A 908,972-nucleotide genomic window follows, 5' to 3' on the forward strand; every position below is an offset into this window, starting at 1 on the left:
CACGTTGCTTCATGATTGTTCTCCTTTATCTACACTTTTTACGCCACCAAAACGACGGTCTCGATGTTGATAAGAAGCGATTGCTTCCTCTAAATGGGCGCCGTCAAAATCTGGCCATAAGGCTTTTGAAAAATATAATTCACTATAAGCAATCTGCCACAATAAGAAATTACTGATCCGTTCTTCGCCACTTGTCCGGATGACTAATCCTGGATCGCGAAGTTCGGGAGGTAAGAAACCGGTCATCAAATGATCCGCGATCATGTCCTCGTCGATGTCTTCCGTAGAAAGATCGTTTTCTTTTACTTGTTCACTGATTGCTTTGACTGCAGAGATGATTTCTGCCCGACTACCATAATTCAGTGCGAAGTTTAAGATCATTCCCGTATTTTCTTTGGTTTGTTCAATGGCACGGCGTACTGCATCTTGCGTATGTTCCGGCAAAAGTTCTTCATAGCCCATCACTTGTACCTTGACATTTTCAGCAATCAACTCAGGGACGAACGTATCAAAAAAGTCTACAGGTAATTGCATCAAAAAATTGACTTCCTCTTTTGGACGTTTCCAATTTTCGGTTGAAAACGCATAGAGCGTTAACACCTTTACCCCAAGTCGAGAAGCTTTTTTAGTGACTTTCTTAACGGTTTCCATGCCTTCTTTGTGGCCAGCCACTCGTGGAAGACGACGGTTTTGTGCCCAACGACCATTCCCATCCATGATGATGGCGATATGTTTCGGGATATCTCTCTGCGCATCAAAATGGTGCTCACTTTTTTCTTGAATATATTTGTTTTTTTGCGGAAAAAAACGTAACATTCTTTTTCCTCCCATACTAAAAAATTACAACTATCTTTACCATTATAGCAATATCTATCGTTATTTCCTATGGTATAGCCCTTTTTTTACGCAAATTCAAAGGATTTTTTAGTTTTTCTTAGTCAAAAAGTAAAAAACAGGAGACAGCACTTCACACTGTCCACCTGTCTTTATTGATTCTTATACTTCAAGCAATTCTTTTTCTTTGTCTGCAACGATACGATCTACTTCTTTGATACTATCATCTGTTAGAGTTTGCACTTCTTTTTCTAAGTCACGCAAATCATCTTCTGTGATATCGCCATTTTTTTGTTGTTTCTTGTACTCATCGATTGCATCACGACGAATGTTACGGACAGCGATTTTCGCATTTTCAGCTTCTTTTTTCACGTCTTTCGCTAATTCTTTCCGACGTTCTTCTGTTAACTGAGGAATGACTAAACGGATCACATTTCCGTCATTTGTTGGGCTGATACCGATGTCGCTTGCCATGATCGATTTTTCGATGTCTTGAAGCACACTTTTATCGAATGGTGTGATCATCAATACTCTTGCTTCTGGGATCTGGATCGATGCTAATTGGTTCAATGGTGTTGGTGCGCCATAATAATTAACAGTTATACGATCTAATAAGCTCGCATTCGCACGGCCGGCACGGATCTGTCCAAGTTCACGTTGTAGATTTTGTGCTGCTTTTTGCATCTTGTCTTTTGCTTCTGTCATAATTGCATCTGCCATTGTTTATTTCCCCCTTACGGTTGTTCCGATATTTTCACCTAAGATTGCTCGGCGAATGTTTCCATGTTCATTAAGATTGAACACAAGTAACGGGATATCATTGTCCATACTCAATGAACTAGCAGTTGAATCCATTACTTGTAATCCTTTTGCAATGACTTCCATGTGTGTCAATTCATCGAATTTCACTGCTGTTGAATCGATTTTTGGATCGGCAGAATAAACACCGTCAACATTGTTCTTAGCCATTAAAATAACATCAGCGCCAATTTCAGCTGCACGTAATGCCGCAGTTGTATCTGTAGAAAAATAAGGGTTTCCAGTACCACCGGCAAAAATAACGATGCGCCCTTTCTCTAAATGACGCTCTGCTTTACGACGGATGTATGGTTCTGCGATTTGTCGCATTTCAATTGAGGTTTGTACGCGTGTAGGAACACCAACATTTTCTAATGTATCTTGTAATGCTAAAGCATTCATCACAGTTGCTAACATGCCCATGTAATCCGCTTGTGCACGTTCCATCCCCATTTGTGCGCCAATTTGACCGCGCCAGATATTTCCACCGCCGACAACAATTGCCATCTCTACGCCTAACTCGTGGACTTCTTTGATTTCTTGGATGATTTCTTTGATAACTGGTGGTTTGATTCCAAACCCTTCATCTCCAGCTAAAGCTTCTCCACTTAATTTTAAGACGACACGCTGATATTTTGGTGTGACCATGTTCATTCCTCCAATATTTTCTATTGACATTCTACCATATCCAGATAGTTTAGGCACGAAAATACCTATGCTCCTGATATCTCTTGCCCTAAAAAAAAGAGCTGTGACGAATGTCGCTGCTCCTCATTTCATTCAAATAAGCGATGGAATCGATGGGGGCACAAAGAAAACGGAGAATGATCTTCATTTTCTTTGCCCCAAACATCGTCCCATTGATCAAGTCTATAAACCGGATTATTTTTTCACTTGGTTCATTACTTCTTCTACAAAGTTATCTTCGCGTTTTTCGATACCTTCGCCGACTTCAAAGCGGACAAATGATTTCACAGTTGCGCCTTTAGAAGCAACAAATTTTTCAACAGTCATATCAGGATCTTTAACGAATGGTTGGTCAACCAATGCGATTTCAGCTTTAAATTTGTTTAAGCGTCCTTCAACCATTTTTTCAACGATGTTCGCTGGTTTGCCTTCGTTCAATGCTTGTTCAGTCAAGACTGTACGTTCGTGATCTAATTCAGCTTCAGGAATTTGTGTTTCGTTTACATAACGAGGGTTGATCGCTGCTACGTGCATCGCTACGTCTCTAGCTACTGCTTCGTCAGTTGTACCTTCTAAAACAGCTAATACAGCAATACGTCCACCCATGTGTAGGTAACCGCCAAATGCAGCGTTGTCATCTTTTTCGATTACTTCAAAACGACGGAAGCTGATTTTTTCACCGATAACTTGTGTTGCTTCGATCAAGTCAGATTCAACTGTTCCTTTTGATGTTTTGATTTTCATTGCTGCGTCCATGTCAGCTGGTTTGTTTTCAGCAACTAGTTCAGCGATTTCTTTTACTAAGTCTTGGAACATTTCGTTTTTAGAAACGAAGTCTGTTTCTGAGTTGACTTCAACGATTGCTGCAGTATTACCTTTCACTGCAACTGAAGCAAGACCTTCAGCGGCGATACGATCGTTTTTCTTCGCAGCTTTAGCCATTCCTTTTTCACGTAAAAGATCTACTGCTTTTTCGATGTCACCTTCAACTTCAACCAATGCTTTTTTCGCGTCCATCATTCCTACGCCAGTCATGTCGCGTAGTTCTTTTACCATTTTAGCTGTAACGTCTGCCATTTTTTCTTCCTCCTAGTTGTATGCTTTTTCTTTAAAAAAAGCTGTTTCAAAGGAGAGTGAGGCTTGTCGCCTAGCCTTTGAAACAGCTCCATCATTTAAAAATTATTCTGCTGAAGAGTTGTCGCCTTCAACAACATCAACGATTTCTTCGATTGAAGTCGCTGTGTTTTCTGCTGAAAAATCTTCTTCAACTACTTGATCTTCCCCTTGATTTCCTTCGATGAAAGCATCAGCCATTTTTGAAGTAATCAATTTAACGGCACGGATTGCGTCGTCGTTTGATGGGATAACTACGTCGATCTCATCTGGATCACAGTTTGTATCAACCATTGCTACGATTGGGATATTCAATTTGTGTGCTTCTTGAACGGCAATGCGTTCTTTACGTGGGTCAACGATGTACATTACATCTGGGATTCTTGGCATATCAGCGATACCACCTAAGAATTTTTCAAGACGTTCACGTTGTTTGTTCAAACCAGCAACTTCTTTTTTAGGTAGAACTGCAAAAGTTCCATCTTCTTCCATTGCATTGATTTGTTTCAAACGAGCGATACGTTTTTGGATCGTATCCCAGTTTGTCAATGTTCCACCTAACCAACGGTGGTTTACAAAGTATTGTCCAGCACGAGTAGCTTCATCTTTGATTGCTTCTTGTGCTTGTTTTTTTGTACCTACGAATAAAGCAACGCCGCCTTCTTCTGCTACGCTCTTCATGTAATCGTAAGCTGCATCTACTAATTTAACTGTTTTTTGCAAGTCAATAATGTAGATTCCGTTTCTTTCTGTGAAGATGTATTTCTTCATTTTTGGGTTCCAGCGACGCGTTTGGTGACCAAAGTGTACGCCGGCTTCTAGTAATTGTTTCATTGAAATTACTGCCATGTTTGTTTCCTCCGATTTGGTTTTTATTTTCCCTCTTCTTGTCTTCCAACTCGCTAGCCAACTTTTACAAGCACCGACCAACGATCCAACAAGAATGTGGATTTATTGAGTAGTGACGCAAGATACACCAAAGTGATCTTTTTCTGCTCAACATTCAATAGTTTAACTGAATTGGGCATAAAATTCAAGAAAAAAAATCAACTTACTTAATTTTTTGTGTCTTCTTTTTCTCCCTCTCATTTTTTTATTTTATTTCTTTGTTTTTTTATAAGGAATTCGTGAAAAAATAAACAGGTAACTGGAAAATAAAGATGGGCAATTCAACGTTTTTTTGTTATGATACTTGTGAAAAGTTTCGTTAAAGGAGAACTAAAATGCGAAAAACTGAGCGACACTTGTTGATTAAACAAATCATTGAAGATTATACGATCCGTACACAAGATGAAATGTTAGCTAAGCTGACTGAAATGGGTGTATCTGCGACTCAAGCGACGATTTCAAGAGATATACGTGACTTAAAAATCGTCAAGGCGCCTGATGAAAATGGTGTTTCCCATTTTGTCCTGTTCAAAGAAAAGGAGACAGCTGAATCAAAAAGCGAAGATGAAAAACGTTTGATCCAGATGATTGAAGATATCGTGTTAAAAGTGGAACGAGTTCATTTTTTGACTATCGTCCACACCTTACCAGACAACGCACCATTGTTCGCTGCTGTCTTAGATGAAATCAAACCGCCTCATATCGTTAGTACGATTGCTGGCTTTGATACAACGATCATTATTTCGAAAGATGATGAAGATGCGCAGTTAGTTGAAAACTTCTTGCATCATCCCACTACAGCTACAATTTTTTAAATACCATAACAAATAGTAATTGTATCTATATTTTTTGATGTTGGTGAAATTTGCCAGCATCTTTTTTATTTGAATCAATACTAGAGAAGAACCTTGAACCTCTCTCAAGTTGACTTAACCTTCAGTTACTACGAAATTTCCGCTATACCTCGCACTCAATGCCTCATAGAAACAACAATAGTAATGTTTTCCACTAGTAGAATAAATACAAATTTGAGAAACACCACAAGCGCTAAAAACCATATAAAGCTTATTTAACTTTGAATTAGGCAGGTATTGCTTGTTCCATTATAAACCTCCACTTTTTTCTGATTGACGAAAAAACAGGCCCCCACACTACTTATTTACATGTCATACTTTAATTTAAAAAACTTTTATAGCATAGAAAGGAAAAACGATTATGACCTTCTTTCCCTTTGTCGATCCCAACCGTCGACCACAAGCAGAGATCAAAAAAATGACAGAAGAACTTACTCGAAAATTTCATGCAATCGATCCAGATTTGACTTTGATACATAATGATAACTTTATTGATTACGGTCCGGAGGTCTTTCCACAACTTTCGTCGATTTACTGGGATCCTCGCGTGGCAAATCATCCGATGGAACATTTTGTGTACTCGGAGTACCAACTTAGATATAAAAACTATCCTCTTTACTGGTTTACTCCTTATGGTGAATGGCTTTACGAAACTTATAAAAAACCTGGAGGAACTCCAGATCCAGAAAGAAAAACTTTAAAAATGATTGAACAGACTCTCCTAAGAATCATTCATGACTATCAAGTGCGTAACCGACTCTACTGGAAAGACTTATTTACAGAAAAACAATTTGAACAGGAAAAGTTAGAACCTTATAAACGATTATCACAATTCGTTGGACCAGTAAAAATCATTAGTTCGCCAATTAGTTTCACTGACCCCAAACATCGATCTTTAGCTGCTGTAGAAAAGAATACCGAATTTTTAGAAACTCAATTAGATCACTTAGATTCTCAATTAACGGTGATTCATGATGATTCTTATATTGATTTTGGTCCGGATATTGGCCATTTTCTTGCGGAATGTCCTTATGATCCTGAAGAAGACGAGCCAGATGATCCTAGACGTTACTTATCTCACTATGATTACCACATTTATTTTAATGAGACAGCCATTTACGGACTTTCTCCTTATAGTATAGGAACTAGTTTTCATGGCGACTTCTTTAATGGGGGGATTGCTAATGTTACGTACCTTGGACTTAGTAAGGAACTAGATGATGCGATCGAAGTGATTATGAGGAAATATATGCTCTATAATAAATATTACTGGCGCAACAATTATTCCTATGAAGATTTCCAAAAAATAGTGCGTAACTATAAAAAGACATGGAAGTTGAATTAATTCAACATCTTATGATTGAACTAAAAAAATCTTGAACAGAAAGGATAGTAACTATGACCTTCTTCCCCTTTGTCGATCCCAACCGTCGACCACAAGCAGAGATCAAAAAAATGGCAGAAGAACTCACACAAAAATTTCAAGCAATCGATCCAGATTTGACTTTGATACATAATGATAACTTTATTGATTACGGTCCAGAGGTCTTTCCACAACTTTCGACTATTTATTGGGACCCTCGTGTGCCAGATCATCCGATGGAACATTTTGTGTATTCGGAGTATCTGCTTAGATATGGCGGCTATCCTCTTTACTGGTTTACGCCTTATGATGAACAAATTTACGAATATTATAGAAAACCGAGCGGGGCTTCAGATTCTTCTAGACAAGCAGTAAAAGTGATTGACCAAGCTATCTTAAAAGTCATTCATGATTATCAAGTGCATAACCTGTTCTATTGGAATGACTTATTTACAGAAAAACAATTGGAACAGGAAAGGTTAAAACCTTATAATCGTCCATCACAATTCATTGGACCAGGAGAACTCGTTAGTTCGCCGATTAGTTTCACTGACCCCAAGCATCGACCTTTGGCTGCTGTAGAAAAGAATACTGAATTTCTGAAAACTCAACTAGAACAATTAGATTCTCGATTAACTATTTCTCACAATGATTCGTATATTGATTTCGAACCAAAAATAAGTCGTTTCTTAGCTGAATGTTCCTATGATCCCGAAGAAGATGATCCTAACGATCCGATAAATAAATTATGTGGTGAAGAATATAAAATTTATTATGATAATATTCTACTATTCAGCTTTTATCCTTTTCAATTAGGCTACGGTTATCATGGTAATTTCTACGAGGGAGGCATTCCTAACACAACGTATCTTGGGTTAAGTCAAGAATTCATAAATCAAATTGATAATATTATCTCAATTTATATGATTTTTAATCTATATTATTGGCGTGATCAGTATTCTCCAGAGGAATTCCAGTATGAAATTCATAAATATAAGAAAATGTGGTGCTTATAATAACCAAGCAACACTATTCTTTACTATGATAAGAAAACCGATTTAATGCTTAAATAGGTGTCCAACCTAGATGTTTATTATCGCTTTACTCAAGTTCTCTTCACTTCGACTTTTACGAAAAAAATTCTTTAGAATGCCTTTTAACATGTTATGATTCAAATAAAAAACCTTGAATAGAAAGGAATAATACCTATGACCTTCTTCCCCTTTGTCGATCCCAATCGTCGACCGCAAGCCAAGATCAGAAAAATGACAGAAGAACTCACACAAAAATTTCAAGCAATCGATCCAGATTTGACTTTGATACATAATGATAACTTTATTGATTATGGTCCAGAGGTCTTTCCAAAGCTATCGAAAATTTATTGGGACCCTCGTGTGCCAGATCATCCGATGGAACATTTTGTGTATTCGGAGTATCTGCTTAGATATGGCGGCTATCCTCTTTACTGGTTTACGCCTTATGATGAACAAATTTACGAATATTATAGAAGCCCTGGAGGGAATGCAGACTCGCGAAGAAAAACTTTAAAAATGATTGAACAGACTCTCCTAAGAATCATTCATGACTATCAAGTTCATAACCTTCTCTATTGGAAAGATATATTTACAGAAAAACAATTTGAACAGGAGAAGTTAAAACCCTACAAGAGAGTATCGCAATCTATTGGACCTGGCGAACTAATTAGTTCACCAATTAGTTTCACTGACCCCAAGCATCGACCTTTAGCTGCTGTAGAAAAGAATACGGAATTTCTAGAAACTCAGTTAGATCAATTAGATTCTCGATTAACCGTGATTCGTGATGACTCATACATTGATTTTGATCCAGATATCGGTCATTTTCTTGCGGAGTGCCCTTACGATCCAGAGGAAGACGAGCCAGATGATCCTAGACGTTATTTGTCTAATGAAGAGTATACAATTAGTTACGGCGGTATTTCTTTATTTGGTTGTTCCCCTTATCAATTAAGCTATGGAATACATGGGGATTTTTATAACGAATGGATGTTTAATACGGACTACCTTGGTTTAAGCGAACAATTGAATAATTCAATTTTAGCTATCATCTATCAATATCAACAGAACAATTTATATTATTGGCGTACTGTGTATACACCTGAAATGTTTCAAAAAAAAATCAATGAATATAAAGAAAGAGGTTTAAGCAGGCTTGGAAAAAAACTTTAAATAGATTCCGATAAATAAAAAGACCAATATCAAAGCTTGAAAAATAGTTTTGACATTAGTCTTTTTATAGTTAATTAATAAGTCCCACATCTGCGTTTCTTATTCACCCATGTCATTAGAAAATCTTTTACTTCAGAGTATATATTTATTTTAAAATAGGATATGCTGATACCACCAGTTACTACGAAAGTTCCGCTATACCTCGCACTCAATGCCTCATAGAAACAACAATAGTAATGTTTTCCACTAGTAGAATAAATACAAATTTGAGAAACACCACAAGCGCTAAAAATCATATAAAGCTTATTTAACTTTGAATTAGGCAGGTATTGCTTGTTTCATTATAAACCTCTACTTTTTTCTGATTGACGAAAAAAACAGTCCCCAACACTCCTTATTTACATGTCATAATTTAATTAAAAAAATTTTTATAGATAGAAAGGAAAAAACGATTATGACCTTCTTCCCCTTTGTCGATCCCAATCGTCGACCACAAGCCAAGATTCGAAAAATCACAGAAGAACTCACACAAAAATTTCAAGCAATCGATCCAGATTTGACTCTGATACATAATGATAACTTTATTGATTATGGTCCAGAGGTCTTTCCACAACTTTCGTCGATTTACTGGGATCCTCGTGTGCCAGATCATCCAATGGAACATTTTGTGTATTCGGAGTATCGGTTGAAATATCAATTTTATACGCTCTATTGTTTTACACCTTATGGCGAACAAATTGATGAACATTACGGAAAAGTAAATCATTCGGATCGAAAAACGCTACAAGCAATTGACGATTTGATATTAACTGTTATTCACACTTATCAAGCAAAAAACTTATCTTACTGGAAGGATTTATTTCCAGAAGAACAATTCCAACAAACAATCGCATCTCATTATCAAAGAACTTCACAGATGATCGGTGAAGGTAGAAAAAGTAGTCGACTAATCACCTTCACTGACCCTAAGCATCGACCTTTGGCCGCTGTAGAAAAGAATACGGAATTTCTAGAAACTCAGTTAAATCAATTAGATTCTCGACTAACTGTGACCCATGATGATTCATTTATTGATTTTGGTCCAAGTGATGGACATTTTCTTGCTGAGTGTCCTTATGATCCAGAGGAAGAATATGAGATTTGCTATGAAGATATTCCTCTATTTGGTTGTTCTCCCTATAACATAAGCTTTGGTATACATGGAGATTTTTACAGTAAATGGATGTTGAATATTGATTATCTTGATTTAAGAGAGCGATTGAATAACCCTACTTTAGCTATTATTCATCAATATCAGTTAGATAATCTATATTACTGGCGTGATCATTATTCCACTGAAAAATTCCAATCTGAAGCCCTTGATTCCAAAGAACGCGGGCTACGACAAATCCACTCCTGAATATTCAAAATGGTGTACTTAATGCTCAGTCAATTACAAAAAAATGACAGAAAGACTCTTGTAAAAAAATAATACTTTATCTATAGACTTAATTTAATTATTTCACAAAATGTTTTTTTATTTTCGTTTAAAAATTTGCTAAAAACCCTCTAGATTAAGCTTTCTATAATAGCCTTAATATTTTATATAGTAGGTACCATAAATACACAAAAAAATTATTGAAGTGTGAACAGTTCTAAAATATCTGAAAAAGACTAATAACTCAATTTTTTTTAGAGTTATTAGTCTTTATTATTTTGTTGTAAATTATAAATATTTTCTAATCTCTTAACTCTAATTTATAAATGGGTACGCTGTCACAACGTTTACCTTTCCATTTGCTTTTACATTCACATGTATTTTTATTTCAAAATTACCACTGCTTTCCTTTTCAATATAATCTTGTGGACCTGGAACATTTGTGACATTTTTCTCTACAATCCTTTCAACCTCACTAGTAATTTTTTCTGCATCCCAATTATCTGGAAAAACGGTAGATCCTGCTCTCTTGAAATCTTTCCCATAACTCACATCGGATTTAAAAGGTTTTCCTTCCACCACCGTTCCTGTCGGTTTATAAACTACCCCACTTTCCGGATTATAAAAATCAGGATGGCGCGAATGAGCACCTGATATAGTCAATTTTCCATCTTTCCCCGGTCTTACCTCTCCCGCCACATGGCGCAAGGCTTTACGGTTATAGTATTCGGTGGTTGGTAACTTCTCTACCAAGGCTTCATTTGGACACCCTTTGGTGATTAGAGCCTTTTCCGCTTCCAATACGCGAGCGGCTTCGGCTTCTTCGACTTCAATCGCTGCTAGGATAACTTCTTCGGATTCAACTGCTTGTAAGACAGAAATCATTTCAGACCATGGTAAGCACATGGCGATGAGCAAGATATCCACTGGTTCGAGCTTCAATTGGGACTGCTTGATGACCCAGTCGGTATTTTCGTAATTTGGTAAGTGCTTCAATACACTACCACCGACTTCAGAAATCGCTGCAATGGTGGTGTCATCTAAACTCTTTGGCAAAGAATTCGTGCGTTCTTCATCAAACAAGCCATCGGCTAACGCATAGTAGTTGCAATAGACACCGAAAAAGCTTTGCACTTTGCGGATCGTATAGATGATTTCTTGGTTAAAACCGATGTCGATTTGGTCTAAGGGAACAATTTCTTGCGTTCCCCGATACACAAACTCACCTTCCCGATCAATGACAACTTCTTTGTCATTGGCTTTCGCTGCGATCCGGAATAGATTGGTCTGAAACGTATCAGGCAATTGATCAATCAGCGCATCCCGCTCATCGATCATCTGACGGGTGATTTCTTTTCCGATGTCATTGACGGAATCGACATCTGTTGGGACTACTGCTCCAAATTGGACGGACGAGTATTCTTTGACCAGTTCCAAGGCTTGTTCAGGTGTGGCGATTTCTGCTAAAAATGTATCAAAGTCCGTCTCCAAGGGAATCGTGATGCCCCGAATATCATATTGCGTGTATAGTTCTTGGCGATGATCATAGGCGGTATAGCTCATGGTCACATTGACATAGGGTGTTCCTGGACCATTATATGGAGAAAAATTGATTTGTTTCAGGGCGCCGATCCGTGGAGGTAATTTTTCATTTCCCGGTAAGTATTCATTCAGTGAAGTATCTGGATAAACTAATAGACTTTGATCATTCGTGTCTTTAGGAACGAACAATCCGCTCATACCGTCTGTGCCGGTTCGCATCTCATATCCAGATAGTTCTGGTGTTGTTTGTATGTATTCAAGGAACTGGTTTTGGACCGTAATCCAGCTAGCCAACTCGATTTTGGTGGTCGGATAAATCTCAACGGGGTCTTCTGGAGCATCAATGGCATCACCGAGCAAGCTGATCGACTGCCTTAGGATACTTGTCGAAGTCAAACGGTACAATTGGCTGACAGCTGTCTCTTTGGTTGATTCTTTTAAGTAGGGTCGGGTAAATTCAGCAAAGGCGGTAGCTTGGATGATCGGTGCAATTTTTGAACGGGCAAATCGGGTACTGAGGGGTAACGTACTTGGCCCTTCCATCACGTCTAAATAATCCGCTAGAACTAAATTATCAAATACGTTATGTTCGGCAGTCAGGGTATCCGTAAATCCTCGGAGTTTTGCCCATTCGTTCCATGTTTTTTCATCTTTTGCTGGCGAAGTGCCACTTAAATCAATCGCAACAGCCGGACGCGAGGTCGCTTCTTTGGAGGATCGATCACTCGCAAAGGCTAAGAGTGTCGGTTGGAAAACCGACGACAACAACATTACAACCATCAACAACGAGAACCATTTCTTTTTCATTTTTCCACTCCTTTTCTTTTTTATTGACACCGAGAGTATATCCCAAGAAAAGAAAGCGCTTAATAAAAGGTGGAAATTCTCATGAAACGACTTTTTCTAAAATAAGAAAAGGAAATTCAATTATTTATTCATAAAAATTTTTGTATGTACAATTCAACATAAAACAACTATAAGAATGTATGCCGTACCAAAAATACGTCAAAAAAGCCGGGATTTTTTGGCTCTATAATTTATGGGACTGATGAATCAGAATTGATTCTTCAGTCCCATTTTCATTTTAGGTATTAAAAAACATATCGTTCTCTAGTATGATTAAATCACCACAAAATAAACAACTGAGAGGACGATATGCTATATGAATGATTCTATCAAAAAAATGCTGAGAATAATAGAGAAAGATTTGATGATTACAGAGGTCTCTTACGAGACCCTTCAGAAGAAAAAGACGTTGGTCGTCGATGCTGTTCTCTCGCCTACTCCTCGTGCTTGTAGAAGTTGTGGTTCTACTGTGGTAGATGGAAACGGGAAAGCAATTATAGTGAAAAATGGAAAAAAAGAAACGATTGTCCGTTTTGAACAATACAATCATATGCCTTTGGTTATGCGCCTAAAAAAGCAGCGCTATACCTGTAAAAACTGCCGAACCCATTGGACTGCTCAAAGTTATTTTGTCCAATCCAGACATTCAATCGCAAATCATGTTAGATATAAAATTGCTTCTTTACTGACTGAAAAAGTATCTTTATCTTTTATTGCGAAAAGCTGTCAGGTATCTTTGACCACTGTTATTCGTACATTGAAAGAGTTTAAAAGCTATTTACCAAAGCAATCTAAGAAGATTCTCCCAAGAGTATTGATGGTTGATGAATTTCGTTCGCATGCTTCCATAGAAGATAAAATGAGCTTTATTTGCGCAGATGGCGAAACAGGAAAATTAATAGATGTTTTGCCTACGCGTAAATTACCTCGATTAACAAGCTATTTCTTAAAGTGTACCAATCCAGAAGAAGTAGAATTCTTGGTGACAGACATGAACGCCGCCTACTTCCAGCTCACCAAACGTGTTCTGCCAAATGCGAAAATAGTGATTGATCGGTTTCATATTGTCAAACACATGAATCAAGCGTTCAATGAGTTGCGTATCCGTGAAATGAATGAACTTCGTAAAGCAGGACAGAAAAGCCAGGCAGAAAAACTGAAAAAGAACTGGCGCTTTTTGCTAAAAAATCGTGCAAACATCAACCATTATGAATACAAAACATGGAAAAGTTTCCGAGCACCAAAATACCCATTTCTTACTGAAGCAATGATGATTGATCGATTGCTTGAGTTTTCTACGCCCCTAAAGGAGGCGTATCCCTTTTTTCATGAATTAGTTGAAGCCTTTCGAGACAAAGACCCTGACTTATTTTTCTCCTTATTAGCAGAACTTCCCGAAACGTTGGATGACAGCTTTCGGGAAAAGCTTCAAAACCTTCTGACCTATGAAGAAGGCATCACCAACGCAATGATCTATCCTTATTCCAATGGAAAAATAGAAGCGAAGAATACCCACATAAAGACAATGAAACGAGTATCCTACGGATTTAAATCATTCGAGAACATGAGAATTAGAATCTTTTTGATCAATCAATTAATCAAAGTAAGATAACAAAAAATCTGAGCCAGAATGAGGTTCATTCTGACCCAGATTTGATTTTGCACAACTCATCAGTCCTTATTGACAAAGAGCCGATTTTTTCAAATCCCGACTTGGCTCGTTTCTAAAAGAAACCCTTCTAGATAAAAATCAATTCAATTGTAAAATATGCCATGGATTATTGACTGGAACATAACATTTAGATTTCTCTTCAGAAAATCTTTAAACAATGAAACTTTTTACATTTTATCTGGTGCATGTAATCCTAATAGACGTAAGTCTTCTTTTAGTAAAACAGTGACAGCATAAACTAACGCTAAGCGCGCATCTTTTTGGTCATCATCCGCTAAGATTTTTGTATGTGCATAGTACTTATTGAACGCTTGTGCCAATTTGATCGCATGTTTTGCAATGATCGATGGCTCATATTTTTCACCAGCTTGAAGCACTGTTTCAGGATATTTCTGTACAAGCTTCACGACTTCCCAACTATTTTCGTCATTCAACGCATAAGCTTGATCTTTAGAAGGAACAAAACCTGCTTTGTCTAATAAACTCATCGCCCGAGCATGAGTATATTGGACATAAGGACCTGTTTCTCCTTCAAAACGAACCACTTCTTCTAAATTGAAGTCAAACGTATTCAAACGGTCATTTTTTAAATCGTGGAAAATAACAGCACCCACACCGACTTGTTTTGCGATGACATCTTTGTTTTCCAAATCAGGATTCTTTTCACTGATTTGTTGTTTCGCTGAGTCGATTGCTTCATTCAATACTTCTTCTAGTAAAACGATCTTTCCTTTACGTGTCGATAGTTTTTTACCACCTTGTGTGATCAAACCAAACGGGATATGGTGCATATCATCTGCCCAGTCAAAACCTAGTTCTTTCAAGACAGCTTTCAATTGTTTAAAGTGATAACTTTGTTCATTACCAACTACGTATAGTGATTGACTAAAATCATACGTACGTTTACGGTATAGTGCAGCTGCCAAATCACGCGTAATATAAAGTGTCGCACCATCTGATTTTTTGATCAAGGCAGGATTTAGATCATAAGCAGATAAGTCAACGATTTCTGCACCTTTGTCTTCTTGTAAGAGATGTTTTTCTTCTAGTAATTCGACGATTTCATCCATCTTGTCATTGTAGAAAGCTTCCCCGTTCAATGAATCAAAACGAACTTCTAACAAGTCATAGATCTTGTTGAATTCTTTCATTGATTCGTCACGGAACCATTGCCATAACTCCATCGCTTCTTCGTCGCCTTCTTCTAGACGCTTGAACCAAGAACGAGCTTCATCATTCAATTCAGGTTGTGTTTCAGCTTCTTCGTGGAATTGGACATATAGACGCAATAATTCATTGATTGGTTCAGCTTTTACAGATTCAGCAGATCCCCATTTTTTGTAGGCAACGATCAGTTTTCCAAATTGTGTACCCCAGTCTCCTAAATGGTTGATACGTACTGGTTGATAACCTAATTTTTCCATAATAAAGCCAATTGAGTTTCCGATTACTGTCGAACGTAAGTGACCCATTGAAATTGGTTTTGCAATGTTTGGTGAAGACATATCGATTGGCACGCTTCCTTGGTTACCGATCGTGCTATCCCCATAGTGTTCTTTTTCTTTTACTACTGTAGCTAACACTTGCTTACTGATGATCTCTTTGTTCATAAAGAAGTTCAAGTATGGTCCGACGACTTCGATTTTTTCAAAATTTGTTGCATCGATTTTCTCAGCAAGATCCGCTGCGATCTGTTGTGGTGCTTTGCGGAAGATTTTTGCTAAAGAGAACGTTGGAAATGCGACATCTCCATGGTCCGCTGATTTTGGATTTTCAAGTAATTGTGCGACTTGCTCCAACGTCAAGTCATCTTGTACGACTTCATATAGTGCTTTTGCAACAACATCTTTGTTATTCATTTATTTTCCTCCTACATATTGTTTGCTGTAAAACAAAAAATCTCTAGCAAATCCATATTTCCTATGAATTTACTAGAGACGAGAATTCCCGCGGTACCACTCCAATTGTCCTAAAAAAGGACCTGCTCGATCTGATATCGGTAGACGACCGTCTGTCAAAGACAGAGTTCTCCAAGTGCGCTTCATTGGGATTTGTCCGTCCGGCTTCCACTCTACCCAGACTCGCTTTGAACGAAATGACACCAATTACTCTCTTGTTCAGCAAACGTTGCTCTTATTTAACTTGATTTGAATTATAGCAGATATCCAATCTCCTGGCTAGAGTTTTCTTCATAAATAAACGGTGTTCGAAAAGCTGACCTTCAACAATAAGCTAAAATGTCCAGGAGGTCTAAAGGAGATTAAAAACCAACTGGACATTTTATACACATGGTCATGGTAAAACGATAAAAAGTTTCTTACGCTTCATCAGCAACAATGATTGTTCCTTCTTCTGAAGCTAATAGATTTTCAATATTTTCTAAGGAAGTAATAATTGCTTTCCCAGTAGGACGAGCCTCAACAAAGGCAATCGCTGCTTCCACTTTTGGCAACATGCTTCCTGGAGCAAATTGGTTTTCAGCAATATACTGTTTCATTTCTGAAACACCAACTGTTTCTAATTTCTTTTGATCTGGTTTTTGATAATTTACGTAGACATTATCGACACCCGTCAACACGATCAATAGATCTGCACCAATGATCTCTGCTAATTTTTCAGAAGCAAAATCTTTATCGATAACAGCTTCTTTTCCTTCAAGACCTGTTGCAGTTTCCACTACTGGAATACCGCCACCACCTACAGAAATGGTGATTACGCCTTGTTCCACTAATGTTTGGATGACTCGAGCTTCTTTGATTGAGATTGGTTTTGGAGAAGCAACGACCTTACGCCAACCACGTCCTGCATCTTCTTTGAATGTTACAGAAGAGTCTGCTTTCATCTGATCATTCGCTTCTTCTTCTGTATAGAACGGTCCAACTGGTTTGCTTGGATTTTTGAACGATGGATCATTTTCATCAACGATGACTTGTGTCACTAACGAAACGACATCTTTATCGATTCCTTTTTCCTTCAACACTTCGCCCATCGCATTTTGCAACCAATAGCCAATTGAACCTTCCGTCATCGCCACACATGTATCTAATGGCATTGCCGGTGTTTTTTCTGAATCAGCCGCTTGTTGTTGGATCAATAAATTCCCAACTTGAGGACCATTACCATGTGAGATGATCAATTCATCTCCTTGTTCAATAAATTTCACTAAGTATTTTGCTGTTTCCATCAATGCGTCTTGTTGCGCTTTTGCACTTGCATCTGTTGATAAAATCGCGTTTCCGCCTAATGCAACAACCACTTTTCTGTTTGCCATGTCTATCTCCCTTTCTTTCAGAACATTCTGAATTTTACCGATGACAAAACAAGCCAGCGTTCTTTCTGAACGATCCTCACGCTGACTCGTTTTGATTATTTACTTGTTAGTTGTTACACACGAGGAATGAATAAGTTTCCTAGTGTTGCTGCCATGATTGCTTTGATTGAGTGCATACGGTTTTCTGCTTGCTCAAATTGACGTGCATATTTACTGCGGAATACTTCGTCTGTTACTTCCATTTCAGTGATGCCGAAGCGTTCTTTCATTTGTTCACCGTAAACTGTCTTCGTATCATGGAATGCTGGTAAGCAGTGTAAGAAGATCAAACGATCTGTATTGTTTGTTTTTTCGATCATATCCATATTGATTTGGTAAGGTTTCAATAATTTGATACGTTCTTCAAATTTATCTTCTTCACCCATTGATACCCAAACGTCTGAGTAAAGAACGTCTGCTCCGTCTACCCCTTTAGCAACATCGTCAGTGATCATTAATTGTGCACCTGATTTCGCTGCAAACTCTTCAGCCATTTTCACGATTTCTTCTTCAGGTTGTAATTCTTTTGGTGCAACGATACGCATATTTGTTCCTAAGATCGCACCTGTTACTAACAATGAGTTCGCCATGTTGTTACGTCCATCGCCACAATAAGCAACTGTGATGCCTTCCACTTTACCGAAGTTTTCTTGGATCGTTAAGAAGTCAGCGATCATTTGAGTTGGGTGCCATTCATCAGTTAAACCATTCCATACAGGTACGCCTGAGAATTCAGCTAATTCTTCCACCATTTTTTGGCTGAAACCACGGAACTCGATTCCGTCAAACATACTACCTAATACTTTGGCAGTATCTTCTGTAGATTCTTTTTTACCTAATTGGATGTCATTTGCACCTAAATACTCTGGATGCGCACCAAGATCGATTGCTGCCGTTGTAAATGCTGCACGTGTACGTGTTGATGTTTTTTCAAATAGTAATGCAATGTTTTTTCCTTCTAAGTAATGATGTGGGATGCCACGTTTTTTCAAATCTTTCAAGTGTTGAGAAAAGTCGATCAAATATTGTAACTCTTCCTTTGTAAAATCTTTTTCTGCTAATAAACTTCTTCCTTGAAATACTGATTCTTTCATATGAACATTCTCCTTTAAAATTGTATTCTATTTGATAGTACATAAAGCACTTGGTATTAAGAGGAAATCTGATGGCAGCTGACAGTGACTGCCATCAGGATTAAACTATTTTAAATCTTCACGAACTAATGGTTGGCTCATGCAACGAGGGCCACCACGACCGCGTGACAATTCACTTGAAGTGATTTCCAATACTTTGATGCCGTAGCTTCTCAATAATTCGTTTGATACATAGTTACGATTGTAAGTAACTACCACCCCTGGAGCAATCGCTAATGTGTTTGAGCCATCATTCCATTGTTCACGAGGTGCAACAATCGCATCGCCATTACCTGTTGGGATCAATACAAGATCATCTAACCCTAAAACTGATTTCAATGACTCTTGTAAATCATCTGAATGAGAAATTTTGATATCATCGCCAGCTTGTTCAATTGTAAAGACGTCCATTTTTCCTTCTTTACTTTGGATCGCTGGATGGATTGTGAATTTATCATGGTCAACCATAGTAAATACTGTATCTAAATGCATCATGGCACGATTATTCGGGATCTTGATTGCCAAGACTTTTTCAAATCCTGCATTTTTCGCAAATAAGTGACGTGCTAAACGCTCAATCGCTTTTGCATTTGTTCTTTGTGAGATACCCACAGCGACAACTGTGTCACTAAGGATCAATTCATCCCCACCTTCGATATGATCTGGATTTTCGCGATCCAACCATACGTCAACCCCTTTATTTGCAAAACGTGGGTGGTGGTTCAAAATGTATTCTGTGAACATTGACTCACGACGACGTGCTTCAAATGCCATTTTATTGATTGTCATCCCATTCCCCATTGAAGCGGAAGGGTCCCTTGTAAAGTATAGGTTTGGCATTGGATCCATGTAGAAAGGATAGTCGTCATCAGATGATAAATCGTATAAACTACGTGATTTCACATCGATATCTTTTGTACGGACACCCGCCATGATCTTATCTACCATATCTTGAGTTTCCATTGATAGAAGGAACTCATGAAGACCATCTCTAACAGCATTAGATGCAATAAAAGATTCATCTAACATTTTATTTAAAAATTCCTCTTTGACATTACCTGCATCGATTGCTTCAGCCGCTAATTTTTCTAAATATAATGTTTCAGCGCCTTCACTTTGGAGCACTTGTGCAAATTCATCATGCTCAGCTTGTGCAATCGGTAGATACGGAATGTCGTCGAACAACAAACGATCCATAATATCAGGCGTTAGATTTTCCACTTCTTGACCAGGTCGTTTTAATAATACTGTCTTTAACTTTCCTATCTCAGAGAAAACGTGAATCGGTTTATCCATGTTGTGTTGCCTCCTTCGTTTTGATTACATACTTAGAATAAACTGCTTTTGTAATCACTTTCATGCTTTTCTCGCATTTAAAAAGAGAAGAATCTCTCATTATTAAAGCTTAATTAAATAATTACACATTTTTGCATCTTTTATTAATAATTTCTCTTTTTTTTATACTGAAAACTCTCTCAAAAAAATTTTTATTCATCAAAAAAATTTTTTTGTATATTTTTAAATCCCATTTAAATTAAGGTTGTTAGCGTTTACTTTATGTATATTATTTGTTTTTTATACACTTTTATGATCACTCATCAAATTATATTCATCTGTTTTGTATAAATCCTACATAATAACAAACGCAATTAATATTTTACAAAATATAGCTTTTCTCGGAATGTATTATGGCTTTACAAAAGAAATAAAAGAAGTCACAATAGAAGGAGAGAATTATAGGAAGCAGGGATGTTCATGCGTGTAAATAAAATCGATTATCATTTTTCTAAACTCAGATATCAACCTGATTTTGAACACTTTACTGATGAGGAATTTGAAGAAATCAAAGAGCAGACTGTCCTACGTTCATATAAGAAAGGACAAGTGCTTTTTGATGAAGGAGATGAGCGGCAACGTTTCTATGTCTTAACAGAAGGATTGATCCGTTTAGAGCGTTATGACGAAAGTGCTACTTATTACTACTATGATTATGTCACAGCAAATAATCTCTTTCCAATGTCTGGTATTTTTGAAGAAGAACCTTATACGTATACAGCACAAGCCATGACAGATATCGAGACTTTTTATTTTCCTGTAGCTTGTTATGAAAAAATTGTCAAAAACAACCCCAATCAATTGATTTACATGATCCAGAAGTTAGGAAAAGTCGTTCAGATGCACGAACTACGCATTCAAATCGGCTTGACCTCCAGTGCATTTGACCGAGTGAAACAAAACTTATTTGTTTTAAAAGAAGAATTAGGAATCCCTACAGAAGACGGTCATATATCGATACCCTATCCGATCACGTTGAAAGAACTAGCAGTCAATAGTGGTACCACTCGTGAAACCGCCGGACAGGTGATCAAACAGCTGAAAGACTCCGGCTTGGTGAATTATGACAAGAAGCGGTTCACGTTTTGTAAGGAGGCAGTGACACCGGGATGGCGGGAGTGATTCTTTGCCATCCTCTACTATAAATATTAATAAATGAGCCAAAGGTATTTGACAATATCCACTACCTTTGGCTCATTTTTTGATAAATAAAAAGAAGTAAGTAATCAGTCACTTACTTCTTCTCTCTTGTATAAATGAAACAATAGGATTTGTTCTCATTACTACTGTAAAGATAAAATACAGGGTAATAGCAATTAAACCTTGTACTATATTAGTTATTAAACTTGCTTGCATAGAATTAGTCAATATTCTGGTGATAATCATCATTGCAAGTGCTGAAATAAAATAAATACTTATTCGCCGAAAATTAAAAGAAAAGTTAGTAGATTTGAGAAACGAGCGCACTCTTACTGCAGTAACAAAGAATTCAGCCAATAAATTAGAAATGACAACTCCAAAAAAACCAACAGTTGGTAGTAAGATTAGATTACTGATAATGTTTATACCTGCACCAATAATCACAGATTTATTATATTCTCTAACTTTACCTATAGGAATAAGGTACTGTCTTGAAACAGCCATACCTAGCGGAATAATTACTATTAAAGGAGTAAAAAATGGGATAACATTATTAATAAATAAAAACTTTTCCCCAAAAAACCATGGAACAAGCTTATCATATACAGTTAACATCCCAAACATGATCGGTAAACTAAAAAACAACTGTAGATCAATCGTTTTATCCATCAGCTCTACAATTCGCTCAACATTTTTTTTAGCAAACAAACCACTCATATGTGGAAGTAAAACAATATCAAGTGTAGTGATGATTGTTATAAACACTGTATTTAAGGTGAGTGAGTTTGTATAAAATCCAACTGCTGAAGCCCCTATGAATAAGCCTAATAAGGTCTTATTTAAATTCGTATATAAGGTAATCGCTACTTGGGGTATAAAGAATTCAAACGAGCCTTTGATGTGACTAAAACTTTTTTTTAGATTTATTTTTTGAAATGTTATATAAGGTTTGATAAAGAACCAAACTAACACTTGTGAAACAAATATACCAGCTGTTTGGATCAAAATATAGATACCTACATCATTTGAATCTTTAATAAAAAGCAGTATCAACACAAAAGTAATTATTTGAACGAATAAACTCGATACACTAGTTAACTTAAAATCTTCAATTCCCATAAAGAACCATGATATATCAAAAAGCACTGCTAAAATGGTTAAACTTTGAAAATAAAAATAATTACTGTTAGGTAAGAAACTGACAACAGCAATGTAGATAAAAAATACTGCTAATGTCAATATCGCTTTAAATACAACAATTTCCCAAAATAATTTAGAAATGTCCTCTTGTCGATTATACGCAAGTGCGATTTCTCTATTCCCATACATAGCTACACCTAAGCTAGCAACTAGTACAAAATATTGTGCGATTGAATTGGTATAGTTGAAGATCCCTATTCCAGCAGGACCTAACGCCATAGATACTATAGGTATGGTTATAATTGGAATAACGATTTTCATTATCTGGAATATGGATTGATAAATGAAATTACGAGCTATGTTTTTCACTCAATCAATCCCTTCTAAAAATATCTCTAGTATAAACTTTTTCTTCAACGTCATCCAATTCTTCATCAAATCGATTGGAGATGATTACATCACTTAGATTTTTAAAATCTGCTAGTTCAGGTATCACCGGAAAACCTGAAAAATCCTTCTCATCTACAGTAGGTTCATAAACAATAACAGAAATACCTCTCGCCTTCAGTCTTTTCATTACTCCTTGAATTGAAGAATAACGAAAATTATCTGAAGCAGCTTTCATAGTCAAGCGATAAATCCCTACAACTTTGGGACTTCTAGCTAAAATTTGTTCAGTGATAAAATCTTTTCTCGTCGCATTTGCATCAACGATTGCACCAATCAAATTGCTTGGGACACCACTATAATTTGCACGCAGTTGCTTAGTATCCTTTGGTAAACAATACCCTCCATAGCCAAATGATGGGTTATTATAATGCGAACCAATTCTAGGATCTAGTCCGACACCTTCGATAATTTGCTTACTGTCTAAACCATTCGATTCAGCATACGTATCAAGCTCATTGAAATAAGCAACTCTTAAAGCTAAGTAGGTATTTGAAAACAATTTGATTGCTTCCGCTTCTGTTGAATTCGTCAATAGTATCGGGACATCATTATCATGAGCATTTTCCTTAAAAAGATTAGCAATTTCTTGTCCCCTATCTGAGTTTTCGCCAATCACGATTCTTGATGGGTGAAGGTTATCGTATAGTGCTTTACCCTCACGCAGAAATTCTGGTGAGAATATTATCCGCTCCGTTCCATACTTTTTCTTTAATTCTTCCGTGTACCCTACAGGAACGGTTGATTTGATTATAAAAGTAGCATCTGAGCGAATTGCTAAAGCTTGTTCGATTACTTTTTCAACTGATGAAGTGTTAAAATAATTCTTCTTTTCATCGTAATCTGTTGGGGTTGCAATAATTAAGTAATCACCGAAAATCACAGCTTCTTCAAAGTCTTTGATAAAATTAATTTTTAGATTATCCTTTTTTAAAAATTCACTAATTTCTTTATCCTCTATAGGAGAAATTCCTTGATTCAACTGGTCTATTTTTTCTGTTACAATATCATATGCTTTGACTGCTTCGCTTTGGCTTAGAAGTAGTGCATTTGCTAGGCCAACATAACCTAAACCGAATACTGAGATATTCAAGCTCTATTCCTCCTTGATTGTTTCAATGATAAGATTCTTCTTGGTACGATTAATGCAATTAAAGGTTTGATAATATAAATATATTGTGTTGGTGATAGCTTGAGTTTCTTAAAATTTCTATATCTAAATTTGAATTCACCAATTCTATTTTCCCAAGAAATCTTGTTATAGTAATTCTTATCTTGATAATAATAAACAAGCTTTTCTTGTATATTGAATCCCCTAAATCCATTTACATACAATCGCAAGTATAAGTCATAGTCCTGACCTCTCACAGTTTCTTTAGAAACCCTATAGCCTTGAACACTCTCTAATGCTTCCTTTCGAAACATTACTGATGGATTAATAAATGGACTAGTTTTTAGCAAGTCATTAATTTCAGGTTTATCTTTAATTATCAACTCACCATATATACCATCTTGATCCCAAAGATAAGCATTACTTCCAACAAAATCATATTCAGGATGATTATCTAAAAATAGAACTTGCTTTTCCATTCTTTCCTCGTGACAATAGTCATCATCATCTAGTTGCATGATATACTTTCCAGAAGATTTTTTTATTGCTTTATTACGCGTATAGGCACTTTTAGAATTTTTTTCATTTTGATAAATTTGAATTCTTGAATCTGTTTCTTCCAGTTCCTTTAATATTTCCCATGTACCGTCTGTTGAGCAGTCATCACAAATAATGATTTCAAAATTTTGGTAAGTTTGTTTTAAAATAGAGTCTATAGCTCTTTTAATTGATTTCTCCGCATTAAATGTGGGTACAATAACACTTATCATTAATTTTCTCTCCTAAATTAGCTAATAACATAAAATGAAACATTTTATTTAACTCTTGAATTTTTGGAATAATCAGAAACTGATTTATTTGAAAATAACATTGCTAATAGAATCCATAGTATTCTCGAGTTTTGCAGAGATATACTGAAGGAAAAAAATATTGTTCCAAGAACTAATGCAACAACTATCCAGTTTTTATTAAAAAGTTCAATAATACTTTGTTTTACTAAGAATATTAAACCAACAACTAACGGACCAATTCCCCACTCCACTGCTAATTGTAAAAAGGTATTATGCGCTATAGTTGGACTACCACTTATTACTTTGGCTACACTTGAGTAATCCATAAAACCTATCCCCATAAAGTGAGTATCAATAATAAGTCTATAAGCTGTTTCCCATGCGTCTACTCTCCCTGAACCACCCTCGGTAATTGCACCACTAAAATTTTCAAATACAATGTATATTCGTTCCAGTTGAGGAACTGATTGTGTAAATGCCAGTAAATCTGTCATGATTGAATCGAAGAATACATAAAACATAGTCAAACTTCCACTTATTACTAAGAACAAAGTTGCTAACTTAGCAGGTGACTTACTTTTTGTAAAAAATTTTTTTAAACTCAGTACACTTAACATACAAATAAAAACAATTAGACCAGTCTTTGAAGCCGATAGCAAAATTGTCGTAGGATAGATAATCATTGCCAAAAAATTTGTTAGTTTTCGTTTGAATCCTTTGAGATACCAAATACAAAACCCGCATATTTGCATATAAGCGAAATAATTAGGATCATTCATAAACCCTCTCATACGTATCTCACCAAACAATACAATAGACCGTAGAGCAGCTGGGCCAATAAAATAAATTATTAATGATAAAGTACCTAAAATCAGGCTTCCATATTTTAATCCTTTAAAAAAAAGTTCCTTTGTTTTTGGATTTATGGTCAAAACAGAAATAAAAAGAATAAAATAGAGCAAGCTGATTATAAACTTTTGAAAAGTAATAAATATAGGTATAAATGATATTGAAATATTCAACCAATTTGATATTTGCATAGTCGAAAAGAATCTCAAACTCAAGAGTATAATAAAGTATATAGTTGTTTTTTTTGTTAAATAGATTGACTTTGTCAAAAATAATAATATGATCAAAAAAATCATGAAAACATCACTGACAGAAACATTTATACCTAGAAAAATCTGTGTGATATTTATTGTGAATCCTATCAAAAAAATAAATCTATCAATAACTAATTTTTCGCTTTTTTTTTCTTCCAATGATGTTGAAATATCTGTAAATTCCATTATCTTCCTCCTAAAAGGATGTTGGTTACTCACTGTATATATCACTTATTTGCTTTATAACTATCTCTTCACCATATTTCCTTATTGATTCGCTTGCAATTTGAGCATATTTCTTTATCGGAATATTTTCTGAGAAGAAATCACTTAGCGAGCCTATTAAATCTATATTATCGGTGAACAGTATTCCATTTTCTCCTTGAGTGATCAAATCCATATTTCCCCTTATATTAGATGCCATTACAGGAACTCCATTAGCCATTGCTTCCATAACTGAAACAGGAAGCCCTTCTCTTTTTGAAGGAAATACAAATAAATCGCTAATTTTCATTATTTCAATAACGTCATTCCTATATCCTAGTAACTCAATTTTTTTTGATAGACCAGCTTCGTTTATTTGACGGATCAAATCATTTTTTAGCGGGCCAATTCCGCAAATCAAATATTTGAAATTTTCATTTTTGAAATCTCTCAATGCCTCAATTACAATTTTATGATTTTTATTATCATTAAGTTCTCCTACAGATAGAATAACTTTCGCTTCTCCATCAATCCCCAATTCTTCTCTTTTTTTCACTCGATCAATAGGTTTATTACATGCTTCAAGAGGTAACCCTACACCATTTACTAAATAGACGTTCTTAGCAAAAAAATGATCTGATGCACGTTGAAAATCCTCTTGATTTATAGTAATCAGCGTATCTGTATATCTAGACAAATATTTTTCAATTGGATAGTAAAAAAGCCAGTTTATTGTACTTGCACCTTTATAAAAATGAAAGCCATGAGCAGTATAAAATACTTTAGTTTTCAATTTTTTGCATGCTAATCGAGTAATCATAGATGCTATAGGTGTATGGGTGTGAACGATGTCAAAATCTTTTTCATTAACAATACTCTTAAGACTTTGGTATGCAGATAAATTATATTTTGAAAATGGACTTCTACTAAACGGGATTTGATAAACTTCAATATCATAATCTTGAAAAAAAGGCTTTAGAGGTTGCTCGATTGAACAAGCAACGCTTACTTCATGCCCTTCATTAATTAACATTTCAATATGTGGGATAAGAAATGCATTTAAAGTATTGGATATTGTCGTTACATATAAGATTTTCAGTTTGTATCATTCCCTTCAAACTTCTCTATCGTTACGCTAGAATTTGAGCTAATACCTTCGTGTCTAATAACTTTATTGATTGTTAAAAAAAAGATTATAATATCATGCATAAATGTACAGTTTTCTACATAGTAGCAATCATACTCAAACTTCTCTGCCCAACTAATCGCATTCCTACCCTTGACTTGCGCTAATCCCGTTAATCCTGGGCGGACGCTATGACGTTTCCGTTGTTCCTCATTATATAATGGTAAATATTCAACTAATAATGGTCTTGGCCCCACAAACGACATATCTCCTTTTAAGATATTCCAAAGTTCAGGGAGTTCATCCAAACTAGTTGCTCGTAGTAATTGTCCAAATTTCGTTAACCGAACATTATCAGGTAAGTCATTTCCATTTGCATCTTTTGCATCCGTCATTGTACGAAATTTATACATGGAAAAAATGACTTCATCTTTTCCAGGTCGATTTTGCTTAAATATGATTGGAGAGCCCAATTTAATTTTTACTAAAAGAGCTACGATTAAAAGAACAGGCGATAAGACAACAAGAGCAAGAGCTGAGAAACATATATCTAATGCTCTTTTTCCCCATTTCTGATATACGCTTTTATTATTCATGTTGCAACACTCGCTTGATTGTTTTCACGACTCGAGACAAATCTTCATCTGTCATCTTCGTATCTGATGGCAAACACACACCAGTATTAAATAATGTTTCAGCAACATTATTTCCAACATAATCATATTCTGCAAAAATTGGTTGTAGATGCATTGGTTTCCAGACAGGACGTGCTTCGATATTTGCTTTATCCAATTCATCCATAAGCATATTCGTATCCACATCTGAAAGCAAAATCACACTTAGCCAATAATTAGGTTGATTCCATTCATTTTCAGGCATGAAGGAAATGGAAGGAATGTCAGATAGTTCACGTTTATAATAATCATAAATATATCGTTTCTTGTTGATTCGGTCTGACAATACTTTTAGCTGTCCTCTGCCGATCCCTGCTACAATATTGCTCATACGATAGTTATAGCCTATTTCATTATGTTGATAATGACGTGCTTGTTCCCGGGATTGTGTTGACCAAAATCGAATTTTTTCAATTCTTTCTGGATTATTTGAAACAGCCATTCCTCCACCAGATGTGGTGATTATTTTATTCCCATTAAAAGAATAGATACCATATTCCCCAAATGTGCCAGTATATTGACCTTTATATGTTGTACCTAGTGACTCTGCCGCATCTTCGATCAAGGTCACTTGATATTCTTTACATATCTTGATGATTTCATCTAAATCTGCAGATAAACCGTATAAATGAACGACAACTACTGCTTTTGCTTCAGGATATTTCTCTAAAGCGATTCTAAGTTGTTTAGGGTCCATATTCCAAGTTTCATTATCACTATCTACAAACACTGGTTTTGCACCTTGATAGACGATAGGGTTTACAGTAGCTGAAAATGTTAATGATTGACAAATCACAATATCATCTTCTCCAACCCCAGCTGCTTTTAATGCTAAATGGATGGCTGCTGTACCTGAAGTCAATGCAGCCGCATGGTCAATCCCTACATACTCAGCCAATTCTTTTTCAAAGTTATTGACATTTGCACCAAGCGGAGCAACCCAGTTGGTGTCAAATGCCTCCTTGACGTATTCTTGTTCGTATCCTTCATCACTCATGTGTGGTGATGCTAGGAGTATTCGTTCATTTTCCATCTTAATCCCAACTTTCTATTATTTTTGCAGGCACTCCCACACTTTTTGTATTGTTATGAATATCCTTAACAACTACACTTCCTGCGCCTATAATATTTCCTTGGCCAATCGAGACTTCTGGTATCACTTTAGTTCCGACTCCGATTTCATTTCGATTGCCTAATAGTGCATAACCAGACAGATTTACATTTGGATAGATTGAATTATAGTTTCCTATCTTTGAATCATGCCCAATTGTTGAATAGATATTGAACATATTGAAATTACCTATTGTTATATCGGCTGTATAAGTTGTGTAAGGCATCAAAATGTTCCCTATACCTAGTTGTACATTCAATCCTACTAAAGCAGTAGCATCAATCAAATTTGGAAATGTCAGATGATTATTACCTTTCAATTCCAAAAAAATTTTTTCCTTAATACGCGGATTAGCAATTCCTATAAATACAGCAATCTTTAGTTCCATTTTTTTTAATAATTCTATTTTTCCTAGCACTGGTATTCCAACAATCTTTTCATCTACCGTCTTGACATCATCAACAAATCCAATTAACTCATATTCGGACTGTCTACTTAATAAAAAGGCGAGTTCTTTACCGAATCCTCCAGCACCAACAATTATTGCTTTCATGACACTCCCCCTATTTACTCGAAGCCCTTGCAAATGCTACGACTTCTTTTGCTAGTTGTTTGTCATCGTCGGATAAACCTGTTACAAATTCCATGACTTCTTGGATCGGGTAACCTTTGATATTCCCTACAAAAATCTTTTCATACACCTGTTCATCATTTCGTTCTTTGTCCAACAACAGTTCTTCATACAATTTTTCGCCAGGTCGGATGCCTGTTTCGACGATTTCGATTTCTTCTTCAGTGTAACCACTCAAGCGGATCATATTTCGTGCAAGATCTAAAATTTTGACTGGTTCACTCATATCTAAGACAAAGATTTCGCCACCTTTTGCTAATGCACCCGATTGGATGACTAAACGGCTTGCTTCTGGGATTGTCATAAAGTAACGGGTCATCCGAAAATCGGTGATCGTGATGGGTCCGCCTTTTGCGATCTGTTCTCGAAAAACAGGGATTACGCTTCCGCGAGAGCCCAAGACATTCCCAAATCTTACGGCCGAAAACTTGGTACTGTTTTCTTCATTTAAGCCTGTGACGATCATTTCTGCGATTCGCTTCGTGGCTCCCATCACATTTGGTGGGTTATTGGCTTTATCGGTGGACACCATGACAAAGTTTTTGACATTCGCTTCTTTGGCAGCTTCTGCTACATTTTTTGTTCCTTTGATATTGTTTTTTACTGCTTCTCTTGGGTTATATTCCATCAAGGGCACATGTTTATGTGCTGCTGCATGATAGACGATATCCGGCTGATGTTCTTTCATGATATGGAAGATCTTTTCACGGTCTTGGATATCTGCAATAATTGGAATGATTTCTGTTTTATTATAAGAGGGGTCTCCTGATAGTTCGCGATGAATCAAATAGATCGAGTTTTCACCATGTCCTAATAAGAGTAATTTTTTTGGCGAAAAAGCAAGTACTTGACGACAAATCTCTGAACCAATAGAGCCTCCAGCTCCGGTAACAAGTATGACTTTTTCTGAGATGTGTGATTTTAGTTTATCTAAATCTAATTTGACTTCTTCTCGTCCTAACAAGTCGACCACGTCGATTTCTTTCAGGCGAGAAACATTGATTTTCCCTGATGCGATTTCTTCAATCGAAGGCATGGTATTCATCTTGACTTCTTTTGATTCGATAAGATGGAAAATTTCACGAATTCTTTTTCGTGGCAAGGAAGGTATCGCGATCGTCACCATATCGATCGACAATTCGTCGATCAATCTTGGTAAGTCCTTAGTATTCCCTACGACTTTTATCCCAGACAAATATGTTTTATATTTGTTCGGATCATCATCCACAAAGCCAATCACTTCCAAATCGTTGATTGCTTTTGAACTAAGAATACTATTGTATAGAATACGTCCGCCTTCGCCAGCTCCAATAATTAGTGTTCTGTGTTTGTTTAGTGGCGATTCTTGACGCTGTGTTTTATGTTCGATATATATACGCCAGAATAAACGACTGCTGATGATGAGAAACATAGATAAGATGTAAGTTAATAATTGTAATCTAAGGCTGATTTTTTGCATAAACAAATATTGGATGATAAATGATGAAATAACGGTACAAGTAATGGCTGAAAAAATAGCTGCCATCTCATTTAAATTCGTATATCGATTGATTCGCGTGAATGTTTTAAACAGCATGCCATATCCAATGTAAAAAATTAGTGATACGCCTAAATTCACGGCTAAGTAATCTTGATCGATACCAACAAATGGTGTCATAAAATAATAGCTTGATAATATAGAGATGCCTAATAAAAAACTATCAACCAAAACTAAAATGATTACTTTTCTTCTTCTAGTAAGTTCAAACAACCCCTGCGCCCCCTAAAACTTTTATACAATAGGTCGAAAATCTTTTGCATGCACTTGCTCCCCATTGATGATGTCTCTTGTTACTTGATCCATTTCTTCGATGACTGTAGATCCAAATTTTTTCTCTACGATACTATATGCTTTTTCCATATAAAAATCCCGATCTTTTCGACTATGGGCATCTGAGGCAATCATCTGGACAAGCCGATGTTGAACCAGTTCCTCACTTAACTTCTTGATCTGTTTGCCATAAACACCTGCAATACTCGGTGCAGTCAACTGCGCCAAACACCCCATATTCAAGTAGGGTAATAATAGATTAGGACTTTCTTGGAAACCGCGGTTCCGCTCAGGATGGACAATGATTGGTACGATCCCCATCTGACGTAATTCATAAAACAAACTTTCTGTATATTCGGGAATGCTGTTTGTTGGTAGCTCAGCTAGCAAATAGCGATCGGCGACATCTGCAAAAAGAATCTTGTCACTTTTAATTTCATCTATTAAATTACTTTTTATTCGAACTTCTTGTCCTTCAAATAAAGTTAGGGGGATGGACTGTCGATCGAGTTCTTTTTGCAAGTCTTCGACAGCTAGTAATACATCTGCTTTTTCATTGGTGAAACGTTGATTGTGATGAGGGGTGCATAAAATGTGGGTGATTCCTTGTCGAACAGCTTCTTCTGCCATGGCGATCGATTCTTTGACCGTTTTTGGTCCGTCATCTATACCAGGTAAAATATGACAATGTAAATCAATCATTTTTGCTCACTTCCTCATCAATAGTAATAATAATTAAAATCTGCATTCTTCTTCGCACCGTTGTAAACAACACCTAAAATCGTTGCTTGTGCAATGGCTAGCAGTTCTTTCGCTTTGATTAATTCTTGTTTCATTGTTTTGCGTTCTCGGACGACTAAAAGTGTCCCATCTGTTTTTGCGGCTAAGATCTGAGCATCAGTGACTGTTGCAATGGGTGGTAAATCAAAAATGATCAAATCAAATAATGCTTTTAGTTGTTCGATCACTTCTTCCATTCGTTTCGAATCAAGTAGTTCGGATGGATTCGGTGGTTTCGGTCCACTTGTCATGACCCAAAGATTTTCGACGGAACTGGTATGATAATATGATTCCGGTCTTCCTTCACGATCGCCTAAGAAATTACTTAATCCATTGACATTTGGCAATTGAAAAGTCAATGCTACACTTGGTTTTCTCAAATCAGCATCAACCAGCAAAACTCTTTTGCCACTATTTGCGAATACGACAGCTAAGTTAGCAGCTGTTGTTGATTTTCCTTCACCTGGACCAGATGAAGTCACGACCATCGTCTTCAATTCACGATCGACAGAAGCAAATTGGATATTTGAACGGATCGTCCGATATTGTTCGGAAACCATGGCATTTTTATCGGTAATGCTGAGGAGTGAAACAGGTAAAATAGTGTTTTTCTTCATAAATACTTCTCCTTATACACGTTTTCGTGAACGACGGCTTTCTCTTTGTTCAGTTGTTTCAATCGTTTCGACTTCTGCTGGTTGAAACATACGGCCGTTTTCAAGTTCTTTCTTCGTCATTTCATTGACATCTCCAAGTATCGGCAATCCTAATTCTTCTGTGACAAAACGTTCATCTTTAACTGTTTTATCTAACAACTCTAGAAGAAAGGCTAATCCGACTCCAATCATCAAGCCAAGTAACCCACCAATAACTACGTTCAACATGTTATTTGGTGAAACAGGTGTAGGATTGCTTTGTGCTGCAGAAGTGATCGTCACTTTATTGACATTCAATACGTCCGTTGCTTTTGATTGGAAAACTTGTGCTGTGACGTTGGCGATATCCGTCGCATGATCTGGATTATCAACAGTTGCAACGATTTGGAACATTTGTGAGTTTTGTGATTGATTGACACTGATCACCGATTTCAACTCACCCTTTGTAAGACTTTGTCCATAATTTTGTTCAAGTTCTCTTTGAACATCATTGATGACAACATCGCCTAAAATCATATCTTTGTAAGTATTGATCAACAATACGTTAGCGTTGACATCTTGTAGATTCGTATTCGTATTTTCTGCTTTTGACTGAACGATCATCTCAGCTGATGAACTGTATTTAGGTGTAATCAAAAAGAACGTGACTCCAGCAGCTAATGCAAATCCGGCAAGCGTGGTCGCAAGAATCAGCAACCAACGCTTTCTTAAAATCTCAAATAATTCTCCTAGACTAATCGTTTCTTCCATGTTTTCTCCACTTTCTATCGTTAATATCTTTTCTTAACTTTTCGTCTTCTTAATAGTTCGCTCAACATCCAGATGATGAAACTACAAATAATGAGCACGATTCCCCATTGGATAAATGTTACAATAAAGTTGCTTAGATACGTAGTTAAAAAATGATAGAGCGACTTTGAATTGATGCCGATACGCTCGACCATTTTTGAAAGGTACACAAAAAGAGGTAACGCTAAAAGCATTAGACCAGCGCCACCCACTGCATAACTTAAATAGCGTAACGCACGATGGAAAAAACGTGTGTCGATTGCAATGATCGCAATCACTAATAATGCAGAAACTGTCATTGTAAAGAAGATCAATAAGGTCAGCGTTCTTTTATACCCCATCACTTGCTTCCCATAGGTCAAAAGATAAGGGATCTCAATATATTCACTATAGGTTTCGATGGCAGATTTTTTTAGATTATCAATCGATTGTTGCGTTTCTGCATTGATTTCATAATTGTTTTCTTTCGCATAGTCTTCGACTTTTTTCTGGATGATTTTGTCTACATCCTCTGTCCGTTCAATCAAAAAAGGAATGTCTGTATAAATGGTGCGAATATAGTGTTCAACATTCGATTGTACATAAGCTTGAGGAACAGTGTCTGCCAATACATCTGCAGGAATATTGCTTCCTCGACCTAGATCGCTGATTCTTTGATTGATCTCAGAGGTGATCGTTTCTGAATAATTGGCTTCTTCCATAGCTTTTTCCATAAACTGTTGGTTGAACAACGTTAGTCTCAATACAACTAACGTCATGCCGGCAAACAAACTCAAAGAACAAATAAAAGTAAGTAGCCAACGAGACCCTTTTTGCATGAATTTTTGCGTACTCATGATTTCCTCCTATTTATTAGGATTGATCAACGGACCTTCAACTAACTCACAGATAACAAAAAGTCGTTCATCCGTCATGCCTAAACTATCAACAGGATAGCATGTATAAAGAAGCAGTATTGGTTTATCTTTTTGACTGATCAATTCATTGATTTCCGGATCATCTTTATGACGAATCACCATTTCTTTTACTTGATAGCGGTAATTCGCATAGGTCGTCTTAGCTGTCACGATATCATTTGTTTGAATACCGCTTAGCTTACCAAACCCATCAACATTGTGCCCACCGACTAGTGACGTTCCAGTCTCACCTATGTAGACAGAACCCATATATTGTCCGGCACCTTTTCTTAATATCTCATCGGTATCTCCAAAATACAAAGGCACATTCAGATCTAAAGAATCTACCATGATGTCACCATAGCGTTCGCCACCTCTAGGGTAAGCGATACTGCTAGATGCCAGTTCATTGTTCTCATCTTTAGCGACATCTTCTTCTTTTACAGCTTCAAAGCTTTGTTCTTGCGTTTCGAATGTTGGAACATCTGAAAGTAAAAACAAATTTAAAGAAGAAGTGGCAAAATGAATGACAGGTCTTCCTATGACGTACATTAGAGAATAACCAGCTGCCAAAAAAAAGACAGGGACAAAAAGCATTGCCCCTAGTCTCTTAAGCAGCTTGCGCTTTTTACGCAATCTTTGTCTTTCTTCCTACTACAACCGCACCTGCTGCGACTAATAGTAATGAAGCAATTGCCATTGCACTAGCGGTATAATTACCACCTGTTTGTTTAATTGGAGAACTAGTGCTAAAAGCTGGTGAAGTTGTTCCATCAGCATTTTTTGCACCGATTTGGATATCGCTACCATTCCAACTTAGTACAACTAATCCCAACGCGTCAGCAACTCTCGTTACCTCTTGTTGGATTTGCATGATGATATCCCGCGGTAAAGCACGAATCAAATCATCAAGCGTGTTGATTCCTGTCATATCGATTGTTACTGAACCTAACAGATTACGCACATTTTGAATACCTGTAACGGCAGTTTCTACTTGTGCATCCGTTAAATCATTTTGTTTCAAATGGTTTTCGGCTTGTGTAATGTAAGTATCAGGGACAGTGAATTCTTTTCCTTGAATACTTACTGGTGCTTTTAACAAGTCTAGGATCTGTTGCTCATTCGCAGAAATCGCGCCAGCGGCATCTACAGGAACAGTGAACAATAATGCAGTGAAAAATACAACTAAATATCCGACAAACTTTTTCATCCATTCGACCTCCTTTGCATTTTATTGTGAAGGCTTTCAGCCTTCAGATAAAACATTATAGAAAATAACATTATTCATTTTATTTTCTACATTTCTTATACTATCACATAGAGTTAGCTGACACAATTTATATAACCTAAGTAAATTTATGTTTTTTTGGGCCTATCAGCCATGTTGATATTAAGTGTATAAAAAAGGATAAGATTCCCATTCCCTAGCAATTTTTACCACAGCATAGATTATATTCATATAATCTTTTTGTTTGCGAATATCTAGGTTAAATGTCAGGTGATTTACCTGACATTTTCCAAGGACTCACCTAACACTAAACCTGGTTCTGCATTCAGTCGATAATCAGCAAGATGCCCTTTTCGCCATTCGACAGATGCAGCGGCTCCGATCATTGCCGCATTGTCCCCACAAAGACGTAATGGTGGTACGATCAGTTCCAATTCAGGTAATTCTGTGGCTAAATTTTTTCTCAAACTTTCTCTTAGTCCTTGATTAGCAGCAACACCGCCTGCAAGGATTAATTGCTTCACCGGATAAATTTTGCAAGCACGTATCGTTTTTGTTACCAAGACTTCGACAACACTGGCTTGAAAACTCGCAGCAAGGTCTGCTCGATCTAATTCTTCCCCTCGTTGCTCCGCGTTGTGGACTAAATTGATAAATGCACTTTTTAAGCCACTGAAACTAAAATCATAGTTATCTTCGCGAAGCATTGCCCGAGGAAAGTGGTAGGCATCTTTCCCTTGATGGGCTAATTCATCGATTTCTTTTCCACTTGGATAGCTCAATCCTAAAACACGTCCTACTTTGTCGTAGGCTTCTCCAGCGGCATCGTCTCTTGTTTCACCGATGATCTCATAAGCGCCATCTTCTTCCATATAAACTAACTCCGTGTGCCCTCCACTGACCAACAACGCCATCAATGGAAATTCATACGCTTTTTCGAAGCGGGCGGAGTAAATATGTCCTGCCATATGATTGACAGGGATCAATGGCAGATGATTTGCCCAAGCAAAAGCCTTTGCTGCTGAAATACCGATGAGTAATGCCCCCACAAGGCCTGGTCCTTCTGTGACAGCAACCGCGGTAAGTTGTTCGGCGGTCACGCCTGCTTCCACCAACGCTTCTTCAAGACATAAAGTAATTTGCTCTACATGATGGCGACTGGCCACTTCAGGTACGATCCCGCCAAAGCGTTTATGGCTGTTGATTTGAGAGGCAACGATATTTGATAAGATTTCTTGCCCATCTTTCACGACCGCTACGCTTGTTTCATCACAGCTTGACTCAATTGCTAAAATCAATTCTGTTTGTTTTTCATTCATGGTTTCATCACCTCTGTTTTTAGCTTTGTACACATGATGACCGCATCCTCGACCGGATCATGATAGTAGGCTTTTCGTTTACCTACTTGGCGGAATTTTTCTGATTCGTAAAGGTGTTGGGCAGCAATATTTGACTGTCGTACTTCTAAAAAAACACTATGCGCTTGGTTAGCTTTTTCTCGTTGCAGCATCTCTTGTAATAATTGTCTTGCTACACCTTTGTGTTGTTCAGCAGTCAGAACTGCAAGATTCGTCACTTCTACTTCATCAAGTACTTTGGCATATCCAATAAAGCCAATGATTTCCTCTGCTTGATGAACGACTAAATAATTGGTTTGTGGTTGTTGGATATCAGACAAAAATTGATCTTTTGTCCAAGGTGACCCATTTAAAAAAGCATCGTCACTGACTTGCCAAAGCGCTTGGGCTAATTTTGTATCATTGAAAGCTGTTTTTTCTTCAATCACTTTATTTCACTCTTCTTTTAATAGTTTTACCATATCTAAGGCATCTTCATTCGTTTCTGTATAATACCCTTTTTTTACTTTTCTCGATTGGAAGCCTAGTTTTCTGTATAAGCGTTGGGCATTCTGATTACTGATCCGTACTTCTAATGACATGGTCTCGCATTGATTCATCCGTGCGAATGTCTCGATCTCGTTGATTAAATAGGTACCGACACGCTGCCGTTGGTAACTCGGACTGACCGCAATGTTTGTGAGATGGCAATCGAGTCCTAATACTCTGGATCCAACAAAGCCGAATAATTCTTCTCGATCGAATATCCCTAAATATAAAGTCATGAATGGGGAAGTCAGCTCTGAGATGAACGCACTTTTTGTCCAAGGTAATTCCCCCAAATAAACTTCCCGTTCGATACTTAACAACGCCTTGACATCATCAACTGTCAGTTCCCGTATTTGAAATTGCTTTTCGCCTACAGTGACCGTTTTCTCTGGATAATCTGCTTTTTCTTGAAGCATGGTCCGTAGATAGGCTTTAAATTTTTTCAACATAGCTTTCTTCTCCTGGCGTATGTGTCTCCAACCATTTTTCTTCTGCTTCCACTCGTTTTAAGTAACGTGGTAAAAAGGCTTGGATATCGTTGACCGGATTACTTGAAGCCCCTAATTGCGCGACGACAACTCCACTAGGAATATCCCAAAGTGGCAAGGAGTTACGCTTAGCATCAGGTATTGATTCAGCGATTTCTGAGTTGAATTTGTGGCAATCGCTACCGACAAAAGTGATCGATCCATCCATTTGTTTTAATTTTTCGGTTAATTCTACGAAAGCAATATGTCTGTCCTCTAGAACGTTTTCTAATGTTCCATGATGCCAGCGATAGGCACCAGCATAAACATTTTTTCTTCTCGCATCAAACATCGGTACAATGATTCCTTCGATTCCTACGCAATTTGCTGCAAGTACAGCAAGACTGGAAACACCAACCAATTCTTTATTTAAAGTATATGCTAATGTCTTGGCAGTTGTGACACCGATTCTCAATCCTGTATAAGAGCCTGGACCACTTGACACAGCAATTCGATCGATTTGTTCTGGTGTGAGTTGGCAATCTGAGATCAATTGATCCAACGCTGGCATCAACGTCAGACTATGATTTTTCTTTCTATTGATTTGGATTTGACCTAACACTGTTTCGTCTTCCAATACGCCAACAGCTAAGGTTTGATTTGCTGTATCGATCCCTAATGTAATCATTTGACCGTTCCCTTCTACTACTCTAATGTCGTTTATCATTGTAGCATACTTCGAGGTAAAAAAGGGGAGGAAAAATCAAGTTTGGCTCTCGCCGCTGTCGAAATTTCCACCCCTATACTTAGGTTGATAATCGTCTATTTGATCGTAGATTGTTTTGTTGATTCTCGTAAAATTAGTTCTGTCGCGATCGTGATTTTTCTTGCAACCGGTGCAGTACTATGGATTAACTGGGTCAATGTCTCAACTGCCAACTCCCCCATCCATTCGGTGTACACTTTGACTGTAGAGAGGGGTGGTGAGACATACTTTGCCACGCTGATATCATTGAAGCCAATCACTGAGATATCTTGCGGAATAGTCAATCCTGCTTCTTTGATTGCCTTCAATGCACCAATTGCTAATGCATCATTCGCAGCAAACAACGCATCCGGTAATTCCTTTTCTTGCAATAAAAAATCATGAACAGCTTGATATCCTGCCTCCACTGAAAAATCCGCTTCAATGATCTTTCCTGTGAGGTTCTTTTCTTCACTGATCAGTTTTTGAAAAATTGCCGTTCTAGGATCAGTCACCGGTGTTCGGTGTTGCTTCGTGTACTCTTTTCCGGCTAACATCACGAGTTGTTTGACTTCTTCTTGTAAGAAATGATCCATCACTAAGCGAAGACTCGACTCAAAATCAACGACTAATGAATCGATGCCAAATCTTGTGCCATCTGAATCGACAAGTAAAAGGTTCTCTTGCGTACGTTTCAATTCTTTCAATTGCTCTTCGTCAAACTTTCCTAAAGCAATCGTTCCATCTGCAGATTGCTCACTGATGGCATCCCATGTTTCCTTGATAAGGCGAATATTCGCTTCTTCCGCTTTTTTTTCGATTCCTAAGCGTATAGAAAGATAATAAAGATCTTCTAATTCTTCTTGTGTATCATACCATTGGATCAATTTGATCGTTTGTTTTTCAGAGGCTAGATTCTTATGATGTTTTTTATAATTCAAGTGTTCAGCTACTTCAAAAATTTTTTGTTTCGTTTCCATTCCTACTGACAATTTCTCATCATAATTCAGCACTCTTGAGACAGTGGCAGGAGAAACTCCCGCCAACTGAGCAATATCTTTGATTGTGGCCATTCGTTTCCCCTCCTGTAAGTGACCGATGCTTATAATGTTTCAGTAAAGCGCAAGAACGCAGCTCTTCCTTGTTCGTCCCGTTTGAAGACACCGGCATCTTCTAAAACTCTGGCGAAGACTTGCCCAACAGCATTTTGGATAACAACTGTCGCAGTCTCTTCAGTCAAATCAGGATTTGCTTGTTTTAGCTGTTCTGCCCATTCACGATGGTAGTCCGCGACTTGATTTTCTTCACCCAGTAGATATTGCTTCACTTCTTCCAATTCTGGTTTTAAGCGTGGCGGCAACACAGCCAACCCCATAACTTCGATCAAGCCAATGTTTTCTTTTTTGATATGTTGGATATCACGATGAGGATGGAAAATCCCTTCAGGATATTCTTCGGACACATTGTTGTCGCGCAATACTAAGTCGATTTCAAAGTAATCCTCTCTGCGACGAGCAATCGGCGTGATCGTGTGGTGTGGCGTACCATCTGCTGAATAGGCGATGACTGATACTGATTCATCTGAATAGTTCTGCCATTTGTTTAAGACCGCATCTGCTGCTTCTACTAATAAATCTTTATCGGGCGACTGTAACCGGATCACCGACATCGGCCATTTGACGATCCCTGCAATCACCTGCGGATACTCGCTTAGCTTGATCAATTTCTCCATCGGCGCTTTTGCCATCGGAAATTCGTGACGTCCAGCTTGATAATGGTCATGTGAAAGGATCGATCCACCAACGATCGGCAAATCAGCATTTGAACCTACGAAATAGTGTGGTAAGACTTCAGTGATCTTCAACAACCGAGCAAACGTTTCTTTAGTGATGCGCATTGGTCGATGTTCTTCTGATAAAATGATCGAGTGTTCATTGTAGTAGGCATAAGGCGAATACTGAAATCCCCAACTTTCTCCGCCTAAGTTCATTCGGATGATTCGATGATTGGTTCGTGCTGGGTAATTCAACCTTCCTTTGTACCCTTCATTTTCCATACATAACATACACGATGGGTAATTGACTTGTACCGCTTTTCTTTCTGCAGCAATTTGTTTTGGCTCTTTTTCAGGTTTAGATAGATTGATCGTGATTTCCAACTCCCCATATTCAGACGGATAAGTATACACGATATTTTTTGCGATGGCTCGTGTTTTGATATAGTCATTGTTGCGGCTCAACTGATAAAAATAATCCGTTGCTTCTTCTGGACTTTTTGAATAATGTTGAGCAAAAAAAGCATTGACAACAGAAGGTGGTGGCGTCAAGAAATCCATCAATTGTGCCTCAAATATTTCTCGGTCAGCTGTGACATCCGTCACCAAGCCATTTTCTTTTGCTTGTTCAACTAAACGATCCAATAGATCGACCGATTCTTCTTGCACTGGACGTACTTCAAAAGAGTCGCCGGCTTCTTCGCCAATAAGACCTAAAATACGATTTTGTAAGTAGATACGGTCCATTTCCATCCAACCACCAGACGCGATTGCTAGTGTGACAAAATCTGCAATTGTTTGACTAATCGTCATTTTCTTCCACCTACTTTTCATACCCGTTAGGATGGCTTTCATGCCATGCCCAAGCAGTTTTGATGATTTCTTTCACATCTGTATATTCAGGTGCCCAGCCAAGGATTGCTCTCGCTTTTTCACTTGACGCTACTAAACGACTTGGATCACCTGCTCTTCGTGGTGCGATTTTCGCAGGAATATCACGGCCTGTGACTTCTCGTGCTGCTTCTAGCATCTCTGTGACTGAATAACCTTTGTTACTTCCCAAGTTGAAGAAGTTGCTTTCATTTCCAGCTTTTAAATATTCTAAAGCTAAAATATGCGCAGCAATCAGATCTTCTACTTGTACGTAATCTCTGATACATGTTCCGTCTGGCGTATCATAATTATCCCCATAGATTGCTAATGACTCTCGTTGGCCTAAAGCTACTTGTAAAATGATCGGCACTAAATGAGTTTCGGGCGTATGATCTTCGCCGATCGACGCATCATTCTTAGCTCCTGCTACATTAAAATAGCGTAAAGCCACATAACGCATGCCATATGCTTCGTCACACCATTTCATCATTTTTTCCATCATCAACTTACTTTCGCCATAAGGATTTTTCGGATTCGTTGGTGACCCCTCTGTAATTGGCGATTCTTTTGGCTCACCGTAAGTCGCAGCTGTTGAAGAAAAGACAATCCTTTTCACATCAAACTCGTGCATTACTTCTAATAATACTTGCATGCCATAAACATTATTATTGAAGTAGACTAAGGGTTTTTCAACTGATTCACCGACTAACGAGCTCGCTGCAAAGTGCAAGACGCCTTCAATCGTTTCTTTTTGGAAAACTCCGCGTAAAAATTCTTTGTCACGAATATCGCCTTCATAAAAACGTGCATCAGTATGAACTGCTTGACGATGTCCTGTCAAAAGATTATCCACGACTGCTACATCATAGCCCTTTTCAATTAATTGATCGACGGCATGGGAACCAATATAGCCTGCTCCGCCTAATACTAAAATTGTCATGTTAAGACTCCTTTATCCATATAATTATATTCGTTATTTATTTTAACAAAAGTGATGACCAGAAAACAGGGACTTTTTTTTGACAAAACCTTCTTTCATTTTATTTAGTAAATTTATAATAAAACATTTAGTAAATTTTTTCAACATTTTCTTGTAAAGGGTTTCAAATAAAAAAACGAAAGACTAGCGTTTTTCCTTGTTTTGCTTCATAATAGAAGTGTCAAATAGATAAATGAGGTGAATCATTATGAAAAAATTTGTATCAGGTATCTTAGTAGGTAGCTTGGCTACTGTAGCAGCTGTGGCTGGTTTAGTAACTTCTGTGAAGAAAACAGTCATCGACCCAATCGACGAAAAAGAAGCAATGATTGAAGAAAATCGTAAAAAAGCAATGAGAAAACGTGTATCACGATAAGAGCTAGTGATTGAAGCATTCAGCTTCAAAAACAAAAAACCCAAAGTTGTTCTTCAATTTTTTGGGTTTTTTTGTTTCTACCGAGTTTTTTCTAAAACTCGCATTTTTAAGTTACGATAGAAATGGAAGCTGACAAATAGCACAGTTGTGTTTCCACTATCTCCCTCATGCTATCCAAAAAGAACGTTCTTACAAGTGTCAGGACAGAAGTGTTTAGCCTCGAGAAATAAGGCGCCATCCACGAAAATTGTTCTTCAAATTTTTGTGGATGGCGCCTTATTTCCCAAGAGGTTACTTCTGTTCCCGCCGTTTATTCGGTTTTAGTTGGTGGGAGAGAACTAATGTCCCTCTCTCCTAAAGGAACGTTCTTTTTATGATTTTTCTGCTAAAATCAGTTGTGCGATACGATCAATTTGTCTAAGATTCCAAAAATCGACATGGGGTCTCGGAACGGAGGCTGTTAACCATTCTACCCCTTCAGTTGGGATGCCGATACAATACAAATTGTTTTGTACTTCTCCATGGGCATCGATCACACGTGAATTTTCTCGTTCGATTGCTACCGCACCAGAAACGAAATCGCCACTTGGATCATCCAACTGGAATGGCTGAAGGATCTGGGCATCACGTAGACTGATCAAGGCTGGATTTCTTGTTGTTCGTAAGTCATTTTTTGGTAATCGTGCCTCAATTAGATAGCTACTTGTAAACCCTTCTGGTTCCAGGTGAAATCTCTTGTCCTTTCCTACAACAGTAAAAGGAGGTTCCACCAAATGGAAAATTCCTGCATCGATCAATGCTGCTAATTCCTGCGTTCTTCGTAAAGGCGGACCAATAGTAAAAAACGCATCAAACGTATTGAACCATTGCCACAATATTTCTTTATATTCTTTTGCAGAAAAAACTTCCCATAGCATCACTTGATGCACGATATTTCGCCAATCTTTCAATGCATCCAACGTCGCAATCAATGGACCACTCACATTGCCTTTTAACGCTTCATTGATTTGATCTTCGATATACCTCCGACTCATTTGTTGATACGGCAACGTGTGGTCGAGCAAGTGATCCAGTAAGTCCCATGACCACAAGTGGCTTGATAATTCAGGATATTTTCGCAGCCATTCCTTTTCTGTAGCCCCAAGAAAGACTTCTTGAAATTCGCTGAGAGCAATCGACAACCCATGTTCCTCGATCACTTTTTTATAATAAAACAATTCGAGATCTTTTTTTAAGTCAGTAAAAAAATCCTCCCCAGTCAGTTTTTTAGTACGATAATACATATTTAATCGTTCTTGCGTCAGAATGACTGGTTGTGCCACCTCGCCAACTTTTTTCTGGTTGCGTCCGTGGGGATAGTAAGGTAAGCCTCGCCGAGAGCCGCAATAGACGACTGGCTCTTCTCCCGACGGACGATAAACCAATCGACCTTCCAATTCTTCAAAGCGACCGCCTCGTTGTTGTGTCAACAAACCAATATAATCAAAAAAACAGAGTCCTAACCCCCGAATAAACACCGGTTCTTGGGCAGGAATCATCGATAAATCAACATCGGCTGGATTAGCTGGTCCTTGGTAAAATAAGTGATGCTCAGCCGCATACTCACTTAATTGGCTTTCTTCTGACGTTTGTTCATGTTCCCAATGACCCGTTGCTAGGATCAGTTGATCCACCACATAGGCTTCTTCTTTAGTTCGCAGAATGAATTGTTTCTCTTTCTTGGTGGCTTCGATAACTAATTCTTGTATATAATCGAAACGATCAGAAAATCGTTCTTGTAGGCGCGCGTAAAACCATTGGAGATAGACGCCAAAGAAGCGACGACTTGTTGGTTGATTTTCTAATAAATTAGCTGCTTCACACAAAAACGCTTCTTTTTCTTTGATAGTTGTCTGACTAAGATAAGAAGGGGCAAATTCTTTCGCCCATTGATAAAGATTCACTCCGTTAGCGACCACGCCTCCACTACTTAATGTCTCATCCGTAAACATCGTCACTTGTGACGCCAATGAATTCATCAGTACTTCTTTTGGCTGATCGACTCGCCAAACCTTGCCACCGATTCCACTTGGATCAAAAAGGAGGATCTCAATATTTTCTTGTTGTTGATTATAGAGTAAACGCTCTAACATGCTAAGTCCACGAGGTCCTGCCCCGATGATCCCAATTCTCATCTATCCACCTACCTATATGTATTTGCTTGATTGTCACGCATCTTTTCTCTTGATTTCACTCAATACGCGCTACAATGATTTACTTGGCTAACTCACTGAGGAGCAACAGTTCTTCATGTTTTTTATTTTGTGACCAACTGATTTCCAAATAACATCCGTAAATTAAAAAACCGAATTTAGGAAAACATTTTGTGATGACTACCTTTATCATATCCTCTCATTCCATCATAGCATAATTTTTCTGCAATAAGAAAAAACAACAAGAAAAAGGAGCGAATAACCGCTCTTATTCTTGTTGCTACTAAGGTAACATAAGAAGTACAAGACTCCTCGTTAGATTTTTTTACTTTTGATTTTACCTGACCAACCATCATAGCCGCCTTTTAAGATATAGATATCTTGGTAACCTGCTTTATGCAGTTGGTTAGCTGTACGAATACTCAAACTTTTCTTTTGATCATAAATATAAACCGGTTGGTCTTTACGAATCGAACCAAGTGAATTTTTTAGTACTGTATATGGAATATTTCTAGCGCCTAAAATATGACCCGCATCAAAGACATCTTTTTCACGAACATCGATGACTTGTGCACGACGCATTCCTTCACGAAATTCTTCTTCTTCAAGCATTGTTGCAGAACGTTTAGCCATTACTCGTAAGTAAACTTCCCAAAATACGATAGCTAAGATGATCAGTAATAAAATGATGTTAATAATCCATAAAACCATGTCGTGCCTCCACTTTATTCAGCATATTTCAAGGCTAATGAGGCAGCACCGATAACGCCTGCTTCATTTCCTAATTCAGCTAATTTAATTTTTGTTGATTCTCTCACTTGTGGGAAGGTAAATTCTTTGAAGTATTTCTCCACACGACTGCGTAAAAATTCTCCCGCAGCTGATACGCCTCCACCGATGACAATACTTGATGGATTCAACGTGTTTCCTAAATTCCCGCAAGCTAGTCCTAGATATAGACAGACACGATCGACCACCATCAAACCAAATGGATCTTCTGCTTCTGCTAATTCAAAAACATCTTTACTTGTTACTTCTTCACCATTATCAAGCATCGCTTTCAAGCGTGAATCACCGGCATATTCTTCTGCCAAATGACGGGCCACTCGAACGACACCTGTCGCACTTGAGACAGTTTCTAAACAGCCACGTTTGCCACAAGTACATTCGAATCCATTTGGATCGATCGTAATGTGTCCTACTTCTCCAGCGGCTCCAGTCACCCCATGAAGTAAATGACCATCCGCCACAATACCGCCACCAACACCTGTACCTAGAGTGATGAATACGACATCAGGATCATTTTCGCCTGCACCTTTCCAACGTTCGCCTAATGCTGCGACATTGGCGTCATTATCGATGGCAAATTTGATGCCCGTTCCTTCTTCAATCATTTTTTTGACAAATTGAAGCTCGCGCCAATTTAAATTGTAAGCACCAATCACTGTACCCGCTTCGCTGTCGACTGTTCCTGGTGTCCCCATACCGATACCGATGAAATCTTCCGCTTTCATACCGTATAAGTTCAGACGATGATTGATAGATTCAATGATTTCAGGAATAATGTGTTTGCCATCATCCAAAATATTGGTATCGATACTCCATTTCTGTTGAATTTCTCCGTCAGGTGTCAAGATCGCAAATTTTGCTGTTGTTCCACCTAAATCAATCCCAATAATTTTTTTGTCCATGATCAAATTCCTTTCTTTCTGCTCTCTTCGATTCGGTGTTCTCTTTTTAAGATGTGCCACGCAGTCATATATGTTTCGTGATCGATCAAATGATTATCATAAAGCTTACGTAATTCGATCGTCATCAATTCAATATCATAAATCCGTGCTCCCACATAAATAAAGATACCAAATCTCTTGAATAGCTGTTGTACGTCGTATAAGCTTTCCATTTAAAGCACTTCCTTCACATTATACAAGTATTCCATAATTTTTTAAACCCACTAAAACACATATTATAAAAAGAAAGAGAAAAACGATCGACGATATAATACGATGATGGATTGAGTAATCATTGGATCGATTTGGTAATCCTAATAGATTCCCTATCAGGAAACCTCCGATCAAGCCACCAACATGTCCCCAGATATCTACTGAGGTATCTGATATACCGAATATAAAAGAAAAAACAATGAATATCATGTAACGGCGTACAAGCTGTTTCACCAGATAATCATTTTTGTAATGAATACCTAGAACAAATAACGCACCAAATAAACCAAAAAGTGATGTACTTGCCCCACCAGATAATACGTTCATTTCATTGAAGGCAAAACTGGTCACATTTCCCATGATACCACTAAGTAAATAAATCAAGAAAAAGCGCCAATGACCGTATACCGTTTCGATTTGTGAACCCATAAAATACAAAACGACAGAGTTCAGTACAAAATGCATCATCCCAAAATGGATAAATATTGGTGTGATCAAACGCCACCATTCATGTAGGTAGGCAATATGCTGGCCAGACATGCCTAGTCCAAAAGCCACGCTATTACCAGGTAATACCTCCATTGCGAAAAAGATGATTGTTTGGATCACTAAAAATATCTGTGTTAAAAATGGCCCATCGAGCCAAGATTTTAATTTGAATTGTTGCTGCCGATTTACTTTCATATATACCCCCTTATTTTTTTAGTCGTTCAATAAATGTTGGATTTTCTTATCAAAGTCTTCTGGTTCCCAATCATTATGAATCATCTCTTTGAAAGTCAAGCTGCACGTTTGATGCGGATACTCTTTCAGATAGCGATCATAATACCCTCCACCAAAGCCGATTCTGTACCCATCTGGATGAAAGATGATTCCTGGGACGATCAATAAATCGATCATCGTTGCCTCATAAAAATGCGTTGAAACAGGTTCTAACACACCAAAACTTGAACGTTCTAAAACTGTGTTCTCAGAGAACTCATAAAATGCCATTTGACGTTTTGGCAATGTTTTGGGGATCACAACGATTTTCCCTGAGGCTCTCGCTTGTTCGATCAACGGTCGTGTATCTATTTCAAATTCATTTGAAAGAGTTAAACCGATGACTTGCGCCTGCTTCCAATACTCGGTTGCAAACAATTGCTTATAGATTTTTTGTTCTTTTTCTTTTTTGTAGCCACTTGCAGCAATTTTTTTAAGTTCATTAATGCCAAATTGACGGAGCTGGTCTTTTTTCTGCTTTTCGTGTCCCAAATAATCACCTGCCTACCTTCTGTTAAAATGGTAGCGGAAAACGGAGAAAATAGCAATTTAACTTTTTAGATTTTTGGATTTGTTCTGTCTAATTTTAGTTAGGACATCGATTTATCCCCATTTGATGTTAACAATCGTCAATCATTCATTCGTTAGATAACACTGAAAAGCATTATAGTTTATGTGGAATCGATGAATAAAGGTTACTCTTTCTTGATGTATACGACAGAAGAAAAATCATTCACAGACTAGATGAAAACTAGTGATGCGAATGATTTTTTTGTTTATATTTGTTTTTCAATTTTCAACTTAACAATTCATGAATAGAGACTTTTTACCATCTATAATTTCTATCTTTTATTATTCGTAGTTGATATAGATTTTACTTAAGTAATTGTGTTCTAAAAATAAAACAATTGCTTGAACTACTTCTTCCAAGCTATCTTTCATTGAGGTTTGATTTATTTTGTTGATATTAAAACATTTTAATTGTTCAATAATAAGGGATTTATCTTTGATTAACCACGGTGAATCATCATACCATCCCTCATGATGAAAGTATTCTTTCAAAATCCCCTTTTTTTCTAAATTACAATCTAATAAGTTATCTAAAATTGTATCAAAATACCCGTTCCAAATTATAAGTTTATTGCCATCAGCTATAAAAGAAAGCTCTGCTTCTCCTTCGAAACCTTCATAAAACTTATTGTCAATCATACCATTCACTCCTTCCAATGACCTTTTTCCAAAATTATAATTTGTTCTGTAGTAGCATTTCCTTTTTTTCTTGCATTTATAGCATCATACCATTTATACGCTTCTACCCATTCATTATCACCAATTTTGAAAAAATTTTGGGGCTTGTTCCCTCCATTTCCAGGTAGTATTCTTTGGATGACCCATGTATTGCCCTGTTCAACAGGTGCTCCTGGAGTTCTTGTATGCCACCTCACTTCATACTTAAATTCACCATCATTCCACTTATAAGTAATCTGTTCATAACCAGCATTCATTGTCTTGGCATTAATTTTTACGTTATCAGGAATATCTATAGGTGCTGTTTTCTTATATTGATTTGCAATTTTAAGTTTCTCTGCTTCAGTTAGCGTGGATAGCTTTGGTATATTTCCACCACCCACCTCCTCAATCTTAGCATTTTCCACCTGTTTCACACCAGTGGTCGTCAAGACTTTGTAAGACGCATACGTAAAGCCTAAGATCATCAGGGCTTGACCGAGTTCAGATTCATTGATCCATGTGTAGCCGTCTTTGACGTATTGTGAGGTAGAGACGAGACTGCCTAAGAGTGGGTCTAGTTTTTCACCAGTTTCATAATTAACACCTTGGCGCCAAGCCACATTGACTTTTTCTTGGTAAGTATCGTACGTCATGAATTGGATCAGTTCAGGTTCTAAATATTGCCCTACTTTCGTGACATATTGATAGAGCTCGGGGTTCACGATACCGTAGCCTGATTGCTTGTCTTCGATTTTCCAAAAGACACGTGGATTCCCATCGCTATCGTGAATAATGAGAGCATAGACGTTGTACTTTTCTAGTTCTTTGTTTTTAGTTGGATCGATGCCTTTTTTCTCGTTTTCTGCTTGTTGCCATTTGTCTTGGATCGTGGTTGTCCACGACAAATCTTTCGGGATAGAGAATGTCTTCGTTTGGCTATTCCAAGCAGTTTTCGTTTGAGCAAGGCCTTGATTGACTGCTTGTTCGAGACTTTTGATTTCTGTAAAAAATTGGGCGGAGCTTTGATTGTAATCTAGGAGTCTTTGAAGTTTCTCTTCCAGCTTGTGTTTCAAGTCATGATACATCGTGAGTAATAACGTATTTTGATTGAGTTGAAAGCCTTGGTGTTCTTCTGGCATATGAGGTGAAAGAAGCAGTTGCCGTATTCCCTCGGCTTGGGTGATATATTGATTCATTTGACGAATTTGCGCTTCTAATTCGGATTGTTTCAAGCTAATGGAGTCGACTTGTTCTATGTACTGTTGTGGAAATCGTTTCGCTGCTTTTTCGACCGCTTCGGAGAGTAAGATTCCTCCTTGGACGAGTGGGTAAAGTATTTGGGAAAAATAGGCTTTCGCAGCGTCGTAGGTTTTCCCTTGGAGATTGGGCGTTTGTAAAGTGAATTGAGTGATGGCTTGTTGGAGATTTTGGTAATCAGTGACTTGTTTTTGACAGAAATTACTGGCGCTCGTAGCTTGTGTTAAGGAGTCGTTTAGGTACATGTCGATACTCATAGGTTTTGTTCCTCCGACATGATTTTTCTTTTCTCAAAAGCAATTTCTTCGAGTTTATTCGTGATTCTTTGTTGTTGGATCATTTCGTGATGTTGGCATTCATCAAAGCCATTCATCAATCGCCTCCTTTGATGTGAAAACTCCGAGGTGAATGTTTCGATGGACGTAAAGGTATTCGATTTCTGGTAGGACATCTGTAATCGAAATAAGAAGTTTCCGATTTCTTTAAAGTGATTCTGGTAATCTGAACGGCAGGCATCAAGTTGTTTCATTTTCTTTTCCTGTTCTTCTCTTTTTGCTTGCAGCAACGTTTCCTCGGTATCAAGATTTGTCCATTGATTCATTAGCGTCTCTCCTTAAAAAGATCTCGACTTAACTGAGTGTCTAGTGTAGAAAATCCTTGAGCAGCAGTTTGCAATTGATTAGCAGCGCCTGAGATAGCTGAGGCAATTTGATTGGCTGAGTTTTTGGCGGACGTTATGCTACTTTGAATGTCTTGATTGCCAATTAGCGTGGTGCGTGTGTCATTTTGAAGCGATGATGCTTGGTTTAAAGGGGTGGTTGCACTGGTGATTCTTGAAGTGGACTGTTGGGCTTGTTGAGAATTACTGCTGAATGTGACCATTGATCTCCTCCTCAGTTTATATATATCGAATAGAACGCTTACATATTATATTATAACAATATATAATCAACTAGTGGGTTAAAATCCCATTAGATAGGCATCGTTACTTTATTTCCTATCTAATTGTTGAATGTATTTCTCAATCTACAAAAAAACACTAAAGGCAAAATCGCCTTCAGTGTTTCCCTATTTTAACCAATCCCAACATTCTGGTCTTATCCTAGACAGATAGTTGTTTCTTTTGAATATAAAATAATAAATAAAGAAAATACGGTGCGCCCAAGACGGCAATCAAGATCCCTGTAGGAACTTCTCCATCTGGTAAAATGATGCGCGCAAGAATATCAGCAATATTGACAAATAATCCTCCGAACAAACCACTGAATAGGAGTGTCCACTGATTTTCTTTACGTACAATGATTTTGGCAGCATGCGGTGCGAGTAAACCCACAAAGGACAAGCTGCCTGCCACAGCAACACTGCCACAGGCTAAACCAACTGCAAGCAGTAATAAAACTGACTGACTTCGTGACACGTTCAACCCTAAGCTTTGCGCACGTTCTGGGCCAAAGGATAAAAGACCAATCCTGCGACTATAGAAAAACGCTAAAGGGATCAGAATAAGTACCCATGGCAAAAAGGCAGTGACATAAGGCCAACTAGCCCCCCAGATTGAACCTGCTAACCAAGCGTTCACAAAGCCATAATTTTCTTTTGAGATTTTTATCGTACTTAAAAGCATTGCCGCAGAAAAGCCCGCATTCACAGCGATACCTGAAAGGAGCAAGCGATTCATCGCTACTTGTCCAGAACGCTGATAGGCAACAAAATAGACTAGACATGCAGCAAGCGTGCCGCCTAAAAAGGCAACGAAAAGCAACAAGAAAGGTGACGCATGGCTAGTAAAAAAACCTAAGTATAGCATCACAAAAAATCCTGCGCCGGAGTTGATACCTAAAATACTTGAATCAGCTAATGGGTTTCTAGTTACTCCTTGCAAAAGATAGCCTGCGATTCCTAGACAGGTACCTGCGAATAAACTGATCAATAGGCGTGGCAAGCGAAATTCTGTCAGAACCAATTGTTGGACCTGTGTTCCTCTACCAAGTGCGACATCGATCAATTGATCAATATAAAGAAACGGTGTACCGATCATTAAACTGATTCCCGCAGTCACAAGCCATAAAAATAGTAACAGGCCAATCCCCCAATATATTTTTTTCACACGCGTTCCCTCCTAACTTGTACCAATAAAAAAGGGACACCAATCAAGGAAATGACTAAGCCAAAAGGTGTTTCAAATGGTGGATTGACCATGCGTGCCACAAAATCTGCTAACATAACTAAGATCCCCCCAGCGATAAATGAAGCTGGCAAGACATACCGATAATCCGTACCGACAAAGCCACGAACAACAGGTGGAACCATCAAACCAATAAAAGAGACGGGCCCAACTAAAGAAACAGCTAACGCTGCTAAGATCGAAACAAAGATGAAAACCAGTACCCGTGTGCGCTGTGGATGTCCTCCTAAGGCGATCGCATGTGATTCACTCAAATGGATCAGGGAGATCGACTTCCCTAATAGAAAAGAGCCAATAACCGCCACTAGATAGATAGGTGAAAGAACGAGTAACTGTTGCCAAGTAATATTCGCCGCACCGCCAACAAACCAAAAAGTCAAATCTTGTTGTAGATTAAATAACTGGGTCAGTGCTTGGCTGATTGCGGTAAAAAAAGAACTGATTGCCACACCGGCTAAAATCATCTGCATAGTACTGAGTCCTATTTTTGAAAAACTGAAAAAACCTAGAACGATCATCGTCACGATCAACGAACCAAGTAATGAAAGCAGAAAAATTGAAAACGGCGAAGCTTTAGGTAAAAAAGCAAAGCTAAATGCCATGGCTAACGAGGCACCAGCATTGATCCCTAACAATCCTGAATCTGCCAAGTTGTTTCGCGTTACCCCTTGCATCAAAGCGCCACTGAGGGCGAAACAGCTACCCACAATAAATGCTCCGATGACCCGAGGCAGACGGATATTACGTATGATCTGCTGGGCTTGATCAGTTGGATCGAAATGGAACAACGCCTGCCAGACTTCATTTCCTTTAACTTCAGAAGCACCATTATACAAAGCAAAAAAGAAGACAAGGATTGCCAATAACAGAAGCAGCCATAGGATATTTATTTTTTTCCCTTTCCTCATCATTTTCCCTCCGGTTTCTTGATGAGATCATATGTTAAAAAGACAGGTTTATTTGTTTCAGGTAATTGAACGATTTGTGCTTCGATCTCAAAAATCTCTCTCATCCATTCTTTCGTGATGACTTGTTCTGGAGTCCCGTTGACAATTAATCGCCCTTCTTTCATTGCGACTAAATAATCGGAAAAACGGGAGGCATGATTGATGTCATGGATCGACATCAAAATCGTTGTTTTTTTCATTCGGTTGATTTCTTTCAGCAGATCTAAGATTTCCAGTTGATGCGCCGGATCTAAAAAAGTTGTCGGTTCATCAAGGATCAAGATATCTGCTTCTTGAGCTAACGCCATCGCAATCCAGACTCGTTGGGCTTGACCTCCGGATAAACTCGCTAAGTCTCGATCTTTTAGCGAGATCAGATCCGTCGCTGTCAATGCCCACTCAATGGCTTGCAGATCTTGATCATCCATGCCACTGAATAGTTTTTGATAAGGATATCTACCGTAGGAAACGACTTCTTCGACTGTCATTCCTAATGGGTATTCACTCGTTTGGGCTAGTAAGGCAAGTTTCCGAGCTAGTTCTTTCGAATGATAGGTCGTCAAGTCACGATCGTTGACTAATATTTTACCGTTTTTTACAGGAAGTATGCGGGTAAAGCTTTTTAATAATGTAGACTTACCACTGCCGTTCGGGCCAATCAAACTGGTGATTTTCCCTTCTGGTATAGCGACAGACAAATTTTCAATTATCGTTTTGTTGGGGTAACCGGTAGTAATTTCAACTGCATTTAATCTAGACATATACTTCCCCCTCTCATTGAAAATCATTCTCAATTATGACGGTACTTCACAAATTCGTCAAGCACAAATTTCGTCATTTACGTTAGTAAAAAGAGTTGACAGCGCCCTTTTCTTGGGGAATAATAGCAATTGAGAAACATTCTCAATTACGTTTGGAGGAAAGACATGAGACTTAAAAATAAACTATTCACAATCTCTAGTGCATTACTTTTGGTGGGATTACTGAGTGCTTGCTCGCCAGGCTCATCTACAACCGAAGAGACAACCGCATCATCGACTACTGCTGATAATGGTACGCATACCTTGACAGATACATTAGGACATTCAGTTGAAATACCTAACCAACCAAAGCGGATCATCGGCAGTTATTTAGAGGATTATCTTGTTGCGTTAGGTGAAACCCCGGTTGCTCAATGGACAGTCGGCAGTGGTTCGATCCAAGATTATTTACAAGATGATCTGAAAGATGTCCCAACTATCTCCTATGATCTACCCTATGAAAATGTGTTAAGTTTTGAACCTGATTTATTATTGATTTCTTCTTCAGCCACTGTTGAAGGTGGTAAATACGAGCAATATAGTAAAATTGCTCCAACCTATGTTGTTAAAAATGGTACCGATGTCACATGGGAAGAACAGTTGCAAGACATTGGCAAAGTATTGAATAAAGAGGACAAAGCAGAGGAAATCATTCAAGATTATCAAGATTACGCGAAAGAAACACGAGAAGAATTGAGTGATCAGATCGATGGGAAAACAGCGGCTGTCTTATGGGTCACGAACAACTCTGCCTTTATGGTCAGTCAGAATCGTTCAAGCGGTCGCATCGTTTATGAAGATCTACAATTTGGTGTGCCATCTTTAGTAGAAGAAGTATCAAAAGAGGCAACCTCTGATTGGTCAGCTGTTTCATCAGAAAAATTAGCTGAATTAGACGCAGACTACATCATCTTAGTCAATAGTGATGAACAAGCAGCGATGTTCAACGAACCCACTTGGCAAAATCTGAAAGCAGTCAAAGCGGGTCAAGTGTTCGAATTTGGTCCAACTTCTAGCTGGTTATATAATGGACCAATCGCTAGTCGTCAAATGATCGATGATATCAAAGGCGAGCTAAAGTAAAAACGTGAAAACCACAATTTGGCTTGCGCTGTAAATAAAAGAAGTGTTCCATGTGCTAGCTGGTAAACAGCACATCGAAAAACGACAATCACCAAGAGGTAAAATTCTTCGGTGATTGTCGTTTTTTTCGATATTCAATTTGTTTGTCGCTTACTAAGAATTTCGGTAATCACGTAACCGATAGCCAACTCCGATCTCAGTGATCAAATATTCTGGACGAATGGTATTTTTCTCGATTTTTTTCCGAATGTTTGACATATTCACTCGCAACACTTGGGAATCTGTTCCATAAGGCCCCCAAACTTCTGATGTTAATACGCGATAAGTGACGACCTTCCCAAGGTGTTGGAATAATACGAGCAAAATGCGATATTCATTCTTAGTGAGATGGATCGGTTCTCCTGCTTTGGTTAACAGTTGGCTTTCTGTGTCCAAAGTCAATTCACCATTGGTGATGACTGAAGGTAATTCCTCTTGTTTACGATGACGAAAAGCGGTTCTGATCCTAGCAAGTAATTCATTCATCCCAAAAGGTTTAGTGACGTAATCATCAGCACCGAGATCAAGGGCTTTGACTTTTTCATGCTCGTTGTTTCGCGCTGAGATCACGATCAACGGTGTAGCCAGTCGTTTACGAATGATTTTCAATAATTCGATGCCATCAATGTCTGGCAAACCTAAATCGAGCAAAATCAAGTCAAAGGAATCTTCTTGGAACACATGCAAAGCTTCCATGCCTGTTGTGGCAATCGTAACGTGATAATGTTCTTTTGCCAACACGACTTCCATAAAATCAGTGATCGTTGGGTCATCTTCAATCAATAGTACTTTCCTCATGTAACGTCACCTCCTCACTCTTGTTCAAATAGATGCGAACCACTGTTTTCCCTTCTGATACAGCCATCTCTAATTTCCCATTATGGGCATGGATGATGGTTTTGACAATACTTAATCCGATGCCAAGACCATTTTTTGAATCGATTGGTACTTCTTCTTCATTAGATAGATTCATCTGGATTTTTTCATATTGCTTCAATGAGATTTCACCATCATTCTTCACTTCGCAAATGACCTGTTGTCCCTCTTGAAACACGCTAACTTCTACTTGCCCTTGTGTCGATCCATGACGAAACGCATTTTCCACCAGATTGAACATCGCTTGCTCAATCAAGATAGGGTCAACTTCGACAAATAAAACCGCTGTCGGTAAATGAACCAATAGTTCCTTGTCAGGATAAACTTTTGTGACATGTTCATAGACTGCTTCGATGATTTCCTCAATCGGTTCTGTTGTTTTTTTCACTTGCATCGTGTCCATATTGATCCGTGTGATCGACAACAGATTCTCCACCATTCGAATCAACCATTGAGATTCTGTCTGGATATCGGTCAGCAATTTTTGGCGCGTTGCTTGTTTCAGCTCTTCATCTGTTTGCAAGAGTGTTTCTGCAATCCCAGAAATCGCAGTCAATGGTGTACGCAAATCATGGGAGATCGCACGTAATAAATTACTGCGAACTTTTTCACGTTCATTTTCTAACTCAATTTGTTCTTTTTCATTCTTAAGCTCTGTTTGCTCTAAGATAACAGCAAGCTGGGTCAACACTAACCGTAAATAATTCAATTGACTATCCTCGATCGGCAGCCCGCGACTGCGACGAATCCCTAAAACAGCTAACGTCTTACCATTTGCGACAATCGGTAAATAAAAACCTTTTGCGCCACTTAATGTATCCGTTCCATAACCTGAGTCTTTTTGATTTTTAGCCGTCCAATAAGCTACTGCTGCCTCTTCTGGATGATCGAGTAAAAATGGGGCATCTTTTGGTGTATATTGGCTTAGCTTGATGGCATGTTTATCAAAGAAAATCACTTCCCGATCCAATAGTCTACCTAAATAAGTGGCAGATAATTCAACGATTTGTTGCTGATCTTCTGCTAAAACAAACTGCTTGTTCAGTTCATACAGAATTTCCATCTGTTGTTCTTTTTCTCTGGCATGGACAGCCTGTTTTTTCAGACGAACCATCAAATTACTGATCATCAGTGCAACGATCAGCATGATGACTAAAGTAATCGGATAACCTTGTTTATATACGGTCAAGGAATACAGCGGCTCGACAAAAAACCAGTTGAAAGCTAAGACACTTAAAATAGAAGATAATGCGCTCCAAAAATAGCCAGAGGTCAAACGGGCAACAAGTAAGATAAAGAAAATGTACACCAACATCAAGTTTTGTTCTCCAAAGTGAAGATATTGCATCACTTCAGTCAAGAGCGTTGCTACGAACACACAGATCAATGAAATCGCAAAATCTTTTCCTCCCCCTTCCACTAGTTTCTTGGAATGGGAAAGGATGGTTGAACGTTTTTCTTTATAAGGAATCAAGTGAAGTTCAGTTTCTGGCAATCGTTTGAGCAGTCGTACATCCAGCTCTTCTGAAAACAATCGCTCCGTCCACGGTTTCGCCAAATTTTTACCGATGATCAAATCGGTTGCGCCGACCAGTTTAGCATATTCGACGATCGTTTCAAATGAATGGTCCTCCTCGATCACCACGACTTCTGCGCCAAGTTTCTCCGCTAAGTCATTCGTCCCTTGTAAACGATCATCGGAACGAATGTATAGCACGATCCATTCTGCCCCCAAGCCTTGAGCTAACCGAGCAGTCCACCGAATACTTTTCTCAGCCATTTTAGGGAAAGCATCTTGAACGATCGTGATCAATTTACTTTGGACACCATTTGTTTTACCGATCACACGATTGATATGATCCGAAGCCCGTTGAATCGCTAGACCTCGTAACTGTTCCAATTTTTTAGGAATAAAGAAGTGCTGCAAGGCGCGTTTTGCATTTTCATCAGCATAGATTTTCCCTTGCGCTAAACGATCGATCAATTCATCTGGTTCCACATCGATCACCTTCAATGTCGCCTGTTGGAAAAACGTATCCGGAACCGTTTCTTTTACTTCGATCCCAGTCACTTCTTCAACGATATCATTCAAGCTTTCAATATGTTGGACGTTGATCGTCGTATGGACATTGATTCCTGCATTCAATAATTCTTCGATATCTTGATATCGCTTGCGATTTCTTGATCCTGGCGCATTACTATGGGCTAATTCATCGATCAAAACGATCTCTGGCTGACGTTTGATAATGGCATCGATATTAGGTTCACTCAAAGTCAGCCCCTTATACGTCACTTCTTTTAAAGGAATCTGTGGTAATCCTTCTAATAATTGGTTCGTATCCGGGCGATCATGAGGTTCGATATAGCCTACCACAATGTCTTTACCTAGTACGCTCAGCTCTTGTGCTTCCGCCAGCATTGCATACGTCTTGCCGACTCCCGCCGCGAAACCAAAATACACCCGTAGACGTCCTCGGCTTTTTTCACGCTGGTGTAACATTTCTGAAACATCCTGTCTTTCCATCTTTGTTTCTCCTAACCCCTCTGCCACCTACATGTTATCAAGTGACAGATTCAATTCAAGCACGTTGACAAACATTCGATCTGAAAACCAATCTTTTTGTGCTTTTTCCTGTATTATAGCACGAATCTTAGTAACGTCTTCTCCCCGCTCTTTAGCGATACGAGAGACTTGACTTTCTGCGGCTACCACACTGATATGCGGATCAACACCGCTTGCAGAGTTTGTGACTAAATCGATTGGGATCTCCGTAGTTTGATTGCTTTGTTGTGCCAATTTCGTTTTATCTTCTACTAATTTCTTTTGCTCCGATGAGGTTGGTGAAAGTTGGGTCACGTCTTGCCCTCTTCCACTAAAATAAGCTGCCTGTTGAAAGGATTGTCCAATCAACGAAGAGCCAACCACCTTCCCTGAAACGACTTCCTGACTACCATTGGCTTGATGAGCAAAGAAAAGTTGACCGATACCAGTAACAGCGACGGTGTATAGCCCACCGAGGAGTAGGATGCTGAGGAATAAAAAACTAAGCTGTGCTCTAAGGATCTTTTTCATAGGTGAATTCCTTCTTTCTGCAAAATGTCTTTCTTTTTATATTAAGAAAAAGCTCAAAACGAGATCGATCAGTTTGATGAATATGAATGGGGCAATTAAACCACCTAATCCATAGACCAATAGATTATGCCGCAAAATCTGACTGGCAGGTTTTTCTGTATACTTGACTCCTTTTAACGCTAAAGGAATCAATGCGACAATAATCACTGCATTATAGATAACAGCCGATAAAATCGCTGTAAGAGGACTACCTAATGCCATGATATTCAATTGGGCCAATTCGGGATAGATCCCATAAAACAAGACTGGGATCACAGCAAAATATTTTGCGACGTCATTTGCAATACTAAACGTGGTCAAAGCACCTCTAGTCATCAATAATTGTTTACCGATACGTACGACCTTCAATAGCTTCGTTGGACTAGAATCTAAATCGATCATATTGCCCGCTTCTTTTGCTGCTTGTGTCCCTGTATTCATCGCCACTGCCACATCCGCTTGTGCTAATGCTGGCGCATCATTCGTTCCATCACCTGTCATTGCTACAAGATGACCTTTTTCTTGATAGTCACGAATAAGATCCATTTTATTTTCAGGTGTTGCTTCTGCGAGAAAGTCGTCGACCCCCGCCTCAGCCGCAATCGCCGCTGCTGTCAAAGGATTATCTCCTGTGATCATGATAGTTTTAATCCCCATTTTACGCATATCTGCGAAGTTTTCCTGTACGCCATTTTTTACAATATCTTTGAGATAAATGACCCCCATCACTTGATCATTTTTTACAACCACCAAAGGAGTTCCGCCAGCTTGGGCAACTTTTGCAACGATGTGAGCACATTCTTCTGGATATTGTCCACCACGTGCCTGCACATATTTCTTGATCGTATCTGCGGCACCTTTACGGATCTGATCGCCACGATAATCCATGCCGCTCATGCGGGTTTGCGCACTAAAATCAATGAATTTCACTTCAGATTTTTCAAAAATACGTTCCCGCAAAGCAAATTTTTCTTTAGCTAAAATGACAATACTGCGGCCTTCTGCCGTCTCATCTGCTAAAGATGAAAGTTGTGCTGCATCAGCTAATTGTTGTTCTGTGACGCCATTGACCGGTAAAAACTCACTTGCCCGACGATTTCCTAAAGTAATCGTTCCTGTTTTATCTAACAGTAATACATCAACATCTCCCGCTGCTTCGATGGCACGACCACTCATTGCAATCACGTTTTCTTTCGTTAATCGACTCATTCCAGCAATTCCGATCGATGAAATCAATGCACCGATCGTCGTTGGCGCTAAACATACGAATAAAGCAATGACAACGATCGTCGCAATCGGCGCCCCTTTACCTGACAGCTGACTACTGAATTCGGTAAAAGGAACTAAACTAACAGAGACCGCTAAAAAGATGATCGTTAACGTGATCAAAAAGATTTGTAACCCGATCTCATTCGGGGTTTTCTTTCGTTGTGTCCCTTCCACCATTGAAATCATTTGATCTAAAAAGGAGTGTCCATTTTCGGATGTCACACGGATCACCAAGTAATCAGAAACCACCGTCGTCCCACCAGTAACGGCACTTCGATCGCCCCCTGATTCACGGATTACTGGCGCTGATTCCCCTGTAATGGCACTTTCGTCCACTGAAGCAGCTCCTTCGATTACATCACCATCCGCCGGAATTTGTTGACCCGATACTACGTAAATCAGATCCCCCTTTTTGAGATCAGAAGATTTGATCTCAATAAATTCTTGGTTTTCAATGTCTTCTAAGCGATTGATCTTATAAGTGACTACTTCTTTTTTTGCTTGCTTCAAGCTATTTGCTTGCGCTTTTCCGCGACCTTCTGCCACTGCTTCGGCAAAATTTGCAAACAATAAAGTGATCCATAACAAACAGGTGATCGTTATAGTAAACCATAAAGGCACGGTTGTTTGTTCAAAACAAAGGATCGTCGCTAAGATCGCTCCGATGTAGACCATGAACATCACTGGGTTTTTGATTTGTTGTCTTGGGTCTAATTTGACAAAGGCTTCTTTGATTGCCCATACATAAATAGTTTTCATTTGATTTTACTCCTTCTAACTTAAGGTAAAATGATCAGCGATCGGACCTAATGCCAACGCTGGTAAAAAGCTCAATGCTCCGACAACAAGGATAACAATCATCAACATGGAGATGAATGTGCCATTCGTTGTTGAAAGTGTTCCATCATTGATCGCGATGGTTTTCTTCCTTCCCATGTTTTCAGCCAAGAACAAAATAGCAACGATCGGAATGTAGCGAGAGCACAACATCAAGACACTTCCTAAAAGATTTAGAAACGGTTTATCTGCCGTCAACCCACCAAATGCACTCCCGTTATTATTTGCTAGAGAAGTCACATTATAAAGCAACTCACTAAATCCATGAGGCCCTTTATTGGTCAACCAAGTTAAAACATCAGGATGCAGTGAAACTGCCATCGTACCAAACAACGTCAATAATACTGGCGTCAAAATCACTAAACTAGCCATCTTGATATCGAAAGCCTCGATTTTCTTGCCTAAATATTCTGGCGTACGCCCGACAAGTAGCCCAGCGATAAAAACCGTCAGTAGTAGAAATGCCAACATGCCATATAATCCACTACCCACACCACCAAAGATGATCTCCCCTAATTGCATCAAGAAAAGCGGAATACCACCACCGAGAGGCGTAAAACTGTCCAACATCGCATTGACTGATCCATTCGATGCCGCTGTTGTGCTAACAGCCCATAAGCTTGACCAACCCACACCAAAACGTACTTCTTTTCCTTCCATATTCAGTGAACCCAGAACATCCGTAAAAGCGGGCCCATGATATTCACTAATTGCTACACCTACAAAAGCTGCAAAAAGAAAAACAAACGAAACGATCAAAATCGTTCGACCTTGTTTCCATTCTTTGACCCAATAGCCAAAAGCAAAAATCAATGCAGTAGGTATCAACAAGATGGCGAGATTCTCGATGAAATTAGAAAAAATCGTCGGATTCTCAAATGGATGAGCGGAATTTGCACCAAAAAATCCACCACCATTGGTTCCTAATTGCTTGATGGCTACTTGACTGGCCACAGGTCCTAGATACAACCATAAAGATTCTCCAGATAGACCAGTGTATGACATCCCATGACTAAACGTTTGAACCACGCCTTGGGAAATCAGAAGTACAGCAGTAATTAATGAAAGTGGTAAAAAAATGTAAAGCAAACTGCGTACTAGATCTTGCCAAAAATTGCCCAGTTGGCTTGATTTCCTTTGGATGATGCCGCGGATCAATGCACAAAGAACCGCTAAACCTACAGCTGCTGACAAGAAATTTTGAACAGTCAAACCAAGCATTTGCGTCGTATTCGACAGTGTCACTTCTCCTGCGTAAGCTTGCCAGTTGGTATTTGTCACAAAACTAACAGCTGTATTCACGGCTAAATCAAATGACAGATTTTCCACGCCATTATTGCCAGGAAGCCAACCTTGGACCATCAATAATCCGGTTAAAAATAGCAAAGAACAGATTCCAATACCCAACACATGCGCTAAATAGCGCTTCGCCGTCATTTTCTTTTGACTCTCAGGACCAATCAATTGATAAAAAAAGCGTTCGATTGGTTGGATGAAACGTACATATTTTGGTGTTTCCCCTGTCATGATCAACTTGATGTACCACCCAAGAGGTGCGGCTAAAACGAGTAGAATAAAAAAGAAAAACAACCCTTGAAATACTGCACTCATCATTGCTCTTCCCCTTAAATAAAAACCAGAATAGATAAGCTAACAAAATAATACTGATACAACCTAAAAATAAGATCATTTTCTTCCTCTCCTTTGTTTTCATCATAGACAAAGGACTATAAAGATAGTGTTAATATTCAAGAAATTTCTTTATATGTTCTTTATACAACACAAAAAAACAGCTAAACCTTAAGGAGCAACGCTCGCTTGACTTAGCTGTTTCTCTATAAATAAGACAAAAAAAAAGATGCTCCCATGATCTTGAACATCTCCCTTTATTTCTTTCAATCCTCCATTTTATGCATCAATGATCAGAGCTTACTTTCTTACCCATTTTTGGAAGCGATGGGCATAATGGTTTTCTTGATCCGTGATACCGATATGTTCTTCTGCTAGTTCAAAATCACTAAAGTCGATCTCTCCAATATACGTATCTCCTTCAAACTCACCATCGATCAGTGTTCGCCAAATAATCCCAGTCTGGGGCAATAGTTCTTGAAAGATCCGACTTCCACCAGAAACATAAATATCTTCTGAAACAGTCTCCGCAAAAGCCAATAATTCATCGATCGAATGCATGACTTCTGCATTTTCTTTGACCTCAAAATCTTCTTGGGTAGTCAACACGATGATGTGGCGATAAGGAAGAGATAGGTCGCCCATGCCTTCATATGTTTTACGCCCCATCACTAATAAACGATCCACCGTATGTTCTCTGAAAAAACGCATATCATTTGGCAAACGCCAAGGCAATAACCCATCTTTACCGATCAACCCATTCTTGTCTTGGGCCCACATGGAAATAAACATTTTGACTCGCTCCTTTCATCTACTACTTGATTATACTAAAAATAAAAAAGCTTGGGTACAGACCCAAACTTTTTTAGACATATTATTTTGTTTCGCGGTGCAAAGTAACTTTACGTTCGCGTGGGCAATATTTTTGCTTTTCCAAACGATCAGGATTGTTACGTTTGTTTTTGTTAGTTAGGTAGTTACGTTCTTTACAAGAAGTACACTCTAAAGTAATGTTTACGCGCATGATTTTCCCTCCCATTTATACTAGAATCCTCTAAGATGACTCTCAGACTTGATTATCTTACCATGATTTTTATCAGATTGCTAGCCTTTTTCACGATTTTGTTAAGTAGTTCTACTTGACGAGCAAAAAATAAGCATAGCAAAAATTGAAACAGATGATTTTTCTTTTTACCAAGTTGAGATTACACTTGTTATAGTAGTAAAATCAATTATTCTTTTAGGAGGAGTTAACTATGCCTTGGAATATGAAAGATTTTCCACCAGCCATGAAGAACTTGGAAGAATTGACCAAAAAGAAAGCAATCGATATCGGCAATGCGCTTTTAGATGAAGGCTATCCTGATGATCGTGCAATCCCGATTGCGATCAGTCAAGCGAAAGAATGGGTTGAAAGTGCAGATGAGAAAGAGAAGAAAGCTTTCTCAAAAGAGAAAAATCCACAAAAAAATGACAAGCATGATAGCAATCCGCGAGCAGCCAAATTATTAGACGCCACAGTCGAAGTCAAATTCGAAGAAGATCATTGGATCGTTCGCTCTAAAGGCGCTGAAAAAGCAAGCAATCACTTCGATCATAAAGAAGACGCCATTGAAAAAGGAAAAGAAGTAGCTCGTAATAAAGAAACATCCTTGATGATCTATAAAAAAGATGGCACATTTGAGCGAGAAGTCCATTACTGATTGTATACTATCGTACCTTTGAATAAAAAATCAACCTAGTCCGATTTACGGCAAAAAACGAAGAGTCTGCCCATTATGGATCGGCACTCTTCGTTTTTGCGTTCAATAGAAACATAGTTGGATCGTCTAAACTGTTACATATTGGATCGGTTCAGCTTGAGGAATCGTTTCATCCACAAAATAAACTTTGTACCACGTCAAGAAACTGAAAATCGTCCAAATCTTACGCTGTTCTTCACTTCTACCTTCATGATGGTCATCAAGTAATTTGATGATCTTCGCTTGATCAAAGAACTCTTTCGCAAAATCAGCTTCAAATAATTCTTTTACTTGGTGATAGCCATGTTCTTCTTTCAGCCAAGCTTTGATCGGTACAGGGAAACCAAGTTTTACACGATTTGACCATTCTTCAGGCAGATGCTTGTTCGCAGCTTGTCTAAAGACATCTTTTGTATTGTTTTGATTCAATAAATACTTACTTGGGATTTGTTGCGCTAATTTCATTACTTCGATATCAAGAAGTGGTACCCGCACTTCCAGTGAACTTGCCATTGAAAGTTTATCGGCTTTTAACAAAATATCTTTTGGCATCCATTGGTGTAAATCAACATATTGCATCTTGTTGATCTCGTCTTGGATTCCTTCCGTTTTCGCATAATGTTCTGCCATGATTTCTTTGACTGTTGGGGCTTGTTGAAATTCTGGCGTCAACAAGTTGGCCGCTTCGTTTTCTTCAAAGATCCGTGCATGTCCGATAAAATATTCTTTGGCAGGCGCTAAAGATTCATATAGATGAATCCTACCATGGAAATTACGCATCTTACCGATTTTTCTACCTAAGTTATAGCGAGTGCCTTTCGGTAATTTTTTCAATCCTTGAGCAATCACTCGGATAAATTTTGAATTTGTGTGGAAGCCATATGATTGATAGCCAGCAAATAATTCATCTGCCCCTTCACCAGATTGGACCACTCGTACACTTTGTGCCGCAAGATTCGCTAAGAAATATAACGGTACACAAGATGGATTAGAATCTGGTTCATCTAAATGGTATTGGATCAAAGGGAAAGCCTTAAACGACATGTCTCCATCAATGACAGCTGCGGTGTTATCCAAGTCAAGCATTTCTGTTAATTTACGTGCCTCGATTGCTTCATTATAGGTTTTATCATCAAAGCCTATTGAGAATGAATGGTCTGGTTTCAAAACAGAAGTCACATAACTTGAATCGACCCCACTTGATAAGAACGAGCCAACTTCCACATCACTGATCGTGTGTGCTTCGATCGATGCTTTCACAGTTTCATCAATTTGATCGATCCATTCTTGACGGCTTTGTGTGCCTTTTTCTTCAAAGTTCGCATCCCAATACTGTTGGATATCCATGTGGCCATCTTTGTAAGTGAAATAATGACCTTCTGGTAAACGATAGACGCCTTTAAAGAATGTTTCCCCATTTAAAGGAGAATATTGGAACGTCATATATGGTTTCAATGCTTCCCGATTCAATTCTTTATTGAAGTCTGGATGTGGTAAAAAACTCTTGATTTCAGAACCAAACATCAAAGTTCCGTTCATTTCAGCATAGTAATACGGTTTGATCCCAAAATGATCTCTTGCACCGAATAATTCTTTTTTCTCATTATCCCAAATCGCAAAAGCAAACATCCCACGTACTTTTTGCAATAACTCAGTTCCCCATTCTTCATAGCCATGTAATAAAACTTCTGTATCAGCATGGGTTTTAAAAATATGACCTGCATCGATCAATTCTTTTCTAAGTGGTTGATAGTTGTAGATTTCTCCATTAAAAATAATGATTTTTGTTTGGTCTTCATTGTAAATGGGCTGTGTGCCCCCTTCTAAGTCAATAATACTTAGACGTCTAAAACCCAAAGCCACATCACGATCAATGTATTCACCTGAACTATTCGGTCCGCGGTGAATGATGCGATCCATCATGTCATTTATGATTGCTTTTTTATTATCTTTGTCATTAACAAATCCTACGATTCCGCACATTTATTTCACATCCTACTAAAATTACTATTCCATTATTATGTCCACATGAATCTTATCACAGGAAGGCATCCAGAATGAATGATTTTCACTCTTACAATTTCGTCACATGAAAACAAATAAAATGAAAAATCTCTATCTTTAAAAAAAGTAGACTCAACAATTAATTTAACATGTTTTATCCTAGGAAGCTACTGGATTCTCCTATAGTTTACAAATATTTCATGTTATTCATAAATAGGGAGATTTTTGTAGACGTATATCTTCAAAATAACAAGCGATTTCATTTTTTATTTCAATCTAAAATCTTCTTTACTTGCGCTTTGATAGGATACCTTTTATCCATCACTGTCTTTTACGTCGGCATGTAAGAAAATCATCATGCGAGAAAAAAAGTCAGTTATTCTGTTTGGTAGAAACGAGAACTACTCGGCACAATATTAAAAAAACTTTTTATTTGCCTCTTATTACATTTGAAAATAACTAAGTATCTCTTTGTACTACCTGCTTCACTATACAGAGTAGGTAAATTTCAATAAATAAAATTCAATATACAATAACTGTAACCTGCTATCAAATCACTTGACGAAAAAACGAATTTCGGAGATGCTCAATTTAAGAACATATTTTATTTTAAAGTTAGGAAGGATGAACATGAAAATCGGAAAAGTACTATTAGGGATATTGTTAGGGGTAACAACTATTATTGGGGCATTTATATTAGGTATCATGCTATTCCCGTTATTTGCACCAGAAATCCAAAACACGACAATTCAAGAAGCCACAAATACTTCACAGGCAAAAAGTACCGAACGGTCATTAACCACAACAGAAACAACAAGCCCAAATGATCAACAGCTGGTAAATCAAACACCTACACAAGGACAAACCCCAGATCCAATTTTGGAAAAGGCATTAAATACACCTGCTACACCATCGAGCGCCTTTAGCTCAGATCCTTATGATTGGGATTTAAATCAAGCGAATATCACGAACGGCACCGCTCAGTCTATCGGCTGGATTCAAGCAGAAGACGCAACTGGAAGAATAGAGGTAGAATACCACTGCTTCGCTTGCGACACGAATTGGAGCGGTAGAAATTACGCCTATGAATGGAATGGCCAAACGACGACAACTAAAATAACTCCTTTTACAATCGTTGGAACACCTTGCGAACATCAAAAATCCTTAAAAAATCATGGCTATATTAGTTGATTTCAGATAAATAGAAAATCTATCTAAAAAAGAGAACAGATTACTTGAATACAAGAAAACAAGCGCACAAACCAAAAAAGACTACACCGTCGTTTAGATTTTTGCGCTTATCTTCTTGTAAATAAAATTTTTTATTGCTCAGGATAGGAAGCTAATGATTGCCCCATTACGAGGAACAAAGAGCAAGAACTTGAGATTCAATCATAAAAAAATCAAAATTAGCAATCACTACTTTTATAAGAATTTTTTTTTACATCCTTTTTATTGCAAGAGTATTTTAAAACAACCTCTTCCATCATAGCGAAAAAATAATCCTCATGTTCACTCAACCTTCCCGTATAATTTAAGTATCAACGAGCAAGACGTTGAAATAAATCAGGATGGTAGATATAGATGGCAATTTATTATTTTAACAAAAAAACAGATGCGCGAGGAAATCACGAAGTCCACGTGATCTCATGTACGCATTGTCCAGAGGATGTACTTTTTATTGGCGTATTTTCTACATGTGAAGAAGCCCTACATAAAGCAAGCACAACCCACACATCCAAAAGTTTCGATGGATGTCGCTACTGTTGCAAAGACTGCCATAACGGTTGACTTTCAAGGGATAGCTAGGCTGTCCCTTGTTGTTTCTTTCTTTTTACAGAGATCTTTCTTTATACATAAAATAGACCGTGTTTGTAAATTTACAAATCACATGAGATGAGTATGTAAAATTATAAAAGGAGTACCAAAAGGGGAGTCAAAGAATAATTTAAGATAAAAATACAACAAAAAAGACACGACCTAAATCGTGTCTAACCGTTGGTATATAAGGAAGGTACGGGATTTGAACCCGTGCACCACATTTCTGCGGCTCGCCGGATTTCGAGTCCGGTGCATTACCACTCTGCCAACCTTCCATGCCTACTATTTTTAATCTTTTTTCTACAAATGTCAAGAGGTATTATGCACTCCAGTTCATCTTATTTGTTTTGTAAACTGGTCATTTAAATACCATAACTGTTATGTTTAAATCCGAAAACACTTTTCAAATTACAGGATTGGAATAAAATAGCTTACGGACATTCGTCTTCTCGCACCACCAAAAAACGAATAAACGGCGTTAACAGTAGAAGTAACCTCTTCGAAAAAATAAGGCGCCATCCACAAAAATTTGAAGAACATTTTTCGTAGATGGCGTCTTATTTCTAGAGGCTAAACACTTCTGTCTCGACCTCATGCTGTTGTAATTAGCGTATTTTTTCTGGATTTTCAATTGCAAGTACAGAATCGACCGTCGTTTTGATGATCGAAATGATTTGCTCTTCAGTCGGATGCATAATACTAGAAGACATCAATGAAGCAATACCAGTGATGGTTACCCAAGTACCAGTATGAAGCGCATCAATATACTCTTCCGATAAATCTTTATAGCGGGCGTCCTCTTTTAATAACTTGCGGAAATAATTATAAGAAAAATCATGCATCTTTTGACCATTTCCATGCTCATCGATATATAAAGCCATATAAAGGCTATGGTTTTTCTTAGCGAAATAAATATAATTCAATCCTAAATCAATGATTTTATCGCCTGTACGCTCTACAGGAAACACTTCTTCTTCTAACTGTTGGAAGATGACATCTAATAGCGTATTTTTTAAATCTTCCATATTTTTGAACTCTAAGTAAATCGGTTGGGTAGATATCCCCATCTTCTTCGCGATATTTCGTGCAGTGAAACCTTTAAATCCTTCTTTAGCAACAACTTCATATGCAGCTTTCAGAATTTGATCCTTCGTATAGACTTTTCTTCTCATAATAAACTCCCCCACTTTATGCTACAGTCTCTGTTCTTTTATTTTAACCGATATTGATCAATTTTTGCAAATAATATACCTAAATCGTTATATTTTAAAGCATATATGTGTTTTTTTATTGATTTTCTCAATTTTCTAAATATTTTTTTGTGTAATTTGTTTCCCCTTACAATTTTTGATTTTGTGTTGAATTTAAGTTGACCTAAAGTTTTCTTTCAAGTTATAGTTAAATAAAAAGGAAAAGAAGGTGTGTAATGAAGAATAAAAGTGACGTTATTTATATTCATCCTAAAAAAAGAATCATTTCTCAAAGGAAAAACTATTTTTACCTTATTTTTACAGGCGTGTTTTTTTTGATTATTGGATTGCTTAGCGATTCTTTATCAAATAACCTCGTGGGATTAATGGTCATCATGACCTCCCCCAGTAATCTTTTGACCGACTATATTGCTTTAGGTGGATTTGGAAGCGTATTTATGAATGTAGGCTTACTTACACTCTCTTCTGTGTTACTCGCCTATCGCCATAAAGTCACGTTGAATGGTGCAATGTTTGCTTCCATATTGACTGTCTCGGGTTTTTCATTCTTTGGGAAAAATCTATACAATTCCATCTCCATTATCCTCGGTGTTTATTTATATGCCTATTTTATGCACAAACCATTTTCTCAATATGTAATGATTGGCTTATTTGGTAGTGCACTCTCCCCTGTTGTCAGCTATATTACATTCGGGATGGGTTTACCAATCCTTCAAGGTGCTTTCCTGGGTAATTTAGCCGGTTTGATCGTTGGCTTTTTATTGCCGATCCTAGCTGTTCAGACTCTGACCTTTCATCGTGGTTTTACACTTTATAATATTGGTTTTACTTCAGGGTTGATTGCTATGTTGGTGACAGGTATCCTTCGACAATTTAGTTATTCGATCGAAGTACATTCGATTCTTTCGCCTGATTACCACCATGAATTGACTTGGATCATTTTTTTATTCTTTTTATCAACCGCTGTTTGTGGCTTCTTCTTTAATGCCTTCAAATTGAAAGGATTACGTGAAATCTTTGAGTCTTCTGGAAAACTTACAACAGATTTCATCGGCACATCAGGTATCGGCGCCACCTTGATCAATATGGGCTTTGTTGGCTTGTTATTGATGTCTTACGTCTTGCTGATCGGTGGTGTGCTAAATGGACCTGTGGTGGGAGGAATCATCTCAGTGGCTGGTTTCAGCTCATTTGGAAGTCATGTTAAAAATTGTTTTCCGATTTTGATTGGTATCTACATTGCCTCAATATTAGGGACGATGCATGATATGACCGAAACAACCATGCTCGTAGCTGCGATTTTCGGTACAGGGCTTGCCCCGATCAGTGGATTTTATGGCGGCGTTTATGGAGTGATTGCAGGCTTTTTACATATTACTCTTGTCCATAATCTCAGCACATTACACGGAGGATTGAATCTATATAATAGTGGGTTTTCAACGGGATTTATTGCTGGTATACTAGTGCCTATCCTAGAAAATTTTACGTTTACCGGGAAGGGAAAGAACGCACATGGAAATGGAAAAAGAACTATCAAAGAGGATCATTGATGAATTTCTCACGTATTTTTACGAACACGAGATCAATGAGATTCGTATTGGCTTAGAATATACAGATGAAGGACTGTATATCGAATTTCAAGGAACAACGAAAAATCCGCCAAAAGATTTGAATACATTGGCCTCACTGTTGAATACACCTAGAGATCCTAGTATGGAGATCTATTACCACGAGTTGCTAGGTACCCCTTCTCATGGCCAAGAATCCTATCGATTACTTGGGAATCTGATCGATGATGTGGAAATCATGTATGATTCGCCAATTTTGAACATCAAGATTTTTCGCCGGATTTAAATGTGAAATAGCCATGATCCTTTTATAGATCATAAAATTAAGTAAATAAGACTCTAGATGGATGTTTTATTTTGTTCCATCCTCTATACTTGGTTTGAACTTACAAAATTGTTTGTTGTTTCTCACTTGAAATAGTGGCGCGCAGTTGCGCTTTTCAGGTAAAATACAATTATCAGATGAAAACCTCGAAGGAGTTGACTAGGGATGAACGTTGCAGTATCACGTAAATTAATGAATATTATATCGATCATCGGTATTGGTTTTTCAATTGCACTCACGATTTATTTTATTAATCTAGGCGTCTTTAAAGATTTGAACGCATTAAGAGGTCTTGTAGGTGATTCAATTATTTTAGGACCGATAATCTTTATCTTGATCCAAATACTGCAAGTCGTTATACCGATCATTCCTGGAGGGATCAGCACCGCAGCAGGTGTCCTGATTTTTGGTCCTTACGCTGGCTTTATCTATAATTATGTTGGTATTTGTATCGGTTCGATCATTATTTTCCTATTAGGTAGAAAATATGGAAAACCATTTATCCTGTCGATGATTAGTGATAAAACATATGACAAATATATTGGTTGGTTAGAAAACCAAAGTCGTTTTGAAAAGCTTTTCGCGCTAGCGATCTTCTTACCAGTAGCACCAGACGATGCCTTGTGTTTAATGGCTGGCTTGACAAATATCTCAGTCAAAAAATACACGTTGATTATTTTGATTGCTAAACCCTTATCGATCTTTTTGTACAGCATGGCATTGATTTATGGTGGTAACTTCCTGACTGGCTTGTTAGGATGATTTCTTAATAGATACACTGTGAGTACTGCAATGAAAGATTCCTGCAGTACTCCTTTTTTATCTTTTTTGCGCTATAATGTTAGGAGTAGGTGATAATAATGATCGTTTATTTAAAACGAAGTTTAGGAAATGCTTGGGACTTCCTGAAAGGAACACAAGCTTATTTTCGTGATGTAGTTCTGATGCATGGGTTTATTTTGTTTATTTGTTTGCCTTTGCTTGGTAGTATGACACGCTTGATTTTACAACGTGGGTCGATCGATTATCTTTCAACGGATAATATCCCCACACTGATTTCGCAACATCCAGGAGTTTTCTTCTCCTTGATCGCTGTCTTATTGTTGATTTTGCTCTTAGTCTATTTTGAGTTTACTTTTTTGCTAATGAGTGTTTATTTCATCAAAAAACAAGAACCAATTTCATTAAAGCAATTATTGCAGTTGACCATCCGACAAATAAAAAAAGTTCGTCCGATGATTTTTTTATTTTTCTTAGCTTACTTTTTTTTGATTTTACCGATCAGTGGATTAAGTTTTAATTCGGACTTACTTTCTAAAATAAAAATTCCTGCATTTATTATGGATTTTATTTTCACTAACCGCTGGATCATCGTAAGTTCTTTTCTACTTGTCTATGTCTTCCTCGGTTATATCGGGATTCGTTTAATCTTTGCATTACCTGAAATGATTTTAAGAGATCGCCCTTTTCGTGAAGCGATCCGTGAGAGTTGGCGTTTAACCAAAGCACGTTTTTTTGCGATTTCAGGTCAATTTTTAGTGATCAGTGGTACGATTTTATTGATTTCAACAATCAGTTACTTGGCGATCTTGTCAGGTCAGATCTTTGTTGAGGAATATTTCTCCGATTACTCATTGATTAGTGCTGTTTTTGCCATGACACTCTTACAAGGCGTTCTTTTGTTCAATATTGTGATGTCTACCGTCGGAATTTTTTACGTCATTGTAGACTTTATGGATGATGAAGGTTTCTTACCAGATATTCCCAGCTGGTTCTCTTCACAAGAAGTGCCCAAAAAACACACAGCTTTAAAAAATACTGCGTTTACTTTGTTTGCTGTTTTCTTCGGTGTCGGTGTTTGTATTTACAATATGAATTACCTGACATCTGCTTCTGAAACAAAACCTCTAACGATTTCCCATCGTGGCGTTAGCTTAGGAAACAGCGCACAAAATACGATTGCTGCACTAGAAAAGACGAGCAAAGATTATCATCCAGATTATGTAGAAATGGACATCCAAGAAACCAAAGATGGTCAATTCGTGGTCATGCATGATTTCAATTTAAGAAATTTGACTGGGGTCAATAAAGCACCGCAAGACCTAACTTTAGCAGAACTGGAAAAATTGACTGTGACTGAAAATGGTGCCAAAGAGCCATTGGTTTCATTCGATACGTATTTAAACCGAGCAAATGAACTGAACCAAAAATTATTGATCGAAATCAAAACGACTCGAAAAGACTCGGATGATTTAGTTAAAAATTTTGTTAAAAAATACGAAGAAACTATTTTAACACATGGACATATTTTACAAAGTTTGACTTACCAAACAGTGTCAGATTTAAAAGCGGAAAACCCTAATTTTTACGTTGGCTACATTTTGCCTTTTAATCTAGTTGGCCCTCCAGTAACACCTGCCGACTTCTTGACCATGGAGTACAGTACGATCAATCGTAATTTCATTGATTCTGCTCATCAGGATGGCAAAAAAGTCTATGTATGGACACCCAATGAGTCAGACGATATGAGCCGGATGATGTTTTATGGTGTAGATGGTATCATCACAGATGATATGCAAGCGTTGAATGATACGATCAAAGATTCTGAAGGAGAAATTACTTACTCTGACAAGCTATTAAACTTTGTTCTTGGTGTTGGTTAATATAAAAACGTGTTGCTCACTATCCCACCGGATAAGTAAGCAACACGTTTTTTTTAGTTTATTTTTGCTTTGATTCCTTAATAGCTCGAACGACTGCTAAAACAGCAGGGATAGCAGATATAACTGCTAGAAAAATGCTTAGTTTACCAGAATTTTTTCTTTTTTGCATAGCGATTCGCCCCCTTTCTTTTATTATAATGAAGTTTGCGAAATATCTCAAAGCAAGTGTTTGCTCGACGCTTTCAACTTTCACTATTTTGATGCCTGTTTTGCTATTATTTCAGTCATTTCAACCCAAAATATGACAATTTTGTTTGAACATTATCCCCCACTGTTCGTGAGTCCAAACCAAAAAAGAGATACATTAATCTTAAAGAGGTGAATAAAGATGGTCTACATTCAAACTGGTATATTTATTTTATTAATGATTGGATTATTGATGGGAATCTCAGAGAATTAATTTCAAGTAAACTAGCAACAGCTATCTTATAGCACATTGATTGCCCAAATATTAGAATGGTGCTAAACTTAAGGTGTATTCGGAAGTTTTATGAAAAATTTCATGAATACACAAATACCGATGAAAGGAGAAATATCTATGACATTCACAAAAACAAGCATCAGCTATCGTGTAGCATTTGATAGCTCAACGAATCGCTTCATGGCAATCGATGCAATGAACGAACAACACATCGCTTATGGGATCACCATTGAGCAAGCAGTAAAAGCGCTACACGAATCTAACTAAGGAGTGTTCCCTTTTCATGTCAGCTGATAATTCTATAGAGAATTAAAAGACGTTTTTGGCTAAACGAGCCATAGAAACGTCTTTTTTGTTTGCTCCAAATAAGAAGAATATCCTAGCAGCACTTTTAAGAAAATCCTATCGATCATTTTTTGTACTTCCCCTGCTCCTCTGAGAAATCACGCCATTTTTTCAAACGTACTTTAACAAAATCAGGTACAGGTATTCCTAGTTTCCTTAGATTTTCAATAACGGACAAACCATAGATCGCACAATACGAAAAAACCAAAGCAATACCAATTGCTTCAAAACCTGTAATTTTGAGATAGGGATAAGCAATCAAAACAATAAGTAAAATCAACAAATATTTGATTACATCTTTTACCACAGAACGTTTGAATCGTTTCTTTTTTCCTGTTTGCAGACAGATACCACTAATAAAATCAAGACACAGAATCAATACAAAAATTTGAATGTACACATTACTTACAAGATTTCTAAACTCATTCAATACCACATCATTCTCTACAATCATTTTGCTCACCCTCCACTTTCTGGAATACCTAACCTTTGTTTGATCTTACCTATTCCGACAGACTACTTCAATTTGATTACAATTCAATGTTCATCATCTTTGACACAAAATAACTTTTAAGCTATTATAAAGTCAATAGAAATCATAAGAATACGCTTTATCTTAAGCATGCTCTATTGAAAGAACTTTTAAGTAACTGTATTCTTAACTTTTCGAACAATTGAATCAGTGTATAAGCAAACTATAATAGCTTAAAAGCTAATTGTCAACCTTAATGACTTTTATGCTATTTAAATATCAAGAAAGGTGGTTCCTTATGACACTAGTTGCGCGAATCAAACAATTAGCAGAAGAAAAAAAAGTAACCTTTGCTGAAGTCGAACGTGCCGTAGGAATCTCTAATGGCCAGATCCGAAGATGGGATCGTGTTTCACCCAAGTCGGAAAATTTAAAAAAAGTAGCGGATTATTTTGGGGTAACAACTGATTTCTTATTGGGCAGCAACCAAGCGCCAAAATGGGCAAATAAAGATGATTTATTTGAGTTAGACAAAATGCTCAATTCAAATGTCAATATGGCGTATGGTGGAGAAACATTGACAGAACAAGAAAAGCAACGTGTGAAAGATGTATTGACGGGGCTTTTCTGGGAATTTCGAAAACGTGGCAAAGAGAAGTGAGCATATATGGAGATGGATATTATCAAACTAGTAAGCGAACTGAAGCGTACCTATGATACCGCCAATCCTTTTGTGATTGCTGAAAAATTAGGAATAGAAATCAGATATGTCTCTTTTCTCGATAATCCAAAAGGACAGTTTCAAGAACTATTAGGCTCCCCTATTATTTTATTGAACAACTCACTGAAAGAATCAGAAGAACGTTTTTACATTTGTGCCCATGAACTTGGACACGCTTTGTTCCATCGAGAAATATCTAGTTACTATGTATCCTCTAGAAATTCAAGAAGCAAGTCTGAAAGCGAAGCTAACTGCTTTGCTTCGAACTTGATCGTTTCCTTGTACAAAGAAGATACGGAAACCTACCCAAGAGAAGTGGAAGAACTGACAAGACTTTATGGTCTTCCAGAGAGTTGTTATCGGTTTTTGATTTAATGAGTGTACTATTATGTTTATTTAGGACTTAGTGGGGTAAGTCCTCGATAATATAGATTTGGCGACTACTACTACCTGCCGTTAAATGGGAGTAAGAAACTATCAGGAGGGCTATTATGGAATTGGAAAAGTTTCAAGATAATTTAAAACAGTTAGGTAAAAGAGTTATTGAGCTAAAAGATAGTATTGGTACAGAGGAGGCAACCAAAACATCTTTGATCATGCCGTTCTTTGCAACTTTGGGCTATGACTTATTTAACCCCACAGAGTTTGTACCAGAATTTACAGCAGATGTTGGCATAAAAAAGGGAGAAAAAGTTGACTATGCTATTGTCTTAGATGGAAAACCCACTATATTAATCGAAGCAAAGTCAATCAATCAACAGCTAACGAAACATGATTCTCAATTGTTCAGATATTTTGGAACAACAACATCTAAGTTTGGAATATTAACAAATGGCGAAGAATATAAATTTTTTACTGATTTAGACGAGCCTAATAAGATGGATTTGACACCTTTTTTAACTATAAATATCACAAAAATTAAAGATAACCAGATTCCTGAATTAGCAAAATTTCATAAAGATAATTTTGACGTTGATAAAATCACAAGCTCTGCGGCAGAATTAAAGTATCTCAGTTCATTAAAATCTTATCTTACTTCTGAATTAAATGAGCCTTCCGATAACTTCGTTAAGTATCTATTAGGCGAAATTTATGAGGGGATGAAAACAAAACAGACAATAGAAAAATTTAAACCTATCATAAAAAAAGGAATGAATCAATTTATTGCTGAAAAAGTAAATGACAAATTAAGTGCAGCATTGAAAACATCAGTTATTACAGATGAAAATGAAGCTAAATCTCAATCAGACACAACAGATGAAAGTGACAGTGAAGTTATTACTACTCCAGAAGAGCTAGAAGCTTATACCATTTGCAAAGTTGTCTTAAAAGATACCATTCCATTAAACCGACTATTTTATAGAGATAATAGAAGCTATTTTAATATCCTATTAGACGACAATATTAGAAAATGGATTTTACGTGTTCGTTTTAATTCATCTGGTATGAAAATCGAATTGAACGATGATAATAAGACGATTTATGAGCTATCCGAACCAATGGATATCTATAACCTATCCAAAGAAATGATTAACGTGGTAAATAAATTTTTATAACCGCTAAAAAGAAAGCGCTATTATTTATAACACCTTCTCATTATGAGTTTGTTGTCTATTCAAATAAAAAAGAAAAAAGTTATCTGTAAAAATATTATTTGTATTTTTTACAGATAACTTTTTATTTTCAAATAATCTTTTCTACTTACACTGTTCACTCGGTTTTAGGAGAAGAAAGAATATTTAGAGTTAGCTTTGTCTCCAGCTTACCTTATATATATTTTATTGACTAGCGTTATCTAACATACGCATCAATAGTACAGATCACTTGCTGACATTATTTTACCAACACATTGATGCGGCGTAACTGCCGTTGTTTTGGTGTATCTTCATTCCGTTGATGCTTTCTGTTCTAGTTTTAAAAATCTTACAATACATTTTCCTTTTTATGTACATACTGTTTTAAATTTTAAATCTCAATAAGCCTAAGTATACCCTTTTACATGATTTAGTATATATCATAAATTAGCTTTATTTAACTCTCTTTCCAAATCTTATTATTTGATAAAAAGACAAAAAAACCATCTCACAAGGAGATGGTTCAAAGTCGTCTATTGAATTATTTATTGATATTTACTGCTTGTGGTCCACGTTGACCATCTTCAATATCATAAGTAACTGCTTGACCTTCATCTAAAGTCTTAAAGCCTTCACCTTGGATGGCTGAAAAATGTGCAAACACATCTTGTCCATCTTCACCAGTGATAAATCCAAAACCTTTGTCTGAGTTAAACCATTTTACTGTACCGTTATTCATATATATTTCCTCCTATTACGTAAATCATACGTGTTTTGTTGCAATTAACATTACTTGGTAAAAGGAGTTTTTATAGTGTGAATATATCGCTCAGATTACGTTTCAAATTAGATTACTTATTTAATATACCATGTATTACCTAAGAATACAAATATTTACGCTTATTCTTTTGATTTATCATTCTAGTAGTATAAGTTTGTACCATTAATATTTTTATTTTGTCAATTTGTACTCAATACCATGGATCGTAATATTTTTGATAGTATCAGGCCATCCCTTGGTCTGCCATTTCTCTTCATTTGCTTGTTTTTCGATTTGATCAGCACCTTGGTTATAAAACTTCACTTGGTTTTTATTATACCAAGGATCTTTATGTGGATTTGGACTTAATTGGTAGCGATATTTCCCTGGGTTGATTTCATACCCTCTGTTCGTACCACCAAATGACGCTTCTCTCCATTTATACTGTTTTCCTTCTATTCTCATGGTACAGCCTAGAAGATAAGTGCCACCTTGCTCCTTTGCTGCCGCATCTCTACTATTCCAAAACATACTCCCACTTAATAAAACTGTTATACCTAAAATAATCACTAAAATTCTCTTCATGAAAAAATTCTCCTATCAGTATTTTTGAATTCGCTTAATCTTACAAATAATCTGTGAAAAACATATTGAATTTCCCTTGACTTTTACTAAGAATGAGCTTATGAAAACATCAAACCAATGTTCAATAAATACGAACAAATATGTCTGCATACTTGTTTTACTTATTCAAATAACTGATTAATCGCTTAGTATGAGCCGCTCCTATTCATTCGGATTTTTCATTCATCAAATTTTTTTTTAATACCCGCATCAATCGTCCAAACCGATCATTTTCCTTAGTTATTTCCCGATATCCCCATTTTTCATATAACCCTTCATGTTGAGTTGTTATATATACACTGCCGAAACCAATTTCCTTTAGTTTATTTTCACCTGTTGTAACTACTTTTTGGCTGATATGCTTCCCTCGATATTCTGGCGCGACAAAAACAGTGGCAATGTTAGGCGTGTAGTCCTTCGTATCAATAATGTCTTTTTTTACAAGAGTACAAAATCCTACAACATGATTTCCATCTTTTGCAATAATCACGGATTCCCAATCTGTAAATTCTTGTTTTTCCATTTTTTCTGCTATATACTTTGCTGCTTTCCATTCAAATTGACGGATAGAATTAGCTACTGAAAGCCAATCAGAATGTTCTTGGGTTGTAATGACATATTCCATATACTTTTCCTCTTTTCTAATTACTTTAAAAGCATTTGATTCTTGCGATCTCTACCTACTGATTATTAAATAATAGTTTACTTGATTTTTCAAATGTTTCCAAAATTTTCATATCTATTCCAAATAACAAAAAAACCATCTCACAAGGAGATGGTTCAAAGTCGTCTATTGAATTATTTATTGATATTTACTGCTTGTGGTCCACGTTGACCATCTTCAATATCATAAGTAACTGCTTGACCTTCATCTAAAGTCTTAAAGCCTTCACCTTGGATGGCTGAAAAATGTGCAAATACATCTTGTCCATCTTCACCAGTGATAAATCCAAAACCTTTGTCTGAGTTAAACCATTTTACTGTACCGTTATTCATATATATTTCCTCCTATTACGTAAATCATACGTGTTTTATTGCAATTAACATTACTTGGTAAAAGGAGTTTTTATAGTGTGAATATATCGCTCAGATTACGTTTCAAATTAGATTACTTGTTTAATATAGCACGTATCAGCTAAGAACACAAATAATAACTCTCGCAAAACATCATTAGAGTTTATGATACCTATCTCTAGTCAAAACAAGTTTAATGTAAGTAATTATTATTATCACGCTAATTTGGATGCGTTATCTTTTTACAATATATATATATAAAGTGTACGATAAATAAATAATATATATGGGAGAAATTATAATAAAAAAAATTGTTTTTATTGGTATGGTAACTAGTCTTCTTTTACTCGCTGCTTGTGAGACAACTACCTCAAAAAATACAGAGTCAGATAACCAATCTATAAGTTCAACGAGTAATATCGAACTAAATTCAATAAATGAAAAGAGTTCGTTTCAAGAAAATTCATCAATATTTCAACCTTCACAAATTCAAGAAGCTATAAATTCTACTCAATCATCTGAGGTAACAACGGAATCAACGGCTGCTTCTTCGCCCCTTGTAGGTAATGCAATAACCTCTCAGGAACGAGCAATGCAAGTACTTATCAGTGATTCTCCTGAATTACAAAATGAGGATATCGTGGTTACTTTCTATAAATAATTGAATCAGACTATCTATTCAATACACAAAGTAAATCAATACTTGAACAAGGAGGATCAGGATCGGTAGGTTTTTATCGAGTTTCTAAGGAAGGAACGATCACAATAACTGATGCATACGGAAACGCAGTTTAATTTTTTAACAAAAAAATTTAGTAGGCTTTATTTGTCAATAAACCTTGATCAAACTATACTACCTCCATAAATATATTTCTCACTCCAATTATACTTAGTTACAAAGAAGTATCTATCCCCCAGATATATGGTCACCTCTCTCTCCTTGTCAAAGAACGTGCTGTAAGTAAATCAGATGATTTTTTAAACAATCAAGATAAAAAGCATCTGGTCAACTGGTCCAATTTACATCAAAAAAAAGACAGCCAATAATCGGCTGTCTTTTCTGCATGTAGTACCATTAAAATAAAATGGCACCTACATGTTTAGTCGTTTTCATTACTAAGAATCTTCTCTAACCCCCATCTTACAGGCGTTCGTTCAATTCTTTCGCAAGGTCTTCAAACCCTGGTTTGCCTAGTAAAGCAAACATGTTTTTCTTGTAAGCTTCTACTCCTGGTTGGTCGAATGGGTTGATGCCATTCAAGTAACCTGAAATGCCGACAGCAATTTCAAAGAAGTACATTGTGTAACCTAATGTGTAAGCATCCATTGTAGGGATTTTAACTAATAGGTTTGGTACATCGCCGTCTGTATGAGCTAATAATGTACCTTCAAAAGCTTTTGTATTTACAAAGTCAATTTCTTTTCCTTGTAAATAACCAAGTCCGTCCAAGTCTTCTGCTTGTTCAGGAATTGTAATTGATTTACGTGGTTTTTCAACTTTTACGATTGTTTCGAAGATATTGCGACGTCCTTCTTGGATGTATTGTCCAAGTGAGTGCAAGTCTGTTGAGAAGTTTGCACTTGAAGGGTAGATTCCTTTTTGGTCTTTACCTTCTGATTCGCCGAATAATTGTTTCCACCACTCAGAGAAGTATTGCATTCCTGGTTCGTAGTTGATCAACAATTCAGTAACTTTGCCTTTACGGTAAAGAATATTACGCATTGCTGCATATTGGTAAGCTTCGTTTTCTTCAAGTTTGTCGCTTGAATAAGCTTTGCTTGCATCGGCAGCACCTTGCATCAAGGCATCGATATCTGCTCCGCTTGCGGCGATCGGTAGCAAACCAACTGCTGTCAATACAGAGAAACGTCCACCGACGTCATCAGGAATCACAAATGTTTCCCATCCTTCTACGTCTGCTTCTACTTTAACAGCCCCTTTTGCTTTGTCTGTTGTAGCGTAGATGCGTTTGTTTGCTTCTTCTTGACCATATTTTTTAACAAGTAATTCTTTGAATACACGGAATGCAATGGCTGGCTCAGTCGTTGTTCCTGATTTTGAAATGACATTTACTGAGAAGTCACGGTCGCCGATCACTTCGATCAAGTCAGCAAGATAAGTTGAGCTGATTGAGTTTCCAGCGAAGAAAATTTGTGGTGTTTGGCGTTTGTCGCTTCCCAACAAGTTGTAGAAGGTATGTTGTAAGAAATCGATTGCTGCACGAGCACCTAAATAAGAACCACCGATACCGATGACCACAAGGACTTCAGAATCAGATTGGATTTTCTTAGCAGCAGCTTTGATACGAGCAAATTCTTCTTTGTCGTAGTTCGTAGGTAGGTCGATCCATCCTCGGAAATCGCTACCTGCGCCAGTTCCTTCTCGTAATAATTTGTCTGCAGCAGTAACTTGACTCTGCATATAGCCTAACTCATGTTCATTGACAAATGGTGCAACTTTTGAATAGTCAAAATGAATGTGTGCCATTTTTGTTCCTCCTTAAAAGTTTCAATCTACAGATATACTTTACGTTTTTTTTTATTATTTTTCAAGCAAATATGCGAGAAGCTTCTAATATTTGCAAGAAACTTCCATTTTTTAGACTAAACCTTGCATAGCCATTACTTTTGCGACTTTTTCAAAACCTGCCACATTGGCACCAAGCAAAAGATTTTTTTCGTTGCTAAATTCTTTGGCAGTTTGACGACATGTTTGATAGATCGTTGCCATGATCTCATCAAGTTGCGCATCAACTTGGCTGCTTTCCCACACCAATCGTTGTGAATTTTGGCTCATTTCTAGCGCAGATACAGCTACACCACCAGCATTGGCAGCTTTTCCTGGACAATACCAGATGTCTGCTTTTTCATAGACTGAAACAGCATCTAATGTGGATGGCATGTTCGCACCTTCTGCGACGATCTTCACGCCATTTTCTACAAGGATCTCTGCCAATTGTCCGTCGATTTCATTTTGCGTTGCACAAGGTAAAGCAATATCAGCCGCTTGTTTCAAAGTCCAAACCGATTCATTTGCGTGGTATTCAGCTGATGAGCGTTCTTTGACGTATTCTGTTAAGCGGGCTCTTTTGACTTCTTTCAATTCTTTTAATAGATCAAGATCGATACCTTCTGGGTCATAGATATAGCCACCTGAATCAGAACAAGTAACCACTTTCCCTCCTAATTCATGGACTTTTTCGATTGCATAGATTGCCACATTCCCACTACCTGAAACCATCACTGTTTTGTCAGCAAATGAATCTTGTTCTTCGTTCAATAAGTGTTTCACATAATAAACTAAGCCATAACCTGTTGCTTCTGTTCGGATCTTACTTCCCCAGAAATCTAAAGGTTTCCCTGTCAAAACGCCTGCATCATATTGTTTCAGTCGTTTATAGGCACCATACATATAGCCGATCTCACGAGCACCTACACCGATGTCGCCTGCCGGTACATCAATTGAAGGTCCGATATGTTTTGCCAGTTCCAACATGAAACTTTGACAAAAGCGCATGATTTCATTATCCGATTTTCCTTTTGGATCAAAATCACTTCCGCCTTTACCGCCACCGATTGGTAGGCCTGTCAGGCTGTTCTTGAAAATTTGTTCAAATGCTAAGAATTTTAAAATACTCAAATTGACACTTGGATGAAAACGTAAGCCACCTTTATATGGTCCGATGGCTGAATTGTATTGGATTCGGTACCCACGATTCACTTGCCAGTTTCCTTGATCATCTTGCCAAGGAACACGGAATTGGATCACTCGTTCTGGTTCTACTAAAATCCCTAGAATATTTTTTTCAATGTATTCTGGATTTTTTTCTAAAAATTGGATGACCGTAGGCATAAATTCATCGACCGCTTGCAGAAACTCGATTTGGTCGTCATCTTTTTGGTGAAGTTTTTCTTGTATCGCTTGTACGTATTCTTTTGCATTTGACATAGGTTCACGCTCCTTTATTCATCTGACTTTATTTTAGCTTATTTCAATCATAGGTCAAAACATTTTCTGCGAATCGTCTTCAAATATGCTACACTCTCTGTGAGGTGAGAAAATGGAAAAAACTTATGACGTGATTGTTGTTGGCGCAGGAACAAGTGGCATGATGGCTGCAATCAGTGCAGCCGAGTATGGTGCCAGTGTCTTGTTGATCGAAAAAAATAAAAAAGCAGGTAAAAAATTATTGATGACTGGTGGCGGTCGATGTAATGTCACAAATAATCGCCCTGTTGATGATTTGATTGCGCATATCCCAGGAAATGGTAAATTTTTATATAGTACGTTTTCTCAATACAACAATTTTGACATCATGGAATTCTTTGAAACACAAGGGGTTCACTTAAAAGAAGAAGATCATGGACGAATGTTTCCAGTGACTAATAAATCTAAAACGATCATTGAAGCACTGGTTCATCGTCTGAATGAATTGAACGTCACGATGTTTTTTGGTGAACGTGTAGAAAAATTGATCCATAAGGACAACCAAATCTATGGTGTGCGTACTGAATTTGATGAATTTAAAGCAAAATGCGTCATTTTGACGACTGGTGGACGCACCTATCCTTCTACTGGTGCAACGGGTGATGGGTATAAATTGGTCAAAAAAGTAGGCCACACGATCACACCACTTTATGCAACAGAGTCTCCTTTGATTTCTGAGGAATCATTTATTGCGGATAAAGTGTTGCAAGGTCTTTCTTTACAAGATATCACGTTACGTGTCTTGAACCAAAAAGGAAAAGTGATCACGGAACACACGATGGATCTTTTATTTACCCATTTTGGGATCTCTGGACCAGCAGCTTTAAGGTGTTCCAGCTTCATCAACAATGAACTACAAAAAACGCAGGCACCTGTAACTGTTTCTTTAGATTGCTTCCCGACGAAATCAGTCGAAGAACTGATACAGGAGTTAGTGGAACTAAGTAAGGAATCGAAAAAGAATTTGATCAATGCGTGGCGTGGTTTTCTACCTGAACGTCTACTCCAATTTTATCTTGAACGTCTAGAAATGACCGAACTAACTGGTAGCCAAACAACCGAAAAACAAATCCAAGAATTTGCTGAATTATGTAAAAACTTTGAGCTATTGATCCATAAGACATTTCCCATCGAGAAATCTTTTGTTACTGGTGGTGGCGTTTCATTAAAAGAAGTCAATCCAAAAACCATGGAAAGTAAAGTATTGAACGGATTGTTTTTTGGCGGTGAATTACTTGATGTAAATGGGTATACAGGTGGCTTTAATATCACGGCAGCTTTTGCTACGGGGCGTGTTTCAGGGATGCACGCAGCCATGCAAAGTCAATGGTAAGAGACAAAAAAGCAAAACATTGCTTGAATGAAACATCCATGAAAGGCAACGCGTGTCGTTCGCCTTTCATGGATCGATCTTTCAGCATTTGTTTTGCTTTTTGTTTGTGGTTTTTAAATTTTGATATCGACAAATGTTGCATTGGTCAACTCAGCGATTGCTTCTGGAGCAAGTTCCATTTGCAATCCGCGCTTTCCAGCAGAAATAATGATCTGGTCATATTCTTTTGCCTGTTCTTCAATAAATGTTGGGAATAATTTTTTCATACCAATTGGTGAACAGCCACCCCGAATATATCCGGTCGTTTTTTCCAAGTCCTTGAGATGGAGCATTTCTACTTTTTTATTGCCGGAGACTTTTGCTAGTTTTTTTAAATCAAGTTCAGTGCTTCCAGGGATAACGGCAACGATCGGACCTGTGTTATTCCCCACTGCTACTAATGTTTTAAAAATTCGTGATTCACTTCCTGGCAACTGAGCAGCAACGGATGAGGCACTGATATGTGCTTCATCCCAAGCATATTCATGTTCTGTATAAGCAATCTTTTTTTGTTCTACCATACGTATAGCATTCGTTTTTACTGGTTTCTTCTTTGCCAAAATCTTCACCTTCGTCTAGCTTAATTTTCATTGAGTAAACTAATGATTTGTTTTAATTCTTTAACTGGTAATTGGCCAGGTGCAGAAGCTCGTGTCGCATCTAACGCACCGAAAGTGATGGCTGAACCTGTCACGTTGCCTGCAAGTCGAGAGACCATGCCAAGCTCACCCATTGACATAGTGATTAGAGGCATTGACACAAACGCATGTGCACGACGAGTCAATTCCATCATCCGTAAAACATCACGTTCATTATTTGGCATCACAGCAATTTTGCCGATACTTGCACCAAAATGTTCCATCATATTCAAACGATACAGCAAGACCGGATCTGCTGGTGTTTCTTTAAAATCGTGACTACTGATGACCAGTGGGATCTGGCGGCGGTGGATATCATGGAGCAGATCCTTTTCCATACTTTCGATTTTGAACAACTCAATATCTAGCATTTCCACTAATTCTGTGTCGATCAAAAATTTATACAGATCGTGATAGTCTTTGATTGAAATATCTTGCGTTCCACCTTCTTCTAAGGTTCGAAAAGTCAAAAGCAATGGAAGTCTTTCTAACATTTCATAGATCAGTACTAACGTTTCCTTTAGTTGTTCTTTGTTGAAGACATCCTGATAACAATCAAGACGCCATTCAGCCAAATCAGCACCGGCTTCCCTCGCCAGGATTGCTTCTCTCAGAAGTTCTTCGCGAGTTGTACCAGTCAAGGGCGCACAGACTTTTGGACGTCCAGTACCAAATCTTACTCCTTTTACTTGAAACATTTACTTCACGCCCTCTCTATTTTTTTATTTCATAAACAAATACCTTTAAATAATTTCCTTCTGGGAAAGAATCAATGGTTTGAAAATCATCAGGCAAACGATAAACACCGCTGATTTGGTATTCATACTCTGCAGAGATTAGTTCATCTTCGATCATTGCTTGAAATTGATCAATCGACACATTGGCTGCATTTGTTGAGGCAATCAAAATTCCTTCATCGGCTAAGATCGACAAGCTATCTTTCACTAATTCACCATAATTTTTGGCTACACGAAAGACTTTTTTCTTGTTCCGAGCAAAACTTGGAGGGTCCAAAACGATTACATCATAAGAGAAACCTTTACGTTGGGCATATTTAAAGTATTCAAAAACATCCATGACGATGATTTTATGGGCATCCGGTGTCAACCCGTTGACCTCAAATTGTTCACGAGTTTTTTTCAAACTTCGTTTTGCTAGATCGACACTTGTCGTTTCTGTTGCCCCACCCATAGCAGCAGCTACAGAAAAAGCACCGGTATAGCTAAACATATTCAGTACTGATTTCCCTAAAGCTAAGCCATCGATCAATGCCCCTCTGACTTCTTTTTGATCAAGGAAAATTCCTGTCATCAGACCTTCATTCAAATAAGTGGCATAAGTCACTCCATTTTCTTGGACAAGTAGTGGTTCTTTGGCCTCTTCTCCAGTCACATGCTGGCTCTCCGGTAATCGTGTTGTTTCAAAGCGAATTTTTTCGTAGATTCCGACAATTTCAGGATAAGCAGCTTGAAAAGCTTTTAATAAAACTTCACGAGCCAAATATAAGGTTTCATTGTACCAAGAAAAGACAGCAAAGCTATCGTAGTAGTCAATGATCAAACCACCGATCCCATCCCCTTCTCCATTGAACAAACGAAAAGCTGTTGTCTGCTCATCATTAAAATAGCTTGTCCTTTTTTCTTTAGCTGTCAGAAATTTTAGTTCAAAAAATGATTGATCAAATGGTTCATCCTTTTGACTGAGTACCCAACCAATCCCTTTGTTTTGTTTTCCTAAATAGCCTTTTCCTAAAAATTTTCCTTGCTGATCAATTAACTCTACCCATTCCGTCGTTTTTTTCATTTGGACTAGATCTTCTTCTTGGATCAATGGATAGCCTTTTAAAAATTTTTTGACTGCTCTTTTTTTTATTGTTAGTTTCATTGGCTCACCTGCTTTTTCATTCTCCCTTTTAGTATAACAAAAAACACGCTTCTTGTCTTAGAGATTCCTTGTCTTATAGGTAGTTTCCCTTAGAAAAGAGCTAAAATAAAAACTCCTTATCTCCCACTAAAACGAAATGCACAGTGTTCCGAAAGTAGCTCCTTCAGAAAAAAATTTGAAAAACGACAATTTGAAGAATGATTTCCGATTTTCCATGATGATTTCTCAGTGCTGCGCACTTTTGTCCTCCCTATTCATGTGTAGATTTTTGTACAAAACTTAGCGATCTTAAAGAAAATCTTAATCTATCAAGCTTGATTTGTACTTTCAATTGACACTATTTTGGTCTACTAGTAAAATGGTTAGGAGTATGTGAGTCGTGAGTATGTTTCATGTCACTCTTTTTTTATGTAAGAGTGCAGAAAGGAAGATTAATTTGAAAATAAAAACACCCGCTTTTTTAAATAAAAGGCTCGGATTTTTTTCTTTACTAGCAGTTTTGTTATGGGTCAAAACGATTGCTACTTATCTATTTGATTTCCATTTAGGGATCGATAGTGGCATCCAATATTTTATCTTGTTCATCAACCCGATCGCAACGACTATCCTTCTTTTAGGGATTGCCTTATATGTTAGACGAACGAAAGCAGCGTATATCACGATGCTAGTCATCTATTTCTTGTTGACCTTGCTCTTATTTTCTAACATCATCTATTATCGTGAGTTCACTGATTTTATTACGATCAACGCGATCCTAGGCGCCGGAAAAGTCGCAAGTGGTTTAGGCGAAAGTGCCTTACGGTTATTCCGTCCTTATGATGTCCTTTATTGGATCGATATCATTTTGATCATTGCACTTTTAGCAACGAAAAAAATCAAAATGGACCCACGTCCTGTACGCGCTCGAATGGCGTTTGCTTTTACTACATTAGCAGTGATGATCTTCTCTGGAAATCTATTTTTAGCTGAAGCAGATCGCCCAGAGTTATTGACACGTACATTCTCTCGTGATTATCTAGTTAAATATCTTGGACTGAACGCGTTCATGGTATACGACGGTATCCAAACTTACCAAACGAACCAAGTACGAGCTGAAGCAAGTCCAAATGATATGAAAGAAGTAGCAACTTACGTCAAAGAACATTATGCGCAACCAAACCAAGATCTCTATGGATTAGCTGAGGGTAAGAATGTTATCTATATCCATTTAGAAAGCTTACAACAGTTTGTGATCGATTATAAACTGAAAGACGAAAATGGCGTAGAACATGAAGTAACACCTTTCTTGAATAGTTTATTCCACAGTAATGAAACATTTAGTTTTGACAATTTCTTCCATCAAGTAAAAGCTGGAAAAACAAGTGATGCAGAGACATTGATGGAAAATTCATTATTCGGTTTGAACCAAGGATCGCTATTCACTCAACTTGGTGGTAAAAATACTTTCCAAGCAGCACCAAATATTTTAAAACAAACAAAAGGCTATACCAGTGCAGCATTCCATGGGAATGCTGGTACATTCTGGAACCGTAACGAAACTTATAAGAGTTTTGGATATGATTACTTCTTTGATGCTTCATACTATGACGTGAATGACGATAACTCATTCCAATACGGTTTACATGATAAACCATTCTTTGAACAATCCGTCCAATATTTAGAACGGATGCAACAACCCTTCTACTCAAAATTCATTGCTGTATCGAATCACTTCCCTTATTCAAAATTCACGAATGAGGAAGCTGGATTCCCAGTAGCTAATACGAACGATGAAACAATCAATGGTTACTTTGCGACAGCTAACTATTTAGACACAGCGGTAGAAGAATTCTTCAACTATTTAAAAGCAAGTGGCTTGTATGAAAACTCAGTCATCGTCTTATACGGTGACCACTACGGGATCTCTAATACAAGAAACAAATCTTTAGCTGAATTAGTTGGTAAAACAAGTTCGACATGGACAAATTTTGACAATGCAGCGATGCAACGCGTGCCATATATGATCCATATCCCCGGACAAACAAAAGGTGGAATCAATCATACGTACGGTGGCCAAGTAGATGCTTTACCGACATTGCTTCATTTGTTAGGTGTTGATTCAAAAAATTATATCCAATTAGGACAAGATCTTTTCTCACCTGATAATAACCAGTTAGTCGCTTTCCGTGATGGTGACTTCGTTTCACCTAAATATACCTATTATGGTGGATCTGTCTACGATACCCAAACAGGTGAAGTCCTATCCGATATGACTGAAGAACAACAAGCAGAAGTTACTGCCTTACGTGAAGCAGTCAGCAAGCAACTCGCCGTTTCAGACCAGATCAACAATGGCGATCTACTTCGATTTTATACAGAAAGTGGTTTAGAACCACTTGATACTTCTAAGTTTGATTACAAAAATGGCTTGCAACATCTAAATGATGCCGAGCGTTCACTTGGTGACAAATCAACAAGCGTCTTCAGTGAGAACAACAATCAAACGACACAAAATCTTTACGAAACAAAAACTTTCCAAGATATCCATGGTATTCCTACCGAGGAACCTACGGATAGTGAAGATGCAGTAGAAAACAACGAATGAACAACGTGAGAATAAGTAGCGAATGTTATCACTCAACGAACAGCACTCGAGGAAATCCTTTCTTCGGGTGCTTTTTTTGATCTAATAACTAGCGATATAAATAGATTTGCTTATTTCTACTCAGTGATTTTTTTTACCCGCACGATTGAAAGTGCAAAGAGATGCTACTAATCATATTCGATGCATCTCTGTCCCCTCATACATACTCTAAGTCTGAAACGATTAAGATCCCAGACAAATCATTTGATTCTTGGGGACTCATCGCTCGTTCATAAATCTTGAAATTGATACATTTCCCTATTAGTTTTTGCACTGGATCTCATAGTAGGACCAAAAGAATAGCGTCACTAAAGAAGTTTTTTATACGCCTTCAGGTTCCTTTTGCTTGTCCTACTTGACCAGCCTTCCTTTATTTCGGTTTTTCACTAAATGATTTTCATACTTTATTCATATTCATTTTTTATACTATTCTTGAGGTGAAAAGTATGAATATGATCCGTTATTCTACCGCACGATTACTTTATTACAAAAAACAAACATTTCTATATACTTTGTTTTCAAGCTTTTCTGCTTTTCTATTATTGATCAGCTTTAACTTATATAATCTACAAACCACTTTACACAAACAAATCCAAGATCGGGTGTTGATATTTGATGCTTCTGATGTCAAAGAAAACTTGCCTTCATCAGAAACGCTTCAACAAGCCTATCTGGTTGTGATCAGTTGTATACTGGCACTGTTTGCCTTGTGTTTCTTTTTTTTCTTTTTACTCTCACTCTATCGTCATCGTATGGAAATCATCAATTGGCGATTAGCGGGTCTTTCCAAACCAAAAATGTTCTTCTTTGTTTTTTGGCAATCCTTGATTCCATTAGTTCTGAGTTGTCTTGGCGTTCTTTTGATCGTTTTTGCTTTCCAAAATGGCTATCAAGCTTTACTCCAAAAAATCAATTTGGCTCTGTTAGATTTCTTCGAACTACCGAATTTACCAAGTGTCTTTTCTTCTGGAAATGGTTTATCGATCTCGATTGATCAAAATAGTTTTTTCATGATCGATTTTTTTAGCGATAACTTTTTAGTAGATACCTTAAAAGGGATCGGACAGACGATCATTTGTTTAGTTAGTATTAGCACATTACTTAGTACCTGTCTTTTCATGATTTCAAATCGACTTTTAAAAAGAAAGAAGCTGATCATTGATGAACCAACATGATTCAATGATATCATTTAGCGGTTTTACTGTTCTGATCGGTTCGAAAGCCGAACAACAGGTGATTTTCACAGAGATCAAAGCACAACTCCTTGCTTCAGAACGAACTGATCTGATGATCGTTCAAAAAAATTGGCCGTTCTTCCCTTATCTTAATTTAAAAGAACAAGTATTTTTGGACATCCCCGAAAAACAAAAAAAAGCCAAACAGGAACAAGCGCAAGATAAGCTAATGATAGATTCCTCGTTGCTCAAAAAATCAGTAAGTGAATTGAGCACGTACGAAAGAATCAAATTGCAACTGATGCATGCGATCCTCGCCGATAAAAATAAACTGATCATCGAAGACCCTATCGATGATTTGTCGATTATCGAGATTCAAGATCTTTTGACAAATCTTTGCGATTTAGTCAACGATCATTCTTTTTCGATCTTATTGTTGACTCATGATCTTTCGATTGCCGAAAGCCCATATGTCACTGATTGTAAAGAAGCGAGTTGACTTGTGCTTGTTGATCTTCATAAAAAAACCGTTAAAACAAGAGAGAAGCCTTGTTTTAACGGTTTTTGATTTAGTTATCATTCGATTTCAACATCTGGTAATTTTACAGTAAATGTCGTTCCTTTTCCTAACTCACTTGTTACGTCGAGTTTTCCTTTATGCAATCGAACTAATTGTTGAACGATCGGTAACCCTAAGCCGGATTCGCCATATTTTGTATTTTTTCTAGATGGATCAACTTTGTAATAGCGATCCCATATGCTTTTCATTTGTTGTTCTGACATACCAATACCAGTATCGGTCACTTTGATGATCGTTTCAAGATAACCTTTTTCTAATGTGACTGTGATCGTTCCATTTTCAGTGAATTGGATCGCATTTTGAATAATGTTGACCATGATCTGTACAAACCGATCATAATCAGCGTATACGTCTAATTGTTCAGGTGCTTCTAAAATCAATTGATTACCCGCAGCTTCTGCTTTTGCTTCCAATTGAGCAACAATGTTTTTTAACGTTTCTGTCCCATCAAATTTTTTGATGACCATACTGATTTGATTCGTTCTGATTTTTTCATAATCTAGATTCTCATTGACTAGACGAATCAAACGTTCAGTTTCATTTTTCATTAATTTAATGGCATTTTCCCGTTGGTTTTCTGGGATGGCATTATACTCTAAGCCTTCTAACAAGCCATTGATGGTTGTTAAAGGGGTCCGCATTTCATGGGAAGCATCTGCCATGAATTGTCTGCGCCGATTCTCTTGTTCCTCGATTTCTGCTCGTGATTCTTTCAGTGAGTTGGTCATCTTATTGAAATCATCTGCTAATTCATCAAATTCATCTTTGTCATTTACAGGTAATTGCACATCGAAGTTGCCATTCGTGACTTCTTTTGTAGCATTTCTCAAACGATTGATCCGTTTGACTTGGAAAGCCGCAAAGGCATAGCTTGCGATGATTGCAATAATACTTGAGAAGATGAAGCCTTTGAAGAGATTCAAGGTGACTGATCGCACGCTATTGTCGATGTTTCTGGCTGGTTGGCTTACAACTAATCCCCCATAAAACTCATGATTCAAGTTGAAAGGAACCAAAGCATAGGATGTGGCTTGATTCTCTCCTGAGATATTTTTATTTGAAGTAAACTTGACTTGGCGACCGCTTCTCAAACTTTCCCATTGATCTGCTGTAATCGTAAAATTCAAGTAAACCCCAGCAGTTGGATAAATCACTCGCTCATATTTATCAATAAAGATAAAATTGACATTTTGTTCAGTTAATACTTGTTCAGTCAGTTCCAACGCATTTTGGAATGCTTGATCTTGATTGAATTGAGGAAACGTATCCGCAAAGGTTTGGGTCGTTTTCTCCACCGACTCGGCATAACCAAAAAGTTGTTGGTAATTATTTTCTTCGATGGTCTGCTTGGTCAATTGCGTAAAAGAAATACCGACGATCAAGATGATCATCGCGATCATCCCACAAAATGCCAGTAATTGTTGGTATAAATAGCGCATCAGGCAACACCTGAATCATCAAATTTATAGCCTACTCCCCAAACGGTCTGGATCACTTGTGGGCCTACTTTCTCGATTTTTTGACGCAATTTTTTGATATGGGCGTCGACGGTTCGTTCATCACCAAAATATTGATAATCCCAAACGAGTTCCAATAACTGTTCTCTTGAAAACACTTGTCTTGGTTTTTTTGCTAATGTAAATAAAAGATCAAATTCTTTTGGTGTCAATCCATCGATCGGTTGGTTATTCAAGTAGGCTTCACGCGTTTTCGTATTCATCTTGAAGTGATCGGTTTGGATGTCAAAATTTTGATCAGATAATGGATTTTCTTCTTTTGTTTCTACCAATTCGCTACGACGGTGTAATGCCTTCATACGTGCAATCAATGTCAAGGGACTAAAAGGTTTAGTGACATAGTCATCAGCTCCCATCTCTAAACCGATCACTTGATCACTTTCAGAATCTCGAGCGGTCAACATGATGATTGGTACTGTACTAGAAACTTTTCGGATTTCTCGTCCAACCATCATGCCATCCATTGTCGGAAGATTAAGATCCAACGTGACCATATCCCAATGTTGCGGATTCTCTAAAAACGCATCTAATCCTTCTTTTCCGTCGTATTTGAAGGTTGCTTCCCATCCTTCATTCAAAAAAAACATCTGCATCATTTCAGATACGGATTGATTATCTTCAATCATTAAAATGTTCATGCTCGTCTCCTCCATTTATCAAATCGTAAGTTTGTAATTTTTTTTCTGTTAATATAAAAATCGGCATGATCGGAAACACTAAGACCAACATTTCAATAATAAAAAAATTGGTATGTCCTGTGATTTTTAATCCGTAGCCGATCAAGGTCATCAATAATCCGAAAATCAAGAAATATTTTCCGCTTGTTCGTTGGGCAATCCGCCAATGTTCGTCGGATCTTGTGGCACGTTCTGAATGATAACCATAGAAAGGTAAATTACCTTTAGAAGGCAAAATTAAAAATAAGAGCCCTATCAAGGTCAAAAAAAGACCAACTGTTAAAAAAATCATGATTTCACTCTCCAATCTCTGTCTATAGTATACTCTAAAATGGTTGCTGAACCAATAAGTTCAGTAATTCTTCACGAAACGTTTGTCTTTTGTTCATTCTTTGATAAGATAAAGATAGTCAAATGAAAAAGGAGTTTTATTTGTGACAAACTATCAAGCAATCACATTTTTCGATCTCGATGGAACTTTATTAGATGGACATTCTAAAATAACTCCTGAGATCGCCGCAGCAATCCAAGTATTAAAAGAGAATGATATCCTACCTGTTATCGCTACTGGACGGACAGAAATGGAAATCAAACAAATCATGCGTGATGCGGGTATTACTTCCGCTGTAACAATGAATGGTTCTTGCATTAGCGTAGAGGGAGAAGAAATTTATTCTGTACGCTTTTCTAAAGAAGAATGTCAAAAAATGCGTGACCATATCGAAGAGCAAGGTCATGCCCTTTGTTTTTATAATAGAGAGAACATTTGGAGTACTCATCACACAGAGACCATGAGAAAAGCTTATGGCTTTATCCATTCAGATGTGCCACCAATCGATCCTTCCGCTTTTCAGGATCATCCGATCAATATGTTGCTGATTCTTTCCGAATCAGGTGATGAATATTATCATGAACGTTTCCCAGACATGACTTTTTACCGCAATAGTCCTTATTCGATTGATACGGTCAGAAAGGGTATTTCAAAAGGTGCAGGCGTCAAACACTTAAAAGAAACGTTACAATTGGAAAATGTTCCGACTTTTGGTTTTGGTGACGGACCGAACGATTTTGCCTTACTCGAAGCTTGCGATCACAAAATCGCAATGGGCAATGCCTATGATGAGTTAAAAGAACTTGCAACCTTCATTACGAAGAAAAATACCGAAGGCGGGATCGTTCACGCATTGAAGCATTTTGAATTGATTTGATTGTGGAACTGCTTAAACATGACAAAACAAAATAGCCGTCACTTTAACAGAGGACGACTATTTCTACTATACCGAATGAAATTTTTGGCGCCTTTTTTAGCGGCGCTTTCCAAAGGGACTGTTCAAGCAGTTCCTTTTTTATTGTTAATCTCGCCCAAGACTGAGGATTCAGACATCGCCCCTAAGTCCATGAGTAGGGAATTTTATCTACTCAACATCTCTAAAATGACATATATCCACCTTTATTTTACTATCTCTCAACTGCGGCTAAAAACCGAATCCTTGTTTTGACATCAGTCCATGTCGATCATCACTTCAACCGTTTGCAGTGGTACGTCATAGAAGCGGTCTTCGCGACGCCCTAAGAAATCTTTGGCTTGTTGAGGGAACAAGGCATAGCTTAAAAGATCTTCTGGTGATTTTGCATACTCACTGATTTCTTTTTTGAGTAGCGACAATTGAGGTGCTAGTAAATCTGCGGGTCGTTCCTGGATCACTTGTTCATCACCAATGATTGTTTGTTGGATGGCTTCAGCGATTGGTGCTGGAGGACGGCCGTACAACCCTCGAACATATTCTTTGATTTCAGTTGGGACGAGTTTATATCGCTCACCAGAAAGTACATTCATCAGCGCTTGCGTTCCTACCATTTGGGACAACGGAGTAACGAGTGGCGGAAAGCCAAGATCTGCTCGAACTTTTGGCACTTCTGCTAATACTTCTTCATATCTCTCTTGTAATCCTTGTTCCGTCAACTGACTTAATAAATTAGATAACATACCGCCAGGCACTTGATAAATCAATGTTTTAGGTTCAATGTCCTTGACTTTAGGATTTAACATCCCTTCTTCGCGAAAACGATCTCTGATCGGATTGAAGTATTCTGCTATTTTTGTTACTTTTTTCATATCTAGCCCTGTCTCATAGCCCATTTCTTCAAGCACCAAAGCCATTGATTCAGTTGCAGGTTGGCTCGTTCCACCCGCAAAAGAAGAGATAGCCGTATCGATGATGTCCGCCCCTGCTTCAACTGCTTTTAAATAGGTCATTTCAGCGATCCCACTTGTTGCATGGGTATGGACTTCTAATGGTAATGGAACAGCATCTTTGATTCGACTGATCAATTTGTAACCCGTTTGCGGGGTCAATACGCCCGCCATATCTTTGATACATAACGAATCTGCTCCAGTATCCGCCATTTCTTTTGCTAACCTTACAAAATAATTGATCGTATGGATCTCACTCGTCGTATAAGAAATAGCTGTTTGGCAATGACCACCAGCTTCTTTAGCTGTCACAATAGCAGTCTGTAAATTTCGGACATCATTCAATGCGTCAAACACACGAATACTATCAATGCCATTCTTGATCGATTTCTCGACAAATTCTTTGACTACATCATCTGCGTAATTTTTGTACCCAAGGAGGTTTTGTCCTCGAAGCAACATTTGTAGCTTTGTTTGTTTGACTTGTGAACGAATCATACGCAAACGCTCCCATGGATCTTCATTTAAGAAACGTAAGCACGCATCAAAGGTAGCGCCACCCCACATCTCTAATGAATGGTAGCCTGCTTGATTCATTGTTTTCAGGATTGGCAACATGTCTGCTGTACTCATTCTTGTGGCAATCAAGCTTTGTTGCCCATCACGCAAAACGGTTTCCATCATTTGGATTTTTTTTGCCATTTACTTCCTTCCTTTCTCAACAAGTTGCTGGATATGTGTGCGTATCATTTGAAGGGAATGTTTCTGTTCGCGACTACAAACTTTGGCTACTTCGTTACACACGTAACATGTCCGTTGGTTATATCCCAGCATCTCGCGACTCAACTGCTGCATCTTTCCTTCTTCCCAAAAAAGTACATCAAGATCAACTAATCGACCATAGGGGCATGTTTCTTCGAGTTCGATCATGCGCTTTTTTAGTAGCTCTTTTCTTAAAGGAAGAAGCAAAAAATACTCGTAACCTGTTTTTTTCTTACGGTACAACTGGACCAATGGAGTGACTTCTGAAACACATTCTTCTATAGCTTCGACCACTATATGAAAGACTTGTGCGATTTCTTCTGACGTTTTGACAGGACCTGGTATATTCGTAGTTGCTGAAAGCAACACATGTTGTGGATTTGCTACCAATAATTTTCTTTGTCTTTTAGCACGGGCCTCTCTTGCGATAAGGATCTCTTCATGCGTCACAATTGGTCCATTGAATAATTTGCTACACATTTTTGACCACGTCGATCAATGTGCCATCGCGATATTCCACCAAGGCAACGATTTTTTCGCCATACTGGAGGGCTGAAGGCTCGCCAACGATGGCATATGCTTTTTGTTTAAGCTCGTCAATCGTATATTGCGGTATATCTACACCCTTAAAATACTCGATCAGATCTTGACGTTCAGGATTGATGGCGATACCTACTTCCGTAACTAAGACATCAATGCTAGTTCCGGGAGTCACAACCGTATTGACATGATCAACAACAGTGGGTATCCGTCCACGAACGAGTGGCGTGATCACCAGGCTCATTTTACAACCCATGCTTGTATCTGGATGCCCGCCAACAGCTCCACGAATCACTCCATCTGAACCAGTCATGACATTGACATTGTAAGCCGTATCGATTTCTAGCGCAGACACAATGGCTGTATCTAGCTGATTTACCATAGCACCTTTACTTGCTGGAGAAGCATACATACTTGCATCTATTTCATAATGTTGGTTGTTTTCACCTAAAGAAATCGCAGATAAATGATCGAAATCCTGGACATCAATAATCTTTTCTACTAAACCTTCCTCCAGTAATTCCACCATCGCATTTGTAATTCCACCTAAAACAAAACTAGCAGTCATTTGGTCTTTCAACATTGCTTCGCGTAAAAAACGGGTAACTGCCAGTGCCGCACCACCTGTGCCAGTTTGAAAGGAGAATCCCTGTTGATAATAAGGCGAATGAGTGATAACTTTTGCTGCATACTCTGCGATCAAAAGTTCTTTAGGATTTTTAGTAAAGCGTGTCGCACCTTTGGCAATGCCTTCGGGATCACCTATCGCTTCCACTTCTACAACATAATCGACATCCGTCTGTGCAATACTGATTGGGATATTAGGAAAAGAAACTAATGTATCTGTGAGGATGACCACTTGATCCGCATATTTTGCATCGACCATGGCATAACCTAGTGATCCGCAAATGGCCTTTCCAGTGGTTCCATTGGCATTTCCATATCCATCTGAACTCGTCGCCCCTAAAAAAGCGACATCAATATGCAGATCACCGGATGCAATTGCTCGCGCTCGTCCACCATGGGAACGAATGATTACTGGTTTTTCCATGATTCCTTGCGAAATCGCTGCACCTACTTTATCCCGCAAACCGCTTGTGGTAATTCCTGTCACAACGCCATTTTTTATATGATCAATCAAAGGTTCATGGACATTTGCGATTGAACTTGGTGCGATCGTGATATCTTTGATTCCTAACGAGGCAATCTCTTCCATGACCTTATTAAGTACAAAGTCTCCTTCACGGAAATGATGATGAAAAGAAATCGTCATTCCATCTTTCAGCCCTGTTTTTTCAATGGCTTCTTTGAGACTTCCCACTATTTTTTTCTCATTTGATCGGACAGGATGGATGTTTCTACTGGCTTCCTTGTATGGTTCAATATGGTCCAACTCACCTTCGTACAGACGATGAGCAACTGTTGCTGTTTGTGGAATCTCTTTGCCAACTTTATTTACAACCATTTCTAGATCTCCTCCTCTCTGATCAACTTCGCTGCTTTTGCAAGAGCAATCACTCTTTCTGCTCGCTCGACGATTGGTTTGTCCACCATCTTGCCATTCACAGAAATCACGCCTGAACCTTTTGCTTCCGCTTCTTGGATACCCCAGATCACTTCTTTCGCTGCTTGGATCTCTTTTTCTGTTGGTTCATAAATAGCATGGACTAATGGAATCTGACGTGGGTTGATCACTGATTTCCCATCAAAGCCTAGTTGCTTGATCAGACGAACTTCTGTTTGAAATCCCTCAAGATTTTCAACATCTGAATAGACAGTATCGATTGCTGCAATACCAGCAGCTCTGGCTGAATGAAGGATCATATTTCGGGCAAAAGACAATTCTTGCCCATCTGGGTATCGTTGGGTTTTCATATTGGTCACATAATCTTCGGCACCTAACGCGATGCCAACTAACCGTTTGGAAGCTTTAGCGATTTCTCTTGCATTCAATACCCCTTCTGCAGATTCGATCGCTGCCATCATTTTTGTGGTTCCCATTGGGATTTGATAGGTTTCTTCCACTGAAGTGATGACCTGATCAACCTCGATGATGTCTTGTGCGGTTTCTGTTTTTGGCAAGCGAATGACATCGATCCCTGCTAATACCATTGCCTCAATGTCTTGGTCACCCCCAGCCGTCAATGCGTTGATTCGAACGACCGTTTCTACTTTGCTATAGTCAAATGTTTTTAATGCCATATGAACGAGCAAGCGTGCCGAATCTTTTTCTTTTAAGGATACGGCGTCTTCCAAATCAAACATGAGTGAATCTGCACCGTATAATGGCGCATCTCTCAGCATCGCTGCATTTGCACCAGGGACAAACATCATCGTTCTCCTTAAACATTCCATGAATTGATCTCCTTCCAATCATAGCGCTCTTGCTTTCCAGCTCGATGGACTGCTGTAATCGTCCTTGCCTGGATCGTGCAATCAAGCGCACCTTTATCGACAGCTGTTACTTTGGCGGCTTCAATGCCTAACTGTTGAAGGGTGTCCATAATGACTTTTCTGATTTGGTGACCAAATTGTTTTTCGACATTGCTTGTCAAGGAAAGTTCAATGCCTTTTTCTATCTTTGGATCGATCGTGATCATGATATCACTGGATTCAATTGTTCCAGCCACTGCACTTTGATAAATTTTCACTTCCTGTCACCTCTATTACGTTTATGATTTTTGATATAGTTATAAGTCGAAGCAGGCAAATACGCTTGTAATGTCTGCAAGTCATCTTCTTGTAAGGCTTTTCGGACTTTTGTTGCACTGATTGCTACTCTTTTGATACGTTTGCGTGGTAGGACGATCAAAGAAAGCGATTCTCCAAATACCTTTTTCAACGTTTCATTATAGATTTCAGTTATCTTAGAGTAGGGTTCTTCACCGACAAACCGATTTTCAATTTTAAGTATCGGTGCGATTTTTTCTTTAAAAAGTAGCGCATCCAAAGTACCTTGCGCTTTTGCCGCTTCTTCTGTAGCATGTTCCTTTAAAAAATAGGCAGGAAATGTGGCGGAAGAAATCAGATAATCTTCAGTCGGCAAAATCGTGACATTTTTTACATGCGCGACCCCTTGCTTGACCATTTCGAACCGTTCAGAAAAGGAAAATTCTGAACAATCTTCTGAAAGGATAAAAAGGTAGACTTGGTCTGCTTGTTTGGCTGCGCACTCCACCAAGTACTGATGTCCTTTTGTAAAAGGATTGGCATTCATCACAATCCCACAGCCTGTACCTTTTTTCTTTTTTGCCTTCAACATGGCAAGATAATCTTGAAAGTCAGGTGTACCTTGTTCCATAAACAATATGGTTTCAGTGGCAATGATCTCTTTAAATCCCATAGCATGAAAAATGGAGTGATTACTAGGATCTGTGTAGACAAAGAAATGCCTTTTGTTTTCTTCGGATAAATGATCAATTAATTGCTGAACGAGCTTCGTCAACAAATTTTCTGATTGGAAATCTTTCGCAACAGCCAAATATTTTAAAATATTACGCTCATAAGAACCGGTGGCAATCAGCTGCTCTTCTTGATAGATCCCAACGGTATAGTCAACCTTTTCATTCAATGTGAGACCGGATTTTTCGATCAGCTCCAGCCATTGTTGATAGACTTGAGCGTCCTTTTCCAACCATAATCTTTTGATTGTATACATGTACAAGACCTTCTTTTTATTTTCTTACTGGAAACAAGCGACTCAATAGCATCGAAGCAAGATAAATGATCAAGATAACAACGAATACGCCACCCCATCCTAAAACTAGTAGTTCAAGAGATTTGATTAACTCTGCTGACATCGTTTTTCTCCTTTCTTATACCAATAAGGCGAGCAATAAGCCGCCGGCAATCACTGAAGCAATCTGACCAGATACATTGGCTCCAGCTGCGTGCATCAAAATAAAGTTCTGTGGGTCTTCTTCTGTTGCCATTTTCTGAATGACGCGACTAGACATTGGAAAAGCAGAGATTCCTGCTGCTCCGATCATTGGATTGATTTTCTCTTTTCGGAATAAATTTAACAATTTAGCAAACAATACTCCACCGATCGAGTCCATAATGAAAGCAACCAGCCCTAGACCGATAACCATCAACGTATCGATCTGTAAAAATTCTTCATACTGCATTTTGACCGAAATGGCGATCCCTAATAATATGCTGATGAGATTGACTAACTCATTCTGAGCAGTGATCGACAAACGATCCAATACCCCACATTCTCGTAACAAATTTCCAAACATCAAAAACCCAACAAGTGGCAGAGAGACAGGCGCAATCAAACCAGCGACGACTGAAATAACTAAAGGAAAAAGGATTTTTGCTGTTTGCGACACTTCCCCTGCACGATAATTCATTCGAATACGTCGCTCTTTTTTAGTCGTCACAGCTTTGATCGCAACTGGCTGAATGATTGGCACGAGGGCCATATACGAATAGGCAGCCACCATGATGGCACCCATATATTTCGAATTCAACGTGTTCGCGACAAAAATGGAAGTTGGTCCATCCGCTGCTCCGATGATGCCAATAGAAGCTGCATCATTCAAATCAAAACCTAATAGGATCGCTACGATGATCGTAAAGAAAATCCCAAATTGTGCGGCGGCTCCAAAAAGTAATAAAAATGGATTTTGTAACAAGGGACCGAAATCGATCATTGCACCAATACCAATGAATAATAAGAGCGGAAATAGCTCCGTCGTAATCCCCATATCAAACAAAATTTGGAACGCGCCGGCCTCACCACCGGCACTCAGCACACCTGAATTAGGGAAATTAACTAAGATCGTACCTAACCCCATCGGTACGAGTAACGTTGGTTCATATTCTTTTTTTATCCCAAGGTACATGAGGACTCCGCCAATCACCATCATCACGATGCGTCCCGGCTCTTGCCCCATGCCAATAACTCCTTCAATAAGTGTTTCCACAGATGTCACTTCCTTTTACTTAATACTGAATACCAAGAGTCACCAAAATGACTCTACTCTCAAAGCGAACATTTAACTAATCGTGATAAGTGGATCACCAGGATTCACCATTTCTCCTTGACTGATATGGATTCCAGTCACTTGACCAGCTTTTCCAGCAACGATTTCATTTTCCATTTTCATCGCTTCTAAAATCATCAAAGGTTGATTGATTTCCACTACCTCCCCAACTGTAACTAATAAACGAGAAATCGTGCCTGGCATCGGCGAAGTCATCGCATCCGCTCCCGCTCCGACTGAGGATTTCGTTTCTGGTACAGTTGTTGAGACCTCTGATGGTATGACCGCTTCAACTGGTGTAGATCGTTCTGGTGTTGGAACTGGATTCGTTTGCGGACTTCCACCGATTTCTTCCATTTCCACTAAATATTCTTTTCCATCAATTGAGATTTTGAATTTCCGCAACATTTTTTCTCCTCCAAAACATTTATTTTTTGGCTATTTTTCGTATAATAAACTGACTATTTGGATTGACTCCCGCTGCTACACCTGTAGCAATCAGTGAAACCAAAATTGCTTCCGGATTTCTCTGCTTGATTTTTTTGATAATGAATCGACTCTCCGGATCATATTCTGCTGCTAAACTTGCAGCTACCACGCTGACAAGCTGAATATCAGCTGGCGCAGCATCAATATATGCAGGAACCGGTTTCATTTTTTCTGGCTTTTCATTGTCTCTTTCTACTATTGTGGGATTGGGCTTCACTGCTGGTTGTTGCTTCTTTCTTCGTTTTGTAAACAGCCACATACTTCTTGCTCCTTTCTTCTTTTCTGTCCTTATTTTTATTATAGGATGATTCAACCAATTATGTTTTCCAAACTGATATAAGATTGTTTTTTTGTTGTTTCTTTTTCTTGAATCAGGCAAAAAAAGCAATACAAACATTGATATAAAAGCTTTTTCCAATGAATTAATGTTCTGTTAAGGTACTATTAAGCATTCGATAAGATTAGGTAGACCAAATTGTTTTTTTCATGTTCTTTTTTCTTACTTCATCTATCTTCCCTTTAAAATATTGCTTATCCTAGAGTCGTCAAGGAGGCGTCAATTTTAGAAACACACAACTCTTTCTGTCCTAAGAATAATTTTCTACCCATCTAATTTTGATACCGCTTATAAACAATGCAATCAGAAAAGGAGAAGCGTATGTTACTAACCGTTTTATCTTATGCAATGATCATTATCTTCATGTATGTCATCATGAAAAAGAAAATGTCCCCTTTTACTTCCCTTGTGGTTATTCCACTTTTATTTACCTTAATTGCAATGATTTCTGGTGCTTCAAAGAAAGGAAATATTGGCGATTTTGTATTAGAAGGCATCAAAACAACTTCAAATACAGGAATCATGCTATTATTTGCCATTTTATATTTTTCAATCATGTTAGACGCTGGTCTATTTGATCCAATCACTAAAAAAATGATTTATTTTGCCAAAGGCGATCCGATGAAAGTTTTAATGGCAACTGCGATCGTTGCCGCAACCGTTTCGCTGAATGGCGATGGGACAACGACTACGTTGATTTGCTGTTCCGCTTTTATTCCTATCTATAAAAAATTAAACATGAAAATGATGAACTTAGGGGTATTGATCATTCTTCAAAATACCATCATGAATCTATTACCTTGGGGTGGACCGACCGCTCGAGCGATGGCAGTATTGGAAGTCGATGCGGATATCTTGTCTTACCTAGCTCCTGGAATGATCTTGTCTTTGCTTTATGTCATTTTTTTCGTTGCACGCCGGATGGGAAAACAAGAACGTGACCGTTTAGGTATTACCCAATTATCAAATGAGGAAATTGAAGAAATCACTAAAATCACCGATCCTGAAACAGTCAAAATGCGCTGTCCTAAAAATTTTGTATTCAATGGGATACTCACGATCGTGTTGATTGCCTGGTTGGTTGCAAGCTCGTTTATCTCTTCGATTGCCTTACCACCTCTTTTATTATTTTTAGTAGGAACATGCATTGCCTTAATGGTCAATTACCCTAATCTAAAAGATCAATCCGCCCGTATTGGTGCAAATGGTGGCGATGCAGTGCAAGTCGTGATTTTAGTTTTTGCAGCAGGAGTTTTCATGGGGCTTTTCCAAGGTTCCGGTATGGCTGAAGCACTCGCGAATAGCTTTACTTATCTCATTCCAAAACAACTAGCAGGATTCTGGGGATTAGTCATTGCGTTGATTTCAGCGCCCGGTACTTTCTTTATTTCAAATGACGGTTTTTATTTCGGTGTATTACCCGTTTTAGCAGAAGCCGGACATACCTATGGCTTTACGAATATGCAAATGGCTCTCGCCTCTTTGATGGGTCAAGCCTTCCATTTGCTCAGTCCTTTAGTCGCTTTTATCTATCTTTTGTTACGTTTGACCGGATTGGATATGGGGAAATGGCAACGAGAAGCTGGAAAATATGCCTTGGGTATTTTTACTATTTTTGTCGTCACAATTATTCTTTTTGGCTATATGCCATTTTATATTTCCCAATAAAAACAACCGTCTAAAGTAGATGTCCACTCTGAGAAGTGCTCCGTAATAGTAGAAAACAATTGATCCTCTCTTTTTCGATGTTACGGAACAATTTCTCAGAGATTTCCAGACGGACACTTTATTCCGATTTGTAAAATAAAAGTCACTCACATTTTAGTCATTTCTCATGAGGCGAAGGATAAAGCATGATAGACTTATTCATTGACTTAGTTTTTTATAGCAAAAGTAGAAATGGGGAGAAGAAATGAACAAGGTTGTTGAAGCATTACGTAAAAATTTGGACCTCACACAAAATAAGACATTGAATGTGCTTATTTATGAAGCGTTTCGTAAAACGATCATTCTTGGCGATATCCCTGCCAATACGCGGATCAACGAAAAAGTCTTAGCCGAAGAATTGAATATCAGCCGTACACCTATTCGCTTAGCAATGAAACAATTAGTCAATGAAAAATTGGTTGAACACGTACCCAAAATCGGCATCGTCGTCAAAGGTATCCGCATAAAAGACGCTTACGAAATCTATGATATCCGTAAATCTTTAGATACACTTGCCACGATCAAAGCAATGAATCAGATGACAAAAGAAGATTTCATTGAGCTGAAAGAACTATTATTACGAGGCGAAAGCTATAATCAAGCAGATCAAACAGAAAAAGTCTTGCAAAATTTTTCGGACTTCAATACGTTCATCTATGAAAAAAGCCACATGCTCCGTTTAAAATCCATTGTCTTAGAGTTACAAGCTTACCTCGTTTATTTTCGCGATATCGCCATTCGTTCATCCAGACGCAGGGATAAAGCCCTTGAAGAACATTGGCTGATCTATCGCGGGATGCAAACAAAAAATGCAGAACAAATCACTTTGATCACCCACGAGCATTTAGATCGTTCATTACAATTTATTTTAGCTGAAATGGAGCGTAGAAAAATTGACTGACCACAAACTGATCGGTACGATCGCACAGGCTGCACAGCACGCTTTGTTTTACGAAGTAGCATTAAGTCCAAAACCAGGATTAGTCGATCCTATTTCAAATGGCGCGCATACAGATATGGATTTTCAGACTTTTCAAATAAGTATCCAAACCTTAACACCTTTTTTTCAAAAATATATCGCATTAGGTCTTACCCATAAAGGAAACACAAAATCATTATTTGAACAGCTAAGGCAGACTGGATATCAAGCAGAGCAAGCAATGCTTGACGCAACAAATGACATCAACACACATAAAGGAGCGAATTTTTCGTTTGCAGTCATCTTGGGCGCGATCGGTTGGCACATGCAACAGTGTTTTATCCAAAGACTTCCATTAAACGCCAAACAGACGGAGCAAATTTTAAAGCTTACCGGAGAACTGACCCATGATTTGATCAAAGAGGATTTTCATGATTTAGCGCGGAAGACACAGCGTACACATGGGGAAGAGCTTTTTTTGGTGCATGGTATTTCAGGTATTCGTGGCGAAGCTGCTCAGTGTTATCCCAGTCTTGCTTCCATTCTTCTTCCCTACTTACGTTCAGCAAACTATCATGCGCCCGATGAAGTCTTTCTACGTGCCTTGGTTTTATTGATGAGCGAAATCGAAGACGGGAATATACTTCACCGAGGCGGTATTCAGGAGTGGCAAAAAGTACAACAAGAGACAAAAAAAATTCATCAAGCAAAGCTTCCACGGAAGCAGCTACTTGATGAATTAACGATCTATGATCAACGATTGACCAAACGCAATCTAAGTCCTGGTGGTGCAGCAGATTTACTTTCATTAGGTATTTTTTTCGCTCAATTAGAAGGATTACTTTCTTTACCAGAGGGTAAGAAAATATAACCAAGTCCTCTAACCGTTCTGAGGTACTGGACATTTTTTGGATCATCTTCGATTTTGTTTCGTAAGTGATTGATAAAAACCATAATGGTATTGGCATCCAGCTCACTGTCATTCCAAACACTTTGATAAATTTGTTCCTTTGAAAAAACCTGTTCGGGATTTTCTATAAAGAATTGCATCAGCTTGATTTTTTTTGAAGACAACTCAATGGATTTGCCTTTTTTATATAAACGATAAAGCGCTTTGTCAAAGCAAAAATCACCTATACTGATTTTATTTTTTTTGCACTTTGTCGTTTGTTCTTTAAGTACGTTGTGTCTGTCCAAAATAGCGAGAACTTGCGCCTTTAGCAGTGTCGGATTGAATGGTTTAGTGATGTAATAATCTGCTCCCATCTCCAATCCAGTGATAATTTCAATCTCATTTTGTTGTTCGGTAAAAAAAACGATGGGAGAAAGACTGTCTTGCTCTCGGATGAGTTGAACAATATGGTAGCCATCTGTTTGATGGGCTAAACGAATATCTAAGAGATATAGATCAAAAGTCACTCTAGACATGATATCCAGTGTTTTTTCGACGCAATCACTTTGATAGATCAATACACCAGCTGGTTGTAAGGCCTTCCAAATCATTCTTCTAAATGTTAGATCTTCATCGATCGCCAATATCTTCTCATTTCTCATTTTCTTTCCTCCTGCCTAGAGCATCCATAGGTTAAAAAATACACTATGACCTGTATTTTACTTATTCAAGTAAAAAAAGTAATTGATCATAATATCACAATTCATCCTCCAACTCTATTATACGCAAAGAAACGGTGATTTTCCGACTTCAAAAAAGAAAATACAATATAAAAACATTTTTGACCTGGATTTTGACCTAGATAAATTTTCATAAAAGCAAGAACAACTGAAAACTGAAAACTAAAAACGCTAAAATCCTTCATAAAAAGGATTCTAGCGTTCAGCTAAATCGTGTGATTTCTCCGAATGGAGACGGCGGGAGTCGAACCCGCGTCCAAACACATCGCCACTTAAAAATCTACGTTCATAGTCAACTCATTTAGAGGTTCGCTTTACAGCTTGCCGAGTGACAGGCATTCTGTATCGCTAGTCTGATGTTCTCTTTTTCAACTTACAGACGGAAAGTTGAAACGTATCCCACTAAAGTTAGGACCCTTACTCGAGCACATGGGCGATGCCGAGAGGATCTACGCTAACTGTTTTTAGGCAGCTAAAGCGTAAGAGTTGTTTTCGTTTTTAGCAGTTATATTTAACTGTAACGTTTTAGCGTAGACGTAACCTACGAAACGCAATTCAAGCTCGAACTGTGCCTGTCGAATCCGTAACGTCCCCTTAATAAAATGGGTTACGGTATTTTCAAGATACTTACATAATATACCATATATGTAGTTTTTTTTCAATATGGTTGTTTGCTTTTCGAGTAGATGCTTCACTTCTTGAGCGAAGCAAGAAAGGTCTTAGGGATGAATAGACATCAGACTTTTCTTGCTCCCTCTTAAAGTGAACGTTCTTTCTACTTTAGCTGCTTCGATCGCAAAAGAACGTGTCAGCGAATCCTTTTAAGCAAGTGTTTTCGCGACATTCAATTCTGTTTCTTTTTCTGCATATTCAGGCATATTTTTGAACAATTGTTGCAACAATGGACTTTGGTTATGTCCTTCGATTGCTTGTTCGTCACGCCAGTTTTCAACCATCACAAAGACATTTACTTGTTCCGTTGACTCATACAATTGATAACTCAAGCAGCCATCTTCTTTTCTAGTCGCTTCGATCAATTGTGTCGCTTCTTCTAAAAATTCAGCGCGTTTTGCTTCTTTGATGGTAAATTTTGCATTGATGATGATCATTCGTCCGTCTCCTTTTTCTTTCTATTTGAAAGAAGTGATTTTTTCTGAAGCTAAACGAACAGATTCGTAGCCTTGATCGACTGCTTTACCAACTGACAAGATCATTACAGGGACATAACGTTCTTTGTCCAAATCGAAAGCTTCGGCTAATTGGTCTGCTTCAAATCCGCCGATTGGATTTGTATCATATCCATGGCTACGTGCAGTTAACATAAATTGCATAGCTGCTAAGCTTGAATCGATCTTCACTACGTCATTCATTTGTTCACGTGTGAAATTTTTGTAATAAGGAATGATCGCTGCTAGTTGTTCGTCACGAACTTCTGCTGGCATTTTGCCTTCTTCCACAGCTTGATCATAGATTTCTTCTCCGTATTCATAGCAATTCATATCACCAAAAATCAAGACCATGGCAGATGATGTATCATTTTGTTTTGTGTTGAAACGGATCAATGGTTTCAATTTCGCTTTTGCTTCTTCGCTTTCAACTACTACAAAGCGCCAAGGTTGTAGATTCACAGAAGATGGTGCTGTTGTTGCTTCTTGGATCATTTCCAACATTTCTTCATGAGGGATTTTCACATTTTCATCGTACACACGGATTGATTTTCTGCCAAAGACGATATCAGAAAAATCATTGTTTGCTAGAGTTTTATTCATTACTTAACCGCTTCTTTCTTCGTTTTGATTTTTAGTATAATTTATCTAGTAATTTAGTCAGTTGATCGATTTCTTCATCTGATAGCGAAACACACAGGGAGTCATCTGATTCTTGATGATTTTTTTCACACTCGGTCAATTCATTCACTGCTTTATCGGACAAAGAAACGAATACTTCACGATTATTGTTCTCATTTCTTTTTCTGATCACATATCCTTTTTGTTCTAATATCTTTAGATGACGTGAAATAGCTGCCAAATCGATTTTTAAATCGCTCTGTAACTTATTTTGCAAACATTCCCCGTTTTCTTGTAAGAACATCAAGATCTCGTACCTCGTTAAACTAAATCCAGTTTCTTTTTCAAATAAAGCTGTTCCTTCTTGACTGATGATTTTTATCTGATAAAGCAATTGACTTAACTTTCTCAGCTCCATAATGTTGCCTCCTACTATCTTTGACTAATCAATTATTGACTTGTCAATAATATAAATCATTTACTTCCTTTTGTAAAGTAAAAAGAAAAAGAAGCAAGTTAAAAGTTATTTTCCCTTTTAACTTGCCCCTTCTTCAACTGTCTGTATTCGAGTATTCTATTTCTTAACGATTATGTATGAATGTTCAATTGCTTCTATTATGTATGCAAATTAAAGGAAGTCTGATAATTAACAATAGCTTATTCAAATCAGACTTCCTGCTAGGCGATAGGCGTATTCATCACTTTAAGATACCATTGCTTGTGTGTACAGCTTGGTTGGTGACTGAAAGACCTGTTCAACGGGACTCAACTCAAAGATATCTGTATATTTTGCGACAACTTTCCCACATTTCTCTAGAATATCTAAGTGATCTGTACGATCATATTCCTCTACACTCATAATCACACAGTTTTCTAATTTTCCAATTACTTCTCCGACTACTTTATTTTTGATGCCGATTGGATAACATACATATTTTTGTCCTAAAACGATTGTTTCGCTTGTCATAACTCATTCTCCTCTTGGTTCTTTAATATTTTATAAAATGATAATAACATTAAAATTAGATTATGAAAACAAAAATATTCAATAAATTAAAAAAAGTTGAAAAAAAGTGATCAAACACCTTTTTTCAACTCTTTTTCACTTTATTTCATAACATTTACAGGAAAATCACCTAACAATAACTCAACATATTGTTCCAAAAATTCTTGATCTAAAGCATCGTAGCCCTCGGTCACACCACAATCGATATCAAGTACTCCGATCAATCGACCTTCTTTGATCATAGGTACTACGATTTCAGATTGTGCGGCTGAATCACATGAAATATAATTTTCATGGGTTTTCACATTCGCAACGATCAATGTTTTTTGTTTTTCTGCTGCTTCGCCACAAACACCTTTTCCCATTTTGATACGGGTACATGACACTCTACCTTGGAAAGGGCCTAAAATCAATTCTTGTCCATCATATAAATAATAGCCGGCAAAGACTGTTTGAGGTAATGTTTCATTCAATAATGCAGAGGAATTAGCTAAATTGGCCAACCAGTTGTCTTCTGCTTCTAAAAGTCCTTTTTGTTGGAGTAGCAAAATTTCATAAGCATCTCTTTTTTCTTTTTCTGTCCATAACATCCAAAATCACTCCTTCTATGCCCAAAATTATAGCCTAATTCAAGGAGCAACGCTATGGTTTTATTTTTGTTTCTTAATGACTAGATCATTCTGCTTGCTCGATTTCAGCAGCTAGATCTGCATAGTCGATTTCATTTTGGATAAAAGTCGGATCATTCGTCGGAAAATGTTGCACCAAAGATTCCATTTGACTGATTTCTACTGTTCCTTGCGACACAGTAAAATCGAGGATATGCCCTCCAAATGTTTTCTCATCGTCAATAAAATGCAAATGGAAGCCTGCAGCAGCCACCCCTTGAAATAATTCCGGTGTATAAAACCCAACAATTGTCCCTTGAATATCTGATCGATGAAACTCTGGCTGGGATTCTGAGATCTTCGCTAAGCGTCGATATGGTTTTTCTTGTTTTGGCATGATCCGGATATGCATATCTTTAAATAAACCGCTGATCTTGACTGCTAAAAAGAGATTTTTCCCTGCTTCGTCCTTCAGGATTTTTTCTTTTAATGCTTCGCTAGATAGATGTTGGACTGTAAATGAACGGTCCGCTGAAAATGCAGTGATTGCCGCATAAGGAGTGGACTCTTCTCCGGACAAATGGATCAATGCACCATCTGATCTACCTTGATAGGCTTCACCGTCTAAAAATATCACTTCGCCGTCTAACCCATGTAATGTTCCAAGACCTAGTGTACCGTACTTCAAGACCCCCGCAATGGAAGTAGTCCCGTCCATCAGTCCCGCCATTAGCGCACCTAATGTACCATGTTGATATAATACTTTCTCTGTCATCTGAACATCCCCTTAGTAAAATTGGTCTGGTAATGTTAATTCGTTTCTGATTCCGATTAAATCAGCGTTTTTCTGCCATATCTTTGTCTATTTTCGAATATGAGTATGAAATGAGCATGGTTTTTTGACAAGTATGGGCAAGCTAATTTTGAGGTTTGGTGTAGATATACTCTTCCTATATTTTTGAAAGGTCTGCTAAAAGTTTCTAAAATTAGTTGATCTTCACTAAAATTTTATCGACCAATTGTTCCAACTTCTTGATATCTCAATGAACAGTCCCATCCAGAGATAAATTATACATCTCATCATCAAGTTCAACATTAAATTCCGAATCATAACCCTTAGCTAAGCCTAGGGATCGAATCACTTCACGCTGAGTCCTCCCATTTCCTTCACGAAAAGGGTGCAAATAATTTTCATTAGCTAATATTGACGCTAAATGCCTAATAACTTTGTCCCTTGTATTTGCATTCTTATAATAATCTTGAATTAAAGAGTTCATATATGACTCAGCTGTTCCAAACGATTGCATCGCCATAAAAGCATGCTCTTGTTTTGAAATGTTCCCTTTCCAGTACTACCCTGCCCGCTAGTACAAATCTTGAAAAAGAAACTCATGAATTTTTAGTATATCTTTCATTGAATGAACTTCAATCGGTTGAGCAATTAATTTTAAGATTTGAGAAGCAACCATTCTGTATTCTGCTTGTTGCAATTTTTCAAAGTCTTACTCATCAAGTTTATTTATTGATACTTTTGAATTTGGGGAAGTATAAATATTATCAGGATCTTCATATTGTTTTCTAGCCATTATGAAATACCTAATACAATGGCTTCTTCACGCAATCGAATAACCTCTTTTACTTTGGGAATACAACCTTCAATCATATTTGTACTGATTGCATACCAAACACTTTTGAATAGTCGAAAACTATCGAATTTCACGCCCATAATAGTCAATTCTTCTTTGTTTACATCTAAAGTCATTAGCTTATCCTCCCTTATGTTCTTCTTTGATTATAGCATTTTTTAGCTTAAGATTCCCGTCATCTATTCGAAAAACACATAACAGTTAAAAGAAATGGTTAGTTTAAATATTCGCGATCATTACAAAATTCAAAAATGAAAACACTGTTCATCATAGGTTCTAGAATTATACTAAATATTTACTTTTCCTAAATAATATTAAGCTTATTACTTATTTCATTTTTTTCAAATAAGTTCCAATAAAATGATTTACCAATAAATCATTTTGTGATAGATATTGGATTTGAGTCAATATCTTGGACATATTTTAGTAGAGACTGCTAAGACATTTTCTCTGTTTCTAAATCTTCAAACTCCTGTGGAGTTAAGTAATGAATCGAACTATGGATTCGATTACGATTATAAAATCCTTCAATGTAGCTAAATAAAGATCGATTCGCTTCTTCGAAGTCTGAGTAAGTCGTTGTGTATACTTCTTCTTTTTTCAATGATGCATGGAAGGACTCAATTCCTGCATTATCATATGGTGTTCCTTTGCGACTATAGGAATGCCTTATTTTATTGTTTTCAAGCCAATTTTCCACTTCGATTGCTGTATATTGACTACCTAAATCAGTGTGTAGAATCATTCCTTCTGGAATGTAGTACCGTTGCTTTGCTTGATTGAATGTTTGTAACACACAATCGACAGTCATTCGTTTAGAAAATGTATAGCTAATAATCTTTTTCATGTGTAAATCCATAATCGAAGATAAGTAACACCAACCATTTTTCTTAGTTGGAATGTAGGTGATGTCAGCTACCCATTTTTCACAGATAGTTTTAGTAGAAAAGTCCTGATTTAAGATGTTCTCTTTTAAAAAAACCGGCTGAACAGGCCGTTGAGGTCTGTATTTCTTAACCACAATTGACCTTAGATTTAATTGTTTCATCAGTTTTTTTACATGATTAAGAGATACTGAAATTCCTTATTTTAGCAACACTTGATGGATTTTTGTTGCACCATATCTCTGTTTATGATCAAAAAAGATCGTTGAAATCTTCTTTTTCAATTGGTTATTTCTGACTTCTGTAGCTGTTAACGATTTATTTTTATAAAAATAGTAGACACTTCTAGGAATTTCTAATAACCGACACAACAAAGAAACAGTGTACTCCTTACACCATTTTTCAATGAATCGAACAAGTGACTTTAGGTCTTTCGAGAGAATATGGCTGCGGCTTTTTTTAATATTTCAAGTTCCTCTTTCAAACGAGCATTTTCTTTTCTCAAATCAGCCGCTTCTTTTCCGGTCAGTCCTGTGGACTGATTTGGTAAATATAAATTTTTCCATTTGTAAATCGTTGCTTCAGATAAGCCATATTCTTTCGCCAATCCTCGAACAGAACGTCCAGTTTAATTCAGCTCAACAATCATCTGTTTGAAATTTTCTTCGTATCGGGTCATAAAATCCATCCTCTCGTAGATAAGTTTAATTTATTTCTGGCTCTACGAAAAGATGTCTAAGATTTGATACTAACACCAGTAATTGAACGCATTGTTGTCTTATCAGCAACTGGATTTGCATTTGTATCTGCATGGGCAACTGGAACATTGATTACAGCTTGACCAACAACTGGACCACCCAAAACGAGCAGTGCAGAGCATGCAAGCAAGTGATTCAAAACTTTTTTCTGTTTTTTCTTCATAAAAAACTCTCCTAGTATTTATAATTAAATGTAGTTTGTCTTATTTGTCTATACAGGCCCCACGAACGAAAAAGACTACACCAGAGAACACAAACAAGACATACTGTTTTTTACAATATTATTTTACAAAAATCTCCCCCCTCTGCGCACAACTTGTTCAAATTGACCAAATATTTCTTTTGAGGAATCGCGTATGTATGAAACTGCTATATTTCTCGGTAATGTCTCACTTTGAGGATAAAAAAAGCACGGAGGACTTGCCCCTCGTGCTTTACAATTCTTTACTTAGCTTTAGTAAATTGGTAAAAAACTCTGTAATTTTCATATACTCTTCTCGAGTTAATATTATCTCTAAAGCCTCTTTTTGTTTTGAGAGTTCGATTTTCATTTTCTCTACTTGTCCATAAACAAAACCTTTCTCTAGAGTATCCAGTGTCCTTTTAAATACTGACAAAAACCAATCCGAATAAAAGAATTCTTTATCGCTAATAATTTTTTTAAAAACGTTAAACTCTTTCATCCTTTTTTGTTCTAATACTGTCAGCGTAAATTGAATAAAAAAATTATCAAGAACTAATTTGGTTCTAAAATCAGTCATTTGGATATCTGTTTCTCTGAGTAATCTCAAGAAAAGGTTGGAATCCATCCGTTGTAAATTTAATTGATATTGCAAGGCCAAAAATTCAATATCAAAAAGCGTAAAAACCTCTGCTTCTTCTAGTCGCTTTAAAATTTCATTTTCAGTTGCTAATGCTTCCTCTTTTGTAACTATAGTCTGAGGATGATGCAAGAGTAATAAAGCTTGGAACATATACATGACTGATAGTTTTCCTAATGTAAAGGAGGTAGAATCAATATACTCCCTAAATCCTTTATAAACTCTTTGTGCCTCCTCAAACTCCCCAGTTTCCAGAAATTGTATGAATCGTTTGCGATAACTTACTGTCAACGAGGCATTTTCTGCTTCCATGTTTACTTCTAATGGCGATAAACAAAGTACCTCTGTTATGATTGCTAAGTCAGATAGCTTTAAATCAGCCTCTTCTTTTACAACCCTTTGGTATGTAGAAACAGACAAACCATTTTCTTTAAAAACGCGATATGGGATGTGCTTTCCCTTACGTATTTTTTCTAAATAATATCCCAAGCTTTTGTATTCTTCCAATTTTTTTTGCTCATACATCATTTTGTCCTATTCTCTCATTCTTGCACGAATTGTAAATCCTGAAATTGTACCTATGTAAAGGTTATTATATATTATACGATAAAACTAAAAAAATTCCCTCAGTAATGAAATTAGCTCTGAGGAAAGCTATTCAAACACTATAATCAAACACCCTGGGAATAAGTATTAGAATTAATACAACGAAAACTACAATGATATCATCTAAGTGTGCTGACCAAACAACTAATCCCGACAATACATATTAAAATACCAGTAATCCTTCTAGCCATAGGCTTTAAGATTCTTCTTTTCTTTTTTATTGATATTATCTGAGATTATAATAAAGTCAAAACACCCGTTATACGGGTGGTTTTGACTATTCCTATTGAAACAAGTGGCTGGAAGCCATAAACTAAATAGAAGGTAACTCTATCTTTTTTTATCAAAAGTGAGAACTTAACAGTTTCGTATTAAATTCCTTTTGAGTAACCGTTCTTTACTTCAATTATTGGAAACTCCAATCTGGTCTTGTCATAGAAGAATGCGGGAAATCAGTTGATCCATCTTCACCAGCATGAGTAAGCTCTTCAACAACATTCACTTTAACAGTTGTCTCAACAGTCAAATCCTCCGCTACAGCAAAAGTTACTTCATAACTGCCTGTTTTATTCGGATGAATGGTGGTATTTTTTACAACAACTCCCGCACTACCTCCAATTAAATTCATAGCCTGCACACTAGCAGCTTCAATTAACTGTTGATCACTTGTTTTGCCTACTAAAATTTGAGCAACATTTTCTGCGTAAATAAAATATCTTTGAATATCATTTACTTCATTGCCATCATTCCCATTACTTTCCCCACTACTACCTGGATCTAGAGTCACATTTCCTGTAAGCCCATCAGCATTAACTACAGGCATGCTCATGCCACACCCCATGAAGACTACTGTTCCAATTCCTACTACCGCTTTTAAAATATTTTTTTTCATACTTGTAAATACCTCTTCCTTTTCCTTTTCAAGGCTCTGAAAAAATAACATCATTGTTTTTTCCAAAGTTTTAAAAAATTTCATTTGGAAGTTGGTGTGCTCCTCCACTTCCTCCTGAGTTACCGAGGACTGTTACTTGGATTGTTTTATCTGGAACTGATGAATATCCGCCTTTTGCATCTAATACAACTGTATAGGTTCCTGACTTGTCTTCAATTGTACTTGATTTAATATAGGGAGTATCAATTGTCATGCCCGTAACCGCATTAATGACCATAGCATTTGCAGCGGAAAGAATGCTATTATCATCAATTTGACCTGTTTCAACTGTAGCATCATACGCACGAATCATCCATGGACTAGGGATTGGTGTATCCGGATTTGTTTCTCCACCTTCAGATGAGTTGCCAAGGACTGTTACTTGAATTGTTTTATCTGGGACTGATGAATATCCGCCTTTTGCATCTAATACAACTGTATAGGTTCCTGGCTTGTCTTCAATTGTACTTGATTTAATATAGGGAGTATCAATTGTCATGCCCGTAACCGCATTAATGACCACAGCATTTGCAGCGGAAAGAATGCTATTATCATCAATTTGACCTGTTTCAACTGTAGCATCATACGCACGAATCATCCATGGACTAGGGATTGGTGTATCCGGATTTGTTTCTCCACCTTCAGATGAGTTACCAAGGACTGTTACTTGAATTGTTTTATCTGGGACTGATGAATATCCGCCTTTTGCATCTAATACAACTGTATAGGTTCCTGGCTTGTCTTCAATTGTACTTGATTTAATATAGGGAGTATCAATTGTCATGCCCGTAACCGCATTAATGACCATAGCATTTGCAGCGGAAAGAATGCTATTATCATCAATTTGACCTGTTTCAACTGTAGCATCATACGCACGAATCATCCACGGACTAGGGATTGGTGTATCCGGATTTGTTTCTCCACCTCCAGATGAGTTGCCAAGGACTGTTACTTGAATTGTTTTTTCTGGGACTGACGAATCACCTTTCGCTCCTAATACGACAGAGTAGACTCCTGCTTTATCTTCGACTGTACTTGATTTGATATAAACTGGGGTTTCTATTACTTCCATTCCAGTAACTGGATTGATAACCGCAGCATTCGCAGATGAAAGAATCAAATTATCGTCGATATGCCCTGCCTCTACCACGGCATCATAAGCACGAATCACCTTTGTGCTAGGCTTTTCACCTTCTGTTCCAACAATCTTCACGTTAATTGTAATGCTAATAGTTGGATCTTCATTTATACCTAATACAACTTTGTAATCTCCAACCTCTGAACTCTTAACATCTGATTTTTTAATAATTATTTCTAGAGGAATCCCTGCCGTAGTCTTAGCTTGAGCTCCTGATTGAGCAATAATAGTTTGTTCATTTGCCTGCCCGATAGAAAAAACTACATCATTCGCAGTTAATGAATAAATACCATTTTGACCAACATCCTTTTTCTCATCTACAACGGTAATTGTCACAGTCTTTTCTAACTCTGGATCTTCAGCAATGCCTAATGTAACCTTATATTGACCAGGTACATCTTTAACGTTGCTTTGCTTCAGAATAACTTGTATATTCGGTGACTGCATCGGAATTTCACTTGCAAGAACATTCGTAGCAATAGCATGTGTAGCAGATAAAATTGAAGTTGCGTTCACAGAACCAACCTCAATCGTTGCATCTGTCGCACCAAGCGTATAAATACCATGCTGTACCAAATAGTCATCTGAAGACTTATAACCTGTCTTAACACTATCGGCACTAGCAACGGTTCCATTAGCACCTGTTAGCACCAAGCCAGACGCAAGTGCTAAACCTACAGCAACCAAATTAAAACATTTCCTCTTTTTAGTTCCCATAATTTTTCTCCTTACTTTTGATTTTGAAAAAATTTTGTACATCTATTTATACACTAAATTCCACCTAACAAAACCTAACTTGGTCAAATTGACCAAGTACTTCTTTTTTTGGAATCGCGCAAAAAAAGTATTATTCGCCAAATCTCTTTTAACGTAGTAGTTGCAATGCACCTCAAAAAGTTAAATTCTATTTGGCTAGTTACGGGCAGAGAGTATTATAATCCAGTTTTTTTCCAGCTCAATGTAAACTGTGGTAAACACTTGATGAATTTTTATCTTTTAAACCGCTTGTGTCTTCATCCATACTAGCGTAGATTTTAAAAAGCAGTAATACGCTCTCTTTCATTATTTTTGTGCATACTCTCACAAGAGCATTTGAATAGTTTCTAGCATCCTCTTGGAGAAAAAAGGGCATTTTATTCGGCAATTATTGGCAATTTTTCACAAATTCCATTGAGAATTTTTCTTATATGTTTCACAAAAAAAATCCCTGAACTCTTAGAGGTTCAAGGACTTCTTTTTTATGATTTTGATATTTCACAAATCACGCTATTTTTTCAATAAAATTGGTCTGGTAAGATCGTTTCACCTAATTTTTCATTATCTCGATAATCAATTGGGATATCGATGATGACTGGCCCTTCTGTAGCAAATCCTTCTTTTAAGGCAGATGCCAATTCTTCTGCATTGCTTACTCGCAGACCTTTAGCCCCAAAAGCTTGGGCATATTGAACAAAATCAACTGGACCAAAATCAACCCCTGATGCTCGATCATATTTCATGATTTCTTGAAACTCGACCATATTATAATGACCATCATTCCAAATCAAATGAATGATATTCAATTTTTTACGTACAGCTGTTTCTAAGTCTTGGGCAGAAAATAAGAAGCCACCGTCTCCTGACACAGAGATTACTTGCGTATTTGGACGAACCAGTGCAGCAGAGATCGCCCAAGGAAGTGCGACGCCTAATGTTTGCATGCCATTACTGAATAGCAAATGACGCGCTTCATAACTTCTAAAGTGGCGGGCCATCCAAATGTAATGACTACCTACATCAACTGTCACAGTCATGTCGTCCGTTACTTTCGATTGCAGTGTATTAATTACTTCTAACGGATGTAAGATCCCGTCTTCACTACTGGTTTCACAAATATCTCGTGCCTTCAACTTTTCTTGCAACGTATTTAAATATTCTTGCGCATCTGCCGATACTTGTGTTTCTTCTAATGACTCTGTCAGTAAATCTAATGTTGCAGAAATGTCCCCGATTAGTTCACGTTCTGGTTGCATGTAACTGTCGATTTCAGCTGGTGTTTCATCAATGACGATGATTCTAGCATCTTTTTCAGCATTCCAGTTTCTCGCTTCATATTCGATTGGATCATAGCCAATTGCAATCACTAAATCACTCCGTTTTAACAGCATATCTCCTGGTTGATTGCGGAATAGACCTACTCGACCAAAAAAGTGGTCTTCTAATTGACGAGAAATCACACCAGCTGCTTGGAAAGTTTCTACCACAGGCAATCCTGTTTTTTCAACAAGTTGGCGAATGGCTGCTGTTTCATCTTTACTTGATCCACGCATTCCAACTAACAATACAGGTAACTTCGCTTCACGAATCCGTTCAACCAGATAGTCGATATCTCCTGAAGATGCTGAGCCTAATTTAGGATCTTGTAATGGTTTGATGACCTCACTTTTGACTGGTGCATCCACCACATCTTGAGGGATACTGATAAAACTAGCGCCTTTTTTCGAACTCTTTGCCATTCGATAGGCATTAGCGATAATTTCTGAAATTGTTTCAGGATCTTGGATCTCTGCACTATATTTTGTGATTGGTTCAAACAACGCAGCATTGTTCATGCTTTGATGTGTTAATTTTAATAAATCACTTCGTTTTACTTGCCCTGCGATTGCCAACACGGGATCACCTTCTGCTGTTGCTGTGACTAGTCCGGTTGCTAGATTACTCGCACCTGGCCCACTTGTCGCAATCACCACACCTGGTTCTCCAGTAATACGACCAATTGCTTGCGCCATAAAGGCAGCATTTTGCTCATGACGCGTCACGATCAACTCTGGACCATGATCTTCTAATTCATTGAATACTCCATCGATTTTCGCTCCTGGAATACCGAATACGTAATCAACTTGATGATTGATTAAACTTTCTACTACAGTTGTTGAACCTTGTTTTTCTTTAATCATTTCTTCTGATACAGTTTCGTCACCTTGTTTTTCTTTAATTACTTCTTCTGATACAGTTCCTACGCCTTGTTTTTCCTTAAACAACATGAGACACCTTCCTTTTCAAAGCTATTTACATGATCATTACATTATAAATAAAAATAATATTAATACAGATATTAACACCTGTTTCATCTATTAGTCTAGCACTTAATGAGTCATTTGTGTAGTAAGAAGCAAAAAAAAACATACATTTTTGTCACATAGACAAAATGTACATCTTTTTTATTGATTTTGATATTTTTTCCCTAGAATGATCAGGTCATTTTCTTGATTGCCCATATTGGCAACTTTTGGCAAATGTCCCCAAACTGCATATCCATTTTTGAGAAATAACTTTTTACTTGCCTGATTCATATCAAAAACAAATGCAAGCACTGTCTGGATTTTTAAACGATGCAGTTGAGTTTCCACAAAGGCAAGCGCGGCCTTACCTAAATGATGACCACGTGTCACTAGGTCTAGATAAATACTGATTTCCGCTGTCTGTTGATACGCAGGCCGACCATAAAAATCACTAAGGCTGATCCAACCGACGATATGATCGCCATGACGCATTACCCAAAGCGGTCTAGAATCAGCATGATGCGCCTCAAACCAAGGGAGCCTCGAGTCAACCGTTATCGGTTCCAGGTCCGCCGTTGCTTGCTTCGATGCGATAGACTGATTATAAATGTCCACAATTCGCGGTAGATCCTTGATCGTTGCATAGGTATACTTGATATCGATTGATTTCGCCCCCTTTATTTTTGAATAGTATAACACGTTTTTTATCATCGTTATACAGCAAAAAAAAGAGTTGTATCGAAACCAATGATATTACTACTATTAGTGTTTATTCTTCAATCTTTTTGATTGTTGAATGAGTTTGAGCGCACGTTTTCGTGTTTTGATATTCGGGCTGTTCAATCGTCTATATGCGCTTGAAAGGTCTTGCTTCTCCATTTTATCCCCCCATTTTCTAGAACATTCATTTCACCTTATTTTACTTCTGTAAATAGCATTTTCTTTCTTAACTTTGGCGAATATTTCTTTAACGTTAATCGTTCCGGTGTATTTCTTTTGTTTTTACTCGTCAGATAGATTCGTTCACCCGTTTCTTTGCATTCTAATGTAATGTTTTGGCGCATGTTTTCTCCTTCTCTCACTCTTTTTTAGCAATTCAATCGTTGCCCTATTTTCAGCTTCGATCAAACCACTCAAATTTTAAATAGTAATGATTACGATTTATAAAATATAATATACGCTAGTAGCGAATTACTGTCAATAAAAAAACGAATGAAAATAACTTCAAATGAATGGATACTCATTTTAAACAATTAAAAATAACAAAAAACTGATTTTCAACAGGCAACTACGTACGCCATCGAATGACAGTTTTTTTGTCTTTACTATTGTTTTACAGTTGTTTCTAGTAGTTCAAACAGATCGGCTAGTACAAACTCTGCTTGTGGCTCATCTGCCCAAATACCAACCATACTACCCATCACTGGTAATTCGGTATTGCTGACTACAGTGGATGTCGAAATTGTCGCTAGTGCGTTTTTTGCTGTATCAAAGGAGTAATGTCCTTGTTCACTTGTTTTTCGACCGATGACCCAATACCAGTGATCGTTCGTATTCACTACTTGATGCCCTTGATCAAGTAAAAATTCGGCAGAACTGACGTGATAGTTGTCCCACCCTGCTGTCCAATAGGCAATCACTAAGTCTTGATCGAATCGACCAAATTGTTCTTTTTCCTCGTAGTAGATGCCGTCGTTAAATACGATCGGAATCATCCCATAGGTTTTGACCAGTTCAGCCAATTGATTGGTATAAGTGACAAAATCGCGATACTTCCCAGACTGCTGGAGTCCTCGCCATCCGCCATCAGTTAAATCATTGGCAAATTCATCGCAACCTATATTGAAGGAATTAGTGATCGTTGAGAAGTAGCTCACATATTTTTCAAGTAGTGCTTTGGTGAAAGCGACCGCTTCTTGATTATCCAAATCAAGTGTTCGAATCGACGTTTGATAACAAGGGTGTTCGATGCCTAATTGTTGCATTCCTGTTAGAATCGCGTCCATATGGCCAGGGGTATTGATAAGCGGGATCACTTCCATGTTTTCTGCCTTAGCCACACTAGCTAACTCTGCCATTTCTGTTTCCGTCAAATAAGTACCATTAGGATCCTCATAGTACTGTTTTGTTCCTGCAATCAATGCTTCTTTGACTGATTGACTGGAATAAGTTTTCCCTTTGACAGTCAGCGTCATGTCATCCAGTAAAAAGCGTAATCCGTTATTTCCCAGCGCAAAAGAAATCCCCGTGTATCGACATTGACTTGCTTTTTTTATGATCTGGATCAATTGTTCTTTCGAAAAATATTTACGGCCATTATCAATCAATAAAACCTTTTTCATCTTTACCTCCACAAAAAGAAATCGTTTACATATTATACAATAAAGGAGGCCCAACGAAAATACTCTTTTGCACTTAAATAAAAAAATCCCCTCTCAACCAGATTACTCGATCGTTAAGAAGGGAGGTTGCTTATTCAACTGAATCTACACAGAATGCCTTTTCTTTGGCTAAAAAGAACGGACGGAGATAGCCGACAGTGTTTGATAAAGGCAGCAATTCTTCACTTAAATGAATCTTCAAGACATCCGCTAAATATTGCTTACGTCTAACGATCCGCTCCCACATGTCTGGATATTGCTCTTTCAGTTCATTTCTCAATCCTTCATCTGCTAGTGCCACACATTCTTCTGCACTTACTCCAGTATATCCTGATACAGAAGGAATAATATCTAACTGGAAGATCATACCACTCTTGATGATTTCTTGCGAACCAGAATAAATGGGCGAGGCTAACCATTCTTCATCCGCCGTCAAGTGTCCTGGATTCAAATGCCAGTGATAGGTCACTTGTGGCAAGACTGTTTCAATCAATTGATAGAGATCAGCCCCTTTCATTCCGATATGGATAGCTTCTAGCCAGCTGACGATAGCTGCATAATAAGGTTTTGCTACTCGATCCAGATAATCGGCTTGTTCTACTGGCAGTTGAGCTTCTTCTTCGATCACAAATCCTGTACGACTGGATAAGCCACCTTTGAAGCCTGTCGTCAATGACAGCGGATCACCGAATTGGATCGTTTTTGCTGTCGGATAAAGATTCGCAAATTCAAAACGGCGTCCAGTTGCAGCAATCGTGATCACTGTATTCGCTTGTCCTTGTCCGTGCAACAACTCTCCGATCTCGGATTCTTTCACACCAAGCTCAATGGCATCTAATGCACGTAGCATGCAAGACGAAGCAAGATTTGCCCCATATTCGTAGTGTGCGATTTCATTTGCATTGTTCGTGACACGCGCCCCTTCCTCACCAATCAATAGATGAGTGCCATTGACGATAGCAGTTTCCGCAGTGATTGCTTGTTTTAGCGCATCTACGATAAAGAATGGTACATCGAACAATTGGCTATTGTTTTGTGTCATAGACGTAAACAACTTCCAACCGACTAACCCGATTTTCTTTCTATCTGCCACCTTTAATGATGCAAAAATAGCTGACAGGTTTTGTTCATGGTCCATTGGTTGATTCGGTAAAGAAAATGCTGGATAATGGATCAAATCCGCAGTGATCCGCGCATGGGCATTCATTTTTAGATTCTCATTCCCAAGAATCATCGTGAATTTGCCCGATTGATCTAACACCAATAATCCTTCTTCAAATCGCGGAATAAAGCCTGTAAAATATTCAAAATTACCACCATGCTCTTTATCTGCATATATCACCAACAGATCTATCGCTTCGTCTTTCATGCGTTCGATCGTTTTGTTGATCCGTTCGGTGATCGTGTCCTCCGTCAAAAAGACAGGGGGAACATCTGGAAAAATCGCTGGTTTTGGTATAGTTGTTAACTGGATGTTTTCTTTTTTCATTCATTCTTCCTCGCTTCTATGAGTTCTACATGGTTCTGAGTCAGTGCTTTGGCTAATGCTTTTGGAGGCTTTTGATCCGTGATCAAATAATCAATCGCTGATAAGTCGCTGACTTTATAAAAACCAGTTTTATCTAGTTTGGTATGATCCGCTAGCGCGATCACCCTACGTCCTTGTTGGATCATCTGACGTTTCACTAAGCCTTCTTCCTCTGTATGGATGAACAGTCCTTCGCTTGTCAACGCAAATACTCCAAGTAGTGTGTAGTCTGCTTGATAATTTTTCAACTGTTCCACTGTTTCCGTTCCAAATAAAAACAACTGTTCTTTGTGTAATCTACCAGGTAATAAGGAAATAGCTGTTTTCGGATGATGGGCTAGTAATAAAGCGTGAGATAAAGAATTGGTGACCGCATGGATTTTTTTGTCCGGCAGTTCTCTAATCACTGCTTCCACTGTAGTCGAAGAATCAAAGATGATCGAGGAAGGATCTGCCATTATTTCAAGCGCCTGCTCAGCCATTTGTTTTTTCACATCATTTAGGATCGTTGACCGTTGCTCATAATCAAAGATCGTTGCTTCTTTTTGAATCGCTAAAGCACCGCCATGGGTCCGTTTGATTTGGCGCTGTTTTGCTAACTGGATCAAGTCCCGACGAATCGTATCTTTAGACACATCTAAGCGATCTGCTAAATCTTCGATCGAAGCACTTTTTTCTTGATCAATCATTGTTTTAATACGTTGGATGCGTTCTTCCTTCAACATGACCGCTCACTCCTTTCATCTAAGATACGCTATTTTGCATTATTTTGCAATATTCTGCTGTTTTTTTCGTAAAATAAGTGGGCCACTAATTCTTTACCACCTAAAACCGAATAAATGGCAGGAACAGAAGTAACCTCTTCGAAAAAAATAAGGCGCCAGCCACAAAAATTGGAAGAACAATTTTCGCGGCTAGCGCCTTATTTTTCAAGGCTAAACATTTCGGTCTCGACCTCTTGATGGTTGATTGATTCAATTCATAACAGCTTGCTTCTCTTCAATTGTTTCAATGAGTCTTGGCAAATCAGAAAACCGATCGATCACATAATCTGCGCCAGCTTCTAAAAATTCTTGCCGCACCCGCTCAAAAAGTTTCTCTTTTTCAGTAGACGATAATTGCTGATACGTGTCAAAGGAATAACCAGCTTGTGAACTTCCTTCAATTACGCCCACAGAAAGAACTCCTGCATTCTTTCCTTCGAGTATATCAGAGATCGTATCTCCTAGTTTTAACACTTCTTGTCTATTTTCCTGTTTAAAATAATTCAAGTTCGTTAATAACATCTCTGGAGAGGGACGCCCTTTGCCGTCTACTTCATCTGGTGTGACGATGTGATCTGGCTGATACCCTTGTTCTTTCGCCTTCGCAACAACGATTGCCATCATTTCACTCGTATAACCAGTCGTACTGCCGATTTTGGTTCCTCGCTTACGTAAAGTTGCGACGGTGTCAAGTACACCCGGTTTCACTTCTGCATGATTTGCCAATTGCTGGAATAATACTTCTTCAAATGTTTCATAGATTGCCTCGATATCAGTAGTTTCAGGCTGACGTCCGTGAGTTTCTAACCAACTTTCAGCAATACGAGGCATTTCTAGCATCATTTGGATATGCTCGATTTTTTTCATTCCCATCGGCTCTCTGATTTCTCGTTCAGTCACAGTGATCCCTTGATGTTTGAATGCTTCGCGAAACGCCGACACCGGTGCCATACAACCAAAATCGACTGCTGTTCCTGCCCAATCTAAGATGACCACATTAATCATTTTTTCGCTCCTCCATATATTGCTGGATCAACCCAGCTACTTTTTCGATATCTTCCAGATAGATTTCACCAATATTCCCAATCCGGAAGCAATCAGTATCACTGATTTTCCCAGGATAGATCGCGTAGCCATGTGCTTTTAAATAGTCATAAAATGCTTGGAATTCGAATTGGATGTTCTCAGGATATTTGAATGACGTGATGAAAGGTCCCTGATTCTCACTAACATAGGCTTCAAACCCAATTTCTGCCATTCGTTCACGCAAACGCTCATTGTTCATCTGATACCTGTCATAGCGAGCATCGATACCACCTTCTTCCGCCAACTCTTCTAGCGCTTGCCAAAATGCGAGAACAGTATGGGTTGGTGAAGTGAAACGCCATTTCCCGTCTACATCCATCACACGAAATTGATCATACAGATCCATACTCAACGTGCGTGCTTGTCCGGCACTTTTTTTTAATAGCTCTTTTTGACAAATCACAAAACCAAATCCAGGTACTCCTTGGATACATTTATTTGCACTTGAAACTAGAAAATCGATTCCTAACGCGCCAACAGGGATCGGAATGCCGCCAAAGCTTGACATCGCATCGACGATAAAACATAATTTGTGTTTCTTTGTCACTGCTGAAATCTCTTCTAAAGGATTCAAAATACCAGAAGTCGTTTCACTGTGGATCATTGCAAGTGCAGTAATACCAGGATGCAACGCTAATAGTTCCTCGATTTTTTCAGCTTGTGGTGTTTCATTTTCAGCCACTTGATAAATCACATGATCAATGCCATGGTATTGAGCCATTTGCACCATCCGTTCGCCATAAGCACCATTTGTACAGATCAGTAAACGATCGGTCGCGCCAACAACTGAACTTAACACAGATTCAACTGCAAAGCTGCCACTTCCTTGCATCAAAACAGCTGTATAAGCCTCATTGGAGACACCAGCAAGATCAAGCAATCGTTGTCGAATCGCCTGAGTGATGACTTTAAAATCATCATCCCATGTACAATGATCGACAAGCATTGCTTCTTTCACTGTACGACTCGTGGTCAGAGGACCTGGTGTCAGTAATTTATAATTGATTTTACTGTGATTGATTTCTTTTTCATAATGTTCGATCACCTTTGTTTTTCCACTCATTTTCTTTCTCCTATTCAACTAGACTGGCATGTTTTTTTAGCAGATCTGGGGTTAATGCTTCCGGGAAAACTTTTTGATTTTTGGCGGTTTCAACCCCCGCTAGATCATCTGTTTCATAAAGTTTACTTGGGTAGAATTGTAATAAATCTGCCCGACCTTCTTTAAGGATCACATTCAACATTTCTTCGGCTAAAGGATTCGTCGCTTCTCCTTTATCGATCACCGCGAGTGATTCTGTTAAAGCATATGTTCCTTCACTTGGTTCCACAAAATCGATCAGCAATCCTTCTTTTTTATCTTTGATTGCTTGATGACGTAACCCAAAACCCAACGCCAATTCACCGACGCGGACTTTTTTCAACGGACCCGAACCAGACGCTTCAATATGGTCGCCTTCATTGTCATAAATATCGGCTAAAATCGCTTGTGCTTTTGTCTCTCCATATTGATCAATCAATCCTTGGAACAATAACCAAGCTGTTGAGGAATGGTTGATATCAGAAATCGCTAGTTGCCCTTCATAGATCGGATCAGCTAAATCAGCTAAACTTGTCGGTACAGGCAAGTCTGCTTCTTCCATTGCTTGAGTATTGTAGAAAATGACCCCTTCTTGTGTCGTCATCGGTGCTTGGTAATTTGGCAGATCATCGATTGGTTGGACTTCTAATGCCAATTCTTTGAATATCGGTTCATTTTCTTGGACACCATCCAAATAGAACGTGCTCATTGTCACTAGATCCGCTTCAATATCTGTGCCTTCTGCCCAGAGTTTACCGCTCAATTCCGAAGTACCGAAGGATTGTAGCAAGTATTGGTTTTCAAATCCATTCGAATCAAGAACATCTTTGATGATTTGAACCGGCTCTTCATCTGCATTCGTGTATATTATGACTTTTTCTTCGTTACCGTTGGCATTCTCACTTGCGTTTGACGTACTACACGCCCCTAAAATTCCTAAAGCGCTGGCGAAAGACAGATAAATGAACCCTTTTTTGACTAATTTTTTCATTTGCTTCAAATCTCCTCATGATAGATTGCGCAAGTATTCTTGCGGTTAGATTGATCAACAATAATAAGATGGATAGGATAAAGATCTCAGTGAATCTGCCGAAATGTTGTAATTCTTTGATTTTGGTCGTGATCACCATCGTTCGGGCACTTGTCAAAAACACCACTGCACTGATCGTAACCATCGAATTTGTAAAATAGTAACAAGCCATTTCCACGATCGTCCGCTTTGAATTTGGAAGAATGATCCGAACCACTGTATCAAGCCAACTATCCCCCATCATCTTCGCTGTGTTTTCCCAGTTGGGATTCATTTTTAATAAGGCACTTTTCGCTAACTGATAAGGGGTTGCAAAATAATGCACCATGTTGGCAATCACCAAAATACTGATCGTACTTTGAAGAGTTGTTCCGCTAAACACCAGCAAATAGGCAATCCCTAAAACCATTCCTGGAATCGAATTCGTGATAGAAGCAAGACTATCGATCATTTTCAGGATCACGTTTTGTTTTGCGGATCTAGCGGTAAAAATGGCTGCCAAATAAGCAATAACTGTTCCAAACAACGCTGTCCATAAGGCAACGAATATCCCTGTATTCAACGTTCTTCTTAAATCAGACGTTTGTAGGAACGCTTCGATATGACGTGTAGTAAAAGTCATATCAAAGGGCCACCCTTCTACAAAAGGAAGAAGAAACATCACGAGGAAGACTCCTAAAATAAATAAACCACCAACTGTCAGTCCTACGCCAAAGAATAAATCTCTGACAGGGTTGCTTTTTACTGACGTATTTGTCCCGGGGGTTGCATGATCATTTTTTTGGATCTTACGCAAAAACAGAATGCTAACGATCGAAGGAACTAACATGATCAATGCAATGACGGCTCCTCGATTAAAGTCTGGGATCGAACCCATAAAGTACTCATACAATAAAGTCGTGATAAACGGTTCTCGCCCCCCACCGCTACAGGTATACCAAAATCCGTAAAACTCATGAAAAAGGCTTGGACGAAAGCAACACCAAATGTTTTGCCCAAAGGTTGCAGGATTGTGATTTTCAATCCTCTAAAAAATCCGTCTCCCATCAATCTCGACACCGTCAAATAGCGTTTATCCAAATAATTCATGGCGTCATTCATCAATAAGAAAGTCACTGGGATCGTATAGATCAGTAATCCTAAGATCACACCTGATTTTCCATAGATCGAAAACAATTCTTGACCGACTAGACGTGTCCACAATCCTTGACGGCCAAAAGAATAGATCAACACAAACCCGTATGTGATGGTCGGTAATAACATTGGCAACATAAAGCATTTCTCAATCATCCACTTGAACCCCTTAGGTAGATTCGTAAAATGCATCCCGTAAGCAAACCAGAAGCCAAGAAAGGTGGCAAAAAGTGCTGTGAGCCCAGCAATGAGCAAACTATTACTTAACGCATTTAGCCAATCGAAGTTCCTTGCTAGTTCCCTGAACAACTCAAAGGAAAATCCGCCTTCAACAGTCAACGCTTCTTTCAAAACATTCGCTAAGGGATAAAACAATACGAGGACAAAACCAAACAAGATGAACGCTGGCAGTAGTGCTTCTATTTTCATCTTTCTCATGAGAAGCGAACCACTTTTTCATGAACTACGCCGGTTGCTTGAGTAAAGATCCGTTCAATATTACGTCGTTTGATTTTTAGCTGATCGACAATAAATGCCTGTACAAAGGGTTCCATCGTATTCGTCACGATTTCTTTTGGTGTACTGTATTGTGCGATTCGACCATCTTTCAAAACCATGATTTTATCAGAAAGGGTCAATGCCTCTTCTGGATCATGCGTAACGATGATCGTCGTTAAGTTCAGTTTTTTAGCAATCAATTGGATACGTTCTTTGATCGATTCTTTGATGACACCGTCCAATGCACTTAAGGGCTCATCAAGTAACAATACTTGGGGTTTCATCACCAGAGTCCGACCTAATGCCACCCGTTGTTTTTGCCCGCCAGATAGTTGGTGGATGCGTTTATCCAAATGATCATTCAAATCCAATAGATCGATCAATTCTTGCAATTCTTCTTTGGAAGTGATATTTTTTTGTTTTCGCAACCCGTACACCAAGTTTTCATAGGCACTTAGGTTAGGGAATAAAGCATAGTCCTGAAAGACAATATTAAATGGTCGTTTTTCCATGACCTGTTTTGTGATATCTTCGCCATCATAAAGTAGTTGACCATTTGTTGGTTGCTCCAATCCAAGGATGATATTCAATAAAGTTGTTTTTCCTGAACCCGAAGCACCGAGTATCGAAACGATCTCACCTTTAGCGATCGATACATTGATTTCTTTTAAAACTTCATGATGATTAAACGTCTTACTAATACCATCTAGCTTTAACATGCGTTCACTCCTTTGTTCTTTCTATACTGCTAATTGTAGAAAATCACTTTTTACTTCTGATTAACTTTAAGTAAATTATTTGTAGGAATATATATTTTTTGTGTAAATTTTCTAATCATTTTCAGATAAGTATTTCTATAAAAAAACAGTGGCTTGCTTCAATGCGCTATCCTCAGCATTGAAAGCAGACCACTGTTTCAGTGATTACTTATTAGATCATTTTATTTATCTATTTGATGTAAATTTGGTTCAAGTGTAAGCTCGCTTCGTTCCAAATCGTTCTCCGGAAATAAGCACTTCTTCGACTTGATTATCGTTGCTCGGCAAGTGTTTCTTTAATATTTTTCACGATATTCTCTACTGTCAGCCCATTTTCCGCTAATAGTTCTGATGCTTCATAGCGATCATGAAAAGCTTTATCTAAGCCGTAAGTTTGTACACGAATCGTTGCATCTCCTAAATAGCCAGCGACCATTTGACCGTAGCCACCTTCCAAGAGACCATCTTCAAGTGTTACTACTATATCGTGCGTATCTTTAAGTTCATCCAGTAATTCAGTATCTAAACCAGAGATGAACGCTGGATTGATCACCGTAGCAGTTAGTTGGAGATGTTTCTTCAATTCAACAGCGACTTCTTCTGCCAAACCATAAAAATTACCTACACCAATGATTGCTACTTTTTCGCCTTTTTGGATGACTTTGTTCTTATATAACTGACTGTAATCTGTTCGATCTACTTTACCATAAGAAGTGATTGGGCCGACTGGTACGCGGATTGCCACTAATCGATCCGTTTGATCGATCGTCCATTCAAGCATCGCTAAGTATTCTTCTTTAGTTGTCGGTGCTAAGTAGACTAGATTTGGGATATGACTCAAAAATGGAATATCAAAGATCCCTAAATGACTTTCATCATTCATTCCGTTTACAGAAGCAAGTGTCACGAGGATCGTACCTGATAAACGATTCAACGCTAAGTCATGAGAAATTTGATCGTAACTTCTTTGTAAAAATGGTGAATGGACTGCCCATACAGGTTTTACCCCGCCTTTAGCTAAACCAGCAGTCATCGTCGCCGCATGTTCTTCGGCAATCCCTACATCAACAAATTGTGCGCCAACTTGTTGACGTTGTTCCGGTGTAAATAAAATCATCGGTGTGCCTGCATTTACTGCCACAACTGTTGGATCATCCGCCATTTTGCGCAATAAGAAGTCTGTTGTTAGACCGCTATAGGTTTCTGCTCCTTTCGATCGCAGATACTCACCTGTTTCGAGACTAAACGGTCCACCCGCATGGAACTTTTCGCGATTTTCTTCTGCAAAGGAGAAACCTTTTCCTTTGACGGTATGGATATGCAACACAACTGGCTCTTTTTGATCTTTTACTTCTTCGAATAACTCGATCAAAGCAGCTAAATGATTACCTGCGTCAAGATAGCGATAATCAAGTCCTAATGCTTTAAAGAAATTGTTCGTGGCCTGACCATTCGTTTCCCTTAGCTCTTTGAGATTTTTGTAAAGTCCTCCATGATTTTCTGCGATCGACTGGTCATTATCATTGACGATAATGATCGTATTGGTGCCTAGTTCAGAAATATTATTCAAACCTTCATAGGCTAAACCTCCCGATAAAGACCCATCGCCAATCACTACAACGACATTATTTTTTTCGTTTTTTAAATCTCTCGCCTTAGCTAAACCATTTGCTAAAGACAATGAAGTCGATGTATGTCCGATCGTAAAGAGATCATGTTCACTCTCTAATGGGTTCGTGTAACCTGAGACTTCCTGATAATGTGCTTGGTCCAAAAACGCTTGCGCTCTTCCTGTCAACATTTTATGCACATAGGTTTGGTGTGAGACATCAAAAACAAATTGATCTTTTGGTGAATCGAACACATAATGTAGCGCTACCGTCATTTCAACAACGCCTAGATTGGGGCCATTATGTCCACCATATTGGCTGATTTTTTGCAATAACGCGGCACGTGCTTCCTCTACCACTTGTTGAAGCTCTTCTTGCTTCAATTTCTTTAGATCTTGAGGACCTTTTATTTGTTTTAATAACATGAATTTCCCTCCTTTATTTCTGCTTAATCATACACCTTGAACCGAACTCTAAGTCAAGTGATTTTTTTAACAAATAATTCTGATTTGCGAAAATGTTGAACCTGCTGTTATAAAGCTATTTTTTATAAAAAAAAAAAAACGTAGATCCTTCAATCTACGGTTTTTATTTATTTCTTCGATGAATAGTTCACAATGATTTTACCCATTTTTTTTTGGATTTCGTCGCTTGTCACGAATAATTTGATAACTAACAAGAACGATCAAAATCAAAATCACACCTGTCAAAACGTACAATACTTGTATTTGTTCTCCCAATGGTGGTAAAACGTTCTTTTTAGGCGGTGCGCTTGGTGTCACTGATTCTTTCGGATCATCGGTGTTCGGCTTTGTGGGGCTTGTTTCTTGTATCGCATTTGAATCAAACTCTAGTTCTCCAGTGACTTCAATGGTATTAGAACTAGCTTCTATGTGCGTTTGTGGCAATCCAACGATCAATAGACTTAAAGCCATGAACAAACAAAGAATTGTTTGTTTTTTTTGTTTCATCCAATCACCTCACGATTTGAACTATGGATAAGGATCTCCAGCTTCATCTAGCGCTTCAATATTCAATGTCAACGTACTTGCAATTGAGATTGATCCTTTATCCGTTGGAAAATCAAGAACATCAGTATCAACATCCCCTTCAAAAGTAAACGTCGCTGTGCTTGCTCCTGTTAAATCACCAGGACGTGCATTCGGTGAAGCTAAAGTCATAAAGTCTTGTGATAAGGTTGAATTCACCGAACCATTTTCAATCAAAAGATTGCTGTCTCCTAAACTACCAACCAATGTTAACCGATCGATTGCTGAGATATCACCAGATGAAACTGCGTAATTTCCTAGAGTGATTTTTACTGGACGACCTGAATGATTGGTGATCGTATGCTCTCCACCTAGAATTGTCTTATAGTCTTCTGGTTCAGTGAAGAAGACCGCTTTTAAAGGTAACGTCACATTCAACCATTTATCTGGATTTCCTGGTTCTGGCGCTTCCGGATCTGTGTTATCAAAACCTATAGTTCCATCGATCGCCACATCTGCAGTCTTATCGATCGATCCACCTAATGAATTATCGATCGTTTGATCATCTCCGTTGATGACAATATCAGCTTGAACACTTGCCCCTGCTGCTAAAATCGTGCCGAACATCAAACCTGTTGCTAGAATATTTTTTGCTTTCATTTTGTTTTCTCCTTTATTTATGTCTTTATATCCTAAAGCATGATTGCTTTATTCCCTCTTTATTGATTGACATTGATGGTCACGTCAACCGTCGTTTTACCCATAAGCTTTTTATTTTCTAAATCATAAAACTCTAGTTCCACTACTCCTGGATGCGTGCCTGTCGTTAACTCTTTTGCTAATGTCAATTCGGTTACTTCATATCCAGGCTCCAATAAGCCTGTTTCATATAATGTTTCTTTAGAATCCTTCATAGACAATATGGCTTGTTGCCCATAACGATTGGTCGGCAAGTTTTGGATCCAGATATTGCCCGTTTTCCCATCCGCATTGACACTGACTTCTGGATACACATTGATAGTTACATTACTATCGTCTACCGCTTGATTGGCATATTTTTTCAGTTGATCGCCTGTCATTTTTTCCGCATGTTTGATTTCCGGAAAATCGTCCGACAAAATCTGCGTTGGTTGGATATTGACATACCAATACCAACCAATCGCAACAAACGCAAGCAATAATAAAAGAAGCGCCAGTAATCTTTTTTTCTTTTGTTGTTCATTTTTTTCAGTTATTTTCTGTGTTTCCTGTGTGATCATGTTCACCTTCTTGTGTGTGTTCAATTTATCTTCGCAGCAAGGTGTAAATTTAACTTGCCTGTTACTTTATTATTTTGTGTGGTATCCCCAAAATATTTTCCTGTAAAACCAAGCGACATTCGGGAATCTGACGGCACTGATTCCGCCCATTGAGTACCAGCAAAAGTACTTGCTTGTCCAACTAACGGCTTTTCAGATGGTGCCGCACCGATTCGTTGTAAATATAAAAACATCGATTCGCTCGTCGTCTCTTGTTCTGATGAATCTAAAAAGACAATATTTGAAGTACTTGCTAATTCCACATCGTTTTTGGTATGGAAGGAAACTGTCAGTTCTGTCGTTGTCGAATGATTGACCACCTCGTAATCATCACTAGTCACTTGATCGTCTAAGACATCAAAAGCCATCCGAACCGGTAACGTTACATGGATCGCTGGATCACTTTCCACCACAAAAGGAACGGTATATTCCCATGTGGCTGTTTCACCATTAACCAATGACTCGCTGACAACGATCTTACCAATCGTCGCTCCTTCTTTTGACGTATCAGGATATTGAGTGAAACCTTCAATTTTCAAGGTTGGATATTGACTGATATCTAAATATCGCCCAACTTGACGATCCATATCTTCACGAGACATTCCTAACACTGTTTTTTGTTCCCTTGGATTTAAACGATCGATGTTTATTCGTTCAAACCCCTTCGCAGTGATTTGATAACGACTTCGATTATCCGATATCCTTGACTGCACCACATTATCTTGGAAGTTGTCCAGTCTGCCATTGGCTTCTGCATGGAAAATTTCCACGATATCGCCTTTCGTAACTGATAGTCTTCGATTTGTTCCAAAACCATTCAATGTGTCTAACCTTTGATTGCCATTTACAGAAAAATCGAAATCTGGCGTTTGTGCATTCATTGGACCACTAGAAACAGTTGCTTGGTTATAGTGCCTGATTTGATAATACATATCATCTCCAAAATAGGGATGAACCGAAGTTCCAGCTAATGCACTATTATAGGTCGCAACAATTTGTGTTTGATCACTGTTCAAGCTTAAAGTTGCTGCTCGTAGGTCTGTTCCTTGAAAACTAATGCCTCTTACATTTAGCGAATGACCAAACTGATAAGTGACAGGAACATCGATCGTAGCTAATACTGTGCCATTTTTTGAAACCTCTACACGTGCAGCTTGACCATTCAGTGAATCAGGGAAACTTACAAAACGTGCATCATAATCCTCTGTTTCAGTTTGATCTTTGAAGACTGTGACAAAGTCTTTTGCCTGATAATCCGTTTCTCCATATCCATAGTTCAAAACTTGGTTCTTTGGCTGGATATCTGTATAATTTCCGATACCAGTAAAACCAATGATGCCTTGTTCATTGATGACCCCGATTGAAAAGCGTTCGGCATTATTCCGATTGATCTGGAATGTACCTGATGTGATCTCTCCTGCCAAGTCCGCTTGATATGGATTGAATAAGCGAACAGGTTGTCCTGCAAGATCTAAAGTTACTGTTACTTGGTTGGTTGAGACAGCTGTATCTACTTCTGGTTGGATCGAGTGGAAGAACTCGGCTGTTTGCGCTCCATTCGTCTGCCACCTCAAGTACGGATAAGTTCGATTGGCATTGCTCCCCAAAGCAAAACCTGTGAACCACTTTTCACCAAACCCAAGTTCAGTTATAGCTGTATCAATCAGCCCTATGGTGCTACTTGCTTCCCCCGCACCATTTGTCGTCGTTTTTCTTGTAGTGGTTGCATCAAAATATACATTGCTTGCTGTAATTCCTGTGGTAGTATTCGAAATTGGTTCTCCAGCAGTAAATCCTGCGACGAATAAATTCGTAAGCTTTGCGGTAGCAGTTGCACTTATCGCTCCGATCACCCCTTGTGCATTTGATGAACCAACACTATAATTGTCGGTCATCACTAACTGAGCATTGCCTTCGATCTTTCCGACAAAACCACCAGATCCACTAGTAACATTCCCAAGGATATAGCCATTGTGATAACTCTCATTGATCGTTACATTTCCTGCTAAACGACCAACAAATCCGCCAGCATAACTATTTCCACTTCGTAAATCACTCGAATTGATACTTCGCTCAATCTGCACTTGACCATTTTCTGTCACATAGCCAATCAATCCTCCACGATAGCTAGCAGTTAAAGAATTAACTGTCGAGCGAGTTTCACTATGTGTATCGATGATCGTAACTGTACCAGATACTTCACCGACCAGCCCGCCTAGATTCAAGGTATAATTATTACCACCAGTAAAATTCACTTTTGAACTAGCGTGATTTATGGTAAGCACGCCCGTCGTGCGACCGACGAGACCACCTAATAGACCGTTCGAAGTATTCGAGTGAAGATTACTTGATGCTTGGCTATTCGTAATCGTTAGTTGTCCATTGTTTTCTCCAATAAAAGCTCCACTTCCATTTGACTGGTTTGAAACAATGCTACTGTTACTGTCCATCCTGATATTCTCAAGTTCAACAATATTTCCTGTACCGATTTGAGCAATCACCCCGGCTGTATAGTTGGTATATGACTGTTCTCTAGTATTCGTCACTCTCAAGTTTTCAAATGTCAGATTCTCAATTCGTAAAGAATCATTCCCGACTGAGCGAATAAAGGCTAAGTCTATTTCTCCACTAGTCAAAGTCAAATTCTTGATGACCGCATGATTACCGATCAATTTCCCTCCGTATCCTTGTCTGCCAGAAAAAGTACCTGCATTTGCCATATCGATTGCTATCCCATCTTCTGGTTCAATCGAATAGTTTTCATCGTCTGGATCAAAAGGTGCTTGACTATTCAAAAAGCGACTTAGATCTTCTGATGTACGAATGACCGTTTGCACATAATTTGCTGTCACTGTTGCATCTTCTGTCCCCATCGTGAAAGTAGCCGTTCGATTTTTTTGATCAACATTTGTCACTGTACTTCCTGTGCCTGTCACGCTAAATCCAACAAAACGATACCCTGTATTTGCTTCAGCTGCCTGAATCATTGTTGTTTCCCCTTCGATAAAATTCGTTTGGTCAGCGTTTGGATCAGCTGCACTCCCTGCCAAGGGATCACGGGCCAGTGTCAAACTCATTCGCCGTGCGGTAAAGCCCACGACTCCTTGCTGATTGATGACACCAATCGACACTCTTGCAATAGATCCACGATTGAAAGTGAAGGTTCCTGCTGTCGCTTCACCAGCTAAGCCAGAACTATATGGATTGAATAGTTTCAATGGCTCGTTTTGTAGATCTAACGTTACCGACACTTGATTACCCGTTACTTGACGATCGACCATTGGATCGATGCTGTCAAAAAACATAGATGGTTGCGTATTTTGGGTCTGCCAACTCAAGTATGGATAAGTTTTATTCGTGCGTTGAGCCACTGAAAAGTCGGTTCGCCAACGACTCCCGAAACCTAGCGCAATAGTTGTTGACTCAATCAACTCTAGCGTAGTTTTCGCTTCACCTACTCCAGTCGTAGTTGATTTGTTCGTTGTACTGGAATCATAATACACATTGGTCGTAGTGATACCCATCGTATCTGAGGTAATGGGTTGTCCCCCTGTAAACCCTGCAACAAATAGTTGGCTGAGTGTCACTCGATCCGTTAATTGATTGATCCCGATCACACCATTGCTATTGGAGGAGCCGATGCTATAACTATCCACGATACCAAGTGCGCCATTGCCTTCGGTCATACCAATGAACCCAGCAGTTCCTAGACTTGTACTTCCTTGAACATGTCCATTGTGATAGCTTTCCTCGATTTTAGCAGTTCCTGACATCCTTCCGATAAATCCGCCCACATAACTGCTACTTCCTCGCATATCACTGGCATTGATACTTCGTTGGATCGTGACATCTCCTGAGAAGGTCACTCGACCAATCATTCCACCTCGATATGTCCCGCTCAATGAATTGATTGCTGTTTGGCTTTCACTCACAGAATCAGTGATTGTTACCTCACTGCTGGTTTCGCCCACTAGTCCACCGATATTTAATGTATATGAACCACCACCAGTAAAAGTAACTCGAGAAAGACTACTCTCAATGGTCAATGAACCGTCATTTTTACCAACGAGTCCACCCATTAGTCCATTAGCTGTGTTGGAATGTAACGTTCCTGAAACCTCACTGTTTTTGATCAATGCTGAACCTTGGTTGTTCCCGATCAATCCTGCACTTCCATCGGGTTGACTAGCAGTAATTTGACTGTTTTCATCGAGCGTGATATTTTCAAGCTCAACTGACTTACTGCTTACTACTTGACCGATGATTCCAGCCACGTTAGACCGCGTCCTCGTATCATTGACGAGTACTCCTTCTAACTTCAAGTTCTCGATTCGTGAAAGGTTGCCACCGTTTAACGTTTGGATCAATCCAAGAGAAACGCCGGAATCTACTAATGAGAGATTTTTAATGATCGTGCCATTTCCGATCAGATGACCAGAAAATTGACTACGTCCTGAAAAATCACCTTCTCCTGACATGTCGATCGTTTGATTTGATTCTGGTTCGATCGTGTAAGTCTGGTCGTTTGCATCATAAGGAGACTCACTTCGTAAAAATTTTCCGAGATCATCGGCATTACGGATAATCGTTGAGGCGTATTCTGCTGTGACTGTCGCATTTTCAGTTCCCATGGTAAAGGTTGCTGTTCGATTTGCTAAATCAACATTTGTGATCGTACCATTACCTGTCACATTGAAACCAGCAAAACGATAGCCAGGAGAAGGTACGCCTGCTGTGACTGTCGTCGTTGCACCTACTACTAGAGTAGTCGTTGGTGCATCTGAATTACTTGCACTTCCGGCCTGTGGCGAATGTGCCAGAGTCAAGTTTCGATTACTCAACTCATAACATGCGGTAACGGTCGCATTTTGTGATCCCATAGTAAATGTGCCTGTGCGATTAACTATATTCACATTCGTGATCGAACTTCCTGTACCACTCACATCAAACCCTGCAAATTGATATCCCGTCGCTGGAGCCGCTGCAGTCACTGTTGTTGTTTGGCCCATTTGAAGAGTTGTCTCTCCCGCTGTTGGGTTTCCTGCACTTTCTGCTTCCGGAGAACGTCCTAAGGTCAATGTTTGAAGTGTAATTGGTAGTTCAGTAAAGCTCCCTCGAATTGCCTGACGAACTGTCGCTGTGTAGTTCGGATAATATGCATGTGCAGGAAGGGTTCTCATATAGAAGTACGTATTAAAAATCCAATCTAGATCTATCGTAAATGAATTGGTTCGTGCACTAGTAATTGACGCAGCTCTAATTCGTTCCACAACAATGCTAAACTCATGAAAGTCTGCCAATACACCCTCTCTAACATCTGTAGGTGGTGATACAACTGCCGACTTTATATTGTACGGCGAGCTTTCTCGAACTGTAATTAAAAAGTCCCCTTGGTTATGTTCAATAACTGCATTTCCAAATTGATAGTCATTTCGAATAGGCATCGAATAGAAAGAAACCCCCGCTTGTAACAACGAGCCTATACTATCATTTGCGCTATCCCTATACAAATACTGCCTCGGCAAATTAACCGTGCCTTCAATCTTGTCCCCTATCCTATTCCCTAATTGATCGCTACCATTCCACGATACCCTTGCACGGCTATCATTGGCAAAGAAATTAGCATATGTCGTTGGGAATTGCGTACGGCCGGGTGCATTCGCATTGCCTTGTAAAAATCTAGTAATAAAATGATGATCTAGACTCGTGAGTAAATTAGGTACATTCCGCAGACCGGGATCTAATTTTATTACCCCCTTATCCCCCTGGGTCTTTTCTTCCGAAGCATAGGTCTTTTGGGCGTCCCCGCTCTCTACAGGTACTTCTCTTGAAAGTTCATCGTTCTCTGTTGGGGAATCATCATCTGTTGATTCACTTATTTGTCCAGCAGTGCTCTCTTTTGTTGTTTCTGCTATAACACTGATACTATTTCCTAATGACGAGAAAAGCAGCAAGATAATTACAATAATATGTAAACTTTGTTTCTTATAAAAATGAGTCATTTCCTCCTCCTACTCTACACGTATTATTTGACGTGACGTAATCTGCTGATTTTTGGCAAAAAGTTATACTCAATGTATGGAATCTACTAATTTATAGTGATTCATTTTCTACTTAGTGTCTTCTATTGCACGATTGATTTCCTAAACAACTGTTCTTTACATTAGAACATGCCTACTTTTTTAGATATCGCTAGTTATATGTTCGACTAATTAAATAGCTGCACCCCTTTCTTAACCCAGATGAAACTACGATATTAAATAACGACGTAACAAAGCTGTTATTTTTTCATCTTTTGATTATAATAACACTAATCTACCCTTTGTTTATTTTTATTTTTTTTTCGAACAAAAAAAATAAAGCACTGCCTTATTTCTATAAGTTCTGTAATTCTAGTAATAGTCATTGGTTGCAATACATATATCTATAGCCAAAACTATTTTTTTATTATTCAGAAAAAAATATCACACTATACACCTAAGAAATTTTTGTATACTTTTTATTGAAAAAACAAAATATCTTCACTTATAAAAAATAACAAAATTATTTAAAAAACAATTATTCGATAAAAAACACGGCAATTCCAACTATTTCCCCTTAATTTAAAACAGATTATTTTTAAATTATAATGATTTTTTATTTCAAACGTTTGTTTTTTTTGTATACTTATAATATGCACATCTTTCCCTGAGCCTATCTAACTATGTGTTTTAACTTTAAAGAGAGACTATATTTCTTACATATTTATAGAAAAATAAAGATTGGAAGCCAGAATAATGGAAAATTTACCCATCACCTTACAACTTGATAATCAGTTTAAACGACAATATCAAATTTTAAATTTAGTACATAAAAATAAAACCAACCAGTTAACGCTCAATGATCTTTCTCTTAACTTAGAGAAGTCAAAACCAACACTAAAAAAAGACATCGAGGAAATCAACCATGCGCTGAATGAGCAGTGCGTTTCACTAAAGATTGATCACAAAGGACTACTATCGTTTCACTACAAAAAGGTAATGACGATCGATTCAATGATCACCTTATTAGCTAAAAGGACCATCACCTACCAGATCATGGATCTATTGCTTCATAATGTAACTTACTCAACCGATGAATTAGCCGATGCCTTGATGGTCTCTAGAAGTACAATTTTTAAAACGATCCGTCATATGAATAATATCTTGAAGGAATTCAGTGTGACGATCACCACTGGACCATTGAGTTTATCAGGTAGAGAAGAAGATATTCGTTTTTGTTTTTTTGCCTTTTACTCAAGTTTTGGCGATAGTACGATCATTGATTCAGATAGTGAAATCGATGCACAGTATTTAGTCGACGAAGGCCATAAAAGAGATCATGCCTTTTTACATTTTAGCCATTTTCGTGCCGCTTTATGGCTGTCGATTGCAAAAGCACGTTGGAAGTGTAAAAAACTTTGCAACTTAAATCGAAGTATCAAAGTGTTGATCAAAAGCAGCAAAGGCTTCTCTTCACTTGAGCCATTATTACAGGATTACTATCTTTCACGCTCCAATGAAACACTCTCATTAAATGAAACGATGTGGTTATACTTGGTCTCACTTCATTGTATTTCCTACACACGACAAAGTAATTTGGACGATGGTCGCTCCTATGCATTTTATCGAGAAGAAAGCCCGGGTGTCATCGAAGCGATCCAACGTTTTCTAGCGACTGTTTTCCCGGAACACATGATCAAAGACGGGACACTAGAAAAAATGGAAGCTTACTTGGTCAATGCGCGTTTACTTTCTAAAATGAGCCATACTTATGAATTACATTCACCCACGATGGTGACACAAATGAAGGTACGTTATTCTGAGCTCTACCAAGTATGGCTTGAAAAACTGACGATTCTAAAAAATAACCCATTATTTGGTTTTGTTCATATCGACTATCTTGCAGCTGCGTTGACAACGTTTCATGCTTCGCTGTTGATGAAGCAGTCGTATCGCCCTTTACGCATTTTGTTTACGATCCAAGGACCGCCATCTTTAGATGATTATATCCTGAATGAGATCGAGACACTTTTTATGCAACGGTCAACGGTCGAATTTCAAATTGAACATGCTGTCACAAAAGAATCGATCGAAACCTACCAAGCTGATCTCGTAGTTTGTAATTACGATCTTCATTTGATTGATGAACAGGTTTGTCGCATCCATCGAATCTCCAATGTACCGACGATAGCGGATTGGCGTCTTTTAATGGAGACGATCACTTATTTGTCTTTGCCTGCGTATTCAGAAACTAACTAAAGGAAAAACACTCCCTATCCTTTAGCCGTGATCTCAAAAAGACGTCGAAACAGACATGTTTAACCTCGAGAAATAAGGCGCCACCCACGAAATTTGTTCTCCAAGTTTTCGTGGGTGGCGCCTTATTTTGCGAAGAGGTTTCTTCTATTCTTGCCGTTCATTCGGTTTTAAGTGGTACGAGAGGACGAATATCACACTCTCTTTTGATTGTCTCAGCCCTCTAATGGAACATTGAAATTTAAAAATATTTTCCTTTTTTTCTTTTCTGCTTCTACTAAAGCCTGGCGATACTCAGAAATTGGATATACGGGAGCGGTAGTTAGTAGATTCAATTGTCCCTCTTCAACCAAACGGAATAGTTGTTGAAATTGTTTTTGCCATTCTTCATTGGAAACCGAATCCGCCCAATGCCTTAGATGATAGACTTTAGCTTGGATCGGCAATGTTTGGATAAACGCCCAATCAACTTGTTGACCAGAGAGTAACCCGATCGCAACGAACTTCCCATACGGTTGAATCGCTCGCGCCATGGTTTCACCGCTTTTCCCACCTACTTGATCAATCGCCGCCCTTACGCCTTTCCCCTTTGTATATGCTAAAATTTGCGGCAACGTTGTTTCTTCATCCCAAAGAACGACCAAATCTGCTCCTAGTTCAGTTAACTCTTCTTTATATTTTTCGTGGCGAACGATTACAATGACTTTAAATGATAAAATTTTACTCAATTGGATAAAAATTCTACTAATGGAAGAATTTCCTGCGTTGAGCAAAATATGATCTCCTTTATTCAGGTTCAATTCTTTTGTACAGATCAACCAGGCGGTTACAGGATTGATGTACATCTGGGCAGCTGTCAAAAGATCGACCGAAGAGGGAACAATAACTAATTCACTCTTGGGTACTGTGTGATAGGTTTGCCAAGTTCCTTCCCCTCGTAGAGGTAAAACGTATTGTCCTATCATTTGTTCATCCTGAGGATCAGTGACTTGGATCACTTTCCCGACACCTTCATACCCAGCAATTTGTGGCAAGTTGATGCGATGTGCATAGGAGCCGTGGATTGGAATCAAATCAGAAGGATTGATTGGAGCCACTAACATTTTGACCAAGACTTCTCCTTGTCTTAAAGAGAGTGGTTGCTCTGCTAGTTGCACAACCTCTTGTGGCAAGCCAAACGCTCGGTAAATCAGACAGTGATTTTTCATTTTTTTCTCCTTTGATGATCGTTGGATTCTTTTCACAAGTGTAACATTTACCTAAAATAAAAAGAAGACTATGCGCGCCTTAGAAACGAATAAACGGCGGAAACAGAAGTACGATCTTCAAAAAAAGACGACGACCACAAAAATTTTAAGAAGCGATTTTCATGGTTGTCGCCTTATTTATTGAGCTTGAATACTTTTATTCCCACCTCTTGTGGTATCCGTGAGATATCATAGTAACCGACTTCGTCTTTGACTGTCGATGCTTTGATCACTGGTCGTGCGTCGACTGGTTGACTAGATAAATCTGTCACAGTGGCCCGACTGCCGTTAAGATTGATTGATCATCCGTCTGTCCGACAGTCACAGCAGCATCCGCTACATTTAAAATGTACTCTTGTTGTGGAACTTGCTCCCCAACAACTGTGATTTTCACTGTTGTTTCCACACATTCATCTTGTTCAAGACCAATCGTCACTTCATATTCTCCTGGAGTATTTGTCCTACTAGTACAGTCACGTCTTTTGCTAAAATCGTATATTTTGTTTCTTCTTATTTCTCATTTAAAACTGTTACTTTTACTACTTTTTCCACACTGACACCTTCTTTTAAGCCAATGGTTATCTGGTATTCTCCTGGATTTGATTCAACGGTTGTTGCTTTGATATAAGGCGTGAAATCACTTAGAGGTTCCCTTCTCCATCAACAACTTTCGCATCTGCAGCCACTAAGAGTGACTTAGGATCAATTTTTTCAGGCAAGACAGTTGCATCATAAGCGACTAACTCATACTTTTGTTCTAAACGATTGATTTGTTCTCGGTTAGAAGTGATCGATCCTAGTCAAGACTGATTGCGTTGACTCGTCTGTATCGAATCATTCCCCTTCCTCTTTTCTACTGATTGAATTGTTGCTGACACATGGGAAACTGTCACCATTGTTGTCGACACAGAGAGAGCGAGCAACATCAACGGACACATTGTTTTCTTTTTTTCATAATGTAAATCATCCTCCTAAGGAAATTTTACCCACCAATTATCTACGGATAGATTCTTCACCCATTCATAGTCCCTTTTTATTAGCGGTTTTTTGCAAATAAATAACAATCTACATCCTTTAACCAAGAATAATAACACCATTCATCAGCGTTATCGTGCTTATTATTTCCTATTATATAAATAAACACCAATAACTTAGAAATATTCGTCATTGATTATTTCTATTAAAAGAACATTCAATTATTAGAAATCTCCCAGTATCATAATTTTTTCAGAAATAAAAAAGAAAAATCGAAATATCCCAGCTAAGATTCGATGGCTGCTCCATCATGGAACAGCCATTTAATGTTATACTGGATTTGTGAAACCCTTACCAAATACTTACAATAAGCAATTGAAGAAATCATACTTTTATGGATACAGCTTATTGATTAAAAATGAAAATAGATCAAAATGAACCGATTGAAGATTCCATGCTCTATCTTGAGCAAACACTGATCGTCAAATAATATGTACAACAAGAGAAACTATCCGCGTTAGGGAAAATTTTTGCTTTGGTTGGTTTAGCCGAAATCACCTATACCAGTCAATTACCGGTTACCCAGTCATTCAGTATGCGTCGCCAAGACTGTCCTTGAATCACTGAAATAATTTTACATTCCATCTGTACAAACTCGTTAAAATCATTTAAAAAAAATAATCAATATAACAAAGAAACCTAATTCGTTTTTTTGAAAATGTTATTAAAAAATGAACATTCTGCATAATTACGTTATCACAATCCTATATATATCAATCTTTCATATTTAAAAACCACATATTTTCATTTTAAAATCAAAAAAAATATTTTGTTATGATACTATTAATAGTTTTAAAAATAACACAAAAATGGTATTATTTGATTACGAAGATTATAGAGGAGTGAATGATGTTGGTTCAGTTAAGCAAGTTTTTATTTTGGTTTCCTTTAAGTATTGCCGTGCTAGCATTTTTTTATTTCTTTAAATTAACTAAGCGCACTTTCCTGGTGTTCCTAGCTGCATGTCCAGTGATTTATTTTATCACTAAAATCATGGCGTATTACTTTTACGATTCTCTGAGGGTGTTTGTATATTACGAAATCGGCCTTCTAATATCTGTGATTTTTTTCATCAGTGTGCTTTATTATTTCTATAAAAAACGCTAACTGACAGAAAGAGATTGTGATCCCTATGCTAAGACTCGTGTTAACATAAGGATCACAACCCCTTTTGGTTACTCTTCTTTTTTCTTCTTACGTATGAATAGAAAATAAATGATCAATAGAAGGATGATCCCAAGTAAGACACCCACAACTACATAGACCCAAGTTGGGATTGACTGCTGATTCACTTTAGAGATTGCTACCTTATTCACTTCTTTCGCATCACTCTCACTGATTGAAAAATCGCGATCGAATACCCATTCGTTGTCTTTTGCATCTGAGATTGTCAAATGTAAGGAATAATCTCCCGCTTCCAGTCGTTCATTGTCCCAATCGATTGCAAATCGATACGTTGACAAGGGCGCCATTTGCATCTCTTTATCATAAGATACTTCTTTTATGACTTCCCCTGTGGCATCTTTCACCTCAGCTGCATATTTCAAATGACCGATCGCATCCATCGTTGGATTCTTCAAAGTTGCTACCACACTTGTTTTCCCAAATGAAATGGCTGGTTCGACGCCTTCTAATTCCACCTTTCTTTGCACTTCATTCGTATTATTCGTTAATTTCAATCCTAAGACATAGCCATAATTGTTAACGATTTGGCCCTCTTGTTCCGCTTGACCTATTTTCATGACATGGATGGCTGCCAAGATTTGTCCATCAAATTCTTTTTCCGGCATTGTGAGGTCAACGCTAACTTCTTGTGACTTCCCACCAGCTAAAGTGATGCTTTCTGGGACTTTCGCAATGTTGTTGATTTGAAATTCCTCCGGTATATCTGATTCATCAGTTGGTTGCGTGTAATCAATAAATCCTTGATCATTCGTATAGGCTTGGTTTACTGCAACCTGATAAGTTGACTCTTCATTCGATGTATTTTCTATCAGGAACTTGATCGTTTGTTTTTGACCAGGTTCTAGTTGTAAATCAAAATAAGTTAATTTTTTATCGGCTTGATTTTCTGGAATAATTGCTTTGATATGAAAGCCCACTTCACTCTCAGTCTCTGCCTCGGTGACTAAGGGGAAGCAAAAAGCAAACATGAAACAAATGATTAAAATTATTTTCCGCATCACTACACCTCATTTATCGATTCATTTGGTTTTTCCCAGAGATTTGATCATGAACAAAAACCTATAGAAAGAATTGAAGCAATCGCTGAATGCGATTGCTCCAATCTTCTCAATTTGGACACAGCCATTAAGAAGCATCTGCCGTATTGTACAATTGATAATTGATCGTACCGTTCAAGACATTATTTACTTGTAAGACATTGCTCGGATCGGTAAAACCAATTGCGATCGATGTTACCGGAGTGGTGATTTGACCGGTATTATTTCCGGCATCTGGTGTAGTCGCTGATCGAGCGACAATCCCAGTTGCGCCTGTACCAACTAATTGTGCGCCATTGATTTGGAATGAATTCACATCAAATGTGGCTGGTGCAGCTGCTCGTGTCAATTGATTATTCGCAACAGTTGCTCTCACAGACCATGCTTGAGCGATACTATCATTTGAAACAACGATATTTCCTGGTGTACCGATCGTTCCAGTACTAAGTGAATACGTGCCATTTTCGATTTCCGTCTCAAACGCATAAGTCGCTGGAACGGCATCGAGTCTTAAATCTCCTGAAGTAGCATCGGTGATCGTTACAGTCGTTGGTGTACTTCCAGTTTGTCCTGGTACCTCTGCTGCGAATGCTGCTACTCCACCTATATTTACTAAAATCAACCCTGCGAATACTGCACTTAATGTTTTTGTTTTGTGGTTCATTTTTATTCCTCCTTGATTTTCAATTAATCTACATCGGCAACCACATTTACGAGGTTGACCGTCTGTATCGCTTTATAGGTACCACTTGGACTATTAGCAGGAACACTCAACTTAATACTTTCTTTCGGGATGATCAATCGAAAGTTTTGTTTCGTTCCTTGACTGACTTTGACGAGTTCTTGCGTTTCACCATGACTGATATTTTCTATATCATTGACTTGATAGACACTGTTTTTTTCTGTCGTCAACTGTCCATCTTTCATAGAAAGTTTTGCTGTATATTCCTGCTGATTTTTAAAAGCAGATAATGAATAATCGAGTTTCCACCCGTTTGTTCCAGAACGATTGTCAACCACTTCGATCACTAGATCTTGCTTTGCTGGTACTTCAATGTCCGTCTCAGGGACTGGGTAGCGATCAAAAGTTGGGGGTATTACTTTCTTTAAATAAATAGCAGGTTCGATGATTTGGACATTCACTGCTGATTTTTTCTCTTCACCAACAGAAGACGCTCGAATCTTTGAAGGAGAAACAAACATCAGGGGCAAGATAAATAGTAGCAACCATTTGATTTTAGGCTTCATCGCTTCTGCCTCCTTGATCGATACATCAGTCCGACAAATCCAATCAGCAATGTACCGAGAAATGCAGACGTTCCATACAACAAACTACCTGTTTGCGGAAGCATCCCTTCCGCTTGCGGTTTGGTCGTTCCACTTTCACCCTTATCTATGGGACTCACTTCGTCTTTTTCATATAATTCAAACTGGATTTCTTGCTGATCGGAAGCAATCACCTCGTCGGCAAACGTAGGAGCGACTCGCACAAAGCCAGTGAACAAAACAACACTAAGCAGGAACAAAAGATTCATAGTTATTCTCTTCATCTCATCGCCTCCTTATTCGATCGTAGCCGTGTTATATAGCTTCCAATTGGCTGTTGCTCGTCCACTATAATCACCTACAGGCAACAGTTTTGAGCTATTTAACAATACACCCGCATTTTCACTCATATTCAGCGTATAAACATAACCAGTCGGGGTCACACTCGCAGAATCAAACACTTTGATTGGTGAATTACCCAGATTTTGAACCGCACTCGTAGGACTTGTTTTCCAGACGAAAGAAAAAGGTGCGTTCGTTCCACTCGTGATCGAAAGTCCAACTGACCAATTTCTTGTTGTTCGTGGATCTCTCGAATCCCATACCTTTAATTCTAAGCTATTGCCCGCATCACGATCCAAGATCCCTTTACTTTGACGAACCTTTCGATTCGTCCATTTGAATGTACTTGGTGCCTGCTCAAGTCTTAATTCTCCAGTGTAGTTTACCGTCAGATTCAATGACGCTGCCGGTTCTTCAGGTTTCGTCATTTTTCCGGAGGAGTAGACTTCAATGACAAATTTATTCTCACCATAATCAAAATATTTTGTTGGGATCACTAACTGTGTATTTGCGTTAAAATTTGTCGCCCCTGTTGTCGTGACATCAGAGAATGGAACATCAGTGAGATAATTCGTTCCTTTTCTCACTTTGAAACTCAATCGATCGCCGATATCTAAATCTTTCCAATAAAATGTTCTTTTGTACCCAGGATCGCGATTCGCAGAGATATCCAACGTCTCACTAAAATTGGTCACCGTATTGACATTTTCCCATGACAAAGCAGTAAATTGATCCGTTTTTCGAACCCAATAATACACGGTATCGCCATAGTAGATGATGTTTGTTGTATCATTTGGTGTCGTTCCCACTGGATTTGCCAAGACTGAACTTCCGTAACTAGTTAGTGCATCCGCTGACAATGTTCTTGTTGGTGCTGAATAACTCAGTGTCGCTGAATCTCCTGGATTGAGATTGATCGCGTTATTGGCTATTGTCGTGACCACTGTGATCACGCCAGTCGTTGTATTATTTGTCACGACTGTTGCTAAATTTGCTGGGGCAATCGTTGACGTCACCCCTGCAGCAGTCGTTTTCGTGATCGTCGGTGTGACTGTCGCATTTGTTGCCAAATTGACTGCTTTCGCATCAAGTACCGTCGTCCACCTCGTAGTATTCAAGGCTGCTTCACCTGTATTTACCTTGATCGTTGATTGGATCTTAGCTGGCTGCTCACTCATCAAATATTTACTTTTACTTGTATCTGTACTTGGAACAGTCACAGATGTATTGGCGTTGTCCAATACATTACTCGTCACTGTCGCGCCTATCGGTATCGGCGGCTGAGTAAAAGCAAAACGAACTTGTCCTGATACGCTACCGTTGGCCGCTGTAAATCCCCAGTAGGCTCGATTGTTGTTGGTCGCTAATTGTAATTCCGAGTTCAAATCCCCCCAAGGTATCGTTGTGTCAGCAGTTTTTGCTCCATTGACAGGATTTCTAAATGAATACGTAAAGTTCCGTGTGTTGCTATTAAAGCTATAATTGAACTCGTACCATGTTCCATCTTGGACATTGGTACTGACAGCTCCATTAAGTGGGATCAAGCTGTTGTGTTTGATCCGTCCGGGATTGGCGAGGGTCAAAGTGAACCACTCATTTGCTCCTAAATCACCATTCACTGCATTGATTGGTTGATACGTTCGGCTTAGGTTACCCGGAAAGGTATACGCCATATGTGGCGTACTTCCAGCAGGAATCTGTGCGTCATAGCGTGCTCTACCAGTTACTGCTTCATTGGCAAATAAATCAAATTCAACCGCAAATGAATTACGAATAGCTGTCGTTTCTGGCGTTCTCTGAGCCAATAACTCATAGTAGCCGCCAGTCGCTCCGTAGACACCCAAGTTTTGACCGTCGACACCTACCGCTCGTGAGTTCGTAATGGCCGTTGTTTTTCTTGCATCGTTATGCATGACAAACGCCACGCCATCTGCTTGTTGTGTGCCAAAATTGACGTAGACACGTTGCGAAAAGGATTTTGTGAAATCCAAGCGATACGCGTCATTTGACCAAATCGACGTCCAGTTATTACTCCCCGAAAGAGAGATTTGTGAAAATGGTTTTCCGCCATTGTCATTTGTATTCGTGACATTTGAAACGACAGCCCCACCATTTGGTGCGGCAAAAGCGCCACTGATAGGGATAGCTCCCGGCGGTACGTATTGAGAACCTGTACCTGTTGCAAAAGCTTGGATTGCTCGTGCCTGGGGTGGTTGATAGTCAGAAGACGTCGAGCTTTGCTCTTCCGCTACTTTCGCTTCACTGGTTGCTTGCTGTGTCTCAGTTGTTTCCTGATTTTCTCCAGTTTCGCTATTTTCTTCAATGGTACCGCTCGTTACTTCGGTTGGTTGACTCCCTGAAGTACCTGACTGATCATTATTTTCTGGTTCAACAAGTGGAAGAATTTCTCCTTCAGGTGGTGTCAGATCCGTCAGTGTTCCATTTGCGGACTTGTACTTGACAAATAATCGAACAGGTTCAGTTGGTTTGGTAAAATGTAGGGTAGAAAATTGTTCTTCTGTCAACACCTGATTCTCAGTAATGGATTGATCATCTATCATAAGTGGGATTTTTTCACCCTTAGAATCAATCAAATTTACGGAAAATTGTAACGCTTCAGATGAATTTTTTTCTAGTTTAAAACGCACCCCTTTATTCGTGTCTTCGAGTGATAACGCCACTTCTCCATTATCGACCAACACATTTTTTGACTGCCTTTGATTGACATCAGCAAAAACAGAAGAGCAAACGCCTCCAATAAAGAACACCACAATAATAATGAACGTTATAAAAAACGGTCGCGTATTGGTTTGAATTCCATTCCTTATCCCCACAAACTTTACCTCCTTTGTCCAAACTATCGCAATTTGAATATAGAAGACTTTTAAAAAGTCGTTACTTTTATCATTTTTTCAAATAGCCTTTGAGATCAGGTCCATTTCTACTAGATTTCACTAGAAAATGAAAATTTATCAAAGACTATTATGTAAAAACAACGGAGAAACTAAGCGAGTTACCCAAAATAAAAAAATAAAACTATGTATAATCTAACTATTCTCTTACGATATCTCTCATCAAAAAAATAATAACATACTTTATTTTTTAAATGAATTTTTATGCTTATAACATTATGTATTTAGAGAACGATAACTATAATAAAACACTTCAATACCAATAGTTGGAAACGCAATCACAAAACATTAATATTTATGAACAAACAATGAATACGATGCTCATTGTATGCACGACTCGCTTTTTTAATCAACTAATAGGTTGCTTTGATTTTCCCCACACTAAAATTCTGCAAAGCAACTAAATTTACGATTGCTAAAAAAACACTAGTAAAGGCAGATAGATCCGCGTTTTACTAGTGTCATTCTTAGTTATTATTCCTTCACCCGAGCTAACTCCGTCCATTTCCAGTTTTCCACTACTGGCAGATCATGACCTTCTTTCCGAATATACTCTCGATGTGCTTTCAATTGTTGCGTCATTTCCTCAGAAAAAGCTGTTGCTTCTTCACCGTACACAGTTACCGCTGCATGTTGCGCTAAGTGGAAACGATCCAACTCACTAAAGACACGCATATCAAACGGTGTAGTGATATCGCCATTTTCTCGATAACCATGAACCATCAATTGGTGATTGTGCCGTAAGAAGAAAATATCCCGGATCATGCCTTCATAGCCATGGAAAGCAAACAGAATTGGTTTGTCTTTCGTAAAGAACGTGTCAAACACTTCATCACTTAGTCCTCTCCGATCAACGGATGGGTGTCTTAACTTCAAGATATCCACCACGTTGATAAAGCGGATTTTTAGTTGTGGAAATGCTTGATTCAATAGCGAGACTGCCGCAAGTGCTTCAAGGTTTGGTTCTGTGCCTGCTGCTGCGACCACTAGATCTGGCTCTTCATTCGCAGAAACCGTACTAGCCCACTCGATGATTTTCAACCCCTCATTGGCTAGTTCTTCTGCTTCTGTTGCAGAATAAAATTGCGGACGTGGATGTTTACTGGAAATAATCAAGTTGATGACTTGCTCTTCTTGCAACGCACGATCCATCACAGCCATCAAACTATTCGCATCTGCAGGCAAGTATTCGCGAATAAACTCTGCTTTCTTCTCTGCTAGATGGGTCAACACACCAGGATCTTGGTGGGTATACCCATTGTGATCTTGTTGAAAAACAGTCGATGTGGCAATCAAGTTCAATGAAGGATAGTTTTTCCGCCAAGGCTGATCACTAGCTTTACGCATCCACTTGAAGTGTTGCGTCAACATCGAGTCAACCACACGTAAAAAAGATTCGTAACTAGCAAAGAACCCGTGTCGCCCTGTCAAAACATACCCTTCTAAAAATCCTTCTGCTTGATGTTCCGACAGTTGTCCATCAATGACCCTTCCTACAGAAGACTGCCACTCATCTGAAGCATCTTTAGGTTCCAACCATTGTCGATCTGTCACTTCAAAGACTTTATTCAAGCGATTGGATTTTGTTTCATCCGGGCCAAAGATCCGAAAATTGGTTGGGTTCTTCGTGATTACATCTCTGGCTTGTTCTCCAAAGACCATCATATCTTGCGCAACAACAGCTCCTGGTGTTGCAGTATCCACGGCATAGTTTTTCCAATCAGGCATAACTAACGGTTTGGGATCGATTCCGCCATTTGTGATTGGATTTGTCGACATCCGACGATTGCCTTTCGGTGAAAGATCTTTGATTTCTTGTTTGATTCTTCCTTGTTCATCAAACAGCTCTTCCGGACGATAAGATTGTAACCAATCAATCAAATGATCGACGTGTTCCATATGCTCAGAATCGACTGGAATCGGTACTTGATGCGCACGAAACGTTCCTTCCACTTGTTCATTTTCCCACGTCTTTGGTCCTGTCCAGCCTTTTGGCGTCCGAAAAATAATGACGGGCCATCTTGGCATCGTGGCTGATTCCGCAGGTGCTTGTCTTGCTTCGTTTTGGATTTCTTTGATTTCTTCGATCACTGTATCTAGCGTTAAAGCCAGGATGTGATGAACAACCTCTGGATCTGTTCCCTCAACAAAATATGGTTTCCAACCCATTCCTTCGAAATACTTTCGAAGATCCTCATCACTCTTGCGGGCAAGGATGGTTGGATTAGAAATTTTTCCGCCATTCAAATTCAAAATTGGTAACACCGCACCGTCATTGACCGGATTGATAAAGACATTTGAAAACCAACCGCCAGCTAATGGACCTGTTTCTGCTTCGCCATCGCCTACAACTGTCGCCGCGATCACATCCGGATGATCAAGGATCGCACCTGTCGCATGGGCAAGTGAATAGCCAAGTTCTCCACCTTCATGGATCGATCCTGGTGTTTCCGGCGCAGCATGGGATGCAATCCCGCCAGGATAAGAAAACACCCGACATAAATGTGCCAATCCGGCTTCATCTTCTGTAAATTCAGGATAGATCTCACTGTAACTGCCATCAATATAAGAATTGGATACCATCACTTGTCCACCATGACCAGGGCCCTCTATGTAAAACATATCCAAATCGTATTTATTGATGACACGATTTAAATGTGCATACACAAAATTTTGTCCAGCAATCGTTCCCCAATGCCCAATAGGATGTGTCTTTACATCGTCTTTAGTTAATGGACGGCGTAATAATGGATTATCTTTTAAATACATTTGAGCAACAGAAATATAATTTGCAGCCCGCCACCAAGCATCTAATTGTTCGAATTCTATTTGTTTGTCTACGTTTGTCATATCGAACACCCCTTTAATCATTGCTAGTCCTACGAAAGAACAAAAAATGAGTCTGGCCTTTACCAGAGTGTCCAGACTCATCTTCGTCGCTTCTTTCGACTGCTCGTATGTGCTATCCCTTAATCAGCTGATAACATTACGGTATTTATTTAACTTTAACTTGAATCTCTAAGAAATGACATCATAACGCTCTACTTCTTTGAAAAAGAGTGTTTGACGTAAGTTTTTCTAAAGTCCCAAAGTTCTTCAATTGATCATTTCACTTATTTGATGACGATATCTTCTAAATCAACCAAGCGCGCCCATGTTTGGATCTGATCAGTAGTAAGGTGCAATGACACAACGGTATGGTGTCCGCCACCTGTGCGGATCCAAGCACCTACTCCCTCATGGAAATTCGGTTTGACTTTCCAAAGTACGCGTGCCACTGGTAAATGTGGGGCTTCTTCTGTTGGTTCGAAGGCTTCCACTTCATTGATCAGCAATTTATAATGCGTGCCAAAATCTGCCATGGAAACCACGACACCATCGCCTGCTTTACCGTCAAACACCAAACGAGCCGGATCTTCTCGATCACCCATCGATAATGGCGAAACAACGATTTTTGGTCGATTGACTGCCAATGTCGGATCTACTTCCATCATGTGAGATTGTAAAATTGCTTCTTTTCCTGGCGTCAATTCATACGTGTAATCTTCCATAAAACCTGTGTCTTTGTTTTGTGCCATGATTTTTAACATCCGATCCAAAGCAGCTGTTTTCCAATCCCCCTCACCGGCAAATCCGTAGCCTTCTGCCATTAACCGTTGGACTGCCAAGCCAGGTAATTGTTGCATACCGTAAAGATCTTCAAAGTTTGTTGTGAAAGCATTATAATTGCCCGCTTCCAAGAAACGTCTGATCCCGATTTCTTGTTTTGCTTGTACTTTGACATGTGCTTCCCAAGTGTCATGGTCATAATCTGCATAATCAAAATCATAAAGTTGTTTATATTCTTCAAATAATGACGCTACCTCTTCATCAGTGACTTCATCGATCACTTTGACTAAATCGCCGATCCCATAATAGTCGACCACCCAGCCAAACTGGATCTGTGCTTCTACTTTGTCTCCTTCGGTCACAGCCACATTACGCATATTGTCTCCAAACCGAGCAACCTTGATCGAGAAGCTTTCATTATAAGCCACAGCCACGTGCATCCAGTCTGAGATCTGACGTTGCACATCTTCGGATTGCCAATGACCTACCACGATTTCATTTTTCTTATTGAGTCGTGCATTGATAAAACCATATTCCCGATCCCCGTGGGCTGCTTGGTTCAAGTTCATAAAGTCCATGTCGATCGTTTCCCAAGGAATACTCTCATTAAATTGCGTAGCTAAATGCAACAAAGGCTTTTGTAATAACTGCGTGCCACGAATCCACATTTTTGCTGGGGAGAAAGTATGCATCCAAGTGATCACACCTGCTACTCGCTCCTGGTAATTCGCTTCTTTCATGATCGAGGTGATCGTATCAGCAGTTACTGCTAGTTCTTTTAGTACGATCGGATAAGGCAACGTTTGTTGATCATTTAGTGCCGTAACGATCGTCTCTGCATTCTTTTTGACCTGCGCTAACGCTTCTTCCCCGTATAGATGTTGTGAACCTACGACGAACCAAAATTCTTTTTTACTGATTGCTAACATGATTGTAACTCCTCTATTTTTTATTTTTTTGGCCATAATACGCATCTTTACCATGCTTGCGTAAATAATGTTTATCTAATATTCGTTGGGGCAATGGTTCAGAAAAACTATTCAATTGGCGAGTAAATAAGTTCATTTTCGCCACTTCATCCAGTACAACGGCATTCATCACCGCTTGGGAAGCATCTTTCCCCCAAGTAAATGGTCCATGGCCATGTAACAACACTCCTGGAATTGCTATGATATCAATATTTCTATTTTGGAATGTCTCAATGATCACATTGCCGGTTTCATGTTCATAACCAGCATCGATTTCTTCTTGTGATAAAAATCTTGCACAAGGAACGCTCCCATAAAAAGTATCTGCATGAGTCGTACCCATGGCGGGTAGATCGATACCCGCTTGTGCCCAGATCGTTGCCCACGTCGAATGCGTATGACAAATCCCACCAATTTCCGGGAAATGTTTGTAGAGAACCGCATGTGTCGGTGTATCGGAAGATGGATTTAGTTCACCTTCGATGACTTGATTATTCAAATCAACAACGACCATATCTGCTGCTTTCATTTCCTCATAACTCACGCCGCTAGGCTTGATGACAAAATAACCCGTTTCCCGATCAAATGCACTCACATTCCCCCATGTGTATTTGATCAGTCCTTGTTTTGGTAAAGCTAAATTCGCTTGATAAACAGATTCTTTCAGACTTTCTAACATTCTCTCACTCCTTCTTCCATTGATACGATCGCGGATGCTTCGATAGGCAATCCTTTTTCATACAGCTCAATAAATTTTTCGTAACCTTTTAAATCTGCCTCTTTAGGCTCGATCGTCAGACCTTCACTAGTTGAAAATACCTCTTTTGCTAAAAATTCTTCCAAAGTCATGCCGTCTGCCGATCGGAGATAAGCAGCTAATAAGGCAATCCCCCAAGCGCCTCCTTCTCCGGCTGTTTCCATGACTGTGACAGGTGCTTCCATTGCTGAAGCTAAAATCGTTTGAGCAACTTTCGGCGTTTTAAAGATCCCGCCATGTGCGACTAAACGATCGATCGTGACTTGTTCGGATTTAAGAATCTCCATCCCTAGACGCATCGCCCCAAAAGCACTTGAAAGGTGCATCCGCATAAAATTCGCTAAATCAAACTTACTATCCGACTGTCGCACGAATAATGGTCTTCCTTGTTCCATTTTTGTGATGTTTTCTCCTGAGTGGTACCCGTAGCTGAGTAATCCTCCACAGTCACTCTCTCCTTGTAGCGCTTTCAAAAATAAGGTTTCATAAATCTGCTGTGTATCGATCGTCACGCCAAGACTCTCACTGAACTCTTTGAAAATCTTGACCCATGCGTTGATTTCTGATGAGCAATTGTTTGTATGCACCATTGCAACAGGGCTTCCGTCAGGTGTTGTTACTTGGTCGATTTCTGGATGGATATTTACTAACTCTTTATCCAATACGATCATTGCAAAAGCCGATGTCCCAGCTGAAACATTCCCTGTGCGTAGCCCCACACTGTTCGTTGCGACCATGCCGGTGCCGGCATCCCCTTCTGGTGGGCAAACAGGAATCCCTGCAGATAAGTTACCGGATAGATCTAAGAGCTTGGCTCCCTTTTCAGTCAGCGTCCCTGCAACCTCACCAGCTAAACGAATTTCTGGAAGAAGCGTTTCTAAAGGTTGCATAAAACCTTCTGCTTGTGCCAATTGATCAAAAATAGCAATCTTTTGTGCATCATATCCCTTCGTTTGACGATCAATCGGAAACATTCCTGAAGCATCTCCAACTCCTAATACTTTTTGTCCGGTCAACTGCCAATGGATATACCCAGCTAATGTTGTAAAGTAACTAAGATCTTTTAGATGTGTTTCTTTATTTAAAATTGCTTGATATAGATGGGCAATGCTCCAACGCTGTGGAATCGTATAATGAAAGGCTTTGCTCAATTTTTCTTCTGCCTCTGCGGTAATGGCATTGCGCCACGTGCGAAAAGGAACAAGCAATTCATCGTGCTGATCAAATGCTAAATAACCGTGCATCATTGCGCTAAAGCCGATCGCTCCTATCGTAGTCAGTGTCGTATCATACTCTTCAGAAACCACATCGACTAATTGCTGATAACTCGATTGTAACCCCTTCCAAATCTCGTCAAGTGAATAGGTCCAAATACCGTTTTCTAACTGGTTTTCCCAATCGTAACTTCCAGCTGCAATCGGCTCATAGTGTTGATCGATCAGCACTGCTTTGATTCTCGTCGAACCTAGCTCAATACCTAGTGCTGTTTGTCCTGTGCGAATCGCTTCTATTCGTTTCAGCCTAGTTTCTTTCGCTTCGATGTCAAACGCCCCCTTAGTTTCTCTTTATGATAGTTACAGTATAAAACCTTTTGTACGTACATGTCAATACAAACATAGTTATTTGTTCGTACATAAATCCTTTTTCTTTTTCCTGATAAATTCACATTTATCATATAAAAAAGGCAAAGAGAGTAATTTCCTCCTCTTTACCTTTTTAAGAGCAAATAATCTTGCTAGACATTGACTAATGTTCATTAAATAAATTTTTATCGTATTTGGTACACTTATCGTTTTCCCTCAGCTACTCGCCATTCTTTGTTGCACTTACTGAATCTCTGATCACCAAACTAGGTTCATAGACGATATTTTCTCCTTGATTGCCCGTTTGGATCGTGTGAATGATCCATTCTGCTGCATCTTTCCCCATCCGCTCTTTTGGATGAGTTAAAGTGGTCAGTTTCACTGCGCCCATCTGACTCAACGAGGAATCATCATTTCCGATGATCGACAATTGCTGCGGTACTTGATAACCCTTTGCGATCACCTCATCAAGCAACTGGCTAGCAACTTGATCGTTGTAACAGATGATGCCGGTGCTTGCCGATTCCTTTAGCTGTAAGAGGACTTTTTCACCTAGTTTCCCACGTGAATCAGTCGTGTAGGTAATGATATCTTCCGGCGAAAATTGGATACCGTAGGCTTCGCACGCTTGAATAAATCCTTTCATCCGATATTTCCCTTGTAAATCATCGATTTTCGTGATGAACAGTAATCGCTGATGTCCTTGCTGGATCAAATACTCCGTCCCTTTAAAGCCAACTTTTACATCGTCGACACAAATCGAGGCGACCGCTAATTCTTCATAGACAGCATTGATCATGACCATCGGGATCCCTTGTTCTCTCAATCTGACATAGAGCGCAAGGTTCGGATTGTATTCATTACTTTTTGTCGGCTCTACGATTAAGCCATCTACACCAAACTGCAACATTTTTTCCAAGCAGTTTTTTTCTTGTTGATGATCATTATTCGTACTGGCTAGTAAGAGGGAATAGCCTTGTTCACTCAACGCTTTTTCAATTCCTCGGATGATCGAGGGGAATATATAATCCGATAAATACGTCGTGATGACTCCAATCGTTTTTTGGTTTTTTCTACTTTGTGATGTTTTCTTATACGTGTCATCGACATATGTTCCAGAGCCTTTCTCTTTACGCAGATATCCTTCATTGACTAACAGTCCAATCGCTTGTCTTACCGTATGACGGCTGACTTGATAGTCTTTTTGTAATTGGAGTTCAGGTGGTATCGGTTCATTTAGTTTGAAAATTTGGTCAATGATCTTATCCTTTATCTCATCTGCGATCATTTGATATTTTGTTTTATCCATGGTTACTTTGCCAATCCTTTCACTCCGACGTAAGTTGTCCGAACAATTATTTGATATCATTGTAGCACAACTTGTTTTGGAAAGGCTTGTTAACACGAAAAAATATTTACGAGTTTCTTTTTATTAGCGCTTTGTAAGGAACAACTGCTTTTTTTCAGCTTTTAGTTCAAGTGATTTCAAAAGAATTGTAAGATATCTGCTAAGACAGATTCTCCATCAAATGATTCGTAATCCTCTTTACGAATCAATTTGTAAGGAACAGCTTTCACCGTCAGAAAATCTTTTAATCGTTCCACTTCATATTCTGATTGTGGACCGATCATCAGTCCGTCAATCTGCTGGTTTTGGATCGCCTGCTCTGCCACGATTGCTGGTGCAGAGTATACATGTAGAGGTACACCTTTTTCATTTGCTGCATTTTGGATATTTTTTACTAGCAGACCTGAAGTGATCCCAGCGGTGCAAATCAATAATATCCGTTTTTCCTCTGTCGTTTCCATCCGTTCACCACCTTAAGAAATTTTGCGTTTTTTATTGTAAATATCCAATACGACAGCAAGCAACAAAATCAAGCCTTTGATCGCTTGTTGCCAGTCTACTCCAACACCCATGATCGACATCCCATTGTTCAGCACGCCCATGACTAAGCCACCGACGATTGCTCCAGTGATCGTTCCAATCCCTCCAGAAGTGGAAGCTCCTCCGAAGTAGACAGAAGCCATCGCATCCAATTCAAGCGAAGTCCCTGCCTGTGGGGTAGCAGCATTTAAACGTGCGGCTAAGATCAGTCCTGCTAAAGCAGCCATGACGCCCATATTCACAAATACCCAAAAAGTGATTTTCTTCGTCTTGATCCCAGATAATTGAGCAGCTTTCAAATTACCACCTGTGGCATAAATTTGTCGTCCCGCAACTGTCCGATTGGTCAAAAATCCATATATCCCAACAATCACACCTAAAATGATCAATATTACTGGAAATCCTTGGTAGGAAGCAAAGATATAACTTAATCCTAAGACAAGAACGATCGTCAATGCCGCTTTGATCAAGAATGCGTTCATTGATGGTACTTCAAATAAATTTTCTTTTCTTCGCGCTCTCGCACGCCATTGAGCAAATACTAAACTAACAGCTAACACGACACCTAAAATCAACGTCAATAAGTGCATTCCAGGAACACCAAAGATATCTGGTAAATACCCCGTCGAGATTTTTTGGAAACCTCCAGGGAAAGGCGCTAAAGATTGCCCTCCTAAGACAACCTGTGTCAAACCACGAAACATCAATAGACCGGCAAGTGTCACGATGAACGCCGGAATCCCTACATAAGCGACCCAAAAGCCTTGCCATGCGCCGATCACTCCACCGACTAATAAACATAAAGGAACGGCGAGCCATGGACTGATGTTGTTGTTGACCATCAACATACCGGCCATCGCTCCAACAAATGCCATGACTGAACCTACCGATAGATCCACGTAGCCTAAAAGCACGACCAACAACATTCCCGCAGCCAAAATCAAAATATGGCTGTTTTGCAACACGATATTCGTTATATTCAGCGGTCTTAAAAAGATCCCGCCGGTCATTAGTTGAAAAGCAATCAATAAAGCAACCAAAATAATGACCATACTATATTTACTAAAGATATCTAATATCTTTTCTTTTACATTCCAAGCTTTTTTTTCCTGACTTTTTTTTGTGACATTTTCCATCAGCCCACTGCCTCCTCTTCTTTTGTCATCAGGTTCATCAATAACTCCTGATTTGCCTCTTCTCTAAGCACTTCTCCCGTCATTTTCCCTTCATTCATGGTATAGATCCGATCACACATACCGATGATCTCAGGTAGTTCAGAAGAAATGATACAGACACATTTTCCTAAGGCAGCCATTTCTTCGATAATCGTGTAGATTTCATACTTTGCCCCGACATCGATACCACGAGTCGGTTCGTCCAGAAATAAAATTTCCGGTTCTGTCATCAACCACTTAGCTAAAACGACTTTTTGTTGATTCCCACCACTTAAACTACCAACGTTTTGGAACACATTAGTGGCTTTGGTCCTCATTTTTTTCCGGAAGTTTTCTGCTTCGATCACTTCTTTTTCTTGATCTAAAATACCACTTCGACTAATTTTTTTGAGACTAGCAATCGTCGTATTTTCTCTGATGTCCATCAAAAGATTCAAGCCAACAGACTTACGATCTTCGGACACATACGCCAACCCATGATCAATTGCTTGAGAAACATCTTTGATCACTAATTCTTTTCCATCTTTAAAAATCTTACCGCTGAGATTGCTTCCATATGATCGACCAAAAATACTCATGGCAAATTCAGTTCGTCCTGCCCCCATCAATCCGGCGATACCAACAATTTCTCCTCGTCGAATCGAAAAATCGATATGATCATTGATGATTCGGTCGGTGGTCAATGGATGATGGACCGTCCAATCCTTGACTTCAAAATAAACCTCGCCGATATCAGGATGACGATCAGGATAACGATTCGTTAAATCACGACCAACCATCCCCTTAATGATCCGTTCTTCACTGATTGCTGTATTTTCTAACGTTTCAATTGTTTGGCCATCTCGTAAGATCGTGATTCTGTCCGCCACCGCAACGATTTCATTCAATTTATGCGAAATGATGATCGAAGTGATCCCTTGATTGCGAAACTCCTTGATCAAGGCTAAAAGATTGGCACTTTCTTCTTCATTCAGTGCTGCTGTCGGTTCATCTAATATGAGTAATCGAACATTTTTAGAAAAAGCCTTCGCAATTTCCACCAACTGTTGATGCCCGACACCGATTTGTGAAACTAAGGTATTTGGATCGATTTTCAAGCCCACTGTTTTTAGTAGATTTTCTGTTTTTCGTTCCGTCAAGTTCCAGTCGATCACGCCATGTTTTGTTTGTTCGTTCCCTAAAAAAATGTTTTCTTTGATGGATAGATAAGGACTCAAGGCTAATTCTTGGTGGATGATCACGATCCCTTTCGCTTCACTATCTCTAAGATTTTTGAATTGGCATACCTCACCGTCATACATGATTTCGCCTGAATAACTGCCATAAGGATACAAACCGCTCAACACATTCATCAACGTGGATTTTCCTGCACCATTCTCGCCACAAAGGGCGTGGATCTCTCCACGTTTGATGCGGAGATTGACATTGTTCAACGCACGAACACCAGAGAATTCTTTGATGATTTCTTTCATTTCTAAAATATAATCTGCCATTTTTTCACTTCCTAATCGAGGGTGTGATAGTAGCGCTCAACTTCGAAAAATAAGCGCGAAAACTGAAAATTGTTCTTCAAATTTTGAGATCTCACGCTTGTTTTTGAAGGAGCTACTACTGAAACACTATTTATTGAGGTTGTGCCAGAAGCATTTTGAACTTAGCAATAAGAGAGAAAATTGAAAAATAGTTGGTTATATTTCCCGTTTTTTTGCTTAATATTGAAGGTCAGCTTCTAAACACCGTTTATTCGGTTCTAAGGAGTACAAGAGGACAAATGTTCCAAAGCCCTCTTATTGGCCTAAATCACTTTCGCTGTAATACTCAGTATCGATCAGCTCTTGTTTATAATTTTCTTTATCTACAGAAACTGGGTTAGCTAGATAAGTCGGAATGACTTTCACACCGTTATCGTAGGTTTCCTCATCATTGACCGGCACTTCTTTATCATTGTTGATTGCTTCGATCATCTCTACCGTATTATCAGCTAGCACCCGTGTATCTTTAAAGATCGTTTGTGTTTGCTCTCCTGCAATGATGGATTTCACTCCAGCAATCGTTGCATCCTGTCCTGTGATAACTGGAAGTGGTTTGTCGGCTGAGCCATACCCTACTCCTTTTAAGGAAGAAATGATCCCTAAACTAATTGGATCGTAAGGAGAAAGAACTGCATCTAGTTGATCATCTGTATAGTTAGCACTTAATAAGTTATCCATACGTGCTTGTGCAGTTGAGCCATCCCAACGAAGCGTCGCGATTTGATTGAATTTCGTTTGACCTGATGAGACGTTCAATTGTTTGCTGTCGATATAAGGTTGAAGAATCGACATCACACCATTGTAATTGATCAATGCGTTGTTATCGTCAGGCGAACCGCCAAATAATTCGATCGTAAATGGGCCAGCACCATCTTTTAAGTCTAATTTATCTTCGATATAAGAAGCTTGTAAAACACCTACACCAAAATTATCAAATGTTGCATAATAATCGACATATTCAGAGTTCATCAATAAACGGTCATACGCAATGACTTTGATATCCGCCTGATGTGCTTTTTCTAAGACATCTGTCAATGCTGAACCGTCAATCGAAGCAATGACCAACGTATCCACTCCCTTTGTGATCATATTTTCGATTTGCGCCACTTGGTTTTCTACTTTGTCTTCTCCATATTGCAAATCCGTTTTGTAGCCTTTTTCTTCTAGTTGCTTGACCATATTGTCGCCATCTGCGATCCAACGCTCTGCAGATTTTGTTGGCATCGAAATACCTACGAACCCTTTTTCATCTCCGGCTGCACTGCCATTGCTACAACCAGCAAATACTGTCACTGACATTAATAAAAAAACAATTGCTACCAACCAATTTTTCCCAACTCGTTTCATGTGTGTCCCTCCAAATACTTATTTGATGAATTTATCATAGTTGAAATATAAAACGCTTTCATTGATTATTTTTCTGTGTTTCTATAAATTCCCTCGCAAATTTATGTAAACTTTTGATTTTTCTTCATTTTCTTTTGACGATTCTTGATTTTCTTACGAAATTGACAAACATGCTAATATGAAATTTGAAAACGCTATATGATATAGATAAAAGGGGAGATTCATTATGAAGAACAAAAGTTTTTTTATCCTGGCAGCTTTTTGCCTGTTGTTGACTGGGTGTGCTTTCAACTCTACTGAGCCTACAAAAAATGAGTTGACTATTGGTTTTTCTCAAGCTGGCACTGAAAGTAATTGGCGCAAAGTTCAAAATCAGTCCATCAAAGAAGCACTGGAAAAACAAAATTTCCAAGTCCTTCACCGAAATAGTTACTCTGATCCAAAACAACAGATACAAGATGTGATGACATTTATTGCCTATCAAGTCGATATGATCGTGTTATCTCCTATCGAAGAAACTGGCTGGGATTCTGTTTTGGAAGAAGCCAAAGAAGCGAATATCCCAGTCATCATCGTTGATCGTAACATCACAACGGAAAAACAAGATCTCTATTTGACCCATATTGGTTCAAGTTTCAAAGCACAAGGTAGTCGAGCTGGCCTCTACGTCACCAATCATTACCAGCAAAAAACACAAGAATCGATCCAAGTATTTGAGATACGTGGTTCAGAAAACACATCTCCCACTCGCTTACGATCAGACGGCTTTTTAGAAACTATCGGTCGCGACCCAAGAATCCATGTCAGGCAAGTGATCACCGGAGACTATATTCGCTTAAAAGCCAAAGAACAATTTTCAAAAGCCATTGATGAGGGAAAACTTCAGGGAATCGATGTCATTTATTCTCACAATGATGAAATGACACTAGGTGCCTTAGATGCGATCAAGGAAAAAAAGCTCGAAAAGAATTTTGTGATTGTCAGCATTGATGCACAAAAAGAGATGATTGATCAATTAAAAAAAGGAAAGGTCAACTGTGTGGTAGAATGCAATCCTTTTATGGGTGAACTAGTAGCCAATACAGTCAAACGCTACTTCGAAAAGAAAGCGATTCCACAAGACATCTACGTTTCTGATACGGTGTTCTCAGATCAAAATGATTTTTCAACGATCCCACCGCGGGGATATTAGGAGGAAAAATGAAAAAGAACGAAAGCATTAAAGTACTACTTCGACATACAAGTTGGCTAATGTTATCTTTAGCAATCACGCCTTTGATCATTAGCATTGCACTTTATACACATTATCTTTTTTCCTATGAAAAAAGTATCCATAATATCTCGATTGCTAATCAAATCGCCAGTAATGTAGAAGAAACGATCATCGAAGAAGCTCTTGGATTAACTTATGGACAGATCACACCTGAAGAATTCCAAAAGAGCAACCAGATCAATCGCATCAAAGAAGAAATCAGTGCAATCAAGGTCAGCACTCAAAACTCACAAGAATTAGCAACACTCAATATCGTTTTGCGCTCCCTTGATAATGTTTCTGACTATTTAGACAAAATCATTGCAAATATCCATCAAAAAGAAACATTCGCAGAGAATCAAGCATTGATGTTACATGTTGAATCTGCGGTCAAACTTGCCCATGACATCTTACAAGATTTTGTCAAAATCGAAATCGATACAGCTTCCGTAAAAAGTGAAGAAGTTCGCAGTTCCTTGGTGATTCTCTCCACCATCGAGGCTGTTATCATCGCGCTGATTTTCCTAATGACAAGAAAGTTCAACACGAAAATGATGTACCAAATTCAACAGCCTATGGATGAAATGATCAAAATGGCTGATGCTTTAGCAGAAGGACATTTAAATCATCGGATCAAAACTCCACAAAATAATGAGTTAAAAAAATTAAGTAATAGCATGAATGATATGGCTGATAACTTAGTGATTTTGTTAGAGGAAAATGCGTTGAAACAATATAATCTTGCGCAAAGTGAAGTCAGGACACTACAAGCTCAGATCATTCCCCATTTTATTTATAATAGTTTAGATGCCATTTTGGTCTTGGCAGAAATGGGTCAAATTGAAAAAGTCAAAGAAATGACATATTCCTTATCTGACTTTTTCCGCATTTCATTAAGCCAAGGAAAAGACTGGATACCAGTCGAACAGGAAATTCGACATTGCGACAATTACCTGAAGATTTTGCAAATCCGCTATGGAGACCAATTATCTTATCAATTAACCATTGATCCAAAAGTCAATAATCATCCAATATTGAAAATGATTCTTCAACCATTGATTGAAAATGCGGTCTATCATGGAACCAAATTGGTACGTCGGCCAGGAAAAATCATCGTAAAAGCGTATATAGACCAAGAAGAATTTATCCATTTTTGGATCATTGATAACGGAAAAGGGATTACTGAAACCAAGTTAGAGGAGATCAACCAAGAACTCGCAGATGGTCTAGATACTAATTTCCATAAAGGATATGGACTCTTTAATGTCAACAAACGCTTGCTTTTATACTATGGAATCGATGCAAGTATCAAGATTACTAGTCGGATCGATCATGGAACGGTCATCCATGTCGTTGTCCCTACAAAAAATATAGATAGGAATGAAGCAAATGTATAAAATTTTTATTGCAGAAGATGAACATTTGATTCGCGAATCATTGAAGAGGATGATCACTGAATTTTCAACCTTTTTACCTTTGGGCTCTATTGAAGATGCCAGCGATGGCGAACTTGCTTTATCAATGATTGCCGAGCAGAAACCAGATATCTTATTGACAGATATTCGTATGCCTTTTATGAATGGGATTGAATTAGCCAATGAAGTAAAAAAACTTTTGCCTGATATCCAAATCATTTTTATTAGTGGATATGATGAATTTACGTATGCAAAAGCTGCGATTCAACTTCAAGTAGCCGAGTATCTGTTAAAACCGATCAAACCTAATGAACTACAAAAAAGCCTAGAACAAATCATTCAAAAACTAGAAGCTGACTCCTTATTGAAACAGTCTAAAGAAACAAATGGCTATTCCTTAGAAGTACAAAAAAACTTCTACTTGAATGCCCTGTTCAATAATCAGTTACTACTTTCAGAAGCAATTGAAGAAGGTCGAAAACTTGAACGTGAAATCGCCGGAAATAAATATATGGTTCTTTTGATCGCAAATCATACAAATAAATTTTTTTCAGATTATGATATTTTTCATGAAAAGATGGCTGAGCTATTCGATCACGATAAACAAATACTTTTTTCTTCCCTTTCTTCACGATTTATCAAACTATTGATTTTTGATCCAAATGAAGATCTATTACAAAAAAAAGCAAATCAGGTTGCATTGCTTTCTCACAAAACATTAGGGCATACAACAGATGATTTAGTTATTGCAATCGGATATCCTGTGAAACGAATCAGCGAAATTCCACATAGTTATCAGACTGCTGTTCATTTGCTCAGTTACTTGAAGATCGATCCTAAAATAAAAATTCTTTCTTATTTAGATTATGAAAAAAAGCTTGGCAATTACGGACAATCTTTTGATCTAAAAGAATCCATTCGTTTACTAAGAAAAAGCGAAATTTCTTCGTTTGTTGAGAAGTTGGTCAAACAGACCAATCAACATGCCGATCCACTTCTCGTTAGGCATCTGATCATCAATGAGTTGAATGAATTAGTAACGATACGTCAAAACCAAACCAATCAAGTCGTTTCTTTTACCACTACAGAGGAAATTCCGAACATTCTGTCAGAGAGGCCTCTCTTCATCCAATACCTTGAACAAATGATTTACTTTTTAAAAGAAATGGTACTTGAGAATCACATGAATCAATATAAAGAAGTACTCGAACAATCCATCACGTATATTGAAAACCACTATTTTGAACCAGAGCTTTCTCTTAAAGAAGTGGCTAATCATGTCCATTTGAGCAGCTCACATTTCAGTACGATTTTTTCTCAAGGAATAGGACAAACATTTATTGACTATCTTACTGAACAACGATTGAGCATGGCTAGGCGACTTTTGCGGGAAACCAATTCAAAACTATCTGTCATAGCCTCAGAAGTGGGATACAATGATCCAAATTATTTTAGTTCTATTTTTAAGCGAAAAGAAAAAATCTCACCAAAAGAGTATCGAAAAATGAAAAAAAATCGTACACATTCTTTACAAGAAAATAATTATCTAGTCAACAAATAAGCAACAAAGTCGCGGAGTATTTTTTTCAGTTTAGTCTGAAAAAGTTGTTACTTTCTTAACTGGACTACTTGCTATAATTATAGAAATAGTGAAAAAAGAAAGGAATACGCGTGTGAAAGCAGAAATAAAGAAATTACCTGTGATTATTGTTGGAATCATTAGTATTACTGTGGGACTAAATATGTTTTTGCTTCCACATCAAATTGCTTCAGCAGGCGTAGGATCAATTGGTTTTCTTCTAGAAATGGTCTTGCTGATCGACCGGACATTGATTGTTTGGGCAATCAATCTAGCGATGCTGTGTTTAGCTTTTATCTTTCTGGAAAGAGCAGTTTTTTTTAAAATTCTGATAGGTAGTTTGATATTTCCGATTATTTTAGCATACACACCGGCTTTGGTAATCACCCAACATTTCCCAATCGCCTTAGTCGCTGGCAGTTTTCTATTTAGTCTTGGAATATTCATTCTTTATCAAATCGGCGCGTCAAACGGCGGGGTTACGGTTCCCCCATTGATTTTCAAAAAATATTTTGGAATCGAACATGCTCTAGGCGTTTTACTTACAAATACCGTGATCATCGCTCTAAACCTTGTGATTCTTGGGATAAGACAAGCGGTTATCTCTGCCATCTCCATTTATCTCATTTCATTTTTCATGAAAAAACTATTACAATTTCAAACTCAATTTTTAGCTATTAAGCCGATTGATTTAGTGAATGAGAGTTCGCCTATTCTAGATGAACAACCTAATAAAAATCTAGCAGAATAAGCATTGTAACTAATAGCTATTAGAAAACAACCCATGAAATCCAAAAATAGGAAACTATTTTCGGGGTTTCATGGATTGTTTTCTATCGTTTAATTTTATCCATTCTTTAGTTGGAATGAGTTGAATCAAAATGACCACTTCCAAATAAAGTGTCTGGACATTAGTCCTATCACACACCTAAAACCGAATAAACAGCAGAAACAAAAGTAACATCATTGGAAATAAGGCACCATCCACTAAAACAAATTTCGTGGATGGTGCCTTTTTTTCGAGGCTAAGCACTTATGCTTCGATTTCTTGCTTATCGAGGTAAAAGTACTCTATTGTATCTTATCTTCTACTTTTTATCCTTATTTTCCTCTTTATTTTCTTGTTCTTCATCTTCCTCTTTGATCACACGTTCGACACGATCTTCATCCTTTTGTAATTCACGACGTTTACGTTTGAATAGTCCAAAGAATCCCGCAAAAGCAACAAGTATTCCACCAACAAATTTTCCAAAAATCCCTGAAGTTGAACCAGTCTTAGGTAATTGCTTACCTGAAACATCTTCAGAGTCACTTGTTCCTTGTGTGTTAGTCGTTTGGTTATTACTAGATAATCCATCGTTAGAGCTGTTATCACTTAGTACTTGGGTTCTTACAATTTGATTATCTGTATTGGTAGTCTCAGTTGTTGTGGTACTACTTAAATCAGTTCCTCCACCACCGGTTCTTGGATTTACCTCTGGTGTTGTCGTGCCTAGGTCGGTTTCGCCGTCTCCTGTAACTGGATCGACTTCTGGTGTGCCTGTTCCTGGGTCAGTTTCGCCGCCTGTGCTTGGGTCTACCTCTGGCGTGCCTATTCCTGAATCGGTTTCCCCGCCTGTACTTGGGTCTACTTCTGGTGTGCCTGTTCCTGGATCGGTTTCCCCGCCTGTACCTGGATCTACCCCTGGTGTACCGGTTTCGGGATCAGTTTCCCCGCCTGTGCTTGGTTCTACCTCTGGCGTAGTTGTTCCTGGATCAGTCTCGCCTCCACCTGTTCCGGGATCGACTTCTGGTGTGACCGTGCCGGGGTTAATAGGTATTAACGGATCAATTTCTGGCGTGACCGTGTTTAGACTTTTATCTGGTATTACGATATCTACACCTGGAATACTTGCTCCTGGTTGACTTGGTAAAACTGGATTGACAATTGGAATACCTGCATCTGGCTTATCTGGAATCGTTGGGTCTACCTCTGGCGTGCCTGTCTCAGGATCAGTTTCATCACCTGTGCCTGGATCGACTTCCGGTGTTGTCGTTCCTGGATCAGTTTCGCCGCCTGTGCCGGGGTCTACTTCCGGCGTTGTCGTTCCGGGATCAGTTTTGCCGCCACCTGTGCCTGGATCGACTTCTGGTGTGCCTGTGCCGGGGTCAGTTTCGCCGCCCGTTCCGGGATCTACCTCTGGCGTAGTTGTTCCTGGATCAGTCTCGCCGCCCGTTCCGGGATTGACTTCCGGTGTTGTCGTTCCGGGATCGGTTTCGTCGCCTGTGCCTGGATCAGTAGTTTCTCCGCCACCGGCGCCGGGATCTACCTCTGGCGTAGTTGTTCCTGGATCAGTAGTTTCTCCGCCACCTGTGCCTGGATCGACTTCTGGTGTAGTTGTTCCTGGGGTCACTTGTGGGTTGGTTGCATCCGGTGTTGTTGCATCTGGTGAAGCCATATCCGTCATTGAGGAAGAAATATAAGCAAATTCTCCCCCGATTTGGTAGATATTAAAGTTCGTATCTTTCACAACGATCGTAAAATCACTGCCGCTTCCGTTTGCACCAGTTAAATAACCAGCATACTGAACCCCATTGACCATGATTGGTTGAGCAACAAACTGATTATAAGACACACCGTCTACTGTTATATTGACCGTACTTATAACTGAAGAAAAGTTTGTCTGAGAAACCTGTCCTGTTTTCACAGTTACTGCCGAATTCGCTGTAATCGTGTGTCCGCCATATCCACCACCAGAAAACGTCGCTGTCTGATTCCATCCTGCTAATCCAGCTGCGTCTTCTGCGAGATTACCATCAACTGCTCCCCCAGGACTAATACCTGATTGAGAACCACTATACGTTGGCATCGACATCTCATCTGCGTATGCTGTAGTTGAATCAGTGGCTTTTTGCTCGTCTAAACTAACGGTCACATATTCATATTTCAATGACTCGATCACTTGATCTTTTGCTTGGATTTCATAGTAAGTTGTATTTTCATCCGCTAATTGATCAACGAAATTTACTTTTACATTGATATTGGATTCATCTGTATTTAACCAAGAATCTGTGTTCTCAAAACTCCGTACACCGTGCAAGGATAAAGACGTTTTCAAGCTGTCGACTGTACTACCGAACTGAACAGGTGAGACCAAGTAATGACCATTGATCTCTAAAGGCAATCCATGTGTCGACGAAGAAAATGTGAAATAACCATCTGCTTGATTTTTACCATGGTCGGTAGAAATAGACTCATCATGATAAACTGCATAATAGGTACTACCTTCATAAGTGATGGAAAAATTCTTCTCCATTGCATCTTCAAAATCGCTTTTGATTTCATCTGTTAATTTTGCTTGACCATTTTCTGCTTTCACGTTCAGAGAAAAGCCTGTATCGATTTTCATATTTCCTAATACTGCACCATCATCCGCGGTAAAGTTGGTGCTTTCAGGTTTCGTTTTAGATGAGAAACTTAAGGATTTTTCTCTCGTACTTGCAACTACTTTTGAATCTTTCCAGTTTGCAGAATCTTCATAAGCCTTTTCTTTGGATTCATATAAATGAGGAGAGACCGTTTTATAATTATCTTGTGAAGTTACCTTCACATTCGGATTTGCTTGGATCAATTGCCGATAGCTTGACATTTTCATTACTTGCGCATCACTTGTAGATAAAGTGGAAGTTTGGTAATAAACGTCCGCATCTTTGATTCCTAGAATTTGTTGGATATCATATGCCGTATGACTATCACTGACTTTGATCCCTTCTCCTTCATACATAGAAGAAAGTTTTTCTTTACTTGGTAGTTGATCCATTAACTTAGCTACAAAGCCAGTATTTGTCTTCACACTGCTACTTTGACCTTTTTGTAAGGATTGATTCAATTCATCCACAGAAGTATGTTCAATATCTTGGATGGTCTCATCTTCAACAAGTCGCTTTTCGGACAAAGAGGAACTGTCTGCAGAGGCAGAAAGATTTGGAATCGTGACGCCACCGATAAATGCACCAGCACCTACTGTCAACAGTGCGCCAGCTTCAATCATTCGCTTTTGTTTTTTTGACATCTCTTTATCTGGTTTATTTAATTTCATTTGATCTCTCTTCTTTGCCATCACGACCACTCTCTCTTTCTTTTTCCCTAACTAAAGAGGCTAATATTTTTGTAAAACCTAGAGGATTCTTGTAGCCATGTTCATAAAAGAAATCCGTAAATTCAATTTCTGGCACGGTCACATTTTTTTGGATTGCTAAACTGATGATATTGACATATTGAGAAATATCAACTGTTCCTAGAACCTGCAATCCTAAGATTTTTTTTGTTTTCTTCTCATAAACTAGATAAATACTTGAATAATGATTCTTTCTGCCTTTTTCAATTGGTGAGTATTTGACAATCGATTCATGCACAAGCTGTCCGCCACGCTCTAGATAACGATTCTGGTAGTGTACTTCTTCTGCATCATATCCGAATTTTCTTGCTTGATTCAATGTAATCCCAGTATTCGCAATGGTAAATCCATCCATATTGAATTTATAAGTCCCTGTGGTCATTGCTACTTCTTGCTTTTTCTCGTGGATATTGACAGCAGCGATCAGTCCTTGACGAAAAGCATCGGAAGCATGAGGATTATAAATATTTTCTTTGGTCAAGTCCATATAAGTCGTAGAACAATCCCCTATCGCTAAAATCGAATCATCTGTTGTATACATGTACTTATCAACGACGATTGCTCCACGGTCACCGGTTTCGACTTGTCCAGCTAATAAGAACGAATTTGGTCGGAAGCCAACAGAAACAAAGACGCCATCTGCACGGATAGTCAAATCAGAAGAAGTTTCAACTTCGATTTTAGGTCGACTCCAGATTTTTTTATCAATTGTATGGTAGCTTGTCACTCTAGTACCTAGTAATAGTTGGATACCTTCTTCTTCTAGTTGCTTCTCTACTTCGATTGCGGCATTCTCATCCAAATATTTGTCAAGGATTCTTGCATTTGATTGGATCAAAGTGACTTTCATTTTTCGTTGAGCTAAGATACGAGCAATCTCTACACCGACCAGTCCAGCGCCAATCACTACCGCATGATGGGCTTCTGATATAAATTTTTCAATTGCTTCAGCATCCTTACGCTCTTTCAAAAGAAAAAGTGTCTCATTCAGTTTTCCGCCAGTTGGAGGAAGGTTGGGATACGAGCCCGCAGCCATGATCAATCGGTCATAAGTTATTTCGTGCTCATGTTGACTTAACACATTTCTAAAATTCAACGTCTTCTTTTTCGCATCGATGTTGGTTACTTCTTTTTGAATGCGTAAATCCACTCCTTGAGCAATAATTTCATGCGGTGTTGCATAATTTGCTTGGGAGTGGATATCTTGATGTCCCATCAAAAATAATGGGATTGTTTGGGAGACAAATGTTATTTCATCTTTTTTTCAAATACGATTACTTCATCGTCTGGATATTCCTCACGAATACGAAGTGCTGCGGCAATCCCCGCGTGGTTTCCTCCAACAATTATGATCCTCATCAACTGCCTCCTTCATTAATAAAAGCATGCTATAAAATATACATACGGTTATTTTTAATCTACTATTTATATAAATTATATCACTTAGAAAGACTAGTTGTCAGTTATAAAGGTCTAACCACTAAGACGCAATGAAGCAACTATTTCCTCTTCCATTTATTCAAATCGGTATATTAAAGAATATAATCTTTCTTGCTTCAACGGATGAAATATACCGTTCATTTTTTTAGTAAACATCCAGTCATAAAGTAGATATGCTTATTTGTTGAATATCATAAAAAAATAATTTTTTACGATATCAACTATATGTAGACGGACATATGAAGTTCCCATTCCATTGTTGGTTTAACTACACGGTGACTATTTGATTATGGATGAATATAATAAATATAACGTTATTTAAAAAAGAGCCATAGAACGGATCGATCAACCATTCCATGACTCTTTATTCTTTTTTATTTAGTAAGACTTATCGCCCCTGTTGCTGCTAATGCTTTCACATCTTTGACACCGAATGTCTCTTCCCAATCTTTCCTAAAATCTGTCACTGCCTTATGAATGGAAGGCATACCGAATACTTGTGCAAAAATATCTGGTGACGCAGTAATACTGTGCGCCCCTTGGCGACAAGCATGATTGACTTGTGCAACATTTTTAAAACTAGCAGCTAAGATCTTACTCTGAGATTGCGTTCGTTCGATTTCCATTGCTAATGCTTTGATAATAGCAACAGCATCGATATTCAGATTTTCCATACGGTTATAATAAGGTGCCACATAATCGGCACCTGCGGCTATTGCTAAGTATCCTTGCATTTCAGAGTAGATAGCGGTTGCAGTGACATATGCTCCTTTGGCTTTCAGTTGTTTGATGGCAGCCAGTCCTGGTTCGTTTACTGGTACTTTAATGAAGATATCCTTACCAAGGTGATCCATGATTACTTGGGCATCAGTTAAGATTTCCTCCGTTGTTTCTCCAACTACTTGTACATGTAAACTTGCTTTTCCAATGAGCTTCTTGATTTCTTTCAAGTGAGCAAACAAATCAATCTTTCCTTCTTTTTTGATGATTGAAGCATTCGACGTTACTCCAGATAGCGGAAGGATCGATTGGTAATAACTAATTTTCTCAATATTGATCGTATCTAACATAAATTCCATTTTATTCATCCTTTCAACAGATATGTTGCTCTGTATTTTACTTAATACTGATTTTAGTCTTGATACCAATCTCAACGATTTCTTTTCCTTCGACGTATAAAGTACCTGGAAGTTCAGGTGTTACCGCTCCATCAAATTTAATTGTGATATGTCCAAGCTCTTTTAGATTATCATTGACCAAACTTCCGACAGACGTGATGCGATAGCTTGTCTCATCGACGAAGAGCTGTTGTCCTACTTTGATCTCTCCGTGGATTGGCTGAAGTTCAATATGGTAACAATAGGCTGATAGCATATCGGGTGCATCTTTTCCAAATAGTATCACGAGCTTCTCTTCTTTAAAGAGCGTAGCTTCTGCGCCAATCGAAGTGACTTTTGTTGAATAAACTGACATTTTTTTCCTCCTAGATTCAACTATACATTCCAAAGCTTGCTATCCATGCGACTAACACCCTAGGTACACCGTTTAAAAAGCGTGAATATAAAACGGAAGGTACGCCAACCTCTACTGTTTCAGCCTCTGCTTCTTCTAAGCCTAATCCGACAGGGATGAAATCACAAGCATTTTGAGTATTGATGGCAAATAACGCAGGTAAAGCAAGCTGTGGTGGAATATTGCCTTTTCCGATCTCCACCCCGATCAGTGTCCCGATGACTTGGCTGATTACTGCCCCAGGTCCTAATAATGGAGAAAGAAACGGTAAGGAACAGATAAAACCGATGATCATCAACCCCCAAATATTCCCTGCTAAAGGTGCCATAATATTGGCAAAGAAATTACCGATACCAGATCCTTGTATGATCCCGATCAACAAAGAAACAAATGCCATGAATGGAATGACCGTATTGATCATCGTCTGTACACCTTCGCGCGCGGACTGATTAAAAGTTGCCACTACTTTTCCTGCACCCATGCCGATTTTTGCAATAAAATTCTGCTGTTCAGCTTTTTGTTCAGTAATTTTTTTGCTTGTATCGTATTTATATTCACGTGCTGCTACACGCTTATTTTCTATGTTATCAGATTGACCGACTGTGCCTTCTTCAGTAGTCAGTGTGATTTGATTGATCCCTACTGCCGAGACGTAAATGTCTTCTGTAATGTATTGTGCTAATGGTCCGCTTTTTCCTGTTGGTACGACATTGATCGTAGGTATTCCTTTTTTTGGATAGATCCCACAACGCAACGTTCCTCCGCAATCAACGATTGCTAAAGCGATTTCATTATCTGGGATAGAAGTTTTAAAGCCATTGACTGCTTCCATGCCTGTCAATTCAGCAATTTTATCGACGATTGCTGGCTTTTCTCCCCCACCAGTAATATAAATGAATTTGTGTTTTTCTTCTGTTGGTGTGATCACTAATGGCCCTCCGAACCCACCAGTTCCTCTTACAATTCGAATACTATGATAGCTCATTTTCTCACTTCCTCCTTATTCTGTCGCTGTTTCTACTGTTTTACTCAGGGTAACCCCTTGTTGTTTACAAACATATGCGGTGGTAAAATCTGTCACCCAACCACCAATAAAATTCATAAGAATTCCGACAAACATATAACGTACAGCTAATTCCATTGAATTTAATCCTAAGGTTGTGATTCCTTGGGCGATTCCTAACCAAACAAATAATTCACCCGGATTGATGTGGGGAAAGACGCCATTGCTCGTATGACAAAATTGTGCTTGAGAAGCATAATAGCTTGGCTTGTAATATTCAGGCAAAAAGCGAGCCATTGTAAAAGACATCGGATTCCCCAACATAAAGGCAGATAAAAAAGGTAAGATCAAATATCTTGTGACGGGATTCTTCGTTGATAGTTTGGCAACTTTAGTTACTCGTTCTTCACCTAAGAAAGCAATCAGTGTATTCATTGCGACCATTAGGATCAACACTACAGGGACGATACCAGTCATCCAAGATATAAAAGTTTCCGCACCCGTTTCAAATAAACCGATGAAGCCTTCCGCAAATTTTGTGATATATTCCATTATTCAACACTCCTTTTTTTTGATAGGTATTGTTTTTTCCATAAACTGAATTGAATGCCAAGCATCGTAAGTGGGGAAGGTAGCGATTCTTCTTGATAATTGCCTAGTTCTACCCGCAAATAGATTTCTCTGGCATTTGCCATTGCTTGTTGCACCAATTTATTTTCTGTTCGTACCAAAGGATGATAGTTGTCGATGTAGTGGATATCTGTTCCGATATATTGTGGCAATAGACGAAATTTTGCTAGAACAGTCACGCCCTGCATCTTTCGCGCATCAATAATGATCCCTTTTTGATCGACAGCAAACATGACGATCGTTCCTGCTTTGATTTTTCCAGATCGACGACCGATAGCCACCTTCCCTTTTCTGCGCATTTCTAGATAGATTTGATTAAAGTGCTTGATTTGTTTCATTCCAAATATTACTTGCAGTCCGTAAGCAACAAGTGCAAATGCGCCGAATATATATATGAAATTCATGTTATGACCCCCTTTCGTATCATCCAATTTTGTAACCCAACTAAATCATCCAAACGACATAGTTCACTTCTAAATTCAGGATCGCCAATAACAGCAAAAAGCTGATCATACAGTTTTAGCAATTCTTTTTCTTTTTCCATCGTTAGATCTTGTGGAATGGCTAACAACAAGACGACTTGTACTTGTCCGTTGATCGTGGAGATTCCTTTCCTAAAGATACCCACTGATAAAATAATTTCAGCCGATTTTTTATTGATGGCATGAGGAAAAGCAATGCCATATTCAAAAATCGTACTCCTTAACTTTTCTCTAATAAACAGTTGCTCCTTAAATTCTTGATCGACTAAGCCTTTGCTCTCAAGAGATTCAAGCATATGATCAAGATTTTGTTTGTAGGGTTTCTTTTCATTTAAAATCTCAAAATCTAATTTTAAGTGATGAACGTTTGCGGCTCTCAACTTTTCTGCTTTACGCCACTCTTCTTGCAACCAAGTTTCGTTGAATAGATTGATCAATCGAATGATTGGGGTATGTTTCTTTACATTTTTCAGCGGAATGGTTGTAAAAACAGCAAAATATTGGTCTAAGTCTTCCTGCTGATACTCCTCCTCAGAAAAATGGACCATGATGATTTGCGGACCCAAAACCCGTTCCAATTGACGGCGAATAATCAAGGCTGTTCCTTTTCCGGTATTACAGACGATTGCAATTTCTTTGTGTTCGTTGTTACTGGTTTGTTTCCTCAATGCAAGTTCAAAATAAAAGGCAATATAGCTGATTTCAACAGTCGGAACCACTCGTTGTAACTGCTCCCCGATCTGCTGTAGACCAATTTTTGCCAGTTCATAGGCTAGAGGATATTGGGATTCGATTTCACCATAGAACAGATCTTGAAGCTCTATTCGAAAAATCAAACGATTGAGCATGTAAATGAAGTGCTCTTTTATTTCATGGACTAAGAAGGTTTCATCAAATTCTACTAGTAAATTTTGATGAATTGTCTCTATCATTTGTTGAAATAACTGTTCGATTTTTTGCTCATCAATAGTAGACTTATCCATGCCAGCAATAGCACTTATATTAAGAGGAAAACTGAGAAAAGCTTGTTCTGTTTGGCTTAATGTGATGCTATATTCATATTCCAAATGATGGATCAATTCGACAAAAGCAGGATGACTCGTCATAAGGTCCATATATTCATTTGGCAAATCTACCAGTATATTTCCTTTAAGGAGTCGTTTCATTGTAATAGAAATCGTTTTTTTCAAAAGAAGGCCCTGATTTTTAGGTAAATTAAATTTTTGAACTAAGTGTTCTACGAAATCTTGTGTGCGTTCTGATAATGGACGTTCGGCAAAATATTCTTGTACATAATGAAGGTGTAACAGTCGTAGATCCAGTTCTTCTCCACGCATACGTAGTCCACGATTCGGCGTTCCAATCACTTCGACATTAAAAGAGGAAATCAGTTTTTTCATCACTCGTAGATCTTTAACGACAGTACTTCGGCTGACCCCTAATGCTTCTGACAGATCATCGATCAGCAAAAAATCTTTTTGCTCGATCAGCTTCTTGACGATAAAGAAAACTCTTTTACTGCAAGAATTAAAATCGCTCTTCCGCCTCAAACTGCCGTTCATTATCAAATCAAATTTTTCAAATTTTTCAATTTCGATATGAAAATCATTCTTATGTTGAACGATTTCTGCAATTCCAATCAATTCTTCGTTTAAAGATTCAATGCTGGTTTTTACCGTTTGCGTACTTGTATTCAGCTGTTGTTTCAAACTGCCGATCCTCATTTCTTTGTGGGTAACCAGTAATTGTAGAATTTGATACCATCTGTTCACCACCGTCATTTACTTCCCCCACTTTTTATCCTCTAGTTTTTCCTCCGGCCACATTTGTGGTTACTCCAGTGATATAACTCGAACGATCAGATAGATAGTAACTAACTAAGTCAGCGACTTCTTTTAATTTCCCGCTTCGACCTAATGGAATCGTGCTCGTTTTGGCATAACCTGCTCTAAGCTCTTCAATCGTGATGCCACGAGTATAGGCCAAGGCTTCTTCATAAGAAAGTGTGCGTAGTCCGGTTTCCTCCATGATTCCTGGGGCGATCCCTATTACCCGAACATTTGATTTTCCTAACTCTTTTGCCCAAGATCGAGTAAAGCTGTTGACAGCGGCTTTCGTTGCCGCATACGCACTTTGCCCCTCTGAACCTTCAAGTCCTGATTCAGAAGACATATTGATGATTACTCCTTCTCCTTTAGCAACTAAGATTCTACTTACTGCTTGAGTCATCAAATATAATCCTTTTTGATTGATTGCGATGATTTTGTCAAATACTTCCTCGGATAATTCATATCTCCCATGCGCTTGCTTTTTATCCACTAATAAGCGTGGAATGTTGATGCCTGCATTGTTGACCAAACCATCTATCGTACCAAAGTGGTCCTTTACTTTTGCAACTCCAGCTTCTACTTCTTGTCGTAATGTTATATTGGTTTTTACAAATAATAATCGTTGATGTTTAAGTGTCGAATCTTTAATATCAAAATTTGCTACATTGACATGTTGTTCCAATAGACTTTCTACGATACTTTTCCCGATACCAGAAGATCCTCCGGTTACAATAATCGTTTTCCTCTCAATGTTCAGCCAATTTGTCATAAGCTATCACCCCTTTTTTTGTTTACGCTTTCAGTATCGCTACGTAGAAGAAAATAATTAAGTCAGACTTTTTTTGAATTTCCAAAAAAAATCTGACTTAATGTCTTTTTATGAGTGATGTTTTTTTTATTTACTAGTTCTTTCCTTTATAATATTTTTTTACGTGAGGATTATCTTTCAGTTTTATCGGCTACCTTCTGATTTCGAACGTTTTAACCAGCATATTCCTATTACGAAGACTATAAACATACCCAAGCCAACCATACTAGTCGAATACATCGATTGTTCCGCCGTTTTTGGAAGATGACTCACTTTTCTAGGTTGTTTTATGGGTGTTGGATCGGTGGTATCACCGGTTCAATGATTTGCGGTAATTTTTCCCATTGTGTGGTATAAGTCATATTACCTTCCACAAACTCGCTGACAGTTGGCGTCCAACCGATGAATTTATAGCCTTCTCTTGATGGTGTTCCACTAAACACAGGGGTTGCTATGCCTTTAATCAATTTTGAAAATACTTGGTTTTCAAAAATGGGTTGATTTGCAACACCGTCTGTATAGATCACTTGATAAGTGACAGTTTGTGGAATCACAGGTTCCCAAATGGCCGTATAAGTGCCATCACCAGTCACTGTATTAGTTATTGCTTTATCCCATCCTTTAAATATATACCCAGCTCTTGTAGGTTGCCCACTAAATATGGGTGTCGCAGAACCGGCGACTAAATTGTTAAAGACTTGATCTGCAAAAATCTCTTCATCTGGTACACCGTCTGTATAGTTGACCTGATACGTTGGAATTGGTTCCCATGTTGCTGTATAAAGCGCATCGGTTGTAACTGTCTCGCTGACAGTCGGACTCCAACCAGCAAATGTATAACCTTTTCTTGTTGGTTCTGCACCAAAACCTGGTGTAGCAGTTCCAGGTTCAATACGTTTGAAAGTTTTATCCTCAAATACAACGTCATTCTCTACACCATCTGCATAACTCACTGTAAACGATTCAATTGTTGTGAATGAAGCATTTACAGTAATTGATGCTAGTCGAGAAGCATTTGACGCATCTACTGGTAGCGAGACATGAATTTCAAGTGTATTTATATCACCGACTTCACCTTCGATGGTAAATGGGACGCCGATCATACACCAAAATTGTTATATTTTTTTGTTTATTAGCTATTTTTTAGTGGTTTACAAAAATGAAAGTTCACTTAATCTCAAGTAAATCATAACAAATTTTAAATTAAAATTGCATGAATTTCAGCACACCAAATTATCATAATGCTAGTAAACCGGTAATTAAATATGTTCTATTTTTTTGTTTAAGTTCTCGTTTTTTTCAAATCCGATCAATTTCATCGCTTTTTCCTAGCAATATATATTTCTGTTAAAAAGTTATAAAAAAACTAAATATTGTTATTAAATTCACAAAAAATATCCTTTAATAATTTCGTATTTTCTATCTTCATCGCTTATTTTGATCAGAAAAGTAAAACAAAGATTGCTTATCCATCGATAGCAATGAACTTTTTTAAAAAAATTATACAAAAATAAGCAACGAAATACGGAACAAGCCACAATTTCCGGATTTCATTGCTTATTATTTTGCTTAGGCTTCGATAGAATTGCTTTAACTTTTCTTTTTCCTCTTTTGTCAAAGCTTGCATAGGCTTGCCTTTTCTCGCTCCTTCGATTCCATATAGCATATGCAGACAGGCGCCACTGTCCACCTTTTGACGAATTTCAAAAAATATCTGTTCCGTTCCCTTTTCTTTAAATTGTTCTTCCGTTGTCACACCAATCTTTCGTAAATTTTCTTCTAATACTTTCCCTATATTCGGTAGATTACTTAACTCTGTCATGAGATTCCCTCCAAAAGTTTGGCTTTGATATATTGCATCGTACACTTAGAATATTCTATCGTTTTTCTTTAGTATACCATCTTGAGAAACGCACTAGCAATTCCTATAAGAACGCTACTTCGAAAGAAAGTAAACTGTTGCTTTTAGCTACTCAGTGTAGGCTTGCTCCTGTAAACTTGAATCTTCTGCTTTTTTCAGATATCATTGGTTCGTAACTAAATATGATTTTGTTTGCAGGGGGACGTTATCGCGTTGAGAAGGTAAAACCTGACCCTTTGAACCTGTTGGTTGATACCAGCGTAGGGAGCAAATGTCCTTTTTGTTGATGCGAAATCGAAACAATCAAGGCATTCTTCTATACTGGAAGAATGTCTTTTTTTCTATTTTTAAGGAGGAATTTGATGAAAAAAGTACTAAGTATTGCTGGCTCAGACTGTAGCGGTGGCGCCGGTATCCAAGCCGATTTAAAAACATTTGCCGCTCATGGTGTTTATGGGATGTCTTTGATCACCTCAGTAGTCGCTGAAAATACCGCTCGTGTAATCTCATACCAAGACATCGCACCAACAATTATCAATGAACAAATGACAGCTGTTTTCGAGGACATCTATCCTGATGCAGTTAAAATCGGTATGTTGTCGTGTGCAGATACGATGTTAGCTGTCGCAAGCAGTCTACAAGAATGGCAACCTAAAAATATTGTACTGGATCCTGTGATGTATGCAAAAAATGGCGATGCTTTGATGGAGCCAGAAGCAATCGACACATTGATCAAAAACGTCTTACCATTAGCTACATTGATCACCCCCAATATTCCAGAAGCAGAAAAAATCGCTGATCGCTCGATTACTTCCCTGGAAGAAATGGAACGAGCAGCAAAAGCTATTTATGAAACATGTCACGCTGCAGTTTTGATCAAAGGAGGCCATCGCACAGGTGAAGCCACTGATATATTGTATGATGGGAAAAATATTTACTCCTATACATCTGAACGAATCGTCACAAAAAACACCCATGGCACTGGTTGTACCTTCTCTTCAGCGATTGCCTCACAACTCGCTTTGGGCGTACCATTAGACCAAGCAATTTCCAAGGCTAAAAAATATATCACTACTGCAATCGCACATTCACTAGAATTGGGCGAAGGTCATGGCCCAACCAATCATTTCTATTCACTCTATCGCAATGGTCTTAAGGAGGAACAAAGTCAATGAATACATTTTTAAAAACAGCTGTAGAAACGGTCCGTATGAAAAATCCTTTGGTCCACCATATCACGAACTATGTAACGGTCAATGATTGTGCGAATGTCACACTTGCGATCGGTGGTTCACCGATCATGGCTGATGATGCGTTAGAGGTAGCGGAAATCACAGCAATGTCACAGGCATTGGTACTAAACATGGGTACTTTGAATGAACGTACCGTAGCTTCGATGCTTTCAGCTGGGCAAACAGCCAACGAAAAAGGTATCCCGATCATTTTTGATCCAGTCGGTGCAGGGGCTTCACAGTTTCGTAATCAAACAGCGAAAACGATCATAGAAAACTTGAAATGTGCAGTGATTCGTGGCAATATTTCAGAAATCCGCTTTTTAGCGGGAATCGCAAGCACGACGAAAGGTGTCGATGCCTCGGCAGATGATGCAAGCTCCATTGAAGAAGCCCAACGGATTGCTGATCAATTAGCAACCGCTCACAAATGTATCGTAGTGATCACCGGTGCGACAGATGTGATTTCTGATGGGCGGCGTAAAATCTTAGTGCACAATGGTTGTCCTGAAATGAGTCGGATCACTGGCACTGGCTGTATGCTCACTTCATTGATTGCTAGCTTTTGTGGGGGGTCTCCTGAACATCTTTTCCATGCAGCAACTACAGCTGTTCTTACCATGGGGATTGCTGGCGAGCTTGCGTTGGAACAAACGGCTGGTACGGGAAGTTTTCGGATCGCACTGATTGATGAAATCAGCCGTATTGATCGGGAAACATTACTACTGCGAGGAAACTACTTTGAAAAATGACATCAACTATTCCTTATACCTAGTGACAGACCAGTCACTGCTGAAAAAAAAGCCCCTCCAAGAAGCAGTGCAACAAGCTCTTGAAGGAGGTATTACCGTCTTACAGTTGAGAGAAAAAAAAGCCAATTCACGAGATTTTTATGAGGAAGCGATCGCATTGAAACGATTAGCTAAACCATACAATGTTCCATTGATCATCAACGATCGAGTAGACATTGCGTTAGCTTGTGATGCAGACGGTGTTCATGCCGGTCAAACAGATCTACCTGTGGCTGTGGTGAGAAAAATGATTGGCCCTGAAAAAATCATCGGCGCTTCCGTCCAAACACTCGAACAAGCAATTTCCGCTGAACAAGCTGGGGCAGATTATTTAGGTGTAGGGACGATGTTTCCAACCGCTACTAAAACAGATGCCATCATCGTATCAAAAAATGAACTCAAGAAGATTCTTCAACACGTTTCGATCCCTGTTGTTTTGATCGGTGGTCTCAACGAACACACGATTGCAGAATTCAAAACCTTCCCCGTTCAAGGCTTTGCTGTGGTTTCAGCGATCTTAGCAAAAGAAGAAATAAAAAAAGCAACTAAAGAACTTACTGTACAAATCAATACGTTTATCAAAAAACAGTAAAAACATAACCACCATTAAAAAGGGGGATTTACATTTCGATTGATCCTCGATGATATTCATTTAATTTAAATTCACGAACCCTACTTGTCGTAAAGCAAAAAAAAGAACCCTTGAAAATTCAAGGGTTCTTCCTCTGTCTGATAATAAGAAATTAACGACGGATTTCTTTGATACGAGCTGCTTTTCCGTGTAATGCACGTAGGTAGTACAATTTCGCACGACGTACTTTACCGTAACGGACAACTTCGATTTTTGCAACACGTGGTGTGTGCAATGGGAATGTACGCTCAACGCCTACACCGTTAGAAACTTTACGTACTGTATAAGTTTCGCTGATTCCAGCACCACGGCGTTTGATTACAACACCTTCAAATAACTGGATACGTTCACGAGTACCTTCGACAACTTTCGCATGAACACGTACAGTGTCACCAGGGCGGAAAGCTGGAATGTCAGAACGTAGTTGTTCTTTTGTTAATTCTTCGATTAATGGATTCATTGTTTTCTTCTCCTTATTCCAAACATTCTTATGAGTAATTTCTCACAGCGGAACATCGTAATAGTTAAGTGTTTTTACACTCACCATAGAATACTATCATATTCTATGGTGAGTGTAAAGAAAATTTTCATTTATTTGTTGCAACTCAAGCTTCTTCTTTTTTGATCTCCGCTAGCATTTTTTCCATTTGCGGTGTCATGTCTAATTTTGCTAACATGTCTGGACGTCGAAGATATGTTCGGCGTAAGGATTCTTTTAGTTGCCATTCTTCAATCAATTTATGATTACCATTGGTCAATACTTCTGGTACCTTCATGTCTTTGAATTCTGCTGGTCTTGTATATTGAGGATGTTCCAACAAGCCAGTAGAATGCGAGTCTGTTTGGGCAGATGTTTGATTACCTAAAACATCTGGCAATAGCCGAACGGTCGCATCGATCATCACCATGGCGCCTAGCTCACCACCGGTCAATACATAATCTCCCAATGAGACTTCATCTGTTACGAGTGAACGGATGCGCTCATCATAGCCTTCATAGTGGCCACAAATAAAGATCAGATGCTCTTCTTCCGAAAATTCTTCTGCCATTTTTTGATTAAATGGTTTACCAGCTGGATCAAGCAAGATCACACGTTTTTTTGTTTCTGGATGTTTTTCTTCGATGGCTTTGATATTGTCATAGATGGGTTGGACTTTCAATAACATCCCTGCCCCACCACCATATGGATAATCATCGACTGTTTGGTGTTTGGTGTCCGAATACTCACGAAAATTAGAAACATTGATTTCTAACAATTCTTTTGCTACTGCTTTACCAATGATCGATTCCCCCATCGGACCTTCAAACATTCGTGGAAACAGAGTCAACACGTCAATCTTCATCATCGATCAATCCTTCTAATAATGTCACACGAACCAAGCCATTTTCAAGATCGACTTCTTGAACGACGGAATCGATATACGGGATCAGTGCATCTTTTTTCTTTGGTCGTTGGATGACCCAAACGTCATTTGCGCCTGGAGATAAAATCTCTTTGATCTTTCCTAGTTCTTTTTCGTTTTCATCAATGACCTTCAAGCCAATGATTTCATGGTAGTAATATTCATTTTCTGTCAATTCAACTAAGTTTTCTTTTGATACACGTAAGATACCATCACGGTATTTTTCAACGTCATTGATGGAAGGATGATTCTCAAAGCTGAGTAAATCAAAGTTTTTGTGTTTACGGTGACTCTTTACAGTCAATTCTACAGGAGCTTTTCCTTCTTGGAAGAGTGTCAAAACTTCACCTTTTTTGTAACGTTCTTCAGGGAAATCTGTGGTTGAGATGACACGGACTTCACCTTTGATTCCTTGGGTATTGACAATCTTGCCAACGTTTAGATATTCAGTCAACTTTTGTCCTCATTTCTTTCATGATTCTTGTCACTCTGCTTGGTCCCGATTTGCTTTTGGACTCAGAGTGTTCTATCGTTTCCTGTCTATTTTAGCATGTGGTTCTTGGCAATTCTAGTCTTCTTTTATTGTTGTTCCATGGAAACAGCCATTTTTAATGCATTCATCGAATCTTGATTCGTGATGGTATAGACAGTGGTTGGTTTTTGCCAAATGATTCGAGTATTTTGATTCGTGCCATCGGTCATATTGATTTCGATCGTTCCGACTTTTTCCGGTGCAGGTAAGCGGGCAGACTCCAAGTAAGTCACGATCTGTTTCGCCAAAGGTACAGGATCTTGTCCGTCAATATTGCTGGCACGTATTCGTAACCGCCAATTTCCTTCTTGCCACTCAAGAATCGAAGAACCAGCAGCACCTTGTTGATAACCGACAATGTTATAACCGAGATCGACTTGTCTTCCTCCAGTATCGACCGTAAATGGCTGAATCGTGTTCAGTGTTTCTTGGGAAGATGCAAAGTCATCTTGATAAAGGTAAGAAGCGATTGGTTCTGCTTGGTTCAATGAGGCGTCGTTTAGTGGTAGCGCTTGTTCTGATTGATAGTATAAGACAGAAAAGCCTTGTTTTGTCATCGTTGCTGCGATGTTCAAGTTAGATGACCCAACTGGGATCTCTTTGGGCATCGGTGTGTCTGGATACTCTTTTTGCAATTGCTCAAAGGCAGTTTGCGTCGAATTTTCTTGCGTACTCGTACTTGTTTCAGCTGATGAGGCTGTCTCATTGCTACTCACGGAAGATGACCCTATCTCTTCTTTTGAAGTACTTGTTTCTTTCGTACGAACTGTTTCATTTGTCGTTTCTTGACTCGTTTCACTTGGTGATTGACAGGCACCGAGTAAAGCGACTGCGAATAAGCTGATCAAACCTATTTTTTTCATTCGAAACACTCCTCTCTTACTATTAAGGATACGCTTTGTACCTGTTTTTGCCAAATATGATCTCTAAAGAACAAAAAAAAACTGTTTCGCGAAAACGAAACAGTTTATTCTTTATTGTCGATGATATTCAAACGCACTTTTTTCGGTGCATTGATTCGTACTCCGTAAACGATTGTGCGGATTGCTTTCGCAACGCGTCCTTGTTTACCGATGATACGACCGATATCTTCGGGAGCCACAGTTAGATTGTATTCGTAAAAATCTTCCGACTCAACGACTTCTAGCTGGACTTGATCAGGATAAGTAACTAACGGACGAACGATTGTTAAGACTAAGTCGCTTAAATCTTTCATATCCGGTCACCTTATTTCTTTGAGAATTTAGCTTCATGATGTTTTTTCATAACGCCTTCTTTTGAAAGGATGTTACGTACTGTATCTGAAGGTTGTGCACCTTTTGATAACCAGTCAAGTACTAAATCTTCTTTTAAAACTACTTCTGCAGGGTCTTTCAAAGGGTTGTAAGTACCTACAGTTTCGATGAAACGTCCATCACGAGGAGAACGTGAATCAGCTACGACGATACGGTAAAAAGGACTCTTTTTAGAACCCATACGTTTTAAACGGATTTTAACTGCCATTATATATTTCCACCTCCATTGTTTTATTCACAAGATGTAGTGTACCAGTTTTTTTTTACCCTGTAAAGCTTTTTTTCTTTACAGTCTGATTTTTTTCTATTTTTATTCTTTCTCTAAGTAGTTTGTTCCTTTTCTACGGATTTTTTCTTACTTTTTTGAATCATCAAGGTTGAACATAGGAAGCTTGTAAATCCCCTATCCATAAGCATTTCCTATGTTTTCGATCACACATTAAAATAACCCAAGTGTTTTTATTTGCTCAGTTTACTTATTTTTTGTAAGATAAATATAGAAAGATTGAAGGAGGAATTGTTTTATGACAAAAAAAATTGGTTTTTTCATCGGAAGTTTAAGAAAAGATTCATACAATAAGAAAGTTGCAGAAACTTTTGCGGACTTATTACCGGAAGGATACGAGAGCGTATTTGTAAAAATTGATGACCTTCCTTTTTATAACGAAGATATCGAAACACCTGAGCAAACACCTGCAGAATGGACACGTTTCCGTGAAGAAGTCAAAGATCTAGACGGCGTGATCTTTGTAACTCCTGAGTACAACCGCTCAGTGCCAGCTGTATTGAAAAATGCCTTGGATGTTGGTTCTCGTCCTTATGGTCAAAGTGTTTGGGATAAAAAACCTGGTTTAGTGGTCACTGCTTCTCCTGGTGGAGTCGGTGGTTTTGGCGCAAATCATCACTTACGTCAATCATTAGTCTTTTTAAATGTCCCAACATTACAACAACCAGAAGCGTATATCGGAAATATCACTAACTTACTTGATGAAGAAGGCAACATTATCCAAGGAACCGTTGATTTCTTCCAAACGATTTTAGATGCGTATCTAGATTTCGCGGGAAAATTGAACGCTTGATGTCTTGCTAATTTTACAAAAAACCACGAAACAGCATGTTGTTTCGTGGTTTTTTGTGTGACCTACTATTCTTTGTGCTCTTCTTTACGATAGTGTAGCTCGATGAACTCGCCAAAGCGTTTCGTGTCCACCAATTGATACCGCCGTACATAATCCCCTTCTTGAAAAAGACGAATCCCATTTCCAAGTAAAACCGGCGCAATTTGAATGTACCATTCATCGATCAGTTGCTGTTCAATGATTGGTTTGAGCAAACTGCCCCCACCAACTACCCAGATCCTTTGTTCACTTGATTCCTTCAACCCCTTGAGAAAGCTTACGGGATCTTCGTGAACGACCCTAGCATCCTCCAGCTTCAATTCTTTGTCTGTTGAAAAGACGTAATTGGTTTTTTCTGGATAGATCTTGGCTGTATCTAAATATTTTTTGGCTTCTTGATACGTTTTTCTGCCCATGATCGTTGTATCGATGGTTTGATAAAACGCATCATAGGTTGTTTTTTCCCCAGTAGGCGTATCGAAGAGCCATTGTAAGTCATCATTAGTTGTTGCTAGATAGCCATCCATACTGATTGCTCCGTAAAAAATGATCTTAGACATATTATCCTTCTCCTTTAGCGTTTGACTTCTTGGTGGCGAAAACAAGTGATCAGGTGATCGTTGATGATCCCTACCGCTTCTAAAAAGGCATAAATAGTCGTACTTCCAATAAATCTGAAGCCGCGTTTTTTCAAGTCCTTTGAGGTACGATCAGAGAGTTCACTAGTAGTTGGCACTTCACTTTGGTCTTGGTAGTTTCCGGTTACTACTTTGCCATCCACAAAAGACCAGAGATAATCCGAAAAACTGAGTCCAGTGGCTTGCATTGCCAGAACAGCTTGTGCGTTCGTTATTGCCGCTTCGATTTTTCGACGATTGCGAATGATCCCCTTGTTGTTCATCAATTCTTCGATTTTTTCTTCATCATACTTGGCAATTTTTTCGAGTTCAAACTGGTCATAAGCTTCATCAAAAGCTTGGCTCTTGTTCAAGATCGTTTGCCAGCTGAGACCTGCTTGATTGATATCAAGCATTAATTTACGGTACAGTCGTTGATCTTCATATTCAGGTACCCCCCAAATCGTATCATGGTACTCACGCATCATTTCAGTTGATTCACTCCATGGACAGCGTTTCATCGACTCACTCCTTTTAGGATTTTCAAACAATGTATGAAAAAACTCCGAAGACAAAATTAAATACGTCTTCGAAGCTTTTTTGCACTTGATTACTGTTTATTTCTTTTTCTTCTTTTTCTTTTTGTTTTTCTTCATCATGCGATTCATCGCCATTTTTCCTAGCTTACCTTTGACACCGGTACCGAACATTTGGTCCATGCCAGGAATATTCATGTCCCCTTTAGACATTTGTTGCATCATCTTACGGGATTCTTTGAATTGTTTGATCATACGATTGACTTCCACTACGCTGTTCCCTGAACCAGCAGCAATTCTGCGTCGACGGCTTGGATTCAATAGGTCTGGGTTTTCACGTTCTGCAGGTGTCATTGAATAAACCATTGCTTTTTTACGCTCAACATCTTTCGGATCAACTTTGATATTTTCGATTCCTGGCATTTGATTCATTCCTGGGATCATTTTTAATAAGTCTTCGATTGGGCCCATACCCATGACTTGATCCAATTGTTCAATGAAATCATTGAAGTCAAATGAGTTTTCACGCATTTTTTGCGCAAGCTCTTCTGCTTTTTTCTCATCATAGTCTTGTTGCGCTTTTTCGATCAGCGTCAACATATCCCCCATACCAAGGATACGACTTGCCATGCGATCTGGATGGAAGACTTCTAAGTCAGTCAGCTTTTCACCAGAACCGATGAACTTGATCGGTGCGCCTGTCACTGAACGGATTGATAGCGCCGCTCCCCCACGTGTGTCTCCATCTAATTTTGTGATGACGACCCCGGTGATCCCTAATTGTTGATTGAAGCTATCCGCAACGTTGACGGCATCTTGACCAGTCATCGCATCGACAACGAGTAAGATTTCGTTAGGTTGTGTTAAGTCTTTGATTTGTTTTAATTCATCCATCAATGTTTCATCAATGTGTAAACGACCGGCTGTATCGATCAATACGTAATCATTTTTCTTTTCTTTTGCGAGTTCCATCCCTTGACGAACGATTTCTACAGGACTCACATCTGTTCCCATATCAAAAACCGGAACATCCAATTGCTGTCCTAAAACTTTTAACTGGTCGATGGCAGCAGGACGGTACACGTCACCTGCAATCAATAAGGGACGAGCATTTTCATTTTTCTTTAAATAATTCGCTAATTTACCAGTAAACGTTGTTTTACCTGCCCCTTGCAACCCAGCCATCATGATGACAGTCGGGATTTTAGGAGATTTAGTCAATTCAACTGTTTCAGAACCCAAAGTGATCGTTAACTCTTCATCCACGATCTTTACGATTTGTTGTGCTGGAGAAAGACTATCAAGTACTTCTGCTCCAACTGCACGTTCGCGCACACGTTTCGTAAAATCTTTGACTACTTGTAAGTTGACATCGGCTTCTAATAGCGCAAGACGGATCTCGCGCATCATTTCCTTGACGTCAGCTTCAGAGACTTTTCCTTTTTTTCGTAACTTTGACATCGCCTGTTGTAGGCGTTCAGTTAAGCTTTCAAATGCCATATTTTATTCATTCCTTTTTGTTATTCTTCGATTTCTTGAATTTTTTTGATGTATCCTTGTAGCGTTTGATCTTCAGGATACTGTTCATTGATATAGTTCGTCAATTCTGTCAACAACTGTTCACGAACGACATAGTCAGAAAAAAGGTGGAGTTTTTTTTCGTAATTCTCCAAGATCTTGCTCGTTCGTTTGATATTATCATAAACTGCTTGGCGACTGACTTCATATTCTTCAGCGATTTCTCCAAGTGAGAAATCATCTGCATAATATAATTCCATATAATTCATTTGTTTCTCAGTCAACAGTGTCGAATAAAATTCAAAAAGAGCATTCATCCGATTGGTTTTCTCAATTTCCATTCAACTCACCTCGTTGATCCATCCACTCTTCTTCTGAGCAGACACTGATTTTTTGTTGGAGAAAATAGGCGGTAGCTACGCCAATGCCTTCTTTCAGACTACCAGTGAAACTACCATCATAGATAGTTGATGAGCCGCAGGAAGGACTATTTGCTTTTAAGATCAACGTTGAGATCTGCTTTTCCTTTAGCACTTGATAAGCATTGATCGCACCTTTTTTATAGGCTTCTGTGACATCTTTTCCAGAGATCGTCATGACCTTAGCCTGATGATCCCAGACATCAAACCCATCACCACCAACGATTTCTGCTGGTTCTCTTGGAATGGGCAAACCTCCTGCTACTTCTGGACAGATCACGATTGCTTGACCTTCTGTCACGAGTTTTTTTAAGGCAGGGATTGTTTGTTCCCGGCCATCATAGCGACATGACACGCCACCTAAACAAGCACTGATACCGATCATCGGACATTTTCTCCTTTAGCCGAGCAAATTGCTTTTATATTATACCATTTATTTAGCTGGTTAAATAGTCCTTGCCCCCGATTCTGTGCTAAAATAAAGGAGATGAAATTTATCAAAAGGAGAATTTATGAAAAAAGTACTAGTTGTTGATGACGAACCCTCAATTGTAACATTACTGACATTCAATCTTGAAAAAGAAGGATATAAAGTAACCAGTGCTGCAGATGGTCAAGAAGGTCTTGATCTTGCATTGGAACATTCATATGATTTCATTATTTTAGACGTGATGCTTCCTTCGATCGACGGAATCGCGATCACACAAAAACTCCGTCAAGAAAAAAATGACACACCTATATTGATCCTAACAGCTAAAGATGATCAAGTCGATCGAATCATTGGACTGGAGATCGGTGCGGATGATTATTTGACGAAACCCTTCAGCCCTCGGGAAGTCCTTGCACGGATGAAAGCCATCTTTCGTCGGATCGAACCCCGTAAAACTCAATCTGATGAGGCAGAACCAGAATACTTATCCATTGGACAAATCAAAGCCGACTTGACGAATTATCAAGTGACGATCGAGGACCAACCGATCGAACTTACGCCGAAAGAATTTGAGTTGCTTGTTTATTTCATGAAACGCAAAGATCGAGTGATCGATCGAGATACACTGTTGGATCGTATCTGGAATTTTGATTTTTCTGGACAAAGTCGTATTGTTGATGTCCACGTCAGTCATTTACGTGAAAAAATCGAGCGTGATCCGAAACATCCTAAATATTTACTGACTGTTCGGGGCTTTGGTTATAAATTCCAGGAACCAAAACGATGAAAAAACAATGGAAAAAATTCTCCGAGCGCTTATTTTTCCTCGTCTTGTTGCTTGGCTTATTTTTTGGCGGATGGCAGATCATCTCCCATTATTTCCAACAACAGATCATTGAACAGCAAGAAAGTTATTTGACTAAAAAAGCGCAGTTATTGGCTCGTCAACTAGATGTTGAGAATCCTGCTTCTGCTAGTAATAAAGCAGTTCTGGATGAATTTGTCCATCAATCCAATGAACGAGTGACGTTGATCGATCAAACTGGCACGATCATTTATGACACGGAAGAATCTTCTTTGCATGAACAAAGAAAAACACGTCCGGAAATCAAAGCGATCTTAGAAGGCAGTACGCTTGGCACTTCACTTCGTAAGAGTACGACATTGAACGAAGAATTACTTTATGTCGCCTTGCCTATCAAAGTCAATGGGAAATTAGTAGCGATCATTCGCATCGCTGAACCTACAAGTGGCTTTCTTCCTCGCACGGAAAGTTTTCGCCGTTGGGTATTTGGTTTCTTCTTAGTTTTCTTTCTTTTATTGACATTTATGATCTACTATCTGATTTACCAACGGAACCAACCACTCAAAACAGTGATTCCTGTTTTGAAAAAGATGGTCAAGAACCCGGAACAAACGGAAATCATTATGCAGACTTCTGATCAATGGGAAGAATTATACCAGACGATCAATGGCTTGAGTGAACAGATGACCAAAATGTATCGCGCCTATACGACGACGGAAGAGCAATTATACAGCTTGTTGAATGAATTGATGATCGGTGTCTTTCTGATTGACTCCAATGCGACACTGCGTCTGCTTAATCCAAAAATGCAAGTCCATCTAGGTGTGAAAGATTATCAAGAAAATCAACATTACACAGAAGTGATCCGCGAACCAAAATTGATCCAATTGATCCATCAAGTTTCTCCGACTGAACCGATCGTTCATCAAGAAGTCACGATTGCTGACGGTACGCAAACACTGGATATCAGCTTGCGTTATTTCAATAGTTCAGAGGATACTGGCCAAATTTTAGGTGTTGCTTATGATCTGACAAAAGTCAGACATTTAGAAAAAATGCAAAAAGATTTTGTCGGCAATGTCTCACATGAATTAAAAACACCTGTCACTTCTTTGATCGGGTTTACTGAGACTTTACTGGACGGTGCAAAAGAAGACCCCGACACACTGACTGAATTTCTATTGATCATGCAAAAAGATGCGATTCGTTTAGATAAGCTGATCCGAGAAATTATTCAGTTATCAAAAGACGAAGAGAGTTTACATGAAACCCAAACGATCTATATGGAGCCTTATTTCCAACAAGTGATCCAAAGCTATCAACCAATGATCCGGAAAAAACAGTTGACGATCAAATTGATTGGAGAAAATACTGCCTTTACGACACATCCTGATTTGCTTTACCCGATCATCAAAAACTTATTTGAAAATGCGATCCAATATTCAAAAGAAGAAAGTGAGATCATCATTCGCTACGAAAGCCACGATCAGCTGATTTTCTCTGTACAAGATTTTGGTATTGGTATCGATCGCGAAGATCAAGAACGCATCTTTGAACGTTTTTATCGTGTAGATAAAGCGCGTAGTCGCCATTCAGGTGGTACAGGATTAGGATTGTCGATCGTGAAAGAATACGTGAATTTACTTCATGGTACGGTGGAGATCGAGAGTCACCCTGGTATCGGCTCTACCTTTATTGTGAAGATCCCTAAAATCAATTAATCGTGAACCTGATAGGTATAAATGAAATAAGCGTCAACCTCCAAGAACATTTCTGTTTTAGGAGGTTGACGCTATCTCTTTGTACCCAACAATTCTTCGCTCATTTCTTGAAAAATGGAAATACTTTTCTCCAACGTTTTTTCGTACGTGTCGTATCGATCTTATCTAAATGCAAATATTTTTCCACGAAAAAGGTCAACTGACGAAAGATGGATTCTGCTGCGAAAAAGAGCATGACCACCATTAAGATAGACACTGGCGAAATGGCTGATATTGAAAATAGTTTATGCAAGAAGACAACAGAAAAGACGATTCCACTTGCACAAAATAGTATGATCCGTGTTCGAAATTGATTCAATGGTTGACAGATTTTATAAAGGACTAAAAAGCCAACAACGATCAGCAACATGGTAGAGGCTGTCGACGTATCGGTTTTGTTCAGATTTAAAATTGAACCACCCACGACTAAAGCGCCTACCACCATCATATCGGTCAGACCACCCGGAATGGCTTTTTCCAAGACGTTCTCAATGAATCGGCCTTTGATTCGGTTTTCATTTTCTTCCAATGCTAATAAAAAGGAAGGTAACCCGATCGTAAATAAACTGATCAATGTGATTTGTGAAGGTTCTAATGGATAAGTGAATGCAAAAAGAACAGAAAAAACAGACAATAAGAATGAAAAAATATTTTTTACTAAGAAAAGACTGGCAGAACGTTCGATATTGTTTACGACACGCCGTCCTTCGCCAACAATCTCTGGCATTTTAGAAAAATCTGATTCCAACAAGACCACTTGTGCAGCTTGCATCGTCGCTTCATTCCCTGATGCCATCGCAATGCTACAATCGGCTTCTTTCATCGCCAAGATATCATTTACCCCATCCCCAGTCATCGCCACTGTATGCTTCTCTTTTAGTAAACGAACAAATTCCTTTTTTTGTTCTGGTTTGACACGGCCAAAGACGGTATATTTTTCCATGGCTTCTGGAAATTCTTCTTCCCTTAACGAGGAGACATCCACATATTGCTCCGCGTTTGAAATACCCGCTTGTGTGGCAACATGAGAAACTGTCGTTGGGTTATCACCAGAAATCACTTTGATAGCAACATCTTGCTTCTTAAAGTAATTAAACGTCGCTTTCGCTTCTTGACGGATCGGATTAGCAATCAATAAATAACCTAACGGGATAACGGCTTCTTCCAAGTCTTCTTGTGACAGTATCCCTTGGTATTCACCGAAAACTAATACCCGATAGCCTTGATCCGTATACGCGCTAAATTCAGAAGCATAACTCGTGAACGCTTCACGTAAGACCATCTCTGGTGCTCCAAGGACATACGTTTTATCTGTAAATGTCACGCTGCTATATTTTCTCACAGAAGAAAAGGGTAAACTTGCTGTTGCCTCTCTGTCAGAATGCTTCGTGAAGTAATTTTTGATTGCTTGCATCGTTTCATTGTCAGCTTCGATTGCCTGTGCGTAGTCACCAAGTAATTCATCCAACTGATCTGCTGTTTGTTTTGCTAAAGGATTTTCAGGAATCAGCACACGTTGAACGTCCATTGAATTTTCAGTGATTGTTCCTGTTTTATCGACACATAATACATCCACTCGTGCTAACGTCTCGATACTTTTCATGTCATGAAGCAACACTTGTTGTTTCGCTAAGCGTGTCGCACTCATTGCTAGAGCAATCGTCGTGAGTAGGTACAGTCCTTCAGGAATCATACCGATCAACGCAGCTTCCATCGAAACAATACTTTCCCTCAACGTATTGCCATTGTAAAAATAGCTTTGAGAAAATAAGGTCAATCCAATGGGGATAATGATGATCCCTACCCATTTGATGATCCTATCTAACGAAGCAATCATCTCTGATTGTTCTCCAGTACCCATTTCTTTTGCCTGCATCGTTAATTTGGCAATATAAGATTCATTGCCGACTCGTGTCAACTGAACCTTCGCTTTACCCGCGACGATGAAGCTTCCCGACATTAGTTCGTCGCCGATTTCCTTATTTATCTCATCCGCTTCACCAGTCAATAGCGCTTCATTCACTTGTAGATTGCCGTCTATGATCTTTCCATCTGCGGGGATCTGGTCTCCTGTTTTTAGAATGACGAGATCATCTAGCACTAACTCTTCGATAGTTATCTTCTGTTCTTGACCATTCCGTAATACTTTGACCGTTGCGGCGTGTAACATGCTCAACTGATCTAAAATTTTCTTGGAATGGATCTCTTGATAGATTGCGATGCCCGTATTTGCCAATATGACAGGTAAAAAAGTCAAATTTTTATAGGAATTGACGACACATAATAGAATCGCTAAGACTAAAAAAATCAGATTGAAATAAGTAAAGACATTCTCCATCACGATTTGCTTGTTCGTTTTAAATGTAGGACTCGTTGCTTGATTGACAGCGCCAACACGTATTCTTTCTTGTACCTGTGTGTCTGTCAGCCCTTCATTTTTGTTAGGATCAATGCGTTCTAATTGTGCCAACATTTGCTGCATCTGTTTTTTTCGTTGTTTTTCTTTTTTATTCATAGCTAATCCCTCAACTTTTTTTCTACTCTTTAACCATACGTCATTTTGTCCAATAAATCCTCAGATATAACTGATATTCTTCTTTCAAAACTGTCATATGAAAAAAAACGAAACCGTAGAGTGGGCAATAAACTAAAAAAGCTTAGATCCTCAACGAGGAACTAAGCTTAATGATCAATGGTAGTCGTTTTGAATAAACATGTGATTGAAAGATGTATTCAATCTTATGATAAGTTACCTTCTGCGTCACGTTCAACTTTCATCATGCTGATCGGTAGGTAGCCTAAATCTTGTACTGGTCCTTCTTGAACGGCATCTGTCATCATGAAGTCTAAGAACTTCTTCACTTCTGGTTCAGGTTCGCCATTTGTATACATATGCTCATAAGACCAAATTTCCCAGCTGTTGTCTGAGACATTTTCAGGAGTTGGTTCTACACCGTTGATTTTCAACGCTTGAGTAGAATCATCTAAATAAGAGAAAGCTAAATAGCTGATCGCACCTGGTGTTTGTGAAACGATTTGACGAACTGTTCCTGATGAATCTTGTTCTTGAGATTGTATTGGTACAGCGCCATCTAATGCCCAGTATTCAAAGGTTGCACGAGTGCCGCTTCCGTTTGCACGGTTGATGACGTTGATTTCTTGATCTGCTCCGCCTAGTTCACTCCAGTTAGTGATCTTACCAGTGAAGATGTCGATCAATTGTTCTTTTGTAATATCTTCAACGCCTGTATCTTTATTTACGATTGGTGCCATTCCAACAACTGCTACACGATGGTCTACCAATTTACTTGCATCGATTCCATCTCTTTGTTCTGCAAATACATCAGAGTTTCCGATTGTTACAGCACCTGACGCTACTTGACTAAGACCTGTTCCACTTCCGCCACCTTGAACAGAAATCTGATAGTTGGGGTTATCTTGGGTAAACATTTCTTGTGCAGCATCAACTAAAGGTTGCAAAGCGGTTGAACCGACCGCTACGATTTTTACTTGATCATCTGAACTAGCCGAGTTGCTGGCTGATCCATCCGTACTTCCTGAACCAGAACCACATCCAGCTAAGATAAAACCTAATACTCCTAAAGAAAATAAAACTTTTTTCATTTATATGCCCCTTTCTTAGTTACAAATTGATTGTATCAGGGTACTGTAAATCCTAGATATTGAATATGTAAAGTTATTGTTAAGTTGTATAAATATATCGTAAAACAAAAAAACGTCCGAAAATGGACGTCCTACAAAAAACTATATCTTTTCTATAAGTAAAGATTGTTCACGGATCTCTGTATAATAGAATAGGCCGACTGCTAACGCAAAGGAAGCAATCGCTACATAAAAACAAGGTTTGATGGTCAAAAAATACATCGCAGAATAGCTTGTATCTTTTAGTCCACTTTCACTTAATCCATTCGGACCGATGATGATTCTCGGTAATATCGAGAAATAAGATGTAAAGACCAGCATAGAAGAAAACTGGATCAAATGCCAATTATACTTTTTTATAAATGTTTTTGAAACGATCAAATTCACACTGATCAAAAAATAAAAAAGGGTCAATGTCGGAAAATTTTTGGAAATAATAAAGCCACTTCCATTGATGATGCCAAGAATCTCAGCACCTTGTACCACTGCATTCACCCATGTAAAAGGCAAAAGAAAAATTGGGAAAAACCAAAGAAACAAATACAATTGTTCTAGTTTTATTCTCTTTTTCATACAAAACCTCCCAAAAGACACTCCATCTATCATAATATATTCTATTTCTCTAAAAAAACTGAGGGGAAAGACTAGTTTTTTAAGAATAAAGCAATGAGAGTTTATTCATTTTATTCAGAATATTTCTAAAAAGAATTGATTATTCATTGTTTGATTTTACAATTAAAACCAAGGAGAACTGATTTGGAGGAATGGACCTTTGCAATTATTCTACATAAAAAAACAATCTACTTATTGATGTGTGTGCCTTATTTTTATCTTGCTCTACTTTTTGATTATTATTATCATTCAGTCATCCTATTTATACTATTGATATTTTGGGCTTTTTTCCTTGGTTTTACGTTGAGACGAGCCAATCGTTTAGGAACATTGGTTCTTGGCAATCTTTGTTCTACGATCACCTCTTATTTATGTTTTGCTAAATGTACTGAATGGCATTTTTTATATCATCCTTTTCCCCCTGAACAGATCATCTTACTGCTCGCTGGTATTTACTTATTTCCACAGTTATTAGGGATCATTTGGGGTAGTATATTTGCCTATTCGCGTAAGCAAGTAAAATAAGCTTTCACTTTTTTAGATAGCAAAATAAAAGTAAAACCCCCAGAGACGGCTAGTGGTCGTTAGAGGGCTTTACTTTTATTTTTATATTCTTTTTGGCCTAGGTTCGATGTTTAGCGAAGCAATCAAGGCAACACTTCGTAGTTTTTTATATTTCATGTAAATAGATTTTTTTGATGATCAGCTTATCGAATAGTTGAGATTGACTATCTTGTTCACCGATGATCTCTGCGATCACGATTTTACCATTTGGTTTTTTCCTTAATTGGTAATTGATTTTACCCGTTTCTGTTAATTCATTGAGCATATCAACAACCCCGCCAAAACCAGTTTTCTTCGTAATGAATCCCAATGCCACCATTCGTTCATCAAGATTTTTAGCAGAGATAGATACACCTGTAACTAAATATTGTTTTAAGGCGCTAACCAATTCATCTAACGATTCAGAAGTGGATACGATGGCCGTGCGATTTTTTGTGAATGGTTCGTTTGTCCCAGTTCCATTTGTTTTTACCTCTTCTGTTTCTGTCGCAACGAGTTGGCGAAGCGTGGCTAATTCTTGCAACAACGTCTCATATTGCTCTTGGGTCAACATCACACCAGCAACTTTTTCACGATTAAAAATATATACGCCTGTTTCAGCTTTTCTAGCTTGGTCAAACACATCCATCGGCGATCTTTTCACTTCTGTAATTGAAGATGTAGGTACTTCTAGTTTCTTTAATTCCAATGGATTTTCCTCCTTTGTTTTTCCAGTCCATTATAGCATATTCTAGCGTTCGATGATTCGTTTACTCGTAAAAGTTATCTTTGTGTTGATCCAATAATCGATGTCTGATAATAGTTTTTCGATTCCAAGTGAGTCTTGATAAAAATAAGTTTTCTGATCATTAGTGAGACTAGCAGAAAAAAAATGGTCTGTGATGACAAGTTGAGCATAACTAGGTGGCTTACTCCTGGTACATACGTGGATCGATGTGCGTTTGCGATGACGTAACGTTTTATCTAAAATTGCTGCAAGTCGTCTAGCTTCTTCATGGTCATAGCGAAAAAAGAATACGATTTTAACTTCCGGTGCATACATCTCCAGATAGCCTCGTTCATTTAATAATTTCAGCAACATCCTTGCCCAATCGGTGGTTGGCTGAAACAAAGCTTGTTGCAAAGCGATACGAAACTGGTTTGATTTTTCAATAAAATTAGGGATCGTGTCTGCTAATGCTTGGTAGGCAACAGCTTCTTCATGGATAAAGCGATCATGAAGACCAATTGAATATTTTAACCACTCTTGGAATAGTACTCTTGTTATTTTCTTTTTGTTGGAACTTTCAAAATCATTCGTCAACCAAAATAATGAATCTAATTTTTCAGTAACGATCGATAATTTTTGATAGACGGAGGTTTTTTCGATCCTTTCCCACCGCTTGTCTGTGATCAAATGGCTATTCAGTCGCAGGATAGCCCGATAATTCTTTTCTTTTGTCGGAAGCTTTTGTTCAGAGCGAAAGAGTAGTTCTGGAAAAATCTCATAGAAGAACAATTGATGATTTGTAAAAATCTCAATATCTGTATGTTTGGGACGTTGGTCTAGAAGTTGGATGAATAGTTCTGAAAATGTTTGATCATGGTCTTCCTTAAAAAAAGTTGGGAACTCTTTGAGAAAACAAAAAAGTAAATATCTGATTTTTCGTTCAGAACCATAGATTTGTCGCTTTTTGTAGGAAAAAGAAAGATGATAATCCCCTAGCCATTTTTTCAATCGTTCTTGTGCGGAACGATCGTATTCGAAGGAGTATTCCCTTTGTAAAATCAGATCCCGTAATAAACAGAACGAATCCGATCGGATCAAAAATTCAAACAAAAGAAATGGCTCATTGTATGCTTGATGATAAACCAGTTGGACTTCTTTTTTGTCATACGCTAGTTCTAAGGGATAATCCTCTGATTTCAATCGCTTCAAATAACGATCGATCGTTTTGACATCGACATCCATCCTTTTTGCTAAGTCGCTTTTCTTCCATGTCAGATCTTTCATTTGGTTGATCAGTAAAAAGATATTCTGTGCATTTTTTGTTAGTAATGTTTGCCAATTCATTGCTTAACCTCACTCTATCAATAGTTTTTCCAGAGTGGTTCATCAATACTCTGAAAATGTCTCTTATATAAAGTACGCAAAGAAATATTTTTTATTTTTATTATTTTACTAATTTACAAAATTAACCAGAAATTAATCCAAAGTCTCTCGTTTGTGTAAATCATACCAACGACAAAAAAGAAGTGAGCCCTTCGTTCTCTCCCACCACCTAAAACTGGATAAACAACAGGAACAGAAGTAACTTCTTCGGAAATAAGACGCCAGCCACAAAAATTTGAAAAACAATTTTCGTGGCTGGCGCCTTATTTCTTGAGACTGAACACTTCTGTCCCGACCGCATTGACATAGTCATATTCACTCTTTATTCAATAATTATTTACTAAAAATGATCATTCTTTGATCTTCAACGTCAACGCATTCAGTGCTACAACTACGGTACTCAATGACATCAAGACAGCTCCAATCGCTGGGCTTAACAAAATCCCGATCGGCGCAAGAATCCCTGCTGCTAAAGGAATGGCAAGAATGTTGTAACCAGCTCCCCACCATAGGTTTTGGATCATTTTCTTTCTCGTTTGTTTGGCTAGATCTAAGAAATGCAAGATATCTTTTGGATCACTGTTGATCAAAACCACATCCGCTGAGTCTATCGCAATATCGGTTCCTGCTCCAATCGCCATCCCGATCGTCGCACGTGCTAAACTTGGGGCGTCGTTGATTCCGTCACCGACCATGATGACTTTTTTCCCTTGTTCCTGATAACGTTTGACGATATCTTCCTTGTCATTTGGTAAAAGTCCGCCATAATACTCTTCAATACCTAAGTATTGTGCGACCACTTCTGCTGCATGTGGATTGTCACCAGTCAACATCACCGGAGTGATATTTCTTTCTTTGAGACTTTGAATAAAGGTTTTTGCTTCTGCTTTGATGATGTCGCCTAAAGCCACTAATCCCACTAAACGATCATCGATCAATAGAAAACTGACTGTATTCCCTTGTTCTTCGTAAGGAGTTAATCGTTCCTTTGCAATTTCAAGTCCTAAACGTTTGATTTCTTTTTCGTTGACTACTTTTACATTCTTATCTGCTACTGTGCCAGTTAAGCCAACCCCTGAAAGATTTTTTTGATTCTCTGCTTGATAAGGAGAAATATTTTGTTCCTTCAAATAACGCATGATCCCAATGGCTAAAGGATGATTGGCGTTCGCTTCTAAGGCACCTAGATATTTCAATAGTTCTTCTTGAGGATAATCATCGTCTAAGCTTTCGATACCAGTGACGGTGAACTTTCCTTCCGTCAACGTACCTGTTTTATCCAGCATGATGACATCTAACTCATTGGCTTGTTCTAAGGCGCGACGACTTTTGAGCAACAACCCATTTTTAGCAGCAATCGATGTCGAACGTGCAACAACTAAAGGAATCGCCAAACCTAACGCATGAGGACAGGCAATAATGAAGACGGTGACCATCCGTTCTAAAGCAGTTGGTAAATCGGTTAAAAAGAGCCACACAACAAATGCCAATAGGCCGGCGATCAATGCGACATAAAACAACCATTTGGCTACTTTGTCAGACAAAGATTCTAGTTTTGACTTTTCACCTTGTGCTTGACGGACCATATCCATGACTTTTGCTAAATAGCTATTTTCACCAGTTCCAGTTACTTCGATCTCAATAGTACCGTCTCCATTGATCGAACCACCGATCACTGGATCAGATGTTTGCTTTTTGACCCCTCTGGATTCGCCAGTTACGGCAGATTCGTCCACGATCGTTTCACCTTTCAGGATCTTCCCATCCGTTGGCATTTTATCTCCTGCTCGAACGACTAAATGATCGCCCTCTTTGACCTCTTTTAAAGAAATTGTCTCTTCTGTCCCATCTGTTCGTAATCGTTTGACCGTTTCCGGTAATAATTCTGCTAATTTCTGTAACGCATTACTTGCATTAGAAACGGCACTCATTTCGATCCAGTGCCCTAATAGCATGATGACGATCAACGTCGCCAATTCCCAGAAGAAGTCCATCACATGAGTATGGGGATTGATGAGATTTGCGATAAAAGAATAGACACTATAAACATAGGCGACACTGATCCCCATAGCAATCAAGGTCATCATTGCTGGACTTTTTTGTTTCAATTCCATTTTAGCGCCACTTAAAAAGGGTTGTCCGCCATAGATGAACAAGATGGTCGCCAGGATCAAGACGAGCCAATCAGAGCCAGGGAAAGTCACTTGAAAGGGGAATTCCATGCCCATCATGGGAGAAAACAAGATGATCGGAATCGCTAGCAACAAGGACAACCAAAATTTTTGTTTAAAATTCCCCATGTGCATCGAATGATCCATCCCGCCGCTCATATGGTCATGATGATCCATTGAACTGTGGTCCATTGAGTGATGCTCATGTGCCATGCTCTCGTGGTTCATTTTTGTATGGTCCATACTCGTATGATCCATTTTATGGTGTGTTATGTTCGTTTGTTGCTTCATTTCATCATGATGATGCTCGTGCATCGTTTGTTTTTTTTGCTCGTTCATTTTCATTCTGTCCTTTCCTTTGTTGAACCGTTTATTTCTTCATTTTTTGGTTTAGACTTAATGAATTGAGTAACACACTGATTGAGCTAAAGGCCATCGCTCCTCCGGCAATGATTGGATTCAATAAGCCAAACGCAGCAAATGGAATGCCAATCGTGTTATAAATAAATGCCCAAAATAAGTTTTGTTTGATTTTTTTCAAGGTCACACTTGAAAGTTCGATCGTTTGTCCAATCGACGAGAGTTGACTATTCATTAACGTTACATCTGCTGTTTCCATAGCGATATCGGTGCCATTCCCCATGGCGATACCGACATTTGCTAAAGCCAAGGCGGGGGCATCATTGATACCATCACCGACCATCCCCACTTGTTTTCCTTCTTTTTGCAATTTTTCGACATATCCTGCTTTTTCATCAGGTAATACTTCAGCAAAGATGTGTTCTTTTGGAATACCAACTTCTTGTCCAATCGTCGTTGCAACTGATTGATTGTCCCCTGTGACCATATAAACTGCCAATCCTTGGGCTTGTAATTGTTGGATTGCTGATCTTGCGTGTTCTTTGATCTGATCAGCCACAGCGATCATCCCCAATACCTGTCTGTCATCTGCAAGAAACATCACGGTTTTTCCTTGTCGTTCTAATTGTAACGCTTGTTCTTGATACGCTTCAAATGAAACGTTCAGCTCCACTAGTCGTTTTCTCGTACCAATAAAATAAGATTTTCCATCTATTACCCCACTGATCCCAGCACCCGGATGTGCTTTTGCTTGAACCACAGGCAAAGTCGCGATCGCCTGTTCTTTTCCATAAGTCACAATGGCTTTGCCTAAAGGATGCTCTGAGCCTTGCTCTAATGTGGTGGCGATCGTTAACACTTCTTCGTCACCAATAACGTCTGTGACCACTGGTTTACCTTGTGTGATCGTACCAGTTTTATCTAAAAGGATCGTGTCTAGATGTGTTGCAGCTTCTAATGCCTCGCCGCCTTTGATCAAAATACCCTTTCGTGCGCCTAATCCTGTACCAACCATGATAGCAGTTGGTGTCGCTAGTCCTAACGCACAAGGACAAGCAATAACCAACACTGAAACACTATGGATCACTGCCAGTTCCCAGTTGCCACTGATGAGTCCAGTGACTATTAAGGTAAAGAAAGCAATGACTAAAACGATAGGAACAAAAATACCAGAAATCTTATCAGCAATTTTTTGGATCGGTGCTTTACTTCCTTGGGCATCTTCCACCATTTGGATGATTTGTGAGAGGACAGTTCCTTTTCCTACTTGGGTCACCGTCATTTCAAGAATCCCTGTGGAATTGATGGTTCCGCCGAAGAGTAGATCCCCCGTTTTTTTCTCAACTGGCACACTTTCTCCAGTCAACATTCCTTCATCGATCGCACTATCTCCTTTGATGACTTTCCCATCTGTTGGGATTTGTTCTCCCGGTCGGACGAGTAAAATATCCCCAATCTCTACTTCCTCGATTGGTATGGTCTTTTCTTCACCATTTTTTATGACCTGTGCTGTTTTTTTCTGAAGAGACATCAACTGCTTGATGGCATCGCCGGTTTTACTTTTGGCTGTGTGTTCCAAATATTTTCCTAACAAAATCAGTGTGATGATCATATTGCTACTTTCAAAATATAAGTCCGATGAATGTGTACTGAAAAAACCATTGTATACACTAAGCGCAAATGCGGCGGTCGTACCGATTGCCACTAACACATCCATATTGGGTGCGTTTGTTTTGATGGCATGATACGCTCCTTCATAAAAGCGCCAACCAATATAAAACTGGACAGGGGTTGCTAAAATCAGTTGGACCCATGGATCATGGAAAAAATGGACAAGCGTTCCGTGAAAGCCTAACATCATTGCAATCATCGCGATCATCATAGGAAGCGTCAAGATAGCACCTATGATGACATCTCGCTTCATCTTTGTTAAATAAGTTTGCTTTTCTTCTGCAATTTTTTGCTTATGGGCCTCATCATATAAAATCGCACCATAACCAATGGTTTCAACACTCTGGATCAGTTCTTCAATTGATACTTCCTGATAATTGATCGTCGCTTTTTCTGTTGCCAGATTAACAGTCGCAGATAATACACCGGGCTGTTCATTCAACTCTTTTTCGATTCGTGCAGCACAATTGGCACAAGTCATTCCAGTAATCACGAGTGTGTCTTTTTTAGCTGGATACTCCATTTAAATCACCTCTGCTTGATAGCCTAAATCATTGATTGCTTGACATATCGTAGATGGTTGGATCACTGTTTCATCTAATGACACAGTTCCGATCTCTTTTTTTAAGTTGACATTAATTTTTTTTACACCCGGTAGCGCATTGACCGTTTCTTCCACTCTTGCAACGCAATGTTTACAGCTCATTCCTTTGATCGTTACTTTTGTTTTCATCCCTGTTTTCCTCCTAGTTGTTTTGATGGCAATGACATTGTCCTGGAATGCAATTGCACTGGATATCTGTTACTGGCTCTTTTTTCTTTAGTTCTGCCATGATTTGGTCAATATCTGCATGTGTTAAAGTTGCTTCTGAGACAAGATCTGCAATCGTCTCGCCGATTTTCTTCGCACAAATATGTGAGAATAAATTTTCAGCAGCACTTTGCACAGTGTCCGTTTCAGACACCGCTGGGTGATAAATAAATTTTTTCCCTTCTTGTTCTGTCCAAATCGCTTCTTTTTTGACAAGTCGTCCTAATAACGTTTTGACTGTTGCTGCTTTCCAGCCCATTGATTCAGAAAGGATCTGTGTGATTTCCTGAGCTGTGGTGTCTCCTAATGTCCAGACGACACGCATGATTTCCCATTCTGAGTCACTGATTTTGATTGGCTTTTTCACTTCTTCCATATGTATCACTCTCCTCTTCGTTTACAAATGTAAACTTGAATTCTAAATACAGATTACACTTGTAAACGAAACGTGTCAACTACTTTTACTTCGCCATTGCTCTAGAAATTTTTTTTGCTGTCGTGAACCATTCAAAATGACTAATTTTCCTTCTGCTCCTTGTTCATAGATTTTTTTGATTGCTAAGGGTTCCCTTTCTTTCTTGAAACGCCAAACAAAAAGTAAAAAGTCCAAATATTCTTTGTCGAATTTTTCTATAAATTCTTCTGGAACATCTGGACGGGTACTTTTATCTAATTTTCGTTTAATCGAACGTTTGACCACACGATACATCGCGATGTGTCTCGGCAAGCGAAGTAACAGGATCAAGTCAGTTTGTTCAATTCGATCTTTTGCAATCGATAGATAATTCCCTTCGATGATCCAATCCTTGTTCTCAGCCATAAATTTTTCCTGTTCTTTTAACAACCATTGCTTAGCTGCTTTTCCATAGTCCGTTGTTAGCCACAAACGATCCAGTGCTAAAAGAGGGCTTCCTGACGTTGCTTGTAAGCTTCTTGCAAGTGTGGACTTACCTGCACCCGACTGTCCAATAATCATTATTTTCATTTTTGTCCTCCTTCGAATGGTCATCTTTTTATTTTACCTCTTATTCTTAATAACTCAAAAAAAGACCGAACCAATCGTTGGACTGATTCGGTCAAATCTTATTTTAAAGTTGAGAAACTGGTTCTTTCAATGGATTTTTCTTATTATCACGACGCGCGATTGCTGGTAAGATCATACCTAGTAAAATCAAAATGATCGGTGTGACGATGTTTGAGATCAATTGGAACCACCAAGCTTGTGGATCAGCAGCGTATTCCACTTTTGGTACCATTCCCAAAATACATGCAAACGCAGTGAAAGCAAAACACCAAGCACCAAAGATGAATCCAACTTTAGGATTTTTCACGAACTTATATTCTGACGTGAATTTTTTGTATGCTTTGTTCAACATCATATAGGCTAGGAATACCCATAAGTAACGCATTGGCATAACGACTGAATTTAAGTTCGTCAACCATTTAACTAATTCATTCATATCTTTGATACCAATAATCGGTAATAGAATGATGATACCGACTAAGATACCAGTTAACATGTAACCATTGACCAACGTTCCTTTACGGTTACGTTTACGTAACCAACTTGGTACAAATTCTGGATCTGCATCGGCTAACAAGATCTTCAATGGCGCATCAATAGAAAATGCCAAGGCAGAAATTTGACCGACCATATTCGTCAATGCATAGATGATCATCAATGCATTACCGATACCATAATAGTTACCTAAGATTTGGAAGGCACTGTACGCACCGTTTGCCATTAAATCTTTCGGAATATTGTCACTTGCAAATAACATACCCATTGCCACAGAACCTAAAACAGCACAGATACCGACCATTGCTGCTAAAAAGATCATCCCTTTTGGAAATTCTTTTGCCGGGTTACGTGTAGAATTAACATAAGGAGAGATTTTCTCAGCGCCTCCTACAGCAAAGACTAACATTGAAACAGTCGTAAAGTAACTAAAGTCAAACTTAGGAATATACGTTTTGACTTGGTTCATATTTGCTGTCGCAAATTCCATCGTTGGATTGATGAATGGCGCAGTAACAGCAAGTAAAATGAATAATAATGACATGACGAACATCGCTGTACCTGCTAAACCACCGATAACTTTTAACGTTGATAAGCCTTTTGTTGATAGATACAAGAAAGCTAAGAAAATGATCAAGGAGATCACTGCGACCATTTGGACAGACATCGTATTGACGATATCGCCATTTCCTTGAACTGCCCAACCAGCTGCAATCAAAATCGCTTGTGGTTTTTGTGCTAAGTATGGAATATGCACGACCCAATATGTCCAGGCAGCATAATAAGCTAAGCGTTTATTCGAAGTAGTATTTTCTACCCAAGAACTAACGCCCCCTTTACTATCTTTGAATGCTGATCCTAATTGACCGACGATCAGTGCATAGGGGATAAAATAAATAGCTAGGATCAATAACCATGAAGTGATTACTGAGATTCCTTGTTGCGCGTAGTTATTGACGACATTCCCCATACCCCAGACCATGTTGAATGCAATCAACGCTACTGTAAACCAGCGCAGTTGTTTTTCGTTCATCTGATTTCTCCTTTATAAATATTTAATAATTATTCATTGACTATCATATTCAATTTTCATAATGTTTACAACACTTCGTTATTTTATTTGTGGATTATTTTAGGTAAAACACATTGTTTTTACATTTATTTTTCATTTTACCCTCTAACACCTAATCTAAAGGCGCACAAACAAGAAGTATTTTCTAACTATTTTGGAATTTTCAGAACAATTAAAATCTTCCAGTTATTTTAATCACAGAAAAACCACAGTCCTCAAATAAATGATTTCTGTGGTTTAACGGTGCTTTTTTGACTGTTTATTTGACTTTTTTGACAGATAGCCCACGCATGGCGTTTAAAACTGCTATCAGGGTCACACCCACATCGGCAAAGACTGCATTTCCCATAGAAGCAAAGCCAATAGCTCCGAGAACCAATACGATTACTTTTACTCCGATAGCAAACGCAATATTTTGCTTGACGATTTTCAACGTTTTTCTTGAAATTTCAATCGCCTCCGCAAGTTTTGATGGCTCATCGTTCATGATGACGACGTCGGCTGCTTCAATGGCTGCATCACTGCCTAAACCACCCATGGCGATTCCCACATCTGCTCGAGCTAATACCGGTGCATCATTGATCCCGTCTCCGACAAAGGCAGTTTTCTGAGTCGTTTCGCTCATCAATGCTTCTAATTTTTCTACCTTATCTTCTGGAAGCAGTTCACTATAGACTGTATCGACTCCGACCTCTTTTGCGACTTGTTCCGCAATCTTTTGGGCATCACCTGTCAACATCACTGTCTTTTTGACGCCGACTTTTTTCAATGTCTCGATAGCAAATGTTGCATCTGGTTTGATCGTATCCGCAATAACTAAATAGCCCATGAGCTGACTGTCGATCGCTAAATAGATCAATGTTCCTATTTCATGATTCTCTGGTTGCTCGACTCCATAGCGAGCCAATAATTTTTGATTTCCGACAAGTACCTCTTGTCCCTTGACCTGAGCGTTGATTCCTTCTCCAGCGATTTCTGCAGGTTCTTCAATTTCATATAACGGGCCACTGTAGGTATCCATGACCGCCTTGGCGATTGGATGTGTCGATACATTTTCTAGACTCGCCACATATTTCATAAATGCTTTCTTGTCAATGGTAGAAACAACTTTTTGTACGGCAAAATCACCCTTGGTCAGGGTACCTGTTTTGTCAAATACTACTGTTTCTGTACGAGCTAAAAGTTCTAGATAATTTCCACCTTTGACAAGTATCCCCCGTTTACTAGCTCCACCGATTCCTCCGAAAAAGCTAAGTGGAACAGAAATGACCAATGCACATGGACAAGAGATCACTAGGAATGTCAATGCTCGATAAATCCATTCAGAAAAATCTCCTCCATAAAGTAAGGGTGGGACAGTTGCTAAAAGAACAGCTAACGCAACGACGATCGGCGTATAGTAACGAGCAAACTTAGTGATGAATTTTTCAGCAGGTGCCTTTTTACTGCTTGCTGTCTCCACTAGTTCTAATAATTTGCTGATGGTCGAATTTTCATAGTTCTTTTTAACTTCGATGGTTAGAGGATGGGTCTTATTGATAAAACCACTTAATACATTTTCACCATTCATCACTTCTTTAGGCAATGATTCTCCTGTTAATGCAGATGTATCTACGAGGGATTGTCCCTTCAAAATCGTTCCATCCAAAGGAATTCTTTCACCTGGTTTGACCATGACCGACTCACCGATCTGCACTTCTTCTGGTTGCTTATTTACCAAGCCGCTTTCAGTGATCACATGAGCAACTTCCGGTCGGATCGCCATCAACTCACGAATGGACCGACGAGACTGATCGACCGCAAAATGTTGGAAATACTCACCGATTTGATAAAACAACATGACAGCAACTGCTTCTGGATATTCACCGATCATCATTGCACCAATCGTTGCAATCGACATTAAAAAATTTTCATCAAACACTTGTCCTTTACGAATATTGACAACCGCTTGCTTGATCACATCAAAGCCGATAAGAACAAAAATGGCGAAAAAAGTAACGAAACGAATTGGCTCAGCAGGCTTCCATAAAAACAATAAAAGTAAACTAAGTGACGCTATGATGATACGTAACAACGCTGTTTTATTTTCTTTTTCTGGTTCATGATTTTCACTTATCTGGTTTTTCACTTCGATTACTTTGACCTCTGGTTCTAATTGATGGATTTCTTCTGTTACTTGCTTTTCAATCGTTTCAATGACCGCTTTATCTGCATCGATCATCATTTTTCCAGTCGCAAAATTGACTGATGCTTCTTTTACGCCAGGTATTGCTTGTACTTTTTTTTCGATTTTCATCGCACAATTTGCGCAATCTAAACCTTCTAATTGATAACTTTTCATTTCAAGTCCCTCCTTACCAAACATATGACTATCTATTCATAAGTTATTATACATGAATGGTTATTCATATGTCAAATCATAGTAATAACAGATCATGATTAAAGTATCGTTCGGGAGAATCATTATTTCTGCAAGGTGTAAAAGAAGTTTCTTATGTAAAAGTGACGAATGATAAACTTTTACATAAGAAACTAAAGGAGGAAATACATGATTGATTTCAACGATCAATACCATATACTAGCTATGGCTTTGCGACTAGGAAAAGCTACCAACTTCAAAGCAGTCGGAAAGAAAGGAAAAGAAAATTATCAATTTTTATTTTCAAAATTGATAAAAATGATCGAAAATGATCAAGATTCATTTTTTATTGAAACAGTCAAAAAAAATGACTTGATACACTCTCTTGAACATACAATTGACTATTACGATGCCAAAAAAAGAGAAGACATTCAGCACATCATGGAAAACTTAAAAGAGGATGACCCAACTAGCTTTGTCATCATTCCCTCTTACTCTACTACTATAAGATTATTTCATGATCACATATATAGCTTGATCATTCACAAAAATAAGGACTACATTGTTACTAAGATCAATAAATTAGAGTCAATGACTACGAACTTCCAGCTTAAAATTGATGAAAAAAATTTAAATAAGCTTAGCGATATTCTTTATTATTCTAAGTTTGAGTATCGAAAGACGAGAATATCTGTTGATATATTCTCAAAACTAAAAAAAATAGCTGTTGAAAAACCCTCTGCTTTACATGTGGAAATGCGTGGTTATCCAGGCATTACAAATTGCCCGATACTTGAACCGTTAACAGCATTAAAATGGACTGTCTACAATTGCAATAAGCCAATTTCGTCTGCCGAAATCAAGGAGAAGAAAGTGATCAATCCAAAACTATGGCCTTCAAAGGAGCTTCGGATGCGATTTTATCAAACGTTTTTAACCGATAATGAGCAACATAATCAACAATTTTCTATATTATGGCATTATTACACCATGCGAAAAGCAGAAACTCAATTAGTTGATAAAGAATACAAAGGAAAAATCCGCTATCTTTCTATTAAATATTTAAATAAAGTCTTAAATGATCCAGCCGTTCCAATAGAATTTAAGAGAAATCAAACAAATGAAGCCAGTCAACAAAATTATAAAGTATTTCATTCAAGGTCAAAAAAATTGGAAACATTGCACACAAAAATAAGTCATATAACCAATAAAAAGAACATAACAACTGATAAATCTCAACATAAAAACAATGAGAATTCTCAATATTTTAGACCAAGTAATAGTATTGCTTCTACTTCATCAGATAACGTTACCTCCATTAGTTTTCTCTCAAAAAAAGAGCGCCAAGTCTGTTCAATACAAAGATAACTGTTTTCCTACGAAATTGAGATAAAGCGAAAAACAGTTGCCAAGTAAATTTATCCTATCCTTTCTATGGTGGGACTATTGCACGAAAATAAAAAATAAGGAGAGTTATTATGCTTGATTTTGATGGACAATACCACCAATTGGCACTTGCTTTAAGATTAGGAAATGCGGCGGCATTTGAAGTTGTCGGTTCAGGCGGAAGAAAAAATTATCAATTTTTATTTTCAAGATTTATCAAAATGATTGAAAATGATGTTGCTGGTACCTTGATCAATGAAAGTCAAAAAAATCAAGTGATCCAGTCTTTAAGAAATACGATCGTCTACTACGATATGAAAAAACCGACTGAACTGGAAGAGAAAATCAGACATTTAAAAAAAGATGACCCAGCCAGTTTTATGATTTTTCCAGCTTATTCAGTGACCCCTGACTCTTATCATAATCATATTTATGGCTTAGTAATTTATAAGCAAGATAATGACTATCTTGTCGCGAAATTAGATAAATATGAGACAAATAAAAAGATGGGGAATCATTTGCTAAAAATCCCAGCGGATCAGTTGGGGAAATTAAGTAAAATACTATTTGTGACAAAGCTTGAACACCACAGTGAGTCTAAGATCAACCTCATCAATGAAATCACCAGACTCTCAGATAAGCCTGCAAAAAACCTTAATTTTGAAATGAGAGGGTATGCAATGATTCCCAACTGCCCGATTTTAGAACCGCTTGTCACTTTCCGAAGTGTTCTTCATAATTGTCAGGAAGCTATTTTTACTCCACCATTGATTGAAGATAAAGTGAAACCTAAATTCTGCTCATCGTTTGCGTTTCGTGAGCGGTTCTTTCAGACTTTTTTAGGTGAAAATTTAAAACACGATCAAAAATTTTTTCAATTATGGAAACATTACGAACAGCGAAAAAAAATCACTGGTCTAAAAGAAACTATCTCCAGAGATGAATTCGTTGATATTTCGGATGATTTCGTAAAGAAAGTCTACGAAGATCCTAAAACACCTAAAAAATTTGTCAAAAATCAATCCGTCGAGGTTGCACCTTATTATTATCATGTTTTTTATGATGATTCCAGGCGATTGAAACCATTGGATGCTCACATCAACGCAATCATCGATGGAACGGATCAACCATTAAAAGAGGGATTTCGCCAAAAAGTAAAAGTTAAGAGCCAGCGGTTTGGGGGAACAGTCAAAACAGTCAAAGATAGGATTTTTTCTGATAGACAGACCTCTAAAAGTAACACCACAGACGTGACACTTCCAACTTCTCCAACACAAACGTCCTTTACACAAGCGAATTTTAATCATCGCGTAGTAGACGCAACCAACAAATCGAATTTTTTGAGTAAGCAAATACCTAAAAAACATACAGATATCACTCGCTAAGTGTAAAAAAAGTAACTCTTTGGACAGACAACCAACTGTGCAAGAGAGTTACTTTTATATTTAGTCACTATTTAAACGATTTCTGCCCCAAATGGCATCAACGCTAGGCGTGCTAGTTTGAAGGATTGCTTTGCGAAAGGAATACCAATGATCGTGATACAAAGTAAAATCCCACTGATGACATGACCTAAAGCAATCGGCAAACCTGACACGATCAACCAAATGATATTGACGATCAAAGACACGCCATTGTTTGTATAAATGACTTCTTTTCCAAAGGGTGCAAACGATAAAGAAGCTAGTTTGAAACATTGTAGCCCGACCGGAATACCAACAATTGTGATACACCATAATACACCTGCTACCGCCCAACTCAGTCCTCCGAGTAAGCCACCAAAAATAAACCAAATAATATTTCCAATACAACTCATTGTTTCTTTCTCCATTCTAATAAGAGTCTTACGTTAAAAACCATTGAAATCGACTCTCTTGATTTTACGTTTTTTTGCTTCTAGTAACCACTGCTCCATAAACTGAGCGGCTACTGTTCTTTCTTGATCGACTGCCACAAAAATCGTTTGAAGCAGTTCACCTGATTGTTGATCTGCTTCAGTCGTTTCGATTTGTCTCGCTTGTCCAAAAGCGAAAATCATTTGTTTTTCTGCGTCATCATGTGCTGCTATAAAGGATATATTCAATGGATCGTTTATATCTGGCAGCATTAGTTCCTCCAAGAATCGATTTTCTTGTTGCCTGATCAACCTATTGATCATCGGTAGATCTGCTTCGGTTGCTGGGCGAATGATCATTCAAACCACTCTTTTCTTTTTTTGACCGTTTCTATCCAAATATTGGCAATCGTTTCATGACCCAGTAGTGTCGGATGGACACCATCATCCCCTGTATATTTCTCATAGCCATATGAGATGCCTAAAGAATTCAACGTTCCATCTAACGGGACAAAAACTGCTTGATATTCTTTTGCTAGTTGACGAATCAAGTGGATCTTTGGATCAAGATCACTACGCCAACTTCTCCGATCGTCAGGCTCTGGCAAAACAAATGGTTCCATCAAGACGATTTTTTTGATGCCACTTTCCACTAAACGATCAAGTAAATACCGATAATCGGCTTCAAAACGCTCAAAAGATTCTTTTGTCGCAAATGCTGCAGGCTCGCCTACATTGTGCCATGTATCATTGATACCAATCAAAATCGAGACCATATCAGGTTTCAAATCGATGCAGTCTGCTTGCCAGCGCTTCTTTAGGTCTGCTAACTTATTTCCGCCGATTCCGCGATTGACGAATGTCCACGTGTTTTCTGGATCACTCGCAGCCAATTTTGCCGCTGTTAACAGTGCATAGCCCTGACCGAGATCGTCAGTTCCTCTACCCGGATCTGTGATACTATCTCCAATGAATAAAAGTCGTTGTTCCATCACACACCCTACTTTCCTTGCCACTTTTACGTTATTATCCCACACACATCTAGCCAAAGAAAGAAGGAATTGGAACAATAGTGATTTCATAATAACTTCTTAAAAAAAATGCGTTCCACGAAAATACGATGAACGATTTTCGTGGAACGCGTCTTATTTCTTATGGGTAAATACGATTTAACAAACGTGGGAATGGAATTGCTTCACGTACATGATCGATCCCTGAGATCCAAGTCACTGTACGTTCTAAGCCTAAGCCGAAACCAGAATGTGGAACAGATCCGTATTTACGTAGATCTAGGTACCATGAGTATTCTTTTTCGTCTAAGCCATGATTCTTGATTTGTTCAAGTAAGAAATCATAGTCAGTCGCACGTTCACTTCCGCCGATGATCTCGCCATATCCTTCAGGTGCGATCATATCTGCACAAATCACGACATCTTCTCTTGTTGGATGTGGTTTCATGTAGAATGGTTTGATCGCTTTTGGATAGTTCAAGATAAAGACTGGTTGTTCAAATGAGTTCGCAATAAACGTTTCGTGTGGTGAACCGAAATCATCGCCCCACTCGATATCGTCAAAACCATTTTTCTTCAATAATTCGATGGCATCATCATACGTGATACGTGGGAAAGGTAATTTAGTATAAGTTTTCAATACTTCTTTATCACGTTCTAAGACGTCTAAAGCATACTCGCAGTTATCTAATACACTTTGAACTAAGAAAGCAACATATTGTTCTTGTACTTCTAAGCTTTCTTCTTGATGCGTGAACGCCATTTCAGGTTCGATCATCCAAAATTCGATCAAATGACGACGTGTTTTTGATTTTTCAGCACGGAAAGTTGGTCCAAATGAAAATACTTTACCAAATGCCATTGCAGCAGCTTCCATGTACAATTGACCACTTTGTGACAGATATGCTTTTTGATCAAAGTAGTTTGTCTCAAATAGATCGGTGGTTCCTTCTGGGGCAGAGCCAGTCAAGATCGGTGGATCGATTTTAACGAATTGGTTGTTGTTGAAAAATTCGTAGGTTGCACGGATGATTTCATTTCGAATCTGCATCACTGCATGTTGGCGTGAAGAGCGTAACCATAAATGACGATGATCCATCAAGAAATCTGTTCCATGTTCTTTTGGTGTGATTGGATAATCATGACTTTCACTCACTACTTCAATGTTCGTGATCCCTATCTCATAGCCAAATTTAGAACGGCTATCTTCACGAATCTCACCTGTCACAAGGATCGATGTTTCTTGAGAAAGATTTTTTGCCATTTGGAAAACTTCCTCAGGCACTTCGCTTTTTACGACAACTCCTTGGAAGAATGCTGTCCCATCTCGTAATTGTAAAAAGGCGATTTTCCCACTTGAACGCTTATTAGCGACCCAAGCACCGATCGTTACTGTTTCGCCTACATGTTTTTTTGAATCGATGATTTGAATTTGTTCCACGTAAAATTCTCCTTTGTCCTATAATAATTTCTATTCGTTTTGACTTTTACTCTCAATAAAACGTTGGATTCGTCGGATTCCTTCTTCTAACGTTGCTAGATTCGCCGCATAACTCAAACGAACATTTTCCGGTGCGCCGAAACCTTCACCTGTAACTAGAGCAACCCCTGCTTCTTCTAGTAGATCTTCGACCCACGGCGTCACTTGTTCATAGCCACATATCGCTAACGTTTCTTTCACATTCGGAAACAAGTAAAATGCGCCTTGTGGTCTTTTGACCGACACCCCGGGCAAATCAGCAACAAGCGGAAATACGATGTCTAGACGTTCTTCAAATGCTTTGCGCATCTCTTCAACGGTATCTTGTTCCCCTTGTAATGCTTCAACAGCCGCATATTGACTGACTGCAGTTGGGTTACTAGTTGATTGTGATGCAATCGCAATCATCCCATCAATGATTTTTTGATCGCCGACCGCGTATCCGATACGCCAGCCTGTCATTGCATAGGTTTTTGATACACCGTTGATGATTATCGTCTGTTCACGTATTGCTTTTGAAATCGTTGCAATTGGAGTAAACTCATTGTCATTATAAACTAATCGGCCATAAATATCATCAGCAACTATTAAAATATCGTTTTTTACTGCCCATTCACCTATAACTTGTAGTTCTTCTTTTGTATAGATCATCCCTGTCGGATTAGAAGGAGTATTGATAATGACTGCTTTTGTCTTGGAAGAACGTGCTTGTTCCAATTGTTCGAGGGTCACTTTGAAATCATTGACTTCTTGACCAGTGACAAAAACAGGGACACCTTCTGCTAACTTGACTTGTTCACCATAGCTCACCCAATAAGGTACTGGAATGATGACTTCATCTTTTGGATCTAGGATTGTTTGGAATAAGGCATAGAGGGCAAATTTCGCCCCGTCTGTCACAATCGTCTGAGAAGCATCGTAAGTCAAGCCATAATAGGTTTCCAGATACGAAACGATTGCCTGTCTTAATTCTGGAATACCCGCTGTTGGCGTATAATAGCTTGCTTTTCCATTCTTGATGGCTGCGATCGCTGCTTCTTGGATATTTTCAGGTGTAGCAAAATCAGGCTCTCCTACGGTCAAACTGATAATGTCTTTCCCTTGTGCTTTCAATGCCTTTGCTTTTGCTGCAGTTGCTAGTGTTACGGAAGGCTCTAAGCGTTCCACTCTTTTTGACTGTTTCATCCAATCTATCCTTTCATCCGTCTTTTCTATACCCCGCTAATGACTTTGACTTCCTCTCCCGTTTTAAAAGAAAGTAAATAATAATTCAACTGGTCATCTGACGTTTTGGTAATGACTTCCCATACCGGTTCATCTTTGTACATCCCTAAGGAAGCTTTTTCCACTTGTTGATCGGGATGTTGTTTGCTGATTTCTTGGCGGGCAGCTTCTTCGGTCAAGCCTGCTTTTTGTTCTAACACTTTCACACGCTCACCCGATTTAGGTATGATCACTGCAATATCTTGTCCTTTATCATTTTGGCCTGTTAATGAAAAATAAGTGGCTTCCCGAGTAAACCAATAGAATTGGTCCACTTCCTCAAGATTTGCATATTGTTCAGCTAGTTTTGTCGCCTCTTGTTTCGCTTGCGTCATTGGGCGTGTCGCACGCAGATAAAAAATCGTGCTGATCACGATTACTGCTAATAAAGCGATGATCAAGCCCAGCAAGATGCGATTGATCGTATGTTCTTTGTTTGTCTGATTCTTCAAGGACTGTCGCTCCTTCTTTTTTCATTGATGTCCATTATAACAGATTTCGAGGTGAAAATAGTCCTCGATTATGGCTTAATTTCTTCGTTTTTGTTTAAGAAATCATGGATATCCTCACAAATTTGTTCAAAAGGCGCCTCTTGGACAGGCATCTTTTTAGGCAAGGCATGAATGATCCTCGCGCCATATTTTGCGGTCACTAATCGTCGATCTAAAATCAGCAAGACACCTTTGTCCGTTTCCGAACGAATCAAACGACCTAAAGCTTGTCTGACCTTCAGTGCTGCCTTTGGTAAGGATTCTTGATAAAAAGGGTTGATGCCTTCCGATTCCAAATACGCATTTCTCGCTTTGACCATTGGACGTTGTGGATGATCGAATGGCAACCGCGTAATGACGACTAGCTGTAACGCATCTCCTGGCAGGTCGACGCCTTCCCAAAAACTATCTGCGCCGAATAGCACGCTCATATCAGAAAGAACAAAACGCTTCAATAGTTTCTCACGACTGCCACCGATTCCTTGAGCTAAAATCTCTCTTCCTTGTTCAAGCATTGTCAAATGCATTCGTTGATACACCTTTTGTAAAACATCATGAGAAGTAAACAAAACTAGGATCGGTCTTTTTTCTTGTCTGATCAACTGGTATAACACATCCGTTAGATAGTCGACATACGTTGTACCACTTAATTGATTGATCTCTGGTGCTTCTTTTGGCACGAAGATCCGTGCTTGTTTTTCGTAATCATAAGGAGAGGCAATGACTTTCAGCGGAGTACCTTCAATTCCTAATCGTTTCGCCAAATATTGACGATCTGGGCCCACTTTCAATGTCCCTCCTATATATAAAATCCGTTCATAGCGCTGATACCAAACTGTATTGGGAATCAGTGCGGCAGTAAAATCGTGGAGATGGAACATCGTCTGCTGAGGGGTGGCACCCGGAACAAACCAATGGACTAAACTTTCTTGCCAATTCTCCAACCATTCTTCCATAAAACTTGCTTGTTGATCTAAACGTTCAAACAAAGCATACAGACTTGCAAGATCGACACGCATTTGCTTCGTCCAACTTTCTTGAAGCACCTCTAAGCCTGAACGGATCCTGTACTGTAATTCCTTTATTTCTTGGTAAAAAAGATGAAGATGGTCAATGGCTGTACTTGCTTCAAAAGATAATTTATCTAAGTCCTCTTTCGTGATCATGACTTCTTCCGGGTAAGTTTGTCTTTTTTGTTGAGGTATGATCTCAAGTAACCCTTCAGCTAAACAAAGCTGTGCCTCACGAAGCGCAGACAACTCTTCTTTGTAGATATCAAGCCAGCGCTGCCCCTCATGATTGGCTGGAAGATAGCCTTTGAAGCGATCGAACAAACGATCAGGTTCTTCGAATAATTGTACTTCCTTGTTAAAATAGCTCAAACTGAATCGTTGATCATTGACTTTTTCAGCAATCTCAGGTAAATGATGTGCTTCATCGATCAATAAATAAGGACTTTCAGGCAACAACGGTGTCTTTCTTTGTGTTTCTTGGACTAAAAAAGCATGGTTGACGATCAAGAAGTTACTTTGCTTGATTTGTCGATGCAAAAATCGAATAAAATCTTGTTCATAGAACGCTTGTTTTTTCGCTAAAAAGTCAAGCCCGCGATGCGAAACATCTGTAAAAAAGGCATGATTCAAATTCGTTAGATGCAACTCATCTAAATCTCCTGTTTTCGTCTGCGTCAGCCAGACAAGAACTGTCATTTGATAGAGTGCATATTGTTTTTGCTCCTTTGGCTCAAGGAGTGTGGCTTTGAACCGTTGCAAATCGAGATAATGGCGGTAGCTTTTGATAATCGTCGCTTGGATCGGTTGGTCGAATAATTGATTCAACAAAGGAATATCTTTATCCATGATCTGCTCTTGTAAAACAAGCGATACCGTACTGATCACTGCCGGCTTCTCCGGTGTGGCCAGATAGCTAAGAGGCAATAGATAGCCAATCGTCTTGCCCATACCAGTCGCTGCTTCGATCATCAAATTTTTCGATTCATCTTTGGTAAAATGATCATAGACAACATTCATCAAACGATTTTGTTCTTTACGATACATCAACGTTTTTCCAAATATTTTCTCTTTCGCTTGTTTTTTTCTTGGATAAGCTTTATGACCATAGTAAACTTCTGAAAACAGTTCGACTTCTTTTTTTTGTAAGGCGATTCCCTCGATGATTTCCAGTTCATCTGATAAAGGTGGGGGCTGCTTTCTCAGTTCGTTGGTGGTTTGTTCGATGAATAATCTAGTATCCATCCCTGTATGATTGCTCAGTTTCACGATCTGTTCAAGCGTCACTAAAGGTAACTGACGCATCCGTTCTTCAATCAGTAGAAGCAACTGTGCTGTCACTTCCGCATCGCTATCTGCCTGATGGGGATTATCGTGGATAAACCCCAGACTTTCCGACAAATCAGCTAAACGAAAGCTCGGTTCAGTCGGCAAAAATATCTGGGCCAACTCGACTGTATCGATTCCTGGAATCTGTAATTTAGGTACGCCACAGCGAGTCAATTCATGGTTCAAAAACTGATAATCAAAATAAATATTATGCGCCACGAAGATGGTATCCGCTAGAAGGTTGTAAATCGTTTGTGCTACATCTTCAAAATAGGGTGAACGATGGACACGTTGATTGGTGATCCCTGTCAAATGCTGGATCTGTTTTGAGATTTTTCGCCCAGGGTTGATATCCATCGAATAACGAGAGGTGATCCGCCCATCTTCGATCATGACACATCCAAATTGGATAATGCGATCTTCTTTTGGATTTGTCCCAGTCGTTTCAATATCGACGACTGCATAAGTTTTCGGTTTCAACATATCTTCCTCTTCTCTTCCCTCTAGTCTTCTTTTGAAATTATACTACAAATCACTTGAAAATTCTTAGGAAATCAACCTAAAGCATACTTCTGTTGTTATCTTTGCTACTGAGAGAAACAGTAAGTTTACTTCTCCCCTTCCTTTTCTCGTTATCACTCATCTAACCATGTAAGGCGATGTTCTTAGGTGTAGAGAATCAAAGCATATGAAAAGAAAACACAAAAAAGCCCAGACCGCTAGGAACTAGCAGACTGAGCTTTTATTTAGTAGTGGGTTAATTAAGCTTTAACAACGTTAGTTGCTTGAGGGCCACGTTGACCTTCTTCAACATCGAAGTTTACTGTTTGGCCTTCTTCTAAAGTTTTGAATCCATCACCTTGGATAGCTGAGAAATGAACGAATACATCGTTGCCGTTTTCTGCTGTAATGAAACCGAAACCTTTTTCTGAGTTAAACCATTTCACTGTACCTGTTTCCATAATAAAAATCCTCCTTGTGTATCAAACACATATTTTGCAATTACTTGAATGGTGAATATCTGGAAGATGTTTATTTGAAACAAACTACCAAGATTACCGAACAAAAACTACATAGTTATTGTAGCACATTAATTACAGTTTAGCTAGTAAATTTTGAACTTTTTTTATTTTTTTTTCATTCTTTTGCTTATTTATCCAAAAAAAACGAACGTTTTAATTTACGCTTAAAAAAAAATTCACTTTTAAACTTGATGATCTTCTGATCTTTCTCCCCTGAGAAATAAGAAAAAGCCACGAAATCAAATAAATGATCTACATGGCTTTTCCTTTCTTATAAAATGAATGATCAATCGGTTCTAGGTACTGTTCCTAGAGACTAATAACGCAATATCGCGGTCAAACTCTTTTCGTCAGGCGCATCTTTTTGATCCAAGATAAAGACTTGTCCGCCATTGGTGATCACATCATCAGCTAGTTGATTCAACACTTGTCGACGGTCGTACTCTGTTTCTGGGTCTTCACCAAATCCGTCAGCCAGATTAGAGGTCGCGATAAATAAGTGAGAAATCTTTCCCTCTTTCGCTGCTGGCACGATGTCCACTAGTTGATCCAAGAATTTTTTATCTAACAATTGATTGTAGCTACTTGCTTCCTTCGCTGCCAGTTCATCCGAAAGTTTCTTCGCACCTACTTCGATATCTTTTAAAGATAATTGGGCAGGTGAAGCTGAGATCGCCACATCCGAACGGTAATAAGGGTTTTTCGCCACTTTTTTGAACATTGTTTGATTTTCAGGCAAAGCATACAAGTACACAGGCCATTTTTCAGGATTATCCAAGCTGTCTTTAAGAAATTCATCGACCGCTTGGTAATAATTGATCCAGTCAATTTCAACTTCTTCGTCTTTAGGATTCACCCCATGGAATGTTGAGCCTTCACTACCATTTGACGAGTAGTTGATACCTCCACCTGTCAACTCAGATCCTAAAGCTGTCACCACATCTGTAGGTGCTCCTTCGGGTAGATCAACTTCTTTTACTTGTTTGTTGCTTACTTCGTAAAGCTTCATTGAATCACGATTCAATCCCAGTAAATAATACGAGTAGTTAAAATGTCCATTTTTAATGATCGCTAATAAATAAGGTAGGTCACTTACATAATATTGATCATCTACTGCAATGCTCAAACGATGAACAATGGTACTTTCAGGAGACAAGATCACCGCGACACTCGCAGTGGCACTGCGCCAAAATGAAGCATCTTCTAGTAGTTGATCGATTTTTTTTTGAAAATTCGACCAATCATGCTCCGCATATTTCTTTTCAAAACGTTTTTTTGCTTCTTTTGCAAAGTTCTTGAATTTGATCTGATCTTTTTCCACATCTTGATGTGCAACGTGAGTGTTTAGCATAATAGTAATAAATGGTCCTTTGACACCTTCTGAAGTCAGTTGTGACAGTAACTCTCTATCCTTTTTCGCCATAAACGTACCCCTCCTAAAAATCATTTCTTCAATACTACTAACTAAAGTCTACCACAACCATTTTTATCCATAAAACAAAATGGTCCCTAGACAAAAAATCGTTTACAATCCCATCTCTGACTAAGGATTGTTTTCTTCAACTATTCTTCAAAATTTCATCAATGATTCGTTACATTTCACAGCGAAATTATTCATACCTAACTGATAACATAGAGAAAAGTAGAAATCGAGGTGTTTATATGCAATTATTGATGATATTTAGTTTACTATGTATGACTGCTCTATTTGTATTCACTGCCTTTCGTCTAAATGAACCCGAGGCTCAACCTGTACGAGTCAAAAAGAATCAACGCTAACTATCCTCTTGTGTTCGTTTGGTTTATCTAAAGTTTTTTTCAGAAAGATTGAAACTACGCACACTCTCTGATAAAATTTTAATTTGTAGCAAATCAAATTAGAAAACAAGGGGATTGGACATGGGCACTAAGAAAAAACATTTCGCTTTACTGTTGGCAACGCTTCTTTTGACGTTAGGATCATTCTTGCCAACTTTATCCGTACAGGCCGATGAAGCATTTTCTGTGAATTCCCAAGCAGCATTTGCTGTGGACGCAACAAGCGGAAAAATTTTATACGACCAAGACGGAGAAAAAACAATGGGGATCGCGTCAATCTCAAAAATCATCGGGTTGTACATCGTACTTGACCAAGTCAAAGAAGGAAAATTATCCTGGGATGATGAAGTGGCAATCTCCGATTATGCTGAAACATTAAGCATTGCACCTAATTTATCGAATGTTCCCTTACATAAGGAGAATACCTATACTGTAAAAGAACTTTTTGACTCTGCCTTTATCCAATCAGCCAACGCATCAATGGTCGCTTTAGCTGAAAAGATCTCTGGTAGTGAAACAGCATTTCTGACTGTCATGAATGACCAGTTAAAAGAATGGGGCATTGAAAATGCAACGATCGTCAATGTTTCTGGGTTGAACAATGTTTACCTCGGCGCAAATCGTCCAGAAGGTACTGGCGAAGCAGATGAAAATCAAATGTCCGCAAAAGACGTAGCGATCATCGCACGTCACCTGTTACTCGATTTTCCTGAGGTACTAGAAGTGACGAGTACTGCAACAAAAATGTTTGGTGAAAACACAAAATCGCCGGTTGAAATGGTCAATTGGAATTGGATGCTTCCAGGTTTTATCAACTTCAAAGAAGGCGTTGATGGACTAAAAACTGGAACAACTGATTTTGCTGGTGCTTGTTTTGTCGGTACCATCGAACGAGACGGCAAACGCATCATTACAGTCATATTGAATGCGGAAGGTCATGAGCAAAACCCAAGCGTTCGGTTCACCGAAACGGCTCGCTTGATGGATTATTGCTATGATAACTGGTCAGTCAAAGAAATCGGTAAAGCAAACGCAAGCATTCCTTCACTCAAATCGATCGATGTGAAAAACGGAAAAGAAACTTCTGTCAATGTCGTACTAAAAAGCCCAGTCAGTGTCTGGGTCAGAAATGATATGGATACGGGTCAATTGACGATCACACCTAAGATCGATGAGACAAAAGTAAAGGATAATGAACTTGAAGCACCGATCGTTAGAGGCACAAAGGTTGGCACAGCCACTATCACTTTAGCTGATGATCAATTAGGGTACTTAGAAGATGGTGCCTCTCCAAGCACAGACATCATCACTGCTAGTTCGGTTGAAAAAGCGAATATCTTTGTGATCGGCTGGCGCAATGTCACTAATTTTTTCAGTAATCTATTCTAAATAAACATTCCAAATAGTTACATCCACTCCTTACCCAAACAGTAAATGCTGGCTCTTCTTCACGAATCGACGAGACGCTATCAACCTTTACTGTTTGGGTATTTTTCTGCTTCTTACAGAAAATAAATGTATTTTCTATTTTTTCTTTTTTTTATAACAGCATTTTTACAAATTTTTCGTTATACTGTAGATGGTAGATTGTTACTTGTAGGGTTGGTCTATGAGAGGCGAGTAACACTATCAGTTCGTGTTGAATAATCATCACTAGTCTGCTAATCAGCTGTTTCCTTTTCATTCGCAGTGATGACTCCACGATTAGAAAAAGGAGTTGGTATTATGAATTTAACAAGAGATTTGATTTTTTCGATTCTCTATATCGTAGGGATGGTTGGGATCATCACCTGGCGCAGGAAACAAAAAGATCCCGCGTTATTCTTTTATTGTGGTACTTGGACATTCACATTGATGCTTACGTACTTCGTTGTATTAGAGATTTTTTATGCGAGTTTTTATTTCTTGATCCCTCTCGCTTTTTTCAGTATCTTTGCTTTTTTTTACTTTACCGAAAAAAGGCGACTACTGAATGGTTTGATCTTCAATTTATTTTTGATTAGTTTCGGCGCTTATTTATTACTCTTACTTTTTGAGACGCAGAATATCTTTATTGGTGGGATTTTTGCTTTGATTGCAGTACCAGCTTTTTTGATTTTACTATTTGGCATATATATTTTGGTCGTCTTTCTCATTTGGAATGGCATCATCGTCTTAAAAAGAGAATCACGTTCACTAGCTAATCTTTTGACTTTACTGCTAGGGATTGCCTTAACGCTATATTTAATTGCCACTGTATTTTTAATCAACTACTTACCAGCGTGGATCAATGTTCTTCTTTCTGGTATAGCAGTCATCTTGATTTATCTGTTTATTGTCTTCTATAATTTTATGACTGTCTCTTTCTTATATCAGTTCAACCGACCACGTTACAACCAGAATTATATTATCGTGTTAGGCGCAGGCCTGATCAACGGGGAACGTGTTTCTCCCCTCCTAGCCAAACGGATCGACAAAGCAATTGCTTTTTATTGGGCCCAGAGTCATGCTACGCTCAATCCACCGATTCTTTTGATGTCTGGTGGTCAAGGTGCAGATGAAAAGTTACCAGAAGCAATTGCCATGAAAAACTATGCCTTAGAAAAAGGGATTCCGGAGCGGGACATTTTAGTTGAAACAAATTCAACAACCACTTTAGAAAATATGCGTTTCTCCAAAGAATTAATGGATCGTGAATCTGGCGGTGGCGCTTATCGTGCGATTTTCAGTTCAAATAATTACCACATTTTCCGTGCAGGACTCTTTGCGAAGCAAGCACAGTTAAAAGCCAATGGCATTGGTGCAAAAACAGCCTTTTATTATTTGCCAAATGCTTTTCTTAGAGAATATATCGCGATCTTGATGTTGCATAAAAAACGTCACATGATCGTATGTGGTATCATCCTTGGCCTGACTGCATTGTTAGCTTTGATCACACTTATTGCCTAAAAAAAGAAGTTGCGTTTCATGCAACTTCTTTTTTTCTTTCAATCAGTAAACTATTCTCTCTGATCATTATTCATTGGTAAAAATAAAATCCCTTTTTTGATCATTACTTTTTGTGCGGAATAGATTCCGTTATTTCCCGAACACATGAAACTGATCAAACAAATCATAAAAAAGAAACTAGCTGCTTCTCCTCCAAATAATTCGATGCCCATGACAAAACAAGCAATGGGTGTATTCGTCGCTCCAGAAAACACACCGATAAATCCTAATGCAGCTAGAAAAGGAATCGAAACATGCAGGATGGGCGCTAAAGTTGCCCCTAGAGTTGCACCAATCTCAAACAAAGGGGTCACTTCCCCACCTTGATAGCCAGCGCCTAAAGAAAGGACAGTAAATCCTAACTTACCGATAAAATCATAGGCATGTGCTTTTCCGGCAAACGCATCTTGCAATAAAGGCAAGCTAAGTCCTAAGTAGCGTTGTGTTTGTAAAATCATTGCCACAACTACGACAATTCCTCCACCTATAAAATTTCTAGTGATTGGATGTTTGAACCATTTCAGATACCACTTTTTCAAAAAGACGATTGAACGACTAAAAACCCAACCAATAATCCCAAAAGCGATACCCGCCACCATCAGTTTGCCAAAGAGTGCAGGACTCCACCCTGGAATTTCTCCCATCTTATAATGGATATGTGTGACACCAATCCTTTCGGTTACGAAGTTAGCAAATAAAGCAGCAAAAAAGCTGGGAAAGATCGCTTCTGTACGCATCTTTCCGATTGCTAGTACTTCAAGTCCAAACAATGTGCCTGCTAAAGGTGTCCCAAACACTGAACTAAATCCTGCACTGATCCCACTGATGACCAGCACCTCTCGCTCGATAGGACTCAATTTTAATCCCCTTGCTAGATTTTCAGCTAAAGCGCCACCCATTTGGACTGCTGTTCCTTCTCGACCGACAGAACCGCCAAAAAGATGCGTCGTGATCGTACCGAAAAGCGTTAAAGGAATCAATCGGAGCGGGATTTTTTCTTCCCCACCATTCCCTTGATCAATGACCAGATTATTCCCACGACTAGCATTCCCACCGTATCGTTGATAAAGAAACGCAAATAATGCCCCACTGACAGGTAATAGATACAATAACCAAGTATGTGCTTCTCGTAAATCCGTCACCACAGTTAAGCTATTTAGAAAAAAAGCGGAAAGTCCTCCCATTAGTACGCCTAAACAAGCAGTGATCACTAACCATTTCACCATATATGTCCCTATTTTGAATGGACTAAGTAACCGTTGATCCATTTTTCTATTCCTCCCCACAAAAAAAGCCTACTAAAAAAACGGATTCTCCGATTTTTAGTAGGCGTCATTAGTCATCTATCGATCGACATTTAAAGGCGAACACCATCACCTATTCATTTACAGAAAGTTTATCATACATTCTCAAGAAAAACAATGGTGCTATTTTTCTTTCTTCACGATGTCTGTAAATTCATAAAATGGTGCCAGCTTTACTAGTTGCTGATTGCACTGATCACTATCATGACAAATGTAATTTCCTTTTTTAGTATACGTGCCATCTGATCCTGATTTTGTCGTGGAAAGAAACATCGAAACACTCGAAGTCTTATGGCAAATCGCGCATACTCCTTTGATGATCGTCGGAGAAAGTGTCCCATGGACACCTTGTAGCCGCTCATCTGCATAATAAAGCAGATATTTCTTCTGTGTTCCTGGATCATTCCAGCCCACATAAGTATGCTCTTTAAGATCCAATGTTTGCCAATCTGGGTGTTTCAACTTTTTTACTTTTCGGAATATTTTTTCCACTTGGATTTTTGATGGTTGCTTGAATGGCGCAACATGTTCTTTTAAACGTTCGAGCAATTCTGTCGCTTTTTCTTTTTTCAAGTTTGTATCCATAACTTGCTTCACAAATGGTTCAACTAAGGCGATTACTTGTGGATCATTTTCTACTACCTCATTGATTCTTTCTTTGGCTAATGCTTGAACGGTTGCGACAGTTTTTTTATCATTCACTGAATGATAGACATTTAACAGTTGCTCGATTTCTCGTTTGATAAAGAAATATTGATACGTTTTGATTGTTGTTTCCATGATTTTTTGAGTCCTTTCTTCTTTCAAAAGTAGCTACTTTGAAGAAAAAAGAGTCCTTCAACAAAGTTAGCTTAATAACTGAAGTCCTTGAACTCTGCTAAATAAGATACGTATGGCATCTTATCATCACCCCCTTTATGCTTTTTTCATCTATGTACATTCACCTAATAAAGAGTTAACCTTATAAATCTTATTTCGTCAACTACTTTCGCAAAAAAAAACAGTCAAAGGTTTCCCATGATCGGGACCTTCGACTGTTTCCGTTCGGCTGGTCAAATAGTTAGATCGACTGTTCTTTTCCAAAATATCGTTGCCATTTTTGTTTCATTGTATCCGTTACTGGTTGCGCCGCTTCTTTCACTGCACAATACTTGTCAACAAATGTCACAATATAGCTTTCTTTGTATTTTGGTGGAGCGATCGTTGCTCCCCACATATGTTTCAAGATGATGTCGCGCTCTAAATCAGAAAGTTCAGTAATCTTTTCTGCATTTTTCACAGCGATCCTAGGATGCACATACGCATGTGTGCCTTCATCAAATTTTGTTGTACGCCAGTCATAATAGAATAGGTCATGTAAAAGTCCTGCACGTGCAGTAGCTCTTGCATCTCCACCCCATTTTTTTGCTAATTTGTAACTGTAATAAGAAACACTGATTGAGTGTTCCAATCTTGTCGAATGTACATGTTGGATATAATCAGCTAATTTTTGTACTGCTTCTGTTTCTAATAGATCTTCGATATAAGACATGTATTCTTCGTCTTCACGCCATTTTTCTGTCATAATTTTCGATCTGCCACCTTTTTGAATTTCATTTATCGTTGAAATTGTACATAGTATATCATTCATGTTCGGAATATTCTAGTGAGGTTGATTAAAAATCCAAAAAGCTTAATAGTTCCTTAATCAAGAAGAAAGATGATACAACAATATGCCGGTAGCTACGCCGACATTCAATGACTCAGCATGGCCATTCATCGGGATGTAGATATTTTTATCAGTTAGCGCCAATAATTCTGATCGCACCCCTTGCCCTTCATTTCCCATAATGATCGTATAATTTTTTGTTGGTACGACGGTTGGAAGAGAAACAGCTTCTTCATTGAGTTCTGTTCCGTATATCGCAAATCCTTTTTCTTTCAATTCAGGAATGAGCGCGTCTAACTCTTGTGAGATAACTGGTAAATGGTAATTGCTTCCCTGCATGCTTCTTAAAACTTTGGTGCTATAAATATCAGCTGAGCCTTTCCCTAAGATCACACCTGCTAAACCAAACGCATCTGCTGTTCGGATCATCGTTCCGACATTTCCAGGATCTTGGACATTGTCTAAAAGCAACCAGCCTCCTGTATCTATTGACACTTGGCTAACTTCTAGCGGCATCACTGCCACGATTCCTTGTGGTGTTGGTAGATCAGAGATCACCGCCATCACCTCATCAGTGACTAAAAAGCAATCCAATGCGTGTTGTTCGACCCATGTCCCCCATTCTGACCAGCCTCGTTCTGTCAGAAAGATCTCTTTAGGTATGACTTTGGCATTCACAGCTTCTTCGATCAAGTGAAACCCTTCAAGCAGGTACTTCTGTCCTTCTTCGCGGTGCTTCTTTTTATGTAATTTTTTTATTTCTTTGATTCTAGGATTTTTTGCTGATTGAATTTTTTTCACGTTTTCCACCTCACTTTATTATAGCATGGAATCAATCGTTGGGCTTGTTAGTTTTATAAAAAATCGTTATCATAAATTTATCAAATAGAGGAAAGAGTGGTGCTTCAAATGAAAAAAGTTAAAATGAATGTGCAAGGGCGTGTCCAAGGTGTAGGTTTTCGTTATATGACAAAAATAGTAGCTGATCAATTGGGCGTGACAGGAACAGTTAAAAACGAAGAAGATGGTTCGGTGACGATCGAAGCCGCTGGTGAGGAGGAAACCATCGATCAGTTCATCAAAGAAGTCAAGCTATCCCCTAGTCCCAGTGGCCGTGTCCAATATGTCGACTTGCAAGAACATCCGATGATGGAAGAACGAAAGAAATTTGATGTGATCGGCTAAATGTTTCTTCTTGAAAGCACATATGAAGAAAGTCGTTGTTGCCGTCTACTGGAAGATGATCGTTTCAATTCTCTGTTCTTTTATGTGCGCTTCCCTGTCCTTCCCATGATCGGTTAAACTTAAGGGAATTATTTGAATTTTCTATGAAGTTCATTGAATTATTCTCATATTTTTAGTATAGTTAAGCTTGTGTAAAAATTTTAAAAGAGGAAGTATTTTATGAATAAATGGAAAAATTGGTTACTAGGTTCTGGTCTTGTAACACTCTTACTTTTCTTATCTGGTTGTGTCAGAATGGATGCTGAAGGAAACCCTGATACATCTGGAATCGTCTATCGCGTATTAGTACAACCTATGGGACAAGCGATTACATATCTCGTGCAGAATTTCAACTGGTCATACGGTTGGGCTGTTATCTTGATGACTGTGATCGTACGAATCATCATTTTACCTTTAGGAATCAGTCAATCGAAAAAGACAATGATCCAATCTGAAAAAATGCAAGCATTGAAACCTCAAGTCAGTGCCGCCCAAGAAAAACTAAAAGCGGCAACGACCCGAGAAGAACAAATGGCTGCACAAGCAGAAATGCAACAAGTGTATCGCGAAAATGGGTTAAGTATGACTGGTGGAATCGGTTGTTTACCTTTATTGATCCAAATGCCGATCTTCTCAGCGCTGTACTTTACTGCTCGCTATACAGAAGGTATCCGTGAATCGACTTTTTATGGTATCGACTTAGGAAATCCAAGTTTAGTCTTAGTTGCGATTGCCGGGATTGCTTACCTAATTCAAGGGTACATCTCAACGATCGGTATTCCTGAAGAACAGAAAAAAACGATGCGCACCATGTTGATCGTTTCACCTGCGATGATCGTCTTCATGTCGATCAGTGCTCCTGCAGGAGTGACCCTTTACTGGGTAGTCGGTGGTATCTTTAGTTGTCTACAAACATTTATCACCAATGTGATCATGAAGCCACGCTTAAAAGCTCAAGTCGCAGAAGAATTGAAACAAAATCAACCGAAACAAGTCGTGACACCTCGAAAAGATGTGACACCTGAAGAAGCGACGAAACCAACGAAAAAAATCAATACACAAGCAACCAAGAAAAATGCTAACGGTCGAAATGCCGGTAAACAGCAACGTAAAAAATAAAAGGTTTGGGATGTTCGCATCCCAAACCTTTTTTGTTTCAAGCTTTTACTTGATCCGTCTTATTTTGTAATGATTTGATCCAGACTAGCAATACTTAATGCCATATCAGCAATTTGTTGCAACTGTGCTAAACGGTTGTTACGGACAGCTTCATCTTCGACCATGACCATCGTTTGATCAAAATACTGATCGATAACTGGTCTTAAGCTGACTAATTGCTCATAGTTCTCTTTAAGTGTACGTTCCGCAAACTGAGCTTTCACTTTCTCAACTGCTTCGTACAATGCTTGCTCTGCTTCATTTTCAAACAGGCTTGTATCAATCTCATTCGTTGTTCTTTCGGCTTTTTTCGCTAGGTTCATCACACGCGTCAAAGCTTCCATCGATGGTTTGAAGTTTTCATCTTGCAAACGTTCCTTCAACAGACGTGCAGCTGCAAAAACGGTTGTCAAATTACTTTCCTTCGCATTCAAGACAGCATCGATCACATCGTGGCGAATGGCTTTTGTCATCAATCGTTGGCGCAAACGACCTTTGATAAAGTCGATTACATCAGTTCCTTGAACGAAAGCTAACCCGAAACGCTCTTGATTTTCATTGATTGCAGCATTCACTTCTTGTTGTAATTGTGCCAATGGGAAAGCCCATTGTTTTGCTTCAATGATCCGAACGATACCATATGCTTGACGACGTAATGCGTAAGGGTCGTTTGAACCACTTGGCACCATTCCTACAGTAAAGAAAGAGAAAATACTATCTAATTTATCGGCAATGGCTAAGACTGCACCAATCGTCGTTTCTGGCAATTCACCTTCACTAGCGATCGGTAAATAATGTTCACGGATCGCTGTCGCAACCGCTGGATCTTCTCCATGCAACAACGCATATTTTTCACCCATGATTCCTTGAAGTTCTGGAAATTCTCCAACCATGTTCGTCACTAGGTCAAACTTATAGATTTCGCCGGCACGTTGTAATGCAGCTAGTTCTTCCCCCGATAAACCGACAGATTTACCGATAACAGATGCAATCACTTGCACACGTTGCATTTTTTCATAAATACTACCGATCTTTTCATGGAAAGTCACTGATTTCAACTTATTGACATAATGCTCGATTGGGAATTTTTTGTCTTCATTGTAAAAGAATTCCGCATCTTCTAAACGCGCAGTCAGTACTTTTTGGTTCCCACGAATAACGTTATCTAGCTTCACACGATCGCCATTTCGTACAGCGATAAAATGTGGTAAGAGTTGACCTTCGGCATTTCGAACATCAAAATAACGTTGGTGTTCCTTCATGGAAGTCACGAGTACTTCTTCCGGTACAGATAGATATTTTTCTTCAAAATCACCAGCAAAGACAGTTGGATACTCCACTAGATTATTGACTTCTTCAAGTAGGTCTTCATCAAAATCGATGTGCCAATCATTTTTTGTTGATAATTGAGTCGCTTGTTCCATGATCATTGCTCTTCTCTTTTGTGGCGAAGCAACTACAAATTGTTCAGATAGCTTTTCTTCGTATTCTGCTGGATGAGCAAATGTCACATCTTCACCTAAGAAACGATGCCCACGAGAAGTACGTCCAGTTTTCACATCTAAAAATTCAAACGGGATCACTTCTTCTCCAAATAGTGCCACGATCCAATGAATCGGGCGAATATATTCAAAGTCAAAAGAAGACCAGTGCATTGTCACAGGGAATGTCATGCTTTTAATCACATCGATCAATCCTGTCAAGACTTCGATTGCTGGTTTTCCTTGAGTATATTTCGTCACATAGACATATTCCACACCTTTGATTTCTCGGAAGGTGATATCGTCTGTCGTCAATCCTTGCCCACGAACAAATCCTTGAGCTGCTTTCGACCAGTTTCCTTCAGCATCTAATGCGATTTTTTTCGCTGGTCCCTTCACTTCTTCTTCACTGTCAGCCTGACGTTCTGGTACATTTGTTACTTTGATCGCCAAACGTCTCGGAGTAGAGAATGTCTCGATTGCATCGTAAGTCAATTGATTGTCCGTTAAAAACGCTGCTGTTTTTTCTTCTAATTGTTTCATGCTTGGTGTCACAACATGCGCTGGCATTTCTTCCAAGCCAATTTCTAATAATAAGTCCTTTGCCATCTTATTCACCTTCCTTAACAGTCGTTGGATTTTCTGATTGATTATTTAGCAATGGGAATCCAAGTTTTTCACGTTCTGCAACAAAGATTTTCGCCACAGATTTCGCCATGTTACGAATGCGAGCCAAGTAACCAGCACGTTCAGTCACAGATACTGCACCACGAGCATCTAATAGATTGAAGGTGTGACTACATTTTAAAATGTAATCATATGCTGGATGGACCAGATTTTCTTCAATACAACGTTTCGCTTCTTTTTCAAAACGATCAAAATTACTTAATAATAATTCTTGATCACTCACTTCAAATGAATATTTTGAGTGTTCATATTCAGGCTGTTTGAAGATCTCACCATATTTGACACCTGCTGACCATTCAAGATCATACACACTTTCCACTTCTTGGATATAAGAAGCTAAGCGCTCTAACCCATAAGTGATTTCTGAAGTGACTGGTTTACATGGCAAACCGCCGACTTGTTGGAAGTACGTAAATTGCGTGATTTCCATGCCATCTAACCAGACTTCCCAACCAACACCGGCACAACCCATCGAAGGGTTCTCCCAGTTGTCCTCAACAAAGCGGATATCATGTTCTAACGGATCGATCCCTAACAAACGCAAGCTTTCCAAGTAAAGTTCTTGGATATTTTCTGGTGATGGCTTCATCACCACTTGGAATTGATGGTGTTGATATAACCGGTTAGGATTCTCACCATAACGACCATCAGCTGGTCGACGTGATGGCTCAACGTAAGCGGCATTCCAAGGTTCTGGACCGATTGCTCGTAAAAACGTGTAAGGGCTCATTGTACCTGCCCCTTTTTCTGTATCGTATGCTTGCATCAGCATACAACCGTTCGATGACCAAAATTTTTGTAATGTCAAAATCATTTCTTGAACTGTTTGCTTCTTACTCATATAATTACCCCTTTCATCTTAACCAAGAATCAAAAATAGTAACAAAAAAAGTCCCTATGTTTGCGTAAACAAACATAGGGACGAATATCTTCGCGGTTCCACCCTACTTCCGAGCGACTCGGCAGCTTCGTTGATCGTACTCACAAGTGCCTCTTCAAAAACCGTTAGCATTCGGCTCACACTCTCCCGAACTCGCTTGTGCCACTTGATTTTCTACTGATCTTGATCATCGTACGTATGTGATTATTGAATATCCTTTATAAATGACATTCGTCTATTGAAAAAACAATAGTTACTATCTAGGCTTTATAATAGACGTTAACCAAGTACTTTGTCAAATATTTTTGAAAAAAATCCATTGTTTCAAACATTTTTTCATTCTTCTGCAGGATTTTCCTTCGTTGCCTCATTGGTCGGTTTCATGATATGTTCCCAACTTTTCATTTGATCAATAAACTTTTTACTTTTCAAATGGATGCCTACGTATTCTTCATATAACAGATCAATCAATTGGCGAATCTTTTGTTTGGTTTCTTCTTTGAGGTCGATCCCGCTGATGCGATCATACGAGATTGCTGAGAAGAGCCGTACGAAGTGAACTGCACGTGGGTCCGCGTGATACCGATAATGATCTAACTCCCAGTGATTTTCACATAAGACGCCTCCATATTTGGATGAATAATCAAATTTTCCTTGCGTCTTTCCACACACTGCACAGTGGGTCCAAACTGGCGAGATCCCGAAACGTTGCAATAATTGAATCTCAAAAATATTCGTAATGATCTCTGGGTCATCTCCTTGATCCATGCGTTGCAATGCTTGGTGTGTGAATTGAAATAGATTCGGATCATATTGCCGATCCTCGATCGCCGCATCCACTAAGTTCAACAAATAAGTCCCGTAACCGCTAAGAAAAATATCTTCTTGTATCTTACGAAACGAGTGGACATCTTTTACACTGTTAACAAAGGACAAGCCTTCATTATGAAAATGACCAATATAAATTGCTTCCGTAAAAGGCAACAATGCGGGTGCAATCGGTTGATTTTGACGATGGATCCCCTTGACATAAAACATCATTTTTCCTGCCGATTCTGTAAATATCTTGACTAATTTATCTTTTTCCTTGTAGTTGCGACTAGAAAGGATGATTCCTTTTGATTCTGCAAGCTGACTCATCGTCACCCCTCCTCTGACTTTAACGTAAATTGCTTTTTTAAATTGAAAAGAAGGAAAAAGTCATGCGAGCATCCGTGAAGTCGAGACAAAAGTAACTATTACTTTTATTCCAGACTCTTAATTGCTTCCATGACTTAGTTGTCCTCTAACTTCTGTAACTGGATAACCGGTGCTCAAGAGCAACTCTTCAATAGTAAGGCGAAACGTGAAAAAATATGGAAAGCTATTTTCCCACGTTTCGCCTTACTATTCGGAGCTGACCGGCTTTCTCACAACCTTGTTTAATACTCGTCTTGACGATATCCAAAGTCTTGTAAATAGACTCGTTTGTCTCGCCAATCTTTTTGGACTTTTACCCAAAGTTCTAGAAAGACTTTGTCCCCTAGCAGATTCTCAATATCTCTTCGTGCTTTTGTTCCGATGTCTTTCAGCATCTTACCGCCTTTACCGATTATGATTCCTTTTTGACTATCCCGCTCGACAATGATCGTAGCTTGGATATGGATTTTATTATTCTCATTACGTTTCATCGTATCGATGACTACTGCGACTGAATGGGGTACTTCATCTCGTGTCAAAAACAAGACTTTTTCCCGAATCAATTCAGAAACGATAAAATACTCCGGATGGTCAGTGACTTGATCGTCTGGGAAATATTGCGGGCCTTCAGGCATTTCGTCCACTAAGACCTCCATCAAACGTTCGACATTGTTTCCTTCTGTCGCAGAGATCGGAACAACTTGGGCAAACTCCATTTGTGAGGAATAATCTTCAATGATCCCTAATAACTCATCTGGATGGACTTTGTCGATCTTATTGATCACTAAATATACCGGTGATTGGACATTTTTCAAGCGTTCGATGATGAAATCGTCGCCTTTTCCTCTTTTTTGATCGGCGCTGATCATGAACAATACCGCATCAACTTCACGTAAAGCACTATAAGCTGTTTCTACCATAAAATCGCCTAAGCGATGTTTGGGTTTATGGATTCCAGGTGTATCAATAAAGATCAATTGTGCTTCAGGAGTCGTATACACTCCTTGGATCTTATTTCTTGTCGTTTGCGCTTTATCACTCATGATCGCGATTTTTTGACCAACGATCCGATTGAGCAACGTCGATTTACCAACATTTGGTCGTCCGACGATTGCTACAAATCCAGATTTATGTTCTGACATAATTACTCTCCTTTTAATTAAAAAACAGTTGATAGATTTTTGGACCAAATAAGATGATCCCCACGATTACAGCGAAGCAAGCAGTCAATAACACTGCCCCAGCTGCCATATCTTTGATTTTTTTCCCAATGGGATGAAAATGGAAGTCTGTGAACATATCCACTACATTCTCAAACACAGTGTTCATGATTTCGACGATCCATACGAGAAAGACTGAAAGGAGCAACCATAGCCACTCCATTCGATCCAATTGAAAGATGAACCCCATGATCAGAGCAATGATCCCAAGAGCCACATGTTTCTTCATATTTCTTTCTTCATCAAAAACGGTTTTGACTCCTTGTAAAGCAAACTCCACTGACATCAAAAAATGTTTGTTTTTATCTACTTTTTGTTCTTCTCTTTTATCTTTTAAGTCCATAAGCATCTAAAATCTCTTTCTGTAAGCCAAACATTTCCGCTTCATCTTCAGGTGTCATATGGTCGTAGCCGTTGATGTGTAAAAATCCATGGACGGCTAAGAAGCCTAGTTCGCGATCATAGGAGTGACCATATTCTTCAGCTTGTTCTTTTGCCCGATCGATTGAGATCATGATATCTCCCAATACACGAGGCATTGGCTCATCGTCCTCTTCAAAAATCACTGGGATCTCGTCTTCACCTTCATCTTCTAACGCAAAACTGATCACATCTGTTGGTGCGTCTTTGCCACGGTACGTACGATTGATTTCTTGGATAGACGGATTATCCATGAAGGTCACCGACATTTCCGTCTCATCTGATAAAGAAAGTTTTTTTGCCGCAAATTGAAGCAATTCTTCAATTTCTTTGATTTTCGTTTCAGATACAGTGTTTGTTTCATCGATAAATGTAATATCCATTAGTCATCGCTTCCTTCTTGCTATTCTTTTTCTTGTTTCATTTTTTCTGCTTCAGACTTCATTTTAGGGTATTTGATCCTTGAGTGGAAGGTACTGCTCAATCCACTAACAAGAGATTTTTCAACTTTGCGGATTTCTTTGAGTGTCAATCCACTATCATCAAGCTGACCATCAGAAATCCGTTCTTCAATCAAATTATGCACAAAAGCTTCGATTTTTTCACTGGTTGGATGATCCATCGCTCGCACAGCGGCTTCGCAACTATCCGCAATATTGACGATCCCAGCTTCCCGTGTTTGCGGTCTAGGGCCAGGGTAACGGAATTGTTCCTCTGTTACTTCGGGATTACGTTCTTTTGCTTTGATATAGAAATAACGCATCAAAGTCGTCCCATGATGTTGCTTGCAGATATCGATCACCATTTGTGGCATATCGTACTCTTCTAAAATCTTCGCACCGTCTGTCACATGCCCAAAAATAATTTGTTTACTATCTTCAGGAAGTAAAAAGTTATGGGGATTTTCCGCACCAGAAGGTAAGTTCTCCACGAAAAAGCTGGCATGTTTGATTTTGCCGATGTCATGGTAATAACAAGCCACACGTGTCAACAATGAACGCCCACCGATTTCAGCAACTGCATTCGCACTCAGATTCGCAACCATCATACTATGATGATACGTTCCCGGTGCTTCTTCTAACAATTGCTTCAATAATGGATGGTTCGGGTTACTCAATTCATTTAGAACGATCACACTGTCGTCATTCACTAATAGCTCAATATAAGGGTGCAGACCAATCGTCAGTAAATACGACAGAAATGCGCCCATGAAGCCACATACAAGTGTTAACCAAGTGGTGCCATCGCTAAAGCTCATGCCTTGATAAACCACTAAAACGACATCCATCAATAACGGAAAGACAACGACCCACATGATTGCTGGGAACCATTGTTCTGAAATACGTTGCCGTTTTAAAATGGCTGCTAAAAAGCCGGCAAATAGGTACGAGACCAAAATCACAGTCAAGAAATTCGTACCGATCGAATTGTAAAAAATGAATAGCGCTGAAACTGCTTGGAATAACGCAGCCATGATACCCGCTCTTCGATTCAAGAAAAAGTTTAAGACAAGCGGTACAAACGCTGCTGGGTAAAGTAACGGAATATACGTCGCTTGCTCTGTTTGAAAGACTTGGAAAAATTTCATCAATAAAATACTGATGGACATCGCTGTTACGTAGAAAAGAATATACTCTGTTCGTTTGAATAGATCTTTATACTGTAGTGAATTGTAGAATAACACACCAATTTGCAATAATACCGCTAGAATCATAGCGACAAGAGGAAAAATCGAAGTAGATTGACTCGTCAAACCTAACAACTCTAATTTTTTCATAGCAGCTGCATCGATTTGATTCCCTTCACGAACAATGATCTCCCCTTGGAAAATCATGACGGGTTGGATGGAGTCACGTGCCTCTTGCTTCAACTCTTCTGTTCGTTTTTCATTTAGCACATCATTCACAACAATGCCCTGATCGACTAAATAGCGGATCATTTCTTGTTGTTCTGCCGAAACATTCAAATACTGGATCTTATCATTTGCTTCTTGTTTGAAATTATCTAAATCACTTTCTCGAACTTGCTTACTCATTTGTTCGTCGATCAATTTCAAGCTTTCATCACGAACCGTCGTAATCTCGCTTTCTGACATATTCATGATCGTTGAGTAAAAACTATTTGGTAATTTTTGGTAGAACGCGACATCATCCGCATTTGAACTTTCGAATATTCGTTTCAATGCGGCTATCCGTTCTTCTACTGTTGGCTTTGGAACATTTTCATCTTCTTTTGCCTTACTGACTTTTTCTTCGTATTGTTTGTCGATCGTGTCATTCGCACGATCGATCAAAACAAACAGTTGATTGATCCGACGATCTTGTTCCGAAGCTAGGTCACTTTGGTAGGTGTACTCAGGTGTCACTGCTTCAGCTGCTAATTTCCTTTTTTGTTCGGTTTCTTCCGTGTTCTCAATCGTTTTATTGGCACGGATACTTTCTTCCGCTACTTGTCCCTCTCTAAAATCATTGGGCTTTTGCTTCACGCTGCTAAACGTGATCCCACACATCAATAGAAAGAAAAGCAATAAGAGAAAAGGTGCTGCAGCTTTCCCTAATTTCGCTTGAAGCTGCTGCAATATTTTGTTCAACATGTGGTAATCCTCCTAAAAAAGCTATTCTTGATGAAGATCCGCTTTTTCATAAGCTTTGATGATTTCTGCCACGACAGGGTGACGAACGACATCACTAGCTTCAAAATTCACAAAATCGATTTTTTTGATTTGTTTGAGTGTTCGTTCTGCATGGATCAATCCACTCATTGTCCCTTTTGGTAAATCGATTTGGCTCGTGTCCCCATTGACGATCATTTTTGACTGATAGCCAAGCCGAGTCAAAAACATTTTCATTTGGGCGACTGTTGTGTTTTGCGCCTCATCCAAAATCACAAAGGCATCATCTAACGTTCTACCACGCATATATGCAAGTGGTGCAATCTCGATGATTCCTCGCTCCATCAAACGATTGGTATGATCCAACCCAAAAATCTGGTACAGTGCATCATAAACTGGTCGTAAATATGGATCGACTTTTTCCTTCAGATCTCCAGGTAAGAATCCAAGATTTTCACCTGCTTCGACGGCTGGACGAGTCAAGATGATTTTTTGGACTTCGCCTTTTTTTAAGGCAGCAATCGCTAATACGACAGCCAAAAATGTTTTCCCAGTACCAGCTGGTCCTACGCCAAAGACCACATCATGTTTGGCGACAGAATCGACGTATTTTTTTTGTCCGCTGTTTTTGACACGGATCGGTTTGCCATTGCGATCTTTGACGATCTCTTGTTCATACATCTCAACAAAATAGTCCAATGTCCCTTTTTGAGCCATTTTCAAGGCAGTGACCACATCAGGCATACTGATATGGATCCCTCGTTTGATCAATTCTTGTAACGTTCGGATGACGGAAGCAGCCAAAGAAATATCGGTTTCTTCCCCGATGATCTGGATCACTTCACCTCTTGTGTGGATCGTCGTTTCAGTTGTTTCTTCGATCAGTTTGATATGTTTATCATGTGACCCTAAAAGCATACTGATATCATCAGTTGCTGTTAATCTAATATCCAAAGAACTAGACGCTTCTGTCAAAAATAGACATCTCCTTTATTTCAAATCGTTCTTACCTATTCTACCATAATCATGAAAAACTATATAGCGAATAAAATGAGACGACTTGAGAAAAAAGTTTTAATTTGGATTACTGAGACAAAACGTTCTTCAACTAAAACAACCTAATCATTTAGTAACTAGCAGAGATACCTGACTTTGATCATCAGTTGTCCGATTTATTTTAATCTATGAATCTTTTGTCAAGTAACAACAAACGTTTTTAAACAAAAAAATATTGATCAAAAAACTATTCTTTTAATGAACACAAAAAAACTACAGACACTTTCGCGTCCGTAGTTTCGTTTGCTAAGATTAAGACTGCAATAGTTCTTTTACGATAGCATTTACTTGATTTCCATCAGCTTTTCCTTTGACTTTAGGCATGATAACTCCCATGACTTTACCAAATTCTTTTGCAGATGAAGCACCTGTTTGCGTGATCGCATCTTGAACAAGTTGTCGAATTTCTTCTTCAGAAAGTTGCTCTGGCATATACTTTTCGACTATCACAATTTCACTTTTCACTTTTTCAGCTAAATCGTCACGTCCAGCTTCCTCGAATTCATGCAAAGAATCACGGCGTTGTTTCATTTCGCGAGACAACACTGTTAGTTCTTCTTCTTCTGTCAAGTCGTGACCTTCTTTAATTTGCTCGTTTTGTATAGATGACTTGATCATACGAATCACCTGTAAAGATTCTTTATCTTTAGCTTTCATCGCTGTCTTCATGTCATCGTTCAATCTACTTAGTAGTGACACACTACCAACTCCAATTCATCAAAGAACTAGAATTTTTTGCGTTTTCTAGCTGCTTCAGATTTTTTCTTACGCTTTACACTTGGTTTTTCGTAGAATTCACGTTTACGAGATTCTTGTAAAGTACCCGCTTTTGACACGGAACGTTTGAAGCGACGAAGAGCATCGTCAAGTGATTCGTTTTTGCGAACGACTGTTTTTGACATATTAATTCCCTCCCTCCGAGCTTAAAAAGTAACCGTAATTGTTATTGAAATGTTAATCTCAAGAAACAAGACTGTTCTATAAACATTATAGCTAAAGCAGTTTTGACCGTCAAGAGAATCTTATGATTTTTTTAAATAATCACCTGTTATTTTATTGAAAATTATTATTGACAGCTCTCACAGCGACCAAATATCTCAAAGCGATGCCCTTCAATGGTACACCCACTGAGTTGTTCTTCAAAATAATTCATTGGACACATATGGATTTCTTTTGTCGTCCCACAAACGGTACATATGAAGTGGTGATGATGCCCAATCTCGCCTTGACAACAATGAAAACGGAATTTCATTTCTCCATTTAGATCCGTTTCTTCCAAAAGATCTAACTCTGAAAAGTCATGTAAATTACGATAGATCGTATCATAGCTGACTCCTTTAAATTCCTGACTCATGTAGTCAAAGACTTCTTTTGCAGAGACGTAACGATTTCGTTTGATTAAATATGCGAGTAATGCTTCTCGCTTTTTCGTGTATTTGAACCCGTTATTTTTCAATGTTTCTAAAGATTGTTCGATCAATGTTTGTTTATTCATCATTATCCCCCAAATCAAAATGATTACGAAGTATGTACACTCGAGTATGGTATAATAAACCTAAAAAAAAAGCAAGCGAGGTTTTTTATTTATGACTGCCGAATCAAATGAAGTCGTCACCTTTTTTGTCATTTCAGACTCTGCAGGTGAAACAGCAACAAAATTAGCCCAAGCCACAATGGCGCAATATCCATCTATCGAATTTAGTTTATTTCGACGAACTTTTGTGACTGATCCAGAGACGTTGCAACGCGCACTAAATGATGCATTGTCAGAACAAGCATTAGTTCTCCATACATTGATCAACCAAGAATTGGTGGATTTAACAAATGAATTTTGTCAAAAAAACAAATTATACAGCTTTGATGTATTGACCCCGCCAATTGCAGAAATCGAGCGCTTGACTGGCATCAAACCGACACGTCAACCAGGGGCACTTCACTTATTGAATGAAAATTATTTCAAACGAATCAAAGCGATGGAGTTTGCGGTGAAATATGACGACGGAAAAGATCCTCGAGGTTTTTTGGAAGCCGATGTCGTCTTACTTGGTGTTTCCAGAACTTCTAAAACACCATTAAGTTTGTTTTTAGCCAATAAAAATTTAAAAGTAGCGAATCTCCCACTGATACCTCAAGCACATATCCCTAAACAGTTGTGGGAAATCGATCCGAAGAAGATTGTTGGATTAACAAATAACCCTGATATTTTAAATAACATTCGTAAAGAACGCATGCGTTCATATGGCCTGAATCCAGATACTGCGTACTCCGATATCGAAAAAATTCGTGCAGAATTGGAATTTGCCAATGAACTTTATGAAAAATTAGGGTGTGTCGTCATCAATGTTGCTTCTCTTTCCATTGAAGAAACAGCATCATTGATATTGAATGAGTTAGAGCTGGAAGACCATAGCTATTACGGCACAGAAACTTCGGAAGAGAAATAGCTTTTTATTATCTTTTTAAATGATAAAAATAGGAGTTGATCGAGGTCGGGACAGAAGTGTTCAACCTCGAGAAATAAGGCGCCATCCACGAAAATTGTTCTTCAAATTTTTGTGGATGGCGCCTTATTTCCGAAGTGGTTACTTCTGTTCCCGCCGTTTATTCGGTTTTAGGTGGTACAAGAGGACCAATGTCCCAGACACTTTCAAATCCTTTTTTAATGACTTTAGTTAGCTTTTTTGATGCTCTACATGTTTGATCGTTTGTTCTAAAATATCTAATACATGAAAGTCATCTAAACTGTAAAGGATCGTTTTTCCTTCACGTCGTGATTTCACCACGTGGTTTTCACGTAACAACCGTAATTGATGAGACACAGCCGATTGTTCCATTTGAACAGATTGACTGATCGACGTCACATTTTTTTCACCATCTTTTAAATAAAGTAAAATATTCAAACGTGTCGGATCACTTAATACCTTGAATAATTGACTCACTTTTTCTACTTTAATGTTTTGATTCCCCGACAAACGATTCACCTCCAAAAAAAGACTGACTACTAAAGTGTACCACTTTTTTCGTCAGTCTCAACTGTTTATTCTTCTGTCATTGATTTGATGCTAGCTTCAAGTGCAGCAATTTTTTCTTGTGCTGCTTGGTTTGAATCACCTTTGACACCAATATAAAATTTGATTTTTGGTTCCGTTCCAGAAGGACGGATCGCGATCCAACCGTCTTCTTCTAGTGTATATTTCAATACATCTGAAGGTGGAGTCGTTAGTTTTTCTACATTTCCTTGGTCATCTGTTTTTGTCAGTGCCTTGAAATCTTCTGTTTGTAAAACTTTTTCTCCGGCAAATTCAGTTGGTGCATCTTTTCTGAATTTCTCCATCAGTGCTGCAATTTTCGCTGAACCTTCTTGCCCACTCATTGTGACTGAAATTGTTTTTTCTGCATAATAGCCATACGTTTCAAAAATCGATTGTAACCCATCATAAAGGGTCTTACCTTGTTTTTTATAAAATGCAGCAACTTCTGCTAATAATAATAGTGCTTGAATCGCGTCTTTATCGCGAACGAATGGTTTGACTAAATAACCGTAGCTTTCTTCAAAACCAAACATGAATGTATGCGCCTTGGTTTCTTCAAATTGTTGGATTTTTTCAGCAATAAATTTGAAGCCAGTCAAAACGTTCATCATTTCTACACCATAATGTCTAGCGATTGCTGTCGGTAGTTCACTTGAAACGATTGATTTCAAGACCGCCGCATTTTCTGGCAGTGTTCCTTTTTCTTTGTGAGCTTCTAGGATATATTGGACAAGCAAAGCGCCGATTTGATTTCCAGTCAATACTTTGTATGAACCGTCTGGCAAGCGTACAGCTGCACCTAGACGATCGGCATCTGGATCAGTAGCAATCAATAGATCTGCGCCTTCTTTTTCGCCTAAACGGATTGCGTATTCAAAAGCAGAGTGTTCTTCTGGATTTGGTGATTTGACTGTGGTGAAGTCTGGGTCAGCGACTGCTTGCTCAGGAACCAAGACAAATTGTTCAAATCCCGCTTGAGTCAACGCACGCTCACCTAACATTTTGCCTGTTCCGTGTAACGGCGTGAAGACTAGCTTCAATTCTTTCCCTAATGTTTCTACTAATTCATGATTGATCGTCACTGCTTTGATTTCTTCCAAGTACGCTTGGTCGATTTCTTCGCCGATGATCGTGATCAAATCACTATTTTTTGCTTGTTCTTCTGCTAAAACTTCTACTTTTAATGGATTGCTGATGTTTCGTACATATTTTGTCAATGCGTCTGCATCAGCAGGCGGCATTTGTCCACCATCTTCGCCATAGACTTTATAGCCATTATATGCCGCTGGATTATGAGAAGCTGTAACCATGATCCCAGCGAATGCGTTAAGATGACGAACCGCAAATGAAAGCTCTGGGGTTGGTCGTAAGCTTTCAAATACAAAAGATGGAATACCATGTTGCGCTAAAGTTTTTGCCGCTTCCATTGCAAATTCTGGCGATTGATGACGTGAATCATAAGCAATCGCTACCCCACGTTTTTTTGTTTCTGCTCCTTGTTCATCCATAAATTGTGCAAGCCCTTCTGTTGCTTGACGTACAGTATAGATGTTCATTCGATTGATTCCAGGTCCTAAGATCCCGCGCATTCCTGCTGTACCAAATTCCAAAGGTGCGTAGAACGCATCTTCTAATTTTTCAGGATTTTCACTTAATTCTTTTAATTGTTTTTTTAAATTTTCTTCTAATGATTCTTCAGTTGCCCATTGCTCGTAAACTTGTTTCCAAGACATGAAGCTGACACCTCTTTCTAAAAATATATTCCTTTCTAAGTATAGCATTCTCTATTTAGATAGCAAAGCATAAGAAAAAGAGGTCAGGAAAGAAGTGTTCAGCCTCGAGAAATAGGCGCCATCCACGAAAATTGTTCTTCAAATTTTTGTGGATGGCGCCTTATTTCCGAAGAGGTTACTTCTGTTCCCGCCGTTTATTCGGTTTTAGGTGGCACATGAGGACTAATGTCCCAGACACCTTTCGTTTTTTAAATCATTAGTTATCCTTGAGCGTTTGGCGTTTCTTCTAATGCTTCCAAGTATTTATACACTTGTTGTCCAGCAATCCCGCCATCGCCTACTGCTGTGGTGATTTGGCGTAGATCTTTTTCTCGCACATCGCCAATAGCAAACACACCAGGCATATTCGTACGCATATCTTGATCTGTTGGAATCCAGCCAGCAGCATTCGTGAGTCCTGCTTTGCGGAAAGGTTCAGTTAATGGATCTAGTCCAACGTAGATGAACACACCGTCAGCTGCTAATTCGATTTCTTCCCCTGTTTTTGCGTTGTGCCCTTTGACACCAGTAACGACCATATCATTTCCGATGATCTCATCAGTGATCGTATCCCAAACAAATGAGATTTTTTCGTTCGCAAATGCGCGATCTTGGATGATTTTTTGCGCTCTTAGTTCATCACGACGATGAACGATAACGACTTCTGAAGCAAATTGTGTCAAATACACAGCTTCTTCTACTGCAGAATCGCCACCACCGATCACGACTAAGCGTTTATCACGGAAAAATGCACCGTCACAAACCGCGCAATAAGAAACGCCACGTCCAGCATATTCTTCTTCGCCTGGTACTCCTAGTTTACGATGGATACAACCAGTTGCAATGATGACTGTTTTTGCTTCGTAACTTTTGTCTTCACAGATGACTTCTTTATAGTTGCCATGATCTTTGATATCTTGGACGATACCGTAGACATTTTCAGTTCCAAATCGTGAAACACCTTCATACATTTTATACGCAAGGTCTGGCCCCATGATCGAATCAAATCCAGGATAATTTTCTACTTCTGCGGTGTTGTTCATTTGCCCACCAGGTGCCCCTTGTTCGATCATCGCTACTGATAAGTTTGATCTTGAAGCATACAAAGCAGCGGTCATGCCAGCAGGTCCTGCACCAATTACGATTACATCATACATATGTAGATTCCTCCGTTTTAAAATCAAGTAAGCCTACTTTACAGCCAATCACACAAAAAGTCTATTGTTCTGCCTACGAGTTTCGAATAGATATATTATACTCGAAATCGATAGACAAAAACAATAGACATTCTTATTCTATCCTATTTGTTCGCTAGATTTTCACCATTCGAAGCAATCACTTGTTTATACCAATCAAATGATTTTTTCTTTGTTCGTTTCAATGTACCATTGCCTTCATTGTCACGATCAACGTAGATAAAACCATAGCGTTTCTTCATTTCACCAGTTCCAGCAGAAACTAGATCGATACATCCCCAAGTCGTATAACCTAAAAGATCAACACCATCTAATTCGACTGCATCTTTCATCGCTTGGATGTGTGAAGCAAGATATGAAATGCGATAGTCATCTTCCACATAGCCATTCTCATCCGGAGTATCTACCGCGCCCAAACCATTTTCGACAATAAACAATGGTTTTTGATAACGATCATAAATATCATTCAAGGTTACCCGTAAACCTAATGGGTCAATTTGCCAGCCCCATTCACTTGCTTCTAAATAAGGGTTTTTCGTTGATTCAAAGATATTTCCTGCGGTTTGTTCTAATAGTTTTGGATCGGTTGTTGAAACACGAGAAGAATAATAAGAGAATGAAATAAAATCAACAGTATGTTGTTTCAATAACTCTAAGTCTCCTGGTTCCATTTTGATCTCGATGCCTTGGCGTTCCATTTCTTTTAGTGCATATGCTGGGTATTCTCCTCTTGACTGCACATCGATAAAGAAGTAGTTTTCACGGTCTGCTTGGCGTGAAGCCCAGACATCTTCTGGTTTACATGAATAAGGATAATAAGCCCCCGCAGCTAACATACAGCCGACTTTATTCTCAGGGTCGACTTCATGCGCGATTTTTGTGGCAATCGCACTCGCTAGTAACTCATGATGAGCTGCTTGATATTTGACTTGCTCTACATTGTCACCTTCTTCAAAATACAAGCCAGCGCCCATGAACGGTGCATGTAAAATCATGTTGATTTCATTAAAGGTCAACCAATATTTTACTAATCCTTTGTAACGGTTAAAGACCACGTGACAAAGGTTTTCATAAAATCCGACTAATTCACGCGAACGCCATGCCCCATATTCCTTGACTAGATGCATCGGGCAGTCAAAATGGGTGATCGTTACTAAGGGTTCGATCCCATACTTTTGACATTCTTTAAAGACATCTTCATAGAATTTCAACCCTTCTTCGTTTGGCTCTTTCTCATCACCTAATGGAAAAATACGGCTCCAGGCAATCGATAGACGGTAGGTTTTAAAGCCCATTTCTGCAAATAAGGCAATATCTTCTTTATAGTGATGGTACATATCGATCGCTTCTTTTGCTGGATAAAAATGTTCGTCATCAAACTCAAACATTTTTTGTTGACCGGTAATCACTGGAAAACGATCTGGACCAATCGGCACGACATCTACATTGGCTAAGCCGCGCCCTCCTTCGTCGTATCCACCTTCACATTGATTGGCAGCTGTTGCGCCACCCCATAAAAAGTCTTTTCTAAATCCCATCGTTGTTATACTCCTTCCACTACACGTTTTTCTGACAATTCTCTTGCTAATTCATCTTGCACTTCGATGCCTTCTGCTGTTAAGCGATCGATGGCTTCTTTAAATTGTGGTAAATACTCTTGATGAGCAATAAATAATTCATCCATCATACGTTTTGCTGTTTTACCAGAACGAACTAATGGGTTGATCGTAAATGCTTGTAACGCCGTCCCGTAATCACCTGTGACAGCTGCTTCGATCGTCAACAACTCCATATTTTTCATCACTTGTAACCAGCCACGTTCTGCTGTAGGTAATGAACCAAAAGCAACACTTCTTGCTCCTTGCGCGCCTACATACGCTGTTACTTCAACGACACAGTCTGCTGGTAGATCAGGCACTGCCCCATTGTTTTTCGTTGAGACAACGATTTGAGTTTCTTTATTGCCATAGATCGAAGCAATCGTTTCACACGCAGCATCCGAATAATAGGCACCACCTCGTTGTTGTAATTGTTCTGGTTTATGATCGAGTTGCGGATCTTTGTATAGCTCAAACAATTCCGCTTCTGTTTGTTTGACTTGTTGTGCTCGCGTTCCGATCGTGTGGTATTCTTCCAACGCATGCTCCAACATTTCTTCTTCACGATAGTAATAGCGGTGATAGCCACAAGGAATCATTTTCATCTGATCGAGTTGTTCTCTAAAGAATGGCACATCGAATATGTTTTTTGGCAACCCGTTATCTTCCGCATAAAGTTGTTCAATCAACTCTTCTGTACGATCATTTCCTTTTGCATCCGCTACTTTGTGCCAATGGAAATGGTTCAGCCCAGCAAATTTATAAATCAACTCTTCTTTCTTTTCACTGATCATGACTGGCTCTGTCATCATTGCCATTACTGGTACATTGCACAATCCAATCACTTTGTCCCATTTCCCATAACGAACGACTGCTTCAGTCACCATACCGCTTGGATTAGCGAAATTGATCAACCAAGCGTTCGGACAGAGGCGTTTCATGTCTTCAACTACTGCTAAAATGACTGGGATCGTACGAAATGCTTTGAACATTCCCCCAGCTCCATTGGTTTCTTGGCCTAACATGCCGTAGTACGCTGGAATGCGTTCGTCTTTTACACGAGCATCCAATTGACCGACCCGAAATTGTGTAGTGACAAAGTCCGCATCTTTCAATGCTTCTTCGCGATCTAAGGTGGCATAGATTTTCACGTCATATGGAGAAGCATCCCACATCCGTTGGGCCATTTCACTGACGATCGCTAGTTTTTCACGCCCAGCTTCGATATCGACTAACCAGATTTCACGAATCGGCAATTCATCGTAACGTTTGATGAATCCTTCCATTAGTTCCGGTGTGTAACTACTTCCGCCACCAATTGTCGCGATCTTGATTCCTTGATTCATACACTCACTCCTTCTTCTTTTTTACAACTCCATTATCATTTTTGTAAATAAAAGTCACAATACTTTTTAACCAATTTGAATAACCATTTACAAAATGCTCGATATTCTTGCATTTTTTTGTAAATTTATTGCGCATAACAAAAAGAAAAATAATGAGAAAATCCAAGTAAAACCTAATTTTTCAATCAAAATAAACGAGTAAAGGAATTACTTCTCTTTTTTTTGTTTCATTGACACACTAAATAATACCGTTTACAATTATTTTACATATTTTTAACTAAAAACGTAAAAAAGAGGATCGAATTATGCTATTAAAGGAAAAGCTTAAACAAATCAACTTTTCACCTTCAGAAAGCGAAGTCATCCGTTTTCTCCAAGCCAATGAAACAACTCTGGCCGATCGAACGATTCAACAAATTGCTGAAACTTGCTATGTCCATCCTTCTACTTTGATTCGGATCGCCAAAAAAATGGGTTTTCACGGATGGGTGGATTTTAGAGATGCGTTCATTGCTGAAACAGAATATCTACAAGGAAACTTTCAAGAAGTGGACGCCAATCTCCCTTTTTCCGAAAATGAAGGCATCATGACGATCGCTAATCGGATTGCGGCACTTGAACGTATGACGATCCAAGATACGTTATCCTTGTTGATGCACGACGATCTCCAACAAGCAAAGCAACTTCTGCTGCGATCGAATAAAATCGTATTATTTTCGAGTGATACCAACACATTGATTGCTCAATCATTCAAATTGAAAATGAATCGGATCAAACAAGAAGTGACCATCGTGCCCACATCTGGCGAGTCCTATTACGATGCCTACAATTGTCAGCCTGAAAACTGTGCGATCTTGATCTCTTATACGGGAGAAAATCAGATGATGCTTCGGACTGCTGAAATTTTGAAAGAAAAAAATGTGCCGATTTTATCGTTGACGAGCATCGGTGAGTCCAGTTTGTCCACAGCGAGCGATGTGGTATTACGCCTGACAACACGTGAACGATTGTACTCAAAAATCAGTAGTTTCACGATCAATACGTCGATCTCCTATTTGTTGGATGTGTTATATAGTTGTGTCTTTGCTGAACATTATCGTGAGAACCTCGATTATTTGATCGAAGTCGGGCAAAAAGTCGATACACGGCAGATCAGTTCATCCATTATGAAAGAAGAACTATTTACCGATTCAATCGAAGATGGCGATTAGTCTACTTTTATAGCGGGAACGATCAGAAAGATTCGTTCAGAACAAAGTTGCTCCTTGAAATTTACTCTCTAATTAAATAGCTGAACTTCTAAGAAAATAAGCCGTAACATCCAAAATATGAGAGGAAACCCTCGGATGTTACGACTTTTTTTGGAATCAGGTACTTAGAAACATTCTCCTGTGGAAAAATGCTTTTTAACACTAAGCTAACTTTCTAAAACCTTGATCTAAAGGGCTTTGAACTCATCAAGTCAACGCTGTGATCAACTCATCCCCATTCGTCACGATCTTCGATTGATTCTCGACGATATCGAGGTAATCTGCTGAATTGGTAATGATGACAGGGGTTTCTACACTATAGCCTTCACTTTCGATCGCATTGATATCAAATCGCAATAAGACGTCTCCTTGTTTCACTTTATCCCCTTGTTTCACAAAAGACTCAAAATGTTTCCCTTCCAATTGTACAGTGTCTAACCCAACATGGATCAACAGTTCTAATCCACTTTCAGAAACTAAACCGATCGCATGTTTTGAAGGAAATAACGTCATCACTGTCCCATCGAATGGTGAAACGACTTCCCCTTTTTCTGGATAGATCAAGATTCCTCGTCCTAACGCGCCTTTAGCAAATGCTTGGTCTTTTGCTTCGCTTAAAGATGCAATACCACCTTGGATCGGTGTTTTGACGATTTCTTTGATTTTACTTTCTTTTTTCTCAGACACTACTTCTTCGGTATCTTTCCAGAACAAGAAAGTCGAAGTAAAACCGATTGTTACTGCAATTGCGATACCGATAAAGGCATTGTACATGCCACTTGCATCGCTACCACTAATGAAGTTGACCACTCCGAAGATGCCCAATCCACCCATTGTATAACTTGTCGTACCACTCATCATCAAATAGATACCAGAGATTGCCCCACCAATCATTGAATAAATGAACGGGGTCTTTTTAGGTAGAGTGATTCCATAGATGGCTGGTTCTGTCACACCAAAGATTCCTGAGATAAAGGCAGGCATACATAAGGCTTTCATTTTCTTGTCTTTAAACTTGAAGTACATTGCTAATACCACGGCGGTTTGTGCAAAACTTGCCCCAAAAACACCTACAAGCATTTGACTTGAGCCATTTTGTGCCAACTGCATGATCGCCAAAGGAATGATACTCCAATGTAGACCGAAGATAACTAATACTTGCCAGAAGAAGCCTAGAACCCCACCATATAATGCTGGTGAAAAATCCATCAATGCTTGGAAACCTGCACTCAACCACTCTGTTAACAAGCTAACGATTGGGCCAATCACCAAAAAGCCGATCGGTAGAGCAATCAATAAGACCATAAAAGGAACAACAAATGTTTGGACAACTGTTGGAACGATCTTCTTCGCAAATTTTTGGACTTGTCCGGCAAAAGCAATGATAAAGATGACAGGAATGACACTTGATGTATAAGAAGCTCCTACCCAGGGAATACCCAAGAAACTTTCATATGCAGGTAATCCTAAAAGGCTAAGCGGCGCTGCAGCACCTTGATTGGCTGCTTCAAAACTACTTTGTAATGCGGGACCTTGCACGGTCGGATAGACAAGGGCTGCACCGATGACGATGCCGACCATTGGATTCAATTTGAATTTTTTAGCTGCTGTATACCCTAGAATAACTGGCATGAAATAAAAGATCGAATCACCGATCCCATTTAACATGATATAAGTTCCGGAAGTCTGCTCATAAAATCCTAAAAAGATAAATAATGCATTCAATCCTTTGACCATCCCGGCAGCTGCTAAAGCTCCTAAGAAGGGTTGGAAACAACCACTTAAAATATCGATCAAACGATTAAATATATTGCCTTTCGCAGGGGCTAATTCCGCATCTTCTGAAATCCCTGCTACACTTAATACATCTGCATATACGTCTGGTACATGATTACCAATGACTACTTGGTATTGCCCACCGCTTTTCATGACGGTCACGACACCATCCATATTCTTCAATGTCTCGTCATCTGCTTTACTTTCGTCTTTTAACCGAAAACGCAAGCGAGTCACACAGTGCGTCAAACTACTGATATTTTCTTTTCCTCCAACATATTTCACGATTTCTTTTGCTAAATCTTGGTATTTTCCCATGTTCTTTTCCTCCAATTGTTTGATTGAAGGTTTAGCCAACTCAATGTCACTATCCTTTGGTACTCATTCGTTGAATCCACGGCCCTCCTTTTAGTGATTTTTTTAATGATTATTATCTGCCAAACGAGCCAGATGGATCGTTAAGTAGACAATTTCATCGTCTGACATATGATAATTAAATGTTTCCTGTAAGAATAAAGCGATTTTGTCCACGCAGCCAGAAGCCGTTTGGTATTTTCGCTGGATCATCTGGATCAATTCCTCCTCGACCTCACCTTCTTGGGTAAGGGACGTGTTCATCACACGGCTAAGAAAAAAACGAAGATGCGTGACAAATCGGAAAAAATAAAGCGATTCTTCATCAAAGGGTGTTTGATAATAATAGCGAACGATATTCAAAATATCTTGAATGGTTTTCGTAAACTGGTACATATTGTTCATACTATCTTGTTCTGATTGTGCATTGACTAAATGAAGGGCAATGAATCCAGCTTCATTTTCGGATAAATCAAATCCATATTTATGATGGACTTTTTCAATCGTTTTTTTACCTATTTGGTATTCTCTCGGAAATAATTGCTTGATATCATATAATAAAACATTAGGTAATCCAACGCCGGTTTTATAACGTTTGATCGCATTGTATAAATGATCGGTCAATGAAATATAAATGGATTCATTCAATGTCACATCTAACTTTTCTTTCGTATACTCAATGATCTCGTAGGAGAGTTCGAGGTATTCCATCGGGATATCCTCCGCTAATTTTTGAAAATGTCTCGACAGTCGATCATCTGTCAAATGAAATTCTTTATCCACACCCGCTTCTAAAATAGCATCACCAATCTTTTTTTTGAATGCTAATCCTTTTCCCATAACGATCATTTCTCGATTTAATTTGTCCCTTGTGACAACGACATTATTATTTAGAATTTTTTCAATCCGCATAATATCCCCTTTCTATGATTGTCACTCCTAAAAAAACAAAAAAACCCAAAAAGTCAGCCATGGAATCGTTTCATGGTGACTGATTAGGTTTAGCTTGCGTGATGCAATCACTATCCAACAGTATGTTCTTTTCTTCATAGTAGCGAAACAATTTTAAAATGTCAACGCTTTCTTTTGTATTATTCCTATATTTCTAAAAAAAATTCTTTCACGTTAACATGGAAACTACCACTCCCCCAGAACAGCCATTAACTAGACAGTAAGAATAGCCGATTGACTTTTTTGATTTGAATCACACCGCTATCAATCAAGTCATAAAAAAAAGCCTTGATCCCCAAAAGTTGGCATGTTTTTGGGGATTCAAGACTTATGAGTTGAGGCTAACTATTTTTATCACGGCTTACGATACAAGTGTTTCAAAAACAGATGCCTTTATTCTTCCCTGTTACTCACTTTGTAATTTGTACATATCTGCGTATAGCCCTTCTTCCGCTAAAAGTGTTTCATGATTCCCGCGCTCCACGATATGTCCTTTATCTAATACGAGGATCAACTCTGCATCACGGATCGTTGACAGACGATGGGCGATAGCAATCGTTGTCCGACCTTGACGCATCTTCGCAAGTCCTTCTTGGATCAACACTTCTGTTTCTGTGTCGATATTCGCCGTTGCTTCATCCAGAACTAAGATTTTAGGATCCGTTACAATCGTTCTGGCAAACGTGATCAATTGGCGTTGCCCACTTGAATAGCTCGCCCCTCTTTCAATCACTTTTGAATGATACCCTTTCGGTAAGTCTTCAATGAACTGATTCGCTTGGACAAACTCAGCGGCTTCACGTATTTGTTCGTCTGTGATCTCTGGATTCATCATTCGGATGTTTCCAGCGATATCCCCATAAAATAAGAACGCATCCTGTAATACTAGACCCATTTTATTGCGTAATTCAGCGATCGGATATTCACGAATGTCATGGTCATCAATCAAGATCTGCCCTTCGTAAAACTCATAAAAACGCATCAACACATTGATGATCGAACTTTTCCCACTTCCTGTATGTCCGACTAATGCGACAGTTTCTCCTGGATTAGCAACAAATGAAATATTGTTCAATACATTGTTTTTTCCATCATAAGAGAAACTGACATTACGAAATTCGATTTTTCCAGCAGTGATCGTCCGATCCGCTGATTCCTTTTGCTGTGGTGCATATTCTTCCGTATCCATGATTTTCAAGATACGACTTCCTGCGACTGTTCCGTCCGTAAAGACACTCAAGAAGTCCATCATTTGCGACATCGGATTAAAGAATCCTTGAACATAGGTGGTGAAGGCAAAGATCAAACCGACTTCAACTGGTGAATGTAACGCGTCGAGTCCGAACAACGTCAAAGTCAAGGCAACTGCTAAAGCATATAAAAAACTGATGATTGGACTCAAAAGAATCGAATTTGTCTTGATCATGGCATAGCGAGTCGCTAGATACTCTTCATTGACTTCCTCAAATTCTTTTGCTAAACGCGATTCTTGACGAAATTGTTGGATGATCCGCATCCCAGAAATCGATTCATTTAATTTTGTGTTCAATTGACTCAAGCGCTCACGCATATTTCGATAGATCCTTGAACTGAATTTTTGATAATACCAAATCACTACTCCTAAAATCGGTAAAAAGATCAGACACCATAGCGCGATTTTTTGATTGATTTGAAACATCGCAATAAATGAAGAAATCACGGCAAAAATTCCTGTTAAAACCATCAGAAAGACATACCAAAATTCAAACAGTGTTTCTGTGTCATTAGTCACACGAGAAACAGTCGATCCAGCTGGCGTTTGGTCAAAGTACCGCATTCCTAGTGTATGAAGTTTCTCAAACAACTTTACACGGATATGTTGGTAGGTCTTCAATGACGCCATCGAATATAGATACCATTGGAAAAACCAGATGATACTTTTGACAATGACCCCAAATAGATAAAGCCCTGCAAAGAAAAGGATGACTTGTGTCGTTGCTGACTGCTTCGCTAGATGCTCATCCATGAATGTTTGGATGATCCTTGGCAATAGCACATTGATGACTGATAATACTAAAGCAAATAAAATCGCAATGATGAATGTCGAGCGAAAGGGTTTAGCAAATTGCATCAACCGTTTAATGATCGAAGCTTGTTCTTTATAGGTCATGGATTTTGACCATTCCGACTGATATTGATCTTCCATTATTCGCCACCTCCTTCAATTTTTGCTTCTAATTGTTGTTTCTGCCACATTTGTTCGTACCAACCGCCAAGAGCTAACAACTCTTGATGTGTGCCACGTTCAATGATCCGACCATGATCGATGACGATGATTTCATTGGCGTGCATGACACTACTTAAACGATGGGCCGCAATGATCGTGGTTTTGTTTTTCCGTTCTGCTTTAAGGTTACGTAAGATTGCTTCTTCTGTCTTAGCATCAACAGCGGATAATGCGTCATCCAAAATCAATAATTCGGGACTTTGGATCAATGCACGAGCAATCGACAACCGTTGCTTCTGTCCACCAGAAAGGGAGACTCCACGTTCACCGACCATTGTCTGGTACCCTTCTGGCAGTCCTTTGATTTCTGTGTTGATATACGCCAATTCCGCTGCTTCTTCCACTTCTTCTGGTGATTTCTGTGGATTGGAGAAGCGAATATTATCTAGGATCGTCATCGAAAACAAGAAATGATCTTGTGGCACATAACCAATCGAGCGCAACCAGGCATCTAGTGAGTAGTCTCTGATCGTTCGTCCGCCAAATTTGATTTCTCCTTGATAATGGTCATACTCACGCATCAATAATTTGATGATCGTCGTCTTACCGGCACCTGTTTTACCAACGATACCTAACGTATCACCTTCATTGATCGCAAATTTGATGTGTTCTAATGCTGGCTGTTCATCGTCTGGATAGGTAAATTGTGTGATTGCCACATTCAACTCACCTTTTGCTGGTGTCATTTCTGCTCCTACTTTTTCGACGATATGTGTTTTCTCATGCAATAGTTCATTGACACGATCATACGAAGCATTCCCTCTCTCTAGTACATTGAACAGACGTCCAATCGCAAACATCGGCCAGACAAGCATACCGATATAACTGATAAAGGAAACCATCTGTCCAATTGAGATCGTACCATCCAAGACATAACGTCCACCTAAAATAATTGTCGCCACATATGACAAGCCAATGATCAATGTGATGAATGGATCAAAAAGCGCATCTAAAAAGTTTACTCGCTTATTTTTCTCAATGGCATCATCGATCTTTTCTTGGAAATCTTCCAAGTCTTGTTTTTCTTGACCAAATGTTTTGATGACTTTGATACCTGTGATACTTTCTTGCGTTTTATCGTTGATACTTGAAAAGGCTTCTTGTGAGTCACGAAACGCATCATGTAATTTTGAGCCTAAGATCCTTGAAGTAACCGCTAATAATGGCAATGGGATCAATGCAATCAACGTTAACCGCCAATCAACGAATAGAACCATCGCAATGATCGTCGTTCCTCCAGTGATCACTGAATCTGCAAATGTTAAAATTCCTGCACCAGCTACATTTTGAATCGCGTTCAAATCATTCGTTGCATGAGCCATCAAATCACCCGTCCGGTATTTTTGATAGAACAAACTATCCATTCGCGTAAAATGAGCAAATAGACGCTGGCGTAATTCTTTTTCAAGTCTAGCTGCACTGCCCCAAATGTTCATTCGCCAAATATAGCGAAAAAGATATTGCAAAAAAGCTGCAATGATCAATACACCTATCCACAATGCAATGATTTGCATCGAGATATTTTGATCGGCGATTTCATCGATAATGATCCCGATGACTTTAGGTGGGATCAACTGCACTATTGCCACCGCGAACAAAGAAAATACGCCAATCAAATAGTGCTTTTTCTCTTGTTTAAAAAACCAACCCAATTTTCTGAAAATCGACATATACTTCCTCCTTCTAACTCCTAAAAATTTCATTTATTTCCGAGGTTGAATTGCATCCTCAGATATCGTTGATCACAATCGAAAAAATATGATCGTCATACAATTTATAAAAAATAATGATTGATCGGCATGAATGCGCTTTTCTCAAATGGAGAAAAAGAAAAAAGCGAGCTGAAATCAATCAGCCCGCTTTTTGATGTTGTCGAATAAGAACCTACTTCTTCCCTTGGTTCTTCATCTGTTGCATCATCTGACGAATTTTCTTTTCAGATGGTTTTTGCCCCATAGACATCATCATTGATCTTAACATTTCCTCATTAACGGGAGGATTTTTTTCTAAGTAATCTTTCATATATTTACGCGCAAGAAAGAATCCACCGACTGCGCCGATTAACAATGCAATAACTGCAATAAGTACAACGATTCCGTTTGATACCATGTAAATCTCTCCTTTCCTTTTCCTAATTGCTCTCAATGATTCATTTTACTAAAACTTACAAAAAAAAGAAAGGCGTTTTCTTAAGAATATGTAAAAAAAGTCATTTTTATTTCATGATTATACAAAAATACCTATTTAGAAAGTGAGCCACATTTAATTTTTAGGTTAGCCGAATTTTTTTCTTTTATTTTTTCGTCTCTGGGTGTAGAATGAATTCGAAAAGAAATAGAAGGGTGGTTTTCATTTGAATAATCACGAGAATAAACATAAATGGATTGAACACACTAATGGGTTATCCCTTTCAGAAGTAAACGGTACGGTTAAAGTACCAAAAGGAAAAAGTTTCTTCCGCACCTTACTTGCCTATTCCGGACCTGGTGCACTCGTAGCAGTCGGCTATATGGACCCAGGTAATTGGTCAACATCGATCACCGGTGGCCAAAATTTCCAATACTTATTGATGTCAGTTATTCTGATGTCCAGCTTGATTGCTATGTTACTACAATATATGGCGGCCAAACTTGGGATCGTCAGCCAAATGGATCTGGCACAGGCGATTCGTGCTCGTACGAGTAAAACGCTAGGGGTCATTCTTTGGATCTTGACCGAATTAGCGATCATGGCGACAGATATCGCTGAAGTCATTGGTGCAGCGATCGCTTTATATTTATTATTTGATATTCCTTTGGCAATTGCTGTCTTTATTACCGTCTTGGATGTCTTTGTCTTGCTTCTTTTGACAAAGATCGGTTTTCGTAAAATCGAAGCGTTAGTCGTCTGTTTGATTTTCGTTATCCTATTTGTCTTTGTCTACCAAGTGGCGCTTTCAAACCCTGATTGGAGCAGTCTCTTCAAAGGCTTTATTCCTAATAGCCAAACATTTGCTGAAGAACCAAAAATCGGTGGAGAGACCCCATTGACTGGAGCTTTAGGGATCATTGGTGCAACTGTGATGCCTCACAATCTCTATTTGCACTCTGCTGTTTCCCAAACCCGCGAGATCGATCGAAAAGATCCAGAAGATATTGCAAGAGCGGTTCGTTTCTCAACATGGGATTCCAATATTCAATTAACGATGGCTTTCGTTGTCAATGCACTTCTATTGATCATGGGGGTTGCCGTCTTTAAAACTGGTGCAGTTCAAGATCCCTCTTTCTTTGGTTTATATGAAGCACTTTCCGATCCATCTGCGATGAGTAACGGCGTCTTGATCGCCGTAGCTAAATCAGGCATTTTATCAACCTTATTTGCAGTAGCACTGCTTGCTTCTGGTCAAAATTCAACGATTACCGGTACATTGACTGGACAAGTCATTATGGAAGGCTTTATCCATATGCGCATGCCGATCTGGTTACGCCGTTTAGTCACTCGACTATTGTCCGTCATTCCAGTACTACTTTGTGTCTTGTTCACTAGCTCCAAAGGCACGATCGAAGAACATACAGCACTTAATAATCTAATGAATGAGTCCCAAGTATTCTTAGCTTTTGCCTTACCTTTTTCAATGATTCCTTTATTGATGATGACCAACAGCCAAGCAGAAATGGGCGCCCGTTTCAAAAATTCACTGATCGTCAAAATACTTGGTTGGTTTTCTGTCATCAGTTTGACGTATTTAAACTTGCGCGGACTCCCTGGACAAATCGAAGCTTTCTTCGGCGATCAAGCTTCTACTGCGTCAATCGCCCTTGCTGATCGGATCGCTTACATCATCATCGTTGCAGTTCTCGCCTTACTCGCTTGGACGATCGTTGATCTTTACAAGGGAAATAAACGCTATGAACAACGTTTACAAGAGTTGTCGTGAGCCATTCCCCCCTCTAAGCAGGAAAAAAAGAAGCATAGGTTTTGACCTATGCTTCTTTTTTGTGGTTACTAAATTAGAAAGTTCTATTTTTCATCATGAAGATAAATAGCTACCACGGCAATAGCTATGATTGTAAAAGCAACCATCCACCAGATCTCAGTTTGAAAATTAGTAGTAGTCGAGACAATCAATGACAAACCAATTGGTCCACCAATTTGGTGCATGGTATTCGTCAAACCACTTGCGATACCTGCTAATTCGTCAGGTGCTTCATGGATACCAGCAGATGTCACTGGCGCTAAAATCATTCCTTGTCCTAATCCAAGGATCATCATAGGAACAAAGATCGTTTGCCAATAACCATTAAACGGGTTCGAAACCGCCAGTAAAATCAACCCTATTACTAGTATTATTTCTCCAACAAACAATATCCTATTATTTCCAAATCGTGCAGTCATTCTCGGCAACTGCATCGCAATAATAAAATGAACTATCGTTAGTGGTAGAAAAGCAAATCCTGATTGTAACGCTGAGAATCCATATTGACTTTGCATCATTTGAGGTAAAAAGAACCAAAATGGCAGCATCGCCATCATAAATAAGAGACGAGTAGCATAGGCACCAGAACGTATCTTATTTTTAAAAAGTTCGAGGGGAAGCATTGGCGAAGAAGTCCTTCGCTCCCATAAAATAAACAAACCTAAAAACATGATACCTATGAATAAAAAGTTGTTTTTTCCTTCAGTAAGACCGTAGATGATTCCTATCAATCCGAGGATCGATAATAAACTTCCTAAATAATCAATACGTTCCCTTCGACGTTCCGAAGGTCTCACATATTTCAATGTTAAAACCACTAACAAAAGAGTAAATGGCACATTTATTAAGAAACCAGCGCGCCAAGAAATCAAGCTAGTCAGTCCCCCACCAACTAACAAACCAATACTTGAACCAATTCCCGCCGTTGCTCCATAATAAGAGATCGCACGTTGCCTCATATTATTTTGATAAGCATCCATGAGCAGTGCTAAAGATGTCGGAGCAATAATGGAACTACCTACTCCTTGGACACCACGCATCATGATCAACGTTCCTGCTGTTTGTGATAATCCAATAAGCAGTGAACTTATCCCAAAATAAATAAACCAACTAAAAAAATCTTTTTTCTTCCGAATAAATCAGAAAGGCGACCACTTAATAGTAAAAAACCACCAAAAGTAAGCGTATATGCACTTGATACCCATGAAAGTGCTCTTGCAGATAAACCTAAACTTTCTCCTATCTTCATAGAACTTGTAAAAATAATAGAATTATCCATTAAAATCAAAAAATAGGATAATAAAGTAATTGGTAAAATGACACCAAATTTTTCTCTCTTCAAATTTCCTAACTTCTTTCTATTGCTTTTATTATTTCGTCCTTTCACATTCGATTCTTTTAAACTTTTATCCTTTTCACAGATCAATAGTTTTCTATCATTCTTCTGTAGCCAACATTCTCTCCATAAACCATTCCACTTGTTGTGGTGCATCATGGTCAAAGAAGGCAGACTCTTTCATATCTAAAGCGGCTATTTTTTCAACATCTTCATTCGAAAGTTCAAAATCAAAGATATCAATATTTTCAGCCATTCTCTCTGGTCGAACAGATTTTGCTAGAGCAACGATCCCTCTTTGCATCAACCAACGAAGAACAACTTGTCCGACTGTTTTATCATATTTTTTACCGATTTCTGCTAATTCAGGATTTGTGAACAACTCGTGACGACCTTCAGCAAATGGTGCCCAAGCTTCGATTTGTACGCCATATTTTTCATGCCATTCTTGATCTTCTACACGTTGGTTCCAAGGATTTACTTCTATTTGATTGATTTGAGGTTTCACATCATTCAAACCAACAAATTCGATCATTTTAGCCGATTTGAAATTGGAAATCCCAATTGCACGTAATTTCTCTGCTTTTTGAGCAGCAACCATTGCACGCCATGCGCCATAGATATCTCCATAGGGTTGATGAATTAGATATAAATCAAGATACTCTAACCCCATTGCCTCCAGAGAATGTTCGATCGTTTCAGTTGCTTTTTCTTCTGGAGTTTGTAGAATAAATAATTTAGAAGTGACAAAAAGTTCATCACGCTTTACAATTCCTTCGGCGATCGCACGTCGGATTCCTTCACCAGTTTCTTTTTCATTTCCGTAAATAAATGCTGTGTCGATCAAACGATATCCTGCATTAATGGCTTGATAAACCGCTTCTGCTGTTTCTTCTAGTGGAATTTGATAAACCCCAAATCCTAGTTGAGGCATCTCTACACCATTGTTCAATTTTATTGTGTTCATGTTATTTCCTCCTTTTCTTCTTTACCTTTTCTATCCTAAACCTTGAAGTTAGATCCATAGCAAGAAAAAATTTTTACTTTTTTCGTTCCCATAATTTTTCGACTTTATCTGGAGTCATTTCCCCAGCCTTGAACTTCGCAATATGTTCATCATACGTTTCGATCTTATAAACCAGCAATTCTCTCACTTCCTGCATCTCCTCTAGTTTTCTATCTAGTTCTTCTAACTGATCAACTAAAATCTGCTTTTGCGCTTTTTCCACGTTTTGTGCTTCGCGTAATTGAGCCAAGTGAGCAAATTCAATGAGAGATTCTACAGACAAACCCGCGTTACGTAAATTTTTTGCTAAATAAATCCAATTTAGGTCATTTGTTGTGTAATCCCGATACCCACTCTCATTACGACTAACCGGCGGGATGACTCCTACACGTTCATAGTAACGGAGTGTATCCACACTCAAATCAAACATGTCAGCTGCTTTTTTTATATTCATTCCATCACCCTCCACTTTTATATAGGTTATCATAAACCCTAAAGTCAACTCCAAGGCAAATGATAATCAACAAATTTTCTTTATTTGATTGGTTTTCTTTTATCATCCGTTTCTTTCAAAATAAACATAACCTTATCTTTTTAATTTAAAATCAAGTTAACAACGAGAAGAGAAGCAACTTCTTCAAAAAATAAGGCACCATCCACAAAAATTTGGCTCTATAATTTATGGGACTGATGAATCAGAATTGATTCTTCAGTCCCATTTTCATTTTAGGTATTAAAAAACATATCGTTCTCTAGTATGATTAAATCACCACAAAATAAACAACTGAGAGGACGATATGCTATATGAATGATTCTATCAAAAAAATGCTGAGAATAATAGAGAAAGATTTGATGATTACAGAGGTCTCTTACGAGACCCTTCAGAAGAAAAAGACGTTGGTCGTCGATGCTGTTCTCTCGCCTACTCCTCGTGCTTGTAGAAGTTGTGGTTCTACTGTGGTAGATGGAAACGGGAAAGCAATTATAGTGAAAAATGGAAAAAAAGAAACGATTGTCCGTTTTGAACAATACAATCATATGCCTTTGGTTATGCGCCTAAAAAAGCAGCGCTATACCTGTAAAAACTGCCGAACCCATTGGACTGCTCAAAGTTATTTTGTCCAATCCAGACATTCAATCGCAAATCATGTTAGATATAAAATTGCTTCTTTACTGACTGAAAAAGTATCTTTATCTTTTATTGCGAAAAGCTGTCAGGTATCTTTGACCACTGTTATTCGTACATTGAAAGAGTTTAAAAGCTATTTACCAAAGCAATCTAAGAAGATTCTCCCAAGAGTATTGATGGTTGATGAATTTCGTTCGCATGCTTCCATAGAAGATAAAATGAGCTTTATTTGCGCAGATGGCGAAACAGGAAAATTAATAGATGTTTTGCCTACGCGTAAATTACCTCGATTAACAAGCTATTTCTTAAAGTGTACCAATCCAGAAGAAGTAGAATTCTTGGTGACAGACATGAACGCCGCCTACTTCCAGCTCACCAAACGTGTTCTGCCAAATGCGAAAATAGTGATTGATCGGTTTCATATTGTCAAACACATGAATCAAGCGTTCAATGAGTTGCGTATCCGTGAAATGAATGAACTTCGTAAAGCAGGACAGAAAAGCCAGGCAGAAAAACTGAAAAAGAACTGGCGCTTTTTGCTAAAAAATCGTGCAAACATCAACCATTATGAATACAAAACATGGAAAAGTTTCCGAGCACCAAAATACCCATTTCTTACTGAAGCAATGATGATTGATCGATTGCTTGAGTTTTCTACGCCCCTAAAGGAGGCGTATCCCTTTTTTCATGAATTAGTTGAAGCCTTTCGAGACAAAGACCCTGACTTATTTTTCTCCTTATTAGCAGAACTTCCCGAAACGTTGGATGACAGCTTTCGGGAAAAGCTTCAAAACCTTCTGACCTATGAAGAAGGCATCACCAACGCAATGATCTATCCTTATTCCAATGGAAAAATAGAAGCGAAGAATACCCACATAAAGACAATGAAACGAGTATCCTACGGATTTAAATCATTCGAGAACATGAGAATTAGAATCTTTTTGATCAATCAATTAATCAAAGTAAGATAACAAAAAATCTGAGCCAGAATGAGGTTCATTCTGACCCAGATTTGATTTTGCACAACTCATCAGTCCTTATTGACAAAGAGCCAAAAATTTGAAGAACAATTTTCGTGGATGGTGCCTTATTTCTCGAGGCTGAACACTTCTGTCCCGACCTCATGTCATTCGATCCTAAAAATCAATTTATTTAATAAAGAATATGACTTACTTAGCCTTCTACATCTGCTAATAATTCTGGGAATACTTCTGGGTTGAAGGTTTCAGCTTTGAACATCGCGATTTCTTTCCCATAAGGGGCATAAGCTAATTTTTTATCTTTTCCGACATATGGTGTTTCAAGAATCTTTGAAACATCTTTGAACATTGGTTCATGGACGATTTTATTCAATGCATCAAAACCGATCGTACCAAAGCCGATATTGGCGTGGCGGTCTTTATGTGAACCTTGTGGATTTTTTGAATCATTGACGTGTAGTACTTTTAAGCGATCTAAACCAATCACTTTATCAAACGTTTCAATGACGCCATAAAAATCATTCGCTACATCATAGCCGGCATCATTCGTGTGGCACGTGTCAAAGGTGACTGATAGCTTTTCATTCAATGTCACTCCATCAATGATCTGTGCCAACTCTTCGAACGTTCTGCCGATCTCTGTACCTTTTCCTGCCATTGTCTCTAAGGCGATTTGTGCGGTCTGTTCTTTCGTCAAGACTTCATTTAGCCCTTCAATGATCCTTGCAATCCCTGCCTCTGCTCCAGCACCGACATGTGCGCCTGGATGCAATGTGATCTGAGTTGCTCCTAATGCTTCCGCTCGAACGATTTCTTCTCTTAAAAACTGTACAGCAAAAGGAAACATCTCTGGTTTCGTTGTATTTCCTAAATTAATGATATACGGTGCATGGACCACTATATTCTTCAATCCATTTTCTTCCATATATTGTTTTCCAGCTTCAATATTCATTTCTTCAATTGGTTTTCTACGGGTATTTTGTGGTGCGCCTGTATAGATCATAAAAGTAGAAGCACCATAGCTGGCTGCTTCTTCTGCTGCACCTAGTAACATCTTTTTACCGCTCATACTGACATGTGAACCTAATAACATCTTACTCCTCCTATAAAGCCCTCTCGGCTAGTCACTCAGTGAATGGATTTGTTCACTCTCCTTTTATCTTAACTGAAACGAATTTGAAAGAAAAGTTTGAAATCTGTCCAATGATCCGAGCAGATACAAAATAACTAGAAGAATTTTTAATGTTTTCTCAAAACCAAAGGTCAAATAAGACACAAAAAAAGCCATGTCTGTTTTTTTGTTCTATTATTTGCTATAATTAGCGAAATAAAACCATTAGTTGAGGTGAAACCTTTGCCACGTAATAATACACGAAGAAAACAAGCACGACGAACAAAAGAAAAGTGGTTTGTTCCTAAGGTCATTTTTCGCGTTTTTCAATCATTAACCGTTTTTATCATGGTTCTTATCATTCTATTCGCTGCATTAGGTGTGGGAGTCGGTGCCGGCTATTTTGCGTATCTAGTTGAAGATACAAAGCTACCTTCCAAATCTGAGTTACAATCTGAGTTAGGCAATATAACCGAAACATCAAAACTTGTTTATGCCGATAATACAGAGATCTCGACGATCCAAACTGATTTGATGCGGACAACCGTCCCTTCAGATCAAATGTCGCCTTATTTAAAATCTGCGATCATCAGCACAGAGGATGAATATTTTGAAGAACATAAAGGCTATGTTCCTAAAGCGGTGATCCGAGCACTTTTCTCTGAAGCAACCGGGATCGGCTCATCTGGAGGATCAACACTGACCCAGCAGTTAGTCAAGCAACAGATTTTGACCGATGAAACAACCTTTAAACGTAAAGCAAATGAGATCTTATTGGCTGCTCAAGTCGAGAAACATTTTACAAAAGACGAAATCATCTCCACTTATTTGAATGTTTCACCTTTCGGAAGAAACAATAAAGGCCAAAATATTGCCGGTGCCCAAGAAGCTGCGCAAGGGATCTTCGGAGTCAATGCGAGCGATTTAACCTTACCACAAGCGGCATTTATCGCAGGTTTACCACAAAGTCCGATCACTTATAGCCCTTATACCAATACAGGTGGATTGAAAGAAGACCTTACTGCCGGCTTAGAAAGAAAAGACATCGTGCTATTTAGCATGTACCGTGAACACCAAATCACAAAAGAGCAATATGAAGAAGCAAAAGCCTATGACTTAACAAAAGATTTCTTAGGTCAACAAGTGGCAGAACAAACTGACCGTGACTTCTTATATTACACGGTCATGAATGCCGCGACCGATATCATTGCTAGACAATTGGGAGAAAAAGATAACGCAGATCTATCCGATACAGACGTCTACAATGCCTACTATCAACGTGCAGAACAAACGATCCAAAATCAAGGGTACACGATTCATTCAACGATCGATAAAGGCATCTATGATGCGATGCAAGCAGGTGTTGCCAATTATGGTTACTTACTTGATGACGGAAAAGGCACACCTGTTGAGACTGGTAACGTTCTGATGGATAATAAAACCGGTCGAGTTTATGGATTTGTCGGTGGTCGTAATTATGCGCTGAACCAAAATAATCATGCCTTTGATACTCAAAGACAAGCCGGGTCATCGATCAAGCCGATGTTGGTTTATGGTCCAGCGATCGATATGGGCTTAGTTGGTTCAGAATCACGTGTTTCTGACTATGCAACTACTTGGCAAGAAGGCTCAAATGCGGGAGAAGACATCGTCAATGCGACGAATAAAGGATCAAATACCTTCCAAACGGTTCGTGAATCATTGGAATGGTCGAACAATATCCCTGCTTACCATTTATATCAAGATGTTTTGAACAATGGCGGCTCAAAACAATACGCCTACGAAACGTATCTATCAAAAATGAACTATCCCGCAAATGCCAACTGGGGCGTTGAATCGGCACCACTGGGAACAGTCGATGTCACCACTCTTCAACAAACCAATGGCTTCCAGGCATTAGCAAATAATGGCGAATTCCAGCAAGCGTATATCATTGATGCAATCACTGACAACGAGGGGAATGTCATTTATCAACACGAAGTTAAACCAGTGCGCGTCTTTTCCGAAGCCGCAGCTTCGATCGTCAATGATATGTTGCGTAGCGTTATCAATGAAAAGATCACCACACCATTCAAAGATGATATCACTAGTCTCAATGGCAGCTTAGGTCAAGCGGACTGGATCGGTAAAACTGGTTCAACGAATGATTACCGAGATTCATGGTTAGTTGTCTCCACACCCTCTGTCACGATCAGTAGTTGGGCAGGACACGATGATAATACCGGAATGGATGCCCAAGCAAGATTGCGTTCATCCAAATATTTAGCGAATTTAATCAATCAAGTGTATCAAGTAAACCCAACGATTTTTGGTACCGATCAGAAATTCACACTTGCTTCTGATGTGAAGAAAGAAGACGTTTCTGCCTTCACAGGACAATTACCTGGAAAAGTGACCGTTGACCGAAGATCGATCAATACACCTAGCAAAACTGTCGAGTCACTTTGGGCAAAAAATGGTCCTGAGAAAAGCACCTTCAAATTTGGTGTAGGTGGAACGGATGAAAATTACAAAGATTACTGGAATACTGTCGGAACATTCGAACGTGAAAATCCACAGAACAAAGAGGATGACAAAGACGACGATTAACGAAACAATCTGAGTCCACTACTCTTTCTCAAAAAAAAATGAGTCAGATCTTGATAAATGATATCAAGATCCGGCTCATTTTTTTTTCGTTTTTACTTATCTTTGGTGAAGCTTTGCCCCTGTTATTTCCATAAAAAAGTAGCTGAAACGACTATTCTTTGTCATTTCAGCTACTTTTAGTTATCGTTTTATTTGATCAATCGCTTGATGTTTATCTCAATCGATTTATTTCGTTGAACCTTTTTCTTCAATTCCATAAGGTAAGATGATTGTTTTTTCTTCTACTTCTTCTTTGTTCATCATTTTTGTCAATAGACGCATTGATACCGCACCTAAGTCATATAATGGTTGCGTAATACTTGTCAAGCGTGGGCGAGCAACTTCAGTCAATAAAGAATTGTTGCTTGTGATGATCTCAAATTCTTCTGGTACTTTGACACCACGGTCAATCAAGCCATCTAAAATACCGATTGCTAGTTCATCATCCGTTACATAAACAGCAGTTGCTCCACTATTGTGGATACGTTCTACTAATGACAAGCCATCTCTAAAATTATAGCTTGATTCAAAGATCAAACCTTCACTATAAGTCAGTCCGTTTTCTTTCAACGCTTCTTTGTAGCCTTTCAAACGGTTTTGGCCATTGATCGGGTCAATCAATGCACCACTTACAAAGGCAATTTTTTTATTGCCGTTTTTAGCTAATTTAGTTACTGCATCTTTTGTCGCTGAAGTATAGTCGATATTGACACTTCCTACTTGTTCGTCTGGATCGATCGAACCAGCTAAAACAACTGGAGTTTTTGAACGTGAGAATTCGCCACGGATTTCATCTGTGATATGATGCCCCATGAAAATCACACCGTCAACTTGTTTGGCTAAAAGATTGTTCAGTACGTTGACTTCTTTTTGGTCATTTCCGTCTGAATTTGCCAAAATGATATTATATTTGTACATCGTTGCCACATCATCGATCCCACGTGCTAATGAAGCAAAGAACATATTGCTGACATCTGGGATGATGACCCCAACCGTCGTTGTTTTTTTACTTGCAAGACCACGAGCTACAGCATTTGGGCGATAATCTAAGCGGTCAATGACTTCCAATACTTTTTTTCTTGTAGCTGGTTTTACATTTGGATTCCCATTGACAACACGTGAAACAGTAGCCATAGAAACATTTGCCTCTCTCGCTACGTCATAAATAGTGATAGTTTGTTTTTCCATCGTTGTTCTCCTATTCTGTTTTTATATCTTTTCTGAAAATACGATTTACATTTCTAAAACAGGATATCAAAGATTGACAGAAATTGCAACCGTTTTACTAGCGTTTTCATGAAAAAAATCACCTTTTTCACTTTTAGTCAATTGGTCTTTTTTTACAAGAGTGGTACAATGAATTATCGAAACATGCCATAAATGCGAAAGAAGGATGTCCAAATGAATCTTGAAAAAATCAATGAATTACGCCAATGGATGGCTCAAAAAGAAATCGACCTTGCTTATATCAGTGATCCATGTCATATCGCCTATTTTGCTGGTTATGAAAGTGAACCCCACGAACGTGTACTAGCTCTATTTCTTCCACTTGACCAAGATCCTTTCTTGTTTACACCAGCCTTAGAAGTAGAAGATGCACAAAATAGTCCTTGGGCCTATGATGTCCGTGGTTATCTTGATAGTGAAGATCCTTGGCTATTGATCGGGCAAGAGATCCGCACCCGTTATCCACAAATAAAAACGATCGGGATCGAAAAAAATGCATTGACGGTTGATCGCTTTGACGCATTATCGCTACAAATGACAAGCAGCGTCCGATTTGCTGACCTGACTCCGGTCATCCAACGTCTGCAATTGATCAAAACAAAAAAAGAAAAAGAGCAATTGATTGCGGCAGGAAAATGGGCAGATGTAGCTTTTGAAATTGGTTTTCGCTCCATCAAAGAAGGCGTAACGGAACAAGCGATTATTGCTGAAATCGAATATCAACTAAAAAAACAAGGGGTATCTCAAATGTCTTTTGACACGCTAGTTTTAGCGGGGACAAATGCAGCAAGCCCTCATGGAACACCTGGAAGTACTACGATCCAACCAAATGAACTTGTCTTGTTCGATCTAGGCGTCGTATGGGATGGCTATTGTAGTGATGCGACACGAACAGTTGCCTTCCAAAAACCGACAGAATTTCAAGAGAAAATCTACCAAATCACGCTTGAAGCCCAATTAGCAGCTCAAGAAGCTGTTCGTCCAGGCGTCACAGCCGCTGAACTTGATCAAGTCGCACGTAACGTCATTGAAAGCTACGGCTACGGCGAATACTTCAATCATCGTCTAGGTCATGGTATTGGTACAACTGTTCATGAATATCCCTCATTAGTGGCAGGCAATGATCTAGTGATCGAAGAAGGCATGTGCTTCTCATTAGAACCAGGTATTTATATCCCTGATCAAGTAGGCGTAAGAATCGAAGATTGCGTCTATGTCACAAGTGACGGTTGCATCCCATTTACAACAACACCAAAAGAATTATTAGTAGTGGAGTAAGGTTGTGAAAGAAGCGTTTTGACCTGAGCAGTAAGAGGGGAAATCAGAAAATAGCTTTCCATATTTTTTGATTTCTCAGCTTAATGTTGAAGGTCAGCTTCTTGAACACCGTTCATCGAGGTTGTGAGAAAGCCGTTCTGCTCCGAGTATTAAGACAGAACTTGAGAAAATAGCTTCTCATATTTTTTCAAGTTTTGACTTAATATTGAAGGAGCTGGCTTTCGAACACCGTTTATCTAGGTTGTGAAAGAAGCGCTCAACACTGAGTAATAAGGGCAAAAAACCAAAATGGCTTTTTTCATTTTGGTTTTTTTGACTTATTATTGAAGTGTTGCTTCTTGAACACCGTTTATCATAGGTTGTGAAAGAAGCGTTTTGACCTGTAAATAAGCGATAACCCCAAAGTAGAAACTATTTTCGGGTTATCGCTTATTTTTTTAGTTGCTTTTTCTGATATCCGTTAGTTGTCGATACCTATTCATTTGCTATTTGTTGCTTTAAATAGAATTTCGTTGTGCCAACAAAAGGCATATTTTCCACCGAAGCAAACACCTCAAAGCCATGCCTTTCGTAGAACTCTCGAGCTTGATAATCTTGCGTATTGACGGTCATATACAAACACTGGTTTTCCAATGCTGTTTGTTGAACCGCTTCTATTAATCGCGATCCGATGCCTTCGTGACGGTACGATTGATCTACGGCGAGCAATGATAGATGCAAGGTATTACCAAATAAAGATGCTACTGCGCCACCGATCCACTTCTCATCCTTAGATGCACTGATTGAAATGATTTGAGTTGTTAAGTGTTCATTTGTAGAAAATGATTGCATATATTGTTCGTTCAGCAGACCAATGATTTTCTTTTCTGTTTCTTCGGAATCGCTTTTCTTGATCTCAATCATTTACAATATCCTCTCCACGTAAGATTAGAGAAAAAAGGACACGAATCAGGTTGTTTCCTGATCGTGCCTTTTCTTGCTCACTTTTTAGTGTTGCTTATTTAAATGTATCTTTTAAATCTTCTTTCGCAGTAGCTGCATCTTCTTTTGCCATCTCAGACAAGATTTTTGCATCTTCAGCTACTGGTTTAGCTTCGTCAATGCCTTCTTTTACAGTACTACCTGCTTGGTCTGCTGTATCTTTGATGTCGATCATGATGTCTTCTTTCGCAGCAGCTGCTGTGTCGCCTAAATCAGCAGCTGATTTTTTGAAACGATCAGATAAATCAGCTGATTGCTCTTTCAATGTCACTAAAATATCTTCTGATTCGTCTCCTGCGTCGGCTGTTGCGTCTGAGACTGTTTGTTTGACATTACCAGCTAAATCGCCTGCTTGTTGTGAAAGATCATGCGCTTTGTCTTTTGCGATACTTGTCAATTCAGTTGATTTTTCTTTTACCATCTCTGTATAATCAGAAGCCATATCTAGAAAATCATCCGCTTGTGCTGCTAATTCATCACGTAATTCTTTACCAGATTTTGGTGCAAGTAGCAATGCTGCCACTGCTGCGGCTGTACCACCAATCACTGCACCTAGTAAAAATCCACCTTTTTTTGCCATGATTATTTTCCTCCTGTCGTATCTGTTGTTGGTTTTTTATGTTTAAAGAATTTCACTGCAGTCCCACCGACTTTGCTGGCAACAGTTGCTTTTGCTGTTGTTTTACCGATGCCACCAACTTTTGTAACGATGTGTTTGCTTGAAGAATTCAATTCTGATACACTCTCGCTCAAATCAGCGACAGCTGTAAATAAAGGATCGATCGTTGCTACTTTTCCGTTGATATCATTCAACAATTCGTTGCTTTTCACTAACAAGCCTTCGACTTGTCTCGATAAAAGATCAACATCTTTGGTAACGACTTCAATCGTTGTGTTTGCTTCTGTTACTGTTTGTTCTGCTTTTTCAATCGTTTTTGCTAATCGAATCAATACACGTACTAGAAAGACCACAAGTATTGCAAAAGCAATTGCTGCAATCAAGCCAGCAATTTCTCCAACTGTCATAATCAAGCCTCCTTCTCCTCTTCTTGCTATAAGGATAGCATTTTCATATTTTTTAAACAAATAAAAAATAGCAAAAAGCTTCAACTACCTACATTTTGATCAGCAGCTGAAGCATCTCGCTTGTTTACTTTTTGTTAGTTGGTTCAGAAGTTTCTGTTGATTGATTGAAAGATGAAGGCGTCTCTGCTGCTAAAGACTTGCCTAATGATAGAATGTATTCTCTTAATGGTCCACCCACTTCTGGATGTGTCAATCCATATTCGATACTTGTTTTCATAAAACCAAATTTGTCGCCGACATCATAACGTTTACCCGTAAATTTACGTGCGAATACGCGTTGTGTCTTATTCAATGTATCGATTGCATCGGTCAATTGGATCTCATTACCTGCACCTGGTTTTTGCTCTGCTAAGACATCAAAGATTTCGGGTGTCAATAAATAGCGTCCAATAATTGCTAAATCACTTGGTGCTTTACTTGGTTCAGGCTTTTCAACAAAATCTTTGACATTGAATAAGCCGTCTTCTAGTTCTTCTCCTGGATTGATGATCCCATATTTAGATGTATCTTTGTGAGGTACTTGCATCACGGCGATCGTTGAAGCATGTGTACGCTCATAATCGTCGATCAGTTGTTGTGTCAATGGGATTTCATCTTCCATGATGTCATCACCTAACATGACAACAAACGGTTCATTTCCGATGAATGCTCTTGCTTGCAACACAGCGTGTCCTAACCCTTTAGGATGCGATTGACGAATAAAATGAAGGTTTACATCCGTTGTTTCTTCCACTAATTTTAGTAATTCAGTTTTTCCTTTTTCGCCTAAGTTCGTTTCTAATTCGATATTTGAGTCAAAATGATCTTCAATTGGGCGTTTTGCTTTCCCTGTGACGATCAAAATATCTTCAATCCCTGATTTTAACGCTTCTTCTACGATAAATTGAATCGTTGGTTTATCAACGATCGGCAACATTTCTTTTGCCATCGCTTTTGTTGCAGGTAAAAATCTTGTTCCTAAACCTGCTGCTGGAATCACTGCTTTTTTTACTTTCATTTTTTTCTCTCCCTTAAAAATGTTAGTGAAATTCATTCTCTTTTTTGCCATCGCGCAACATGATCTCTGTCGCTGCTTCATTTATGTTCTTGTGCTCATATAGCACTTCATAAATCGTTTGAGTGATCGGCATCTCGATCCCCATGGTCTCAGCTAACTCTTTAGCAGCTCGTGTGGTCTGGACACCTTCCACGACCATGCCCATATTATCCAAGACTTCGCTTAATTCATGGTCTTGTCCAAGCAGATTACCGGTACGCCAATTTCTCGAGTGGATACTTGTACAAGTGACAATTAAATCACCGACACCGCTCAGTCCGATGAAGGTCAACGGATTTGCTCCCATAGCAACACCTAAGCGGCTGATTTCTGCTAATCCTCTTGTCATGATAGCTGCCTTTGCATTATCCCCAAAACCTAAGCCATGGATTGCACCTGCACCGATTGCGATAATGTTTTTTAAAGCGGCACCCATTTCGACCCCAATAACATCAGGATTCGTATAGATTCGGAAATAATGATTCAAAAATATTGTTTGAACAAATTTAGCAGCATCTGCTTCCGTGCTTGCAGCAGTGATCGTCGTAATATCGTGACGAGCCACTTCTTCTGCATGACTTGGACCCGATAAAACAGCAATTGCTTGTCTCTTTTCTGCTGGGATCTCTTCTGCCAGGACTTCTGAGATCCGCTTGTGTGTTCCTTGTTCTAAGCCTTTACTTGCATGGATGATCACTGGTTTTGTTTGCAAGACCTCAACGAGTTCTTGACATACCGAACGAATCGCCTTAGTCGGTACAACGAACAAAACAGCATCTACATCAGAAACAGCCTTCGCCATGTCCGAGTATGCGATGATCGTTTTGGGCAATTGGTGTTTTGGTAAATAATGCTCATTGGTATGCTTTTGGTTGATTTCATTAACCTGTGAGGCACGGTGACTCCAGAGTCGAACGTCATGACCATTTTCAGCAAGCACTTGTGCTAATGCTGTTCCCCACGAGCCAGCACCTAAAACCGCTACCCTATATTTCATTTTACCACTCCTGCAAATTTTTTCATTTTTTTCGACTTGGACTTTAGATAATGAATTGATTTTTCCCTAAAGATCGGTCGTAATCTGGTAAGTTGCCTTTTTTCCGACGCCAGATGAATAGAACGATTGCTCCAATGAATAGCACAGCAGATAAAAGCTGTGACACACGGATCGTATCTAAAAAGTAAAGACTATCCGTTCTCATTCCTTCGATGAAGAAACGACCAAAACTATACCATATCAAGTAAAGCAGTGCGATTTCCCCTTTTTTCAAAAGATGCGTTTTCTTCCGTAGTAATAAGAGGATGATCACGCCAATAAGGCTCCATACTGATTCATAAAGGAAAGTTGGCTGTCGATAGATCCCATCGATATACATATTATCAATAATAAAATTCGGTAAATATAGACTTTCTAAGAAACTCCTTGTTGTATCTGGTCCAAATGCTTCATGGTTCATGAAATTTCCCCAGCGCCCAATTGCTTGTGCTAATAAAACACTAGGTGCAGCAATGTCCAAGAACGTCCAGACATCAATGAAGTGATATTTCGTGTAAAAATATAATGTGATACCGCCTGCAATCAGACCACCATAAATCGCTAGACCGCCTGAACGGATATTGAATATTTGGATCGGATTTGCAATATACTGTGGTAAATCGAACAAGATGTAATACAAGCGTGCGCCAATGATCGATAGCGGTAATCCCCATAACATAAAGTCAGTGACGTCTTCTGCTTTCATTCCTACTCTTACTGCTTCTCGACTGCTTAACCACATGGCGATGATAATGCCTGAAACAATGATCAATGCATACCAGTAAATAGGAACTCCTAAAAGGTCAAAAGCGACCCGATTGATTTGTGCAATCATACTTTCACTCCTAGCTATTGTCCGTTTGAATTTTCTTCAATCAAACGGCTCAATCTTTCTTCAAATGTCTTCGTTGCATCGAATCCCATCGTTTTCGCACGGAAATTCATCGCAGCAACTTCAATGATGATCGCGACATTTCGTCCAGTTTTCACAGGTATTTTGATTTGGGGGATACCTACTTCCGCAATTTCAACAGAAGTATCTTCAGACCCTAAACGATCGTATTTTTTCTCTTTTGCCCAAGCTTCTAAGTAGACAGCTAATTGGACTTGCATCGATCCTCTGACTGCACTGGCACCAAAAAGATTCATCACATCAATGATCCCGATTCCGCGAATCTCAATCAAATGTTCAAGGATTTTTGGTGGCTCTCCAATAACAGTTAGCTCATCTTGTTGATACACATCCACTCGATCATCTGCAATCAATCGATGGCCTCTTTTGATCAGTTCTAACGCTGTCTCACTCTTCCCAATACCACTATCTCCTTGGATCAAGACACCTAGTCCATAGACATCGACTAAGACGCCGTGAACACTTGTCCTAGGTGCTAATCGTCCATCTAAATAACTTGATAACTCACCAAGTAAACGTGAGGTTGAGATTGGCGAACGCAAAACGGCCATGCCATGTTCATTTGCTGCTTGAATCATTTCTTCTGGTGCAGCTAAACCTCTAGAGATGATAAAGGCTGGCATGTCTTCACTGCATAAACGACGCATGATCATCAAACGCTCTTCCGGCATCATCCGTTCTGCGAAGCTGATTTCTTTGCTCCCAAATAACTGTAGTCGATCATGCGAATAATAATTAAAATAACCGGTCAATTCCAGTCCAGGTCTGGAGATATCACCGGTTACGATGACACGATTTAAACTTTGCTCGTCACCAGTGACGATTTCTAATGATAGTTTTTCTACTAATTGGCTAACTTTTACCATTTCTGCCATTCGTATACCTCATTTCTATTAAACTGTTCTCTTTTATTTTATCATTCTATCGGTAAAAGTACTACCAATAAAAAAAACAAGGGATATCCTTTTCATTACACTCGTTTTTTATGGCAAGCACCGATCAAGAAATCGCTGTCATTTCTTTAGAAATAAGAAGAGGAAGCGACAATTGCCACTTCCTCTTTCCACTTATTTGATTGTGCTTTATTGTCCTTTGCATTGTTTTCTAACGATTCCTGTTCATATTACGATTGCTAACGATGATATTTACGAATGACATGATCACTGCAATCATTATAGCTGATCCAAATGACGAAAAGCTAAAATTAGCTGCTCCGACAAAGAAGGAGGTCATTTGTAAAATCAATGCGTTGATCACAAAAGTGAATAATCCAAACGTCAACAAGGTAAAGGGGATCGATAAAAACATAATGAATGGCTTGACTAATAGATTCAGCACAGAAAGAACAAAACTCGCCACAACTGCGGTCCAAATACTATTCACAAATATCATATTTGGAAAAATAACTGCCAGAGAGATAAACGTCAGCGTACTAACAACAATACGTTGAAGATAAGACATTAAAAGTCACTCCATTCGTCATCGTTGATTTTCTCTGCCTCTTTTCGTTTATTCGTTTGTTCTCTGTAGTTGTTTTTTTGATAATAGTCGTTGTCATGTCCATAACGACGTTGATTATTCTTTCCTGAAGGCACAAGCAAAGCCAACAGAATGTATAAAATAATTGGGCTTCCGAATGCAACTAAACTTAAGAAGACGTAAATGACACGAACAACTGTTGGATCAATCCCAAGATATTCAGCAATCCCAGCTAAAGTACCTGTCAATACAATATTTTTATTTGATTTTGTCAACTTTTTTTTCATTTTCTTTCACCTCTGTTCTCCTATTTTAATTGAAGAAAGATGCTAAAACAATCTTACTTCGGAAGATTTATTGAAATAATAAACCTATTGTTTGTTTCTTATAAGTATGATTTTCGCTTCGCCTTCCTCTTTCAGAAGGTCGAAGCGAAAAAATTATTTATCTGTATCTTTTAAATAGATACTACCAGTTGTAGTAGACAATTCAATTTTCGCCATTTCATTTTCAGAAACGCGACGGAATTCTAACATTTGATTCGTGCGCTCTTTCTTTTCACGGATCACTTCATAATCAGACAGGCGGCTATTGATACTGCCGAGACTTGTTTTTGCATGACCGTCCATACCGATGGTTGTTGGCAATGCAACTTTGACGTTACCATTGACTGAGCTTGCTTCGATTTTCTTCAAACGATCTTCTTTCACTGTCAAACGAACATCCCCATTGACTAATGAAATCGCTAAGTTTTCTGGTGTTGCGCCAAAAGTAACTGTACCGTTGACTGTTTCAATGATTGAATCTAAAATATCTCCATTACGGACATCGATATTCCCATTGACTCCACCAATCTCAAGCATCGTTGCAGCCATTTGCTCAACCAAGATATTACCGTTTGTTGATTTCATATAAATATCTTTTACATCTAAATCTTCAACTACAATATTACCATTGAGTAATTTGATTGCTGTATGGTCATACGTGCGTTTTGGTAAGTAGAAGACTAAATCGGCACGTACACGTTTGTTCGGGATTTGGAAAGAAATGTGTTCATCATTGACTTCGATTTGACTGCGTTCAGCAAAAGCTTCATAAGGCTCTGCACCCATTTTTCCATAAAGCTTGATTTTCGCTTCGACTTTTACGTCTTCGCTATCCCAAGTTTTCAAGGTGACATTCCCATTAGCCGCTTTGATGTCGATAATACTTGCTTGTGGCGCGCTATAGTAAAATTCGTGTTCAAATTTAGTTGTAGCGATCCCAGGTACTCGTAAACTGACATCTTTCCATTCCATATTATCATTCACTGTTACGGAAACATTTTGGAAGGTTTTCTTTAAGAATTTACCTAGTTGACTCCCAGCTTCAGTCATTTTTTCGCCGACTTGGTTCAATGTGTCATTTGCTTGTTCTTTCCAATCCTCTGGCAAGTCAAATTTCTCAGCAAAGGTGTCTTTTTTCTCAGACCATTGGCTTTTACGGATATCTTTTAATTCAGCTTCAAGCTTGATCCGCTCTTCAGATAAGAGATCTCCGGCTGCTTCAAGTTCTTTGACTTCTTGCTCCAATTGTTGACGTTGTGTCAATTCTTCTTCTGTTAGTTGATCCAACTCTTCTTTTGTATTCAATTGCATCAATGTTTCCTGTTTTTCATTGCGTGCAATTTTATTTTCAAAAAGTTTTGCGTTGACTTCATCTAAGTGAGCAGAAGTTTTGTTCGCTTCAGTCGCCAATTCATCTAAGATTTTTTCTAGATTCTCTTTGTCTTCTTGCTCTTTTTGTCTTGGATCTGGTTCTACTGCTTCACGTTCAGCTTTGCCATTTTCAAGTTCATCGATCAAACGACTTGCTTCATCTTTTTCTTTACGATCAGCATGTACACGATCTGCCTCTTTTGCGATTTGCTTTTCATCTTTTTCAGTTGCCATACTCTCCAATAGGTCTAAACCTTCTTCAGTTGAAAGGATGCCTTTTTTAACTAATTCTAAAATACGTTCTCTTTCTTTCATGGAAATTGCCTCCTTATAGCAAAAATTGTTTGCAAGCTTTTCCTTACATACATATTATGCAATGATTTGAAGAAAAAGTCATAGGACTTAAGTTGTAACTTTCTCTCATTCTTAGGATGATTTTTTCTGTCGAGTAAATAAAATTGAAGAAATGACTGATGTTATCGGTAAAACAAGGATCGCTGCGCTTGTCGTGACTACTACAGTTACATACTCCAAAACGAAAGTTTTTTCGTTGATCAACTGGCCAAAAGACAATTCTAGATCAATGAACCACAATATCAGGGCTAAACAATTTCCCATAAAAGCAAAAACCAAGGTCGTTACTGTTGTAGCTAAAATTTTTCTGCCGATCCGTATACTCGATTTTACTAATTCCCGATAGCTTTGTAATGGATCTGTCAGATATACTTCATACGTCGCACTAGCGATGGACACACTTGCATCTAATACGGCTCCACTCACACTGATCAATAAAATTGCTCGCGTCAATGCGAAAAAATCCAAGGGTACATGCAAATCGAACCCTGTCAGTTCATCTAATTCAATCCTTGTAAACCCTTGGATCGCTAATTCAGAAAGAAACGGCGTCACCACTAAGAAAACCACTAAAAAAAGCAATACACTAAGAAAAGCTGCTTTCATCTTGAGATTATAGCCATTAACAAAAAACAATGTGACACTAGTGATCAATAAAAAGATCACGATGGCACTTGGTAATATTGGCAACCGAAAATGATAGAGGAGTAATAGAAGGAAAAACAACAGGACGTTGATGAACAGACCTAAGATCGTATAGAGCCCATTTTTCCCACCAACCAGTAAAATCAATAGCACTAAGAGAAGTGCTAAGAGCAAAAGTACATTCATCAAATCGCCCTCCGATACTTCAAATGGCCTAAATAGCATAAAAGTGTAATGGGAATCGAAAGGACAATGCCTAGACTTCCGCTGATCACACGTAGCAATTCCAACGAGAGATGTAGCTCAATCGCATCTCTCAAGGGCCAACCATTGTTAAAGTAAACAAGTAACATCGGGATCGTCCCACTGACGTATACGAATAGTAAGATATTCGTCATGGAGCCAATTACATCTTGTCCTACCATTTGACCAGACTGCCACAATCGTTTCATCGTTATTTTTGGTTTTTTATTCACCAACTCATCTAAAGTTGTCGTGACTGTGACAACTGTATCCAATACCCCACCTGTCATCCCTACTAATAAACTAGCTAAAAAAACGGAACGATACGGTCGAGTCAAGTAACTCATTTCCTCATAACGTAATCCTTGATCGTTCAAATAATCCATTGCGAACAAACAAATTAGAAAAGCTACACCTACACTCGTCATGGTTGCGACGATTTTTATCCGTCCACCTTGTTGCCAACCATCTAAGGCAAAAACGCAAATGACCGTTCCTAGAAAGACAAAAAGGACACTCGTCATCACCAAAGATATCCCTTGGATCTGCGTGAAACCCTGAAGAAGTAAAATCAATAACAAGAGATTGAGTCCTACACTGATCAAAGTGAATATGCCTGCTTTTCCGCCTACGAACAAGAGCGCACAGATAAATAAACTTGTAAAAAGGAATAACCAGCCGTCATTTTTTTTGCTGAGTATCTGCCATTCATCCCCGATTTTCCGTACGAGATAAAGTTGATTCGTCTTAGCTTTTGCATGTTCGATCTGATTTTCTTGGTGCGGAATAAACAGAGTGAGTTCTGTTCCTTTCGCTTGCGTATTCATCAATTCTCCTTTGATTACTTGTTGTTCATTTTCTAGCGATACTTGCTGTACTTGCATGATTGGGTCTTCGTACCATTCAGTGGCATGTTGGATTACCCATGCGGCCACAAAACAACTACAAAGAATCAAACATTTGATCAATAATCGTTTTTTTTTGTGCATACGCCTTCCTTTCTAAGGTTGTGAAAGAAGCGGTCAGTACTAAGGCATAAGGCAGAAAAATCGAAAATGGCTTTTTCATTTTTTATTTTTTTGACTTATGTCCGAAGTGTTGCTTCTTGAACACCATTTATTCATTTTTAGAAGGAACAGGATATCTAATGTACCCGATCCTTAAAATTTATGAAATGGATAACAACAAACAATTAATCATCGCCAAATCTCGAATAATTGTCTTCTATATTAATAAAAAAGCCAACTTCCAAAAATATATCTCTCTTTTCGGAAGTTGGCGCTTATTTCTCAGAAATACTGATCAGCATTTGACAAAAATCAGCGAATGATTTTTATCTTTGATTAGTCTCTTCGTTATGATTTGTGTTCAACTCAGTGATTTTACCTGTAGCTAGATACACGATCCATTCACAGATATTTGTTACGTAATCACCGATCCGCTCTAAATAACTTGCTACGTTGACATAGTCCGTTCCACTGATAACAGTTTCGGGATTTGCTTGCATATTTTTGATCGTTGCATTGTAGATCCGATTGAATGATTCATTGACACGATGATCCATATTTGCAATCGTACGTGCATCCTTTTCATCTGTTTTAACGTAAGCGACTAAGACATTATCTACCATTTTTTTGACATAATCAGACATATCAGAGATTTCTTTTTCGATTTCAGGAATTCTTGTTTCTCCTTTAAGACGAATCGTTGACTTGGCGATTGATACTGCGTGGTCAGCCATACGCTCTAAATCTGAACTTGCTTTCATGACTGTGATGATCGTTCGTAGATCAGTTGTCACCGGTTGTTGCAAAGCAATCATTTCAAAACTTTTTTTCTCTAATCGTGTTTCCATATCATTGATTGTAATGTCATTTTCAATTACTTCTTTTGCAAGAACTTTGTCGTGTTTTGTATAAGAGCGCACTGATTTATGCACGGCATTACTAACCATCATTCCCATTTCGTAAAATTGATTATGAAGGTTCAATAATTCTTCTTCAAATTGTGTTCGTAACATCCTCTTTCCTCCTTATCCGAATCGTCCTGAGATATAATCTTCCGTTTCTTTTTTATCAGGATTCATAAATATTTTTTTCGTATTGTTGAACTCGATCAAATTGCCATCTAAGAAGAAAGCTGTTTTGTCTGAGATACGTGATGCTTGTGACATATTGTGAGTCACAATGATCATCGTATAGCGTTCTCTTAATTCTAATAACATACTTTCTATTTTACCAGTAGAGACTGGATCTAAGGCACTAGTTGGCTCATCTAATAAAATAATTTCTGGATTGACAGCTAACACACGGGCAATACACACTCGCTGTTGTTGTCCACCTGATAAAGACAACGCACTTTTATGCAATTTATCTTTGACATCTTCCCAAACAGATGCTGCTTTCAAGCTCTCTTCTACTACTTGGTCTAACACTTTTTTGTCTTTTTCACCTTTGATTTTCAACCCATAAATGACATTTTCATAGATGGAGAATGGAAAAGGATTTGGTTGTTGGAACACCATACCGATTTCTTTACGTAGTCCAACGATATCCGTTTTAGGACTGTAGATATCATTGCCCTTGTAAACGACACTACCAGTGATCGTTACACCTGGGATCAAATCATTCATACGATTCAATGAACGTAAATAAGTAGATTTCCCACAACCAGATGGTCCGATCATTGCAGTGATCTCGCCTTTATTGAAACTTAGATCAATGCCTTTCAAGGCTTCTTTTTCCCCATAATACAGATGAAGATCTTTTGATGAGATAATTTCTTTTGTCATAGCAAGTCCTCCGTCTTAACCAAAATGACCGGACACATAGTCTTCAGTTGCCTGAATCTTAGGTCTAGTAAATATCTTATTCGTCTTGTCATACTCGATCACATTTCCAAGATAGAAGAACGCAGTGTAATCGCTGATCCGGGCAGCTTGTTGCATATTGTGAGTCACAATAATAATCGTATAATCTTCTTTTAAGTTGACTAACGTTTCTTCAACAGTCCCAGTAGAAATCGGGTCTAACGCACTCGCTGGTTCATCAAGCAATAAAATATCTGGTTTCATCGCGATTGCACGAGCGATACAAAGACGTTGCTGTTGTCCACCTGATAACGCCAAAGCACTTTTATTCAAACTATCTTTGACTTGATCCCATAATGCCGCTTGCTTCAAACTAGTTTCGACGATCTCATCTAGTTTTTGTTTGTTTTTCTCACCATGCTGTTTCAAGGCAAACGTAATATTGTCATAGATTGATTTACTAAAAGGATTCGGACGTTGGAACACCATGCCGATTCGTTTGCGCATTTCGTAAACGTCGATTTGTGGTGCATTGACATCGACTTCTTTATACATGATCTTTCCAGTGATCTTCGTGTTTGCGATCCCATCGTTCATTCGATTCAATGAACGTAGATAAGTGGACTTCCCACACCCTGATGGTCCGATCAATGCAGTGATTTTATTCTTTTCAAATTCAAGATTGACACCTTTAATGGCTTCGTTATCGCCATACCATACATGCAAATCATCTGTATATAGCGCGATATCTTTTTCAGCGCCCATTTTGATGATGTTGGTTTCATTCATATTATATTCTTTCATTCTGCTTCTTCTCCTTAAGCTGAAGTCATTTTACGGTGCAGACGTTTTCCAATTGCTCGAGCACCAAAGTTGAATAGTAACACAGCGATGATCAATACTGCAGAAGCTCCTGCCGAAACGGAAACCCCATCGGGCATCGTTCCTTCTGTATTGATTTTCCAAATGTGGACAGCTAGTGTTTCAGCTTGTCGGAAGATACCGATCGGGCTGGAAATGCTAAATGGATTCCAGTTAGTAAAATCTAAGGCTGGCGCACTTTGACCAGCGGTATAGATCAACGCTGCGGCCTCACCGAAAATACGGCCAGAACTCAAGATGACCCCCGTCAAAATACCTGGTGTCGCTTCAGGAACAACGACACGAAGCACTGTTTCCCAACGAGACAATCCTAGAGCTAAACCAGCTTCGCGTTGTGTGTAATGAACTGCTTGTAAAGATTCTTCGACTGTCCGAGTCAATAAAGGCAAGTTGAATACGGTTAATGCCAAGGCACCTGAAATGATCGAGAACCCATATTGGAATTGGATAACGAAAACCAAGAAACCAAAGAGACCGACAACGACAGAAGGCAATGAGCTAAGAATCTCAATGGATGTGCGGATGACATCTGTCAACCAGTTTTTACCTGCATACTCAGACAAGTAGATTCCTGCACCCAGTGAAATCGGAAAACTGATGATCATTGTGATGATCAGTAAATAGATAGAGTTGAATAATTGGATTCCAATTCCTCCGCCAGTTTGATACGCTTTTGACGGTTCAGTCAAAAATGCCCAAGAGATATGTGGAATACCGCGAACTAAGATATAAAGAAGCAACGCAGCGAGGATCAGGACGATGATGCCTGAAATCACATATAAGACACCTGTTGCTATTTTATCAGAACGTTTTGCATTCATTATTTCAATTCTCCCTTCTTACCAATCAAGCGGATAACGATATTAAAGAATAATGACATCAAGAGTAGGATCAAGGCTAGAGACCACAAAACGTTGTTTTCAACGGTACCCATGATCGTATTTCCGATACCCATCGTCAAGATCGATGTCAGCGTTGCAGCTGGAGTGGTAAAGCTTGTTGGCATCAATGCCGCATTACCGATAACCATTTGGATCGCTAAGGCTTCACCAAAGGCACGAGCCATCCCAAAGACGATAGCTGTCAAGATTCCTGGAATTGCTGCGCGTAAGACTACTTTATATGTGGTTTGCCATCTCGTTGCTCCTAATGCAAGAGAAGCTTCACGATAGTGTCTTGGTACGGCTTTTAACGCATCGACTGTCATCGTCGTAACCGTTGGTAAGATCATTACGAACAACACAAATGTTCCGGCTAAAATACCAAAACCCGTTCCGCCAAAAATGCCGCGAATGAATGGAACGATGACGGATAGACCGATAAACCCATAAACAACTGAAGGAATACCTACAAGTAGTTCAATGACCGGTTGTAAAATCTTTGTTCCGTTTTTCGGAGAGATTTCTGTCATGAACACAGCTGCTCCGATGGCAAAAGGTGTTGCAATGATCGCAGATAAAAAAGTAACGATAAACGAACCCGCGATCATTGGTAGAGCTCCTACCATTGGTTTTCCATCCGGCCCGAGTGCGCTTGGATTCCAATTTGTTCCAAATAAGAAATCAAAAACATTGATTTTATCAACAAAAAAGGTCGCTAACCCTTTGCTGGCAACAAAATAAAATATTGCTAAAACAACCACTACAATCAATGCAATACATAAAAAGCTGATAAACTTTCCACGTTGTTCCATTTTCGAGCGCTTGGATTTAGTTACTAGTGCTTTTTTTACATCTTCCACAGATGATTCCTCCTTGGTCCTTTAACATACCTATACAGTCTACTAAGCGAATATCAATTTGATTTTAATAACATGTAAATTTTTTGCTAACTTTGTAAATTTTGTGTAAAGATGGTTAATTCACCACATTACCTTCCCAATCGCGTTCAACTTTCATACTCGACACTGGAATATAGCCTAAATCTCCAACGATATTTTTTTGCACTTCATCTGATAAGATATAAGCTAAAAAGTCTTTCGTTAATTGACTTGTCTCTTTTCGCGTATACATATGCTCATAAGCCCAAATCGTCCAATCATTTGTTGTGACATTCTTGTCTGTTGGCTCGACTCCGTCGATTTTCAGTGTATCCACATCTTTTGATACATAAGAGAATGCGACATAGCTGATTGCTCCTGGGGTATCCGCAACGATTTGACGGACCATTCCACTAGAATCTTGTTCTTGGGAACGAATCGCTGTTTCACCGTCTAAGACCCATTTTTCAAAAGTTGCTCTCGTTCCACTACCTGCTGCACGGTTCAAGATCACGATTGGCTGATCTTTCCCACCTAGTTGTTTCCAGTTCGTCAGTTCACCAGTAAATACTTTTTTCAAGTCTTCCATCGAAATGTTGTCAATGCCGACTTCTTTGTTGACAATTGGTGTAATGCCCACTACTGCTACTCGATGGTCAATCAGCGCGGACGCATCGATCCCTGATTTCTCCTCTGCGAACAAATCAGAATTACCGATCTCAACAGCACCTGATTGGACTTGCGATAAACCAGTACCACTTCCGCCACCTTGTACATTGATAAATTTGCCGGGATTTTCTGATTGATATGTCTCAGCAACCGTTTCAACTAAAGGTTGTAAAGCGGATGATCCCACCGCTGTGATCGATTCACCTTGGTCGACCAGGTTTGAACACCCAGACATTGTTATAAATAGTGCTATCATTGGTATTAATAATCGTAATTTTTTCATTAGAAATCTCCTTCAATCCTAAAGTATTTCCATTTTAACATTTTCACTATTACTTGAAAATCAATTGATTTTATTAAATAACAAATAATTTAATTTAATTAAAAAAAATACTATCTCAATAAATTTTTCTATGCTATACTGGCATTGAAATGTGTCTCTGTACCAAGCAAGCATTAACTTATTTCTTGCTTTCCCCAAAAAACAAGAAATACCCCAAAAGTTAATTCCCGCTCTTGCGAGACGCTTTCTCCATTTCTTGTAATAAAACTACAGAAATGGCCCCGATAGAAAAGGACATGAAAATCTGCTCTTATGAGTCTATTTCATGTCCTTTTTTGTTCAGTTTTTTACAAGAGTGGTGAAACAAGTCGAGCCAATCCCTCTTTTAGCTTGATCATCCAGCCCCGAGCCTCGTAACGTTCTTTTGTCAAACGCTCAGAAACTTTTGCATCTTCAAAAAATGCCCCTCGCACTTGAGTTGCGAGCCGTTCGTCATAGATCAGTGTATTGACCTCAAAATCTAAACGGAAAGAACGAACGTCGATGTTTGCTGAACCTACGGAAACGATTCCGCTATCGATGATCATTGTCTTCGCATGAATAAATCCATTTTCATAAGTTTCGATGACAGCACCATATTCGATCAATTCAGCAGCAAAAGAATACGTTGCCCAATACACTAATGGGTGATCTGGTTTATTGGGAATCTGCAAATGGACCTTCACACCGGATAGCAATGCCAATTTCAACGCTTCATGGATTGATTCATCTGGAATATAATAAGGCGTTTGGATCAAAATCTCCCGCTTGGCCAGTGAGATCATTTTAAGGTACGTCATTTTGATTTGTTCATGTTCTGAGTCTGGTCCACTCGTCACGACCTGTAAGGCAATCTCACCGGTTGATGCAATACTTGGGAAAAAGCGCGCCGCATAATGCACTTCTTTTGTATGTTGAGAATTCCAATCCATCAAAAAGCGATTTTGTAGCGCATAGACTCCTTCACCATAGATACGCAAATGATTATCTCGCCAATAACCAAATTTTTGTACGAGACCTAAATACTCATTTCCCACATTGAATCCACCTGTATAACCAATTTTCCCATCGATTACTACGATCTTTCGATGATTACGATAATTGATTCGCGGGTTCAGATAAGGAACAAAAAGCGGAAAAAAGAAAGCAACTTCTCCACCAGCTTCTTTTAACTCATGGAAAAACTTGGTTGAAACTTCCGTCGATCCCCACGCATCCAGTAAAACTCTTACTTGTACCCCTCTGCGAGCAGCAGAAGTTAATGCTTGGCAGACCTCGATCCCTAAGCTATCGCTGCGATAAATATAATATTGTAGATGGATGTGGTCAGTTGCCTGTTCAATATCCTCGATCAACCGGTCAAATTTTTCTCTGCCATCGGTGAACAGCGTCACATCATTGCTTGTGGTATACAGTGTGCTTTCTCCAACAGTTAACATATAAATCAACTGTTTGACATCCACTTGTCCAGTCGGAGGATGTGGGTATAATCCCCGCATCAATGCCTGTCGATCCTCTTCGATCTCTAAGTTCTTACCGATCTTTCCTTGAATCTTCAAATCAAATATCTTATCTTTTGAAATCCCACGTCCAAAGAAAATGTAAAGGAAAAAACCTAGTATCGGGATAAAAGTCAATACAAGTAACCATGCCCAAGTTTGAGCAGTTTCTTTTCTTTCGGTAAAAACGATCACTAAAGATAATAATGTGTTCGTAAGCAGTAAGATCGTCGAAAAATTGTCAAAAATAATATCCATTGCCTCACCTCTTATCCGGCTATCCTCCTTAGGATAGCGAAGTTGTTTTTTAAAGTAAAGAAAAACCACTGATTTGTCTACCAGAAAAACCGACTTCCTTAGAATACTATAGATAGACAGGAAAGAGTAAGTTTATTTTTCTATAAAATAGATTTTTCGAGAATGAAAATTTTTACAAAAAAAAACCAGCAGGATCGCTCCCACTGGTCTGCTTCATATCTTTGACTAAAATTTCAAGAATCTTCTCATTGAAATAATCGAACCTAATGAACCAATAATGACACCAATACCGGCCATCAATGCGTCGATTTTCCAAACGATATCCTGTGGCTGTATCAATGAGTAATTTGAACGCAACAAGGTTGGGTTGAGCAATTTGTAGATTTCCTGATACCCAAATGTGAAAATCAATACAGGAATAATGGCTCCAATCAAGCCGATCCAACCTCCTTCAAGGAAGAAAGGCCAACGGATATAGCCATTCTTGGCACCAACTAAACGCATGATCTGGATCTCTCTTTGACGTGAAATGATCGTGATACGAATCGTATTTGAGATCAAGAACATCGCGACAAATAATAGCAAGGCAGCTGCTGCTAATCCCCATGTACGTACTGCCGCAGCAATATCAAAGATTCGGTCAGACGAAGTGCCACCATAATCCGAACGGAAAACATTTTTCAACTTCGCGGCTTCTTCAGAAACTTCTTTAGTATAAGAAGGTTGTGTCGTTGTTACAACGTATACATCGTATAACGGATTGCCGTCTCCCTCAAACAAACTCCAAGAATCACCCATTTGATCCTGGATTTTCTTTAATTCTTGGTCTTTACTTGAAAATTCAACTTTGTTGACGTGTTCAAGTTCATTCAATTCTTTTTCGAGTGTTTTCATATCTTTCTCATTCGTCCCGATATCAACGAACACAGAAACATCTACGTTACCTTCGATGTCTTCGGCTAATTTAGTCGCATTCATGATGATTGCCATAAATACACCAACCAAAGTCAGTGTGATCGTCACCGCACTGATTGATGCGATGGTCATCCAACCGTTTCGTTTTAAACTTTTGATACTTTCTAATAAATGACGGAAAAAGGTTCTAATCATCGTATCCATATTCCCCTTCCGCTTGGTCACGAATAATCCGGCCATTTTCAATGGCGATTACGCGGTGACGAATTGTATTAACGATCGTACTGTTATGTGTAGCCATAACAACAGTCGTTCCTTGCGCATTGATCCGATCCAATAACTTCATGATTTCCCATGAGTTTTCCGGGTCTAAGTTTCCTGTCGGTTCATCTGCAATCAATACTTTTGGTGTATTCACGATTGCTCGAGCAATCGAAACACGCTGTTGTTCCCCACCTGATAATTCACTTGGGAAAACACGTACTTTATGTTTCAAGCCGACTAAGTCTAAAACTTCCATGACACGTTTTTTTATGTCACGAGGTTTTCTACCGATGACTTGCATCGCATATGCGACATTTTCATATACTGTTTTTCGAGGCAACAATTTATAGTCTTGGAAAACTACTCCGATTTCTCTACGTAAATAAGGTACTTCACGATCTTTGATATTTATCAGATCATGGCCAGCAACGTTCAATGTTCCTTTCGTTGCTTTTTCTTCTCGGTACATCAATTTGATGAATGTAGATTTACCAGCACCAGATGGTCCTACTACATAAACAAACTCTCCTTGGTCAATGACGATCGAGAGATTTCGGATAGCTGTGGTACCATTTGAGTACTTCTTCATTACATCCTTCATTTCAATCATGGCGTTCTCTCCATATCTTTTCAGTCTTTAGTCATTATAGCATGGGAATGTTTCAGCTTGCTTTCGAAATCTTACAATTTTATTTCAATTTACTACTAATCGTAAGCATACTATATATGCATTTTTAAATAGCCATCGATGAATGGGTCTAACTCGCCATCCATCACCGCTTGGACATTTCCAGTTTCCACATTGGTCCGATGATCTTTGACCATCGAATACGGATGGAAAACATAAGAACGGATCTGTGAGCCCCAGCCGATTTCCATTTGTTCCCCACGTAATGCAGCTGCTTCTTGTTCTTTCTTTTCAACTTCCAATTGATAAAGTTTCGCTTTCAGCATCCCCATCGCTTGTTCACGGTTTTTTAATTGTGAGCGTTGTGCCTGACTGGCAACGACCGTTCCTGTTGGCAAATGTGTGATCCGTACAGCAGATTCTGTTTTGTTGATATGCTGTCCACCCGCTCCACTTGCTCGGTAAGTGTCGATCTTCAAATCATCAGGATTGACCTCGATGTCGATCATGTCATCTAATTCTGGCATGACATCGACCGAACAAAATGACGTATGTCGGCGTTTCGCCGAATCAAATGGCGAGATCCGAACAAGACGGTGAACGCCTTTTTCTGATTTCAGATAACCATAAGCATTATGCCCTTTGATCAATAATGTCACACTTTTGATTCCAGCTTCATCACCAGCCTGGTAATCTAACATTTCCACTTGGTAGTTGTGTTGCTCTGACCAACGGGTGTACATTCGTAACAACATACTTCCCCAGTCTTGAGATTCTGTTCCCCCAGCACCTGGATGCAGCTCGACGATGGCGTTATTGCGGTCATAAGGTCCGTCTAGTAACATGGCTAATTCGTAAGTCGTCATTTTTTCAGCTAACGCACTGATTCGCTCTTGTGCTTCTTCTTGCATTTGTGCATCTGGCTCTTCTTGTAACATTTCCACCATCAATTCTAGTTCTTCTAGCTCTTGTGCGAGTTCATTGAACTGATCATAGGTTTCTTTGTTTGCATTATTTTCATTGATCACTTTTTGTGCAGCTTCACTATCATCCCAAAAACCTGGTTCAGCCATTTTTGCTTCTGCTTCAGCAATATCTTCTTCCAGCTGATCTAAGTCAAAGAGACCCCCTAAAACTTGTGACTTTCTCTTGCATTTCGGTTAGGAGGTTTCGAATTTCAGAAATTTCCATTTCGATTTCCTTCTTTCTGTCTAATCTTCATTGTTTAGTCTACCAGAATCTTGAACGAACAGAAAGAATAAGATGCGACAAGCTTGCCACTTTCCCTTTTTCATTCCGTTCTTAATGGTAGTGTGTCCCAAAAGTAACCTCTTCGGAAATAAGGTGGAATCCACAAAAATTCAACGAACGATTTTTGCGGATTCCACCTTATTTCTTGAGGCTCAGTACTGCTTGACCTCAGGGAAGTCATAAAACAAAAAATAGTGCTTTAAGATTCCCTATCTATTTTAGTTTGTGAAAAGGAACGATCACTCTCATATGAGGGGAGTTCCTTTTCTGAATTGATCAAATCTTATTGTTCAGTATGAACGATTTCTTTCAATAGGAAAGATTACATTTCATTCTTGCCGTGACAATTTTTGAATTTTTTACCACTGCCACATGGACAAGGGTCATTACGACCAACTTTATTGACACTGACAGGCTGTGATTTCACATTCAATCGACTGTTTTCTTTCGCGCCGCCTTCTGTTGGTTGAACAGGCTGTCCTTGAGACACTTGTTCACGTTGGACGTTTTGACGGATCTCTGCTTTCATAAAGATACGTGTTACTTCGTATTCGATTGCACCAATCATGTCTTCAAACATTTTGTAGCCTTCTGTTTGATATTCGACAAGTGGATTGTTTTGTCCGTAAGCACGTAGTCCGATTGATTGACGTAATTGATCCATTGCATCGATGTGGTCTGTCCATTTTGAATCGACAACACGTAAGATCACGACTTTTTCAAACTCAAGTAATTGCTCAGGTCCATTTAGTTGTGAAGCTTTCGTATTAAAGATTTCTTGTGCTTTTTCATTTAAGAATTCTTTGATTTGTTGCGGTGTCTTGCCTTCTAGATCAGCCAATGAAATACTGTCTTCATGAACAAGTGTACTACCAGCAAAGTCAACGATCCCTTCAAGGTTCCAGTTTTCCTTTTCAAGTTGAGTATGTGCATCTACTACTCGACTGATCGTTCGTTTGACCATATTCATCAATGGTTCAGATAGACTTGTTTCTTCCATGATGACGTCTTGACGTTGTTTATAGATGACTTCACGTTGTTCACGCATCACGTCATCGTATTGAAGAACGTTTTTACGTGTGTCGTAGTTGTTTCCTTCTACACGTTTTTGCGCAGATTCAACTTGTTTCGACAACATCTTACTTTGGATCACTGCATCTTCTTCACCGATCTTCATGCGTTCCAAGAAAGCTTTGATTCGTTCTGAACCGAATCGTTTCATCAAGTCATCTTCAAGAGACAAGTAGAATTGTGACATCCCTGGATCTCCTTGACGACCGGCACGTCCACGTAACTGGTTATCGATACGTCTTGATTCGTGACGTTCTGTACCAATAACGGCTAATCCACCCAACTCACGAACACCTAGACCTAACTTGATATCCGTACCACGACCAGCCATGTTCGTTGCAATCGTAACTGCTCCTTTTTGACCAGCATTCATGATGATCTCGGCTTCTTTAAAGTGGTTTTTGGCATTTAGTACTTCATGAGGTACGCGTTCTCGGTTCAATAAATCAGAAAGCAATTCAGACGTTTCAACAGCGACAGTACCTACAAGAACAGGTTGTCCTTTACGGTAACGATCTTTGATATCTTGAACGACTGCATTGAACTTGCTTGTCAATGTCGGATATAACAAATCTGGACGATCATCACGAATGACCGGACGATTTGTAGGGATTTGAATGACTTGGATGTTGTAGATTTCTCTAAACTCTTCTTCTTCTGTCTTCGCTGTCCCTGTCATACCAGATAATTTCTTATACATACGGAAATAGTTTTGGAATGTGATCGATGCCATCGTTTTTGTTTCATCTTCGATCTCCACGCCTTCTTTGGCTTCAATCGCTTGGTGCAAGCCATCAGAATAACGGCGTCCATCCATGATACGACCAGTAAATTGGTCAACGATCATTACTTTTCCATCTTGGACCACATAGTCGATATCTAAAATCATGATATAGTTTGCGCGTAATGATTGATCGATATGATGCGTTAAAGCAGAATTTTCGATATCATATAAGTTATCTAAACCAAAAGTTTCTTCGGCTTTTTCAATTCCCGCTTCAGTCAAGCTGATCGTTTTTGATTGAACATCGATTTTATAATCTTCTTCTTCTTTCAATCGTTTGACAAAGTTATCAGCACGCGTATATAACGCAGTTGACTTTTCTGCTTGTCCAGAAATGATCAATGGCGTTCTTGCTTCATCGATCAAGATCGAATCGACTTCATCGACGATTGCATAGTTCAATGGACGTTGTACCATTTGATGACGATAAACGACCATGTTGTCTCTCAAATAGTCAAACCCTAGCTCGTTGTTTGTACTATACGTAATATCACAATTGTAGGCTTCACGTTTTTCATCTGCTGATTTTGAATTGATATTCAAACCAACTGTCAAACCTAAGAAGTTGTATAACTCACCCATCTCATTGGAGTCACGGGTAGACAAGTATTCATTGACAGTAACTACGTGAACGCCTTCTCCCGTCAAAGCATTTAAATAAACAGGCATCGTAGCAGTCAAGGTTTTCCCTTCACCGGTACGCATCTCTGGAATATTTCCATCATGAAGTACGATCCCCCCCATCAACTGCACAGGGTAAGGGTACAATCCTAATACGCGTTTTGCTGCTTCACGAACGACTGCGAAAGCTTCTGGTAAAAGTTGATCTAATGTTTCCCCTTTTTTATATCTTTCCTTAAATTCGGTTGTCTTTGCTTGTAATTGTTCATCTGTTAATGCTGCCATATCATCAGCATGAGCTTCGATTTTTTTTACAATACTTTCTAAACGTTTTAGTTCTTTCTTATCATTTTCGATAATCGAACGAATAAAATTGGCCATGCGTTGTTTAATCTCCTTTTATATAATATCCAAACTATGTAGACTCTGTTTCTTATTTTATCATTAGTTGTGGATAAATGAAATAACTTAAGACAATTAAAGTGATATCTTCATAATTATTTCATATTCTTTTTTATCTATTCAATCCGAAAAAAAAGCTTGCAGTAGTCATTAGAGACCACTGCAAGTTTTTCTCATGTTATTCTTTCGTTATTTATCAATCAGTTTCGATCAATCCATATTTGCCATCTTTACGACGGTAAACAATGCTTGTACCATTCGTTTCTGCATCTTCAAAGATGAAAAAGTTATGGCCTAACATATTCATTTGTAAAACAGCTTCTTCGCTGTCCATTGGTTTCAATGACAAGCGTTTTGTACGCACGATATCTAATTCAGACTCATTTTCTTCTTCGTCTTCATTATTGAACATAACCGCCGCATTTGCTGTATTCAAACCAGTTTCACGAGATTTGCGATTGATTTTTGTTTTAAATTTGCGGATTTGACGTTCCAATTTATCAACAACCAAATCAATACTTGCATATAGATCTGGTGAAGTTTCTTCGGCACGTAATACGAGATAAGGTAATGGAATCGTAACTTCCACTTTTGCTGTTTTTTCAGTATAAACTTTTAAATTCACATGCGCCGTAGCATCGGGAGCATCGCTGAAATAACGTTCTAATTTTCCTACTTTTTTCTCTACGTAGTCACGAATCGCTTCAGTTACTTCGATATTTTCGCCGCGTACATTATATCTAAACATAAAAACTACCCCTTTCATCTACCACAATCAAGAAGGAGAAGGACCACTCTTTCCCTCTTCTTACTTCTATTATATCGAACTCGTAAGCATTTGCAAACTAAATCGCTGTCATTTTACTGCTGTTTCTACAAAAAGCTTATCTAGCAAGTGAGAACGTCTGTACTTTATTGGGTGACTGCGCCAATAGGCAGGTCGCTGCATGGAACATCGTCTGGCCAGTCGTATAAACATCATCGATCAGTAAGATATTTTCCCCTTTGATTTTAAGTGTAGATGGCTGATAAACAAATGGTTGGGACGTAATCAAACGTTGCTCTCTTGTTTTTTTAGATTGCGGTGTATGGTGTTTTTCTCTGATCAGCAATTCTTGAAAAGGAAGCCCAGCAGCTCTCAATAGTTCACTCACTTGATTAAATCCCCTTTCGCTGATCCTTTCTGTAGACAATGGGATCGGACAAAAAACAAACGACTTATATTGTTTTCGTAATTCTTGTAACTCTAAGCTGAATGTGTGTGCCAACAGGATATCCCCCATGAATTTATATTGTTTGAGCCAAGTACGGAACGCGTGATCATAGCGGAAGAACGCACGATGACAAAAACGATAGTCAGGATAACGCGTACGCCAATGCAAGCAATCTCGGCAATAGTCAGGTTGATCAATCGCCTGTTTCGTCCATACTTTTTGGCAGCCTTCGCACTGATGGCTACTCTCCTGTTGTATTCGTTGGAATAAAAATTGACATTCCTGGCAACGTCTCGCTATTTTTTTCAGTCCAAGCAATTCACTAATTGTTATATTTCTACTAAATGTTTTCTTACAGTATACGCATCTCATCTCGTTGCTCTTTTCCTTTTTTATTCATTTGTTTGATTTCTTTACACGCCTTTGCGATAGCACGTGTCTTTTCTTCATAGAAAAAATAGACCTGACTATTGGTGAATCCTCCCTTTCGATCGGCACGTCCAGCAATTTGGACCAGTGATGATTTGCTGAATACCGGATGATCGGCGCCTAAAACAACGACTGAGATCCGTTCAAAAGTCACCCCGCGCTCTAAGATCATCGTTGTCAAAAACACATCGTAATGTTGCTCTCTCATATTTTGGACTTTGCTACTACGTGCTTCATCTTTTGATGAGGCGGATGTCATACGACAAGACAATTGTTTTTTTAATTGTTTCTCCAATTGCTCCATTAAAGAGATACTCGGGCAAAACAATAGCACATGGTTTTCTTTGACTAGCTCTTGGATCAAGCGACACAATCGTTGATTCTTTTTTGGGTGTAAACAGCGATTAGCCCACTGATCCCAAAAAAGCAGTTTCGGTTCTGGCAATAATCGTTGATGAAAGCGTAAAGCCAACTGATGAACAGTCATAGCTGTTCGGCTTTTTTTCAATAACTGGTCATCGGGTGTCGCACTTAAATATATCAGTTGGCCATTTCTTTGTAGCGCGGTTTCCACTGCATAAGCTAACCCTTGATCCCCCACAAATGGAAAAGCATCCACTTCATCTACTACTAAAAGAGCAAATGCTCGGTAAAAACGATACAACTGATGCGTCGTACAAATCACTAAAGAACCATAGCGATCAGGTTCGTCTAATTTCCCATGAAGCAGGCGGATCGTTTCTTCTGGGAAGACCTTGCTAAGTCGTAGGTATAATTCCTGACAAACATCGATCCTTGGTGAGGCGATAGCAACTCTCCTACCTTTAGCTAAGGTCTTTCGGATACTGGCGTAAAGCATCTCCGTCTTGCCTGAACCGGTAACTGCCCAAACCAAATGCTCACCCGATCGTTCACATAGATCATCCGAAATTTGCTGTTGTAGTGTTGTTAATTGACCTTCCCAACAGTGATTTATATGACGCTTCTTTCCATTTGGTTGTTCGAATAAGTAGAGCTGTTGCAGGGTATCGCAACGCCCCAAAAACAGACAGTGGGGACAGTAGTAGGTAGACGCATTGAGCCTTGCAGTTTGCAAAGGGGTCGTTTGACTGCAACGATTGCAATAAAGCTGCTTCTTTTTTATTGTGATTGCATCGACCACTACATAGTTCAATTTTTCATAAGAATGTTCATTCCCATATACTTCTTTAGTTAATAATCGCCGCCCAAAAAAATCTTCCGCTTGCATGTGCACTTCTCTCCCTTCGCAAAATAGATACGCCAAAAAAGAAATTCTTCATGCAGAATCAATCGGATTGATCCAATTAGAAAATCAGCTAATAAGCGGACGAACGAACGTGATGATTTCAATGAAAAACAAAAAAAGTATGAAACTGAGTCAGCGGGCCATTTCTTTAACAGAAACTTTCGGACTCAGATCATACTGATATATGTAGCTAGACCTAAATTTGAACTTGAATCGAGGGATCGGATCAACAGCTAGAAAAATAGTTATTCGTCAAACAACCAACTGGATTTGACTAATTGATTGAATACGATAAATTCTTTTTCTAAATTGATGACCACCACTTCATAGCCAGCATTGATCCAGCCATAGGCGCCTTTTTCAGGATGTTTATAGTCGTTCGCCCACCAATCGGTACTTTCTCGTGCAGAACGGGGCAAGGCACTACTTGGAAAAAGCAACTCATCGATTTGAGTAAATGTCAGCGTGATTTGAGAGCCACCATTTGTCTTTAAATAATGAGTGATGGCATCATACTTTTTGACTCGTTCTTTCATGTTACGCACCTCACTTTTCTTTATTATCCCATATTCCCTTCGTTAAGCAACTATTAACATAATTGTCATGCAGAAAAAAATTCTCTATACTTGAAAAGAGACGAGAACAAACAATGAAAGTAGTGAAACAGATGTTAGAACGTTATTACACGATCAAAGAAAATGGTCAAAGTGAGCTTGAAATAAAAAAATCACGTTTTATCTGCTCACTGAAACGAGTTGAAACGGAAGAAGAAGCAAAACAATTTATCCAAGAAACAAAAAAAGAACATTGGAAAGCCAATCATAATTGTAGTGCGTTCGTGATTGGTGAAAAAAATGAGATTCAACGAAGTAGCGATGATGGTGAACCGAGTGGAACTGCTGGCGTGCCGATGCTAGAAGTAATCAAAAAAAATGAACTAATCAATGTTGCGGCTGTTGTGACACGTTATTTCGGCGGGATCAAATTAGGTACAGGCGGCTTGATTCGTGCATATGCGCATTCGGTTTCCCACGCATTACAAGAAATTGGCATCGTTGAAGGGACATTGCAACAAGAATTATCGATTCATATTGCCTATCCCCAGCTAGGAAAAATAGAAAACTTCTTGGCACTCCAGCAGGTGAATGTGAAAGAAATCCGCTATACAGAAAAAGTCATCGTTGTTTGCATGATCAATGAAAAAGAGGTCTCTGCTTTCCAAGAAGCAATCATTGAACTTTTGAGCGGTCAAGTGACATTTACTGAAGGCGCTGTTTCTTATCATGAACAACTCATTCAAACAAGAGAATGAGCCTGATCATAGAGAAAAAGACCAAAGAATAGAAGGCAGCTATGCCAATGACTATTCTCTGGTCTTTTTATTCAATATGAACGATCATCTTTCTAAATAAAACTCAAAGCGGTCGCCGACATATTGGGTACGTACGTATTCAAATGGCGTGCCATCTTCAAAGTAAGAGATCTGTCTTAAACGTAAAACAGCATCTCCTCGCTTGACCTCTAAATATTCAGCAATTTTTTCTGAAGCTAAGACTGCTGAAATTGTTTGTTTCGCCGCACCGATCTTGTTTCCTCTTTTTTCTTCGAGTGTTCGGTACAATGACTCCGTAATTTCTGCTTTGCTGTATCCGTCGATGATTTTTTGCGGAATACTCGCAATCTCAAAGCAAATAGGGATATCATCAGCAAAACGAATACGTTCCATTCGTAAGATAGTATCATCTTTTTTTAGTTGCAATTTCTCCATTTCACTCGAACTTGGTGACGTGAGAAAATAAGAAATCGTTCGACTGGATGGTACACGATTTTGTGATTCCATGATTTCGGTAAAACTGGTTGCACCAGACATCTTTTCTTGGACTTTTTCTCGTGCCACGTAGGTACCTGATCCAATTTTTCTTTCAAGGATTCCTTCATCGGCTAAGTTTTGGATTGCTTGTCTTAAAGTCATTCGACTAACATTAAACTTGATGGCTAATTCTCTTTCTGAAGGAAGACGATCTCCAATTTTCCAGACGCCTTGCTCGATTTCACTTTTGATTTGATCGTGAATTTGTATATATACCGGTAATTGATTCGACATAACATCTACCCGTCCTTTCATTTCTATTTTATTATAACTGGTATATACCTAATTCTCAACAAAAAAGAGCCCATCATGCTGTTCATTCCACTGCCTTGCCCTCCGATATAATAGCGTTTGGATATAGACCTATGATCATTCACTCTTATTCAATAAGTAATTAAAGTAACAAGCCCTTACTATTCTTGCTCGGAAACGACAGAATCAAAAAAGGCTGGCTCAAGTTCACCCAACTAATCATTGATCCAGTATTTTCATGGCCGTTGCCATCATCAAACGGATTCGATTCAATTGATTGACTAAGGAAGCACCTGGGTCATAATCGATTGCCGTAATGTTGGCTTTTGGGTAACGATGACGAAGCTCTTTGAATACCCCTTTGCCTACGACATGATTCGGTAGACAGCCAAATGGTTGCATACAAACGATATTAGGCACATCATTTTCCAACAATTCAATCATCTCACCGGTTAAAAACCAGCCTTCGCCGGTCTGATTGCCAATTGATAAAATCTGGCTTGCTCCCTCTGCTAATTGATGAATTGGTGTTATTCCATCAAAGCGTTGTGATTTCCTTAATGCTTTATCCATTGGCTTTACAACATATTCAATCAAGCGGATAAGAAACTGCGCGACCCATTTACTTTTTTTCGAATGACCTAAATGTTCATATTTCCAGATTTGATTGTATATCGAATAATTCATAAAGCCCATGATATCAGGTACAACGACTTCAGCTCCTTCTTCTTCTAATAATCGGACGATATCATTATTGGCTGTCGGTGAATACTTGACTAGGATCTCTCCAACAATCCCTACTTTAGGTTTCGTTTGGTTCGTTAGCGGAACCGTGTCAAAATCATGGATGATTTTCGCCATATTTCGATTGAAATTTGTCAAAGAACCATTTTTGACATTGCGTTCCACTCGTTCAAGCCATTGATGGTGTATTTCATCAATCGCGCCTTTTTCTATCTCATACGGTCGAGTGCGGTAAACGACTCGTTCAAAAAGATCGCCATATAAAAAAGCAACAGCTAAACGTTTCAACAATGGCAATGTGAACGTAAAACCAGGAGAAGATTCTACCCCTTGATTGCCGAAAGACACAGAAACCACAGGTATCTGTGGGAAGCCAGCTTCATCAAGCGCCTTGCGAAGTAGTGGGATATAATTAGTCGCTCGGCATCCACCTCCTGTTTGGGTCATCATCACGCTGGTATGATTTAAATCATATGTGCCACTTTCCAATGCCTCGACTATTTGCCCAATCGAGATGATTGCTGGATAACACGCGTCATTGTTGACATACTTCAACCCAACATCAACGGCACTGCCACTTTCACTTGGCAAACAAACGACTCGATATCCCGAGGATTTTAGAGCAACATCAACTAAACCAGATTGATGGATAGGACTTAACATCGGCAATAACAAGGTATGTGTTTTCTTCATTTCTTTGGTAAAGGTGATTTTTTCCGGTGTAAGAAATTGTTTCGTTGGGCGAAATTTTTGTTTGGTTCGTGCATTGACTGCCGCTTTTAATGAGCGCAAGCGTATCCTGATGGCACCTAAATTTGCACCTTCATCGATTTTTAGGACAGTGTATAACTTGCCATATTGCGCCATGATTTCTTCCACTTGATCAGTTGTCACCGCATCGATACCACACCCGAAAGAGTTTAATTGCACTAATTCTAACTCCTTAGATTTGGCGACGACTCGGGCAGCTGCATATAATCTTGATTGATAGACCCATTGATTCACTACTCGTAATTGCCCCACATCTCCTAGATGAGCAATGCTATCTTCTGTCAAGACATGGAAGCCTTCTTGTGTGATCAATTCTGCAATCCCATGATTGATTTCCGGATCTAGATGGTAAGGGCGACCTGCAAGGACGATGCCACGTTCATTGTTTTGATGTAGCATCCTCAAGGTTTCTTCTCCTTTTTGCTGAATTTCTTTTTTTAAATCGGCTAATGCTTCATATCCTTGGTGTAAGGCTTCTTTTATTTGATCTTCTGAAAATCCATAGTCAGAAAATGTTTGGTGTAACGTCTTTGCCACTGATGCTTCGTTCGCTAGATTCAAAAACGGCTGACGGTAATCGATCCTTCCTTCCCGAATCGCATCGACATTATTTTTGATGACATCTGGATAACTTTGAACGATGGGACAATTAAAATGATTGTCCGCTTGGTTGTTCTCCTTTTGCTCAAAGATCACGCCCGGATAAAAAATGCAGGGAACACCAGCATCGATCAGTGACTGGATATGGCCATGCACCAGTTTCGCTGGATAGCAGACGGTATCACTTGAAATCGTGTCGATTCCTTGTTCGTAGATTTCCTTACTCGAACGAGGGGATAAGACTACTCGAAAGCCTAAAGTACGAAAGAAAGTCTGCCAAAGAGGAAAGTTTTCATACATATTCAATACTCTTGGAATCCCGATTTCCCCGTTGACAGCTTCTGTTTTTCGTAATGGACGGTAACGGAATAATTGCCGAGATTTTTCAGCCACTAAATTGATTTTCTTATCGGCTTTTTTGATTTTGATCTGTGCCCCACGTTCACAACGATTACCAGAAATCAACTTCCGACCATCAGAAAATAAAGTGACCGTCAATAGGCAATTATTCTCACACAACCCACAGTGCGTCAATTCTTTTTCTGTCGTCAACTGAGACAATTCTTCGAATGAGAGTACTTCACTTATTTCCCCTTTTTGATATTCTTCCAAAGCAATCAAAGAAGCCCCATATGCACCCATCAATCCTGCGATAGAAGGACGAACAACTTCTCTTCCACTGATTGTTTCAAATGCTCGCAAGACTGCATCGTTGTAAAAGGTTCCACCTTGGCACACGATCTTATTGCCTAGATCTTCTGGTTTTCTGATTTTGATCACTTTGTAGATCGCATTTTTGATCACAGAATAAGATAGACCAGCCGAGATGTCTCCAACAGAAGCGCCTTCTTTTTGGACTTGCTTGACCTTTGAATTCATGAAGACCGTACATCTGGAACCTAAGTCCACAGGGTTCTTGGCTGAAATAGCTGCAACCGTAAAATCTTGGATTCCATAACCTAATGACCTAGCAAATGTTTCGATAAATGAACCACAACCTGAAGAACAGGCTTCGTTCAATTGAATCGAGGACAATGCGCCGTCCTTGATCGTCATTGCCTTCATATCTTGTCCGCCAATATCTAAAATAAAATCGACACCTGGTTGAAAAAAATTTGCTGCTTTATAATGCGCCATCGTCTCGACTTCACCAATATCGATTTTCAACGCACTCTTGATCAACGCTTCACCATATCCAGTCACTACCGCTTTACCGATAAAGCAGCCTTTGGGCATTTGCTGATACATATTTTTCAATACGTTGATGGTTGTTTCTAAAGGCTGTCCTTCATTGTTTCCATAAAACGAGAATAATAGCTCTCCTGATTGATTGATCAAGGTGACTTTCGTCGTTGTCGAACCAGCATCAATACCTAGAAAAGCCACCCCCTGATGGGTAGCTAGCGCACGTTCTTGCACCTTCGCTTTTTCGTGTCGACTGCGAAAATCAGCTAACTCTTGATCGTTCTGAAACAGTGGCGCTAAAGAACGAGATGGATGAAGCAACTCTTGCTCTTGGCTTTTCAATTTCTGGATTAATTCACTGAGTGTTTTTTCCTTTGAAGTTTTTGCGTGATAAGCTGCCCCTAATGCTACGAATAGTTGCGGATTTTCTGGAAAAATCACTTCTTCTGTCGATAGACCAAGCGTTTCAATAAAGCGTTGGCGCAATTCGGACATAAAGTAAAGTGGGCCACCTAAAAAGGCGACCTTTCCTTTGATCTTTCTGCCTGCTGCTAAACCAGCGATCGTTTGATTGACGACGGCTTGAAAAATACTAGCAGCGATATCGGCTTTCGCCGCTCCTTCATTGATCAGTGGTTGTACATCCGTTTTAGCGAATACACCACAGCGAGAGGCAATTGGATAAAGCTGTTGGTACGCTTTGGCTAGTTCATTCAACCCATTTGCATCGGTTTTCAATAGTGCTGCCATCTGATCAATAAACGCGCCTGTCCCTCCCGCGCAGCTACCATTCATGCGTTGTTCTAAAGAAGAACCAAAAAAAGTGATTTTGGCATCTTCTCCCCCTAATTCAATTGCTACATCTGTTTCGGGAATCCTTTCTTCGATCGTTTTTGTACATGCAATCACTTCTTGGATAAAAGGTAATTGTAGATGTTCCGCTAATCCCATACCGCCAGAACCAGTGATGGCAAAAGCAATCCCCTGATCTTGTAAGGTTGTTTTGGCTTCTTCTAATATGTTGATGGTTGCTTTTCTGATATCTGCATAATGTCGTTCGTATTTAGCAAAAAGAGTTTCGCCATGGTTATCAAGAATCACTAATTTTACTGTCGTTGAACCTACATCGATACCTCCGTACATTTTCATCGTCTCGCCACCTTCTTAAAAAAACGCTTTGTTTAACATTGAACAAACCGTCTGTTATACTACATATATCTATTTTAAAACGATTTAGAGCGATTTCAATAAGCAATAATCGTCAGTTTGTGAGATAAACAACAATCGTGTGCGATTTGTCGACCAAAAGTGAGGAGATTTTTATGATGAAGAAAAACGATCTTCGAGTGAAACGTACCAATAAAATGATTATTGAAGCATTCTTACGTTTACTAGAAACAAAAAGTATGGAGCGAATCACGATCCAAGAAATTGCCGATGAAGCAATGATCAATCGTGCGACTTTTTATGCTCATTTCAAAGATAAACAAGATCTTTATGAGCATTTATTCCATATCGCTATCCAGACATTTACCTCGATCTTAGATTTGGAACCCTTGATGGAAGACAATAAATTGAAGCTGAAACGGGTCAACCGCGCCTTAACTCAAATTTACCAATTGGTGGCTGAGAACAAAGCCATATTTATTACGACTTTGGACGGCACTTCGATCGAGTTTTTCAGGAAAAAGTTAAAAATTTTCTTATCAGAAAAATACGCCACTATCTTTGATCGTCTAAAAATCACAGAGAACGAACTAGAAGTACCTATTGACTTTATCACAGAATACATAACTGCCATTTTCACCGGTACTTTACATTGGTGGGTCACTAGTGATACCGAGATGACACCACAGCAGTTAGCTACTTTAGTCATCAAATTAGTGGGAAATGGTCACTTGACCGTCTTAGGGATCGAGATTGAAAAATAACAAAAGCTCTGAAGAACACAAGATTATGTGAACTTCAGAGCTTTTGTTATTCTTAACGATTTTTAGACAACCATTTTTTGGTATGATTTGTTGGACGTTTCGCTTTGATTTGGACAAATTTTTCTGATTTTTTCGGTACATGGATCTCTACATTGTACTTCTCCGATTTGATCATATCGTAAATTTTTTCTGCTGTTTCATCTACTTTTTGTTTCCACTTCATTTGTGCCGCCTCCTTTTTTTCTTCTTATATCTACTCTAGCCTATAATAGCAAAATCAGCAAGAAACAAGGTGTTTTACACAAAAAAAAGAGTGATCTGCAACTGATCACTCTAGGAACTGGGGTAGCTGGATTCGAACCAACGCATGAGGGAGTCAAAGTCCCTTGCCTTACCGCTTGGCTATACCCCAATGAAATGGAGGAGAGTGGATTCGAACCACTGAACCCTAAGGAACGGATTTACAGTCCGTCGCGTTTAGCCACTTCGCTACTCCTCCGAAAGGTTTGTATCAACCTGACTTAGTTATAATACCTAATTTTCCAAGTGATTGCAACCCTTTATTGAAAATTTTTTTGATATTTTTTTATTCGTGTAAATTCCAATGACGAATTACTGTTTCTATCGCATTTTCAAGACTTTTTTCTTTGCCAAAGTCTTCTTCTCCCAAGAAAATCTCAAATTCTTTTGGGCCATACGCTAAAATTTCACCGATCATTTTTTTACCAATAAATAACTGCGTTACCTCATATGTGTTCCCTTTGATCGTTTTTTTGATCTCTTCGGTACGCACTTCAATATCTTTATTCTTTTTTGACATTATTTCCCACCTCCTCAATAGTTTATCACATTTAACGGCAGAAAACATTCACTGCGTGCCTTCTATTTGATAATTTATTTTCCTGCTTCGTGTTGCGCTAGATAATTTGCTGCTGCCCCTATCAGGTTCGCATCATTGCGATACTCACACAGGGTGATCAATGGATCAAAATCATTCAACCCAAAATGATTCGTCAATTTTTTCATCCGTTGATTGATTTCTGTCAGTAATCCCTCTTTTGCAGAAATTCCGCCACCCAATACGATCACTTCTGGATCAAAAGAAAATTGAATACTAAATAATCCTTTTGTTAAATAATCATAAAAAGATTCAACTTCTTCTTGTGCGAGCGGATCACCATTTTCTGCTAATTCAAAGACTTCTTTTCCACTAAAGGTATGTTTATCTAATCCTTTGCGTTCACAATACCGCCACGCCATTTGGACTGCCGTTCCTAATGTACTGAATGTATGCTCCCCATTAAGAAACATCAAGCCAAATTCTCCGCCATAAAGATGAGCGCCTTTATTCAATTCACCATTAGTGAACATCGCACCACCTACGCCTGTACCAATTACTACAAAAGCAACATTTTGATAGCCACGAGCAGCACCTTCATAAAACTCAGCCATTCCCGCGCAATTCGCATCATTTTCCATAGCAACTGGCAGACCAAATAATTCCTCTAATTCAGTATAAATATCAAACCCATGGATATAAGGGATCGCGCTGATACCTTCAATTACTTGTCGTTGGCTGTTCACAACACATGGTGCACTAAAGGCGACCCCACTGATTGCTACTTCTTGTGATAATTGTTGGAATACCAATGATAATTGCGCTTTCATTTCTTTCCATGTAGCTGGTGTTGTGAACTGACCTTTATGTGTTAGTGTTTCTTGTTCCCAATAACCATATTTGACAGCTGAACCACCAAAATCGAATGCTAAAATCCCCATAATTATTTGTTCCTCCTCGATAGTTTTTCATCATTATTTTCACTATGAAACGCTTTCTTTTTATTCTATAATTCTTTGGATAAAGTGACTTGATCTCTCAGAAGTATTCCTTCTTCATAGATTGGTTCTGGGTAGTTATTGATGAAGTAATCCTTTTCTCTTGATACTTCTTTAAAGCCTTTTTTTTGATAAAGATGTAACGCTGGATTCGTGATACTTCCTGTACGGATCAGTATTTTTGTTGGTTGTTTGCATTCTTTGCTAAACTGTTCGAGTGCATGGTCAATCAGCTTGCCACCGATTCCTCTTCCTTGATGCGCATCAGCAACAGAAACATTCATGATCTCACATTCCGTTTCTCTGATTTCATAAACAAGCACACCAATCACTTCATCCTGCTCTTTCCAGATAAATCCATCGCCATTGGTCACATAAGCGATCACTTTGTTTTTATCAGGATCGGCTTCTAGTAGTAATGCCCATGGTAAGTCACTTTTGTTCAATTGTTGAAACATCGCTTTCTCCCATCTAATAAAAATCAATGACTCTATTTTTTGTATTTTTTATAGTCTGGCATCGATTGATCTTCTTTATTACGCGTCAAACGAAAGTTACGAGGCACATAATCGATACCGCCTTTCACAAATGGGTGGCAACGAAAGATGCGTGCTGTTCCCATTAGGGTTCCTTTGAGCGCACCATGTACTTGGATGGCTTGGATCATGTAATTAGAACAAGTTGGATAATACCGACAACTTGGTGGGAACGCAGGTGAAATAAAACGCTGATATCCTCGAACTAAATAAATTAAAATCTTTTTCATATTCTCATCTCCATAAAAAAGAGGATTGGTCATACATCCACTTACCATCCCCTATAACCGGATAAACGGTGTTCTAAAAGCAACTCCTACAGAAATAAGCGCCAAAACCCAAAAATATGAAAAGCTATTTTCGGATTTTGGCGCTTATTTCTCGGAGCTGTACGCTTTTGCCACAACCTCTTTTTATCTTATCTGTTACCTAGTGTACACACTTAACTAAAGAAATCGAAGATATGCAACCATAAGCTCGGTTGAAAGACCTTGAATGGACTTCCACCGCCAATCAAACCATATCCGATCATTGTTCCAATGATGAATAATAGGAGTACAAGTAAAATGACAGCTAAAATTTTTACCAAACTTATCAAAATATAGCGTGGACTCGTCATCTCTCGTCACATCCTTAAGCGATTGTTTGTGGTGTTTTTTCGACTGGTGTTTCTTCTACATTTACACGTTCCACATCTGCACCTAATTGTTGCAATTTAATATGGAAATTATAATAGCCACGATCTAAATATTTTAGGTTACGAACGCGTGTGATTCCATTTGCTTTCAAACCAGCTAATACGAGCGCTGCTGCTGCTCTTAGATCTGTTGCATAGACTTCAGCACCTTGTAATTCGTGATTACCATCCATGATTGCAATGTTGCCATCGATTTTTACATGTGCATTCATTCTGCGCATTTCTTCAAGATGTTGGAAACGGTTCTCAAAGACTGTTTCAGTCACAACACTTGTACCTTCTGCAACCAACTGGATAGCAGTCATTTGTGCTTGCATATCCGTTGGGAAACCAGGATGTGGCATTGTTTTTACATCTGTTGGTAAAATATGTTTTGGTCCGATGACACGAACGCCACCGTCTTCTTCAGTGATCGTTGCACCCATTTCGATCAATTTAGAGATCAATGGACGATTATGCTCAGAAATCGCATCAGCGATCAATAGATTGCCTTCAGTCATTGCTGCTGCTACCATGAAAGTACCAGCTTCGATACGGTCTTGGACGATTGAATGGTTGACTGCATGCAAATGATCAACGCCTTCGATACGCATCGTTTCTGTACCAGCGCCATAAACATTCGCACCCATTTTATTTAAGATATTCGCTAAATCAACGATTTCAGGTTCACGTGCGACGTTTTCAATGATCGTCGTGCCTTTTGCTTTGACAGCAGCCATCATGATGTTTTGTGTCGCACCAACACTTGGAAAATCTAAATAGATCGTATTTCCGATCAGTTGATCGGCGATTGCTTCGATATAACCATTCTTTTGAATGATTTTTGCACCCAAGGCTTGAAAACCTTTTAGGTGTAAATCGATCGGACGTTTTCCAATCGCACATCCACCAGGCATTGCAACTTTTGCATGACCATTTCTAGCCAATAATGGTCCCATCACAACGATTGACGCACGCATTTGGCTTACGTATTCATAAGGTGCTTCAATTTCTAATTCTCTCGATGCATCAAGTGTCACACGATTATTCTCTTCATCAAACGCTACATCTACGTTCAAATGACGGATCACTTGATTCATAGTGAACACGTCAGAAAGAATTGGCACATTATCTAAAACGGTCGTTCCTTCTTCAGCCAATAAACTTGCGGCTAAAATCGGCAATACCGCATTCTTTGCTCCTTCGATCTTTACTGTTCCTTTTAATTGATTGCCACCTTTTACGATGATCTCTTCCATGTTGTTCCCCCAAAAAAATCCGTTGAGTATACATTCGCTCAAAATCTTTTTTATTATATCACTTCTTGTTTTAAAATAGTACCTTTTTTTAAAATTATAGGCTGACGAAAAGATTTCGACATAGCGCAATGATCTCTAAGAAAAAACTGCTCGCTGTATACCCTAAAAAAATTGAAAAAAGGACAATTGCCATTCTAATTTGTGTCGTATGCATTGAACGAAAAAAAGCGTCAACGCGTAAAGAACGCAAAGACCAAAAGGCTAAGTAAATAAATGCCAAATGACTAACGATCCGAATGATTGCATCAATACCATATACTTGCATCATTACGCCCTTTCTAACAAATGTTTTTGATAACTAACACACTGATGATACCATAAATTTTATAAAAGTAGAAATTATTGGTTGTAAAAATGATAAATCTCTGTAATTTTCTTGACAAACTCTGAAAAATGGATGAAAAATATCATTTCTTTACACCAAAAAAATAAATTTTATCCTAACAATGAATGATAAAGAAAAGAAGGCTCTATAATTTATGGGACTGATGAATCAGAATTGATTCTTCAGTCCCATTTTCATTTTAGGTATTAAAAAACATATCGTTCTCTAGTATGATTAAATCACCACAAAATAAACAACTGAGAGGACGATATGCTATATGAATGATTCTATCAAAAAAATGCTGAGAATAATAGAGAAAGATTTGATGATTACAGAGGTCTCTTACGAGACCCTTCAGAAGAAAAAGACGTTGGTCGTCGATGCTGTTCTCTCGCCTACTCCTCGTGCTTGTAGAAGTTGTGGTTCTACTGTGGTAGATGGAAACGGGAAAGCAATTATAGTGAAAAATGGAAAAAAAGAAACGATTGTCCGTTTTGAACAATACAATCATATGCCTTTGGTTATGCGCCTAAAAAAGCAGCGCTATACCTGTAAAAACTGCCGAACCCATTGGACTGCTCAAAGTTATTTTGTCCAATCCAGACATTCAATCGCAAATCATGTTAGATATAAAATTGCTTCTTTACTGACTGAAAAAGTATCTTTATCTTTTATTGCGAAAAGCTGTCAGGTATCTTTGACCACTGTTATTCGTACATTGAAAGAGTTTAAAAGCTATTTACCAAAGCAATCTAAGAAGATTCTCCCAAGAGTATTGATGGTTGATGAATTTCGTTCGCATGCTTCCATAGAAGATAAAATGAGCTTTATTTGCGCAGATGGCGAAACAGGAAAATTAATAGATGTTTTGCCTACGCGTAAATTACCTCGATTAACAAGCTATTTCTTAAAGTGTACCAATCCAGAAGAAGTAGAATTCTTGGTGACAGACATGAACGCCGCCTACTTCCAGCTCACCAAACGTGTTCTGCCAAATGCGAAAATAGTGATTGATCGGTTTCATATTGTCAAACACATGAATCAAGCGTTCAATGAGTTGCGTATCCGTGAAATGAATGAACTTCGTAAAGCAGGACAGAAAAGCCAGGCAGAAAAACTGAAAAAGAACTGGCGCTTTTTGCTAAAAAATCGTGCAAACATCAACCATTATGAATACAAAACATGGAAAAGTTTCCGAGCACCAAAATACCCATTTCTTACTGAAGCAATGATGATTGATCGATTGCTTGAGTTTTCTACGCCCCTAAAGGAGGCGTATCCCTTTTTTCATGAATTAGTTGAAGCCTTTCGAGACAAAGACCCTGACTTATTTTTCTCCTTATTAGCAGAACTTCCCGAAACGTTGGATGACAGCTTTCGGGAAAAGCTTCAAAACCTTCTGACCTATGAAGAAGGCATCACCAACGCAATGATCTATCCTTATTCCAATGGAAAAATAGAAGCGAAGAATACCCACATAAAGACAATGAAACGAGTATCCTACGGATTTAAATCATTCGAGAACATGAGAATTAGAATCTTTTTGATCAATCAATTAATCAAAGTAAGATAACAAAAAATCTGAGCCAGAATGAGGTTCATTCTGACCCAGATTTGATTTTGCACAACTCATCAGTCCTTATTGACAAAGAGCCGAAAAGAAGAGATCGGGAAACACACGTGGCTGCATTAGCACCCATAAGTGTTTGTCCCGATCTCTTCTTTTGGGAGTTGTTCTCCCGCCATAATTCAATTACTTGTCAATTATAGTAATCACTTATGTTTTGATACATTGATACGGTTCACTGCGCGGTGTAACGCAACAGTTGCCCGTTTCAGTTCATTCTTATCTTCTTTTTGTTTGGCTTCTTCGATTTGGCGTTCAGCACGTTGTTTTGCGCGTTCTGCTCGAGTGACGTCGATATCTCGTTCACGTTCCGCACTATCTGCGACGATTGAAACTAAGTTATCGCGAACTTCCATGATGCCGCCGTTCACAGCGATCCAGTCAACGTGTGTATCTGAATCTGTCCGCTTCACACGAACTTCATCGATCGTTAAAGGCACGATGATTGGCGCATGCTGTGGTAAAATACCAAGTTCGCCAGCAGTAGTGCGTGCAACAACGATTGCCGCATGGTGATCATAAACTAAACCATCGGGAGTAACCACATTAACAGTTAAATATTGATCCATGGGGCACCCCTTTCTAGTAGCCTAGTTTTTTCGCTTTTTCGACAACGTCTTCGATTCGGCCGACACTGCGGAATGCTTCTTCAGGAAGATCATCGTATTTACCTTCAAGAATCTCACGGAAGCCTTTGACAGTTTCTTCAACTGGTACATAAGAACCTGGAAGACCTGTGAATTGTTCAGCTACATTGAAGTTTTGTGATAAGAAGAATTGGATTCGACGAGCGCGTGAAACCAATATTTTTTCTTGATCTGATAATTCATCCATCCCTAAAATAGCGATGATGTCTTGCAATTCACGGTAACGTTGTAATACATGTTGTACTTCAGTCGCTACTTTGTAGTGTTCTTCTCCTACGATTTCAGGAGATAACGCACTTGATGAAGAAGCAAGTGGGTCAACGGCTGGATAGATCCCTTGTTCGGTCAATTTACGTTCCAAGTTTGTCGTTGCATCTAAATGGGCAAATGTCGTTGCTGGCGCTGGGTCAGTATAGTCATCCGCTGGCACGTAGATTGCTTGGATCGAAGTGATCGAACCTTTTTTCGTTGAAGTGATCCGTTCTTGGAGTTGTCCCATTTCAGTCGCTAAGGTTGGTTGATAACCAACCGCTGATGGCATACGTCCTAGTAAGGCAGATACTTCCGAACCTGCTTGGGTGAAACGGAAAATATTATCAATAAATAAGAGCACGTCTTGTCCTTCGACATCACGGAAATATTCCGCAATCGTCAATCCAGTTAGTGCGACACGCATACGAGCACCTGGTGGCTCATTCATTTGTCCAAACACCATCGCTGTTTTTTCGATTACGCCTGAATCTTTCATTTCGTAATACAGATCGTTTCCTTCACGGGTACGTTCACCAACACCGGTAAACACTGAGATTCCCCCATGTTCTTGGGCGATATTATGGATCAATTCTTGGATCAGTACGGTTTTACCAACACCGGCACCTCCAAACAATCCAACTTTCCCACCTTTTAAATAAGGTGCTAATAAGTCAATGACTTTGATCCCAGTTTCAAGAATCTCTGTACTTGTGCTTAATTCATCAAAATTTGGTGCTTTCTTGTGGATCTCGCTTCTTTGGGCATCCTCTGGAAATGGTGCTTCCAAATCGATTGTTTCACCTAACACGTTGAACACACGACCTAATGTTTCTGTTCCAACTGGTACAGAGATCGCTTTACTTGTGTCGATGACTTCCATTCCACGTTGTAGTCCATCCGTCGATTCCATTGCGATCGTACGGATCACACCGTCACCTAATTCTAATGCTGCTTCAAGAACAACTTTTGATTTTTGCTCATCATTTTTATAAACAACTAATGCGTTGTTGATATCTGGTAAGGATTGGTCTAAAGAAAATTCCACGTCGACAACGGGACCGATTACTTGAACAATCTTGCCTGAACTCATCTTTTTTCCTCCAATCTCCTTGCTATTCTAGTGCCGATGCTCCGGCAACAATTTCGGTAATTTCTTGGGTGATCGCCCTTGTCTTGCACGGTTATAAGAAACCGTCAGATCATCGATGATGTTCGCAGCATTATCTGTTGCGGTTTTCATTGCAGTCATTCCCGCGGCATGTTCTGCCGTTTTCGCATCGACGATCGCACCATAAATCAAACTTTCGGCATATTGCGGCAACAGTTGAGTCAAGATTTCTTCTTTTGAAGGTTCAAAAATATATTCTTGCTCAAAGCTTTTCGCTTCTCCCGGATCTAAATCTGAAATAGGTAACATTTTTTCTACACGAAATTGACTAGTCAATGAATTGATATGATGGTTATAACATACATACAATTCGTCAAATACTTCATTTTGATACATGGTCGTTGCCATGTTCACGATTTTACGAACCTCATCAAAGCTAGGTTGATCAGACAAATTGCGCAGTTCATACGCTAAGTTGATGTCACGAGCTTTAAAGAAATCCGCTCCGGTACCACCAATGGCGATCATGACATATTCATCTGGTGATTGATGGTCTTCTTCCAAGATGGACATGGTTTGTTTCAATATGGAACTATTGTAGCCACCGACTAACCCACCATCAGCTGTGATCACGATATAACCGGTTTTTTTAACTGGTCGACTGATCAGCATACTATTATAATTGACATCTCCTCTTGGATTAGCCGAAGCAATGTCAGTTAATTGTGTTGCTGTTAAATGCGTAACGATTTCTCTCACCTTATTGGCATAAATCTGGAACTTCTGTGAAGAAGCTTCAGATTTTGTCAATTTAGAGGCTGACACCATTTGCATGGCACGAGTGATTTGGCTCGTCTTTTTCGTTGACGCGATTCGTGTCTTGATTTCATTTAATGAAGCGCCCATTCATCTCACCTCACTATGCATTTTGAATGGATTTCAATTTGTCTTCTGTTGAAGAATTATTTCCTTTTGTTGCCATAAAGATATCTTTGTACTCTTGAATTGCTTGGTTCAACGCTTCTTCTTCAGGAAGATCTTTCGTTGTACGGATCGTTTCAAAGAGATCTGCATGATTTGTCTCAAGATATTCAAATAACTCATGTTCAAAATCTAAAATGCTATCTACAGGGATACTGTCTAAGTAACCGTGTGTCAATGCATATAAGATGACTACTTGTTTTTCCACTGCAAGAGGTGCATGTAATTTTTGCTTCAAGATTTCTACTGTACGACGACCACGATTCAATTTCGCTTGTGTCGCCGCATCTAAATCAGAGCCAAATTGCGTAAATGCTTCTAATTCACGGTAACTTGCTAAGTCTAGACGCAATGTTCCGGCAACTTTTTTCATTGCTTTGATCTGTGCTGAACCACCAACACGAGAAACTGATAACCCTGCATCTACGGCTGGACGAGTTCCTGCATAGAACAAATCACTTTCTAAGAAGATTTGTCCATCAGTGATCGAAATGACGTTTGTTGGAATATAAGCAGAGATATCCCCAGCTTGTGTTTCAACAAATGGTAAAGCAGTCATTGACCCTCCACCTAGATCATCACTTAATTTTGCTGCACGTTCTAACAAACGTGAGTGCAAGTAGAAAACATCCCCTGGATAGGCTTCGCGGCCTGGTGGTCGACGAAGTAATAAAGAAAGCTCACGATAGGCAACAGCTTGTTTAGATAGATCATCAAAAATGATCAATACATGTTTGCCGTTATACATGAATTCTTCACCCATAGCTGTTCCAGCATAAGGTGCGATGTATAGCAATGGTGCAGGTTGAGAAGCGCCCGCATTGACTACGATCGTATAATCCATTGCGCCATATTTTTTCAATGTTTCTACTTGTGTACGTACCGTTGAATCTTTTTGTCCAATAGCTACATAGATACAAATCATATCTTGACCTTTTTGGTTGATGATTGTATCGATTGCAATCGATGTTTTCCCTGTTTTACGGTCACCGATGACTAATTCACGTTGTCCACGTCCGATCGGAACTAACGCATCGATCGCTTTCAACCCTGTTTGCATTGGTTCGTTGACTGATTTACGTTGCATAACACCAGGTGCCATCGCTTCAACTGGACGTGTTTTGTCCGTCACGATTTCTCCTAGCCCATCAATGGGTTGTCCTAAAGGATTGACGACACGTCCGATCATTGCGTCCCCTACAGGTACTTCCATGATCTTTCCTGTGCGTTTTACTTTATCCCCTTCACGAATGGATTCAAAATCACCTAAGATAATGATTCCGACATCATTTGATTCCAAGTTTTGTGCCATACCATATGAACCGTTCGAAAATTCAAGTAGTTCACCACTCATGGCATTTTCAAGTCCATGCGCACGTGCGATTCCGTCACCAACATAAGTGACTGTACCGATTTCTTCGACTGAAAGCACGTTTTCATAATGTTCAATTTGTTCTTTAATCAAGGCACTAATTTCTTCTGCTTTGATAGCCATTCGATTCACCTACCTCTTTGTACTATCTATTTAATTGATTACGCAATTTTTCCAACTGCGTCCGAATGCTTCCGTCGATCACTTGATGATCTGCTTCTACAATTGCCCCACCAATGATCGTAGAATCAACTTGTTGCTTCAATTCGACCGTTTGATAGTTCATTGTTTTAGCGACATTTTCTTCAAGTCTAGTCAATTGTTCCGCTGAAAGTGGGACTGCTGTAGTCACACTTCCCAGTAACAAACCATTATTTTCATTGTAACGATGTTCATATTCGTCGATCATCAAAGGTAGATCGTTCATCCGATTGTACATGAACACGACTTCTAAAAAGTTTTTTACGATTCCTTGATAACCACTGACTAATTTGTCCATGATCAATCGCTTTTCATGAGGTTCCAACCGAACATCACTAAGGATACTCCCTAATTCAGGAACATCAGCATAGATTTTACGTAGACTAAGAAGTTCTTGGTAAATTTCTTCTGTATTATTTGAATCGATCGCCAGTTCAAATAATGCTTTTCCGTAACGTCTACCTACTGTATATTTATCTAGTTTCATTTGACGAACCTAGACCTTCGATATATTGATTGATTAAAGATTCGTGCATTTCTGGAGATAATTCTTTATTCAAGATTTTTTCCGCGATTTGAAGAGAAAGTTCAGCTACATCGTCTTTGACTGAGTTCAATGCCGTATCACGTTCCATCGTGATATCCGATTGAGCTTTACTTTTTAGACGAGCAACTTCTTCTTGCGTCTCCTTCAAAATATTTTGGCGGCTTAATTCTCCACTTTCTTTCGCATGTTTGATGATATCCGCAGCATCAGAGCGAGAAGCCAACAATTGTTGCTCACGTTCTTGTTCTAATTTTGCTGATTTGATGCGAGATTGTTCTGCAGAATCTAAATCATTGGCGATCTTATCTTCACGTTTTTTCAAAATATCGCTGATCGGTCCCCACGCAAAGTGTTTTAATAGGACCATTAATATCAAAAATGAGCCGCTGACAACGATGATATTACCTAACATCGGATTGCCAACTTCTGCAATTGCCAATTGATTCAGCATAGGTTAGCCTTCCTTTCTCTGAGAATCCAGTTTTCTTAGATTGCGTATTTAATAAAATAGTAGATAGCTTTTTTGACTATCGCGCAACCTCAGCATTTTTATTACACACCAAAAACTAGGATCAAGGCGATAACAACACCTAGAATAGGAACGGCTTCGACTAAGGCTACCCCGATGAACATCGTTGTACGTAATTGACCTGACATTTCAGGTTGGCGTGCCATTGATTCGATTGTTTTAGAAATTACTTGACCATTACCGTAACCAGCTCCGATAGCTGCCCCTAAGATTGCGATTGCTGCTGCGATATAATTCATAATTTACTTCCTCCTAAAATAGTTTAAATAGTAATTAAATCTAGTTATTTTACTCTTCTACTTCGATTTTGTGACTCATATATACCATTGATAAAGTGACAAAGACAAATGCTTGGATGCTTCCGATAAATAATGAGAACGCGATCCAAACCATCTCTAACGGAATTGCTAAAGGCAATGAGAACCAGCCTAAGCTTGTCATCATTTTTGCGATTAAAGTTAGCAATACTTCTCCCGCATAAATATTCCCATAAAGACGTAAAGCAAGTGTTAACAAGTTTGTGAACTCTTCGATCACCTTCATTGGAAACATAAAACTATAAGGTTTTAGGAACGAGTTGACAAAGTAACCTTTGAAGCCGAGCTTCTTCACCCCGAATAGATGAGTAAGTGTGATCATAATAAATGCCAATGTTAAAGTTACAAACGGGTCTGCTGTCGGACTTTTCCAAAGTGTCGTTTCGCTAGGTAAGACGATTTTTGTAACTAAACCGATATTGTTCGCAACAAAAACAAAGAGAAACAAGGTAAATGCCAATAAATGAAAATTATTCAATTCTTTTCTAGGCACATTATCTGTAACGATCCCTCGTGTAAAATCAATGACCCATTCAAGTGCATTTTGCTTCCCAGTTGGCTTCATCTTTAGATTTCTTGTAAAGAAGTAAACTAAAAAGAAAACGATCAAACAAGTTAACAACACCATCAAACAAACAGTCCCATCAAACCAAACCGGTCCAATGTGGAACGTTAGCGAGCGTTCATCCAATCCATTTCACCTCTTTTCCCCGAATTTCACATAAAATCAATTTCATGTGTGTATCTGGTTTTTCTTTATCGGTTTCTAACCAAACGGTATCATACCACCACGAAATAGAAATTTCAAAGTATTTTCATGAAAATTAGACACTTTTTTATTTCAGTCTAAAAATCATCAAAAACATGGATGATATGATGCCAGGAAACTCAGAAAAAACCTGTGATAATCATGTTTCATCAGATTAAATGCTAACAAATTTTATCATTAAGTAAATCTAAAAGCACCGAATATGCGAAAAAGGATAATGAAATTATCTAGAGAAATTTTTTAATGTACGATCAATTTGTCGATCCACATCTTTTCGCTTCAGATCTTCTCGCTTATCATACGATTTTTTCCCTTTGGCCAATCCGATCAAGACTTTCGCATAGCCATCTCGGATATAGACTTTCAAAGGAACAATCGTGATTCCGGTATTTTTTGTTTCATTCAATAAACGCGCAATTTGCTTTTTATGCAATAACAATTTTCTAGTTCTTAGTGGATCATGATTAAAGATATTCCCTTGTTCATAAGGGCTGACATGGACATTATGCAAAAAAGCTTCGCCGTTTCTCACACGAACAAATCCATCTTTTAAGTTGATACGACTATTGCGAATAGATTTGATCTCTGTACCTTGTAAAACCATTCCTGCTTCCATTGTGTCGATGATCGAATAATCATGGCGAGCTTTTTTATTTTGCGCAATCAGTTTTCCCTCGCCTTTTGGCATTGGACATTCCCCCAATTCATTTTCATTTTATATTTATTTTTTCTTTTTCTTCTTGGTGACGCCTTTGTAAAAAGGTTTTTTCCCTTTTTTCCCTTTTTCTTTTTTTGGACCATATTTACTATCGGCTTTCTTCGGACGTTTTTTCTTGTCCGTTTGCCGTCCATTTGAATGTTTTGAAGAACCTTTATTGGCTTCTTTTCTTCTTCCTTTTGGCGCTTCCAACGGTGCCAATTCCTCTGCGGAGACTAATTCGAAATCAACCGCTCGCTCCGTAGGATCAGCCTTGACTACTTTTACTCGAACTTTTTGTCCGATCTTGAAAGTTAATCCTGTCCGCTCACCAACGAGCGCTAGATGGTTTTCAATGTAGTGGAAGTAATCTTGTTTCAATTCATTGATATGGATCAAACCTTCTACTGTATTTGGAAGTTCGATGAATAACCCGAATTTCACCACAGAGCTGATGATCCCATCAAATTCTTCTCCCACTTTATCCATCATAAACTCGGCTTTCTTCATTGAGTCCACTTCACGTTCTGTTTCAACTGCACGTCGCTCCATTTTCGAGCTATGATCGGCAATATCAGGCAGTGCATTTTCCCAATGCGTCTGATTGCTTTCACTTGGATCTTGACCATATGAACGAATCAAACGATGCACGATCAAGTCTGGATAACGACGGATCGGTGACGTGAAATGTGTATAGTACTCTGCTGCTAATCCGTAATGACCAAAATTATCCTCAGAATAGCGTGCTTGTTGCATACTTCTTAACAACATGGTATTGATCACTGCTGACTCCGGTTTTTCTTCAACATCTTCGATCACTTTTTGTAAGTCCTTAGGTGTGATCGTGCCCTTCGTTCCTTTGACTAAAATCCCTAAAGCAGATGCAAAATCAAAGAATCGTTGCATTTTCTCTTCTTTTGGTTGCTCATGGATACGATAAATAAAAGGGAAATTCGCACGTGAATAATGTTCTGCCACCGTTTCATTGGCTGCTAACATAAAGGATTCAATCAAACGTTCTCCTACACCACGACTCCGCAAGAGGATATCTTGAGGGTGACCGTCTGGATCAACCATGATTTTGGCTTCCCGATCTTCAAAAGAGATCGCACCACGACGAATACGCATCGTCTCTAAGATCTCATGCAACTCACCCATCGCTTGAAACATAGGAACCAATGGTTCATAGCGAGCCATAGTTTCTTCGTCTTGCTCTTCTAAGATCTGATTGACTGCTGTATAAGTCATTCGCTCTGTTGTTTGGATCACACTTGGAAAAATCTCATGAGAAATGATTTTCCCTGTTGGGTCGATCTCCATTTCACAACTCATCGTTAAACGAGGAACCTTAGGATTCAGCGAACAAATACCATTTGATAAACGTTGCGGGATCATCGGAATCACACGATCAGTCAAATACACACTTGTTCCACGTTCATAGGCTTCACGATCTAATTGACTGCCTTCTGTCACATAATATGAAACATCGGCAATGTGGACGCCTAAAAAGTAATTCCCATTATCTAACTTTCTAACTGTGACTGCATCATCTAAATCTTTGGCATCTTCGCCATCGATCGTCACGATCAATTGGTCACGTAAATCCCTGCGACCAATCAAATCTTTGTCACTGATACTATCTGGTACAGCATCTGCTTCGCTTAATACATCATCCGGAAACTGGGTCGGTATTCCATTGGCTACGACAATCGATAAAATATCCATCCCAGGATCATTCTTATGACCAATGACTTGTTTGATGATTCCTTCTAAACTCGTTGCATAGCTTTTTTCTGGATAATGGGTCAATTCGATCAGCACGATACTTCCATCTACTGGACGGACACCTTCTGCTGCGGCGTACACTTTGAATTGATTCATTTTTTTATCTTTTGGAATGACTACTCCATAAAGATCCGTTTCTGCCATTTCATCTTCTGTATAAGCGATGAACTCTCCGGCAATTTGTGTGGTTGCGCGTTGACGAATCTCAACGACCTTTCCTTCGGCTCCACGATCCGAAAAGGCATCCGCCGTTTTGACGATATCGATTGCAACAGTATCCCCGTCCATCGCATAGCCAGTCGCTTCTTTAGGGATATACACATCATCTTCTTCAGGATCGATCGTGACAAACCCAAATCCTCGCTCATTTGCGCGGAACGTTCCTTCAATCAAAATAGGCTGAAGTGGCAGTTTGATTTTTCCTTTTTTGGTAAATACGATACTTTGTTCTCTTTCCATCTGTGCGATGGTTTGCACTAGTAATTTAAAATCTTCGCTTTTTTGAAAGCCAAGACCTTCAGCGATTTCTTCCATCGAAAAACTTTTCTTGCGACTGCTTTCAATAAAGAAAATGATTTTTTCTTTTAATGTTTCTTTTGTCATTATTATTCCTCATTCCAAGGTAAGTTCTCTAGAAAATCCAGTACATCCTTTTCAAACGCTTTTCTTGCTATTCCTACTGTGATCACATGCTTACTTTCTGGATACCAGTGTAAGGAAATGTCAGTTTGCGTAAGTTTTTTTGCTGTCTCGTAGACACCATAAGGATCAATCATTTCATCTTGACCCGCTTGAGCCATGAATACTGGTTTTTGGATATCTGATAACTTACTTTCTGTTATTGCTGCTTGCTCTTGAATATCTATTAATTGTTGCTGTACTCGTGGCCGAAAGCTTTCGACTTTTTGTTCGATCATCGACTCCGATTCACCGGCAATTTTCAAGACCTGGCGTACATAATTCTCAAAATTCTCCGGCACATGATTTTCTACTGGAGAAATTGGCGAACAAAAAAATCCGCCTCCTATCATCGGAAATTCTGATAATGCTCGAACGGCAAAAATGCCACCCATCGACAATCCTAATACGGCGATGTCAGAAAATCCTTCATCGTTGAGAAACTTGATCGCTTGTTTCGTGTCTTGCCACCACGTCTCAGCGTCCTGTTCTAAGATCTCATTTGGAGCAAGCGTGCCATGTCCTGTAAACATTGGGGCATAGACCGAATAGTTTGATTTCTCTAAAAAACGGGCTAACATCCGTACATCATTTGGACTACCTGAATACGCATGCAATAAGAGGATTGCACGCTTCCCATGTTTTTCATAAATAGGTTGTGGTAGACTTTTCATTTTATTCACCTCATTAGCCTTATTTTACCATAGTTAGCAAATACCTTCTTATATAACGGTTCTTTTTCTATTCAACAAAAAAGGTCTGGGAGCATTTCGTTTCCCAGACCTTCTATTTTTTTGAACAATCGATGAACCATCCGTGTATCCTCAAAATCTGAATGAAGCAAATGATCACTTCTGATCATTAGTTTCGAACGATTTATTTAGAAGATAAAAATGCAAGTACGAACAACAGAATCATCCATACAGCGCCCATAACAGCTGTCGAGCGTTGCATTACTGCTTCAAATCCACGTGCTTTTTGCTTTCCGAATAATTGATCTGCGCCACCTGTAAATGCACTTGCTGCACTATTTTGTTTGCTTGGTTGCATCATGATCGCAATGACCATCATAATCGAGATGACAATGACGATCCCTAAAATAATATTATACATCAAACAGCCTCCTTTCTCAAAATATCGTCCTTCTAACTTTATCACATAACATGTCTTGTGACAACAGTGTTTCATAAGATGGGCGATGTTTTAGAGAACATTTCTAGGCTTTTTTACATCGATTTTTTTGCAGGTTCTGTGACAAACGATCCACCTGTATCCTCCTCTAAAATCAATGCTTTTTTGCTAACCATTAACGCTTATTTCCGCCAAACATCATGATATTCAGCTTTTCTCTCAAACTCCGCTTTTGCGTAGGGGCATAGCGGAATAACTTTTCTGCCAGTACGTCTGGCTACTTCCACTCCTGTAGCAACCAATTTTTCTGCTAATTTCTGTCCACGAAATGCAGGATCAACAAATGTATGATCAATGATCATAATATCAGGACCAGCATCAGACCACGTCATTTCTCCTATTTCATTTTGTTCATCGTCCAATAACACTAAGCGATTCTTTTCTTCTTTGATTTCCATCATTTCACTCTCCCAACCCTAAAATAACGAACAGTTTCTTTATTCAATTTGATTTTACCAGTCCTATTTTTTTCAAACAATCATTTTTACTTATAGACCCACTCTTTGCTCAATGAATGAAAAAATCACTGTCCAGTAGGTCTCTGGATCTTTACTGACTGCTTCTAAATGTTCTGCTCCAGGCACTAGCAGTAAGGCTTTATCTCCTGCCGTTGCATTTTGGATCGTATAAGCTGCTTCCATCGGAACAAAATGATCATGTTCACCATGGATGATCAGAACGGGTAAATGATTGCTCCCTAACTGTCTCGTTGCTGATGCCTGTTTCAAAGAATAGCCTGCATATTTTTGTGCGTAACGATTCGCATGTCGCATAATGATTTTTTTGGGAAAAACTGTCAATTTGCTTAACATATAACGAAATTCTGAATAAACGGATACAAAGCCACTATCAAGGACCAAGCCTTTGACAGCACTCGGCAACTTCTCGCCACTAGCCATCATGATCGTAGAAGCCCCCATTGAGCCTCCATGTAAGATGATCTTAGCCTCTGGCTCTCGTTGCAAGATCTCATTGATCCAGAGTATCAGATCTAATCGATCCAACCACCCCATCCCAATGATCTCCCCTTCACTTTCCCCATGGGCACGCAAATCAGGGATCAAGACATTGAATCCTTTTTCTGCATACTTTTTCCCGATATAAGACATGTCTTTTTTTCCTGTGCTGCGATAGTCATGGACACAGACTACCCATTTACCTTTGTTCGAATAAGTAGAGAATATCCTCCCCTTCAATTTTAACCCCTCTTGACTTTTAGTCATAATGGGTTCTCCTTGTTGCCAAAAATCTTCTGCTAGATCTTCTAAACGTTGGCGTTGCTCTTCGACTGTCGTCAAAGAGGCAGGGTCCATGAGTTGATGACCTGTCTCTTCATACCAAGCATAACCACGTTGTAATCCAGTTTTGATCAACTTCTTTGCGTACAGATAAGCAATAAAATGATAACTACCGATCATTAATAACATAATTAATAAACTATAAAAAACAATCACTTGCATCCCACACTTTCTACTTGGTGATTGAAACAAAAATTCAAGTATGCTAAATGGTGCTCTAGCATTCTCCTACGTATTTCAACGTTCATTTCTATTGTACCACGTTCTACCAAAGAGGCAGACAGTGAACCATTGACCAGCTGTAATTTTAAACACCTTATTCCTTACAAACGATCTTCTCTTCCTACTTCTAACACTCATAAGAGATAATGAATTGTTTGCATAACATTTACATTCTTCATAAAAATAAGTATACTAATGCCGTGCATTGGAATCAAGGGTTGACCCCTTGGACTGGTTCGGAAACTTCCCAGGATAAAAAACTAAGTGTCTCTAAAGAAAGGAGATTGGAAATAATGCGAAAAGTTATTATTGATTGCGATCCCGGTATCGATGATACATTAGCGCTATTGTTTGCATTAAAATCACCAGAAATCGAAGTTGTCGCAATCACCACCGTTTGTGGGAACGTCCCCGTACATTTGGGAACTGAAAATGTCATCCGTTGTTTGGAACGTTGTGACCGTTTAGACATCCCTGTCTATCAAGGTTCTGCAACACCACTCAACACGCCATTTATCAGCGCTCAAGATACTCACGGCATGGACGGTCTAGGGGAAACGAACTTCCCATTAGTAACAGACAAGCAAGCCGAAACGATCCACGCTGTTGATTTTTTAGCGAGTTATTTTGCTGAACAAAAAGATACTTCAGTGATTGCTTTAGGGCCGCTAACAAATGTCGCTTCTGCTTTACAAAAGAATCCACAAATAGGAAAGCACATGGATCGATTTGTTTCGATGGGCGGCACGTATAAAAGCCACGGCAATTGTTCACCAGTAGCAGAATACAATTACTGGTGTGACCCTGATGCCGCAGCTTATGTATTTGAACATCTTGGTCAAATGATCGAGATGGTCGGTTTAGACGTGACACGAGAAATCGTCTTTACACCAACGATCCTAGAATATTGTTGCCAACTTTCGCCCGAAGAAGGCAACTATTTAAAAGCAATCACACGCTTTTACTTTGACTTTCATTGGCAGCAAGAACGCGTCCTAGGTTGTGTCATCAATGACCCTTTGGCAGTTGCATATTTCATCGATGAACAACTGTGCCAAGGATTCACTAGCTATACTGCTGTTGAAACACAAGGCATCAGCCGCGGACAAACCTTGGTTGATCGTTATGATTTTTGGCAGAAAAAACCAAACAGTCTAATCATGACAGATGTCGACACCTCTCTTTTTTTCCGGAAGTTTTTAGCCGTTCTTTTACATGCACAAGAAGAATTGATAAAAAATGATCTGGAAAGATTAAAGATAGGATGAAAAAAGATGACACAAAAGAAAATCACGACAAGAATGATCACAATCATGGCACTAAGTATCGGAATCAACTTTCTCGGTGGAACGATTGCTTTATGGCTCCGTTTACCGATTTATCTTGATTCGATCGGTACGATTTTTGCAGGTGCCTTACTTGGACCAATTCCTGGGATTTTGACAGGATTGAGTAGTAGCTTACTTAGTGGCGTGACGATGGATATGTTCTCTTTGTATTATTCCCCGATACAAATCATCACTGGGTTATTAGCGGGGTTGATTTTACCACAGAAATTACAGGCGCAAGGTTTGAAGAGTAAACTTTCATTATTCGCATGGACGTTTGTCCTTTCAGCGCCTGGAACCATACTATCCTCGATCATCACGATCCAATTATTTGGTGGTATCACTTCATCAGGTTCAAGTACCATTGTCCAACTTCTTTATGGATTAGGACTAAACCAAGCTGTAAGTGTCACGATTGTTCAAGCAGCGACAGATTATTTAGATCGGCTACTATCGGTCCTTGTCGTTTCACTCGTTGTGTTGAAATTACCAAACCAAGTAGTGGCAAAGACAAGAAATCGTTGATGCGTATTTGTACTATAGCTAATCACTAAATGCAAAAACCCGAACGTCGAATCAATTTCTCTCATCTCTATGAGAAGGAATGATCCATCGTTCGGGTATTGTTTGTTATCCAAAAGTTTTTGTCTCTTATTTGACTGAAAGAGACTTTCCTAAATCCAGTATGCTATCGTTCCATCAACAAGGCACTATCCTGGACTTTAATATTTTTTTCTCGATCTTTATACGTAATTGGTCGGATCACTTTACATGGATTTCCCGCAGCAATCACATTTTCTGGTATATCTTTTGTTACGACACTTCCTGCCCCAATGATGCTATTTGCACCAATCGTTACCCCTTGAAGAACATGGACTCCCGCTCCTAACCAAACTTTATCGCCAATATGGATTGGCTTCGCATAAACGACATGATCAGCACGTTCAAATGGATCTTCTGCATGATTGGCTGCATACAAACCAACTCTCGGCCCTACATAAACATCATTTCCGATCGTCACCTCATGACAATCAAGAATGATCATATCATGGTTCAAATAAACATTATTTCCTATAGAAATGTTGAATCCAAACTCACATTGAAAATTCGACTCGATATAGACATTCTCACCCATTGAAGCGAATAGCGCCCGTAAAATGGGGTATTTATAATGATTTTCTGAATTCACGAGAAAATTGTATCTCCTGCATTGTCTCAAGGCATGATTTCGTGCGTGTACTACTTTAGAGTCCATATCATCGTATGGCAACCCTGTATTGGTTATCTGTTTCACATCATCTTCGCTCATCATTCTCCCCCTATTATCTTATTTGCTTACATGTATTATAACAGAGAGTCTATTTTCTATAAGGAAGAGAGATTTGTGAAAGATCGTGACTGTTTTTTTCTAGTAATTGGTTTCTTGAATTCGCTCTATCTCTTTTCGATAGGATTTTGTTAATTCTTGCTCTTTTTCTTCTAATTGTCGTTCATAGTTTTGAGCCGTATGGATCAGGTTACGATCTATTGCCTCCATTTGATGATAGAATTGTCGGTTATCCCAATGATCATTCTTCGACAAATACATGATTTTTTGTACCAATTGACCTGTTTCTTTCCTAAAGTTTACTAACTGATGATCGATTTCTTCTTGTTGACGGTGTATCTGACGTTTGTTTTCATTAAATCGCTCCTCTAAATCTTGTAGTTTACGTTGTTTCTCTACTGTCCCCATTCTTTATCCCCTTTTCACAGGTGTGAGCAATGTTGGTTGTTTCATTTGTTTGACATACTGTTCTGCTGCAACGGCACTTTCCCCTTCTAAAGCGCCTTTCAAAGTAGATGGTAAGACACTATTCGTTTGTTGATACATTCCTTCTGAGATCTCTTTTAAGGATTCGATCGAAGTTAACTTGGCCTGAGCAATACGACTTTCCTTTGCCAGAATCAGCGCTTGTATGGCTACTCGTTCCCGTTCCTTTTGTTCTTGTCCAAGTCTTTCTAGAAATTCTTGCAATTCTCTATCTTCCATGGATAAACTCCTTTCACTTGTTTTTGAACAAAATATTTCCTGCCTGCCTGTCTGTCATACTCTGTAAGATGATTTGCTACTACCGCCAGTTTATTACTAAATTCCTCCAGCTTCTCTTTATATTGTTTCACTTGATTCGTATTTAATGAGGCTTGTCCGCTGTCCCATAAATTATTTTTTTCATATGGGGAAACCATCTCTTGTACTTCCCAATAAGTCAAATAGTTTTTGATTGCTCCCGCACCAGCCAATATTTCTTTTGATATTGCCGTAATCTCATCTTCAAATTCTTTTTGGGCATTTTTAAAGATGATCTCGTACTCTTCGCCTATATTTTTCGCCTTTTGGATGATCGATTGAACTAACTCCGATTGTAAAGTGATTTTTTTAGAACCTGAAGCATTAGAAATTCTTTTATGTAATTCGTTGACCGTCTCGTTCCATTCACTAGCAACTTTTGCTTCCGCAATAATCGTAGCGTATTCTTTTTCAAAATCTTTATACTCTCCAGATAACAATAGTTTTATGACTTCTGTAAAAGATAACCCACCTTCTGGTTTTTCTTTTACTACACGATTCAAATATTTATCGATCAAATGGGAAACCTTGATCCCCGCAGCAAAAATGTAGCCATGTTCCTTTAAATTAGCTTCCTGAAGTGTGCCATCAGGATTTATTTGAAACTGTCCAAAGTCATGGCTAGAGCCGTTTTGATCTTCCATATCAAACGTCGTGTTAAAAGATTTCGGTAGTAAATAGCGAACATTCCCGATTTCATCTACTCCAGGCTTATTTCTATTCAACATGGAAACGATATCAAAAGCATTGACGTAATAATCGATTTTCCCATCCTCTTCCAACTTCTGGATATTTTTTTGTGCCTGTTCAGACATTTTATTGATACTTTCACGCGCATCAGGTCCTTGAAACAAAACCACTTTGTCGATTTTAGCAATATCTTTTTCAGGGAGATTCGCCACAGCCTGAATCGACACCATCGTTCCCAGAGAATGACCTGTGACAGACATTGTAGCATGAGGTGCTTGTGTGGTCATTTCCGTTATCTTCTGGTGCATGGCTTGATTTGCTAATTTTGCTTGCGGAATATAAGCATTTTTTGTTGTAAATGCCTGGTTATTATGCCACCAGTCATTAAGATTCAAATTACTTGAAGAAATACCATCACTGCCTCTAGTAACAAAATAAGTATGCTTAGTCTCTATCGACAACTTAGGCGTATCCGTCACATAATAAGCATTGAATCCAGCTTTTTCATCCGTCAAGAGTCCTTGCTTATATGTGTTTTTTACATAGCTCTGTATTTCATAGCCTCCGTTTACTTTCGGCACTCGGCTGTTTCCTAACTCCTTGACTGTTTTTACGGTGGTGTCGGGTTGGAGGTAGACTGTACTTAAATCATTTCCATGAGCATCTTTTGCATTTGGGAAGTTGAAACGAATAGATTTACCTTTTTCCAAAGCTCTCTTTTCTTTTTTTGTCATGCCATTTACAAAATTATACGTAACTCCAGCATTGTTTCTTCTATTATTGTATGAACTTTGTGCTAAGTTAGCATAAACATTATATGAATTACCTAAGTTAGCCATTATTTAAATTCCTCCAATGCTTCTTCAAAATTATTTGTTGCTATCTCTTCTATTTTAGTAGGTTTTTGTAAATTATTTGGTAACACTTGAATTGCTCCAGCATCTATTTCATTATTATCAATTCCATATAATTCAATATCAACTATATACATCTTTTTGGTGAACGCTCCACTATCTTCTATCCTAAACGATTCCCAATTATATTTGACAATATTTATATTAGCTTTTGAATTTCTCTTTATAATGTACTTTGTTAATTCTTCTTCATGTTCTTTCAAAAAAGCGATTTGTTTTTCTTTTTCTGTCGGTTCCATTATTTTTTTCACTCCTAACGTGCCTAAAAGTACCAAGACAATAGTCAAACTAACTACAATAATTTTTTCCTTTTTCCTCACAAGAACTTCTCCCTTCTGTGGCTGCAACTATAGTAATCATAGTTAGCTAATTTCTTTTTTACTAGACCAAGGTTTTCGCTATGACCACAACCTGTATAAAAGCTTCGCCTAAAATCAGGATATATCTTGATTCTCTATATCAGCTATTAAGTTCCTCATCACTTATTTGTTGTCCATAATGTAAAGTTGACATATCAGGCATATTATTTTGATTTAATTCTATATCCAGTCTGAAATCCATATGTGGATTATGGTTTACAAATCCAAAAATTTGAATTTTTTTGCCAGCCCCACTAGGAAGACTATTTCCGATAACCACTCGATTAACATTATTCCAATCATAATTAATTTCTGTTACTTTTTCACCTTTGTATTGATTAATATATTCTGTCATTTTACTTTCATGCTCTTTCAAAAAAGCAATTTGTTTCTCTCTTTCTGTTGGTTCGCTCATCTTCTTCACTTCTATCGTCATCAAAAGAACTAATAATACACCTATACTTACTAGAATCAGCCACTTTTTCTTTCCCAAATGATTATCCCTCATTCCTTACTCTTCAAATTCTCGGATACTTTTTGTGTAAGTTCTGTCAGCACATCAATACTTTCTAGTATTTTCTATTTGTACTACTCTTTACTCATCTACTTCGTTCATTATTACTATACGTAATTTTTGCCTATTTAAATTAAAATTTACTGGATAAGGCGCATATACGTCGTATACGGTTCGTTTTAGTCTTATACGATCATAGAGAAATGCTTATTTCGTCTAACCTTTTTACAGAGGGAGCAATTATGTTAAGAAAAACAAGCTTAGTAGTTGGTTCTATTGTTCTAGCAATTTTAGGTTTTAGCCCGATGCTATTATCGATCGTTCGAAAAAATAACTCCCACGTGGATATAAAATTAACCCCAAAGTATTATGAGCAGTCAGAAGAGTCTCTGTTTATTTTGGAAAATCAAAAAGAATAAAGCATTGTTTGTTTTATGGACGATACCAGACATGTCTTGGTATTGTCTTTATTGATATGGATGTGTCCTTTACTGTTTGATGTATTACATAGGCTATAATGAAGTTGACCACCTTTTTTTTAACAATAAAAAGCCAGTGTATACATAATAAAACTCACTATATTCATTACTCAAACATCATTCGGAGGTGACCCTTCATGAAAAACCAACTCGCTTTTAAATTTTTACCCAAGTTATGGACTTCTATTTTATATCTTGTGGTGATTGCTATTGGCTCATTCATGTATTTATCAAAGTATTGGAATGTTACGATTTTCACCTCTATCTATCCTGATTTTTATCTTCATATCTCAAACTTTTCAATTAGTTTGATTTTAGGTTTGATTCCATATTTTTGGTTATTGATGGGGATAAAATTCAATTATGTAGTCATCTTTTCTTTACTCTTACTCGTAGTAAATGCACTATGTGAAACTGTCTTTGGATTCATAAACACACCTGATCTTATTGATATGTGTTTTGGCTTTGTTGGTACTGGAATTTCTTTCCTGACATTGTTAATCATTTATACATTCGGACTTTTACCTAATAAAGAAACCACATAATTTTTCAAAAATCATCTGACTGAAATGCAAAACGAGAATCGAAGCCTTAGCTGTCGATTCTCGTTTTCTTATATTTAAGATAAAGTATTACACTTGTGATGATCAACAGAGCAGAAAAAACAAGCAACAAACCGATCACCCAGATATTACTTCCTTGATTGACGATAATCTTGTTTGAACCACCTGTTTGCTCTATCAACCCTTCCAGCTCTTCTTTTGTATAATTAAATTTAGTTACTTTTTCTTTGCCATCAACAGTTAGGATAAACTGATATTCCCCAAACATCAATTCTGCATCACTAACTAACGGTAGATTTAGCTTTGTTTTAGTCATTGGAGTCAATGCAATTGAGCTTTCTTCAATTTCTCCTTCAGAAATGATATCCCCGTTTGGATTGATTACTTTGTACGAGCCGCTTTCCGCAAAAGTTACTGCAGGATCATTGTTGGCTATATAGTAATCAAGCCTTATCGCATCCTGTGAGCTCACAAACTCAAACTCATCATAAGTTTGTTCTTTTTCAGCCTCTATTTCATCCATCTTGAGATGAAATAGGATTACTTTCTCATAGACATGAACGATATCTACAGCATCTTCATGACTTTCTTCACTTAATGTCTGAGAGAAATTCACCCCACCTAAAACTTCTCCATCAAGTTCCTCAGTCACATTGATCAAAATTGCTATCGTTTCACTTTGTTTCGCTTCAACTTTGATTTTCCCGTCTTCTAGTTCGCCATTAGCATCAGTTATCTTCACGTATTTACTAAAGTCATACTTTTCATCTAAAAGGTTTTCTGTATTTTCAACATAAGTGACACTTCCCATCGTTGATATAGCAACCGATGGATAGACAGTAACATCTAAGTCCTTGTCACCTATATTTGTAATCGTAGCAATAAACTCATAGTTCTTATTAAGTTCTGGAGTAAACTGCAGATAGCTATCTCTGATCTCATATTCTTTGGGTTGCACATCCACTAGGATCGATGCAGTATCTTCCTCGGACGCCTCTACTGGTTGTATGTAAAAAAAACATCCCATCAATAAAACGAAAATAAGCGAACAGAAGTCAACTAACTTGTATTCTTTGGCTTGGCTATTTTTTGTCATTATTTCTCCTATTCATTTTCCTATCAAGTATCTTAAATCTCTATATTTTTTCTTGATCATTCTTATTCCTCTTTTTTCACAACAGTAGTTATCCTATCATCATACTTTGTATTTTGATTCATCAGAATGTTTCACTTTTTCCTGATCAAATTGAAAAGAATAAGTATCCTTAGAGATTTTTTTTATTATTTATATTTATTAAATTCATTACTCTAACTTTAAGATAATTCTTGCTTGGACAATCGCGTTTAAATTGTCCCAATGATCCTTATTGTGAATGTCTCTAAAAAAAGCAAAATCTTGGGACTCTTCGTGATACATAATCCCATCAGACACCAAAATATCTGCATCAGTAAAGTCAGAAGTGAAATGAATGATTTTTTTATTAAATATCGTTAGTAATTTACTTTCGATAACTGGTACATATTCCGGATGATGCAACATCGATATAGCAATAGTCACTCTTTCATTGTTTTGGATAGGCAAATAATACGAAAGGATATGTGCTAACTTGTTCGCAAATATTTGTCTATCACCAACTTGAAAATTCCTGTTTTTGACTATTCCCAATAGTAGCTGCTTCACTTCATGGATTCTACTATTGGGACTATTTTGATTAGCCACTCCTTTTAAATTCTCGAAATAAATATTTTTGTATGCCCAACTATTGATGACACTTTCATATAAAATCACATGTTCCACATCGGAATTTATCTTATATTTTTCTGATAATGTTTCGACGACATTCATAGAAAAATCAACGATTTCGTTCTGTCTATGCTCTTTGAATTTTTTGCCTAAGACTATCTTGTCCTGCTTGCTTGTCGTTTCAGGGATGAGAAGTTGTCTACAAAAATAAAAGAATGCAACTTCTTTTTCTCTATCTTCCATGTTTCGAGTTGGTATCAACTTTGTTAGCGAGTTCTCTTCATATAGTTCTTTCATATCAGCGAATAGTTCTATCGCTGTTTTGTCCAAATCTTGTATGATATACCCACGTGACACAGCATTTTCAAGTATTGAGAATAGAATGTCATGCTTTGCTTTTGTTGTCTTCAACCTCTCGTAGTGTCCACCTACTAGGTCAATATTCACTCTTGTTTGGCTATCTGCGAAAACATTATAGGCCATGATTTGTACCAGGTAATGATATGTTCTGATAGACATCTCATTGCCTTCCAAAGAAATTGATTCAAAATTACTATTAATAGTTATTGGTATTTTTTGATAATGAAAGATATCTTTCAGTCGGCTGATCAATTTATAACTATAAGACTTACTAAACATCAACTTTTCGGAAATATCGACTACACGAGTTTTTCGGTGTTTCAAGAGATAGAGCAATAATTGAAAATAAGGTGATTCATTAAAAAACTTTTTTTTCAAATTAACAAATACTTGAAGCAACAGTTCCTGATTAACACCTTCAATTAAACCAATCGTCCCCTTTTCTAGTAAAAAGAAAGATGAAAATGTAAAATTCAATTGTTCGAAGTTTTCTTCGAGTTCAACCAGTAATATTTTCGTTTGATACATCGTTAAGTTTAACCGCTCACTTAATTTATTCAATGACAAATATTTTTCTGTCACTAGAACCGTAAAAAGTTGCAACATTTCGTTTTGTTTTTTTGTTAAGTAACGGCTACTAAACGTATCCATTATATATTCCATTTCTTCTACCAACCTTCATTTTTAGAGGATTCTATACTAAGAAGAATTCATTTAGTCAGAATGTTTCATTTTTTATTTTCAGCGAACTATACCGATGTCTCCTAGTTCAACTTGCATGGCTGTTGTATTGGTCTTGCCTGTACATTTTGACTTGATTACTAAGGTAGTGAAGCTTTGATCATGTATATTTGTCTTTCTACGGAATTATTATCTAAACACCTTCACTTTTTCTAATAAATTTCTATTGATTAAAATTTTCTCTGTTTGCATTACTAGATTCATAAATCTGATGGACCAACCAGCGACAGTAGAAGCTTGCAACTACGCGAAAGAATAAAAGAAGGAACACTGATCAGGCAATCAACAAGAGTAGTTTTCATTGATTGGATCAGCATTTCTTCTTTGAATATTCTATAGGACAGACGGATAGATCTACGTATTCTATATTATGATCCATCGTATTCTGTCAATCTTCGCACACTTAACTCTTTTTATCTGGCAAGCCTTTCACAACTGAAAAAAACTATTTTTTAGTCCGGAGTATTATCCCCAAGGATTATTTACTTCTTGTGCTGTCAAGATGATTTTGGCACTATCATCTCTGTTTGATCGCCATACGTAATCATTTGCATCTAAAATGACATCGAAATCTTTTTCGATCTGTACCGAACTCATTCGCATTACCTGTTGTGCTTGAAGATGTGGGTTTGAAGGTTGAATGTCTAGTCCATTTCCATATTGGTCAAGTTTTGCAAAAATATTCACAAAAACATCCTGTGATTTTGTATTATTTACTGTAGCAGTTGCTTTCAAGACCTTCGTTTGTTTACGCATATCTGAGTTTAAGTCAAAATCAGATAATTTGAAATCGACTTTGTTTGTTGTTCCTTCATTGAAAGTGATATCTAGTTTTCCATCTTGGACTTCAATCGGTATTTGTTTTTCACTGACTGCCTCGGATGCGTTTACTAAGCTTGGGTTACTACCTACTAACAACAAAGTTGATAGCATAACTGTTGTGGATACCTTTTTTTTCATTGTTGGATAGCCTCCGGAATTTAATATTTTTTTCACAAAATCAGTTTACATTAAATTCCCTCATAGGGTTTATCCGAACATTCAACTCTTTTTTTAAAAACAGGATAATCTTTCACCACGTTCTTTGCTACATGATAGAAACTTGTCCGGAAAGATGGACTAGGCTCACTCCTTAACTCTATAAAAGCTCCCTATTTGTCCTTTGATCAGAGTTATTAGACCTTTTAGGCGTGATATTTCGACCAAATCCGTGTCCGGTTATCAAAAAAATTTCCATGAGAACTTATTCTCTTACATTCATCAAAAATCAACTTATTTATATTGGAACCGAACACTATGCGGGTTTTGTTTATATGGCAACATATGGTGATGACGTCAAAAGAGTTGGTGGTTAGCTTGAGGAAGTAAGAGAAGCAAATGATAAAGAAGAAATCCTTCGGAATCGTTCGTCGTTTAGATAATCAATAGACTATAACACACTATATAATAAAAAGAAAGCCCACATAGTTGTCGATCTTCAAGTTTATAGGAGGTACATTCTTGTTCTCAATCGTCTCGTTTTCATCATCCATGATAAAGACGCGATGAATTAAGAACAGCTTGGATAAAGCTAATTAATCGATTTTGTGCCTAATAAAAATATGAGGAATGATGATCTTTATTTATATTCATAAGAATCTATGATTTGTTTTTATCATTCGTTTCTGTAAGTACTAAAAATATTTTTTCTGATTAATCATCTGCCTAAAAAAATACCCCTCTCATGTCATTGACATAAGAAGGGCATTTTTACATTCATTTAATTATTTGTTTTTTAAGTTGTAGAAAGATTTCAAACCTTTGTACTCTGCAACTTCACCAAGTTGGTCTTCGATACGTAATAATTGGTTGTATTTCGCAACACGGTCAGTACGTGATAGAGAACCTGTTTTGATTTGGCCAGCGTTTGTTGCAACTGCGATATCAGAGATTGTTGAATCTTCTGTTTCACCAGAACGATGAGAAACTACTGCAGTGTAACCAGCTTCTTTAGCCATTTCGATTGCTTCGAAAGTTTCTGTCAAAGTACCGATTTGGTTAACTTTGATAAGGATTGAGTTAGCAATTCCTTTTTCGATACCTTCAGCAAGTTTTTCAGTGTTTGTTACGAACAAGTCGTCACCCACTAATTGAACTTTGTCGCCTAGAACTTCTGTCAATTTCTTGAATCCATCCCAGTCGTTTTCGTCTAATCCATCTTCAATAGAGATGATTGGGTATTTAGATACTAATTCTTCGTAGAATTTGATCATTTCGTCAGTTGTTTTTTCGCCTTCGCCTGAATCAGCTAATACGTAAACACCTTTTTCTTTGTCGTAGAATTCTGAAGAAGCAGCGTCCATTGCAAGAACAACGTCTTTACCAGGAACATAGCCAGCTTTTTCGATTGCTTCGATGATTACTTCGAAACCTTCTTCGTTTGAACCAAGGTTAGGAGCGAATCCACCTTCGTCACCAACTGAAGTTGCTAATCCACGAGATTTCAAGATTGCAGCTAATGCATGGAATACTTCCGCACCCATACGTAGTGCTTCTTTGAATGTTGGCGCGCCAACAGGCATGATCATGAATTCTTGGAAGTCGATTGAGTTATCCGCATGTGATCCACCGTTGATGATGTTCATCATTGGAGTTGGTAATACTTTTGTGTTGAATCCGCCTAGGTAGTGGTATAAAGGTACTTCTAGGTAGTCAGCAGCTGCACGAGCAACAGCGATTGAAACACCAAGAATAGCGTTCGCACCTAATTTACCTTTGTTAGGAGTTCCGTCTAAAGCGATCATTGCTTTGTCGATAGCCATTTGGTCACGTACATCGTAGCCAATGATTGCTTCAGCAATGATGTTGTTTACGTTGTCAACAGCTTTGATTACACCTTTACCGCCATAACGAGATTTGTCTCCGTCACGTAATTCAACTGCTTCGTATTCACCAGTTGAAGCACCTGAAGGAACCATTCCACGGCCGAAAGCACCGCTTTCTGTGTATACTTCTACTTCGATTGTTGGGTTACCGCGTGAGTCTAGAATCTCGCGAGCGTAAACATCAGTAATAATTGACATGTTTTGTCTCTCCTTTGAGTTTGGTTTTTTCCTAAGGGATTTCCCTCATATACGATTTTAGTTAATTTTGTGTCTTTGTGCAAACATTTCTTGCATTTTTCACAAATTTTCAATAATTATTTTACAGCATCAAGTAATGCTAAGAATGAATCCGCTTCTAAGCTAGCTCCGCCAACTAATGCGCCATCCACATTTTCTTTTGCCATATACTCAGCAATGTTCTCAGGTTTTACAGAACCACCGTATTGGATACGAACTGCTTCTGATACTTCTTTGCCGTAAAGTTTTTCAACTGTTTGACGTACCACGCCACAGATTTCGTCAGCGATTTCAGCATCTGCTGATTTACCTGTACCGATTGCCCAGATTGGTTCGTAAGCAATAACTAGATTACTTACTTGACCTTCTGTTAAGCCTTCAAGACCAGCAGTGATTTGTCCTTCGATCCACTCAGCAGTTTTGCCTGCTTCATATGTTTCTAATGACTCACCACAGCAAAGAATTGGGATCATACCGTTTGCGAAGATTGCTTTCGCTTTTTTGTTGATATCTTCGTCAGTTTCGTGGAAGTATTCACGACGCTCAGAGTGACCGATGATCACATATTGTACACCTAGATCAGCTAAAGCTGCTGGTGATGTTTCACCAGTGAATGCACCTGAGTTTTCCCAGTAAGAGTTTTGTGCAGCGATTTTCAATTCTGTACCTTCAGCTGAAGCCATTAATTCTTGTAAGAATAATGCAGGAGATCCAATCACTGAATCTACTTTATCATTTGAAGGGATCTTGTTTTTTACTGCTTCTGCAAAAGCTTTTGCTTCAGATGCAGTTTTGTTCATTTTCCAGTTACCAGCGATAATTGGTTTACGCATGATATGCACTCCTATTCAGAATGTAAGAGGACTACAGATTTGAGCAATCTGTAGATGGTCCTCTCACCATTTTATTTATTCGTTGATTTTATGCTTATTTGTCGTTGATTGCAGCTAGTCCAGGTAATTCTTTCCCTTCAAGCAACTCTAAGCTTGCACCGCCACCTGTTGAGATGTGAGTGAATTTGTCTGCAAAACCTAATTGTTCCGCAGCAGCTGCAGAGTCACCGCCACCGATGATCGTTGTAGCATCTTCAAGGTTAGCGATTGCTTCACAAACACCGATCGTACCTTTAGCGAAGTTACTCATTTCGAATACACCCATTGGTCCGTTCCATACAACTGTTTTCGCACCTTGTAATGTATCAGCAAATAATTTAACTGAAGCAGGACCGATGTCTAATGCCATCAAGCCTTCAGGAATATCTCCTTCGATGACTTGTGTTTCTACATCATTTGAAAATTCAGGGGCACAAACGTTGTCGATTGGTAAAACTAATTTGTCGCCTGCTTTTTCGATCAATTCTTTTGCTAAAGCTACTTTATCTGCTTCAACTAAAGAGTTACCGATCTTGATGCCTTTTGCTTCGTAGAATGTGTAAGTCATTCCGCCGCCGATCAAGATTTTGTCTGCTTTAGGAATCAAGTTTTCGATGACACCGATTTTATCTGAAACTTTCGCTCCACCTAAGATCGCGATCATCGGACGTTTTGGTTCTTCAACTGCTTCGCCGATGAACTTGATTTCTTTATCCATCAAGAATCCAGCAACTGTTGGGATACCTGTTGAAGCGATCCCTACGTTTGAAGCATGCGCACGGTGAGCCGTACCAAATGCATCATTGACAAATACATCGCCTAAAGAAGCCCAGTATTTACCTAGGTCAGCATCATTTTTGCTTTCTTTTTTGCCGTCGATGTCTTCAAAACGAGTGTTTTCAAAAACAACTACGTCTCCGTCTTTCATGTCAGCAATTGCTGTTTCTAATTCTGAACCACGAGTTTCAGGAACGAAAGTTACTTCTTTACCTAGCAATTCGCCTAAACGTTTTGCAACTGGTGCCAAAGATTTTCCTTCTTTGTCTTCTTCTGTTTTCACACGTCCAAGGTGAGAGAAAAGAATCGCTTTTCCGCCTTGCTCCAACACATAATTGATTGTTGGTAACGCAGCTTTGATACGTGTATCATCAGTGATGACGCCGTCTTTCAAAGGAACGTTGAAGTCAACACGAACAAGGACTTTTTTATCTTTTAAATCAATATCTTTGACTGTTTTCTTAGCCATTTGATTTCCTCCTAAAATAAACATCTTATCAAAAAAAGCGGAGAAGCGCGATTGCTTCCCCGCTTTTAAGTGTACATGGATATAGGTTACACTTGTACGATTTATCTTATAAGTTAGCGAAGTATTCTAAAGTACGTACTAATTGTGCAGTGTATGACATTTCGTTGTCGTACCAAGCAACAGTTTTAACTAATTGTTTGTCACCAACAGTCATTACTTTTGTTTGAGTAGCATCAAATAATGAACCGTAAGTCATACCAACGATATCTGAAGAAACGATTTCGTCTGTGTTGTAACCGTAAGATTCGTTAGCTGCTTCTTCCATTGCAGCATTTACTTCATCAACTGTTACGTTTTTATCAAGAACTGTAACTAATTCTGTTAATGAACCAGTTGCGATTGGTACACGTTGAGCAGCTCCGTCTAATTTACCGTTCAATTCAGGGATTACTAAACCGATTGCTTTAGCAGCACCTGTTGAGTTAGGAACGATGTTTGCAGCAGCAGCGCGTGCACGGCGGAAGTCACCTTTAGGATGAGGTCCATCAAGAGTCATTTGGTCACCTGTGTAAGCGTGGATAGTTGTCATTAATCCTTCAACAACACCAAATTTGTCATTCAATGTTTTAGCCATAGGAGCTAAACAGTTAGTTGTACATGAAGCACCAGAGATAACTGTTTCTTTACCAGTTAATGTTTCATGGTTTGTGTTGTAAACGATTGTTGGTACATCGTCTCCACCAGGAGCTGAGATAACAACACGTTTAGCACCAGCTGTTAAATGTTTTTCAGCAGCTGATTTTGAAGTGAAGAAACCAGTACATTCTAGAACGATGTCTACGCCTAGTTCGCCCCAAGGTAATTCTTCAGGGTTACGGTTAGCTAATACTTTAACTTCTTTTCCGTTTACGTTAAATGAACCTTCGTGAACTTCAACTGTTCCGTTGAAACGTCCTTGAGTTGTATCGTATTTTAACAAGTGTGCCAACATTTTAGCATCTGTCAAATCGTTGATTGCTACTACTTCGATTCCATCTACATCTTGGATACGACGGAACGCTAGACGTCCAATACGTCCAAAACCATTAATACCTACTTTAACTGTCATTTAAGATTTCCTCCTTATGAAAATCAAAAAAATATTTATTTTAAAGGGATACCCCTTTTAAAATCTCATTAGCAGCGGCTTCATCTGTGATGAGCCACGTTTGTTTTGGTGCATTATTCATATACGCTCGAATTGCTTTGGCTTTGGCTTTCCCTCCTGCAACCGCAAGAATGATCGGGACTTTAGCTAAGTCTTTTAATTCGATGCCGATTCGTGGGACTTTATAAACGACTTCTCCTTTTTCATTGAAGAAATAGCCAAAAGATTCCGCAACGGCATTGGCTTGTTTCAACATCAGCAATTCTTCTTCATTCATCTTTCGTCGCGCTGCCATATGCAACGCCCGTCCAATACTATGAATAACACAATTTGCCTGACTTATCAAGTTTAAAACTTCTTGTATAGACGGCTCATTGAGTAATGAATTGTAAGTAGCCAAGCTTAATTGTTCCGGCACATATAGTGCTCGGTGTTTTCCATTTGCCTTTGTAGCCATTCTAGCACTGACTGAGTTCGCTTGTACAGTAATCGCCTCACCGATCCCACCTCGCGCAGGAACAAACAAATTATGGCGCTTGCTGTTTTCTAAGCTAGTCAATTGCTCTGCAACGATCGCCATCGTCGTTCCTCCCATGACTGCGATGATATTATCACCTTCAGGAAGTAGTAGATTCAGTGATTCGTCTAAGGCTTCGCCAAAAGCATCTGCTACTTTTGGTTGTTGTTCACTGTTTCCAGAAACAACGATACAGCGCTGGTTTCCAAAATACTCAGATAGTTTCATTTCAATCTGATGCATTCCTAAAAGTTGGTCCATAAAGCCTTCGAGGCTTTGATAGACTTCCTCTCCTTTCTTCGTCAGCGTCATACCACTTTTAGAGGCGTTGATCAGTTCAAGTTGTTTGAGCAGATCCGTTTCTGTTCGTAAGACACGTTCGGTCATGCCCATGCTTTCCGATAAACTACGACGACCAATTGGCTGCATCCAGTAAATATTGCGCAAAATCTTATAGCGTTCTTGCAAAACATCCATGATGTCTGGCGCAACAGCTTCAATCAGTTTCAATTCATCTAACATAGCGATCTCCTTAGTTGGACATTTTTCGTCCAATGTAGACTCAAAACGACCCATGTGATCTAAAAAAATAAATCGGACTTTCCAACTTGCACGTTTTCTACTAGGAAAATCTCAACCTCACATGACATAGTCTAACAGTTTTGTCCGTATTTATCAACAAAAAAAGACTAGAAAAATGTTTAAGATTCTTCCAGTCTTTCATTCAATTATCTATCATACCGTTTTCTTTTCGATGAACTAGGGATTCCTAACAAGTCACGATATTTGGCGACTGTTCGTCGAGAAATCGAAATTTTGTCATTTTTCAGTAGTTCTACTAATTTTTGGTCAGATAATGGTTTGCTTTTATCTTCCGCATCCACTAGTTCTTGGACTTTTTTCTTTGCGGTATCTGCTGATAGGTCTTCAGTACTCTCTGCATTTGTAGGTTGGAGTCTCGTCGTAAAGAACTTTTTCAATTCGAAGACACCAAAATCGGTTTCAAGATACTTGCCATTGACTGCTCGACTGACCGTTGATTCGTGGACGTCGATTTCTTCTGCGACTTCTTTTAAGGTCAATGGGCGGATCGGTCGTGCGACATTTGTAAAGAATTCTTTTTGCCGAGAAACAATGATTTGCGCCACGCGCATGATCGTATCACCGCGTTGCAAAATCGTTTTTTGCAGCCATTCAAATTCTTGTTTTCGTTCGTTCAAATAGGCTTGAGTCTCTTTATCTGCTTTTTTTTGCATCTGTTGAAAATAGGCTTCTTGAAAACGTACATTCGGCTGGTTGCCTCGATTTGAGATGACTTGGACTTCTTCACCTATTACGACAACTTTGACATCGGGAATGATATACAAACCGCTACTATGGTCAAAGACTCGTCCAGGACTTGGACTAAGGGTTTGGATATAGTCAAAGATCCGTTGTACATCGCTTAATGGAATCGCAAAATGTTGGGCGATCTCTTTCCATTTGCGTTCGACTAATTGATCAAACCATTCTTCCAAGACGATGTAAGCCAATTCGGGCGCATAATCGTCTCTTTCGGTTTGTAACATCAAACATTCTTGTAAACTTCGCGCCCCAACACCTGCTGGCTCTAACTGCTGGATCAGCGTCAATGCGTCAAGCATTTGGATCGGTGTCGCATTCGTTTGTTGGATGGCGTCTTCTAAAGAAATAGTCAAAAAACCATTCAGGTCGATATATTCGATCAAATATAAAATCAACTTACGTAAGAAAGTATCTCGGTAATTCAAATGGACTTGTTCGATCAATGATTCAAAAAGTGAGCCTGTTGTATCAGGAATTTGATTCAAGTAGCTCATCTCTTCTCCCTCATAACTGGCATTACGTTTTTGGTAATCGGGTTGCCAATCCGGTTCGATCACTTCTACTAAGGGGTTTTCCAACGCCTGATTTTCAACAAAAGCCAGTAGCTCTTCGCTGTTATACTGCAAGACTTGGATGGACTGTTGGAGCTGTTGTGTCATGGCAAGTTTTTGTGTTTGTTGTTGTTTTTGTGAAAAATTTTGTTCAAATTTCATTTTTTTGTCCATTCCCCTTGTAATTTATTTTTGATTTCGATACAATTGTTGCAGTGCTTGCGTCCTTAGTGTAGTGGATATCACGTAAGATTCCGGTTCTTGAGACGGGGGTTCGATTCCCTCAGGACGCGTCTATTGTTATCTTAGCATATTTGTGAAGATTTTGCTTTCAAATTTCTAAGAAAAAAAGCGGTTTTCCTATCTAGGAAAACTGCTTTTTTTGATTTCTTCATGGGATTTCAAAAAGTAAACCAATCTTCTATGTAACTATAGTAGAAATGATTCGTTAAAGGTCTAGGAGTATAGCGCTCTGTCACACCCTCACCTTGACGAAGCGTTAAACCGTTTCTTAAAGTGGCTGTTTTTTGATCATAAAAATCGCCATTGATGAGATAAAATATTCGGTTAGGGTCCTCTAAATAAGCAAATACATCCCCTGTAAAATGTTTTTCCAATCCTTGATCAGCGGATTTCAACTGAACGGATAAAATTGACTTGATTGCTCGGAAATTTCCACTTTCGCTCGTTTCACAGTATAACAATAAATTTGGTTGGTATACTCTGTTGACAGTTATGTTTTGAGAAAAGATACGGTAGATTGCCCCATTATGTATTGCGCTTTGCACCATTTGCTCAGTATAGCCGAGCTGTTTTTTAGCTTCTTCTTCGGTTAGTTGATATTCTCTCGAAATGACACGAAGCAGTTGCTGAAAGTCCAACTTACTGGACATTGTACGATATGTATTTTCTTCATTTTTCGTTGAAAGATTCAAAGAGGTTTGCTCTTTTGGTGATGAATGGACCAAGAGAAACAACCCAAATAAAATCACAAGAAAACCGATTACTTTTATTCGTATTGACTTTTTCATTGATTACTCCTATTTATTTGTTATTCTTCTGTCTATAATCATAATAAGAAATAGCCAATGAAGCAAAGAGTTTTTATAAAAAACAATCGTTTTTTATTTTCCGACTTGATTCTATAACCTGTTTCCTCAAGAAGTCACTACAGCAGTGTTTGACCACGAGAAATAAAGCACCATCCACGAAAATTATTTTTCAAATTTTGGTGGACGGCGACTTATTTTTCGAAGAGTTACTTCTGTTTCCGCGGTTTATTCGATTTTAAATGGTGCGAAAGGATTATTGTCCCACTCTCTTTCATTTTTTATCAATCATAAGGAACATAATCTTCGTAACTTTCTTCGTTGTTCAAGGCTTCATTTTCAATAAAATAGTTCATACAGCCCATCAATTCCGAACTCATTGGTCCGTTTAAAGATAAATCATGACGTTCAATCATTTCCCGGTATTCATCTGCACTGATCACCGCACCGGTTTTCAAGCTTTTGTATTGCTTCGGTGTTTCCTCCACTTCTTGATCCAACTTTGAAAAATCTGTTTCTTTGTATGTCACGAAATAGCCATGAGAAAGTTTCCGTTCGACTACTTCATTGCATTCAGGACAGCGGATCGGCATTTCTTTTTCTCGATGCTTCACAATGTGACGTACTTCATTATAATAGAATTTGGTCTGACAATTGGGACATTTTAATTGATCATCTAACATATCGATCGTCTCCTTTTATATTTGATTGTCATGTCTCAGTTTCACTTTCATCATACTCTTTTTTACAACAAATGAAAAAAGATTCGCTGACATCACCTAATGCTTTTCTCTGAAACATTTCTATAAACCACAAAAATATGCCTTCATCCTTAAGGAGAAACACTTTTGGTTTCTAGTTGACGTTCTGCCTTACTCTCTAGGACTTTTTCTTTTATTCTAATACAAAAAACTGCAAGGCTACTTTTACAAGTAACTTGCAGTTTTTTGTGATTTCTCTTACTTATTCTTCTGGGAAATCTTCGTCTTCAAATTCTTCGTCTTCTTCGTCATCGTCTTCGATAATGCTTAGATCTTCTTCGATGTTTCCTGGGATTTCTTCTTCGTCGTCTCCAGTATCTGCACCAATTTCTTGTAAGTCTGAATTGTATGCAGCGATTTCTTCATCATCGTCATCTTCATCTTCAAAAAGATCATCATCGTCTTCGTCAGACAGATCAGTATCTTCTGGGTCATCATCGTTATAATCGATGGCATCTTCGTCATCATTGATAAAGGCATTGACTTTTTTGCGTTTACGACGACGTGGTGTATCCTCGTCTTCTTCGTCGATTCCATGGTTGACTTCTTCATCGATCGAATCGATGGCATACCATGAACGCAAGCCCCAACGATTGTCGCCTAATGAAATAAAGCTACCGTCGATATTTAAGTCAGTATAAAATTGTGCGAGTGAATCACGAATGTCACTATCTGATTTGCCAAGATATGTTTGAATCTCATTTGCTAAATCAGAAAAGTCCATCACATCACCACGCTGCTCTAAGATCGCGTGTGCGACTTCGATCATTGATAATTCGTTTTTATTTGCACCTTCAAATACACTAATTTCCAATCAGGACACGTCCTTTCACAGTCTACTCCTTATCATACAAAATCACAGGTAAAAAATCAAACGTTTCTTTGCTATTTATGCAGTAAAATCTAAGACCATCTCATATTCGCCTATTTTTTCGACACCCATGAACAAATCGTAATCGATCATGACTTTGCCAGCCGTTGGACGATCTTTTAGACTGACATGTAGTTCTTTTGTGTATGTGTCGACTTGGATCATTCCATAAGGCGTGCGGTAATGGGTTTCTAGACGCTCCCGATAGGCAAATTTTAGACGCATACGCATTTCACCAGCACGGATCAATTGCACGTGACCATCTGGCATGATCTTGATTGTGACAGGAATTTCTTCTTGTCCTTCTTGGATCTCTTTATAGCGTATGTATAAGGTATCGCCAATTTTGACCATTTGTCCTTTCAGATCAAAATAAAAATCTTGTTGCTCTCCTTGTTGTTTCACTTTTGTACGTAATTGTATCGAAATCGGTAATCCAGATCGTTCCATTTGACATTCTCCTTTTCTCATAGCTACATTGTTCCCACTTTCCACTGATTTGTCAACCGACAGGTATAGAGAACAGATAACTTTTTTCATCTCTTCTTTCTTATTTTGGAGTATAATGAAGAAAGAAGGAGTGATACTCCTGTATATTAGAATGAGTTGAGGTTGTAACAATCGCTGCTCAAGCAGATTTAAATAGGAGTTGAGTACATGACGTCCATCATTTTGGATCAAGAAGTCTACCAAACAAATGATTTTTCTCCGTTTGCTTTAACGGATATTTTAACAGAGTATGCCAAAAAAAATCAACAAACTTTTCTACATTTTTGGCAATATGAACAGACGATCATCCTCGGTATGAAGGATACCCGAACCCCTTTTTTATCTGAAGGGATCAAGGTCATCCAAGATGCGGGATTTACACCGGTGATCCGCAATGCTGGTGGACTAGGTATCGTTTCAGACCAAGGGATTTTGAATATCTCGTTGATTTTCCCACAAGAAGATGAGAACAAGATCTCGATCGATGAAGGATATGAACAGATGCTCGCTCTTACTCGTCAGGCTTTTCCTGTTTATGCAGACAAAATAGAAGCCTATGAAATCAAAGATTCTTATTGTCCTGGTACCTACGATCTCAGTATCAATGGTAAAAAATTTGCCGGGATCGCACAACGACGGATCAAAAACGGGATCTCTGTGATGATGTATCTGAGCGTGAATGGGGATCAAGAAAAACGAGGCGAACTGATGCGACAGTTTTATCAACAAGCATTGAAAGAACAATTCGGTACAAACGGCTATCCTGCGGTGGCACCTACAAGCATGGCGACACTAGAAAAGTTATTCGATACACCGTTGACCGTTGCTCAAGTAAAAGATTCATTTATCCAAGCGTTCACTACATCTTATCCAACAAGTATTTCTATGGGGTCTGACATTTGGCAAGAAGCGAATGTTTCGCCAGATGAATGGCACGGACAAATTGAACGTATGACCCAACGAAATGCACTAAAGGAGCTGGCTTATGACAACACCTTATAAATACAAACTATTACCAATGGAAAAAGTCTTTAGAGATCCAGTGCATAACTACATCCACGTGCAACATCAAGTGATTTTAGACTTGATCAATTCGAAAGAAGTCCAGCGATTACGACGGATCAAACAACTCGGTACTTCGTCATTTACTTTCCATGGCGCAGAGCATAGCCGTTTCACTCATTCACTCGGTGTATACGAAATCTCCCGACGCATCTGTGACATTTTTTCAAGAAATTTCTCCATTGAAAAAATCGGTCCTTCTGGTTGGGATGATCGGGAACGTCTCGTGACTTTATGTGCCGCCTTACTCCATGATATTGGCCATGGGCCTTATTCACATACCTTTGAACATATTTTCCAGACCAATCATGAAGCAATCACTGTAGAGATCATTACTTCGCCAGAAACGGAAGTCTATCAGATTTTGAATCGTGTCGAAGAAGGTTTTCCTGAGAAAGTGGCTAGTGTGATCCAAAAAACATATCCAAATCCACAAGTCGTCCAAATGATCTCTAGCCAAATCGATGCCGATCGTATGGATTACCTTTTACGTGATGCCTACTTTACAGGTACAGAATATGGAACGTTCGATCTGACAAGGATTTTGCGTGTGATTCGCCCCTATCAAGGTGGAATCGCTTTTTCCATGAATGGGATGCACGCAGTAGAAGATTATATCGTCAGTCGCTATCAGATGTATGTTCAAGTATACTTTCATCCAGTTTCTCGAGGAATGGAAGTCGTCTTGGAGCATCTATTGCATCGTGCCCATGAACTTTATCACCAAGATGATGATAGTTTTGCACGTTATTCACAGTTACTGTTGCCATTTTTAGATGGCACATTTAGTTTAGATGAGTACTTAAAGCTGGATGATGGCGTCTTGAATACGTGTTTCAGTCAATGGACGGATTCATCTGATCCAATCCTTAGTGACTTAGCCAAACGCTTCTTAAATCGTAAACCATTGAAATCAGCGATGTTTTCTGGTGATCGTCACTCACCACTGATTGCTGAATTGACCTCTTTGGTCGAAAAAGTGGGCTACAATCCAAACTATTATACAGCCATCAATTCAAGCTATGACCTGCCTTATGATTTTTACCGTCCAGAAGAAGGCAGACATCGCACACAAATTGAAATCTTGCGAAATGACGGAACTTTGGTAGAATTATCAGAGGTCAGTCAATTAGTTGCTGCACTCGCAGGGCAAGAACAAGGAGATGAACGCTTCTTCTTTCCGAAAGAAATGGTCGATCCTACCTTGCGTAATCACTATGATCTTTTTGATGAAACCTACCAAGAATTTGCGCGTCATATCCATAATGGCGCATTGATTGAAGAAATAAACTAACTAAGGAGAATTTTATGTCTATCAAATTAGTCGCTATCGATATCGATGGCACCCTGTTAAACGAAAAAAGAGAAATCACACAAGAAGTAAAAGAAGCAATTGCAAGCGCTGTGGAAAAAAACGTGGCAATCGTACTATGTACAGGTCGTCCGCTTCCAGGAGTCAAAAACCAATTGAATGAATTGGGATTATACCAAGACAACGATTATGTGATCACTTATAACGGTGCGTTAGTCCAGCAAACAAAATCTGGCAAGATCATTGCTCGTCATGGCTTGACTTATGAAGATTTCTTGGAGATCGAAGTCATGGCCAGACGTGTGGGGAGTCATTTGCATTCGATCGATGATCAAACGATCTATACAACGAATCGTGATATCAGTCCCTATACTGTCCATGAAGCTTTTTTAGTCAACATGCCATTGAAATATCGGACAGCTGATGAAATGACACCTGATATGAGTATCGTGAAGATGATGATGATCGATGAACCAGCGATCCTAGATGCGGCCATCGCTCGTTTACCACAAACTTTCCGCGAAAAATATACAACTGTCAAGAGTTCACCTTTCTACTTTGAGATCTTGAACAAAGAAGCTAGTAAAGGCGCTGCTGTTGCTAACTTAGCCCAACATCTAGGAATCAAACAAGAGGAGATCATGGCAATCGGTGACAACGAAAATGATTTGTCGATGATCGAATACGCTGGATTAGGCGTGGCGATGGGAAATGCCGTTCCGTTGATAAAAGAAGCGGCTAATGTGGTTACTGCAACCAACGATGAACACGGTGTGGCTGAAGCAATCAAAAAATATGTCTTGTAAAAGTAATGAATAAAAACAGCTCATTTTAAAGTCCGAAGTATCGGCTCTTTCTTATGAGCTGTTTTTTTGTTCAATTTTGCTTCATCGCTAACCATTTTTCCACTGCCCAACGATGACTTCCTCGTTTTAATTTTTCTAAGGCAGTTTCAGGAGTGACCCACCAGATCGATTGGTCTTTTTCGGTTGGTTCCCCTACCTTTTGCCAACTCTTTGCTACATAAAAATAGCCAGGATTGTGGAAGTAAGTTTTTCGATGGTTTGAGTAAAAATATTCCGCTGCTTCCCCTAGATAACAAGAAATCTCTGCGCTGATCCCCATTTCCTCCAGTAATTCACGAGAAATCGCTTCTTCATTTGTTTCCTGTCCCTCTTTTTCACCGCCTGGCAAAAAAAAGGCACCATTTGGCGCTTCGATCATTGCGATTTTCCCATGTGTTTCGACAATGATATACGCTGCGTAACGGTCTTGGTAATTTGCAGACTCGTCTTTTTCGCCAAACATTGGGTTTTCCATAGGTATTGTCCCTTCATCTTTTTCTTTCTATTCTACATGAGAGTTTTCTCATAAACAAGCACAAACCCATAGCGTACTTGAAATTTTTGATATGATAATGTGGAAAAGGTAAAAAAGAAAGGAAGATATACTTATGAAAATGGCTCACACTTGCGTCCGCGTTAAAGATCTTGACGCTTCTTTAAAATTCTATCAAACAGCATTCGGCTTTGAAGAAAGTCGTCGTCGCGATTTTCCAGAAAACAAGTTCACGCTGGTTTACTTGACTTTACCAGGAGATGATTACGAATTAGAGTTGACTTACAACTATGATCATGAAGGCTATGATTTAGGAAACGGCTACGGTCATATCGCTATTTCAGTTGAAGACTTAGAAGCACTTCATGAAAAACATCAAGCAGCAGGCTTCAACGTGACTGACTTGAAAGGACTGCCAGGAACAGCTCCGTCTTATTACTTCGTTGTCGATCCTGATGGTTACAAAATCGAAGTCATTCGTACAAAATAAATAGAGCAATACTAAAAAACAGAGGATGTGAACACCGCGTGTCAACTTCCTCTGTTTTTTTCTGTTCTTAAAACCACTTACTGTTAACCGATCAATACGCTCTCTTCTGGATATTTGTACTTCGTCCCTACTTGATTTCCTTTTACAAGAATAGAGAAAAAGACGGTTAAAATCCCTACACGTCCGATATACATCAATGACATGATGATCAGTTTCCCGACTTCTGTCAGATCTGGCGTCAACCCCATTGTCAACCCAACTGTTCCAAAAGCTGAGAACACTTCAAAAGCAATATATTCGATGCCTGAAGTTTCTGGGATCGTCTCAGTCACAGACAAGACCATGATCGCCAACATACATAAAGACAATGTAACGAAAAACAATGTCAGTGCGCGAAGTACTGCTGCTGGGCGAATAGTTCGTCCGAAAGCTTCAGCTCTGGTTTTCCCGTTAAATGTCGCATGCATTTGAATCAATAGGATGCCCAAAGTAGTGGTCTTTAACCCACCTGCTGTTGAACCGGATGTTCCACCGATATACATCAAGATCATTGTCAACATCAAGCCGGCATGACTCATTTGTAAATAGTCGATGGAGTAGTAACCAGCTGTTCTTGGTGTGACACTCATGAAGAACGTATTTGCTAAACGTTCAAGATAAGTTCCTTCAACTAGATGGATCGCATTTTGTTCGGTAAAGAAAAAGACGATAAAACCGCCCACCAATAAGCCACCAGTGACAATCAATGCAATTTTTGAGTGGAGAGTGATTTTCTTTACTTTATGATAACTAAGTAGATCCCGCCAAACAATGAAACCTAACCCACCAGCAATGATCAGCGCAGAGACCACCATTAAGAGATAGATGTTTGGCTGATCATTTGCTAAGCTATCCCCTAACAAATCAAACCCAGCATTACAAAAACTTGATACGGCATGGAAGATGCTGTACCAAATCCCTTTTGTCCATCCGTAAGTCGGCACAAATGTAAAACTCAAGGCAAGTGCTCCCAGCCCTTGGATGACCATTGCGAATTTCAAGATATAGAGCATCAAACTCATAACACCTGACATGATTTCAAGATTCAATGCTTCTTTTAGTAAGATCCGCATACTAAAGCTGACTTTTTTCTTCGCTACTGCAAAGAAAATAATGGGGATCATCATAAAACCTAAACCACCGATCTCGATCAAAACCATGATCAGAAACTGACCGGCTTCATTCCAATGCGCCGCAGTGTTCAATGTAGTCAAGCCAGTGACACAGACGGCTGAAGTTGCAGTAAATAATGCATCAATATAATTCGTCGGTTCGCCACTTTTACTAAAGAAAGGCAAAGTAAGTAAACTGCCACCAACTAAGATCAAAAGAAAAAAGCCAACAGCAATCAATTGAACTGGTGACAGTTGTTTTGTTATCCTCTGTTTCATTCGAATCACTCCTCTAAGACCGTTAGCTACCTTCGCAACGAACAAATGAAGTAGCTATTGCTCTCACGGATGTAAAAGTAAGTCCGCCAAACGCTCGCTTTCTTTTCATTCCTTATCTTACCTTGTTTTTCTTCTTCCAGCAAAGAATTTGAGTCTTTTTCCTCCCTTATACCTGTTCGTTTGATACACATGCTTTCGAACAAACAATAGGAACGCTCAAATGAGTTCTACAAAAAAAAACTCCAGATAATAAGCCATAAACATCCGAAATTAGTTAAAGATATTTTTCGACATTTACGGCCTATTCTTCGGAGCTTAGAACTGTAGCTCAGATGAACGAACAACGTTACTAATTTGCTCAGATGACTTAGCTAATCAGCGTTCCCCATATTTTTCACTTTGATCAAGCGAGTAACTTCCGCACGTTCATTTTCTTCTAACTTCATCTTGATATAATAGATCGTTTCTTCTAATTGTGGAATCGTCATGTACTCTAACGCATTCACTCTGCGCCGTGTTTTTTCGATCTCACCGGCCATCAGTTGACAGGTTTTCTCGATCTCTGTCAACTCAAGGAGCTTAGGCAGAAATGAGGTAAAACGATCGATCGAACGGTCTAATTCTGCATTGGAATTCAAATAGCCATAATCCACCGGTGCTTCGCCTAGCTGTTCGTCATATTCAAAATTCATGATCGGTACTTTGACGCTCATAATGTTTTTTTCGATAACAGCTAACTCGACATTTTCAGCCGATAGTACAAACAATTCATCAATGAAGGCTTCAGGTAATGAAGCTTTCGCAAGGACAAAATCGCTCATAGCTGCTGTCATTTCTTTTTCTACTACTTGGCGCAGTTCATTGTTCTTACGGATCAGTAGGATGAATTGACGCATCAATTCATCCTGCTTATCCTTCAACAATTTGTGTCCTCTTGTTGCAGTCCTCAATTGCTTTTTGAGTCGTGTCAATTCCATTCGTGTCGGATTAACATTTAATCGAACCATCTGACACTCACTCCCCTTCTGGCAGGTACTGGTCAAGCAGATCATCTTTGATCCGTTTTAATTCCGTTCGTGGAAGCATGGCTAAAAGTTCCCATCCTAGATCCAGCGTTTCAGTGATTGAGCGGTTGGTATAAAATCCTTGATTGACATATTCTTTTTCAAAACGTTCCGCAAACTTAGCATAGATTTTGTCCACGTCTGACAACGCCGACTCCCCTAAGACAACAGCTAATTCTTTGGCTTGTTTACCTTGGGCGTACGCCGCAAATAATTGGTTCATCGTCGCTGCATGATCTTTTCTAGTTTTCCCTTCACCTGTCCCTTTATCTTTCAAACGTGAAAGCGAAGGCAGGACATCGATCGGTGGTTGGATGCCACTCTTATACAATTCCCTCGTCAAAATGATTTGTCCTTCTGTGATATAGCCGGTCAAATCAGGGATGGGATGTGTCTTATCATCTTCTGGCATGGTCAAGATCGGGATTTGTGTCACAGACCCCTTTAATCCTCGGATTCGACCAGCACGTTCATATAAAGTTGCTAAATTCGTATAAAGATACCCTGGATAGCCACGACGACCTGGCACTTCACGACGGGCAGCAGAGATTTCTCGTAATGCTTCGGCGTAGTTAGTCATATCTGTCATGATGACTAACACGTGCATCCCTTTTTCATAAGCGAGATATTCAGCCGCAGTCAATGCCATACGAGGCGTTGCGATCCGTTCGATGGCTGGGTCATTCGCTAAGTTCATGAACATCACCGAACGATCGATTGCTCCCGTCTGGCGGAAGTCTTCCATAAAGAATTCTGCTTCTTCAAAGGTGATTCCAATGGCAGCAAAAACAACTGCAAAATCATCAGAAGAGTCTAACACCGTCGCTTGTCTCGCAATTTGAGCAGCTAATTCTTTGTGTGGCAAACCAGAGCCAGAAAATACCGGCAATTTTTGTCCTCTGACCAAAGTATTCAGGTGATCGATTGCTGAGATACCTGTTTGGATAAACTCATCAGGATAATCACGAGCCACCGGGTTGATGACTTCTCCATTGATGTCCAAGTATTTTTCTGGTAGGATTTCTGGCCCATTGTCTTTTGGACGACCTAACCCGTCAAATACACGACCGATCATGTCTTCAGAAACTCCCAACTCTAATGGATGCCCTAAAAAGCGGACCGTTGAATCTCTCAGATTGATCCCACTAGTTCCTTCAAAAATTTGGACCATCGCTTTGTCTTCTTGTACTTCAAGTACTTGTCCACGACGAATCTCGCCATTTTGCATACGAACTTCAATCAACTCTTCATATTTCACCCCAGCGACTTTCTCGACCGCCATCAAAGGACCGACCACTTCACCAATTGTTCGATATTCTTTAATCATCGGTCATTCCTCCTTCTGAAACGATTGCTTGGATCGTTGGTTTGATATTCGCTTGGATTTCATCTAATTTCTCTAATTCTGTTTCTGGCACGAATTTACTACGACCGATTCGTTCTCTCAATCCCACAGTTCCTTTCATGATCTCACTGAGATAAGCACCTAATGAAATCGCCTGACGTGCTTCTTCACCAAAAGATAGGATCAATTTCAACATCTTGAATTGTTTTTCTCTAGAAGTAAATGTATCCACCTCATCAAACGCATTTTGTTGTAAGTAATCTTCACGAATGGACTTTGCTACTTCAAGCGTCAAGCGATCATTATCTGAAAGTGAATCGACACCAACAAGACGCACGATTTCATTCAATTGCTCTTCTTGTTGCAAGATACGCATTCCTTCTGCCACCATCTCTGCCCAATCCGCTTGTAGGATCTGATCCATGTAACGTCCCACTTCTGACGAATAAAGAGAATAGCTTTGAATCCAGTTGATGGATGGGAAATGACGTTTTTGCGCCAAACTGGAGTCTAATCCCCAGAAAACTTTCACGACACGCAACGTATTTTGAGTCACTGGTTCAGAAACATCTCCACCAGATGGTGAGACCGCACTGATCGCTGTAATGCTTCCTTCACGTTCTTCATTACCTAAAGCAATGACACGTCCTGAACGTTCATAGTATTCAGCTAAACGAGAACCTAAATATGCAGGATAGCCTTCATCACCAGGCATTTCTTCTAAACGTCCACTCATTTCTCGCAATGCCTCTGCCCAACGAGAAGTGGAATCTGCCATGATCGCCACATCATATCCCATATCACGGAAATATTCCGCAATAGTGATCCCTGTATAGATCGATGCTTCCCGTGCAGCTACTGGCATATTTGATGTATTGGCAATCAATACGGTACGTTCCATCAATGATTCACCTGTATTAGGATCAATCAGTTCTGGAAACTCATTCAGTACGTCCGTCATCTCATTACCACGTTCACCACAACCAACATAAACGACCATATCAACATCTGCCCATTTAGCAATTTGGTGCTGAACAACTGTTTTACCAGCACCAAATGGGCCAGGTACAGCGGCAGCTCCGCCTTTTGTCACTGGGAAAAAGGTATCGATAACACGTTGCCCCGTGATCATTGGCGCGTCCGGATTCAATTTTGCTTTGATCGGACGACTCCGTCTAACAGGCCATTTTTGCAACATCGTCAATTCTCGCAAACCGTCTTCTGTTTCGATGACACAAACCACTTCATCGATCGTAAATGATCCCGCTTCGATTTTTTTGATTTTTCCTTTGACACCATGAGGTACCATGATTTTATGTTGGATGATCTTTGTTTCATCCACCACACCTAGAACATCTCCGGTACTGACTTCTTGCCCGACTTCAGCAGTTGCTTCAAACCACCATTTTTTTTCATGGTCTAACGCTGGTAATTGGACACCACGACTTAAAAAGTTGCTTTGCGTGATCTCCATGAACGTATCCAATGGCCGTTGGATCCCATCAAACATTTGTGAAATGATCCCAGGCGCCAACTCAACAGACAACGCTTCACCTGTTGAACGAACGGGTTCACCAGGGCCGATCCCTGAAGTTTCTTCGTATACTTGTATCGATGCGACATCTCCGCGCATCTCAATGATTTCGCCGATGACTCCTAGCTCTCCCACTAAGCACATATCTTGGATACTTGCATCTGACATATTTTTTGCCATCACGAGAGGGCCGGAGACTTTTATGATTTTTCCAATTTGCAATGCACTATCTCCTTTACATTCTATAAGATATTTTGTCCAACTGCTTTTTCCACACTCTTTTGGATCTCTGCTACGCCGATCCCCATCGTTCCTTGATGGCTAGGGATTAGGACAATTGCTGGCGTCATCGATTCTTTGTAACGTTCTATCGTCTCAGGTGTCATCGCCGCCGATTGTTCTGTGACATAGATCACTCCATAGGCGCTTTTTGCCATTTGTTCGATTGCGCGCCTCACTTCTTGTGGCTCTGTCGCATAGTGCACATCAAACCCAAATAATTTAAATGGTAAAACAGAATCTTTGTCGCCAACGACACCGATTTTATGCGTCATAGACTTGTCTCACCCTTTCTCTGATCGTTTCATTATCAAAGTGATTTTTCTTACCGATCACTAATAGCCGAAGATTTTTGCTCTCAATTTCTTTTGCATTCAAGAAAGCAAGTAAAGGCAACGGGCCAAAAGCCTGCGTTTGTGCGGCTTCATACAGCGAAGATAAGTAATCGTCTTTGATTTGTTCTAATCGAACAAAATCTAGTTCTCCTTCATGGATTGCAGGTTCGATCAATTGACGATAATCTGTTGTTTGCAGAAAGTTCAAATAGGTATCCAACTCGCTTTTGACGAAACTCAAAAACGTTTCTTTCGGGATACTGCCAGAACTTGAAAGTACTGCAGTCATAAAACCACTGGATCGTTGTTGCAAGATACCGCGTGCCATCGTCGTGATATTAGTCAAATCAATAAACGCAATGATTTCTTCCAGTAATTCCGGATACCCAAGTTTCTCTCCAAGACGGCGTTGCTCTGTCAAGAAATAGCGATCATAGATAACATCGATTCCTTGTAACACAGAGGATTCTTCGCAGTATTCATGGACTTCACGAATACTATCCATCAACTGCGAAGGCAATTCTGTAGAGCCTTGTGTATGGATTGCTTGCTTTAACGCTTCGCATGAATAAAAACCATCATTACGGTACAGGTGATCCAGATTTTTACCCGTCATCTCGGCTTTTGTCAGGACTTTTAAATTATGGAACGTATACCGCATCGTATAGACCCAAACGACTTCAGGTTCTGGCGCCGATTCTTTCAACCAGGTAAATAGTTTGCCCGACTCAGCCAATAGATTTTCCTCAAAGTCCCGTTCAAAACCTTCGTAGATATAAGGATGATAAATCGTTGTTTTTAACATTTCGCCTAATGCGTCCAATGATTTCGTCTGGATCATGCGATCAAAATCTTCTTTTGATAAAAGTTCTAATTCTCTTCCACGAATCAAGGGATTTAATTCATGATAATCCATTCACCGATCCCTCCTTACTCGAATAGTTGTTTCGCAATTTCAAAGCGCATTTGTTCTTGCACTTCTTGTACTAGATCACTATAGACAAAGTTGTATTGTACCCCTTGGTCATCAATCAAAAATCCTGCTTCTTTGGCAATCCTTCGATCACTTAGATGCAAGGTGAAGGGCAACTGTTGGTTCCACTTTGTCACTACTTCATTGGTTAAAATGGCAGCAGATTTTTCTCCGGCTAATAAAGTAACCTCACCAGATAAGGATAAATTCTGCACCATATTGAACATCAATGAAAGTTGATCTTCTGCTGGCCAACTTTCTAATTCTTGGCGTGCTTCAGCAAACAAACGATGTAAAAATTTTTGTTTTTCATTGAGTGTTGCTTGACGCACTTCCACCTGTTGGCGATTTCTTAATTGACGGTAACTCTTTTCGATTTCTTCAAGTTCTTTAGATTTTTGCTTTTCATCGTCTGCTTCTAAACGCGCACGCTCGATTTTGAACTGCTGATCGATTTTTTCACGTTCTACTTTTTCAAACGCCGCTCGTTCTGCTTCAGCTGTTTCATTCATTTGACGAATGATATTATCAATGGCGTTCATTGTTTTTCCTCCTTGTTTAAGCATTCAATACTAATAAGAAAGAAATAACGAAGCCTAAGATTGCGTAAGTTTCAACCATTGCGGCAAAGATAATTCCTTTAGTTGCGTGTTCTGGTTTTTTCGCTAAGATCTGGATACCTGCAGCAGATACTTTCCCCTGAGCAATCCCAGAAAACAATCCTGTAAAGGCAATCGGTAAAGATGCGCCTAAAAAATTCAGCCCTTGGACAACCGACATATCTGCATTTAAATTGATAAAGATCAAGAAGGCGATTACGAAGCCATAAAGTCCCTGTGTTCCGGGAAGTAATTGTAAAATCAACGCTTGTCCGAATTTTTCCGGTTGACTTGTCGTCAATGCAGCTGCGGCTTCACCAGTCATCCCCACACCTTTCGCTGATCCGATCCCTGAAAAGATCGTGGCTGTTGCCATCGCTAATACCGCAAACACCATTCCACCATTTTGAGCAATTAAGTAATCCATCATTTTTTAAAATTCCTCCAATTTTTTTACTTTTTCTTATGATTGATATTGACATATTTTTCCGCTGCTTTCAGTGGATCGAAGGCCCGTCCGCCTCCGGTATAAAACTTGCCGAAAAATTCGACATATTGCAATCTCGCGCCATGCACGTAGGCACTAAGCAAGGTCAAGAACATATTCAACGCATGTAAAGCGATGATCAATAAGATCCCGACACTAAAGCGCGCGGCTGGCGGCATGAAAGCAACCAACATATTGAAGGCAGCGCCGATACTCCCACCAGAGATCCCCAAAGCCATCAATCGTGTGTAACTCACTAGATCACCGATATAACCAGTCAAACCATACAAATTATAGGCTCCTTTTGCAGCACCTTTGACTTTGGATGAAGATTGGAAAATCGGAATGACAAAAATACATAGCGCTGATAAAATCGCTAATCCTGCACCTAGGTAAACAAAAATCGGGTTCTTGACGATCATACTACCAAGTAATAAAAGGACGACTCCCACTAAAATCCCTTGCCAGGCAAATCCATCATTGATCGCATCCACGTAATCTTTGCGCTTGATATGCTCTTTTGCTGCAAGAAACAATCCTACTAAGATTTGGATAAGCCCAAAAATGACAGACAAGACTAAAATCGTATTGACATCATCTGTTGTAGACAACAACGGGAAGGGTAAGTGGATACCTAATACTTCGGTCGGTAACGCTTGTCCAAAGAAGGAACTATAAATAAATCCCCAGATGATCGACGGAATCGCTAAGATTTCGAAAAACTTAGCAAATCGCTGCATCCCTCGAGGTAATACCAACAATTTTTGCGCAATGATTGCGCCTATAAGCATGAGTAAACCATAACCAATATCAGCCACCATCATCCCGAAAAAGACAAGATAAAATGGCGTCATCCATGGTGTCGGATCAATTTCATGATACTTAGGTAAACTGTACATTTCCGTCAGCATTTCAAAAGGTGCCACGATTGGATGGTTCTTCAATTTCGTTGGTACTTCTTGATCGATCTCTTCTTCGGTGGGCGCTTCAAAGCTAAGAAAGACTTCATCAGCAGACAACGTATTTTCTACCTGCTGGATCAATTCTTGCTTTTCGTCCTCGCCGACCCATCCTTGGACAACGATCAGGTAAGGCGCCATGACAAATCGATCCTTCACTGCTTCTCGTTCTGCCATTGCCAAGAGGATTTCTTCTGCCCATTCCAATTCTTGGATGTAACTGCTACAACGACCGATTTTGATCGCTAATTGTTTTTGTGCTTCGTAACAAGCTTGCAACTCTTGCTTGATTTCCTGTAGCTGTTCTTTTGGCGTTTGCTCATAAGGATATGCTTCTTTGACAAAACCATAACGAGTAGCAATCTCATCGACAATAGATGCTGAAGTTTTGAGCACCACGTAAGTCAAGTAAACGAAGTGATCTGTTTCGCTGACTTCTTCCACATAGACCTCTGGAACTTTTGCTAATGCTTCTCTAAATTCTGTCGCATTAGCAACACTGATCGTTCCCATCTCAACTGTTGTTTGGTGACTACTAAAGCTTTGCGGTATAACATCCAGATTTGCCCAATGTGTCAACCTGTCTTCCTGCTCTGACAGTTGTTCTCGTTGTTCTGCTAATGTTTCCCATTGTTTCTTCAAGCCTAATATTTCAGTTAAACGCTTCGTAAAATCTTCTTCCGAATAATTTGCTTCTAGTTCCTGCAAGGTCACTTCTCTTCGTTTGAGGTGTTGTTTCTTTTGTTGCTTGTCCCCATGATGATCAATGAACTGAACAGCTTCTCTTGTTTGCATGATCCGACTAGTAAGCGCATTGACGATCGGTTCTTTTTCAAAAATCGCTGCCTTAGGAAAATAAGTATCCACCCATTGATTATTTGTCGTTTCTTGAAAAAGATCGCGAATCTCTACATTTTGGATGCCTTGGATTGCTTGTAATAAGGCATCCTGATTTTGTTTATCGGAAATAAGAGTCACTTTTTCCATCTTAGTGACGGCCATAGGTTTCTTTCACCCTTTCAATGATCGCGTCAACCGCTTGCTGACGTTGCTTCTCATATTGTTCTTGTACGATGGATTGCAATCGTCTAGCGTCTTCGTTCAATTTATTTTTTTCAGCAATCGCTTTTTGCTGTTCCGCTCGTTTTTTTTCTTCAAGCAACTGTTCCAAATGTTGTTTTTGACTTGCACGAAGTTGATCCAATTCGACCGCTTTTGCTTCTTTATAATCTTTTAACTCTTGCTGAAGCTTTTTCATCGCTTGTTCATTTTCTTTTTCAGCTTGTTTGATTTTTTCTAAGGCTTCTAGCACATTCCCTACTTCCTTTCTCTAAAAAAAGAGGGACATCCTTTCTTTTTTCATTGAAAGTATGTCCCTCTAAAAATAACTTCAGATAATCTAGGCACTTTCAAAAAAATGTTCTTCTCACCCCTTGAAGAACTAGATCCTTGAAGCTTGCGCCCAACCATTTATATATTTCTTACTTACAAGTATAACAAATTCAGGTAAAATTTCAACTAACAGATCCCTTTTTCCTTTCAGAAAGTTCATAACTGACAGTAAATGAGCAACTTTAGAAACATTCTACCTATTATATAATTACGTACGTTTTCCAAAACAAATATTTTAATTTTTTTTTAAACTATTGCTAAAATAGAAGTAGTTTATGAATGGAGGAAATCGTATGCATCAAAAAATTGGTATCGCGGCCAATCAATTACTGCGGGCTACAGAAACATTTCAAGGAAATCAAGTCACTTACACCCCGCAAGGTTTTGTTAATGCGGTACAGCAAGCAGGGGGCTTGCCTTTGCTTCTCCCTATTTCTTCCACAGAAAGCGCTCGTGACTACATTCAGCTCGTCGATAAGCTACTCCTAGCTGGCGGTCAGGATGTCAGTCCTTCGTTCTACAACGAAGCGCCTCACCCTAAATTGACAGAAACAAACCTGAATCGGGATCTATTTGAACAGGCGTTGATCAATGAAGCATTAAAACAAAATAAACCGATCTTAGCTGTGTGTCGTGGGATGCAATTATTGAATGTAACGTTAGGGGGAATCTTTACCAAGACCTTACGTTATATCCAAATTGGTCAGTGAAACATGAACAACAACCAACTCCCCCACAATTTGCTACGCATGAAATCACAGTCGAACCAGATAGTATCCTCCACGAAGTATTACCTACTTCTTATTTTGTAAATTCTTATCATCACCAAGCAATCAGGGATCTTGCTCCTACACTAAAAGCAACAGCGTATTCTCCTGATGGATTGGTGGAAGCTGTTGAAAGTAAAGGATCCAACCAACGAATACTTGGTGTTCAATGGCATCCTGAGCTTATTCACCAAAAAAATCCACTCGATCAAAAATTATTTGATTATTTTGTACAATCGTTATGATCGTTATAAACGAAATGAAAAGCCCGTCTAGCAGGAACATGTTGTTTCAGCTAGACGGGCTTTCATTCATTTTATGCAAGGAACATCGATCTGCAGTTAACTTCTACGATACTCAAGCAGCTGTTTCAATTGCTCGATTTGTCGCTGCAATTCGCTCCCTTTTGTCGTATCACGATTTAATTTTCGTGGCAACTGTTGATCAATGACCTTTTTGACTTCTGCCAAGCCATTGGCTGTTTCAAATTGTTCCTCGATGCCTAAAAATGGGTAGTGGGTCACGATTTGAAAGCCATAAGAGTTACATAGCAACGAATACCCTGCAATACCCGTTGTTCGTTGATAGGCCTTTGATAAACCACCGTCAATCACGAAAACTGTTCCGTCCGCTTTGATTGGTGACTCCCCTTTTTTCACTTTGACTGGTGTATGTCCATTGATGATCACTGAACCATAGATAGGTACACCGAACTCACGCCTTACTTTTTGACTCAACCATTCTTTGTCTCGTAATCGATAGTAAGCATTGCTGACTTCCACATGCGTTTCTTTTTCTGCTAAATAATAACGCTCAAACGTAGCCATCTTACTTTTACCAAACAACGGCGAGTAAGGCCCACTCCATGCGTACCAAATCAAATCAGTCGCTAGGTCTTCTTTTTTCTTCAGTGATTTAGCACTTTCACGAATCTGTTCTTCAAAAAATGCTATCAATTGCTTCCCTTGATACGTCTCACTCCCAAGTTTAAAACTTAGAAACTCACCATGTTCATCTACCGGCATACAGCCATGAAACAAGATACTTTGGTTCGTGACAAGATACATCCTACCTTTTTCTAAAAGGAAATCCATATGTTTTTGCATTCGGAGTGAATGTTGAAAAGAATACAGCAACATATCGATCACTCGTCGTTCGTCTGCCGTTAAACGATCCGGTTCCTGCGCAGAAATCGTCTGGAAACATGGGTGATGGATCGTATACTTTTGACCATCCAGAAACAACTCATTTTTTTCATAATCGATATTCGCTAACATATCCCGATCCGCCATCTCAAATTCTGGTCGTCGTTTCAGTAAATGCGATTCTAGTTTGAATTGCATGATCGCAAGCGCTTGATGGATTTTCTCCATCTCTTCTCTCTCGCGTTCCGTTGCGTCTTGGCTATTCTTAGGTGTAAACAAAGGGTTTGTTTGATAAGTTTCTGTCGCAAACGAACAAAGGGAACGCAGATTCAACGCGTATTCTTTTTCCAACTCGAATAAATAATTATACCGCGCAGCGATACGCAATAAGGTCAACAAACAAGTTTCCGAGCCACAATATGCCCCCAGCCATAAAATATCATGGTTGCCCCATTGGATATCGATTGAATGGATCTCCATCAAGCGGTCCATCACTTTGGCGGCTTGTGTCCCCCGATCAAAGATGTCTCCGACCACGTGGACATGATCGATCACCATTCGTTGAATCGTCTGCGCTAACTTTTTTAAAAAGCGCTCTTCTTCATTCATCTCAAGCAACTGATCAACGATTTTACTCACATAAGATTTTTTCCCTTGCACACGATCATCGACATACAATAATTCCTCAATGATATAACTATATTCTTTAGGCAAGGCTTTTCTTACTTTTGATCTCGTATACTTAACAGAAGTGAATCGCAGTAACTCGATCAATTGATGGATTAACGTTGTTTTGTCTTGTTTTTTGTACCAGTCAGTCGCTAATGCGTATTCCGGATATGCAACAAAAATCGTTAATCGTTTCATCTCTTCTTCACTTAAACAATCTTGAAATAAATCTTTGATTTTCTCTCGTAGATTCCCTGAACCATTTCTCAATATATGATCAAATGCTGGAAACTCTCCATGGATATCACTTAAAAATAATTCGGTTCCTTTTGGTAGTTGTAGGATTGCTTCTAAGTTGATGATCTCCGTAATGACTTCTTCTTTTGTTGGGAATTTTTCTGACAATAATTCTAAATATTGATCCATCCAAACGCCTCCAAAATTGGTATACCTAAAATTATAGGACACACAATGGATATTTACAATAAAATTACTTTACTAAATAAAAAATAGGTACATATAAAATCGTGGATTTTTCAAATCAAACAAAAGCACTCTAGGTATACGTCTAAAAGCAACTCTTACGAAAATAAGCCGAGACACCCGAAAATTGTTCTTCACCTTTCGGGCGTCTCGGCTTATTTCTCATCATTGAATATTTCTGTTACAACTTCAACATTTATTTCTTTTTGCGTTCATTTCTCATGATTGAAATCGATTGTTTCAATGACGTCCAAATACCACCTTCACTGTAAACAAGCACGTTTGATTTGTACATATTTGCGGACATGAACATCAATACGAATGTGATGATCACTAGAACGATCAAAGAAATCAATACGCCACTTATTTCAACCGTTTCATTTGCCAAGCGGATCGGCATGATATATGAAGATAGGAATGGAATGTATGAAGTGATGCGGATCACGATATTATTCGGATCAGATGCACCAAGGATCAATCCTAACATATAACCACCTAAAGAAAGGTACGTCACTGGTAAAATCGCTTTTGCTGTATCTTCGGCTTTGTTGACTAGTGAGCCACATAAGGCAGCTAACACGGCGTAGATCAAGATCCCAAAGAACATAAATAGTAAAGAGTACCATAAGAATGGCCCGAAAATACTATCCAAAGAAATCCCATCCAGTACACTTTTAACGATTTCCATATCTTTGAACTGGTTGAATCCTACTGCAAAGATGATACCGTATAAAGCCATTTGAGTGACTGCCACTAGCAGAACTCCTGTTAGTTTTCCATAAAAATGTTTTTGTGCAGTGGTACTAGACAAGATCACTTCCATGATTCTTGTCCCTTTTTCTGAAGCAATCTCTTGCGCGATGATCTGTGCATACGTCAAGATGATGATGAATAGAATGATCGTTGCGACATAACTGACTGCATATTGAACAGCTGAGTTATCTTCTCCTATCGTCATTTCACCATTGGCGTCAAAACTGACTTTTTGTCGTGAAAATCCAGCCGGTTGACTTAATGCAGCCACTTCTTCAGGAGAGATCCCTAAGCTACTTGCCCGCATCATTGACTGTAAACCAGTCAACTGCTGTTGGATCAACAGTTGTGTTGCTTGGCCTAATGAGTTTTCACTAAATAATTCTCCGGATACTTCTCCATTATCTGTCGTGACTACCATGTACGCATCGATCTTTTCGTCAGATAACTTACTTTTGGCTTCATCCTCCGATGAAAAAGCTTCAAAGTGGAAATCCCCCATATCGGATTGACTCAAATAATCAGTGATTTGTTGGTCTTCAGCAATCACACCGATTTTATCTGTTTCACTGTTTTGTTGAGCAAAATTACCTGCTAAGTAAATCACACCCATCAAAACAAACGGGACTAATATCATAATAATAAAAGAAATCGATTTGACATTTTTCAAATAGACATCTTTTGTGATGATCCAAAATTTACCCATGTAGTTCATCTGCTTTCATCTTGAAGATTTCTTCTAAAGTAGGCGGTTGTTGATTGAACATTGGAATATAGCCAAATTGTGTCGCACGGGTAAAAATTTCTTTCCCTACATCTGGATGATCCAACGTGATTTCCAACGATTGATCCTCACGAAGAACCACTTTTTGGACCCCAGCGATTTCCTCTACTTCTTGTTGTGACAATCCAGACTCCAAAAATAGCTTTGTTCTGCCAAATGCTTCTCGAATCTCGTGGACTTTCCCATCTAGTACCATCTCCCCATTTCGAAGCATGATCAAGTGGTCACAAATCTTTTCAACATTATCCATATTGTGACTAGAAAAAATGACACAAGAGCCATTTTTCTTCAATTCGATGATCCCGTCTTTAAGTAGCTCAGCATTCACTGGGTCCAACCCACTAAAAGGTTCATCTAAAATAATCAACTTGGGTTCGTGGATCAGTGTTGCAATCAGTTGTACCTTTTGTTGATTTCCTTTTGATAAGGACTTAACTTTATCTGTTTTTTTCCCTTTTACTTGAAATTTCTCCATCCAAAAATCGATCTTAGGTTCAATTTCTTTTTTTGTTTTTCCCCGTAATGCGGCAAAATAGATCAACTGTTCTTGGATCGATACCTTGGGATAAAGCCCTCGTTCTTCAGGTAAATACCCAATGATGTCATAATCTTTTTCACTCAAATGATGGCCGTTCCATAGTACTTCTCCTTGATCTTGCGTCAAAAAATCTAAAATCAAACGAAAAGTCGTTGTTTTTCCTGCCCCGTTTTGCCCAATCAATCCCATGATTTTCCCATCAGGTATTTGAAAAGAAACATGATCAACAGCTGTATAACTGCCAAATGTCTTAACCAAATCCTTTACTTCTAGCATTTTCTCACTCCTTCATCCTAAATTCCTCTATCCTTTACTGTACGATATAAAATAACTTATACATAAGAACTTATGTTATTGTTTTTTATTGTACATATGAAAATGATAGGACACTTTACAGGTTTTGTAAAGCGCCCTCAGTTCAATTTTTATGCAGTTTATCGAAAACATTTTGTGCGACATTTTTTGGTAGACCAATTTCTTGTAACTCCTCAATTGACGCAGCGGTGATGTTTTTTAACGATTTGAACTCTTTCAACAACATTTTTTTTCGTTTTGGCCCTAACCCTTCAATTTCATCTAAGCGCGACGCAAAACTATTTTTACTACGTAACTGACGATGAAACGTGATTGCAAAGCGATGGACTTCGTCTTGGATACGTTGCAGTAAAAAGAATTCTGGTGAATTTCGTTCAAGCGGAACCACTTCTAATTCATTCCCAAATAACAACTCATTGGTTTTATGCTTATCATTCTTAGCCATTCCAGCGACAGGGATATCGATTCCCAATTGATTCTCCAGTACATCCTTCGCTACATCGACTTGCCCTTTCCCCCCATCGATTAAAATCAGATCAGGCAAGGGCAGTTCTTCTCGTATCACACGTGCGTAGCGGCGGTAGATGACTTCTCGCATCGAAGCATAGTCGTCTGGTCCAACGACCGTTTTGATTTTGTATTTACGGTATTCTTTTTTTGCTGGTTTTCCATCGATGAATACCACCATCGCCGCTACTGGATCGGTTCCCATGATATTAGAGTTATCAAAAGACTCGATCCGAATGGGTGCTGGAATGTTCATCGCATTACCAAGGCGCTCGATCGCTCCGATCGTTCGTTCTTGTTTCCTCACGATCAAATCAAAGCGTTCGTTCAATGCCACCCTTGCATTTTTATTGGCTAGTTCGACTAATTTTTTCTTCTCACCACGTTTGGGCTGGATGACTTTTGTCGATAATAACGCCTCAACACTCGGTTGATCGATCGTATCAGGGATCACCACTTCTTTTGGAATGAAATGTTCATTTTCCTGATAAAACTGCCCGATGTATGTTAAGAAATCCTCTTCTGCTTCATTATAAAAAGGAATGATCGATACATCTCGTTCAATCAGCTTTCCTTGACGTACAAAGAATACTTGGACACACATCCAGCCTTTATCAATGGCATAACCAAACACATCTCGATCAATCAAATCAGTGTTTGTCATTTTTTGTCTTGTCATGATCGTTTCAATAGCTCTGATTTGATCACGATACTCTGCTGCTTTTTCAAATTCCATATTTTCTGCAGCCTTAGCCATTTTCTCTTTGATTTCAGCTTCGATCGTCTCATGACCACCATTCAAAAAGCGTTTGACTTCGTTCACGATACTTGTATATTCCGCTGGATCTACATCAAAATAGTAGGGACATAAGCATTGACCTAAATGGTAATAAAGACAAGGTTCTTTTGTCTGACTTGGTTTACACTTCCGTAATGGGAATAAACGATCTAAAATCTTTTTTGTTTCATTCGCAGCCCCAACATCCGGGTAAGGGCCAAAATAAAAGGCTTTGTCTTTTAATACTTTACGAGTGATCACCAAACGAGGATATTTTTCATTCGTGATTTTTAAGAAAGGATAAGTTTTATCATCCTTTAACATGATATTGTATTTTGGATCATTCTTTTTGATCAGATTGATTTCTAGCAGTAATGCTTCAATGTTGGATTCTGTCACAATGTACTCAAAGTCCTCGATCTCACTGACTAATCGCTCCGTTTTCGTGTTATGACTTCCAGTAAAATAGGAACGCACGCGATTTTTCAAGACTTTGGCTTTTCCCACATAAATGATCGTGCCGTTTTTGTCTTTCATCAAATAGCAGCCAGGCTGATCAGGAAGTAATGCAAGTTTATTTTTTATTCGTTCATTCATGGTGACTGCTCCTTTATATTTCTGATATCGCTATTATAACAGAGGTTGAGAGAGAAGTATCAAGCGAAGAGACATAAGAAAAATTTTGCGCAGTTTATTGTATAAATTTTTAAGTATCTTGTCTCCAAAAATAGATACTATTCTCTTCATCTATGACTTTTTTGTTCCACTTCTCTGTTCAGTTTCATGACTTGATTAGTCGCAAAAAAACCGAGACAGCAATCCATATGATTGTTGTCTCAGTCTGATGTGTTAGTTACTTAATCTTATAAGTGTTGGGCAATCATTTGACGTAATTGATCTTTTGATTGAACACCGATTGCTTTTTCTACTACTTCGCCGTCTTTTTTCAAAAGTAATGTTGGAATACTCATGATCCCAAATTGTTGTGGTGTTTCAGGATTTTCATCAACATCCATCTTCACGATTCTGAATTCGTCTTCGTCATATTCTTCTTCTAACTGGTCTAAAATTGGCGCTTGCATTCGACAAGGTCCACACCAAGTTGCCCAAAAGTCGATTAAAACTAACCCTTTATCTGTTTCTTCGTTGAATGTTGCATCTGTAATTACTTGAGCCATATCAAAGACCTCCATTTATTAGTCTATTCTAAGTATAGCACTATTGGTACCTAGATTCGAGCTATTTGCTTACCTTTAGTAAGCTTTATTTAAATTTAACAATTGTCGCACCATTGCCCCCTTGATTTCCAGGAGCAAAATCGAAGCTCTTGACGCTACGATGATTTTTTAAATAATCGGTGATCCCGGTTCTTAGTGCGCCTGTGCCTTTTCCATGAACGATCGTCACTTGAGGGTAGCCAGCCAAAATTGCCGCATCTAAATATAGATCGACTTCATTTAATGCTTCTTCATAACGTTTCCCTCGAAGATCAAGTTGATTGGAGACCGTCGAATGCGCATCTGAGCGAACCGTATGGATCACTCGTTGTTGTGGTTCTTTTTGGGGAGCGATCGGTGTCAATTCACTTTCCGAAACGTTCATCTTCAAGATACCGATCTCCACTTGCCATTGGTTGCCATTTTTGCGCAACAATGTTCCACGTTGCCCATAAGTCGTCACGAGTACTTCGTCACCTGGTTTCAATGTTTTCTGTTCTTTCGCTTTTTTCAAGACTTTATTTTTCTTTAATTGTTCTTCTTGATGCAAGTTAGCTAACTGTGATTTGGCATCGATCAATTGATGCTCTTTGACCGTACCTTGCCCCACTTGTTTTTGTAAATTGCGAATATCTGCGATGATTTTTTCTGCCTTTTCTTCTGCTTCAGAAACAAGTGCATTGGCTTTTTGTTTGGCTTTCGCCATTTCTTGTTCGCGCTCTTCAAAGAAGTAGCTATAAGCTTCTTTCAAATCATTGTACAGACGTTGCGCTTCATCGACATAATGACGCATCTCTAAATACTCTGTTTCTGCCATTTTTCGACGATTCTCTAAATCAGTGATCATTTCATTCAAGTCTTGACTTTCATCGTTCATCAATTGCTTGGCTTCATCAATGACTTGGTTGTCTAATCCTAAACGACTTGAAATCTCAAAGGCATTACTTCTACCTGGCACGCCGATCAACAAGCGGTATGTGGGGCTAAGGGTGTCAACGTTGAACTCCATGCTTGCATTGATGGTATTCGAACGATTGTAGCCGTAGACTTTCAGTTCAGGATAATGTGTTGTTGCCATCACATAGGCAGATTTCTTTCCTAGATCATCTAAAATAGCAATTGCTAGCGCTGCTCCTTCTTGAGGATCAGTCCCTGCACCTAGTTCGTCAAATAAAACTAAGCTTTTTTCATTAACTTTGGAAAGGATATCCACGGTATTTGTCATATGTGAGGAGAAGGTCGATAAACTTTGCTCAATCGATTGTTCATCTCCGATATCAGCAAAAATATCTTCAAAGATCCCGATCTGACTTTCTTCATCCACCGGGATCGGTAACCCTGCTTGCCCCATCAATTGCAATAAGCCCAGTGTTTTCAACGTGATGGTTTTCCCACCAGTATTTGGTCCAGTAATGACGATCGCTTGATAGTTTTCCCCAATCGAAATATCATTTGGTACGACTTTTTCTTGATCGATCAATGGGTGTCTGGCTTGCTTCAAATCAACAATGTTTTCTATACTGATCGTCGGTACGATTGCCTTTAGTTCTTTCCCAAAGCGTGCTTTCGCATTCATCAAGTCCATTTTTCCAATGACATACGCATTGTGGATGATTTCTTGGCGATGAGGAGCCAACTCCGCCGACAACTCACTTAGAATACGTTGGATCTCATTGCGTTCGGCAATTTGATATTGACGCAAGCGATTGTTCAACTCCACGACTTGTTTTGGTTCAACGAATAGTGTTTGTCCCGAAGAACTTTGATCATGGACGACTCCGCCAAACACACCACGATATTCTTGTTTTACTGGAATAACATAGCGGTCGTTTCTCATCGTAATGATGGCATCGCTTAGGTATTTGGCATTTTTCCCACGAACGATCCCATCTAATTGTTCTCTGACTGCTTGTTCGCTTCTACGGATATTATGGCGGATCGTCTTCAACTCTGGAGAGGCATCATCCGTCACTCGTCCATCATCATCGATTGCTTCTTTCAAACGACGGCTCAAGGATGGGATAGCGACTAATTGATCTGTCCAAAAATAAAGACGCGCAAACTCAATCTCGCTATCTGCTAAATCATCAATAAAACGTCGCAACTCACTAGTAGTAGATAAGACACGAGAAACTTGTGCTAACTCGACCCCATTAAGATCCGCACCGATTTGGATCCGTTTCATATGTGGGCGGATATTCTCTATTTTGGGGATTGGGATGCCGCCACGCAATCGTTGGGCTTTTAGTCCATCTTCCGTTTCTTCCAACCAATATCTGATCGTCTCTGCTTCATTCACTGGCACAAGCTGGGCTAATTCTTCTTGCCCTTGTGCTGTGATCACAAACTGTCGTACTTGTTGTTTTACTTTTTCAAACTCTAATGTTTCTAGAATGCGTTTGTTCATTTTTTTCACCTTACTTTCACTAAAAAAGAGGCCGATAGATGGCTAAGCAGTCTTCAAGACTAACCAACATCTTCATAGCCTCTGTCATTGACAAAAAATCATCTCTTACTTAGTTAATCACTTGTGTCACCCATAGATCATATATTTTATTTGCTAAAATAGGTGTTCGTTCAACCATAAATGTTGCAAGATTATTGCCACTAAATTGGTTTTGGATAAATCCTACCGGAATAAATGTTAGTAAACGTAAAACTAGAACCAACGAAATATAGGTGATGATCACGGATAAAACCCCTCCAGCCACCCAGTCTAATTGCTTTAGTACAGGAATAAATGTCAACCCATGAGCGAATACCCCAATGAATCGTGTGACTAGCCAACCAACAAATAAAATGATCAAGAAAGCCACCCCTGCATAAAATGCTTCATCTAGTTTAAATGAAAAAGCTTGATCAAAAAAAACTAAGTTAGAATTGGCGGTTACCGCAGGATAAGGAATATATAATTGCAGATGATTGGCTAATGTTTTGTAATAGGTTTGTGCTGCTAGAAATGAGACAAAATAGCCAACCAGATAAATTCCCTGTAGCGCAAAACCACGACTGGCTCCAGAAAAAAATGCAATCAGCAAAATAAATAAAATCAAAAGACTAAGCATACATTCTTCCTTTCTCTTCTATAATAATATCAATTCGAAGATCTTTGTTTGATTTGACCTTTTCGTTTTTCATTTAGAATCTGTTGTGCTTCCACATGATTCTTGATTTCATGGTCACTTCCATTTTCTTTCAATACTGCTCGTGCTTCATTTTCAATTGCTTCGATTCGTTTGATCCGATTTTCCATTTCTGTGAATCTCACCATTTTTTGTTTCAGTTCTGTGACTTCTTTTATTAAATTCAAATTTTTTTCCTGTCTTTTCAATTGATCGGAAAATGCATTGACTGCTAATAAAATAGCTGCTTGTTCATTGTCTAATTGAGGGGACAATTCTTTCAGTTCAGCTAATTGTTCATTGATTAATTTTGTGACCATATCCATATGCTGTTTTGATTCTTGCCCGATAATAGTATACGTTTGGTCCGCAATCACCGCTTTATAGCGTGTTTTTTCATGTGCCATATGAATCTGTCTCCTCCTATTGCCAAAAATATTAACTAGTGTACCATATAGTTAAGCAATTAACCGTACACGAAAAACTTCATTATAAATACTTTACTATTATATGATAAACTTTGCAAAAATGCTATGTGTGCATTGATTTCAAATCAGCTAGATCTAGTCAAATACAACTTTTCTTACGACTGGATCGCAATAGGAGGAAAACATGAGTAACATTATCTTAAAGGTAACAACAAATCAAATGAACATGATGAAAGAGGCATATCGCCCATTTTTAGTACAAAAGCCGATTCCATATACGCATTTTTCCGCTAAAAAAAATGGCACAACGATCACTGCCTATACTTCTGGAAAAGTGATGTTTCAAGGTACCGGCGCTGAACAAGAAGCAGCGAAATGGGGAAACCCACTTACAGCAAAAAAATCGACACAAACTAATTCTTCTTCCTTACCCAAAGATCTACAAACACTATCTGTTTTAGGGAGTGACGAAGTCGGCAACGGTAGTTACTTTGGCCCACTGACTGTTTGTGCTGCCTATGTCGATCAAATACAATTGAAAGAATTACGCACGTTAGGCGTCAAAGATTCAAAAGAATTAAAAGATGGACAAATCATTCAATTAGCCAAAGTATTAAAGGAAACGATCCCATATCAATTACTGGTTCTGCCACCAAAAAAATACAATGAGATCCAACCTACGTATAATGCAGTGAGAATGAAGGTCGCTTTACACAATCAAGCTATCCATTTATTGTTACAAAAAATAGCACCAGTCAAGCCGGATGCTATTTTGATCGACCAGTTCACACCGGAAGCCAACTTTAAAAAATACGCTCGTTTAGAAAAAAATCAACTCACCGAAAAACTCTACTTTGTGACAAAAGGTGAACAATATCATTTAGCTGTTGCTGCCGCTTCGATCATTAGTCGCGCAAGCTTTTTAGAAGAGTTGGACAAAGAATCTGCTGAACTTGGTCTCACGCTTCCTTCTGGTGCAGGTACAAAATCCGACCAAGTCGCTGCAACGATTTTAAAAAAAGGTGGCGAAGCCTTGTTAGCAAACTATGCAAAATTGCATTTTGCGAACACAGAAAAAGCCAAAAAAATAGTCAACTAACTATCCGTTTTAGCTTGTTCCGCTTTTCTTTAAGTTCGATTTAAGTTTTGTTGTTTATCCTCATGTTCAAGAGGTGAAAACGATGAAAAAAATGCGAATTATTATTTTTATATGTCTGATCGGGATCATTGCTCTTTTCAAATTTGGTCTTAGCAATCAAGAAACAGATGCGAGACAACAGACAAGCAATAGTGTCTCTAGCATCATACAATCAACTGATTCTTCTTCAGAGGCCCTCATAAAAATCGGAAAAGAAGATGCTACATTGTATGCAGACTCGTCATTAAGTGAACCGCTAATTTCCGTCAATGCTGGTGAACTGGCCACGCTTCTTTCAACTACAGACAACGCCTACAAAATTACCACGAATGATGGTGAAACTGGCTATTTATCACTTACGGATGGCTCATCACTGACTCGCTCGACACAAGAGCTACCGAGTGACCTATCAGAAGCGGTGATCGTACTAGATCCCGGACACGGAGGCGACGATACAGGCGCGCTTAGCATAGATGGACATATAGAAGAAAAGACAGTGACACTCGCTGCTGCAAAACAGTTACAAACGAGTTTAGAAGCCGCTGGCGCAACGGTTTATTTGACACATGAAACAGATGACTACATTTCATTAGATGACATTTGTGCATTTAGCGAAGAAAAATCAGCTGACCTTTTTATCAGCTTACATGCTGATTCGACTGAATCAGCCAATGAAGCAACTGGTACAACCACTTATTATTATTACAATAGTGAGCAACGTCTAGCGGAAACTGTTTCTGATGAACTGGCGGATCTGCTCATTACATCTCGTGGAACTGCTACAGGGAACTATCAGGTGTTAAGAGAAAACCTTCAGCCATCCCTCTTGATCGAAATGGGCTATATGAACAATGACGAAGATTTAGCTAAATTGACTACTGTTAACTATCAACAACAGTTGGCGCAATCGATCACACAAGCGCTACTCACTTATTTCAATCAGTAATTTTTTTCTAAACGCAAGAACCTCGTTAGGTATTGATGTTTCATCAAGACCAACAAGGTTCTTCCATTTCATCAGCAACCAGTTGTCAGTACATGGTCACCGCTGAATCTGTTTATATTAAAACGATCTAATTGATCAATTCCCATGGTCCCCATTGTTGAGTACCAGGTTCATCGCCTTGTGTCCACCATTTCGCCCGATACGCATTTCCTAAATGAGTGACTCTATCACCCATAAGATAGACTGTTGAGGCATCCCATGCCGCATATCCAGGCACACTGTTTTCCAAGGTTCGAACGATCACTGGTTGACTAGCTGCCGAAACATTGTTTGAGGAATCGAATGCTTTTACAGTATACGTATACTGTGTATCAGGTGCCAATCCCGTATCTGTAAATGATGGCGTTCTTGGTTGCCCTACTAATTGACCATCACGGTAAACAAAGTAACCTGCTACTCGCTGATTATCGGTTGAAGCCGTCCAGTTCAACGTCACTTCTGTCGCATTGATCGTGGTTGCTGCCACATTTGTTGGAATTGACGGTGCCTCAACATCTGATGGGTCTGGCGCTTCTACACCAAAGATCACTTGGTGATTGATTTCAATACCGTCAGTCCCAATTCGTTGACTTAAAGTGATCGTGTCAATATGATCAACCGAAACCTGTGACGTATCAGATTGTAAACGGAAATCATAAGAAGCTCCTGGAGCAAGTTCTCTGCCATCATAAACGGTGGCTAGATCAACAGTTACCATGCCGTTCGTAGTAGTCACATCCCCTGCCTTGAAGTTACCAGAAGTTAACGTTTCATTACTATTCAACTCCAGCATAAGTTTAGGCAATTTGACTGTTTTCTGGGCAGCCTCCACAGCGCTTAGTACAGTAGACGTTTCTGTCAATGTTTCATTATTTGTCAAAGTGATTTCGTACCCGCTTACATTATTCTCTGTATAAGGCGTAATATCTACAGAGATATCTAACGGTGTGCTAACGATCTCGTGCTGTGGTAATGGCGTATTCCCAAATAATCCTTCTTTGATCGCATTCGTCAATTCATCACGTTTTGTACTTGTCGTTTCTTTGTCTTGTGATTGCATCCAAGAAATCACACCACCCAGTTCTTCTTCTTGCACATACTGGGTTTTGTAACCGATTGAACGTTCATTATCGAAACTGAAAAACTCGCCTGTTTCTGTACTGTACATATAAGGAGCCTTCGCTACATCATCCCAGTACTCAGTCAATCCACTCGTTGCACTGATCAAATCTGGAATATTTCGATATGGCCAGACACCTCCGGCTCTACCACCATCCCCAACGACTAATGGACTTTTATTTTTTGCACCGTATGTTGCCGTTAGGTCAGCATTTCGATTACTCTGTTCAGCCGTTTGGAACAATCCCGGCAATAATGGATCATTGCCTTCTGCCACTTCATGCCAACCACGAGTATAAAAAGCTGCCCCAATCACGATTTTTTCAGCTGGCGCACCTTCATCCCTTAAAAACTGAACCGTTTGATCTACCGAAAGTCCTTGGTCATAATTAGGATCAGCAGGATTCCCATAAAGTGCTGTATGATGTCCACTGCGGTCACCCCAACCACCGTTCATATCATAGGTCATGATATTTGCAAAATCAACAACTTCAAATAAACCATCAATGTCTATCCCTGAAGATAATTTACTTTGAGATGCAGGCAGCGCAACTGATAATTCATAAGTTTTGCCTAGTTCTTCGCCTTGTTCATCAATCGATTCACGAATCTCATTTAGTAAAATAATGTAATTTTCTTTGTCTTCAGGCACTGCATTTGGCGTTCCTTCATCGTTAACATTGTCTACCAAGTCAGGTTGTCGAACATCTGCAGGATACTCCCAATCGACATCAACAAAATCCATATTCGTATATTTGATGAAGCGGGTAACGTTCTCCACTAGATTTTGTCGTTTCACTGGATCAGCCGCTACTTCAGAAAAATCACCTGATTTAGACCAGCCGCCCAAAGAGACACCAATTTTCATATTAGGATTTTTCCCACGTAGATCTTGGATCGCATTCAAGATACCCGAACTTGCTGAATTCCATTGAACCCCTGTTTGTCCTACAGGCGCACCAACAGCAGCATCCGTATCTGTAAATTCTAAATCGCCATTACTATCAAAATCTAAAAAGGCAAAATTCAAATGAGTGATTTGATCAGCTGGAATATCTTTAGGATAGAAATTTCCTTCTCCACCCCAAATCGACCAATCGCCATAGTACATGACATTGCGATAAGGTGCGACCTGAGTTTCTCGCACCTCTTCAGCATGAACCTCTGGCGACTCATTAAATGCTGGTAAAGTCATTGCAACAATCGAAGAAAATAACAAAGCAAATAAACTAATACTCTTAATTCTTTTCATATCAATCTCATCTCCTTTTTTTCTAAGTTTTTTTACGAAAAAACAAACGCGCCCAAATCACAGGTTAAAAGTTATTTTATCACTCCTTAAAAATTAGAAATCAGATAAATTTTAATTGTAAAAATCTTACAAATATGAATTTAACATTTATTTATTTTTAACGCAACTAATTGAAACCGATTACACTTGTCATGTTTCAAGTTATTTTTAAACCATATGATTTTGTTTATTTTTTAACTAACATGTTTTTTTCAGTGAATTCTAGTAAATAAGATAAATAACAATGACAGAATAACATTATAAAAAAAGAACAAGGCAATCTGCCCTGTTCTTTTTTTATTTAAATTAACCAATTAGTTCCCATGGACCCCATTGTTCAGTTCCTGGCTCATCACCTTGTGTCCACCATTTCGCACGATAAGTATTTCCTTTATGAGTTACTACATCACCTAAATCATAGACTTTGTTCGCATCCCATTCGCCTTCAGCTGGCGGAGTTGTTTCTTCTAAAGTTGTGACAACTAATGCTTTGCTTTCTTCTGAAACATTTCCTGCTGCATCAAACGCTTTTACTGTATATGAGTATTCCGTATTCGCTGTTAACCCAGCATCAGCAAATGAAGTTGTTGCTGATTGACCCACTTGTTTGCCATCACGGAAAACATAGTATCCTGCTACTGCAACATTGTCAGTTGAACGAGTCCAAGACAATGATACATTTTTCTCACCGATCGTTGAAGCTTTCAAGTCTAATGGAACTGAAGGTGCTTCTGTATCTACTGGTGCTTTTTCTAACGTTTTAACAACTAATGCTTTACTTTCTTCTGAAACATTTCCGGCACGGTCAAATGCTTTTACTGTATATGAATATTCTGTATCTGCAGTTAAACCAGCGTCAGTAAATGAAGTTGTTGCTGATTGACCCACTTGTTTGCCATCACGGAAAACGTAGTATCCTGCGACCCCTTTGTCGTCAGTTGATTTTGTCCATGATAGAGAAACGTTTGTTTCACCGATTGTTGAAGCTGTTAGTTCTATTGGTACTGAAGGTGCTTCTGTATCCGGTGTTCCTGGTTCAGTCGTTGAACCTTCACCAAAGATCACTTGTTTATTGATTTCAATACCTTCGTTACCAATTCTTTGGCTTAATGTGATTGAGTCGATATTGTCAACAGCGACATCTGCTTCAGCAGCATTTGAACTCAATCTGAACTCATAAGATGCACCTGGTGCGATTTCTTTGCCATCATATACAGAAGACAAATCAACGATTGCAGCGCCATCAACATTTGTTACAGTACCTGCTTTGTAATCACCAGCGCCAAGCTTTTCATTTGTCGCCATTGGAATCACTAATTTAGGTAATTTGATTGTTTCTTGTGAAAATTCAACTAATTTCAATACAGAAGAAGTTTCTTCCATTTTTTCATTGTTGGTAATTTTTACGTCGTAACCACTAACGCCATATTGTGTATAAGTTGAGATCTCAACATCCACATTCAATGGTGTGCTCTTGATTTCAAACTCTGGAAGTTTCTCACTACCTAACAATCCTTCTTTGATTGCATTGGTTAACTCATCACGTTTTGTTCCAGTTGTTTCTTTGTCTTGTGATTGTTGCCATGAAATGATTCCACCAAGTTGGTTTTCTTTTACATATTCAGCTTTATAAGTCACTGATTTTTCATTTTCGTAAGTAAAGAATTCACCAGTTGTTTCGCTGTACATAAATGGTGCTTTCGCTACGTCATCCCAATACTCTTTCAATCCAGATGTATTACCAAGTAACGTTTCAATATCTCGATATGGCCATACACCACTGGCACGTCCACCGTCACCTACTTTTAATGGATTTTTGTTTTTCGCTCCATAACTTGGTGTTTGATCGGCATCTTGACTTGATAATTCTGCTTTTTGGAATAATCCCGGTGCCTCTTCATTATCCCCTTTTGCCACTTCGTTCCATCCACGAGTATAGAATGCTGCTCCAATAACGATTTTTTCTGAAGCCGCACCTTTCTCACGTAGGTATTCTACTGTTTGATCTACTGAGAAGCCTTCATCATAATTAGGATCAGCTGGATTCCCGTAAAGTGCTGAATGGTGACCACTTGTATCTGACCATGCACCAGTTAAGTCATAAGTCATGATGTTTGCGAAATCGACAACATCAAATAGTCGTTTCACGTCGATACCTGAATCTAATTTACCTTGAGCTGCTGGCAATGCAACAGATAGTTCATATGTTTTTCCTAATTCTTCGCCTTGTTTATCAATTGTTTCGCGAATTTCATCTAATAATTTTATGTAATTTTCTTTATCTTCAGGTTTTGCATTTGGTGTTCCTTCGTCATTTACGTTATCCACTAGATCTGGTTGACGTACATCTGCCGGGAATTCCCAGTCAACATCGACAAAGTCCATATTTGTATATTTAATAAATTTTGCTACATTATCTACAAGGTTCTTACGTTTCGTAGGGTTTGCTGCTACTTCAGAGAAATCTCCTGATTTAGACCAACCACCTAATGAAACACCAATTTTCATGTTTGGATTTTTTCCACGTAAATCTTGAATCGCATTTAAGATACCAGAACTAGCAGAGTTCCATTGTACGCCCGGTAATCCTACAGGTGCGCCTGTCGCTGCGTCTGCATCAGTAAAGACTAGTTCGCCATTACTATCAAAATCTAAAAAGGCAAAATTCAAGTGAGTCAATTGATCTGCTGGGATATCTTTTGGATAAAAGTTACCTTCGCCGCCCCAAATCGACCAGTCACCATAATACATTACGTTTCTATAAGTTGCTTGTTGTTCTGTTTGTTGGATTTCTTCTGCATTGACGATAGACAATTCCCCAATTGTCGGAAGCGCCGTTGAGACAACAGAAGAAAATAACATCGCTGCCAACCCAATTTTTTTAATACTTTTCATTTTTAAATTCTCCCCTTTTTACACTATTCACTTTTCAAAAAACAATTATGTAACAAAATAAACACGAAAATATGTTATTCATCCCCCCTCTATTTCTCTAAAATAGTGAGTTAAACTCAGTGAAACTTTTGTTGCTAACAGAATATTATCACCTGAAAATGGCTTTTTCAACCGTTCTCCTAAAATTATTTAAAAAACAAATTAAATCACCTTGGTTATTTACCTGTTTTATAATCGTTATTATTAAAAATCTTTATATCACTTGCTTTTCACCTCTTTTTCTCAATTGCTAGAAAAATTAAATATCCCTCATTATTTTAATTAAAAAATAACAATTTGAGAAAATATAATAACAAAAAGGCGTAGAGGACAAGAAATTAAATTGATTTTTGTTTCTAATCTTAAAAATCAAATAAACGAAGTTCCAGAAGTAACTCCTTCATAAAAAGCCGAGAAACCAAAAATTTGAAAAACAATTTTTGGGTTTCTCGGCTTATTTCTCGGAGCTGGACACTTCTGTCCCCACCGCATTTAATCAGCTACGACACCATGAAGGTATAAATCGATCAGTCGTTCCACACTAAATGGGTTTTCAAGTGAATTAGAAGATTCGGTGATATATGGTGCTAACAGAAGAAAAAAGTGCTTTGCAGCAATTTCTGTCGTAACATGAGCGCGCATCAAAGATTGATTTGTCGAAAAAATCACTTCAAATGGTTCACGATAACTTTTTTTCCACAAGGTAAAAAGATGATTTCGTGTCTCGGCAGAAAGGTTTGATTTTAAATCATGGTGCATCATAAATAGGTCTAAAAGATGGGTATCGATCAGATACTTCGTCATTTTAGTCAAAGAATGTTTAAAATCAAGTTTGTTCTCTTCTAAGATTGCTCTTAAGTCTGTACCTACAGTACTCAAATGCTCTTCTAAGACTGCACAATATAACTTTTCTTTATCGCTAAAGTAATGATAAAGATTTGGTTGCGTGATTCCAGCATTTTTAGCAATCTCACGTGTTGAAGTTCCTTGATAACCTTTTGACATAAACAAACGATTGGCTTCTTTTAAAATTTTCTCTTGTGTATCCTTATTGTATCGATGGACCAACTTTTACACCCTCTGACTTATTTTTTTTCTCGAAAGACACCATCTTCTATCATAAATACTTTATCACATCTGTCAATAAGTCGGGTATCATGAGTGACCATTATGATTGCTTTATTTTTTTCCTTGGATTCTTTTGCTAAAATATCTACAACTTCTACTGCTTTTTCTGAATCCAAACTAGCTGTTGGCTCATCTGCCAAAATAATCGAAGGATCGTTATATAGCGCTCGAGCAATTGCCACTCTTTGTCGTTCACCACCCGAAAGATCTTCTGGATACTTATTAAGGAGTTTATCCACCCCAAGTTGTTGGAATAGTTCTTTTGCCTCCTCTTGTCGATTTTCATGCTTGATCTTATCGACCAGTACTAATTGTTTTTTGACGGTCAAAAATGGAACTAGATTGGAAGCTTGAAGAATAAATCCGATTTCCTTAAACCGTAATTTTACTCGTTTTTTCTCCGGTTGTTCACTGAAATCTTCTCCATTGATCTTGACGGTTCCTTTATTTGGTGTCTGTAAACCGCCTGCAATCGTTAAGAAGGTACTCTTTCCAGAACCAGATGGTCCAATGATTGCGACAAACTCCCCTTTATCGACACTGACATTTGTTTTTTTCAATGCTTGGATGGTTTGATCACCATCTTTAAAACTTTTTTCAACATCTATAAATTCAATTGCTTTCATTTCCCATTCTCCTTTCTATCCGATTGCTTTTAATGGATCAATTTTTACGATCGTTCTAACAGAGAAAAGTGCCCCTAAAATAGCAACGATCAACATCATTACACTAATCACACCGAAAAACAACCAGTTACTTTGGAATGGTACAGCATCTGGTAGAACAAGTGAGGTAACGAACGTTCCAAACAATCCAAGAGCGACACCGAAAAATGAAAGTAAGAACGTTTGTGCAACTACTGAACGTGCAATAAATCCACCAGTAACGCCTTGGGCTTTAAGTACACCAAAAATATTGATTTTTTGCATGGTCAATACATAAATGAAAATGCCGATCACGATTGCTGCAATCACAATCAAAAAGCCGATCATGAAACCAAACGTCAATACTTGTGCATTGTACCCTGGTAGTTCATTGATAAATGTCGAAATACTGATTTTCTCTAGATCATCCGGTAAGCTATCCACATCTCCTCGCACGACCACTGCATTGATACGAGCATTATCAGTTGCATCTTGTTTCTCAAATCGTATCTCTTGGTACGCATTGATCGTTGTATAGACGACAGGAGAGACATTGAATTTGGCATTCTCAGTAAATCCAGTCAATTTAAATGTCTTGTCGCTTCCTGATAATTTGATTGTATCTCCAATGTCTAAGCCATATTCTTCTTTTAAACTAATATCACCGACTGCTTCATCATTTGACTGGAATTCTTCTCCTTCCACGATATTCGGCATGATGAATTGGTTTTGATCGATTCCAAAAAAACTAACATTGACTTTATCAGCATCTGGACGATCTGGACTCGTGACTACTCCAGGTGTTTGAGCTAAATAAGCGACTTGATCACCTTTCACTTCTTCTGCCATCTTTTTCGTGATCATCGACATCCCTAAGTTTGTATTGGCGTCTTTTGATAAAACAATGGTATCTGCCTCCCATTTATCTACAGCAGTTCGATTGTCTTGTGCCAACCCATAGGCTAATCCTGTCAAAAAAAAGACAAGGTACGCAATTAGAAACATGACGCCTGTCACTAAAGCATAGCGTAATTTTGAATGAATGATTTCATTTAATGCTAAAAACATAAAATTCCCCCTAAAAATTTATCAACTGATAAATATATCTTATCACTTGATAAATTTTTAGAGGAATAATCTGCTCAGAATAATCAATAAAAGAAAAAACAATTGAGTTGATCATATTCAATAAGGAATATGTCAGTCGTTTATTTCTAAGTTTCATCAAAAAATTGAGGTTAAAATCCCGATTCTTTTAGCTTTGGCAATAGATATTCTTTCGCTTGTAAGATCTGACTTTCATAATCCTTATCCTGACCACTCCACATTTCAATCAAGAATGGCCCTTCGTAATTTACACGTTTCAATGTTTTAAATAAGCCAGAAAAATCCACACAACCTTGACCAAACGGAACGTCTCTGAACTTACCCTTACTACTAACTGTTACTGGTTGCGTATCTTTTAGGTGGATCGAAGTAATATATTCGATGCCTTGTTCAAGTTCAATCGCCACATTATTTTCTGGCCACGCTGATAGATTTCCTAAGTCAGGATACACTTGTAAATAAGGAGAAGGGAGTTGTTTTTTTATCTCTATGAATTTACGAATGGAATTCATAAATGGGTCATCCATGACTTCAATCGACAAGATTATCCCAAACTGTGCTGCCTCTTTGATACTGGCACGCAATCCTCTGATAAACGCTTCTCTTGTCTCTATTGATTTTTTTTCATAGTATACATCGTATCCCGCCACTTGTATGATCCTGATACCTAACCGATACGCAAGCTGTATCGCCTTTTTCATCATAGATAAGGCTTTTTCTTGTTTTTTGACATCTACTGAGCCGAATGGAAAACGGCGATGCCCACTTAAACAAAGCGAATGGATAGCAATCCCTGAAACCGCTATCGCTTCTTTTAACTCAGCGATTTGTTCATTCGTCCAATCTAAACGAGCCAATCGTTCCTCGCTTTCGTCAATCGATATTTCCAGAAAATCAAACCCCAATTCTTTTACTGCATCTAACCGCTCTTGCCACGACCATCCGCTAGGCAGTGCCTTTTCATAAAGTCCGATTCTCATCATCTCATTCTCCCCACAGTCGCTTGATCTCCTTTTGGAATGCTTGGGCTTGTATGATAGGATCTGCACACGCCGTCAATCCTCGACCGACAATAAAATGAAAGATCGGCATCCCTTGGAACAAGGCTAACGTTGAAATTGACAGCCCACCAGTTACTGAGACTTGAAAACCTAAATCGATCAATTGTTGGACGAGCTTCAGATCCTTTTCTCCCCAAACTTCTCCAGCTAACAAGGCATCCCTACTTTGATGATAGACGACCTGAGAAATCCCAATTTCTCGCCATTTTTTTGCTTGTTCCATCGTCCATTCTCCGTATAGTTCTACTTGAAGTGCTTTGACTTTCTTTTGTGCGGCTTGCATGGTAGCTAGAGAGGCACAGCAGATCACTGTCATGAAATCTGCCCCAGCCTGCGCTACATTACCAGCCACAGTTTCTCCTGCGTCGGCACATTTTGTATCCGCAACGATCGTTTTTTCTGGAAACATTTTTCTCATACATTCGATTGGTTTGCTTCCTTCTTGAAGACAAAGAATGGTGCCTACTTCAATCACATCGACGATTTCTCCAATTTTTTTCACATCTGCCAATGCAGACGCTAACGTGTTATGATCCAGTGCAATTTGTAATTTTGGTCGTTTCATCTAATTCTCCTTTGATTTCAATTCTTTGTACATTGTTGTTTCTTTGAATTTCTCACAGATCTCAGTAGGTGACATCACATTTTTGATCCCCACGACCGTCACACCTCGCTCAATTGCTTGCATGAACATCGGCATAAAATTGAGTGGCGTAAAGACGACATCATATTGACTTGCCGAACTTTTACCTTCAGAGATCGGGCAATGATGGATTTTACTCACTGTAATATTTAATTCTCTCATTGCCTTTTCTACACTACGCATCATCATTAAACTTGTACCAGAACCATTGGCACACGAAACTAAAATTCTCATTTACTTTCCCTCCTATTAATTACTGTCTCCAAACTTTTCTTTATATTTTTGATAATCCTCCACAATCAAAAAATATCCTTCTGGATTTTTTCGATATTGTAGTTGCGGAATTAGCAACAAACCGACGACCACTAGTGCAACACCTGCATAACCAAAAAATTTCATCAAAACAGTAAAGACTGGCCAAGCAGTCGCCCAATCAAACATACCAATGTACCCTCCGTAACTAGATAACCCGATCCATGTCGCAAAGAGTGCAGAACCACCGACTTGGATCAGCCCAGATAAGAAAGGGAACAAACATGCTGCCTTGAACCCACCCCGATTATTAGAGAACACAGCGATGACCGCATTATCAAAAAATAGTGGGATAAATCCAGCGATCACGATCGTTGGTGATCGGAAGACGATCAATAAGATGATCATCAAGAATTGTCCTAATGCACCAAATAAAAACCCGATCGTGACTGCATTTGGTGATCCAAAGCCAAAAGTTGCAGCCACATCGATCCCTGGCACAGCTCCTGGTAAAATAGTATTTGAGATTCCTTGGAAAGATTGTGTCAACTCATCCACAAAGGTCCGGACACCAAGCTGTAAAATGGCTAAATACACAGCAAAGTTCAAAGAAGTGGTCAGTACGTAGAATAGAAAACTTTGTCCTGCCACCATAAATTCTGCCTCAATCAAGTACTCCTGTCCTAATACTAATAAGATGATGCCAAAGAAGAACAGCATCAATAAAGAAGTCGCCACCATGTTTTCGTTGAAAATGGATAAGAAACCCGGAAGCTCCATATCTTCAAGCTTTTTATCGGCTTTTCTATTCCCATTTTTTTTACGACTACTCTTTTGCCACCACTTCGCTAAGGTAGAAAATAGGTACACCCCAAACATCTGTTGGTGCGCAATCGCAAAACCAGCTCCGTCTGTCAATTCTTGTGTCACACCAACAGTTAAATTAGAAGCAACTGCCCAGTAACACCCTAAAATGATCCCCATAAATACTAATACTTCTACTCTTCCTAATTCAGGAAAACAGAAAAGTAAGATCCAAAAAGCTGTAGCTGCTTGCTGGATCTGGACATTTCCTGTCGTAAAAACAGCTCGCAACTTCGTATATTTTTGGAAACGAACTAACAGGATATTCAATACAAATGCAATCAATAATAAAATCATCACATCACTGAACGTTCGTCCAAAAGTATCCATCAATCCTGCATCTACAGCATTTTGACCAAAATAGGGATCAGTCACCATCGCCTCAAGATCAAAACGATCCTTTAAACCAACTAAGATCGGTCGGAAATTGTTTACTAATCCACCTGAACCAACAACTAAAATCAGATAACCTACAGTGGCTTTCAAAAATCCAGCTATACATTCGTATAATGGTCGGCCAAGAAGTATATACCCTAATAAAACGATCGAACCGATCAAATAAGCCGGCTGCGTTAAAATATTTGTCGCAAAATACGTCCATATCTCCATCAAGATAGCTCCCATATTTTTCCGTTACCAAAAACCAGAACAACTCCTCAAACGATGCGAGATATCATGGTTTTCATGTAAACGGACTCCCTCCCTTGCCTCGTATTTTTTAGTTGATAATTTATCTTTTATGTCTATTTGCTTTGTACCGAATGGTCCTCACTGGCCATACCTAGCAAGCAAAAGACTACCTCTACCTTATAGTGGCTCGTATTTCTCCATGACCATTTGATAATCTTCGATTGTTTCTGTCGCTAGTAATTCTTCGATCAACCCATCTTGCATCAGTAATTCTGATAATGATTGAATATTTTCTAAGTGTTGCTTTGGCTCTTTAGCTGCTAAGGTGAAGAAAAGGCTGGCAGACTTTGACCCTTCCTCAAAAGGAACTGATGCGTTCATTTTGGTAAATGAAATCGTCGTATCGAAAACATGGGAGCCACCTTGCATGGCATGAGGCATCGCAACGTGCGGGGCGATCAGGATATATGCCCCATGTTCTTCGACATTGCGGATCATTTCTTCTACATATACATGATCAATGATTCTTTTTTCTAATAAGTGACGACTGCTCTCCTCGATTGCTACTCGCCAATCATTTATCGTAGTTTCTACATAATTGACTAAGTCATTCTCATAGAAATATCTCAACATATTTACAAACAGTATCAAGCAGTCAACCCGTTATTTGACAATAGCGCATTCTTATCAAGAGATGACTTTGTCTTACGTTCACTTGCTTTGATACGTTCTCCCTCCTCGCTCTTGCTTTTGTTAAAAAATTCTCAGCTCAGCTGATTTATTGTCATATATCTCTTGGGCTCCTACAAAAATGATGGAAACGGCGTATCATTTTCTTGGGTGAAGACATCATGGAAGCCACGATCGAAATTGAATGCCAAGTCTTTTCTATTATCTGGGTACGTATACTTCCCACCCACTTGCCAAATATAAGGGGAAAACTGATAAGCCAATCGATCTTTTTTCATGCGCCATAATTGAGTGATCTCGCTAGGATCAGCCATAAAATTGGACCAAATATCATAATGGACTGGGATCACGACTTGAGCTCTTAACGATTCTGCCATTCTCAACAAATCACTGGCGGTCATCTTATCAGTGATGCCACGCGGATTTTCACCATATGCACCTAGACAAACATCGATTTGATGTTCATTGCCATGTTTGGCAAAAAGGTTGGAATAATGCGAATCCCCTGCGTGATAGATGTTCCCTCCTGATGTTTTGAAAAGATAATTGACAGCGATCGTATCCATTTCTTGTGGCAACTGATCTTTTAATTGCACATTAGGATCATCATGTGTGATCAATGCCGTCCGATCAAAGGCTTCCAGCGCAACGATCTCTACTTCATTGATCAAAGCGATATCGCCGGGTTTGACTACTTGGGTCTTTTTTTTTGGTATCCCCCAAGAGAGCCATGTTTCCACTACTGCTTTGGGGCCAATAAATAGTGCCTCCGGACAATTTTGATGAACAGCTGCGGCAGTGTGAATATCCAGATGATCGGAATGGATATGTGTCACCACTAATGCATCCACATTTTTGATCGCAAATGGATCGATCACAAAAGGTTGCGTTCGTAAATTTGGTTGCATCTTTTCTGTACCGCTCATACGCATCATCTGGTGGCCTTTTTTCATCTGTCCATTCCCGTGTGTTCGTTTTCCTGTCCCACACCATAAGTCACAAAGGATATTTGTACCTTCATGTGACTTCAGCCATATACCTGTACATCCTAGCCACCATATAGATACGCTTTTTTCTTTTACTTGTTCCATTTCGATTTCTTCGTTCAGATAGGTTCCCCATTCTGGAAAAGTCGAACGTAACCAACTTTCCTTTGTTACTTCTGTTATATTCATGTGCCATCCTCCTCTTTATTAGGTATATATAAATGATAAAGCGCTATCAAAGTGATTGGAATAGCTTTATATGACTGTTATTACTTTATGTGATCGTTTCCATTTTTTTATGCTCGTTTAGCTATAATTAGTCATATAGAGAAACAAATTGATTGAAAAGGAAGGATAACAATGAAAAATTCTCTGTTGACGATTAAAAAAAGACGTAATGAAATTCTTGATCTATTACAAAGGTACACAAAAATGACCACGATTGAACTGTCTGAAAAGCTTCACGTATCACTCAGCACTATTCGTCGAGACCTTAGATTATTAGAAGAAAAAAATGAGATTATTCGTGAATATGGCTATTGCCTCTTCAACTATGACAATCAAACAAATTTCGATCTTTCAGGACCAACGTGGATCAAACATCAAATTGCTCGTTGTGCTAGTCAATATATTGGAGACTATGCCACCGTATTTATCAATTCAAGTTCCACTGCCTTAGCTACACTCGATTATTTAGAATCGAATCACGTCACCGTCGTAACGAATAATTTAAAGGTCGTTTCTTGTGTCAGACAAGGAAATTATACGTATATACTCACTGGTGGCGAATTACGCGTACCGAAAGAAGTCTTGGTAGGAGATATTGCCGCTCGCACATTAGCAGATATGAATGCAGATGTCTGTATTATTGGATGTAGCGGAGTAGATTTAGAGAATGGTGTGACGACAAAAATTTTAAACGAATCTAAAATCAACGAATGGATGATCAAAAAGAGTATCAAATGTCGTATTCTTGTTGCAGACCATCGTAAGATTGGCCGGACTTCACAGTTTAAGATTGCCGATATTTCTGCCTTTGATTATTTGATCACCGATCAGCATTGTTCACCTAAACTTGCCAAAAAAATCGAACAATTAGGTGTCACTGTTATTCGAGTAAGTTTATAAAAGAAAGTAAATTTCATCAAAGTTGCTAACAGATAAAAAACAGCTATGATTCGATTTTCTTCTTTTAGTCGAGTATTCAAAGCGTGACTATACTCTTGCATAGCGGTAACTCTCCGTTCAGTTAAATAAAATAAAACAGATTATTTGCCTGTTTTAAAAACAAGGCGTAGTATGAAAATGTAAACGCTGACAAATTCGATATTATTTATTGATCGATACTACGAAAGAAGGTTTGTTTTATGGAAATGATTTATCAAGCTGGCTCACAAGAAGGTCAAATCAGTTTTATCAATACAGAAGACTTAGAAATGGCGGCAGCTCAAGTGATTCCTACTGGCGGATACGGCTATATCAGTAGTGGCGCTGGAGATCTCTTTACGTATCAAGAAAACGTGCAATCATTCAATCATCAATTGATTATTCCTCATGTTTTAAAAGACGTGGAAATTCCAGATACAACGACTTACTTTGACCAAGAAACATTAACTGCGCCAATCATCATGGCGCCTATTGCAGCTCATGGTTTAGCTCATACACATGCAGAAAAAGCTTCAGCTAAAGGAGTTGCCGATTTTCATACGATTTATACGGCGAGTTCTTACGCTTCCTGTACATTAGAAGAAATCCGTGAGGCCGGTGGTCCAGATGCACCACAATGGTTCCAGTTTTACATGAGTAAAGATAATGGGATCAATTTAGATATTCTAGAGATGGCCAAACGTAATGGCGCAAAAGCAATCGTTTTGACAGCTGATGCAACCGTTGGTGGGAATCGAGAAACAGACCTTCGCAATGGCTTCACTTTTCCATTGCCAATGCCGATCGTTCAAGCCTATCAATCAGGGGTCGGACAAACGATGGACGCAGTTTATAAATCCTCCAAACAAAAGTTAAGTCCAAAAGATGTGGAATTTATTGCCGCTCATTCTGACTTACCCGTTTATGTAAAAGGTGTGCAATCAGAAGACGATGTTTATCGTTCATTAGATGCGGGGGCAAATGGCATCTGGGTATCGAATCATGGCGGTCGTCAATTAGATGGTGGGCCAGCAGCCTTTGATTCTTTGAAATATGTAGCAGAAGCCGTCGACAAACGTGTCCCTATCGTCTTTGATAGTGGTGTTCGTCGTGGTCAGCATGTCTTTAAAGCCATTGCTTCTGGTGCCGATCTAGTCGCGATCGGTCGTCCTGCCATTTACGGTTTAGCTCTCGGTGGAAGTACAGGCATCCAACAAGTATTCGACTTCTTCAAAAAAGAATTAGAAATGGTCATGCAATTAGCTGGGACGCAAACCATCGAAGATATCAAAAATGTGACATTACGGGAAAATCGTTTCTTCTAAATTGAGAAAATCTCAAATAAAACAAGCGCAGTTTCCATAATTATTTCGCACTTTTGAATCCAAATAAACGAACATCAAAAAAAGCTTTTAAAAATAAGCAAGAAGACCCAAAAATTTGAATAAATTTCGGGTCTTCTTGCTTATTTTTCAGAGCTGTATGCTATTTATTGCACTCTGTATCCTACCTGTTTGGATGGATTTTCTAAATGTACGCTTCACCTTTTGCAAACAAAGTTGCTTCGCCACTGATCATCACGCGTTCACTTAACCACTTGCAAGTCAAGAACCCACCTCTGGCAGAAAGTTGTTGAGCAACCAAGTCGTCCTTTCCAAGCTTTTGTGCCCAGTAAGGAATCAAATTCGCATGAGCCGAGCCACACACTGGATCTTCATTGATCGTTAGTTTTGGGAAAAAGGTCCTAGAAACAAAATCTTCTTTCTTTCCTTTGGCTGTGACAATCACGCCGACGCCTTCTTCTAATTCCCTCATTGCAGTATAATCAGGCGTCAGCTTTGCCACTGTCTCTTCGTCTTCTAATACAAAAAATAAGTCCCTTGCCAGATAAGCCTCTTTTATTCTTGTGCCGATTGCTTGTTCGTATGCTGGTAATATAGCAATTGGTTGCGGTAAAATACTTGGAAAATCCATCGCATATTTTTGCTCTTTTTTTGTGACAACTAGGTTCCCACTTTGCGTTGAAAATGAAATCATGGATTCACTGATACCATAGAAGTGGAACAATACAAATGCGGTTGCCAAGGTCGCATGACCACATAAGTCGATTTCACGATCAGGGGTAAACCAACGTAATTCATAACCTTTCTCTTTTCTAACGGTAAAGGCTGTTTCGGATAGGTTATTTTCGATGGCGATTTTTTGCATGGTATCATCAGGTAGCCATTCATCTAACACAAAGACCGCAGCAGGATTTCCTTTAAACACTTCATTGGTGAAGGCGTCAACTACATAATAGGGTAAATTCATTTATAAACTACTCCTTTACTTTTTGATAAATATATTCGGCACAACATAAATCTTCCACTGCTAAGCCAACCGCATCAAAGATCGTTATCGCTTGTTCGTCTGTACGCCCTGTTTTCTGATGGGTGACTAATTCACCTAGAGAACCGAGGATGTTTGTCTGATCAATTTTCCCTTCTGACAAGGGAATCAAATAGTCGCCACTTTCCCTTTTGACCGCTTGGTAATCATCTACATACAATTGTCCAGATGCCATCAAATCACTCGTTAATTCACGAATCTCTGGTGTAAATGTACCGATTGCATTGATATGCGTGCCTGGTTTAACCTCTTTTTTTGATAAAAAAGCATGTTTACTAGGTGTTAAAGTACAGACAATATCTGCTTCTATAGTCGCTTCAGCCAATGTCGAGCAATCAATAAAACGCAGTTTTGGATAATTAGTTTGCTGTTCTAGGATAAATTGTTTTCGTCGTGTTTCATCTAAATCATAGACATATACACGGTGAATCTTTCGGACACAGGTAATTGCGGCTAGATGTGAAACTGCTTGTTGTCCAGTTCCGATCAATGTGAGTGTATCTGCTGATGGCTTTGCTAGATAATCTGTGGCTAATGCTGAAACTGCTGCTGTTCGTATCCAAGTCACGGCATTCGCATCGATCATTGCGACGGGTTGCCCGTTTTTTGAATCGAAGAGCATGATTTCACCCAAATGTGATGGTAGCTTTTGTTTGTGATTGCTTGGAAAAGCCGTGATGATTTTTGAACCAAAGTACCGGTTTCTTCCCAAATAAGCGGGCATCATCGCAAATACATTTTGTTTCTCGCCATCTGGTAATTGTTGGACCATTCGATTCTCTTGAGAAATCTTTCCGACTTGAAAATCTTTAAAACACTGTTCCATTACGTTGATTGCTTCTGTAAAACTAAAATGGGTGATTACTTTATGACTATCGATGATTTGCATATTTCCCCTCCTTTTTTCTATCCTAGCGCCCGAAAACAATACATTCAATGATATAATTGTATGGAATACAATTTTTGAAAGAAGGAACGAGTATGTCGATCAACTCTTATGAGAATTATCCACTGACTTGGCGTCCAGATAAAAAAAAGTTACATCGCCCAATCTACCAATCACTTATCACGCAGCTAGAAGCTGATATCTTATCAAATAAATTACAAAAAAATACAAGGTTACCTTCCCAAAGAGAACTAGCTGATTTTTTAGACATCAATTTCACAACAGTTGGTCAAGCTTATAAGTTGGGTCTAGAAAAAGGGTTACTCTATACAAGTATCGGGAGTGGGACATTTGTTTCCCCAAATGCGTTTACCTCCATCACTATTTCTTCTGATCAAGTACCTGATCATGTCATTGATTTTGGGTTAGTCAGTTCATTTGATGAATGCAACGAAATGATCACTCCTTTTATTCAAGCTGTTTCACAAAATCATGCGACTAACGGACTTCTTAGCTACCGTGAACCATTAGGGACAACCTATCAATTGACGATTGCCAAAAAATGGTTGGAAACACAAGGTGTCTATGCTTCAAGGGAACAGATTGCTATTGTTTCAGGTGTCCAAAACGGCTTGGCGATCACGCTAGCTGCTTTGTTTTCTCCAGGAGATCGTTTGGCAGTCGATCGCTATACTTATTCGAATTTCATTGAGCTTGCTCAGCTTTACCATATGGAAATCGTGCCGATTGATTTTGATGCGGAGGGTATGCTTCCAGAATTACTTGAACAAGAATGTCGGAAAAAAGCAATCCACGGTATTTTTCTGATGCCTTCATGTAACAATCCTATTGGGTTTCAACTATCTGCAAAACGGAGGCAACAGCTAAAAGAAGTCATTACAAAGCAACAATTGATCGTGATCGAAGACGACATCCATTCTTTTTTGACTACCTATAATCAAAAAACACCCATTCCCTCATTCCAGCAGTTACTTCCTGAACAAACCATTTATCTTGCCGGAATGACCAAGTTTATCTGTGCAGGCATGCGTGTTGCCTTTCTAGTATTTCCCGATAAGTACAAACAAAACATCCAACAGGCGATTTTCAATATCAATGTCAAAACCTCAAGTTTAGATGCTGAGATTGTCACGCAAATCCTATGTTCAGAAACCGCACAGGACATACTCGAAACAAAATCCAGCTATACAAAACAAGCAAATGAACGATTCGATACACTTTTCAACTTGCCTCGACCGACCAATCCACTTCCTTTTTATCGAAATCTCCCTGTTCGAAATGATCTGTCTCCGAAAACGATCGAACAAGCTTTTTTAAATAAAGGGATTCGTGTCTATCATTCACATCGTTTTACGACACAACCGCAACATGATCCTTTTATTCGAATTGCTTTATCCTCTAATCCTTTGGAAGTATTAACGAAAGGACTTGAAATCGTCAAGAAAGAAATCGTGTACTTTCAACGATGACTTATCATATAAAATCAAAATGATCCAACTCATTCTTTTTGTTTTTAACTGCTCGAATCCCCATCGAGGAGGAGCCTATTTTTAATCATAGGCTCCTCTTTTTTCTATTGTCATATAAATAAAATTTATCATAACTACCTATTTTGACTATAGCCTTGAGCGAATCCTATACTTCGTATGTATTAAAACTTAGGAGGAATCATTCATGCTAACAGGGTTAAACTTATTAAATAATCCATTTTTAAATAAAGGAACTGCTTTTACAAAAGAAGAACGTAAAAAATACGGGATTGCCGGAATGCTTCCTAGCACAGTCCAAACATTAGAACAACAATCTGTGCAAGCATATGGCCAATACCTAAGCAAACAAACTGATTTAGAAAAACGTATTTTCTTAATGAACTTATTCAATACAAACCGCACACTTTTCTATAAATTGATGGGACAACATTTAGTAGAATTTATGCCGGTAGTATATGATCCAGTAGTTGCAGATGCAATCGAACAATACAATGAAATTTTCTTAAAACCACAAGATGCTGCATTTCTTTCGATCGATGAACCAGAATTGATCAAAGAAAGTTTGAAAAATGCCGCAGCTGGTCGTGATATTCGTTTGATCGTTGTTACAGATGCAGAAGGTATCCTTGGAATGGGTGACTGGGGAGTTAATGGTGTTGACATCGCAATTGGAAAACTAATGGTTTATACAGCAGCTGCTGGTATCAATCCAGCGCAAGTATTACCTGTATCGATCGATGCTGGTACAAACAATGAAGAGTTATTGAATAATCCGTTATATCTAGGAAACAAACATGCGCGTGTCGAAGGTGATTCTTACTATGAATTCATCGACCAATTCGTTTCATCTGCTACAGAACTATTCCCTGAATTATTGTTACACTGGGAAGACTTTGGTCGTGGCAATGCCGCAACGATCTTAGAAAAATATGAAGACAAAATCACGACATTCAATGATGACATCCAAGGAACAGGGATCGTCGTACTAGCTGGTGTACTCGGCGGATTGAATATTTCTGGTGAATCCTTGAAAGATCAAACGATCCTAACATTCGGAGCTGGAACAGCTGGAGTCGGCATTGCGAATATCTTATTAGATGAAATGATCCGTCAAGGTGTACCAGAAGAAGAAGCACGTAAACACTTCTATCAAGTGGATAAACAAGGACTATTATTCGAAGATACTGAAGGATTGACACCTGGACAAATTCCTTTTGCACGTAAACGTTCAGAATTTACCAATAGTGAAGAATTGACTAATTTAGAAGCTGTTGTCAAAGCAATTCACCCAACGATCATGATTGGTACATCTACTCAACCAGGGGCATTCACAGAAGAAATCGTCAAAGAAATGGCTAGCCATACACCACGACCAATCATCATGCCTTTGTCTAACCCAACAAAATTAGCAGAAGCAAAAGCAAAAGATTTGATTGAATGGACAGATGGAAAAGCATTAGTCGGAACAGGTATCCCTGCGGATGATGTGGAATACAATGGCGTGACTTATCAAATCGGACAAGCAAACAACGCATTGATGTATCCAGGTTTAGGACTTGGTTTGATTGCTTCAACAGCTACTCGTGTCAACGCTGAGATCATCTCACAAGCAAGTCGTGCATTAGGTGGTATCGTTGATGTCACAAAACCAGGGGCAGCTATTTTACCACCAGTTGCAAGAATCACTGAATTCTCACAAACGATTGCTGAAACAGTCGCTCAATCAGTCGTGGATCAACAATTGAACCGTGAAGAAATCACTGACATCAAAGCAGCTGTCGAAGCAGCTAAATGGGTGCCTGAATATCAAGATTTAGAAGCTTAATTCACGCTAGTCTCTTTCACAATAATTCGTTACTAAACAGTTCTGAGCAAAACGAGACTTAAAGTAAAAAATACGCATGGTAAACATCGAAGCCTTGGATCATTCGTTCACCGAGAAATAGGAAAACCAACTATTTTTCAACGAATTGATCCAAGGGGTGTTTTTTGCCAAGAAATACTGGAGCCAGTTGAGGAATAGCTTTAGATTATTTTCCAACTCATAGGGAACTCCTCTTACGTTAATCAAGGAAAGGATCTGTAAGAATGTTACATCAAGAACAAACGACTTCTACAGTCGTTAAGACAAACAAAGAAGGTTTTTGGGAAACAAAAATCAGTGGGGTCAGTTTACCTATCTATTTGATCATGGTTCTCGTTTTGATCGTTGCGATGGCATTAGGTAAATTACCAACAAATATGATCGGTCCTATCGCCGTGCTCGTCATTTTTGGGAATCTATTCCATTTTATTGGGACAAAAATCCCAATCGTCAAAAGTTATTTAGGTGGTGGTTCTGTTTTTGCGATCTTCGCTTCCGCAGCTATCGCAACCTTTGGTATTTTACCTGATTATGTCGTGAAATCAACTGAAAACTTTGTCAATAATATGGGCTTTTTAGACTTTTATATCGCTGCTTTGATTACCGGAAGTATTCTAGGAATGAACCGCAAATTATTGATGAAGGCTTCCGTTCGTTTTATCCCTGTTGCACTTATTTCTATGGTTGTTTCATTTTTTGCAGTTGGACTTGTGGGAATGTTGATTGGGAATGGCTTCGCTAATTCCGTATTATACATCTCTTTACCTGCCATGGCTGGTGGTGTAGGTGCTGGCGCTGTTCCACTATCAACTATTTATGCAAACGTCTTAGGAACAGATGCTTCTGCTATTATTTCACGTTTGATCCCTGCAACTGCAATGACAAATGTGCTAGCCATTATCGGAGCCGCTTTAGTGGCTCGTGCTGGACAATCCATGCCAAAATTGAATGGTAATGGGAAACTGATGGAAAAAGGCGATCTAGGTGACGGCAAACCACGCAATGTGAAACCTTCTATCCCTCAATTAGGTGTTGGTTTAATGGTCTCGATCACATTCTTTATTCTTGGCCAAATCTGTAATTTCTTTGTACCAAAAGTTCATGCTTATGCTTTCATGATCATTATTGTGGTCATCTGTAAAATCACCAATGTTCTTCCTGAATACTACGAAGATGCAGCAATCATGTTCAATAACTTGATTGTTAAAAACTTAACGGCAGCTGTTTTAGCAGGTATCGGGATTGCTTTATTGAACTTGAATGTTTTAGCTTCTGCTTTAACATGGCAATTCGTCGTACTCTGCTTAACAAGTGTCATCGTCATCTCCCTTGTCTCTGCATTTGTTGGTCGTCTATTTGGACTTTATCCGATCGAATCAACGATTACAGCAGGACTATGTAACAATTCAATGGGTGGTACAGGAAATGTTGCCGTCTTATCCGCATCAAACCGCATGGAATTGATTGCTTTTGCTCAAATGGGCAATCGTTTAGGTGGTGCGATCGTCTTGATCATTTCAGGATTTTTGATGCAACTATTTTCTTAATTCGAATAAATGTAAAAAAACTTCTCGATCATTATTCGAGAAGTTTCAGACTGTAGACAAACCTTATACAAACATGAGGTTTGTCTTTTTTCTATGTAATATTCTATGGATAATCGATAGATTAGGCAGTTTTCCTTTAGGAAAACGCCTCTTTTGCACTCTGATCCTTTTTATTTTTGCTAGCTTTTTCATATTAAGACACGCAAAAGTAAGCCCAATTTTTATGTGCATTTTTTCAATTCCTATTTGATTGGTATAACGTAATCCATGAAATTCTTTTGCTGTCCCAAAAATTCGTTCAATGGTTTCTTTTCTCTTTTTATAAAGTTCTTTGAACCAACTTTGATGGCGTATCTCTTCACAGGTTTCTAAAGCTTCAGCCCAAATATGTCTAGTGATTACTTTGGTATGATTTTTTGAGTTGGTACACTTAGATAAGAAAGGACAATTTTTACAATCCTTTGGATTGCTTTTGTATTCGATATATCCTTTACGATTGGTAGTGGTATAAGAGAGTATTTTATTATTGGGACAGATATAACAATTATAGTAATCGTCATAAACATATTCATGTTTCTTGAAATAGCCTTTTTTAGTCATCGGACGTTTATATGGGAAAATCGGGGTCAATTTATGTTCGAGTAGTAATTGTGCAATTGCTGGTGTCTTATACCCAGCATCCATAATCAATTTTTCTAGGGGAAAAGCTCCTTTGAGCTTGTTAAACAAAGAAACAAACGTACGACTGTCATGAAAGTTCCCTGGGTGTGTAGTATAACCTAGTATCCATCCATGTTTATCACACGCCACTTGTGAGCTATAAGCAAAAACTTCTTTGTGTTCACCTTTGTGAAACCAACCACTTTCAGGATCAGTCGTACTTCTTTTTTTCAAGGAGGTTTTACTTTCTGCGTTTGTTTCTTTTAAGGGCTTTTTTAAATGTTTTTCTCGATTCTTGGTGATTTCTTTTGTCAGCTTATCTGTATAAAAAACAGCTTGTTCCATTACTTCGACAGATTCTTTTTTGTTACGATTCGCATGTGCTTTAATATGCGTACTATCAATAAATACTTCCGAAGTATCTACGATACCTTCAGCGATACATTGTTCTAGAATTTCATAAAAAATTTTTTCAAAGAGATCTGTTCCTTTGAACCGTCGCATATAGTTTTTACCAAATGTTGAAAAATGAGGAACAGGATCTTCTAAACTCAAACCTAAAAACCAGCGATAAGCGATATTCACTTCTATTTCTTTTATTGTTTGTCTCATACTTTTAATACCAAATAGATATTGAATCATTGGTAATTTAATTAGAAGAATAGGATCCAAGCTAGGACGTCCTTGGATTTCATCGTATTTCTCTTTAACCAATTCATAAATAAAGGAGAAATCAATACATTGATCTATTTGACGCAATAAATGGTCCTGTGGGACCAAGTCTTCAAGAGAAAAGAAACCGATTTGTGCGCGTTTACTCATATCTTGTTTTGAGAGCATTTGGATACACCTCCAATTGATACTCTTATTTTAACGGATAAAAAAAGACAAAGCACTAAAAACTAGTACTTTGTCTACAGTCTGAAACTTCTCGATCATTATTCGAGAAGTTTTTTTGCGATGACCTTCATCATTCATTTAGAAAATCTTTTTTGAAATTGCTTTTGCCATTTGGTTGAATGATAGCCGATACGTTCATAAAAACGATGTGCCTCGTTGCGATATTCGCCAGAGTTTAGTCGAACACCAAAGTAGCCACGTTCTTTTCCTTGCTTCTCAACACTCTCCATCAATCGTCTGCCAATTCCTTGATGTTGCGCTTTTGAAGAAACTGCTAATGCTAAAATATTGAACAACGTTGGACTTAACAATGTTGCATACTTTTGGGCATGGACATATCCTAATACTTTCCTCGTCCCTTCTTCCTCATAAACATCAATGACATAGATCTCTGGCTGTGCCAAGATGTATTTTAATTGCTTCGTTGTTTCCGAAAGTGGCATCTCATACCCTAATTCTTCCTTATTTAGCTTGTTTATGGTTTCTGCATCCTCCACACGAGCAGTTCTGATCATTTTGTTCTTCCTTTCTTCTCTAAGGTTAAGTACTATGCTAAAGATAGTATGGATTTTTCTATCGAAATGAACCATGGTCAATTCCTTGATCAAAAGAATGATAAAAAAAGAGAAACCTTGTCATTTCAAGGTTTCTCCACTATTTTAATACTATTCTTCTTCTTCCGCCATGAATGTATTGAAGACCTCTTCGATCATATCCCATTCAGCATCTGTTTCGATTTGTTCTAATTCGCCTTCTGTTCCGTCTTCGTTTTCAACGTAGGCATAGGCTTGTAATTCTACATCTTCATCTTCCGGTACGCCGGCTGGATAAAGCAATACGTAGTTACGACCAAATTCTTCTTGTCCATCGACTGTTAACAAGATTTCGTATAATGTTTCATTTCCTTGATCATCGACCAATGTGATATGTTCATGTCCTTCATGATCATGTGTATGATTGTGTTCTGCCATTAGAACCCCTCTTTTCATTTTTTAAAATAGTTGTTTTCCCGAACCATCTAAATAATTTTGTAAAATCATCACCGCAGCAAGCTTATCGATGACTTTTTTTCTTTTTGCTCTTGACGTATTTGCCTGTTCGACCAACATGCGTTCTGCTTGGACGGTAGTCAGTCGTTCATCTTGATAGTCGACTGGTAGAGAAAACATTTCTTTGATCTTTTCTCCGTAAACCATTGAGCTTTCTGCTCTCGGACCGATTGAATTATTCATGTTTTTCGGCAAGCCTACAACAAAACGATCTACTTCGTACTGTTTGACCAGTTCTGCCAATCGTTCAAATCCAAATTCTTCTTTATCTTCATCGATACGAATGATCTCTACGCCTTGTGCAGTCCAGCCAAAAGGATCACTAACAGCGACACCTACAGTCTTTGAGCCGACATCCAAGCCCATCACTCTCATAGATTCACTCCATGATTTGAGAGATAGTCTTTGACGATCACTTCCATGATTTCATCGCGTTCATGACGACGGATCAGATTCCTTGCATCACGATAACGAGGAATGTAGGCCGGGTCTCCAGAAAGCAAGTAGCCCACAATCTGGTTGATTGGATTGTAGCCTTTTTCTTCCAAAGCCCGATAAACGATCGCTAATGTTTCGCTGACTTCTTTTTTACGACTATCATCAAAACCAAAACGTACGGTTTCATCTGTAAAACCCATGATTCTACACCTCTTTCCGCAGGGTAGTCAAATTACCCTCTACACCCTTTATTTTACTCGAAATGTGGTAAAACTACAAATAAATATTCCAACTTCGCTGGAAATATAAAAATAATAATGATTTCTTATTTGATCGTATCGATTCCAACATTTATGAGTACACTTTCTTACAGTATACGTGATATTTAATCAAAAATAAGTCTTTTCTCTGTTTTTTCAAAAAATTCACAAAATATTCAAATAACGAACGCCTATGGATCATGTTTTCTTAGCTTGCCCCGTTTGATAGTTGATCGTATAACCGTCTTGCACATTATAGATAAACACATTGAACGAGATTTGGTTATCTTCAATGCTTTGGGCTTCTAACTGAACACCTCGTGCTACTAGTTCTTCCCCTTCAAAATGTGGTGTTACCCGATAGCGAACGTGATGATTGGTTTCTTTGATGTATGCGGCAATATCATTTTCATGTGCCAGCATATGAGGGGTATTCAACGAACGAGTCCCTGTCATCAAATTTTTGATGTTATTGTTTTGACCAGTTAGCTGAAAACCTATCAAGTGGCTTCGATTGTAAAGCCATTGTCCGTCACTCAATTTTTTTTGTTTCCAACCTGTAGGATCGATATAAAGAGACTCACGTTTTTCTTTAGGGAACATCTCTTTTCCTAACATGGCATTGGCTTGACCTACACGATTCAGTCGATCGATATCGGAATAACTTTCCCATGTTCCTTTATCTAAGCTCAGTTCTTCTTTTGTAAAAGTTGGCTTATTTTGATTGATTTCGATTTCTTGGTGCGTGCCGTCGTATTCTGGAACATTCGCCACTTGTGAGACTTGAGGTTTTGAATCAAATAAACCTGTCAGTTGTTGAACGAGATCAGAGTCTTTTTGCGTCGTTGAAATCCCTAATGCACCAGCTAAAAGAGCAACTGCGACTCCTATGATTGTTTTGGTTGTTTTTTTGCTCATGTATCTACTCCTTTATTCAGTCGAACTTCATAAATCTTAACATACGTTCCCCTTTTTTAAAATAAAGAAGTATTTAAATTCTTTCAACAATTCCTTCTTCAAAAATTATATACGCATGTTTAGTCTATTTCCTAAAATAAACAACCTAAATTTCCACGTGAAAGGAAATCTAGGTTGTTACTAAAACTTCATCACTCGATTCGATTGATCTTCTTATCTATTCTATCACCAAGTAAATACGTTTTCCGATAGGACAATTAGGCGCTCAACATCGAGTCTTATTTCAAGTTTCTTTTACAAAGTTTGCTCTGTTCATTGCCTGTTCAATCATCGCGACTGTTGCTTCTGGGTCTTCTACTCCAATGATGAGACGATTGAATTCTTCATCTTTTAGTGTGATAACGACTGCGTTTTCTTTTCTTTTGAGGTCATAAAATACCTTGTTTGAATCTTGGACGAATGTTCCGGCAAAATAATGTCCATAGGCATCAACTCCCATTCTTTTTTCGCCAAATTTCGGTGTATCTTCCCAGACATCGGCATCCACAGTTGCGCCTAATACATTGGATAATGGTGTGGATATTTCATTTTTCAATGCCCACAGTTTTCGTACGCCCTCCATACTGATGATCAATCGATCATTTTGGATTTCAACTTTAGCCATTTTCTACTTCCCCCTGTCCGTAAGATCCGCTCGACGCATGACTCGATCAGCAATGATCGTTTCAATCGAACCTTCGTTTTTCTCTTCCAAAGCGGTGATTACCTTCTGTGCGACTTTCTTTACTTCGTTGTCATCTGCCGTACGTTCTAATAATGCGATGATCAATAAATCAATCAATAACCCATTATCGGTCACTCCATCTTCAGCTATATAGTTAAAGCAAGTCGTAAATAAACCAGCTTTACTATAATAAGCAGAGTATAAACTTCCTCGAAGCAAGCCAGTCGCTTTTACCAATTGACTGATCGACGTCCCTGCATACCCATTTTTGGCAAATATTTTTGCCGATTCTAGTAAAACTTTCTCTTCATTAAATTCTCTCGTTCTTCCCATAACTTAATTATGCCACATTATTGAACGATTGGTCAACAATTAACCAAAAAGCTTGATTTAGCCTAACTATTGACTTAACACTTGGATCTATTCTGCATTGCTCTCACTTGGATCTTATTTTACCTTTCACTGCTTATTTTTTTGATTCAAGTTTTCTTTTTATACGTTTTCCAATTTGTTTGTAGTAAAATAAATACAAGAAAACAACTATTGGAGAAAATGCCATGCCAGAAAGAGATTTAGATTTATTGCTTAATACCTGTTTATTGGCGGGAAAAATAATGACGGAAAGTAATGCAGAGATGTACCGTGTAGAAGATACGATGAGTCGGATCGCTTCTGCTTCTGGAAATTATCGCTTAGTTAGCTACGTGACCCAAACAGGACTATTTATCGGATTTGATCGGACTTCGACGATCCGCATGGAACAAATCACCAATCGAACGATCAATTTAGAAAGAGTAGTCAAGGTCAATAATCTTTCAAGAAAATATGTTGCCAATGAATTGACTTTGGAAGAACTATATAGCGCATTACAAGAAGTCGAGAAAGATCGTCGGATGTTCCCAGTATGGCTACAAATCATCAGCGCTGCTATCATTAGCGGGACGATCATGATTTTATTTGGTGGCGAATTGAAAGATTTACCGATCACATTGTCGATTGGTGGAGTGGGCTACATTGTTTATCTTTGCAGTTTGCGTTTTTTTAGAATCAAGTTTTTAGCTGAATTCCTTTCCTCTTTGATTATCGGCATTGCCGCTATTTTAAGTGTGCGTTTAGGAATCGGTCTCAATCAGGATTTGATCATCATTGGTTGTGTCATGCCGTTGGTTCCTGGTGTTCAAATCACCAACGCGATTCGTGATCTATTAGCGGGGCACTACGTTTCTGGTGTTTCTCGTGGAGCAGAAGCGATGATGACTGCGGCGATGATTGGTTTTGCAATCGCCTTTATCTTTCAAATCTTCTACTAAGAAAGGACTTTAGCCATGTGGCATGTATTGATTCAATTTTCTTTTAGCTTTTTAGCGACCGCTGCCTTTGCAATCATCACTAATGTGCCAAGGAAAGCCTTAGTTTGGTGTGGTTTAGCTGGTGCCGTAGGTTGGATGATCTATTGGTTGTGTCTAGCTATGGGTGGCGGTGCAGCTTTAGGTTCATTACTAGGTTCATTAGGCGTTGCTTTTGCTAGTGATCTTTTTTCTAAACAACTAAAAATGCCCGTCACGATTTTCAATATCCCCGGTATGGTACCACTGGTTCCTGGAGGCTTAGCCTATCAAGCTGTTCGCAGTTTAGTTACAGGTGCTTATCAAGATGCGGCATTTCTCACTGTTCAAGCGATCATGATTGCTGGAGCGATTGCCTTAGGTCTAGTGATATCAGAAGTATTCAACCACAATATCCGTAGTTTTAAACTGAAACGTGAAGCGATTGTATTGAAGAGAAGAAAGAAAAAATGAGCGTTTCTCGCTTTAATCTTTTTTGTACAGAGCAATCATACTGTGGGATTCTTGCAAGCTTTAATAAAAAAAGTGATAAGAGAGGAAATTCTTACGAGTTTCATCTCTTATCACTTTTTTATTTGTGTTGTACATGACTACAACTTTATTTCGTTCATTTAAAATGCACGATACACATATTGATTTTCAGGAGCAGTGATTTTTTCTACTTTCGTCACTACGACTGAAGGAATCTCTCGCTTGAAAGGTTGATAAAAATCGGTTTGGATCGTTCCTTCGACTTTGTACCAGTCATCATTTTTCACAGTCATTCCTTCTGGCAGATGCGTCAACAATCCAAAAACCCCGGAATCAGCAACACAGTGGATGATCCCAAATCGAAAGAGAAAGGTATCAGTAGCCTTGTCATTTTTCGACTGATAGATAAAGCCTTCATAATAGACTTTCTTACCAATGAATTCGCTTGGATAGTTGTAGATCAATTCCATGATCTCTAAATAATTATCGTCTGTGATCGCAATCGTTTGTTCATCTTCGTATTTGTCTTTTAACTCATTCATTTGATCTTGATAGTCGGATTTATTGAAATAAATACTCGTATCTGGTTTCAAATATTGCGTTTGCACTTGTGGATCACCGACAGATTCTTTGCTTAGTGGAAAGTTGAACCCTTTCGCTTCCACGATCGTTGTGTTTAAACTAACTGTCGGAAACAGTGTTCCTACAACGATCGGCAAGGCTAATAAGAGATAAGCAATCCAACGCTGATACGGTTTTGATAATCCGTGATCATGAGAATCATGGGACTCATGGACTCCTTTTTTTCCATCTGCTTTTACCCAAAGATACAACTGAACTAAGGCTAGTAAGGCAGATAAAACCATCGATAATACTGCCAAATAACGATAATGGACATTGATGTATTGATCTAAACGCCCTGAAACTTGAAGATACATTATCATTTCAAAATAACCAGATAAAATCAAAAATCGCAGCATGATTCTCCTCCTAAATAAATAGTGTAAAGCCGATAACACTTAAGGCAATCAGCCCGATCAATGAAACGATGAAGCGTGTGTTGAAGTAACGTTTCATCATCAATAGGTTTTTGATATCCACCATTGGTCCAAAAACTAAGAAAGCAACAACTGGCGCTGTTCCAAAAAGACTTAACAAAGAGGAACCAATAAACGCATCCGCCTCGGAACAAAGAGACATCGTGAATGCCAATACTAGCATGATCAAAATGGCTAATAGCTTTGTCGAACCTAACGTCAACATCACTCTCGTAGGTAAATAGGTTTGCATCCCTGCAGCAATCAAACCGCCAATGATCAAATAGCGGCCCGTATCGAAGAACTCATCAATCGAGTGAGTCAAGACATGGAGGATTCGATATCCCCATTTCTGTGGTGCGATTGCTTCCACTTCCTCATGCTCATGTGTATGGGAGTTAGGCTCAACCATCGCTGAATCAAATGAAGACTTCAAGATTGTGCCTTTTTGGATATAGGCCAACCAGACACCTACGATCAGTGCGACAATAAAACTTCCTAACATACGCAGTCCCGCCATTTTCCAAGTATTGCCAAATGCAATAAAAGTTGAAAAGATCACGACTGGATTAATGATTGGCGCAGTGAGCATAAACGCAAATGCTGTGTGGACAGGAACCCCTTTTTTTACAAACTGATGAACGATTGGAACGATCCCACATTCACATGAAGGAAAGAAAAAACCTAAAATAGACCCAACAATAATCGATAAAAAGCGATTTTTAGGTAACCATCGTTTGACACGTTCGGGGGTCAAAAATACTTGTAAAGCACCTGAGATGATACATCCCAATAAAACAAACGGCAAGGCTTCGATAACGATCGATAAAAAAATCGTTCCCATCTGCGATACCGAATTTGGAATAAACGAAAACATATAATTTCTCCTTGTCATTTGAACTTCATTCGCCCATCAATATACGCTTTTCTTCAATAAAATACAAGAAAGCTTAAATTTTTTTCATAAGTTTAAGAAATCAAAAAAAGCTTTTTTATTGACATCTCCGTCATAAGGATTTACTTTTAGCACAGCTAAGATGAAGATTCAGGTAAAAAGAAGAGAGTCATTTGCCTATTTTCTATCTGTATACGACTGAATACTTTTTCACCATCGAATTAGCGATGTGCTAAAAGTAACCTTAAGGAGTTATCACCATGAAAGAAACCCATGATTTAACTGAAGTCTTAAAAACTATCCAAGAAGAACCGACTGTCGTGCTTGCGATTTCCACCCCCAATTGTAGTGTTTGTCATGCAGTAGTGCCAAAATTGGAACAATTATTGACTCATTATAATTTCCCAGCGTATCATTTAGATGCCTTCGAGATGCCGGAAGTAGCTGGCACATTCCAAGCATTTACTGCACCAGTGATCTTGCTCTTCCATTTTGGAAAAGAAGTCGAGCGACAAGCCCGCTTTATTCAATTTGAACAACTGACAAAGCGTTTAGATCAATTAAATGAATCAAGTGATCAAATCGGCTACGATACTTTATTTGATCACTAGAAAAAAGAGCGACAAGTCATTTTCTACAAACAATGACTTGTCGCTCTTTTTATTTAAACATCCATCAAATAACGAGCTGTGATCGACTGTTCACAAGTAACGATTTTTTCTGGTGTTCCTTCATAAAGGATCTCGCCACCACGAATTCCCCCATCGATCCCTACATCGATCAACCAATCTGCCGCCTTCATGATTTCCAGGTTATGTTCAATGACGATGACCGTATTACCTTTATTGACCAACCGCTCGATAATTTCTAAGATACTCTTGATATCTGCCATGTGTAAACCGGTTGTTGGTTCGTCCATAATGTAGATATTGCCTTTTTTACTTAATTCTTTCGCCAGTTTCAACCGTTGACATTCTCCTCCTGACAATGTATTTAACGGTTGTCCCAACGTCATATATCCTAGCCCTACTTCTAAAATTTGTTTCAATTTTCGTTGAATCGATTTTTCATCAAAAAATGCCACCGCTTCAGTCACACTCATCGCTAATACTTCATCGATCGATTTCTCTTTTAATTTGTACTGATAAACTTCTTCTTTGAATCGTTTACCGCCACAGACTTGGCAAAGGACCTCTACAGAATCCATAAAAGATAATTCCATTTTGATATGACCATGTCCTTTACAAGTTTCACATGCCCCTTCTGAATTATAAGAGAACAGTCCGGCAGAAACATTATTTTCCAACGAGAAGACCTTGCGGATATCGTTCATGATCCCTGAATAAGTCGCTGGGTTAGAACGAATATTCCCTGCAACAGCTGACTGATCGATATTGATTGCTTCCGGGTACTCCTTCGCAAACACACCATTCACTAAACTGCTCTTTCCTGAACCAGCTACTCCGGTCACTACTGTAAAAACACCTAATGGTACTCTGAGAGAAGTATTTTTAAGATTATGCAATGTCGATTTTGAAGTTTCAATAAACTTGTCTGTTTTTCTTGGCTCCTGTTTGAAATCTGTCATTTGTCCAAAAGCTTTTCCTGTCAATGTATCTGAAGCCAGTAATCCTTCGTAACTACCTTCATAGGTGATATACCCACCATTTTTTCCTGCTTTTGGTCCAACGTCAATGATATGATCTGCTGCTTTGATGACATCTGGATCATGTTCTACAACAATGACCGTGTTTCCTTTATCACGCAATTTGATCAATAGTTCGTTTAACCGATGAACATCTCGTGGATGTAACCCAATACTAGGCTCATCGAAGATATAAATGACGTCATTCAAACTAGAAGATAAGTGCTTGACCATTTTCACTCGTTGGCTTTCTCCTCCAGATAAAGTCGCTGTCTCGCGATCTAAAGAAACGTAATCTAACCCAATATTGATCAGATCTTGTAGTCGTGATTGGAGATTTTTCAACACTGGTTGGATCATTTCATCTGTGATCCCCGGTAAGATTTCTAATAGTTCATCCAGTTGCATCGCTAAGAAATCTGCGATTGAATATCCGTTGATCTTGCAGCCCAAAACCTTTTGATTGAATCGTTTTCCCTGACATTCTGGACATCTTTGTTCATCCATGAACGCTGCGATTTTTTTCTGGGTCGCGGCAGAGCTCTCATTGCCCCCTTTGATATTGGAACGATTGAAACGTGCCACTAATCCCTCATAGGTCGAACTCATCCCTTCCATATACAACGAATCGATTTTTTCTCCTGAAGCATACAAGAACTTTTCCATTTCTTCTGTTGAATAATCCTTTAATGGCTTATCATTGTCAAAAAAACCTGTGTTCGTGAAAGACTTCAATAACCAAGATCCGACTTTGTAGCCTGGAAGTATAATCGCTCCTTCATTCAACGATTTTTCTAAATCTAACGCTTTGTCTAGATTCAATCCAACGATCCGACCAATCCCTTCACACGCTGGGCACATGCCGTGAGGATCATTGAATGAGAAATTCCAAGCGGGGCCTAAATGGGGAATGCCAATACGAGAGAAAAGCAAGCGGATCAGTGGGTTGATATCTGTGATCGTTCCTAGTGTTGAACGCGAATTCCCACCTAAACGGCTTTGATCTACAACGACTGCCATAGATAAATTGTCGATGGCATCTGCTTCTGGCTGACTATACTTAGGTAAGAAATTCTGCACAAATTTAGAGAAATTTTCATTGAGTTGTCTTCCCGCTTCTTGGGCAATCGTATCAAAAACGATGGAAGATTTTCCCGAACCGGAGACACCTGTAAAAATCGTGATCTTTCTTTTTGGGATTTGTAAATCAAACCCTTTTAGATTGTTCTGTCTGGCATTATGTATCCTGATATATTCCTGCATTGCTGATCCTCCCGTCTGGCATTATGTATCCTGATATATTCCTGCATTGCTGATCCTCCCGTATTCCCTCGATTTTTTTGGTGAAGTATTATTATAACACAGAAACAATGTATCACTATAATAAATTTCGAAGCTTTCAGTTGTTCACCTATCAGCCTCCTAATTGAAGAGACGCCAATGAAGGAAAATATCACTTATTTTTATCTATTTCTAAAAAAGATCATAAAAAAACAAACTATTTTTTCTAGTGAATAGAAAAATAGTTTGTCATTGATGGTTTAACTTTTCTTTATTTCCGGTTATTCGTTGTCGTCATGCTCATGCAAGGACGCATCGGAATGCAAGAAGTAGATCAACGTTTGTAACTCGTTCGTCAAATCGACATTTTGGATCAATACTTCGGATGGTGCATTTAGTCGAGCAGATGTAAAGTTTAATATCCCTTTGACACCAGCTTCTGTCAAACGATTCACTACTTCTTGTGCTTTTTCGGCAGGTATCGTTAAGATTGCCACTTCGATTTGTTGGATCTTGATTTGTTCGATCATGTCATCCATTGGATAAACGGGGATACCATCAACGATCCGACCCACGATTTCTGGGTTCACGTCAAAAGCGCAGCTGACACGGATACTATTACTTTGGTGAAACTTATATTTCAACAAAGCACTTCCTAGATTACCGACCCCGATCAATGCAACGTTCGTCAATTGGTCATCATTCAAGGTTTTTGCAAAGAAATGCATCAAGTCCTCTACATCATAACCGTAACCACGTTTTCCTAGTTCGCCGAAATAGGAAAAATCACGACGGATCGTCGCACTATCTACTTGGACTGCTTCACTTAGTTCAGTTGATGAAACTTTTTTCTTACCTGCGTTATTCAAGATTCTTAAATAACGATAATATAAAGGCAGGCGTTTTGCGGTTGCCTTTGGAATTACATGGTCTTTCACTTCATTACCTCCACTGTATTTCTTCTCGATTTATACATCATATCAGTACTTACACAAAAAAATCAATTTCGTTGCTTGTATATTGTGAATTTTTATTCTTATTCTCATTTTCCTAGCTTCTCAGAACCTCGCAGTAACTATGAATTTGTGGTAGACTACAATAGAAAAAGTCCATGAAATTCTAGGATAATTCACAAAGTAGAAAAGAGGATTCGATGATACTATTACAAGCCAATCAAATCGCTCGCCATTTTGGCGCTGAGATTTTATTTGAAAATATCCACTTAGAGATCCAAACGGGCGCACGTATCGCTTTAGTCGGACGTAACGGCGCCGGTAAATCGACATTATTAAAAATCATTGCTGGCATTGAAGCCCCAGATGTAGGTAATATCGCAAAAAATAAAACAGCTACCCTTGGTTATTTGGCCCAAGATACAGGATTAGATTCCACTGAAACCGTCTGGAATGAGATGCTAAAAGCATTTGAAGAAGTGCGCTTGATGGAACAGCGGATGCGTGACCTTGAAGTATTTATCAGTGAAGGCACTCCTGACACGCCGGCTTATCAAGCCTTCTTGAAAGAATATGATAAATTGCAGCATGATTTTTCTGATAAGAACGGCTATAGTTATGAAAATGAAATTCGCTCTGTATTGCATGGATTCAAATTTGATCCGTCGTTTTACGAGCAAAGAATCGATACGTTATCTGGTGGTCAAAAAACAAGATTAGCTTTAGCTAGGATGCTTTTACAACATCCAGATATCTTGATCCTGGATGAGCCAACCAACCACTTGGACATCGAAACACTTGCTTGGTTGGAAAACTATTTGCAAAGTTATACTGGCGCCCTTCTGATTGTCTCCCATGACCGTTATTTCTTGGATAAAGTGGCGACTGAGGTATATGAACTAAGTCGGAAAAAGATGCGTCACTATAAAGGAAATTATTCCAAATATTTAGATATGAAAGCTGAACAATTAGCTTCTGATTGGAAAGCCTATGAAAAACAACAAACAGAAATCAATAAACTCGAAGATTTTGTTGCCAGAAATCTTGTCCGTGCGTCAACGACAAAACGTGCCCAAAGTCGTCGAAAGGCATTAGAAAAAATGGAACGGTTAGACCGTCCACAAGGAGATGAGAAACAAGCTCATTTTCTCTTCAACGTGGCGAAACCTTCGGGAAATGTTGTGTTGCAAGTAGAAGATGCCGCTATTGGCTATGACGGCACCATCTTATCTGAACCAATCAACTTGGATATCCGTCGTCAAGAAGCAATCGCATTAGTGGGACCAAATGGAATCGGTAAATCCACTTTACTAAAATCGATCATCCAACAGCTGCCTTTCATCCGTGGAAAAGAAACACTTGGTACGAATGTCAGCATTGGTTATTACGATCAAGGACAAGCGGAACTGCACACTAATAAAACGATTCTAGCTGAATTGTGGGATGAACATCCAACCGTTCCAGAAAAAGATATCCGTTCGATTTTAGGCGCTTTTTTATTTTCTGGTGAAGACGTTGAAAAAACGATCCCCTTGTTAAGTGGTGGAGAGAAGGCACGTGTCGCGTTAGCTAAGCTAGCAATGAATCAAGAGAACTTTTTGATTTTAGATGAGCCAACCAACCACTTAGATATCGACAATAAAGAAGTGTTGGAAAATGCATTGATCGACTATGAAGGAACATTGCTCTTTGTCTCTCATGACCGCTACTTCATCAATCGTATCGCCACTAAAGTCATTGAACTCTCAGAAAACGGAAGCAAAGTCTACTTGGGGGACTATGATTATTATTTAGAAAAGAAAAAAGAAGAAGAAGAAATTGCAGAACTGTTAGCAGCTGAACAACCTGAGGTCAGCACGCCTTCAACAAACAAATCCACTTACTTCCAAAGCAAAGAGCAACAAAAGATCATGCGGAGCTTGCAACGTAAGATCACGCAAATCGAAGAAGATATGGCTCAACTAGAAGAAACAGTGGATGAACTCGAACAACAGATGGTTTCTCCTGCTGTATTAGATGATCATGTCAAATTGAATGAATTAAATCAAGCGCTTGATGAAGCACATCAACTACAAGAAGAAAAGTTGTCTGAATGGGAAAACTTGAGTCTTGAGTTAGAAGAAATCGAAAATAATCAATAGACTCGCTCCTGTCATCCTTTTTAAACAAAACCGCTGAAAGCTGGCTTTATATCCTGCTTTCAGCGGTTTTACTTTAGACTTGTTGATATAAATCGAAAACATGTTTCAATTCGACAGTTACTGGAGAATGGTCTGGATTTGTTTCCATCAGATCTTCCATGAACACCCACCACTTTTGATTGATTGCTGTTTCTGGTACATGGCGCCATTTTTCTTCATCTTCAATCTCTAGATACCCAAAAAGAGTATTTGTTTCTGGATCAAGAAAAATCGAATAAGAGCGCGCACCATGTTCAGCCAACATGTCACGCATCTCCGGCCACAATTCATGGTGTCTTTTGAGGTACTCTGCTTCGTATCCTGGGTACAACTTCATTTTTACTGCTTTTTTGATCATTTTTATTCCCCTTTCACTGATTGTTCGATCTGCTCGACCCTAGCAATTATCATTTGGTTCTTACTTCTTTATTTTCCAATTTAAAGCAAGCGTTTACAATAGCAAAAAATAAGGATAATGGTGGCAGATTCACAGGAATTCATCATAGGACAAAAAAGCGACCGCGGTGGGTGGCCGCGGTCTAGGAGTTTATTTTTACTTGAGGAGTAAAAATGAAAAAGTATAGGGTTGTTGGTTGGTATGTATATAGAATAGAAGAAAAGTTTGAAGAATTTTCACTATAATATTTGTCTTTTGTTAGGATAATTCATTAAGAAAAAGTAAAATGCCAAGTCCTTTAGTTACTTAGTAACAAGATAATCATTCCATAGGATAAACTTTACACCTTGTTTTCCCCTTATCTAAGGTAGTTAAAGTAATCGGTTCGTCTACTTCTTACTTTCTTGCTTGCTTTTGCTTGTTGCTTTAAGAAACTTATTTTTTTTCGATTTCTGAAATTAAGTTTTCTTAGTTGGTTCCGAATAAAGACGAATCTTCTTCTATTATTCATTGATTTTTGTTTCTTTTGATAAATGGTTACTTTCCTATTCGCGATGATAATAGCCTTCTTATTTTTTTGTCTGGCGCTATTCTTGCTCGCATCTAGCACTGATGATAACTGTTTTTTTTGACTCTGATCATCTTTTGATGACGCTGTTCCTAATTCTTGGGGCTCTTTGTTTTTTTCTAGGATGGTCATTTTTCTATTTTGAACCATCACCGTTTCAAATACACCCACTCGTCTAGCATCCTGTTCTTGTTTCAGACGATTATTTTTTTCTAATACGCTCTCTGATGACAGGTTAGTCAATGAATCTTCTTGAACATTCGTTGATGGAATAGCGGCTTCTTGCTTGTCCATGTCTTTCAAATATTCTTGGATCATCGGATCAAGCATAAAAAAGCTAGGTTTCGCTCGGTGGCTCACTTCTTCTCTTACCTCATCCTTCAGCAGTCGATTGTACTTTGGATTCTTTAAGCAGAACTGAAGGATTCCCTTTCGTATATCAACGGTTTCTTCTAATGACTGAACTAATCTCGTAAGCACACTAGCATCGACATTTGCATCGATTGTTCGATTTTTCTGTTGCTGAAATTGCTCAAGTTTTTCTTTATCGATACTTAACCATAAATGTATATAATCCGATAAATAGAAATTTTTATCGTAATACTTAGTTATTTGATTAGTCAACTCATTTTGTCCACTGTCTTTGCAGTTGATTGCAATTTTTTCTGCTTGTTGGAGGCGAATGATGGCAGCTTCCTTACTTGACCAAGCCCCGTCAGGTATCTGGTGTTTTAGAATTTTCTCTACTTCTTCTTTGACCGTTTTGTCAAACTCATTAAAAGAAGTTTGTTGATTTTCAATCGTCAAGGTTGGTTCCTGATTTTGACTAAAGATATTCCTGATACGTTGGCTGATTCCCATAATATTCCTCCTTGTTTCTGTTGATAAAATGAGTATACAGTTTGTAAATCGATTCGTTCGCCTTTCTTTTCTTATACATGCAAAAAAAAGACTTGACGTTTTTATTGAACTTAACCTCTTCAAAAACAAGGCGCCATCCACAAAAATTTGAAACACAAATTCCGTGGATGACGCCTTATTTTTCGAGGTTAAATACTTCTGTATCGGTCTCTTGTTTTTCTTTTAATTTGGCGTATCCATCATGAATTACCTCACGCTTTTTTGCTCAGCTATATACTTCTTGCCTCGTTCTTCTCGTATATCCATATATCGCCAAACTTAGAAAGAATAGAATATAAATGACCAAGATGAGTATTTCCCTACTGTTAGCTCCCCATGTTTGTCCGGATTGAAGGTTTTTGATAATCGTCAAGACCCAATATTGCGGAGTAATCATCGATACGTTCTGCATCAATTCTGGCATCACCTCATGGGGGATCAAAGCACCCGATAGTAAACTTGTGACGGTAATCAAAATACTTTGCAAAGCCGCTGCCACACTTGTACTTGGTGCAAGCACACCAATCGCGATCGACCAACCTACCGCTAATAAACTAAATAGACTTAGTAGGCCAATCAAATCAAAAGCGCTTAACCCTGGGTCGATGTTGAATAGACTTGTCATGACGATAACTGCTAACATTACTTGGATCAGCATAGCGAATGTCGCAAAAATCGTTGTCCCGATAAAATACGTACTTTTAGCTACCGAAGTCGTCATCAAACGCGTATAAATTTTATTTCGTCGTTCTTGTTGAATCGTCGTCGTTCCAAAATTACCTGCTTGGAAAAGAAACATCATCAACAAAAAGCCAACGATTTGCACTGACATTCGTTCGGTCGTTGTGCTTTGATCTACTTGCTTGATCTCGATTTCTGTCGATTCTTTCAAGCGTTCCAGCGATTCGTCCTCCCCTTCAGCTTCTGCTAACAGATGGATACTAGAAACTTCTGCCAATGCGCGTTGGGTCAATCGGTCGATATTCTCCAACAGCTCCCCTTTTTGGAATGTTCGGAGAGAGAGTTTCGTATTTTCAGAAACATTTTCTTGATAACCTTTAGGGATTGTGATGACTGCCACCGCCTGTTGTCGGGAAAGAACCTGATCGATTTCTTCTACTGAACCAATTTCCTGAACACTGACTCGTTTTTCCAAACTTTCAATAAGCAATTCACTATAGGATGAGCGGTCCTGATCAACTACCCCTATCGTCAGTAGATTCGTTTCTTGATCTCCATAAGCAAAAAGATAAAGGACGACACTCAAGAAAGGAATTCCTAAAAGAAACAAGATTTGCAATGGTCGATTTCTCCAAAGAACCAACCGTTCTCTAACGATCCAAAAGATATCTCTCATTAGAATACCTCCCTTTTATCTAAAATGACGACTGACGACATGAGTAAAACAAACATTAACCCAAAATTTCCATAGATACCTAACCATTGTAAGGAATTGTTGGTCCACAAACTTTCTCTTACAGATGCTAAAACCCAACCTAATGGTGACAATCCCATCATTGTTTCATTCGTTGGAAAATAGGCACCACCTAAAAATCCAGTGAGTTGAATAAATATCTGGGTAATGCCAGAACCAATTCTTTTTTCATCACGGTCTCCAATGGTTTCTAAAAATAAACCGAGTGCGAGAAAACTGCCCATAAGTGCGATTAAGTTTAGGTAAGAAAAGCCAAATCTTAAATACCATGGAACATCAAATAAAAATTGAGAGATGAGCATCAAGACCAACACTACCAACATGCCAAATATGAAGTGTCCAGAAAATGTCGAAAAAATGATTGTTTTACGGCTAAGTGGCGTGACTAATTCTCTTTGCACCGTTCCATGCTGTCGTGCTTCTCGAAACATGCTCAGACCAATTTCAGAAAAATATAAAACAAATAGACTAATCATAGCAATCGCATAGTATTGGTAGGAAGATGCGCTTTCTCGTTGATTTTCTTGATCGACGACAATCGCCTCTGTAAACTGCTCTGCTGAAACTAGGCCAGTAGTTGGTGGCAAGTGCTGTTCCATAATGAAACTTTGTCGTTTGATTTCCTGTACGATTTCTACTAGATAGCTTTGTAGGATTGTTTTTTCTACATTGGTCAATTCCCGACTCTGCACTTCGATGCGATCGGAAAAATGTAAGTAAGCATCAGCTTCTTGTTGTCTTATATTCGCTAATCCTTCCTTTTCATTTGTCACTTCTTCAAAATGAATAGCACCTTCTGCAAAAGAACTTACTTGTTGGAATATTTCACGAACTTCTTGATCGTCTACCTGATATTGTACCGTCAATGGCTCCATATCAGAGGTTATGTCATTATTGAATACACCTTGGAGGACGGCCCCTAGAATAAACATCAACGTGATCGGAAAAGCGAGATAATAAATGTAATTGGATTTTTCACGAAAATTTTTTATCAGGGTCCGGATAATTATTCTTTCATTCATACTCACTCCTCCTAATCACGTAGATTACGTCCAGTCAAACTAAGAAAAACTGTTTCTAAATCTGGAGCTTGTTGCAGTACATCGACTACGCTAACTTCTTGCTTGATCAGTATCATTAATATTTGATTCAACAATTTGCTCTCAAGCACCGTCACGATCTGTACTTGCTGTTTGTCGAGTGAAACATTGATGATCCCGTTAATATTATTGATTTCTTCTAAATCCAGTGCCTCTGGATTCTCCACAGTGATTTGCAGATTGATTTTATCCGTGACGAGATTCACCAATTCTTCTTCACTACCGATAGCAATCACTTGACCTTTATCAATAATGACGATTTCATCCGCCAAACGTGCGACTTCTTCCATATAGTGACTCGTATAGATGATCGTCGTACCGTTTTCTTTCATTTTTTCAATGGCATCTAAAATATAATTTCTAGATTGTGGATCGATCCCCACTGTCGGTTCATCCATGATCAGTAAAGCAGGTTGATGGGCAATCGCCATTGCAATATTCAATCGTCGTTGCATTCCTCCAGAAAAAGCACTCGGTCGCTCTTTTCTTCGTTCATACAAATCAACCGTTCTCAATGCCTTTTCTACATTCTTTTTTAGTTCTTCCCCTCTGAGTCCATATAGCCCACAAAAAAAGCGGACATTTTCTTCAGCAGACAAATCATAATAAATCGCTAACTCTTGCGGAACAACGCCTAATTTTCGCCTAAGTTCTCTTTTTCGCTCGCTCATCTCTTCTGAAAACAACTGAACCGTTCCAGATGTCTTATTCAATAAACCAGTAATCATATTGATAACGGTTGACTTTCCTGCTCCATTTGGACCTAGTAACCCTAAAATCGTTCCTTCTGGTACTTCAAATGACACACCATCCACAGCAATTTTCTGTCCAAATTTTTTTGTCAATTTTTGCACACTGAGTATATTCATTCAATCACTCCTTTTCTTTATTTTATAAAAAAAAGAGAAACTGTAATAGTACAGTTTCTCATGATTTACGAATTAGAAATCTCATGTTCTTCATCAAAAGGTAATATCGTGGTGATGTGAAAACCATCCGTTCCATCGATCAACAATTTGCCGCTCAATACGGCTGTTCGTTCTTCCATTCCTACGATCCCCAGACCTTTACGATAGTCTATTGCACTTTTTCCATTGTTCTTCGATTCAAATCGTAAAAATTTTTGATACACATGTAAACGCACCGTAACCGTTGAAGCTTCACTATATTTCAACGTATTCGTCAAAAACTCTTTCAAATTCGCCGCTAATACTTGCCAATGAAAACGACTGATTTTATCTAAGGAACCGCTATATTGGAAATCCACGATAATCTGGTGAGTCTCGGAGAAACGTTGGAGTTCAGCCTTTACTTTATTGATGTTCAAGGTTTCATTCTTTGGTCGCTCGTCATGTAACACGTTGCGCACTTCGTTGATCGACTTTCTTAAGCGACCAGCAGATTGACTCAATAATTGATGCGCTTGTTCCGGTTGTTCTCGATTGATGACCTTTGCCGCCTCTATTTGGATCAAGCAACTCGTTAAGTCGTGCCCAAGATGGTCATGGATTTCATGAATGATCCGTTGTCTTTCTACTAACGTTGCTTCTTTTTGCATCGCTTCAGCATTCAAAGTGCTTTGTGCAAAGAGTTTTGATAATTTGTTTCGTTCAATCCGTAAAAAATCGGAAGAAGTAGTTAACTCTTCTTGTTGTTTCATCATTTTTTCCGCAGACCAAACGATACTGATCATACCACTTACCCACAGTACAAAGAGAAAATAAAGTGAATCAGAGAGAAAAAAGCTGCCAACACTATAATTGATCAAGGCTACGACTAAAAGTAACCATGATTTTTGGAAGCAAAAATAACCTTGCAGCAAGGAAAGTGACAATAGAAAAATCGCTTGTTCGACAAAAATCAAACTCAATAGAACACTGATCAATTGCAAAGCAACAAACCAAGGCCGATGTTTCTGAAAACTTTCGCCTAAGAAAAAAAATGTCAACCATACCATACTTAAACTAATGACAAACATCAAAATGGTAGCGGATGTTTGATAGATCATCAACCCGATCAAACCAATGATCGATAGCAAGTTGATCGATAATTTGATTGTTTGCATCTACGTCATAACCTCACCTGTGAGAACATAGATCGCTAATTGCGTACGATGATCCAAGTTCAATTTTTTTAAAATCATTGAAAGATTGTTATGGACAGTTCCTTCACTTAAAAATAGTGTTTGCGCAATCACTTTATTTGTCATTCCTTTTGCGACGAGGTAGGCTATTTCTTGCTCTCGTTCCGTCAGTAAGGAGAGATCTGCTTCTTGATCATTCTTGTTACCTAATTGTTGCGTTGCCTTCACGAGGATTTCTTTCGAAAGGATCGTTTGTCCCTGTAACACACTCTTGATTGCTTGGATCACCGCTTCAGGAGGAGTTGTTTTCAGCAAGTAACCACTTGCACCGTTGCGTATCCCTTCCTCTATGTAACGATCTTCATCAAACGTAGTTAAAATGATGACAGGTATCTGATATTCTTCCGTAATCTGTTGCGTAGCAGTGACGCCATCCATTCCCGGCATTCGGACATCCATCAATACAAGATCGACTTGATTTTTTTCGCAAAAAGCAATAGCTGAACGCCCATCATGACAAATACCCACTACTTGAAAATCGTTTGTACTTTCTAAAATGATTTTTAAGCCGCTTGTAATCAGTGCACTATCATCTACTAATAAAATGTTTGTCATAGTGATTCTCCATTTTTTTATTTTGAGCAAGTAGGAGTAACAAGCAATCAAATCAAAAAGTGTTGGCTTCTACTTACAAAGTAGTCTTTGCATGTGTTATCTTTTTTTGATGAGTTCATTTCTTTTGCCTCTCGTACTTGATCTTTTCTTATAGTATACTCGAAAGAATCAGCAAATAGAAGTTTGAGCCCGTAGGCGACGATTGTCTGTCGAATGACTACTCACTGATCTTCCCTATTCTTTTTTAATCAACGAAAAAAAGATTGAGACAATCATGTTAGTTCTCAGAAATAGTCCAAAACCTAAAAATCCGAAAAACAAATTCTAGATTCATAGAAATATTTCTTGACACTATACACAATTAGCTCAATCTTTATGTCACCGCTTAATTATTTTTCTTACGCTTCAGCCAGCTAGATAAAGCTGTACCTACCGAGCCAAAACCAAGTAATGCGAATGTACTAGCTACTTCGCCAGTTTTCGGTAGATTGCTGTCTCTGCCATTATTTTTTGTTGATGCAACATTTGTCGCTACACTGCCACTACCACCATTTGGAGTCGTGCCGGTTTGATTGTTGCCTGACTGATTGTTTCCAGAAGGAGCGCTGATGTTATTCCCACCATTTCCAGTATTCCCAGTGCCTCCCGACTGTGCTGTAGTAAGCATAATGGGTTCAGACTCTTCCCCTGCTAAAAAGTTGTCGCTCTCATCTGAAATTGCAGTGATCCAATAGGTAGTGTTGGCACTTAATCCTACAAAAACCCCATCTACCGCTGCTACACCATCCGCATAAGCTACTACTCGTGCAAGCGGAGTGGCTTGTGGATCTGTGTCGTAAATCAGGTAGGTCACATCTTGCAGCAATTCTTCCGCATGGTCATGGTACCAGTGCTCGCCTGGTGTATTTGGGGTGTCATCATGGTGTAGAAGTGCAGTATCCGCAATCGTGATCACTTCATGGGTATTGTTTTGTTTTGCTAATTCCTCATCTATTCTCAGAAATGCACCGGCTGCTTTCGTGATTGCTTCGACATCAAAGAGATCTGTGACCAGATACTCATGATTCCCAATAGTCGGTAAGCCGGTAACCTCATAGTTGGAAAGGTTAACCGTGCCCCAATCAATGGTCCAGTTCGCTCCTTCGATCGTATTCGTTCCAGCAGCACTATTCGTATATTGGAAGCTTGCTTATTGCCAAATCACCTCATCTCCAGGTGCCACCCCAGTTAACGTCGGCATATCGAAATGATCAATTTCAGTCGTTCCATTGAATGAACGAGCAAAAACTGTCCCTTTTTCTAGAATGATCTCAGCCGGAGTCACTTCAATCATTGCTTTATTCCAATTCTGTCCAGGTTCTAATGTAGTGATACGACTGATTGGTGTAGCAGTCACTTCATAAATCCCAACACTAGAAATTTCCAAGATCAAATCCATACCATCGGCTGAAATGCTTACCCCATCCGCATTTGTCTCAAAAAGATAATCATCTGGATTTCCACCTCGTCCGAATAAAGAAAAGACATCAGTAAGTGGAATCTTTGTTTCTGCTCCACCATATGGCACTTGAAGCGTTTCTCCTAACGCATTGATCGGTAAAGTATCCATCTCGTTACCTAGTCCTAGCTTCGGATAATTTGTCGCAGTATCCCACACCCAAGTACTACCGAAATCCCAACCATTTGATTCATAAGTCGCTTGCGTGCGCAATTCAATGACATCTTTGATCACTTGACCACCAACTGGAACCCCGCCGTATAAAGCTTCAGAGTTATTATAGTAGTAATTATTGATATTCGTTCCACCTAAACCGAAATGATCGACATCGGATTCTCCAGTGACATCCCCCATCCCATAACTGTTTTTGATTGTTAAAGAGCCGGCATTACCGACAAAACCGCCAACAGCTTCAATGCCAGTTACATGTCCTGTACTATAGTTGCGTGCTACTTCAATCGCATATGGATGAACGGACCCGAACATTCGTTCTCCCAATAACATCGCCTGTCGCATAGGAATCGACTACTGTACTGTAGAAGTCGTGTCCACCAATCAAACCTCCCACGTTTTCACTTTCCGGGCTGTCAATGTTCCCAGTAGCATACGAGCGGCTGACTTTACCCCAGCTATTCAGACCAATTAGTCCTCCAGTATTGGTTGTATTCGCTGTGACATTTCCTGTGGCATAACTATCTACAACTGTATTTCCATTTACTCCGATCAGCCCCCCAACAGCTTGAGGATACATGTAAGGATTGGCATTAACTGTTATCGTTGCTGAAGAAGATGAGCGCGCAATCGTAGTACCTGCGACAGTATTCGCCATATAACCAACTAGTCCACCAATGTTATTCCCACTTGCTTCAATACTTCCACCAATAACAGTAGAATCAGTGACGGTCGTTGGTCCTTTAGATAGGTCATTGATTTGACCAATCAATCCCCCAACATTATTTCCGTAGAGCCCTCCCACAACCCGAGGATTTTCTAATGTGATCTCGGAAATCTTTGCACCGTCTGTCACACCGAAGAACCCACGATTATGCAGATCCCCAAGTTGTACCCCAGTATTCACTATCATATTACGGATCACTGTTCCAGGTTCAGCTGTAAAACTTCCAGTAAATTTTGTTGCTAAAGTTGTCCCATATCCAACAGGTATCCAATCTGAAGTGAGTGTAATATCATTCATCAATTGGTAATGCGCCGTGAGATCATTTCGCATTTCATTCAATTCAGCTTCAGTGGTGATTTGGAAGGGCGAGGTGAGAGAACCATCACCTGCTCCAGAAAAGTACGATTCAATGATCGTTTCGTTTTGCGCTTCCATTTCTTCCATCACTGTCTGTTGCACTTCAACCAGTTGATCGGTTGTCTCGAGTGTTACATGGTCGTCTTCTTCAGTTACCACCACATGACGATCATCCTCCAGAACCACGACTTCCTCGGAAGACACTTTTTCATTTATGATTTCATCATCAAAGCTTTCTTTTTCTTCGTCTATTGGCTCTTCTTCAATAACTGTATGTCTTACTGGATCAATATCTTCTAGAACGTTTGCAAAAGTCGGTACTGTTTGCGTTAACACCATTGAACTTAAAAATATATTTGCAATAAGTTTTTCTTGTTCAGTTTAATCATAAATATGTCCGCCCTTCGCTCTCTAACCATATTTTAATTTACATACAAATTATCTCATAAAAAATTTGATAAATGAACTTTTTTTACTATCTAATCAGCACCTATAATTAGAGAACTCTAATTATATTATAACTAAATGTTTTTTTATTTATGATATGAAAGTTCATGTTTACTTCATGAAACTTCTTGTTATTACTTTTTTACCAATAAGGAAACACAAGATATTAAAACATTGTTATGCAAAAAAAATCTTTTTTATTTTCCACTAAAATAAAAGTATGTCCCTCTCTGAATCGAGAGAACTTTCAATATCTTCTTAACGGCTTCCAGTTTAATTACTAATTTGTCGATCTCTTACTTCGTTTCATAGAATGATAATTATAATGTTTCCTAAAAATAGAAAAAACAACCGCCAACTTGCACATTGTAAATTTTACTCCTCATAAAATGATAAGTTTAATCATTGTTAATTCAGGCAATCAAAAGCGAAGGTGTCCGATAACCACCATGAATGATGATTCGATCAATCATAAAACAAATATTTTTTTTGTTATTTTATTTTGATAGTATTTTCGGATCTTTTAACTGACAAAAATAAGAAAAAAAGAAAAACAACCAGAAAATACACGGATGTATTTTCTGATTGCTTTCTTTTTCTTAGCAATTGATTTACGCAGATACAGATAAACAACTAACTATTTTTTAGATATTCAAAATATGAGCCCATTGAAAAGGACGTAATCGCTTAAATTGATAGTGTCATTTTTCTAACTCTAAGTAACTGACCTTTTTGTCTTGATATGAAACAATCCAAACAATGATAGCTTTCGGTATGTTTACCGTTGCTTTAGTTGGTTTGGGTGTTACGATGCTGAAAAATGACAAAGAGAAGTAACCGTCACTTTAGCGAGCCGATGGTTTACTTCTCTTTGAGTTAACTATTACACTTGCCACTAGTTTTTAGCGGTGCTGTCAAAAGGGAACTGTTGACGCAGTTCCTTTTTTCGTTTTTATTATAGCACAACTCCAGCTTCTTCTTCAATTCTGATTCCTGATTCAGTGTATTTTAAGTGAACATACAAATTTTTCAAAAAAACATCCGTGTTTATCTAAAGTTCAAGGACTCTATCTAGGGCGATATGCAATACTTTTTGGGACAGTAAAGTTGAATGACGGTGGCGACTTCAAAAAGGTGGTGGTGCTTATGGAGATAAGTACTGAAATCGAAGAAAGGAGAAGCCTTTTGTCTGTTGAAACAGCGTTAGGGCTAATGATCAGTTTCGGTTCATTTACCGCTACTTTGATCTTTGGCATCCTAGCCTTGACCAACAAAAATGACAAAAAGAAATAGCCGTCACTTTTTCCCGGAGACGACTATTTCCAACTTAGAATAAAATTCTGTCACCGGGTTTAGCGGTGCTGTCAAAAGGGAACTGTTGACGCAGTTCCTTTTTTCGTTTTTATTATAGCACAACTTCGGCTTCTTCTTCAATTCTGATTGATATATAAGAAGGATTTATGGAGACAACTAATTGGCTGGACCAATAGATTCCGACTTAAAAAATGATTACTCAAAATTTATGACAAGCTTTTTATCCAATCCTTGTGCTAGTTCGATCACTAACTCAATACTAGGATTCATTTCACCTGTTTCAACTCGTGAAATGGTTGATTGAGGTTTCCCAATTTTTTGCGCTAATTGTTTTTGTGTTAATCCAGCACTTTTCCTTAATTCTACTAGTTTTAACGCAACATCTAATTTATCTTCTTCAATTTCCATTAGATGCACAAATTCTTCACTTTTTTCCGCTCTTTTTTTTATATAATTTTGTACTTGACTCATCATATCCACCTCTCGTTCTTACTTAAAAAATTGTCTCGCAACTTTCTACCTTTTTCTAACTCTCGTCTGGAAAGCTTATTTGCTTTCTTTCGAAACCCATGAGTAATAAAATATTCATTCCCTTTTCTTTGAAAATATATCCCTCTTAAAGCATTACTACTTATACTTGCTCGCACTTCATGTAGATTGCTCTCCAGTTTTTTTACCCACTTTTGCCGCATGGCTGTATGTATATCTGTTTTTTCAATTTTATCAATGATTGATAAAATTTTTGCAGCCTCCTTGTCACTCAATGAATCAAGGAAACTTTCAAAATCATCGTCCCACTTAAATTTAGGATGATTCAACTTATTTCCTTGTAATCATATCATTATATAGCGAATTAGCTATATTTTTCTACTATTTGTTAAAAACTTTTTTCTTTAGGCAAATCAAAATTGCATGTTTATTTTTCCCTTCTTTTCATGGTTGATTTATCCTTTACACAATCAATTACGCTAATTAAAGACTATTATTTTAATCTATATTGCTATCCTTAAATCAAAACAAAAAAAAACGCCTAAAAAGGCGCTTTTGGTAGAAAATTGGAAAACTGAGCTTTTAGAAGTACGTAAACAAAGGCTTTTGACCCCCGAGTTTTCCCCATTTTTATCGAGTTTTAGCTCTATTTTCGATACATCTTAAACTCTAAGAATAAATCATTATAGATTCCTAAGTATTCTGAACCGAGATTTTCGTAAACTTCAAGATGCGAAATCGTTTCATCAGATGGATAAAATTGTTCATCTTCGGAGATTTCCTTTGGTAACAATGCTTTGGCTGCTTTATTTGGTGTAGAGTAGCCGATATATTCTGCATTTTGAGCAGCATTCTCCGGATCGAGCATGAAGTTGATAAAATCATAGGCGCCTTCTTGGTTTTTGGCTGTTTTTGGCATAACGATGTTATCAAACCAAAGATTTGAGCCTTCTGTTGGGATCACATAATGTAAATGTTCATTTTCATACATCATATCTGCTGCTTCACCTGAGAAAGTCACAGCTGCTGATGCCTCTTCGTTGATCATATACATTTTGATCTCATCTGCAACGATTGCTTTGACATTTGGCGTCATTTTATTCAATTTTTGTGCTGCTTCGTTCAGTTCGGTCATGTCTTTGCTGTTCAAAGAATACCCTAAACTATTCAAAGATAAGCCCATCACTTCTCTTGCTCCATCAATCAACATCAAGCTGTCTTTTAATTCTGGTTTCCAAAGGTCATCCCAATGCTTGATTTCTTCTTCGTCGAACACTTTATCGTTATACACGATACCCAGTGTTCCCCAGAAATAAGGAATCGAATATTTATTATCAGGATCGAAATCCAAATCCAAGAAGCGATCATCGATATTGTTCAGGCCTTTGATCTTACTATGATCTAAAGGCATGACAAGTTTTTCTTCAATCATTTTTTGGATCATGTATTCACTAGGAATAGCAATATCATAATTGGTTCCGCCCTGTTGGATCTTGGTAAACATGGCTTCATTCGAGTCAAATGTTTCGTAATTGACTTTATAACCGGATTCTTGTTCAAACTTCGTGATCAAACTAGGATCGATGTAGTCTCCCCAGTTATAAATGGTCACGATTTTCGCTCCACTCATTCCGCTCGCTTTTTCTAATTGTCTAACACTGACAAGCAATACACCAATGATCAAGATAATACCGATCAGCAAAGATTGTAATTTTTTCATCGTAAACGAGCCACCTCCTCACGGTTGCGGCGATTTTTTTTCAATCGTTTTGGTCGGTTTTCTTTACTGATAAAGTAGTAGCCGATCACTAACACCATCGAGAACAGGAAGACAAGTGCGCTCAACGCATTGATCTCTAAGCTGATTCCTTGTCGTGCTCTTGAATAGATCTCAACGGATAAAGTAGTAAAGCCGTTTCCTGTTACAAAGAAAGTGACCGCAAAATCATCTAAAGAGTATGTGAACGCCATGAAATAACCGGCAATGATTCCTGGAGATAAAAACGGTAAAATGATATTTTTTACGACTTGGAAATTATTCGCTCCTAAATCTCTCGCAGCATCCACCATCGAATCGTTCATTTCTTGCAATTTTGGTAAGACCATTAAAACAACGATAGGGATACTAAAAGCGATATGGGAAAGCAAGACACTCTGAAAGCCTAACCCAAAGCCGATTAGCGTAAAGAAAATCAAAAAACTCGCACCGATGATCACATCGGGAGAAACAAGTAAAATATTGTTCATGCTCAATAGCGCCGTTCGTGCTTGACGTTTTTTCGTGTAATAGATCCCCATCGCGCCAAATGTCCCGATGATCGTTGCAATCAAAGCCGATAAGAACGCCAGCATAAATGTATTCAATACGATGATGATCAGTCGTGTATCCTCAAATACCGCTTGATAATTCTCCCAAGTAAAGCCGGTAAAGCTGTTCATCGTTCCGCCTTCATTGAAGGAATAAAAAATCAAATAAAAAATCGGTAAATACAATAATAGAAAGACAACTGTTAGATAGAGATACGACCATTTGAATTTTTTTCTCATGAGCGACCTCCTTTTTTCTTCTCACCAGTTAGTAACATCACAACGAACATAGCGATGATCAAAATCACGCCGATCGTTGAACCCATGCCCCAATTTTGCGTCACTAAGAAATGCTGTTCGATCGCTGTACCTAGCGTGATCACTCGATTTCCACCAATCAAACGTGTCAACATAAAAAGTGATAGTGAAGGAATGAAAACTGCTTGTACCCCACTTTTCACGCCGTTCAATGACAAAGGAAAAATCACTCGGCGAAATGTTTCAAAATTACTTGCTCCTAGATCTTTACTAGCACTCAATAATGAAGGATTCATTTCTTCTAAAGCATTAAAAATCGGCATGATCATGAAAGGAATCTCGATATATGTCGCTACGAATAAGAAGCTAAAATCAGTAAATAAAATCTGTTGTGGGCCAATGCCGACAAACTCGAAAAAGTGGTTGACACTTCCATGGATACTGAAAATCCCGATAAAGGCATATGCCTTCAACAATAAATTGACCCATGTCGGTAAAATGATCAACATCAACCATAATTGCTTATGTTTCAATTTCGTTAAAAAATAAGCTGTTGGATAGCTAATCAACAATGTGAATAATGTAATCAAGAACGCATACCATACCGAATTGATCGTCATGGCGATGTAAGTTCCTGAAGTAAAGTACGCAGCATAATTGCTTAATGTAAACTGACCACTCATATCAAAAAAAGATTGATAGATGATCATCAAAACAGGCGCAATCACAAATAATCCAAGCCACAAAACATAAGGGATGGAATAGATCCTACGCATTGTTCTCATATTCTCTCCCCCTATTCTTCGTAGCTTTCCAAACGTGCATCGAAGTCTTCTTCTGACTCATTGAAACGCATAACGTGGATGTCTTCTGGTTCAAAGGCTAAGCCGACTTGACTCCCTTCGCGCGCTTTTTTCGTTGAGTGGACCATCCATTCATTTTGTTGCTCATCATAGCAAATGATCTCATAATGGACACCACGAAATAGCTGAGTGTCAACTGTCACGACTAATTTCCCTTTATCCGGTGTTGTGATCGTTAAATCCTCTGGACGAAGTACGACTTCAACTGGTTCATTGACGCGCATCCCACCATCGACACACTCAAATTGTTTGCCAACAAACTCAACCAAGTTATCTTCAATCATCACGCCATTGACGATATTGCTTTCACCAACAAAATCTGCCACAAAATGATTGATTGGTTCATCATAAATATCCACAGGAGTACCACTTTGGACGATTTTCCCTTTGTTCATCACAAAAATCTCATCACTCATTGCTAACGCTTCTTCTTGATCATGCGTCACAAAAATAAAGGTGATCCCTAAACGTTGTTGTAGTTCGCGCAACTCATATTGCATATCAGTACGTAACTTTAGATCCAAGGCTGATAACGGTTCATCCAATAACAAGACTTTCGGCTCATTGACGATAGCTCGCGCGATGGCCACCCGTTGGCGTTGTCCCCCTGACATCTCGCTGATCTCCCGCGTTTCATATCCAGGTAATTGCACCATACGTAATGCGTCTTTGACTTTTTTTTCGATTTCTGATTTAGGCATTTTTTTGATTTTCAATCCAAATGCAACATTATCAAATACATTCATATGAGGAAATAAGGCGTAATCTTGGAAAACCGTATTGACTTGGCGCTTATTTGCCGGTAGATCGTTTAGGCGCTTTCCTTCAAAATAAATATCTCCTTCGGTTGCTTCCGTAAATCCTGCAATGATTCGTAAAATCGTTGTTTTCCCACAACCAGAAGGCCCCAACAATGTATAAAATTTCCCTTGTTCGATCTCAAAACTAACATTCTTCAAAATTGTTTCATCATCATAGCTTTTTACGACCTGATCGAATGATATGATTGGTTTTCCCACTTTTTCTGCCCCCTATATTACAAGTATGATTCGGTTGCGACGATCAATACCTTAGTTTGTTTGTTTTGATGATTGCGTAATTGATGATGTGTCGTTGCCTGATAGTACATCGATTGACCTTTTTTTGCTACATACTCTCGCTCACCCAAGCTTAGCGCGATCTCCCCTTCTAAGACAAAGATAAATGTCTCTGAGAGTGAAGGTTCAAAGGTTTTATATTCACCAGCTGTATCGAATGTCAATAAAACTGGTTCCATTTCTTTTTCGTTGGAATCTGTCACTAACCATTCCAGTTCATACCCATTTTCCTCATCATAATAGACCGTTCGATCTTCTTTCGTATAAACGATTTGAAGGTTAGGTGTTTCTTGATGAAAAAAAGCTTCTGGGGTAACTCCTAATACTTCAAGGATTGAGAAAAATGTTTCCATCGATGGCGAACTTAAATCCCGCTCAAGTTGTGAGATATAGCCCTTTGATAAATCTGTCCGCTCCCCTAATTCTTCTTGTGTCAAGTTTTTTTGGATACGCAGATTTCGTAACTTCTCACCAATTTCCATTTGTCACTGTCCCCCTATGCGAAGTTTTCTAATAGTAAACTCCAAGTTTACTACCACCTGTATTAGTATACAAATTTCCGCTGAAAAAACAACCCTTTTGCTTGAATTTCCTTTGTACTTTTTCGGTTATCTCGACTTTTTTTTAGAAGAAATTAATCAGCAAACTACTAGAAAATGAAACGCTTTATGGTATGATTAAGGAAAATTTCGAAAGGAGTATCTTCTATCTAATGAATACATTCAAACAGTTTCAAGTAAACAACGAGCCTACTTTTCATACAAGCATCGTTGACAAAGAATTTCCTGAGCTGACTAATAATGAAGTTTGGGTAAAAATCGCTTACTCAGATGTCAATTATAAAGATGCGTTAGCTTGTAGTGAACATGGCCAAGTGATTCGTCATTATCCAATGACTCCCGGAATTGATTTTTCTGGTGTCGTCATGAAAAGCTTGGACAAACGATTTCAACCAGGAGATCAAGTTCTAGCAACCGGCTATGGGTTGGGTGTTAGTCAACCTGGTGGCTATAGCGATTACCAGAAAGTAACTGGAGATTGGCTCATCCCTCTTCCAGAAACGATGAACCTACGTCAGGCAATGGTTTTAGGCACCGCTGGTTTGACTGCTGCACTTTGCGTGAATGCTTTACTTACCCAAGGAATGAAAGCAGAGGACAAAGTGATCGTCACTGGTGCCTCTGGCGGAGTTGGTAGTGTGGCAATTGCCATGTTGCATAAAATGGGCTTTCAGCAAATCACCGCATTTTCTCGTAAAGAAGAAGCAAAGACTTGGCTACAGAAACTAGGGGCGACTCAAGTCGTTCATCCAGAAGCCTTTCTACCAGAAAAAAATAAACCGTTAGATAAACAACAAGTCGATTATGTGATCGATACTGTTGGGGGCGAACAGCTCACACGATTATTGCCTTTGATTGCTTATGATGGCGCAGCTGCTCTCTGTGGCAATGCGGGTGGCATCAAATTGACAACAACAGTGTTACCTTTTATTTTACGTAATATCCAGTTGATCGGTATCGATTCAGTCAATGTCCCACATGAGAAACGCTTGAATATCTGGCAACAACTAGCAGACCTATCTGTAACAGATCATTTAGTCGTCAATGAGATCACCTTAGATCAATTGGAAGAAACGACCCAAAAAATCCTTGATGGGACACACCAAGGAAGAACACTTGTCACTGTAGGTGAAACAATATGAAGGTATTGATCACAGCCGGTGGCACAAGCGAACGAATCGACCAAGTCCGCTCGATCACAAACCATTCGACTGGACGATTAGGTCAAGCCATCGCAGAAGTCTTTCTGGCTCACGAGACGGTGAGAATCGACTACGTGACGACACGTTCTGCTGTAAAGCCTACTGCTTCTGAGCATTTGAAGATCCATCTCATCGAATCTACTCAAGACTTATTGACTACATTAGAACGATTGATGCAAGAAAATACCTATGATGCCATTATCCATAGCATGGCAGTTAGTGATTTCACACCGGCTTTCAGTCTTTCTGAACAACAGTTTGCTGAGCGCTTGAGTAAAGAGGCATTGACCCCTGATTCACTGCCGGCATGGTTTGCAGAAACAGAACGAACCGCTAGTAAAGAAGCCAAGATTTCATCTGATACGGACTATCTCTTTTTGACATTGAAGAAAACACCAAAGATTATTCGTTCTTTACGCCAATGGCAACCAAATGCTGTCATCGTTGGTTTTAAATTATTAGTCGATGTCTCGAAAGAACACTTATTGGAAGTAGCTAAAAATAGCTTGATCACCAATCAAACCGACTATATTTTAGCAAATGACTTGACCCAAGTCAGTGAAACACAACATCATGGATACTTATTATCAAAAAATGGAGAGGTCATAGAAGCCGATACCAAGCAAGAGATTGCAAAATGTATCGTCACTGCGATTTTAAAATAAGGAGGAATTAACGATGAAAAAAATCCTATTAGGCGTATCGGGCAGTATCTCTGCTTATAAAAGTGCAGATATCACAAATCAACTAGTCAAACTCGGTTATCAAGTCGATGTCATCATGACAAAAAGTAGTACCAAATTTATTACACCTTTAACATTGCAATCCCTTTCAAAACGTGCTGTCCATACAGACGTTATGCAAGAAAACGATCCTTCAGTGATCAACCATATCGAGCTAGCCAAACAAGCAGACTTGTTTTTGATTGCACCAGCCACTGCAAATATTATCGGCAAGTTAGCGAATGGTCTAGCGGATGATCTCTTATCGACTGTTGCCATGGCACTTTTACCGGAAACACCAAAATTGATTGCACCGGCGATGAATACTAATATGTACCAACATCCGATCAATCAAAGAAATTTAATGACGCTAAAAGAAATCGGTTATCAAGAGATTGAACCTAGAGAATCCCTCTTAGCTTGTGGCGATTACGGAAAAGGTGCTTTAGCGGATAACCAAATCATTATCGACCAAGTCACACTTCTGCTGAATCAGAGGTCGGTCTAGTATTTAAGGAGTTATGATGAAAAATACCAAAAACTTTACTTTAACTGCTATGTTTTTAGCAATTATGATCTTACTCGCTGTCACGCCTCTCGGATTTATTCCGATTGGGCCGATCAACGCAACAACGATGCATATCCCTGTCATCGTCGCTTCAATTATTTTAGGTCCTCGGCTAGGTGCCTTTCTCGGTGGCACATTTGGTTTGATCAGTCTGATTCGCAGTACGTTCATACCAACACCGTTGTCTTTTGTTTTCTCACCGTTTATTCCGGTGATCGGCACAGATCAAGGAAGCTGGAAAGCCTTGATCATTGCCTTGATACCTAGAATCCTGATCGGTGTTGTTCCTTATTTCGTGTATAAAGGAATACAGCGATTGACAAAAAACAAAGTTAGTCCGCTCTCATTGTTTCTCGCAGGGATCGCTGGTTCTCTGACCAATACGATCTTAGTGATGAACTTGATCTATTTTCTATTCCAACAAGATTATGCACAGGTTCTTGGGACAAATATCAATGCAGTCTATTCAGCAGTTTTAGCGGTCATCTTTACTAGTGGCGTACCAGAAGCAATCGTCGCTGGTTTAGTCACAGCTGCGGTATCTACCGTTTTACTACGAATGATTCGTTAATGATCGGATTAAAAAACCAAAAAAGAGTGATGCGGTATGGTAGCTCTTTTTTGGTTTTTTTGTTGATAAGTGTTTAGTCCTGAATTTTTTATCTTTTGGTGTTACCATGATTGATACATATATGTAGCGAAAGGATGAAGAAAATGAATATTTTTGTAGTAGGAGCAAACGGACAAATTGGGCGTCATTTGATCCAAAAACTCGGAACAACCGAACATCAAGTTTACGCGGGTGTGCGAGATGTTGCCAACCAAGCGATTTATGATGAAGAAAATATCGCTTATGTTCCCTTTGATTTAACTTGGTCTTCAGAAAAAATGGCGGAAGCCTTTCAAGAGATTGAACTCGTCATCTTTGCTGCTGGTTCTCAAGGACAAAATCTTTTACAAGTTGATTTAGACGGCGCAATCAAAACAATGATTGCAGCAGAGCAAGCAAATATCTCTCGTTATTTGATGATCAGTGCAGCTTTTGCGGATAACCGTGAGAAATGGCCTGAGTCAATGACTGATTATTATATTACCAAATATTATGCAGACGAATGGTTGAAAAATCAGACATCATTAGATTATGTCATACTACAACCTGTAGCTTTGACGAACGACGAGGAGGTCACTTCGATCCAATTGACCAAACCAGACGAAAAACCAGCTCAATCGATTACAAGAAAAACGGTAGCAGAAGTTTTAGCAGCGTTAGTGGATCAACCAAACATTTCAAAAACAACTGTTGTTCTATCTGAAGGATCGGATACAGTATCGGATGCCATCAAACAACTTGTTGAGGAGGCTTAATCATGCGTGGAATCTCTATGAAACATCCCGGTTCAGCAGACGTTTTGACTGAAGTGGATGTCCCTAGACCTATTCCAAAAGCTGGGGAGTTATTGTTAAAAGTCCACACCGCTGCGGTCAATCGTACGGATATCATGCGTCGCGAAAATACTGCACTTCAAGCGCCTTACCCGATCTTAGGTGTAGAGGTTGCTGGTGAAGTCATTGAAAACGCAAGTGACCGTTCTGAGTTTTCAACTGGAACGAGAGTCTATGGTCTAGTGAATTTAGGTGGCTATGCAGAATATGCCGTAATCCCAGCAGATCGAGCAATCCTCTTGCCCGATTCCCTTGACTACGTATCAGCCGCTGGTATCGCTGAAGTTTTCTTGACTGCCTATCAAACCTTGTATTGGTTAGGAAAACTCCAAAAAAATGAGACTGTCTTGATCCATGCTGGTGCAAGTGGCGTTGGTACTGCAGCGATCCAATTAGCCAAACAATATTCGCAAGCACGCATCATCGTTACCGCAGGTTCAGCTGAAAAGTTAGCCTTTTGCCAAGAATTAGGCGCAGATGAAGTAATCAACTATAAAACGCAAGATTTCGCGGAGGAAGTAAAAAAGATAACTGATGGGCATGGCGTTGATGTCATCTTAGATTTCATCGGTGCTTCTTATTGGGAAAAAAATCTGGCATCGATTGCTGTAGATGGTCGCTGGGTCTTGATTGGCACACTAGGAGGCACAACAGTCGAGTCTCTTGATTTAAGCGTTTTGCTGCAAAAAAGAATCCAATTGATTGGTACGCTATTGACACCAAGAAGTGATGAATACAAAGCAAAACTGACTCAAGAGTTTATGAAAAACATCGATCCTTATTTTGAAACCGGAGCGATCCGTCCAATCATTGATCGAACCTTTACATTATCAGAAGCAAAAGAAGCCCATGAATATATGGAAGCCAACAAAAACGTTGGAAAAATCATTTTGACAGTCAGTGAAACTTAAAAAGAGAAACCTAGGGCATGCGCCTTAGGTTCTCTTTTTATATCATTTCTATTATTGTGCAGAGACAAATTTTGCTGCTTGTTGTCCTGCTTGACGTCCAAAAATAATGATTTCCGCTACAGAGTTTCCGCCGATGCGGTTTTCACCGTGTAAGCCACCAGTGACTTCACCTGCTGCGTAAAGTCCAGTGATCGGTTGTCCGTCTTTATCCACAACTTCTGTGTTCGTATTGATTTTGATTCCACCCATCGTATAGTGGATACCAGGTGCGATTTTGATCGCATAGTAGTTTGGTTTAGACAGATCATGCTCCATGGCTGTCGTACGACCAAATGCTGTATCGTCTTGATTGGCAACTTCTTCGTTCCAAGTTGTTACTGTTTGTGCTAATGTTTCTGCTGGTAAGTTGATTTTCTCTGCCAATTCTTCAATCGTCTCACCTGCAGTTACATAACCTTTTTCATCATAAAACTCAATGGCTGTTGCGCGATCGCGTACCCCTTGGTCAAAAATCAAATAAGCAGATTTTTCTGGCAATGCAGTGATTGCATCTGATACTTTGTCTCGTGTATTCATTTCGTTGACGAAACGCTCGCCATCTTGATCGACTAAGATCGCTCCTTCACCACGTACCACTTCTCCGATCAAGAATCCTTCATCTTGTTGAACCGTTGGATGGATCTGGATCTTATCCATATCGACCGTTTGACCGCCTAATTTTTCAATCATCTTGATACCATCGCCTGTTGATCCCACTTGATTCGTCGTTACATATCCTTCCAGATCTGGACGGTAAGTTTGGATGTATTGCTCACTCGCACCGAATCCACCAGTTGTAACAACTACAGCCTTACCAGTGATCTCTTTTGGTTCTTCCCCTTGGACTTGGACCGTTACTTGGTTAACTGTATCTCCCGTTTTTTGGATATCTGTCACTTCAGTATTTACAAAAATCGGGATTTGGCGTTCGTGGACATTTCGTAATAACCCATCGACTAAATAGCCACCAATAGCAGAACCATCAGAAGGGCGATGTGTTCGTCTTTCGCTCATTCCACCAGTGATCGTCAAGTTATCTAATTTAATGCCATTTTCATCTAACCACTCGATTGCAGCAGCCGAATGATCGACAAAATAGCGTAACATTTCTTTATCATTTGTGCCATTCGCACCTGCTAATGTTTCTTCATAAAAGGCGTCGTTCGAATCAGTGATACCTTCTTCTTCTTGGAATTTTGTTTCAGATGCGTTCATTCCACTTGAAGATTTTAATGTATTTCCACCAGCAACTGGCATTTTTTCAAAAATGACTGGATTCAAGCCTGCATCTTTTGCTTCGATTGCAGCTGCCATACCAGCTCCTCCTCCGCCGACGATGATCAAATCATATTCTTCTTTCATATCAGCTGGATTTGTGTAAGTTTGAGCAGACGCTCCGGATGATACTTCTGTTGATTCTTTTGTGGAAGAGCTACTGGATGCAGATTCTTTTTCATCAGGCGTACAGGCACCTAAGGCAAAAATTGCTGTAACTGTCAGTAACCCTTTAATTGTTTTCTTCATAGTTGTCCTCCTAAAATTTAACACTTACCCCATCATAAGTGATAGCATTCACAAATTCAACCAACAATTTACATTTTCCGTACTACTGGTATCTCACTCTTTTATAAATAACCATTAATATTCCAAATTTTTCAAGTTTTCGTTAGTAACTATCGAAAAACAGTCGAGTTTCTTGAATAAATAGTCAGGCAAAAAAAAATTTTTTTTTTGATCCAAACAGAAGATTTGGGCTTTTTTCATTAGACAAGTATAATCGATATGAAACACGAAGGAGTTCATTTATGAAATTTATCAAACATTTTTTTTCAAAAGGGAGTAAGTCTGCTGGGAAGGTCACTCATGCGATTTACATCATTTTACGTATCATTGTGGTGGTCATGCTCGTCGACCAATTGATTGACCGGAACATGGGGAATATCATGCTCTTATTATTAACTTTATTATTGTTTGAAATCCCCTATTTACTAGAAAAATTACTAAAGATCCAAATCCCTAACACACTGGAAATCATCATCTTATCCTTTATTTTCAGTGCCACTGTCTTGGGTGAATTAAGTGACTTTTATGGCTACTTTTCACTATGGGACACAGCGTTACACGCACTAAGCGGCTTCCTAGCAGGTGGTGTCGGTTTTTCTCTTGTCTATCTTTTGAACAAAAACACGAAAACAATGAATCTGACGCCATTACTAGTCGCTCTAGTCTCTTTCTGTTTTTCCATGACCGTAGGGGTTTTTTGGGAATTTATCGAATTCTCTGCGGATCAAGTCTTGCAGATGGACATGCAAAAAGATAACTATGTTGATCAGATCAACAGTGTCAAATTAAGTGAGGATGGCAACACCGTATATAAGATCAAAGATATCCAACAAACAACCGTCACATATAAAGATGAGCATGGCAAAACCAAAGAGTATGTCATGGCAGATGGGTACTTGGACATCGGGATCTTAGATACGATGAAAGATTTATTCGTCAATTTTATCGGAGCCCTTGTCTTCAGCGTTTTCGGCTATCTTTATACACGAAACGATTATCGGAAATTTACGTTCATCCGGAACTTCATCCCTAGAAAAAAAGGTGTGACCACACGGATGGATACTGCTGGAAACAAAAAAGAGTAGCTGGAGAAAAAGTAAAATTGATTTTAGTTTTGACCTCAAGCCCAAATAACCGGCTGAACCATAAGCGATAATAGTCAGAAAAAAGGTGAAATCCACAGAAATTCAAAGAGTAATTTTTGGGGATTACACCTTATTTCTCGTGACCAAACACTTCTGTCCCACCTTTTTTTGTTTTGTAGGATCAATAGCCATGATCTTTTGAAGTTCTGTTTTTTTGTCTGTTGTAAACCAGTCACAAAAACAATGATTGACATATTTATCTAATGAATGGCCTAAATCATTCGAACGATCAGGATAAATTGCTAGATTTGGCAGAAATACCTGCTTGGAATCCTAATAAGCTATTTTACGCTGGAAATGGACAAGTAATGAACGTGAGGTTCTTTTCCATGCGAAATTTTTGTAGTATTTTAGCAAAACACCTTGCATTTTTTGGTGATTCAACTATCTCGAGTATCTAATTGACTCTTATAACTAAATCATCTGGACGATTTGTTGTTTTTTTATTAACAGGATTATACACACAAACCTCTTTCTAAGTTGACCTATTATTTCTTGATATTTAAATAACGTTGGTATATGAACTAATAACTTTAATACCTTAGTGAAGGATTTTCCACTTAGCGATCAACCTAATAATTCTCTAACATTGAAGCAATTTGAAGCGTTAGGAAAAAAATGAAATTCCTTTTTGTTTCTATCCTTAAAATCGTGTATACGGTATTCGCAAGCCAACTCCGTCAAAAATAAGCCGTGAAACCCAAAAATTTGAAGAACAATTTTCGGGTTTCACGGCTTATTTCTCGGAGCTGAATACTTCTGTCATCACCTATTTTTTAGGTGCCTTTTTTAATTTTCGATGATAAAATATCTATCACCATTTCATAATCGGGATTTTCGCTACCATCAAATTTCTCAGGGATGAACGTGAAACCTAAACTTTGATAAAGTTTGATTGCTGGATGACTCCATGTCTGTGTGTGTAAATAAATTGGACTTTGTGTCGTTATTTGCTGAAAACAACGGAGCACTTCGATCGTCAAACTTCTGGCAATCCCTTTTCCTTGATGTTCTGGCTTGACCGCTAACCAATGAAAAAGCGGATATTCTTTCTCACGAAGCTTCCACCAAGCAGTGCATGTGGCAATGCGTTCACCTTGTTCGTTGACCACAAAATACATGCGCTTTGCCAGTTCTTCTGGATAAGGGGCAAAAGCTTGGTCAAAGTAAACCAGTGCTTCCTCCACAGAGTCAAATTCACCGACTGCTGTTTCAATGATTGCCCAATCCTGCTCTGCGCCTGGTTGATACTTTTCAAAGCGATACTGCTGATTCAAGGGATAAGAAGGCAATTCTTCATTGAGTGGGCGTGTCATCCAAATCTCTGCATAGGGCAATTGCTTATCTAACATCACGCCACCTACTTTCCTTTAGCTTCTTTTTTCACCAATGATCCGTACTTCTGTTTCTAATGCGACATCAAACTTCTCTTTGATCACCTCTTGGATATGGGCAATCAACTCTGTATAATCAGTTGCTGTTGCATGGTCGATATTGACGATAAAGCCGGCATGTTTTTCCGAAATCTGTGCGCCGCCCCATTTCAAACCTTGTAAGCCTGCTTCTTGGATCAGTTGTCCTGTGAAGTGTCCTTCAGGTCGTTTGAAGACACTACCGCATGAAGGGTATTCCAATGGTTGTTTTGCTTCACGCAATTCCGTCAATTCGTCCATCCGACCTTTGATCATCTCATGATCACCAGGTGTTAATTGGAAACGAGCTTCTAAGACGATGGCCTCCATCTTCTGTAATTCACTGTGGCGATAAGAAAAGGCCATTTCTTCATTTGACAGAGTTTGGATCGTCCCATCACTTAATAATAAATCGACTTCTGCAAACACGTCTTTGATCTCCCCACCGTAAGCTCCTGCATTCATGTAGACTGCACCGCCGATACTTCCAGGAATCCCACAGGCAAATTCGAATCCTGTCAAAGATTCTGCTAAGGCTGCATACGTCGTATCGATCAGTTTCGCACCTGCTTCTGCAATCACCATCGTGCCTTCAACGCTGATTTGGTTCATCTCTGTCAACATGATGACCACGCCGCGTATCCCACCATCTTGGACGATCAAGTTACTTGCATTTCCTAATACCAACCATGGCACTTGGTTTTCTCGACAATAGTCAACTACCTGTTTGACTTCTGATTTGGTTTTGGGAAAAGCTAAAACATCTACCGGTCCACCGGTTTTGGTAAATGTATAATGACTTAACGGTTCATCAAGCAACAGATTCAACTCTGGATTTTTTTTAACGATATCTTCTTTATTCACTGAGGACTTTCCTTTCTTTTCAAACGTCCCCATCATTCTATCACGCTTAAAACAATCTTGCCAGTTTTGCTCAAAGCTGATGACGATAAAGATTATTCAACATCTCCTCACAAAGTGCATGGCTCTCATAAATGTTGGTTTGTTTTAACTTTTCATTATTTGGCGTCGGTTGTTGGATTTCTTCAAAAAATCGTTCAACCATTGGCACAAAACCACGTTTGCTCAGCGTGGTTTCCCAATCACCAAATTTCTTTATTTCCACCGTATCTGGTTTACGGATGACTAATTCTGTCAGATCACTCAATTCATAGGTTCCTTGTTTGCTCGTTACTTGATAGGTTTCAGTATTTGCACCACTTCCAAGATCCATCGTCACAATTGCCATTTGGTTCGCAGTTTCAAGTTGCAACATCGCTACTTCCATAGATCCTTCCTTTTCTCGGATATGAGAAGTTGTTTTGATCACTGGTTCGTCTAATAAATAAACAGCCGTGTCCACCAGATGCAAGAACAGATCGTAAATGACAAAAGCAGTTGCTTCTTTTGCCGCAATGCGATTTTTTTGTAACTGGATCAACCGTTTTTCTGGAATCGCTTTTAATTCTTCGACCATTGGGGCGAATCGTCGGTTGAAGCCCACCATTAAAATCACTTGATGTTGTTCTGCCAATTCTTGTAACTCTTGGATTTCTTTTAGGTCGACACTTAAAGGCTTGTCGATATAAACATGGATATTATGTTCCAAACATTTTTTAGCTAATTGAAAATGAACGCTTGTTGCCGCATGGATCATACATGCTTCGATCTCCTCTTCAATTAAGTCATCCAAAGACTCATACAAATGAGCAAATCCATAGGTTTTCTTCAGACGATCTTTCGTTACCTGATTACGTGTCGCAAAATAAAAATCAACCATTCCTTGTTTCCCTGCATATGTGGGTAAATATGCTTTTTCGGCAATGTTACCTACTCCTACTACGCCAATTTTCATGGTTTCCCTCCTGCTATCTGTTATTACTCTTATCTTACACTATTTTTAATAAAAATGAGGTACAATATAATCGCACAGACTTGATAGAAAAAGGAGCGTGTTTTTTTGAAACTGATTTCGTGGAATGTCAATGGTTTAAGAGCCATCGTCAACAAAAATTTTCTAGAAACATTTAAGGAATTTGATGCAGATTTCTTCTGTCTTCAAGAAACAAAGCTACAAGAAGGTCAAATCGACTTGGATTTACCAGGTTACCATCAATATTGGAATTATGCAGTCAAAAAAGGCTATTCAGGTACAGCGATCTTCGCCAAAGAACCTGCATTGAACGTTTCTTATGGAATGGGCATTGATGTCCATGATCAAGAAGGCCGATTGATCACGTTAGAATATCCTGAATTTTACTTAGTCACTTGCTATACACCAAATTCACAAAATGAATTGAAACGTCTCGATTACCGTTTAGAATGGGAATCTGCTTTTTATGATTATTTAGAAGAGTTGAAAAAACAAAAACCGGTAATTGTTTGTGGGGATCTAAATGTTGCCCATGAGAACATCGATTTGAAAAATTGGAAAACGAATCAAAAAAGTGCCGGTTTCTCTATCGAAGAACGAAACGCATTGTCTCATTTACTTGATAATGGTTTTGTAGATACTTTCCGTTACTTCTATCCAGAGTTAGAAGGTGTCTATTCTTGGTGGAGTTATCGTTTCAATGCTCGAAAAAACAATGCAGGTTGGCGTATCGATTATTTCTTGACGAGTGAAGATTTGACACCTCGTTTGGTTGATGCAAAAATCCATACATCGATTCTAGGTAGTGACCACTGCCCTGTCGAATTAATTATCGAATAGTTAGGATAGCAACGGAAGAAATTGGGTTGTCCCGATTTTCTTCCTTTGATCCTTCACTGGCACCATATTTACTTGATACATAGTCTGAAAAAGCTATTTCTTTTCATACAAATCTATGTTATGGTTTATTTTTTAAAGGAGGCTTATTTGAAAATGAATTTTATCGCGATGGACTTTGAAACTGCGAACCACCAATCTCATAGTGCGTGTTCCTTAGCCCTTGTCAAAGTGGAGAACAGTCAGATTGTCGATGAATTTTATACCTTGATCCAACCGGAAACGCCATTTTTCTGGCGGAACATCCAGATCCATGGTATCCGACCCGAAGATGTCCAACAGGCACCTAAATTTCCAGATGTTTGGCAGAAAATCGAAAAGTATTTCCAAAAAAACCGATTAGTCGTTGCGCATAACGCCGCATTTGATACAAAAGTATTAGCTGGTTGTTTAGATTATTATCAGTTGCCTCAACCGAACTATCTCTCATTGTGTACCGTCAAAACAAGTCGCCGCTTGTTTCCAGAAATGCCAAATCATCGCTTGAATACAGTTTGTGAAAATTTGGATATCACGTTGAAAAATCACCATGATGCGTTAGAAGATAGTCGAGCATGTGCGGAAATCTTGTTATATCAGGAAAAATATTTTGGGACAGACCCATTGAAAAAATTAGTCACAGTGAAATAGTTCAACTAGCTAAAATAAGCTAATTCTTGCATTTCTATTGGTTGATTCCCTCGTACGAAAGAATCAAAGATGATGATAAATAAAGAACCTGAAAAGTGGACAACTATTTTTCAGGTTCTTTGTTTTTGAAATCAGTTTATTTTATGCTCGATCGTTCGTTTCATCTTGATTATCGCCAATGATTGACCTTGTCTTCTCGAAGAGTCAACACTTTGGGTTTCCTCTTGAAACCCCATTTTTTGATAAAGATTTATGGCTCGTTGATTGCCCGCCAATACGTCAAGAACCAACGTACTAAATCGCGCATTTTCTGTAGCCCAAATGATTGCCTCCTCTAAAAGAATCTTACCTAACCCCATTCCCCAATATTCTTTCAAGATACTGATCCCTATTTCGCCATGACGGGGCAAGTCAGGTTTGGGAGCAACAGAAACAACACCTACCACCTGTTTTTTGACACAGGCTAAAAATAATAAATGTTCTGCACTTTCTTTTATTCGAGACAATTCAGTTGCAAGTACCTCTTTACTTTTATTGAGTGAACGCTCCTCAACAACAAAATAATCCGTTTCTTGTCTCGCTTGGCGTAGCATCACTAACAATCCTTCAGCATCTGATTTCTCCGCTTCTTTTAACGTCAGTTCAACATCATTAGCCATGAGAATTCGCCCATGCTTCATAGATACGTTTTTCAAACTCTTGACTATTCGGTCCGTATGATTGGAATTTCACATATCTTTTTTCTAATTCTGTATCACTTTTCTCAATAATCAGTTCCAAATAATCTTCAGGTAAAGCATCTTCTAATAGATTTCCCCACTCAATGACTGAAAGTCCATCACCTTCAAAATATTCATCTAATCCCAAATCAGCACCGCTAGCAGCGACACGATAGATATCCATATGGTACAAAGGCATTTTTCCTTGTGTATATTCCCGAATGATCGTATAGGTCGGACTCTTGATCATTTGAACGATGCCTAATCCTTTTGCAATTCCTTTTGTCAAAGTCGTTTTACCAGCACCTAGATCGCCAGTTAACACTAGATTATCTCCCGGATGAGCGACTTTTCCAATGATTTCTGCTAATTGGTCTGTCATCGCCACACTTGTTAATTCAATCATCATCATTTCTCCTCATTCTTTTTTGTCAGTATAACGTGTAATCCAACAAAAAAAAAGAAAAGAGTCAGGAATCCTCAGCTCCCTAGCCCTTTTCTTTTTAGATCTACTGTTCGATTAATCTAATAATGTTTGTGCACCTGTAATGATTGCTAATTTGTAGACATCTTCTTCATTAGCACCACGAGAAAGGTCACTTACTGGTTTGTTCAATCCTTGTAAGATTGGTCCGATTGCTTCAAAGTTACCAAAACGTTGAGCGATCTTGTAGCCAATGTTTCCTGATTGTAATTCAGGGAAGACAAAGACTGTTGCTTGACCTGCCACTTTAGAATCAGGGGCTTTTAATTGAGCGACTGCTGGAACGTAAGAAGCATCAAATTGTAATTCGCCATCGATCGTATATTGAGGCGCTAATTCTTTCGCGATTCTTGTTGCTTCAACCACTTTATCTACTTCAGGAGCTGCTGCAGAACCTTTTGTTGAAAAGCTCATCAATGCGATTTTTGGATCGATATCGAATAGTTCAGCTGTTTTTGCTGATTCCACAGCAATTTCAGCTAATTCTTGTGCGTTTGGATTCACGTTGATCGCACAGTCAGAAAAGACATACTTTTCTTGATCTCTACCGCGAACCATGATCATAGCACCACTTGTACGACTTACACCTGGTTTTGTTTTGATGATTTGTAGTGCTGGACGTACTGTATCTCCGGTTGAATGGATCGCTCCAGAAACCATACCATCAGCAATGCCCATATATGTAAGCATTGTTCCAAAGTAATTGACATCTTTTAAGATTTTTTCTGCTTGTTCTTTTGTTGCTTTTCCATTACGGCGTTCAACAAAAGCTTCGACCATTTCATCCCATTTTTCATAATCATTTGGATTGATGATCGTGAAGTTAGATGTTTGGATACCACGTGCATTTGCTGCTGCTTCAATTTCTTCTTTGCTGCCGATCAAAATCGGTTCAACTAATTCTTCTGCTTTTAAACGTGCTGCTGCTCCTAAAATTCTTGCATCCGTTGCTTCTGGAAACACGATTTTGATGCCGCGACGTACAATTTTAAATCTTAAACTATCAAACAATTCCACAAGATGACCCCCAGTTATTTTTATTAACTACCATGATACACTATTATCAAAAAAAAGAACAGTTTTAAATTTCTGTATCAGTCAAATAATGGATAATAATTAAGTTTTTCACATAATCCGGAAAAACTGCACTACAACAGGAAAGCGCTGTATCATTACACTGTTTTAGGCAGTTGCCAATCAATCGGTGTTTCACCCAGAGCAAGCAACGCATCATTCGTTTTTGAAAATGGTTTTGAACCAAAAAAGCCACGATGCGCCGATAATGGGCTTGGATGTGGGGCTGTTATTATAATGTGTCGACTTTTATCGATCATTTTCATTTTTTCTTGTGCAGGTTTCCCCCAAAGAATAAATACGATCGGTTTGTCTCGTTCATTCAGCTTTTCAATGATCGCATCCGTCAATTGTTCCCAGCCTTTTCCGCGATGAGAATAAGCTTGCCCTTCTCTGACAGTTAGTACAGTATTCAACAGCAGCACACCTTGTTTGGCCCAAGTCACTAAATTCCCATGAGAAACTGGTTCGATCCCTAAGTCATTCTTCAATTCCTTGTAGATATTGACCAGAGACGGTGGTGTTTTTACTCCTGGTTGTACGGAAAAAGAAAGACCATGCGCTTGATTTACTCCATGATAAGGGTCTTGTCCTAGAATCACGACTTTGACTTCTTCATAGGGAGTCAGCTCTAACGCTTCATAAACATGATACATATCCGGATGGATTTTTTGAGTTGCGTACTCATTTTTTAAAAATATTCTCAACTGCTGATAGTAATCTTTTTCAAATTCATCAGCTAATACTTCTTGCCAACTATTGTGGATGATTTTCTTCAAATTTCCCACCTCCTATTTTCCAGAATAACTCACAAATTATTTGTTAACAAGTCAAAATCTTCCATCTTATCTCGCATTAGTATGTTAAACTAGGAAGGAGAAAAGGAAAGGAACGGTAATCACATGATCAAATTAATTGCCTCTGATATGGACGGCACTTTACTCGATGCACATATGAGTATCTCAACAGAAAATACTGAAGCAATCCGCATGGCAAATGAGCTGGGTATTGAATTTATGGTCGCTACTGGACGTAACGCACAAGAAGCACGAGCAGCCTTAGATGAAGCAGGAATCGATTGTGCGATGATCACTTTGAATGGCGCGCAAGTTTTTGACAGATCCGGTAAGTCGCTTTTTACAGTACCAATTCCAAGTCCCCAAGCCATGACAGTTATGGATATTTTAGATGCAAATGGTATTTATTACGAGGTAGCGACAAACCAAGGATTGTATTCGGAAAGCCAACCAAAAAGAATCGAAAGCTTTGCTTCTTCCATTGCGACCCATATGCCCCATTTGACTTACAAAATGGCGATCGCCATGGCTTCAGCTAATCTTGAACTCTTACACATCACTTATGTTGACAGCATTCGCGAATTACTACTTGATGATAAACTTGAAGTCCTAAAAATCATCTGTTTCCATACTGAAGGTCCACGTATTTTAGGCCCTGTAGGGAAAGAAATCAGTAATTTAGGCGAACTGGCAGTGACCTCTTCTGGTCAAAATAATCTTGAAGTCAACCATAAAAATGCTCAAAAAGGAATCGCAGTTGCTCATGTCGCTCATGAACGAGGGATCACTTTAGATGAAGTCATGACGATCGGTGATAATTTCAATGATGTCAGCATGTTGCAAACCGCCGGCGTTAGTTTCGCTATGGGAAATGCAGAGATCGAAGTCAAAGATTACGCTAAATACTTAACAGACACGAACCTTGAATCGGGTGTTGGCAAAGCCATCTTACGCGCAATCAACGAAAATCTATAGTTGTTTGAAGAAAGAGGGGAACAAATATGTCAGAATTTTTCATTCAGGAAAAACAGCTGAGTCGTGCGACCCGGACAATCGTCAAAGACGAAAAAGGCAAATCACTTTTTTTGATGGTCGGCCGCTGGGGAACGAAAGGAGATGCTTTATCTCTTTATGCCATGAATGGAGATCTAGTCGCTCATATCAAACAAATCAGTCTGACATTTGGGACACGCTTTGAACTTTATAAAGATTTCGAAAAAGTCGGTACGATGCAAAAGATTTTCAATTGGCCAGGAGATTTTTATTATATTCGCCGATTACATTGGACTGTTCAAGGAGATATCTATAATCATCGTTATCAGATCCAGCATTTCAATGAACCAATCATGGAAATGGACAAAGCAACCCTCTTTACCGGTGATTATTATGTCCTTGATATCCCTTGTGAAGAAAATGCGCCTATCTGTATCTGTATCGCTGCTGTCCTTGATTACTGGCTCTATCGAAAAAACAAAGACAAAGAAACACCTCTTTCTTATCGCTTTGATGTCAACTAAAAATAAGGTTGTGACAGAAATGTCCAGCTCCGAGAAATAAGCCAGAAAACTCCGAAAATTGTCTTTCAAATTTTCGGAGTTTTCTGGCTTATTTTTAAAGGAGTTACTTCTGGAACACCGTTTATTCAGGTTTAAAGGGATCAGACAATCGATGTCACAGCTTCGTTTTTTCTTTTACACCTGTTTTCTTCTATAGAAAAGAAGTGTCACTACATAGACAAGCACTGCACCTACCATGATCCACAAATTATTTCTTTCCCCATTTGTTTGAGGGAAAAGCTGTTGATTTTGTGATTGTACATTCTTAGTCGAAGGATCATCATTATTGGTATTTGATTCAACAGCTAGCGCTACTTTATTTTCACGTCTATCGTTCATTTGCATCGTACCTGATCCATCGCTTTCAACTGTTCCTTCTCCACTGATAACAGGCTCGTCAGACTCGTTTGTTGATGAAACACTACTAGCACTACTTGTTGTGGTACTTGTATCTGATTGCTTTCCATTTTTACCTGGATAGGTACTGCTTTCACTCGTACTTGGCTCTGTACTACTTTCACTCGTACTTGGCTCTGTACTGCTTTCACTCGTACTTGGCTCTGTACTGCTTTCACTTGTGCTTGGTTCTGTACTGCTTTCGCTCGTACTTGGTTCTGTACTGCTTTCACTCGTACTTGGTTCTGTACTGCTTTCACTCGTACTTGGTTCTGTACTGCTTTCACTCGTACTTGGTTCTGTACTGCTACTTGTTGTATCTGTCGTGTCATCATGCGTATTTGGTACAGCAAAAATTTCATTTGGGTCCCAACGATTTGTTGTAGCATTCAAGATCACATTTTTCCCTATGATCGTTCCATCTTGACTTTGATTGACTGTAATATCCGCACAAGGTGCAATAATCGTTCCTTGGAAAGGCGCATTGATTTCTAATTTTTCTGTTAGATTACCAAAATTCCAAGAAATATTGGCATCAGAAAAATCTTCTGTTTGATGATTGGAACGTTTATTATATTGGATCTGGGATTGTACCGAAAAATTAGTCGGTGCATCGACAACATTGATTATAAGCACTTTCCCCTCAGGATTGTTGATTCGTAAGGGGGTATTCTTTGCCAGAACAGAAGCAGCAACATTGATGACATAGGGCTGGTCCCCAACCAGATCTGTACAGTCAATCACACGATTATTCATATCAGGGAAATCATCTGGCGTATATGTTTTTAATGGATCTAATGACATCAACATATTTGATGTCAGCATTAAATTTTCAAACTCTTTGTTGAAATCAATATATTGAGCATCTTCTCGATCTTGATAGAACTCATCCACTGATAAATGATCCAATCTTGTTCCATTGACAATTATTTTATCGTTTTCCGTCGTGATCACATTGTTTGGTCCCACAATAAATTTATTCGATCGTTTAACAGAAGCCGCAGTTTCTGCTGAGCTAATGATTGTCTCAACGGATTGTGCATAATTGATCTCTTTATTTAAATCCCCTGTACTGATCGATGTACCGAAGTTATTCGTTGCTGATAAAACACTCGTTGCTACATTCCCCTCTGTATGCGCATTGATGGTCGTTTTTTCTTTTGCGAACACATGGAACTGAGAAGCAATCCCTAATACCCCATAATCACCAGTCAAATCATCATAAACACTTCCTGGATCTTGTGGAAGAAATGTCTCAGCAATTACTTGGATTGGAAAAAATAAATGGAGAAGCAAAACAGACATTAGGGAAAGATTCACAACTTTATTTTTGAACATTTTTTCATCTCTTTTCATCAATATATGAAATTTCATAACATAAAAACATTCGTAATTATATTCCTAAAAATCGATAAAATACATATTTTTCTGAAATTATATAGAAAAATTACATTAATTTCATACATTCTTCATTTAACATAACGTATAGTATTTATATTCTTTCACAATTATTTTTGAATTATGTGATATTCCTCACTTTTTTATTAATAAAAAAAGACACACCTTTTCAGGTATGCCTGCATTTTGTTAATCTGGTAAGCTTGATTGAGCAATAAAAACTCACTAGACGATTTTCTTTTGCATATGATCATACAGATGTCCACTAATCGTTCGTTCCCCGATTACTTTGAACCCATGGCGCTCGTACAATTTTCTAGCTTGCGGGTTTTGCTTATCGCAACTTAGTCCAATGACATCGCGGTTTTGTTTTTTGACGATTGGTGGCAATGCTTCTAACAAAGAGGAACCGATTCCTTGTCCTCTAAATTCTTCTGAAACACAGATAGAATCTAAATACCATTCATCAGGGAATGTTTCTCTATCCGTAAACATTTTTACTTGCTCATAAATGCCATGCTTTTGTAAGATTTTTTCTAACGGCTGGTCGATGATTGGTTCTTCTTCGTCTGTATAACCGTAAACGATTCCTGCTACCTTGCCTTCTCGCTCATCAACGATCCCTCTTGTATAGCTGTAACGATAGTCTGGGTCTGTAATGGCTTCTTCCAAGACTTCTAATGTTTTTTCTTCACCGTACTTTAAAAGAAACGGTAAGTCCATATCTTTCAATATAACTAAAATAAGCGGAGCGATAGCTGCCGCATCTTCTTTTTTTGCATTACGAATCATTTCTGACACTCCTTTTTTTCATTTTACCATAATGAAATCTCAGAGCAAAACAGCTAATTCAAATAATCTTCAATTTTTTGTGTCACGAAATAACCATTCGAAACGATTGTTTTTGCTTCAAAACGACAGTAGGGGCAAACAATCGGCATCTCTTTTTTTACGTGTTCGACGATATGATTTACTTCTTCATAAGTGAATTTTTTTCCACAGTTTGGACAAACCATTTTTTGCATGATTCCCTCAATCCCTTCTTTGTTTTACACTTTTAGATTACTCTTATCTATAAAAAAAGAGAAGTGAAACCACTTCTCTTTCAAGCACTGATCAATACATCTTCTAAATGATTCGTTCCATCGACGGCTACAGAATAATACAATTGACCACTTTTTGTCGTGATTTCCCAACTTTTTGCTTTCCCGTGATGTTTTCCGACTTTATGGACTGCTTCTTTCATTGCTGCCTGTGGATGTTTCACTTGATGGATCGTTTTCAAGTGAAAGAATTGCCCTGGTTCGTTTCGGCTTTCATCAACAACCATCGTCTTTCCTGAGATTGGATTCACTGTGATCACTCGATTGGGAGTATAAAAAATATATTCATACATCTTTTTATTACTTTGTTCTTCGTCTAATTGGTTGAACTGGATACGACTGACTTTCTCTTCATGGTACTCATCTCGCAAAATAGACACTGCCTTTTGCAATGAGATTTGATATTCTTGGTCACTGATGTCATCAAAAGAAAAGTTTGCATCCAATAGTCCTAACGAAGCCGCTAAGCTAACAATGATAGCAATCGATGCTGCAATGATTATTTTTTTCATTCCACTCTCTCCCCGTTTTTTTTTAGAATAACAAGAAATAGGAAAGAAAAAAATCGAATGAACGGAAGAAAAAGTGACAAATTTGTTACCTTTATTCGTGTAACTCCAACGGCAATCCGTCCGGATCAAAAAAGAAAGTCATTTTTTCGCCTGTAAAGGTATCGATACGGACTGGTTCAGTTTCAATCCCCAATCCTTGTAGTTCCGCGACTGTTTCTTCGATATGTTCCACTTTGAATGCTAAGTGCCTCAAACCACAAGCTTCTGGATAGCTCGGTCTTTTAGGTGCGTCTTTGATGCCAAAAATCTCAAGCTCCATATCTCCTAGTTTTAAATCTAGCTTATAATCGCCACGGTCTTCTCGATAATTTTCACGAATAACTTCAAAACCTAGCAAATCAACATAAAAAGCACGTGACTTTTGGTAATCCGACACAATGATCGCAACATGGTGAACGGTTGTTAAATTCATTCTCACACTTCCAATCTTTTTGTTTCCTTTATCTTATCAATACTTTTAGACATAGCATAGATTTTTCTCCCGCTGCACAAAAAAAGAGAGACCACATCAAATGGCCTCCTACTTTTCATCGTTTGAAAGTAAATGTTTCTCAGAAAACAATCAAATCGAATAATAACATATATTTTTTTAAAATGAAAGACTAGAAATAAATTTTAAAAGGAATACAATAATTTGTGTCTCTAAAATAAACAGACACTATATATTGTGTTTCAAGGAGTTTTTTATTATGAGTAATTATTTCAGATTTTTGATTCATCAATTGAAAGGTTGGCCTCAACAAAATTATTATCTATTCTATTTTAGCCTAGGTTGCCAAGTCATGACACTTGTGAATCAGCCAATCACTTGGTTATCGATCATTACCTTTATCGGGACAAATCTAGGGGTGTTATGTATTTTATCAATCAATGCCGCTAAATCAGTCAACGGTATTCTAGGAATTCTCTCTGCTATTTGTTTTATCGTCGTTGGCTTTTCTGCCAAAAACTATTTAAGTATCGGCGAACAAATTGCTTACATGGTCACATTGGATATCCCAGTTTTATTAAGTAAAGAATGGAATCATAATATGGCTTCTAAAATTCGAGAATTTAGTGGAAAAAGTTGGTTGATTGCATTAACCGGGACTGTTTTCGTTTACTTGATTTCAGGTTATTTGATTGGTACGTATACAGACGACCCTCGTCCTTGGATCGATGCCATTGCTTTTTCGATCAGTCTTTCTGCCGGCATCATTAGCTTCCTTCGCTACAACAATCAGTATTATTGGTGGCTTGCTTCTGGTCTTGCACAAATGGTCTTATGGTATGTTTCCTATACCCATGGGTCTGCTAGTTTAGCTATGTTTATCAATAGCTCTGTTTACTTGATCAATGACTTATTAGCCTTTACTGTCTCTCCTTGGTACAACAAAAAAGAAAGAGCGCGCATGCAGCGCATGGAAGCAGAATATTTTTCGCACCATGTTTCTTGATGGAAAACAATAAATAAACTTGTACTAGAAATTGGTTTGTTTTTCAAACCTCTTACTAAAGCGAGAAAGTCACCCAAAATAGGATGGGACTTTTCTCGCTTATTTCTAGGTATCGTCATACCAAGATTCTCTCAGCGGTTCGAGTCAACTAAATCAAATCCTTGAGCAACATTCTAATGTCTTCATCCATCGTTTGTATCACTGATTCCAATTCTTGGAATTTTTTTAATGCAAGCTGTTGTTCTGAAGTAAATACATAGTCTGCTTGTTCATATTCTTGGATCAAAGAGGCGACTGATTGTTTTTTGATTTTCTTTGCAAGTTCTTGCCATTCAGTTTCTGTCACAGTTTTTGTTGTAGCTTGCTGTTTTTCTTCGCGTTCTTTGCGTAAAATCTTTAGAAAACCATTTCTCATCACCCGAGGGATACTATCGAAAAAACCAGTTGTAAATCCATAACGCTGATATTGTTGCCAAACAAAATAATAAATTTGCGGTTGGATAAAACGCTGTTCTTTTGCTAATCGATCGACGTCTACAGCTTCATTCTTCGATCCTTCTCGCAGATTAGCGATAAACTCTGCAAAAAAAGCGACAGATGGTTGGCTTGTCTCAGCCATTGAAACAGATGACCAATCTTTTCGAAGAAATAGTTGATAATTAGTCAAGAACGCTTCAACATCTTTAGTCAAATCTTCTGAAAAATCCTCAAATAATGATTTTTTCTCAAGGATTTTTTTCGGCTTTTCTTTTGCCTGATAGCTCACTTGTTGGATGTACTTTTCCATTGCTTGATAGTCTGCCAGATAAATCGGTAACTGGGCATGACGAAATTCAGTGAGTCGTTTAGTCAGCTTTTTATCTGGTAAAATCGGTTGTTTCAGCCGGCGATTATGATACAACATTAGACAATATTCTTGCCAGAGTCGTTCAGGAAAGGCAATATTTTGTTGTTTCAGCCAGAGGATCTCATCCAGCGCTAGATCCACTTTAGTCATTCCCTGATTGATCGACGCTGCAACTGTTGGACTAACGTGCAAGTGTTCTGCAAAATGATTGATCCCTAGTTTTAATTCCTTACCTGTTTTAGGGGAACGAACGATGTATTGGACTTTCAGTTCACGGCCACATTCACAATAAAGTTTCTGTTGCCTACGTGATGTGCGATAAAATGGATTGATCTTAAAGTCAGAAAAAATCCAATCCGTTGCTGCTAAATAGTTTTCTTCCAAAAACCGTGAGTGGATCAAGTAACGACGATGTTGATCCATGACAATTCGTTGTTGTTTCGTCAATCGTTCATAGATTTCCCATCGTTGGCTACTTGTATATTGTTTGGAGATTTTTATTGGGTAGTGTTGCTTGATTTCTTTTGGGAACCATTCATCAAAAATTGCTTGCCAACTTTCATTCATACCTTTCACCTGCCTTTCTAAATTAAGAGAGTAAAAATAAATACGTTCAAAGAGCAACAAAAAAGCCGAAAATAATGTGAGCTATTTTCGGCTTTTCGCTTTTTTCATACGTGAAGCTGAGGTTGTGACAGGAGTGTCTTGCACTTGCTGCGCTTCAGCTAACTATCAGTGAGTTGTTCCTGCGTTACCTGAAATATCTTCTTTGTTGTTGACTGCTGCTTCTACCGCATAAGTCAATGAAGCCGCAATATCATCAAGTGACATTGCCGGTGTCCCTACAGGGCGATCGATGACTTGATCTGGTGAGAATGGTACATGGATAAAGCCTCCACGAATCGTTGGGAACTCTGTTTCGATCAAGTGTAACAATCGATACATGATGTCGTTGCAAACAAACGTACCAGCTGTATAAGAAATATAGGCTGGTAAACCATGTTCATGGACATTTTTTGTCATTGCTTTGATTGGTAATGAAGTAAAGTAAGCAGCTGGGCCGTCTGCTTCTAACGGCGTATCAAATGGCTGGTTACCTTCATTATCTGCAATACGTGCTTCAGCTAGATTGATTGCTACGCGTTCAAAAGAAATCGCTGAACGTCCACCCGCTTGACCAACACAAATCACGATTTCAGGTTGATGTTCTTGGATTGCTTCTTTTACGACTTGACCACTTTTACCAAAAACAGTGGGAACTTCTAATTTGATGATTTCTGCACCGGCAATCTCAGACGGCATTTTTTTGACTGCTTCATAGGCAGGATTTACTTTATCTCCACCAAATGGATCAAAACCAGTTACGAGTACTTTCATTTTTCATTCCTCCATTATTCTATAAAATGATGCGCTCAATTCATCCTTCAAAGATTTAACTAAACATTAAAATTTGATTGTTTCTCACTCGTGTATTTAGTACTTTCAGTAAGTCATTCCTATTAGAAGGACTCAGTGTCTATCTATTTTAACAAAAAACAGTCAATAATGAAATGCTTAGCTGTTCAGAAAAAGAATCAATCTTCTCCATATTTTATGGAAATCATTGATTCTTTTTCGCTCAAGATACTATTTAAATAAAATCATATAGATGATTTGGAAAACCAGCATGAATACAGCAACAAATAGTTGATTCTTGATCACGCCGTATTTATCTTTCATTTCTAACATCGCCACTGGTACTACGTTAAAGTTAGCAGCCATCGGTGTCAACAACGTTCCACAGAAACCGCATGTCAACGCGACCATACCGATCAATGCTGGATTAGCCCCTTGACTAAAGACAAAAGGTGCACCGATTCCGACTGTCATGACGGTGATTGCCGCAAAAGCATTCCCCATGATCACTGTAAATAGAACCATTCCTAGCGCATAGATGATGATACCAATATTGACATTTCCTTCTGGAACGATCGTACCGACTGCACTAGAAATCACGGTACCAACACCTGCACTCGTGAAGACCGCACCCAATGAAGCTAAGAGCATCGGTAACATACTTAAAGGACCGACTGTACCTAACATGTCTGAAGCATCATCCAAGAAAGTCGTTGGTCGATTATCTCTTGAAAAGAACATCAAGATCAACATCGCTACAAATACCCCAACACCTACACCGACTAAAGCACCTAAATCAGTGAATAGTGCGAATAAAATGGCAAAGATCCCAATACTCAATGCCGGAATAAAGATTTTCATCCCTAATTTATCTGACATTTTTTCCATGTATTCTTTTGATGGCAAACGACTTGCACCTTTACTCACTCTTTTGGTGATTGCTGGGATCGTCATCGCGAAAATCAAGATTCCGTTATAAGTTGGAGATATCCAACGTCCAGCAGCAATCACGACTCCTAAAACTGTCCAGAAAAAGGCAGAACCAAATCGATGAGGATTACTTTTATCAAAGGCATTACGAAGGCCCGTATAGATCAAGACTAGTCCCATCAAGATATATAAGATTTCCAATAATTTTTCACTTAACAATATTTCAGAATTTGTAAAAAAGTTCAAAAAATCCATCTTATTTCTCCTTTCCTGAATAGTATTTCTTCGCTAATTTCTTTTCTTTTAGATAAAAATAGACACTCGCCACGACTAGAGCTGTGATTGCGACTGGTATTTGCACCAGTGCCAACTGTCCAAGAGTTACCTCGTAGCCTAAGTCTTTTAATGTGGATTGTACTAACAAAGCACCGGCCCCACCGATAAATAATACTTGACCAAAGAACCAACAAATATTTTCCATCGCTGAAGACATTCCTTTTAATTCCTCTTCATGTTCGGGATTGACGGTTAATCCTTTTGATTCAACGGTACCTAACGCCATTGGCATGATGATTGGACGTACAAAGCCGGCCACCCCACCAAAACTGACATTGAAAGCTGCAAAGATCATGCGGAAAACACCATAAATATCGATGATCATTCCAGCGGATACCTTCTTGAAACGTTTGATCAACGTTGCAGCAGACTCCTTCAGACCATTGCGTTCTAACGTACCAGTTGCTAACATAATAATAATAAAAATTGCCATTCCTCGGTTATTTACAAAACTTGTACCTAAAGTTTCCAGCATACCTTCAAGTCCTAATCCACCAGTAAATGCGGTCACGACTAACGCAACCATAACGATCAAGATCGAATCTAACTTGAAAGCAAAACCAAGAATAACAATCAGTACGCCTAACAGGCTAAGATAATTTTCCATCTGTTTTCCTCCTAAAAATTACATGATATTTTTTCATTATAAAATAAAATTGATTGAAAATATAGAGAATTCTTACAAAAAAAATAATATATTTTAAAAATTCTGTCAATTCCATAACAACAAATGACTTGAAGTCTTATTTATACTGCCGATTTTCTTGAACTACATAACATTTCTTTACATCTAACTAAGGGATCAAAACTGTAATGTTTGAAACAACTCATAAAAACAAATGAGACGTTTCTGAGACATTAGTCCTCTCTCCCTTAAAACCGAATAAACGACAAGAACAGAAGTAACCTCTTCGAAAAAACAAGACGCCATCCACAAGAATTTGAAGAACAATTTTTGTGGATGGTGCCTTATTTCTTGAGGCTGAATATTTCTGTCCAGACCTCGCCTCATTTGTTTCTTAATGAATAAAAGAAAAAATCAAATAAATGATCCATAGATGTAACGGATAAAACAAGTAAAAAAAGTATTTGTCGAATGCGCGTCCGGCTCCACCTAGTTTTCCATTATAAAGAATGATAAATGGGATGACGGTGACCATCATAAATTCATTATCAAACGTTAAAAATTGATACAATGATTGATAATCAGGCATTTGTGTGTAGGATAAAATTGCTAGACAAAATAAAATCAGCGTATACACAAAAATACCTAGAACCAATTTCCCTCGTTCTTTTTTCTCGCGGAAGAAATACATCAGCAACAACATTGGAACTAAATACAGACCACCTTCTGAAAAAGCAATCGTGATCATGACCAATAAAAGTGCTACTGCTACGAGCATTCCTTTTCTCCAAAGTGTTTTTCCTTTTATTATAGAAAGAAGCCACATCAAGCAAAACAGCAAAAATAATGTCAAAAAGATATTATGTGGACCTAAAAATAAATAATAGTTTGGCTGATGATTATATTCACTGATGTAATTTCCTGTTAATAAATGATAGATGATATTTCCAATCGCTACTACGAATGCAGCTATTCCTAATCGTTTCGCATACTGATATTTACTATGCGTATACTTGAAACCTTCAACTAATAAAAATACAAATAATGGCGCAACAAAACGTCCCAACCACGAGACCCAAATTGGTAACCCTAATTGCATCCCGAAATAACTGTTGATATGATCAACGACCATAAAAACAATTGCTATTCATTTCAATTGATAGCTCGTCAACCCTTTCACTCTCATATATTCCCTCCATTTTTTTATGCCTCAAGGAATAAGTATAGGCAATCACTACCTATTTCGACCATCTTTCTCTCAACTTTTTCTCTTACAAAATTGTTTGTTTGGATCATCATTAAAACAAAATCTGCCTCAATGTGTCAAAATGTGACAACGTAACCATTCCTCTTCACTGAAATGAAACGAACAATCGCGGAAAAACGTTGTGAGAAAGTCACGTATCGTTTTTACTAAACAATCAGTGAATAGGCAGCATGAAAAAACACCTAAGAAATGACCTGAATCGGGTCGATCTCTTAGATGCTTTTTGAGTGATACAAAAGAATGGGTTTCAACTTTTGTGCGTTTTATAAATGCAATACTCCAGTTGCAAATAATGCCAATGCCACTACTCCAAAAATCGATACTAACGAAAGCAATAAATAATCAAGTTTTGTCTGTGGAACAGCTTGCTGTTTTTCTTTTCTTGCTTTGAGATAAAATAAGATACCTGGTAAAAATAATACAAGAACGAGCATCACTTCATTGAAAGCGACAAATAGCATTGCCCAAATTTGAAAAGCACTTGCTAATGAGCCAACCAAGAACTGGACCCATTCTTTTCTTTGATAAGATAGTTTCATTTGATACAATCCTAAGAATAACCACGTAAAGAAGATCGCTGCTGTTCCGAGGGTATAAGCAAAGTTATAGGCACTATCTGTAAACAGTAGCGAAAGCAAAAAGACATTTGTACATAAAGTCGTTAATACGATCGCATATGTGGGTGCGCCCTTTTTATTGACTTTTCCCCAACGCGCTGGCAATAAGCCGTCATCCGCCATATTGCGCATCGTTTCAATGGGTAAAATCGTCCAAGATAACCATACACCGACCAAGGAAATGATCAGTCCACCATTGATCACGACAGCTCCCCATTTACCAACCATCATCTCAAACACATAGCCCATTGCTGGTTGCGTTTGGATTGTTTGGAGTTCTTCCATCGTCATTGTACCGTAAGGCAACATCGAAACTAAAACATAGATCACGATCAATCCAAAAATTCCTAAAATCGTGGCTTTTCCGACATCTGATTTTTTCTTTGCTCGTGAACCAACCACAGATGCACCTTCAATTCCAACAAATACCCAAAGCATCACCATGATACAACTTAGTATTTGACTTGAGAAAGGAATCGGCTGTCCATTGGCATTCAAGATGATATCACTTGAAAAATTATTGATGAATTGTTGCAATGAGAACGTGCTGATAGCAACAATGATAAATAAAAATAGCGGAACTAATTTACAAATTGTCACGATTGCATTGACGTAACTGGCATTTTCGACTCCTCGATTGACGAGCCAAGCATATCCCCACAAAAATATAGTACTGACGATGACCGAGGCGACATTTTGCCCCCCATCGAATACTGGAAAGAAATAGCCCAACGCACTCATCAATAGCGTAGCAAATGCCACGTTTCCTAACCAGCAGGTCAGCCAATAGCCCCACCCACTGATGAATCCCGAAAATCGACCAAAGCCAGCTTCGGCATAGCTAAAAATACCACCTTCTAATTCTGGACGTTTCTTATTGATATTATTGATTGACAAAGAGAGCATCATCATGGACGTCCCAACTAATACCCAGCTGAACAATGCTGGGCCACCAGCCGATCCTGAGATGTCGGTCATAATACCGAAAACGCCACCTCCAATCGCTGACCCAATCACTAAGGCCGCTAGTGGGATCAATCCAATACCTTTTTTCTGTTGCTCTGTGTCCATGTACGCATCCTCCAAAATAAACCGCTTTTATGCAAAGTATAGCAAAACTTCGTTTCATTTATTTTTTTCTAAAAAATTCTAATTGAAATTTAATTGTAACTATTTTTTTCTAATTATACAAGGAAAGCGACCGCTTCTCTTCCTCTTCTTATCTACCCAAAAAACAAAAAAATGCTATACTGGATAAGAATGATTGGAGGACGATATCATGAATATCTTATATATCTCAATTTCTGGTAACACCCGAGGATTCGTCAAAAAATTAGCAGCATTTGCTGTGGAACAACATGAAAAAGATGCTTCACTTCCCTTAGTCCACCTGAAAGAGATCCATGAAAATAGCGACTTTGAAAAAGAAACTAAACCTTTCTTTGTGTTTGTGCCAACCTATCTAGAAGGAGGCAATGGCATTGACAGTGGTGACCAAGAGATTTTGACAGAAACCATGCGAGAATACTTGGAATATCAAGAAAATCATGCGCTTTGTCTTGGTGTTGTCGGTAGCGGAAATAAAAATTTTAACTATCAATATTGTTTGACAGCGAAACAATATGCTGAACAATTCGGCTTTCCTATGATAGAAGATTATGAATTACGTGGTACACCAATAGATGTTGAAAGAATCTACCATGCCTTAGTTCAACGATATAGAGCTTAATAAAAAGCGCAAAATCCTTTGATTTTGCGCTTTTTATTATTTTACACTTTCCACATCCATCACGGGTGTTTTTGCTGTTACTTCACCTGTATGTGTTAAAACAAACGTTAGGACATGTTCCATATTTGTCAGGAGAACCATCATAGCGGTTTCTTTTCCTGCCTCTTTGATCGCAGCTAGATCCACGTCCGCTATCATCGTATCTTTTGTGACAGCTTGTCCTTCACTCACTTTTATATCAAATGGCGTCCCACCTAGTTCCACAGTATTGACTCCCATGTGGATTAATAGCTCTAACCCATCAGCTGTTGTTAATCCGATGGCATGTTTCGTTGGGAAAATAGAGCTGATGATCCCAGAAGTTGGCGCATAGATATGACCATTCGTTGGTTCAACAAAATACCCTTCTCCCATCATCTTTTGAGCAAATACAGGATCACTCGCTTGTTCGATTGATTGCACTGTACCATCTGCTACTGCACATAATTGAACGGCTTGTGTTTGATTTGTTGAGTCAGTACTTGATGCTGTATAAACAGGTGCTTCTTCTGCTAATTCTTCTTTCGCTAATTGTTCTTTAGGAATCCCGAAAAAGAAAGTAGCTAAGAATCCGCCCGCATAAGCAGCTAATAATCCAAGGACGTAGCCAAACCATTTGCCATCTGAAATCAAAGGAATCAACGCTGCGCCAGAAGGTCCAATAGCAATGGCACCAATATTCCCGATCAAGCCAATCACCGCACCACCGATACCGCCTCCAATACAAGCAGTAATGAATGGACGACCTAAAGGCAATGTTACCCCATAGATCAATGGTTCACCAATCCCTAAAATCCCTACAGGTAACGCACCTTTGATCATTTCAGTCAATTCTTTGTCTTTCTTACAACGTACCCATAAAGCAAGCGCAGCACCAACTTGTCCAGCTCCTGCCATTGCTAAAATAGGCAATAATAATGTACGTCCTGTTTCATCGATCATTTGCACATGGATCGGAGTCAATATTTGATGCAAACCAAACATGACCATCGGTAAGAATAATGTACCTAATACAAATCCTGAGAAGGCACCACCCACACTAAGTACCCAATTGATCCCTCCTACCATACCATCTGAGATAAAACCAGCTAATGGCATGATCAAGAAAATCTCGATCAGCCCGATGACAATCAATGAAAGTGTTGGTGTCACAATGATGTCTACTGCATCAGGAACGATTTTGTGTAATTTCTTTTCAACGATCGAAAGCAACCAGACCGCAAAGATCACTCCGATGATCCCACCTTGTCCGGCAGCAAGTGGGGTTCCAGTAAACAGGTTCGTCAAAGGAGCTTCTGGATTCATCCCTGTCAACATGACAACCGCACCGATTACTCCACCAAGTGTTGGCGTTGCGCCAAATACTTGAGCGGCATTGATCCCAGTATAGATGACAAGATAACTAAACATCCCATTTTTAAGAATGTTCATGATGTCAATGTACTGTTGCCATGATGCGCCATCGATGGTTCCGGCTGTCACAAGGTTTGTCAATACTGCGGCAATCCCTGCAACGATCCCTGTACCAACAAAAGCTGGAATCATTGGGACAAATATATTCGAGATATCTTTTAAAATAGATTTGATTTTTGACGGTTTTTGTTTTGATTTTTGTACGTTCTTCATCTCTTGGGCACGTTCGTTGACCTTGTCTTTCCCTGATAAACCAGTTGTAACATTAGGGTTTCCAGGAATTTTTTCACCTAGTTTGACTCCTGCTTGGTCAACCATTTCTTGTGCGACTTTGTTTACTTTCCCTGGTCCGATGATGACTTGTAACTGTTCGTCCTCAACTACCCCTAACACGCCCGGTATCGCTTTCAATTTCGCTACGTCGACCAACGATTCATCAATGACCTTCATCCGAACCCGTGTCATGCAATGGACAACGCTGTCTACGTTGCCCATGCCACCAGCCCCAGCATAAATTTGTTTTGCCAGTTCTGTCAAAGTCAATTCATTTTTTGCCATTTCCTTTTCCCCCTTACAACGTTCGTTTTACAAAGCCGTCTGCCTCAGCTAGTTTTCTTTTTGCTGTCTCTTTGTCACTATTCGTCAATAACATAACGATCGCTAGTTTAACATTTTGTTCCGCTTCATAAAAGTATTTTTCTGCTGTTTCATAATCCACTTCTGTTGCTTCCATGATGATTCGCTTTGAACGTTCGACTAATTTGTCATTTGTTGGCTTGACATCGACCATTAGATTATTGAATACTTTTCCGATACCGATCATACTGATTGTAGAAATCATATTTAAAATCAATTTCTGTGCAGTTCCAGATTTTAAACGTGTCGAACCTGTTAAAAATTCTGGTCCGGCATCTACCTCAATAGGAAAATCAGCATGTTGACTGATTTCAGCTTCTTTATTACAAGAAATCGTGGCCGTCTTTGCGCCGATTGAACGAGCATAGTCTAAGCCACCAATCACATAAGGCGTGCGACCGCTTGCCGCGATACCTACGACCAAATCATTTTCCGTCAAGTTCAACTGGATCAAATCTTCTTTCCCTAACTCAAGTGAATCCTCTGCACCTTCAACTGCGACAGTCATAGCCGCTTCACCACCTGCAATCAAACCAACGACCATTTCAGGCTCTACACCAAATGTAGGAACACACTCGGCTGCATCCAGTACACCCAATCGTCCACTTGTGCCAGCGCCCATGTAGATCAAGCGTCCATTTTTTTTGAAAGAAACAATCGCGGCTTCAATCACTGGTTCAATACTTGGTAGTTCTTTTGCGATAGCTGCCGCCACTTCATGATCTTCTTGATTCATCAAGCGAGCGGCTTCAGAAACACTCATCTCATCCAAACCAAATGTCTTTTGATTTCTACGTTCCGTTGTTAATTTATCTAAATCGATCGTCATTTCTCAATTCCTTCTTTACATTTAAATTTATAAATCATTCCTGCATGGATTTGTTGGATCAATGGCAAATCAGCCGAGATCACTCGTGCCACACAATTGACTTTTTCATCTGCTGGTAAATCTTCTTTCATTAGTTGGATTTCACCCATATAGCGAAGATACGCTTCATTATCTAACGTGACCGTACCTGTTTTCCGTTCATCTGTTAGTCGAGCAGGAATAGGAGGGATTTCTCTAAATCGTGCATCTGCACTACGTACCACAGCTTTAGCTTCATCTTGTCGATTCGTATGTGTACCTAAAATGATTGGACCAAATGTTGGGTCCAACAATGTCACATGCAATAAGATACCACCTGTTTCTTTATAATACGAAAATTGTTCCTGCGTGGTCAGCGATAGCCCACCGTCACCAATATAGATCAGATCCGTTCCACATGAAGCTAAGTCTAGCGCTGCTGCCAAAGGATGTTGGTAACGATGTTCTTCCAATGTTGGAAGTCCTTTGTATAAAGGCCCTCTCAACACTTCATCTCCTGGTACAAATCCTTGAATCGTAAATCCTTGTTCTGCTAACCATTGATTTTTTCTTTGGTACCACGATTTGTCTAACCCTGTTTCTGGGCGCGGATAATAATTGTGCCAAGCTTCCATCTGAGTAAAATCAGCACCTGCTTCTTTTAATTCTTGCACATCTTGTTCAGTGATCGTGCTTGCATTCAAACTGATTTTCAATTGATGAGACCACTTCGCAATCTGTTGGTTCGACAGGTGATAATCCATCCGCAGACCTGTCACACCAATCTCTTTTAATGGCTCAAGATTTTCTAAGGAGAACCCTGCCAACTCTAATGCCTTACCCGATATATCTACCATCAACTCTAATCCGGTTGCTTTTGCTTCTTGGCCAAGTTCAGTCAAACGCCTTTTATAAGCTGAAGGATCATCTTCTGGAATATGCATGGATGTAAAGATACCAATAAATCCCTTCTCTGCCATTTCATGGATATACGTTTTCGTTTCTTCGGACAACTCTTGATTCATAAATACAGAAAAACCAAACATGTACTCTCCCCCTTACCATGTATCCGCATTCATTTATAAATTGATTATACTTCGTATGAAATAATTTTTCAACATAAATATAAAATATATTAAATTTCATTTCTTAATAGTGTAAAAAAAAACGAATCAATGAATTCATCTAAGCAACTAATCCAAAAAAGCCGAAAATAGTCCAACCTATTTTCGGCTTTTATAGATTATTCAGTTGATCAGTTCTGACAGAATCCTTTAATCAATTTATGTAAGAATAAGTTTTTTGTGTTTCTTTGACTAACCTTTGTCTAAGGCTTTTTCTTGTTCGTCTAAAGCTAGCGACACTTTGTTGCCAAATTGCCCTTTGAGGGTCTCCTTCAATCCTGTACCTGCTGAAGAAATCGTGCGTTTTGCTCTATTTGTCTCATTCTTCCCAGATTGATTTGTCGTTCTTATTTTCAATCCCTTCTCACTTTTCAGCGCGATTCCAAGTGAACGAGTTAAGCATTTCTCCATATCTTTCTGATATTTCTCCCACCATTGATCAATCGTTTCAATCATTTCAAACATCTCAAAACCTCCATTCTTTTTAATCCAATTGTGCCAGTTTCTTACGATAGACCTGCTCGTTATCTTCTAGGTCAAGCTGGATTTTCTTTCGTTGATGGCGCAATTCCGTCGACAGATCCTCTTCTAAACGAGAAATCATGATACGTCCATAGTCAAAGGCCTCTTGTGGTTCAGAAAAAGAGTGCAAAATCAATCGGAGATCTTTGTAAGTTGCTTCCGCTAGCTCATGGACTTTTCTTTCTGTTGCAATCAATGCTTCTTCTTGCTCTGATAACCCTCGTTTCGTTGCTTGATATGTTTCATAAAGCTGTATTTCCTGACTCAATTTTCCTCTCCTCCTTTTATACACCAAACAATTGATTCGCTAATTCTTTGTCACTTGTCACCATTTCATTGATTTTTCGGGTGATTTCATCGGCGAGCGTTTGAAACTGTTCCGACATCTGATCGATCTGGCGGATTTTATCTCTAAATTCCTGTGTTGGCTCATCGACAATCTCCCATTTTGTACAATTAACTTCGGCTAATGTTTCAATTACCTCGTTGTACGTCAAATGTGGCGTATAATTGCGTACTCTTCCCAACCAGTCATTCCATAACTCTTCCAACTCCGTGATCCCGTTTTGGTAAATCACGCGAACATTGCTCATCGCCTCATCAAATTTACTTGCTGCGGTCCGTACTACAGCAAATGCTTGGCTATCCTCTAAATAAATTTTTTCTGATTGAGAAAGTCCGCCGCCACTTGCAGTCAGCTTCTTACCTAACTCTTTTAAGGTCAAGAATTCTTTGATTTGAACCTTGAGCCACTCATTTTCTTCTTTCAAACGCTTGATTTCATCTAGCGTATGTTCGCCACTGACTGCTAGTAGTTTGATCATTGCTTCGTTTTCCAAAAGTGTTTGTTGCCACAAAGTTGGGGCTAACAAGATCCCCCCATTGCCATCAACGTATACGATGATCTGTCCATGCTTATCGATATAATTTCCTTCTTTATCAACCCTGAATTGATCCAATGAATGCCCTGCTGTTTGCCACCCCGGGTTATCAATCCCAAAACTATTGATTGGAAGCATCCCTTTCCCACCAGTGAAAAGCCCACTCGTGACGACATCCGAAGTGTCGTAGATATTGATCAGGGTACCGTTGTGATTATCGAATAAGGCTTGTGCAAGCCCTGGTCCTGCCGCGCCGTACGTCACACTATCATAACCATTGATCGCTGCGACAAAAAGTGCTTTAGCGCCACCTAATGAGTGTCCTGTCGTTGAGATCGTATAGCCATCTGATTTGGGATACTGCTTTTCAATTTCACGGGCATAGTTCAAGGCAGAAGCAAATGCACCATTTGAGTGTTTATTACTTCGACCAATTTCCCCAAGGTTAGTATGCCAATCTTTGAGCGAAGTCGTGCCAGCATAGGCAATCGTCAGGTTTTTGGTGATGACGGAGTCGGGGAAGCCATTGACTTTCATCAGCTCTTCATCATCAAATGCCTTGTACTGATCCTTAAGTTCAGCGACCACCATTGCCTGCATACTGTTTTCCTTTGGTTTAGATTCATTACCTATTTTATCTTTATCTGTATTTAAAGTTCCTATAACGATATGGTTTGTTCCAAGAGGTTTATCACCATAATTTACCTTGCTACTTTCTAATTGATATATAAATTCAGATAAGTATCTATTTTGATCCATTAATTTATTCCTCCTGTATAATAAACAATTTGATCATCTGAGATATCAATCCCTTTTTCTTCCTTTCTTTCATCAATAAAATAAGGTCCCTGACCTCTGCCACTAGTTATTCTGTAAATAAACTTATCTGTTTCTGCAGATATTGTGTTTAACAATACTTCTTCTTGATAAACATCATTAACTGTGAAATAGATCACTAATGAATTCATCGGACTAACCGAATATCCAGTAAATTCTATCTTCTCAATATTCGAATACTCTCTGATACTCAACATTTTTTCTAAATATTCTTCCGTTGTTATTCCTCCTTCTTTTTGATATTCTTCTACGATTTCCTTTTGTTTCTCACTATCTCTCGTATAAATTCGATAGTTATTGTACACATAATTCGCCAAATCTTTCTGTATTTCCAGCAATTCTTGGCGATCTTCTTCCCTTTTATCCATATGCATTTTTCCTCCGATTCCTCCTAAAATAATTACTACTAATACACCTAACCAAAGTCGTTTCTTCATAGCTCCTCCTTTCAGATTCTATCTTGTTCTATATATGTTCAGACTAAGCTTCTCGCTTATTCTGGAATTTTTATGTAATATATATTTTTTTCATAGTTATGTACTTCTACAATAAAAGATAATTATATGAATAGGTAATACGTCATAACCGTTGATTTCTCTCACCAATTTCCTCAAGGTTTGTATGCCAATCTTTGAGCGAAGTCGTGCCAGCGTAAGCAATCGTAAGGTTTTTGGTGATGACGGAGTCGGGGAAGCCAGGTACTTTTTTTAATTGCTCTTCATTGTACCCAAGATATTCCTCTTTTATTTTAGCAACTACCATTGCTTGCATACTATTTTTCTTTGGCTTAGATTCATTGCCGATTTTGTCTTTATTTGTATCTATTGTATCTATAACGATAAATTGAGTCCCTTTTACTAGTTTACCGATTTTTACTAGACCGTTTTCGATACGATATACAAATTTAGATATCTTTCTATTTTGGTCCATTAGTCTATCCCTCCCCTATAGTATATAATTTGATCATCAGGGAGTACAAGTTGAGTTTTTGCTTCTTTTTCAGTGATATAATAGGGACCCTCACCTGTACTATTAGTTATTGTATAAATGAACTTGTCTGTTTCTGCTGACCTTGTATCTAACCATACTTCTTCTTGATAGACATCATTAACTGTGAAATAGATAATTAATGAATTCATTGGATCAATGGAATATCCAGTAAATTCAATTTTAGTTATCTCCTCATATTCTCTGACCTCCAACAATGCTTTCAAATATTCTTCCGTTGTCATTTCACCTTGTCCGCGGTCATACTTTCTGAAAATTTCTTCTTCTTTCTCCCGATTGTTTACATAGAGACGATAATTATTATATACATAATTCGCCAGATCTTTCTGTATTTCCAACAGTTCTTGACGATCTCCTTCTCTTTTATCCATATACATTTTTCCTCCAATTCCTCCTAAAATAATTACTACTAATACACCTAACCAAAGTCGTTTCTTCATATACGCTCCTTTATCTATGAATATCTGTTCCCTCATATTATTTTCTATCATAGGGTTACTCTCTTTTTTGTTATATACGTTTTTTCACTCAATTGTTTTTATGTAAAACTTCTCACTATGCCTATGGTCGTATCACTAAGGATTGATATCGGATGTTTTTTAATGAAAAAAGACATCTAAAACAGAAGGATTTCTGCTTTAGATGTCTTTATGACTATAAGATTATTCGCTAACTGTTACGTCGCCTGTTACTGATGCGTCGTTTTCGTCAAGTTTTGCTGAATCTTGGTATTCTTGTTTTTCAAATGTTACGTTACCCTCTACTTTTGCTCCGTCTAATACAAAGCCGTTCGCTTTTACAAGTACGTCACCTTTGATTGTTCCGTGAACGATATTTGTGTTTTCTGATTCAACGATCAATGTTGGAACAGTGATTGTGTATTCAGCAGTTACGTTACGGTCATCGTCTTGTGAGTACAAAGCAATTTTACGGTAGATGTCTGCACTTGCATCATCTTTGTCATGGAATTCGCCTGCGATAGTTACATCATTTGAGAATGTCACATCACCTGTTGCTGCAACGATCCAGTTACCGTCAGCTGACATTGCTTTTTCTAAAACAGCTGGATCATCACTGATTGAAGCTGTTGATACAACATCTGCTGAACTTTCTGTTGTACTTACTTCTGTTGTTGATGAAGCTGAACTAGAATTAGATGAATCATTGTTGTCAGCACCACAAGCTCCTAAAGCCAAAAGTGCTGTTGCTGTTAAACCTAATAAAGATAATTTTTTTGATAACATTAAATTTCTTCCTCTCTTTTTGTATTCCTATGAAATTATACCATGAAAGCGTACTTATGTGAAATAATCTTCATGAAAAGAAAAAATATTTTATATAGTAGAAAATTTACGATAACATCCTCTAGTTATTCTTGTTACGCCAAGAATAAAAACAGCTAGTCAAAGGTAACTAATTCCGTATTTTCAACAAAAAAGTCAAAGAATGTGTCATTTGCCATCGGATGAAAATAGGCATTGATGATTCGGATCAGTGCATTATGGCAAACAAGCAAGTAGACATTGTCCTCATCTTCTAAGCACTCTTTCAATAAAGGAGTGATCCGTGCATACACATCTAAAACCGATTCCCCATTTGGAAAACGTACCGCAAAATTTTGGCGTGCACGTTGAAAGTCTTCGTCTTCGCTAGGACGCCCATCATAATCCCCAAAATCCATCTCGATCAGTCGTTCATCCACTGTCATAGGTAGATTGACTTTTTTGGCTACCGCTTGTGCCGTATCTCTTGCGCGTTGCAAAGGGGAATGTATGATCTTGGTGATCGGTATTTCCAAGTTTGCAACTTTTTCAGCGAGTTTTTCTGCTTGTTGTTTACCTTTTTCTGTTAATTCGATGTCTGCATGGCCACAAACTAAGCCTTGAGCATTCCAAGTCGTTTCGCCATGTCTAGTAATATATAACATTAGATAACTCTCCTTTATTTTATGCTCTTTCAATTTTATCATACAATTTCAGTCCAAATGGATCATCTGCTTGGAGTCGACGACGTTCGATTAGCCTTAGTGATTCAAATGTGTGTTTCTCTTCTTCTCAAGTCGATTCTTTTCGTTGCGACTTTTTCTAAGAATCGCTGGTCATGGTCGACGATCAACATCGCTGGTTTGACTTGTACTAAAAGCTGCTCGATTTGTTCTTGATTGAACACGTCCAGATAATTCAATGGCTCATCCCAGATATAAAGATCTGCGGATTGTGCAAATGATTTGGCTAATTCCACTTTTTTTCTTTGCCCCATACTCATGTTTTCAATGGAGGTATGAAACACGTCTCTTTCCATTCCTAATTTACGAAGATTATTTAAAAAGAGTTCCAAGTCTAGCTGATTCTTTTGCGCAAAATCTGTTAATGTTCCGGTGTTATCTTCATAGTTTTGGCGAACATAACTGATGCTGATTGTTGCCGGACGTGTGACATCCCCCTTGGATTGACCAGTAAATTCCCCAAGTAAATACTGGATGATCGATGATTTACCACTACCATTAGGTCCAGTTATTGCCACACACTCTTGTTGCTCGATGCTAAAGCTGATAGGATCGAATAACATCTCTTCATAGCCTAATTGTAGATTTTCTACTGTCAATAAGCGTTTATGATGCGACTGATTTGGGCACATATTCAATGAATCGATCGACTCTAGATCTTTCAATAATTTCTCTTTCTCACTAATTTGAGTTTCCATCCGATTGACGATCGCTTTTGAACGTTTCATTGTACGAGCAGCATCCGCTCCAATTGCGCCACGATTGACACGCCGTGCTTCGGTATCAATAAAGCCAACACGTTTTTTTGTTTTGTCTCCTTCTCGAGAGTTAGCCCACTCCGCTTTTTCAGCTGCGGTTTTTTTCAAACGTCCGACTTCTTTTTTGATTTTTTGGTTTTGTGCTAACTCAAATTCATCTTTTCTACGCTTTTGTTCTTCGTAGACGGAATAATTTCCTTGATAGATCACTAATTGACTTTTTTCGATGACCAAAAGATGGTCAACGACTTCATCAATAAACTGACGATCATGACTGACAACAATAAACCCTTGTTTTTTCTTATTCAGGTATTCAGCTACTTGCTGACGCCCAATCACATCTAAGTGATTTGTTGGTTCGTCAATCAGTGGAAAATGCAGCTCATCGGTAAATAAGAGAGCCAGCAATACTTTTGTTTTTTCTCCGCCGGAAAGGGAATCGTAAGGGCGCCAGAGAATTTCCGGATTTGCCTGCATCAACATCAGCTCACGCTCGATCTCCCATAACTCACAATCTGAAACTTCTAACAACACATCATAGGTTAGTCGATTCGTTTCCCTGACCTGTTGTGGAAAATAGACAAATTCTTGTTGATGGGTCACTTGTCCTTGATAAGGTAGTTTGTTTTGCAAAATAGTTAATAACGTCGTTTTGCCACGACCATTTCGACCAATCAGTCCTAATTTCCATGTGGAATCAATATTTAAGTTTGCTTGATCGAATAACAGATCGTCTTGGCTGTCATAGCCAAACGTCAATTGTTTGATTTCGATTTTAGACATTTATCTTCACCTCGTTATAAAAAAGACCAGTCCTATTTTCAGAACTGGTCAAAGAAGATGAGTACAAAAAGAGACCCACTCATTGAAAACAGCCAATTCTGAAAATCTGCATACTATCCCCTTGAACGAACAAGGTATAGTTAAAATGCAGCTTCAACAAATTGACTTACTTTTTCAATGCGCGGATCCCTCACTTTGTCTTTATTTGCCACTAGGTTACCATAGGTGTTTTAAGACTGTCAACCAATAAATTATTGAAACAAGCCACTGATTGCCTGTGAAAGCAGTCTGACGTTCTCTAGTGTTTCTTGATGATCCAATGCCTTATCAAGAGAAGTTGGGCCAGTTTGGATACTAAATACACTAGGAAGGATCGTCGTTAATTCACCTAAATCTTTTTCCCGACTCCCACAGAACGCTACAACTTTTTTGTTGTGTTTTTTTGCCAAAGAAGCTACACCATAAGGCACTTTCCCATGAATTGTCTGTTGATCGATCCGTCCTTCTCCTGTAATCACGATATCGGCTGATTTGATTTTATCTTCTAAGTCTACTAACTCAGAGACAGTCATAAAACCTGCTTTCATCGTAGCCCCGACAATGGCTAGAGCGCCTCCGATTCCACCCGCTGCGCCACTGCCAGCGAGTTTATTCAAATCAATTGCTGTGCTTTCTTTGATTTGTTCAACGATCTTTTCTGCTTGGGCTTCCAAATATGCTAGAGTTTCTGGTGAACCACCTTTTTGTTTCCCAAATAGTTGAGTCGCACCCTGTTTGCCAGTGTAAGGACTCGTAACGTCCGCTGCGATCGTTAATCGTTGCTCGATTCGCTCTAATTGAGAGACGTCGATTGTCTCGATGGATAACAAAGGATTCCCTTCTGTAACGCCATTTAGTTTCGCCCCTAATGACTGCAATAAACCCAAGCCTCCATCAGAACAACCGCTACCACCTAATGTTACGATAACTTCGTCTACTTGCTGATCCAAAGCATCTTTGATCAACTCTCCTAAACCAAAACTTGAAGCTAACCGGATCGTTTGATCTGTCGGTTCGGTCAACAAGTCCAATCCAATGACTTCCGTCGATTCAATGATGGCTAACTTACGGTTCTTTTTTTGTGTCAGTAAATAACGACATGCTTTTTCCCGAAAGAGCAAATCTGGACAAAAAAGTGTTCGCCATTCCCCACCTAAAGTAGCGTAAATCACTTCAGCAGTTCCTTCGCCACCATCTGCGATAGGTTGATTGACTGTTTGTTCCGCCTCCCCCCAGCCTTGCAATGCTGCTTGGTTGAGTTCAATAGACGATGCGCTACCTTTAAACGAATCGATTGCTGCAAGTAATTTCATTCTGAGACTCCTTTTTCTGCGATGATTGAACAACGTGTTTTTCTTTAACTATATCATATCTAACGTGCTTCAATACCGCTATATTCATAGATAGAAAATACTTCAGGATCATAATCGATAAACCGCTGTGACCAATTTTCTACATCAAAAAATTCGATGATCTCACGATCGACGGTTTGATAAGGGCTATCTAAGAAGGCAGGAAGTTCATCCAAATTCCTTTCTTCCAACAAGAAAATATTTTGTGGATTGTAGAAACGATACCCGGAAATCGCTTTGTTATCAGTGACTAATTTTTTTTGGAAGAAAATAGATTCAAATGTTCGTAAAGTCACACCACTTTGACCTTCTCGCAACAATTCCAAAATACCGGTCGAACCATTCGTCTTTTGTAAATATTCTGTATAGGTCAGATACCCTTCTTGATCATTTCCACGACTTGGTAAAATATAAAAGTTTGTTGAAATACCTAACTGTTCAAATGCGGCTTGATAATCATCTGCTCGTTGTTTTCTGCCGTTATCAGTTGCTCCAAAGAACAGATCAGTCGTGACTTCAGCTTTTGGTAATTCCATCTCTTTTGAATAAAAAGAACTATTGTGTTTAATCCCTAACTCTTTTGCTTCTAAAATATCAAAATGGTAAATGTCATCAATTGCTGGTTCTGCTTCTGCTTTCTTCAATAATTGAAGGTGTTCTTCTTTAAAATGGTTCCAAAAGAAGAGGATGATCTTCGCATTTGTGTACGGTCGAATACGAGAAGCAAATGCCACATCAAATCCATAATCTAAAAAAATAATTAGTTTATATTGATCGAGTTGCTGTTGGAACGATGACATAAAGAAATCATCCATCAAATCTTTTGCTGAGATGACGTCCATTGTTTGTACGTATGGGAAAAAATATAACGCCTTATTTTTCGCTATAAGCAATCGTTCGTGTTGGCTCATAGTTATCAACTCCTTATTTTTACTTACTCAAAACAATCCTATTAATTATGGGTTTCCTCTTATAATAGCCCTGCATGAAAGGAAAAAGCGAATGAAACGCTTTCGTTTCAAGTTATTTTTTATAGAAATATAACAATAATTATCAAAACAGATAAGAGTTCTATGATTGTTTCATTAAAAATTACAAAAAAGTTTTCAGAATAGTTGTAATTGTCAGACAATTTGTTATTATAGAGAATATTATTTTATAACCTATTTGTTTTTTCATTCATGTTTTTAGAAAAGAGGGTTTTTGATGGAAAGTACAGAACAAACAAAATTAAAAAAACAGCTAAGCTCCAGACACATCACGATGCTTGCTTTGGGTGGTGCAATTGGTGCTGGTTTATTCAAAGGAAGTGGTGAAGCCATTGGGATCGCTGGTCCTGCGGTCTTGCTTGCTTTTTTGATCGGTGGTGGTATTTTATTTATTGTTATGAGTGGTCTGGGTAAGTTAGTTTTAGACGGTGGGGATACACAACATGGATTATCTGGCTTGATTCGCCCTTATTTAGGTAATCATTCTGCGGATTTCGTCGACTGGGTCTATTATTCCATGTGGATGATCAATATCATCGCTGAGGCTGTAGCAGCAGCTTCCTTCTTACAATTATGGTTTCCGCATGTTCCTGCATGGTGTTTCATCTTACTTTTAGCTATTTTAACGACTCTGATCAATCTTTATTCTGTCCGCTTGTTTGCTGAAACCGAATATTGGTTGGCTTTTGCGAAGATCAGTGTCATTATCTTGATGATTCTTTTCGGGTTATATCTCGTCGGACAACAAATGTTAGGAACTGGAATTTTTCCTACATTAAGTCAATTGACTGATCACGGTGGCTTTACTCCCCATGGATTAAAAGGGGTCGTTAGTTCATTACTTGTCGTTATCTATTCATATGGTGGGTCAGAATTGATTGCAATTACTGTCAGTGAAGCGGACGATCCTAAAAAAGCCATACCAAAAGCGATAAAAGGGGTCATGGGCCGAATTGTTTCCTTCTATATTATTCCGCTTTTCTTATTGCTGATTCTTTTCCCTTGGAATACTTTAGCTGGTTCTGCGGTTAGCCCGTTCGTCTTGGTGTTTGAACAGATGAATATCCCTTTTGCTAGTGATATCGTGAACTTCGTCATTGTCTTGGCACTCTTTTCATCGATCAATTCTGGCGTTTATGCTTCTTCTCGTCTCTTGTTTTTCCGTTTGAAAGACAAAAAAGGCACCGCCAAGAAACTGGCAAAGTTGAACAAACATTATGTGCCACAACGTGCTGTATTATTTTGTACCAGCGTGCTATATCTAGGGGTCATCCTTTCCTATTTCGTAGGTGACAAACTTTTCGGTTACTTAGCCGGTTCTCTTTCTTATACGGTACTCGTGATTTGGCTAATGATCAGCGCTGCCGCTTTTCGTTTAGCATTGAAGAAAGGCACTTGGCAAGCCAAAAGTTTTAATTTATTTGCTTTGATCGCGTTAAGCTTGATCTTGATTGGGATACTCATGACAAATTCAATTGGTGTAACGGTCTTGACAGCTTTATTATATGCGGTGATTTTCTTTAGCTATCAAAAGAAAAAAGATGTCTTTACGATAAAAAATGAGCCTTTTTCTTCGATATGATTGATGGTAAAGATAGATAACTAAAACTTCCCCATGAACCAGCTAGAAAATACGAGATCACTTGATGGATCTTTGAGCTTTCTAGCTGGTTTTTATTAATCTTTTTAGAGAACTTTGAGCCTGAATGAACCATTCGCCCAAAAAGATCCCCCTCGTTTTTTTGCAACGACACTTGAACAGATGTTGTTTCACTTCATCGATACGTTCACTTGATAAGTCAATCCATTGATTATCCAAAAAAAAATAGCCCCCCGCTGATTGGGTGACTATTTTTTTGAGTTTATATCGTTTCCTTCACAACGTTCAATTGTTCCTGCTTTTCATTATTTTTTGCAATACCTAAACCAGTAATGGCACTGACCATTGAAAAGACGGGAGAAAGCAAACTGAAAAATACGAATGGTAAGTAGGTCATCGTTGGTATTCCAAACGTGCTGGCAACAAAACTACCGGCAATCCCCCAAGGAATAAGGTAATTGATGACTGTCCCTCCATCTTCTAAGGTACGACTCAAAACAGTTGGATCAAGTCCTGCTTTTTTGTATGTTTCTTTGAACGCATTTCCTGGTAAGATCACAGATAAGAACTGTTCACCGATAAACAGATTGACACCAATACTTGTCATTAGTGTCGTAAAAATCAGTTTAGGTATCGTCGTCATTTTCTTCGATACCACTTCCATAACTGTAGAGATCAACTCAAATTCGATCAATAAACCGCCTAATGAAAGCGTCAGAATAATCAAGGAAACTGTAGGCATCATACTTTCGATCCCACCGCGGCTAAGTAACGCATCGATTTGCGTGTTTCCTGTTTCAGATAGAAAACCAGATTCGAGGACTGTCGCTAGTCCTGAGAAGGAAGTGCTTGGATCTTGGATAAAAATCATTCCAACTGCTACGGCAATATTAAACAGGATCGTTAAGATCGCTGGAACTTTTTTCCAAGCACAAACCAACATCAAGAATAAAGGGATTAGAGACCAGATCGAAATCGTAAAGTTGTTTTCTAAAATAGTTGTTACATTTTGGATTTCTGTCAAGCTGGCACCTTTATCTGTATGTCCTAAAAATGCAAACAAAATCAAAGAAACAATAAATGCCGGAAGTGTTGACCACATCATATGTTTGATATGTTTAAATAGATCCGCATCAACAATGGCTGCTGCCAGATTTGTCGATTCAGATAATGGCGACATCTTATCTCCAAAAACTGCCCCAGAAACAATAGCACCGACAACTAATGCGGGGGTCAATCCCAACGTTGTGCCGATACCGAAAAAGGCGATACCGATGGTTGACATGACAGTAAAGGCACTACCGACTGCACTGCCGACAATGGCACACACAACAAAAACTGAAGGCACAAACCATGGGACACTAATGATGTTAAAGCCATAGACCATCAACGTTGGAATGATGCCAGCTTGGATCCAGACCGCAATCAATGCGCCGACTAAAATAAAGATAAAGATCGGGATGATCCCCGGTTTGAGACCGTTGATGATTCCTTCATGTAATCGATCGGTTGGCTGTTTCTTCACTACTGCGTAGACCATGACCATACCAATAGCAATCAAAATCGCGATATTCGGTGAAATCTTAAAGCCAACTACTCCGGCTGCTATCGTTGCAACGATAATTATTAATACACTCACTGCTTCTATAAAACTAGGTTTTTTTATTTTTTCCATATCCATTCTCCTTTTTTAAGTTTGTTACGTCTTAAAAAAGCTTCGATATCGAATGACTCCGCCACAATTCATCTGCGTTTCCTCCCTAAAAAAAAGACAAAAAGATCTGTTTTCAACTAAGGACGAATTTCTCCGCGGTACCACCTTAATTAAAAACAGATCTGTTTTTCACTTTGATTTGAATGATTTAATTGTTAAAACTTTTCCTGTAATTCATAGAATTGGCTTGGTCGGTTCGCAGCAACCACCGACTTTCTGAACAAAACACCAAAACTACTACTGGGTGAAAAGTGAACTTTCATGAAGTTTACCTGCATCTGTCCAATTTGTCAATCTAAATGTATTTTTTCTGAAAACAAATGTTTTGATTCATAACGATCTAGTCCTTTCACCCATCCATCATTTTCCGTTATTTTTTTGCAAGGATTGCTTGATGCTCCTGCTTTATTTTATCTAGAAGTTCTGGCTTTCCAAATAGATCTAATGCAGTATTTGCCAATAGTTCAGCAGCAATGGCAATCGAAGCTAGTCCTTTTTCACTACGAGCAGCTGCTTTAAATTCTTCCGAATGACCGGCGATATATTCATCAGCAATCGAGACGGTTGGTTGGATCGTCGGAATCACATGGCTCACGTTACCAACGTCAGAAGAACCTAGACTTGTTTGTTCTTTTGTTTCGATTTCTTCATCAGGTACACCTGCTGCATTCGCATGACTGAAGAACAGCGCATCAAATGAAGGCGTCACGATCACATCATCGACAGAATTTTGGAACAATCCAAATTCATAACTTGTTCCCGTACTCAAAGCCGCCCCTTTCACGATATTTTCGACTTTTTGATACACCTCATTCAATGTCTGACGATTTTTTGCTCGTAAGTAGAATCGACCTGCTGCGTATTCGGGAATCACATTCGCAGCGACTCCCCATCCGTGATGATCCCATGGATATTGACGTCTTTTGGCAGTTGCAGGCGCAACGCATTGATTCCATTAAACACTTGAATCAACGCTTCTAAGGCATTCACTCCTTTATCTGGTGCGGCAGCTGCATGGGAAGCAACACCATGGAACTTGATGTCCACCGGGTCATTCGCTAATGATTCTGTCGTTTTGCCGTAACGATATGCAGGATGGACACAAAGTGCTGCATCCACATCTTCAAAGAAGCCTTCCCGTACAAAACTTCCTTTAGCTGATCCGTTTTCGCCTCCCTCTTCTCCAGGTGTGCCATATACCCGAATCTCTCCACCAATCTCAGCAATTCGTTCGCGCAAGACACTGGCAGCTAAGACAGAATACGTACCAAACAAGTTGTGTCCACAAGCATGACCGATTCCTGGTAAAGCGTCAAATTCTGCTAAAAAAGCAATCGTTGGTCCTGGTTTTCCTGAAGCGTAACGAGCATCAAATCCTGTTCGATGACCAGCAACATCTTTTGTGACAGAAAATCCTTCTTTTTCTAATTGTTTGATCAAAGCATCTGAGGAATAAAACTCATAATTACTTACCTCAGGATGGTCATGGATATCTAGTGCTAATGCTTGATATTCAGCTAATCGTTGCTGGATTGCTTCCTTAAAAGAATGTGTTGTTAAAGTAGATGTTGTCATATTGGCTTCCTCCAGTTTGCTTTTTATTTTTCACCAAATGTTTCCCAGGCAGGTACGCTTGATCCTTTTGATGTTTCTTCGATCACTTTTGCTGTTTCTTCCGTTTGATAGGTGTCAACGATCTTTTGATAGATTTCGTTATTTTCATCTTCTTTTCTTGCTACAATGATGTTGACATATGGTCTGGCACTGTCATCGACAGGTTCTAAAAAGATAGCATCACTCGTTGGGTTCAATCCTGCATCGACTGCCACACCACTGTTAATCACTGAAAGATCCACGTCATTCAATGCACGAGCTGTTTGTGAGGCATCCAGTTCAGAGATGTCTAGTTTTTTTGTATTTTCAGTGATATCTGAAGTAGTCGGCGTTTGGCCTTTCGCTGGATCAACTTTGATCAAACCAGCTGTTTGTAGCAATAGCAACGCCCGTCCGCCATTTGTGACGTCGTTTGGAATAGCTACTTTTGCGCCATCCTTGATATCATCAATGGATTGGATCGTATTGGAATAGATCCCTAAAGGTGCATTCACTGTGTTGCCGATCGAGACTAGATCCGTTCCGTGTTCCGTATTGTAATTGTCTAAAAAGAATTGATGTTGAAAAGCATTGAGATCGATCGAGCCATCTGCTAATGCAGCATTCGGTTGATTATAGTCGGTAAATTTCACGTATTCTAAGTCAATATCTTCTTTTGCTAAACGTGCCTTGACATCATCCCAAACGTCAGTGTCCTCTCCAATAATCCCAAGTTTTACTGTCGTTTGTTTTTTTGTGTCTGTTTCGGCATTGCCTTGGCTACAGCCAGCCAACCAAATAAGTGCAACAAAAGCAAGTACTGTATAACGAATGAGTTTTTTCATGATGATTCCTCCAGTTTAATGTGATATTTTTTTGATCAATAAATTGCTGATCCATTGACTTAAGAAAACAAGGATCAAGATCAACAAAGTGGCGACGATAGTCACGTCTGTTTGAAAACGATTATACCCACGAGAAATAGCTAGGTTTCCTAATCCTCCTGCCCCAACTGCTCCTGCCATAGCAGTCAAGCCAATGACATTGATGATCGTCAATGCAGAGACACGAATGATCCCTGGCAAGCCTTCGATCAAATAGACTCTAAAAACGATCCCTATTGGACTGGTTCCCATAGATTCGGCTGCTTCAATCACTCCAGGATCTACTTCTAACAACGCATTTTCCACTTGTCGAGCGAAAAATGGCACAACACCAAAGATCAAAGGGACTAAAGCAGCTTTCGCGCCGATCGTAGTACCGACTAAAAAGCGAGTCGTCAATGCCAGTAAAGAAAGTAAAATGATAAAGGGAATCGAGCGGACAACATTGATGACCTTGTCTAGTACCTCATAAAGCAAGCGATTTTCAAGCAATCCTTGGGGCCGTGTCACAACCAATACGATCCCAAAACCAAGACCGATCGCACCTCCGATCAACGCGGTCCAAAAAGACATATACAACGTTTGTTTCGTCGCTTCAATAAATTCATCGGGTATCAAATAGACATTAGGTAAATAGGTTTCTAAGAAATGGGTCATATCAGCGTCCTCCTTGAATCACTTTCATTTCCTTACTTGCGCCATTTTTTTGTAAAATCGTTGCTTGTACACCGGATTCAATAAGATAAGCCAAGGCTTTTTCTCGTTGATGGATCTCTCCTGATAAAGTAACGATCAATCGTCCTAATGGGGTTTCTTGTAATAGTTCTACATTGCCGTATAAAATATTCGCACTGACTTGGTATTTGCTATAAAGTTGTGCGATCAACGGTTCATTCGTTTGTGTGCCCACATAACTCAATTCCACTAACCATTTATTGGTCAACTGATCTGCAAAAGCACGATGCGAGCGAATCGTTTCTAATGCTTGGTCAACGTGGGTGGCTGTTCGGATAAACTCTTGCGTCAAAACTTCTTTTGGTGCACTGAAAATCTGAACGCTACTTCCCTGTTCGATCACTTCCCCGTTTTCCATCACAGCTACTTTGTTGCAGATTTCTTTAACGACTTGCATCTCATGTGTGATCAAAACGATTGTCAACCCTAATTGCTGATTCAGTTTTTTCAATAAAGCTAAAATCTGATGGGTCGTTTTTGGATCTAAGGCACTCGTTGCCTCATCACAAAGTAATACTTGCGGATCACTGGCTAATGCACGAGCGATAGCAACTCTTTGCTTTTGTCCTCCTGAAAGTTGTTTTGGATACGCAGTAGCTTTTTCTTCTAACCCGACTAATGTTAAAAGCTCATTAACTTTTTGACGACGCTCCTGTTTCGATTTTTTCGTATATTTCAACGAGAAATCGACGTTGTCAAAAATCGTGCGACTTTCCATTAGGTGAAAATGTTGAAAAATCATCCCGATCGATTTTCGTTCTTTTCGTAATTCTTTCGGGGATAGTTTTCCTAGCTCTGTTCCATTGATGATGACTTTGCCACTTGTTGGTTTTTGTAACAGGTTCATGACACGAACCAGCGTACTTTTCCCAGCACCTGAATAACCTACGATTCCGTAAACATCCCCTTTAGCAATCGAAAGATCCACCTGTTTCACTGCCTGGATCGTCTTTTCTTTTTGTTGGAAAGAAACATTTATTGCTTGTAATTCAATCATTTTTACTCCTCCTTCGGTTTGACGATAAAAAAAGGCATCCTCAAGAAAATGACTCATCACTTTCTTGAGGACGCCTTTTTGCGTGTTACCACCTCATGTTCAAGTTACACTTACATGTAACTCCTCTTCGAGTACAATCATACTCTAGCAAGCTAACGGTTGCGACCGTCACCGTCTCACAATTTTGCTCGGGGTGAATTGCTCAATAGCCATTTTCCAAACATGCCGCCTTGCTTCTTCTCAGCTACCGAAGCTCTCTGTTAAAGGTTTTTGTATTTGTACTTACTATTTCAACGCAAAAAATATAAAAAAAATCCTTTTATCAGCATAAATCTACTGATAAAAGGACGACGTATCGTGGTACCACCTTTATTCGGAAGTTTCCTTCCCTCGATCCAACATCTCTTTACGAGAGATTGGTTGTCCGTTTTAACGGTCAGACATTTCCGAACTTGCCTACTTATCGACAAGTTATTCTCCAAGGCCATTTTTCAACTTTTCTTACTTGACTCTTTCCACCAACCAGAGCCTCTCTTTGAAGTTTCCAAGTTTACTTTCCTTATCAACGAATCCATATTTTGTTGTTGAGAACACTTTATCTAAGTGAAAACAAAAAGTCAAGCAAGAAATTTAAAAAAATATGCACTCAGTCGATTGATCAATAAAAAAATCGTTGGTGGCACTGGATTTCCAGCCGTTTATTTTTTTCCTTTTTGTTTTTCTAACATCTCCAACACGATCAAAAGATCGGTACCTTCTGCTAAGATCGATAAATCTGCTTTTTCTCTTTCGGTATAAGCCCGATCAAAGCTTGAATCTGGAATCAAAACAACACCCATTCCTGCTCGTGATGCGGCGGTCGCACCAACCAAAGAATCTTCCACTGCAAAGGCTTCTGACGCTGTCAATCCCGACCGCTCTAGCGCAGTTAGATAAGGAATTGGTGAAGGTTTATTTTCAGACACTTCATCCCCAAAGGTATATGTATGAAAATAAGGCTTCAAAGAAAATTGATCCAAAATATTGTTTGCTCGTTTTGTTACCGTCGTCGTTGCGAGACCAAGAATGAGTTTTTGGTCATTCAATTCTTTCAATACTTCTTTTGCATGAGGTTTTAATTGGATAGCGCCACTATGCAGTTGTTGATAAAAATATTCTTCTCGTTTTTCGCGAACCTTTTGTACCATTTCCGGTGTTCCCGCCATTTTGATCAACAAATCATAGCTTTGTTTCCAATTTTTTCCACCCCATGTATCAACGATTTCTTGAGGTATTTCGATATCAAATTGCTTGAATCCCCATAGCCAACCGTCACGATAAGTTCTTTCTGTATCAACTAATAGTCCATCTAAGTCAAATATTGCACCCTTCATATCCACTGATCCTTTCAAAAAAACAATATCTGTAGTGTATCATGTTTTTTCATTCAAACCAATGGGATCTCAAGCATTTTTGTTATGAGTAATAATTACACTCACCCTCCGTACTCAATTATTCGGATTCATTTTAGTTATTTTATTTCTACGAATCTTTAATAATTGATTCGTAAAATTAGCCCAATCGACTGCCCTTGGAGGAACTAACCAAATGATTTGGAACAAGTCTCCAAAAGAACAGATTTCTTTATCTGTCAAAAGTAGATCTGTTTCATCATCTGCCTTCGTTTGGTAGATGATATTCAAGTCAGAGATTTTCTGGATATTATTTTTGATCAACGCATTAAATTGTGGTCCAAAGGAAAAATCAATGCAAATACGGAGCGGTTTCAATTGTTGATCGATGGGTAATATATCCATCATCACTAACACATAATGAAAAAATAAAAATTCTTTTGCGAGCCAAATTTGCTTGTTCTTTTTTTGTTTTTTGATGTAATCTCTGCAAAACAAAAAATATTCTGGATACATTTCATAAAAATAAGTGACATCCAGGTTGTTATTGTCATCAATATTTTCTTCTTTGAAATATTTGATCTTCAAATGCAAGACCGTCAGCTGTCTTCTGATTTCTTTTAGCTGATTCTCTGAGAGAATAAATGCTTGTCCAAGTTCTTCAAGAAATAAGTCATTCAAGGCAAGTATTTCCTTTAGTGTCACTCCCTCAATAAGTTCCGGCTCATTGATTGCGCCTTCGACAACAAGATAAGCAAAAATCTGTTGCGCTTCGCTATATAGCTCTTTTTCCGTATCGATCTTTGCCTCTTTTTCAAGCCAAGAAAATATGCTTCGAAAGAAATCATTAGTTTCTAACATTTTTTTATTGAATGTCAATTGACTTTTTTTATTCTCGGACATTCGCCAACCTTGCTTTATTCGAATCAAGCTGACTGAAAGAAAATGTTGGAGTTTTGTTTCACTAAAACCTGTAAAAGAAGCAGCGAATTTCGGTTCAAGCAACCGAATCAATTCTTCCACTGGTTTCGTGATCTCTGTTGGATAAACCGAATAAGCCCGTCCGTATAATTTGGTGAAATAAAACGTCACCAATCCACGTACAGAGCCTTCTTCCCCACTTAGTAAGAATTTTTTTGTGACTGTAAGTTTTTTGTCTGCTAATCTCGTACGCATGTCTTTCAGCTTTTGGTAGACGAGGGGATGACTGATATAATTCTTGATTGCATAGTCATTGACAGATTCGAACGTTTCAAAAAATATTTCTTGTAACATCAAAAAACCAAAGGAATGGCGGACATACATTTCACCTAAAATTGTCGAATTCCCTCGACCACTCTCAATCAGTCGGACGTTATTTCCTTCGAAAAACAGTTGAAATTCATCCGTTAGCCCATAGTCCACAAAATCATGTGACAATTCTTCCATTGACTTATTCAGCAAAAAATAAGAGATATCCAATTCTTCCAGCACTTTTTCATGATTTTCAATTAAAAGTGGCTTTGTTTCCAAATAACGTAGCAACTCTAACTTTCGTTGCGCTGGCTTATCTAAAAATAGTTTGAACATTTTGATTTCCTCTACCTTCTGGTTTTTCTCCATAGAGTATCGTACCTGAAAATAAGTAGCTCATTGCTGCCATCTGACTATTATCTGAACTAGCAGAACCAGAACCACTCGACTGTGGCAACATCACTTGGCTATGAGAGTGATCATCAGAAAAAAATTGATCATCTAAGGTTATTTTACGTGATGTACTAGCAATCTGGCTAATAATATCGCCCTGGTTATCTAATAATTTTGTTTTGTTTGGTCGCTTTTTTTTAGGAATTGAAGAATCTTGATACGGTAATTCGGCTGGTGGTTGTTCTTCAACTTTCTGCTTTTCGTTATTTATAATTGCAGTATCTTGTGATTGTTCGGTGTGTTCAACCTTTGCTTCTTTCTCATCCGTTACAGGCCGTTGGGGAGTAACTGGTTGAATTTGGATTTCTTCTGTTGGATTCAACGGATCATAAATGATCGTTTCTGCATATATATAGTTGGAAGATTCAAAATAGACTGCCGCGAACAAAAGTGTTCCTAATATGGCGATTTTTTGTCTTTTCACTTTTCTCCCCCTTTTTTGATTAGACATTTTAAGTAAGTGAAACCATTCGTTTCCAAGCAAAAATTGTCTGACTGATCTTATTTATTTGATCAGTCAGACGTTTTTTTATCAGGGATTGATATTATTTATTTTCAGATTCGTCTTCATCTTTTTGTTTTTTTCTTTTCCAAAAAATAAATAGAAGTAAAAGAATCAATAATAATAGGATACCGAATAATAGATAGATCCAAGTATTGTCTTGTTCGATCGTCACATCTTTTTCGTTTAATTCCCTAGCAACTTCGCCTTTGATTTCAAAGTCTTTTTCAAATTCCCATTTATATTTATAGGTTTCCTCAGAGCCATTAGAAGTTTTGACTTTGTATTCTCCATCTTCAGCTTTTTCGCCGTAAGCAGTCATCTTCATCGTATACTTCCCTGCTTCCAACTTTTCACCATTTAAAGAAATGGGGTAAGCAAAGTGAGAATTTGGCGCCATTTGCATACTTTCGGCTTGGCTTTCGTACAGCACTTCAGCTGATCCTTTTTTCGTGATCGTTGTTGCTACATTCAATTGATTCAAGTAAACCGCTTGAGGGTTTTGCAAATGTACATTGATCACATTTCTCGCATTGACTTGTGCGGGTTCCACTTTCGTTGCTTTGAGATCAGGCTTGATCGCTGTCATATTTTGACGGATCAATAATGCAACTACGTAAGAGTACTCATTTTTGATGGCTAATCCTTTATCTTCGGAAGAAGAGTCCTGAGTGTCATCCGTTTTTTCTTTAAAAGTGATCCCGCCTGCCATGACACCATCAAATTTTTCTGCTGGCATCGTGACTGTGATTGGCACTGTCACTTCCGAATGTTTTGGTAACGTCACTTCTGGCTCTGCTTTCGCATAATCTTTTAAATTGTAAACCAAACTATTATCGGGTTCAATTTTATTTTCACCATACTCCACCACACCATTCAAATTAGTTGTTGCACTGTTGATCGTGGTTTCGATCGTGATGTCGTTGTCTGTGTCATTGCGTAATTGGACTTCGATTGTTTGTTGTTTGTCAGGTTCCATCAATAGATCGAAATATGTTTTTTCTTTATCGATTTGATTTTCAGGAATCACTGGGGTAACCGCAAAATTAAATTCTGATGCAAAAGTTGATTGGACTGGAACCATACTTAGCATGGCAACAATGAGGCTGACAATAAGGATAAATCTTTTTTTCATAATATTTTTAACTCCCTGATAAATTAGATGTTGGCGAGGCTATGACAGAAGCGTTCTATCCCTTCAAAGGTAACTAATATCACTGCGTTGCACCAATTTTTTTTAGGTCAAGACAAAAAGTTCTTTCATTTTTGCCTTGACCAGATTGTATTCGATTAGTTTCCTGGCGCATCTGTTAACGTCCAAGTGAACGTTGTTTGATAAGCTTTTGCGTATTTTGTCGTTGAACCTGGTACTTCTAGTGCAATACTATTTTTCGCGGTATCCACTGAATTTCCCCAATCCATCAAATACGTTCCAGCACCTTCACCATTTTTCGCACTCATCACTAATGATTCACTACCACTTGGATCTAAGCTGAAAGTTGCAACGCCTGTTGGTTTTGCTGATTGTGAACCAGTCACGACATTACCATTTGATAATGTGATTTTTGCACCTGTCAATTCTTGGTCTTCCGCTGTTTTGAATTGTGCATTTTGTTTTACTTTCAATGTCCAACCTGTTTCAGTTCCGCGGTTGTCAGATACTTGAACAAAGTTTGGTCCTTCTTTTTCAACATCACTTGCATCTTTATATTTTTGTGCTGCAGCATAGTATGTTTGCGTTTTAGACGTGATTTTTTGTTCACCGAAGACTAGACTTGAAGCAAAGTCGATCGACAATGGTCCATTTGTACCTGGATTTGGCTTACCATCAGGATTTGTTGGATCAACTGGCGTCACTGGTTGTTCTGGATCAAGTGGATCAACTGGATCAGTCGTCTCTGTATTTGGCACATAATTGATGACACCATTTGAAGTATACTCTCCACCATCAGCTGCTGCTACGCTAACTGTGCTAAATACTCCGCCTAATAACATTGTTGATAATAAGATCATTGGTGATTTTTTCATTTTTATTTTCTCCATTCTTAATTTCCTGGTGTATCAGATAGATTCCAAGTTAATGTTGTTGAGTACGTGACTGCATCTTTCGGCGTTTTACCCGGGATGGTCAATGAAACACTTTTTGTAACCATTGAGGATACGTCTTTATTTTTTTGGTCTTTCATTGTGATTGTCTCCACTTTATCCCCCCACGCTTCGATCCACGTGCCAGAACCTGCATCTTGTCCTGCACTTAGAACAATCGATTCTGCACCGTTTGGATCTAAGGCGATTTCAGTGGTCGCAGTCGGTGCAGCCACACCCTCTGCATTTGATTTGACTACCGGATCTTGCAATTCGATTACCGCGCCAGTCAACGTGTTGTTTAATGTGTCATCGTTCTTAAATTGACCGTTTTGACATACTTTCAATGTCCAACCAGCATTATTTCCTCGGTGATCAGACACTTGGACATAATCTGGTGTGACTAGATCCGAAAATGTGCCATCGTCATTTACATAAGTCTGTGCTTTGGCATAATAGGTTTCTGTTTTATTCGATATCTTATTCATGCCGAAATCAAAACTTGAAGCAAAGTCGATCGATAGTGGCCCTTTTGTACCTGGTTCTGGGTCGGTTCCATCTGGATTAGTTGGATGAACCGGTTTGTCTGGATCAGGGTCGATTGGATTGACTGGATCGGTTGGTTCCGTATCAGGTATAAAATTGACCGTACCGTTACTTGTATACTTTGCTTGATCGACTGCTTGGACGGTAACCGTAACTCCTGTCAAAAGACTAATGATCATTAAACCACTTACTGTTTTTTTCATACGATCCCCCAAAGTGATTCATTTTCTGCCTTTTTCTTTTATGGTGCTGGAGTAGATTTAAGGCTCCATGTCAATGTGGTGCTATACTCTTTCGCTAATTTGACCGTTTTACCTGGTACGTTAAGTTTTACAGCAGTTGCGCCTTGTGTGGCATCCGTACCAAATTTGTAGATCCAAGTTCCCATGCCTTTACCCGCGTCAGCAGTCATCAAGACTGATTCGCTTCCAGGAGTCAATGTGTTTTGTGTTACTAGATCTGGTTTGTATTGATCATCCATGATCGATGCACTTGCACCGTTACTTAAGGATAGTACTGCACCAGATAACTCTTCATCAGCATCAGTTTTGAATTGACTGTCTTGCTTGACAGATAAGCTCCATCCTTCTTGTGTTCCACGTTTGTCTGTTACTTGGACGTAGTTTGGTCCGTCTGTTCCATCTTTGAATGTTTGGATCTGTGCATAGTAGTCTTTTGTGACAGTAGTGATTTTTTGTTTCCCAAATTGGAAGCTTGAAGCAAAATCAATTGATAATGGTCCGTTCGTCCCTGGATTTGGTCCATTTGGATCAGTTGGATCTACTGGTTCTACCGGACTTGTTGGATCAGTTGGATCAACCGGGTTTGTTGGATCGGTATCTGCTTCAAATGCGATCACTCCATTTGTCTCATAGCTTGCAGTTTCATCCGCAGCAAATACTGTGCTTGTTCCTACTAGTGTACTAAATAAAATAATTCCAGCTGTTAACAACGTTGTCTTTTTCATTTTTCTCTTCTTCTCCTTTTTATAACAATAATTATCAATACGATCAAAAGAAGGAAACTTCCAATAATCGTAAATTGTTTACTTCTGTATTCTCCAGTTTTTGGTAACTGTTTGCTATCCCCTTGTATCGCCTCTTGCTGTTCCACAGTTGCTCCATTTTTTTCAGAGGACGTTTGATCCTCTTGAGTAGAGCTGGGGGAAGTTGGCTCACCCACCCCTTCTTCGGAACTGCTACTTCCTGCTTCAGGATATTCATAGGTGCCATAAAATCCTGTAACACCCTCACTTTTGAACGATTGCTCTTCATCGGCTAGACCAATTGGCGTTTGAGTAAAAAGAAGTCCTAACAACACAAGGATCTTCCACCTTTTTTTCTTCATCTTTCCCACCTATTCTCTATCGTCGTGTTTTCTATGGGTTACCAGGTGCTGCAACCAATGACCATGATAATGTTCCTTGATAACTTCCGACTTTTTGTTTTTCCGGAGGAACAGTTAACTTGATTCCTTTGTTGTTCGTTTGTCCCCACTCTTGATTGACAAGATATTCACCATTTGTCGTCAGTGTCTTCTCTTCCACGATCACTGCATTGGGGCCGAGTACGGTATTCTTTGTACCGTCTGTAAATGAAAGTGTATTAGAAAGTTGGGTTGTCCCCGAAGTCAAAGGTTGTTTTTCAGTGACTGTCAATTGCCAACTATCCCGTTCAGAACCTCTTGTATCTTTCACGATCAAATCACCTTCGATCAATGGCCAATACGTTTGAGTCGTTGTCTTAACTTTTTGTGTCTCGAAATTCATCGTATTTGGTACTTCTTTAAGCTCTAATGTCCCTGTAATTGCTACATTGATTGTTTTTTCAGTTGTTATTCCATTTAGTTGATAGCTATACGTCGTTGAAACATTTTTTAAAACTTCCGCTTCTGTCGCATTCTTGATTGCTGAAAACGTTGCGTCTGTCAACGTTGGTACTTGATTCGCACTGCCATCGGCTAAGATCACTTGTGCCAGTGTTCGTTGATTCAACTCTTGTTGAGACGTCAACCCATTGGCATCAGATAAACTCATCCGAACATCTTTTGCATAGACTGCAAAACTGCGATCCGTCGAAATCGTTGCTTCATTTTTTACAACAATCAAGTTTGCTTGTTGTTCCTTTTCATTCCCTGTCGTACCGACTTTGTAATCAATGACATGTTTTCTGGAAACTTCATCTGCAGCTAGTGGTTGCTTGATCTCGTCCATCACATCAGCGGTGATCGAATCCGTAAAGAATGGACGTCCCTTCGCCTCCATCAATGTTAAAATCGATTGTTTATCGACTAAATCTTGTGCTTCTTTTTCAGAAATGATCACATTTTTAGCAGAAAGCTCAGCTGCATTCGAATACTTCACTTTGACTTCATAACTGTATTCGCTATCTGGCGATTGCCAATCGATCGTTGAAGAATCCTTTTGTTCAGCAATCGTTGTCGGGGTATCTCCTTTTTTTGAACTGATGATTTCTGCTTGGTACAACCATGAACCAGTTGTTTGTGTTTCTGGTTCAAAGCTTAATTTTGGTGTGATACCTTTTCCTGATGGAATCACCAAGCGCCCTTTTTGAACTTTTGTACCTGCAGTTTCTGTTCCCCATGCATTCAAGACTAATGGCGCATTTCCTTCTTTCACTTCACTGACGTCATGAAAAATACTTCCTTTGCCTTGAGCGATCCCAGGATTTTCTACTTCATAATCGATAACTGAACCAGGTATGGCGATACCATAACCACTACCGGATTTTGAGACATCGTTATCTCCGATGAAGCTTTTCCCAGTTGCTTTTTCAGTTCCTCTGAAATTCAAAGGTGTTAGCTTTGTTGCATTGGCAATCGTTGGATTGATTGTCAAAACTTGATAGGCTTTATTTGCACCGAACCATGTACCGGTACTATCTACTTGCGTTGCTGAATCTCCAGTAGTTGACTTGATCCAGACTAATTCATCTTTTGCAGGATCAGGAAACTCGACATCTGAAATATTCACTTTTCCTGTTCCAGGAATCGTTTCTAAAGTGGCTTCATCCTCTATAGTTAACTTAGCTGCTGAAATTAAGTTACTAGAAGTTGAAACGCCGATCCCAGCATTTTTTGACAGATGGATGTCCCCAAATGAATGATAGGTTGTTGCATGATTGGCAGCAGTCGCAGATAAACCATTTTTGATATTTCCGCCATTTGCCATTAATTTCAATCCGTTTGTTACATTTAATTCGGTGAAATTGACGATGCCTAGTCCAGTAAGATTGATTGGATCAGTTTGATAGTTGTTTGTACCATCGACATTCTCACCAAAATTGAACACGACTTTGTTTGTACTAGCACTAGCGATCGTATTCGTAAAGTTATCACTGGCTGAACCACCGGATAAACCGTTGATGCTGACCGCTCCTTGAACATTAGCAGTAACATTACGCAAAATTTTCCCACTGCTGATATTGGAATACTGTGTAGCATACAGATTACCAATACTAGAACCCTTCGCTTGGATATTCATCTGGATCGAGCCATTTTTGGTGTACGCAGCATTACTACCACCATCCCCATAAATGCTCGCACCATTTAATGAATCCACACCTGGTTTGGTAAAGATATTCAACGTAATCGTATTGTCTGCAGATGTCCCCAAATTCGTGTTTTGTCCATATGGTCGTCCACCTGTGATATACGTATTACCTGGCAACTTGAATTCACCGTCATAGTTTCGTAAATCGATGAGTAAACTAGCATTTCCAAGTAGTGACCCATAGTTTGTGATACCACCAGAAAAGCCATTAGAACCAGTTCGTGGAGTACCAGAGAAGTTCCCACCATAGATGCGATTATCTGAATTTCCAGTGACAGTATGTCCACCACTTGCGCCATAGGATGCACCCATTGAAGCATTAATGACGCCTTCATAAACGGTCACTCCTACGTTTCCGACAATTTTTTTGTCATCCCATCCGCCACCAGATAAGAACCAGTCTACTTGACCATCATTGACGATGGTTTGTCCGTTACCATACACACGTGTACCTGCATAGCCTGTACCTTCTAACGTATCAGCGATTCCACCATTTAATATGTTTGAGCTATTTCCTTCAATAACCCCTGAATAAGAACCACCATAAGTCCATCGCGCTACAGTATTATTTAATACTGTTTGTGTATCTCCTTTAATATAGATGTCCCATGTATCATTTGAAGCAGGATAACCACCTCCACCTACAACGTCCCAACCAGAAGCTTCCCCACGATTTTTCTTCGTGGTCGAATAGGCTAAATCGGTTGGCATTGATCCGGAATAGGCAAAGCCAGCTCCGCCGATTGAACCATCTGCATTAGCCGTTCCAACTTCAATCGTTGTGTTACCTTCGATGTAGCCACCGCGACCTGCTGCTGTTGTCCAAATTGCACCATTATTGAATGAACCACTGACTAATTTTGAGGTGATGTTACCGAAGACTTTGAACTCTGCTGCAGCTTTGGCTAAATCCGCTCTTTGTTGTGGTGTATACGCATCATAGGTTGTTTCATTTGATGCCCCAATCCCACTTTTATTGAATTTAACCACGTTATTGCCGGCGCCCCCATTGAAGTCATTGATTCCACCGGCAGATGGGGTTCCTGCTTTGACCGTATTCGTGATATTCCCAGTGACCGTACCGGTATAACGATTGCCGCCTTCAAATTCTGCCCGTCCAGCACTGTATAAACTACTATCCAAATTTGTTTCGATTCCGTCAGTTGAACGATTGGTTCCGATATTTCCTCGAGAGGACCCACCGATGAATCGTTCCCCTGCGCCGTACCAACGACCATAACCTGAAATGTTATTGGTTACTTTTCCACCAATATTCCCGTAGATGACACCACCATAAAAGGTACTTAATTGAAACCCTGTTGCACTATTTGTAATCCCGATAGTTGTAGATACAGTGCCCGTAACATTTGCTGTATTGGTCGCACTGGTTCCATTTCCACCACCGTACAAATTCGTGATTCGTCCACCCGCATTATTGATAATCGTAGAGACGTTTCCATCAACGGTACCAATATTAGCTCCTCCTGCTAATGTATTGATTCCCCCATTATTCGTATTGTTGATAACGATACTCGTATTCCCTTTCAGCGTGCCGCCATTTTGATTACCACCAAAGATATTCCATGTATAAGAACCTGTCGTATTGATGGTGATTACCGGATTCCCTACGACATCTCCTGAATTGCTTCCACCATAGATTGAAATACCATTACCGTTTGCTCCCCCATTCAAATTCAAGCTGTGTCCATTCATATAGAAGTAAGAGCCGGTATAGCTAATATTTCGTAAAGTAATCGTTGAACCAAAGTAAGCATTCGCAGTAAAAGCAAGTGTTTTTGCACCAGATGGTACCGTTAAATCTTGTGTGATTGGATCATCTGAATGGCCAGTGATCACTAGTTTATTTACTTTATCTTTTAATGAGGCAAACGTAGCATTAGTTGCATCGACCGTACTTGGAATATTGTTAGCGACTGTTGCAGCTGTTAATGTGACGTTTGATCCAATATACATGACGTAATCTTGCATATTGCCCGCATGATACAAATCATTTAATGCCGCTTTTACTCCGGCATCTGATGCAGCATATGTCTGGTAAGCTTGCGTGCTATCTGTGGGATTTGGTACAACAAGTACTTTCGTCTTATCCGCGGTAGCAATCGTATCTTTGATCGAAGCATCTGTACTTCTCAAAGAGCGGAACGCCTGTTGTTTAAATACTGCTTTTAATTGTAGATCCTTCGTCACTGTTAATTGGCTGATTTCTTCATTCGTATAGAGTTTGCCTTCAACTTCCCAACCGTTCAATTGTTGATCATCCGCAAAACTCGGGATATCATTACTTGCTAATTTTTCGTTTTCCTTCACTGTCAGTTCTTTAACTTCCGCTCCTGATTCGAATAAATGAGTGCTATCTGTCATAAAAGTTAAAGTAAAGTGTTTTTCTTCAGTCGTCGATTCTTGTGTCTGCGCCTCTGACTGTTTCACCTCCTCTTTTACTGATTCTGTTGTCTGTGTGACTGTCTCTTCACTTTGCATGGTTTGATCAATCGACTCTTCTGTTTGAGTTGTGGGTGATAGAGTGACTGAGTCATTTTCAGCATCCACTGCCTGCACGACGGTTGACAATGGAGAAGTTATTCCTGAAAAAAGAAGCATTGCGGCAACACACATAACAATATTTTTTTTCATCTTATCTTCCCTTCTGCTTCATACAACAAAATTAACTTATTGATAATTATTATTGCTTGCTTGATTCTTTTTGTATTGTATAATGTTAAATCCAGTTATTTTTAAAAAAAATTTCTTTATTACTGAAAAACGATTATTTTTTTTCAGAGCATTTTATTTGACTTTAAAAAATAACAAGCGATTTCAAAAAAATTCAATTGAAAGTAAAAAAGCTGTTATATCAACGTTAATCATGTGTCGCTAATTCGCTTTATCACCCATTTTCTGCTTATTTAATTTTCTACCATGAAAAAAGAATGAAATTTTCATGAATTATATTATAGTAAAGAACCAGTCATTTTTTTAAACGGCTATTTTTCCGAGTGCGTTTTGTTGTTTTTTTATTTCGAGTTTTGCATTATAATCTTATTTTTTTGTTTATACTCATCGAATGACCATGCGTAATCCCTTCAAAAATGAATACATTCTATTCCCAAACACCATTTTTCATAAATAAGCCATCATTCATAAAAATTTGTAAAATACAATTTTTCATGAATGATGGCTTATTTGTTTGAACACTTATGTTCCGACCTTAAAGGATCAATTTTAGACTCCACTATTTTCGACTCAAACCTCTGTAACAAAAATTTTATCTACCTGTCTCAACATTATTAGCTACCGATCTAAACAAACAGCTATTTTTATAAACGATAGCGCAACTATTCGTGACCGTAACCCCAACTACACTCACTTATCATTAGTTATTCGCTTAAATCTACTTAGAGTAACTACGACAATATATCATTCCCGCTTCTATTGAAGCCACGATTCCCAGCATACTCTTATGATCGTATTTCCCAAGAGTATTTCCCCGTCGGATTGCTTCAATTGATCCATTCTTCGCCCCCTTATCCCGTTGCGAGTCAAGAAGTGAGACAAATGATCCATTTGATTCAATGTTTGATCGAACTTCTATATCAATGGTTTATCGTTATCTAGTTTTTCTAAAAATCAAGCATTTTGAGTCTTACTTGAATCATAGATTTTCTTTATCCAACATAACAATAGCTGGCAACGGGTAATAATAGATTGCTTTTAAACAATCGCTCGAACACATTGTATAACGCTTGTTTCCGTTATATTTAAATATAATTTATTCTTTTTTGAAAAATTATTTAAATATAACTTACGCGAGTACTTGACTTTTTTAGTAGCGCAGAAAAAAAATAGATTAGGTATTTAAAATACCTAATCTATCAGCGTTTTACTATTGATGGAACGATGCAGCGATTCGCTAAAATTTTATAGAATAAGCGAACCATTTAAATGAAGTTTATTTTTTTATTGAAATCTTACCTGAAGGATGCTCAAATTCCCCGTACGAAAGTGCAGAAAAGATTTTCTTTTACAATAGTTCTCCAAATTTATTGATATAGATTTTTTTCATGAATGTAACTAATCCTAAATAAGCGATAACAGTCACGATCAACCAAATCCAATAGTTAGCTGGTAATGGTAACAATCCTAGTCCTTCACCAAAATTAGTAAAAGGAAGAACAGAACCTACCAGAATACCTAATGTTGTAATTGAAAACATAATAAAAGTGGCATTACTTTGCAAGAAAGGCACTTTAGGTGTCCGTAACGCATGTAACACTAAGGTTTGCGTCCATAAAGATTCAACAAACCAACCAGCATGGAACAATGCGATAAATAGAACTTGTTGTGAGCCAGTCAATGTATGGTAACTTCCACCAACCACTGCTGGACAAATCACAAAGTACATCAATAGATAGGTCGTGATGTCAAAAACGGAACTCGTTGGTCCGAAGTACACCATAAATTTGCCAATACTTGATGCTTCCCATTTTTTTGGTTCATGCAAATATTCTTTATCCATTCTATCCCATGGCAAAGAGATACAAGATACATCATAAATCAAATTTAAGAATAAAATTTGTAACGGTAGCATAGGTAAAAATGGAAGGAATGTACTAGCTACTAAGACAGAAAACATGTTGCCAAAGTTTGAACTAGCTGTCGCTTTGATGTATTTCATAATATTGCCGAAAGTCTCTCTACCTGACAATAATCCTTTTTCTAAAATCATCAAATCTTTTTCTAACAAGATAACATCCGCTGATTCTTTTGCAATATCTACTGCTGTATCTACTGAAATACCGATATCTGCGACTTTCATTGCTGGTGCGTCGTTGATACCATCGCCTAAAAAACCTACTGTGTGACCATTGTTACGTAAGGCAGTGGTTAATCGTGCTTTTTGTTGCGGATTCAATTTGACAAAGACATCATGTGCCTCAGCAACTTTTCCTAATTCCTTATCAGACATCTCAGCGATTTTCTCGCCAGTGATCAATTCATTGATTTGTAAGCCTACTTGTCGACAAACAGAACGTGTGACCAACTCGTTGTCACCAGTCAATACTTTTACAGCAACACCATGATCTTTCAAAGCTTTCAATGCTTGTTTGGTTGTTTCTTTTGGTGGATCAAGGAAAGCAAGATAGCCAATCAAGACCATTTCTGACTCATCTTTCACTGAAAATTCTCCAACGACACTTGGATTCGTTTTTTGCGCGACACCGATCACACGCAACCCATCTTCATTCAAGTCCTTCACTTTCGCCAAAACTGTTTCTCTTTGTTCAGCAGTCAATGGTTTGACTTCACCACCAAGGTCGATGTATGAAGAGATACTTAACATTTCTTCGATTGCACCCTTTGTGATCATTTGCGTTTTTCCAGCTGGGTCAGCCACCACGACACTCATTCTTCTACGTTCAAAATCAAAGGGGATTTCATCTACTTTTTGATAACGAATCTTCTCTGTATCTAACGTCTCAACTGCTTCATCGATAATGGCAACATCTAAAAGATTCTTTAATCCAGTTTGGTAGTAACTATTCAAGTAGGCGTGGCGCAGTACTCGGTCATTTTCATTTCCTTCACAATCCATGTGGTATTCTAAAATAATTTTATCTTGAGTCAATGTACCTGTTTTATCTGTACAAAGGACATCGATCGCACCAAAATTTTGAATGGCATTTAGATTTTTGATGACTGTTCCTTTTTTTGCCATAGCACTGGCACCTTTGACCAGATTTGTCGTAACGATCATCGGTAGCATTTCTGGTGTTAACCCAACAGCGACTGATAAACCAAACAAGAATGCTTCTAACCAGTCTCCTTTTGTAAATCCATTGATCACGATCACAGTTGGTGCCATCAATGCCATGAATTTGATCAACAACATGGATGTTTTTTGGATGCCTAATTCAAAGCTTGTTTTTATCGGTTTTTGTGATAAGTTTTGTGCCACATGTCCAAACATCGTGTCGTTCCCAACAGAGATGATGATACCTTCTGCACTACCACTGATCACATTGCTTCCCATGAATGCAATATTTTCATAACTCGTTTCGCTTTGTGTTCTTCCAGAGCACACAGTCGCATGTTTCTCAACGGGATAGCTTTCACCCGTTAATGCCGCTTGTGAGATAAATAAATCTTTAGCAGAAAGCAACCGCATGTCTGCTGGGATCATATCTCCCGCTGACAAACGAACTTGATCGCCACAAACAATTTCCTCCATAGGAATTTCTTTGTATTCACCATCTCGTTTTACGGCAGCTGTTACTTTCACCAATGATTTCAACTTTTCAGCAGCTTGGTTCGAACGTACGGATTGGATCAAGGTCATCGTGCCACTGACTAACACCATGGCAAAAATTATGATTACACCAAACAAATCTTTATCTGCTGGAGCAGCTAATAGATACTCGGTGATAAAAGAAATAATTCCTAAAGCAATCAATACTAATGTGAAAGGGGTGATAAACGCCTTGATCACTTCTACAATAAACGGCGTTTTCTTTCCATATGAAATACTATTATTTCCATAAGTTTCTCTTAAATTTTCTACTTGTTCTGAAGACAAGCCTTTTTGTGTTGTTTGAAATAAGTCAAATAACTGTTGCTTATTTTTACTAGCAAAACCAGCGTAGACTTTTTTTGTTTCTTTCTTTTTTTCCATCTCGTGTTCCTCCTTTGATCTTATCAAGCACACACTGATATCTGTTGTGCGCTTGATCGTTTATCTAATCAACGGAGACAGAGTGTTCTAAAGGCGCTGAGAACAGATAGATAATAGTCTCAACATAACAACGCTTTGTCTCCTTGTACACCGGACTTTCATCCATTTGTTCTCATCTCCTTTCGTTTACTTAAATTACTTTCTTGGCCGACTACTGGATACTTCAACTTCCCAACTTGATCACCCTCTAACACCTTTTTATTTGAAAAAACAGATTGGTGAGAAACAAAAAACCTTTCGCCAAAACTCAGCGAAAGGTCAAAAAAGTGCACAAAAAAAAGCATGGATGATCTACTCGTTGAGTTTTGGCACTATACAACGTAAAAAGCAAAAGCGCTTTTAGCTACCTTATGAAAAGCCTTATCTCGACAATTCCTGTTCTACCCATTGGCGTCTCTCGACATTTTTGGGCAGTAGCCTATGTTTGTATAGGAGCCTCACCTAACAAATCTTATTCAGTTTTCCCTCACCTAATGTAACAACTATTGGCTGGAATGTCAAACACATTTTCAAAAAAATTGAAACTCTAAGGGATTCGTTTGTCATGTTTTCTTTCTCTAGGTATAATGAACCTATCACAACAGATCGGAGTGAAGGATATGGAACGTACACTTGTTATTATCAAACCTGATGGGGTAAGACGTCATTTGATTGGCCGAATCATCCAGCGTTTTGAAGAAAAAGGATTCGCAATCGCTGAAATGAAATTCGCGACGATGACTGAAAAACTAGCAAAAGAACACTATCAACATCTATCTAATCGAAGCTTTTTCGATGACTTGATCGACTATATGACTTCTGGTCCAGTCGTCTATCTGGTATTAACAGGTGAAGATGTGATCGATCTCGTACGCAAAATGGTCGGTGCAACAAAAGCAGCGGATGCCGTTCCTGGGACGATCAGAGGCGATTTTGCCTTACCTGGTACAGAAAATATCATTCACGCTTCGGATTCACGAGATGCAGCCAATACTGAGATCACACGTTTCTTTCCGCCATTCGATACAAAGAAAGTAGAAGATGCGAAAAAATAAATTTTTTGCTCACTGACTTTTTGAGTGCATAAATTTTTGATCATCTTATTGATATGCCAGTCCTTCTGTTAGAGGTCATGCTCCACACGTTTAGTGAGAGGATTGACTCAATACTAGAGGGACTGGTTTTCCTTTTGTATTAAGTCAAATGCCCACTAAATAGCCGCTTTCAGCAAATCTCTAGCGTTGTGCTTGGATAGACAATAGTTTTTCTTCTAATTCATCTCGCTCTTCTTTGCCTAAGGTATACTCGATCACTGCAAATAATGACTCAAACTCCTCTTTTTTGATGGGTTCCCCTAATGCGGTGGCGATCAATCGACGATAATAATCGGACATCAAATTCTCGTAAATGACTGCTGTCTTTGATTTCAAACCTAAACAACGATACATATCTTCATTGATGCTTCGTGCTTTTTTATATCTTTTTTTGTCGATATAATAGATAGTCAAATTCTTTAAAAAAAGAAACAAACACTGATCATAACCTGACTTCATTGCTTTACGCATTCGTTTTTTAATTTTCAAATAATTGTTTTCGATAAAGGAATCGCTGAAAATAAAGGGGAACTCTGCTAATAAGTCTAGTTCATATCGACCAAATTCTTCCAGTTTCATAAAGTAATCTTCGATCATTCGTATCTCATATCCCAAAAATTCCAATTGGATATCTGGCTTCACACTTGATTTCCAATACATATGTATATTCAGTACGAGATAGTAAAGATCAGCCGTTCGCTTAAATTGCTTGCGATTGTCGGCAATTTCTTTGTAGGGATCAAAATCATCCTCCTGAACTTTATTCAAAAGATTACGTGTTTTTCTCGTTTTCCGTGGTTCTTCCACTTGATTTCGTAGCGATTCGTATTCAGTAAGTGTGATATTCAACCGATCAAGAAATGCCATCAGTGTTAAAAAAGAAATTTTTTTGATCGTACGATTCTCGATCCCCACAAGCGAAGTTTTTGAACATATCCCTTCTGCCAATTGTGACTGTGTCAACTTGCGACTTACCCGTAATTTTTTGATCAATTCTCCATCGTGCATAATACGCCTCCTTTAGTGTGTGCATTTTCCAATAAGATCCTCTTCGTCAGAACAACAACCGAAAAAGAGAAATAACTATCGAAATATTTATTGCATTCACTAATTAAGTACGCATAAATAAAAAAAATATTTGAAGAACAATAAAAAAACTTCTAAAAAGTGAAATTACAACTTTTTAGAAGTTTAGTAAGGTTGTGAAAGAAGCGCTTTGACCTGAACAGTAAGATGAAAAGGCAGAAAATAGTTCCTCATATTTTTTGATTTTTCTGTTTAGTGTTGAAGGTCAGCTACTTGAACACCGTTGATCCAGGTTGTGAGAAAGCCGTTCAGCTCCGAATATTAAGACGAAACTTGAGGAAATAGCTTTCTATATTTTTTCAAGTTTTGACTTAATATTGAAGGAGCTGGCTTTCGAACACCGTTTATCATAGGTTGTGAAAGAAGCCTTCAGATAGCTTGCTCCTTCACCGACATCTAGCCATGTCTATGGTTTGTCCGCCGATCCATCCTCTGCAGGGTATAGATTGGTTGTTGTTTGATCATGATTTTTAGAATAGACACTTGTTGAGGCTGCACCTTTTTCTTTTTCAATTTGTTGGTTCCGTTGCACTTGATTCTTATAGTCATACTTTGCAGGATCGATCGTCGTAAATCCATTTGGCACATAGAATCGCAAAAGATTTTCTTGATTGAGTTTATCAGAAAGACTCAAAGCTGTTTTTACCTGATTTTGTTCTTGTGCGACTTTTTGTTCCGCTGCTTGGTTTTCTTCAAGTAATGCCCCTGTTTTCGTATCATAGATTTTTCCACCTAATACGGTGTAATCCGGCGCGACAAAATTCCCATTTCTGAATGCCACGACTTGATCATGTTGAGGTGAAAGTAAATCTGTACCAAAATGGATATAATTTTTGTCCTCGATTCCTAATAAATGGAGTAAAGTTGGTAAAACATCGATTTCACCACCATACTCATGTTTGACTGTTCCTTTTGTATAACCTGGAATATGGAACATCAGCGGTACTCTTTGCATCTGCGCATTATCAAAATCGCCCCATGTTTCTGGATCTTTTCCTAGTGCTGAAGCAAGGTCTTTATTGTCCGTATTTGAGATACCAAAATGATCCCCGTAAATCACGAACATCGAATGGTCATAAATCCCAGAAGCTTTCAAATAAGTAAAGAACTGTTTGAGCGACTGATCTAAATAATGGGCCGTTCGCACATAATTATCAACGGTACTATTTCCTGTATTTAACGAAGGAAAATCAAAGTTTTTGTCATCTGTATAATAAGGGGTGTGATTCGTGACAGAAAGAAACTTCGCATAAAATGGTTGTTGCAAATGTTCGAGATAGTTTGCGGATTCTCGAAATAGATTTTTATCTAAAATACCATAGCCAAGCATCTCATCTGAATCATCGAAATATGAGCGATCAAAGAAATTATCATACCCTAGATTTTTGTATACATGATCACGATTCCAGAAACTACCGACATTTCCATGAAAAACCGCACTGGTATAGCCTTGTGTCTGATCCAAGATGGCTGGAGCAGCTTGGAACACATTATCTGAACCTAATTCTGTAAACAACGAACCTTGGGGTAACCCAAACGTCCCGGTTTCCAACATGTTCTCAGCATCACTGGTTTTCCCTTGTCCAACTTCATGGAAAAAGTTATCAAAACTGATTGTTCCCTGATCGGTAAAGAGACTATTTAAAAAAGGAGTGACTTCTTGTCCATCTACTTTCATATTGATCAAAAATTGTTGAAAACTTTCCAAATGCAATACGATCACATTTCTTCCTTTTGCAAGTCCAAACATCTCTGGATCAGGAACAGCGTAATGAGATTTGGTGTAATCGAGGACTTCATCTAAGCCATTGCTGCTTGCATGCGCTCTGACACTGCTAGTGATCCCTGTTTTTATCCCATCATAAATCGTATAGGCATCAAGTCCAAGATATTTGACAATATAAGAACGATCGAATGTCCGTTGCAATAATTGAGGGCGATTCGCTTCACTCATTGCCAGATTGCCAGAAAAGATCAACGCAGACAAACAAGTCACCGCAACCGCCACTGGCTTACGCACAGGGGGTGCTTTCAATGGTACTTTTTTTATAAATACGCGAATCAGCAGAAAAGCAAAGACGGCGATATCGATCCAATAAAGGATATCATGAGGCTTCATCAAAGAAAAAGAGCTACCAGACAATCCCTGGGAAACCTTGAAGAAACCTAGTGCTGATTTAACGGTAATGAAATCTGTGAACTCACGATAGAAAATAATATTCAAATATAGCAATAACGTGTTTAAAAAATCGATGATAAATAAAACGATCAAACTTGTTCTGACTTTCTTAAAATACAAAGAAATCCCAAAAAACAATAGCGTTGTCGCTATTGGATTGATCCATAAAATAAACGTTTGGATGCTTCCTTCTACGCCTAAAGAAAAATCAGTATAGTAGGCAAAAATCGTTTTCATCCAAAAGAAAAAGCCAGCAATCAAAACGATGAGTACTTGATGTTGGCCAATTTTTTTTAGTTGTGTCAAAGTCACCACTTCTCTCTAAATTATTGTTCCTGTCTATTTTGCTCCTAAACATTTAGTTTTTGCTAAAAAAATCTGTTTTTTTACTCTTTTTTATAAATTAATAACTGGTGTTCTATCGTTGCTTTTCTGCTTTCCGGAAAGTAACTGCTTCGAAAATAAGGCGGAATCTAGGCTAATTGTCTTAATTTGCCTAGATTCCGCCTTATTGATCAGAGCTGAACATTTCTTGCCCCAACTCTTCAACTAGCTGATCTCAATATTTTTATGTTAGAAAATTTGAACTTTTTTCACTTGTTTATGCGCTTGTTGCTGTTACGGTCCAGTTACTACACTAGAATTAGTCGTATTGGACGTCTCTTCGGATGAAGAGGTGGTGGTTTCAGTTATTTCTTGGATTTCTTCTGTCGTCTTCCGCCATTCAGTCAAGCGTTGATTGACCATCTCTGGGTCTACTTTTTCAGAATAACTAGAAGATACCTTTCCATTTTTTAACCGTGCGACTTTCTGTTTATCTTCGGTCAAAAGCAGCACGCTCAAGTGCTTGTCCCCGTGTTGGACTTGCCTGATTGAAATGGCACTTAATACATCATTGACATTGATGAATTGATTTTTTTCCTTGTCTTTTGGCAGATAAATCTCTAATTCTCCCTTTTCATAGTTCGCTACAACTTCGTAGTCCGCCCACCAATAGGTTGAAAATTCTTTTTTGAATTCATCTACTGAAGCTTTATTTGCAATGGTTGTTTCTGGTTCTTTGTGCGCAAGATCAGCGGTCATTTTACCAGAAAATACTGCGGATAACATAAGTATTATAAAAAAGCCAATTAACCAAAAGAGAAGAAAAGGCCTTTTTTTTCGCATACCTTCTTCCACTCCCATTCAAATTTACCTAATCTATTATATACAAAAAATGAAACTTTAAGCGAAGAAATTAAAGAAAAAAATAAAAAATAACGCATATCGATGATGTAGGAAAGTGAAAATCCCGAGATCATTGTGAATCTCGGGATCATTTTTTAAATTAAAAAATTTCAAAAAAGAACAAATTTCTAATCAAACAGAAAAACTATTTGTATCAGCTACTTCTTTGAACCAGTAGCCAGATTTTTTGATCGTCCGTTTGCCATCAGCTAGATCGACTGAAATAAAGCCATAGCGATTTTTATACGCATTCGTCCATGACCAGTTATCCATACACGTCCACATGTGATAGCCTAAGCAGTTCGCACCTTCTTCGATTGCTTGATGCACATATTTTAAGTGTTCTTGGACAAATTCGATGCGATAATCATCATGGATCATTCCGTCAGCTTCAATAAAGCGGGCTTCATTTTCAACACCCATACCGTTTTCTGAGATAAAACAGTCGATGTTGCCGTAGTTGTCTCGAACATTGATCAAGATATCGTAAATACCTTTTTCATAAATCTCCCACCCACGATAAGGATTCATTTTACGTCCTGGCATTTCATAGTTATCAAAGTAATCTTCGGGCATTGGGCCATTTGTTGTATCGATTGCTGTTTCTTTAGCTTTGACACGGCGTGGCTGATAATAATTGATTCCTAAAAGATCCACCGTATTATTTTTGATAATTGCTAGATCTTCTTCCTGTATGTCCGGAAGAATCTCTAGCTCAGTTACGATCTCGATCAATTCTTGTGGAAATTCTCCTTTAACAGCGGGATCTAAAAATGAGCGATTGAAAAAGGCATCGGCGATTTGCGCAGCTTTCACATCGGCAGGATCGTTCTCATTTCTTGGATAACTAGGTGTTAAATTTAAGATGATCCCGATTTTACCGTCTTGTTTTGTTTCATGATAGGCTTTGATAGCTAACGCAGAAGATAATGCCTCGTGATAGCCAACTTGAACTGCTTTTTTCATATCCGACTCTTCAGGATAATGCCAACGATATAAATAACCAGCTTCGACAGGAACGATTGGTTCATTATGCGTGAACCATTTTTTTACCTTCGTTCCAAATAATTCAAAACAAGTTTTGGCATACGTTTCATAAGCTTCGACAGTTTCACGGGCGAACCAACCACCTTTTTCTTGAAGGTACATCGGCATATCGAAATGATACAAGTTAACAAATGGCTCAATACCATGTGCAATCAGTTCATCAAAATAACTATTATAAAATGCGACTGCTTGGGGATTGACTGCACCTGTATCATCTGGAATCAAGCGACTCCATTGAATAGATGTCCGAAATGAATTATGTCCGGTTTGTTTCATCAACTGAACGTCTTCTTTATATTTTGTATAGACTTGCGACGCTTTTTCCGGACCGACTTGATCAAAGAATTTTTCTGGCTCTTTGGAAAACCAATAATCGAAAATATTGTCTCCTTTATGATCGCCAGGTACCCGACCTTCTGTTTGTGGTCCACTTGCTGCAGAACCCCACCAAAATTTTTCTGGAAATTGATATGTTGTCATTTTTGCACCTCGTTGATTCTTTTCATTTATGTTTTTTTATGTCGCACATCTCAATACAGCAAACGTTTTCTCCGCTTACAACCATTATTATAAACCGTTTCCTCCAAAAAGACTAGACCAATTAGGATAAATAATAAAATCGAACCAATAAGACTAAAAATGTTTACTTTACTTCCCAGCAAACTTCTCCTGGAACCACTCTAAAACATCAATCGCTTCAAAAACTTACTTTTTGTAGCCATTTATTTCATGTTGCTGGATTCAATGGTATAATCACTTTATCCAATCTACTGGGGGCATTATTTTGAAAAAAACATTGATTTACTTTACGTTGATTTTTGCCTTATTCGCTTTTTCTGGCTGTAATCAATCAAATCACTCAACGGAAGAAACAACGAATACGACCACTTTTCAGGCGGATAAATCTGATATAACAAATAGCACCTATACACTGAAGGTCCGAAAAAACATGGACCTTGCCAATGCAGAGATCAAATTTAAAGACGACACGATGGAATGGACACGAACATATGCTGAGTCTGAAACTGATACAGCAAGCACGTCTCCAGAGAAAATCGTGTTAACCGATGTCAAGATCACAACTGAAAATGAGGAGTATACGATCGTTGGTAAAAAAGACGGTTCGACTCAGACTTTTCATTTTAGAAAAATCGGTAATTTTCGTATAGAAGATGATGAAGGTAATATCTATACGTTATAGTTTGAGTGCATAACATAAAAGTAGCAGTCGAGACAGAAATGTTTCATCTCGAAAAATAAGGCGTCATCCACGAAAATTGTTTTCCTAATTTTTGTGGATGGTGCCTTATTTTTCGAAGCGGTTACTGCTATTTCGACGTTTATTCAGTTTTAAAATATGCTTTCCCACTCATGTTTCTTTTCATTAGATCGTGCATCTTTTAGCCGTTTTTCACTATGAAAGCTCACAATGATGAGTCAATTTTCTGATACATGCTCATCACTAAAAATTCTAAGTTTTCTTAATTAATTTTGTTTCTATCCTGTGTTTCTGCTATAGTAAAGAAGCACTTGATATACTAAGGAGAAAGAATATGCAGACAGCAAATACTCAAGATTACTGTACCTGTACGACGAATCAAAATGTACACACAGAGATCAACGACCAAGGAAGAGCCAATTTTTGTGACCATTGCCATAAAATGATCGAGGGTTCGAATCAACCTTTTGAGTTTTTTACAAGCCGAGAAGAGTCGAACAAAGAAACAAATAGTTAAAAATACAAAAAAAGAGCGCGGAACAGAAATGTTTAGTCTCTAAAAATAAGGCGACAACTACAAAAATCATTCTTCCACTTTTTGTAGTTGTTGCCTTATTTTTTTAAGAGAGAACTTCTATCTCCATCGTTTATTCAGTTACAGGTTGAAAACAATCAGTGAATTTTGCTTTTGTCTCGCCTTACATAGCACCAGACGAATCTAATTGCTGCCCTTTAGCATGTTGATTGTCAGTATAATAACTTCCAGACTGCTGTTCTTCTAATTCAGCCAATTTTGCTTGAATCTGCTCAATCACGACTTGTGCATCTTCAGGTCTTTCAACAAAATCAAAGGCATCACCATCTATTTGGATTTTTGGACAAACATCAAAGTCTTCGTACCATTGATCATATCGTTCATTTAACGAGCGGTAATACTGATAGAGCGTTTCATCACTATCCAATTGTTCATAGTCTCGTCCACGTTTTTTGATTCGTGCCAACATCGTATCAAGAGAGACTTTGATATGCACGAGTAGATCGGGTCTTTTTTTAGGTGCAACATCATCTAATTCATGAAGCATCGTATCTAAGAGGTTATCGTATTGTTGGACTTCAATATCTGACACACGACCTAAATCAGCATTTAGATGAAACAATAAACTGTCTTCATAAATTGAACGGTCCAATACGTTATCATCATGGTTCAGTGCATTTTTCATAGCTAAAAATCGTTTATTCAAAAAAAAGATTTGTAATAAAAACGCATATTGCTCTGGATTAGAGTAAAACAAAGGTAGTACCTCGTTGTCCTCTACATTTTCATAAAATGGTGTTGAATCAATCTTTTTGGCAAGCATATCGGTCAAACTACTCTTTCCTGCGCCAATTGTTCCTGAAATCAATATCACTGACATCTAATCCCTTCTCATTCTATAAATATTCGCCTTTATAAGCACTTTTGGGTAACATCTTAAAATCATATGCTTGGATCGCTTCGAACGTTTTTACATATGAATGTAAACTTTGGGTGATCATCAAATTAGTAGGTACCGTTTCTTCTTGAAAAATGATGATCGGTTTGTCCATCATCGTGGCGACGCCTAATTCATAGGCAGTGCCAGGATCGATCGTCTGATGTTCAAAGTCTAGGATTGCTACAACTTGTTCTGCCGAGGCAAGTTCTTTCATGTCTCTCTCGTAGACTTCTTGCGCCCATCCGCTACTAAACATCTCATAATTACTGTGTTGATGGTGTCTTGGTGAGTAGAAACTATCCACCGTTGGATTGGCAGTCAATGCCGTTTCAACCTGAGCAATCCGCTCGATTTGTTCATCTGAAAAGAAAGGTCCTGCTAAATAAATATAACTCATTATTTAATCTCCTGCATCATTGATTTCGTTTGTTTTTCTGTTGCACATAATTGATCGATCAGCTCAAAAGGATCATTTGAAAAATAAAGATGATTGAGCCATTTCTCAGCCATAAATCCTTCTCTTGCAAAATTCCTAATCAATTCTTTCAATCCTGAATAATACCCATGAACATCAAGGATACCAATTGGTTTTTCTGGTACCAAGCCGATCGCCATCCAGGAGAGTAGCTGCGAAAATTCTTCAAGTGTACCTAGTCCTCCAGGAAAAACCAGCACTGCTTCCCCTTTTTCGAATAATAGTTCCTTACGTTTATCGATCGTTTCTGTTGGTATAAACGTCGTCACATCTGTTTTTGGTAATTCTTCAGAAAACAGCCCGACTGGATAAATACCTGTTACTTGTCCGCCATTTTGTAAGATCGTGCGACTAAAAACACCCATGATACCCGAATCTGAGCCACCATAAACCAATTCAATTTGTTTTTCTGCCATATATTTTCCAATCGTTTCAGCTAACAGAATATACTTCTGATCTTGTCCAAAACGTGAACCACAAAAAATAGTCAACTTCAAAAAAAACACATCCTTACTAATCGATCTACCTTTATTCTACTCTTGTTTTTTTAAAATAAAAGACTAGATTTAGTTGTATTTTAGTGTTATGCAAAATAAAAAACACTATATATAGTGTTTTGTCTTAGGATAGCATTTCAATAGATTATGTTTTAATACTATTTTTTAAATAACTAAAAACTAAAAAAACGTATGGTCTTACTTTGTGATATTCTCTTTCTTTCGACTTTCTTGCGAATAACATTTGACTTCTGTTGAAGAAAGAAATCTATTTTATTTCTTTTGTTATTTTTATTTGTATCGATCAACAAATTCTCAATGGCTGATCCGTTAGAAGATAGAAAACAGTCAAAACATGGCTGAGGTCAGTACGCATGACTTGCCTTGATCATTGATAAGGGTTCGGAAAAAGCGATAAACGATGTTGTGGATCATTACTTATTCTTTCGATCTTACTTCTGATCAATCGTCCTTGGGTATACGTGTTGGACAAAAAAAGAAGAGGGAACGATTGTCCCTCCTCTTTTGGCACAGTAAATAAAAGCCCATACATTTTATTCATTTAATCGACAAAAAACCTAGCAATCTCTTTTAAGATTCGATACAATGAACTCGGTCGATGGTTTCCATTGACTATGGCAAACTTGATTGGTCAATGCGTTGACTACTCAAGCCCTCAATTTTTAGCTGCCACTAAAAATTGGGGGGCCTTTTTTATTTGACTGTTTCTATCTGCCATTTATGATACTGATTCCCAGATGGAGAGTCAAGCGAATCTGAAAAGCTACGAAAAACTGTACCATTTTTCGCCCATTTTTTTGTATAACTTATTTTATCGATTTAAATCAATCGTTGGATGCGTCAATAATTGGTCCACTTGCTTTCTGGTCGTCAGTGGCACATCCCCTTGGATCGTGTGGGCTAAGCGTGAATTACCTAAAGCAAATTGGACGGTTCGATCCAATGACCATTCCTCACTATAGCCTAATAAAATCCCCGCAGCAAAGGCATCACCTGCTCCGATACGATCTAAACTATCCAGTGGATAAGCTTCTGTTTCGATCCATTCTGTCGAAGTCATCAGATAGCCACTTAGTTGTTTCTTTTCACTGGTTGATTGCCGTGTCGTACCAGCAAACCAGTCAATTTGGTAATCACTTAAAAATTCTTGGAACGAACGAATCTTGGCAGAACGACTGGAAAGGTCGATCGGCCTCTCTAATAATTCAGACAAATCACGAACAGAACCAAAGATGACCGTGCAATAGGGCAGTATTTCTTGATAACGTTCCTTCATCACTCTTTTTTTATCTGGCTCTTGGTTTAGACTCGGACGAAAATTAAAATCAAAACAAACTTTTTTTCCTTTCCTATGCGCTGTTTTTGCTACAGCAAGCGCCACTTCCGCTGAATGCTCATTCAAACTCAAACTGATGCCACAGATGTGGACTAAATCAACTGTTTCGATAAAGTCCTCGATGGCATAATCAGCCACTGTAGCTAAGCCAAAAGAACTGTTTTTACGATTTTGATAGGTGATTTCTGTTGGTCTGATCCCATAGCCCATCTCAGCAAAATAAGTACCGATATGTTGTTCTTTTTGAATGACATAGGAGGTATTGATGCCTAAACTCTTCAAATTAGCTAACGCTGCATCTCCCAAACGATTGGCTGGTAGTGCCGTCAACAAGTAACTTTCCAATCCAAAATGTGCTAGATTACCAACTAGATTCACACCTGTTCCAGTATAAGCCATACGCAAAGTGTGTGTTTGTTCCAACATCAGATATTCAGGAGGTGTCAGCCTCAACATCACTTCACCAAATGCACCGATTTTCATGGTCACTCACCTGTTTTCACTAATTTTTTCATCATTTCCAACAACTGACGGACTTCCTGTGGTCGAGTGTCACCTGTCTCTGGATCAATGATCGAACTATAGACGTGGGGGATGATTTTTTTGACTCCTGCATCTAATGCGATCTGAACGATTTCTTCAAAATTCGTCAAATCGATTCCACCTGTTGGCTCTAAATAAAAATCAAACGCTGCACAAGCTGCTGCAACAGCTTCATATTCTTTCTTATGCGCCAATCCCTTCATTGGAAAATATTTGATCGAGCTTCCACCCATATCCTGTAACAAACGAATAGCTGTTTCGATCGGTACCATCGCAGCAGGGCCTTGGCTACTTAAAGGACCAGTGGCAAGATTGACGTATCCTTCTTTTCCAGTTGGAGAAACTAAACCATTGACGATCGTGTCTGACTGTCCTAAGACCGCACGAGAAGCGCCAACACCTGTGAAAACTTGGTTGACATGTTGGGGTTGTAATACTTTCGCCAAGCGAGTCACCATCTGGCTTTGTTTTGGATCGCCGGCACCTAAGCCGATCGATAAGGCGTTATTTGTTGCTTCTTGGTATTTTTTCATGTCTGTGATAGCTGCATCATCACTCGGATAATTTTTAGATAAAACACCTAGTAGGATATGCCCTTTGGCTGCTTCATAACATTCTTTTGCATTTTCGACAGAATTGGCTAGCACATTCAAACAGATTCTATCTTCAAGATAATTTGGGGTCAATGACATCATGATTACTCCTTTGGTTGTAAGATTTCATTTAAACGTTGGATGATCTGTTCCATCTCTTTTTGCGTCACTGAGCGAATATCGAACTCAATGATCCCATTGTTCGCTTGGTACTCTCTGGTATAAATGACTGGGGCTTTTGCTTTTAGCTGCTCGATGATCGTCCTGGCAGAGCCTATAACGACTTGGATGCTGGCACGATAGATTTCTCGCCCAGCTGGATCTTGGACGACTTTAGCCTTGATACCTGGCAACTTTTCCAGTGCTTCGACAAATGGTTGAACTCTTTTTTTCATCGATTCACCTGATTCACTACCATGTATCAAATAATCATCGACTGCTTGGACAAAGCCTAAAACATTTTCTTTGCCGATCTTCATTGATCGACCAATGCCTTGTGATTGCAGACGAACCCAAGAAACGAGCGGATCTTTACCAATCACCATCCCTGCACTTGGACCTTCAATCGCTTTGGCACCTGAATAGATCACTAGATCAGCGCCCAATGCGGTATATTTCAGTAAGTCTTCTTCGGCTGCTGCATCAACGATCAAAGGCAGTTCGTAGTGATTAGCCACTTTTACCGCTTCTGCCACATCCAACATACTTTTCTGTACGGTATGATGACTTTTGATGTACAAAATACCTGCTGTTTGCTCGGTGATCATCGCCTCGATGTGGTCAGGTGTACATTGGTTGGCATACCCTGCCTCAATGACATGCCCACCTCCTTGTTGGATCATTAATTCCACTGGCACACCGTAATCGACATTGTGACCTTTTGGTAAAATGATTTCTCTGCGTTTGATCGTTTCGTCATAAGGGTGATGCACATGGTACATCGATCCTTGACCGATCACCGCAGCAACGGATTGAGCGATTCCAGCAGATGCGGAAGAAACGATTTGAACATCGTCTACTTCTAATTGTTTTGCCAAGTATGCACCGGTTTTCTTCATCAATTCAGCCATTTCAAAAAAATGTTCGCCCCCAAAACGCTGGGCTTCTAACACCGATTCGCTCAAGGTGGACACGCCTAAGATCGTCATTCGACCAGAAGCATTGATCACTTCATTCAAGCCAAATTTCTCATGATTCACAGTCATAACTGACACCTCCAATAATAACGCTTACAGGGATGATTTGCTGTGTGGTCGTTCGTGTATTGCCATTCGAATCCATCAATTGTTTTTCTTGATCGAGAAACTTATAAATCGTAAAGTCTGCATCAAAGCCTTCTTTGATGTTGCCTTTTGTCGCTAGGTTGAACTGTCTCGCTGGTGCGCTGGTCACTTTTTCAAGGATTTCTTTCCAAGAATAACCGACAACGTAGAGTTTCTCCATCGTCGTTGCTAAATCATATACCGGACCATTTTTACGATTTCTGATATAGATATCTGTGCTGATCGAATCGGCTTTGATTCCCGCATGGAGCGCAGTTTCTGCCACATCAAAATTGAAACTATCAGTCCCATGTCCGATGTCGAACACCACACCATCAGCAATGGCTTTTTTGACGAAGGATTTGATTTCATTGGTCGCTGGATCAATGATGCCATTAGGCTTTCCATTGAAGCAATGAGTCATCACATCATTCTTTCCCATATGCGCTAAAATTTCATCTAAACGTGGAGGCGCAGAACCGATATGGACCATTAATGTTAATCCAGCATTTTGCTTTTGGATTTCTTTTGCTAACTTTAAAGGCGTAATCCCATTTTTACCCACGACTGTTTTACTCATCCGAGCTTTTAGCCCTACAATAAAATCAGGCAATTCTGTTAGTTTTTGATGAACCAGATCTGTTTGGATTTTTGATAAATCTGCCAACTCATCTTGTTCCACAATCCCCCATTTTGAAATATTCAATAAAGCAAAAACATTTGTCTTTGCTTGCTTTGCATGTTCATAAAATGTATGGATGTTCTCCGCACCTGTCGTTCCAGCATCGATGACCGTGGTTACCCCTTTATCCACACCGATTTCATCGGGATAGTCGTAATATAATGTCATTTCTTCAAAACAATGGACATGATCATCGATCCACCCTGCGGAGAGATACTGTTCATCTGAAAGTACCAGTTCTTGTTTCCCAGATTCTTCGATATGCTTACTGATCAAGACGATCTTGCCGTTCTTCACACCGATATCAACAGGTTCTTTGCCTAACTCCTGACTGTTTCTTATAATTAAATCAAACATGACAAACGCCTACTTTTCTTTAAATTTGAATTTTGACCAAGGGTGGACGAAGGATAGTAACAGTTGTTCATCCGCCACAATGGCACCCACTTTATTTTTTCTTGGATCTTGATGTGGCGTTAATACGATCTGTAACTCATTCTTGTATTTCCCAAAAGAATCATTTCCAATGACGACATCACCCACTTGAAACGTTTCTTCATTGTCATGAGGAGGATTAGCATCTGCTTGATACGTTTTTCTCACTTCTGTTGAACGGATCACTTGCGACGTAATATCTCCTCTGCGAACGTGTTGTTCGTTCAAAACGATTCCTCGTTCGACTTCATGGGTCTGAGGAAGAAACTCAATAGCAAAAACAGTTTGGTATCGATCAACTGTACCTAACGCTTGCAACTCTTCTTCTGAAGCATACGCATTGCCGATAATGACATCATCGATAAGATTAGTCGCAAATAAATGTTTAGCCGCTGGAACGACACCTAACTGACGATGCATTTCCAATGTTGGTAAGCCATCGTTTACATCCCAAGGGCCGATTGTTCCCGTTTGAGAGGTAATAAAAGCGGCGGTACGGATGCCTTGGCGTTTAAATCGGCAACTGCACGTTTCAAAAAATTCATAAGGAAGTCCAGTTCCTGCTTGAGGATAAAAATTATGACACCCGTATAAAAACGGGGTATTCGCTTGGTGGCTCAAAATATTTTCTAAATAGGCCACATCATTACTCATATTCAATTCAATTGCTAACTGGTAAGGATTGTAAGTCAGTAGCGCTTCTTTTCTGCCATCAAAGCCTAAATCTAAACGAATCCCATCTGCACCTAGTTCATGAAAAAAACTCATGTCATCATAAGAAATGTTCAACTGTTCGAAAATCGATGGTGCGACATCTAAAATCGTTTCAAAGCCAAGTGATGAAGCATATTCGATCAATTGTTGAAATTTCTGTTTGATTTGTTCTGTTTCCTCAGTCACTTCTAACATGCTCATAAAAATTCGAGTAAACCCATATTTATGTGCCATTTCGAGATAGGCACGATCTTCTTGCGGATTGCTATGATCAGGATAAAGAGAGATTCCTAGTGAACGTTTCATATTAACGCCTGCTTTCTTTTCTATTTACTCGTTCGTGATACCATCTGTGATCTGGACAGAGGCTTGTTCTGCTTGTTCTGCTTGTTCTGCTTTCTCCTGTGCCAACTGTTGTTTCTCAAATACTTTGAAGAATGGATAATAGATCGCCAAAGTGATAAAGAAGTTGAACACGACTAAGACACCCGCAGCGACACTCCAATTGGTACTCATCCAAGCCGCAAATGGCGCTGGTATCGCGAAAGGCAGCCTTGCCACCATCATTGGCACTAAACCACTTACCGTAAGGACATAAGAAATTGTTGTCGTTACTAAGGGTGCGACAATAAATGGGATGCCTAATACTGGGTTCATGACGATCGGTGCACCAAAAATCATTGGTTCATTGATATTGAATAAACCGGGAAGGATCGACAGACGTCCTAAGCTTTTCAGATACTTGGATTTGGAAAACATGAACAGTACGACTAATGCAAGGGTCGTACCTGCCCCACCGATCCAGACAAACCATTGTAAAAATTGTTCTGTAAAGATATTTGGCATATCATGTGCATTGGTTCCTGCATTGAATGCGTCGATATTTTCAGCAATCGAGATATCCCAAAACGGACGAATCACCGGTCCCATGATAGCTGGTCCATGAATCCCTAATACCCAGAAGAAACAAATCAAGAAAACCGTAAGTAGTCCACCAAATAAACTGTTCCCTGCTAACACGCCTTTAAGTGGCATCAACAATTGACTCAAGAAACCATTCAAGTCAAAGCCAAGCAAATGACGGATGACCCAAAAGAAAATCAAGATCACTGCTCCTGGGATCAATGCGACAAAAGAATTCGTCACTTCTGGCGGCACACCATCTGGCATTTTTATCGTGATTTTCTTTTCAATAAAGAAACGATAGATCTCTACAGTCAAAATCGCTGTTACGATTGCCCCAAACAAAGAACCTGAACCAAGATTTGCAATATTGATATAGCGTCCAGCGGTTATCCCTTCAAGATCTTCCAACACTTGAGTTGGTGGCGCAGCTACGATCAGAAAGGACATCAAAGCTAAAATACCAGCAGTTAATGAATCTAAACGATAGCTCTTTGCTAATGAAGAGGCAATCCCAAATGTGGCATATAAAGCTAAGATCCCCACTGTATATCGAAATGGGATATCTAAAATTGCCCGATATGGTTCAATGACTGCTGCGACCGACGCAATCGGGATGTTCAATAATATCGTAAAAAATGAACCAACGATCGTTAATGGCATTGTCGCAATGATTCCTTTTCGAATCGCTGTCATGTGACGCTGTGTACCAATCCGATTCGCAACAGGCATGATTTTTTGTTCGATCAACCCTACAAATTTATCCATTTATTACTCCCCCTCATTTAAACATTATAATGTTTAAATAAAAGATAACATATCAACGATATAATGTAAACATTTTCATTAAAATATATGATTATTCTGACAAAAAGAGACTGAGACACCCAGCCTCTCCCACCTCCTGAAACCGAATAAACGGCGTGAACAGAAGTAACCTCTTCGAGAAACAAGGCGCCATCCACAAAAATTTGAAGAACAATTTTCATGGATGACGCCTTATTTCTCGAGGTTACACACTTCTGCCCCGACCTCATTGCGATTGTCTATGTTTCGTAGTTGATATGATAAGGATGTAGATCCGTATGATAAATTGCCTCTGAATACTCGACCACTTCTCGATCTTCCGTCGTTGATCGACGTACACGCTTGATCCCGATTTCTGAAGTCGTCTTTAATAGTGCTTTTTCTTCATCTGTTAAAAACGTGGCAGAAAAGTCATCTGAAAAAGAGTCGATAATGTGATTATTCTGTGTGAGCAATCGGTACAAAGATTCTTTATCAAATTCTTTTTGTTTCATTTTATTCATGTCTTTTGGTAAATAGTGAACAAAATAGATATATGGTTGGTCATTTAAATAGTATAAACGCTTGAAGCATACCGCAGCTGAACCAAACATCGAATATAATGGATGATCTTTTTTGATACTGATTTTTTCTAAACCAATCGTTTCTTTGCGAACCTCATATTGGGAATCTTTTAAGATCTGAGTAAAACTTTCGGCTTTAGATAAACGATTGTAAGGACGATTGCTTAATACTGTCGTTCCCCGACCACTTTTCTTTTCGACATATTCATCTGTAGCTAATAACTCGATGGCTTTTCGCACAGTGATTTTACTCACTTGGAACAATTCTTCTAACTCATTTTCAGTCGGTAACATACTCCCCACCGGATACTTTCCTGAAAAAATATCCTCTTTGATCTTGTCTGCTACTTCTAAATATAAAACACGCGTTCTTTTCATAGCTTCACCTTTCACCTTTATGTTAGTAAAAGAATAACATAAATAAACAAAAAAAAGAATAGAAATGTTGATAATTGGTCTACCTATGTACAAATAATAAGCTTAGACATAACAAAACGTCTAAGCTTATTACCCTACTTTTTTCGTACCTTTGTTATATCCTTGTTTTAATAACATAATTACCGATTATAAAAACAAGGAGAATTTTATCAGAAATTTCAAATAATCATTAAATTTGTAAGGAATTTTGTGGTGAAAGGCCTTTCTATAAAAATGGCCCAGTCGTTATTTATCCTAATTCTTCGCCGTTCGTTTTAATGACTGCCTTGTACCAGTCAAAAGATTTTTTCTTGGTACGTGCTAACGTCCCATTTCCTTCATCATCAAGGTCGACATAAATAAATCCATAGCGTTTACTCATTTCCCCTGTAGATGCGCTGACTAAATCGATACAGCCCCATGGTGTGTAGCCCATCAAATCGACCCCATCAGCAACTGCCTCAGCCATTGCTTCGATATGACGACGCAAGTAATCGATACGATAATCATCATTGATTGAGCCATCTTCTTCCACTTTATCGATCGCACCCAAGCCATTTTCAACAATAAACAGTGGTTTTTCATAGCGGTTATATAATTCATTCAACGCCACGCGCAATCCTTCAGGGTCGATTTGCCAGCCCCACTCACTTGCTTCAAGGAATGGATTCTTCACGCCGCCTAGTAGGTTTCCATTCGATGTATCGGCATCTGGATTGGTTTCATCGATAGCTGATGACATATAGTAACTAAACCCGATATAATCTACTGGATACTCTTTTAATAATTGGAAATCTTCTTCTGTTTGTTCTAGTTTTGCGACGTCAACTCCATATTTCTTATACGTACGTGCTGTATAGGCTGGATATTCGCCACGAACTTGCACATCTGTACAGAAGAAGTTGAACTCTTGATTTTGGATCAATGTAGCCACTTGATTGATCGGATTTGCATCAATACTATAGGTCGTTGCATAAATGATCATACAGCCTACTTGGATATCCGAACGCAAATCATGTGCGATCTTCACCGCTTTACTGCTAGCGACAAACTGATTATGCCATGCTTGGAAAATATTTTGGTAGTCACTTGCGCCATTGCTTTTGACCAATCCTTGACTCAATGCTGGGAAATGGAAAGCTGAATTGATTTCATTGAATGTCATCCAATATTTCACTTTGCTGCTGTAACGTTCTAACACTGTACGAGCAAAACGTTCATAAAACTCTATCAACTGACGATTTTTCCACCCACCGTATTCTTTTGCTAAATGCAATGGCATTTCATAATGAGAAATCGTAATGACTGGCTCGATATCATAGCTCAAGCACGTATCGATCAGTTCATCATAAAAAGCTAAGCCCGCTTCATTTGGTGTTTGCTCATCACCTTGAGGGAAAATTCGTGTCCAAGCAATGGAGAAACGATAACTTTTAAAGCCCATTTCTGCAAATAAAGCAATATCTTCTTTGAAGTGATCGTAATGTTCGATTCCACGATGATTCGGATAAAGGTATTTCTCCTCATCGATCGTCCAATCAAATTCTTCACTCCCGATGATTGCAAAACGTTGTTTACCACCAGGCATTGCATCGGCGACAGATAAGCCTTTCCCATCGCGGTCGAAAGCACCTTCTAATTGATTGGCGGCTGTTGCGCCACCCCATAAAAAGTCTTTTTTGAATCGTGCTGTCATGTTTGTTTTCCTCCTTTTATTTTACAATTGCCAGAAAATCTTCATTAGCAATAATTTCTTGTTGATCAAGTTCTAACACATCTGCAAAGTGATCGGTATTCGTTACGACCACAGGGGTGATCACGCTATAGCCTGCTGCTTTTATTTTCTCAATATCAAAGCGGACAAGCAAGTCCCCTGCTTTTACTTTGTCTCCTTGTTTGACAAATGTTGCAAATCCTTCACCATTTAATTCGACAGTATCCATCCCGATATGCATCAAAATCTCTACACCATCTGTGGTTGTCAAACCTACTGCATGACCTGTTGGGAAAATCGTCGTGATTTCGCCATCTGCCGGAGCAACTAATTCCCCCTTCTCAGGATCAATCGCAATCCCTTTTCCCATTGCCCCAGAAGAGAAGACTTTATCTGGTACTTCTGTCAGTGGTAAGACTTTTCCAGTCAATGGACTTTTCAAATTGTGACGTGCTGTGCTGATCGTATCCCCTGTGGTTGTTTCTGTTGCTTCTAATTTTTCATCTTGAACTTCTTCATCAAAACCAATCAAGTAAGTACCGACAAACCCAAGAACAAAAGCAACTGCTGTACCGATGATCGCCATAGTTACACTTGATTCAAGCGCTGGATCGGTACTAATAAATGTTGGGATGGTCAGTAAACTGATCAAACCACTAGAGAATGCTTTTACGCCAGCAAACCCGATGATTCCTCCACCGATCCCACCGGAAATACAGGCAACGATAAATGGTTTTTTCAAAGGTAAAGTCACACCGTAAACAGTCGGTTCAGTGATTCCAAAGAACGAAGTGATCATTGAAGAGATCCCTAATGAGCGTAATTTTGAATCTTTCGTACGTAAAGCCACACCTAATGCTGCACCACCTTGTGCCAAAATTGCTGGTAAAAGCATTGGCATCAAAACATCAAAGCCATATTGTTCGATATTCAAGAAGATGATTGGCACAAAGCCCCAGTGCATCCCAAACATCACTAATACTTGCCACATGCTACCCATGATGACCCCAGCAACTAATGGACTAAAGCTATAAATCGAATTGAACAACCCACCTAAGGCATTACCGATAACGGTCCCAATTGGCCCTAATACTAAGAAAGTCAAAGGCACCATGACTAACAAGACGATCATTGGCACAAAAATCATTTGTAAAAATTGTGGAATAACTTTCTTCACAAGTGGCTCAAACTTACTTTGTACCCAAACCGCTAAGATGATTGGAATAACAGAAGAAGTATAGCCTGATTGAGATAAGATCACTGGAAGACCAAAGAAATCAACTGCAACACCTGATCCTGCTAATTGCGTGATTGTTGGATAAACTAATGCCATCGCGATTGCTACGGACAAAAATTGATTGGTCTTGAATTTCTTTGCGGCTGTAAAGGCCAACATCACTGGTAGGAAAGTAAAGACTCCATCTGCTGCTGCAAACAAGATTTGGTAAGTACCACTATCTGCTGCCAACCAACCGAGAACTGTCGCCAGTGATAAGAAACCTTTCAATATCCCAGCAGCTGCCATAGCACCTAAGAACGGGGTGAAAATACTTGAAATAATATCGATCAAGCGATTCAAAGGATTTTTACTTGTATCCTCACTTTCTGAACTTACCCCTTCGCCCAAGCCTTGTTCATCCACAATTGCTTGATAGACATCAGACACATTACTGCCGATCACGACTTGGTATTGTCCGCCACTTTGAACGACTTGGATGACATCTGGATCATTTTTTAATTTCTGAGTGTCGGCAATCGATTCATCTTTCAATTTGAAACGTAATCTTGTCGCACAATGCACTAAACTATTGACATTTTTTTCTCCACCTACGGCTTCCCAGACTCTCCGTCCTACTGCTTGATTATCCATATTCTTTCCTTCTTTCTTTTTGATAAAAATAAAAAACCTAGATTGAAAAAACGGTCACGTGATGAGACGTGTCCATATTTTCAATCTAGGTTTTGCCTGCTTGATCCAGTAACAATCCTTATCATTGGGTTTGTTTTTCTGTTACTACACGTTGGATGTGGATCGTCAGGTAGATTTGTTCCCCTGGTCCCATCTCTTTTTGTTGTGTTTGTATCAGGTATTCATTGATCCGTTCCACACAGCGAAACGCTTTTGGATATTTTCCTTGGACAAGCGCATAAAGAAATTCATCTTTCTCATCCGAAGCTTCATCTTTTAAGTATCGTTGTGTGAAAAATTGTAAATGTGTGATGATTCGTTGATAATTCAAGGAATCTTCGTCAAAGGCGATGCCGAAAAATTTACTGATGATACTTAGGATATCTCGCACCATTTTCGTTGCCGCCATCGTTACTTGCATGTCGCCATTTCCTTGTTCACTATTGACGAAATGAAAGGCTATGAAGCCTGCTTCATCCATTGGTAAGGTCACACCAAGCTTTTCTTCAACAAGTTGAAGGGCTTGTTTGGCTGCTCGATATTCTTTAGGATAAAACTTTTTTGTTTCAAATAATAAAGGATTCGGTAATTCGATGTTTTCCTTTGCTCGACTGATCGCATAATGGATATGATCGGTCAGTGTCAAATAGATGTTTGGCGATAATTGGATGTTTAGTTGTTCTTCGGCAAGGTCGACGATCTGCTTCACCAGCTCGACCTCTTCTAATGGGACATCTGCCATCAATTGTTGGAACTGATGCGTAGTAAAAGAATCTTTTAACACAAATTCTTTTTGGATCGATTCTTCAGAGATCGTATCGCCTGATTTTTTTTGAAAAGCAAGACCTTTTCCCATGCAGATGATTTCTTCGCCTAATTCATTTTTTGAAATGACGACATTATTATTCAAGACTTTTTCTATGACCATCTACATCGACCTCCCAACTAAAAAATAAAAAAACCTAGAACCCGCCCGTAATTACTAGCTGAATTCTGGTTTTGCCTGCCGAACAGTAACAATCCGTTGTTTAACTACATTTACTATATCACTATTACATTCGTTATGCAACCCTTTTCATGGTTTTTATTTTTTCAAAAGGAGAAGAACTTTTAGCATTTTGTAACACTGAATCCAATATACATGCGATGAGAGTAACAAAAAAGGAGTGGGACATTCGTTCACCTCCCCCACCTATAACCGAATAAACGGCGGGAACAGAAGTAACCTCTTCGGAAATAAGGGTCTCCCTGAGAAAATATAGAAAACTATTTTCTCAGGGAGACCCTTATTACTTGGAGCTGAACGGCTTTTTCACAACCTCTAATAAACGGTGATCGAAAAACTGATTTTCATCACTAAGCTAAAAAATTGTAAAATATGAGAAGCTATTTTTCAATTTTCTATCTTACTGCTCAGATCAAAACGTTTTTCTCACAACCTCTTCTAAAACGTTCTCGTTGGCATGTCAAAGGCGTTTTTCATTTCTTGGGTGGCTTCTTTCATTGGTGTGATACTTTCGAGTTCTCCTTGGACGACTAGGCGTGTAATGGCATCCATATCACCACAAGTGATCAAGGTGATCAATTCTTTTCCTTCTTCGATGTTCAATAATTCTGTTGCTGAAGGGTCGACTTTTTCTTTGAATGTCGCTTTATACGTGTAGACGTTTTCCAAATCGACGATATAGATTTTATCCCCTAAGTTTAGATTTTCTAATGGAGTAAAAAGTAATTCCGGATTGTTGGCACGATGACTTGCTAAGGCATAGTTGCCTTTCCCCATTTCTTGATTTGGGTCTAACGTTCCGGCACCGTACAATAAGTTTGCATTATCTAACCCTCTAAAAATCGGCAAATTGATCGAGACGGATGGGACGGCGATACTTCCAATGACTGGTAGATCTGGTCGATTCAATTGGGCTCTTAACACCGCTTCTGAACTCATTGATTCAACTGAATCAAAGTCAAAGTTTGCCTCTTTTTGATTATTTTTGACAATATCATCACGAGTCACATTAGAGATAGCGTACGCATCTCCTGTATTTTTAACAAAAAAATCTTTGATCTGTTCATTAAAGATCAAGGCTAATCCTACTAATAATAGTAGAAACAATAGGAAATTGACCAGCCACTTTTTGACTCTTCCTTTTTTTTTCATGTATCTTCCACCTTCCACGCTTATCTTCCTATGATAATTCTGTATATTTTTCTTTGTTGTTTTTACTTTTTTCTACTGGGTATTTCTGATTGTTTTTTTCTAATTTTTCTTCAATGATCGTATCGATATCTAAATTTAGATTGTCGGCCATCATATAAGAGTATATCAACACATCTGCTAGTTCTTCTTTGATTCGTTCAAGCTGAGTGGTTGTCACTTCTTCTGGTTGCTTCCATTGGAATAACTCTAATAATTCTGAGGCTTCTAAAGAAATCGAAATTGCTAAATCTTTTTCATTATGAAATTGCCGCCAATTGCGATCATCTCTAAATTGATTGATTTTTTCCATGCTTTTTTCCATTGATCTTCTCCTAATTTTAAATCAAGTTACATTAATCATACCATGTTTAACGAAAAAATAGTTTAGACTTATTTTAATAATCTGTTCTATTTTTCAGAAAAAAGAAATATCTTATCGCCGGTTTTAAATCAAAGAAAAGGTTCATTTACGTCTCATCCACGCTAAGTTCACCGTTTGGATTGGTTGGTCGGTGCTTTATGTAAAACTGGGGCTGTGACATTCGTCTTCTCCAACTTAGAACAAACGCTTCTGTCACAGCCTCAATTTAATCATATGTTAGAATATCACTTTGATCCATTTACTATTGTTGTAAACTTGTTTTCAGATCTCTTACGCCTGATAAAGTCATCAAGACGAGTAAACTGATTAAATAAATTCCACTCAGAAATAGAATAACAGCCGTCAAACTATAATGGTCCATTAGAAAGCCGATCACGATCGATGAAAAACCACCTACTGCTCGTCCTAGGTTCATGATAAAGTTATTCGCCGTGGCACGGATCTCTGTTGGATACAAACTACTGATGATCGCTCCATAACCACCATACATTCCGTTGATGAAGTAACCTACGACTACTGCTGCAGCAACTAAACTCCATTGACTGTGTGCAAGTACGAGTAAAAAGACAGACAAAGAGGAGCAAATCAGAAACAAACCAAATGCGAGGGTTGGACCAACTTTATCCATGATGATCCCAAACGTCATCATCCCTAATGACATCCCCAAAATCGTGCTGATCATCCATAAAGAGGAACCCGATACTGATAGACCTAATTGTGCTTGCATGATTGAAGGCAACCAATTCATCAAGCCGAAATAACCAGCAATCTGTACAGTAACCATCAGACTAAGACCTGTCGTTTGCCATGCCATGTGTTTCGTTTGGAACAAATGACTAAGCTTTGTCTTTTTCCCAGTTTCTTTTGTTTCTTCAAATGCCTCTGGTTCTTTTAGCCCTCTTCGAATAAACAAAACCATCAAGACCGGCAAGACACCGATGACATAAAGCATTTTCCAGCCAAACAAAGGAATGATCACTGCTGCTAAGATGGCGGCCAAAGCTGCACCAACTTGTGCGCCGATTGCAGCGACAGAAGATGCACGACCAATTTGTTTCTTTGAAAAGCTTTCAGAAATCAAAGACATACATGCGCCGTATTCCCCGCCAGCGCCGATTCCTGCGATAAAACGAAACAGATAAACAAGATAAATATTCGAAGCAAAATACATGAGTAAAGAAGCAATCGAGAATAAAATGACGGTTTGCGAAAATACTTTGACTCGCCCATATTTATCCGCCATCAATCCAAAAAAAATACCTCCAACGAGCATCCCTAAATTAGTGATCGTTGCAATCAACCCTGCTTGCGTTCCACTAATATTAAAAGTTGCGATCATTGAAGATAATGAAAAAGCTAAAAACATAATATCCATATTTTCTAAAGCAATACCCGCCGATGTTGATAATAATACCTTTCGTTGATACTTCGTCATTTTTCTTCCCCTTTTCTTTAAATCACCCTAAATTGTTAAAATCATATCCAAAATCCAAGAAAAAATCAAGAACTTTTTCAGTATATGCGAAAAAATTTTGATCCTTCTTTTGTAAACGAATGATTTTTCCAATGGAAGGTGCTGTGAATAAAGCCCTTTCTCTTTACACGCATGAAAGCGGATGCTATATTTCTTGGTAGAAATTGCTTACTATTGTTTTCAGATTGGAGTTTTTGACAAATGGACAAACAAGAATTTTTAGAACAAATCAGTCATGGATTGATCGTTTCTTGCCAAGCATTACCTGGCGAAGTTTTTTATTCAGAAGAAGGTGGCTTGATGCCTTATTTTGCACTAGCTGCAAAGAAAGCTGGCGCAGTCGGTATTCGGGCAAATTCAGTCAGAGATATTTTAGAGATCAAAGAGAAAGTTGATTTACCGATGATCGGTATCATCAAACGGGACTATCCACCTGAAAAACCGTTTATCACTGCAACGATGAAAGAAGTGGATGAATTAGTCGCCACTGGCGTAGAAGTGATTGCACTTGATTGTACCCTGCGTAAACGACACGATGGCTTATCGATCAACGCATTCATTGAACAAATCAAAACGAAATATCCTCATCAATTATTCATGGCAGATATTGCGACCTTTGAAGAAGGAATCAATGCTTATAAAGCCGGGATCGATTTTGTCGGGACGACATTAAGCGGCTATACCGAAGAAAGTGAAGAAACAGAAGGGCCTGATGTGCAGTTGATCAAACGCCTTCTTGAAGCAGATGTGTGCGTGATTGCAGAAGGAAAGATCCACACGCCCCAACAAGCCAAGGAAATCCAAGCGTTAGGTGTAGCTGGTATCGTGGTTGGGGGCGCCATTACCCGCCCACAAGAGATCACGCAACGATTTGTTGCTGCGTTAGATTGACAACACTTGAAAACAAAAAAACCACTGTCTTGAAGTAACGGTTCACACTGATCAGGGAATGGGACATTCGTTCACCTCCCCCACCTATAACCGAATAAACGGCGGGAACAGAAGTACCCTCTTATTATTAAAGTGCCCCTTCTTGAACTCCGTTTATTCCATTCTAGACAGTAATGGCGTACTAGATACTTTTTACCTACACAAAAAACGGTCTTTCAACACGTGCAAGGATGATCGCACGAATGGAAAGACCGTCTTTTCAGCCAGGGGGCTAAATAAAATATAGGATAAAAAAGAAAAAAATTTAGTTGGCTTTCATATGTGCATCGAGTAATAACTCGTCAGGAAATTCACGAACATTAGCCATGGCACACTCACCAAAATAATCTGGCCCGTTCTTCCCTTTAAAATCAGATCCTCCAAAACAGTGGATATTGAAACGATCAACTAATTCCTGTACTTTTCGTTGATCTTTCAAACTATGTTCTGGATGATATTTTTCGATACCATCAATACCAAACGAAGCCAGTTCAGGGATCAACTCGAAACTGTCGAGCTTTCCCGGATGGGCAACGACGGACATCCCGCCGCCGATCTTGATTGCTTGGATCACTTCGTAGACATCGATCATCTCTGCCTCTTCTTGACCAAAATCATTATATTTGAATAATTTACGGTAAAGATGTCCATCAATCGATGTATCGTATCCTGCTTTGATCAACGCAGACATGATGTGTTGTTTGTAAAGAGCGGTCGCCTGTTTCGCAAACTGTCTTACTTGCTCTTCTTTGATACGAAATCCTTCAGTTTGGATACGTCTCAACTGACGTAAGGTATTTCTTGTTCGCGCCGCACGCAACGGTTCACATAACTGTTCGATATACTGATAATTCAGTAAATTATACCCCAAGATATGTACCTGTTGCCGGCGTTTGAAATCATAAGCGGTCACTTCGATGCCTTCAATAAAATTGATTGGGGAAGGAGCGAAGACCTGTCTTATGTGAGCTAATCCCGCCGAGGTATCTTGATCTACGACGGACAGGATATTCATGTGATGATTCAATGCTAATTTGAGTAGTTCTTCTGGTGAACTGCTACCATCTGAAAAGTAACTATGGACATGCAAATCTGCTTTCACTCGACGTTCTCCTCTCCTTTTTTCCAGTCAATTTCATCTCAATCAAGCGTGAATGATATATTTTTTTCGTAGTCTGATCGCCACGACTTCTAAGATCGCAACTACTGCTAAAATCATATACACTAATACGCCGATCTCATGAAAATCAAAATAAAAACTACTTGTCATCGCAAGTTGGAACCCTAAACCACCCGCTCCTGCGGCGGCACCTACGGCAATCGCATTAGTAAAGTTGATCTCAAAACGAATGAACAACCAAGAAAGCAAAGCGGTCATACAAGAAGGTAAAATTGCTTGGAACACCACCTGCCACCAACTTGCCCCACATGCACGCAATGCTTCGATCACACCAGAATCGATTTCTTCAATACTCTCAGAAAAGACCTTTGTGAGGTAAGCAATCGTGTGAAAAGACATGCCAATGATTGCCGCATTCGCACCCAATCCAATCAAGATCGAGAAAATCATGACCCACAAGATCGTTGGCACCGCACGGATGAAGGACATCACTGTTCGGATCGCGTTTGATGGGCCTGAATGGCTGATATTTCTTGCTGTAAATAACGCCATCAAGAAGGCTGTCACACCTCCAAGCAATGTGGTGATCACCGCCAAACCTACCGTCATACCTAAAGCTTGGAGCAATGTCTCAAAAGAAAAACGTCCAGAGAGTCTTGGCTGGAGAAAAATCCGTTGCAAGTCTGTAAAAAATTGTCGCGTCGCATCCAGCAATACAACCTCGCCATAATCCATCGTGAGTAAGGTGTAGATCGATATACTAGTCAGTAGCGTAAACAAGACCCAAGGGACGATCCGATAGGTTTTCCACACGCGAATACGGATTTTCTTTTTAGCATTTCGTCTGATTTTTGTCGGTTGGGCTAAGACGGTTTCTGTCACCGCTAATTCAAGTTCACTTTGTCGTTGGACCATATCAATGAATCATCCTCCTAATTTTATTGGACGAAAGTTCCAGTGCGATCACGATGACAACGATCGTCAAGATGACCATTCCTGCCATATCGTAGCGAAATTTCTTATAATAGAGGTCAAATAGAAAACCGATCCCCGTTCCGGTCAATATGCCGACCAATGTTGCATCACGGATGTTGTTTTCGATCATGAACAATATCCAACTGATCAGCTGACCAAAGACCATCGGTAAGACGCCTTGAAAAATGATCGCAAAGTAAGAAGCACCAGTCGCCGTCATCGCTTCTGTGATACTTCCTGCCACTTCATCGATCGTTTCCATAAACGAGCGTGTCAAGTAACCGTACGTTGTAAAGGTGATGGCTAAATAACCAGTAAATTCATTTTGTTTGAAACTCAACAGTAGGACCATTGCCCAAACCACGATCGGGATATTTCTAAAAAAACTAGCAAAGACCCGTGCCACTGTTTTTGTTCCCTTATTCAGGCCAGTTGTCTCTGAACCAATGATTGCCGTGATCAATGAAAATACTGTGGCAGTCATCGTTGCTGTGATCGACAACAAAACCGTCTCAAGTAATTTAGATAAGATCAATGGCAAGGATTGGATCGAATTTTCCGTTGGGATAAAATTGGTGAACAACCAGACAAAACTCTGGGGAATCGCCGCAATAGCTGCACCAAATTGAAAGCCAACAAATTGTGAAAAGGCAACGTACACGACAACAAAGCTAAAGAGTGTCACAAATAAAAACTGCTTCTTTTTACGAAAGAGATCTTGATTCAGTTTTTTATCCATCCAAGCCCTCCCTATACTAACAATTCATCAGACTGATAAATCTGATTGATTTGATTTGTTGTCAGTTCATCTGGGTTCCCAGAGAACACGACATTGCCACTGTTTACGCCAATGATCCGATCGGAATAATCGATCGCAACCTCTACTTGGTGAAGATTCACTAGACAAGCGATATCTAATTCTTTCGTCACTTGCCGTAAGTAATCCATAACGACTTTCGAAGATTTGGGGTCTAAAGATGCAATCGGTTCGTCACATAAGATCAACGCAGGACGTTGCATCAACGCTCGAGCAATCCCGACACGTTGTTTTTGTCCACCACTCAATTCATCACAACGTGTGTAAGCAAACTCTGATAATCCGACTTTTTCTAACAAATCGAAGGCTTCCTGTTTTTCCTCTTCATTGTAGACACCAATCGAGCCTTTCACGGCAGACTTGTATCCAAGTCTACCGTGAAGGACATTCTCAACAGCTGTGAGGCGACTGACTAAATTATAATGCTGGAAAATCATACCGATTCTTCTTCTTTTTAAGCGCAAAGACTTCTTCTTTAGACGTTGCATGTCCTCATCTTCAAAGAAGACAGCCCCTTCATTGGCAGAAATCAACTGATTGATACAACGTAGAATCGTGGATTTTCCTGCCCCAGATGGTCCGATGATCGAAACAAATTCTCCTTTTTCTAGTTGAAAGGAAATGTCCTTTAACGCTTGTTTCCCGTTACTATAGGTTTTTGAAATCGAGTCTACTTGTAATAGCATGGCTCGTCCTTTCTACTTCGAGCGAAGTGGGTCATAGAAACTATCAGTGACTTCTACAAATTGTTCATCGGCTTCTTTCTGATATAGACCCACAGATTCTGAGTCTTTTGGTGAAAAGATCGCTTCATTATTCGTCACTTCTTCACTCATCATGGCTTGAGTGATTTTATCGACTGTTTCTTCATCCAGATTATCTTTGTTGACAACAAATGGTCCATTTAACACTGGGATCGAATGGATCACACGGACTTTTTCGCCTCTGACTGTATCAAATGGTGCCTCTGCATCAGCTTTTACTTGGTAAACGACACCAGCTTTGTTTTCTTCCCCCTCCACGACATCAAAATATTGAGCCATGTTCATAAATGCTGCTGCATCCGCATCTCCCTTAAGCAAGTTAACGGCAGAGCCTTGATGGGAACCTCCGAAAAGTACTTTGTTGAAGAAATCGCCATCGATGATCAATTCATCCGAACTACCAAGTCCAAACTGATCAACGATTGCTTGACTTGGTACTCTAAACCCAGAAGTCGAAGAATTAGAGACAAAGGAAAACGCTTTGCCTTCGATCGGTTCCAACGTATAGGCATCACCCTCTTGATACTCCGCTGTATCTTCTTCATTGACGACAATAAAACTGTAATAGACGGCATCTTCCAGAGTGCCACTTGCACCCGAATTTGTTAAAATCGCTTGAACATTTTCGTTTTTTCTATTTGCTTCAATATAGCCATCGGGCCCCATATATGCCAAATCTACTTGTCCGTTGGCAATGGATTCGATCACGATATTATAGTCCGTACTTATGACGATTTCGACGTCTCTACCTGTTGCTTCTGATACGATCGATTGGATTTCATTTCTTGATTGTTCAAATTCACTTGCTGATTCATTGGGATAAAAAGCAATCTTGATTGGCTCAGAAGAATGTTGACTTTCGCCATCCGCTTGAGCATTAGAATTACACCCAGCTAATAAAAATAAACCGGTCATGAAAAACATCGCACTAATAAGTTTCAATCGTCTTTTATTCCAAAACATGTGTGGTAAGCTCCCTTGTTTTTTATTTGGTACATCTTCCATTTTATGGACTCAATGTAAATTTCTAATGGACTTCGCGATAGGAGTAGATGAAGATTGTAAATCATTTGTAAAACAAGGGTTCTTTTCTTTGATCAACCAACACCTTGGTACATCTGCGTCTTTTTTTGAAATAAATGAAAACCATAAAAAATCCTCTTAACAAATTCATCCAATGTTTACAAAAAAACGCAAAAAATAAAGGATGACTCGGTTGATTTGTTTCATCATCGAGTCACCCTTTTCTATTTTTATCTTTCATATTCGTGGTTTTAGGTAGTTGGTCTAGTTGATTTTGTTTAATTTGATTCTAACAATAAACGGATAGATGAGACGGTAATACTTCGATCGTTACTGGAAGTTTTGTTCCTTCATCTCCATCGATATTTGTTGCCAGTTCTTCTTCGTCCACTAAAGAAATCACTAGTTTTTCTGCGGTCTGATACGCAAGATTCTCCGTTGTCGCATCGACCCCTTTGATCAAATCAGGCACTGCTTTTAAGGTATCAAAAAATGAGCGGTCTTTTAAATATACAAAATGAAGCTTGCCATCATTGATTTCTGCCTCTGGTAAGAGCGTCTCAAAACCACCGACTGAGTTTGTCAAACCAATCAGCAGTGTGCTACTTTCGATTTCTTCCTCTACGCCATCAGCTTCCACACGGAACGTATAGGATTGGGTATTCGTCAGTTGTTTGAAGCCAGAAATAAAATAAGCCATCTTTCCTAGTTTGGTTTTCTTTTCAGGATCAACGTCATTGATCGCTTCTGGAATCGTTCCAATGGCAACGACGTTCATAAAGTATTGATCATTGATTTTCCCGATATCTAACGGTTTCGTGTGGTCGATCGAGAATTGTTGGATGGCTTCTTCTGGATCAATCGGCATATTCAATGCTCGGGCTAGATCATTGACCGTTCCTAAAGGAAAGAAGCCAAAATTTGGTCGTTCCTCTTGCTCTGCGAGACCGCTGATTGCCTCATTGACTGTTCCATCACCGCCCATCGCAAAGACACTATCGACTTTTTCCAACGCCCCTTCACGAGCAAAATTTGTTGCATCGCCACTTTTTTCAGTGTGCAAGACTTGGACTTCCTCAAAAATGGTACGCAATTTATTTTCTGCCATTTCTTCATATTCTTTTGCTTTTTCTCCTCCAGAACTAGGGTTAACGATCAACAACGCTTTTTTCATCCGATTTCTTCCTTTCTTGTTTGTTCTTTCTCTTACAATAACATAAAACAAGAAAATTCTAAGGAATGATGCTATTGGGAAAAGCAACAAAAAAGCGGTAAATCCTGAATCAACAGAATTTACCACTTCACTTTTCAGATCATTTATGCGACAAAAAATACTGCCGCTTCAAAACATGCCACTTGACTCATTAAACCTAAACTATTCAGAAGCACCGGTTATTCGGCTTTAGTGCATTCTAGACCTTCTTCCGCACTCTCATGTAACGATACTTGAAATAAAAAATAGCCACTCACTTAAATTGATTATTTGCACCTATTCATTGTTACCTGAGATCATGAAGCCCGACCAGCCATAAAACCAAATAACCGGTACTTCCGAAATACTTTGTTTATTGCGATTGCCAATCGGCTGGATAAGTGACATAGATAAAGCGTGCTTCACCAGTTACTGAGAACTGGATACTCGTACTTTTCGGGATCAAGATCAATTCGCCAGCTTTTGCAGAGACTTTGCGTCCATCGATCAATACATCTAACTGACCAGAAATCACATAATCGATTTCATCATATTCTAACGTCCAATCAAAAGTCGTATCGGTCATTTCCATAATGCCACAACCTAGACGTGGGCTTTCTTGTAATGAAAAAAGATCTTTTGTATACACACGGTCAGCAGGGTTACCTGTATCAAGGCGATCTTCCTCAGAAACAGTCATTTCTGCTAGTCTAATGGAAGCAACACCACTAGGATCGACCTGTTTTGCCGGCATCAATTTTTCCATCACTAATTGTCGTACTAAGTTTTCGATCATTTGACGATCTAATTCTGCCATTTTCGCCACGCTCCTATTCTACGATCGTTTGCTCTTTCGTTGTTGTTTGCTCACTTACGGTTACTTCTTTTTCTTTTCCTAATAAACGATTGGCCATGAATACTGCGACAAAGATTGCAGTGATCCCACCAACGATTTTTCCAACCATCATCGGGAAAATCATTTCTTTCGCCACGCCCGCAGTAAAGCCTAAATGATCACCTAAAATAAATGAAGCAGAAACTGCAAATGCTACATTGATGATTTTTCCACGACGGTCCATATCTTTTAACATTTGGAACATTGGGATATTGTTTGCTAAAGTAGCCACCATGCCGGCAGCTGCAATTTCATTCATACCTAAAACTTTTCCTAATTTCATCAATGGTTTGTTGAACACTCGTGTGATGACAGCTACTAAACAGAATGCGCCAGCCAATGTCAACGCAATGTCACCCACTACTTCGATACCTTCTGTCACCGGAGCAATTCCTGGAATCAATGTGATGTCAACTAATTGTTGGATTGCACCAATGACCAAGCCAGCAATTGCGACGATTACTACACCTTTACCAAAGACATTGAATCCTTTGATCATCCCTTGTGGCGCTAACCATAGACCAACGATGATCAAAGCAGCCACGATCACGATCGGCAATAAGTTTGGTAAGATCATACTCATTGGCATACCAGCGACTAAGCCACCTGCTAACAAACCTAATGGAATCGTAATGATCCCGCTCAGCACACCTGTTGCTAAGTATTGTTGATCTTCTTTTTCAATGATCCCTAAGGCAACGGGAATCGTGAAAACTAATGTTGGGCCCATCATTGCACCTAGAATCGCACCGGCAAACAAGCCAGCTTGTGGATCATGTGCCATTTGTTGTGCTAAGGCGAAGCCACCCATATCGTTTGCTAACAAAGTCGTCGCAAACATCGAAGGATCCGCACCTAAGAATTCATACACAGGTACAACGATTGGGCTAAGAACTGTTGCAAGAACAGGTGCTAATGTGATGATCCCGACCATTGACAAAGCTAATGAACCCATCGCCATCAAGCCTTCTTCAAATTGTTCCCCTAAACCTAATTTGTTCCCGATACATTTATCGATCCCGCCGATAACTATAAAAAGAACCATGATATACATAATGATTTCATTGATACTCATCGTAAATCTCCTTTATTCTTCAATTGAATCAATCACACCGACAATCATTGCATCAATGGGTGTATCTGGATCACCAGCTGAAATTCTGGCTGCTTGTCCTTTGCTGATCAATACCTTGTCACCAACTCCGGCACCGGCATTGTCTGCTGCGACAATAAATCCGATTTTTGTTTCTTTCTCGTCTAGTACATCGACCATCAGTAGTTTCCAACCATTTAGTTTTTCATCTTTTCTGGTCGACCATAGACTTCCAGTCACTTCACCTAATAGCATCTGTGATCCCTCCTCATTTGAATAAACGATTTCTTAGCGCATACTCCTCTGCTAAAGGTGTCAACCGTTCCTGATTCATTAAATCTATTCCATTTGTTTGTTGTAGTCGCTGGATCAATTGCTTCTCTGTGATATACTTTCGCTTTGGCAACTCATTTGCTAACACCTTTTTTCGGCAAGCCGCTAAAAATGAGTCATAGCTTGCATTTTCTTCTTCGAAAAAATACATCCCATAACGTTGGCATTGCACTGTTGATTCAGTGATTTTCTTTTTCAGGTGGTACTTCATTTTGTTTGGACTGTTCACTGACTCTGTTTGCAGAACCAAGACAGGCTTTCCTGCGAACAAAAAAGAAAGGATACTCGCCGTTTTACGATCAATCGGTAGCAACTGAGCAATCGCGGCCAATTGAGGAAAACTGACATGTTGGACGACTAAGCCATCGCTTTTCGTTGGATCTTGCGTTTCTATCCAATCGACCATCGATCGTTCAGCGAATAACGTTGTAGGATAACTTGCTTTTTCGTCCATCCATGCTAACTGATAGTCAGCTGCGGGCAATCGGTTCATCAGCATTTCGGTGACTTGCTGAATGACTTTTTCAATCTCCGTTACCTTCACGAAATCCCCTCCCTATTTACAAATGTAACCACGATCTCCTTTGTTCAAGCCACACGCATTTGCTTCATCGTAATCAATGTGCATATACGTCGCAAAATCTGGACTGACACGGACAACCACATCATCAAAGATCAGCGGACGACTTGCTTCCACACGTACTTTCACCGTTTGACCATTCACTACTTGGTTTTTGTTTGCATCTTCTGGCGTCATATGGACATGGCGCTTTGCCACGATCAACCCTTTATCTAATTGAACAGCTGATTCACCGTTCATCAAGACCACACTTGGTGTTCCTTCGATTTTGCCGCTTTCTCTGACAGGCACGCGACTGCCTAAAATACGTGTATCCGTCATCGAAACTTCGACTTGTGACTCCGCACGTTCTGGGCCTAAAATAACCACATTTTGGAATAAGCCTTTGGGACCTGCGACAGTGATCCGCTCTTTGCAGACATACTGACCTGGTTGGGACAATTCTTTTACTTTGGTCAATTGGTATCCTGGACCAAATAATGCGTCGATATCTTTGCGACTCAAATGCACGTGTCTTCCTGAAGCTTCTACTTCGAAAGAATGTTGTTGTGACTGGATACGTTGTACCACTTCATTGATAATTTCATTTAAATGATCCAATCGGTTCATCTCCTACTCATTTTTCGGCAGTTGAATCATACGTTGCAATTCTTCTGCCCATAACATAAAAATAGCTAAATCTGTCGGAAATTCTTCTAACAATTGACTGATTTTCTCTATTTGATACTCGATCTCATTGATTGAATAGCGCAAGGTTCTTTTTTGCAAGGAGGAACGATACATCATTCCTGAAAGTCGTTTTGGATGAGTTGAGAGCTTTTCCCCATCCAATCGACTAAAGCTTACTAACCAATCTTGCTGATACTCTAAATACAACCAACCTTCGGCATAAATATCGTTTTCTTCCAATAAATGAAAGAAGAGTAGATTTTTCAGTTTTTTTATTTCTAAACAGATTTTTCGTCGCACACTGGGCATCAACGATTCTTGTTCAAACATAGGTTGCTTAGGTTTCTCCATTGGAGAAGAAACGAGGTTTTCTCGCATAAGCGGAATATGATGCTCACGTAAATAGCTAGAAGCTGCGGGAGTCAAAAGACAATCCTTTGGCACAACGAAAGTGATTCCTGTTTGTATTTCTTTTTTCCGAAACATGTGCCGTAACTGGTCTTCTGTAATCACACTCATAGGACGCTCTCCTTTCTCCAATGGATTATTTCCAAGCATTGATCTCGTCTTGGAAACAAGCCTATAACAATAATATCCACTTTACTTCCACAACATAGATAAACGGCATTCCAGAAGCAACTCCTTCAAAAATAAGGGCGAAAAGCCAAAAATATGAGAAAATATTTTCGGCTTTTCGCCCTTATTTCTCGGAGCTGAACCCTTCTGTCACAACCTCTTGTTTCATTTTAGATGTCTATAACGATGATTATTCAGCCACTTTTGGTAAAATCGCATCTACTTCAGTGTGAGGACGTGGGATCACGTGTACAGATAATAATTCGCCAACACGTTCAGCTGCTGCTGCACCTGCATCTGTTGCTGCTTTTACAGCCCCAACATCACCACGAACCATGATTGTTACTAAGCCGCCACCTACTTGTTCTTTGCCGATCAATGTTACGTTTGCTGCTTTCACCATTGCATCTGCTGCTTCAACAGCACCTACTAATCCACGAGTTTCGATCATTCCTAAAGCGTTTGTACTTGACATTATAATTTCCTCCTATTGTGTGTGTTTTCAATTAATATATATTACATATTATTGTAATCGAGCTAATACTTGGGCAACGAGTGTATCGATCAACTCATCTTTGTTGCCCCCTTGGTTGTTTGTTTCTTGGACTGGCATTTGAGCGCCAGCGCCAAATTCTTGACGGATGTCCGCTAGATCAGTGACACCGTAAGCGACACGACGAACATTGAATAGGTTTTCTACTCCGATATTGTCAGATGTAGAACTTCCACCAACGGCGCCACACCCTAGTGTCAACGCTGGAACTAAGCCAGTTGAAGCCCCGATTCCGCCTAATGAACCTGCGGTGTTGATCAACAGACGAGAAACTGGTTTTCTTAAGCCAAATTCACGGACGACTTCTTTGTTTTCAGTATGGATACACATTGTGTGTCCTGCACCTTCACCTTTTAAGATTTCTACCGATAGATCACAAGCTTCTTGCCAGTTTTCTACCGTGTAAAAAGCAATGATCGGTGCTAATTTTTCTCTTGAGAATGGATACTTGATGCCAACGTTGCTTTCTTCTGCCACGATCAGACGACGATCAAATGGAATATTCAACCCAACTAATGAAGCGATATGACGAACCGAACGTCCAACGATTTGTGGGTTCATCGTGCCGTTAGGTCGTAAGATAAAGCGAGACAATTTATCTGCTTCGTCTGGACTCAAGAAGTAAGCACCTTGTTTGATCAATTCAGCTTTGACTGCTTCACGATTGACTTTTTCCACGATGATCGACTGTTCTGATGCACAGATCGTTCCATTATCAAATGTTTTAGAATCCATGATCCGTTTCACCGCCATTGGGATCAATGCGCTACGTTCAATATATGCTGGACCATTGCCTGGGCCTACGCCGATCGCCGGTGTTCCTGAAGAATACGCAGCTTTGACCATCGCATTGCCACCAGTGGCTAAGATCAAGTTTGTATCTTTGTGGGTCATCAATTCTTTTGTTGCTTGCATCGTTGGTGTCGTGATCACTGAAACACTCTCTTTTGGTCCATCCGCAGATTCGATCGCTGAACGAATGATCTCCACTGTCGCTTGGATCGATTGTAATGCGTTTGGATGTGGGGAGAAGACGATACTATTCGCAGCTTTCAATGCGATCAATGCTTTGTAGATCACTGTTGAAGTTGGGTTTGTCGATGGGATCAACCCAGCAACTACGCCAACAGGTACGGCAATCTCCGTTACCTTTTTCTGTGGGTCTTCATTGATGACACCCACTGTTTTCGTATGTTTGAATTCTTCATAAACGATTTTTGAAGCAAAAGCATTTTTGATGATTTTGTCTTCATAGATGCCGAAGCCAGTTTCTTCATTCGCCATTTTCGCTAGACGTTCACGTTGTGCAAATGTAGCGTCTGAAACGGCTTTGACGATTTGATCAATCTGCGTTTGCGAAAATGTTTCTAATACTTTTTGCGCCTTTTTTGCAGCTTCGATCAAATCACGGGTTTCTTGGATCGAGCGTAAATCTTTATCCACGATGGGTCACTCCTTTAATTTCTGCCATGATCGCCTCTACTAATGATTGTTTGCTTGCAGATTTGATTTCTGATGGTTTTAAATGTTTCACATTCAATTTGTAAGCTTCTTTTCGTAGCTCTGCGACACGTTTTGCTTGTAACTCCGCACGACGATCGTTTGTTTCACTGATCTGGGTGGCTTCAACCTTCGTTTCGACTTTCGTCGGCTCGGCTGGTTCTTCTGTTTTCGGTTGTTGAAAAAGGATGTGCGTCTGTTCATCCACCCGTGAAATCACATGATGTGAGATCAGACAGTTCAACGCCTTCGCTACGACGACCCCTGCATCGACTGCTGCATTCACAGCAGCAACATCACCACTTAGTTGGACAGTGGTTAGTCCACCTTTGATGATCTCCGCATTCAACAAGGTCACATCTGCGGATTTCAACGCAGCATCGCTGACACTGACAGCGCCTAAAAATCCGCGAACTTCGATCATTCCAATCGCATTCATTCGTGACACTCCCTTAGTAGCTCAACGGATTTTCTGCAATCCGTTGAACGACCTGTTCAAAAGCTGTACAAGCTGCTTTACATGCTGATTGACTACCCGTTAAAAGCGCCCCACCAAAGTTTGTTTCAGATGGTGGTCCAAAGAAACTGCAGATTTCAACATCCGCCGCTTTCAATGCTGCATCTAGTGCAACCATCGCTTCTAAAGGTGGCGCGATCAAGTAAGCAATTGCTTCGCCTTCACGAATGTTCGCTTCTTTTGATAAGTATCTTCCAGAACGAGAAACCACATGGGCAAAGTACACGATGCTGTCATCGTCATTTGCACTGATAAAGCTTGCTTCTTGTTCAATGACTTGTGTCACGACAGATAGTCCACTGGTGATCTCAGCCGGACTTGGTCCAGCAATGATCCCAATCACTTCACCCGCAAGTTTCGTAGAGGCATTCGCCGCTCCTGCATACATACTTTTTGCATAAACAACTTCTACTTCCGCTGCCTTTGTTGCTTCATCTAAAGCCACATAAGTCACATCATCACAATCTGATGTCACGATACCTAATGAGCGCATCCCTGGTGTCAACCCAAATTGCTCCGCTAATGCAGCATCTACATTAGGAATGACTTGAACACTTAAGACGTTTGCGCCTAAACGATCATTTTTCATTGATGTTTCTCCTCCTATTCGGCTTCTTTCAACTCAATACCAGATTTTTTCTTATCTAACATTTTCTTGATCAATTCCGCAATATATGCACCGGCCTCGACCGCTGGTGTCCCACCTTTATGGATGTTTGAGATCACTGTACGACGAGCTTCTGGCATTCCGACAGTTGGACGGTAAGCAACATACGCACTCATCGATTCTGCTGTTACAAGCCCAGGACGTTCACCAACTAATAAACAAACGACCTCTGCATCGGTGATTTCGCCGATTTGATCCATTGATGGTACACGACAATATTTTACGAATACGACTTGATCAAAATCTAAGCCATACATTTTCAAGCCTTGTTTGATTGCTGGTAGTACTTCTTTGATATTTGCTCCGATAGCCGCAGAACTTAATCCGTCCCCAACAACGATCTGTACTTTGGCTTTTGCGGTCGTTTGTTGTTTGATTTTTGTGCTATTTTCTTCGTCAAATTGACGACCAAAATCTGGACGAGTCAAGTATTCGTCTTTTGTTTTACAAATCGTTTGTGTTGAAATGAAGCCCATTTCCTCAACCAATTGCGGATCAACATCAGAGAATACGGCATCTTGTGCTGCTGCATGGTCCGCACGGAAACGTAAGGTAGAATCAGTCATATAGCGAGTGCCTGTACGTCCCACTCCGATACGAGCAGGTGTAAATGCCTTCATACGCAAGTATCCTGTTTCGTCTTTTGCATCTTTGACCAAAAGCTGTTTCCGCAGATCTAACTCTGTGATGTCATCGATCATCCCTTCTTCTACTACTGGCATGGTTGTTGTCATCGTATTTGTTGTTGCGGCTGGTGCTTTCGGTTGTTCTATTGTTTTTTCACCGGCTACCATTTCACTTAGCATGGAAGTGATCATTTCTTTCAATTGTTGTTCGTTCATTTTTTTCTTGCACCCCACTTATTTGATAAATACTGAAGCATCGCCGGCTAGGCTTGTTAATTTCCCATTTTCCATCAAGCCCATTTTCTCCATCCAACCTTCAAATTCTTTAATTGGACGTAAACCGAACAATTCACGGACTGTTGCTGTTTCATGGAAACCTGTCGTTTGGTAGTTCAACATCACATCATCCCCATGAGGAATCCCCATAATATACGTACACCCGGCTGATGTTAGTAACACAGCTAAGTTTTCCATATCATTTTGATCTGCTTTCATGTGGTTTGTATAACATACGTCACAACCCATTGATAAACCTGTTAGTTTACCCATGAAGTGATCTTCTAAGCCTGCACGAATGACTTGTTTTGAATCATACAAGTATTCTGGTCCAATAAAGCCGACAACAGTATTCACAAGGAATGGATCAAATTTCTTCGCTAATCCATAGCAACGTGCTTCCATCGTTACTTGGTCTGCACCAAAATGAGCTTCAGATGATAACTCAGAACCTTGACCAGTTTCAAAATACATCACGTTCGGTCCAGCTGCTTGGCCATTGCTCAATGCTAATGCTTGCGCTTCAGCTAACATATCCGCATTCAAACCAAACGCAGTGTTTCCTTTTTCTGATCCAGCAATGGATTGGAAAACTAAACCAGTCGGTGCGCCTTGACGCATGGCTTCCATCTGGGTCGTCACGTGAGCCAAGACACAGGTTTGTGTTGGAATCTCCCATTCGCTACGAAATTCTTCAAATTTATCTAAACAACGTTTCACGCTTTCTGTCGAATCATCCACTGGATTCAATCCGATCAGTGCATCGCCGGCCCCGTACGATAATCCTTCCATTACAGAAGCCATGATTCCGTCTACGTCATCTGTTGGATGATTTGGTTGTAGACGATTGGAGAAAGTACCTGCGCGACCGATTGTTGTGTTGGCTGTTTTTTCAATGTGGATTTTTTTTGCGCCTACGATCAAGTCCATATTTGACATCAATTTGCAGACTGCCGCAATCATTTCCGCAGTCAATCCATGAGAGATATATTTGATTTCAAAATCTCCTGTTTTGTCTGAAAGGATATATTCTCTTAATTCGGCAACTGTCCAATGTTTGATCATGCCGAAAATACGCATGTTGACTTGGTCGATGATGATACGTGTGACTTCATCTTCCTCATAATCAACCACTGGATTGTTGAATAAATCGTTTAAAGTCAGATGAGATAGCACGACTTTGGCTGCCACTCGTTCTTCCGCAGAAGTTGCTGCCACACCCGCTAATTTATCTCCTGATTTTTCTTCATTTGCTTTAGCCAATACTTCTTTGACTGAAGAAAATTGATAGGTTTTGCCAAATAATTTTGTTTTTAAAATCATTTTTCTTGTCGCTCCCTTAATTAAATACTAATGTTTTGACAACTACCGGTAACACTGCACCTTCGGCAACAGGTTGACCAATATCGATATAATCCCCATTTTCTACTTTGACGGAATCAATGCAGATGAACGGATAATTCCCCGGTAAATACGCATATAATGCATGACCTAATGCTTTTGCCATGTCCTCGTCCACCATGATGACTAGTGGGATATTTTCATTGATCAAGGCAGATAACCCCCGAACGATGCCTTTCCCATATCGTTGGACGTCTGCGAATGTCGGATTCACGAGCCCCTTCATCGCTAAAGCGATTTGCGGTGTTTCTTCCAAACGATGCCAAGCCAGCTTTTCATTGATTCGCTCACCCATTGCTTCCGCAGGCAAGGACTCATCTTCTTGGGAAACTTTCAAGATCGGAATATTTTTGATTGGCAGGATCTGCTCATGATAAGCGATCGTACTGCCACTAATATCAGCGGTATGGGAACCTGCACCGACCACCGTTGCCCGAATCGTTTCATTACTTTGTAAGACTTCTTTTTCAACAAAAATTTGCGATTTTCGTAAAGCCGTACCTAATAACAGACCGATATCCCCATACTTGAATATATCTGTCACTTCTTCGATCAAGCAATCCGCTACGCCACCAGAAAAAGTGACGATTGGTAGTTCGCCATCTAGCCGTAATCCTCGGTTCGTAATGAATAACTCATAAAAGGGACTTCGTTCTCCGATACCCACACTATTCGCCAAAACTTTTACTAACTCATCGATCACTGGTTGGATGGCAGTAACAGAAGCTTTTGTTCCAACTTTCAAGGGTAATCTCAACTGCTCGACCATTTCTGTGATCTTTGGTGAAATATACGAAATATTCCCTGCTTGGTCGACCTTGATCAACCGACCACCGATATCAAAACAGGCGGTATCATCGATTTCCCCATCGGTGAAGACGACTAAATTACTCGTGCCGCCGCCGATATCGATGTTGACGACCGAAGCATGACGCTTTGTCGAATACTCTTGCGCGCCTGCCCCTTTTCCGGCAATGATACTTTCAAGATCTGGGCCAGCTGTCGCGACCACGAAATCTCCAGCAAAGCCACTCAGTGCTTGTAATACTTTGCTCGCATTGGCTTTACGAGCTGTTTCACCGGTGATGATCACCGCACCCATTTGGATTTGCTGCTTTTCTATCCCTGCTTGGTGATATTGTCGGGAAACAAACGCTTTGATTGCTTCATCATCAATCATTGTCTGATTGATCAAAGGAGTGAAGATGATTTCACTACGGTAGATCACTTCCTTATCTGAGATCGTGATCCGAGGAACAGAAAACGCAGAGGCGAAATTTTCGATCGTCAACTCAGATAAAACAAGCTGAGTCGTCGAGGTACCTAAATCGATCCCTACAGTAAGAATTTTTTCTTTTGCCATCTTTTTTCTCCTTTCTGCAAACAAAAAATGCTTAAAGACAGCCTAGAATCTCTTCTACGCATCTTTAAGCATCGTTGCTTTTTCACCGAACAACATCTTTGGTGTTCTGTTCAAAATAGAAACAAGTTTTTGTTCCTTTATTGGATGATTCAATTTTTACTTTTCCTTTTAGCTTATCTTTGATATAGCTATTCACGATCATCAAACCTAAACTGGTCTCTTTGTTTCGGTTGATATCGTAGCCATTGCCATTATCTGTGACAGTGATCGTAATGACTCTATTTTCGATTTCCCCGCTGACTTCAACTACGCCATTTTGATCTGCCTCAAAGGCATGATCAAAGATATTTTGGAGTAATTCGTTAACGACTAAGGAAATGGAAACCATTTGATCGCTAGAAACAGTGATCGTCGGATCAACGGTTAGATTCAATCGCACTTTCTCCGGATTGAAAATATGCCGGAAATTGTACATCACTGCCTCAAGCATTTGTCGCAAGGAAACATTATCTTCCACTTGCTTCGACAATAATTCATGTGTCATCGCGATCGCCATGATCCGGTTCACACTTTCTTTTAGTACTTTACTAGCCTCTTTGCTAGTGGTACGGCGTGCTTGGATCCTCAATAACGAAACGACGGACTGTAAATTATTTTTGACACGGTGATGGATCTCGCGGATCGCCACCGATTTTGAGACGATTTCATCTTCTTTCTTTTTCACTTCTGTATTATCTTGAATAATCATTGCTACTCTCGATCCTGCATCAATCCAAACTTTTCGAATATTAAAGTAATAATTTAAATACGCTGTCTCTAATTCGATCAACCGATTTTCGGTCTGATCGTTCATCTGATAAAGAACATATTCGAACGTTGTATAATCAAGGGAGAGATTGTCATAGTGTAAATCGTTGATCATTTCGCGATAGCCTAGTTTTCGGTATAATTCTTTGGCCCGATGATTTGCTAAGACCAAATTTCCTGTGGTCGTATCAAAAATCAAGACCGCTTCGGCTAACTGGTCCATGATTAGAGGATCAACTGTCGATTCGATTGCTATTGTCCCTTGCTCGTTTGACTGTAATTCTTGTCGTTCAACTGCCCCAATCGGTTGCTCGACTCCCTCTTCTACGATGATCACACCAATTGTTCGTTGTTCATTACGAATCGGAAAAATGTTTTGTTTGATCAAGCGATTCTCTTGCGTGACTGCTAACAAACCAATGCTATTCAAGCTTGTTTCCATGGTCCGTAAAACGCCAGGTTCATTTTTTAATAACGCTTCTTTTCCGACAACTTCATGTTTATATAATGAGGGAATATATTTTGGCTTTTTGTGATAGACAACTAATGCTTCTTTCGTCATTTCATTAAAAACATCGATGAACACATCTGCCATCTCATAATGCTTAGACTCTGCTAAATAAGCACTCGTCCGACAAAGCTCTTGGATATCTGACTGGGTTAAGTTGGTATAACGCTGACATAATGTATTGATCCGTTCCATTATTCATCATCCATAATAATCAATTCTGCGATGTCACTCATCCGTGCGCGTTTGTTCATACTTAATGCGCGCAACATCTGATAAGCTTCTTCTTCAGAAATATTATTTTCTTTTGCTAAGATCCCTTTTGCCTTCTCTATAACTTTTCGTTCTTCCAATTTCAACTGTAGTTTATCGATCTGCTGCAGCAAGTTTTGGGTTTCTTTTCCTCTAGCGATCCCCATTTCAATGGTCGGGATCAATGATTTTGCATCTAATGGTTTTACCAGATAACCGATTGCTCCTAATTTCTTCGCTTTCTCCGTATTCTCATGATCACTGTAAGCAGAAAGAAACACGATACTCCCTGCTAACTGATCTTGGATGATTTTTTTACCGGATTTTAGACCATCTAAAATCGGCATTTGGATATCCATCAATACGAGATCCGGCTTGTTCTCTTTACAAACTTCGATTGCTTCAAATCCATCTGCGGCTTCCCCAACAACTTCATAACCAGCTTCCAGTAGAATATCTCGAGTGTCCAATCGTGTGATTGGTTCATCGTCTACTATCACAATTCTGCCCTTCATATTCAATACGCTTTGTCTCCCCCGAACTAAGTTCTTGTAATTTCACACGTCACAGAGAATTGCAAAATCTGTTTGAGTCCATCCAATACAGCATGTAATGCTGCTTCAACAGAACTCACGTCGCCAGAAATAACTACTGAACCAGAGAAACGATCGATAAAACCAATGGTAATGTCGCCACTTTTCGTTGCAATATCCACAGCGATGATTGCGGCTTCACTTGGCGTGATCGTCAAAATCCCTAACGCATTGCTTGTGCCTGCCGGTAATCCTAATTTTGTATAGACTTCCTTGTCGGGACTCGCAATGATGTGGGCTAAAGTGACTTGTTTTCCTGGGACGTATTCTTGGATCATTCGTTGTTTTTCTTCCAAACAAGACTCGCTCCTTCATTTTAAGCAATAAAAAATCCTCAATAATAAGCCATAAAGTGTTCACTTTACGCTTGTTATTAAGGGCCCCATTGCTCTTAAATTTTGAAGCACTCCGTTGTGCTCATTCATTATATGTTAACCTTTTCACGATGTCAATCTTTATAAAATGGCTTTTAATATTGCTCTAACGCCTTTTTCATCTGCCTTACGAGGATTCGTTCTCGTGCAACCATCTGCTAAGGAAGAGGTGGTAATTGCTTCTTCTTGTACTAATACTTCTTTTGAAGACAAGCCGTATTCACTCAACGTCGCTGGCATCTCTAATTTTTCTCGCAGCTGTTTGATCATACGAATCAAATTCTGCACACCTAAACGAGGATTTTTCGTTTGCGTATTGCTTATGCAGTTTGCTAATGCCGCATATCGTTCAGCCACTTTGATTTCAGTCACTTGACCATTTTCTAAACCACTATTGTAAGCAATCACTTCTGGCAGTAAGATCCCATTGATCCGTCCATGTGGCACATGTAAACGAGCGCCAGCAGCATGAGCGATTCCATGATTCAACCCTAATGAAGTTGAATTGAACGCCATCCCTGCCATACAAGAGGCTAAGTGCATTTGCTCTCTTGCTTCTTTGTCTTGCCCATTTTTGTAGGCTCGCTCTAAATATTCGAAAACTAAAGCAACCACTTTCTCACATAAGGCATCTGCTACCCCATTTGCTTCTGTAGAAACGTAGGATTCAATCACATGGGTCAGCACATCCATTCCCGTATCGGCAGTGATTTTTGGTGGGACACTCATGACTAGTCCAGTGTCTAATATCGCTATATCCGGTTGGATCTCTTCTGTTACTAAAGGGATCTTCAACCCCAATTCACTGATCGTGATCACTGAGAAGTTTGTCACCTCAGACCCTGTCCCACTGGTGGTTGGGATTGCAATAAATTGGGCAGTCAAGAGATCCATTGTCTTTTGCCCAAAATATTTCATTGCTTTCGCTGCATCGATGGCTGAACCGCCACCGATTGCTACGATGACTTCACTTTGAAATCTTTCCATTTCTTTGATTCCTGAAACGATTTTATCAAGTGGTGGATCAGGAACAATATCACTAAATACGTGATACTGATTTAAATAAGTCATGACTTTTTCTACCAGACCATTTTCTACCATAAAGGGATCAGTAACGATGAAAACACGCTTATCTTTGACACTCTCAAGACTTTGTAACGCATCTTCTCCCACAATGATCTGTGTCGAGAATTGTATACTTTCCACGAACATTCCTCCTTGAAACCAAAATAAAAGAGCCTTCAAACCAATGGAAATCACAAGATCCATTTGTCTGAAGCCCCTTTGCTTCTTTTACAATCCATACAACAGTGTATGGTGTCTATTCTGTAATTATTAATCAACACATGCGCTGGGAATCAGCAGTACGCCATTGTACTTGAAATCTCTTTCCCCATTGAAAGACCAGCCCAATATTCCCATACACATCATCGTGCTATGTGTGGGATTGAATCAAATATTCTTGGGCTGACTTTCAAAAAACGTCATTTTTTTAGCAACACCCTGTTTTGCCTCGAAACAGTTTGCCCAATAATGAAAAATAAGAAAAGACCTGACTTAAAAGCTCGAACGCTTTATCACAGTGGCGGGACCGTGCCAGCATCTCACTGGCTTCCATTCGTATCTCTCATAAACATTTGATTAATCTAACAGCACTTTACCACACTGTTTGTGAAAAATCAAACACTTTTTATAAACCTTCTTCTTTTATCTTATGGAAGACCTTCTCTCCTCTTGTATAAAAAACATCCTCTTGCCCCATTTGCACATTCATATAACGCGCCAACGCATAAAAATAGTCAGACAAGCGATTCACAAACACGATCACTTCAGGATTGATCGCCGCAGTCGCACTTAAACGGACGATATGTCGTTCCCCGCGACGAGCAATTGTTCGCGCCACATGGACCATGCTCGCTCCTTGACAGCCCCCTGGTAAAATAAATCGTTCGATATCCGGCGATTGCTGTGTATAAAAATCAATCCGTTCTTCCAACCAAGTAACGCTCTCTTGTTGGACTTTCAGCGGTCGTCCATCTTCCAAGACCGTTGATAAATCAGTCCCTACATCGAATAAAAGTTGTTGTAGTTCTTCCAATTCTTTCTTAAAAACCTCTTGTTCTTTTGACAATTGACTGATCGTATAGCCCAACCATGAGTTCAATTCATCGATCGTTCCATAACTTTCCACACGATCTGAATCTTTCGATACACTATGACCGCCAACTAATTTTGTCATTCCCTTGTCGCCTGTTTTTGTGTAGATTTTCATGATTCTCCTCCTAAGTACTCAATCAATTCTGCTAGTCCCGTTTTTTCGACTGATGAGACTTCAAACAGCTTCGTTGCTCCAGCTGCAAGCAATTGTTCACGTACACGCGTCAACTCTTTCTCGTCTTTCACTAGATCAACTTTGGTCATGATCCCGATGACTTCTTTTGGAAAGATGTGGCCAAATCCTGGTGAAAAAATCTGTTCTTGGTCTAACGCACTTTGCACCAAACCAATGACATCTGCTTCTGCTGCTGTTACAGTCAAAGCAGCGTAGTATTGGCGATGTAGAATAAATTCCCCTGGTGTATCGATCATCTCAGGATGAAATTCTACCGCTTGGGTCTTATCATAAACGATCGCTTCTCCTCGCAAGGCTTGACAAAGAGTGGTCTTTCCACAGCCAATCGCACCCATTAAAATGATTCTCCTCATTTACCTCTCCTCCATAAAAAAAGCCTAAAAAAGCAGAAAAAGCTCTACTTTTTTAGGCGTCATTGCCGTATTCATACGCACACATCGTTGTGTGCTTCTTTTCACTAGTGTAATCGCTTCTTTCAAGTTTGTCAAAATAAATCTTAGCATCTAACTATGTGAATAGTAAAATCCCTCACACTTATATTAAAATTTGAAGTTAACTTCAGATAGTCTATAAAATTGTGATTACTGATAGAAATCACAACACAAAGCAAATTGCCGCTATACCAATTGTATATATTGTTAATTAGTTGCTTGAACAATAGTAATAAAAAAAGGACCTCCACTTTCACTTTTTAGAATATATCTAAAATGAAAGTAGGGTCCATTTAATCACTTAAATTTCTAACGCACGATCGAGCGTGACATCATCGCGATCGTATAACGGTTTCCACGGATCGCACGGCTCATCGCCATGATATTTTCTACCGGAGCGATTCCCGAGTAGCCGGCATCCCCGATATGTTGGATATCCACACCACAAATTTTATTTTGGATCGCAATTTGTTTGATCGTGTCTGAATCGGATGATTCTTGGCTCATACCAATTACATTTGAAATTGAACTGTTCAAAAAAAGAAATTTCTGTTGAGAATATCACCCCTTCGATCGCACAATATTTAGATTTAGGAAAACATAACAAAAACATCTTTGTTGTTAGGAACTGGGCATATTTGACTGATTATACCCACTTTCAATACACAGAAAGTTGGCATCAAGTCGATTCATTCAAATTCGTTTTGTTGGCTGATCGGCCGATGAATCACTAATTGAGTCAAATAAAAATGCCATTGGAAGAGAGAACTCTTCCAATGGCATTTTTTCATTATCACTAATTAAAACAAAACAGTTGCTGGATCAATCAATTGCGCTTGAGCTAAGCTGTTGTCACGACTGATCTCAAAATGCAGATGGCTGCCTGTACTATTACCAGTAGAACCGACAAACCCAATGATTTGTCCTTGTTCAACTTCATCATCAACTTTCACAACGTATTCTTGTTGATGAGCATAAAGCGCTGTTGTGCCATCTTCATGTTCAATGGCAACATAATTTCCCCATGAAGGATGGAATTCTGCTTTGATCACAGTACCCGCTTTACTAGCATAGATTGGCTCCCCTTGAGGTGCCGCAAAATCTAATCCACGGTGGAATTCACCACCACGAGGACCAAATGGGCTAGAAATCGTATAATTTCTTAATGGCACGATATATCCTTCTTTATTCACTTCAGGTCCGGCAACTTCTTTGTCATATTGTTCTAAATCATAAGTTTCGATCAGACCATTTAGTTTTTCGTTATATCTTGTATCTGTTGCGTAACGGCCTGTTAAAAATTCTGTTGCTTCTTTATAAGTTTCTGCATTGGATTTCCAAGCACCTGAATAGAACTCACTATTTCCAGTCAATCCTTCAGTCATTAATTTAGCATAGTCTTCAAGACTTTCTTCATAGTTGGCATATTTTCTGAATGTTGCTTGGATCGTATACAATGTACCATCACCAGCATCTTCTTGTGTGGCAAAAGTCACACCATTGCCCTCATGTGTACCTTTGATCCCAAAAAGATTGTAGTTAGGGGCTTGCGCCAACTGGCTTTGTCCACTAGCTGATTCTAAAATCGCTTGGGCGATCATCACTGATGCGTATAAATCATGTTCTTGCCCGATTTCTCGAGAAGATTCACCGATTTTGCGAATGAAGCTCTCAACTGATTCATCTTTTTCAAAATGGATCGATCCTTCATCCGTTTCTTGACTTGATGGTACAAGATCTTGAATCGGTGTAGTTGCAGAAGGTTGACGTACCTCTTGAGCAACTGGCGCTGCAGGAGCAGGCGTTGGTGCCACAGGTGCAGCTGGTTGTGTCGGCTGACTCGGCTGTGGTGTAGTTGGTTGTGTTTCTCCAGTAGAACCGCCAGTTGATGGTGGCGTTGGTTTTTGTGGCTGACTCGGCTGTGTTGGCTCTGTCGGCTTCGTCGGTTCTGTTGGTTTTGTCGGCTCCGTTGGTTTTGTTTCCTCCGGTGTGCTTGGCTCTGTCGGTTCTGAAGTATCAGGTGTGGTTGGTTCACTTGAATCACCAGTAGACGGTGGCGTTGATTCTTCTGTACCATCTGTTGTTGTATCTGTTGTGTTATCTTCACCTGTGATATCAGACGAATCCGTCGTTGTTTCTGTTTGGGCTTCCGCTGTTACTGGTTGGTCCGCAGAAAAAACTTGTTCATCTGCTAATACTTGTAAAGGCGTAGTTAGTAACATTTGTGAAAGAAATACAAATGAAACTAATTTATACGTAGACTTTTTTTTCAATTTTCTTACATCCTTTTCTTTAGTTATTTTTAAGATACATGTTAGTTATGAATTTTTTGTTAAAAAAATAATAATTTTTATAAAGTAATAACAATTATTTATCTCATATTAATGCTTCGTTCCACTACTAATAACAAACGTTAAGTGAAAATATCTAGCGAACACTGAGATAATACGACAGACTTTTACTTTATTATAATTCATTTTAACAGGAATAAGAAGAGTTAAGCAGTCCATATTTTTTCATCATTAAGAGCAAAATTTGAACTTGACATTGATTTTTCCCCATTTTTTTTACCGAGTAATATCAAATAATCTATAAAAAAAGCCCTCCAAATATTGCTATTCAACTATTTGGAGGACAGTCTCTGCTAAATTGATATCGAAAAAAAGATAGAATAACCAATCCTATTAGTGAAGTTTACTACAAATTAAATACAGTTTGATTATTCAGTTTTTTTACGTCCAGTCAAATCATTGTTTCCTTTTTTACTGCAACGATTAGTACAACTACTACTAAGACACCTCCTAGAGCGATTCGCATATAAAAAACAGATTTTCCCGTTTTAGGAAGAAATGATTCTCTTAAACCATTTTTCTTTGGAGCGGATCTTCTTGGCTATGGTTGATTAGGAAACTCTTTTTCTGGTGTGGCTTCGTTATTCACTTTGACTTTAACGATGCTTAAACAAACTTTTATATCATTGATTTTTCCATATTCGGCGATGATCGTTCTATCTTTATAAATTTGACTTGGCAGCTGTGGGGCGTCGTTTTCACTTGTCAATCTATCTTCAATAATTCATCGTCTATTCAAAATAATATCTGTAAACTTTTTCTACAAACAAACGTATCTCTTTTTTATATGAGCATTTTTTTCTAACTTCATTTTCTATTTGCTCTACATCTAATTCTCCAAAAATATCTAAAGGTTTATTTCGAAGCATACGTATGGTTTCACTTAGTAAAGAGGTAAACTTTTCTAGAGTAATTCTTTGAGGTAAAGTATTTTGTAGTTCGATTATTTGTTCTGGTGAAAGTTCCAAATCAAAGAGTTCACTTCTCCTTAACTCAGTGTCCTCATTTTTAAAGACAGGTTTTTGTAACTTACAGTAAAATGTTTGACTCTCTTCATTTTTTAATACAAAGACTTCTTTATTTTTCTGTGACCTTATAGGGTATTTATCTACAACTGTTAGATTGTCAAAAGGACCTAGCTTTACAGACTTTTTCTTTCTATCATTTCCATGTAGTTCTTTTATCAAATTTTTTGATTCAGAAAAATTCCACATATCTCTTCTTTCGGGAATGGTTGCTTCCGGTATCGTTTTAGCCAACTGAGTGATATACTCAACATCTTGAACACCCAACCATTCTGATTTGATCCATCGTGTGCCATGGATTGCTCCTAATAAACCACCTGTTGCTGCCGCATTTGTATCCGTGTCACTCCCTTCAAAAAAAGCGATCTCTAACAATCCATTCTGTGGATCTATAGAGAATTTAGATACGATATAGATCGCTGTCAAACAAGTAACGACTCCTGAACCTTTCACTTTCGGATTATTGCAGTCTAATTTCGATAACGTCTCAGATGTTTGATCAAATAATCCATTTGCTAACGTTTCTTTTATTAATGTTAATCCATCAAATAACTCTTCTCCCGTCTGTTCCCACAGTTTTTGATAATTTATACCTATAGAAAATGAAGCATTCAACCAATCATTGATATTATTAGGTACAGGAAACTTAGACCATTCTTCTTTTTTATTAATGAGATAGTCAACTAATTCCCCATATTTCATTTGTTTGTTGTTGGTAATCAGATACTCCGCAGCTTTTCCATAGACTAACGCACTCAAAATAGCTCTAGGATGTCCATGGGTAGATATTCCATTCAAAAATATTTTTTGATTCATTTCTTCACTACTTATATTTTTCTCATAAGCATGCGAAATGACCCTCATGACTACACCATTTCCACCCGCTTCAAAATAGGATTGGATGGCACTCTTATTTTGCTTCCACGGTGGTTTGCCATTCGACCATGAACGAGCAGCGCGCTTCGTAGCTCCTCCTCCTCCACGTTCATAAAGCAACCACGAAGGTAATTCGCTTCTTCCAAAATAAGATAGAAAATTACGATAGTTTAACGCCCTCGCAGTCGCTAGCGTCAGTTGGGTATCATCACTGTAACTTCCTTTTTGTATGATTTCTTCTGTATAGGTGTGACCATAACCCGAACGTCTTACCCATTTTTGAAAATCTGTACTCCTAGCAGATTTATTTTTTGTTTGACTTCTTTCTTGTGGCCATCCCATGGCATCACCGATTGCAACCCCTAATAAAGATCCCAGATATTTATCTTCTATTGAGTTCATCCTCTCACTCCTATTCCATATAAAGACTTTCTTCAGGGATATCACCGGCTCTTAATTTATTCGCCAAATTTTTGTCATACATATCTGCACAAGTAAAAATTTTAATTGTGGATAGATCACATTGAGCAATTTCAAGACGATTCAATTCTTTCTTCGCTTGTGCTTGGTCTCTAAATACAATTCCTTTAATATTTGTCTTTGAGATCGAATGTCTTATTAGCACCTCCGCTTGATTATCAGTAGGTGAGCAGATCAACATATTCTTTGTTCTGTTCAATTCCATCTTCCCTACTGATCTAGACTTATACAGACTCTTGAAACTCGATAGACCACTCCTTATGAGTTTCCCACTTTCTGTAGCAGCATTACATGGACAAAAAAGAGTTTGATCATTAATGACACTAGGAGAAATCAACAAAATAGAGAATTCTTTAAATAAATCAAGCCTATTCCTCTTCTCTAACTCATATAAATAATAGACATTAGGGTATTCGATTGAACAACAAATATAATCTTCTTTACCATCAATTCTATTTAGATCATTTTTTTCCAGATCTTCTTTGATAAAATTGTTCGCAAGGATCTTACCATCTCTATCCAATATCTTGGGCAAATTTTTGGACTTAGTAAAATGGCACAAACGAGTAATTTTTCTCTCACTAATATATGATTCATACTCATTCATAACCGTTCCTCAAATCATATAAACTTGTATCCTCTGGCAATAGTTCAGTTAATTTGTCCACATACGTAATTATTACTCCAGATTTTGCCCGCGTCACACTTACATAGATCAATTTGACAAATTTTACTAGCGCGTCTTGTTTGCTACCATATTTAGCTATTTCCTCTTCTGTAGGCATATATCGATCACTCATAAATGGTAAGAAAACTAAATCAAATTCTAATCCTTTAGCAGAATGATAAGTTCCGATGTGCAAGTTGTCAGTATTCTTCCATTTACCCATGTCTTTTTTTAATATTGTATGCTCAATTCCTTTTTCAGCAAAAATAGACGCTATTAAATTGACATCTTCTCTCGTTTTGACTAGCACTGCTTTGGTTCTTGATACATCCGAGTTGTCTACTAAACCCATCAAAGATTCTATTTCCTCTTTTTTGTCTCTACATTTTATTACAAGAGGATTTGGACCAACCACATCTGGAACAATGGAGTCGATTTTATCATTCTCATCAATTTCAAAAAAGGGTAATTCCGAAATTGCTTTCGCTAACTTTCCGACTCCTGATTTGTTTCGATAGTTTTTTTCCAATTTCCAAATCTTGACATTATTTAGTCCCGCAGAACGCCATGAAATCCTACTTCCATAAATTTGTTGATTCTCATCACCAAAGAAATTGATACTACCATCTTTCGATACTAGCATACTCAAAGACTTCAACATCATTGGCGAAAAGTCTTGACCTTCGTCAACAAGTATATATTTATATCGCTTTTCCGTATCATCTCTTTGCGCTTCTTCAAACACCGCTGTAGCTATACTATCCCAATCATATAAATAGCCTCTTTTATTCCTTAGATCTACATATTGTTGGTAGACTTCGTAAAAATAGATTCTGTTTTTCCTTAAAATCCGAGCATCCCGTCTTCCAGTTCGTTCAATTTTAATATACGTCTCTTGATCCATTATTCCCATTTTTTGTATCCATTCAATTTCATCGATAAAAATATCCATATGTCGTTCTAACGTATTCTCATCAGGATATTTATTTTTCACTTTATCTAGCGCCTCTGCAATAAGTTTATTTTTTGATTGTAAGATGGCGTTTGTCTCCATTTTACCTCTTGAATTCAGATACCCTCGTGCCAACTTATGATAGTTTTGAATCAATAAATTTTTGGGAGAATCTTCTAATATAAACTCCATATATTTAATAAGTGTCCTATTATATGTAAGTATAAGGACTATATCATCAGGGTAATTTTTTGCCATATTTATCGCCCTAACTAAAGCAATAGTTGTCTTTCCGCTTCCTGCCGTACCTAAAACAACAATATTATCTTCATCAGAAAGATATAGTACATCCACTTGTTTTCCTTCAGGTTTTGGTAATCCCATAAAATAACCTCCACTATTTTATTTATCCAGATATCTCCCCCACGAAGAAAAGCGCTTACGAAAATTTATTGATTTGTCCCGGAACCTCCTTTATCAATTATTTTATATTATCATTATATACACTGAATTGTTAAACCGTAAAGTTATAATCTGTATTTAAAATAACTTTTATTTTTTAATAAGAAGAGAGGTTATGAAAAAATTATTCCGCGACTTCTCTTAAGCAACATTATTTGATCAAAAATAAAAGAATCGATTTAAGCATATTTCATGCTTAAATCGATTCTCGATGAAATTATTTCAATTAAAACTAACCAAACGTACTGTGTCCGGAAATATAACAAACTGAAGAATTGTTAAATCACATAACTGTTTATCTTTTTGAGGATGTTTATATAAGGTGGTCGCCTTTTTTACTAACCTTCCACCCTCTTTTTGAACTGTTTCCATTTTGGAAATAGTTCGATCTTCTATCAATTCACTAGAATTAAATATATTTTTCAGATGTTTACTAATTGCCGGAATGCCAACATCAAAAGCTTCGAAATCGTCTTTTGTGTTGCCCAAATGGTCTCAGCTTGACCATTTCTTCACTGTATTCATACATCAAAAAATTGGATTTCATCCAACTTGATTTATTCTCCCTTCTTGATTCCATCTGTATTTTATTAAGATAGTTGCTAAAATTGTCACGATACTTGATTCATATCATATGTAACTCGAATGAACATTGTTCTTATTTGGCAACTCCCCAAAAATATTGTGTTCAACTGATTTATTTGTGTTATAGCAAAAAATCGTGTTACTAATATATACGCCAAATATTGCCATGAAATTATAGTAGGTATTATTATTTACAGAAAAAACTAAGACTTTGTTCAAAGTCTTAGTTTTTTAGATTTCAAGAGTATTTATTTATATAATAAAATGACTGGGTGTATACAACACACGATATAATTATAATCCAATACGTTGTTTAAATATTTTTTCTACATCTTTATCTTCAAAATATACTCGACATCCATCAATTCCTCTTGTAAGAAGTACGTAATATATATTCAAAATATATTCAGTTAATTCAGATAAAGAAAATTCTTTTTTTAGAGGTGTCCCACCACTATCCTTATAATTACTAGGTACTGCCATTATTTGATTATCTATTACCGTGATATCATTTCCTATAATTACTCCAGAATAATTCAGATCATATCCTTGAATTGAATGTATAGATCCAATTTCTTTTTGTGAATTAGGTTTTTTTATCCAATCTTCATAAGTGGAGTTCCATCTTCTATTAATACCGTCTATTTCCCAATCATAAGGTAACTCATATAATTTTTTTCCTTTGTTAGACTTTTTATTTATATTAGATTTCCATTCTCTACAGTATCCAGCTATTACTCTATTAGTTGTTTCAGGATAGGCATGAGAGTGAAGCTCTACATACTCGATAACTTCATTAAAATTATCCGCGATGCCAAAGTAGTCATTTTTGAATACATCTAAATTAAAATTTTTATCTTCACTTAATTGTAGAGCATACAAAATCCCTTTTAAATAGTCTTCTCCTGAAAAATTACCATCACCACTAATTCTAAATTGTTGTGATAAAGTTAATTTTTTATAATTAATAGTTAATTTTCGAATTTCAGAAGGAGTAATATTTTGCGGTTTAATTCCTTGATAGGAATCGTATAACAAAACCAACCCCTCAGTTATTTCTTCTAAGAGTGTAATTTCATCATCATCTTTATTAAGGTGCCTTCTTGAATTAGGATGACCCTTTGTATAGTATTTTTTTAACTTGTGTGCTTCATCAACAATTATGATATCAAATTTTTCTTTGTTTTTCTTAGCATCTGTTATCAACTGTGAACTAGTCTTAACAAATAATCTATTATTCAAGTTTATAGATTTAAAAATTAAATTAAACTGTTTTCTTAAATTCCCAGTTGTAACAACACCAATCTTTAAATTAGGGTTATTTATTGCTAGGGAAAAAGCTAAATTTGTAAATAATACAGACTTACCTGAACCCGCGGGTGCTTCGACTATAAATTTTCCTGAAGGATCAGTTTCAATTTCATCAATAATTTCTTTTTGCTTTACGGATAGTTGTTTAAATGGAGAATATTTAAATAACAAACTTTCTCTCAATTTATTTATATTTTTATTTTTGGATAAACCTAGCTCAAATAATTCATTTTTCCATAATCTATAAAATACACTAGAACGAATTTCCTCTTTATTTTTATAAACTAATTTTGTTTGTCCATTATTGCCATTTGCCAAAACAAAATTAGTTTCATCAGATTCAGCGACCATATAATTAAGTAGTAAGGATTCCAAATCTAATACAGCCGATTTATGAAATAGGTTAGAATAGATAACTAGACATTCAGTATACTCACGATAATCAGTTTTAGGTTCTTTTTCAGCTAAATGCTCTCTATGTCTATTATTAAAGCAACTAGTTTCACCAACATAAATTATTTTTCTTTCTAGATTATAATATATATACGTAACTGGATTATTATTTAATATATCATTTTCTATTTTTGATAGATTATTCGATATCCATCCATTGTTTAACTGTAGTTTTAAAACTCGATAATACGACATATTTCTCCCCATAAATTTTTACTTATTTCTTGTATTTATTATAACATAAAACAATTTATTGTTTTTCATGTTATTGTCGTAATTATCTGTCTATAACTATCACTTATTTCGTTATTAATAGTGTTTTTTATTTAAATATAAGCTACTATTATTATTTAGAATATATGATTTAATGTAATAATTTGTATTTTTTTAATTATAGCCATTAAGATATCAAAATAAAGTATCTATCTTTTTTTGTTGAACAAATATTTCTCTTTATTCTTTGTGTTAGTTAAATTCAAAATCGCTTTATCTTAGTCGACAAAAAACTCCGAAACCTCAAATAAGTCTCAGAGTTAATTACTATTTCTCTATTTGCGATGCTCCTTCCCCCAACTTCTCCCATATCTCACTCTGCTCCTGAAAATGCTTCACTAGATCCACCTCAAAGATATCTTTGAGCAATTTTCTCGAAACTGTTTCCAGAAATGGACCTTGCTTGATGACTTGGCCTGTTTTCATGAACAAGACTTGGTCGCTTAAAGAGAGGGCTAAACGGATGTCGTGGAAGACTCCGATGATTGTTTTGTCTTGGTTTTTGCCCCAGTCTTTTAAATAGCCGATGAGTTCGAGCTGGTGCTTGATATCGAGATGATTATTGGGTTCGTCTAGTAATAAGATATCTGGGTCTTGGGCTAATACTTTGGCTAAGAAGACACGTTGCTTTTGACCTCCGGAAAGTTGGTTGACGGGGTGGTCTTTCAGCTCTAATAAATTAGTCAGTGCTAGGCACTCCATGACTTTTTCGCGGTCTTCTGCTGTGGTGACTGACCATAGTCCTTGTTTGATGTGCGTATAGCGGCCCATCATGACAGTTTCATAGACGGTGTAGTCAAAGGCAATGGTTGAAAACTGGCTGAGTAAGGCGACTTTGCGTGCGGCTTCCTTGCGTTTCATCGTGCGGACTTCTTTTCCATCGATCGTGATCGATCCTTCGTAGGAAAGGATGCCCGCAATTGATTTTAATACGGTCGTCTTGCCACAGCCGTTAGGTCCTAGGATACATAGGTTCTCACCTTTGTTCAGCTCGAAGGAAACTTCTTTGATGATTTTTACTGAGCCATAGCCAGCTGTGACTTGCGATAGCTTCAAGGTCATCACTTTTCCTCCTTTAGCGGTAATTTCTGCTGACAAAAGGAATTTCCGTTACGTCGTCTTCTTGGTTGAATTTCATCGCGATCATGAAGAAGTAACCCGACAATAAATTGAAAAAGTCTAGCAAGCCTGAATCGACTTTTTTACCTTGATAAAGATGGCGATACAGCAAACGAACGATTACTTTACAATCGACACGTAAAATATGAGCTAATGCACCTCGTTCACTTCCTTGAGGTAAGAAGAATGGTCCACTTTGGTTTGTTCTTTCTGCATTCAATTCATCGACACGACTCTTTAACCAGTCGACTTCTTCTTGCGTGATCGTCATTTTTGTACGCACGCACGCATTTGCATGGTAAACCAATTCACCGATTTTTTCTAACTCCTTGTAAAAAGGAGAATCTTCACACTTTGCGCGTAGTAACCCGATTTCTGAAGATAAGCGATCGGTGTGTAATTCATAATCGCAACGTAAATCATCTGCATCGTCTGCTAAAAATGGATAAGCCTCATAAGGACTTCGATAAATATCTTTCATAATTGTAAAACACTCACTTTCGTTTGAAATAAACATAGGCAAAAAAGGGCGCACCAATCAATGCTGTGACAGCGCCTATTGGTATTTCTTGGGGAGATAATAGCGTTCGTGAAATCGTATCGCCGACGACCATCATGCTGCCACCTAACAGTGCTGCTCCTGGAATGACCCAACGATGACTGGCACCGAAGTAACGTCGGATGACATGGGGGGCAATCAAATCAACAAATCCGATCACGCCGACAAATGAAACCGCACTTCCTGCAAGTAAAGCCGCAAGAACCATCACCCATAGCTTGATCGTTCGAACATCTACACCAGAGATTAACGCCTCTTCTTCACCTAAAGATAACACATCTAAACTTCTAGCAGAGAACCAAAGAGCGATTGTTCCAAATAGTAAGATAGGTAAAAAGATATGGATTTTTGCCCACGTGCTTCCTGAAAAGCTACCCATTTGCCAGAAGACTAATTGCTGCAAATGATCTTTGAACAATGCCGTGACGATCGTCAACATTGCGCCCACAAATAAGGTCATAACCATTCCCACTAAAATAACTGTTTGGTTCGATAATTGCTGATCCAATCTTTGACTCATCGCCAAAACAATAAACACAGTTGCTAAACCAAAAATAAAGCCTGTCAGAGGTAATGTGAAATTCGGGAACAACGGTAAAGTGATTCCTGAAACAATGATCAACGCAGCGCCAAGTGATGCCCCTGATGACACACCTAGCGTATAAGCAGAAGCCAACGGATTACCTAATAAGGATTGCATGACCGTTCCACTAACAGCCAAAGCAGCTCCTACAAGAAACGCCAAAACCACTCTCGGCAGGCGAACCTGCCAAAGAATGGTGACGATCGTTTCATCTAGCTGTTTGTCTCCTCTTGAAAATAATGCTTGGATCAAGGTATCAAAAGGAATGGATACACTCCCGATTTTGATCCCAAAGAATACCACGATGATACTTAAGACCACTGCTATCAGCAACCGACTTTGTTTATTCATTTTCCAACGATTGGTATTCATCAGGGTAGATTGCTAATGCCATTTCTTTTAAGGCTTTTGTCATATGGTGGTTTGGTAAAGAGCTCGCAGCGTTATCGATATAGAATACTGCTTCATTTTTCACCGCAGGAACGTCTTTCCAGCTTCCACGATCTAAGATTTCTTGCACTGCATCATCCAAGTAATTTACGTTCGTCAAAATTACATCTGGCTTACTAGCAATCGCTGCTTCTTCTGTTACTGGAATCCAGCTTTCTTGATCTGCTAAAACATTTTCTGCACCTACAAGTTCGATCATTTCATTCAAGTAAACGCCTTTACCAAAGCTATAGATTTCAGGTAATGCGCTAATCTCAAACAATACTTTTTTCTTATCCGTAATCGTTTCACCAATTTCTTTGATTTCATCGATCTCTTTGTTCATTGTATCGACTAATTCTTGTCCTTTTTCATGCTCTTGTAAAGTATCCGCGATAAATTGGACATCTAAAGCAATATCTTCAATGGTATTACTTGTTGGAATGTTCACGACAGTAATTCCTGCATCTTTTACTTGTGACCAAACATTTTCAGAGCCATGCAGACTAATATCTGAAACATAGATCACTTGTGGGTTCAATGAAATCAATGTTTCTGCATCCACAGCCATCATATCAATTTGTGGCAACTCATCAATATCTTTTGTCATTGCTGGGCTTTGTGTGTCAACCGCTACTAATTGATCTTTACGTCCTAGATCATCGATCACTTGTGTAACTGAAGGAACTAAAGAAACCATTTTATCCACTTCTTCAGGAATCTCGATTTCTTCACCGCCACGATCTTTCGTCGGCAAAGCAACTTCTGAAGCTGTCGTTGTTTCTGCTGTTTCGCTTGTTTCGTTGTTATTATTTGAGCAAGCACTCAACCCAAAGACTACACTCAATCCCAATACAGCAACTAATTTCGATAATTTTTTCATCATCTTTTCCCACTTTCTTTGACTCATTTTTACTTTTCCCAGTGATTACTTTTTTACGATAACCCTTTCATTTCCATTTTCTTATCAAACAACTTTTTTTAAAAGTAAATAAAAACTACCTTTCCTTTTACAGGAGAAGACAGTTTGATTGATCACACAAAAAAACGCTTGATCTTTCTCCTACAAAAGAACATGATTGCCGTTAAACCGGTCTCCTGACTTGGCTTCCATTTACTCCCAACCCTTCCAGAATTATCTGTGGTCCTATTGGTTTCATCCACCTTACAGTAGGTAGGTCTGTAGAGGACTTTCACCTCTTTCCCTGACATCTAATCGACTATTTTATTTTAAATTCACTTTTATTCACTCATTTATCTCTTGGAAATTTTAGCTCTATCAACAAAAGTATCTCCGCCAATACTTTAACATATGGATTTCATAAAAGATAGACGAAAATCAAGCGAAAAGAGCTACAAAATACATGAATTTCAACAAAAATATATTATTTTCTGTTTTTTAAAATGGTATTCATTTATACTATAAAAACTGACGACACTGTATCATTCGTTGATTTATCTAACGTTTTTTATTTTAATAAAACAAAGCTATTGATAGTCATTCCTATCATGTAAGTGTAAGGTAAAAGGACAAGAATTTGCTAAAAACCATGCAAAAATTTCCTATGTTATTCATTAGAAAAAAGAATAGATTTATCAGATTAAGGCGATTCATTTTAATAATAAAGTCAAAGATTACATTGAGATAGATGCCGAGATCCAAGTTTTGGGCTATCTTTTCTACCTGCCATAATTATTATCCAGTACTAACCAATCGACTTCACTTTGTATCATTTACCAGTTTGGCATTATACTCAAATAATTTCTAAAATAAGTCTACAGGCTGATGGATCGATTCTCCTTCTATGAGATTATTAACTTTACTAATTACCCATTAACTTAAGGAAAGAAGGCGGAAAATATGACGCAACAAATCGGGTTCTGGGAATCCATAGTAGATATCTTGACTTTAAAACCAGTATTCTTGATAGGTCTACTGATTTTGGCAAGTTTTTTATTCTGGCTCACTAGAAAAAATAAAGATTCCTCTAAATTGATAAACATTCTATCAGCACTTTTACTATTTTATTATATGAGTTTCACATTCTTCAATGTGTTCGGTGTTCCTACGCTTCGTGAGTTGAATAGGATCAGTGGATTTGGTGAGAGTATTTTCAATCCGAATATCAATCTTATCCCTTTTATAGATGGAATAAATGCAGGTTATATTCTTAATATTCTTTGCTTTATACCCATCGGGTTCTTGTGTCCGTTAATTAGCAACAAATATAGAAAATTCAGTTATTCTCTTTTACTTGGATTTGGTACCTCATTGTTGATTGAAATAAGCCAACTATTTACGATAGCTAGAGCAACAGACATTGACGATTTAATTTCAAATGTACTAGGAATGATTCTAGGTTATTTTCTGATTGAGGTCATCTTAAGAATGATCAATCATTCGTCAAACAAAATCCTTGATAAAACGTATGGTTTTTCATGGATGATTCCTGTATTGGTCGTTTTTATTGCTTTCGCTAATACATTTTTTAGTTAATACGCAAGAAACAGGAAAACATATCGCCGTCACTTAAATGTTTTGACGTCAGTTGTCCTCTCGTTGTATTAGAAATACCACCTCTATGAAAAAGGCTAGACCCCTAAAGAATGAACGAACATTTCTTTAGAGGCTTCTAGCTTTTTATCATTCTATTCCGTTTGTTTCAATCACACTTTTATACCAGTCAAACGATTTCTTTTTGTATCTGTTGCCACTGCCCTTTCCTTCATCATCCAAGTTAACATAGATGAAGCCATAACGTTTCTACACTTATTACTGTTTTTTTTGAATGGTCGGTTGTTTTCTTCTTTTTCTTATTTCTTCACTATCTTCCAGAGAAAAAACGGATTTTTGTATTTTCTCTGTTTCTTTTAAAGTTCTTTGGATTTGTAAAGTTTGGTCTTCTTCAGGTAAATCAACATTATTTAAAATTTCACTATCATGATAAAAGTTTGGTAAATTTATAAATTCTGGCATATATCTCTCCCGTCCTCTCCTTTACTAACTGCCTTAGACAATGATTCATGTGCTTCTTTTAGCCATGGATGAACAACTTTGACGCCTTGATCCAATAGATATTTAATATAATACAATGCAGCACTTTCTAAAGAACAGTCAAGTGCTGATAATAAACCGTCTAGATACGGAGGAATTCCATCTTGATCCCAACTTATTTTATCTGCAATGAACACAACTAAGTCTAGTTGAGAATATCTCCCCCTTAAAGTTGTATGACACTCAATTGCAGATAATATCTCATTGTCAGTGATATCAAAAATCTTTTCTGCCATTCTTTTTGAAATCTTCTGGTGAATGATCATTGGAAATACCAACTCTTCTTGATTTAGTTCTATCCCCATTTCTTTTGCTATAGTAATTCTACGATTGTTTGGATAAATTGCGGATATATCGTGTAAATAACCCGCTATTTTGGCTTTTTCGCCATTGATATTGTAATTTACAGCAAGTTTCTACGCACAATCACCGACTGATATACAATGTTCATAAGTTTTTATATGATCATGTTCTTCAAGAAAACGATAAACATCATCTCTTAATGCCAAACTATTCACTATTGTCATTTTTTCCTCCATTTACTTACTATGTGTATTTTCAAATGAATTATTTACTACTTATGGTTATTAGAAAAATCGAGCCTTACATAGAAGAAATATACATAGAGAATTAGATATTTTATACTCTACTTTTAAATATATTCTTAATTTTTCTTCTGCTTTAACAATTATCTCGGTCTTACCTAAATACTGGATTTCTTTGCCAAAGATTTGCTTTATGTAATTTAATTCCACTTCATCATTTTTCTTGATAAGTGTGTAATAACTTCATATTTAGAAAAAGAAACGATAAATTTTAATCGCTTCTTTTCAGTATTGGATTTGGATCTTAAAATAAAATTGTATATCCTTTTATTTATTTTGTTGTAAAAAGGCTTCTAAAATATGCTTTACCGACAAACTGGCATTTTTTAATAAACTTTCTGCTTTTTTTATTGTTGCTACATTGGAAATAATCATGGTTTTATATGGTTCTCTATCGAATGAACGCAACGAATCTAAAGCATATTCAGCAACCTCAGCATTATCGTTTACTAGCTCTAACAACAAGTTGAAGCCATTCATACCAGTATCCTCTTCAATAGAATAAGCTAATCTAATTTTATATCTATCATTCTTTTTTTACAGATTGCATTAACGCTCTCCAATCGCTCTCAGTAAAATTTCCTAGTAATTCTTCAGTATAGATACATCCATCATCATACCAAGAATCCTCTGAACTATCTTCAGATAATATTTTATCTAACTCATCATACATATTTTAACACTCCTTATTTACTAAATCCTATAGGAGGAGGTCCATTAACTGTTCCAGTAGGATAAGCACTAATTATTTTAGCTCCTTGTTTTATTACATCAATTTTGACGCCACAAATAATACTTCCATGCCATGTAGCACCATCACTAGTTAACTAGATTGCTATTACCAATAGTCTTTGAACTTTCAATGATTTTCGTATCAATGCAGCTCTCTGGAAATGCTGTACTGGTTTTTATTTTAATTTTTTATGTAACTTTCAGCATCAGAAATAAAAAAGGTTAGCTTCAAATCAGGATATTTTTTATCAAGTTCCCTTAAACAAGAGATGAATCTTTTACTTTGTAATTTTTCAGAAACATCAGCAAAAACTGAGCTAATCAATAATAAGTCTTCCTTAGAACAATTTTTCAAATAATTAATTGTTTTATCTTCACTCATAGATAATATAGTGGTTAATTCTGTCCAACTTTTTTCAAGTCCAAAGTCGTCTTCTTCATGTAAACTTCTTCGTTCTTCTAAGTTTTTATTTATTTGATTAAATATATCCATAATTTTTTCTCCTTTAAATAGTTATTTATGGTTGTTTCGTGCCATCTGGAAAAATGGTTCCAATATTCCCATCAGTTTTTATTACACCCACTCGTACACCATTATAATCCCCAAAAATAACATCCCCATTTTGAGCACCTACAAAATTTGATTGGTTAGCAATATGCTGTGCTGCACGTTTTATCTCTTTATTTGTCCAATTTTCAGGAAACCAAGATTGACCTGTGCCTATACGTTTCGACGGTGTCTTGTGGTGTGGTACATTTCCAGCTCTGACACCATTAGAGTAAGTTTTTTCAATGTTTACTTCAAACCCATTTTCCTTTAGAAAGTCAATGTTAGCTTGGCCATGTCCCCCACCCTTCATTTTGGAAACTTTTCCTGTGGAAGGATTAACAGTAAAATCTCCGACATCAGCATGTTTCAAACTTTGTTCCGGAATTTCAAGTTTAAAGACTGTAGCTCCTCCCTCTTTCTCACTAAACGACTTTTTATTGACACTCCCAACATCATCGATGCCATCTAATCTCGAAGCACCTTTATTTCCATAATACGCCCCCATCACTGTGTCGCCAATATTCGTAAATGTTCCTGACCATGCAGCGTACTTGAATTTATTCGCTTCTTCTTGGCTGATTTTCTTTCCTGTGTAGGGATTGATTCTTATATTCGCACAACCAAGTGTTTTGCGATTGATTTCTTCTAGACTATCTGTTTCTTTGATTAACTCAATCTCTTGATCGCCTGATTCAATAACCAAAGATACGTCTTTTTTTATTTTCTCAAAATAACTTTTATTTGTACCTTTTGGTAATGAGTATGAGCCATCACTTTTGATTGTCGTATTATTTAATATCAATACACCTTGCATCGCTATCTTCAACTCATTTAGACTATTAGCAAATAAACCACTTGTTTGTGTATTGAAATCCTGTAGTTTTCTTAGTTGATTTTGTAAATGATCGATAGCTTGTTGAAAGCTATCAGTCATTCGCTGCAAATCTCTTTCAACATTCAACAAGGTATCTAGTACACTTGCGATTGGGTTCAGTGTCGTTTGTAATCGGACGAAAAATAAGGTCTTGTCTACTGAGTTTTTCATTGTACGTGTGACTTGTATCTGTTGATTTAACTTATCTTCATTCAATTCGCCTTCACTTGCCACTATTTTATCGGCATTTTGGTATTTTTTCAATTCTTGTTCAATCTGTTCAATGGCATTTGTTGTGCGGGTGATCGTTGGAATGATCAAATCCGCAAACAAGCCTTTGCCTGCTGTATACGCCGCACCAGATAATTGCTTGCCATCTACTGCTGAGACAACTTTTTGACTACCCGATTTCAATTGACTTACAGTTTCTTTACCACTTTCTAAATTACTTTTAAGCGCAGACATAAAGTCTGAAGATTCACTACTGACATAAATCAATCCCATGAGAGGTTTCTCCTTTGCGCCTGTAATTCTTCTCGTTCCGTTTCTAATTTCTGAATGGCTTTATTATATGTATGATTTAATTCCTCATTGGCTTGTCTTAACTGACGTTGAAAAATATGTTGTTTTGTTTCATTATTTTTATGTAACCACTGTGTTGAGGTATAACCTCGTTGCAATGCCTCATGGTTTGATTCAGCTAATTGTTGAAAACCTCTTTGAAGTACATCTTGCAACTGAAGCAGTTTTTCTTCTAATACACGTTTTTCATTCGATAATTTTTCTTGATGTTTTTCTACTTTGACAATTTCTTGTTGATTTTTTAGCATTTCATCATTCATTTACTTACCTCCATTCAATCTCATACATTTGATTTGAACCTTCCTAGAAGTAATGATTTTTACCGCTTTAGAGAACATTTCGTTACTTCCAAGATATAAATCGTATCACTATCGACCTTTGCAAAGAAAGCGCATTCTACGTAAAGCTTACCAAATATACAAATCGAAAAACGAAAAATCTCATAAAATATAGTTTTGATATCATAATCGTTCAATTCGTTGTAATTGTTCTTTAAAGTAGAAAAAAATGCAAAAGAAAAAGGCTTACGCCCTTTACCAAAAAACTATGCGGAGTGTCTCTCTCTACGCCATGCGATTGCAATGTTGTTCAGTCACACATTCTACAATACCGTACCAGTCGGAGCGACCACTGGCATATTGTAGCTTTACGAGATGTGGTCAGGCATGACAGCCTACAAATTCCACAAGGGCATTCGGTATATTTTGATTATGATTAGTATCAACATATACCGTCTTCTGCTACTCTCACGCGTTTCTTGTCTTATAGATTATTTCTAATCACTTCACGGCGAAGGACTTCTTTGGATGTTTCCATCAGTGTGAAATGCCAATCCCTTAGCAAATCTCTTTACGGGGAGGCTAAGTCTTATCAACTTAGCTTTCTATTGTCGTCCCGACAAGTTCGCTACCTTACATTTGGTCACACTTTGCACACGTTCTTTGCGCTCCAATGCTTTTACACTGGCTTTCCTCTTGTTACCAAGAATAATCACTTGATACGCAACAGTATCCCATTACGACATCAACAATGACTGATTCCCAAACGTTCCTTGACGAGTTGCTTAAACTCTCATACACAAGGTTCTGCATTAGTTTTTTGATAAAAAGAATAAACCTTTTAACATTTTTTTAATGATCATTATTTCATATATTTAGCTGACCTCAACGATATCATTCTTTCTCAACTTTATCATGAGTTAGAAAAATTTTCGTTCCTTAAATTTAAAAAAAAGAAAAAAAGTGGGACAGTCATCAGATATTCTCTGATGATTGTCCCACACTATTTTACTTGATTGAACGCATCAGCAGTTCTTATTGACAAAGAGACCGCATAATTCATTTACTTAACCCACAGACCCTTCCATCTCATAACTAAATATATATAGGTAATGTCAATTGATTTCAATTTAATAAAAGTCCCTATTTAACAGTAGTTTTTATGCCAAAACAGAAAATACGTTCCCCTTGATTTACTTACTTTTATATTTTTTTGTGGCAAATTTGTGGCAAAAATAATGTTATTGATTTCATTTTAAGTCACTATGACTACATGCCTTTGCCGTAGTCAAGAAACATTGGTGGCTGTTTTAGTCCACAAAAAACACCCGCTCGAAAAGAGCGGGTTGTGAAAAAGCAATGTTGTTAGGTGATACAATAAGATTACTATCATTTTAATTATTATTCAACTGTTTTGGTTTTCAGTGGTTGTATCTATTTTTTAAAAGACAATCACTCTGAAAAGTAGCTATCTCATTGAAAACTAAGACCTTCGAGATAAGTAAATTGTCTTAAGCTATAACAATTCTAGTGACTCTCAAATGAAGCTTTCCAATCATACAGACCTCTTTATCTTTTAATTCCTTACGAAAATGTAATGAATAAATCGGACAAAAAAATGGTTAGAAAAAAATTTTTTATAGATAATTAAATGTATCAAAATTAGGAGGTATTTATATGCCAATACTCAAATCTGCTAATCCTTTAAAAGCAATCTCTTTATTAGTAATCGGTGCTCTTGGCACAGCTATATCGGTATTGCACATCACTTGTATCTATATCTTTCATATGGGTGTTGCAGATCCGAACATCCCTCTGTTTGGATCTTTTGAAAAATTTGCTTCTGCTACTTCATCTATCCTTCACATTTCTTCCGACAATCTTTATTTATCATCTCTCTCGTTATTTATCATTTTTTCAATTATTGGATTATTTTTCAATATCTTCACTAATAATAATAAATTGATTTCCATTTGGATTTTAGGAATAAATTTACTTTTTTCTCTCCCTACACTCTTTTATTTCTTCGTTGCATGGGGGATGAATCAGTAATTCTTCCATTGTTAGCACAAATTAAGAAATAGAAAGAGGGTTCCAAAATGACTAATAAAACAGATCGTTTATTAAGAGCATTGCAATCATATCAAGAAGTGTGCTGGATAAATCCAAATTTTGGAGAAAGAAAAACTTCATGTTTTACCCTAAATGATGTGATAGACGCTTCTAAACGGCTACAAAGGTTTGCTCCATACATTGCTAAAGTTTTTCCTGAGACTAAAGCTACTGGTGGTATCATCGAGTCAGAATTAGTTGAGATTCCTAACATGTTGGATAAAATAAAAGAAAAAGAACATTTCGAAACAAACAGTAAACTATATTTTAAATGTGACAATAATCTCCCTGTATCTGGTTCAATTAAAGCCAGAGGTGGAATCTATGAAGTTTTGACGTTTGCTGAAAAAGTTGCGCTGGATTCTGGAAAACTAACAATTGATAGTAATTATGCTATTCTAGCAAATGATGAATTCAAAAATATTTTTTCTAATTATTCAATCGCTGTGGGTTCTACAGGGAATTTAGGTCTTAGTGTCGGAATCATGGGAGCAAAGTTAGGGTTTCAGACGACTGTCCACATGTCTAATGAAGCAAAAAGCTGGAAAAAGCGTTTGTTGAGAGAAATAGGCGTTGTTGTCAAAGAGTACGAAGGTGATTTTAGCAAAGCTGTAGCTTTAGGGCGAGCAGAAACAGTAAACAAATTCCACAGTTATTTCATCGATGATGAAGCTTCAAAAGATTTATTTCTAGGATACTCTGTAGCTGCACTGAGACTACAAACTCAATTAAAAGAAAAAAATATTGAAGTATCTGAAGATCATCCTCTATATGTCCATCTTCCTTGTGGTGTAGGTGGTAGTCCAGGTGGAATTGCCTTTGGATTGTCCTGCATTTTTGGTGATGCTGTAAAAATATTTTTTGTAGAACCTACTCACGCTCCGTCAATGTTACTTGGCCTGTACACAGGATTACACGACAAAATTTCAGTGCAAGATATTGCAATCGATGGTAAGACAGCTGCTGATGGATTAGCCGTCGGGCGCCCCTCACATTTAGTCGGCAAGATCATAGAACCGATTTTATATGCTACTTCTACTGTTCAAGATGAAAGATTATATCAATATCTAACATTGCTTGCGGATAGTGAAAACATCTATGTGGAACCTTCATCCGCCGCTGGGATTGCATCATTTGTGAATATAAATCGAGCATTCGCATTGAAAAAAACTTGGATAAAGTCTGACACACACATAATTTGGGGAACGGGTGGTAATATGGTTCCAGAAGAAGAAATGGCTCAATATTACAAAAAAGGATTGTCTTTACTTAATTTCTAATTATGTAACAATAACAGCAAGTTCAAGTCATTAATCTCGCTAAAAGAACATCGATAACAAAAATACTCAGTTATCGATGTTCTTTTTTTTGGCAATGCTGGGTTACTAGATCATCGCAGGCTAATCTAGCTTACATTTGCTAGATTATTATGATTTGATTCTTTGTTCGTAATATTTGGTTTTTTTCTATTTTGAGAATTGCTTTCATTTTTTGGTTTTACTTTTTGGCTCTTCTTTTCTTTACTATCACTTGACTGTTTATTCTCCTGTTCATTTCTCTTGTTATTAGATTTTTCTTTTTTCTTAGTACCATTTGTGTCACTACTTTGTTTTTTTCTTGGGATCTGTTGTGATTGCTTTGGCGAATGGCTCTTTGGCTTTTCTGACACTTTAGGACCACACGCTGCAAAACTAACTGTCGCTAAAATTCCTAAACATGCTAATAAAAATTTCTTCATATTGACCACTCCTATTATTTTTTTTTGGTACACTTAGAGTGTATAAAAAAGAATAAATTAAACGATGCCTATTTGCTTAAACCATTAATAAGAAACGCTTACATTACTGTCACATTACTTTTTAAACATCCATAGATATGTTTAAATAATTAAGAATATTTCTATTTAGCACTTTGCAGAAGTAAACAAATTCATCTCTTTACAAAATATGAACTTTTTATGAAATTTTTTTGTTTTAAATAGTTTCGCTAAATTTAGTTTTTTTGCTATCCGAAATGATTCATTAGCTCTAAACTTTTATAAAGAAAATTAGGAGGTTATTGTATTGAACGCTAATCGATTAAATACTTCGTCTACACCGATCATCTTATTTTTTATCAGCGGATTAGGTACACTGTTTTCTTTTTTCAATCTAGCTGATTTTCTAGTTTTTAATGTAGGAATATTGGAACCGTCAATGCCAATACATGTTTATAACTTTTATCATATCTTATCAGTATATGCTGCTAAACTTTTATTTTTTTCAGCCAATCAAATATATTTGGTTCTAATTGTTCTTACAATCACGCTTCCAGTTGTTATGCTCTTAATAAATATTAAACAAAATAACTTGAAATCAGATTCAATATTTTTACTCCTATTAAATCTAATTTTTTCACTTCCAATCATTTATCTACTATTTTTTCTTTAAATGAATGGTCAATTTCCGTTGACAACTATGAGTGAGAAAGCTAATCCAAAATATACGTATAGTCAAATGGACATTATATATTCTGTAAAACTAACTATATTATTATAGTAAAAAGACCCACTCCGCAGAGTAGGCAATTAAAAAAAACGTATGGTTAGAATTGTATAATTCCTTTGTTGTCTAAATTACGTATGTTATAATTAGTAAAGAGAGTATCGATATGCACGCTATAGACTTCCCCAAAAGTTCTAGCTATCGATACTCTCTTTTCATAATCACGCCTACAGCTAGTTTAAGGTTAACCTAATGATAATGCAAGCGTTTTGCTAGATTATGAAACATAAAAAAGACCCACTCCGAAAAGTGGGCAAATGATAATATCCTAATCAATGGTTTCAAGGACACTTTTAGATTACTATGATTTTATTTATTTTTCAAGTCATGTGGTTTTTTTGTCGCTTGTTCTCTTATAATGGTTAGGTGCCGATTGAAGATTTGAGCGAGTTACTACAATCGATTAAAAAACAAAAATTCCCTGTCTAACTAAGGACACGACTTCTAGTGTTTTTATTTTTTTGTTCTTTGCTTACTACGCTGATTACTTTTCTTCACTGCTTTTGCAGCAACAACGCTTGATAACAAACCGTCACCCATTACTTTATCTGTAGCTTTTTTTGCAACTTTATATTTCACTGCCGATTTTAGAATACTCAATAGCACGCACCTCCTCTTATACATTCAAATAATATGATAGATTTAAGAATTTTATATGAAATTTGAGATAATTTAACCATAAGTTGTAAAATATTGTTATATTATTATTTGAAGTGATTTTTATTTTCTTGATTTTTATTCTATACTTTTTAAGTTTCACGATGTTTATAACCGGTTGGATAATTCATCAGAAAAAACTTGATGTTGATCAATCGAATTGGAGCATATTCATGATATGTTGTATCCTATTTTCGCTATTAGTACTAGGCGTTGCAATCATGGGTACTTGGATAATGCCTGCTCTTCCTTATATTTAACACTCTTCACACATTGACAATGACTATTCGGAAGTATTGTTTTTATTTATTGTTCAAGTCATGTGCTTTGGAATTTATAACAGATCTGCTCGTTCTATATAATGCGATAAATAAAGATTGAGGATCTGGACGAATTGCTACAATTGATAAAAAAACTCAGCCAAGAATGGTTGACTGAGTTTTTTACTATGTACCCTGTAGGACTCGAACCTACGACCGGACGGTTAATAACTCGCCATATGCTCTGCCTAACTGAGCTAAGGGTACAAATTATTGTCAAAAGGGTCGTCAGAACTATTATCTGGTAGATAGTTTATTTATTATGGTAACAATCTTCTTGTCACTATGACTTAAATATATATAATCGTAAATATAAATAATGAAATAGTTATAGCTAAATTGTATCGAACAATTTTTGTTATTGTCAATGTTACAGATTATTCCTTAATTTAAATTTACAAACACTTACACATTCTTCATTCTTATTACATCTCAATAGTAGTAAGAACCAAACGCGAGTTCATGTAGATATAATAAAAAAACACCCACTCATATAAGAGCGGGCAGCCTCAGGATAAAGAATCTTCTGAATGTGGATACTTAAACTTTACTATCATTTTAATTTAGATTCAAATAATATGTTCGTTTATGTACCCCGCTCCAAAGAGAGGGATGTAAAAAAAGCAATGTTGTTAGGATGATACAATAAGATTACTATTGTTTAATCTATTATTCAACTGATATAATCATTTTGCTGTCTAAAATACGTATGATATAATTATTAAAGAGAGTATCGATATGCACGCTATAGACTTCCCCAAAAGTTTTTAGTTATTGATACTCTCTTTTATAATGGCACCTATGGATATTTTAAGGCTAACCTAAATTTATTGCAAGCATTTTGTTTTTATGTTTTTTCAGATTTTCCCATAAAAAAGACCCACTCCGGAGAGTGGGCTTGGAAAAATAAATCATAAGTATCTAGGACAACTTTAAACTACTATAACTCTATCCGTTGTTCAAGCCGTGTGCTTGAGGCGGTTAGATAAACACTTGTTCTTTTATTATTAGCTAGGCTATGGTAGAAAATCCAGGTGAGTTGATATAGTTAATTGAAGAACTTAAAACATGATATTTCCTAACGATTCTCTCCCAAATATAAAATACTATACTTAATCATATCGTAATCTACATAAAAATCATCATATATCTTAAAATTAGTGAGTGTTCTGACTTATAGCTAACCATTTGGTTAATTAAAATCTCCCTCTTCTCAAAGGTGAGTGAGAGGGGGCGCAATAAAATTTTGCCATATCTTTTAAATTATACACCGAAATAGCAGTTATTGAAAATTGATTATTTCGTATGATTAAGAATAAATCGGTTCGACATCAAGATGAACAAACATTATAATGTAAGCGTACCCAAATATTAAGGAGGTTTTTATATGTTTTCAAAGAAATCTGTTTTTGTTGCCGCTTGTCTCAGTCTCGTTTGTTCAGTTGTATTTTTTGCCTTCCCTAAAGAATCACATGCTCATGGATACGTAAGTACACCAATTAGTCGAGGATATCAAGGTCAATTGCATAATAGAGAATGGGGGTGGACCGCAGCTCATCGAGTTTATGGTAATGTCATTTCAAATCCTCAGTCTCTAGAATATCGGAAAGGCTTCCCTGAAGCTGGACCTAGGGATGGAAGAATTGCTTCTGCGGAGGGAGGTTTAGGTCAGATTAATGATTTTGTTTTAGACGAGCAAGGCGCAGATCGTTGGACAAAGCAGCCAGTAAAAACGGGTAACTTAGATTTAACATGGACATATACAGCGCTTCACCGTACAACAAAGTGGCACTATTATATTACAAAACCGGATTGGAATCCAGATACACCACTTAACCGAGCAGCATTTGAAAAAATTGCTGAAGTATCTCATGATGGATCATTACCAGTTAGAGGCGAAACTCATAACATTACAATTCCAGAAGACCGAATTGGTTATCACATCATCTTGGCTGTTTGGGATATTGCGGATACCCAAAACGCTTTTTATAATGTGATTGATGCAAATATTACACCAGGGTTAGGCATCTAATTTATTCGTCCAAATTAATCCAAGCGATTCTCATTTGAAGAACAATTATAACAAAAGACCCTCTTACTCGAATCTGAGTAAGAAGGTTTTTATTATTCTTTACAAATCGATACAGTTATTTGTAAGTATTAGAGAAATTTTGTTTTTTTCTGATACAACAATTTATAGACATGATTAAAATGATTGAGAGGTATCCAAATGTCAGTAAATACTTATCAGCAAAAAGAAAAATCTCTCTTAAACGACATAGCTCGTTTGGAAAGAAATTTGGCAAACGAGCAAAAAAATATTACTACTTGCGAAAAAAAGATTGTTTCAAACCAATCAATTATTGCTCGTTCTAAAAATGCTTCAACCATTCGAACTAAGCAACGTACAATTGAAATAGAGACTAGAAAGCTTGTTCAAATTAAAAAGAAAATTGCAGACCTCTCTTCAAAGTTAGCAAGAAAGAGAAAAGAATTAGGTGATAATCAAATTAAACTTACCAAAGCAACACAGACAGAAAATGGTAAATTGCAAAAAAAATTACAAAACTCTTACGGAGAACAACTCAAAACAATGCGGCAATTACAGCAAGAAGAGATTAAAGTCATTCATTCGGATGTCTTAAATGACCCTTCTCTTTCTGATAAAGAGTATGATGTTTTTATCTCTTATGCTTCCGAAGATTCAAATTATGTTGATAAATTGGAATCAGCCTTTAATGATGCTGGATTTTCAATATGGCAAGATAGAAGAAGTATTGGCTGGGGAAACTCAATAAGACAATCGATTGATAATGGATTAATTAAATCAAAATTTGGCCTAGTTGTCATTTCTTCAGACTACATCCAAAAATATTGGACTAACTACGAATTAGATGGAATCTTAAGCAAAGAAAGTTCTACGGGTCGTCAAATGATTTTACCGCTTTGGCATAACGTTACTAAAGATGAGGTTGATTCAAAAAGCCCTTCCCTTTCTAATAGATTAGCTTTAGATACCAGACTTAACACTATAAGCGATATTATTGAATCATTTAAAAATTTAATCGAATAAACCTAACTTATATAGCAAATCAACTAATCTGTAAAAATCATAAGAGCCTTTGCTATTCACTCCAACGTAGGGAAGCGGGTTAAGTCCTTTTTTTTCTGCAGCTTTTACCGACTCTAACGACCACGCCGGCTCATTACTAAGCAGAAGTTTCATTAATAAATTTTGATTAAACTCTAACCGTTTGATTTTATTTTCCAGCATATCTATTTTTAATCTCTCGTCCAAAATAAATCATCTCCATCTCTTTATGTATTTTGCCCTACTCTCGTAGGGCTATTTTTTATCGCTTAGGAATCGTCAAAACATACTCAGGGAATCGAATGTCGACTGTTTGTCCATTGATCGTATTTCCATTCGGATCGTTTGTTCGTCGTAACATCGGAAAGACTCTTTTCCCTGCAAATTTTCGGATATCTAGTGTGCCATCCAAACCAAATCGCAGGCCACTAGGTAATCCATATGCTGCATTCACATCATCTCTGATAATACCGGCTGATTTACAACGTCCAATTTCGACATTCGGATTGTCGGCATCCATCCAGAAGACATATCCCTGATTTAAATACGCTGCACCATTTTGCGGAACCAACCATCCAGCAATCCGGAATGTACCTAGTCGTAACTCGTTGAACACTTCTAACTTACCTACATAGTTCCCACTCGTTTTTGGTGGGCTCACTAAAATAATTTGATCATGCGTTAAGTTATTCCCAGATCGTAATCGTTCACGAACCGTATTCATATTGATACCTGGACAGATATTCGAGGCATGGCCGCTGAATTCGTTATGCCCTAGTACATCGTTGACGGATAAACCAAAACGTTGCATAGCCGCCTTTGCTCGTTCTTCAAATGCTTTTTCTTGTTCAGCTGTAAATGAGCCATTGCCAACAAGGCAAATGTGGTAAGTTGGTGTATTATGTCCACTTATACCATTTGTCACATCATTATCGAAGTAGCACCATTGTACGGTACCATCTCGTAAAATGATTTCATGATAGCCACCTGTTCCCCAGCCTAATGTGCCATTCCAATGGTTCTGAAACGCCCAAACGTCTCCGGTTGTTGTTGCAGAATGGTGACGAGCAATTTTAGTTACTTGAGAAACATTTCTTTTGGCATTGGTTGGTCCTAAAATTCTTGAATCGCCTCTTAAATCTTGGATTTTTGTCATAATCAATTCCTCCTAATTTTTTATATAAAAAAACAGCCCTTTGGCTGTGTTTTTCCTTTGCTAATTTGTCATTCTTCCGACTGAATAACACTGTTTCCTAAATCAAATAATCCACCAGCGGCTAATCCTGAAACAGCTCCGGCCCATGCGTAAATCGCTAAATCTTGTGGTGCTAGGGTCACTGCGTATAAAACACCTAACAAAATACCCGCAATCACATTGATCACGGGCAAGAGTTTGTAATCCTTCATTTGTGTTTTAATTAACCCTGTGACACCGACGACTAGTGGTGTAATAATACTTGCAGCAGCTAAGATTTCTGTCATTTTATTTTCTCCCCTTTCCAATTTGTTTAAAAATAGATCTGATTTGTTCTTCAATAATTGAAAGCCGATTGCCATAGTCAATCTGACTTTTTTCTACCCGAATGATCGTCTTTTCTAATTTTCCTAACGTGTGATCAAGTTTCGTGAACATCGCATAAAATTTCGCCACACCTACGATCAATGTGCCGCCGAGTGTTATGATCGCTATCCACTCCCCGATAGTAATTCCTTCCATAAGTCACCGCCTATTCTACTTCTCTCAGTAGTTTTTTTAATTGTTTTTCAGAAATTGCTAACGGCACAAACATTCGGACTTGTTCGGCAGTGAAAAAACCTTGGCGATACATTCGTTCAATTTGTTCATAACTAAACATCTTGGAGCGCCTCCTTTACTTCGGCCAACTGATTGGCAAGTTGGATATCATTCATCATGAGTGTGGCATTCAGTTGTCCCATCTGTTGAATCTGTTCACCTTTACATTCATCTTGCTTTTTTAATTCTTCATACAAACATTCAAGATTTTCCAATTTTTCACGAAGTGTTGCGTTTTCTAATTCTTGCCAACGGTTTTCTGTCGGAATAAAAAACTGATCTGCTAATTCAATTCCTTTTAATGGTGGGACATCTGTATACGGAACAGATATCACACTATCGTCCAAGACTTTCCCAACATACTTCCCGCCTGTTCGTCCATACTGCCAAATTGATTTCATATTTTCCTCCTTTTATGTTACCAAAACTTCTTTGATATACACTTGATCAACACCCCAATTATTCACTGAAGCAGTGGTAAAATTAGTTTCTGTCACAAGCGTGACATGTTCTCCAGCATTAAACTTTCTTACACAAAACCAGCCAACATCATTGCGCCAATTCAATGAACCAGCGATACCAGCTACACGCCAGTCGCTCGCTCCGTTTACACGCATCCCAAGATAAGCATGGTAACTGTCATCGTTCGTTTGACAGGTAAATTTACCGACAAATTGGAGCGCACAGTTTTTTAGAATCGTTAAAGTTTTATTATCTTCAGATAGTGTAAATAAATCATTCGTTTTTGATCGCTCATTATCATAAGCATACGGATTACCCCAATTTAAAACAGTGCCATTCGAAACAGGTACTCCTACTAATCTTCCACCAATTAAGGATATTCCAAACTTTTCAGTTGATATACGTTCACCTTCAATATAAGGATGGTCACAAAAATCCTTTGTTCCTTCAATAGACTGTGGCTCTGTCAGACTTACTTTGTCGTTCAATCTTTTTTCAGTGTACTCAGGTGTAACATCCCAGCTATAGTCGTATAGATTATTACTGTCTTTCAAACCTTCACCAAAGTACTTGTAGAATGCGATTGGTGGTGTTGCCGTATCTCCTTTTTCTATTTTTATCCAATCAATTCTGACAGCCCCTGTTGTTCCAGAAGGCATCTGATATATCCTTAGGTTACTTGGTGAGGCACTACCTGTTAGGTTATCCGCTGTTGGTGTAAAAGTAATTCTCCAAGTATCTGCTACGCCCTCTACTGGTAACATATCATCTATCCTACATCTACTCTCTTGACCTGTAATGTATACTCTAAATGATTGTGTGGTAGGTTTCGTACCTTTCAATGTTAACGTATAGGGTTGTCCTACAATAAAGTTTTCTGTCATATCCTTAGCGTAAAAAAGCCAAGCATTAGATGAGTATGGGAAGGGTTGTTCCTTATTACCCAAATTAGCATTCAATGGTACTTTTGAAATCTGATAAGGTGCAATTAATAGATTAGGTTGATGCGGTGTAGCATCTGCACCTTCTTCTATTTTTAGCTTTCTTATTTTAAGTGTTCCTGTTGGGATTGTCGTGTTACTTACCGTTTGCCAAGTAAAATATAATACTTTAGGCTCACGGCCTTGATAATCTATAGTCGAAGTCCCTTTCACCGTAACCCATGTATTTCTAGGCACATCACGTGGTAATCGTGAAGTTTGTATAAGAACTTGTCCACCATCTGTATAAGCATAGTTAGCAAAAACTTGTGTAACATCCCCTGTATAATCAGCCCCCACATACATTTCGCAACTCATCGTATACTGTGTTTTATCCTTTAAGTACACACTTGTTTCCGGGTTAGTATTCCATTTGACTAATCTTCCACTACCGTCCATTACAACGGTATATTCACCGTTTTCATATGTTACCGCACCACCGTCTCCCCATTTAAATGTATCTGAGTCAGTCATAGCTAGGTTAGGATTCCCTGAATAGTCGAAATTACCAAAATCAATGCTGTTTGAGTACATCCGTTTTAGATTACCTAGCTCGTTGATTTGTTGCTCAGTTTGATTAATTTTTTCATCCAGCATTTTTACTTTTTCTTCCAAACTAACCGATTGGTCATTTGCTCGAGCAAATAGTTTTTCAATCTCCTGTTTGGTTGAATCCGTCAATTCTTCGACTTGCTGGGCAAACCAATTAAACCCATTGAAGTAATAGGCATCAATTTCATTTGTCGTTTCTTCCAAAGGACTACGATGGATCCTGAACCTAAATCGTCCAGCAGTATCAAGGGACTGTTGATTTGGAAAGTTTACATAAACAGAACCCTCTACAACTCCCTGATACCCTAAAATATTCTCTTCTAATACAACATGCACATGACCATTGACCGGATCATCTACCACAGCTAAATAATCATGTCTCGCTAGCCCATCCTCGGCCGTCTCCAAAGGAAACGTTAATCGAATTGGAATAAGTGTTCCTTTCGGGATAGAAAAAGCCACTCCTTCATTTTTTAAAAAGAAGTCGATTTTTGCCGTTCCACGGTCATGAGAATAAAAGGTGGTCCCGTTGTCAATGATAGCTTGTTGGACCGTATCAATAACAATGGGTTTGTTTGCCACCTTAAAAAACTGATTTTCTTCCATTTACAACACCGTCCCTTTAGTTACAATCAGTCCGACACCTGCAGTTTGAGTCGCTGTACTAGCAAAACCAGAAGGCGTGGTTCCTCGTAAAGTCGCTGAGTCACAACGAAAACCTACGGTATTTCCAGAACCCGAAATATCTCCCACGTTAATTTCTGCCATAAGTCGTGAATGAATCGCAAGCGCTTGGTTCACAAAAGTAGTTCGTCCATAAACATTCATCTTCGAGGCCCCGCCACAGTAAAGCGCATTATAAGATGCTTGTTGGGTAGACTCCCCAAATTTACAAGAAGCGATCGCCATATAACCGCCTTGCTCATTCATGATCCCATATCTTCTGCCTTGGAAAATAGGAGCATTCGCAGTATCCACTATTTGAATACCTAAAATTTGAAAATAGCCACTACAGAAGAAAAAGCCAATACTTCTGACTTTTACAGGCAAATCACGAGTAGCTGGAGCTAACGTTTCTTGACTTTGAATGGTGCGAATAACCAATGTACTCCCCTGAATATTCGCTAATCGGACATCTTCTAAATACACCCCGTCTTCTACCCAGATAGTAATCGAAGAAAGATTTAAAAGTGGAATCATATTGACGGCCATTTGGATGGTTTGAAAAGGCCGTTCCTCTGATCCAACTCCTGTCCGATCATCCCCTCGTGTAGCAGAAACGTAGATGTTTAATGTTGCTGCACTAGGTGAAAACAGTTGTTGAATGACTTCGTTAATCTGTTCGACTGAAGCCCCTTGATTGGCTAATTGAAATTTTAGCTCACGTATTCGCCTAGCAACACCTTGTTCTCCGCTTAATAATCGATCGTTTAAGGTTGGGTGTGCCGTACCCTCATGATCCACTCGTGCATCTACCACTTCAGTTGGTGAATTTCCTCCGACACTAAGGACTAGATTAGAAATACGTTGGTTGGTGGCACGCTGTTGTGTATGGATTGAGTCGACTTCTTGTTTTGTTTCACGGACATTATGGTTAAATAGTTTCTTCCATTCACTTGAAATCCGATTACTGATTAATTCTTTTAAATTCATTACACCACTCCTTTCTGTCGTAATTGAACCAATAGTTTCGTCATTGTTTTTTTAGTGTTCGAGAGAACCACTTCAGGTGGTTTCTTCGGTACTAAGGGAAATGTTTTAAGCCCAACTACTTGGATATACGTAGAAATTCCCATCGGCTCGTAAATAAAGGGAACATGATCGCCTTTTTGTATTGGCGTCTTCCACTTCAACTTAACAACACCTGAAATATTTGGTGTATCTTGTAGTTCATTTCTTAAGCGTTCCATCATACTTTCCTGATGATGATAGCGTTCATCTCGAACAGGATCTTGAATTCGAATCCCCCATTTTGCCGATTCTTGACTGGTAAGTGTGACTGGAGGAAAAACATAATCACTCTCCCGAGGATTATCTGTTTCCACACCTTCTTTTAATGCGCCAAATCCACGAATCTGGGTTTTTAAGTTGTACGTGTCGATATCGAATGTCACTTCATCCGTATTATGCTTAAATCGAATCGGCTCATGGACTTTTTTTCCAAACGCATCTGCAGACATAAAGCGTAAATGTTTATTATCCGGAACAACAACTAAACGAAAGTCCTGTAGGACTTCATTGATCAACCGTAAATAATTCGCATCTCCAAAGTTTTCCTTATCGGTTGCTGGAAACCCACCGCTTAACTGCCAAGTAAAACCACGAGCACCTGTTCCTAGTATGTGCATCAAGAGTTGCATCGGGGTTCGCCGACCCGTAATTTTATTGTATTGATACCCGTGTTGAATCGTGTAATAGACATGTGTCGCCACTACTCTTTTATACACCGCTTCTCCAACTGCCGACTCTTGCATTTCTTTGATGACAAATTGTTGGCCTTGAAAGATGACAGAAGACTCGTAAGTCACTAAATCATACACAACACTATTTCGAACTGTTTTTCGAATAACAAAACCGACTTCCCACGTTTCGTTCATTTGCCAGTTTTCATAAAAAGACCCCTGATCGTAATCGGTCAGGAGTTCTTCTTGTGTTTCTTCATAATTTCGAATCGTTAACATTGGTTCACCTACTTATAAAGAAATCGGAAATCCCATTCGGATTTCACACGACTGATATTTTGTAATTCAATGTGATTTTCGCCGGGTGCTAATGTAATCACTCCATGGTTCGTATCAATACCGCAAGAGACCCCATTTTTACGCGGATAGACACTTTCTAGCACTAAAGATTCTCCGTAGCGACGATGCAGTGGCGGGTAATAAATAAAACGATCACCGGTGGTTCGATTGAACAAGATAAACTCTCCGTCTGATTCCCCTTCGATTCGAATCGTTAAGTCATGTTCTCTGGGATCAATCGTGAAATCTCCCCCGTTAAAAATAGTAAACCGACTCGTTTCATGGGTATATTGATACTCTTCTGCCACTAAACCTTGTGAAAATTGCCAGTCCTCTTCTAAGTCAAAGTTAGACTGAGTACTTGCGATTGATTCGGAGCTCCCAGGGAACACCGTGAAAGAAAGGGCGAACATTCCTTTTTGAGGCATGATTTTTTGTACTTCCCAGGGCTCCGGAACAACTCTAAATCGTTTCCCAGGCTCTCCAGAATAGCAAATGTAGTAAGGATCCTCTCTGTAAAATAAACTTCTCATCTCGTTAACGACCAGTCGCCAATCGTACAGATTTCGCGAAGCCAATCGGAAAACCAAGAAGAATGGAAAGCTGTCGTAGGCAAAGTTAACCAGGCGACTTCCATCGCTTCCTGAAAATTGTTCAAAATGATACACAGGCTCAGGAGAACCCGGGCCCACATCTGCAATCCTTATCCCTTCAAATAAAGCGTTGAAATGGATAGTTCCTTCTTCACAGATTAAATAAATTTGTGTTTCATCATGCAAAACCCACACCCCCTGTGTATTGTCTTTTATACATTTGTCTTCCTAGAGATTGGTCAAAAGTACTGGAAATCTTCTCTCCATCTAGGATTGAGTTCACCTTGATTGGACGACTATTCAGCACCCGTGCCAACTCAGCCATATCTACTGATGAAGATTGGTGGACAATCGTTTGACTGATTTTTTCGTTGGAAAGCTCTCTCCACATACGTGCAGAACCTAAAGCAACTTCTGGCGTGGTAATTTTCAACATGCCCGCCGACAAGTTATCTATCTCTTGGTAAACAACTCCTGCATATTTTTCGATACCTGCGGCAACCCCCTCTGGAATCCACCGTCCAACCTCGTTCGCCATGACTTTCGAAGGACTATTTATATCCAATGCGCTTTTCATGGTGGCGGCAACCTGATTGGCAATTCTATTTGCGGTTGCCAATACAGATGCTGTACCGGCATTTAATCCAGCATTCAATCCAGCCATAGCATCACGACCCACTCCATTTAGCTGGTTAGGCAATCCTGAAAAAGCAGATACAACCGCCGAGCTAGTTCTTGATGCAGTTAAAATAGGTTGCCTTACAGATGAATTCATTCCACTATTTAATGAACTAATTGCGTTGCGACCTGTCATTTGCATCTGATTTGGCAACTGATTGAAGGATTGTACAATCCTATTTGATATATTTCTGGAAGTTGCGACAACCCTGCTCGACTCTGCCATCATTCCAGAATTCAACCGACTCATAATATCTCGACCAATCGATTGAAATTCACTTGGCGTATTAGTAAAGGTACGTATCAAATTGCTATTCAAAGCTTTCACAGTAGCTAATTGTACTTGCGATCCACTTTGGAAACTCATATTCATAGAATTCATACTATTGGAAGCTACCATAGGAAGCGCACTCAACGCGTTAGCTACATCAGGAACAACTTGATTAAAACTTACTGTCATATTTTTGATACCAATGTCAGTTTGTTTTACCATTTGGTCAACCAACTTATTTACTTCCGCAACAACCACTGGACTAGTGGCTGCGATTCCCGTTGCAAGACCTTCTCCCACTGCTTGTCCGTACTCAGCATAGATACCTTGGTTCATATGGCTAGATAGTTCATTATTTGGAGTGTCTGCGACAGCTTTAGCACTTTGTTGCACAGCCTCTTGACTGCTATCAATCCCTTGTGCTATCCCTCGACCTACCTCTGTTCCACTTTCCTTAGTTTTTTCTGTAGTCATCTCAGCTTGAATAGTATTTTCTGGTATCATTCCTATAGCTTTGGCTGCTAACTCAACATCAGCATTAGATTGATTAATTCCTTCACTTAATCCTTTACCTGTTTCTTTACCAGTCGGAATATAACGATTTGCTTGTATGGTTTCCTGAAACATTGTTTCTGGAGTTTGTGCTACTTCTTTAGAAGCTTCTTCTACTGAAGTAATATTATCTAAAATTCCTTGCCCCAATTTTGTTGGTGGTGCTGTACCCATTGAGGCGTAGTCTGTTTGTTCTAGTTGAGGGCCCATAACTCTCTCTGACGTTTGAGCAACTTCCTTTGCTGCTTCCTCTACTTTGGCGGTTGCCTCTACCATCCCATCCCCAATTTCTTCGACAGGTTGACGTCCCCACTGTGCAAAGTCTCGCCCCTCTGTTCCTCTCCGTAAAGATGCCTCACTTTTTTCTGGAATTAATCCAAATTTTTCAGCAACAGTTTCCGTTTCTTCACCAACGATATTCCCCATACTCGCCATCGCTTGCTTCATCGTTGCATCCGCAGTCCCATTTAAATCACTAATGTGCTGTTGTGCTGTTTCTGGTAATTTACCTAATTCAAGATCTAAATTTTCAACAAACCACGCCGATTGTTCAGCTGATATTTTTGGTAGGTCCTCCATATGAAGACCCATTTGTTCCAGCAGTTTTTTTGTATGTTCTCCACCTAACTCCGCTAATGAACTAAGATTTAACCCCATCTCATCTACCATCTGTTGCGTTTGTAATGCACCTGCTGGACCTAATTTTTCAAGTTGCATAATAATGCCATCATCTACACCGGCCTTCGCCAAAATGGCAACATTGGTAGACCACGTTCTCATAGCTTCAGCATTTTTTTGTAGATTTTCTTTCATTTGATCTAAGCTTATCGCTTCTTGTTGTTCAATCTGCTTAAAAGCATTCCCTGATTCTTCTACCAGCTTTTTGTACATGCTATTCATAGATTCCAAGGCAGCTTGTTGTGCATCAGATAGAACATTCCATGAAGTAATCATCTGAGAATTAGCTTCTGAGACTGTCTCTGCGACTGCTCGCCTTTTCTCTTGCTCCTCCGTGTACAATTGATTTCGTTCAGATTGATTTTCAACAAGTAAACTTTGAAGTTCATCTTCCTTCTGAGACAGTCCTTCCAGCGATTCTTTAACCTTTTTCTTTCCATCCACGCCAGATTCTGAGGCTTCTTTCTCTAATCTCATACGTTCTTTGGCTACTTCAGTTAATGAGGATTCAATGTCTGCAGCTTCTTGATTCAACGTCTTTTGTCGTTCGGTTAGCCGATTGACTTCTTCCATTCCTTTAGAAGCTTCAATCCGTTTGTTTATTTCTTCTGTGGTTGCATTAAGCAAGCCTGTTTCTTCGTCGTAAGAGAGATTTAGACCAGTCACTGAATTATTCAGTTCATCAACTGTATCAGCCATCAATTTTTTATCCGCAGCCGATTTATCTTCAATTGCTGAAAGCCTTTGTAATTCAGCTGCTAGATCCTTGTTTCTTTCTGTATTCGACTCGATCACTTTAGCTTGTGATTCAAATTCTTTTGCACTGGACTGGGTTGACTTTCCGACATTATCTAGATCGTCTTTTAATCCATCTAATTCACTTGCTAATTCCTTAGTTTTTTTTCGAGCATCAAAGAAGTTCATTCCCATCTTGGTAGCTGCATATCCTGCTGCACCTAACGCCACTACCCCTAGAGCTAATGCAGGATTTAGTATTAATGCTTTAGCTACTCCAAGTGCTTTTGTAGCCGCTACAGAAGCACTAGTTGCAATAGCATAAGTTTTTTGTGCTGCAATAGCACCTTTAAGTGAAGCCGCATTGGTTGTATTAGCACCTGATGCCAACTTAGTTGCAACTGTATTAACATTAGTAGCCATTGTGGCAGCAGAAGTAGCTCCAGTTAAATATTTCAACATTTGGATAAAACTTGTTGTTCCTATAGCTACTTTCTGTACAATAAGTAGTCCACCAAATGCAGTTCCTAATCCGATAATCACTGGTGAAGCCGTCACAGCTGCGTTCTTCACAGCAATAACCCCACCGGTCATCGTATCAACAGCCGAAACAACAGGAGGGATTACACCAGCAATCCCATTTAGCGCACCTTCAAATGTTTTACCAAATCCTTGGATGTTTTCTTTCATCGAGCCAAAACGTGTTTCTGAGAATGCCTCGTCCATAGATGCGATAATATTTGCTGTTCCTCGGCTTGTTGCAGTAGCCATATTGGCAAACGATCCTGCCCAAGTATCCCCAGCTTGTTGAGCCATTCCAGAAACCGATGTGAATTCATTCCCACCATCACGCATAGCCTGTTCAACCGTATCAAAAAACTCATTGGCACTAATTTCGCCATCACGCAACGCATCACGAATACTTTGCATACTCATACCAGTCGCATCTTCATAGATTTTCCAAGGATCTACTCCACGGCGAACCATACGATCCATTTGTGCCATGTTAACCGTTCCGGTTGCTCGCATCTGGATCATTGCATCCATCACATTATCCATTGTTTCTGCAGCGCCATCACCATACATGGCAACTGCATCACCCCAGATTTGATAACTTTTCGTCGATTGTTCTAATGAACCATTTTGCATCACTAAACGTTGAACTGTCTGTGCCGCACTATCCAGCATGTAGTTTGTACCAACAACGACATCTCGAACGCCTTCCATCCCTGCAGCTGCTTCTTCTGAGCTGCTTGTTAAACGGGTCATCGTATTTTCAAAGTTATTCAAAGTATCAATACGACCAAATGCACCATCTAATGAACCTTTAGCCATCGTTAGTGCTGTAGTTGCTCCTTTTGTGATCAACATTGCTGCACTTAGTTTGCCCACAGAGCCTGTTAACAAATTGGCTTTTGGCTCTGGTTGAGAAAAGGAGGTACTCATTTTAGCACCAGACTTTTCTGCTTCATCACCCAATGACGTAAGATCCTTTTTCATCGCATCAACCGCATCACTGACAGTCTTTGCTCCGTCTTTGGAACCAGCTTCTAAACTAGTCTCAATGCTCTTTCCTGCCTTAGTTGCTGATAATTCAACAGGACGAACCATCTGCGCAGAGGACTTTTCTATAGATCCAAGAGCGCTAGCTGCTTGCTTGGAACCTGCTTCAAACGAATTACCGATGCTTCTACCTGCCTTAGGTGACGTCGCTTCAATACTGGCTAACATGTTACTGCTTGATTTCCCGATACCATCTAAAGCGCTAGTCGCCTCCTTGGCACCAGATTGAAAGGAGCCACCAAGCTCTTTACCAATTTTAGGTGCAGAAGATTCCACAGAAGAAACCAAGCTTGTGACTGATTTAACGACACTGTCATTGGCCTGATTGGCATTTTTGGCACCAGAATCAAAGGATTCACCCATGATACGTCCTGACTTAGCTAGTTCAGTGCTCGTCGTGGAAGTTAGATCTGCCACTCCTTTAGCCACGCTATCTGTTGCGGTATTAGCGGCCTTAGATCCCACTTCGAAGTTTTCGCTTAATGATTTCCCAGCTTTGACAGTAGCCGTATCAGTCGATCTTCCCAAATCAGTCATCGACTGTTCAACTGAATCTACTGCTTGATTAGCAACTTTCGCTCCTGTCTCAGTATTGGCACCCATATTATTACCAATTTTTTTTGTAATATCATCAGCATTTTTTCCTAACTGTCCAAAGTTTTTTTCAATTGAACTTATTACATTAGGAACCTGCTTGGCGTCGACATCAATCAGAATACTTATTTTGCCATCTTTAGTCATTATCTTCCTCCTCTCTATCAGTATTTAAGGCATAGTATCTTTGTAAATCTGTCATATCTTGCTTATATTCTTCTGAATCATTATTTCCTGGTTTCCAAGCTCGAATCTGCATAATTCGTTTAAGTGGGGTGTCTGAAGGCAGATTATGTAAAAGAGCTCTAAATTTGGACCAAGTCAGTATTCCCTGTTTATCAATTAAATCGATGTTATATGCTTGGATAAAAGAAGCGTAAATAGTCTCTGCATCCGCTGATATATCTATTAATTGTTCGTGCTCTTCCACAGAAAGTGGCTCTCCGTAAAAACTATATTTAATGAACGGTGGAACTTCCTTATGGATAAATTGGTCGTAAATAAATACCCATAGACTAAGTGCATCCTCAGATTGATAGCAACCTTCACCAATTAATAAGTCTAGACATAGACAAGCTTTCTCATAATCAGTGAATATTGCCTCGTTTAACACATCAAAAGCATCTAATACAATATCAAATGACAAATTAATCAAATACTCACGTTCTTTATAAAAAAAGGAAGTGACTTCTGGGTCATTTAACCTCATGTCACCACCTACTTTTTATTTGCTACTTTTTGCTTTTTCTTATTCTGAAACTCCTTGGTTAGCTTTTCTGCTGCAATCTCTCTATCCTTTTGTCTTTTTTTTGCTTGTTGTTCGACTTTTTTAGCAATAGCTTTGATAGTTGGTTCATAAGCACGTTCAAGTGCATCAAAATCTGGTACACATTCATATAATTTTTCAAATGTTCCTTTACCAAAGAAAAAATCATATTGATATTCAAGAGTCCCTTTAGCATGTTCTATGACTGTTTCAACATTAGTTTCGTGGATAGAATCTTCTTTAAGTTTTTGTTCGTATATGTCGAATTCCTCATAGTTTTCTTCTACAATAATTCGTTTTAAATTTTCCAATGAGCTATCAAACCAGATTTCAACACGCTCACCAGTAATTGGATTTGTAAATCCTACTGGAAAGCCAGAGAGTTCAATATCGATATCAAGTGTTTGTTTCATAATTACCTCCATATAAAAAAGAGAAGGCTATAAAGCCTCCCCCAATATTTTAGTTAGTTCGTCTTTTTTAGCATTTGACGGGTATTCTATATTTTTACTATCAAGTGTTTGTTTTAATTCTGGCATAGTTAGCCCAGTAGCTTTCAGTTCTTCTGGCTCTGGGCTGTCTGCTTTGAATAAGGTTCCCATTTAGGTGTAGTATCATATAGAACAGTAAATTCAATATTACCAAATTCAGTAGCCCCTCCAGTTTTCGTTTGAGGACTTGATAAAGTTGCAATTCCTTCCCTTTTCTTTTTGGGATTATCTCGATCATCTGTTACTCGAAAACCAATTTTCCGATCATCTCCAAATAAACCAATCATTTCATCAATTAATTCAGATGCTTCATCGCCCTCAAAGTATTCACCCGTAAAACTATAGCCTAGTCGATGAGAGGTGATCGTTTGCTCTGGTTCTCCCGACCCATCAAAGAAACCGTCTCCATCGTCAACTTCTTCTTGTGAGGCATCAGAGACACTCTTAATTTTTTTTAAACGAACCCAACCATCTTCAGTAATTTTTCCATCTTTCAATTTTTGAATTTCAAATCCAATTAGCGCAATTTTTTTTCGTTTCATAATATTCCTCCTATTTATCAAAATATAATGTTGCTTTGATTGCTAATCGATAATACAGAAATTTTTTGTCGTCATAACCTGTAAAAAAAGGTTCATCTACAATTGTTATTCCAACAAATTGATAACTATTGTTACTAGATGGAATATCTTCTTGTTCTTCTAGTAACTCACCTAGTTCAATCATTATCCGATCTGCATTTTCACATTTTGTTTTATAGACAAATTCATAATTTAGTTCTTTTTGTTTTGATCCATCCATAAAAGTTTCGACCGTTTTACCTCCAGGTAATGCGGTTAGACGCATCGACTCGTCTTTATCTAAAGAGTGAATACGGACTGGTACTGGTACTTGGTTCGATACTTCTAGCAACTGATCAATAAAATCCATTACCAATTCGCTCCCCTCTTGAATGCTTCTAACCAACTAGACATAAATATAGATTTTGCTTCTTTATCCCAATATGGACCAGTTCCCGGTGTAGTATAATTAGAAAATATTACCTGTGTTCCAAACTTATTTGTAAACCCTCCGTGATAATGAGCCAAAGCATATCGAGCATTCCAAGTAATCTTTTCTCCATTACTTTCAACAAAAGACATATCTCTCAAGTGTTGGCTCCTCATAGGAACAAATCTTTCATTCATATCTAAATGAGCTTTATTTGCCATTTCGTGCCGTCCATTTTGTATAGATGAATGACTTAATTTTATCTTTGCTCGACTTAAATCAATTCTTACAGATGCTCCCATTAAACTACCTCCAATTCATAAGCGAATGGTTCAGGAGAATCAACAAGCAACGGAACGATTTTTGTGATTGTGTATTGTTCGCCAAAGATTTCAATTTGATCTGCAACTGAAAACTCCGGTAATGGTCCAGTATATTTTTTCACCATAGAGATCAATGCATTAGGCGTTTGTACTTTCCCATCAATATCCCTCGGCTCAAATTTGACTGTGTCATCAAAGCGGACATGATCAATCACAAGATCCTCTTCAAGAATTGGCTCACCTCGTGGACCCATTCCGTTTTTCTTGCGATAGATCATCGCATGAGGAAAAAAACGTTTTGGTGGCATTCTCATCGACTCACCCCACGATATAACAGCCCTGTGCCAGATAACTGCAGCATAGCGTCCCCAGAAAGCAGGGATACTTCGTTTGTCGATGACGAACCACCTTTACCTTTAGAAACGCTCATCCGCCCAATGGACCAGCTGTCAGGCTCTTGCATGCCGAACGTTGTAGTGGCTTCAGCCTCATGCATGTACTCAATTTGATAAGCAACAGCCAACTTGAATGCATCGCGCCGCATCGGAATATCTGACTCGAGATCATTCCGATGATAAAAACGTCTTGTTTGAATGTCCAACAATGCACTGGCTCTCCTGAGAAGCTTCCGGAAATCTTTTTCGGTCAGTTCTGTTTCTTTGTCTACCAAGCGTTTATACTCTTTAAGAGACAAGTAGCCACATGGATCGATATTTTCCTGATCGTCAAAGATTTCGTTCAACGCCTTACGTCTTATTCGTTCCATGGTTTCACCTCCAAAAAAGAGAGTGGTTATTCACTCTCTTTTAACAGCTCAATTAATTCTGGTTTCTTGGCAGCAGATGAATACTCAATGCTAAGACGATCTAACTCAGCTCTAAGCTCATCAACTTTCATGTCATCGATGACTAATGATTTACCTTCTACCCCAGACTTCCCCGGTTCTTCCGGGGTCATGCTTTTGGGTCATCATAAGAGATATAGATTGCTGGACGTGCTTTCTTAAGTACTAAGCAATCGTAATAATCCAACCCTTTGATGGTGTCACGGTAACCGCCACGATCCTGGTCAGCAGGGACCAAATCAATCGTATTGTACTTCTCGATTGGCTTAGCAACGGTAATAGGCGTCATAATGAAATTAATATGCTTGTCTTCATCGACCTGCAACCGATTCTTAGCAACCTTTTGGATGATGATGTTCGTGCCATCAAGCATCTCGACACGACGATCGATACCGTTAAATTGAACAGTGTTGGTGGTAAAAGTTTTAGAAACTCCATCTGCATTCTTCAATGCTTTGTAGGCATCACTAGACATAAATGCCACAAACTGACCAATGACTTCTGTGTCAGTCATGTACGCTTCAGCATCGTCGAAGCTATCTAAAATATTAGATTTAGTGATTGTTTGTTTGACCGTTTTTCCTTTGTAAATCTTATCAGAAGTATCAAATCCAGCTTCAAGCAAACGAGCAACAGCGGTTTGATCTTTCTCAGGAATCGTAACCAATCGAGTGTGCTCTTCAATGACCGCACCTACTTGATAGGCTGCATTTTCCGATTGATCTAAGCGATCCATGTCGTAGCCCATCCAACGTTCCTTTTCCAATTTTAAAGTTGACTTCTCAACTGAGATATTGTTCCGTTCATTTTCTTTATTTCGCTTATAATCGGCAGCAGTAAATCCTTGCATTTCATTTACACGAACTTCATGAGTCCCCACAAAATCAGCTTCTGTAATATCTTTTGCCCCTTGTGTCAATACTTCCCATACTTGCGACTCAGCTGCAAATTCCTTGTCGATTTTCGCTAAATCCTTACTGTCTAAAATTACTGGCATTTAAACCACTCTCCTAATTATTTTTTGTTCTTGCAATATTCTCTGCTAGATTATCTTTCCAGCTTTTTTCTTTAGGTGGCTCACCACCACCTGTATTACCAGCAGCCACAAACTGCTTTTTCTTTGGCTGTGGTGCAGGATCGCTTGATTGAAACAAATAGCCTTCATCTTTTTTCAGTGAGGCTACTTTATCATCTAATCCCTTGACTCCTTCGTCAGTCATTTCCAATTCATCTGCCTTCAACAAAGCTTTCACAGCTGTAATGTTCTTAGCTCCAGCTTGTGTTAAAGCTAATTCGATCGCAGCGTTCTTACGATCTGCTAGTCTTTCAGCGGTTACGGTTTCTAACTGATTTTTATAGTCATCAATTTGTTTTTGCAGATCTTCATTTCCACTGTTTGATGCTTTCAACTGCTCAACAAGCGCATTTGCGGCGGTTAAATCTTCGTTTGCAGTTTTTAGCTTTTGAGACTTATCGTTAAAATCAGCTTTAGGCACAGCATTTTTCGGAAATTCTGATTTTATTTCTTTTGTCGCTCCGTCTAGATCAAACTTCCCATCCTCTCCGACGTGTTTTGATAAAATTTCTTTGATCCATTCCATGATTCATTCTCCGTTCCTTTTTATTCTGGTTGGTACCAGTTTAGAGTGTGAGTTATACCGCTCACTCGGTAGATGAACAGTTTAATGTCATATTCAGGACAAAATAAAAGCCTAGCAAGCTAGACTAAACAAACCAAAATCCTCAAACTTCAAAGCAAGACCAATTTCATAAAATGTTAGTAAGATTTCAGATAAGCTCAATTTGCTTTAATCCTCCACCATACTTTCTCCTTCTATGAATACACTTGCTCTTTCGAATAATCCCGACGTAACAATTGATCATGCTCATTGATAAAAGTACGCAGTGCTGCTTGACGTCGTCTGACCAGTTGTTTGAAGTGCAGAACATCTTCTTTGTTGTCCATTGTCGTTGCTCCGTTCAACTGCCGCTTGGCACGACGAATAGCGACTTCCATGCGTCGTTGCTTGGCAACCAAGTTTGCATTGTCAATCGCTTGCTTTGGATCATACTGCTTCATGTGAATATCAAGATCCGGATCATAGATTTGGATGTACAATCGATGTCGACAATTAATACCTTGGGTTCCGTCAGGCTCACCGTATCCATGATCATAGATCGATGGAATGTGCCGTAATTCTTCCGGCGCATCCTCTTTACGGACAAGCAATACCCATCCGCCTTGGATATGGGCACAGTGTGGTCGTGCAGCCATATGGCTACTCATAATTGCTGTGACAATGCCATGCTCTAACCCTCGCTTAAGTCGTAGATCCTGATAAACATGGTGAGTTGTTGTTTTCAAAACCATCCGTACGTAGCGCTCAAGGCTCCATTCACGCCCTGCCTTGTCGACAAAGGTCGTCATCACCCCTTTTTCCACCATCGCATAGATCGACTCTCTAAGTGCCTGTTGTGGCGTTTTTGTGCCTCCGATGATTTTGGCCACAGTATCGTTTAAAACTTGTTGATACATCTTAGCCAGTGGATTATTCGGATAATTAGTGTCGATCAGCGTTTGATTGATATGATTGTCGAGATCTCGCCATTGCTGATTAAGATACGACTCCATCACATTGTCAATCTCAGTTCGTGATGGCGGTTCTTTTCCAGTTTGTTGAGATAAGTTTTTGTCAAGATCTGAAATGACTTCAAACCCCATATCCACGATGATTTTACGTAGCTGATCATAAGAATACTGACTTGTTTCATTGACCAATCGCTGCAAAGATTGTTGATTCAATAAATTTAATTGATGCATCTTTTCAATTTTCCAATGAAAAGCGTTGTCCTCATTCAAAGGCGTTCGAGTTGGCATTTTCAAATGCTTAACAAGCATCCTCATGATCTCATCTTCCATCGCCATATAAGCATCTTGAATGTAAGAAGCCTCAATATCTAACTGGTTAGGTGTAATGGCCATTCAATCACTCCTCGAAGTCTTCGTATCCAGAATCTCGTATTTTACCAGTAGTCTCATCAACTACATCTAATTGCGCTTGTCGGTAAAGATCTTTTGCCTTACTTTCAGGCAACTTCATTATTTTGGCTAAAGTTAACCATCCGGGAATCAGCCCATCATTTTTCAGTTCACGATAATAATCAGATTCTGACTTTTTATCTAAGAATATGCCATCATCAAAGTTCACACCTATCTCTTCACGATTTGGAGATTCACCACTAAATAGTGGTTTCCCATCAACTTCTGTGGCTCGACCTAGCTCACACAGCGCTAGCACAACATCCCGAATGAATTCCTCTAATTCGGTTGTTTGTTGGTTCCTTGACTGATACGTTTGCGAGTTCTCGCTGATTACCTCAGTTGCCGTCTTATTCGTAGTACGTACCCCGGCACCATCGAAAACGAACGTACCAGTCGACAGCCCCACTTCCATTTCTAGAAGTCGCAAGCGATGATTAATTGCTCCGATGTATTGTTCTGTTCGAATATCATGAGTTAAATCAGTAATTTTAAATTCATCAGGGTTCGTACCAGGAACAATGACATAGAAGTCATCATCTTTATCAAAGGTTAATTTCGTTTCGCCTGTTCCCTTGTCAGGAATTCCACTTAGCATAGATTCAGGAAAGGCCGCTCTTCTCTTTCCCACGTCAATTTCATGATCGAACGCATCAAGTGCTTTATTTAATCGATCAAGTGTTCGTTTACAGTTATCGTACACACCAACACCAAGTGGTGAGTATGGGTTGATATTGTTAAAACCTGCTGTCTTAAAATAAGAGAAGATTGGACGTTCAATTTCTTCACCATGAACAGCCGCCTCAAACTCTTCGTACTGCTTTAATGTGTTTAAAGATACTTGCATCCCCAACACATTAGATTTTTCACTTTCGTATAGTTCCATAGAGACCCAATACTCACCATCGATCCACTCATGGAATTCTAACAAGGTATAATAGAACGTTTTGTTCCCTTGGGTTTTGATCGTTTTAAATGCCATTGCACACTGACTGATCTTATTTGTACTGCTTTCCAATGGAAAGAAGGCATCCGGGAGCGCCCATGAAAATTCCACTTGTCCTGATTGATCATTGAAATAAGGTCGCACAACTAAGCCACCAAGAGCCATTGCTGGTTCAAGATACTTACTGAGATTACGCTTGAAGTCATTATGTTGAAACACAGACTCTATCCAAGCGCTAGCTTCATCATATTTTTTTGATTTATCGTCTTTTCCGATCGTGATTTCTGCCTGTTCATTGAACATTACCTTCGCATATTCAGTAGCAACCTTGCGGGCCATATTGATATTCGCCTTTGCTCTCTGATCAGAATTACAATGCGTGTACCCTTGGTAATAAAGCAAGCTGTTTTGAATACGATCATATTCTTCACGACTCATTTGAATCTTTGGATGATCTAAAATACTTTGTAGCTCTTTTTTCGCTCCTATCGCAACCGCCCCCTTTCCAAAAACTCTTTTTATTGCTTGCCAAAATGACACCTGATCACCTCCTGCTAAAGAACATAGCGTTTCGTAAAATAATTAATCGCATAACGACATTCGTCTAATGCATGGTTGTTTTTATCCACTGGGTAGCCAGAATCATTCCGAACGTACATTCCTAATTCTTTGATGAAATGATAGTGACCATACTTGCCATCATGATCGTAAAGAAAAAAGCGTCCTTTTGAAAAGGCGCTTTGCATACGTTCGATACCTATTTCAATTTTAGTGCCATTGCTGGTTACTTTGTCTTTTGAGTTGTTGTCTGCTTTTGTTGTGACGATTCCTAACACACGTAATTCCTCACTCAATGACTTACAGGCTGGATCGACAAAGAATTTTGAATGTTTAGGCAGCCATGACCACTCTTTATAACACCATTCTTTAAACTGCTTAATTTCCTTGGCATACTCACTCATCGCTTTCGTGACACCCGTGTCGGCACCACTATGGTAGAAGTTAGCCATTCGATAGAGATAATATTCTCCATCTTTCCACGTAACAAGGTTTAAGGAGCAGGTAGTTGCATCACTTTGTCCGCCGTCTGCACTAAAGAACGCTTCTACAGACTTGCCAATGATTTCCTTCGACAGATGAGTATCTTCGTTAAACATTGAATAGATCACACCTTCAGGCATCACACGATCACCTAGCCAATCTCGTTTGTAAAGATACTCGGAGACTTTACATTCCGCTTCCCATTCTTTCAAAGCTTGTTTCGTTAAAATAGGATTATCTTGTGGTCGCCAATGACGAAACTTAAAAGACCCAGTTTCTATAAAAGGTTTAAGAGTTTCTAGGTTCGGATGATTTGGTGCTGGCGGATTCTGTTCAGCGAGATGATAACGAAAACTAGAAGCTTTAGTCCGACGAAAAGCCTCCTCTATGACCGCTTTGTTAAGCAGATTGAATTCCAAAAAAGTGACAGTTCCAAATGACATACCAGTGATAGCGCCGACAGCATTTACTTTTCCGCCGCCTTTATAATAGATCCGCTTTTCTCCCTCTGGTAGATTGATCCATAAATGATCTCCATGCTCATCGTGTCGAATTTCAGCACAGCTGGCAAAGATATGTTCCAGTCCGAACCCTTCACAATCCATAAACATTCTGTAAGCTTGTTCTTGGTTATAAGCAAGTACAAGATGATTGGTGTCGGGATGTCCTGCATAGATCAACGCCATTTTCTGCGCATCTGACATGGTTTTGCCTGAACGAATCGTTCCCTCGTTCAATTCCATCCGAATTCCCTTGAGCGATTGGAAAATAGTCTCTTGTTGCTTAGTCGATAGTTTCAACTGGCTCATCTGTATCACTCTCCTCCTCTTTCTTTATTGGACCAATAAGCGATTGGCCGATATCAATAAGTCCCTGTACTTTATTTTGCTCACCTTGTTTAAGAATAAGTTTAGAGACTTTATGTTCGAGAATATCCGCTTCAAAGGCTATTTTCCGTTTTTGCTCTTCCATTAATACAACTTTTCCTCCTAATAGGGATAATTCATTTAGTTGTTTAATCGATTTTGTCAACTGGTTACTAATCCGAGTTAGTGAATCTTCAATTGAAAGAATATCATCAATTTTACGGTATACTTTTCTACTTACTTGGATATCTTGCATTGCTTCACGTTTGATTTCTAGCTTTTTACCATCTTTTTCTATAGGAGTTTTTATTTTTCTTAGCTGTTGCAGCCGCTCAACTTCTTCCTCATTTAACCCTTCTTCGGCTTTTTTGATTCTTTTCATCATTCGTAGCTGTCGAATCTTCAGTAGCCGTATTTCTTCAGATAAAACACAAGAAGGATCATCATCCAAACTTGAATAGATGTCCTTCTCGTCATCGCTTAACGTATCAAAGAATATTGTTTCATATTCGCCAGTTTTCAAGGCGTTCTTATTGCCTGATGGCGGTGATGCGCTGCTATTCCCTTTATTCCCCATGGCATTCTGGTTACCGATAGGTGCGCCACCTTTATTTGCAGTACTACAATGATTATTTGAAGTACTACATTCATCTTTTTGCAGTACTTCATTCCATTTGTCACGTGATTTCCATGCTGAAATAGTTTTTTCTGGGACAGATAACTTTACAGAAATTTCTCGGTTAGTTATTGTTCCATTAGACTCTTCAAACAATTTGAAAGCTTCATCACGTCTTGGATCACGCTTTCTTGCCATTCAATATACACCACCTCACATTCTGATTAGGTTGAGTTTTGTTTTTCTAAGAAATCAAGTTTGCTAATTCTTTTCTTGTTTCATTCAGAATTTTACAACTTATACTACTAATTTGTTTTTCATTCAATATAGTTGGTTTTAATTTTGTCATACCATTATCTAACATTTCAAAATGTTTTAATCCATTATTCCCATGGGCTTCCATACATAAGTATCTATATATGCCATCGTACCAATCGGATTTACCCATACGTTCAAACAGCTTGTATATTCCTTTTGTACTTCCATCATCGTTATACCAAGGTACTAGCTTGTGCCCATAAAGTGAATCAAGTTCTTTTAAATATTGTTTTATTTTAGCTTCATCTTGTTCATATAAATCTGTTTGCTCTTTTAACCATTGATCTTGAGCAATCATTTTTTGTAGCTTTTTATTCTTTTTTTGAGCATCATATTGTTTTTTCACATCTCTATATACATTTAACTGATAAGCTCTGCTTCTTTTATTCGAATTCTTCTCCAATATATATTTCAAATATATATGATTTTCCATCATAGTTCTTATTAGGGATAAGATTCCCGTGTAATGTTTTCTATCTAATAGAATATTGATAGATAGTTTTAAATTCAAAATTTCAAAGCCAATGTCAGATGAAACCAAGAATTTCAGTTCATTTTCTTCTTCAGGTATTTTTGAAAAAACAATTTCTAATGTTTTTTCAAATTCAGTAATAGTCAGTTTATCATTATTCAAACTACTGATCTCCTTTTTTACATTGATTATCTCTCAATCATCAATATCTTTCAACATAAGATCAGCTTCAATCAATATCTTTAAATCGGAAACTTTATCTAACTTGATTTGTCCTGACTGGAGATTTTTAAGCCATTTCCCCAAAGCTATTCGAATGATTTTCTTATATTCATCAATAGACTCTGCTTTCTCCATCGCTTTTTCAATCTCATAGTCTAAATCAAATTTTTCGTTTTCCATTGTCTAAGCACCCCGACATCTGTTATGATGCTAAAAGATACAGAGGGTATCGAAAAACCACGCGTGGGCATTCTCTGTATCTTCGGGGGCTTAGTGTCCTCGTTGAAGTAGTCGAGTGTTTACGCACTCGGCTTCTTTTTTATTCTGAAACTAAAATTGCTTCGTTGCCTGTCGCTCGTTCCCATCTCTCAATAATTACATCACAAAATAGAGGATCTAACTCGAGAGTATAACAAATACGTTCTAACTGATCGCAGGTCATTAATGTACTACCAGAGCCACCAAATAAATCTAAAACGATATCCTGCCTTTTAGAACTATTTTTTACTGGTATAGCAATAAGTGATAATGGCTTTTGCGTCGGGTGATAATATGCATTCACATCATCTTTGGGAACTCTCCAAATGGTTGCTGGTAAATCTTCTAGTAAATCGTCTTGCCAAACCGTTGTCTCTTTCCTATCTCCGTACCACGTAGGTGCATATCTTTCCTTATGTGCATAGAAAACTGGTTCATGTTGCCAACGATACTGACTCCAACCAAATGTTGCATTATTTTTAACCCAAATACACTGCGACCGAACTATAATTCCTGCGGCATTCATCCTATTTTCAAATTCTCGCTGATAAGAAGATCCATGAAAGACATAAATTGCCGAGTTGTCTTCCATTGCATTAGCATAGTTTTGGAATACAGACATTAAAAATTGATCAAACTCTTCATCACTCATATCGTCATTCATAATTTTATCTCGACCAGATTCGTTTAAATCTTTATTATCAGATTTCACCGCTACATTATATGGTGGATCAGTGACAACTAAATCCGCCTTTTTACCTTGTAGCAATCTTTCGACGTCGCTCGCTTTCGTAGCATCGCCACATAATAAATAATGCTTACCCAACTTCCATAGTTGACCATATTTAGTTCTAGGATCAGAATGATTTTCTATAAATTCATTCACTTCGAATCCATCTTCTATTACAGGCTTTTCGGTATCTTCTTTATACTCAAACGCAGTAAGTAATTCTTCTACTTCTTCCGATTCAAACCCTGTTAAAACAATGGTTTCATTTTCTAATTCTTTCAACAAAACAGAAAGCTTTTCATCATCCCAATGCCCAGTAATCTTATTGAGAGCCACATTAAGAGCTTTTTCCTTATCAAGTGGTAAATCAACGACAGATACGTCTATCTCTTCGTATAGGCCCAAATCTTTAGCCACAGCAACCCGTTGATGACCGCCTACGAGATTTCCTGTTCGTTTGTTAAAAATAGGTGGATCAACAAAGCCGAATTCCAAAATGGACTGTTTTAACTTCTCGTATTCGGCCATACCAGGTTCTAACTTAATTCTTGGATTATAATCAGCAGGCTTTAAGTCCTGTAACTTCATTACTTCAATTTGCATTTGTATCCCTCGAATTCTTGTTAATATTTTCTTCAATATGTGATTCATTAAAGTAGCCATATCCACAGTATCGAAGATTATATTTGTCAATTTCTTTCGGTGTCGCTTCTCTGGTCATTTCTACAATGGAGTATTTCTTTTTGATCTGAACTGACTGGACGACTCTAACTAGATCACCTTCATTCGGCTGTGGATACCTATTAGATAGTGATACGTACCAGTAGTTTCTCATCACGTGGCCTTCTCTCTATCTGAGATCAAATCATTGTAAAGAGCAGTAGCTCGTTCCTTTCCAACACGTAATCTACGTTGAATAGTTCCAATCGTAAATACTTGACCTTGACCAACTTCTTCAAAGCCCTTCTTTAATTGTTTCATTTCCTCAAAATCTTTATCAGTGTATTGTTTCATGAGTTCATTCCTCCTTAAGACAAAATAAAAAAGACCTCTCAACGAGCGATCTTATGTAACTACACAGAGAAGTGTGTTTGATTTTCTTATAAATGGGCAATAATGATTTCACTAGACATTAATGCTCGTTTTTTGTAAACTGTTTTTTACTATAGTCATTTGCCTATACTAGCGGAAACTAGTATAGGCTTTTTTGATATAATTTGATTATTGGCCTCTGACGCATCTTGGATTAGCGTGTAATCTTTCTCCAAATTATTTGCCTCGTTTTCATAATTCCCTCCTAAGATATTGGTAGCAAGACTCTGTAACATCCAAGTTTATCTCATACATTCTAAGTGACAGACTTGTGTAAACAGTCCTCCCTAGACAATACACTTTGATCAAATGTTGTAAAAAAATGTAGCTTGTATTGCTTACGAGTCTTTACCTTGTCCCTTCTAATCATTCATCTGATTTAACTTTTTCATGACTTTTTATCCTTTCGCTGTATAATAGAGTAAAAAAGAGAGGTAAGTAAAATGCCTTACTATGTGATCAAAAAGAAAAAGTTAAAAATATCGAATAATCGATTCGTCATTCACGAATGCACTTGCCATCGTATTAAACAAAAAGATGAAATCACTGCTATCGGGTATCATACAGAACATAATGATGCTCTTCTCTCTATTAGCTTAAAAAGACCCTCAGACGAATTTTTATTTTGTAGCTTTTGTTGCAAAACTCGAATTATAAGTAAATAGGCCCTACAATCTGCCAGATTTGATACCGGCAAATTTTTTCTCAAAACAAAAAGCTATCCTTTATAGGACAGCTTCTCTAATATCTTTTAACTTAACTACAGCTACCTTATTGCTGTCGTCCACTAACTCGACGACTGCTGTTCTTTCTAAAATATTACGAATTTTGATTTTATAAAGTTCTTTTTCTCCGACTACTTTAGCCATGTAGATGCCATCTTTTTTCAATTCACTAGTTTCTAACATAAATCGTTTCACCTCTGAGAACATTTTCCATACAGGATAAACAATTTTTGATAATTAGTAAAGCATGTTCATATTGTAGATACAAACAAATCCAACAACCTTACACAAGCCTGACAACCGCTTCTCTTCCCTACCACAGCCTCAGTTGCTATTGTTATGGGTCAGATACTTATTACACTGACCAGTGTTAAATAAGTCCTCCCAAAGTCACTGGAGTGGGATTGCACTACACACAAGAACCTACTAGGTTCTCACGAGGTTATTCACCATTGACCGTTGCGTCTCCTACTTCCGCCACAGCAACATATGAACTATCCGCAGGAGCTGAACCCCACATCCTTTAGTTTATTTGCTGCTGTCTATCGAAGCTTAATTACAACGATGAGGGAGATTTCCTCCCTTCAAATTGTTTTTGTCGAAGTCCTGTTTCCTAATCTTTCGACACTATCATAATAAATCATTTGCTAGGTAGTTGATCGGTACAAAAAAGGTATAAAAAGGAAAGCTTCTGGGTAGTAAATGGGTATAAAAAGTGTAAAAACTGGCTACTTAAAAGCAACCAGTTCTAAGGAAGAAGCAAATTGAATGATGATTTTGTTCGATTCTGCTTTTACAGATTCCTCGCTCGTATTATTTCTTTGAGCAGTTACATAAATCGACATACCGTTGATATAACGATCATAGAATATCTTTTTCCGTCTTTCTGTTACATCAGGTTTATGCGGATGCTGAATTGCTGAATAGCCACGAATAAATAATTTGTGCAAGTACTCAAATTCTTGTTGTGCTTCCTCTTTCTCAATCATCATTCGTTCTGCTTCAAATGTATTATTTGCAGTAGAAGGTGGAACCAAGGAGTAAGATGCTGTTACTTTAGGCTCACGAGGTTGACCTACCCTACATCTAGCTGACAGATATGCTGAAAGGAAAACACCAACATTATGTTTTGTGCGATCCATATCCACATCTTTTGCCTCTGGTGTCTCATACTTCTTTACATCGAAAAGTACCATCCATTGATTCCTCCATTTATGATATAATAATTGTGTCAGAATTATTAATTAAGGTCGGAGGAATCCGGCTTTTTTTATACCCATGCTTATGCTAAGCTTTTCAAGTAGCGAGGTTGCACTCGTTACCCATATACATGTTGAGCTATCTGGCGGAAAACAGATGGCTCACTATTTCAATATTCTGCTAAGGACAGCCAGTGGTCGGCTGTCTTTTTTATATTTAATGAGAAGCCTTACTTATTTTTTTATCTTTATTACGAAAAATGATATTATCTATTGATAATAAAGCGTATAGGAGATGGTTGAGTGACTATGTGGAGCATGCTGTTATTTTGGATTCCCGTTTGTATTGGTGTTGTCGCGTTTTGTTACTTTGTCAAACACTCTAGAACAAATAAGCTCCTCATGTTATCTTTTTTACCTATAGTATTTTTTATTGTACAAATTGTTAAACATACCTATATTGAATCGCAAGAAATATTCATTTTTTATGTGGTAGGTTTATTTATCTCTGTGGTCTTTTTCATAATGATACTTTCCTATTTTTATAGAAAATAAATTTTTCTCTTAGAAGTACATTCTTTCGCTGTTTATATAGTCTTCATATCCACTAATCGAGCAACTGCAATATTCGCTTTGCTCTTTGCCAGTCCTCTATAAAATTTGTTACTTTCTCAGATTTCATTGTTGATCCGTCTTTATTCCATATAATTAAGCTTTTAGCTTTTTCCATCTTGACACTCCTATTCCAATTGTTAAAAATTTTTGTGCTACTTGCCTCTAGACAAGTAACTTTTTATTCGTTTGGTTTCTTCATCGAAAAACTTTTGCAACCATTTATTAAGTATTCTTAAATGGAATTTCATTACGAGAAAGGAAACAATAAAAGAAGTTATTGTAGAGACTAAAATGACTATTATCAATCCCCTCATCCTTCCACCTCTTTCACTGGCACAGCAAATGGCCAGAAGCGTTCGTCATTCCCTTTGATTTCCTTTTCAGTAAAAGTTGGAATATGTGCTTTGTTATTTGTATAATCAGCGTTTCCTTCTTCATCTAAAAAAGTATATTTCCATCCACCTTTATTTTCACTCAATATCACATAATACATCGGCTCTTTCTCGACCTCGTAGCCATCTTTCATGCGAATGAGTGTTTCGATTGGATTTTTTTCGAATTGGCAAACCATTGATGAAATTCATTACGATATTCTTTGCTAATCTCCATCGCTCTAACACATTCGTAGAATATTGGAATTTCTAAATTATCCTTTGCATCCTCAAACCACTTAGCTACAAACTCAGGCAACACTGGCTTTTGCTGTTCCTCCTTCATAAAAACTAACCAATGTGTTTTTGTTCACTTGCTTGAATATATCTGAGTTTCAATCTTATTATTCGTCTCTAAATCTCTAACGTGTTAGCGTTAATTTGTGGGGGGATTTAGGGGGTGGCTCATTTGTTTATAACTGCAAAGGTTATCTTTTGAGTGATAGTTATTCTTTTCGTCCTAGTTATTTGTAGATTTGCAAAATGCAATGATCAATGTTACACAATGTTTCTTTTTGCAAGTCCGATTTTTTATTTTATATCTAAAATCTTTAACTATGGACTTGATCAATCGTTATCTATTTTTATTAGATATTTGATTGGCCTATTTCTCGCAGTTGTTACTTTTATCGCATATCTAATCTATCGCTTTAAAAAGTAACAACTAAACCAGTCTATATGGCTGGTTTCTTACGTCTACTCCTCTAATAGATCACTATTCTCCCAAATATTCCCGATTACCTCTTCTTCACCCGTCCAAGAATAGCCATTATTTAGTCCTGAAAGATACCATGCTGGCATACCACCGATAAACGTCCCGCCATACTCCTCTAACCAAATGACTTCATGAGGACAACCACTAGTACATTTGATAATATCGCCTTGATAAACGTCTACACCGTTCTTATCCTTCAGTCCTGTAGATTGCATGAGTATGGTATCGACTTCAAAGCTGTACCAATCACCTCTACCGTCTTCTATCGATAAATAGCCTATATTATCAATAAAATCTATTAATTCAACTTCATGCATTGTCTTGTTTTTCTTATCCCATGCCCGAAACTTCAGTATCATCTGCTGTCTTCCTCCATATTCTGAAAAATAATAATAGCTTTCTCTGCATCTTTTGTAGCTTAATTGTACAGGTAACTTCTTAAGCGACGTATGGCTTTGCTAATCATTACTCTTTTCATTATCCTTTTCCCAATCACTCATTTGCTGGCCTCTACCCCAAACCGCAACTTGGCAAGTCCGATGATCAGTAGGTATTGCTTGTCGTACTCGTTGTCTCCGTGAGTCTCTTTCAGTTTGTGTAAACTCATATAGATTGGCATCATCCAAAGAATCTCACTACGGTTTTTAACCTCAGTATCGTCGGAGACCCATTCACTTTATCTCATTTATTTCACAATGAATGTATAGAATTATAAAACACACTACTATTCATCAATTATGTGTTAAACTTATATAAAGGAGTGAAATTTATGCTAAAAACACAAGTTGATATTGTATCAATAATGAAAACTGTCTCATTACAAGTAGCAGATTCTTTTGACAGTGCTTCAATTATTGCAGAATTCGATACACCCAATGAACTAATTGAGTATTCAGAAAAAAATTTTGATTTAACATCAAAAAAATTTATAGAAGAGTTTGAAAAAAAATTTCAAGAAACTTATGTTGCTGAAGTAATTAAACAATTAAAAGAGCAAAGTGTGACTTTTAATTAGCCTCTACTCAGAAAGGGGCTTTTCTATCTCAGCAAAATACGGTAAATTTTCCTTTTACGATTTCCTTTACAATAATTGCTAATCTCTAACAGATGAGAATGGCAGCGAGATTATCTATCCCTTGGCTTACTTTTCAAGAAACTCTTGTAAATTAACGACGTGCCGATAAACTAAAAACCATTCCTATAGTCACAATGAGCATAATTAGTTTTTTCATTTGCTGTCCTCCAGATCACTAGACTTTACAAACACCCCATCAACCATTTGCCCAGTACGTCCTTTAATTTCGTTCTAAGCCTGTACTAAGCACTCCTCAGCAGTCAACCCATGCTGCATAGCTGAAATGATAAGAGTAACAAGCGTGTCTCCGATACCATCTTTTACGGCTTTTAAATTGCCACGAGCCATACCAGCTCCGACCTTTCCAAGTTCCTCAATTACCTTCAACATCTGTTTCTCTGGTTGTGCCTGATCCAATCCTTTATTTTTAGCCCATTTCTCAATATTTATTGTCAGTTCGTTCATTTTTCTTCCTCCATGTATTTAAATTGACGGCCCTTAGAGTCAATATCCATGTGCTTCGCTCTGCTCCATATGATATTTTTTGACAGCCCAGTAATTTCTGCTAACTGTTCAGCTGTACCTGTAACTAGAATTCTGTCGCCATGCCAAATTGCAATTTTCCTCGGTGTTTTTCTTCTAAGCTTCTCAGTCCATATCTTTTTACCAAGCTTTTGTACTTCTACGATGATTTTTTCATCTTCTTGCCAAGATTCCGCACTGGTTAATTCAGCAATTCGTTTCATTGCTGCTTTCTTATCCATCCTGACAGTCTCCTTTCAATAATTTGAGTACTTGATCAAGTGCACTCTCACGTCCGCCGTGAAATGTATTTAACCATTTGTCTTCATACGAAGCGCTTTGCCTCATCGCTTCTTTGTGCATTAGCTCCACTTGAGCTTTCAACTCATTAATTTCCATGACAGTACCCTTGTCTTTCGAGTTCTCTTAAATGTGCTTTTAATCCTTTGATACATTCCCAAAAAAGCAATTTCATATAAGCTGTTTCCCTTAGTTTTGTACGATCAATGTAAAAAGCATAATAATGACGTAATTTCGCCCAACATCTACGATCATTTTTGATCTGTTCGAGATTAACTGCTGCCAGTTGATCATGTACGATTCCTAAAATGTCATACTCCTCATCTTTTTTGTACTTAGCGATTTCTTTAATTAATCCTAAGTAGTCAAAATTAATATCCAAATCTTCTCCCCCTTACGCTTCATCCCATCGGGGCTTATTTGATCGTTCTAGCGCTTTTTTCTTTTGATAGGCTTCTTGGTCGATTGCCCATTCAGGAAGTGTCTCTCGTCTTCCTGTGCGCTTGTAGCTACTATTCATCTTCTTAGGCTCACTTTTTTCTTTCCTTGCCCAGCTTCGAATAGTGGCCAAGTAATTTTTATAAGTTTTACCAGCTGATTCACAATACTCGGATAACCGTTCAATCCTTTCTTGATAATCATTAGGGAATTCTGTTTTGAGTTTCTCCATTTGGTCATCTGACAAGAGAACATTTTTGTACTCTCCGTATTTATGACGGATGGGCTTAGCCTTCGATTTTTTCGAAGGCGGTAACTCTCTTATATATTCTTTTGTATTATTAAATGTATTATTAATAGATGTATTATTATCTTGATAGATTTCTTGGTGACCCCCCACCAAATTTTCTTGGTGACCCCCACCAAGAATTCTTATATACCTAGCCTCGATTTCTTTACTACCCTCTTTGTACTTAACTTCTCGGTAAATATAGCCTTTTTCTTCAAGTGACTTTAGCCAATTCTGAATTGTTGGCTTACTTACTTTGTATTGATTGGCAAAGTATTCATTACTAGCCCAGCAATAACCTTTTTCATTACACAAAGCTGTGATTTCTCCATAAAGAAGTTTTGCACTAGGTATCAATGAATCGTCATATCTAACATTTGCAGGTATGATAGCGTAATAACTTCTGTGTTCTTGCATGGTATACCTACTTTCTAAAATGTTCTGATTGATGTTCTAACCGGGGTAACAAGATAAGAATATTTAGATTCATCAATAGTAAAGACTGCCGGCCTGATTGGACTCGCCATTTTTACTGTCACATTATCGACTGCATATCTTTCTTTAGCATCCATGAAAAATTCACAGCATTCTTTGATGTATTTCGCTGAAAAACAAATAGTAAATTTTTCCCCTATAATATTTGCATTTGCTGATATTTCTATGGGTTCTCCGTAATACATCTTGTCAGATTGATTTCTAAAGATAATTTTGTTTTCAAGTAATTCCCACTGAACAATTTCGTTAGCTTTTGTTCCTAGAGCTTTCATGATTCTAATTAATACTGACAAGCTGATAGTAATTTCTGTTCCAAAATCGCTAGGAATGAATCGACTTACATCTGGATATACACCTTCTACAATTTGCATTGTAGTTAAATCTTGATTAAACTCTTTTTCCAGTGTATGAAATTGTTTAATCAGCAACATCCTGTGCGAATCTGTCACACTTATGCTTCCGTCTGTTCCATAGTGTACACATTTTAATATTGGTCTTGAGTCAAAATTACTAGCTGCTCTTTTTAAATGTTTATTCAGATTTTTTATCCCTTTAATTTGTTGAGTCATTGTTATCCTCCAATATTTAACTTTTCGATTGTTTCCTGGTTTAATTTAATCCCTTTGATTTGGTACTTATTTTTAAAATTAGTTACACCTAGTTGATGTTTTTCTGTGTGGTGTATTCTGCAAAGTCCTGCGTAAGTGTATTCTGAATGATCAATTTTCTTACGTTTTCGTCTACCCAATGCTTTATCAAAATGATCAATGTCAGCTCCTGTTCTTCCACAGATACAACAGACTCTTTTCGTAATACACTTGTACAAGTAGTATTCTTGATTCGCTGGTAAAATCTCATAACCTTCTTTGAATGGAATATGATGTTCAAAGATGAAATCTAAGATGATATTTGCTAGGATGTTTACGTCACTTACAGTTGTATCCGATTCGTCCTTGAGGCTTATTTTTCGCCCTGTGATACCTTCAAAACGAAAGTAGAAGAATTCCTTCCAGAAGTCCGTTGGTGTGCCTGTATCGATGAATATATCCCCTATGAGCGCATAGATGAAATTTCTTTGCTGGGCTGTGAAGCGACGTGGATCAATAAAGCGAATTTCAATGATCCGATCACCTTCATAGCCTTCGTACATTGTTCTTAAACGTTCGATGTTTACTTCTTCGTTGATTGTTGCGGCAATGTCTTTTCCTTTGAACTTTCTAAGAACTGCTGAATAGGAATCGATTAATGAATTAAACACTTATTTCACTTCTTCTTACTTAATTCATTTCGTTTTTTAGCAATTGCTCTTTCCATCAATCCGCATTGTTCATAAGTTAAATCCTCAAGAGCATTTACTTTCTCAGCAATTAGATTCCGTTTAACAGTCTGTTCGTTAACAAATTCGATTAATGTAGGCACCATGTCTTCGCCCATTTCTCCATTAAAGTTATTAATTATTTCTTCAAGCATATTCAATTTTTTTGTATCAATTTTTGGTGGAGCTGGAATATCTTCCCCTTGATAAACGTGTAATCCTAACCCATGGAGAGCTAAAGCTTTAACAAAACAACGCTTAACCGAGTTATTAATCTGACTTGCATCCGGTTTAGCAATTGGCTTATTGTTGTAATCTGTCACCGGGAAAAGTTCTGTCTCAGTCCTGCCTCTTAGCGTGACAGACACAGATACATAAGTTCCTGTTTCATCTGTCAAATAAGGTTTGTACTCTTCAACCAGAAAGTCTTGGTGCGTTCCTGAAACTACTCTGTAATGTTTATACTCGTTTATGGTTACTGTTGCCTCTGGATCGTCCTTTTTCATCATCTCCCACGCTCGTGCCCATGACAGATAATCAAACTTGCCCTTCTTCTTTAGAGACTTATTGAGTTTTCTACTAAATAGCTTTTCAAAATTTGTAGTTTCATTCGTTTCGCTCATCGAATACCGCCTCCAGATCAGCAATGTATTTTTTCCCTTGCCCGTAGTATGAGATATCGATCAAATTTCCCCTCTCGTACTCTTCAAGTGCATCAATCAAGCCATCTTCGATGACGTAGATATATTCTGGTTTATTTGAATGTTTTGATAGATGGATAAGATAGATATGATCCCAAAGACTCACAAAGTTACCCAGATCATCTTGATCACATGCTAGTTCTTCATCCGTCAAAAGATTTCGTCTAATTTTCCGGTTATTTGCTTCCTTAATATTCGTTTTTCCCCAATCAGGATTAGTTAAATATTCATCTAAAGTGGAAAGTTCATTATTCATATGCTAAAATCTCCTTAGATATGTTTAGTTTGTGACTCATTGCTTTGGTCGGCTGAGTCACTTTTTTTGTATCTTTTCTCCACACTTTGGACAATACGGTCCATCCCATGGATGATACTGCTGTAGTAAATTATTGTTAAAACGTAATGTGTAGCGACAATCCGGACAATAAAAAACATGTCTGTAAAATAGATACTCTTTTATTTTTTGTCTTAGTCTCATTTGATCTCCTGCCATTTCTTTTGTTTATTGATTACCTGTTGACTTAAGAAAGTTGACTTATTGTCATACCACCATCGATCAACAATCACCTTTCCTTTTTTCAAAGCTTCTTTTCGTTTCATATGTTCTCCTTTCCTTGGAATCTAATAGGTTCATCAAAACCATTAAACTTGCGAAAATACTCCCTCCCACTACGCTGTAGTGCGCTACTAGTACGAGTAAACCTAAAATGACTCCGATAAAAAGCGTGTCTGTCTTTTTCATAGTCTTATCTCCCTATTTTTAATTTCTAACTTGCGTAAATCTTCAAGCTCCATCGCAATCAGCTCTGCTTGTCTATCTGAAAGCTCATCGGCTTTTCTGAGTGCTGCACGATCATCTTGTAATTCTTTTCTACGTAGCCTAATAAGATTGAGAATTTGATGTTCTTGTTGTACTGTATAAGTCATCAACTTACCTCCTATACATCCTCATTCAAAAATTTATTTATAAAGTATTGCTGTCCTTTACCAGTAACAAGAGGCGTGAACTTTGTCACTAACTCACCTTGAGAATTCGTGCGTACATGCTCCCTCACGTCCATAATTCCTAAATCCATAGAACGTTGCGTTGGTTGATTCTTACGTCGTCCGTCTCGACAAAGATAACCATTCTCTCTTAACCAAATGAACAAACGATTTTGCCCAATATTTATACCGTTTTGTTTTAGAATCGTTGCTAATTCTTTAATCAAACATGAATTAACGCTACCTCTTACTGCATCTGAGAATAATGCTTTAGGTTGCATTTCTTGGATAACCAAATCTTTTTGTTTTAGTTGTTCACCTGCTTGTAACAACAGATCTGCTAGTGAATTTGGATTGTGTGTAATCTCATACGCTTTTTGATCGGTTAGGTATGCGCCGTTCTTTCTAATTGATGGTAGAACTTCACTCGTTACCCATCTTTTAAATTTTTTGGCATTCGGAAGTTTAGACTTTAGAATAAGGCTATATAAACCTGACTCATTGATTACAATCATGTTTTGCTTTCCACCAAGGGGGCCCTGAATTGGGGCATCCTGCTTGTCTTCGTCGTCTACGTGAATCGAAATAGCATTCCTGGGCTTTGAGTAACCTAGCACTTCAGCTATATCTTTCCCAACAAAATATGGGTCATCATTTATTAAAACTGTCCGAACATCTTTTTTTTCGAAATTAAAAATTTGCGGTTTATTCATTATGTTGCCTCCATCATTTTAATAATCGGGTAAATCATCGAACAATCGTTTTAAAAATGGTCGAATATTTTCGGCATCGAAGATCCATTTGCCATCTGTATCTTTTTTTGCTAACTTGTTTTTCCTAACATATGGATCATCAACAATGTATTCCATTATCCACGCTCGTTTTCTACGAGTAATTTTTTCCATGTCAGCAATAGTTAAAAACTGTGGTCGTAAATACTGTTCGAACAATTCTTTGAGGTATGTGTCTGCATATTCTTTCCAGTAAGCGTCATTAACCTGAATATCCACCGTCACTGACTGTTTTTGTTGTGGAAACATAGATTACGCCCCCTTTACTATTGCAATCTGTAAATCGTTGGCAATTTTACGTTTGTATTCCTGGGCTTTAGGGCCTTTTTGAACACCTTCTACAATTTGCTTGGCGTATGTCGGTGAAGTTCCGATTAATTCGCCAAGGTATTTCCAGGTTTTATCTTGACGTTTCATTTGAATCAGGACCATTTCATGAAAATCTTCAATGACCATAACGTCACCTCATTTCTCATATATTTAAGCTAGAAATATAGCTAGAAATTAAACTAATTATTGACATTTTTAAACTATAGTGTAAAATAAAACCATAGCTAAATAAGACTGAAAAAAAGCCTATAAATCAGTATTTCTAAGTTTGCCGACCTCGAAATTTTTTGATTTTTATTGGTACTATTTAGTTTTGTTTCTAGCTAAATAACTAGCTTATGAACACAGTATATTAGACTATAGATTAATTGTCAAATTAATTTTAATCAAAAGTTTAATCGTCTGTGTTCTCTATTGAGGAGAATCTTGAGATGACGGTATTTGATAGAGTAAAAAAACTAGCTGATAAACAAGGAATTTCTATAAATACTTTAGAAGAACGAACTGGATTCAGTAAAAATTACTTGTACTCTTGGAAGAAAAAAGTACCTAGTGGCAATAATCTAAAAGTTATCGCTGACTACTTCGGCGTAACAACTGACTACCTATTAGGACGCACAGACAACCCTAATCCGATACAGGAACGTGTGCCTGACGATTTAGACAAGATGCTCGACAACGCTATGACTTTTGGTGGTAAACCACTAACCGAGATAGATAGAGCGGCAATTCGCGCTTATATAGAAGGTAGACAAAGTTCGAAGTGAGGTGAGTGTATGCAGTTATTAGAAACGGTACTTAATGAATGTGGCGTAGGTATTGCTTATGTTGAAATGGAATCAGATGGCTGCTATATCGAAGAAGAGCATATTATCTTCGTTAACTGCAGCCTCTCGCAAGAAGACAAAAGAAAAACAATTTATCATGAAATAAAGCATGTTGTAGATCACAAAGAATTTATTGAGCTCTACAAGATATTTTATTTCAGAACTAAAATGGAATATGAAGCTGATCGATTTATGATTGAGAATTTACTCTACGATTTTTTATCTGAATGTCATATCGATCCATATCAAATAAACATTTTTTCATTTATGGACTACTATGAACTAGATTACAATTGCGAATCTACTATCAGAAATCTTATTTTAGAAATGGTAAGAAACGAAGTTGCAGTTTAATTATTATTTTTTTGCCTGAAAAACGAACATACATTCTTGAAAAGGGATTCATTATGCCCGAAAAAAATTTGACTATACCAAACGTTTTTTTACTACAGAATGAAGCAAAATTTAATATTGACATGGATAACTACTTAAATTTAATACTAACAAATGATGTTTTGTCTCAAATAGAAATATCCGAAGGAGATATTGCGTTAGTAAAAAAACAACAGGCTTTCAAGATAAAGAGTTAGCAGTGTTAGAGTCCTAGAATGTCTAAGAAAGGTGTTGATTATCATGGCTAGTATCAAGCAACAAGAAAACGGAAAGTGGCGTTTTCGTATTCGATATAAAGATAACGGAAAATTTAGAGAAGTTTCGAAAAGTGGGTTTAGAACAAAGAGGGATGCACAAGCTGCGGCAAATGAACTTGAAAGACAATATAATAACGGTATTCAGATTGGAGCTAATAACATATTGATGGCCGACTATTTGGAGGACTGGCTCGAAATTTACAAAAAACCAAATATCAAACAATCAACTTATCTTAGGTTAGAACGTTCCATAAGACTTCATATATTACCTACGTTTGGAATGATGAGTTTAAAGGAAATAACCCGTACAGATATTGTTAAGTGGGTAAATGACCTAGACACAACAAAGCAACAATCAAGAAACACAATTCGATCAAATCTAAATGTGTTACACGATGCATTAGAGACTGCAGTCTATGAACTCAACTATCTTGAAAAAAATGTTGCCAAAAAAATAAAACTCCCAACCGCTAAAGAAGAACAGAAATTGAAATTCTATTCTAAAAATGAGCTTGCTCAAATGTTAGAATACTTATCCTCTTATAAATTAGGTAAATACGCTCATTCTATTCAATATTACGTCTTATTCTACCTGTTAGCGAGTACTGGTCTCCGATTAGGCGAAGCTTTGGCGTTAGAGTGGTCAGATATTGACGGAGATAAATTATCAGTAAACAAATCACTATCTTACGATGATCATAACAATTCCATAATTACGCCACCTAAATCAAAAACAAGTATTCGTACGATCAAAATTGATGATCGTCTTGTTCACCTGCTAAAAAAACATAAAATAAACAAGAATGAATGTATTTTGAGGTATCGGTCATACGATAGCCCAATAAATGAATCTATAGTATTTTCAAACGAAAACGGCAACTATTTGCGCCATTCAGTTGTTAGAGAATTTTTCTATAAAACATGTGAACGTGCGAATGTCCCTGTACTTTCCCCTCATGCTTTGCGGCATAGCCATGCAGTACATTTACTAGAATCCGGGGCAAACATAAAGTATGTCAGTACTCGACTTGGGCACAGCACTATAAGTGTGACTGCTGACATTTATATGCACATTACAGAAAAAATCGAAGATGGTTCTTTAAAACTCTACCAAAACTATATGAACGAAAAAGGAGCACTCAAAGAGCACTCCTAAATTTTTTTATTATTTTTGTGGCAAATTTGTGGCAAATGTCAATCACCCACTCCATGAAAAGCTTGAAATCATTGGTAATTTAACCTTAACCAACGCTGCCTTCCATCTCATAACTAATCAACCGATTCAACTCTACCGCATATTCCATCGGTAGTTCTTTTGTGAATGGTTCGACGAAGCCCATGACGATCATTTCTGTGGCTTCAGATTCGGTCAAGCCGCGGCTCATGAGGTAGTAAAGTTGTTCTTCTGAGATTTTGGAGACTTTTGCTTCGTGTTCCAACGAAACTTGGCTGTTGTGGATCTCGTTGAATGGAATGGTATCAGATTTGGACCATTCGTCCATGATGATGGTATCACATTCGATATGGGAGATCGAGCCGGCGCTGTCTTTTCCAAAGGTGACTTGGCCTCGGTAGTTTACTTCGCCGCCGTCTTTTGAAATTGATTTTGAGACGATCGAGCTTGAAGTGTTTGGTGCATTATGGATCATTTTTGCGCCTGTGTCTTGGATTTGGTTGGCTCCGGCAAATGCGATGGATAGCATGGTGCCTCGTGCGCCTCGTCCGTCTAAGTAGACACTTGGGTATTTCATGGTTGTTTTGGCTCCTAAGTTGCCGTCAATCCATTCAACAGTTGCGCCTTCGTAGGCTTTTGCTCGTTTGGTTACGAGGTTATAGACGTTGTCTGACCAGTTTTGAATCGTTGTATAGCGGCAGTAGCCGTCTTTACGGGTAAAGATTTCCACGATGGCTGCGTGTAGGCTGTTGCTTGAATAGGTTGGTGCAGTACAGCCTTCGACATAGTGGATGCTGGCGCCTTCGTCCACGATGATCAACGTACGTTCGAATTGGCCGGTGTTTTCGGCGTTGATTCGGAAGTAGGTTTGTAATGGGACATCGACTTTGACGCCTTTTGGTACATAGATAAACGTACCTCCAGACCAAACGGCTGAGTTTAGTGCGGCTAGTTTATTATCTGTTGGTGGCACGAGTTTTGAAAAGTATTCTTTGAATAGTTCAGGATACTCTTTCAATGCAGAATCTGTGTCGGTAAAGACGATGCCGAGTTTTTCGAATTCGTCTTTCATATTGTGGTATACGACTTCTGATTCGTATTGGGCTGAAGCGCCGGCTAAATAAGCACGTTCGGCTTCTGGAATACCGATTCGTTCAAAGGTTTCTTTGATTTTTTCTGGTACGTCATCCCAATCGCGAGCAGGTCGGTCACTTGGTTTTTGGTAATATTTGATGGCATTGAAATCAATGTCAGATAAGTCTGGTCCCCAGTCTTGCATAGGCATTTTGTTGAATGCTTCCAGAGATTTCAAACGAAACTCCAACATCCATTCTGGTTCTTCTTTGATTCGTGACATTTCTCGAACGACTTCTTCGGTCAAGCCTTCTCCTGTACTAAAAACGGGTTCCACATCGTCGTGGAAGCCAAATTTATATTCTTCTAATTCTGGTACGCCCATTTGCTCACTCCTTTTCCTTGTGCTCATGATGGACGGTTGCAGTACCGTCTTCTTCCATTGCTTTGCCTAGTGCTTTCCAGGCAAGTGTTGCGCATTTGATACGCGCGGGGAATTTTGCGACACCACTTAACATGGCAGCGTCCCCTAGTGATTCAAGCTCTGCGACTTCTTTTCCTTGGACCAGTAGTAAAAAGTCGTCCGTCAATTGCTCTGCTTCTGCAATTGTTTTGCCGCTGACAGCATCGGTCATCATTGAGGCACTGGCTGTGCTGATGGAGCAACCACTGCCGTCAAAGGCGATATTATTGATTTTGCCGTCTTTGATCTCGACTTGTAATTCAATGACATCCCCACAGGTGGGATTGTTCATTTCAATCTTATTCGTTGATTCCGTCAACGTGCCACGATGATGTGGATGGGATGAATGGTCCAAGATCACGTGACGGTAAAGATTGTCTAATTTAGATAGGGCCATGTTGGAAAAACTCCTTTGTTGCGAGAATTGCTTGGACGAAACGATCGGCATCTGCTTTTGTGTTATACATGTAAAAGCTGGCACGAGCTGTCGCAGCAACCCCTAGATACTTCAATAATGGTTGGGCACAATGATGACCGGCACGAACGGCGACGCCTTCCATATCAAGAGCAGTCGCTACATCATGGGGATGTAGATTCTCTAAATTAAAGGAAATCACGCCTGTACGATGCGCAGGGTCTTTTGGTCCATAGATCGTCAAGCCTTCGATTGCTTGCAGTTTTGGTAAGACATAACCAACAAGTTCTTCTTCATATTGATGAATGCCTGCTAGACCAATCGATTCAAGATAATCGATGGCAGCGCCAAGTGCGATCACACCGGCGATGTTTGGTGTGCCTGCTTCAAATTTCCAGGGAAGTTCTTTCCATGTGCTGTCTTGTAGGCCAACAAAGTCGATCATTTCTCCACCGAATTCAACGGGTTCCATTTGTTCCAACCATTTCCGTTTTCCATATAATACACCTGTTCCGGTCGTTGCGCACATCTTATGTCCGCTAAAGGCAAAGAAGTCACAGTCTAAAGATTGGACATCGATTTTGATGTGTGGGGCAGATTGTGCACCGTCCACCACCAAAATTCCGCCTTTTTCATGAACGATCGTCGCCAACTCTTGGATCGGATTGATGACACCTAATACATTAGAGGCATGGGCGACCGACACGATCTTGGTTTTTTCTGTAATGATCGAAGTGGCATGTTCTAGATCAAGAAAGCCTTCTTCGGTCAATTCGATGTATTTCAAAGTAGCGCCAGTTCGTTTTGCCAACTGTTGCCAAGGGATGATGTTCGAATGATGCTCCATGTAAGAGATCACGATTTCATCACCGGCTTTGACAAAGGCATCGCCATAGCTTTGTGCTACCCAATTCAAGCTTGTGGTCGTTCCACGAGTGAAAAGGATCTCGGCGGTCTCTTGAGCATTTAAAAAACGACGAACTTTTTCTCTGGCAGCTTCATAATCATGGGTTGCTCGCTCAGCTAATGTATGCACGCCTCGATGGACGTTGGCATTGTTTGCGGAATAATAATGCGTCATAGTCGCTAACACTTGTTTGGGTTTTTGCGTAGTCGCTGCATTGTCTAAATACACCAGGGGTTCGTCATTGACTTCCTGAAATAAGATCGGGAAATCTTGACGGATACGTTCTGGAGAAATCATACATTTAACTTCCCTTCAATAACTGCCACTAGTTCTTTGCGCACCGCTTCAACTGGGATCGCAGTTAAGACAGACCCTAAGAAGCCACGAATGACTAAACGTTCTGCTTCTTCTTTTCGTAAGCCTCGACTCATCAAATAATACATTTCTTCCGGATCGACACGTCCAACACTTGCGGCATGTCCTGCTGTAACTTCGTGTTCATCGATCAAGAGGATCGGATTGGCATCGCCTCTGGCTTTATCTGAAAGCATCAAGACACGGCTTTCTTGTTGGGCATCGGCACCTTTGGCTTTTTTCAAGATGTGTCCAATACCGTTGAATGTCAACGTACCACGTTCGCGGATCACACCATGTTGCAAGATATGTCCAATCGTATGTGGGGCTTTATTTGTCACCCGGGTATCGATTCCTTGCGTTTGTTTTCCTGAACTGATTGCCACGATCTTGACTTCCGCATGTCCGCCTTCACCGACAAGATCTGAATCAAAATCAGCGACGATATTCCCATCGTTCATCACTCCGATTGCCCAGTCCACAAAAGCATCCCGTAAGATATGTCCACGACGGTTCATATATGCTGTGACATTTTCGCCTAATTGATCGACTGCTGCATATTTGACTTTGGCACCGGCTTTGGCGATGACTTCAACAATGATATTCCCAGAGACTTTTTGTAATTCTTCTCCAGTTGTTTGGAATCGTTCCAAGTAAGAGAATTCACTGTGTTCATCTGCGACGATCAAGACGTGTTTAAAGAAGTGTTGCGAAAATGCGCCTTCTTGGATAAACAGGGATTCGATCGGTTCTTTGATGACCACGTTTTTTGGTACGTATAAGAACAAACCACTATTCATGAATGCGGCATGAAGTGCAGTCAATTGATCTTCGTCCATTTCAACCGCTTTCGTCATGTAATATTCTTGGACTAATTCAGGGTATTCTTGCATCGCCGTAAATAGATCTGTAAAGATCACTCCTTGTTCTGCAAGGTCTGCGGATAATTGCTCAAAGACAGTCAAGGTGCCTTGTTGCACGACTAATGGATTGTCTTTCATCGCATCAAATGCCGCAACATTTCCAGATTCAGGTGTCTGATCAGTCAACTCATTGATTGAAAACAATGGCCAACGGTGGAATTTCACACGTTCGATATGGGGCAATGGTAGTTCATCTGCTTTTTTCAGCGCCTCTTGACGAAGCGTCGTCATCCATTCCGGTTCACCTTTACTGAATGAAAAATCTGTAACAGCGTCAAGATGATCGAGCCATTTAATGTCTTTCATAGATGTGCTCCTCCTTACGCTTCTTCTTCTTTGTAGTCGATTCCTAATTCTTTACTGATGCCAGCATATCCTTCGGCTTCTAGGCGTTTTGCTAGATCTGCACTACCAGTCATCACGACACGACCTTCCATCATGATGTGGACGACGTCAGGTGTGATGTAGTTTAACAAGCGTTGGTAATGAGTGATGATCAAGGCACCAAAGCTGTCGCCACGCATTTCGTTCACGCCTTTTGCCACGACTTTCAGTGCATCGATATCTAAACCAGAATCGATTTCATCTAAAATCGCAAACGTTGGTTCTAACATCAAGAGTTGTAAGATCTCGTTACGTTTTTTCTCTCCACCAGAAAAGCCTTCGTTCAAATAACGTTCAGCCATTTCTTCTGGCATGTTCAAAAGTGCCATCTTTTCATCTAACTTTTTCAAGAATGACATGACAGAAATCTTGTCATCTTCCGGACGTGTCGCATTGATCGCTGCACGCATAAATTCGGCATTTGTGATTCCTGGAATCTCACTTGGGTATTGCATGGCTAAAAACAGACCTAAACGTGCACGTTCATCTACTTCTAGCTCTAACACATTTTGCCCATCAAAAAGGATTTCTCCTTCAGTTACTTCGTAATTCGGATTTCCCATAATTGCAGCAGACAAGGTCGATTTACCTGTTCCGTTTGGTCCCATGATGGCATGGATTTCCCCTGTTTTCATTGTTAAATTCACGCCTTTAAGGATTTTCTTGTCCTCAATCGACACATGTAGGTTTTTTATTTCTAAGACAGACATGTAGTTCCCCTCCATATTCTGATTCGTTCTCACTTATTTTAGACTAATTGAGAATGAAGCGCAACGCCCCGACCAGTTAAAAATGTCATAATTTTGATTTATTGCAAATAAAACATCATTTTCAATTGATAATCTTTATAAACTGAATAAAATAGTTTTGTTCGTTTTTTCTCAAAAAAAGTCTAGGAATCATTCCCAGACTTTACAGGTTTTATTTTGCATCCGCATCGACAGATTTTACGGAGCCTTCCCATTGTTCTTCGATCCATTGACGAACATCTTCTTGATGCAAGACTTCAATCAATTTTTTGATCTTGTCGCTGTCTTCGTCACCTTTACGTGTCGCAATGATGTTGACATATGGTGAGTTATCTTTTTCTAGTAATACCGCATCTTCTAATGGATTCAATCCAGCGCCGTAAGCAAAGTTCGCGTTGATAGCTACTAGATCACCTTCATCATTTTGGTAGGTAGAAGCCAATAATGCTGGATCGATCGTATGATTGAATTTCAAGTTTTTAGGATTTTCATCGATATCATCAAATGTGGCTGTTTCTAAATCAACGCCGTCTTTGACTGTCACTAAACCAGCGTCTTTCAAGATCGTGATGATCCGTCCCCAGTCAGATTCTGAATTTGAAGTAATGATCGTTGCGCCATCTTCTAATTCAGAAATGTCTTTGATTTTTTTTGAATACAAGCCCATTGGTTCGATGTGGACAGCACCCGCATTGACAAAATCATAGCCTTTTTCGTCGATTTCTTTGTTCAAGTAAGGGATGTGTTGGAAATAGTTCGCATCGATGTCGCCTTCTGATAATGCTTGGTTTGGCAAGACATAATCGTCAAATTTGACGATTTCCAAATCAATGCCTTCGTCTTTCAAAAGAGGTTTCACATGTTCTAAGATTTCCGCATGTGGTGTTGGTGATGCGCCGATTTTCAAGGTTGTATCGTCGTCTGATGCGTTTGATGAGTCACTACTGCTTCCACCGTTTCCACATGCGGCTAATCCAACTGTCAGTAAAAGCGTTGCTGCAAATCCAAAAATTTTCTTTTTCATATCCTATATCCTCCTATTTCCTACTATCTTTTATCTGTTTTCTTCGTTAAGAAATCCCCGATTCCTTGAACAATAAATACAATGACTAAAATAATCAAGGTAGCGACAAAAGTCACTGTTAAATTACCACGTTGGTAGCCTTCTTGCCAAGCCAAGCCACCTAGACCGCCGGCACCGATTGCACCTGCCATGGCAGTAAAACCGATCATCGAGATCGTTGTTACAGTCAAACCTGAGATCAAAGCCGGGACACTTTCAGGTATCAAGACTTTCCAAATGATTTCCCAATAGCTCGCCCCCATCGCATCTGCGGCTTCTAAGACCCCAGGGCTGACTTCGCGAAACGCGATTTCTACAAGTCGAGCGTAAAAAGGAGCAGCGGACAACACGAGAGCTGGAATCGCTGCTTGTGCGCCTAACATCGTTCCCACGATTGCTTTGGTAAAAGGAATGATCAAGACCATCAAGATCATGAATGGTGTCGATCGGAAAATATTACTAATGATCGAAACGATGCCGTAAATGATCCGCGCATACGGTTTGTTTTTGCGACCGATCGAGTAAAGGATCAAACCAAGGATCAAACCGATGATGGTTACTAAGACCATGGAGATCAACGTCATGTATAACGTGTCCATGATGGCTTGTTGCATCGTCTCCATGTTGATTTGGCTGAAATCAAGGTAGGTTTCTGTGAAGCTTTTATCCATGATGGATCACCTCCACTCCGACGCCTTGCTCTTTGATGAAGTTTTCTGCTTGGTCCAATTCGTTTTCCTCTCCGATCATCAAGGTAGTCAGTGAACCAAACGAGCCTTCTTTAGTTTGCTTGATTTTCCCATATACGACGTTGATATCCACATTGTAACGACGAATGGCTTGAGAAATCACTGGTTCGTTGGCGTTCGTTTCGTTGAAGGTCAATGTCACTAAGCGACCGTCTGGATTTTCTTTGATCAACTCTGCCAATAATTCAGTGGATTCAGCTTCTGGTTCGATGTCTTGTTGGACGAAACGTTTCGTGACTTCTTGTTGCGGATGACGGAAAACGGTCAACGCATCGCCTTCTTCTACGACTTGCCCACGCTCCATCACTGCCACTTTGTTACAGATTTTGCGAATAACGTTCATTTCATGAGTGATCAAAACAATCGTCAAGTTCAACTTTTTATTGATTGCTAATAATAAATCTAAGACCTCTTCTGTCGTTTGTGGGTCCAATGCACTTGTCGCTTCATCGCAAAGGAGGATTTCTGGTTCATTGGCTAACGCACGAGCAATCCCGACTCTTTGCTTTTGTCCACCGGATAATTGGGACGGATAAGCTTGTCCTCGTCCTTCCAAACCGACTAAACGGAGCAATTCTTCTGCTCTTTCTTTCCGTTGTTGTTTCGATACACCGGCTAATTCCAAAGGGAACTGGATATTTTCTAGTACGGTACGTGACCACAATAGATTGAAATGTTGAAAAATCATGCCGATTTTTTTACGAAAAACGCGTAATTCTTTATTTTTTAATTTAGTAATGTCTTGGTCGTTGACAATTACTTGACCATCTGTAGGTAATTCCAAGCCGTTCAACAAACGGACTAACGTACTCTTACCAGCACCGGAATAACCGACGATGCCGTAAATGTCGCCTTGTTCCACTTGTAGTGAAACGTCGTTGATAGCGTGGATCGTCCCATGTTTCCCGCCAAATGTTTTCTTGACATTCGTCAATTGGATCAATGACATATCGTTCACATCTTTCTTTACTTATTTTCTCTTAGACAACAAAAAAACTTTCGTCCTTTGCGTTTAGCAAAAGGACGAAAGTTTAGACTTCCGTGTGACCACCTTGATTCGCTGCTATTTCACAATAACAACCTCGTTCAGTACTTGACGCTAGTCGCATACTGCTGTGCTATAACGGGCACTCCCGTAGTCAGTTTGCTTGCGCTCACTCACTCTGCTCTAAGACCATCTTCCATCTCATTTCCGTTACCCTTTCACAGCAAACCGGGCTCTCTTGAAACATCTGTGACATGTACTCTTCTTATCAAAGCTTTCAATATGATTGTTTATGATTATAGCAGTTACAAGAATCAGTGTCAAACATTTATTTGAACATCGTGTTTCTTAAAGTGCGTCGAATTCTGCTGCATCGACATCTTTAAAACTCAATAACCACGCAGTCATTTCATCTTCATCGTTCAAAACAGCGATATTCTCACTGATTTTTTCATTCACAGATGAGACTGTTCCAGATAATGGACTTGCAAATTCAGTGACTGCTTTTTCTGCTTCTACTTCAACTAGTGCATCGCCTGCTTGATACGCTTTACCGATTTTTGGTAAGTTGGCAAACGTGATCTCACCTAGATCTTCTTGCGCTTCTTTTGTCAAACCTACACAGTATTCTTTTCCATTAAATAAAATCCAAAGGTTATCTTTCTTCTTTAAGTGTTTCCCAGCCATTTTAATTGAATGCTCCTTCGTATATTTTTTCATTAAAACCGATTGTGACCAGTTGATTGTCTTTGACGATCAATGGACGTTTGATCAACATGCCGTCCGTAGATAACAGCTGACTTGCTTCTGTGAGGGATAATTAATCGATTTGGTCTTTTAGACCAAGTTCACGGTACTTCATCCCGCTTGTATTAAAGACACGTCGAAGCGGCACATCGGAATGCTTCAACCATGATTCGATCGTTTCTGCCGTAGGCGTATCTTTGACCATGTCGACCGCTTGATACGTTACTTGATGATTGTCGAGCCAAGCCTTGGCTTTTCGACAAGTGGAACACTTTGGGTACTCATAAAAAGTAAACAACTTACGTTACCTCCTAGAATTTTTTACCGGTGCTTCATTTTGATAACGCATAGATAAGATCAATCCGATCCCAATCATATTCCCTAAGATCGATGAACCCCCTTGACTGATAAACGGCAATGGAATCCCAGTTAATGGAAGTAAGCCGATATTTGCGCCAATGTTTTCAAAGACATGGAATAAGAGCATCATGATCAATCCACTTGCGATATAGGCATAAAACTCATTGTTCGTATCGAAGCAGACACGTATCATACGATAAATCAATACAAAATACAAGAAAATGACAAATGCGCCACCAATAAAGCCAAAATTCTCGCCAATGACAGTGAATATCATATCCGATTCTCGGACTGGCACGTAAATGTTGCTGACGTTAAAGCCTTTTCCGAACATCCCACCTGTTCCGATTGCTAAAATCCCTTGGGCGGGTTGGAAGCTAAAGCCCGACGTATCATGAAATGGATCGAGCCAAGAATCGATTCGGGCAAATTGGTAAGATTTGAACCCAACAGTATATAGGAATTCTCTTCCTGATTCTGTGGTCACAAGGAAAATCGTTCCTGCCCCCACAATAAATGCTAAAGCAAAGATCGGACCAATGATTTTCCAAGAAATCCCTGACATCAAAAAGACGCCACCAAAGATCGCCAGAAAGACGAGCATCGTCCCAAAGTCTTTTTGCGCCATGACTAACGCAATCACAGGAATCGAAATGATCAACATCTTTGCAATCAGCCAAAAATCAGATTTGATTGTGCGAACTTTGACTTGCGTATTGTGCTTCGTTACGATCAACGCCAGCATCAAAATATAAGCGATCTTCATCAGCTCGGCTGGTTGAAATGTGACACTTCCAAAACGGAACCAGTTTTTTGAACCAGTACTTGCCGCCAGATTTTGGTCGTAAAATCGTAAGAGCAACCCCATGACAAGCAATCCTAGTCCATAGAGATACGGTGTCAATTTCCAGATCCATTTTGAATTGATCCGCATGACGATTGCAATCGCTACTGCTCCCACAAGGTACCAAATGATCTGCATCCCGACACCTCTTGTCACAGAAGGACCGTTTGGATCATGTGTCAATGCAACGTATAAGGATAAAATCCCAATCAAACATAATAAAAATACTGGTAGAATGACTCCGTAATCAATGCGGTTATCATTCGAAGTTTTTATTTTTTTTTCCATTTTTCATCCCTTTTCCTAAAAACCATACTGCCCTATATTATAGCTGTCTCCTTCTATAAATGAAAGCCAAAGCAAATGAGATTTGCGAAAAATTAATCTTATTCATTTCTCTTTATCCTTTCTTAAGATAAAAACGAAAAAAACGCTTATTCAAGGGAGAAGTTCTATTGATTCCGTCTGATATTTTTCATTTTTTCTTTTCCTTTTTATAGAAATCCAAGATCTCATTTCCTACTTCTAATAACCGTTCAGAGGTCAAATGGGTCCGTTGGATCAAATAGAACTGACGAGATTCAGCTAAAGGTTCAACGTGTATCCCTTTTGGTACTGCTCGTTTGGATAATATGGATCGTCCGATTCCTTCTTTCAACATCGCCACAATGACTTCATTACTTTTTACAAGCATTTTCTTCCCTTGGATATTCTTTTCTTCAAAATAACGTTGCGTGTAATGGAACACACCTGAAGAAGATTCCCTGACTAGCCATAGCTCACTCTTAGGATCACCTGCAACGACCAACGCATCTTCAAGTAAAGAAAAGCGTTGTACTCCGGTTGTTTCTAAAGGTTTTTCGATAAAACCAAAATCAGCTTCATGTTTTGCCACTTGCTTCAAACTCTCATGAGAATTCGCAAAAGCAATCGAAAACTTGATTTTTGGAAAACGCACGATCAACTCTTTCATCAATTGAGGCAATAAATACACCGCAAATGTATGGGAAGCGACGATCCGGCACACTTCTTCTTCATTTTTTTCATCCGCTAATTGTTGTTGTGTTGTTTCCCATTCTTCCAATAAAACCAATGTTCGTTCATAAAGCAAATCCGCTTGTTTTGTCGGTTTCATCTCTTGTCGTCCATTACGTTGGAAAAGTTCCACCCCAAGATCCCGCTCCAATTGTTTGATTTGATTGGACACCGCAGGTTGAGACAAATAGAGTAATTCAGCGGTTCGCGAAAAATTTCTTGTTTCATAAACGACACGAAAGGTTGTTAATAACTTAAACATCTAACCACTTCCATTATCTTTTTTTATAGTAACTATAATAACTATTTGATTTAAATATATCAAAAAGACTCTATAATGAAAAGTGTAAGGAACAGGTTGTGGACCTTCAGTTACACACACCTCACAGCCTTCCAGACAGCTTACTGCAACGATAAGGAGAAGCATCCATGCGATTTGTTTTTTCCCATTGAAAAACTTTACTATTCTTCGTAACAAGCAGTTTTCATCGTTGGCTACTTATCGTTGCAACGAGTCTGTCCTTGATTATCAATAAAAAAGGAGAGTAATGTATGAAGCATTTCTTGAAGATTGTTCCGATCCCGATTTGTGGGTTGATCCTTGGATTGACTTCTTTAGGGAATCTTTTAAAAGACTATCATTTGACACATGTAGGGAATTTTGTAGGTGCGATCGGTATGCTTTTGATGCTGTTGATCATCGGCAAACTGATCCTTTTATTTGAACACACGAAGCAACATCTATATGATCCAATCGTCGCTTCCGTCTCGCCGACCTTTACGATGTCTTTGATGGTCATCTGTACGTATTTTGTTTCTTTCAAATCAATTGCGCCAATCGTCAAATTGATTTGGTTAGCCGCAGTGATCTTCCAAATCATCTTGGTTCTGTACTTTAATTACCATCATGTAGTTAAAGCAGACTTGTCAATAGAAGCAATTTTTCCAAGCTGGTTTATCGTGTATGTTGGTTTTGGTGTCATCACAGTAACTGCTGGAAACTTTTCTCCGATCCTTGGAAAGATCTTCTTCTGGCTTTCGTTAGCTTGTTATGTCGTACTACTACCAATCATCATCCATCGAATTTTCTTTGTCAAAAATATGGCGCAACCAACCTTGCCATTGATTGCGATTCTTGCAGCACCTGGTTCTTTGTGCCTGACAGGGTACTTAAAAAACTTTGAAGACCCAAATTTGGCCTTAGTCATGACGTTGTTCCTTGTTTCGCAAGTACTTTACTTTATAGTTTTAGCCATGTTACCACGTCTGTTATTGCTTGATTTTTATCCAAGTTTTGCAGCCTTTACTTTCCCATTGGTAATCTCTGCTACAGCAATCTCTACTGCCACTGCTTATTTCCATCAATTAGGGTTTGCTACAGGGATCTTAGATGGATTGAAAGTCATCGAGTGTTTGATTGCCTGTGGCATGATCGCTTACGTCTTAGGACACTATGCCATCTACTTGATTAAAGAACACAGTCAACATAAACATCACCTTTCAAAGGGATTGATAGAATAGACTTCACCTTCTGTCTTTTTCACTTAGTAAAAAGGCAGAAGGTTTTTTTGTATTCACGAAGAAACAATTAAATGATACTATATTTTAGAAAAACTTTTTCTTAAATGAAAGGAAAGAATCAAATGAATGCTTTATTTACTTATATAAAAACGCTGAAAAAATTTGGTGGCCGAAAAATCTTACCCGGACTACTACTCGCCTTTTCTGTCGCAGTCATTAGTCGGCTACTGGGACCCTTTGTCCCTCAACTCGGTGCAGGAACGATTGCGATTTTACTTGGTATCGTCTTAGGAAACACCTTGTTTAAGCAACCTGAACTTGCGGTGGGTACCAAATTTGCCGAAAGTAAACTATTAGAATGTTCCGTTTTCTTGCTTGGTGCAACTGTGACGATCCAAACGATTGCACAGATTGGTATCAAAGGTGTAACTTTCGTGTTACTCCAAATGACTGTCACGATTCTTGGTGCCTATTTCATCGGAAAAAAACTATTGTTCAGCGATACATTTTCCTTGATGATGGCAGGTGGAAACGCCATTTGCGGTTCTTCAGCCATTGCTTCGATTGCTCCAGTGATCCATGCAGATGAAGAAGAAAAGGGCCAAGTCATTACCTTGGTCAATCTTTTAGGAACAGTGATGATGTTGACACTTCCCTTTTTAGGTCTCCAACTCTTTGGTGATCAACTGATCGAAAAAAGTGCACTTATAGGTGGTACTTTACAATCCGTTGGACAAGTTGTTGCTGGAGCAAGTCTATTAGATACTTCAGTCGTGCAATTTGCAATGCTGTTTAAAATCATGCGGATCATGATGCTTGTGGTCGTGGTCTTCCTCTTTGAAAAATTTATGAAAAAAAAACAGCCGGCCGTCTCTTCAACGTATACGCCAAAAAACCACAAACGAAAAATGCCACTTCCTTGGTACGTTTTAGGCTTCTTGATCGTGTGTTTAATCAACAGCTTCTTTACCATTCCCCATGTGATTGATCAAAGCGCTAGTTTTATTAGTGGTTGGTTTGAGGTCACTGCATTAGCCGCGATTGGCTTACGTTTGGATTTTGCAAAGTTCATGAAAGAAGGAAAACGATTCTTGACGTATGGATTGACTGTGGGACTTTTACAAACGATCATGGCTTTATTCTTTATTTGGTTGATCAAACTATAAGTAAAAATAAGCACCAACACCTCGGAAAGATTTTCTATTTCGAGGTGTTGGTGCTTATTTATCTGTGCTGTCAGCTAGTAGTACAGCCTAATGAGCTAAAATATTTTCAAGCACTAATAGTTGCCGTTTGATCACTAACCCATTTTCAGCTTTCCCCATATACCCAGTCAATTGTCCATTTTGCCCAATCACTCGGTGACAAGGAATAACGATTGGTAGAGGATTCAAACGATTGGCTTGACCAATCGCACGAGCTGCCTTTGGTTGCCCGATTGCCTGTGCCACTTGTTTATATGTGCGACTTTGTCCATAAGGGATTCTTGTGAGCACTCGCCAAACCTTTTGTTGAAAGGCTGTTCCTCTTTGGAAAGATAAAGGTACATCGAAAACGTGTCTTTCACCTGAAAAATACTCTTCCAGCTGTTGTTTTGCCAAGGATAAAATCTGAGCATTTGCTTCTTCATTTTCAGAAATTCGTTCAAAAGAGACAGCTGTTAATCCTTTTTGATCGGCATCAAGCCATAAAGGACCGATTGGTGTTTCAATTTTCATTTTTGTCCGCCTTCCTCCTCACTTATTTTATTTATCATCTATGATTCAAGAAAAAAAAGCAACCTAAAAGTTTATTTAATGCCATAGAGATGGTACACTGAATAAGGCGCTTATAACATATTTTATTTTTGTTATTTAAGCATACTTTTATTTATATAGGTTATATGAAAAAAACATGCTTGAAAGGAACGAAAACATGAAAATATCAATTGTCATCCCTTGTTTTAATGAAGAAAAAACTGTCCCACTTTTTTTTGACGAAGTCGAAAAATTTCGTGGCGATTACGAGTTCGAGTATCTTTTTATCGATGATGGGTCAAGTGATGGCACATTGGCTGCCATCAAAAAATTAGCGAATGTACATGAATCCGTTCGTTTTGTCGCTTTTTCACGAAATTTCGGAAAAGAAGCTGCACTATATGCCGGCCTGCAAGCCTCTACAGGAGACCTTGTCACTGTCATGGACGTCGATTTACAAGATCCGCCTGAATTATTACCAGTGATGATCGATAAAGTCATCAACTCCGATATCGATTGTATCGGTACACGCCGTTCTACTCGTGAAGGTGAACCAGCTATCCGTAGTTTCTTTGCGAAGAAATTTTACCAATTGATCAATAAAATCAGTGATACTGAAATGATTGACGGTGCAAGAGATTATCGCATGATGACTCGCCAAATGGTGGATGCGGTCTTAGAATTAGCGGAATACAATCGCTTTTCAAAAGGACTATTCAGTTGGGTAGGATTCAAAACTGAGTATCTCTCATTTGAAAATCGCGAACGCGTTGCCGGTGAAACGTCTTGGTCATTTTGGAAATTATTCAACTATTCAATTGATGGGATCGTCAATTTTTCTGACACGCCATTGAACATCGCCTCATTTGTTGGTGCATTATCATGTATCGGTTCAGGAATCGCCATATTATTTATTATTTTACGTGCGTTATTATTTGGTGATCCAACTTCCGGTTGGCCTTCACTCGTCTCGATCGTTTTATTCATCGGCGGAATCCAACTCCTTTGTCTTGGCATCATTGGGAAATATATCGGGAAAATCTTCCTAGAAACGAAAAAACGCCCAGTCTATATCGTACGGGAAACTGAAAAACAAAAAGCCCACCAAATTGGGGAACAAACAGATAAATAAGTAATGAATGAAGCTATCCTTTCAAATTAGAGGGTAGCTTTTTCTTTTATGATAGCCAGTTAAAATAACTCTCATTATAAAAAATATTTTAACTGATTGCGTTTTATCTATCCATTCATTGCGTATACTTATAGATGATAACGTTTCTATCTGTTAATTATAGCTGATAGCATTTTTTATGTTAGATTTTTGACTAATCCGTAAGAATGGAGTTATTACATGGATAATTTTTTAGTAATAGTTGCTTACTTTTTTCTCTCTCTTCTCTATATATTTTTATTCTCATTGGCTTTTTTTTTTTTGAAAATGGAAAAATATCGTAAACAAATCTTCGAGAATAAATACTTATTACCAGATATTGAATACACAAAAGAGTATTATTTGATTACGAAAAGAAGTAATCTATTTGTTTTTACTGGCTTAACTTCTTGTATCATAGCTGGCATATTTTTGATAAATAACAAATATTACTTAACTTTAGGATGCGCCTTATTTGCTGTACTCTGCTTACACTTATCTCTAGACAAATGGCGATACTTTAAAAGAACAATCTCTCAAGGTTACCTAGTAACCTACAGAAAAAACTATATTCTATCTATTTTTTTACAGAACCAGAAGAGCAACAAAAGATTCTTTCTAGGCAAAGAGTCATGCTTGTACTCGCATACCTAGGAGCTTTTTCAGCAATTATAATTGTAAATTGTATTCTTTGTTCTAAAATTTTTGATTTGTAAGAATGATTAAGTAAATTTCCCCTGTAAGGCACTATGCAGAAAGTTATTCAAGAAGCTTTACATATTTATAAAAGAGGAGAAACAGCATGCATAATTTCTTGGTTATGACCAGTTATTTTTTTCTATTACTTATGTTAATTACATTAGTATTCTTAAGCTACATAAACACTAAGATAGAAGTGTTCAAAAAGACAGTAATTAAACGTAATATTCTGAGTTTCAGTACAGCTGAAGCAAATGAATATATTCCGATTCTTAGAAAAAGTAATCGTTTTATACTTTTCTCATTAATTTCTTGTATTTTGTCAATTTTTTTTATAACCGAGAATAACATACCTTTCTCCATACTATTTATTATCCTAGGTATAATTTTTTGTCTTGTAGCTTTACAAAAATGGCGATATTTAAAAAAAACAATTTTAGCAGGATATTTAATCATTACTAAAAAAAAGAATCATTTTACTTATTTTTTCACTAATTTAGAAGAGAAACAAAAAATCCTGTCCTGGCAAAGCAAAATGATCTACTCAGTTTACTTGATATTTATTTTTGGTTCCTTGTCACTGTTTATTGGTTTAATGACTACAGTTTAACAAGATAAACCAAAGTGCTTTTCAACTTTGATTTATCTTGTTTCCTGATTGTTATGCTCCAATAAAATGAGAATATATCCCCATTAAAGTGATACCAATTACTGCTAGTGCAGCAACAACGGTTGAAATAGAACCAGTAATACCAACAATAATTGCTCCTATAGCACCTATGATAGCTGAACCGTACGCATAAAGCAGTACAACGGCTGTGGTTGATACCAATACCCCAACAATTAGCTTAGTATCCCACTCAAACGTCCCATTCTCCAACTGTTCTACGACGTCCTGATAAACTGGATCTGGTAAGGGGGAATCAACAAGCGGACGTAAGTAAATCTCAATCTCTAATTGAAATTTGGATGTAATTTCATGGTCTCCGTGCTTCAACTCTTTCTCAAAGGTCATCAAGATACGTGTACCTATTAACCCTTCTTTCGTTGCTAATCCAACTGCAATCGCTCCATTATCTACTTTTGGTCCAAGTTCGTTGATGACATCTTCAAAACTTTTTGTGTCTCCTTTAAGATACTCACTGTATTCCACGATCGACTCAGTGATTTCATTGTAATAAGGAGACATATCCACTTTTTTATCCTTCACTAATACAGAAATCCCATATTCTTCTCCTGAAATAGACCACTCCATATGAGGTTTCAAATAGACCACGTAATTTGGTGCTGGCTCTATACGTACTTCTTGTTCAAATTCAAATGCTGTTTCTGCTACACCGAAATTTTTATACAGCTTCAATAACTCTCTTTTCGCAATTGCTTCTGGCGATACAGAAAAAGATGAAATACCTCGATCTCTACCTGACACAGCAACTTTATCGATACCTACTCCCGCTGTGGTCAGTTCAATAAACTGATCAAATGCCCATTGTTTAGGCATAGGAAATCCTAAATTACCACTAAAGCCTGAGGACATATTAGATACAAAAGCTTGAGTTGCATAACTCGCATCAATGATTTTCTGACAAACATTTCTAGTACCATAAACGCCAACATTATATGTCTGGTCTGATGAAAGAATTGACCATACTCCCGCAAAATAAGGTAAGACGGTTCCGGGGATATTTCCGTCTTGAATATCCACATCACATGCAAAATAAATGGTTGTTCCTAAAGGAAAACCTAAGTTATATGCTGCTTCAATCGCCAGTTTTCCATCTTTTAGGCCTTGATCTTGCGTGAAATAAGATTCATACCAACCGCCATCTTGGTAGATAGGAAAAATAGCTAAGCCAACTTGTGTAATTGCTTCTATCTCTTCGAATGATAAACTTTTATCACGTTCGTCGGCTCCTGTTCCAACCGTACCTGTCAAGTAGCGTCCAACAATCGAAAAACCTTGTGATTTCAAACCTTCCGCTGTTTCTTTAGTCAAAATTGTCGAGGTGTCAAAGGCCTCTGCTGAACGATTCGTGTTCCCGTTTGATGTTAGTAAACCTTTCATCACGGTTAAATCCGACGTTTGATTATACGGTGGCAATACCATAAACTGTCGGAAAGCAAGAATTTGCTCCGCAATATATGACGTAAAGTTTCCTGAAAAATCACCTTGTTTGTTATAACCGTTCACATAAAGACCGTATTGCAAAATTCGAACAAATGGACCGATGTCTCCTTGATTTAGTACTGGGGTACCCGCTTCAGTCCCAGGACCATAATTACCATTTGCTGTATTTGTATCCATACCAATTTCTGCTTGAAGACCATAAATCAATGCTGTATTGGTTTGACGCTGATAAACGCCATCACAAGGCAAAATCCCCGTATATTGCCAGTACTCTCGATTCAATCCTTGTTGCATCGAGCGAATCGTCGCATCTCCACTTGGTACTAAAACAAAAGCGCTCATATCAAACAAGGCTTTGGCCCATGTGGAATCTAATGTACTATTGACTGATTCAAATCCTGCGGCAATTTTTAACTGCTTTATTGCATTGTCATTGTCCGTTGTGTAAATGGTATTAAACTTTCCAGTTCCCATTCCTTTACAACGAAATGCACCATCAATCAACTTTACAAAATTACTTTCATATGTGTTGATTAGATTGGGGGTGACTTCTTTATCCCATAAAGCAGAAGTGGTAGCACCGAAGTTATCAACTAATGTCGTAATTCCTAGTTCATGTTGTACCGCTCGAATCAATCCATAAATCGTATTCCATCCAGTATAACCATCTTCCGGTACTGAACCAAAGCCTGCTACATTTCCATATGTCTCATTCAACCATTGCTGTACCTCTAACACCCAAGGATCACGTGTTTGTTTTGCTTTCTTATCCATTCTTTTCACTCCTCAACATTATTTTGATTCGAATCACTTAGATATGTTGAGATTTTTTAGAATTTGTGACAGTATTCAGGAAATATTTTTCTTGAAGCAAATATTTTTTTAAGCGTTTCTTCATTCTCTCCACTCTTTTACGCACTGACGGATGGTAGTCCTTTTCTGAAAACATGATTTTCGCTGCTTCAGAACAAGTAAACCCTTCAACTAGCAATGAAAAGAAGAACCCATCAAGTGGTTCTTGCTTTTGATAATTACAAACCATCTCTTTTAAATCGATAGTTGAATCAATTTCCACCGATGACTGACTCTCTATAAATCCAGGATCTAAAGATTGCCAACGCCCAGCATCATAAGTAATCCCATTTTTGTCATTCTTATTGTTTGAACTTTTTTTGTAAAGACGCCATACATCTTTCTCAGCAATTGCTAAGCGATAGAGAAACAAATTTTTAAACTTCAACTCTTTCTTCTTTCTTTCCAGTCGATAATCTTCAATCGCTTTCCATGTAGCTAACAGATAAGTACTATAAAAATCTTCAAAAGGTATGTATACGCCCAATTTCTCTGCTGAAATTTGGGCATTTTTAGCACTTTTTTTTAAATATGGAAAAAAATCTCTGAGTATTGCTTCCAGTAACTCTCCATTTTGTTCTATTACATACAAATCCACTCTTTCTGTTATGCTTATCCAAAAACTCATCATTAGCCACTCCATTCATTCTTTTGAAAGGATATGTCGATAAGTTGAATAAATCTGTGACATAGAATCTACTCTTTATTTTTCTATTTTTTGGATATTAGCTGCCTTTTTTAATTTCTGTTCAATCGATTCGATGATCTGACGAAAATATTTTGTTAGATTTGTTTCTGCCATATTCTCTAAAATACTTCCGATTTCCGTCAGTACTAAGAATGTTGTAAATACTTGCACTAGTGTGAATTCAAGTTGAACATTATTTTTTGATAGAACGATGTCCACGACGCCTGTCAAAATCAATAAAATAAAATGACTAAGCTTCTTCCACAGACCTTGCCAGCTCAAATTAGAATACCAAGTTCTTTGTACTTTCGCTTTTAGCCAACCAGTGAATAAATCTAATAAAATCAACAAAAAGAAGATATGAATCAATTCTTTTTCAGTTTCAAATAAATGTATAAAAATCTCCATTTTACTAAACATTATCTCCCTCTTAACTGATAACTTCGCAACATTTTTCGTAATAGAATTTACGTGAAGCTAATCCATTGTATCCACCATTTACTTTAAATGTCACTTGTTCAACAGTAGGTGATAATAAACAGAAATCATTCATCCCATTGACCTCCCACCAATAGCCAGCACTTGACCAAGGATATCTTTCAGCCACATAAGTTACTCCTTGATTGACAACTTCTGGATCTGCGATTGATAAAGAAAACTGTGTATAGTTATAACGACCAGTTAGTTGAATAAACCCTGCCCCTTTGAATTTTCTACCATCCCCACTAAAAACATTGGCTCTTTGTCAATAAGGACTGATGAGTTGTGCAAAATCAAATCTGGGTCAGAATGAACCTCATTCTGGCTCAGATTTTTTGTTATCTTACTTTGATTAATTGATTGATCAAAAAGATTCTAATTCTCATGTTCTCGAATGATTTAAATCCGTAGGATACTCGTTTCATTGTCTTTATGTGGGTATTCTTCGCTTCTATTTTTCCATTGGAATAAGGATAGATCATTGCGTTGGTGATGCCTTCTTCATAGGTCAGAAGGTTTTGAAGCTTTTCCCGAAAGCTGTCATCCAACGTTTCGGGAAGTTCTGCTAATAAGGAGAAAAATAAGTCAGGGTCTTTGTCTCGAAAGGCTTCAACTAATTCATGAAAAAAGGGATACGCCTCCTTTAGGGGCGTAGAAAACTCAAGCAATCGATCAATCATCATTGCTTCAGTAAGAAATGGGTATTTTGGTGCTCGGAAACTTTTCCATGTTTTGTATTCATAATGGTTGATGTTTGCACGATTTTTTAGCAAAAAGCGCCAGTTCTTTTTCAGTTTTTCTGCCTGGCTTTTCTGTCCTGCTTTACGAAGTTCATTCATTTCACGGATACGCAACTCATTGAACGCTTGATTCATGTGTTTGACAATATGAAACCGATCAATCACTATTTTCGCATTTGGCAGAACACGTTTGGTGAGCTGGAAGTAGGCGGCGTTCATGTCTGTCACCAAGAATTCTACTTCTTCTGGATTGGTACACTTTAAGAAATAGCTTGTTAATCGAGGTAATTTACGCGTAGGCAAAACATCTATTAATTTTCCTGTTTCGCCATCTGCGCAAATAAAGCTCATTTTATCTTCTATGGAAGCATGCGAACGAAATTCATCAACCATCAATACTCTTGGGAGAATCTTCTTAGATTGCTTTGGTAAATAGCTTTTAAACTCTTTCAATGTACGAATAACAGTGGTCAAAGATACCTGACAGCTTTTCGCAATAAAAGATAAAGATACTTTTTCAGTCAGTAAAGAAGCAATTTTATATCTAACATGATTTGCGATTGAATGTCTGGATTGGACAAAATAACTTTGAGCAGTCCAATGGGTTCGGCAGTTTTTACAGGTATAGCGCTGCTTTTTTAGGCGCATAACCAAAGGCATATGATTGTATTGTTCAAAACGGACAATCGTTTCTTTTTTTCCATTTTTCACTATAATTGCTTTCCCGTTTCCATCTACCACAGTAGAACCACAACTTCTACAAGCACGAGGAGTAGGCGAGAGAACAGCATCGACGACCAACGTCTTTTTCTTCTGAAGGGTCTCGTAAGAGACCTCTGTAATCATCAAATCTTTCTCTATTATTCTCAGCATTTTTTTGATAGAATCATTCATATAGCATATCGTCCTCTCAGTTGTTTATTTTGTGGTGATTTAATCATACTAGAGAACGATATGTTTTTTAATACCTAAAATGAAAATGGGACTGAAGAATCAATTCTGATTCATCAGTCCCATAAATTATAGAGCCAAAACATTTCCAAGGTCACTACGCCCTTCATAAGCTTCTCCAGAAGCAAGTTCTATGCGCCATTTCCCACAACCTGACTCGTGACTACACTGGCTAATAAAATGCTGTAAAAGATTAAGTTCAGTGATACGATACACGTTGATGCACTGATTTAAATCGTTGATTATCTGCTCTGAAAAATTACTCCATCCAATTGCTTCAAGTTGGCTCCTAGTAATCTTTCGCGTAAGTGTATCATTCGACTCTTTCATGATCATCAGCTCTTGCCCAACTAAAATAAAGTCAGGATTTTTGATTCCATTCCATTGTTGTAATTGACTAACTGATACCCCAAATTTTTCACCAATCCTACTTAACGAATCTCCAGATTTTACAACATACTTCATTTTGATTCTCCTCTCAAAATTTTTGCGTATTTAAATACGTTTAATATGTCGATAAAATGAAGAAAATTGTGACAAAAAAGCATCGGCAGAATACCGATGCTTTAAATCGCTTATTTATTTAATGACTTATAAATAGATTGAGCACAAAAAATACTGGTTTATGGAATTATTTTTTTCATAGGATACATAATGACTTGATGTTCTTTCACTTCCTCGCTGAATAAAAACAATCTATCTGCTTCGATCCTGTACTTATGATCTTTGATCACATTTGCATAGTTCACACTTGCTGGATCTGGTTCTAAATAGAAGTTATCTTGATTAACCGAATATATTCCAGCATACTCTATCAGCCCAGACAGATTGATTCGCTGTACTTCACCTGATTCATTGAAGATCAAAATACCCCCTCCCTCCAGTTTCCAGGAATACTTAATCAAGAGATCGTGTAACTGGTCGTGGGAAATATCGCTTTTTATTTTTAATTTCTGATATGCTTCATCGAGTTTTCCCGGACCAGGAAAGGCTTTTTTATATTCCTCGAATGTTAAATCGTCTGAATCAGCTATTTCCTGTGATTGAGTGCTTTCTTTTGTTTCCGGAACGCTGTCACTCATTTCAAATTGTCTTGTATTTGTTTCGCTACTACAGCCAGCCATTAGTAATAGAAATAGCAGGATGGATATTATTCGTTTCTTCATTCTATTTGATCACTCTCTCTTCATTTCAAAAAATAGAAAGAGGCTTCTTCCCAAACAGTCTATTTTTAGTTTAGCAAATCATTCTTATCAGCAACACTCAGCCATAACCTTCTATACCATTGCCACTTTGTATCAGAAATGTTGAAGTATCTATAGTAATATCCTCCATCCCATACACCAGTTCCATAATCTTGCACATAATCACCTAGAAAATAAAACTGATTATAAGACATTATTGCATGGATACCCGCAATGCCATTGTCCTCTATTGTAAATAAAGGTGCTAATTCGTTGCATCTTATCCCACTAGCTGACGAAGTACTACCTGAACTAGGATTATAAATTTGAACTGAGAACCCTGTGGCATTAATACTATATAGTTTAGCCTTTGGTAACAACTCTTCTGTACTTAAATTATCTGTTGAATTTTTATCTTCTCCTTCGATGATATATGTGCCAGGTTTTGGTTTTTGTGTCGTCAACTTGTCTTTTGAAAAAGGTAGATTATCTACATCAATCCCCTGTTCTTCAAGTTGTTGTATTGCTTTTTGGTTATCTTCTTTCGAAATAACAATACTTTCAGGATCAATTGCTCGAATTGCTGCATCTGCAACCTCAGTATGCATTCCACTAACTATCAAACCAAACAGCATTGTAAACCCCATCAATACTTCCTTCATTTTTTATTCTCTCCTTGATCTTCAATTATAATTCATTACCAAGTGTGTTTATATTTTCGATTTTAGAAGATATCTTCACCAATATAATAAATTATTCGAATAAACTATGACTTCTTAATTATATATATTTATATAAATATAAATATATATAATTAGTTATTTAACATTCAAAGATTTCCTACTCATTTTTGCTCATTTATTTTACTTTTATGTAAACACACTACCTAGTACCAGTATAAAAAATAATGGCTTTTGATACTGATATAGAAATTCCTCACTCATATTTCCTAAATCAAAAAATGCCAATGGTTTTCGAATTTTTTATCACTTTAAGTTGCAAATCATGATACGGCACAGGCAAGGCTTTTTAATGAAATGAAAAAGAGCTCACTTCTGTTTTTGTCATTTATTCGGTTTTAAGGTGAAAGACAAAAGTTAATTTTGCTTTTGTTTCAGATCAACCAATCATTCTAAAATTTCTCTTTACATCGTTTGATAAAAAATTCAACTAATTTATTCAACTAATATAAAAAAGACTATAAACAAAACTCTAGCTTTAAGAGTTTGTCTACAGTCTAAGACTCATGCTAGGTCATATAAAGACAAATTAGTATGAACCAAATGATTGTCACCAATCGTTGTTAGTTGGAAGAATTCCTCAATATTCTTTATTTTACGATTTCTAAACGATCAATACTTAGAGTATCAACTCCAATCTCAGACGAAAGGGTGATTTCCTGCGATCCTTTCGGTAACTTCATGCGGACTTGTAGCGGTTGATAATATTCGGAAGGATAGACATCCACCACGTGGCTTGCTTGTTTCGTTTCAATCTTGACCTGAATTGGGTCATTTAAGGAGAGATAATCAGTAGTTTTGACGTAGGCAATCACCAGAAATTCGTCTGATTCTTCAATCTGCGGGGTAAAGATAATTTTGTCAGTCGTTGATTCAAAGCCTTGGACGACTTTCTTAGAGAGTGCTTCCTCATCTTCGACAAGCGCTAAATCGCCTTCAAGCAACGCACGACTGGCGGGTAATCTCAGTCGATTCGGCTCAGCTTTTGGTAACGCTTGAACATGCCACTCATCCAAAGGAGCTTCCAGTAGGACTTTATCCTCTTGATCCCAACCAAACTTTTGCAAGCGGATCGAACGGTCCCAGCCCGAATGATCCCATCGAGCAGCGTGATAAATCAACCAGTCTTCAGAGCCATCTTTTGATTTAGCAAATCCATTATGCCCGGGTCCATAGACAGTGTTTGTCTGTTGGAAAATTGGCTCTGGTTTCTTTTGCCAATTGGCTTTTTCTAGCGGATCATCAGCTACATCTAGGGTCATAAGACTTAGCGCATAATCGTTGTCCCAGCTCCCACTCGCAGAATATACTAAATTGACTGTCTTATCTTTGATGATCACTTGAGGGGCTTCATTGATCAATGGCGTTTGACGCATTTCCCATTCATATTCTGGTTTTGAGATAAGCCGTTTTTCACCAACTACTTCCGTAGGAGAAACCATTTCCGCTAAATAAAGATTTTGAGCAATATTTTCATATCCTTCCCAACCAGACCAAAGAAAATAGCGTTTGTCACTTATCTCTAAGACGGTGCCATCAATCGCAAATTTATCATCCATTCCTTTGATCTCTTCCAATTGCCAGTCACCCATATACGGATCTGTTTGATGATTAACTAATGCAAACATTCGGTGGGTTTCTAAAGGGCGATTCGCTGCAAAATACATCACCCAACGGTCATCTAAGTAATGAAGCTCCGGTGCCCAGATGCTTTCAAATTCTTCCGGTATTTCCCAGATGATCTTTTTTTCACCGGTTGCTACGAGAGAGAGGTTTTCAGCACGCCATAGCGTTAAGTTATTCCCAGTCGTTTTGGTATAATAAAAGTAAGACTCCGTTTGCAAGATCCAAGGATCCGCTCCATCATTATCGATAATAGAAGTAAAATCGGACACTTCTTCCCCCGTATCAGTTCCAGCCCCACAACCTGTTATCACAAGCGCAGCAAACAGGACACTTACACTACTGAGCCAAGCCACTGATTTTCCCATCGAACATCGCCCCTTTCCACAACAATGGGATTATTCCACCTGCGTTGGATGGAACTGATCATTGATTTCTTTAATAGCTGCTAAATCAACTTTCGGTTGTCGGTCATAGGTCAGTAGCCCATTGATTTCTTGCTCAACATCTGTCAATTGGGTATAGCAATAACCCCAAAGTCCGATAGAATCATAAACAGCCGTCATGATTCGTTGATAATCCTTCAAGAAATCTTGTTTATTCTCCACTGAAGTATAACCCCAACCTGGTTGTCCAGAAACATCAAAGCCAATACCGCCAAACTCGGTTAATAAAATAGGCTGATCCTGATAAGAAAATCCTCCAGCGAAAATCGGCCATGGTGTTGATACTCGATTCACCAATTTTTCTCTCGTACTGAGACTGTCTTTAAAGTACAGATATTTTTGTCGTTCAGATTCTTGTCCATGAGCATAATTATGAATCGCACAAATATCTGTCTCCGTCATCGCCCAACCATCATTTGAAATAACCAATCGTTGCTGGTCTAGTGAATGGATGAAGTGATACATTGCTTGAGAAAAATGCTGTTGTTGGCGATCAAAAGAGATTTTTGGTACACCCCAGCTCTCGTTGATCGGTACCCAAGTGACGATCGAAGGATGGCTATAGTCACGAGTAATGATCTCTGCCCACTCCTGCATCAAGCGCGTCACAGAAAGGTCGGTATAGATCGCCGGTGCTGCACACTCGCCCCAAACCAGAAATCCCAATTTATCTGCCCAGTATAAAAAGCGCGGGTCTTCTGTTTTTTGGTGTTTACGACAACCGTTAAACCCCATTTCTTTTGCTAATAAGATATCTTGTTTAAATGCTTCATCCGTAGGGGCAGTCAACAAGCCATTAGGCCAATAGCCTTGATCAAGAACCAACTTCTGATAGTAAGGTTTGTTGTTTAAGTAGATCATGCCATTTGCTGTCTGTATTTTACGCATACCAAAATAACTTTTTAATTGATCGATTGCATTTCCCGCTTCCTTAAGAGTCAATTCCACATCGAATAATTGCGGATTTTCGGGTGTCCAAGACCAGCCTTCGTGATGAAAATTGGTCCGGAAAATTTGTTGTTGAAAAATATCGACTGCAAAACTTAACTTAGAAGTCACAAACTCTGCAGCCCCACTGATGACTAAAGCACCTTTAAAATAGATTTGATACTCTAACACTAATTGTGGCTTTAACTGATTCAATTCAACATCGATCATCACGGCGCCAGCATCAAAATCACTAGTAAATTTCACTTGATGCAAGTGGGTCGCAGCAACTACTTCTAGCCAGACCGGCTGCCAGATCCCCGTTGAGTTTGTGTACCAGATCCCTGCTGATTCTTCTTCCCAAAATTGTTTCCCACGTGGAATGCTTTCATCAAAATGCGGATCGAATGCTCGCACACTTAGTATCTGCTCTTCTCCCGTCACAAGAGCATCCGTAATGTCAATATCAAAAGAGGTGTGCCCTCCGCAATGATTTTTCACATGATGTCCATTGACAAATACATCGGCCTCATAGTCCACTGCACCAAAATGTAAAAGGATACGGCTTTCTTCAGGAACCTGTACATTGAAGGTCCGATAATACCATACAACATCATGAACTTCTCGCTGATCAATGCCACTTAATGCACTTTGATAGACAAAAGGAACATTGATCTTGTAAGCATAATTTGCTTCATTTGTGTACCACTTTTCTTTCAAACCAAGATTTTGGTCATCAAAGGCAAATTGCCATTCACCATTTAGGCTTAACCAATTCCCTCTCTCAAATTGCGGTCTCGGGTATTCTTCTCTAATCATATTTCCTCCAAAAAACAAATTATTTTATACCACTTTGCAACGACATCGACGCCATAAAGCTCTTTTGCGCCACCAAATACAATAAAAAGGTAGGGATCAAAGCCAAGATTGCACCAGCAGTTCCAATTCCTGGATAGGTCATGTATTGACCTTGCAGCAATTGCAGCCCCGGTGTGATCGGTAATTTATCAATATCGTTGATCACGATCGATGGCCACAAGAAGTCATTCCATGAGCCAGTAAAACTAAACAATGCAACTACAGTCAATACAGGTTTGATCAGCGGTAAAATGATATAATAAAAAATTTGAAACTCATTTGCCCCATCGATCACAGCCGATTCATCCAATTCTTTGGGAATTCCTAAAATGAACTGTCGAACGAGGAAAATGTTATAAACACCTGCTGCTCCAGGTACGATGACTGCTAGAAATGTATTTGTCCAACCTAGAGTATCAACGATTTTGAAGTTCGGGATCAAATTGACCACTCCGGGAAACATCATGGTTCCTAACAATAAAACAAAAATAAAATCTCTTCCCTTAAAGATGAGTCGTGTATAGCCATAGGCCGCAAACGAGACGATCACCATAACTAATAGGGTATGTGAAGTTGAAATAATCATGGAATTCACAAACCAGCGGAACACAGGAGAAGAATCATTGCCCTGTAACAAGCTCCAAAAGTTAGCAAGTGTCCAATCTTGTGGAATCAAACTGAACCCAACTTTTTGAATCTCTGCCTCTGATTTAAATGAGGTGAAAATTGCCCATATCAAAGGAAAAATCCAAATGATGCACACGATTACTAGCAAAATAAAGGCAATTCTTTTCCCTAGTTTGTTTTCTCGCATCTTCTTCACTCCTATCTTTCCATTTTTTTGATGACCAAAAATTGCACAATCGAAACTGCCATGATCACAAAACCTAGTAGAATGGCCATCGCTGAAGAAATGCCCGCAACCGAGGTGCTACTACCAAAGGCATTTTCTTGGATATACATCATCAACACCCGAGTGGAATTATTGGGTCCGCCTCCCGTCAACATTAGTGGCTGACCATAGATATTAAACTGAGCGATGGTCGTCATGACCGTTGTAAAGATGAGTTGGTTACGAATACTAGGCAAAGAAATACGGAAAAATTTAGTAACACTATTCGCACCTAATGTCCACCAAATCGTCACAATCAAAATAGCGATCCAAGCCCATGGTTGAGTGCCCACAAAATTGATATCGATGCCGAATACTTCTTTGATTGGTCCAAATGATTTACTCAAAAGAAATCCCCAAATGATCATGACCGCAGAGATTGCAAATAATGTAGGTAAATAAAGAATCGATTGAAAAAAACGCATCAATTTTGGTTTAGTAGACAACGCAACTGCTAATAATAAAGGGATCGCGATACATAGTGGAACTGAGATTGCCGCAAAAAACAGCGTATTTTTCATTCCATTAAAAAATTGCGTATGATATAACGAGTCTTGATCAAATAAAATTGTTTTAAAATTATCAAATCCGATAAAAATCGGCGTACTGAACAAATCCCATTCAGTAAAAGAAACATAAATCCCAATAACTGCCGGAACTAAAAAGAATAAAAGAAAAAGGAGCATATGCGGACCAATAAAAACGACTGGCCAGGCATTTAATCTTTTTTTCATCAATACACATCCTTCTCTGTATTTCTAGTCAACCCTTCAACAAGAAACGACTGTGACAGCAAATTAGCCTACCCATCGGAATTCCTAGCCATCAAAAAACCGACTGAATTCTTTTTACGGTCACTCTTCCTTCTGCCACAGTCTCCAAGTGAGGATATTATTTCATCTTTTCTTCTACGACTTTTTGGATCTCACCAAAAGTTGTTTGGATATCTGCTTTTCCTGTGATCATATCCCATGAACGATTATCATATTCACTAAAAATGTAAGATAAGCCATCAACCGTGTTGACAGAAATTGCCGCTTGTCCTTTTTCTGTTTTCAACAAGAATGATTGTGGCATCTCCACATATTCTTCATTGTCTAACATTGCTAAGGAAGTTGGATTTGCGCCAGATTTGACCCACTCTAGTTGGTTTGCTTGTAACCAAGTGAGAAAGTCGATCATACCACTTTTCTTTTCATCCGAACGTTCTTGGCTCGTTTTAAGCATCGCAAACTGATCGACGCCTGAACCTTGAACGATATGTCCAGCATCCCATTGCGGCGTAAATGTCTGACCCCAAGTGAAGTCACTTATTCCTTCCATATTACTTAACATCCATGTTCCTTCTGGAAGAAAAATCAGCTGTTGGTTTGCAAAAAGTTTGTTTGCATCTTCGCCATCTGGGACCATATAGCCGGCATCATATAGCGTTTTAAACTCTTGAACGGCATTGTAAGAAATATCATTATCGATAGCGATGTTTCCTTGTGCATCTTGCCATTCTCCACCCATTTGCTGGTAAAGATTAGAATAATTTTGCATGCCCCATGTATAGCCAAAACTATAAATACCATCTGCTTTTGCTTTTTCCCCAGCCTGTCTGATTTCTTCATATGTCACTACGCCATCATCCAATGCTCCTGGAACATATTTATCCACCAAATCTTGGTTGTAATACATCACCCACGAACCCATCGTTGCTGGAATCCCATATTGACTATCCTCCACCACACCAGTATCCCAAGCAGCTTCTACATAATTTCCACGTGTCAATTCAGTTCCTTCAATCATGTCATCCCAAGTCTCAAGCATCTCTTGGTTCTTATACGTGGGTAAAGCTTCCGATGCAATCAAAGCTAAATCTGGGACGCCTTTGCCAGATTTTCCAGCAGTCGTCAACTTCGAAGTAAAGGTGTCACCTTGCATACTAACTAACTTTACTTTAAAGTCTGGATTTGTTTTATTGTATTGATCAACCGTTTTTTGGATTTTTTCACCGTCCGGTCCCGTCGTCGAAGACCAAAGCAAAATTTCCGAATCATTGCTTGAACTATTACTTCCACCACAAGCAGCTAAAAACACCGTACATAATAAGCTTGTTCCAACTAAAACAATTAATTTTTTTACTTTCAATTTCCACACCCCTTTTATTTAACTAAAAAGTAAAATGATACCTGATTATCAATAAACATAATTGTTAGACTATCGTCCACCAATGTTTACACCGTAAAGTTACTATAAAAATAAAGCGCTGTCAATATTATTTTAACAAGCTTATTACGGTAAATTCCATCATTTTACAATTTTGTAAATTTAAAAGCATGTGATATAATTAATCCATATTTTCATTAAACTAATTAGTATAACGAGGTGATAGCTATGGAATTGGATTTAACGAAAGCATCTTTACCGATCTACGAAGCACTCGCAAATGAAACTCGCTTAGCAATTTTAAGAGAATTAGGAGATAGTAAGAAAAGCATCAGTGAAATTGGGCAAAAATTAGCGATCAGCAATGCTTTGATGACAAAGCACATCCGAAAACTTGAACAAGCACAGTTGATCAAAACAGAAAAAGGATCGGGGCAAGACTGGAAGAAAAAATACTTATCTCTAAAAACTGATTTCATCAATATCAATTTCCCCGCAAAAGTGTTTCCGCAAATGAATTTAACCTCCCAATCAGTGAAAATAGGTCACTTTACCGATTTTGAAGCTAAGCCTTCCTGCGGTATGGCGACGAAAGATCGATTGATTGGCGCATTAGACGACCCTAAGTCTTTTCTTGACCAAGATCGTGTTGATGCGAGCATCATCTGGCTAAATAATGGGTTTCTAGAATACAAAATTCCAAATCCTTTGAAAACTGGTGAAAAAATCGAGTTATTGGAAATCAGCATGGAAATCGCTTCTGAGTTCCCAATCTCTAATAACTATTGGCCAAGTGATCTTTCATTTTACTTAAACAACCACTGCATTGGTAAATACACCATTCCAGGGAACTTTTCAGATGTTAGAGGTTCCTTGACTCCAAAGTGGTGGATCGATGAATTTAGTCAATATGGATTACTTAAGCATTTACGCATCAATCGCTATGACACTTCCCTCGATGGAGAGAAATTAACAGATCACAACCTTAATGAAATCGACTTAGACCATAGTGACTTTTTCACCTTTAAAATCGCTGCGCCTGCTACTGCTGAAAATGCTGGTGGTTTGACTATCTTCGGCGATCGCTGGGGGAACTATCCTCAAGATTTATTATTTAATTTTTACGTATCTGAATGACCTATTTTTTCTTTATCCAACAAAAAAAAGGACTCAGCAAAGTGATCAGAACTGACCTAATAAGCCGAGACAAAATTAAAAAGTACCTACTTATTAAATGCATATTAACGAAGAAACGTGTCTGGGAAATTAATTCTCTTGCACCACCTAAACCGAATAAACGGTTAATTAAAAGAATGGACTTCTTTCAGAAGAATGTAGATGATCTCTCCTAGCCAATTCTATTGCTTGAAACGACCAATGCTTGGCAAGCCCTTCATTTATGTTCTTTTAAGAATAGAAACAGGACTTCTCGTTTGGGTTCAAGAAGTCCTGAATTTTTTTATAAATCTAGTTTAACGACTTCCTTGTTCTAGTTTCTTTATTTCATCATGGATGGCAAAAAGTGCGCTCCTTTTTTCAGGAAACGCACTTTCTCCATATTTTTTCAACTTCTTGAACCTATACATATAAGCTATTCGCGTGAACTTCTAAACATAAGCCAGATACCCGCTTACCTTTAACTTTTTATCTCGTTTATTATACTAAGTTCCATTTATTTGTATTTGTTACTATCCTATCTACCCCAAACTCTCCGTCAATCGCCTCAATCCTTCTTCCAATTTCTTACGTGGGCATCCCACGTTCAATCGCAAAAAATTGTGACTAGCTTTCCCATATACTTCGCCTGACATGATCGCAACCTTGCCTCGTTCGATCATTCGTTGCTGAAGTTCTTCCATAGTGAATGGGAGTCGGGCACAATCGAGCCACATCAAGTAGGTGGCTTCGCTTTTGGTCACGATGATTTTCGGATGATGTTTTTTAAGGTACGCAGTGACAAAAGCAATATTATCATCAATGTACTGATTGAGTTCACTGACCCAGTTGTTTTCTTTTTCATACGCCGAAATCGTAGCAACTAATCCAAAAACACTCGTGGAACCGAGGCCATCAGCTTCTTTCATCTGTTGTAAAAACCGCTGGCGCAAGGACGAATCTGGAATCAATCCGTAAGAAAAAATCAATCCAGGAAAATTAAATGTTTTACTTCCTGATGTGACGACTGCGACATTTTTTTGAATCAATTCTGTCAGTGGTTGATGGTGTTGTCCCTTTCTGAGAATATCCATGTGGATCTCATCCGAAATAATGAACACCTCGTTTTTTTGAGCAAGCTCGATGATGTTCACTAATTCTTTTTTGGTCCACACTCTACCTGTTGGATTGTGGGGACTACACAATAACAAAATTTTATTCTCCGGTTGCTCAAATTGGCGCCTCAAGTCCTCAAAATCCAATTTATAGGCACCTTCTTGATAAATCAATTCATTGCTTACCAGTTTGCGGCCATTCCCAGCAATCAGTTTATAAAAGGCATCATAAGCAGGCGTTTGGATAATCACACCTTCTCCCGATTCGCTTAATAAACAAATCAGTTGCTTGATGCTATAGATGACGGAAGGACTGTAAACCAACCAGTCCTCGTCGATCTGGTGTCCAAAACGTTCTTTGTACCAGTGAGTGACTGCTGATTTGAAATCTGTGTGATTCCAACGAGTATAGCCAAAAATTGGATGTCTTAACCTTTCTTGGAGCGCAGCTTCGACGCCTGTTGGTACTTTAAAATCTGTATCAGAAATCGTAAATGGCAAGAGATCATTTTTACCGAAGCGGTCTTCAATATAATCCCATTGCGTACAATACGTCCCTTTACGATCGATTTGTTCATTGAAAGACATCTTCTACACTCTCCCGATTTCAGAACGACAAGATGTCGTCCAGTTGATTTCTAACAGTCGTCACTTTTGTTCCTATAATGACTTGTACATTCGTATCATCCAAATGAACCACGCCTAATGCACCTAATTTTTTCAGTCGGTCATCATCAACGATCGATCCGTCATTCACCACTAACCTTAGACGTGTGATGCAATTATCTAAAGAAGTGATATTTTCAGCACCACCTAAAGCAGCCAAGATTCCTCGTGCATCAACTGTGCCTTTTCCTTTATATGTTACTTCTTCGTCTGTATATTCTGTCTCAGCAGTCATTTCTTCACGTCCAGGAGTCTTTAAGTTTTTGCGTAAAATCACTGTTTTAAATGTAAAGTAATAGATACCAAACCAACAAGCCCCCACAACTAAAACCAACCACCATTTAGTATAAGTGCCTTGCATGACCCCAAAAATAATAAAATCTAGGATTCCGCCATCGGTATTCCCGATCGTTACGCCCAACAAACTCATGACCATAAATCCGGCACCAGTCATCAACACATGGAATCCCCATAAGAGAGGACTGACAAATAAGAAGAGAAATTCGATTGGTTCAGTAATTCCTGTTACAAAAGTAGCAATCACACCTGAAATCAATAATCCCTTGATTTTTGCACGATTCTCTAGCTTTGCGGTTTGATACATCGCTAAAGCCGCTGCGGGAAGGCCAAACATGAATGTCGGCATTTTCCCTTGTGAAAGAAAAGCAGTGGCGCTCGGTGAAATCGCCAATCCTTGTTGCAATTCATTATAAAAAATATTTAGTGCGCCAAAGACTTCTTGCCCATTGATGACCTGACTTCCTCCAGCTTCTGTAAACCGGATCATCGATACTAAAATATGATGTAAGCCAAATGGCAATAAGAGTCGTTCTCCAGAACCGAATAAGAACGGGCCAAATGCACCAGAGCGTTGGATCAAATTTCCGATCCCAGTGATCAACATGGCAAAAAGTGGCCAAACCATCGGAATCAACACGCCAACAATTGCTAAAGTTACTGAAGTAATGATGGGTACAAAACGTGTCCCTGAAAAGAAGGCAAAACTATCTGGTAATTGGAATTGATAAAATCGCGTATGGAGCTGATAAACGATTAGCCCGACAATGATCCCTCCCAGAACACCCATAGATAATGTTTGGATACCAAAAACCATTTCTTGACCAGCTTCACGTAATTGTTCACTTGCTGCCAATTGATTCGTTTCTTGCAAATAAAAATTGATCGATAATTGAATCACTACATATCCAACAAACCCAGAAAAAGCAGCCACGCCTTTTTCTTTACGTGCTAAGCCTAAAGGAATCGCCATGGCAAACATCACAGGTAAATAGCTAAAAGCAAAGCCACCAATCGTCGACATAAAGCGAAACATCACCTGTAACCAAGCAGCACCTAAAAATGGAAAAGCAGTAATTGCTGATTCAGCGGAGAACGCACTCCCAATCCCTAAGAACAATCCCATGAAAGCTAACAGTGCGACTGGTAACATGAACGTTTTGCCTAACCCTTGAAAAATCTCCATCCAACTTGCTTTCTTCCCTTTTTGCATCCCTTTTCCCCCTTACTCTATTTCTTACCTTTAAAATGTAAGCGATGACAAAGGCGGTTGCAATACTTCCTGTCCATGTAGAATGGGCATTCATAAATTAGAATCTCCATTCTGAGAAATGACTTGTTTCGCATAATGGATCATCAAAATATCTAACAAGATATCCATTGAAACTCTTGGACTCAAATCAATATTCTGATGATAGATCGTCAACATTTCTGCAATAAATGCGACCGTCGACAATTCTTCTAAAGAACTTGTCGGTTGACCAATAAAAGACAGCAGAGGAACATTTCGCTCCTTTAGTCGTTTAGCATAATCGAGCATTCCTAATGTTTCCCCACTATGACTAATAAAAATAGCAAGATCTCCTTCTCCTAGTTGTTTACTCACTGCTAGCAATTCGTCCCAATCGGTTGAATGCCCCACATTTTTACCAAGAAAATGCAATTTTCGATTCAGGGAAACAGCGACCGGAATACTTTGCCCTACAGCAAACAGTTCAATACGTTGTGCTTCTTTAATCATATTGACTGCGCGATCGATTTGTTTCGGCTCGATTTTTTCTAACGTCTCTGTAAACTGACGAAGGATTTCATTGATCAATGGTTTGAATTCATCCGACACATCAGTAGAACCACTCGTTTCTTCTAATGACCGGTAACTTTTAAGGGCAAACTTAAATTCTTGAAATCCTTTAAAGCCAAGCTTTTTTGCCATTCGAGTAATAGTCGATTGGCTGGTAAATGTTTCACTCGCTAATTCTTCGGCTGTCATGGAGGAAACTTTTCTTGATTGATGCAAACAATAATCTAAGATATTTTTTTCCACTTGATTTAATTCAGAAAATTTATATTGGATTCTCTTATAAAACTGATTCATCTCTTTCTCCTATTCTGGCAGTTTTTCGCCAATGAACGATATAGTCTGTTTTCTTATCTATTCTACCGGAGAATACGATGGAAAACGAGTCTACAGTTAAATTCAGACATGCAAAAAAATCCACAAAAATCGGTAATATGATTTTCGTGGATTCTGTGTTGTTCTTTGAAACAATCCATTGATATGACTATTTATTTTAATAATTTTGCAGCTGCTTCATCTAAAATCACTGTGATATCGGGATGAGTCATCAAGATCGATGCAGGAATCTGCTCTGTTACTGGTCCTTCGATCACTTGTTTGATGATCTCTGCTTTATGCTCCCCGTTAACGATCAATACTAACTGTTTCGCTGCCATGACCGTCTTTGGCCCAAATGTCACAAAGTAATCACCAGGTTCTTCTCCCAGATGTTCTTTTAACGATTCATACATCTGATCTCCTGGAATGACTGGAATGCTATAAGTCTCCTTACTAAAATCCGTATATCCAGGCATGTTTCCACAAAAATGACCATCTTCACCAAGCCCCATCAAGACTAGATCCAATCCACCCGCTTGCGCCATTCGTTTATCCACATCTTGATAATTATCAATAGTCAGTTCATGGATATTTTCAGTAGCGACCCCTATAGGATCATAAAGGGCTTCTTTCAGTCCTGACATAGTCAGACCATACTGCTTGTCCTTTAATGCCACTTCATCAAAATTATAATAATGGATCATCGATGTATCCATCTGTAATTTACTAAGCGTCTCCACTAAAATCTCGTACGCCATCTTAGGCGAATTTCCTGTCGTCAAAGACAAATTCACTCGTTTTTTCTTCAACATTTTTTCCAAGACGATCCCCGCTGTCACTTCACTAAGCGTTTCATAATCTTTTGCAATCACTAAATCCATTGCTGTCCACTTCCTTTCACTCATTTAGTTAGAGTGTAACAGTGTCAGGATGTTTTTGATAGCGTTTTCTTAAAAATGAATCAAAATATATAACATTAATATAAAAAATAAACGTTTTTTTAAGGTAATTTTTTCTTATTTTAGATACACATAAAAAAACAAATATTTTTTTACATATTTAAAAATATTTGATATTATTATAATGGTTTTTTATCACATTAGCTTCATGAAACAGTGGGAATTTCTATCACTCAAACATATTTTTAAAAATCATGATTTTAATAATCTTACATTTAAACTTTCGACGTCGATGCTGAGATATTACGAGACCCAAATGACATATCTTCCAAGGGAAATCATGAAATATATCAGCAATATGAAAAATGTGTTGAGTAAAATATTGTAACATTACGGAACTTTTAAATATTATATATGTATAGAAAGAAAACAACTAATATACGAAAAAGTCCGTGCTGCAACACGGACTAATTACTTGTCTCTGAAATAACAAAGTATATTATAACAAGAAATGAGGAATTGTAAAATGGCAAAAAAAGTAATGGGACAAGATGGAAAGATGTATAAAGTAACTAAACCTTTCTATAAAAAAGTTTGGTTCTGGGTACTAGCAGTAATTATTATCGCAATTATTGGCGGTTCATTAGGTGAAAGTAATAATAAAAATGGTGGAGAAAAGATATCCTCACAAAATCAAACTGAAACAACTAAAACTACTCAATCATCGAGTAACGCTATTGAATTCTATAAAATTGGGGATACTGTTAAAGTCGGGGATGCTTCATACACTCTCAATAGTGTTGAACTAACTGACGAAAGAAATCAATTTGAAGATGAACAACCAGCAAACGTAGTCAAAATCAATTATACTGTAAAAAATGAAAGTGACTCAGACATTCCTGTAGGTGCCGATGTGGAAGTGTATGGATCGGACGATAAAAAATCTGAAAGCTATGCGAATGAAAATACCTTGGGGTCTGTTGCACCAGGAAAACAGATGGACGTTATAGCCCATTTTGGTTTAAATCAAACAGGTGATATTGAAATTCATTTTTCTCCTTTAGTATCATTTGAAAAAGCAGCAATATTCAAAGCAACAGTATAAAACACAAAATACACCGTCAATATATAGGTATAAACCTTTATATGACGGTGTTTATCTAGTGTGCCAACTATAGGAATCAAACCTACACGTTACTTGTAAAGGGAATTGACACTACAATTGCTAAGAATAGTGAAATGAATCATCAACAAAAATAGATGACTAATGATTATTTCCCCCTCATAACTGATTTGAATCTAAGGTTAGTATATCCGCAGTAAAATCATCATATTTAAAAAAATAATAATTCTTAAATTTGTTGTGAAAGAGAAATCATCTCCATTAACCCTTGAGCAGCTTCACTACCTTTATTTCCTGCTTTCGTACCTGCTCTTTCAATTGCTTGCTCAATGGATTCTGTGGTTAATACACCGAACATCACGGGAATATTGGATTCTAGGTTAATATGTGCGACACCTTTTGCTACCTCATTGGAAACTAATTCATAATGAGTAGTTGCGCCTCTGATCACTGTCCCCAACGTAATCAACCCATCATAACTATCCTTTTTGCTGAGTTTTTTGGTAATAAAAGGAATTTCAAAAGCTCCCGGTACCCAATATATATCAATTTGTTCTTCTTTAACGCCATGTCTTTTTAAATTATCCAACGCTCCTTGTAACAATTTTTGATTGATAAATTCATTAAATCGCGCGACTACTATCCCTATTCGAAGATCCTTTGTAGAATAATTTCCCTCATAAATCGTCATGTCTTCACTCCTTTATTTTTATACTGATAAATAATGATTGAACTTATCTTTTTTTGTTTTTAAATAGGCTTGGTTTTCCTTTTGTGGAAAGGTTTCAATGGGTACTCTTTCTACAATCGTAATTCCATCTTTTTGTAACTCTGTTACTTTATCAGGATTGTTTGTAAGTAACCGAATAGAAGTTGCACCAATTGATTTTAAAATGTCTGCTGCAAAGTGATAATCCCGTTCATCCGGAGCAAAGCCCAATTCAATATTTGCTTCATAAGTATCAAACCCTTGTTCTTGCAATTGATAAGCTTTTAACTTATTTCTCAATCCAATTCCACGACCTTCTTGGCGAAGATAAAGAATAGCTCCAGTCCCCTCTTCTGCAATCATTCTCATTGCTTCATGTAACTGTTCACCACAATCGCAACGATGAGAACCAAAGACATCACCAGTTAAACATTCTGAATGAACACGGACTAATGTAGGAGACTGACTATTTTGAATATCTCCTTTTGTTAGCAATAAATGCTCCAGCTTTTCTCCATCTTCATAAATAGTCAATTTGAAATCACCATAATCTGTCGGTAAATTTACTGTTATATGACTACTTTCTTCTAAAAAATTTACCAACTCTTCAATAGTGATCAAGGGTAATTGCCATTCTTTAGATAAACGTGTCAGATCTTTCATCCTTGCCATCGTCCCGTCCTCTTTCAGGATCTCACAAATATAAGCGGCCTCCATACTATTAGCTAATTTGGCCAAATCAATTGCAGCTTCGGTGTGTCCTCGACGTATAAGCGTTCCACCATCTACACTAATCAAAGGAAAAATATGTCCTGGTCTAAGAAAATCACTTGATTTCGAATGAGGATCAGCCAATGCTTTAATGGAAGTAGCTCGATCAAATGCTGAAATACCAGTTTTCGTATGTTTATGATCCACACTAATCGTAAAAGCTGTACCAAACGCATCAGTATTATGAGTTGTCATTTCTTCTAAAGATAAGTGTTGCGCAATCTTCTTAGATATTGGCGCACATATTAATCCTCGACCAAATTTAATCATGAAATTAACCGCCTCAGGTGTCACATATTCGGCTAAACCAACTAAATCTCCTTCTGATTCTCTATCTTCATCATCAGCTACAATGATTAGACCGCCCTTTTTCAAAGTCTTTATTGCTTCAGTAATATTACTCATAGTAAGTCCTTCTCCTTGTACCTCTCAAATTTTTTTCTCTGTGCCTTTACATATTTTCCAACGATATCCGTTTCTATATTCACAAGATGTCCTACACCTAAATTCCCTAGATTTGTCAAAGATTTGGAATGTGGAATCAGACTAACTGAAAAGCTTGCTGCTGTTGTATCCGTAACTGTTAAACTTACTCCATTAATTGCAATTGATCCTTGTGGAATGATTTCACCTTCATATTTGGTTGGGTAAGCAAATGTCAAAACTAATGCGTTTTGATTCTCTATTTTTTTGATCAATCTTGTAACAGTATCAATATGTCCCGAAACAAAATGGCCTTCAAAGCGTTGTGTCATGGAAACTGCTCGTTCTAAATTTACCCTATCTCCAACTTTTAAGGTGGAGAAAGTGGTCCTTTTAAAGGTTTCAGGCATTATTTCAGCTCTAAAAAAAGTACTTGAAACCTCAATAGCAGTTAAACATACCCCATTGACTGCCATACTATCTCCAATTTTGTAATCACGTAGGACACTATTGGAAGTTTGAAAAGTGAGTTGGATCATTTGTTGCTTTCGTCGAATTTCTTTGACTGTTCCTTGTTCAATGATTAATCCTGTGAACATTGCTTTCGTTTCCCCCTAACTCGAATGTCTTCTCCAAGCTGTTCAACTTCCAAAAATTCTAATTGTTGATCTTTAGAAACTAAACGTTCACTATGAAAAGACATCGGACTTTTTCCACCAAAAAGTTTGGGTGCAATATAACTGATGACTTCATCCCAGAGACTTTCTGCTAAAAAAACATCATGGATTTTCGCTCCACCTTCTATATACAACGACTGAATACCTTTCTTTCTCATGGTCTCAATAAAGAATGGAAAAGAAAACTTAGGTGTATAAAAAATGGTTACATGGGAAAATAGTTCCTCTAGCTTAGGATTTTCCGTAAATATCCAGACCGGACTTGTTGTCGTTTGAAAAAGATCGAGTTTAGGGCTTTTAAGTATCCGTCCTCTACGATCCAAAACAATGCGTACTGGCGGGAAGATAGTTTCAACATCAGGTAACAAACGAGGGTCATCAATTAGAACGGTTTCGCTCCCTACCACGATTCCTTGATATTCTCCTCGCTCTTTGCGAACTCTTGAGATTGCCTCTGAGCCTGTTATTGAGTACCTAGAATCTTTCTGCATAGAAATTTTCCCATCTAGTGTAACAGCTTGTTTTAACGTGATGTAGGGACGATCCATTTCAAAAAAATGGTTATAAAAAGGATTCAATGCTCTACATTTCTCTTCTTCTACGCCTACAATTACTTTGATTCCATGCTTTTGTAAAAATTTTCTGCCTTTTCCTGCTACTAAAGGATTTGGATCAAGTTGGCCTATGACTACCGTTGTGATACCAGACTGGACAATGGCTTGCGTACAAGGTGGCTGTTTTCCTTGGTGGTTACAAGGTTCTAAAGTAACATATAAAGTTGAATCAAACAGTTCTTCGGGGAACCACAATTTTGAATAGCATTTACTTCAGCGTGAGCCTCACCATAATGTAAATGCGCACCTAGTGAGAGTAGCTTTCCTTCTTTAACAATCGCAGCTCCAACTAATGGATTGGTAAAGGTCTTTCCCTTTCCTTTTCTTGCCTCTTCAATCGCAGCTAACATGAAAGACTGGTGCATATCAATTCCCCCTTTCAACAAAAAATGCCCTGCGAATTTAATCACAGGGCATAACTAAATAAACTTAAAGATAATCGATTTTAATACAAATAAAACCGATCTTCAGTCGATTTTTCTTCTCCCATCCAGACTTTAACTGTCGGTGCCAGATTTTCACTAGCTCAACCACAAAAATGTGGTTCACGGACTTCGAGTAAACTCGTCACCGTCGGTCGGGAATTACACCCTGCCCCGAAGAAATATTCAATTCGTTTAGAGTATATTCTTAAAGCTCACATGTGTCAACCTTAAAAAAAACACATAAAAATAAAATGTAGGTTAAACATAACCACTTAATTAGTGTTAATTGCATGAATAGAATACGATTATATGCCTATGAAATGGCAACTAATAGAATATTAAAAAACTTTTTGACCTATGATTAAAATTCGTTTAAAATAATTCGAAAATGCAAGTAAAATTTTTTATTTTCGTGTCTCATCAATCAAAATGAACAATTGGAATAAAATTATTGTAAGTAGGCATTTTTAGTCATTCACTTTTCAAAAAAACAAAAAGCAGTCATATCGAAGGCGTAAAAACCTTGATATGTCTGCTTTTATCGTATGCCAGCTATAGGGATCGAACCTACGACCTACGCGTTACGAGTGCGTTGCTCTACCAACTGAGCTAAGCTGGCGTTTCCAAGAGAAATTATAGTCGTTATGTTAAGAAATGTAAAGGGGTAATGTGGAAGATTTTTCTACTTTCATGATTTTTTTCAAAAAATGTGCTATAATTATAGATGAAAGGCAGGTTTTATGAAAATGGCAACTTTTGGAAAATTTGAAACAAAGGTCGAACCGTCAGAATTTGGAGAAAAATTTACCACTGATACACATGTTACCTTTATGATTCACGGAAAAACGCAAACCGGAACGATTTCCAAGCAATTGAAAAACTCTGCTGTTGTTGCAATTGATGAAACTAATGAGAATACCGATTTGATGGCCCAAAGTAAAGGCGTCGTCATTATCAATTACAAAGATATGAGTAAGATTTAGTTTTTTCAACCATCCATCAAGTGGATGGTTTTTATTTTGACTGAATGAAATAAAAAAAAATCTGGGAAAATCCCAGATTTTTTGTATAGCTGATTTTTCCTATTTAGTACCAAATAAACGGTCGCCAGCATCGCCTAGACCAGGAACGATATAGCCTTTGTCGTTTAATTTTTCATCTAATGAAGCAGTATAGATATCAATATCTGGATGTGCTTCTTGTAAGGCTTTAACACCTTCTGGAGCTGCAACAAGGCAAACAAATTTAATGTTTGAAGCGCCACGTGCTTTCAGAGCATCGATCGCCATGATCGCTGAGCCACCTGTCGCTAACATTGGATCAACTACGAATAATTGACGTGCGTCGATATCTTCCGGTAATTTAACGAAATACTCGTGCGGTGCCAATGTTTCTTCATCTCTGTATAATCCGATGTGGCCGACTTTAGCTGCTGGGATCAATTCTAAGATTCCGTCAACCATTCCAATACCTGCGCGCAAGATTGGGATAATGGCTACTTTTTTACCAGACAATGTTTTTTGTGTTGTTTCTGTGATTGGTGTTTCGATGACAATGTCTTCAAGTGGCATATCACGTGATACTTCATATGCCATCAGCATAGCGATTTCATCAACAACCTCACGGAAAACTTTTGTACCACAATTTTTGTCGCGAATAATCGTTAATTTGTGTTGGATCAATGGATGGTCGATTACTTGAAATTTGCCCATTTTTTTGTCTCCTTTTTCTCTCGTTTCTTTTTAATTGTAAAACAAAATCACTGACTTGACTAGTCTAACCCGTCATTTTCCTAAAGAAAATCAAAGAAATAAAAAAACAAAGCGGTGTTCTTTTTAAAATCAGCAAAAAATAACAAAAACGCCTGAAAATCAGACGTTTTTTGTTATTTTTCTAATTTATTAATGGATAAAGATGACAAAAAACAACTAGTTTTTTAGCCATTCTGTGGAAAGAGTCATTGCTGCTCGTGTCGCATTGGTTTGGTCCATCGCATTTACCATGACAAAATCATGGATGATCCCTTGGAAACGTACTTGCGTAACTTCCACACCAGCTTCACGAAGTTTTCTAGCGTATGCTTCTCCTTCATCTCTTAACACGTCCGCTTCACCAGTCAAGATCATTGCAGGTGGTAAACCTGTCAATTCTTCTTTACTTGCACGTAGAGGTGAGGCAGTGATTTCTGCTCGTTTCTTTTCATCTGTCGTATACTGATCCCAGAACCATTGCATCCCTTCTTTTGTTAAGAAGTAATTCTCTGCGAATTGGTTATAAGAACCTGTATCGAAATTTGCATCAGTTACAGGATAATATAGTAATTGTTTTTTGATTGGTAATCCTTGACGTTGCTTTGTAAGGATCGTCATCACCGTTGCCATATTCCCACCTACGGAATCCCCAGCGACTGTCAAGTTCTCAAGATCCAAGCCTTTCGACTCAGAAAGCTCCGCAAGTTTTTGCAAAATCGCGTAGTTTTGCTCGATGGCAGTAGGATATTTTGCTTCTGGCGAACGACTATACTCAGGAAAAATAACGATCGAATTTGTACGAACAGCCAATTCTCGAATCAATTTGTCATGTGTCTTGGCACTTCCAAATACCCAACCAGCACCATGTATATAAAATATGACAGGTAATTTTTCTACATTTCCTTCAGGACGGATAAAACGCACATTGATTTGTCCCCAATCATTGGTATCCATTTTCAAATCCTCGATATCCACAGGTAATTTTTCCACAGAAGAACTTTGAACTTCTTCTAGAAGATCACGCCCTTCTTCCGGAGGTAATTCATAGATACGCGGGTGCGGTGCATTAGCATCACTAAACTCAATTGCTTCTTTTTCTAATGAAATTCGATCAGTCATACGGATTCCTCCCTAAATTGAATGCAACAAATAAAATTACACCTCATATACTAGAGAGCAACCAGACAAAAGTCAAAAAATCAGATTGAAAGAGGTTGTGAAAGAAGCGCTCAGCACTAAGGCATAAGACAGAAAAATAAAAAATGGCTATTTCATTTTTTATTTTTTTGGCTTATGACCGAAGTGTTGCTTCTTGAACACCGTTTATCCAAGTTGTGAAAGAAGCGCTTTGACCTGAGCAGTAAGATGAAAAATCAGAAAAAAGGTGAGACAACCAAACAGCTACATGCCTGGTTGTCTCACCTTTTTCTATTCTCTTACCTTCTTATTGATGACTCTTAGTTATAAACTATTTATTTTTTATATAATGGAAATTGCTCTGTTAATTCACGGACGCCTGCACGCACTTCTTCTAATTGTGCTTCATCATCTTTTGCCTGTAAGGCTTTGACGATCAATTCAGCTACTTTTGCCGCATCTTCTTCGCGGAAGCCACGGGTCGTAATTGCTGGTGTCCCAATACGGATACCGCTTGTTTTGAATGGGCTTAGTGTTTCAAAAGGAATCGAATTTTTATTGACGGTGATATGAACACTGTCCAAAATCGCTTCTGCTTCTTTTCCGTTCAATTCTAAGTCACGTACATCGATCAAAATCAAATGGTTATCTGTGGCACCTGAAATCACTCGGGTACCAATCGATTGATTGAATACTTTTGCCATAGCTTTTGCATTGGCAATGACTTGTTCGCTATATTCCTTAAATTCAGGAGTCAATGCTTCTTTAAATGCAGCAGCTTTTCCGGCAATCACATGCTCCAAGGGGCCACCTTGGATGCCTGGGAAGACTGCGCTATTGATTTTTTTCGCCAGCTCTTCATTGTTCGTTAAGATCATCCCACCACGAGGTCCTCGTAATGTTTTGTGAGTAGTAGTTGTTGTGATATCGGCATAAGGGATTGGGCTTGGATGGACACCCGCTGCAACTAAACCAGCAATGTGTGCCATATCGACCATCAATTTTGCCCCAACTTCGTCCGCGATTTCTCTGAATTTTGCAAAATCGATCGTCCGACCATAGGCACTTGCTCCTGCTACGATCAATTTTGGTTGATGTTTTCTCGCTAAGATGCGTACGACATTATAATCAATGACTTCTGTTGACGGATCTACACCATAAGCAACGAAGTGGTACGTTTTTCCACTAAAATTGACTGGAGAGCCATGTGTCAAATGTCCGCCAGCAGAAAGATCCATTCCTAAGATCGTATCCCCCGGTTCAACTAACGCAAGATATGCAGCTGTATTGGCTTGTGATCCAGAGTGTGGTTGAACATTGACAAAATCGGCACCAAATAATTCTTTGGCACGGTCGATCGCCAGATTTTCAACGATATCCACAAATTCACACCCACCATAATAGCGACGTCCTGGATACCCTTCTGCGTACTTATTCGTTAAAATACTTCCTTGTGCCGCCATCACAGCTTCAGAGACAAAGTTTTCAGAAGCGATCAGCTCCAGATTGTTTTCTTGTCTTTCCTCTTCTTTTGCGATTGCTGCCCATAAATCAGGGTCAAACGTTTTGTAGTCTACCACAAACAACAACTCCTTATTTATTTATGTGTCAACTTCTCTAAATTTCAAATGATTGTTCAGTTTATTTGTCTTTTTTTGATGTTGACCAAACATTACTAGCTAAGAATACGAACATTATTTCTTAAATAGCTATTTTAGTTTGTTTCCTAGATTGTATCACAGAATGATTTTGCAGCAATCACTTCTGGTTCATTTTTTATAATAATTTTGTCCTGCGGCTTTTTTCAACCGATTCATATAAGCAATACCTAGCCCTTCTTCAGGTGCAACTTGTACTAGAATCAGATCAAGAGCTAATCGATCATCATCTAAGCCACGTAACCCCGCAAACAACCCTTTCGTTGCTGCCTCTACTGAATCATCGTAATACATATACACAGCTGCGACATCCTTGCGTACCTGATCAGCAATTGTTGGTCCAGCTAAAACACCGGTACGTAGTTTTTGCTCTTTTGTCCAGATGATCGCCTCTGGCCAATCCTTTTTTTCAACCATTAGTACTCGAGTATCAGGTGAGTAATGTTTGTATTTCATCCCCGGTGATTTCGGTGTTTCAGATTCTTTGACCAAATGGCGGTCTGTCGCCACTGGACTTTCAATGACAGCTTCTAGTTGCTCTTTCGTGATTGCTCCTGGTCGTAAGATCATCGGCGGTGCAGATGGGTCACTCAGATCAAGTACCGTTGATTCCACACCGATCCTCGTCGCCCCATCGTCAATGATTCCTGTGATTTTTCCATTTAGATCATGAAAGACATGGTCTGCTGTTGTTGGACTCGGTTTACCTGAAGTGTTGGCACTTGGCCCGACAAGTGGTACACCTGCTAATTGGATTAATTCTAACGTTTTCTTGTTATCTGGCATGCGAAAAGCAGCTGTGGATAAACCACCAGTGACAATCCCTGGTAAACTACCTTTTTTGATGTGAAAAATCAAAGTCAGTGGTCCTGGCCAGAAGTTTTTCACAATTTGTTCTGTTAATGGGTGAAAGTTGTCCACATACTCTTTTACTTGTTCGAAGGAGGCGACATGGACGATCAATGGGTTGTCTTGTGGTCGACCTTTCACTGTAAAGACTTGTTTGACAGCCTCCGGTAAAAGGGCATTAGCTCCTAATCCATAGACAGTTTCCGTTGGAAAAGCCACTAGATTTCCTACTGCTAATTCCTTCGCAGCTTCATTCAATTGTGTTTCATCATATTTAATTGTTTCCACAGTCTATCCACATCCTCTTTTTTCAAAATCCTTGTTTTATTCCGTTTTTTCAGGTAGTTATACACAAATTGTTGATAACTAGTTTGTCAATAGTGGATAAGCATGTTGATAACTAAAATATTCGTTTTCATCCTTATCAAATCAGTGTTTTTTTATTATAAAAAAACAGAAAAAAATTTTTTCATCCACAAACTAATTGGTAACAAAAATCATTCGATCATTTCCTGCCATATCTTTTTTGATCCGTACTTTTTTTGTCGGAAAGGCTTGCTCCATGATTGCTTTGACAGCTGCTCCTTGTTGGAAACCAATCTCTAAAAAAAGTTGTCCATCGCTAGCTAATATTTGTGCAGCTTCCTTTGCGATTTTCTGGTAGATCGCTAAACCATCTTCTTCAGCAAACAATGCCATCTTCGGTTCATAGGTTCGTACACTCTGATCCATCACCGACCATTCTGCTCGACTGATATAAGGGGGATTAGAAATAATGACATCAAAGGTTTGATCCATGACAGGTTCCAACGTATCACCATGATAAAAATTGATCGTTGTTTGTTCATGTTCTGCATTTTCCTTAGCGACAGCTAGTGCTTCTAAAGATAAATCAATTGCTGAGACTTGCCAATTTTTTCTAGCAGCTTTCAAGCTGATGGCGATTGCTCCAGTTCCTGTACCGATATCCACGACATTTAAGGTTTCTTCGCTTGTTTTTGCCAAACACAGTGCGACTAATTCTTCGGTTTCTGGACGAGGAATCAAAGTTGCTTCCGTGACTTTCAAGCGGTGATCAAAAAATTCAGCATAACCTAATAAATAGTGGGGCGGATAATGTTGCACTAGTCGTTGCATATCTGCATCGATCATGGCTTGATCCTCGGCTGTGATCGGTTCATTCATTCGCATGAGCCAATCCAGTTTCGTCCACTGCTTTCGTTCAAGAAAGACAAACTGGATATTATACCCTTCTACTCCTTGTTCTTCTAAAAAAGAAGAAGCCCGTGTGAGGACTTCTCGATAGGTTTTATCCATTTTGCATCTCTTCCAACTTAGATGTTTGGTCGTACACGATCAATGCGTCGACGATCTCATCTAGTTTTCCTGCTAGAATCTGATCCAATTTTTGGATCGTCAAGCCAATACGGTGGTCGGTCACGCGATTTTGAGGGAAGTTATACGTACGGATACGCTCTGAACGATCCCCAGTCCCTACCGCAGATTTACGGTTCGCATCATATTCGCTTTGTGCTTCTTGTTGGATCTTGTCGTAGACGCGCGCACGTAAGACTTTCATCGCTTTCTCACGGTTTTTCAATTGTGAACGTTCATCTTGCATCGCCACCACGATTCCAGTTGGTAAGTGAGTCAAACGTACCGCAGATGCTGTCTTATTAACATGCTGTCCACCGGCTCCAGAAGCGTGGTAAATATCGACGCGGATATCCTTGTCAGCCAGATCGATCTCTACTTCTTCTGCTTCAGGCATGACAACGACAGTTGCCGTTGATGTATGGATACGTCCTTGAGATTCTGTTGAAGGGACACGTTGGACCCGATGTGCGCCACTTTCATATTTTAATTTCGAATAGACATTTTCACCTGAGATCATCATGATGACTTCTTTATAGCCACCGATCCCTGTCACACTTGCTTCCAAGACTTCTGTTTTCCAGCCTTGGCTCTCTGCGTATCGTTGATACATTGAGAAAAGATCCCCTGCAAATAGTGCGGCTTCGTCGCCACCAGCGGCTCCGCGAATCTCCATGATAATGTTTTTGTCATCGTTTGGATCTTTTGGAAGTAACAAAATCTTGATTTTTTCTTCTAGTTCTTCTTTTTCTTTTTTCAAATCAGCTAATTCTTCTTTAGCCATCTCTGCCATTTCGTCGTCTAACTTTTCGCCGAGTAATTCTTCTGTATCTTTGATCCCTTGAACAACTTCCTTGTAGCGACGATAAACTTCAACCGTTTCACGTGTATTTGCTTCTTCTTTTGAAAGCTGCATGAAACGTTTCGTATCTGAAATCACTTCTGGGTCACTCAGTAGTTCCCCAAGCTCTTCGTAACGGTCTTCGATTGATTGTAATTGATCGTACATGCTTAATCTCCTTCTGTGATCATCAATGGATGAAAATAGTGTTTTCGACATACGGGATAATAGGCTTCATTGCCACCAATTTGGACTTGATCTCCTTCGTACACCGGTGTTCCGTCTATATAATGTAAATTCATCATTGCTTTTTTATGGCAGAACCAACAGATCGTTTTCATTTCTTCGATTTTGTCTGCATAAAGCAATAAATATTTCGATCCTTCAAATAATTCATTTCTAAAATCATTTTTTAATCCGAACGCCATCACCGGAATATTGAGTTCATCAACGATTCTCGTGAATGCTAAGACATGTTCTTTTGTTAAGAACTGCGCTTCATCGATCAATACACAGAATGGTGGATGTTCCATCTGCTGGATGACTTCAAATACATCGGTCGTTTCAAAAATGGGAATTGCTTCACGTTTCAGCCCGATTCTGCTTGAAACTACGCCAACGCCATCTCTTGTATCGATTCCGCTGGTCATCAAAACAACCGGTTTGTTTTGTTCTTCATAATTATGTGCGACTTTTAAGATCTCGATTGTCTTGCCGCTGTTCATTGCGCCGTACTTAAAAAATAGTTGTGCCATGTCCTCATTCACCTTCCAGTTTGTTCCTATGGTATTATACTTGATTTTCAATCATTTTTACAGTGAGAATTTTCGAAGCGAGATTTCCCTAGTGTAAATGTTGGTATTTTCGTTATAAATCAATAAACTACCCGCCCTTCTTTTGGTATAATCGAATGAAAAATAAAGGAGGGCACTTATGTCCGAAATATTCCACCAAATGGCGAACCATTATGATACCCCCGAACGAATACAATTAGCTGCTACGATTCGTTCAGCTGTTGAAAAAGAATTTTCTGCACAGACTCATGACCAGAAATTGATCGATTACGGTGGGGGAACTGGTCTTGTCACGTTACCCTTTGCCTCACGTTTTAAAGAAGTGATCATTATAGATTCAGCCGCAGGAATGCTAGCGATGGCTGATAAAAAAATCAAAGAGGCAAAACAAGCAAATGTACGAACACTTGAATTGGATGCTACAAAGGATTTGCCGGCAGAGAAAGCCGACATCATCTTACTATCTTTAGTCTTGTTACATATTCCAGAAACGAAAGTCATTTTAAAACAACTTTCGCAATGCTTCATCCAAGCGGAAAACTTTATATCGTTGACTTCGATAAGAACGAAAAGATCCAGCATCCAAAAGTCCATAATGGTTTTGACCACGAGGAGCTAAGAGAACAATTGAAGCTTGCTGGATTTAAACCACTCTCAATTGAAACATTCCATCACGGAAAAAACTTGTTCATGAAACAAGATGCTTCTTTGTTTTTGGCTATAGCAATCAAAGAATAAGCATTTTCTATTTCTATAAAAAAACCTTTCATAAATACGCAAAGTGTCTGTGACATTAGTCCTCTTGTACCACCTAAAACCGAATAAACGGCGGGAACAGAAGTAATCTCTTCGGAAATAAGGCGCCATCCACAAAAATTTGAAGAACAATTTTCGTGGATGGCGCCTTATTTCTCGAGGCTGAACACTTCTGTCCCGACCTCTTTTGATTATTTTAATTGAGTTCGTATTTGTTTAGTTCTTCCACTAATCAATTAGTTTGAACTATCTGTCGAAGTACTTGTCGAAGCTTCAGTTGAAGCATCGGTTGAACTTTCGCTTGTGGATGGTTCCGTCATCAAGCCACTTAGTACGTTTTTGAAATCTTCATCTTTGATTTTTACATTTGCTTTTTTCAATTCATTACGCACAGCTTCTTGTTGGAATGTTGGATCTGCTATTTTTGTCTCTGTTGCTATTTTTTCTAATTCATCTTTATATTTCGACATATCATTGCCTTTTTCTTGTTGTTTGACCATTTTCACAAGATAATATTCCGTGGCGTTCGTAGAGGAATTAGTCGCTGTGATAACATCAGATACTTCCTCATTTTTAAGTTTGAACGCTGCTTGTTTGACTTCTGTTGGCACACTTTTAGATTGCGAGTCAAAGGTGATTTCTCCACCCTTTTCTTTTGTCGCTTCATCGGTCGATTTTTCTTTGGCGATTTTAGCAAAGTCGCCCCCTTCATCGAGTGACTTTTTGATTTCCTTGGCTTCATCTTCGCTACTTACTTTAATCAATTGTGCCTCTACTTCTGGATGGAAGTTTTCCCACGCTGTTTTAAGATCTTCATCCGTCAATTCGACATTCGCTCGTAAACCTGCTTTGTAAGCTAACCCTCTTTTTATTTCTTCTTTATAAGATTCAGTTGTATAGCCCGCTAATTTCAATTGCGAATCGAAAGAATCACCGAGTGCTTCTTTGCTAGCGTTGTATTCTTTATCTACATCTTCAGCCGTAATTTTGTCGCCATAATTTTCTTCAAAAATCTGGAAGATGATCAAATCTTGGACAGCGGTCTCCGCACCCTTGATTTTTTTCAAGTGGTCCACTAGTTCCTGCTCTGAGATGGTACCGCCTTTATACGTCACTGCAGCTTGATCTGAAGGATTTGTTGAACATGCAGAAAACAAAACCAGTCCTGATGATACAGCTAATATTGAGATGAATTTTTTCATGCTGTCACTCCTATATATTTTAATAGTTATTTATATCTATGTGTCTTTCACTTTAGCCTTACTTTATGAACAAACTTTGAAAATAACGTGATTTTATAAAAAAATTATACTTGATCACTTGTTGTTGTAGTTTATATAACAAAAAAACCTCAACATTCCAAACGAATGTTGAGGTTTTTTCAGGGTATATCTTTACTGTTTAGAGTTATATCGCTATCGCATTACGTATCATCGATTAAATGATATTGATCTTATTCAACGGCCAATAGCGGAAAACGACTTTACCTTGGATCAAGTCTTCATCGACTAAACCAAACATGCGGCTGTCTTTTGAGATCAAACGATTGTCGCCCAGTACCAAGTATTGTCCTTCCGGAACAGTGAATTCAAAATCACTGGTGAACGTTTCAGCATTTTCAGCTTGCGATTGGAAGGCTGAATTATAAGAATATTCCTCTTGTAGTTTGTCTTCTGAAAATTCTTTTTTATACTCATCTAAGTAGGGTTCATCTTGCTTTTCCCCATTGATGTATAGTTGATCATCTTCCATTTTCACAGTATCGCCTGGCATCCCAATGATTCGTTTGACGATCATCCGTTCTTCATCCCCAGGTTCTTTTGTTGTAATGATATCCCAGCGGTCAAAATCTGAGATTTTAGATGAGATCAAACGTTGCCCATCATGTAACGAAGGGTCCATGGAATGACCACTCACTGTGACTGGTGTGAATACATAGACTCTTGCCAAAATGATGGCGGCTAAAACAACGATCAAGATTCCCCAATTTTTCAAAAAGTTTTTCACTTTATACCTCCTATTAACCAAACATTTTTATGTTATTTTTTATTTATTTGTTAGCTATTCTTTATTTTACATTTTTTATCAATTAAAAGAAAGAATAAGTGTCGGATCGTGTTGGGAATAATCCGTTTTTTTTTAGAAATGTTTTTTTGAACTTCATGTATCTTTCATATTAGAGCGAAATAAATACTCGATGGAGAAGATTTATCCTATACTTTTGATTTTTTTCTTCGTTGGCTTCGACTGTATGTCACTTCACCTTCTTGTTCTTTTGGTTGATTTTTCTTGATGATCAACTTCAAACGATAGGGTTCATGGTATCTAAGACCATCTTTGACAAAATCACCGCCTGCAAGGAATAAGCCTACGGGTTCAATATGATCTTCTGGCGAGTCGACCTTGATCGTTCCTACTTTTTCCATGCTGGAATAATTACGGCCGATACTTAATTGATAAGTTTTGTCGGAGACTTTTTTCACATAATAGTAGGGATAAAGTGTATTTCGATCAATCAAGAAACCGTCCATTCGACCAAGTTCATTGACCTTGATTTCCCCTTTTTCAATCAAATAACGCATATTCTCTGCTAGTTTCAATTGGTAGTCTTCATCGAATAGAACATTGGCTTTTTCTGTATTGACTTTGTCGATATTTCCGTTGTTCCCGCGAACCGTTTCTCCTTCAATATTGAATGCTTCATCAGGTAGATATTTTACGATCACTTGGGTCACATCGGCTTTTGAATTTTTATCAAAAAAGTAATAAAACACATTTAGAACAGTGAAATATAAAAGAACTAAAAAGCCTAATCCATATAAAAAGAACTGCAAATAGTTTTGATTTTGCCATAATCCATAAACAATCCGTAAAAGGTAAACGGTCGGAATCACACTTAATATAGTATAGCCTCGGTTCAAATATTTAGGACTGATATCTAAATATCCTAAAAACTTGTGTATCCCATTGATGATATCTAATATAAATGTCATTCTTCATCACCTGCCTGTTGATTATACATCTGTGTTTCAGCGGATTGCTCTGTAGGTGCATTATTTTCATTTAGATTGCCTTCACTTGGCGTAGAAGTACTTGGCGTTGTATTAGGCGTCGTACTGCTTGGTGTAGTGGCACTTGGCGTCGTACTTGAACCGCTGTCGTCCCCTTGATTTTGACTAGTCGAATCGGTCGTATATCCTGTATTTCCTTCATCCACGGAACTTTCTGGTATTGAGTTTTGGTTGTATGTAGAATTGGTTGTGTCTTGTTCTACAGTCGTCGGTGTTGTTTCTACCGTGTCATTCGTTTGCCCTGTTCCTTCATTGGTAGAAGTCGTCGTAGTCTCTGTGGAACGACTTGGTGCACGATAGCTAGAACTATTAACAATGCCTGTTGTGGTAGCAACAATCGTCGAAATCGTCAATACAGCGATTGGCTTTAATATAGGTGCTACTTTTCGCATATTCTCTCATCCTTTTCCTTGTTGCCGCTTGAAGTCTTGATCCGTTTGGCAAAAATTGATTTTTCTCACACGTATTCTTTAGTTTTACCATAAATTTCTTATTTTTTTCTTATTTTTTCATGAAACTTTTGTGTAGATTACTCAAATGTTGTTTTAGTCGTAATCAGACAGTCTATGACTAGTTGATACACTTCATTTTATCATGGATCTCCCTCCAAGTTGTTTCGCAAAGTCATCTTTATTATAAGACACTTTTCCAATAACTAAAATCCTAGTAAATTTTAGTTTTATTATTTCTTTGTGTATTTATTTTATTGTCGGTATACTGGAAGAAACATCTAACAAGGAGGATCGAATTTGTGCAATTGAATCTTTTTTTCCGGAAATGGCGAAGGCGTAGTGCAAGATATGTTTCTAGTCACTTTTCTTCTATTCAAATTATTGTATTTTATTATATTTTAATGACTATGATTTCTTTGGGCTTGTTTTACATCCCATTTTTCCGAAATCCGGGTAGTCATGCTTCATTTATTGACATGCTTTTTATGGCTATCAGTACGATCAGTGTCACTGGTCTTTCGACATTTGACATCCACGCGATTTTTAATAACAATGGCATTATTTTACTCGAAGTGTTGTTTCAAGTGGGTGGTTTAGGGATCATGATGATCTCAACGGCATTTATTATCTTTTCTAAGCGACGGATCACCTTACGTCAAAGACAATTGATCATGACAGATATGAACCAACCACGTTTATCTGGTATCGTTCGTTTGATTCGGATCACTTTTGTCATATTGCTCTGGTTCCAATTGCTATTTGGTGCCTTGTTCTCCGTTTATTTTTATATTCGTGGCTATTTCGATCATTGGCACGAAGCCATTTTCCATGGATTTTATCAAGCTATTTCCGCGGTCACAAATTCGGGATTCGATATTACTGGTGAGTCGATCAAGCCATTTGAACATGACTATCCATTTTTATTTATGATCATGTTCCTGATTTTCATTGGTGGAATCGGTTTTCCAGTATTGATGGAGTTTCGAGAATGGCGCTTGTATCGAAAAACAAAAGCCAAGATTCCTTTTCGGTTCTCTTTGTTTACAAAACTCGCCGTCCTCGCTTTTGTCATTTTATTTGTAAGCGGGACTGTCTTGATTTTTTTACTTGAAAAAAATCACTTGTTCAAAGATCTCCATCCTAGTGTCCAGTGGATCAATTCAATGTTTTATTCCATGACAACTCGTAATGCGGGTTTACAGATCCATGATCTAGGAGATTTTCAAATCACCACCTTGATCGTCTTTTCCTTATTGATGTTCATTGGTTGTAGTCCCAGTTCTGTCGGCGGGGGTATCCGAACCACGACTGTGGCGATCATTGGCCTTTATCTTTATTCATTTTTGAAAAGTGAAGATAACATTAATATTTTTGGTCGTCGAATTGATGAAGATGATGTCCGAAAATCAGTAGTCGTTTTTATGCTCTCCTTAGGGATGTGCTTCTTCTGTATTCTTTTTTTATCTGCCACGGAGAAACAACCGCTGATCTCAATCATCGTGGAAGTGACTTCTGCTTTTGGGACAACGGGGTTATCGCTAGGAATTACCGGTGATCTATCAACAGTCGGTAAAATCACGATCGGTGCGTTGATGTTTATTGGACGTATCGGTATGTTGTATACATTAATGTTATTTGTGCCAAAAGAAACACGAGATTTAGGTTATGAATATCCTACTGAGAAAATCATTATCGGGTAAGCTAGTCTATCGTTACCATAAAAAAACGATATGTAAGAAGCAAGGAAGCGATCGTTTTTCGTTTTCTTGCTTCTTTCGTTTTTGTTTTGCGAACAGTATAAACTTTTGTAAAATAAGACAAAGCAATTTAACCTTTTTTTCAACATATGGTATGATTAGTTGAATTTATTTGTAATTATGACGTTTTGGAGGTTACATAATGGGAATACGCAGTCAATTTGCGATTGCAGTTGGTAAAACCGCACAATGGGGACTAAAAACTTTTTTTAAAGGAGGATCAAGTTTACCTGGTAAACTTGCTTTATCGATCGATCCTCATATTTTAGATACATTAGCAAAAGACTATCAAGTCGTCGTCGTAACTGGAACAAATGGAAAAACATTGACGACCGCTTTGACCGTCAATATCTTACGACAACAATTTGATGAAGTCTTGACGAACCCTACTGGCGCCAACATGGTCCAAGGAATCGTTTCGACTTTTTTACAAGCAAAAGCCGGAAAAGGCCAAAAGAAATTTGCGGTGTTAGAAATCGATGAAGCCAGTCTAAGTAGAGTGACTGAATACATCAAACCTGAACTATTTTTGTTTACAAACATTTTCCGTGACCAAATGGACCGTTACGGTGAAATCTACACCACGTATAAAATGATCGTTGACGGTGCCGCAAAATCGCCAGATGCTACGATCATCAGTAATGGCGATTCACCGATCTTCAATTCAGTTGAGACCGTCAACCCTAGAAGATATTATGGATTTGATCACGAAGAAGACCATGAACAGATGGCCCACTACAATACAGATGGCGTGTTGTGTCCGAAATGTCATCACATCTTGCACTACAAAATGATCACTTATGCAAACTTAGGTAAATACTATTGTCCAAATTGTGACTTTAAACGTCCAGAACTGGATTATCGTTTGACAGAAATGAAACGAATGGACAACAAATCAGCTGATTTCGTCATTGATGGCAATGAATATGGCATCGAAGTTGGTGGCATGTACAATGTCTATAATGCTTTAGCAGCTACTGCGGTGGCTGAATATTATGGTGTTGTTCCTGAAAAAATCAGACAAGGCTTAGGGTATGACGAAAAAGTATTTGGTCGTCAAGAAGACATCGAAATCGATGGCAAGTCCTGTACCTTAGTCCTAGTCAAAAATCCTGTAGGGATCAACCAAGTCATCGACATGATGGGACATGCGCCGTATCCATTTTCACTAGTAGCCCTCTTGAATGCGAACTACGCAGATGGAATCGATGTGAGTTGGATCTGGGACGGAGAATTTGAACGCTTTGCAGATATGGAAATCCCTGCTGTGATTGCTGGTGGCGATCGCCACACAGATATGGCACTACGTTTGAAAGTAGCGGGTATCGCTGAAGATAAATTGACACAATCAAAAGAATTGACTGATGTCATTGAGAAAATCAAGCAACTACCGACGGATCATGTCTATATTTTAGCGACCTATACAGCTGTCTTACAATTACGAAAAGAATTAGCGAGTCAAGGCTTTATCAAAGGAGGCATGAATCGTGGCTAACTACGAATTACGCATTGCCCATCTCTATGGGAATCTGATGAATACTTATGGTGACAATGGCAATCTCTTGATGCTCCAATATATCGCCAAAAAAATGGGGGTCACTTCTCATACTGAGATCGTCAGCATCCATGAACCCTTTGAGGCAGATAAATATGACTTAGTTTTCTTTGGAGGTGGTCAAGATTTTGAACAAATGATCATTTCAAAAGACATTCAAGAAAAGAAAGAATCATTGACTAATTACATTGAAAATGATGGTGTCGTACTTGCGATTTGTGGCGGTTACCAACTACTTGGTCATTATTATATGGGCGCAAACGGTGAAAAAATCCAAGGAATCGGTGCGTTGGATCATTACACCTTAAGCCAAGAGAATAATCGCTTCATTGGTGACATCGTGATCCACAACGAAGAGTTCAACGAAACCTATTATGGATTTGAAAATCATAATGGTCGAACATTTCTTGGCGAAGGCGAACGCCCGCTGGGAAAAATCGTCAAAGGTCAAGGGAATAATGGGGAAGATCAATCAGAAGGTGTCATTTACCGCAACGTTTACGGCTCCTATTTCCATGGTCCGATCTTAGCACGTAATGAACATCTAGCGGAGCGTCTCGTTCGCTTAGCATTAGAGAAACGTTATGGAAAAGAGCTTGATCTACCAACAGTTGCCGCAGCTCCAATCAAGTAAACAGCGAAAAACCTCTAAAAATATCTAAGATATTTTTAGAGGTTTTTTTTACAATCCACTTGTTTATTCCATTGATCGTATCAAGAATCAAGCTACTTGTTTCGCATAACGCATCACATTTTGCTTGATGTTACTGATTGTTGTCGGATCATGGATACCTGTGACTTCTTGGATCAACTGATCCATATTTTCTCGCACTTTCATCTCTTGCAGTTCACGACTTTGCTCATCTTCAGGATCATAGTAGTTGAAAATGATCCCCATCGTAGCTGTCAAATGTGGACAAGTCAAATTGTATTCTTGCAATTCACGAACCGGACGAGTAAAGCGTTCTTGATAGCCTAACTTCCGTAAAGGCGTTCGAGCTACCCGAGTGATGGCATCTGAGATATATTTATTTTGGAAACGTTGGATGATTTTCTCAATATAGGCTTCATGTTGTTTATTATCAAAGCCCCATTTTGCTTCCAGTAAACTTCCTGTTTCTTGTAGTACTGATTTTAGTTGGGCAACGACTAACGAATCTTGCATTGCCTCATCGATCGTTGCATATCCCAATAATGCACCGGTGTAAGCTACAGTCGCATGCCCTGTGTTCACACTAAATAGTTTTCGTTCAATATATGGTTCCAAATCTTTGACGTATAGTACGCCATTTAACGAAATCTCTTTATTTTTTCGTTGCGTATCATCAATGACCCATTCTTTAAAAGGTTCCACTTGCACAAACAAAGGATCTTCATGTTGTTGCATCGGCACGATGCGATCCACTGCTGCATTCGGAAATCCGATGGACTGATCTGCAAAGTGGGTATCTGACAGATATTTATAGACTTCCATTTTTAGATGCTCAGAGCCACCAATCATATTTTCACAAGCGATGATGTCTAGCGGTTGCTGATTGCCCTCTTGTTCTCTTTGCTCGATCCCTTTTGCAATCAGTTCAGCAATGAATGGTAAAATATTGGGACCGATCGCTGTGGTCACAAGATCTGCTTGTGCTATTTCTTTGATCACTTGTTCAGGCTGTTTTTGGTTGTTCAATCCGCGAACGCGTTCAACGACAAGTTGTTTTTTCGATTCGTCAGCTAGTTCGATCGTATACCGGCTTTTTTCATTTAATGAATCGATGATCTGTTCGTTGACATCAACAAAAGTGATGTCAAACCCATTCTCAGCTAAAACTTCTCCAATAAATCCTCTGCCGATATTTCCGGCACCAAAGTGTACTGCTCTCATTCGTCTTCTCTCCTTAGGCAATTGCTAGATTGTGTGTGACTTCTTCTTTACTCAGTGCATCTGCTAATTGGACAACATTGTCCATGTCGCTACAATAAAGAGCGATTTGTTGCACTAATTGCAGATGTTCTTCTCCTACGCCAGCGATACCAAACAAGACTGTCGCAATCTTTTCTTCTTGTTCAGTCCCGAAATTGACACCATCTGGCACTTGGATCACACAGATCCCTGATTTTTTTACGAATGCTTTGGCTTCATCTGTTCCATGAGGGATCGCGATAAAATTCCCCATATAAACGGATAACATCGCATCACGTTCCACCATTGCGTCAATGTAGGGTTCTTCGACACAACCGGCTTCCACTAATTTTCTTCCACAGTATCGGATGGCCTCTTCCTTTGTTGCAAAAGCCTTATTCAACTCGATCATATCAAATGCTAATTCAGACATTTTATTTCCTCCTTATGCTACTTTTTTCAAATAGTGAGCAATCGTTTCATATTTTTGTGGACTGACCATCGTCGCCACTGAAAAATGAAGTGAATGCGGTGCCACTGAACGTGCCTCCTCAGACAAGGATTCTCTTGAAACGATCAGTGTATTCGGTTGCTCCGTCAACTCATCAATATTGATTTTTTTCAGAGGGATCTCCAATTGGTTTTTCTTCAATATATCTTTCAATAAGGACAATCCCATTGTCGCTGATCCTGCACGATCGTCATGAACAAGTAAAATCTCTTTGATATCTTTTAATTCAGATAAATCCAAATCATCTGTTGGAGTAGTAGAGAGTGGTTGGCTTGGCTGTGTTTCTTCCTTACTTCCTAATGCTTGGATGATTTCATCATACTTTGGTGAATTTAAGAAGTTTTCTACTGCAACAAAATGAGCATGTGGCGCTTTTTGTTTTGCTCGTTCCTGCAACTCAACTTGAGTCACGATCAATACGTCTGCTTCATCAGATAATTGACTAACGGCTTGATTCGTCACGAGTTGAGGTAAGTGATGCTCTTGGACTTTTTTTCTTAACAAGGAAGCACCCATCGCACTTGACCCCATTCCAGCATCACAGGCAAAAATGATTTTTTTGATCGCTGATAAAGCTGGTTGTCCCTGACTAGTAGTTCCAGTTCCTTTCGCTTGTTGTTTCGCTTGACGAGTCGCTTCCACTGATTTTTCAAAATCTTCACTTGTTTCTTTCGCATCAGCTTTTAGAATGACTGCAGAGATCCCAAAAGAAACGGCTGTTGCAGCGACGATCCCTAAAATAACTGGTAAGTAAGCACTCAATGGTGCCATTGCTAAAATGGCAATGATCGAACCCGGTGAAGCTGGCGCACGTAAGCCTGCATCCATTAATTGGAAAACGAAACTACCTGTCATCCCACCAAAAATCACTGATAAGAATAATAACGGTTTCATCATTACGTATGGGAAATAGATTTCATGGATTCCACCTAAGAAATGGATGATCATTGCACCCGGTGCAGATGATTTTGCCGCGCCTTTGCCAAATAGTGTGAAAGCTAACAATACACCTAGACCTGGTCCAGGATTAGCTTCCAACAAGAACAGGATCGATTGACCGGCTGTAGCCACTTGTTCTGTTCCTAAAGGAGTCAAAATGCCATGGTTGATCGCATTATTCAAAAACAAGATTTTCGCTGGTTCGATAAAAATACTCGTCAATGGAATCAAATTTGCATTTAAAATTGCTTCAACACCTGTTGCCATCGCTTGCGTCAGTGTATCCACCACTGGACCAATTGCAGAAAAGCCGATCAATGCTAACGCAAAACCGATTAATCCTGCAGAAAAATTGTTGACCAACATCTCAAACCCTGATTTGATATGTTTTTGAAACACTTGATCGAATTTCTTGATGGCAAAGCCACCTAATGGACCCATGATCATGGCACCTAACATCATCGGAATATCTGTCCCAACGATCACACCCATCGTCGCAATTGCTCCGACGACTGAACCACGATCACCACCGATGACTTTCCCTCCGGTGTAGCCGATCAATAAAGGAATTAAATACGTCAACATTGGGCCGACCATCGTAGCAAACGCTTCGTTTGGTAAATAGCCATCTGGAATAAATAATGCTGTCAAAACACCCCAAGCAATCAACGCACCGATATTCGGCATCACCATACTAGATAAGGTACTTCCTAACTTTTGTACTTTTGCTTTGAATGAAATTTTATTTTTTGGTATCGTCTCTTCCACTTCAATCGCTCCTTTATCTCTTTCTTTAACCAAATTGTATCCGCTTACCATTTAGATAAATAGTCGGATTTTGTCACAATCATTTGTGCCAAAACATGGAGTGATCCAAATGAGTGATTTGATGAAAGACTTCTGGTACTAATTAGAGACGCTGATACAATTATTTTCTTCATTTAAGGGAGCATTTTATCTGTAGATACCTACGAAAAGGCACATCCTCGTGATCTTTTGGACTCTTTTTTACAAAGTAAGGTTTTTATTCCATTGACTCTCCTAATCGAGCCAACCGTTCTTCCCAAAGCATTAGATTTTCAGACATATCGGCTGACGCCTCATAGAACGTAATGAAATCTAAAATAATCGTTCCTTGCTCTATGTATGCCGCCATCACCGCTTTTAATTCTTCCGTTTGGATTTGTTCAAATGCTTCTTTCGCTTTGTTCATTTCTTTTTCTTTCAACCAATCAAGACTTTTTTCAAAATAAAACTGATCCAGTGCTAACGTGATCTCCTGATGTTTCAAGTGGCGATTCAACACAACGGCTTCTTGTACTTGTTCCAGCTCCAAATAAGCAATCGCTAACTTGGTTTGGCGCTTTTCCGTCAATTGTTCCACGTGGGTCGCAATCACTTTTTTCCAATCGTTTTGATAAAAAGCCAGATCAAAGGTGGCATTTCCTGTTGGCTTTTGCTCATTCAACTTCTCTACCCAAGAAAATTCCTGTTCTTCCACTAAGTGATCGATCAATTGCTGATACTGAGTGGGATATTCTTCCGCAGCTTCTTCATATGCGCCTGCTTCTACTAATGACTGCCATGAACTTTTCTGATTTTCTTCGGTTGTCGCTTGCTCATTATTCGTTCTTTGTTCAACAAACAAACCGACACCTTGAATCACAACAAAAACGATTACTCCACTAAGAAGTAATCGCTTGATGATTTTTTTCCAATTGATTTGTAACAACTGATTTTTTTTCAGTGTGTTGCTTGAATGAGAGAACTGACTCTTCTCTTTTGTATTGGCTATTTCTTGCTCCCAGTGTTGACTTAAGATCTCTTCAATCTCCTCTGTCAAAGGAAATTGAAGCACTTTTTCTATCATCATTTCTCCCTTACGATCATAAATACGTATGCGACATTGTCCTTGTGTGTTTGCCAGCAAGACTCGTCGATTTTCAGTTTCTAAATCTTCCAAAGCCTGAAACAAATCCAACTGAGTCTCTTCTACTTGTAAGTGATGGATCTGATCGATGATTACAGTTTCTTTCGCCATACGTTGTCACTCCCCTCATTCATTTTTGTTGCGTCCATTTGTAAGGTCTTCCTTACTCAATCATTGTATTTCCATAAAAGAAGACAGCTGTTCGAGATCATCCAAGACATAGCGATGATTTTTAGTGTCATAGAGATAAGTCAGTTTGACACCCTCACGATGGCGAATATCTTTTTTTACAACTCCGCCTTCTTCATTCAATAAAGACGTCGTAAAATCAACCAAACAGAGGACTTCAACCATTTCCTCGTTCGTTTGTTTAAAATAATGCTCGCTTTTGAGCCAGCGACTGAAGCCAAAACGCTGTGGACTATGCGTTTTTTTACCTTGTTCTGTTTTTACTTTATCTTTCATCTTGTTAGAAAGAGCATCAACATATGCAGAGTAATTGTCGCCGACTGTTTCAAACGTATAATAAGCTTGTAAAAATTCTCTGACTTGTGCTTCCGAAAGTTGTCTGGATTTTTTTTCAGAGGCTTGTCTTTTTTCTTGTGAACGAAAGACAAGTGACCTACCAACACTAAAAGTCATGCTACCAAACAGAAAGAAAGCTAGAATGAGACAAAGGAAGCGGGATTTTGCATTCATTTTTTTTCTCCCAACAATCGATAGAAATAAACAGGCGCCAGCTGGAAATCACCTGCATAGCCTTCAAATGGAGTGATGACGATATCGCCTTCTTGACCATACCCTCGTGCAGTAGCAGGTGTGCAATGAAGGATCGTTTTACCACCATCATCTAAAAATAGCCCTGTATGGCCGTAACTACCTAAAGAGTGTCCTTTCTTCCCCCACACAAACAAGTCACCGGCTCTGACATCTTCTCGACTGATTGGCATCAGGAAAGTCCCTTCCAAAGAATACAATGTCTCAGTGCTACCTAGTGGCACAGGCAAGCCAACACTTCTCATCGCCCACAGAACAAAAGAAGAGCAATCATGATAAGGAAAGGTGCCTCGTTCAAAGCCTTGTGAGTACTGAACGTTTTGACGATACAATGTTCTGGCTTGTGTCAACACCTCTTGACCCACTGTGTGATTCGATTGCCAGAGTAAGCTCATCTCTTTACTGCCACCTAGTTGTACAAATAATTCTTTGATCGTCGGTACCCAGTATTGGTTTAATCCCAGGGGATCATTACTTGCACCTACAGGACAATACACACTTCCGAGTTGCTCGACTGTCATCAGTCTTTGGTTCACGATCAATTGGTTTAGTGTTCGAGCGGTGGCGGCAATCCCTTCTTCAAGTGTGGCGTAGGAAAGCAACTCATTTTCTCGCATCAAGCCACCTGGATTGTTCTTTTCTCGAATTCCTTCGCTCGTCCCCCAAGCAGTTTCGTGGATCATGATGGCTGCTAGAACAATGGGGGAGATATTATTCTTTTTAGCTTCTTGGATAATCGTTTCTGCATGGTCACTAAATGCGTGACAATGCAGTAAAATCACTTCTCGAAATTTCTGTCCATTAAATGTAACGTCCGTTTCAATGGGATCAAGCTGTGTCTCATTGTTATCGACTACATTGGGGAGATAAAAAGCTGGATTGACGATTTCACCTTTTTTCTGGTAAGACAGATGCAGTTCCTCTTGTTTTACTTTCCCGATCTCTGTCCCCACCGATACCATCTGTCCTTCAGTAGCTGTTAGATCTACATCATGATAAGTAATGGTTTGATCGTTCATTGTGATGGTTACGTTCTCTCGGTCTCTTGTAATTTCTCCAGCGATCACAGCGACTATGCTTTCTTTCGGTTCTGTCTGGATGAGCAGTCCTTCAAGTAAGCTTTTTTCTTGATTTGTTACGTAATAACCAAAGCGTTGTTTTATGCGTAAAGAGTCTGTTTCTTTCAATGGATTGCTTAATTCAGTCAAACTTGCATAAAGACCAATTTCTGCTAACAGCTGTCTGCGTTCTTTCCACTCCGGCGTCCAAGTGATCACTTGCGACAATGATCGTGATGTTAATTTGATTTGACCTTCGTTACTGTCTACTTGCCACATCTGTTCATGCAATCCTTGGATCGTTTCTTTGAGAACATCTGGATTTCCTAATTGGTCTTCACCATAAGCCATGTCTAAATAAATCAGCACCTCTTCAATATCAGACCTGATCACGACTTCATTTGCAGCCACTACTCGTTCATTTACTAGAATCAAACTCTTAGTTGAGTTTAATTCTAGTGTCAATTCCACATCCAATTCGGTTAAATATTTCCATACCTTCGTCAATTCAAGCTCATTGATTTTGATCGTGGCAGACGAAACGAAGCCGATCATACTGAAAAAGAGAAAAAATATGAGAATGCTAACACCAACAAGTAGGTAAAGGCTGACTTTGCTACTGATCGAAGTTTTATTTCCAAGTAAAGAGAAATCAACTATTTTTGTCTGATATGCAAGCATGACTCTGCGAGGATCTTTCGTTTTCCTACGCAGAAAATGTCTGTTACTCCTTCGTTTATTTCGTGATTTCACGGTCTCTTCAATGCCTACATCGTTTTTTTTCATGGCGATACATCCTGTCGTAATCTGTGGCGTTCGACAGGATCAGTGGTGATCAACTCATAAAGTTTTGTTGTTGGATCAACAGTGTTGGAAAAAGGGACAATGGCATTGCCTGCCCGTATCAATCCTGCGCCTTTGATTGGATTGAGTAATTGTCTTTGTTGCTGATACGAAAGATTGAATAAGGAAGACAGCTCATCTAAATCACTTTTCGCTTGTTTCAACATAATGATAAATTCCGTATTACTTAACATTCGGCGTGCTTTATCTGATAATAATAAGGTTTCGACATTTTGGGTAATACCAGTGGCAATCGCACCCCATTTACGGATTCGGCTCCATAGTTCAAAAAAATAATTTTCACAGTAAGGATCATTTAACAGGAGTTGCATTTCATCAATATAGATCCAAGTAGTGATGCCTCTGTCTCGATTGCGAACGACCCGATTCCACACTTGTTCCAAAACAACCATCATCCCAAAAGTTTTCAATTGATTCCCTAGTTGTTTCGTATTGTAAATCACAAAACGTTTATTTAAAGAAACATTAGTTGGTTTAGAAAACATCGAAAGTGAACCATCGATATATAACTCTAAGTCTAACGCCAATGTCTGCGCCTCTTTTTCCGGTTGTTCTTTTAAAAGCGGAAACCAATCTTCCGCCAATGTCGGCGCTGATTTTTCTGAGATTTTTTGAAAATTGAAATACGTCAATCGCGTGACACGATCAATGATCGATCGTTGTGCCGAATTTAACCCAGTTGGCCCACCGATCAAGGCTTCACAAGCAGTTAACAGAAAGTCAGATTTCAATTTTACTGGATCTGCCTCTCCTCTCAAGTCTTCTGAAATATCTAGTAAGTTGATGAAGGTATTGGTATTAGGGGCGATATTGATGATTTGAGCATCAAAATCATTGCCGATGATCGTATCTTCATCTTCCGGATCAATCGAAATGACTTCATCTTCGGGATTTTTAAGTAACGTCGTGATTTCTTCATATTTTTTGGCTACACCTTTGCCTGAACCAGAGCTACCTAAAATCATGCCACTCGGCGTGTTTAGTTGCTTACGATTGATCCTTACACTATTTTTGGTCATTTCATTTTTCCCGTAATATTTGCCATCTATATGATTAAGATCTTGCGCTGAAAATGGAATAAAAATCGCTGTACTTTCTGTCGTCAACGTCCGTTGTTGTTCGATCCAATTTTTTCCTAAAGGTAAGACCGAATTGAATCCTTCATCTTGTAGATAGTCTAATGCATTGAAATGACAACGATTTTTACGCCCAACATGTTGGACTTGTTCCGCAATATCAGCAAGTTTTTCTTTGGTCTGAGATCGGAAATAAACGAGGAAGGTAACAAAATATAATTTTTGACCGGTTTTGACTAGATCGTCTAATAAAGCTTCGGCTTCTTTGATACTATTGGTCAATTCATACGGAATATTTGAATAAGGATCATAGCCTTTTTGTGTCGCTTTTCTTTCAGCAGTTATTTTGTCCCCTTCCATATAAGCTTTTTTAATTTGAACCAACTGATTTGCTTTTTCAGAATCCACTGGTTCAATGTGGATCGATAAACACAACTCTTCGCCAATATCCATTAATTCTAAGATCAATCTATCTGAAAGTTTGGTGGGGTAATCTTTCAAATATAGGACTTGGGCATACTCTGAGCCAATTTCGATATAGTCTTTTGCTTTAAAGCTGAAACTTGCAGGGGTAACAACTGCTTTTGTCGACAAACGGCTATAAACTAAATCTGTATAATTGAACTGGAACCATTCATTAGGTTTGATCAATTCATGGAGCAGTTGCAACCGTTCTTTGCCAGAAAGTGTTTGACTACTTGATTCGATTTCCGAAAGACTATGACTAAGTTGTTGTTCGATACGTGTCAAGGAATGCTTGGCTTGGTCATAATCAGTAGACTGCGTGCTGAAGGTCAATAGATTTTGTTTGCTAAAATTCGTTCCTCCTTCTGTCATGGTTCGCCGCAGCATTTCATTCAATTCTCGACGGTAGATGTCCTGACTCTCCCCTGTTTCTTTATAGAACAATTGCTTTTCCAGTTCCTTTTGTTCCATTCGCTTTTTTTTCAAGGTAATCGTTAGATGCGTTCGTTCATCACAACTATCTAGTAAGGTACAATACCCTTGAAAAATAGCTTGTTGGTCTTCTACAGGTGCAATTTGGTAATTGACATCTGAAAACTGGATACTTTTTGAATAATATCCGGAAGCAAGTTCACAAATTCCACTTTCGTACATTTTTTCATAACGAATCTTCCTTTGTGCATGTTTGGCTGGTGCTGATTTTCGTTCTTTTTTTCCTCTTTTTTTCTTTTGCTTGTGTAATAGTTTGGTTAAGGAAGACTTTTTAATTCCCTTGTTCACTTCGATATTTCTCTGTTTTACTGTTTTTCCTCGTTGAAATCCCTTCATGATCTTCCTCCAAACGAGCATTTTGATATGGATAGTGCTTTGTTGCGATAAGATGGCGCCAACGGATAAGGAGATATTTTTCTAAAGGTAACTGATTTTTTTTGATCCAACCCACCGATAAAATCGGACTAGTAAAAAACATCAATACAATTCCTAGATCATCAATTGAATAGCCCCAAATAAAATGATTAAGTAGGCCGACCGGTAAAATCACGATTAAAGCCAATGCAATAACGATAACCTGTCTTAAAGAGAAGCCAAAAAAGATCTTCTCTTGATACTCTTTGATTTCTTTTCTGATCACGACTTCAATCGCCATTTTTCACACTCCTTTTCCCACTCAGGCCGCAACGATGATCGCTTTCGACCATTTCATGGTGTAAAACAAACACATGGATAGCGCCAAGCAATTACCGACGATCGCACTGATCACTGCAATCATCCCCTGCGTCTCATCAAATGAAAAAATAGTACTCACTAGTAGTGGATAGATATTCAACACGATAAAAAGCAATACACCTTGTAAAGATGCCGCACCAAATAGTTTTAAAAAATTCTTTCCGACATGCCCGATTTCTGTATTCACTAAAGCGACAATCGGTAAAGGTGAGATACTCAAATAAAGATACATTTCCAAAAAGCGTAAAAAGATCAGCACTTGAGCAAGGACGCTAACAATGATCGATAGAATCAAGGGAACGAGTAAGATCATCAACAACACCATTTTTTCAAAAAAACCTAGCTGATCGATCTGCTCCATCACGTTGAAGATATCCATTGTCTGATCCGTCACACCTCGAATCTCCAATTGATTGATTCCTTGACTAACAAAAATACCTACATCCATAATGGCATTGAGGAAAACCATCAAGTGGCGTAAAAGCAGTACGGTCAATCCGATTTTGATAAACAATGGCAAAAAAAGATCCAGTCCACCAAACTCTGACTGCTTGCCATATAGTCGATGTGCGAGTTGTTGAAATTCGATCAACAATAGAAAACCTAATAGGGAATAAGCAATAGGTTTGACGACACTTTCCATGATCGTCACACTGTAACGATAGATTTCCGGCAGATAATGTTCGAGGTTTTGTAAAAGACTATTTTTATGATTCGTCGATAAACTTAATTGTTCTGCAATCGTTTGTAGCAAAAATTCGATCGCACCGTCCATTCTTTTTCGCTCCTCACATTGAAATATTCGTGATCCACGCACCAGCAGCTAAAATCACTGCACCCCCAACGATTTGAAAAATGGCATGTTGCATCCCTGGCCCATTATGCTCTTTGATTGCAACGCCTAATTGGATAATGCCCCAAACGGTCAGTAAGCTTCCTGCAGTAATCACCCCGTTGGAAAATAAAGACATTGCTTGATTGAAATAATCCATTTATTTCTCCTTATTCGCTCAATTTCTCTGGCATTTCTGGATTGTTGTCTTGAATAATGACATGAAAAGATACTGTCGTTTCTGTAAATGTATCTTTGACCGTCAAATAAACAGGATAGCTTCCAGGTGTATCCCAAGCGATTTCTTCTATGATCTCAACATCTTCTATTCCAATACTCTCTTCACGATCCGAAACGGAGATCCCTGCTAATAAATCTGGCTTTTCTTCGCCTACAATGATTCTCTTATCCTCTATCCCAGAAAATACAGGTGGTTCATTGATTACTTGGATGCTCCCAAAGGTTTTGGTGATCTCTCCATGTGTATCTTGGACTTGAAGAGGAAAACGATAGGTATTTAATCGGGAAGTGTCGATTTTCTCCCAAAAAGGCAGAGCGATTGCCACATGTAATTGCTCAACCGGATCTTCACGATCTGCAAGAACTAGTTTTGCTAGATAGCTTTCTTTATTCAGTTCACTGAATACAGGAAGAGTCATATGCGTATTTGTAATCGTCGGCGCTTCATTTGTTAAGTGAACACGGATCGTACGCTCTGCCGCTCTTTTGCCATACCGATCAACGACATTTCCAATTCTTACGAAGTAGTTTCCTGGTACATATGGGACAAGATCGGATGCCAAGATATTGTCTGAAGTAAGGTTGATCGCACCATCTTCTTGATCATTTGCGGAGAAATAATCAAATAAAGAGAATGATTGATCAACAGGTAAAACGAGCTGGTTCGGCCCCGCGATTATTGGTGCTTCATTGGTGATCCTCATATTACTTATCAGCTTGGTACTTGCTCCAAATTGATCAGTCACAGAATAAATCACTTCATAACTGCCTTCTTGTTCTGTTTGGAGTGTGGTTTGTACTTGAACTTCTGAGGTCAATTCACCATCTTCTTCATCATGAGCAGAAATGCCCGCTAATAAGTCAATACTTGAACCAATCGTGATGTGGTGACTTTGTCTTACTTGCTGAATGATCGGAGAGTGATTAAACAGAAAGGTGACTGTCGCAACACTCACTTTCCCTTTTGAATCAATTGCTGTGATCTGCATCACTTGGTAGCCAGATTCATTAGGATCGACGGGCGTATAATGGATCACTGGAACGGGATCACTTCCTTGAACAACAGTAAAATAGGTAAAGGGATCAATTGCTGTTCCTCTTGGTAAGATCTGCAATGGAGCATTTGCATGGACGTAAGGACCTTGCCAATGATTATCGCTCTCTGGAATTGCTGAAATATTGGATAGAGTACCTTTTTGTTCGTTTTCTTCGAAGCGATTTGTGAGATTGCTTCTTGATTCTGTATTTTCCCGATTTTGAGAGACTGTTGTGGCTTCAAGGTAAGCGATTCTCAGCTGATTGGTTTCATCCTTGATCATTGCTTCCGTGGGAAGATCCAGTGGTTTTCTAAATTGAGAAGCAAACTCAAACAAATGAGAAGAATTGTTTTCTTTTTTGAAATAGCTCTCCTCTGGTGTCTCCACGCTGATTGCCTGTTTCATTTTGCTTGAAGTAGGGCCAGCTGTTGATGGATCTTCTGTTTGTTGTGTTTTACAGCCGCTGACGAACAAAACAACTGAACAACTGAATATGAACAAGCCAAATCTCATGTATTTTTTCCTTTTAGTCATTCAAACCACCCTTTTTTTGTTGATAGATCAAAAGACCACTCACTCCTAGAAATAAAATACCTAGCCCTACTAGAGAAACAGAAGTACGACTATTTGTTTTAGGTAAATCACGAGTATTTTCCTGCTTTTTCGTTTCTTCTTTTTCCCCTTCTTTTGGTGTATTGAAATGAACAGTCTGTTCTTGATTCGTCAAATCATCTTCACGTGCTACCTCATTTTCTTGCTCAGACTCGTAGTATAAAATGTGAGTGGCAGTCAACTGCTCCTTGTCTTTTAGCGTATTGGCTTTCAGCTCAAGAAAAACTTCAAATTGATCTTCTTTACTCTTTGCTGTGTAGGTTGAGATTGCTTCGTTGATGAGTTCTCCGGTGTCACCTTTTCGGTACTGGGTCACTACGGTATACACATGACCGACTTCAATGGCTGCTCCTTTGATCCAGACTACGTCTTTCAATTGATTGTCTTTGGTTGGATCAAGCTCCTTACTTCCGTCGATTGCTGTGAACAAACTCGTCAATGCTAATTTTTCGCGTTCGTTATAGGCTTCTAATACGATCAACTCACCATCTTTTTCAATAGTTACTGAAAAATCTAAAGGTTCTTCTAAAGGTAAATACCCTTCCAATGGTTTTCCTTCAATAAATTGATAGGTCCCATAGGGCAAATCGCTTACTTCGATTTTTCCCTCATCATCCGTGAGATATTCTTCAATAAATTGAAGGATATCCCCGCCATTTTCTGCTTTTTCTACCTGATATAAACCAAATGGTACTTGCACCAAAGGTTGTTCATTCAAGCGATCTCGTTTGATCAATTCAATGGATTGTCTTGCTAAACGGTTAGGGACTTCTAAGCGAATCAATGCACTATGATTTTCTGCTGTTACACTGAAAATCAATGGTTCTTCTAACGGGAGATAGCCTTCTGGCGCTTTGACTTCATGAAGCTCATAGCGATCCACGCCCCAAGGTAAGCTCTCTGTTGTCACTAATTCCCCTTTTTGATTCGTTTCAAAAATCTCAGTTTTTTCTGTATCATTCGGACGTGTCATTGCTACAAATGCCCCTTGTCCATCATTCGCCCAAGTATCAAAAATCTTGAATTGTGCGCCAGCATAGGGAATTTGTTGTCCTGTTTCTTGATCGATCTTGATGAGATGTACGCGTGATTCGATGATTTCATCTTCTAATAAAAAGAAATGTGTGTAGCCTTCCTCACTGATCGTCACTTCAAATGGTTCAATGATCAAATAGCCATCCGTTCCTTTAGTTTCAGCGATCGTATACGTGTCATAGGGTAAATCGATAAATTTAAAGTAGCCGTTTTTTTCAGTGACTTGGACATATTCTTTTCCTGTGGTATGAGCGGTGGCTGTTAGTTCGATTCCTTCGAGTGGTGGTTTATGATTCGTTTGATTGGATGTTAATGCGTGTAAAATTTCGAAGATAGAAGTGGGGATAAGAGGTTTTGAACCAAATTTATATCCTTCGACATGTCCCTTGATGACGCGATCAGTGACTGTTTTGCTATGAACAGCCACCGTTTCATTTTGTCCTGCGTAAGTCAAATGTATAGGATAGATGGTCGGATCTAAGTTATATCCTTTCGGTGGAATGGTCTCTTGTAAATAATAGGTTCCTAGTTTTAACCCTTTTAGCTCAGCTGATGCACTTCCATTAACCTCTTCCATCGTCAATTCCGCCACTGTTTCTCCGTCTTTGTCCGTTAATTTATAGACAGCTCCGATCAATTGGGCACCTCCTTGAGGCTGATTGCCTGTTTCTGCATCTTCTTTGATGACCTTCAAATTAGCTGTCTGTTCTTGATTAGCTAATGTGATACTCGTCAATTCATTCACTTTGACAGTGACAGTCTGGGGCGTTGGATTTAAAACGTAGCCTTCTGGCGCTTTGATTTCTTGAATCGTAACGACCGTATCAACGAGTAGATCATGCCAAATAGCAACACCATCAGAATCTGTCGTCAATTCTTTTATCTGTCCATCCGCAGTCGTGAAACAAAAAACGGCGCCTACTAATGGTTGTTTTGTTTGTTGATCGACTTTGCGGATACCTGCATGTCCATATTTTTGCACGCGTAACTGAAAGGAGGTTCTTGTCAGCTGTGGCACTCTACCGACTACCATGTTTTGTGTATAAGGATGTTGGTACACGACGATTGCTCCTTGATAACTACTGGGGATATGATAATCAAATGCGATTTCACTTGTCGCCGGTGCTTCTTTCGATGCAGTGACTGTTACTTGATTACCTTGCTTTTCAATGGTTACTCCATTGATTTGTTGAACAGGCGATGAGCTATAATTTGAAAATGCTCCTGTTGTGTCGGTCAATATTTGGCTTTCGCCGGCTTTTATATCCAATATTTGTCCATCAAAACTCGGTTGGGTATAGAACCGTTCCACTTGTTCCATCACTGTTCGTTTGAATGTTTGGTAATCGTTCATTGTCAAAACACCAGTAATACTGGTGGGGGTGATTCCTTGTTGCTCCCAAGCAAGGAGTTGCGTCATCAATTCTTTTTCCATCGTGTAGTTTGTCGCAATCACCCCATAGTATTTAATCAAAGAAATTTTCTTCAATAATTCTGTGTTTTGAATACTTGAAGTATACCCGCTATTTTCTCCAATATTCAGCGCTACTCCTTGTTCCAGACAAAGCGCAATCTCTCCCTTCACTCGCTTGCCGTACCAACCAATTTCTCTGCCACCATTAGATAGATGGATATCGATATGAGGGATATGGATCGCTGGATCAACAACGACACTTTCATTTGCAAATGGATCAGCCAATCTTGGAGAATATTCATGGATCGCCGCTTCAATATAATTCGTCGAACCAATAGTAATCAATTTCCCAGTGGCCCTTTGGACTAATTGATAGTTTTTTTTGAAATTTGTCCAGCTATTATCCTGTGGGATTGATTGTTCAGCTGTACGTAAAGTTTGATTGGGATCAGATGCAGTGATTTGTTGATACATGGGTAGGTCAGGCAATGTTTCTGCCGAGACTGGTCTCACTTTCATTTGAAAAAAAATAGTGATTAAAATAATGATTGGTAGAATCAAAAATAGTGATTCAGAGGATTTCTTCATTCTTTGGCTCCTTTCATTAGTGGAATAGATCAACTGGGAACATGTGCCCTTCTCGTCGTACCTCCTTCACTATATAATTACGATTTTGGCGAGATTCTCCCAAAAAAATAGAAAAAAAAACGACCAATCAATTGATTGGTCGTTGCGTATTTTACGTCAAAACTCCTCAGCTTGTTTTAAGATTTGTTGGATTTCCTCTACTGTTTGAGCATCGCTCAATGCCATCACTTGATCGACATCGGAACAAAAAAAGGCGAGTTCTTGTAAACTTGTTAGTTGTTGGTTTTCTCGCATGATCACTGCAAATAAAATCGTTGCGATTTTCTTTTCTTCGTCGATACCAAAGTCAACGCCATCAGGTACTTGGAACAAAAAAATACCTTCTTCAACAATCTGTTCATCTTTTGCTTTTCCATGAGGAAGTGCCACAAAGTTGCCGATATAGACACTTGCTGCTTCTTGGCGAGCAACCATCGCATCGGTATATTCCTTTTGGATCACTCTTTTTTCAAGAAGTTGTTCACCAATCTGCTGAATGGCTTCTTTCCAGCTACCAAACTGTTGGTTCAACCAAATATGTTCAGATGGAATCTCAAGCATCAATAGAGCCCCCCTTTATTTTTTTATTTCATCGATCAAAATTTTAGATAACAACTGATAGATGATTGCCTCATTTCCTGATCGAAAAATCTCAGTATTCAAATCATTCATGATCAATGCACCACTTATTTTCCCAAGTAACTTTCCAGTAGCTTCATCAATTGGAGACGGGGCTAACATCACTAACATTCTTGATAAATCAACTTTCGTTTTGTCCATTCCTTCGATTTCCAATACTTGCTTCAATTGAAAAATACAGAAGAAGGGTTCTGTGACCTCAGAACTAGAAGTATGGAAAAGCCCCATGTTGGTATGAGGTAAACCGATCGGTGCTTGTTGATATCTTTTCATTAAACGCTGATAGACTTTTTCTTTATCTTGGACCAACCCTGTAGGTAAATAGTCGAAAATATCCTTCAACGTAGCTTCTACTGTTTCTGGATTGTCTAATTCTTGAATGAAGAAGTGCTGAAGTAATCGATTGATTTTGCTCATCATCAACACCGTTTCTTCATAAGTATCTTCGATAACAGAAGGTTGATCAGCTAACCGGATATGTTCCGTTCGATGGGCTGTCAAACGAGCAAATTCTGCTTTTAATTGTTTGATTTCTTCCTCAAGAAGTAATGGTGAAACTAATAGATATTTCCCCTCATAGCCACTTAAGATCGAAGTAGAAATGACGAGATCATACTCTTCTTCTAAATTGATTTTCTTTAGATCAGCAATTCGATAAAAATGGATATGTTGAACAAATGGGAAGTACCTCTTTAGTTTTAACTCAAGCATACTTGTCGAAGCTAATCCACTAGGGGAAAAACCAGCGATTTTGATCGTGCTGTCCTTTGGTGTTTTTTCTAACGAGTTCGCAAAGTGGAGAACCATATAAGCAATTTCTTCTTCGGATAGTTTCTTTTCTTGAAAAATCTGCTCGATTCCTTGACGGATGGCTTGAGCAATCTCTTGATATTGAACCATGATTTTTTCTAAAATTGGATTAGTCAATTGTTCTTCTTGAAGTACCGCTCGAGAGAATACTCCTGATAAATGGGTCAACAACATTTTGTAGAGTGTTTCATCTTGGTAGAATGGATTATTTGTTGCTTCACTCACTACTTGGATCAACTGTTTCACAAGATAAGCGAGTTGCGTATCAAATGTTTCTTCAAAGAAATCCTGATCGAAGGAATTCGAGAAGTCATTTAATAGACTAGCAAAAAAGACGATCTCATTGACTGGATAAAGTTGTTGCGTTTCCTTAGCGATTTTAGAAAATAAAGCTTTGGCGATACGTAATAACTCTTTGTTCACTAGTCCAGTGTAGGTTTCATTCGTCAGCACGTGATTTTTTTTGACACGGTCGATCGTAATGCTGAGTATCAAAACTAAATGTTCCAGTTTCCGGTCACTTAATTCTTTCTTTTGCTGGATCAATTCTTCTCGTACCACTTGACGCGCCAGTAATAAACTATCTGTCATGATAAATTGAAAAAAGAAATTCGTTGTCGTATCAAATTCCAGCAAGTGAAATATTTCATACGCATTAATCTCCAACTCTAAGATATTCGCGATCAGCAATCTTCGGTATTTTTCCGGTCCAGTGATTTCATAACCACGGTTACGAGTGATAGATAATGGTAGCTGTTTCATACTGGTTTCGAGTTGCTTGATATCAGCATAAAAAGTCGTATTACTAATCAAATACTTTTCTAAAAAATAACTTAAAGACAATGGTTCTTTCGTGAGTAACAGCTCTAATAAAATTGCATGTTGCCTTTCAGTTGTCGATAATTCCATCTCTTTTTCGTTCAGTAGTTGGCGCAGTTGTGTCATTGTTTCAGGTGTCGCTTCAATCATAAATGATCCGCGGGTTATTTTTTTCAGCGAAGCATTTACTTCCTTGAGCGATCGTTCTAATTGCTCCAACTCGCGGTATACAGTCCGTTTGCTGACACGTAAAACATTGACCATTTTTTGTATAGAAACGGGTGCTGGACTATTGATGAGTTCTGTCAATAATTCTTTTTCCCTTGGTGACAAATACATCTTAGTCCACTTCCTTTACTAATGATAGATAGGCTTTGGTACTGACAAAATGATCAATGATCAACAAATGCTCCACTTGTTGTTCCAGTTGATACGTCTTTGCCATTCTTTCATTCGCAAGATATACCACTTCTTTTTCGGGTACTAGGTCTTCAACGGCTGTTTTTTCTACAGATAGATCGACCTGATATTCCTTGGCTAGCTTCATTAAAATCGTCATCCCCATCGTTTGTGAGCCTCGTCGATTTCCTTGGTATAAAAACACAACTCTGGTTCTAGGTTGTTTAACTTCTTGTTGCTTTTTGATCTGAGGTTCACTGTTTATTTCATGAAGTTGCTGCTTGATCAATGGTAGATACGACTCAACTTCTAAAAAATGTTCGACAGCAATGATCTGACTCTCTTTGGCTTTTTCTTGTGCTAAAGATTGAAAGGCACTTTGTACGATCACCAATTGTTTCTGATGATTCTTCAGACTATAAATAGAGGTATAGCTTATAGGTATATCTATCCCTTGCGCATGCAGTTTTTTCTTCAAAATGGCTGCGCCCATTGCACTAGAACCCATCCCGGCATCGCAAGCAAAGATGATTTGGTTGACCGCTTCATGATTCATCAGTTGGCTCCTTTCTGGGAGGATCGATTCCACAGGTTTCGTTTTTCTCAATAACAGTATGGCACAAATAAACGTAGCAAGCGCACTGAGAATAATACCTAAAATGACACCTGCTAATTGTGAAGGTGGTGTATTCCCTAAAATAATCACCAATGAACCTGGTGAAACCGGAGCATTCAACCCACTAGCAAACAGTTGGAACACAAACGTTCCTGTTGCTCCTCCAATCATAACGGCAAAAAAAAGCGCAGGTTGCATCAAGACAAAAGGAAAATAAATCTCATGGATTCCTCCGACAGCTTGGATCATCAATGCTCCACCTGCTTTGACACTTTTTTCTCGATCAGCAGCAAACAAGAATGCACTTAAAATCCCTATTCCTGGCCCAGGATTGGCTTCCATCAAAAATAAGATCGAATGCCCCGCATGTTGTGTCATCTCCATTCCTAAAGGTGTCAAGATGCCGTGATTGATGACATTATTCAAAAATAAGACCTTTAACGGTTCCAACACTAAACTGACCACTGGTAACAAATGTTGTTCAATGAGCCAATAAACAAAGCGTCCAACATAAGACAAACTACCTTCAACAATTGGTTGGATGACCAGTATGCCTAACAGACAGACACCCCCACCGATTAGACCGATCATCAAGTTATTCAGCAACATCTCATAGCCAGGTTTGATTTTCGGCACCAACCAACGATCCACCCAGTGAAAAATACCTCCCGTGATCAAACCGATGATCATCGCTCCGAATAGTTGTGGAAGATCAGAAACTACTATCATACCGATGACAGCAATCCCACCTGCTACAGCTGCTTTTTGATCAAAAATCTTTGCTCCAGAGTAACTGATCAAAATAGGCAATAACAGATAAATCAGCCAATCACTGACATGTGCAAGCGTTTGATGCAAATCACCTGATACGATATTTGATACAATCGATAACAAACCCCAAGCAATAAAAATACTTAGATTTGGCATGATCATTTGTTTGAAATAATGTAGTAATTGACGAAACCAGGTTAATTTCGCCACTGCATTAGCAGGAAGCGCATTCAAATTCTCCCCCACGTTGATCACCTGCCCTTTCTACTTCAGCAGACTGCGCTTATGCTTTTTTCAGATAGCTCTATTCTAACAGTTTCCGTTATCTATTTTCCACAAAAAAAATTGGGCAAGTAACCGTAGTTACTTCCCAATTTTTTAAAATAACGCTTCTAACAAAATATCTTATATCAAAACAGTCATCGTTGCGGCAGCTAAGATAAGGACCAAGCCAATGATCGTGACAGTCATTTCTTTTTTCGTTTTCTTTTGACCTAAGAACCAGATACCAGTCAAGGTTGCTAGAACAACAGAAGTTTGCGATAGGATGAAGCCCGTTGCCAAACCATTCATATTTGGTTGTGCAGAAATCAAATAGGTCAATGCAGCAAAGGCAAAAAAGAAGCCAGAAAAAATTTGTTTATAAGAAACAACTTCCGTAAATGCTGATTTTTCATGCACTTTCATACTTAATACAGCGGTGTAGATGATCGCCACTAAGACCATCCCCATTGCTTGTGGCAAGAAAGCGTGCATTCCGTCGATGGTTGTTGCTTGAGGTGCTGCGGAATATGCCCAATACCCAATCTCTCCGACTGCTAATAATAAAACCGCTTTTTTCAGTAGACTGCTATTTTCTTTGGTTTTTTTCTCAGTCCAAACAGTCATCCATGCGCCTAAAATAATCAAGATCAATGCTAATCCACCAAGAATCTTCGCTGTCGTTCCTGGCCAATTGCCTAGCGCAAAAACACCCCATAATGAAGCCCCAAGTAATTGAAAAGCTGTGGTGATAGGCATTGCACGTGACGAGCCAATCAGTGTGAAAGATTGAAAAGTAATGATTTGAGCAGTCGCCCAGCCTACACCGGAAAGAATAGAAAAGACAAGATCCATTCCAGATGGCAGTGCTATGCCATTGATCAGGGCAAAAATAAGTGCGAATATCAAAGTTCCTATTGTTGATCCTAAAATCTGGTTCACAGGACGTCCACCGATCTTCGAAGCAATCGTTGGATAAAGTCCCCAACCTAGTAATGGTCCTAATCCGATCAATAATGCTGTTGCATTCATTTATTACATCTCCTTTTTTAGAATACGACGCCACTTTCTAACAAGATATTCGCATAAGGAGTCATCTCACCTGTGCGAATAAATGCGTGACAATTGTTTAACTCGGTTTTCATTTCACTATGCGGAATAAACGTGATCGGTGTCTCCGGCATTTCTTTTTGGATTTCTAGAAGGATGTCAGGATTCTCTTTTTTGATTTCCTCTGCTAGATAAATACGTTGCACCTCTAATTCTGACAACACATTGCGTAAGACTTCCATAAAGCTAGGAACCCCTTGCGTGACTGCTAAATCGATTTTTTCAGTGGTCATAGGTACAGGCATTCCTGCATCTCCAATACTCAATTTATCAAAATGTCCCATTTGTGCAATCACTCGTGAGATATCAGAATTGATTACTTTCGTTTTTTTCATTATTTGTTCATCCTTTCCTCAATCAGATTAATTCATGTTTATACGGAATAGAAGGCTGTGCACCAAAACGTTGAACAGTCACAGAAGAGGCTTTATTACCATAGCGGATTGCTTCTTCTAGGTTACTGAAGTCTTTGGCTAATACACTGCTCATCGCGCCAATAAAGGTATCCCCAGCAGCCGTTGTATCTACTGCATGGACTTTAAAAGCTGGTACGATCCCACTAGCGCCGTCAGCAATATCATAATAAGCGCCTTTACTTCCGATCGTGATGATCACCGCTTCAATACCTAATCCATGAAAGACTTGTGCCGCCTCTTTTAGACTTTTTTCATCGGTAATAGTAATGCCTGTTAAGATCTCCGTTTCTGTTTCATTTGGAATGATCATATCCGTTACTGCTAATAACTCGTCAGGAACATTTTCTAGCGCCGGTGCCGGATTCAAGATCGTTTTCACGCCAGCTTCTCGAGCGATTTTGAATGCTTCGATCGTCGGTTCTATAGCGCTTTCAAACTGAGCAATAATAAAATCACTTTTTTGGATGATTGTTTTATTTTCTTGTACTTGTGCTACGGTAAACGCATTGTTTGCACCAGCATGGATCATGATACTATTTTCACCTTGGTCATCAACAATGATATACGCTTGTCCAGTCGCTTGATTTTCTAATGTCGCTACACCAGATAAATCAATTTCTTCTTGTTCAAGTAATTCTGTCATCGTTTTTCCTGCTTCGTCTTTACCCACGCCACCAATAAAGTAAGTTTTTGCCTCCGAACGTCTAGCAGCAACCGCTTGGTTGGCTCCCTTTCCTCCACCAGCTGAAAAAGTTTCTTTCGTATGGATCGTTTCTCCAGGTTTTGGCATATAAGTCACACGGATGGTTCGATCTAAATTGATGCTTCCGATAACTGTAACAGTATTCATCGTTTTCCCTCTCCTTTAACAAGAAAATCATTTTAACGTTCTATTAAAACGTTTTAACTCTACGAGAAGAATATAACATATTTTGTAAGTGATTTCAACAAGCAACTTTTCATCGATAAAACTAACTGTAATTGGTACCTTCTTTGTTCTTATATCACTAGATCAGTGATAGCTCATCACTGATCTAAAAAAAAGCGCCAACCAAAAATAGCAAGTCCATTTTCGGTTGGTACGCTTTATTGTTATCGCTGAACCTAGCAACGACAGTTTTATCTTATTATTTTTTTCCTGGCTCAGAAGCGATGATCGAAAGTTCTCCTTGAACTTTCCACTCCGTGATATCGCTTGGTAAGATCGCACTTGTTCCTTTTTCTAGTGAGTAGGTTTGGTTACCTATCACCAATTCTCCCGCACCATCAATAACTGTCATCAATGTATACGGTGCTTGTTTTTTAAAGGATGTGATCCCTTTGATGTCCCACTCGTAGACGTTGAAAAATTCTGTTTCTACGTAAGTGACGATCGAAGAGTTCCCTTGACGGATCTCTTTGATCTGTAATTCAGGAGCTTTTGCTGGTACTGTTGTTACGTCGACTGATTGTTGGATGTGTAATTCCCGAGTGTTTCCTTGGTCGTCTTTGCGATCATAATCATAAACACGATAAGTTGTGTCTGAACTTTGTTGTGTTTCTAAAATCATGATCCCTTTACCAATTGCATGGATCGTTCCACTTGGTACGTAGAAAAAATCACCTTTTTTGACAGGAACTTTTTTCAATAAGTCATCCCAGCGACTATCTTGGATCATTTCGGCTAATTCTTCACGTGTTTTTGCATGATGACCATAGATGATCTCTGCACCTGGTTCGGCATCAATGATGTACCAGCACTCTGTTTTTCCTAGCTCTCCTTCATGTGCCATACCATAAGCATCATCTGGATGGACTTGAACAGATAGATCATCTTCTGCATCTAAGATTTTGATCAATAACGGAAAAACTGGTTCTGTTGGATGGCCGAATAATTCTTTATGTTCTTTCCATAGATCATCTAGTTTCCAGCCTTTGAATGGGCCATTTTCAACGACACTCACGCCATGAGGATGCGCACTGATTGCCCAATCTTCCCCAATTTTATCATTTGGGATATCAAAGCCAAAAACAGTACGTAAGCGACTGCCTCCCCAGATTTTTTCTTGAAAAACAGGTTTTAAAAATAATGGTTCTTGCATACGTCAAACTCCTCTCAATTTTCAATTGCTATTATAGCATTATTTTCAGTGTAACGCTTTCTCTTGTAAATAAATTTCAATGATTTCATCCCGACATTTTAGATATTCTTCCCGATGATCGTTTGGATGTAGGCGATTGGACAGAAAAATGAAGGCTTCTTGATCGATTGGGTCGATCAATAGAAATGTCCCTGTATAGCCTGTATGGAATAGTAATGGATGGCCATCCTTTTTATCTTGTTTTAAATCCCATCCGAGTGAGCGACCACCTTTACCAGTTGGCGTATGATCAGCCAATAAGGAACGGATGGTTGTCTCTTCCAAAAAATGACCAGAATCTAACTTTCCGTATTGCAGATACATCCGGACAAACTTCTCACAATCCGCAAGATCAATAAATAGACCAGCATTACCTGCATGTTCTGCTAACACTCGTGCTTTTGGATCATGGGTCAAGCCATGGATCACCTCACCAGAAGGAAGTTGTTCAGTCGGAACGATCCGTTCTGAAGGACGTGGTAAGAATAAGCTATTCATCATTCCTAACGGTGCTAGTACTTGCTCTTCAAAAAGCTCGACCGCCTCTTCCTGGAAAATCTCCTCTAGCATCAATCCTAAAAGAATCGTGCCTGCATCCGTATAGCGAACTTCGATTCCTAATTGATCGCCTGGTTGAAGTTTCAAATAAGCTTCAATCAATTCTGTTTGTGATAGACGATCTCGATCAGGAATAAATGTCTGGATGTCTGAGGTATGTGTCAATAAGTGGCGAATCGTGATCGTTTGATTCTCAAAAGTCGGCAAGTACGTATGCAAAGGTTCATCTAATTCAACTTTCCCGTCTTCGATCAATCGCAAGACCAGACTTGTCGTTGCAATCACTTTTGTCAGGGAGGCTGCATCAAAGAGCAAATCTTCGGTCATTGGTCTGATTATAGGAATGATCTGCGCATCACCTGCGATCACTTTTTTAATCTGATCCCCTTTCATAAAAGCAGCGACGACCCCTGGATAATATCCCTCATTCATTTTTTTTAGTATATATTCTTTCGTTTTAGCGTACATAGTTTCTCCTTATTTATCTCTGGATATGCTTGTTTGCTCCCCAAGCATAATTCTTTCTTCCATAAGAATCAATTGTTTTTCTCATTTATCCCAGTATTCAGTGGCTGACATAAAAAAGCAGGAAACTTTCAGCATCAGCTGAATTTTTCCTGCTTTTTCCAACGGACGAGCAATCGACTGATCCTAGCCACTGTTCATTGGATAACATTAGTTGCTTTTGTTTCGTCCACGAACCACCATTCGATGCCAATTGCATCATACAAAGTCAAAACTTTTTGTTTTTTGTCAATGTAAAAATCGATCGTTTCTGTGTTCAAATGTGCAATCAGACGTTGCATACTCTCTGGGTCAACAACAAATTTCAAAAAGTCTAATCCTAAGATTTCATCAGTCGGTAAGGCAATCACTGGACTCTCAGCTTGAGTCAGTCCTACATGAAAATCACCTTTATTCAAGATAAATTCTTTTTCTTCCTCTTTATGCACAGTCAGACCTAAAAGCTCTGATAAAAATTCTCGTTCCTTTTCCATATCTAGTACATTTAGGTGGACTTTTTGGAAATAAGTACCAGCAGATAATTTCTTAAAGCGTTCATTTGATTGTCTTAATAGTGCTTCTTGGTCTAATTGTTCCACCGCTTGTTCTTGTGAAGTATGAGTCTCTTCATGATAGATCTCTAACATATTGCCTTCAGGATCTTTCAATAAAATACCGATTCTGCCATCACTTTCCAGTGCTTCTTCGATCGTTTGATTCGTTTGGCGAATGCGATACAGCACATCTGCCATTTCTTCTAATGTTGGAATGATCAAAGAAAAGCGATTGAGCTTTTTGATTTCCCCAAAGTGATCATTTGCTCGTGGACTTTCCTCTAATAATAACATCTCGCTGTCATTTTCTACTGTACCGAAAATCGCTAATTCATTTTCTTCTCTCTTTAAATCGAAACCAATCGTGTCTCTATAAAACTCGATCATTTTATCACGGTCTTTTACACGTATCGCAATACTTTTCAAATAAGTAGTAGACCCCAAATCAAAAACTTTCATAATTTCTTGCTCCCCTCTACGTTAAGCTTTATTTTAACGATGCTTCTCTTTTCTTTCAAGCAATATCTTATTTTTTGTTGAATTAATTCTCAGATTGTCTTATTTTTTAGCTAATTATCAGAATGGGAAGGGAAAATCATTCTATATGTAAGAAAAGCGGCGAATCTTTGATAAAACTTTTTTATCTTTTTAAACGCCGCTTTCCCATAATCCTATAAAGATTATTATAACTTATTTTATCTTATTATGAAGCTTCTTCTGTAAACTGACTATTATACAGATCAGCATAGAACCCATCTTTTTCCATGAGTGTATCATGGTTTCCTGTTTCAACGATCGATCCTTGGTTCATCACGATAATATTATCCGCATCACGAATCGTTGATAATCGATGCGCAACTACAAAACTTGTACGATTTTTCAATAAACGGTTCATCGCTTTTTGAATCAAAATCTCCGTACGAGTATCGACACTTGAGGTTGCTTCATCCAAGATCAAGACATCTGGATTTGCTAAGAATGCTCGGGCAATCGTAATCAATTGACGTTGACCTTGTGAGATATTGCTTGCATCTTCATTTAAGATCGTATCATACCCGTCAGGTAATTTGCGGACAAATTCATCGACATGGGCAGCTTTCGCAGCTTCGATCACTTGTTCATCCGTTGCATCATCATTTCCATACTTGATATTGTCATAGATCGTTCCAGTAAATAACCATGTATCTTGTAGTACCATTGAAAATTGCGCACGTAATACATCACGAGAAACATCTCTCGTATCGACACCGTCATACCGAATGCTTCCGCCTGAAACATCATAAAAACGTTCCAATAGATTGATCAAAGTCGTTTTACCAGCCCCCGTCGGACCAACAATAGCGACCATTTCACCTGGCTTCACATCCAAATTGAAATCTTTCATCAATAAGTGATCTGGCGTATAACCAAACTGCACATTTTCAAAACGAACTTTGTACGGTGTATTTTCTTCGACTGGTAAACCAGATTTTTCATTTGTCATCTCTTCTTCATCTAGGACTTCAAAGACACGTTCAGCCGAAGCTACTGTTGATTGGATCGTATTCATCAAGCTTGCCAATTGTGTGATCGGTTGAGAAAATTGTGTCGTATATTGCAAGAATGCTTGTACATCCCCTAATGCCATATTCCCATTGGCTACTTTGATCCCACCAAGCACAGCCACAAAGACGTACCCTAGATTTTTTACGAAATTCATCAATGGCATGATGATCGCAGAAATAAACAGTGCTTTCCAACCAGAGGCATATAAATTTTGGTTTTCAATCTCAAAAACTGCTTGGTCTTTTGCTGTATGGTTGAACGTTTGGACGATCGTATGTCCAGCATAGGTTTCTTCGACTTGGTTGTTCAATAATCCTAAACTCTTTTGTTGATCCGCAAAGAAAACTTGTGATTTCGGTGCAATGATCATCACGATGATCAAGCTCAATGGAATCATCAACAACGCCACTAATGTCAGTTGCCAGCTGATGGATAGCATCATAACGATGACCCCGATCAGTGTGACCGCACTTGTGACAAATTGAGTCAAGTTTTGTTGTAACGTGCTGGCGATATTATCCATGTCGTTGATTGCTCGAGACATGATATCCCCATTCGTATGTGTATCATAATAAGAGATCGGCACACGATTCATTTTTGTCTCTAAATCATGTCTTAACTCATATACCGTACGTTGTGACACGCGAGTCATAATGAACTGTTGCAAGAAGTTGAACACGGCAGAAATCAAGTACATGACAATCACTGTCGCAATGATTTGACCAATTTTGTCAAAATCAATTGGGAATTTCGTGACTTGTTGCCCTTCTTGCATTTGTCTTGCGCCAAGCATCACACCGTTAAAAATTTCTGTGGTTGCTTTCCCTAATACTTTTGGTGTCTGGATTTGGAAGACGACAGCTGCAATCGCTAAGACAAATACAGCAATGATCGCTACTAAACGCTTAGACATATAGCCGAATAACCGGCGAACAGTGCCCCAAAAGTTTTTTGGTTTTTCTCCTTTAGCACCAATGTTACGTCCTGGTCCCCCACCCATTGGTCCTTGAGGAGGTCGATTGTTTCCTTTACTCATGCTAAATCCTCCTCTCTCAATTGTGAGTTGACGATTTCTTTGTATGTTTCATTTGTTGCTAGTAATTCTTTATGCGTTCCTTTTCCAACAAGTTTTCCTTCATCTAATACTAAGATCGTATCTGCATCCATGACGGTACTTACTCGTTGCGCCACTAAAACGGTGATACTTTCTGTCATATTTTCTTTTAGTGCTTGACGGAGTTTCGCATCTGTTTTAAAGTCTAGTGCTGAGAATGAATCATCAAAGACATAGATGTCGGCTTCTTTTACTAAGGCACGCGCAATGGCTAATCGCTGTCTTTGTCCACCAGAGAAATTTCCGCCGCCTTGTTCGACATGACTATCTAAACCATCTTCCATTTCAGAAACAAAGTCTTTTGCTTGGGCGATCTCTAATGCTTTCCAAATCATCTCATCTGTTGCGTCTTCTTTCCCATATTGCATATTCTCACGAATCGTTCCAGAAAAAAGGACAGCTTTTTGGGGAACAAATCCCATCAATTCACGCAAGTTATATTGCGTCATATCAGTGATGCTCGTTCCGTTAATCGCGATCTCACCCGATTCAATATCATACAAACGTGGGATCAGATTCACTAAAGTCGTTTTTCCTGAACCTGTACCACCAATGATAGCTACGATATCGCCAGATGACGCTTCAAAGTTGATATCTTCCAACGCTAGTTTTTCTGCGCCGTGGTAACGGTAATTCACCTGTTCGAATGACAAACTTGCGTCTTTTCCAGCTAAAGCAACCGTTTCTGGTTGTTCTGGATCAACGATACCCGCGTCTTCTTCTAGTACTTCATTGATCCGATCAGCCGAAGCTTGGGCACGAGGAACCATGATAAAGATTGCTGATAGCATCATGAAACTAATCAAAATTTGCATCGCATAAGTCATGAAGGCAATCAGATTTCCGACCTCTAATGTCATATCCGCTATGTAGTGCCCACCAAACCATGTGATCGCTACGTTCGTCCCACTCATGATCAACGTCATCAATGGCATCATCAATGCAACAATCGTGTTGACTTTGATTGCCGTATTTGTATAATCCTTATTCGCTAAATCAAAACGATTTTCTTCAAAACGTGTTTTGTCAAACGCCCTGATGACACGTACACCGGTTAATCCTTCACGAAAAACAAGGTTTAAGCGGTCCGTTTTCTTTTGCATGCTCTTGAATAGAGGAACAGCAAAATACATAATACCACCGATCAAAATGATCATGACAGGAATCACGACTAAGAAAATTCTTGTCAGTTGATGGTCCTTTTGATAAGCAAGGATACTTGCCCCAACAAGAGTGATGGGTGCATTGATCATCATCCGTAAAAACATTTGCATCACCAATTGGATCTGCGTCACATCATTCGTTGTACGAGTGATCAATGAAGCTGTTCCATACTTGTCGAATTTGTCTTTCGTCAAATTTTCGGCTTTTTGATAGACTTCTGTTCGTAATTGTTTTCCTAACTTTTGAGATTCTCGTGTAGCAAAAAACGTATTGGCAATGGCGGCTAAAATACTGATCAAAGAAAATCCGATCATGACAAATCCCGTCTGCCAAATATAGTCGACGTCACCTTTTGCTACGCCTTTGTCAATAATATTAGATGTTAACGTTGGCAAATACAGATCTGCTAACACTTGAATAATCATAAAGACCGTTGCAGCGATTGCTGAGGTCAATGAAATTCGTTTGACAATTTTTAGCATTCGTTCCCCTTCTTTCTATTTATAAGCGCCATCTTTTATCCATGACAGTTTTAGATTGAATTCTGCAATGGCTTGTTCAACAGAATACTCCTCAGAGGTTGAAAATGATTTATAGGCATGAGCAATCGTTGTAAACAGTGTACTCATGACTAACTGAAACAATAATTCCATTTCATGGTCATCTTTTACTCTAAGATTGGAACGATCAATCAAACCAATCAACTCTTTGGACGCTTTTTTATGATTTTTATGTGGTGATGGACGATGTCCTTGTGGATGCGGCACGACTTTTCGTGAGGCACGGTAATCCATGTGCATAAAAAGATGTTTATAAAACGCGGCATTTTCACCTTCTAGAATATCTCGAATCATTTTCCCAAAATAAAGTTCAAAACCGATAAATAAGTCTCCATTCGATTCTTTGATTAGTTGGATCATATTTTTTGTACTATCGCTACGAACGGTTTCAAAATAATAAAAATAAAGATCTTCTTTATCTTCAAAATATTGATAAAAACTACCTCTAGAGATCCCCGCAAGTTTCACGATTTGTGCAATCGAAGCTTCATTCAATGGTACTCTTGAAAATTCGACCCTGGCAGCTTCTAAAAGTCTTTGCTGTTTTTCTTCAGGTAGATGAAAAAAAGTCTGTGTCGGCATCGTTGATTCCTCCCTACATAAAAATGACACACCGTCATATGACACCTTGTCATTATAACACCATCTGATTGTTTTGCAAGTCATTTACATTTTTTTTCATAATTATTAAAAAAAGAATAAATCGAGTAAAAAGATTTGTTTCTTCTATTCTATACATCTAAAATAGGATCATTATATAAAAAGGATGAACGCCATGATCAAATCAATAACCGTCCACGAACTCTATTTCGTCAATCAAAAGAAGGATGTTGTAATTCTAGATGTCCGAAAAACGAATGAGTATATAAAAAAACACCTAAGTCATTCGATATCCATCCCTATTACCAGTTTGCCAGCCCAATTAAATAATCTCGATACAAAAAAACAGTACTACATTGTCGGAGCATCTAACCATTCAGCACAAGAAATCACTAGTTACCTAATAGAAAACGGATTGCAAGCAACTTATGTGATCGACAACATGAAGTTATTTGAAAGTCGTGAATTAACTAGTCCTCTTTGATCGTACTGGAAAATAACTTACTTTTTATCAGTAAAAATACTTGATAGCCTTTTCTGTTTCAAGTAAACTGGTATTGTTAGCAGTAAAGTTAACAATTACGACTAAAGGAGAGAGATTATGGCATCAGTATTAGTAATCAAAGGACATCCACTAACTGCACAAGAATCACGTTCAGTTAACGCATTAACTAGTTTTTTAACTAGCTACAAAGAAAATCATCCAAACGACGAGGTAACTGTTTTAGACCTTTATCGTGATGATATCCCAGAAATTGATGAAGAATTGCTTTCTGGATGGGAAGCGCTTCGTGCAGGTGCAGATTTCTCTAGTCTATCTGAAAACCAACAACAAAAAATTGCTCGTTTCAACGAATTGACAGAGCAATTCCTAGCAGCAGATAAAATCGTTATTGCCAATGCTTTATGGAATTTGAACATTCCTACAAAATTAAAAGCTTGGTTTGATACAGTCAATGTTGCTGGTAAAACTTTCAAGTATACTGAAAATGGTCCTGTTGGCTTAGTTACTGGTAAAAAAGCACTACACATCCAATCAAATGGCGGAATCTACAATGGACAAGATTTTGCTTCTCAATATGTAAAAGCAATCTTGAACTTTGTCGGCATCGATCAAGTCGACCAATTATTTATCGAGGGGATCGACTATACACCTGATCGTGCAGAAGAATTGATGCAAGCTGCCTTAGATAAAGCAACTGCATTCGGTAAAGACTTCTAGTCACTATTAGGTAAATCTTTCTCTTAAAATGTTGAGAAAAGAAAAAGGATTTCATGAACATTCACAATAAATGTTCATGAAATCCTTTTTTATTTGTTGCAAAGTGGCTGATTTGCGATGCTAAAATTCATTAATAACCATATCTAATACTAGAAATAGCCATCAGTTCACGTAGCTTTTCGGATTGATGCTCGTTGAGAGAGGCGCCATCTTTTTTCAATGCATTAGATATATCTAAGTTCATACGGCTTAGAATGAACGGCACTGATGCTCCATCATTTTGTAATTTTTCTAGATAAGCGTGTAAAACCTCTCTAAGCGATTCATTTCCAAGGTCTAACGCTAAATCAGCTATCAATTCATTAATGATTGTTTCTGCTGTTTTGCGTCGATCGTTTCCACCAGAAAACCATCTTAGATGACTCATTCACTGTTGCTCCTTCTCTTAATTTCAAGGAATATTACTATAGTCTTACGCAAACTAAACCTTGGTTGAAATCAGATGTTATTAAAAGAAAGAGTTCAAAAAACATCTATTTGTTTTTTGAACTCTTTCTTGAACCAACTAAATAGGCAATGGAGAATCCGAAGAACATACCTAAAGTAATCCACCATTTGAATGGACGATTTAATAGATAGGATAAGCCCCAGTTTAAAAGTAGTGACAAAAGAAACGCACCAAAAATCATTTTCAACTCTTTCATGCGTCTCCCATTTTTATCGAACTAAACAGCTTTGGCATGCTAGCGTGTTAGTTCAAGATAAGATAGAAATCATTTTACTCTCGGCTATATTTCCTTCTTTAATTTTCAACATTACGAACATAGTCATCAAAATACTGGATCAAATCACTTTTGATCTTTTGGTATTCTTCTTCACTATACTCTTTGTCTTCGATTTTTCCTTGAAAAAACGGAATCTCTAATTCTTCGCGTAAACGGTCTAATACTTCTTCTTTATTCATGTCACTACTCCTTAATCAAAGTAAACACAGACACACTCAGGTGCATAGATGTCTTTTTGGATCAATGTCAATTCTCCAGTTGTAGCATCACGTTTGTACAAGGTAAGATTATCCGTATTCTGGTTGGCAGATACCACGTAATCATTTTCTGGATCTAAGGCGAAATCTCTTGGGAAATCTCCTTCAGTTGAGATTGTCTGTACGTGTTCTAAATGTGAACCTTCTTCATTCACAGCGAATACAGCAATCGAATTATGTCCCCGATTTGATGCGTAGACAAAACGTCCATCGTTTGAAATACGGATGGCAGCCCCACCATTTTCTTCGGTGAATCCTTCAGGCAATGTGCTGATTTTTTGCACTTCTTTGAATTCGCCTGTTGTTTCATCATAGGAAAGAACACGAACTGTACTATCTAACTCACCAAACAAATAGACGAATTGATTATTAGGATGAAAAACTAAATGACGTGGGCCGGTTCCTGGCTCTACTTCTAATACAGCTTTTACAGCTAATTTCCCATTTTCATCGACATCATATGTGTACACACGATCAGTTCCTAGATCACAGACAGCTAATCGTTGGTCAGGTGTTAAGTCTGTGTAATGGACATGGGCATGATCTTGGTTTTTGTGTGGACCAGTCGGTTCTTGATGAAAGACTGCATCTGTCGCCTCTAAACTACCGTCTTCAGTGATACGATAAACATTGACTTCTCCTTTATGATAATTTGCGCCATAAACCAGTTGGCGTTGCTCATCGACTGTCACGTAACACAAAGGTGCGCCGGCTTCTGTTACCGCATTCAAAAAATTATATGAATGATCGTATGCACCGACTCCACCTAACCCATCGACACTTGTTACTGTGTAAAGATTACCTGCATCGCTTTTTGCCACATACGTTGGGCTATTTTCTTTTGTCACTAACGTTAGATTCTCTAAAGTGCCTTTATCTGTATCTAATTCGATTTGATAAATTCCTTCACTTTTTCGTCTTGTATATGTTCCTAGAATGATTTTTTTTATCATTTTGATCCTCCTCAAATTAAGAATTCTAATTTATTCTATCATACATCCATTCATGTCGTTAATCAAAGAGAATATGTTATACTGTTTTTGTAACCATAGAATCATTGATTTTTTAGGAGTAAAGGAGAGAAATGAGATGACTCAAGCAACGATAACAGAAATTGGCACGTCAGCAATCAATTCAGAGGAACCTATGCTGATTTTATTCGATCAGTCGGCAACATCCGCGTTGCGTGACTATACGATCATTCAAGAATTTAGTACAAAAGAGAATTTTTCACTTAATCAAGGTGATCAAATTTCTTTTGATCATCAAGAATATACCATCGAACATGTTGGTCCGTTGGCCAATGAAAACTTAACAACGGTTGGTCATGTGACTCTGGTTTTTGAACAACCACCAGCAGGTGACAGAATCGTCAATGGAATCTATTTGTCCCCTTATCAACTACCAGAAATCACTGTCGGCACGACCATCGACTATAAGCAGGTGAACTAATGGAAGAGGATAAAAAAAGAAAAATCAAACCTGTTTCATGGTTTTGGCGTTGGTTTTTGAATAATCAAGTAGTCACGGCTTTATTAGTCGTTCTTTTGGTCTTACTGATCGTTTTCTTATTTACGAAAGTCTCTTATCTTTTTGAGCCCATTTGGCAGTTTCTAGCAATCGTTAGTTTACCGATCATTCTATCAGGTATCTTATATTACCTGATGAATCCTGTCGTCGATTATTTTGAAAAGAAAAATATTCCAAGGCTCTATAGTATCATCGGTTTATTTATACTTGTTGTCGCTTTGATCGTCTGGGGAAGTGTAGTGATCATCCCGAAAATCCAAGAACAAACCGTCAGCTTTGTCAGCAATTTTCCACAATACGTCGAGACCATCGATGACAAATTAACCGAGATTTTTCGTGATCCACTATTCAGTCAATTTAGAGAGCAACTGGAAAATACAGGCGATCAGTTTATGAATTCTGCTGGCGATATTTTACAGAATCTATCAAAAAGCACCGTTCAAAGCTTAGGGAGTTTTGTTGGCGCTGTAGCTACGATCGTTGTTGCCGTATTGACGATGCCGTTTATTTTATTTTATCTGTTGAAAGATGGAAAACAATTAGCACCTTATTTGGTCAAGTTCTTACCCACTCGTATGAGAGTGCCTACGTTAAAAGTCTTAGGTGAGATGAACAGCCAAGTCTCTTCTTATATTCGTGGACAGCTGACTGTGGCTTTCGCAGTTGCGGTGATGTTCATGATCGGATTTGCAATCATCGGGTTAGATTATGCTGTCACTTTAGGAATCATTGCCGGTTTCTTGAACTTGATCCCTTACTTAGGTTCATTTTTAGCGATGATCCCTGCGGTATTTTTAGCCATCGTTGCAGGACCGATCATGTTGGTCAAAGTATTGATCGTTTTCGCCTTAGAGCAAACCATCGAAGGCCGTTTGATCTCGCCACTTGTACTTGGCAATCAGTTGTCGATCCATCCAGTGACGATTTTACTTGTCCTATTAACATCCGGAAAATTATTTGGTGTGGTCGGTGTGATTTTAGGGATACCTGTCTATGCCGCAGCGAAAGTATTGATTTCTCACATTTTTGAATGGTACACTACGATTTCTTCCCTTTATGAAGAAAAGCAACAAGAATAAATGAAAAGCCGAGATGATCGAGAATAGGAACCCTATTTTCAGTCGTCTCGGCTTTTTGATTATTTCATCAATAAGTTAGTCATTTTTTGGATTGCTGCGGAAATATCATCTGTCGCTTGGTCTTGTTTTGCTTCTGACGCATCAAATTGTTCAGCGTTGATGCCTTTTTCTGGTTGGATGCTTTGAGTCATTTCTTCACAACCAGCTACATAATTTTTGTAGGCTTTTTCAAAGTTCTTATGGATACCCATTACTTTGGCTGGTGGACGCAACGTACTGATTTTCTTTAGCATATTGCGATATTTTTCAGTACCTTGGTCAAATAGCTCAACCGTCTCAACAAGCTCGGATTGCGTTAGTTCAGCTGTTTTCTTTTGATCGATTGCTTCTCTGATTTTTTCATATTTTGGGTGCATCGTTTCGCCGATTGCTTCTGTTTCTTTCACGATTTTATCGACTGTCTGCACGTAATAACCGAGATTCGGTAACATAGGTTTTCCTACTTTCTTCTTTTTCTTTCTCTATTTTACCTGTTTATTCTAGTAGAAAACAAGTCATTACATCAATAAAATGTTATTTTTATCGTTTATTTTTCATAAAATCCTGCATCCAAACTATATTGTTCTCCTGAAACTAGATCATATTGGATCAAGCGATACGCCTCGTATACTTCCTCTTGCGCCTGATTCAACTGAGCTTCTTTTCCCCATTGGCCATTTTGAAAATACAGTTCTCGTTCGAACGCGGGAATAGCCGACTCCATTTCAAGCAGTAATTGATAAAAACCAGTGGTCTTTTGATTCGTTTGTTCTAAAAGATTCGCTGCAAAATAAAAAGGGCTAGTGACAGCATCATTGGTTTCACCTTTCTCTAACTCACCTGCTGTATCGAACATGAGAAACTCTGTCTGATGTAAGGCTTGTTTCTCATTTTTATTTTTGATCTCGTCCGAATAGATCCCCGGTAAATGATCTCCCCAAAAAACGACTAGTGTTCTTCTTGGCGTATCTTTCAGCGCTTCAGTGAATGCTTTCAATGCTTGACTACTATAGGCAATATCTTGCAAATAATTGTTGAGTGTATCTGTTCCAGTATCATCTTCTGTTGTAGCCGAAAAATCTAATTGCGAATACTTGCCTGCATAAGGCATATGGGTCTGCATCGTGACCAAATGGACAAACTGAGGCGTTTGCTCATCTTTTAATAAGTCTAAAATTTCTTTATAGGCAGACTCATCTGAAATATATGGATTATTATCAATGGTATCAGTGTAAGTCATATTTCCCTCGCTGATAAACGAATCAAACCCTAGCGTCTGATAGACATCTTCACGTTTATACATCGATGTATTATAAGGATGGATCGCCGTTGTTCGGTAGTTTTGTGCATTGAGCGTGGAAACAAGCGATGGTAATTGATCCAGCTTGGGAACGAGCATCGTATATGGTGTGGTCATTTGACCATTGAATAGCGCCATGGATAGACCCGTTAAGGCTTCAAACTCAATATTTGCTGTTCCACCACCATAATTTTGCGAAAGCATTCGGCCACTATAGGTTTGATTTGCCACTTCACGATAGTCAGCTAAGGGATCACCGGTCACCGTGACACCATTTAGATGACTTGGATCAGAAAAGCTTTCACTCATCACATAAATGATATTTGGCTGCTCATCACTTGCTGTTTGATTTTTTTCGTCTGCGATTGCTTGATATTTTTCAGTGATTTCATTGATTTTTTCTTTTGAATAACCTTCTGGTCGTTCCATCGGTTCAACTTTTAGATTGTACAAAAAGCCACCAATAAATCCTGTATTATAATAATTCATTTTTTGACTATAAGGAATCCACAAAGCCGTTTGATTATAAGCTTTACGCAACAAATTATTGGGATTATTGAAGTTACTAAAATAACCCATCATTGCAACGGTCATGATTAAAGTCAAGATACGATAGATTTGGAATGTTCGATCTTTTTTGAAACTACGGACAATTGCCCAGACCACTCCACCAAAGGCAAGGATCGCTAGTAGAATCAACCCAATAAAAATCGGTGTTCCGGTCATGTCTTTGAGTAAATTGAACTCTGTGATCATCTTTAAGTCATCTGGATAGATTGGTTCTTGACGATAGCTCATTTTCAAGTAATTTGCAAAACCTAATATACCGATACTTACGAGATAAAAAAGCAGACCAAATAAGTAAGAACCCGCGAAAGCGACCATAAATAAAAAGACAGTAAGTAATACGAAACAAGCAAGTAAAAATTTTTCTGTGTGCCATGAAAAAGCAAATTTCAAGGCTAAATCAACTGAAAGATTATTCTGGCACCATTGTAAATACAAATTACTTATAAGTATCACTAAGACTGTTACTACCCCCAGAGTAGTGATTCGTAGAATTTTTTGTTGTTTGGTTGAAAACTTATCTAAATGTTTGTTCAAGAGAGCGCTCCTTCACTTTTTCTAAACTACTTTAACGCCTATTTTATTCTAGTCGCTTCACAAATGAAAGTAAAGTTCAAAAAACAAGTAGTCTGAACGACCAATTTTATAAAAAAATAAATAGAAAACAAAAGGAATGAAACTGTGTCTTAGTCTCTCCAGCTCGCAAAGAATAAGCGGTAATAGCCACAATTTTGAACAACAAATTGTGGCTATTACCGCTTATTTCTTGAAGGGCTTTATTGAAATGATGCTCAAATATCAGCCGAATACGCAACTGGTTCACCAAAAACTGGGAATCCCTCTGTGTCCCACGAAAATACTTGTGCGTTGGCATGACGATTGGGATTGTTCAGAGGATCGATTCCTTCATTTTTTTCTGGTCGTGCATGGTAAACTAATACATCTTCTTTGCCATCTTCTGAGAGAGTAAAGGAGTTATGTCCCGGTCCAAACTGCTTATTTTTCTCCGAAGAGACAAAGACAGGTTCAGGATTTTTATGCCAAGAATAACCGTCAAGTAGATCCGCTGACTCTTCTGCCCACAGCAAACCCATTGCATAATTTTCATCCGTGGCACTCCCTGAGTAAGTGATGAATATTTTCCCGTTACGAACCATTACGGCTGGTCCTTCATTGACTGCAAATCCTTGCTTTTCCCAAGAAAATTCTGGGATGGCTAATAATAGTTGTTTTCCGGTCAGTGTCCAAGGATTTGCCATTTCTGATAAATAGAGATTGGAGTTTCCCGGAATACGCGGGTCTAATTGCGCCCAAACATAATACAACTTTCCTTGATGTGTAAAAGTCGTGCCGTCTAAACTAAACGTGTCTGTAGCAGTGATGATTTGCCCTTTTTCTTCCCAATCAGTATTCATTGGGTCAATGGACGTGTTTTCAAGAACGAACATCCGATGGTGATGATCCCGATCACGAATCTCTGCATGATCACTGGCTGCAAAATAGATATACCACTTTCCTTGGATATAATGGATTTCTGGTGCCCAGATCAACTGACTCATGGGTCCAGTTTTAGGTGCATGCCAAACCAGTAACTTTTCTGCATGCTTCAAGCCATCGATCGTTTTCGCACGTCTCAATTCGATGGACTGATAACCAGGTAGAGAACCCGTAAAATAATAGTAGCCGTCCGTATGTTTGTAGATCCAAGGATCGGCTCGTTCAAGGACGATTGGATTAGCATAAGTTGTTTTTTTCATATAGGTTCCTCACATTTTTTTAGTCTGATGACATTCCAAGAATATGCTTCAAGCACCATATGGATCGTGTTCTTTTCATTTACATCGATTACTTGTTCTATCGGCTGGATCGTATTCGGAGCGTCTTTCGTATTTTTATCTAGTAAATGATCACTTTTTACGACTAGTTGGACTGCTTTAGTCTCCAGCTCAAAATCATGCGTTGTCGTAATGGACACTTTCTCTTCTGTGCGATTCACTAGAAACAGTACGATTTCTTGCTCATTTTCGACAACTACGCTATCAATGATCGGCACTTCTTTTCCAGTATCACATTCATATGTGGGACAAAACGTTTGTTGATCTAATACAGTGCCTTTCGCATATTTTGCCAGATGTTGCATCACATAATAGGTCGGATTTACCCATGCGATCCCATTTTTCTCTGTTAGGATAAGCGGGATGGTATTGACTAAAAGCGATTGGCAAGCAATTTTGACACGATCTGCATGCCGTAAAATCGCAAGACCTAACGTGCCGAACAGTAATGTATCTTCCATGGTGAACTGGCACCAATCGATTGGTGACCCCTCTTGGAATTTTTGATAGGTTTGTTCTGGTTGGCTATGAACATTCCATTCATCAAAAGCTAAGTACATCGTCTTGTCACTGCGTAGATAGCCTTTCACATAGTCACACGTCGCAATGATCTCTTCGATTTGTCGATCAAACCGTTCCGCTTTAGCTAAGTAAGTTTTGGTATCTGCTCGCTCATTTTTTGGAGGTTTAGTCAAATCTTCTTCGTCATATTTATCGATGTAATTATGCAAAGCAATATAATCAACGTTTTCATATGCTTCTTCTAAAGCGATTCGGTCCCATTCAGGATAAGACGCTAAGCGTGGCGTCGAACTACCGACTAAAATCGTTTCGATCGATTCATCGACTAATTTCATCGCTTTGGCAGATTCATTGGCTAACCTGCCATACTCATAGGCACTTTTTGCGCCAATTTGCCAAGGACCGTCTAACTCATTTCCTAAGCACCAAAGTTTCACGTTAAAAGGTTGCTCTTGTCCGTTTTGTTTGCGTAACTCACTCCAAGAGGTTCCTTGAGGAAAATTACAATACTCTACTAGATTACGCGCATCATCGATTCCTTTTGTGCCTAGATTCACCGTCATGATTGGCTCCGCTTCTACCATGTCTAACCATTTGAAAAATTCATGTAGCCCGAATGTATTTGGTTCGATTCCTTGCCATGCAAGATCGATTTTTTTTGGACGCTCGGTGACTGGACCAATCGTATCTTGCCAGTCATATCCTGAAGTAAAATTCCCTCCAGGATAACGGATCACCCCTAAAGACAGTTCTTTTACATAAGAAAGCACGTCCTGTCGAAAGCCATTCTTATCCGCGGTCGGATGTTCTGGTTCAAATATTCCGTTATACACGACACTTCCCATATGTTCAACAAAAGAACCGAAGAGTCGTGGACTGATAGCTCCTTTAGAAAATCCTTGACGTACCTTTAATTCAACTTTTTTCATTGCCACACTCCTTTCCTATTTATGTTTCCCACTAAATGATTGATCAACCACCAAACCCCACCTGCTAATACAAAAATAATCGGCGGAAACATAAACACAAGCACAAGAAAAACTAATAATATGCCACAACATACAAGATTCTTCAAAAAGTTGGTCAACACCCACAACGTACTTTCTTGAAAAAGTTCCTTTCCGGAAAGAGCGTCATTTTGGGCAAGAGAACTACACCAAGAAAGTAAAAACATCGTAAAAACCAACATTGTTACATACCCACAAATCACTAACCAAATAGCAGATTCTTGCAAAATAAGATTCATCGCAAAATAACTGATGATGGTCACGCAACTCATCACTAATTGAAGGAAAAACTTACGCTTAAAGCCCTGAAAAAAGGAATAGCAAACATGCCCTGATTCGCCATTCTTCCATTTATTCAACGCTGTAAAGACCCCTGTTGTGGCTGGTACTACTGTGACTAAAGGCAAAGAAACGACGACCCATAAAATCCCTAATAAGATATGATCGGAAATTTGGATCAATTGACCATACCATTTTGTTTCGACTAATTTCATCTTCTCACTCTTTCATGCCAGACATTGCAGTTCCTTGTACAAAGTATTTTTGAGCAAAAATATAAATGATCAACAATGGCAACATCGAAATAACTGTTCCTGCCATCACCGGTCCATAAAATGATATATTTTGTCCGGTGAATAAAGCTAATCCTGCAGGTAACGTCCGCATTTTCGAACTTGTTGTCAAAATCAGTGGATACAATAAATCATTCCAACTGTTCATCAACGTAAAGATTGCTAGTGATAGAAGTGTTGGCTTGCTCAAAGGCAACATGATCTTCAAGAAAATCTTGAACTCACCTAACCCGTCAATACGTGCGGCTTCTTCCAATGAATCTGGTAAAGTCACAAAAAACGACCGCATCATAAATATCCCAAAAGCAGTAGTCATCCGAGGAATGATCAATCCGGCATACGTATCTAACATACCTAAAAAGTTTGCTTGGATGAACAGTGGGATCATGAAGACTTGAAATGGGATCATCATCGTTAACAAAACAAAGTAAAACAACACCGATTTCCCTTTGAAGCGCATCCGAGCAAAAGCATACCCTGCAAGAGAATCAAAGAAAACAGAAGTGATCACTGTCCCACCTGCAAAGATCACTGTGTTTTTGATGTAATCTAACAACGGAATAGTCGTCCAAACCTTGATATAATTCTCAAAGGTATATTCATCTGCAAAAATTCTCGGGGGAAAAGAAATAATGTCTTTTTCATATTTGAACGAGGAAATGATCAACCATAGAAAAGGAAAAGCGATAATCAATAATACGAGTAACATTCCGACGACACGTAACCATTTCTTTCCATCAAACTTTTTCCGACGATTCGTTGAAACTGCTGTATAACTTTCCGAAAGCATATTATTACTCCCCCCTATTTCATCTGTTTTTCTTTTCTTGACATATATAAATTGGTCGAAATTGCCAGCACAGCTACAATGACAAACAGTACTGAAGATAATGCGGAAGCATAGCCTAACTCATATGGAGCGGTGAAGCCGCGACTATAAATGTATTGGACAGCTGTTTCCGTTTTGAATTGTGGTCCGCCGTTCGTTGCCACATATACTTGGTCAAACACTTGCATGGAACCAATCAGGTTGGTCAAGATACAAAAACCAAGAGATGGGACGATCTGCGGTAACGTGATATTAAAGAATTGTTGACGATTGGTTGCTCCATCCATTTGCGCTGATTCGTAAAGCGAAGGGGAGATTCCTTGAATAGCAGTGATCAGGATCGTCATCGTGACACCGAAATTTTTCCAAACCGTCATCAGCGCAACTGTTGGCATTGCTAATGTTGGATCACGGAAAAATTGTGGAATCGGCAAACCTACTTGTGAGAAAAGGTAAGGGATAGCCCCAACGTTTGGGTCAAGCAACATTGAAAAGATGATTGCAATGGATGTTAAGGAACAAATAACAGGGATATAAAAAGTTGAGCGACAAAAGCGATTGAAACGAGTATTCTTTGACAAGATCACCGCAGCTAATAAACCAACGATAATCTGTGTTGGTGTTTCAAGTAAGGTAAAATACAACGTATGGAAAAGTGAATTGACCGCACGTTCATCCCCAAAGATCCGCAAAAAATTATCCATGCCTACGAACTCTCTTGAAGTAAAAAAGATGTTCAAATCAGTAAAACTGATCGCAAATGTACCAATCAGTGGCACCACTGTGAATAACAGTAGAATCAAAAAGGATGGCACTAAAAACAAATAAGCCGCTCGATCCGGTCGGTTCCAGTATCTGGTGAATGCTTTCATTTCGTCTATTTCCCCTCTTTCTTATTCGATGGATTCCTTGATGAACAGTTCAAGCGATGAAAAATCAGCCCAAGAAAGGAAAGAAGTTTTTCTCGAAAAAGGAAAGCGAAAGCAATAAATATGTTTTTGCAATTTATAGGACTTTCGCCTTATCCTCTACGAGATTCCTTCTATTTCTTTCGTTGTTTTGATTTCATTGTGAACTGTTACTCGATTATTCCTTCAATAGATCATTGATCTGATCATCTGCATCATTCATGAGTTGCTCTGGATCTTCACCAGCCAACAATTTTTCGATCAATGGATTAATGATGTCATTATTGATTGCTGCGATTTTCGTGAATCCTGGTAGATAAGGTTCAGCATATTCCATTTGTTTGGATAGTTCCGATACGATAGGATCATTCTTCACTTCTTCATCTTCTGCGACAGATGATAAGTAGGCAGGGAAGCCATTTTCAATACTCCATTTTTTACCGATTTCACTTGTGTTCCAGTATTTTAGGAATTCATAGATTGCCTCTTTTTTGTCACTATCTGTACTTGCTGGGATTGCATAACCAACACCATCTAAAATCGCTGTTTTTTCACCGTCCGCACTTGCTTGCGGTAATGTCGTTACACCATAATCGATTTCGTTTGCTTTCAAGCCGTTATTCAACCACGGTCCGTTGATGATGATCGATAATTGTCCAGCGTTCATCAAATTATCCATTTCTGCTCCTGAAATCGATTCTGGTCCTGCTTTATCGACATGGATCATTTTTTGGATGGCTGTTAGTGTTTCAAGATTTTCTGGTGAAGCAAACTCAGATTTTGTATAGTCATCACTGACAAGTTTTCCTCCATTTGCCTTCATCCAGTTATAAAGTGGTGCAGTACCGTCTTTATTGAAGACAAAACCTGAGATATTTTTACTACTATCGGTCAGTTGTGGAGCCATCTCTGTTAATTCTGTCCAAGTAGTTGGTGGTGTTGTTTCATCCAAGCCAGCTTGTTTGAATAATTCTTTGTTCCAATACATATACATCCCTTGTACTTGCATCGGAATAAAGTATTGCTGATCATCCACCATTCCTAGATCTACCGCAGTATCTTTGAAATCTCCTTTATCCACACCGTCATATTCCCAGAAATCATCTACAGGCTGCACAGCCCCATTCTCCACATATTGAGCAAAATCAGCGTAGTTCAGTGCAACAAAATCTGGTGCTTTTCTCGAAGAAATAGCCGTTGGTAATTTTTCATTCAAATTAGCCCATGTCATCACATCCATCTCAATCGTGATGTTTTTGTCATTATTCTTATTAAAATCATTGACGATCTCTTGTAAGATCTCTCCGTCAGAAGCTGTAAACCCATTCCAAAAAGAGAGTGTGACTTCTCCGTCATTTTTACTTTGAGAAGAAGCACCACCGCCACAAGCACCTAATATTCCAGTCGCAGCTAACAACAATGAACCAATCATCAATTTTTTTCCTCGCATCTCTATCTCCTCCTTATTTGTTCGGGGTCAAGCTTGTACGGATCACATTCCAAGATAACGGTTTCAATTTGCAATTCAACTGATTTTCTTTATGTTCGTAGGCTTTTGAAGACACAGGTTTGATTTGCTCATTTCCTGCTTGATTGACCGCTTTGATTTCATAGCCAGACATCTCTGAAAAATCAATGACTTCCTTAATCTTTAAGTCAGAAAATTGTAGATCTAAACTCATCTCTTCTTCTCCACGATTCACTGCAAAGATCACCAACTCATTTTTTTCTTCATTCAGCACCGCGATACTTTCTAAATATGGAACTGTATCAAATTCACTCGTTGCATACGTATCGACAGTGATTTCAGGTCGTAAAGCAATACCTTGCCCTAAAGTCGCGACTTGCATAAATGGATAATAGATTGTTTGACGCCATGCTTCACCGTCTTCTTCTGTCATGATCGGAGCAATTACGTTGACTAGCTGCGCCAGACAAGCAATTTTTACTCGATCAGAATGTTTTAACAAAGTGATCAATAAACAGCCCAATACTAAAGCATCCTCAAAATTATAGTGATCTTCTAATAAAGGTGGAGCCACTTGCCATGGCTTGACTGTTTGATCATGTTCTGTCGAATGATACCAAATATTCCATTCATCAAAAGATAGATTGATTTGTTTCTTGCTGTGTTTTTTCGCCTTGATTGCATCACACATCGCAACAACACCAGAGATGAACTGATCCATATCGACTGAACGAGCTAAATAATTTTTCAAATCATTTGTTTGATTGCCATAATACTGATGCAATGAAAGATAATCGATTTGTTCATAGGCTTGATCCAATACAGTCAATTCCCACTCACCGAACGTCGGCATTTTACCATTCGAGCTACCACATAAAACGACTTCGATCGATTCATCGACAAGTTTCATTGCTTTTGCTGTTTCTTCTGCCAGCCGTCCGTACTCCGCTGCTGTCTTATGACCGATTTGCCAAGGACCATCCATTTCATTGCCTAAACACCACGTCTTGATCGCAAAAGGTTCGGTTTGTCCATTTGCTATTCTTTGCTCACTCCAATAAGTACCACTAGGATAATTGCAATATTCTACTAGATTTCTTGCAGCATCTAAGCCACGTGTTCCAAGATTGACAGCCATATTGATCTCAGCGCCCACTTCTTGACACCACGCAGCAAATTTATGCACCCCCACTTGATTTGTTTCTAAAGATCGCCAAGCAAGGTCTAATCTTTTCGGCCGCTCCGCTATAGGCCCCACACTATCTTCCCAATTGAACCCAGAAACAAAATTCCCACCTGGATACCGGATCAATGGTACCGATAATTCTTTGACTAGCTCCATAACGTCTTGGCGAAATCCCTTATCATTTGCAGTCGGATGATCTGGTTGATAGATCCCTCCATACACTGCACGTCCCATATGCTCAATAAACGAGCCATACAAACGACGATCGATTTCCCCTATCTTTTGCACACGACTAACTGACATTACAGCTTCCATATGTCCCCTCCTTTAATTTATACATGAATCATATCTTTCTTTGAAAGCGTTGTCAATAATAATATTATTAAATACAAAAATATTTTTACATTATAATTAACATAAATGTTAATTATATATATTAGTTTTATGATATTAACCTATAAATTAATATTTATGTTAATATATAGTTAAACAAAAACCTAAATAAGAGGTGAAAAATCATGCAACTCCAAATCAATGAAGAATCGTTACCTGTTTATGAAGCTTTAGCTAGTAAAACAAGGATAAAAATCATCCAGTTACTTTCAAAAAACAAAATGAATATCAAAGAGCTTGCCCAAGCACTCGGTATCAGTAGCGCGATTACAACAATGCATGTAAAAAAACTTGAAGAAGCAAATATCATCAAATCTGAAAAAATAGGCCAAAAAAAAATTTCCAGCTTACGTGTCGATAAAATCAACATCACGTTTCCAGAAAAAATCTTCAATGCCTTTGATACGAAAGAAACATCGATCCCTATCGGTCATTATACCCGCTATTCGATCGAGCCGACATGCGGTCTGGCAACGATCCATGACTTTATCGGCAAAGTCGATGAACCACGTTATTTTGCCGATCCACGACGAATGGATGCTCGGATTCTGTGGTTTACAAGCGGATTTGTTGAATATCAAACACCAAACTTTTTAAACGAAGAAGATACCTTGGAAATGTTGGAATTGTCCGTTGAACTATCTTCCGAGTTTCCCTTTTCGAACGACAATTGGCCATCGGATATCACTTTCAGCCTAAACGGTGTGGAATTAGGTAACTGGACAAGCCCAGGAGATTTCGCAGACATTCGTGGAAAACATACCCCGGACTGGTATCCAGATAATCTAAACCAATACGGACTATTGAAAACAATCCGTATCACTAAACATTTGACCAATATCAACGGCGAACCATTATCTGAAATCACGATCAATGACATCCCAAGAAACGAAGACGTCTGGACCTTCCGCATCGAAGTCAAAGAAGACGCCAAAAACGTCGGTGGCTGCACCCTATTCGGCAAAGGCTTCGGCAACTACGACCAAGATATCAAGATGAAGGTGTATTATAGTTAAGGTTGTGAAAGAAGCGGTTTGACCTGAGCAGTAAGATGAGAAATCAGAAAATAGCTTTCCATATTTTTTGATTTTTCAGCTTAATTTTGAAGGTCAGCTTTTTGAACACCGTTTATCTAAGTTATGAGAAAGCCGTTTAGCTCCAAGTAGTAAGGCAGAACTTGAGAAAATAGCTTCTCATATTTTTTCAAGTTTTGACTTACTATTGAAGGAGCTGGCTTTCGAACACTGTTTATCTAGGTTGTGAAAGAAGCGGTCAGCACCGAATAATAATATCAATGAAAAGGAGTAATTTTATGGCTATCTATTCAAATAGTGTTATGACAGATTCACCTTTATTATTTATTTCCGGACAGACACCTCAAAAAGAGGATTACATTCCCGATGGTATCGATGAGCAAATACAAATCGTTGTTGAAAAAATAAATTCCATCATTATGGATAACGAAGCGAGTACCCAAAATATTGTCAAAATGAACGTGTATTTAACTGATGCTTCCTTTTTAGGATCACTTAGGACGACACTTATAAAACTATATGGAGAAAATAAACCAGCAATGACAGTAGTAATAGTAGCTGGATTGATTGATCCAAGATTCAAAGTAGAAATAGATGCTATTGTCGCTATCAAATGATTTTCTTAAGGAACATCGATTTGTTTCAGACTGTCAAAGAGTGTCAATCAAGTATAGCCGATCCTATTTTGTTTCTTTCAATACTGACTCTTCCAATGTGGAAAACTTATTTTTTAAGCCTTCTTTTCTATGAGAATGAAGCAAAGCAATAAAAATCTTCACCTTAAAAATACACTGGAGAACAAAACGCGAATACAAACAAAAATAAACCGTTAATCCCTTGATCAACAAAGGATTAACGGTTCATTTGATTCGTTTATTTCACTTTATTTCCAAAAATCATCAAAGATCGAAATTGGCAAATGACGTTTATGCTGTGTTTTATTCCACCATTGCTCGATTTTTTGTTGTGCATCTACTGGAATTTCTTTCCCTTCCAAATAGTCGTCGATCTCATCATATGTGACACCTAATGCGACTTCATCGGCAATCATCGGCTTGCCTTCTTCAAGGTCAGCTGTTGGCACTTTGGTATAGAGATGTTCTGGCGCGTCTAAAGCCTTCAACAATGCTTTTCCTTGGCGTTTATTCAAGCGGAACAATGGCAAAATATCTGCCCCACCGTCTCCATATTTTGTAAAGAAACCAGTAATATTTTCAGCTGCGTGGTCGGTTCCGATCACAGCCCCTGCGCGTTGTCCAGCAACCGCATATTGTGTGATCATTCGTTGGCGCGCTTTGATATTCCCTTTATTGAAATCACTGATTTCCACACCTGCTTCAATCAATGCTTGCGTTTGCGCATCGACAGCGGGTTTGATATTTACACGTAATTGGACGTCTGGTTGGATAAAGTCTAACGCCGCTTTGGCATCTTCTTCATCTGCCTGTTCTCCATATGGCAAACGTACACCGATAAACTGGTAACTATCATCTTTCGTTTCTTCCCGCATTTCTTCCATTGCCAATTGTGCTAAACGTCCGGCTAAAGTAGAATCTTGTCCTCCACTGATACCTAAAACCAAGGTTTTTAAGAAGGGATTCTTTTTCAAATATTCTTTCATGAAATCGATACTCACACGAATTTCATTTTGAGGATCGATGACTGATTTCACGCCTAATTCTTCTATGATTGCTTGTTGTAAATGATTCATCTTCCATTCCTCCTATAGTTCACTCGTTAATTGTGTGACGCTTTTTTTCATTCGTTCCATGATTGCCATCTTATGATTCCAGCAATCTGTTGATAGATCCACAGGATATTTTTGCGGATTCAAATCACGTTTGTATTCTTCCCAAAGAGAATCTAAGTTTCCTCTGGTATACTCTTTGATTTCTTCTAATGTCGGTAAGTCATAGACTCTCGTTCCTTCAACAAAAATATCTTGTAAAATTGGCCGAGCTGTAAAATCACGAACAGTTTTATTGATAAAGGTATGTGTCGGGTGGAACATGAAGATCTCTTCTTCTTGTCGAGGATCTTCGTCCCATAGTGTCACATAATCGCCTTCTGATTTCCCATCAAAGTTACGAGTGATACGCCATACTTGTTTTTTACCTGGTGTAGTAACTTTTTCTGCATTGCTAGACAATTTGATCGTATCGATCATTTCACCTTGTTCATTTTCGATGGATACCAGTTTGAAGACTGCACCTAAAGCCGGTTGGTCATAGGCGGTGATCAACTTTGTTCCCACGCCCCAAACATCGATTTTTGCTTTTTGCATTTTTAAGTTTAAAATCGTCGCTTCATCTAAATCATTTGAGGCATAGATTTTTGCTTCTGTAAAACCAGCGGAATCTAATTGTTCTCTGACCCGTTTCGAAATATACGCCATATCACCACTATCGATACGTACGCCTTGGAAATTGATCTTGTTGCCAAGTTCTTTTGCCACACGGATCGCACTAGGAACACCCGATTTCAAGGTATCGTAAGTATCCACTAGAAAAACACAATCTTTATGTGTCTTTGCATACGCCATAAATGCTTCATAGTCATTCCCATAACTTTGAACAAGTGAATGAGCGTGGGTACCGCTTGCTGGAATCCCGAAAATTTTCCCTGCACGAACATTGCTCGTTGCATCTGCTCCACCAATATAAGCAGCACGAGTACCCCAAACCGCAGCATCCAATTCTTGCGCACGGCGTGTACCAAACTCCAATAATGGATCGTCACCGATCACTGATTTGATACGAGCCGCTTTCGTCGCGATCAACGTTTGAAAATTCACCATATTCAATAAGGCTGTTTCTACTAATTGACAATGGGCTAATGGGCCTTCCACTTGGATCAATGGCTCATTCGCAAAAACAAGTTCTCCTTCACGAGCGGAACGGACAGTCGCTTTGAATTTGAATTCACGTAAATACGTCAAAAAGCCTTCCGGATAAACAGCCATTTCGCGAAGATACGCAATATCTGTATCAGTAAATGTCAAGTTTTCTAAATAATCCACTAATCGTTCTAACCCTGCAAAAACAGCATAACCATGATTGAATGGCATCTCGCGGAAGTAACATTCAAAAACTGCATGTTTATCTGCTCTATCTAGTTCCCAGTAAGTCTGCATCATGTTGATCTGGTAAAGATCCGTATGTAGCGTCAAACTGTCATCTGAGTAAGTTGTCGTCATCTTTTTTATTGCTCCTCTTAGCCAATTTTCATTTCTTATCCATTATAACAAAAAAATACCCTAGTAAAAGAAATCTTGTTTTATTTTGTACAAAGTAAAGAAATAAGATAGGAGATTGTGAGAAAGCCGGGCAGCTCCGAGTAGTAAGGTAGAACTTGCAAAAATAGCTCCTCATATTTTTTGATTTTTCAGCTTAATGTTGAAGGTCAGCTTCTTGAACACCGTTTATCCAGGTTGTGAAAGAAGCGCTCAGCACTGAGTAATAAGACAGGAAAATCAAAAATGGCTTTTTCATTTTGGATTTTCTTGGCTTATTATTGAAGTGTTGCTTCTTGAACACCGTTTATCTAGGTTGTAAAAAAACGCCTAAATCCCAAAGATCAAACTATCTTGGAATTTAGGCGCTTTACTTCCTATCGCTTATTCAATTTAGGATCATCCATAACTTTCTTGCTGTATTGATCGAGCTATGCAATCGTTGCGATGGCTTGTTCTACAATGACGATATCCTTATTCGGCCGTTTGAACTGAACACCCGCTTCTTCTAATTCTTGCTTGACACCTACATGGATATTGACCGCTGATCGTTCTGTTTTCAACACTTTTTTGATTGCATAATCAATTTCCTGTTTAGTGATTTTCTTTTTTGTATTGATCATCACTAATTGGACTTGATTATAGGTATCGATCAACAAAATCTGTGTACGATCTAAAGAAAATAGTTTATAAAATCGAATAGCAGAATTTCTAAAAAAGAAATCAACGATTTTTGGATAAAAAGTTTTGATATTCAAGTTGCTCGTAATCGGAGTTTCAATCAGTTTCATACTTTTCCTCTTTTCTTAATTTTTTTACTCAATAAAATAAATCGCTTTCATAAAGACGATAAAAAAACAATTTGATTTCCCTCTCTTCGTTTAATAGTATAACATATAATCAATTAGATAAAAAAGATGATTTTTCACTTGACCTTCTCGTTACGTCAAGGATTATGCTAGTTTTGTCAGGAGGGAAAACAATGGAATACACAATTAAGAAAATGGCACAGCTCTCAGGAGTAAGTAGTCGTACACTACGTTTTTACGATGAAATTGATTTACTCAAACCCAAACGGATCAATTCAGCTGGTTATCGTATCTATGGTTCTCAAGAAATCGATCGTCTACAACAAATTTTATTTTATCGATCCTTAGATTTTCCACTGAACCAAATTCGCGAATTATTAGATGATCCTACCTTTGATCATCAACATGCACTCATCGAACATCAGAGAAAACTACTAGAGAAACGAGCAGAAATTGATACTCTCCTGGCAACCGTCCAACAAACATTAGCACAATTCAAAGGAGGAAAAAAGATGACTGACCAAGAAAAATTTGAAGGATTAAAAAAACAAAAAATAACTGAAAATGAAACAAACTATGGCACAGAGATCCGTGAAAAATACGGAGAAGAAACGATTGATAAAGCAAACGAACAATGGCAAAACCTTTCCCAAGAAAAATACCAAGAAATGCAAGAAGTTGAGCAACAATTACTAACGAATTTAACGTCTTATCTGTCTGACCAATCAAATCAGGCACTTGCAAAAGAAATTTTTGATGCACATAAAAAATGGCTATTATTTAGTTGGCCCACGTATCAAGCAGAAGCCCACAAAGGATTAGGTATGCTGTATATCTCAGATGAACGTTTTACTGAATACTATGATTCTCGCTGTGGTAAAGGCGCCGCTATAGCATTGAATGAGATCATTCAAGCTCATGCATAAATAAAAAAAGACAAATCCACAAAAAGGATTTGTCTTTTTTATTTCACGGACGTTGAATAAAAGTATACGGAATCTTTACTTGTTCGACTGTATCATTCAAAAACAAACGAAAAGCGGTTTCACCACATTGTTTCAAATGGTGATCAATTGTTGAAAAATTTAATAATTCACTGATCAGCATATTTTCCCTACCAACAATTGGTATTTTTTGTTTTTTGTAGCTTTGCAGGATTCCCGCTGCTACTGTGTCTGAATTCGTGAAAATGCCATCAATTCCTCGTTCCTTAAAAAATTCCCCTGCCATTTCCCCATGCTCGGTATCAATACACTGCCAGTAGACATCAGCTTCATTAAAGTCAGGAAAAATCTCTTTACACAGTTTTAATGTGATTTTCGAATTGTAACTCATTCGACCGGTTCTTCCTAAGGTGACACCTAAACGTTTGACACCTTGATCTTTTAAAAAGGATAAGCCATCAGTAATCGATTGTTTGCGATCAATATAGACACTCATTACTTCCAAGTCTTCGATCTTTTCGCAAAAGACGATAGGGCCATAGCGTTGATAATCAAGCAACAACTCTAAGGGATTTGCTCTTGATGTAATGATCAATCCGTCAAATGCTTTCGCCGCAAACTCTTCTAAATATTGTTGTTCCCGTTTTATTTGGTAGTTTGTTGGCAACAACGTCACTTTATAGCCCTCACTAAAAGCGACTTCAATGATTCCACTGAGCAACTGATCAAAATATGGGTGATTTGTGTAAGGTAAAATGACACCAATATTTTTAGTTTTTCCAGAACTTAGTTGTCTGGCATTGGCATTCGGTACATAATTTAATTCTTTGATCACTTTCAAGATCTCTGTTCGTTTCGCTTCATCGACATAAGGATGTTGATTGATGACACGGGATACCGTCGAAACAGAATATCCTGTTCGTTTGGCTATATCTCGGATGTTTGCCATGACTACTGTTCGCCACCTATACAAAAAGATTTTCTTGTAGATAGTCTACCACAGCAGGTCCACATTCGAAAAATTGATACAATGTTCCTTGGTCATAGAAACTGATTCGTTGACCACCCCAATAATTATCCTTGGTCAAACCAGAAATATCTGCTAAATTGATTTTTTTGATCACCGATCGATTAAGGCCTTGAAAACTAGACAACACGAGCATGGAATCTTTAAACTCAACAAATGCGTAAAAACATTGATTCTTGGTGCCTTGCGTTGCTTTGATATAGGTATTCATAAGAAGCCCTCCTTTATTTATGCTTTGAGTATACGGTATGAAACGCGTCTCATAGCAAGGAGTTTGCTTCTTTTATTCTTCTGGTTCACCTAGATTAGGATCTAAACGGTTTGCAGCCAAGATAAATGGTGCCCAAATCAAAGCAGCGACTAAGAGATTGACGATCGTCAAGACAATGGCACGCCAGTCACCTGCGGTTGCTAAGAACCCACTGATAATCGTTGGCATGACCCAAATCACATTTACCACCACTGGGCGAACAAGGCCTGCCATTGTCGCAAAGTAAGCAATGGTTGCCGTTACAAGTGGTGCGACGATGAATGGGATCATCAACAATGGATTCAATACGACTGGTAGACCAAACATCACTGGTTCATTGATATTGAACAAACCAGGAGCAATCCCTAGCTTACCAACTGTTTTATAATCGGCACGTTTTGATAAAAATAAAATCATGACGATCAATACCAACGTTACGCCGGCACCACCAGGCCATACGAATGCTTCAAATGAACCTGCTACCCATTTGAAGGGGATTGGCTCATTATTTTGAAAGGCATTGGTATTTTCGACCATCGCTGTACCATAAAGTGTCTGTAACACTGGTGACATGATATTTGTTCCATGTAATCCAAAGAACCAAAGCACATGAACAAGTAACACGATAATAAACACTGCGCCATACCCTTGCGATAAATTCATCAAAGGTTTTTGAATCGCTTCAGAGATCCAGTCAATCAATGGTACTCCTGCTGTTTGTTGGAAGATATAATTGATCGTTCCCACAACATATAAAGAAACAACTGCAGGAATGATTGCGGCAAAAGCACGTGCAACTGCTGGTGGCACTGATTCTGGCATTCTGATAATAATTTTTTTACGCATCAATAGTGCAAAAATGATAACAGAAATAAAACCAAAGATCATAGCTGTAAAAAGACCAGAACCACCCATGTATTTCCCAAAGTTGAAATAACCCCATGCGCCCATCGAAAGCGTCTGTCCACCATCAGTACCATCAGCAATCACGCCGCCTGCGGTAGTGATCATGTCCATAGCATCTTGTGACAATTTTTCTGGCAACGTCAAAACAGCTGTGGCAGCATCAGGTAATCCAATAATAAATGCAACTAAAGATACAATACTTCCTGATACAGGGTCCACTTCATATGCCTTTGCCAAATTTGCGCCTAGTGACAATGCGAATACGACTGCCATAATCGCTAACGTCCCATTCCAAATCAGGCCATTGACACCAATTACTGGTGTAAAAAAAGTCGTAATGGCATTCCCTTCACCTAGATACGTGTTAGGAAAATCACGCATAAACGCATTCAATAGCACCGCAATTGCCCCAGCCATCGTTGCCGGCATGGTTCCAATAAACGCATCACGTAAAGCAACCAGATGCTTTTCCGAACCAATCTTCGTGGCAACTGGCAAGATATATCTCTCCATCCATTCCATCAATTTATTCATTTTCATCCTCCTACAATTCGATCTTCCATCATTATGAATGCGTATACATTATAATGATATCACAAATATAGCATAACTTTGTGAACTTCGCTAGCGAAAGAGTGAAAGAAATGTTAAAGGAAATAAATTTTCTTCCATAGATTAAATCAATGAAATAATAATACAAAAATTTGATGATTGGCTTGTCAATTTAGTGATTTGCCCATTTTTTATTTACAATATGAATGCACAATCTCATTACGTCACACTCAATTTTACCCTGTTTATGCTTTTTTCTAAGAAGACAAAAAAAAGAAGAACCTTGATTGAACAAGGTTCTTCTGGAGTTATTACATCATGCCGCCCATCATTGATGGATCCATAGCTGGTGCAGCAGGTGCTGCTGGTTCTGGTTTATCTGCCACAACTGCTTCAGTTGTTAATAGTAATGCAGATACAGATGCTGCATTTTGTAATGCTGAACGAGTTACTTTTGTTGGGTCAACGATTCCGGCTTCCACCATGTTTACCCATTCACCAGTTGCTGCATTGAATCCTGTTCCTAAATCAACATTTTTCAATTTATCAACAATAACTGATCCTTCATAACCAGCATTTTCAGCAATTTGGCGAATTGGTTCTTCTAATGCACGAGTAACGATCTTGATACCTGTTGCTACGTCGCCTTCTGCTTCGATCATCGCTACTTTGTTGATCACGTTCACTAATGCTGTACCACCACCAGAGACCATGCCTTCTTCAACAGCAGCACGAGTAGCGTTCAACGCATCTTCAATACGTAGTTTCAATTCTTTTAATTCTGTTTCAGTTGCTGCTCCGACTTTTACGACTGCTACTCCGCCGGCAAGTTTCGCTAAGCGTTCTTGTAATTTTTCACGGTCAAAGTCTGAAGTTGTTTCAGCGATTTGGTTTTTGATCAATTGAACACGTGCATCAATAGCTGTTTTATCGCCTGAACCTTCAACGATCGTTGTGTTGTCTTTATCCACAACAACTTTTGAAGCATTTCCTAAGTTTTCGATTGTTGCATCTTTCAATTCTAATCCTAGGTCATCTGTGATCACTGTACCACCAGTCAAGACAGCAATATCTTCTAACATTGCTTTACGACGGTCGCCGAAACCTGGTGCTTTTACAGCAACAACATTGAATGTTCCACGGATTTTATTCAATACCAATGTTGGTAATGCTTCGCCATCCACGTCATCAGCAATGATCAATAAAGGACGTGATTGTTGTAAGATTTGTTCTAATAAAGGTAAGATATCTTGGATATTTGAAATTTTCTTGTCAGTGATCAACAAGTATGGATTTTCCAAAACAGCTTCCATTTTGTCGTTGTCTGTTACCATATATTGTGACAAGTAACCACGGTCAAATTGCATACCTTCTACGACATCTAATTCTGTTTCGATTCCTTTAGATTCTTCAATTGTGATGACACCGTCATTGCCGACTTTTTCCATTGCATCCGCAATCAAACGGCCCACTTGTTCTGAACCAGAAGAAACAGCCGCAACTTGTGCAATAGCCTCTTTTGAGTCAACAACAGTTGAGATGTTGTGTAATTCTTCCACTGCTGTTTTAGTGGCTAATTCGATCCCACGACGAATACCTAATGGGTTAGCACCAGCTGTGACGTTTTTCAAACCTTCACGGACAATTGCTTGAGTCAATACAGTCGCTGTCGTTGTACCATCTCCAGCGATATCATTTGTTTTTGATGCAACTTCTGAAACTAATTTTGCACCCATGTTTTCAAAATGATCTTCTAATTCGATTTCTTTTGCAATCGTCACACCGTCATTTGTGATCAATGGAGAACCATATGATTTTTCTAAAACAACATTACGGCCTTTTGGTCCTAATGTCACTTTTACTGTATCTGCTAATTTATCTACACCACGTAACATTGCTGCACGTGCATCTTCTGCAAATTTTAATTCTTTTGCCATTTTTTCGTCACCTCATCAATTATTTTTGTTTTGTACTTACTCAACAATCGCCATGATATCTTTTCCAGAGACGATCAAATATTCTGTTCCTTCAAATTTCACTTCTGTACCGGCATATTTTTCAAACATTACTTGGTCGCCTACTTTAATAGCTGCAGGAACTTTTTCACCGTTTTCTAGCAAACGTCCCTCACCCACTGCTACAACTGTTCCAGTTTGAGGTTTCTCTTTCGCTGATGAAGCTAAAACGATTCCTCCAACAGTTTTTTCTTCTTCTTGCGCGACTTCAATGATGACGCGATCACCTAATGGTTTTAACACGATAAATCCCTCCGATAACTCTTTTTTTGAATCCATTAGCACTCTATCACATCGAGTGCTAACCTACATTTTTAATAATACTCATTCTCCTATTCTTTTGCAAGCTTTTTAAATCATAGAAAAAAAATTTTTAAAGAAGATTGTGAAAAAGCCGATCAGCTCCAAGTATTAAGGCAAAATTTGAGAAAATAGCTTCTCATATTTTTTCAAGTTTTGACTTAATATTGAAGGAGCTGGCTTTTGAACACCGTTTATCATAGGTTGTGAAAGAAGCGTTTTGACCTGAGTAGTAAGATGGAAAATCAGAAAATAGCTCCTCATATTTTTTGATTTTCTAGCTTAATGTTGAAGGTCAGCTTCTTGAACACCGTTTATCTTGGTTGTGAAAGAAGCGCTCAGCACTGAGTAATAAGACAAGAAAATCAAAAATGGCTTTTTCATTTTGGATTTTTTTGACTTATTATTGAAGTGTTGCTTCTTGAACACCGTTTATCATAGGTCATGAAAAAGCCGATCAATACTAACTGATCAGAGAAACATCTTGATATGGTATAATGAACAATGGATAGTGTTTAGTAACACAGAAGTTGATTAAGCTACTAAGTTTCTTCAATTAAAGTTCAACGAACGGTTGCTTTTCCTATATTATTAGAGCAAGAAAGAAAGTTACACTTGGCTTTTCACTTAGCTCAAGGAGGTTTCATATGTCATTAAAAAAATATAGCTTTTTTAGCATTTTTTGTTACGGGCTAGTATTTGTCTCGCCTTTACTTCTGACATCTGTCGGACTTGTAAATTCAACGTCAGGTTTGATTAATGCTACAACAGTTGCGTATATCTTAGGTGCAATCATTCTGTGGTTCTTGTACTTCAGGCATAAAGAACCCATAGAAATCGAAGCAAACGTACCAGTTGCTTCTCGCTCAAAAATCATTTTATATGGAGTAGTTGGTATCTTTATCGCTCTAATTTTACAAAGTATTGCGGTTATGATCGAGAGTTTCTTTTTTGGAGAAGTCTCTCCATCTGAAAATACGCAAAATATTATCCAACTGATTTTAGATACTCCTGCTTTTATTATTGCTACAACTATTGCCGGACCAATCATGGAAGAATTTGTATTTCGTCGCAGTATTCTTGGCATCGTTGGTCACTATACCAACTTTTGGGTAGGTGCAAGTGTTAGTTCCTTGCTCTTTGCATTAGCACACAATGATGGGCATTTACTCGTCTACTTCTTTTTAGGATTTTTCTTTAGTTTACTATACCGATCCACTGGACGAATCTGGGCACCAATGATTACCCATATTGGTATGAACACTCTAGTTGTCATTGTACAATTGGCATTGCAACAAGGTTTACTGTAAAAAATAAAAAAAGCCTGTGACTTTCATCATCAGGCACTCCCTATAATAAAATAAATAGCATTCAGGAGGTAACTCCTTACGAAAAAAGCGGTAAATCCCAAAAATTCCTTCAAATTTTCGGACTTTACCGCTTATTTTTATGAGCCGATCACTTCCGTCACAACTGATTGATCAAATTGAAAATAATTCTGTTGCAGCATCCGGGTCAGTGTCGTACACATTGAAATCATATCCCACACCTAGATCTTTTTCCTTAAGAACATTTTCCATAGTCAAATGGGCCAATTCTTTCATATTGTTTTCTTTACTTAAATGGCCTAAATAGATTCGTTTTGTACGATCGCCAATTACATCAGTCATCACTAATGCACCATCTTCATTCGATAAATGACCACGATCGCCTAAAATACGTTGTTTCAAATTCCAAGGATACGGCCCCATACGCAACATCTCTAGATCATGATTGCTTTCCATCAAGTACCCATCAGCATTTTCAATGATCCCTCGCATATGATCACTACAATAACCCGTATCCGTCAGCATGACAAATGAACGATTCTCTTTATGGAAACGATAAAATTGTGGTGCAGCTGCATCATGAGAAACACCAAAACTCTCGATATCTAAATCGCCAAATGTTTGGACTTTCCCCATCTGAAATAAATGTTTTTGTTCAATTGGGACATTTCCGATCATCGGAGCCATAGCTTCCCATGTTTTTTCATTTGCATAGATATCTAAATGGTACTTACGCGCCAAAACACCTACCCCATGAATGTGATCTCGATGTTCATGTGTCACAAGAATACCGTCTAATTGATCGGGCGTCCGACCGATTTGTGCCATTAAGGAAGTAATTTTTTTCCCACTCAGTCCTGCATCTACCAGAAGTCGCTTTTTGTCACTCTCGATATATAATGAGTTTCCTGAACTCCCACTTGCAAGGATACTGATTTTAAAAGCTGTATTTCCTTCAGCCATTTTACTACTACTTCCCTTCTTACTTTGTAAACTTTTTTCATTATACCTACTTTTTTAATGATCTTCCACCTTTGGGATCGAATTATTTGTAATAATCGTATTACTAAATGCATTGACCGTTTCGATCTGATAAGTCTTATCCGGCGTTTCAATTGCAACATACCACACCGGTACATACACATTTTTCTCTCGTACTTTCAAAATACGAGAGTAAGCCAGCTGACGCCAAAGGATATTCGATCCTCGAGAGATTTTATTATTTACATACAATGTATTAATAGCTTCTTCTTCCGTATGCAATTCTGTTTTTTCTCGCAACTGTTCAATATTCGTTAAGTGGGTTTGAGTATACTTCAAAATGCGATACTCATCCCCCTTTTTTTCGAGGGAGAAAATAAGTTTAGCTGTATCATCATAGAATGGCAATCCTTCATACGTTTGGCTCGCTGTGATTTCAGGAGAATCACCTTCTAATACAGAGAAATTTTTCATATAGATATACTCATTACCAAATAAAACATCTTCCTCGTTATCCAAAAAATCATTGAGTGAACTTGCTATGCGATTTGGATCAAGGACTTTGCTTTCAGATTCAGAGTCCGATAATGTTTTAGTCAATATATTATCATTGATCGAAACTCCACTTTCTAATAAACCACGTCGATTATTATCTTGGCGATACTTGAACAACGTTTGACTCAGTTCCGTTTCTTCCGCACTTAAATAGTAGCCTTGCTTACTTTCAGAAGAGAAATCACCCGTATAAGTAATATCATCATTTGCTAACCGTTTTTTGATTGATTCTGTCTGATCTGAGCGTATTACCGTATGCTCTTGGTTGATCGATTCATGATAACTACTAAATAAAAAAACATTCAGTCCTAGAAAGGCGACGAAGAAAATCCATTCAATTTTTTTGAAATCCATAGTTACTCCGCCTCCTTCTCAGGTAGTTTGGTCAATAATTCATTTGCAGAATACCATTCTCCTTGATATTTCACATACCACTCTGGGAATAGATCAACCACCCGATTTGTTTCTTCGATGTTTTGCCATGTATAGCCAACAATAATCAACTCGATTTTCGATTCTTCTGCCCCATTATCTACTAATTCCTGATATACATCGTCGGTGCTAGGCAACTCGACTTCTTCATCTGAAGGAATCGGGACTTGGATGGTATTTAAACTCGTTTGGATACTTACTTGATTATTGACTTGCTCATTACCGATTTCGATTGCAACTTTTCCTTTACTGTCTGAACCAAATACGGGAAATCCTTCTACAAAAATACGATAATCGATTGTATTCTTATTACGATCAAAATATCGAACATTGCCTAACGCGCCACCTAGTTTGCTGACATAAGGAAAACTGTCCGTAAAAATATTGTTTGGTTCATCAATCGTCGGTAAATCTCCTCTAAAATCGACGATCTGATTTTCTGAATGGATCGTCATTGTTTCATTGCCATCATAAAAAATCAATTCCGTACTTTCATCATTGTTTTTAACCGCATCTGGCTGGGAAAAAAAAGCATTCCGAAAGACGGTGTATGGTTGCTGAGATAAGATATAACTGTATTTTTTTAGTTTCATTGGTTCTTTGATACTGTGCTGTGTTTCAATACTTTCTGGCGTTCTGAATACAGGTGTCCAGTTGACATCTGAAGAATTCAAATCATGTTCTATTTCTTTCCAATCCATCGATAGACTGGCTTCGTAAATCGTCCGCTGATCATAATCAATAAAACTAACTTTTTCGTCTTTTAGATCAAATTGGACACTCGTAAAATAGACATCTTCATTTTGGACTGAACCTAGATCAATATTCAAACCAAATGCTTTCACATAGCCACTGAGTAGATAAGGTGCGTTATAAGAGAATTCGATTCCTTCATTGAGAGACTTCTTTTGATTGAACTTCTCTTGGTCTGCTTCCACGACTTCTGTCAGCTTGCCAAAACGAGCACCTTCGATCAACCCATGTATTTGAGAAATCAGGTTCTCACTATTCGTTTCTTTCACTGTATCTGTTTGAAACCATGCGAGGTGTAAAGGCAAATAAATTTCTGATGCTTTACGATAGCTTTGTGATTCAATCACTTGTGAATTGCTCTCTTCTAAGTTGATTGAAGTTTTCCCTGCTGGACTCAACCAAATTGCATAAGAGAAGTACAGGCTTAATGCAACCATCAAGATCAAACCAATTCGTATAAATTTTTCAGAAATCTTCATTCCCACCATTCCTCCTCATACGGTTCATAAGGTAAAGAAATATAGAAGGTTGAACCTTGTCCCTCCTTACTTTCTGCCCAGATTGCGCCACGATGTGCTTTCACTACTTCGCGAGAGATTGCTAAGCCTAATCCTGTTCCACCTTGCGCTCTAGCTCTTGCTTTATCCACTCGATAAAAACGTTCAAATACACGATTCAAATCTTTTTTAGGGATACCTAGCCCTTGGTCTGTAATACTTAAAATCACATTGTTATGTGTTTCAAGCAACCGGCAGGTGATTGCTCCCCCATCGGGTGAATATTTGATTGCATTGTTCATGATATTGTCAATAACTTGAATAATTTTATCTGTGTCGATCTCGACCCACAGATCTCGTTGCGTAAATTCTCGACGGATCGTATAATTTTTTTCTTGATTACCTACCATCATATCAAAACGATCTAACACAAAATTAACGAGTTCATTAAAATTGACATATTCTAATTGTAATTGAGTATTCCCCGTATCCATGCGAGATAGGTTCAGTAGATCATTGATCATGCGGATCATACGATCGGTCTCATCTAAGGTCACTTTTAAAAAGTTCGGTGCGACTTCTTCGTCCTTCCAAGCACCCTCACTAAGTGCTTCGATATAACTACGCATACTTGTTAAAGGCGTACGCAACTCATGGGAAACGTTCGATACGAACTCACGACGTTCCCGTTCTGTTTTCTCTTGTTCCGTTACATCATGTAAAACTGCAACCAACCCACTGATAAAGCCAGATTCTCGACGGATCATCGAAAAATCGACGCGTAAAATCATCTGGTCAGCTTCTCTCGCTCCAGTTGATCGATCTAAAATCATTTCATTCGGATCTTCTAACAGTTTTCGTAACGTGTATTCTTCTTCAATTGCTAAAAGGGTCAAGATTGACTGTCCGATTGCTTCTTCTTTTTTCAAGTCTAATAATGAGACAGCCATATCATTGATCGTAATGATCTTCCCTCGACGATCGGTTGCGATAACACCATCTGTCATATGTGACAAGACGCTATCTAACCGATTTCGTTCAGCTTCCATTGTATCCTGCGCTTCCTCGATCCGTTCTGCTAGTTGGTTGAACGTTTCAGCCAACTGACCTAATTCATCTTGACCATGGACCTTTACTTTACGGCTATAATCACCACGCGCAATGCGGATCGCTTGCTCACGCATCTCACCGATCGGTTGCGTAATGGAACGTGCGACCAGAACAGACACAACCATTGAGATAAATGCAGCAATTAACGAAGCCGTAAAGAAAATTAGTGCTGTATTATTGATTTCTGAATATTTTTGTTCGATATCACTTTTGACGTAAAGAGCCCCGATGACGGCGTCGCCGGTCGGGGACAAAATCGGTTGAATATTGATATTTACTCGTTTTCCGTCATCATCTAATGCGACATATCGTTTGGTTGTAAAATCATTCATATCGACGTAATCATTCTTTTTGCCGACTGAACCTTGTTCGCTTACCTCTGTCGTTGCTCGAATGATGCCTTTTTCATCCACGACACGGATCTCAATGATATCACTTGAAGCACTGGTCTCAATAAAACGCTTGATATTCCCATTGACATCATCGATAGTCGCACTTTCATTGCCTTTCCCATTCAGTTCTGGACTGATCGTTGTCGCTAATGTTTCGACTGTTTGGTTCATATCTTTGATAAAGGTATTGATCGTTGAACGTTCCAATCCTCTAATAAAATAAGCACCTATAATTTCAATTGAGATCAGTAAAATCAAAATAAATGTAATAGCTATTTTGAAGTTTACTGATCGAAAAAAACGGACTTTTCCTTTCATCCAATTACTCCTGTTCTTGATTACGCAAGTAATACCCTACGCCTCGGCGTGTAACTAAATAGCTAGGATGACTTGGATTATCCTCGATTTTTTCACGCAAACGACGAACGGTCACGTCTACTGTACGAACATCACCAAAATAATCATAGCCCCAAACGGTTTGTAACAAATGTTCCCGTGTCATGACTTGACCAATGTGTTTTGCTAAATAAAAGAGCAGTTCAAACTCACGGTGAGTCAATTCAATCGTTTCGCCACGTTTCGTCACCATATACGCATCGGGATGGATCGTTAAGTCCCCAATGATCAGTTCAGAAGGTGTGACTTCTTCCACTTCTTTGGTAGCAGAAGCGCCACGTCGAAGATTTGCTTTCACACGTGCCACTAATTCACGATTAGAGAACGGTTTGGTCACATAATCATCTGCTCCCAGTTCCAAACCTAACACTTTATCGATTTCAGAATCCTTAGCTGTCACCATGATGATCGGCATATCAAACGTTTTTCGTACTTCACGAGCCACTTCTAAGCCATCCATTTTTGGTAACATCAAATCTAGTAAAATCAAATCAGGTTCCACTTCGGCTACTTTTGCTAAAGCTTCTTCCCCATCATATGCTGTATAGACGTCATAGCCTTCTTTTGCTAAGTTAAATTTGACGATATCCGAAATCGGTTTTTCGTCGTCGACAACTAGTATTTTTTTCATAAAGAGCCACCTCTTAGTTAGTATTGTCATTCTGTTCTATTATACCGCATTTCTTATCAGGTTTCATCTTTCTAAAAAAATAGGAGGTTATTGATAAAAATTGCATGATTGAACAGGCGGATTCAGATTCCTACACCCCCCCACGAATCTCACTTGTCGCTTATCAAAGTATGCAATTAGATGATTATAAAAATAAACCGCTAACTCGGAAAAGTTATAGCGGTTTATTCTTGCTTCATTGACTAAAGATCCGTATAGGGTAGCTCAAATCAAATATTTCATACATAAAAAACTATTTCGATTATTGAGAGTCACCAGAAAACATGCCAGTGATCGAATCCCATATGCCACTAAAGAACCCTTTGATATTTTCCCAAAGCCCTTTTGATTTTTCTTGAATTTGCTTGCTCGCCTCAGTCAAGTCTAATTCTTTCACGAAGTCTTCAAAAATATTTTTATCTTTCATTTCACTCATCAACGAAGTTATTTCTGTGACTTGATCGCTTGTCATTACATCTTCTAGTCCATTATCCTTCAGAGCTTTTTCTACTGTCGTTTGAATATCCGCTTGTGTCAGCTCTTTGCCGTCAGCAGTCTTAGCTGCTAACTCTTCTTTCGCTTGCTCCTGTGCTTTATTTAATGCTTCATCGGAATAGCCATCTTTGTCTTTGTTTTCTTCTGTGATAGACGATAAAACATCCATCTCATTTTGAGCCACGCTGACACGGTCTTGATTAATGATGCCCCCTGACTCTTCAACGATTTTGTACACACCAGCTAAAGCACCTGAACCATCGATCGGTACTGCAGATGCGACCGTCAATTTTGCATCGGTAATCCCAGCTGTTAACGCTGCATTTTGATACTGAGCGGCTGTGATTCGTGTGATATTTTCTGGTGTCGCGATATCAACAGTGATCCCTTCGCCTTCAGCGAGCGTCTGCATACGTACAGAACTATAAACTGCCCAGTCTTTGGTAAATCCACCGTCAGGAATATAGGACATCAAGTCTGTACCGGACGTTTTATAGATCGGTGTTTCTCCTTTGATCCCTAATTTATCTAATGTATAAGTTTCTTGTTCTTTCGTTAACGCATTACCGATTGCTACTGCATTGATCTGTAATCGTTCACTAGAGCTGGTTGTCGTTGTTGAATCGGAAGAATGCGTAGCAACTGTCGAGTCGACCGTTCCTGAAATTGGGACAATACTTTGCGTTGTTGCTGTCTCGTCTGCTAATACGATTGGTGTTGCTAGTAAAACTTGGCTTGAGACCAAGAGAGTGGCAATAAGTTTTGTTTTCTTCATACATAACCTCCATGTAGCTGTTTTCTGTTTTAAACATTGTACTATAAGGTCTATAAGATAACCTACGCCTCAAGGCTGATTTGAAAAGAATCTTATACTATCTTTTAAGATTACGAGTGTTTTCTTAGCTATTCCAAACTTTTTAGACTTTATCTTTCATCAAAAAGCCCAACCTCCGAATGTATCCGAGTGTTGGGCTTGGGCTATCTCCTTATTCTTCTAAGCTTCCTAGTTTCCCATTTATATGAATCGATTTTTAATAGCGTAATTGTAATAGGATCGGCGATTGATTTTCTAATACTTCTGTTTCGGCAAAGATAACTTCTCCTCCGTAACGCATGACTTCATAAATGATTTCATTGACGATATCTTCGACGTAGCCTTCGTCACTCGGTGAGATATCTACTAATTTGACTTGATGATCTCTAATCACCGCCTCTTGATAGTAAGCGTGATCTACAATCAATTTTTGCCCTTTTCCTTTAATTACTTGTCTGTAGATGTTGGCTACATCACGCTCTACACGCCCTTGGTTTTCCATTCCTACTATAGTGTGTAGTATCGTCTCTTTTTGATGACGAATGTATTCGTGAATCACCTGATTTGCTTGCTCTCCTATTGCCAACTCATTTTCGCCACTATCAACTGTAAAGTTCCCATAGATTTCTCCAACAATCCGTTCATCTTTATGTGAAATCTGTTTATATGTCGCAATATTTTCTGTTGTTCCAGCTAAAATGATTGGGTGTGGATGACGATTCAAATAAGGTTGTAACTCAGAATCAATCCATTTGAAGAACTCTTTTTTGTAATTCGTTTGAACACTTCCCATTGAATTCAATACGCGGTCTTTTGCCCAGTAGCCTTTATTCCTGATTGGGAAATGTGCGTCTTTCACTTCTTGTATCAGCGTATCATCTACATATTCTAGTAAACGTGAACAATCCATCCCAATCGTTAACACATAATAATGGTTCATTTTACTTTCACTTCGTAAGATTTCTTTTGTATGGAAATACGCATCAATAACAAATTGACTCTCCAACACAAACGGTACTTCGATTTGTTCATTGACACTTGGCGAAATAAAATAGACAATGCTTCCTCTTTTAAGCGTAGGTTGAAAGTCTTTTAACACTTGATCGATTTTACGAATCATTGTTTTCGCCGCTGTTCCTTCCCTTTCTTCCAACTCTAAAATAATCTGTTTTACTAGATTTTTTAACACTAGTTTATATTTTTCAGCACTTTTCTCGTCATTTGGCATCCCTAACATGATCGTTACCGCTGGATTTTCTCTGTGGGCACTTAATTCTAAATAATTCATTTTTAAACTCCTTCTTTCTACCTAAAAATAACCTGGCATAGTGATCAATCGATATGATCCGCATTTCTATGCCTACTTTAATGATATTGGTTAGAGCGATTCTAAGGTCAACCTAATTTTTTATACAAAATCAAAAATGCCGGAATTGTGTTTTTTCTTCTCCAAAAACTCTTGAAGCATGTTCCATTAAATTCAAAAATTAAATTTCCCCATAAAAAATCCCGCCCTAGAGAAGTCAGACGAATATCTAACTTCTACAGAGCGGAATTCTATTTGCGATTCTTTTAGTGTCCACTATTTTTTTCTAATTATTTTAGATAAAAAATAATGCTGTTCTTTGATGATCACTTAGCTTCGATCATATTATGGTTCAAGTATTTGCACACCGATCCCTAATAAACCTGGGCCAGTATGGACAACCAATGCCGGTGAGATTTGTCCAAAATAAATCTCTTGGACATTAGGGAATTCACGTTCAAAACGAGCCTTCATTTCAATTGCTTCTTCTTCCGCCGCACCATGTGCGACTGCCAAGTTGAAGACTTTTGCATCCCCGACAGCTTCTTTCACATAGGACATTGTCTTGTCTAAACTTTTCTTTCTGCCTCGTGCTTTACCTACTGTATAATAGATGCCCTCTTCATTACAAGAGATGATAGGATTCAATTTTAAGGCATTTCCTAAAATTGAGGCAACTAGACCGATACGTCCGCCTTTTTGCAGGTATTCAAGTGTTGCTACATTGAAAAAGACTTTCGTTCGTTCAGCTAATGCAACTAATTCATCGATCAGCGTGTCCCATTCCATGCCATCTTCGATCCATTTTGCGGCTTGGATTGCTGTAAAACCGGCGCCAATACCAATATTTTTAGTATCTAATACATGTGTTTGGATTCCTTCTTGTTCTTGTGCGACAAGACGAACCACATTATTCGTCCCGCTCAAACCACTTGAAATAGTGATTGCTAGAACTTTATCATATCCATCATTTTTGATTTGATCAAAAATCTTAGTGATTGATTCTCCATCAGGTAACGAGGTACCCGGAATTTCCTCAGGTAAACGCTTATAAATCTCTTCAGGAGTAATATCGACTTTATCTGTATATTCTCTATCTTTATAAATGATTTTCAAAGGGATCACATAAATATTGTACATATCGATGATTTCTTGTGGCACATCTGTTCCTGAGTCTACTAAAATCGCAATCTTATTCTTCATTTTCTTTCTCCTTTTTTGCCTCTTGTAAATATTCGCTTTCTAAACTGATCGTTTTTTCTGCTAGTAGCTTCATTGCAAAAGAAATCGTCGCTGAGCGTACAGCAACATATTCTAATGGAAGTTCTTGATTCAATAATTGTTCATGTTGTTTTCCTTGGGCTAATTGACTGACCATTCGTATCGCATTTTCTTGTTCATCACAAAAAAGATTGTATGCTTCACGGATGCCCACTGTTTTTCCTTGAAACAAAATTCCTTCTTTGATTTCAGGAATCGTCAACACTTGTTTAAGCGTTGTGATAGCAATCAGAAATGCCACATGTTGTTTGTTGTATCGCTTTTTGATTGGCGCCGGTACTAAACCTAGTTTCACATAATTATTAACCATTGAAGAAGTTAACAAAGGATGTTTTTCTCCTTGGATAACTGGTGATAAATGACGATCTACTAGTGTCTTGACTTGATCCATGTATAGCTCCAAGTCTGGAAGTTCTTCCCAATGTGGTAAACGAAACGTTTCGATACTGACAGCCCAATCAATTAATTGCTGACGCATTTTTTCCATTATGAAAGCTCCTTTAATGTTCTCATTAATATCTTATCAAAGTTTTCAAAAACATTCAATCTAGTTACTCAAACTAGATAAATTAATAACAAAATCAAACACCGATAACAAGCGTTTAAACGATGCTTGTTCTAGATTCTTCTTGGAATAAAAAAAGACCCGCCATTTTCATGACGGGAAAAGGAGTAAAAAAATGAAAAAGTGTTATGGGTTGTTCTTTTGCAAGAACTTTGTTGGTTGGGATACATTTATCATAACGGTCATTTATGAATAAACTATGAATGAATTTCTAGGAAGTAGTAAAGTTTTCGTAGATTTTTTATTGTACGTGCCTTGCATTTTAAAATGCTTAGTGCTACTATAATAAAGTACTTTTTCATATGGGCCGTTAGCTCAGTTGGTAGAGCAGCTGACTCTTAATCAGCGGGTCGCGGGTTCGAGCCCCTCACGGCCCATTGGGTGCCAAACCCACGTCACCAGTACACTCTTGGCTACTTCGGTAGTTTGGAAAAGAGTGTGCGTGGTGACATTTTTTTGTTTTAAATCTTTTTTAGATTACCTTGAAAAAGGCATACAAGGGAGTCATTATGCCCTGTTGATCATTGAGATGCTTACATGATTATCATTATCTTTCATACTTATCTATTTACTCCCCAAAACATTTCGCCTCTAAGTAGTTAATCTATGCTCTTTTCAAGAATCAAAGTAATTCGGTCTAACTTTTTAGGAAGAACTCCCACTTCTCAGACGTCTTTCAATGATAGATTGCTGCCATTTTTTATAAATATTAGAAACCCTTTGATTCAGCCTCCCTCTTTTTCCCGTTAACTTTAAACTAACTTAATAGCACTTCGTTAGTTTATTTATCAACAAGGAGGTATTAGATTTTAGTAACTGTTTAAGTCCCTTCAAATCCTTTCCCTTATTCTTTTCGTTTCTTTTTGCTCCTCCAATAAATACCAAAAAAGCGTTCCATCAACATTTGGTTAACGAAACGCTCTATACATTGTTAAATTATGAATTCAGGTGTTCTTCATTTATGATGTTCAAGAATAGATCACTTTTTCTTATTAAGATAGCTTCCCTATCCACTCCATAGAAACATTATATTTCAGTGTTCTTTTGGGTTATCTTTCTATCGATCCTATTCCTCTTTGTTTTCTATCAGTACTCAAATTGGCGATAGTAGCGTCGAATTTCTAGCGGGTGGCAATTCATTTGTTCGACATAGGCATCAATCCGCTGTGTTACGCAATGCATCAATAAGTGAGATAGCACTCGGCCACGATATTTCTCACTTATTCCTGAAACAGGATAATCCTTCGTATCGATCAATGTATAGTTTGCACAAATTCTTGGCAACAATTTAGCAACTCTTTCTGATAATGGGCGTTGTTCGTCTTCTCCTAAAAACACGGTGACAGGTGTAGTTTCATCAACGATTTCCAACGTTCCGTGAAGAAACTCAGCAGCATGGATCGATTTTGAACGCAACCAGCTTTGCTCCTCCCAATAGCACATAGCATAAGAATAGACAGCACCCCATTGATTTCCTGCACCGATAAAATAATGCATCGCATCGTGACGATGTTTCTCCGCAAATGCTCGCCCAAATTCATCCGCCTGCTTTTCAGCTTCTACTAATCCTTTTGCTAAATATTGATCCAATTCTCGATAGTAGGCGTCGTAATCAGGAAAATCCCCATGGTTTTTCATCAATCGATCGGCAACCATAAAGAATTTGATTTGTTCGGTTCCCGGTGCAGGATACGTGATGACATGATCACATTGTTCCGCCAAAATACTGCCTTTTGAATCAATAAATCCTAGTAATGTCGCTCCTACTTTTTTGATTTCTTCAACTGCTTTAACCACTTCTTGTGTCGTTCCAGTAACAGAGGACAAGATGACTAACGAGTCTTTGGTCAAACGACGGTTGCCGGTTGTATAATATTCTGCCGCATGTTGGACGTAAACCGGTAAGTCACTTTTTCCATTAATGTAAGTGACAGCTTGCATCGCAGAAGCATAGGTACCGCCAATTCCTAGATAATAGATGGCGTCAAAGCCTTTTTCGTCAATGGCGTCGACTAATTTTTCAACTTCTGGACGTAACGCTAACATTCCTTGGATATCATCAATTTGTTGTTGTTCATTAAATTTCAGCATCTTTTCCACCTCTAAATTTTACTTTTTAGCACTTGATCAAAGTCATCAAAAATACGTTTACTCAAATCGATCCCTTTAGCAGCAGCCCCGAGAGAGGAGAAAATTTGGAACGGAATCACTAAGAGCAAAGAAGAAAAAGTTTCTTCACATGCAACATCCAGCCCAAGTGTATCGGGATTCTTTGCCGCTGCTGTGGTGATCGTATAAGCTTTTCCCACATGGGATGCTAAATAATCATGCAACAGTTGGGCTCTTGATTGATTCGGGCTTGGTGCTTCAATAAAGAAAAGCACATGTTTATGGTTTGCTTCAAGATACGGCCCGTGCATATACGCTTCCAATTCAAATCCTTGCGAAGGCACTCGAATCGTTTCTGTAAATTTCGTTTCAAATTCTTTAGCGGTTCCCCAGTTTGGCCCATAACCGACTGCCACAAACCGATTCGCTAGTTTAAAAATACTTGCGTTTTTCTCAAAAAAATCAATTGTCTTAGCAATGACCTGAGGAATGGCTTCAATCATTTCCTCTAACTGATTTTTGATCATCGACACTTGGTCGTCGGATAATATACCTTTACTGTAGCCAATAGATACCCCCATTAAATAGAGTTGCAATACTGTTGCTACATATCCTTTGGTCACGAATCCAACGGTCTCGATCCCAGTTCCTAGATCAATGCTTTCGTTAACTTTTTGAGCAAGGGGACTTTCGGGATCACTGCTTAAACCGATCGTATAAATATCTTGCTTGGACAACTGCGCCACTGCATCTATCGTAGAAGCACTTTTTCCGCTTTGTGAAACCGCCAAAACTGTTTCTATATCTTTAGAAAGATTTCCGTAATGGTTAAAGTGGTATGGCTCTTCAATCGTGACAGTGATCTGCGCTAATTTCTCCATTGCGTACTTTGCTGCTAAACAGGCATTGGCAGAAGAGCCCGTTGCCAAAATCAGTAAATTCTCGATTGCAGCTCTTTTTTCTTCTTTTTTAGGAACAAACCCCTGCAAGATCTCAACTAGTGTTGCTTGCTCTTCTTGTATATAGTCCATCATCGTTGCCACAACAATTCCTCCTTAAAAGAGTCCAATCAAGGATCCTAAAATACCTACGACTGCTAATCCCAGCAGAATAATTAGCGGTTTGACTTCTTTTTTCAAAAGATAGAAGACAGCCCCAAAGGCACCCAATGACAATATTTTCGGAACGATATCATCAAAGATGCTTTGAACCGTAACTGCATTTTCTCCTGAACCAATCTGCAACGGAATGTTGATATCGATCATCGTAGCGGTCATTCCTCCTACGACCATCAAACCAATGATTGCAGCACCATAGGTTAAACTTTCCATCAAACCGTTTTCCTGAATTTTCTTTAAAAATCCTGTCCCAAGTTTATATCCCCAACCAGTCGAAAAATAACGAAATAGTAGATGAGGAACATTGAAAATCACTAGAAACAGAATCGGACCTAGGATATTTCCTTGTAATGCCAATGAAGTTCCTACCCCAGTAGCAATTAGCCGCAACGTTCCCCAAAAGAAGGAATCACCGATTCCCGCTAAAGGCCCCATCAAAGAGGTCTTGATGTTATCGATCGCTGAAGAATCAAAATTTGGATCATTGACATTTTCTTCTTCCATCGCCGCATTGATTCCTAAAATAAGCGTGACGATATGCGGGGTCGTATTGAAAAATTCCAGGTGACGTTTCAACGCATCGGCCATCGATTCTTTTGTTTTGTAGAGTTTCTTTAAAATCGGAATCATCGCATAGACATAAGCTAGGTTCATCTGTCGCTCATAGTTCCATGAGAACTCCATTTGAAATGAACGCCAGAAGACACGATTCAACTCTTTTTTGGTAATTTCGGATTTCTCATTAGAAGTCTTCATCATCATCTAGTACCTCCCCTGAAGTCATTTGAATAGATTGCCCTTGTCCACGAATGTTTCTTAAATTCACGACTACAACAGCCGTTATTGCTCCGAAGATTGCAATCCCTGTAACAGGAATCTCTAAATAAGCTGCTAATGCAAAACCTAAAAAGAAGTACGGTGCAACTTGTTTGTTAATCAGTAACCTAGCCAACATGGCAAATCCAAGGGCGGGAATCAAACCAGTTGCGGCAGATAGGCCGTTCTGTACAAAGGCTGGAATCATAGCCAATAATTTACTAATCGTATTGCTGCCTACCATAAAGGAGATCGTCACTACAAGGGCTAACATCAGGGATAAGCCAAAACCTGCTAATAAGTGCATTCGTTCTACACCTTTGTAGTTTCCATCAGCCGCGTACAAATCGGCTTTTTGGTTCATCATTGGGATAAGCAGCCCCAAGTAAACATTTTTCAAGATAAGGGTCAAGGTAGCGATTGGAAGTCCCAACAGTAAAGCCGTCTCGGTTCCCGCTCCTGCCGTAATTGCGAAAGCTGTGCCCAGAATCCCTCCGGTTACGACATCTGGTGGAATAGAAGCACCGACAGAAAACGAGCCAATAAAAGCTAATTCAAGTGTTGCACCCATAATAATTCCAGTGTTTATGTCCCCCAATACGATTCCTGTAAACAACCCAGTGACAATCGGACGCGACAGTAATGACGTTCCTAATGCGTATTCAGACTGCGCAATAAATGCAACAATTCCAAGTAATATTGCTTGCAGCATCTCTTTTGCTCCTTTCTTTATAAAACATCTTCGACAGCGACTTTTTTATCCGAAGGTACTTGACGGATATCGATAGCGATTCCTTTTGCAACCATTTTTTTCAAAAGTTCTTCTTCTACTGGTAAAACATTGACTGCTTTGCCAATATTTTTAGAGCCTTCTTTGGCTTTGATCCCACCTAAATTGATTTTGTCGATCTCTGGACAGTTTTCTGCTAACTTATACGCATCTTTGATGGAATCAACTACGATGAATAATTTGTATTTATCCGTCACACCGCTTTGCAGGGCATGAATTGAATCCTCAATTGATTTGATCACCAGTTTTACGCCTTGCGGTTTTGCTAATTTGATCGTTGTCTTACGAATATCATTTGTCGGTACATCATCATTGGCAATCAAAATACAATCGGCGCCTAAATTTTGGGTCCAAGAAAATGCGACTTGGCCATGTAATAGCCGATGATCGACTCGTGTCAAAATAATCATGTCGTCCCTCCTAAAATTCTTCTTCTTCGATTTCTTTTGCTATACTATCATTGCAAAACTGGATCATCTCTTTCGAATTGGCCAGCGTTTGGTGGATCGTTTCTGAGATTGCACCTCCTCTTTGAAATTGTGTCGTCAATTCAATCAGCAATGGCAAATTCAAACCTGTAATCAAGTAAAAATTTGGTTGTTGGATATAACGCAAAAATTCATTGTTCACGCTACCACCGAAAATATCTGTGATAACGATCACTTCAGAATGTTTATATGTTTGCATCAAGGTATCCACCGTTGTCGTCAGATCAAATGTTTCTTCCACATAGCAGTCAATCGCAAAGACTGATTGTTTTTTACCGCAGATAAGTTCTAACGAATGTAAGATTCCTGATGCAAATCGTCCGTGTGATGCTAAAATAACGATTTGTTCCACTGCTTTCACCTCACTTTGCTCCAAGTTACACTTTACTAAACGCAAAAAGCGTGCCAAAAAAAGTGGCACGCTTTTCTTATTGATTAAAAATCCGCTTCACCCATTGAATAATCAGTGTTTCCAAATAAAACATCATAAATGTAGCAAACTTCAGATTCCGGTATCGCGACACTGTAAACCTTCTCAATGACACTAAACGCTTTTTTGATTTCATTCAGCTGTTTTTCATGACACTGGAGTAATGTGTCGCTGGCATGATAATTATCAATAGCTTCGTTTCGAATAAGGCGCTCAATCAAACAACTCGTATGGACAAACAACGCAAGTTTGCGATCATTGGTGATTCGTTGCTGCCACATGCGTTCCAGATCTCCCGCGAAAAATTCCATTTGGGAAATTACTTTTTCTGTATCTAGAATCGTGACCGATTGAATCACTCGATCCAATGAAAAGTTTCTTACTAATTGATTGTTCACGTAGGCAATCATCTCTTCATCCAATTCTTCCTTTAGCCAACTTAATAACACTTCTGTCCCAGCGCCTGAAATCAGTTCTTCTAAAGAAATAAAGGGAGCCAGCTCTTGGCGAGGTTTAGTGGTTCCTATAATACCAACAACATCATAAGATGTTAATATTTGTTTCATATGTTCACTATTTTCCAAATGGTTGAATTCATAAGGAAGGATCCGAATCTGTAAATGATCAGGAATACTTTTTTCTAATAAGGTGGAGATTTGAACAGCGGTTCCAATTCCAGTCGAACAAGTCGTAATGACAACTTTCTCTTTTTTAACTTTTGGAAGAATGATCTCCCATTCATTTTGGTGGTAAGCATTTACCCGCTCAGGAATCTCTCTCAACGAAACGTGCTGCTGAATGCATTCTCCGACAGCGATGGCTACACTTGTCGTTACATTGTTCATCATGACAATCGGTACCGTCAATTCTGGGATATATTGATAGACTTCTTTCAAAGAACCCATGTCGAACAAGACAACGAGTCCATTAGATACATCGTTTTTCTGAATATATGCAGTGATCCTTTCCGCAATTTGCTTAGGAGTAACTTCTAATGGCATATCAAAAGATTGAAAAAACGATTCATTCAGTAAACGGTTCGCAACATTTGCGATACTGCTGGCAGTTGCATAGCCATGGGCTACTATGATGCTTCGTGGAAGCAACGTTTCTTTGGAATATCCCATATCATTGATATAAAGTGCAAAAATGATTCGGTCCATACTCGTTAGTTCAATATCCAATGCTTTTTGCACTAGCCCTAACAGATTTTCGGTGTAGCGGTCACTTGTAGAATAATGCTTTTTAACACTTTTCAATAGGTTTTCTGTCAATAAAAACTTTTCTTGATCATCTGGCAGCCATTCCACATTTCTCCGCAGCCATAAATAATAACTGATCGTATAGACCATGCTGCCGTTAAAGCTGATTTGGAAGGAATGCTCGATCTGCTCCATCATTCGCTGGACATGCTCGGTCACAAAAATCATTGTCCGTTGCTTTTGTTCTTGCTTATGATCAAACAATAAATTTTCGAACAGCCTTTCGATTACTTGAGAAATAGGATCAGCGGCAGCTGCAAAGTCCTGCCCTGCCTGGACATAATTGAGTAGGATCTGTTCATACGTTTGAATGATCTGTTGTTGTGCGGGTTCACTTTCCACAGTCAACTGCTGGATTTGCATTTGCCCATCAATCAGAACTGGTTCCATCGTCGCTAGTTCATTGGGTTCATCTGTTAATTGCAGTAAATGTTCTGGTAAATGATAGACCGTGACCGCTATTTTTAGGGCTCCCCGTTTTAGACTGGCGGTGTAGCTTTTGGCGGTAATGATTTTTATCGTGCTTTTCAATTCCCCGACGTTTCCCGAAAAATGACCGGTTGTCAGGATTTCGATCACTTGAGGTGAGATTTCCAAAGGCAGGCCGATTCGTTTTTGTTCCTCATAGAACGCTTGCAAAATCAGCTGTTTCCGTTCGGAAATCGTCCGTTCTACCAAAGCAGGCAGTGTTGCTTGAATTGGGATTCGTCGCAAAAAGGTTGTTAGAAATGTTTGTTTCAAATCTTCAGTCGTCGCAAACACCAGCCGACAATCCACTGGGGTTGACCGGCTCGTATCCCCCATTCGATAGATAACTCCCTGATCCATAAAAGTGAATAATTTTTCCTGTCCTTCGGCATTCAGTCGATGAACTTCATCTAGGAATAGTACCCCCCCGGCTGCTGCTTCAAATGCACCTCTACGATTTTCTTCTGCTCCAGTGAAGGCTCCTTTCACATGTCCAAATAAATTACTCGTCAATAGCTCATGGTTATTGGCATACTGCGCACAATTGATCGTGATCAGCGGAGCATCGCTCTCTAATAATTCATTTTCCACACAATAATGATGGAACATTTTTACAAGAAAACTCTTCCCAGTTCCACTTTCCCCCGTCAGCAAGAAGGGAAGCCCACCATTTGGATAGAAGGCTGCCATCTTGATCTGTTCAATCACTTCTGCCAGACTACCTTTGCTACCGATTACACTGGAAAAAAAATCTTCTTTTCGATCAAAAAAGGGCTTTTCTGCTCCAACAGCAGCTAGACTATCATATACGTTTTGGGTTAAGGGATAATTTTGGATTTCAAATGCCTGTTTATGAAAAAAATACACTGGCCGGGTAGTAATTTTTACTAGATGGCTTTCTTCCGTTAACTGATTTAAATAGTGACTGATCGTGTTTCTCTTGACTGAAAACTTCTCGGCGATATCCTTTGCAGTGAAAATATCGCTTACATTTTCGATAGAGAAAAAAGCTGTTTGATTTTGTAAGTAAGCAAGTAATTGTTCTTTCATCGTCGTTCTCCTTATCCTCTTTATCTGATTATCATAACTTAACAGGCTAAGATTTACTATACAATGAATAATAGGGCAATTATTCTTTTAAACCACAAAAAGTAGCATCCTGAATAACGATTGCTACTTTTTATTCTGTATATAATACTTATGTGACAGTCAGTAAATAGTTCTATTACTATTTCCGATTCATTTATGTTCGCTTAACACTATTAATTTCAATCCGATAGCACTATTCACCACTTCAACTTCAACTCCATCTTTTACCATATTGGTGAGGATCAGTGGTCCCTTATTTTTTTTGATCCAAGCGCCAATTACCCTTATTAGAGTTCGATCCATTTTTTTCAGTTATTTTTGTGCTGAAGTCATGGGCACGTGACATAAGTTAACTAGTTACGCTTTCCAGATTTGACTTTACACAACTTATTAGTCCTTATTGACAAAGAGCCAGATTCTTGCTTGTTTCGCATTAGTAAACAAAGAGGCTCGTAAGTACTTTAATAAGACTTACGAACCTTTTTCGCTTTTCTGTCTCATAAGCGGACTCACTACTTCGCGTCACTTTTTCTCAGTAGCGATCATTCCACATACAATGTCACAAATTTTGCATGGTCAATCTTTTCAAGAGTGACGGCATTATTTTCCACCAGAAGTGCTTCTTTCTTAGCTTCTTTTAGATTGACTGTTTCTACTACGTTCACTGGATGGTTGAATGTGATAGTCGCATGTCCCACTTCATCTAAAAGCCCATTGTATAGACGCAAAATGTAACCTGAACGCTCTTCCGCCTTTTTCAATACACTCAAGGTTAGATTGCCATTGATCTCAAAAAGACTAAAGTTTGTCGGCAAAGTTGGCTCAACCGATCCTAAAGTAAAAATCAATCGGGAATTCAGGAATTCTGCGTATTGATAAAGAGTGATCGGTGTTACTGCTTGTTTGGCACGTTGTGCGACATTTGCTTGGTCAAATCCCTGAGCAAAGTAAGCAATGGAGAAATCAAAATGCATCGTTTTGTGGCACTGTGCAGCTGGTGTCTCAATCACTGATTCTCCTGAAGCACGCCCTGGGCGATACAGTAGATTCTCTTTCCCCATGAAGCCATAGGTCCGGAAAATGGTTAAGCGAATCGTATCAAACGCTTCTCCCACAATCTCATATTCACGTACCCCTTGGGGCATGACTGCTACGCCATGGGACGCATCGAATAAACCGACAAAGGATTGACAAGTTTCTATGGCAATCGGTTGCTCATTCCATTGCTCTTTATTGGTTTCCCAAAGGGCCATTTCTTTTTCAAATACAACTGGGCGCTCCAACGTACCAAACTGTTGGTCAGCAAGCGAAAATTTCGAGGAAATCCCAGTATTAAATAGCACACATACCCGATGACTGTCCACTTGTTGGTTTTCAACCGTTAATTTGAAATCAATTTGTTGTGATTGTTTTTTCAACACCATCGTCAATTGGATCGGCAGTGGAGATGAGACTTTCTTTTCTGCACGTTCAGCTAAATCCTTCGGAACCTTCAACGTGTAAGCTACATAGATTTTCTGATAAATCTCTGATTGCTGAATGGTGATCGTTGGTTGCGCATCAATTGATGAAATCACAAAATCTTTCACAGGTGGTGAATAATTGAATGAATCACCATCGTCGCCATTTTCTTCAATGATCCCTTGGTTTTGGTAAAGCACTTGATTGGTTTTATCAAGAATATCCAAAGAACCATTGTTATTGACAGTGATCTGATAGTACTCATTTTCAACCGTATTGGTTTTAACATCCTGCAATGGTGCGCTTGTATCACCTTTCAAATCAACCGTCAGCTGGGTATACCCCATACTCGGCACATCCGTCGTTTCTAAGGCAATCTTCGCTTTATAGACTTTCTCCGGCAAATAGATTTCCTTGACTGGATTTAAAATATTTCCTTGATTCAAAACATACTCCGTTTGGTCGGTAAGCTCTAAAATCGTATAAGGCAACGCCTGACCAGCTTGATCAAGAATCGCAAACTCTTTTTGTGGCAAATAAACCTCTGCTTCAATGACCCCATTGCGCCTTGTATCATAGGTATTGAAGAGCGTGAAAGTAATTTCTTGTGCTTGTGGGTTATTGATTGCAGTAGAAATCTGTCGTAAAGTCAATTCGACAAGATTCATGGAAATATCTCGCGCCTGCTTATAGCGCATATAGATATCTTCATTGGTCGTATCAGAAACACAAGAACCAATGGAATCATGCGCCGCATTTTCAAACATTAACTTCCAAATCTCTATGACTGTTTCCACGGGGTACTCAAATCCTAATTGCATGGCCATCGTTAAGATAGGCTCCATGACATTGACTAAGTAATGTTGGATCTGAGTGTTCATCGCCTTCAAATCAGGACGTGAAGAAAAAATCGTTTTATGGATTCGCATCAATTTGCCATTGATCAGTTCACCGGCGATTTCTTCCAACTCAGGATGGCCTTCTTTGACTGCGGCAATGTATTTTTCAATCGTTGAAAATTGTAACTCATACTCATCCTCATAAAGTTGATTCATTCGATCAACTAATTCTGGAAGATTTTCTCTGACTGGTGCTTGGTCGAAACCATTTGGAAAATACACTTGATCGGTAGCACTGCGTCCCCAAGTCGTTTTAAACGGTTCTTGATGTAAGAACTCTGCTAATTCTGCTTCTCGTTCTGGAATGGCACCGCCAATGTAGTACCCACTTGGGATCTGGTAGACATTGACCACCGAACCATCTTCTCCACGCCATTTGTACTCTGTATATTTAACGTCGTCATCACTGACACCACGCCAAAACATCGTATCATTGATACCAAACTCACGATAGATTTGTGGCATACTGGCTGCTTGGCCGAAAGAATCTGGGACGTACCCAACATTCATGTATGTCCCGAAATCTTCACAAATTTTCATGCCGTATAACATATTCCGAACAATGCTTTCTCCCGAGATCACTAATTGATCGGTTTGAGTGTACCATGGGCCAATGATCAACTTCCCTTGTTGAACAAGTTGTTGAATCCTTTCTTTGTCCTGCGGACGCCACTTCAAGTAATCATCTAACAGCGAAGCCTGTCCATCTAAAATGAAGCTCTCATAGGGATCATCCTTTTCTAGTTGTTCAATGACTTTTCTTAAATTGTGCATCAAATAGATTTTCGAGCGACTTGTAGTAAAATACCATTCGCGATCCCAATGACTGTGGGGTACGACATGTACTGTTTTTTTCATTCAATCATTCCTCTCCCGTTATTAAAAAAGGCACGTAACGATGGTTGTCGTTAGTGCCTATTAATTTTTCTCAATTTTTTTACCATCTGGTACGCATAATTTGTTCCTTACGTAAAATATTTCGAATTTTGCCATTTTCGTACAAGCTAAAAGCGTTCTTAGAAAATCATCTGCTCGTGCCTTTTCTTTCGCTACTATTTAGCTAATCGGCTTTGTTACTCAATTTTCAAAGCTCAATTCAATATCATCAAGCGTAATGTCTTCTTTTTGTTCTTCTTGCTTATTGAAATTCACAAATAAAGGAGCGACAAAACCGATGAAAGCAGCTCCTGCAAATAGTCCAATCAAATACGCCCAACCGTTCCCAACAGTGAAGAAGCCATAAATCCCTCCAACAGGCGGCATTTTGTCATACATTCCTAACGCGATCCCCAAACCTGAAGCGATTGCTCCTCCCAACATGTTGATCGGTACAAGCCGTAATGGATTGACTAATGTAAAAGGAATTGCTCCTTCTGTGATTCCGATAAAGCCCATAATAAAGTTATTACGGCCAGCATCCAATAGCTCTTTATTGAATCGATTTTTGTGGAATAAAGTTGCTAAGGCGTATCCAAATGGCACCGCACAAATCGCAACATTTACGATAATTGCTGGTAAATACACACCTTCAGCTAGTAAAACATTTCCTGCCATCCAAGCAGCTTTGTTTACAGGCCCCCCTAAGTCAGAGCCAATCATTGCCCCCATGATGACTGCAAGCAAAATTTTGTTGACGTCGTTTTCAATCATGGTTCGAATCCATTCAACCAAGCTAGTATTAATCCATGCCAATGGCTCAGAGAGTAATGCGCCCATGACGATCGCTACGGATAATGTAGCAATCAAGGGTAAAATGACCAGCGGCATCACTCCAGCAAATGACTCCGGTAATTTGATATGTTCTTTAGCCCACTTCACTAAGTATCCTGCTAAGAACCCAGCAATAACTGCCCCTAAAAAACCAGCATTTGTGCTAGAAGCGACCGCACCGCCGATAAAGCCGGCCCCTAAAGCAGCTTTATCTCCAACAGAATACGCTATAAACCCAGCTAAGACAGTATTGATCAAACCGATTCCTGTCCACCCTACTTGTTCAATCAAATAAAGCGCATGTTTAAAGCCTTCAGTGCCAGCATAAGGATCTAAGCTTGTTATCCCCATACCAAGAGCAATCATTTTCGGAATGGCAACAACTAGTGAAGCGCCAATAATCAACGGCAGTACAAAACTAATTCCACTCATCAAGTGGCCTTTTACATCTGCTAGAACTCTTTTCATCATCCTTGCCTCTTTCCTTTAGTTTGCGTTTCTTTGTTCCACAGCTGCGACACATTTCTTTAGCACCGCTTCCGGTGCTTTGATACACGTATTAATATTTACCCGAATTTGCGGTTTTCCTTCAAACCGTTCCATCCCAACAACTTTTTGATCAGTCGCTAAAAGTAAGAAATCTGCTTCTTTTGCTTCTGCTGCAGTGATCTCGTTGACTTGCCCTAACGAACCTTGCTGTTCGATTTTGACCTCATAGCCCAGTTTCACACCAGCTTTTTCTAAAGCTTTTGCGGCCATCGGTGTATGTGCCAATCCTGCTGGACAGGCGGAAATCCCTACTATTTTCATATGATTTTCTCTCCCATCATTTCCTTTTTGATCAATTCTGCTAAATAAGCTTTATCTTTCGATTGTTGAATCTGCTGGATGAATGTATCTTCAAGCAACGCTGTTGCTAGGCGACTCAACATTTGCAAATGCACCGTTCCTTCATCTTTTTTAGGAACCATCAAAGCAAACACATTTTTGACTGCAGAATCATCGAAGGTTTCCCATTCGATGGCTTGTTCTAAGCGAATAAACAAAACGGTCGGTTTCAAAACCGGTTCAGCTTTTGCATGCGGAATAGCAAAGCCTTCTTGTAAGCCAGTTGAATATTGTGCTTCCCGTTCAATGAATGCCGCATATGTGTCTGTTGCATCGGTAACGATTCCGGATTCATAGGCATGATTCGCAATCACGTGAAACAGTTCTTCTTTTGATCTAACAGCCACATTCAAGAGAATATTTTTTTCCTGAAAATCCATCTCATCTGCTCCTTTCCTTTATTCTAAAACCATCATAGTAATTCGTGTGGTTTATTTTCTGTACACGTTTAATTTACGGTTTCTGATACAAGATGTAAACACACCAAATTTCCAATTCAAGTGGCAATCATTAGTAAAGCGTTTTCCAAAATGATTGCCAACTCTTCTGGAAATTTTCAGTACTAGTGAAGCATTTCATTCTTATTCTTTCTATTGTATGATGAGGAAGAGCACGGAGGTGAAACAATTGTCAAAACTTGCTTATCAACGATTAGATGATCTATTGGAAGTATTAACTAGACAAACGGTGCCGCTACCAATGAAGGAGTTAACGAAAAACTTCTCGATTTCTGAACGAACGGTTCGGACAGACATTGCGAATTTAAATGATTTATTAACAAACGTGGGAGCCTCCATCAAGTTGATTCGAGGGCAAGGCTATTTGTTGTCCATTGGTTCAAAAGAACAATTTCATGACTGGTGGACAGAAAGTATGTCAACCACAGAGTTCTTTCTAACCACTAGTGAAGAACGACAAACCTACCTACTTTTCCTATTATTCAAGAATGAAAACCCTTTATCCTTGGATGATTTTCTCGATCGGTTATTTATTAGTAAAAACACATTTTACTCATACTTAAAAACGGCTCGAGACAATTTAGCCACCTATCACTTAAAAATAGTAAATCGTCCAAATATTGGCTTTGAAGTCTTGGGTAACGAATTCGCCAAGCGTCAGGCTATCAGTGATCTGTTAATTGAAAAAGATCTACAAGAGTACTTGATCGGTTTTACAGAAATGGAACTTGAGTTGTTTGATACGATCAATCTAGTCCACTTACAAGAATTGGCATTAAATCATCTGGCATCCTTAGACTTGTTAGACTCTGACTACTATCATAAAAACATTCTTTCTCATTTTGCTTTAGCAATCAGCCGCTTTATAGCTGGCCATGAGATCAACGAATTTCCCTTGCATGTGCCTGCGCTCAAAAAAGACGCCCAGAAAGTAGTTGGTCATTTCTTAGAAGAAATCGATCATGCATTTGATATACAATTGACTGCAGGAGAAAAACAATACTTTATTTACTATCTTGCGATGAATGCACCACGTTTAGTTGAAACTGGCGATTCAAACGATTCTTCCACAGAAACTGCTAAAGCTATCGTCGAAGAATTACTAACTGCGATCAAACAGACGTCAAACTATGCATTAGAGACAGATAAGATGCTAATAGAAGATCTGACTTCTCATATAGAAGGTTTTATCAATATGAATCTAATGGATGCACGCCGCAGCAATCCATTACTGGCAACGATCAAAAAATCTTTTCCACAGGCTTATGATTTATGTTTGACCCATTTAGAAACGGTAAGCATGAAACATGGTTTTTATTTTTCTTCTGATGAGATCGGTTATATTGCTTTGCACATCGCAGGTGCTATGGAAAGGAGTTCTATCAGAAATCATCATAAACATCGCGTCATCCTTGTTTGTGGAACCGGTCGAGCCATGAGCCGTATTATTGAAGCGAAAATCATCAAGCACTATCAAGAAACGGTCGAAGTCGTTGATCGCTTTTCTTATGTTGAACTACAACAATGTGATCTTTCTGCAATTGATTTTGTAATCACAACCGTTCCATTAGAGCTGTTTTCTGTTCCTTCAATTTATATCAACATGGCACAACTAGACAAGGAAATCAGCAAAATCGAATCGTTCATTGAAACACTAAGCGAAGCAAAAAACGGCATCTATTCATTGTTTCAAGAAGCATTTTTTCTTCATGAAAATCATGCAGATAAAGAGACCCTGTTAGAGAAAATGGCACAGCAATTGTACCAAAAAGATTTTGTGCCAAAAGATTTTTATGACAGTGTGAAGAAACGAGAAGCAATCAATCAGACGAATATCAACGAGTGGTTAGCTATCCCCCATCCCATGACATTGATGGCGAAACGCTCGGTTGTTTCAGTGGCAATCATTCCAGATGGCGTTGATTGGGGAAATGGTGACTTGGTTAGATTTGTCTTTCTCTTTGCGATACAAAAAAACGAATATGAAGAGACAGAAGAAATCTATAGTCTTTTATTAGAGTTGATGGATCGTGAAGATGTTCAACAAGCAATCTTGCAAAAAAGTGATTATCACCACTTTTTGAGTTGTATGAAACAATTATAAAAAACTGGGATCACCGCTAGTAGCTTTACACGTCTAAATCAATCAGATGACTGGAACAGTGTTAAATTTGGCACAATGATCTTTTTAGCTCATGCAGCTGATTTATCACTTGATAGATTCGTTGATTATTTACAGACAAAAAAAGAGTCTTCTGCCAATTAAATGGTTGAAGGCTCTTTCTCTGAAATCAACTCACTGGGTTTTCATGCTTGTAAAGCAATCATTTTTTTGATGGTATGGAGTACCGCATCTTCATCGTTCGACTTTGTCACAAATTGTGCAACTTCTTTGATTTGCTCAAAGGCATTGCTCATCGCAAAGCTGTAAGCGGCACATTCTAATAACTCGACATCATTTAGACCATCGCCAAATACCATGGTTTCTTCTGGTGTGACGTGGAGAATTCTTTGCAATTCTGTCACTGTTGTTCCTTTATGGACATTAAGATTTGAGATATCGATCCAAGCGGCTTCTGAAGCAACGATATAGGCTTTTTTTTTTAATTTTTCCAATTGTTTGACATGTTCAAAACAGTTTTTTTTCGGATCAAACACGGTGATTTCCAAAAAAATGACTTTACCGAAACAGTTTTTGTTTCAGTAAAGTCGATTTTTTTTTATTTATTTAGTTTTTCCAACTAGCAACTTTTTCTTGGTTCTTATCGATCCATTCTCTTGCTGCTTGTTGTGGATCTTTGCCGTTGTTGATTTCCAACATGACTTCTTCCATGTCTTTTTCTGTCCAGTTGAATTTATCCAACACAGCGTATGCTTCTGGTTGATCTTCTTTTAAGCCTTGGCGGACGATAGTGTGGATTTCTTCCGCATCTCCCATCGCATTTTTTGGATCTTCTAGATATTTCAAGTCATACTTCGCAAACATCCAGTGTGGTGTCCAACCAGTAAAGACGATTGGTTCTTGATTTTTGATTGCTTGTCCTAATGCAACCGTCATTGCACCTGAAGAAGAGGTCTCAACTGTCCACCCCTCCAGATTTGGATATTGGGCAATCGTATTTTCTGCAGCATTCACCACACCTGCACCAGGTTCGATACCGGTGATTTTTTTGCCTGCTTCATCGGTTAGATCCGCAATCGAGTTAACATCCATGTATGCTGGAACAGCTAATCCGACTTTGGCACCTTTCAAGTTTGCACCTAGATCATCGACTTGATCTTTGTATTGTTCATATTGAGAACCATGAGTCTTAGGTAACCAAGCAGCCACCATTCCATCTGATTCTCCTTTTGCAACGGATTCCCACATGATCGAATTATCAAGAGGTGTCACTTTCACATCATAGCCCATCTCTTTTAAGACTTCTGCTACGACATTTGTTGAAGCAACTTCTGTATCCCATTCCACATAAGAAAGATTGATCGTGTTTGTTTCTTTTGTTGAAGAACTAAAACTTCCAACACCGATCGCACCTAATAAAACAACGACTACTGCACCAATGATCACTCCTTGGCGCTTTTTATTTTTTTGTTTCGCAGTACCTGCTGCTTTTTGATCATTTGGTTGATTCAAGTGTTGCGTAAAACGGTCAATGATAATGGCTAAGATCACCAATGCTACCCCATTGACAAAACCATTTCCGACTTGTGCACGTTGTAAAGCAGAAAGGACACCACGACCTAAACCAGGCGCTCCGATCATTGAGGCAATCACGACCATTGAAAGAGAAAGCATAGTTGTCTGATTGATCCCTGCCATGATCGTTCCTTTTGCTAGTGGTAATTCAAGTTTCACTAGTTTTTGCCAACTCGTACTACCAAATGAATCAGACGCTTCTACTAACTCTTTCGGTACTTGGCGAATACCTAGGTTCGTAAAGCGAACAGTTGGTGGTAAGGCAAAAATCACTGAGGCAAACACCCCTGGAACCATACCAATTCCGAAAAAGGCAACCGCTGGAATCAAATAAACAAAACCAGGCATTGTTTGCATAAAGTCAAGGATCGGTTTAATGATTCCTTGCGCTTTATCATTTTTCGCCATGAGAATACCAAGAGGTACACCAATGATGATCGAGATCACACTAGATAGTAAAACCAATGTGACAGTATTCATCAAATCTGTCCATAGCCCTTGATTATAAATGAACCATAAGCCAATCAAAGTAAATAATGTCAATCCGGGACGTTTTTTTGAAATAAAGAACGCTGCAACTGCCATTAAAAGAATAAATAGTGGTGCTGGTATCACTAATAAAAGATTCGTGATAGCTGTCATCACTGCTTGACCAATCGTTTGAAGGAATGAGAACAGTCCTGCGAACGTTGTTGTCAACCAATCAGTGATCGTTTCGACCCAGTCAGCGACGGGTATTTGATAGTTCAATAGATTATTCATGTTCGCTCACCTCACTTGTTGCTGCTAATGCTTCGATTACGCTACCTCGGATAATAACGCCTTTTAATTTCCCGTTATCAACCACGGCTAATGGAGTCGGCGAATCATAAATAATATTGAAGATATCACTAACTAACATATCTTTACCGATCACGGTAACATTTTCATCAAGGAAATCGATCAATGGACGTTTTTGACGTCTTGCTTCTAATGCTTGATCTGCTGTAATGATCCCTTTTAAGTTACGTTTTCTATCAACAGCCATCAACATGCTGACTTCTTCATTACGCATACGTGTCAACGCAACGTTTGGACCATCTGATTCGATGTTTGTTGTTAGTGCAGGAACCATGATGTTTTGCGCCGTCAAGACTTTCGAGCGATCGACTTCTTCAACGAATTCTCTCACGTAATCATTGGCTGGATTAGTCAAGATTTCTTCCCCAGTACCGATTTGCATGATTTCTCCGTCTTTCATCAACGCAATGCGATCCCCGATACGCAATGCTTCATTTAAATCATGTGTGATAAAGATGATCGTTTTTTGCACATTGGATTGTAGTTCCAATAACTCATCTTGCATTTCACGACGAATCAATGGATCAAGTGCTGAGAAAGCTTCATCCATCAATAGGATCTCTGGATCATTTGCCAATGCTCGGGCTAACCCAACACGTTGTTGCATCCCACCAGATAATTGACTAGGATATTGATCTTTAAAGGATAACAAGCTTGAGTTCTCTAACGCTTTTTCTGCTTTAGCTTGACGTTCTTCTTTAGGAACACCGCGAACTTCAAGACCGTATTCTGTATTTTCTAAAATCGTACGATGTGGGAATAGACCGAAGTTTTGGAACACCATGTTGATTTTGTGACGACGAACTTCGCGAAGTTCTTCTTTGCTAAGTGTTGAGATGTCTTCTCCATCAATCAAGATATTGCCAGATGTTGGTTCAATCAAACGATTCAATAGACGGATCAAGGTTGATTTCCCACTCCCCGAAAGTCCCATGATCACGAAGATCTCACCTTCTTGTACATCAAAACTCGCTTCATATACACCGACAGTTGCGCCGGTTTTTTGTAAAATCTCTGTTTTCGATTGGTGCTTTTTCATCATTTCCAAAGCAGTTTGTGTTCGTTTACCAAATATTTTCGTTAAGTTTTTGACTTCTACTTTTACCAAACAAATTCTCCTTTGTATGTAAATTCATTTTTCTTTCTGAAAAAAGTGACCACACTACGATAACACCATGTAGTCACTTTGTCAAAATTCAAGCATCTCTATTCTTAGTGAAACTATACAAAAAAATGGTCAATCCCTTATCAGTATAGGGATTGACCAAAATTAGAATTAAATGAGATTTTTCTTATCCGCTCGTTCACTGCCCATCTGGATAAAAAAAGTTTGTCATTCGTTGCAGCGTATACTCGTTCCCAATAAAGTGGACAGTATCCCCGCTGAAAATTTAGCATATGGACCAGGCGAGACCAACAGTTCTTGATCGTGGGAAATTGCAATCACTGTTGCACCAGTGGCTTGCCAAATATTCAATTCGCTGATGGATTGGTTTAAGTGAGCCGCTTCCTCTGTCAAAGCAAGTTCAAAAGGCAGAAGTGGGTTCATCTTATGTATTCGTTTCGTTTGGCTCACCAGTTGATCCAATAGTTGTGAAAAATGGTTCAATTCTTCTTGTTGTTTTTTCACGCTTTCCATGATTTCTGCTTTTGTTTCTTGGATCGATTGCACATCTTGGTATTGTAAAAGGAAATCCTTTGCTTTTTCTTTAGATGCTACAAACGCGCCACTGCCATGACGAACTTCCATGATCCCCAGATCGACCAAAACATTGATTGCTTTACGAGTCGTCTCTGGCGAAGCGTTATACGTGCTTGCTAAAGTGGATCTTGCATGGATCTTCTCGCCGATTTGATAACGATTTTCTACGATTCGTTCAGCCAAATCAACAGCGATCTGTTGATAACGTGGGCGAACCAGTTTGGTTTTTTCACTCATTTTATTCTTCCTCTTTCATCTACTTGTCAGCTAACATCTTACTATGGACGCTTCAAAGAAGCAAAAGTAAACTTGTTTTATTTTTTTCTTCTATACAAGAAATCCGGTAGTTATCAGTTGATTTCTCAAACTAAACAGTTCGTATCACTCACTTCGAGAATAAAGCGACAACCACGAAAATCAAAAAATTTTCGTGGTTGTCTTTTTGTTTCTTGCGCTAAAAAATAAATTTCATTTAACTTGTAAATTTTTTCAAATAGTCACTACTTACATCAAAATGACGGCTAGGAAATTCTGGGAAATAAAGATCACTTGCCCACTGCCAAGCTGCTGTATCTGTATGCAAAGGATTTTTATCAGAAGGATCGTAGGGCCACTGTGCAACCCAACAATTTTCTTTTCCTAGACGTGTCATATCCAATTTGTTTTCGGTGAACCAAGAAGCACTCGAATAGTGGGCGACGTTTTGATAGCCTCCCTGTTGGATCGCTTTTTGGAAAACCAATGCATTATCTGTCACTTTGTCCACGTTCATCTTTGGATTTTCGCTATCGTTGACAACAACAGTTGACGATGACAGGTTCAACTCTTTCATATAATCCAATAAAAACTGAGCTTCCCCTTTTGTGTCAGCTTCTTCATTGAACCACGCATAATGATAGACACTTACTTTTAGGCCTGCCGCAACGGCTGAAGCAATCTGTTCAGGAGCAAGCGGATTTTTATACGAGTCTCCTTCAGTCAATTTTATGACTACCCCTTTAATGCCGTAGGTTTTCATCGTTTGAAATTCTTCACTCGATATCTTGCCATTATTGGAAGATATGTCAATAAAATCTTTAGCTGGTCTGCCTGGTTCTGCAGCGGAGATTCCTGAATCGTCTGTCAGACTTCGAGTGAATGACTCTGAGAATTGGTTGCTGCTACCTAACACATGTTGATTTTTTTCAGTAATCGTAGGTTTGATTGGAATCGAAGTTGCCTGTGCTGTTCCTCCAACGTAAACTAGTAAAGTAAAACAAATAACACCTACCCATTTGACCATTGTACGCATCTTGGATCGCTTCCTTTTATTGAATTTTCAAAGCATCAACAAGACGTCCTGTTGGCTCTATTTAAACAAAAATCTAGGAATAAAAAAACAGATAACATGACAATTAACCAATTTTTAAACATAACATCGTTATTAAAAATTAAAAAAATATTGTTAGTTCAATTTTTACAACATTTATCATCTTACTACTATATATAGTGAGTACTCTTTTGACTTTTGCTATTTTGATTCGGGTTTCTCTTTTCGATGATCCTTAGACACTTCATGATCATTTTTCGTTTTGTGAAAAAATTTCTATCTCTAAAATGTATAAATACCTTTTTCTTCTGGTTTTGATCTGCATTTATTTCTCTTCTTCTTTCCATCATTTTGCATACCTTTTTCGTTTGTGATTTTTCGATCGAACATTCATTTATTGGCAAGCAAAGGTTAAAAAAATATTTTTTAACGGAGTTTTCCACAAGCATTTCTGTATTAATACAAGCGAATCTGCACGAGATACTTGTTTTCATTGTTTTTCAAAAACCACAAAACATAGTATTCCACAATTTCCACAACACAAGATGTAGTGTTTGTTGATTGACTTTTTTACTAATAGATTTATACTATTGATTATAGAGAAAACACACGAGCAAGGAGGCAAATAATAATGAACGTAAAAATCTTTTCAAAAAATAATTGTATGCAATGTAAAATGGTGAAACGCTTTTTAGCTGAAAATAAAATCGACTTTGAAGAAGTAAATATCGACGAGCAACCTGAAGCAATCTCATGGTTAAAAGACCAAGGATTCCAAAGTGTTCCGGTCATCACTTCAGACGCAGCGACTGTCATTGGTTTCAGACCAGATCAACTACGTCACTTAGCTAGCTAAGAATCATTCAAACAGTTGTCAAATAGATCGAGGATTTACTTGATCCTCTGCCACCATGGATTTGATGGACTTACGGATATTGTCCGTAACCTCCCCAAATCCTTTTTTACAGCAATGAACACCACTATATCTTGTGGTCAAACATGTATCATCAAAATCAAAAAGAAGGTTGGGCGTATGTATGAGTCTTAAAAATCTAAAAGATGTCAGCTACTTTAAGCTGAACAATGAAATCAATCGACCAGTCAACGGGCAAATCCCTTTAAATAAAGATAAAGAAGCTTTAGCTGCTTTTTTTGAAGAAAATGTCAAACCAAATACGATGACGTTTCCAACAGTGATCGACAAAATCCAGTATTTGATCGACAACCAATATTTAGAAGCAGAGTTCATTCAATTATATAGTAGTGAATTTATTGAAAAACTTTATCAATTCCTATTCGAACAAAACTTTACATTTAAATCATTCATGGCAGCCTATAAGTTCTACTCTCAATATGCGTTAAAAACAAATGATGGTTCTGCCTACTTGGAATCTTATGAAGATCGTGTCGCATTCAATGCGTTGTACTTTGCGAATGGCGACGAAGAACTAGCCTTAGCTTTAGCTGATGAAATGATCCACCAACGTTATCAACCAGCAACCCCTTCATTTTTGAATGCTGGACGTAAACGTCGTGGTGAACTTGTTTCTTGTTTCTTGACTCAGGTAACGGATGATATGAATTCAATCGGTCGTTCGATCAACTCTGCCTTACAACTTTCACGAATCGGTGGTGGTGTTGGGATCACACTTTCTAACTTACGTGAAGCCGGAGCGCCGATCAAAGGATACGAAGGTGCAGCTAGCGGTGTTGTTCCAGTCATGAAATTGTTTGAAGATAGCTTTAGTTATTCGAACCAATTAGGACAACGTCAAGGTGCGGGTGTCGTTTATTTAAACGTCTTCCACCCAGACATCATGATGTTCCTTTCAGCAAAAAAAGAAAATGCAGACGAAAAGATTCGCGTGAAGACTTTATCACTTGGTGTGATCGTCCCAGATAAATTCTATGAATTAGCACGTAAAAACCAAGAAATGTATCTATTCAGTCCTTATAGTGTGGAAAAAGAATATGGTGTGCCATTTTCTTACGTAGATATCACTGCGGAATATGACAATTTAGTCGCAAATCCAAATATCCGTAAACAAAAAATCAAAGCCCGTGATTTAGAAAATGAAATCTCTAAATTACAACAAGAGTCTGGTTATCCGTATATCATCAATATTGATACGGCAAATCGTGAAAATCCTGTAGACGGTAAAATTATCATGAGTAACTTATGTTCTGAGATTTTACAAGTACAGACACCTTCTGTCATCAATGGCAAGCAAGAATATGAAGAGTTAGGGACAGACATCTCATGTAACTTAGGTTCTACAAACATCGTCAATTTGATGGATAGCCCTGACTTTGGTCGCTCTGTCCGCACGATGACTCGTGCATTGACGTATATCACAGATGCTTCAGACATTGACGTGGTTCCACCGATCCAAAACGGGAACAAATTGAATCATACGATCGGACTTGGTGCCATGGGACTTCATACTTATTTTGCCAAAGAGCAAATGGAATATGGTTCCGAAGAATCAATTGATTTTACCAATGTTTATTTCATGTTGTTGAATTACTGGACACTTATTGAAAGTAACAATATCGCACGTGAGAGAAAACAAGTCTTCCATAATTTTGAAAAATCAGCTTATGCAGACGGCACTTATTTTGATAAATATGTCACTGGCGAATTCCAACCAAAATCTGAACGAGTTGCTGCTTTGTTTGATGGTATCTTTATTCCGACTGCCCAAGACTGGGAAAACTTGAAGCAAGCAATCATGAAAGATGGTTTGTATCACCAAAATCGTTTAGCTGTAGCACCTAATGGTTCTATTTCTTATATCAATGATACTAGTGCAAGTATCCATCCGATCACTCGTATGATCGAAGAACGCCAAGAAAAGAAAATTGGGAAAATCTATTACCCAGCGCCTTATTTATCAAATGAAACAATCCCGTATTACACTTCTGCTTATGATATGGATATGCGTAAAGTGATCGATATTTATGCCACAGCACAAAAACATGTGGATCAAGGAATGAGTATGACGTTGTTTATGCGTTCAGAAATCCCAGAAGGTTTGTACGAATGGAAAGAAACGACAAAACAATCCACACGTGATCTAAATATTCTAAGACACTACGCTTTCCACAAAGGAATCAAATCGATTTATTATGTACGTACGTTTACAGACGATGCAGAAGAAATCGGCAGCAACCAATGTGAAAGCTGTGTGATCTAATTTCACTTAGTGATAGAACCCGTTACTGGATTTTAATAAAGGAGCATTCTCATGTCAGAAACTTATTATGCAGCGATAAACTGGAATGAAATTGAAGATATCATTGATAAATCGACTTGGGAGAAATTAACTGAGCAATTTTGGTTAGACACACGTATCCCTTTGTCAAATGACTTAGACGACTGGCGTACGCTTTCCCAATTAGAAAAAGATACAGTTGGTCACGTATTTGGTGGATTGACTTTACTTGATACCGTCCAATCAGAAAGCGGGATGGATCAATTACGTAAAGATGTCCGCACGCCCCATGAAGAAGCGGTATTGAACAATATCCAATTTATGGAGTCTGTCCATGCGAAAAGTTACTCTTCGATCTTCAGTACATTGAATACGAAAAAAGAAATCGAAGAAATCTTTGAATGGACGAATACCAATCCTTATCTACAGAAAAAAGCGGAGCGTATCAATGAGATCTACAAAAACGGTACGCCGTTAGAGAAAAAAATTGCGAGTGTCTTTTTAGAAACCTTCTTATTTTACTCAGGATTCTATACACCACTTTATTATTTAGGAAATAATAAATTAGCCAACGTGGCAGAGATCATCAAGTTGATCATTCGTGACGAATCTGTCCATGGCACGTATATTGGCTATAAATTCCAACTAGGTTACAACGAATTACCTGAAGAAGAACAAGAAACATTGAAAGACTGGATGTATAATTTGTTATATGAATTATACGAAAACGAAGAGCGCTACACAGAAGAATTATATGATCCAATCGGTTGGACGGAAGAAGTCAAAACATTCTTACGCTACAATGCAAATAAAGCATTGATGAATCTAGGAATGGACCCACTATTCCCTGATACAGCAAACGATGTCAACCCAATCGTGATGAATGGGATCTCTACTGGTACAAGTAACCACGATTTCTTCTCTCAAGTCGGAAACGGCTACCTATTAGGTAACGTAGAAGCGATGAAAGATGAAGATTACTTGATTGGTTTAGACTAAACAAAAAAAGAGCTTGGATATTGCATCCTCGCTCTTTTTTTGTTTCTCTTTAACCAACTACCAACCTTAGTTCTGCCTATTTTTTATCTAAATAAAGATGTGCTGGATACGTCATATATTCGACAGGTTGCAATTGATCGATCGTGACATAGCCTGCGTTTGAATTGATCACCGTAGGTATCCGGTTAATCAACGTAGCGCACGTATGCTTTGGTGTATCTGGTTTGGTCACTTCAAATTGCATACTTGGCGTTCCTTCGATCGACCAAGTACATAAATCGCCTTCACCTGTCTGATAGACTTTCCCAGTACAACCGACTTCCACCACTGGACCTTGTACCGTTTCAATCGTTGCAACGGCAGACATGCCGATCGCTTCGCCTGCTTTGATCGGCCGTTCCATTGTTTTCGATGGAATATCTTTATCTAAAACGATTGGAACGTTCTTTTGAGCAATGCGTTTGATCGTCCAACCCATTTTGGCACAGATGGCTTCTGCGGTCATCCAAGAATAGGAAGGCAAATCGGTTGCATTGGCAATTTCTTTGTCAAATTTTACTTGATCATAGCCCACACCATGCGCTTCCGCTAACGCTTTCCCATAGTGTTCGACATCATAACTAACTTCCCCACTGATTTTTTGTACATCATTCATGCCAGCAGCCAGCAGCGTTGGAAACAACACCCAGTAAATATCTTGCATTCCTGTTCCTGAAATCGTAACGTTGTTGGCTTTTGCGATTTTATCCAAACGATTGGTTTCTGCAACCGAAGTCGTCCAAGAATATAAAGCTTCTTCACTGATTGTTAAAACATTGACTCCATAGGTCAAGGGTATCTCTAAACTTGGCATGAAATCTTTGATATAACTAGCTATCGTGACTAATGCCACATCGGCATCACAGTTTTGAAATACTTCATGGGGATCGTTAGAGATTTTCACTCCTAAAGCTTGGTCATATCCTAAATATAGCCCTAGATCCTGACCGATCGCCTCTGGACGATTGTCTACAGCTCCAACGATTTCAATATCTTTTGCCATGGCATATTTGATAATCTCTTTCGACATTTTTCCACAGCCGACTTGGACCATACGAATTTTTTTAGTCATTGTATTTCCCTCACTTTTTAGAAAATTTTTAAACGAGCTCACGAATATCGTCAACGGTTCGCTCAAAGACTTCCCCCACTTCAGGACAGGTCAGTTTTCCTTTATAGGTACCGATTCCTGGTAGGATCTCTGGATACGTTTGGATGACTTCTGTCAGTGATTGGGAGGCTAAGCCCTTGATATATCTCATCGTGACATTCGTTAAAGCTAACGTAGACGTTTGAGGAACTAAACCTGGCATATTCGCAACCGAGTAGTGGATCACTCCATGTTTAACGAAAGTCGGTTCTTCATGGGTGGTTGGCTGGCTCGTTTCAAAACAGCCGCCTTGGTCAATCGCAATATCCACCAAGATCGTTCCTTCTTTCATCTGCTTCACTAATTCTTCTGTGATAAGATGTGGGGCTTTTTTACCTGGTAATAAGACTGAACCAATCACGATATCACTAGTCAATGCCATTTTCTCAATATTCGCTGGGCTTGAGTAGAGGGTTTTTACTTGTCCATTAAACATCTCTGACAATTCACGTAAGCGGTCGACATTGATATCTAAGATCGTCACATCTGCTCCTAATCCGTGCAAGTAATGTGCCGCACTCACTCCGGCGATCCCACCACCTAAAATAGTTGCCTGAACCGGTAAAACACCTGTTACACCTGAAATCAATTTTCCACTTTGCTTCGCTAAAATCTCCGCACCCAATAGACCGCCTAAACGGCCAGCGACTTCACTCATTGGTGCGAGTAATGGGAATGCTCCGTTTTTCGTAACCATTTCATAGGCAATCGCTGTTGTTCCAGACTTGATCAATGCTTCAGTCAATTCAAGATTTGCGGCTAGATGCAAGTACGTAAACAAAATCAAATCGTTTCTAAAGTATTGATATTCTGATGCTAGTGGTTCTTTGACTTTCACGACGATTTCTGCCGACCAGACTGTCTCTGGATCAGCTTTGATCTGAGCGCCAGCTTCACGGTATTGACTATCTGTAAAGCCTGATCCTTCCCCTGCACGTTCTTCTACATAAACGATATGACCTGCTGTTACTAACTCTTTGACTCCTGCGGGTGTCACGCCTACACGTTTCTCTGAATTTTTGATTTCTTTTGGTACACCAATGATTGTCATATTATATCCTCCTTTGAATTATTGTTGCTTTTGCCACTTCTCAAAGCCCATATGAATCGCATCGAATAGTTGATCTGCGTTTTCCTTTGAAAAGGTCAACGATGGTGAAATGATAATCGTTTGTAATTCATCACGTAGCAAGACGCCTGCATTGATGGCATAATCAGCCACGGCTTGTACATTCTTTGCTGTTTGTTCCACATCATATTTCCCTGTATTCTCAAAATCGATAGCGATCATCAAGCCTTTTCCACGAACATCACTAATGCAGTCATATGTTCCTTCAAGTCCTTTTAGACGTTCCAATAAATATGCACCGACTTCACGGGCATTTTCAACTAAATTTTCTTCTTCCACAATACGTAAAGCTTCTAATGCTGCCACACAGCCGAGCGGATGTCCACCGTAAGTATGCCCATGGATAATGACATTAGCTCCATTGGTCGCTGATTCGATGCCTTCAACGATGCGTTTGTTAAAAACAGTAGCCCCTAGTGGAACATACCCAGAAGATAATCCTTTCGCTAGAACCATAGCATCTGGTTTGATGCCCCAGCCACGACTACCAAAAAGATGTCCTGAACGGCCAAAACCTGTCACCACTTCATCTGCAATCAATAAAATATCATAAGTATCACAAACCTCCCTTAAAGCTGGCCAATAAGAAGTTGGTGGAACGATGATACCGCCAGCACCTTGGATCGGTTCAGCAATAAATGCAGCAATATGATCTGCGCCAATCTGTTCAATCGTTTCAACTAGTTCAGCGATACAGTGTTTTGTCAATTCTTCTGGATCTTGGCAATTCCAATTATTTTTCTTCAAATGCGGGGAAGAGACACGTACACAATCTTGTAAACCTGGACCAATAAATTCCCGATAGATTGGGTTGCCACCTATCGACGTTCCACCATAATGCATCCCATGATAGGCTTTTTCCAATGACAGAAATACTTTCTTTGTCGGTTTACCTACTGCTTGCCAGTATTGTCTTGTGATTTTTAAAGCAGTATCTACTGAATCACTTCCTCCAGAAGTAAAGAATACTTTCGCCATCTCTTCTTCTTGCGTCATTTGAATGATTTTTTCTGCCAAGTCATATGCCTTGGGATGGGCAATATTCGTAAACAATTGATAGTAAGATAATTTTTCCATTTGATCAGCAATTGCTCGGTTCATTTCAGGGCGATTATGACCAACGTTCATACACCATAATCCACCAACACCATCGAGTAATTTTCTCCCCGTATCATCATAGATAAAATTCCCATCTCCACGTTCGATAACGATTGTTTCTTCTTCACTTGCTCGAGTATCCGTCATCGGATGCCAAAAATACTTTTTCTTGCGATTGTTCATATTATTCTCTCCTTTATCTGCTTTCCTGTTTACATGTTAAGACTAAAGGGTAGAACAACTCTAAGGTCAATCTTTTTTTTATTCTTTTAATAAAATCGCTTACATTAAAAAAGTAAAAAAATCACTTATATAGAAGAAAAAATACTTTTGTGATTTTATTTGTAAAGCATATTGACCTTATAACGATTCTAACCTCTAGGATGTAATTGAGGAGGAGTGGTACACATGCACAGCTGATTAAATAAAAAAATTAAAACATTCACAAGAATTGAGGAGGAAAATTTAAATGTCACTATCAGAAACATTAAGCAATGTCATCAACATGGAAATTATCAGTGCGATCACTTCCACACTGTTTATTATATTATTAGGTTACTTTTTAAGAAAGCGTGAGGTTTTCTCATCAGATGTCGGAAAGACTTTGTCTAAGGTCGTCTTAACTGTCGCAATTCCTGCATTAGCTTTTAATTCGTTTATGCAGGAATTGAATGATGAAGTATTGAATCAAGGAATCAACATTTTGATTCTCGGAATCTTAGTCCACGTTTTCTTGATTTTTCTAAGTAAATTCTTCTTTTTTAGATATGCACCAAATAAAGAAGACACATTGCGTGTACTCTCTATTTTCGGGTCAACAACATTCTTCGGTATTCCTGTCGTCGGTGCAGTTTTTGGCGCAGAAGGGATTTTGTACGCATCGATTTTTAACATTGGTTATCGTATCTTTTTATACTCTTATGCTTATCTAAAGATGAGCGGATTGAAAATGGCACGCAAGAATATTAGAGAAATGATCTTGAACCCAATCGTATTGGCAACGTTTATCGGATTATTTATTTGGCTCTTCCAAGATAGCTTACCTCAAATTGCTCAGTCTAGTTCTGAATCTGTTGCTTTTTTAAGAATCGATCAGACGTTGCCATGGCTATTTAAACCTTTGACGTTCCTCTCTAGTTTAGCCTCCCCACTCGCTTGGTTGGCAATCGGGATCACATTAGGCGATCTGCCATTCGGAAAAACCCTCAGCAGTCACACCTCTTGGTACTATTCATTCATCAAAGTCATTGTCTTCCCACTTGTGATTTTACTTTCAATTTTACTGTTGAACGCAATGAATATTTTACCAGTGAATTCAGTTGGTCTAGGTACGATGATCATTATGATGGCTACTCCAGCTGCAACAGTTGCGGTTGCTTATGCCATCAATTTTGAAAAAGAAGCAGTACTTGCCTCTAACGCCTCTTTACTTTCTACACTCTTCTCGATCGTCTTAATCCCTATCTGGATCATCGTCTTAAACTTGATTGGAAATTAACCCACATTATATAATTAATTAACGAAAGGAAACTATACTATGAAAAATTTAAATGTTGTATGTTATGGTGTTCGCCCTGCTGAAAGATCTCTCTTTCAGCAGTTGAATGTCCACGGATTCAACTTGAAACTAGTAGAAGATTTATTAAATGAGACAAATTACGCAGAAGCAAAAGGAATGGATGCCATCATCGTTCGAGGAAATTGTTTAGCAAATCGCATGAATATCGAACGCTTTGCCCAATTCGGGATCAGGTTCCTCCTCACGCGTACAGTGGGGACAAATCATATTGATTTAATGGCAGCTCACGATCATGGAATGCAAGTCGCGTATGTACCATTTTATTCACCAAATGCAATCGCTGAATTATCTGTTACTTTAGCAATGATGCTTTTACGTAGAACAACTCATACAACGAATAAAACAGCTGCTTATAATTTTACGATTGATCGCTTTATGTTCAGTAAAGAAGTCCGAAACTGTACAGTTGGAATCGTTGGCGTGGGGAACATCGGACTAACAGAAGCAAAACTTTTCAAAGGATTAGGCGCAACGGTGATTGGTAATGATCTATATCCAAGTGAAGAAGCAAAAGCATTCATCGAATTTAAGTCGCTTGATGACTTACTGGCAGAAAGTGATATCGTCAGTATCCATATTCCTTACATCCCCGGTAAAAATGAACGTTTCATTAATAAAGATTTTATCGAAAAAATGAAGGATGATGCGATTTTGATCAACACTGCTAGAGGGGAGTTACAGGATAATCAAGCAATCCTTGATGCGTTGACAAGCAAAAAACTATCTGGATTTGGTACAGATGTCTTGCCTAATGAAGCGCTGATTTTCAACAAAAATTTTGATGAAGATCCCTTATTGATCGATGCAACAGCTAAGGCGCTGATCGATATGTATCCGCGAGTGATCATTACTCCACATATTGGTTCGAACACCGACGAAGCAGTATCTAATATGATCGAAACAAGTTTTGACAATCTTTATAAAATGTTCAATCAATTGGACTGTGCCAACACGCTTCCCACTCAGGCTGGGTAGTCGCCATCAAAGAATCAGCGATCCGATATTGCACCGAAGTGTTTAGCCTCATGAAATAAGGCGATAGCTATAAAAATTGCTCTTCCAATTTTTGTAGCTGTTGCCTTATTTTCGAAGTGGTTTCGTTAATTCTTCCCGTTGATTTGTTTGTATGGTGACAGACAAAAGTGAATCTTACGTTTGTCTTAACTACTTTCCTTTCGATCATCACAAAAAATAGTAAGACAGAATCCCCAGAAAATCAAAGAATGCTTTCTGGGGGTCCTGCCTTATTTCAAAGCTGAAAATTTCTGTCAAACCTCAATTATTTTTTACTCGTGTATTTTTTCCTTTGCTGTTAATGCAATAGAGTCATACATATGAGTAGTTGGCTCGTTGATCAAAGTTGCTAGGTATTTCCCTACAGTTTGTCGGCTGATTTCACCAATGTAACTTTTTCCGTTTCTATTCTCGATACGAATATCCTCAACAATCTCTTTATCGGTTAACCAATTAGGACGGATGATGGTAAAGTCTAGATGACTGTTCTCAATCAAATCTGCTGCAATACGCTGGTCCCCTAAATAAGTATCAGGATCGCGATAGTCGCTCAACTCTGCAACTGCTTCTTCGTCATTGAAGTCAACTTCACCGTAGATCCCAAGTGTTGCCATCCAATATACGCGTTTGATCTTATTCTGGTTCATCGCCTTGATCACATGTTTAGCTAAAGGCACCATATTGTAAGGACCTAAGCAAGAATAAACGATATCAATGCCTTTCATTGCATGAACCAAATCATCTAGATTCATCGCATCACCAATGATACTTCGCTCCTTATCAAAGACTTTATCCGGATTTCTCAAAAATAAAGTGACATTCACAGTAGGATCATTTTTTAAAAATTCATAGCTATATTTAGCAATTGGTGCTGATGCACCAAGGATCAATACGTTTTTTTTCAATCTATTTCCACCTCTAGTTTTGATTTTTTACTTGTACAACGCTCCTCCTTTGATAAGATGAGTAAAGTATAAGGCTTAGAACGACTCTAACCGCAAGTATTTATTCGCATCTTTTATTACAATCAGTATGATTCTCAAAAAAGCATCTATTCCAGAAAGGGTTTTAGTTATATGAAAAATACGCAAAAAATAAAAAAATTATTAACCGCCTCCATCATTGCAGGAACCGTTTATGGTCTTTTAGCGCTACTTACAGGATTGATGATCAATTACAATGTCCTCTTGCTTGATGGTGTCTATACGATGGTCGGTGCGCTGATGTCTCTGATTGCATTATATATTGCTAAGTTTATCCAGACACAAGATTTTGAACGTTTTCCTTTTGGAAAGGAATCACTGATGCCCTTGGTTGTTTTTATCCAATACAGTGTCATCCTATTGATTTCTTCCTATGGCCTGATTGAGTCTTTTTTCAGTTTGCTTTATGCAGATACCTACGTTGATTTAGCGATTGGTTTGCCTTTTTCTTTGTTTGGGACACTCTTTTGTTTTGTCTTTTATCTTTATTTGAAAAAAAATCCGATCAATCATTCCTTTTATAAGGTGGAGCTGGAACAATGGCGCTTCGGTTTTCTGTTCAGTTTAGGAGTCGTGGTCTCGATCATCGTCTCTGGTGTACTAGCAAAAACGCCATATCTTGCAATCGCCCAATTGATCGACCCTGTGATTTCCATTGGAATCACCATTTTCTATATTTATCTATCAGTGACTGAAATCAAAAGTGCCACATTAGAACTTACTTATGCACCCCCAAAATATGAATTGCGCGAAAAAATATTGTTAGTAGTTGATAAGCTCTTGCAAAATGTCGCTATCGAAACCTATGTCTTACGAATCGCAAAAGTCGGGGATCAAGTCATTCTTGAACTAGATATCGTGATTTTACCCGACAGTGAATTAGATAGTATCCGCGCGCAAGATCATCTAAGAGATAAACTCAACCACAAAGTAACTGAAGGTTTCTCTGACTATTCTTTATGGTTGAATATCAACTTTATCGGTGATCTCAAATGGGCATAAGAGAGCATATTTATAAAAAAACAGAAACTTCTCCAATAAGAAAACGTTTGGGAAGTTTCTGTTTTTTTTTCAATTGATCTGTATTTGACTACATGCTTTAAGATCCCTATATTCTCCTCACCGAATACAGATAAATTAGTTTATGATTCTCATTGTTTTAAAATCACGTTACTTAGTCATATTTAATCACAAAAAAATTATCCTGTATGCTAGATTTATTTCAGCTAACCTTATTTAGAAGAATTCCCTACTAAATGTCGGCTGATCTCTTTTTTCAATTCGGTAACAATAGCTTCTTCACTCGCCATAGATAAAAATTCTAGCCACTTAGTCACTTCTTCCGACTTTTGTTCACAGATAGATTTTCTAACCATAATAACCCCAAGGTAATCATATCTTTTCGCATTTTCAGCAAAACTATGTGCATAATCTAGTATATTTTTGCATTCAGTATACATAGCGTTCTCTAAAAATATTGTTGAAAAATTAGTTAATATTGACAAACGTAGAATTGATATTTCATTTAATTTATTATACTTCTCTAAACTTCGTAACATTTTTGGAACAATGCTTTTGATTGTTTCTAAAGGTAAAAAGTAAAAAATAAAATTGATGGTCCTGATATCATCGTATGTCCAAGTATCAATCAAAGAAATCCTATCCCATACAATAGTTGCCAATTTCATACTTATGTCTGAAAAATTTAATTTATTTAGTTCATTTAGTTCTATAAAAATATGTAAAATATGATTTATCTCGTTAATTTTATAATCATTATTATTTTTTAAATATCTTTCACATCGTTTAATTAACATATCTATCTTACTTCGTTGCGCATTAGATACCAAGGAATAAAAATCAACTAATATTTCTTGTCTTTCACTATTATTATATTCATTACAAATATATTCAAATTCATTAAACGATACATTGACTTGTTCTAATAGATACTGCATTGTATCGAATGACGGTACTCTATTCTTGCTCTCAAACTTAGAGAGGGTTGAACGTTCTAGATTTCCATTGCATATATTATTTTGTGAGATACCTTTAGATTTTCTTATCATTCTATATACACTTCCATAATTCCAAATCATGATTTTCTTCTCACTTTCTCTGAATTTTCTAACTATGTGACTTTGAGCCACATGATAAATTATACCATTTTTTTAATATATTATGTATTTGTAGAAAAAAAGGGAAAGGAGAATTGTTGGGAGTGATCGATATAGGTTGATTATGTTGAATTAATAAAAGTGAAATTTTTAGATTATGTGATTTAGATTATTATGAAAAGTAGAATACAACCTTTTCAGAAGAAAAAGAAGTCCAAAGAATGGTGGATAAAACTCATGATAAAGAAAAAAATTAAAACAAAATTATTAACAGGAATGGTATCGCTCATAATTATAGGAACATTCTTTTTACCAGCTGCAGTAGAAATTACTAATGCTTCAGATATCACTATTTCGACAAATCAGAGTACCAATAGCACTGAGACTACAATTTAACGATTACTTTGCCAAAAATCCAATCAATATCCCTGGCATGAATTCAAATGAGGCAACTAAAATTGTTAAAAGCATGGTAACCTTGTCCGATACAGCAAAAGGTGTAAGTGATAATGAAAAATCTAGTATTACTAATGCGTTTAAAGCTAATCTAGGGAATACATTTTCATTACACGCAAACAATTTTATGCTGGATTTCACTAACGTGACTGTCTTGCAAGTTTCTGGCGAAACTGGAACAGAAGATTACTATACAATCACTGTACCAATAGTTGACAGTAATCTCAATTTCTTTAGTAATGTCACTGCTGTATACGACATGAATAAAAATTTAAAAGGTTATCAAGAAACTCTTATTTCCAAATCAGTAAAAGATACCTTTGAAATCAATTTGTATTCTAATGGGACTCAAACAAATCATCAAATTCTTGAAGAAAAATTTGTTAGTAATGAAGACTTACAGCAAGAACTTCAAGATGTTCAAAAAGAAGCAAGGCAATTACAGCAAACAAGAGGTTTAGTAGAGAAAGTTGCTTGTCTAATGATTGTTTTAAATATTAGTCGCACAATCGCAAATATTCTTGCTCCAGTCTGTGCAGCTGCTTGCTTATCAGTAGTTCCAGTATGTGTTGCTTGTGTAACAGGTTTTGTTGCTTTAGGTGGTGCATCAATTACAGGTGTTATCGGCTGTTTTAAATTATAAAAAAATTTATTTTGATCGAGGACTTACAAATGAAAGGCATTGTAAACAAGAAATTTACTATCTATTCAATTATGAGCATCCTTTTAATACTAATTGGGTTCTTCTTTTATTCAAAGCCATTAGAACCTAAAAATACATTAACTCTAATCAGTAATTCTCAATTGCAGGCAATGGTAGACAAGAAGGAGGATGCTATTATCTATTTTGGTAGGCCCACTTGTCCTCAGTGTCAAGAATTTGAACCTTTATTAAGAGAAATACTAGCAAAAAATAAAACCTCTATTTATTATTACAATACTGATGAAGCTCGAAAAGACAACTCAGACACACTAAGTAATTTTTCAGCTAACTTAGACGTGGATACAGTGCCAACAGTCATTAAACTTTCAAAAGGAAAGACCATAGATAAAATAGTAGGTCTAAAGACTACAGATGCTATATATGAATTTATTATAAAATAAGTAGGTGGACATTTGGTACACGATAAAAACTGGACTAAAAATGAAATGTTTTTAGCGCTATTAAAACTATCAATTATTATAAATATTGTCGGAAATTTAGTTACTAATCTGAAAGATAGTGGCGGATTACTTTATCTCAATCTATTATTCGGTGTCTGCTTTCTTCATATTCTTAGATATTACAATCTGAAAGTTATAGAAAAGTATTTTTATATAACTTTGGAAATATTATTATCACTAATAGCAATATTTTACTTTATATCATCTACAGTCAATTCTCTCAAATAAGGAATATGTACTGAAATATTAAAAATACAGCTTCGCTAATGGACCATGAGTGATTTTCTCGTGTTCCATTAGCGATCTTTTCTTATGCAGACATCGGCGATCTCAATTGGGCTTAAGAAAGAGCGTACTTTATAAAAAAATAGAATCTCCTCCAATACGAAAACGATTGGGAAGCTTCTGTTTTTTTCAATTGTTCTGTGTTTAATTATGACTTAGAAAGGTAGAGCTATTTGACAACGATCTCTTTGCTTTCGAATTGACCGAAATCAATGGTAAACGTATTGGTTTGACTATCATAGACAATCCCTTCACTCGTAGACACCACGTCAGTAAAATCACTTGGTAAAGTAAGTGTTACTGGTTCAGTTTGTTGCGTTGGATTGGCAATTGTATAAACTGTTTGTTCTGCCTTCGTTTGTTTTAGTAAAGAAATTGGTTTATTCGTTTTGATCCCTGCCATTTCTCCGCCTTGTTCTTGCCAAAAATTGATGCCTAAGTAACCAGAGGTTTTCACTTCGACTGCTTGGATTTCTTTGGTATTTTGCAAAATAGCAACTGGCTGTTTTGCTGCATAATCTGCTAATTCCGATTGAGTTTTGCCGGGCAACATCACATAAGCATATTCTGCATCTTTTGGTTGCTGTCCATGATTGATTGAGAAGGTGCGGTAGTCACCTGTATAGGGTGTATCACTAGGAAATGCTTCATTGATTTCTCGATAAGTACCTGTACGTGTCTCACTGATCACATCGACTGTTTCCTTTTGTGGGAAATAATAACCGATCGACGCATGTTGATGATCTGATTCTAACAATAACCAAGATGTCTCCTTCGTTTGTTGTGACTGATCAATCATTCCTGTATCCGAAAGTACTTGATACGTATACGAATCATTTAATAAACGATTATCGACAATTGTTTCGATTGAAGCAGTTGTATCTCCTGTAATACCGGCACCTAAGGCAATGATTTGCCCATCCAATGTAAACCATGACTTCTTCCCTTGTACATTCATCGGTAAGGTCGTTCCATTATTCTTTGTTCCTTCTTTGTTAAGAGCCATTCCTACTACACCTTGATCTCCAGCAACGGCACCGCCTACCCATGTTTCATTTGAAGTCACTGTAGTAAATGCTGAAATTTCATCTGCTAAAGGTACTGTATCGATGGTCGTACCAGGTAAACGATAAGGATCGATTGTTGGCCAATAACTCGGACCGAATTGGACTTGGTCATCATTGTAAAGATAGATCATCCCGTCAGACGTATGCCAGCCTCGTTGATTTTCCAGATTTCCTGCTTCAAATGAAGAGATTCGCTTCGAATACATGCTTAATCCTAAATGGTAACTCTCTGTTCGTTGGACAAACCGATCCATTGCATGGTACATCTTTGTTCCGATGAACGGTAGTTGCTTACCCATCACCGTGGTATTAGCCAATAGCTCCGTTGTCATCATCAAATCATTGTAATCTCTCGTATTTGTCAAATAATAGTTAGGATTAGACAACATCCAATATTTCACTGCTTCTTGTAAAGCTTTTTGCTGTGTTTCAGGTGCAAATTTCGCCACGATCATTAAATTGTACATCGTTGTCGATCCGTAACCCATTTTTGTCGCTGCTGGTACTCGAGAAATGGAACGACCATTGACTAAAGGCAACATTTCACCTTGATACACTAATGGGATAAATGCCGATTGTACGTTATCAACAAAGGACTTTATTTGATCAGCTGTCAACGTATAGCGAGATTCTTTGACGATCGATAAAATTTGGCCTACGCCTTTGACTAGTACATTGCCATAAGAGCCTGTATAAGGGATCGTTTCATGCTGGATAAATGAACCATCTTGATAAAATCCATCTCCATGGGTCACCAATTTAAAGGCATCTGTGATACTTTCAACTGCTTGTGTAACTTTCGCTGGATCATTTTGTAAGAGACCTAGTCCTAAAACAGTTTGCGCTAAATCTGTGCGATTCGCACCAGTTGTTGAAAAATTTGGTATAAAATCAAGCGCGACAAAAGTTCCTTGTGGTTTTGTGTAGAGTTGTTTAAATGGATCGGGTACATATCTACTCAACACAGCCGTATACTTTTGAAGTTTCTCCTCTGGTACGTCTTCATCCAGCACCATCAAAATTGCCACAAATTTTTGAGCTACTCCGATTTGCCAATCCCACCAATTGCCATGATACTTTGTTCCATCATAGCCTTTTTTTGTGATCATAAAATCTAATCCACTTTGAATCGCTTGACTGATGACTTCATCTTGATAAAAACTTGTCCCATTCGTTCCATATGCTAACGCTAGTTTTTGCAACTTTGTAAATTGCGTGGTTAAATCTGCCGAAGCGGTATTCCCAGATTCTAATGGCCACAGATACGTGCGATCAGGATCTTGATTCATTGTCTCGTAAAGTTTTTCTGCTTCGTCAGAAAGAGCGTTTACATAATTGGCAATCGCTGGATTAGCTAAATCGGTCGTTGTTGACACAAGTTGATCTTTCCAGTTTGCTTTCATTGTTTGAAATTCTTCTGTCGGTTCTTCCACTTGCAGACTATTGACCGCTCCACTACGCATGGAATAAATAGTTAATTTACTCTCATTCCCAAATAACCGAATCCCTGAATAACCTGACCAGTCCCCATTGATCGTTGTCCCATCAGAATAAAGAACTTCTTGATTTTCATACAACAAACGGTCGTTCAAATATGCTTGGAACGATGTTCCTTCATATCTTAGTAACAATTTATAGGTTTGTCCTGAAATCAGTGTAGGACCTTTGATGGCTGTCAACCATTTCCCCCCAGGCTGCCCCAATTGCCATTCACCATCGCGCATATAGGCAAACGATTGCCAGTTCGATGTCGTCTGATCGTTTCCTCGAAAAACTAGTCCAAAATTGGTCTGTCCCTCATATAGAAACGTGTATTCTAGATCACCTGAGCTACGGACACCTGCATCTAATAATAACGACACAGACTCAAATTGTTGATTGACTTTCTGGTTTGCGATCTGTAACCCATTCTCGTTGGTATATTTATCTGCTTTTCCAACAATGTCTTGCCAAGTACCCAAATGCTGCGAAAAATCTGACTCATAGTTCCCTGATGTCGTATTTTTTTGCATGTCAGTCTGTGTTCCTTCTGCACCGACTTGTTGACTGTACCCTAACCCAATACCAACGAATAAACTACACCCTAATGTCACCACTAATTTTGTTGACCAACGCTTCATTTTGTTCTCCTTTTTGATTATAGATATTTTTTGAACTAAAAAAATCTGCAAGAAAGGCGCATTCTTATTTCGAACGATTCTTTCTTGCAGATCGGATCACGACCTTGCGATCACTTCATTCATTTTTTATGAATCATTTAAGCTAAGATCCCGGCAGCACTTAATGCAATCGAAAGAATCAAAATGATCCAGATCACGCGAGTTGAATTCAATTTCTTCTGACCTAACATCCAGTAAGTCAATAAGACTAATAAAACCGGTACTAATGAAGGTAAGATCGCATCTAATGTATCTTGAACAACTAACTCCACCCCATTTTGTTTGTAAACGAAAGGAACCGTTGCTTTGATAACTGACGGAATCAAGGCACCAATAACTGTGATCCCTAAAACAGTTGCTGCGTTGGTGAATTCTGTTAGTTTATTTTTCAGAGTCGTAACTAATTTAACTCCTTGCTTATAGCCAAGTGGTAATAATGCTGCTCGTCCAAAAAGTAAAGCGATATTGGCAATGATCCAGATCACACAGCCAACGACTGATCCGCTTTGTGCCAATGTACCTGCGATTGAACCAAAAATCGTTCCCCAGATGACATGGAATAATGAATCGCCTACCCCTGCCAATGAACCCATCAACGCTGTTTTCAACGCGACAATCGTATCTTTTGCTTTGTAACCATCTTCTTCTTCAATTGCCACATCGATCCCCATGATCAAGTTCCCAAAAATTGCATTCGTATTGAAAAATTGATTATGAGTATTCATCATATCTTGTAATTGTGATTTGTCTTCCCCATAGAATTTTTTCAGTACAGGTAAAATACCATAGAGATAACCGGTACTCATCATACGCTCATAGTTCCAATTCAATTGGCTACCAAGGATATAGCGCCAACTGATGACATTCAATTCTTTTTTCGTTAACTTTTGATTACTCATCGCCATCAAAACCTCCTTCAAGTGTTCCAGTGGTTGTCACTGTTTGAGCAGTTGCTTCTTTTTCGTTATCTCGTTTGAATACTAACAATGCAGCAATAACACCAACGATTGAAATACCAAGCATTGGTACTTGTAGATATGCTGATAAGAAGAAACCTAAAAGTAAGTAAGGAATATACTGTTTTGCTGGTAAATAATGTAAAAGGATGGCCACACCGACAACTGGTAGTACGCCACCTGCTGTACGCAATCCATTCATCAACCATTCAGGTGTATTTTCTGTGATTGTTGAAACTGCCGCATCACCGACTAGTAACATCAATAAGATCGGGATTGCTCGAGAAAGCCCCCATAGGAATGAACCAGATAATACTAACCGTGGGATACTGTTGATACGCATATCTTCAATCGCACGATCGACACGGTGAAGCAAAAAGACATTACAGAAGCGAGCAACGACATCAAGCTGTAGCATCAGTAATGATACTGGTACAGCTAGACCGATCCCATATTCCGCCCCTTTACCAGAAATAACAGCAAACGCCGTTCCTAATACAGCGCCAGTAAAGAAGTCGGGTACAGATGCACCTCCAAAAGCCGCAATCCCTAAACGCATCAATTGAAGGGTTCCCCCTACCATCAAGCCAGTTTCTAAATCTCCCATGATCATCCCGGAGATCATTCCCGCAATGGCTGGTTGTGTCAACGTATTTGAAATAAGTGAATCATTGATTGCAATAAAAGCATAAACTGTAATAAGAATAATTTGATACATGGCTAAATGTTGCATGATTATTTCCTCCTAAATCACTTTCTTAGTTTTTCCATAAAATCGATGACTGGATCATTTGGTACCAGTTGAGCGGTCACTTTTATGTCTTTGGCTGCGATTGCTTCAAACACTGCTTCTTCTTCTTTCATGACCTTGATGCTTTTCGTGATTTCTCTCGCACCTTCTTTATGACTCATGTTTCCTACATTAATTGCAGCCAGCTCACCGCCCGCTTCTAAATACCGCAAGACATCTGTTGGATTTTTAAAAAGTAAAAAAATACGTTGCTTGCCATATTTGCCAGATTGAACATTTTTTGCCGCCGCAGCAACAGTTAAAACGGATAGCCGCATAGATGTAGGCGCTGCCATTCTTAATGAAGATTTTTGTAAAGAATCCATTGCTGCCTCATCATTGATCACGATGATCCGTTGTGTATTCAAACTTGTGGACCAAATTCCTGCAACTTGACCATGAATCAAGCGTTCATCAATCCTTACATTGACAATATTCGCTTTGCCTTTAAATTCCTTATATTGTGCTAGATCTCCCTCTGCGGCTTGCGTTTCTTCCGCTTCCGTTGCGATCATCTTGTTTTTGACATCTACGATACCCCCGCGTGCCAAATCGATCAACGCCTCGATCGTTGCTTGTGGATTAAGGGTCGCTTCCATGACTAAAGGTAAAGACATCCCAGCAATAATTGTAACTTCTTCATCTTCTAGGTAATTTTTTAGCGCTGTGTTACATGGTGTCCCACCTAGCAGATCTGCAATAATCAAGGTCGAACCGTTAAGGGCTTTCATTTTCTCAGTTAATTCATGTTCAAATTGTAAATTATCGCCATCTGGTCTTAAAGAAAGTGTGTGGACATGTTCTTGCACGCCAACGATCATCTCTAAACTGGCTTTGACTCCATCGGCCATGCTACCATGACTGACCAATAAGATATTTCTCATCTCTCTTCCCCCTTAAATAAACATCTAAGCTACTTAACATGTTAGCTATTGATTACGTACACTATATCACATATCAACTCAAACGTAAACCTAACATCTTAACATATTATATTTTTTCTTAAAAAATTTAGATCCAAAATTAATCCATTGCCACAAACAAGTTAACATGTTATGGTAAGATTAATTGAATACCGCAAAAAAAGGAGGTCTCATGTGGTGATTCCCAAATATGAACAAATTAAGCAAGAATTATTAGCTGAAATCAAAAATCATTTATTTGTTCCTGGAGATAAGTTTTACTCAGAAGCAGATATCAAGAAAAAATATTCTGTCAGCTCGATCACAGCCGTTAAAGCATTGAATGAGCTTACAACCGCTGGCTATCTCTATCGCGTCCAAGGGAAAGGGACCTTTGTTTCTAAATCAAAAGTCTCTCAATCAGTCAAATTCTCAGATATCGAATTACATTCATTAGATAAAGAGAAGGTCAAGGTCGTTTCGATAGAAGAAGCGCAAGAACCTGAAATTTTAGAAGAACTTGGACTACCAAAAAATGGTTCTTATTATCGCATCAAACGAGTGCGATATTTTGAGGATATCCCTTTCCTTGTGCATATCACTCATCTGCCAAAACGTTTGGTCAAGGAACCTATTAGTAAAGACTTATCTCAATACTCCAGTATCTACGAGAGAGTGAGAAAAGATTTTGGGATCGACCTCTTCTCTCTTTCATCTGTTGAGACGAATGAAATTGTCTTTCCCGATGATCCAGAATTATTGAACTTGTTAAAGTTAAGCTTTCGCGAACCAGTCGTCAAACAAGTCAAGCATTCTTTTCTTGCCGATCGAAGCGTAGCCGAATATATCATTAGTTATAAGCACTGGAAATATTTCAAAACAAAAATCGAAGTAGAAGCAGAATAAGTAGAACGGTAATAGCCGTAATTTCGCACCCATTGAATTAAATAAGCAAAACCAGAAGGAATCCATCAGACCGTTCTTTGAACGTTTTGTGGATTCCTTCTTAACTATATATATCTATCCATGATCGGAGTTACTTACTTTAAAAAATAAATAAAGTTATTTATTTTCCGATCTTTCTGTTTTTTTATTTTGCCATTCGCTTTTTCTGATTATTTAGGTTATACTAGTTTAAAGTTAATATGTTAACAAATTAAGAGGAGTGGTATGATGGGATTACAACAAACAAAAGATTCCCTTATTTCCATAAGTCAGTCTGTCGATAGCGCCTGGCTAGCGAAGCAAATTGATTGGTGTTGCCAAAAAATCGAACATAATATGACACGCTACGGTCTAGATTTTCCGTCGGCTTGCGCAACAAATGGGATCTATCGGATCAAACCTAATGATGACTGGACGAATGGCTTTTGGACTGGCATGTTATGGTTGGCTTATGAATGGACTGGCAAAGAGAAATTTCTCGTACGTGCCATGGAAAATATCCATAGTTTCAAAGAGCGTTTAACCACACATCACGTGCTAGATCATCATGATATTGGTTTCTTATATAGTTTATCTGCTGGTGCAGGCTATCGGTTAACCAACAGCTTATTATGCAAAGAAGAATTGCTTCAAGCCGCAGATGTCTTACTTGCACGTTTTCAAGAAAAAGGACAATTTATCCAAGCCTGGGGCGCGTATGGCGATCCAAAAGAATATCGCTTGATCATCGATTCATTGATCAACTTACCTTTATTGTTCCAAACTTCTGAGATTTCAGGTAATGATCATTATCGAGAAGTAGCAAAGAAACATTACGAAACAGTGTTACGTACCGTTGTTAGAGAAAACGCAACAACTTTCCATACGTATTATTTTGATCCTTCAACCGGTACACCAACTCACGGTGCCACACATCAGGGAAATAGCGATGAGTCGATTTGGGCACGTGGCCAAAGTTGGGCTGTTCTTGGGATTCCTTTAAATGAAAGTTATTTAAAAACTTCGTCTTTACCTACAAATTATGAAGCAATCGTGGATGTCTTTTTGGCACATTTGCCAGAAGACCTTGTTCCTTATTGGGATTTTGATTTCACAGATGAACATCCTTCTGACAAAGATAGTTCAGCCTTAGCGATCACCGCCTGTGGATTATTAGAAGCCGCAAATATGGAAGCGTATCCTCAGTCTGAAGAATTAGCGAAAGGAATGCTCTACCAATTAGGCGAACATTACACATCTTTGTCCGAACCTGATAATGAAGGTCTATTACTACATGGCGTATATGCCCATGCAGAAGGTAAAGGAATCGATGAACCTAATCTTTGGGGCGATTATTTCTATCTAGAAGCTCTGATGCGTTTAGCAAAACCCTCGTGGAAAAAATATTGGTAAGGAGAAACCAACATGCAAACTTTTGAAATAAAAGAAGACTTTCTTTTAGATGGGCAGCCAATTAAATTGATCAGTGGCGCCATCCACTATTTCCGTCTTCCTCAATCGCAATGGGAAGATAGCTTATATAACTTGAAAGCATTAGGCGCAAATACTGTCGAAACCTATATCCCTTGGAATATCCATGAACCCAAAGAAGGACAATTCAACTTCGAAGGAATGAATGATTTCACTGCTTTTGTTGCACTTGCTCAACAACTTAGCTTGATGGTTATTTTACGCCCTTCTGTATATATTTGTGCAGAATGGGAGTTTGGCGGTCTACCCGCTTGGTTGTTAAAAGAACCAGGTATTCGTTTGCGGTCGACGGATGAACGATTTATGACAAAAGTCAAAAAATACTATGATGTCTTACTGCCCAAGATCCTCCCTTTACAAATTTCAAACGGTGGCCCTGTTATCATGATCCAAATCGAGAATGAATATGGTTCTTATGGGATGGAAAAAGCGTATCTACGTGAAACGAAACAACTACTAGAGAATGCCGGCATCACTGTTCCTCTATTTACTTCCGATGGCGCTTGGAATGAAGTATTGGATGCTGGAACGCTGATTGAAGATGATGTATTCGTCACTGGTAATTTTGGTAGTCATTCTAAAGAGAATAGTGCGGTCTTGCAAACCTTTTTTGAGAAACATGGGAAAAAATGGCCCTTGATGTGTATGGAATATTGGGATGGTTGGTTTAATCGCTGGGGCGAGCCGATCATCAAACGAGATGCTCAAGACCTAGCGAATGAAGTCAAAGATATGTTAGAAGTCGGTTCTTTGAATCTGTACATGTTCCATGGAGGCACCAATTTTGGTTTTTATAATGGCTGTTCCGCACGTGGAAATACCGATTTACCACAATTGACAAGCTATGACTACGATGCGTTACTCACTGAAACGGGTGAACCTACAGAAAAATATTATGCTGTCCAACAAGCAATCAAAGAAGTTTGCCCCGACGTATGGCAAGCAGAACCACGTACAAAACAATTAGAGTCTCTTGGTAGTTACCCAATTGATACTAGCGTTTCTTTACTAAACACAAAAGAAACACTAGCAAAAGCGGTACCTACCGCATATCCTATGACGATGGAACAAGTCAGTAATGGGTATGGTTACGTCTTATATTCTTTGGCATTGAAAAACTATCACCATGAAAACAAAGTGCGGATCATCGAAGCAAGTGATCGAGTTTCTGTTTATGTGGACGAAACCTATCAATTGACGCAAGACCAAACAACGATCGGTGAAGAGTTCATGATCCAAGGAAAGACAGAAAATGAAGAAATCCAATTAGATGTACTAGTAGAAAATCATGGAAGAGTCAATTATGGCTCAAAATTGAATAACCCGACCCAAACAAAAGGGATTCGTGGCGGAATCATGCAAGATATCCATTTCCATCAAGGCTATCTACATTATCCTTTGCCACTATCAGCCGAGCAACTTCAGCTGATCGACTATCAAGCTGGCAAAAATCCAGCTCATCCTTCGTTTTATCACGTATCATTTGATGTAGCCGAGCCGATAGATACGTATATCGATTGTTCCAACTATGGTAAAGGAGTGATTTTTGTCAATGGGATCAACCTTGGCCGCTATTGGAATCGTGGACCGATCTATTCACTTTATTGTCCAAAAGATTTCCTTAAAAAAGGGGAAAATGAAGTGGTGATTTTCGAAACAGAAGGCGTCGAGATCCACTCTTTAGATTTTCTCGCAGAACCGAAAGTTGAGCAAAGTGTTTGATAATGATAACTAAACAAAGACGAGGGTCATCATCTGATGACCCTCGTCTCTTTTCGTTGACAGTTATTCATGTTCTAATTCAATTTTCTTGGGTTGTTCTTCTGCTGGAACTTGTTCAAACTTCCGCAATAAATAAATCTTACGAATATTCAATACTAATGTTTTGATCACCGCATACACAGGGATACAGATCAACATTCCCATGATGCCAGCAACACTTCCTGCACCGATCAATACTAAAATGATCGTTAGTGGATGAATGTTCATTGTTTTTCCGAAGAGTAATGGCTTGATCACATTGCCATCCAATTGTTGGATAACAAGAATGGATAACGCCATGTAGAGTGCTTGAAATGGCGAAATAAACAGTCCGACAATAATAGCTGGTACTGCACCAATAAAAGGGCCAACGTACGGTATGATATTCGTCACTCCGCAAACGACTGCCAGCAACAAACTATACGGCTGCTTGAAAATCGTCATTGCAATAAAACTCATCACGCCAATGATCACTGCATCCACAATCGTGCTACTGATATAAGCAGATAGTGTTTCATTCAACTCTCTGACCGTTTGGCGTAATTCTCCTCGAATTGCTTGAGGAAAGAAAGGCGATAACGCATCGATAAATTTATGTCCATCTTTGAACATAAATAATAAGATGAATGGGACAGTAAACAATAAAATAAAGAATTGCATCATAAAAGAAAGAATTCTTGAAACGCTCCCTGTCAGACTAACCAACAAGATATTGAACAAGTTGCTCAACGACAAGTTGGCAGACGCAAACTGTTCTTCTAGATTCAATGAACGAAACTCTTCTCTTTGCATGATCTCAGTCAACCAACGACTTGTTTCGTCTGCATATGCAGGGATACTTCTGGTTAATTGCACTGCTTGATCAACCAATTGAGGCAAGATGTTCATGATGGTCAAAAAGACGATCACTAATAAAACGATCAATGTCAATAGATAGCCCAACACGCGTGGTACTCGATGTTTTTCTAAAAACAAGACAACTGGATTAAACATGTAATAGAAAAATCCAGCAATGATCAACGGCATAATGATTGCAGATGCCATTCTTAAAATCGGGTGAAACACATTTGGCATACGTAAAATAAAGAAAACGCCAATAATCGTTAAGACTAATTCCACTGTCCAAAATAACAATTTTGACTCTTTGAACCTTGAATACATAGATATCCTCCAAATTTCATGCTTACAGATACTCTTATTTTATCATTTATTCATCGGTAAAGCGCTATTTTTTCTTTTATTTCTTGTTATTTAAAAAAAGTGGTTACTTAGGTAGATAAACTAACCAGATGTAAGTTAGTAATATTTTTATACGTGGATAATTCTTCGATCACTTCTGCATACGTCAATCCTTTTGGTAAATCGATCGTATAAACATTTTTATAAATACGGTAATCATCCACAAATTTTACATCAAAATTGACATCCTCGATCGTAATGTTTCTTTTTTCAAAATAATCATTCAAGAAATCCTTGGTTTCTTTTCGATGAATAAATTGGATCACTAATTTTTTCGTTGTTGGTACATGGATGATGCGCTTCACTACAGTCAATGCAAACACAATACCGACGAAACTAGTGAGTGCAATGGCATAAAAACCCATTCCGATTGCAATACCCAATCCTGCGATTGCCCAAAGTGAGGCTGCGGTCGTTAACCCAGTCACTGATTGTTTCGTAACAATGATCGTACCTGCTCCTAAAAAGCCGACGCCACTGACAACTTGTGCAATCAAGCGAGCTTCATCTGAACGGAGGGTCCCAACTAATTCAGGATACTCTAATGCATTTCTCAACGCACCACTGGCAATTTCCACTTGGATCAAGGCAATAATACAAGCCCCCATACAAACCAAAATATGTGTACGCATCCCTGCTGGACGGTTTTTATATTGTCGCTCAAAACCAATTGCTCCGCCAAAAAGCAATGCGATACTCAATCGTATAATAATTTCTGGTATGGATAAAACCATATCCTCCATGAATATCCCCCCTCCTATCAAATATAGCACGACTAAAAAAAACAAACAAAATATAACTATTTTTTATGACCTAAAAAAAAGCCACTGTGCCAGATCATCTGATAAAAACCAGATGATCTCCAGTGACTGAAATCTTTTCTATTATAATTTGCTTGTTGCTGCTTCATCAACAATGACTATCACGTCATCATGATTTTGCAAAGCACTTGCTGGCATATCTGTGGTAACAGGTCCGTTGATCATTCCATTGATTGCTTCTGCTTTACTTTCGCCATAAGCCATCAAGACGATTTTTTTACCGTTTAGAATTGAGCCGATTCCCATAGAAACTGCTTTCGTTGGGACGTCTTCCACTTTATCAAAGAAACGTTTATTGGCATTGATTGTTGATTCAGTTAAATCGACAACACTTGTTTTTCCATCAAATGGAGCACCAGGCTCATTAAAACCGATGTGACCGTTTTGACCGATCCCTAAAATTTGGATATCGATTGGATGTTCTTCAATGATTTGGTCGTAGGATTGACAAGCTTGATCTAAATCAGCTGCTTTTCCATCAGGTACGAATGTTTCTTTAAATGGTTTCTTGTCAAATAATTCAACATTCATAAAATGGCGGTAGCTTTGATCATCTGAGCCACCTAATCCAACATACTCATCCAAGTTAACAGAAGTCATGTTACTGAAATCCATGTCGCTTGAAGTCATTTCTTTATATAAAGTGATTGGCGTACTCCCTGTTGCTAAACCTAGAACTTTCGCACCATTTTCCATTCCATTTTTAATTATCTCAAAAGCTTTTTTTCCGCCTTCTTCAGCATTTTTCACACGAATGATTTCCATAACGATTACTCCTTTTGTTTTGGTATAGCCCAATTATAGCACCTTTATTTCAAAATAACAATATCTGTATAGACCAAATATGCCATAATTATCAAAATATTATTGATTTCATCAAAACGTAACTAAAAGTTCCAGAATCAAAAAAACTATAAAAGTCATCCATCTCTAATGGCTTTCATAGTTTTTTTGTCAATTCATAGTACTAGCCTTATTCCTATTTAGGAATCTAGTGATTGTTGGATGTTTTTTCTGCGAGTAGAGAAATAGTATTGAAAAATAAACGCGCACAATTGGAAAATCAGTCCCGTAACAGTCACACCTACCCAACCATAATGCTGCCACATCATTGAGCCTAATAAAGAGCCTGTTGCTCCACCGATAAAGTACATAAACATAAAAATCGTGTTGTTGCGGTTACTTGTTGCTTCGCCAAGACCTTGTACTCTGCTTTGATTCGCTACTTGCCCGAACTGGTTCCCAACATCTAATAAAATGATTGCAACTAATAGGACAGCAACATAATCACCAGCAATGAATAAGGCTAGGAAACTGATTGTCTGCATCACTAAGCCCATGCCAACGATTCTTCTTTCTGAATAACTATCCGCCAAGCGGCCCACGATCGGCGCAGCTACTGCTCCCGACAAACCAAAGATTGCCAAGATCCCTGCTTCAAAAGTTCCCCAACCATAGGCTGGACTACTGATATAAAAGATCAGCGTTGACCAAAAAAGCGAAAACGTTCCAAACATAAAAAAGCCATTGATTGCAGCTTCACGCAACAATCGTTGCTCTTTGACGAGTTTCGGTAAGCTTTTTAGTGAAGCAAGATAAGAGACTGTTGACTCTTTTTCCAACGTTCCTTGTGTTCTCGGTAATTTTAAATAGAGTAGCACAGTGAGCGCTCCAACTAGGCAAAGGGCAAATAGGTAAACACTACGCCAAGAAAACCAACTGGCAAGAAGTCCTGAAACAGTTCGAGAGAGCAAGATGCCCATTAGTAAACCACTCAATAAGATCCCCATGGTTTTTCCTCGCGCTGCTGGTCCTGCAAGTACGGCGCCGTAAGGAATAATGATTTGCGGAACGATCGATAGTAGACCAATCAAGAAAGAAGCAACTGCAAATAGAGCAAAGTTTGGTGCGAAAAAGGCTGCTAATAAGGATAGTGCAGATAATCCCGCCATGCGAATGATCAATTTAGGTCGATCGACAACATCCCCTAATGGAACTAAAAATAATAATCCTAATGCATAGCCTAACTGAGTCAGCATCGTCAACAAACCCACAGCACTCGTATTGACTGATAAATTTGCCGCTACTTTTGTGCCAATTGGTTGGATATAATACATATTTGCGACGACTACTCCACAGGTGATCGCTAATAATAAAATCAATGATTTCGAAAGCGGTGTTTGCTTATTCATTTCCATCGGATTCCCCCATTTCCTTTCTTAGTTTACAACTTCTTAGAATAATTGAAAACAGGGAGGCTCAAATAAAATAAATAAAGTTATTTAACTAAATGTTTTCTTCGATCTCGATAGATAATGACCACCAATACTGTTAAAACTAACACACTAGCGACCAAAACAAGTGCTTTTATATGTTCCCCATGAAACAATGCTTCTCCGCCACACGCATATAAAAGGGAAGATGGCACTACGCCGATAAGGATCGATAATAATAACTCACGAACCGAAAGATTTAAGGAGGTTGCGGCAAAGTTCACGACAGAAGACGGAATCACCGGTACCATATAGCCGATCATGACTCCTATTTTTGGATGCTTCATCCGACGTATTGCTTTGACCCAACGATTCTCTTTTTTACTATGATCCATAAAGGATAAATGTTGCATCAAAACGATCGATAAGATATTTCCAAGTGCATTGCCTGTTACATTGATAACTGTTCCTAGAAATGGACCATAACTTAGGCCGACGACCACACCGATCACAGAAGTAGGAATACCTGGCACCGCACACATCAAACCGATCAATAACGTCAAAATAAACGCAGCAGATACTCCGTGTGAACGAATTTCTCGCATCCATTCTTTGCGACTTGCCCGTGGATCTAGCAATAAGTGGATATCTGGTCGATACTCTAAATAAAGTTGATAGCCAACAAACAAAATCAGCAGTAATCCTAAACCAATCAGTGTATTACGTATATATTGCTTTTTCATAGCGACTTCTTCTCCTCCTCAGACTTACTCACTGTTAGTGTATCATTAGATGAGGAAACAGAACAAACGTGATACTTAAAATACCAGACTTTCAATCACTATTATTCTAAACATGCTGAAGGCAATACAATTCGCTCAAAAAATACCGGAACTACTCATGTTAAAGTTTCGGTTCATAATCATGAATAGAAAAGATTTAATTACTTTTATTTTGCAATAATTCACTGCTTTTAGTTTACCTTGGTGGCTTTAATATCTGGCTTTCTAATTTTTCATTTATTAATATTTCCTATTTCTTTCTACATCGTAAGAGGATTTTTTCGATTCATCAGACTTTACATCAGAGGATTTATTGTACATGAAGTCTATAGCTACGTTTAAATTCAATATTTGCCATTTTCATCACTGCTTTTATTGCTTCATCTGAAGAGTCGAATTCATACTTACTCTTTTCGAATCCCTCTTCAACTATTGTATATCGTTCTTGATCATAACTGATAAGTAAATAGCGATCTTTTTTGAACGTAAGAATTTTTAACTTAAAACAATCCTTCGATTTAAATTTTCTTTTCAAAAATTGCTTTAATTGCTTTTTACAAATCATGTTCATTTTACTATGCCTCTACTTTCTTCATAGACTTAGTAATTCTGTGATTTTTATTGAATCGATGGACAAATCTATTTACTTCTTTATCAAATAATTCTTTTTTTAACGTTCGACTAATATAAAAAACTTGTACCTTCTTATCCTCTATCATAAAAGCAATTCGAAAATTTTCTTTTCCTAAGCGGATTTTCATTTCATAAATTGATTGTTTTACAGGTGTAACAACAAGTTTGATTCGATAAAAGTTGTGTGTCAAATACTCATTCACTTTATATAAGATTATTTCTTGATACCTTTTTGATTGATTCTCAGAAAATATATTCAGAATTTCTTTACTGACTTTAACTTCATATGTCATGCCTATCCCTTCTTACATATATTTTTAAAGTCTATCTATCCACACTTTCTCACTGATAACCTTTATAAAATTAAGCATGTGTTGTCCTTCTATTGCTTTGTCTGATTAAAGTTTCAATCATTTTCACTTTTCTATGATAGTGATATTTGCTTTTCCACAAGTTAATTCTTGTTCTAATATTGACTTTATTTGCAATGCACATTCTTTTGAAAATGGTTCAGCCTCTTCCCATGATCCTAATAATGGATAATTATGGCGTACCGTTTTAACATACTGTTTATTTTTTACTCCTCGCGTTTGGACTTCTACATAATACATAACTATACCTTCTTTGTTAAATTATTTATGTAAAGGCTACTCTTTCAAGCAGCTGAGAAAAAGTGGCAGAAAACACAGAAGCTCTGGTGAGACTAATTGAGGGTTGCAACAACAAGCCTTTTGTCCTAAAAGTTGGATAGAAGATCATGCACCACAACATAATTATAGTCTATAAAAACAAGGCTTTCTATTCGTTTTAATTATATATGTTATAAAAAATGCCATCCGAAGATGGTTAGCGCATAAGCTTTTACCTGTATTATAATTTTATAATTATTGATGACTTCTATTCACTTCAACCGCTTTAATATCAAGCTTTTAATATTACTAATAGTTTCTGTGCTTTAATGAAAATTACTATCATTTTTAGTTACTCCACCAAAGTATAGCTCAAAAACCCACCACTTTTTCAATCAAATAATCCTATGGAGGGGATAAACTATCAATTGTTGAGTTCTTCTACTCCTTTATGCAAATAAGCATATATAAGGGTTTTATTTTGAAGAATTTATGGCAACGTCCTATACTTAAATTATCAAATAAAAAGGACGTGAAGATAAATGTCAGATTTAGAACACAAAGAAGAAAAAGCTTTAGACAAAATTGTTGCTACAGTCAATAAACTGGATAAAGAATTAAATGAACTTGATACGTTATCTGAAAATCCAGAAAAAAAACACAACCTAAAAAAATGGTTAGTTGAACGTAAGGCGATTCATGAAATCAAAAAAATTCTTCATGAAGCTGATAAATACGAAAAATATGATGAAAAAGAACTTGATAAAGAATTTAAAGAAATTAATGATCTATTACAATAATCTGTTTAAACGACTCATTTTGAGTCGTTTTTTTTATACAAAAAAACGACCAGAACGAGTCTGGATAATAGTTGAGTTACAAGAAGATTGTACACGTACCCAAATTCCTTTTAGCTACCGTCATCTATCGCCAACTATATCTAATTACGAATAAGTTTTAGTAATATACTTGATGAACACCTTTCTTTTCTGCAACTCCTCATGGTCAAATGGTTTTTATGTTTTTACTTGTGTTGCTACGGTTTAGAACTAGAAATAAAAAGCATTTCAAAAAACAAAAAAAGGCTAAAAACCTTAATCAATAAGGTTTTTAGCCAATCAAAAATCAATAAAATTATTTAACTGTTACAGAAGCGCCAACTTCTTCAAGTTTAGCTTTTAATTCTTCAGCTTCTTCTTTAGAAACGCCTTCTTTAACTGGTGCAGGAGCGCCATCAACTACAGCTTTAGCTTCTTTCAAGCCTAAGCCAGTTGCTTCACGAACTGCTTTGATAACTTTAACTTTTTGGTCTCCAGCTGCAGTTAATTCTACAGTGAATTCAGTTTGTTCTTCAGCAGCAGCACCGCCACCAGCAGCAACTGCAGCTACAGGAGCAGCAGCAGATACGCCAAATTCTTCTTCAATAGCTTTAACTAGGTCGTTAAGTTCTAGGATAGTTGCTTCTTTTAACTCAGCAACGATGTTTTCAATGTTCAATGCCATTTTTGTTTCCTCCATTTTAAATGTTCTTTTTTTATTTATTGTTTATGCTATGCGGCGATTAAGCTGCATCTCCATCTTCTTTGTCTGCGACTGCTTTGACAGCGTAAGCCACGTTGCGGACTGGCGCTTGTAGTACAGATAGCAACATAGATAGAAGTCCTTCGCGGTTTGGCAATTTTGCCAATGCTGTGATTTCTTCCAATGTAGATACTTTACCTTCGATAATACCGCCTTTGATTTCTAATGCTTTTGCTTCTTTAGCAAATTCGTCCATGATTTTCGCTGGTGCTACTACATCTTCGTTACTGAATGCAACGGCTGTAGGGCCAGTGAAAACTTCGTCCATGCCTTCTAGGCCGGCTTTTTTCGCTGCACGTGAAAGGATTGAGTTTTTGATAACTTTCATTTCAACGTTAGCTTCACGAAGTTGTTTACGTAAGCGAGTTACTTCATCAACAGTTAATCCACGGTAGTCAACTACGACTACAGAAGCTGCTTCAGTAAATTTTGCACTTACTTCGTCAACGATTGCTGCTTTTTTTGCGATAATTGCTTCACTCATTTTTGAGTTTCACCTCCTGAATTTTGATGGAAGAGTTTTTTACGACTGAATCGTTTGTTCATCATCTAATCACTGCGTTCTTAGTGATTCTACTCGCTTGCGCTCGAAAGGAGACTCCTTTCGCTCAACTCAATGAGTATTGTTCATCATCTAATCTCTTCGTTCTTAGTGATTCACAACAAAAAACTCTATGCCACCGTAGACATAGAGGGACTATTGAATATATTCAATAAACGTCCTCGGTAGGAAATTAAGGCTACGCCACCTACTGTCTTCGGTACAAGTTAATTATTAACCTCAACTAGCTTAGCACGCTAAACTAGTTGAGTCAAGAATTATTTTTCAGTTGGATCAATCAACGTTCTAATCGTTGGATTAGAAAGAAGCTTGGTCTACATGGATACCAGGTCCAAATGTTGTTGTTACAGTAATGTTTTTCATGTATTGACCTTTAGCTGCAGATGGTTTAGCTTTCACTAATACATCATGGATCGCAGCAAAGTTTTCAACTAATTTTTCGTTGTCGAAAGAAACTTTACCGATTGGTACGTGGATGTTTCCAGCTTTGTCAACGCGGTAAGTTACTTTACCAGCTTTTACTTCGTTGATTGCTTTTGTTACGTCCATTGTTACAGTACCAGTTTTAGGGTTTGGCATTAAGCCTTTAGGTCCTAATACACGTCCTAGACGACCAACAGTAGCCATCATGTCAGGTGTTGCAACAACTACGTCAAAGTCAAACCATCCGTTTTGGATTTTTTGAACCATGTCGTCGTCACCAACGAAGTCTGCACCAGCTGCTTCAGCTTCTTTTGCTTTGTCTCCTTTAGCAAATACTAAAACAGTTTGTGTTTTACCAGTTCCGTTTGGTAATACAACAGCTCCACGAATTTGTTGGTCTGCTTTTTTAGGGTCTACGTTTAGACGGTATGCAACTTCAACTGTTGCATCAAATTTTGCAATGTTTGTTTCTTTCGCTAATGCTACTGCTTCAGCGACAGAATAAACTTTACTTGAATCCACTTTTTTCAATGCTTCTTGCATTTTTTTGCTCTTTTTAGCCATTTTGGTTCCTCCTTGATTGTGGTTATAACGGTTGTACCTCCCACGTGTCCTATACCTTTCAATACAGGGCCAACTGAGAAGCTACTTTCTTAGGGTGTAGATTATTCTACAGTGATCCCCATGCTTCGTGCAGTTCCTTCAACCATGCGCATTGCTGCTTCAACGTTAGCTGCGTTTAGGTCTTCCATTTTTAATTCAGCGATTTCTTTTACTTGATCGCTAGAAACTTTAGCAACTTTATTTTTGTTTGGTTCGCCTGAACCTTTTTCGATTTTCGCTGCTTTTTTCAATAATACTGCAGCTGGTGGTGTTTTTGTAACGAATGTGAATGAACGGTCTTCGTATACAGAAATCACAACTGGAATGATCAAACCTGCTTGATCAGCTGTACGAGCATTGAATTCTTTTGTGAATCCCATGATATTGATACCCGCTTGACCTAGTGCAGGACCTACTGGGGGAGCTGGAGTTGCTTTACCTGCAGGAATTTGCAATTTAACGATTTTTTCTACTTTCTTTGCCACGAGACATACCTCCTTAAGTCCGTGATGTGGTTAATTGGAGATGCATATTTCTCCTCCCACGTATTGTCAGTTGATCTTAAAACCAATTGACATATCATGTACATAACGAATGCACACTGATACAGTATAGCAAATTTTTCTCTTTTTTCAACAATTTTTTCTGATTATTTTCACCTTTATCCAAAAAAAAGCTAAATATCTGGTTAAAACGTGAAGAAATCTCTTTATAAATCGCTTATTTATGCTAAACTTACGCCTGTATGAACCTAATACATATTATATATAACAAATAAGTTCTTCTATTCTAATGAGGTGAAATAATGAAAGATCTAAAATACAGAAGTGTATTTGATATTATTGGTCCTGTCATGATTGGACCGAGCAGTTCGCATACTGCTGGAGCAGCAAGAATCGGAAAGATCGTCCGTAGTATTTTTGGTGATCAACCAGATTCTGTTGACATCTACCTATATGAGTCTTTTGCCAAAACCTATCGTGGACATGGTACTGATATTGCCTTAGTTGGAGGATTATTAGGCATGGAACCTGATGATTCTCGTTTAGCAGATTCGTTAAGGTTGGCTCATGAAGCAGGTATGGAAGTATTATTCGTACCTAAAAGTGAAAAAGCCGATCATCCTAATTCCGTCAAAATGTTGTTGAAAAAAGGCAGTCGAAAGCTTTCGGTTACAGGCATCTCAATTGGTGGGGGTAACATCCAGATTTCTGAATTGAACGGCTTCAAGATTTCATTAAGCATGGGAACACCAACCTTGATCATCGTCCACCAAGACGTTCCTGGCATGATTGCTAAAGTCACCAATATTCTTTCAGAAACCAACACCAATATCGGTACAATGACAGTTACTCGTGAGTCAAAAGGCGAAAATGCCATTATGATCATGGAAGTGGACGATCCTCAAGTAGAAGATACCGTAAAAAAACTAAAACAGTTACCAAATATTGACAGTGTCAATTATTTCGAGTAAAGGAGCAGACGAGGTATGTTTTTATCAATTGAAGAATTAGTCCAACAAGCACAAGACTACCCTAGCGTTGCCGAATTGATGATCGCAGTTGAGATGGAGATGAGCGGTCGTTCTCGTGAGCAGATCATCAAGATCATGGAAAAGAATCTACTCGTGATGGAACAATCTATCGCAGAAGGAAATGCCGGCGTAACTTCTGTCACAGGAATTACTGGCGGCGATGCCAAAAAGATGGACAACTATCTTTCTAACGCTGATTTTCTTAGTGGCGAAACAATCTTGACCGCGGTTCGTAATGCGATTGCTGTGAACGAAGTCAATGCCAAAATGGGATTGATCTGCGCAACGCCTACTGCGGGCAGCGCAGGAGTTGTCCCAGGTGTCTTGATGGCCGTACGTGATCGTTTGCAATTAACCCATGAACAACAACTCGACTTCTTATTTACAGCTGGCGCTTTTGGCTTGGTCATTGCAAACAACGCATCAATCAGCGGGGCTGAAGGTGGCTGTCAGGCAGAAGTTGGATCGGCGAGTGCGATGGCTTCGGCTGCCTTGGTTTGTGCGAAAAACGGCACAGCTCACCAAGCCGCCCAAGCGGTGGCAATCACGCTTAAAAATATGATGGGTTTGATCTGCGATCCTGTAGCTGGTCTCGTCGAAGTCCCTTGCGTTAAAAGAAATGCTTTAGGTTCGTCACAAGCATTCATCTCAGCTGATATGGCTTTAGCTGGCATCGAAAGCGTGATCCCACCTGATGAAGTAGTCGCTGCCATGTACCAAGTGGGCAGACAAATGCCTTCGATTTTCAAAGAAACAGCAGAAGGCGGACTTGCAGTGACACCTACCGCGAAACGACTAACGAAAGAAATCTTAGAAAAACAATCATAGTTACTTCTTATATCAAAAGCTGAATCAGACAATGCACAAAAATTCGTTATCGCCAAAGATATGCCGAATAACCATGGCAGCAAATTTGCTGCCATGGTTATTCGGTTTGTTTCTTACATCCTCTGCTTTACTTCAAACACAAATTGCCCCATTTGTTCATAGAGATCCGCTTTGATTTGTTTAAAATCATGATGGACTAACTGATGATCACGTACGAGTTGTCTGCCATCCACCCATACATGGGCCACATTGGAAGCATTCGCTGAATAAACTAAGGCAGAATATGGATCAAAAATCGGAAACATATTCACAGACTGCGTCTCAACTACAATAAAATCTGCCTTGTTCCCTACAACAAGCTGACCAGTCTCTTTAAAATCTAACAATTCCGCCCCACCTCTAGTGGCTAAACGGACAATTTCCTTCGCTGGGAAAAGCGCACGATCTTTTTCAAAGGTTTTATGGAAATTGGCAAAGAGCTTCATTTGTGCAAAGAGGTCTAAAGTGTTGCCACTACTTGGACCGTCTGTACCTAACCCGACAGTTAACCCTGCAGACAGCATGGCTTTAACTGGTGCTATACCTTTCGCTGATTTTGTGTTCGCGCCGATACAGTGCGCAATTCCGACTTGCTCTCCTGCTGTAGCGACCAAGGCAATATCTGCTTCTGTCATATGGATACAATGGGCCATGATCAACGGTCTGTTCATAAAACCTAAGTCTTTTAATAACTCGAATGGCGTTTGTTGATACTGCTTCACTAATTCCTGCATTTCATAGTCCATTTCTGCCACATGCAAGGTGATCGGCACATCGAATCGTTCACTCAATTCAACTGTTCGCTTCAGCCCTTCATAGGTATTGGTATTCGGCGCATGAGGAGCCAACGCAGGCGTAATCAATGGATGATCTTTCCACTTTGGCAGGAATGTCTCACAATAAGTCAAGCCGCCAGAAGGCTCTACATTATCACACACAGGCATATCAATGATCGTTTCACCAAGAATCGCACGAATCTTAAACTGATCACATACTTGCGCGACTTGATCTTCAAAATAATACATGTCACAAAAAGCTGTCACACCACTAAGCAACATTTCACTAATTGCATATGCTGTACTTGCTGCCACTAGCTCTGGCGTCATGAACGCTTCTAATGGAAATAAGAACCGTCGTAACCGATCTGGCACATCGTCTCCTAAAGATCGAAAAGGAATCATCCCAGCATGGGTATGTGTATTCACAAAACCTGGCAACAAGATGCCGCCTGCTCCATCGATGACTTCCTCCGCAGAAGCTATCCCTTCCTGCCATTCTCCTATCTCAATGATACGATTTTCTTCAATCCGTACATACCCGTTTTTGTATTCAGTCAGTTGATCATCCATCGTTAGAACGTGGACATTTTTTATCAGTGTACTCATAACAAAACACCATCACTTGGAAAAACCAGCGGATAAAATTCCTGTGTTTTCGTATTCATCATTCCTTTATCTGTCATTTTGATTGCAGGTGAAACTGGTAGTGACAACGTAGAAAACGACATGATCTCATTCATGTTTTTATAGCCTAGATTTTGCATTTCTCTACGCACAGTTTTTAAGTCTTGGCCTAACTCTTCAATTGGCGCTTGTGAAACGATCCCGCCAATCGGTAGCGGGCAAGTTGCTGTTAATTTGCCCTCTTTAACTACCACATAGCCACCTTGTAATTCCAACAATTTTTGCTGAGCCAGCAGAATGTCTTGGCAGTTATTCCCCATCACCATCACGTTATGATGATCATGCGCCCAAGTCGTCGCAATACTTCCTGGTTTTGAAATGGGTTCTTCCATCAAAGCATACGCCACATTGCCATTCTTTCCATAACGTTCCATCACGAGCAATAAGGCGCAATCTGAATTTTCCCAATCGAGGTACCCATCTTTCACCGGAATTTTCTTCGTGATCCGTTCTGTAAATGTACCAACCTCATGTTTACGAATAACATTACAACGAACACTTGCCAAATCCGTTTTGACTGGCAACCTTAGATCGTCTAAAGAAAGCTTTTTACAATGGACCGTTTGACTGTATGAAGTAGGAAATTGTTCGATTTTTTCTGGATAAGTGATCGCCTTACCTTGCCTGTAGACTTCTTTGCCCGATTTAAAGACCGCAGAAATAGCGAATGTGGATAAATCATCTAACAAAATAAAATCAGCCATTCGTCCAGGTCCAATCAATCCACGATCATTCAAACCCATTCTACGTGCAGGCGTATAAGTCGTCATATAGATTGCTTGTTCGATCGGCACCCCCGCCTCTACTGCCTTTTTCAAATTTTCATTTAAGTGACCAGTGAGTAAATCGTCTGCCATCACATCATCAGTGATGAGACAAGCATAGTCATAATATTCATTTTCTGTGATCACCGCCATATTTTCCGGTGTGATCGACTTGTTTTGGAATTGGATGAACATGCCGTTCTCAATTTTTTCTGCTAAGGATTCCGGAAACTGATGCGTATGATCAGAAGAAATCCCGCTATACATAAATGCTGCCAATTCTTCTTCGTAAATTTTAGGACAATGTCCTTCTAACGGCATGGTCGGACGTTTTTCTTTACATAGGTCAATAATTTGGCGAATCAGCGAAGTTGGTTCATGGGCAATGCCGTGAAAATTCATGGCTTCGCCTAAACAAATCACTTTTGGATTGTCTAACAACTTTTCTGTTTCAGCTAACCCAATGATGCCACCGGTAGTTTCTAGTTCAGGTGTAGTGGAAGGAACGGACGATGGGATTGCATGGAAAATATCTAATTCCGTTTCTGCAGCCATAAATTCAGTCAACCCTTCAAGCCCAAAAACATTTGCCATCTCATGCGCATCCGCAATCACTGTAGTCACACCAAATGGTAAAACGGCCTTTGAAAAAATACTTGGCGTAGTCATTGAACTCTCAATGTGCATGTGGCTGTCAATCAAGCCAGGAATCATGTATTTCCCTCGGCCATCAATTTCTTGAAGGATCTCCAAGTGACTCAGATCCTTTGTTGTGATGTAATAAAATTTTTCACCGCTGACTGTGACATGTTTCTTCTCAAAACATTGTTTGGCTGTGTTATACACTTGTGCATCTCTAATCAGTAAGTCAATCTTCACATTTTTCCCTCACTTTTATTGTCCTTAGACAAGAATAGGGGGCTGTGCGCTTCCGACACAACCACCCCAATGTTTATTTTTTCAATGATTTCCCGTTATAGGAAAATGTTTATTGGTTGATCAAACGATTCCAACGATCGATCCAGTCAGTCATTTGACTATTCACGAAATCAAAGTCAATATTTTTTGCGCGATCAGCAACTGCCCCATACGTCATATTACCAGCTTCTTCTTCACTCAACTCCACTTTATCATTCGTCGGTGCTTCATTTAATGAAAGTGCCTTTGTTTTTTGTGATTCTTCGCTAATTCTATAGTTGATGAATGAGTAAGCCAATTCTTTATTCGCTGCTTCTTTTGGAATATTGATCGTGTTGTAGTTCGCATATGTGCCACTTTCTGGTACAACATACTCGATCGTATCAGAATCTCCTTTGACGATATCATAAGCAAAATCCATCACGATCGCTGCTTCGATTTCTCCTGCTTGGAACATGTTTGCTAAGTCAGAAGATCTTGCATAGGTCTTAACGATATTTGGTTTCAATTCTTCTAAGGCTTCAAATGCTGCCTCACCATTGTCATCTTCAATCGCTACACCCGCATGATCACTTGCAATATACATCATCAAAGGACCGGCAGTCGTAGTAATTTCCGGGATCGAGATTTTTCCTTCTAATGCTGAATCCCAAAGATCTGACCAGCTAGTAATTTCTTTTCCAACTTTTTCTCTGTCGTAAACGATACCTACACTGTTTACAGCAATCGGAACACCCGCACCACTATCAAAGACTTCCTTCGCTCCTTCAGTTAAGTCCGCTAAATTCGGGATTTTTGATTCATCTAGTTTTTCAAATAATTCTTGAGAAGCGCCATCCGCTGAGTTCGCTTGCGCTAACTCAATCACGTCGATTCCTCTAGGATTACTGATTAATTTGTTGAAGCGATCGCCACTGTTCCCTAGATCCATTGTGATCTTCGCATCGAATTCTTTTTCAAAAGGATCCATTACATCGCTTTTCACGATATCTTCACTTAAACCAAATGTTGATACAACTAGATCTTTTGACTCTTTCGCTTCGGATGAATTAGTTTCAGATCCTCCACCGCAAGCTGTCAATACAAACATACTCGCTAAAACTACTGAACTTACTAGAAAGCCTTTTTTCACTGATTTTTCCCCTTTTCTTTGCTTATTTATCTTCCAAAAGAACGATTTTATCTTTTGGGAAATGCAGGTTGATTTGATCCCCTGCTTGGTAAATTTGTTTATCCGTACCGTTTACTAAGAACTTACCTAAAGCCGTTGTCACTTCATACTGGTAACTTTTCCCTAAAAATGTTCTGACTTTCACTTCACCTTTTACAACGTTATGTGTCGCATCAGAGGCAATCTCGATATCTTCGGGACGGATCGTCGCTACTAATCGTTCTGCTATCGGTTGCTCATAAGGTGTCTCAATGACATTCCCTGCTGCTTGATAGCGGATGCCTTCGATTGGTTCAACTGGAAAGAAATTTTCAAAACCGATAAAATGTGCAACAAAACGAGTTTTGGGATGCCGATAGATTGTTTCCGGTGTATCATATTGCTCGATAACGCCATTATTCATGACCGCGACTTTATCCGAGATCGAAAAGCATTCTTCTTGATCGTGGGTCACAAAAACTGTTGTGATACCAAGTTGTTGTTGAATACGTTTGATCTCGATCCGCATTTGGACACGTAGTTTAGCGTCTAAATTACTTAATGGTTCGTCTAAGAGTAGTAACTTAGGTTCAATAACCAATGCTCGAGCCAATGCCACTCGTTGACGTTGCCCACCTGATAGTTGTTTCGGGTAACGATCACCCAACTGTTCTAAGCCACAGATTGCTAACATATCTGCTACTTTCTTGGCGATATCCGCTTTATTTTCTTTACGCAATTTCAAACCGAAAGCAACATTCTCAGCAATCGTTAGATGAGGAAACAACGCATAGCTCTGAAATACCATACCAAAATTACGTTTATGCACAGGAACTTTCACTAATTCTTGATTTTCCAGAACAAAAGAGCCCTCATTCGGCGAAATCAATCCAGCAATCACACGTAGCGTCGTTGTTTTACCGCAACCACTGGGGCCTAATAAAGAAACTAGCTCTCCTTTTTCCATTGAAATAGACAAATCTTCTAATATATTTTGTTTTCCGTCATAACTCACACGGATATTGTTCAAATTTACAAAACTCACGGTTCTCCCCCTCATAGTTTCCAGTCATTCTCAAGTACGGTTCGATTTCTTCACTCAATAGTTAAGCGATTGAAGCCAATCCTAACGTTTTCTCAATAATAAACATCAAGAAAACGGTTAATACCATGATCATTACTGAAATCGCCGACACAGTCGGGTCATACGTATATTCAATGTAGCTCAACAATGAAGTGGGCAACATCGTTACTCCTGGTCCAGATAAAAACATTGAAACTGGTACATTATTGAATGAGTTGACAAAAGCCAGCATAAACGCCGCAAATATTCCAGAAGAAACATTTGGTAAGACGACTTGCATAAAAGCGCGGGTTTTGGTACAACCCAACGTCCAGGCAACTTCTTCAATCGAAAAATCTAATTGCTCCATGCTTGAACCTACGACGCGAATGATATACGGTAGGCTGATCAAAAAATGACCAATCAATAAAGCTTGGATCACCGGCAAGTTAAACTTGATCACAATGTATTGGAACAAGGAATAGCCGACAACGATACCCGGAATCATCGTTGGTGACAAAAAGAAATTTTTAAAAAGCTGTTTACTCTTCATGTGGTAACGAGAAAGTGCGTAAGAAGTCGGCACGCCTACTAATAAAGCTAACAGAGTAGCCCCTACGCCAATACTTAAACTCAATTTAAAGCTATTCATAAATGTTTCAGAACTTAGTGCTTTCTTGTACCATTCTAATGAGAATCCATCAATCGGAAATTGTATCGTCGATGATTGTCCAAAAGACGTTACAACAATAATCACTAATGGTAAAAACAAAAACGCAAAAACTAATACTGCGATGATCGTCATCCCTTTTTGCTTACGCATGATTCATTTCCCTCCGATCTAAACGTGCAGCAATCATATTCAATCCTTTATTCACCATCAGAGTCGTGATGATCATGATCAATGCAATGACACTTGCTGAAGTCCAATCACCTAAAGTCGATGCTTTCTGGTATAAGAAAGTCGCCATCATCATATTTTGGTTCCCACCTAAAAGTTGTGGTGTCGTATAAGCCGTCAATGTGCCTGTAAATACTAAAATACTGCCAACGATCACTCCAGGTATACAAAGCGGCATGACAATTTTATAGAACGTTTTAAACGGACTCGCACCTAACGTTTCGGCAGCTTCCAGTGTTTCTTTCTCAATATTTTCCATCACGCCAACAAGTGTCATGACCATGGTAGGTAAGAATAAATAGACAGACCCGATAATAATTGCAAACTCCGTATATAGTAAGGCGATGGGTTGTTCGATCAGTCCTATGCGAATCAAAAAATTATTGATTACTCCTGTCCTTCCTAAAATGTTGATCCAAGCAAAACTACGGATGACTGAATTGGTCAATAATGGAAACATCGTCATTGCCATCAATAAACTTTTCCACTTTTTACCCACACCTGCAATAAAATAAGCAGTTGGAATACCTAAAACGGCAGAAATCAACGTCACAATGACAGAAACGCGAATTGTTCGAAGAAAAATCTTCAAATTGAAATCATCTGTCAAAAAACTGGTGTAAGCACTTAGACTAGCACCTGTTTCAGTAAAAATAGTTGGCCATATAATATTGACCAATGGCAAAATCATAAAAAATAGTAATAAGATCGTTCCTGGCGCAATGATCAAATACGGAACATTCTTCCTCATTGTTCTCCCCCTCATTCGTGTTCTGTCTCATTATAAGAAAAAATACGAACATTTTCAAGAAAACTTTGTAATATATTCAGAAAAAAACATGAGTTATATGAAAAACATCGTAAAAAACCTGCGTTTATCCGTTTTATACAAAAAATACTCGTATTCATTTTATTTTTTTTAGTTATCTATGTTTATCCGCCAAACGATTATTAGTAATTAATGCGAGTTAATTATCAAAAGTGTCGAGGAATACATCTCATACGAAACAGAAAATCGGTTTTCTGGAAACCCAAAAAGAGCAATTACCGAACATTCACCCAAAAACGTTCGTTAATTACTCTTTTTATTCGACTCAACTATTCCATAAAAACTGACTAACTTCTCGATCCACTTCTTCATTTTCATGAAGCATACTATGTGAAGCACCTTCACCTTCTTCGACCTTTTCCATTACAGGGTTACCATGTTGTTTCAATAAGGCGTAAACTGCCAATGCACTATTCAGCGGAACAGTTCCATCACTTAGCTCTACTTCACTCAACTGCCCTGCAACTAATAAAAATTGTGTGTCGGTAGGGAGATTCCCTATCATTGTTTGATAATCTTGATACCTTGAAGACACCACTGTTGGCCCATTTTCGAGTAAATCAGCTAAATTCTGACCGCTATCATCCACAAAGTCATTGAACGGTGCGCCTAGTGCTACAAACTTTTCAACTTGCGGTAAAGTTGTTTCTTGGCCATACGTGACTAGATAACGGAGGCCGCTGACTCCACCCATCGAATGTCCGACAATGTTCACTTTGTTGATTTGATCAGTTGTCTGCAAATAAACCAGACATGCACGAATCCATTCTGCTTGATTCCACTCATTATTTTCATTGTCTTCGAAAAGCACTTGGATCATTGGATTGGTTGCTTCTTTTGATAACTCCCCTTGCGCTTGAACGTTCCCATTAGTATCTACAGTCAATGTCAATTCTTGTTGCCCTTTGCTTTCTCCTTCTAACCGATCGATCATTCCTTTGAATGAATTCACTGTTCCTTTATATCCGTGAACAAATAAGGTAGGCACACTCCCCTTTTCTACGGATTCTACTTGGCTTGTCCTCGTTGTTTCAGTAGAGGCAGTTTCTTTTTGGCTCTTGTTTTCTTGCGTTTGACAACCAGAGAGGATTAGCAGTACCAGCAACACCATGCCACTTAGCACCCGATTAAAATTCACTTCATTTTGTTTTATCACTTTTCTCACTCCTTTCATTCAAGACAAAAAAGAGCTGAGATGACTAGGCATCCCAACTCCTCCATTATTCTGATCACTGTTTAGTCGATTTTATCTACTTGATCAAAATCAAGCTCTGTACTTGTTTCACGACCGAACATGTCAATGTTTACTTTTAGTTTTTCTTTTTCTTCATCGACTTCTGTCACTTGACCTTCTAATCCAGCAAAAGCTCCTTCGATGATCTTAACAACTTCGCCAACTTCTACTTTCAGTTCGTTTTGACGTAAACTCATACCGATTGAACGTAAGATATGATTTACTTCTTCCGGTAATAAAGGTGCAGGCTTACTTCCTGCTCCGTGAGAACCAACAAAACCTGTAACGCCCGGTGTGTTACGGACAACATACCATGAAGCATCTGACATGATCATTTCTACTAAGACATATCCAGGGAATGTTTTATGAACGATTTCTTTTTCTTTCCCATTTTTCACTTCAGTTTCTGTTTCTTCAGGAACAACGACACGGAAAATAAAATCAGCCATTTTCATACTTTGCGCACGTGACTCGATATTTGCTTTTACTTTGTTTTCGTATCCAGAGTATGTATGCAATACATACCAATTTTTTTCAAAAGATTCCATTGAAGGCTCCTCATTTCATTTGTAAAATAAAAAAACCTCAGTTCCCCGAAGCTTTTCCTCTCTTTGATTATAGCACCGTTTGCTGGTTTTTACTAGTGACTTATTTTTAGTTCTCTAGTAATTTAAAAAGCGTTATTTATTCTTATTTTGGTGCAGAAATTATATTATCTACTGTTTTTTTGAAAAAAAATAATTCCTTAAAAAGCTTATTTTATAAAGATGAATCAATAAATTTTTTTATTTTTTGTTATTCAGCGAAAAGGCATAGGAAAATACATACCCATGTCAATATTATTTATTCCTACAATGTACAATTATAGTCATAAGGCATCTTATTGAGCTTTAAAGAACTTTACGAGAGGAGGTATCCCCATGGAAACAATTAGACAACTCATTGCAACGGTTTTTGATTGGTTAGATTCTCTCGCCTTGATTCTCTCCTGTCTCACTGTTTTCTTTTTAAGTTTAAAAGTCTCATCTTTAGAAAAAGAAGTAAAAATACTAAAGGATACTTTTGAAAACCATTCAAAATAAGAGTCATGTTGTATGAATCAATACATATCTACATTTTCAGATAGTCCGATCAGTTCAAACTCTCCCTAAATAAGCAAACAAGAAATCTCTTTTATCCTCATATATTAAAAATATGTTCAATCTCGTATTGTGTTTCAAATCTATGTAAATCAGCTAAAAATTCATTCTTCAACTTGCTCGCTCCAATCAATTCTAATCCCATAATAAAATCCTTTATTTTATTACTGACAGCCTCTCCTTCGATGTGCGCAAGTACAAGTTGATAAAACCGATGATATATTTCAGTTTCTCGCTGAAAAATAATTCTACGTCGAGTCTCACATAGTTTTTCCAAATAATACTTAGCTAATTTTAGCTCTTCTCTTTCAATCATCAGTAAAAACACATTATTATAAATACCTGATAATATGGAATGGAAGCTCTCCAACTCTCCTTTTTTCATCACATTCTTTTCTACTTCTTTCAATCGCTGTTTGATGTAACTTGTTTCAAATAAATAGATGAGAGTAGCAAAAGTCGTCATTTCAAATCTTCCCCACTCATCGATTTTCTCTAAATAATCAGATAATCTTTTCAGATAGTTAGTATCTTTTTTATTTAATTTTTTTACACCACCGATTCCCTCATACCACTTATAAGTTTTGACAGCAAGATAATTTCTTATGACGACTAAATCATCTGAGTATTCTACTTCTTGGGCTAGTTTTTTTAATTGATAATTGATTGCACCACTATTTTTTTTCTAGATTCCGGAATATTTTCTTCAAACTCAAATTTTTTTGAGATACTTTATCTCCATCAAGATAAAACATGAATTCATCGATCGTCATATTCAAGCGTTCTAATAATTCTAAAAAGACTAATAATGGTAAATGATTTTTCCCATTCTCATATTTAGCTAACGTTTCCCGCGAAACAATTCCATCGGCTAGCTTTTTTTGAGAGATGCCTCTGTCAACACGCATTTTTTTAATAATTCATGAACTTCCATATGTTCCTCCTTACTTATCAACTAGCAAAGCAAAAGAATGATCAATAATTCACAAAAAACTTGTTGAAATTTCACGGTTACTATCAAAAAAAATAGAGCTTCCAATTGATTGATAATCATGGATAGCTCGCCTTTTATTTAGATAAACTTATTGAATTATTGCAAGATCCATGCAAACAGACTTTGGATCGCTGTATCCATCACGAAAAACATTAGTCCGAAGATGATCGACGTTTCGATAACGACTAGTGTATCTTTACGTAATTGTTTTTTACTTGACCAAGTCACTTGTTTCATTTCATCTTTTACACTTTTAAGAAATTTCATCGTAAGCCTCCTCCTTGTTATTTTGTCTCTTTATGTAATGTGTATTGATTACAATATTTACAAAATTTGTTGATTTCCAAACGCTCGCCGCTTTTTCCTTCACTAATCGACTTAGTATAGTTTCGAGAACCACAAACGGAACATGCTAATGCCGCTTTTTTCTTTGCCATCCGTTTCCCCTCCTCACTGAAAACCAAATTTATACCATACTACATTATCATGTAAATTATTTTATGTCAATTAGTGATCATACGCTCTACTGTTTTTATTTTAGTTATGATATGATTACTTAAAGGATTTTAAAAATGAACAATCTGGAGGTATGACTATGCTATTAAAAACTCTTGTTTACAAGAAAAAAGATTTGACTACCGTCTCTGAGACAAGCAACTTGGAAGAAGCACTAGAAATTTTAGAAACATCCGGTTACCGTTGTGTACCGATTCTTGATACTTCCGGAAATATTTTCCGTGGGAATATTTATAAAATGCACATCTATCGTCACAAAGCAAATGGCGGCGATATGACTTTACCAGTCACTCATCTATTGAAAAACGCAACAAAATTCATTTATTTAGATACTTCTTTCTTTAAAGTATTCTTTACGATCAAAGAGCTTCCATACATTGCTGTACTTGATAGCCAAAACCATTTCTATGGGATTTTGACACACAGTACCTTACTTGGTATGTTGTCTCAGTCTTGGAGCGTAGAACAAGGAAGCTACGTCTTGACGATTGCTTCGACAGGTAAACAAGGTGACTTAGCGGCGATTTCAAAAATCATCGCAAAATATAGTAGCATTGCTAGTTGTATCACTTTGGATATCGAAAAAGATGAATACATCCGTCGTACCTTGATCACTCTACCAGCTCATACAGAAAAAAGTGTCTGTGATTCGATCGTCAATCACTTAGAAAAGAAAAATTACAAAGTGATCGAAATTGAAAATTTACAAGATACTGATAAATAAAAACCTGTTTAGTGGTTGATATTTACTAACTATTTTTCGAAAAATCATATTTCAAAAAAGCCAGAAATCCCAAAATCATTTACGACTTTTGGAATTCCTGGCTTTTTTACTCGATTAAAAACAATCATACACGATCGTTGAATTTCACTGCTTGGTCTAGATAATACATCAATGGCGCAGAAACAGCCATCACGATAAATTCACTTAACGCAAGTGTACCATACGTTGTCCAAAACGCTTGACCGCCAGTTGGTACTAACATATAAGCAATCATAAACATACTGATTGTAAAGAACGCTGTATTTAATGCTAAGCGCACTTTGACATTTTTCACTTTATTTTGGATAAGTGCCGTTAGTCCTAATGCAAGTAGTGTTTGACCACCACCGAAAATCACATCCATGACACCAAAACCATAAATGGCATTATAAACAATCACGCCACCTAAGACACCCCATAATAATTTTCGATTGAATACAACTAAATGATTCAAACTTTCTGAAATACGAAATTGGATTGGCCCCGAAGACACAGGTGCTACCAAAATCGTTAACGCTAGATATAAGGCCATGATCAACCCATTAATAACGACTACCATCAGTCGTTGCCTACTCTTTGTTCTCTCCATATTCTATTCCTCATTTCTCCTAGTTTTGTTAATGCGGGATGGTTGATGAACCGCAAGGCGTATTATAACATAACAATTCTAGATTACAACCTTCCCTCCACCCCACCATTTCAGCATTTTTACCTTACCCTGAAAAGATTGTTATAAAAAATAAAAGAAATAAAAACAAGCAAGACACCTCGAGTAGTTAGCGCAAGACCTTATTGAACAGCCTCATTGAGAGATTGAGGCTTGATAGATAAAGGAATCGCACTCTTCTTATCAAAAAAATGAGTGTCGCTGTTGACTAATACTCTCCAGACAATTCTTTGTTTCTATCTTTTACCTACGTTTTTTCGTTTGTTCTTTATTGTATTTTCTAACTTAACTTCTTTTTCATTTCCCCAAACCTCTGCTATAATAACCAAGATTGTAATTCTTTTGACAATAATGACGAGATGCTTTGTTGAACCTTCAGTGGTTGACTCTATTATTCAACCACTGCTTACTCAGGGTGAGACGATTTAGTAAAGCATCGTTGATCTATTTACATGACTAAAACCACAAGTATTCACAGCTGTTGATTAAATCTGACACTGCTTGCTCTCCTTTTGACTATGTCGCCTTGCTATCGTATGTTAATGAGAACTCATGAAGGAGCCCGACAAGACTTGTTTTCTCAACTCAGGTACACGATACTTTGGTGCATTCCAGGAGGAAAAAATGAATTTTCATTATCACCTATTAATCAACCAAGCTGCTGGTAGCGGAAACGGAAAGAAAACAGCGGATAAGATTTTACCAATTTTGGATCAAAAGAAACTTTCCTATACGGTTCACTATAGTGAATATAAAGGGCACGATGCCCTTATAGCGGAACATTTAGCCGAAGATACCCTCATTGAATGGGAAGAGGATATCGATGCTGATACTATCGGATGGTACCCACTTCTCATCGTCATTGGAGGAGATGGTACGCTTCATCAAGTCCTGAATACGTTTCATCATTTATGTGTATCTTTTCCTGTCGGCTTCATACCAGCCGGCTCAGGCAATGACTTTGCTCGTGGAATTGGGTTAAGTAGAGATCCAGAAAAAGCTTTAGAAACGATTTTAGCAACCAAAGAACCACAAAAAATAAATGTGTTGCATTATGAAGAAAAAGTAAACGATCGCGAAGGGCTGGCACTCAATAATTTCGGGATTGGTTTAGATGCAGCAATCGTTCATACTACGAATCATTCCAATGCAAAAAAACGATTGAATAAGTATAATTTAGGCTCGCTTTCTTATATTTTTTCTTTACTATATGCTCTTTTCTCACAAAAAGGCTTTCCGATTCTTGTAGATATTGGTGGGAAACGTGTGAATTTTAAAAAAGCCTTTCTATGTACGGCAACTAATCATCCTTATTTTGGTGGAGGAGTATCGATTGTTCCTACTGCAGATGTGACCAAGCCAACTATCGACTTCGTGGTTGTTGAACGAGTAAATCTATTTAAAATCGCTTGGTTGCTTCTTTTATTATTACAGAAGAAACAAATGCACTCGAAGTATTTCCATCACTATACAACAAGCAAACTTCGAATTGTTTCTACTATTCCCCAATATGGTCAAGAAGATGGGGAAGATTTAGAAAAACAATCGTTTGATTTACAACTAACAAATAAAACACAGTTATTGTGGTGTGAAAAAATAGTAATGAGGGAGGAACAGTCAGCCTCTTTATCTGTGGAAGTTCTTCAGATGGAGCATCTACCTTTCCAATGAAAAGACACCCGAAACGTTAGCGTTTCGGGTGTCTTTTCTGGGCTGATACTTCACACTTCCAACTGATGTTGCCTGTTTATGGTCGAATGTTCTCCATACCGATCATTGGATCAATCCATTGCTGTTCCACAGCTTCGGTTGTGAGAATGTAATTATCAGGTAATTTTGGCGTTTCAGCTTCTTTCACTTCATTTTTTTCTTCTTCGATGGCAAAAAGCGAAACTTCCTGCGCTTGGTCAGTTGCCTCTTTACGGTCCTCTATTTGTTTTGTTGGCTCAGACACTTGTTCAATGGCTGCCGAATACGTTCCTTCTTCAAATGGATCATCACCTGTCAAGGAATCTTCATAAGCGGCTAATTTCGTACGCAGATTAAGAGTCATTTCGTTATCTTCGATCCGCTTCTTCAGTGTCGTCAATCGAACAGCGGATTCGTTTTTTGCACATGTCAAATATGCTTGCTCTTCCCCTAACAAAATCAATAATTCCTTACTACGAGTAACCGCTGTATACAACAGATTCCTTTGGAGCATTCGTTGGTATTGATGAACCATCGGCAAAATCACCATCTTAAACTCGCTACCTTGGGATTTATGGATCGAGCAACAATAAGACAGGGTGATCTTATTCCATTCATTTCGTTTGTAACTCACTTCATTGGCATCAAATTGGATGACGAGTTCGTCCACCTTATCTTCCGAATCTTTTGCTAAAACAATTCCCGTGATTACCCCCATGTCACCATTGAACACATTTAATTCTGGCGTATTGACCAAATGGAGTACTTTATCCCCGATTCGATAAACTGTATCATTCCAGTGAACTTCTTTCCGATTCCCACCGCCTGGATTGAAAATATTTTGCATCATTTTATTCAAGGCATCGATACCAGCTGCACCGCGATACATCGGTGCCAACACCTGAATATCTTGTGCAGTAAATCCTTTGTTTTTCGCCTTTTCCACGATTTTAGAAATCAATGGTTCGATTTGATACGCATCACTTGCAAAGAAAGAGCGATCCTTTTGATTTTTCGTAAAATCTGCTGGCAATCTTCCTTCTTTGATCTCATGAGCCAAAGGAATGATACTTGAGCCATCGCCTTGACGATAGATCTGATTCAATTCGATTTTAGGGATTTGATCGATTTCTAATAGATCATGCAAGACTTGCCCAGGACCTACTGATGGTAGCTGATCCTTGTCCCCTACTAAGATCACTTGCATATTCGTAGGGATCGCCTTGAACAGTGTATTGGCCAACCATGTATCAACCATCGACATTTCATCGACGATCAATAAGCCACCGTCTAATTCCTTCGTGCTGATTGAAGGGGTTTTTTCACGACCATTCAAACCTAAAAGCCGGTGGATCGTACTAGCTGGCAAGCCAGTCGTTTCATTCATCCGTTTAGCAGCCCGTCCTGTGGGTGCAGCTAAGAGGATCGGAAAAATCTCTTGTGTATATTTCGTCGGATCAAGATCTAAGCCGTTTAACTCTGCAAACAGATGAACGATGCCATTGATCACTGTAGTTTTTCCAGTTCCTGGACCACCAGTCAAGATAAATAGTGGTGAGCGAATCGCTTCAGAAATCGCTTCTTCTTGTGAATCCCCATACTGGATACCAAACATTTTCTCAATTCGTCGAATATTCTTTTTAATTTCTTTTGGTTCGTACTTGATTTCCTTTTTTCGACTCAACAAGCGTTGGATCGAATTGCCAATCCCCCATTCAGAAAAATACAAACTATTTTCATATAGATTCGTTTCTTCTTGTTGGATCTTTCCCTCTTCCACTAACTGAATAATGACAGTCGCTACTTGATCCGGTTCGATTTCGATTGGACGACTTGATTCCAAGATTTTGATCGTCTGCTGCAATAAAGATTCAGCAGGCACATAGGTATCACCGGTTTGGATCGCCTGTTGGAAAATCTGGTGCAAGATCGCTGCTCTGATGCGTCGTGGCGAGTCAGCAGCAATGCCGATTTGTTCAGCTAAGTTATCTGCACGTTTAAAGCCGATTCCTTCAATCTCTTCGACTAATTGGTAAGGATTTTCTTGAATGATATCCAACGCTTCATTTTTGTAAGCTTGATAGATACTAAAGGCTAATTGACTCCCAAATCCGTAACGGTTCAACCCCATGATCACTTGATCCATTCCATGATTCAAACGGATCGTTTCAGCAATCATTTCTCTTTTTGGCTTCGTTAAACCTGAAATCTGTTGCAATTGCGCAGGATCTTCGATGATTTTTTCAATCGCATCTTCACCAAGCAGTTCCACGATTTTCTCTGCGGTTTTTTTTCCGATACCGGGAAACTTGTCACTTGATAGGTAGTTGACGATCCCGTTGGCTGTCGTCGGCTTTTCCTGTTCGTAACGCTCTACCTTCAACTGTCTGCCATATTTAGGATGATCAACTAGCTCACCATAAAAACGATACACTTCGTTCTCTTGGATATCGCCAAAACTACCAGTTGCGACAATTTCTTTTTCCCGATAATCAACACTTGTTTCACTGACTTGGATGAGCAATACTTTATAAAAATTACTAGGATTTTGAAAAAAGATAGCGGCAACTGTGCCGACAAAATAAGGCATTTCTTCTGGCTCCATCGAGGCCGCCTCCTTTATTTATAGTAAAGGCTCTGGCTGTCCATTACCTAAAAAATCCACCTGATTCCATACTTTAAGGTCATATGGTAACAGATTGTTTGGTTCTCCTGTTTCTAAAATCGTCAAGCTACTATTGAATAAACCGCCCATTTCTCGTAACTGACCTAATTCTTTACCAGTCATCCACTGGATCGCAGCAGTTAAAGAGGCACCATGCCCTACAAATAGAATAGGCCCTTGATGTTGACAGACTGCATCCGCAACAACGGCTTCGATCCGCGTGATTGCTTCGGTGATCGGCTCTCCTTCAAAAGGTGTTGGATCATATTTATCTAAATGATTTCGTAAATTAGGTAAGTTCTCTGGAAATTTTTTGTACATCTCTTCGATCGACTGTCCTTCCAGTTTTCCTAAACCTAATTCTCTTAATTTATCTGTATAAATGATTTCTGTCGGATGGTCCAATTCTTGATTGATCCCTTTTGCTGTATCTCTTGCACGTTTTGCCGTACTGCAATAAATAGCTTCAAAAGGAACAGACTTGACCATTTGGCCGAATGTCTTGATCTCCTCATAGCTTTGAGGTAACAACGGTGAGTCTCCTTGGCTTCCTTGAAAGCGTCTTTCAAGATTCCATTCCGTTTTACCATGTCTTGTAAAGTATAGTTCCATAGATGTTAGACTCCTCACTCCGTACTTGTATATATATACTATCATATAGGATTTTCCTGTTGGACCGTGTAGAAAAGCTTGTTTCTAAAAAATAGAGGCTTTCGCCAATTGAATATCGCTAAAAATCGACTGTAAAAAAACTGTGCTATCGTTTATGTAGTCTTGTTTTCGATCAGCGATGTTCACGAAATATACTTCATCCACACCCTCGATCAAGGAAATGCAAAAGGAAGCTCCTACTCTATCAAAACGAAGGTTGAGCAGCAAGAGAAACTATTTTCTCAACTTCGTCTTCTTAATAGGAGCGAAACCTCTCTTTACAACCTTTAGTCTAGCTTATCATTTTCGTAATGATGTGTTAACTCTAAATTTGGGAAACCTTGTTGACGCAATGCCTCATACACGATCATTGCCGCTGTATTCGATAGATTCAATGAACGGACGTGTGTATCATTCATAGGGATACGTAAGCATTTTTCTTCATGCTCGCGCATAAAGGGTTCCGGTAATCCAGTTGTTTCTTTCCCAAACAAAAAGAAATGCTCTTCGCCATCTGCAAAGTTTTCATCACTGTATACTTTATTCGCAAATTTGGAGATCAAATGTAACTTTCTATCGCCTAAGTAAGCCATAAATGCTGGTAGATCTGCATGATACGTGATATCCACATCATGCCAATAATCAAGCCCCGCTCGTTTCAGCTGTTTATCATCTGTTGAAAATCCTAGTGGTTCGATCAAGTGTAACGGTGTGTTGGTCGCTGCACATGTTCGTGCAATGTTTCCTGTGTTTGCAGGAATCAAAGGTTCAAATAAAACGATGTGGTTCATACTATTCATCCTCTCATGTATATGTGAAATCCATTTTAGACTAAATCTTGATTTTTGCATAAAAAAAAACGTATCAACTCGGTGTCAGTCACTGCGAGTCGTTACGTTAGTGAAGCTCTTTTCACTATCTTTTATCAGAACAGGAACCTGATAAAAACCAATGAAAAAACAACTTGTTGCTACTATATCACCATTAAACGCTTTTTGCAACCTTAACTCTATAATATTCTTATTGGAATCGTTTTCTCTTATTTCCTTTTAACAATTCTACGTCAATTGTAATTTTTCTAAGGGGTTCTTCCATCAGAGCCTCTTTTATTTCTTTTGCTACTTGCCATTCCAGTGGCGACATTGCCAAGAGATCACGGCGATTTTCTTCAGGAATCGTAAATTCATACGTCACACGTTGACGTTCCACTGACGCCATTGATTCCATGAATTTGTCAACAACACGTTCGTTAGAATAATGGTGTTTTTCTGGCTGATCTGGATAAAAAGCTTGGCGTAATTCTTTTAAATAGCCTGATTGTGGAACGACTTTTAATACCATGCCGTCATCTGCAAGTACTCGCTGAAACTCTTGATAGTGAGAAGGCGAGAAAATATTCAATATCGTCGAAAATTGTTGATCCGCAAAAGGCAAATTCGTTAAATCCGCGACACACCAAAATGCTTGCATCGGCTGTTCAGTGGCTGCATAGACACCTTCTTTCGCGATATCAAAGCCAATTGCTTGTTTTAATGGTTGTAATTGATCGATGGCCGCCAAAAAGCTCCCTTCTCCACAACCGACATCTAGAACAGTCGCATCACTTGGTAGATGCTTAGCTAACTGTTCGATCAATGGTTGATACATACCTGATTGGATCATTCGTCTTCTTGGAGCAAACATACCTTGATCATATTCGGTTTTGATTGCGTGAGATAAAAAATACAACGTTCCCTTTTTAGATAAATCAAAACGATGATTCTTTTGGCAAATAAGCCCATTCGTGGTCGATAAAAAGGATGCTTGACATAACGGACAGCGGAACATTTGGGCATTCTCTGATAAAAATAGTCGACTCTGGTCTATTTTCTTTAACATAGTGATTATTCATTCCTTTAAAATACGTAGTGAGATAGTCATATAAAGATAAAAAACTTTCTTTAAAAACATTCGTTATCCGATGTTGCCTATCATGCTATCCCCTTCATCTTACCGTTTGAAGAGCGCTTTAGCAACTGTAAAAACTATGGTATAATTTCAACAAAAGTAGACATAATAAAGGAGCAAGAATATGATCAAAGAATTTTGTGCGGAGAATTATACATCGATCCCGTTAGCCATCGCAAATGGAGCCAATCGGATCGAATTATGTGACAACCTAGCAGTAGGTGGCACTACACCAAGTACTGGTGTCATTGAAGAAGTATTGAGCTACGCTAATGAAAAAAGTGTACCTGTCATGACGATCATCCGACCACGTGGTGGCGATTTTGTTTATAATGATATCGAATTGAAAATCATGCACACTGACTTGATTGAAGCCAAAAAACTAGGAACTGATGGTGTAGTGATCGGTTGCTTGACTCCTTCTGGTTGGTTAGATGAAGAAGCACTGGAAGTCTTGATCGACTCCGCAGAAGGCCTACAGATCACCTTCCACATGGCGTTTGATGCGATTCCTCAAGAACGTCAATACGAAGCCATCGATTGGTTGGTTGAACATGGCGTTCATCGTATCTTGACACATGGCGGTGTTGCCGGTACAAACATCGAAGATAATTTTGCACACTTAAAGCAGTTGATCGCTCATGCAGACGGTCGAATCATCATTTTACCTGGTGGTGGTATCACTTCAGAAAATGCACAAGTAGTTGCTGATGCTTTAGGAGTCCACGAAGTCCACGGCACCAAAATCGTTCCTTTATCTGAATAAACAAAAATAAGAGGTCGGAACAGAAGTGTTCAGCCTCGAGAAATAAGGCGCCATCCACGAAAATTGTTCTTCAAATTTTTGTGGATGGCGCCTTATTTCCGAAGAGGTTACTTCTGTTCCCGCCGTTTATTCGGTTTTAGGTGGTACAGAGGACTAATGTCCCAGACACTATTTTAGCTCTATTATCTTACATAAAATACCCCATAAACAACGAAGCGATATTGAAATAGATCAATACACTGGTCAAGTCACTCAAGGTCGTAATAAATGGCCCGCTGGCAACGGCAGGGTCAAAGCCTAAACGATCCATCAACATCGGGATCAAACTTCCCGCAAGATTTGCCACTGTGATCGCAAATAGCATCGCAATACCAATAACAAAGCCTAGAATAAAGTTCTGCTTCCAAAATCCTACGATCAAGAAGATCGTTAGGCCAGTCACAGCGCCGGTCACTAAACCCGTCAATACTTCCGCCACGATCAACCGAACAAAGCCCTGATCTTTTTCATCTGAAATCGCTAGGCGACGTACAGCGACCGCTAACGATTGTGTACCGGCGTTTCCAGCCGTCCCTGTGATCAAAGAAATAAAGACAGCTAAAATACTTGCTTCACTGACCAATTCTTCATAATGACTGATCAAAGAGGCAGTTGACATACCTAAAAATAATAAAGTGATCAACCAAGGTAAGCGGCGAGAAGCTGATTTTACTGGATTCTCATTGATTTCTTCGACGTTGACCCCCGCCAATCCAGAATAGTCACTCGCGGCTTCATCATCGATAACGTCAATGATATCATCGACAGTCACGATCCCTAATAAATGATCATCATAATCCGTGACAGGCAACGCAAGAAAGTCGTAGTCACGGAAAGTTTGTGCCACATCTTCTTGGTCATCGCCTACGTGAACAGATAATACCCGTTCACTCATCAAATCAGAGATCATCGCATCATCATCATTGACGATCAAATCACGCAACGAGATAACCCCAACAAGTTGATTGTCCTGATTGACTACATAAATGTAATAGATCGTTTCTGCCACATCTGCTTCATTTTTCAAGACATACATCGCCGAACGAACGGTTTGGTTCGCAACGATCGAAATAAATTCGGTCGTCATGATCGCCCCAGCCGTTTCATCTTCATAATGCAAGAGGTCTTTGATCTCGCTCGCATCTTCTGCTGCCATCAAGCTAAGATATTTCGCCACTTGTTTCTTATCTAATGTATTCAACAAATCGACCGCGTTATCGGTATACATCTCTGAGAGCATTTCCGCAGCATAACTAGGACGCATTTCTGCTAAATATTCCTTCATATATTCGTTATCTTCTTCAATGACATCGAACATATCCGCCAATTCCTTTGGCGAAAGATAGGTATAAATCTGTTGACGATCTGCTTCCTTAAGGGATTGATAGAATTGCCCCTGTTCGTAGATATGCATCTCCAAGAAGTTATTTCTAAAATCTTGAATATTGTTTTCTCTTAGATCTTGAGCTAACTGGGCAAATCTTTCCTCTAATTCTTGATTTTCGTCCAAACCAATCTCACCTCACCTTAATCTTCAAATCGTTTCACTATTGTTGCCATATCTTTTGCTAAAGGCTGTTTGAATGCTAATAATTTTTCTGTAAACGGATGATAGAACTGTAAGTCATAACAATGCAACGCCTGTCTAGCTATGTCTTGATCCATCCTTCCCCCATACATGTCATCGCCTAAAAGAGGACACCCGATCGCAGAAAAATGCACTCTGATCTGATGCGTGCGCCCCGTATGCAATTGGATATCAACGAGTGCAATCTCTGCTGATCTGTTTTCTAACCAGTATTCCGTTTGCGCACTTTTCCCCGTAGAAGAAACTTTACGTTTTAATAATGATGTCATATCACGAGCAATTGGTAAATCGATCTGCCCATGCGCTTTCAACGTAGCCACATCGCCACTGACCAAGGCTTGATATTTTTTGACGAACTTCTTTTCGCGAAGCTGTACGTCCAATTTTGCATGCGCAAAACCATGCTTTGCAAAAAGCATCAATCCTGAAGTATCTCGATCTAGTCTAGTCACTACGTGGATCACCTGATTTTCATAGCCTTGTTGTTTATAATAAGCTTTCACTCGATTCGCCATCGTACCGGTAGGATGGTATTGTGCCGGTATCGAGGATACTCCAGCTGGTTTATTGACGACTAAGAGGTGTTCATCTTCATAAACGATCTCGATCGGTGTTTCGTCTAAAAGAACCGTTTCATGCTCGCCTTCTGCTGGAATCACAATGGTTACCTTATCATTTTGAGCCAAAGAAAACAAGACGTTCTCAACCTGATCATTGACCATGATCGTGCCGCCTTGAAACTTGATTTTCGCTAGTAGCCCTTTGGAGATCCCTTTTTCTTTTAAAAAATATTTTACTTGTTGCGCTTGCTCTTTTTCATAGATCCATGTAAACTCCATTGCTAAACCTCACCAATAAAGGCATCTTTCACACGGTGCCAAAAATGCATATGTCGATAAGAAGCAAAGTGGATTCTTTCTTCTGCAATCCGATAATAAATGGCTCGTATATTATTTTTTGAAACGTCCAATTGATCAATCGTCACCAAATAATCTGCGGTATTCTCTAAACGAATTTCCACCCATTCATCTTGAGCAATGACCATCGGCGCACCTAGCGTACGAAAAACGCGGTTATTCAATGAAGCAATCTCTGCTAATTGAAATGCATTGATACTTGGATGGATCACAGCCCCACCAACACTCTTATTATAAGCAGTCGATCCGGTAGGCGTAGATAATGCCAAACCATCACCACGGAAGCTTTCAAATAGTTCGTTTTTGATATACACATCTGCTACCATCGTTCGGTTAGAACGCTTGATTGTCGACTCGTTCAAAGCAAAAAAATGTTGATCAGGCTTATCATCTAAATAGCTGATTCGAACGTCCAGCAACGGGTAGCTGACACTTTGCTCACGATTAGTTTTCAGGCTATCGACTAGTTCTTCTAATTCATAGTCCCGCCAGTCCGTATAAAAGCCTAGATGCCCTGTATGGACGCCTAAAAAACGCACATCGTTCAAAGCATGGCTAAATTGATGGAACGCTGCTAATAGCGTCCCATCCCCACCAACTGAAATCACTAACTCTGGCTGTTGATCGTCGATTTTGATATTTGCTTGAGCCAAAAGATTTTTCAATCGTTCGGTGACTGCTAATGTTTTGGGCTCCTTGTTATGAACGATCGCTACCTTCATCTTTTGCCTCCTCATGTTTATTCTCTTGATTGATCAATGAGCGATAATAGGCATCTTCAGATTTGCCTCTGCCATGTGAGAATAACCGTTGTGCTTCTTGGATTTCTTCACGAATATTCGACATTTCTTCGTCGAGTTGATACGCGGCTTCCGCTGCACGTTGTAATCGTTCACTCATTTCTTCCGGAAATACACCTTGATATTTATAATTCAACGAATGTTCGATCGTTGCCCAAAAGTTCATCGCTAACGTTCGAATTTGAATTTCTGCTAAAATTTTCTTTTCACCACTGATCAATTGGACTGGATATTCGATCACTAAATGATACGAGCGATACCCACTCGCTTTTTTATTGGTGATATAATCTCGCTCTTGTAATACTTTCATGTCTTTTCGGTTACGGATGATCTCAACCACCTGATGGATATCTTCTACAAATTGACACATGATTCTTAGCCCAGCAATGTCTGACATTTCTTCCTCTAAACGCGCCATTGGGATATGACGCAATTGAGACTTGGTAACGATGCTTTCTACCGGTTTGACCCGCCCCGTCACAAACTCGATTGGGACATGGCGATTTTGTTCTCTAAATTGTTTACGTATTCCTCTTAGTTTTACTTTTAATTCTGATACTGTTTGTTCGTAAGGTGCTAAAAACTCTTCCCAGTCTCGTTCCATAATCTATACCTCTACTTTGTTAACATTCATAGATATTCTAACATATAAACATAGTTTTTTTGCACCTTCTGTCTTTGAAGTTGACCAAAAACAAAAAATTAGGCAAAATAAAAGAAAAGGGGCGAAGCCAATGACTGAAATGTTAGAGATCGAATTTAAAACATTGCTAGCTAAGGAAGATTACACGCGTTTGCTTTCGCACTATCAACTTACAACGGAATCCTTCCATATCCAAACCAATATTTATTATGACACGCCTGATTTCCAATTAAAACAGCGTGGTTGTGGCTTACGTATCCGCTTATTAGATACCTATGCGGAGTACACGTTAAAAACGCCAGCTGCAGAAGGAAAATTGGAAACAACAGACACCTATACGCTCCAAGAAGCCACTAAAATGATCGAGGATCAGACACTGCCACGAACGGGCGCTGTTTTAGAAAAACTTCATGAGCTATCGATCGACTCCAATCAATTGTTCGAAATCGGAGAACTGACGACTAAGCGTGTTGAATTTCCTATTGATGAAGGCTTGTTAGCCATTGACGAAAGTTGGGGGGAACAACTTCACGACTATGAATTAGAATTAGAAGTCACTGATGCTGCCAGTGGAAAAGTAGCATTTGAGCGCTTCCTTCAACGTCAAGGAATTCCTTATCATCCTTCAAAAAATAAAATCCAACGAATGTTTGAGGCCAAAAATTAGAACTCTATCATTTTCATAAGGCACATGAGTTCATTTTTTCGGGATTTTCTGGTAAGTTATACGTTGTGAATATTATTCATGATTTGCATAGAATCTAATTTGGGGGAGATTCGTATGATCGAAATCTATTTTTTTGTTAATCCATTGGGGAAAAACTGCTTTCATTTAGAGCAACAGCTCGTTCAATTTATTGATGAGGAATATGGAAAGAAGCCGAAAGACAAAGTACAATTTCGTTTTCTACCACTAGTTAACTTGCAGACAATCGGGGATGTCATGCAGACTAACGGGATTTCTCAAACTAATCTTGAAGAGCGCAACAAACTATTTTCCATTACTTATTCAGCCGCATTAGATTGCAAAGCTGCGCATTTTCAAGGAAAGAAAAAAGGAAGACAATTTCTTAGCCGTTTACAAGAAGCAGTCAGTTGTAAAAAAATTCCATATTCTCAACAGCTTTCTGAATCGATTTTTTCAGAAATTGGAGATCTAAACATGTTCAAAGAAGATCGCCAATCTGAATTTGTCAAAGAAGCATTTTTCTCAGACCAAAAAATGGCCCGTGAAATGGGAATAAAGAAACATCCATCTGCTGTTGTTTATAATTATAATCGTGAACAAAATTTTGGAGTATTAGTTGAAGGCATGAACAGTGTTCGCCAAATCATGGCGATCTGTCAAGGAAAAGAAGACAGCTATCAGCTGTTTGAAAGCCATCCATTGCAAGCAACGAATCCACAACTTCATTCCGGAAATAGCCATTTATCTTTGCTTTCAAATTAAATAATAGATGTGTGTATCACACAAAATAAAAAGACACAAAACAAGGTAAACTGTTTTATGTCTTTTTTACTATTTTTTCAAATCAAATATATTGTATATGGTTAAACATTTCCTACAATATGAATACGGAACCTTTGACTTGACGTACCACGACCCTCTCCTTCGGTAGCAACTAATTTCTGACCTTGTGAAGGAGCCCCATTTTCAATATCCAGTACTTTACCTGTTTCAGTATTTTGTAATACAAAAAGTCCATCACCTAAAAGTTCATCTACACCTACTTTATACAATCGCCAATTTGAATTTAGACCTGTCGTTGCAATTCTTGGATTTCCTTTGCTATCAAAAGATTTTTCGGATACAGATAAGGATGGCTGATTTGATAAACCCGTTGAACTGATGAGGATCAGTTGAGAGAGTGTACGTCTCAGTAGCAAAATTATAAAACATATTCCATTTTTGATTCCATGAGTTAGCACTATTATATATAATCACTTGGTCTAAATTGCTTTGATCCCAATCCAATACCATTCCTCTATTCATTTCACTTTGAATCTTTACAACTTTGTTGTTAAAGTAGTTAGCAACATTAGATCCTGGTATATTTTCTTCTATGCCTGCCGAGACTGTTTGATTTCCTCCTACTACTCCTAATGTCGTTACTACAAACGCTCCTACCATTAACTTTGTGAACACTTTCATTTTTTATTCCCCTTTTTTGTTTTTGTCTTTTTTCGTTTTTCTTCGATTTAAATGAAATACAGCTAGCGAAGGATCAAAGGTTACCTACTACTCTAAGAATAAATCGTTGACTAGCAGTTCCAGTACCCTATCCTTCACGTGCGACTAGGCCTTTCGTGTCGTACGGGCTACCATTTTCCAGATCCAATACTTTACCTGATTCAGCATTTTTTAAAACATAAACACCAGCACCCACAGCATCGCCTACTCTGTACAGTTTCCAATTTACTTTTAATCCAGTCGTAGCAATCTTTGGATTTCCTTGACTATCAAAAACTTTGTCAGATACAGCCAATTCTGCTGATCTGATATAGCCGTTGATCTGGTGAGGATCAGTTGAGATAGTATATGTATCAGCACTAGAATCATAAAACATATTCCATTTTTGATTCCATGAGCCAGTATTATTGTACATGATTACTTGGTCAAGATTAGATTGATCCCAATCCAACGCCCTTCCCAAATCCATTGCACTTTCAATTCTCACCACTTGATTTTTAAAGGTGTCCGCAACATTAGAACCTGGTATGTTTTGATCCAAATCTGCCGAGACTGTTTGACTTCCTCCGACTACTCCTAACGTCGTTGCTACAAATGCTCCTAAAAATAATTTTGTGAACACTTTCATTTTTTTGTTCCCCTTTTTGTTTTTTTGTTTGATACAAATCGATTTGTTGAACACAGTATGCCATGTTTTTATTTAGTAAATTTATTTTGAGTGGTAATACAACACTATTTATTTTTTATTTAATAAGTGCGTTAATTATAATAAAAAGCACTTATTTTATAGGCTTTCTTGCTTTTTCACGCACAATGAAAAGTAAATTTACTATGAATTTTTTCATGTTTTTTATTTTTATTATTAAACATAAAAATATATTGTTTTTCAACTGTATAAAAAAGAGAATCATCGGTTACTTGAAACACCTACAATTCTCTAATTATTTCTGTTAAATTATAAATGATACACACTGCCGGACTAATTTCCTTAAACAGCAGACTGATCCTTCTTTCTTTTTTTATTGACAACAACTAGTAAAACCAAGCAGATAAGAAGACTAATGATTCTCAGTGCAGGAGTAAATAATAGGAAGATCATCAAATTAGCAAACCCTTGAACAATGGTAGAATCCGATTGATACAATTTGATCCAAAGGCTCTGCAAACACGCTCACATGGCGATAGACATATGCAGTAAATAAATACATAGCCACACCTACTCCTACTATAAGGATATTTTTTATTGATTTCGACAATTTCTGTTCCTCCATCTAGTGTTTATTGATCGGATTTCTCTTTTTGTTTCCATAATCGATCAATAAAAATTTCTTTGCTCTAACTAGAAATCCATTTTATCTTTAAATAACAAATCATAAAAAATATGTACATGTTTCTTTCTAATTAGAAAAGCTGTAGACATTCATATATCATCTCCTAATTCGTTAATCAACATTCTTCATCTCCTCACATTTATAACATAAGACAACATATTTATCCTATAAAAATCCATTGTACTACTAATAGATCACCCACTCAAAAAAGGAGTAAAAAAGGGTTACCCTCTCATTACTCCTTTTCGCTATCAAATAATCGTAGTCAATACGCTGACTTATTCCATCATCTGCTTTTTGATCCCCGCAACATCCAACCCAAATTCTTGTTGCAAGAAATCTGGTGTGCCAACTTGACCAAAACGTTCATTGACACCGATTCGTTTCAGAGGAACGCCAATCCCTTCTTCTGCAAGAACTTCAGCGACTGAACTACCTAAACCGCCAGTAATCGAGTGATTCTCAATGGTTACGATTTTTTTCTTACCAATTGCTTCACTGAGGATCAACTCTCGATCAATCGGTTTGATGGTAAACATATCGATCACTTCACAGCTGATTCCTTCTTCCATCAATTGTTCGGCTACTTGCAATGTTTCAGAAACGAGTTGCCCTGTTGCAATCAGCAGATAATCCGTCCCTTTACGCAAAACATTTCCTTTGCCTAATACAAATGTTGAACCTTTCTCATAAACAGGCGTGACGCCTTTACGATTTCCTCGTACATAATGGATTCCTGACATTTGATGAAATTCTTTGATGATCCATGCCATTTGTACGTCATCTGCCGCATCACATACTACGGAATGAGGGATGGCTTTCATTAAGGCCACGTCCTCCCAAGTCGTATGAGTTCCCCCATTGTGCCCTGCAGCAAATCCCGGATCTGAACCATAAATATTGATGGTATTCCCGCCGTAGCCACCTGAAATAAACAGTTGATCAAATACCCGGCGTGTCGCAAATGGACCAAAAGTATGGATAAATGGTGTGTACTCCGTCAAACTTAATCCTGCTGCGACGCCAACCATATTGGCTTCGGCAATTCCCATATTGATAAAGCGGTCAGGGTGTTCCTTTCCAATCGCTGTCCAACCACTTGCAGATCCTAGATCAGCATCTAACGCAATGACTTTCTCGTCTTTTTCCATCAATTCATTGATGGTTTCCACGACACAAGTTCGTAATTCTTTTTCGATCGCTGTCGATTTAGTTAAATGGAACATCCCTTATCGCATCCTCTCGATTTTTTCTTCTAATGTTCGGATTGCTTGATCTGCTGCTTGATTGACTTGTTCCGTATTGAATTTTACGGAATGATTCGCGCCTAAAGTTTCAAAATATGGAACCCCTTGTCCCTTCACGCTATCAAGTACAAGACAAACTGCTTGATCAGTCACTTCTTTACATTTGTTGATTGCAGCATCAATCGCTTGTATATCGGAACCTTTTACTTTTAAGGTATAGAAACCGAATGCTTCCATTTTTTTCTGTAAATCGAACGGGTCAAGGATGTCCTTTGTTTCTCCATCTAATTGCTTTTTATTATCATCGATGATCACGATACAATGATTTAATTTAAAATGAGCGATATATTGGAATGCTTCCCAACACTGGCCTTCATTCAACTCTCCATCTCCCACGATCAAGTACACATAGTTGTCTTTGTTAGCCTGCTTAAAACCTGTAGCGATCCCCGCAGCTATTGAAGTCCCTTGACCTAAAGAACCCGTAGTTGCATCAACACCAGGTGTTTTTTGGCGATCCGGATGAGAAGGCAGTCTTGTTCCACCTTCATTGATCGTCAGTAACCATTCTTTGTCAAAATAACCAACATTTGCTAAAGCACTGTATAACCCAGCTCCTGCGTGTCCTTTAGATAAGACCAACCGATCGCGTTCTTCCCATTGTGGATTTTTAGGATCGACCTTCATCTGCTTACCGTATAAGACGGCTAACAACTCAACGATCGAAAATGAACCACCTAAATGCCTTTGCCCCATATGTTTGATACTGATTAATGTATCTAATCGTATTTTAGTTGCTAATAATTCCAGTTCTTTTAGCTGCTCTTCCTTGATGGTCAAAATGATCCCCCCTTACTCTGCGACTGTATCTGATTTTTTACTTTTCTTTAAAAGTGTCAAACCGATCAAAACAGCAAGCACAGCGACCACACCAGAAATAACTGCAATTTGTCCGCCCATATTTGCTAAGTTTCCTAAAAAGATTCCTGAAACACCATAATCTGTATCTGAGAAAGTCGAACCTTGGAACCCGAGATCGCCCATTACTGGCATCAACAAGATCGGCATGAAACTAATGATGATCCCGTGGATAAAGGAACCGATGACCGCGCCACGTACGCCCCCAGTGGCATTTCCATAAACACCGGCTGTCGCGCCACAGAAGAAATGAGGAACTACGCCAGGAATGATCACTGTTGTCCCGGTAAAGACCATAATCACTAAACTAACTAATCCACCAACAAAACTTGTTAAAAAGCCAATCAATACGGCATTTGGTGCATAAGGGAACACGATTGGACAATCCAACGCTGGAATCGAATTCGGTACTAATTTTTCAGAAATTCCTTTAAATGCAGGAACGATTTCAGCTAAAATCAAACGTACACCGGCTAAGATCACAAAAACACCTGCGGCAAATGAACCCGCTTGTTGTAACGCATAAATAATATAATTCGTGCCATCGCTCAATGTGGTAGTAATATAGTCACTTCCGGCAAACAACGCAACGATCACATAGACGATTGCCATCGTAATCGTGATACTTACTGTTGAGTCACGTAAAAAAGCTAACCCTTTAGGAAAATTGATGTCTTCTGTTGATTTTTCTTTATTTCCAACATATTTACCGATCAAGCCACTCAATGCGTAGCCAAAGTTCCCTGTATGACCTAAAGCTACAGAGTCATTTTTTGTGATTTGACGTGTAAACGGTTGTGCGATTGCTGGAAAAATCGTATTACAGATGCCTAGCGCTAACCCACCGAATAAAATCAGACTAAACGTACTCATTCCTGTTACACTTAAAATGACTGCAATCATACATGCCATGTATAACGTTGCATGCCCTGTCAAATAAATGTATTTGTACCGAGTGATTCTCGCAATCAAAATATTGAATGCCATCCCCGCTAACATAATAAGTGCTGTATATGTTCCATAGGTAGTTAGAGCTAACGCTACTATCGCTTCGTTATTAGGAACAACTCCTTGCATATTGAATGCGACTTGAAACATTTCTCCAAATGGCGCCAACGAACTTTCTATGACCCCTGCACCAGCTGTCACAACCAGAAATCCTACAAAGGTCTTGATTCCGCCTTTAACAGTCGTTGCCACATCTTTTTTCTGCAACATATTCCCCAATACAGCAATCAATGCCACTAAGATTGCTGGTGTACTCGCAATATCGATCAATAGATCTAAAATACTATTCATTTATTTTTCCTCCCCCAAAAAAATTTTTTATAGTAATCCTTTTTGTCTACATGTCTCCGCTACTTTTTCTTTCAATTCATCTAGATCGATGATACTCTCCAACACGACGATTTCACCTAAATGTTGTGCGCTATCTGCTAAATCTCTACCGATAAAAAAGACATCTGCTAATTCTGGTGCTGCACTTCCTAGATCGTAATGAGCAACTTCCACTCCACTTACCCCTAGATCATTTAATACTGAATTGATATTCATCTCCACCATAAAACTGGATCCTAATCCTGAACCACATACTGCTGCAAATTTCATTTTTCATCTTCCCCTTCTTTGATTACATGGATGATTTCTTCTACATCTTTCGCTTCGAGTAATGACGCTAAACGTTCTTTATTCGACAAAATTTTCGTCAAGCTAGCTAAAGCTTTCAAGTGCATCTCGTTGTCCACTGCTGCTAAACAGATAAATAATTGGATGGGATGCTTTTCATCGTCGCTCAATAAGACTGGATCAGTTACCTTCAGTAATGACATCCCAATTTCTTTCACTCCATCTTCTGGTCGTGCATGAGGCAAAGCAATTCCTTTTCCGATATGGATAAAGGGCCCATGTTCCATGACCTTTTCGATCATCGCCCCCACATACTTTTCTTCGATTTTATTGGTCGTTAACAAAGGCTGAGCTGCCTCGGTGATGGCTTCTTGCCATGTCAGTTGTTTGTCCGTAAATTGTATGGTTTCTTTTGTTAATAATTCTGATAACATCGGCCGTTGATCTTCCCTTCTGTTCAATTCTTTGTTTATTTTTCTCTCGACGATCTGTCGCAGTTTCCTCTTTGTCATTCCCTCTTTCAAATCAATATATGGAAAAATCACTTCCAAAATTTCTTCGATCGAATGCACACCTCTTTCTGAAACATAAAATGCTTGTTGGACCTTTTTAACTAATTCATTTTTTTCTAAAGGAGTCATGATGGGTTTCACAACATAACTGGTCACCGGTGTTTTTAGTGGGACACTGGAAAACACCATATCAATGTCTTCCGAAAAACGAAGCATCTGATATTCTTCTGTTGATCGTGCTGGCAAAAATTCGATTTGTGGAAATAGCTCTTGTAATTCCGATTCCATGATCAAGCCAGAGCTGATGCCACTCGGGCAGACGATCATCGCCTTTAATCGTTGGTAATGATGTCGCTCCTTTTGTTTTCTGATCTCTCCACCAAATAAAATCGTAAAATAACCAATTTCTGTATCCGGAATCTCGCCAACTAATTGTTTGAGTGGATAAAGCGCTAAACGAGTCAATTCAAATAATTCTCGATATTGGGTTTTGATTTCATCGATCAACACATTATTCAATGTGAATCGATAGCGGATACGAAAATAAGCGGGAACAAGATGATAAAAGAAATTCATCAATAATTTCCGATAGTCAACAAACCGGACAGCGGATAAACGTTCCATCTCATGGATGACCTCTCTTGCACATTCCAATAAAAATTCTACAGAGTGATCCTCGATATCGCCTTGTAAAACAGTTTTTAACAGCACAGTCAAATAGCATTCTTCTTCTACTTGATTTTTGATTTGACCAAAATCTGTTAAAAATTTTTTGCTTGCTTGATAGACATTCAAAGAGGTCAGCATCTCTTTATCTTTTTCAGTTAGAAAAACTGCTTTTTTTGTGATCCGTGACAATAAAAAACTAATAAAATACAACATTTCCTCAAAACGACTAGGAACGATGATTAAATCAAATTCCTCTAAAATACGAAGCAGGCGGTCTCTCACCACAACATAATTCGTTCTAGAAATGCCATAGATCCCTTCAAAAAGTAACCAGTGGCCGTTCTTGGTGTCTGTTAGTACTCCCACAGTTGAATAAGCTACGCGGCGAACATCAAGTTCAGCGCCATCTATGTAGAAGCCTTTTTTTCTCGAATAAATCAGTCGAATGTCTTCCTCTTGGAGTTTCATTCTTAAATTTCTGACATCTTTTAAAACTGTATTCTTACTTACATTGAATAATTCTTGAAAATAATAAACAGATAAGTCATCAACCATCGAAAAAGCAAGAAGATAGATCATGGCTTGTCTTTCCTCTTCAGAAAAATATAGTTCCTGTTTTGACACTTCGAAGAGGACTTCAGACCATCGTCGTCGAATCGCCTCTGGAACCAGTATCTCCTCTCCAGAGATATTTATTTTTTGCCCTAGCTTTTTTTCACAAAAATGATTGATTTTTGTTAATTCTATTTTTAGAGTCTCTTCCTCCAAGTTCGTCAGTCTTATCAATTTTTGTCTGTTCGTTTCCTCAAACAGATAACTCAAGCGGTAATTGATCATTCCCGTCCCCCCATTTCAACTATAATGACTTTTTACTGGAAACGCTATCACACTTCAGCCCAATTTGACTCGTGCTTTTTCCATTTTGATGGACCGAACAGAGTCAACGACGCAGCCGTGTATTAAAATTAAAATAAAAAAAGTAAGTCACCAGAAAAAAATCTTGCAAAAAGAAACAGCGAAATCCCAAAATAGGAAAAACGATTTCCGGATTTCACTGCTTATTCAGTTGCCTATTTTGGCACTCCCTTTAACTCTCACTTAGCAACAATAGCAAGCTCGTTTTACGCTGATTCAATCTCATCGAATCAGTTTTCGATCCTTTATTTCATAGACTTGATCTGCCACTTGTTGAACAAAATAAGGGTCATGCGAGGTAAACAAAACAGTTCCATGATATTGTTTCAAAAAATACTCTAGCGCATTCATTGTCCGCAGATCAATAAAATTAGTCGGTTCATCTAGAATCAATACGTTGGAAGGCTTAGCAAACAAGGTTGCTAGTGACAGCCGTGTAGCTTCTCCTCCACTTAACGAACAAACTGATTGTTGGATAGCCTCCGGTGAAAAGCTTAAATGGTGTAGCATACTTCGGATCAAACTTTCTGGATATTCGGTCTGACGCATCAAATACTGTAGGACGGTCAGATCCTCAACATAGTGATAATCCCTTTGCTCATAGACAGCAAAAGTAACTTTGGGACTAAGCTTCACTCCATTTTTTTGCTGTAAGATGTGTCGTAATAAACTAGATTTCCCACTGCCATTCGATCCAATAATCGCGATATTCTTCCCTAGTGCGAAGGCAAAGTTAACTTCATCAAGCAGGATTTTTTCATCATAATGGATCGTCACTGATTCACCTACGACTGGGAACTTATTGTGTAAAACAGTTGTTTCTGACTGCGGGAAATCAATCGGATGCTTTTTTTGTACTCTTGCGACTTCCGTTAATTTTTCTAAACGTTTCTCCATTGACTTCGCCGCTTTCATTATCCCTTTTTGACCACTTTCTTTTTGTTTTGTTCCTGACAAACGATCAGGTTTCCGACTGTTTTTATTACTTCTGCTTTTTTGATTGGAAGATTGTGCCATTTTTTTGGCTTGTTGCTCTTTTTTGATCATGCTATTTTCTAATTTTTTACGTTCTCTCAAATAGTCATCATGCGCTCTTTCTTGAGCAATTACTTCTTGTTCTTTTTGCTTTACATAATCATCATAATTCCCTGTATATTCTTTGATCGTATGTCCCGATACTTCCCATATTTTGTCAGCTAATTCATTGAGAAATAAGCGATCATGGCTAACAAAAACTAAGGTTCCATAATAATACCGAAGTTCTTCAATCAACATTTGCACGCTTCGTTGATCTAAATGAGTGGTTGGTTCATCTAACAACAAACCTGTCGTGTACGTAGATAATACTTGTGCCAAACGATATTTCGTTTCTTCACCACCACTAAAGTGAGCCATTTGATTGGGAACTCGGAAACGGCTGAGTAACTCAAAATCGATTTCTTCGACTAGATGCTGACCAACGGTATCGATCTGTGCAAAATATTTAAAATCAATCCTTCGATCTACTCTTCCTTTTTCTGGTAGGATTTCTCCAGCTAATAATTTAAGTAACGTCGATTTCCCGCTACCATTATCTCCGACGATACCGATCCGCGCATTCTCATAAATCGCTTGCTCATTGATTGTTAATACTTCTTTTCCGTTATACGTAATCTCAATCTCTTTTAATAGCATTGCTAATGCTTCCATTGTTTGCACTCCTTTTGTGCAAATGAACATCCTTCTAACGGAAACACAAAAAAGAAGCAGCCTGTGAAAGACTGCTTCTTCAAGAATTTTGTCCATACTAAAAAAGCATAGAAAAAAAGCAAAGTTCCCGTGAATTGTCATTTACAAGTTATTTTTAAACGATTCAATTAATTGTTTAAAAATACTTGATCCAAATAAAACAACCACATGGCACATCGCTCCTTTTCTCTAATTACATTTATTTTATCATGATTGAAACCGTTTGACAAACGGTTTCAAGGTTAATGAAAGATACTATATTGAGTAATTAGATGGTAGCATTGCTTCTTGACCTCTGATCTATTCAAACTCAAGAACTATGTGATGACCAACAGTGATTTGATTGCTTTTCGTTCATCCATTGCCTCATAAGCAGCTTGAACTTGATCTAACTCGAATTGTTGCGTAAAGACTTTACCTGGTTCGATTTTATTTGATAAGACTGCTTCTAATAGTGCAGCTCGGTCGTGAGTCGTCACAGCCGCAATCCCTCCACGTAAACCGATATTACGATAAAACAAAGCGTTCGTATCCAACTCATCTACGTGAGGGACGCCAACACGTCCAACAACCGCACCTGGTCGGCCTACTTTTACAGCCGTTTCAACTGCTTGTTGTGTCCCTACACATTCTAACACTGCATCTGCGCCGGCACCTGTTAATTTCATGACCTCAGCGATTGCTTCTTCTCCACGAGCCGCAATGATATCCGTTGCTCCAAATGTCAAAGCTAGCTGTTGACGGTCTTCATGTCGACTCATCGCAATGATTTTTGATGCGCCTAACAATTTTGCTCCAATGACTCCACATAACCCTACAGCTCCATCTCCGATCACAACAACTGTATCTCCTTCTTTCACCTCAGCACTCACTGCTGCATGATAGCCCGTTGCCATAACATCTGCCAACGTAACAAAAGAATTTAACATATCATCGGAATAATCTTCTGGTTTACCAGGGATTTTTACTAACCCCCAATTCGCATTGCGATAGCGAATATACTCTGCCTGGTACCCTGTTGAACCTGAAGTATCTGATAAACAATCACCATCAAACCCAGCTAAACAGGCCTCACATTCCCCACAACCATGGGTAAAAGGCACAATAACAAAATCACCCGGTTCAACGTTTGTAACATCTTCTGCTACTTCTTCTACGATACCAATCGCTTCATGTCCCGCAGCAGATCCTGCTTCTTTTTTAGAGATACCACGATACCACCATAAATCAGAACCACATACACTTGCACGTACCACACGAATGATTGCTTCGTTCTCTTGATTCAATTCTGGCTTAGGCATTTCTTTGATAGCCATTTTCCCTGGCTCTAAAAATACTGTTGCTTTCATAGCTTCCACTCCTTAGATTAATTGCTTCTAGTATATCCCCTTGAGTCAACTCCAAGTCAAATAAAAACAATTATAGCCAGTCTTTTTCCAATAAGCCGGAAGAAAATGAACTCGCTTTTATATACTCGTTATGGTATCATAACTCTGAAAAGAGAGCGTTGTATCAACAACCCTCTCTTCAGATAGCACCGTTTTACTGGTGGCTAGCTTGGTTAGTTACAGAAAATAACCGTTAAACTCGCCAAAGTTTAAGGAGCGGTTATTTTTTGTTGTCTTTGTCGCTGACGATCAAGACCAATGTTGCAAACGACAATGCAAACATCAATGCCTCAAACACAGACATGCTTATTCCTTTCTAGGAGAAAGCCACAGATCAACATAGGCATCACCTCTTTTCTAAAGGCTAGCCACCGCATCAACTTTACTATCCTTGTCAGTATACTATAAACCGAAAATTTAAACCTGAATTTTTAGATTTTTTTGTTATTTATTGTATTGCTATTTTTATCTCTTTTATTTCTCTATCAGAACAAAAGAAAATGAACTCGCTTTTATGTACTCACTATGGTATCATAGCGTTGAAAAGCGGAATTGCGTCAACAACTCCGCTTTAGATAGCATCGTTTAAAGCAATGGCTAGTCTAGATATTTACAAAAAATAACCGTTAAACTGTCCAAAGTTTAAATGGCGGTTATTTTTTGTTGTCTTTGTCGCTGACGATCAAGACCAATGTTGCAAACGACAATGCAAACATCAATGCCTCAAACACAGACATGCTTATTCCTTTCTAGGAGAAAGCCACAGATCAACATAGGCATCACCTCTTTTCTTAAGGTTAGCCACCGCATCAACTTTACTATCCCTGTCAGTATACTATAAACCGAAAATCCAAACCTTAATTTTTAGATTTTTTTGTTATTTTTAGTATTGCGATTTCTACCTCTTTTTGTTCTTCTACCATAACAAAAGAAAGTGAACTCGCTTTTATGTAGCAACTATGGTATCATGACTTTGAAAAGAGGAGTTGCATCAACAACTCCCCTTCAGATAGCATCGTTCAAAACAATAGCTAGTTTGATATTGCTTCAAAAAATAACCGTTAAACCTTCCAAAGTTTAAGTGGCGGTTATTTTTTGTTGTCTTTGTCGCTGACGATCAAGACCAATGTTGCAAACGATAATGCAAACATCAATGCCTCAAACACAGACATGTTTATTCCTTTCTAGGAGAAAGCCACAGATCAACATAGGCATCACCTCTTTTCTAAAGGCTAGCCACCGCATCAACTTTACTATCCCTGTCAGTATACTATAAACCGAAAATCCAAACCTTAATTTTTAAATTCTCATGTTATTTTTAACAGTAAAAACCGGAAAAGTGTTGAGCGAGAAACTCACACACTTTTCCGGTTTTTGGCAGGATCAGAACGGACCTAGGAAGATCCAATCAATAGATCACTCAACACATGATTTCTATAATTCTTCCACTAATGCTTCTAATTCATTTAATCGTTGTTCAAACACGGCCATTGCATCTTCAATATAAGCTGCTTGGGTCATGTCCACACCAGCTTTCTTCATTACTTCTACTGGATAATCGCTGTTTCCTGCTTTTAGATACGTTAGGTAAGCATCTAATGCGCCTGGTTCTTTCTCCCAGATTTTCTTCGCTAAAGCAGATGCAGCAGAAAATCCTGTTGAGTATTGATAGACATAATAATTATAGTAGAAATGTGGGATACGCGCCCATTCATCTTTGATTTCTGGATCTTTTTCAACAGCTGGACCATAATACTTAGCATTTAATTCGCCATAGCTTTCACTTAGGTACTCACTCGTCAAAGGTGTTCCTTTTGCATCTTCTTGATGCATGAAGTGTTCAAACTCTGCAAATTGTGTTTGACGGAAAATTGTTCCTTTAAAACCATCTAAATAATGATTCAAGACATAGGCACGAACCCGAGGATCTTCTTCGGTCGCTAATAAATGTTCGGTCAAAATATTTTCATTTGTTGTTGACGCGATCTCGGCTAAAAAGATTGAATAATCACCATAGACGAAAGGTTGGTTCGAACGTGTGAAATAGCTGTGGACACTATGTCCCATTTCATGGACCAAGGTGAACAGTTGATCCAACGTATCATGCCAGTTCATCAGAATGTAAGGGTTGGTATCATAACTACCAGAAGAATAAGCGCCACTGCGTTTCCCTTTATTCTCGACTACATCGATCCAACGGTTTGAAAATGCTTCTTTTACGACAGCCAGATATTCTTCTCCCATTGGCGCAAGTGATTCAATGGCTTTTTCTACTGCTTCTTCATACGTAAATTTGATTGGTGCTTCACCTAATACTGGCGTATACAGATCATACATATGCAATGTATCTACGTTTAATAGTCGTTTCCGTAGTTCCATATATCGATGCAATAACGGCAAATGTTTGTTCACAACAGTAACTAAAGTATCATACACACTTTCAGGAATATGGTTATTGCTTAGTGCAGCTTCTCTGGCAGAAGCGTATCGACGTGCTTTGGCTTTGAAGTTGTGCCCTTTGATATGCGTCCCAAGTGTGGAAGCAAAAGTGTTTCTAAATTGTGCATATACGCTGTATAGTCCTTTGAACGCCGCTTCACGTACTTCACGATTGGTACTTTCTAATAATTGACCATATACACCATGCGATAATTGGATCTTTTCACCATTCTCGCCAGTGATTGTTGGGAACTCTAAATCAGCATTATTCAATACTGCAAATGTACCACTTGAAGCACCAAAGATTTCTCCGGCTCCAGCAAGTAATGCTTCCTGATCTGCTGACAAGATGTGTGCGCGGTTATCAACCATTTGTTTGACATAATGACGATAAACTTCTAATTTTGGTTCTTCTTCAAAATATTGCCAAATTTGCTCATCAGAAAGTTGCAATACTTCTGGCTCATACCAAGCAATTGCTTCACTCACTTTTGAAAGTAAACTTCCAGCACGAGCATACAATGCTTGATATGTCGTATTTGTCGTATCTTGGTCATTTTTTAAATGGGAATAGACATAAATAAGCTCAACTTTACGATACATTGTTAAGACAAATTCAAGCGCCTCCAAAAATGCTGTTGCTCCATTACCTAATGTTCCTTTATAATGCTCAGAATTTTTTAATTCTTCAGTCAATTCTTCGTACTTTTTATCAAATTCTTGATCGCTTGAAAAGATTGGTGTTAGGTCCCATGTCAATTTTTCAGGCAAATCTTCTCTATTTGGTAACTTCGTTGTTTCGCTCATCTGTTCCACTCCTTTTGTTCATCTTTGCAACTATGCTTTTCTGAATAAAAAATAATAGTTACTTTTTACTTACTCTTTTGAGTTTATCATAACTCTTTCATGTTTTGTATATGGAATTCTTCTCTGATTATTATTTTTGTACTAAACGTTTACACTCTTCATAAAACAATCGATAAATTTTTTGTTCATCAATCAAAGGAAATAACCACTCATTTTTATATTCCTTGATTTCCTGATACCATTTATCGAAAGAACTTGTTTTCTTATCATTCTCTTTGCATTTCATCTGTGAAAACAGCAACCGATAAAAGAATACTTGTTCAGAAAAAAAGCAAAAGAAATCACTTCCTTCATAGAACCACGATTCAAGATAAAGCACATGCTTCTTTCTTAGATAGCACTGTTCTTGTACTCCTAATACTTTTTTATTTTTTCGAATGATTTGTTTTGCTATCCAGTCTTTTGTTTTCACGGAAGAAGAACTTGGTATTTTTCGCAATGAGCCACTTTCGACTTCTAATACTGTTAATAGCTCTTTCTCAAAAAAGGACCAAGAAGATTGTTCAAACCTGATTTTCCCCGATAAGTCTGTGAAGATCTGACTATATAAGTAAACCTTTTGCGTAGACCAGTCGATTTGCCAAAAGTGGAGCTGTCGTAAATCGTCGTAGTAGCAAAACTTTTTTTCTAATCTTAAGCAATCGTTCCTTTTGAAAAATTTCATTCCTAATAGCCACCAAACAACATACCCATTTGCTTTGTAATTGATCGTCCTTTCGATCATTCGCTCATAAGACAATGGAGAACATTGGATCTCAAACGCATGATGACCAACCAAGATATCCGGACGTTGCATCAGTTGTGATAGATATCCTTCCATTTCTACTCTTGGATAGCTTTTTTTCAACCATCGGAAACATTGTCTTTTTAGATTAAGATGCTCTTCAGATTCCGCCTCACTAAATACTTGGCAGTCCGAAGTATCATGATGGAAAAAATGGGCGATTCTCTTCATTCCTCTTTTTAAAAACACTTGATTCCCACAGTTTGGACAATAGTAGTCGCACTCTTTTGTTGCATCAGTTGCTAAAAAAATAGACCCTTCTTTGTCTTTGGCGAGTAACATCGACTCACTTCCTTTCATTAGATAAATACGCCAACGAAAAAAGGTCTCAACAAATGTTGAGACCCTCGACAAAGCATACCTAGCAATGTCAACTATCGCTGTGTTAGCCTATCCTATGCTTTATTCAAAATAAAATTTTACTCGTTCCAGAGCATTACGTTCCATCAATTGCTGCCCATATTCATTCAATGCTTCAGCTGTTCGTGTACTTTTCTCAGCGAATTCTAAAATACGTGCATATTGATTTTCAACATCGGTTTGATTTAGATTTTCCATCCAAAAGTGAACAACTAAATAATAACGTTCTTCTAATTGGTATAGATCTGTCCAAGCTGATTCTAACTGAACATCATTGGCAAGCTGGATCACTTGCTCAAAGTCATTGAATACAAAGATTGCTCGTTGTTCACTTGCAGTAGTTGATTCTGTTAAGTCGCTTTCCTCTTCATTTGCAAGCATTTGACCTTGAAGAAACTCACTAACATCTGCGCTATTCAACGTCGATTCATTGTTTTGACCGATCTCTTCGTCTGGCATATTCTTACTGATAAACAGCTCTAGGCCATCCCCTTTTGGCAAAACTTGGAAAGTGACAGCTTCGCTACTTTGGAACTCCTCTTCAATATCCACTTCTTCTAAGATACTATAAAAAAAGTTTTCAATTTCTCTGTGGTTACCTAATAAATCTAAAAATGAGACCCCACGTTCTTCTAGGTCATCATGACCAATCATTACACGAATCGTATTCTCATTGATATGTTCCATTTCCATATGCTACACCTCACTTTATCCCAACTATCCATATAGATTAATTGTAGCGAAATAAGAATAAATGTAAAGAAAAAATCATTAAGTCCTAAAAAAACACAATTTATTTTTAATAAAAAAAAACTTAGAAAGACATCACATCCTCCTAAGTTTCATTCTGTGTTTTCTATAAACCAGCCATTAGCTGGGCTTGACGTAATTCTAATTGACGAACATCTCGTGGTAAGAAACGACGAATTTCATCTTCATTAAAGCCGACTTGTAGACGTTTGTTATCGATCATAATTGGTCTACGTAACAAACCAGGATTGTTTTGTACAAGCTCTAAAAGTTCTTGTAATGGTAACTCATCCAGATCCATGTTTAATTTTTGGAAAACTTTTGAACGGGTAGAAATAATTTCTTCTGTTCCGTCTTCCGTCATTTGTAAAATTGCTTTTAATTCAGAGCTATTAAGAGGTTCTGAAAAAATATTTCGCTCTACAAATGGAATCTGATGCTCTTGCAACCACGCACGAGCCTTTCTGCAGGAAGTACAACTTGGGGAAGTATATAGTGTTAACAACGTGCATCACTCCTTTTTGTGATTATAGCCACATTTTTGTAACAGAAGATCCTGAATATCTTCCATCTGTTTCTATTATACCTAATCAACATTTAAATAGCTAGCTTTTTTTTAAATTATTTTTAAAAAAAATGAAAGTTATCTAAGACAGATATACAGTTAAACCAAGGTTTCTACTTAATTTTGAGTAAAAAAATTAGAGTTTTCAAATACTTTTACAATACAAAAAACACATAACACAGCACAAAAATCTGTACTAGTCTTTTTGAAAACTTTAAAAATGATAGCGTTTTTTTCACGTGTAATGTTTTTTATTTATTTAATAACAAAAAATTTTTAAAACTCAGAAAATAAAAAAAACTAAAAAAATGTTGATTTTAACGCCACTATAAAATTGAAGTAGCAGATGCGTTCAACGGAAAAGTTAAAACCTACTAGCCAGCTTGCTAGTTAACGTTATTTTATATTTTGCTAATTTTATTTTTTCTGTATTAAAAAAACAAGTTATCTTTTGTTTTATTTATTTTTACTATTATAATCCATTTGACAAAGCGGAAAATAGATTTGTTGATTTCTTTATAATAAAATTAATTATTTTTAGTTAAAAAAACTAAAATACACAAACCTTATTCTGTCAACTAATAAGAAATATAGTAATAAAAACCTTTAAATCTCAACGTTTTTATCACCTTTTTTTTGATACAATAAGCGAGGATTTGTGAAAAGATAGAATATTGAAAGGCGTGTAATAATTTGATTAAATCAGTTGTATTTGATGTTGACGATACAATGTATGATCAGCAACAACCATTTAAGAATTCAGTTCAAAGCGTGGTACCTCAAGTAGCAGAAGAAGATATGCATGGATTATATATCCGTTTCCGCCATCACAGCGATGAGAATTTCCCAAAAGTCATGGCTGGAGAATGGACACTTGATTATATGCGTGCACACCGCATTAGTCAGTCCTTGATCGATCTAGGTTATTCACCTATCTCTGATGAAAAATGCTTAGTTTTCCAAGAAGTCTACGAAGAGGAACTAGCAAATATCTCTCTTCATCCTGAAGTAAAAAAAACACTTGATTTTCTTAAAGAAAAAAATATTCCATTAGGGATCATCACCAATGGACCAACTGATCATCAAACAAAAAAATTAAATCAACTTCAATTAACAAATTGGATTCCTGCTGATTGTATGCTAGTTTCTCAAGCAACTGGCTTTCAAAAACCAGAAAAGGAAATCTTCCAATTAGCCGAGAAAACTTTCAATATGTCACCTAATGAAACACTATACGTTGGCGATAATTACGAAAACGATGTGTTAGGTGCTAAGAGTGCCAATTGGCAGACGTTATGGTTCAATCACCGCAAACGTTCCATCAACGAGCGTCCAGTGTGTGATGTAGAGATCAACGAGTTCGATCAACTGCTATCCGCTATAAAAACTGCTGTAGGAGAAGCTCAGCTTGTCTGATCAAATAAGCATCTGCGAATAAATAAACAAGAAAAACCAAGGAAGATCACTGCGCAGATTTGCGGCTCTATAATTTATGGGACTGATGAATCAGAATTGATTCTTCAGTCCCATTTTCATTTTAGGTATTAAAAAACATATCGTTCTCTAGTATGATTAAATCACCACAAAATAAACAACTGAGAGGACGATATGCTATATGAATGATTCTATCAAAAAAATGCTGAGAATAATAGAGAAAGATTTGATGATTACAGAGGTCTCTTACGAGACCCTTCAGAAGAAAAAGACGTTGGTCGTCGATGCTGTTCTCTCGCCTACTCCTCGTGCTTGTAGAAGTTGTGGTTCTACTGTGGTAGATGGAAACGGGAAAGCAATTATAGTGAAAAATGGAAAAAAAGAAACGATTGTCCGTTTTGAACAATACAATCATATGCCTTTGGTTATGCGCCTAAAAAAGCAGCGCTATACCTGTAAAAACTGCCGAACCCATTGGACTGCTCAAAGTTATTTTGTCCAATCCAGACATTCAATCGCAAATCATGTTAGATATAAAATTGCTTCTTTACTGACTGAAAAAGTATCTTTATCTTTTATTGCGAAAAGCTGTCAGGTATCTTTGACCACTGTTATTCGTACATTGAAAGAGTTTAAAAGCTATTTACCAAAGCAATCTAAGAAGATTCTCCCAAGAGTATTGATGGTTGATGAATTTCGTTCGCATGCTTCCATAGAAGATAAAATGAGCTTTATTTGCGCAGATGGCGAAACAGGAAAATTAATAGATGTTTTGCCTACGCGTAAATTACCTCGATTAACAAGCTATTTCTTAAAGTGTACCAATCCAGAAGAAGTAGAATTCTTGGTGACAGACATGAACGCCGCCTACTTCCAGCTCACCAAACGTGTTCTGCCAAATGCGAAAATAGTGATTGATCGGTTTCATATTGTCAAACACATGAATCAAGCGTTCAATGAGTTGCGTATCCGTGAAATGAATGAACTTCGTAAAGCAGGACAGAAAAGCCAGGCAGAAAAACTGAAAAAGAACTGGCGCTTTTTGCTAAAAAATCGTGCAAACATCAACCATTATGAATACAAAACATGGAAAAGTTTCCGAGCACCAAAATACCCATTTCTTACTGAAGCAATGATGATTGATCGATTGCTTGAGTTTTCTACGCCCCTAAAGGAGGCGTATCCCTTTTTTCATGAATTAGTTGAAGCCTTTCGAGACAAAGACCCTGACTTATTTTTCTCCTTATTAGCAGAACTTCCCGAAACGTTGGATGACAGCTTTCGGGAAAAGCTTCAAAACCTTCTGACCTATGAAGAAGGCATCACCAACGCAATGATCTATCCTTATTCCAATGGAAAAATAGAAGCGAAGAATACCCACATAAAGACAATGAAACGAGTATCCTACGGATTTAAATCATTCGAGAACATGAGAATTAGAATCTTTTTGATCAATCAATTAATCAAAGTAAGATAACAAAAAATCTGAGCCAGAATGAGGTTCATTCTGACCCAGATTTGATTTTGCACAACTCATCAGTCCTTATTGACAAAGAGCCAGATTTGCGTGGCTATCTTCCTTGGCTTATTTACTGTTTCCTGTATAAGAGAGTAATTACTCAATAAATGATCTTTACGTTTTATTCGTCATTTTCACCAATACTTAGAATCAAACGAATATCGTCTTCTGTTAGTTTCGTCAATTGTTCTTCGTTTCCTTGGATTACTTTTTGGAACAATTCTCGTTTTTCTTGCTGTAAGGAATCCATTCGCTCTTCGATTGTTCCTTCAGCAATCATTCGCCATACTTCAACAACATTTTTTTGTCCAATACGATGGGCTCTTCCAGCAGCTTGTTCTTCGATCGCTGGGTTCCACCATAAATCATAAAGGATGACTGTATCTGCGCCAGTTAGATTTAACCCAGTCCCTCCTGCTTTAAGTGAAATAAGAAAGACATCTTTTTCACCCGCGTTGAAAGCATCGACCATGGTTAAACGATCTTGTGCCTTTGTACTTCCTCGTAAATAAAAGGTACTTAGCCCTAATTCAGCTAATTCCTCTTGAAGGATCGTCAGCATACCCGTAAATTGGGAGAACAACAAGACACGACGGTTATTTTCTTTTGCAGCTAGTAATAAATCTTTTACTTGTTCTAACTTACCTGATCCACCTTGGTAGTCTTCTACAAACAAGCGAGGATCACAACAAATTTGACGTAAACGTGTCAGTCCTGCCAAGATGCCGATCCGATTCTTTTTGAACGACTCTGAATCCATAGCTGATACTTCTTCACGCATTTGTCTTAAATAAGCAAGGTACACTGTTTTTTGTTCTTCCGTCAACGCAGAATAAAGATTCATTTCAGTTTTTTCTGGTAAATCTTTGAGAACTGTTTGCTTATCTCGTCTTAAAACAAAAGGTCGGATCATTTGCGCGATTTCATCTGTCGTCAATTCTCTAAAACGTGTCCGATTCGGAAAGAATCCCGGCATGATTGTAGCAAATAGTGACCATAGTTCTTCAAGGCTATTTTCGATTGGTGTCCCACTTAAAGCAAAGCGCTGTGGAATATGCAACTCTCGTAAAGCTTGAGCAGTCTTTGTGCTGCTATTTTTCACCATTTGCGCTTCATCTAAGACTAAATAATTAATCGTCGATGATTGATATTCAGAAAGATCCTGACGTAAGCTCGCATAAGAAGTAACACGAATATCTACTTTTTCAGCTAACAAAGTTTCTCGCTCTTTCTTATTGCCATTGATCACTTGGACACTCAATGAGGGTGCAAACTTTTTCACTTCGGCTTGCCAGTTATAGATCAAACTCGCCGGTGCTACGATCAAGGCGTCCAACGCACCTTTTTCTTCTTTCTCCGAAAGCAGAAAAGCAATAGTCTGCAACGTTTTCCCTAGACCCATTTCATCAGCTAAAATGCCACCAAATTGATAATGACCTAACATTTTCAACCATTGGAAGCCTTGCTTCTGATAGTCTCTAAGCTCTGCTTGCAAATTCTTTGGTAAAGTGGCTTTGTAATTCGTAGGATCGATCAAGTCTTGAGTCATTTGTTGGAAAGAATCGCCAAAACTAGCATTACTTCCTGTAAATTGTTCTTTGATCATCAATCCTTGATTTTTTGGCACTTGGATAACGCCATCGTCTGAACGGATCGTATCTCTGAATTGTTGTAGGATTTTGCTTGTTTGTTGGAATTCTTCTGAATCAAACGATAATACCTGTCCACTTTCTAAGGTATAAAATGAATCATTTCTTAACAAACTCTGCAAAACATTGTCGATTTCATGCTCGTTGATTCCTGTCACATCAAAGCGGATATCTAGCCATGATCCTGTTTCTTCTACTTCGATCTGTGGTTGGTGTTTTTGTGCATCTAGATATAATTCCCGTAATTTTTTTCCTATACGGACTTCTCCAAATTGACGAAAAACAGCTAATTCTGTCCGGAAAAACTGATACAAAGCTTCACCTTCAGGTAATGGACGTTCGTAGCCCGTTTTATTTTTCCGGTAACGGTACATACGAAACAAATCAAGGACCCGCTGTTCTTGCGCCGTATCTCTCAATATTTCGGTAGTTTGCTCAGCAAGCGTTTCATGTCGTTCATCTGTGGAGAACACAACATCTCCATATACAAAATCGATCCTTGCTTGAATTTGCCCTTTCATTTTTTTAAAAACAAAGACAAACTCTACTGGAATATCTGCGACTTCTGCTGTCACTTCATCATCAATAGCAACGGTTCCTATCTGATCTAAAAGCGGTAAAATTTCTTTAAATAAAGAAGACAATTCTTTTTTATGAAAGGCAACTTCTGGCTCTTCAAAACGTTTCATCAGTTGTTTCCAAGTCAAATAGATCGTCTGTTGCTGTTTAGTCAAATGATAGATAGTACCTTGTCTGATCCCCCACTGATAGTGAGACAAGAACAAATCAAAGTCACTTACGGCAGTCAATTGATACTGTGTTTCTCTCTTCTTGACTTGAAAACTTAGCGGTTTCGTATCATCTGAAAACTGGATGCCATGATAAGTTTGATCATTGATCTGTAGTTTCAAACGTGTCGATTGATTCATACGCTCTAACAAAGATTTCGATTGATCGATTGGCAAAAGTAAGTAACGCTTGTCTAATTTCCCTTTTACCAAGACACCGTTTGCGCCTAATAATGTTTGTGTCTGTGCAATACCTGCGAATAGCTCCATTAGTTGTTGATCTTCTTGTTGGAAAACTCGGTGCTCTAAACGGAATTGATACTGTTTATTGACCGTATAGTTTTCTTCTTCTGTATACGCCTGTAGAAATTCATAAATATTTTTTACGATGTATGTCTTCTTAGGTGTTTCTAGAAAGCCCACACGTAGATAAACCGCCAAAATAGAAAGTTCTGGATGGTATTGATTGGTTTCGATCTGTTCGACATGATAATCGATCACTAAGGGTTGCAAGGATTTAGTAGAAGTCTTCCCTTTTAATCGGGCAAATCCTTTTGTCAATAGTTCTCCTTCACTGGTCTTTTTCGTTGGTTCGATCATTTTTTGATCTTTCTGCATGATACGAGAAAGTTGTTTCGATCGTAAATAAAGTTCTACTGCAACAGTGTGCTTGCAATAATGATGTTCTTCCCAGTATGGGCATTGACAGTAGTCGATTTCTTTTGCTGTACCATCTAAATCAACTAAATACAGCTCGCTACCTAAAACCTCTGCATGCCACACATTATCTTCTTGATCTGGGACAACCGATAACACACGGTCTTCTTGCAAATATTGACGCCCTCTTGCAATGACTTTTTCCGGAATACTCCATTTCATTGTTATCAATCTCCCTTCTTAACCAAAATGGTAGTGTATTTCACTCTGTCCACTACCTTTTGTATCAATTCGTATTTGTTGCAAGACACGTTCTTTCAACTCACGTACATGGCTGATGATCCCGATCATCCTGCCTTCGCTTTCAACTGTTTCTAATGCTTCCATCGCCATTTCCAAGGCTTCTTCATCCAGTGAACCAAACCCTTCGTCAATAAACAATGCTTCGATCGTGATTCCACCAGCTTGCGCTTGAATCACTTCTGCCAAGGCTAAAGCTAATGATAATGCAGCAATAAAGCTTTCGCCTCCGGATAAAGTATGCGATCCTCTGGTCGTTCCTGCTTCATCATCGTACACGTTGATCTCCAGGCCAGTCTTTCCGCGGTAGCTACCAACTTCTTCATCTAATTCAAACTGATAGCGGCTTTTTGTCAATCGTATCAGATGTTCATTAGCGACTTGCAAGACTTCTTGTAAATAAACTTGCAAGACATAACGTTCAATACTTGTTTTTTTAGGATTTTCGCCATTCATTGTCTGTGATAATTGTTGCAACTGGATCAATTCATCTAGTTGTTCCTGACTATTTTGATAACTTGTAGTAAATTCCATGATCACTTTCTGATTGGTTTTATACTCTTGTTGTAAGTGATAGATCAATTGTTGTTGCTCTTCAATGTGTTGTTTGATTTTTTCGATTCGTTCACTCAACACTGTCAAATCTTGGGATTTTTCATCATAAGTGACATGTGCCAATTGTTCTAAGCGAGTGGAAAGAACCAACTGTTTCGTTTGATAATCCTTGATCGTTGTTTTTCTATTTTCGTATGTGACTGTTTCTTTTAACAACGCTGCTATTGCTTCTTGCGAAGAAAAATCAGTGTGTTGCTCTAAGAAACTAGAGATTTTCCGTTGTTCTTTTTCATATTGAGCAATTGTCTTTTCGATTTGTTCAGTCAACGCTTCGATTTTAGTCGTCAAAACAGCTGATTCTTGCTGGAGTTTCTCACCTTGGGCCATTTGCTCTTCCAATTCTTGCTTGCTCTTGCTCGACTGTTCGGCTAATTGATCAGCTTCTTTTACTAAAGTATCAAGGTCTTCTGCTCCTAATTGTTGACTCAATCCTGCCATCTCACCTTGGAGTCGTTGGATTTTTTCATTATGGAGCATTTGTTGAGCTTTGATCTGTTCACTTTGTTCTTTGTTGCTGGCTAGTTCTTCCATGACCCTTACTTGTGCTTCTTCTGCTTTTTTGATTTCCTTTAAACGAGCATTGAGGGTTTTCTCTATTTCCGCCAACCCTTGAACAATATCTTCTTGGACATCTATTTGGAAGGTGGCTTTTAACTCTGTGTTCAAATAAATTGCTTGTTGATCCAACTGTTGACTCATTTCCACTTGTTGCTGGCTTAAACGAGCAAGCTGTTGGTTGATTTCTTCGATTTCTGCTTCTTTTCGACCAATTTCTTGATGCGTTTTTTCGATCGATTGTTCTGCTTGGACCATTTTTTCTTCAAGCACAGCTAAGTTTTCCTGCACTGATTCACGATTATCCGGTGTCAATGGATGCTCCGTTGCACCACATACTGGGCAAGGTTCACCAGGTATCAATAGGGTTTGTAAATAAGTAATTTGTTGCTTTGCCCAGTCGCTTTTACATTGATTGAACTCGTGTGTTTGTTGTTCAAGTAATCGTTGTTTTTCTACCAATTGCTCTGTTGTTTGTTCAAAGTACTGATGATTTTTTACTAGTTCTTTGTCAAGGTGATCAAGGTGTTGCTGTTGTTCACAGTAACGTTCCCCTTCTAAACGTAAACGTTCATAAACCAACTGTTTTTCTTGTAGTTCCCCTTGGGTTGCTAAAACGGTTTGACTCGTTTGTTGTCTTTCTTGAAGGATCAATTGCTGATCTGCCAGTTGTTGGATTTCTTGCTGTAACTCACTGACTTTTTTTTCCATTACGGAAAGTTCCGATTGTTTTTCTCTGAAAGTATCGGCCACTGGGATCAATCGTTGCTTTTCTTGGAGCGTTTGACTCATTTTTGCTATTTTTTGTTCGAGATTTTCTCGTACGTCCGCCTGTTCTTGCCATTTCTGTAAATCACTTGTCACCTTATTGCACGCAATAATTAGTTGCTGTTTCTCACTTTCCTGTGTGGTAAGTGATTCTTGATATTCTTGGCTACGTTCAAGCGGTGTGCGCAATTGCTGAGCAACTTCATAATGGGAAATCCATCTTTGGTGCTCCTCGATCACTTGTTGTTGCTCATTGAGCACTTGTTGTTCTGCTAATAATTGTTGCTTTTCTTCATAAGCAGATTTTTGATTTTTCCCGTGGTAGTAATCCGTCTCGCTGATTTTTTGTTCTTCTTTCAGTTGCTCTAATACTTCTTGCTCTGAGGCGAGCCTTGTTGAAACTTGATCTTGATACTCTTTCCACTCATTGATCACTGTCTCAAAAGATTGTAGACCAGCCGGTTGCTTCTCCTCATAGGAACTAAATTGCCTTTGCAATAAGACTAATTCTTGCTCTAAATGATCCAGTTCTTTTTGCTTGTTCTTGGCTTTTTCTTTCAATTGTTCGGTGAATCGTTGAAAGAATTGTGTGCCGAATAAGTTACGTAAAACTGTTTCTTTTTCACTACTAGAGGAAATCAAGAAATTCCGAAATTCTCCTTGCGGCAGTAAGACGATCTGTGAAAATTGTTTCGCATCTAAATTCAATAGTTCTTTGATTTCTTGATCGACTTCACTACGTTTTGTTAATTGTCGAATTTCTTTTCCTTTTTCATCAAAGATCGTTAAACTGACTTTTGCCGCCTGTTTTCTCATGCCCTCACCCTTGCGTTTAGCTAACAATTGTTCAGGCTTACGTTCGACTTCATAACGCAACTGTTGATGTTCAAACGAAAAAAAGACACTCGTTTCGTCTTCTGGTGTCGCAAATAATGACCGCATCTCTTTGCCAGACCGCAACCTTCCAGATGTTTCTCCAAAAAGCGCATAAGTCATGCCATCAAAAATCGTTGTTTTGCCAGCCCCTGTTTTTCCTGTAATCAAAAACAAGGCCGCTTGGGTCAATTTTGAGAAATCAATCGTTTCATCAATAAATGGGCCAAAATTTTTCAATCGTAACGTCTGTGGTTTCATACTTGATCATTCCGTTTCTGTGAGTTCTTGCAACGTTTCTTCTAACCAGCTCATTTGTTGTTCTGTCATCGGTTCATCCACCATTTCGGTAAAGAATGTTTCCGCGAGTTTCTTTGGTTGCTTGATTTCAAGTGTCTGTCGTTTGCTTGTGGAACGATGCCGTCCATTGACACGTTCGACACCAAGTATTCGAGGATAGATTGCTCGTAGTTGGTTCATCATGTTAGGAATAACTGCGCGATCTTTTAAATAAATCTGCAAATAATTTTCTCGGTTGATCGTATGGTAAAAACTTGGGTCTAATAATTCTTTAAAACTAGCAGTTACTTCAGCGATATCATACAAAGGTGTGATTTCTTGAAAATCCAACACCAAGGTGTCAGTTAGATCAACGATCCAAACACCTTTTTTCTGATTGATCTCTGAAAGTGAGAATTTAAGTGGCGAACCACTGTATCTAGCATTTTCTTGTTGCAAGGCTGCTTGATTATGAAGATGTCCTAAAGCGACATAATCAAATGGCTCCAATAAACTACCTGGAATCGCATCTAGTCCGCCCACTTCGATTTTTGTTTCTGAATCTGATTTCTTACTACCCGTCACAAAAAAGTGGCTGACCAGCACCTGTTTTTTTTCAGGATCAAAAGCGAGTTGCATCTGGTCAACTACTTTTTCCATTGCTTGTTGGACCGTGCGGATCGTATCATCTTCAAAATAACTTCTAGCAGAGATTGGTTCAAAATAAGGCAATAAGAAAAATTGAGTATTTTGATAGTCGATAGGTTGGAAAGCTTCAGCAAATCGGGTGTGTAAAAAGAATTTTGTTTGGCTGAACCATTCAGTTCCAGCAGATAATCGAACACTGCTATCATGGTTTCCTGAGATAGCGAAAATCGGGAATTTTTCGTTCAGGTTCCAGTCGATCATCAATCGATTGAACATCTCTACGGCTTCTACGGCCGGAATACTTCGATCATAGAGATCACCTGCAATAACGATCGCATCCACTTTTTCCTTTTTCGCAATCGTTAAAATCTCAGATAGTACATGTTCTTGCTCTTTAAGTAAATCGTAGCCCTGCAATTTTTTCCCTATATGCCAATCAGCTGTATGTAAAAAACGCATCTCATCACCTCAAAAAAATATCCTTCTTACTATTATAACACTTCCATCAAGGACATGACAGCTAGAATCAATTACAAAAAGGGGATTTTATAACAAAAAAAGCGATAAAGAAGCGGTGTCTTAGACAATCCGTTTCTTTTATCGCTCATCGAATAAAGAACAATTATTCTGTTTCATTCTTTTTTATGATCTCATATTTAAAATCAGGATTTACTTCCTTGTCTAGTTTATCAAATGCGGCTTGTGTGCGTCGCTCGATTTCTGCCATTCCTTCCTTGTCAGTTTTTTTGATATCTGACAAGTCGATCGGTTCACCAAAGCGAACAATCACTCGTTTGCGTTTGAATAGATCACCTAACGTGAGAGGTCCTTGATACACAGCTGGAACGATTTTTACTTTGGCCATTTTGGCAATTAACGCCATTCCACCTTTCAACTCAGTCGCATGTCTTGTCCCACTTGGAAACATGATCAATCCTAGATCGGTTGATTTTAGAATCTTGACAGGTGTCTTGATCACACTTGGTCCCGGATTGTCTCTTTTGACTGGAAAAGCATTCGAGCGTGTTAAGATAAATCGTAAAACAGGGTTTTTGAACAATTCTTCTTTCGCCATAAAACTAAACGATTTAGGTGATGCAGCAACAGCGAGATACAACGGGTCCCACCAAGTGCGGTGTGGTGCAACAAGTATGTAATTCTCGTCTTTTGGTAAGACTTCTTTATTTTCATAACGGGCATTGCCATTGATGACAGCTAAAATCACTTTAACGAGCCCGCGCATAAATCGATAGAACATATCCTCTTCCTTTCTTTACTTCTCGTTCCTATAGTATGCCTAAAAAAGACCGATTTGACAAGTTCTCTTGGTTCTTTTGAACAAAAATAGTATACTACATACGATTAGTTTTTTCATTTGGAGGGAATTAGATGCTTCACGAACATGAACGTATTGACCAATTATATGCAAAAGATATTAAGATTATCCAAAGTTCCCAAGTTTTTTCCTTTTCTTTAGATGCTGTATTGCTTGCTCATTTTGCTCGTGCGCCAAAAACCGGTCAAATCGTTGACCTTTGTTCAGGGAATGGTGCTGTCGGACTATTTTTAAGCAAACAAACACAGGCAAAGATCGATGCAATCGAACTACAGCCACGCTTAGCTGACATGGCTCGACGGAGCATTTCCTTGAATCATTTAGAACAACAAATGACCGTGCATACGATTGACTTAAAAGAAAGTTTATCGGTTGTCAGACACAACTCTTGTGACTTAGTCGTCTGTAACCCCCCTTACTTTAAAGGCTTACCTACAAACAAAAAAAATCCAAATGAGCATCTAGCAATTGCCCGACATGAGATCCATACAACGTTGGAAGAAGTGATCCAAATCTCCGGCAAGTTATTAAAAACAAATGGTCGCTTAGCTCTTGTACATCGCCCAGAACGTTTCTTAGAGATTTTGACCCTTATGCAAACCTATCAGATTGCACCGAAACGTGTTCAGTTTGTTTATCCTAAAGTAGGCAAAGAAGCAAATATTTTATTGATTGAAGGAATCAAGCAAGGAAAAGCCGATGGTTTCAAAGTGTCTCCACCTTTGTTCACCTACGATACGCAAGGTGAGTATACCCCTGAACTCCGTGAGATGCTTTATGGAGAATAACCATTACTTTTATGTGTTGCACTGCCAAGATAATACGTTCTATGGAGGATATACCACCGATTTGGCTCGTCGTTTACAAGAACATAATAATGGCACAGGTGCGAAATACACACGTTTGCAAAAAAGACGTCCTGTAAAAATGATCCATGCAGAAGGATACGCTACAAGAAGTGAAGCCACAAAAGCCGAAGCCGCGTTCAAAAAACAAACACGTCGGCAAAAAGAAACCTATTTGAAGACACACCCTTCTCTTTCTTTACCTGATCAAACGGAGTAAAAAAATTTTAGAGAAAAAGAATGCCTCAACGAAAGATCGGAGAACGATTTTCGTTGAGGCACTTTTTTATAAGAGTTATCCTACTGCTCAGGTCAAAACATTGCTGTCACAACCCCAGTTTTTATTCACTTACTTGAGTACTATCAGATAGAGTGTCGCTCGTACTAGTCGAAGCAGTCTCACTCGTTTTACTTGTCTCTGATTCTTTTGTTCCACCTAATAGTGCTTCACTGACTAGATGGATATAATTCAACATACCATCTGGATTTGGATGGACTTGATCGTCATAGAACCATTCACTGTGACCGTTACTATAACCGTACCAATCAATCACTGTCATGTTATCATATTTCTTTTCCATTTCTGTGAGCATGGCGTTGACTTCATTTTGCCAGCGCTTCGTTGGTACGCGAACATTGACCCAGTAAACTTTGCGATCCCCGATCGCGTTCATCAAGCTATCAAATTGCGCCTCAGAAAAAGAGCCATTTGTTCCTAACCCAATTAATACCGTATCTTTCAATAGATCCCTATTTTTCAATTCTTCGATATAAGGAAGGCTTGTGTAGAGTTGACGACCGACATCGCCATCTACGACTACTTGCGGATATAGTTCTTTTAAATCTGCCGCAGCATCTAACATGACTGAATCACCAAATGCAGTCAGCTCTAGTTGTTGGGCTTTTTCCCCTTGCGCTTTGGTCAAATCATATTTATCCAAAATCGCTTGGTCAATAGGTGCTACATTATTGCCTTGATTATTCTGACTTTTTTCAGCTAGTTTTTTACTTTCAGCAATATTCTTTTGTAATTGCTCTTGGTCCGCTGTCACAGCATTTTTAGGTGCAGTGACGAACCCGACTAAGGCAATCGCTACGACTAAGGTTCCAGGGACCACCCATGGCTTTTTCCAACTGAAAATAGGTTTGGTGAACCAGCCTTTGACGACGCGAAACGTTTGGCTATAATCAAAGCGTGCCAATGGACGTTCGATAAAGCGGTACGACAGTTCACTGATCAATAAAATCAATGTGATTTCAATGACCGTGTGTAACAACACATGATCAGCGATACCTGATACTTTCGCTTCGTAAAAAATCATTACCGGAAATTGGTACAAGTAGATCCCATAACTTCGTTTACCGATCCAACTAAAGACCGGATTCGTCAACCAGCGATTCAAGCTCGCACCGGGATGCGCTGTGACTGCCACAAGAACCATACATAAAAGACTGACTAAAAAGAACCCGCCATAATAGATAAAGCTCAAATGGTCATCTAAGAAAAAGAAAAAGAGGATCAAAATGATCAACGAACTAAAACCCGCTAAATTCAATACTTTCTTTGCTTGTTTAGGGATATTTTTCTTCAATCGCGTACTTGGCCAAACAAAAGCCAATGCACTCCCCATCCAAATCGAGAACAAGCGAGTATCTGTCCCATAATACACACGGGTAGGATCGCCATTTGGCGAGTACAACACCATCATCAAAATCGCTGAAGCAATGGCTGTGCCCATAATGACATAAAAAATATTTTTTTTCTTACGGACAAATACCATGAGTAATACAAAAATGATCGGCCAGATCAGATAGTTCTGCGCCTCTACTGCTAAGGACCAAATATGGGTAAATGGCGACTCATTTGCAAAACGATCAAAATAGGATAATCCATTATTGATCTGCCACCAGTTATTGACATAGAATAAACTGCTGAGTACAACGCCCCGAAGATTATTCAACAATCCTCGCTGGAATAGCGTAATATATGCTGATGCAGTAATAAGCAAGAAAACGAGCCCAGGATACAGTCGTTTCATTCGCCGAACGTAAAATTGCCAAATATTGATTTTTCCATTTTGTTCCCACTCTTGTCGTAAGAGATCGGTAATAAGATAACCTGAAACGACAAAAAATATCGGAACTCCGAGGTAACCACCCTTCATACTTGTTGGCAACAAGTGGTATAAAATAACCCCGATGACCGCTAATGAACGAATCCCATCGAAGCCCGTGATATACCGGCTATTTTTTAATCTTTTTTGTTTTTCCATTCAATATTCCAACTTTTCATAAACTTTTTTCATTCGTAATATACGTGCATTACCAAAAAATAGCAAGCAAAAACTTCATAAAAGTTGCCACTTTATACTATAATCCCATAGTTCATCAAAAAAGAACACATTTTTAAGTAACTTTAACAAAATTTCAAATATAACAAGTTGGCTAATTGTTGCTTGGATAGGGTTTCATTATTTTCTATTATTTTTCGTTGATGGGCGAGAAATAATTGAATGATATCTACTCTTAACAAGGATAAACATCTATACTCCTTGGTTGCAAGCACTCTGTCACTCCTTTTCTATGATCACTTTAATAACTCATTCCTAATTATTACAAAAAAACATCACCTGTCCTTTAGCAGACAGATGATCGTTCTCTTTCGTATCATATATTTAATTTTTGAACCAAAGCTTCAGACATTGTTTTTGAAAAATTTATCCCTTCATTTGTTGCGCGCACATTTAACCAATGAGGAATTTTTATTGTCTTTTTATCTAGTTGGACATCTTTTAAGTAATCATTTAGATCCACAGAAATCAAAGTAGCAAATTCACGCTCAGAATCAATCGAAAGATCATTGATATTAGTTGGCTTTGGCAAAGGTTTATTATTCTCAACTAAATCACCGAGCATGATCCCTAAAGCATCCGATGCAACTTCTAACCCCTCGATAATATCTTTTGATTGTGTCACTGCTCCTTCGATATCAGGAAAATAAATTCCATATCCAACAGGATCCTTTTCAAAAATAGCTGGATAAACTTTTTTCATTCATCTCCCCTTCTTTCGTAACAGCACAGCGGGCTTAAATGCCCACTGCTTTTCGAACAGAATCTTCTACTCTTCTAGATAACTCTTTTGAATGGCTAGTAAGGATAACAGGTCTAGGATGATCCTTTTTAGTGAATTTCCTATGTGAGCCCTTCCCACCTTTCACTTCAACAAAGCCAGCATCTTTCAGTAGCTTTTCTGCTTCTCTGATTGTCATGGGCATTGCACATACCTCTTGACTATTATATAATAATACGTACTGGGCGTACTGTAAAGTTGCAAACTATAGCTTCAACGAAAATAAAAATTCTCTTAAATTATTTTTAAAGTGAGCACATCCTATTATGTAATACTAGTCAATATCTATAATTTCAACTTGTTATTTCCCATGTCGTCTTCTTCAAAGTTACGAAAAACGCCAGAAATTTTTTTAATAATAATTCTTATGACATTCTGCATTCCTAATCGCAGCACACGAATAAAAATACTTTGTGTTTAATTGTATATTTAAAATAAGTGGGGTGGGAGAATCAGCAATGTTAAAATGAAAAATAAACTAGATTGCATAGTAGTTTGTTTATGCACTATTCATATTAGCAGATCGAATCACATTTTTTTGGTTTCCAATTAATATGAAAGGCTAGTTATTCATTGAAATTAATATTATTTATGATATAATTTAGCTACAAAGAAGAATTCTCATAGCTATAATCAAAAACCACTAGCGTGCAGGCTAGTGGTTTTCTTTTACGTTTCTATACGAATTAACGGGTAGGCTTACTGTCTTTTTTGGCAATTTTACAATCAAGCCATTGACAGAAGTAGTGTGCAGCTACCTCTGCTATGATTGCAAAAGTAAAATCAAGAAGAAACTTCATAGCTATAACCTCCTCCCCTTGCCAGAATAGGCCGGGGTAGCAGACAGCACAATTATTATACCATAACTGAAAATACAAATTTTAGTGTTGCCACTGATAGTTTTAGTGTCATTATTCTACAAGTGGCTACCGAAGTAAGAGAAAAAAACTACACTTTTTAACTTTTTTCAAAATAAGTGTTGCCATTTCAATTTTATGAACTCCAGGTTGTAGCATTTCCTCTGAAAATCCATCCCTTTCAAATGTAGTACCGTCTTTTGATTAAAAGGCTAGAGAAATTAATTCGAAGATATCCTCTTTAATGATTTGATCAATTTCCAAGTATTTAATAAGTATCTCTCCTTGTTTTGGAGGTTCGTTCGCCGGCTTCAAGACAATTCAATTGCACAGACAGATTGCTAACGGAACTGTCGTTAGATGCGCCGATTCTATTATTATGTGTTGAGACAAAAACAGGAATACGTTTAGAAATATCTTGTAGGACAGTATTTATTCTGTTGTTTAAAAACATATTATCAAAAGAAGACTCAGGCTCATCAATAAGAAGTAGATCCTATTTGAGTGAATCTTCTATTTTTCTGTGAAAATTATATTCTGCTCGTTGCTCCCCAGAAACGGGATTCAGCTCTTTGTTTAATATGTCAATTTGCATTTTAACAAAGTATTTTACAAAGTCAGCATGCTCTAAAATATCTTTATTTTTTAAGCTTGTAGGTAGTCAAATGGTTGATCATAAAATTTAAAGACTTCAATAAAGGAAGTTCGCTTTTTGATTTTCTAATTGTAAAATCGTAAACTTCGGTTTCGTTCAATATCTTATCTTTTTGTAGTTCTTTGGTTATGTTATTGCACTCATTTATCATTTTTGTATCAATCAATTATTGTCACTTGTTTTAAGATATCTTCTTGCATATGTTTAGCAACCAAGCTAGGAGGAATTTTTTCTAACCCGTCTTGAACAGGTACATAGTCAAGGAAATTACCAATCGTCGTTAGGCCTACATCATCACTAGCCAATTCTACTAATCCAATTTGAATTGCATTGTGGCTATCTAAGATCAGGTAAGTGCTTCATATGATCATACTTCATAAATCTTATGAAAGAAGACGCCTTTTGTCTGTTGAAATATCGATAGCATAAATGATTATTTTCAATTCCTTAATCGCAACAATCATTTCTGGTATTCTAGCGACAAGAAGATCAAAAAAACACAGCGATAACCATTCAGTTATCCACTGTGTTTTATCTAACTAGTTTACTAAAATCTAAATCCCATCTTCATAAAAACGTCCGAGAATTTGAACATTTTCCGCAATACTGACAAATGCTTGCGGGTCAGAAGATTTCATTGCTTCACGTAACAAAGGAAGCTCATAGCGAGTAACGATCGTCATTAAGACTGTTTGTTTATCGTGCTTGTACGCACCTTCTGCTTCATTGATGATCGTGATCCCACGACGCATACATTTTTGGATGGCTTCGATCACTGCTTCAGGATGTTTAGTCACGATCATGACTTGCATCTTTTTTTGTTTCGTATAGACGACATCCGTCACTTTACCACTCACAAAAATCGACAAAGCACTATAAAACATATACTGCCAGCCGAAGAGCAAGCCCGCTACGAAAACAATCAGTGCATTGAAATAAATGGAAATCGAACCGATGGATCGACCTGTTTTTTTACGGATCGTAATACTCACGATATCTAATCCGCCAGAAGACAAACCATTTTTTAATGCTAAACCAATACCAACCCCATTGACGGCACCACCGAATATCGCACAAATGATCGGATCAGTCGAAAGAATCGTTTGTGGCAAAAGATGGATACTAAGCGAGGTTAATGTCACAGTGATAAATGTAAAAATCGTAAATTTCTTTCCAAGTTTAAACCAAGCTAAAAAAAATAACGGGATATTCAATAAATATAATGTGGTTGAAACAGGGATTTCAAAACCAATCACTGATTTAGAAAGGGTCGTTAAGATTTGTGCAAGACCGGTTATCCCACTTGAATAGATGTTTCCTGGTTGATAAAAAAAGTTCAATGCAACTGAAGCAATCAGAGCATAGACGATCGACACCGAAAGTTTGGTCGTATAATCATGATACGCCCAATTTTCGAAAGTTTTTTTCATGAAAAAAGCCTCGCTTTATCTGGTATGCCCTTATTATATGATCTTTTAGAATATAATCAAGAGACTTCTTTGAAAAAAAGATTGGAAATTCCAATATAAGAGAAAAAAAGGTTGCTCCAGTGTCACTAGCACGAATCAATCGCGACTTATCAGTGACTCCTTCACAACCTTGGTATTCCTATGAAAATAACTTCTCTTTCTTATTTGTTATTCAACATCTGTAACATCGATGTTCAATTCAAATAATTGAAGATCAGAAACAGTACTTGGCGCATCACTCATGACATCAGCTGCTTTACCATTTTTAGGGAAAGCAATCACTTCACGAATGTTTTCTTCACCTGCAAGCAACATCACAAAGCGATCAAGTCCCAAGGCAATTCCTCCATGTGGTGGGAAGCCATAGTCTAATGCACTTAATAAGAAACCAAATTGCTCTTCCATTTCTTCTTCAGAAAAGCCTAGTGTTTTTAATACTTTTTCTTGTAATTCTCTTGTATGGATACGTAACGATCCCCCACCTAATTCATAGCCGTTCAAGACGATGTCATACGCTTCTGCGTAGACTTTTGCCGGATCAGTTTCCAATAACTCGACATCGGATGCTTTAGGCATCGTAAACGGATGATGCGCGGAAACATAGCGGCCTTCTTCTGCTGAATATTCAAATTGTGGCCATTCTGTCACCCATAAGAAATTGAATTTTGATTCGTCGATCAAGTCTAATTCTTTTCCTAAGCGAGAACGAATCGCTCCAAGAGTGGCTGCAACGATTTCTTCTTTGTCTGCACCAAACAATAAAATATCTCCAACTTCAGCGTTTGTTGCTTGGATCAATGCTTCAGATGCCTCGCCCATAAATTTCGCAATAGGCCCTTTCAAGCCATCTTCTTCTACTTTTAACCAAGCTAGTCCTTTTGCGCCAAACTGAGTGGCATATTGTCCAAGATTATCTAAATCTTTACGTGAATACTTGCTTGCTGCATTTTTCGCATTCAGCGCTTTGACCACTCCGCCATTTTCAAGTGCCATTTGGAAGACTTTAAATTCAACGTCTTTCACAACCGTGCTCAAGTCGATCAATTCCATGTCAAAACGTGTATCAGGTTTGTCACTTCCATAACGGCTCATTGCTTCATCATATGTCATACGAGGGAATGGTAAAGTGACTTCGATACCACGTACCTCTTTCATCACTTTAGCAATCAATCCTTCTGTATAGGTTTGGATTTCTTCAGCGGTCAAGAAAGTCGTTTCAATATCGACTTGTGTAAATTCTGGTTGACGGTCGCCACGTAAATCTTCATCACGGAAACAACGAACGATTTGATAGTAACGATCAAATCCAGCATTCATCAATAATTGTTTGAACAACTGTGGTGACTGTGGTAAAGCATAGAAATGCCCTGCATGGATACGAGAAGGTACTAAGTAATCTCTCGCGCCTTCTGGTGTTGATTTGCCCAAATAAGGTGTTTCAATATCCAAGAAATCATGGTCATCCAAGTAATGACGGATTGCTTTCGTTGTGTCGTTGCGCAATTTGATATTGTTCGTCATTTTTGGACGACGTAAATCAAGATAACGATACTTCAAACGAATCTCATCACTGATCGTTTGTTCATCCTCAATCAAGAAAGGTGGTGTTTTGGCTTGATTCAAGATAATGATTTCATCCGCGATGATCTCAAATTCACCCGTTGCCATTTTAGGATTGATTGCCAATTCATCCCGATTTTTTACTGTACCTGTCACTTCAATGACATATTCACTACGGCATTTATCTGCGATTTCCCATGCTTCTTTATTGATTTCTGGATTAAAGACAAGTTGAACGATCCCTTCACGATCACGTAAATCGATAAAGATCACGCCACCTAAGTCACGTCTTTTTTGTACCCAACCTTTTAATGTAACTGTTTGTCCTAACTGCTTTTCTGAAACCAGTCCACAGTAAACTGTTCGTTGTGCCATCATTTTTCCTCCTGTTCAGTAGATAATGTCATTTCATCATAGACTTTATCAAAGTGTTCATAAATATCTTCTAGTGCAAAGCTTTTCTCTGTACGATTAGCCATTGATTTGACGTTGATCGTTTGATTTGCTAGTTCATCCGCACCAATCACCAAGACCAACTTCGCATCGGCTTTGTCTGCTGTCTTAAATTGTGCTTTGGCTTTACGTCCCATAAAATCACGATCTGCGGAAAAACCAAAATCACGGATTGCTTGAACGATTTTCAACGCTTCGATATTTGTTTCTTCGCCTAGTGCCACCACATAGGCATCTAATGTATTCATTACAGGGACAGCTACTTCTTCTGCCTCCATCGTTAATAAAATACGTTCGATCCCCATCGCAAAACCAAATCCTGGTGTCGCTGGTCCGCCTAGTTCTTCGACCAAGTTGTCATAACGGCCACCCGCACAAATCGTTGCTTGTGCGCCCATTTTAGGTGCGTCACTCATCACTTCAAAAATCGTATGCGTATAATAATCTAACCCACGAACCATATTGCTGTCGATTTCATAAGGTACATCTAACGCATCCAACATGGCAATCACTGTATCAAAATGTGCTTTTGCTGTTTCACTTAAATAATCTAAGATTGAAGGCGCTTCTGCTACGAATTTTTGATCACGTTTGTCTTTACTATCCAATACACGCAATGGATTTTCATGTAAACGACGTTGTGAATCTTCGCTTAATTCTGCTTCAAACGGTACAAGGTAATCGATCAACGCTTGACGATACGCTTGTCGCGTTTCTTGATCACCTAAAGAGTTGATCACTAAACGGATTTGACTGATTCCTAATTGTTTGAAGAAGTCTAATGCCATCACCATGCTTTCAACATCCGTCGCAGGATTGTCTGAGCCAAATGCTTCGACACCGATTTGATGGAATTGACGTAAACGACCTTTTTGCGGGCGCTCATAACGAAACATTGGTCCCATATAAAATGTTTTGTAAGGTTTTGTATATTCTGGTCCAAATAATTTATTCTCAACAAATGAACGAACGATTGGTGCAGTTCCTTCTGGACGAAGCGTAACATGACGCTCGCCTTTGTCATAAAAATCATACATTTCTTTTGAAACGATATCAGTCGTATCCCCTACACTACGAGCAATCACTTCATAATGCTCAAAAATCGGCGTGCGGATCTCATTATATTGATAATCTTTAAATAATAAACGGGCAGTTTCTTCAACAAATTGCCATTTTTCAGATTCTCCAGGTAAAATATCATTTGTTCCTTTTGGTCTTTGGAAGCTCATCTTTTTCTCTCCTTTTCTTCACGCTATGTAATCAATGCAAACAAAAAACACCCTTGTTCGCCATGAACAAGGGTGAATGATTATTTCATACACGGTACCACCTATATTTGAAAGATTGCTCTTTCCTCTCACGATTAACGCTCGTTTACGGGACGGCTTTGCACGCGTCCATCTCCAGAGTGTCTTTCAGAAACTACTTGTTTTAGATCGCTCTCAGCCACGACGATCCTCTCTTATAAAGCATTTAGTTACTTACTCGCTCTTTCATCGATATTTAGATATTAATTATAACCTACTAAAAACACAGCGCAAAGTCAAGTAGATTCTTATTGATTTCTTTTTCAAAGTCATTTTGATTTAGCTTTTTTTCTTTTTGATTTAGACTAAATAAAAAAGGAGGTAAAAAAATGTCAGAAGTAAAAATTGGTCATTCTCAAGTATATGCCGAAGCAATCGGCTTAGGTGCAAATGCCGTCGGAGGGCACAATCTTTTTTCAGGATTAGCGGATGAAACTGGAAAAGGAGTCGTCAGAGCTGCCTTAGATAATGGCTTGAACCTTATTGATACTGCTTATATTTATGGCGAAGGTCGTTCGGAACAATTGATTGGAGAAGTCTTGCAAGAACCGGCTTATGATCGTTCCCGTATTATTATTGCCACCAAAGCAGCACATCTTCCAGATCAACCGAAAAAATTTGATAACTCTCCTGAATTTTTGAAGAAATCAGTCGATGAAGCGTTAGAACGTCTGCAAACAGATTATATCGATATTTTTTATATCCATTTTCCAGATGAAGCAACACCTAAAAATGAAGCAGTTGCCGCTTTACACGAACTAAAAGAAGCAGGGAAGATCCGTGCTATCGGTGTGTCTAATTTCACTTTAGAGCAATTGAAAGAAGCCAACCAAGACGGCTATGTCGATATCGTACAAGATCAATTCAGTTTGATCCATCGCACAGCGGAAAAAGAATTATTCCCTTACCTCGAAGCTAACGAGATTGGTTTTGTGCCTTATTTCCCACTTGCTTCAGGTTTATTGACTGGCAAGTATGATCTAGAAAGTCCAAAACATTTTTCTGAAGATGATCCTAGAAAGAACAAACCAAACTTTCAAGGTGAACGATATGAACAAATCATCACAGCGGTCGATCAACTCAAACCGCTTGCTGAAAAGTACCAAGCAACTACTGCTCAATTAGTCTTAGCTTGGTATATCGCGCACCCGCGGATTTCATTTGTCATTCCTGGCGCAAAGAAACCCGAACAAGTCGCAGACAATGCCAAAGCTTTGGATATTCATTTATCTTTAGAAGATGCCCAAACAATCGATCAGTTATTCCGAGAGTTTAAATAATACTCAAAAACAGCCACATCAAGAAAATGATGTAGCTGTTTTTTTATAAATGATACAGTAAGCCTCGACTATTTGAATAGGGCTAAAATTGGTTGAAAGAAGTTAATTTTTGGTTGAATAACTTCCATTCAAATTAATCAAATCTATACATAAAACACTATTTATAGATGTCATTTCGATGACCAATTTGTACGATCAAAATCGTTATCACTTCATCATCTATATCTGCAATGATCCGATAATTCCCCACTCTATAACGCCATTCGCCACTCCTATTCGCTACTAACCCTTTACCATATTGTCTGGGGTTATCTGTATTGATAAGATTTTTTTCTATCCATGATAGTATCAAAGAAGCTTGAAATTTATCCATTTTTTTCAATGCTTTTTGTGCACCTTTTTCATAACGGACAAGATATTGCTTCCTCATAATCCTAGTTCTCTTTTCATTTCTTCATGCGAGATACTTTCATCAAGACTCTTATGATCTTTCATCGCTTTATTATAGATATCCATATCAATCTGATCTTCTAGCGTTTCTAATAAAGTTGTCCTTGCCAATTCTGAAACGGTCATTCCATTCAAATCAGCCATTGCTAACATAAATGCTTTTTCTTCGTCTGATACACGAAACGTAATATTACTCATACCTTGACACCTCCTGTATACATTTGTATTACATATCTATATCGTAATACAAATGTATACAACTGTCAATAAAATACTGTATTGCCCCCACGTTACTCTTTATATAACAATCCTCGACTATTTGGATAAGTCGGAAATTGATTGAATGGAATCGTCCAGTCTTGTTCTGGCACAGAAAAGGCAAAACGATTCACTAATTGATCGGAAAAAACGCGTAAACTATGCAACGTGATCCATTCACCTGCGCATCGGTGCATTTTTCGGAAGTCACCGCCACCTTGTGCAATCATCTCATACTCTTCTTCATAAGAGATTTTTTTCGCTTTACCAATATACCGTTTGATCAAAAATGCCTCTGGTGAATCCACTGTCCGTTCATCATGATTTGTTCCATACAAATCTAAGATCACCCAACTGTCTTTAGGGATGCGATAGCCGTCTACTTCTACATCTTGCAAAGCAAAGGCGGGTAACATTGGGAAAAATGGGTAATACCGACGCATCTCCTGAATAAAAGGATCTTGCAGTTCCTTAAAATCGTTTTTTAGTTGTTGATAGAGATCTGGTCGGCTGAAAAGAGCATGCCCCATCAACGCCGCCCATACGGTCAATGCCACGGTCGGCCGAATGATATTCAATAATTCTACCGACGCAATATCCAAAGGCAAAAGATTACCTTTAAGGTCAGTCGCATTCGCAAAAGCATAAAGCGCTACATTTTCTTTTCCGGCTACTGGATTTTCTCGTGCTTCTTCCAACAACTCTTGTGCCCATTTTTCTGATTTTTTCCGATTTTCTACACCTTTAAAATGATCGAGTGGCGAAGTGACTGTCCCACTGATCATAGAGATCTGATAATCTGCCAGTTGGTTGATCTCTTCTTCTGAATAATCCGCTAAGTTGATTCCTGACCATTCACAGATGGCGGTAAAAAGTACTTTTTTACTCAGGTCAAATAACTCAAAAGTACCATGTTGTTGTTCCAATTCATGTGCCAATACTCGATCCAATATTTGATGATAGTCTTCCATTCGCTCTGGTGTCATCAAATCCATAAAAATTGCTTTACGGTGATGATGCTCCGCGCCATCTAAAGACTGCACACCGTCCTTTCCAAATAATGTTTTTTGGACCATTTTAGGCATTGCGCCTTCTCGTTTGAAATTTCTTGGATCATAAAAATGTTTCGCTGCCTCTTCTCCATAGATGATCACAGCTTCCTTATTGAATATCTTTGCTTTCACAACAGGTGATTGGGCTTCTTCTCTTAGCTTTCCAAGCATTTTGTAGCCCTCGTTATAGTATTTTTTGATTTCGGTCATTTTGATATCGACCACGGGAATTTCTTGCATATTTTTTGCTCCTCCTAATAAATAACTTTAGATATTATTAGGATACTCCTTGTACAATAAAACTGACAAAAGAAGTGTTTGAGACAAAGCCATACCATTTATTTCTCTTGAGCTGCCTAACCTCGAATAAAAGGCTTCCTCATCACTAATAAGATTTCATTATAACGTTCTGTGACTCTGTCATTCACCTCATTCCTTCGTCTAGCTTTGTAGTCAACTCGTGAAATGCCTCTTTGAACCGCACGTCTTTTCTAGCATGTTTGTAAAAAGACAAAACATAGACATCATAAAATAAATTATAGCTTCTAAAGGAATATTTTACTTGCAACTAAAAGATATAATGGCATTCTAAAGTAGTGAAAGGGACTTCTTTGATCAATTTTTTGTCTGGTATTGCCCAGTAATCAAAGCCATTATCATAGCGGTGGGAAAGTATCTCGTCTATCGTTGTCTGATTTCTCTCATCTCAGTAATACTAACGAACAAAAAATAAAAATGGCTGCCAAAATGAGGGAGAATAAAAAAAGTCTGATTTTGAGAAACTTCATCAAAATCAGACTGATCTTTTTTATTCATTTATCATTTATTTTGAGAATCAATAATGATCGTCACTGGGCCATCATTCACAAGAGAAACCGCCATATCTACACCAAATTCTCCTGTTTCAACTGTGATTCCTCGTTGTCTTAGCCCTTCGTTAAATGCTTCATATAAAGGAATCGCTTTTTCCGGACGTGCTGCTGCGATAAAACTTGGTCGATTGCCTTTTTTTGTGTCTGCAAAAAGAGTGAATTGAGAAATACTCAACAGCGCTCCTTTGACATCTTCAATACTTAAATTCATTTTTCCTTGTTCATCTTCAAAGATACGCATCTGGGCAATTTTTTTGATCAAATAATCGACGTCTTTTTGCGTATCTGTATCATGAACACCTAGCAAAATCAACAAGCCATGATCGATACGCCCCACTTCTCGTTCGTTGATCGACACAGCTGCTTGACTCACTCGTTGGATCACTGCGCGCAAAGTACTACCTCCTAGCCATTCATCCGGCGTACGCTATATACATCCGGTACAGTCTTGATTTTATCGACAATACTTTTCAAGTGTGACAAGTTACGTATCCCTACTGTCAAATGGATCGTCGCCATTTTGTCTTTATTCGTTCGTGCTTCGACACTGTTTAGATTTTTAGTCATCGCATTCACTGTCTGCAAGACGTCATTTAACATGCCCGAACGATTATAGCCATAGATCTCTAAATCAGCATCATACTCTTTGTTCGTATTTGAAGTGCCTTCCCATTCAACGTCAATCAACCGTTCTTCCACGTTTGGTTTATCCGGTTGGACATTCGGACAGTCTTTGCGATGGATCGAGATACCACGTCCTTTGGTGATATAGCCCACGATGTCATCCCCTGGTACAGGATTGCAACAACGGCTGATCCGGATCAACAAGTTTTCAACACCTTGGATGACGACGCCACCTTCATGACGAACCTTCATTTTTTCAGGCTCTTTTTTAGGTTGATTCATCAACTCTTCTGCTTCTTGTTTTTGTTGCTCGATTTTTTGTTCTTTCCGCTCTTTTTCAGTCAAGCGATTAGCCATCGTCAATGGACTTACTTCGCCATAACCAATCGCAGCATACATATCTTCTTCTGTTTGAAAATTCAAGCGTTCTAATGCGTCGTGTAATTTATTTTTTGAAAGAATCTCCTTTGGTACAAAACCAAGATCCATAATACACTTCACTAAAGCTTCATGGCCCTTCGTCACATTTTCGTCTCGATCTTGCCCTTTGAAGAAACGCTTGATTTTATTTCTCGCTTTACTTGTGGCTACTAATTTCAGCCAATCACGACTTGGTCCAAATGAATTTGGCGAAGTCAGAATCTCGATGATATCACCATTCTTCAATTTGTAATCTAATTGGACCATTTTCCCATTGATTTTGGCACCAGTCGTTTTGTTCCCGATATCTGTATGGATGCTATAAGCAAAGTCTAACGGTCCTGATCCTTTAGGAAGTTCAGTCACATCGCCTTTAGGAGTGAACACATAGACTTTATCACTAAAGATATCGCCTTTCACACCCTCCATGAATTCAGAAGCATCGTAACTTTCATCTTGCAATTCGATGATCTCATGGAACCAACTTAACTGTTTTGTCATCCCATCGGGTTCAACTTTGTCGCCTTTTCCTTCTTTATATGCCCAGTGAGCAGCTACCCCAAACTCAGCGATTTCGTGCATTTCTTGGGTACGGATCTGAATCTCGACAGGGTTGCCAGCTGGTCCGATAACAGTCGTATGCAACGATTGATACATATTCGCTTTAGGCATCGCGATATAATCTTTGAATCTACCTGGCATAGGTTTCCATTTCGTATGGATCGCTCCTAGTACTGCATAACAATCTTTGATCGAATCCACGATCACTCGGATTGCCAGTAGATCATAGATTTCATTGAATTGCTTCTTTTGGTCTTTCATCTTACGGTAAATCGAATAGATGTGTTTCGGGCGACCATAGATCTCTGCAAAAATCCCCAATTCTTCCGTTGCTAAACGGATATCCTCCACTGTACCACTGACATAATTTTCACGTTCTTCTCGTTTTGTTTGCATCAAGTGAACGATTCGATAATATTGCTTTGGATTGAGATAACGCAGCGCCGTATCCTCTAATTCCCATTTGATTCGACTGATCCCTAAACGATGAGCAAGCGGTGCGTATATTTCCAATGTTTCTTGCGCAATGCGTCGTTGTTTATCTTCCCGCAAATGCTTTAACGTACGCATGTTATGTAAACGATCGGCTAACTTCACCATGATTACACGTAAATCTTGAGCCATAGCTAATAACATTTTGCGGTGATTTTCCGCTAGTTGTTCTTCGTGGGATTTGTATTTGATTTTCCCTAACTTCGTCACTCCGTCCACCAACATTGCCACGTCGTTCCCGAAGGCTTCTCTTAAATCTTCTAAGGTTACTTCTGTATCTTCTACCACATCATGTAAAAAACCAGTGGCAACCGTATGGGGGTCCATTCGTAGATCTGCAAGAATCCCTGCAACTTGGATCGGATGGATGATATAAGGTTCTCCTGATTTACGAAATTGTCCCTCATGTGCAGTGGTCGCGTAGTCACATGCTTTTTGCACAAAAGCGACATGTTCAGGTCCCATGTATTGGCTAACCATCTTAATGACGTCAGGCCCTGTTAATATTTCTTCTTTTGGCATGGGAAACATCCCCCTTTCTATTCATAATCAAAACAGATATTTTTTGTCGTGAGAAAGCATTTTTTTATAGCTTAGGATTAAATAATTGTTCTTATTATACCGATTGTGTCAATGATTTTCAATTCCGTACAAAAGGCAAAATCCCACTTTCACTTTGAGGGATCAAGAAAATAGGAAAATTCATACATTTGTTTTGTAGAAGATCGTTATCCCTAACGATTAACTCGCCTATTACTTGCTAAGTGCTTGTAATTCAAGTTGGAAACTTGCGGCACTTAACAAATACAATGGCGCAGTTTCTGTTCGTAGGATTCTTGGACCAAGACCACAAAGAATGCCACCTTGTGATTCGAAATGAGCGATTTCTTGAGGTGATAATCCGCCTTCTGGGCCAAACACTGCAAGGATCCGAGTACCTGGTAAAACAGATTGCAGTATTTTGGCTAAATTAGCGGCTTCCCCTTGTTTTGCTGATTCTTCATATGCAACCAGAAGGACATCATACGAACTGAGCGTCTCATAAAATTGCTTTTCTGTCTCCATTAAAGATACTTGCGGTACGACTTGGCGATGCGACTGTTCCGCCGCTTCCTGTGCAATCTTGACCAACCGCTCTTGTCGCTTTTTGCGTTTTTTGGCATCCCATTTAACGACAGAAGCAGCAGCAGGAAATCCCACAAACCCGTGAGCGCCTAGCTCTGTCCCTTTTTGTACGATCCAATCCAACTTATCCCCTTTAGGATATCCGCTAGCAATCGTGATCTTGCAGGGTAATTCTTTTTGAACACTTTCTTTCGCCACTTCGACTAAGAAGACTTCATTCTCCTTCATTTCACTGATTTCTGCAATGATCGCGATCTGGTCGTTAAATGCTAAATAGACCTGATCTTTCACTGCCATTCGCATAACTCTTACCATATGGTGATAGGCTTCACCCTCTATTACAAAACGCTCTTGTGGTCGATAAGGCTCATCTAGAAAATATCGTTGCATTTAATCCACCTCAGGCTTTTTTAGCATAATGGCATACCAATCTTTTTGTTGGAACACTTGATCGACAACAAAACCTTGTTCTTCCATCGCCGTAAGAACCATTTCTTTCTTCTCTTCAATGATTCCAGAAACGATCAACGTCCCAGTTTGTTTTAGTAAACGCCACGCATCAGGAATCATCAACAAAATGATATCTGCCAAAATATTAGCTACGATCACATCGCTCTCGCTCTCGATGCCTTTTAATAGGTCATTGGCTGACACATGCACATCTTTTGCTACTTCATTTAGGTCCATATTTTCTTTTGCTGAACGTACTGCCACTTCATCGAGATCATACGCATAGACTTCTTTTGCCCCTAAATGCTTCGCCGCAATACTCAACACTCCGGAACCAGTACCGACATCTAAAAGCGTTTCTCCACCTCGCAAGGTCGACTCCAGTGCTTGTAATGTCAAAGAAGTCGTTGGATGCGTACCTGTTCCAAACGCCATCCCTGGGTCTAATGTAATGATTTTTTCTAATGGATCAGTCGTTTGATAACTTTCCCAACTTGGTACGACAGTTAGTAGACGTGTGATCCGAACCGGATGATAATATTTTTTCCAAGCCGTTGCCCAATTGCTTTCTTCGACTTCACTCACCGTCACAATGTTCTTACCGATCGCTAATCCAAATTCGGGTAATTTTGTCACACGTTCTTTGATAAAGGGTAAAATTTCCGGTAAAAAGATCGTTTCAGGGAAATAAGCCATCACGATGGCACCCTCTTCAATCGTTGTAAAATCTTCTTTTGTCAGGATTTCTCCATAAGGATCAGATTTAAAATTTTCGACGTCCAATGAATCTTCGATCGCGACACCACTCGCTCCTGCTTCCATTAAAATATTTGCGACTGCTTCAACCGCTTCACTCGCCGTTTCGATTTTGACTTCATTCCATTTCATATACGTTGCTCCTTAATAGCTGGGATAGGGTAGATATACATCTTTTTCATTTTGTTGTTTTTCTTCGACTAAACGTGTGAACACATGGTTGTCCCATTTCAATTCAAAGACAGCTGTTTCGTCTTCTGCATCTAAAAAATCTAAAAGATCACTTTGACCTTGTGCTAATACATCATTCAAGTAGTCAATCAGTGCATCGGCTACAGAACTCGCTAACCCTTTCTTTCCTTCATAAGGGATCACTGCCAGATAATCTTGCTCATCAAATATAGATTTTTCTGGGTTGAATAATAAGACACCATCTTCAAATTCAATGATTTCTTCTTCCGAGACAACACCTTGGGCATCATCTAATTCAAAATGTGCCTGATTTTCTGCAAATAAACGTACCACGATCTCAATCGTATGGTTTTTTGTGTCCCAATCTAACGCCACATCATAGTCTGTGATCTTCTTTTCAATGGCTGTATCAAGGTAATCCAATATTGTTGTTTTCTTCATTTTGTTTCCTCCAACCCCAGTCTTCATCGACTTGGTTCTTTTTTTGTAATGAAAGATACGGATTTCCAGCAACGACAAAACGCAATGGTTTTTCCGTCCATTCTCCTTTATTCGGTATACCGATTCTAGGCAACGCCAATATTTTTTTTGGTAGCCGTTTTTTCTCAAAAACCAAACGCAACGAACTATCACGAATCGACTGTCCATATAAATCTGGTGATAGACCTAAGGCTGCCACTAATTTCCCTGGACCATTACTAATATCAGGACCCGCCTTCCCTTTGCGATTCAGGCTCATTTGCTCAATCCCCTCCACAGGCTCAATGGCACGGATCATCACTCCTTGTGGTACTCCTTCAGGTTGTGTGATGATATTTAAAATCAAGTGGGTGTGCATCGTGTAGAGATAGATCGTTCCTGGTTCTTCATACATTGCACGCACTCGAGGCGTACGCCGCATACCATAACTGTGAGCAGCCAGATCTTCCGGACCTAAGTAAGCTTCTGCATCTACGATATAGCCCCCTAAGCGCCCATTTGGTGTTTCATATTCCAGATACATTCCTAGTAAATCTTTTGCCACTTCTGCCGTTGTTTTATTTAATAAAAGTTCATCTAATTGTTTTTGATTTGTCATTTGCTTCACCACCTTTATCATACACAATATTAGGCAAAGAAGCTATGAAAAAAGCGGGTCAACGAGTTGGCGATTACCATTGCTGAACTAGAGAAACCTATTTCTAGCTTCTCGCCCTATTCTGACTATTCCTCCGCCTTTTGCGCCCCTTTATCCTATGAGATATGTTATAATAAACGAACGAATAATCTAAAGGAGGCAGACTGATGCAACAACCATTAGCCTATCGGATGCGTCCGAAAAATATCGATGAAGTCGTTGGCCAACGCCATTTAGTTGGTGAAGGTAAAATCATTCGCCGAATGGTTGATGCAGAAATGTTATCTTCCATGATTTTATATGGACCACCCGGCACAGGAAAGACAAGTATCGCTAGTGCCATTGCTGGCTCAACTAATTTTGCCTTTCGGATGTTGAATGCCGCGACCGATTCTAAAAAAGATCTACAAGTTGTCGCCGAAGAAGCTAGAATGAGCGGTACTGTGATTCTTTTACTTGATGAAGTCCATCGATTAGATAAAACAAAGCAAGATTTTTTACTTCCGCATTTAGAAAACGGTCGTATCATCTTGATTGGGGCAACCACTGAAAATCCTTATATCACGATTAATCCAGCAATCCGTAGTCGGACACAGATCTTTGAGGTAAAACCGTTAGACGAAGAAGATATCCAATTAGCAATTCATCGTGCATTGTCCGATAAAGAAAATGGCTTAGGAGAATCATCGATTAAAATAGATGAAAATGCCTTGCTTCATCTATCTCGTGCCACTAACGGTGATTTGAGAAGCGCACTTAATGGCTTGGAACTTGCTGTACGTTCCACTAAAAAACAAGAAGACGGTACAATTCATCTCACCCTCGCGATTATCGAAGAGTGTATCCAGCGAAAAGCATTGACGCATGATAAAAATGGGGATGCTCACTATGATGTGATCTCCGCATTTCAAAAATCCATTCGTGGGAGCGACGTGGATGCTGCATTACATTACTTGGCGCGTTTAGTCGAAGCTGGGGATTTAGCAAGTATTTGTCGTCGCCTGATGGTGATTGGCTACGAAGATATTGGCTTAGGCAACCCTGCTGCTGCGGCTCGAACAGTCAACGCTGTGCTAGCTGCCGAACGTTTAGGTCTACCAGAAGGTCGTATCCCTTTAGCTGATGCAGTCGTCGATCTTTGCCTTTCACCAAAATCCAATTCTGCCTATACCGCATTAGATACAGCCATTGCAGACATAAGAGCAGGAAAGGCAGGCGAAGTTCCTGATCACTTAAAAGATAGCCATTATCAAGGGGCCAAGTCATTGAATCGAGGTGTAGACTATCAATATCCTCATAGCTACGAAAATGCTTGGGTCGATCAACAATATCTACCTGATAAACTGAAACATACACAGTATTATCAACCTAAAAATACTGGGAAGTACGAACAAGCCTTAGGACAGCAATATCAGCGCATTAAAGAATGGCAGAAAAAAACACAATAACCACCGTCATTGAAAGCGTTCAAAATTATTGAGCGCCCACATTGCTCTTTTTAAATCCATGTGCTACTATAGAAGTGGGAAATCTGTGATGTTCGAATTGTCCTCTTTGTGTGTTGACCGAACATTTTTATTGATATCTTGGGACCTGTCTTGTGTCACAGCTGGTAACATGCCTTATCATTTGGTAGTTCGATGCGACGACCATGGGACCCACCTGCTTGAATTCGCGGGATCAATACTACAGGACAAACAACGGCATTAACGGAGATTACCATTTTTTTACCTATTAAGAGGCAGTACCGATTTATCGGTGCTGCCTCTTTTATGGTATGATTGGTTTTAGAAAAAGTAGGAGTGGATACAATGATTCGTTTATTGATGGCGATTGCCGCCTTATTGCTATTATTTGTCAGTTATTACTTATTTAAAAAACAAACGATTTTTTTCGTTCTTATCGAACAGAATAAAAAGAATCAAGATTTTCTAAGTATTTTCGGTTCGATCTACGCATTTTTAGGACTTCTAGGACTCGTTGTCGTAGCAATCAATCATCGTTTTTTTGCATTACTTTATTTAGTCATCGTAATTGCTGTTGCCTCTGTCTTCAGCATCGGTTTTGCCAAAAAAATGACGAAACCTGACAGTAAATAATTCTCATTTCTTTGAATTTGCTTTACAATAGAATTGTAAACCAAGTATCTTTTTTGAAGGAGTGTATGCTGATGTTACAACAATATAGAAAAATCATGGTTGCGGTCGACGGTTCTGAAGAAGCCGAATTAGCGTTTAAAAAAGCAGTAAACGTTGCTTTAAGAAATAACAGCGAGCTTTTATTAGCTCATGTCATTGACACACGATCTTTCCAAACTGTTTCATCCTTTGATGGCATGTTGGCAGAACAAGCAACAGAAATGGCCAAGCAAACACTAGCCGATTATGAGATGAAAGCTAAAAAAGCTGGATTACATCAAGTGACAACTGTGGTAGAATACGGTTCTCCAAAGCATATCATTGCTAAAGAAATCCCTGAAGACCATGAAGTGGACTTGATCCTTTTAGGTGCAACTGGACTCAACGCAGTCGAACGTCTATTTATCGGTTCTGTTTCAGAATACGTTATTCGCAATGCAGCATGTGATGTTCTAGTCGTACGTACAAACTTAGAAAATCAATTACCAAAAAAAGAAGATAAGTAATTATTTCATAAAAAGCATTGAGAAATAAAAATTTCTCAATGCTTTTTATTAGTTAGACTCTGTCTTTGAACGTAGCATGAGCAATCTTTCTTTGCTATCTACTGTGCCTTCTGTAACAAGAGTAATTGATTCATACGATAAAGAATTGGTAATAATCACCATTACCGTATCATCATAGCCGGCTTGCTTGAGCTTTTGCTGATCAAATCTTCCCAACAACTGGCCTTTCTTTACCTTATCTCCTACCTGAAATTCTGTCGAAAACCCTTGACCATTTAATTCAACTGTATCAATACCGATATGGATCAAAATTTCTCCACCAGCATCTGTTTTCAACCCATAGGCATGTTTCGATTCATAAACAACAGTCAGTTCACCATCGGCTGGAGCAAATAAAAGTCCTTCCGTTGGTCTGATTGCTATTCCTTTCCCCATCATTTCTTGAGAAAACACAGGGTCATTTACTGCTTGCAGTGATATCAGTTCACCAGAAACAGGAGCGACGATTACTTCTTCTATCACACGTTCCTCCTCTTCTTTTGCATCACTCGGTACATCTGCTGTTTCCGGTTCTTCACTAGCAAGTAGGTATGCATGTTTTTTCCCATAAAGATATGTTGTAGTGAAACCAACGAGTAAACTGATCAGGATACCTATCATGAAAAAAGGAATCTGATTAGGCGTAATTGAAATAAAGCCGATGACGCTGGCGGGACCTAAAGCAATAGCAAGTACATGGAAAAAACCGATGAACATGGAGGAAATCCCGGCAGCAATCATTCCACAAATAAATGGAAACTTTAATTTTAGATTGACACCAAAAATTGCTGGCTCTGTAATTCCTAGTAAAGCAGAGATGCTAGCAGAAGTTGCTAAACTTTTTTGCTTTGTATTTTTAGTCAATAACATGATGGCAAGTGTTGCTGCCCCCTGTCCAACGTTTGCCATTGAAGCAACTGGGAAAATAAATGTTCCTCCCGTTCGAGCCACATCAGCCAATAAAGATGTTTCAATTGCTGGAAAACTTTGATGAAGACCAGTGATCACGATTGGTGAATAGAACAAACCAAAAATCCCTAAACCGATTGCTCCGGTTGTTTGATACAACCAACTCAATCCTGCTGTTAAGCTGTCTCCGACTGTTTGCATCACTGGACCAACCACAACGAATGTCAAAAAACCTGTAATGATAATTGCTAACATCGGTGTAAATGTATAATCAAATGCATTAAGTAAACGTTTATGGAAAAATTTCTCTAAATTCGCCAAAATCCATGAAACAGCTAAAACTGGTAAGACCGATCCTTGGTAACCTGCTTGAGCAATGTTTAACCCAAAAATATTCCAATAAGGCATTGTTCCTTCTGCCACAGCATTTGCTACGCTGTACCCATTGACCAGCTCCGGCATCACCATCGCCATTGCCATTGCTGCTCCTAGATAAGGATTGCCACCAAATCTTCGCGTTGCTGAAAAACCTACTAGGATCGGGAGAAATGCAAATGGAGCAGAAGCCAGTAAATTAATAATGCTAGTCACATCTTTTAAATTAGGATACATCTCAATCACTGATTGTGGTCCGAATAGATCTTGTGCGGTCAAAACATTATTGATTGCCATCAATAACCCACCTGCGACTAAAGCAGGAACAATTGGTACGAATATATCAGACAGTACTTTGATCAAGGACATAAAAGGATTCTGTTTCTTCCCTGATTGTGCTACCGCTTTCAAATCGTCAGTCGATGCTTCTTTTGTACCGGTCAGCTGGATAAGTTCGTCGTAAACATTATTCACATCACCTGCGCCTATAATGATTTGGAATTGATGGTTTGCTTCAAAGGTTCCTTTTACTTCATCAATGGCATCTAGTGCCTTTTGATTCACTTTCGCTTGATCTTTTAATACTAAACGCAAACGAGTTGCACAATGTGCGGCAGCTTGGATATTATTTTCCCCTAGTGCGTCATTGATTTCTTTTGCCACTTTTTTATAATCCACTTTTTGTCCCCCCTATATAATCTAAACATCAATTTTTTGTAACCGTTATCCTAGTTTGAGTATGCCACGACACTTCATAATTGTCAAACGTTTATCAAAAATAAAGCTTATATTTTATAATAAATAACTAGAGAGAATGATAAAAAAAACAACAATAATGATATGCGTTTGACATTAATGCTGGTTCGAGCTATTCTATAATAGAATACGTTTACAAGGAGTCGTACTTATGAATAATAATTTTAAATGGACACGTCAACTACGTTATCAAGCTTATCAGGCGTGGCCTCAAGAGTATCAAACACTGTTAAAGGAACAAGTAGCTCATTCTCCTTGGCGTTTGGATTACCACATTCAGCCACCTTCTGGTTTGTTGAACGACCCAAATGGTTTTTCTTTTTTCAACGGCAAATGGCACTTATTTTACCAAGCTTATCCGATGGGCGCTGTTCATGGGTTAAAATCTTGGTACCACTTGACTTCTAAGAATTTAGTCGATTGGCAAGAGGAAGGATTGAAACTTCTACCCAGCACATCATATGATAGTCATGGCGTCTATTCCGGTTCAGCACTTCCGGTTAATGACAAATTATTTTTGGCCTATACAGGCAATGTCCGTGATGAAAATTGGGCACGCACTTCGTATCAGTTGGGTGCATGGATGCAACCTAATGGCGAACTATCCAAATTAACCACCCCACTGATTTCTAAGCCACCTTACGGCTATACACAAGAATTTCGAGATCCTCAAGTGATTTTTTATAAAGACGAATATTTGTTATTGTTGGGTGCACAAAATCAAAATAAACAAGGGGAAATTTTAGTTTACCGTAGTCCCGATCTAGACACTTGGTCTTACGCAGGTCCTTTACAATTTACGCAACAATCGATGGGATTTATGATCGAGTGTCCTAACTTAGTATTCATTGACGGAAAAGCGCTATTGCTCTTTTGTCCACAAGGCTTAGAACAGTCAATTTTGGAGTATCAAAATATATACCCGAATGCTTACATCATCGGAGAAGCCTATGACATCGAAACGAATCAACTTACCCAACCTTCAACCCTTAAAAATCTTGACGAAGGCTTTGATCTTTATGCTACTCAAGCATTCAACGCTCCTGATGGTCGTGCCTTAGCAGTTAGTTGGATCGGGTTGCCTGAAATCAGTTATCCGACTGATCCATTTGGCTGGGCTCATTGTTTAAGTATCGTCAAAGAGTTGACGATTGAAAATGGGACACTCCATCAACGTCCTGTAAAAGAAATGAGTCAATTACGGATTGATCCGCCATGTTCTTTGAATCATTCAGTCTCACAGATAAATACCGAGCAAAATCGCTACGAAATCAACTTAGAGTTTAAAGAAAATCAAAGTGGAAAAATTCATTTATGTAGTGATCCCATGGGAAATAACGGATTGATCCTCTCTTTCGATCGCAGGCATGGTAAAATGAAAATAGATCGTAGCTTATCAGGAGAAGTATTTGCAGAAGATTATGGTGTCACAAGAGAATTTACAATTTCACAAGAACCTTTGTCTTTACAAATCTTTGTTGATATTTCTGTAGTCGAAATCTTTATCAATGACGGTAAACAAACGGCTACTGCCCGAATTTTCCCTTCAAGCGAACAGACCACACTCTTGATCGAATGTGACCATGCCTTCTCAGGAACGCTTTGGAAGTTACGTAAAATGAATGAATAGAGGGTAAGTTAAATGGTTGTTAAATTAACCGATGTAGCCAAAAAGGCTGGAGTCTCACCAACCACTGTATCACGTGTCATCAATAACTACGGCTCATTGAGCCAAAAAACAATCGATAAAGTAAATCAAGCAATGAAAGAATTAAATTATCAACCCAATTCATTGGCTCGTTCTCTTCAAGGAAAAAACACCCAATTGATTGGCTTGATTTTTCCTACAGTTGCCAACCCTTTCTTTGGTGAATTAGTCGAACAATTAGAAAGTAAGCTATTTGATTTAGGATACCGTTCAATATTATGCGATAGTGCAAACAATAAAGAAAAAGAACGAAACTACCTCAACATGTTAGCTGCAAACAAAGTAGATGGTATCCTTGCTGGAGCGCATAATCTGGGTATCCAAGAATACGAAAATATTGAACTACCCATTGTCTCCTTCGACCGCTATTTAGCAGAAGGAATTCCAATTATCAGTAGTGACAATTTACGTGGTGGATACTTAGCTACCGAAAACCTTTATTTAAAAGGTGCCAGAAACATTGCCATCTTAACTGGCTCCCAAGAATCAAATTCACCGACCAATCAACGATTGAATGGATATTTGGCATTTATGGAAGAATTCCAGTTAGAGCCGCACGTGTTTCATTTTCATTCTACTGCCCGCTCAACTGCTTTAAAAAATTTAGAGATCAAACGGATTTTAGAAATGGAAACAATTGATGGTTTATTTTGTACAGACGATTTAACTGCTATTTTAGCCTATAATCTCTGTCAAGAGTTGCATATTAAAATTCCTGAAGAAATAAAAATCATCGGGTATGATGGAACAAAAATAATTCAAAATTATTTCCCACAGCTCTCGACCATCGCACAACCAATTACAGATATTGCTGACATCTTAGTCGACCTAATGCTCCAACGGATCCAAGATCCAGAGAAACCACTTGAATCCAACTATGTGTTGCCAGTGAAATTGATTCAAGGAAGCACGACCTAAAATGATTAGCTATTTGAACACATATGCTTCTTCTATTTCCTTACTACTAGAAGATACATATGTGTTTTTTTGCCAACTATTCTTCGAAAAAATGACTTCTACTTTTATTAGTCTGGTATAAGTTAAGCAAATAACTATATTTTTGATTATTTTATAGTAGTCTTTTGTCATTCCTTTGTTCAAAAAAAAGATGTTGGTATCCATTCCAACATCTTCATTCATTTTGTTATCTTTCTTATTATTCAATTTCCAGGTACGGCACTCAGTTCCCAAGTAAAGGTTGTAGAATACTGACTCGCTTCTGGATTGGAACCTTTTGGAACCGTTAACCCTATACTTTCACCTGCTGTACGTTCATCACCGAAACGATAGATCCAAGTACCCGTTCCTTCATTATTCTGCGCCCATAATAACAGACGTTTCACTCCAGGTATCAATTCATGGGGCTCCGTTTGTTGCAAACTAGGGGCTATTCCTCCTTGTGCTGTCATCAAACTTTGATTTCTAAAGTACACGCTTGCTCCATTCAATTCTTTACCTTCTTTGTTTTTAAATTGATCATTCTGTGTGACTGTCAATTGCCAACCATTTCTTTGAGTCGTTGAACGTCGATCACTGATTTGGATAAAGTTAGGGCGTTCTTCCTGATTTTCCGTATCATCAGCCGACAGCAAACGTTGAGGTTGAGCATAATAGGTTTCTTCATCAACCGCTATTCCATTTTTTCCAAAATCAAATTGAGAGACAAAATCGATACTGACAAAACCTTGTTTTTCTGGAATATTGGGTGGATTCTCAGGGGTGATTGGCGTAACACTATCAATTGGATCTAACGGATCAAGATCCTTGATTCCTTCTACGATTGTTTCAGCTAAATCAGATTTTCCGTTTAAAAAAGCATACGCCTTTACTATGTTATTTTTAGTAAAGTACGACCCAAAAGGTAACTGAAACGCATAGTCTCCATTCTCGTCTGCTTGAATATGGTACTTTTCCTCTTCTGCATAATTTGCTGAATCAATGGTTGGTTCTGGTATCGCTGGATCACCATCAAAACGTATGACACTATGAGGAGTCGCTTTTCCTCGGATAATTTTAGAATTTTCCAGCGAAGGATCTTCCGATAGAGTCTCCATGGATACTTCCACATCAGGAATATATTCAAATAAGATACGTTGAGCACGAGTTGTAAAATTTGTTCTAAAACTATCTTCTATATTCTGTGAAATTGAAGAGACATTGTTGATTGTCGGTAGGGTTCCTGCATAATTGATTTTCAAATTAAAGATAGGTGTCCAGCTAAAATCTGGTTCCTCACTTAAATTCCCATGTTGCCATTGTTTGACTGATTGAATATCGACGTCTAAAAGCCCTGTACTTCCTGAGATACTAATCAATCCATTCGTTGGTAGTAGTCCCAGAATCGATCTTGTTCTTTCTAAATTTATTTTTCTAGCATCTGCGAAAGAAAACGTAGATGCTGCGCTTGTAAATGTCATTAAACTATGAGTTGATGCAGTACTATCTGATTTAATGTCTAAGATACCTTCCTTATCAACTGTGAAGGTTGCAGCACCAGCTACATGTATAACGCTAGCCGTTGAATTCCCTTGATCGGACGCAGATATTTCTAACTTGCTTTTTTTGCCAACATTTAATGAACTTTGCGCTGCCATAAATATTATATTAGATGAAGAATTATTAGCATTATTAGTTCTTCCGCTTGCATTAATAATAACTTCACTTTCTTCCAATAAATCAACTTGAGAACCTGATCCTGTCAAAGTAATTGCTGGAGAATTGACTCGTGGATTAAGAATAATCTCAGAACGTTTTCCGATAGTCAAGTTACCATTGGCAATCATTATATTCGCACCATTTGCTTCGCCACCTGTACCAGATGCCGTTACTTCCATTTTTACATCGTCTCCAATAGTCATTTTACCAGTGTTATAATATAGCATAATATTTCCCGAACTTATTGTAGAAAGTTCAACAGTCGATCCATCTAAAATCTCAAGTTGGTTGACTTCCATATTAGCTTGGAAAATATGATTGATGTTTTGAACTCAACCAGACCTCGAAGTGTATGTCACTACTTGGTGAGATGTTACATGACCTGATAAGATAACTGGTGTTGACAAAGAATGAATCAACTGATTACCGGCATTTGTCAAATTATGGTATCGCATTCTTGACTGACTCTGAAATGGCCCACTCAAATTGGTGAAATTCATCGCTCCATAGTAATTCCCATGAACAATATCAATATTTTGAAATGTTATATCCCACGGGGTATTAGCATTGAAAGTACTGTTAACATATCCTACAGCTACGGCCCGAAAATCAATCTGATGATCATTTCCTTCAATTACTAATTTACGAGATATTTGAGAGGCATTGATCCATATATATACAGCACCCCCATTTGGATTTGATGTTGCACTGTTCCCTTGTACACCCGTAAGTCCTGCAGTTGGGTTATCTGTAGATTCAAAGTCATTAATCACATTGATATAGTTGATTGTTGGATCAACTAATGCCAACATAAATTCCTGCCAATTCGAAACATCTCGATGATTGATTTCATCTAAAGGTGTGATTGGATCTCTAAGCGTTGTTTCACTTGTGTTCGTTTCATCCTTTTGGCTATCCTCTATTCTATCAGTTTCTGGCATTGTTTCTTCCGCATTTGCAACCTGAGACACATCAATTTCTTCATCTTCAACTATATTCTCTTCAGTTACAGCCTCGTTTTCGTCTGTAGCACTTACTGCCTTCTCTTCTTTGATTATTTCGATTTTTATTCTTTCTGTACCTATCTGAACTTCATAATTTCCCTTATCCTCAAAACGTAAAGGAAGTGCAATCCTAATCCCTGCCACTTCAGATTTGATCATCCACTTATTGGTATCGTGGGCTTTTTCAACTTCCACATCCGCAGGGAGTACTTCTTTTACAATCATTGCTTCTTCAGGCAATATCATTTCAACAGATTGAACAGAATCACTTAAGATAAACGATACGATGACCGTTTCTCCTACATAGCCAGTCTTACTTGTTTCAGCTAATTGAACATATCCTCCTAAATCAGATGATTGAACTTCAGGAATCAACGACCTCCCTAATTCACCTTGATTTCCAATCGATTCTCTATTATCCAAGGCATAGATCGTAGGTAAAAAGAAAGAAGTGATTGTTGGGCAAACAATCTGTAAACCTATCGTCCCTATCATGATAGGGATTAACCATTTTGAAAAAATACGTTTCATTTTGATGCCTCTCTTCTCATCTTATTTTTTCTTATTTTTGATTGCGAGTCTTCCAACGATAATTAGTAATAGCATAAAAAGACAAAGGGTTGTGATCAACCACCAATTAATACTCGTATCAATCGTAACATCTTGTTTATTCAATGCTCTGGCTTCGTCCGCATCAATGGTAAATTTTCTTTCCCATTGCCATTCTTCTTCTCCTGAACGTGCCGTCATTTTCAACAAATACTCACCACTGCGAAAACGATCGCCTTCTAAGGAGATTGGAAAGTTGAAATTAGAATTTGGTGCCATTTGCATCTGCTCTTGATGTGCTTGATAAAGTACTTGTTCCTCGCCTTCTCTATGGATCGTCGCTTCAACCTCTAGACGATTCACAAATGATGGGGTGAAATTTTGAAGATTTGCACTAATCACATTTCGATAATTTAATTGGTCAGCAAATACATCTAGTAGTTCTAAATCAGGTTTTACAGACGCACGATCATTACTCACTACTACCCCTACAACATAAGCAAATTCATTTTTAATAGCCACACCTTCTTCCTCGGTTGTTTCCTCTTCAGATTCCTCCTGAATTTCAGTAATCCGTAATCCTCCAGCTAAAAATCCTTCGTATTTTTCTTGTGGCATAATCAGTGAAACAGAAATCGTTTTCGTTTCATTTCCAGCTAATTCAATTGGTTCTTCCGGTACTTCAATCAAATCTGCCAAAGAATAAAACAACGTTGGATCTGCCTCTTCTGCATCTCTTCCATATTCAACCACACCCATCACGTTCGTTAGCGCGGTGTGAGCAGTTATCTGGATTTTTTTCGCTTGCTCATTCGCATTTTGTAGTCTTAGAGTTAAGTTTTCCGTACTTCCTGGTTCTATATTTAAATTAAAATAGCTTTCATTTCCCTCAACTTGGCTTTCTGGAAATTCAGGACTCACATAAAAATTTAACGTATCGTCGTTAGCATAGACAAACACATTAGATATGAGAGAAAACAAAAACAACAGTACTAGTCCAGAAAAGCAATAATTTTTCTTTACGGTATATGTATGTATTTTTTTCATCGATAGACACTCCTTTTATTAATACGTAGTGCCACAAAGCGTGGCACTACAAGTTTTTTTATTTAAGCACTTTCACCTGCGTCTTCACCTGGTGTCGTCGTTAATTCCCAAGTCAGTGTCGCTCTATAGGTAGTTGCATCTTTTGCCGTAGATCCAGGGACAGATAACTGAATCGCGTCATTTGTCACTACATTATTTCCTTCAGCTGCAAATTGTGCATTTAAGTCTGCTTGCTCCCCCCAAACTACGGAAGAAGCACCTGCTCCTTGTCCTTCAGCGGCAGTCATTACAGGTACTGCACCTTCATTTGGTATTAATTTCAGGTTGTTTGCATGTGCAGATGGTGCATTTTCTTGATTAATTCCTTCATATTGGATACGTGGAGCAATCAATTCAATTTCAGCACCTGTTAATACATTATTTTGTGTGTTAGATGTAAAATCACTTAAACTCACCTCCAGATCCCAACCTGCATTTGTTCCACGTACATCTTGTACTTGAGCAAAACTTACATAAGGAACTTCTGTTGGACCATCTTCTTCTGGATTCGCTAAAGTCGCCATTTCAGCAACCATGTTATATGTTCTATCCTCATTTGAGATGATTTGTGCTCCAAAGTCCATTGTTACAGCTCGCATGATCGATAATGGTCCTGTCGTACCGGGAATTTCTGGAGAAATTTCAACGTCCGGTTCTGAAACTGGCGGGATAACCACCAATTCTTCCTCTGTATTAGGTTCGAAAGTAATTTGCCCTTCTGTTGTCACTTGTCTGGTTTCCTCTGCAAAAACAGTCATACCTCCAGAGAAAATTGTTGATGATAAAACTGCAATTGTAGCTAATCTAATCATTTTCATTAAAAAAACTCCTCTACTTTCTTTTTTTCTTATATAACCAAAGGATAAATAACAAAAGTACTCCTAGAAGAAACAATAAATGACTCTTGTTTGCATTGGTTTTCGGAAAATTTCTATGGTTATTGGATATATTTGGATCTGGTCTGGCAATTCTAATGGGTGCATTTGGTTCATCGGTGGTAGTATCAGGCGGTGGATCAGGTAAACCTATGGGTACATATACACCGGTAAACCCAATTGAGCCTTCTGTTTCAAATGGGCGAACCTCACGACCGGATACTTCCGTTATGACAAAAAATTGAAACAGTAACATACTGATTAGAAGAATGTAGTTCTTCTTACGATTCATATCCCTCCCCCTCAAGCTTATTACTCACTTTTATTTCAAGAAATATGCATTTTTACGTGTAGAAAATAGAAAACTACACTTGAATCGTAAATCGCACATCTCATTGCTTTAAATTTACTGTAAAAAAAAAATTATTCTAAATCACATCTGGCATTACATCCAGCAAAAATTGACTTAGAATAATTCTTTTTTTGTAGTAAATAATTAGGCAGGATAAGCGGAAATATCGCTTATCTCATTGCGATATTGTATATTAATAGAAATAATCGTATGAAAAGGAGTTTTTTTTTTGAAAGAGTTTCAATTGAATTTCATCATGAATAAGCAAACTGTTCGTATCTTGAGGATACTGAATAAATTTGAACATCACGCTTCAACAACTTTAAATAACCTTTCCGAAGTTCTTAATATCCCTACCCGCACGATCATAAAAGATATTCAAGAAATAAAAAATATTTTCAATGAATCAATTGATCTATCCACCTCTCCAAGTGGCTATCATTTTAACGTTTCTGATGATTATCGTTATAAGGAAATTAAGCAATCTTTATTACAAAATGAACCTTTATTTATCATGATAGAAAATATTTTTTTTGGTCACCTTTACAATGTACCTGAATTATCAGATCAGTTACATTTGTCCGAAAGCACCTTGCTAAGATATATATATAAAGCCCAATCTTTTCTCTCTGAATTTCAAATAAAATTAAAAACTTCACCCGTTGATTTTCACGGAAAAGAAATAAATATACGTCATTTTTTCCATAGTTTTTATTCTGACTCGGATATAACTCCCCATACCGTCTTTCCTACGTTAGAAGTCAAAGAAATAACGGCTAAAATAACCGAGAAAATTACGCTTAAAGAATGTGCACCCATTACTTTTGAAAGTTTCAACTATCATTTATATATCACGTTGACTCGTTCTTTTAATGGAAAAACTATTGATAACCTCCCCGATAACCTCGTTATCTTAAATGAAAAAAAGGTACTATTGTACAATGAAATCTTGAAACAAGTGATTTTAGAATACTTTGATAATGATCTAAGTTTGGAAGAAAAACAATATATTTATCTTCTCACTCTATGTAAGCGTTCAGTCTTTGATGAGGAATCAGAACAGATTTTCCAATCCCTCCAACCACAGCCAAAGGAGATTGAAGAATGGACAAAGCAATTTCTTGAACTAGCCTTTGATACCGAACAAGAGAAGTCCATCTGCTCCCTTTATATTCGTTCATTTTTTTTTAGTACTCATTTGAAATATCGTCTTTCCCCTATTTTATTGCAGAATCTCGATGATATCACTTTGTATTCAAAGCAAAAATTCCCTTGTGAATACCAACGAAATGAAGCTTTTATACAACATACATTAGGTGAAACATACGAGTTAACGTTGAAACAAATAGAAGGCGTTTCTATAAGTTTAACACTCCTGAACTATACATTATCTTTAGTTCATGCAAGACCGAGCAAACAAATCGCCTTTCTGTTAGAAGGAAATTCTTACATTCGTGAACTGATTGAAGCGACTGCTATTAATTATTTAGGTACTACTCATCGAGTATACTTTCCTAATAAACATGATACGGATATTGAGAGAATTAAAAAGATAAAATTTGATGTAATCGTGACAAATTATAGTGAGTATTTAATTTCAACCCTTACTGGTAAAACAACGCTTCTTTTTGATACGATCCCAACAGCAGAGAATTGGAATGAATTATTCACTTTGATCGATCCAAACGCAACGAAGCTTTATTCTCTAAAAGATGCACGAAGATAATCATTTGTTTGGACAGATTTTATATAAAACCTGTTTAGGTAATTTTAATAAGAGGGATCATTTCCAAAAAGAATACAGCCATTGGAAATGATTCGTTTTATATTACACTTATGTTATTTACTACAATGGGTAGAATTGTCATATAATTTTAATTATTACGAACATGAATCAATTGGCCAAATATTCCTCTAAGATCAATCCTTTTTCAGTTATCTCTGTTGCTGGTTCTACACCTACATATCTGACGTGCCAAGGCTCATACATATATCCAGTATCTTGTTCTCTACCTTCTGGATATCTAATGATATAACCAAAACGATGGGCATTTTTTTCTAACCATTGGCCTTCCGGTGTTTCACCAAATGTTTGATCTAGCTGTTTCGTTACACTTTCAGAGGTTACATCCATCGCTAAACCTGTTTGATGCTCGCTGTGCCCTGGTTGCGCACTGAATCGATCCGCTTCGATTTGACCATAAGTCTGGACATATTCATTGTACAGTTTAGCTTGTGCTTCGTAGGAGCGGAAACCACTGACAGCTAATAAAGTATACCCCGCTTCGTTGGTAGCTGTTTGGAATAGTTTTTCTAACATCTGAGCCGCTTCTCTTCGCATCAGAATCGCTTCGCTCACTTGATAATCCACATTCAATACTTGTGGTACGACTAAGTCGTCTGGCATGTAAGTGGAGGGTAACCCTTTTTCTTTGTTAACTAATACTAAATAAGAAACTACATCACTTAATAGAGTCACGTCTTCTTCATTTTCTGTAGTGCTTTCTAATAACATACTTTCATTTATTTTGTCTTTATTCGCATCTATACGCTCTGTACCTATCTTCGTACACCCAGTCAAAACAATTAATAAACTAACAAAAAAAATATACTTTTCCATATTCTATCTCCTAACCTCAAATAATAGATTTAATTTTTGAATACTCATTTTAAACATATAGTCACTTAGAAAAAGTGCCAATTTTCTGAAAATTCACACCGAAAGTTTACTTTGTCATCCCTTAATAATGTGAATTGTCGTAAACAGTCTTACTACTCCCCAAAGTAGAATTTGTTTGATCATTAGTCCTCTATTATCTATAGATATCGTCTTAAAATCACCCCTCCTCACTTATTTGTTATAAAAAAATTAACTTTTATTAAAAGAATCAGGGATATACCACCCTTAATCTAGTTTTATTGTAACTTTTCGATTTATATATAACAATCATTCTATGCGTGAACTAGTATAAAAAATGACTTTCAACTGTCATTTCCTAAAATCGGAGTTGTAAAATAAATATTCAACTTCGCTCTCATTTTAGAAGGAACTGTTTCTGGAACACTATCTATACGGTTTTAAGGATTGTGGGGAAAATGAACGACCTATACACTCGTATTCCAATAAAAATCCACACAAAAAAGAATAGAGAAATTTATAAAAAGAAAAAACAAACTATTGAACGAATATTTGCAGATGCAAAAGAAAAGCATGGTATGCGTTGGACGAAATATCGAGGTCTTGAAAAAGTCACCACGCACACGGTGCTTACGTTTGCTGCCATGAATTAAAAAAAACAAGCCACATGGCTATGGAAAGCAAAAAAGCCTATGGCTTTTTATTTTAAATTTCTACAAAGACTAACAAAAAGGAGTTGGCAATTAAGCCACTCCTATTTGTCTACAGTCTGAGAGCTGGACAATGTCCAACTCTCTTTTTATAGAAACTTTATATTAATCTGGTTAATTTATTAGTGTCAGCCAAATCACGCGGATAAAAAACTATTACTTCTTTGTTTGAAGTAACTTAACGCAAGCGTTCTACGTCACGTGCAATCATTAATTCTTCATCTGTTGGGATGACTAATACTTTGACTTTTGAGTCTTTTGTTGAGATGTCTAACTCTTCACCACGTAATTTGTTCAATTCTGGATCGATTTCACAACCAAACCATGTCATACCTTTGATCACTTCGTTACGCACATGACCATCATTTTCTCCGATACCTGCAGTAAATACGATTGCGTCAACGCCGTTCATTGTTGTTACATAGCCACCAATATATTTACGGATACGGTCAACAAACACATCATAAGCCAAACGGATTTCTTCTTTATCGTAATTGTTTTCAAGGTCACGCATATCACTAGATAGATTTGTTAACCCTAAAAGACCAGATTTTTTGTTTAAGATATCAACCATTTCATTGATATCGATCGATAATTTTTCCATTAGATAAGGTAAGATCGCTGGATCGATATCACCAGAACGAGTACCCATCGTTACACCTGCTAATGGCGTGAAGCCCATTGATGTATCAACAGATTTACCACCGTCAACAGCAGTAATTGAAGCACCATTTCCTAAATGACAAGTAATGATTTTTAAGTCTTCGATTGGTTTACCTAACATGTCTGCCGCACGTTCAGAAACATAACGGTGACTTGTTCCGTGGAACCCATATTTTCTCACTTTAAAATCTTCATAGTAAGCGATTGGTAAGCTGTACAAGTAATTGTGTTTTGGCATAGTCGCATGGAAAGACGTGTCAAAGACAGCTACACTTTGGATATCTGGCAAAATTTTCTTAAATGCTTTGATTCCCATTAAGTTGGCAGGATTATGCAATGGCGCAAATTCTGCTAATTCTTGGATGCGTGTCATTACTTCTTCATCGATGACTACAGAGTCACCATAAGTTTCTCCACCATGAACGACACGATGTCCGACACCTGTAATTTCATCATACGCGCCTAAGATATTTAATTCGATCAATTGATCCAATAACATTTTCACAGCAACTTCATGATCATCAATATCTAAGATTTGTTCAAATTTTTGGCCTTCACCATATTTGATTGTAAAAATTGAATCATTTAATCCAATTCTTTCAACGATTCCTTTAGCGACTACAGTTTCTTCTGGCATTTGGTATAACTGCCATTTTAAACTTGAACTTCCAGCATTGATTGCAATTGTTTTTGACATGTTACTCTCCTTTTTGGTAAATAGTTATAAGGAAGCTGATTTCCAGTTTTTAAATTCGTTAAAAAACTTCGTCACCTTCTCTGGTTCTTTTAGTGAATCAAGTTTAACAAGCAGTACTTCCTTGGTTTGTTTTGCTTGTTTGCCTTTTTTCTGTAAAATCAAAATACTTTTTTGTGATTGCTTATTTCGGAACAACTCATCCGGCAATTGGATCATACCTTGAAGATAGCCTTCTTCTTTAAACCATTTTTTAATGTACTCGCTTTGCTCTGTCTCCAAGAAATTGCTTGGCATCAAGAATAAACCGAAACCATCTGGCTTGACGTATTTCATTGCCTGTTCCAATAAAAGATGATGAGCATAACTGTGACCTTCTGTCGCGCTTGTCAAAAAGTCTTGCGCTTTTTGATCATTCGGATAAAAGCCGATTGGCAAGTCACTGATAGCGACATCAACTGGTTCGATCAATAATTCTTGTAATCCATCTTGGTGAAAGTATTGAACACTCGCTTGCGCCAACTCACTTGTAGAAGCCGCGACAGAGAGTAGTGTATCATCGATATCCACACCAAAACCTTCTGTATGGTATCCAGCAATGTTTAGGTTTAAAAGAACTGTTAATAACAAATTGCCCATTCCTGCTGAAATATCCAAGACACCGATTTTTCCTTTATGATCAGGGAATAGTTGTTCGATCAAGAAAACAAACAAGAAACCAATACTATCTGGTGTCAATTGATGGTTTGCTTGTAAGTGCTCGGTTTGACTTCCCTTTAACAAAAGCAACTGCGATAAACGACGCCACTCTTCCGGTTCAAATGATAATTCACTCAGTTTTTGATAAAGTTCTGAGATCTGTTGGGTTGTCTTTTCATTTGGTACACCATCTACTACACGTACTTGATAGTTGTCTCTTAAATTTTCGGCATTTTCAACATAAGCTTCTAAAAAAGAAGTTCCCAATGCGTTTTGTAAAAGCTGAATAGCTTCCAGGTTTTGCTCAAACCCTTGTTCCATTTTTTCTGGTAACATCGTGCGCCTCATTTCTAGATATATTATAACAATTATTTTACCTGTTTAATTCTAACGAACAATCACTAAAATTTCAATCGTTTTCATCCTTTTTCTTTGTGAAATAGCGAACATTCAACACCTTCAAAACAGCTGTATTATAGAAAAGAACGGTTATTGCTTTAGAACCTCTTAATCTGTAGTATTTTCTGTATCAATGATTCGCTCTGTAAATTCAAATTGGAAAGGTGAAACAGTTATTACTAGCTCCACTAGGTCCTGTTTGACTGTATACTGGACCGTACCTACATTGTAATCATACTCCCCTTTGCCTTGCTCTTCCAACTGATTGGATTCCATCAGAAACATTTGCTTGATGATCTTTGCTTGGTAATATTTTTTTATGCGTAAATAACTGTCTATTTTTAGACGATAACTTTCAAGTAATCCTTGCATGAAGAATATACATAATAGAAAAAGAGCCAAGCTCGAAAACAACACATTTCCTTTTAACCGCTTATGTTTTTTGCTTTGTCCAAATACCATACTTGTTATCTCCATTCATAAATTCAACATGCAGTAAAATCACTCGATCTTCTTCTTTGAATTGGACATGCTTAACACCTGTCAGCATAGGCTGATGGCCACCAGCAGTTCCACGTTTTCTGATCATTTGCTGATAGCCTTCTATGACGAACGTTTTCTCGTTTTCATAATATAAGCGATTCTCAATGATCGAAATACGTTGACTTGAAGCAAGTTCGTTTTCGAATTGAGCTAAGAAAATTAACCATTCTGTTTGTTCGTCTTTTTGAAAAAATGTATTCAACTTTTCGCTTTGTCGAATAAAGAGACCAAATGATAAAAGAATCGTATTTAGAATAAGTAATGCAATCAGACATTCAATCATTGTAAAAGCAGATACTTTATTTCTTCCGTTCAATGGCGATCACTTCATTTCCATCATTGATTGAAACTTTTCTTATTCTCTGGCTTTGCGTATCGATTACTGTAGTTCCCCGCTCCCACTCTGCTGGTCTTGTCGGCAACTCTCCATATCTACGATAGTTTCTCACGTCTTCATACAATGTCCTCAATAGAAGAATTTCTCGGTCTTTGGTTTGTTCTTGTTGGATCAAGAACAAATTACCAGAACTCATAATATAAATACTCATGGCTGTGATCATTAGCGCGGTTAATGATTCAAGCAGTACAAAGCTAGCTAGATTGGATTCTTTTGATATAACGACCACCTCCTAGTTGGAATTGGTAAATGATTCTTTGTTTCTTTTCTGGCCAATAAAATTCATACGCCTTCAACGAGCTTTCGTTCCCTGTCTTCGCATCATAAGTAATCGGTGCATGACGTTGGATGGTCAAAGCTTCAGGGATCGGCAACACTTGCCACTCCATTGATGAGTAAGGAGGCACCTCAAATAAAAGACTATGACGCTTTGGATCATAATAAAAACGAGTAACTTGTTGATGGATAATAGCACTTTGTTGTACGAGATCGATCCTTTTTTCTAGCTGATCAAAAAAACGATGGATCGATTGTTCTTTTTCTAAAGAATGGAATGAGAGGACAGGAAAGATAAAGAAAGCAAGGGAGACAATCAAGACAATAATCGTTTCTGCTAAAGTGTAAGCTTCGGTGAGGTATTTATTAGTTCTTGCGATACGCATCGGCATGTTCCTGTTTGATGTATCCTTCTCGTAATAGTTCATCAATACTTGGGATCTTTCCATCATTTTGTAATGCGTAAAGTTCACTTTGAGCATCAATCAGTTGCATAACTGCTTCACGACCTTCCTTATTGACATGATCACGATAACGAGAAATATTGGGGATAAATAGTAAAACTAACGCACTAATGACGAGTAAGACGATCAACATTTCAATCAGTGTAAAACCTTTTAGACGAGCCATTCTTTTTCTATTCTTCATTTTAGAACCTCCTCGATATTTCCATATACTGGCAACAAGATAGCCACATAAATCAGCAAAATCAATACAGCAATCCCAAAAAAAAGGACTGGTTGGACCCAGTGCAACCAACGATGGATTTTTTGAAAAAATTCTTTACGTGTCAAATCACTGTAAAACAATAATTCTTTACCTAAATTTCCTTTGGCTTCTCCTTGTAGTACGATTCGACTAAACTCGGTCGTCAAAAAACCGTATTGCTCAAATTGTTGCGCCAAAGGAATACCTAGTTCGAGCCCTTCCATTAATTGATACGCTAAAGACTGAACCAAACTTCCTTCTTTAGTTTCTTTCAAACAGCGAATAATTTGTTTCAAGTCGAGGCCTTCATAAAATAGTTTGCCTATTTCTAGTGCTAGATAAGCTGATTGATAGGAACGATAGATCTTTCCTATCATCCATTGCTTACTTATCCACTCACTTCTCTTGACAACTTCCAACTTTTTCAAGCGAAAAAAAATCATTGAACCACAAAAAATACTACTACCAACGGCACCTAAGAATAGCCAAGGACTTGTTTGAAGCAATCGAATCCCCCAATGTGTCGTGGTGACCATGTCGGTCTGAAGCAATTGTGGCAAGACGAACTCACTTAGACTGACTAAAATGCCGACTAAAAAGACCAACAATACCAGTGGATAGCTGATGACCTTTTTTAAGTCTCTTCGAAATTGTTCAATCAATCGAAATTGTTCAGCGATGCCCTTTAAAGTTTCGACTAAATTTCCATGGACTTCTGCCAGTTCCACCTGTACGAGTTGCTCTTGCTTAAATCCCAATTGCTGAAGGACAAAATGAAAAGATTCGCCAGCTTGAAGATTTCTTTTAGCGAAATGGACATAAACTTGTGGTATCAGTTGCAGTAATTCCAATAAATCAATTGCTTGCTGTAAACTAAAGCCATTCAAGAGTAACTCACCGATCGTTTGGATAAAACGAGTTTGTTGTTTGTGATCCATCTTTTTAAAATGGATAGGATTGCCAAACATTTTTTTGTGCCTCTTCATAGCTAGCTCTCCATTCTTTTCTTTCGATTTCATTGTCAGAAAAACAATAAGACCACAATGCTGTCAGTTGTTCATTAAAATCAGGCAGCAACTCTTGATAGATAACGCCAGACAAACATTCGTCAAATCCATCGTTTCTCGTTAGTTCTTTCATCCTTGCCACAGTCCCCTTGAGATCTCGTGCATGGACGGTAGCAAATACACGATGGCCCGTCAACGCTGCCCGAATCGCTGCATCTGCTGTCTTCTTATCTCTGATTTCACCGACAATCAATAAATCAGGACGATGACGTAAGGCTAGTTTTAATAGCTGATCATAAGTCTGATCGATTTTTTCATTGACTTGTAACTGTAAAAACAATGGCTCTTCAATTTCTACTGGGTCCTCGATCGTGATCACTTGTTCCTCATTCCTACGAGCAAGGTGATACATCAATGACGTTTTACCAGAACCGACCGGTCCACTAAACAAAAACAATCCACGGTTGTTCGTACTCCGCTCAATAACTTGCAAGTCTTTGGGGACAAAACAGCGAAAACTTTTTTCATTCAATGCATAGAGTATCCGGATGACTAAGCTCTCTCTTTGTAAATAATCACCTACGGACGAGAGTCTTAATCTTATCATTCGTTGATCCACTAAATAAGTCAGTGAGCCTAGTTGTGCTTTTCTTCTTTCACCGATATCCATTTGTCCCAGGTACTTAAAACTAGCGATCAATTGTTGTCCAATCTCAAGGGAGATCGATTTTTGGAATGTTCGTCTTTTACCTGTACGAAAATAAACCTTAAAATCTTCTACATATGGCAAAATATAGATATCTTGCACTTTATTTTTAGCTCCTCCATAAATGATCTCATTTGCTAAATCTTTTATCTTCATTTCTTTGCCCTCCAAGAAAATATACGTCTTTTTAAGATGAATCGTTTATTTTTACAAAATTTAATGAAAATCATAGGTTAAATCCGAATTTATGTTATACTAGTAAAAATTTATTTGGGGAGGTTTCAGAGTGGATTCGCACTTAAACAAACACATTGCAGTTGCAGGAAAAAAACAACCCGCTGATTTAGTTATCAAACATGCAAAAATCGTCAACGTCTTTACGAAAACAATCATGGAGGGTGATGTCGCTGTCTGCGACGGAAGAATCGTAGGTATTGGGGAATACGAAGGTACGACTATCTATGATGCAAAAGGACAGTATTTAGTTCCTGGTCTGATCGATGGTCATGTGCATATCGAAAGTTCTCTATTAGCACCTAAAGAGTTTGCGAAAATCTCTCTATTACATGGTGTGACAACAGTAGTAACTGATCCTCACGAAATCGGTAATGTCGCCGGAAATGTGGGCCTTGAATTTATGCTGGCAGATGCAAGAGAGACACCAATGAATATATTCATCATGCTACCTTCATGTGTGCCTGTCACACCATTTGAAACAAGTGGCGCTGTCTTAGATGCAAAAGCACTTGCTCCTTTTCTTGAGTATCCTGAAGTACTTGGTCTAGCTGAAGTAATGAACTATCAGGCAGTCGCTTCAAATGAGCAAACGATTATCGATAAATTACAGCTGATGCATCAAAAGAACAAAAAAATCGATGGCCACGCCGCAGGAATAAACGGAGACGACTTAAACGTTTATTTAACTGCGGGCATTCGAACAGACCACGAAGCAACGACCGCCCAAGAAGCGGAGGAGCGTTTAGCGCTAGGAATGTATTTGATGGTTCGAGAAGGAACCGTAGCAAAAGATCTCCAGGCACTCTTACCTGCTATCACACCAGACAATTCACGTCGCTGTTTATTCGTGACTGATGACAAATTGATCAATGATCTTGTAACAGAAGGTTCCATCGATCATATCGTCCGTGAAGCCATCTTGGCGGGCATGGACCCACTACAAGCCATCCAAATGGCTTCATTGAATGCGGCAGAATGTTTTGGCTTACAACATTTAGGGGCAGTTGCGCCAGGCTATCAGGCAGACTTTTTCTTAACAGATGACTTGAAAAAGTTGCCGATCAATACCGTGTTCTATCAAGGAGAAACGGTTGTGATAGATGGACAGTTGGTCCCTGAAGTTACAAAATTAAAAATTCAGCCAGCGATTGATGCATTACCAAAAATGACAGTTGCACCATTTGGTCCACACTCTTTAGAACTAGCTTTATCTTCATCAACCGCTCATGTCATAGAAATCATTCCAAATAGTTTGTTGACCAACGATTTATTGGAGCAAGTTCAAGTCGATAATGGTTCTTTCACTCCTTCAGTGGCAGATGATCAACTAAAGATTGCTGTCATCGAACGACATCATGCTACAGGAAATATTGGTCTAGGAATTGTAAAAGGATTCCAACTAAAAAGGGGGGCCTTAGCTACTACGGTGGCTCACGATTCACATAATATCGTCGTTGTAGGAACAAATGATGAAGATATGTGCTACGCTGCTGAACAATTAATCCAAAAAGGCGGCGGGATGATTGTTGTAGATCAACAAACTGAATTAGCTTGTTTACCATTACCTATTGGCGGTTTGATGTCACTCGAATCTTATGAAACAGTTAATCAGCAATTACTGAACTTGACTGACCAAGCACATCATTTAGGCGCAAGTGAAGCATTCGATCCATTCTTGACACTTTCATTTTTAACGTTATCAGTTATTCCTGAATTGAAAATCACTGATATGGGGCTCTTCTCTTTTTCAAAATTTGACTTGATTCCCGTCTGTGATCAACAAGACTAAAAAAATAAAAAAGAAGAGACAAGAACTTACAGTTCCTACTCTCTTCTTTTTTCTATTTGGTTTTGTCCACAAACTGTGCTTCCACACGATAGATCCGTTGTCCTCGAGAAGAAAACTTCTCTTCATATTCTGTCATGATATTGTCTTCAAAATCACTTTGATGTAAATCAAGCCAGACTTTTTTTAGACGCATCCCGTATTGTGAAAAACTAGCCAACGAATATTCAAACAATCCTTGATTATCTGTTTTGAAATGAATTTCGCCATTTGGTTTTAGGATCTCTTCGTCAACAGCTAAAAATGTACGATACGTCAAGCGCCGTTTTTCATGTCTCTTTTTAGGCCATGGATCTGAAAAATTCAAATAAATCTGATCGATCTCATTCTCTGAAAAGTACTCAGTCAAAGCAGAACCGTCCACGTGCAATAATCTTAAATTAGGTAATGGTTCCTCCAATACTTTATCTAAAGCAATAGACACGACACTTACTTGCATTTCGATCCCAATATAATTGATTTCTGGATGAGCTTTGGCCATCCCAGTAATAAACTGTCCTTTTCCCATGCCGATCTCAATATGGATTGGTTGATCATTGCCAAATAATTCTTTCCATTTTCCACGCCATTTTGTTGGCTCACTGATGACGATCTCTGGATGAGCGGCTAGCATTTCTGCTGCATTTGGTCGGTTGCGAACACGCATCTTTTTCTTCCTCTCTATTCCTATAAAAGATTGTTCCTTGTATTTCACTGAATTTATTGTAAACCGCTATTGGTATTACCCCTAAAAATAAAAAAATCAACTGAATATCCGAGCTTAACCACTAAAAATTCGTTTGAGTTGTAAAATCTCTTCATTCATTCGTCGATAATCTTCACGTTTGCAGTAGCGTGTGATTTCTTGTAATAGGTTCATCACCGCATACCAATGTAGTTTTTCTAAAATTTCATCTGTTGGTCGGATACCGTAGCTGATCAACCACTGATTCCAACTAGACAATGGCACGTAATTTCCTAAAATAGTCGCGATATCTACCGCTGGATCAGCGAACATGATTGAATCCCAATCAACTAAATATAAATAATTTTTACAGACTAACCAATTCCGATGATTGACATCTCCATGCACGACCGCTAATTTTTCCTTGTCTACCGAAGGAACTTGTTGGCACAAATAGCGATAAACGAGTTGTAAAAATTGATTGTTTTTTAAGCTGTCCGGCAAATCTTGTTCATAATATTGCAGCATTTTCTGGGGTGTCAATACTCTACCACCAATTCGAGAAAGCATGGTTTTTAAAGACGTTGAATGATGTAGATGATAAAGTACATCAATGACATCATTTCTTTGGCCAATCTCACTAGGCGTCAACAAGCGGCCTTCCAGCCATTCTTGTGCGGTCAAGGTATCGCCATCTCCTGTTCGCTTAGTCCACACTAATTTAGGCGTAATGCCTTCACGAGAGAGTGCAGCGAGCATTGGCGTTGTGTTCCTCTTGATAAAAACTTTGTCTTTATCACGCATGCCTATGTATGTTTTTCCTGTGTCACCTTTGATGGGGCGTAACCGCCACTCTTGGTCTAACTGAAACTCCATCGCGCATTCTCCCGTCCTCTACTATATGTTTGCAGTATCTATTATTCTAGTCGCCCAAGTCTTGAACGTCAAGCACATATACGTTCTTTTTCTATGTTTTGCCTTCTAAAAAACCAACTTTTATCAAAATAAAAAAAGTCCCTAGTGATTTCTTCCTATTAATAAGGTTTAATACATCCTTTTTTGACCATGGAAAAAAATAGGAAAGTTCGAAAAAACATAAAGTAATTTCGGACTTCCCCACAATTCTTGTGATCTATTCTCGTAAAATAATAAAATTTTTCTGCTTGATTTCTCAAGGCTACTCCGCAACCTTCTTGAGCCGCGATGGCACGTACCATTTGATCAAGAGTCCGTTGACAACAAGATAGACCAAGATAGGTAGCCATCTCTCATTTCCATCAAGAACAACAGCAGCGATCACTCCAAATAAAACAGCAACAAAAGTCAATAACCACGTCAAAAGACGTTGGAGTGCTCCACTTTTTTGACTCTGTGGGATAGGATACAATTGGACCAAGATCATATAGCGAAACTGACTGTATAACGGTAATAACTGAAAGCCAATCAAATATAGAAATAATGAGCCAATACCTAAAGTAAAGTATAGATCGTTGATTCCGGCGATAATGATCGAGCCAATCACTGTCAAACGTACGTACAAACCAATAAAGTCTGACCCTCTAGCAAAACGTCGAACAAATAAATAAAAATACGTGTTTTTCGTTTCTTTCTTGATTCCTCGTAACACCGGATCAAGATAACGGCGCCTTTTGACTTTCGCGGTGATCTCCGGCACATCTGTAAACAAATTGATGAACTGATAGATTTGGTGCAAACGTTGTTTTTCTAATTGGATCATTTTTTCCCAGTCCAAATGAGCGGACAGTTTTTTCCATAAGAACCCATAATAGATCCCAGCTTGAACAGATGAAAGAATCAAGCCCAACCAAATATTCCCATAAAAAGAAAGAAGTAAGATCCCAAATGACGAGACCCACCAACCATATTTAAACAGGTTTTTACGTGTTTCTTCCATACGATAAAAATCTACTCGCTTCACTTGTAAATGACTAGACTTCAAACTCCATAGTATAAGTAGATAAACAAAAAATAGCGAAAATGGTTGTTGCGTTGAAACCACAACTAACGGCATCGCAAATCCACACACTAATCCTAGAAAAACCATAGGAAAAATACAAGAATAACGAAAAGCTCGTTGCAAATAGCCTTTCATTTCTTTTTCTTTCGGTAAAAGAAAAACTAAATCTGCCGGCTCCGCAAAAGTCGCGATTTTCCCAACGATCAAGCAAATCATCCAAATCAATGAGACGATGATACCTCCCATCGAAAAAGGAGCTTCAAGTGTTTTTAGCCAGTTAGAATAATAAAGGCCTAGACCCCCAATCAAAAATAAACAGACTAATACAAAATGGTCGTTGAATACATAGCGTAAATATTTCATCATTTTTTTATGATGTTTTGCTAGTCTTTTTTGAAAAAAATCATTCATAACCTTGCTCCTTCGTCAATGCGATGTAGATTTCATCTAGGGATGCTTCCGGCATTCGAAAAGCAGTTTGCAACTCTGCTAACGTGCCATCTGCTCTGATTTCTCCTTCATGAAGAACAACAAAACGGTCACAATATTTTTCAGCAGTGGCTAAAATATGCGTAGACATCAAAATACCCGATCCTTCATTTTTCATCTCGACCATTAATTCCAACAAAGCATTGATTGCCAACGGATCTAGCCCTAGAAAAGGTTCGTCAATGATATACAAAGATGGTTCAATCAAAAAAGCACACAAAATCATGACTTTTTGTTTCATCCCTTTTGAAAAATTCGCTGGAAACCACTCTAACCGATTGGACAATCGAAACGTGTGTAACAACTTTTCTGCCCGTTTCATTGCAATATCCATTGGAATGTTATAAGCCATCGCCGTTACTTCAATGTGTTCTTTTAACGTAAGTTCTTCATACAATGAAGGTGTTTCTGGAATATAACCAATTTGTTTACGATAATTTTCTACATCCTTTTTAAGGGATAATTGATTGATCTCGATTTTGCCTTTCGTTGGTTCAAGCAAACCGATAATATGTTTGATCGTTGTACTTTTTCCTGCTCCATTCAAACCAATCAACCCAACCATTTCTCCAGGTTGAACGTTAAAACTGATATCTTTCAAAACAGGTAAATGACCATAGCCACCTGTAACATGTTCGATTTTTAAACTCATATTTCTTCCTCCGTTATTATATTGTCTTCATTATACCACGAAGCAAATCACGTCCAATTATTTTTTACGTGCATTCTCACGAACTTATGTTAAAGTTGAGGTAACGAAATTTGAATAGAAGAAAGGTGTTTTTATATGGACAATTGTATTTTTTGTAAAATCATCAATCAAGAGATCCCTAGCTATAAAATCTATGAAGACGAGAAAATCTATGCGTTCTTAGATATCTCTCAATCAACTAAAGGACACACATTGATCATTCCTAAAGAACACGTAACTGATATCTTTGATTACAACGAGGAATTAGCCAGTGATGTCTTTGCCCGTATCCCAAAAATCGCTCGTTCCATCGAAAAAGCATTTCCCGAAATGGAAGGTTTAAATATTATCAATAATAATCGAGAACTAGCCTATCAAACTGTATTTCATTCCCATATCCATTTAATCCCGCGTTATAGTAAACAAGATGACTTCTCCATTCACTTTGGAAACCATCAAGCAAATTATACAACGGAAGAAATGACTGCTATCCAAGAAAAAATCAAAGAGCAGGTGACGATTCATGGTTAAAAATTTTCTAAAAGGATTAGTATTCGGTGCTGTTACCGGTGCAGCAGCAGGATTATTATTTGCACCACGTAGTGGAAATGAGACCAGAGAGAAATTGATTGCAGAATTAGATGAAGCAACTGAATTAACTAACGAATTAAATAACAGTTTAAATCATTTTAAACACGCGTTATCTGAAACAAAAAGAACAGCTGAAACTGTTATCCCATCTTTTCAAGAATCAATCGAAAAAGACCTTGAAAATTTCAAATTCCAAGCAGAACCACGAGTGACACAAATCCAAGAACAAGTAGAAAAACTTTCGGCACATTTACCTGAAAGCTTGACAGACGTGCAATAATGATCAAAAATCAAGCGCTTTTGATAACTATATGTCTTTTTCATGTACCTAGATGTATGGAATGTGACAAAAATTTGAATTTTGTTTGAAACTATCAGTCAGAACGTTTTTATTCGCTCATAGATATGGTATAGTAATATTTGTGAAAACCAATAATAAATTACAGGAGTGCAAAACTTAAATGAAAAAGAAAAAAATAATTTTAGCTGCGACAAGTGCGTTAGCTATTCTAACACTAGCAGCTTGTTCTGGTGGCGGGGATACAAACAAGGATATCGTAACCATGAAAGGCGGCACAATCACCGTCGCTGATTTTTATGAAAAAGCAAAATCTGAATCTGCTAACCAACAATTACTTCAACAAATGGTGATCTATGATGTATTCAATAGCAAATACAATGATAAAGTTTCAGATAAAGAAGTAGATGCTGAATATAATAAAACAAAAGAAACTTATGGTGACAGCTTCGAGACACAATTAGAATCTGCAGGATATACAGAAGAAAGCTTTAAAGAATTCCTTCGTAATAATCTTGTCTTTAAAGCTGGGATCGAATCTCATGTGAAATTGACAGATGAAGACTTGAAGAAAACGTGGGAAACATTCCACCCAGAAGTAGAAGCACAAATCATCAAAGTTGCTAGTGAAGACGAAGCAAAAGAAGTTAAGAAATCAGCTGATGACGGCAAAGATTTCGAAGAACTAGCGAAAGAAAAATCAACAGATACAACTAAAGACGATGGTGGTAATATCAAGTTTGATTCAGAAACACAAACTGTTCCATCTGAAGTAAAAGAAGCTGCTTTCAAACTTAAAGACGGTGAGATCTCAGATGTGATCACTGCAACAAATCCTTCTACTTATGCAACAGAATACTATGTCGTTAAAATGGTGAAAAACCAAGATAAAGGAAATGACATGGATAAATTCAAAGATCAATTAGAAGAAATTGCGACTCAAGCAAAAGTGAATGACAGCGAATTTCAAACAAAAGTAATCGGTGAAGAACTAAAAGAAGCGAATGTAAAAATCAAAGATGACGCATTCCAAAACATCTTGACACCATTTACTTCAGCTACAACAAGTACATCTTCAACTGAAGACTCAGCAACAGAAAGCTCAGAAACAAAGAGTTCTGAAACAAAATCAACTGATTCTACTGAAGCATCAGAAACAGAGCAAAGCACGACTGAATCAACAAACGAATAAATACTATACGCTTCTAGACATTAAAAATAAATGCTAGAAAGTATTTAAAAAATGGTTTAGGAAGAGAAAATTCTTCCTAAACCACTTTTTTGAATACGATAAGTTCTCATTATCCATCTCTGCTAACGGAAAGTAAAACATTCTTTGGGTTCATAAAAAAATGTTTAGGGACATAGTTCTCTTTGAACCAACTAAAAGCGAATAAATGGTGGGAACAAAAGTTCCCTCTTCGGAAATAAAGCGACATCCACAAAAGTTTGAAAAACAATTTTCGTGGATGTCGTCTTATTTATCGAGGCTAAATACTTCCGTCTTGCCCTCTTTAAAACTAGTGAGATGCTATCAATAAATTGTTACGTATCTTTCATTGTCTATCGAACAATTACCATCATTTCTGTTTAGGTACATAAAAACTACGATTATCTAACCCAAATATTCGATCTGTATATTTCCCTGGCTCTGTTTGACGAATCGCAGTAGTCATCATTTGCATTGAAGCATCGATCGTGTCGATTTGGTGTAAGACTTCAGCTTCCATGATTCGAGGTCGAACAGGCGAACCATATTCTAATAATCCATGATGTGATAGAACCATATGACGTAAGATCAGCACATCTTCTTCTTCCTCACTGATTTTCAACGCTAAACAAGCTTTTGTTATTTCTTCATCAATTAAAACTAAATGCCCTACTAAATTACCCGCTAATGTGTATTCTGTTGCCATTGAGCCGGACAACTCGATCACTTTTCCTAAATCATGTAAGATAATCCCCGCATAAAGTAGTGGGCGATTCAATTCAGGGTATTCATCAGCAATCGCTTTACCTAAGTGTAACATCGATACTGTGTGATAAGCCAATCCACTAGCAAATGCGTGATGATTTCGTTTTGCTGCTGGATATTCAAAAAATTGTTTTTGGTATTTATTGAGTAAATAACGTACGATTCGATTCCAATGTGCATTGGTGATCTCAAATAGCAATTGGTTGATTTCTTCTTCCATTTCTTCTTTTCTCAATGGTGCTCTTTCCATGTACAAACTGGGATCACTCGGTTCATCAACTTTTGTTAAACGCATATGCAAGATTTTAACTTGAGGGTTTCCTTGATAGACCTCGCGTTTACCATTTAAAAAGACAACTGTTCCCGGTGTAAATTTTTTGATCTCGTCCTCTGATGCATCCCAATATTTGCCATCAATTGTTCCTGATGTATCTTGAAATGTAAAAGCGATAAATTTCTTACCGTTCTTAGCGATTCTTACATCTGCATTTTTGATCAAAACGAATTGTTCGAATTGTTCATCAACGACTAATTCACGTATTTTTTTCACTATTTGCACCTTCTAACTTTCTCACAGATTGTTCTAGCTCATGATAATAGCTTACCATTTCTTGATCAGAAGACAAGCAAATTACTTGATAGGTTTTGCTAAATTCAGCTAGTAGTTTAGCTAAACGGTATTTTCTCTTATGGTCGTAGTGTAGCCAGCCATCATCAATGATCACTGGACAGATCGAACGTTTCGCTTCCAAAGCAAGATATGCAAAACGCATCGCCATAATCATCTGATCCTTTGTCCCTGTCGATAGTTCATAAATTGGAAACTCATCTGTACCATTTGTTAATGTCAATGTATCGTTTTTCAATTGTATTTCTTGGTACTGTCGATCAGTTAGGATACTTAGATAGTCTCCAGCTAATTTGAGTAACTGTGGTAATTGCCGTTCACTTAATTCTGTCGAAAGATCACCTAAAAATGTCCCAGCAATCACTAAGCCTCCCCACTCTTCAAATAAAGTTTGTAGTTGTGCTTTTTGTAGACTTTCCTGTTGATATAATTCATCTAATGTCCCGTCTTGTTGTAATCCCTCAATTTGCAACTGCAAACGTTGACGTTGCTCACTCTTCCTACTTTCTTCCCTCTTTAGTTCTTGCAATCGTTCGGATTCATGAGCAATCTGAGTCTGCAACTGGCTATAAGTAATGACAGTTTTAAAAATTGGGGAAAGAATATGCGTCAATTCTTCAAAACGCGCTTGTTGTTGCTTCGTTTGCTCCACCTTTTGTAAAAAAATCGGTACTTCTGATGGGTAAGAAAGTTCTGCTCTAGTAAATTGTTCTTTGTATTCCTCCAACCACATTTTTTGTTTCTTTTTCAATGCGTTGATTTCTTGTTTCAATAAAGTATTCTGTTGATAACTTCTAGCATATTTCATTTGTTCCATCTCTTGGATGAACGTGGTTAATAGCGCCATTTTTTCCGAGAGAGATTTATGTTGGAGCGGTAGCCATTCTTTTGCTAGGTCAAGTTCCCCATCTATCTGTAAGAGTTGTTCCTGTATCTCACGTTCTCGTTGTTGCTTTTTTTGGAAAACAGCATAAAGCTTTTGATAATCTGTTACTTCTTGGCCCTCATTTTTCATCGTTTCAAGCGTGTTCATTATTCCTAATGAGTGATGATAGGCAAAATCAGCCACTGATTGTTCCATTTTTTGTTGCTTTCGTTTATTCTCATTGATTGTTTGAGTAATCTCTTCTAATTGTGCCAATACAATATCCAGTTGTCCTAGTTTCTCTTGCCATTTCCCTTTGATTTCTGGCAAATTTTGGTTTGTAGTGTTCTTAGGTTTTCTACGAGTCAACGTATAGCCAACCACTCCCAAAGCAAGCAATGGCCCCAATATTTTTCCAGGCATAGGTAAGATTAAACCAATCACAGCTAACACTAACGCACTAACGTAAAATTTGAAAAAGGATTGTTTTTCTGGAACATCCTGGGTCGGTCTTGTTTGGATCAGCGTTGGATGGGCTAGTTCTAATTCATTGATCTCTGCTTCTAGTGTTTGTTGCTGTTCCTTCACAATATCAAAACGAATCGCTAACTGACTGTGTTCATCATTTAATTGTTGCGCCATCGTATACAAAGAACGCCACTCTGGATCATCAATAAATTCCTGTGGTCGTTGCAATCGATCCCAGCGCCAACGTTGTTCTAAGATTTTCAATTCTGACGCTGTTTCCCTTGTCTCTACTTGCAGTCTTTGCCACTCATCCATTAATTGCTCAGTTGAAAATTGCTTTTGCTGTAGTGCTTTCAACTCTTGTTCTTGTTCTAAATAAAAATAATAACATGCAGACTGTTGATCTATCCCACTATGTCGCTCTAACGAAGCCTCAAGTTCTTCCAGACGTTCGTTCATTTGTTGATAACGTTTGGTAAATACTTCTAAATCTTGTATTAGTGATTCATCCGGTACTTCAGCTAGCATATTTTTTTTCAGTGATTGCCACTCTTCATATAAAGAGAAATTCAATTCTTGTTGATGATACAGCGTAAGTTTTTGATTGATTTGTTCGATATCATGCAATAAGAGCTGTTGTTGTTCTGCTAGTCGTTGTTCCTCCATGATCCATTCACTATAGATCGCCTCTTGCCCTTGCTTTTGATGAATCTTTTCTTGTAGTTGTTTCCATTCATTTAGTCGCTGATTAATCACTAATTTTTGACCTTTTCTTTTAAACAACTTATCAGCTGATTGATAATATTCTTGTCTTTTTTGAAAGACATGAGAACTTCCAGTGATTCCTAATGAAATCAGCGCATCATGTAATTCTTTTTCTGTTAAATGAGCAAGTTCACTCAGTTGTTCTTGTTGAAATGTAAAAACCTGCTGGAATAACTCTTTCGTCAAAGGTGAAAGTAGTTTTTCTAAGAGTTCATCACTTCCACTTTGGCCATTACATGTGACCTTCGATTTACCTCTATTTTGTTGTTTATATCTCTCAACATAAATTTCTCCATGTACAGGATGATTCAGCCATAATTTCCCACCATATGCAGAACCGTCTCTCGGTGTGTAATCTTTCTTTTTCTTCCCTTTTGATGGAAAACCAAAAAGGATTGCTTGAATAAATTGATAAATTGTTGACTTTCCCGCTTCATTTTCACCGTAAATCAACTGATTGCCAGAGGTAAAATCAAAGGTTTGCTGACGCCACTTTCCAAAAGCTGCTATTTCGATTTTTAAAATATTCATTCAGTACCCCCCTCAAACAAAAAGTCTTGCCGAATGATTTCTTGGGCCTTTTGTATCGTAGATTCTTGAAAGTCCGGTAGCAGATCCAACACTTTGATTGCCTCTTGATTTGTGTAGGCTTCATGTAATATATGCTGAAAATCTTCTTTTGTTTGGTAATTTTCGAATAGTTGTTCAAACATCAATGTGGAAGCAGACAAAGAAATTTTTACCTTGTTATCTCTTTCTAAAGTAGAGATGCGCCAAATAACTAAATTCGAAAATTTCCTGTTTGTTTCTTCCTTCAAATAATCTAATAATTCTCCAGAATAAATACGATCCAACACTTCCTGATCTAAGTGTTCATAATCAATGATCTCAAATTCAATGAGAGTCATCTTATTGGGTTCAACTAATTCTTGCTGGATTTTCTTCAATACATCCGTCGTTTGTTTCACTTCTCTGAGAGAAATTTGCTGACGTTTCCAATAAACTTCTGCAACTTTTATAGGTGTTGTTCGACAAGATGCTCCTTGAAGTTCAACTAAAACTATTGAAGTCGCAGGCTCTTCTTTTTTTGTATGACCTTGTGGT

At 38.5% G+C, this 908,972-nt stretch carries 851 protein-coding genes, 7 tRNA genes, 2 other RNA genes, 20 pseudogenes, 7 riboswitches and 6 other annotated features (2 of these 893 cut by a window edge); of the genes and pseudogenes, 164 read left to right on the forward strand and 716 right to left on the reverse strand.

Annotated features, from left to right (window positions below; translation table 11 throughout):
• The 6 genes from HZ311_RS01625 to rpsB form a co-directional block, all read right to left on the reverse strand.
• Positions 1 to 13, reverse strand: partial view of a phosphatidate cytidylyltransferase gene (locus HZ311_RS01625; RefSeq protein WP_023519848.1) — the 5' portion only. 788 nt of this gene lie to the left of the window's left edge; the window shows 13 of its 801 coding nt (coding positions 1-13); its start codon is at positions 11 to 13; the stop codon falls past the left edge of the window.
• Entirely contained in the window at positions 10 to 816 is an 807-nt protein-coding gene (locus HZ311_RS01630) for an isoprenyl transferase (RefSeq protein ID WP_010735188.1), read from the reverse strand. The genes HZ311_RS01625 and HZ311_RS01630 overlap by 4 nt, the downstream gene beginning before the upstream one ends.
• A 180-nt stretch (positions 817 to 996) precedes the next feature.
• A complete protein-coding gene (gene frr / locus HZ311_RS01635; protein WP_178946444.1) occupies positions 997 to 1,554 on the reverse strand; it encodes a ribosome recycling factor in 558 nt (185 codons plus the stop codon).
• 3 nt (positions 1,555 to 1,557) lie between these two features.
• Positions 1,558 to 2,280, reverse strand: coding sequence for a UMP kinase (pyrH, locus tag HZ311_RS01640; protein ID WP_010735186.1), 723 nt, complete (start codon positions 2,278 to 2,280; stop codon positions 1,558 to 1,560).
• 234 nt (positions 2,281 to 2,514) lie between these two features.
• On the reverse strand, positions 2,515 to 3,396 hold the full coding sequence (gene tsf, locus HZ311_RS01645; protein WP_010735185.1) for a translation elongation factor Ts: 882 nt from the start codon (positions 3,394 to 3,396) through the stop codon (positions 2,515 to 2,517).
• A 102-nt stretch (positions 3,397 to 3,498) separates the two neighbouring features.
• Positions 3,499 to 4,281 carry a 30S ribosomal protein S2 gene (rpsB, locus tag HZ311_RS01650; protein ID WP_010735184.1) on the reverse strand — a complete coding sequence of 261 codons (783 nt, stop codon included), beginning with the start codon at positions 4,279 to 4,281 and terminating at the stop codon, positions 3,499 to 3,501.
• Positions 4,282 to 4,655: 374 nt separating this feature from the next.
• On the opposite strand from rpsB, the gene HZ311_RS01655 reads away from it, so the two are divergent.
• The 5 genes from HZ311_RS01655 (at position 4,656) to HZ311_RS01675 (ending at position 10,143) form a co-directional block, all read left to right on the forward strand.
• Entirely contained in the window at positions 4,656 to 5,135 is a 480-nt protein-coding gene (locus HZ311_RS01655) for an arginine repressor (RefSeq protein ID WP_010735183.1), read from the forward strand.
• A gap of 400 nt (positions 5,136 to 5,535) precedes the next feature.
• Positions 5,536 to 6,519: a hypothetical protein gene (locus tag HZ311_RS01660; protein ID WP_023519851.1), complete on the forward strand. Its 984-nt coding sequence runs from the start codon at positions 5,536 to 5,538 to the stop codon at positions 6,517 to 6,519.
• A gap of 53 nt (positions 6,520 to 6,572) precedes the next feature.
• Positions 6,573 to 7,553 (forward strand): hypothetical protein, encoded by a 981-nt coding sequence (locus HZ311_RS01665; RefSeq protein ID WP_023519852.1) that lies wholly within the window; start codon positions 6,573 to 6,575, stop codon positions 7,551 to 7,553.
• Positions 7,554 to 7,745: 192 nt separating this feature from the next.
• Positions 7,746 to 8,744, forward strand: a complete 999-nt coding sequence (locus tag HZ311_RS01670; protein ID WP_023519853.1) for a hypothetical protein — start codon at positions 7,746 to 7,748, stop codon at positions 8,742 to 8,744.
• A gap of 454 nt (positions 8,745 to 9,198) precedes the next feature.
• Positions 9,199 to 10,143 (forward strand): hypothetical protein, encoded by a 945-nt coding sequence (locus tag HZ311_RS01675; protein ID WP_178946445.1) that lies wholly within the window; start codon positions 9,199 to 9,201, stop codon positions 10,141 to 10,143.
• Positions 10,144 to 10,476: 333 nt separating this feature from the next.
• Here HZ311_RS01675 and HZ311_RS01680 read toward each other — a convergent pair whose 3' ends face one another.
• Positions 10,477 to 12,510: an EndoU domain-containing protein gene (locus HZ311_RS01680; RefSeq protein WP_023519856.1), complete on the reverse strand. Its 2,034-nt coding sequence runs from the start codon at positions 12,508 to 12,510 to the stop codon at positions 10,477 to 10,479.
• 355 nt (positions 12,511 to 12,865) lie between these two features.
• Between HZ311_RS01680 and HZ311_RS01685 the strand changes: the two genes are divergently transcribed.
• Complete coding sequence (locus tag HZ311_RS01685; RefSeq protein ID WP_010734358.1) at positions 12,866 to 14,161, forward strand: ISL3-like element ISEfa11 family transposase; 1,296 nt, start codon at positions 12,866 to 12,868, stop codon at positions 14,159 to 14,161.
• 227 nt (positions 14,162 to 14,388) lie between these two features.
• Here the strand turns inward: HZ311_RS01685 and argS are convergent, their stop codons facing one another.
• From argS to arcA, 4 genes are all read right to left on the reverse strand, one after another.
• Entirely contained in the window at positions 14,389 to 16,080 is a 1,692-nt protein-coding gene (gene argS, locus HZ311_RS01690) for an arginine--tRNA ligase (RefSeq protein WP_010735177.1), read from the reverse strand.
• A gap of 458 nt (positions 16,081 to 16,538) precedes the next feature.
• Positions 16,539 to 17,492, reverse strand: coding sequence for a carbamate kinase (arcC, locus tag HZ311_RS01695; RefSeq protein WP_010735176.1), 954 nt, complete (start codon positions 17,490 to 17,492; stop codon positions 16,539 to 16,541).
• A gap of 113 nt (positions 17,493 to 17,605) precedes the next feature.
• Positions 17,606 to 18,625, reverse strand: a complete 1,020-nt coding sequence (argF, locus tag HZ311_RS01700; protein ID WP_010735175.1) for an ornithine carbamoyltransferase — start codon at positions 18,623 to 18,625, stop codon at positions 17,606 to 17,608.
• A 105-nt stretch (positions 18,626 to 18,730) separates the two neighbouring features.
• Positions 18,731 to 19,960: an arginine deiminase gene (gene arcA, locus HZ311_RS01705; RefSeq protein WP_062805084.1), complete on the reverse strand. Its 1,230-nt coding sequence runs from the start codon at positions 19,958 to 19,960 to the stop codon at positions 18,731 to 18,733.
• 459 nt (positions 19,961 to 20,419) lie between these two features.
• Here arcA and HZ311_RS01710 point away from each other — a divergent pair, with 459 nt between their 5' ends.
• Positions 20,420 to 21,121 (forward strand): Crp/Fnr family transcriptional regulator, encoded by a 702-nt coding sequence (locus HZ311_RS01710; RefSeq protein ID WP_023519859.1) that lies wholly within the window; start codon positions 20,420 to 20,422, stop codon positions 21,119 to 21,121.
• Between the two features lie 108 nt (positions 21,122 to 21,229).
• On the opposite strand, the gene HZ311_RS01715 is transcribed toward HZ311_RS01710, so the two are convergent.
• The 22 genes from HZ311_RS01715 to galE form a co-directional block, all read right to left on the reverse strand.
• Entirely contained in the window at positions 21,230 to 22,648 is a 1,419-nt protein-coding gene (locus HZ311_RS01715; RefSeq protein WP_010735172.1) for an oligosaccharide flippase family protein, read from the reverse strand.
• A gap of 4 nt (positions 22,649 to 22,652) precedes the next feature.
• Positions 22,653 to 23,819 (reverse strand): nucleotide sugar dehydrogenase, encoded by a 1,167-nt coding sequence (locus HZ311_RS01720; RefSeq protein ID WP_023519862.1) that lies wholly within the window; start codon positions 23,817 to 23,819, stop codon positions 22,653 to 22,655.
• Positions 23,816 to 24,607: a glycosyltransferase family 2 protein gene (locus HZ311_RS01725; protein ID WP_010735170.1), complete on the reverse strand. Its 792-nt coding sequence runs from the start codon at positions 24,605 to 24,607 to the stop codon at positions 23,816 to 23,818. Before HZ311_RS01725 ends, HZ311_RS01720 begins: the two co-directional genes overlap by 4 nt.
• 44 nt (positions 24,608 to 24,651) lie before the next feature.
• On the reverse strand, positions 24,652 to 25,917 hold the full coding sequence (locus HZ311_RS01730; RefSeq protein WP_010735169.1) for an O-antigen ligase family protein: 1,266 nt from the start codon (positions 25,915 to 25,917) through the stop codon (positions 24,652 to 24,654).
• Positions 25,918 to 25,942: 25 nt separating this feature from the next.
• The gene (locus tag HZ311_RS01735; RefSeq protein WP_034691408.1) at positions 25,943 to 27,034 is read right to left on the reverse strand and encodes a glycosyltransferase family 4 protein; all 1,092 of its coding nucleotides are present in this window, start codon (positions 27,032 to 27,034) and stop codon (positions 25,943 to 25,945) included.
• Positions 27,031 to 27,657, reverse strand: coding sequence for a sugar transferase (locus HZ311_RS01740; RefSeq protein WP_023519865.1), 627 nt, complete (start codon positions 27,655 to 27,657; stop codon positions 27,031 to 27,033). The genes HZ311_RS01735 and HZ311_RS01740 overlap by 4 nt, the downstream gene beginning before the upstream one ends.
• On the reverse strand, positions 27,650 to 28,768 hold the full coding sequence (locus tag HZ311_RS01745; protein ID WP_023519866.1) for a DegT/DnrJ/EryC1/StrS family aminotransferase: 1,119 nt from the start codon (positions 28,766 to 28,768) through the stop codon (positions 27,650 to 27,652). The genes HZ311_RS01740 and HZ311_RS01745 overlap by 8 nt, the downstream gene beginning before the upstream one ends.
• A gap of 1 nt (position 28,769) precedes the next feature.
• Positions 28,770 to 29,399, reverse strand: a complete 630-nt coding sequence (locus tag HZ311_RS01750) for an acetyltransferase (protein ID WP_023519867.1) — start codon at positions 29,397 to 29,399, stop codon at positions 28,770 to 28,772.
• Between the two features lie 10 nt (positions 29,400 to 29,409).
• Complete coding sequence (locus tag HZ311_RS01755; protein ID WP_010735164.1) at positions 29,410 to 31,227, reverse strand: polysaccharide biosynthesis protein; 1,818 nt, start codon at positions 31,225 to 31,227, stop codon at positions 29,410 to 29,412.
• A 21-nt stretch (positions 31,228 to 31,248) separates the two neighbouring features.
• Positions 31,249 to 31,989 carry a tyrosine-protein phosphatase gene (locus HZ311_RS01760; RefSeq protein WP_023519868.1) on the reverse strand — a complete coding sequence of 247 codons (741 nt, stop codon included), beginning with the start codon at positions 31,987 to 31,989 and terminating at the stop codon, positions 31,249 to 31,251.
• A gap of 17 nt (positions 31,990 to 32,006) precedes the next feature.
• A complete protein-coding gene (locus tag HZ311_RS01765) occupies positions 32,007 to 32,684 on the reverse strand; it encodes a CpsD/CapB family tyrosine-protein kinase (RefSeq protein ID WP_023519869.1) in 678 nt (225 codons plus the stop codon).
• Between the two features lie 12 nt (positions 32,685 to 32,696).
• Positions 32,697 to 33,473, reverse strand: coding sequence for a YveK family protein (locus HZ311_RS01770; RefSeq protein ID WP_010735161.1), 777 nt, complete (start codon positions 33,471 to 33,473; stop codon positions 32,697 to 32,699).
• 20 nt (positions 33,474 to 33,493) lie between these two features.
• Positions 33,494 to 34,348 (reverse strand): hypothetical protein, encoded by an 855-nt coding sequence (locus tag HZ311_RS01775; protein WP_010735160.1) that lies wholly within the window; start codon positions 34,346 to 34,348, stop codon positions 33,494 to 33,496.
• 9 nt (positions 34,349 to 34,357) lie between these two features.
• Entirely contained in the window at positions 34,358 to 35,005 is a 648-nt protein-coding gene (locus HZ311_RS01780; RefSeq protein ID WP_023519871.1) for a class D sortase, read from the reverse strand.
• 31 nt (positions 35,006 to 35,036) lie between these two features.
• Positions 35,037 to 35,618 (reverse strand): hypothetical protein, encoded by a 582-nt coding sequence (locus HZ311_RS01785; RefSeq protein WP_010735158.1) that lies wholly within the window; start codon positions 35,616 to 35,618, stop codon positions 35,037 to 35,039.
• Positions 35,619 to 35,911: 293 nt separating this feature from the next.
• Entirely contained in the window at positions 35,912 to 36,955 is a 1,044-nt protein-coding gene (gene tsaD, locus HZ311_RS01790; RefSeq protein ID WP_010735157.1) for a tRNA (adenosine(37)-N6)-threonylcarbamoyltransferase complex transferase subunit TsaD, read from the reverse strand.
• Positions 36,952 to 37,422 (reverse strand): ribosomal protein S18-alanine N-acetyltransferase, encoded by a 471-nt coding sequence (gene rimI, locus HZ311_RS01795; RefSeq protein WP_010735156.1) that lies wholly within the window; start codon positions 37,420 to 37,422, stop codon positions 36,952 to 36,954. The genes tsaD and rimI (HZ311_RS01795) overlap by 4 nt, the downstream gene beginning before the upstream one ends.
• A 6-nt stretch (positions 37,423 to 37,428) precedes the next feature.
• Complete coding sequence (rimI, locus tag HZ311_RS01800) at positions 37,429 to 37,971, reverse strand: ribosomal protein S18-alanine N-acetyltransferase (RefSeq protein WP_023519872.1); 543 nt, start codon at positions 37,969 to 37,971, stop codon at positions 37,429 to 37,431.
• Positions 37,955 to 38,677: a tRNA (adenosine(37)-N6)-threonylcarbamoyltransferase complex dimerization subunit type 1 TsaB gene (gene tsaB, locus HZ311_RS01805; protein WP_010735154.1), complete on the reverse strand. Its 723-nt coding sequence runs from the start codon at positions 38,675 to 38,677 to the stop codon at positions 37,955 to 37,957. Before tsaB ends, rimI (HZ311_RS01800) begins: the two co-directional genes overlap by 17 nt.
• A gap of 134 nt (positions 38,678 to 38,811) precedes the next feature.
• Positions 38,812 to 39,807 (reverse strand): LacI family DNA-binding transcriptional regulator, encoded by a 996-nt coding sequence (locus HZ311_RS01810; RefSeq protein ID WP_010735153.1) that lies wholly within the window; start codon positions 39,805 to 39,807, stop codon positions 38,812 to 38,814.
• A gap of 29 nt (positions 39,808 to 39,836) precedes the next feature.
• A complete protein-coding gene (galT, locus tag HZ311_RS01815; RefSeq protein WP_023519873.1) occupies positions 39,837 to 41,321 on the reverse strand; it encodes a UDP-glucose--hexose-1-phosphate uridylyltransferase in 1,485 nt (494 codons plus the stop codon).
• Positions 41,322 to 41,331: 10 nt separating this feature from the next.
• Positions 41,332 to 42,321: a UDP-glucose 4-epimerase GalE gene (gene galE, locus HZ311_RS01820; protein ID WP_010735151.1), complete on the reverse strand. Its 990-nt coding sequence runs from the start codon at positions 42,319 to 42,321 to the stop codon at positions 41,332 to 41,334.
• Between the two features lie 247 nt (positions 42,322 to 42,568).
• Here galE and HZ311_RS01825 point away from each other — a divergent pair, with 247 nt between their 5' ends.
• Complete coding sequence (locus HZ311_RS01825; protein WP_010735150.1) at positions 42,569 to 42,736, forward strand: DUF3042 family protein; 168 nt, start codon at positions 42,569 to 42,571, stop codon at positions 42,734 to 42,736.
• A gap of 371 nt (positions 42,737 to 43,107) precedes the next feature.
• On the opposite strand, the gene HZ311_RS01830 is transcribed toward HZ311_RS01825, so the two are convergent.
• The 13 genes from HZ311_RS01830 to HZ311_RS01890 form a co-directional block, all read right to left on the reverse strand.
• Positions 43,108 to 44,910, reverse strand: coding sequence for an FAD/NAD(P)-binding protein (locus HZ311_RS01830; RefSeq protein ID WP_137072545.1), 1,803 nt, complete (start codon positions 44,908 to 44,910; stop codon positions 43,108 to 43,110).
• 333 nt (positions 44,911 to 45,243) lie between these two features.
• Complete coding sequence (locus HZ311_RS01835) at positions 45,244 to 45,639, reverse strand: rhodanese-like domain-containing protein (protein WP_023519876.1); 396 nt, start codon at positions 45,637 to 45,639, stop codon at positions 45,244 to 45,246.
• 14 nt (positions 45,640 to 45,653) lie between these two features.
• On the reverse strand, positions 45,654 to 46,619 hold the full coding sequence (locus HZ311_RS01840) for an ROK family glucokinase (RefSeq protein WP_023519877.1): 966 nt from the start codon (positions 46,617 to 46,619) through the stop codon (positions 45,654 to 45,656).
• 2 nt (positions 46,620 to 46,621) lie between these two features.
• Positions 46,622 to 46,831 carry a YqgQ family protein gene (locus tag HZ311_RS01845; protein WP_010735144.1) on the reverse strand — a complete coding sequence of 70 codons (210 nt, stop codon included), beginning with the start codon at positions 46,829 to 46,831 and terminating at the stop codon, positions 46,622 to 46,624.
• Positions 46,832 to 46,850: 19 nt separating this feature from the next.
• On the reverse strand, positions 46,851 to 47,555 hold the full coding sequence (locus HZ311_RS01850) for a rhomboid family intramembrane serine protease (RefSeq protein ID WP_023519878.1): 705 nt from the start codon (positions 47,553 to 47,555) through the stop codon (positions 46,851 to 46,853).
• A gap of 18 nt (positions 47,556 to 47,573) precedes the next feature.
• Complete coding sequence (locus HZ311_RS01855) at positions 47,574 to 48,125, reverse strand: 5-formyltetrahydrofolate cyclo-ligase (RefSeq protein WP_023519879.1); 552 nt, start codon at positions 48,123 to 48,125, stop codon at positions 47,574 to 47,576.
• A 360-nt stretch (positions 48,126 to 48,485) separates the two neighbouring features.
• Positions 48,486 to 48,842, reverse strand: coding sequence for a hypothetical protein (locus tag HZ311_RS01860; protein ID WP_010735141.1), 357 nt, complete (start codon positions 48,840 to 48,842; stop codon positions 48,486 to 48,488).
• Positions 48,843 to 48,847: 5 nt separating this feature from the next.
• Positions 48,848 to 50,377, reverse strand: a complete 1,530-nt coding sequence (locus tag HZ311_RS01865; RefSeq protein WP_178946446.1) for an LXG domain-containing protein — start codon at positions 50,375 to 50,377, stop codon at positions 48,848 to 48,850.
• Positions 50,374 to 50,721, reverse strand: coding sequence for a DUF3958 family protein (locus HZ311_RS01870; RefSeq protein ID WP_178946399.1), 348 nt, complete (start codon positions 50,719 to 50,721; stop codon positions 50,374 to 50,376). The genes HZ311_RS01865 and HZ311_RS01870 overlap by 4 nt, the downstream gene beginning before the upstream one ends.
• Positions 50,721 to 51,002, reverse strand: coding sequence for a TIGR04197 family type VII secretion effector (locus HZ311_RS01875; protein WP_023519882.1), 282 nt, complete (start codon positions 51,000 to 51,002; stop codon positions 50,721 to 50,723). Before HZ311_RS01875 ends, HZ311_RS01870 begins: the two co-directional genes overlap by 1 nt.
• Positions 51,003 to 51,222: 220 nt before the next feature.
• Positions 51,223 to 52,227 (reverse strand): FecCD family ABC transporter permease, encoded by a 1,005-nt coding sequence (locus HZ311_RS01880; protein WP_023519883.1) that lies wholly within the window; start codon positions 52,225 to 52,227, stop codon positions 51,223 to 51,225.
• Positions 52,224 to 53,213: a FecCD family ABC transporter permease gene (locus HZ311_RS01885; RefSeq protein WP_062805058.1), complete on the reverse strand. Its 990-nt coding sequence runs from the start codon at positions 53,211 to 53,213 to the stop codon at positions 52,224 to 52,226. Before HZ311_RS01885 ends, HZ311_RS01880 begins: the two co-directional genes overlap by 4 nt.
• Positions 53,213 to 54,013 carry an ABC transporter ATP-binding protein gene (locus HZ311_RS01890; RefSeq protein ID WP_023519886.1) on the reverse strand — a complete coding sequence of 267 codons (801 nt, stop codon included), beginning with the start codon at positions 54,011 to 54,013 and terminating at the stop codon, positions 53,213 to 53,215. The genes HZ311_RS01885 and HZ311_RS01890 overlap by 1 nt, the downstream gene beginning before the upstream one ends.
• Positions 54,014 to 54,178: 165 nt before the next feature.
• On the opposite strand from HZ311_RS01890, the gene HZ311_RS01895 reads away from it, so the two are divergent.
• Positions 54,179 to 55,135: an iron-hydroxamate ABC transporter substrate-binding protein gene (locus HZ311_RS01895; RefSeq protein WP_023519887.1), complete on the forward strand. Its 957-nt coding sequence runs from the start codon at positions 54,179 to 54,181 to the stop codon at positions 55,133 to 55,135.
• 153 nt (positions 55,136 to 55,288) lie between these two features.
• On the opposite strand, the gene HZ311_RS01900 is transcribed toward HZ311_RS01895, so the two are convergent.
• The 7 genes from HZ311_RS01900 to rpmG (HZ311_RS01930) form a co-directional block, all read right to left on the reverse strand.
• On the reverse strand, positions 55,289 to 55,972 hold the full coding sequence (locus tag HZ311_RS01900; RefSeq protein ID WP_010735133.1) for a response regulator transcription factor: 684 nt from the start codon (positions 55,970 to 55,972) through the stop codon (positions 55,289 to 55,291).
• A complete protein-coding gene (locus tag HZ311_RS01905) occupies positions 55,950 to 58,574 on the reverse strand; it encodes a sensor histidine kinase (RefSeq protein WP_137072551.1) in 2,625 nt (874 codons plus the stop codon). The genes HZ311_RS01900 and HZ311_RS01905 overlap by 23 nt, the downstream gene beginning before the upstream one ends.
• A gap of 27 nt (positions 58,575 to 58,601) precedes the next feature.
• Positions 58,602 to 59,123: a potassium-transporting ATPase subunit C gene (locus HZ311_RS01910; RefSeq protein ID WP_023519889.1), complete on the reverse strand. Its 522-nt coding sequence runs from the start codon at positions 59,121 to 59,123 to the stop codon at positions 58,602 to 58,604.
• Between the two features lie 36 nt (positions 59,124 to 59,159).
• Positions 59,160 to 61,190, reverse strand: a complete 2,031-nt coding sequence (gene kdpB, locus HZ311_RS01915) for a potassium-transporting ATPase subunit KdpB (RefSeq protein WP_023519890.1) — start codon at positions 61,188 to 61,190, stop codon at positions 59,160 to 59,162.
• 15 nt (positions 61,191 to 61,205) lie between these two features.
• Positions 61,206 to 62,882: a potassium-transporting ATPase subunit KdpA gene (gene kdpA / locus HZ311_RS01920; RefSeq protein ID WP_023519891.1), complete on the reverse strand. Its 1,677-nt coding sequence runs from the start codon at positions 62,880 to 62,882 to the stop codon at positions 61,206 to 61,208.
• A 315-nt stretch (positions 62,883 to 63,197) separates the two neighbouring features.
• On the reverse strand, positions 63,198 to 63,689 hold the full coding sequence (locus HZ311_RS01925) for a dihydrofolate reductase (RefSeq protein ID WP_010735128.1): 492 nt from the start codon (positions 63,687 to 63,689) through the stop codon (positions 63,198 to 63,200).
• An 82-nt stretch (positions 63,690 to 63,771) separates the two neighbouring features.
• Positions 63,772 to 63,936 (reverse strand): 50S ribosomal protein L33, encoded by a 165-nt coding sequence (gene rpmG, locus HZ311_RS01930; protein WP_373865805.1) that lies wholly within the window; start codon positions 63,934 to 63,936, stop codon positions 63,772 to 63,774.
• Between the two features lie 217 nt (positions 63,937 to 64,153).
• Here rpmG (HZ311_RS01930) and HZ311_RS01935 point away from each other — a divergent pair, with 217 nt between their 5' ends.
• Positions 64,154 to 64,600 (forward strand): DUF2188 domain-containing protein, encoded by a 447-nt coding sequence (locus tag HZ311_RS01935; protein WP_010735127.1) that lies wholly within the window; start codon positions 64,154 to 64,156, stop codon positions 64,598 to 64,600.
• 126 nt (positions 64,601 to 64,726) lie between these two features.
• Here the strand turns inward: HZ311_RS01935 and asnB are convergent, their stop codons facing one another.
• Positions 64,727 to 66,622 (reverse strand): asparagine synthase (glutamine-hydrolyzing), encoded by a 1,896-nt coding sequence (gene asnB, locus HZ311_RS01940; RefSeq protein WP_010735126.1) that lies wholly within the window; start codon positions 66,620 to 66,622, stop codon positions 64,727 to 64,729.
• 651 nt (positions 66,623 to 67,273) lie between these two features.
• Between asnB and HZ311_RS01945 the strand changes: the two genes are divergently transcribed.
• The gene (locus HZ311_RS01945) at positions 67,274 to 67,834 is read left to right on the forward strand and encodes a hypothetical protein (protein ID WP_023519892.1); all 561 of its coding nucleotides are present in this window, start codon (positions 67,274 to 67,276) and stop codon (positions 67,832 to 67,834) included.
• Positions 67,835 to 68,651: 817 nt separating this feature from the next.
• Here HZ311_RS01945 and HZ311_RS01950 read toward each other — a convergent pair.
• Together HZ311_RS01950 and HZ311_RS01955 are read right to left on the reverse strand one after the other, a co-directional pair.
• Positions 68,652 to 68,739 (reverse strand) — tRNA-Ser (locus HZ311_RS01950).
• 330 nt (positions 68,740 to 69,069) lie between these two features.
• Complete coding sequence (locus HZ311_RS01955) at positions 69,070 to 69,636, reverse strand: TetR/AcrR family transcriptional regulator (RefSeq protein ID WP_023519894.1); 567 nt, start codon at positions 69,634 to 69,636, stop codon at positions 69,070 to 69,072.
• Positions 69,637 to 69,890: 254 nt separating this feature from the next.
• On the opposite strand from HZ311_RS01955, the gene HZ311_RS01960 reads away from it, so the two are divergent.
• The 5 genes from HZ311_RS01960 (at position 69,891) to HZ311_RS01980 (ending at position 74,979) form a co-directional block, all read left to right on the forward strand.
• Positions 69,891 to 71,225: a DUF1576 domain-containing protein gene (locus tag HZ311_RS01960; RefSeq protein WP_178946447.1), complete on the forward strand. Its 1,335-nt coding sequence runs from the start codon at positions 69,891 to 69,893 to the stop codon at positions 71,223 to 71,225.
• A complete protein-coding gene (locus tag HZ311_RS01965) occupies positions 71,194 to 71,529 on the forward strand; it encodes a hypothetical protein (RefSeq protein WP_023519896.1) in 336 nt (111 codons plus the stop codon). The genes HZ311_RS01960 and HZ311_RS01965 overlap by 32 nt, the downstream gene beginning before the upstream one ends.
• Positions 71,530 to 71,733: 204 nt before the next feature.
• Complete coding sequence (locus HZ311_RS01970) at positions 71,734 to 72,330, forward strand: TVP38/TMEM64 family protein (RefSeq protein WP_010735121.1); 597 nt, start codon at positions 71,734 to 71,736, stop codon at positions 72,328 to 72,330.
• 101 nt (positions 72,331 to 72,431) lie between these two features.
• Positions 72,432 to 74,231, forward strand: a complete 1,800-nt coding sequence (locus tag HZ311_RS01975) for a glycerophosphoryl diester phosphodiesterase membrane domain-containing protein (protein WP_175401364.1) — start codon at positions 72,432 to 72,434, stop codon at positions 74,229 to 74,231.
• 598 nt (positions 74,232 to 74,829) lie between these two features.
• Entirely contained in the window at positions 74,830 to 74,979 is a 150-nt protein-coding gene (locus HZ311_RS01980) for a hypothetical protein (RefSeq protein ID WP_010735118.1), read from the forward strand.
• Between the two features lie 142 nt (positions 74,980 to 75,121).
• Here the strand turns inward: HZ311_RS01980 and HZ311_RS01985 are convergent, their stop codons facing one another.
• Positions 75,122 to 75,511 (reverse strand): phage holin family protein, encoded by a 390-nt coding sequence (locus HZ311_RS01985; RefSeq protein WP_023519900.1) that lies wholly within the window; start codon positions 75,509 to 75,511, stop codon positions 75,122 to 75,124.
• A gap of 316 nt (positions 75,512 to 75,827) precedes the next feature.
• On the opposite strand from HZ311_RS01985, the gene HZ311_RS01990 reads away from it, so the two are divergent.
• From HZ311_RS01990 to HZ311_RS02000, 3 genes are all read left to right on the forward strand, one after another.
• Positions 75,828 to 76,190, forward strand: coding sequence for a helix-turn-helix domain-containing protein (locus tag HZ311_RS01990; protein WP_010735116.1), 363 nt, complete (start codon positions 75,828 to 75,830; stop codon positions 76,188 to 76,190).
• A gap of 6 nt (positions 76,191 to 76,196) precedes the next feature.
• Entirely contained in the window at positions 76,197 to 76,625 is a 429-nt protein-coding gene (locus HZ311_RS01995) for an ImmA/IrrE family metallo-endopeptidase (protein WP_019722947.1), read from the forward strand.
• 116 nt (positions 76,626 to 76,741) lie between these two features.
• Positions 76,742 to 77,806, forward strand: coding sequence for a type I restriction endonuclease (locus HZ311_RS02000; RefSeq protein ID WP_010735114.1), 1,065 nt, complete (start codon positions 76,742 to 76,744; stop codon positions 77,804 to 77,806).
• A gap of 559 nt (positions 77,807 to 78,365) precedes the next feature.
• Here the strand turns inward: HZ311_RS02000 and HZ311_RS02005 are convergent.
• The 4 genes from HZ311_RS02005 to HZ311_RS02020 all read right to left on the reverse strand — a co-directional run bounded on the left by HZ311_RS02005 (position 78,366) and on the right by HZ311_RS02020 (position 80,204).
• On the reverse strand, positions 78,366 to 78,563 hold the full coding sequence (locus HZ311_RS02005) for a cold-shock protein (RefSeq protein WP_010735111.1): 198 nt from the start codon (positions 78,561 to 78,563) through the stop codon (positions 78,366 to 78,368).
• Between the two features lie 213 nt (positions 78,564 to 78,776).
• Positions 78,777 to 79,169: a hypothetical protein gene (locus HZ311_RS02010; RefSeq protein ID WP_023519901.1), complete on the reverse strand. Its 393-nt coding sequence runs from the start codon at positions 79,167 to 79,169 to the stop codon at positions 78,777 to 78,779.
• A 205-nt stretch (positions 79,170 to 79,374) separates the two neighbouring features.
• Positions 79,375 to 79,833, reverse strand: a complete 459-nt coding sequence (locus HZ311_RS02015; protein ID WP_178946448.1) for a GNAT family N-acetyltransferase — start codon at positions 79,831 to 79,833, stop codon at positions 79,375 to 79,377.
• A gap of 173 nt (positions 79,834 to 80,006) precedes the next feature.
• The gene (locus tag HZ311_RS02020; protein ID WP_010735111.1) at positions 80,007 to 80,204 is read right to left on the reverse strand and encodes a cold-shock protein; all 198 of its coding nucleotides are present in this window, start codon (positions 80,202 to 80,204) and stop codon (positions 80,007 to 80,009) included.
• Positions 80,205 to 80,508: 304 nt separating this feature from the next.
• On the opposite strand from HZ311_RS02020, the gene HZ311_RS02025 reads away from it, so the two are divergent.
• The gene (locus HZ311_RS02025) at positions 80,509 to 80,883 is read left to right on the forward strand and encodes a hypothetical protein (protein ID WP_023519902.1); all 375 of its coding nucleotides are present in this window, start codon (positions 80,509 to 80,511) and stop codon (positions 80,881 to 80,883) included.
• Positions 80,884 to 81,363: 480 nt separating this feature from the next.
• Here the strand turns inward: HZ311_RS02025 and HZ311_RS02030 are convergent, their stop codons facing one another.
• The gene (locus HZ311_RS02030; protein ID WP_178946449.1) at positions 81,364 to 82,710 is read right to left on the reverse strand and encodes a glucose-6-phosphate isomerase; all 1,347 of its coding nucleotides are present in this window, start codon (positions 82,708 to 82,710) and stop codon (positions 81,364 to 81,366) included.
• Positions 82,711 to 82,821: 111 nt separating this feature from the next.
• Positions 82,822 to 84,171, reverse strand: coding sequence for an NADP-specific glutamate dehydrogenase (gdhA, locus tag HZ311_RS02035; protein WP_178946450.1), 1,350 nt, complete (start codon positions 84,169 to 84,171; stop codon positions 82,822 to 82,824).
• Positions 84,172 to 84,283: 112 nt separating this feature from the next.
• Between gdhA and HZ311_RS02040 the strand changes: the two genes are divergently transcribed.
• Complete coding sequence (locus tag HZ311_RS02040; RefSeq protein WP_010735106.1) at positions 84,284 to 85,543, forward strand: BaiN/RdsA family NAD(P)/FAD-dependent oxidoreductase; 1,260 nt, start codon at positions 84,284 to 84,286, stop codon at positions 85,541 to 85,543.
• Positions 85,544 to 85,656: 113 nt separating this feature from the next.
• On the opposite strand, the gene ybaK is transcribed toward HZ311_RS02040, so the two are convergent.
• From ybaK to HZ311_RS02055, 3 genes are read right to left on the reverse strand one after another with little or no spacing between them, the layout of a single operon-like run.
• On the reverse strand, positions 85,657 to 86,142 hold the full coding sequence (gene ybaK / locus HZ311_RS02045; protein WP_010735105.1) for a Cys-tRNA(Pro) deacylase: 486 nt from the start codon (positions 86,140 to 86,142) through the stop codon (positions 85,657 to 85,659).
• A 20-nt stretch (positions 86,143 to 86,162) separates the two neighbouring features.
• Positions 86,163 to 86,918: a type I 3-dehydroquinate dehydratase gene (aroD, locus tag HZ311_RS02050; protein WP_023519905.1), complete on the reverse strand. Its 756-nt coding sequence runs from the start codon at positions 86,916 to 86,918 to the stop codon at positions 86,163 to 86,165.
• 16 nt (positions 86,919 to 86,934) lie between these two features.
• Complete coding sequence (locus tag HZ311_RS02055) at positions 86,935 to 88,104, reverse strand: class I SAM-dependent rRNA methyltransferase (protein ID WP_065095976.1); 1,170 nt, start codon at positions 88,102 to 88,104, stop codon at positions 86,935 to 86,937.
• A gap of 385 nt (positions 88,105 to 88,489) precedes the next feature.
• Between HZ311_RS02055 and HZ311_RS02060 the strand changes: the two genes are divergently transcribed.
• The 3 genes from HZ311_RS02060 to HZ311_RS02070 all read left to right on the forward strand — a co-directional run bounded on the left by HZ311_RS02060 (position 88,490) and on the right by HZ311_RS02070 (position 92,401).
• Entirely contained in the window at positions 88,490 to 90,688 is a 2,199-nt protein-coding gene (locus HZ311_RS02060; RefSeq protein WP_414099168.1) for an LTA synthase family protein, read from the forward strand.
• 485 nt (positions 90,689 to 91,173) lie between these two features.
• Entirely contained in the window at positions 91,174 to 91,902 is a 729-nt protein-coding gene (locus tag HZ311_RS02065) for a hypothetical protein (RefSeq protein ID WP_019722957.1), read from the forward strand.
• Complete coding sequence (locus tag HZ311_RS02070; RefSeq protein ID WP_178946451.1) at positions 91,889 to 92,401, forward strand: P-loop NTPase family protein; 513 nt, start codon at positions 91,889 to 91,891, stop codon at positions 92,399 to 92,401. The genes HZ311_RS02065 and HZ311_RS02070 overlap by 14 nt, the downstream gene beginning before the upstream one ends.
• 77 nt (positions 92,402 to 92,478) lie before the next feature.
• Here the strand turns inward: HZ311_RS02070 and HZ311_RS02075 are convergent, their stop codons facing one another.
• Genes HZ311_RS02075 through HZ311_RS02085 form a run of 3 tightly spaced genes read right to left on the reverse strand, consistent with a single transcriptional unit; the run spans position 92,479 to position 94,968 of the window.
• The gene (locus HZ311_RS02075) at positions 92,479 to 93,921 is read right to left on the reverse strand and encodes a sensor histidine kinase (RefSeq protein ID WP_019722958.1); all 1,443 of its coding nucleotides are present in this window, start codon (positions 93,919 to 93,921) and stop codon (positions 92,479 to 92,481) included.
• The gene (locus tag HZ311_RS02080; RefSeq protein WP_010735098.1) at positions 93,921 to 94,637 is read right to left on the reverse strand and encodes a response regulator transcription factor; all 717 of its coding nucleotides are present in this window, start codon (positions 94,635 to 94,637) and stop codon (positions 93,921 to 93,923) included. Before HZ311_RS02080 ends, HZ311_RS02075 begins: the two co-directional genes overlap by 1 nt.
• Positions 94,618 to 94,968: an SdpI family protein gene (locus HZ311_RS02085; RefSeq protein ID WP_010735097.1), complete on the reverse strand. Its 351-nt coding sequence runs from the start codon at positions 94,966 to 94,968 to the stop codon at positions 94,618 to 94,620. Before HZ311_RS02085 ends, HZ311_RS02080 begins: the two co-directional genes overlap by 20 nt.
• A 142-nt stretch (positions 94,969 to 95,110) precedes the next feature.
• On the opposite strand from HZ311_RS02085, the gene HZ311_RS02090 reads away from it, so the two are divergent.
• Entirely contained in the window at positions 95,111 to 95,884 is a 774-nt protein-coding gene (locus HZ311_RS02090; RefSeq protein ID WP_010735096.1) for a Cof-type HAD-IIB family hydrolase, read from the forward strand.
• Positions 95,885 to 96,177: 293 nt separating this feature from the next.
• Here HZ311_RS02090 and HZ311_RS02095 read toward each other — a convergent pair whose 3' ends face one another.
• The 10 genes from HZ311_RS02095 to HZ311_RS02135 all read right to left on the reverse strand — a co-directional run bounded on the left by HZ311_RS02095 (position 96,178) and on the right by HZ311_RS02135 (position 103,911).
• Positions 96,178 to 97,572, reverse strand: coding sequence for an oxaloacetate decarboxylase subunit alpha (locus HZ311_RS02095; protein ID WP_178946452.1), 1,395 nt, complete (start codon positions 97,570 to 97,572; stop codon positions 96,178 to 96,180).
• The gene (gene citX, locus HZ311_RS02100) at positions 97,573 to 98,112 is read right to left on the reverse strand and encodes a citrate lyase holo-[acyl-carrier protein] synthase (protein WP_023519909.1); all 540 of its coding nucleotides are present in this window, start codon (positions 98,110 to 98,112) and stop codon (positions 97,573 to 97,575) included.
• Positions 98,105 to 99,637, reverse strand: a complete 1,533-nt coding sequence (citF, locus tag HZ311_RS02105; protein WP_023519910.1) for a citrate lyase subunit alpha — start codon at positions 99,635 to 99,637, stop codon at positions 98,105 to 98,107. Before citF ends, citX begins: the two co-directional genes overlap by 8 nt.
• Positions 99,638 to 99,639: 2 nt before the next feature.
• Positions 99,640 to 100,527 (reverse strand): citrate (pro-3S)-lyase subunit beta, encoded by an 888-nt coding sequence (gene citE, locus HZ311_RS02110; protein WP_041684232.1) that lies wholly within the window; start codon positions 100,525 to 100,527, stop codon positions 99,640 to 99,642.
• Positions 100,515 to 100,823: a citrate lyase acyl carrier protein gene (gene citD / locus HZ311_RS02115; protein WP_010735091.1), complete on the reverse strand. Its 309-nt coding sequence runs from the start codon at positions 100,821 to 100,823 to the stop codon at positions 100,515 to 100,517. Before citD ends, citE begins: the two co-directional genes overlap by 13 nt.
• Positions 100,820 to 101,830 carry a [citrate (pro-3S)-lyase] ligase gene (citC, locus tag HZ311_RS02120; RefSeq protein WP_023519912.1) on the reverse strand — a complete coding sequence of 337 codons (1,011 nt, stop codon included), beginning with the start codon at positions 101,828 to 101,830 and terminating at the stop codon, positions 100,820 to 100,822. The genes citD and citC overlap by 4 nt, the downstream gene beginning before the upstream one ends.
• A gap of 16 nt (positions 101,831 to 101,846) precedes the next feature.
• Positions 101,847 to 101,972 (reverse strand): OadG-related small transporter subunit, encoded by a 126-nt coding sequence (locus HZ311_RS15895; protein ID WP_010735089.1) that lies wholly within the window; start codon positions 101,970 to 101,972, stop codon positions 101,847 to 101,849.
• 15 nt (positions 101,973 to 101,987) lie between these two features.
• Entirely contained in the window at positions 101,988 to 103,103 is a 1,116-nt protein-coding gene (locus HZ311_RS02125) for a sodium ion-translocating decarboxylase subunit beta (protein ID WP_034691433.1), read from the reverse strand.
• 72 nt (positions 103,104 to 103,175) lie between these two features.
• On the reverse strand, positions 103,176 to 103,571 hold the full coding sequence (locus tag HZ311_RS02130) for an acetyl-CoA carboxylase biotin carboxyl carrier protein subunit (RefSeq protein ID WP_023519913.1): 396 nt from the start codon (positions 103,569 to 103,571) through the stop codon (positions 103,176 to 103,178).
• A gap of 19 nt (positions 103,572 to 103,590) precedes the next feature.
• Positions 103,591 to 103,911 carry a hypothetical protein gene (locus HZ311_RS02135; protein WP_023519914.1) on the reverse strand — a complete coding sequence of 107 codons (321 nt, stop codon included), beginning with the start codon at positions 103,909 to 103,911 and terminating at the stop codon, positions 103,591 to 103,593.
• A 399-nt stretch (positions 103,912 to 104,310) separates the two neighbouring features.
• On the opposite strand from HZ311_RS02135, the gene HZ311_RS02140 reads away from it, so the two are divergent.
• From HZ311_RS02140 to citG, 3 genes are all read left to right on the forward strand, one after another.
• Positions 104,311 to 105,657 carry a CitMHS family transporter gene (locus HZ311_RS02140; protein WP_023519915.1) on the forward strand — a complete coding sequence of 449 codons (1,347 nt, stop codon included), beginning with the start codon at positions 104,311 to 104,313 and terminating at the stop codon, positions 105,655 to 105,657.
• Between the two features lie 244 nt (positions 105,658 to 105,901).
• A complete protein-coding gene (locus HZ311_RS02145; protein ID WP_023519916.1) occupies positions 105,902 to 106,597 on the forward strand; it encodes a GntR family transcriptional regulator in 696 nt (231 codons plus the stop codon).
• Positions 106,590 to 107,486: a triphosphoribosyl-dephospho-CoA synthase CitG gene (gene citG / locus HZ311_RS02150; RefSeq protein ID WP_023519917.1), complete on the forward strand. Its 897-nt coding sequence runs from the start codon at positions 106,590 to 106,592 to the stop codon at positions 107,484 to 107,486. The genes HZ311_RS02145 and citG overlap by 8 nt, the downstream gene beginning before the upstream one ends.
• On the opposite strand, the gene HZ311_RS02155 is transcribed toward citG, so the two are convergent.
• The 33 genes and pseudogenes from HZ311_RS02155 to HZ311_RS02315 form a co-directional block, all read right to left on the reverse strand.
• Entirely contained in the window at positions 107,441 to 108,169 is a 729-nt protein-coding gene (locus HZ311_RS02155) for a response regulator transcription factor (RefSeq protein WP_023519918.1), read from the reverse strand. The genes citG and HZ311_RS02155 overlap by 46 nt on opposite strands.
• Positions 108,170 to 108,473: 304 nt before the next feature.
• Positions 108,474 to 108,841: a transfer-messenger RNA gene (gene ssrA, locus HZ311_RS02160) on the reverse strand.
• Between the two features lie 227 nt (positions 108,842 to 109,068).
• Positions 109,069 to 109,356, reverse strand: a complete 288-nt coding sequence (locus tag HZ311_RS02165; RefSeq protein WP_023519920.1) for a putative quinol monooxygenase — start codon at positions 109,354 to 109,356, stop codon at positions 109,069 to 109,071.
• A 21-nt stretch (positions 109,357 to 109,377) separates the two neighbouring features.
• Positions 109,378 to 110,016, reverse strand: coding sequence for a nitroreductase family protein (locus HZ311_RS02170; RefSeq protein ID WP_010735080.1), 639 nt, complete (start codon positions 110,014 to 110,016; stop codon positions 109,378 to 109,380).
• A gap of 31 nt (positions 110,017 to 110,047) precedes the next feature.
• The gene (locus HZ311_RS02175; RefSeq protein WP_019724433.1) at positions 110,048 to 110,452 is read right to left on the reverse strand and encodes a MarR family winged helix-turn-helix transcriptional regulator; all 405 of its coding nucleotides are present in this window, start codon (positions 110,450 to 110,452) and stop codon (positions 110,048 to 110,050) included.
• 285 nt (positions 110,453 to 110,737) lie between these two features.
• Positions 110,738 to 111,001, reverse strand: a complete 264-nt coding sequence (locus HZ311_RS02180; RefSeq protein ID WP_023519921.1) for a hypothetical protein — start codon at positions 110,999 to 111,001, stop codon at positions 110,738 to 110,740.
• Positions 111,002 to 111,141: 140 nt separating this feature from the next.
• Positions 111,142 to 111,630: a GAF domain-containing protein gene (locus HZ311_RS02185; RefSeq protein ID WP_010735077.1), complete on the reverse strand. Its 489-nt coding sequence runs from the start codon at positions 111,628 to 111,630 to the stop codon at positions 111,142 to 111,144.
• Between the two features lie 85 nt (positions 111,631 to 111,715).
• Positions 111,716 to 112,423: an acetolactate decarboxylase gene (gene budA, locus HZ311_RS02190; RefSeq protein ID WP_010735076.1), complete on the reverse strand. Its 708-nt coding sequence runs from the start codon at positions 112,421 to 112,423 to the stop codon at positions 111,716 to 111,718.
• Positions 112,424 to 112,688: 265 nt separating this feature from the next.
• Complete coding sequence (locus HZ311_RS15975; protein WP_010735075.1) at positions 112,689 to 112,961, reverse strand: Fic family protein; 273 nt, start codon at positions 112,959 to 112,961, stop codon at positions 112,689 to 112,691.
• 272 nt (positions 112,962 to 113,233) lie between these two features.
• The gene (locus HZ311_RS02200; protein WP_010735074.1) at positions 113,234 to 113,410 is read right to left on the reverse strand and encodes a hypothetical protein; all 177 of its coding nucleotides are present in this window, start codon (positions 113,408 to 113,410) and stop codon (positions 113,234 to 113,236) included.
• Positions 113,411 to 113,730: 320 nt separating this feature from the next.
• Positions 113,731 to 114,857, reverse strand: a pseudogene (locus tag HZ311_RS02205) (IS3 family transposase).
• Positions 114,858 to 114,913: 56 nt separating this feature from the next.
• On the reverse strand, positions 114,914 to 115,099 hold the full coding sequence (locus HZ311_RS02210) for a hypothetical protein (RefSeq protein WP_023519925.1): 186 nt from the start codon (positions 115,097 to 115,099) through the stop codon (positions 114,914 to 114,916).
• A 271-nt stretch (positions 115,100 to 115,370) separates the two neighbouring features.
• Positions 115,371 to 116,282 carry a hypothetical protein gene (locus HZ311_RS02215; protein WP_023519926.1) on the reverse strand — a complete coding sequence of 304 codons (912 nt, stop codon included), beginning with the start codon at positions 116,280 to 116,282 and terminating at the stop codon, positions 115,371 to 115,373.
• 487 nt (positions 116,283 to 116,769) lie between these two features.
• A complete protein-coding gene (locus HZ311_RS02220; RefSeq protein ID WP_041684239.1) occupies positions 116,770 to 117,339 on the reverse strand; it encodes a hypothetical protein in 570 nt (189 codons plus the stop codon).
• Positions 117,326 to 119,149 carry a hypothetical protein gene (locus HZ311_RS02225; RefSeq protein WP_178946453.1) on the reverse strand — a complete coding sequence of 608 codons (1,824 nt, stop codon included), beginning with the start codon at positions 119,147 to 119,149 and terminating at the stop codon, positions 117,326 to 117,328. Before HZ311_RS02225 ends, HZ311_RS02220 begins: the two co-directional genes overlap by 14 nt.
• Before the next feature lie 557 nt (positions 119,150 to 119,706).
• Entirely contained in the window at positions 119,707 to 121,368 is a 1,662-nt protein-coding gene (gene alsS / locus HZ311_RS02230; protein ID WP_178946803.1) for an acetolactate synthase AlsS, read from the reverse strand.
• 264 nt (positions 121,369 to 121,632) lie between these two features.
• Positions 121,633 to 122,184 carry a GNAT family N-acetyltransferase gene (locus tag HZ311_RS02235; RefSeq protein WP_137072557.1) on the reverse strand — a complete coding sequence of 184 codons (552 nt, stop codon included), beginning with the start codon at positions 122,182 to 122,184 and terminating at the stop codon, positions 121,633 to 121,635.
• A 51-nt stretch (positions 122,185 to 122,235) separates the two neighbouring features.
• Positions 122,236 to 122,352 carry a putative metal homeostasis protein gene (locus tag HZ311_RS02240; RefSeq protein ID WP_096081604.1) on the reverse strand — a complete coding sequence of 39 codons (117 nt, stop codon included), beginning with the start codon at positions 122,350 to 122,352 and terminating at the stop codon, positions 122,236 to 122,238.
• Positions 122,353 to 122,387: 35 nt separating this feature from the next.
• The gene (gene rpmG, locus HZ311_RS02245; protein WP_010735066.1) at positions 122,388 to 122,537 is read right to left on the reverse strand and encodes a 50S ribosomal protein L33; all 150 of its coding nucleotides are present in this window, start codon (positions 122,535 to 122,537) and stop codon (positions 122,388 to 122,390) included.
• 261 nt (positions 122,538 to 122,798) lie between these two features.
• Positions 122,799 to 123,815, reverse strand: a complete 1,017-nt coding sequence (locus tag HZ311_RS02250; protein WP_023519931.1) for a family 20 glycosylhydrolase — start codon at positions 123,813 to 123,815, stop codon at positions 122,799 to 122,801.
• Between the two features lie 130 nt (positions 123,816 to 123,945).
• A complete protein-coding gene (locus tag HZ311_RS02255; protein ID WP_023519932.1) occupies positions 123,946 to 125,343 on the reverse strand; it encodes a M24 family metallopeptidase in 1,398 nt (465 codons plus the stop codon).
• Positions 125,340 to 126,107 carry a DeoR/GlpR family DNA-binding transcription regulator gene (locus HZ311_RS02260; protein ID WP_010735063.1) on the reverse strand — a complete coding sequence of 256 codons (768 nt, stop codon included), beginning with the start codon at positions 126,105 to 126,107 and terminating at the stop codon, positions 125,340 to 125,342. The genes HZ311_RS02255 and HZ311_RS02260 overlap by 4 nt, the downstream gene beginning before the upstream one ends.
• 249 nt (positions 126,108 to 126,356) lie before the next feature.
• A complete protein-coding gene (phnX, locus tag HZ311_RS02265) occupies positions 126,357 to 127,151 on the reverse strand; it encodes a phosphonoacetaldehyde hydrolase (protein ID WP_023519934.1) in 795 nt (264 codons plus the stop codon).
• Complete coding sequence (phnW, locus tag HZ311_RS02270) at positions 127,144 to 128,295, reverse strand: 2-aminoethylphosphonate--pyruvate transaminase (protein WP_010735061.1); 1,152 nt, start codon at positions 128,293 to 128,295, stop codon at positions 127,144 to 127,146. The genes phnX and phnW overlap by 8 nt, the downstream gene beginning before the upstream one ends.
• Before the next feature lie 10 nt (positions 128,296 to 128,305).
• Positions 128,306 to 129,304, reverse strand: coding sequence for an extracellular solute-binding protein (locus tag HZ311_RS02275; protein WP_023519936.1), 999 nt, complete (start codon positions 129,302 to 129,304; stop codon positions 128,306 to 128,308).
• Positions 129,231 to 130,220: an ABC transporter permease subunit gene (locus HZ311_RS02280; protein WP_178946454.1), complete on the reverse strand. Its 990-nt coding sequence runs from the start codon at positions 130,218 to 130,220 to the stop codon at positions 129,231 to 129,233. The genes HZ311_RS02275 and HZ311_RS02280 overlap by 74 nt, the downstream gene beginning before the upstream one ends.
• The gene (locus HZ311_RS02285; RefSeq protein WP_178946455.1) at positions 130,175 to 130,915 is read right to left on the reverse strand and encodes an ABC transporter permease; all 741 of its coding nucleotides are present in this window, start codon (positions 130,913 to 130,915) and stop codon (positions 130,175 to 130,177) included. Before HZ311_RS02285 ends, HZ311_RS02280 begins: the two co-directional genes overlap by 46 nt.
• Positions 130,912 to 131,694 (reverse strand): ABC transporter ATP-binding protein, encoded by a 783-nt coding sequence (locus HZ311_RS02290; RefSeq protein ID WP_023519938.1) that lies wholly within the window; start codon positions 131,692 to 131,694, stop codon positions 130,912 to 130,914. The genes HZ311_RS02285 and HZ311_RS02290 overlap by 4 nt, the downstream gene beginning before the upstream one ends.
• Before the next feature lie 310 nt (positions 131,695 to 132,004).
• On the reverse strand, positions 132,005 to 133,768 hold the full coding sequence (locus HZ311_RS02295; protein ID WP_023519939.1) for a 1-deoxy-D-xylulose-5-phosphate synthase: 1,764 nt from the start codon (positions 133,766 to 133,768) through the stop codon (positions 132,005 to 132,007).
• Positions 133,769 to 133,966: 198 nt separating this feature from the next.
• Positions 133,967 to 134,314, reverse strand: coding sequence for a hypothetical protein (locus HZ311_RS02300; protein ID WP_023519940.1), 348 nt, complete (start codon positions 134,312 to 134,314; stop codon positions 133,967 to 133,969).
• A 21-nt stretch (positions 134,315 to 134,335) separates the two neighbouring features.
• Positions 134,336 to 134,992: a hypothetical protein gene (locus tag HZ311_RS02305; protein ID WP_023519941.1), complete on the reverse strand. Its 657-nt coding sequence runs from the start codon at positions 134,990 to 134,992 to the stop codon at positions 134,336 to 134,338.
• Between the two features lie 59 nt (positions 134,993 to 135,051).
• Complete coding sequence (locus HZ311_RS02310) at positions 135,052 to 135,591, reverse strand: hypothetical protein (protein ID WP_010735054.1); 540 nt, start codon at positions 135,589 to 135,591, stop codon at positions 135,052 to 135,054.
• A gap of 20 nt (positions 135,592 to 135,611) precedes the next feature.
• On the reverse strand, positions 135,612 to 141,632 hold the full coding sequence (locus tag HZ311_RS02315) for an InlB B-repeat-containing protein (RefSeq protein ID WP_178946456.1): 6,021 nt from the start codon (positions 141,630 to 141,632) through the stop codon (positions 135,612 to 135,614).
• 774 nt (positions 141,633 to 142,406) lie between these two features.
• Between HZ311_RS02315 and HZ311_RS02320 the strand changes: the two genes are divergently transcribed.
• Positions 142,407 to 143,909, forward strand: a complete 1,503-nt coding sequence (locus tag HZ311_RS02320) for a helix-turn-helix domain-containing protein (RefSeq protein WP_023519944.1) — start codon at positions 142,407 to 142,409, stop codon at positions 143,907 to 143,909.
• Positions 143,910 to 144,121: 212 nt separating this feature from the next.
• On the opposite strand, the gene HZ311_RS02325 is transcribed toward HZ311_RS02320, so the two are convergent.
• From HZ311_RS02325 to chvE, 17 genes are all read right to left on the reverse strand, one after another.
• A complete protein-coding gene (locus tag HZ311_RS02325; RefSeq protein WP_023519945.1) occupies positions 144,122 to 145,114 on the reverse strand; it encodes a zinc-dependent alcohol dehydrogenase family protein in 993 nt (330 codons plus the stop codon).
• Between the two features lie 173 nt (positions 145,115 to 145,287).
• Positions 145,288 to 145,425, reverse strand: a complete 138-nt coding sequence (locus HZ311_RS02330; protein WP_023519946.1) for a hypothetical protein — start codon at positions 145,423 to 145,425, stop codon at positions 145,288 to 145,290.
• Positions 145,422 to 145,589, reverse strand: coding sequence for a hypothetical protein (locus HZ311_RS02335; protein ID WP_023519947.1), 168 nt, complete (start codon positions 145,587 to 145,589; stop codon positions 145,422 to 145,424). The genes HZ311_RS02330 and HZ311_RS02335 overlap by 4 nt, the downstream gene beginning before the upstream one ends.
• 1,774 nt (positions 145,590 to 147,363) lie before the next feature.
• Positions 147,364 to 148,371 carry a DUF916 and DUF3324 domain-containing protein gene (locus HZ311_RS02340; protein WP_023519948.1) on the reverse strand — a complete coding sequence of 336 codons (1,008 nt, stop codon included), beginning with the start codon at positions 148,369 to 148,371 and terminating at the stop codon, positions 147,364 to 147,366.
• 127 nt (positions 148,372 to 148,498) lie between these two features.
• Complete coding sequence (locus HZ311_RS02345; protein WP_010735043.1) at positions 148,499 to 149,074, reverse strand: hypothetical protein; 576 nt, start codon at positions 149,072 to 149,074, stop codon at positions 148,499 to 148,501.
• A 23-nt stretch (positions 149,075 to 149,097) separates the two neighbouring features.
• Positions 149,098 to 149,658, reverse strand: a complete 561-nt coding sequence (locus HZ311_RS02350; RefSeq protein WP_010735042.1) for a WxL domain-containing protein — start codon at positions 149,656 to 149,658, stop codon at positions 149,098 to 149,100.
• Positions 149,655 to 149,960, reverse strand: coding sequence for an LPXTG cell wall anchor domain-containing protein (locus tag HZ311_RS02355; protein WP_010735041.1), 306 nt, complete (start codon positions 149,958 to 149,960; stop codon positions 149,655 to 149,657). Before HZ311_RS02355 ends, HZ311_RS02350 begins: the two co-directional genes overlap by 4 nt.
• A gap of 12 nt (positions 149,961 to 149,972) precedes the next feature.
• Complete coding sequence (locus HZ311_RS02360) at positions 149,973 to 152,852, reverse strand: lectin-like domain-containing protein (RefSeq protein ID WP_137072571.1); 2,880 nt, start codon at positions 152,850 to 152,852, stop codon at positions 149,973 to 149,975.
• A gap of 552 nt (positions 152,853 to 153,404) precedes the next feature.
• Positions 153,405 to 155,780, reverse strand: coding sequence for a phosphoketolase family protein (locus HZ311_RS02365; RefSeq protein WP_023519950.1), 2,376 nt, complete (start codon positions 155,778 to 155,780; stop codon positions 153,405 to 153,407).
• A gap of 263 nt (positions 155,781 to 156,043) precedes the next feature.
• On the reverse strand, positions 156,044 to 157,468 hold the full coding sequence (gene araA / locus HZ311_RS02370; RefSeq protein WP_023519951.1) for an L-arabinose isomerase: 1,425 nt from the start codon (positions 157,466 to 157,468) through the stop codon (positions 156,044 to 156,046).
• A 13-nt stretch (positions 157,469 to 157,481) separates the two neighbouring features.
• Entirely contained in the window at positions 157,482 to 158,186 is a 705-nt protein-coding gene (locus HZ311_RS02375; protein ID WP_023519952.1) for an L-ribulose-5-phosphate 4-epimerase, read from the reverse strand.
• Entirely contained in the window at positions 158,180 to 159,805 is a 1,626-nt protein-coding gene (locus HZ311_RS02380) for a xylulokinase (protein ID WP_051377621.1), read from the reverse strand. The genes HZ311_RS02375 and HZ311_RS02380 overlap by 7 nt, the downstream gene beginning before the upstream one ends.
• Positions 159,806 to 160,067: 262 nt before the next feature.
• Positions 160,068 to 161,156: a GntR family transcriptional regulator gene (locus HZ311_RS02385; RefSeq protein WP_023519954.1), complete on the reverse strand. Its 1,089-nt coding sequence runs from the start codon at positions 161,154 to 161,156 to the stop codon at positions 160,068 to 160,070.
• Between the two features lie 176 nt (positions 161,157 to 161,332).
• Positions 161,333 to 161,656: a PTS sugar transporter subunit IIB gene (locus HZ311_RS02390; RefSeq protein ID WP_010735034.1), complete on the reverse strand. Its 324-nt coding sequence runs from the start codon at positions 161,654 to 161,656 to the stop codon at positions 161,333 to 161,335.
• A 12-nt stretch (positions 161,657 to 161,668) separates the two neighbouring features.
• Positions 161,669 to 162,871 (reverse strand): multiple monosaccharide ABC transporter permease, encoded by a 1,203-nt coding sequence (mmsB, locus tag HZ311_RS02395; protein ID WP_023519955.1) that lies wholly within the window; start codon positions 162,869 to 162,871, stop codon positions 161,669 to 161,671.
• Positions 162,871 to 164,403: a multiple monosaccharide ABC transporter ATP-binding protein gene (gene mmsA / locus HZ311_RS02400; protein WP_010735032.1), complete on the reverse strand. Its 1,533-nt coding sequence runs from the start codon at positions 164,401 to 164,403 to the stop codon at positions 162,871 to 162,873. Before mmsA ends, mmsB begins: the two co-directional genes overlap by 1 nt.
• Positions 164,404 to 164,697: 294 nt before the next feature.
• Complete coding sequence (chvE, locus tag HZ311_RS02405; protein WP_226075794.1) at positions 164,698 to 165,741, reverse strand: multiple monosaccharide ABC transporter substrate-binding protein; 1,044 nt, start codon at positions 165,739 to 165,741, stop codon at positions 164,698 to 164,700.
• Between the two features lie 274 nt (positions 165,742 to 166,015).
• Between chvE and HZ311_RS02410 the strand changes: the two genes are divergently transcribed.
• The 4 genes from HZ311_RS02410 to HZ311_RS02425 all read left to right on the forward strand — a co-directional run bounded on the left by HZ311_RS02410 (position 166,016) and on the right by HZ311_RS02425 (position 170,786).
• Positions 166,016 to 166,981, forward strand: a complete 966-nt coding sequence (locus tag HZ311_RS02410) for an ABC transporter substrate-binding protein (protein WP_023519957.1) — start codon at positions 166,016 to 166,018, stop codon at positions 166,979 to 166,981.
• Between the two features lie 8 nt (positions 166,982 to 166,989).
• Positions 166,990 to 168,438 (forward strand): sensor histidine kinase, encoded by a 1,449-nt coding sequence (locus HZ311_RS02415; protein ID WP_178946457.1) that lies wholly within the window; start codon positions 166,990 to 166,992, stop codon positions 168,436 to 168,438.
• Complete coding sequence (locus HZ311_RS02420; RefSeq protein WP_023519959.1) at positions 168,431 to 170,017, forward strand: response regulator; 1,587 nt, start codon at positions 168,431 to 168,433, stop codon at positions 170,015 to 170,017. The genes HZ311_RS02415 and HZ311_RS02420 overlap by 8 nt, the downstream gene beginning before the upstream one ends.
• A 112-nt stretch (positions 170,018 to 170,129) precedes the next feature.
• Complete coding sequence (locus HZ311_RS02425) at positions 170,130 to 170,786, forward strand: YitT family protein (protein WP_178946458.1); 657 nt, start codon at positions 170,130 to 170,132, stop codon at positions 170,784 to 170,786.
• Between the two features lie 337 nt (positions 170,787 to 171,123).
• Here the strand turns inward: HZ311_RS02425 and HZ311_RS15685 are convergent, their stop codons facing one another.
• From HZ311_RS15685 to HZ311_RS02490, 12 genes are all read right to left on the reverse strand, one after another.
• The gene (locus HZ311_RS15685; protein WP_197970082.1) at positions 171,124 to 174,114 is read right to left on the reverse strand and encodes an LPXTG cell wall anchor domain-containing protein; all 2,991 of its coding nucleotides are present in this window, start codon (positions 174,112 to 174,114) and stop codon (positions 171,124 to 171,126) included.
• Positions 174,101 to 175,408 carry an FAD-dependent oxidoreductase gene (locus HZ311_RS02445; protein ID WP_232092500.1) on the reverse strand — a complete coding sequence of 436 codons (1,308 nt, stop codon included), beginning with the start codon at positions 175,406 to 175,408 and terminating at the stop codon, positions 174,101 to 174,103. The genes HZ311_RS15685 and HZ311_RS02445 overlap by 14 nt, the downstream gene beginning before the upstream one ends.
• 598 nt (positions 175,409 to 176,006) lie before the next feature.
• Complete coding sequence (locus HZ311_RS02450) at positions 176,007 to 176,711, reverse strand: fructose-6-phosphate aldolase (protein ID WP_023519962.1); 705 nt, start codon at positions 176,709 to 176,711, stop codon at positions 176,007 to 176,009.
• A gap of 37 nt (positions 176,712 to 176,748) precedes the next feature.
• Entirely contained in the window at positions 176,749 to 177,105 is a 357-nt protein-coding gene (locus tag HZ311_RS02455) for a PTS glucitol/sorbitol transporter subunit IIA (protein ID WP_010735021.1), read from the reverse strand.
• Positions 177,106 to 177,121: 16 nt separating this feature from the next.
• Entirely contained in the window at positions 177,122 to 178,129 is a 1,008-nt protein-coding gene (srlE, locus tag HZ311_RS02460; RefSeq protein ID WP_010735020.1) for a PTS glucitol/sorbitol transporter subunit IIB, read from the reverse strand.
• A gap of 15 nt (positions 178,130 to 178,144) precedes the next feature.
• A complete protein-coding gene (gene srlA, locus HZ311_RS02465; protein WP_019723990.1) occupies positions 178,145 to 178,699 on the reverse strand; it encodes a PTS glucitol/sorbitol transporter subunit IIC in 555 nt (184 codons plus the stop codon).
• The gene (locus HZ311_RS02470) at positions 178,699 to 179,181 is read right to left on the reverse strand and encodes a transcriptional regulator GutM (RefSeq protein ID WP_010735018.1); all 483 of its coding nucleotides are present in this window, start codon (positions 179,179 to 179,181) and stop codon (positions 178,699 to 178,701) included. Before HZ311_RS02470 ends, srlA begins: the two co-directional genes overlap by 1 nt.
• Positions 179,178 to 181,040, reverse strand: a complete 1,863-nt coding sequence (locus HZ311_RS02475; protein WP_178946459.1) for a BglG family transcription antiterminator — start codon at positions 181,038 to 181,040, stop codon at positions 179,178 to 179,180. Before HZ311_RS02475 ends, HZ311_RS02470 begins: the two co-directional genes overlap by 4 nt.
• 16 nt (positions 181,041 to 181,056) lie before the next feature.
• Complete coding sequence (locus HZ311_RS02480) at positions 181,057 to 181,857, reverse strand: SDR family oxidoreductase (RefSeq protein WP_023519966.1); 801 nt, start codon at positions 181,855 to 181,857, stop codon at positions 181,057 to 181,059.
• Between the two features lie 183 nt (positions 181,858 to 182,040).
• On the reverse strand, positions 182,041 to 182,136 hold the full coding sequence (locus HZ311_RS15710) for a hypothetical protein (protein ID WP_331251515.1): 96 nt from the start codon (positions 182,134 to 182,136) through the stop codon (positions 182,041 to 182,043).
• 47 nt (positions 182,137 to 182,183) lie between these two features.
• Positions 182,184 to 182,999, reverse strand: coding sequence for an InlB B-repeat-containing protein (locus HZ311_RS02485; protein ID WP_232092501.1), 816 nt, complete (start codon positions 182,997 to 182,999; stop codon positions 182,184 to 182,186).
• 362 nt (positions 183,000 to 183,361) lie between these two features.
• The gene (locus HZ311_RS02490; protein WP_023519968.1) at positions 183,362 to 183,718 is read right to left on the reverse strand and encodes a TfoX/Sxy family protein; all 357 of its coding nucleotides are present in this window, start codon (positions 183,716 to 183,718) and stop codon (positions 183,362 to 183,364) included.
• A gap of 225 nt (positions 183,719 to 183,943) precedes the next feature.
• A riboswitch (TPP riboswitch) is annotated at positions 183,944 to 184,041 on the forward strand.
• Between the two features lie 78 nt (positions 184,042 to 184,119).
• Between HZ311_RS02490 and thiD the strand changes: the two genes are divergently transcribed.
• The 3 genes from thiD to thiE are packed head-to-tail and all read left to right on the forward strand — an operon-like array spanning position 184,120 to position 186,372.
• Positions 184,120 to 184,932: a bifunctional hydroxymethylpyrimidine kinase/phosphomethylpyrimidine kinase gene (gene thiD / locus HZ311_RS02495; RefSeq protein ID WP_178946460.1), complete on the forward strand. Its 813-nt coding sequence runs from the start codon at positions 184,120 to 184,122 to the stop codon at positions 184,930 to 184,932.
• The gene (gene thiM / locus HZ311_RS02500) at positions 184,929 to 185,741 is read left to right on the forward strand and encodes a hydroxyethylthiazole kinase (protein ID WP_023519970.1); all 813 of its coding nucleotides are present in this window, start codon (positions 184,929 to 184,931) and stop codon (positions 185,739 to 185,741) included. Before thiD ends, thiM begins: the two co-directional genes overlap by 4 nt.
• A complete protein-coding gene (gene thiE / locus HZ311_RS02505) occupies positions 185,731 to 186,372 on the forward strand; it encodes a thiamine phosphate synthase (RefSeq protein ID WP_023519971.1) in 642 nt (213 codons plus the stop codon). The genes thiM and thiE overlap by 11 nt, the downstream gene beginning before the upstream one ends.
• A 151-nt stretch (positions 186,373 to 186,523) precedes the next feature.
• Here the strand turns inward: thiE and rplS are convergent, their stop codons facing one another.
• The 6 genes from rplS to rpsP all read right to left on the reverse strand — a co-directional run bounded on the left by rplS (position 186,524) and on the right by rpsP (position 189,849).
• Positions 186,524 to 186,871 carry a 50S ribosomal protein L19 gene (gene rplS / locus HZ311_RS02510; RefSeq protein ID WP_002286913.1) on the reverse strand — a complete coding sequence of 116 codons (348 nt, stop codon included), beginning with the start codon at positions 186,869 to 186,871 and terminating at the stop codon, positions 186,524 to 186,526.
• Between the two features lie 145 nt (positions 186,872 to 187,016).
• Positions 187,017 to 187,754, reverse strand: coding sequence for a tRNA (guanosine(37)-N1)-methyltransferase TrmD (gene trmD / locus HZ311_RS02515; protein WP_178946804.1), 738 nt, complete (start codon positions 187,752 to 187,754; stop codon positions 187,017 to 187,019).
• On the reverse strand, positions 187,744 to 188,268 hold the full coding sequence (gene rimM, locus HZ311_RS02520; protein WP_010735009.1) for a ribosome maturation factor RimM: 525 nt from the start codon (positions 188,266 to 188,268) through the stop codon (positions 187,744 to 187,746). The genes trmD and rimM overlap by 11 nt, the downstream gene beginning before the upstream one ends.
• 125 nt (positions 188,269 to 188,393) lie before the next feature.
• A complete protein-coding gene (locus HZ311_RS02525; RefSeq protein WP_023519972.1) occupies positions 188,394 to 189,209 on the reverse strand; it encodes a hypothetical protein in 816 nt (271 codons plus the stop codon).
• 104 nt (positions 189,210 to 189,313) lie between these two features.
• Positions 189,314 to 189,562, reverse strand: a complete 249-nt coding sequence (locus tag HZ311_RS02530; protein WP_010735007.1) for a KH domain-containing protein — start codon at positions 189,560 to 189,562, stop codon at positions 189,314 to 189,316.
• An 11-nt stretch (positions 189,563 to 189,573) separates the two neighbouring features.
• Entirely contained in the window at positions 189,574 to 189,849 is a 276-nt protein-coding gene (gene rpsP, locus HZ311_RS02535; RefSeq protein ID WP_010735006.1) for a 30S ribosomal protein S16, read from the reverse strand.
• Positions 189,850 to 190,165: 316 nt separating this feature from the next.
• Here rpsP and HZ311_RS02540 point away from each other — a divergent pair, with 316 nt between their 5' ends.
• On the forward strand, positions 190,166 to 190,720 hold the full coding sequence (locus HZ311_RS02540) for an NADPH-dependent FMN reductase (RefSeq protein ID WP_010735005.1): 555 nt from the start codon (positions 190,166 to 190,168) through the stop codon (positions 190,718 to 190,720).
• 65 nt (positions 190,721 to 190,785) lie between these two features.
• On the opposite strand, the gene HZ311_RS02545 is transcribed toward HZ311_RS02540, so the two are convergent.
• The 5 genes from HZ311_RS02545 to HZ311_RS02565 all read right to left on the reverse strand — a co-directional run bounded on the left by HZ311_RS02545 (position 190,786) and on the right by HZ311_RS02565 (position 194,234).
• Entirely contained in the window at positions 190,786 to 191,319 is a 534-nt protein-coding gene (locus tag HZ311_RS02545) for a dihydrofolate reductase family protein (protein WP_023519974.1), read from the reverse strand.
• A gap of 14 nt (positions 191,320 to 191,333) precedes the next feature.
• A complete protein-coding gene (locus HZ311_RS02550; RefSeq protein WP_023519975.1) occupies positions 191,334 to 191,897 on the reverse strand; it encodes a DNA-3-methyladenine glycosylase I in 564 nt (187 codons plus the stop codon).
• 96 nt (positions 191,898 to 191,993) lie between these two features.
• On the reverse strand, positions 191,994 to 193,412 hold the full coding sequence (gene ffh / locus HZ311_RS02555) for a signal recognition particle protein (protein ID WP_010735002.1): 1,419 nt from the start codon (positions 193,410 to 193,412) through the stop codon (positions 191,994 to 191,996).
• Between the two features lie 20 nt (positions 193,413 to 193,432).
• The gene (locus tag HZ311_RS02560) at positions 193,433 to 193,771 is read right to left on the reverse strand and encodes a putative DNA-binding protein (RefSeq protein WP_010735001.1); all 339 of its coding nucleotides are present in this window, start codon (positions 193,769 to 193,771) and stop codon (positions 193,433 to 193,435) included.
• Positions 193,761 to 194,234 carry a 2-thiouracil desulfurase family protein gene (locus HZ311_RS02565; RefSeq protein WP_010735000.1) on the reverse strand — a complete coding sequence of 158 codons (474 nt, stop codon included), beginning with the start codon at positions 194,232 to 194,234 and terminating at the stop codon, positions 193,761 to 193,763. Before HZ311_RS02565 ends, HZ311_RS02560 begins: the two co-directional genes overlap by 11 nt.
• Positions 194,235 to 194,361: 127 nt before the next feature.
• Between HZ311_RS02565 and HZ311_RS02570 the strand changes: the two genes are divergently transcribed.
• Both HZ311_RS02570 and HZ311_RS02575 read left to right on the forward strand, forming a co-directional pair.
• Positions 194,362 to 195,066 carry a response regulator transcription factor gene (locus tag HZ311_RS02570; RefSeq protein ID WP_010734999.1) on the forward strand — a complete coding sequence of 235 codons (705 nt, stop codon included), beginning with the start codon at positions 194,362 to 194,364 and terminating at the stop codon, positions 195,064 to 195,066.
• Positions 195,063 to 196,805, forward strand: a complete 1,743-nt coding sequence (locus HZ311_RS02575) for a sensor histidine kinase (RefSeq protein ID WP_023519976.1) — start codon at positions 195,063 to 195,065, stop codon at positions 196,803 to 196,805. The genes HZ311_RS02570 and HZ311_RS02575 overlap by 4 nt, the downstream gene beginning before the upstream one ends.
• A gap of 100 nt (positions 196,806 to 196,905) precedes the next feature.
• Here HZ311_RS02575 and HZ311_RS02580 read toward each other — a convergent pair whose 3' ends face one another.
• The 3 genes from HZ311_RS02580 to HZ311_RS02590 all read right to left on the reverse strand — a co-directional run bounded on the left by HZ311_RS02580 (position 196,906) and on the right by HZ311_RS02590 (position 201,080).
• Positions 196,906 to 199,359 (reverse strand): cation-translocating P-type ATPase, encoded by a 2,454-nt coding sequence (locus HZ311_RS02580; protein WP_178946461.1) that lies wholly within the window; start codon positions 199,357 to 199,359, stop codon positions 196,906 to 196,908.
• A 224-nt stretch (positions 199,360 to 199,583) separates the two neighbouring features.
• The gene (locus HZ311_RS02585; protein ID WP_010734996.1) at positions 199,584 to 200,468 is read right to left on the reverse strand and encodes a phosphate ABC transporter substrate-binding protein PstS family protein; all 885 of its coding nucleotides are present in this window, start codon (positions 200,466 to 200,468) and stop codon (positions 199,584 to 199,586) included.
• Positions 200,469 to 200,609: 141 nt separating this feature from the next.
• Entirely contained in the window at positions 200,610 to 201,080 is a 471-nt protein-coding gene (locus HZ311_RS02590) for a hypothetical protein (protein ID WP_010734995.1), read from the reverse strand.
• Between the two features lie 183 nt (positions 201,081 to 201,263).
• Between HZ311_RS02590 and HZ311_RS02595 the strand changes: the two genes are divergently transcribed.
• A complete protein-coding gene (locus tag HZ311_RS02595; RefSeq protein WP_023519978.1) occupies positions 201,264 to 201,644 on the forward strand; it encodes a hypothetical protein in 381 nt (126 codons plus the stop codon).
• A gap of 145 nt (positions 201,645 to 201,789) precedes the next feature.
• Here the strand turns inward: HZ311_RS02595 and HZ311_RS02600 are convergent, their stop codons facing one another.
• The 9 genes from HZ311_RS02600 to HZ311_RS02640 form a co-directional block, all read right to left on the reverse strand.
• Positions 201,790 to 202,371, reverse strand: coding sequence for a hypothetical protein (locus HZ311_RS02600; protein WP_023519979.1), 582 nt, complete (start codon positions 202,369 to 202,371; stop codon positions 201,790 to 201,792).
• A 42-nt stretch (positions 202,372 to 202,413) separates the two neighbouring features.
• The gene (locus HZ311_RS02605; protein ID WP_023519980.1) at positions 202,414 to 203,736 is read right to left on the reverse strand and encodes a hypothetical protein; all 1,323 of its coding nucleotides are present in this window, start codon (positions 203,734 to 203,736) and stop codon (positions 202,414 to 202,416) included.
• A 389-nt stretch (positions 203,737 to 204,125) separates the two neighbouring features.
• The gene (gene copB, locus HZ311_RS02610) at positions 204,126 to 206,189 is read right to left on the reverse strand and encodes a copper/silver-translocating P-type ATPase CopB (protein ID WP_414458098.1); all 2,064 of its coding nucleotides are present in this window, start codon (positions 206,187 to 206,189) and stop codon (positions 204,126 to 204,128) included.
• 127 nt (positions 206,190 to 206,316) lie between these two features.
• A complete protein-coding gene (locus HZ311_RS02615; RefSeq protein ID WP_023519982.1) occupies positions 206,317 to 208,500 on the reverse strand; it encodes a heavy metal translocating P-type ATPase in 2,184 nt (727 codons plus the stop codon).
• Entirely contained in the window at positions 208,501 to 208,710 is a 210-nt protein-coding gene (gene copZ / locus HZ311_RS02620) for a copper chaperone CopZ (RefSeq protein WP_010734989.1), read from the reverse strand.
• Positions 208,711 to 208,723: 13 nt separating this feature from the next.
• The gene (locus tag HZ311_RS02625; protein ID WP_010734988.1) at positions 208,724 to 209,164 is read right to left on the reverse strand and encodes a CopY/TcrY family copper transport repressor; all 441 of its coding nucleotides are present in this window, start codon (positions 209,162 to 209,164) and stop codon (positions 208,724 to 208,726) included.
• Positions 209,165 to 209,239: 75 nt separating this feature from the next.
• Positions 209,240 to 209,773: a P-loop NTPase family protein gene (locus HZ311_RS02630; protein WP_023519983.1), complete on the reverse strand. Its 534-nt coding sequence runs from the start codon at positions 209,771 to 209,773 to the stop codon at positions 209,240 to 209,242.
• A 103-nt stretch (positions 209,774 to 209,876) separates the two neighbouring features.
• A complete protein-coding gene (locus tag HZ311_RS02635) occupies positions 209,877 to 211,340 on the reverse strand; it encodes an APC family permease (protein ID WP_010734986.1) in 1,464 nt (487 codons plus the stop codon).
• 298 nt (positions 211,341 to 211,638) lie between these two features.
• Positions 211,639 to 213,720 carry a heavy metal translocating P-type ATPase gene (locus HZ311_RS02640; protein ID WP_023519984.1) on the reverse strand — a complete coding sequence of 694 codons (2,082 nt, stop codon included), beginning with the start codon at positions 213,718 to 213,720 and terminating at the stop codon, positions 211,639 to 211,641.
• 207 nt (positions 213,721 to 213,927) lie between these two features.
• On the opposite strand from HZ311_RS02640, the gene HZ311_RS02645 reads away from it, so the two are divergent.
• Positions 213,928 to 215,106, forward strand: a complete 1,179-nt coding sequence (locus HZ311_RS02645) for a hypothetical protein (protein ID WP_137072589.1) — start codon at positions 213,928 to 213,930, stop codon at positions 215,104 to 215,106.
• A 110-nt stretch (positions 215,107 to 215,216) separates the two neighbouring features.
• Entirely contained in the window at positions 215,217 to 216,509 is a 1,293-nt protein-coding gene (locus HZ311_RS02650) for a hypothetical protein (protein ID WP_178946463.1), read from the forward strand.
• Positions 216,510 to 216,580: 71 nt separating this feature from the next.
• On the opposite strand, the gene HZ311_RS02655 is transcribed toward HZ311_RS02650, so the two are convergent.
• From HZ311_RS02655 to HZ311_RS02695, 9 genes are all read right to left on the reverse strand, one after another.
• The gene (locus HZ311_RS02655) at positions 216,581 to 216,940 is read right to left on the reverse strand and encodes a YccF domain-containing protein (RefSeq protein WP_010734982.1); all 360 of its coding nucleotides are present in this window, start codon (positions 216,938 to 216,940) and stop codon (positions 216,581 to 216,583) included.
• Positions 216,941 to 216,973: 33 nt separating this feature from the next.
• Positions 216,974 to 217,318: a GNAT family N-acetyltransferase gene (locus HZ311_RS02660; protein WP_023519988.1), complete on the reverse strand. Its 345-nt coding sequence runs from the start codon at positions 217,316 to 217,318 to the stop codon at positions 216,974 to 216,976.
• Positions 217,315 to 217,950, reverse strand: a complete 636-nt coding sequence (locus HZ311_RS02665) for an SGNH/GDSL hydrolase family protein (RefSeq protein WP_178946464.1) — start codon at positions 217,948 to 217,950, stop codon at positions 217,315 to 217,317. Before HZ311_RS02665 ends, HZ311_RS02660 begins: the two co-directional genes overlap by 4 nt.
• A gap of 160 nt (positions 217,951 to 218,110) precedes the next feature.
• Entirely contained in the window at positions 218,111 to 219,409 is a 1,299-nt protein-coding gene (gene asnS, locus HZ311_RS02670) for an asparagine--tRNA ligase (RefSeq protein WP_010734979.1), read from the reverse strand.
• A 30-nt stretch (positions 219,410 to 219,439) separates the two neighbouring features.
• Positions 219,440 to 220,633 (reverse strand): pyridoxal phosphate-dependent aminotransferase, encoded by a 1,194-nt coding sequence (locus HZ311_RS02675; RefSeq protein ID WP_023519990.1) that lies wholly within the window; start codon positions 220,631 to 220,633, stop codon positions 219,440 to 219,442.
• A gap of 26 nt (positions 220,634 to 220,659) precedes the next feature.
• Positions 220,660 to 221,163 carry a cell wall elongation regulator TseB-like domain-containing protein gene (locus HZ311_RS02680; RefSeq protein WP_010734977.1) on the reverse strand — a complete coding sequence of 168 codons (504 nt, stop codon included), beginning with the start codon at positions 221,161 to 221,163 and terminating at the stop codon, positions 220,660 to 220,662.
• A gap of 68 nt (positions 221,164 to 221,231) precedes the next feature.
• Positions 221,232 to 224,021 (reverse strand): helicase C-terminal domain-containing protein, encoded by a 2,790-nt coding sequence (locus tag HZ311_RS02685; RefSeq protein WP_175401367.1) that lies wholly within the window; start codon positions 224,019 to 224,021, stop codon positions 221,232 to 221,234.
• Between the two features lie 281 nt (positions 224,022 to 224,302).
• Complete coding sequence (locus HZ311_RS02690) at positions 224,303 to 224,503, reverse strand: cold-shock protein (protein ID WP_005875554.1); 201 nt, start codon at positions 224,501 to 224,503, stop codon at positions 224,303 to 224,305.
• Positions 224,504 to 224,879: 376 nt separating this feature from the next.
• Entirely contained in the window at positions 224,880 to 225,986 is a 1,107-nt protein-coding gene (locus HZ311_RS02695; RefSeq protein WP_023519992.1) for a baeRF6 domain-containing protein, read from the reverse strand.
• Between the two features lie 476 nt (positions 225,987 to 226,462).
• Here HZ311_RS02695 and HZ311_RS02700 point away from each other — a divergent pair, with 476 nt between their 5' ends.
• Together HZ311_RS02700 and HZ311_RS02705 are read left to right on the forward strand one after the other, a co-directional pair.
• Positions 226,463 to 227,770, forward strand: coding sequence for a serine hydrolase (locus tag HZ311_RS02700; protein WP_023519993.1), 1,308 nt, complete (start codon positions 226,463 to 226,465; stop codon positions 227,768 to 227,770).
• 336 nt (positions 227,771 to 228,106) lie between these two features.
• A complete protein-coding gene (locus HZ311_RS02705; protein WP_010734972.1) occupies positions 228,107 to 229,309 on the forward strand; it encodes a YdcF family protein in 1,203 nt (400 codons plus the stop codon).
• 50 nt (positions 229,310 to 229,359) lie between these two features.
• Here HZ311_RS02705 and HZ311_RS02710 read toward each other — a convergent pair whose 3' ends face one another.
• The 4 genes from HZ311_RS02710 to HZ311_RS02725 all read right to left on the reverse strand — a co-directional run bounded on the left by HZ311_RS02710 (position 229,360) and on the right by HZ311_RS02725 (position 233,101).
• Positions 229,360 to 230,616 (reverse strand): voltage-gated chloride channel family protein, encoded by a 1,257-nt coding sequence (locus HZ311_RS02710; protein WP_023519995.1) that lies wholly within the window; start codon positions 230,614 to 230,616, stop codon positions 229,360 to 229,362.
• 51 nt (positions 230,617 to 230,667) lie between these two features.
• Positions 230,668 to 230,735, reverse strand: a riboswitch (Fluoride riboswitch).
• 40 nt (positions 230,736 to 230,775) lie between these two features.
• The gene (locus HZ311_RS02715; RefSeq protein WP_137072597.1) at positions 230,776 to 231,432 is read right to left on the reverse strand and encodes a FusB/FusC family EF-G-binding protein; all 657 of its coding nucleotides are present in this window, start codon (positions 231,430 to 231,432) and stop codon (positions 230,776 to 230,778) included.
• Positions 231,433 to 231,712: 280 nt separating this feature from the next.
• The gene (locus HZ311_RS02720; protein ID WP_010734969.1) at positions 231,713 to 232,216 is read right to left on the reverse strand and encodes an HD domain-containing protein; all 504 of its coding nucleotides are present in this window, start codon (positions 232,214 to 232,216) and stop codon (positions 231,713 to 231,715) included.
• Positions 232,217 to 232,339: 123 nt separating this feature from the next.
• Positions 232,340 to 233,101: a TrmH family RNA methyltransferase gene (locus HZ311_RS02725; protein ID WP_023519997.1), complete on the reverse strand. Its 762-nt coding sequence runs from the start codon at positions 233,099 to 233,101 to the stop codon at positions 232,340 to 232,342.
• 108 nt (positions 233,102 to 233,209) lie between these two features.
• On the opposite strand from HZ311_RS02725, the gene HZ311_RS02730 reads away from it, so the two are divergent.
• The gene (locus tag HZ311_RS02730; RefSeq protein ID WP_023519998.1) at positions 233,210 to 233,485 is read left to right on the forward strand and encodes an acylphosphatase; all 276 of its coding nucleotides are present in this window, start codon (positions 233,210 to 233,212) and stop codon (positions 233,483 to 233,485) included.
• 219 nt (positions 233,486 to 233,704) lie between these two features.
• Positions 233,705 to 234,643 (forward strand): membrane protein insertase YidC, encoded by a 939-nt coding sequence (yidC, locus tag HZ311_RS02735; protein ID WP_178946465.1) that lies wholly within the window; start codon positions 233,705 to 233,707, stop codon positions 234,641 to 234,643.
• A 59-nt stretch (positions 234,644 to 234,702) separates the two neighbouring features.
• Here yidC and glyS read toward each other — a convergent pair whose 3' ends face one another.
• The 11 genes from glyS to HZ311_RS02790 form a co-directional block, all read right to left on the reverse strand.
• Positions 234,703 to 236,772 carry a glycine--tRNA ligase subunit beta gene (gene glyS, locus HZ311_RS02740; protein ID WP_023519999.1) on the reverse strand — a complete coding sequence of 690 codons (2,070 nt, stop codon included), beginning with the start codon at positions 236,770 to 236,772 and terminating at the stop codon, positions 234,703 to 234,705.
• Between the two features lies 1 nt (position 236,773).
• Positions 236,774 to 237,691 carry a glycine--tRNA ligase subunit alpha gene (glyQ, locus tag HZ311_RS02745; RefSeq protein ID WP_010734964.1) on the reverse strand — a complete coding sequence of 306 codons (918 nt, stop codon included), beginning with the start codon at positions 237,689 to 237,691 and terminating at the stop codon, positions 236,774 to 236,776.
• Between the two features lie 375 nt (positions 237,692 to 238,066).
• Positions 238,067 to 238,870 (reverse strand): DNA repair protein RecO, encoded by an 804-nt coding sequence (gene recO, locus HZ311_RS02750; protein WP_023520001.1) that lies wholly within the window; start codon positions 238,868 to 238,870, stop codon positions 238,067 to 238,069.
• 281 nt (positions 238,871 to 239,151) lie between these two features.
• Positions 239,152 to 240,051 (reverse strand): GTPase Era, encoded by a 900-nt coding sequence (gene era, locus HZ311_RS02755; protein ID WP_010734962.1) that lies wholly within the window; start codon positions 240,049 to 240,051, stop codon positions 239,152 to 239,154.
• A 13-nt stretch (positions 240,052 to 240,064) separates the two neighbouring features.
• Complete coding sequence (locus tag HZ311_RS02760) at positions 240,065 to 240,472, reverse strand: diacylglycerol kinase family protein (RefSeq protein WP_029594236.1); 408 nt, start codon at positions 240,470 to 240,472, stop codon at positions 240,065 to 240,067.
• Positions 240,456 to 240,932 (reverse strand): rRNA maturation RNase YbeY, encoded by a 477-nt coding sequence (ybeY, locus tag HZ311_RS02765; RefSeq protein ID WP_010734960.1) that lies wholly within the window; start codon positions 240,930 to 240,932, stop codon positions 240,456 to 240,458. The genes HZ311_RS02760 and ybeY overlap by 17 nt, the downstream gene beginning before the upstream one ends.
• A 20-nt stretch (positions 240,933 to 240,952) precedes the next feature.
• On the reverse strand, positions 240,953 to 243,142 hold the full coding sequence (locus HZ311_RS02770; protein WP_010734959.1) for an HD family phosphohydrolase: 2,190 nt from the start codon (positions 243,140 to 243,142) through the stop codon (positions 240,953 to 240,955).
• Between the two features lie 21 nt (positions 243,143 to 243,163).
• Positions 243,164 to 244,135, reverse strand: coding sequence for a PhoH family protein (locus HZ311_RS02775; RefSeq protein WP_010734958.1), 972 nt, complete (start codon positions 244,133 to 244,135; stop codon positions 243,164 to 243,166).
• 333 nt (positions 244,136 to 244,468) lie between these two features.
• Complete coding sequence (locus tag HZ311_RS02780) at positions 244,469 to 244,915, reverse strand: GatB/YqeY domain-containing protein (protein ID WP_010734957.1); 447 nt, start codon at positions 244,913 to 244,915, stop codon at positions 244,469 to 244,471.
• Positions 244,916 to 244,941: 26 nt separating this feature from the next.
• Positions 244,942 to 245,118, reverse strand: coding sequence for a 30S ribosomal protein S21 (gene rpsU / locus HZ311_RS02785; RefSeq protein ID WP_002356740.1), 177 nt, complete (start codon positions 245,116 to 245,118; stop codon positions 244,942 to 244,944).
• Positions 245,119 to 245,282: 164 nt separating this feature from the next.
• Positions 245,283 to 245,711 carry a Fur family transcriptional regulator gene (locus HZ311_RS02790; protein WP_010734956.1) on the reverse strand — a complete coding sequence of 143 codons (429 nt, stop codon included), beginning with the start codon at positions 245,709 to 245,711 and terminating at the stop codon, positions 245,283 to 245,285.
• Positions 245,712 to 245,802: 91 nt separating this feature from the next.
• Between HZ311_RS02790 and HZ311_RS02795 the strand changes: the two genes are divergently transcribed.
• The gene (locus tag HZ311_RS02795) at positions 245,803 to 246,660 is read left to right on the forward strand and encodes a pyruvate, water dikinase regulatory protein (protein WP_010734955.1); all 858 of its coding nucleotides are present in this window, start codon (positions 245,803 to 245,805) and stop codon (positions 246,658 to 246,660) included.
• A 228-nt stretch (positions 246,661 to 246,888) separates the two neighbouring features.
• On the opposite strand, the gene HZ311_RS02800 is transcribed toward HZ311_RS02795, so the two are convergent.
• The 5 genes from HZ311_RS02800 to HZ311_RS02820 form a co-directional block, all read right to left on the reverse strand.
• Positions 246,889 to 247,188, reverse strand: a complete 300-nt coding sequence (locus tag HZ311_RS02800; protein WP_010734954.1) for an ArsR/SmtB family transcription factor — start codon at positions 247,186 to 247,188, stop codon at positions 246,889 to 246,891.
• A 65-nt stretch (positions 247,189 to 247,253) separates the two neighbouring features.
• Positions 247,254 to 248,981, reverse strand: coding sequence for a phospho-sugar mutase (locus tag HZ311_RS02805; RefSeq protein WP_010734953.1), 1,728 nt, complete (start codon positions 248,979 to 248,981; stop codon positions 247,254 to 247,256).
• Between the two features lie 260 nt (positions 248,982 to 249,241).
• The gene (gene trxB / locus HZ311_RS02810; protein WP_023520004.1) at positions 249,242 to 250,177 is read right to left on the reverse strand and encodes a thioredoxin-disulfide reductase; all 936 of its coding nucleotides are present in this window, start codon (positions 250,175 to 250,177) and stop codon (positions 249,242 to 249,244) included.
• 143 nt (positions 250,178 to 250,320) lie between these two features.
• Positions 250,321 to 251,754, reverse strand: coding sequence for a 6-phospho-beta-glucosidase (locus tag HZ311_RS02815; RefSeq protein ID WP_023520005.1), 1,434 nt, complete (start codon positions 251,752 to 251,754; stop codon positions 250,321 to 250,323).
• A gap of 5 nt (positions 251,755 to 251,759) precedes the next feature.
• Positions 251,760 to 253,160, reverse strand: a complete 1,401-nt coding sequence (locus tag HZ311_RS02820) for a 6-phospho-beta-glucosidase (RefSeq protein WP_023520006.1) — start codon at positions 253,158 to 253,160, stop codon at positions 251,760 to 251,762.
• 305 nt (positions 253,161 to 253,465) lie between these two features.
• Between HZ311_RS02820 and HZ311_RS02825 the strand changes: the two genes are divergently transcribed.
• Positions 253,466 to 254,371, forward strand: a complete 906-nt coding sequence (locus tag HZ311_RS02825; protein WP_023520007.1) for a MurR/RpiR family transcriptional regulator — start codon at positions 253,466 to 253,468, stop codon at positions 254,369 to 254,371.
• Positions 254,372 to 254,617: 246 nt separating this feature from the next.
• Here HZ311_RS02825 and HZ311_RS02830 read toward each other — a convergent pair whose 3' ends face one another.
• The 5 genes from HZ311_RS02830 to HZ311_RS02850 all read right to left on the reverse strand — a co-directional run bounded on the left by HZ311_RS02830 (position 254,618) and on the right by HZ311_RS02850 (position 261,866).
• Positions 254,618 to 256,504: a beta-glucoside-specific PTS transporter subunit IIABC gene (locus tag HZ311_RS02830; RefSeq protein WP_023520008.1), complete on the reverse strand. Its 1,887-nt coding sequence runs from the start codon at positions 256,502 to 256,504 to the stop codon at positions 254,618 to 254,620.
• A 102-nt stretch (positions 256,505 to 256,606) separates the two neighbouring features.
• Positions 256,607 to 257,452 (reverse strand): BglG family transcription antiterminator LicT, encoded by an 846-nt coding sequence (gene licT, locus HZ311_RS02835; protein ID WP_023520009.1) that lies wholly within the window; start codon positions 257,450 to 257,452, stop codon positions 256,607 to 256,609.
• Positions 257,453 to 257,897: 445 nt separating this feature from the next.
• Positions 257,898 to 259,676, reverse strand: a complete 1,779-nt coding sequence (locus HZ311_RS02840) for an ABC transporter ATP-binding protein (protein WP_010734946.1) — start codon at positions 259,674 to 259,676, stop codon at positions 257,898 to 257,900.
• Positions 259,676 to 261,427 (reverse strand): ABC transporter ATP-binding protein, encoded by a 1,752-nt coding sequence (locus HZ311_RS02845; RefSeq protein WP_023520011.1) that lies wholly within the window; start codon positions 261,425 to 261,427, stop codon positions 259,676 to 259,678. The genes HZ311_RS02840 and HZ311_RS02845 overlap by 1 nt, the downstream gene beginning before the upstream one ends.
• 214 nt (positions 261,428 to 261,641) lie before the next feature.
• A complete protein-coding gene (locus tag HZ311_RS02850) occupies positions 261,642 to 261,866 on the reverse strand; it encodes a YneF family protein (RefSeq protein ID WP_010734944.1) in 225 nt (74 codons plus the stop codon).
• A 244-nt stretch (positions 261,867 to 262,110) separates the two neighbouring features.
• Here HZ311_RS02850 and HZ311_RS02855 point away from each other — a divergent pair, with 244 nt between their 5' ends.
• Entirely contained in the window at positions 262,111 to 263,673 is a 1,563-nt protein-coding gene (locus HZ311_RS02855) for an Nramp family divalent metal transporter (protein WP_023520012.1), read from the forward strand.
• A gap of 83 nt (positions 263,674 to 263,756) precedes the next feature.
• Here HZ311_RS02855 and HZ311_RS02860 read toward each other — a convergent pair.
• From HZ311_RS02860 to HZ311_RS02870, 3 genes and pseudogenes are all read right to left on the reverse strand, one after another.
• Positions 263,757 to 265,054 (reverse strand): annotated as a pseudogene (locus tag HZ311_RS02860) (MFS transporter).
• Positions 265,055 to 265,148: 94 nt separating this feature from the next.
• Positions 265,149 to 266,015 carry an aldo/keto reductase gene (locus HZ311_RS02865; RefSeq protein WP_023520016.1) on the reverse strand — a complete coding sequence of 289 codons (867 nt, stop codon included), beginning with the start codon at positions 266,013 to 266,015 and terminating at the stop codon, positions 265,149 to 265,151.
• 73 nt (positions 266,016 to 266,088) lie between these two features.
• Positions 266,089 to 266,508 carry a MerR family transcriptional regulator gene (locus tag HZ311_RS02870; protein ID WP_010734939.1) on the reverse strand — a complete coding sequence of 140 codons (420 nt, stop codon included), beginning with the start codon at positions 266,506 to 266,508 and terminating at the stop codon, positions 266,089 to 266,091.
• A gap of 350 nt (positions 266,509 to 266,858) precedes the next feature.
• On the opposite strand from HZ311_RS02870, the gene HZ311_RS02875 reads away from it, so the two are divergent.
• Positions 266,859 to 268,154 carry an ISL3-like element ISEfa11 family transposase gene (locus HZ311_RS02875; protein ID WP_010734358.1) on the forward strand — a complete coding sequence of 432 codons (1,296 nt, stop codon included), beginning with the start codon at positions 266,859 to 266,861 and terminating at the stop codon, positions 268,152 to 268,154.
• Positions 268,155 to 268,356: 202 nt separating this feature from the next.
• On the opposite strand, the gene HZ311_RS02880 is transcribed toward HZ311_RS02875, so the two are convergent.
• Positions 268,357 to 269,256 (reverse strand): deoxyribonuclease IV, encoded by a 900-nt coding sequence (locus tag HZ311_RS02880; RefSeq protein WP_023520017.1) that lies wholly within the window; start codon positions 269,254 to 269,256, stop codon positions 268,357 to 268,359.
• Between the two features lie 261 nt (positions 269,257 to 269,517).
• Between HZ311_RS02880 and HZ311_RS02885 the strand changes: the two genes are divergently transcribed.
• Positions 269,518 to 271,863, forward strand: coding sequence for a transglycosylase domain-containing protein (locus HZ311_RS02885; protein ID WP_178946466.1), 2,346 nt, complete (start codon positions 269,518 to 269,520; stop codon positions 271,861 to 271,863).
• 225 nt (positions 271,864 to 272,088) lie between these two features.
• On the opposite strand, the gene ccpA is transcribed toward HZ311_RS02885, so the two are convergent.
• Positions 272,089 to 273,090: a catabolite control protein A gene (gene ccpA, locus HZ311_RS02890; RefSeq protein WP_023520019.1), complete on the reverse strand. Its 1,002-nt coding sequence runs from the start codon at positions 273,088 to 273,090 to the stop codon at positions 272,089 to 272,091.
• A gap of 213 nt (positions 273,091 to 273,303) precedes the next feature.
• Between ccpA and HZ311_RS02895 the strand changes: the two genes are divergently transcribed.
• The gene (locus HZ311_RS02895; protein ID WP_178946467.1) at positions 273,304 to 274,407 is read left to right on the forward strand and encodes an aminopeptidase P family protein; all 1,104 of its coding nucleotides are present in this window, start codon (positions 273,304 to 273,306) and stop codon (positions 274,405 to 274,407) included.
• Between the two features lie 474 nt (positions 274,408 to 274,881).
• On the opposite strand, the gene HZ311_RS02900 is transcribed toward HZ311_RS02895, so the two are convergent.
• The 27 genes from HZ311_RS02900 to HZ311_RS03030 all read right to left on the reverse strand — a co-directional run bounded on the left by HZ311_RS02900 (position 274,882) and on the right by HZ311_RS03030 (position 301,457).
• Positions 274,882 to 275,310 carry a GNAT family N-acetyltransferase gene (locus HZ311_RS02900; protein ID WP_023520021.1) on the reverse strand — a complete coding sequence of 143 codons (429 nt, stop codon included), beginning with the start codon at positions 275,308 to 275,310 and terminating at the stop codon, positions 274,882 to 274,884.
• A 94-nt stretch (positions 275,311 to 275,404) separates the two neighbouring features.
• Positions 275,405 to 275,968 carry a YtxH domain-containing protein gene (locus HZ311_RS02905; protein WP_010734933.1) on the reverse strand — a complete coding sequence of 188 codons (564 nt, stop codon included), beginning with the start codon at positions 275,966 to 275,968 and terminating at the stop codon, positions 275,405 to 275,407.
• Between the two features lie 2 nt (positions 275,969 to 275,970).
• Complete coding sequence (locus tag HZ311_RS02910) at positions 275,971 to 276,414, reverse strand: DUF948 domain-containing protein (protein ID WP_010734932.1); 444 nt, start codon at positions 276,412 to 276,414, stop codon at positions 275,971 to 275,973.
• A 124-nt stretch (positions 276,415 to 276,538) separates the two neighbouring features.
• Positions 276,539 to 277,471, reverse strand: coding sequence for a UTP--glucose-1-phosphate uridylyltransferase GalU (galU, locus tag HZ311_RS02915; RefSeq protein WP_010734931.1), 933 nt, complete (start codon positions 277,469 to 277,471; stop codon positions 276,539 to 276,541).
• A gap of 22 nt (positions 277,472 to 277,493) precedes the next feature.
• On the reverse strand, positions 277,494 to 278,507 hold the full coding sequence (locus tag HZ311_RS02920; protein ID WP_023520022.1) for an NAD(P)H-dependent glycerol-3-phosphate dehydrogenase: 1,014 nt from the start codon (positions 278,505 to 278,507) through the stop codon (positions 277,494 to 277,496).
• Positions 278,508 to 278,550: 43 nt separating this feature from the next.
• Positions 278,551 to 279,381, reverse strand: a complete 831-nt coding sequence (gene lgt, locus HZ311_RS02925; RefSeq protein WP_023520023.1) for a prolipoprotein diacylglyceryl transferase — start codon at positions 279,379 to 279,381, stop codon at positions 278,551 to 278,553.
• Between the two features lie 14 nt (positions 279,382 to 279,395).
• Positions 279,396 to 280,334: an HPr(Ser) kinase/phosphatase gene (gene hprK, locus HZ311_RS02930; protein ID WP_010734928.1), complete on the reverse strand. Its 939-nt coding sequence runs from the start codon at positions 280,332 to 280,334 to the stop codon at positions 279,396 to 279,398.
• Between the two features lie 229 nt (positions 280,335 to 280,563).
• The gene (locus HZ311_RS02935) at positions 280,564 to 280,920 is read right to left on the reverse strand and encodes a phage holin family protein (protein WP_010734927.1); all 357 of its coding nucleotides are present in this window, start codon (positions 280,918 to 280,920) and stop codon (positions 280,564 to 280,566) included.
• Positions 280,920 to 281,225, reverse strand: a complete 306-nt coding sequence (locus HZ311_RS02940) for a PspC domain-containing protein (protein ID WP_010734926.1) — start codon at positions 281,223 to 281,225, stop codon at positions 280,920 to 280,922. Before HZ311_RS02940 ends, HZ311_RS02935 begins: the two co-directional genes overlap by 1 nt.
• Positions 281,226 to 281,378: 153 nt before the next feature.
• Positions 281,379 to 282,950, reverse strand: a complete 1,572-nt coding sequence (liaX, locus tag HZ311_RS02945) for a daptomycin-sensing surface protein LiaX (protein ID WP_023520025.1) — start codon at positions 282,948 to 282,950, stop codon at positions 281,379 to 281,381.
• Between the two features lie 111 nt (positions 282,951 to 283,061).
• Positions 283,062 to 283,820, reverse strand: a complete 759-nt coding sequence (locus HZ311_RS02950; protein WP_023520026.1) for a YibE/F family protein — start codon at positions 283,818 to 283,820, stop codon at positions 283,062 to 283,064.
• Positions 283,820 to 284,866, reverse strand: coding sequence for a YibE/F family protein (locus HZ311_RS02955; RefSeq protein WP_023520027.1), 1,047 nt, complete (start codon positions 284,864 to 284,866; stop codon positions 283,820 to 283,822). The genes HZ311_RS02950 and HZ311_RS02955 overlap by 1 nt, the downstream gene beginning before the upstream one ends.
• Before the next feature lie 344 nt (positions 284,867 to 285,210).
• Positions 285,211 to 285,897, reverse strand: a complete 687-nt coding sequence (phoU, locus tag HZ311_RS02960) for a phosphate signaling complex protein PhoU (protein WP_010734921.1) — start codon at positions 285,895 to 285,897, stop codon at positions 285,211 to 285,213.
• A gap of 12 nt (positions 285,898 to 285,909) precedes the next feature.
• Complete coding sequence (gene pstB, locus HZ311_RS02965) at positions 285,910 to 286,668, reverse strand: phosphate ABC transporter ATP-binding protein PstB (RefSeq protein WP_010734920.1); 759 nt, start codon at positions 286,666 to 286,668, stop codon at positions 285,910 to 285,912.
• Positions 286,669 to 286,683: 15 nt separating this feature from the next.
• A complete protein-coding gene (gene pstB / locus HZ311_RS02970; protein WP_010734919.1) occupies positions 286,684 to 287,490 on the reverse strand; it encodes a phosphate ABC transporter ATP-binding protein PstB in 807 nt (268 codons plus the stop codon).
• Positions 287,491 to 287,504: 14 nt separating this feature from the next.
• On the reverse strand, positions 287,505 to 288,389 hold the full coding sequence (gene pstA, locus HZ311_RS02975; RefSeq protein ID WP_010734918.1) for a phosphate ABC transporter permease PstA: 885 nt from the start codon (positions 288,387 to 288,389) through the stop codon (positions 287,505 to 287,507).
• A complete protein-coding gene (pstC, locus tag HZ311_RS02980) occupies positions 288,389 to 289,309 on the reverse strand; it encodes a phosphate ABC transporter permease subunit PstC (protein WP_034687410.1) in 921 nt (306 codons plus the stop codon). Before pstC ends, pstA begins: the two co-directional genes overlap by 1 nt.
• Positions 289,310 to 289,424: 115 nt before the next feature.
• A complete protein-coding gene (locus HZ311_RS02985; RefSeq protein WP_010734916.1) occupies positions 289,425 to 290,279 on the reverse strand; it encodes a phosphate ABC transporter substrate-binding protein PstS in 855 nt (284 codons plus the stop codon).
• 347 nt (positions 290,280 to 290,626) lie between these two features.
• Positions 290,627 to 292,075 carry a cardiolipin synthase gene (cls, locus tag HZ311_RS02990; protein WP_010734915.1) on the reverse strand — a complete coding sequence of 483 codons (1,449 nt, stop codon included), beginning with the start codon at positions 292,073 to 292,075 and terminating at the stop codon, positions 290,627 to 290,629.
• A 225-nt stretch (positions 292,076 to 292,300) separates the two neighbouring features.
• A complete protein-coding gene (gene ftsX / locus HZ311_RS02995) occupies positions 292,301 to 293,185 on the reverse strand; it encodes a permease-like cell division protein FtsX (protein WP_306795955.1) in 885 nt (294 codons plus the stop codon).
• Complete coding sequence (ftsE, locus tag HZ311_RS03000) at positions 293,178 to 293,864, reverse strand: cell division ATP-binding protein FtsE (protein ID WP_010734913.1); 687 nt, start codon at positions 293,862 to 293,864, stop codon at positions 293,178 to 293,180. The genes ftsX and ftsE overlap by 8 nt, the downstream gene beginning before the upstream one ends.
• A gap of 110 nt (positions 293,865 to 293,974) precedes the next feature.
• Positions 293,975 to 295,073, reverse strand: a protein-coding gene (gene prfB / locus HZ311_RS03005) for a peptide chain release factor 2 (RefSeq protein ID WP_178946468.1) whose coding sequence is annotated in 2 segments (ribosomal slippage) — positions 293,975 to 295,000 and positions 295,002 to 295,073 — 1,098 coding nt in all. Because the reading frame shifts where the segments join, the coding sequence is not laid out codon by codon here.
• A 382-nt stretch (positions 295,074 to 295,455) separates the two neighbouring features.
• The gene (secA, locus tag HZ311_RS03010; protein WP_010734911.1) at positions 295,456 to 297,990 is read right to left on the reverse strand and encodes a preprotein translocase subunit SecA; all 2,535 of its coding nucleotides are present in this window, start codon (positions 297,988 to 297,990) and stop codon (positions 295,456 to 295,458) included.
• Positions 297,991 to 298,207: 217 nt separating this feature from the next.
• A complete protein-coding gene (hpf, locus tag HZ311_RS03015) occupies positions 298,208 to 298,759 on the reverse strand; it encodes a ribosome hibernation-promoting factor, HPF/YfiA family (protein WP_010734910.1) in 552 nt (183 codons plus the stop codon).
• Positions 298,760 to 298,895: 136 nt separating this feature from the next.
• Positions 298,896 to 299,597, reverse strand: coding sequence for a ComF family protein (locus HZ311_RS03020; protein WP_062804904.1), 702 nt, complete (start codon positions 299,595 to 299,597; stop codon positions 298,896 to 298,898).
• Positions 299,578 to 300,903 carry a DEAD/DEAH box helicase gene (locus tag HZ311_RS03025; protein ID WP_010734908.1) on the reverse strand — a complete coding sequence of 442 codons (1,326 nt, stop codon included), beginning with the start codon at positions 300,901 to 300,903 and terminating at the stop codon, positions 299,578 to 299,580. Before HZ311_RS03025 ends, HZ311_RS03020 begins: the two co-directional genes overlap by 20 nt.
• Before the next feature lie 263 nt (positions 300,904 to 301,166).
• On the reverse strand, positions 301,167 to 301,457 hold the full coding sequence (locus tag HZ311_RS03030; RefSeq protein ID WP_010734907.1) for a DUF7662 domain-containing protein: 291 nt from the start codon (positions 301,455 to 301,457) through the stop codon (positions 301,167 to 301,169).
• A 131-nt stretch (positions 301,458 to 301,588) separates the two neighbouring features.
• On the opposite strand from HZ311_RS03030, the gene HZ311_RS03035 reads away from it, so the two are divergent.
• On the forward strand, positions 301,589 to 302,233 hold the full coding sequence (locus HZ311_RS03035) for a YigZ family protein (RefSeq protein ID WP_023520031.1): 645 nt from the start codon (positions 301,589 to 301,591) through the stop codon (positions 302,231 to 302,233).
• A gap of 84 nt (positions 302,234 to 302,317) precedes the next feature.
• Here HZ311_RS03035 and HZ311_RS03040 read toward each other — a convergent pair whose 3' ends face one another.
• Together HZ311_RS03040 and HZ311_RS03045 are read right to left on the reverse strand one after the other, a co-directional pair.
• Positions 302,318 to 303,025 carry a GntR family transcriptional regulator gene (locus HZ311_RS03040; protein WP_010734905.1) on the reverse strand — a complete coding sequence of 236 codons (708 nt, stop codon included), beginning with the start codon at positions 303,023 to 303,025 and terminating at the stop codon, positions 302,318 to 302,320.
• Between the two features lie 237 nt (positions 303,026 to 303,262).
• The gene (locus HZ311_RS03045) at positions 303,263 to 307,492 is read right to left on the reverse strand and encodes a 2-hydroxyacyl-CoA dehydratase (RefSeq protein ID WP_137072620.1); all 4,230 of its coding nucleotides are present in this window, start codon (positions 307,490 to 307,492) and stop codon (positions 303,263 to 303,265) included.
• A gap of 173 nt (positions 307,493 to 307,665) precedes the next feature.
• Here HZ311_RS03045 and HZ311_RS03050 point away from each other — a divergent pair, with 173 nt between their 5' ends.
• Entirely contained in the window at positions 307,666 to 308,274 is a 609-nt protein-coding gene (locus HZ311_RS03050; protein ID WP_137072622.1) for a TetR/AcrR family transcriptional regulator, read from the forward strand.
• Between the two features lie 52 nt (positions 308,275 to 308,326).
• On the opposite strand, the gene HZ311_RS03055 is transcribed toward HZ311_RS03050, so the two are convergent.
• The 10 genes from HZ311_RS03055 to HZ311_RS03100 form a co-directional block, all read right to left on the reverse strand.
• Positions 308,327 to 308,497 (reverse strand): hypothetical protein, encoded by a 171-nt coding sequence (locus HZ311_RS03055; protein ID WP_010734900.1) that lies wholly within the window; start codon positions 308,495 to 308,497, stop codon positions 308,327 to 308,329.
• Between the two features lie 117 nt (positions 308,498 to 308,614).
• A tRNA-Gln gene (locus HZ311_RS03060) sits at positions 308,615 to 308,686 on the reverse strand.
• 6 nt (positions 308,687 to 308,692) lie between these two features.
• Positions 308,693 to 308,773 (reverse strand) — tRNA-Tyr (locus HZ311_RS03065).
• An 87-nt stretch (positions 308,774 to 308,860) separates the two neighbouring features.
• Positions 308,861 to 309,094, reverse strand: coding sequence for a DUF2969 domain-containing protein (locus tag HZ311_RS03070; RefSeq protein ID WP_010734899.1), 234 nt, complete (start codon positions 309,092 to 309,094; stop codon positions 308,861 to 308,863).
• A gap of 74 nt (positions 309,095 to 309,168) precedes the next feature.
• The gene (locus HZ311_RS03075; RefSeq protein ID WP_178946469.1) at positions 309,169 to 310,053 is read right to left on the reverse strand and encodes an ROK family protein; all 885 of its coding nucleotides are present in this window, start codon (positions 310,051 to 310,053) and stop codon (positions 309,169 to 309,171) included.
• Positions 310,054 to 310,118: 65 nt separating this feature from the next.
• Positions 310,119 to 310,568, reverse strand: a complete 450-nt coding sequence (locus HZ311_RS03080) for a GNAT family N-acetyltransferase (protein WP_010734897.1) — start codon at positions 310,566 to 310,568, stop codon at positions 310,119 to 310,121.
• A 32-nt stretch (positions 310,569 to 310,600) separates the two neighbouring features.
• On the reverse strand, positions 310,601 to 310,876 hold the full coding sequence (gene yidD / locus HZ311_RS03085; protein ID WP_010734896.1) for a membrane protein insertion efficiency factor YidD: 276 nt from the start codon (positions 310,874 to 310,876) through the stop codon (positions 310,601 to 310,603).
• Positions 310,877 to 311,088: 212 nt separating this feature from the next.
• Entirely contained in the window at positions 311,089 to 311,265 is a 177-nt protein-coding gene (locus HZ311_RS03090; RefSeq protein WP_010734895.1) for a DNA-directed RNA polymerase subunit beta, read from the reverse strand.
• Positions 311,266 to 311,279: 14 nt separating this feature from the next.
• A complete protein-coding gene (gene murA / locus HZ311_RS03095; protein WP_010734894.1) occupies positions 311,280 to 312,581 on the reverse strand; it encodes a UDP-N-acetylglucosamine 1-carboxyvinyltransferase in 1,302 nt (433 codons plus the stop codon).
• Between the two features lie 94 nt (positions 312,582 to 312,675).
• On the reverse strand, positions 312,676 to 312,906 hold the full coding sequence (locus tag HZ311_RS03100) for a DUF1146 family protein (RefSeq protein ID WP_029594144.1): 231 nt from the start codon (positions 312,904 to 312,906) through the stop codon (positions 312,676 to 312,678).
• A gap of 337 nt (positions 312,907 to 313,243) precedes the next feature.
• Here HZ311_RS03100 and HZ311_RS03105 point away from each other — a divergent pair, with 337 nt between their 5' ends.
• Positions 313,244 to 314,539: an ISL3-like element ISEfa11 family transposase gene (locus HZ311_RS03105; protein WP_010734358.1), complete on the forward strand. Its 1,296-nt coding sequence runs from the start codon at positions 313,244 to 313,246 to the stop codon at positions 314,537 to 314,539.
• Positions 314,540 to 314,739: 200 nt separating this feature from the next.
• On the opposite strand, the gene HZ311_RS03110 is transcribed toward HZ311_RS03105, so the two are convergent.
• The 14 genes and pseudogenes from HZ311_RS03110 to HZ311_RS03175 all read right to left on the reverse strand — a co-directional run bounded on the left by HZ311_RS03110 (position 314,740) and on the right by HZ311_RS03175 (position 327,121).
• The gene (locus HZ311_RS03110; RefSeq protein ID WP_010734892.1) at positions 314,740 to 315,162 is read right to left on the reverse strand and encodes a F0F1 ATP synthase subunit epsilon; all 423 of its coding nucleotides are present in this window, start codon (positions 315,160 to 315,162) and stop codon (positions 314,740 to 314,742) included.
• Between the two features lie 13 nt (positions 315,163 to 315,175).
• Positions 315,176 to 316,582 (reverse strand): F0F1 ATP synthase subunit beta, encoded by a 1,407-nt coding sequence (gene atpD, locus HZ311_RS03115; RefSeq protein WP_010734891.1) that lies wholly within the window; start codon positions 316,580 to 316,582, stop codon positions 315,176 to 315,178.
• A 22-nt stretch (positions 316,583 to 316,604) separates the two neighbouring features.
• Positions 316,605 to 317,506: pseudogene (locus HZ311_RS03120) on the reverse strand (F0F1 ATP synthase subunit gamma).
• A gap of 13 nt (positions 317,507 to 317,519) precedes the next feature.
• Positions 317,520 to 319,076, reverse strand: coding sequence for a F0F1 ATP synthase subunit alpha (gene atpA / locus HZ311_RS03125; protein WP_010734889.1), 1,557 nt, complete (start codon positions 319,074 to 319,076; stop codon positions 317,520 to 317,522).
• Positions 319,077 to 319,098: 22 nt separating this feature from the next.
• A complete protein-coding gene (atpH, locus tag HZ311_RS03130) occupies positions 319,099 to 319,641 on the reverse strand; it encodes an ATP synthase F1 subunit delta (protein ID WP_010734888.1) in 543 nt (180 codons plus the stop codon).
• On the reverse strand, positions 319,628 to 320,152 hold the full coding sequence (atpF, locus tag HZ311_RS03135; protein ID WP_010734887.1) for a F0F1 ATP synthase subunit B: 525 nt from the start codon (positions 320,150 to 320,152) through the stop codon (positions 319,628 to 319,630). Before atpF ends, atpH begins: the two co-directional genes overlap by 14 nt.
• A gap of 101 nt (positions 320,153 to 320,253) precedes the next feature.
• Positions 320,254 to 320,469: an ATP synthase F0 subunit C gene (gene atpE / locus HZ311_RS03140; RefSeq protein ID WP_010734886.1), complete on the reverse strand. Its 216-nt coding sequence runs from the start codon at positions 320,467 to 320,469 to the stop codon at positions 320,254 to 320,256.
• A 49-nt stretch (positions 320,470 to 320,518) separates the two neighbouring features.
• A complete protein-coding gene (gene atpB / locus HZ311_RS03145; RefSeq protein ID WP_010734885.1) occupies positions 320,519 to 321,238 on the reverse strand; it encodes a F0F1 ATP synthase subunit A in 720 nt (239 codons plus the stop codon).
• A gap of 301 nt (positions 321,239 to 321,539) precedes the next feature.
• Positions 321,540 to 322,004: an SsrA-binding protein SmpB gene (smpB, locus tag HZ311_RS03150; protein ID WP_010734884.1), complete on the reverse strand. Its 465-nt coding sequence runs from the start codon at positions 322,002 to 322,004 to the stop codon at positions 321,540 to 321,542.
• Between the two features lie 33 nt (positions 322,005 to 322,037).
• Positions 322,038 to 324,401, reverse strand: coding sequence for a ribonuclease R (gene rnr / locus HZ311_RS03155; protein WP_023520038.1), 2,364 nt, complete (start codon positions 324,399 to 324,401; stop codon positions 322,038 to 322,040).
• A gap of 2 nt (positions 324,402 to 324,403) precedes the next feature.
• Positions 324,404 to 325,150, reverse strand: a complete 747-nt coding sequence (locus tag HZ311_RS03160; protein WP_010734882.1) for an alpha/beta hydrolase — start codon at positions 325,148 to 325,150, stop codon at positions 324,404 to 324,406.
• A 202-nt stretch (positions 325,151 to 325,352) separates the two neighbouring features.
• Complete coding sequence (secG, locus tag HZ311_RS03165) at positions 325,353 to 325,589, reverse strand: preprotein translocase subunit SecG (protein WP_010734881.1); 237 nt, start codon at positions 325,587 to 325,589, stop codon at positions 325,353 to 325,355.
• Positions 325,590 to 325,789: 200 nt separating this feature from the next.
• Positions 325,790 to 326,065, reverse strand: a complete 276-nt coding sequence (locus HZ311_RS03170) for a GNAT family N-acetyltransferase (RefSeq protein WP_019724263.1) — start codon at positions 326,063 to 326,065, stop codon at positions 325,790 to 325,792.
• 90 nt (positions 326,066 to 326,155) lie between these two features.
• A complete protein-coding gene (locus tag HZ311_RS03175; RefSeq protein ID WP_029594240.1) occupies positions 326,156 to 327,121 on the reverse strand; it encodes an alpha/beta hydrolase in 966 nt (321 codons plus the stop codon).
• Positions 327,122 to 327,412: 291 nt separating this feature from the next.
• Positions 327,413 to 327,457, forward strand: a riboswitch (PreQ1 riboswitch).
• Between the two features lie 23 nt (positions 327,458 to 327,480).
• On the opposite strand from HZ311_RS03175, the gene HZ311_RS03180 reads away from it, so the two are divergent.
• Positions 327,481 to 328,455, forward strand: coding sequence for a nucleoside hydrolase (locus tag HZ311_RS03180; RefSeq protein WP_010734878.1), 975 nt, complete (start codon positions 327,481 to 327,483; stop codon positions 328,453 to 328,455).
• Positions 328,456 to 328,461: 6 nt separating this feature from the next.
• Positions 328,462 to 329,040 carry an ECF transporter S component gene (locus HZ311_RS03185; RefSeq protein WP_023520040.1) on the forward strand — a complete coding sequence of 193 codons (579 nt, stop codon included), beginning with the start codon at positions 328,462 to 328,464 and terminating at the stop codon, positions 329,038 to 329,040.
• A 163-nt stretch (positions 329,041 to 329,203) separates the two neighbouring features.
• Here HZ311_RS03185 and HZ311_RS03190 read toward each other — a convergent pair whose 3' ends face one another.
• The 6 genes from HZ311_RS03190 to HZ311_RS03215 all read right to left on the reverse strand — a co-directional run bounded on the left by HZ311_RS03190 (position 329,204) and on the right by HZ311_RS03215 (position 333,081).
• Complete coding sequence (locus HZ311_RS03190; protein ID WP_010734876.1) at positions 329,204 to 329,824, reverse strand: sugar O-acetyltransferase; 621 nt, start codon at positions 329,822 to 329,824, stop codon at positions 329,204 to 329,206.
• Positions 329,825 to 329,923: 99 nt separating this feature from the next.
• Positions 329,924 to 330,250 carry a hypothetical protein gene (locus tag HZ311_RS03195; protein WP_178946470.1) on the reverse strand — a complete coding sequence of 109 codons (327 nt, stop codon included), beginning with the start codon at positions 330,248 to 330,250 and terminating at the stop codon, positions 329,924 to 329,926.
• Positions 330,251 to 330,253: 3 nt separating this feature from the next.
• Positions 330,254 to 330,547, reverse strand: coding sequence for a hypothetical protein (locus HZ311_RS03200; RefSeq protein ID WP_023520042.1), 294 nt, complete (start codon positions 330,545 to 330,547; stop codon positions 330,254 to 330,256).
• The gene (locus HZ311_RS03205; RefSeq protein WP_137072626.1) at positions 330,517 to 332,154 is read right to left on the reverse strand and encodes a cutinase family protein; all 1,638 of its coding nucleotides are present in this window, start codon (positions 332,152 to 332,154) and stop codon (positions 330,517 to 330,519) included. Before HZ311_RS03205 ends, HZ311_RS03200 begins: the two co-directional genes overlap by 31 nt.
• Positions 332,154 to 332,549, reverse strand: a complete 396-nt coding sequence (locus HZ311_RS03210; protein ID WP_010734872.1) for a hypothetical protein — start codon at positions 332,547 to 332,549, stop codon at positions 332,154 to 332,156. The genes HZ311_RS03205 and HZ311_RS03210 overlap by 1 nt, the downstream gene beginning before the upstream one ends.
• A gap of 139 nt (positions 332,550 to 332,688) precedes the next feature.
• On the reverse strand, positions 332,689 to 333,081 hold the full coding sequence (locus HZ311_RS03215) for a hypothetical protein (RefSeq protein ID WP_224434139.1): 393 nt from the start codon (positions 333,079 to 333,081) through the stop codon (positions 332,689 to 332,691).
• A gap of 263 nt (positions 333,082 to 333,344) precedes the next feature.
• Between HZ311_RS03215 and HZ311_RS03220 the strand changes: the two genes are divergently transcribed.
• Positions 333,345 to 333,521 carry a hypothetical protein gene (locus tag HZ311_RS03220; protein ID WP_010734870.1) on the forward strand — a complete coding sequence of 59 codons (177 nt, stop codon included), beginning with the start codon at positions 333,345 to 333,347 and terminating at the stop codon, positions 333,519 to 333,521.
• A 197-nt stretch (positions 333,522 to 333,718) separates the two neighbouring features.
• Entirely contained in the window at positions 333,719 to 334,126 is a 408-nt protein-coding gene (locus tag HZ311_RS03225; protein ID WP_023520046.1) for a hypothetical protein, read from the forward strand.
• Positions 334,127 to 334,172: 46 nt separating this feature from the next.
• On the opposite strand, the gene HZ311_RS03230 is transcribed toward HZ311_RS03225, so the two are convergent.
• The 9 genes from HZ311_RS03230 to rpoN form a co-directional block, all read right to left on the reverse strand.
• Positions 334,173 to 335,240 carry a WxL protein peptidoglycan domain-containing protein gene (locus HZ311_RS03230; protein WP_023520047.1) on the reverse strand — a complete coding sequence of 356 codons (1,068 nt, stop codon included), beginning with the start codon at positions 335,238 to 335,240 and terminating at the stop codon, positions 334,173 to 334,175.
• Between the two features lie 207 nt (positions 335,241 to 335,447).
• Positions 335,448 to 336,911, reverse strand: a complete 1,464-nt coding sequence (locus tag HZ311_RS03235; RefSeq protein WP_137073085.1) for a helix-turn-helix domain-containing protein — start codon at positions 336,909 to 336,911, stop codon at positions 335,448 to 335,450.
• A gap of 543 nt (positions 336,912 to 337,454) precedes the next feature.
• Positions 337,455 to 337,949: a hypothetical protein gene (locus tag HZ311_RS03240; protein WP_019723101.1), complete on the reverse strand. Its 495-nt coding sequence runs from the start codon at positions 337,947 to 337,949 to the stop codon at positions 337,455 to 337,457.
• An 803-nt stretch (positions 337,950 to 338,752) separates the two neighbouring features.
• Complete coding sequence (gene eno / locus HZ311_RS03245) at positions 338,753 to 340,051, reverse strand: phosphopyruvate hydratase (RefSeq protein WP_010734865.1); 1,299 nt, start codon at positions 340,049 to 340,051, stop codon at positions 338,753 to 338,755.
• A 116-nt stretch (positions 340,052 to 340,167) separates the two neighbouring features.
• Positions 340,168 to 340,923, reverse strand: a complete 756-nt coding sequence (tpiA, locus tag HZ311_RS03250; protein WP_010734864.1) for a triose-phosphate isomerase — start codon at positions 340,921 to 340,923, stop codon at positions 340,168 to 340,170.
• A 94-nt stretch (positions 340,924 to 341,017) separates the two neighbouring features.
• Positions 341,018 to 342,208, reverse strand: a complete 1,191-nt coding sequence (locus HZ311_RS03255; RefSeq protein ID WP_010734863.1) for a phosphoglycerate kinase — start codon at positions 342,206 to 342,208, stop codon at positions 341,018 to 341,020.
• Positions 342,209 to 342,314: 106 nt separating this feature from the next.
• Complete coding sequence (gap, locus tag HZ311_RS03260; RefSeq protein WP_010734862.1) at positions 342,315 to 343,316, reverse strand: type I glyceraldehyde-3-phosphate dehydrogenase; 1,002 nt, start codon at positions 343,314 to 343,316, stop codon at positions 342,315 to 342,317.
• Between the two features lie 40 nt (positions 343,317 to 343,356).
• The gene (locus HZ311_RS03265) at positions 343,357 to 344,448 is read right to left on the reverse strand and encodes a sugar-binding transcriptional regulator (RefSeq protein WP_171844984.1); all 1,092 of its coding nucleotides are present in this window, start codon (positions 344,446 to 344,448) and stop codon (positions 343,357 to 343,359) included.
• A 152-nt stretch (positions 344,449 to 344,600) separates the two neighbouring features.
• Complete coding sequence (rpoN, locus tag HZ311_RS03270) at positions 344,601 to 345,929, reverse strand: RNA polymerase factor sigma-54 (protein ID WP_023520049.1); 1,329 nt, start codon at positions 345,927 to 345,929, stop codon at positions 344,601 to 344,603.
• A 59-nt stretch (positions 345,930 to 345,988) separates the two neighbouring features.
• On the opposite strand from rpoN, the gene HZ311_RS03275 reads away from it, so the two are divergent.
• Positions 345,989 to 346,060, forward strand: a tRNA-Arg gene (locus tag HZ311_RS03275).
• A 108-nt stretch (positions 346,061 to 346,168) separates the two neighbouring features.
• Here the strand turns inward: HZ311_RS03275 and HZ311_RS03280 are convergent.
• The 4 genes from HZ311_RS03280 to HZ311_RS03295 form a co-directional block, all read right to left on the reverse strand.
• Positions 346,169 to 346,798 (reverse strand): hypothetical protein, encoded by a 630-nt coding sequence (locus HZ311_RS03280; protein ID WP_023520050.1) that lies wholly within the window; start codon positions 346,796 to 346,798, stop codon positions 346,169 to 346,171.
• 302 nt (positions 346,799 to 347,100) lie between these two features.
• On the reverse strand, positions 347,101 to 347,499 hold the full coding sequence (locus HZ311_RS03285; RefSeq protein WP_178946471.1) for a hypothetical protein: 399 nt from the start codon (positions 347,497 to 347,499) through the stop codon (positions 347,101 to 347,103).
• A 280-nt stretch (positions 347,500 to 347,779) separates the two neighbouring features.
• On the reverse strand, positions 347,780 to 348,391 hold the full coding sequence (rpoE, locus tag HZ311_RS03290; protein ID WP_019723160.1) for a DNA-directed RNA polymerase subunit delta: 612 nt from the start codon (positions 348,389 to 348,391) through the stop codon (positions 347,780 to 347,782).
• A gap of 75 nt (positions 348,392 to 348,466) precedes the next feature.
• Complete coding sequence (locus HZ311_RS03295) at positions 348,467 to 348,898, reverse strand: YwiB family protein (protein ID WP_010734856.1); 432 nt, start codon at positions 348,896 to 348,898, stop codon at positions 348,467 to 348,469.
• 207 nt (positions 348,899 to 349,105) lie between these two features.
• Between HZ311_RS03295 and HZ311_RS03300 the strand changes: the two genes are divergently transcribed.
• From HZ311_RS03300 to yidA, 3 genes are read left to right on the forward strand one after another with little or no spacing between them, the layout of a single operon-like run.
• Positions 349,106 to 349,939 carry a lipoate--protein ligase family protein gene (locus HZ311_RS03300; protein ID WP_023520051.1) on the forward strand — a complete coding sequence of 278 codons (834 nt, stop codon included), beginning with the start codon at positions 349,106 to 349,108 and terminating at the stop codon, positions 349,937 to 349,939.
• The gene (locus tag HZ311_RS03305) at positions 349,923 to 351,293 is read left to right on the forward strand and encodes an HD domain-containing protein (protein ID WP_023520052.1); all 1,371 of its coding nucleotides are present in this window, start codon (positions 349,923 to 349,925) and stop codon (positions 351,291 to 351,293) included. The genes HZ311_RS03300 and HZ311_RS03305 overlap by 17 nt, the downstream gene beginning before the upstream one ends.
• Before the next feature lie 14 nt (positions 351,294 to 351,307).
• The gene (gene yidA, locus HZ311_RS03310) at positions 351,308 to 352,117 is read left to right on the forward strand and encodes a sugar-phosphatase (protein ID WP_010734853.1); all 810 of its coding nucleotides are present in this window, start codon (positions 351,308 to 351,310) and stop codon (positions 352,115 to 352,117) included.
• A gap of 70 nt (positions 352,118 to 352,187) precedes the next feature.
• Here yidA and HZ311_RS03315 read toward each other — a convergent pair whose 3' ends face one another.
• The gene (locus tag HZ311_RS03315; RefSeq protein ID WP_023520053.1) at positions 352,188 to 352,631 is read right to left on the reverse strand and encodes an NUDIX hydrolase; all 444 of its coding nucleotides are present in this window, start codon (positions 352,629 to 352,631) and stop codon (positions 352,188 to 352,190) included.
• 133 nt (positions 352,632 to 352,764) lie between these two features.
• Here HZ311_RS03315 and gloA point away from each other — a divergent pair, with 133 nt between their 5' ends.
• The gene (gene gloA, locus HZ311_RS03320) at positions 352,765 to 353,139 is read left to right on the forward strand and encodes a lactoylglutathione lyase (protein WP_010734851.1); all 375 of its coding nucleotides are present in this window, start codon (positions 352,765 to 352,767) and stop codon (positions 353,137 to 353,139) included.
• A gap of 83 nt (positions 353,140 to 353,222) precedes the next feature.
• Here the strand turns inward: gloA and HZ311_RS03325 are convergent, their stop codons facing one another.
• The 10 genes from HZ311_RS03325 to HZ311_RS03370 all read right to left on the reverse strand — a co-directional run bounded on the left by HZ311_RS03325 (position 353,223) and on the right by HZ311_RS03370 (position 363,456).
• Complete coding sequence (locus tag HZ311_RS03325) at positions 353,223 to 354,569, reverse strand: TrkH family potassium uptake protein (RefSeq protein ID WP_019723165.1); 1,347 nt, start codon at positions 354,567 to 354,569, stop codon at positions 353,223 to 353,225.
• Positions 354,570 to 354,940: 371 nt separating this feature from the next.
• The gene (locus HZ311_RS03330; RefSeq protein ID WP_023520054.1) at positions 354,941 to 355,576 is read right to left on the reverse strand and encodes a V-type ATP synthase subunit D; all 636 of its coding nucleotides are present in this window, start codon (positions 355,574 to 355,576) and stop codon (positions 354,941 to 354,943) included.
• Positions 355,577 to 355,583: 7 nt separating this feature from the next.
• Complete coding sequence (locus HZ311_RS03335; RefSeq protein ID WP_010734848.1) at positions 355,584 to 356,960, reverse strand: V-type ATP synthase subunit B; 1,377 nt, start codon at positions 356,958 to 356,960, stop codon at positions 355,584 to 355,586.
• Entirely contained in the window at positions 356,953 to 358,734 is a 1,782-nt protein-coding gene (locus HZ311_RS03340; protein WP_023520055.1) for a V-type ATP synthase subunit A, read from the reverse strand. The genes HZ311_RS03335 and HZ311_RS03340 overlap by 8 nt, the downstream gene beginning before the upstream one ends.
• A gap of 20 nt (positions 358,735 to 358,754) precedes the next feature.
• Positions 358,755 to 359,066: a V-type ATP synthase subunit F gene (locus HZ311_RS03345; RefSeq protein WP_019723168.1), complete on the reverse strand. Its 312-nt coding sequence runs from the start codon at positions 359,064 to 359,066 to the stop codon at positions 358,755 to 358,757.
• Entirely contained in the window at positions 359,056 to 360,042 is a 987-nt protein-coding gene (locus tag HZ311_RS03350; RefSeq protein ID WP_010734845.1) for a V-type ATPase subunit, read from the reverse strand. The genes HZ311_RS03345 and HZ311_RS03350 overlap by 11 nt, the downstream gene beginning before the upstream one ends.
• Before the next feature lie 14 nt (positions 360,043 to 360,056).
• The gene (locus HZ311_RS03355; RefSeq protein ID WP_178946472.1) at positions 360,057 to 360,641 is read right to left on the reverse strand and encodes an ATPase V; all 585 of its coding nucleotides are present in this window, start codon (positions 360,639 to 360,641) and stop codon (positions 360,057 to 360,059) included.
• Positions 360,642 to 360,657: 16 nt separating this feature from the next.
• Positions 360,658 to 361,128 carry a V-type ATP synthase subunit K gene (locus HZ311_RS03360; RefSeq protein WP_010734843.1) on the reverse strand — a complete coding sequence of 157 codons (471 nt, stop codon included), beginning with the start codon at positions 361,126 to 361,128 and terminating at the stop codon, positions 360,658 to 360,660.
• 23 nt (positions 361,129 to 361,151) lie between these two features.
• On the reverse strand, positions 361,152 to 363,146 hold the full coding sequence (locus HZ311_RS03365) for a V-type ATP synthase subunit I (RefSeq protein ID WP_023520057.1): 1,995 nt from the start codon (positions 363,144 to 363,146) through the stop codon (positions 361,152 to 361,154).
• Entirely contained in the window at positions 363,133 to 363,456 is a 324-nt protein-coding gene (locus HZ311_RS03370; RefSeq protein WP_023520058.1) for a hypothetical protein, read from the reverse strand. The genes HZ311_RS03365 and HZ311_RS03370 overlap by 14 nt, the downstream gene beginning before the upstream one ends.
• Positions 363,457 to 363,564: 108 nt before the next feature.
• Positions 363,565 to 363,612 (reverse strand) — a sequence feature (sodium ion sensor (DUF1646 type); this cis-regulatory element may regulate processes involved in with the transportation of sodium ions).
• A gap of 217 nt (positions 363,613 to 363,829) precedes the next feature.
• On the opposite strand from HZ311_RS03370, the pseudogene HZ311_RS03375 reads away from it, so the two are divergent.
• Positions 363,830 to 364,548, forward strand: a pseudogene (locus HZ311_RS03375) (gamma-glutamyl-gamma-aminobutyrate hydrolase family protein).
• A gap of 96 nt (positions 364,549 to 364,644) precedes the next feature.
• On the opposite strand, the gene HZ311_RS03380 reads toward HZ311_RS03375, so the two are convergent.
• The 8 genes from HZ311_RS03380 to zapA all read right to left on the reverse strand — a co-directional run bounded on the left by HZ311_RS03380 (position 364,645) and on the right by zapA (position 375,021).
• A complete protein-coding gene (locus HZ311_RS03380; RefSeq protein ID WP_178946473.1) occupies positions 364,645 to 366,543 on the reverse strand; it encodes a fructose-1,6-bisphosphatase in 1,899 nt (632 codons plus the stop codon).
• A 253-nt stretch (positions 366,544 to 366,796) separates the two neighbouring features.
• Positions 366,797 to 368,059: an ABC transporter permease gene (locus HZ311_RS03385; protein ID WP_010734838.1), complete on the reverse strand. Its 1,263-nt coding sequence runs from the start codon at positions 368,057 to 368,059 to the stop codon at positions 366,797 to 366,799.
• Positions 368,052 to 368,951, reverse strand: a complete 900-nt coding sequence (locus tag HZ311_RS03390) for an ABC transporter ATP-binding protein (protein WP_178946474.1) — start codon at positions 368,949 to 368,951, stop codon at positions 368,052 to 368,054. Before HZ311_RS03390 ends, HZ311_RS03385 begins: the two co-directional genes overlap by 8 nt.
• Before the next feature lie 142 nt (positions 368,952 to 369,093).
• Entirely contained in the window at positions 369,094 to 370,872 is a 1,779-nt protein-coding gene (uvrC, locus tag HZ311_RS03395; RefSeq protein WP_023520060.1) for an excinuclease ABC subunit UvrC, read from the reverse strand.
• Between the two features lie 266 nt (positions 370,873 to 371,138).
• Positions 371,139 to 371,453, reverse strand: coding sequence for a thioredoxin (gene trxA / locus HZ311_RS03400; protein ID WP_010734835.1), 315 nt, complete (start codon positions 371,451 to 371,453; stop codon positions 371,139 to 371,141).
• A gap of 85 nt (positions 371,454 to 371,538) precedes the next feature.
• The gene (locus HZ311_RS03405) at positions 371,539 to 373,899 is read right to left on the reverse strand and encodes an endonuclease MutS2 (protein WP_023520061.1); all 2,361 of its coding nucleotides are present in this window, start codon (positions 373,897 to 373,899) and stop codon (positions 371,539 to 371,541) included.
• 109 nt (positions 373,900 to 374,008) lie between these two features.
• The gene (locus HZ311_RS03410) at positions 374,009 to 374,557 is read right to left on the reverse strand and encodes a CvpA family protein (RefSeq protein WP_010734833.1); all 549 of its coding nucleotides are present in this window, start codon (positions 374,555 to 374,557) and stop codon (positions 374,009 to 374,011) included.
• Between the two features lie 29 nt (positions 374,558 to 374,586).
• The gene (zapA, locus tag HZ311_RS03415) at positions 374,587 to 375,021 is read right to left on the reverse strand and encodes a cell division protein ZapA (RefSeq protein WP_010734832.1); all 435 of its coding nucleotides are present in this window, start codon (positions 375,019 to 375,021) and stop codon (positions 374,587 to 374,589) included.
• Between the two features lie 205 nt (positions 375,022 to 375,226).
• Between zapA and rnhC the strand changes: the two genes are divergently transcribed.
• Together rnhC and HZ311_RS03425 are read left to right on the forward strand one after the other, a co-directional pair.
• Positions 375,227 to 376,141, forward strand: a complete 915-nt coding sequence (gene rnhC / locus HZ311_RS03420; RefSeq protein WP_023520062.1) for a ribonuclease HIII — start codon at positions 375,227 to 375,229, stop codon at positions 376,139 to 376,141.
• Between the two features lie 82 nt (positions 376,142 to 376,223).
• A complete protein-coding gene (locus HZ311_RS03425; RefSeq protein ID WP_178946475.1) occupies positions 376,224 to 377,126 on the forward strand; it encodes an N-acetylmuramoyl-L-alanine amidase family protein in 903 nt (300 codons plus the stop codon).
• Between the two features lie 127 nt (positions 377,127 to 377,253).
• Here HZ311_RS03425 and HZ311_RS03430 read toward each other — a convergent pair whose 3' ends face one another.
• The 11 genes from HZ311_RS03430 to ulaG all read right to left on the reverse strand — a co-directional run bounded on the left by HZ311_RS03430 (position 377,254) and on the right by ulaG (position 390,703).
• Entirely contained in the window at positions 377,254 to 379,536 is a 2,283-nt protein-coding gene (locus HZ311_RS03430; protein ID WP_023520064.1) for a glycosyl hydrolase family 18 protein, read from the reverse strand.
• Positions 379,537 to 379,881: 345 nt separating this feature from the next.
• Positions 379,882 to 382,470, reverse strand: a complete 2,589-nt coding sequence (locus HZ311_RS03435; RefSeq protein ID WP_010734828.1) for a glycosyl hydrolase family 18 protein — start codon at positions 382,468 to 382,470, stop codon at positions 379,882 to 379,884.
• Between the two features lie 531 nt (positions 382,471 to 383,001).
• Positions 383,002 to 383,577, reverse strand: coding sequence for a TetR/AcrR family transcriptional regulator (locus tag HZ311_RS03440; RefSeq protein ID WP_023520065.1), 576 nt, complete (start codon positions 383,575 to 383,577; stop codon positions 383,002 to 383,004).
• 17 nt (positions 383,578 to 383,594) lie between these two features.
• Positions 383,595 to 384,263, reverse strand: a complete 669-nt coding sequence (locus tag HZ311_RS03445; protein WP_019722442.1) for an ABC transporter ATP-binding protein — start codon at positions 384,261 to 384,263, stop codon at positions 383,595 to 383,597.
• 15 nt (positions 384,264 to 384,278) lie between these two features.
• Positions 384,279 to 385,349, reverse strand: a complete 1,071-nt coding sequence (locus HZ311_RS03450; RefSeq protein ID WP_010734825.1) for an ABC transporter permease — start codon at positions 385,347 to 385,349, stop codon at positions 384,279 to 384,281.
• Between the two features lie 170 nt (positions 385,350 to 385,519).
• Positions 385,520 to 386,371 carry an L-ribulose-5-phosphate 3-epimerase gene (locus HZ311_RS03455; RefSeq protein WP_041684260.1) on the reverse strand — a complete coding sequence of 284 codons (852 nt, stop codon included), beginning with the start codon at positions 386,369 to 386,371 and terminating at the stop codon, positions 385,520 to 385,522.
• Between the two features lies 1 nt (position 386,372).
• Positions 386,373 to 387,014, reverse strand: a complete 642-nt coding sequence (locus tag HZ311_RS03460; protein WP_010734823.1) for a 3-keto-L-gulonate-6-phosphate decarboxylase UlaD — start codon at positions 387,012 to 387,014, stop codon at positions 386,373 to 386,375.
• Positions 387,015 to 387,326, reverse strand: a complete 312-nt coding sequence (locus HZ311_RS03465; RefSeq protein WP_019722445.1) for a PTS sugar transporter subunit IIB — start codon at positions 387,324 to 387,326, stop codon at positions 387,015 to 387,017.
• Between the two features lie 15 nt (positions 387,327 to 387,341).
• Positions 387,342 to 388,832, reverse strand: coding sequence for a PTS ascorbate transporter subunit IIC (locus tag HZ311_RS03470; RefSeq protein WP_034691471.1), 1,491 nt, complete (start codon positions 388,830 to 388,832; stop codon positions 387,342 to 387,344).
• 183 nt (positions 388,833 to 389,015) lie between these two features.
• Positions 389,016 to 389,471 carry a PTS sugar transporter subunit IIA gene (locus HZ311_RS03475; protein ID WP_041684262.1) on the reverse strand — a complete coding sequence of 152 codons (456 nt, stop codon included), beginning with the start codon at positions 389,469 to 389,471 and terminating at the stop codon, positions 389,016 to 389,018.
• A gap of 170 nt (positions 389,472 to 389,641) precedes the next feature.
• The gene (gene ulaG / locus HZ311_RS03480; protein WP_023520068.1) at positions 389,642 to 390,703 is read right to left on the reverse strand and encodes an L-ascorbate 6-phosphate lactonase; all 1,062 of its coding nucleotides are present in this window, start codon (positions 390,701 to 390,703) and stop codon (positions 389,642 to 389,644) included.
• Between the two features lie 171 nt (positions 390,704 to 390,874).
• Between ulaG and HZ311_RS03485 the strand changes: the two genes are divergently transcribed.
• Positions 390,875 to 391,642, forward strand: a complete 768-nt coding sequence (locus HZ311_RS03485) for a DeoR/GlpR family DNA-binding transcription regulator (RefSeq protein ID WP_023520069.1) — start codon at positions 390,875 to 390,877, stop codon at positions 391,640 to 391,642.
• A gap of 239 nt (positions 391,643 to 391,881) precedes the next feature.
• Entirely contained in the window at positions 391,882 to 392,985 is a 1,104-nt protein-coding gene (locus HZ311_RS03490) for an alpha-hydroxy-acid oxidizing protein (RefSeq protein WP_010734816.1), read from the forward strand.
• A gap of 202 nt (positions 392,986 to 393,187) precedes the next feature.
• On the opposite strand, the gene HZ311_RS03495 is transcribed toward HZ311_RS03490, so the two are convergent.
• Positions 393,188 to 393,970 (reverse strand): PhzF family phenazine biosynthesis protein, encoded by a 783-nt coding sequence (locus HZ311_RS03495; protein ID WP_137072640.1) that lies wholly within the window; start codon positions 393,968 to 393,970, stop codon positions 393,188 to 393,190.
• Positions 393,971 to 393,977: 7 nt separating this feature from the next.
• The gene (locus tag HZ311_RS03500) at positions 393,978 to 394,937 is read right to left on the reverse strand and encodes an ornithine cyclodeaminase family protein (RefSeq protein ID WP_023520072.1); all 960 of its coding nucleotides are present in this window, start codon (positions 394,935 to 394,937) and stop codon (positions 393,978 to 393,980) included.
• A 92-nt stretch (positions 394,938 to 395,029) separates the two neighbouring features.
• Between HZ311_RS03500 and HZ311_RS03505 the strand changes: the two genes are divergently transcribed.
• The 3 genes from HZ311_RS03505 (at position 395,030) to HZ311_RS03515 (ending at position 399,856) form a co-directional block, all read left to right on the forward strand.
• The gene (locus HZ311_RS03505) at positions 395,030 to 396,424 is read left to right on the forward strand and encodes an aminotransferase-like domain-containing protein (RefSeq protein WP_178946805.1); all 1,395 of its coding nucleotides are present in this window, start codon (positions 395,030 to 395,032) and stop codon (positions 396,422 to 396,424) included.
• Positions 396,425 to 396,629: 205 nt separating this feature from the next.
• Positions 396,630 to 398,270 carry a malolactic enzyme gene (locus tag HZ311_RS03510; RefSeq protein WP_023520074.1) on the forward strand — a complete coding sequence of 547 codons (1,641 nt, stop codon included), beginning with the start codon at positions 396,630 to 396,632 and terminating at the stop codon, positions 398,268 to 398,270.
• A gap of 263 nt (positions 398,271 to 398,533) precedes the next feature.
• Positions 398,534 to 399,856, forward strand: a complete 1,323-nt coding sequence (locus HZ311_RS03515; protein WP_010734811.1) for a 2-hydroxycarboxylate transporter family protein — start codon at positions 398,534 to 398,536, stop codon at positions 399,854 to 399,856.
• A 63-nt stretch (positions 399,857 to 399,919) separates the two neighbouring features.
• Here HZ311_RS03515 and HZ311_RS03520 read toward each other — a convergent pair whose 3' ends face one another.
• The 8 genes from HZ311_RS03520 to HZ311_RS03555 form a co-directional block, all read right to left on the reverse strand.
• A complete protein-coding gene (locus HZ311_RS03520) occupies positions 399,920 to 401,356 on the reverse strand; it encodes an IS1182 family transposase (protein WP_023520013.1) in 1,437 nt (478 codons plus the stop codon).
• Between the two features lie 134 nt (positions 401,357 to 401,490).
• On the reverse strand, positions 401,491 to 401,931 hold the full coding sequence (locus HZ311_RS03525) for a GNAT family N-acetyltransferase (RefSeq protein ID WP_023520077.1): 441 nt from the start codon (positions 401,929 to 401,931) through the stop codon (positions 401,491 to 401,493).
• A 150-nt stretch (positions 401,932 to 402,081) separates the two neighbouring features.
• The gene (locus tag HZ311_RS03530; protein ID WP_010734809.1) at positions 402,082 to 402,387 is read right to left on the reverse strand and encodes a DUF1292 domain-containing protein; all 306 of its coding nucleotides are present in this window, start codon (positions 402,385 to 402,387) and stop codon (positions 402,082 to 402,084) included.
• A gap of 21 nt (positions 402,388 to 402,408) precedes the next feature.
• Positions 402,409 to 402,840 carry a Holliday junction resolvase RuvX gene (ruvX, locus tag HZ311_RS03535; RefSeq protein WP_010734808.1) on the reverse strand — a complete coding sequence of 144 codons (432 nt, stop codon included), beginning with the start codon at positions 402,838 to 402,840 and terminating at the stop codon, positions 402,409 to 402,411.
• Positions 402,837 to 403,103, reverse strand: a complete 267-nt coding sequence (locus HZ311_RS03540) for an IreB family regulatory phosphoprotein (RefSeq protein WP_002290885.1) — start codon at positions 403,101 to 403,103, stop codon at positions 402,837 to 402,839. The genes ruvX and HZ311_RS03540 overlap by 4 nt, the downstream gene beginning before the upstream one ends.
• Positions 403,104 to 403,361: 258 nt before the next feature.
• Positions 403,362 to 404,081, reverse strand: a complete 720-nt coding sequence (locus HZ311_RS03545) for a DNA/RNA non-specific endonuclease (protein WP_023520078.1) — start codon at positions 404,079 to 404,081, stop codon at positions 403,362 to 403,364.
• A gap of 283 nt (positions 404,082 to 404,364) precedes the next feature.
• Entirely contained in the window at positions 404,365 to 404,745 is a 381-nt protein-coding gene (locus HZ311_RS03550) for a hypothetical protein (RefSeq protein ID WP_023520079.1), read from the reverse strand.
• 3 nt (positions 404,746 to 404,748) lie between these two features.
• The gene (locus HZ311_RS03555; protein WP_010734805.1) at positions 404,749 to 405,138 is read right to left on the reverse strand and encodes a TetR/AcrR family transcriptional regulator; all 390 of its coding nucleotides are present in this window, start codon (positions 405,136 to 405,138) and stop codon (positions 404,749 to 404,751) included.
• Between the two features lie 224 nt (positions 405,139 to 405,362).
• Between HZ311_RS03555 and HZ311_RS03560 the strand changes: the two genes are divergently transcribed.
• A complete protein-coding gene (locus tag HZ311_RS03560) occupies positions 405,363 to 406,115 on the forward strand; it encodes a threonine/serine exporter family protein (protein WP_023520080.1) in 753 nt (250 codons plus the stop codon).
• 15 nt (positions 406,116 to 406,130) lie between these two features.
• Positions 406,131 to 406,604 (forward strand): threonine/serine exporter family protein, encoded by a 474-nt coding sequence (locus tag HZ311_RS03565; RefSeq protein WP_023520081.1) that lies wholly within the window; start codon positions 406,131 to 406,133, stop codon positions 406,602 to 406,604.
• Positions 406,605 to 406,762: 158 nt separating this feature from the next.
• On the opposite strand, the gene HZ311_RS03570 is transcribed toward HZ311_RS03565, so the two are convergent.
• Both HZ311_RS03570 and HZ311_RS03575 read right to left on the reverse strand, forming a co-directional pair.
• On the reverse strand, positions 406,763 to 407,602 hold the full coding sequence (locus HZ311_RS03570; RefSeq protein WP_178946476.1) for a TIGR03943 family putative permease subunit: 840 nt from the start codon (positions 407,600 to 407,602) through the stop codon (positions 406,763 to 406,765).
• Between the two features lie 10 nt (positions 407,603 to 407,612).
• Complete coding sequence (locus tag HZ311_RS03575; RefSeq protein ID WP_023520083.1) at positions 407,613 to 408,536, reverse strand: permease; 924 nt, start codon at positions 408,534 to 408,536, stop codon at positions 407,613 to 407,615.
• Between the two features lie 278 nt (positions 408,537 to 408,814).
• Here HZ311_RS03575 and HZ311_RS03580 point away from each other — a divergent pair, with 278 nt between their 5' ends.
• Positions 408,815 to 409,165, forward strand: coding sequence for a thioredoxin family protein (locus HZ311_RS03580; protein ID WP_023520084.1), 351 nt, complete (start codon positions 408,815 to 408,817; stop codon positions 409,163 to 409,165).
• Positions 409,166 to 409,218: 53 nt separating this feature from the next.
• Here the strand turns inward: HZ311_RS03580 and HZ311_RS03585 are convergent, their stop codons facing one another.
• The gene (locus HZ311_RS03585) at positions 409,219 to 411,462 is read right to left on the reverse strand and encodes an ATP-binding cassette domain-containing protein (RefSeq protein WP_137072645.1); all 2,244 of its coding nucleotides are present in this window, start codon (positions 411,460 to 411,462) and stop codon (positions 409,219 to 409,221) included.
• A 299-nt stretch (positions 411,463 to 411,761) separates the two neighbouring features.
• Complete coding sequence (locus tag HZ311_RS03590; protein WP_010734798.1) at positions 411,762 to 412,418, reverse strand: redox-sensing transcriptional repressor Rex; 657 nt, start codon at positions 412,416 to 412,418, stop codon at positions 411,762 to 411,764.
• 215 nt (positions 412,419 to 412,633) lie between these two features.
• On the opposite strand from HZ311_RS03590, the gene HZ311_RS03595 reads away from it, so the two are divergent.
• Positions 412,634 to 414,574 carry an ABC-F family ATP-binding cassette domain-containing protein gene (locus tag HZ311_RS03595; RefSeq protein ID WP_010734797.1) on the forward strand — a complete coding sequence of 647 codons (1,941 nt, stop codon included), beginning with the start codon at positions 412,634 to 412,636 and terminating at the stop codon, positions 414,572 to 414,574.
• Positions 414,575 to 414,647: 73 nt separating this feature from the next.
• On the opposite strand, the gene rhaM is transcribed toward HZ311_RS03595, so the two are convergent.
• The 10 genes from rhaM to HZ311_RS03645 form a co-directional block, all read right to left on the reverse strand.
• Positions 414,648 to 414,971: an L-rhamnose mutarotase gene (rhaM, locus tag HZ311_RS03600; RefSeq protein ID WP_010734796.1), complete on the reverse strand. Its 324-nt coding sequence runs from the start codon at positions 414,969 to 414,971 to the stop codon at positions 414,648 to 414,650.
• Positions 414,972 to 415,368: 397 nt separating this feature from the next.
• On the reverse strand, positions 415,369 to 416,439 hold the full coding sequence (locus HZ311_RS03605) for a hypothetical protein (RefSeq protein ID WP_010734795.1): 1,071 nt from the start codon (positions 416,437 to 416,439) through the stop codon (positions 415,369 to 415,371).
• Between the two features lie 265 nt (positions 416,440 to 416,704).
• Complete coding sequence (locus tag HZ311_RS03610) at positions 416,705 to 417,835, reverse strand: ABC transporter permease (protein WP_023520086.1); 1,131 nt, start codon at positions 417,833 to 417,835, stop codon at positions 416,705 to 416,707.
• Positions 417,835 to 418,935: an ABC transporter permease gene (locus HZ311_RS03615; RefSeq protein ID WP_137072647.1), complete on the reverse strand. Its 1,101-nt coding sequence runs from the start codon at positions 418,933 to 418,935 to the stop codon at positions 417,835 to 417,837. The genes HZ311_RS03610 and HZ311_RS03615 overlap by 1 nt, the downstream gene beginning before the upstream one ends.
• 11 nt (positions 418,936 to 418,946) lie before the next feature.
• The gene (locus tag HZ311_RS03620) at positions 418,947 to 419,882 is read right to left on the reverse strand and encodes an ABC transporter ATP-binding protein (protein WP_023520088.1); all 936 of its coding nucleotides are present in this window, start codon (positions 419,880 to 419,882) and stop codon (positions 418,947 to 418,949) included.
• Positions 419,883 to 419,947: 65 nt separating this feature from the next.
• Positions 419,948 to 421,078, reverse strand: a complete 1,131-nt coding sequence (locus HZ311_RS03625) for a sensor histidine kinase (RefSeq protein WP_023520089.1) — start codon at positions 421,076 to 421,078, stop codon at positions 419,948 to 419,950.
• Positions 421,079 to 421,711, reverse strand: a complete 633-nt coding sequence (locus HZ311_RS03630) for a response regulator transcription factor (RefSeq protein WP_010734789.1) — start codon at positions 421,709 to 421,711, stop codon at positions 421,079 to 421,081.
• Between the two features lie 385 nt (positions 421,712 to 422,096).
• Positions 422,097 to 422,666 (reverse strand): LPXTG cell wall anchor domain-containing protein, encoded by a 570-nt coding sequence (locus HZ311_RS03635; RefSeq protein WP_023520091.1) that lies wholly within the window; start codon positions 422,664 to 422,666, stop codon positions 422,097 to 422,099.
• A gap of 234 nt (positions 422,667 to 422,900) precedes the next feature.
• Entirely contained in the window at positions 422,901 to 423,695 is a 795-nt protein-coding gene (locus HZ311_RS03640) for a hypothetical protein (protein ID WP_023520092.1), read from the reverse strand.
• A complete protein-coding gene (locus tag HZ311_RS03645) occupies positions 423,664 to 424,800 on the reverse strand; it encodes a GLUG motif-containing protein (protein ID WP_158411068.1) in 1,137 nt (378 codons plus the stop codon). The genes HZ311_RS03640 and HZ311_RS03645 overlap by 32 nt, the downstream gene beginning before the upstream one ends.
• A gap of 852 nt (positions 424,801 to 425,652) precedes the next feature.
• On the opposite strand from HZ311_RS03645, the pseudogene HZ311_RS03650 reads away from it, so the two are divergent.
• Positions 425,653 to 425,748 (forward strand): annotated as a pseudogene (locus tag HZ311_RS03650) (putative holin-like toxin); the annotation flags it as partial.
• Positions 425,749 to 426,057: 309 nt separating this feature from the next.
• Entirely contained in the window at positions 426,058 to 426,204 is a 147-nt protein-coding gene (locus tag HZ311_RS03655) for a putative holin-like toxin (protein ID WP_010734785.1), read from the forward strand.
• A gap of 216 nt (positions 426,205 to 426,420) precedes the next feature.
• Here HZ311_RS03655 and HZ311_RS03660 read toward each other — a convergent pair whose 3' ends face one another.
• From HZ311_RS03660 to HZ311_RS03690, 7 genes are all read right to left on the reverse strand, one after another.
• Entirely contained in the window at positions 426,421 to 426,696 is a 276-nt protein-coding gene (locus tag HZ311_RS03660; RefSeq protein ID WP_023520094.1) for a helix-turn-helix domain-containing protein, read from the reverse strand.
• The gene (locus HZ311_RS03665; RefSeq protein ID WP_023520095.1) at positions 426,696 to 427,043 is read right to left on the reverse strand and encodes a type II toxin-antitoxin system RelE/ParE family toxin; all 348 of its coding nucleotides are present in this window, start codon (positions 427,041 to 427,043) and stop codon (positions 426,696 to 426,698) included. The genes HZ311_RS03660 and HZ311_RS03665 overlap by 1 nt, the downstream gene beginning before the upstream one ends.
• 317 nt (positions 427,044 to 427,360) lie before the next feature.
• On the reverse strand, positions 427,361 to 428,434 hold the full coding sequence (locus tag HZ311_RS03670) for an ABC transporter substrate-binding protein (RefSeq protein ID WP_023520096.1): 1,074 nt from the start codon (positions 428,432 to 428,434) through the stop codon (positions 427,361 to 427,363).
• Complete coding sequence (locus HZ311_RS03675) at positions 428,431 to 429,261, reverse strand: ABC transporter permease (protein WP_019723762.1); 831 nt, start codon at positions 429,259 to 429,261, stop codon at positions 428,431 to 428,433. The genes HZ311_RS03670 and HZ311_RS03675 overlap by 4 nt, the downstream gene beginning before the upstream one ends.
• Positions 429,258 to 430,064, reverse strand: coding sequence for an ABC transporter permease (locus HZ311_RS03680; protein ID WP_019723761.1), 807 nt, complete (start codon positions 430,062 to 430,064; stop codon positions 429,258 to 429,260). The genes HZ311_RS03675 and HZ311_RS03680 overlap by 4 nt, the downstream gene beginning before the upstream one ends.
• An 11-nt stretch (positions 430,065 to 430,075) precedes the next feature.
• Entirely contained in the window at positions 430,076 to 431,161 is a 1,086-nt protein-coding gene (locus tag HZ311_RS03685; protein ID WP_010734779.1) for an ABC transporter ATP-binding protein, read from the reverse strand.
• 17 nt (positions 431,162 to 431,178) lie between these two features.
• Entirely contained in the window at positions 431,179 to 431,721 is a 543-nt protein-coding gene (locus tag HZ311_RS03690; RefSeq protein WP_019723760.1) for a helix-turn-helix domain-containing protein, read from the reverse strand.
• Positions 431,722 to 431,951: 230 nt separating this feature from the next.
• On the opposite strand from HZ311_RS03690, the gene HZ311_RS03695 reads away from it, so the two are divergent.
• The 6 genes from HZ311_RS03695 to HZ311_RS03720 all read left to right on the forward strand — a co-directional run bounded on the left by HZ311_RS03695 (position 431,952) and on the right by HZ311_RS03720 (position 436,645).
• Positions 431,952 to 432,941: an acrylyl-CoA reductase family protein gene (locus HZ311_RS03695; protein WP_137072686.1), complete on the forward strand. Its 990-nt coding sequence runs from the start codon at positions 431,952 to 431,954 to the stop codon at positions 432,939 to 432,941.
• Positions 432,938 to 433,666, forward strand: coding sequence for a phosphopantothenate--cysteine ligase (locus HZ311_RS03700; RefSeq protein WP_137072688.1), 729 nt, complete (start codon positions 432,938 to 432,940; stop codon positions 433,664 to 433,666). Before HZ311_RS03695 ends, HZ311_RS03700 begins: the two co-directional genes overlap by 4 nt.
• 13 nt (positions 433,667 to 433,679) lie before the next feature.
• The gene (coaC, locus tag HZ311_RS03705; RefSeq protein ID WP_010734775.1) at positions 433,680 to 434,231 is read left to right on the forward strand and encodes a phosphopantothenoylcysteine decarboxylase; all 552 of its coding nucleotides are present in this window, start codon (positions 433,680 to 433,682) and stop codon (positions 434,229 to 434,231) included.
• A gap of 16 nt (positions 434,232 to 434,247) precedes the next feature.
• Positions 434,248 to 434,862, forward strand: coding sequence for an ECF transporter S component (locus HZ311_RS03710; protein WP_010734774.1), 615 nt, complete (start codon positions 434,248 to 434,250; stop codon positions 434,860 to 434,862).
• A gap of 143 nt (positions 434,863 to 435,005) precedes the next feature.
• Positions 435,006 to 435,656, forward strand: coding sequence for an NAD(P)H-binding protein (locus HZ311_RS03715; RefSeq protein ID WP_023520099.1), 651 nt, complete (start codon positions 435,006 to 435,008; stop codon positions 435,654 to 435,656).
• A gap of 2 nt (positions 435,657 to 435,658) precedes the next feature.
• On the forward strand, positions 435,659 to 436,645 hold the full coding sequence (locus tag HZ311_RS03720; RefSeq protein WP_023520100.1) for an NAD(P)H-quinone oxidoreductase: 987 nt from the start codon (positions 435,659 to 435,661) through the stop codon (positions 436,643 to 436,645).
• 51 nt (positions 436,646 to 436,696) lie between these two features.
• Here HZ311_RS03720 and HZ311_RS03725 read toward each other — a convergent pair whose 3' ends face one another.
• Entirely contained in the window at positions 436,697 to 438,208 is a 1,512-nt protein-coding gene (locus HZ311_RS03725; RefSeq protein ID WP_137072690.1) for a flavocytochrome c, read from the reverse strand.
• Between the two features lie 281 nt (positions 438,209 to 438,489).
• Between HZ311_RS03725 and HZ311_RS03730 the strand changes: the two genes are divergently transcribed.
• Positions 438,490 to 439,332 (forward strand): hypothetical protein, encoded by an 843-nt coding sequence (locus tag HZ311_RS03730; protein WP_023520102.1) that lies wholly within the window; start codon positions 438,490 to 438,492, stop codon positions 439,330 to 439,332.
• An 836-nt stretch (positions 439,333 to 440,168) separates the two neighbouring features.
• On the opposite strand, the gene HZ311_RS03735 is transcribed toward HZ311_RS03730, so the two are convergent.
• The 3 genes from HZ311_RS03735 to HZ311_RS03745 form a co-directional block, all read right to left on the reverse strand.
• Positions 440,169 to 440,744: a GNAT family N-acetyltransferase gene (locus HZ311_RS03735; protein ID WP_137072692.1), complete on the reverse strand. Its 576-nt coding sequence runs from the start codon at positions 440,742 to 440,744 to the stop codon at positions 440,169 to 440,171.
• 18 nt (positions 440,745 to 440,762) lie between these two features.
• Complete coding sequence (gene murB / locus HZ311_RS03740; protein ID WP_041684266.1) at positions 440,763 to 441,668, reverse strand: UDP-N-acetylmuramate dehydrogenase; 906 nt, start codon at positions 441,666 to 441,668, stop codon at positions 440,763 to 440,765.
• Positions 441,669 to 441,738: 70 nt separating this feature from the next.
• Positions 441,739 to 442,659, reverse strand: coding sequence for a Gfo/Idh/MocA family protein (locus HZ311_RS03745; RefSeq protein ID WP_023520105.1), 921 nt, complete (start codon positions 442,657 to 442,659; stop codon positions 441,739 to 441,741).
• A 105-nt stretch (positions 442,660 to 442,764) separates the two neighbouring features.
• On the opposite strand from HZ311_RS03745, the gene HZ311_RS03750 reads away from it, so the two are divergent.
• On the forward strand, positions 442,765 to 443,517 hold the full coding sequence (locus HZ311_RS03750; RefSeq protein WP_023520106.1) for an exodeoxyribonuclease III: 753 nt from the start codon (positions 442,765 to 442,767) through the stop codon (positions 443,515 to 443,517).
• A gap of 153 nt (positions 443,518 to 443,670) precedes the next feature.
• On the forward strand, positions 443,671 to 444,204 hold the full coding sequence (locus HZ311_RS03755; protein WP_010734765.1) for a 3'-5' exonuclease: 534 nt from the start codon (positions 443,671 to 443,673) through the stop codon (positions 444,202 to 444,204).
• 131 nt (positions 444,205 to 444,335) lie between these two features.
• Here the strand turns inward: HZ311_RS03755 and HZ311_RS03760 are convergent, their stop codons facing one another.
• The 4 genes from HZ311_RS03760 to HZ311_RS03775 form a co-directional block, all read right to left on the reverse strand.
• Positions 444,336 to 444,863 carry a GNAT family N-acetyltransferase gene (locus HZ311_RS03760; RefSeq protein WP_023520107.1) on the reverse strand — a complete coding sequence of 176 codons (528 nt, stop codon included), beginning with the start codon at positions 444,861 to 444,863 and terminating at the stop codon, positions 444,336 to 444,338.
• Positions 444,856 to 445,329, reverse strand: coding sequence for a tRNA (adenosine(37)-N6)-threonylcarbamoyltransferase complex ATPase subunit type 1 TsaE (tsaE, locus tag HZ311_RS03765; protein ID WP_023520108.1), 474 nt, complete (start codon positions 445,327 to 445,329; stop codon positions 444,856 to 444,858). Before tsaE ends, HZ311_RS03760 begins: the two co-directional genes overlap by 8 nt.
• 114 nt (positions 445,330 to 445,443) lie before the next feature.
• Positions 445,444 to 446,424 carry a phosphate acetyltransferase gene (gene pta / locus HZ311_RS03770; RefSeq protein ID WP_010734762.1) on the reverse strand — a complete coding sequence of 327 codons (981 nt, stop codon included), beginning with the start codon at positions 446,422 to 446,424 and terminating at the stop codon, positions 445,444 to 445,446.
• 155 nt (positions 446,425 to 446,579) lie between these two features.
• Positions 446,580 to 447,260 carry a uracil-DNA glycosylase gene (locus tag HZ311_RS03775; RefSeq protein ID WP_023520109.1) on the reverse strand — a complete coding sequence of 227 codons (681 nt, stop codon included), beginning with the start codon at positions 447,258 to 447,260 and terminating at the stop codon, positions 446,580 to 446,582.
• A gap of 123 nt (positions 447,261 to 447,383) precedes the next feature.
• Between HZ311_RS03775 and HZ311_RS03780 the strand changes: the two genes are divergently transcribed.
• Entirely contained in the window at positions 447,384 to 448,253 is an 870-nt protein-coding gene (locus HZ311_RS03780) for a Cof-type HAD-IIB family hydrolase (protein ID WP_023520110.1), read from the forward strand.
• Between the two features lie 26 nt (positions 448,254 to 448,279).
• Positions 448,280 to 448,795, forward strand: coding sequence for an LURP-one-related/scramblase family protein (locus HZ311_RS03785; protein ID WP_010734759.1), 516 nt, complete (start codon positions 448,280 to 448,282; stop codon positions 448,793 to 448,795).
• A 174-nt stretch (positions 448,796 to 448,969) separates the two neighbouring features.
• Here the strand turns inward: HZ311_RS03785 and HZ311_RS03790 are convergent, their stop codons facing one another.
• From HZ311_RS03790 to gloA2, 5 genes are all read right to left on the reverse strand, one after another.
• Positions 448,970 to 450,568 (reverse strand): hypothetical protein, encoded by a 1,599-nt coding sequence (locus HZ311_RS03790; protein ID WP_178946477.1) that lies wholly within the window; start codon positions 450,566 to 450,568, stop codon positions 448,970 to 448,972.
• 285 nt (positions 450,569 to 450,853) lie between these two features.
• Positions 450,854 to 451,420 carry a GNAT family N-acetyltransferase gene (locus HZ311_RS03795; protein WP_023520112.1) on the reverse strand — a complete coding sequence of 189 codons (567 nt, stop codon included), beginning with the start codon at positions 451,418 to 451,420 and terminating at the stop codon, positions 450,854 to 450,856.
• A gap of 53 nt (positions 451,421 to 451,473) precedes the next feature.
• Positions 451,474 to 451,653, reverse strand: a complete 180-nt coding sequence (locus HZ311_RS03800; RefSeq protein ID WP_010734755.1) for a hypothetical protein — start codon at positions 451,651 to 451,653, stop codon at positions 451,474 to 451,476.
• Positions 451,654 to 451,733: 80 nt separating this feature from the next.
• Positions 451,734 to 452,243, reverse strand: coding sequence for a hypothetical protein (locus tag HZ311_RS03805; protein WP_010734754.1), 510 nt, complete (start codon positions 452,241 to 452,243; stop codon positions 451,734 to 451,736).
• A gap of 91 nt (positions 452,244 to 452,334) precedes the next feature.
• Positions 452,335 to 452,715: an SMU1112c/YaeR family gloxylase I-like metalloprotein gene (gene gloA2 / locus HZ311_RS03810; RefSeq protein ID WP_010734753.1), complete on the reverse strand. Its 381-nt coding sequence runs from the start codon at positions 452,713 to 452,715 to the stop codon at positions 452,335 to 452,337.
• A 277-nt stretch (positions 452,716 to 452,992) separates the two neighbouring features.
• Here gloA2 and pnuC point away from each other — a divergent pair, with 277 nt between their 5' ends.
• On the forward strand, positions 452,993 to 453,739 hold the full coding sequence (gene pnuC / locus HZ311_RS03815; RefSeq protein WP_010734751.1) for a nicotinamide riboside transporter PnuC: 747 nt from the start codon (positions 452,993 to 452,995) through the stop codon (positions 453,737 to 453,739).
• A gap of 148 nt (positions 453,740 to 453,887) precedes the next feature.
• Here pnuC and HZ311_RS03820 read toward each other — a convergent pair whose 3' ends face one another.
• The 6 genes from HZ311_RS03820 to HZ311_RS03845 all read right to left on the reverse strand — a co-directional run bounded on the left by HZ311_RS03820 (position 453,888) and on the right by HZ311_RS03845 (position 460,827).
• Positions 453,888 to 455,153: a hypothetical protein gene (locus HZ311_RS03820; protein ID WP_023520113.1), complete on the reverse strand. Its 1,266-nt coding sequence runs from the start codon at positions 455,151 to 455,153 to the stop codon at positions 453,888 to 453,890.
• 165 nt (positions 455,154 to 455,318) lie between these two features.
• Complete coding sequence (gene pcp, locus HZ311_RS03825) at positions 455,319 to 455,963, reverse strand: pyroglutamyl-peptidase I (protein WP_010734749.1); 645 nt, start codon at positions 455,961 to 455,963, stop codon at positions 455,319 to 455,321.
• A 249-nt stretch (positions 455,964 to 456,212) separates the two neighbouring features.
• Entirely contained in the window at positions 456,213 to 457,157 is a 945-nt protein-coding gene (locus HZ311_RS03830; protein ID WP_034691805.1) for a DUF979 domain-containing protein, read from the reverse strand.
• A 10-nt stretch (positions 457,158 to 457,167) separates the two neighbouring features.
• The gene (locus HZ311_RS03835) at positions 457,168 to 457,854 is read right to left on the reverse strand and encodes a DUF969 domain-containing protein (protein ID WP_023520114.1); all 687 of its coding nucleotides are present in this window, start codon (positions 457,852 to 457,854) and stop codon (positions 457,168 to 457,170) included.
• A gap of 412 nt (positions 457,855 to 458,266) precedes the next feature.
• Positions 458,267 to 459,019, reverse strand: a complete 753-nt coding sequence (locus HZ311_RS03840) for a TraX family protein (RefSeq protein WP_318841658.1) — start codon at positions 459,017 to 459,019, stop codon at positions 458,267 to 458,269.
• Positions 459,020 to 459,402: 383 nt separating this feature from the next.
• Positions 459,403 to 460,827, reverse strand: coding sequence for a basic amino acid/polyamine antiporter (locus tag HZ311_RS03845; protein WP_023520116.1), 1,425 nt, complete (start codon positions 460,825 to 460,827; stop codon positions 459,403 to 459,405).
• 208 nt (positions 460,828 to 461,035) lie between these two features.
• Here HZ311_RS03845 and nrdI point away from each other — a divergent pair, with 208 nt between their 5' ends.
• Positions 461,036 to 461,485: a class Ib ribonucleoside-diphosphate reductase assembly flavoprotein NrdI gene (nrdI, locus tag HZ311_RS03850; RefSeq protein ID WP_010734744.1), complete on the forward strand. Its 450-nt coding sequence runs from the start codon at positions 461,036 to 461,038 to the stop codon at positions 461,483 to 461,485.
• A gap of 36 nt (positions 461,486 to 461,521) precedes the next feature.
• Here the strand turns inward: nrdI and HZ311_RS03855 are convergent, their stop codons facing one another.
• The 14 genes and pseudogenes from HZ311_RS03855 to HZ311_RS03920 all read right to left on the reverse strand — a co-directional run bounded on the left by HZ311_RS03855 (position 461,522) and on the right by HZ311_RS03920 (position 474,640).
• Positions 461,522 to 463,495 (reverse strand): glucose PTS transporter subunit IIA, encoded by a 1,974-nt coding sequence (locus tag HZ311_RS03855; RefSeq protein ID WP_023520117.1) that lies wholly within the window; start codon positions 463,493 to 463,495, stop codon positions 461,522 to 461,524.
• A gap of 13 nt (positions 463,496 to 463,508) precedes the next feature.
• The gene (gene murQ, locus HZ311_RS03860; RefSeq protein WP_023520118.1) at positions 463,509 to 464,402 is read right to left on the reverse strand and encodes an N-acetylmuramic acid 6-phosphate etherase; all 894 of its coding nucleotides are present in this window, start codon (positions 464,400 to 464,402) and stop codon (positions 463,509 to 463,511) included.
• Entirely contained in the window at positions 464,399 to 465,466 is a 1,068-nt protein-coding gene (locus HZ311_RS03865) for a DUF871 domain-containing protein (protein ID WP_023520119.1), read from the reverse strand. Before HZ311_RS03865 ends, murQ begins: the two co-directional genes overlap by 4 nt.
• A 270-nt stretch (positions 465,467 to 465,736) precedes the next feature.
• Positions 465,737 to 466,009, reverse strand: a complete 273-nt coding sequence (locus HZ311_RS03870; RefSeq protein ID WP_010734740.1) for a hypothetical protein — start codon at positions 466,007 to 466,009, stop codon at positions 465,737 to 465,739.
• Positions 466,010 to 466,028: 19 nt separating this feature from the next.
• Positions 466,029 to 466,334, reverse strand: a complete 306-nt coding sequence (locus HZ311_RS03875) for a hypothetical protein (RefSeq protein WP_023520120.1) — start codon at positions 466,332 to 466,334, stop codon at positions 466,029 to 466,031.
• 16 nt (positions 466,335 to 466,350) lie between these two features.
• Positions 466,351 to 467,706, reverse strand: a complete 1,356-nt coding sequence (locus HZ311_RS03880) for a lipase family protein (protein ID WP_023520121.1) — start codon at positions 467,704 to 467,706, stop codon at positions 466,351 to 466,353.
• Positions 467,706 to 468,221, reverse strand: coding sequence for a hypothetical protein (locus HZ311_RS03885; RefSeq protein ID WP_023520122.1), 516 nt, complete (start codon positions 468,219 to 468,221; stop codon positions 467,706 to 467,708). The genes HZ311_RS03880 and HZ311_RS03885 overlap by 1 nt, the downstream gene beginning before the upstream one ends.
• 151 nt (positions 468,222 to 468,372) lie before the next feature.
• A pseudogene (locus HZ311_RS03890) lies at positions 468,373 to 468,714 on the reverse strand (triacylglycerol lipase); the annotation flags it as partial.
• A complete protein-coding gene (locus tag HZ311_RS03895) occupies positions 468,714 to 469,283 on the reverse strand; it encodes a hypothetical protein (RefSeq protein WP_023520124.1) in 570 nt (189 codons plus the stop codon). The gene HZ311_RS03895 and the pseudogene HZ311_RS03890, both read right to left, overlap by 1 nt.
• A 171-nt stretch (positions 469,284 to 469,454) precedes the next feature.
• Entirely contained in the window at positions 469,455 to 470,036 is a 582-nt protein-coding gene (locus HZ311_RS03900; protein WP_019723609.1) for a polymer-forming cytoskeletal protein, read from the reverse strand.
• A 155-nt stretch (positions 470,037 to 470,191) separates the two neighbouring features.
• Positions 470,192 to 470,719, reverse strand: coding sequence for a histidine phosphatase family protein (locus HZ311_RS03905; protein WP_010734735.1), 528 nt, complete (start codon positions 470,717 to 470,719; stop codon positions 470,192 to 470,194).
• A gap of 104 nt (positions 470,720 to 470,823) precedes the next feature.
• Positions 470,824 to 472,338 (reverse strand): Lsa family ABC-F type ribosomal protection protein, encoded by a 1,515-nt coding sequence (locus tag HZ311_RS03910; RefSeq protein WP_010734734.1) that lies wholly within the window; start codon positions 472,336 to 472,338, stop codon positions 470,824 to 470,826.
• A gap of 251 nt (positions 472,339 to 472,589) precedes the next feature.
• On the reverse strand, positions 472,590 to 473,690 hold the full coding sequence (locus HZ311_RS03915; protein ID WP_010734733.1) for a glycerate kinase family protein: 1,101 nt from the start codon (positions 473,688 to 473,690) through the stop codon (positions 472,590 to 472,592).
• A 59-nt stretch (positions 473,691 to 473,749) separates the two neighbouring features.
• Positions 473,750 to 474,640 (reverse strand): hypothetical protein, encoded by an 891-nt coding sequence (locus HZ311_RS03920; protein WP_010734732.1) that lies wholly within the window; start codon positions 474,638 to 474,640, stop codon positions 473,750 to 473,752.
• 295 nt (positions 474,641 to 474,935) lie between these two features.
• Between HZ311_RS03920 and HZ311_RS03925 the strand changes: the two genes are divergently transcribed.
• Positions 474,936 to 476,300: an amino acid permease gene (locus tag HZ311_RS03925; protein ID WP_010734731.1), complete on the forward strand. Its 1,365-nt coding sequence runs from the start codon at positions 474,936 to 474,938 to the stop codon at positions 476,298 to 476,300.
• 280 nt (positions 476,301 to 476,580) lie between these two features.
• On the opposite strand, the gene nhaC is transcribed toward HZ311_RS03925, so the two are convergent.
• The 15 genes and pseudogenes from nhaC to mgtA all read right to left on the reverse strand — a co-directional run bounded on the left by nhaC (position 476,581) and on the right by mgtA (position 498,710).
• Positions 476,581 to 477,993, reverse strand: a complete 1,413-nt coding sequence (gene nhaC, locus HZ311_RS03930) for a Na+/H+ antiporter NhaC (protein ID WP_178946478.1) — start codon at positions 477,991 to 477,993, stop codon at positions 476,581 to 476,583.
• 409 nt (positions 477,994 to 478,402) lie between these two features.
• Positions 478,403 to 479,607: pseudogene (locus HZ311_RS03935) on the reverse strand (M20 family metallopeptidase).
• A 23-nt stretch (positions 479,608 to 479,630) separates the two neighbouring features.
• Positions 479,631 to 480,470 (reverse strand): MetQ/NlpA family ABC transporter substrate-binding protein, encoded by an 840-nt coding sequence (locus HZ311_RS03940; RefSeq protein WP_137072702.1) that lies wholly within the window; start codon positions 480,468 to 480,470, stop codon positions 479,631 to 479,633.
• 15 nt (positions 480,471 to 480,485) lie between these two features.
• Entirely contained in the window at positions 480,486 to 481,166 is a 681-nt protein-coding gene (locus HZ311_RS03945; protein ID WP_023520129.1) for a methionine ABC transporter permease, read from the reverse strand.
• A gap of 1 nt (position 481,167) precedes the next feature.
• The gene (locus HZ311_RS03950; RefSeq protein ID WP_010734726.1) at positions 481,168 to 482,241 is read right to left on the reverse strand and encodes a methionine ABC transporter ATP-binding protein; all 1,074 of its coding nucleotides are present in this window, start codon (positions 482,239 to 482,241) and stop codon (positions 481,168 to 481,170) included.
• Between the two features lie 63 nt (positions 482,242 to 482,304).
• Positions 482,305 to 482,544: a binding site (T-box leader), on the reverse strand.
• Positions 482,545 to 482,581: 37 nt separating this feature from the next.
• Positions 482,582 to 482,816 (reverse strand) — a binding site (T-box leader).
• Between the two features lie 123 nt (positions 482,817 to 482,939).
• Positions 482,940 to 483,614 carry an HAD family hydrolase gene (locus HZ311_RS03955; protein ID WP_010734725.1) on the reverse strand — a complete coding sequence of 225 codons (675 nt, stop codon included), beginning with the start codon at positions 483,612 to 483,614 and terminating at the stop codon, positions 482,940 to 482,942.
• Between the two features lie 114 nt (positions 483,615 to 483,728).
• A complete protein-coding gene (locus HZ311_RS03960; RefSeq protein WP_023520130.1) occupies positions 483,729 to 485,201 on the reverse strand; it encodes a helix-turn-helix domain-containing protein in 1,473 nt (490 codons plus the stop codon).
• Positions 485,179 to 485,742: a hypothetical protein gene (locus HZ311_RS03965; protein WP_023520131.1), complete on the reverse strand. Its 564-nt coding sequence runs from the start codon at positions 485,740 to 485,742 to the stop codon at positions 485,179 to 485,181. The genes HZ311_RS03960 and HZ311_RS03965 overlap by 23 nt, the downstream gene beginning before the upstream one ends.
• Positions 485,743 to 485,863: 121 nt before the next feature.
• Positions 485,864 to 486,955, reverse strand: coding sequence for a DUF916 and DUF3324 domain-containing protein (locus HZ311_RS03970; RefSeq protein ID WP_023520132.1), 1,092 nt, complete (start codon positions 486,953 to 486,955; stop codon positions 485,864 to 485,866).
• 155 nt (positions 486,956 to 487,110) lie between these two features.
• On the reverse strand, positions 487,111 to 487,848 hold the full coding sequence (locus tag HZ311_RS03975) for a WxL domain-containing protein (RefSeq protein WP_010734721.1): 738 nt from the start codon (positions 487,846 to 487,848) through the stop codon (positions 487,111 to 487,113).
• A 17-nt stretch (positions 487,849 to 487,865) separates the two neighbouring features.
• Positions 487,866 to 488,654 carry a WxL domain-containing protein gene (locus HZ311_RS03980; RefSeq protein WP_019724078.1) on the reverse strand — a complete coding sequence of 263 codons (789 nt, stop codon included), beginning with the start codon at positions 488,652 to 488,654 and terminating at the stop codon, positions 487,866 to 487,868.
• A gap of 38 nt (positions 488,655 to 488,692) precedes the next feature.
• Positions 488,693 to 489,418: a WxL domain-containing protein gene (locus HZ311_RS03985; protein WP_023520133.1), complete on the reverse strand. Its 726-nt coding sequence runs from the start codon at positions 489,416 to 489,418 to the stop codon at positions 488,693 to 488,695.
• A complete protein-coding gene (locus HZ311_RS03990; RefSeq protein ID WP_010734718.1) occupies positions 489,415 to 489,798 on the reverse strand; it encodes an LPXTG cell wall anchor domain-containing protein in 384 nt (127 codons plus the stop codon). Before HZ311_RS03990 ends, HZ311_RS03985 begins: the two co-directional genes overlap by 4 nt.
• A 31-nt stretch (positions 489,799 to 489,829) precedes the next feature.
• The gene (locus HZ311_RS03995; RefSeq protein WP_023520135.1) at positions 489,830 to 494,674 is read right to left on the reverse strand and encodes a WxL domain-containing protein; all 4,845 of its coding nucleotides are present in this window, start codon (positions 494,672 to 494,674) and stop codon (positions 489,830 to 489,832) included.
• A 1,387-nt stretch (positions 494,675 to 496,061) separates the two neighbouring features.
• Positions 496,062 to 498,710: a magnesium-translocating P-type ATPase gene (gene mgtA / locus HZ311_RS04000; RefSeq protein WP_023520136.1), complete on the reverse strand. Its 2,649-nt coding sequence runs from the start codon at positions 498,708 to 498,710 to the stop codon at positions 496,062 to 496,064.
• Positions 498,711 to 499,053: 343 nt separating this feature from the next.
• Positions 499,054 to 499,226: riboswitch (M-box (ykoK) riboswitch) on the reverse strand.
• A 143-nt stretch (positions 499,227 to 499,369) separates the two neighbouring features.
• Here mgtA and ndk point away from each other — a divergent pair.
• The gene (ndk, locus tag HZ311_RS04005; RefSeq protein WP_010734714.1) at positions 499,370 to 499,804 is read left to right on the forward strand and encodes a nucleoside-diphosphate kinase; all 435 of its coding nucleotides are present in this window, start codon (positions 499,370 to 499,372) and stop codon (positions 499,802 to 499,804) included.
• Between the two features lie 180 nt (positions 499,805 to 499,984).
• Here the strand turns inward: ndk and HZ311_RS04010 are convergent, their stop codons facing one another.
• From HZ311_RS04010 to HZ311_RS04025, 4 genes are all read right to left on the reverse strand, one after another.
• Positions 499,985 to 500,851, reverse strand: coding sequence for a helix-turn-helix domain-containing protein (locus tag HZ311_RS04010; RefSeq protein WP_023520138.1), 867 nt, complete (start codon positions 500,849 to 500,851; stop codon positions 499,985 to 499,987).
• Positions 500,852 to 501,335: 484 nt separating this feature from the next.
• On the reverse strand, positions 501,336 to 503,414 hold the full coding sequence (locus HZ311_RS04015) for an LTA synthase family protein (RefSeq protein WP_178946479.1): 2,079 nt from the start codon (positions 503,412 to 503,414) through the stop codon (positions 501,336 to 501,338).
• 312 nt (positions 503,415 to 503,726) lie between these two features.
• Positions 503,727 to 504,275, reverse strand: a complete 549-nt coding sequence (locus HZ311_RS04020; protein ID WP_080674330.1) for a hypothetical protein — start codon at positions 504,273 to 504,275, stop codon at positions 503,727 to 503,729.
• 192 nt (positions 504,276 to 504,467) lie between these two features.
• Complete coding sequence (locus tag HZ311_RS04025; RefSeq protein WP_178946480.1) at positions 504,468 to 505,862, reverse strand: glycoside hydrolase family 1 protein; 1,395 nt, start codon at positions 505,860 to 505,862, stop codon at positions 504,468 to 504,470.
• Between the two features lie 304 nt (positions 505,863 to 506,166).
• Between HZ311_RS04025 and HZ311_RS04030 the strand changes: the two genes are divergently transcribed.
• Together HZ311_RS04030 and HZ311_RS04035 are read left to right on the forward strand one after the other, a co-directional pair.
• Positions 506,167 to 506,583 (forward strand): hypothetical protein, encoded by a 417-nt coding sequence (locus tag HZ311_RS04030; RefSeq protein ID WP_023520141.1) that lies wholly within the window; start codon positions 506,167 to 506,169, stop codon positions 506,581 to 506,583.
• Between the two features lie 352 nt (positions 506,584 to 506,935).
• Positions 506,936 to 507,118, forward strand: coding sequence for a hypothetical protein (locus tag HZ311_RS04035; RefSeq protein ID WP_010734708.1), 183 nt, complete (start codon positions 506,936 to 506,938; stop codon positions 507,116 to 507,118).
• A gap of 181 nt (positions 507,119 to 507,299) precedes the next feature.
• Here the strand turns inward: HZ311_RS04035 and HZ311_RS04040 are convergent, their stop codons facing one another.
• The 16 genes from HZ311_RS04040 to HZ311_RS04115 form a co-directional block, all read right to left on the reverse strand.
• On the reverse strand, positions 507,300 to 508,016 hold the full coding sequence (locus tag HZ311_RS04040) for a deoxynucleoside kinase (RefSeq protein WP_010734707.1): 717 nt from the start codon (positions 508,014 to 508,016) through the stop codon (positions 507,300 to 507,302).
• Between the two features lie 16 nt (positions 508,017 to 508,032).
• Positions 508,033 to 508,473, reverse strand: a complete 441-nt coding sequence (locus tag HZ311_RS04045) for a nucleoside 2-deoxyribosyltransferase (protein WP_010734706.1) — start codon at positions 508,471 to 508,473, stop codon at positions 508,033 to 508,035.
• On the reverse strand, positions 508,473 to 509,048 hold the full coding sequence (locus tag HZ311_RS04050) for an LOG family protein (RefSeq protein WP_023520143.1): 576 nt from the start codon (positions 509,046 to 509,048) through the stop codon (positions 508,473 to 508,475). Before HZ311_RS04050 ends, HZ311_RS04045 begins: the two co-directional genes overlap by 1 nt.
• Before the next feature lie 832 nt (positions 509,049 to 509,880).
• Entirely contained in the window at positions 509,881 to 510,888 is a 1,008-nt protein-coding gene (locus HZ311_RS04055) for a sugar kinase (RefSeq protein WP_010734704.1), read from the reverse strand.
• Between the two features lie 2 nt (positions 510,889 to 510,890).
• Entirely contained in the window at positions 510,891 to 511,640 is a 750-nt protein-coding gene (gene dagF, locus HZ311_RS04060; protein ID WP_023520144.1) for a 2-dehydro-3-deoxy-phosphogluconate aldolase, read from the reverse strand.
• Positions 511,641 to 511,645: 5 nt separating this feature from the next.
• Positions 511,646 to 512,746, reverse strand: a complete 1,101-nt coding sequence (locus tag HZ311_RS04065; RefSeq protein WP_023520145.1) for a DgaE family pyridoxal phosphate-dependent ammonia lyase — start codon at positions 512,744 to 512,746, stop codon at positions 511,646 to 511,648.
• Positions 512,730 to 513,842 carry an amidohydrolase/deacetylase family metallohydrolase gene (locus HZ311_RS04070; RefSeq protein WP_010734701.1) on the reverse strand — a complete coding sequence of 371 codons (1,113 nt, stop codon included), beginning with the start codon at positions 513,840 to 513,842 and terminating at the stop codon, positions 512,730 to 512,732. The genes HZ311_RS04065 and HZ311_RS04070 overlap by 17 nt, the downstream gene beginning before the upstream one ends.
• Positions 513,843 to 513,851: 9 nt before the next feature.
• Entirely contained in the window at positions 513,852 to 514,940 is a 1,089-nt protein-coding gene (locus HZ311_RS04075; RefSeq protein ID WP_023520146.1) for a DUF871 domain-containing protein, read from the reverse strand.
• Positions 514,941 to 514,964: 24 nt separating this feature from the next.
• On the reverse strand, positions 514,965 to 516,305 hold the full coding sequence (locus tag HZ311_RS04080) for a PTS sugar transporter subunit IIC (RefSeq protein ID WP_023520147.1): 1,341 nt from the start codon (positions 516,303 to 516,305) through the stop codon (positions 514,965 to 514,967).
• Positions 516,306 to 516,583: 278 nt separating this feature from the next.
• Entirely contained in the window at positions 516,584 to 517,285 is a 702-nt protein-coding gene (locus tag HZ311_RS04085) for a GntR family transcriptional regulator (RefSeq protein WP_010734698.1), read from the reverse strand.
• A gap of 289 nt (positions 517,286 to 517,574) precedes the next feature.
• Positions 517,575 to 519,020, reverse strand: coding sequence for a glycoside hydrolase family 1 protein (locus HZ311_RS04090; protein ID WP_010734697.1), 1,446 nt, complete (start codon positions 519,018 to 519,020; stop codon positions 517,575 to 517,577).
• A 16-nt stretch (positions 519,021 to 519,036) separates the two neighbouring features.
• Positions 519,037 to 520,908: a beta-glucoside-specific PTS transporter subunit IIABC gene (locus HZ311_RS04095; RefSeq protein ID WP_023520148.1), complete on the reverse strand. Its 1,872-nt coding sequence runs from the start codon at positions 520,906 to 520,908 to the stop codon at positions 519,037 to 519,039.
• A gap of 121 nt (positions 520,909 to 521,029) precedes the next feature.
• On the reverse strand, positions 521,030 to 521,875 hold the full coding sequence (licT, locus tag HZ311_RS04100; RefSeq protein WP_023520149.1) for a BglG family transcription antiterminator LicT: 846 nt from the start codon (positions 521,873 to 521,875) through the stop codon (positions 521,030 to 521,032).
• Positions 521,876 to 522,391: 516 nt separating this feature from the next.
• Positions 522,392 to 523,105, reverse strand: coding sequence for a class A sortase (locus HZ311_RS04105; RefSeq protein WP_010734694.1), 714 nt, complete (start codon positions 523,103 to 523,105; stop codon positions 522,392 to 522,394).
• 28 nt (positions 523,106 to 523,133) lie between these two features.
• Positions 523,134 to 523,466: a nucleotide pyrophosphohydrolase gene (locus HZ311_RS04110; protein WP_010734693.1), complete on the reverse strand. Its 333-nt coding sequence runs from the start codon at positions 523,464 to 523,466 to the stop codon at positions 523,134 to 523,136.
• Positions 523,467 to 523,767: 301 nt separating this feature from the next.
• On the reverse strand, positions 523,768 to 524,961 hold the full coding sequence (locus HZ311_RS04115; protein WP_019722476.1) for an MFS transporter: 1,194 nt from the start codon (positions 524,959 to 524,961) through the stop codon (positions 523,768 to 523,770).
• Between the two features lie 240 nt (positions 524,962 to 525,201).
• Between HZ311_RS04115 and HZ311_RS04120 the strand changes: the two genes are divergently transcribed.
• Complete coding sequence (locus HZ311_RS04120) at positions 525,202 to 525,891, forward strand: N-acetylmannosamine-6-phosphate 2-epimerase (protein WP_019722477.1); 690 nt, start codon at positions 525,202 to 525,204, stop codon at positions 525,889 to 525,891.
• A gap of 304 nt (positions 525,892 to 526,195) precedes the next feature.
• On the opposite strand, the gene HZ311_RS04125 is transcribed toward HZ311_RS04120, so the two are convergent.
• The 26 genes and pseudogenes from HZ311_RS04125 to HZ311_RS04250 form a co-directional block, all read right to left on the reverse strand.
• Positions 526,196 to 527,032: a PHP domain-containing protein gene (locus HZ311_RS04125; protein WP_023520150.1), complete on the reverse strand. Its 837-nt coding sequence runs from the start codon at positions 527,030 to 527,032 to the stop codon at positions 526,196 to 526,198.
• Between the two features lie 42 nt (positions 527,033 to 527,074).
• Positions 527,075 to 527,965, reverse strand: a complete 891-nt coding sequence (locus tag HZ311_RS04130; RefSeq protein WP_010734688.1) for a PhnE/PtxC family ABC transporter permease — start codon at positions 527,963 to 527,965, stop codon at positions 527,075 to 527,077.
• A gap of 1 nt (position 527,966) precedes the next feature.
• Complete coding sequence (locus HZ311_RS04135) at positions 527,967 to 528,764, reverse strand: ABC transporter permease subunit (RefSeq protein ID WP_023520152.1); 798 nt, start codon at positions 528,762 to 528,764, stop codon at positions 527,967 to 527,969.
• Between the two features lie 11 nt (positions 528,765 to 528,775).
• Positions 528,776 to 529,528, reverse strand: a complete 753-nt coding sequence (gene phnC, locus HZ311_RS04140; protein WP_019722481.1) for a phosphonate ABC transporter ATP-binding protein — start codon at positions 529,526 to 529,528, stop codon at positions 528,776 to 528,778.
• A 12-nt stretch (positions 529,529 to 529,540) separates the two neighbouring features.
• Positions 529,541 to 530,611 carry a phosphate/phosphite/phosphonate ABC transporter substrate-binding protein gene (locus HZ311_RS04145; protein ID WP_371740601.1) on the reverse strand — a complete coding sequence of 357 codons (1,071 nt, stop codon included), beginning with the start codon at positions 530,609 to 530,611 and terminating at the stop codon, positions 529,541 to 529,543.
• Positions 530,612 to 530,918: 307 nt separating this feature from the next.
• Positions 530,919 to 531,803, reverse strand: a complete 885-nt coding sequence (locus tag HZ311_RS04150) for a diacylglycerol/lipid kinase family protein (RefSeq protein WP_010734684.1) — start codon at positions 531,801 to 531,803, stop codon at positions 530,919 to 530,921.
• A 391-nt stretch (positions 531,804 to 532,194) separates the two neighbouring features.
• Positions 532,195 to 532,638, reverse strand: a complete 444-nt coding sequence (locus tag HZ311_RS04155) for a cupin domain-containing protein (protein ID WP_010734683.1) — start codon at positions 532,636 to 532,638, stop codon at positions 532,195 to 532,197.
• Between the two features lie 13 nt (positions 532,639 to 532,651).
• Positions 532,652 to 533,791: an ethanolamine utilization protein EutH gene (eutH, locus tag HZ311_RS04160; RefSeq protein ID WP_178946481.1), complete on the reverse strand. Its 1,140-nt coding sequence runs from the start codon at positions 533,789 to 533,791 to the stop codon at positions 532,652 to 532,654.
• A 12-nt stretch (positions 533,792 to 533,803) separates the two neighbouring features.
• Entirely contained in the window at positions 533,804 to 534,064 is a 261-nt protein-coding gene (locus HZ311_RS04165; RefSeq protein ID WP_010734681.1) for a EutN/CcmL family microcompartment protein, read from the reverse strand.
• Positions 534,065 to 534,077: 13 nt separating this feature from the next.
• On the reverse strand, positions 534,078 to 534,686 hold the full coding sequence (locus HZ311_RS04170; RefSeq protein ID WP_023520156.1) for a hypothetical protein: 609 nt from the start codon (positions 534,684 to 534,686) through the stop codon (positions 534,078 to 534,080).
• Between the two features lie 12 nt (positions 534,687 to 534,698).
• A complete protein-coding gene (gene eutD, locus HZ311_RS04175) occupies positions 534,699 to 535,331 on the reverse strand; it encodes an ethanolamine utilization phosphate acetyltransferase EutD (protein WP_034691491.1) in 633 nt (210 codons plus the stop codon).
• A 3-nt stretch (positions 535,332 to 535,334) separates the two neighbouring features.
• Positions 535,335 to 535,910 carry a hypothetical protein gene (locus HZ311_RS04180; protein ID WP_010734678.1) on the reverse strand — a complete coding sequence of 192 codons (576 nt, stop codon included), beginning with the start codon at positions 535,908 to 535,910 and terminating at the stop codon, positions 535,335 to 535,337.
• Between the two features lie 247 nt (positions 535,911 to 536,157).
• Positions 536,158 to 536,442 (reverse strand): BMC domain-containing protein, encoded by a 285-nt coding sequence (locus HZ311_RS04185; protein WP_010734677.1) that lies wholly within the window; start codon positions 536,440 to 536,442, stop codon positions 536,158 to 536,160.
• A 48-nt stretch (positions 536,443 to 536,490) separates the two neighbouring features.
• A complete protein-coding gene (locus HZ311_RS04190) occupies positions 536,491 to 537,966 on the reverse strand; it encodes an acetaldehyde dehydrogenase (acetylating) (RefSeq protein WP_137072707.1) in 1,476 nt (491 codons plus the stop codon).
• Positions 537,956 to 538,459 (reverse strand): BMC domain-containing protein, encoded by a 504-nt coding sequence (locus HZ311_RS04195; protein WP_023520158.1) that lies wholly within the window; start codon positions 538,457 to 538,459, stop codon positions 537,956 to 537,958. Before HZ311_RS04195 ends, HZ311_RS04190 begins: the two co-directional genes overlap by 11 nt.
• Positions 538,460 to 538,472: 13 nt before the next feature.
• Positions 538,473 to 539,126, reverse strand: a complete 654-nt coding sequence (gene eutL / locus HZ311_RS04200; protein WP_010734672.1) for an ethanolamine utilization microcompartment protein EutL — start codon at positions 539,124 to 539,126, stop codon at positions 538,473 to 538,475.
• Between the two features lie 14 nt (positions 539,127 to 539,140).
• Positions 539,141 to 540,046 (reverse strand): ethanolamine ammonia-lyase subunit EutC, encoded by a 906-nt coding sequence (gene eutC / locus HZ311_RS04205; protein WP_010734671.1) that lies wholly within the window; start codon positions 540,044 to 540,046, stop codon positions 539,141 to 539,143.
• Positions 540,047 to 540,064: 18 nt separating this feature from the next.
• Positions 540,065 to 541,429 carry an ethanolamine ammonia-lyase subunit EutB gene (locus HZ311_RS04210; protein ID WP_178946482.1) on the reverse strand — a complete coding sequence of 455 codons (1,365 nt, stop codon included), beginning with the start codon at positions 541,427 to 541,429 and terminating at the stop codon, positions 540,065 to 540,067.
• A 16-nt stretch (positions 541,430 to 541,445) separates the two neighbouring features.
• Entirely contained in the window at positions 541,446 to 542,870 is a 1,425-nt protein-coding gene (eutA, locus tag HZ311_RS04215; RefSeq protein WP_137072708.1) for an ethanolamine ammonia-lyase reactivating factor EutA, read from the reverse strand.
• Positions 542,871 to 542,952: 82 nt separating this feature from the next.
• Positions 542,953 to 544,380: a sensor histidine kinase gene (locus tag HZ311_RS04220; RefSeq protein ID WP_010734668.1), complete on the reverse strand. Its 1,428-nt coding sequence runs from the start codon at positions 544,378 to 544,380 to the stop codon at positions 542,953 to 542,955.
• Complete coding sequence (locus tag HZ311_RS04225) at positions 544,380 to 544,952, reverse strand: ANTAR domain-containing response regulator (protein ID WP_034691823.1); 573 nt, start codon at positions 544,950 to 544,952, stop codon at positions 544,380 to 544,382. Before HZ311_RS04225 ends, HZ311_RS04220 begins: the two co-directional genes overlap by 1 nt.
• 26 nt (positions 544,953 to 544,978) lie before the next feature.
• The gene (eutS, locus tag HZ311_RS04230; RefSeq protein WP_023520162.1) at positions 544,979 to 545,326 is read right to left on the reverse strand and encodes an ethanolamine utilization microcompartment protein EutS; all 348 of its coding nucleotides are present in this window, start codon (positions 545,324 to 545,326) and stop codon (positions 544,979 to 544,981) included.
• Positions 545,327 to 545,485: 159 nt separating this feature from the next.
• On the reverse strand, positions 545,486 to 546,610 hold the full coding sequence (locus tag HZ311_RS04235; RefSeq protein ID WP_023520163.1) for a 1-propanol dehydrogenase PduQ: 1,125 nt from the start codon (positions 546,608 to 546,610) through the stop codon (positions 545,486 to 545,488).
• Positions 546,611 to 546,897: 287 nt separating this feature from the next.
• A riboswitch (adenosylcobalamin (AdoCbl) riboswitch) is annotated at positions 546,898 to 547,047 on the reverse strand.
• A 47-nt stretch (positions 547,048 to 547,094) separates the two neighbouring features.
• Positions 547,095 to 547,676, reverse strand: a complete 582-nt coding sequence (locus HZ311_RS04240; RefSeq protein ID WP_023520164.1) for a cob(I)yrinic acid a,c-diamide adenosyltransferase — start codon at positions 547,674 to 547,676, stop codon at positions 547,095 to 547,097.
• Complete coding sequence (locus HZ311_RS04245) at positions 547,673 to 548,110, reverse strand: EutP/PduV family microcompartment system protein (RefSeq protein ID WP_023520165.1); 438 nt, start codon at positions 548,108 to 548,110, stop codon at positions 547,673 to 547,675. Before HZ311_RS04245 ends, HZ311_RS04240 begins: the two co-directional genes overlap by 4 nt.
• A 387-nt stretch (positions 548,111 to 548,497) precedes the next feature.
• A pseudogene (locus HZ311_RS04250) lies at positions 548,498 to 548,701 on the reverse strand (DUF7916 family protein); the annotation flags it as partial.
• Between HZ311_RS04250 and HZ311_RS16025 the strand changes: the two are divergent.
• Complete coding sequence (locus HZ311_RS16025) at positions 548,680 to 548,922, forward strand: UTRA domain-containing protein (protein ID WP_023520167.1); 243 nt, start codon at positions 548,680 to 548,682, stop codon at positions 548,920 to 548,922. The pseudogene HZ311_RS04250 and the gene HZ311_RS16025 sit on opposite strands and share 22 nt — an antisense overlap.
• A gap of 66 nt (positions 548,923 to 548,988) precedes the next feature.
• Here HZ311_RS16025 and HZ311_RS04260 read toward each other — a convergent pair whose 3' ends face one another.
• From HZ311_RS04260 to HZ311_RS04310, 11 genes are all read right to left on the reverse strand, one after another.
• Positions 548,989 to 550,461: a peptidoglycan DD-metalloendopeptidase family protein gene (locus HZ311_RS04260; protein ID WP_023520168.1), complete on the reverse strand. Its 1,473-nt coding sequence runs from the start codon at positions 550,459 to 550,461 to the stop codon at positions 548,989 to 548,991.
• Between the two features lie 619 nt (positions 550,462 to 551,080).
• A complete protein-coding gene (locus HZ311_RS04265; RefSeq protein WP_023520169.1) occupies positions 551,081 to 551,248 on the reverse strand; it encodes a hypothetical protein in 168 nt (55 codons plus the stop codon).
• Positions 551,249 to 551,270: 22 nt separating this feature from the next.
• Positions 551,271 to 552,842, reverse strand: coding sequence for an ADP-ribosylglycohydrolase family protein (locus tag HZ311_RS04270; protein WP_010734661.1), 1,572 nt, complete (start codon positions 552,840 to 552,842; stop codon positions 551,271 to 551,273).
• 10 nt (positions 552,843 to 552,852) lie between these two features.
• A complete protein-coding gene (locus HZ311_RS04275) occupies positions 552,853 to 553,527 on the reverse strand; it encodes a DarT ssDNA thymidine ADP-ribosyltransferase family protein (protein WP_023520171.1) in 675 nt (224 codons plus the stop codon).
• Positions 553,520 to 554,923, reverse strand: a complete 1,404-nt coding sequence (locus HZ311_RS04280) for a UvrD-helicase domain-containing protein (protein WP_023520172.1) — start codon at positions 554,921 to 554,923, stop codon at positions 553,520 to 553,522. The genes HZ311_RS04275 and HZ311_RS04280 overlap by 8 nt, the downstream gene beginning before the upstream one ends.
• A gap of 300 nt (positions 554,924 to 555,223) precedes the next feature.
• Positions 555,224 to 555,490: a hypothetical protein gene (locus HZ311_RS15980; RefSeq protein WP_023520173.1), complete on the reverse strand. Its 267-nt coding sequence runs from the start codon at positions 555,488 to 555,490 to the stop codon at positions 555,224 to 555,226.
• 390 nt (positions 555,491 to 555,880) lie between these two features.
• Positions 555,881 to 557,545 (reverse strand): DNA/RNA helicase domain-containing protein, encoded by a 1,665-nt coding sequence (locus HZ311_RS04290; RefSeq protein ID WP_137072710.1) that lies wholly within the window; start codon positions 557,543 to 557,545, stop codon positions 555,881 to 555,883.
• Between the two features lie 345 nt (positions 557,546 to 557,890).
• Complete coding sequence (locus HZ311_RS04295; RefSeq protein WP_023520176.1) at positions 557,891 to 558,685, reverse strand: ABC transporter ATP-binding protein; 795 nt, start codon at positions 558,683 to 558,685, stop codon at positions 557,891 to 557,893.
• 13 nt (positions 558,686 to 558,698) lie between these two features.
• Positions 558,699 to 559,223 (reverse strand): ATP:cob(I)alamin adenosyltransferase, encoded by a 525-nt coding sequence (locus tag HZ311_RS04300; protein ID WP_023520177.1) that lies wholly within the window; start codon positions 559,221 to 559,223, stop codon positions 558,699 to 558,701.
• Between the two features lie 13 nt (positions 559,224 to 559,236).
• Positions 559,237 to 560,235: a FecCD family ABC transporter permease gene (locus tag HZ311_RS04305; protein ID WP_023520178.1), complete on the reverse strand. Its 999-nt coding sequence runs from the start codon at positions 560,233 to 560,235 to the stop codon at positions 559,237 to 559,239.
• Positions 560,228 to 561,223, reverse strand: coding sequence for an ABC transporter substrate-binding protein (locus HZ311_RS04310; protein ID WP_051377622.1), 996 nt, complete (start codon positions 561,221 to 561,223; stop codon positions 560,228 to 560,230). Before HZ311_RS04310 ends, HZ311_RS04305 begins: the two co-directional genes overlap by 8 nt.
• 161 nt (positions 561,224 to 561,384) lie before the next feature.
• Positions 561,385 to 561,556, reverse strand: a riboswitch (cobalamin riboswitch).
• Between the two features lie 618 nt (positions 561,557 to 562,174).
• On the opposite strand from HZ311_RS04310, the gene HZ311_RS04315 reads away from it, so the two are divergent.
• Complete coding sequence (locus HZ311_RS04315; protein ID WP_023520180.1) at positions 562,175 to 562,810, forward strand: VanZ family protein; 636 nt, start codon at positions 562,175 to 562,177, stop codon at positions 562,808 to 562,810.
• A gap of 147 nt (positions 562,811 to 562,957) precedes the next feature.
• Here HZ311_RS04315 and HZ311_RS04320 read toward each other — a convergent pair.
• From HZ311_RS04320 to HZ311_RS04350, 8 genes and pseudogenes are all read right to left on the reverse strand, one after another.
• Positions 562,958 to 563,077, reverse strand: a pseudogene (locus HZ311_RS04320) (family 1 glycosylhydrolase); the annotation flags it as partial.
• Positions 563,078 to 563,086: 9 nt separating this feature from the next.
• Entirely contained in the window at positions 563,087 to 563,290 is a 204-nt protein-coding gene (locus tag HZ311_RS04325) for a hypothetical protein (protein WP_023520181.1), read from the reverse strand.
• Positions 563,275 to 563,895, reverse strand: a pseudogene (gene yqeK, locus HZ311_RS04330) (bis(5'-nucleosyl)-tetraphosphatase (symmetrical) YqeK). Before yqeK ends, HZ311_RS04325 begins: the two are co-directional and overlap by 16 nt.
• A 345-nt stretch (positions 563,896 to 564,240) precedes the next feature.
• The gene (locus HZ311_RS15720) at positions 564,241 to 564,453 is read right to left on the reverse strand and encodes a hypothetical protein (protein ID WP_023520183.1); all 213 of its coding nucleotides are present in this window, start codon (positions 564,451 to 564,453) and stop codon (positions 564,241 to 564,243) included.
• Between the two features lie 46 nt (positions 564,454 to 564,499).
• Positions 564,500 to 564,646, reverse strand: coding sequence for a hypothetical protein (locus HZ311_RS15725; RefSeq protein WP_023520184.1), 147 nt, complete (start codon positions 564,644 to 564,646; stop codon positions 564,500 to 564,502).
• A 240-nt stretch (positions 564,647 to 564,886) separates the two neighbouring features.
• Positions 564,887 to 565,198, reverse strand: coding sequence for a hypothetical protein (locus tag HZ311_RS04340; RefSeq protein WP_019723443.1), 312 nt, complete (start codon positions 565,196 to 565,198; stop codon positions 564,887 to 564,889).
• 25 nt (positions 565,199 to 565,223) lie between these two features.
• Positions 565,224 to 566,633, reverse strand: coding sequence for an EndoU domain-containing protein (locus tag HZ311_RS04345; protein WP_023520185.1), 1,410 nt, complete (start codon positions 566,631 to 566,633; stop codon positions 565,224 to 565,226).
• Complete coding sequence (locus HZ311_RS04350) at positions 566,624 to 566,971, reverse strand: hypothetical protein (RefSeq protein WP_023520186.1); 348 nt, start codon at positions 566,969 to 566,971, stop codon at positions 566,624 to 566,626. The genes HZ311_RS04345 and HZ311_RS04350 overlap by 10 nt, the downstream gene beginning before the upstream one ends.
• A 1,695-nt stretch (positions 566,972 to 568,666) precedes the next feature.
• Between HZ311_RS04350 and HZ311_RS04355 the strand changes: the two genes are divergently transcribed.
• Together HZ311_RS04355 and HZ311_RS04360 are read left to right on the forward strand one after the other, a co-directional pair.
• Entirely contained in the window at positions 568,667 to 569,041 is a 375-nt protein-coding gene (locus HZ311_RS04355; protein WP_041684275.1) for a hypothetical protein, read from the forward strand.
• A gap of 47 nt (positions 569,042 to 569,088) precedes the next feature.
• Positions 569,089 to 570,381: a D-serine ammonia-lyase gene (locus HZ311_RS04360; protein ID WP_178946483.1), complete on the forward strand. Its 1,293-nt coding sequence runs from the start codon at positions 569,089 to 569,091 to the stop codon at positions 570,379 to 570,381.
• A gap of 125 nt (positions 570,382 to 570,506) precedes the next feature.
• On the opposite strand, the gene HZ311_RS04365 is transcribed toward HZ311_RS04360, so the two are convergent.
• The 3 genes from HZ311_RS04365 to HZ311_RS04375 all read right to left on the reverse strand — a co-directional run bounded on the left by HZ311_RS04365 (position 570,507) and on the right by HZ311_RS04375 (position 572,828).
• Positions 570,507 to 570,839, reverse strand: coding sequence for a hypothetical protein (locus HZ311_RS04365; RefSeq protein ID WP_023520188.1), 333 nt, complete (start codon positions 570,837 to 570,839; stop codon positions 570,507 to 570,509).
• Between the two features lie 1,258 nt (positions 570,840 to 572,097).
• Positions 572,098 to 572,244, reverse strand: a complete 147-nt coding sequence (locus tag HZ311_RS04370; protein ID WP_023520189.1) for a hypothetical protein — start codon at positions 572,242 to 572,244, stop codon at positions 572,098 to 572,100.
• Positions 572,245 to 572,750: 506 nt separating this feature from the next.
• Positions 572,751 to 572,828: transfer RNA gene (locus HZ311_RS04375), tRNA-Asn, on the reverse strand.
• Between the two features lie 1,180 nt (positions 572,829 to 574,008).
• On the opposite strand from HZ311_RS04375, the pseudogene HZ311_RS04380 reads away from it, so the two are divergent.
• Positions 574,009 to 574,635, forward strand: a pseudogene (locus tag HZ311_RS04380) (lytic polysaccharide monooxygenase); the annotation flags it as partial.
• A gap of 216 nt (positions 574,636 to 574,851) precedes the next feature.
• On the forward strand, positions 574,852 to 575,694 hold the full coding sequence (locus HZ311_RS04385; protein ID WP_023520191.1) for a TIR domain-containing protein: 843 nt from the start codon (positions 574,852 to 574,854) through the stop codon (positions 575,692 to 575,694).
• On the opposite strand, the gene HZ311_RS04390 is transcribed toward HZ311_RS04385, so the two are convergent.
• The 33 genes from HZ311_RS04390 to HZ311_RS04550 form a co-directional block, all read right to left on the reverse strand.
• Positions 575,683 to 575,919: a hypothetical protein gene (locus tag HZ311_RS04390; RefSeq protein ID WP_023520192.1), complete on the reverse strand. Its 237-nt coding sequence runs from the start codon at positions 575,917 to 575,919 to the stop codon at positions 575,683 to 575,685. The genes HZ311_RS04385 and HZ311_RS04390 overlap by 12 nt on opposite strands.
• A 55-nt stretch (positions 575,920 to 575,974) precedes the next feature.
• Positions 575,975 to 576,868, reverse strand: a complete 894-nt coding sequence (locus HZ311_RS04395) for a peptidoglycan recognition protein family protein (RefSeq protein WP_023520193.1) — start codon at positions 576,866 to 576,868, stop codon at positions 575,975 to 575,977.
• 68 nt (positions 576,869 to 576,936) lie between these two features.
• Positions 576,937 to 577,194 (reverse strand): holin, encoded by a 258-nt coding sequence (locus HZ311_RS04400; RefSeq protein ID WP_023520194.1) that lies wholly within the window; start codon positions 577,192 to 577,194, stop codon positions 576,937 to 576,939.
• A 1-nt stretch (position 577,195) separates the two neighbouring features.
• A complete protein-coding gene (locus HZ311_RS04405) occupies positions 577,196 to 577,429 on the reverse strand; it encodes a hypothetical protein (RefSeq protein WP_023520195.1) in 234 nt (77 codons plus the stop codon).
• A gap of 10 nt (positions 577,430 to 577,439) precedes the next feature.
• Positions 577,440 to 577,568: an XkdX family protein gene (locus HZ311_RS04410; protein ID WP_023520196.1), complete on the reverse strand. Its 129-nt coding sequence runs from the start codon at positions 577,566 to 577,568 to the stop codon at positions 577,440 to 577,442.
• A complete protein-coding gene (locus HZ311_RS04415; protein WP_023520197.1) occupies positions 577,561 to 577,908 on the reverse strand; it encodes a hypothetical protein in 348 nt (115 codons plus the stop codon). Before HZ311_RS04415 ends, HZ311_RS04410 begins: the two co-directional genes overlap by 8 nt.
• A 12-nt stretch (positions 577,909 to 577,920) precedes the next feature.
• Complete coding sequence (locus HZ311_RS04420; protein ID WP_137072730.1) at positions 577,921 to 580,107, reverse strand: BppU family phage baseplate upper protein; 2,187 nt, start codon at positions 580,105 to 580,107, stop codon at positions 577,921 to 577,923.
• Complete coding sequence (locus tag HZ311_RS04425; protein WP_178946484.1) at positions 580,108 to 581,154, reverse strand: hypothetical protein; 1,047 nt, start codon at positions 581,152 to 581,154, stop codon at positions 580,108 to 580,110.
• Positions 581,154 to 582,182 carry a phage tail protein gene (locus tag HZ311_RS04430; protein WP_178946485.1) on the reverse strand — a complete coding sequence of 343 codons (1,029 nt, stop codon included), beginning with the start codon at positions 582,180 to 582,182 and terminating at the stop codon, positions 581,154 to 581,156. Before HZ311_RS04430 ends, HZ311_RS04425 begins: the two co-directional genes overlap by 1 nt.
• An 8-nt stretch (positions 582,183 to 582,190) precedes the next feature.
• Complete coding sequence (locus HZ311_RS04435) at positions 582,191 to 583,021, reverse strand: phage tail family protein (protein WP_178946486.1); 831 nt, start codon at positions 583,019 to 583,021, stop codon at positions 582,191 to 582,193.
• Positions 583,014 to 588,053: a tape measure protein gene (locus HZ311_RS04440; protein ID WP_178946487.1), complete on the reverse strand. Its 5,040-nt coding sequence runs from the start codon at positions 588,051 to 588,053 to the stop codon at positions 583,014 to 583,016. The genes HZ311_RS04435 and HZ311_RS04440 overlap by 8 nt, the downstream gene beginning before the upstream one ends.
• Positions 588,046 to 588,615: a Gp15 family bacteriophage protein gene (locus HZ311_RS04445; RefSeq protein WP_137072740.1), complete on the reverse strand. Its 570-nt coding sequence runs from the start codon at positions 588,613 to 588,615 to the stop codon at positions 588,046 to 588,048. The genes HZ311_RS04440 and HZ311_RS04445 overlap by 8 nt, the downstream gene beginning before the upstream one ends.
• Positions 588,616 to 588,623: 8 nt before the next feature.
• The gene (locus tag HZ311_RS04450; protein ID WP_178946488.1) at positions 588,624 to 589,085 is read right to left on the reverse strand and encodes a hypothetical protein; all 462 of its coding nucleotides are present in this window, start codon (positions 589,083 to 589,085) and stop codon (positions 588,624 to 588,626) included.
• A 27-nt stretch (positions 589,086 to 589,112) separates the two neighbouring features.
• Positions 589,113 to 589,274: a HeH/LEM domain-containing protein gene (locus HZ311_RS16030; protein ID WP_023520204.1), complete on the reverse strand. Its 162-nt coding sequence runs from the start codon at positions 589,272 to 589,274 to the stop codon at positions 589,113 to 589,115.
• Complete coding sequence (locus tag HZ311_RS04460; RefSeq protein WP_010733992.1) at positions 589,229 to 589,705, reverse strand: phage tail tube protein; 477 nt, start codon at positions 589,703 to 589,705, stop codon at positions 589,229 to 589,231. Before HZ311_RS04460 ends, HZ311_RS16030 begins: the two co-directional genes overlap by 46 nt.
• Positions 589,706 to 589,715: 10 nt before the next feature.
• On the reverse strand, positions 589,716 to 590,093 hold the full coding sequence (locus HZ311_RS04465) for a minor capsid protein (RefSeq protein WP_010733991.1): 378 nt from the start codon (positions 590,091 to 590,093) through the stop codon (positions 589,716 to 589,718).
• A complete protein-coding gene (locus HZ311_RS04470) occupies positions 590,093 to 590,455 on the reverse strand; it encodes a minor capsid protein (RefSeq protein WP_010733990.1) in 363 nt (120 codons plus the stop codon). The genes HZ311_RS04465 and HZ311_RS04470 overlap by 1 nt, the downstream gene beginning before the upstream one ends.
• Positions 590,455 to 590,790, reverse strand: coding sequence for a putative minor capsid protein (locus tag HZ311_RS04475; RefSeq protein ID WP_178946489.1), 336 nt, complete (start codon positions 590,788 to 590,790; stop codon positions 590,455 to 590,457). The genes HZ311_RS04470 and HZ311_RS04475 overlap by 1 nt, the downstream gene beginning before the upstream one ends.
• Entirely contained in the window at positions 590,787 to 591,242 is a 456-nt protein-coding gene (locus HZ311_RS04480; protein ID WP_178946490.1) for a head-tail connector protein, read from the reverse strand. The genes HZ311_RS04475 and HZ311_RS04480 overlap by 4 nt, the downstream gene beginning before the upstream one ends.
• 26 nt (positions 591,243 to 591,268) lie before the next feature.
• Positions 591,269 to 591,433 (reverse strand): HeH/LEM domain-containing protein, encoded by a 165-nt coding sequence (locus tag HZ311_RS04485; protein WP_023520208.1) that lies wholly within the window; start codon positions 591,431 to 591,433, stop codon positions 591,269 to 591,271.
• Positions 591,430 to 592,317, reverse strand: coding sequence for a hypothetical protein (locus tag HZ311_RS04490; protein ID WP_010733986.1), 888 nt, complete (start codon positions 592,315 to 592,317; stop codon positions 591,430 to 591,432). Before HZ311_RS04490 ends, HZ311_RS04485 begins: the two co-directional genes overlap by 4 nt.
• 13 nt (positions 592,318 to 592,330) lie before the next feature.
• Positions 592,331 to 592,921: a phage scaffolding protein gene (locus tag HZ311_RS04495; protein WP_010733985.1), complete on the reverse strand. Its 591-nt coding sequence runs from the start codon at positions 592,919 to 592,921 to the stop codon at positions 592,331 to 592,333.
• A 233-nt stretch (positions 592,922 to 593,154) separates the two neighbouring features.
• A complete protein-coding gene (locus HZ311_RS04500) occupies positions 593,155 to 594,303 on the reverse strand; it encodes a phage minor capsid protein (RefSeq protein WP_178946491.1) in 1,149 nt (382 codons plus the stop codon).
• A gap of 4 nt (positions 594,304 to 594,307) precedes the next feature.
• Complete coding sequence (locus HZ311_RS04505; protein ID WP_010733983.1) at positions 594,308 to 595,846, reverse strand: phage portal protein; 1,539 nt, start codon at positions 595,844 to 595,846, stop codon at positions 594,308 to 594,310.
• Between the two features lie 14 nt (positions 595,847 to 595,860).
• Entirely contained in the window at positions 595,861 to 597,156 is a 1,296-nt protein-coding gene (locus HZ311_RS04510) for a PBSX family phage terminase large subunit (RefSeq protein ID WP_178946492.1), read from the reverse strand.
• Positions 597,131 to 598,027 carry a phage terminase small subunit gene (gene terS / locus HZ311_RS04515; protein ID WP_178946493.1) on the reverse strand — a complete coding sequence of 299 codons (897 nt, stop codon included), beginning with the start codon at positions 598,025 to 598,027 and terminating at the stop codon, positions 597,131 to 597,133. Before terS ends, HZ311_RS04510 begins: the two co-directional genes overlap by 26 nt.
• Positions 598,028 to 598,073: 46 nt before the next feature.
• Positions 598,074 to 598,781, reverse strand: a complete 708-nt coding sequence (locus HZ311_RS04520; protein ID WP_192923783.1) for a DUF5677 domain-containing protein — start codon at positions 598,779 to 598,781, stop codon at positions 598,074 to 598,076.
• A 33-nt stretch (positions 598,782 to 598,814) separates the two neighbouring features.
• Positions 598,815 to 599,021 carry a hypothetical protein gene (locus tag HZ311_RS04525; protein ID WP_071866032.1) on the reverse strand — a complete coding sequence of 69 codons (207 nt, stop codon included), beginning with the start codon at positions 599,019 to 599,021 and terminating at the stop codon, positions 598,815 to 598,817.
• Between the two features lie 139 nt (positions 599,022 to 599,160).
• The gene (locus HZ311_RS04530) at positions 599,161 to 600,432 is read right to left on the reverse strand and encodes a site-specific DNA-methyltransferase (RefSeq protein WP_178946494.1); all 1,272 of its coding nucleotides are present in this window, start codon (positions 600,430 to 600,432) and stop codon (positions 599,161 to 599,163) included.
• Positions 600,422 to 600,664, reverse strand: a complete 243-nt coding sequence (locus HZ311_RS04535) for a hypothetical protein (protein WP_071866030.1) — start codon at positions 600,662 to 600,664, stop codon at positions 600,422 to 600,424. Before HZ311_RS04535 ends, HZ311_RS04530 begins: the two co-directional genes overlap by 11 nt.
• Positions 600,664 to 600,843 (reverse strand): hypothetical protein, encoded by a 180-nt coding sequence (locus tag HZ311_RS04540; RefSeq protein ID WP_071866029.1) that lies wholly within the window; start codon positions 600,841 to 600,843, stop codon positions 600,664 to 600,666. Before HZ311_RS04540 ends, HZ311_RS04535 begins: the two co-directional genes overlap by 1 nt.
• Before the next feature lie 803 nt (positions 600,844 to 601,646).
• Positions 601,647 to 601,829 carry a hypothetical protein gene (locus HZ311_RS04545; protein ID WP_023520218.1) on the reverse strand — a complete coding sequence of 61 codons (183 nt, stop codon included), beginning with the start codon at positions 601,827 to 601,829 and terminating at the stop codon, positions 601,647 to 601,649.
• A 545-nt stretch (positions 601,830 to 602,374) separates the two neighbouring features.
• Positions 602,375 to 602,842, reverse strand: coding sequence for an ArpU family phage packaging/lysis transcriptional regulator (locus HZ311_RS04550; protein ID WP_071866027.1), 468 nt, complete (start codon positions 602,840 to 602,842; stop codon positions 602,375 to 602,377).
• A 306-nt stretch (positions 602,843 to 603,148) separates the two neighbouring features.
• Here HZ311_RS04550 and HZ311_RS15985 point away from each other — a divergent pair, with 306 nt between their 5' ends.
• On the forward strand, positions 603,149 to 603,400 hold the full coding sequence (locus HZ311_RS15985) for a hypothetical protein (protein WP_081367400.1): 252 nt from the start codon (positions 603,149 to 603,151) through the stop codon (positions 603,398 to 603,400).
• A 52-nt stretch (positions 603,401 to 603,452) separates the two neighbouring features.
• Here HZ311_RS15985 and HZ311_RS15900 read toward each other — a convergent pair whose 3' ends face one another.
• The 4 genes and pseudogenes from HZ311_RS15900 to HZ311_RS04565 form a co-directional block, all read right to left on the reverse strand.
• The gene (locus tag HZ311_RS15900; RefSeq protein WP_010733971.1) at positions 603,453 to 603,575 is read right to left on the reverse strand and encodes a hypothetical protein; all 123 of its coding nucleotides are present in this window, start codon (positions 603,573 to 603,575) and stop codon (positions 603,453 to 603,455) included.
• A gap of 195 nt (positions 603,576 to 603,770) precedes the next feature.
• Positions 603,771 to 604,016, reverse strand: a pseudogene (locus HZ311_RS04555) (DUF1642 domain-containing protein); the annotation flags it as partial.
• Positions 603,983 to 604,177 (reverse strand): DUF1642 domain-containing protein, encoded by a 195-nt coding sequence (locus tag HZ311_RS16035; RefSeq protein ID WP_178946496.1) that lies wholly within the window; start codon positions 604,175 to 604,177, stop codon positions 603,983 to 603,985. The pseudogene HZ311_RS04555 and the gene HZ311_RS16035, both read right to left, overlap by 34 nt.
• A gap of 410 nt (positions 604,178 to 604,587) precedes the next feature.
• Positions 604,588 to 604,965: a YopX family protein gene (locus tag HZ311_RS04565; protein WP_071866025.1), complete on the reverse strand. Its 378-nt coding sequence runs from the start codon at positions 604,963 to 604,965 to the stop codon at positions 604,588 to 604,590.
• A gap of 410 nt (positions 604,966 to 605,375) precedes the next feature.
• Here HZ311_RS04565 and HZ311_RS04570 point away from each other — a divergent pair, with 410 nt between their 5' ends.
• Positions 605,376 to 605,621, forward strand: coding sequence for a toxin-antitoxin system, toxin component (locus HZ311_RS04570; protein ID WP_137072774.1), 246 nt, complete (start codon positions 605,376 to 605,378; stop codon positions 605,619 to 605,621).
• Between the two features lie 213 nt (positions 605,622 to 605,834).
• Here the strand turns inward: HZ311_RS04570 and HZ311_RS04575 are convergent.
• From HZ311_RS04575 to HZ311_RS04635, 14 genes and pseudogenes are all read right to left on the reverse strand, one after another.
• Positions 605,835 to 606,146 (reverse strand): annotated as a pseudogene (locus HZ311_RS04575) (MazG-like family protein).
• Positions 606,143 to 606,445 (reverse strand): hypothetical protein, encoded by a 303-nt coding sequence (locus tag HZ311_RS04580; RefSeq protein ID WP_137072776.1) that lies wholly within the window; start codon positions 606,443 to 606,445, stop codon positions 606,143 to 606,145. The pseudogene HZ311_RS04575 and the gene HZ311_RS04580 overlap by 4 nt, the downstream one beginning before the upstream one ends.
• Positions 606,438 to 606,602: a hypothetical protein gene (locus HZ311_RS04585; RefSeq protein ID WP_010733960.1), complete on the reverse strand. Its 165-nt coding sequence runs from the start codon at positions 606,600 to 606,602 to the stop codon at positions 606,438 to 606,440. Before HZ311_RS04585 ends, HZ311_RS04580 begins: the two co-directional genes overlap by 8 nt.
• Positions 606,592 to 606,885, reverse strand: a complete 294-nt coding sequence (locus HZ311_RS04590; protein WP_229078077.1) for a hypothetical protein — start codon at positions 606,883 to 606,885, stop codon at positions 606,592 to 606,594. The genes HZ311_RS04585 and HZ311_RS04590 overlap by 11 nt, the downstream gene beginning before the upstream one ends.
• A gap of 12 nt (positions 606,886 to 606,897) precedes the next feature.
• Entirely contained in the window at positions 606,898 to 607,647 is a 750-nt protein-coding gene (locus HZ311_RS04595) for a helix-turn-helix domain-containing protein (protein WP_178946497.1), read from the reverse strand.
• Positions 607,648 to 607,661: 14 nt separating this feature from the next.
• Positions 607,662 to 608,294 carry a DNA polymerase III subunit beta gene (locus tag HZ311_RS04600; RefSeq protein ID WP_178946498.1) on the reverse strand — a complete coding sequence of 211 codons (633 nt, stop codon included), beginning with the start codon at positions 608,292 to 608,294 and terminating at the stop codon, positions 607,662 to 607,664.
• Between the two features lie 2 nt (positions 608,295 to 608,296).
• Complete coding sequence (locus tag HZ311_RS04605) at positions 608,297 to 608,983, reverse strand: putative HNHc nuclease (RefSeq protein WP_178946499.1); 687 nt, start codon at positions 608,981 to 608,983, stop codon at positions 608,297 to 608,299.
• Positions 608,984 to 608,988: 5 nt separating this feature from the next.
• A complete protein-coding gene (locus HZ311_RS04610; protein ID WP_178946500.1) occupies positions 608,989 to 609,663 on the reverse strand; it encodes a Sak single strand annealing protein in 675 nt (224 codons plus the stop codon).
• A complete protein-coding gene (locus HZ311_RS04615) occupies positions 609,647 to 609,997 on the reverse strand; it encodes a hypothetical protein (RefSeq protein WP_178946501.1) in 351 nt (116 codons plus the stop codon). The genes HZ311_RS04610 and HZ311_RS04615 overlap by 17 nt, the downstream gene beginning before the upstream one ends.
• 218 nt (positions 609,998 to 610,215) lie before the next feature.
• Positions 610,216 to 610,341 (reverse strand): hypothetical protein, encoded by a 126-nt coding sequence (locus HZ311_RS15905; protein WP_269153469.1) that lies wholly within the window; start codon positions 610,339 to 610,341, stop codon positions 610,216 to 610,218.
• 138 nt (positions 610,342 to 610,479) lie between these two features.
• Entirely contained in the window at positions 610,480 to 610,668 is a 189-nt protein-coding gene (locus HZ311_RS04620) for a hypothetical protein (RefSeq protein WP_178946502.1), read from the reverse strand.
• An 11-nt stretch (positions 610,669 to 610,679) separates the two neighbouring features.
• Positions 610,680 to 611,438: a phage antirepressor KilAC domain-containing protein gene (locus HZ311_RS04625; RefSeq protein ID WP_178946503.1), complete on the reverse strand. Its 759-nt coding sequence runs from the start codon at positions 611,436 to 611,438 to the stop codon at positions 610,680 to 610,682.
• An 18-nt stretch (positions 611,439 to 611,456) separates the two neighbouring features.
• On the reverse strand, positions 611,457 to 611,765 hold the full coding sequence (locus HZ311_RS04630) for a DUF771 domain-containing protein (RefSeq protein WP_178946504.1): 309 nt from the start codon (positions 611,763 to 611,765) through the stop codon (positions 611,457 to 611,459).
• A 3-nt stretch (positions 611,766 to 611,768) separates the two neighbouring features.
• Positions 611,769 to 611,972 (reverse strand): hypothetical protein, encoded by a 204-nt coding sequence (locus tag HZ311_RS04635; RefSeq protein WP_169058977.1) that lies wholly within the window; start codon positions 611,970 to 611,972, stop codon positions 611,769 to 611,771.
• 305 nt (positions 611,973 to 612,277) lie between these two features.
• Here HZ311_RS04635 and HZ311_RS04640 point away from each other — a divergent pair, with 305 nt between their 5' ends.
• The 3 genes from HZ311_RS04640 (at position 612,278) to HZ311_RS04650 (ending at position 614,479) form a co-directional block, all read left to right on the forward strand.
• Positions 612,278 to 612,613: a helix-turn-helix domain-containing protein gene (locus tag HZ311_RS04640; RefSeq protein WP_126134307.1), complete on the forward strand. Its 336-nt coding sequence runs from the start codon at positions 612,278 to 612,280 to the stop codon at positions 612,611 to 612,613.
• A 9-nt stretch (positions 612,614 to 612,622) separates the two neighbouring features.
• Positions 612,623 to 613,027, forward strand: coding sequence for an ImmA/IrrE family metallo-endopeptidase (locus HZ311_RS04645; protein ID WP_178946505.1), 405 nt, complete (start codon positions 612,623 to 612,625; stop codon positions 613,025 to 613,027).
• A gap of 279 nt (positions 613,028 to 613,306) precedes the next feature.
• A complete protein-coding gene (locus tag HZ311_RS04650; protein ID WP_178946506.1) occupies positions 613,307 to 614,479 on the forward strand; it encodes a site-specific integrase in 1,173 nt (390 codons plus the stop codon).
• 85 nt (positions 614,480 to 614,564) lie between these two features.
• Here HZ311_RS04650 and sufB read toward each other — a convergent pair whose 3' ends face one another.
• The 12 genes and pseudogenes from sufB to HZ311_RS04710 form a co-directional block, all read right to left on the reverse strand.
• Positions 614,565 to 615,956, reverse strand: coding sequence for a Fe-S cluster assembly protein SufB (gene sufB, locus HZ311_RS04655; protein ID WP_010734640.1), 1,392 nt, complete (start codon positions 615,954 to 615,956; stop codon positions 614,565 to 614,567).
• 4 nt (positions 615,957 to 615,960) lie between these two features.
• On the reverse strand, positions 615,961 to 616,431 hold the full coding sequence (sufU, locus tag HZ311_RS04660) for a Fe-S cluster assembly sulfur transfer protein SufU (RefSeq protein WP_178946507.1): 471 nt from the start codon (positions 616,429 to 616,431) through the stop codon (positions 615,961 to 615,963).
• Positions 616,418 to 617,653: a cysteine desulfurase gene (locus HZ311_RS04665; RefSeq protein ID WP_023520251.1), complete on the reverse strand. Its 1,236-nt coding sequence runs from the start codon at positions 617,651 to 617,653 to the stop codon at positions 616,418 to 616,420. The genes sufU and HZ311_RS04665 overlap by 14 nt, the downstream gene beginning before the upstream one ends.
• The gene (gene sufD, locus HZ311_RS04670; RefSeq protein WP_019724375.1) at positions 617,650 to 618,939 is read right to left on the reverse strand and encodes a Fe-S cluster assembly protein SufD; all 1,290 of its coding nucleotides are present in this window, start codon (positions 618,937 to 618,939) and stop codon (positions 617,650 to 617,652) included. The genes HZ311_RS04665 and sufD overlap by 4 nt, the downstream gene beginning before the upstream one ends.
• Before the next feature lie 14 nt (positions 618,940 to 618,953).
• Positions 618,954 to 619,727, reverse strand: coding sequence for a Fe-S cluster assembly ATPase SufC (gene sufC, locus HZ311_RS04675; RefSeq protein ID WP_010734636.1), 774 nt, complete (start codon positions 619,725 to 619,727; stop codon positions 618,954 to 618,956).
• 211 nt (positions 619,728 to 619,938) lie between these two features.
• On the reverse strand, positions 619,939 to 620,790 hold the full coding sequence (locus HZ311_RS04680) for a MetQ/NlpA family ABC transporter substrate-binding protein (RefSeq protein ID WP_023520252.1): 852 nt from the start codon (positions 620,788 to 620,790) through the stop codon (positions 619,939 to 619,941).
• Positions 620,791 to 620,813: 23 nt separating this feature from the next.
• Entirely contained in the window at positions 620,814 to 621,500 is a 687-nt protein-coding gene (locus HZ311_RS04685) for a methionine ABC transporter permease (RefSeq protein ID WP_010734634.1), read from the reverse strand.
• Entirely contained in the window at positions 621,493 to 622,527 is a 1,035-nt protein-coding gene (locus HZ311_RS04690) for a methionine ABC transporter ATP-binding protein (protein WP_010734633.1), read from the reverse strand. The genes HZ311_RS04685 and HZ311_RS04690 overlap by 8 nt, the downstream gene beginning before the upstream one ends.
• A 67-nt stretch (positions 622,528 to 622,594) precedes the next feature.
• Positions 622,595 to 622,844 (reverse strand) — a binding site (T-box leader).
• Positions 622,845 to 622,911: 67 nt separating this feature from the next.
• On the reverse strand, positions 622,912 to 623,250 hold the full coding sequence (locus tag HZ311_RS04695) for a glycine cleavage system H family protein (RefSeq protein WP_010734632.1): 339 nt from the start codon (positions 623,248 to 623,250) through the stop codon (positions 622,912 to 622,914).
• Between the two features lies 1 nt (position 623,251).
• Positions 623,252 to 623,608, reverse strand: a pseudogene (locus tag HZ311_RS04700) (arsenate reductase family protein).
• A gap of 6 nt (positions 623,609 to 623,614) precedes the next feature.
• Positions 623,615 to 624,802, reverse strand: a complete 1,188-nt coding sequence (locus HZ311_RS04705) for an FtsW/RodA/SpoVE family cell cycle protein (protein WP_010734630.1) — start codon at positions 624,800 to 624,802, stop codon at positions 623,615 to 623,617.
• Positions 624,803 to 624,989: 187 nt separating this feature from the next.
• Positions 624,990 to 625,811, reverse strand: a complete 822-nt coding sequence (locus HZ311_RS04710) for a LysR family transcriptional regulator (RefSeq protein WP_178946508.1) — start codon at positions 625,809 to 625,811, stop codon at positions 624,990 to 624,992.
• 290 nt (positions 625,812 to 626,101) lie between these two features.
• Here HZ311_RS04710 and HZ311_RS04715 point away from each other — a divergent pair, with 290 nt between their 5' ends.
• Positions 626,102 to 627,070, forward strand: coding sequence for a TDT family transporter (locus tag HZ311_RS04715; RefSeq protein ID WP_010734628.1), 969 nt, complete (start codon positions 626,102 to 626,104; stop codon positions 627,068 to 627,070).
• Positions 627,071 to 627,192: 122 nt separating this feature from the next.
• Positions 627,193 to 628,236: a YeiH family protein gene (locus HZ311_RS04720; protein WP_023520254.1), complete on the forward strand. Its 1,044-nt coding sequence runs from the start codon at positions 627,193 to 627,195 to the stop codon at positions 628,234 to 628,236.
• An 87-nt stretch (positions 628,237 to 628,323) separates the two neighbouring features.
• Here the strand turns inward: HZ311_RS04720 and HZ311_RS04725 are convergent, their stop codons facing one another.
• Positions 628,324 to 628,788 (reverse strand): methylated-DNA--[protein]-cysteine S-methyltransferase, encoded by a 465-nt coding sequence (locus HZ311_RS04725; protein ID WP_010734626.1) that lies wholly within the window; start codon positions 628,786 to 628,788, stop codon positions 628,324 to 628,326.
• Positions 628,789 to 628,984: 196 nt separating this feature from the next.
• On the opposite strand from HZ311_RS04725, the gene HZ311_RS04730 reads away from it, so the two are divergent.
• Positions 628,985 to 629,938: a glycosyltransferase family 2 protein gene (locus tag HZ311_RS04730; protein ID WP_137072797.1), complete on the forward strand. Its 954-nt coding sequence runs from the start codon at positions 628,985 to 628,987 to the stop codon at positions 629,936 to 629,938.
• 1,378 nt (positions 629,939 to 631,316) lie between these two features.
• On the opposite strand, the gene HZ311_RS04735 is transcribed toward HZ311_RS04730, so the two are convergent.
• The 13 genes from HZ311_RS04735 to HZ311_RS04795 form a co-directional block, all read right to left on the reverse strand.
• Positions 631,317 to 633,557, reverse strand: coding sequence for a glycoside hydrolase domain-containing protein (locus HZ311_RS04735; RefSeq protein ID WP_137072800.1), 2,241 nt, complete (start codon positions 633,555 to 633,557; stop codon positions 631,317 to 631,319).
• A 37-nt stretch (positions 633,558 to 633,594) separates the two neighbouring features.
• On the reverse strand, positions 633,595 to 634,263 hold the full coding sequence (gene bacL2 / locus HZ311_RS04740; protein WP_023520258.1) for a BacL2 family protein: 669 nt from the start codon (positions 634,261 to 634,263) through the stop codon (positions 633,595 to 633,597).
• 75 nt (positions 634,264 to 634,338) lie between these two features.
• Entirely contained in the window at positions 634,339 to 634,743 is a 405-nt protein-coding gene (locus HZ311_RS04745; protein ID WP_023520259.1) for a phage holin family protein, read from the reverse strand.
• A 10-nt stretch (positions 634,744 to 634,753) separates the two neighbouring features.
• Positions 634,754 to 634,930, reverse strand: coding sequence for a hypothetical protein (locus HZ311_RS15730; RefSeq protein WP_232092502.1), 177 nt, complete (start codon positions 634,928 to 634,930; stop codon positions 634,754 to 634,756).
• Positions 634,931 to 635,141: 211 nt separating this feature from the next.
• Entirely contained in the window at positions 635,142 to 636,437 is a 1,296-nt protein-coding gene (locus tag HZ311_RS04755; RefSeq protein ID WP_010734358.1) for an ISL3-like element ISEfa11 family transposase, read from the reverse strand.
• A 126-nt stretch (positions 636,438 to 636,563) separates the two neighbouring features.
• Positions 636,564 to 636,959 carry a LysM peptidoglycan-binding domain-containing protein gene (locus tag HZ311_RS04760; protein ID WP_232092503.1) on the reverse strand — a complete coding sequence of 132 codons (396 nt, stop codon included), beginning with the start codon at positions 636,957 to 636,959 and terminating at the stop codon, positions 636,564 to 636,566.
• A gap of 158 nt (positions 636,960 to 637,117) precedes the next feature.
• Positions 637,118 to 637,660 (reverse strand): hypothetical protein, encoded by a 543-nt coding sequence (locus tag HZ311_RS04765; protein WP_010734618.1) that lies wholly within the window; start codon positions 637,658 to 637,660, stop codon positions 637,118 to 637,120.
• A 65-nt stretch (positions 637,661 to 637,725) separates the two neighbouring features.
• Positions 637,726 to 638,340 carry a hypothetical protein gene (locus tag HZ311_RS04770; protein WP_023520262.1) on the reverse strand — a complete coding sequence of 205 codons (615 nt, stop codon included), beginning with the start codon at positions 638,338 to 638,340 and terminating at the stop codon, positions 637,726 to 637,728.
• Positions 638,341 to 639,008: 668 nt separating this feature from the next.
• Positions 639,009 to 640,409, reverse strand: coding sequence for a glycoside hydrolase family 43 protein (locus HZ311_RS04775; RefSeq protein WP_023520263.1), 1,401 nt, complete (start codon positions 640,407 to 640,409; stop codon positions 639,009 to 639,011).
• A 30-nt stretch (positions 640,410 to 640,439) separates the two neighbouring features.
• Positions 640,440 to 642,233: a glycoside hydrolase family 2 protein gene (locus HZ311_RS04780; protein ID WP_023520264.1), complete on the reverse strand. Its 1,794-nt coding sequence runs from the start codon at positions 642,231 to 642,233 to the stop codon at positions 640,440 to 640,442.
• A 19-nt stretch (positions 642,234 to 642,252) separates the two neighbouring features.
• Entirely contained in the window at positions 642,253 to 643,086 is an 834-nt protein-coding gene (locus HZ311_RS04785) for a carbohydrate ABC transporter permease (RefSeq protein ID WP_023520265.1), read from the reverse strand.
• Between the two features lie 11 nt (positions 643,087 to 643,097).
• Positions 643,098 to 643,898, reverse strand: a complete 801-nt coding sequence (locus HZ311_RS04790) for a carbohydrate ABC transporter permease (RefSeq protein ID WP_178946509.1) — start codon at positions 643,896 to 643,898, stop codon at positions 643,098 to 643,100.
• A gap of 157 nt (positions 643,899 to 644,055) precedes the next feature.
• A complete protein-coding gene (locus HZ311_RS04795) occupies positions 644,056 to 645,297 on the reverse strand; it encodes an ABC transporter substrate-binding protein (protein ID WP_023520267.1) in 1,242 nt (413 codons plus the stop codon).
• Between the two features lie 246 nt (positions 645,298 to 645,543).
• Between HZ311_RS04795 and HZ311_RS04800 the strand changes: the two genes are divergently transcribed.
• Positions 645,544 to 646,452 carry an ArsR/SmtB family transcription factor gene (locus tag HZ311_RS04800; RefSeq protein ID WP_010734611.1) on the forward strand — a complete coding sequence of 303 codons (909 nt, stop codon included), beginning with the start codon at positions 645,544 to 645,546 and terminating at the stop codon, positions 646,450 to 646,452.
• A 560-nt stretch (positions 646,453 to 647,012) separates the two neighbouring features.
• Here the strand turns inward: HZ311_RS04800 and HZ311_RS04805 are convergent.
• From HZ311_RS04805 to HZ311_RS04820, 4 genes are all read right to left on the reverse strand, one after another.
• Positions 647,013 to 648,173, reverse strand: a complete 1,161-nt coding sequence (locus tag HZ311_RS04805; RefSeq protein ID WP_010734610.1) for a MalY/PatB family protein — start codon at positions 648,171 to 648,173, stop codon at positions 647,013 to 647,015.
• Positions 648,174 to 648,192: 19 nt separating this feature from the next.
• A complete protein-coding gene (gene malX, locus HZ311_RS04810; protein ID WP_178946510.1) occupies positions 648,193 to 649,761 on the reverse strand; it encodes a maltose/glucose-specific PTS transporter subunit IIBC in 1,569 nt (522 codons plus the stop codon).
• 90 nt (positions 649,762 to 649,851) lie between these two features.
• Positions 649,852 to 650,643: a MurR/RpiR family transcriptional regulator gene (locus tag HZ311_RS04815; protein ID WP_010734608.1), complete on the reverse strand. Its 792-nt coding sequence runs from the start codon at positions 650,641 to 650,643 to the stop codon at positions 649,852 to 649,854.
• 191 nt (positions 650,644 to 650,834) lie between these two features.
• The gene (locus HZ311_RS04820) at positions 650,835 to 651,545 is read right to left on the reverse strand and encodes a glucosamine-6-phosphate deaminase (protein WP_010734607.1); all 711 of its coding nucleotides are present in this window, start codon (positions 651,543 to 651,545) and stop codon (positions 650,835 to 650,837) included.
• Between the two features lie 544 nt (positions 651,546 to 652,089).
• On the opposite strand from HZ311_RS04820, the gene HZ311_RS04825 reads away from it, so the two are divergent.
• Complete coding sequence (locus tag HZ311_RS04825) at positions 652,090 to 652,668, forward strand: DUF4352 domain-containing protein (protein WP_010734606.1); 579 nt, start codon at positions 652,090 to 652,092, stop codon at positions 652,666 to 652,668.
• A gap of 247 nt (positions 652,669 to 652,915) precedes the next feature.
• Here HZ311_RS04825 and ribH read toward each other — a convergent pair whose 3' ends face one another.
• The 5 genes and pseudogenes from ribH to HZ311_RS04850 form a co-directional block, all read right to left on the reverse strand.
• On the reverse strand, positions 652,916 to 653,377 hold the full coding sequence (gene ribH / locus HZ311_RS04830; protein ID WP_023520269.1) for a 6,7-dimethyl-8-ribityllumazine synthase: 462 nt from the start codon (positions 653,375 to 653,377) through the stop codon (positions 652,916 to 652,918).
• 18 nt (positions 653,378 to 653,395) lie between these two features.
• Positions 653,396 to 654,571, reverse strand: a complete 1,176-nt coding sequence (locus tag HZ311_RS04835) for a bifunctional 3,4-dihydroxy-2-butanone-4-phosphate synthase/GTP cyclohydrolase II (protein WP_023520270.1) — start codon at positions 654,569 to 654,571, stop codon at positions 653,396 to 653,398.
• Entirely contained in the window at positions 654,568 to 655,188 is a 621-nt protein-coding gene (gene ribE, locus HZ311_RS04840; RefSeq protein ID WP_023520271.1) for a riboflavin synthase, read from the reverse strand. The genes HZ311_RS04835 and ribE overlap by 4 nt, the downstream gene beginning before the upstream one ends.
• A pseudogene (gene ribD / locus HZ311_RS04845) lies at positions 655,173 to 656,245 on the reverse strand (bifunctional diaminohydroxyphosphoribosylaminopyrimidine deaminase/5-amino-6-(5-phosphoribosylamino)uracil reductase RibD). Before ribD ends, ribE begins: the two are co-directional and overlap by 16 nt.
• A gap of 109 nt (positions 656,246 to 656,354) precedes the next feature.
• Positions 656,355 to 656,488, reverse strand: a riboswitch (FMN riboswitch).
• Positions 656,489 to 656,851: 363 nt separating this feature from the next.
• Positions 656,852 to 656,924, reverse strand: a tRNA-Thr gene (locus HZ311_RS04850).
• A 121-nt stretch (positions 656,925 to 657,045) separates the two neighbouring features.
• On the opposite strand from HZ311_RS04850, the gene HZ311_RS04855 reads away from it, so the two are divergent.
• Positions 657,046 to 657,288 (forward strand): hypothetical protein, encoded by a 243-nt coding sequence (locus HZ311_RS04855; protein ID WP_010736620.1) that lies wholly within the window; start codon positions 657,046 to 657,048, stop codon positions 657,286 to 657,288.
• A 99-nt stretch (positions 657,289 to 657,387) separates the two neighbouring features.
• On the opposite strand, the gene upp is transcribed toward HZ311_RS04855, so the two are convergent.
• The 7 genes from upp to HZ311_RS04890 all read right to left on the reverse strand — a co-directional run bounded on the left by upp (position 657,388) and on the right by HZ311_RS04890 (position 664,670).
• Positions 657,388 to 658,017 (reverse strand): uracil phosphoribosyltransferase, encoded by a 630-nt coding sequence (gene upp / locus HZ311_RS04860; protein WP_010736621.1) that lies wholly within the window; start codon positions 658,015 to 658,017, stop codon positions 657,388 to 657,390.
• 216 nt (positions 658,018 to 658,233) lie between these two features.
• Positions 658,234 to 659,175, reverse strand: a complete 942-nt coding sequence (locus tag HZ311_RS04865) for an alpha/beta hydrolase (RefSeq protein WP_010736622.1) — start codon at positions 659,173 to 659,175, stop codon at positions 658,234 to 658,236.
• A gap of 353 nt (positions 659,176 to 659,528) precedes the next feature.
• Positions 659,529 to 660,773: a serine hydroxymethyltransferase gene (gene glyA, locus HZ311_RS04870; RefSeq protein ID WP_010736623.1), complete on the reverse strand. Its 1,245-nt coding sequence runs from the start codon at positions 660,771 to 660,773 to the stop codon at positions 659,529 to 659,531.
• A gap of 189 nt (positions 660,774 to 660,962) precedes the next feature.
• On the reverse strand, positions 660,963 to 661,988 hold the full coding sequence (locus HZ311_RS04875) for an L-threonylcarbamoyladenylate synthase (protein WP_023520273.1): 1,026 nt from the start codon (positions 661,986 to 661,988) through the stop codon (positions 660,963 to 660,965).
• 192 nt (positions 661,989 to 662,180) lie between these two features.
• On the reverse strand, positions 662,181 to 663,017 hold the full coding sequence (gene prmC / locus HZ311_RS04880; protein WP_010736625.1) for a peptide chain release factor N(5)-glutamine methyltransferase: 837 nt from the start codon (positions 663,015 to 663,017) through the stop codon (positions 662,181 to 662,183).
• Positions 663,010 to 664,083, reverse strand: a complete 1,074-nt coding sequence (gene prfA / locus HZ311_RS04885; RefSeq protein ID WP_010736626.1) for a peptide chain release factor 1 — start codon at positions 664,081 to 664,083, stop codon at positions 663,010 to 663,012. Before prfA ends, prmC begins: the two co-directional genes overlap by 8 nt.
• A gap of 2 nt (positions 664,084 to 664,085) precedes the next feature.
• Positions 664,086 to 664,670: a thymidine kinase gene (locus HZ311_RS04890; RefSeq protein WP_010736627.1), complete on the reverse strand. Its 585-nt coding sequence runs from the start codon at positions 664,668 to 664,670 to the stop codon at positions 664,086 to 664,088.
• A gap of 178 nt (positions 664,671 to 664,848) precedes the next feature.
• Here HZ311_RS04890 and HZ311_RS04895 point away from each other — a divergent pair.
• Positions 664,849 to 665,447, forward strand: a pseudogene (locus HZ311_RS04895) (class I SAM-dependent methyltransferase).
• A gap of 254 nt (positions 665,448 to 665,701) precedes the next feature.
• On the opposite strand, the gene HZ311_RS04900 reads toward HZ311_RS04895, so the two are convergent.
• From HZ311_RS04900 to HZ311_RS04915, 4 genes are all read right to left on the reverse strand, one after another.
• Positions 665,702 to 666,667 (reverse strand): peptidylprolyl isomerase, encoded by a 966-nt coding sequence (locus HZ311_RS04900; protein ID WP_023520276.1) that lies wholly within the window; start codon positions 666,665 to 666,667, stop codon positions 665,702 to 665,704.
• A gap of 235 nt (positions 666,668 to 666,902) precedes the next feature.
• Positions 666,903 to 667,472 (reverse strand): signal peptidase I, encoded by a 570-nt coding sequence (gene lepB / locus HZ311_RS04905; RefSeq protein ID WP_010736630.1) that lies wholly within the window; start codon positions 667,470 to 667,472, stop codon positions 666,903 to 666,905.
• Between the two features lie 206 nt (positions 667,473 to 667,678).
• A complete protein-coding gene (locus HZ311_RS04910) occupies positions 667,679 to 668,458 on the reverse strand; it encodes a DUF6681 family protein (protein WP_010736631.1) in 780 nt (259 codons plus the stop codon).
• On the reverse strand, positions 668,455 to 668,928 hold the full coding sequence (locus HZ311_RS04915; protein WP_023520277.1) for a hypothetical protein: 474 nt from the start codon (positions 668,926 to 668,928) through the stop codon (positions 668,455 to 668,457). Before HZ311_RS04915 ends, HZ311_RS04910 begins: the two co-directional genes overlap by 4 nt.
• A 359-nt stretch (positions 668,929 to 669,287) precedes the next feature.
• On the opposite strand from HZ311_RS04915, the gene HZ311_RS04920 reads away from it, so the two are divergent.
• From HZ311_RS04920 to HZ311_RS04930, 3 genes are all read left to right on the forward strand, one after another.
• Complete coding sequence (locus HZ311_RS04920; RefSeq protein ID WP_023520278.1) at positions 669,288 to 670,688, forward strand: TrkH family potassium uptake protein; 1,401 nt, start codon at positions 669,288 to 669,290, stop codon at positions 670,686 to 670,688.
• 199 nt (positions 670,689 to 670,887) lie between these two features.
• On the forward strand, positions 670,888 to 672,240 hold the full coding sequence (locus HZ311_RS04925) for a Mur ligase family protein (protein WP_096081777.1): 1,353 nt from the start codon (positions 670,888 to 670,890) through the stop codon (positions 672,238 to 672,240).
• Positions 672,233 to 672,934, forward strand: a complete 702-nt coding sequence (locus HZ311_RS04930; protein WP_010736635.1) for a type 1 glutamine amidotransferase — start codon at positions 672,233 to 672,235, stop codon at positions 672,932 to 672,934. Before HZ311_RS04925 ends, HZ311_RS04930 begins: the two co-directional genes overlap by 8 nt.
• 87 nt (positions 672,935 to 673,021) lie before the next feature.
• Here the strand turns inward: HZ311_RS04930 and HZ311_RS04935 are convergent, their stop codons facing one another.
• From HZ311_RS04935 to HZ311_RS05050, 24 genes are all read right to left on the reverse strand, one after another.
• Positions 673,022 to 674,173: a mannitol-1-phosphate 5-dehydrogenase gene (locus HZ311_RS04935; protein WP_023520280.1), complete on the reverse strand. Its 1,152-nt coding sequence runs from the start codon at positions 674,171 to 674,173 to the stop codon at positions 673,022 to 673,024.
• A gap of 13 nt (positions 674,174 to 674,186) precedes the next feature.
• Positions 674,187 to 674,624 carry a PTS sugar transporter subunit IIA gene (locus HZ311_RS04940; protein ID WP_019723779.1) on the reverse strand — a complete coding sequence of 146 codons (438 nt, stop codon included), beginning with the start codon at positions 674,622 to 674,624 and terminating at the stop codon, positions 674,187 to 674,189.
• Positions 674,625 to 674,636: 12 nt separating this feature from the next.
• On the reverse strand, positions 674,637 to 676,409 hold the full coding sequence (locus HZ311_RS04945; RefSeq protein ID WP_023520281.1) for a PTS mannitol-specific transporter subunit IIBC: 1,773 nt from the start codon (positions 676,407 to 676,409) through the stop codon (positions 674,637 to 674,639).
• Between the two features lie 256 nt (positions 676,410 to 676,665).
• Positions 676,666 to 677,682 carry a hypothetical protein gene (locus tag HZ311_RS04950; protein WP_137072815.1) on the reverse strand — a complete coding sequence of 339 codons (1,017 nt, stop codon included), beginning with the start codon at positions 677,680 to 677,682 and terminating at the stop codon, positions 676,666 to 676,668.
• Positions 677,683 to 677,742: 60 nt separating this feature from the next.
• Positions 677,743 to 678,270 (reverse strand): hypothetical protein, encoded by a 528-nt coding sequence (locus HZ311_RS04955; RefSeq protein ID WP_010736640.1) that lies wholly within the window; start codon positions 678,268 to 678,270, stop codon positions 677,743 to 677,745.
• On the reverse strand, positions 678,267 to 680,192 hold the full coding sequence (locus HZ311_RS04960) for a peptidoglycan amidohydrolase family protein (RefSeq protein ID WP_137072819.1): 1,926 nt from the start codon (positions 680,190 to 680,192) through the stop codon (positions 678,267 to 678,269). Before HZ311_RS04960 ends, HZ311_RS04955 begins: the two co-directional genes overlap by 4 nt.
• On the reverse strand, positions 680,189 to 682,591 hold the full coding sequence (locus HZ311_RS04965) for a VirB4-like conjugal transfer ATPase, CD1110 family (RefSeq protein WP_353629219.1): 2,403 nt from the start codon (positions 682,589 to 682,591) through the stop codon (positions 680,189 to 680,191). The genes HZ311_RS04960 and HZ311_RS04965 overlap by 4 nt, the downstream gene beginning before the upstream one ends.
• Positions 682,575 to 682,958 (reverse strand): PrgI family protein, encoded by a 384-nt coding sequence (locus HZ311_RS04970; protein ID WP_023520286.1) that lies wholly within the window; start codon positions 682,956 to 682,958, stop codon positions 682,575 to 682,577. The genes HZ311_RS04965 and HZ311_RS04970 overlap by 17 nt, the downstream gene beginning before the upstream one ends.
• Positions 682,959 to 682,979: 21 nt before the next feature.
• Positions 682,980 to 683,813, reverse strand: coding sequence for a hypothetical protein (locus HZ311_RS04975; RefSeq protein WP_010736644.1), 834 nt, complete (start codon positions 683,811 to 683,813; stop codon positions 682,980 to 682,982).
• 13 nt (positions 683,814 to 683,826) lie between these two features.
• Complete coding sequence (locus HZ311_RS04980) at positions 683,827 to 684,030, reverse strand: hypothetical protein (RefSeq protein WP_010736645.1); 204 nt, start codon at positions 684,028 to 684,030, stop codon at positions 683,827 to 683,829.
• Between the two features lie 10 nt (positions 684,031 to 684,040).
• On the reverse strand, positions 684,041 to 685,681 hold the full coding sequence (locus tag HZ311_RS04985) for an immunoglobulin-like domain-containing protein (RefSeq protein WP_023520287.1): 1,641 nt from the start codon (positions 685,679 to 685,681) through the stop codon (positions 684,041 to 684,043).
• Positions 685,674 to 688,796: an LPXTG cell wall anchor domain-containing protein gene (locus HZ311_RS04990; RefSeq protein ID WP_178946512.1), complete on the reverse strand. Its 3,123-nt coding sequence runs from the start codon at positions 688,794 to 688,796 to the stop codon at positions 685,674 to 685,676. The genes HZ311_RS04985 and HZ311_RS04990 overlap by 8 nt, the downstream gene beginning before the upstream one ends.
• 156 nt (positions 688,797 to 688,952) lie before the next feature.
• Positions 688,953 to 689,396: a PTS sugar transporter subunit IIA gene (locus HZ311_RS04995; protein ID WP_023520289.1), complete on the reverse strand. Its 444-nt coding sequence runs from the start codon at positions 689,394 to 689,396 to the stop codon at positions 688,953 to 688,955.
• Between the two features lie 15 nt (positions 689,397 to 689,411).
• Entirely contained in the window at positions 689,412 to 691,442 is a 2,031-nt protein-coding gene (locus HZ311_RS05000; protein WP_023520290.1) for a BglG family transcription antiterminator, read from the reverse strand.
• Between the two features lies 1 nt (position 691,443).
• Positions 691,444 to 693,051, reverse strand: coding sequence for a PTS transporter subunit EIIC (locus HZ311_RS05005; RefSeq protein ID WP_224434905.1), 1,608 nt, complete (start codon positions 693,049 to 693,051; stop codon positions 691,444 to 691,446).
• 243 nt (positions 693,052 to 693,294) lie between these two features.
• Positions 693,295 to 694,182, reverse strand: a complete 888-nt coding sequence (gene rbsU / locus HZ311_RS05010) for a ribose/proton symporter RbsU (protein WP_178946514.1) — start codon at positions 694,180 to 694,182, stop codon at positions 693,295 to 693,297.
• Between the two features lie 17 nt (positions 694,183 to 694,199).
• A complete protein-coding gene (rbsD, locus tag HZ311_RS05015; protein WP_010736652.1) occupies positions 694,200 to 694,595 on the reverse strand; it encodes a D-ribose pyranase in 396 nt (131 codons plus the stop codon).
• A 22-nt stretch (positions 694,596 to 694,617) separates the two neighbouring features.
• Positions 694,618 to 695,526, reverse strand: a complete 909-nt coding sequence (gene rbsK, locus HZ311_RS05020) for a ribokinase (RefSeq protein WP_023520292.1) — start codon at positions 695,524 to 695,526, stop codon at positions 694,618 to 694,620.
• Between the two features lie 277 nt (positions 695,527 to 695,803).
• The gene (manA, locus tag HZ311_RS05025) at positions 695,804 to 696,757 is read right to left on the reverse strand and encodes a mannose-6-phosphate isomerase, class I (protein ID WP_023520293.1); all 954 of its coding nucleotides are present in this window, start codon (positions 696,755 to 696,757) and stop codon (positions 695,804 to 695,806) included.
• A gap of 45 nt (positions 696,758 to 696,802) precedes the next feature.
• Positions 696,803 to 697,822, reverse strand: coding sequence for a serine hydrolase domain-containing protein (locus HZ311_RS05030; RefSeq protein ID WP_023520294.1), 1,020 nt, complete (start codon positions 697,820 to 697,822; stop codon positions 696,803 to 696,805).
• Between the two features lie 194 nt (positions 697,823 to 698,016).
• The gene (locus HZ311_RS05035) at positions 698,017 to 698,871 is read right to left on the reverse strand and encodes a VOC family protein (RefSeq protein WP_023520295.1); all 855 of its coding nucleotides are present in this window, start codon (positions 698,869 to 698,871) and stop codon (positions 698,017 to 698,019) included.
• Between the two features lie 244 nt (positions 698,872 to 699,115).
• Positions 699,116 to 700,993 (reverse strand): ABC transporter ATP-binding protein, encoded by a 1,878-nt coding sequence (locus tag HZ311_RS05040; protein WP_178946515.1) that lies wholly within the window; start codon positions 700,991 to 700,993, stop codon positions 699,116 to 699,118.
• The gene (locus HZ311_RS05045) at positions 700,990 to 702,717 is read right to left on the reverse strand and encodes an ABC transporter ATP-binding protein (protein WP_023520296.1); all 1,728 of its coding nucleotides are present in this window, start codon (positions 702,715 to 702,717) and stop codon (positions 700,990 to 700,992) included. Before HZ311_RS05045 ends, HZ311_RS05040 begins: the two co-directional genes overlap by 4 nt.
• A 15-nt stretch (positions 702,718 to 702,732) precedes the next feature.
• Positions 702,733 to 703,377 (reverse strand): TetR/AcrR family transcriptional regulator, encoded by a 645-nt coding sequence (locus HZ311_RS05050; RefSeq protein ID WP_010736659.1) that lies wholly within the window; start codon positions 703,375 to 703,377, stop codon positions 702,733 to 702,735.
• A gap of 193 nt (positions 703,378 to 703,570) precedes the next feature.
• On the opposite strand from HZ311_RS05050, the gene HZ311_RS05055 reads away from it, so the two are divergent.
• Both HZ311_RS05055 and HZ311_RS05060 read left to right on the forward strand, forming a co-directional pair.
• Positions 703,571 to 703,879, forward strand: a complete 309-nt coding sequence (locus HZ311_RS05055; RefSeq protein ID WP_023520297.1) for a rhodanese-like domain-containing protein — start codon at positions 703,571 to 703,573, stop codon at positions 703,877 to 703,879.
• 117 nt (positions 703,880 to 703,996) lie between these two features.
• Positions 703,997 to 704,617: an NAD(P)H-dependent oxidoreductase gene (locus HZ311_RS05060; RefSeq protein WP_010736661.1), complete on the forward strand. Its 621-nt coding sequence runs from the start codon at positions 703,997 to 703,999 to the stop codon at positions 704,615 to 704,617.
• Between the two features lie 130 nt (positions 704,618 to 704,747).
• Here HZ311_RS05060 and HZ311_RS05065 read toward each other — a convergent pair whose 3' ends face one another.
• The 3 genes from HZ311_RS05065 to HZ311_RS05075 form a co-directional block, all read right to left on the reverse strand.
• Positions 704,748 to 705,044, reverse strand: coding sequence for a bacteriocin immunity protein (locus HZ311_RS05065; protein ID WP_062806192.1), 297 nt, complete (start codon positions 705,042 to 705,044; stop codon positions 704,748 to 704,750).
• Positions 705,045 to 705,419: 375 nt separating this feature from the next.
• Positions 705,420 to 705,581 carry a hypothetical protein gene (locus HZ311_RS05070; RefSeq protein ID WP_010736663.1) on the reverse strand — a complete coding sequence of 54 codons (162 nt, stop codon included), beginning with the start codon at positions 705,579 to 705,581 and terminating at the stop codon, positions 705,420 to 705,422.
• 11 nt (positions 705,582 to 705,592) lie between these two features.
• On the reverse strand, positions 705,593 to 706,612 hold the full coding sequence (locus tag HZ311_RS05075; protein ID WP_010736664.1) for a lactonase family protein: 1,020 nt from the start codon (positions 706,610 to 706,612) through the stop codon (positions 705,593 to 705,595).
• Between the two features lie 136 nt (positions 706,613 to 706,748).
• Between HZ311_RS05075 and HZ311_RS05080 the strand changes: the two genes are divergently transcribed.
• Both HZ311_RS05080 and HZ311_RS05085 read left to right on the forward strand, forming a co-directional pair.
• Positions 706,749 to 707,111 (forward strand): PTS glucitol/sorbitol transporter subunit IIA, encoded by a 363-nt coding sequence (locus HZ311_RS05080; protein ID WP_023520301.1) that lies wholly within the window; start codon positions 706,749 to 706,751, stop codon positions 707,109 to 707,111.
• Positions 707,111 to 708,268: an AI-2E family transporter gene (locus tag HZ311_RS05085; RefSeq protein ID WP_023520302.1), complete on the forward strand. Its 1,158-nt coding sequence runs from the start codon at positions 707,111 to 707,113 to the stop codon at positions 708,266 to 708,268. The genes HZ311_RS05080 and HZ311_RS05085 overlap by 1 nt, the downstream gene beginning before the upstream one ends.
• Before the next feature lie 59 nt (positions 708,269 to 708,327).
• On the opposite strand, the gene HZ311_RS05090 is transcribed toward HZ311_RS05085, so the two are convergent.
• From HZ311_RS05090 to arfA, 9 genes are all read right to left on the reverse strand, one after another.
• Entirely contained in the window at positions 708,328 to 708,759 is a 432-nt protein-coding gene (locus HZ311_RS05090; protein WP_023520303.1) for a hypothetical protein, read from the reverse strand.
• A gap of 95 nt (positions 708,760 to 708,854) precedes the next feature.
• Positions 708,855 to 710,711 carry an LTA synthase family protein gene (locus HZ311_RS05095; protein WP_023520304.1) on the reverse strand — a complete coding sequence of 619 codons (1,857 nt, stop codon included), beginning with the start codon at positions 710,709 to 710,711 and terminating at the stop codon, positions 708,855 to 708,857.
• A 254-nt stretch (positions 710,712 to 710,965) separates the two neighbouring features.
• Positions 710,966 to 711,931, reverse strand: a complete 966-nt coding sequence (locus HZ311_RS05100) for a glycoside hydrolase family 43 protein (protein WP_023520305.1) — start codon at positions 711,929 to 711,931, stop codon at positions 710,966 to 710,968.
• On the reverse strand, positions 711,928 to 713,460 hold the full coding sequence (locus HZ311_RS05105; RefSeq protein WP_023520306.1) for an alpha-N-arabinofuranosidase: 1,533 nt from the start codon (positions 713,458 to 713,460) through the stop codon (positions 711,928 to 711,930). Before HZ311_RS05105 ends, HZ311_RS05100 begins: the two co-directional genes overlap by 4 nt.
• A complete protein-coding gene (locus HZ311_RS05110) occupies positions 713,457 to 714,032 on the reverse strand; it encodes a DUF624 domain-containing protein (RefSeq protein ID WP_023520307.1) in 576 nt (191 codons plus the stop codon). Before HZ311_RS05110 ends, HZ311_RS05105 begins: the two co-directional genes overlap by 4 nt.
• Before the next feature lie 4 nt (positions 714,033 to 714,036).
• A complete protein-coding gene (locus HZ311_RS05115) occupies positions 714,037 to 714,900 on the reverse strand; it encodes a carbohydrate ABC transporter permease (RefSeq protein ID WP_010736672.1) in 864 nt (287 codons plus the stop codon).
• A 14-nt stretch (positions 714,901 to 714,914) separates the two neighbouring features.
• Positions 714,915 to 715,811: a carbohydrate ABC transporter permease gene (locus tag HZ311_RS05120; RefSeq protein WP_010736673.1), complete on the reverse strand. Its 897-nt coding sequence runs from the start codon at positions 715,809 to 715,811 to the stop codon at positions 714,915 to 714,917.
• A 214-nt stretch (positions 715,812 to 716,025) separates the two neighbouring features.
• Positions 716,026 to 717,297, reverse strand: a complete 1,272-nt coding sequence (locus HZ311_RS05125) for an ABC transporter substrate-binding protein (protein ID WP_023520308.1) — start codon at positions 717,295 to 717,297, stop codon at positions 716,026 to 716,028.
• A 13-nt stretch (positions 717,298 to 717,310) separates the two neighbouring features.
• Entirely contained in the window at positions 717,311 to 718,816 is a 1,506-nt protein-coding gene (gene arfA, locus HZ311_RS05130) for an arabinosylfuranosidase ArfA (RefSeq protein WP_178946516.1), read from the reverse strand.
• A 203-nt stretch (positions 718,817 to 719,019) separates the two neighbouring features.
• Between arfA and HZ311_RS05135 the strand changes: the two genes are divergently transcribed.
• Both HZ311_RS05135 and HZ311_RS05140 read left to right on the forward strand, forming a co-directional pair.
• Entirely contained in the window at positions 719,020 to 719,910 is an 891-nt protein-coding gene (locus HZ311_RS05135) for an ArsR/SmtB family transcription factor (RefSeq protein ID WP_019723205.1), read from the forward strand.
• 296 nt (positions 719,911 to 720,206) lie between these two features.
• On the forward strand, positions 720,207 to 720,545 hold the full coding sequence (locus HZ311_RS05140) for a RidA family protein (RefSeq protein WP_023520310.1): 339 nt from the start codon (positions 720,207 to 720,209) through the stop codon (positions 720,543 to 720,545).
• Between the two features lie 266 nt (positions 720,546 to 720,811).
• On the opposite strand, the gene nadE is transcribed toward HZ311_RS05140, so the two are convergent.
• The 3 genes from nadE to HZ311_RS05155 all read right to left on the reverse strand — a co-directional run bounded on the left by nadE (position 720,812) and on the right by HZ311_RS05155 (position 723,951).
• The gene (nadE, locus tag HZ311_RS05145) at positions 720,812 to 721,639 is read right to left on the reverse strand and encodes an ammonia-dependent NAD(+) synthetase (RefSeq protein WP_023520311.1); all 828 of its coding nucleotides are present in this window, start codon (positions 721,637 to 721,639) and stop codon (positions 720,812 to 720,814) included.
• A gap of 12 nt (positions 721,640 to 721,651) precedes the next feature.
• Entirely contained in the window at positions 721,652 to 723,124 is a 1,473-nt protein-coding gene (locus HZ311_RS05150) for a nicotinate phosphoribosyltransferase (protein WP_010736679.1), read from the reverse strand.
• A gap of 467 nt (positions 723,125 to 723,591) precedes the next feature.
• Positions 723,592 to 723,951, reverse strand: coding sequence for a DUF1827 family protein (locus tag HZ311_RS05155; RefSeq protein ID WP_023520312.1), 360 nt, complete (start codon positions 723,949 to 723,951; stop codon positions 723,592 to 723,594).
• A 191-nt stretch (positions 723,952 to 724,142) separates the two neighbouring features.
• On the opposite strand from HZ311_RS05155, the gene HZ311_RS05160 reads away from it, so the two are divergent.
• On the forward strand, positions 724,143 to 724,895 hold the full coding sequence (locus HZ311_RS05160) for a MerR family transcriptional regulator (RefSeq protein WP_010736681.1): 753 nt from the start codon (positions 724,143 to 724,145) through the stop codon (positions 724,893 to 724,895).
• 43 nt (positions 724,896 to 724,938) lie between these two features.
• On the opposite strand, the gene HZ311_RS05165 is transcribed toward HZ311_RS05160, so the two are convergent.
• The 5 genes from HZ311_RS05165 to groES all read right to left on the reverse strand — a co-directional run bounded on the left by HZ311_RS05165 (position 724,939) and on the right by groES (position 729,906).
• Positions 724,939 to 725,862, reverse strand: a complete 924-nt coding sequence (locus tag HZ311_RS05165; RefSeq protein ID WP_023520313.1) for a LacI family DNA-binding transcriptional regulator — start codon at positions 725,860 to 725,862, stop codon at positions 724,939 to 724,941.
• A gap of 16 nt (positions 725,863 to 725,878) precedes the next feature.
• Positions 725,879 to 726,151, reverse strand: coding sequence for a hypothetical protein (locus HZ311_RS05170; protein WP_010736683.1), 273 nt, complete (start codon positions 726,149 to 726,151; stop codon positions 725,879 to 725,881).
• 72 nt (positions 726,152 to 726,223) lie between these two features.
• On the reverse strand, positions 726,224 to 727,630 hold the full coding sequence (locus HZ311_RS05175) for a PTS sugar transporter subunit IIC (RefSeq protein ID WP_178946517.1): 1,407 nt from the start codon (positions 727,628 to 727,630) through the stop codon (positions 726,224 to 726,226).
• A gap of 329 nt (positions 727,631 to 727,959) precedes the next feature.
• Positions 727,960 to 729,585, reverse strand: a complete 1,626-nt coding sequence (gene groL / locus HZ311_RS05180) for a chaperonin GroEL (RefSeq protein WP_010736685.1) — start codon at positions 729,583 to 729,585, stop codon at positions 727,960 to 727,962.
• A 36-nt stretch (positions 729,586 to 729,621) separates the two neighbouring features.
• Entirely contained in the window at positions 729,622 to 729,906 is a 285-nt protein-coding gene (groES, locus tag HZ311_RS05185) for a co-chaperone GroES (protein ID WP_019723198.1), read from the reverse strand.
• A gap of 704 nt (positions 729,907 to 730,610) precedes the next feature.
• Between groES and HZ311_RS05190 the strand changes: the two genes are divergently transcribed.
• Positions 730,611 to 731,273, forward strand: a complete 663-nt coding sequence (locus tag HZ311_RS05190; RefSeq protein ID WP_010736687.1) for a CPBP family intramembrane glutamic endopeptidase — start codon at positions 730,611 to 730,613, stop codon at positions 731,271 to 731,273.
• A gap of 171 nt (positions 731,274 to 731,444) precedes the next feature.
• On the opposite strand, the gene HZ311_RS05195 is transcribed toward HZ311_RS05190, so the two are convergent.
• The 9 genes from HZ311_RS05195 to HZ311_RS05235 form a co-directional block, all read right to left on the reverse strand.
• Positions 731,445 to 732,254, reverse strand: coding sequence for an MBL fold metallo-hydrolase (locus HZ311_RS05195; RefSeq protein WP_023520314.1), 810 nt, complete (start codon positions 732,252 to 732,254; stop codon positions 731,445 to 731,447).
• A 54-nt stretch (positions 732,255 to 732,308) separates the two neighbouring features.
• Positions 732,309 to 733,181 (reverse strand): two-component system regulatory protein YycI, encoded by an 873-nt coding sequence (locus tag HZ311_RS05200; protein WP_010736689.1) that lies wholly within the window; start codon positions 733,179 to 733,181, stop codon positions 732,309 to 732,311.
• A gap of 2 nt (positions 733,182 to 733,183) precedes the next feature.
• Positions 733,184 to 734,491, reverse strand: a complete 1,308-nt coding sequence (locus tag HZ311_RS05205; protein WP_023520315.1) for a YycH family regulatory protein — start codon at positions 734,489 to 734,491, stop codon at positions 733,184 to 733,186.
• The gene (gene walK, locus HZ311_RS05210) at positions 734,488 to 736,329 is read right to left on the reverse strand and encodes a cell wall metabolism sensor histidine kinase WalK (RefSeq protein ID WP_010736691.1); all 1,842 of its coding nucleotides are present in this window, start codon (positions 736,327 to 736,329) and stop codon (positions 734,488 to 734,490) included. Before walK ends, HZ311_RS05205 begins: the two co-directional genes overlap by 4 nt.
• 4 nt (positions 736,330 to 736,333) lie before the next feature.
• Positions 736,334 to 737,038 (reverse strand): response regulator YycF, encoded by a 705-nt coding sequence (gene yycF / locus HZ311_RS05215; protein WP_019723593.1) that lies wholly within the window; start codon positions 737,036 to 737,038, stop codon positions 736,334 to 736,336.
• Positions 737,039 to 737,339: 301 nt separating this feature from the next.
• Positions 737,340 to 738,347, reverse strand: coding sequence for a DUF1002 domain-containing protein (locus tag HZ311_RS05220; RefSeq protein ID WP_010736693.1), 1,008 nt, complete (start codon positions 738,345 to 738,347; stop codon positions 737,340 to 737,342).
• Between the two features lie 256 nt (positions 738,348 to 738,603).
• Positions 738,604 to 739,674, reverse strand: a complete 1,071-nt coding sequence (locus HZ311_RS05225) for a baeRF3 domain-containing protein (RefSeq protein WP_178946518.1) — start codon at positions 739,672 to 739,674, stop codon at positions 738,604 to 738,606.
• Between the two features lie 363 nt (positions 739,675 to 740,037).
• A complete protein-coding gene (locus HZ311_RS05230) occupies positions 740,038 to 740,895 on the reverse strand; it encodes a DegV family protein (protein WP_010736695.1) in 858 nt (285 codons plus the stop codon).
• A complete protein-coding gene (locus HZ311_RS05235) occupies positions 740,885 to 741,460 on the reverse strand; it encodes a DUF1836 domain-containing protein (protein WP_010736696.1) in 576 nt (191 codons plus the stop codon). The genes HZ311_RS05230 and HZ311_RS05235 overlap by 11 nt, the downstream gene beginning before the upstream one ends.
• Positions 741,461 to 741,842: 382 nt before the next feature.
• Here HZ311_RS05235 and HZ311_RS05240 point away from each other — a divergent pair.
• Positions 741,843 to 741,915: transfer RNA gene (locus HZ311_RS05240), tRNA-Lys, on the forward strand.
• Between the two features lie 709 nt (positions 741,916 to 742,624).
• Here HZ311_RS05240 and HZ311_RS05245 read toward each other — a convergent pair.
• From HZ311_RS05245 to HZ311_RS05295, 11 genes are all read right to left on the reverse strand, one after another.
• Positions 742,625 to 743,629, reverse strand: a complete 1,005-nt coding sequence (locus HZ311_RS05245) for an SIS domain-containing protein (protein WP_010734334.1) — start codon at positions 743,627 to 743,629, stop codon at positions 742,625 to 742,627.
• 11 nt (positions 743,630 to 743,640) lie between these two features.
• The gene (locus HZ311_RS05250; RefSeq protein WP_023520316.1) at positions 743,641 to 744,690 is read right to left on the reverse strand and encodes an SIS domain-containing protein; all 1,050 of its coding nucleotides are present in this window, start codon (positions 744,688 to 744,690) and stop codon (positions 743,641 to 743,643) included.
• Positions 744,691 to 744,702: 12 nt separating this feature from the next.
• The gene (locus HZ311_RS05255) at positions 744,703 to 745,521 is read right to left on the reverse strand and encodes a PTS system mannose/fructose/sorbose family transporter subunit IID (RefSeq protein ID WP_175401369.1); all 819 of its coding nucleotides are present in this window, start codon (positions 745,519 to 745,521) and stop codon (positions 744,703 to 744,705) included.
• Complete coding sequence (locus HZ311_RS05260; RefSeq protein ID WP_023520318.1) at positions 745,508 to 746,293, reverse strand: PTS mannose/fructose/sorbose/N-acetylgalactosamine transporter subunit IIC; 786 nt, start codon at positions 746,291 to 746,293, stop codon at positions 745,508 to 745,510. Before HZ311_RS05260 ends, HZ311_RS05255 begins: the two co-directional genes overlap by 14 nt.
• A 17-nt stretch (positions 746,294 to 746,310) precedes the next feature.
• Entirely contained in the window at positions 746,311 to 746,781 is a 471-nt protein-coding gene (locus HZ311_RS05265) for a PTS sugar transporter subunit IIB (RefSeq protein ID WP_010734330.1), read from the reverse strand.
• Positions 746,782 to 746,791: 10 nt separating this feature from the next.
• Positions 746,792 to 747,211, reverse strand: coding sequence for a PTS sugar transporter subunit IIA (locus tag HZ311_RS05270; protein WP_041684509.1), 420 nt, complete (start codon positions 747,209 to 747,211; stop codon positions 746,792 to 746,794).
• A gap of 83 nt (positions 747,212 to 747,294) precedes the next feature.
• Positions 747,295 to 750,069, reverse strand: coding sequence for a sigma 54-interacting transcriptional regulator (locus HZ311_RS05275; RefSeq protein ID WP_010734328.1), 2,775 nt, complete (start codon positions 750,067 to 750,069; stop codon positions 747,295 to 747,297).
• 581 nt (positions 750,070 to 750,650) lie between these two features.
• Positions 750,651 to 753,326 carry a mannosylglycerate hydrolase gene (gene mngB / locus HZ311_RS05280; RefSeq protein ID WP_178946519.1) on the reverse strand — a complete coding sequence of 892 codons (2,676 nt, stop codon included), beginning with the start codon at positions 753,324 to 753,326 and terminating at the stop codon, positions 750,651 to 750,653.
• A gap of 219 nt (positions 753,327 to 753,545) precedes the next feature.
• Positions 753,546 to 754,646, reverse strand: coding sequence for a PTS fructose transporter subunit IIC (locus HZ311_RS05285; RefSeq protein WP_010734326.1), 1,101 nt, complete (start codon positions 754,644 to 754,646; stop codon positions 753,546 to 753,548).
• Between the two features lie 18 nt (positions 754,647 to 754,664).
• Positions 754,665 to 754,988 (reverse strand): PTS fructose transporter subunit IIB, encoded by a 324-nt coding sequence (locus HZ311_RS05290; protein WP_005225262.1) that lies wholly within the window; start codon positions 754,986 to 754,988, stop codon positions 754,665 to 754,667.
• On the reverse strand, positions 754,985 to 755,446 hold the full coding sequence (locus HZ311_RS05295) for a PTS sugar transporter subunit IIA (RefSeq protein WP_010734325.1): 462 nt from the start codon (positions 755,444 to 755,446) through the stop codon (positions 754,985 to 754,987). The genes HZ311_RS05290 and HZ311_RS05295 overlap by 4 nt, the downstream gene beginning before the upstream one ends.
• Before the next feature lie 247 nt (positions 755,447 to 755,693).
• On the opposite strand from HZ311_RS05295, the gene HZ311_RS05300 reads away from it, so the two are divergent.
• Positions 755,694 to 757,628, forward strand: coding sequence for a BglG family transcription antiterminator (locus tag HZ311_RS05300; protein ID WP_023520324.1), 1,935 nt, complete (start codon positions 755,694 to 755,696; stop codon positions 757,626 to 757,628).
• 203 nt (positions 757,629 to 757,831) lie between these two features.
• Here the strand turns inward: HZ311_RS05300 and HZ311_RS05305 are convergent.
• The 5 genes and pseudogenes from HZ311_RS05305 to HZ311_RS05325 form a co-directional block, all read right to left on the reverse strand.
• Positions 757,832 to 758,197 (reverse strand): annotated as a pseudogene (locus HZ311_RS05305) (HAD hydrolase family protein); the annotation flags it as partial.
• A 55-nt stretch (positions 758,198 to 758,252) separates the two neighbouring features.
• A complete protein-coding gene (locus HZ311_RS05310; RefSeq protein ID WP_010734322.1) occupies positions 758,253 to 759,983 on the reverse strand; it encodes an ABC transporter permease/substrate binding protein in 1,731 nt (576 codons plus the stop codon).
• Positions 759,976 to 761,169 carry a quaternary amine ABC transporter ATP-binding protein gene (locus HZ311_RS05315; RefSeq protein ID WP_019723090.1) on the reverse strand — a complete coding sequence of 398 codons (1,194 nt, stop codon included), beginning with the start codon at positions 761,167 to 761,169 and terminating at the stop codon, positions 759,976 to 759,978. Before HZ311_RS05315 ends, HZ311_RS05310 begins: the two co-directional genes overlap by 8 nt.
• 196 nt (positions 761,170 to 761,365) lie before the next feature.
• Positions 761,366 to 762,000 (reverse strand): annotated as a pseudogene (locus HZ311_RS05320) (GntR family transcriptional regulator).
• A 235-nt stretch (positions 762,001 to 762,235) separates the two neighbouring features.
• Positions 762,236 to 763,054: a GH25 family lysozyme gene (locus HZ311_RS05325; protein ID WP_023520326.1), complete on the reverse strand. Its 819-nt coding sequence runs from the start codon at positions 763,052 to 763,054 to the stop codon at positions 762,236 to 762,238.
• Positions 763,055 to 763,703: 649 nt separating this feature from the next.
• Here HZ311_RS05325 and nrdH point away from each other — a divergent pair.
• The 3 genes from nrdH (at position 763,704) to nrdF (ending at position 767,286) form a co-directional block, all read left to right on the forward strand.
• Complete coding sequence (nrdH, locus tag HZ311_RS05330) at positions 763,704 to 763,928, forward strand: glutaredoxin-like protein NrdH (protein ID WP_010734318.1); 225 nt, start codon at positions 763,704 to 763,706, stop codon at positions 763,926 to 763,928.
• A gap of 181 nt (positions 763,929 to 764,109) precedes the next feature.
• Positions 764,110 to 766,269, forward strand: coding sequence for a class 1b ribonucleoside-diphosphate reductase subunit alpha (gene nrdE / locus HZ311_RS05335; RefSeq protein ID WP_023520327.1), 2,160 nt, complete (start codon positions 764,110 to 764,112; stop codon positions 766,267 to 766,269).
• A 51-nt stretch (positions 766,270 to 766,320) separates the two neighbouring features.
• Positions 766,321 to 767,286, forward strand: coding sequence for a class 1b ribonucleoside-diphosphate reductase subunit beta (gene nrdF, locus HZ311_RS05340; RefSeq protein ID WP_010734316.1), 966 nt, complete (start codon positions 766,321 to 766,323; stop codon positions 767,284 to 767,286).
• Positions 767,287 to 767,362: 76 nt separating this feature from the next.
• Here nrdF and HZ311_RS05345 read toward each other — a convergent pair whose 3' ends face one another.
• Genes HZ311_RS05345 through HZ311_RS05355 form a run of 3 tightly spaced genes read right to left on the reverse strand, consistent with a single transcriptional unit; the run spans position 767,363 to position 770,885 of the window.
• A complete protein-coding gene (locus HZ311_RS05345) occupies positions 767,363 to 768,397 on the reverse strand; it encodes an NAD(P)H-dependent amine dehydrogenase family protein (RefSeq protein ID WP_077151979.1) in 1,035 nt (344 codons plus the stop codon).
• Between the two features lie 28 nt (positions 768,398 to 768,425).
• Positions 768,426 to 769,526 (reverse strand): alanine dehydrogenase, encoded by a 1,101-nt coding sequence (gene ald, locus HZ311_RS05350; RefSeq protein ID WP_023520329.1) that lies wholly within the window; start codon positions 769,524 to 769,526, stop codon positions 768,426 to 768,428.
• 18 nt (positions 769,527 to 769,544) lie between these two features.
• Positions 769,545 to 770,885 (reverse strand): aminotransferase class III-fold pyridoxal phosphate-dependent enzyme, encoded by a 1,341-nt coding sequence (locus tag HZ311_RS05355; RefSeq protein WP_023520330.1) that lies wholly within the window; start codon positions 770,883 to 770,885, stop codon positions 769,545 to 769,547.
• A gap of 286 nt (positions 770,886 to 771,171) precedes the next feature.
• Here HZ311_RS05355 and HZ311_RS05360 point away from each other — a divergent pair, with 286 nt between their 5' ends.
• Together HZ311_RS05360 and HZ311_RS05365 are read left to right on the forward strand one after the other, a co-directional pair.
• Positions 771,172 to 772,200 (forward strand): AEC family transporter, encoded by a 1,029-nt coding sequence (locus HZ311_RS05360; RefSeq protein ID WP_077151978.1) that lies wholly within the window; start codon positions 771,172 to 771,174, stop codon positions 772,198 to 772,200.
• A gap of 39 nt (positions 772,201 to 772,239) precedes the next feature.
• Positions 772,240 to 773,256, forward strand: coding sequence for an NAD(P)-dependent oxidoreductase (locus tag HZ311_RS05365; RefSeq protein ID WP_077151977.1), 1,017 nt, complete (start codon positions 772,240 to 772,242; stop codon positions 773,254 to 773,256).
• A 311-nt stretch (positions 773,257 to 773,567) separates the two neighbouring features.
• On the opposite strand, the gene HZ311_RS05370 is transcribed toward HZ311_RS05365, so the two are convergent.
• Positions 773,568 to 774,200 carry an NAD(P)H-binding protein gene (locus tag HZ311_RS05370; RefSeq protein WP_178946520.1) on the reverse strand — a complete coding sequence of 211 codons (633 nt, stop codon included), beginning with the start codon at positions 774,198 to 774,200 and terminating at the stop codon, positions 773,568 to 773,570.
• A gap of 171 nt (positions 774,201 to 774,371) precedes the next feature.
• On the opposite strand from HZ311_RS05370, the gene HZ311_RS05375 reads away from it, so the two are divergent.
• Positions 774,372 to 775,280 (forward strand): cation transporter, encoded by a 909-nt coding sequence (locus tag HZ311_RS05375; RefSeq protein ID WP_137072836.1) that lies wholly within the window; start codon positions 774,372 to 774,374, stop codon positions 775,278 to 775,280.
• Positions 775,281 to 775,510: 230 nt separating this feature from the next.
• Here HZ311_RS05375 and HZ311_RS05380 read toward each other — a convergent pair whose 3' ends face one another.
• Positions 775,511 to 776,377, reverse strand: a complete 867-nt coding sequence (locus HZ311_RS05380) for a helix-turn-helix domain-containing protein (RefSeq protein ID WP_096081792.1) — start codon at positions 776,375 to 776,377, stop codon at positions 775,511 to 775,513.
• A 352-nt stretch (positions 776,378 to 776,729) separates the two neighbouring features.
• Between HZ311_RS05380 and HZ311_RS05385 the strand changes: the two genes are divergently transcribed.
• Together HZ311_RS05385 and HZ311_RS05390 are read left to right on the forward strand one after the other, a co-directional pair.
• The gene (locus tag HZ311_RS05385) at positions 776,730 to 777,494 is read left to right on the forward strand and encodes a hypothetical protein (protein ID WP_023520336.1); all 765 of its coding nucleotides are present in this window, start codon (positions 776,730 to 776,732) and stop codon (positions 777,492 to 777,494) included.
• Positions 777,495 to 777,523: 29 nt separating this feature from the next.
• Entirely contained in the window at positions 777,524 to 777,955 is a 432-nt protein-coding gene (locus HZ311_RS05390; RefSeq protein ID WP_010734304.1) for a thioredoxin family protein, read from the forward strand.
• Between the two features lie 514 nt (positions 777,956 to 778,469).
• On the opposite strand, the gene HZ311_RS05395 is transcribed toward HZ311_RS05390, so the two are convergent.
• The 4 genes from HZ311_RS05395 to HZ311_RS05410 all read right to left on the reverse strand — a co-directional run bounded on the left by HZ311_RS05395 (position 778,470) and on the right by HZ311_RS05410 (position 784,156).
• A complete protein-coding gene (locus HZ311_RS05395; RefSeq protein ID WP_137072838.1) occupies positions 778,470 to 781,487 on the reverse strand; it encodes a polysaccharide lyase 8 family protein in 3,018 nt (1,005 codons plus the stop codon).
• Between the two features lie 137 nt (positions 781,488 to 781,624).
• On the reverse strand, positions 781,625 to 782,425 hold the full coding sequence (locus HZ311_RS05400) for a PTS system mannose/fructose/sorbose family transporter subunit IID (protein WP_178946806.1): 801 nt from the start codon (positions 782,423 to 782,425) through the stop codon (positions 781,625 to 781,627).
• A complete protein-coding gene (locus HZ311_RS05405; protein ID WP_010734299.1) occupies positions 782,418 to 783,215 on the reverse strand; it encodes a PTS mannose/fructose/sorbose/N-acetylgalactosamine transporter subunit IIC in 798 nt (265 codons plus the stop codon). Before HZ311_RS05405 ends, HZ311_RS05400 begins: the two co-directional genes overlap by 8 nt.
• Positions 783,216 to 783,232: 17 nt before the next feature.
• Positions 783,233 to 784,156, reverse strand: coding sequence for a PTS mannose/fructose/sorbose transporter subunit IIAB (locus HZ311_RS05410; RefSeq protein ID WP_010734298.1), 924 nt, complete (start codon positions 784,154 to 784,156; stop codon positions 783,233 to 783,235).
• A 216-nt stretch (positions 784,157 to 784,372) separates the two neighbouring features.
• On the opposite strand from HZ311_RS05410, the gene HZ311_RS05415 reads away from it, so the two are divergent.
• The 3 genes from HZ311_RS05415 (at position 784,373) to HZ311_RS05425 (ending at position 788,311) form a co-directional block, all read left to right on the forward strand.
• Positions 784,373 to 785,080, forward strand: coding sequence for a GntR family transcriptional regulator (locus tag HZ311_RS05415; protein WP_023520339.1), 708 nt, complete (start codon positions 784,373 to 784,375; stop codon positions 785,078 to 785,080).
• A gap of 267 nt (positions 785,081 to 785,347) precedes the next feature.
• On the forward strand, positions 785,348 to 786,511 hold the full coding sequence (locus HZ311_RS05420; protein WP_153830520.1) for a glycoside hydrolase family 88 protein: 1,164 nt from the start codon (positions 785,348 to 785,350) through the stop codon (positions 786,509 to 786,511).
• 12 nt (positions 786,512 to 786,523) lie between these two features.
• Positions 786,524 to 788,311 (forward strand): glycoside hydrolase family 35 protein, encoded by a 1,788-nt coding sequence (locus HZ311_RS05425; RefSeq protein WP_023520341.1) that lies wholly within the window; start codon positions 786,524 to 786,526, stop codon positions 788,309 to 788,311.
• Between the two features lie 63 nt (positions 788,312 to 788,374).
• Here the strand turns inward: HZ311_RS05425 and HZ311_RS05430 are convergent, their stop codons facing one another.
• The 7 genes from HZ311_RS05430 to HZ311_RS05460 all read right to left on the reverse strand — a co-directional run bounded on the left by HZ311_RS05430 (position 788,375) and on the right by HZ311_RS05460 (position 794,649).
• Positions 788,375 to 789,511: an AI-2E family transporter gene (locus HZ311_RS05430; RefSeq protein ID WP_010734294.1), complete on the reverse strand. Its 1,137-nt coding sequence runs from the start codon at positions 789,509 to 789,511 to the stop codon at positions 788,375 to 788,377.
• A gap of 107 nt (positions 789,512 to 789,618) precedes the next feature.
• Positions 789,619 to 790,332, reverse strand: coding sequence for an MgtC/SapB family protein (locus HZ311_RS05435; RefSeq protein WP_010734293.1), 714 nt, complete (start codon positions 790,330 to 790,332; stop codon positions 789,619 to 789,621).
• Positions 790,333 to 790,473: 141 nt separating this feature from the next.
• On the reverse strand, positions 790,474 to 791,175 hold the full coding sequence (nagB, locus tag HZ311_RS05440; RefSeq protein ID WP_137072844.1) for a glucosamine-6-phosphate deaminase: 702 nt from the start codon (positions 791,173 to 791,175) through the stop codon (positions 790,474 to 790,476).
• A 218-nt stretch (positions 791,176 to 791,393) separates the two neighbouring features.
• Entirely contained in the window at positions 791,394 to 792,608 is a 1,215-nt protein-coding gene (locus tag HZ311_RS05445) for an MFS transporter (RefSeq protein WP_023520343.1), read from the reverse strand.
• Positions 792,609 to 792,688: 80 nt separating this feature from the next.
• Positions 792,689 to 793,366, reverse strand: a complete 678-nt coding sequence (locus tag HZ311_RS05450) for a TVP38/TMEM64 family protein (RefSeq protein ID WP_137072846.1) — start codon at positions 793,364 to 793,366, stop codon at positions 792,689 to 792,691.
• 614 nt (positions 793,367 to 793,980) lie between these two features.
• Complete coding sequence (locus HZ311_RS05455) at positions 793,981 to 794,331, reverse strand: hypothetical protein (RefSeq protein WP_010734288.1); 351 nt, start codon at positions 794,329 to 794,331, stop codon at positions 793,981 to 793,983.
• A 123-nt stretch (positions 794,332 to 794,454) separates the two neighbouring features.
• Positions 794,455 to 794,649: a hypothetical protein gene (locus tag HZ311_RS05460; protein WP_010734287.1), complete on the reverse strand. Its 195-nt coding sequence runs from the start codon at positions 794,647 to 794,649 to the stop codon at positions 794,455 to 794,457.
• A 560-nt stretch (positions 794,650 to 795,209) separates the two neighbouring features.
• On the opposite strand from HZ311_RS05460, the gene HZ311_RS05465 reads away from it, so the two are divergent.
• Positions 795,210 to 795,467 (forward strand): hypothetical protein, encoded by a 258-nt coding sequence (locus HZ311_RS05465; RefSeq protein ID WP_010734286.1) that lies wholly within the window; start codon positions 795,210 to 795,212, stop codon positions 795,465 to 795,467.
• 334 nt (positions 795,468 to 795,801) lie between these two features.
• Here HZ311_RS05465 and rplL read toward each other — a convergent pair whose 3' ends face one another.
• The 4 genes from rplL to rplK form a co-directional block, all read right to left on the reverse strand.
• Positions 795,802 to 796,170, reverse strand: coding sequence for a 50S ribosomal protein L7/L12 (gene rplL, locus HZ311_RS05470; RefSeq protein ID WP_010734285.1), 369 nt, complete (start codon positions 796,168 to 796,170; stop codon positions 795,802 to 795,804).
• Positions 796,171 to 796,228: 58 nt separating this feature from the next.
• Positions 796,229 to 796,732: a 50S ribosomal protein L10 gene (rplJ, locus tag HZ311_RS05475; RefSeq protein WP_010734284.1), complete on the reverse strand. Its 504-nt coding sequence runs from the start codon at positions 796,730 to 796,732 to the stop codon at positions 796,229 to 796,231.
• A 170-nt stretch (positions 796,733 to 796,902) separates the two neighbouring features.
• Positions 796,903 to 797,028, reverse strand: a sequence feature (ribosomal protein L10 leader region).
• Positions 797,029 to 797,107: 79 nt separating this feature from the next.
• Complete coding sequence (gene rplA, locus HZ311_RS05480; protein ID WP_010734283.1) at positions 797,108 to 797,797, reverse strand: 50S ribosomal protein L1; 690 nt, start codon at positions 797,795 to 797,797, stop codon at positions 797,108 to 797,110.
• A 101-nt stretch (positions 797,798 to 797,898) separates the two neighbouring features.
• Entirely contained in the window at positions 797,899 to 798,321 is a 423-nt protein-coding gene (gene rplK / locus HZ311_RS05485) for a 50S ribosomal protein L11 (RefSeq protein ID WP_010734282.1), read from the reverse strand.
• A 320-nt stretch (positions 798,322 to 798,641) separates the two neighbouring features.
• On the opposite strand from rplK, the gene sdaAB reads away from it, so the two are divergent.
• The gene (gene sdaAB, locus HZ311_RS05490) at positions 798,642 to 799,310 is read left to right on the forward strand and encodes an L-serine ammonia-lyase, iron-sulfur-dependent subunit beta (protein ID WP_010734281.1); all 669 of its coding nucleotides are present in this window, start codon (positions 798,642 to 798,644) and stop codon (positions 799,308 to 799,310) included.
• 15 nt (positions 799,311 to 799,325) lie between these two features.
• Positions 799,326 to 800,198 (forward strand): L-serine ammonia-lyase, iron-sulfur-dependent, subunit alpha, encoded by an 873-nt coding sequence (gene sdaAA / locus HZ311_RS05495; protein ID WP_023520400.1) that lies wholly within the window; start codon positions 799,326 to 799,328, stop codon positions 800,196 to 800,198.
• Positions 800,199 to 800,311: 113 nt separating this feature from the next.
• Here sdaAA and HZ311_RS05500 read toward each other — a convergent pair whose 3' ends face one another.
• From HZ311_RS05500 to nusG, 8 genes are all read right to left on the reverse strand, one after another.
• A complete protein-coding gene (locus HZ311_RS05500; protein ID WP_137072851.1) occupies positions 800,312 to 801,622 on the reverse strand; it encodes an amidohydrolase in 1,311 nt (436 codons plus the stop codon).
• The gene (locus HZ311_RS05505) at positions 801,619 to 803,343 is read right to left on the reverse strand and encodes an adenine deaminase C-terminal domain-containing protein (protein ID WP_062806143.1); all 1,725 of its coding nucleotides are present in this window, start codon (positions 803,341 to 803,343) and stop codon (positions 801,619 to 801,621) included. The genes HZ311_RS05500 and HZ311_RS05505 overlap by 4 nt, the downstream gene beginning before the upstream one ends.
• Positions 803,344 to 803,452: 109 nt before the next feature.
• Entirely contained in the window at positions 803,453 to 804,514 is a 1,062-nt protein-coding gene (locus tag HZ311_RS05510) for an ABC transporter substrate-binding protein (protein WP_023520403.1), read from the reverse strand.
• 22 nt (positions 804,515 to 804,536) lie between these two features.
• The gene (locus tag HZ311_RS05515) at positions 804,537 to 805,577 is read right to left on the reverse strand and encodes an ABC transporter ATP-binding protein (protein WP_023520404.1); all 1,041 of its coding nucleotides are present in this window, start codon (positions 805,575 to 805,577) and stop codon (positions 804,537 to 804,539) included.
• A 61-nt stretch (positions 805,578 to 805,638) separates the two neighbouring features.
• Positions 805,639 to 806,418 carry an ABC transporter permease gene (locus HZ311_RS05520; protein WP_010734275.1) on the reverse strand — a complete coding sequence of 260 codons (780 nt, stop codon included), beginning with the start codon at positions 806,416 to 806,418 and terminating at the stop codon, positions 805,639 to 805,641.
• Positions 806,411 to 807,247, reverse strand: a complete 837-nt coding sequence (locus HZ311_RS05525; RefSeq protein WP_023520405.1) for an ABC transporter permease — start codon at positions 807,245 to 807,247, stop codon at positions 806,411 to 806,413. The genes HZ311_RS05520 and HZ311_RS05525 overlap by 8 nt, the downstream gene beginning before the upstream one ends.
• Before the next feature lie 343 nt (positions 807,248 to 807,590).
• Complete coding sequence (locus HZ311_RS05530) at positions 807,591 to 808,436, reverse strand: alpha/beta fold hydrolase (protein ID WP_153830555.1); 846 nt, start codon at positions 808,434 to 808,436, stop codon at positions 807,591 to 807,593.
• A 125-nt stretch (positions 808,437 to 808,561) separates the two neighbouring features.
• The gene (gene nusG, locus HZ311_RS05535; RefSeq protein ID WP_010734272.1) at positions 808,562 to 809,107 is read right to left on the reverse strand and encodes a transcription termination/antitermination protein NusG; all 546 of its coding nucleotides are present in this window, start codon (positions 809,105 to 809,107) and stop codon (positions 808,562 to 808,564) included.
• Positions 809,108 to 809,479: 372 nt separating this feature from the next.
• On the opposite strand from nusG, the gene HZ311_RS05540 reads away from it, so the two are divergent.
• A complete protein-coding gene (locus HZ311_RS05540) occupies positions 809,480 to 809,641 on the forward strand; it encodes a hypothetical protein (RefSeq protein ID WP_010734271.1) in 162 nt (53 codons plus the stop codon).
• Positions 809,642 to 809,738: 97 nt separating this feature from the next.
• Here the strand turns inward: HZ311_RS05540 and HZ311_RS15735 are convergent, their stop codons facing one another.
• The 4 genes from HZ311_RS15735 to rpmG (HZ311_RS05555) all read right to left on the reverse strand — a co-directional run bounded on the left by HZ311_RS15735 (position 809,739) and on the right by rpmG (HZ311_RS05555) (position 811,129).
• On the reverse strand, positions 809,739 to 810,365 hold the full coding sequence (locus HZ311_RS15735) for an Rgg family transcriptional regulator (RefSeq protein ID WP_306795957.1): 627 nt from the start codon (positions 810,363 to 810,365) through the stop codon (positions 809,739 to 809,741).
• Positions 810,366 to 810,372: 7 nt separating this feature from the next.
• Complete coding sequence (locus HZ311_RS15740; RefSeq protein ID WP_023520407.1) at positions 810,373 to 810,606, reverse strand: helix-turn-helix domain-containing protein; 234 nt, start codon at positions 810,604 to 810,606, stop codon at positions 810,373 to 810,375.
• A gap of 182 nt (positions 810,607 to 810,788) precedes the next feature.
• Positions 810,789 to 810,959: a preprotein translocase subunit SecE gene (gene secE / locus HZ311_RS05550; RefSeq protein WP_010734269.1), complete on the reverse strand. Its 171-nt coding sequence runs from the start codon at positions 810,957 to 810,959 to the stop codon at positions 810,789 to 810,791.
• 17 nt (positions 810,960 to 810,976) lie between these two features.
• The gene (rpmG, locus tag HZ311_RS05555; protein ID WP_005878997.1) at positions 810,977 to 811,129 is read right to left on the reverse strand and encodes a 50S ribosomal protein L33; all 153 of its coding nucleotides are present in this window, start codon (positions 811,127 to 811,129) and stop codon (positions 810,977 to 810,979) included.
• Between the two features lie 158 nt (positions 811,130 to 811,287).
• Between rpmG (HZ311_RS05555) and cbpA the strand changes: the two genes are divergently transcribed.
• Complete coding sequence (gene cbpA, locus HZ311_RS05560) at positions 811,288 to 811,932, forward strand: cyclic di-AMP binding protein CbpA (RefSeq protein ID WP_010734268.1); 645 nt, start codon at positions 811,288 to 811,290, stop codon at positions 811,930 to 811,932.
• Positions 811,933 to 812,056: 124 nt separating this feature from the next.
• Here cbpA and HZ311_RS05565 read toward each other — a convergent pair whose 3' ends face one another.
• Entirely contained in the window at positions 812,057 to 812,560 is a 504-nt protein-coding gene (locus tag HZ311_RS05565) for a QueT transporter family protein (protein ID WP_019722317.1), read from the reverse strand.
• Positions 812,561 to 813,262: 702 nt separating this feature from the next.
• On the opposite strand from HZ311_RS05565, the gene HZ311_RS05570 reads away from it, so the two are divergent.
• A complete protein-coding gene (locus HZ311_RS05570) occupies positions 813,263 to 814,309 on the forward strand; it encodes a diacylglycerol/lipid kinase family protein (protein ID WP_178946521.1) in 1,047 nt (348 codons plus the stop codon).
• Between the two features lie 300 nt (positions 814,310 to 814,609).
• On the opposite strand, the pseudogene recD2 reads toward HZ311_RS05570, so the two are convergent.
• From recD2 to HZ311_RS05590, 4 genes and pseudogenes are all read right to left on the reverse strand, one after another.
• Positions 814,610 to 816,932 (reverse strand): annotated as a pseudogene (gene recD2 / locus HZ311_RS05575) (SF1B family DNA helicase RecD2); the annotation flags it as partial.
• A gap of 18 nt (positions 816,933 to 816,950) precedes the next feature.
• Positions 816,951 to 817,604, reverse strand: coding sequence for a histidine phosphatase family protein (locus HZ311_RS05580; RefSeq protein ID WP_010734264.1), 654 nt, complete (start codon positions 817,602 to 817,604; stop codon positions 816,951 to 816,953).
• 326 nt (positions 817,605 to 817,930) lie between these two features.
• On the reverse strand, positions 817,931 to 818,434 hold the full coding sequence (locus tag HZ311_RS05585) for a tRNA (cytidine(34)-2'-O)-methyltransferase (RefSeq protein ID WP_010734263.1): 504 nt from the start codon (positions 818,432 to 818,434) through the stop codon (positions 817,931 to 817,933).
• 229 nt (positions 818,435 to 818,663) lie between these two features.
• Complete coding sequence (locus tag HZ311_RS05590; protein ID WP_041684305.1) at positions 818,664 to 819,521, reverse strand: methyltransferase domain-containing protein; 858 nt, start codon at positions 819,519 to 819,521, stop codon at positions 818,664 to 818,666.
• 193 nt (positions 819,522 to 819,714) lie between these two features.
• Here HZ311_RS05590 and HZ311_RS05595 point away from each other — a divergent pair, with 193 nt between their 5' ends.
• Complete coding sequence (locus tag HZ311_RS05595; RefSeq protein WP_023520410.1) at positions 819,715 to 820,356, forward strand: copper homeostasis protein CutC; 642 nt, start codon at positions 819,715 to 819,717, stop codon at positions 820,354 to 820,356.
• 187 nt (positions 820,357 to 820,543) lie between these two features.
• Here the strand turns inward: HZ311_RS05595 and mgtE are convergent, their stop codons facing one another.
• The 4 genes from mgtE to HZ311_RS05615 are packed head-to-tail and all read right to left on the reverse strand — an operon-like array spanning position 820,544 to position 824,304.
• Positions 820,544 to 821,905, reverse strand: coding sequence for a magnesium transporter (gene mgtE, locus HZ311_RS05600; protein WP_010734260.1), 1,362 nt, complete (start codon positions 821,903 to 821,905; stop codon positions 820,544 to 820,546).
• Between the two features lie 17 nt (positions 821,906 to 821,922).
• The gene (locus HZ311_RS05605) at positions 821,923 to 822,822 is read right to left on the reverse strand and encodes an RluA family pseudouridine synthase (RefSeq protein WP_010734259.1); all 900 of its coding nucleotides are present in this window, start codon (positions 822,820 to 822,822) and stop codon (positions 821,923 to 821,925) included.
• A 2-nt stretch (positions 822,823 to 822,824) separates the two neighbouring features.
• Positions 822,825 to 823,622, reverse strand: coding sequence for an NAD kinase (locus tag HZ311_RS05610; protein WP_010734258.1), 798 nt, complete (start codon positions 823,620 to 823,622; stop codon positions 822,825 to 822,827).
• Positions 823,600 to 824,304, reverse strand: coding sequence for a GTP pyrophosphokinase (locus HZ311_RS05615; RefSeq protein ID WP_019722324.1), 705 nt, complete (start codon positions 824,302 to 824,304; stop codon positions 823,600 to 823,602). Before HZ311_RS05615 ends, HZ311_RS05610 begins: the two co-directional genes overlap by 23 nt.
• Before the next feature lie 130 nt (positions 824,305 to 824,434).
• Between HZ311_RS05615 and HZ311_RS05620 the strand changes: the two genes are divergently transcribed.
• Entirely contained in the window at positions 824,435 to 825,010 is a 576-nt protein-coding gene (locus tag HZ311_RS05620) for a CYTH domain-containing protein (protein WP_010734256.1), read from the forward strand.
• Positions 825,011 to 825,124: 114 nt separating this feature from the next.
• A complete protein-coding gene (locus HZ311_RS05625; RefSeq protein WP_023520411.1) occupies positions 825,125 to 825,793 on the forward strand; it encodes a DsbA family protein in 669 nt (222 codons plus the stop codon).
• Positions 825,794 to 825,894: 101 nt separating this feature from the next.
• Here HZ311_RS05625 and HZ311_RS15745 read toward each other — a convergent pair whose 3' ends face one another.
• The 14 genes from HZ311_RS15745 to spxA form a co-directional block, all read right to left on the reverse strand.
• Entirely contained in the window at positions 825,895 to 826,083 is a 189-nt protein-coding gene (locus HZ311_RS15745; RefSeq protein ID WP_023520412.1) for an RICIN domain-containing protein, read from the reverse strand.
• Between the two features lie 52 nt (positions 826,084 to 826,135).
• On the reverse strand, positions 826,136 to 826,495 hold the full coding sequence (locus HZ311_RS15750; RefSeq protein ID WP_224434923.1) for a hypothetical protein: 360 nt from the start codon (positions 826,493 to 826,495) through the stop codon (positions 826,136 to 826,138).
• 127 nt (positions 826,496 to 826,622) lie between these two features.
• Positions 826,623 to 827,162 carry an RICIN domain-containing protein gene (locus tag HZ311_RS05635; protein WP_023520414.1) on the reverse strand — a complete coding sequence of 180 codons (540 nt, stop codon included), beginning with the start codon at positions 827,160 to 827,162 and terminating at the stop codon, positions 826,623 to 826,625.
• Between the two features lie 981 nt (positions 827,163 to 828,143).
• Entirely contained in the window at positions 828,144 to 829,091 is a 948-nt protein-coding gene (locus HZ311_RS05640; RefSeq protein ID WP_137072856.1) for a transketolase family protein, read from the reverse strand.
• A gap of 3 nt (positions 829,092 to 829,094) precedes the next feature.
• The gene (locus tag HZ311_RS05645; RefSeq protein WP_178946522.1) at positions 829,095 to 829,952 is read right to left on the reverse strand and encodes a transketolase; all 858 of its coding nucleotides are present in this window, start codon (positions 829,950 to 829,952) and stop codon (positions 829,095 to 829,097) included.
• A gap of 12 nt (positions 829,953 to 829,964) precedes the next feature.
• Entirely contained in the window at positions 829,965 to 831,329 is a 1,365-nt protein-coding gene (locus tag HZ311_RS05650; protein WP_010734249.1) for a PTS ascorbate transporter subunit IIC, read from the reverse strand.
• 27 nt (positions 831,330 to 831,356) lie between these two features.
• A complete protein-coding gene (locus tag HZ311_RS05655; protein WP_010734248.1) occupies positions 831,357 to 831,638 on the reverse strand; it encodes a PTS sugar transporter subunit IIB in 282 nt (93 codons plus the stop codon).
• On the reverse strand, positions 831,635 to 833,674 hold the full coding sequence (locus tag HZ311_RS05660) for a BglG family transcription antiterminator (protein ID WP_023520417.1): 2,040 nt from the start codon (positions 833,672 to 833,674) through the stop codon (positions 831,635 to 831,637). The genes HZ311_RS05655 and HZ311_RS05660 overlap by 4 nt, the downstream gene beginning before the upstream one ends.
• 300 nt (positions 833,675 to 833,974) lie before the next feature.
• Positions 833,975 to 835,441 carry a ribosomal protection-like ABC-F family protein gene (abc-f, locus tag HZ311_RS05665; protein ID WP_178946523.1) on the reverse strand — a complete coding sequence of 489 codons (1,467 nt, stop codon included), beginning with the start codon at positions 835,439 to 835,441 and terminating at the stop codon, positions 833,975 to 833,977.
• Between the two features lie 356 nt (positions 835,442 to 835,797).
• Positions 835,798 to 836,829, reverse strand: coding sequence for a zinc-binding dehydrogenase (locus tag HZ311_RS05670; protein ID WP_023520418.1), 1,032 nt, complete (start codon positions 836,827 to 836,829; stop codon positions 835,798 to 835,800).
• 1,473 nt (positions 836,830 to 838,302) lie between these two features.
• Positions 838,303 to 840,114 carry an oligoendopeptidase F gene (gene pepF, locus HZ311_RS05675; protein WP_010734244.1) on the reverse strand — a complete coding sequence of 604 codons (1,812 nt, stop codon included), beginning with the start codon at positions 840,112 to 840,114 and terminating at the stop codon, positions 838,303 to 838,305.
• A gap of 130 nt (positions 840,115 to 840,244) precedes the next feature.
• Entirely contained in the window at positions 840,245 to 841,240 is a 996-nt protein-coding gene (locus HZ311_RS05680; protein WP_137072862.1) for a competence protein CoiA, read from the reverse strand.
• A 120-nt stretch (positions 841,241 to 841,360) separates the two neighbouring features.
• Positions 841,361 to 842,011, reverse strand: a complete 651-nt coding sequence (locus HZ311_RS05685; protein ID WP_010734242.1) for an adaptor protein MecA — start codon at positions 842,009 to 842,011, stop codon at positions 841,361 to 841,363.
• Between the two features lie 163 nt (positions 842,012 to 842,174).
• Positions 842,175 to 842,573: a transcriptional regulator SpxA gene (gene spxA, locus HZ311_RS05690; protein WP_019723016.1), complete on the reverse strand. Its 399-nt coding sequence runs from the start codon at positions 842,571 to 842,573 to the stop codon at positions 842,175 to 842,177.
• Positions 842,574 to 843,326: 753 nt separating this feature from the next.
• Between spxA and HZ311_RS05695 the strand changes: the two genes are divergently transcribed.
• Positions 843,327 to 844,049: an HAD family hydrolase gene (locus HZ311_RS05695; protein ID WP_010734240.1), complete on the forward strand. Its 723-nt coding sequence runs from the start codon at positions 843,327 to 843,329 to the stop codon at positions 844,047 to 844,049.
• A gap of 199 nt (positions 844,050 to 844,248) precedes the next feature.
• The gene (locus HZ311_RS05700; RefSeq protein ID WP_010734358.1) at positions 844,249 to 845,544 is read left to right on the forward strand and encodes an ISL3-like element ISEfa11 family transposase; all 1,296 of its coding nucleotides are present in this window, start codon (positions 844,249 to 844,251) and stop codon (positions 845,542 to 845,544) included.
• 163 nt (positions 845,545 to 845,707) lie between these two features.
• On the opposite strand, the gene HZ311_RS05705 is transcribed toward HZ311_RS05700, so the two are convergent.
• The 4 genes from HZ311_RS05705 to HZ311_RS05720 all read right to left on the reverse strand — a co-directional run bounded on the left by HZ311_RS05705 (position 845,708) and on the right by HZ311_RS05720 (position 853,976).
• Entirely contained in the window at positions 845,708 to 848,902 is a 3,195-nt protein-coding gene (locus tag HZ311_RS05705; protein WP_178946524.1) for a DEAD/DEAH box helicase, read from the reverse strand.
• Between the two features lie 18 nt (positions 848,903 to 848,920).
• Entirely contained in the window at positions 848,921 to 852,052 is a 3,132-nt protein-coding gene (locus tag HZ311_RS05710; protein ID WP_178946525.1) for an AAA family ATPase, read from the reverse strand.
• Between the two features lie 6 nt (positions 852,053 to 852,058).
• Positions 852,059 to 853,177 (reverse strand): exonuclease SbcCD subunit D, encoded by a 1,119-nt coding sequence (locus HZ311_RS05715; protein WP_178946526.1) that lies wholly within the window; start codon positions 853,175 to 853,177, stop codon positions 852,059 to 852,061.
• Positions 853,178 to 853,340: 163 nt separating this feature from the next.
• Positions 853,341 to 853,976 carry a lysophospholipid acyltransferase family protein gene (locus tag HZ311_RS05720; RefSeq protein ID WP_010734236.1) on the reverse strand — a complete coding sequence of 212 codons (636 nt, stop codon included), beginning with the start codon at positions 853,974 to 853,976 and terminating at the stop codon, positions 853,341 to 853,343.
• A 131-nt stretch (positions 853,977 to 854,107) separates the two neighbouring features.
• On the opposite strand from HZ311_RS05720, the gene HZ311_RS05725 reads away from it, so the two are divergent.
• Together HZ311_RS05725 and HZ311_RS05730 are read left to right on the forward strand one after the other, a co-directional pair.
• Positions 854,108 to 854,842 (forward strand): tRNA1(Val) (adenine(37)-N6)-methyltransferase, encoded by a 735-nt coding sequence (locus HZ311_RS05725; protein WP_010734235.1) that lies wholly within the window; start codon positions 854,108 to 854,110, stop codon positions 854,840 to 854,842.
• Positions 854,832 to 855,119: a GIY-YIG nuclease family protein gene (locus HZ311_RS05730; protein ID WP_010734234.1), complete on the forward strand. Its 288-nt coding sequence runs from the start codon at positions 854,832 to 854,834 to the stop codon at positions 855,117 to 855,119. The genes HZ311_RS05725 and HZ311_RS05730 overlap by 11 nt, the downstream gene beginning before the upstream one ends.
• A 121-nt stretch (positions 855,120 to 855,240) precedes the next feature.
• On the opposite strand, the gene HZ311_RS05735 is transcribed toward HZ311_RS05730, so the two are convergent.
• The 7 genes from HZ311_RS05735 to hisS all read right to left on the reverse strand — a co-directional run bounded on the left by HZ311_RS05735 (position 855,241) and on the right by hisS (position 864,254).
• Positions 855,241 to 857,172: an acyltransferase family protein gene (locus HZ311_RS05735; protein WP_010734233.1), complete on the reverse strand. Its 1,932-nt coding sequence runs from the start codon at positions 857,170 to 857,172 to the stop codon at positions 855,241 to 855,243.
• A gap of 394 nt (positions 857,173 to 857,566) precedes the next feature.
• A complete protein-coding gene (locus HZ311_RS05740) occupies positions 857,567 to 857,953 on the reverse strand; it encodes a type II toxin-antitoxin system HicB family antitoxin (RefSeq protein ID WP_010734232.1) in 387 nt (128 codons plus the stop codon).
• A gap of 34 nt (positions 857,954 to 857,987) precedes the next feature.
• Entirely contained in the window at positions 857,988 to 858,176 is a 189-nt protein-coding gene (locus HZ311_RS05745) for a type II toxin-antitoxin system HicA family toxin (RefSeq protein ID WP_010734231.1), read from the reverse strand.
• 1,525 nt (positions 858,177 to 859,701) lie between these two features.
• Entirely contained in the window at positions 859,702 to 859,848 is a 147-nt protein-coding gene (locus tag HZ311_RS05750) for a hypothetical protein (protein ID WP_155237725.1), read from the reverse strand.
• Positions 859,849 to 860,097: 249 nt separating this feature from the next.
• Positions 860,098 to 860,973: a YitT family protein gene (locus HZ311_RS05755; RefSeq protein WP_010734230.1), complete on the reverse strand. Its 876-nt coding sequence runs from the start codon at positions 860,971 to 860,973 to the stop codon at positions 860,098 to 860,100.
• 207 nt (positions 860,974 to 861,180) lie between these two features.
• A complete protein-coding gene (gene aspS, locus HZ311_RS05760; RefSeq protein WP_010734229.1) occupies positions 861,181 to 862,947 on the reverse strand; it encodes an aspartate--tRNA ligase in 1,767 nt (588 codons plus the stop codon).
• On the reverse strand, positions 862,947 to 864,254 hold the full coding sequence (gene hisS / locus HZ311_RS05765; RefSeq protein ID WP_023520426.1) for a histidine--tRNA ligase: 1,308 nt from the start codon (positions 864,252 to 864,254) through the stop codon (positions 862,947 to 862,949). Before hisS ends, aspS begins: the two co-directional genes overlap by 1 nt.
• 65 nt (positions 864,255 to 864,319) lie before the next feature.
• Positions 864,320 to 864,531 (reverse strand) — a binding site (T-box leader).
• 130 nt (positions 864,532 to 864,661) lie between these two features.
• On the opposite strand from hisS, the gene HZ311_RS05770 reads away from it, so the two are divergent.
• The gene (locus HZ311_RS05770; protein WP_137072868.1) at positions 864,662 to 865,612 is read left to right on the forward strand and encodes an aldo/keto reductase; all 951 of its coding nucleotides are present in this window, start codon (positions 864,662 to 864,664) and stop codon (positions 865,610 to 865,612) included.
• A gap of 157 nt (positions 865,613 to 865,769) precedes the next feature.
• Here the strand turns inward: HZ311_RS05770 and HZ311_RS05775 are convergent, their stop codons facing one another.
• The 9 genes from HZ311_RS05775 to HZ311_RS05815 form a co-directional block, all read right to left on the reverse strand.
• Positions 865,770 to 866,042, reverse strand: a complete 273-nt coding sequence (locus tag HZ311_RS05775; RefSeq protein WP_010734226.1) for a type II toxin-antitoxin system RelE family toxin — start codon at positions 866,040 to 866,042, stop codon at positions 865,770 to 865,772.
• Positions 866,039 to 866,260 carry a type II toxin-antitoxin system RelB family antitoxin gene (relB, locus tag HZ311_RS05780; protein WP_010734225.1) on the reverse strand — a complete coding sequence of 74 codons (222 nt, stop codon included), beginning with the start codon at positions 866,258 to 866,260 and terminating at the stop codon, positions 866,039 to 866,041. Before relB ends, HZ311_RS05775 begins: the two co-directional genes overlap by 4 nt.
• 92 nt (positions 866,261 to 866,352) lie before the next feature.
• Positions 866,353 to 867,612: a cytochrome P450 gene (locus tag HZ311_RS05785; RefSeq protein ID WP_010734224.1), complete on the reverse strand. Its 1,260-nt coding sequence runs from the start codon at positions 867,610 to 867,612 to the stop codon at positions 866,353 to 866,355.
• Positions 867,613 to 868,191: 579 nt separating this feature from the next.
• Positions 868,192 to 868,638, reverse strand: coding sequence for a D-aminoacyl-tRNA deacylase (dtd, locus tag HZ311_RS05790; RefSeq protein ID WP_178946527.1), 447 nt, complete (start codon positions 868,636 to 868,638; stop codon positions 868,192 to 868,194).
• Between the two features lie 11 nt (positions 868,639 to 868,649).
• The gene (locus HZ311_RS05795) at positions 868,650 to 870,863 is read right to left on the reverse strand and encodes a RelA/SpoT family protein (RefSeq protein WP_178946528.1); all 2,214 of its coding nucleotides are present in this window, start codon (positions 870,861 to 870,863) and stop codon (positions 868,650 to 868,652) included.
• Between the two features lie 231 nt (positions 870,864 to 871,094).
• Complete coding sequence (locus tag HZ311_RS05800; protein ID WP_010734221.1) at positions 871,095 to 871,856, reverse strand: 16S rRNA (uracil(1498)-N(3))-methyltransferase; 762 nt, start codon at positions 871,854 to 871,856, stop codon at positions 871,095 to 871,097.
• Positions 871,857 to 872,804 (reverse strand): 50S ribosomal protein L11 methyltransferase, encoded by a 948-nt coding sequence (gene prmA, locus HZ311_RS05805; RefSeq protein WP_010734220.1) that lies wholly within the window; start codon positions 872,802 to 872,804, stop codon positions 871,857 to 871,859.
• Between the two features lie 12 nt (positions 872,805 to 872,816).
• Entirely contained in the window at positions 872,817 to 873,305 is a 489-nt protein-coding gene (locus HZ311_RS05810) for a DUF3013 family protein (RefSeq protein WP_010734219.1), read from the reverse strand.
• Positions 873,274 to 873,942 carry a DNA-3-methyladenine glycosylase gene (locus HZ311_RS05815; protein ID WP_023520430.1) on the reverse strand — a complete coding sequence of 223 codons (669 nt, stop codon included), beginning with the start codon at positions 873,940 to 873,942 and terminating at the stop codon, positions 873,274 to 873,276. The genes HZ311_RS05810 and HZ311_RS05815 overlap by 32 nt, the downstream gene beginning before the upstream one ends.
• A 206-nt stretch (positions 873,943 to 874,148) precedes the next feature.
• On the opposite strand from HZ311_RS05815, the gene HZ311_RS05820 reads away from it, so the two are divergent.
• From HZ311_RS05820 to HZ311_RS05835, 4 genes are all read left to right on the forward strand, one after another.
• Entirely contained in the window at positions 874,149 to 875,429 is a 1,281-nt protein-coding gene (locus tag HZ311_RS05820; protein WP_010734217.1) for a replication-associated recombination protein A, read from the forward strand.
• Positions 875,430 to 875,506: 77 nt separating this feature from the next.
• Positions 875,507 to 875,701, forward strand: a non-coding RNA gene (gene ssrS / locus HZ311_RS05825) — 6S RNA.
• A gap of 91 nt (positions 875,702 to 875,792) precedes the next feature.
• Positions 875,793 to 876,080, forward strand: a complete 288-nt coding sequence (locus HZ311_RS05830; RefSeq protein ID WP_010734216.1) for a hypothetical protein — start codon at positions 875,793 to 875,795, stop codon at positions 876,078 to 876,080.
• A 71-nt stretch (positions 876,081 to 876,151) separates the two neighbouring features.
• Positions 876,152 to 876,625 carry a universal stress protein gene (locus tag HZ311_RS05835; protein ID WP_010734215.1) on the forward strand — a complete coding sequence of 158 codons (474 nt, stop codon included), beginning with the start codon at positions 876,152 to 876,154 and terminating at the stop codon, positions 876,623 to 876,625.
• Between the two features lie 48 nt (positions 876,626 to 876,673).
• On the opposite strand, the gene HZ311_RS05840 is transcribed toward HZ311_RS05835, so the two are convergent.
• Positions 876,674 to 878,626 carry a sucrose-specific PTS transporter subunit IIBC gene (locus HZ311_RS05840; protein WP_023520431.1) on the reverse strand — a complete coding sequence of 651 codons (1,953 nt, stop codon included), beginning with the start codon at positions 878,624 to 878,626 and terminating at the stop codon, positions 876,674 to 876,676.
• A 229-nt stretch (positions 878,627 to 878,855) separates the two neighbouring features.
• On the opposite strand from HZ311_RS05840, the gene HZ311_RS05845 reads away from it, so the two are divergent.
• Together HZ311_RS05845 and HZ311_RS05850 are read left to right on the forward strand one after the other, a co-directional pair.
• Positions 878,856 to 880,334 carry a sucrose-6-phosphate hydrolase gene (locus tag HZ311_RS05845; RefSeq protein WP_137072871.1) on the forward strand — a complete coding sequence of 493 codons (1,479 nt, stop codon included), beginning with the start codon at positions 878,856 to 878,858 and terminating at the stop codon, positions 880,332 to 880,334.
• Between the two features lie 12 nt (positions 880,335 to 880,346).
• Positions 880,347 to 881,330, forward strand: coding sequence for a LacI family DNA-binding transcriptional regulator (locus HZ311_RS05850; protein ID WP_023520433.1), 984 nt, complete (start codon positions 880,347 to 880,349; stop codon positions 881,328 to 881,330).
• Between the two features lie 242 nt (positions 881,331 to 881,572).
• On the opposite strand, the gene HZ311_RS05855 is transcribed toward HZ311_RS05850, so the two are convergent.
• From HZ311_RS05855 to HZ311_RS05875, 5 genes are all read right to left on the reverse strand, one after another.
• Complete coding sequence (locus tag HZ311_RS05855) at positions 881,573 to 883,246, reverse strand: WxL domain-containing protein (RefSeq protein WP_178946529.1); 1,674 nt, start codon at positions 883,244 to 883,246, stop codon at positions 881,573 to 881,575.
• Between the two features lie 153 nt (positions 883,247 to 883,399).
• The gene (locus HZ311_RS05860; RefSeq protein ID WP_178946530.1) at positions 883,400 to 884,602 is read right to left on the reverse strand and encodes a pectate lyase-like adhesive domain-containing protein; all 1,203 of its coding nucleotides are present in this window, start codon (positions 884,600 to 884,602) and stop codon (positions 883,400 to 883,402) included.
• A gap of 21 nt (positions 884,603 to 884,623) precedes the next feature.
• Positions 884,624 to 885,667, reverse strand: a complete 1,044-nt coding sequence (locus HZ311_RS05865; RefSeq protein ID WP_137072875.1) for a DUF916 and DUF3324 domain-containing protein — start codon at positions 885,665 to 885,667, stop codon at positions 884,624 to 884,626.
• Positions 885,668 to 885,729: 62 nt separating this feature from the next.
• Positions 885,730 to 886,524, reverse strand: a complete 795-nt coding sequence (locus tag HZ311_RS05870) for a WxL domain-containing protein (RefSeq protein ID WP_023520436.1) — start codon at positions 886,522 to 886,524, stop codon at positions 885,730 to 885,732.
• Positions 886,525 to 886,537: 13 nt separating this feature from the next.
• On the reverse strand, positions 886,538 to 886,873 hold the full coding sequence (locus tag HZ311_RS05875) for an LPXTG cell wall anchor domain-containing protein (protein ID WP_137072877.1): 336 nt from the start codon (positions 886,871 to 886,873) through the stop codon (positions 886,538 to 886,540).
• 289 nt (positions 886,874 to 887,162) lie between these two features.
• Here HZ311_RS05875 and HZ311_RS05880 point away from each other — a divergent pair, with 289 nt between their 5' ends.
• Positions 887,163 to 888,659: a helix-turn-helix domain-containing protein gene (locus HZ311_RS05880; protein ID WP_010734207.1), complete on the forward strand. Its 1,497-nt coding sequence runs from the start codon at positions 887,163 to 887,165 to the stop codon at positions 888,657 to 888,659.
• Between the two features lie 168 nt (positions 888,660 to 888,827).
• Here HZ311_RS05880 and HZ311_RS05885 read toward each other — a convergent pair whose 3' ends face one another.
• A complete protein-coding gene (locus HZ311_RS05885; RefSeq protein WP_010734206.1) occupies positions 888,828 to 889,553 on the reverse strand; it encodes a M15 family metallopeptidase in 726 nt (241 codons plus the stop codon).
• 401 nt (positions 889,554 to 889,954) lie between these two features.
• Here HZ311_RS05885 and HZ311_RS05890 point away from each other — a divergent pair.
• Positions 889,955 to 890,221 (forward strand): annotated as a pseudogene (locus tag HZ311_RS05890) (transposase); the annotation flags it as partial.
• Between the two features lie 238 nt (positions 890,222 to 890,459).
• On the opposite strand, the gene HZ311_RS05895 reads toward HZ311_RS05890, so the two are convergent.
• From HZ311_RS05895 to comGA, 9 genes are all read right to left on the reverse strand, one after another.
• Positions 890,460 to 891,641 carry an acetate/propionate family kinase gene (locus HZ311_RS05895; protein ID WP_023520440.1) on the reverse strand — a complete coding sequence of 394 codons (1,182 nt, stop codon included), beginning with the start codon at positions 891,639 to 891,641 and terminating at the stop codon, positions 890,460 to 890,462.
• A gap of 24 nt (positions 891,642 to 891,665) precedes the next feature.
• The gene (locus tag HZ311_RS05900; protein WP_023520441.1) at positions 891,666 to 892,673 is read right to left on the reverse strand and encodes a class I SAM-dependent methyltransferase; all 1,008 of its coding nucleotides are present in this window, start codon (positions 892,671 to 892,673) and stop codon (positions 891,666 to 891,668) included.
• Positions 892,674 to 892,844: 171 nt separating this feature from the next.
• A complete protein-coding gene (gene comGG, locus HZ311_RS05905) occupies positions 892,845 to 893,198 on the reverse strand; it encodes a competence type IV pilus minor pilin ComGG (RefSeq protein ID WP_010734202.1) in 354 nt (117 codons plus the stop codon).
• Positions 893,170 to 893,595 (reverse strand): competence type IV pilus minor pilin ComGF, encoded by a 426-nt coding sequence (gene comGF, locus HZ311_RS05910; RefSeq protein ID WP_023520442.1) that lies wholly within the window; start codon positions 893,593 to 893,595, stop codon positions 893,170 to 893,172. The genes comGG and comGF overlap by 29 nt, the downstream gene beginning before the upstream one ends.
• Entirely contained in the window at positions 893,579 to 893,812 is a 234-nt protein-coding gene (locus tag HZ311_RS05915) for a hypothetical protein (RefSeq protein WP_016250009.1), read from the reverse strand. Before HZ311_RS05915 ends, comGF begins: the two co-directional genes overlap by 17 nt.
• Positions 893,813 to 893,870: 58 nt before the next feature.
• Positions 893,871 to 894,338 carry a competence type IV pilus minor pilin ComGD gene (gene comGD / locus HZ311_RS05920; protein WP_137072883.1) on the reverse strand — a complete coding sequence of 156 codons (468 nt, stop codon included), beginning with the start codon at positions 894,336 to 894,338 and terminating at the stop codon, positions 893,871 to 893,873.
• The gene (gene comGC / locus HZ311_RS05925; RefSeq protein ID WP_010734198.1) at positions 894,319 to 894,600 is read right to left on the reverse strand and encodes a competence type IV pilus major pilin ComGC; all 282 of its coding nucleotides are present in this window, start codon (positions 894,598 to 894,600) and stop codon (positions 894,319 to 894,321) included. Before comGC ends, comGD begins: the two co-directional genes overlap by 20 nt.
• Entirely contained in the window at positions 894,597 to 895,646 is a 1,050-nt protein-coding gene (gene comGB, locus HZ311_RS05930) for a competence type IV pilus assembly protein ComGB (RefSeq protein WP_178946531.1), read from the reverse strand. Before comGB ends, comGC begins: the two co-directional genes overlap by 4 nt.
• A complete protein-coding gene (comGA, locus tag HZ311_RS05935; protein ID WP_062806102.1) occupies positions 895,603 to 896,529 on the reverse strand; it encodes a competence type IV pilus ATPase ComGA in 927 nt (308 codons plus the stop codon). Before comGA ends, comGB begins: the two co-directional genes overlap by 44 nt.
• Positions 896,530 to 896,659: 130 nt before the next feature.
• Here comGA and ade point away from each other — a divergent pair, with 130 nt between their 5' ends.
• Positions 896,660 to 898,399: an adenine deaminase gene (gene ade / locus HZ311_RS05940; protein WP_023520446.1), complete on the forward strand. Its 1,740-nt coding sequence runs from the start codon at positions 896,660 to 896,662 to the stop codon at positions 898,397 to 898,399.
• A 52-nt stretch (positions 898,400 to 898,451) separates the two neighbouring features.
• Here the strand turns inward: ade and trmB are convergent, their stop codons facing one another.
• The 4 genes from trmB to HZ311_RS05960 form a co-directional block, all read right to left on the reverse strand.
• Positions 898,452 to 899,102 (reverse strand): tRNA (guanosine(46)-N7)-methyltransferase TrmB, encoded by a 651-nt coding sequence (gene trmB / locus HZ311_RS05945; RefSeq protein ID WP_010734194.1) that lies wholly within the window; start codon positions 899,100 to 899,102, stop codon positions 898,452 to 898,454.
• A 114-nt stretch (positions 899,103 to 899,216) separates the two neighbouring features.
• Positions 899,217 to 899,996, reverse strand: coding sequence for a phosphotransferase family protein (locus HZ311_RS05950; RefSeq protein ID WP_010734193.1), 780 nt, complete (start codon positions 899,994 to 899,996; stop codon positions 899,217 to 899,219).
• Positions 899,997 to 900,297: 301 nt separating this feature from the next.
• Positions 900,298 to 901,509, reverse strand: coding sequence for an ABC transporter permease (locus HZ311_RS05955; protein ID WP_023520447.1), 1,212 nt, complete (start codon positions 901,507 to 901,509; stop codon positions 900,298 to 900,300).
• Complete coding sequence (locus HZ311_RS05960) at positions 901,502 to 902,239, reverse strand: ABC transporter ATP-binding protein (protein ID WP_010734191.1); 738 nt, start codon at positions 902,237 to 902,239, stop codon at positions 901,502 to 901,504. Before HZ311_RS05960 ends, HZ311_RS05955 begins: the two co-directional genes overlap by 8 nt.
• A gap of 135 nt (positions 902,240 to 902,374) precedes the next feature.
• On the opposite strand from HZ311_RS05960, the gene HZ311_RS05965 reads away from it, so the two are divergent.
• From HZ311_RS05965 to HZ311_RS05975, 3 genes are all read left to right on the forward strand, one after another.
• Positions 902,375 to 902,809, forward strand: a complete 435-nt coding sequence (locus tag HZ311_RS05965; RefSeq protein ID WP_023520449.1) for an HIT family protein — start codon at positions 902,375 to 902,377, stop codon at positions 902,807 to 902,809.
• Positions 902,802 to 903,149 (forward strand): YtxH domain-containing protein, encoded by a 348-nt coding sequence (locus tag HZ311_RS05970; RefSeq protein WP_023520450.1) that lies wholly within the window; start codon positions 902,802 to 902,804, stop codon positions 903,147 to 903,149. The genes HZ311_RS05965 and HZ311_RS05970 overlap by 8 nt, the downstream gene beginning before the upstream one ends.
• Before the next feature lie 181 nt (positions 903,150 to 903,330).
• Positions 903,331 to 904,359: a peptidylprolyl isomerase gene (locus tag HZ311_RS05975; protein ID WP_023520451.1), complete on the forward strand. Its 1,029-nt coding sequence runs from the start codon at positions 903,331 to 903,333 to the stop codon at positions 904,357 to 904,359.
• 388 nt (positions 904,360 to 904,747) lie between these two features.
• Here HZ311_RS05975 and HZ311_RS05980 read toward each other — a convergent pair whose 3' ends face one another.
• The 3 genes in view from HZ311_RS05980 to HZ311_RS05990 are tightly spaced (each overlapping or abutting the next) and all read right to left on the reverse strand, a layout consistent with a single transcriptional unit that may run on beyond the window.
• Positions 904,748 to 905,692, reverse strand: coding sequence for a 3'-5' exoribonuclease YhaM family protein (locus HZ311_RS05980; RefSeq protein WP_010734187.1), 945 nt, complete (start codon positions 905,690 to 905,692; stop codon positions 904,748 to 904,750).
• Complete coding sequence (locus HZ311_RS05985; protein ID WP_178946532.1) at positions 905,676 to 908,399, reverse strand: ATP-binding protein; 2,724 nt, start codon at positions 908,397 to 908,399, stop codon at positions 905,676 to 905,678. Before HZ311_RS05985 ends, HZ311_RS05980 begins: the two co-directional genes overlap by 17 nt.
• Positions 908,396 to 908,972, reverse strand: partial view of a metallophosphoesterase family protein gene (locus HZ311_RS05990; RefSeq protein ID WP_137072887.1) — the 3' end only. 638 nt of this gene lie beyond the right edge of the window; the window shows 577 of its 1,215 coding nt (coding positions 639-1,215); the start codon falls outside the window, past its right edge; it ends in the stop codon at positions 908,396 to 908,398. The genes HZ311_RS05985 and HZ311_RS05990 overlap by 4 nt, the downstream gene beginning before the upstream one ends.

The organism is Enterococcus mundtii (assembly GCF_013394305.1).
Classification (GTDB): domain Bacteria; phylum Bacillota; class Bacilli; order Lactobacillales; family Enterococcaceae; genus Enterococcus_B; species Enterococcus_B pernyi.

Excerpts from the sequence above, each read along its gene's own strand:
- mgtA (WP_023520136.1), bottom strand. The coding sequence starts at position 498,710 with ATGGAAAAAAAGAAAGAAACAAAAAAAGTCTACGCTGGTTTTGCTAGT.
- HZ311_RS05345 (WP_077151979.1), bottom strand. The coding sequence starts at position 768,397 with ATGACTAAAAAAATTCGTATGGTCCAAGTCGGCTGTGGAAAAATGTCG.
- HZ311_RS15900 (WP_010733971.1), bottom strand. The coding sequence starts at position 603,575 with ATGGAAAAAGCTAAAAGCTTAATTATATGGAATAAAGACGGATCAACA.
- HZ311_RS03950 (WP_010734726.1), bottom strand. The coding sequence starts at position 482,241 with ATGATTGAATTACAAGCAATAAATGTTTCTTTCCAACAAAAAGAAAAG.
- HZ311_RS01810 (WP_010735153.1), bottom strand. The coding sequence starts at position 39,807 with ATGGCCACAATCAAAGATATTGCTCAGTTGGCGGGAGTTTCTCCTGCC.
- ribE (WP_023520271.1), bottom strand. The coding sequence starts at position 655,188 with ATGTTCACAGGATTAATCATTGAACAAGGAACAGTCAAAGAAATTCGA.
- HZ311_RS02545 (WP_023519974.1), bottom strand. The coding sequence starts at position 191,319 with ATGTCTAAGATCATTTTTTACGGAGCAATCAGTATGGATGGCTATCTA.
- HZ311_RS04640 (WP_126134307.1), top strand. The coding sequence starts at position 612,278 with ATGACGGTATTTGATAGAGTAAAAAAACTAGCTGATAAACAAGGAATT.
- ald (WP_023520329.1), bottom strand. The coding sequence starts at position 769,526 with ATGACAATCATTGGTGTACCAAAAGAAATCAAAAATTCAGAGAAACGT.
- gloA (WP_010734851.1), top strand. The coding sequence starts at position 352,765 with ATGAAAATGGCTCACACTTGCGTCCGCGTTAAAGATCTTGACGCTTCT.
- araA (WP_023519951.1), bottom strand. The coding sequence starts at position 157,468 with ATGTTAGCAATCAGTAAAAAAGAATTTTGGTTCGTCGTAGGTTCACAA.
- HZ311_RS04815 (WP_010734608.1), bottom strand. The coding sequence starts at position 650,643 with ATGAATCAGTTTTATAAGAGAATCCAATATAAATTTTCTGAATTAAAT.
- HZ311_RS01895 (WP_023519887.1), top strand. The coding sequence starts at position 54,179 with ATGAGACTTAAAAATAAACTATTCACAATCTCTAGTGCATTACTTTTG.
- trxA (WP_010734835.1), bottom strand. The coding sequence starts at position 371,453 with ATGGCTCAAGTAATTACAGATGCAACATTCAACGAAGAAACAGATAAA.
- HZ311_RS04055 (WP_010734704.1), bottom strand. The coding sequence starts at position 510,888 with ATGAAAATCGGTGCATTTGGTGAAGTGATGTTGAGGCTGACACCTCCT.
- tsaB (WP_010735154.1), bottom strand. The coding sequence starts at position 38,677 with ATGATTACATTAGGGATCGATACAGCAAATCAAACCTTAGCTGTTGGC.
- HZ311_RS05635 (WP_023520414.1), bottom strand. The coding sequence starts at position 827,162 with ATGAAAGTGTTCACAAAATTATTTTTAGGAGCATTTGTAGCAACGACG.
- HZ311_RS04010 (WP_023520138.1), bottom strand. The coding sequence starts at position 500,851 with ATGCACGATGGAGAATTGATCAAAAAATTACGGGTAAGTCGCAAGTTG.
- HZ311_RS03885 (WP_023520122.1), bottom strand. The coding sequence starts at position 468,221 with ATGAAGAAACGACTTTGGTTAGGTGTATTAGTAGTAATTATTTTAGGA.
- HZ311_RS01780 (WP_023519871.1), bottom strand. The coding sequence starts at position 35,005 with ATGCTTTTTGTCCCTGTCTTTTTTTTGGCAGCTGGTTATTCTCTAATG.
- yidD (WP_010734896.1), bottom strand. The coding sequence starts at position 310,876 with ATGAAAAAGATTTTAATTTATTTAGTTCGAGGATATCAGCGTTTTATT.
- nadE (WP_023520311.1), bottom strand. The coding sequence starts at position 721,639 with ATGAATCATTTACAACAAGCAATCATAGAAGAATTAGGCGTGAAATCA.
- HZ311_RS02225 (WP_178946453.1), bottom strand. The coding sequence starts at position 119,149 with ATGGGAACTAAAAAGAGGAAATGTTTTAATTTGGTTGCTGTAGGTTTA.
- ffh (WP_010735002.1), bottom strand. The coding sequence starts at position 193,412 with ATGGCATTTGAAAGCTTAACTGAACGCCTACAACAGGCGATGTCAAAG.
- HZ311_RS04595 (WP_178946497.1), bottom strand. The coding sequence starts at position 607,647 with ATGCAAGAACACAGAAGTTATTACGCTATCATACCTGCAAATGTTAGA.
- HZ311_RS03475 (WP_041684262.1), bottom strand. The coding sequence starts at position 389,471 with ATGTTGAGATATTTCTATGAGAATGACTTAGTCAATTATGTAGAAACT.
- HZ311_RS03295 (WP_010734856.1), bottom strand. The coding sequence starts at position 348,898 with ATGGAACGATCTGGATTACCGATTTCGATACAATTACGTACAAAAGTG.
- HZ311_RS01860 (WP_010735141.1), bottom strand. The coding sequence starts at position 48,842 with ATGATTGACAATAAGTTTTATGAAGGTTTCGAAGGAGAAGCAGAGCTT.
- HZ311_RS03730 (WP_023520102.1), top strand. The coding sequence starts at position 438,490 with ATGAAATTTATCAAACATTTTTTTTCAAAAGGGAGTAAGTCTGCTGGG.
- HZ311_RS05055 (WP_023520297.1), top strand. The coding sequence starts at position 703,571 with ATGATCAAATCAATAACCGTCCACGAACTCTATTTCGTCAATCAAAAG.
- HZ311_RS03510 (WP_023520074.1), top strand. The coding sequence starts at position 396,630 with ATGCTAACAGGGTTAAACTTATTAAATAATCCATTTTTAAATAAAGGA.
- upp (WP_010736621.1), bottom strand. The coding sequence starts at position 658,017 with ATGGGCAAATTTCAAGTAATCGACCATCCATTGATCCAACACAAATTA.
- srlA (WP_019723990.1), bottom strand. The coding sequence starts at position 178,699 with ATGGAATATATCACAAAATTTGCGGAAGGCTTCATCGGTTTATTTGAA.
- HZ311_RS04360 (WP_178946483.1), top strand. The coding sequence starts at position 569,089 with ATGACTAATAAAACAGATCGTTTATTAAGAGCATTGCAATCATATCAA.
- nrdH (WP_010734318.1), top strand. The coding sequence starts at position 763,704 with ATGAACGTAAAAATCTTTTCAAAAAATAATTGTATGCAATGTAAAATG.
- HZ311_RS01925 (WP_010735128.1), bottom strand. The coding sequence starts at position 63,689 with ATGTTTATTTCCATGTGGGCCCAAGACAAGAATGGGTTGATCGGTAAA.
- uvrC (WP_023520060.1), bottom strand. The coding sequence starts at position 370,872 with ATGAATGAACGAATAAAAAATAAACTTGCATTACTTCCTGATCAGCCT.
- hprK (WP_010734928.1), bottom strand. The coding sequence starts at position 280,334 with ATGGCAGAAATGGTAAAAGTTAGCCAATTAGTAGAAAAACTATCATTA.
- HZ311_RS03445 (WP_019722442.1), bottom strand. The coding sequence starts at position 384,263 with ATGAAAGCAATTGAATTTATAGATGTTGAAAAAAGTTTTAAAGATGGT.
- HZ311_RS01785 (WP_010735158.1), bottom strand. The coding sequence starts at position 35,618 with ATGAAAAAGTTTGTCGGATATTTAGTTGTATTTTTCACTGCATTATTG.
- HZ311_RS01985 (WP_023519900.1), bottom strand. The coding sequence starts at position 75,511 with ATGATTGTAGAGAATGATGTGGTATTGAATGAGTTTAGAAATCTTGTA.
- HZ311_RS03045 (WP_137072620.1), bottom strand. The coding sequence starts at position 307,492 with ATGAAAATGTACGGAGGTATCGATGTAGGTTCAACGACAGTAAAATTA.
- HZ311_RS04680 (WP_023520252.1), bottom strand. The coding sequence starts at position 620,790 with ATGAAAAAGAAAATTTTTGGATTTGCAGCAACGCTTTTACTGACAGTT.
- HZ311_RS05730 (WP_010734234.1), top strand. The coding sequence starts at position 854,832 with ATGGAGAATAACCATTACTTTTATGTGTTGCACTGCCAAGATAATACG.
- rpmG (WP_373865805.1), bottom strand. The coding sequence starts at position 63,936 with ATGGGAGGGAAAATCATGCGCGTAAACATTACTTTAGAGTGTACTTCT.
- HZ311_RS03755 (WP_010734765.1), top strand. The coding sequence starts at position 443,671 with ATGAATTTTATCGCGATGGACTTTGAAACTGCGAACCACCAATCTCAT.
- HZ311_RS02845 (WP_023520011.1), bottom strand. The coding sequence starts at position 261,427 with ATGTCGATTTTCAGAAAATTGGGTTGGTTTTTTAAACAAGAGAAAAAG.
- HZ311_RS02455 (WP_010735021.1), bottom strand. The coding sequence starts at position 177,105 with ATGTCAGTTTATTCAACAAAAGTCACTTCGATTGGCGCAGAAGCTACG.
- HZ311_RS05810 (WP_010734219.1), bottom strand. The coding sequence starts at position 873,305 with ATGAAGAAAACAACAATATTGGATTACCTTGATACAGCCATTGAAAAG.
- HZ311_RS05785 (WP_010734224.1), bottom strand. The coding sequence starts at position 867,612 with ATGCAAGAAATTCCCGTGGTCGATATCAAAATGACCGAAATCAAAAAA.
- HZ311_RS03265 (WP_171844984.1), bottom strand. The coding sequence starts at position 344,448 with ATGGGTCGTTTTGAGTCTACATTGGACGAAAAATGTCCAACTAAGGAG.
- phnC (WP_019722481.1), bottom strand. The coding sequence starts at position 529,528 with ATGCTATTACAAGTAGACTCGATTTCAAAAACCTATAGTAACGGGAAA.
- sufU (WP_178946507.1), bottom strand. The coding sequence starts at position 616,431 with ATGGCCCTATCTAAATTAGACAATCTTTACCGTCACGTGATCTTGGAC.
- HZ311_RS03465 (WP_019722445.1), bottom strand. The coding sequence starts at position 387,326 with ATGAGAATTTTAGTTTCGTGTGCCAATGGTTCTGGTACAAGTTTAATG.
- HZ311_RS05975 (WP_023520451.1), top strand. The coding sequence starts at position 903,331 with ATGAAAAAGAAAAAAATAATTTTAGCTGCGACAAGTGCGTTAGCTATT.
- HZ311_RS04705 (WP_010734630.1), bottom strand. The coding sequence starts at position 624,802 with ATGGAAAAAAAAATAAAAACTTCGAATGATAACCGCATTGATTACGGA.
- HZ311_RS04470 (WP_010733990.1), bottom strand. The coding sequence starts at position 590,455 with ATGGGAGCATCTGTAAGAATTGATTTAAGTCGAGCAAAGATAAAATTA.
- gdhA (WP_178946450.1), bottom strand. The coding sequence starts at position 84,171 with ATGTCAAATGCAAAAGAATACGTACAAGCGATACAAGAAAAACTTCAC.
- HZ311_RS05725 (WP_010734235.1), top strand. The coding sequence starts at position 854,108 with ATGCTTCACGAACATGAACGTATTGACCAATTATATGCAAAAGATATT.
- rpmG (WP_010735066.1), bottom strand. The coding sequence starts at position 122,537 with ATGCGCCAAAACATTACATTAGAATGCAAAGAAACGGGTGAACGAATC.
- HZ311_RS03835 (WP_023520114.1), bottom strand. The coding sequence starts at position 457,854 with ATGGAAAATTATCTTAGCCTGTTAGGCGTACTGATTGTTATTCTTGGT.
- HZ311_RS02640 (WP_023519984.1), bottom strand. The coding sequence starts at position 213,720 with ATGAAAAGTTATCAATTAGAAGGTTTAGATTGCGCAAATTGTGCGATG.
- HZ311_RS02575 (WP_023519976.1), top strand. The coding sequence starts at position 195,063 with ATGAAAAAACAATGGAAAAAATTCTCCGAGCGCTTATTTTTCCTCGTC.
- HZ311_RS02625 (WP_010734988.1), bottom strand. The coding sequence starts at position 209,164 with ATGGAAGAAGTGAAAAAGCCAATCAAAATCAGTGACTCAGAATGGGAA.
- HZ311_RS04820 (WP_010734607.1), bottom strand. The coding sequence starts at position 651,545 with ATGGATTTAGTGATTGCAAAAGATTATGAAACGCTTAGTGAAGTGACA.
- HZ311_RS02985 (WP_010734916.1), bottom strand. The coding sequence starts at position 290,279 with ATGAAAAAATTACGATTATTAATACCAATGATAGCACTATTTATAACA.
- HZ311_RS04650 (WP_178946506.1), top strand. The coding sequence starts at position 613,307 with ATGGCTAGTATCAAGCAACAAGAAAACGGAAAGTGGCGTTTTCGTATT.
- HZ311_RS01885 (WP_062805058.1), bottom strand. The coding sequence starts at position 53,213 with ATGAGGAAAGGGAAAAAAATAAATATCCTATGGCTGCTTCTGTTATTG.
- HZ311_RS04065 (WP_023520145.1), bottom strand. The coding sequence starts at position 512,746 with ATGACTGTGAATCATGAGAAATTTGGCTTGAATGAAGTGATCAATGCT.
- sufC (WP_010734636.1), bottom strand. The coding sequence starts at position 619,727 with ATGTCTGTCTTAGAAATAAAAAACCTACATGTGTCGATTGAGGACAAG.
- HZ311_RS03920 (WP_010734732.1), bottom strand. The coding sequence starts at position 474,640 with ATGAGCCAACACGAACGATTGCTTATAGCGAAAAATAAGGCGTTATAT.
- HZ311_RS04625 (WP_178946503.1), bottom strand. The coding sequence starts at position 611,438 with ATGAATAAACCGCAAATTTTTAATTTCGAAAAAAAAGATGTTCGGACA.
- argF (WP_010735175.1), bottom strand. The coding sequence starts at position 18,625 with ATGAAAGAATCAGTATTTCAAGGAAGAAGTTTATTAGCAGAAAAAGAT.
- HZ311_RS04430 (WP_178946485.1), bottom strand. The coding sequence starts at position 582,182 with ATGTTAACGATTCGAAATTATGAAGAAACACAAGAAGAACTCCTGACC.
- HZ311_RS04090 (WP_010734697.1), bottom strand. The coding sequence starts at position 519,020 with ATGACAGCACGATTCAAAAAAGACTTTTTATGGGGTGGCGCAACAGCC.
- HZ311_RS05885 (WP_010734206.1), bottom strand. The coding sequence starts at position 889,553 with ATGGAAAAGTATATTTTTTTTGTTAGTTTATTAATTGTTTTGACTGGG.
- HZ311_RS02310 (WP_010735054.1), bottom strand. The coding sequence starts at position 135,591 with ATGATCACACAGGAAACACAGAAAATAACTGAAAAAAATGAACAACAA.
- ftsX (WP_306795955.1), bottom strand. The coding sequence starts at position 293,185 with ATGATTAGAACCTTTTTCCGTCATTTATTAGAAAGTATCAAAAGTTTA.
- thiD (WP_178946460.1), top strand. The coding sequence starts at position 184,120 with ATGAAAAAAGTACTAAGTATTGCTGGCTCAGACTGTAGCGGTGGCGCC.
- HZ311_RS05835 (WP_010734215.1), top strand. The coding sequence starts at position 876,152 with ATGTTACAACAATATAGAAAAATCATGGTTGCGGTCGACGGTTCTGAA.
- HZ311_RS04480 (WP_178946490.1), bottom strand. The coding sequence starts at position 591,242 with ATGGAACGAATAAGACGTAAGGCGTTGAACGAAATCTTTGACGATCAG.
- HZ311_RS03605 (WP_010734795.1), bottom strand. The coding sequence starts at position 416,439 with ATGGGAATCAGCCAACGTATCAGGAATATCTTTAGTCAAAATCAGGAA.
- terS (WP_178946493.1), bottom strand. The coding sequence starts at position 598,027 with ATGGCAAGAAAGCGTGATCCAAGACGTGATGAAGCTTTCAAATTGTTT.
- HZ311_RS05710 (WP_178946525.1), bottom strand. The coding sequence starts at position 852,052 with ATGAAACCACAGACGTTACGATTGAAAAATTTTGGCCCATTTATTGAT.
- HZ311_RS03240 (WP_019723101.1), bottom strand. The coding sequence starts at position 337,949 with ATGAAAAAAAAGGTATCCACAACAGTTATGCTATCAACTTTGTTGTTA.
- lgt (WP_023520023.1), bottom strand. The coding sequence starts at position 279,381 with ATGATTGCACAAATCAATCGGGTCGCTTTTGACCTTTTAGGAGTTCCT.
- HZ311_RS04440 (WP_178946487.1), bottom strand. The coding sequence starts at position 588,053 with ATGACTAAAGATGGCAAAATAAGTATTCTGATTGATGTCGACGCCAAG.
- HZ311_RS01665 (WP_023519852.1), top strand. The coding sequence starts at position 6,573 with ATGACCTTCTTCCCCTTTGTCGATCCCAACCGTCGACCACAAGCAGAG.
- HZ311_RS03945 (WP_023520129.1), bottom strand. The coding sequence starts at position 481,166 with ATGACCCATTTCTTAGAAACCTATTTACCTAATGTCTATTTGATACCC.
- srlE (WP_010735020.1), bottom strand. The coding sequence starts at position 178,129 with ATGAGCTATCATAGTATTCGAATTGTAAGAGGAACTGGTGGGTTCGGA.
- HZ311_RS01870 (WP_178946399.1), bottom strand. The coding sequence starts at position 50,721 with ATGAATCAATGGACAAATCTTGATACCGAGGAAACGTTGCTGCAAGCA.
- HZ311_RS03490 (WP_010734816.1), top strand. The coding sequence starts at position 391,882 with ATGGAAATGATTTATCAAGCTGGCTCACAAGAAGGTCAAATCAGTTTT.
- HZ311_RS04785 (WP_023520265.1), bottom strand. The coding sequence starts at position 643,086 with ATGCGAGAAAACAAACTAGGGAAAAGAATTGCCTTTATTTTGCTAGTA.
- thiM (WP_023519970.1), top strand. The coding sequence starts at position 184,929 with ATGAATACATTTTTAAAAACAGCTGTAGAAACGGTCCGTATGAAAAAT.
- HZ311_RS03560 (WP_023520080.1), top strand. The coding sequence starts at position 405,363 with ATGCCAGAAAGAGATTTAGATTTATTGCTTAATACCTGTTTATTGGCG.
- HZ311_RS16035 (WP_178946496.1), bottom strand. The coding sequence starts at position 604,177 with ATGAAGGAGGAACAGCAAAAGCCAGTGTTGCCTGAGTTTGTAGCTAAG.
- HZ311_RS04070 (WP_010734701.1), bottom strand. The coding sequence starts at position 513,842 with ATGTTTGATTTAATTATAAGAAACAGTCAGGAGTTAGGCAAAGAACCT.
- pcp (WP_010734749.1), bottom strand. The coding sequence starts at position 455,963 with ATGAAAGTACTCGTAACTGGTTTTGATCCATTTGGTGGAGATAAAGTA.
- HZ311_RS02410 (WP_023519957.1), top strand. The coding sequence starts at position 166,016 with ATGAAGAACAAAAGTTTTTTTATCCTGGCAGCTTTTTGCCTGTTGTTG.
- HZ311_RS05855 (WP_178946529.1), bottom strand. The coding sequence starts at position 883,246 with ATGGAAGTAACGGCATCTGGTACAGGTGGCGAAGCAAATGGTGCGAAT.
- HZ311_RS02180 (WP_023519921.1), bottom strand. The coding sequence starts at position 111,001 with ATGACAAGCGAAACAATCGTTTTAGGACAAAAATATGTATGTTATCCA.
- HZ311_RS03285 (WP_178946471.1), bottom strand. The coding sequence starts at position 347,499 with ATGTTAGATGATCAATTAAAATGTCCCAATTGTCAGACCAAATTCTAT.
- HZ311_RS02525 (WP_023519972.1), bottom strand. The coding sequence starts at position 189,209 with ATGAAAAAAATAGGTTTGATCAGCTTATTCGCAGTCGCTTTACTCGGT.
- HZ311_RS04580 (WP_137072776.1), bottom strand. The coding sequence starts at position 606,445 with ATGGATAAGAAAGCAGCAATGAAACGAATTGCTGAATTAACCAGTGCG.
- HZ311_RS05075 (WP_010736664.1), bottom strand. The coding sequence starts at position 706,612 with ATGATAAAAAAAATCATTCTAGGAACATATACAAGACGAAAAAGTGAA.
- prmC (WP_010736625.1), bottom strand. The coding sequence starts at position 663,017 with ATGGATAAAACCTATCGAGAAGTCCTCACACGGGCTTCTTCTTTTTTA.
- HZ311_RS05085 (WP_023520302.1), top strand. The coding sequence starts at position 707,111 with ATGGAAGAGGATAAAAAAAGAAAAATCAAACCTGTTTCATGGTTTTGG.
- HZ311_RS05500 (WP_137072851.1), bottom strand. The coding sequence starts at position 801,622 with ATGAGTACACTGATAAAAAATGTCCACGTTCTAACGATGGATGATCAA.
- HZ311_RS02805 (WP_010734953.1), bottom strand. The coding sequence starts at position 248,981 with ATGTCTTGGAAACAAGTTTACGAGCAATGGGCAACTGAAGAATCATTA.
- HZ311_RS05965 (WP_023520449.1), top strand. The coding sequence starts at position 902,375 with ATGGACAATTGTATTTTTTGTAAAATCATCAATCAAGAGATCCCTAGC.
- arfA (WP_178946516.1), bottom strand. The coding sequence starts at position 718,816 with ATGGAAGCTGTAATGTCAGTTAGTCGTGTGCAAAAGATAGGGGAAATC.
- ruvX (WP_010734808.1), bottom strand. The coding sequence starts at position 402,840 with ATGAGAGTGATGGGCTTGGATGTCGGCTCAAAGACTGTAGGTGTCGCT.
- dagF (WP_023520144.1), bottom strand. The coding sequence starts at position 511,640 with ATGTCATTGACCCCAAATTATCTTGAAGATAGAATCTGTTTGAATGTG.
- HZ311_RS05465 (WP_010734286.1), top strand. The coding sequence starts at position 795,210 with ATGTCAGATTTAGAACACAAAGAAGAAAAAGCTTTAGACAAAATTGTT.
- HZ311_RS05265 (WP_010734330.1), bottom strand. The coding sequence starts at position 746,781 with ATGATTATTTTGACACGAGTCGATCATCGGCTATTACATGGCCAAGTC.
- HZ311_RS03895 (WP_023520124.1), bottom strand. The coding sequence starts at position 469,283 with ATGATAGAAAATAATATGAGGGAACAGATATTCATAGATAAAGGAGCG.
- HZ311_RS03670 (WP_023520096.1), bottom strand. The coding sequence starts at position 428,434 with ATGAAAAAATTACAATCTTTGCTGATCGGTATTATCTTGATCATTGGT.
- HZ311_RS04425 (WP_178946484.1), bottom strand. The coding sequence starts at position 581,154 with ATGAATTTAAAAGAATTAATCAGTAATCGGATTTCAAGTGAATGGAAG.
- nrdF (WP_010734316.1), top strand. The coding sequence starts at position 766,321 with ATGTCAGAAACTTATTATGCAGCGATAAACTGGAATGAAATTGAAGAT.
- HZ311_RS03900 (WP_019723609.1), bottom strand. The coding sequence starts at position 470,036 with ATGTTATCAAAAAAATTATCTTTATTAGGTTTAACAGCAACAGCACTT.
- HZ311_RS04240 (WP_023520164.1), bottom strand. The coding sequence starts at position 547,676 with ATGAAAATCTACACAAAAACAGGCGACAAGGGAATGACAAAATTAGTT.
- asnB (WP_010735126.1), bottom strand. The coding sequence starts at position 66,622 with ATGTGCGGAATCGTAGGATTTGTTAATGACAAAGATAATAAAAAAGCA.
- HZ311_RS04185 (WP_010734677.1), bottom strand. The coding sequence starts at position 536,442 with ATGTCAAGTACAAACGCTTTAGGAATGATCGAAACTCGTGGATTAGTA.
- HZ311_RS03970 (WP_023520132.1), bottom strand. The coding sequence starts at position 486,955 with ATGAAAAAAAGATTTATCCTTATTGTCAGCCTCATTGTTGCCATGCTA.
- HZ311_RS05260 (WP_023520318.1), bottom strand. The coding sequence starts at position 746,293 with ATGCTGCAAGCAATATTACTTGGAATTGTTGCATTTATTGCGCAGTCT.
- HZ311_RS05590 (WP_041684305.1), bottom strand. The coding sequence starts at position 819,521 with ATGTTAAAGAAAATAGACCAGAGTCGACTATTTTTATCAGAGAATGCC.
- HZ311_RS04725 (WP_010734626.1), bottom strand. The coding sequence starts at position 628,788 with ATGAAAATTGAAACACCAATCGGTCCTTTATGGCTTGATGCCGATCAA.
- HZ311_RS05745 (WP_010734231.1), bottom strand. The coding sequence starts at position 858,176 with ATGCCCATGACAATCAGAGAAGCAGAAAAGCTACTGAAAGATGCTGGC.
- HZ311_RS05115 (WP_010736672.1), bottom strand. The coding sequence starts at position 714,900 with ATGCTTTCGGAAAGTTATACAGCAGTTTCAACGAATCGTCGGAAAAAG.
- HZ311_RS02145 (WP_023519916.1), top strand. The coding sequence starts at position 105,902 with ATGAACAAGGTTGTTGAAGCATTACGTAAAAATTTGGACCTCACACAA.
- HZ311_RS05170 (WP_010736683.1), bottom strand. The coding sequence starts at position 726,151 with ATGAATACCTATATCAAAGCAACGCAAGGCACCAAGAATCAATGTTTT.
- HZ311_RS04460 (WP_010733992.1), bottom strand. The coding sequence starts at position 589,705 with ATGAAACGAAAAAAAATTGCGCTAATTGGATTTGAAATTCAAAAATTG.
- HZ311_RS03990 (WP_010734718.1), bottom strand. The coding sequence starts at position 489,798 with ATGAAGAAAAAAAGGTGGAAGATCCTTGTGTTGTTAGGACTTCTTTTT.
- nrdE (WP_023520327.1), top strand. The coding sequence starts at position 764,110 with ATGAGTCTTAAAAATCTAAAAGATGTCAGCTACTTTAAGCTGAACAAT.
- HZ311_RS02705 (WP_010734972.1), top strand. The coding sequence starts at position 228,107 with ATGAATTTAACAAGAGATTTGATTTTTTCGATTCTCTATATCGTAGGG.
- HZ311_RS04485 (WP_023520208.1), bottom strand. The coding sequence starts at position 591,433 with ATGACCCCGGAAGAACCGGGGAAGTCTGGGGTAGAAGGTAAATCATTA.
- pstB (WP_010734919.1), bottom strand. The coding sequence starts at position 287,490 with ATGAAAGAATATAATATGAATGAAACCAACATCATCAAAATGGGCGCT.
- HZ311_RS03450 (WP_010734825.1), bottom strand. The coding sequence starts at position 385,349 with ATGTTTTTAGCATTAAATGAAATCATTCATTCAAAATTACGCTATGCT.
- HZ311_RS01765 (WP_023519869.1), bottom strand. The coding sequence starts at position 32,684 with ATGAAGAAAAACACTATTTTACCTGTTTCACTCCTCAGCATTACCGAT.
- HZ311_RS02910 (WP_010734932.1), bottom strand. The coding sequence starts at position 276,414 with ATGACAGTTGGAGAAATTGCTGGCTTGATTGCAGCAATTGCTTTTGCA.
- HZ311_RS03355 (WP_178946472.1), bottom strand. The coding sequence starts at position 360,641 with ATGAACGCCATTGATAATATCATTCGTCAAATGAATGAAACAGCTGAA.
- HZ311_RS04935 (WP_023520280.1), bottom strand. The coding sequence starts at position 674,173 with ATGAGAGCAGTACACTTTGGTGCCGGAAATATCGGCAGAGGATTTATT.
- HZ311_RS05605 (WP_010734259.1), bottom strand. The coding sequence starts at position 822,822 with ATGGAGTTTACATGGATCTATGAAAAAGAGCAAGCGCAACAAGTAAAA.
- HZ311_RS03690 (WP_019723760.1), bottom strand. The coding sequence starts at position 431,721 with ATGGAAATTGGTGAGAAGTTACGAAATCTGCGTATCCAAAAAAACTTG.
- HZ311_RS02560 (WP_010735001.1), bottom strand. The coding sequence starts at position 193,771 with ATGGAAATTGAGAAAACCAATCGGATGAATGCTCTTTTTGAATTTTAT.
- HZ311_RS04790 (WP_178946509.1), bottom strand. The coding sequence starts at position 643,898 with ATGAAAAAAAGATTAAATGCCTGGCCAGTCGTTTTTATTGGTCCGCAT.
- HZ311_RS05860 (WP_178946530.1), bottom strand. The coding sequence starts at position 884,602 with ATGAAACGTATTTTTTCAAAATGGTTAATCCCTATCATGATAGGGACG.
- eutD (WP_034691491.1), bottom strand. The coding sequence starts at position 535,331 with ATGAACCGATTGGATCATTTAAATGAAATTATCAATGAAGTGGTACAA.
- HZ311_RS01910 (WP_023519889.1), bottom strand. The coding sequence starts at position 59,123 with ATGAAAAAGATCCTTAGAGCACAGCTTAGTTTTTTATTCCTCAGCATC.
- trmD (WP_178946804.1), bottom strand. The coding sequence starts at position 187,754 with ATGAAGATTGACGTGTTGACTCTGTTTCCACGAATGTTTGAAGGTCCG.
- HZ311_RS05800 (WP_010734221.1), bottom strand. The coding sequence starts at position 871,856 with ATGCAACGATATTTTCTAGATGAGCCTTATCGACCACAAGAGCGTTTT.
- HZ311_RS03325 (WP_019723165.1), bottom strand. The coding sequence starts at position 354,569 with ATGAAACAGAGGATAACAAAACAACTGTCACCAGTTCAATTGATTGCT.
- HZ311_RS02215 (WP_023519926.1), bottom strand. The coding sequence starts at position 116,282 with ATGTATGAGCAAAAAAAATTGGAAGAATACAAAAGCTTGGGATATTAT.
- HZ311_RS03530 (WP_010734809.1), bottom strand. The coding sequence starts at position 402,387 with ATGGCAGAACACAATCATACACATGATCATGAAGGACATGAACATATC.
- HZ311_RS04310 (WP_051377622.1), bottom strand. The coding sequence starts at position 561,223 with ATGAGTCAAAGAAAGTGGGAAAAGATGATGAAAAAATTATCGAAATTA.
- HZ311_RS05950 (WP_010734193.1), bottom strand. The coding sequence starts at position 899,996 with ATGGAGTTTCAGTTAGACCAAGAGTGGCGGTTACGCCCCATCAAAGGT.
- HZ311_RS05155 (WP_023520312.1), bottom strand. The coding sequence starts at position 723,951 with ATGAAACTGATTGAAACTCCGATTACGAGCAACTTGAATATCAAAACT.
- HZ311_RS02815 (WP_023520005.1), bottom strand. The coding sequence starts at position 251,754 with ATGGGATTTAGAAAAGACTTTTTATGGGGTGGCGCAACAGCTGCCAAT.
- HZ311_RS04095 (WP_023520148.1), bottom strand. The coding sequence starts at position 520,908 with ATGGATAATCAAGCAGTAGGACGGAGAGTCTGGGAAGCCGTAGGTGGA.
- eutH (WP_178946481.1), bottom strand. The coding sequence starts at position 533,791 with ATGAGTATCAATGAAATCATTATGTATATCATGGTTCTTTTTATAGTT.
- HZ311_RS02250 (WP_023519931.1), bottom strand. The coding sequence starts at position 123,815 with ATGAAAAAGGTTTTATTGATTGATAATGGCCGTAAATATTTTTCGAAA.
- rbsD (WP_010736652.1), bottom strand. The coding sequence starts at position 694,595 with ATGAAAAAAACGAAAGTAATCAATTCTGATATCTCACGAGTGATTGCA.
- HZ311_RS04180 (WP_010734678.1), bottom strand. The coding sequence starts at position 535,910 with ATGAGTGTGATTACAGAAGACCAGTTACGGCACATGTTTCGGAAAAAA.
- HZ311_RS05580 (WP_010734264.1), bottom strand. The coding sequence starts at position 817,604 with ATGGAACTATACTTTACAAGACATGGTAAAACGGAATGGAATCTTGAA.
- HZ311_RS05540 (WP_010734271.1), top strand. The coding sequence starts at position 809,480 with ATGGAAACAATTAGACAACTCATTGCAACGGTTTTTGATTGGTTAGAT.
- copB (WP_414458098.1), bottom strand. The coding sequence starts at position 206,189 with ATGGACCATACAAAAATGAACCACGAGAGCATGGCACATGAGCATCAC.
- HZ311_RS04685 (WP_010734634.1), bottom strand. The coding sequence starts at position 621,500 with ATGGATAAAAGCTTCACAGAAACCTACCTTGATTTCAGCCAAATCAAC.
- HZ311_RS03525 (WP_023520077.1), bottom strand. The coding sequence starts at position 401,931 with ATGATCAGAACTGCTCGTGTGGAGGATGCAGAAACCATAAACAAGCTA.
- HZ311_RS15725 (WP_023520184.1), bottom strand. The coding sequence starts at position 564,646 with ATGTATGATGAGTTAGATAAAATATTATCTGAAGATAGTTCAGAGGAT.
- HZ311_RS03955 (WP_010734725.1), bottom strand. The coding sequence starts at position 483,614 with ATGAAGGGTGCAATATTTGACTTAGATGGACTATTAGTTGATACAGAA.
- HZ311_RS04300 (WP_023520177.1), bottom strand. The coding sequence starts at position 559,223 with ATGAAAGATATTTATCGAAGTCCTTATGAGGCTTATCCATTTTTAGCA.
- HZ311_RS02030 (WP_178946449.1), bottom strand. The coding sequence starts at position 82,710 with ATGGCACACATTCATTTTGACTATTCAAAAGTTGCACCATTTGTCAAT.
- hisS (WP_023520426.1), bottom strand. The coding sequence starts at position 864,254 with ATGAGCTTCCAAAGACCAAAAGGAACAAATGATATTTTACCTGGAGAA.
- prfA (WP_010736626.1), bottom strand. The coding sequence starts at position 664,083 with ATGTACGATCAATTACAATCAATCGAAGACCGTTACGAAGAGCTTGGG.
- HZ311_RS01995 (WP_019722947.1), top strand. The coding sequence starts at position 76,197 with ATGGAGATGGATATTATCAAACTAGTAAGCGAACTGAAGCGTACCTAT.
- HZ311_RS04955 (WP_010736640.1), bottom strand. The coding sequence starts at position 678,270 with ATGAATGCAAAATCCCGCTTCCTTTGTCTCATTCTAGCTTTCTTTCTG.
- aspS (WP_010734229.1), bottom strand. The coding sequence starts at position 862,947 with ATGGCACAACGAACAGTTTACTGTGGACTGGTTTCAGAAAAGCAGTTA.
- HZ311_RS03675 (WP_019723762.1), bottom strand. The coding sequence starts at position 429,261 with ATGAGAAAAAAATTCAAATGGTCGTATCTCTATCTAACAGTTGTCTTT.
- HZ311_RS01875 (WP_023519882.1), bottom strand. The coding sequence starts at position 51,002 with ATGGTCACATTCAGCAGTAATTCTCAACAAGCCCAACAGTCCACTTCA.
- trxB (WP_023520004.1), bottom strand. The coding sequence starts at position 250,177 with ATGTATGATGTAATCGTAATTGGTGCAGGACCTGCTGGCATGACCGCT.
- tpiA (WP_010734864.1), bottom strand. The coding sequence starts at position 340,923 with ATGCGTAAACCAATTATCGCTGGTAACTGGAAAATGAACAAAACTGCA.
- HZ311_RS02935 (WP_010734927.1), bottom strand. The coding sequence starts at position 280,920 with ATGTCTTATCTTCAACGTATTGTTGTTAGTACGCTGACGTTTATCTCT.
- HZ311_RS02185 (WP_010735077.1), bottom strand. The coding sequence starts at position 111,630 with ATGTTATGGACAGAAAAAGAAAAAAGAGATGCTTATGAAATTTTGCTA.
- HZ311_RS02135 (WP_023519914.1), bottom strand. The coding sequence starts at position 103,911 with ATGTGGCTGTTTACAAAACGAAGAAAGAAGCAACAACCAGCAGTGAAG.
- liaX (WP_023520025.1), bottom strand. The coding sequence starts at position 282,950 with ATGAAAGAAAGAGAACGTATTTTAGAATTAGTTAAAAAAGGCATCCTT.
- HZ311_RS03390 (WP_178946474.1), bottom strand. The coding sequence starts at position 368,951 with ATGCTAGAAGTAAAGGATTTGGTTAAGACATTTGGCAGTTATACAGCT.
- HZ311_RS02580 (WP_178946461.1), bottom strand. The coding sequence starts at position 199,359 with ATGAATAAAAAAGAAAAACAACGAAAAAAACAGATGCAGCAAATGTTG.
- HZ311_RS02325 (WP_023519945.1), bottom strand. The coding sequence starts at position 145,114 with ATGAAAAATCACTGTCTGATTTACCGAGCGTTTGGCTTGCCACAAGAG.
- phnW (WP_010735061.1), bottom strand. The coding sequence starts at position 128,295 with ATGAGTGGAAAAACAAAGGTGATCGAACATTATGAAAAAGAAATCAAT.
- HZ311_RS02870 (WP_010734939.1), bottom strand. The coding sequence starts at position 266,508 with ATGAATATAAAAAAAGCAGCTGACATGTTTGATTTGAGTGTGGATACA.
- chvE (WP_226075794.1), bottom strand. The coding sequence starts at position 165,741 with ATGTCAGTGACAGTATTTGCTGGTTGTAGCAATGGCAGTGCAGCCGGA.
- HZ311_RS05705 (WP_178946524.1), bottom strand. The coding sequence starts at position 848,902 with ATGAAATGGAGTATTCCGGAAAAAGTCATTGCAAGAGGGCGTCAATAT.
- HZ311_RS05000 (WP_023520290.1), bottom strand. The coding sequence starts at position 691,442 with ATGTATTTGTCACCAAGGGAAAAAGAATTATTGACAGAACTCATCAAT.
- nhaC (WP_178946478.1), bottom strand. The coding sequence starts at position 477,993 with ATGGAAAAAATAAAAAAACCTAGTTTTATAGAAGCAGTGAGTGTATTA.
- phnX (WP_023519934.1), bottom strand. The coding sequence starts at position 127,151 with ATGATTAATGTGGTCATCTTAGATTGGGCAGGAACAGCAGTCGATTTT.
- HZ311_RS05530 (WP_153830555.1), bottom strand. The coding sequence starts at position 808,436 with ATGGTGTTGCTGGTACTGCTAATCCTCTCTGGTTGTCAAACGCAAGAA.
- HZ311_RS04305 (WP_023520178.1), bottom strand. The coding sequence starts at position 560,235 with ATGAATAAACAAAGTCGGTTGCTGATAGCAGTGGTCTTAAGTATCATC.
- HZ311_RS04245 (WP_023520165.1), bottom strand. The coding sequence starts at position 548,110 with ATGAGGAGAATCATTTTAATGGGTGCGATTGGCTGTGGAAAGACCACT.
- HZ311_RS02470 (WP_010735018.1), bottom strand. The coding sequence starts at position 179,181 with ATGAATTTCATATATATATTCGGCGCATTTGCACTTGTTGCTTACGGA.
- HZ311_RS05430 (WP_010734294.1), bottom strand. The coding sequence starts at position 789,511 with ATGTATTCAAGGTTCAAAGAGTCAAAATTGTTATTTTGGACAGTGGAA.
- HZ311_RS04915 (WP_023520277.1), bottom strand. The coding sequence starts at position 668,928 with ATGCGAAAAGTAGCACCTATATTAAAGCCAATCGCTGTATTGACGATT.
- HZ311_RS01990 (WP_010735116.1), top strand. The coding sequence starts at position 75,828 with ATGACACTAGTTGCGCGAATCAAACAATTAGCAGAAGAAAAAAAAGTA.
- HZ311_RS04210 (WP_178946482.1), bottom strand. The coding sequence starts at position 541,429 with ATGATTTTAAAAACAAAATTATTTGGCAAAACCTATCAATTTTCTTCA.
- HZ311_RS05120 (WP_010736673.1), bottom strand. The coding sequence starts at position 715,811 with ATGAAAGCATTCACCAGATACTGGAACCGACCGGATCGAGCGGCTTAT.
- HZ311_RS05045 (WP_023520296.1), bottom strand. The coding sequence starts at position 702,717 with ATGCTAAAAATTGTCAAACGAATTTCATTGACCTCAGCAATCGCTGCA.
- HZ311_RS05295 (WP_010734325.1), bottom strand. The coding sequence starts at position 755,446 with ATGGATTTTCAGGAAAAAAATATTCTCTTGAATGTGGCTGTTAGATCA.
- HZ311_RS03995 (WP_023520135.1), bottom strand. The coding sequence starts at position 494,674 with ATGAAAAAAAATATTGTTATGTGTGTTGCCGCAATGCTTCTTTTTTCA.
- HZ311_RS05390 (WP_010734304.1), top strand. The coding sequence starts at position 777,524 with ATGAAAGGCATTGTAAACAAGAAATTTACTATCTATTCAATTATGAGC.
- HZ311_RS05870 (WP_023520436.1), bottom strand. The coding sequence starts at position 886,524 with ATGAAAATGATTAGATTAGCTACAATTGCAGTTTTATCATCAACAATT.
- HZ311_RS04085 (WP_010734698.1), bottom strand. The coding sequence starts at position 517,285 with ATGAAAAGAACGCGTGTTTTATATTTAGAAGTAGCAGACAAGATCAAA.
- HZ311_RS01775 (WP_010735160.1), bottom strand. The coding sequence starts at position 34,348 with ATGAGTACGCAAAAATTCATGCAAAAAGGGTCTCGTTGGCTACTTACT.
- HZ311_RS05660 (WP_023520417.1), bottom strand. The coding sequence starts at position 833,674 with ATGATCAATTACCGCTTGAGTTATCTGTTTGAGGAAACGAACAGACAA.
- HZ311_RS04365 (WP_023520188.1), bottom strand. The coding sequence starts at position 570,839 with ATGAAGAAATTTTTATTAGCATGTTTAGGAATTTTAGCGACAGTTAGT.
- HZ311_RS03505 (WP_178946805.1), top strand. The coding sequence starts at position 395,030 with ATGTCGATCAACTCTTATGAGAATTATCCACTGACTTGGCGTCCAGAT.
- HZ311_RS02055 (WP_065095976.1), bottom strand. The coding sequence starts at position 88,104 with ATGAAACTAACAATAAAAAAAAGAGCAGTCAAAAAATTTTTAAAAGGC.
- HZ311_RS03760 (WP_023520107.1), bottom strand. The coding sequence starts at position 444,863 with ATGGCTAATGATGTTGAACTGACGTTAAAAGAAGCGGAGAAATCAGAT.
- HZ311_RS04940 (WP_019723779.1), bottom strand. The coding sequence starts at position 674,624 with ATGTCTGAATTAGCATTTGATATGATCGAGTTGAATAAGGCTTTTGCA.
- HZ311_RS02140 (WP_023519915.1), top strand. The coding sequence starts at position 104,311 with ATGTTACTAACCGTTTTATCTTATGCAATGATCATTATCTTCATGTAT.
- HZ311_RS04410 (WP_023520196.1), bottom strand. The coding sequence starts at position 577,568 with ATGTTTAGTTATGAACAAATTGAACGAATGTATCGCCAAGGTTTTTTC.
- HZ311_RS04450 (WP_178946488.1), bottom strand. The coding sequence starts at position 589,085 with ATGAAACAAACACTTGATATCGATATTGAACTCTCTGGCTTTCCAGTA.
- HZ311_RS03230 (WP_023520047.1), bottom strand. The coding sequence starts at position 335,240 with ATGACAAAAAATAGCCAAGCCAAAGAATACAAGTTAGTTGACTTCTGT.
- HZ311_RS03170 (WP_019724263.1), bottom strand. The coding sequence starts at position 326,065 with ATGGAAATCAAAGAAGAAAAGAATCGCTTAGTGTTATTGGACGATGAA.
- HZ311_RS04540 (WP_071866029.1), bottom strand. The coding sequence starts at position 600,843 with ATGAAACAATACACTGATAAAGATTTTGAGGAAATGAAACAATTAAAG.
- HZ311_RS03780 (WP_023520110.1), top strand. The coding sequence starts at position 447,384 with ATGATCAAATTAATTGCCTCTGATATGGACGGCACTTTACTCGATGCA.
- HZ311_RS02235 (WP_137072557.1), bottom strand. The coding sequence starts at position 122,184 with ATGATAAAAAACGTGTTATACTATTCAAAAATAAAGGGGGCGAAATCA.
- HZ311_RS04715 (WP_010734628.1), top strand. The coding sequence starts at position 626,102 with ATGAAGCATTTCTTGAAGATTGTTCCGATCCCGATTTGTGGGTTGATC.
- HZ311_RS05200 (WP_010736689.1), bottom strand. The coding sequence starts at position 733,181 with ATGGATTTCAAAAAAATTGAATGGATTTTCTTCGTCGCCTTTCTAGGA.
- HZ311_RS04760 (WP_232092503.1), bottom strand. The coding sequence starts at position 636,959 with ATGAAGTATGTTGTAAAATCTGGAGATTCGTTAAGTAGGATTGGTGAA.
- ribH (WP_023520269.1), bottom strand. The coding sequence starts at position 653,377 with ATGACGATTTATGAGGGAAATTATTCTACAAAGGATCTTCGAATAGGG.
- HZ311_RS04165 (WP_010734681.1), bottom strand. The coding sequence starts at position 534,064 with ATGCTATTAGGTGAAGTGACTGGAAGTCTATGGTCGACCAGAAAAGAT.
- HZ311_RS04570 (WP_137072774.1), top strand. The coding sequence starts at position 605,376 with ATGCTAAAAACACAAGTTGATATTGTATCAATAATGAAAACTGTCTCA.
- HZ311_RS03350 (WP_010734845.1), bottom strand. The coding sequence starts at position 360,042 with ATGGATTATCATGAATTAAATCCCTTGATTCGTGGAAGAGAATTAGAA.
- HZ311_RS03910 (WP_010734734.1), bottom strand. The coding sequence starts at position 472,338 with ATGTCTAAAATCGAAATCAAACAATTGACGTTTGGCTATGACAGCCAA.
- HZ311_RS02825 (WP_023520007.1), top strand. The coding sequence starts at position 253,466 with ATGCTATTAAAGGAAAAGCTTAAACAAATCAACTTTTCACCTTCAGAA.
- HZ311_RS02075 (WP_019722958.1), bottom strand. The coding sequence starts at position 93,921 with ATGCGCTATTTATACCAACAATTACTGGCATTTTGTGGGATGATCGCG.
- HZ311_RS01675 (WP_178946445.1), top strand. The coding sequence starts at position 9,199 with ATGACCTTCTTCCCCTTTGTCGATCCCAATCGTCGACCACAAGCCAAG.
- HZ311_RS01710 (WP_023519859.1), top strand. The coding sequence starts at position 20,420 with ATGCGTGTAAATAAAATCGATTATCATTTTTCTAAACTCAGATATCAA.
- HZ311_RS03040 (WP_010734905.1), bottom strand. The coding sequence starts at position 303,025 with ATGTCGAATCAATTACCGGTATATATACAAATTCACGATCAAATCAAA.
- comGG (WP_010734202.1), bottom strand. The coding sequence starts at position 893,198 with ATGGTATTTGGACAAAGCAAAAAACATAAGCGGTTAAAAGGAAATGTG.
- citE (WP_041684232.1), bottom strand. The coding sequence starts at position 100,527 with ATGGAATGTTTAAGGAGAACGATGATGTTTGTCCCTGGTGCAAATGCA.
- HZ311_RS05670 (WP_023520418.1), bottom strand. The coding sequence starts at position 836,829 with ATGAAAGCAACAGTATTTTTAGAGCCAGGGAAAATGGCTATCAAAGAA.
- HZ311_RS02285 (WP_178946455.1), bottom strand. The coding sequence starts at position 130,915 with ATGAGAAAGATGAAAATAGAAGCACTACTGCCAGCGTTCATCTTGTTT.
- yidA (WP_010734853.1), top strand. The coding sequence starts at position 351,308 with ATGTCTATCAAATTAGTCGCTATCGATATCGATGGCACCCTGTTAAAC.
- HZ311_RS02260 (WP_010735063.1), bottom strand. The coding sequence starts at position 126,107 with ATGTTGAAGGAAGAACGCATCCAACGTATTAAAACAATGATTGATCAA.
- HZ311_RS03255 (WP_010734863.1), bottom strand. The coding sequence starts at position 342,208 with ATGGCTAAGAAAACAGTCAAAGATATTGATTTAAAAGATAAAAAAGTC.
- HZ311_RS03975 (WP_010734721.1), bottom strand. The coding sequence starts at position 487,848 with ATGAAAAAATCACCAATGATCTTATTATCAACAATGTTATTAGGCGGA.
- HZ311_RS02200 (WP_010735074.1), bottom strand. The coding sequence starts at position 113,410 with ATGACTTTAGATGTAAACAAAGAAGAATTGACTATTATGGGCGTGAAA.
- HZ311_RS03410 (WP_010734833.1), bottom strand. The coding sequence starts at position 374,557 with ATGCTTAGTCTTTTGATTTTATTTATTTTGCTGATTGCATTTTTTTCT.
- HZ311_RS05400 (WP_178946806.1), bottom strand. The coding sequence starts at position 782,425 with ATGAGTAATCAAAAGTTAACGAAAAAAGAATTGAATGTCATCAGTTGG.
- HZ311_RS03470 (WP_034691471.1), bottom strand. The coding sequence starts at position 388,832 with ATGGGAGCTATCTTGATGGAGATATGGACGTATTTTGCGACAAATATT.
- arcA (WP_062805084.1), bottom strand. The coding sequence starts at position 19,960 with ATGGATAAACCGATTCACGTTTTCTCTGAGATAGGAAAGTTAAAGACA.
- HZ311_RS01680 (WP_023519856.1), bottom strand. The coding sequence starts at position 12,510 with ATGAAAAAGAAATGGTTCTCGTTGTTGATGGTTGTAATGTTGTTGTCG.
- HZ311_RS05140 (WP_023520310.1), top strand. The coding sequence starts at position 720,207 with ATGGCTATCTATTCAAATAGTGTTATGACAGATTCACCTTTATTATTT.
- HZ311_RS05195 (WP_023520314.1), bottom strand. The coding sequence starts at position 732,254 with ATGGCTGAAGGAAATACAGCTTTTAAAATCAGTATCCTTGCAAGTGGG.
- phoU (WP_010734921.1), bottom strand. The coding sequence starts at position 285,897 with ATGTTACGAACACAATTTGAAGAAGAATTATTGAACCTTCATAATCAA.
- HZ311_RS02540 (WP_010735005.1), top strand. The coding sequence starts at position 190,166 with ATGACAAAAAAAATTGGTTTTTTCATCGGAAGTTTAAGAAAAGATTCA.
- HZ311_RS04925 (WP_096081777.1), top strand. The coding sequence starts at position 670,888 with ATGGGAATACGCAGTCAATTTGCGATTGCAGTTGGTAAAACCGCACAA.
- HZ311_RS02950 (WP_023520026.1), bottom strand. The coding sequence starts at position 283,820 with ATGAATGTACTTTTGCTCTTAGCACTTCTCTTAGTGCTATTGATTTTA.
- nagB (WP_137072844.1), bottom strand. The coding sequence starts at position 791,175 with ATGGAAATCATTCGTGTGAAAAATGCTGAAGAAGGCGGAAAAAAAGCT.
- HZ311_RS01670 (WP_023519853.1), top strand. The coding sequence starts at position 7,746 with ATGACCTTCTTCCCCTTTGTCGATCCCAATCGTCGACCGCAAGCCAAG.
- HZ311_RS02875 (WP_010734358.1), top strand. The coding sequence starts at position 266,859 with ATGAATGATTCTATCAAAAAAATGCTGAGAATAATAGAGAAAGATTTG.
- HZ311_RS02365 (WP_023519950.1), bottom strand. The coding sequence starts at position 155,780 with ATGACAAACGTAGACAAACAAATAGAATTCGAACAATTAGATGCTTGG.
- HZ311_RS04035 (WP_010734708.1), top strand. The coding sequence starts at position 506,936 with ATGCAGACAGCAAATACTCAAGATTACTGTACCTGTACGACGAATCAA.
- HZ311_RS03870 (WP_010734740.1), bottom strand. The coding sequence starts at position 466,009 with ATGTTTGAAATGATTGAAACGATTGATCAATGGTGGGAGAAATATCAG.
- HZ311_RS01850 (WP_023519878.1), bottom strand. The coding sequence starts at position 47,555 with ATGAAAGTAAATCGGCAGCAACAATTCAAATTAAAATCTTGGCTCGAT.
- rhaM (WP_010734796.1), bottom strand. The coding sequence starts at position 414,971 with ATGATCAAAAAAGCAGTAAAAATGAAGTTGTACCCAGGATACGAAGCA.
- HZ311_RS04990 (WP_178946512.1), bottom strand. The coding sequence starts at position 688,796 with ATGAAGAAATCCTCTGAATCACTATTTTTGATTCTACCAATCATTATT.
- HZ311_RS05380 (WP_096081792.1), bottom strand. The coding sequence starts at position 776,377 with ATGATTTGGAATTATGGAAGTGTATATAGAATGATAAGAAAATCTAAA.
- HZ311_RS04040 (WP_010734707.1), bottom strand. The coding sequence starts at position 508,016 with ATGTCAGTGATATTGATTTCAGGAACAATTGGCGCAGGAAAGAGTAGT.
- HZ311_RS03225 (WP_023520046.1), top strand. The coding sequence starts at position 333,719 with ATGAAAAACCAACTCGCTTTTAAATTTTTACCCAAGTTATGGACTTCT.
- HZ311_RS05740 (WP_010734232.1), bottom strand. The coding sequence starts at position 857,953 with ATGAAAAAAGTTTATCCAGCTATTTTTGAAAAGGATCCTGTTGGATAT.
- HZ311_RS04195 (WP_023520158.1), bottom strand. The coding sequence starts at position 538,459 with ATGAATGCGATTGGAATGATCGAAGTTCGCGGATTTTTAGGCGCTGTC.
- aroD (WP_023519905.1), bottom strand. The coding sequence starts at position 86,918 with ATGTTTCAAGTAAAAGGAGTAAGATTTGGTACTGGACGTCCAAAAGTC.
- atpD (WP_010734891.1), bottom strand. The coding sequence starts at position 316,582 with ATGAGTTCAGGCAAGATTGTTCAAGTAATCGGTCCCGTTGTCGACGTG.
- HZ311_RS03160 (WP_010734882.1), bottom strand. The coding sequence starts at position 325,150 with ATGAAAAGTCTACCACAACCTATTTATGAAAAACATGGGAAGCGTGCA.
- HZ311_RS03070 (WP_010734899.1), bottom strand. The coding sequence starts at position 309,094 with ATGTCAAAAAAGAATAAAGATATTGAAGTGCGTACCGAAGAGATCAAA.
- HZ311_RS04825 (WP_010734606.1), top strand. The coding sequence starts at position 652,090 with ATGGCAAAAAAAGTAATGGGACAAGATGGAAAGATGTATAAAGTAACT.
- eutL (WP_010734672.1), bottom strand. The coding sequence starts at position 539,126 with ATGAAAAATGATCGTTTAGGCGCAAACGTCTTAAGTGTTCAAGTCATT.
- HZ311_RS02880 (WP_023520017.1), bottom strand. The coding sequence starts at position 269,256 with ATGTTATTAGGTTCACATGTCAGTATGAGCGGTAAAAAGATGTTACTA.
- HZ311_RS05715 (WP_178946526.1), bottom strand. The coding sequence starts at position 853,177 with ATGCGTTTTTTACATACAGCTGATTGGCATATAGGGAAAAAATTGCAG.
- rpoN (WP_023520049.1), bottom strand. The coding sequence starts at position 345,929 with ATGAAATTTGAACAAAATTTTTCACAAAAACAACAACAAACACAAAAA.
- HZ311_RS04745 (WP_023520259.1), bottom strand. The coding sequence starts at position 634,743 with ATGTTTAGTAAAATGGAGATTTTTATACATTTATTTGAAACTGAAAAA.
- HZ311_RS01740 (WP_023519865.1), bottom strand. The coding sequence starts at position 27,657 with ATGAATAATAAAAGCGTATATCAGAAATGGGGAAAAAGAGCATTAGAT.
- HZ311_RS04275 (WP_023520171.1), bottom strand. The coding sequence starts at position 553,527 with ATGAATGAGTATGAATCATATATTAGTGAGAGAAAAATTACTCGTTTG.
- HZ311_RS02565 (WP_010735000.1), bottom strand. The coding sequence starts at position 194,234 with ATGATCGGTATCAGTGCTTGTTTAGGTGGCGTGTCATGTCGCTATGAT.
- HZ311_RS04355 (WP_041684275.1), top strand. The coding sequence starts at position 568,667 with ATGCCAATACTCAAATCTGCTAATCCTTTAAAAGCAATCTCTTTATTA.
- HZ311_RS02730 (WP_023519998.1), top strand. The coding sequence starts at position 233,210 with ATGAAAAAAGTTAAAATGAATGTGCAAGGGCGTGTCCAAGGTGTAGGT.
- HZ311_RS02010 (WP_023519901.1), bottom strand. The coding sequence starts at position 79,169 with ATGAAGAGAATTTTAGTGATTATTTTAGGTATAACAGTTTTATTAAGT.
- HZ311_RS05190 (WP_010736687.1), top strand. The coding sequence starts at position 730,611 with ATGTCATTAAAAAAATATAGCTTTTTTAGCATTTTTTGTTACGGGCTA.
- HZ311_RS03300 (WP_023520051.1), top strand. The coding sequence starts at position 349,106 with ATGACGTCCATCATTTTGGATCAAGAAGTCTACCAAACAAATGATTTT.
- walK (WP_010736691.1), bottom strand. The coding sequence starts at position 736,329 with ATGAAAGGAAAAGTCCGTTTTTTTCGATCAGTAAACTTCAAAATAGCT.
- HZ311_RS04545 (WP_023520218.1), bottom strand. The coding sequence starts at position 601,829 with ATGTTAGAAACTAGTGAATTGAAAAAAGATGGCATCTACATGGCTAAA.
- HZ311_RS05650 (WP_010734249.1), bottom strand. The coding sequence starts at position 831,329 with ATGAATAGTATTTTAGATCTATTGATCGATATTGCGAGTACACCAGCA.
- HZ311_RS01905 (WP_137072551.1), bottom strand. The coding sequence starts at position 58,574 with ATGGAAAGACAGGATGTTTCAGAAATGTTACACCAGCGTGAAAAAAGC.
- eutA (WP_137072708.1), bottom strand. The coding sequence starts at position 542,870 with ATGGCAAAAGAAAAAATTCTTACTGTAGGGATCGATTTAGGTACCTCG.
- HZ311_RS05735 (WP_010734233.1), bottom strand. The coding sequence starts at position 857,172 with ATGGAAAAACAAAAAAGATTAAAAAATAGCCGGTATATCACGGGCTTC.
- HZ311_RS05100 (WP_023520305.1), bottom strand. The coding sequence starts at position 711,931 with ATGAAAAAAACAACTTATGCTAATCCAATCGTCCTTGAACGAGCCGAT.
- HZ311_RS03190 (WP_010734876.1), bottom strand. The coding sequence starts at position 329,824 with ATGAGCGAAGATGATGTGAAACAGATAACCAATACAGGGTTGCCATAC.
- HZ311_RS01750 (WP_023519867.1), bottom strand. The coding sequence starts at position 29,399 with ATGAAAGCAATAATTGTTGGTGCTGGAGGATTCGGTAAAGAACTCGCC.
- HZ311_RS05915 (WP_016250009.1), bottom strand. The coding sequence starts at position 893,812 with ATGAGTTCTGGTAATTTGTTCTTGATCCAACAAGAACAAACCAAAGAC.
- HZ311_RS04775 (WP_023520263.1), bottom strand. The coding sequence starts at position 640,409 with ATGGGAAAATCAGTGGCTTGGCTCAGTAGTGTAAGTGTCCTGTTTGCT.
- HZ311_RS05175 (WP_178946517.1), bottom strand. The coding sequence starts at position 727,630 with ATGAATAAATTGATGGAATGGATGGAGAGATATATCTTGCCAGTTGCC.
- HZ311_RS02005 (WP_010735111.1), bottom strand. The coding sequence starts at position 78,563 with ATGAATAACGGTACAGTAAAATGGTTTAACTCAGACAAAGGTTTTGGA.
- HZ311_RS02840 (WP_010734946.1), bottom strand. The coding sequence starts at position 259,676 with ATGGAAGATCAATATCAGTCGGAATGGTCAAAATCCATGACCTATAAA.
- HZ311_RS03615 (WP_137072647.1), bottom strand. The coding sequence starts at position 418,935 with ATGAATGAAAGAATAATTATCCGGACCCTGATAAAAAATTTTCGTGAA.
- HZ311_RS05595 (WP_023520410.1), top strand. The coding sequence starts at position 819,715 with ATGATCAAAGAATTTTGTGCGGAGAATTATACATCGATCCCGTTAGCC.
- HZ311_RS03620 (WP_023520088.1), bottom strand. The coding sequence starts at position 419,882 with ATGAATATACTCAGTGTGCAAAAATTGACAAAAAAATTTGGACAGAAA.
- HZ311_RS01655 (WP_010735183.1), top strand. The coding sequence starts at position 4,656 with ATGCGAAAAACTGAGCGACACTTGTTGATTAAACAAATCATTGAAGAT.
- HZ311_RS05040 (WP_178946515.1), bottom strand. The coding sequence starts at position 700,993 with ATGAGTAAAGGAAACAATCGACCTCCTCAAGGACCAATGGGTGGGGGA.
- rbsK (WP_023520292.1), bottom strand. The coding sequence starts at position 695,526 with ATGAATACTGTTACAGTTATCGGAAGCATCAATTTAGATCGAACCATC.
- HZ311_RS02255 (WP_023519932.1), bottom strand. The coding sequence starts at position 125,343 with ATGAAAAAAGAAAACATCCAGTTAACAACTATACCAAAACCAGCGATT.
- HZ311_RS03625 (WP_023520089.1), bottom strand. The coding sequence starts at position 421,078 with ATGCAAACAATCAAATTATCGATCAACTTGCTATCGATCATTGGTTTG.
- HZ311_RS04135 (WP_023520152.1), bottom strand. The coding sequence starts at position 528,764 with ATGGATAAAAAACTGAATCAAGATCTCTTTCGTAAAAAGAAGCAGTTT.
- HZ311_RS04950 (WP_137072815.1), bottom strand. The coding sequence starts at position 677,682 with ATGGCGAAAGAAACTGTAATCATCGATCAGATCCATCACTTACAAGTA.
- HZ311_RS02165 (WP_023519920.1), bottom strand. The coding sequence starts at position 109,356 with ATGATCATCATCAATGCAAAATTTACCATCAAAGAAGCAAAACGCGCT.
- licT (WP_023520149.1), bottom strand. The coding sequence starts at position 521,875 with ATGGTCATAGAAAAAGTCTTGAATAATAATGTCGTCATTTCAAAAAAT.
- HZ311_RS03430 (WP_023520064.1), bottom strand. The coding sequence starts at position 379,536 with ATGAAAAGAATTAAGAGTATTAGTTTATTTGCTTTGTTATTTTCTTCG.
- HZ311_RS05655 (WP_010734248.1), bottom strand. The coding sequence starts at position 831,638 with ATGAAATTTGCAGCAGTATGTGGTTCAGGATTAGGATCCAGTTTTATG.
- HZ311_RS04755 (WP_010734358.1), bottom strand. The coding sequence starts at position 636,437 with ATGAATGATTCTATCAAAAAAATGCTGAGAATAATAGAGAAAGATTTG.
- budA (WP_010735076.1), bottom strand. The coding sequence starts at position 112,423 with ATGACAGAGAAAGTATTATATCAACATGGTACATTAGGTGCGCTAATG.
- HZ311_RS02450 (WP_023519962.1), bottom strand. The coding sequence starts at position 176,711 with ATGGAATTTATGTTAGATACGATCAATATTGAGAAAATTAGTTATTAC.
- kdpB (WP_023519890.1), bottom strand. The coding sequence starts at position 61,190 with ATGAAAACTATTTATGTATGGGCAATCAAAGAAGCCTTTGTCAAATTA.
- rnhC (WP_023520062.1), top strand. The coding sequence starts at position 375,227 with ATGAGTAACATTATCTTAAAGGTAACAACAAATCAAATGAACATGATG.
- HZ311_RS04130 (WP_010734688.1), bottom strand. The coding sequence starts at position 527,965 with ATGGTCCAACGACAAAGTGAACTTGAATTAGCGGTGACAGAAACCGTC.
- argS (WP_010735177.1), bottom strand. The coding sequence starts at position 16,080 with ATGAATAACAAAGATGTTGTTGCAAAAGCACTATATGAAGTCGTACAA.
- HZ311_RS05795 (WP_178946528.1), bottom strand. The coding sequence starts at position 870,863 with ATGCCAAAAGAAGAAATATTAACAGGGCCTGACGTCATTAAGATGGTT.
- HZ311_RS04710 (WP_178946508.1), bottom strand. The coding sequence starts at position 625,811 with ATGTTTAAGTTATTAACAACCTTTCGTGTCGTTTATGAAACAAGAAAT.
- HZ311_RS03495 (WP_137072640.1), bottom strand. The coding sequence starts at position 393,970 with ATGAATTTACCCTATTATGTAGTTGACGCCTTCACCAATGAAGTGTTT.
- HZ311_RS02590 (WP_010734995.1), bottom strand. The coding sequence starts at position 201,080 with ATGAAAAAGAGAATAAAACTAGAACAATTGTATTTGTTTCTTTGGTTT.
- HZ311_RS05955 (WP_023520447.1), bottom strand. The coding sequence starts at position 901,509 with ATGAATGATTTTTTTCAAAAAAGACTAGCAAAACATCATAAAAAAATG.
- HZ311_RS01965 (WP_023519896.1), top strand. The coding sequence starts at position 71,194 with ATGGAAAAAGAACTATCAAAGAGGATCATTGATGAATTTCTCACGTAT.
- HZ311_RS03385 (WP_010734838.1), bottom strand. The coding sequence starts at position 368,059 with ATGGGTAAATTTTGGATCATCACAAAAGATGTCTATTTGAAAAATGTC.
- pyrH (WP_010735186.1), bottom strand. The coding sequence starts at position 2,280 with ATGGTCACACCAAAATATCAGCGTGTCGTCTTAAAATTAAGTGGAGAA.
- manA (WP_023520293.1), bottom strand. The coding sequence starts at position 696,757 with ATGCAAGAACCATTATTTTTAAAACCTGTTTTTCAAGAAAAAATCTGG.
- HZ311_RS05275 (WP_010734328.1), bottom strand. The coding sequence starts at position 750,069 with ATGAAAGAACAATTACTTGCTTACTTACAAAATCAAACAGCTTTTTTC.
- gloA2 (WP_010734753.1), bottom strand. The coding sequence starts at position 452,715 with ATGAATTTAACAACCGTTCACCATGTTGCGATCATTGTGTCGGATTAC.
- HZ311_RS04325 (WP_023520181.1), bottom strand. The coding sequence starts at position 563,290 with ATGCCAGAATTTATAAATTTACCAAACTTTTATCATGATAGTGAAATT.
- HZ311_RS05850 (WP_023520433.1), top strand. The coding sequence starts at position 880,347 with ATGGTTGTTAAATTAACCGATGTAGCCAAAAAGGCTGGAGTCTCACCA.
- HZ311_RS05755 (WP_010734230.1), bottom strand. The coding sequence starts at position 860,973 with ATGAAAAAAACTTTCGAAAATTGGGCGTATCATGATTATACGACCAAA.
- HZ311_RS15685 (WP_197970082.1), bottom strand. The coding sequence starts at position 174,114 with ATGAAATTAAATAAACCAGATAAAGAGATGTCAAAAAAACAAAAGCGA.
- HZ311_RS04910 (WP_010736631.1), bottom strand. The coding sequence starts at position 668,458 with ATGACATTTATATTAGATATCATCAATGGGATACACAAGTTTTTAGGA.
- HZ311_RS02650 (WP_178946463.1), top strand. The coding sequence starts at position 215,217 with ATGCTTGATTTTGATGGACAATACCACCAATTGGCACTTGCTTTAAGA.
- HZ311_RS05985 (WP_178946532.1), bottom strand. The coding sequence starts at position 908,399 with ATGAATATTTTAAAAATCGAAATAGCAGCTTTTGGAAAGTGGCGTCAG.
- HZ311_RS02770 (WP_010734959.1), bottom strand. The coding sequence starts at position 243,142 with ATGTTGAACAAAATATTGCAGCAGCTTCAAGCGAAATTAGGGAAAGCT.
- HZ311_RS04415 (WP_023520197.1), bottom strand. The coding sequence starts at position 577,908 with ATGAAATCAATTTGGCAGTATGGACGAACAGGCGGGAAGTATGTTGGG.
- HZ311_RS02655 (WP_010734982.1), bottom strand. The coding sequence starts at position 216,940 with ATGAGTTGTATTGGAAATATTATTTGGTTTATTTTTGGTGGCTTACTC.
- HZ311_RS03805 (WP_010734754.1), bottom strand. The coding sequence starts at position 452,243 with ATGAAAAAAATAATCATTGCAGCATCGATTGCTATCATTGTTAGCTTA.
- HZ311_RS02675 (WP_023519990.1), bottom strand. The coding sequence starts at position 220,633 with ATGAAACAGTCAAAAAGAGTGGAACGCTTAGAGCCTTCCGTAACACTA.
- HZ311_RS01945 (WP_023519892.1), top strand. The coding sequence starts at position 67,274 with ATGAAAATCGGAAAAGTACTATTAGGGATATTGTTAGGGGTAACAACT.
- HZ311_RS04635 (WP_169058977.1), bottom strand. The coding sequence starts at position 611,972 with ATGGTCATTGAAGATTTTCATGAAATGGTCCTGATTCAAATGAAACGT.
- HZ311_RS04970 (WP_023520286.1), bottom strand. The coding sequence starts at position 682,958 with ATGGCGATTGAAGTCGTGATCAGAAAAGAAATCAAAGAGTATCAAGAG.
- HZ311_RS02305 (WP_023519941.1), bottom strand. The coding sequence starts at position 134,992 with ATGAAAGCAAAAAATATTCTAGCAACAGGTTTGATGTTCGGCACGATT.
- HZ311_RS02710 (WP_023519995.1), bottom strand. The coding sequence starts at position 230,616 with ATGGATCAACGGTTACTTAGTCCATTCAAAATAGGGACATATATGGTG.
- sufB (WP_010734640.1), bottom strand. The coding sequence starts at position 615,956 with ATGGGCGTACCAGAATTAGAAGAATATAAATTTGGCTTCCACGACGAT.
- HZ311_RS03105 (WP_010734358.1), top strand. The coding sequence starts at position 313,244 with ATGAATGATTCTATCAAAAAAATGCTGAGAATAATAGAGAAAGATTTG.
- HZ311_RS04995 (WP_023520289.1), bottom strand. The coding sequence starts at position 689,396 with ATGCTTGAGATTCCATCTGAACATATTTGGTTGAACCAACAGTTTGGT.
- smpB (WP_010734884.1), bottom strand. The coding sequence starts at position 322,004 with ATGCCAAAAGGCGAGGGAAAACTGATTGCGCAAAATAAAAAAGCTCGC.
- HZ311_RS05310 (WP_010734322.1), bottom strand. The coding sequence starts at position 759,983 with ATGAATAATCTATTGAACTATCAAATACCCGTCGCTGACTGGGTCGAA.
- HZ311_RS04645 (WP_178946505.1), top strand. The coding sequence starts at position 612,623 with ATGCAGTTATTAGAAACGGTACTTAATGAATGTGGCGTAGGTATTGCT.
- citF (WP_023519910.1), bottom strand. The coding sequence starts at position 99,637 with ATGGTTGTAAATAAAGTTGGCAAAGAGATTCCACAAACAGCAACAGTT.
- bacL2 (WP_023520258.1), bottom strand. The coding sequence starts at position 634,263 with ATGAGTTTTTGGATAAGCATAACAGAAAGAGTGGATTTGTATGTAATA.
- ftsE (WP_010734913.1), bottom strand. The coding sequence starts at position 293,864 with ATGATTGAAATGAAGGATGTAATGAAGAAGTACTCAAATGGTACCACA.
- HZ311_RS02615 (WP_023519982.1), bottom strand. The coding sequence starts at position 208,500 with ATGGAGTATCCAGCTAAAAAAGACACACTCGTGATTACTGGAATGACT.
- HZ311_RS05375 (WP_137072836.1), top strand. The coding sequence starts at position 774,372 with ATGAAAAATACGCAAAAAATAAAAAAATTATTAACCGCCTCCATCATT.
- HZ311_RS03855 (WP_023520117.1), bottom strand. The coding sequence starts at position 463,495 with ATGGCAAAAAATGAATTGACTTTGACAGAACTGGCAAAACAAATTTAT.
- HZ311_RS04960 (WP_137072819.1), bottom strand. The coding sequence starts at position 680,192 with ATGAAAAAAAACGATGTAGGCATTGAAGAGACCGTGAAATCACGAAAT.
- HZ311_RS05410 (WP_010734298.1), bottom strand. The coding sequence starts at position 784,156 with ATGAGAAATATCTTATTGGTCAGTCATGGTAGCATGGCCGATGGAGTC.
- HZ311_RS05970 (WP_023520450.1), top strand. The coding sequence starts at position 902,802 with ATGGTTAAAAATTTTCTAAAAGGATTAGTATTCGGTGCTGTTACCGGT.
- HZ311_RS02475 (WP_178946459.1), bottom strand. The coding sequence starts at position 181,040 with ATGACGGTGGTGAACAGATGGTATCAAATTCTACAATTACTGGTTACC.
- HZ311_RS02820 (WP_023520006.1), bottom strand. The coding sequence starts at position 253,160 with ATGAATCAAGGAATCAAGATCGCGACAATTGGTGGCGGAAGTAGTTAC.
- HZ311_RS05435 (WP_010734293.1), bottom strand. The coding sequence starts at position 790,332 with ATGGAGGATATGGTTTTATCCATACCAGAAATTATTATACGATTGAGT.
- galE (WP_010735151.1), bottom strand. The coding sequence starts at position 42,321 with ATGACAATTTTAGTATTAGGCGGAGCAGGCTATATTGGTTCCCATGCC.
- HZ311_RS04730 (WP_137072797.1), top strand. The coding sequence starts at position 628,985 with ATGAAAATATCAATTGTCATCCCTTGTTTTAATGAAGAAAAAACTGTC.
- HZ311_RS03720 (WP_023520100.1), top strand. The coding sequence starts at position 435,659 with ATGCGTGGAATCTCTATGAAACATCCCGGTTCAGCAGACGTTTTGACT.
- HZ311_RS03905 (WP_010734735.1), bottom strand. The coding sequence starts at position 470,719 with ATGTTATATATTACTAGACATGGCGAAACGACTTGGAATGCTCAAGGC.
- HZ311_RS05830 (WP_010734216.1), top strand. The coding sequence starts at position 875,793 with ATGATTCGTTTATTGATGGCGATTGCCGCCTTATTGCTATTATTTGTC.
- ndk (WP_010734714.1), top strand. The coding sequence starts at position 499,370 with ATGGAACGTACACTTGTTATTATCAAACCTGATGGGGTAAGACGTCAT.
- HZ311_RS04225 (WP_034691823.1), bottom strand. The coding sequence starts at position 544,952 with ATGAAGGGCAGAATTGTGATAGTAGACGATGAACCAATCACACGATTG.
- HZ311_RS05065 (WP_062806192.1), bottom strand. The coding sequence starts at position 705,044 with ATGAGTCATCTAAGATGGTTTTCTGGTGGAAACGATCGACGCAAAACA.
- rpsP (WP_010735006.1), bottom strand. The coding sequence starts at position 189,849 with ATGGCAGTTAAAATCCGTTTAAAACGTATGGGTTCTAAAAAGAGTCCT.
- HZ311_RS04385 (WP_023520191.1), top strand. The coding sequence starts at position 574,852 with ATGTCAGTAAATACTTATCAGCAAAAAGAAAAATCTCTCTTAAACGAC.
- HZ311_RS03795 (WP_023520112.1), bottom strand. The coding sequence starts at position 451,420 with ATGATTCGTAATGCAAAAAAAGAAGATGCGGCAGCTATCGCTCCGCTT.
- HZ311_RS02630 (WP_023519983.1), bottom strand. The coding sequence starts at position 209,773 with ATGAAAATAATGATTATTGGACAGTCGGGTGCAGGTAAGTCCACACTT.
- HZ311_RS05865 (WP_137072875.1), bottom strand. The coding sequence starts at position 885,667 with ATGAAAAAAATACATACATATACCGTAAAGAAAAATTATTGCTTTTCT.
- HZ311_RS02585 (WP_010734996.1), bottom strand. The coding sequence starts at position 200,468 with ATGAAAAAAGTTTTATTTTCTTTAGGAGTATTAGGTTTTATCTTAGCT.
- HZ311_RS05620 (WP_010734256.1), top strand. The coding sequence starts at position 824,435 with ATGACTGAAATGTTAGAGATCGAATTTAAAACATTGCTAGCTAAGGAA.
- HZ311_RS04855 (WP_010736620.1), top strand. The coding sequence starts at position 657,046 with ATGAAAATGGCAACTTTTGGAAAATTTGAAACAAAGGTCGAACCGTCA.
- HZ311_RS04315 (WP_023520180.1), top strand. The coding sequence starts at position 562,175 with ATGACGCAACAAATCGGGTTCTGGGAATCCATAGTAGATATCTTGACT.
- HZ311_RS03570 (WP_178946476.1), bottom strand. The coding sequence starts at position 407,602 with ATGCTGCGATTTTTGATTTTATCTGGTTATTTTGAAATGATAATGTAT.
- HZ311_RS03460 (WP_010734823.1), bottom strand. The coding sequence starts at position 387,014 with ATGAAACGACCAAAATTACAAATTGCACTGGATCATAACACGTTAGCG.
- HZ311_RS05640 (WP_137072856.1), bottom strand. The coding sequence starts at position 829,091 with ATGTTCCATTTAACTAAATCGACAGCGATCGAAAAAGAATTACGAACT.
- HZ311_RS02850 (WP_010734944.1), bottom strand. The coding sequence starts at position 261,866 with ATGGTATCAAACGGAATCGTTGTACTTATTGCAGTTATTGCATTGTTA.
- ccpA (WP_023520019.1), bottom strand. The coding sequence starts at position 273,090 with ATGGAAAAACAAACTATCACTATTTATGACGTAGCGAGAGAGGCAAAT.
- HZ311_RS02605 (WP_023519980.1), bottom strand. The coding sequence starts at position 203,736 with ATGAATTGGCAAACATTACTAACAAAAAATGCACAGAATATCTTTTTA.
- HZ311_RS03435 (WP_010734828.1), bottom strand. The coding sequence starts at position 382,470 with ATGAAAAGTATTAAAAAAATTGGGTTGGCAGCGATGTTATTTTCTTCT.
- HZ311_RS03195 (WP_178946470.1), bottom strand. The coding sequence starts at position 330,250 with ATGGGGACAGTAGAGAAACAACGTAAACTACAAGATTTAGAGGAGCGA.
- HZ311_RS05205 (WP_023520315.1), bottom strand. The coding sequence starts at position 734,491 with ATGAAGATTTCTGAAAAATTTATACGAATTGGTTTGATCTTGATGGTT.
- HZ311_RS03035 (WP_023520031.1), top strand. The coding sequence starts at position 301,589 with ATGTTAGAACGTTATTACACGATCAAAGAAAATGGTCAAAGTGAGCTT.
- HZ311_RS05150 (WP_010736679.1), bottom strand. The coding sequence starts at position 723,124 with ATGACGACAACTTACTCAGATGACAGTTTGACGCTACATACGGATCTT.
- HZ311_RS03200 (WP_023520042.1), bottom strand. The coding sequence starts at position 330,547 with ATGGAAGATAGAGAATTGCAAGAATTTCTAGAAAGACTTGGACAAGAA.
- HZ311_RS03075 (WP_178946469.1), bottom strand. The coding sequence starts at position 310,053 with ATGGGGATTTTAGCATTCGATTTTGGTGGTTCAGCTGTCAAATATGGT.
- HZ311_RS03595 (WP_010734797.1), top strand. The coding sequence starts at position 412,634 with ATGATACTATTACAAGCCAATCAAATCGCTCGCCATTTTGGCGCTGAG.
- HZ311_RS04270 (WP_010734661.1), bottom strand. The coding sequence starts at position 552,842 with ATGAACTCAATAGAAGATAAATATCTGGGATCTTTATTAGGGGTTGCA.
- HZ311_RS03575 (WP_023520083.1), bottom strand. The coding sequence starts at position 408,536 with ATGTTTTCGTTTATTCCAAATTCGGTATCGCAGATGGGAACGATTTTT.
- HZ311_RS05395 (WP_137072838.1), bottom strand. The coding sequence starts at position 781,487 with ATGAAGCGTTGGTCAACAAAATTAGTGGTGACATTAGGGTGTAGTTTA.
- tsaD (WP_010735157.1), bottom strand. The coding sequence starts at position 36,955 with ATGAATGAAAAACAAACAGAATTGATTTTAGCAATTGAGTCAAGCTGT.
- HZ311_RS02415 (WP_178946457.1), top strand. The coding sequence starts at position 166,990 with ATGAAAAAGAACGAAAGCATTAAAGTACTACTTCGACATACAAGTTGG.
- secE (WP_010734269.1), bottom strand. The coding sequence starts at position 810,959 with ATGAAATTTCTTAAAAGTGTAAAAGATGAAATGAAACAAGTGACTTGG.
- HZ311_RS03520 (WP_023520013.1), bottom strand. The coding sequence starts at position 401,356 with ATGCTCTCAAAACAAGATATGAGTAAACGCGCACAAATCGGTTTCTTT.
- HZ311_RS01725 (WP_010735170.1), bottom strand. The coding sequence starts at position 24,607 with ATGATAAGTGTTATTGTACCCACATTTAATGCGGAGAAATCAATTAAA.
- HZ311_RS05110 (WP_023520307.1), bottom strand. The coding sequence starts at position 714,032 with ATGAAATTAGTCGAAACAAAATGGTATGGTCAATTGATCCAAATTTCC.
- HZ311_RS03660 (WP_023520094.1), bottom strand. The coding sequence starts at position 426,696 with ATGAGTCAAGTACAAAATTATATAAAAAAAAGAGCGGAAAAAAGTGAA.
- HZ311_RS03550 (WP_023520079.1), bottom strand. The coding sequence starts at position 404,745 with ATGGCTAAAGTTGAAATCCAAAATGATCGATTGATCATCAGTATGGAG.
- pstB (WP_010734920.1), bottom strand. The coding sequence starts at position 286,668 with ATGACAAAAGAAATTATCTCATCAAAAGATCTTCATCTGTATTATGGG.
- HZ311_RS05035 (WP_023520295.1), bottom strand. The coding sequence starts at position 698,871 with ATGAAAGTTTTTGATTTGGGGTCTACTACTTATTTGAAAAGTATTGCG.
- HZ311_RS01730 (WP_010735169.1), bottom strand. The coding sequence starts at position 25,917 with ATGGAATTTACAGATATTTCAACATCATTGGAAGAAAAAAAAAGCGAA.
- HZ311_RS02060 (WP_414099168.1), top strand. The coding sequence starts at position 88,490 with ATGTTTCATGTCACTCTTTTTTTATGTAAGAGTGCAGAAAGGAAGATT.
- HZ311_RS03980 (WP_019724078.1), bottom strand. The coding sequence starts at position 488,654 with ATGAAAAAAACAGTAAGTGGTTTAATGATCATTAGTCTTTTGACAGGA.
- HZ311_RS03790 (WP_178946477.1), bottom strand. The coding sequence starts at position 450,568 with ATGTTCAAAAATAAAGTTGTGAATCTTTCCCTAATGTCTGTTTTGCTT.
- HZ311_RS04120 (WP_019722477.1), top strand. The coding sequence starts at position 525,202 with ATGGACAAACAAGAATTTTTAGAACAAATCAGTCATGGATTGATCGTT.
- HZ311_RS05220 (WP_010736693.1), bottom strand. The coding sequence starts at position 738,347 with ATGAAGAAAACAAAACTTATTGCCACTCTCTTGGTCTCAAGCCAAGTT.
- HZ311_RS03925 (WP_010734731.1), top strand. The coding sequence starts at position 474,936 with ATGGAAAGTACAGAACAAACAAAATTAAAAAAACAGCTAAGCTCCAGA.
- HZ311_RS04805 (WP_010734610.1), bottom strand. The coding sequence starts at position 648,173 with ATGTCTTTCAATGAACAAATCGATCGTAAAGGGACGTATTGTACGCAA.
- HZ311_RS04510 (WP_178946492.1), bottom strand. The coding sequence starts at position 597,156 with ATGAGCCAGTTGAAACTATCGACTAAGCAACAAGAGACTATTTTCCAA.
- HZ311_RS04495 (WP_010733985.1), bottom strand. The coding sequence starts at position 592,921 with ATGGAATGGATCAAAGAAATTTTATCAAAACACGTCGGAGAGGATGGG.
- HZ311_RS04475 (WP_178946489.1), bottom strand. The coding sequence starts at position 590,790 with ATGAGAATGCCACCAAAACGTTTTTTTCCTCATGCGATGATCTATCGC.
- HZ311_RS01960 (WP_178946447.1), top strand. The coding sequence starts at position 69,891 with ATGAAGAATAAAAGTGACGTTATTTATATTCATCCTAAAAAAAGAATC.
- HZ311_RS02350 (WP_010735042.1), bottom strand. The coding sequence starts at position 149,658 with ATGAAGCCTAAAATCAAATGGTTGCTACTATTTATCTTGCCCCTGATG.
- HZ311_RS04345 (WP_023520185.1), bottom strand. The coding sequence starts at position 566,633 with ATGGGATTGATTTATGTCAGTAGTGAATCTTCAGACTTTATGTCTGCG.
- comGA (WP_062806102.1), bottom strand. The coding sequence starts at position 896,529 with ATGAAGATAAAAGATTTAGCAAATGAGATCATTTATGGAGGAGCTAAA.
- HZ311_RS04615 (WP_178946501.1), bottom strand. The coding sequence starts at position 609,997 with ATGAATAATGAACTTTCCACTTTAGATGAATATTTAACTAATCCTGAT.
- HZ311_RS02175 (WP_019724433.1), bottom strand. The coding sequence starts at position 110,452 with ATGGAGCTGAGAAAGTTAAGTCAATTGCTTTATCAGATAAAAATCATC.
- HZ311_RS05775 (WP_010734226.1), bottom strand. The coding sequence starts at position 866,042 with ATGAGGAAGCAATATCTTGTCCGTTATGAAAAAGGTGCACAAAAAGCA.
- rbsU (WP_178946514.1), bottom strand. The coding sequence starts at position 694,182 with ATGAATGCAACAGCATTATTGATCGGATTAGGACCATTACTAGGTTGG.
- HZ311_RS02550 (WP_023519975.1), bottom strand. The coding sequence starts at position 191,897 with ATGAAACGCTGTCCATGGAGTGAATCAACTGAAATGATGCGTGAGTAC.
- eno (WP_010734865.1), bottom strand. The coding sequence starts at position 340,051 with ATGTCAATTATTACTGATGTTTACGCTCGCGAGATTCTAGACTCACGC.
- HZ311_RS02445 (WP_232092500.1), bottom strand. The coding sequence starts at position 175,408 with ATGGGACATCAAGATATCCACTCCCAAGCAAATTATGCAACACCGCAT.
- mngB (WP_178946519.1), bottom strand. The coding sequence starts at position 753,326 with ATGAAAAAAACAGTACATGTCGTACCCCACAGTCATTGGGATCGCGAA.
- murQ (WP_023520118.1), bottom strand. The coding sequence starts at position 464,402 with ATGACGATCGATTTAGATAAATTAACAACGGAACGTAGAAATCAAAAG.
- gap (WP_010734862.1), bottom strand. The coding sequence starts at position 343,316 with ATGACAGTTAAAGTAGGTATTAATGGTTTTGGACGTATTGGACGTCTA.
- HZ311_RS03365 (WP_023520057.1), bottom strand. The coding sequence starts at position 363,146 with ATGGCCGTCACTAAGATGGAAAAAGTGACTCTTATTTCCGATAAACAA.
- HZ311_RS05290 (WP_005225262.1), bottom strand. The coding sequence starts at position 754,988 with ATGAAAATAGTAGGGATTTCCGCCTGTCCAGCAGGATTGGCACATACA.
- HZ311_RS03880 (WP_023520121.1), bottom strand. The coding sequence starts at position 467,706 with ATGGATCAAAATAGATACTTATCTGAATTTATATATCAATTAGAAAGT.
- HZ311_RS02015 (WP_178946448.1), bottom strand. The coding sequence starts at position 79,833 with ATGGAATATGTCATTACAACCCAAGAACATTCTGATTGGCTTTCAGTA.
- HZ311_RS05960 (WP_010734191.1), bottom strand. The coding sequence starts at position 902,239 with ATGAGTTTAAAAATCGAACATGTTACAGGTGGCTATGGTCATTTACCT.
- HZ311_RS01685 (WP_010734358.1), top strand. The coding sequence starts at position 12,866 with ATGAATGATTCTATCAAAAAAATGCTGAGAATAATAGAGAAAGATTTG.
- HZ311_RS02210 (WP_023519925.1), bottom strand. The coding sequence starts at position 115,099 with ATGAAGAAAAAACAGAAAAAAGTTTTGAATCACTTGCTTGCATGCTCT.
- copZ (WP_010734989.1), bottom strand. The coding sequence starts at position 208,710 with ATGAAAACAAAAGTAACGATCAAAGGAATGAGCTGTAAACATTGCGTT.
- HZ311_RS05615 (WP_019722324.1), bottom strand. The coding sequence starts at position 824,304 with ATGGAACGAGACTGGGAAGAGTTTTTAGCACCTTACGAACAAACAGTA.
- rpsU (WP_002356740.1), bottom strand. The coding sequence starts at position 245,118 with ATGTCAAAAACAGTCGTTCGCAAAAACGAATCACTTGACGATGCTCTT.
- HZ311_RS05610 (WP_010734258.1), bottom strand. The coding sequence starts at position 823,622 with ATGAAGGTAGCGATCGTTCATAACAAGGAGCCCAAAACATTAGCAGTC.
- HZ311_RS05425 (WP_023520341.1), top strand. The coding sequence starts at position 786,524 with ATGCAAACTTTTGAAATAAAAGAAGACTTTCTTTTAGATGGGCAGCCA.
- HZ311_RS04525 (WP_071866032.1), bottom strand. The coding sequence starts at position 599,021 with ATGGAAAACGAAAAATTTGATTTAGACTATGAGATTGAAAAAGCGATG.
- HZ311_RS01630 (WP_010735188.1), bottom strand. The coding sequence starts at position 816 with ATGTTACGTTTTTTTCCGCAAAAAAACAAATATATTCAAGAAAAAAGT.
- HZ311_RS01835 (WP_023519876.1), bottom strand. The coding sequence starts at position 45,639 with ATGGTTTTATGGATTATTAACATCATTTTATTACTGATCATCTTAGCT.
- zapA (WP_010734832.1), bottom strand. The coding sequence starts at position 375,021 with ATGGCACATGAAAAAACACGCTATAAAGCGGTGATTGCGGACCAAACG.
- frr (WP_178946444.1), bottom strand. The coding sequence starts at position 1,554 with ATGGCAGATGCAATTATGACAGAAGCAAAAGACAAGATGCAAAAAGCA.
- HZ311_RS04465 (WP_010733991.1), bottom strand. The coding sequence starts at position 590,093 with ATGGATTTTATTGATCAGTTGCTAGAAGTATCGAACCAAGTACCAGTA.
- cls (WP_010734915.1), bottom strand. The coding sequence starts at position 292,075 with ATGGATATTATTTTTGACAATTTTTCGACGATCTTACTGCTTACGAAC.
- HZ311_RS05070 (WP_010736663.1), bottom strand. The coding sequence starts at position 705,581 with ATGAATAAAGAAGAAGTATTAGACCGTTTACGCGAAGAATTAGAGATT.
- HZ311_RS05585 (WP_010734263.1), bottom strand. The coding sequence starts at position 818,434 with ATGAACCACATCGTTTTATTTGAACCTTTGATTCCTGCAAACACAGGA.
- alsS (WP_178946803.1), bottom strand. The coding sequence starts at position 121,368 with ATGATTAAAGAAAAACAAGGTTCAACAACTGTAGTAGAAAGTTTAATC.
- HZ311_RS04765 (WP_010734618.1), bottom strand. The coding sequence starts at position 637,660 with ATGAAGAAACGAATAATATCCATCCTGCTATTTCTATTACTAATGGCT.
- HZ311_RS01825 (WP_010735150.1), top strand. The coding sequence starts at position 42,569 with ATGAAAAAATTTGTATCAGGTATCTTAGTAGGTAGCTTGGCTACTGTA.
- HZ311_RS03235 (WP_137073085.1), bottom strand. The coding sequence starts at position 336,911 with ATGGAATATATAATGGATACGTTTAGTAGCCGTTACTTAACAAAAAAA.
- HZ311_RS05420 (WP_153830520.1), top strand. The coding sequence starts at position 785,348 with ATGGGATTACAACAAACAAAAGATTCCCTTATTTCCATAAGTCAGTCT.
- HZ311_RS04025 (WP_178946480.1), bottom strand. The coding sequence starts at position 505,862 with ATGACAACATATCAATTTCCAGAAAAATTTTGGTGGGGTTCTGCAGCA.
- HZ311_RS05700 (WP_010734358.1), top strand. The coding sequence starts at position 844,249 with ATGAATGATTCTATCAAAAAAATGCTGAGAATAATAGAGAAAGATTTG.
- HZ311_RS01865 (WP_178946446.1), bottom strand. The coding sequence starts at position 50,377 with ATGAGTATCGACATGTACCTAAACGACTCCTTAACACAAGCTACGAGC.
- HZ311_RS01970 (WP_010735121.1), top strand. The coding sequence starts at position 71,734 with ATGAACGTTGCAGTATCACGTAAATTAATGAATATTATATCGATCATC.
- HZ311_RS02355 (WP_010735041.1), bottom strand. The coding sequence starts at position 149,960 with ATGAAGAGAATAACTATGAATCTTTTGTTCCTGCTTAGTGTTGTTTTG.
- HZ311_RS03025 (WP_010734908.1), bottom strand. The coding sequence starts at position 300,903 with ATGCAAGCGGAAGATTTTTTTGGGCGGCGATTATTAACTAAAGAAGTA.
- HZ311_RS05450 (WP_137072846.1), bottom strand. The coding sequence starts at position 793,366 with ATGAAAAAGCAATATATACGTAATACACTGATTGGTTTAGGATTACTG.
- HZ311_RS04985 (WP_023520287.1), bottom strand. The coding sequence starts at position 685,681 with ATGACTAAAAGGAAAAAATACATGAGATTTGGCTTGTTCATATTCAGT.
- HZ311_RS05090 (WP_023520303.1), bottom strand. The coding sequence starts at position 708,759 with ATGTTACCGAATCTCGGTTATTACGTGCAGACAGTCGATAAAATCGTG.
- HZ311_RS02320 (WP_023519944.1), top strand. The coding sequence starts at position 142,407 with ATGGAAAATTTACCCATCACCTTACAACTTGATAATCAGTTTAAACGA.
- HZ311_RS02390 (WP_010735034.1), bottom strand. The coding sequence starts at position 161,656 with ATGGAAACGACAGAGGAAAAACGGATATTATTGATTTGCACCGCTGGG.
- HZ311_RS03915 (WP_010734733.1), bottom strand. The coding sequence starts at position 473,690 with ATGAAATTACTTGCAGCAATCGATTCGTTTAAAGGTAGCGCATCGTCT.
- HZ311_RS02955 (WP_023520027.1), bottom strand. The coding sequence starts at position 284,866 with ATGCACAAAAAAAAACGATTATTGATCAAATGTTTGATTCTTTGTAGT.
- HZ311_RS04690 (WP_010734633.1), bottom strand. The coding sequence starts at position 622,527 with ATGTCATTGATCCAATTGACGAATGTCAAGAAAACATTTGGCGGGAAA.
- HZ311_RS04075 (WP_023520146.1), bottom strand. The coding sequence starts at position 514,940 with ATGAAACGTTCACTAGGAATCTCTCTTTATCCTGATCATAGCAATCCG.
- HZ311_RS05525 (WP_023520405.1), bottom strand. The coding sequence starts at position 807,247 with ATGAGGAAGAATGTTCCGTATTTGATCATTGCGCCAGGAACGATCTTA.
- HZ311_RS04900 (WP_023520276.1), bottom strand. The coding sequence starts at position 666,667 with ATGAAAAAATTCATCTCAATATTAGCTGTATCATCAGGACTGGTTTTG.
- HZ311_RS04800 (WP_010734611.1), top strand. The coding sequence starts at position 645,544 with ATGGAATTGGATTTAACGAAAGCATCTTTACCGATCTACGAAGCACTC.
- HZ311_RS03485 (WP_023520069.1), top strand. The coding sequence starts at position 390,875 with ATGAAAAATTCTCTGTTGACGATTAAAAAAAGACGTAATGAAATTCTT.
- HZ311_RS03800 (WP_010734755.1), bottom strand. The coding sequence starts at position 451,653 with ATGCAAAAAATGGTTTGTCCAAACTGTGGAAAAAAATTCACTTATGAA.
- HZ311_RS02865 (WP_023520016.1), bottom strand. The coding sequence starts at position 266,015 with ATGAACACAATAAAATTGAACAATGGTGTAGAGATGCCTCAACTAGGA.
- HZ311_RS01890 (WP_023519886.1), bottom strand. The coding sequence starts at position 54,013 with ATGTCTAGATTAAATGCAGTTGAAATTACTACCGGTTACCCCAACAAA.
- HZ311_RS05520 (WP_010734275.1), bottom strand. The coding sequence starts at position 806,418 with ATGCGTAAGCAAAAAGGGATGACGATCATCGCAGTATTAGTTTTTGCG.
- rplJ (WP_010734284.1), bottom strand. The coding sequence starts at position 796,732 with ATGAGTGAAGCAATTATCGCAAAAAAAGCAGCAATCGTTGACGAAGTA.
- mmsB (WP_023519955.1), bottom strand. The coding sequence starts at position 162,871 with ATGGAAAATGTCACAAAAAAAAGTCAGGAAAAAAAAGCTTGGAATGTA.
- HZ311_RS02570 (WP_010734999.1), top strand. The coding sequence starts at position 194,362 with ATGAAAAAAGTACTAGTTGTTGATGACGAACCCTCAATTGTAACATTA.
- HZ311_RS04080 (WP_023520147.1), bottom strand. The coding sequence starts at position 516,305 with ATGGATAAATTTGTAGGGTTGATCGAACAAAAAATCATGCCTGTTGCG.
- groL (WP_010736685.1), bottom strand. The coding sequence starts at position 729,585 with ATGGCAAAAGAATTAAAATTTGCAGAAGATGCACGTGCAGCAATGTTA.
- galT (WP_023519873.1), bottom strand. The coding sequence starts at position 41,321 with ATGACGATTAGTCAAACAATTGCAGATTTTGTCACACTAGCAATCGCG.
- HZ311_RS02665 (WP_178946464.1), bottom strand. The coding sequence starts at position 217,950 with ATGGAACAACGACTTTTATTCATTGGAGATAGTATCACAGATCCGGGT.
- HZ311_RS02315 (WP_178946456.1), bottom strand. The coding sequence starts at position 141,632 with ATGACTCATTTTTATAAGAAACAAAGTTTACATATTATTGTAATTATC.
- HZ311_RS04290 (WP_137072710.1), bottom strand. The coding sequence starts at position 557,545 with ATGTCGTATTATCGAGTTTTAAAACTACAGTTAAACAATGGATGGATA.
- HZ311_RS03545 (WP_023520078.1), bottom strand. The coding sequence starts at position 404,081 with ATGAGCAAAAAAACAACCAAAACAATCATAGGAGTCGCAGTTGCTCTT.
- HZ311_RS05720 (WP_010734236.1), bottom strand. The coding sequence starts at position 853,976 with ATGTTCTATCGATTTATGCGCGGGCTCGTTAAAGTGATTTTAGCTGTC.
- HZ311_RS15750 (WP_224434923.1), bottom strand. The coding sequence starts at position 826,495 with ATGAAAGTGTTCACAAAGTTAATGGTAGGAGCGTTTGTAGTAACGACA.
- HZ311_RS04535 (WP_071866030.1), bottom strand. The coding sequence starts at position 600,664 with ATGAGAAACTACTGGTACGTATCACTATCTAATAGGTATCCACAGCCG.
- HZ311_RS05060 (WP_010736661.1), top strand. The coding sequence starts at position 703,997 with ATGGCATCAGTATTAGTAATCAAAGGACATCCACTAACTGCACAAGAA.
- HZ311_RS05685 (WP_010734242.1), bottom strand. The coding sequence starts at position 842,011 with ATGGAAATGGAACATATCAATGAGAATACGATTCGTGTAATGATTGGT.
- eutC (WP_010734671.1), bottom strand. The coding sequence starts at position 540,046 with ATGAACGAACAACAATTGAAAGAAATGATCACTTCCATGCTAAGTGAA.
- pnuC (WP_010734751.1), top strand. The coding sequence starts at position 452,993 with ATGAGTAATTATTTCAGATTTTTGATTCATCAATTGAAAGGTTGGCCT.
- HZ311_RS04735 (WP_137072800.1), bottom strand. The coding sequence starts at position 633,557 with ATGGATAAGAAAGCAAAACAAACACGTGATCCTTGGGTGTTAGAGGTA.
- HZ311_RS03735 (WP_137072692.1), bottom strand. The coding sequence starts at position 440,744 with ATGTTAGATAAGCAATTGCCCTATGCAGAGATTTGGATGACACGCCCA.
- citC (WP_023519912.1), bottom strand. The coding sequence starts at position 101,830 with ATGTATACAATCAAAAGATTATGGTTGGAAAAGGACGCTCAAGTCTAT.
- HZ311_RS02715 (WP_137072597.1), bottom strand. The coding sequence starts at position 231,432 with ATGGAAACAACAATCAAAACGTATCAATATTTCTTTATCAAACGAGAA.
- HZ311_RS15710 (WP_331251515.1), bottom strand. The coding sequence starts at position 182,136 with ATGTATTCGACTAGTATGGTTGGCTTGGGTATGTTTATAGTCTTCGTA.
- HZ311_RS01955 (WP_023519894.1), bottom strand. The coding sequence starts at position 69,636 with ATGAGAAGAAAAGTCTATACGAAGGATCAAATTCTGAAAGCTGCATAT.
- HZ311_RS04445 (WP_137072740.1), bottom strand. The coding sequence starts at position 588,615 with ATGAGGTTAAATGACCCAGAAGTCACTTCCTTTTTTTATAAAGAACGT.
- HZ311_RS03405 (WP_023520061.1), bottom strand. The coding sequence starts at position 373,899 with ATGAACAAACGCATTCTAGAAACATTAGAGTTTGAAAAAGTAAAACAA.
- HZ311_RS05160 (WP_010736681.1), top strand. The coding sequence starts at position 724,143 with ATGGAATACACAATTAAGAAAATGGCACAGCTCTCAGGAGTAAGTAGT.
- HZ311_RS02480 (WP_023519966.1), bottom strand. The coding sequence starts at position 181,857 with ATGACAAATTGGCTGAACATTGAGAGGAAAACGATTATTGTAACCGGA.
- HZ311_RS02660 (WP_023519988.1), bottom strand. The coding sequence starts at position 217,318 with ATGATCATTCGCCCAGCAACCGAAGCAGATCTACCGATGATCAATAGG.
- HZ311_RS05565 (WP_019722317.1), bottom strand. The coding sequence starts at position 812,560 with ATGGAGAGAACAAAGAGTAGGCAACGACTGATGGTAGTCGTTATTAAT.
- HZ311_RS01745 (WP_023519866.1), bottom strand. The coding sequence starts at position 28,768 with ATGGAAAATGAACGAATACTCCTAGCATCACCACACATGAGTGATGAA.
- HZ311_RS03820 (WP_023520113.1), bottom strand. The coding sequence starts at position 455,153 with ATGAATGAAAGTTGGCAAGCAATTTTTGATGAATGGTTCCCAAAAGAA.
- hpf (WP_010734910.1), bottom strand. The coding sequence starts at position 298,759 with ATGTTTAGATATAATGTACGCGGCGAAAATATCGAAGTAACTGAAGCG.
- HZ311_RS05385 (WP_023520336.1), top strand. The coding sequence starts at position 776,730 with ATGCTTCAGATATCACTATTTCGACAAATCAGAGTACCAATAGCACTG.
- rpsB (WP_010735184.1), bottom strand. The coding sequence starts at position 4,281 with ATGGCAGTAATTTCAATGAAACAATTACTAGAAGCCGGCGTACACTTT.
- HZ311_RS02385 (WP_023519954.1), bottom strand. The coding sequence starts at position 161,156 with ATGGATAAAACAAAATATCAAATGATCGCAGATGAGATAAAGGATAAG.
- HZ311_RS02905 (WP_010734933.1), bottom strand. The coding sequence starts at position 275,968 with ATGGCAAAAAAAGGTGGATTTTTACTAGGTGCAGTGATTGGTGGTACA.
- HZ311_RS04530 (WP_178946494.1), bottom strand. The coding sequence starts at position 600,432 with ATGCAAATTGAAGTAATGAAGTTACAGGACTTAAAGCCTGCTGATTAT.
- galU (WP_010734931.1), bottom strand. The coding sequence starts at position 277,471 with ATGAAAGTAAAAAAAGCAGTGATTCCAGCAGCAGGTTTAGGAACAAGA.
- HZ311_RS02530 (WP_010735007.1), bottom strand. The coding sequence starts at position 189,562 with ATGAAAGATTTAAGCGACTTAGTCTTAACAATCGTTCGTCCGTTAGTT.
- licT (WP_023520009.1), bottom strand. The coding sequence starts at position 257,452 with ATGCGGATTGAAAAAATTCTAAATAATAATGTCGTTGTCACAAGGGAC.
- HZ311_RS02695 (WP_023519992.1), bottom strand. The coding sequence starts at position 225,986 with ATGGCGAAAAAGGATAGAGAGTTACTGTCACAACTGACTTCAGAAGGT.
- HZ311_RS05225 (WP_178946518.1), bottom strand. The coding sequence starts at position 739,674 with ATGAATTATTTAGAATTAAGTGCCCACAGAGAAAATCCAGCGGTAACG.
- HZ311_RS03960 (WP_023520130.1), bottom strand. The coding sequence starts at position 485,201 with ATGTTCAAACTATTTTTAGATAAGCCAGCGCAACGAAAGTTAGAGTTG.
- HZ311_RS03515 (WP_010734811.1), top strand. The coding sequence starts at position 398,534 with ATGTTACATCAAGAACAAACGACTTCTACAGTCGTTAAGACAAACAAA.
- rimI (WP_023519872.1), bottom strand. The coding sequence starts at position 37,971 with ATGTTGAAAAAATTTAAAGCCTATCTACGGACCATGCTTCAAGAAAAA.
- HZ311_RS02085 (WP_010735097.1), bottom strand. The coding sequence starts at position 94,968 with ATGATTTTTTTAACAGTTGGTCTTTTTTTGACCTTGATAGGGCTCTTA.
- trmB (WP_010734194.1), bottom strand. The coding sequence starts at position 899,102 with ATGCGTGTTCGCAACCGACCAAATGCAGCAGAAATGCTAGCCGCTCAT.
- citX (WP_023519909.1), bottom strand. The coding sequence starts at position 98,112 with ATGTGTAGCAAATTATTCAATGGACCAATTGTGACGCATGAAGAGATC.
- glyQ (WP_010734964.1), bottom strand. The coding sequence starts at position 237,691 with ATGAGTAAGAAGCAAACAGTTCAAGAAATGATTTTGACATTACAAAAA.
- tsf (WP_010735185.1), bottom strand. The coding sequence starts at position 3,396 with ATGGCAGACGTTACAGCTAAAATGGTAAAAGAACTACGCGACATGACT.
- HZ311_RS03640 (WP_023520092.1), bottom strand. The coding sequence starts at position 423,695 with ATGTTCGGGTCCGTTCATCCATATGCGATTGAAGTAGCACGCAACTAT.
- HZ311_RS04115 (WP_019722476.1), bottom strand. The coding sequence starts at position 524,961 with ATGACGAAGTATCAACGAAAGGTATTATTATCAACATCGGCGGGTATT.
- HZ311_RS04150 (WP_010734684.1), bottom strand. The coding sequence starts at position 531,803 with ATGAAAAAAGCGTTGTTGATCGTTAACCCTAGTTCTGGAGGAGAAAAA.
- HZ311_RS02795 (WP_010734955.1), top strand. The coding sequence starts at position 245,803 with ATGACTGCCGAATCAAATGAAGTCGTCACCTTTTTTGTCATTTCAGAC.
- HZ311_RS02295 (WP_023519939.1), bottom strand. The coding sequence starts at position 133,768 with ATGTTATTAAAACAAATAAAAGGTCCTCAAGATCTAAAGAAATTGAAG.
- HZ311_RS02485 (WP_232092501.1), bottom strand. The coding sequence starts at position 182,999 with ATGATCGGCGTCCCATTTACCATCGAAGGTGAAGTCGGTGATATAAAT.
- HZ311_RS02095 (WP_178946452.1), bottom strand. The coding sequence starts at position 97,572 with ATGGCAAAAAAAATCCAAATGATGGAAACCGTTTTGCGTGATGGGCAA.
- comGC (WP_010734198.1), bottom strand. The coding sequence starts at position 894,600 with ATGAAGAATAGAAAAAGAATGGCTCGTCTAAAAGGTTTTACACTGATT.
- HZ311_RS03785 (WP_010734759.1), top strand. The coding sequence starts at position 448,280 with ATGTCAGAATTTTTCATTCAGGAAAAACAGCTGAGTCGTGCGACCCGG.
- HZ311_RS04280 (WP_023520172.1), bottom strand. The coding sequence starts at position 554,923 with ATGGGATTACCAAAACCTGAAGGAAAACAAGTGGATGTACTATATCTT.
- HZ311_RS02000 (WP_010735114.1), top strand. The coding sequence starts at position 76,742 with ATGGAATTGGAAAAGTTTCAAGATAATTTAAAACAGTTAGGTAAAAGA.
- pepF (WP_010734244.1), bottom strand. The coding sequence starts at position 840,114 with ATGAGCGAAACAACGAAGTTACCAAATAGAGAAGATTTGCCTGAAAAA.
- HZ311_RS01845 (WP_010735144.1), bottom strand. The coding sequence starts at position 46,831 with ATGGAAAGCTTATACGACGTACAACAGCTATTCAAGAGATTTGGTATC.
- secA (WP_010734911.1), bottom strand. The coding sequence starts at position 297,990 with ATGGCCAATTTTATTCGTTCGATTATCGAAAATGATAAGAAAGAACTA.
- HZ311_RS04395 (WP_023520193.1), bottom strand. The coding sequence starts at position 576,868 with ATGACAAAAATCCAAGATTTAAGAGGCGATTCAAGAATTTTAGGACCA.
- HZ311_RS04145 (WP_371740601.1), bottom strand. The coding sequence starts at position 530,611 with ATGGAAGATGTACCAAATAAAAAACAAGGGAGCTTACCACACATGTTT.
- HZ311_RS02220 (WP_041684239.1), bottom strand. The coding sequence starts at position 117,339 with ATGAAATTTTTTAAAACTTTGGAAAAAACAATGATGTTATTTTTTCAG.
- secG (WP_010734881.1), bottom strand. The coding sequence starts at position 325,589 with ATGTATAATATTATTTTAGGGATCGTCATTGTCATCTCGATTATGATG.
- mmsA (WP_010735032.1), bottom strand. The coding sequence starts at position 164,403 with ATGGCAGATTATATTTTAGAAATGAAAGAAATCATCAAAGAATTCTCT.
- HZ311_RS03565 (WP_023520081.1), top strand. The coding sequence starts at position 406,131 with ATGTGGCATGTATTGATTCAATTTTCTTTTAGCTTTTTAGCGACCGCT.
- HZ311_RS03205 (WP_137072626.1), bottom strand. The coding sequence starts at position 332,154 with ATGGCTAACTTAGGTAATTCATATAATGTTTATGCTAACTTAGCACAA.
- HZ311_RS15975 (WP_010735075.1), bottom strand. The coding sequence starts at position 112,961 with ATGGCGATGCAATCGTTTGGAACAGCTGAGTCATATATGAACTCTTTA.
- HZ311_RS03380 (WP_178946473.1), bottom strand. The coding sequence starts at position 366,543 with ATGGATCAATATTTAGAATTATTGTCAGAAAAATTCCCAACAAAAGAA.
- HZ311_RS05845 (WP_137072871.1), top strand. The coding sequence starts at position 878,856 with ATGAATAATAATTTTAAATGGACACGTCAACTACGTTATCAAGCTTAT.
- HZ311_RS03610 (WP_023520086.1), bottom strand. The coding sequence starts at position 417,835 with ATGAGAGATATCTTTTGGATCGTTAGAGAACGGTTGGTTCTTTGGAGA.
- HZ311_RS03710 (WP_010734774.1), top strand. The coding sequence starts at position 434,248 with ATGAAAAATACCAAAAACTTTACTTTAACTGCTATGTTTTTAGCAATT.
- HZ311_RS02760 (WP_029594236.1), bottom strand. The coding sequence starts at position 240,472 with ATGGACTTAAAAGATAAAAGAGAAGAACAAAAAGTAGATAAAAACAAA.
- HZ311_RS04695 (WP_010734632.1), bottom strand. The coding sequence starts at position 623,250 with ATGGCTGGGAAACACTTAAAGAAGAAAGATAACCTTTGGATTTTATTT.
- rplS (WP_002286913.1), bottom strand. The coding sequence starts at position 186,871 with ATGAATCCATTAATCGAAGAATTAACAAAAGAACAACTACGTTCTGAC.
- HZ311_RS05460 (WP_010734287.1), bottom strand. The coding sequence starts at position 794,649 with ATGTATTATGTAGAAGTCCAAACGCGAGGAGTAAAAAATAAACAGTAT.
- HZ311_RS01660 (WP_023519851.1), top strand. The coding sequence starts at position 5,536 with ATGACCTTCTTTCCCTTTGTCGATCCCAACCGTCGACCACAAGCAGAG.
- HZ311_RS05235 (WP_010736696.1), bottom strand. The coding sequence starts at position 741,460 with ATGGAAAAAATGCGTCAGCAATTAATTGATTGGGCTGTCAGTATCGAA.
- HZ311_RS02490 (WP_023519968.1), bottom strand. The coding sequence starts at position 183,718 with ATGACAGAGTTAAGTAATCTACCGAATATAGGGAAAGTATTAGAAGAA.
- cbpA (WP_010734268.1), top strand. The coding sequence starts at position 811,288 with ATGCTATTAAAAACTCTTGTTTACAAGAAAAAAGATTTGACTACCGTC.
- HZ311_RS02130 (WP_023519913.1), bottom strand. The coding sequence starts at position 103,571 with ATGTTGCGGAAATTCAAAATCTCAATTGATGGAAAAGAATATTTAGTG.
- HZ311_RS04490 (WP_010733986.1), bottom strand. The coding sequence starts at position 592,317 with ATGCCAGTAATTTTAGACAGTAAGGATTTAGCGAAAATCGACAAGGAA.
- HZ311_RS02895 (WP_178946467.1), top strand. The coding sequence starts at position 273,304 with ATGAATCTTGAAAAAATCAATGAATTACGCCAATGGATGGCTCAAAAA.
- HZ311_RS05365 (WP_077151977.1), top strand. The coding sequence starts at position 772,240 with ATGAAAAATTTAAATGTTGTATGTTATGGTGTTCGCCCTGCTGAAAGA.
- HZ311_RS02635 (WP_010734986.1), bottom strand. The coding sequence starts at position 211,340 with ATGAACGAAAAACAACTGCGCTGGTTTACAGTAGCGTTGATTGCATTC.
- HZ311_RS03185 (WP_023520040.1), top strand. The coding sequence starts at position 328,462 with ATGACACAAAAGAAAATCACGACAAGAATGATCACAATCATGGCACTA.
- HZ311_RS04770 (WP_023520262.1), bottom strand. The coding sequence starts at position 638,340 with ATGAAGGAAGTATTGATGGGGTTTACAATGCTGTTTGGTTTGATAGTT.
- HZ311_RS04420 (WP_137072730.1), bottom strand. The coding sequence starts at position 580,107 with ATGGAAGAAAATCAGTTTTTTAAGGTGGCAAACAAACCCATTGTTATT.
- HZ311_RS04155 (WP_010734683.1), bottom strand. The coding sequence starts at position 532,638 with ATGGCAGAATTAGATCGTCAAATGATCGAAAACTTAGTACGACAATTA.
- nusG (WP_010734272.1), bottom strand. The coding sequence starts at position 809,107 with ATGGAATCTTTTGAAAAAAATTGGTATGTATTGCATACATACTCTGGA.
- HZ311_RS03330 (WP_023520054.1), bottom strand. The coding sequence starts at position 355,576 with ATGGTTCGATTAAATGTTAATCCGACACGAATGGAATTGACACGACTC.
- HZ311_RS02070 (WP_178946451.1), top strand. The coding sequence starts at position 91,889 with ATGAACCAACATGATTCAATGATATCATTTAGCGGTTTTACTGTTCTG.
- relB (WP_010734225.1), bottom strand. The coding sequence starts at position 866,260 with ATGAGTAATATTACGTTTCGTGTATCAGACGAAGAAAAAGCATTTATG.
- HZ311_RS02900 (WP_023520021.1), bottom strand. The coding sequence starts at position 275,310 with ATGATTGAGATCAAGAAAAGCGATTCCGAAGAAACAGAAAAGAAAATC.
- HZ311_RS04110 (WP_010734693.1), bottom strand. The coding sequence starts at position 523,466 with ATGGAAAAAAGCATGGAAAAAATCAATCAATTTAGAGATGATCGCAAT.
- HZ311_RS02170 (WP_010735080.1), bottom strand. The coding sequence starts at position 110,016 with ATGAATAAAACTCTAGCAAACAATGATTTTTCTGATATCGTCTTTGGC.
- HZ311_RS05875 (WP_137072877.1), bottom strand. The coding sequence starts at position 886,873 with ATGAATCGTAAGAAGAACTACATTCTTCTAATCAGTATGTTACTGTTT.
- HZ311_RS02920 (WP_023520022.1), bottom strand. The coding sequence starts at position 278,507 with ATGAAATATAGGGTAGCGGTTTTAGGTGCTGGCTCGTGGGGAACAGCA.
- sufD (WP_019724375.1), bottom strand. The coding sequence starts at position 618,939 with ATGAAAGACATTAAATGGCTCGATCATCTTGACGCTGTTACAGATTTT.
- HZ311_RS03555 (WP_010734805.1), bottom strand. The coding sequence starts at position 405,138 with ATGGGAAGAACGAGAGAATTTAATGAAGAGAAAGTTTTACTAGAATCG.
- HZ311_RS05405 (WP_010734299.1), bottom strand. The coding sequence starts at position 783,215 with ATGCAACATTTAGCCATGTATCAAATTATTCTTATTACAGTTTATGCT.
- HZ311_RS05820 (WP_010734217.1), top strand. The coding sequence starts at position 874,149 with ATGCAACAACCATTAGCCTATCGGATGCGTCCGAAAAATATCGATGAA.
- HZ311_RS05165 (WP_023520313.1), bottom strand. The coding sequence starts at position 725,862 with ATGGCAAACATCCGAGATATAGCCAAACGAACAGGATATTCTGTTTCG.
- HZ311_RS04665 (WP_023520251.1), bottom strand. The coding sequence starts at position 617,653 with ATGATTTCTCCAGAACGTATCCGTCAAGATTTCCCGATCTTATTTCAG.
- HZ311_RS05770 (WP_137072868.1), top strand. The coding sequence starts at position 864,662 with ATGTCAGAAGTAAAAATTGGTCATTCTCAAGTATATGCCGAAGCAATC.
- abc-f (WP_178946523.1), bottom strand. The coding sequence starts at position 835,441 with ATGGAAGCATTAGCAATGCTATTAAAAGAGATTGAGATTACGTATAAC.
- ybeY (WP_010734960.1), bottom strand. The coding sequence starts at position 240,932 with ATGGATATTACATTTATCGATGAAACAAACACTGTATCTGAAACGAAA.
- HZ311_RS04720 (WP_023520254.1), top strand. The coding sequence starts at position 627,193 with ATGAATGCTTTATTTACTTATATAAAAACGCTGAAAAAATTTGGTGGC.
- HZ311_RS04405 (WP_023520195.1), bottom strand. The coding sequence starts at position 577,429 with ATGGAAGGAATTACTATCGGGGAGTGGATAGCGATCATAACACTCGGC.
- HZ311_RS02375 (WP_023519952.1), bottom strand. The coding sequence starts at position 158,186 with ATGTTAGAAAGTCTGAAAGAATCTGTTTATCAAGCGAATTTAGCTTTA.
- HZ311_RS04045 (WP_010734706.1), bottom strand. The coding sequence starts at position 508,473 with ATGAGTTATATTTATTTAGCAGGACCTTTCTTTTCAGATGAACAAATC.
- HZ311_RS02300 (WP_023519940.1), bottom strand. The coding sequence starts at position 134,314 with ATGAAACAAAAAAAACAAACAATTCTTTGTTTGTTCATGGCTTTAAGT.
- ulaG (WP_023520068.1), bottom strand. The coding sequence starts at position 390,703 with ATGAATATAACAGAAGTAACAAAGGAAAGTTGGTTACGTTCGACTTTT.
- HZ311_RS15720 (WP_023520183.1), bottom strand. The coding sequence starts at position 564,453 with ATGAATGGCTTCAACTTGTTGTTAGAGCTAGTAAACGATAATGCTGAG.
- HZ311_RS02940 (WP_010734926.1), bottom strand. The coding sequence starts at position 281,225 with ATGAAAAAAAAGTTGACAAAATCAAATAAAAATATTGTATTGACAGGT.
- HZ311_RS03725 (WP_137072690.1), bottom strand. The coding sequence starts at position 438,208 with ATGAAGAAAACAATTAAAGGGTTACTGACAGTTACAGCAATTTTTGCC.
- murA (WP_010734894.1), bottom strand. The coding sequence starts at position 312,581 with ATGGAAGAGATCATCGTAAAAGGTGGCAATCAATTAAAAGGAACAGTA.
- HZ311_RS03585 (WP_137072645.1), bottom strand. The coding sequence starts at position 411,462 with ATGCAGGAATATATCAGGATACATAATGCCAGACAGAACAATCTAAAA.
- HZ311_RS02240 (WP_096081604.1), bottom strand. The coding sequence starts at position 122,352 with ATGGAGAAGCAAGACCTTTCAAGCGCATATAGACGATTGAACAGCCCG.
- HZ311_RS04565 (WP_071866025.1), bottom strand. The coding sequence starts at position 604,965 with ATGATACTGAAGTTTCGGGCATGGGATAAGAAAAACAAGACAATGCAT.
- malX (WP_178946510.1), bottom strand. The coding sequence starts at position 649,761 with ATGCAAAAAGGGAAGAAAGCAAGTTGGATGGAGATTTTTCAAGGGTTA.
- HZ311_RS02025 (WP_023519902.1), top strand. The coding sequence starts at position 80,509 with ATGGGAGAAATTATAATAAAAAAAATTGTTTTTATTGGTATGGTAACT.
- arcC (WP_010735176.1), bottom strand. The coding sequence starts at position 17,492 with ATGGCAAACAGAAAAGTGGTTGTTGCATTAGGCGGAAACGCGATTTTA.
- HZ311_RS03100 (WP_029594144.1), bottom strand. The coding sequence starts at position 312,906 with ATGCAAGTATATGGTATTGATGCAATCATTCGGATCGTTAGTCATTTG.
- HZ311_RS03180 (WP_010734878.1), top strand. The coding sequence starts at position 327,481 with ATGCGAAAAGTTATTATTGATTGCGATCCCGGTATCGATGATACATTA.
- HZ311_RS05895 (WP_023520440.1), bottom strand. The coding sequence starts at position 891,641 with ATGTCAAAAACAATTGCAATCAATGCTGGAAGTTCAAGTTTAAAATGG.
- HZ311_RS03630 (WP_010734789.1), bottom strand. The coding sequence starts at position 421,711 with ATGACAAACATTTTATTAGTAGATGATAGTGCACTGATTACAAGCGGC.
- HZ311_RS01770 (WP_010735161.1), bottom strand. The coding sequence starts at position 33,473 with ATGGAAGAAACGATTAGTCTAGGAGAATTATTTGAGATTTTAAGAAAG.
- HZ311_RS05325 (WP_023520326.1), bottom strand. The coding sequence starts at position 763,054 with ATGCGTACAATGGTCAAATGGGTAGGTGTTATTTGTTTTACTTTACTA.
- HZ311_RS03695 (WP_137072686.1), top strand. The coding sequence starts at position 431,952 with ATGAATACATTCAAACAGTTTCAAGTAAACAACGAGCCTACTTTTCAT.
- recO (WP_023520001.1), bottom strand. The coding sequence starts at position 238,870 with ATGAGTCAGCTTGCAGAATCAAAAGGAATCATCCTTTCTAGTCGCAAC.
- HZ311_RS03985 (WP_023520133.1), bottom strand. The coding sequence starts at position 489,418 with ATGAAAAAGACAACGTTGTTAACAGCTGGAATTATTTTATTTAGTACA.
- pstA (WP_010734918.1), bottom strand. The coding sequence starts at position 288,389 with ATGAATGCAAAACGTTCTGATAAAATAGCAACAGGTGTCTTATATGTG.
- HZ311_RS05900 (WP_023520441.1), bottom strand. The coding sequence starts at position 892,673 with ATGTTACCAGAAAAAATGGAACAAGGGTTTGAGCAAAACCTGGAAGCT.
- HZ311_RS02040 (WP_010735106.1), top strand. The coding sequence starts at position 84,284 with ATGGAAAAAACTTATGACGTGATTGTTGTTGGCGCAGGAACAAGTGGC.
- HZ311_RS01935 (WP_010735127.1), top strand. The coding sequence starts at position 64,154 with ATGCCTTGGAATATGAAAGATTTTCCACCAGCCATGAAGAACTTGGAA.
- yycF (WP_019723593.1), bottom strand. The coding sequence starts at position 737,038 with ATGAAAAAAATACTAGTTGTCGACGACGAAAAACCGATTTCGGATATC.
- HZ311_RS16030 (WP_023520204.1), bottom strand. The coding sequence starts at position 589,274 with ATGGGAACCTTATTCAAAGCAGACAGCCCAGAGCCAGAAGAACTGAAA.
- HZ311_RS02080 (WP_010735098.1), bottom strand. The coding sequence starts at position 94,637 with ATGAACATTTTAATGATTGAAGATAATCAATCCGTATCTGAAATGATG.
- HZ311_RS05245 (WP_010734334.1), bottom strand. The coding sequence starts at position 743,629 with ATGCTGAAATTTAATGAACAACAACAAATTGATGATATCCAAGGAATG.
- HZ311_RS03455 (WP_041684260.1), bottom strand. The coding sequence starts at position 386,371 with ATGATGAGAATCGGACTTTATGAAAAGGCACTGCCTAGCGGATGGTCG.
- HZ311_RS05125 (WP_023520308.1), bottom strand. The coding sequence starts at position 717,297 with ATGCGAGGAAAAAAATTGATGATTGGTTCATTGTTGTTAGCTGCGACT.
- HZ311_RS03090 (WP_010734895.1), bottom strand. The coding sequence starts at position 311,265 with ATGACGAGTCCACGCTATATTTTGATAAGTTTGGTAAAAATTTTAGCT.
- HZ311_RS01840 (WP_023519877.1), bottom strand. The coding sequence starts at position 46,619 with ATGGACAAAAAAATTATTGGGATTGATTTAGGTGGAACAACAGCAAAA.
- HZ311_RS02340 (WP_023519948.1), bottom strand. The coding sequence starts at position 148,371 with ATGCGGAAAATAATTTTAATCATTTGTTTCATGTTTGCTTTTTGCTTC.
- HZ311_RS02830 (WP_023520008.1), bottom strand. The coding sequence starts at position 256,504 with ATGGGAAAATACCAAGATTTAGCAAAAGAAATCGTGAAATATGTTGGA.
- coaC (WP_010734775.1), top strand. The coding sequence starts at position 433,680 with ATGAAAAAAATCCTATTAGGCGTATCGGGCAGTATCTCTGCTTATAAA.
- HZ311_RS02700 (WP_023519993.1), top strand. The coding sequence starts at position 226,463 with ATGGGCACTAAGAAAAAACATTTCGCTTTACTGTTGGCAACGCTTCTT.
- HZ311_RS05030 (WP_023520294.1), bottom strand. The coding sequence starts at position 697,822 with ATGTACGCTAAAACGAAAGAATATATACTAAAAAAAATGAATGAGGGA.
- HZ311_RS05285 (WP_010734326.1), bottom strand. The coding sequence starts at position 754,646 with ATGAAAAGAGTTCTAGCAGATGTAAAAGGCCACTTGATGAGTGGAATT.
- HZ311_RS15895 (WP_010735089.1), bottom strand. The coding sequence starts at position 101,972 with ATGTCAGCAGAGTTAATCAAATCTCTTGAACTACTAGTTTTAGGATGG.
- HZ311_RS02790 (WP_010734956.1), bottom strand. The coding sequence starts at position 245,711 with ATGAATAAACAAACATTGATCGAACAATCTTTAGAAACATTGAAAAAT.
- HZ311_RS01980 (WP_010735118.1), top strand. The coding sequence starts at position 74,830 with ATGACATTCACAAAAACAAGCATCAGCTATCGTGTAGCATTTGATAGC.
- HZ311_RS04550 (WP_071866027.1), bottom strand. The coding sequence starts at position 602,842 with ATGGTACTTTTCGATGTAAAGAAGTATGAGACACCAGAGGCAAAAGAT.
- HZ311_RS04620 (WP_178946502.1), bottom strand. The coding sequence starts at position 610,668 with ATGACTTATACAGTACAACAAGAACATCAAATTCTCAATCTTATTAGG.
- HZ311_RS03110 (WP_010734892.1), bottom strand. The coding sequence starts at position 315,162 with ATGGATCAATATTTAACTGTTAATGTGGTTACTCCCGATGGTTTAGTT.
- comGB (WP_178946531.1), bottom strand. The coding sequence starts at position 895,646 with ATGAAGAGGCACAAAAAAATGTTTGGCAATCCTATCCATTTTAAAAAG.
- sdaAA (WP_023520400.1), top strand. The coding sequence starts at position 799,326 with ATGTTTTTATCAATTGAAGAATTAGTCCAACAAGCACAAGACTACCCT.
- HZ311_RS04980 (WP_010736645.1), bottom strand. The coding sequence starts at position 684,030 with ATGGATTATTTCAATCAAGCAATGTCTTTATTTTCCAACGGGGTGATT.
- HZ311_RS05105 (WP_023520306.1), bottom strand. The coding sequence starts at position 713,460 with ATGAAAAAAGTTGAATTAAAGGTACGTCAAGGATTTTCTAAAGGAGCT.
- HZ311_RS04500 (WP_178946491.1), bottom strand. The coding sequence starts at position 594,303 with ATGGCCATTACACCTAACCAGTTAGATATTGAGGCTTCTTACATTCAA.
- yidC (WP_178946465.1), top strand. The coding sequence starts at position 233,705 with ATGAATAAATGGAAAAATTGGTTACTAGGTTCTGGTCTTGTAACACTC.
- HZ311_RS04220 (WP_010734668.1), bottom strand. The coding sequence starts at position 544,380 with ATGGAACGGATCAATACATTATGTCAGCGTTATACCAACTTAACCCAG.
- rplL (WP_010734285.1), bottom strand. The coding sequence starts at position 796,170 with ATGGCATTGAACATTGAAAACATCGTTGCTGAGTTAAAAGAAGCAACT.
- HZ311_RS03425 (WP_178946475.1), top strand. The coding sequence starts at position 376,224 with ATGAAAAAAATGCGAATTATTATTTTTATATGTCTGATCGGGATCATT.
- HZ311_RS05355 (WP_023520330.1), bottom strand. The coding sequence starts at position 770,885 with ATGAACAATCGCAAGAAAAAGTATTTTTGGCATCCGATGACGGATACT.
- HZ311_RS04975 (WP_010736644.1), bottom strand. The coding sequence starts at position 683,813 with ATGGACGGTGCGATCGAATTTTTGCTACAAACGATTGCAGAACAATTA.
- kdpA (WP_023519891.1), bottom strand. The coding sequence starts at position 62,882 with ATGATGAGTGCAGTATTTCAAGGGTTGTTTTTCTTTTTTATTCTACTC.
- HZ311_RS03540 (WP_002290885.1), bottom strand. The coding sequence starts at position 403,103 with ATGGGTTTTACAGATGAAACCGTACGTTTTGGTTTTGATGATAGTCGT.
- HZ311_RS03335 (WP_010734848.1), bottom strand. The coding sequence starts at position 356,960 with ATGATTAAAGAATATCGAACAATTGGTGAAGTGGTCGGTCCTTTGATG.
- HZ311_RS03700 (WP_137072688.1), top strand. The coding sequence starts at position 432,938 with ATGAAGGTATTGATCACAGCCGGTGGCACAAGCGAACGAATCGACCAA.
- HZ311_RS05680 (WP_137072862.1), bottom strand. The coding sequence starts at position 841,240 with ATGTTACTCGCCAAAGACAAAGAAGGGTCTATTTTTTTAGCAACTGAT.
- HZ311_RS03345 (WP_019723168.1), bottom strand. The coding sequence starts at position 359,066 with ATGACGCATAAAATCGGTGTCGTTGGCGACAAAGATTCTGTTTTACCA.
- HZ311_RS04295 (WP_023520176.1), bottom strand. The coding sequence starts at position 558,685 with ATGACCTTGAAGCTATCGCAAGTCACAGCTGGCTATGGCTCAGTAAAA.
- atpA (WP_010734889.1), bottom strand. The coding sequence starts at position 319,076 with ATGGCTATCAAAGCAGAAGAAATTAGTGCCTTGATTAAAGAACAAATT.
- HZ311_RS03360 (WP_010734843.1), bottom strand. The coding sequence starts at position 361,128 with ATGATGGATTACTTAATTGCTCAAAATGGTGGAATGGTGTTTGCGGTA.
- HZ311_RS03080 (WP_010734897.1), bottom strand. The coding sequence starts at position 310,568 with ATGTTTCAACAATTGAACAAAAGTGACTTACCATGGGCATTACTACTA.
- HZ311_RS05255 (WP_175401369.1), bottom strand. The coding sequence starts at position 745,521 with ATGAAGACTTCTAATGAGAAATCCGAAATTACCAAAAAAGAGTTGAAT.
- HZ311_RS04890 (WP_010736627.1), bottom strand. The coding sequence starts at position 664,670 with ATGGCACAACTATTTTTTAAGTACGGCGCAATGAACAGCGGCAAGACA.
- HZ311_RS03940 (WP_137072702.1), bottom strand. The coding sequence starts at position 480,470 with ATGAAAAAACTCATTCGTTATACAGTACTTGCTTTTGTTGCACTTATT.
- HZ311_RS04585 (WP_010733960.1), bottom strand. The coding sequence starts at position 606,602 with ATGGAAATTAATGAGTTGAAAGCTCAAGTGGAGCTAATGCACAAAGAA.
- HZ311_RS05050 (WP_010736659.1), bottom strand. The coding sequence starts at position 703,377 with ATGCCGACACAGACTTTTTTTCATCTACCTGAAGAAAAACAGCAAAGA.
- HZ311_RS05230 (WP_010736695.1), bottom strand. The coding sequence starts at position 740,895 with ATGAAGAATAAGATTGCGATTTTAGTAGACTCAGGAACAGATGTGCCA.
- HZ311_RS02720 (WP_010734969.1), bottom strand. The coding sequence starts at position 232,216 with ATGACAGAAAAATGGCGTGAAGACGAAGAATACATGTCTTATATCGAA.
- atpH (WP_010734888.1), bottom strand. The coding sequence starts at position 319,641 with ATGAAACTAGATAAATATACAGTAGGTAGACGTTACGGAAAAGCATTA.
- HZ311_RS03220 (WP_010734870.1), top strand. The coding sequence starts at position 333,345 with ATGTTAAGAAAAACAAGCTTAGTAGTTGGTTCTATTGTTCTAGCAATT.
- HZ311_RS04340 (WP_019723443.1), bottom strand. The coding sequence starts at position 565,198 with ATGGATATATTTAATCAAATAAATAAAAACTTAGAAGAACGAAGAAGT.
- rnr (WP_023520038.1), bottom strand. The coding sequence starts at position 324,401 with ATGACAAAAGAAACATTAAAAGAAAAAATCATTTTCTTTATTGAAAGC.
- HZ311_RS04600 (WP_178946498.1), bottom strand. The coding sequence starts at position 608,294 with ATGACTCAACAAATTAAAGGGATAAAAAATCTGAATAAACATTTAAAA.
- HZ311_RS15905 (WP_269153469.1), bottom strand. The coding sequence starts at position 610,341 with ATGAAACGAAAAGAAGCTTTGAAAAAAGGAAAGGTGATTGTTGATCGA.
- HZ311_RS03055 (WP_010734900.1), bottom strand. The coding sequence starts at position 308,497 with ATGAAGTGGAAACAAAAAGTAGATGAAACAGCAGAAAAAATTTACGAT.
- HZ311_RS03500 (WP_023520072.1), bottom strand. The coding sequence starts at position 394,937 with ATGCAAATCATCGATAGTCATAAAGTAATCACCCATTTTAGTTTTACA.
- HZ311_RS03020 (WP_062804904.1), bottom strand. The coding sequence starts at position 299,597 with ATGAGATGCGTATACTGTAAGAAAACATTTAGTAGAAATATAACAATT.
- HZ311_RS03050 (WP_137072622.1), top strand. The coding sequence starts at position 307,666 with ATGATGAAGAAAAACGATCTTCGAGTGAAACGTACCAATAAAATGATT.
- HZ311_RS03030 (WP_010734907.1), bottom strand. The coding sequence starts at position 301,457 with ATGAAAGAACGAGTCAAAAAGTATGATGCCATCACTCATTATTTAAAG.
- HZ311_RS05455 (WP_010734288.1), bottom strand. The coding sequence starts at position 794,331 with ATGACATATGAAGTTAAAGTCAGTAAAGAAATTCTGAATATATTTTCT.
- HZ311_RS03315 (WP_023520053.1), bottom strand. The coding sequence starts at position 352,631 with ATGGAAAACCCAATGTTTGGCGAAAAAGACGAGTCTGCAAATTACCAA.
- prmA (WP_010734220.1), bottom strand. The coding sequence starts at position 872,804 with ATGAAATGGAATGAAGTCAAAATCGAAACGGCGAGTGAAGCGGTTGAA.
- HZ311_RS02280 (WP_178946454.1), bottom strand. The coding sequence starts at position 130,220 with ATGGGTTCGATCCCAGACTTTAATCGAGGAGCCGTCATTGCATTGATC.
- HZ311_RS02155 (WP_023519918.1), bottom strand. The coding sequence starts at position 108,169 with ATGAGAAATGAGAAGATATTGGCGATCGATGAAGATCTAACATTTAGA.
- HZ311_RS03305 (WP_023520052.1), top strand. The coding sequence starts at position 349,923 with ATGACAACACCTTATAAATACAAACTATTACCAATGGAAAAAGTCTTT.
- HZ311_RS04865 (WP_010736622.1), bottom strand. The coding sequence starts at position 659,175 with ATGACTGATCGAATTTCATTAGAAAAAGAAGCAATTGAGTTTAGTGAT.
- HZ311_RS04350 (WP_023520186.1), bottom strand. The coding sequence starts at position 566,971 with ATGAATGATGAAATGCTAAAAAATCAACAAGAAATTGTCAAAGTAGAA.
- rpmG (WP_005878997.1), bottom strand. The coding sequence starts at position 811,129 with ATGGCAAAGAAAAAAGCGGCATTAGCATGTTCCGTTTGTGGTTCTCGA.
- rplA (WP_010734283.1), bottom strand. The coding sequence starts at position 797,797 with ATGGCTAAAAAGAGCAAAAAAATGCAAGAAGCATTGAAAAAAGTGGAT.
- HZ311_RS02690 (WP_005875554.1), bottom strand. The coding sequence starts at position 224,503 with ATGGAAACAGGTACAGTGAAATGGTTTAACTCAGAAAAAGGTTTCGGT.
- HZ311_RS05815 (WP_023520430.1), bottom strand. The coding sequence starts at position 873,942 with ATGACAAATCAAAAACAATTAGATGAACTTTTATTAAATAAAACAACG.
- sdaAB (WP_010734281.1), top strand. The coding sequence starts at position 798,642 with ATGAAAGATCTAAAATACAGAAGTGTATTTGATATTATTGGTCCTGTC.
- HZ311_RS01900 (WP_010735133.1), bottom strand. The coding sequence starts at position 55,972 with ATGAGGAAAGTACTATTGATTGAAGATGACCCAACGATCACTGATTTT.
- HZ311_RS04610 (WP_178946500.1), bottom strand. The coding sequence starts at position 609,663 with ATGAGCGAAACGAATGAAACTACAAATTTTGAAAAGCTATTTAGTAGA.
- HZ311_RS05135 (WP_019723205.1), top strand. The coding sequence starts at position 719,020 with ATGCAACTCCAAATCAATGAAGAATCGTTACCTGTTTATGAAGCTTTA.
- HZ311_RS03655 (WP_010734785.1), top strand. The coding sequence starts at position 426,058 with ATGGAGATAAGTACTGAAATCGAAGAAAGGAGAAGCCTTTTGTCTGTT.
- nrdI (WP_010734744.1), top strand. The coding sequence starts at position 461,036 with ATGAATATCTTATATATCTCAATTTCTGGTAACACCCGAGGATTCGTC.
- HZ311_RS03680 (WP_019723761.1), bottom strand. The coding sequence starts at position 430,064 with ATGAGAACAATGCGTAGGATCTATTCCATCCCTTATGTTTTGTGGCTT.
- HZ311_RS05360 (WP_077151978.1), top strand. The coding sequence starts at position 771,172 with ATGTCACTATCAGAAACATTAAGCAATGTCATCAACATGGAAATTATC.
- HZ311_RS04630 (WP_178946504.1), bottom strand. The coding sequence starts at position 611,765 with ATGTTTCCACAACAAAAACAGTCAGTGACGGTGGATATTCAGGTTAAT.
- HZ311_RS02290 (WP_023519938.1), bottom strand. The coding sequence starts at position 131,694 with ATGTTAAAGCTAGATGGTATTAGTAAGACGTTTAATCATCATGAAGTT.
- HZ311_RS02645 (WP_137072589.1), top strand. The coding sequence starts at position 213,928 with ATGATTGATTTCAACGATCAATACCATATACTAGCTATGGCTTTGCGA.
- HZ311_RS04020 (WP_080674330.1), bottom strand. The coding sequence starts at position 504,275 with ATGCGAAAAAAAAGGCCTTTTCTTCTCTTTTGGTTAATTGGCTTTTTT.
- HZ311_RS05080 (WP_023520301.1), top strand. The coding sequence starts at position 706,749 with ATGACTCAAGCAACGATAACAGAAATTGGCACGTCAGCAATCAATTCA.
- HZ311_RS03845 (WP_023520116.1), bottom strand. The coding sequence starts at position 460,827 with ATGGACACAGAGCAACAGAAAAAAGGTATTGGATTGATCCCACTAGCG.
- HZ311_RS01830 (WP_137072545.1), bottom strand. The coding sequence starts at position 44,910 with ATGAGAATTGGGATCATCGGGGCAGGACCTCGTGGACTTAGCATGTTA.
- HZ311_RS04835 (WP_023520270.1), bottom strand. The coding sequence starts at position 654,571 with ATGAGTAATATTACTGAAGCAATAAAGACTTTGAAAAAGGGCGGTCTA.
- HZ311_RS02345 (WP_010735043.1), bottom strand. The coding sequence starts at position 149,074 with ATGAACCACAAAACAAAAACATTAAGTGCAGTATTCGCAGGGTTGATT.
- HZ311_RS15740 (WP_023520407.1), bottom strand. The coding sequence starts at position 810,606 with ATGCGTGTTGACAGAGGCATCTCTCAAAAAAAGCTAGCCGATGGAATT.
- era (WP_010734962.1), bottom strand. The coding sequence starts at position 240,051 with ATGTCAGAACATAAATCTGGATTTGTAGCAATCGTCGGACGACCAAAT.
- HZ311_RS01760 (WP_023519868.1), bottom strand. The coding sequence starts at position 31,989 with ATGATTGATTTACATTGTCATATTTTACCTGGTATAGATGACGGACCA.
- comGD (WP_137072883.1), bottom strand. The coding sequence starts at position 894,338 with ATGCGTATCGCAAGAACTAATAAATACCTCACCGAAGCTTACACTTTA.
- HZ311_RS03865 (WP_023520119.1), bottom strand. The coding sequence starts at position 465,466 with ATGTTTGGTTTTTCTGTATTTATGAATCAAGAGTTGTCCGAAGAAACG.
- HZ311_RS04105 (WP_010734694.1), bottom strand. The coding sequence starts at position 523,105 with ATGAAAAAAAAAGGAAGAGTCAAAAAGTGGCTGGTCAATTTCCTATTG.
- HZ311_RS03280 (WP_023520050.1), bottom strand. The coding sequence starts at position 346,798 with ATGAAAAAGTCAATACGAATAAAAGTAATCGGTTTTCTTGTGATTTTA.
- HZ311_RS05570 (WP_178946521.1), top strand. The coding sequence starts at position 813,263 with ATGAATTTTCATTATCACCTATTAATCAACCAAGCTGCTGGTAGCGGA.
- HZ311_RS02020 (WP_010735111.1), bottom strand. The coding sequence starts at position 80,204 with ATGAATAACGGTACAGTAAAATGGTTTAACTCAGACAAAGGTTTTGGA.
- HZ311_RS04780 (WP_023520264.1), bottom strand. The coding sequence starts at position 642,233 with ATGATTAGAGAAGAATACCCGAGACCGCAATTTGAGAGAGGGAATTGG.
- atpE (WP_010734886.1), bottom strand. The coding sequence starts at position 320,469 with ATGAATTATATCGCAGCAGCAATCGCAATCTTAGGGGCAGCTATCGGA.
- HZ311_RS05445 (WP_023520343.1), bottom strand. The coding sequence starts at position 792,608 with ATGGAAATGAATAAGCAAACACCGCTTTCGAAATCATTGATTTTATTA.
- HZ311_RS04400 (WP_023520194.1), bottom strand. The coding sequence starts at position 577,194 with ATGACAGAAATCTTAGCTGCTGCAAGTATTATTACACCACTAGTCGTC.
- HZ311_RS02065 (WP_019722957.1), top strand. The coding sequence starts at position 91,174 with ATGAATATGATCCGTTATTCTACCGCACGATTACTTTATTACAAAAAA.
- HZ311_RS16025 (WP_023520167.1), top strand. The coding sequence starts at position 548,680 with ATGATTCTTGGCTCATACCAATTACATTTGAAATTGAACTGTTCAAAA.
- HZ311_RS03715 (WP_023520099.1), top strand. The coding sequence starts at position 435,006 with ATGAATATTTTTGTAGTAGGAGCAAACGGACAAATTGGGCGTCATTTG.
- atpF (WP_010734887.1), bottom strand. The coding sequence starts at position 320,152 with ATGCTGAATCAATTGGCAATTGCAGAAGTTGGCAATCCGATGTTAGGT.
- HZ311_RS03580 (WP_023520084.1), top strand. The coding sequence starts at position 408,815 with ATGAAAGAAACCCATGATTTAACTGAAGTCTTAAAAACTATCCAAGAA.
- HZ311_RS03745 (WP_023520105.1), bottom strand. The coding sequence starts at position 442,659 with ATGAAAATTGGCGTAGTAGGAGTAGGTAACATTGCCGAAAAAGCATAT.
- HZ311_RS02275 (WP_023519936.1), bottom strand. The coding sequence starts at position 129,304 with ATGAAAAAATTAGTCAAAAAAGGGTTCATTTATCTGTCTTTCGCCAGC.
- tsaE (WP_023520108.1), bottom strand. The coding sequence starts at position 445,329 with ATGATTGAATTAACAAGTGTGGCGATGACAGACCAATTAGCAGAAATC.
- HZ311_RS05005 (WP_224434905.1), bottom strand. The coding sequence starts at position 693,051 with ATGATCATGCCAAATCTAAGTATTTTTATTGCTTGGGGTTTGTTATCG.
- HZ311_RS02420 (WP_023519959.1), top strand. The coding sequence starts at position 168,431 with ATGTATAAAATTTTTATTGCAGAAGATGAACATTTGATTCGCGAATCA.
- HZ311_RS05625 (WP_023520411.1), top strand. The coding sequence starts at position 825,125 with ATGATCGAAATCTATTTTTTTGTTAATCCATTGGGGAAAAACTGCTTT.
- glyS (WP_023519999.1), bottom strand. The coding sequence starts at position 236,772 with ATGGCAAAGGACTTATTATTAGAAATTGGCTTGGAAGAAATGCCAGCG.